This window comes from Olleya sp. Hel_I_94 (assembly GCF_007827365.1).
Classification (GTDB): domain Bacteria; phylum Bacteroidota; class Bacteroidia; order Flavobacteriales; family Flavobacteriaceae; genus Olleya.
In genome coordinates, this window is sequence record NZ_VISI01000002.1 from 754,731 (window position 1) to 1,677,476 (window position 922,746).

Here is a 922,746-nt window from a genome sequence, read left to right on the forward strand (position 1 = left end):
CGAACGATTTATGGTGGTACTTACGCGTTTTTAAAGAATTTTACGCCAAGAATGAACATCCAAACGTCGTTTGTAGATATTACAAAATTAGATGTTGTTGAAGCTGCAATTACTAAAAACACAAAAGTTTTGTATTGCGAGTCTGTAAGTAACCCTTTATTGGAAGTTGCAGATATTAAAGGTTTAGCTACTTTGGCTAAAAAGCACAACTTAACCTTAGTTGTAGACAATACGTTTTCACCCTTATCTATTTCGCCAGCACAATTAGGTGCAGATATAGTAATACATAGTTTAACCAAATTTATAAATGGATCTTCGGATACTATGGGAGGCGTTGTTTGTGCTAGCACTGAGTTTATAAACTCTCTTAAAAGTGTCATTGATGGTGCAAGTATGTTACTTGGTGCTTCTATGGACAGTTTACGCTCTGCTTCGATTTTAAAAAATATGAGAACACTGCATATCAGAATGAAGCAACACAGTAAAAATGCGTCTTATTTAGCCGAAAAATTTGAAGGACTAGGTATTAAAACAGTATATCCAGGATTAGCTTCTCATCCATCTCATGACGTTTTTAAATCTATGATGAATGAAGCTTATGGTTTTGGAGGTATGCTTACTATTGATGCAGGATCTTTAGATAAAGCCAATGCGTTAATGGAATTAATGCAAGAAAAAAACGTAGGTTATTTAGCAGTAAGTTTAGGATTTTATAAAACCTTATTTAGTGCTCCAGGAACCTCTACCTCTTCAGAAATACCACAAGAGGAACAAGCAGAAATGGGATTAAGCGAAGGTCTAATTAGATTTTCTATTGGATTGGATGACGATATAGAGCGTACTTTTAACATTATAAAAGCATGTATGATTGAAGTTGGTGTTTTACAATTAGAAACAGCATAAATTGATAAGTATTTTTTTTTTTTAATAAAAGCCTGAGCAAATACAATGTTCAGGCTTTTATATTTTCATTTAAAAAAGTACAAAAACCACATGCATTAAAGCTTGTAACTATACTTCAAATTAACCCAAATTCAATGCTAAATTATCCTTTCCAAATTCACTTAAATATTAATCAGAAGTTAGTAGAATAATTAATTTTGATACCAATTACATTTAACTTACTAATTTTCAGCACATAAATCCATTTGCATAACTTATTGTAAAATCGTAACATTACAACACTAAAAAAACTAACTAACATGCAAGACGACAATATTTCAGAATTTAAAGCAAACGATCAAAATATAGTTGAAAATAAAGAACTTAATTTTATTGAAGCTCTAATTCCTGTCGTGATACTTATGGCAATGTTGGCTTACAACATTTTTTTTGTAGAAGGTCAAGAGTGGTTTGGAACTTATACTAACCAAATTATACTGCTTTTAGGTGGTGCATCTGCAGCTGTTGTAGGATTATTTAATAAAGTTTCTGTTAAACCTATGATTAAAGAAATCTGGGAAAACCTACAAAGTGTTTTTGTTCCTATCATGATTTTATTTTTAGTTGGCGCTTTAGCTGGTACTTGGTTAGTCAGTGGTGTAATTCCTGCAATGGTATATTATGGACTACAAGTGTTAAGTCCTGCTATATTTTTACCAGCTTCTGTAATTATTTGTGCTATTATATCCATAGCAACAGGAAGTTCTTGGACAACTTCTGCAACCGTTGGAATTGCATTAATAGGTATTGGAAGCGCATTAGGCATTAGTCCTGGTATGATTGCTGGTGCTGTAATATCTGGAGCCTATTTTGGAGATAAAATGTCACCTTTAAGTGATACCACAAACCTTGCTCCTGCTATGGCTGGAACAGATTTATTTACACACATTAGGTACATGACCTTTACAACTGTACCAACTATAATAATTACTCTAATTGCTTTTGGAATTATGAGTGCGACAATAGATACCACAGGAAGTGCTGATATAAGTGGCTTATTAACCAGTATCGATGGTACATTTAATATCACACCTATGTTATTTATTGTACCATTGGTTGTCATTGTTTTAATATTATTTAAAACTAAACCTTTAGTCGCCTTAGTTACTGGAGTTATACTAGCAGCTATTTTTGCTGTTATATTTCAATCAAACGTATTAAATGGATTAGCAGACTCAAACTTTACTGCCATTATAAAATCTATTTTAACAGACACGCAAATCACGACAGATAACGATAAACTTAACGACTTATTTAGTGCTGGTGGTATGCAAGGTATGCTTTGGACCATCCTTTTAATTTGTTGCGCAATGGTTTTTGGAGGTATTATGGATGCTATTGGTGCATTATCAAGACTAACAAAAGCCCTTTTAAAATTAGCAACTTCAGTATTTGGATTATTTGCTAGTACTGTTATTAGCTGTTTAGGTTTAAATGCAATTGCAAGTGACCAATATCTAGCGTTAGTAATACCTGGTAAAATGTTTAAAAAAGCCTATGAAGATAAAGGTCTTGCTCCAGAAAATTTAAGTCGTACTTTGGAAGATTCTGGAACTGTAACCTCTGTACTTATACCATGGAATACTTGTGGTGCCTACCAATCTGGTGTTTTAGGTGTTGGTGTTGGAGAATATTTTGTGTATGCCATTTTTAATTGGCTTAGTCCTTTTACAACCTTATTTTTTGCTGCACTTAATCTTAAAATAAGAATGTTAAAAGATAAATCATTATAAATTATACCTTTTCACATTAACTATAATTAAAATTTATAGCCTAATAAGATTTAAAAATTTTATTAGGCTTGTTTTTTTAATATCATGCTGTACTTTTGCAAACTGAAAAAACAAAGTAATTAATTATAAAAATTTAAACAAATGGCAATAGTAGGAAAACAGTTTCCAGATTTAAACGTAGACGCAATGAACGAAATGGGAGACACTTTCAAATTAAACGTTCTTGAAGAAGCAAAAAACAACAATAAAAAAGTAGTTTTATTTTGGTACCCAAAAGATTTTACTTTTGTTTGTCCAACAGAATTACACGCATTTCAAGCTGCTCAAGAAGAGTTTGCAAAAAGAAACACAATCGTTATTGGTGCATCATGTGATACTCCAGAAGTACACTTTGCATGGTTAAGCCAATCTAAAGATAATGGTGGTATCGAAGGTGTAACCTACCCAATCCTTGCAGACAGCAACCGTAACTTATCTAGTATATTAGGTATTTTAGATATCAAAAACGAAACTTACGATGAAGCTACTGGAACTGTACAAGTAGAAGGTGACAACGTAACTTACAGAGCAACTTATATTATTGATGAAGATGGTATCGTACAACACGAAAGTATCAACAACATGCCATTAGGTAGAAACGTTGGAGAATACTTACGTTTAGTAGATGCTTTAACGCACGTACAAGAAAAAGGTGAAGTTTGTCCTGCAAACTGGGAAGAAGGTAAAGATGCAATGCAAGCTAACGCTAAAGGTACTGCAGCTTATTTAGCAAACCACGTAAACTAAATTATTATGTTACAAGAACTAAGTCAAGATAACTTAAGCGAAATTATAGCAAACAACGACACTGTAGTAGTACAATATTCGGCTACATGGTGTGGTAACTGTCGTATCATGAAACCAAAAGTTAAAAAATTAGCTGGCGAGTTAGAAAATATAACGTTTGTTATCGCTGACGCGGAAAAATTTCCGGAATCAAGAACATTAGCTACTGTAGATAATTTACCAACATTCGCAACCTTTAAAGGCGGAAAATTTGTAAATCAAACACAGACTAACAAATTTGACGTTTTAAAAGAGTTAGTTGACGAAGTAGCATAACAACAAATAAGTCAGGTTGAGTATAGTCGAAGCGTAAAATACTTCGGCTATTTTCAATCGGATTAAAAAAAATAATTATCAATGAAATTACCTGTAATAAAACATTTAGCTCAATTTATAGAAGACAATGACGAGGATTACATCGTTGAAACTATTGAAACTCTAGAAGCCCTAACCGAAGTACCATCTTTAAAAGATGAAGAGTTAGACGTTATTGGAGAGCTAATCTCTAATATGTATGGCGCAATTGAAGTTAATAAAATGATTAAAGATGGTACACCTAAAAAAGAGGCTGTAAACAACTTTATGAAACGTGTTTTAGGTTCTATTGATAAGTAAGCTTAAGAGAAAGAAAAAGAATTATTAAAACCACTTTATATACTAAAGTGGTTTTTTTATACCTAATAATTAATTGGTTAACCAATTTTTATTACCTTACAAGGTATTACCAACCTAAACAACCAATACCATGATAAAAAATCACTTATCACAAGTATCTTACTGCTTTATAATTACTATTATTTTAGTATTTAATAGCTGTAAAGACAAAATAAATAGTGAAAACCAAACTAAAACAGAGCAAACAGAAGTTTCTAAAACAGTATACGCTAGCAGTGTTATTCCGTTTTTTGACCAATGGAAACTTATTTTAGGTGATGGTTCAAATGCCGGAATAGCAACTGAGTTTGAAAACAAAGATTTTTTCTACACTCAAAACGATGGAAAAGACAACTGGGTTGTATTTAAATCGCCAAATGGTGGTGATACTCACGGAACATCAAATAACACAAGAACCGAATTAGCACAAACAAAAAAATGGTATCCAAAAACTGCCAATGATAAATTATCTGCAACATTAAAAGTAATGAATGTATCTGCAACAGGAGATGCAACTGTGGCTGCATCACACTCCGTAGTAGTTGGCCAAATACATAGTGCAGATGCTTTTGAAAACGAACCATTAAAAATATTTTACAAAAAATACCCTGGTCATACTAAAGGTTCTGTATTCTGGCATTACGAAATTAATACTGCAGGAGATGACAATGCAAAACGTTGGGACTACTCCTCTGCTGTTTGGGGTAATGACTTTTCTGTTGTTGGTAGTGACGCCTCTACTTTCCCTGAAGAACCAAAAGAAGGAATAGAATTAGGAGAAGAATTTAGTTACCAAGTCGTAGTAAAAGATGGTATAATGAATTTAACTTTTACAAGTCCTAATCATGAAACCAAGACCTTTACAAAAAACTTATTACTATCAGAATATACTACTAAATCAGACATACCAGAGCAAACTAAAAAGTTGTTTTTTCCAATTGGACAAGATGGTGTAGAACGTCCAGAAGCCTATGCAGGCGAAGGTTGTTTCTTTAAACTTGGATGTTACAATCAGACTAACGGTAAATCTCCTGAAGTAAATAAAAACTGGTGTTCTGGTGCAGAGACACATGGTGGAGACATACAAAAGCAATATGCTGATGGTAACTATGCAGAAGTATGGTTTAAAACAGGAAGTATATCTGTAAGTGATACTGCTGTTTCTAACGATGGCTATTTTGCTAAAAACGATTAAAAACACTTAGTGTAATATTTTTCAAAACCACTTTACAAATGTAAAGTGGCTTTTTGTTTTTATACTACAACTACCCAAAAGCAATCTGTAAACCCATAAGGACAAATACAAAACCACTAACACGATTTAGCCAAATCCCAGAATTAGGATTCCCTTTAATTTTAGTTGAAAATGTACTAGCAAACATAGTTAACGTCACATACCAAATCACACCAATTATTGCAAACGTAACACCCAATAAAACAAAAGGAACTGGATCTTCTAATTTTGAAGGTGTTATAAACTGCGGAAAAAATGCCAAAAAGAATAATGCAACTTTAGGATTTAAAGAATTTGTAAAAAACCCAGACCAAAAGTCGTTTTTAGAACTGTTTTTAACTTCACTTACCCTATTTTCTGTAAATAAAGCAGAAGTATCCAAATACTTTTTTACACCAATATAAACCAAATAAGCTGCGCCAATATACTTAATAACCATAAAGGCTATTGCAGATTTTGCAATTAAAACCGTTAAACCTATTGCAGACAAAAACGTATGCGTTAAAATACCTGTATTAATACCCATTGCTGATACTATTCCAGATTTACGACCTTGACCAATAGACTTATTCAACACAAATACAGTATCAATTCCTGGTGTCATTATAAAAAACAAAGCGGTAACCATAAAGGTTATATAATTCTCGATGCCTAACATACTATTTCAGTTTACGGATTATAAAAAAATGTTCTACAAAGAAACCACGATGATAAGTGCTAAAAAATACATATTTTTGATTTAGTAATGCAAAAAACGCATTTGTCATGACCACACAGCAAATAAAATATTTTTTAGTTTTAGCCGAAGAGCTTCATTTTTGGAACACTGCCGAAAAAGTCTTTATCTCGCAATCCTCATTAACTAGACAAATACAAGCATTGGAAGACGAGTTGGGTTTTTCACTATTCGAAAGAAATAAAAGAAATGTAAAACTGACTGATGCTGGAAAGTTTTTACAACAACATTGGGGCAAAACCATAAACGAGTTAGACCATATTTACCAACAAGCCAAAAAAATTAATCAAGGTGATGCTGGTGTGGTGTCTATCTCTTATCCTGGTTCTATCACCTTTAGTTTGTTGCCTAATTTTCTAGGTCTTATTAAAACCAATTTACCAGATCTTAAATTAGAATTAGCCGAACTTACCGATGAAAATCACGAAAAACTACTCCTAAATTACAAAACAGATATTGCGTTTAGTCGCGATTCTATTTCGCATATTAATATACAATCGCTTAAATTATTTACAGAGCCTATTTGCATTGCTGTTCCCTTCGACCATTGGTTAAATACAGATACCGTTAACAATATAGACAAACTGCAACACGAAAACTTTATACTTTCCGGTTTACACCAAACCACCTATTTTTCGTCTTTACTACGTAATTTGTTTAATCAGTATGGTTTTGAACCAAAAATTAGCATCGAATCCGATTTTGGTGGTATGATTCTAAATCTAGTGTCTAAAGGACTTGGTATTTCTATTTTACCGCATTCTTTTAAATACTCAAAATTTAATAATGTGCGTTTTATAGATTTAGACCAACAGATCGATTTATATATCCACTGGCGAAAAAACGAAGTCAACAAAACCATCACTAAGGTTATAGATTGTGCTAAACAGTTGGATACAAGCGTCTATTAGGTAATAAATTATTATCAAAAAACTTTAAAAAGCATAAAAAATCTGAACAGTAATCACCAAAATATATGCTAGTTTTTTATACCTTTTTATGAATATTAATTAAAAAACCACTTGACTGAAGCTTGGTGGTTTTTTGTTTGGAATAATCGTTGATTTTCATTCGGTTTTTGGTAACTTCGTTTAGCTTATAACTTTTAATGTAAATAAACTCATCATATCCTTCCATATTTATGTAATATGAATAATAAGAGTTTTTATAAAACAAGTTTTGCTTCATTAAAAAACTGAAAAGAAAAATTGAAAAATAAAGATGAAATTCAAGGCTACTATGCAGACTGTTATGTGCTAACGGGAAAAAGAAATTACGCTTTTATTATTCAATTATTGGATTACTTCACACCAAATAGACGAGAATTAGCTGATGAATATGAAGTTCCTCAATATTCTGATAATCCAATAGAGATACTTGAAAATGCTGACGAAGCAATTAAATTTCTATGCAAAAACAAAGAAATAAAACACACACTTTATTGGGAAAACCCAGATAAAACTGAAATGAAAGGTTTGGAATTATTTTTTACTGATGATAAATATTTAATATGTGGAATATATTGTGATACAAAATTTCCAAATACAGAAATTGAAGATCATTATTTTGAAAAGTTAAAAAACATTTGTAAATCTGAACAAGGTTATATTGCCTATGAAGAACCTTCTGTGCATAATAGTAAAGAGTTTATCGAAATAGCAAAAAACTGGGAATTGAATAATAGAAATGAAGACCATAAAAAATTTTTATTATATAATCAAAAAGACTAAAAAACAAACAACCGAATTATGAATCAATAAAAATTAACCAAAGCTCAACAATAGCTATAATTTATACGGGTTTTGGTGCTTAACCCAAAGTTTAGACTTTTTAACCAAGTCCGCCAAAACTTTTAAGCTTTGGTTTTTAAATGAAAAATAAAATAAAAAGTTTTGGCTAAGTGCTTAATCGGTAATTCACTACTTATAATTTCCGTACGAACCATAGCCAAGACGTAAGCAAACATTAAACTCTAAACTTAATCTCATTGGGAATTGAAAGAAATAAATTAATTGGTTTTTTCGGAATTGGAATTTTTACTTATAAAACAATTTCAGGTTTAAGTTATAGTTTTTCTGATCTTGCGAAAGATTTATTGATTTTATTAGATTCTAAACCTTCTTGGACTTTTTGGATTTCGGAATTATTTGGACTTATACTTTTTGTGATTTTAATTAATATTATAATTAATCGGGTTCTTGAAAATTATAAAACTATTAGTGAAAACGTTCTGAAATATTTTATTTGGAGTTTTTCTGCTTATTTTATTGTTCAAGTTATTCAAATTTCTTATCCTTCAATAAAATCCTATTTCATATTTGAAGTAGAAAATCTCGGAATTAAAGAATACTATGGCTATTTAAGAAATAACCATATGCTATATTTTACACAATCAATTTTCTATTATTTAGGAGAGATAATTGCAATTATTTTGATTTATAATAAAACAAAGAACGAATGAAAACGATTTGTTAAAACCGTGTATAATTAATTGCTTGTTTTAAGCCTGCTTACGGACATTCCTGCTGAGTATAACATCAGCTATTTATTCGTTACAGTAGTTCTTAAACCACGCAACAATCCACACAGAATCAAGTTTACAGCCAATACAAAATCAACTTCCTTAATGAAATTTGAATTAGACCGTCAAACAAAAAATGATTTAGAAATTTTTAATTCTGAGGATAACTCCATCCTTAGTTATTATGATATGACAAAAACTAAAGGTGGTAAAAACTGTCTTTTTGAAATAATGAATACCCCATTGTCAGACATTTCTAAAATTAAAAATAGACGTGATAGTATTCATTTTTTTTACAATTCCGATTTTAAACTCTCTATAAATTATAATCAGTTAGAATATATTGACTATTATTTAAAATTAGGCACAACACCTTTAAGTGCCAATATATTTAGTGCGTTAATAAACCACTTAACTTATAAAGTAAGACCAAATAACGATTACTATTTAATTACAAAAGGTATTGAGCAGCTGTTATTACTTTTTAAAACATTAGACAATACACTACAAATAGATCTGGAAAACTGCCCAGAATTATTAAAAAAAGAGATCAAAACCATAAATAATTTAATAAAATTACCTTTTTTAAAAATATTCATTGAATCCAATGTCGCCTTATCTTTTAGTGATATTAATAAGCTAGATGCTTTTTTAAGAAATAGCAATTTTAAAGCGTTAGAAAATGCAATAGCAGCTGTGTATAGATTAGATGCCTTTATTGGGGTAGCTGATGCTGCCAGAAAAAACAATCTTACGTTTCCGGTTTATGTTGATACTAAAACACCGGAATTGCAGGTTACTGGACTTTTTCATCCATTATTAGAAAAAGCAAAAGCTTACGATTTTGAAATTAATAAAAAATCAAATATGGTGTTTTTGACAGGCCCAAATATGGCAGGAAAATCAACCTTTCTAAAATCCATTGGACTGTCCGTTTTTATATCGCATTTAGGGTTTCCGGTACCTGCTACTGCCATGACAACATCTGTTTATAATGGCGTTGTGTCTACCATAAATTTGTCAGATAATTTAAATAAGGGATTAAGTCATTTTTACACGGAAGTCAAACGTGTTAAAGAAACAGCCCTTAAATTAAAAGAAAACAAAAATTTACTTGTTATTTTTGACGAGCTATTTAGAGGTACAAATGTAAAAGACGCAGCAGATGCCTCTTTGTTAATTATTGACTCGTTTTCTAAAATTAAAAAAAGTACGTTTTTTGTATCAACACATATTACAGAAGTAGCATCGGAATTATCTGGTGCAAATAGTATTCAGTTTAAATGTTTTAACTCGCAATTGGTTAATAACACACCAGTTTATGATTATAAGTTAAAAGATGGTATTTCTCATGAGCGTTTAGGACTGCTTATTGTAAAAAACGAAAAGATTGTTGAGATTTTAGAATCCATAAAATAAATAGCAAATACTGTAAAGTAATATGGTTTATAAAACCACTATCTAAACAAAATTTAAATTATACAGTCAAACAATAAAATGCCCAACAAAAAAGACCTAAAAGAAGTTGCAAAACTGTTTTTCAAATTAGGAAGCATTGCTTTTGGTGGTCCTGCAGCGCATATTGCGATGATGGAGGACGAAGTAGTTAAAAAAAGAAAATGGATGACACCGCAACATTTTCTGGATTTGGTTGGTGCTACTAACTTAATTCCTGGCCCAAACTCCACCGAAATGACCATGCATTGTGGACATGAAAAAGCAGGTTGGAAAGGACTAATTGTAGCCGGTTTTTGTTTTGTATTTCCTGCGGTAACCATTACCATGCTTTTTGCTTGGCTGTATCAACAATACGGACAACTCCCAAAAGTAGAACCTTTTATTTATGGTATTAAACCAGCTGTAATTGCTATTATTTTAGGAGCAGTGTATAGACTTGGTAAAAAAGCACTTAAAAACGTTCAATTGGGTATTTTAGGCGCATTAACTTTGATTGCATGTTTACTTGGTGCAAACGAAATTGTAGCGTTGTTTGCCTGCGGATTTCTAGGATTACTATTATACTTTTTTGAAAACAATAAAAATAAGCTAAACAGCTTTACACCTCTTGTGGTGCTTCAAGTAGCATTAACTCCAAGCACATTAAAAATACTTTGGACCTTTTTTAAAGTTGGTGCTTTATTATACGGAAGTGGTTATGTGTTATTTGGTTTTCTGGATGCCGAATTAGTATCTACTGGCTTACTGACTAGACAAGAATTGATAGACGCAGTTGCTGTTGGACAATTTACACCAGGACCAGTATTATCTACTGCGACCTTTATTGGTTGGCAATTAGGAGGTTTTTGGGGAGCAATAGCTGCAACTGTTGGTATTTTCATGCCTTCCTTTGTATTTGTTGCTATATTAAATCCGTTTGTGCCTAAAATGAGACAATCTAAAGTTATTTCGGCTTTTTTAGATGCTGTAAATATAGCTGCTGTTGCTGTAATTATAGCGGTTTGTGTAGCTATGGGACAAGACACACTAACGGATTGGCGCACTATAGTCATTGCTATGGTTAGCATACTTTGTGTCTTTATATTTAAAAAAGTAAATAGTGCTTTTATTGTTATTGGTGGTGGGTTACTTGGGTTTTTGTTAACCTTGTTTTAGTTCATTCTAATATTATAAAAACTGTTGAAACATTTTTTACTCGTAAAAACCGAATCTTTAAATTGAGTTTAAAATAGCTAAATTTGTCAATAGCTGTTTAAAATAAGCCCGAAAAAAAAACACTACAAAATGGCAATAGAAAACATTCCTGAAATTTACTTTAAAAATCCTACCAAAAGCAAAGACATTTTTGTGTACGATTTTAAAATGACCAGCGATGTTGTTAAAAGTAAGGTAAATTTAAGCATGAATATGTTTAGCTTTTTACAAGTTGGAAAAAAGCAAGTCCATTTTGCTAACACCTCTAAAGCAGTTAATAGCGAACAGTCTTTATTATTAAAAAAAGGAAATTGGCTTTGGACAGAATTGCTTGATACCGAAGCGATTTACTATTGTAAACTCTTCTTTTTTTCAGAAAAAAAACTAACCGATTTTTTAAGTAAATACACCAAAAACGTTAAGCCTTACCAAGAAAAGGTGCCTTATTTTGTAATTGAAAACGATGCTTATATTGCGTCTTTTATAAGCTCATTGTCTTCTAAAACTTTTGAAGATTCTCCGTATTGCGATGCAATATTAGCGCTTAAATTTGACGAAATATTATTGTATTTACTAGATAAATATGGTAATGAATTTGAGCATTACTTACACGCATTAATATCTAAAGAAGTGTCGCCTTTTAAAAATATAGTAGAAGATCACGTGCATTCTAATTTAAAATTAGAAGAAATTGCCTTTTTATGCAACATGAGTTTATCTACATTTAAAAGACATTTTACTGCAGAATACAAAAAAGCTCCAGGAAAATGGTTAAAAGATAAGCGTTTACAAAAAGCAAAAGAGTTACTACAAGGTGGCGATTTAAAAGCGTCTGATATCTATTTAGACGTTGGTTATAACAACCTTTCTAACTTTAGTGTAGCGTTTAAAAACAAATTCGGAATTAGTCCAACCGAAATTTAAATATTTCTATTTTATTTTAAACTACTAAAAATCAATGTTTTAATAATTGATTAAGATTTAATTAACACTGGATCTTACTATTTGGACTGTTTTCATAAGTTATTGAACCGTATCAATAAATACAAAGCCTCTCCTCCATTCTATCTTTGTACCATAATTAAAATGCTTGTCGCAAAGCATATATTCACATTAAAAAAAACTTATAATTATGGCAAATGTAACAAAACCCGAATTTAAAGAAAGATATGGAAACTTTATTGGAGGAAAATTTGTAGACCCAGTAAAAGGGCAATATTTTGAAAACAGATCTCCTGTAGATGGTAAAGTATTTACACAAGCAGCACGATCAACACAAGAAGATATCGATCTTGCTTTAGATGCAGCACACGAGGCATTTCCTGCTTGGAGTAACACGTCGGCAACAGAACGTAGTAACGCGTTATTAAAAATTGCTCAGGTTATGGAAGATAACTTAGAGTATTTAGCATCTTTAGAAACCATTGATAACGGTAAACCAATCCGTGAGTCTCTTGCAGCAGATATCCCTTATTGTATTGATCATTTCCGCTATTTTGCAGGTGTAATTCGTGCAGATGAAGGAAGTATTTCAGAACATGATAAAGATACAGTAAGTATCGTATTACACGAAGCTGTTGGTGTAGTTGGAGAGATTATCCCATGGAATTTCCCAATGTTAATGCTAGCCTGGAAAATTGCTCCAGCTTTAGCAGCAGGTTGTACAGCAGTTGTAAAACCAGCAGAACAAACACCTACAAGTGTTATGATGTTAATGGAACTTATTGGTGATATTTTACCAGCAGGTGTATTAAATATTGTAACTGGTTTTGGTAAAGAAGCTGGTGCAGCATTAGCAACATCAAACAGAATTGCTAAATTATCATTCACAGGTTCTACAGAAACTGGACGTACAGTATTACATAATGCAGCCGAAAACATTATTCCTGTAACTATGGAATTAGGTGGTAAATCGCCAAACATTTTCTTCCCATCTGTAGCAGCTCAAGACGATGAGTTTTTTAGTAAAGCTATTGAAGGTGCATTAATGTTTGCTTTAAATCAAGGTGAAATTTGTACCTCTCCTTCTCGTATTTTAGTACACGAAGATATTGCAGATCGCTTTGTTGAAAAAATGCAAGAACGTTTAAAATTAGTTAAACCAGGAAACCCATTAGATCCAGAAATAATGATTGGTTCTCAGGTATCTAAAGCGCAATACGAAAAAATACTAAACTATATTAAAATTGGTATTGAAGAAGGTGCTGCTGTTTTAGCTGGTGGTGAAGCTGGTAACTATGAAGGTGAATTAGCCGAAGGTTACTACGTACAGCCAACCGTTTTAAAAGGAGATAACAAAATGCGCGTCTTCCAAGAAGAAATTTTTGGTCCTGTTGTAGCCTTAACAACGTTTAAAACTACAGAAGAAGCTATTGCTATCGCAAACGATACACCTTACGGTTTAGGTGCTGGTGTTTGGTCTAGAGATGCTCACGAATTATACCAAGTACCACGTGCTATACAAGCAGGTAGAGTTTGGGTAAACCAATACAATACCTATCCTGCGCACGCACCATTTGGTGGAGTTAAAGAATCTGGTTTTGGTCGTGAAAACCATAAAATGGCATTAGATCATTACCGTGTTGTAAAAAACATGTTAATCTCTTATGATAAAAAGCCAATGGGCTTCTTTTAATTAAGAAACAACTATAGATTTTTATATAAAACCTCAGATTTGTCTGGGGTTTTATTGTTTTACAAACTAGACACAAGCCTCACAAACTCACGTTAAAACACAATTAACCGCTTTAACTTTATCTCTTTTTGATGCTGTAAAATTTAATATTACCTTTATAACAACACACTAACATACCACAAGATTTAAATTGCGAAATTATAGAACTTGACTATATTAAAGTGGACGAGAAGCAAAAAAACGAAAACACTAGGAATATATGCTTGTGCTGACAATACTAACAGATTTAGGTCTGTTACCAATGCAGTATCCTCTGGTAATCTTGCTGGATCGATGTTAAATATGGAATTGTCGCATGAAGATTTTTAACTAAAATATTTCCGTTTAGAATATAAAAAAACCTCAGATGCGTCTTAGGTTTTTTAAATCAATATGTTCTATTCACTATGGAAATGTCTACTTAAAGCGGATTGTATCACTTTAAAAGATCAACAATCTCGATGAATCCTTTTTCTGAAGCATAATCCAAAGCAGTTTTACCTTCATTATCTTTTATAGTAGCATCTGCTTTATGTTCTATTAATAATCGTACAATGTCTATTTTATTGTATTGCGTTGCAAAAGTTAATGCTGTTGTTCCGTTGTTGTTTACTGCATTTAAGTCTGCTCCATTTTCAATTAAATATTTCGCAAAAGCTACATTTCCTTTAAAACTAACACCAATTAAAGCAGTATTTCCAGACGCATCTTTAGCGTTAATAGGCGCATTATGTTCTACTAAAACTTTGGTTGCAGCTTCGTTATCAAAATAGGTTGCCAGAATTAATGGTGTAAATCCACGCTGGTCTTTTGCTTCGGCTAATTGTGGGTTTTCATTTAATAGTGCTTTTAAGGTAGCTGTATCATTATTTTTAATACTTTCAAAAACTTTATCTGTATTCATTTTGTTTCATTTTTACTGTTATTAAAAGCTGTCTGAATCTATATTCTTAATGCGATTCAAAATATAAAACCTTAGGTTTCAACTTAAAAAACTTCATTTAAATTATTAATAATCAATAAAAAAGGAATGGATTTCACATAAATCCATTCCTTTATATTATATATCATCGTCTTTTATTTCACGTCAAAACGATCTAAATTCATCACTTTAGTCCAAGCTGCAACGAAGTCTTTTACAAAACGATCTTGACCATCATTTGCACCATAAACTTCTGCTATTGCTCTAAGCTCTGTATTTGAACCAAAAATTAAATCGGCTCTAGTTCCTTTAAACTTAACTTCACCTGTATTACGGTTACTACCTTCAAAGAATCTATCGTCTGAAGACGTTGCTTTCCAAGTGTATGTAAAGTCTAAAATGTTTTTGAAAAAATCGTTAGTTAAGCTACCAACATTATCTGTAAACACACCATTGTCAGAGCCATCGTAATTAGCACCTAACACACGTAAACCACCAACTAAAACAGTTAATTCTGGCACAGAAAGCGTTAGTAAATTAGCTTTATCAATTAGTAAATCTTCGGCAGCAATTTTTAAGTTTCCTTTAATGTAGTTTCTAAAACCATCTGCTAAAGGCTCTAAATACCCAAACTGCTCGATATCTGTTTGCTCTTGTGTAGCATCTCCTCTACCTTGTAAAAAGTCTACTTCCTGATTGTATCCTGCATTTTTTAACGCTTTTTCTACTCCAACATTTCCTGCAAGCACTATTAAATCTGCTAAAGAAACAGTACCTTCAAATTTAGTTTTAATACCTTCTAGTACATCAAGGACTTTATTTAATTCGGTTGGATTATTTACTTCCCAGCTACGTTGTGGCTCTAAAGCAATACGTGCTCCATTGGCACCACCACGATTATCTGATCCTCTAAATGTTGATGCTGAAGCCCAAGCGGTTGTTACTAATTGTGAAACTGTCAAACCAGAATCTATAATCATAACTTTTAAGTTAGCGATATCAGCATCACTTAATGTATAATCCACTGCTGGAATTGGATCTTGCCATAATAATTCTTCTTTAGGCACTTCTGGTCCTAAGTATCTAGACGTTGGTCCTAAATCACGATGTGTTAATTTATACCAAGCACGCGCAAATGCGTCTTCAAATGCTTCATGGTCTGCATGAAAACGTTTAGAAATTTCTAAATATTTAGGATCAACTTTTAAAGCAATATCTGCAGTCGTCATCATTAAATCTTGTCTTCCGTTAGCGTCACCTGCTTTTGGAGCGCGTTTGGCATTGGACTCTGCTGTTGGTTTCCATTGGTGTGCACCAGCTGGACTTTTAGTTAATTCCCAATCGTAATTTAATAATACATCAAAATAATCTGCATCCCAACGTGTTGGATTTGGTGTCCATGCACCTTCAATACCACTAGTAATAGTATCGTCTAAAACACCTGTACCAAAACTATTTTTCCAACCAGTACTCATTTCTTCGATTGATGCACCATGAGGTTCTTTACCAACATATTTATTTGGATCTGCAGCTCCATGCGCTTTACCAAAAGTGTGACCACCAGCAACTAAAGCTACAGTCTCTTCATCATTCATTGCCATTCTACCAAAGGTTTCTCTCACATCATGTGCTGAACCCATTGGATCTGGAACTCCGTTTGGACCTTCTGGGTTAACATAAATCCAACCCATCATTACAGCTGCTAAAGGATCTTCTAGATCGCCTTCTTTATATCTATCTTCATTTGCTCCCCATTCTGTTTCACTTCCCCAATAAATATCTTGTTCAGGCTCCCAAACATCCGCTCTACCTCCTGCAAAACCAAATGTTGGAAAACCCATAGACTCTAAGGCGCAGTTACCAGCTAAAATCATTAAATCTGCCCAAGAAATTTTATTTCCATATTTTTGTTTGATAGGCCATAATAATAAACGTGCTTTATCTAAGTTACCATTATCTGGCCAACTATTAATTGGTGCAAAACGTTGGTTTCCAGCTCCTGCTCCTCCACGACCATCACCAACTCTGTAAGTTCCGGCACTATGCCAAGCCATACGTATCATTAATCCTCCGTAATGTCCATAATCTGCAGGCCACCAATCCTGAGAGTTTGTCATAAAAGCTGTAAGTTCCGCTTTTAAGGCCTCATAATCTAGACTTTTAAAAGCTTCGGCATAATCAAAATCGTCTCCCATTGGGTTTGATTTTGAAGCATTTTGACGTAAAATATTTAGTTTTAATTCGTTTGGCCACCAATCTCTATTTTTTACTCCACCACCAGAAGTGTGTTTAACTGTTCCACTTAAAAAAGGGCAATTTGCTGAACTTTCATTAATATCAAAGTTTTTACCATTTGGCTGATGACTTGAATGAGGATTATTTTCCATAGTATTTATTTTAGATTTAATTTGAGATAAAATTAGATATATACCTTATAAATTTACTATTAAAAAAATTGATTGTTACTATTTTAGAATAGGTTTTACTTATCGGATGTATAAAACTCAATAGTTTAAAATTATTTGATAATATTTTGCTAACATTGATTGTGACACCTCATTATTACTTATTTTTACTTGCTTAACAAAAAAATCAATAAAAATGGCTAAAATAACATTAGGAGGCACTCCTGTTGAAACTATAGGACAATTACCAAAAATCGGAGAAAAAGCTCCAGATTTTACTTTAACACTTAGCGACTTATCGATTCAAAAATTATCGGACTTTGAAGGCCATAAAGTGGTATTAAACATTTTTCCGAGTGTAGATACTGGTACATGCGCAACTTCTGTAAGATCATTTAATAAAGAAGCTGCTGAGATGGATAATACTAAAGTACTTTGTATCTCTAGAGATTTACCATTTGCTCAAGCACGTTTTTGTGGTGCAGAAGGTATTGATAACGTTATGATGTTATCTGATTTTAAAACGGGACAATTTGGTAAAGATTATGGTTTAGAATTTGCATCTGGTCCTTTTGAAGGGTTACACTCTAGATGTGTTGTGGTTTTAGATGAAAATGGAATTGTACAATATACAGAGCAAGTACAAGAAGTGGCTGACGAGCCTAATTATAAAGCGTCACTTTACGCATTATTAGATGAGTAAAAAAGAACCATTTATAATTAATCGTTTAAAAAGTGTTGGGTATGCCTTTAAAGGCATGCTCTTACTTTTAAAAACAGAAGCCAGTATACAAATACAATTTTGTATTGCTATTATTGTTACTATCACTGGTTTTGTTTTAAACATCACCTCTACCGAGTGGATTATGCAATGCTTTGCAATAGGCTTGGTCATGAGTGTAGAAGGTGTAAATACTGCTATTGAGGCTATTGCAGATTTTATACATCCAGAACATCACGAAAAAATTGGTTTTATTAAAGACATTGCTGCAGGTGCTGTTTTTATGGCATCCATAGCTGCTACAATCATTGGTTTGATTATTTATATCCCAAAGCTATTTTAAACAATTATCCATTAGGATAAACGTTAACTATTTGTATTTTTACGCAAATTAAACCCAAAAATGGCGAAAGCAAAAAAACAAACTAAAACAAAAAAGAAAGTCGGTTTAAAAAAACCTGACTTAACCCTAACTAGTCAGCAAAAACTAGTCTTAGGTAGCTTTTTAATAATTTTAGGTGTCTTGTTTTTTATATCCTTTTTATCCTATTTATTTACAGGTAAAATTGACCAAAGTGCCTTAACCGAATTTTCTTCTAGAGAGGTAGAAACCCAAAATTGGTTAAGTAAACTAGGTGCTTGGATTAGCGATCTATTTATCCAACGTGGTTTTGGTATAGCAGCTTTTATATTTTCTGGTCTTACCTTTTTGTCAGGAGTCTACGTGCTTACTGACTTAAACAAATCTAAATTACGTAAACATTGGTTTTGGGGCATTTTAGTTGTTATTTGGTTTTCAGTTTTATTCGGCTTTTTTGCTCATAAAAATGATGTATTAAGCGGAACCATTGGTTTTGAAATTAATAGCTTTTTCCAAGATTATATTGGTAAAATTGGAACTATATTATTATTAGCTTTTGCTTTTATTAGCTATTTAGCCATTCGTTTTAAATTTACACCACAACGTATAGCAGCTATCTTTAAAAATGCTAGAAAGAATATTAAGGACGATTTTAAAGATGATTTTGTTCCTGTAGATAATTCGTATTCAGACGAAGCTGAAGCTATGAAGTCTGCTTTTGAAGTAGATAAAAAAGTTGAACCTACAATTTCAAACCATTCAAAAATAGAAACCACAAATAATATAGAACTAACGCAAGAAGTTAGTACGCCTGAGGTCTCTTCAAAAGAAATAAAAACAGAAATAACAACGCCTGAGATTGAAATAGAAGAACCTCAAGTAGAAATTGAGGTAGAATCTGTTACAGAAGAAATATCAGAAACTGATAATCTTGCCAATAAGTTAGTAGAAGATTTTGGGCAGTTTGATCCTACTTTAGAATTGGGTAAATTTCAATTTCCGCCTTTAGACTTACTTAAAAAGTATGATAACGAAGGCGTTACAATCAACCAAGAAGAATTAGAAGAAAATAAAAACCGAATTGTTGACACTTTAAATAATTACAAAATTGGAATTGCTAGTATTAAAGCTACCATTGGACCAACAGTCACGTTATATGAAATTGTTCCGGAAGCTGGAATCAGAATTTCAAAAATCAAAAATTTAGAAGATGACATTGCTTTATCATTGTCTGCTTTAGGTATACGTATTATTGCACCAATTCCTGGAAAAGGAACCATTGGTATTGAAGTGCCTAATAAAAATGCAACCATCGTTTCCATGCGCTCTGTAATTGCATCTCAAAAATTTCAGAAAACCGAAATGCATTTACCAATAGCAATTGGTAAAACAATTAGTAATGAAACTTTAGTCATTGACTTGGCTAAAATGCCACACTTACTAATGGCTGGAGCAACAGGTCAAGGTAAATCGGTAGGTTTAAATGCTGTATTAACATCGTTATTATACAAAAAGCATCCTGCTGAAGTCAAGTTTGTTTTAGTCGATCCAAAAAAGGTAGAATTAACCTTATTTAATAAGATAGAACGACACTATTTAGCAAAACTTCCGGATGAAGCTGAAGCTATTATAACAGACAATACCAAAGTAATTCACACGTTAAACTCGCTGTGTATAGAAATGGATAATCGTTACGAAATGCTTAAAAACGCACTGTGTCGTAACATTGTTGAATATAACACCAAGTTTAAAGCGCGTAAATTAAATCCAAACGAAGGTCATGCTTACCTACCCTATATTGTATTAGTAGTCGATGAGTTTGCAGATTTAATTATGACCGCAGGAAAAGAGGTAGAAACACCTGTTGCACGTTTAGCACAATTAGCTCGTGCAATTGGGATTCACTTAATTATTGCAACTCAACGTCCTTCTGTAAACGTTATTACAGGTATAATTAAAGCTAACTTCCCAGCACGTATTGCTTTTAGAGTATCTAGTAAAATAGACTCTAGAACCATTTTAGATGCAGGTGGAGCAGATCAATTAATTGGACGTGGAGACATGTTATATACACAAGGTAATGATATGATACGTATCCAATGTGCTTTTGTTGACACTCCAGAAGTTGAAAAAATTGTAGATTTTATTGGTAATCAAAAAGCTTATCCAGATGCTTATTTATTACCAGAGTATGTTGGTGAAGAAAGTGGCACAAGTCTTGATATAGATATATCTGAGAGAGATGTTTTATTTAAAGATGCTGCCGAAATTATTGTGACAGCTCAACAAGGGTCTGCTTCTTTACTACAACGTAAATTAAAATTAGGTTACAATCGTGCAGGTCGTTTAATTGACCAATTAGAAGCAGCAGGAATTGTAGGTGGATTTGAAGGTAGTAAAGCAAGACAGGTTTTAGTTGTAGATTTAGTAGCTCTTGATCAACTATTAGAAAACGAAAAAAAATAAATTACACTTAAAATGAAAAAATTATTAGTATTATTTTTATTAGCTACAAGTAGCATTTTTGCGCAGGATGACCAAGCAAATAAACTGCTAAACGAAGTTTCAAACAAAGCTAAAAGTTACAACAATATTTCTATTGCTTTTAAATACGTTTTAGAAAATACTGAAGAAAACATAAAACAAGAAACCAAAGGTGACGTTGTCATGGAAGGTGATAAATACCGTTTAAATATTTTAGGTATTACGCGTATTTATGATGGTCAAAACATTTATAGTATAAGTCCAGAAGATGAAGAGGTTACTGTATCTAAAGGAAGTGATCAAGATGAAAGCACGATTACACCTAGTAAAATGTTAACGTTTTACAAGGAAGGTTTTACTTTTAAAATGGATATTGTACAAGATGTTAATGGTAGAAAAATCCAATACATTAAACTAACACCAATGGATTCTAATTCCGAAATTAAATATGTTTTGTTAGGTATTGATACTAAGACGAAGCACATCTATAGATTAATAGAAGTTGGAAATAACGGAACAAAAACAACTTTGACTGTTAATTCTTTTAAAACTAATGAGACTTTATCAAAATCCTTATTTACCTTTGACAAAAATAAATTTAAGGACTATTACATCAATAAACTGGATTAATTCTAAGTGAAAATATTAGATAGGTACATATTAACTACATATCTTAAAACCTTTATCAGCGTGTTTGTAATACTCATGCTGATTTTTGTTTTACAGGCTATATGGCTATACATTAAAGAGTTAGCAGGAAAAGACTTAGACATTGTTACCGTCTTAAAGTTTTTAATGTATATCACTCCAACCCTTATTCCGTTAATTTTACCGCTTACAATTTTGTTAGCATCCATTATGGTTTTTGGTGATTTTGCTGAAAACTATGAGTTTGCTGCAATGAAGTCTACAGGGATTTCATTACAACGTGCCATGTCTGGATTAGGTCTATTTATTGTAGGCTTAGGTGTATTAACCTTCTTTTTTAGTAATAATGTAATTCCGTGGGCAGAATACAACAGTTTTAATTTAAGAAGAAACATTGCCAATGTAAAACCTGCAATGATTATTGCTGAAGGTCAATTTAACGATATTGGTGATGCTTTTAATATTAAAGTTGAAGAAAAGTCTGGTAAAAATGGTAAATTTCTTAAAGGTATAACCATACATAAAAAAGGTTCCAGTCGCATGTCAGGTAACTTTACCACAATTGTTGCAGACCATGGAGAATTGGCAAGCCAAGAAGATTCAAACGTGCTTAATTTAGTTTTGTATGATGGATATTATTATGATGATACACCACCTAGAAAAGCTGAAGAAAGAAATAAAAAACCATTTAGTAAAGCCGAGTTTAAAAAACACGTTTTGGCAATTGACTTGTCCGAATTAAATAATATTGATTTAGATGAAAAAAATGTAGAAAACAAATATACGATGCTTAACGTATCAGAGTTAAATTACACCATAGACTCGCTTAAAACAGAACGTAATGGCGTGGTTAGTGAGTTTTCCAACACCATATATAATAGGACTAATTTACCAACTTTAAATTTGACCATCAAATCCATAAAAGATAGTATTTATGGTGGAGATATTTTAGACATATTTAATACCAAACGTAAAATACAAGTATTAGATTATGCGGTTAATAGCGTATCTAGTACTCAACAAATATTAAAATCTAAGACCACAGCTTTACAAATAAAGAACTCCAATATTTATAAACATGGTATACAATTACACAAAAAATTTGCGTTAGGTATAGCCTGCATTATTCTATTTTTTGTTGGAGCTCCTTTAGGTGCCTTAATACGTAAAGGAGGTTTAGGATTACCAATGGTTATTGCTATAGTCTTGTTTTTAAGTTATCACTTTATAGGTTTATTTGCCGAAAACAGTGCTAAAAACGGAAAACTAAACCCTGTACTCTCTGCTTGGTTTTCAACGTTAATCATGTTACCATTAAGTATATTTTTGACTAAACGCGCTACTCAGGATAGAGGTATTTTTGAATTCGATCATATTACAGTTCCTATTAAAAATTGGTACAATGCCAAATTTGGTAAAACTAAAATTACAGCTGATACATTAAGCTCTGATACAATCTATCTACCAGAAACTGAAAAAGCTAGCTATAAAACATTATCAACACTTAGTATTACTTTTTACATAATTAGTGTTGCTCTATTTATTTTATACTTTGTATTTAAAAACAACAAATTACCAGTTGTAGCTTTAGCTGGAATACAGATAAGTTTAATTTCATTTTTTGTATTTTTATTTAATTATATAAAATCAACTTTAAGCTTTAATAAGTTACACAGCCTAATTTCTGATAAAAAAGAACCTCTAATACAAACCATTATAGGTATAGTTATTTATCCTTTAATATATATATTAAGAGTTCAAAAACTTACTATTGGAACAGATTATAATATCTTACCAAATAGCACAACAGAAGACATAGCAACCACTACTCCAATTACCTTGGAAGCTAGTGATATTAAAAATTATAAAATATTATCTAAATTAAGTTACGTGTTTTTTACAATCGCGTTAGTATTATTTATTTTGTTTTTTGTGTTTAAAAACAACAAGCTTCCTGTATTCTCACAAGCTAGTATTCAGATAAGTGCAATTTCATTTCTAGTGTTTCTTTTTAATTATATTAAAGCAACCTTTGAATACAAAAAACTACTTAAAATAATAGTAGTAAAAGACAACCCACTAGTTACCATTTTAGGAACTGTTTTTTACCCTTACACGCATTACTTTAGAACTCAAAAACTAGACACTTAGTTATACTAACTAAGAAATATGCAATATCTTTGCAGTACAACACAAATGTTATGATTACTACAAACACAGAACGACAAACTTCTTTTCAATTAAATACAATAGAAGAAGCAATTCAAGATATAAAAGCAGGAAAGGTTATTATCGTAGTCGATGATGAAGACAGAGAAAATGAAGGTGATTTTTTAGCTGCTGCAGAATTAGTTACGCCAGAAATGATCAATTTTATGGCTACGCATGGTAGAGGATTAATTTGCACACCCTTAACAGAACATAGATGTGAAGAGTTAGATTTACATATGATGGTTACTAACAATACCGATCATATGGAAACTGCCTTTACAGTATCTGTAGATTTAAAAGGAAATGGAGTAACCACAGGAATATCTGCAGGTGACAGAGCAAAAACCGTACTATCATTAACTAATCCTGACACTAAACCTTTTGATTTAGCACGACCAGGACATATCTTTCCTTTAGTAGCAAAAGAAGGTGGTGTTTTAAGACGAACAGGTCATACGGAAGCTGCTATAGATTTTGCAAGATTAGCAGGCTTACAACCTGCTGGAGTTATTGTAGAAATCATGAACGAAGATGGTACTATGGCTCGCTTACCTCAACTAATTGAAGTTGCTAAAAAGTTTGATTTAAAACTAGTATCCATTGAGGACCTAATTGCCTATAGAATGGATCATGATTCTTTAATTGCTAAAAAAGAAGATTTTCAGATTGAAACTAGATTTGGTAGTTTTAGATTAAGAGCTTACCAACAAACTACAAATAACCAAGTACATATCGCTTTAACTAAAGGTGATTGGACTAGTGAAGATACCGTTTTAACACGAGTTAATTCTACCTTAGTAAATAACGATATATTAGGCACGTTAACCAATAACGCAGACGAGAAATTAGATGATATGTTTCGTGTAATTAATGACGAAGGTCGTGGAGCTATATTATTTATAAACCAACAAGCAGAATCTATGAATTTACTACAACGCTTGACTGTTTTAAAAAGCGCGCAAAAGCCAAACACTGTTGCTAAAGCTCCTGCTATTGCAATGGATAGTAAAGACTTTGGAATTGGAGCACAAATTTTACATGATTTAAATATTCATAAATTAAAATTAATATCTAACTCTCAGCAAACAAAACGTGTTGGTATGATTGGTTATGGTTTAGAAATTATAGAATATGTAGGTTATTAATTAATAACTTTATTACAATAAAAAAAGCTCCAATTATTTATTAATTGGAGCTTTTTTTTAGATGTTATTTTACTACTTATAACCTATAAAAGTATCTTGTGCATCTAATACATTTTTGACATAGGTTTTAAATTCTGGATAGTCAGCAGCTTGAATACGTTTCATTGAAGGCTTTGATTTGATTTCAACCTTTAATTGATTAGCCTTTAACTTACTATAAGTTATGCTATAGGAATGGTCTTTAAAAGTTAGACTAACATTCTCAGGAATTTCAGTAAAAGACTGATCGGCTTGGATATTAACAATATAATCTACTTGGTAAACATCCATGTTTTCGTATAATGTATAATCAATTACATGCTCACGTTTTTCTAAACTAACAATACTATTGGTATAAGGATTAGATACCATTGGTAATTGCAACACATTAGTAGATCCTATTTTATTTATTTTTTTATTTAATGTCATATCTGATGTATATTTAATCAACATATCATCATTAAGTCTTTCTATATTATTCACACTATTTAATGTAAAATCATCTGATAATCTATTATCATAATCTTCGTAAACAGATTTTTTAACAACCTCTGCATTTGGCTCTGCAAATACACTAGAATAATAAGAATTAATATGACCACTATATTCTGAGTCTATTACCATACCAATTTTTGAATTATCGATATTTAATGTAACTATGTTTTTAGAGACCGCTTGCTCTCTTGATAAATTATTCAATTTAAATAAATCATACGTTTTAGTATCATTTCTATCCAAAGGAATCTCTAAAGCTGTAGCACCTCTTAACGATGTTGGTAAAGATTTATATGGTAAATACTTATCTGTTAATTCTAAAAACTGATCTTTTCCATCAATTTTAACTTTTGCAATACAGTGATTAAAATCTGTACTTGGCAATACTAAACTGTTATAACCGTAATCTGAGGTTAACACAAGTACTAAATTAGCATCTAACTCGGCTTTTTTAGCCAACGTTACATATAAAGTAGAAAAGTCTTTACAATCTCCTAAATTAGTTTTGATGGTTTTAGATGGTTTTTGTGGCACAAATCCACTTTGTCTAAAACTAACATAACTATAGGTAAAATTATTACGTATATAATTGTAGATAATTTTAGCACGTTGGTCTTCTGATAAATGCTTGTAACCTTCCGGAAATAATGCATCAAATGTATCTTGTACAGTCGCGTTAACTTCCATAACACTTCTAACTAGGTCAGAATACCATATAGAAATTTCGTTCCAACTATCTATTGTACTAAAGTGAACATACTCTGCAACATCACTATCACTTGGCATATAGTCTTCACCTTGTGGTAATCCTGGATTATTTAAAATAGTCCATTCGTATAATTTAGAATCGCCTTTAGTTGTTATTTTAGGTTGTGTATTACCGTTAACACTTTTATAATTTAATTTATAATCTTTTGGCGCAATTACTTTAACTGAAGAAGAGGCAGTAGGATGAAAAGAACCTAACATAAAACGGTCAGAATACGTTTTGTAAAAACGACCAGACTTAGAAAACGAATATTCGTAATCTAAATAAATTACATCACCAATTGACAATCCGTTAAATACTAAGCTAGATCCACTTTTATCTGCTGGCACGATGCTTTTATCTTGTTTAACAATTTCTGATTTATTAATATTATATGTTCCGCTTAAACCTAAATCATATTCTTTAAAACGTTCTACTCCATTGTCTGAAGTAATTTCGTAGATAAAAACAGATCTATAATTACCACCACCTTCACTATACAACTCTACAGTGCTATTATCATGTAATATATTAAAACCATAATTATTGGTTAAAATCTTACCTCTAGTGTCCGTAATTAATCCGTAAGCATCTTCTGTTACTAAATCTTTTAAAACGTTATTTTCGTTATTTAAATCTTTTAATTTTTTTCTTAGGGATTTATCGTTGCTATTGTGAGCCAATGATGCTTGATACGCAGTAATTGCCTTTTGTTTATCTATTTGAAGTAAAGCATCCCCTTTTAACTCTTGAAAAACAAACGAATCTGGAAAATTTGATAATCCTTGATCAATATATTTTAAAGATTCTTTATGTTTTTGATATTGATGTAATTTATTAATAATTGATCTTAAGTAATAATTATCTGTCCCTAGATATTCAATCTCATTGGTCAGCATATCCATGACTTTATCTTTTTGATTGCGTCTATCGTAATAAGACACTAGCTGTCTAACTAAAGCTAAGTCAAAGGTGCTTTTTTCTAAATCTTCTAATATACTAATTGTCTTATTTTCCTCTTCAAACAATGACGCATATAAAGGTGCATAACGTAATACTAACTTAGTATTACCATCTGCCATCTTCATTAACTTATCTAGGTTTTTTTTGACTTTAGCTTTATTTTCCTGACGTGCATTGTAGATAAAATCTGCAGTTTCGTGCATGATTTCTAAATCAATAGTTTTTTTAAGTTTCTCAAGGTATTCTTCTAACTCAGTAAGACTCATTCTAGTCAACTCGTCAAATAACATAACTTTTAATAAAACTGGTAGATAATAGGAGTCGTCATCCAGTTCCATATTTTTATTAATTTCTTGTATGCTAGTATAATCTTCTTCTAAAGAATACACAGAAATCATTAATTTTCTTAACAAACTACTTTTTGGATATTGCTCTAAAAATGGTTGTATTACTTTTTTAGCTTCTTCATATTTAGAGTTTCTTAAATATGTTTTTACTAAACAATAGGCATTAAAAAAGTTATTTGGGTTTTGATCAAGTTTGTTTAAAAAATAAGCTTCAAAACTATTAGTAATTGGTTTTGCATTTAGTTGACTTATAGTACTTTTATTATAATCAGCATAGCTTGCAGTATCTTTTAGATTAGTATTATGTGAGCCATCTAAATTTAATGGACTAACTATAAAGTAGCTACCATAATCACTCTCTGCAGTTTTTATTAACAACCTATTATTACCTTTAGGAAACGTTACTTTGACTTGATATGCATCTAGGTCTGTAACGACGTCTTGTTTGTTTTCAAAAATAACTACATCATTTAACCATAATTTAAAAGCAGATCCGCTTCCTATACGTAAAATTACTGTTTCGTCTTGTGATGCAGTAACAAATGTTTGCGCATAATTAACACCAGAGCCATATTCTTCGTGATTTGTAAAAAACTGATAAGCCTCTTCTTGGTTTTTTGCTGTGTACCAATTAACAAAACCATTACTTTCTGCATCAAAAGGCGCATCACTATTAGCGTTTGTTTCTGGACCATATACACGATCAAGACCACTTTTATTTAAGTTTTCAAAAACACCACAATACTGCCAATGTCTAAATGATGGTATATTGTTCATTTTAGAATTATATGTCTTCCACTCTTTACTGTCTCTTGCTAAAACAGACTCTAGGTAAATTATAGCATCTTTGATAGTGCTATGTGTGGGATTTTTTTTGGCAACGCTTCGAATTGCTCCTATATTTTTGCTATTAAAACCAGTTTCTAGATACGTATTAAATAAATAATTTTCATTCCAAAGTGCATATAAGTAATACTGATAATCTGCATCATTTAAAAATGCAGGCAAAAAATCTTTATTGGTTCTAAATTGACCATTCTCTACCCTAAGCATTTCATTAACAATAAGATTTTGAATAGTATTGTCATTAACATTCTTTAATGTTTCAGTAGCAGAAACACGATTATTACTTAATAACTCTTGCCAAAATTGATCATAATTATCTTGGGCTAAAGCCGAATAAAAGCTTAGCAAAATAAATAGTATAGCGAATTTTTTCATTTAGTGGTTGGTTTAAGGGATTGTGATAATAAATTAAAGATTATAGTGATTGTTTTATAGCGTCTACCATAAGTTGAGCACGCTCACGGACTTGTTGTTCTGTCCAAGATAGCTTTATCAAACAAGATATGTTTCTGCCAATAAAGTGATCTGAAGCATCAAATGTTTTAGTTTGTAAGTACGCTAAACCATTTTTAACGTCGTTAGATACTGGATACAAGGTTTTAATATCTTTTAAATGCTCCCATTTTCTAATATAATGCCAATTATTATCATAATAATGAAAACAAGCATCAACACCTCTTTCTTTAAAAGTAGAAGCTACTTTTCTGGCAGTATCTAAATTAGGTAAGAAAAAGTTTAAAAACGCGTAACTTTCTTCTCCTCCTTCTGGTACTGTTCTAAAAGTCACCTCAGGAAACACAGCCAGTGCTTCCCTTAATATTGTGTAGTTTTTTTTCTGAATAGCGATAAAATCCTTTAAACGTCTTATTTGAGCCAATCCTACTGCTGCATTAAGTTCTGATATTCTGAAGTTATACCCTAAATATGGGTGTAATTCGGCTCCTCTATCACTACCAATATGATCGTGACCATGGTCGGTAAACAAATCAGCGTTTTTAGCATATTGTGCATTATTAGTAACCACTGCTCCACCTTCTCCACAAGTTATTGTTTTTACAAAATCAAAACTAAAACATCCTAAGTCACCATAAGTACCAAGATATTTTCCTTTATAAGTTCCTCCAATAGCTTGACAAGCATCTTCGATTAGCTTAAGATTGTGATCTTTAGCTATAGCCATCAAAGCATCTAAATTAGCCATGCTACCGCACATGTGTACTGGCATTATAGCTTTAGTCTTGCTGGTAATTGCTTTAGATACAGCTTCAGGGTTAAGGGTTAGGGTATCGTCAATATCTACCAAAACAGGGATTGCGCCTAACATCATAATAGCTTCAAAACTAGCAACAAACGTAAAGCAAGGCATAATAACTTCATCTCCTGCTCCAATACCAGCTAGCGCTAACGCAACAGATACAGCAGCTGTACCATTGGTAACTAATTGTGCGTGATTAACTTCTAATGTATGTTGAATTTCGTTTTCTAAAGATTGTGCTTTGTAATGTCCATTTCTCATGGCATCAAAACCATAGCGCATCAAAACACCATTATCTAAAACATCCTCTACTTCTTTTCTCTCTAAAGCTCCAAAGCTTTCAAATCCTGGCATCTGTATAATATTTGTTAATATTCCAAATCTAACAGAAAATAAGCAATAAAAAAAACGTCTAAAAATTAATTTAGACGCTTTAATAACTATAGATGGTATTTATTATGCTAGTAGTTTTCTAAAATAGATTCAATAAAAGCAAAATGTCTGTCTGTTTCACGTAAAAAGGTATAACCAGATAATTCGCCTATAATATTTAATTGATCGTTTAATGCTACTAAATTTGGATAACCTCCATTGGTATTGTATTTACTAACCACAGTATTGTTTTTCTTTTGTTGTTCTTCAGAAATTATATCTGTACGTCTTGGCATATCAATCATAACTAACACAAACTGTTCTGCTTTTTCTTCAAAAGCTTCTGTATTAAAAAAGTCTTTTTTCAACATCTTGCAAGGTGCACACCAATCACTACCTGTAAAATAAATTAATATTGGTTTTTTAGATGAAATAGCCTCAGTCTTTGCTTCGTTTAAATCCGTCAACCAATTTAAGTTTGACATGTCTTCGTCTTCTTCTTGAGCAGAAACAGTGAAAGAGATACATAAGGCAAATAAAAATATTAATTTTTTCATATTGTGTGTGTTAAGCTTTACAAAAATATTCTTTTTACTGAAATAACAATAATCTTGCCACGAAATTCTATTTCCAAATAATTACACTTTCTTCAATAGGTTTTCTAACTTTTTTAAGTTTAGACATAAAATCATCTTCAGCCCTATATCCTATTGGCATAATAAGGACAGATTTTAAATTTAACTTTTCTAACTTTAAAATAGCATCATAATCTTTAGTCGAAAACCCTTCCATAGGACAAGCATCTATATTTAATAACGCACAAACCGTCATTAAATTTCCTAAAGCTAAATAAGCTTGTTTAGTGGCCCAAGTTTCTTTATCAATTTGAGTTTTAGCATCAAAATCCTGAACTAAAAAATTTTTAAATGGATCCAAAATCTCATTAGGAGTGTTTCTAATTTCTTTAACTCTATTAAAATAATCTAAAACAAAAGGTGTATCCATTTTTGAATCAATGCAAAACACAAATAAATGAGAAGCTTCTTGCACCTGTTTTTGATTAAATGATAAAGGCAATAATTGCTTTTGTAAAGTTTTATCTTTTATAACTAATAACTTTATTGGTTGAAGACCGTACGATGTTGCAGTTAAATTAAACGCTTCTGTTAAAATTTTAATATCACTTTCTGCAATTATTTTTTTTGAATCAAAACTTTTGGTGGCATATCTCCAGTTAAGTTGTTCAATTATATCCATAATATCCTTTTTTAAGCAAAAATAAAGCTTATCAATCATGCAAAACACATAAAACCCTATAGATTTTTAAATAATGTAAGATTTAATTACTTGTTATCATATTGATAAACAACTTTTTAAAAAATAATGCATTTTTTATTTGAAAATAACTAAAATCATATCTATATTTGCACTCGCAATTGGAGGATATCCAATGAGACACTCAAGGAGAATTGGCAGAGTGGTCGAATGCGGCAGTCTTGAAAACTGTTGAGGGTCACACCTCCGGGGGTTCGAATCCCTCATTCTCCGCAAAAGCCTTACATTTTATGTAAGGCTTTTTTATTATATCAACTTTTGATTTTATCAATTACACAGAGATCTATATTATTTTAAAAAACCTTTTATCCTTATTTACTTATGGTTATTGATATATTTATTACTCCTATTTTGATTTAAATTGTTTAATAGCTTCTTTAAAAAATGATATAGTATCATTTTTATTTACGTCCAACAATTCTAAAATTGCACCAGTAAAATCTTCAGTTCTCCACTCTCCTATTGTTAATTCAAAAAAATTATAAGGTTTAATTATTTTATCATTTTTATATCCAGAGATATAAAAATAGTGGGTTTTAGATACATTATCAGGAATTGCTAGTCCTAAACCAATGGTTAAATTAGTATCTGGTATCTTTGCATGTATACCAGTATCAAAATGATGAGGCCATACTCTGCAAGGTGCTTCCAATTTATAATCTGCTTTTATACTTTCAATAACTTTTTCTGCCATTACACGTTGAGCTGTCAATGTTTTAAGACGATCTAAATTAGACAATTTAAAAGTGTAACTTGCGTCTATACTATATGGCAACGTATAATGAAACTTATAGGTATACAACTTATTAAGATTGCTTTTAGACATATCCGAAAGCCACTTCAGGATAGTGCTATGCGAGACACCATCCAAACTAAAACTTGTTTTACCTTTTTTAGACTTCCATACTAATGCGAAGTTGTCGTAATCTAAACCTAAGACATCGTCGTTTATAGAAAGTGAATGCGTATATAAACACTTATCTGTTATACTAAATCCAAAATTTGTGTGACTGTCGTCGTCTTTCTTTTCAAGAAAACTAATTCCAGCTGCAGCTAAATACTGAGCTGCCAAATGCATTTGATCATCCATAATAAGTTGTTTTTGATATTATAATTAAGTCTTTAAATTAGTGTATTTAAGCATTAATAATTTAATTATTACATTAAAATTTTCTTAAATAAGCTTATTAATACAACATACTTAAAAGTTGTGAAAAAAAATGTGATGAAAATATTAGACTTAATACTTTATAAAAACCATCCTATTTATGCTATTAGATTTTGACACAAAAAAAGCCATAACATCTATTCTGTTATGGCTTTTTAAAATTATAAGTTTTGACATTACTCCCAAAACCCTTCAATCTCTTCTAGAGATTTACCTTTAGTTTCTGGTATAAATTTATAGGTTACGTACACTATAATTAATATAAAAGCAATAAATATAAAATAAGGTAAAGAGCCATTCCATGGAGCACTGTTATTAGTCTCGCTTCCCATAACCATTGGAAAAGATTGAGAAACCACATAATTTGCAGCCCATTGTGCTGCTACTGCTACTGACATAGCCACGCTACGTATTTTATTTGGAAACATCTCTGACAATAATACCCAAACAACAGGTCCCATTGATAAAGCAAAAGATGCAATAAAAACTAAAACACCAATTAATGATAACATACCAACACTTTCTTGTTGTAATGTAACTCCTAATAGCAAAAATCCAATTATCATCCCTATTGACCCTATGTACAGTAAAGGTTTACGTCCAAATTTATCTACCGTAAACATAGCTACAAAAGTAAAGACTAAATTGACAAAGGCTAATAATATTTGTTGTGCTAAAACATCTTCTTTTCCAAAACCTAAGGCTTTTTCAAAAATATCTGCACCATAATATAACACTGCATTTATACCTGTAAATTGTTGCAACATTGACAAAGCAGTACCTATTGCTATGATTATTAATATAGCTTTAGTAAAATAACTAACCTTAATACCATCGTTATTTTGGTTTAAAGATTTTTTAATTTGTAACATCTCTTTAGACGCTACTTCGGCATCATTAATTTGCTCTAATACAATTAATGCCTCTTTATCTTTTCCTTTTAAAGCTAACCATCTTGGACTTTTAGGCACAAAAAATAATAGTATTAAAAATAAGCCACTTGGTATTAACTCTGACCAAAACATACGACGCCATCCAAATTCTATGTTTTCGGCTACTGTTAAATTGTTTCCTATATAATAAGTTGCTAAAAACACTACAAAAAAGCCTATAACTATCGCTAATTGATAATACGTAACCATACGACCTCTTATATTTGAAGGTGCAATTTCTGCTATATACATTGGTGCATTCATAGATGCTACACCTATACCTAATCCTCCTAAAATTCTAAAAAACACTAGCATACTAACTGATTGTGGAAAAATTTCTGGTAAGCCAGAACCATATGCTGATAGTGTAAATAATAATGCCGAAATAATTAAAGACCATTTTCTACCTATTTTTATACTTAATGGTCCTGCTACTATTGCTCCAACAAAGCAACCTAATAGTGCACTACCAACAACCCATCCTTTTAAAGCATCGCTTAATTGAAAATGTTCTGTAAGATAATATTGAGCGCCATTTATAACACCTGTATCATAACCAAATAATAAACCTCCTAATGCTGATACAGCTGCAATAAGAAGTAAGAAAACACTTTTTTTCATTTAAATAATTTTTGTTAGCCAATAAATATACTATTAAATTGATAATAAATTCAACATGTTTGGTTTTTGTATGGTTAGTATTTTTTAATTGTAAGCAATATGTTATTAAAGTAATCTTAACAGATTATGTTATGTGATGAATATCATGTTTTAATGTATAGATTTTAAGTAATTTTATAGTAAACTTATTATTATGAATACAAATATCAAGTATTATCAAAGTAAAAATGAATTTAGATTATTTGTTAAACAATCACATTCTGATCTTCTTCAATTTAAAAATGAAGGTGACAAAGACGCCTTTAATAATTTAGTTTTAAAAATATTACCTGTTTTACGGAATTATATTAATAGACAACTTAATGTGTACATTAGTCAAGGACATTTTTCCAAAGGAAAATATAAAGGTGATGATATAATAGATCAACTTTTTATAGAAATTTACGATCATATTGAAGACGTTAAACATGAAAAAGACTTTTATGCTTGGTTATACTTAAAAGTTGATCAAATAATGGAAGATATTAAAGTTGAAGAAGAATTTAATGACTTCTTTTTTAAAAATATTGATACCTATTCTAAACCTGAATGGGATGCTATGGAAGAAAAATATACTAAGGATGCAGATGGTGATTTATTGCTAATTGAAGAGTTGTCTGATAGCTCTTACAATCATAATGACTACGAATTAAAACCTATTTTTATTGAAGAGAATGAAGTCGATTTTATTAATAAAATTGATAAGCATTTAAAACAAGATGAAGCAAAAAAACATACAGCTTTTGTTGTTGGAAATTTACCAAATGCAATGCGTCAAGTTTTTGAGCTATTTACTAATGAGCATTTATCCTTTGAAGAGATTGCAGTAGTTAGAAAATTATCTATAACTGAAGTTAAAAAATTATTTAACGATGCTAAAAAAGCTTTACAAATTAGCTTATTTAATAGGTATTTAAATAATTAATCAGATTTTAATTTTAAAAAAAAAGAGCTATAAATAAATAGCTCTTTTTTTAAATTCTATTATAATATTAGGCTTTAAAGTCTAATCTTTTTTTTCCTGTTATAGACTCTATATTAATTAAAAACACAGCAGGAATATCATCCTTATAAATTTTACTAGAAAAATCACTTATAAAGTTAGCTTTACTATGTTCTTTTTCTAAAATAATATCCTTTATTCCCAAAGAAAATTTATGCAAATAGGCTTTAGCATCACTACCAAAGTGTTGTTCAAATTTACCGTGTACTAATACAGATTTCCAATTAGTAACATTTTCTACATCAGAAACTAACATTGACACTGTTGGATTTTTACGCATAGCATTCATTTTATGACCATCTCCAGAGTAACATATAATTGCATGCTTTTCTTTGTCAAAAAAATAGGTTATTGGGATTACAAACGGAGTATTGTTATATATATAACCTATTTGTCCAATATAATTGTTTTCTAAAATGTATTCTATTTCTTTTTCTTCTAGATTTTTAAACATAATGCTTAGTGTTTTTTAGTGTTTGTTTCTACTTTTAAATCAGGTATTTTAATTAACTCAATAGTTTGAGAAGCTAAAACAACTTTACCATTGGTTGCTTCAATTTCTGTCCTAATTAAATCATTTAATATGTGTTTTGTTATTCTTCTTTTTTTATAATCTACGATATACCTTAAATTAAATTTAATCCAATTATCTGTTAGTGTGGTTGCTAAAGTAGGCTCTACCATTGCATCTTCTATATAATATTTATTAACGACTTCTTTCCATTGATCTTTAGATGCTTTTGTATATTCTGCTAATGTTGTTGTTGCTGCTTTTATAATTATGGATTTTGCTAAATCGATATCAGAACCATAACGTATTGGCAAATTAAACTCGTCCCAAATAAATGGAAAATCTTTAGAGTAGTTATAAACAGGTCCTTTAAAGACAAATGCATTACTTAATTTTACAATTCGGCCTGTATAATTATCGCTTTCTACCCATTGCCCAATTTCCATCATTGTGGTATAAATACTATCTACATCAATGACGTCTCCTTTGATTCCGTTAATTTCTATTCGGTCTCCTGGTTCATACACTTTTACAACAAAAATATACACGGATCCCGCAATGCTTAATATTAACTCTTGCAGTGTAAATGCTAATCCAGCAGACAATAAACCTAGCGTAACTGTAAAATCTTTAATACTTCCTGTAAAGTATAAAACTGTAATAAAGGCTAACAGAAAATAACCTATTAACTCAATCCCTTTTTGAGATTTATATCTAACAGAAGTATTAGCAATATTTTTTTTTAAAAAGCGTCTAATAAATTGTACACAAAGCAATACAAAAGCAACTATTACAATATATTTAATTATACTTTGCAATAGTGGATACTCTAAAAACCATTGATTTATTTTGTCCATTATTTAACTATAAATCTTCGTATAATCTTAGTTTATTATTAAGCGATGTAATTTGATTTTGCATCTCCTCTACACGTTGTAATAAATTATAAACTGCATCTAAACCTTCTAAATTTATATTAAGATCAAAGTGTAAACGCATCAATTTTTCAACCTCACTAATTTGTGTTGTTTTAATGTAATTATCATTGTCTGAAACCACAATTTCAATTAGTTCATAATCTTTTAAATCATTTATAAACGTTGTAGGCACGTTGTAATGCGTACAAAAAGTTGTTATAGAAATTAAATCTGTTACTTCCATAATTATCTTAATTTTTGAAGTTGGGTAAATAAATCTTTCTCTTTATCTGTGAGGTTTGTCGGTGTTTTTATTTGATAAGTTATATATAAATCTCCAAACTGTTCTGCTTTTTTATACTTAGGAAACCCTTTACCTTTTAACTTAACTTTTGTTCCGTTTTGGGTTTCTGGTTTAACCGTCAATTTTACTTTACCATTAAAAGTATCCACCATTAAATCTCCACCTAACATAGCAGTGTATAAGTCTAAATCTACAGTCGCATAAAGGTTGTCTTTATCTCTTTTGAATTTGGAATGATTTTGAATAGAAAACTGAATGTATAAATCACCATTTGGTCCATCATTAACCCCTTTACCTCCATGACCTTTTATTTTAATGGTTTGTCCATTTTCTACTCCAGCAGGAATGGTGATTCTGATGTTTTTATTATTAACAGTAAGTGTGCGTTTATGATCTGTATAAACATCTTTTAAATCCAAATGAAGCTCTGCATTAAAATCTTGACCTCTAAATCTAGTGTTTCTTTGTCTTCCAGATGCTTGACCACCAAACATACTACCAAACATATCTTCAAAATCTTGTTCGCTGTAACCTCCAGAATTTCCTGCCTGACCTTGATATGCACGTTGTTGCTGTTGTTGCTGTTGTTTTGCTTGTTCGTAGGCTTCAGAGTTTTTCCAATGCTCTCCATATTGGTCGTATTTTTTACGATTTTCCGGATTGCTTAACACCTCATTGGCCTCATTAATCTCCTTAAATTTTTTTTCAGCTTCTTTATCGTTTGGATTTAAATCTGGATGAAACTTACGTGCTAGTTTTCTGTAAGCTTTTTTTATGTCCTTATCCGAAGCTGTTTTGGCAATACCCAACGTTTTATAATAATCTATAACTGCCATTTATTTAGTTTTATGGTTTTCTATGTGGTGTTTAAGCTCCTGTTTTAAGGTGTTTAAATAGTCCTGTAATTCTGGAATATCAATATGTGGATGTTTTTCAGTAGGAATCGTAATTGGTTCTTCCAACAAAAAGGTGTACAATTCTGGATAATTAGTTTCTATATTAGATGTTAATTGTGTGATTTGCGTTAATAGCTCTTGCTTTGTTTTCATACCTAACTTATTTAATAACAATAAATTTACTCTTAAAGTTACAAGAATAATATGATTAAAATCAGTTTAAGGTATTAATAATTAGCTAATTATTTGACCATCTTCCATGGTGATTATCCGATCTGTTCGATTTGCAAAATCTGTATCATGTGTTACGATTAATAGAGAAAGGTTTTCTTCTACACTTAATTTTTTAAAAATATTAAACACGTTATCTGCATTATGACTATCTAAATTACCAGTTGGCTCGTCTCCCATAATTATAGACGGATTATTTATAAGTGCTCTAGCTATTGCTACACGTTGTTTTTCGCCACCAGAAACTTGAGAAGCACGTTTATAAGCTAAATGTTGGATATTTAAAATTCTTAATTTTTCTAGTGCATCTTTTTCAATCTCTTTAAAACTTTTCTCTCCTAATTTTTTAGCTGGAAGCATTACGTTTTCTAGCACTGTAAATTCGGAAAGCAAATAATGAAACTGAAAGACAAAGCCTATATGTTTATTTCTTACATAAGATAATTTATTAGGACTATCACCTGTTAATAAATCGTCATTTAAATATAAATCACCTTCATAGTCTGAATCCATGGTAGACAAAATGTATAATAAGGTAGACTTACCGCAACCAGATTTTCCCATTATGGAAACAAATTCGCCTTCATTAATTTTAAAATTAATATCTTTTAAAACATGAAAAAGCACGGGCTTTTTAAAGTATTTATTTATGTTTTTGGCTTCCAGAACTGTTTTCATAATTATTGACCTCTTATTATTTTAACTGGATCTATTTTTTTAGCTTTTCGGGATGGTAAGTAACCAGCAAAAAAGGTAGATATCATAGCAAATACAATACCTATAATATAAAACCAACCATTAAAATTTATTGGATAAGTATCTACGGTTGGCAAAGCTTCTGTTTTAAACGGAATTGTACTAATTATGTTAGTAAAAACAAATCCTATTAATAGCCCTAAAACACCACCAACTAAACCAATAATCATAGCTTGACTCATAAAAATGTACTGTACATCTTTTCCAGAAAACCCTATGGCTTTTAAAATAGCTATATCATTCATTTTCTCATAAATAAGCATATTTAAAATGTTATAAATACCAAAGCCTGCAACTATTAATAACGTTATTGATACAGCATAAGTAATTAGGTTTCTAATAGTTGTTCCTGTTTCAAATTGAGCATTTGCTGTGTTAATATCAATAGCAGTTAAATTAAATTGTTGCTCAATTTTTTTGGATAATGATAAAGCTTTATCAATATCAAAAAGCTTGACATTAATATCTGTAATATAGTTCTCGGCTTCTCCTAAAATCCGTTGGACTGTTTTAAGGTTTACAAAACTTTGGATAGCATCAATATCTGCAACACCACTTTGATAGATTCCAACAATTTTTAAAGGAAAAATGTCACCCTTTATAGTACTAACTTGCACTCGGTCTCCTAATTGTAAGGACATTTTTTTTGCTATTCCAGAACCCAATAAAATTCCGTTTTCTGTATTTTTTAGTTTTTCTGGAGCGCCTTCAATAATATAATCTCTAAAGTTAAATAGTCGTGCCTCCTCTACAGGTTGGATACCTGTAATATTACCAGCAATTTCAATGGATCCTGAAATATAAAATATTTGCGTTTTTATTTGCGGAATGGCACCTTTTACGTCTTCGTTTTCATTTAAAAATTTAATAATAGGTAAGGCATTGTGTATTTTTTTCTGACTTAATTTTGGTTTAATAGAATGTACTACGTTAATACTATTTTTAAAAGCATCGTAAAGCTCTATAGGTTGTTTTTTAGAGGGTTCAATCTCATTATAAACATGAATATGTGGTGTTTGATTTAAAATTAAATCGTCTAACATAGCATTTAAACCTGTCATAAAACTGACTAAAGTTATATACGCTCCAATACCAAAAGTAACACCTAAGGCTGCAATTGCAGTTTGCTTAAATTTTGTTAGCAAATGCGTTTTTGCTATATTTAATATGATGGTCCAGTTTACCATTATTCTGGTTTATAGATGTAGGTTTCTTTAGTAATTCCGTCAATAACCTCCACAAATTCCATGTTTTGTAAACCTGTTTTGATGGTAATTAAACCATCTGCTGTTTTTACTTGGTTACTATTAATCAGGTAGTTTCTTGGAATAGTTAACACGTTTTCTTTTTTAGATATGATAATATTAGCTTCTCCTGATAATCCTGGATATAACACTTCGGGAGGATTTACAAAAATGGCTTCGACTTTAAATGTTTGATTACGTTCGTCCTTTTTAGGATATATTTTAGACACCTTCCCTTCTAATACTTTTCCTGTGTATGCATCTAGAGTAATTAATACCTCTTGATTTTTTACAATTTTTACAATATCCACTTCATCCACTAACATTTCAATAATAAAAGTTGTAGCACTTCCAATAGAGGCTACAGGTTCCATGGTATTAACCAACTCGCCAGAGGATTTATAAAGCGCGTAAACTTTACCATTTACAGCACTTTTTACTGTAAAATCCTTAGTACTAATTAAAGACGTTTGGTAATTATTTTGCGCTTGTTTTACACTTGTATTTAATTGATTTTTAGTTTGGTAATATTTATTTTTAAGTAATGTCAAAGTATTCTGTGACAGTTGATAGTTAAGTTGTTTTGCATCAAAATCGGCTTTAGAGCCTATACTTTGTGTCCAAAGGTTTTGCTGTCTAAAAAAGTTAATCGAATCGTTTTTATACTTTAAATTTGCTGCTTCAATTTCATCTTTAATCCCTGATAAAATAGCTGCACTTCCATTATAATTTTCCTTTGCTAAATCTAAAGACAGTTTAGCATTTTGTGTATTTAAAACTGGTGCATTATTTATTATTTGAGCAATCGCTTGGCTTTTTTTAACAACATCACCTTCTTCAACAAAATTTTTATCTAAAATACCAGCAACAATAGCATACGCTTGATATAGACTATCCGGTTGTATTGTTACAGACGTGTATACAGATTGTGTTAAATCTTGAGCTATCGGAAACATCTTTTCTGTTTTACTATTGCAAGATAAAAGCAATAAAACAAGACCTATTAATACAACATTTTTCATATTTTTTTTAATTCAATATCTAATTTAGCTAACAGCATTAATTCTGATTTGTTACGATTAGAAAAACTACTTGCTACTGCATTTGCTGTTTTTACTATTAATGCTTTTCGTGATTCAGTAAATAGCGTTTTATTAGTGTTCATAAAATTCAAAAAACTTTTAAAACAGGTGTCTGCATCGTAATCTTGATCCCTCTGTAACCAACTAAAACTATCAATAATTGTAAATGTATCTTCAGTTAATTTCCATTCCTTTTCTACTGTAAATTTTAAGGCGTTAATTTCATCAACTTCAATTGTACCATCTATACAAGCAATAGCATAAAACAACTTACCAAGGTTTTGATAAAATAGTTTAAGGGTATGATCTTCATTTTTCATATTCAATAATATTACACCGGAAAATTAAGCCGAATCTTTAACTTATTTCATGATATAAATCATCAAAAAGTAGAGCACTCCCACTTTTTTTTGTAATTTTATTTTCGTTAATAAATACGCTTAAAACACTGTATGCTTAAAACTAATCAAGATGTTTTTGAAATACTATCTGAAGCCATATCTGAAGGTATTTTGATAGTGGACGAAAACCAAATTATTATAGCTGTAAACTCGTCCACTGAAGAGATGTTTGGCTATGAAAAAGATGAGTTAAACAACAAACCACTAGAAACTTTAATACCTAAGACTTACCATAAAGGTCATGGACAGCATTTTAATAACTATTATAAACACAGCGAAAAACGTACCATGGGTAAAGGACGCGCACTTTTTGCTGCAAGAAAAGATGGCAGTACTTTTCCTGTTGAAGTTGGTTTAAATCCATTTACTGTCTCTGAAAAAAAATATGTAATGGCATTAGCTATTGATATTACAGAACGTAAAAATTATACCGATAAACTTGAAAAAACAGTTATCGAACGTACAAAACAACTTACCGAAGCTTTAGCTACAGAAAAAGAATTAAATGATTTAAAAACAAAGTTTCTATCTCTTGTTTCACACGAGTTTAAAACACCTTTAACCGGAATATTAACCTCGTCTATGCTACTAAGCAAATACAAATTAGCAGAACAACAAGATAAACGAGACAAGCATATAAATACCATTAATAGTAAAGTACACTACCTTAATAATATTTTAAATGACTTTTTATCTGTAGAAAAACTTGAATCTGGAAAAGTAAATTATAGGTTTACAGAATTTAGATTAAGCAAGGTTATAAATGAAGTTATTTATAATGCAAATATGCTTTTAAAAGAAGGTCAAAAAATAAATTATCCAGAAGACATTGATGATATGTCACTAATTCAAGATGAGAAAACTTTGGAATTAGCATTGTCTAATCTGGTGCATAATGCCATTAAATATTCGCCAGAAAACACTACCATTCAATTAAAAGTAAAACAAGATGCAATCAATACAACTTTTATAATTATTGATAACGGAATTGGAATTCCAGAAAACGATCAAAAAAACATATTTAATCGTTATTTTAGGGCTGAAAATGCGCTGTTAAATCAAGGCACAGGAATAGGATTAAATATTGTCAAAACACATTTAGAAAACTTAGGAGGAGCCATAAGTTTTGAAAGTGAAGAAAATAAAGGTTCCACATTTACCATTACCATACCAAACCAACCAAACTAATGAAAACCATACTTTTAATTGAAGATGACGCTGTTTTAAGAGAAAACACTAAAGAACTTTTAGAGCTTTCTAACTACCACGTGACTACTGCATCAAACGGAAGATTAGGATTAGAAGCTGCTATGACAACCACACCAGACATTATTATCTGCGATATAATGATGCCAGAACTAGATGGATATGGTGTATTAGATGGCTTGTCTAAGCAAGAAAAAACAATGCACATTCCTTTTATTTTTTTAAGTGCAAAAACCGAAAGACAAGATGTAAGAAAAGGTATGGATTTAGGTGCAGATGATTATATTACAAAACCCTTTGAAGAGGATGAAATAATAAGCGCAATAGAAAGTAGATTAGCTAAAGCTTCTATTTTAAAAGACCGTCGTGAAGCCCAAAACCCTGACTCAAATAAAACAGATACGCTTAGAAATTTAAATGACTTAAAAAACTTTTTTGATGATAATGGAGACCTGTTTGATTATGGTAAAGATGAGCAGATTTACAAAGAAGGTCAAAACTCTAACTACATTTATTTAATACTTAAAGGTATAGTAAAATGCCATAAATTAGACGAAAAAGGAAAAGAGCTGACCACTGCTTTACATAAAGAAGATGACTTGTTTGGCTATACCTCATTTACACAAAACATACCATATCAAGAAACCGCAACAACTATAAGCGAGACATCATTAGTTGGGCTTTCAAAAAACGAATTGACCAATATTTTAAATACCAATCACAAATTAACTTTAGAGTTAATACAATTACTTACAGATGATATTTCTGGTGTAAAAAATCAATTATTAGAAATGGCTTACAGTTCTGTTTACAAAAAAACAGCAACTACAATTTTAAAATTTGCGGACAAATTAAATTGCAAACCTAAAGAGCCCATTAAAATTTCTAGAAACGATTTAGCAAGTGTAGCTGGAATAGCAACAGAGACCTTAATTAGGACTATTTCATCCTTTAAAAAACAAGGATTAATAGAAATTGAAGGTCGAAACATTAAAATTATTGATATCGAAAAACTTAAAGAAGTTAACTAATAGCCTTATTAAATAAAAGGTATATGATTTTTATCATTTTTTAAAACAAGTGTTACGCATAGATTTGTTTTTAATAAGATAAAAATTAAATGAAATCTATATTATTACCTACAGATTTTTCAAAAAACTCTTGGAACGCTATTGAATATGCAATTAAGTTTTGTTCAAACACACCATGTACATTTTATTTAATGCATGTCAATAGATTAGCAGAAGTTTCTGTGGATACAATAGATTACAATATTAATACTGCTGTTATTGAAGAGACTTATACTGCTACTGCTAAAAAACAATTAACCGCATTTTTAAAAAAAATAGCTAGTCAATATCCAAATAACCCAAATCATGCTTTTTATACTATAAACGAAGTCGATTTTTTTATAGACGCTGTTAGAAAACAGGTTTTAGAAAAAAAGATAGACCTTATAGTTATGGGTACAAAAGGAGCTTCCGGATTAGAAAAGCTAATCCTAGGCAGCAACACAGCAGATATTATTACCAAAGTAAAATGCAATACTTTAGTGGTACCTGAAAACGCAACCTTTAAAACCCTTAGTCAAATTGCATTTCCTACAGATTTTCTACAATTTTACGGTATAACAACATTACAACCTATTGTAGATATTTTAGAAAAATTTAATGCAGCATTAAGAGTACTTCATATTACAAAGAAAAACTCTGTATTAAATAATGATCAAAAAAAGAATAAAGAGTTTGTTTCAGATTACTTTGGTGCTAACAAGCATAGTTTTCATTACCTTACTAACACAAAAATTGAAGCTGCAATACAATCCTTTGTACAAGAAAATTCCATTGATATGATTGCTATGGTAGCTAAAAATCTAAACTATTTTCAACAAATACTTTTTCATAGTAAAGTTGAAGACATTAACTATCAAACAGATGTACCCTTTTTAGTGCTTCACGAATAATTTAAAAGATGAATATAGGCTTAGTTCTTTCTGGTGGTGGTATGCGAGGTGCTGCACATATTGGTGCAATTAAAGCATTAGAAGAGCACGATATTTTCCCTACACATATTGCAGGTACAAGCGCAGGAGCTATTATTGGTTCATTATATGCATATGGCTTTTCATGCCAACAAATGATGGAATTTTTAAAAACTATCCAACTTTTTAACTACAAAAAATTTGCTATTAGCAAACCTGGTTTTATTGATGCCGAAAAATATTATAACTACTTTAAAAAACAGTTTCCAGAGGATAATTTTAAAGCATTAGACAAACAGCTTTTTATAACTGCTACAAACATTTTAAGTGGTGATTTAGAAGTATTTAATGAAGGTGAATTAATTAAACCTGTTTTAGCATCGGCAGCTTTTCCTGGATTATTTTCTCCAATAAAAATGAAACATGGCTTGTACGTCGATGGTGGTGTACTAAACAACTTTCCTGTGGACGTGCTACAAAAAGAATGCGATCAAATTATTGGCGTTTATTTAAATTTATATAAAACAAAAACAGAAGCGCAATTAAAACATTTTCATAATATTATTGAGCGTTCCATTACTTTAGGTGCTGTAAAAACAGATATGGAAAAGTTTTCAAATTGTGATGTTTTAATAGCACCTCAAGCACTAAGTCAATTTGCACTTTTTGACAAAAAAAATATCGATGCTATTTATAAAATTGGTTACGATAGCATGAAAGACGTCTTAAAAAACCAAAAATCAAAGACTTAAAATATATTCCGTAAAGCAATAAAATGCACAACTCTTATTATGACAAGCAATTCCGTATCTTTGTTATATAAAGGCTTGACATGAAACTGAACATAAAAAATACATTTACCTCACAACTTCCCGCAGATCCAATAACAGACAATAGCAGACGTCAAGTTACTAAAGCTTGTTATAGTTTTGTGACGCCTAAACAAACTGCAAAACCAGAGTTAATCCATGTCTCTCCAGAGATGTTGGACACCTTGGGATTGTCAGAAAACGATGCTAAAACAAAACAGTTTTTAAACGTGTTTACAGGTAATACTGTGATGGAGGGATCAACACCATACGCCATGTGCTATGGTGGACACCAATTTGGACATTGGGCTGGACAATTAGGCGATGGTCGTGCTATTAATTTATTTGAAGTCGAACACAAAAACAAAAACTGGAAACTACAATTAAAAGGTGCTGGAGAAACACCGTATTCTAGAACAGCAGACGGATTAGCAGTTTTAAGAAGCTCTGTTAGAGAGTATTTATGTAGCGAAGCCATGTATCATTTAGGTGTACCAACCACACGTGCTTTAAGCTTAGCATTATCAGGAGACCAAGTCCTGCGCGACGTTATGTATAACGGGAATCCTGATTACGAAAAAGGCGCAATTGTGTCACGAATTTCACCAAGTTTTTTACGTTTTGGAAGTTTCGAGATTTTAGCCTCAAGACAAGATACAGAAACCTTAAAAACACTTGTAGACTATACTATAAACACCCATTTTGCGCATTTAGGTCCACCAAACAAACAAGCTTACGTTCAGTTTTTTAATGACGTAGCTATGCGAAGTTTAGACATGGTTATCCATTGGCAACGTGTTGGTTTTGTGCATGGTGTTATGAATACCGATAACTTATCAATCCTAGGATTAACCATAGATTATGGACCTTACGGATGGCTAGAAGGTTTTAAGCCTGGATGGACGCCAAATACTACAGATAATCACAATAAACGCTACCAATATGGCGCGCAACCAGATATTGTCCTTTGGAATTTATACCAATTAGCAAATGCCTTATATCCATTAATTGAAGAAGCCGAAGGTTTAGAAGCGGTGTTAGCAAATTATGCCGAACAGAAAGATATCCAATACCTACAAATGATGCGTAGTAAGATTGGATTGTCATCCGAAGAACAACTAGACGCCAACCTTATTCAAGAACTAGAAGACTGTTTACAGTTAACAGAAACAGATATGACTATCTTTTTCCGTAATCTATCAGATTTTGATGGTGCAAATCCGACTAATGGGTTACAAATTATTCGTGAATCGTTTTACGACATAAAATCAGTAACCGAAGCTATAAAAGACAGATGGAATTTATGGTTTGATAGTTATGCAGACCGTTTGGAACGCGACCCAATTTCAGCGAAAGCGAAAAAAGAAAACATGAACAGCGTAAACCCAAAATACGTGTTACGTAATTATATGGCACAATTAGCTATAGATGACGCCAACAAAGGCGACTACAAACTTATTGACGACTTATTCAATTTATTAAAACAACCTTATGCTGAGCAACCAAAACACGAAAAATGGTTTGCAAAACGACCAGAATGGGCAAGACACAAGGTTGGTTGCTCCATGTTATCTTGTAGCTCTTAAAATTAGGTTAAAAACCAGGGTGTTTTTAGCATAAAAATAATTTTATGTATGGTTATTAGTATCTTTGTTAAAAAAGAAAAAGGATGTCAGACACTAAAAAACCTGATAATATTGTCTTTAACCAAGAGACACAAAAATACGATGCATCATTAAAACCATATGCAACAAATGTTGGTGCGCCAGCCATAAAAGTAACTGAAAACGTCACTTGGAAAAACAAAAACGTACACAAAGCCAATCAGCAAATTAAAGCCAAGTATTTAGAGCTAAAAGCCGAATATGAAAAAATGATGGCAGAACTAGAATATAACAATCTAGTCTATAATGCTAAGTTCAGTTTTCAGCCTATAATTGGCGATACCTATCATTTATACAGAGATAAAAAAGGACAACCTTTTTTATCCATTATTGCTCCAGAACAATGCAATTTTGACTTTATAGGTAGTTTTTATTTAAACTCAGAGCATATCTGGAAAAGAATAGACGAAGAAATTATTGGCCAAGATCTAATTACTAATGACTAATCTTCATATTGTAAGTCTACTCTTCGATTTTGGATTAGTAGTATTAATTTGGATGGTTCAGCTTATTATATATCCAAGTTTTAAATATTACAATCAAGAGTCGTTAATAAAATGGCACGCCAAATATACAGTAAGAATAGCTGGTGTTGTTATCCCGTTAATGTTTGGACAGCTTATACTCTACTTATATCTTGTATTTACGCAACCCGATGCCTCTATTTATATTAGAAGCGTTTTAACTATCAGTGCGTGGATAGCAACATTTGCAATATTTGTTCCCTTACACAACACTATTAACAACGGAAAAAGTACAGAAAAAACACTACAAGATTTAGTTTCAAAAAACTGGATAAGAACAGCAACTTGGACGGTACTATTTATCTTAAACCTAATTACAATAGTAAAATAAAAAGCATAAAAAAATCCCAAGCATAACACTTGGGATTTTTTTTAATATTTAATAGTCCGCAAATTGCTAACTATTTAATCCGTACAAAATTAGTTTCCTTTTTTGTAATCTTCTAAAAACTTAGCTAAACCGCTATCTGTTAAAGGATGTCTTAATAACCCTTCAATAGAGCTTAAAGGACCAGTCATAACATCAGCACCTAATTTAGCACAGTCAATTACGTGCATTGTGTGACGTACAGACGCAGCTAAAATTTCTGTTTCAAAAGCGTAGTTATCATAGATATGTCTAATCTCTGCAATCAGGTTTAAACCATCCGTAGAGATATCATCCAAACGTCCTATAAAAGGAGATACATAAGTCGCACCAGCCTTAGCAGCTAATAATGCTTGACCAGGAGAAAACACTAATGTTACATTAGTTTTAATCCCTTTATCGCTAAAGTATTTACAAGCCTTAATACCATCTTTAATCATTGGTAATTTAACCACGATTTGATCATGTAATTCAGCAAGCGCCTCACCTTCTTTAACCATACCTTCAAAGTCAGTAGCAATTACTTCCGCACTAACATCACCATCCACAATGTTGCAAATGTCAACATAATGCTTCATGATATTATCATGTCCAGTAATCCCTTCCTTAGCCATTAAAGACGGGTTAGTAGTAACACCATCTAAAATACCCATATCCTGAGCGTCTCTAATTTGGTCTAAATTGGCAGTATCAATAAAAAATTTCATTCTAAAAAATATTTAAGTTGTGTATATAATTATTTTGGGCGTCACCACAAGGGTCAGGCTGTTCGTTATATCTTTTTTTGCCATTTGTGGCAGCAAAAAAAGGATGCCACTTCCATCCTTAACGCAATGCAAAGTTACAATTTAACTTTTGCAAGTAAAATAATGATATCAAATGATATTAACATTTTACTTAAAAAACTCAAAGGTTTTCTCGCAATCTAAGTCTTGTATGTAATAATTCATTTTAAAATTATCATGATCCCATTCTAATCGCCAATCAAAAACGGTAATCTCAAAATAGATAAATACTAAAGAAAAAATACAGAAAATTGTAATTACACTTTTAGAAATAATCTTATAAACCTTATGCTTAGCAATACTTAACAAGTAAATCACACCATAAAATAAAAGACTCCAAAACAGAATGTTACCTATAAAGCCTTTTATAAATAAATCGCCAGACATAGAAAAAACCCAAGAGCGGTCGGTACTTTGTACAAACGGAAATCCTAAAAAACTAGGCCAATTCTCGTCTGTTTTACAAACATATTTATAACTAATACTATTAGTCAAAGTAAATCCTACAGCAATGCACAAAGACGCTAGGATTTTTTTCATTATTAAAGTTTATAATGATTTAAAAGCAACTTCTCATACATCGTATCTGGCAACAAAAACTTTAAAATAATTGAAAACTTTTGCATTGGCGCACCAACCTTGTAATGTATTTTAGGCTTTTTAGTATTAATTACTTGATGTACTTTTTTAGCCACAGCAATTGGAGAACTGCTATTATCTACATGATCATCAATATCTTTCAGTACGTTTGGATACTTGGTGTAAGGCGAGTCTTTTAAAACAGGTGCATGATAACGTCCTGCAGCAATATTAGTTGCAAAATCACCTGGAGCAATATTGGTAAACTTTACGCCAAAATCCTTGGTTTCCATACGTAACGCTTCCGTAACAAGCTCTAAAGCACCTTTACTAGCACTATAAATACCACGATAAGGCAATCCCATATATCCTGCAATGGATGTAATGTTTATAACCAAACCTGACTGTTGTGTTCTCATTTGAGGTAACACTGCCTTGATAACATTTATAGGTCCAAAAAAGTTAGTATTAAAATTATGTTGGATTTGCTCTTGCGGAATTTCTTCAATTGCACCATTAATACCAACACCTGCATTGTTAATCAAAACATCCAACTTCCCTTCTGCTGCAATCACTGCTTTTACAGCTGCTGCAATAGTCACCGTATCATTAACATCTAAAGCGACCAACTTAAATCTACTGTTGGTATAATTAGACGGATTACGACTGGTACCATAAACAACACACCCTTTTTCGGTTAAAAACTCACCTATAGATTTTCCTATTCCAGAAGAACCTCCTGTAATTAATACGACTTTAGACATGTAAATAATTTTAAAAGTTAAAAGTAAAAAAGTTGAATTACAAAACGACTGTAACCAAAAAAGATTTGCTAGAATTAACTAACAAATCTTTATTTTATGTTTTTAAATCTCTTTTCAAAAAAGGATTTAGAGTAATCAAAAAAAAGGCAAGCTACCTACATCACACCGCTACGACCATCTACCTTTGCTTCGTTCCCGACCTGGAGGATTCAACAGGAGCTGGTTGTGTAGGACTTGCCAGGTGCAAAGATACACACATTTTATTTTCTTGCAATCATTTTTTATAATGAATTTTAATAAATAACTTGCTCTCAAATAAGTTTACAAAATGAAAGCATTTAAATACCTTACAATCATATTTTTAGCAATCACATTATTTTCTTGTGGTGACGACGTCGAAGCGCAAAAAAAGAGTTTTTCTATGACTACCAATGCCCAAAACGGTACAATTAGTATTGATAAAACTCTAGAAGTGTCTCTAAAAAATCCTAAAAACATACCAATAACCTCTGCGCTTTATCAATTAGATGGCAAACCAATTGAAGCTAAACAACCACTTTCTGATTTTAAATTAGGAGAACATACTTTAAAAGCAACAATTAATTTTGATGGCGAAACCGCAGAAATCAATCAAACCATTGCATTATTAAGTGATGTGGCTCCAAAGTTTTTATCTATAGAAGTAATTAATACGTTTCCGCATGACAACACTTCTTTTACACAAGGTTTAGAGTTTAACAATGGTGTGTTATTTGAAAGTACTGGACAACGTGGCGAATCTAAAATTAGAAAAATAGATTATAAAACAGGTAATGTTATTACTGAAACTGCTATTCCTGATGCCTTTTTTGGAGAAGGTATTACAGTTTTAAACAATACCGTTTACCATTTAACTTGGCAAGGTCAAAAAGGATTTACTTATGATGCCACTACCTTAGAAAAGAAAAGCAGCTTTAATTATGGTCAAAGTAAAGAAGGTTGGGGATTTGCAAACGACGGAACTAAACTATATAAAAGTGATGGTACTAGTTTAATTTGGAGCCTAAATCCAGATACGCTAATTGAAGAAGATCACATACAAGTATGCACTACAAAAGGAAAAATTGGAAGATTAAACGAAATAGAATTTGCTAACAACAAGTTATATGCTAACATATGGGAGAAAAACGGAATAGCAATTATCAATCCTAAAAATGGTGCTGTAGAAGCAGTTATTGACTGTACCATCTTAACAAAACAAATTCCTAATTTTTCAATTAACGAAAACTGTTTAAATGGTATTGCTTACAATCCAGAAACGCAAACTTTTTTCTTAACAGGAAAACGTTGGGATAAATTATTTGAGGTTAAAATTTTAGAAAACTAATCCAAAACAAAAAGTTAAAAGATTATAAATTAGCTGTTAAAGTCTCTTAATTAAATTTATCATGTCATTGATAAATCTAAATTTGAGACTAATCAACCAACCAAATTTTGAAATATCTTACGCTTTTAATTGTCTTTTTGACAAGCTGCTTTGTGTCCGCACAAACAGTAAATGGTAGTATTTACGACTCCATTTCCACCATAGAAAATATTAAAATAACCAACCTCTCTTCAAAACAAATGACAGCTTCCGATGTTAACGGAAGGTTTTCAATAGCAGGAAAAATTGGAGACACGCTTCATGTCAGTTCGTTATTTTATAATGAGCAAAAGTTAGTTTTAAAAGACTATCATTTCCACGAAAGTGTAGTTATCGAACTTAAACAAGTTTTTAATAACCTAGACGAAGTACAACTTATTGAACCTTACAAGGAGACTTTAGCAGATATTAATGTTGTTGAAACTGAGCTTAAAAACCAGATTTTGGCAGACATCAAAAACAATCCTCATTTGTACTCTAAACAACCTACAACTGGTGGAATTGATATTATACAAGTTATTGGATTGATTGCTAAATTGTTTGAAAATAAGGACAAATATGTCGAGCCACCTTTTATTGAAATGACTTACGAAGATTTAGAATCTCTTTTTGAAAAATCTAGTTTATTTAATAGACGCTTTTTAACTCAAGATTTAGCTATTGAAGAGGAATACATTCCTATGTTTTTTGAGTTTATTATCAAAAACCAACTAGATAGCAAGCTTTTAGAAAAAAATAAAGAAGTAGATTTAATAGAGCTTTTTGTGCAAAAAGGAAAAGCATTTAATAAAATTATTGCCGACTTTAAAAACCAACATTAAGTGGTATTTTAGTACTTTATTAAAAATATGAAAACCTACAATAAAAATTTAATAGTTACTCTTGATGATTTAGATGCGCTAAATCACGTTAATAATGTGCGCTATATTGAATGGGTAAATCACATTGCAAAAACACATTGGCAAACTGAAGCATCAACTAAAATGCAAAGTGATTTTTATTGGGTATTGCTGTCCCACCACATTGACTATAAATATCAAATTGTTTTGGATGATACAGTAACACTTAAAACCTACATTAAATCTTGCCAAGGTGTTAAATCTATTCGTGTAGTGGAAATTTTAGTAGATGATAAAATTTGTGCGTATTCCGAAACTAAATGGTGTTTAATACATGCGGAAACTAATAAACCTGCAAGAATCACAAATGACATTATTTCTATTTTTCAATAATTTTAAAGTCATATACTATTTACCCCTCAAAAAAGTTATATTTTAGTCAACCAAAGTTACAATTACATTTTATGAAGCGTACGCTATATTTTATTTGCTGTCTTGGATTTATATTATTTTGCAGTTCTTGTCGTAAGGATTTTGAATTTCAGGCTAGTACTGGAAATTTAGGTTTTTCTAAAGACACGGTTTATTTAGATACTATTTTTGCAAATATTGGGTCAAGTACGTACAACTTAAAGGTATTCAACACTAGTGATGATGATATATCTATACCTAATGTATCTTTACAAAACGGAGAAAACTCTGGATATCGTTTAAATGTAGACGGTCAAGCTGGAAAAAGTTTTCAAGACGTGCAAATCCTAGCAAAAGACAGTCTTTTTATATTTATCGAAACAACATTTAATACAAACAACTCACCTATTATTGATAATCAGTTTGTATATACAGATAAAATATTGTTTGATTCTGGAGATAATCTTCAAGACGTAGATTTAGTAACTTTAGTTAAAGACGCTATTTTTATCTATCCTGACAAGGACAATGCAACTGGCATAATTGAAACCTTGACTTTAACTATTGATGGTGAATCTGTTGCAACAGACATACAAGGTCGCGAGTTACTTCCTGAAGAATTAACTTTTACTAATCAAAAACCATACGTTATTTATGGCTATGCAGCTGTACCAAATGGAGAAACACTAACCATAGATGCTGGTGCACGCGTTCATTTTCATGCTAACTCAGGTTTATTAGTCTCTGAAGGTGCTACTTTAAATGTCAATGGTGCTTTAAGTAGTGACCCAGAAGTATTAGAAAATGAAGTCATTTTTGAAGGTAACCGTTTAGAACCAATATACAGTGATGTACCTGGACAATGGGGAACTATTTGGTTATTTGAAGGCAGTCAAAATAATATTATTAATCATGCTACAATTAAAAATGCAACCGTAGGTGTGTTATCCGATGGTAATGCAGATGCTATAACGGATAAATTAACCATTACAAATTCTCAGATATATAACATAAGTACGTTTGGTATATTAGGACGTAACACGTCGATTAAAGCAGATAATATTGTTTTAAATAATGCTGGACAAGCTAGTTTTGGTGCCACTTTAGGTGGAAAATACAATGTCACCCACTCCACTATTGCTAATTATTGGAACAGTAGTTTTAGACAATTCCCAGCTTTATTAATTAACAATTTTGTTATCGATGAAGAAAATACTGCGTTTATTTCGGATTTAACCGAAGCTAATTTTAGTAATTGTATTATTTACGGAAATGATAATCCTGAATTATTAATAGATCAAATTGAAGATGCATCTGTAGTTTTTAACTTTAAGTTTACTAATTGTTTACTACGTTTTCAGGATTCTAGTAATTTCTTTTCTAGTCCTAATTATGATTTTGATGATGCCACACATTATGAAAACATGATTTTTAACCAAGATCCTGATTTTAGAGATGTTTTTGAAAACGATATGATTATTGGTGAAAACTCAGCTGCTAATGGTCAAGGTAACACAGCATTTGCTACACAAGTCCCAAATGATATTTTAGGCGTTAACAGAACCACTAGTCCGGACTTAGGTGCATTTCAACATATCACTTTTTAGTTTGAGCGAAAGAATAAAATAGGCCTAGCTTTTTCAATTAGTTTTGAACTAAATAACAACCCTCAATTATTTAGTCATGATAAAGTTAAAAAGAAATATGAGCAATTTTGATAGATTAGTCCGTTTTATTGTGGTTATATTGCTTATCTCTATATTATATGTTGGAGAATTTAAAGGTCTCATAGCTTTTATAATTATAGTAGTTTCCGCCATGTTTTTATTTGCTAGTGTTACAGCTTTTTGTCCATTTTACAAATCGACTAATATTTCTACGTATGACTCTGACGACTATCTATAACGTCCTCAATAACATCTGATTTTATAGTTACATTATATAAAAATGGTCTGATTATTGAGAATAAACAAAAAGTTTAATCTCTTAAATATAATCTTATGAAATCAAGTAAAATTACTCAACGTATTGCAGCTTTAATTTTATTATTATTTATGATTACTGCAAATGGACAAACAAGGCATAAAAGCAACTCTAGCTTATTAGCTTTGGAAACCTTAAATCTAATTACTTTTTTTAACACATTAAACACGTATCCAAATGACTTTTATAAAGGTGAATTGACTTTGAATGATGGATCAATCCTTATTGGATATTTTAGTTTAAACAATTCAAGTACTGATAATTATGTTGTGCTGCATGACGATGGAGAGACTTACCATTATTATTGTAAGGATGAAATTAATGATGTTATGTTATACAATCCAAATTCTGACAGTAATACAATATTTGAATTTATAAAAGATGATGGTAAATTATACCGAAAAGTATATGATAATAATAAAGACGTTATAGTTTATGACACTGCTAATTATCCTTTTGATAATACTTTAATAGACCAAGTTATTATTGATGTAGATAATCAATTAATTGAAACATGGAATTTTTGGACTTCTGGACCAAAACATGATTTGATTAAATATCTAAGAGATAGAGATAATATTAGATATAAGCGCAGCCAATTTAAGTCGTTAGACGATATATTTGAAAAATTATAAAACAAAAAAAGCCTGCTAAAGTATAGCAGGCTTTTTTTCCGCGAAAGCGAAAAATAATTTTATAATAAACTAAGCTACAAACAATGGTAACTCGCTCATCATTGCATTAACTTTAATTGCTATTTCGTCTAGTAAATCTTCGTTTTCATGATTCATGATTACTTGATCAATAAGCTCTACAATAGCTTCCATTTCGTTTTCTTTTAAACCTCTAGTTGTAATTGCAGCAGTACCAATTCTAATTCCAGAAGTTACAAATGGTGATTTATCATCAAAAGGCACCATGTTTTTATTAACTGTAATGTCTGCTTTTACTAAAGCTTTTTCAGCATCTTTACCTGTTATGTTTTTGTTACGTAGGTCAATTAACATCATGTGGTTGTCTGTACCACCAGATATAATTTTGTAGTCACGCTTAACAAAAGCGTCTGCCATTGCTGATGCATTTTTTTTAACCTGTAGCATATAATGCATAAACGGTTCTGTTAATGCTTCTCCAAAAGCAATTGCTTTTGCTGCAATTATATGCTCCAAAGGACCACCTTGATTACCAGGAAATACACCAGAATCTAAAAGTGATGACATCATTTTTAAATTTCCGTTTTTAAGTTTTAATCCAAATGGGTTTTCAAAATCTTTACCCATTAATATCATACCTCCTCTTGGTCCACGTAACGTTTTATGTGTTGTAGTTGTTACAATATGACAATGCGGTAATGGATCGTTTAAAATACCTTTTGCAATTAATCCAGCAGGATGTGAAATATCTGCTAATAACAAAGCACCAACACTATCAGCTATTGCTCTAAAACGTTTAAAATCTATATCTCTAGAATATGCAGATGCTCCTGCTATAATTAATTGTGGCTTTTCACGCGTTGCTATCTCTTGAATCGTGTCATAGTTTAAAACACCTGTAGCCTCTTCTACTCCGTAAAAAACTGGGTTGTAAAGTTTACCCGAAAAGTTTACAGGAGAGCCATGTGTTAAATGTCCACCATGAGATAAATCAAAACCTAAGATTTTATCACCTGGTTTTAATACTGCATGATAAACTGCTGTATTTGCCTGACTTCCAGAGTGTGGTTGCACGTTAGCATATGCTGCACCAAACAATGTTTTTGCTCTGTCAATTGCGATTTGTTCTACCTCGTCAACCACTTCACAACCACCATAATAGCGCTTTCCAGGATACCCTTCGGCATATTTGTTAGTTAGCACAGATCCAGCTGCTTCCATAACTTGGTCACTGACAAAGTTTTCGGATGCAATCAATTCTATACCATCTAGTTGGCGTTCTTTTTCTGCTTGAATTAGTTCAAAAATTTGTTCGTCGCGTTGCATAATTGTATGTTTTTAAATTTCCGCTTTAAGCGAAAATAGTTTTATCGTTAAATATTTATCAAAAATAAGAAATACTGCTTGTAAATAATTGAAAAAACATATATTTACTTAGAATTTATAAACAACAAATCAACAATTATATATATGCCATTATCCGCAAATAATCCAGACAGAAAATCATGGTTACACGTCGATAAAAACTCTGACTTTCCTATTCAAAATATTCCTTTTGGTGTTTTCTTAACTAGAGACGACATTATTACTATTGGAACACGAATTGGAGACACAGCAATTGATTTAGGCGCTTTACACCAATTAGGTTATTTTGAAGGCATTCCATTAACAGATGATATTTTTCTTCAAGACACCTTAAACGATTTTATTGCTGATGGACGCAAAACGTGGCGTTTGGTTAGAAACAGAATTGCTGAAATATTTGATGCTGACAATGACTCGCTTAAAAATAATGTAAAACATAAAGAAGTTGTTTTATTTAGATTAGACGAAATTGAAATGCAGTTACCAGTGCAAATTGGTGATTACACAGATTTTTATTCTAGTATAGAACATGCTACTAATGTTGGAACGATGTTTAGAGATCCTGACAATGCCTTATTACCAAACTGGTTACACATACCTGTTGGTTACCATGGTAGAAGCAGCTCTATCATCCCATCTGGAATACCAGTGCACAGACCACAAGGTCAAACCTTACCTGCTGGAGCAACTGAACCTGTATTTGGACCAAGTAAATTAGTGGATTTTGAGTTAGAAATGGCTTTTATTACTACTGATGCAAATGATTTAGGAGAACCAATTCCGGTTAATGAAGCTGAAGAATATATTTTTGGTTTAGTATTATTTAATGATTGGTCTGCACGTGACATCCAAAAATGGGAATATGTGCCATTAGGACCATTTTTAGCTAAAAACTTTGCGTCATCAATATCTCCTTGGATTGTTACTTTAGACGCGTTACAGCCATTTAAAGCTGACAGCCCGAAACCACTTAAAAAGCTTTTACCTTACTTACAACAAAACGGTAAAAAGAGTTACGATATTAATTTAGAAGTTGCTATACAACCTGAAAAAGCTAAAGAAACTGTGGTTAGTAAATCTAACTTTAAGCATATGTATTGGAGTATGTCGCAACAATTGGCGCATCATACTGTAAATGGATGTCCAGTTAACTCTGGAGATATGATGGGAAGTGGTACTATTTCTGGACCAACACCAGATACTTATGGATCAATGTTAGAATTATCATGGAGAGGTGAAAAACCTGTAAAACTTAATGATGGTACAGAGCGTAAATTTATTAATGATAATGATACCGTTATTATGAGAGGTTACTGCGAAAAAGATGGTACTAGAATTGGATTTGGAGAAGTAAAAACAAAATTATTACCAGTGTTTGAGGCAAAAAAATCAAAATAACAACTTATTAAATATCAGATAGTTAACCCTTAAATCTAAAAATTTAAGGGTTTCTTTTTTGGGTTTGGCACGTAAATTGAAATTCTATATATATAGAAACCAATTAAATCCAAAAAAGATGAGAAAATTTACACTTATTTCAGTAGTTCTTCTAGTGCTTACATCTTGTGTTGGAAGAAAACAAATCGAGAAACAATTACATTCTGGTGATTACGATTTAGCCATTAGTAATGCTTTAAAAAAGTTAGAAAATAACAAAGACAAAAAGCGTAAACAAAGCTACGTAATGATGCTTCAAGATGCCTATTACAAAGTGGTTGACGAAGATCATACTAACTTAAACCATTTAACTAAAGATGGAAATCCAGAGTTGTATGAAACGATATATAACACCTATTTAGATTTAGATAGTCGTCAAAATGCAATCAAACGTGTTTTACCTTTACAAATTAGTGGACAAAATTTAGAACTTAATTTTAATGATTATAGTGATGAAATAATTAACTATAAAACTAAAGTATCTGAGTATAAATACACGCAAGCTAAGCAGTTAATGACAACAGATAATAAGTTTTACAATCGTGATGCTTATGAGTTGTTACAGTCCATTGAAGCGATTAATCCTAACTACAAAAATGTTAGAGAATTATTAAATGAAGCTCATTTTAATGGGACAGATTTTGTTTTAGTTACTGTACAAAATCAGACACGACAGATACTACCACAACGTTTAGAAGCCGATTTATTAAATTTTGATACTTATGGCCTTAATCAGTTTTGGACAGCATATCATGCTAATCAAGATCATACCATTGATTACGATTATGCAATGGAGCTACAATTACAACGTATAAATATCTCTCCAGAGCATATTACAGAAAGACAATTATTACGTCAAAAAGATATTATTGATGGTTGGGAGTATGCTTTAGACAATAACGGAAATGTTGTAAAAGACAGTTTAGGTAATGATGTTAAACAAGATAAAATTATAAATATTAAAGCTAGATTTTTTGAAGTTAATCAACTTAAATCTACGCAAGTTATTGCTAAAGTTGTTTATACAGATTTAAAGCAAAATCAAATAATAGATAATTTTTTAATAGATAGCGAGTTTATTTTTGAAAACACTTTTGGAACTGTAAAAGGTGATCGCAGAGCTTTAAATACTGAAGATTTACAATTACTAAAAAACCAACTTGTACACTTTCCTAGTAATGAACAAATGGTTTATGACACTGGAGAAGACTTAAAATACAAATTAAAAGATATTATAACAAGATATAGTTTTAGAGGTTAAACTTATGTGCTATATCAAAACAAAACTCCCAAATAACTTTGGGAGTTTTTTATCATTGCTGCTACTTGATTTTTAATATTAACAGGAAGGTTGTACAACTGTTTATAGACCCTTGCTTTTTTTTATTATGTTGGATAACTATCTTGATTTTTAATGTTTACTAATCACTTTAAAATTTTGTTCAAATGAGACGTTATTAATTAAAAGTAAAAATGTAATTATTAGTTTATTCATTTAAAAAATGGGAATTAACTTGATTTATTTTAGTTGTAAATTCTAATTATTTCGCCATTTCCCTTTCCATTTACGCTTCTAACATAGCCATTTATAACTTTATGCATAGGGATTGGATTGTGTCCAGGAAAATAGTCTTTGTATTTTTTATAAGCATCTTCTACCATTCCTGAAGAAACGACATTTACTCTAATTCCGTTTTCAATTTCTAGAGCTACTGCTTGTACAAAACTATGAATACCACCATTTACCATAGCAGCACTTGTTGTCTTAACAACAGGATCGTCTGCTAAAATACCAGTGGATAAAGTTATTGATCCTTTAGGGTTTAAATACTGTTGTCCAATACGCACCAGATTAACTTGTCCCATTAATTTACTTTTTAATCCAATATAATAATCGTCTTCAGTAAGATTATTAAAATCGTCCCATTTTGCCTCTCCTGCAATACAAATAATAGCATCTAATTTTCCAATTTGTTCAAACATAGCTTTTATTGACTTGCTATCTGAAATATCAACAGTTACATCGCTATTGCTACGTCCAGCGATTATTATTTGGTTGTTTTCTTTAAAATGCGCAACAACAGTTTTTCCTATTGTACCGTTTCCTCCTATTATTAAAATTTTCATAGTTAGTTTTTTAAGTTAAACATTGATTTTTCTTATAATTATCTTTGTTACTTCTTGACTTGTAAATGGTTAAATATAAACGGAAAGTCTTACTGGTACTTGAGCGTAATCCCTAATTAGCAGAATGCTAAACAAGGTGTTTTGATTTATTAATTTTAATTAGGTAACTGTTAATTACTATTTGTGTAATTAAAGCGCCACAGAAAATACCTAGATATCCAAATAGTTTAATATGAGTCAAATTTTTCAAAACAGTTCCAAAATATAAACCAGCTAAAATACCTAAGATTAAAATGACTAGATATTTTAGTAATTTAATTCTTCCTAATTTTACTAATTCATTATTCTTTTTTTCAAAAGATTCATTATTAATAATATACTGTTTTAAATTTTCTATATATTTTTCAAAAATTGATGAAAAAGCTATTGGTGAAATAACTCCAAAACCATAGGTTTTAACTGTATGATGGATAACAATTTTATGATTATCAACACTTTTAACTCTAATATTAGATTCCCAATTTAGAACATTTAGTTTCCAGCCATCAAAAATTGACCATTTTTTCTCAAAAACAAGATCGGTTTCATCCTTTATAATTTTAAGATTATTGTTTTCAAAATAGTTAATAAGCTTGTCCTTTGTGACTGTATTATAATTTATTTGAAATTCAAAACTATTATGATATTCTGTCATGAAATCAGATAATTAGACTCTTTTACTATGATTAATTAAGGATAAATTTAAACATTAATTTTATACGCTGTTGTCGTTCGTTTTTTTATCCAATTCCTAAATTCTAAATTAACCTTTAATTCTTGAATTCCGTGAATTTTATTTTCAAAAATAAAAGTAGGATGATATTCGATTTTGTGTTTTTTTAATATGTCATCAATTTTTAATTTCTCGAATTTTGCTTTAGTTTCTTGTTTTTTAAACGCTTTAAGTTTAGAGTACGCCATTCCTAAAAAAGTAAAACCCATTCCAATAATTCCAAGTTTTACTGACCATATAAACACGCTATGTATTGTCCATTCATAAAAATAATATCCTCCAATTATTAATAAAAATCCACTAATACTAGTCCAAAATATAGTGAGATGAATTGATTTTTTATTTTTACTTAATATTACTAACTCTAGATTTGTACTTTCTAATTTTTCTAGAAATTTTTCATCCAATTTAATTTTGGAGCAAGTATTTATAACGTTTGGCTTTTTTTTGGTCAAATTACAAGTCAAACCGTTTTCAAAACTTGTTCTTTCGTTTTGACATAAAGCACAATCATTGAATATACAAAGTTTAGACATTAGTTCTTTAATTTATTTCTATTGGTTTAACTTCCATAACTTTAATCCACTCTGTCACTTCTAAAGGTTTCCAATGTTTATTGGTGTATACTTTATAGATATAATCGTACAAGGCTTTAGTTAAAAATATTAGTCGACCATCATTTGCGCCAGAAGCTAAATAAACCCTTTCGTTAATGCCTTGTTTTTCTGCTTCTTGGTTTATTATTTGAGCAAATCTCATCACTGATTCTCCCCAACCATAATTTTTAAAGTTTTTAAAAATTACATATTTAGTTCCGTTTATTGTTATCCTATGATTTAACCATTTATTTTTATCATCCCATTCTTCGATATGGTCCGTTATATTTATTGTCAACCCAATTTTATTAAAAGTTGGTTTAACTTGTTCTAATAGCTCTGTAAATCCTCCAAGTTCAAACACGGTTTCGCCATCACACCAATAATATCTATAATCAAGAGGAACACCAGTTTGATCATCCCAAATCGACACCAACTCGTTTGTTGGATCATAATTTTTAATTAGTTGATTTTTTAAACTATCAATATTTTTTTTGTCAGTGTATTTATAATAACCCAACTCCTCAATTTTTGTCACAAATTGAGTTGCTGATACCTCCTGATTTGATTTTAGTTTTGCTTTGGTTTTTACATTATAGGCACCAAAAAGCCCCAATCCTATTAACAGTCCAATTATAATTCCTAATTTATTCATTCAGTTAAATGTTTGCTAGCGTGTTAATAGATTGCTTGTTGTTTGACATGTATTATAAAATTTTACAAGAAAATTGAATAAAAGTTACGACATAGTAAGTTAGCACTAATTTATGGGTGATTTAATAGCATATTTATACACTAAAACTAACAAAAAAATTACAGATAGAATATTTGTGAAGATTTAAATAAGTACTCTTAAACTAAAAAAATAATTTTACACGAAGTGAATCATGAATTTTTTATTCAACTTTCCTATACACATCTGTTCCGCAGTCAATACAAAATCCTTTACCCTTTGTTAAAGTTAATAGTCCATTTTGTTTGACTTGTATTGAATACAGTTTATTACATTCAAATTCAATATAATAATTTCCCCAACCTTGTCTGATAAGCTCAAATTTATCATTTGAAACTAATTTACCATTATTGAAAATTTTTAGTGTTTTATCTTTTTGAAATAGTATCTGTTCATCCTTACTTCCTTTAAAGGGTTGTAAGAGATTTGTCATAGTTTCCCATTGCCATTTTCCAACTATTTGACTGATGTTTAATTGTTGTTTTTGATAATTTATCCCTCTAATTCTATCTATTGCGTACATTGAATAAAAGGACTCTTTATTCTGTTTAGCAAACGTTAAGTATTTTTCTATTAAAATTGAATCTTTTGTTTTTAATTCATTGTTTTTTAAATAAGATACATACTCTGAAAAGTTTTTCTTCCTTAAAGAGTCTAACGAAAAATCTTCTGAAATTAATTTCTCGAATTGTATCGTTGGTAAATTTCCTAAAGAATCAATTTTTGATTTTAAAATAGATATTTCATCATTTAATTTTAAGTTTTCATCCCTTAATTTAGCTTCATTGTTATTACAGGATTGTAAAGTCAAAATAACCAATAAAAGTAAAATTATTATTCTCATAGACCTCTATTTCTCTTGCTTTTAGTATGCACTATTGTGGATTATTTATTTACTTAAAAGTTCTTCTATTCTAAAAATTACCATTCGCTTAATTAAGTCTTTAGGTAAAGGCTTGTTTAACGGAAACGACTGTCCCCTTACCTACTACTAAATCTTTTAACTGGTCTGCAAAGTGGTCTACTGTTGCTTGATAAGAATAAAACCTTATATGTTTAGCATAAGCTATTATCATGATTTACTGCTGTGGTTTCACTTTTGGAATAAGGGTAAAAGCAGGCACTTTATAGTTAGTAATTTCCACTGTTTCTGGAACAGCTTCCTTTATTAAAGATTAGACCTGTATTATTTTTATACCTTAATGTAATCGTATTTTTCTACTCTTGTACTTCTGTATAGCCTGGTAGTCCGTGTAAACATTTTATAATTTGATTTCCTCCAGGTTCGCCAGCGTGATAATGGTATCCTCTTTCATCATCAAAATGTCCACCACATTCGTCTAAATTGGTAGGTTTATTTCCATTTTTGTCTAACAATCCATAAATTCCAAATCCATCAATCGCATAACCAATAATTGGCGCATGTGCATTGGTTTGAGCGATTTCTTTTGTCGAACCTGTTACTGCGTGATAATGGTATCCTCCATGTGGATTTACGTGTCCTCCATGATCGTCTAAAGGTGCAATTGTATGAGCTGCCAATATAGCGTGCGTTGGTGCTGGTGGATCATATTTAACTCCGTTAAAAGCAACTCCAATTCCGCCTCTTCCAAAACTTTGAGTGGTTTTTAGATATACAGGTTTTACAGGAAGTATAAAAGTGGTTACTTGATCTTTAAAATATTCTGGTAAACATTCCACACAATAATTATGGTAGGCTTCCTCAACTTCTGGTTTAGCAGCAGCCAAACAACCTTCTTCTGTGTCTGTAACCCTGATTGTTCCATCTTCTCTGTACAGCTGCCATTTATCGTCACTATAAAACTCATCAAGTTTGGCTATAAAATGACCTGAAACATCATATACTTTATCATCTTTAAACCAGATTCCTGCTTTTTCCATGCCATCCTCGATATGTGTTGGACACCAAGGACCCATTTTATGTTCTGTTGCTTGCGAATTTGTTTTAATAACGTAACACAAGGTTTCAACTCCATTTAATTCGATCATTTGTTGTTGGATTCCGTCAATAATATTTTCTGAAATAAAGTAATCTGTATTTACAGGCATTACCTTCACAGAAGTATCAATCTGGTTTGATAAATCCTTGTTTTCATTTGATTGTCGTGGTGGTCTACCCTCTTGATTTTTTTCTGCTTTATTAAGTTCGTCTAAAGTCAAAAAACCATCATTATTACTGTCTATATTTTTAAAATCATTGGCAATTGGTCCATTAACCTCACTCTCGGATAATTTACCATCGTTATTACTGTCTAATTCTGATATTAATTCTGCCGAAGACGGTCTTTGTCCATTAGGTTCTTGTTGCTCTTTTTTTTCTTGATTTGATTTACATGAAATTAAGAATACTAAAACCAGTAGAAATGATAAAGTCTGTTTCATTTATTTATTATTTAGGTTGTTTTATATTTTTTATAGTTATTCGTTTAAGGTAATTAATAAATTAGCGTAAAATATACTATCTATTCAAAATCTCACTGTAAAAAGCTAATAAATATCCCTTTGGTTATTGTCAAGTTTAACTTTATAAAGGCGTCAATCAAATATTTTAAGCTGGATGGTCTGTATTTAATCTTTTTACTAAACCGTCTGCCCAATCTTTAATTCTGGGTCCAAAGCATTCTAAAATAGCATCAACACCAACAACGCTTCCTTTTGCTAGCCTACCTAAAACTGCTAGATTAAGTGTTTGTTTTTTATTTTTAGAGACTACTAATCCATTTTGTTTTGTGTCTACACCAAGTTTACTGTGTATGGCTTGTATTAAATTATCATTTAATAAATTGGTTACAATTGGCGAAATTACTTTTTCGATTTTTGGACTGTCTAAAACAGCGTTAATCATGGTGTCTACTGTAATTTCTTGGTTATGTTTTTGTAACTGCCAGCCATTATCTGTTAAATTAATTTCTGGATTGTTGACAAAATTTAAATCTAATGTACCTTGATAAGTTAAAGCTAATATCTGTTGTAAACTTTCAATAGGTGGTCCAAAAGCGTACCGTTTTATACGCTCATCAAGCGCGATAACTTTGTTTATTACATCCTCTTGTAAAGCTGAGTGAGACATCATTGCGTATAATGTTGGCTGGCAATGACGCCAAACTTGACCTAAGCAATAATCTAAACTTATTGGCTGTTTTGCAGTAGCCATATCTACATAAGCTTGAATAATAACTTCTGGTGCATTATCTTGAGATAGTAATAGCTCGTGTTTAAAATTTTCGTCTTTTAGATAGGCTTCTGTTATTGTTTTTAATGCTGTAACAGAAAAATTATGTTGGTAAGCGTGATTTCCTAATTTTAAGTATTGATTGGCAACTATAGTCGCCATAGCTTTAATTAAAAAGGTGTTGCCATTATTGTAATTTACATCCTCTTTAATTTGTAATAATTCTGACTTAAAACTTAAAATTTTAGCATCACTTGGTGTAAATAACGCATCAATTTTAGAGTTTAAAGGTTTACAAGCCATAGGTAAACCATCCAATGAAAAAGGTATAAGTTTTAAAGTGCTTTTTCCTGGATGATAATTCATTTTGTGTGTGTTGGTATCAATAACTTCAAAACAACCACCATTTGCTTTAGTTATAGCCCTAATAACATCTATGGTAGCTAGTCCAAAACCTCTAAGTCCAACTGTATGAGCTATGTTTTTATAATCTATAGATAGTAAGTGTTTTATAGGATACGCTTTTAAAAACAAATTAACTGTGTTATTATTTTGAGCATAATTTATCCAATCTTTTAATTGTTTGGATGTTTTGGTTTCCTGATGTCCAATAGTCAGTACTACCTCATCTGCATTATAATTGTTACCATTGTCAACAGTAATTGTAAAGGATTGATTGTTGTTTTTTACTTCTGTAACTTCAGAATTAAAAACGGTCAGTACATCAAGTTTTTGTAACGTTTGAGCAATACTAGTGTAGCGAGCTTTTAAATACTTACCAACCTCAGAACGTTTAGGAAACACTTCATGTTTATTACTATAAATAGCATCTTGGCTTTTACCTGTCCAATCATGGTAAGACATAAAGCCCTCAATTTTAGCGTTTTCAATTTGTATTACAGGTCTTTTAGCGATAGTTAAAGCGCGTTCCGAAATATTTAACCAGTTAGTATCTGGTTGATCTAAATTATAAATAGAACCACAACCTAGTTGAGCGGATTTCTCAAAAACAACAATTTTTGGAAGTGTTTTTAAATTAGTATTTGATAATGCAATCATTATATTTTCTAATGCTGAAAGACCTCTTGGTCCACATCCAATGATAGCAATTGTTGTAGTTTTTGGTGTACTCATTTATAATTTTAAAATTGAAAAGGCACTAATGAATTGTAAGATACTTAAAGAATAATTTTATTCAAAATACAATTGTTATTTAATTATAAGATACTCCTTCAGACTCATTTTTAAAATTGAAATATTAACCTAAATTGTGATTATACAACTAACAAACACTTAAAGGTATTAGTAGCTAGTCTATAGTTACAAAAATTAAAAATGGTGTTAGCCATAGTCTTTATAGCTTTTCAAATTGGATTCCCATTAATGTAAAACTGGTAATTTCGTTTTTTTCATTTCTTTCAAATGCTATTGGACTAATAGATATTTCCAATAGGTTTTTAGAAATTGATGTCAATTCTGTTTTGTATGCTCCATTTTTATAATATAAATATAACGACCCATTATCTAAACAAATTTTTTTTGCTATTTGAAAGTCTGTATTGTAGTATTCTCCTTCAAATTGACTTAATTCTTTTTCAGAATGCGCATAAGGCTTAAATTGGTTAAATACCCAAGGCTTGTCATTATTAAATTCATTATAAGTAAAATAGGTATTTCTCTTTTCTAAATTAAACTTAACAAGCGCTTTACTGTTACCCATTAAAAATATAAATTCATTATTACCAATAGGTTTTAGCTCTGCAATTTTATCTCCATCTAATGTATATGCTATAAGTTTATCGTTTTTTACTTGAATTGAATTTGCTTTCTTATCGTCATCATTATAGTAATATAAATAGTGTCCTTCATATTGCTTTAATTGTTTATTTGAAAGTGTTATAAAATTATATGTTTCGTCTAAAGTTTCGTTTTTAAGATTTGGAGTTACATATAAGTCTACAAAATCAAAAAAAGTATCTCTAAACTCGTCTTCAAATTTATTTTGAGTAGTAAAAAATGCGATTTCTAAGGTTGGAAAATAAAGATATTTAGAGACAAAGCCACCAGCACTCATTCCATCAAATCCAACAGCTTCATGTCCATTATAGGTTTCAAACTCTACACCTAAACCAAAATTTATTTTTTTTCCATTATTTAATGTGGCTTTTGTGTGCATTTTTTTCCATAATTCTGGCGAACCAATTGTAGCATTTCTTAAATTAAGGTGCCATTTGTGCATATCATCAGGGTTTGTTAAAATCTGTCCATCTCCAACAAATTTTACAGCATGAAAATGTGTTTTATAATACTGACCATCGTCTTCTATATACCCAATTGCTCTATTTTTTATGGACTTATAAATATTGTCCTTAATAGATGTATTATCCATATTAAGTGGATTGAAAATGTTTTTTTGTAGATAATTACTATACGTTTCGCCAGAAGCTTTTTCTATAATAGATGCTAGTAGTATATAATTGGCATTGGAATAATAAAAATACTCTCCAGGTTTAAAACGAAGGTCACTAACTTTAGTAATAATGTTAATCATTTGCTGCTGATCAATATAGTCGTTAAACCACAAATCAATAACTCCAAAATAAGGATCAGCTTCTTTAATTCCACTAGTTTGGTTTAGTAATTGTTCTATGGTAGGATTTCCCTTTTTATAACGCGGAAGTTTATCTATATACTTATACGCTGGCTCTTTTATATTTAATTTACCTTCTTCCTCAAGTAATAAAATAGCTGCTGCTGTAAATTGCTTAGAAATAGAAGCTATATCAAAAACCGTTTTGCTGGAAATAGGAATATTGTAATCTAAATTTGTTGTTCCATATTGTTTTTGAAACAAAATTTGGTCCTTTTTAAAGACTGCAATCGAAAATCCAGGTTCATTTGCTTCTACTTTATATAATTTATCAATTTTGGTTTCTAAATTTTGAGCGCAACCTATTTTTGGAATTATACAAAAAACTATTAAAATTACTAAATATTTACTTTGATTCATTTGTGATTGTTTCTTTTAAAGATAGATGTTTTATCAAAATGTTACAGTCTCTCTTTTATTACAACAGATGTAATTGTTTAGTTAGGTTGCATATTTTGAGTTAGTTATTTAGCAAATAATTACGAAAAAAAATCCGTTCCTTTTGTTGTTGTTAGGATTAAACTGATAGTAGATTATATATTGGTGTTACCATACGTTTTTATTTAATCAGTCCAAACAATGTGTTTTCATCGACGTCAAGAATCTTTAAAATTCCTTTTTCTTTTGAATAGTAAAGCGTTTTAGGATAATTTCTAAGAATATATACATTTGAATAATCAACACCTTCTACACTAGTAGTGTCAATAAATTCATTTTGGAAATAATAAAAATCATCTCCAAAACAATCATAAAAATAAGCTGTAAATTCAAAACCATTATCTCTAACACTTTTTACAATAATCTCTCCTTTATATCAATTTGAATTATCAATAAATGAAATTCTTCCAACTTCTATAAAATCATCTGAAGAAGAGCCAAATATAAATGATGATTCATTAGGACCATCAGCAATATATTCTATAGTTTTTGAGTTAACAGAAAATGAAATAATTTCATTAGTTTCTATGTTTTTCAATTGAAAAATTCCGCCTATTTCATAAGTTAGTAATGCTTTACCTTCTTGACTTAAATCATAATATTGGTCTTCAACTTTGCAAGAGGTGTAAAGTTAACCAATAAATCACAGATAAAACATCCACAAGGATTTTTGTAGTTAGGCCAGAACCAGCAATACATTATATACGGTTTTGTACATCGTTATTTTTGATATTCGATTTTTCTTTCCCATACCAAACCTAACTCTCCATTTGTGTAGCTTTTTTTAGTTATCCAATGTCCTTGCTTGTCGTAATGGTATTCCCAATTATTCCACTGTTTTTGTTTTCCATCTTTATCGTACCAATGTTGTGTTAAGATATTGTTTTGCTTATCATAAGTAGAAATAAATTTTGTATAATCACCATTAGCTTTAAACAATTCGGAAATCACTTCATTTCCATTTGAATCATAAATGTATGTTTGAGTTTCGTTGCTTCCATATGAATCGTAATGTATTTTTTGTATCATTTCATTATTAGAATTATATTCAAATTCAGTTGTAGAAACTTTATCCGATTTAGGGACGCCTCCAATTTTTGATATTACATTTCCGTTTTTATCATATTCGTTTTTTTGGATGTAAAATAATTTATCTTTGCTGTTATAATTTTTTAATTCTATTTCATTTCCGTTATCGTCAATTGAAATAATATAATATTGTTTCAAGTTTCCTTTTACATCACAAATTGTTTTTTTTATTTGTTTTTCACTTTCGTTTTTTTGAATTTTGAAAACCCTATAAATATTCCCTTTGCCATCGTATTGACCGTATTCAATTATCTTTTCATTGTCATCATACATTTCATACTTTACAAGATGGTCGTCTTTAAATGCAGAATCTCGTGGCATTTCTGAAAATCTATTTGTGCTGTATTTTGCCTGAATGGTTTTCCTTATTTTTAAACTATCTTCCGCACTTTGAGCACGAATAATAAAAGTTGAACTAATTAATGCTAATGTCAATAAAAATATGTTTTTCGTTTTCATTTTTTAATGTTATATCACTTGATTGTGTGTGGCTTTTTTCGTGGTTTAAGGCTCTAATTTAGCCAATAAATCAGAAATAGAAAATCCGTAGGAATATTCGTAAGTAGGCTGGAAATAGCAATTAACTATGTACGTTGTTGCCAATAGTTATTTTACTCTTTTATAAATTGTGTAAACACTATCAGTTCCAAGTTGAATTCGGTTTTTGTTTATAGATTTAATTTTTATTTCAGTCGGTTGTAAATAATAGAACCCATTTTCCTCTTTAAATATTAAGTTATTCGATTTCAATACGTTCAATAATTCTTTATTAGAATCAGTATTTTTTTTCTCCAAAATATGATTTAGTACTAAATTGTTATCTGCTATTTCCCACTCGCCATATTCTTTATAGTCAGCTGTATAATAATCAATATAATCTCCATTAACTTTGAATGTTCTGTCAGGATAACCTGTTCCGTTTTCTGTTTTTATCTGTTTAAAATTACATCGCGTTATTTCTTTATCTTCTTTTAGAGTCCTTAAATTAACAGTTTTTTTGACTCTCCAAGTTCCAATTATAACGTCTGAATAATTGAAATTATAAACTCCAAAATGAAAGATTAATATGATTGAAAGTATGTTTTTCATAATTATTGGCAACGTCTCTTGTATGGTGCGTATGCATCCCATAGGGTGCATATGCATTATACAAATTGTTATAGTGCGTTTTCTTTTAGGTTATTATAAAATTCATTTCTATCTGCATTATCAGGTAATCCAGCGACTTGTCCATCTCCGAGTTCCATAATAATCCAGTCTCCATTTTTCTTTTTAGCAACATCCATAGTAAATAATTTACTATCAATATTTTGTGCTATTTCTATAAAATCGTCAAGTTCAGGTTTCACTTCTCCATATTCTCCTTCATCCCAATAATTAAACACTTTTACTATTCTCTTATTCGCAAAAAAGATTCGAAACTCTTTAGTTAAAGGCATTCCACTTTTCGAGTGTTCGGTCAGAAATTCAAGTTCTTCAAATTGTCGAAATACTAGTCCTTCGTTTAATGAATTACCTCTTAATTCAAGGAACTTATCCACTACAGATTTTACTTTTTCAGAATCAGATGCATTTGGAATAAAGCAAGCCTCATCCCAATTATGTTTCTCAGATTTCACGAAGTCTTTTACTATTATTGGACTCTCTCCAAAGTTGCTTACCAATTCTATTATAGTATCAGTATTCAATTCCGTAGTCCAATTTGATTTTGGAGTTTTAGACTTTATTTTTTCGTATGAATCGGGTAAATAATGACAATGCTGATATTCAGCAGGAGAGTTTATCAACTCAATGTTCTTTTTTAAAAGTCCGTCATATAAATTTCGGTATTGATTTGGAGTAAGCATCCAGCCTCGATAAATTCCCAATTCTTTATTTTCAGGTTCTTTTATAAACCTTAAAGCTGTTGCGATATTTCCATCCGTCAATTCTTCAAAGCTGATTAATGAAAAGTTAAATCCACAATTAACCGCAGATTTTTTTTCTTCTTCATAATCAGGTTCGATTATCTTATTATCCAATACACTATCACAATATATTATTCTCATTATTAAGTTTTTATCCAATGCACTACAACGTTGTTGTATATGGTTTGATGCGTGGTTAAGCATCTAATTTAGCAAATAAAAACCAAATAGAAAATCCGCGAGGATTTTCGTAATTAGGCTAGAACTAGCCATTAATTATAAGCTTTGTTGTATAGGGTTTGTTGCGTGTTTAAGCAACTAAGTTAGCAAATAATTACTGATCAGGAAAGTCCGCGAGGACTTTCGTAAGAAGTGAAGAAGCCAGCAATAAATTATATACGTTGTAGCCACACGTTTTTAATGCAGAAATTATTATTCTTCAATTTTTTTATGAATCATTTAAAGAATAGTGGAAATACTAGATAGTATCAAACTCTGGTAAAACAATTGCTTCAATTTTTGCAATAGCCTCACTTACGGGAGTTTCAGACTTTCTAAGGTTTATTGCCATATGGTTGACTCCTACATTTTCATAGGACTTCAAGTATTCGGTAAGATGGTTGATGCCTACCGTACCTCCAAAACGCTGTGGTTTAAAAGCAGCATTATCATTTGGATCTAAGTTTAAATGTATAGCAGAGATATAAGGTTTTGCTGCTTGGTCTTCATCATATAAAGCATTACACCAGTATTTTCTGTTCTTTAAAGTTTCGGAAACAGGTCTTGGGTAATTAAACCAAGCTTGTGCGTTTTTGGCAATCCAATTAATACTTTGTCCGGAATGACCAGCTACTACAAGTGGAATGTCTTTTTTCGGTTTAGGATACACTTCTATTCCACTAGTTAAAAAATCGTACTTAGATTTTAAATTGCTATTTGTTTTCCAAGCTTCTTTGATGATATCAAGATTTTGTCTAAAGATTTCAGGTCTTTTGCTATAGTTAATATTATACATTGGGAACTCCACTGGTCTGTCTCCTAAACCCAAGCCTAACAAAAGTCTGCCATCACTTAAATTTTCAATGGTAGCAGCAGCTTTCGCTAATTTTATAGGTTGTTGTAATGGCAATACTATGGCAGCTGTACCCAACAAAATGTTTTTGGTAGCTGCAGATAAATAGCCTAAATATGGAAGCGTATCAAACAATTGAGCTCCATCACCAAAATTAGGGTCATATATAGGAACATCTCGCATCCATAAAGCAGCAAAACCTGCTTCATCAATTTGTTGTGCTAATGCTAAATGGTTAGAAATATCGGGTACTCCAAAAGGTCTATTGTCTTCCAAACGTTTGCGGTTTCCTTCTGTTGACCAATCGTTATCTAAAGGAAACTCTATACCAAGTGTCATTTTACCTGGTTTGTATAGTTTATCAAATGGATTCATAATGTGTTTTTTATTAAATTCATCAGGTATCCGCTAAGACACCTGATGAATAATATGATTAAGTATTCCAGATACTATCTGCGGTGTATGGTCCGTTGTCAACTTCCCAAAATTTACCATCTATAAAACGGTGTGCTTTGTCTAAATCTTTCAACAACGCCATATCTTCTTCGGTAAGCGTATGGTTTAACGTCTCTAAATTTTGAAGCAATCTCGCTTCATTAATAGATTTAGGAATTACTGCAATGCCTCGTTGCATCGTATATGCCAATGCGACTTGTGCAGGCGACATATGTCTTACGTTGGCAATGTTTTTTATTGTGCCATTTTCCAACAAACGTAGTTTGGAATTTTCATCTACAAGCGAACCTAATGGTGCATATGCTGTTATATGCATATCAAAATGCGAGCATAATGCTTTTAATTCTTTCTGCTGTAAAAACGGATGCATTTCTACTTGATTCATCTCTGGTTGATGCACTGCAGTCGCTAGTATTTCTTTAAGCTGATTTTCATTGAAATTACTCACGCCAATATGTTTTGCAAGTCCTTGCTCTAAAGCAGCTTCCATCCCTTTCCAAGTATTAGTTAATGGCACTTCTGATAATGGAATAAAATCAGATGCTTTTTCTGGCATTTCGGTTCCTTTTTTTAAAACTACTGGCCAGTGGATAAGATACAGGTCTAGATAATCTAGTTGTAAATCTTCTAAAGTTTGATGCAGCGCAGGAATCACATTCTCTTCACCGTGAGAAGCATTCCATAATTTGGAAGTCACCCATAAATCTTCACGCGTAACCAAACCTTGTTTAATTGCTTCAGCAATGGCATTACCTACTTCTTTTTCGTTTCCGTAAGCTGCAGCACAATCTATATGTCTATATCCTATTTTAATAGCCGAAAGTACAGCATTGTACACTTCATTTGGTTCAGAACGAAACGTTCCTAAACCTAAAATTGGCATTTCGTCGTTATTTCTAAATTTTAATGCAGTCATTATTTATATTTTTTCTTTTTTAAATAAAACTAGGGTCAACAAGAATCCCACAATTACTAGAATACCACCTACCCAAGGGGTCGCTTCAATACCTAAGCTCGATTCTACAACCATTCCGCCTACATAAGCGCCAATAGCAATACCAACGTTAAAAGCTGCAATGTTTAAGGCTGATGCTACATCTTCGGTTCCTGGTAAGTATTTTTCAGCCATCTTCACCACGTATAATTGTAATGCTGGTACGTTTGAAAACGCTAATATTCCCATAAAAAACAAGGTTACGATGGCAAAAATCTGACTAGAAGCGGTGAAGTATAACACAAACAATACGATGGCTTGTAAAGCAAACATTACTAATAATGCTTTTCCTGGTTTGTTGTTAGAGACTTTACCACCAATGATATTCCCAATCGCGATGGCAATACCATAAATTAAAAGGAATACACTAGTCATATTTGAAGAGAAACCAGTCACTTCTTCTAACAGCGGAGTTAAGTAGGTAAAAGTGACAAACGTACCACCATAACCAAATGCGGTAATGGCTAATACCAATAAAATAGACGGATTCTTAATTACTTTTAATTGGTCTATAAGTCGTAATGGAGCCGATTGTTTGATGTTTTTAGGAACCAAAGCCAAACTAGCTATTGCACCTACTAATCCTAAAAGGGCAACACCAATAAAAGTAGCTCTCCATCCAAAATTCTGACCAATGTATGTTCCTAAAGGTACACCAGTTACAATGGCTACCGTTAGACCTGCAAACATTATAGAAATGGCTGTTGCTCTTTTATCTTTTGGCACCAAACTAGCTGCAATGGTAGACCCGATAGAAAAGAATACACCGTGTGCAAAACCTGTTACAACTCTTGATAAAAGCAACAACTCAAAACTTGGTGAAATAGCTGCTAAACCGTTACCAATGATGAAAAGCAACATAATACCCATTAGTAATTGTTTCCTTGGAATTTTACCTGTTAAGGCAGTTAAAATGGGTGCACCAATAGCAACACCAATGGCGTACAGACTTACTAGTAATCCTGCTGATGTTAATGATGTACCTAGGTCGTTTGCAACGGTAGATAATAAACCTACAATTACAAATTCCGTTGTTCCTATGGCAAATGTACTTATGGTCAATGCCCATAATGCTGCTGGTAGACTCTTCTTTTTGGCTACCGTAGTATCTCTATGTATTGTTGATGTTTCCATAATTTCTAATTATTTTTTGTTATTGTTATTTAATGGCAACAGGGTTTATTTGTACTTGCGTAGAGCCTTCATATAAAGGATGACCTAATACAAAAAGGAATTCCCAAGCTTTATCCTCAACCAACTCATCTACAAGAATGTTTTCTAATACCTGAACACCATATTCAGTTGCCATCATTTGATTTACAGGGAAAGAAAGTGCGCTATTTTCGTGTGGCACTGCTTCAAAAGACCAGTTGTCTGCACCTGCTGCAACAATTCCTTTTTTACCTAAATAATGCGCAGCTTCAGTACCAATTCCAGGTCCACCAGCTAGGTAACGTTTATCGTCTTTCCCCATTAATTTGGTCCATCCTGTATAAAATAAAACCACATCACCTTTACGGATTTCAATCCCTTGTTTTTTGGCTACTTTTTCAATGTCTTCTACTGTAAAAACAGTACCTTCTTTTACAATATCTTGATTGTAGTATGAGCGCATATCTAAAACAATACCTCTAGTTACAATTGGAGGTAATTTTTCTAGCCCTAATTTTTTCACACCAGATACGGTTAAAAAATCTTCTACTTTATGACCGTTATAATGCACATTGTCTCTACCATAATGTGCCAATCCGTTTATTTGAGACCCAACACCTGTCCAACCAATTAATTGGTCATCTACGTAGGTGAATTTATTAGAACCTGCAGCAGCAGTTTCTGGTTGTAACGTTTCAATGTGAAAGTATCTATGACGGAAAGCTGCGGTTTCTGCATTTACCACCATTCCTAAGCGGTATACTTTTCCTTTCTTCACCAATTTTACGGCATCTAAAACCGTTTCTTCATTCAAAAGGTTAAGTGCACCAATTTCATCGTCTGCACCATAAGGTGACGTTGGTACTTTTTGTGCGTTTGTAGTTAAAGCAGTAAAAAGTGTAGCTGCTAAGGCAATTGTTTTTAATGTATTTACTATTGTTTTCATTTTAATATGTTTTTAAATTTCTTATACAAATTTCCGATGAATGCAAGAGGTGTGCGAGGATGTACATCACCATTTTAAAGTGATGTATATCACATATAATTATGTTCATACATCACTTTACTTTTAATTTTATTTAATCTTGAAGCTTCATTTTTAAAACCAAGTAAGGTGGTTTACTAGCATCTTTTCCTTCATTTAACAAAGGCAGATTATGAAGCTGATTAGCTACGATATACAAGTAGTTTCCGTGTATGGCAACACCATCGGGCCAAGACAGGTCTTTTTTAGACTGTGCAATGGTTTTCATTCCAGCAGGCGTACTTTCTACAATGGCTGAATTTTCAACATCGGTGACATACACTTTACCGTTTGCACCCACTTTAAATCCGTCAGATTTTGGTTTGTTGGCATAAAACTCGATGTACTTATTAAGGTCGCTATCTTGCTTACTTTCATCCGCTAATACGGCAGACGGAATGCGATAAATTTTGGTATTTCCCATTGCGCCATAGTAGATGTAATTGTTTTCGTCATCTATAGAAATTGGGTTTAAAGGATATCTTGGCTGAATGGTAGTACCATCTTTTCTTTTGTGGGATACTAATCTACCGTGAATTTTCACTGGCTCATCAGCAGGCAAAAATGAAGCATTCCCTTCTAGAACTCGTCTTATATAACCTGTTTCTAAGTTTATCACTACAAAAGCAGGTGCAATTGGTGGATTTAAAGCATCGGTCATATCTGCAATTACAGCAGTATTGTTATTAACATCAATCACAAAATCTTGTAAAAAAGGTTTTGATGACAACACCGTATTCGGAATAGGAAACACCTTTGTGACGTTACCGGTAACTAAATCAAAACCAACTAATTTTGGAGCCTGATTTTGCTTTACATTACCCATATCTAATACCCAGAGGATTCCATTTGTATCGGCTTGAATTCCAATGGTTGAATTGATACCTTTTATACTTCCGTTTTTTGGTTTTACAATCCATTCTTTATCTCCAAACGGAATGGCTTCTCCATTAGGCAAAATTTCTTTCACCATATATTTTGAAGCGCTTAAGGCACTCATTGTTACAAATATTCTTCCATCGTTAGAGACTGTAATATTCCCAGGTCTTGCCTCAGGAAAAGTAGCTATGGTTTCTAATTGTGCTTGTGCTAATAGTGTAAAATTCATTACAAATGCAAACAAGGCTGTTTTTATAATTGTTATAGTTTTCATCGTAATTGTTTTTAAAATTGAATTAATTAGTTGCCTAAAAACTTTTTTTGCGTTGATGGGTCTACCCAAATAACATCGCTTGGATCTCTGGCTATTGCGTCAAAAACGAGTACGTCTAACGGACCTTCTAAAATTTTTCCGTTACCGTGCGGTGTTCCTTTAGCCCAAAACAATAAGTCGCCTGTTCCTGCAACAACAGGACCTTTATCGGCAACATAAAATTCTGCTTTGCCATTTAAAATGTAGAGGTAGGCATCAGATTTTGCGTGGTAGTGCATAGGTACTTCATCATACAACCTAAAGATTCTAACACCAGCGTGTTCGCGATCTAATAGTCTGATGTCTTTAATGATTCCGTTATGATTTTTTGGGAGTAGCGTAACATATTCATCAATATTAATAATACCGTAAGAGTTACCCATTGAAGGTCTTTTGCCTTCTTGCGCATAGGCGTTAAAACCTATGGCAATTACTGTAAATAATAGAAAAAGTGTTCTTGTAGTTTTCATAGTACATTGTATTTAATTGTTCGATACAAAATTCTATGAAAACAAAGGGGTGTGCGAGGACATACATCACGGTTTTTTTGTGATGTACATCAATTTTGAAAAGTGATTTATGTCACTCTTAACTGTTAAAACGACTCAATGTCTCTCTAGATACGCCTAAATAAGAAGCAATTAATTTTTTAGGAACGCGTTGTATTAATTTTGGAAGTTTATTTAACAGGTATTCGTACCTGCTTTCTGCGGTCATTGTGAGTAAAGAAAGGATTCTTTGCTGTAAATTTATATAACCGTTGTTAGATTTAATTCTGAAGAAGTTGGCAACTGCTGGGACTTCTAAGCAAATTTTCTCTCTATTTTCTAAAGACAAACAGAAAAACTCTGAATCTTCAAGGCAATCTACAAAAATAGAACCTGGTTCTTGGTGTTGAAAAGCACAGTGATCACTCACCCAGTAATTTTCCATTGCAAATTGAAGAATATGCTCTTTACCTTTCTCATCTATGGAATACGCTTTAACTAAGCCTTTAACAATCCAATATTCAAAATCCACAGCTTGTCCTGCTTGGATTAAGAATTGGTGTTTTTTTAAGCTTTTATATTCAAAGTGCGATTGTATAAAATTCCATTCGTCATTTGTTAATGCAAATAACTCTTCAAAATGTTGTCTTAGTAAATCAAGTTTTTCTTCCATAATGCAAATTTATTTTTTATTTCTGTTTCTGGAAAGTTTTACTAGTGGTTAAATATATTGATTGGTGTTGCTTGTCAAATGTGGATCAACAAACATATAAACTCCCAAATAATAACAGAAGCCAATTAATTAATAGTTAAGCAAAAAAATCTTTTAAGCCACTCAATATACTTTGTACTGCATATGAGGCTAATATTAATCCCATAATTTTACTAATTACGGTAATACCATACTCACCAACCTTTTCTTGCACAACATTTGCTGCTAAAAGTAATAGCGATGTAATTGCAACAACAACTAAAACTAATAAAATAGTAATGGTTTGCTGCTCTATTGTATAAACATGATTATCGGTCATTAAAACCACAGCCATTATGGCTCCTGGAGACGCTATGGAAGGTATAGCTACAGGAAAAATAGTGACGTGTTTATAATCTTTAATTAAGTGTTTTTCGGTTTCTGGTTTACCATCTCCAAAAATCATTGTCAATGCAAACAAAAATAAGATTACACCTCCAGAAATCTGAAACGCATCTAAAGTTACTTGCATACCTTCTAAAATAAATTGACCAATAACCATAAAAAACAGAAGTACAAAAAACGCAACAATACTAGCTCTGATGGCCACACGTTTTTTATATTTTTTATCAAAATTTTTGGTAGCTTCTAAATAAACAGGTACTGATCCTAATGGATCAATTACAGCAATTAAAAATAATATAGTTGTTAAAATGTCTTTCATATTTTTTACTCGATTTCAACACCTTTAGTTGTAAAAGACAAACCTTGTTGTCCTGAGGTAGAGATCATCACTGCTTCAAAATAAGGCGGTTTTGCATCTTTAGACGCTAACCAATCAAAAACAAAATTAGCACCTGTACCACCTTCTATATCTCTTTCATTAATAACAATTTCAATAGTTTGCATCGGATTTACATAAATCGTTTCGGTAAAATACACTTTAACTAAATCCCCTTTTGTATTGTAAAAATCCGCTTCTTTTATAAAAATAGTATCCTTTTTATTAATATTTCTAATACTAACAGTTGCAGTCAAATCATGGCGTTTATGCTCTGTAACACTATATATTTGGGAGTACACAGATAAATATGTTGACCCAGAAACTAACGAGTCACTAAGTGGTTTATTCCATTGCATCGCTTTCCAATTATTAGAAGCTACATAGACGTCTTCCTGTTCAGTTTCGCAACTAAAAGCGACTAACACGATAATAAAAAACAATACATATCTCATAATTTTAAATAAATTTAGTTAAATCAATCTCATTTATTGCACCATGACTGGCATGTGCCACCACTACTCCATTTTTTATCACTAATAACTGTGGACTTTGGTGCATTACCTGAAACTTATAACCAGTCTCATTAGAGACTTCTCTGTAGCTTAATAAGTCTAGATAATATAAATCTAAATTAGCATCCACGTCAAACGCAGCAACAAACTGGTTCATAACCATACTACTTATTCCACATCGTGTAGAATGCTTAAATATAACTTGTGTTTTACCAAGTGATAAACGCTCTATCTCTGATAACTGAGACACTTCGGTTAAATTTTTCCATGGTAATACTTTCTCTTCTTTTGGCGCTTTTGATCCTCCAAATAATTTTCCAAACATAATAATTTCTTTTTAGCAAATTAACGCTATAAGTTAAACAAAAATATCATTTTTATGATACATATCATAGATTATGTCGAAAGGTTTTGATTAACTTACATAGAAATAAAACGAAACCATCAACTGACTAAAAGTCAGCTAAAAACCAGGCTAAAGCGACATTTTGTCTTGCAATTGCAATTGGTAAGGTAATTGAAATATAGCACTCGTAAACAATAATAAACTTAAGGTTTTCGCTTACGCGGAAATTAAAAAACACATACTATATATGAACCCAGATAATTATACAATCAAATCGCAAGAAGCCATACAACGCGCTCAGCAGATTGCGCAAAGTTATGGTCATCAACAAATAGAAAATGAACACTTTTTTAAAGCCATTTTTGAGGTTGATGAAAACGTATTACCATTCATCTTAAAAAAACTGAATGTCAATCTTAATGTATTAGAATTAGCATTAGATAAGCAACTAGAAAGTTTTCCTAAAGTTACAGGAGCAGATTTAATGCTGTCTCGTGAAGCCAGTAAAACATTAAACGAAGCGTCTATTATTGCCAAAGCAATGAATGACGATTACGTATCCATAGAGCACTTTATTTTAGCAGTCTTTAAATCAAAGAGCAAAATAGCACAAATGCTAAAAGACCAAGGTGTGACAGAAAAAGGTTTAAAAGCAGCTATTGACGAGCTTAGAAAAGGAGATCGTGTAACCTCACAAAGTCAAGAGGAAACCTACAACTCCCTTAATAAATACGCTAAAAACCTAAATAAATTAGCCAGAGACGGAAAATTAGATCCGGTAATTGGTCGTGATGAAGAAATTAGAAGAATCCTTCAAATTTTATCTCGTCGTACTAAAAACAATCCAATATTAGTTGGTGAGCCTGGAACTGGTAAAACCGCTATTGCAGAAGGTTTAGCACACAGAATTGTAGATGGTGACGTCCCAGAAAACCTAGTGGATAAGCAAATTTTTGCGTTAGACATGGGTGCACTAATTGCAGGTGCTAAATTTAAAGGCGAATTTGAAGAACGCCTAAAAGCAGTTATAAAAGAAGTAACAGAAAGTGAAGGTGACATTGTACTATTTATTGACGAAATCCATACACTTGTTGGTGCAGGTGGCGGACAAGGAGCAATGGATGCTGCAAACATTTTAAAACCTGCTTTAGCGCGTGGTGAGTTGCGCGCTATTGGAGCAACCACTTTAGATGAGTACCAAAAGTATTTTGAAAAAGATAAAGCCTTAGAGCGTCGTTTCCAGAAAGTAATGGTTAATGAACCTGACACAGAAAGTGCCATTTCTATTTTAAGAGGAATTAAAGAAAAATACGAAACACACCATAAAGTACGTATTAAAGATGATGCTATTATTGGTGCTGTAGAGTTATCTCAACGCTATATTACCAACAGATTTTTACCAGATAAAGCTATTGACTTAATGGATGAAGCTGCTGCTAAAATGCGTATGGAAATCAACTCAAAACCAGAAGAACTTGATGTTTTAGACAGAAAAGTGATGCAGTTAGAGATTGAAATCGAAGCAATTAAGCGTGAAAAAGACGAAAGTAAATTAAAAACATTACAATCTGATTTAGCTAATTTAAAAGAAGAACGCAACGAGATCAATGCTAAATGGATTAGCGAAAAAGAAGTTGTAGACAACATACAAAACAGAAAACAAGACATCGAAAACTTTAAGCTTGAAGCAGAAAAAGCTGAACGCGATGGAGATTACGGTAAGGTTGCCGAGTTACGTTATGGTAAGATTAAAGAAGCACAAGAAGCATTAGAAAAATTACAGAAAGATTTAGCTGATAACCAGTCTGAAAATTCTTTAATCAAAGAAGAGGTAACTTATGAAGATATTGCAGAAGTTGTTGCTAAATGGACAGGCATTCCTGTTACTAAAATGTTACAAGGCGATCGCGAAAAGCTTTTAAACCTTGAAAAAGAATTACACAAACGTGTGATTGGTCAAGAAGAAGCTATTGTTGCGGTTAGTGATGCAGTAAGACGTAGTCGTGCAGGATTACAAAATCCAGAAAAACCAATCGGAACCTTCCTTTTTTTAGGAACAACTGGTGTTGGTAAAACAGAGTTAGCTAAAGCATTAGCAGAATATCTGTTTGATGATGAAAGCGCGATGACCAGAATAGATATGAGCGAATACCAAGAGCGTCATGCGGTAAGCAGATTAGTTGGTGCGCCTCCAGGATATGTTGGTTATGATGAAGGTGGGCAACTAACCGAAGCAGTTAGACGTAAACCTTATTCTGTAGTGCTTTTAGACGAAATTGAAAAAGCGCATCCAGACACGTTTAATATCTTATTACAAGTGTTAGACGAAGGACATTTAACAGATAATAAAGGTCGTATTGCAGATTTTAAAAACACTATTATTATCATGACCTCCAACATGGGAAGTCAAATAATACAAGAGCGTTTTGATGCTGTAAAAGATGTAGAAACTGCTATTGAAGGTGCTAAAGTGGATGTTTTAGCCTTATTAAAACAAACGGTAAGACCTGAGTTTATAAATAGGATTGATGACATTATTATGTTTACACCTTTAACGCAAGATAATATTACAGAAATTGTAGGATTACAGCTAAAAGGTATTTCTAAAATGATTGCAAAACAAGGGATAACTTTTGATGCAACACCTGAAGCTATTAAATATCTAGCATACAAAGGTTATAATCCAGAATATGGTGCAAGACCTGTAAAACGTGTCATTCAGAAAGATGTACTTAACCAATTAAGTAAAGAGATTTTATCAGGAAAAGTAACAACAGATAGTATTATTTTATTAGATGCTTTTGATGGCGAATTAGTCTTTAGAAATCAAAGCGATTTAGTAACGGAAGAACTGTAATCACAAAGTTCTGTTAACATAAAATAAAGCGTAAAAGAGCACGTTTTAATTATGGTTGGTTAGTTGAAAAGCAACACAATACTTTACAAAAGTGGCGTGTTGCTTTTTTTTGTTCTATATTGTATTACTCTAATAAAAAACCACTTAGCTTGATCACATCCCTACTAAAAAATCATCTTGTCGTTCTTTTTATATTAACCTCAACATTTGTTTTATCTCAATCTAAATTTAAACGTGTATTAACTTCGGAAACCGATTTTAACGCCTTAAAAACATCACCAAACACTAATAAATATGGGAATATTGATGCTTTAAAAGTCGTTTTTGATATTAAAGAACAACAACTCTATTTTATAAATAGTAAAGACTATAAATACCATTACCATTTTTGTAAAGGCTATTTAGAAATCCCAGAAACTTTAAGAGAATTTAATAACACTAACTATACTTCTCAACATAAAAACAAACGTTTTTTATTAGGGAACATAAACCATTATTTAGCAAACAACACTTATAATTTAGAGCTTTCTCCTATTGATGATATGCAAATTGCAGAGATTAAAACCTTTTACGAAGCCATCAAAAAAGCAACGTATTTTAAAAGCTTTAATTTCTTTTTAAATACGGCACGTTTAGAACAATTAGATGCTGTTTTGGACATTCCCACACTATCGGCTTCAGATTTATATGGAGACCAAACGTATCAAGCGGTGAGCACTCAAAAAAGCTATGGATGCTTAAAATTTGTTGCTGTTGATTCGTTAAAACAAAACAATATTTCTAAACATGATATAATTGTTATTAATCAACCAATCTTAGAATTACCTATTACTGCTGGTGTTATAACCACTATTTTGCAAACCCCATTAAGTCACATTTCAGTTTTAGGAAAAAACAGACAAATTCCAATTGCAGCTTACACTAAAGCCATGCAATCTGATATTTTAAAAAGCTTTGACAATCAATATGTTTCTTTTGAAGTGGCTTTAGACACCTTTTACATCAAACCAATCTCTAAAGAATTGTTTGAAAGAAAAACTAAAAAACAGAAAAAAGCGACGTTATTTCTAGAAAAAAATACAGCGGTACAAACACTAATTAATGCTGACAATTTAAGTCAAAACTCAATAAACACTGTTGGTGGTAAAGCTGCTAACTTTGGTGTGTTATATGATTTAGCTAAACAAGAAGCCTTTAAAATTCCGGAATCCGCTTTTGCTATTCCGTTTTACTATTATGAAGCACATCTAAAAACGTCTGGAGCAGACAGCTTAGTTAAGCAAATGATTTATGATTATAAAATCAATCAAGATGCTAATAAACTAACCCAGCAACTAAAAACAATACAAAAACTTATAAAAAAAACACCTTTAGATCCTGATTTAATATCTCAAGTCGAAGCTAAAATTAAAAGTTTAGGAGACGAGACCCGCTTACGATTTAGAAGCTCGACAAATGCAGAAGATATTGTTGGGTTTTCGGGAGCAGGATTATACGACTCTAAAACAGGTATTGTTGGTAGCAAGAAAAAATCTATTGAAAAAGCCATCAAAAAAGTATGGTCAAGCTTATGGTATGAGCGCGCCTTTTTAGAACGTGACTACTTCAATATTGACCAAAACAGCATTGCAATGGGTATTTTAGTGCATCGCTCCTTCCCTAACGAGAAAGCCAATGGTGTTGCCATTACTAAAAATTTATATCGAAAAAACTACTTAGGTAATGTTATAAATGTACAAGTTGGAGACGCTAGTGTTGTTAAACCTGAAGACGGTGTGACTTGCGACCAGATTATTTGCTATTCTGGATCGTCTTCTAAATTATATAACGAAAAACGTATTGTCGAAATCATATCACACTCTAACCTTAACAATGGTAAATTAGTGATGACGGAAGCCGAAATAATTACACTCTCCGAACAATTAGAAAAAATCAAAAAACACTATTACTATAACGTGTATAAATCTAAACAGAAGTACTTAGAGTTTGGTTTGGATATCGAATTTAAACTAGATGGAGCGGATCGCGAATTATATATAAAGCAGGTAAGATATTTTAATGATTAAGTCACAAATTTATTAATACCAAGTTATACCTACTACTTTCTTAACTCTGTTGGCTAACAACTAGACTTTTAAGCTACAATAAGCTTATAACGTGCCTTTTTAGAGATAAAACAGGTATTTATAAAGACTATTAAAAATCTCTAAAATTATAGCTTACTATAGATAATTGCATATCAAATAACTACAACAATTTTAAAGTGATATGGCAGTTTATTAAATCCAAAATTTAATTTTAAATTTTAAAAGCCCCTTTTTTATTACTATCTTGAAAACATTGAACTATCAACCAAAACCATAAAACAACATGGGAATATTCCATTATTACGATATAGGTAATGCCGAAATTTATGTTTTTGATGACTTTTTAATTAAACAGGTCAAAGAAGGTGCTTTTATCAGTGATGACGATACAGAATTATTTGTTGAAATAATAGAAAAGCATTTCAAGAATAAAAATTTCGCCTTTATATCCAACCGTGTCGCCTCTTATTCTGTTAATCCATTAGTTTATAACGCAGCTAACAAAATACCAAATCTAGTCGCCTTTGCAGTTATAACCAATGACGAAAAAATGCGCGAAACTTCTAGGTTTGAAAACAAATTTCATAATAAACCTTTTGAGCTTTTCGAAAATTTAAGCGATACCATACTTTGGACGTCTAAAATTATAAAACAAGAAGACGAGAAAAAGTCTGAAATTTTATAAATGGATTGATTAAAAGCTAAATTCTAAAACTAGAATCCGTTTATGAAAATAATCAGTATAATCTGGTCTCAAATTTATAAGACCAAGAACAGCTAATTCTTTAGGCATCAAACCGGCAGCCTCTCTTCTATTCCAATAATTAGTAATAAAACTATCATCACCTTTTATTTTATAAAGTGCTTTCATGTACTTCCCAATGTTATTAGCTTCTAATATTTTAGTTGAATCTTTAGATTCTGATAAGGTGCTGTAGCGATAAACTTCATCCCATAAACCACTTTCATGAAATTCTTTATTTGTTTTCTTTGACTGAAATTCAAACTTTTTAGGGTCCTCAATTTCAATAGAAAGTAAATCAATCAAATACTTTTTATAAGCAATATCAACCGATAAATTAGGATACATTTTAGTTAAATTATTTTCAAAATCTAACACAAGTGCATTAAGAGATTCTACTTGTCTCTCCCCAAGTATATCCTCAAATATCGCAACCCTTTTTTCTGATATAGTTTTTGAACACCCAAGTGTTAAAAGAAAAAGAAGTGCAATTTGAATTTTATATGTTTTAAAAACTATCAAATTTCTATTTTATTTTTTATTTACAATTATAAAGCTTCTGCACTCTTTTTTAATTGTGCCTTAAACAAGTCTTCTGTTACCTCTGCATTATAAAAAGGAATCATTTTATCCATAATTGCTTTACCTTCTTCTGAATGTAAAATCTCTGGAAAAGCTTTTTCTAGCACTTGTAACATTACAGATGTTGCTGTTGATGCTCCTGGAGATGCTCCCAACAAACAAGTAACACTTCCGTCTTTACTGCTTACTACTTCTGTCCCAAATTGTAAAACTCCACCTTCAAATTCGTCCTTTTTAATAATCTGAACACGTTGTCCAGCTACTAATATTTCCCAGTCATCACTATTAGCATCTTTAACAAATTTGCGTAACTCCTTCATGCGGTCTTCATGAGAGGATGTTACTTGCTCTATTAAATACTTAGTTAATGGTAGATTATGCCAAAAAGCTCCTAATAAAGGCGAAATATTATCAAATTTGACCGATTTTAATAAATCAAAATTAGAACCTTCTTTTAAAAATTTAGGGCTAAAACCCGCAAAAGGACCAAAAAGCAATTCGCGTTTTCCGTTAATATAACGTGTATCTAAATGCGGTGTGGACATTGGCGGATCGCCAAGTCCAGCCTTACTATATACTTTAGCATTATGCTGTTTAATAATGTCTTCATTTTTACAAACTAACCATTCGCCACTAATAGGAAAACCACCATATCCTTCTTTTTCTTCAATTTCTACTTTTTGTAATAAAAGAAGACTTCCTCCTCCTGCTCCAATAAAAACATGTTTAGATTCTAGATTATATTTTTGGTTAGTTTCAATATTTTCCATCTCTACCGTCCAATCAATATCTGGACTTGGATCAATATCTATAACTTCCATATTACAATACACTGGTGTATCAAATTTGGTTTCTAAAATATTGAATAATGTTTTTGTTAACGTTCCATAATTAACCTCTGTACCTCTGTCAATTCTGGATGCAGCCATCACCTCATCTTCATCTCTGTTATTCATAATTAACGGAAACCAGTCTTTCATTTTACTCTTATCCTTTGTAAATTGAATAGTATCAAACATAAAATGATGTTTCATGGTGTTAAAACGCTGCTCTAAGTATGTAGCATTTTCTTCACCTAAAACCCAACTATGATGTGGTACTGCAGCAATAAAACTATTAGGATCGTCAATTAAACCAAGCTCCACTAAATAGCTCCAAAATTGTTTAGACTCTTCAAACTGCTGACAAATTTTTATGGCTTTTTCAATAACGACTTTTCCATCTTCCTCAGGACAATAATTAAGTTCGCAGAGTGCAGAATGTCCTGTACCTGCATTATTCCAAGCAGCAGAACTTTCCTGAGCCACCTCACTAAGACGCTCGACAATCAATACTTTTAAATCCGGTTTTAAAATCTTGGACATTAATGCCAAAGTAGCACTCATAATTCCGCCTCCAACACAAATTAAATCGTATTCCTGTGTACTGTCTAGCTTAGCTTTGCTCATTCTAAATTATTTTTTTTAAATATAAATAAGTCAAACGAGAAAATAAGTTTGAAACAAAAAAAAGACTACAAATTGTAGTCTTTTTTTATATAGTGTATTCTTAAATTAAAGCTTTACCCCAATCCCTAGACCAATAATTAAAGGGTTAATATCCACCTCTACAGGTATTACAGCCTCACCTGCATTTACCGTCACATCTGTACTAAGTAATAATTGTTTAACGTCTAAATTTAAAAACCATTTATCGTTTAAATTATAATCAATTCCTGCTTGAAATGAAAAGCCTACCGAGTTTTCATAATCCATACCCACAACATCTCCTGCATCTTCTCCATAAAAAATAGTATAGTTTACACCTGCTCCAACGTAAGGTTTAAAATCTCCTGAATAAAAATGATATTGCACATTTAAAGTTGGAGGCAATAACCATACATGACCTAAATCCAAACCTTCAACCTCAACCTCATGTTTTGTGGTTGCCAAAATAAGCTCTGCAGCCCAATGCTTGGTAAAAAAATAAGTAAAATCAACCTCTGGAATTACAGTTGTAGAAATATCAACATCTGCGCCTTCAAGATTATCTCCAGGAGAAGGGATTACAGCTGCTACTCTAAAACGAGCTTGCCAAGTATTAAAATCAGAATCGTTAGAAGGTGCATCTTGTGCTTTTACACTAAAAGATAAAAGTAATAGTAACACAAAGGGTATAATTATTTTTTTCATAATAAATTAAATTAGTTGTTTTTGTATACTGCAAATTTAAGTGAGACTTAAAACACAAAAGCTGACTTATGTCATTGTTTAAGTAAGTTTATTTATCGTTTTTGCAGCATGTAGTTTGATAAAATGCTTTAACTTTTTTAATCAAAAAACAACTAACTTTATATCTTAATATTTTTTAGATGAAACCATTAAGTAAATACATAGATCACACCATTTTAAAAGCAACTGCAACTAAAGCAGATATTATACAATTGTGTCAAGAAGCAATACAACACCAATTTTTCTCTGTTTGTGTCAATAGCTGTTATGTTAGTTTGGCTAAAGCCGAATTAAAAGATAGCGACGTTAAAGTGTGTAGTGTTATTGGTTTTCCTTTAGGAGCCATGAGTACTATTGCTAAAGTTGAAGAAACCAAACAAGCTTTAAAAGATGGCGCAGATGAGATTGATATGGTTTTAAATATTGGTTTACTTAAAAGTAAAGCTTTTGAGACTGTATTTGAAGATATTAAGGCTGTAAAAAAAGTGATGCCATACAACACATTAAAAGTAATTTTAGAAACTTGTTATCTTAACAACCAAGAAATAAACGAAGCTAGTAAATTAGCCATTAAGGCTAAAGCCGAATTTATAAAAACCTCAACAGGTTTTGGTACTTCTGGTGCCACTATTGAAGCTGTAACTATAATGAAAGAAGCTATTAATAATGGCACTACAAAAATTAAAGCCTCTGGAGGTATTAGAGACACTGACACTGCATTACAATACATAAATCTAGGTGTTGACCGTATTGGAACGTCCAACGGAATTGCAATTGTGACAGGCAATGCATCAGGAGATAAAAATTATTAAACACTAGGCTATTCATTTCAACTAAATAAAAAAAACATGAGTATACATATTGGAGCCCAAAAAGGCGATGTTGCAGAAACTATTTTATTACCAGGAGACCCTTTACGTGCTAAATGGATTGCCACAACATTTTTTGAAAACCCTGTTTGCTTTAACGAAGTTAGAGGTATGCTAGGTTACACTGGTACGTATCAAGGTAAACGTGTCTCTGTAATGGGAACAGGAATGGGTGTGCCAAGTATATCTATTTATGCTCATGAATTGATTACACAATTTGGTGTAAAAAACCTGATTCGTGTTGGTAGTGCTGGATCATACCAAAAACACATCAAAATTAGAGATGTCGTATTAGCTATGGCTGCCTCATCAAACTCTGGAGTAAACGAGCTTAGATTTGGAGGAGCAGATTATGCACCTACAGCTAGTTTTGAATTGTTTCAAAAAGCAGTAGAAGCTGCAAAAAATAAAAATATTACTATTAAAGCTGGTAATGTTTTTACTTCAGACGAGTTTTATGCAGACGATTTTGAGTCCTATAAAAAATGGAGTAAATTTGGTGTGCTTTGTGTCGAGATGGAAACTGCTGGGTTATATACCGTAGCTGCCAAACACAATGTTAATGCTTTAACTATTTGTACCATATCAGACTCATTAGTCACTGGAGAAAAAACAACTAGTAAAGAACGCGAAACTACTTTTAAAGACATGATAGATATTGCTTTGGAGTTAGCTTAAACTAATCTATTGAAATTAAATTTAAAACCCATTACACTAGCCAACCACGAGGTGTTATTGCAGTTAATGCAACGTATTTATCCTCCTGCTTACAAACACTTATGGATAAACAATGATTGTAATTGGTACATAAACTCGCAATATAATTTAAAGCAACTAACCAAAGAGTTACAAGATTTAAATGCCAATTATTTTTTTATTAAATATGATACTAAAACCATTGGCATTTTAAGATTAATCCATCAAAAACCATTAAGGACCACAAAACTACATCGCTTATATTTAGACCAAGCGTATCAAGGTTTAGGTTTAGGCCAACAATTAATACAACTAAGCTATGACATAGCAACAGATAATCTATCTACCTCTATCTGGTTAGAAGCTATGGACACACAATTACAAGCTTTAAACTTTTATAAAAAATGTGGTTTTAAAATCGTGGACTCTTATACATTAGAGTTTGATTTAATTTTAGATCAATTTAGAGGCATGCATAAAATGACTAAACAATTATAATTACTTTAACTTCAATTTTATTAGCTTTGCACTAATGCAAAAAAAGATAAACATACTTAACAAAAAGGCTAAATTTCAATATGAAATTTTAGATAAATACACTGCTGGAATTGTTTTATCCGGAACAGAGATTAAATCCATTAGAAATAGTCAAGCGTCTATTGCCGAATCTTTTTGCGAGTTTAATGAGCAAGGTGAATTATTTGTTATTAATATGAATATCCAGGAATATGCATTTGGTAACTATTATAACCATAGACCAAAAGCAGAACGTAAATTGTTACTTAACAAACGTGAACTTAAAAAATTATTAAAAGAGGTAAACACGTCTGGTTTAACAATCATTCCGTTACGTCTATTTTTAAACGAAAAAGGGTTAGCCAAATTAGATATTGCTTTAGCTAAAGGAAAAAAACTTTACGATAAACGCGAAACGCTTAAGGATAGAGATAATAAACGTGATTTAGATCGTATTAAAAAATCTTTCAACTAAACATCAGTTTTACTTATGCTGCTTCCGTTTATGCTTTAGTTTCGACTAAAACAAAAATAGCAGACCTTTCTTTTTTTATTTTTCTTCAAGAAAAACTTTATAATTTTTATAACAATATTCAATTTCAATAAGTTATATGTTTGAGGCTAGGCAACCTTTTTATAAAAATGTGCGTCTATACTATTAAACAACCAACTTAAAAAAAATGAAATATTCCTTACTTACACTATTTACTTTAGTTAGCAGTTTTGCTTTTGCACAAATTACAGGTACTGTAACATCCAACCAAAACGACCCACTGCCTGTAGTCAATATTTTTATTGAAAACACGTACACTGGTACTACAACCAATAATGATGGTAATTACATTTTGGACCTTTCAAAAACGGGAGAATATACCATTACCTTTCAATACTTAGGTTATAAGACTATAAAAAAACAAGTTAACGTTACAAAGTTTCCGTTTGTACTTGATGTTGTTTTAGTAGAAGAAGATATTAACTTAGATGAGGTTGTTATAAATTCGGATGAAAATCCAGCAAATGCAATTATCAGACAGACTATTGCTAAACGTAAAGAAAATCTAAATAAACTTAAATCGTTTAAAGCCGAATTTTACTCAAGAGGTTTACTAAAAATGGTCGATGTCCCAGAAAAAATTATGGGTCAAGAGGTTGGTGATTTGGATGGTGCATTAGACTCGACCAGAACTGGTATTGTCTATTTATCTGAGACAATATCCAAACTAGAATACCAATCTCCTAAACCTATCAAAGAAACTATTGTCGCTTCTAAAATTAGTGGAGACAGCAATGGTTTTAGTTTTAATAATGCGACTGACGTCGAATTTAATTTTTATCAAAACACCTTTGAGTTAGGTAGCGAGATTGTATCTCCTATTGCGGACTTTGCCTTTAACTATTACAAATACAAACTAGTAGGTACGTTTTACGACGACTTAGGCAACCTTATTAATAAAATTGAATTACTTCCTAAACGTAAAAATGATAAAGCATTTGGAGGCTATATATATATCGTTGAAGACCAATGGAGTTTATTTGGTACAGACGTTACACTAACTGGACAACAAGCGCAAATACCAGCTGTAGATTTATTTAAAATTAAACAAACCTTTACCTATTACGACCAAGAAAAACAATGGGTTAAAACCACTCAATTATTTGATTTTGAGTTTGGAATATTTGGCTTTAATGGTGATGGTCGTTTTACAGCTGCTTACAGTGATTATGATTTTAACCCTAATTTTGATAAAAAGAATTTTACAAGAGAAGTACTTTCGTTTCAAGATAATGCCAATAAAAAAGACTCAGTATATTGGGAAACCAAAAGACCTGTGCCTTTAACTAGTGTAGAAGCAAATGACTATGTTAGAAGAGACAGCATACAATTAATCAGAGAATCAAAAACCTATTTAGACTCTGTAGACCAAGTTGACAACAAGTTTAAAATTGGTGATATTTTAGGTGGCTATAGTTATCGTGACTCGTATAACAAAACGTATTTTAATATCTCCTCTCCTATTACTAAACTAGGTTTTAACACAGTACAAGGTTGGAATGGTTCATTAACCGCAAGCTATACTAAGCGTTTTAAAGACGATAGTCCAGAGTATTTTAATATGTCATCTACTATTAATTATGGCGAGTCTGAGGATAGATTAAGAGCAACAGGAATTATTAATTACAGATTTGATAAAAAAAATAGAGCATTTGTGTCCTTATCAGGAGGTAGTAAAGTTGAGCAGTTTAATCCTAACCTAACTAGTTTAGATTTCTTAAACACATCATATTCCCTTTGGGCCGAAAAAAATTATCTAAAAATCTACGATCGTAATTTTGCACAATTAAATTATAGTCAAGAGTTGCTAAACGGTTTACATGTGTATTCTGACCTAAGTTATAACGATCGTAAACCATTATTTAACACTACAGATCAAACTTGGCAACCTCAAGACAACAGAGACTACAGTAGTAACAATCCAATAGATCCTACCGCAAATGGTGTTGCATCTTTTGATGCGCACAATATCATGAAGTTTAATCTTAATACACGTATTAACTTTGGACAAAATTACATGAGTTACCCATTTGGAAAATACAACCTTCCTAATAGTAAAATCCCGACCTTATATCTAGGTTACGAAAAAGGTTTTGGAAGTAGTAATGCTGATTATAATTTTGATCAATTTAAAGCTCAAATTTACCAAAGCTTAAACCTAGGTAACAAAGGTGATTTAACCTACTTAGCAAAAGGAGGAATATTTAATAATGCAGACGATATTGCTTTTGTAGACTACCACCATTTTAATGGTAATCAAACCAATACGGTTATAGACGGTAATTACATAAATGCCTTTAAAATACTACCATATTACGCTTTAAGTACTAATAAGGCTTACGCCGAATTTCATGCAGAACACAACTTTAAAGGGTACATTTTAAACAAAATTCCGTTACTAAATAAGCTTAATTTTAATTTGGTTGCTGGATTTAATGCAGCAGCAACTAAAGAAAACAAACCATACACCGAATATTCGCTTGGATTAAGCAATTTAGGTTGGGGTAAAATGCGCTTTTTACGTGTAGATTATGTGCGTGCTTACCAAGGAAGTGGTTTGGTTAACGATACCTTTATGTTTGGGTTTAGTTTTTAAGTGATAAACAGTTTTTAATAAAAAATAGTAATACAAAAAAGTATACAACTTTAGAAAAACTGTGTAAGTCCTTTTTCCATCTCCAAACTACCTTTGTCTTATAAATTTAAAAGATAAACACAATGGAAAAAAATCAATTTGGAAAAAAGGGATGGACACCAGATAAAATTAATAGCTTAAAAGGAAAAACGTATGTAATAACTGGTACCACAAGTGGTACAGGCTTTGAAGCTGCTAAAATATTATTATCAAAAGGCGCTAAAGTAGTAATGCTTAACCGTAATAATAAAAAAGCCAATAATACTATTGCCTTATTAAAGTTAGAACTTGGTAATACTATTGATGTTTCTAATATTGAAATGGATTTGGCTGAACTAGCATCTGTTAAAAAAGCAGCTTTAGAAGTCAATCAAACCATACTTCATATTGATGCATTAATCTGTAATGCTGCAATTGCGCAAGTCCCTAAACAAACCCTTACTGTTGATGGTTTTGAAAGTCAATTAGGAGTAAACCATTATGGTAATTTTTTACTACAAGGTTTACTTTTTCCTCTTATTGAAAAATCAAATGGACGTATAGTTACTGTTGGTAGTGAAGGTTATAAAATGGGAATTAAAACCATTAAATTTGATGACATGAATTGGGATAAAAACTATAATCCCAATGCGGTTTACAGTCAATGTAAACTTGCTCAAATCATGTCTGTTTATGAGTTACAAGATAGACTTAAAAATGCAGGTAAAACAAATGTAAAAGTGTATGCTTGTCATCCTGGTGCTTCTAGAACCTCTTTAATTAAAACTAGTGGTAGCTTAATGACTAGGTTTATTTGGCAATTGATGAAACTATCTCCTTTTGTACAATCTGCAGAAAAAGGAGCGTATCCAGAATTAATGTGTGCTACAGAACTTAACCTTAATCAAAAGGGGTTTTATGGACCTACAGGTAGAAATTATTGGACTGGACCTGTTGGAGAATGTAAACTAGAACCTCATGCCAAAGATAAAACTGTAATGGAAAAACTTTGGAAAGTGTCAGAACAAGCAGTAAACTTTAATTGGAATTTATAAACATATTATTATGAAACATATTAAATACCTAAGTATAGTAGTAGTCTTAATAATAGCTAGTAATGCTTTTTCTCAAACTAGAAATTGGACAGAAAAAACCTTAAAAGACGGAAAAACTACAGTAAAATATGAACTAGTAAAAGAAGATGAAGGGACTCACTTTTATTATATAGCTCAAACGACTGTAAACACGACTTTAGATAAATTAGATACTTATTTTTCTAACACCGAAAATCATAAACTATTTTTAGAAAGAACACCTATTACTAAACAAATAGAAAAAACTTCTGACAACCAATGGATAGCGTATTACTATTTTAATGCGCCTTGGCCTCTTTCCGACAGTGATTTAGTAATTAAAATCACTCGTTATAAAGCAGACAACAAACTTAAATTTATTGCAACAGCTACCACCAGCGACTATAAAACTAAGGATGTTGAAAGAATGAAAACCTATAAAGTAATCTACGAATTCGAAAAAATTGATGAATCAACAACTAAAATTACTTACAATGCAGATTACATACCAATTGGGTCCATTCCTAACTTTTTAATAAAAACATGGTTCCCAAAAGGTCCTGCTAATATTGTTATAAATTTAGGAGCTACAAGACAAAAGTAATATTTGATTAAAAATCAGTAATTTTAAATTACATCTTAAGTATTTTAAATGTAATACACCATTAAAAATGAAACACTTTAAAACACTATCCGCGTATTTAAACTATCTAGAATTGCCTAGACCAGAGCATCCTATGCTTAGCATATTTACATCCAAAGAAGATGGTTTTTTACCGTGTCCCAGAGAAAGCTCTCCTCCTATCACTACAGATTGTTATTCAATAAGTTTAAAAAAATTCGTGAAAGGAGATCTTAATTATGGACGCACTAAATACGATTTTACAAATGGAGCTTTAATTTTTATAGCGCCAAAACAAGTACTACAATGGGATAATAGTGTCGTATTTGAACAAAAAGGCTTTAGTATTAATTTGCACGAAGATTTTTTAAAAGGAACAGAATTAGCACATCAAATAAAAAAATATGGATTCTTTGCGTATTCCGCTAACGAAGCATTACACCTCTCTCCAAAAGAAGAAAGACAAATCGAAGCTTTAGTTAAAAATATTGAAATAGAATACCAAAACAATCAAGATGAATTTAGTAAAGACATCATTATCTCGCAATTAAGTACGCTTTTAAAATATGCTAATCGGTTTTACGAAAGACAGTTTTTAAACAGAAAAGAACTATGCAATAGCTTATTAGAACAATTTAACAAACAACTAATTGACTATTTTGAATCAGGACTTTTACATGAAAACGGTATACCAAGTATAGCAGAAATAGCAACTAAAATGTCAGTATCTAAACGCTATTTAAGTGATACACTTAAAATTGAAACAGGTAAAACTACAACCGAACATTTGCAGTTATATTTAATAGACCAAGCTAAGAATAGTTTATTAAAACCTAACAAAAGCATCGCTGAAGTGGCTTATGAGTTAGGCTTCGAGTATCCTCAGTATTTTTCAAGAGTATTTAAAAAGAAAGAAGGTATTAGTCCAACCAAATACCGAGAATTATATAAAACGAATTAACAGTATGGATATTTTAAAAACAGCAACAGATTGGGCAAAAGCCGAGCTTTTTTCAACACCTTTTTTTGTAGTGTTTGGACTACTATTTTTAGCAGCAAGTATCGGGTTTTGGCAATTAGGAAAAACAGATATAGCAAGAGCTTACATTATACCTACACTAGTAGCAGGACTATTATTAACAGTCATTGGATTAGGTTTGTTTTTTACAAACAAATCAAGAGTCACAGCGTTTAAAACTGCCTATAATACAAATGCTTCAACTTTTGTAAAATCAGAAATTGATCGTACAGAAAGTACTTTAAAAGAATATCAAACAGTAGTCTTTAAAGCCATTCCTGTAATTATTATTGTAGCTGCATTATTAATCCTACTTATTAGTAGTCCAACCTGGCGTGCAATTAGTGTTACTACTATTGCAATGCTAATAGTCATTTTAATAATTGATGGTTCAGCACATGCAAGAATAAAAGACTATAACAATCAATTACAGCTATACGTAAAACAACATAATATTAAATAATTTAGTTAACTATACCTTTATGTTTGGGTTTGGGTTTGGGTTTGGGTTTGGGTTTTAATATCGGTATACTACTTACTAAACAAATAGATTACGTTACCAATACCAACAATACCAGTTAAACAACCTAAAATAAAATCCATTTTAGAAGCAATATAAGTTAGTTTATGTTCAATATTTTTAGCAACAATCGCATAAATCGTGTATAAAGTAAAAGACCCAATGGTAGAACCGATTGAAAAATAAAAAGCAGTAAACACAGTGTATTCAAAGTATTTAAAACCAATTAACAACGAAATAAATGTAAAGTAAAACGGTATAGCCATCATATTTAATGAGGACATTAAAATACCGTAAAAATAGGATTTAGATTTAGGAATTTCTTTCTCACTAACTTCCTTTTTAGGAGAAAAATAAAGTCTAAAAAAATTAATAGACAATAAAAACAGAATACCTGTTCCTATTTTTTGAATTAAGGTTATGTATTCAGAATTTTTCATTAAAACATTAGCCAAATAAGCGCCTAAATTGGCTTGAAAAAACAAAACTGTAGCATAACCAGCTATTAAATAAAATGTAGATTTTTTACCGTTTTTTAAGCTATACTTTACTACCGTTAAATTTAGAAAACTAGGTGTAATACTTCCTAAGGCAGCAATACAAAAACCTAATAGTAAGCAAATAAAAAATGTCATAATTTATTAGTATTTATAAGCAAACAAAGAAACAACATGTGTGGCTTATTATTAGTAGCTATTAACATTTTTTAAGACTTAACTTAAATTTCAAAAAATAAAAAGCTTTTGTATTTTACAGTATTCACTTTAATCAAGTACAGTTTTTCCGTAATTTTGATAATTCATTTTAGCACTTTTAAATAATGAATTATTTTTTACAACGCATATCATACATTGTATTACTATCATGTATTTTTTTAAGTTGCAATACAAAAACTAACACCAATTTTCAGTTAAAAGAAGGTGATTTACTGTTTCAAAACACAGGATCAGACGACATTGATAATGCTATAAAGGACGTTACAGCAACCGCTTCTGCCAAAAATTATTCTCATGTTGGTATGGCTATGCAAAAAGACAACAAATGGTTTGTGGTGGAAGCTATACCTAAACAAGGCGTTTGCATAACACCAATAGCTAAATTTTTAGAAAGGAATAAAAATAAATTTAATAAATCGCAAACCACAGTTGCGAGGCTAGACAACTACTACAAGCCCTATATAAAAACAGCCATAAACTATGGTATTACCAGAGTTAATACACCTTATGATGATATTTTTTTATGGGATGACACATCCTATTATTGCTCAGAGTTAGTTTACAAAATGTTTTCAACTCAAAACTTACCTAAAGATTCCATTCCGTTTTTGACACACCCAATGACTTTTAACAATAGTTCTGGTCAACCAATGACTAGTTGGGTTAAATATTACAAAGCTCGCAACCAATCAATTCCAGAAGGTATTGAAGGTACAAACCCTAATTTAATGGCAAGCAGTAATCATATTACGTTTGTTCATGATTACGAAAATGACTAGAACTTAATCTACTAATTCTTATCCTCCAAAAGCGGAACAAATCTAAACTCGCCAAACTCTGTTTTCTCAAAATCCTTTGGACCTTTTCTAACAAAAAGCGTCATAGTTTGCACTTTATCTCCAACAGGAATTACTAAACGTCCTCCAATTTCTAATTGTGCTAGTAAAGGGTTAGGCACAAAAGGTGCTCCTGCAGTTACAATAATACTACTAAAAGGTGCTTCGGTTTTTAAACCTTTATAACCATCTCCAAAAATTAGTTTTTTTGCTCTATAGCCTAATTTTGGCAAAAAACGACTCGTAATTTTAAACAACTCTTGTTGCCTTTCAATGCTATATACTTTAGCACCAAGTTCGCACAGCACAGCAGTCTGATAGCCACTACCTGTGCCAATCTCTAACACTTTATCACCTCGTTTAACTTGCATTAATTCGGTTTGAAAAGCTACAGTATAAGGCTGAGAAATGGTTTGATCTGCTGCAATAGGAAATGCCTTATCCTGATACGCATGATCTAAAAAACTAGAATCCATAAACAAATGTCTTGGTATTCTGCCAATTGCAGCCAAAACTGCGGTATTAGTAATTCCTTTGTCCTTCAAAACAGCTACTAGTTGCTGTCGTAAGCCTTGATGTTTAAAAGTATCTTTCAATGGTAATGGATAGTTTAGAGCATAAAATTACTTCAAAAATATAACCCTGAAAAGGTTTTCATTCAATTTATAATTTTGTCTTAAATCCTGTATATAATTATCAAATTGATATTAAATAGTGTATAAAAAAACTTATTTTTGTTGAAAACAGAACAAACTATGCTAAAAGCTGGTGTATTAGGTGCTGGTCACCTTGGAAAAATTCATCTTAGATTATTAAATCAATCAGATAAATTCCAATTAGTAGGATTTTACGATGCTGATGCGGACAACGCTAAAAAAGTAGAAGCCGAATTTGGTTACAAATATTTTGATACCATTGAAGCCTTAATTGATGCTGTAGATGTTGTAGATATTGTAACGCCTACCCTATCGCATTACGATTGTGCTAAGCAAGCTATATCTAAAGGTAAACATATATTTATTGAAAAACCAATAACCAATACTGTGCATGAAGCCGAAAGTATTAGAGCTTTAGTTGCAGAAAATGGTGTAAAAGGTCAAGTAGGTCATGTCGAGCGTTTTAATCCTGCATTTATTGCAGTTAAAGACCAATTAGATAGTCCAATGTTTATTGAAGCGCATCGTTTAGCCGAGTTTAACCCTCGTGGTACTGATGTACCTGTGGTTTTAGACTTAATGATTCATGACATTGATGTTATTTTAAGTGTAGTTAAATCTAAAGTTAAAAATGTATCTGCAAGCGGAGTTTCAGTGATAAGTGATACACCTGATATTGCTAATGCACGTATCGAGTTTGTTAATGGTTGTGTTGCTAATTTAACTGCCAGCCGAATTTCACTTAAAAACATGCGTAAAACACGTTTTTTTCAACGTGATGCTTATATCTCTGTAGACTTTTTAGAGAAAAAATGTGAGGTTGTAAAAATGAAAGATGCACCCGAAACACCTGGTGATTTTGACATGGTTTTACAAAATGCAGAAGGTGTTAAAAAACAAATTTATTTTGACAACCCAGAAATAGCTGCAAACAACGCTATTTTAGACGAGTTAGAATCCTTTGCGGACGCCATAAACAATAATACAACTCCAATAGTGACCTTACACGATGGTACAGAAGCCTTACGTGTGGCCACTATGATTATAGATCAGTTTTAAAACCTTTTAAATTATGACCAATCAAAAAGATAAAAACAAAAAATCATTACTAAAATACATTGTAGATTTTTTTGTCAACGTGCTATTTGGTGGTAAGAAAAAAAAGTAAAACAATAATAAAAGCCCATAATTGTGGGACACAAAAACAATAAATTTTAATGAAAAACATAGCAGTTATAGGTGCAGGAACAATGGGTAACGGTATTGCACATACCTTTGCACAATCTGGATTTAAAGTACAATTAATTGATATTAGTGAAGCGTCATTAAAACGCGGAATGGATACCATCTCTAAAAATTTAGATCGCATGGTCGCTAAAGAAAAAATATCTGAAGCAGATAAAGCTGAAACTTTAAGTAATATTAGCACTTTTACTAATATTGAAGAAGGTGTTGAATATGCAAGCCTAGTTGTAGAAGCTGCAACAGAAAACTTAGATTTAAAACTAAAAATATTTAAGCAATTAGACCAAGCTTGTGGTGATGACACGATTTTAGCGACTAACACCTCTTCTATCTCAATAACACAAATTGGAGCTGTAACCTCTAGACCTGATATGGTTATTGGAATGCATTTTATGAATCCTGTGCCAATCATGAAATTAGTCGAAATTATTCGTGGTTATAATACAAGCGATGAAGTGACTAATACTATCATGGAATTATCTAAACAATTAGGTAAAATACCAACTGAAGTTAATGATTATCCTGGTTTTGTTGCTAACCGTATTTTAATGCCAATGATTAACGAGTCTATTGAGACGCTATACAATGGTGTTGCTGGTGTCCAAGAAATTGACACAGTAATGAAGTTAGGTATGGCACATCCAATGGGTCCTTTGCAACTAGCAGATTTTATTGGATTAGATGTATGTCTTTCTATTTTAAATGTCATGTACGATGGATTTAAAAACCCTAAATACGCACCATGTCCTTTATTAGTTAATATGGTTAACGCAGGAAAATTAGGTGTTAAATCTGGTGAAGGTTTTTATGATTATTCTGAAAGCAGAAAGGCAGATAAAGTATCTCAGCAATTTATATAAATAACAATAAAAGGCATATTTAGATTAACAGTTTTAACCTGCAATCTTATGCCTTTTATTGTTTTTAAAGTTTACCAACTGTCTAATCTTTCTTGATTTATTTGCAATAACAATGACTAAAATATTACCATTTAAAGCGGTTAGACCTACTAGAGATAAGGTTAGTTTAGTAGCCTCACGCTCCTATCAAAGTTATACGCAACCCGAAAGAGAAGCACGTTTAGACCATAATCCATTTTCGTTTTTACACATTGTAAATCCTGGTTACAAATACGATAAAGAAATCTCTGGAGAAGCACGTTATAAGTTAGTTAAAAACAGATATTCTGAATTTAAAGAAGATGGTGTATTTAAGCAAGATCAAAAACCTTGTTTTTACATTTACAAAATAGTAGATCGCGATTCTCAAGTATTTAATGGTATTGTTGCAGCTGCTAGCGTAGACGATTATAACAATAATATTATTAAAAAACATGAGGATACTATCGCTTCTCGCGAAACCGTTTTTAAAGACTATTTAAAAACCGTTGGTTTTAATGCAGAACCTGTACTACTAACCTATCCTGATAATGATACTATCTCTAAAATTATAACCGAAAAACAAAAAGAGCGTGCCGAGTTTGAGTTTACAACAACATACAGAGACACGCACTATTTATGGTTAATTGAAGACGACACAGACATCCAAGCTATTACAACTAATTTTAGCAAAATGCCAACGTTGTACATTGCAGATGGACATCATAGGTCTGCCTCTTCTCAATTACTTTGTGAGGATTTAAAAAACGAAAACAAAAATCATTCTGGTCAAGAAAGCTATAACTTTTTTATGAGTTATTTAATTTCGGAATCCGAATTACGCATACACGAGTTTAACCGTTTAGTAAAAGATTTAAATGGCTTAACTAAAGAAGAATTTTTAATTCAACTAGATACCGTTTATCGTATTGAAAATAGAGGATTAACACCTTACCAACCCTCAAAATCACATCACTTTAGTATGTATTTAGATGGCGAATTTTACTCGTTATACTTAAGAAAAACAGAATATACATTTGATACGTCTTTGGACGAATTGGATGCACAAGTACTTTTTAAAACTATATTACAACCTATTTTAGGAATCACAGATTTACGCAACGATAATCGCATACATTACCTTAGTGGTAAAAAAGATATTGTAAATTTAAAAAGTAAAGTGGATAGTAAAGAATTTACTGTTGGTTTTGGTATGATTCCTGCAACAATTTCTCAGATGAAGCAAATTGCAGACGACGGATTAACAATGCCACCAAAAAGTACTTATATCGAGCCTAAAATTAGAAGTGGTGTTACTATTTACGAGTTTTAAGTAAAAAAATAAAGCAAATGTCAATTAAACAAAACCTAAATCAAATACAAGCTACACTTCCTAAACATGTAACTTTAGTTGCGGTTTCTAAAACAAAACCTGTTAGTGATTTAATGGAAGCCTACAACGCTGGTCAACGCATTTTTGGAGAAAATAAAATCCAAGAAATGGCAGACAAATATCAAGAAATGCCAAAGGACATTAAATGGCATTTGATTGGTCACGTACAAACTAATAAAGTAAAGTATATGGCTGAGTTTGTAGATTTAATACATGGTGTGGAGAGCTTTAAATTACTTAAAGAAATTAATAAACAAGCTAAAAAGCACGAAAGAAGCATCGATTGTTTGCTTCAAATTAAAATAGCATCGGAAGATTCTAAATTTGGAATGTCTATACCAGACGCAACTAGCTTACTTAAATCTGAAGAATTTTCAGCTTTAACTAATATTAATGTTATTGGCGTGATGGGAATGGCTACATTTACTGAAGACCAAAATCAGATTAAACAAGAATTTGATTTACTTAAAACTACCTTTGATTCGCTTCAAAAATTGCATCCTAGTTTAAAGACAATTAGTATGGGAATGAGTGGTGATTATCAATTAGCAATAGATTGTGGTAGCACAATGGTTAGAGTGGGAAGTAGTATATTTGGTGCTAGAAATTATAATTAAAAACAAACTTTATTTACACAATAGTCGACATAGAAACCACTGGTGGTAAGTTTAATGAAGAAGGAATAACCGAAATTGCTATCTACAAATTTGATGGTCATGAGGTTGTAGACCAGTTTATAAGTTTAGTAAATCCAGAACGAGAGATTCAACCCTTTGTGGTTAATCTTACAGGTATAAATAGCAAGATGCTTAAAAATGCGCCTAAATTTTACGAGATAGCTAAGCGAATCGTTGAAATTACAGAAGACACTATTTTGGTGGCTCACAATGCGCAATTTGATTATCGTATCTTAAAAACCGAGTTTAAACGTCTTGGATTTCCTTTTAAAAGACAAACCCTTTGTACGGTTGAGTTGTCTAAAGATTTAATTCCTGATCAAAAATCTTACAGTTTAGGTAAACTAGTTAGATCATTGGGTATACCTGTAACAGATAGGCATCGTGCATCTGGAGATGCTTTAGCAACCGTTAAACTTTTTAAATTACTTCTTGCCAAGGACACCAACAAAACAATTATTAAGGAGTCTATTAAAAAAGAACCAAAATTCCAGATGGAGCCTAGGTTAATAGATATTATTGATAATTTAACCTCTGTTACTGGAGTTTACTACATGTACAAAGCAGATGGTGAGTTAATCTATATTGGAAAAAGTAAGAACATAAAAAATCGCGTTAATCAACATTTTACTGGTACTACACCAAAGTCCAAGAAAATGCAAACTCAAGTAGCAGCTGTAAAATATGAAGCTACAGGAAGTGAATTAGTGGCGCTTTTAAAAGAAAGCGAAGAGATTAAGCGTAATAAACCTATATTAAATAGAGCTTTGCGCAGAAGTATTTTTACACATGCACTATACAGTTTTATAGACGATAACGGTTATATTAATCTTACTATTGATAAAGCAGATGGTAGAAAACCTTGCATAACAACCTTTAGCACTAGACAAAGTGGACGTCATTTTTTAGAAAAAATGGTCGAACAATTTAATTTGTGTCAAAAACTATCAGGTATTTATAAAACCAAAACCAGTTGCTTCCATTACGAAGTAAAAACATGTGCAGGTGCATGCATACAACAGGAATCTCCAGAGGATTATAATAAACGTGTACAAGAATTATTAGATAAATACAGCTACAATAACAAAAACATGGTTATTATTGATCGTGGTCGAGAGGTGGATGAGCGTAGTGCCATTTTAATTCAGAATGGAATATTTAAAGGTTTTGGCTTTTATAATTTAAATTACCAAATTAATAATTTAGACATTCTAGAGTCTATCATTACTCCAATGGAGAATAATAGAGATCAACAACACATTATACAAAGTTACCTAAGAAAAAATAAACGTATAAAAATTATAGATTTATAATGAAAAAAATATTTCTTATTACGCTACTCTTTTCAAAATTTTTAGTAGCTCAAAGCCAATTTAATACTGAAAATTTAACGACGACAAGAGCTGATTTAGAATTAAATGAATTTAAGCAAGACACCACTGCAAATGCCATAGTACTTTATGAATATGGAGATGCCGAAATTCATAAAAAAACGTTCAACTTAGTTTTAGACTATAAGAAAAAAGTTAAAATTTTAAACCGTAACGGATTTGACCAAGCCAATATTGAGGTTTATTTATATAATTCTGATAGAAAATCAGAAAAAATCACAAACTTAGTTGCAACAACAACCAATATTGAAGATGGTAAAGTTACCCGAATTAACTTAGATCCTTCTCAAGTATTTGAAGAAAAGGTTAACGATAATTACACCATATTTAAGTTTGTTTTACCTAATATAAAAGAAGGATCTGTTATTACATATAGCTACACCTTTGAAAGCCCATTTTTATTCAATTTTAACTCATGGAAATTTCAAGAAGACATACCAAAGCTATACAGCGAGTACAATACTAGCATACCAGGAAACTACGATTATAATATAAAGCTTGTAGGAGAGCTTAAGTTAAGCGTCAATCAAAGTGATATAAAAAAATACTGTATCCAATTAGACAATGGTGCAAGTGCGGACTGTACAATAGGTAAGTATGTAATGAAAGACATACCTGCTTTTATAGAAGAGGATTACACGACTGCTTCTAAAAATTATATTTCTAGAATGGAATATGAATTAAAAGTAATTAAAGGCTTTGATGGCTCTGTACAAAACATTACCAAAACATGGGAAACTGCGGATGATGAACTTAAACAAAATGAAGATTTTGGAAAACAACTAAAAAAAGAAAGTCTAGTAAAAAAACTAATAGACCAAACCTTATTGGATCAAAAAAGTGATTTAGATAAAGCTAAATACATTTTTAATTATGTTAAAAATAATTATACTTGGAATGGCTATTATCGAATTTTTAAAGATGTGTCCATTAAAGATATTATTGAGCAAAAAACAGGTAATGTAGCCGAAATCAACCTACTTCTGTATAACCTTTTGAAAAGACATGATATAGTAACCTATCCTGTTTTAATTTCTACAAGAGAAAACGGATTTATCACTACACTTTATCCTGTAATTTCAGAATTTAATTATGTGATTTTAAGAGCCGAAATTGATGGAAAATCTTATTTTTTAGATGCAACAGACCCTTTATTAGTCTTTGGACAAATTCCATTTAAATGTTTAAATGAGTATGGTCGCGAAATGGATTTTGACAATGATAGTCGTTGGATAGACCTAAACACTAATATTAATTCTACAACACAACATAAAGTTAATATCACAATTAATGATGATAATACCTTTACTGGAACATTAACAACAACAAAATTAGGATATGATGCTTTGGATGCGCGTCAATTGTACAAAAAAAACAATCTTAATAATTTAAAGTACTTCAGAGAAAAATATCCTGATTTAACTTTTGAAAATAGTCAAGTAGACACAAATAAAAACGATAAAGCAATATATACCGAGACCATATCAATATCAGGTCCATTAACTGTAATTGGTGATAAAATATACTTGGACCCTTTTATATTTAAATTTTTTACAAAAAACCCTTTACAGCTTAATACAAGGACATATCCTATTGATTTTGGATATAAAAACAACCTTATTTATTACATTCAAATTGACACAAATGATAAGTATAAAATTGTTGATAAGCCTCTAGATAAAACTATTGAATTATCTAATAACTCTGGCTTACTTAATTTTTTAACTCAACCAAAAAATGGTAACATTGATTTATCTTTTAGGATTAATTTTTACAATACAATTTACCCAACTAATTACTATACTGAACTAAAATCTTTTTTTAGCAACATTGTAAATATTCAAAATAACTCGGTTATAGTTTTAGAAAAAAATATCTAATGTTTATTTAGTATTTTTACCACATGAGCCCAACAAAAGATAAAACTTATTGGAAAGATAAACTTCATGAAATTATTTATGAAGCAGACACGCCTGCTGGTAAGTTTTTTGACGTCGTTTTACTTATTTTAATTTTAGCTAGTATACTACTAGTTATGTTAGAAAGTGTAAATCACATTGATAAAAAGTACCACAACGCGTTATATGTTGGAGAGTGGATTATAACTATCTTTTTTAGTATCGAATATATTTTACGCATAATTACAGTAAAAAAGCCATTTAAATACATCTTTAGCTTTTACGGTATTTTAGATTTACTATCCACAATACCAATGTACATCTCGTTTATTTTTGCAGGATCACATGCCTTAGTTACTCTTAGAGCGTTACGCTTACTACGTGTTTTTAGAATACTTAAATTAGCAAGATATCTTGGAGCTTCAAACCAATTAAGAGACTCTATTATTGCTAGTCGTGTAAAGATATTTGTGTTTTTATTTGCTGTATTAATATCGTCCGTAATTTTTGGAACCATTATGTATTTGGTCGAAGGTGAAGATAACGGATTTACAAACATCCCAAAAAGCGTCTATTGGTGTATTGTTACATTAACTACAGTTGGTTTTGGGGATATTGCACCACAAACTGCACTTGGACAATTTATTACCACTATTATCATGATTTTAGGTTATGGTATTATAGCAGTACCTACAGGAATTGTGTCTGCAGAATATTCTAAAAGCTTAAAGAAATCTGAGGACCAACCCTCTAATCCAACAAGTAAAAAACTAAATTTAAATACACAAAGATGCTCTAATTGTCATGAAGACAATCATGACGATGATGCCAACTTTTGCAGAGTTTGTGGTAACAACCTACACTAAACAATTACTTAATTACAATAAATTTGAAACACGCTAACAAATATTTAATCTCAATTGTTGGACCAACTGCTATTGGTAAAACTGCACTTAGTATTAAGTTGGCTAATCATTTTAATACCCAAATAGTATCTGCAGATTCAAGACAGTTTTTTAAAGAAATGAGTATTGGTACTGCTGCTCCTACAGCAGAAGAATTAGCAGCTGCTAAACATTATTTTATACATAATAAATCTATAACAGAAGACTATAATGTTGGTGCTTTTGAAAAAGAAGCAATCGACTGCATAACAAACCTACACAAAACTAATGACGTTGTTATAATGGTTGGTGGTTCTGGATTATATGTTGATGCTGTCACTAACGGTTTAGATTATTTTCCTGAGGTTGATAAAAAGATAAGAGAGCAACTAAATAAACAATTAGACACGGAAGGTTTGGAAACACTTCAGCTTAAGCTGAAAACTTTAGATGAGCAATCCTATAACACCATAAAAATTGATAATCCACAACGTGTCATTCGTGCTTTAGAAATTTGTATTGGCAGTGGACAACCCTATTCTTCCTTTTTAAATAAAGCTAAAAACCAAAGACCCTTTAAAACAATTACCATAGGACTTGAGGCTGATCGTGATGTTATTTACGACAGAATTAACAAGCGAGTAGATATAATGGTTGCTAATGGGTTGATTAGAGAAGTAGAGTCCTTACTTCCCTTTAAAAATCTAAACAGCCTTAACACTGTTGGCTACAAAGAAATTTTTAATTACTTAGATACGACTTGGACATTAGATTTTGCTATTTCTGAAATTAAGAAAAACTCTAGACGGTTTGCAAAACGCCAATTAACTTGGTTTAGAAGAAAACCTGAAACCCTTTGGTTTGACTATCAAACACCATTGAGCGCTATAATTACTAAAATAGAATCTGAGATAGAATGAAGATTTTTTTAAAAAAATTAGCATTCTTTTTTATTCCTATTATACTCTATGTGATAATAGTTTTATCCTTAGATATTTTTAAAATTTTCAAAGATTATAATAACTATTATAATCAAGACATCACTACATTAAATAGAACTTACGTATCAACAAAGATTTTTCAAAAAAATAAAGACAGTGTAAATTATGATAGCTTTATTTTTGGTAGCTCAAGATCTCAAGCCTTTAAAACTCCAATCTGGAAGCACTATTTACCAGAAAAATCGGTTCCGTTTCATTATGATGCACATAGCGAAGATTTATATGGTATTTATAAAAAATTAGAATTTTTAGACGATGTAAATTCACCAATAAACCATGCTTTAATTATTATTGATAGAGCCGTATTGTCTGGCACCATAAAAAGACTAAATCACCTATACATTAACCCAGTGGAGTTTAATGATGTTTCTAAATACGAATTTTATAGCAGTTTTATTTTAGCAAATCTTAATCCACGATTTATGATGGCATACGCCGATTTTTACTGTTTTAAAACGTATAGAAATTATATGAAAAATTATGTACGTATGGACAAATATCCAGATACGTTTACACCAATTTATAATGACTCTTATTACGGATTAGCTAAAGAGATTAAAGAAGACAGTTTAGGCTATTATAATAAATTGAAACAACAAGGTGTATTTTATCAAAGACCACAAGAATCAAATATTACATTAGAAAAAACTAAAAGAGAAATAGATTTACTTAATAAAATAAAATCTATATTTAATAAACATGATACTAATTACAAAATCGTTGTTTCACCTTTGTATGATCAAATCCCTATGGAAGAAGAACAATTAGTACTACTCTATTCTATTTTTGATAAAGATAAAGTCTTTGACTTTTCAGGGAAAAATAATTTAACAGAGCCTATTAGTAATTATTTTGAAAGCAGCCATTATAAACCTAATGTTGCTAAAATTATTTTAGACTCGATTTATTAAACAAAAAAAGCCAGCATAAATGCTAGCTTTTTTAATATATATTTGATAATTAATCGTTTTGATTAACTACTAATCTAAATCCTTCTCCATGAATATTTAAAATTTCCACATTTGGATCTAACTTTAAATACTTTCTAAGTTTAGCTATATACACGTCCATACTTCTAGATGTAAAGTAATTATCATCTCTCCATATCTTAGTTAATGCTAACTCACGTGGCATTAAATCGTTTTCATGCAATGCTAACATACGTAGTAATTCGTTTTCTTTAGGAGATAACTTAACTTGTTCTCCTCCATTGTATGTTAAAAATCTAAGCTTAGAGTTTAAATCAAATCCTCCAATTTTAAATTCAAATTGTTTACTGTCCGCAACGGTATCGTTTGCTTTACGTTGCATGATAGCTTTTATCTTCATTAATAAGACTTCGCTATCAAAAGGTTTATTTAAATAGTCATCTGCACCAACTTTATAACCTTTAAGCACGTCCTCTTTCATGGCTTTAGCAGTTAAAAATACGATAGGCACTTCTGCATTTTTCTCTCTAATTTCTTTAGCTAAAGTAAATCCATCTTTATATGGCATCATGACATCTAAAATACATAAATCAAAATCACCACGTTTAAATTTTTCAAAGCCTTCCATACCATTTTTTGCATGGGTAACTTCGTAATCATTCATTGATAAATAATCTTTTAAGACTGTTCCAAAATTTGGGTCATCTTCTACTAATAATATTCTTTTTAATTGTTCATCCATAATACTACGAGATTAACGGAAGCTTTATTGTAAAAGTACTTCCTTTTTCTTTTTCACTTTCTACTGATATATGACCATGATGGTCTTCAACTATTCGTTTTACATATGCTAAGCCCAATCCATGACCTTTAACATTATGTATGTTACCTGTATGCTCTCTATAAAATTTTTCGAACACACGTTTTTGAGCTACTTTACTCATACCACTTCCGTGATCTTTTATATGCACTAATATATTATTTCCTGCCAGCTCTGTAGTGACAATAATTTTTGGTGCATCTGGAGAATACTTAATTGCATTATCCAATACGTTTACTAATACATTTGTAAAGTGTGTTTCGTTTGCTAAAACCGAAGATTTTTCGGCATCAAGATGTGTTTCAATATGTCCACCTCTATCTTCAATAATCAACTCTACGTGTGATATAGCATCTTCTACTAAGTCGTTAAGTTCCACACGTTCCTTACTAATGTTTAGTTCGTTTTTTTCAAGTTTAGATATTCTTAGTACATTTTCCACTTGCGCATGCATACGCTTATTTTCTTCTTTTATCATGCCTAAATAACGTAGGACTTTTTCTTTGTCGTCAATTATTTTAGGGTTTCTAATAGAATCTAATGCTAAATTAATAGTCGCAATTGGCGTCTTAAACTCATGCGTCATATTATTAATAAAATCTGTTTTAATTTCAGAAATTTGACGTTGTTTTATTAATTGATACAATGCACTAGAATAAGCTATGACTATAATTAAAGTAAAAACTATAGATAATATTAGCATCGTTAAAATTGATGATAAAATAAACTTTTTACGTTCTGGAAAATTAACTAATAGTCTGTAATTACTTTTATCATTTTCATTATAAAAAAATGGTACACTAAACGTAGATGCTGGATTTAACTGAAAATCTTGAGTTTTAATTTTTGTTGCTAAATCGTTGCTATATATTGCAAATTCATAACCTATATCAATATCATTTTCTAACAATTTTAATGCTAGTAACCTATTGATTTTGTCCACGTCTACACGTTTGTGTATTGGTTTTAAATAGGCTTTATCTTTATAAACAGTCTCTAAAGCAATACGTGTACTTTCATTAAGTTTACTTAATCTTGCAAGCATTGAAGATAGGTTTTTACTACCATCTATAGAGTTGTTTTCAATAATTTCGGTTTCTCTTTTTTGTAAAATACGTTTTACGTTTAAACTATCTAAACCTATGTCAAAGAGCGCTGATGATACTTTATAATTTTCTTCTAAAATACCGTTACGATAAATTACTGTTTCGTTTGTATCAGGATTATCCTCTTTAATGTAAATGTTTATAATTGCAGTTGTATCATTTACATTAATTGATCCATTGCTTAATAAATCATTAAACTTTCTTAAATAATCCTCTTTTTCTTCATTTTCTACAATGTTAGACACATAACTTAGTGCTTTTCTTACATTGAAGTTAAACTGCTTTTCAGTATTTTGAAGTGAATTATTTATATAATACGCCTGAACTAGTATGATTCCTATTAGGGAACAACTCATTAAAACGACTAACACAAAAAAAATTCTTTTGTTCATCATCCAAAATTAAGATTTTAACATTTAGCAATGTTACCATTTAACCTTACATTAACAAAAACGTTAAAATTTAATTCTTTGTTATAGATTTTAAGAGTTTACTATGAATATTTTGAACCTGAAGTTTTGTGTCTTTTAAATCGGTATTATTAATTACAAAATCTGAACATTCTGTCTTTTGTTGGTCAGTCCATTGGTTATTCATGATTGCCTTAACCTTAGCTTCAGACGAGTTATCACGTTTAATTACTCGATTTAGTCTAGTCTGTTCTGGTGCTACGACAGTAATAATATAATCGTATTTGCCTTGACTTCCGTTTTCAAAAATTATAGCGACTTCGCTAATAACGTATGGTGCGTTTTGTTTTTTTACCCAATTAGAAAAATGTTTTGCAACTTTTGGGTGCACAATTGCATTCATTTTTTTTAGTAAAGCTTGATTACTAAATATCTGACTAGCAATAAAAGGTTTATTTAATGTATCCTCAACGTAAGCACTATCTCCAAAAAGCTTAATTAATTTACGTTTAATAACTTTAGAACGATCCATTAATGCTTTGGCTTCATTATCAGCAATATAAACTGGCACATCTAATGCTTTAAAATAATTAGCAACTGTAGTTTTTCCGCTACCTATACCTCCTGTTAAGCCTACTATTATTGGTGTCATTCTGTAATTATAAATTCAATTTTTTGTTGCAATAACCTAATGTTTTTAACATTATTTGGCTGTTTAATTAATTTTGGTGCTAAAGTTGTATTTCCAGAAGCATCGTTATAATCGCAAACGATATTAAAATCTTCTGACTTTATTGTATTAAATTTTTCCAAGCTTGTGGTAAAACTTAATGACACTTGCTTTGGAAAATAGTTAACTTTTACTCCTTCCGGAATATTAATTATTTGGATTGGAATGTCTAAAACGCCTTCAGAGAATTTAGAAACATTAACCATCAACTTAGCTTGCGTTATATTGGTTTTAATATTTTTATTTAAACTATCCAATTGCAGTAACAACGTTTTATTTACATCGGATTTCACCTCTTTTAATTCTAAATACTGAGTCTTTACTTTACTAATTGTTTTTAAAACAGAACTTGGCCCAATTAACTTAACACTATCTGGTACAGTTTTTAAAGTATCTAAAGTGTTGTACCCTTTAGCATATTGAATTTTAGAGTCTAAGATTATTGGTACATATTTTACATCATTGACATCAAATCTAAAAAGTAGTGTGTCCGGATTAATACTGATAATCTTTTCTTCTTTATCAAACTGTTTATTAATATTTGAGAACCCTTTGGAAACACTCCAAATTAAAGTTGAATCTTTTTTTGAAATGTCTGTTTTAAAATTAATATCTAATTCTGGTCTTTTAATAGCATACCTAAGCCAATTAAAACCTGTAGTTTGTATTGTAATATCAAGCTCTGGATTGTTTGAATTTACTATTACATGCGTATCACTAATATCCTTAGGTTTTACTTTAAAGGCTAATGTGGCTGTATATACTTTAGATAATTTTGTTAAAACTAAAATTGAAAAAGCTAAAACAAAAAACAGTAAAAATATATTGATCTTTTTACTTTTAAACAATCCTAATATTTTCAATTTAAGTTTTTGCATGCCTTAATTTTTAAAAAATAAATGAGGAAAAATTACTTCGGGTTTTTCTGACTTAAAATGTAATAATATTGTTGACTTTAAAAATCCGTAACCATATCCAAAAAACTGAATGGATACTGCTAATAAAGCCTGAAAAGCAATAATAATATTTTTAGTTTTTAATACTGCTACAATAAAGATTAGACAATAATAAAATAACACTAAGTATAATGGTAAAAATAGATTAAACAGTGTTAAAAACAAAGCTATAATAACTCCAATAAAAAACATTGTTGGAAACCAATAGGTGATTTTTTTAGTTTGTGGATGCCACTTATTTAAAATAGGTCTTACGGAACCAAATTTATTAACTTGTTTATAAAATTTACTCCAAGATATACGTCTTTTATGGTACACATAAGCTTCCGGAAATAAAGTTGTTTTAAATCCTAAGTCCCATAGTCTAATAGACAAATCAGGATCTTCTCCAGGATGGATATTACCAAATCCTTTGGTCGCTTCAAATGCTAATTTTGATAATCCCATGTTAAAACTTCTAGGTTGAAACTTATCCAAACTAGATTTATTACCTCTAATGCCTCCTGTTGTAATTACAGACGTCATACTAAAATCTATAGCTTTTTGAAGATTTGAAAACGAATGATGTGCTTTATCTGGTCCGCCAAAACAGTCTACATAATTAAGTTTTAAACTAGCTTCTACCTCTTGTAAGTAGTGACTAGGCAATAAACAATCGCTATCTAAAATAATAAAGTAATTACCTTTAGCGTGTTGCATTCCAAAATTTCTGGAATCTCCTGGTCCTGAATTTGACTTAAAATAATAGGATATATCAAGCTTATCTATGTATTTATCTACGATAGCTTTAGACGTAATTGTAGATCCATCTTCTACAATTACAATTTCGTAGCTATAGTTACCTTTTAAGGTTAAAAAGCTTTCTAATAGCTCTTCAATCTCAATAGGACGATTATAAACAGGTATAATAAACGAAAAACTTAATTCCATATAACAAATGTAAGTTAAACGTATAAAAAAAGCCACCTAAAAAGGTGGCTTTTAATTGTATTAAAGTTTAAGATTATTTCTTAATAACTTTTATTGTTTCAGTAACATCTCCAATAGTAACTTTAACAAAGTATGCTCCTGACTGTAAGTCAGACATGTTTACTAGGTTATCTACACTATTAGGTGCGTTTCTGTACACTTCTTGTCCTAACATGTTATAAACTGATACATTAGAAATCTCTTTTTGAGCTTTTAATGTTAAGTTGTCATTAACTGGGTTTGGATAGTAAGAGAATAAAGCCTCTGTATTAAACTCAACTGTGCTTAAAGAAGACTCAGAAAGTAATAAAGTAAACGATCCTGGAGCTTGTGCTCTTGCAGTACCATCATCACTAACTCTTACATAGTAAGTAGTACCATCTGTTAATCCACCAACTACTGATGTATTACAAGCACCAACTGCTGTACCAGCACAATCTGTATAAACACCATATTGAGCAGCAGTTGTAGTCACTGTAACTTCTCCCGAAGGAGGTGCTACAAATGAGTACCATAAATCAGCAACTGCACCTGTAAAACAATCTGCAGTTACACCAGAATCTGTTGCTCCTGTATTATCTCCTGTAATTTCAACTCCTAGTGTTAATGCTTCAGCAGCTGTACATTCGTCGTTAGCAGGAGGTAAAGGTGTAGTATTTAAATTTAATGTGTAAGCACCAACTCCAGTAGCAGCATTACCATCTATGTAAATATAATAAGTCGTAGCTGTTGCTTCAGAATCAAAACAAACAAAACCACCACTTCCTGCAGTTGAACTATCGTCATCTCCTGCAACACAAACTAATGAGCCACAAGCTCCAGACCATACTTGAATCTCTGAATCAAAAGCATCAGCAGAATCCTCAATAGAAATAGATTCATTACCAGGAGAATTGTAAACATACCATACTCCAGTACCAAAAACAAGTGTTCCAGCGTTAGGTGAAGAATCTCCACCTGGATCACATGTTGTACCTACTGTTCCACCAGAACATACTGTTAAATTCTCTACATTAGTAGAGTAAGAAGTATCACCAGAGATTGAATCTCCAGCATTAATAGTAATTGCATTCTCACAAGCATCGTTTACTGGTGGTGGTGGAGCAAGGAAAACACATAAATCAAAATCAACATATGCAGTACCTGAAGTACTTCTTACATTCACAAAATAAGTTGTACCACTAGTTAAAGTAAAAGTTTGGGCTGCAGTAGTAAAACAAGTTGTACCTACTTGAGTAGTAGTCTCACAGTCTCCAGAATATAATGAAAGATAAGTTGTTGAAAATCCTGAATCAAAAGTTTCAGTAGCACTAAATACGTAGTTATTATCCTCAGTTGGTGTAAAAGTGTACCATACATCTTTATTAGTTGAAGAACAAGTTCCTGAAGCAGATGGTAAAGCACTGTTAGTTGTCCCAGAAACACTATTATCACATGAATCATCTGACGATAAAGTCAACTCAATAGCACCTTCACAAGTATCATTTGCTGGTGGTGGTGGTGGTGTTCCTATACAAATATCAAAATTAGAAGTTTGTCCTGCAGTACCTGTCCAAGAATAAACTTGTACAAAGTAAGTAGTTCCAACAGTCAAACCTGACGTTGAACTAGTATTAGGGTCCGAACAAGTTAAAGCTGTTCCTAAAGCTTCACAACCAGAAGTTGCATCATAAACTGCGTGATATAAATCCGTTGTTCCTCCTGTAATATTCTGTAAAGCGATTACGTGAGTGGTAGATGTAGCCATAAAACTATACCAAACATCATCATCTTCTGTTCCTCCACAAGCTGTTGCTATTCCAGAAGCTGTAGCTGCTGCTATAGTCCCAGAAGTTACATTCATACAATCTAAGTCTGCGTTTACAGTCAATGGTATTGCACCAGTACACTCATCATTAGATGGTGGACAAGCGTATGATAAAGTAGCTAACTCTAAGTTACATAAGCTATCTTGATCATGCTCAATAGTAATGTTTACATCGGTTCCTGGTGTGAAAGGTCCCACACTAACCATTCCTGTTGCTGTTGCTGGTGTACTTGAAACTCCTGCATCATTAGTAATAGTTACAGATGTCGCATCACCTAAACTAGTAACATCTACATCAATCATGTATGTTCCTGCTGCGCAATCTGTGGTTCCTACCACAGCAGTAGCTACAGGTGAAGTACAGGTTAAAGCTGGAACAATAGTTACCGTTATATTTGACCAATCTGCAGCTGAACCTGAATAAGTTTGATCTAAAACAATATCAAAAGTTCCATCCGCATCTGGATCGTAATCTGCAGTAAAGCTTCCATCAAATGTAATTGTTGTTGCAACACCACTATTCGCACTACCAGTAGATGGTGAATTAAAGTTTACAGTTCCAGCTGCTGTTGTTAAATCCAAATCACACTCAGAAGCCCAAGCATTATCTGTGCTTACCCAATCAATAGAAATACTAAAAGTAGCATAATTTCCAGATGGAACAGCAGCACTATTAGCAGCATCGTTAATATTTAAAGTCACAGGTGAACCCTCAGTTACACTTGTAGGTCCTGTAATTACAGGGAAGGTATGTTGAGCCATAGCCGAAAAACAGCTAATAAGAGCAACACACAATAATAAAGTAATTTTTTTCATCATAAAATTAGTATAAGTTAGTAATTAATTAATCATCTTCTAAAAATATTGATTTATTCTTAACCTAGCACTACCATACCCATCAAATCGACAAGAAGTCTTAAAAAAGGGTTAAAATACCATTAACCTTATGTTAAATGTAATTAATAGAATTGTAAGTTTTTACACACAACTGATTGCCAGTAGTTTAATCACATAAAAAAAGCCTTACATTTCTGTAAGGCTTTTTAAAATTATATTAGTAGTGTCTATTTATCAATACCATCTACAAATGCGCTCATAACTGCATCGCTAACTCCCATGTTACTAAAACCACCATCATGAAACAGGTTTTGTAAAGTCACACGCTTAGTTAAATCACTAAATAACGATACTGTGTAGTTTGCACAATCTAAAGCTGTAGCATTACCTAAAGGCGACATTTTTTCCGCGTAAGCGATAAATCCATCAAATCCTTTTACTCCGCTTCCTGCTGTAGTTGGTGTTGGCGACTGTGATATTGTGTTAACTCTAACTTTTTTATCTCTTCCAAAAAAGTAACCAAAACTACGTGCAATACTTTCTAAATAGGCTTTATTATCTGCCATGTCATTATAATCAGGAAAAACACGTTGTGCTGCCATATAAGTTAAAGCCACGATACTTCCCCATTCATTCATTGCATCTTGCTTGTATAACGTTTGCATTGTTTTATGAAAAGACATTGCAGAAACATCTGTTCCTTTTTGTGTCCAAGCATAGTTTTGATCTGTATAATGTTTTCCTTTTCTAACATTAATTGACATACCAATAGAGTGTAATACAAAGTCTATTTTACCTCCTAAGATTTCCATTGCTTGCGTAACAAGATTTTGTAAATCTTCCTCGCTTGTTGCATCTGCAGGAATTATTTGAGAGCCCGTTTTTTCTGCTAAAACATTAATTTGACCCATACGCATTGCAACTGGTGCATTTGTAAGTACAAAAGTACCACCTTCTTCATGGACACGTTCTGCTGTTTTCCATGCTATAGAGTTTTCGTCTAATGCTCCAAATATGATTCCTCTTTTTCCTTTTAATAAATTGTATGACATAACTTATAGTTTATCAGTTGATATGTTAGTTTATTATATTATCTGTCAAAGATAGTATTTAAAATTTTTTTAATTCGCTTTCGCGGAAATTTAGCCACTAATTTAATAGTTGTTTAGCATGTGCTATTGCCGAATCTGATAATTGAGTCCCTCCCAACATCTGAGCCAATTCTACAACACGCTCATCATAGTCCAATTTAACTAAATTAGTTGTGGTCACTTCATTAACGTCTTCTTTATAAACTTTGTAATGCGTGTTTCCTTTAGCTGCAATTTGTGGTAAATGGGTAATGCTAAAGACTTGCATTTTAGTACTCATTTGCGACATAATATCTGCCATTTTATTTGAAATTTCTCCTGAAACACCAGTATCAATCTCGTCAAACATAATACTTGGAAGCTTGACGTATTTTGATAAGATAGACTTAATAGCTAGCATTATTCTTGATAATTCTCCACCAGATGCTGCTTTTTTTAACACGTTAAATTGACCACCTTTATTGGCAGAAAATAAGAAGTTTAAATTATCCTTTCCATTATATAAAAACGTTTTGGATGTTTCTAAGCTTATATTAAACTGTGCATTTGGCATACCTAATTGCGTTAACAAGGCTTCTAATTGTTTTTTTAATTCTGGTATGGCTTTATTACGCTTATCTGTTATGTTTTTAGCTTCAGTATTTAATAATTTTTCTAAAGCTTTAATTTCTTCTTGCTTATCTATAATATCTTGGTCAGCATTTTCAGTTGCCTCTACTTTTTTAGATAATGCTTCTCTAATATCTATTAACTCAGTAATAGACTTGACTAGATGCTTTTGCATTAAGTTATTTATGGTCATAAGTTGAGCATTAACAACCTCTAGCCTATTTGGATCAGCGTCTAATTTGTCTTCAAAACGTTCGATATCAACCAAAACGTCATCTAAATCAATTAAACTACTAGTAACCCTATCCAATAAATCTTGATAAGTATTTGATATTAAAGCCAGTTTTTGAAAGGCTGCTTTAACTTCTCTAAGTGATGTTAAAACACCTGCTTGCTCTTCACTTAAAAGTGCATTAGCTTCTTCTAGTTTAAGTTGTATAGCTTCTACATTATTTAAAAGTTCATACTCTTCTTCTAGAGTTTCTAACTCGCCTTCTTTTAAATTTGCAGCAACTAATTCATTTAATAAAAACGAATTATAGTCATGTTCCTTAATTGCTTCAGCCTGAAATTGCTGTAACTGTTTTAGCTGCTTTTGTAATACTTTATGCTCTTTTAGATGCAGATTATATGCTTCTAAATTAGCTTCGGTACTTGCCAGTGCATCAATAACCTGAAATTGAAATGCGTCATCCACCAACTGTAATGTTTCGTTTTGCGAATGAATATCAATAAGATGTTCTCCTAAAGCTTGCAAATTAGACAAATTAACAGGCGAGTCGTTTACAAACGCTCTGGATTTACCTGATGGTAAAATCTCTCGTCTAATAATCGTTTGTGTGTCGTAGTCTAAATCTTGATCCTTAAATAGGTTTTTAAGTTTGTATTTAGAAATATCAAAAGAGGCTTCTATTATGCATTTTTTTTCAGGATTACGTAAACTAGATAAGTCAGCTCGTTTACCTAAAATTAATGATAAGCCTCCTAAAAGTATAGATTTACCAGCTCCAGTTTCTCCTGTAATAATGGTAAACCCATCATTTAAATTAACTTGAAGTTGATCAATTAGTGCGTAATTTTTTATGGTTAATCCAGTAAGCATTCTTAAAGTGAAAGGTTAAAATTTAAAAAGTGAAAAGTTTTGGTTTTACGCTTTTTAAGAATGAAAATAATTAGTGTCTAAAATTTTATATTTCTCCATTTAGAAGAGTGCATTGGCGCAACTTTATTTAAAGTATCGACCAGATTAGCAATATCTACACTTGGACCTTCGCTAAAAATCTGTTCTATCTCCTCTGCTTTTGCATCAAAAAATACACGAAGTAAATACGAGTTTGGACGTCTTCTGTTCATGTCATTAAATAAGCTTAAAGCTATAGCTATTTCGTTTTTTGCATCCTTTTGATTATCACTCATAGTGTCTAAACCACGTCTATGATAATTATATAATACGGTTCTAAACTCTTTAAATGTTGGTGATAACAAATTATCTATTAAAGCAAAACGACTTTGTAAACCATCTTCTAGCTTCCAACCAGAATAATTTTCTTGTTGAGAAAAATTTACAATATTTTGTGCTTGTCTAAAGTACTCATCTCCACCTTCTTGTTTGAAAGACTCGGCATCCATTCCTAAAATCATATGAATATGAAATGCTAAAACAGAGATTAAATTAGAAGCGTATTGTGTTGGATTATAAATTAGATTTTGAAACTCGACATACTCAAAAGTAAAATCTTTATCATTTATGTTATAGATAGGTGTTGTGTAACTTGAACCAAAAACAGGTCTTGACGATTGGACTTGTAAAGTTGCCTTGTAGCTATTACCAGAATATTCTCCAATATTAATTACAAAATTACAATCAATACGCTCTTGAGGTTCAACTTTTTTGTTTGTCCATTTTGTACCAGAAATAAACTCTTTTAATTGTTTTTCTAGTGTTTTAAATTGCTGTAAATTTTCGTCTCCTGTTAATTGTGCATTTACAACTACTGTTGCATTAAGCTCTTGAGCCTGTAATGAAAGACTAAAACAAATTAAAAATAGAAATAAAAGTTTACGCATTTAATGTATTTATTATAGTATTAAAAAGGTCCTTAGCAACTTCTGTTTTAGATTTTAATTGATACACAGTAGCTTCTTCTTCCTTGTTAATTAAAGTTACTTTATTAGTGTCTGACTTAAAACCTGCACCTTTGTCGTTTAACGAATTTAAAACAATTAAATCTAAATTCTTCTTTTTTAGCTTCAATTTTGCATGTTCTAATTCGTTATTAGTTTCTAAAGCAAAACCAACTAAAAATTGAGTTGTTTTTATTTGTCCTAAGGAGGCTAAAATATCTTTAGTCTTTTCTAGTTCTAAGGTTAACGTAGATTCTTTCTTTTTTATTTTTTGAGTTGCAACATTTTTTGGTTTATAGTCTGCAACAGCTGCAGATAAAATAGCAATGTCGGCACTGTTAAAATGTAAATGGGCTGCATCATACATCTCTTGTGCGCTAATTACAGGTATGACTGTTATTAAACTATGTTTTACTGTTTGATGTGTTGGACCAGAAATTAAAACAACTTTTGCTCCCAAATTTGCTGCTGCTTTAGCAATTTCAAATCCCATTTTACCAGAGGAATGATTACCTATAAAACGTACAGGATCTATAGCCTCGTAGGTTGGTCCTGCTGTAATTAAAACCGTTTTGTCTTTTAGTGGCAAACCACTGATAATATCATTTTCTATAAAAGAGACAATATCTTCTGGCTCTGCCATACGACCTTGACCAACTAAACCACTTGCTAATTCTCCTGATGTTGCAGGAATCATGACATTACCAAAGCTTTGAAGTGTCTTAAATGAGTTAACTGAAGAGGGATGAACATACATATCCAAATCCATTGCTGGTGCAAAATAGACTTTACATTTAGCAGAAAGATATGTTGCTAATAATAAATTATCGCACGTACCATTTGCCATTTTAGATAGTGTATTGGCTGTTGCTGGCGCAATAACCATATAGTCTGCCCATAGCCCTAACTCTACGTGGTTATTCCACATAGCGTTATCATCTTGATCGTTGGTAAATGTTGAGTGTACTGGATTTTTGGAAAGCGTAGACAGTGTGAGTGGTGTCACAAAGTCTTTAGAAGCAGGTGTCATAACGACTTGTACGTTTGCACCTGCTTTTATAAATGCTCTGACTAATGAGGCTGTCTTATAAGCAGCAATACCAGCACTGATGCCTAATAGTATGTTTTTGCCACTTAATATAGACATAGGTTTAGTCTTGGTTATCTTGCTCTGTATTTCTGTGGTATATTTTATTGTCTAACCACTCTTGTACTGCTAAAGCATGAGGTTTAGGTAATTTTTCGTAAAACTTAGACACTTCAATTTGTTCTTTGTTTTCAAAAATTTCTTCTAAGCTATCATTATATGTAGCAAACTCTTCAAGCTTTTCTATTAATTCTTTTTTAATTTCAGAATTAATTTGCTCTGCTCTTCTTGCAATTACAGAAATAGCTTCATAGATGTTATTTGTTGGTGCATCTATCTCGTTTCTATTGTAAGTCGTTGTTGTTAACGGAGCGTCGATTTTTTTTAAATCCATAATATATTAGCTTTTAGTACTATATTTTTCTAATTGTTCTTTTAAATCCTCTACCTGTTTATCTGCATCTTTAATAAACTCTGACTCTGCATTTGTTTTTTTAAAGTTGTTATAATATGCGATAGCTGTATTTAATCTTTCTTCTTTTTTATACTCTACACTTTTCATTGCTAATTGGTAAGCAGAATCAAAACGGTAATACAACGCTTTTTCACGTAAGGTTGTACCAGGAAAATCTGCAATAAAATTATCAAATGAACTAATAGAAGCTTTAAAATCTGAAATATGATTGTATTGCTTAGCAATACTGTATGCTTTTAATTCTAATTTATATTGTAACTCTTTAACCAACTCGTTAATTTTTGGCATGTATTGCGAGTCTGGATATAAGTTAGCAAACAATTGTAATTGCTCTAGTGCATGATCTGTATCGTGTTGATCTTTAGAATACACTGGAGATAATTGCGCATAACTTAATGCACTTTTATAGTATGCTTCTTCTACTTTTTCGCTTCTAGGATACGCAGATGCAAAACGCTCAAATCTATAACCTGCTAAATAATGGTCTTCTAAATGAAAATAACTATCAGCATCTAAAAACATCAATTTTTCTGCTTGAGGCTTCCCTCTGTATGCAGGAACAATTTGAGTAAATAAACGACTTGCCTTGTTATACTTACCTTCATTATAAAGTTTTTCACCCATTGAAAACTTAACAGCAACATCTTCAGACTTTAATGCCTTTTGATACTCGCTACAAGAAGTGAAAACTAAAAATGTAATTAAGATGTAAAGTAAATTCTTCATAAAATTTTAACGAAGCGCAAAAATACGCTATTTAAATGGATTTTAAAAATATAATTTGATTGCTAAATTAATTGAAGAAATCAAGTTGGACTTAGGTTTAAGTATAATTTAACTTTTACTAAAATTAGTCATAAAAGTATTTATACGACTTTGTAATTGTGTTGTAGCAGTAACTAAAGGTAATCTAACGGTTGTATTACATAACTCAAGGCTATTTAATACTGCCTTAATACCTGCTGGATTATTTTCTTCAAAAATCATGTTAACTATATCCATCATTTTAAAATGAAGTTGATACGCTTCCTTGTTTTTACCTTCTAAACCTAGATTTATCATTGTAGAAAAAGCTTTAGGTAACCCTTGTCCTATTACGGATATTACTCCTGCTCCACCTGCTAAAACAATACCTAAAGCTAAGTCGTCGTCTCCTGATATAACAGAAAAATTGTCTGGTTTATCTCTTAGTAATTCTAAATATTGAGCCACATTATTACCAGCTTCTTTAACCGCAACGATATTATCAAAATCTTTTGCTAAACGCAACGTTGTTTCTGGTGTCATATTTTTTGAAGTTCTGCCAGGAACGTTATATAAAATTATATCAATTGGACAGACTTGTGCAATCGCTTTAAAGTGCTGATACATACCTTCCTGAGTTGGCTTACTATAATAAGGCGATACAGATAGTATTCCAGCAATACCTGTAAAGTCAGTAGCTTTAATTTCTTCTACAACCTGTGCAGTGTTACTACCTCCAATACCTAAAACTAATGGCACACGTCCTTTGTTATACTTTATAATAGCAGCAACTATATCCTGTTTTTCTTGCTTTGTAATTGTAACACTTTCTCCAGTTGTACCATTTATAACTATATAATTGATACCATTGGTAATGTTATATTCTACAATATTTTCTAGCGCTTTGTAATCTACTGATAAATCATCATTGAATGGCGTTACAATTGCTATTCCTGTGCCTAAAAAAGGGTTATTCATTACTTAATTTATTTAAAATGTTTAGGTATTTTATAATTTCGGTTTTAAAGATGTTTTTATCTTTTATTGTAATATCTATAATTAAATCATTTACGTCAGGATTAGCATTATGCAAACCTACCTTTAAGTCGGCATTGGCTGATGCACTAACAACTTGCAAAGCTAAGGAATCGGTTTCATAAAAGTTAATCAACAAATCAAATTTATTGTCTAAAAAATCTTTAATTGTTTGTGATTTAAATTGTCCTTTCCAAGCAAGTTCTTTTTCAGAAAAAATATGGTTATAAACAGACGTTTCGTTTTTTTTGCCATTAAAAAGAGATAAGATTTTTAAGTCCTTAGCGTTAATTTTTAATTGCTCTGACAAACTATTAATCCATTCTGGATCAGAAAACTCATGACTATTTACTAAGACTCCAACATGTTTGATCCTGTTTGCGTTTGGTGCAATTACACGACTTTGCGCACATTTAATAATGTACTTTTTATTAGATTTTTCTTTAAAACCTTTTAAAATCATTTATCTTTATTCCTTTATTACAAATGTAGTAATTGTAACTATATTAGCTTTAAATTATTCAACATTAAATATGAAATACAAACATCTTTTCATCTTGCTTTTAATTATTGTTTTAAACTCTTGTAAGCAAGACACTTACTCGTTGAGTAAAATAGAAGGTAAACAGATTACAATTACAGACACTTTAGCAACAGATAAATCTATCGATGACTTTGTAAAACCTTTTCGCGAAAGCATAAATAAGGACATGGACGCTGTTTTGTCTTACGCTCCAGAAACTTATAGCAAAAGTGATGGTGATTTAAATACAGCAATTGGTAATCTTATGGCTGATGCTGTTATGCAAGAAAGTAATCCTATTTTTAACAAACGCACTGGAAAAAATATAGATGCTGTTATCCTAAATCATGGTGGTATAAGATCTATAATTTCTAAAGGAAATATTACCACTAGAACTGCTTTTGAAATTATGCCTTTTGAAAACAGCATTGTAGTAGTCGCACTAAAAGGACAACAAATAGATAGCATGACACATTATTTAAGTCAGGCTAAGCGTGCACATCCTGTAAGCGGAATACAATTAACACTGGATAAAACGTATAATATTACACAGGCTTTAATAAACAACAATCCAATTGAAAAGGATAAAACCTATTACGTTGCGACTAATGATTATCTATATAATGGAGGAGACAGAATGCGATTTTTTCAGGTAAATGATAGCCTATATACTCTTGATTATAAAATAAGAAATGCGATGATAGACTACTTTAAAAAGACTGACACTATCAAACCTGTAATTGACAATAGATTTATCCAAACTAAATAACCACATAATGAAACGTAGAGATTTTATACAACAAGCAACAGCAGCTACAGCTTTAATTACAGTTGGTGGTTATGGATTACAATCGTTTGCAACATCTTCAAAATCTAAAAAAATAACGATTTTACATACTAATGATGTGCACAGTCACATTGATGCTTTTGGACCAGAGGATGGTAGAAATGCAAATAAAGGTGGTGTGGCTAGACGTGCAACTTTAATTGAAAACATTAGACAAAACAATCCTAATACATTACTATTAGACGCTGGAGATATTTTTCAAGGCACACCATATTTTAATTACTATGGTGGCGAATTAGAATTTAAGTTAATGAGTAAACTTAAATACGATCTAGCTACAATAGGGAATCATGATTTTGATAATGGTATAGATGGATTATATGCCCAATTACCTCATGCTAGCTTTGGATTTGTATCTGCTAACTATGACTTTAAAAATACAGTCATGGATACTCATGTAAAACCATATCAAATATTTAAAAAAGAAGGTATTAAAATTGGTGTTTTTGGATTAGGAATTCAATTAGATGGTTTAGTTGACAAAAAAATGTACAAAGAAACTGAGTATTTAGATCCAATTGAAGCTGCACAAGAAATGACACGTATTTTAAAAACCGACGAGAAATGCGATCTTATTATTTGCTTGTCACATTTGGGATACAATTACAGCAAAACGCCTGATAAAATAAGCGATTTAAGCTTAGCTAAAGCGACTAAAGATATTGACTTGATTATTGGTGGACACACACACACTTTTTTACCTAAGCCAACCGTTGCTCAAAATCTAGAAGGTAAAAACGTATTAGTTAACCAAGTAGGTTGTTATGGTATAAATTTAGGTAAAATAGACTTTTACTTTGATGCAGATAGTACTAAAAAAGCAGAAGGAACTTCTATTATTGTATAAAACTAAGCGATTTCAGTTTTTTTTTGAGTGGATTTATATTTAATTTTAATGTAAACGTATAGAAAGTAAAAGCCTACACCTATTAAAGCAGTGTACACCATTTGTAGTAAATACGCTGAAGATATAAACAAATAAGCGACTTGTACCATTTCGGAAAAAACGATGCAAACACTGGCCAAAAACAATAGCAATCCTTGTTTGGTTTCGTGATATAAATAATGTATTAATGATAGTGATAGCACTAACAATATCAATACATTATATGTTACTTCTATGATAAAATCCAACGAGTATACTGCTAACTTTGCATCTTGCATTATCATCTGATTTAACACATAAATTATATATGCATTAAATATTAACAAGACAATTATATGCAACTTAAATTCCTTTAATAACAACTTGATATTAAAATCTTTAACTAGAAAAATAATTAAGGAAGTGTAAGTAGCTATTACTAGATAATTAGCAAGATAATAAGCCATAGTATCATTTCCGTAAAAGACAATTTTAAGAATTTCTACTAAAGAAAATCCAATAAGAAAAAAACCAAAATAATGGTTGGTTTGCTTAGTCTGACTATAGTATAAATAGGCAAAAAACGGAAACACTAAAATCCAGGAATAATCAGACAATGTTGGCGCATCAAATATGCGTCCAGCCATAGTAAGTATTACGAGAATCACTAAAATTATCGATACTAAATTAAACTTTGTTAACTTCATTATTATTTATTTGGGATGACAAATATACAAATAATTTGTTATTAAACGATAAAACAAGCTTTTAATCGGCTATTAACACATTTATTCTAAGCTCTTTAAGAAATCATCTTCTGAAATCATGTCTATATTTAACTTATCGGCTTTGTCTTTTTTACTTGGTCCCATATTGTCTCCAGCAATTATATAACTTGTTTTTGAAGAGATAGAACTACTTACTTTTCCGCCATTATCTTCAATAAGCTTTTTCAACTCAGTACGTGATACTTTATAAAATACGCCTGAAACTACAATATTATGTCCTTTTAACTTATCTGTTTGGTTGGCTAACTTTTCTGCAGAGATTTGTAATTGTAAACCATATTGCTTAAGTCTATCAATGACTTTTTGATTTTCTGGATTTGAGAAAAAGTCGACTACACTTTCAGCAATTCGGACACCTATTTCATTAACCTGCTCTAAATCAATTACAGATGCAAAAGCAAGTGCATCAATACTTTTATAATGTTTAGCTAGCGTTTTTGCAACCGTCTCTCCAACAAACCTGATACCTAACGCGAATAAAACACGTTCAAACGGTATTTGTTTTGACGCTTCAATACCTGCAATTAAATTATCCGCACTTTTATCTGCCATGCGCTCTAACGGTAAGATTTGGTCTTTAGTTAGATCGTACAAGTCTGCATAATTATGGATTAATCCTGCATGAACTAAAAGCGCGACAGTCTCGCCTCCCAAACCTTCAATATCCATTGCTTTTCTAGAGATGTAATGCTGAATACGTCCTATGATTTGTGGATTACAACCATTGTAATTAGGACAAAAATGTTTAGCCTCACCTGCTTCCCTTTGTAATAATGTATTACATTCTGGACAATGTGTTATATACTTTGTAGGCACAGAGTTATCTGGTCTTTCAGAAAAATTTACTGCTATAATTTTAGGTATAATTTCGCCACCTTTTTCAACAAAAACAGTATCACCTTCTCTTATATCCAGTTTTTCAATTTGATCTGCATTATGTAAAGATGCACGTTTTACAATTGTACCAGCCAATTCTACTGGTTCTAAATTTGCAACAGGAGTTATAGCTCCTGTTCGACCAACCTGATAAGTAATAGTATTTAAAATAGTACTAACCTGTTCTGCTTTAAACTTGTATGCCATAGCCCAACGTGGCGCTTTGGATGTAAAACCAAGCTCGTCTTGATGATGCAAATTATTAACTTTTACTACAACACCATCAGTCTCATAAGGTAATTCATGTCTAGCAGTATCCCAATGATTTATAAAAGCAAATACGTCATCAATGGTTTTACACAATTTAATTTCATTTGGGACTTTAAATCCCATTTGTCTTGCTTTTTCTAAGCTTTCAAGGTGCGTTTTATAATCAAAATCGCCACCTACTAAACCATACAACAAACAATCTAAAGGTCGTTTTGCAACCTCTGCACTATCTTGTAACTTTAAACTTCCAGAGGCTGTGTTACGTGGGTTTTTATAAGGCTCTTCTCCATTAGCAAGTCGCTCCTCATTCATTTTATTAAAACCATCAAAGGGTAAAATAATTTCACCTCTAATTTCAAACTCTTCAGGAAAACTACCTTTTAATTGTAAAGGGACAGAATTAATTGTTTTTACATTAGCAGTAACCTCGTCTCCTTGCATACCATCACCTCGTGTAACCGCTTTTAATAAACTTCCATTTTGATATGTTAGATTTATGGAGGCACCATCGTATTTTAATTCACACACATAGTCTATCTCACCATCTACCATCTTCTTAACTCGTGCTTCCCAATCTTTTAAATCTTCAAGAGAATAGGAATTATCTAAACTATACATCCTATGCTTATGCACAAGTGTATTAAAATTTTTTGTCACTTGACCTCCTACACGTAAGGTTGGCGAAGTTGCATCAAAAAATTCAGGATGCGCTTCTTCTAAAGCTTGTAATTCTTTTAATTGTATATCAAAATCATAATCGCTAATTGTCGGACTGTCTAAAACATAATAATTATAATTATGTTCTCTTAACTGTTCTCTTAATGCGTTTATTTTTAATTGTATGTTCATATTATATGCCTTCTAGCAATTCTAAAAATTGCTGTTTAATCTTGTATTTATAATAAAAATAATTTTCTGAATCCGAATAGCACTCTGATGCTCCCCAAAATTTCACAATAAATTCTTTATTGCTTAACCAATAGACTTCCATGTCATCAGAGATTTTTTTAAAAGTTATATGATCATAGTTTTCCTCCAAATTATAATATAACTCAAAAGCCTTTATGATTTTACCATCCACTATTTTGTCTATAAATAATGTACGCTGGCTAGGACACTCGGTATCATAATCTATAGAAACTACTATATCTTTTTTAGGCGATACATGAGGATAACCTCCTGCGTATTGGTCTAATAATTCTCCTGTCTCTTGACTAATAAAATCAAAACGTTGATAATCAAAAACCATGTGATAATGCACCAAAAACACATCTTTAAAACCTGAATTTTTAAAGACATTATATGTTTTTGTTGGACTAAACTCCGAGTTGTAAGTCGTGTCTTTATACATTACTTTTTTACCATTTTTTGCCAATAAGGTTAACACGTTATCCTTCTTGTAAAGTTTAGTAACATCTATACTATTGGGTTGATATAAAATTCGGTTTTTATACTCATTAATATCAACTTGCTTTACATCAAATAACTCACTAAGCGCAATTGGTTGTAAATTTTCTCCTTTAACAATTAAGCCATCATAATTGTAATGATTACCATCATCGCTATAGGGTTTAAAAAAATAAGCTTCAGGCACGTAGCCTATATTTGCGTTATCAATATAAAAATTCTGGTCTTTTTTTAAAGCTTTAGGATTAATAATCACTTTAGCTTTGCGACTATAGACAACTTGACCATTATCTATAATTTTTGTTTTATTATCCGTATAATCAATAACAGAAACGGTTTTTAAATACTCAAACTCACCTACTTTATTACCCAAACTATCCCTAATGATTAAACCGTTTTTAGACTTTACAATCCGTTGATCAAAGTTTACTTTAAAATAATCTAAAGTTTGATAATCTATTAGTGGTAAATAATTAAATTTAATACTATCACTTTGCTTTTCAAATGTTCCGTTAGGGTTTAAATAGTAATGGATAGCCTTATTAAGCTGTTTGTCATGAACAAATAACTTATTATTATAAACATAAGTTTCGGTTTGATTAATTTTATGTGTCAAATTATAATAAGACACGTCAATAGCATCTATAAATTGGTAGTTATTAGTGTAGGTCACTAATTTATAATCCATGACTTGGTCTTCAATAAACTTGTAAATTACAAACGCTTTAAATGCTTTACTAAAATTTAAATTTAAAGCCATTCCAAATTTAGTAATCGTATCCTGAGTATTAAATAACTTTTGTGTTTCAAGTACCTTATTATCTTCTTCAGATAAAATACTAAACGTATTAAATAGTCGTGAAGTAATTAAATGTGGTTTTTTTAGATCAACATATCCTACACTACCTAAAAATTCATCCTCAAAACGGTCAATAAAAACACTATTATCTACTGCTTTTTTAACAGCAGGCGTTACCATTTGTTTATCGGTTTTTTTACAACCTAAAACTAACACAAATAGTAGTATGTAATATATTACTTTCATTATTGTTTAACACCACTAATCATTCGGTCTTTACCAAAAAAATCTTGTTTTAATTGTACATTTTTAAACCCATTATCGGTCAATAAAGCTATCATTTCTTTACCTAAATATTCATTTATTTCAAAAAATAATTCGCCATTAGTTTTTAAGTATTGCGCAGCAAATTTTGTAATCGCTTTGTAAAAAATTAACGGATTATCATCAGACACAAACAAGGCTAAATGTGGCTCGTTATCTAACACGTTAGACGTCATTGCTTGCTTTTCCAATTGTCTCACGTAAGGAGGGTTAGACACAATAGTATCAAATTTTAAATCCTTAAAAATATTTTTCCAAGCAGTATCTTCTAAAATACTGGCTTCAATAAAATCCACGTTTACTTTATTTAATAAGGCATTTTGTGTGGCTGTTTTTATCGCTTTCGCGGAAACATCAAGCCCAAAAATAGTTGCTTCAGCTAAATTTTTGGCCAGGCTAATGGCAATGCAACCACTACCAGTTCCTATATCTAAAACCGAAGCATTATGTCCTTGTTCTTTATTGTCATAACTATCTAAAACCAATTGCACTAACTCCTCTGTTTCTGGACGTGGTATTAAAGTGTTTGGGTTAACCTTAAAAGGCATTCCAAAAAACTCAGTTTCACCTAATATATATTGTATGGGCTGTTGTTGCTCTAGGCTTTCTAAAGCTTTAAATATCTGAATTTTCTCCTCCGTTGTCACACTTAAATTAGTATTTAAAGCCACATCCAATCTAGAAATATTACAATAATGCTCTGTCAACATAAAAAAAAAGGTAAAGACTTCGTCTGGACCATAAATGTCATCTAGTTCCTTGTGGAATAATGCTTTTAAATCTTTAATTAACATAGGCTGATATTATAGTTGTTTTTCCATCCAAATACCACAATTAAAATGTCCTGTACTACCTAATGGACCATTTAAATGCTTAAAACCGTTAGATTCGTAAATATGTATGGCTTCTTTTAAAATAGGAATAGTTTCTAAATATGCCTTTTTAAACCCTTGATTTTTACCTTTTTCCAGACATTTTAGAAATAGTTTTTTACCAAAACCTTTTCCGCGTAAGCGATTAGAAAAATACATTTTCTGAATTTCAAATACCTCCTCTTCCATTCCATGCAAAGGTTTTAAACCACCTCCTCCTTCAACTTTTCCATCAACGACTACTACGTAATACGTCGATTTTGGCTCTGCATAGGCTTCAAACATTTTTGGTGTCTCAGGATCAGCATATGCTGTCCCAACTAAAGGCAAATTATATTCTATAAAAACCTCGCGAATGACAGCCTCTATTTGAGGATTATCATGTGGCTGGATTTCTCTTATTTCAATAATAGTATTACTCACTTTTATATAGTATTTTTGTGCCTTATTTTAGAGGATGAAGATACATTAAATCCAAAAAAAGACCCATGAAGAAAGCACTTATTTTATTAACAATATTAACCTGTTTTTTTAACTGTAAAGTGACTGAAAAACCAGAATTTATTAGAGTTGAAAACATAAAAGTATTGGAGTCTTCTTCAAAATTTATCACCATCACAGCAGATGCTCTTTTTTTAAATCCTAATAGTATTGGTGGTAAAATTAAAACTGATGGCATCAAAGTATTGGTAAACAACAATCATATTGGTGCTGTTTCAAGCGTTAGTTTTGACGTACCTTCACGACAAGAATTTACAATACCACTTCAAGCTAAAATACCAACAGACAGCTTACTAAGTAATAAAAACTTAAGCAGTTTATTAGGTAGTTTTTTTAGCAAAAAAATAAAAATTCAATATCTTGGAGATATTAAATACAAAATTTTAGGTTTTTCTCATTCTTACCAAGTCGATCGTACAGAGGACATTAAAATAAAGTTATAATTTTGAATGATCAATTTTACATAAAACGCGCGTTGCAAATAGCCAAAAGTGGATTGGGACAAACACGTCCAAATCCAATGGTTGGTTGCGTTATTGTTTTAAACAATCGTATAATTGGCGAAGGATACACTAGTAAATATGGTGGCAATCATGCAGAAGTAAATGCTATAAATAGTGTAAAAAACCAGTCCCTTTTAAAAGATGCTACTATTTACGTAACACTAGAACCATGTAGTCATTATGGTAAAACACCACCTTGTAGCGACTTAATTATCCACCATCAAATACCAAATATAGTTATTGGATGTATTGATGATAATCCTGACGTTGCTGGTAAGGGTATCAAAAAATTATTAGAAGCTGGTCGAAATGTAAAAGTTGGCGTTTTGGAAGCCGAATGCAAAGCACACCACAAACGCTTTTTTACTTTTCATAATAAAAAACGACCTTATATTATATTAAAATGGGCAGAATCTAACGATGGATTTATCGCACCAAAATCTAAAAATGAACAAAAACCTGTTTGGATTACCAACACTTATTCTAGACAATTAGTCCATAAATGGAGAGCTGAAGAGCAAGCTATATTAGTAGGTACTAATACCGTCATACAAGACAATCCAACGCTAGATGTTAGGGATTGGACTGGCAATAATCCATTACGTGTCGTACTAGATAAAAATAAAACCTTAAAAGCAGACCGCCATGTTTTTAACTCTAAAGCGGAAAGCTTATTAATTTACAATAAAGACAACACAACTCAAGAGGCTTTACAAAACACAACCTGGTCTATCCATCCACCAAACAATACAATGGTTGGAGATTTAAATTCAGGAGTAGATTTTAGTCAAAAAGAATCTCAAGCACAACAAATTTGTGATACTTTATTTAAACACAACATAAACTCTGTAATTATTGAAGGTGGCTCTAAAACATTACAACTATTTATAGATGCTGGACTTTGGGACGAAGCTAGAGTTTTTAAGGGTAAAACAATTTTTACCGAAGGTGTAAAAGCACCTAGGTTGCAAGGAGAATTAATTAATCAGTCATCCATTTTAGACGACTTACTATATATTTACAAAAACACTAATTAAGTTTTGCTTTAGCAAAATGATACTAACCCTATGATTAAAACCCTAATATTTGATTTTGGAGATGTCTTTATTAATTTAGATAAAGAAGGTGCAATGACCAACGCTTTAGAGCTGTTTGACGTTGATGAGTTATCCGAAGAAATCGTCGCTTTTAATAGTTTTTACGAACAAGGTCTGATAGACACTAACGAGTTTATAGATTTTTACATGGGTAATTTTCCAAAATTATCCAAACAACAAATCGTTGAAGCTTGGAACTACATTATTTGTGATTTTCCCGTCAAACGATTAGAGTTTATACAACAATTAGCAAAAGACAAAAAGTACAATCTAATATTACTAAGTAATACTAATGAGTTACATATTGATTGTATTAAAAATCAGGTATCGTTTTATGACGAATTTAAAAATGCGTTTGATAAATTTTACCTTTCACACGAAATACAATTGCGTAAACCAAACAAAGATATTTTTCAGTTTGTACTAAATGAAAACAACCTAAAACCAGAGGAATGCCTGTTTATAGATGATACTTCTGAAAACACAGAAACTGCTAGTAATTTAGGTATTAACGTATGGAATAACAATCCAAAAACAGAAGATATTATAGATTTATTTACCATTAAAAAAGACTTGTTTTAATGTATTTACTACTTAGTATTTGTGCGTCTACATTAATTTTTGTCATCTTTAAAGTTGTTGGAAAACGCAATATAAATACACTACAAACTATAGTTTTTAATTATTTTACTGCTTTTACCTATGGTATTTTAAGCTACGATTCTCCAATAATAGTTAGTGACATTGTAAAATCCAAATGGTTTTTAGGCGCAATAGGTTTAGGATTTTTATTTATAGCCATTTTTAATGTAATGGCGTTAACAGCTCAACGTAATGGATTATCTGTAGCTTCTGTTGCTAGTAAAATGAGCGTTGTTATTCCTATTATATTTGGTTTGTTTTTTTATAACGAAAGTTTGGGTTGGCAAAAAGCATTAGGTATTATATTGGCTTTAATAGCAGTTTACTTAGCATCCTATAAAACAAAAACTGATCAACGTTTTTCAATAAAAACACTATGGTTGCCTATTGTCCTATTTTTAGGATCAGGTACTATTGATACGTCTATTAAATATATCGAAACGACTTATTTAGCAGACAATGGAATCCCCATTTTTTCAGCTAGCATATTTTTTATAGCTGGAGTGATTGGGATTGGCTTGCTTTCCGCGAAAGCGATACAAAAACAATTTACTTTTGACCCTAAAAGCATCGTGTCTGGTATTATTTTGGGTGTGGTTAATTACTATTCAATTTACATGTTATTAAAGGCTTTAAATGCCGAAAATTTTGAAAGCTCGACCATTTTTACGGTTAATAACGTAGCCATAGTCATGCTAACCACCTTAATAGGCTTGTTGATGTTTAAAGAGCGTTTATTAACTAAAAACTGGATTGGTATTGGAATTGCCATACTGTCTATAATATTAGTGACACTATCATAATTTATGGAAAAAGACACTTATAAAACAATTACTAAACCATCTGAAGAAGTCTTATTTAAAGATAAAAACTCTAAGTTTTTTGGGTATGCATTTCCTGTAAAAACAGAAGAAGATGTTAAGCAACATATTGAAGACTTAAAAAAACAACACCATCAAGCAAGACACTGGTGTTACGCCTATCAACTAGGTACAGAAACCATTGCCTACAGAGCAAATGATGATGGCGAACCAAATAATAGTGCTGGCATGCCTATTTATGGGCAAATACAGTCTTTTGATGTCACTAATATACTGATTGTTGTTGTTAGATATTTTGGAGGTGTTAAACTTGGTGTTGGAGGCTTAATTAATGCCTACAAAACTGGAGCTCAAATGGCTTTGGAAGCTTCAAAAATTGTAACACGAACCATAAATATTAAATACCTTATTAGTTTTGACTACAAAAACATGAATAAGGTCATGCGTGTTATTAAAGAGAAAAACTTAAAAGTTATCAACCAAAAATTAGAACTGGACTGCCAAATCACGATCTCTGTTAGAAAAAAAGAGGCGCAAACTATTTTTGAAATTTTTGATACAATTTACGAGGTTAAAATCAAAAATTTAGCTATTTAAAGCTTCTAAAAAATATTTAGGAGGTCTAGTAGGTTTTCTAGTTTTCATGTCTAAAAAAGCTAAAACTACTGTTGCTGTACATAAAATTTGTTGCAAATCATTCAGTATAATATATTCAAACTCAACCAGAGCAGTTGGCGCTTTTTTTAACGTAGTTTTTACTGTAATTACGTCGTCATAATATGCTGATTTTTTGAAATTTATAGACAACGATACAACTGGTAAACCAAGTCCTTCGTCCTCCATTTTTTTGTAAGAAATTCCTAGTTTACGCAACCACTCAATTCTAGCCATTTCTAGATATATTGCGTAATTACCATGGTGTACAATTCCCATTTGATCTGTTTCTGCATATCGTACTCTTATTTCAATTTCATCTTGCATTATGTCCATAGTCTTGATTTTTTTTTGTAGTTTCGAATGGTTGGTTAACATGCACAAAAAAAACTATAAATTCAATAGTAAATGATTTTTTTTTTACGTTTTTTGTTCACATATTTGCCAAGCTAACAATCAGAGTTGTCTTATTGCTATTATAGGGACAAATTAACTAATAAAAAATACTTTTTAAAATTAACATGAGTGTAACTGCGCAAACGGTCTGGAATAACTGTCTTCTATTTATAAAGGATAATATCCAACCACAAGCATACAAAACTTGGTTTGAACCAATCGTCGCGGTTAAACTAACAGACAATGCATTAAGTATTCAAGTCCCTAGTAAATTTTTTTACGAATGGTTAGAAGAGCATTACGTTAAATTATTAAAAGTCTCTTTAACTAAAGAGTTAGGTGAAACTGCCAAACTAGTTTACATTATAAAAATGGAAAACACGTATGGTAATAAACAACCCTTTACAGAAAAAATTCCGAGTTCAAATAGAAGTGCTGTCAAGTCGCAAAACGTTGACGTACCTTTAAATAATAAAAATCCGGAATTAAGAAATCCATTTATAATTCCTGGAATTAGAAATGTAAAAATTGAATCTCAACTTAATCCAAACTATAATTTTGATAACTTTTTAGAAGGTGATTCAAACCGTTTAGCGCGTAGTGCAGGTTTAGCAGTCTCTGCAAAACCAGGAGGAACATCTTTTAATCCATTATTAATTTTTGGTGGTGTTGGTTTAGGAAAAACACATTTGGCTCACGCTATTGGTGTTGATATAAAAGATAAATACCCAGAAAAGACTGTTTTATATATTTCTGCTGAAAAATTTACGCAACAATATATTGACTCGGTTAAAAAGAACAACCGTAATGACTTTATACACTTTTATCAATTAATAGATGTATTGGTTATTGATGATGTACAGTTTTTATCTGGTAAGTCTGGTACACAAGATGTCTTTTTCCACATTTTTAATCATTTGCATCAAAACGGAAAACAAGTTATTTTAACAAGTGACAAGGCTCCTGTAGATATGCAAGATATTGAGCAACGTTTATTATCAAGATTTAAATGGGGATTATCTGCCGAGTTACAAACTCCAGATTTTGAAACACGTGTATCCATATTAAAAAACAAATTATATAGAGATGGTGTAGAAATGCCTGAAGATATAATTGAATATGTTGCTAAAAACATAAAATCTAATATTAGAGAGCTTGAAGGTGCCATTATTTCATTAATAGCTCAATCTTCTTTTAACAAAAAAGAAATTAATATAGAGTTAGCTAGACAGGTTGTCGAGAAGTTTGTTAAAAACACAAAACGTGAAGTTTCAATAGATTATATACAAAAAATAGTATCAGATTATTTCCAAATGGATGTGGATACTTTACAATCTAAAACTAGAAAACGTCACATTGTACAAGCTAGACAGTTAGCCATGTTTTTTGCTAAAAAGTTCACTAAAGCCTCTTTAGCTAGTATTGGTTCTCAGATAGGAAAACGTGATCACGCTACAGTATTACATGCTTGTAAAACGGTTGATAATTTATCAACTACAGACAAGCAGTTTAGAAAATACGTGGAAGATTTAACGAAAAAACTTTCGGTTTAATTTTATTTTAAATGACTAAAATTTTAATGGTATGCCTAGGAAACATTTGTCGTTCTCCTTTGGCTGAAGGCATCCTACAATCTAAATTAGATAACCATTTATATTTTGTAGATTCTGCAGGAACAAGCAGTTACCATATAGGTAACAAACCAGACCCTAGATCCATTGCTATTGCAAAACAAAAAGGGATCGATATTACCCAACAACAAGCTAGACAATTTGTAAAACAAGATTTTTTAGACTTTGATATTATTTATGCTATGGACAATTCTAACTATAATAATATTATAGCTTTAGCAGAAAATGATATTCAAAAATCAAAAGTAAATCTAATATTAAACGAAAGTCAACCAAATCTAAATTTAGACGTACCAGATCCATATTATGGTGGTGACAAAGGGTTTGAAACTGTATTTAATATGCTTGATGATGCATGTAATGAGATTAAAATTAGATTAAGTAAACTAACATAAGTTTTATATATTTATAAACTATGACTAAAGGCAAATTATATTTAATTCCGTGTACACTTGGCGAGTCCAATCCATTTCATGTTTTACCTGCTCAGGTAAAAACGATTATTGATAGTTTGGATACTTTTGTTGTTGAAAACTCCAAAGCAGCTAGAAAATTTATAAAATCTATAGCTCCTGAAAAACCACAATCTAGCTTAACCCTATTTGAATTAAATAAATTTACCGAAGCTGCAGATTTACCTAATTTTATACAGCCTTGTTTAGAAGGTAAAACTATTGGTTTAATATCTGATGCTGGTTGTCCTGGAATTGCAGATCCTGGAGCTGACATTGTTAGTTTAGCTCATAAAAATGACATCCAAGTTGTTCCATTAGTTGGACCATCCTCTATCCTACTTGCTATGATGGCTTCTGGTATGAATGGTCAAAGTTTTGCTTTTAATGGTTATTTACCTATAGATAAAGGAGAGCGTAAAGCAGAATTAAAACGCTTAGAACGTTTAAGTTTTGAACATAACCAGACACAGTCTTTTATTGAAACACCTTACCGAAACAATAAATTATTAGAAGATTTATGTAACACATTAAGCGAAAACACAGAAATTTGCGTGGCGTGTGATATAACATTACCTACTGAGTTTATTAAAACAAAAACAGTAAATCAATGGAAAAAAAATAGTGTTGACCTACATAAAAGACCAACACTATTTATAATACACAAAAGCTTTTAAGCGCTTTCATATTTTACTCTAACCTTTTTAACAGGTTTAATTAACGAGGTATCATAACCCGAAAACTTTTTCATGTAATACTTAATAGTTGCACCATTTGCATCTGCAAAACCGGTTTCGCCATAACTTCTAAGAAATTTTTTAACACTACCTGGACCAGCTAAATGTGCAGCTGCAAGTATACCAGACTCGGTTACCTTCACACCTTTAATAAGTTTTCCTTTAAAACGTTTAATATCCTTACGCAAAACCCATTTATTACGCTGCGTATTTGCTATAAATGCTTTTTCTTGTAATTCTGGATTGTTTAAAAAGAATTGTGGATGATGGATACCTAATACTTTTAAGGTACTTTTCCCAAATTGATATTTACCTAAGTAACCAAATTGGTTAACTCTAAAATAATCATTTTGAGACTCCTTAAAACCTAAAGCTTCTTTAAAACCCGTAAATGATTTTCCTAGATGTGGCGAAAAAATTTTTTGTTGATTTATTGCTAAATCCTGACTCTCTAAATCATTAATATCGTATCGCTCAATTAGTTTTGCATTACCTTCTGTTTGGTCAAAGACAACTAATACTAATATTGATATTGTAAGTACTATTGATATAAACTTTCCAATATTTTTTTTCATTTGTATTGATTTAAAAGTCTATAAATTAATAAGGGATAGACTTAAATTTCAGCGTGCAAATATACGAAAAAAAATTAAATACTGATAATCAATATGTTAACTTATGTTAAAAGTACAAAAGGTGTCCTTTTACCTTTCCATTGTCATTTAATTGAATTGTAGGAAAAGGAATTTTTATAACGTTTACAACGTTAAAAACTTGTTTTAAAAATGTAGAATTAGTTTTAATTTTGGTTAAGTCCATATCTAAACTTAAATAAAATTGTCTGCTTCGTTTTTGGTTAGTAAAATCTAAATTTTGAAGACTAGCATTACCATACAATAAGCCATCAACACCATAACCTAATGCTACATTTAACCATTTAGGTAATTTTGTGTCTTTAAAAAATGACTGTATGTTGGCACTTAACCAATAGGTTTGTCCATTATAATCTTTAATAATCTCTTCAAGTAAACCTTTACCCAATTTTTCAGGATTTTGATTAGCGTAAGGACTTTGACTAAAAGAGTATTTTAATTGAATGCGTTGTTCATCCCAAAGTAATTCTTGTCCAATATATAAACCTGCTCCAGCTGCATTTGCTGTAAAATCTCCCCAAGAAAAACCCCATTCTTCTGAAAAACCATCTAAAACTTCGACAGCTGTTAAAAATGAAAAACCTATTGTTGCGCCATATAACAACTGATTTTTTTTGCTAACACCACTCCAATTTAAAGTTTGAGCTCCAAATTTACCAAGTTGATAGGCAGAAAAACTGTGACCTAATTTATCCATTTTAAACCACTCAGAATTATCGTTTGTGGTATGAAATTTTGAACGTTCATAATCTGAATACCATAACGTATTTAAACCAACAATTGACAAAGTGGCCAAACTGGTTTGAGTAATTATTAAACCTTGTTTACGTTTTGTATTAAGGGTATCACTAGGTTTAAAAAACGAGTCGTCATCAATTTGCCCTAAAGCTAAAATTGAAGTCAAAGAAAGTAATAAAGTGATTATTTTATTCAAAAAAAATTATCTGTTAACACCTTGACTATTAATCCAACGTACATATTCGTTTTTATTGGCATTATGTTGACTTAAGGTTTTAGCAAATTTATGATATCCAAAGTTTTGCACATTAGCGACAAAGTAATAGTAATCATGAGATTCTGGATTTAGTACAGCATCAATTGCTGACACATCAGGCATTGTTATTGGACCAGGAGGAATACCAGCATATTTATACGTGTTGTATGGCGAATCAATTTCAAGGTCTTTATATAACACACGTTTTATAATTTGATCAAAATTGTTTTCTTTTAACTTTTTAGAAAATATCACAGTAGGATCTGCTTGTAATGGCATTCCTTTTTTTATTCTATTTAAATATACTCCAGCTACTCGTGGTCTTTCGTCAACTTTAGCAGTTTCTTTTTGTACGATGGATGCTATGGTCATAACCTCGTTAACGGATAGGTTTAAAGCTTTACGCTTTGTTTGTCTAGTGGTATTCCAAAAACGATAATATTCTTTTAACATACGTTCTCTAAAACCTTCGGCTGACGTATTCCAAAAAAACTCATAACTATTAGGTACATACATATTTAAAACTGTTGCATCTGTAAACTTATGCTCTTTTAAAAAAGTATTATCCGTCATTACAGATAAAAGCTGTAAACTATCCGGTTCAATTTGTTGTGCTATACGACCTGCAAGATTTTGTATACGCTCTTGATTGTTAAAACTTAATTTAATTGGAATGTTTTTACTTCTAATTGAGTTTATAATATCATTATTACTCATGTTTTTAGTAATAGCAAAACGTCCCGCTTTTATATTAGTTGTGTATTTTTTTTGCTTTGCTAAAGCATCAAAACTGTCAATATCTTTTAATAAAGGGATCAATTGCGCTCTTACTTGATCGTAATTTGCATTAGTTGGAACATATATATAAGCTTTGTCGTTATTAAAAGCTGTATTTTTTTCAAACATGGCTCCATAAATAAAATAGGCAAAATAAGCTGCTACGACTAAACCAATTAAGGCAATAGCTAATAAAATTTTTTTAATGTACATCTGTATTAATCAATTGAAATAAATATTCGTTTTTAAAGTGACCGTTTAAATAATTCCAGTCTTTTTTTAATCCTATTTTCTTAAAGCCTTGACTTTTAAAAAGTGCTAAACTTGCAGTATTATCTTCACTTATATTACAATATAACTGATGTAAATCTAAATGTTTAAAACAATAATTAGTCAATAATTGCAAAGCTTCTTTACCATGCCCTTTTTGTCTATTAGCAGTATCTTTTACTAAAATACCAATACCTGCTCTTCTGTTTTTATAATCAAAATCAAAAACATCAATCATTCCTATTGCATCTTCATCTTTATTACAAATGACCAATCGTAATTGTTTGACTTCATAAATGTCCTTGTGTGCGTGGTCTAAATACTGTTTGATAAGGTATTTGGAATATGGTGTTATCGTGTTGCTAATTTCCCAAATGGATTCGTCATTTTCTATTTGGTGTATAAATGACAAATCTTCAGGCTCTAAGGCTCTTAAATTTATATGTTTACCTTGTAATGTTAGCATGTAATTTCGCCTTTAAAAACCTGTTTTGCAGGTCCTATTAGCATGACGTTTTTATAAACATTTTCTGTTTTTGTAAAAGACACTTTTAACTGTCCACCTTGTACATTAAGATTTACTGTGGACGCTGTACTTTGACCTGTCTCATGCATGGCTATAGCGACTGCTGTTGCACCTGTACCACAAGATAAAGTTTCATCTTCTACTCCTCTTTCATAGGTTCTTAACGCAAAAGTATCTTCGTTAATTTTTTCAACAAAATTTACGTTGCTTCCTGCTTTATTATAAGGTTGTCCATATCTAATTTTTGAACCTTCCGTTTTAACATCAAAATTAACTAAGTCCTCAACAAACTGAACGTGATGTGGCGATCCTGTGTCTAAAAATTGATGTTGTTTAAAGACTTCAATGGTATCAACATCTTTCATTTGTAGATGTATTAAACCATCTGTCAATTTTGCATAATGCAAACCGTCTATCGCTTCAAAAGTGGTTTCATGTTTTACAATCTGCAAAAATTCCGCGAAAGCGACAATACAACGTCCACCATTACCACACATTGTACTTTGGTTTCCGTCTGCATTGTAATACACCATTTTAAAATCTACAGATGGGTGATTTTCTAGTAAAATTAGCCCATCTGCTCCTATTCCAAATCTACGATCACATAAAAATGCAACAAGTTTGGTATTATTTTTGTCGAATAAGTTTTGCCTATTATCAATCATGACAAAGTCATTACCTGTTCCTTGATATTTATAAAAAGTCAATGTCATTGGGCTGAAAAATTGAATGACAAATATAAGTTTTTTCAGTTGTTAAAACGTCGTTAAAGTTGAAATAGACATTCAATATTTAATTAATTTTAATCGTTATCTAATAAATCTAAACTAAGTATTTTATGAAGAAGATGTTAACTTTGGTTTTAGTTTCGGTATTAGGAGGTGCAATTACCCTAGGAACATACAAAACCTTTCTTGAAAAAGACAACGCACAAATTGCAACAAACACAATACAGGATAATCCTGTTTTTTTACCTACCAATTATAAAACAACCACAACTGCTTTAGCTGCTAATGATGGTATTAGCTTTACCAATGCTGCAGACAAAACAGTACATGCTGTGGTACACGTTAAAAATGTGGCATTAAATACAGCACAACCTACATTACAAGACTTATTTTATGGTCGTGTACCTCAAAAAAGGCAACTTGGTACTGGTAGTGGTGTAATTATTTCACCTGATGGTTACATTATTACTAATAATCATGTTATTGAGGACTCACAACAATTAAGTGTTACCTTAAATGACAATCGTACCTTAACAGCTAAAATTATTGGTACTGATCCAAAAACAGACATTGCATTATTAAAAGTTGAAAGTGACGAGCAATTACCTTATACAACGTTTGGTGATAGTGATACTGCTAAAATTGGCGAATGGGTTTTAGCTGTTGGTAATCCGTTTAACTTAACATCCACAGTTACTGCAGGTATTATTAGTGCTAAATCTAGAGATTTAAGTGGACAAAGCACACAGTCTTTTATCCAAACAGATGCTGCTGTTAATCCAGGAAACTCCGGAGGAGCCTTAGTTAATACTGCTGGAGAATTGATTGGTATTAATACAGCAATTACTTCTCAAACAGGTTCTTATATTGGTTACTCTTTTGCTGTACCTAGTAATATTGCTAAAAAAGTAGTACAAGATATTATGGAGTTTGGTAATGTCCAAAATGGTATTTTGGGTGTTATTGGAGGTTCATTAAATAGTACGTATGCAGAAAAATTAGGTGTGGCAGAAACCGAAGGGTTTTACGTGGATGACGTTGAGGAAGACACTGGAGCTGCTGAAGCTGGTATTAAAAGTGGTGATATTATTAAAATGATTGATAATATTAAAATTAAAAAATTCTCGGATTTAAGAGGCTTTTTGGATGCCAAACGTCCTAATGATGTTGTTAACGTAACTTTATTACGTGATGGACAAACTAAGGAGGTTGCTGTTACTTTACTAAAAAACAACACCTATATTTTACCTGTTATTGGTGTTATTAAAAATGCAAAACCAGAAGACTTAAAAAAATACAAAACTAAAAATGGTGTAAAAATCACTAAAGTAAATGGTACCTATGGTCAATATTTACAAAGGGAAGGTATTGAAGCTGGTAACATAATTACTGCCATTAATAACATAAAAGTAAATACTATTGAAGATGTTGATAACGTTTTAAAAAACAGAGACACGTATCAACCATTAAGCATCGAGCTAATAAACTCCAAAGGAGAGAAAAACAGATATGGTTTAAGATAATTAATTATCCAACCTAAATAGAAAGCACTTAATTAGTAAAATTAAGTGCTTTTATTTTTTTATACTTTTTCCTTTACGAAATCGTTTGAAATCAATACTTTTGCCGAAAATTTACATAATAAATTAACAACACACACTAAATAATTTAAAATGTCCATTAACGAAACTTACGAAAACGAATTAGCGTTTCAAGCAGACAGAAGACGAGCTACCGTAGAATTTATTAAAATTGTTAGCGATTTATGGTATGACAAATCTATCGAATTGGTGATTTTTAGAAACCAATTAATTGACAGAAATGTATCCGAAATTTTAAACCTGCATGAATATGCTGGCGAGTTTGTACAAAAACCAATCTCAATTTTTGATTCTGTAGAGATTGCACAAGCTATCAAAACTTTAGATGTACCTCCTGCTAAATTAGATATTGGTAAATTAACGTATGAGTATCATTTAGAAGAAAAAAAATACAGCAATGCTTTAGCTTTTGTATCCAACAAGCTTAAAGGTGCTAGTAAAACTAAAGATATCACACCTAAAGATGTGGTACTTTATGGATTTGGTCGTATTGGTCGTTTAGTAGCTAGAGAGCTTATGACACGTACTGGTAAAGGAAGTCAATTACGTTTACGTGCTATAGTAACACGTGGTAAATTAGATGCTACTGTTTTAGAAAAACGTGCAGCTTTATTACGTAACGACTCTGTACATGGTGATTTTTCTGGTACTGTAACTACAGATATCAAAAACGAAGCTTTAATTATTAATGGGACAACTGTAAAGATAATTAATGCTAACCAACCAGAAGACATCGATTATACCAAATATGGGATTAACAATGCACTAATCATTGACAATACAGGTGTATTTAGAGATAAAGAAGCATTAACAAGATTAAAAAATTCTCCAGGTGCTGATAAAGTATTATTAACTGCTCCAGGAAAAGGGATTCCAAATATTGTTTATGGTGTTAACCATCTAGAAAATGATCCTGATAAGATAGACATCTTCTCTGCTGCCTCTTGTACAACAAATGCGATTACTCCTGTTTTAAAAGCAATGGAAGACACCTATGGTGTAAAAAGCGGACACTTAGAAACGATACATGCTTACACAAACGATCAAAACTTAGTAGACAACTTCCACAGTAAATACCGTCGTGGTCGTGCTGCTGGTTTAAACATGGTAATAACAGAAACTGGAGCTGGTCAAGCGGTTTCAAAAGCATTACCAAGCTTTGAAGGTAAGTTAACCTCTAACGCCATTCGCGTACCTGTACCAAATGGGTCTTTAGCCATTTTAAATTTAGAACTAAGCTCTAAAGCTAGTATTGATAGTATTAATGCAACATTAAAAAAATATGCATTAGAAGGTGACTTAGTTGAACAAATTAAATACGAAATGAGTGACGAGCTAGTGTCTACAGACATAATAGGTAGCTCTGCACCTTCTATTTACGACAGCAAAGCAACCATTGTTAGAAAAGATGGAAAAAATGCAATACTATATGTATGGTATGATAATGAGTATGGTTACAGCCACCAAGTAATTAGATTAGCTAAGCATATTGCTAAAGTAAGACGTTTTACATACTACTAACATCCAAATTTTAATTACAAACGTATATATAAAAGCCTCGCAATTGTGAGGCTTTTTGTTATATTTAAGCCTTATAGCAAACCTTTTTTTTATATTTTCGCAAAGACGAAAGACAACAAACACAATACAATGCGTAAAACAAATTTTCTATTAGCAGCTTTTTTCCTATTACTTTTTACTTTTACTGCTACTGCACAAACTGAAACCGAAGAAGAAGATGACAAACTATCATTAGATTCGGGAACTTTAGAAAACCAATTTGAATATCTAACAAAAAGATCAAACAACTGGAGAGATGCACGTGGACAGTCTTATGAAGTTGTTAGAAACGAATGGATTGAAAAAATTAAATCGCACACTTTAGATTCGCTAAAAGCACTAAAAAAAGAATTATTAGACACTCAAAACAAAGTAGCTTCTCAAAGTCAAGAAGTAACGCAATTAAAAAGTAGCTTAAGCAATACAAAAACCAACTTAGAAGAAACAAACCAAGAAAAAGACAGCATGTCTCTATTTGGATTACAAATGAGTAAAGTTGGATACAACACATTATTATGGTCAATCATTGCAGGATTACTAGCCTTTCTATTTTTCTTTATCTATAAATTTAAAAACAGTAATGCTGTAACTAAAGAAGCTAAATTAAGATTAGAAGAAACCGAAGAAGAGTTTGAAGAACATAGACGTAATGCCTTAGAGCGTGAACAAAAAGTAAGACGCCAACTTCAAGACGAACTTAATAAAAACAGGAATAGTTAATTAGCTATTAAGTACGATAATTTAAAACTGTAAATTAATTTTTACAGTTTTTTTATGCTCAAAATTGAAATTAACAAATTGCTAAAAACACAAAAAAGACACATAAACTTGTCTAAATGTAAAATAAACTTTACATTTATTGAAACATAAAACAATTTAGACATGAAAACACATTATCTCTTATCAAACAACTTTAAAATTATAGGATGGGTAATTTTTAATATTGGGCTTACTAACAGGAATAATATTTTATAAAACTATTTTAGATGGTGAATTATTACAAACTAATGTACTGGTCTTGTATAATTCTGATCGTTTTTTTGACAATAATAATGGTTTCTTTAAAATAATCGAAAATGGTATTTTAGATGAAATTGTTGCTATATTAATTATTGTTGGTGGTTTAATTGTAGGATTTAGTAAAGAGAAAATAGAAGATGAATTTATTTTTCAGTTAAGAAAAACATCATTAGTTTGGGCAATTATATTTAATTATATAGTTTTAATATTTGCAATTGTATTTGTTTACAATATGACCTTTTTTGAAGTTTTAATCTTTAACATGTTTACACCTTTATTATTTTTTATAATACGTTTTAATTTTCTTAAATATAAATCTAGAAATTATGACGAATAAAATTAAAGTACATCGTGCTATTCATAATTTAACACAAGCAGATTTAGCGAATAAAATAGGTGTTAGTAGACAAACCATAAATGCAATGGAAAAAAATAAATACGTACCGTCTACAGTTTTAGCTCTAAAATTATCTAAAGTTTTTAACGTTTCTGTACATGATATTTTTGAACTTGAAGAAATAGACTAAAAAAAAAGTGCAATCTAATAGATTGCACTTTATTATAATTTAATAATCTTTAGATTATAATCCTCCCCATTCTTTTAAAGAGTCTTTATTCATCTTAATATAATCAGCATTACCTGCTTTTTCAGCAAGTGCCAAAGACGCTTTAGCAGCTTTAATAGCTCCTTTTTTATCTCCTGCTTTTGCATTAATTAAAGACTGTTGACGTAACACCCAAAACTTAGGAGCATCTTTATACATATCTACTGCAGTATTCATCCAAGTTACAGCTTGATTGATGTCCTTACCTGACTCAAAATAGTAACGTGCTGCAGCATAATAATCATCTGCACTAGGACCATTCATTGTTTTAGCAATAGCCTCAGTAACTACTTTATCTGTTGCAACCTCAAATTTTACAGCTACATAAGCTTTTTCCCACATAATTCCTAAAACTGCAGAATCGTTTGTTAAGTCATCAAATGACATAGTAAACGTTTCAATATCCATAGGTAAAGTATATACTTCTGCAGATACTTTAGCTGCTACTTTTGATTCATCTAAAGTTTTTGGTGCTCCCCAATTATTAGTATCGTTGTAAAATATAACGTCCCAACTAGCTGCATTTGGTGTTGTAAATACTGCATAAGACCCAGCTTTTAAAGCTTGTCCACCAACAGTTACATCTCCACTAAAAGTTATAATAGTATTTTTATTTGCTCCTGTTCTCCATAATTGTCCAAAAGGTACTAAGTTTCCAAAAACTTCACGACCTCTCATTGATGGTCTAGAATATTCTAATGTAACATCTGTAAGACCAACTTTTTGTTCAATCTTTTGAAACGGACTAGGTTGAGGCGTCTCAATTTGTGCATTAACAGCAAATGATACTGTTAGCAACATAATTAATGTAAATAATTTTTTCATGGTTATATTTTTTGATTTTAATTAGCGTAAAATTAAGCATAAGTATAACCTTGTTTGTTAATAAAACCTTAAAAAAAGAGTAATCTATTTCTAAAATCAAACAATTAATCGTAATATTGCGATGTACAAATATGTAAACATTATGGGATTAATTAAAACCGAAAAATTTTCAGAGTCACAAAACCAAATTGCACTTTTTGCAAAAGCATTTGGACATCCTGCTAGAGTAGCCATTATACAACATTTGTTTAAAATTAATGCCTGTGTGTGTGGTGATTTGGTAGAAGAGATTGGCTTAGCTCAACCTACTATATCTCAACATTTAAAAGAACTAAAAAACTTAGGTTTAATACAAGGTACTATTGAAGGTACTAGCGTTTGCTATTGTATAGACAAAGACAGTTGGACAGCCATGAAAACACTTTTAAATGGCTTTTTTGACAACAATTTAGACAGCAACTCGTGTTGCTAAAAACAAAATATTAATCATAATAACACATTAAATTATGACACTTTCAGAAATTAAAAAACACTTATCACAATTAGAAACTATTTCTTTTACACTACCTGATGGTAGTTTAGTTCCAAACCATTTTCATGTTACTGAAGTCGGACAAGTAGCTAAACACTTTATTGATTGTGGTGGAACTGTAAGACAAGAAAAAAAAGTAAGTTTCCAACTTTGGAATGCAGATGATTATGATCACAGATTACATCCTGAAAAATTAGTTAAAATCATAGAGTTGTCTGAAGAAATATTTAACCTAGAAGGTTTAGATATTGAAGTTGAGTTTCAAGGAGAACAAACCATTCAAAAATTTGGTTTAGAATTTAAAAACAATACCTTTCAACTAACATCATTAGTAACGGATTGTCTTGCAAAAGATAAATGCGGAATCTCAGAACCAAAACAAAAACTACAATTTTCAGACATGCAAGCAGGAGACTCTTGCGCACCAGGTTCTGGATGTTGCTAATATGCAAATCATTACCATAAATAAAGCCAATTTCTCAGAAGTACAATCTATTTATCAACAGGGTATTGCTACAGGAGTTGCAACGTTTGAAACAGTTGTACCTGATTGGGAGTATTGGAATAACAACCACTTACCTATTGGTCGTATTTTAGCAATAAAAGACGACCAATTTTTAGGTTGGGCGTCTTTAAGTGCTGTTTCAAAAAGAAAAGTATATTCTGGCGTTGCTGAAGTTAGTGTTTATGTGTCAAAACATTTTAGAGGGCAAAAGGTTGGAGATTTCCTGCTAAAAAAGCTAATTAAGATTAGCGAACAAAATAATATTTGGACGCTACAAGCTGGAATAATGAGAGCAAATACTGCTAGTCTAAAATTACACACCAATAATCAATTTAGAATTATTGGCTTTAAAGAAAACATTGGACAATTACATGGTCTGTGGATGGACAATATAATGCTTGAAAGACGTAGTAAAACAGTAGGTATTTAATCGTTTTAGAGCAACATGCACAAAGTCATGTTAAATTTTGTTTAACAATAACCAAACATCGTTAAACATTTTGTATCTTTATGCTATCAAATTTTCACAGGATGGCAAAAAAGAAAAATATAAGCAGTAACGACATTATTTCATTTTACATGGATTATGTCTTAGAACATAACGAGCAACCAAAATCAGTATACGCATTTGCGAAGCTCAATAATTTTGAGGAATCTAAATTTTATGAGCACTTCGGAACATTTGATGCTATAGAAAAAGGCATCTTTAAAGCCTTTTTTGATAACACACATCATGCCTTAGAAGCTAGTGAGGATTATGCACACTTTGAGCCTAGAAATAAATTACTAAGCTTTTATTTTACCTTTTTTGAAAACCTTACCGCTAACAGAAGTTATGTGGTGTATGCTTTACATAAACACAAAAATAGTCTAAAAGGTTTTGCTGCTTTATCAGAACTTAAAACAAGTTTCATACACTATATAAAAGATTTAGGTATCGAGCTTATTGATGTTAAGCAAGAACAGCTAAACAAAATTCAAGACAGAGGGCTTAAAGAAACTGCATGGTTACAATTATTATTAACCATGAAGTTTTGGATGGATGATACTTCTGCTTCATTTGAAAAAACAGACATTTTTATAGAAAAATCTGTAAACACAAGTTTTGATGTACTAAATGTTATGCCCCTAAAAAGTATTATTGACTTTGGAAAATTCATCTTTAAAGAAAAAGTTAAGATGAATAATTAAAATTATCCTAAGCGAAATTCTTAAAAAACAACGACTTCCAATTGTCATTCAGAGCAAAAAGAAGTTTCTAAAACTTCTGGATACTTATTATTACTAAAATCCACAACTATTGAAAACGATAGACAAAATACCAACTTCAAAAATTTCTAGAGCAACTAAACTTGTTACTACTGGAGCAAAAGTTGGTGTTAATTACCTAAAATACTATGGTGATAAAATCACCAAAACTGAAGCCGAAGCTAAAGCGAGACTTAACGAAAACAATGCTGAAGACATCTATGATGGTTTAAAGCAATTAAAAGGAAGTGCGCTTAAAGTAGCACAAATGTTAAGCATGGAAAAAAGTATTTTACCACAAGCTTATGTAGAGAAGTTTTCGTTGGCACAATTTTCTGTACCACCACTTTCTGCGCCTTTAGTTAGTAAAACTTTTAAAAAATATTTCGGGAAATTACCAAGCCAAATTTACGACACTTTTAATCTAAATTCTGTAAATGCAGCCAGTATTGGACAAGTGCATTTAGCCGAAAAGAATGGGAAAAAACTTGCTGTGAAAATTCAATATCCAGGTGTTGCAGATAGCATTGCTAGCGATTTGGCTATGGTAAAACCTATTGCCATAAAAATGTTCAATATTAAAGGAAAGGACTCTGATAAGTACTTTCAAGAGGTAGAAAACAAATTAGTAGAAGAAACTAATTATATTTTAGAAGTTGAGCAAAGCAAAGCAATTGTAGCAGCTTGTAAGCACATCCCTAATTTAAAGTTTCCAAACTATTACGAAGCATTATCTTCCGAGCGTATTATAACTATGGACTGGATGGAAGGCGAACACCTTTCTGAATTTACTGCATACAACACAGATCAAAATAAAGCAAACCAATTAGGACAAGCCCTTTGGGATTTTTATATGTACCAAATGCATGTTATCAAAAAAGTACATGCAGATCCACATCCAGGAAACTTTTTAGTATCTAAATCTGGCGATTTAATTGCTTTAGATTTTGGATGTATGAAAGAAGTACCTCAAGATTTTTACGTGCCTTATTTTGAATTAGCAAAACCAGAGGTAATCAACAATAAAGAAGCGTTTACCGCTAAAATGTACGAATTAGAGATTTTAAGAGAAGAAGACACTCAAGAAGAATTAGATTTTTTCTCGGCAATGTTTCATGAGTTATTAAGCTTATTTACAAAACCTTTTCACGAGGAAAGTTTTGATTTCTCAGACCCTAAATTTTTTAACGCTATTTCAGAAATGGGACAACGTTACAGTAAAAGTACAGAATTAAGAAAAATGAATGGAAACCGAGGTTCTAAGCACTTTATTTACATAAACAGAACCTTCTTTGGTTTGTATAATTTAATGTTTGATTTAAAAGCAAAAGACGTTCAAATTAACAATTACAAAACGTTATAAATGGCTTATTTTAATTTAAAACAGATTCAGGAATTAGAGCATTTATATAAAATTAATTTAATTAATAGTTGCTCTGGTTTTAAAAGTGCTAATTTAATTGGCACAAAATCTACCAAGGGACAAGAAAATGTAGCTGTATTTAGTTCGGTAACACACATTGGTAGCAATCCGCCTTTATTGGGCTTTTTTTGCAGACCAACAACGGTAACACGTCACACGTATGACAACATAAAAAAGACAGGCGTTTATACTATAAATCACATTGATTTAAACAATTTTGAAGACGCACATCATACCTCTGCTAAATACGACCAGTCGATTTCAGAATTTGATATGACTGGTTTAGAATCAGAATACAAAGATAATTGTAAAGCGCCATTTGTAAAAAGGGCTCCAATCCAATTAGAAATGAAATTTATTGAAGAATATCTAATCCAAGCAAATAACACCATATTAGTAATCGGAGAAATTCAAGGCTTGTACATTAATGGTGATTTATTAGAAGATGATGGATTTATAAATCTATCCAAAGCAAATATTGCTGCCATTAATGGTTTAGATGGATATACAATCCCTAAATTAGAAAAACGCTTAGAATACCAAAGACCTAAAAAATAAATAAAAAGAAGAAAATAGTTTGAAATAAAACCAACTATTTCAGATAGAAAGTTCCAAATTTCGACACAGTCGGAATCATCAATTTGGAGAAATAAAGAGTGAAGTAACGTAACTGCGAAGCAAAGCTTCAAGCATGAAATTTCGAGAACGAATGTTCCGCAGGAATTTCCTCAAAATGATTTGAATTTTTGGTTCGTTTTGTTTCAAGACAAAATGAACAGAAATAAATAAAATTACATAAACTAAAACCAAACCCATGAGAATATTAGTAACAGGAGCAACAGGTTACATTGGTAAGCGCATTATCCCGTTACTATTAGAGCAAGGACACACAGTAGTTTGTGCAGTTAGAGGTAAATTACGTACAGAACGTAAATATTCTGAAGAAGAAAATTTACACGTTATCGAGGCTGACTTTCTAAAGCCTGAAACTTTAAGTAATATTCCAAAAGATATTGATGCTGCCTATTATTTGATTCATTCTATGTCAAATTCGGTAGATCAATTTCATCAAATGGAAGAAGACTGCGCAGTTAATTTCAAAAACTATATTGAAACAACTAACGCTAAACAAGTCATTTATTTAAGTGGTATTACAAACGACACCAAATTATCCAAGCATTTATTATCTAGAAAAAATGTCGAAACAACCTTACAATCCCAGCACTACGCCTTAACTGTTTTTAAGGCAGGTATAATTGTAGGTTCTGGAAGTGCTAGTTTTGAAATTATAAGAGATTTAGTAGAAAAACTTCCTGTAATGGTAGCTCCAAAATGGTTAAATACAAAAACACAACCTATTGGCGTTAGAGATGTATTAACATTTTTAATTCGTGGTCTAGGAAACACAGAATTATACAATACTTCACACGATATTTTTGGACCAGAAGTCATGACATATAAGCAAATGTTATTAAAATTTGCTGAAGCCAGAAAATTAAAGCGCTACATATTAACTGTACCTGTAATGACCCCAAAACTATCCAGCTATTGGCTATATTTTGTAACGTCAACGTCTTATAAATTGGCTTCATCATTAGTAAATAGCATGGGAATTGAAATTATAGGCGAAAAAAGTAACATCAACCAATTATTAGACGTCACTCCTATGTCCTACAAACAAGCTGTAGAATTAGCTTTTGTAAAGATTGAAGGTAACGATATTATTTCAAGTTGGAAAGATGCACTTATTAATAGTCGATTTAAAAAACGAGCCTCCACACAATATTTAAAAGTACCAAAACATGGTTGTTTTACAGACATAAAAGAACGTAAAGTAAAAGACGAGCAGTGTACACTTGAAAAAATCTGGGCTATTGGTGGCGAAAACGGTTGGTATTACGGTACGTTTTTATGGAAAATCAGAGGTTTTTTAGATAAACTAGTTGGTGGTATTGGTTTACGTCGTGGACGTACTAATAAAACTAAAATTAAAACTGGAGATGCTTTAGACTTTTGGCGTGTCCTTTTAGCAGACAAAGAAGAACAGCGTCTAATACTCTTTGCGGAAATGAAACTTCCCGGAGAAGCCTGGTTAGAATTTAGAGTGGCCAAAGGTAAAGTTTACCAACGTGCTACTTTTAGACCTAGAGGATTGGCTGGTCGTTTGTATTGGTATAGCGTACTCCCTTTTCATGGTTTTATTTTTAAAGGGATGATTAACAAATTAGCCAATGCCTAAAAATATAAAAAAACAAAACCTTCCAACCAAAACATGCCCAACCTGCCAATTACCTTTTACTTGGCGTAAAAAATGGGAAAAGAGTTGGAATGACGTAAAATATTGTAGTGAAAAATGCAGACGAAACAAAACAAAAACAGCTTAGTTTGGTTTAAAAACGACTTAAGAACTCAAGATAATATTGCACTTAAAAATGCAATAGAAAACAACACATCTACTATTGCTGTTTATTGTTTTGACCCAAGACAGTTTAAATTATCTCCCTTTGGGTTTAAAAAGACAGAAAACTTTAGAGGGCAGTTTTTAATTGAGACTATAACGGATTTAAAGCAACAGTTAAAGCAGCTTAATATTCCGTTGTTCGTTTACACGGAAACTCCAGAACATGCCATCCATGACTTAGTTAAACTACATAACATTTCGGCTATTTATCTTCAAAAAGAATGGACAGACGAAGAGGTTTCTGTTATCAATCAAGTAAAAGCTAATCTTACAGATGACATAGAATATATTGAAACTTACGACCAGTTTTTATACCATCCGGAAGATATTCCGTTTAAAACGGAAGCATTGCCTCACGTATTCACACAATTCAGGAAACAATGCGAAAAACTAAGTACAATCAGACCTTTAAACGTCACTAATTCAGCTACAGCTGAAAACTTCAACATAACAAACACCACAACAATTCCGACTTTAAAAGATCTAGGATTGGATGCTATTACTCCGCATCCTAATAATGCGTTTCCTTTTAAAGGAGGAGAAACCGAAGCTTTAAAACGGTTAAATAATTATTTTTTCGAAACCAAAAAACTAGGCTTTTATAAAAAAACTAGAAATGGATTAATAGGTACAGACTTTAGCTCTAAGTTTTCGCCATGGTTAGCAAACGGAAGTTTGTCTGCAAAACAAATTTATTACCAAGTCAAACGTTTTGAAAACCAACATTTAAAAAATGAATCTACGTATTGGCTAATTTTTGAATTGATTTGGCGCGATTATTTTAAATACGTGTCCTTAAAACATGGTAACCAACTATTTAAAATAGGTGGCATTTTAAACAAGCAATACGACTGGTCTACAAATCAAACAAAAATTAAACAATGGATTGATGGTAACACAGCAGAACCTTTTGTTAATGCTAACATGCTTGAGCTTAAAAAAACAGGTTGGATGAGTAATCGTGGACGACAAAACGTTGCCAGCTATTTTGCAAAATCTTTAGAATTAGATTGGCGTATTGGAGCAAGTTATTTTGAAAGTATGCTTATAGATTATGATGTGCACAGTAACTACGGAAACTGGATGTATGTTGCAGGCGTCGGAAACGATCCAAGAGACCGAAAATTTAACGTAAAACTCCAAGCAGAACGCTATGATACTAACGGGAAATATCAACGCTTATGGCTGCAAGATATCCTTTTTTAAACACATTAGCTTCAGTGATTTAATAGTCACGAGCGTAGCGTGTCAAGACAATTATAACACAAAACTTATACAGTTGCAAACTCCTTCCTTTAGCTAAAGCAAGGTGGGTTTTCTTAAAAAAACTCGGAAGGTTTGACCTAAAAGGCGAAGCACTTTTAAAAATATACAAAAAAATTAAACAAGCACTTCGACTGCGCTCAGTGTGACATAAAACAGAAAGCACAACACCATCGTCAGTCTGAAATCAGTCCAAGATCACAACGGTTGCAAACTCCTTCCTTTAGTTAAAGGAAGGTGAGTTTTCTTCAGAAAACTCGGAAGGTTTGACCTAAAAGGCGAAGCACTTTTAAAATAAATAAAAAAACTAATTACCATTGAAAACATTAAGACTAATACTTGGCGACCAACTAAACAGTAAACACAGCTGGTACAAAAACACTCCGGAAAATACAGTGTATTGTTTGTTCGAAATGCGTCAAGAAACCGACTACGTTACTCATCACATCCAAAAAGTTATTGGTTTTTTTGCTGCCATGCGTGATTTTGGTCAACATTTAAAAGACCAAGGTTTTACTGTACAATATTTAAAATTAGACGACAGTAAAAACACGCAAAGCTTAACAGACAACCTTAAGTTACTAATTGAAGAACATAACATTACTAAATTTGAATATCAATTACCTGACGAATATAGATTAGACCAGCAATTGTCAACTTTTTGTAAATCGTTAGATATAGATACAGAAGCATTTTTAACAGAACATTTTTACACAAAACGTCTAGATTTAAAACAGTTTTTTAAAGGTAAAAAACAATACCTAATGGAAAATTTTTATCGTGATATGCGTAAAAAACACGATATACTAATGGTTGCAGGACAACCTGAAGGCGGTAAATGGAATTACGATAAAAGTAACCGCAATAAATGGAAAGCAGAACATCCTATTCCGCCTTACAAATATTTCAAAAACGATATTGAAGCTATTGTAACGCTAATAGAAAAAGAGGATATTAAAACCATAGGTACTTTAGACACCAAAACCTTTAGTTATCCTATAAATAGGCAACAAGCACTAGAGCAACTTAAATATTTTTGCGAAGTATTGCTAATTCATTTTGGAGATTACCAAGATGCCATGCACACAGACCAAGTTTATTTATTTCATTCTAGGTTATCTTTTGCAATGAATCTAAAATTAATTTCGCCTAAAAACGTAGTCGATACTGTACTTAATTATTGGCGCAAACATGGCGACGATATAAATATTAGTCAAGTAGAAGGTTTTATTAGGCAAATTTTAGGTTGGAGAGAATATATGCGTGGCATGTATTGGGCTTTAATGCCAGAATATAAAACGCTTAATTATCTTGAAAACAACAATAATTTACCAGATTTTTATTGGACAGGAAACACAAAAATGAATTGCCTTAAACAATCCATTAACAATAGTTTGGACAATGGTTATGCACACCATATCCAACGCCTAATGGTTACTGGTAATTTTGCATTATTAGCACAAATACATCCTGACAAAGTGGACGCTTGGTATTTGGGTATTTATGTGGATGCTGTAGAGTGGGTTCAGCTTCCTAACACCAGAGGAATGAGTCAATTTGCAGATGGCGGAAAAATAGCAACAAAACCCTACGTATCTAGCGGAAGTTACATACATAAAATGGGAAATTACTGCGACAGTTGCCACTATAATAAAAAAGAAAAATTAGGAGACAAAGCATGTCCTTTTAATAGTTTGTATTGGAATTTTTTGGATGACAAGCGCAAACAATTAGGTGACAATTTCAGAATGAAAATGATGTATAGCCTATTAGATAAAATGGAAGCCAAACAATTAAGTAGCCTAAAAGAAAGAGCACAACAAATTATTGAAAATCCTGATAGTTTTTAAAAAACATCTCGATACAATTTTTAGAGAAAAACTAAAAACCACTCGATGTGACGATTACGATAAAATAATAACAGAAACTAAAAAACAAAATAATCACACAATCGTCACTTCGAGTGATTTGTGAGACACGAACAAATTGTATCGAGAAGTAATAAAACAGTAAAGAAACATCTCGATACAACTTTAAGTAAAAAACTAAACATCACGCGATGTGACGATTACGTAAAAGAATAGATAATAACAGAATTAAAAACGTAAAACAATCACACAACGTCACTTCGAGTGATTTGTGAGGCACGAACAAATTGTATCGAGAAGCAATAAAGAGAAATCAATAAAAATGAAACAAAACCTAAGCATAGTATGGCTAAAACGCGACCTTCGACTACAAGATAACGAAGCCATTACTAATGCTTTAAACTCAGGTCAGCACACGCTCCTACTCTACACTTTTGAAGATTTTTTATTACAAGACAAACATTATAGCCAGCGTCATTGGGACTTTGTAAAACAATCTTTAGAAGATTTAAGCGCACAATTAAAACCATACAATTCCAAAATAATGGTTGTCCAAAATGACATCCAAAAGGTTATAAAAACCATCAACACAACTTTTAACGTCACAAACGTATTTTCTCATAAAGAGACAGGTATTTTATCTACGTTTAAACGAGATATCGCTTTCGCGGAATTTTCGGCCAAAAACACTATTGTTTGGTCAGAAAATGACAATAATGGTGTGCAACGTGGACTAAGCAACAGAAATACATGGTATCAGAATTGGGACAATTATATGATGCAAGCAGAGTTTCTGTTTCAACCGAAACCAAATCAACTACTAAATATAAATCAAATTGAATCGCTTGAATCGAAACTAAACACAATTTCCGTGAAAACGGACTACTCAAAAAAGTTCCAAAAAGGAGGCACCACTACAGGTTTAAAATACATGCAATCGTTTTACAACGGACGATACAAAAACTACATGTACCACATCTCTAAACCTCTAGAAGCCAGAACAGGCTGCAGTAGGCTATCACCTTACATTGCTTGGGGAAATTTATCGATTAAACAAGTTATAAATGGCGCATCAGACGTTGTAAAGCAAACCAAACACAAACGTCATTTAAATGCATTTGTATCTAGACTGCGTTGGCAAGCACATTTTATTCAAAAGTTTGAAATGGAACACCTTATGGAGTTTAAAAGTGTAAACAAAGGCTACCATCAGCTTAATAAACCTGTTAATTTAAAATATCAAGACGCTTGGAAGAATGGGCAAACAGGCTTTCCTTTAGTAGATGCATGCATGCGTTGTTTAAAAGAAACTGGCTATCTAAATTTCAGGATGCGAGCCTTAGTAGTTTCTTTTTTTACACATAATTTATGGCAACCTTGGCAAGACATGAGCTAGTATTTAGCAAGCTTATTTTTAGACTTCGAGCCTGGTATTCATTATCCGCAAATACAAATGCAAGCAGGAGAAACCGGAATTAACACCTTACGTATTTACAATCCTTTAAAAAATAGTATCGAACATGATCCTGATGGTAAATTTATAAAACAGTGGGTTCCGGAATTGGCATGTCTAGAAGCGCCATTTATTCATAACCCTAGTGAAATGTCCTATTTTGATCAACAACTGACAGGCTTTCAGCTTGGAACTGACTATCCTTATCCAATTATTGACGAAAAACAAACTAGAACTTTTGCTAGTGAAACGTTATGGAGCATGAAAGACAACGATTTGATAAAAAAAGAAAGTTATCGTATCTTAAAACGACATACCTTAAGGGACCGGAATAAATTACTTCGCAATCAATAAGTTACTTCTATTTAAGGATAATTAAATTTAATATGTTAAATATTGTTTAATGTTAACTTAAAAAGGTTAAACATTTTGTATATTTGAGTATAATTAACCAGAAAACAGATTTTGTTACTAAATACAACACATACTAATAAGGAGAACAACAAATTAATTGATGACATCGTTGGTAAACCTTTTAGTCTTATACAATCTATTAAGATGAGAGGTGTAGGATCAAAAAGAATGATTGTTGACGAAGTTAGTCCTAATATGGCATCAATTTTGAATACAGTTAGTGATACTAATTATGGGAATATAGAGTTAAGACCAATTGGTATACTAATACACATAACAAAAGGCTTGAAAAATTTTACTTGGGCCATACCATATTACCAACTAGTAGTTTACAAAACAAATGGGTCTAGTATTCACTCAAACGGAAAATTTATTCATTTTAGAAATAATAAAACCTTTAAAGAGAATAAAAAGTTTTTTGATAAATTAATGAATGAGAAGATAAAATATGACGAACAATTTAATTTTTCGCCACTTTAAATGACAAAAGAATTTACAATTGAAGAAATAGATCGTATTATTGAAATGGCATGGGAAGATCGCACACCTTTTGATGCTATAACATTTCAATTTGGGTTAAAAGAACAAGACGTTATTACATTAATGCGTCGCGAAATGAAACCTAGTAGCTTCAGGTTATGGAGAGCCAGAGTGCAAGGTAGAAATACAAAACACAGCAAAAAAAGAGTGTTTGAGGATGGACGCTTTAAATGCTCAAGACAAAAACAAATTACTCACAATAAAATATCTAAACGTTAGATATTTACAAAAACTGCTTTGATTTGGCTTGATTGACCAAATACAGCATATAAAAAGATAAAATGATTAAACAAGACATAATGCCAGCCCTAAACCATCAAGACCTTAATGGTATTGACTATCAAGACATTGGAGACGATCACATGTACACAGGTCTTGAAACACCTATGAAGCGTGACGCTTTCAAGTTTTCTGATGAAGTAAAGAAAGAAAAAATTGCTATACTTTTTGAAGAAATAATGGATGTTATGGGTTTAGATTTAACAGATGATTCATTAAAAGGCACTCCAAAAAGAGTGGCTAAAATGTACATTGATGAAATATTTTCTGGATTAAACCCTCAAAATAAGCCAAAAATTGCGTTATTTGACAATAAATACAAATACAATCAAATGTTGGTGGAGAAAAACATTACCTTCTACTCCAATTGCGAGCATCACTTTGTACCCATTATAGGTAAAGCTCATGTAGCTTATATTTCTTCAGGGAAAGTTATAGGCTTATCAAAATTAAACAGAATTGTACAGTATTTCGCTAAACGTCCTCAGGTACAAGAACGCTTAACAAACCAAATAGCAGAAGAGCTAAAAGCCGCATTGCAAACTGATGATGTTGCTGTTATAATTGATGCCAAACACTTGTGTGTATCGTCACGAGGCATTAAAGATGAAACTTCTGCAACAGTGACGACTTTTTATGGTGGAAAATTTAATACGCCAGAAAAAATAGCCGAATTACAAAATTATTTAAAAGAGTAGCATTATGAGTATCGTAGAAAAAGCAATAGAGTTTACAGAAAAAAAGCACAAGTTTATTACAACAAGTGATCGTATTCTTGCGTCAAGAGAAGCTAAAGATTTAATACTTGGTGTGAATGAGCTTTACAAAGAAAACAAAGATCCTAAGTTAATGGATATTATGAAAGATTTGACTGCTATCAAACAAAAGATTGAAAAACGATTAAAAGGAAGACCGTCTGCTGCATAGGCACTAGATTATAATCCAAATGACATATTAAGTGGTATTAATTAATAGGAGAAATCTTATTGATACCACTTTTTTTATACCTAAAAATCAAAAAAAACCATGAAAAATTTAATAATTATAGGAGGAAGTAAAGGTATTGGTAAAGCCATTACACAAACTTTTTTAAACACGCACAAAGTAATAAACATAAGTCGCACTAAACCTGACTTTGAGCATGATAACCTTACACATCATAATTGTGACATACTAACTGAAGCATTACCTGATATAGAAGCAGTGGACACACTAATTTATTGTCCAGGAAGTATTAATCTTAAACCTATAGGTAGACTAAAATTAGATGATTTTAGAGCAGATTTTGAAATTAACGTCATTGGCGCAGTTAAAGCAATACAAAAGTACATTGACCCTTTAAAAAAAGGAAACAATCCGTCCATTGTATTATTTAGTACTGTCGCTGCAAAATTAGGTATGCCTTTTCATGCTAGCGTTGCTGCCTCTAAAAGTGCAATAGAAGGACTAGTTAAATCTGTAGGAGCAGAAATGGCTCCAACTATTAGGATTAACGCTATTGCACCAACGGTTACAGACACTGAATTAGCCTCTAAACTATTACGTAATGAGAAAATGATTGAGAACATAACAGATAGACATCCTCTTAAAAAGTTTTTAAATCCTCAAGAAGTAGCAGAAATGGCCCAGTTTTTAACCTCAGACAAAGCTTTGTCACTCTCTGGTCAAGTCTTTGAAATGGATTGCGGTATAGTAAGTTTTAAAATATAATAGCATGAATCCATTTAAAGCATTTGTTGCTACTTTTTTTTCTAGAAGTAATCCTAAAATTGATTTAAAAAATCTACCAAGCATCTACGATATTAAAATTAATAGTTTGCAAGGACAACCAATTAATTTAAGTGCTTTTAAAGGCAAGCACATCTTATTTGTTAACGTTGCTTCCAAATGTGGTTTTACACCACAATACAAAGATTTACAAATCTTACACGATACATATAAAGATAAATTACAAATTATAGGAGTGCCATGTAATCAATTTGGAAATCAAGAACCTGGAGATGCTAATGCGATAGAAGAATTTTGTGAAGTAAATTATGGAGTTTCATTTTTAATTACCGAAAAAATAGATGTTAAAGGACACAATCAACATCCTTTATATGCTTGGCTTACGCAACAACAAAAAAACGGTAAAAGTAATTCATCCGTAAAGTGGAATTTTCAAAAATACATTGTTAGTCCAGAGGGTCAATTATTAGACTACCTATACTCTACTTCTAATCCAAATAGTTCAAAAATCACTAAATATTTAAAATGAAACAACTTTTACTTTTCTTAATATTTAGCGTCATTAATTTTGGTGGATTAGCCTTTGGAAGCTGGTTAATGGATAATGGTCCTTTATCAGATTGGTACACTAATTTAAATAAGGCACCTTGGACACCACCAGGATGGGTTTTTGGTGTAGCATGGACGTTAATAATGCTGTGTTTTTCGATTTACCTATCCAAATTATTTTCACTTGTAAAAAGTAAAAAATTAATTTCAGTTTATGTTTTACAAGTATTTTTAAATGTTAGTTGGAATTATATTTTTTTCAATTTACATCAAGTGTTTCTAGCTTTAATAGTCATTGTAGCATTAACTATTGTCATTTTATATCTATTTGTTAAGTATAAACAAACACTCAAAAATCTAAGTTATTTATTGTTTCCATATATCATATGGCTAATAATTGCTACTTCATTAAACGCTTATATTTTAATATATAATTAGACTAATTATTATGAAAATTTATAGATTACATAAAAAACAAAACTTACCAATTACTAAAGCGCAAGCTTGGGATTTTTTATCAGACCCAAAAAACCTAAAAACAATAACTCCAGATTACATGGGATTTAATATCTTGTCTGGAGCAGATAGACCCATGTTTGCAGGACAAATTATACAATACATTGTGACACCTGTTTTAGGTATAAAAACAAAATGGGTAACAGAAATAACACACGTTAAAGATGGTGAATATTTTGTAGATGAACAGCGTTTTGGACCTTATGCCTTATGGCACCACAAACACTTTATTAAAGAAATTGATGGTGGTGTAGAAATGGAAGACATCATAGACTATAAAGTCCCTTTTGGCATTTTAGGACAGCTAGTACATCCCATAATAGTTAAACCTAAACTAGAAGAAATTTTTAATCACAGAACGAAAAAATTGGAAGCACTTTTTGGAAAATATTAATACATGAAAACACCTATAAACATTTTTTGGTTTAGACGCGATTTAAGGTTAGATGACAACGTTGGTTTTTTTAACGCGTTACAATCTGACCATCCTGTTTTACCAATTTTTATATTTGATAAATCTATATTAGATCAATTACCTAAAGACGATGCACGTGTAAGTTTTATATATAATACTTTACAAAACATGCGTGACACATTACAAGCAGAACACCAAAGTAGTATTGCAATGTATTATGATAATCCAAAAGATGTTTTTAAAACTTTGATGGATGAGTATACTATCGATACTGTTTTTACAAATCACGATTACGAGCCTTATGCTACAAAAAGAGATAAAGAAATAGAAAATTTATTATCAAAAAACGAGATTAAATTTAAGACCTATAAAGATCAAGTTATTTTTGAGAAAGATGAAGTTGTAAAAAAAGATGGTGACCCTTATGTTGTCTACACACCTTATATGCGTGTATGGAAAGAAAACTTTAAATCTTATAATCTAGAAATTTTTTATACAAATTCCTACCTAAACAATTTAGTAGAACATACAAGATTGCCAAACTTAAGCTTGTCCGATATTGGTTTTAAACAGTCATCACAAAAAATAGAAGACTACACAGTTACACCAACATTGATTCAAAATTACGAAGCTACTAGAAACTTTCCTGCTAAAGATGCCACCTCTAAATTGGGTCCTCATTTACGTTTTGGAACAGTAAGTATCAGAAAAATGATAAAAAAAGCTATTGCAGAAAACAATGAAATTTTCTGGCAAGAATTAATTTGGAGAGAATTTTTTATGCAAATATTGTGGCATTTCCCTCAAACACATAAAGATGCCTTCAAAGCAAAATATGATCGTATAGAATGGCGTAATAATGAAACTGAATTTAAAGCTTGGTGTGAGGGTAAAACAGGTTATCCATTAGTAGATGCTGGCATGCGCCAACTAAACCAAACAGGTTTTATGCATAATCGCGTACGTATGTTAGTGGGTAGTTTTTTATGCAAGCATCTTTTAATTGATTGGCGTTGGGGAGAAGCTTATTTTGCCGAAAAACTACATGATTATGATATGTCTAGTAATGTTGGTAATTGGCAATGGGTAGCTGGATCAGGTGTTGATGCCTCACCATATTTTAGAATATTTAATCCAACAACTCAAATTGATAAATTTGATAAACAACATAAATATATTAAACAATGGGTTCCAGACTATCAGGAACTTACCTATCCACAACCCATTGTTGATCATAAGGAAGCTAGAGAACGATGTCTAAAGGTGTATAAGGAAGCGGTTGGCTAATCTCTTGTATATTTGACCTTTGGAATAATTCAACTAGCGTTTATTAGTAATTTTAAATATTAATAACAGTAATATTTTACAATACTTTCTAAACATCAATACACTCACTATTAAGCATTAATAAATTGATTTACAATTTATTACTATCTTTAGATTCAAATAAAATCAATTATTATGAATACAAATGAAGTTGCCCAACAATGGGCTAATATGTGTAAAGAAGGTAAAAACTTAGAGTGTATTGAACAATTATATGCAGACAATGTGGTTTGTAAAGAAATGCCAGGAATGCCAGGAGAAATAACCTCTGGAAAACAAAATATTTGGAATAAAAGTAAAGAATGGCTAGAAAATATGGAAGCGTTTCATGCTAGTTCCATTAGTGAACCTGTTGTGGCAGGTAATTTTTTTACTGCAAAAATGTCTTTTGATTGTACATTTAAAGACAGAGGAAGACAACAAATGGAAGAGGTTTGTGTTTATGAAGTTAAGGAGGGTAAAATAGTTAGTGAGCAGTATTTTTATAATATATAGTAAGTCTAATACCTTTTTAAAACTAAAAAAAGCTTCAGTTTTTAATTGAAGCTTTTTTTAATAATTTTATTTTCTTTTGAAATAAATTTCAATAACAACGTCCTCTTCTTTATTTACTGATTTCATAATAAGATTTTCGTTATCTAATTTCACTATTTTGTATTCTTCTTCAGGAACATATTCTTCTTTAACTGTTAGTATATTTTCATCTACATTATATATCCAAGTACCAGAATGTTCAGTATCAATAGTGCCTTCATTAGTTATATACGAATTGACTATACCATTTTCCAAAAATTCAATATAATTCCTGTCTTCTTCTTTTTCTTGCTCAATTGAATTGACCGTTACTTTATCAATTTCCCATTTACCTAATATCTTATCTATTGATTGAAAAGATAATAATGTAAATACTAATACTAAAATTAATGGTGTTTTCAAGCTTTTCATAGGTATTAATTTCCTTCTAAACGTTCTATTTTGGCTCCAATAGCTTGTAAACGTTCTACAATTTTTTGGTAACCTCTATCAATCTGTTCAATATTATGAATTGTTGATGTTCCTTTGGCAGATAATGCAGCTATTAATAATGATATACCTGCTCTAATATCTGGAGACACCATTGTTGTTGCTTTTAACTGAGACTTGAAGTCATGACCCATTACTGTTGCTCTGTGTGGATCGCAAAGTATAATTTTTGCTCCCATATCGATAAGTTTATCTACAAAAAACAGACGACTTTCAAACATTTTTTGATGTACTAAAACTTCACCTTTTGCTTGAGTAGCTACTACTAATACAATACTAAGCAAATCTGGTGTAAATCCAGGCCAAGGTGCATCTGCAATTGTTAATATAGAACCATCAATGTAATTTTGTATTTGGTAACCATCTTTATGTGCAGGAATGTAAATATCATCCCCTTTTCTTTCAACAGTAATTCCTAATTTTCTAAACACATTAGGTATTTGTCCTAAATCATCCCAACTTACATTTTTAATAGTCAGTTCACTTTTAGTCATTGCTGCTAAACCAATCCAACTCCCAATTTCAATCATATCTGGTAGCATGGTATGCTCTGTTCCGCCTAAGCTATCAACACCTTCAATGGTTAATAAGTTAGAACCAACACCTGATATTTTTGCTCCCATACGGTTAAGCATTTTGCACAGTTGTTGCAAATAAGGCTCACAAGCAGCGTTGTAAATGGTTGTTGTACCTTGTGCTAATACAGCTGCCATAACTATATTTGCTGTTCCAGTTACAGAGGCTTCGTCTAAAAGCATGTCTGTCCCAATTAATTTATCTGCTTCTACACCGTAAAAATAGTCTTCACGATTATATCTAAATTTAGCTCCTAAATTAATAAATCCCTCAAAATGAGTATCTAAACGACGACGTCCAATTTTATCGCCTCCTGGTTTTGGGATATACCCTTTACCAAAACGTGCTAATAAAGGTCCAACCATCATGATTGACCCTCTAAGTCCACTACCCTCTTTTTTAAAATCGGCAGTTTGCATGTAGTCTAAATTAACTTCGTCTGCTTGAAACGTATAAGTTTCGTCTTTTATCTTGTTAACTTTAACGCCTAAATTACCTAATAGGGTAATTAATTTATTAATGTCAATAATATCAGGAATATTATTTATGGTTACTTTTTCTGGAGTTAATAAAACTGCACATAATATTTGTAATGCTTCGTTTTTTGCGCCTTGAGGCTGAATATCTCCTTTTAGTTGGTGACCACCTTCAATTTTAAATGTTCCCATAAATAGTATTAGTATCTTTTTCTGTTTCTGTTTTGATTATTGTTTTTCTTTTGTCCTGTTTTTTTATTAGAACTGTTAGAATACTTTTTGCCACTAGAGGCTTTCATTAATCTAGTAGAGTCTGTTAAATCTTCGTCTGTATTTTTTAAATTAATTTTACCATCAGACAATTCATATAAATGATCATAAATCACATCATCCTCTACTGTATCTTTATTCCAATTTAAAAAACACTTTTTCATGTGATTAGCAATGGTATATGTCAATGCTTCTTTCATTTCCCCATCTTCCCAAGTGTTTGCGACGTCAATCATGGTTTTTATATTATTACCATAAAATCTATATTTTGGAAAATTTTGAGGATACTTTAAAGGTTGTGGACGCTCTGACAGTTCTTCTTTTGAAGGAGCACCATAAGGTGAATCTGCATCTAGCTCAAAATTTGACATTATAAATAACTGATCCCATAATTTGTGCTGAAAATCGGCTACATCGCGCAAATGCGGTTGCATGTTTCCCATTACAGCTATTATAGATTTAGCTAGTTTATTACGCTCTTCTTTGGTCTCTTGTGCTTTAGCATGATTAATCATTTTTTGAATATGGCGTCCATACTCTGGAATAATTAAATGTTCACGCTCTGTGTTATACTCTATGTCGTCTATCAAAATAAAAAAAGTGTAGAAAGTTATATGTGTTGCATTGAAGTCTCTAATGCTTGTGCAAAATACAAAAAAAAATTAAAGACTTATCACGCCTTCAACTTTTTCTGTAACTTCAAGATACTTTTCTATAACATGGTCAGGGTTTTTCATTGTTACATTAATAGATACGCTTGTATATTTACCGTTACTAGACTCTTTTGTTCTAATTACTGATCCCATATTATCAAAGATAGCTTCAATTTCGGCTATTTTTTGTAAATCGGATAATACAATAAATTTATATAAATATTCATTTGGCCACATCGCTGTGTCCTGTAATTGCGCCTTTAATTTTGCGTAAAATTCTTCTGGATTTGGTGTCTTATTCATACCTTTTTAATAAGCAACAAATATACCATTTTGTTTATATTTTTTTTTAAAGAATATATTTCGGATTTTTACAAATAAATTATTTCCCTTTGAAAGCAAAAAAAATAGTAATTACAGGAGGTCCAAGCACAGGAAAATCGGCAATTATAAACGAATTAACTAAGCGTGGCTATACTTGCTACGAAGAAATTTCTCGTCAAGTGACGCTTGAAGCAAGAGAAAAAGGTATTGATCAAATGTTTTTAACGCAACCGTTATTATTTAGCGAGCTATTATTAAAAGGTCGCGAGCAACAGTATAAAGACGCTGAAAATAGCGATAGTGAATTTGTTTTTTTAGACAGAGGTGTTCCTGACGTTGTGGCATACATGGAATATGCAAACGAAGATTATCCTGATGCTTTTGTAAAATCGTGTCAAGATAATGTGTACGATTACGTATTTATATTAGCACCTTGGCAGGAAATTTACCAAAGTGATGCTGTGCGCTACGAAAGTTTTGAAGACGCCAAAATTATTCATAAAAACCTTTTAAAAACTTATAATAAATACGATTACCACTTACAAGATGTTCCGTTTGGTAGTATAGAGACTAGAGCGCAACATATAATTGATGTTGTTAAAGCATTGTAATGGCGCATCCAATAAACATATTAGAACGTTATTGGAAATTTACGGATTTTAGACCATTACAGGAAGATATTATTAATGCTGTAATTAATAACGAAGACACTTTTGCATTGCTACCAACAGGTGGCGGAAAAAGTGTTTGTTTTCAAATACCTGCTTTAGCTAAAGAGGGTATTTGTATTGTAATATCTCCATTAGTTGCATTAATGAAGGATCAAGTTAATGCCCTTTTAAATAAAGGGATTAAAGCTATTGCATTAACTAGCGGAATCCCAAATAAAGAAATAGACACCCTTTTAGATAATTGTATCTACGGAAACTATAAGTTTTTATATTTATCACCAGAGCGTTTACAGCAAGAGCTAGTGCAAGATCGTATTAGACAGATGAATGTTAATCTTATTGCTGTGGATGAAGCCCATTGCATTAGTCAATGGGGAAACGATTTTAGACCAGCTTATAAAAACATAAATATATTACGACAATTACATCCAACAGTTAACGTTATTGCCCTAACAGCAAGCGCAACACCAGAAGTGGTGGAGGATATTATAACCGAATTGGACTTTATTAGTCCTAAAGTTTTTAAACAATCTTTTTACAGACCTAATATTGCTTATATGGTTTTTGAAGAAGAGGATAAGTACTTTAAACTTGAAGCCATATTGCTTAAAAACAAACAACCCTCAATTATATATGTTAGAAACAGACGTCTAACATTAGAAATAACCCAATACCTAGAAAGTAAAAACATAAGCAGCACTTACTATCATGGAGGATTAAACAATACTATTAAAGACCAACATTTAAACGATTGGTTAAGTAGTAAAAAACAAGTTATGGTTGCCACCAATGCTTTTGGAATGGGAATTGATAAATCTGATGTAAAAACAGTAATACATATTAACTTACCTGATAGTATAGAAAGTTATTTTCAAGAAGCGGGACGTGCTGGTCGTGATGAAGCTAAAGCTTATGCTGTAATTTTAAAAAACAACAATGATAATACTGCTTTAAACAATCAGTTTTTAAAAGTTTTACCAACGGTAGATTTTGTAAAAATTGTTTACAGAAAACTATGTAGCTATTTTCAAATATCCTATGGTGAAGGTGCATATCAAACCTTTGATTTTAATTTTAATGAGTTTTGCAAAACTTATAAATTTAACACTGTAACTACTTACAACGCCTTAAACATATTGGACAATACCAGTATAATAACGCTTAGTAAGCAATTTAATAAACGGATTGAGGTCCAATTTTTAATTAGTAGTCACGCCTTATTTAAATACTTGGACGCACATAAAGATTTTGAAATTATTATAAAGTCTATATTAAGAACTTATGGCGGAATTTTTGAGCATAGTACAAAAATAAATAGCAGTCTTATTTCTGATAAAGCAGGAATTAAAGAAATGAGACTTGTATATGTTTTAGAACAATTAGCTAAAGATGAAGTTATTACATTACTTATTAATAAAACAGATGCTCAAATTACCTTTATAGAACCTCGTGAAGACGAAAAAACCATAAATCGTATTGCATCAATAATTAAACAACAAAACACATTAAAACAAAAACAAGTACAAGCAGTATTGGATTATATTAATAATGACCAACTTTGCAAAAGCATACAACTACTAACTTATTTTGGTGAAAAAGATGTACAACCTTGTGGGATTTGCAGTGTTTGTATTTCCGCGAAAGCGAAACCTAAAACAGATATTAAAACAGTTAAAAATAAAATAATTGAATGCTTAGAATTTGGAGACAAAAACTCTAAAACATTATTTAAAACGTTACCTTTTACAGAAGAGGATATAAACAATACACTAAAAAAACTATTAGAAGATGACATTGTAGAACTTACAAAAACTAATAGTTATAAATTAAAACATATATGAATAAAGACATAAAAATTGTATTTATGGGTACACCAGAATTTGCGGTAACAACCCTTAAAACTATTTTAGATCAAGACTATAATGTAGTTGGTGTTATTACAGCACCAGATAAACCTGCTGGACGTGGACGTAAAATGCACGAGTCTGCAGTAAAAGTATTTGCAAAACAAAAAGGCTTAAATATTTTACAACCTACCAATTTAAAAAGTGACGATTTTTTAAACGAATTAAAAGCTTTGGAGGCAAACCTTCAAATAATAGTCGCTTTTAGGATGTTACCTAAAGTTGTTTGGGATATGCCAAAGTATGGCACCTTTAATTTACATGCCTCATTACTACCAAACTATCGAGGTGCAGCGCCAATAAATTGGGCTATAATTAATGGTGAAACAAAAACAGGTGTATCCACCTTTTTTATTGACGAAAAAATTGATACTGGCGAAATGATTTTGCAAAAGGACATTGCAATTGATCCTTCTGAAAACGCAGGAAGCCTACATGATAAATTAATGATGTTAGGTAGTGACTTAATAATAGACACTATAAAACTTATTGAAAAAGGTGATGTTACAACTACACCACAGTCCGAAGATGCCATTTCTAGAACAGCATATAAGCTTAACAGAGATAACTGCAAAATAGACTTTACACAACCTATCGAAGCTATTTACAATAAAATAAGAGGATTAAGCCCATATCCTGCTGCTTGGTGCGAATTGCATAATAATGACGACGTTTTAGATATCAAAATTTATAAAGCTGAAAAAGAATTTGAAGACCATAATATAGAAGTAGGTACAATTATTAGCAATAAATCTACACTTAAAGTAGCTGTTAAAGAGGGTTTTATAACTATATTAGAATTAAAATTACCTGGAAAACGAAACATGGAAGTAAAATCTCTTTTAAATGGTTATAATTTTGACGAAGACGCAAAACTTCGCTAAACCCTTAGTATCATTGATATTGCCATAAACCATTAAAAAAACGTCCTCTTTATTAACAAATGCTATAAGTTATTAACAAATGTGCGCATTTCCCTTGCTATTACTTGCATAGTAGCATAATCCGTATAAATTTGTAAAAGGATTTAACAAAAACTGTTAATCAACTATTTATTAATAATTAAAATTAAAATTATGAACAAAACAGATTTAATCGATGCTATGGCAGAACACGCAGGAATTACTAAAGCAGCTGCAAAGAAAGCTTTAGAGTGTGCGTTAATCGAAATTGAAGGATCTTTACAAAAAGGTAATAGAGTTTCTTTAGTAGGTTTTGGTTCTTGGTCAGTATCTAAAAGAGCTGCAAGAGACGGAAGAAACCCACAAACTGGAAAAACTATCAAAATCAAAGCTAAAAACGTAGTTAAGTTTAAAGCTGGTTCTGATTTAGCAAATGCTGTTAACTAGTATTTGTTTAAAATATTTCAAAAAGCCTTCAATATTGAAGGCTTTTTTTATTTTATATACATCATATACTTTGTTTATTAAATAAATAATGCTACATTTAAGAAACAAATCCTTTTAAAATGACTACAACCAAACCAGAAAAGGGTGACTTACTAATCGCAGAGCCTTCTATAATAGGAGATATGTCTTTTAATAGATCTATAGTACTGCTTACTGATTATAATAAAGAAGGCGCTATAGGTTTTATTTTAAACAAGCCCTTAAATTATACTATCAGTGATTTAATTCCAGAATTAGATGCTTCTTTTAAAGTCTACAATGGTGGCCCTGTGGAACAAGATAATTTATATTTTATACATAAGCGTCCAGACTTAATCCCTAATAGTGTAGAGATTTCTTTAGGAATTTTTTGGGGAGGAGATTTTAATATTGTCGCTAATTTAATTGCTGAACAAAAAATCACAGCAAATGATATCAAATTCTTTTTAGGCTACTCTGGATGGGAAAGCAACCAATTGGAAACTGAACTTAAATCCAATGCATGGGTTGTTACAAAAAATACCTATAAGAAAGATATTATTGAAAAAAGCTATGAAACCCTTTGGAAAGAAAAAATGGTCGAGTTAGGTGGTGACTACTCCATTTGGTCTAATGCACCTGAAAACCCAAGTTATAATTAGCCTAATCTAACTTTCACATTTAGCTTTTGCAACAACATTTTTGTTGTATCATTTTCATATACCTTTTTTCTATATTTAGTAATAGGCTGGATACCTTGTATAACGTTTGTTAGAAATAACTCATCTGCTTTTTGAAGCTCAAAAGGAGATATTGATGTTTCTTCGATGGTGTAATCTGGCAAAAGTTTAATAATATCAATTAATTGTTTTCTTAAAACACCTTTTAAACAACCATCAGATAATGGAGCTGTTTTTATGGTATTACCTTTTACTAAAAATAAATTTCCATTTAAGGCCTCTACGACACTTTTATTAGTATTTATTAATAAACAATTGTCTAATCTGTTTTCTTTTGCATAAATGCTTCCTATTACATTTAACGCTTTATTATTTGATTTGAGTGTTGTCAATAAACTTGGAGACAAATAATGATCTTTAAACAAATCTACCTCATAATTTTCTTCGTTTAAAAGATAAAAATCACTGTCTATTTTTTTTACACTTATTACAAAGTTAATCGTATTGTTTTCAGGTAAATATAACCCACCTTCCACTCTATCAACCTGAATTTTCACACGTGCAGATTGTGTATTTAAATCGTTAGCCTTTAAGGTATTTATAATTTGCTCTTCTATAAACTCCATTGTAAAATCCATTGGTATTTGCATTCGCATAATACGCATGGATGCCATCAACCTAAAGTAATGATCTTCAAAAAACAATAATTTACCATGTACCGCTTTTATAGTTTCAAAAAGCCCATCTCCATAGGAATATCCACGATTATTATTAGAAATTACTAAATTATTTTCTTGAATTTTACCGTTAAAATTTATCATAAAAAAAGTCCCATTTTTCAATGGGACAAATATACTTTAAATGTATTTATTTTTAGGCAGAACCTAATACTTGTTTTAAATCAGAAATTTGATTAGTCCAAAGCATTTTAGCTTCATCAACTTCATCTTCTTCAGCAAAATCAGTAATAATTATTGATACATCTTTTGTTATTTCGTCTACTTGAATTTTTATTTCGAAAAAATATGGTTCATCCTCATCCGCTAACCATTTAAACTTAATACGCTCGCCAGATTTTTTTGTAATTAATTTAGCCTGCTCCTCAGAACCATCCCAAATAAATTTATATAATTCTCCTCTAGAATTTACGTTATCAGCAAACCACTCTGACAATCCTGAAGGTGTCGATATATATTGGTATAGTAATGATGGTGAAGCATGTACAACAAACTCCATCTCGTACTTTATTTTATCTTCCATTTAATTGTAGTCTTGTAAATTTTATTTTGTCCAATATATACATTAATTAATAAGTTTAGAAAATATTTCAAATAAAAATTTTTATTTAAAATAATGTTTGCCAACAAGAATAATGTTTATATATTTGCACTCTCAAAATTATGGCGAGGTAGCTCAGTTGGTTAGAGCGTTGGATTCATAACCCAGAGGTCAGGGGATCGTGCCCCCTTCTCGCTACAAATGTAAAACGATTGTAAATAAGCGGTTTAGTCTTCTAAACCGTTTTTTTTATGCTTAATTTTAAACAGATTATTACATTTGCGTACGAAAGTGAATACGATAATGCATACGATTTGAACACAAAAAAGAAATTTTCAACACCTAAAATTTACGACGCTAACGGTGATTTATCGAAGCGTTGGTACGTTTATTTCTCTTATAGAAATCCAAAAACAGGTAAATTAAAACGTATCACTCCCTTTTATGGTGATGCAAATAAGTATCGAAGTAAAGAAGATCGTATGCAAGTTTTAACTCAATACCGAAAAACACTGCTTAAATTTTTACAACAAGGGTATTCGCCTTTTGCAGATAATAGCCAATTGCACTCTAGTTTAAATAAGAAAATAGAAAAACCTGTTATAACTTTAAACCCAGTTAAGACTGAAATAAAAGTAATTGAAGAAGTCATAGAGACTACTCCAATAAAAATAGAGAAAAAAGTTGAAGAGCCTAAAATGGAAATTCGTGAGGCTTTTGACTTTGCTCTTAATTATAAAAAACAGGTCGTAAGTGTGACAACTTTTAGAGGATATAAAAACCGTATTGATGTTTTTTTAAAATGGATTAACACGACTCATCCATCCATAAAAAACATTGATGAATTAACAAAAAAGATCACTTTTGAGTTTTTAAATAGCGTTTTAGAAAATACAAGCGCAAGAAATAGAAACAATTATAGAACAGAATTAAGTAGTATTATTCAAGTTTTAGAGGATAACGAATTAATTAAGTCAAATTTTGTCAAAAAAATTCCAACATTAAAGACAACTCCTAATAGAAATAAAACTTATACTCAAGAAACTCAAGAGGCTATTTTTAAACACTTAGAGGACAATGATCATGTCTTATTGCTATTTATAAAATTTATATCCTATAATTTTTTACGTCCAATAGAAGTTTGTCGACTGCAAATAAAGGATATAAATATTGCTAATAAAACGATACAGTTTAAAGCAAAAAACAGTCCCCTAAAAACTAAAATCATTCCTGAGTTGCTTTGGAAAGAGCTACCAGATCTTACACAATTTAATCCTGATGATTTATTGTTTGCAGGAGACCAAATTGGAGGTCATTGGGATGCCAAACTAAATAACAGACGTGATTTTTACTCTAAACGATTTAAAAAAAATGTCAAGCAAAAATTTGATTTGGGTATAGATTATGGGCTTTATAGTTTTAGGCATACTTATATCACTAAATTGTATAGAGCTTTAGTAAAGGAGTCTTCTCCTTTTGAAGCAAAAAGTAAATTAATGTTAATTACAGGTCATTTAAGTATGTCGGCTTTAGAAAAATATTTACGTGATATTGATGCGGAACTACCTACTGATTATTCTGATATGCTAAAAAACAAATGAGTAAATTAGATTTACATAAAACATACACTGAGTTGTCATTTAAAACATGGAATAACCTAGTGTTTTTTGTGCCTAATATTTTCTTTGAATTAGAAACTTTAGACGAAAGCACTAAAGAAATGTTGAAAAACACCTTTGATCAAAAATTGCTAATCGTGGGTGAACCTATGAACATTTTTGAATATGACTTTGATACTGATGGTACAAAGTACATCAACCAAATGACTAATTTAGGTAAAATCATTTTTGATCTTTTACAATTAAAAAGCCAGTTAAATGAGTTTGAATTCTCCTACCTATTAGATCAATATTATGTACAAGCGGAATGTTGTCTTTCTGTTACTAATTGGATTAAAAATAACACCAATCAAATTAAGAATTTAGACAATAAAGTCAGAGGTATTTTTAATATTCAGTTCAACACTTACAGAAAACATTTTGAAGATTTAATTAAACAATTTTATCCTAATCCAGAATTAATGCCTGAAGATAGATTAAATGTCTTACAGCTAATTAAAACTAACTTTAAAAACATTAAATCAAATATAGACGAAACTGTAAGCGAAAAATTATCAGGACTTGTTATAAATAAAGAGCATCCTATTTATAACAAAGCATTTATTGATAATTTATTAGAAAAAACAGCAGAATACAAGGCTAGTAAAACTGTAAAACCAAAACAAAAAATATTAGTTACAGAGCAACAAGCGGAAAAAGCTATATTAAATCAAATTTTTAATATTCAGGAATAATTTATAATTTAGCGTAAAACAAACGTTTGTTTTACGCTAAATTATAAAAATGAAACATTATACTTGTGATTATTGCCATAATGAGTTTGAACCAACACGCAGACGTGTGCAAAAATATTGCAGTAATACCTGTCGATCAAAAGCATACCATTATAGAAAAACTGCATCGAATACACTACCATCTTCTCAACTAAAAAATGACAATATAAGCGCAACTACTACTCCACCACAACCAAAAAGTGAATCTATTAGTGCTGCTGGAATTGGAAATGCTGCTGCTGGTAATATACTAGCAGATGGTTTAAAAGCTTTACTTACCTCATCTGAAAATAAACCTGCAACCAAAAAAGATATTGCAGATTTAAAAGCGCTATTCACTAGACGTTATTTTCCTATAAACAATTTAGCAAAAAATCAATTTGGTCAATCTCCATTTTATGATATGGACACAAAAAATGTGGTGTATTTAAATACGAATTAAAACTATATATTTCTAGGATCTTTGATGATAATGATAATGAAAATTTAATTGAAATCGTATCTGCTAAAACTTCGGTTGGATGTTTAGCAGGCTATGATGATCCTGAATATATTGAGTAACTTCCAAAACAAAACTACCTTTTCTACCTAAAGGAAAACATCGTGCATTTCCTATAAAAGGAGACTCAATGTTACCAATGATGGATGGCTCGTGTAGTAATAATGCATTTTTTGTCTGAGTTCAAATTTAGTTTACACTTGTAAGTTGCTACTGCTTCGTCTTGGTTACTATATGTTATGTAGTAGATCTGGGTGTTAGATAATTTACATTAATTAACCATTTCTAATTTATATTCTTTAAAAATCGCCTTCCATTTTTCATTCACTTTCTTAGGAATTAAAATACTTTCTTCATTTGCTATTTTTTGACCTTCTTCTTTATTAAAAGATAGAAAATTAAAACTTCCTTGTATGTAATAATCATCATCTTTTATTATCAATTTCCTGTGCGTTCCTGTCATTTTATAGTTTCCTTGCTCTTCAAAATGAGTAGGTAAATGTATAAGATGAAAGTTCTTTTTGAATGTTTTTTTTAAATTTCGTAATTTTTCAATTGTTCCGTAATGATGTTCGTCATTACTTTCTATTCCATAAAGTATAACCACATTTACATTTCTTTGTAAAGCGTTTTCAATACTATTGATATATTTTAGTGTTGCACGTTTTATCCAAGGACTTTCTATTAAAATCTTTGAATTAACCGTCTTTAATGCTTCTGAAAATTGCTCTTGCGTTTCCCAAACCGAAAGTGTTTGCGTTTCAGTTATCATTTTTTCGTTTTCAGTTACTTTAAACTCTTCTATAAGTTCACTGTTATTTTCTTCTTGAATTCTTGCAAAACTTGTTCTGTCGGAAGTTGTAAATTGATATATAACATTTGGATATTTTTCAGATAATGATTTTGAAAGGCGTTTTTCTTTCGAAACATCTTTATCTGTATTTCTAACTTCAATATATGGTTCTAATTCACTTTCTTTTTCTTTTATTGGAATATATTCAATCAAATAATAATCGTGATTTTCCTTTTTATCAAACTTAATGTTTGACTTGTCGTAATCTACTAAATATGCTTTTCCATTATTCTCTCTTTTATAAATGTCAGAAAGTTGTTCGTTTTTGTTTTTAAGTAATTCAGGATTTTTTATTGAATAATCAATCTCTGGATTTAATCTGTTTTCAATGTTTTTATCGCTAAATAATCTGAAATTCTTTTCAATCGCTTGATTTGATATTGCATCAATTAAAAATTCAAATTCTTCTTCTTCAAGAATTTTTAATATACTATTATCTTTTACAAATTCTTCTCCTTGTTCGGTTACTAACCAAATACCTGAAACAAAATCTAAAAAACCTCTTTCACGTAGAAAGTATAATTCTCTTAATATAAAATCCTCTTTATTAAGACCTAAAAATTTAATTATTTGTTCTTCTTTATTATAGCCCGCTTTTATTGTTCTTAAAAAAACTGAATATACTTGTTGTATTGATTTTTCAGGCGATTTATTTACAGTTGCGTTTACTCGAACTCGTCTATAAGGATATGCAAATTGGATAATTTCATTTATCTTATAATTGCTTGGACATTGTTTGTCTAACTTTTTATGTATTTCTTGTAAGTCCATTAAAATATTTGTTTTACGTTTTTAACAATCCAGTCTTTCTTCAATTCACTTAAATATTTTTGTAATGCTGGTTTTTGATTTGTGTTTTCTAAATCTTTTGGCGGTTTTGCACTTAATATGCTATCTAAATTTCCAACAATAATTAATAGTTTTTTCTGCCTTGATAAAGCAACATTTATACGATTTGCATTAGATAAAAATCCTAATGTTTGTTGCTGACTTCTTACTAAATCAAAAATGATAATATCCTTTTCTAAACCTTGAAACTTATCTACAACAGATATAACTACATTGTTAGGTTTTACATTTTTTAGTTTACGATAATCAATTTCATTTCTTACAACTTTTCTTATTTCTCTTACTTGTGCAGAATAACCTGTGATAACACCAATTGTATAATTCTTTACTTTATCAAACCTATCTAATCCATTTAGAAGTTCTGGAATTAATTCAGCACTTAATTTATTTCTTGACGAACCATTTCCGTCAATTTCACTTTTATAAGAATTTCCAATATCAAGAAATATGATTGAGCTATCAATCTTTAAATCAAGATTATGTTCTTTTTCTTTTGGTCTTTCAACTGGTTTGATTGCTTCATCTCCAAAAGGTTCGTAAAAACATTTTGAAGTTAGTAAAACTTGGTCTTTTGAACTTCTTCTGCATTCTTCTAACTGACTTTTATAATCATCATCAATTTTTGTAATTACCTGTTCAAACAAACTTGCTCTATTAAAGTAATCATCCCAACTATCAAATTCGTCTGTATCAGTTTTGAATTTTTCCCTCAACCATTTTTCAACTTCACGATTTGCAGTTAGCATTGGTCTTAATTGTCTGTGGTCGCCAACAAGGATTAATTTTTGGGCTAAAACTGTTGGTATTAATGCTTCTGCTGTGGTTGCTTTTCCACTTTCGTCCATTATTACATAGTCAAATTCAAAATTATATTTTTGATATTTTTTTGATGCGATATGATTAGTTGTTGCACCAATTACTCTAATGCTATCTATTAATTTTTGGTTTATATTACTATTTTCATCTAACGAACTAATTGTTGCTAACCAATCTTTAAATATTTGTTGAATAATCAAATTTTCGTTTTTAAGTTCTTTCTTAAATTCAGACTTATATAAATTCCAATTTGATTTCGCTTTTTTCTTAACCTCAGTTTTCCAACCCTCAATTTTTCTGTCTAAAGTATGTTTTTGCAAACTTACTTTTGGTTTTCTAATACCACTTAATCGAACAATTGGAATCTCTTTTTCCAATAGATTATCTAACACGTTATCAACTGCATCATTTGTTTGAGAAGTGATTAAAATTTTAGCATCAGGATTTTTATTTAATATTTGAAATACTATTTCTGTTATAACAGTTGTTTTTCCTGTTCCTGGTGGACCTTGAATAATTGTTAAAGGTTCTCTATTAATTGCATTTAGTATTGCTTTTTGTTGATTAAAACTATATACAAAGTCATTACCTTTTTCGTCTGTTTGATAAACATTTGTTAGTTCTTGAAATTCAAGATTTTTGCCCTGCAAGTCAGTAGGATTAAAAACGTAATGTATTAAATCTCTATTTTGAACTTCATTATATTCTACTTTTCGTATTGCTTCTAATTGTCTTTTCTTTTCCTCTTCTTGTTTACTGATATTTTCAAATATGTAACCATTTTTGGGGATTTTTTCAAAATCTAATCCTTCACAATCCTTAAATTTTAGAATTCTTGTTTTTGTATTGAAATCATAAGCAACTCCCGAAAATTCCATTGGGTCTTTCATTTGTTTTTTATCGGCAGTTTCACTTACGATAAATTCAAAATCTTCTGGGTTTGGTGGCGTTGCCTTGTCAATGTGAGAGAAGATTAAGCCGTTCTTGCTGTATTTCTCATTGTCTTGAATTTTAAATGAAATTTCATAATTTCCTTTTTTCTCAAAACCTACATAACGTAACCTTAATGAGTTTTTTTCTAAAACTTGCATTTCTCTGGTTAGTAAGTCTTTAAAGAATTTTAATTCTTTAGTAATTTCTTTTTTTCCTTTTCTATACTCGCTCTCGTGTTGTTTTTCTTTTTGTATTTTTTTTAAAAATGGCGTTAGGTTATGATAATCAATTTGGTGGTATTGAGAAGTAAAAGTTAATGGAACATTAAACTTCTTTCCATATTTTGAAACTCGTGAATATTTGTTTTCATCTTCTATCTTGTTACAGAAATTACGAATTGTTAATTCATTTTCATCTATTATCCATAAACAATGCGCGATAAAAGAATTAGTAATTATATCAAGAAGAATAATGTTTTCATTTTTAGAATTACTCCAAACTTCAATTTTATTGTTATTGTCATTTAACTCATTAATTAGTTGTTCATTATTTTCTCCTGAAGTATAGATGTAGTAATCGGAATTAAATAAATTATTTTGAGTGATTTTAATAAGATCTTCAATAAATTGAATATAATTAAGTCGCTCATTAGGTTGTTTTTCGCAAGATTTATCTATTAACTGTTTAATTTCTTCAAATTCGTTGATATCATTTTTTGCAAAATACCATTCAATAACTTTACCAATAGAATAAATGTCAGATTGATAGGAAAATCCCTTTGGGATTTTTCTATCCCATTTTTCAGGTGACGCAAATTCTTTTGCGAAAATTTCTAGTTCTTGTGATTGACTTAATGTTGCAGAAATATCTGAAATTCCAAAATCAATTAAGTAAAAATCAAAGTTTTCATCTACAAGTATATTTGCTGGTGTTATATCTCCGTGAGTTAGTTTATGTTTTTGTTGCAATTGCTGTAAACAATTTGCAATTTGTTCAATTCCTTTTAAAAAATGCGTTGGTTTGATTTCAAAAACATTTTCCTCTAAAGAAGTTGCGTTTTTGTTTTCAAATATGATGCAATAAGCACTTTGGATTTCGTCCCATTCATATTCAATAATTTTCGGAAGAGAAGAGTGGGCTGCTTTTTTTAAGTGTCGTAATTTATTGTTAAGAATTTTACTCGGTTGTGAATTTTTATCAATTCCTTTAATCCATTTGATAAAATAAATTTCTCCACTTTCATCTGTTACTTTGGCGGTTGATGAATAACCTCTGTTTTGGATTTCTCCATATAGTTGGTATTTGTCTAAAATCATTGTTTTATTTTTATTTAACAGTTAATCCCTGTATCTCCAAACTTAGCAAAAGCTGTTATTAATATATTTTGTCTAGTCACTACTGTTAAACTTGTCAAACCAAGACAATCTCTAGCTAACAGATATCCTTGTTCTATGGCTTGCATAATTCTTTCTTTATGAAGCACATACTCTACTTTGTTTCTCGCCATTGTTTTCATATCTCCTTTAATAAGACACATAGAAACTAGAAAAGGATCTATTTGTCGCTGTGTTAAGCGCTGTTGAAAATGAGGGCTTTGTTTATAATTTAGTATTTTCATGATTTTTGGTTTTAATCTCATCCTTAACAAAAGGATGAGATTTGGTTAGTTTTACTTCTTAGAATTTTGATTTGGGTTTAACTGTTTTCCTCTGTTACCATGCACTTTACTATAAGCCTTGTTACTTCCAGATGTTCCTTTGTTTGAATTTGCTTGATTTGATTTGTGATTGTTTTGTTTTGAATTACTCATAATTTTTGGTTTTAATTAGATTTATAAAAGCTCAGCACCTTGCTAAACCCTTGTTATTACTGTAAATATCTAGATGTTTACAATTAAATTTTCTAATTTGTGACAGACCAACTATATTTGGGATATTGACCTACTTATTTGGGATATAATATCAACCAAAGCACCAACTGTAATTAAATGAATCGCTATTCAGTACTTTATAATCAATACGCATTAACCGAGCAAATAGAATTACTAAGAAGCGCATTTTTAATATTACTATGCGTATTAATTTTAGTTATAATAAGAAATTGGTACAATCTTTATAAGAAGCGTTCTTTTAGAAAAAACAATAGATTATTAAAAGAAAAACTAGATGCTCAGCAATTAAACATCTCGAAATTTGATCAACAACTCAGAAAAACAGAATCTTTAGAAAGAAAACTGAATAAAAAGGTTACTGAAATTTTTCAGTTAGAAAAAGAAATGGAAGATTACAAGCAAAAATTCTATTCTTATTTAAGTGAAAAAGAAAAAGAGATAGCACAACATAAAGAAACAAATAACTATCAAAAAAGAGCTTATGAGCGTTTTGTCGACTATAAAAACGTTGAAGCTAACAATACACGACTTGGTGCTCATTTTATTAAAAATGTAATTAGCCAGATTTACAAAGACATTGAGGAAACAGACAATAGCTACAAATCCTTTTTAGGTATAAATTATAAAAGAGGTGAGAAAAAAAGTAAAGTACCACCAATAAAAGCACTAAAAAATATTTTTAAATTATTAGATTATAATGTGTCGGCTTTAAATAAAGAACACACTACCCTTGAAGAAGAACTGGCACATATTAATATGTTTTTAGATCTTATTAAATACCTTAAACCAAATACCAATATCAATTTTAGTAACAAGTTAAACTCAGAACAAAATAGTAGTATCAAGATTAAACCAACGCTTTTCTTTCCGTTTGTTGAGAACGCTTTAAAACATGGCGCCTTAAATAATGTAGATTCGTTTATTAGTATTATTTTAAAAGAAAATGACGACAAACAATTAAGTTATTGCTTGGTTAATAGTGCAGAACAACGCTTAGATTATGACAGTAAAGTTTCTCAATCTTCTAACTTTGGTTTGAATGCTTTACAGCAGTTACTTAATGCCTATTATCCAAAAAGCAAATTGGAACATAAAACATTACCAAACAATCAATATTTATCTGAATTAACCTTAAGCTTAAACTAAATGATACGATATATATTGGTTGATGATGATCCTAATACTTTAAAAGGTGTTAAAACTAAAATTGATAATCTATCAAAAGATTATGAGTTAAAACATATAGCAAGTTATGACAGCTCTAAAAAGGCTTATCAAAATATAAATGAAGACGACTTTGATTTACTTATTGTAGATTTTGACATGCCTGTTTATAATGGTATAGAATTAGCTCAAAAAATTGCGACAAACAAAAAAATAATATTTTTAACCTCAACAACTAATAATGAGAAACAAATCATAAATAGTTTAGATATTTCTGGATACTTAAGCAAACCTTTTGAGGTTGAAGAATTTGAGGTCATCCTTAAAAATAAGGTGATTGGAAAAGTAAGCAGTAAAAAAACATTTAAAAAAGGTGAGAGATTAACACTCGCAATTGGAGTTAATCAGGATATTGGTTTTTACCCTGATAAAACATACTACATTTCCACATCACGAAACATAAAAAAATATCAGTCTAATAAAAACTGTGTCCATTTTTTTGGAGCTCAAGATGATGTCATTGTAACTAATGTTAGAATTAGCATTAACGACCTATCGAAAAAATTAGAACCTTATGGTTTTGAAAAAATTAATCAAAGCACTATTGTTAATCTATCTAAAATTGATAATAGAAATAACAAAAAAATTGAGTTATTGGATTGTGAAGAAACACTTTTCATTGGAGACAAGGAAAAAAAAGGAATCGTATATAAAATACGATCTATATTTGGTATTTAAAACTCACTTACTACCTCATCAACTCATCTAACGCTTTACCGTTTTTATCTTTCCCCAATGTCCAACAATTCGATACTATTTTATAAGAATCGATACTGTAGTTGTGTAGTTAAAAATTTAGTCCTCTTGCATCAACATACTTTCCATTAATTACCTTTTATATCAATTTAATTTTTAAATCGTTTCTGAGAAGTACAACCCAAGGTTTAAATGATTTAATCTCATTTCATACACTATGACATCCTTTAGAAACTAAAAATCAATCATTTACCAACCGTCATACTAAAATAAATTCTATCCATAACATAATAAAAAAAGCGACATTTTCATGCCGCTTTAAATGTTTTCACAACGGAATAATCCTTATTGTGAATTGATTTCAAATTGTTATACAAATATATATTAAAAAAAATAAATTTAATTACGGTTTTCCGTAAAGTGGCTAATTATTAATTTTTTATTTTTAGTTAAAATTAAAACTCTTTTCAAATGAGAAAAATATTAGGATTGGATTTAGGTACTACATCAATCGGTTGGGCTTTAGTAAATGAAGCTGAAAATGAAAGTGAAAATTCAGAAATCATTAAACTTGGAGTTAGAGTTAATCCGCTTTCTATTGATGAAAAAACAAACTTTGATAAAGGAAAACCAATTTCTACAAATGCAGATAGAACCCTAAACAGAGGTGCTAGAAGAAACTTACAACGTTATAAACAAAGACGTGAAAACTTATTTGAGGTATTATTAAAAAATAAAATAATCGAGAAAGAAACAGTTTTAACGGAGACAGGATATAACACGACTCATGAAACTTTAAGATTAAGAGCTAAAGCACCTAACCAACAAATAGAATTAAAAGAATTAGCAAGGGTGTTATTTTCAATTAACAAAAAAAGAGGTTATAAAAGTAGTAGAAAATCAAAAAGCGAAGATGAGGGAAATGCTATTGATGGTATGTCAATTGCTAAAGAATTATATGAAAATAAAATTACACCTGGACAATATGTATATCAACAACTTTTAAATAAAAAAAAATATATTCCTGATTTTTATCGCTCTGATTTACAGAATGAATTTAATACAATCTGGGATTTTCAAAAACAGTTTTATCCTAATATTTTAAATGATGAAATGTACAAGAAACTTGAAGGACAAGGACAACAAAGCTCTAGGAAGAGATTTCTTGCTATTCATGGTATTTATACCGCTGAGAACAAAGGAAAAAGAGATGCCATCAAATTACAACATTATAAATGGAGATCAGAAGCAACAACTAATCAATTACCAATAGATCAGGTTTCTTATGTTTTAGTGGAGATAAATAATGATTTAAATAAATCTAGTGGATACCTTGGTGCTATAAGCGACAGAAGTAAAGAATTATATTTTAAAAAGGAAACTGTTGGCCAAAATCTATACAGGCAAATAAAAGAGAACAATCATATTTCTTTAAGGAATCAAGTTTTTTATAGACAAGATTATTTAGATGAATTTGAACAAATTTGGGAAGAACAAGCTAAATATTACTCAGAATTAACTTCAGAATTAAAAAATGAAATTCGTGATGTCGTAATTTTTTATCAACGAAAATTAAAATCTCAAAAACATCTTATTTCTGATTGTCAATTTGAAAAACGACATAAAGCTATTCCTAAATCTTCTCCATTATTTCAAGAGTTCAAAATTTGGCAAAATTTAAATAATTTAGAATTTAAAAACACAAAAACAAAAGAAAAAATTGTTTTAGATGAAGACTTAAGAATTTCTCTTTTTGAAGAATTAAATTTGAGAGGAAATCTAACAGAAAAAGACATATTAAAATTTTGTGATTTAGACACCACTTGGAAGAGCAATTTTACAACAGGACTAGAAGGCAATAATACAAACAAGGCATTATATAACATTTACCAATATATCGCTACAGAAGAAGGCTATGGTTTTGATTGGGAAAAGAAAAATGCAAAAGAAATACAAGAAGAGTTAAAATCCATTTTACCTCAAATAAATATTGATGCTACTATTTTAAATTTTGACGCCAATTTAGAAGGCCAAACATTTGACAAACAAACCAGTTATCAATTATGGCACTTACTATACTCAGCTGAAGATGACACAAAAATATTAGAGAAAGACAGATTAATTTATGGAAACTCAAATGTAGCTCTAAAAAAGAAACTTCATACTAAATATGGTTTTAAACCAGAATATGCTGCCATGATAGCTAATATTTCTTTACAAGAAGATTACGGTAGTTTGTCCTCTAGAGCTATTCGTAAAATTATTCCTTTTTTACAAGAAGGTAATGACTATTCAGAGTCTTGTGCATTAGCAGGATACAACCATTCTAGTAGCCTAACCAAAGAAGAATTAGAAAAAAGAATTTTAAAACCAAAATTAGAAATACTACATAAAAACAGTTTAAGAAACCCAGTTGTAGAGAAAATTTTAAATCAAATGGTAAATGTAGTAAATCAAATTATTGATGAATACGGAAAGCCTGATGAAATAAGAATTGAACTAGCTAGAGATTTAAAAAAATCTGCAAAAGAAAGAGAAGAAACTACAAAATTTATAAACTCTGCAACCAAAGTAAACGACGACATAAAATTTTTAATTAAAAAAGAATTTGGGTTTACTCCCACTAAAAATGATTTAGTACGATATAAGCTGTGGCTTGAACTTAAAAACAATGGACATAAGAGCTTATTTACAAACAAATACATTCCAAAAGAAAATATCTTTTCAAAAGACATAGATATTGAACATATTATACCAAAAGCTATTTTATTTGACGATTCCTTTTCCAACAAAACACTTGCCTACAGAGCTGTTAATCTAAAAAAAGCAGATAGAACAGCTTTAGATTTTATAGAACAAGAATATAATAATGAAGAAATTAATAATTATAAATTAAGGGTAGAAAATTTATATAAAAATGGAGATATAAGCAAAGGAAAATACAGGAAGCTTTTAATGAGCATCGCTAATTTACCAACAGATTTTATTGCGCGAGATTTAGTTAACACCCAGTATATTTCTAAAAAAGCAAAAAGTATGCTATTTGAAGTGTTTCAAAATGTAGTTCCAACATCTGGTAGAATTACAGATAAATTACGTGGTGACTGGGATTTAATAAACGTAATGAAAGAGCTTAATTTACCTAAATATAGAAGTTTAGGACTAACAGAAATTCAAGAAAGAAAAGGTAATAAAAAAATTGAGGTGATAAAAGATTGGACAAAAAGGAATGACCATAGGCATCATGCAATGGACGCACTTACAGTTGCTTTTACTACACATAATCATATTAACTACATTAATAATCTTAATGCATCTAGAAGCAAAGAAAGTGTATTGTATGCCATTAAAAATACTATTACTAAAATTTACGAAGATCCAATTGGAAATAAAAAGAGAAAATTTATACCTCCAATGGTTAATTTTAGGGTTGAAGCTAAAAAGCATATAGAGTCTGTTTTAATTTCGTATAAAAATAAAAACAAGGTTGTAACTAAAAACGTTAATAAATCTAAGTTAAAAGGTAAAGATAATTTCAATATCAAATCACAGCTTACACCTAGAGGGCAACTACATAAAGAAACAGTATATGGCACCTCTAAAAGAGAAATGGAAAAACCAATAAAACTGAATAAAAGCTTTAACCTAGACACTTTAAATCTAATTATTAACCATAACTTAAAAACTCTTGTAGCAAAGCATTTACATAAATATAATAATAACCCAAAAATTGCTTTTGACTCTAAAACAATAAAAAAAGACCCTATTCTTTATAACGATTTACCGTTAACAGAAGTTTTTTGTTTCGAAAAAATCTATACTATTCGTAAAGTTGTTTCACCAGACAATTTTAAAACGGAAAAAGATTTAAATAAAATAGTGGATAAAAAAACACGAGAAATATTAAAGTTTAGACTAGCAGAATATGGAGCAAATCCAAAAGAAGCTTTTGCTGATTTGGACAAAAATCCCATCTGGTTAAATAAAGAAAGAGGAATTACTATTAAAAAAGTCACTATAACAGGTGTTGCTAATGCAGAACCTTTACATTATAAAAAAGATCATTTTGGAAATGAAATGTTAGATGAAAATGGTAATAAACAAGCTGTAGATTTTGTAAGTACAGGGAATAACCATCATGTCGCAATTTATAAAGATAACAAAGGTAAATTACACGAAAAAGTGGTATCGTTTTATGAGGCTGTCGCTAGAGTAAATCAAGGGTTACCTATAATTGATAAAGAATACAATACAAGTTTAGGCTGGGAATTCTTGTTTACTATGAAACAAAACGAAATGTTTGTGTTTCCAAGTGATGATTTAAATTTAGATGAAATAGATCTACTAGATAAGAAAAACTACACTTTAGTAAGTCCATATTTATTTAGAGTCCAAAAATTAACTACTAAAGATTATTTTTTTAGACATCATCTAGAAACAACTATTCAAGATAATAAAGAATTAAAAGGAATATCTTTTATTAGAACTGGCTTAAATAATATAGAGAATATAATAAAAATAAGAACTAATCATCTAGGAATGATTGTTCAAATAGGAGAATTTTAAAAGATGATAAAACAAACGATATATATTGGTAATCCATCCTATTTAAAATTAAAACAAAAACAATTGGTCGTTCAGGAACCTGAAACTAAGGAGATAAAAGGAACTATACCAATTGAAGATATTGCTATAATAATGTTAGACCATTATCAAATAACAATTTCTAACCAGCTTTTAATAAAGTTGCAAGGGAATAATATAGTTGTAGTTACTTGTGATGAACATCATTTACCTTTAGGCATGATGTTGCCTATTTTTGGACATTCAGAATATTCTGAACGAGTAAAATATCAAATAGCAGCATCAGAGCCTTTAAAAAAACAATTATGGAAACAAACCGTTGAACAGAAAATAAAAAACCAAAAAGCACTCCTAACATTACATAATAAAAATTCAGAACCATTAACAACATATTTATTAACAATTAAAAGTGGGGATACAACAAATAGAGAAGGTATAGCAGCTCAGTATTATTGGAAACACCTATTTAGCAACTTTTCTAGACATCGTTTTGGAGACGCACCAAATAATTTATTAAATTTTGGTTATGCTGTTTTAAGAAGTATAGTGGCTAGAGCTTTAGTTAGTAGTGGATTATTGCCTGTTTTAGGAATTTTTCATAAAAACAAGTATAATCCATACTGTTTAGCAGATGACATTATGGAGCCTTACAGACCTTTTGTTGATAAATTAGTTTACAATTATATTTCAAACAATAATACTACAGATCTAAACAAAACTGCAAAAGCAACCATTTTAACCATTGCTACTCAAGACGTGTCCATTAATGGCTTAATAAGGCCTTTATTTATCGCTGTAACTACAACGACTGCAAGCTTATATAAATGTTTTACGGGAGAGCTAAGACACATCAAATATCCTGAACTAGATTAAAAATGTCCACAATTAAATATAGTGCATATAAAGTTATGTGGATATACGTTTTTTTTGATTTGCCAACCGAAACTAAAAAGGAAAGAAAAGCTGCAAACTTGTTTAGAAAAAAATTAATAGATGATGGTTTTACAATGTTTCAATTTTCAATTTATCTTAGACATTGCCCAAGTCGAGAAAATGCAAAAGTGCATATTAAAAGAGTAAAACTTAGCTTACCTGAACATGGTAAAGTATGTATTTTAGAAATTACTGACAAGCAATTTGGTAACATGGAATTATTTCATGGCATTAAACAGGTTGGTTTACCAAAACCGACCCAACAATTACAATTGTTTTAAAATAGAATAATTAAAACCTAATAAGCTTTTATTTTTATACTCATAAAAGTAATTTTTTGAATTCTAAAAAGTAATCCCAACCTATTGAGTTTACTCAACAAATTGGGATTGACCTTGTGATTGCTCACGTAAAAATACAATTTGAAACCAATTCACAACTGTTTTTCAATCATTAATTCAGATAAGTCACTTGTGATTGCTCACGTAAAAATACAATTTGAAACCAATTCACAACACCCATTCGCCTGAACCATCTTTTTTAGTTCTTGTGATTGCTCACGTAAAAATACAATTTGAAACCAATTCACAACATAAGTTGCATTATGGTATAAATGGTATTGCTTGTGATTGCTCACGTAAAAATACAATTTGAAACCAATTCACAACTATTCTATTGAAAGCCCTATTGATTTAAAGCTTGTGATTGCTCACGTAAAAATACAATTTGAAACCAATTCACAACATCGTTGTAGAAGATAACGTGTTAACAGACCTTGTGATTGCTCACGTAAAAATACAATTTGAAACCAATTCACAACTATCAGACAATAATACTGATTCAATAGTAACTTGTGATTGCTCACGTAAAAATACAATTTGAAACCAATTCACAACTGACTTGTTGACGTACTGCTTTTCGTGCTTCTTGTGATTGCTCACGTAAAAATACAATTTGAAACCAATTCACAACAAGTTGCACCTGTTTGGTCCTTAATGTATTCTTGTGATTGCTCACGTAAAAATACAATTTGAAACCAATTCACAACTATTTAACAGTTTTGGCTTCTTTAAACAGACTTGTGATTGCTCACGTAAAAATACAATTTGAAACCAATTCACAACTATAGTGATTTTATAATCTTTATTGCTATCCTTGTGATTGCTCACGTAAAAATACAATTTGAAACCAATTCACAACTGTATCTTCTTTTGATACCCATTGTTTATTCTTGTGATTGCTCACGTAAAAATACAATTTGAAACCAATTCACAACTAGTTTAATTGAAACGTACTAACAAATGCTCTTGTGATTGCTCACGTAAAAATACAATTTGAAACCAATTCACAACATCATGTTACCACTAAAAGCAAATAGGTTGCTTGTGATTGCTCACGTAAAAATACAATTTGAAACCAATTCACAACACATATGTAGAGCGTAAAAGCGGTGTTAATCTTGTGATTGCTCACGTAAAAATACAATTTGAAACCAATTCACAACACATCTGACTTTGCACTTTAACCAATTTATCTTGTGATTGCTCACGTAAAAATACAATTTGAAACCAATTCACAACTAACGATCTGTTAAGTCATTATGGATATGACTTGTGATTGCTCACGTAAAAATACAATTTGAAACCAATTCACAACAGACGATACCAGATATATATTTTTGTTCATCTTGTGATTGCTCGCGTAAAAATACAATTTGAAACCAATTCACAACGTATTTATACTTTTTTACCCATTTAGCCATCTTGTGATTGCTCACGTAAAAATACAATTTGAAACCAATTCACAACAATGCGTTTTACACTATGTTAAAAATATATCTTGTGATTGCTCACGTAAAAATACAATTTGAAACCAATTCACAACTATATACCAAGAAAGGACAGTAGCTTATTTCTTGTGATTGCTCACATAATAATACAATTTAAAACCTATTTCTAGTGCTAATCATATATCAATAATCATTCATGTTTTCAATTTAATTGTAATTATGAGTTCTGGCTAGAGATTCCTTTAATTTAATTAAAAATATTGTATTATTTATTTTATAATACTTTACAATTCCCTGTCAAAATATTTAATAACTAAACAATTACTGTCCTTTACAGAAACTTTATAAACAATAGAATGTTCGTAATCTTTCCAGACCATTGCGTCAATTTTGACGTAATTTTCATTATTAAAATATTTTATCCAATTATTAGTTTCTGAACTTGGCTCAATCATTAAAGCTTTATAGCACATTTGTTCTTCACCTTCTTTCTTTTCTGTCAAATAACAAGCTACAAATTGATTGTAAGTATCAAATTCAAGAGTATAAGTAATATATTCTATACCATCATCTGTAATATCCATTTTATAATCTTTATGCGATTCAATAAGTTTAGTTTTTGTAAAACCAATTTGCGCAGTAACTGTTGTCGTTATAAAAATTAACAAAATAAAAGTAAAAGCATTTTTCATAAAATAAAGTGTTTTAAGTTTAATCGTAGTGTTTGATTTTTTAAACCACTATAAAACTAAATTATTAAATTATTTTATTTTTACGGAAAACCGTAATTGAAGTAAATTGTGTTTAAAATATAGGATTTTGAATACTTTAATAAGTGGAATTAAGCATACAAACTTAATATTAAAAATATAGATACTGACGTCTTAAACTTCAAGTATTAATGCTGATAACACCTACCATTTGCATTTTTAGTCATCCGCTTACAACGCTTACCAGCTTTGGTTTTGCCTGTGCATTGCGAAGCAGTACTCACCTTACTTTGTGTATTGTTGTTGTCCGTTTTAGCATTACTACTACTTAAAGCTGTCTTTGATGTTTTATATAATGGTTTACATACTTTGCAAGCTTCATAGCCATAAGCTAACGCATCTTCCAGAGTAATTGCGAATTTGGAGTACTTTAAATAATTACAGCTTTCTTTATGATACTTTTCTCCTGTTTTAGTTTTATAAACTGTTTGACCAATTGAACTAAAAGAATAAGCAAAGGATATAAGAAAAAATATAATTTTTAAAGACTTCATTTTGGCAAGATTTAATTATTAGCTTGTTGTTTTTTCAACTTTCTTAATCTTGATGCTTCTTTTTTATCCGCTCTCCATTGCCAAGGAGAAATTGCATTAGGATCTTGCCATAAACCTAGTTTTTTATTTTTAGCTTGATCCTCTAATTTTTGCAAAACAGAGTCTTTAGAGTACTTAACATAATGCCATGCCAGCCCATGTTTAACTAATTGATGATTGAGGTTTATTGAATCTCCATAATACACATTTGCAATTAATCGTCGATACCTATCTTTTTTCAATACTTGAACGGTTACATTTTTACTAAAAATAGCATTAGACACAAATTGCTTCGCTTTAGTAGAGTAAGCTTGCTTTTTTTCTGGACAATCTATATTGGCTAACCTTACTTTTACAGTTGTTGAGTCTTTAGTCAAAAGCTTAAAGGTATCACCATCCATAATACTGACTACTTTACCAGTAATGATAGTGGGTTTAACAGCTGTATACTTACTATTAGAGCTTAAAAAAAACGTAAAAAATAATATTGACAATAATAATTTAGGCATGTTTTATTTGATTTGGTAAAGCAAAATACATTAAACTAATTATTTAAAATAAAATCTTTGATAATTTTATCCATGTTAGATGGTAATGCTGATGTTTTAATTTGATAACGTCCCACTTTCATCGCATCAAACCAATCACTCCAATATTTTTTAATTAAATCCTCTTCGTAAGGGTTTTTATTATCAGGATTTATACCCAAAACAAGAATTTCTAGATTTGACAAATTATGAGCTGCTGGAATAAAACCAAAATGCTGATCATTTATTTTAGCCTCCCAATTTTTGCTATTTAGTTTTACTTCTCTTATAAAACTTGGTGTTAGATAAGTAGTTAAATTGTCTTCTTTAATTTTAGTGTTTTTGTGATAGATATAACCATCCGTTAAAACAACTAAAATATTCCTGTAATTTTCTTCTATACAGTAATCGTTAACTTTAGACTTAAAAAATCGCCAAGTATCAGATCCAACATACTTATTATCTGCTATCGCCAAATCATATATAGCTTTAGGACTTGTCGCATAGTTATTTTTAATTTCATCCAATACGGATAAGGTTACATTTTTTCTATTTATATTATATTTCAAATTATTAGAAATGGTATTAATATTTTGATTGCTTGGTTCTGGATCAAAATATAACTGAATTTTATCATTCATAGCTCTAACCTTTTTTCCTCTTAAATGTATGTCAAAAGCTTCAGACACGGATTTAATATAAGCTACATCTCTTTGATAATATTCCATTGCACTATTAGGATGTTCGTCAGGACTTATCCTATCTGATAGGTCTAATAAAAAGCTGATATTTAAATTATCGTTAGAGTTACGCTTTAGCGTTTTATCCGTTCGTTCTTCAATATCAACGCTATATTCTTTACTGTCTTCTTTACAGGCTGTAAGAATCACAAGAAGCACTAAAAAAATTGTATTTATTTGTTTCATCATGGCACTATTTTTTTTCAAATATTATATTCTGAACTTCTATACCTTTTAGATTTAACACATCAAGGTGTTTAGAAGCAACAGCTTCACAATTTTCTCTAATCTCATCTAACTGTTTTATTGGAAATTGCAATTCTGAATTAATTGCTTGATACCAGCCTTCAACATATTGATAATGATAAAGAAGGTACTCCTTAACAGGAAAGATAAAACCATCTATTTTTGATTGTAATTCTGTTATTTTTCCTTTTATAGCCGTAAGCTCTTGCTGCACTGTATCAATAAGAATAGCTAATTCATCTTTCTTTTTTATAGAATTTTTTATTGTTTCCTTCTGATTTAAAATAAACACCTTTATTTTATCTACATTTTCATGCTCTTTCATTACAAAGTCAAATACCAACCCCCAAATAATATAAACTACAAATCCAGCAAAAATAATTCCCCAAAAATTAACACTACTTAAAGCATCCTGAGGCGAAAATTGTTGACCAAGGACAGCATCATATAAAAATATTTTCTTTTCTATTAAGTACGCTAAAATAACATCAAAAATGAATGTTAAAATATACAGTGATCCAATTTTAACAGATGCTTGCCATCCTTTAATTTTATGAAACATATGCACTAAATAACCTAGTCCCATAAAAACAAAAGGCAGAGTCCCAACAAAGACAGCTTCTAACCATCCATCATTTATAGCTTTACCCAATGCGTTTGCATCAAAAATTGCAGCAGATAAACTATCAGTTTCAAAATTCTTAAAAAAAGCAGAATATGTTGCTGATATATAAAAAACAAAAAGATATATTGTTATTGGCACCAAGAGAAATAACCCAATATAAAATTGAGCTTTTGGTCGTTTATCAGAATCAATACCATATTTATCAGGATGTTGCTTTACGTCAATAATCTCAAATTTAGATTTATCAATCAAACTTTCAATAACTTTTATTTGATCTTCATAAATAGATTTGGCTGTTTCTCTTTTTTTAAGTTCCGTACGTTCGCGTTCCTGAGACTCCAAATAAGGTTGTTTCAAAATCCTCTGTTCATTAAGTTGCTTTCTACAAAGGTTTTCAAAAGTGTTAAATAAGTTATGTAAACCTACTCCAAATGTTACTGGATTACCCTCCGCTTTCTTAGACGCTCCATAACCACTTTGATAATATGTTATCCTCACTTGCTCTCTAGCCTCTTCTGTACTTTCTGCCACAGAATTGACTGGCTCACTATTTTTTAATTTAAATATATTTTTGATTACTTCCATAATTATGAATTTATGTCCCTTATTATTTCTTCTTTACTAATACCTTCTTTTGCTGATTTCAATAAAAAATCTGCTAATTCAGTTATATTTTCATCTAAAAATTCAAATTTTTTACAATACTTTTTTAAAGTTATGTATTCATCATCTGTTACTTCTCCATCTGCCCAAATCATAAAAGCCAAATCATATAAGTATTCTACTCTTAATTCTAGTGTTTCTGGTATTGTAGAATCATGAGATGGATTCAATAAAATTTCATTTAATTGTTCTTTAGTTAATCCTCGCTCCTCCGCAAACTTATATAGCATTTGCATTTCTAGTACGTCAAAATTATCATCAGAAAATGCAATTTGGTAGAGTCTCAAAAAATGACTCTTTAATTCAGTAGATATTATCATAATTTTTGCAGTTTAATTTTTTGTTTAACCTATGCTTCTATTAACTCATCAAACTTATGGTAAATAAATACTAGATCTTTACGGTTTCCCGTAAACCAAAATTTTTAGGCACTTTTTACCAATATTTGGTTTCCATAAATGTCATTTAATTAGCTATGTAAATAGAAAAAAAGGAATGAAATTTTAAATACTTTCATTCCTTTCTTGTAACTGTACTTATAAGATTCATTAATCTTCTTCCTCTGTTGGTGGTGGCGGTGGAGGTGGTGGATCAATATTTCCATCTTGTCCACAACATAGTTGAGTGGTATTAATTTCATCAGACAAATTCTCTGGCGTGCAAGAAAATAAAACGCAATTGAGGAAAACCGTAAGCGTGATTATATATATTTTTTTCATTTTTGTATTATTAAAATTAGACATAGGTATTGCTGTCCGAGATTTGATCGAATAGATATTATCGCATAGCAACACATTAAAATTTGAAGAGAATGCTCTTCAATAGTTGGAAAGTGTGGAGCATATTACTTAAGTAAAATTGTTACTTTCCAAATGGCAATTTTAGCTTAGTAGAGTACTCCACTTTAGAATTAAAATATCTCGTAAGCCTTATTACGAGAAGGCAATTTTAATTCTGACTCAAAGAAATGTCTAAAAAAAAATATTGAATGGAAAAGCTATGGAAATGTCATGGAAAAGAATTTCCACTACTTAAAAACACTAAAAACCAAACATAAATTGACACACAAAAAATTACTTCTTGACGCTTTTAATAAAGCAAAAATTGAAAATGGTTTTAACAGTAAAAGTCACGTTACGCAGTTTTTATCTGATTACATCCAAGAAGACTGTGGTGAACCTTATGGAGAAAGAATTTTAAGAAACAAATACAATGACATTATTTCAAACAAAAATGAAGTAATAGAATTAAGACAGTTTGCTGCTGAAAGTTTAAGAAACTATTTAGGTTATGAAAAGGATGTAATAGTAATTGATAAAAAAGAATTGAAACCAGAATACTCTAGCTTTTTTGTAAACCATAAAATGAAATTATTATCAGTTTTTGGTATTATAATTATCCTTTTGATTTTAATTCCAATAACGATAAACACACAACGTTGGATGGTTTGGAATGATAATCATTATACAGAAGTAGAATTTGATTTAAAGAAGTATAACGCAAATCAAATTAAAGCATTTAACGAAGCTCGTATCTTGAACTTCACGAAAATCAATCCAGATTGTGAAACACAATTTTTTAAAGAAAATGGTTTAGAAAATTTATGGTATGGAAAAAATCATAATAAAACTTTAGACTTTTTTACTTCTGCAGGGTTACATCCTCACACTGGTAAGACACTAAAACCAATTACTGTATATATGATAAAGAAATATATTTGTCCTGATTATAAATAAAATTTGGAATAAAAAAAGCCAGACACGATAGTGTCTGGCTTTTTTTTATTTAACAATCATGCTAAAATCTTACTCTTCATCAAAAAAGAAATCATGAATTTTAATAATATCTCCTCTTCCAATTTGAACAAGATCACTAGTTTCTTTTAAAAATATTCCTAAAGAACGTTCGTTATATAGTAGTTTCATTTTTGAAGAATAGTCTGTAACAACATACATATCACCTGTTAATTTGAAAAAAGGAATAACCAACTTACTTTTAACTTTTACTCCTTTGTTAACTACTTTTCCTTCTTTTAAAGTAGCCTCTAAATTAACCTCGTCACTTTCTCCTGAAGACACTTTAACGTAAGCTACCATCATATTAAGCCACTCTGAGTCATCAATTAAATACCAACTTACTTTTTCAAAATCAATACCATATTCACTTATCCAACCACTACTAGTAAAACCAAAAAGCACTTGTTTTTTTCCATTTAATTCTGGCTTATCTTCTGGCGTAAACTCTTGTATTTTAAATGTTATTACAGATACTGCTGACATATCTTTTAGTTTTTTACCATTAAAATCTAATGTTTTTAATGAAAAACTAGTTAATTCAGGTCTGTTTGTTAATATCCATTGTGTAGCTGTTAACTCAGCTTTTTCCTTCATTTGTTCTACTGCTGCTACTCCTGCTCCGATAGCTAAAAGTCCACCTGCAATACCTGCAATTGCTTCTCCTTTATTTTGCGCATAAGATTGCTTTGGTATTATTGTGATAATAAGAATTAAAATTAAAAGCGATTTTTTCATTTAATAAAAAGTTTAATTAGGTTTCACCTACTTCGGTTTATAGTCTTTTTTCGGTATAATTCCGACTTGAAAACACAAACTTAAATGATTGGAATTTTTATTTTTTACGGGAATCCTCAATTGAATTAAAAAATATAAGCATGAAAAAAAAATACGCAGTTTTTTCTTGCCTATTGCGCAAAAATTGCGCAAATTCGTATTAAATAATTTTATTAATCACAAGATTAAACTGCATACGATTTTAACAATTGCAGCTTGAAAAGCCTATTAAACTGGTATTTATGTGTTTTTTTTCGAAATTCATAACCCAGAGGTCAGGGGATCGTGCCCCCTTCTCGCTACAAATGTAAAACGATTGTAAATAAGCGGTTTAGTCTTCTAAACCGTTTTTTTATGCTTAATTTTAAACAGATTATTACATTTGCGTACGAAAGTGAATACGATAATGCATACGATTTGAACACAAAAAATTAAACATCTAAAATTTACGACGCTAACTATACGCTTCTAGAATCTTTAAGTATTGCTAGCTTTTTACTCCAAACTACACTCATACTGTAAAAACCAAATCTATCTGTTATTTTTCCATAACATCTATAAACACCTAGACCGTTAACAGGAAACTGATTAACAACATCTGTAAAATGTACTGCATCAAAATAGGCACCTTTTTGGTCAACAAATGTACTAAGTCGCATTAGTTTGCCTTGTGACGTTTTGTTAAAACGTGTGGTCACTAAATTTCCGTAAATAAGCATGTTTTTGCCAATAAATTGATTCATTTGATCTGCAAAAAATCCATCATTCTTAGTTTCACTTATTAAATCAAAATAATTACATAACGGAAATCCAAGTAACTCCATTTGGTCATAAGCATTTTCAATCCAATTATTATCTAATTTGGGTAATGTAAATTGCTTATGATCTGTTTTAAATAATTTGGATTGTATGGTCTCTTTTTCTTTAGCGTTCAATTTAAAAATAGCTTCCCACAGTAATTTTACTTTAGATTTATTAGTAAACCTAAATGCATCAATCCTTATTAGAATGGTTAATTGTTCAATAGTAATCAAAATCCTATCGATAAAATCATCTAAAGATTTAAATGGACCATGTAATTGTCTTTCAGTTAAAACCCTATTAACAGTATAATCTTCTAAGTTTTTTAAATATCCAAATCCTAAGTAAATTGAGGTACCAATTAATCTATTTGGATGATCGCTTTTATTAATACATGGTAAGCAAATCGTAGCACCTTGTTGCCTAGCTTCATGAAAATAATGTTCTGCGCTATAAAAACCACCACCATTATTAAGTACAGCAGTCATAAACTCCAAAGGGAAATAGCATTTTAAATATAAACTTTGATAACTTTCTACTGCGTAAGATGCCGAGTGTCCTTTCGCGAAAGCGTAACCAGCAAAACTTTTAATTTGATTCCAAACTTCAAAAATTAAGTTGTCAGCATACCCTTTGTTTCTGCAATTAGCAATAAACTTTTCCTCGACTGCTTCAAATTCTTTTCTTGACCTAAACTTACCACTCATCCCTCGCCTAAGTACATCTGCTTCGCCTAAAGTTAAATCTGCAAACTGATTTGCCACTTTTAATACATCCTCTTGATATACCATTACACCATAGGTTTCTGGCATAATGTTATATAATATTGGATGTGCCTCTTTACGTTTTTCTGGATGACGATGTCTTTTAATAAACTCTTCTTTCATACCAGAACCCGATACGCCTGGTCTAATAATTGAACTAGCTGCGACTAAACCTAAATAATCTTGAGTTTGTAATTGTTGCATCAAGCCACGCATAGCAGGAGACTCGACATAATAAGCACCAATTGCACCACCAGATTTTAATAAATTATTAATTTTGGAATCTTTTTTAAAAGCCTCCACATTTGTAATATCTATTGGTGGTATTTCTGGTCTATTTTCTGCAATAATTTCTAGTGCTTCTTTAATTTTTGCCAAACCACGTTGTCCCAAAATATCAAATTTAAACACGCCAACATCTTCTGCAATAATCATATCAAATTGTACCGTAGAAAACCCTTTTGGAGGTAAATCTGTCGCAGAATAATAATGCACAGGCTTATCTAATATTAATATTCCTGCGGAATGCACGCTTAAATGATTTGGAAAACCTTCAATTAATTTACCATATTTTAAAACCAGTTTTGAAATATCATCCAAATCAGAGACATCATAATTATTCTTACTAAGCTTATCTATTTCTTCTTTTGGCAAACCAAAAACCTTACCTAACTCTCTAACAACTGCTCTATATTTAAACGTATTGTAGGTTGCTAATAATGCTGTGTGCTTAAATCTTCTAAAAATATAATCTGTCACATCCTCACGATCCTTCCATGAAAAATCAATATCAAAATCTGGTGGAGATGCCCTGTATGGATTTATAAAACGTTCAAAATACAAATCTAACTCGATTGGATCTACGTCTGTAATCCCAATAATATAAGCAACTATACTATTGGCACCACTACCACGTCCAACATGAAAATAACCTTTACTTTTAGCATAAGACACGATATCGTGATTGATAAGAAAAAAGGACACAAAATGCATGGATTTTATAGTCTCTAATTCGGTTTTTAAACGCGTAAATACTTTTGATGTTGGATTAGCATAGCGTTTTGGCAAACCTTGATCACATAATTTTTCTAGTAGTAAACAATCATTTTCAAACGAGTCTGTGTATAGTTTTTGATTTTGAGATTCTCTCTCATCACCAAAGCCAAAATTGATATCGCATTGCTTAATTAGGTTTTTTGTGTTTTCTATTATAAAAGGAAATTCAGCTAAAGCTGTATTTAATTCGTCCAAAGACAACATTTTATCCAATGGGTTACACTCTTCCGTTTTTTCAAGTTTACTTAATAATGTATTATTATCTATGGCTCTTAATAATCTGTGTGCATTAAAATCTTTTTTATCTCTAACGGTTACTGGTTGTAATAAAACAATTTTACTTTGTTGTTGTTTTATTTTTGAAAACCTAAGCTTACGCAAATCGTTAATTGACACGCCTACAAACTCGTTTTTAGCAAAAGTATTTTTATTTTGCTGCAATACTTTTTCAAAAGGGTAGATTATAAAAGCATTATCAAATGTTGGTGCAATATCAGGTAGTTTTATTTTTTGCTCGGAATGCTTAGACAAAAATTGGTTTAAGGCTTTAAAACCCTCATTATTTTTTGCTAAGCCTACATAATTTTGCTGTGCTCCAACCCTAAAATCGATACCAATTATTGCTTTAATTTTGCGTTTTTTTGCGTGACGTACAAAATTTAAACAAGCAGATGTATTGTTAATATCTGTCAACGCTACAGCATCCAAAGCATTAGCTTGTGCTAAATCTAAAAGGTCGGTTTCAGAAAAAGTTCCAAAACGTAAGGAGTAATATGTGTGACAGTTTAAATACATTATTGGTTACGATGTGCTAGTAAAATTGGTGGTTCGCCATTAAAAGGGTTATCAAATCTACCAATGGTTTTTGCTCCCATTGCAGACGCTCTCATGATGCTTAAGTCACCATATCTGTTTCTTATGGTATCCATAGCATTGTAAAGACTTAGCATTTCTTCGGTATCATCAAAAAGGTCAATTTGATAACTTCCTGTTACGATATCACTAATTTTTACACCTACTAATCGGATTAATAATCTACGTTGGTATAGTTTTTCAAACAGCTCTAAAACCTTAGGAATTATAACATGGTCTGCACTAGAATATGATATTTTAATTTGTTTAGAATAGGTATTAAAATCTGAATATCTAATTTTTACACTTAGTGTTCCTGCTAGTTTATTACCCTTTCTTAATTGAAATGCTAAATTTTCTGCCATAGCAAAAATGGTGGTTCTAAGCTTGACCATGTCAATGGTATCTTTTCCAAAAGTACGCTCTGTAGACAGTGATTTACGCTCATAAAAAGGAACTAAAGGTGGATTATCAATACCATGTGCACGCTTCCAAATAGTACGTCCATTTTTGCCCAATGCGCTAATCATCATCTCTAGTGGCATTTGTTGGATGACGCTAATTTTATCCACTCCTAAACCTCTTAACACCTGATAGGTTTTTTCTCCTACAGATGGTATTTTACGAATGGATAATGGTGCCAAAAAATCTTTTTCAAAACCAGAATCTATCTGTAATTGGTTATTTGGTTTAGCTTCACCAGTTGCTACTTTAGATACAATTTTATTAGCAGACAATCCAAACGAAATGGGTAATCCAGAGTCTTTAATTATTTTTTGTCTAAGCTCTGACGCGTATTTATAACAGCCATAAAACTTATCCATTCCTGATAAATCTGCGTAAAACTCGTCCACACTTGCTTTTTCAAATACAGGTACTTTTTCTTTTATAATCTCTGTAACTTGATGCGAAAATTTTGTGTAAATCGAAGCATTTCCTCTAATTACTGTAGCTTCTGGACATAAGCGTCTAGCAACTTTCATGGACATACCAGAATGTATACCAAACACTCTAGTCTCATAACTACAAGCTGCCACTACACCTCTATCTCCTGTACCTCCAACTAATAAAGGTTTTTTTTGTAAACGACTATCTATTAGTCGCTCGCATGAGACAAAAAAAGTGTCTAAATCTAGATGTAAAATATTATTTTGCATGCTACAAAATTAGCTACATATTTAAGTAATTATTGCTTATATTTGTAGTATTATGAATTATATATCTAAAAACATAAAACATTTAAGAAATCTCAAAAAGCTATCTCAAGAGGGAATTGCCGAAGAGTTAAATGTTACCAGATCGCGAATTGGCTCTTACGAAGAGAACCGATCTGCACCTACATTAGAGTTTTTAATTGCGTTTTCAGATTACTTTAAAATACCCATAGATATTTTACTGCGCAACGACTTAACTAAAGCTAAAGATTTCTCTTTTATAGAGTTAAATAATCAACGCGTCCTATTTCCAATTACTGTTGATGATGATAATGAAAATTTAATTGAAGTCGTGCCTGTTAAAGCTTCGGCTGGATATTTAGCAGGTTATGACGATCCTGAATATATTGAGCAACTTCAAAAAATAAAACTGCCTTTTCTTCCTACAGGAAAACATCGTGCATTTCCTATAAAAGGAGACTCGATGTTACCAATGAAGGATGGCTCGTTTGTTATTGGTCGTTTTGTAGAAAATAGAAGCGAAATTAAAAGTGGCAGAACCTATGTTTTAGTTACTTTAAATGACGGTATGGTTTATAAACGTGTGTATAATAATATTGATTTAAACAACTCATTATTACTAATATCAGACAATAAAACCTATAATGACTATAGTGTACCAATTAATGAAGTATTAGAAATTTGGGAATTTACATGCAGTATTAATACACAAGAATACACACAAGAAGAGTTAAAAATTAGCAGTATTCTAGGTATGTTTAACGAGTTAGGTGTCGAATTAAAAGCTTTAGAGAAGTCTATAAAATGATATATACAATTATTGATGTTGAAACCAGTGGGTCTAAAAATAAGATTACTGAAATTTCAATTTTTAAATATGATGGCACACAGGTTATTGACGAGTTTACCTCTTTAGTTAATCCAGAGGTTTACATCCCAGATTTTATTACATCTTTAACAGGTATTGACAATGCTACTGTTGCAGATGCACCTACGTTTGCAGAAGTAGCAAATGCTATTTTAGCAATAACTGAAGGCACTACTTTTGTTGCACATAATGTTAACTTTGACTATAATGTTATTAGAAATGAATTTAAAGCTTTAGGTATTGAATTTAACAGAAAAAAACTATGCACAGTCCGCTTATCTCGAAAGCTATTACCAGGTCATAAATCGTATAGCCTAGGAAAATTATGCAAGTCACTAAATATTAATATTGTAGACAGACATAGAGCAAGAGGCGACGCAGAGGCAACCGTTGTTTTATTTGAAATGTTACTTAATCAAGAAGAAACCGAAAAGGTCTTTGCTGAATTTTTAAAAAAATCGTCTAAAGAAGCCACATTACCTTCTCACTTACCAACCACTGTTTTTAATAATTTACCAAATTCAGCAGGTATTTACTATTTTAAAAATAAAAAAGGACAGATTATATATATTGGTAAAGCAAAAGACATTAAAAAACGTGTTTTAAGTCACTTTTACAGTAAAGCACAAAAGTCCTTAGACTTATGTCGTAATACTGCAGATATAGACTTTGAGTTGTCAGGAAGCGGGATTATTGCTTTACTAATGGAAGACGCAGCAATCAAGCAGCACTACCCAGAATACAACGTCGTATCCAAACGCACTCCAAAAGCGTATGCTATTTTTAATTATGAAGACAGACAAGGCATCACGCATTTAGCATTTAACACACTAAAAGCTACACCAAATCCGATAGAAACGTTTTCTAATATTACAGACTGTAGACAATATCTAGAGCTACTCTGTACTAAGTTTTCGTTATGCCCTAAATTTTGTCATTTACAAGATGGTGTTGCACAATGTTCGCATTACAAAATAACAACCTGTAAAGGTGTTTGCGCAAACGAAGAAAATGTAACAAATTACAATTTACGAGTAACCTTAGCAATTGATTACATTAATAACAACAAAGAAAATGTAGTATTAAAACAACAAGGAAGACATAGTCAAGAGGAAGCTTTTGTGCTAATTAAAAATGGTATATACTTGGGATATGGCTTTATAGACAAGTCTGAACAAGTCAATAATCCAGAAGATCTAGAAACCTTTTTGATACCACAAAAAGATAATCTAGATGTTTGGAAAATATTACGAACGGTTTTGAAGTGATAATAATTAAAACAAAAAAATATCACCAAATACAGTGATTAAAAAAAGTTGAATTCCATTTATATTGCAGTCAATAATTAAGCTTTTATTTAATAAAAGCAAATAGTTAATATTAAACACTGACGTAAAGGATTACAACATATGGTTCCAATAGAAGAAGCTAATAAATACATTAAAAAACATCAAAAACCAGAAGTTGATCGTTTTGACTTTAGATTATTCTCTACACCTTATAGGATACTAGCTAAAATTTTAGGAGGTATTGAAAAAGACAAACGCCTAAGATATAATGTCACAGATTTTATAGAGGCTTTTGACAATCCTATCACTGTTAATCCTTGGGCAAATCAGGAAGGCATGCGTTTAGGAATACAACTTTATGGAGTCGTACAAGCACCATATTTGTCTGCCATGTGGGATTTTATGAACACCCTTCCTTATCAAACAGATTATAAGCGTAAAGCTTTTAGAACTAAACCATCTAAAGATATTTTAATTAACAAACTAAATCATTTTACTAGGTTTTTACAGCATAGTCGTATGGGTTTTGGTGGACTATCGTTACAAGAACATTTTCAATATAGCGTGTATTATCCTAATGCCAACAGTATTTTTTTAGCTACTATTTTGCATAATGCAGGAACCATGTTTGACCCATTATTAGACGACATTATTCAAGCAGAGGATGAGATTGGTGGTGTTAGTGCAGATATTATAAAAGCATTATTACTGTCTGAAAATAAAAACCATTGGGATATGGTTGCTAAACTATTACTTGCTGCTCAACGTCAAGAAGGTTTGCGTCAAACCATTATAGAAGCCTTAGACCAATCTAGTCTTGGTGCGCTTAAATATATAATCAATAGTATTCTAAAAAATGATCTTACGCGCTTTAGCAGTGTTACCAGAGCTGTAAGCACTTGGTTTGGATTAAATTGGGAAACACCTAAAAAATCAGTGATTAATCGTGTGCTAGAGTTAGCACAATCTTTAATCCTAAATCTAAAATCAGTTGACACATTACTTAAAAGCAAAGATAACTTAGAAGTTTTAGTCGCATTATGGTCTATCGGTATTTTGGATGTAGATACTGCAAATCTTAAAGCTTTAGACATTGTTTTTGATTCTGAAGATAGAAACAAGAAAATTTTAGCCTTATATTTTATCTGGACTACAGAAAAAACAAACGATGCATTAGTACCCTATTTTATACAACATTTAGGTAAAGATTACGCCTTAGACCATTGGATGGCTGTTAATTTACCCTCAACAACCTTAGATAATACTACTTTTGAAAAATTACTTAGCGTTGCAAAAAATGTTACAAAAAAAGCAACAACCTTTGAAAGCAAAATTTTCTCTTGGTGGTCTTTTACTCCTGGTCCCACATATTTTTTTCAGTTTTTAATTAATAGTGCCACAGAACAACAATTAGAGCTAATGGCTACTGAATTTGAAGCGTTTCCTACTGAATATAGAGAATCTTATATACGTAAAGTATTTCCTAAACATTACAGTTATTCTTTTTACAATTATAAACAAAGCCAAGAAAATAAAGTACAATTAGATTATGATCAATATTCCTGGAAAAGAGCTTTAGCTAGAAAAGCTATTTACAACAGAAATGAGCTAGTCATGGCTACAGGCTTAAATATTTTTAGTAAAATGCACCTTTATGATGCCGATTTAGAGATTGCTGAAGATTTATTAAGACGAAAAAATAAAGGTTTACGCACAGCTTTAATACATTTAGTTATCAAACTACCTGTGGACCGTTTAAAACAGAGTACTACCAATTTAATAACTTCAAAAAATGTAGATCAACGCATTGCAGGTTTAGAAATTTTGACGCTTTTACATGATGATAATAGACAACCTGATTTTATTAAAAAACATATTACCAACTACAATCAGCGTCCTAAAATTACTAAAAACGAACAAGTCTATTTAGATAAATTTTCTAAAAACACACAAGAATATAATCTAAGTAATGGTTTTGGTGTTATAGACTATAATAACTTAACACCACTTTATCAACCACAAGTTCATTTTAAATCAAAAACAAATTTCTTTGATAAATTAGGTATTTCAACATCTAAATCTTCTGAATTTAAATTTAAAGAATTTATAGATTCTAATAAGATTATTACCCAGATTAACCATTTAATTAATTTAGTAACCTCCAACGGAAACTATGAATATCAAATAGAAAGCTATCAAGGCGAAATTAGAACGCTATATATAGAAAAGGGACTATATGCCATGAAACGCTTAGACGACACTGCAACTCCAGAGGACCATTTACATAACATTCCGTTAGCTAATTTATGGATAGAATGGTATGAAAAAAGTCAACTTAATGATTTTGAATTGTATGCTGCAATACGTTATATCAATAACCGTAGTTATCCCTTCGGAAACTATAAAGCTTTAGAACCTTTTGTAAGGCAATATTATCCAGATTTAAATGGATTAAATTTAGATGCTACTAAAAATTATTCGCAAAGATTAAATACATATAATACTATTTTAAAACGGTTATTTAGGGTTTACTCAGACACCAAAACCATTGGATCATTCAAGTTTTCAATTTTTGAGGACATGATTGCCAATTTTCCTGATAAATATAAACTTACATCATTTCAAGATAGCGACAAATATTATACAACTACTTACCATTGGACTACTGTTATACTGCCTTTATTACCAAGTTTTAGTGTTAATTATCTAAATCAATTCTCTAATAAACAGCTATTAAAGTATTGGTGTCTTAACATGTATTTAATTGCTCAAAATATAGCTTATCCACATGACGCTACAGATATTAAAATCATTACAGAAGCTAACACAAAACCACGTAATTTAGAATTTCCTGATATCCAAATCACCTTAAATCTTTACAAAAAAGGCTTAATTAATGATGACGATTTACTGTTACAAGCCTTACATTCTAGAGAACTAATGACGGTTATTGATGGTGGCTTTAATTATAGGATGAATTACAAAAATGGCTTTGAACGCAACATGGTAGCTAAACACGTTTTTCTGCCTTTAAAAACTAATTTATTAGAAACCGAATTAGAGCGTGGCGATTTAACAACTCCTGCGACAACCTATATAAATTCCATCCATAAGGTTGAAGGTGTCGCTTATGTGTTTAGAATTTTAGAACGTCTAGGAAAAGACAATTTTGAGCGTGGTTACAGCTATTATGGTGATAGTAAAAAAACAATTTTTAGTAATCTATTAAAAAAGACAACCTTTAAAGACACAGAAAGCTATGCGGATTTTGCAAGATTGGCTGACCAGGCAAAACTACCTAAAAAACGCTTGATAGAGCTTGCTTGCTACGCAACACAATGGGCTGAAGTTGTTGGCATATATCTAGACATTCAAAACTTAAACAATGCTGTTTGGTGGTTTCAAGCACACGCTTCGGATTATATGAATAGCGAAAAAGAAACCATTATCTCTCGCTATTCTAACATCCCTAAAAGCGATTTTGCATTAGGAGCTATAGATATTGATTGGTTTAATAAAGTTTATAAAACCCTAGGAAAAACTAACTGGAAAGTGCTTCACGATGCAGCTAAATACATTTCTGATGGTAATGGACACCGACAAGTCAAACTATATTCTAGTGTCATGTTAGGCGAAGTAAAAATCACAGAAACCCTTAAAAAAATTAAAGACAAACGTGATAAAGATTACGTGCGCGCATTAGGATTAATTCCGTTAAGCAAAACTATTCCTGAAAAAGATTTACTAAAACGTTATAACTTACTTCAAGATTTTTTAAAAGAAAGCAAACAATTTGGGGCACAACGTCAAGAAAGCGAAGCAGCAGCAGTGACCATAGCATTAGACAATCTATCCCGAAATGCTGGGTATCAAGATCGTGTCCGATTTAGTTGGGCAATGGAAGCTAAAGCCACAAAAGCTATTATGGGACAAGCGGTTGTTACTATTGATGATACAGTAATCCAGCTATTAATTACCAACATTGGTAAAGCCACAATTAAAGTATCTAAAGCAGATAAAGTCTTAAAAAACATTCCTGCAAAACTGCGTAAAGACAAACAAGTTATTGCTCTAAAAGACAATAAAACATACTTATCTAAACAATACAGTCGTACACGTTTATCGTTAGAAAATGCAATGGTTAATCAGGACCAATTTACAGCACTTGAAATTAGTAATATGATGCAACATCCTATAGTAAAAGCGATGTTAACTAAATTAGTACTAATTGTGCCAGAGAAAAAAATCACAGGGTTTTACAATAATGGTAGCCTGACAGACGCGACCGGAACGCAACATACTTTAGCAGAAGACGACGTATTACTTATTGCTCACGCCTGGCATTTATACCAAGCAGTACAATGGGACCTTTATCAAGAATACTTATTTGCAGCGCGTATCACACAACCATTTAAACAAGTGTTTAGAGAACTGTATGTTATGACTGCAGACGAGCGTGAACATAGTAACCGATCAGAACGCTATCAAGGTCACCAAATACAACCTAAAAAAACCGTAGCACTTTTAAGAAGTCGTGGTTGGACTGTAAGCATGGAAGATGGTTTACAAAAAGTATATCACAAATATGGGTTTATTGCCACAATGTACGCTATGGCAGACTGGTACTCGCCTTCAGATGCCGAAGCACCAACTCTGGAAGACATCTGTTTTCAATCCATAGATAACTACAACCGCATTCCGTTAACAGAAATTCCGGAGGTTATCTTCAGCGAAGTCATGCGTGATATTGACCTAGTTGTAAGCGTCGCTCATGTTGGTGGTGTGGATCCAGAAGCCAGCCATAGTACCATGCAAATGCGTGCTGCTTTAGCTTTGGCTTCTGCAAAACTATTCAAACTAAAAAATATTACAATAAAACAGCGTCATATCTTTATCAAAGGGACTTTGGGTGACTATAGCATCCATTTAGGAAGTGGACAAGTTAGCAAAAACGGACTGTCACTATCCATAATTCCAGTACATAGTCAACATAGAGGTCGTTTATTTTTACCATTTGTTGACGACGACCCAAAATCTGCCGAAATTATTTCAAAAATGAAATTACTGTCCGAGGATAGTACCATCCAAGATCCAACTATTTTAGCACAAATAAATAGCTAACTTTAAATTATTAGGGCGTTACCTCGCTTAGGCGAGGTCAGGCTTTCTGTTGCAAGTCCTCGTGCTATCGCACTGTGGGCTTTCCACGACAATCCTTAACGCAAAAAAAATCAGCATAAAATGATATTCACGTTACAACTAAAAAGATTAGGCAAAAAAAAAGTAAAAGAAGTCCCTTTTACTTTAAATCAAACGCCAAAAAACTTAGAAGCATTACTAATTGCATGTGTTAAAAATCAAGTCGATGCCTTTAACACAAAACGTACTGCAGTAAATGTCATTGGTTTTTTAACACCTGCTCAAATTGAAGAACAAGCACATAGCGGTAAAATAGATTTTGGAGACATAACCAACACTAATTTAGCCAACCAACAACAAGCTATAGACAATGTGCTACTGGCATTTAAAGACGGATTATTTGTAGTTTTTGTAGATGACAATGAAATAACTGACTTACAAACACCTTTACAATTATCCTCTGACAGCGTCATTGCTTTTATAAGATTAACATTTTTAGTTGGCACTTATTGGTAGTATTTGTTGTTTTTGTAGATGTTACTTTTTCATATGTAAAGGATAATAACTTGTATACAAAACATCTTTCAGGTAAAGGCACTTCAAATTAATTAGCACAAAAACTATGCAACTTAAAACTTAAATCAAGACTGTTTTTTTTAGCTTTCATAATACATAAACACCTAATTTTGCAAAAAACAATTAGTACTATACTTTAGCATTTATTAAGGCCAATGATTAAAATTATAAAAGCAACTCCTGAAGACTCAAAGCTTATTGCAACTTTAGGCCAACAGACCTTTAGAGAGTCTCATGGACACAGTGCGCCAAAGGAAGATATTGACCGATTTATTTTAAACACCTATAATACAGACGCTATTTTTAAAGAGTTTGAAAACAAAAAAGCAGTATACCATTTACTATATTATGATAACCAATTGGCTGGATTTTCTAAAATACAATTAGAAACGCCTAACGCTAATTTAAGTGACAAAAACATTACTAAATTAGACCGAATTTATCTTTTAGATGCTTTTCAAGGTAAACAGTTGGGTGTAACATTATTGGATTTTAATATCGCACTATCAAAGCAACATAACCAAAACGGATTGTGGCTTGTTGTTTGGGTAGAAAATAAAAAGGCTATTCAGTTTTATAACAAAAAGGGATTTAAAATAGTTGGAGCTTATGATTTTAATATTTCAAAAACACATAGCAACCCTAATCACGTTATGTTTTTAGAGTATTAAGGCCCTATTTTTAAACTAAATTTAAAAGGTGTTTACAGGCGTATTCACCTTTTTTTTATGTTCAAAAAGCAAACCATTAAATCTATAAATGGCTGAATCCCGTGATATAAAAAATACGGTTGGATTATAAATTTGTAGTAAATAATTAAACAAATAGTATTATGAGCAAAGCCATTCATGGAAAAGAAAATCCTCAAGAAGCAGTTAAAAAAATCATTGCGCAAACAAAGCAAAGTGATCAAAAAATCTATCCTATTTTAAAACCTGGAACTTGGGTTGGTCTTAAAGCTGGTGCTTTAAATTCTAATTTAATAAACTCTGAAAACGGACCAAAAGTTGTTATTGGTTACGGTATAGATACGCCTGATAATTTCGTGTTTTTAACAAAAAAACATTTAGAGACAATGGATGGCCAACAAATTACACAACAAGCGTTTCAAAACTTAGAAAATTACAACACTGTGTTTGAATATTCTGAAACATTTGACAACAAAGTAGTTACCTCTAGTGGTAATGATTTTTCTAGTGAAAGAATCTTATCCGTTTCACATATGTTAAAAGCACATGAGATGCTAGAAGCAGATGAGTTGTTGGTGTCATTGGCTAGGCGTACTTGTATGATGGCTATTTCTAGAAATGCAGATCAAGAGCTACTAAATAAATTTGTATACCTACATGAATACACCTGGAATGATGATAGCTTTGGAAATGCAGCTATCTCTGACATATTATTTATTGTAAAAGAAGGACGCATTACTGGACATATCCCATTATCTGAATAAAAAAAATAACACAAAGTATTTACTGTTATTTAAACCTGATTAACGGTAAATACTTTTTTATAACTTAAAATTAAAAGATTTGAAATATTTAGACTTTAGCATAAATGGAAGAGTGCAAAATTTAATGGTTGATGTATTTGATGCCATAAGTAAATCCAACGCACCTCAACTTAAAATCAACGAGATTTTAGAAACCAGAAGTATTTTTGAGTTAGTTTTTGAAATTGTTAATTCTACAGGATTTTACAGTCAAGATGAAAATTTTAACTTGATTAAAGCCTTAAATATTGATACCGACAATGATAATTTTGAAGATGCTTTATATGCGACTTGGATTACAATGGGTAATAATTTAAATACATCAAAAACACAAGAAGAATTTAATGCTAAGTTTGCTTTATTTGTGCCTATTATCCTAAAAAAAATGGAAGCTATTAGACGTATTGCTGTTTAAATTATTTCTTATAAAATTTTAAAAATGAAGTAATAAATTAATTTGCTTTTTAAACTAAAACTTAAAAAAAAGACCAATTACAAATCTGTATTGGTCTTTTTTTTTTAAAGCTTAAACTTGTTTTTTGCTTAGAACTTAATTTATTAAGAATACGCTTTAATTAATTTATTTAAAGTCCATTTAGTTTTAAACAAGCTACCATCATCATGACGAAAAATATACAAAGTTTTACTATCATGCCGATCTATAAACAACAATTCTCCTTCTGTGTTACTACCAATAGTAATACTACTTGACAACATTAACATAGAACAGTGTTTTCCTTTTTGATCATAAACAGTTGGTCCCAAAATGGTTTTTAATGTCTTTACATAAGCTTTTAAAGCTCGTGCTTCGCTAACGTCTAGACCATCTATATTAGTTATTGCAATCATTTTTTCAAAACTATACAGCGTAAATGCTTCGTCTTGAATAGTGACCACTCTTGGTTGTACTGCAATAAATGCATTGTAATTTTTATTAAATAAGTCGCTTGCTCTTTCTCTGGTTTCTATAATTAAATCTGTTTCCATTTGGTTTATTTTAAATCTTTGTTTTTTCTAATTCATTATTGGATATAATTACAACTAATCACTAATCACTAATCACTAATCAAATCATATACATTGTCATTGTTAACCATTGATATTGGATATAAATCTTTATTTGAATAAGTCATTTTTATATAATCAATAGTAGATTTTCTGATACCATAAATAAAATTGGTAGTTACTTTTCCAACACCAATATGCATTGCATTTCCGTAGTTATTATAGTCCGAACCAATTAACATGTAATTATCATCATCCGCTTGATATTTAAATTTTAATTGGTAATCATGTCTCATTGATTGATGCTTTAAAGTAATTACGTTAGTATTTAAAACGGTCAATTGTTTTTCTACAGAAGTATAAATAAAAGCATAAGTCAAATTACCTGTTTGGCTTTTAAGTTTGAAGGTTCCGTCCTTTTGTCCTTCAAATATAGCAAGGGTTACACGTGTTGCATCAGCATAAGCATTGTGTTGAGTACCATTGGATAATAATACAGCGTAGTCATAAATATCATCTGTATTTAAATAGGCTTTAACTTTATTAAGCTTACCTCCTGTCCTAATAATCGTATAGCCTTGCGGAATAAAATGATTTAAATGTTTAGGTTTTAAATCTTGCTTATCTTGAAATGCTAAAGTTATTTTTGAGGTTGTAGAATCTATAATATGGTCAGTACATGACGTCAAAAAAAATATAGTAATTAGTGTCATTAATATGTGCATTGCTATAGATTTAAGGATAACAAAAATGATATAATAGGGTTAGAATTGGTTAATACGATTTTCTATAGATTTTATAACCAAATCGATTGTATTCAATTTTTCAATGTATTCTGCTTTAATTGTTAGTTGTGAAGCCTCAATAGCTTTACTAGAATCATAGTCCAGCTGCTCTATTTCCTCTTTTGTACATGGTTGATTGTTCTGGGTTGTTGGTTTAAATAAGTTAACAGTACCTTCATTAGACTTCTCCAAATCTTTTATTGTGATAGTTTTAATAGTACCCAATTGCGATAATGATAATGAATCTGATGCTACACGAGAATCATTTAGCGAAAGCGTAAAATTTACAGTAGATAAACTACGATACGCTACACCTTCCAATGGTTTTTGAGTCGCTACTTTTGTTACGTTTTCCGTTGTTGGCATTGGTAGTTGTAAAGTCACAACATCGTTTAACGTCACGTATTCTCCAAAAAGATGATCTGGCGCAATAGTGTGATATATTTTATTGTCTTTAATGGTAGACCAATGACCTTGTTTAACGTAGCGTTTTGAAGGATCAAAAATGACCGTATATTTTAGCTTAGTTTTTTTTATGTAACGCTTTTCTTTATCGTCTTTTCTAGTAGATTGCTTTTTATATAAATGCAACAATTTTAGTGCAAACTCAGCTTCATCTTTTGATGTAATTTTAGACATGTTATTCTTTATATTTAAAACTGAATTATAAGCACCAACTTCAATATTAGAATCCGTTAAAAAGGATAATACCTTATCACTTTTTACACTATTTGCAGAAATAAAAACACTGTCTTTGGCTATACTATTTTGTGGCGTCTCACTTGTATTTACAAAAAAAGTATTTGACACTTTTTGACCTATTATATAATAGGTTTTGGACGTATCTGCTACCAACAATTTTGTAATCTTAATAGGGTCTTCAATAGTTACTTTTGCGTTGTTATTTATACACTGTGTGTTCCCTTCATGTTTATCCAACTTTGGCTCGTTTAAGGTATAAACAATCTCTATTTTTAAAAGGCCTTTAGATAAATGATAGGCTACCTCATCTCCTGTTAGCACAGAATAATCATTATGCATAACCGTATAACTTTTTTTACTGCAAGACGTACTTAAGACTAAAAATAGTGCGAAAAAAAATAATTTATTTTTCATAAAAATAGCGTGTTTTAAACTGTTTATTGAAATAGATAATTGGTAATAATTGATGTATTTATTAATACACGACAAAATTAGATTGTAGGATAGTGAGCTGCATCACTGAAATTAATGATATCTAGAAATACTCAATTTTAGACGCTAAAATTTTTAGTGCGTTTTAAAACAAAAAAGCACGCTTTAGTTGGTGTATTTTTATGATTGTTTTAAATGTAATAAGGTGTTTACAATCCTTAACAAGTCCTTTTTTTTCGATTAAAATTTTTGGACTAATTATGGTTTAAAAAATAAAAAATCACCCATTTCAGTGATAAAAAAAACTAATGATAATCTCAACTTTGTTAAAACTAATTTTTCAACTAGTTGATAGCATTAAAACAGCAAAATTGCAAATAAAGCACTACATATAATGTCAGTAATTTTTAAAACAAAAATAGAAGCTACACTAACTAAAAGCACTTTAAATCCAAATGAAACAAAAGCATTAGTGACTACTTTAGAGTTACTTAACTATCAAGATACGGAAACCTACATACAAGCAAAAAACAGCATAACCAACCAATCAACAACCTCTGTTTTTACAAACGTATTGGCTCAAAAACTATATTATCATCCTGAGGTTTATGCAGACCAAAATCAGGGATTAGCGTTTGTAGCTTCATGGTTTCCTTTGATAGATTATGGCTTTTATCCTGATAAAAAAAGTAGTGATTTATTAGTTAATTTTTTAAAATTCAGCTTAAGCTTATTAACATCTAAAACGGTTAAGAAATCGCTTCAAACTCGTGTTTTTAATGTTATAAAATTACTTGTACAAAGTCCGTCGGACGCTTCACTTCCACTCTCAAAATTTTTATTAAATACAGCTTTTGATAGCAGAGATTATTTAAGCTCAGACTTTATAATTCAGCAGTGTTTAAAACATGATCTATTAAATGGACAATATTTTGTTAATCGAACCAATCAAGACTATACCTCACACTCTTTTAAAATAAACCAGACGTTTGTTAATCATTTTTATTTAGGCGATTGGACGCAATTAATAAGCAATATTCATCACCTCTTACCTATTGGCAAACCTTACTTACCTAATGCTTATAATATAATAGCACATTGGTTTACTGATGATTTAGCACAATTTTATGCTACTAATTTAGATTATGCAGTACAAGCACTTCAAGCTATTAAAGAGCGTTATGCATTTATTGAAGATAAAAGTGACGCTTTATTAAATATAAAAACAAATGAGGGACTATATCCTCTACTCCATACATTAGCCATTAAAACATGGGATTCTGGTGATGTGATACTATTTAAACTTAACACTAAAAATTTAACGCAAACGCAATTGGACGCCTGCTATTTAAGATTGTTAGATTGGTTAACAGTAAATGAAAGCAGTAATTTTTACACCGAAACGTTTAAAGATTATGCTAAACCTTTTTTATTTGATAGTACTACTAAAGCACTACCTGTAGCATGCATTCCGTTTTGGTTTGAAAAGTGCCATCCTAAAACAGGTATTGAGACTCAAAAAACAGTTTACAATGACTTATTTCTTCATGCATTAACTAAAAATCCAAAGCCCAAACTTCCTGTTTTGCGATTAGATAATAGTGATTTTCAAATTACAGGAGCATATTTAATTACAACCGTATTTAAAATTGAAGATAATTTAAAAGAATGGCTAGATCCATTTGAAACAGCAGGTATAAATAATCCTTTAAACCAGTTTTTAATACTTATGTTTTATGATGCTCGCGAAGCGTTATTAAAACTATATAATGAAGCTGATTGTGAGGTATTACAATCATTTGCTTTAGCATTAGCACACTCTGCAACAGAAACTTCAGACACCATAAAAACTAAAAACCTACCCTTATTAGTTAGCATTTTAAGTTCATTATGCAAAACCTCTGGAAACTTTACACGCGTAAACCAAATTTGGGCACTTAAAAACATTGATCATGTTATAAAAGATCAATGCAATTTGTTTGCGCAATCACATTATATAAATATAAAAGCACCTTTAAAACTTAACATCATTCAGTCTTGGTATAACTTTTTAGGCGATTATTATTACAGTTTAACAACGGAAGCTGTTTGGGTAAGTCACATGCTAAAAACGCAAGGGTCACGCACTGGTATTTATTTTAATAGTCTTAAAGACGATGTCACTTACTTTTTAAATAAAAGCATCCATCGTATGCTTCATTTTCATAAAAAAAGTAAACAAAAACAGGAAAGTAATAGCGTTTTTACTACAATTACCACAGAGATTGAAACATATCTAGCTGATTTTCTTCAAGAATTAAATCCAGACAAATTAGACCAACACACGACCAAGTATATTTATAATTATAGTATTGATAAAAGTTATGGTTTTACAGATAATAACACTTTAGACAAAACCATTGCAAATATTTACAACTTTCATTTTAAAGAAGAAGCAACAACAAATATCAATATCCTTAGAGAGCATGGTCTGCTAACAAAAATAGACGCAAAGGACATTCCGATAGACAATACTTTAATCACTAAAGCATTACATAATTTAGAAAATTATAAAACCGAAACTACTAATAACACTGAACTATTAGAGGTTTTAAGCACAAAAATAGTAGCTTTTAAATCTTGGTTAACACAAGATACAACAGGATTACAAGCGCGATTTATACAAGCGCTTTACATGACTTTGTTGGACACCGATTTAGCACCAGAAACACCATTAGAACCTTACGGAAACCTTTGTAGACAATTGTTTGTTCAATTAGCAAAAGATTCCAACATGGCTATGACTTATGCTTTAGGATTAAAAGCTATGGCTAACTCCGGAGCTTATTCTGATCCATTAAAAACAACTTTATTACAAGTTATAAACGACTTAAATGCTTAGACAATGACAGCAGATATAACACCACAAATACAACAGCAATTAAATTTATCCGCTTTACTACTTAAAAAAGGCCATAATAACGCAAACCTAAACAGCTGGTCTGGTTTTGATAGTGAAGACCAAATGCAAATCAAACAAGCTAAAAGACTACTAAAGCTACATGGTATTACATCTGGTTTGCATTTACGCAACAGCTTGCAACGTTACCAAAGCGGACAAATGGTATCCAACACTTTTACTAAACTAGCAACAGAGCTTAGAATGGATACTTCCACGACGTTTGATGGTAAATATAATGCGTTAGAAAATCCAAAACTTAAACACAAATATAAAATGGTATGGACGTATCGTTTTAGTTTAAAGTACCAACAATTTATTGGTTATGAACTAGCCTACTACATTTACCTAATGCGCTTAGCTACAGTCGTTGGGTATATAAACACTGACGAGTTAATCTTGCGTATGGAAGATGCTAACGACACCATTAAAAAAACATTTACTAGTTGGGGAGAATTTCATCGTAATGTGTGTTTGGGTGACGAATTTGTTTTAGGAGCAACAGAGCAGGACAACAGCAAATTTCCTGGAACAAAAACCCTTTGGGAACACTACCAACGCCTTAACGTACAACATGCCAATTGGTTTAAAACATGGAAGTAATGACTAAAACAAGACAAGAACTAATACAACATATTGAGCGTGCAGAACAACTTTACGCAGCTAATCTTTACTCGCATTTATCATCGCATATTACTACAGTCCAAGAACATTTTGAACAGTTAAACGAAACAGATTACGCTAGATTTTATCGTATCGTTATGTTATACATTTGTGCTTTTGAAGACCTAAATATGCCTGTAATGGAGTCTTATTTGGAAGCTTTAGAAAGTCTAAACGAAGTCCAAGCTTCGGATTACGAATTACTTTGTAGCCATTACCAATACTGTCAGGAGTCTGTATACAAAAAAGCAGTCGTCGCTTTTCCATATAATGATACGTTACATCTTCATTATGCCTTAAAACTTAAACATGACAAACGTTTTACTGATGCTATTTTAATTTTAAAATATATTTTAGAATGTTATCCAGCTTTAACAGAAGTTAGATTTTTATTACATGAAGTACAGTCGGAATACTTACAAATATTATGTGACACTGACGAAGCTGCAGATTACAAAGCTATTTTAGGTTTAGCATCTGCCACGCATAATTTAGACATTTTAAAAGGCTTACAATTAGATGATCAATTAGATCAAGAAAGTCAAAGTTTAGTGCACATACAATTAGCCCTTTGGAATAATAAATCTGCAGAAATTGCCAAACTTTGGAAAAACGAATGGAAGTTATTAGACCTTACACCAAACACTCGTTATTTATTAGCCGATTATGCTAAAACATTTATGCGTTATGATTTAGTTGCTCAAATTTTAAGAGCACCTAAAACACCTGATTTTCCAGAGGAAAACTTCAAAAACTTTGACCAGTACAAAGCTTACATGCAAGGTTTAGCAGATTCTGGTTGGCAATTAGCACAACATTATTATTTACTGGTGGGTAATTCGGCTTATTATCACACAGGTAACGAAAAAATATTTAACATTTGTGTCACGCAAGGTTTAGCGCAAAACCCTAATAATCCTTTATTATTAGTACTTAAAGCCCAATATTTTTATGTCAAGGAAGACTACAATCAAACAGGTGCTGCTTATCACGAAGCCTTTAAAAATGGATTACGCTTAAGCGAATATCTTTTTTACCTTTTAGAAGTCAATAACCGCATAAAAAACTGGCAAGGTATTTTAAATATTGTCGAGCAATTTCATAAAGGACAAACGCCTACGCTTAAAACCTTGTTTTTTCAAGCACGAGCCTTAGTTAATTTACAGCAACATGATGCAGCATTAAAGGTTATAAATGAAGCGCTTCAAGATTTTCCGCATCCAATGCATTCTTACGCTCCTTGGTTGTATAGTATGCGCATGGACTATCATAAAAAAAATCAAAATTACACAGCCTTTTTAGAAGACTTAAATGAAGAAATTTACTTTTACAAAATAGGTGACAATGATTATTGTCAAACCATAAATAGTGGTGTTGAAGCCCTTCTAGAAAAAGGTGATTATCAAGAATGTTATAAGTACGCCATCTACAACCACGAACAAGATAAATTATACCCACATTTATATCCTGTATTGCATTGGCTATGTTTTTATGATTTTTTAATTACAAAACCAGACTATTTAGAGGATGTTACAAAAGCAGATTTAGTTGAAACACCAACCTCATTTATTGATCACCGTAATAATGGATTTTTACATTGGATTTTAGGTGATAATAAAGCAGGAGCCAATGCTTTATATGAAGCTTCTAAATTAGCATCAAACGCAACGTATTACCTAAAGTTAGCCTTAGAATGTGCTAATGAAGGCTATGATAATGCACAAAGTCTTCAACTATCTAAAACTATTAAAAATCAATTTCCTGAGATTCGGGATTGGCATTTAGATTTAAATTACGCTGAGTTATTAAAAAAAGAAAAACATTATACAGCTGCATACAATGCCTATTTAGACCTTATACAAAGCTATTTAGAAGCCTCCTTTTTTGGTTTTCCTAAAGATGAATACAACCTTTTAGCACGCGCTTTAAAAGAATGTGCTTTAGGTATGGAAAATAAAAGTGAGTACCATAAGTATAATGCTATGCTTTTAAGCAAAGATCAACCCAACAAAAACCTTTTAAAAGAACAGCAAACCTATGCAGATCAGCACTATAAAGACGATTTATTTTTAAGACATAATTTACTGGAAAGTAACAGTCGATTGGATATCGAAATGACAGAAGCAGAAAAAGATGAATTATTACAAATCAAATCAATAATAACAACCTCTTATTTTGTCTAAACATCTTAAATTTACGTTTTTTATTACATGGCATTAAAAGCAAATCATACCTTAATAGCACTATTCCTTTTTTTAGGAATTAATACTTGGGTTATTGCTCAAACATCTGCTAATACACCATTAATTGACTCGTTATCCCAAACCTACGGACAAAACTTATATACCAATCCAATAGTTGCTAAAAAGGCAGCACAGGACTGGTTAAAGGAAAGTAAACGACTAAAAATAGATTTACAAACCGTTAGAGCGCATTATGCTTTAGGTAATTTAGGTAATATTTCAGGAGATTATAAAAGTGCTATTAAAGAAACAAAAGCAGCAATTACACTTTTAAAAGCGTTAAACATTACTAATGGTCTGGCTGCTTGCTATAACATTTTAGCATTGGGCTATAAAAACCTTGGTGATTATCCCAATGCAATGGATAGTTTTATACAATGCTTAAGTTATGCTAAGGCAAATGATGATAAAGTACAAGAGGCCAATGCCTATCAAAATATAGCCACACTTTATGTGCTTCAAAAAGAATATAAAAAAGCAACCGAAAACTTAGATCGTGCAGCAAACTTATATCGTGCTTTAAAAGACGATGATGGTGTATTGGTAACCTTATTTAACTTTGCTAATATTTTAAAAGAGCAAAACAAGTTTGACCAAGCCAGAAAGCACTATCAAACGGTACTTGGATATCGAGAAAAAGAAGGCAATAAAGCTGTTATTGCGTATATAAATATCAACCTTTCGCAAATGCTTGTGGAAGAAGGTAAATGTGAAGAGGCTGTTGTGGCTTTAAAAAAAACGTTAACACAATTAAAAGCACTTAATTTTACGTCAGATATTGTTATTGTGTTAAACGACTTAGGTTTATGCGAAAGTAAATTAGGACACACAAAAGCAGCTATAAATTATTTTCAGGAAGCTTTAACTTTAGGAGAAGAACAATCTTTACTTAGCTACAAATCTGATATTTATAAAAACTTAGCACAATTATATCAAGACGAAGGTGATTACAAAAATGCGTTAACTTTTTATCGAAAAGGAATCACTACAGTAGCAGAACAAAATGCTCTTGACAAAGAAAAATATGTTGTTAAAATACAAGAACGTTATGAGACACAACTAAAAGAAACACGAATTAAGTTATTAGAAAAAGAACAAAAATTAAGTGATGCCGAGTTACAAAAAGCCGAACTTACCTTAAAACGTCAACGTTTTGTTAGAAACGCATTTATTGCTGGTTTTGTGTTAGTATTAATAACACTAATAGTTTTAAGGTTGTTGTATATACAGCGATTACGAGTACAAAAACAATTAAATCTTCAACAAGAGGAAAACGCAAAGCAGAAAATTAATCAAATGATTCAGGATCATAAATTATCTGTAATAGAGCGTTATCAAGAAGGTCAAGATGAAGAACGTGCTAGATTAGCAAGAGATATACACGATGGTATTGGAAGTGATTTAGCTGGTATAAAAATAGCTTTTGAGCATTATGTTGAAAAACACAATTCAGAACCACAAGCCAAACGTATTGGCACTGCAATAGAAAATGCTTGTATTGACATACGCAGTCTCTCTCATCAATTACATCCTTTATCGTTTTCTAAAATAGGATTTACTAGTTTTTTAAACGATTTTGTTGCACAAATTACTAATAACACAACCTTAGCGATTCAAACTTTTTTCTTTCCAGAAGAAGACATTGATAAACTACCTGAAGACCTTTTGGCAGATGCCTATCGCATTGTACAAGAGTTAGTCAATAACATTATCAAACACGCACAAGCGACACAAGCAGAAGTACAATTGACTAAACATGAAGACTACCTAAACATTGTAATTAATGATAATGGTAAAGGGTTTAAGACCAATAAAAAACAAGGTATTGGGCTTCGTAATATAAAAGAACGTTTACAAAAAGTTAAGGGTTCAATAACTATTGATAGTAGTTCTGGAAACGGAACTTCAATTACCATAGACATTCCTATAAATTAAGACATATTGAAAAAAACAAATATCATTATAGCAGACGACCATTTAATGTTTTTAGAAGGCATTAATACCATATTAAGTGACATGGAAGAGATTGGAGAAGTACATCTAGCTACCGAAGGAAAACAAGTGGTTAGATTACTTAAGCAGTTTGAAATTGGCTTAATTATTAGCGATATAAATATGCCTAAAATGGATGGTATTGAGTTGCTAACCGAGATAAAGAAAAAGCATAGTCACGTTAAAATTATCATGCTAAGTATGTTAGACAACCACAGAACAGTACATAAAGTTATTCAAAAAGGTGCTGATGGATTTGTTCCAAAATTTACTAGTAAAGACGAATTACAAAAAGCGGTTAGAACTGTTTTAGGTGACGAACAATATTTTTCTGAAATTATCAAACAGCGTTACATGGAAAGTGTTTTTGAACGAAAAAAATATAAAAACATTGAGTTATCACCTCGTGAAAAAGAAGTCTTAGCGCTTTTAGCTGAAGAATTAACGTCTAAAGAAATTTCGGAAAAACTTTTTATTTCTGTTAATACCGTAGAAACACATCGAAAAAACATCTTATTAAAAACGGGTTCTAAAACAACAACTGGTGCTGTAAAATATGCAATAGAATCTGGTTTATTTGATTAATTAATAATTAACAGCTATGTTAATTTACCAAGCTAAAACCCCTTCTGCTTGAAGCGTTTTTTTTATCAAAACAAGTTCTTCATCATAAGAGATTTTATCATTTTTTGTTGTAATTAATTCGCCTTTATATATATGACCTGTTTCTAAATCAAAATAAGTTGCATAAACCCCTTTTAGCGGGTTTTGGTATTTTACTGTGCCTTCATTATTAACTGTTTTATCGCTAAGATATTGGACACTAGCTGCTCTTGACAACGCATTTTTATCTAAATAAACCTTTTTAGAGTCATATATCTCAAAGTTTGGCTGTGACTGCTCTAAATATTTAATAAGATCACGTTTAATTCTAGATTCTATAATATTAAAATTTGTTGCTTTATCCGATAACATAAAACAGGACATACTCCATTTGTTATCGTAAACCTCCAAAGGGACTTCAATAAACCCTTCTGGATGATTAGGTGTTTTTATAATTAAAGCAATATCAGAATAGATATCTAAATCGTCATAAAAATAATTTAAACGTGTAATAAACTTATTTAGCAACAATTGTAAGGCTTCAGATTCTACATTAACATCAGTGGTTAAATCAATACTATTGTTATTAAATACAATTAAAGAAAATTCAGTTTTAAAAATACGTTTAATAGCTTGCCTTGTGTCGTAACGTTTAATTGCTTCTAAATAATAATCATTTATCGTTTTTACATCCAAACCACTCATCGTTATTCCTCCATCCTCTAGTATTGTTTTTAGGTTTATGTGACAATAAAATTCAATTTCTGGTTTATCCGCATTATAAATACGGACACTAAACATATTTGGATTCATGTTTCCGCTATTAAAAAAACGGTTTAAATTTTTAAAGTTAAGCTCACCTTTATATTCTCTGGTTAAATACTGCACTAAATTATTTGATGCTTGCTTTTTAGAAATACCTCCAACTAGCCTGGTAAATCCTTTGGCTAATATTACTAGTACAAATAGGCAGATACCTAGTATTATTACAATCCTCATCTTTTAATTTTTTAGAGTGTAAAATTAGAGCTAATTAAAAGCTACTACCTCACGGAATTCCGTGAGTTTTAATATTCACTTAAATGAGGTGTAAAATTTATAACCTCTTAAAATACCTTTGAATCATAAATAACACCTAAAACATTTACCATGGGATTAAAAGAAAAAAAAGCAGCAAAATCAATTGAAGACCAATATTTATCAGATTATCAAAAAGAGATTAACGACATTGTTGGTAAAGCCTTACCTATTAATATTAATTGGGATACTTTTGAAATGGATTATATAAAATTTGTACCAAGCGTTTGTTTACAAAGGCTTACAGATGGATTAAAAGAAGTTTGTAGTGATGATATGGGAAAAGAAGCAGTACAAGAAAGTATTAACTCCATTGAAGTCTATTGTATACCAAACGAAGGTGCTGAAGACAAAAAATCTTTAACATTAGAAGCAGGCGTATTTGCATTAACCGCTTGTTGGGGAGGACACCATAGTGGATTTTTTACGGACTTAGTAATACGCGAGTTTTTAGAAAACAACTTATAAGCTAAATTATATTTTTTGAAAAACTATAAAAAAGCCTTTAAGGATTTAATCTTAAAGGCTTTTTATCTGATTATTTAATTAGCTATTAATTAAGTGCCAAATCATTAAAGACAACACCTTTTAAATGAGCATTAAAATAAGTTTCGTTAATACTTGTATTATACTCACTAAAAGATTGACTACAACCTGTAGCAGTAGCTTTATCAAACTTTAGTGACACTGCAGGTTGGTTGCTATCATCAATAAAAATGGTTATACAACCAGACCAAGTTCCTGGTTGATTAGTAATCCAAGCTATAAACAAAGGATCTAAACCGTTTTTAATTCCGGCAGATAAATTAACCTCTACAGATCTACTATCCTCCTCTTGATAATAATTTGTCGAAAAATTATAGTCACATTGGGTAAGCTCAAACTGTTTTGTAGTCGTGTCATCTTTTCTAATTAATAATTCTATTTTAATATTACTAGCGTTTTCCATAGTTAATGCATCTATTAAATTATTGTTATACACTTATGATACAAAATTGAGGTATTTAGCAACAAATAAACTAACGGTATTCCGTGAAATTATAAATTAATCATGCTAAAAATTGTTAATTAAACAAAAAAACAAGGTAATTGGAATACTAATTTTAGCATTAAATTCAATTGAAAAAAAGACAATAAAAAGTAAAGAAACCTCTTACTTTTTACCTAAAAATTAGAATAATTTTATGATTTCAGAACAGCTAATTATAATATTTAGTTAACAAAAAGTGCATTTTATCGAAGATTTTTACAAAAAACTACACTTTATCGATAAAAAAAGCATTTTGTAAATTACACATTTTCAACTGATTAAGCTAAAAAGATGTATTTTGTCGTGTTTTTGTGCATTTAAAAGAAGTTTTTCGTAATATTTTTCCTAGTTTAGCGGTCTAATTATAAAATCCTTTATACCTCAAACCAACAACAATGAATAAAATTACATTACTTATTCTTATTACACTTACTTGTACGTTTTCTTTTGCACAAGAAAAACATTCTAGAATTAAAATCACAAATCCAGACGCTGCTACAAAACGTATCATTGCAACTGGAGGTATTGATTTAAATTGTGGCGCATCTCATGATCATGATAATTTAACTTTAGAGTTAGCAGATACTGAACTTGATATATTATCTGAAAACAATATACAGTTTGAAGTCGTGATTGATGACTTAACAAAATTTTATGCGGATAGAATTAAAAATGACACTAATAATACAACTAGTAAACAAACTTATAATAGTGATGCATCACAAGGTCAATTAAGAGCTTCGGTATCTAATATTATTAAAGACAATATTATACAATATACAGGGTGTGACGAATTTAATTGGGTAGAACCAACTAATTTTCATTTTGGATCAATGGGTAATTGCTTAACAATAAGCGAAGTATTAACCGAACTGGATAATATGAATTCCTATGATGCTACAAATAACTTAAATATAGTATCTGCTAGACAAGATGCATCATCTAATAATAAAAAAACTTGGGGTAATCCACAAAATACAATTACCAATAACGGATTAACTTATTCTGGACAAGGTACATCTAGATGGAACCCACAAACCATTAACTATATACGTATTACAGGTAACGAAAGCGCTACTGCTGAAGGTACAAAACCACAAATATTATTTACTTCTATGATACACTCTAGAGAAGTAAGTGCTTTAATGAATAACATATATTTTATGTGGTATTTAATTGAAAACTATAATACAAACGACGCGATTAAAGAGTTAGTTGATAATAACGAGTTATATTTTGTACCAGTAGTTAATCCTGACGGTCTACGTTGGAATGAACATTTAAGTCCAGGAGGAGGTGGAATGCAGCGTAAAAACTTAAGACCAAATACTGGAAGTACATCTAATTCGACTTCATTAAGAGGTGTAGATCTAAACCGAAACTTTGACTATTATTGGGATTATAACGATGTTGGATCTTCGGGATCTCCTACAAGTAATTTATATAGAGGTCCATCTGCTGCTTCTGAACCTGAGACACAAATTATGGTAGATTTTATTACTAACCGTAATTTTAAAACAGGTGTTTGGAATCACTCTTATGCTAATTCTGTTCCGCATCCATATGGTGGTGTACCAACTTTAAGTTCTGGTAGAGAAAATGAGTTTTATAAATGGCATGAAGAAATGACTAGGTATAATAGATACCTTTACGGAGCAACTATTTTTTACGAATCTAATGGTTTACCAGATGATTGGATGATGGGTGGAGCTAATGATAATAATGGGAAAAATGGTTCTGGTCAAGCTATTTTAGCAACAACACCTGAACATGGTGCAAACAGTTCTGGATTTTGGCCTAATAATGCAAACGTAAGATTAAATGCTGTAAACTCTATGCGTATCTCCTTAGCAACTGCTTATTATGGAGGTAAATATGCTAAACTACACGATTTAACTCAAAGTACAATTAGCAATGCAATTGGTGATGATATTGTATTAGGTATTGAGCGTATTGGACAAACAGCAAGTGATTTTACTGTAACTGTAACACCAATATCTTCTAACATTTCAAGTATAGCTTCTCCAATAACAGAAGTAGGCATGTCTGTACTTGAACAAAGAAATGTTAGTTTTTCTTTAAATTTAAATACTGGAATTTCTCCAAACGAAAAAATTATCTACAATGTCGCGTTATCAAACGATAATGGAGTTATCTATGAAGCTGAATACACAAAATACTATCAACCTACTATATTATTCCAAAGCAATCCTGATACAGACGGATTAAATGGTTGGACACAATCTGGAGGTTGGTCTATTACATCAAACTCTTATGATGGTAGTAGTGCTATAAGCACAGGATCTTATACTGCTAATGCTTCAAAAACATTAACTACGACTAATAGCTATGATTTTTCAAATTCAGATGAAGTAACTATTCAATTTTACTCTAAATGGGATATAGAAAGAAATTATGATTTTGCAGAAGTTTTAGCTTCTCCAGATGGTGGATCAAGTTGGATTTCGCTTTGCGGAAATTACACAAAACCTAACGCGACTAGTAATACAACCAGCCATGACAACAAAAGTAATACTTATGCTAACTATCAAGCTAATAGTGCTGGGCAAATATATGATGGTGACCGAATGGATAATTGGGTTATGGAAGAGTTTTCAATTGACAGTGATTATGCCTCAATTTTAAATTCTGACAATGTAAAAATCAGATTTAACTTCAGGACTGACGCTTTAAATGTTAATGAAAATTATACGACAACTAATGATGGTTTTTTTATTGATGACTTTAAAATTATAGGTATCACTTATGCTTGTGAACCTATTGTTCCTACCAACGTAACTGTAACAAATATTACAACTGCAACTGCGCAAGTAAATTGGGATGCAGGTGTGTTAGCAACTTACGATTTAAGATATAGAGAAACAGGTTCTGGATCTGCTGGATGGACAACTATTACAGACATTGCTACAAATACGTATACTATTTATGGCTTAGATGAGACTACAGATTATGATGTTAGAGTAAGAACAAAGTGTACTTCTAGTAATTCTAGTTACAGTGCAATAACAAATTTCACAACAACTACCTCAACGACTTGTACAGGAACAGCAATTACTACTTTCCCATATTTTGAAAGTTTTGAAAACACATTAGGTGTTTGGACAGATCAAACCTCACCTACTGACGACTTTGATTGGACAATTAAACAGCAAGAAGCCAATGGTAATTCTACTCCATCTGCAGGCACAGGACCTTCTGTATCATCAGATGGTACTTACTTTATTTATATTGAAGCATCAGACCCTAACTTTCCTAGCAAAACAGCTAGTTTATTAAGTCCATGTATTGATTTTTCTGATAGAGAAAATGCATCTTTCAATTTTGATTACCACATGTTTGGAGACTTTATTGGCGTATTAACAGTAGATGTAAGTACAGATAATGGTGCAAACTATGTTACTTTAAGTGATTATACACTTTCTGGAAGTCAACAAGCTAGCCATACAGAGGCTTGGAAAACTCAAACTGTGGACTTATCATCTTTTGATGGTCAAGTTATTAAGTTAAGATTAAGTGCTACAACTAGCTCTAACGCAGTTGATGGATGGTCTGGAGACATTGCAATTGATAAATTAGGTATTACCTCTGATTTAGCGACTTCTGCTTCACCTGTGGCTAATTGTCAAAATATAAATGTGCAATTGGACGCTACCGGAAACGCATCAATAACAGCATCTCAAATAGATAATGGATCAACAGACGATGTTGCCATTACAAACTATAGTATTGATATAGACACGTTTGATTGTTCTAATGTTGGTACGCCTATTACAGTAACATTAACTGTGGAAGATGCAGATGGTCAAACTGATACTTGTACAGCTACTATAACTGTATTAGATCAAATTAAGCCTGTATTTGCTAATGTACCAGAAAATATTGCATTGACTTGTGGTGCTAATAATCCAACTTGGACAGATCCAACAGTTACGGATAATTGTGATAATTCATTAACAGCTAACAGAACAGATACTACTGGGTTAAATAGTGGAGATACTTTTCCTAACGGAATAACAACAATTAGTTACAACGTGACTGATAGTTCTGGTAATACTGAAACAGCTTCTTTTACCGTGAATATTGTTGAAGATTTAACTAATCCTGTTGCCATAACACAAAATATAAATGTGCAATTAGATCAAGACGGAAATGCAACCATTACTCCTGCTGATGTTAATAATGGATCAACAGATAATTGTGCAATTGCATCTTACAGTCTATCACAAACCAGTTTTGATTGCTCTAATATTGGAGAAAACACAGTCACACTTACCGTTACAGACACAAATGCTAATATAGATACAGCAACTGCAACCGTTACTATATTACAACAAGATGCTCCAACAACTGCTTGTTATGAGACAGCAACTTACAACTCTAGTACTTGTACTTGGGTTGTAACAGGAACACCTCCAGAACCTGTAATTACCAATGTTACTATTTGCTCTAACGAGACCTACACATGGTCAGTAAACAGTGTAACATATAATGGTGCAGATGGAGATACATCTGTTACAGTAACTGGTTCTGGATGTGATGCAGATCAAACTTTAAACATCACTGTAACAACTGCTACTAACACATACTATGCAGATAATGATGAAGATGGTTTTGGAGACGCAAGTAACTCAATATTAACATGTACGCAGCCTATTGGCTATGTAACAGATAATACGGACTGTGACGACACTAATGACACTGTTTATCCTGGAGCTACTGAGATTCCGCAAAACGGAATTGATGAAGACTGTAATGGATCTGACGAAACTGAAACTTTAGGAGTTACTGAATTTGCAAATGATAATATAGTTATTAGTCCTAATCCTTTTAATGCGTTTATTGATGTTAAACTTCCAACTAGATTAAATAACGAAACTATATCTGTTTCAATATTTGACTTAAATGGTAGAGTGATATACAATAAGATAACGCAACCTATTAACGGAAAAATTAGACTTAATCAATTAGAAAGCTTAGAACAAGCTCCTTACTTTTTAAGAATTTCTGATTCTAAAAACACGTTTATTCAAACTCAAAAACTAATTAAATTTTAACCAACAACAACCTACAAGCAAGCAATAAATAGTCTGAAAACGGTCTAAAGCAACTAACTAACCATTCGTCGACAGATAAATGCTTTCTAACTAAAGTCAACCTATTAAGTGCTTGCTTAAATTTAATTTTACATCATATTAACAAAAAAGATTTCCCCTCAAATCAACCTTTTAAATTATGAAAAACTTTACCTTCAACAAAACCCTACTTATTATTTTAGCTGTATTCAGCTTAGGTAACAGCTATAATGTGTTGGCTCAAACCGAAACAACTTTAGGATTTTATGATTTTGAATCTGGATCACAAGGTTGGTCTGGTGGAACGCAAGCATCCAGAGGTACAAATACTTTATTTGCCTATAGCGGTAACTCTAGTTTTTGGTTAAGAGATAATCTAGGAAACAATTCCTCAATGACTTCGCCTTCTTTTTACGTTGGAATCTACGATAAAATTGATTTTAAATTTTTCTTTACAAGTTATAGTATGGAAAATGGTGAGGACTTCTTTGTAGAATATAAGGCTGGAAATTTATTTGGAAGCGGTAGTTGGCAAACTGTTGCTAGATTTGTTAGTGGTAACGTTGCTAGTAAAAATGCAGATTTTCAATCAGGTAATTCAACTATTTTTTATAGTAAAACAGTAACGTTAATGGCTACTGATTTTAATTTTCCTATAGTAGGATCTGGTACATTCAGGATAAGATGTGACGCTAGTGACACTGGAGATATTGTGATGATAGATGATATCACAATTACTGGTACAACCTACAATACACCAACTACTGGTCCTGGAGGTGTCGTTAGTAATTTAGACTTATGGTTAAAAGCAGATCAGTTAGATGGATCTAATTATGGATTAGATGGTGCAAACGTTAGTAAATGGGTAGATAACGGAAAAGGAAATAATGCAGAAGTTGTTGTTGCTGGACAAGAACCAGTTTACAGAAATAATGCCTCAAAAAACATGAATTTCAACCCAGTAATCGAGTTTGAAAACAACAACAATACCTCTCAAGCAGATATGACCTATTTAACAAATAGGGATGAGCTAAAGGGAACTGGTGGATTTAGTACTAATGATGTTTTTGTAGTCTTAATGCCAGATCCAGAAATTACAACTTCAATGATACCTTTGGATACTTTTACTGGATCGGATCCATTAACAGATAGTTTTACTGAGGATGTTACAGGATTTGGATATGGGTCTTATACAGCAAGAGTAACTAATGAACGTCTTTCCTTTTGCATAGGTACTACCAGTGAAACACCATCAAATCCAACCGAAAATGGTTACGGAATAGCTGATACAAATTCAGGGACTGACTACAATCAAATACAAATTATTAATGTTAGACAAAACAATGCTAACAATAATATGGAGTTGTACTTTAATGCCAATCAAGTTGGAAATGAAACTAATGACCTTTCAAGATACGCAACTATTAATAATGGTAGATATTGGTTAGGTAGAAGTCAATATTGGAATGGTAGTTTTGATGGTAGAATTGCAGAAGTAATTACTTATAACTCTAGAAAATCAGACAACAACTTAACACAAGAACGTAACAGAATACAGTCGTATTTAGGTATAAAATATGGAATCACTTTAGGTGTAAACGGTATCTCTCAAGATTATGTTGATAGTCAAGGAAATGTAATTTGGGATCAATCTGCAAATATTGGTTACAACTATGATATTGCAGGAATTGGACGTGATGATAGTGCTGAGTTAGACCAAAGACAATCAAGAAGTATAAATTCTGAATTAGATGCTACAGGAGAAACTAGAGGGTTAATTACTATAGGGTTAACTGACATTTACGACACTAATAGCTTAAACAAAGCGTCAAACCCTGTGTCATTAAATAATCGCGAATACCTAACATGGGGAAACAATAATGCAGATTTAAATGCAGCTCCAGAGGTAATAAGTGTTGACATGAGTAGTGGTATACCAGGCCTATCAACTTTAGTTAGTTTTTTAGGTATGCAACGTATTTGGAAAGTAGTAGAAAATGGTGGTGATATTGGTGAAGTAAAAGTTTCAATACCTCAAAATGCAATTAGAAATATTACGCCTCCAGGTAGTTACTATATGTTTATTTCGGACACTCCTGTTTTTGACCCAACTGCTGACTACAGATTAATGACCTTAAATGGGACTAATCTAGAGACTAGCTACGATTTTGATGGAACAAAATACATAACATTTGGATATGCATCACAAGTAGAAGTAACAAGATCTGTTTATTTTAATGGAGCCAATAGCTACATGGACATGGACAATAATTTAGATTTAAACCCTTCTGGTTTCACCCTTTCAACTTGGATAAAAAGAGAAGCAAGTGATACTGGAACAAAATCTATTATTTCTAAAAGAAATAATCCTTTTAACTCAGGATACGACCTTCAAATTCTAAATGATAATCGTATTAGAATGTATTGGAAAAATGGTAGTAATCAAGTATTAACTAGTAATACAAGCATTCCTGATAATGAGTGGCACCATATAGCATTTATTTATAATGGCACAAGATTATTTTTATATATTGATGGTGTACTAGATAAATCTGCAAACAAATCTGCTCCTTTAAACACAGACGATTCGTTTTTAGTAGCTGCCGCATCAAAAACGTCAACTACACAATTTTTTAGAGGAAACATTGATGAAATTAGAGTTTGGGATACTGATTTAAGTATTAATCAAATCCGTTACTTAATGAATCAAGAAATTGAAGACAACGGTTCGTTTACTAGCGGAAAAATAATACCTAATACAATTACTAATAATGAAGTGGCAGCATTACCATGGAGTAATTTAAAAGGATACTACCCAATGTCTATTTACACCTATACTAATACTAACGATGCTTCAGGAAGCAATATACAAGGTGCTTTAAAAAACTTAAATACTGTAGACTTTCAGACTGCACCTTTACCATACACAACAAGTGCATCTGGTGATTGGGAAAATAATAGCACATGGACTAATGGTAATACCTTCTACATTCCAGGATCTACATCAATAGTAGATGCAGATGTTACTGTAGATTGGAATATTGTTGAAATAAGTCATAACGTAACTTTAGACAACAACAACCTACCAGCTAATAACAATGATAACAGAACGGTATTAAGTTTAAATGTTATTAATAACACATTATCTGTAAATGGTGATAACGATTTAAATACAGGTAACGGAATAACAGTTTCTCACTATTTAAAATTAGACGGAAAAATAGATTTACAAGGTGAGTCGCAATTAATTCAATCTTTAAACAGTGATTTAGACCCATCAAGTACAGGATCAATAGAACGTGACCAACAAGGGACTAAAGATTTGTTTACTTACAACTTCTGGTCTTCTCCAGTTGGTGTAACAAATAATAGTACTAATAATAATGCATATACTTTACCTCAGGTATTTAAAGATGGTACTGACCCTAATAATCCGGTTGATATAAACTTTATAACAAATAGTTATAATGGTACTTCAGGATCACCAATCGGTATTGCAGATTATTGGATATGGAAATATTCTAACCAATCTGGAGCTTATGCAGACTGGCAACATGTTAGAAGCACAGGTTCTTTATTAACAGGAGAAGGGTTTACTTTAAAAGGAGTTACAAATACTGGTAATGATTTGTCTCAAGAACAAAACTATGTTTTTAACGGAAAACCAAACAATGGAGATATTAACCTACCTATTACTGCAGGAAACGAATATTTAGTTGGTAATCCATATGCATCAGCATTAGATGCGCATCAATTTATAATGGACAATGCGCCAACAATAGAAGGTGCTGGTAGTACAACCGGAACATTATACTTTTGGGAACATTGGGGAGGAGGATCTCACAATTTAGCAGATTACCAAGGTGGTTACGCTACTTATAATTTATCAGGATCTACTCCTGCTGCAAGCTATGGTACCAATGATCCATTAGTCGCTACAGGTGGTACACCTGTTAAATTACCAGGTCGCTATATTCCAGTGTCTCAAGGATTTTTTGTAAAAAGTGAAAACTCGGGTAATATTAGATTTAATAATGGACAACGTATTTTTGAAAAAGAAGGAGCTTCTTCAGTATTTGTAAGATCTACTGCTGATGCTGCAACAACATCTAATAGTTACAATGCAGATGACAGATTAAAAATTAGATTAGGCTTTAATTCTGTTAACACTGTACACAGACAATTATTAGTCACAGAAGATACTAATGCTTCTACTGGATATGATTGGGGTTATGATGGTGAAGCCAAAACAGAGCAAATGGATGATATGTATTGGATGATTAGCGATAATAAATATACAATACAAGGTACTAATGTTATTGATTACGCAACTATTTTACCTTTAGGAATTCATGTTGATACTGATGGAATAAACACCATAACAATTGATGCTTTAGAAAATGTTCCAGATGACTTAGAAATTTATATCTATGACAACGTTACAAATACTTACCATGATCTTAGACAAAACGACGTCGCTTTAGACTTAGCAACAGGAGTGTATTTGGATAGATTTGATTTAAGATTTAGTCAAGTATCTAACTCATTGTCTACAGAAGATTTTGAAATAGAAACAACAATCAATTATTACTATGCAAATGGATCTAATACTATAGTAGTAAATAACCCTAAATTAGAAAATGTAAAAACAGTAAGTCTTTATAATATATTAGGACAAGAAATTGTTTCTTTTAATGATTTTGAATCTACAGGTTTAATCGAATTAAAAACGAACAAAATAAGCACTGGTACTTACGTTTTAGAAGTAATTACAGAAGATGGTAAACTATCTAAAAAAGTTTTAATCGAATAATATAGCCCAAATCTACTTTATTCTTATTAACAAAAAAACCAAGACATGATGTCTTGGTTTTTTTTATTTCACCTTAATCTAAAACAAAATACTTTACACCCTTTTTTATGCTTTTAAACCTATAAATGATTCAAAAAAATCTTCAAAAGTACATTTCATCGAAAATATTTGTATTTTACCTAATAAAGCGATAGTTTTACCTCGAATTTTGAATTAGTCCCCAAACTAAACACATTCCTGCTTATGACAACCTTTACTTTTAAAGCTTTATTAGCTAACTTATTAAGTAAGAAACATATATTACTGATAAGTCTATTTACTTTATGTAATACGTTTGCTCAGACGTCTATTGTACAAGTCTCTGTAAATTGGCCAAGTTGGTCCTCTGAAAACAGAGTTGAAATTTATAATCCTGGAGGCACATTATTAGCCACTATTGATAATGGTTTTGATGGTAGTGCTAATAACTCATACAGCACTACATTAGATTTAGGTTGTATAGCAGATGGTATTAATTATTACGCAGTGCTTTATGATACTTATAATGATGGTTGGAATGGAACGACATCTAATATAACCATTACATCTAGTGGTACCACTGTATTAACAAACTCAGGTAATGGAGCAACACCAGGAGGTGTCACTCAATTTTTCAATGTATCTGGAGGTTGTGCAACTAGTTGCTCTTCTATAGTAAGTAGTTTTCCTTATAACGAAGGTTTTGAATCTGGTTTAGGAAGTTGGACACAGGATACTAGTGAAAATTTAAATTGGACAAGAAACTCAACTGGGACACCATCTAGTAATACTGGACCTTCTAACGCTAATGGCGGAAATTGGTATTTATATACTGAAGCATCTAGCAATAACAACAGAACAGCAAACTTATTAAGTCCATGTTTTGATTTAACAGGAGCGACTTCTGCTCAATTTTCATTTTACCATCATATGTATGGTGCTAACATGGGAACTCTAAATGTAGACTTAAGTACAAATGGTGGTACAACATACCCAGTTAATCTTTGGTCACAAAGTAATCAAGTACAAACCAATAATGGATCTCCATGGGTTTTAGTTACAATAAACTTGACCGCTTATGTTGGGCAATCTATTAATATAAGATTTTCTGGAAACACAGGAACTGATTACAGAAGTGATATGGCTATTGATGATATTTCATTAACTGCGGTTACTACGCCTTTACCTGAAATTAATATTACAGGAAATGGTACAACAATTAATAGTGGAGATAATACACCTAGCACAACAGATGACACAGATTTTGGGTCTATTAATGTTGCTTCTGGTAGTAATACAAATATGTTTATTATTAACAACGATGGTACACTACCTTTATCATTAACAGGTGGATTACCTTATGTTAGTATAACTGGAGCAAATGCTTCGGATTTCACCTTAGCTAGTATTCCAACTACTCCAATTGCCTCAGGAAGTAATACAACTTTTAGCATCACCTTTGATCCTTCTTCAAATGGATTAAGATCTGCAATAATTACTATTGCTAATGACGATTCAAATGAAAATCCTTATACTTTTTACGTTCAGGGTTATGGAAATACGCCTTTAGCACAAGGTCCTGGAGGTGTAACATCTAATCTTGAAACGTGGTTAAAAGCAAATGATGGAGCAGGACTTAGCGACAACCAACCTTTAACAACTTGGTATGATCAAGCTAATACTAATCATGCCACAGTAAACATGGCTGGACAAGAACCTACGTACAGAGATCATCCTAGTTATAATGTTAACTTTAATGCTGTTGTAGATTTTGATAGTTCTTACAGCTTAGCTCCTACAGATAATGACTACTCTTTTGATAATACTAATGGAGACTTTTTAAAGAGTGATTCTGGGTTTTACACTCAGGATATGTTTGCTGTTGTTTTACCTGATAACAACATTAACACCTCTTTTGGAAACATGGACATTTTCTGTGGTGACGAAGATTTAGCTACAGATACAGAAGACGTTACAGGTTTTGGATATGGTCGTTATTCGGCTAGATTTACTAATGAGGTTTTTGCCTATTGTGTTGGACCAACAACTAATTCGGCTCCATATACAGGTTATGGTGTCGCAGATAATAACACGACTACAAATTATAATAATGTTGGTATTTTAAATGCTAGAAACAATACTGCTGCAACTAGACAAGAGTTATTTTATAATGCTAATAATGTAGCAACAGTACACAATGACGTTGCCGATTTTTCTAATGTTAATGATTCGCGTTATTGGATTGGAAGAAGCGAAGGTTATGAGGCTGCTGCTAACGCTAGAATTGTAGAAATTATCTCTTTTTCTTCAAGAAAAAATGATGCTAACTTGTTAGACGAACGTAATAAAATTCAATCCTATTTAGCTATCAAATATGGTGTTACCTTAGGTATTAATGGTACGTCTCAGGATTATGTAGATTCCAATGGAAACGTAATTTGGGATGTGTCTGCAAATTCTGGTTTTAATTATGATATTGCAGGAATTGGACGTGATGATGATTCGGATTTAATCCAAAAACAATCTAAAAGCGTTAACAACTCAAGCATTGTAGCTATATCATTAACTAACACAGCTTTAACAAACAACTTAAACTCTAGCTCATTTAGTACTGACAAAGAGTTTTTAGTTTGGGGTAATGATGGTCAAAACACCAATACTTCTGGTGCATCTGTTACAGTTAGCTTAGGACCTGCTACTATTACAACTATTACAGATGTAATGAACAGAAAATGGAAAATTGTAGAAACTGCTGGAGATGATATTGGAACGGTTGAGGTATCTGTATTTGATACTGATTTAACCGGATTACCTCCATTAACAGGAAATGACGCTTATGTTATGCTTGTATCAGATGATTCTGGTTTTACAACTAACTTACAAACGGTATTTTTAGACCCAAGTACTTTTAACGGTCAAGGCACTAGAGAAGGTACTTATGATTTTGATGGTACTAAATATTTTACTTTTGGTGTGGCACACGAAGAGGTTAAATCTAGACATTTAGGATTTGATGGTGTGGATAATTTTACTTTAGTAGGTAATAAAGTAGATTTAGCTGGTGACTTTACTGCTTCGGCTTGGGTAAAACCTGAAGGTTCTAACAACTTAGCTAGCGACAAAACAATAGTTGCAAAAAATGATGGTGTAGATGGTTACAAATTTTTCTTAACAGATAATAATACTGTAAGTTTTTCAATAGGAAACAATCCAACAGACCGAATAAATTCTATTACAACTTTACCTAACGACATTTGGCATCATGTAGCTGTAATTTACGATAACAACATTGCTAGTCTTTATATTGATGGGGTTTTAGATAATTCAAAAACCATTGTCAATCCAACGCCTAATGGTGCCGAGTTTGCTATTGGTGCAATTTATATTGATAAATTAAATATTTTAGACTTTTTTAAAGGAGATATTGACGAAATCAGAATTTGGGACCAAGCATTAACCTTGACTCAATTACGATATGTCATGAATCAAGAATTGCAAAAAGCAGGCACTGCTGTAAATGGTGTTGTAGTCCCAAATGCAATAACTAAAAATGATATTGAAGTTGTTGACTGGTCTAATCTAGAGGCTTATTACAACATGAATTCTTATATTGGAACGCATCTTAACGATGTCTCTGGTAATGGTAACAGAGGTAGTCTAACAGATCCTAATCAATTTACTTTAGAGTACCAATCCTCTCCTTTACCTTATAACACTTCAAGTGATGGTAGTTGGGATAATAACAGTACTTGGGTTAATGGAGCCGAGTTATATATGCCTGGAACAGCTAGTATTGTTGATCCTAGTGTAACTATAGATTGGAATATTGTTAAAACCAACCATAATTTAACACTAGATAACAACACGCTTCCTTCTGGAAATAATCAAAACAGAACAGTTTTAGGTTTATTTGTAGAAAGCAATAAGTTAACTGCAAATGGTGACACTAGTTTAAATCAAGGTAATGGTTTGACTATTACACACTATTTAAAATTAGATGGTAAGATAGATTTAGAAGGCGAATCACAATTAATCCAAACATTAAATAGTGATCTAGATGTTACAAGTGCAGGAACATTAGAGCGTGACCAACAAGGTACTCAGGATTTATACACCTATAACTATTGGTCGTCGCCTGTTGGAACTAGCAATGTAACTACAAATAATAACAGCTATACATTACCAACAATTTATAAAGATGGTACTAATCCTGCTGCTCCAACTAATATCAACTTTATAACTAATAGTTATAATGGTACTTCTGGAACACCAATTGGTATCGCAGATTATTGGATATGGAAATACGCTAACCAATCTGGTGCTTATGCTGATTGGCAACATGTAAGAAGTACAGGATCTTTACAAATTGGTGAAGGCTTTACAATGAAAGGAGTTACAAACACAAGCGGAAATGTAGCTTTAGAACAAAATTATGTATTACAAGGAAAACCAAATAATGGTGATATAACTTTACCTATAACTGCTTCAAACGAATATTTAATTGGTAATCCATATGCATCTGCAATAGATGCTCATCAATTTATTATGGATAATGCACCAACAATATTAGGAGCAGGTGGAACGACTGGTACATTATATTTTTGGGAACATTGGGGAGGAGGCTCTCATAATCTAGCAGATTATCAAGGTGGATATGCAACCTATAATTTATCAGGTGCAACTCCTGCTGCAAGTTATGGTACTAATGATCCTATGGTAGCAACAGGTGGTACACCTACTAAACTTCCAGGTCGATATATTCCGGTTGCACAAGGATTTTTTGTAAAAAGTGAAAACACAGGTACACTAAGATTTACTAATAGCCAACGTGTTTTTGAAAAAGAAGGATCATCATCTGTGTTTGTTAGAATGTCTTCTGAAAACTCTGTAGCAGATAATTATAACTCTGACTCTAGATTAAAAATTAGATTAGGATTAAATTCTGTTAACGGAATACACAGACAATTGTTAGTAACTCAAGACAGTCATGCGACTCCAGGATATGATTGGGCTTATGATGGCGAGAAAAAAGACGCTCAAATGGATGATATGTATTGGACTATTGATAACAATAACTATATCATACAAGGGACAAACGTTATAGACCAAAACACGGTTTTACCAATAGGTCTAATTACAGATGCAGCTGGTGATAATACACTTACATTAGATGCTTTAGAAAACGTACCAAATAGCCTTGACATTTACATACACGATGTTTTAAATGCTACTTATCATGATTTAAGACAAGGTGATTTTATAATTAATTTACCTGCAGGAGAACATAGTAACAGATTTGAATTGGTATTTAGCAACCAACAAGAAAGTTTAAGTGTAGAGGATACTGAATTAGAGAACGACATTAACGTCTACTACTCTAACAGCTTACAAAACATTGTTATTAATAATCCTAAGTTAAACACCATTACGTCTGTTAATTTGTACAATATTTTAGGACAGCACATCACTAACTTTAAGGATATAAACACACAAGATTATATAGAATTAAATTCTGGCGAGTTAAGTACTGGAAATTATATCATCAAATTAAAAACGAGCGAAGGTGAAATTTCAAAGAAAGTTTTAGTTGAATAAGTATTGCCCCAAATCATTTTATAATTCACTAAAAAGAAAAGCCGAAACATATGTTTCGGCTTTTTAATTTTATACTATTTAAGCAATAAGAATAATGACTATTATCAGAATAAAAAGTACTGACAAAATATAATTATAAACACTGTTATTTAAATCTTTAAACTTAATTTTTCCTAGATAAAACAACCATCTAATAGTTTGACCTGAAAATCTAAGAACAAAATCGATAATTATGTCTAAAGAAAAATCCAAGAAACAATTATTTCAACTTAGTAATTAACACCTCTAAATTTACTTTATCCTGTTCCCCTGAAATCATATTTTTTAAAGTGAATTGATTATTTTTAAGTTCCTCCTCTCCTACTAAAACAACAAATGGTATGTTACGCTTATTGGCATAATTCATTTGCTTTTTCATTTTAGCACTATCAGGATACAGCTCGGCATTTATATTATTTGCTCTTAAAGCTTTAATTGCTTTTAAACTAAATAAGGATTCTTTATCACCAAAATTGATAAACAATACTTCTGTAGATTTTGTAATAGTTTCTGGAAACAAACCTAATTCTTCTAAAACTAAATAAATACGATCTAATCCAAAACTAATGCCTACTCCACTTACATTTTTAAGACCAAATATTCCTGTTAAATCATCGTAACGACCTCCTCCACCAATAGATCCCATTGCTACACCTTCTGGTGCAGATACCTCAAAGATAGCTCCTGTATAATAATTTAAACCTCTAGCTAACGTTACATCTAACTGTAATTTAGCAGATTTTAAACCTAATGCAGTTATAGCCTCATTAATAAAACTTAACTCTTCTATTCCTTTTTGACCTTCTTCAGAGGTACTTAAAATAGATTTTAAACTCTCTATTTGTGACCCAAAATCACCTTTTAAAGTAAATAAAGGTTGAAGCTTAGCTATACCGTCTTCAGAAATACCTTTACCAAGCATTTCTTCCTTTACCTTATCCTCTCCTATTTTATCTAATTTATCTAAAGCAACAGTAAAATCGATTAACTTATCACTTGCTCCAATAACCTCAGCAATACCAGATAATATTTTACGATTGTTTATTTTAATTGTAGCACCTTCTAACTTTAAAGCTGTAAACACGTTGTCATACAACTGTACAAACTCTACTTCTTGCCATAAACTATCACTACCAACCACGTCTGCATCACATTGATAAAACTCTCTAAAACGTCCTTTTTGTGGTCTATCAGCACGCCAAACAGGTTGCATTTGATAGCGTTTAAACGGAAATTCTATTTCGTTTTGATGTTGGACTACGTATCTAGCAAATGGTACTGTTAAGTCGTAGCGTAATGCCTTTTCTGAGATTCTTGGTGTTATTTTAGCTGAGTCCTTTAAAGCATATAATGGCTCGTCCACTTTTGATAAAAAGTCACCTGAATTCAAAATTTTAAAAATCAAACGATCACCTTCTTCTCCATACTTACCCATTAAGGTATCAGAGTTTTCAAAACTTGGTGTCTCTATTGGCTGAAATCCAAAACGTTGAAATTGTGATTTTATAGTACTAAATATATAGTTACGTTTTGCAACTTCTTCTGGATTAAAATCTCTTGTTCCTTTTGGTATACTTGGTTTTTGTGCCATATATATTCCTTTTATTAAAAGGGTTTTATTTGTGTTACTTTAAACGTATTCTGTACTTATACAGAATAACAAAAATAGTGGTTTTAATTTATTTTTTAAACTACCGTTTTCAGGACTTGTTTAGTTAATTAACTTGTTCATGTACTCATACAACTCTCCTTTTGTAATAGCACTTCCTGATTGAATAAGCTTAAATTTATCTAAGTTTTTATCCTCAGAATAGTCTTTTTTACCTTGTGTAAAGGTTACTGTGTCGTCCATTAAATTTTCGCGCAACCAGTTAAAACCATCTGGTGTAGTTACATCTATTGGACCATCTATCTTGATACCTATAACGTGCATATGGTCGTCATTAAAAGTAAATAAGTGTAAGTTATGTGCAGATATTTGCTCCACATACTTTACTTGGTTTAACACACCTTCCCAAACTAAATCACTAAAAACATCTAGCTCCTGTTCTGCTACTTCTGGTTTATCCTTTTTTAAGGTTTCCCACTCGTCTGCTGTAATGGTCTGTGTTGCTAAAAAGTTTATAAACTCTTTATGTAATTCTTCAAATTGTTCTTTTGTAAGTCTAGAATACTTCATTTTTTCTATTTCTTAATATTTAACGCTTTAGCGACCTCAAAAGGTCTGTCTGTTGCAAAAACATCTATTCCTTTGTCTTTCCATATGGTATATGGTACTTCTCCTTTAGCTTGAGCTTGTTTGTCTAAGTTACCCAAAGTTCCTAAAATAGTTTTAATACCATGAGATTGGACTGTTTTATAAAAGTCATTTGGTGATAACTTAGTACCTGTAAAGGCTAACATATTTTGAGTTGGTATGCTTGAATGTAATAACCAATCTAATTCTTTTTGATTTCTGGCAGAAACAGATAGTAATAAATTAGGTGCTAATTTATGTGCTTCTGTTGCTTGCTCCATATCATAAGTTATAATTATTGATACATCTTCTGCTTCTACTTGTTTTACTAATGCTACAATAGCATCAAAAGACACGCTTTTTTTCTTGTCTAAAGTTAATACGACATTGTTTTGTTTAGCCCATACTAAAACGTCTTTTAAAGCTGGAATTTTAAAAGTAGTCTCATTACCGTAATCATCTTGTAGATTAAAAGCCTGAAGCTCTTCAAACGTATATTTATTTAATCTATCTGTCCCTGTGGTTGTACGCTCTAATGTATTATCATGCATTAATACTAATACGTTATCTCTAGTTTGTGCGACATCGATTTCATAAATAGCAGGTATACTATCGTTAATATATTTTAAGGTTTCTAAACAGTTTTCTGGATAATGTTTTAACCCTTTACCACCTCTATGCACACTGATAATAACATTTTGGTCTGGTGTATATTTAAAAGCGTTAATTAAAGCAGAAGGTTTTGATGTTGGTATTGTTACTGCTGTTTCATTTACAACCGTTACCTCTTGCTTATTATTTTTGCACGATATAAAGCTAATTACAATTAGTAAAAAATATAGTGGCTTAATGGCTTGATTTCCGCGAAAGCGATTTAATAATTTCATTGAGTATTGTTTTTTGTATTTTTTAGTATAAAAAAAATGCGCTCCTATAAAGGAGCGCAAATTTAAAAAATATCTGTGACGTATGGACTAGAAAATGTATCTAACTCCAAATTGTGCTTGCCATCTTGATAAAAGACTTGTATCGTATGAAAAAGTTTCGGTTACACCTGTAAATGTATAGGTTGGTACTCCAGATGCATCTACATCTACACCAACTGGTTGTACAGATGTTGGTTGTTGTACTACTCCCCAATCACTATTTAATAAGTTACCTAAGTTTAAAATATCAACGCTAAATTGGATTGTGTTATAATTATCACCACCAACGTTAAATTTATAGTCTTGTAATAATTTTAAATCCCAACGTCCTCTCCATGGTGCTAATGCTCCGTAACGCTCTACATAATCTCCACGACGATCACTTAAGTAATCATCTTGCTGGATAAACGCTTCAAAAGCTTCTGCTTGTCCTGCTCCAGAAAATTGCATTTGCTGCAGCTCTGAAGAAGTTGGAACATATAATAAATCATTTAAATTAGATCCATCTCCATTTAAATCTCCTCCATAAGTGTAGTTAAAACGTCCACCTTGTGCGTATTCAAAAAATGTAGAGATTGTAGTAGCCCATTTGTCTTTACCATAAGTAAACTTTTTACTTGCTACACCAATAAAACGGTGTGTGTCTCCATATTTAGAGTAAGACAAAACGTCGTTATTAGCATTACCAACTACTGGGTTAAATGCAAAAGCATCTCCAGTGATTTCTGCCTCGATAGAGTTTACGTCTTTTGAATTTAAATAGTTGTATGCTATAGTTGTATACAATCCGTTATCAAATGTTTTTTGCGCTTTTGCTGTAAAATTCCAAACGCGTCCTTTATCCGAATTTGTAAATACATAAGCATTATTAATAATGTCACCTGAAGTATAAATTGGTCTTGTGTCTCCTGGTGCATTAAGTACTCCTGAAGGATTACGTAATCCCCAATTTTGTACATGCGCTCCATTAATATCTTTTGTGTAAGAGATATCTCCTGTTGCTACAATACCGTTTTCAAATCTGTAATCTGTACCAATATTTGTTCTCCATACTTGTGGGAATTTAAAATCAGGATCTACCATTTGGTAAAAGAAAACCTCTGGATTAGCTATTTGGTTACCTAACCATACAAATGGTAAACGACCAGTAAATAATCCTGTTCCACCACGTACTTGAAAACTGTTATCTCCTTTTACATCGTAATTAAAACCAACTCTTGGAGAAATTAATACTTTGTTTGAAGGCATTTTAGTGTTATCTAAAAACACACCTTCTCCTGTATTTGGATTGATATACTCAATATCTGGAGCATAACAACATGCTCTGTCAATAACCTCTTGTGCTTTAGTAGAAGAATCAAAAAATAATGGTTTGTCAAATCTTACACCATAGGTTAATTTAAAGTTTTCTGTAACATTCCATTCATCTTGTAAATAAAATGCTAATTGTCCAACATTAGTTTCTGCTAGAGCAAATCCTCCTGCAACACCTTCTCCGTTTGCTTGTAAACTTGCATCTGCAGCAGCAGCTTCGTTAAATAAATTTTGTAATTGACCAGAATCCACAAAGTTTTGGAAATCATCCATTGTTGTAGTTGGGAAGAAAACCCCTTGTGCACCATAAGCACCTAAATTAAAAGAGTTATCAAATTGAAATTTTTCATATGAAAAACCAACAGTATATGTATGATCACCTTCTACATAATTTAAATTATTAGAAAACTGAAACACCTTTTGGTCTAATCTATTATTAATTGAAAATGGCTCATGACCAGCAATTATATAGTTTGATCCACCATCTGTAATTGTAATCGTTGGTGCTGGCGAAGATAATGCGTCTCTAAAATCATCAAAATGCGTATAACCCATTTGAAATTTATTAGTCACATTTCCTGATAAAGTAGAATTTAACTCAACTTGTACTGACTGTATATTGTTATTAATTTCATAACCAGTATTTTCAAATTGTAATGTGTTAGTATTAGGACCTCTAAATCCTAATGCAGATGGATGGGCTGGCTTTTCTTTAGAGGCATTTAAAAAATTATAAATTACCGCTAAACGGTTATTATCATTGATATTCCAATCTAATTTAAATAATCCTTTAGTAGAGTTTGAGTCGTAATTAAATCCTTCAAATCTTCCTGGATCATATCCTAAATCCAATAATGCATTTTGTACAGTTAATAAGTCTTCTAATTCTACTCGACTTTCATTAATTGCTCCTGTACCTCTATTTGGGGCAAATCCGTTTGTTCCTAAATCTGAACGCTCATCTTTTTCAAAGTTTACAAAAAAGAATAATTTGTTTTTAATTACTGGACCTCCAATACTAATTCCGTATTGATTTTGCTCTAAATCTGATTGAAAAACGTCTTCTCCTCGTATTTTACCACCAGTCATGTCTTCATTTCTTGTAAAACCATAAACTGTACCGTGAAACTCATTAGTTCCGCTTTTTGTTACTGCATTTACTGCTGCACCTGTAAAACCAGATAATGTCACATCGTAAGGCGCTAATGATACTTGTATTTGATCAATAGCATCTAAAGATATTGGTTGTGAGTCTGTTTGACCTCCAGGAGTTGCTGCATCTAATCCAAACGGATTATTAAATACTGCTCCATCCAGTGTAAAGTTATTAAACTGGTCGTTTCTACCTCCAAAAGAGTTTCCTGATGATGACGGTTCTAATCTAGTAAAATCTGAAGCTGATCTAGAAATTGTTGGTAACGTAGTTAATTCACGTCGTCCAACACTTGTTTCTGCTCCTGTTCTATCACTTCCAAACGTTCCGGAAGACGATCCTGTAATTACGACCTCATCTAGCGATACTTCACTAGAGCTCATAACCGCATCTAAATTTGTTGTTTTACCTAATGTTAAATATACATCAGAAAAAATTTGATCTTTAAAACCAACATAGGTTATAGATACTTTGTATGGTCCTCCAACCCTAAGGTTAAGTAAATTGTAACGACCATCCAAATTTGTAATTGCACCATACTTTGTTCCTGTTGGCTCATGGATAGCTACAACATTAGCTCCAAATAATGGCATATTAGCGTCTTCTGTAATAAGTCCCTTAATATTAGCTGTGGTAACTTGTGCAAAACTTAATACTGTAAATAGCAATAAAGCTATAGTTAAATTTAGTTTTTTCATTGTGTTGTGTGTTTGTTAGACATTATGCATGCATAATATTTAACAAAAATATAACAAAAAAAGCCACTCTAAATAGAGTGGCTTTAAAATTATGATATAATTTATTAACTTATTGTTAACAAATCTAAGTTATGCTTGCGCTACAACTTCAAATTCTAAATCAACATTTACAGCTCTGTGTAAACGTACTGCTGCGTTATATTTACCTAAACGCTTAACTGTAGTTACAGAAATGTATTTTTTATCGATGTCTTGACCTTCTTTAGCTAATGCTTCAGCAACGTCAATGTTGTTTACAGATCCAAATAATTTGTCTCCTTGACCAACTTTAGCAGCGATTTTGATTTCTAAAGCTTTAATTGCTTCAGCCACTTTATTAGCTTCTTCAACTTCTTTAGACTCTTTGTAAGCACGTTGCTTTAAAGTTTCTTCTAATACTTTTTTAGCAGATTTTGTTGCTAAAACAGCATGACCTGTAGGGATTAAAAAGTTTCTACCATAACCGTTCTTAACCGTTACAACATCGTCTTTAAATCCTAAATTCTCAACGTCTTGTTTTAATATAAGTTCCATTGTTATGATATTTTTATTTTAATAAATCTGCTACGTATGGCATTAAAGCTAAGTGACGTGCTCTTTTTACAGCTACAGACACTTTTCTTTGATACTTTAATGACGTACCTGTTAAACGTCTTGGTAAAATTTTACCTTGAGCGTTAACAAATCCTAATAACCAATCTGCATCTTTGTAATCTACATACTTGATACCAGACTTTTTGAAACGACAATACTTTTTGTTTTTGTTAGTTTCAATATTTAAAGGAGTAAGATATCTAATTTCTCCTTCTTTTTTTCCTTTTGATTGTTGTTCTATACTTGACATAATTACGCTTTTTGTTTAAGTTTAACTCTTCTACGTTCCGCCCATGACACTGCATGTTTGTCCATAGTTACAGTTAAGTAACGCATAAAACGCTCATCACGTCTAAACTCTACTTCTAAAGGATTGATTACCTCTCCTTCTACTTGGTACTCAAATAAGTGATAAAATCCACTTTTTTTGTTTTGTATTGGGTAAGCTAACTTTTTAAGTCCCCAATCTTCTTTTGATACCATCTTTGCTCCTCTAGATACAAGAAATTCTTCGTATTTCTGTACTGTTTCCTTTATCTGTGTTTCAGATAAAACGGGATTTAAGATGAAAACAGTTTCATAATGATTCATAAAAATCTAATTTATTTGTGTTAAAAATGAGTGCAAAAATACTTCTTTTTATTTAATCCCACAAATAGTTTTTAATCTAAATTTAAACTTAATTTACAGCCGAATTGCAATCTTAATCAAATGTTAAAACTTACATTTTAGCGATGTTTTTTGGTTTTAATCCCTTTTTTTTGTACTATTGTCGATAACTTAACCTATAAAGAACATATACTATGATATTAAATTGTGTAGTAGTTGATGATTCAGCGATACAAAGACTTTCTATTGTAAAATTAATAGAGAATAATAATCATCTAAATTTAATTGCTGAATATAGCAGTGCTTTAGAGACTAAAAACGGTTTAAACACCCACAAAGTTGATCTTATCTTTTTAGATATTGAGATGCCTGTTTTAAATGGTTTTGAATTACTTGACGTACTTAACAATAAACCCCAAATTGTTTTTGTTACAGGTAAAACAGAATACGCTTTTAAGGCATTTAATTATGATGCGACTGATTATTTACAAAAACCTATTACTAGAGAACGTTTTAGTCAAGCTGTAGATAAAGCTGTAGAGCATCATAAATTAAAGTTAGATTATAACCAAGAAGAAGGAGAACATATCTTTGTTAAGAGTAATCTTAAAAAGCGTAAAGTTTATATTAGAGATATTAAATGGATTGAAGCACTTGGTGACTATGTAAAACTAGTTACTGAGGACACAAGCTTAGTGGTATTATCTACAATGAAAGCGTTTGAAAGCGAATTACCTGACGGTAAGTTTTTAAGAATCCATAAGTCTTATATTGTAAACCTGGACAAGGTTGATCGCTTTAACAGTAAAAATGTTGAAGTTGGTGCTTATGAAATCCCATTAAGTAGAAATAAAAAAACACAATTAGTAGATGCTTTAAACAGTATCTAATAACAAAATATAATGCCCTAAAAAAACCTGCTTTTAAAAGCAGGTTTTTTTATATCTAATAGTTAATTAAACCTAATAGTTATCGACGTTAATTACAACTCTAACACCTTTAAAATTACCAATAGCCTCAAAACTAGTATGTACTTTTTTGATAGCTTCTTTAGTTTTACCTAAGGGTTGACCTTGCGGAATCTTTATTAAAATGTTTTTGTGGTATTGATTTCTTATTCTTGATATTGGCGGAAACTCTGGTCCTAAAACATTATGCTTAAACAACTGTGTTAATGCTTTTGCTAGCCAATCTCCTGACAAATCTACCTTATTATAATCCCTATGCTTAATCGTAATTTTAATTAATCTGTAAAATGGTGGATATTTATAGTTATAACGTTCTTCCAGTTGCTCCTTATACATTCCAATATAATCATTGGTAGATACTTGTTGCAAAATTTTATGGTAAGGATTATACGTCTGGATTAATACTTTTCCTTGTTTTTGGGTACGTCCTGCTCTACCAGAAACTTGTAACATTAATTGAAAACTCCTTTCATGCGCTCTAAAATCCGGAAAGTTTAACATATTGTCAGCATTCATAATTCCTACCAACTTTACGTTTCTAAAATCAAGTCCTTTAGTTAACATTTGTGTACCAACTAAAACGTCAATTTCTTGCTGCTCAAACGCTGTAATAATTTTTTCGTAACCAAACTTACCTCTTGTAGTATCCAAATCCATACGACCTACTTTAAGATCTGGAAACAGCAATTTGACTTCGGTTTCTATTTGCTCTGTACCAAAACCTTTAGTGTCTAAACCTGGTGTACCACACGCCATACATTTTAACTGCATAGCACTATTATAACCACAATAATGGCAACGTAATTGTTTGCGATATTGATGATACGTTAAACTAACATCACAGTTAGGGCATTGTGGCGAATGTCCACACGTATTGCACTCTACAATTGGAGAATATCCTCTTCTGTTTTGAAACAATATAATCTGATGTCCATCTGCAATAGCTTCAGTCATTTCTTCTATTAATCTATCAGAAAAATGACCTTTCATTTTTTTCCGTTTCTGCTTATCTTTAATATCAACAAGCTCGATATCAGGTAATTGAACGTTATTGTATCGTCGATTTATTTCGACTAAACCGTATTTTTTTTCTCGTGCATTGTGATAGCTTTCAATACTTGGAGTTGCACTTCCTAATAGTGTTTTTGCTTTAAATATTGAAGCTAAAACTACAGCGACATCTCTGGCATGATAACGTGGTGCTGGATCAAACTGCTTAAAGGAAGACTCATGCTCCTCATCGACGATAATTAAACCCAAATCGTTAAATGGTAAAAAAATGGACGATCGTGCTCCTAAAATTATTTTCGCTTTCGCGGAATTATTTAGCACTTGATTATAAACCTCCACACGCTCATGAGCAGAATATTTGCTATGAAACACTGCAACCTGCTCTCCAAAGTAATTTTGAAGTCGTGTTACTAATTGTGTTGTTAATGCTATTTCTGGCAATAAATACAACACCTGTTGTCCTTTACTTATAGTAGCTTCTATTAGTTTTACATATACTTCTGTTTTACCGGAAGATGTTATACCATGTAATAACACAACATTTTGTGTTTGAAAACTGGTCTGAATTTCTTGTAATGCTTCAGTTTGATACTGATTTAATGCTTTTGAATCCTCAGTATCTTCACCATCATAAACGACGCGATCTGTTTGGATATGGTAATCCTCCAGAATATTTTTATCTATTAAAGCCTTTACGGTTGCAGATGACGCTTGACTTTCTGTAATTAAATCTGTTACTTTAACAGGTTTTTTGGTCTTTGCCGAAATAGAAAATAATGTAAGCACAACGTCACGTTGCTTTTTGGCTCGATTACTTAACGTTTCTAATAATTGATTTAAAGCGTCTTGAGAGCTGTATGCTTCTGTCAGCTTAACATACCTAACATATTTTGGTTTGTACTTATCGTAGATTTCTTCATTTAAAATAATGGCTTCTTTTTCTACTAATCGCTTAACAACAGGAAGCACATTTTTTTTATCCAAAATATTAGCAATATCCTGAATTTTAAGCGACGATTGATGCTGCAATGCTTCGTAAATCAAATACTCGTCGTCTTTTAAATCGTTCTCATTTAAATCTAAAGCATTGTTTTTACTTATTATAGTTTCGCTTTCAAGCAAAAAAGCATTTGGTAAAGCTGCACGCATTACTTCGCCTTCTGTAGACATGTAATATTTAGCTATCCAATGCCACAATTGTAATTGTGTTTGGGTTACAATGGGTTGTTCATCTAAAATTTGATGAATCTCTTTAGCCTCATATATAACAGGTGCTGTTTGATGTATTGCAGCTACAATACCTGTGTAAATTTTTGTTTTCCCAAAAGGGATAGACACACGCATACCAATAGTTAAAAACTCGCTTTCTGCTTGCGTGATACTATATGTAAAACGCTTTTCTAATGGTATTGGCAGTATGACATCTATAAAATGCAAAGGTTAGGCTGTTGTGTTTAATTAATATATTATTGTATTCTTTCCCAATATTGTGTCGAGTAGAAAAAACCAATATAGCCTCTAACCTGAAGTTTTCCTTCATCTGTTACGATTAGTCTTAAATCGTACTCTTTACCATTTTGCGGATCTACGATAGTTCCGTTTTTAAAGTATTTACCATCTTTGGTCATACTTTTAATAATATCTAAACCTAAAATTGGTTTATTATAATCGTCACCTTTACACTTTACGCAAGGTAAGTCACGTCTTTCTTTATTAAAAATCTCGATAATTTTACCAAAAACCTTTCCGTCTTTTTTGTAAATCTGAACAATGGACTTAGCCTCTCCAGTTTCGTCATCAATGGTTTTCCATTTTCCTAAAATATCTTGTGCGTTTACTGAAAAACCAAAGATTAATACGATTACAATAATGATACTCTTTTTCATAATTAAAAACTTTTACGTAGTTGTTTTAAAGACATGTTTAACTCAAAACCTAATAACAAAATATTAGCATTAAGCCATAAATAAAATAATAAAATTAATAGTGCTCCAATTGATCCATATAACTCATTATACTGAGCAAAATTTTCAATATAAACACCAAATAAAAAGGAGGTTACTAAAATTAAAATGGTGGTAAATAATGCACCAATGGAGAAAAATTTAGACGACTTCCCTTCTGCTGTACCAAAATAGTACAACACTGCTGTTGCTATGTATACCATGACGACAAAAAATCCGTATTGTGCCAACGTACTCCATATACTAACTTGCCTTTTGGCAATATAACCATGATTGGTTAAATTATCTATTACATAGATATTAAAATAACCTAAAACAGCAACGGTTATAATTAGTAAAAATGACAAAATTAACGCAATGCCTAATGCGTAAAAATATTGTTTAAACACATTGCGTGTTAATTGGTCGTGATACGAGTTTTCAAACCCGGAAAATAAAGCATTAATACCATTAGCCATTAAAAAAATGGATAATAAAAATACGGATGATAATAATCCTCCATTTTGATTTCCACCAATATTGTTAAATATATTATCCGAGAAAAAATCTGATGTCGTTGGTGGTAAAATAGACTCTAAAAACACCAAAAAATCCGTCTGAAAATCCTCTATTGGAATATAGGGAATAACAATAATAACAAATAATAAAAACGGAAATAACGCCATAAAAAAACTATAAGCAATTGCACTTGCTCTTGCTGTTAAGGCTCCTCTAGCGATACCTATAATATATAACTCGATTAAATCATATAATGACAAACCCTCTAGTCCAGGCAATTTAAACCTACCTAATAGCTTAACTAAAAGGTTAACCACAGGGATTTTACTAAGCTTTTCTTCTATTGCTTGAGACATTATCTAGATAAAATTTGTACTGTTACAGGATGTATTAATCAACTGCTTTTAAGCTTAAATCCATGTTATAAACCGAGTGCGTTAATGCACCAGAAGAGATAAAATCTACACCACATAAGGCATATTCTCTAATCGTTTTTTCATTTATACCACCAGAACTTTCTGTTAAACATTGATCACCAATTAATTTAACTGCAGTTTTAGTGTCTTCATAATTAAAATTGTCTATTAATATTCTGTAAACGCCATCCGATTTTAAAATCTCTTTAATTTCGTCTAAATCTCTAGCCTCTACAATTATCTTTAAATCACGATTGGTCTCTTTTAAATATTGCTTTGTTTTATCAATAGCTTTTGTAATGCCTCCTGCAAAATCTATATGATTATCCTTTAACATAATCATGTCATAAAGTGCAAATCTATGGTTTTCTCCTCCTCCAATTTTTACAGCCCATTTTTCAATAGCTCTAATACCTGGAGTAGTTTTACGTGTGTCTAAAACTTTAGTACCTGTGCCTTCTAACAAATCTACAAATTGTCTTGTTTTTGTTGCAATAGCACTCATACGTTGCATAGCATTTAATACCAAACGTTCTGCTTTTAATATAGATTGTGATGCGCCTGTAACATAAAATACAATATCACCATATTTCACTCTGCTTCCATCCTCAATCAAAGTCTCTACAACCAGGTTTGGATCTACATATTTAAATACTTGTTTAGCAAACTGGACACCAGCAATAATACCGTCGTCTTTAACTAACAATTTTGCTTTACCTTCTGCAGAAGCAGGAATACAAGATAATGAGCTATGATCACCATCGCCAACATCTTCTCTAATAGCGTTGGTAATGATTAAATCTATTTCTTTATCAAATTGGGCTTGACTTATCATGTGTTTCTTATTTGATGTAAAAATAACAAATGCTTGTTGAATAATTATTTAAGAAACATTATTTTTGAAAATAAATCTATCACTATTGACCTTTAACAACTTACAAAACTAAGTTAGTAAGCCTCAAACCTAAATAATACAATTATGTTTAATCGTTCTACTTTTTTACTGCTATTAATTTTTCTTTTTTGCACTGCTATGCTTAGTCAAAACTCAGTTTACATTGATGAAGATTTTACAACAATGGATTCTATTAGCTATTATAAAAAATGTAAAGGGATTACAAAAAAATGTTTACAATACAAAACAGATAGTTTGACTGTAAACAAGCTTTCTCCAATGTATCGTTTTGGCAAATTAAAGGTTGATGAATACGATCAAATTAAAACCTTAATACAATCCAAGTCTAATAACACTAAGGAAAACAAATATATTGTTATAAAATATTATGATTCGATTTTTGGATTTGAAAGAGCAGAGAAAATTCATGCTAAACACAAAATAACAGAGTCTTTTAAAAGAAGTTCAGGCAAAGTTTATGTAAGACAAGTAAAAAGTCATCCGTTTAATGAAGACATATTTAAAGAAGAAAGAGCCGATTGGCAAAAAAGAAGAGAAAAATGTATTGAAAAATACGAAAAACGCTATCCATTAGATTTTGTTCATATGTACAAAACTGAAGAAAACGCTTTAAGTACTTACGTGGATTTTGAATGGATTAAAGATCAAGGTGCTTTTAAAAACAAGTTTTTTGACGTTCAGAATAATTATAACCTACTAATAATTAAATCTGATGGCGAATACTTTTTAAGTGGTGGACATCTGACAAATAGTAGATTTGAAAAACTACTTAAAACAGACGATTGGACAAAATTTAAAGCCGACCTTGAAGCGTCTAACACTAAAAATTTTACCGAAGGAAAAGGTATATTTAGTAAATATGAATTTTACCATAACAGCAAACACTGCTTTTAGTAATACATCAAACTAATTCTAAAATTAACATATGACTATCAAACTGCTTGCTATAGGCAAAACAGACAATAAACAACTACAACAGTTAATTGATGATTATACAAAGCGATTAGGCTTTTATATAGGTTTTGATTTAGAAATTATACCAGACTTAAAAAAAGTAAAAAACCTTAGCGAAGACCAACAAAAACAAAAAGAAGGCGAACTAATTTTAAGCAAACTTAAACCTACAGATATTTTAATATTACTAGACGAAAATGGCAAACAATTTGACAGCGTTGGTTTTGCAGATTATTTACAAAAACATATGAATTCTGGAGCAAAACAAATAGTATTCGTAATTGGTGGTCCTTATGGATTTAGCCCAGAAGTTTATGCCAAAGCACAAGGAAAAATATCGCTATCTAAAATGACATTTTCTCATCAAATGGTACGTCTATTTGTAATCGAGCAATTATATCGTGGCTTTACCATTTTAAGGAACGAACCATACCATCATAGGTAAATAAATTTAAATTAATAATCAAAAATTATATACATGCAACTTGTTTTTGCTACTAATAATCTAAATAAAGTTAAAGAAGTCCAAGCTTTAATTCCTGCGCACATAAAACTACTTACCCTAAAAGATATTGGATGCTTTGAGGATGTACCAGAAACCCAACCAGATATCAAGGGTAATGCTATACAAAAGGCAGAATATATAAAACAAAACTATGGTTATGATTGCTTTGCAGATGACACAGGATTAGAAGTAGATGCGTTAAATGGACAACCTGGTGTTTTTAGTGCCAGATACGCTGGACCACAACGCAACGACAGTGATAATATGGATTTATTATTAAACAATCTTAAAGATAAAAATAATAGAAACGCACAATTTAAAACAGTCATTGCGTTACACATAAATAACAAACTAGACACGTTTACTGGTATTTGTAAAGGCGAAATAACTACAGTTAAGCATGGAGAAAAAGGCTTTGGTTACGATCCAATTTTTAAACCAAATGGATACACATACACTTTTGCCGAAATGGAATTAACAGAAAAAAACAGCATTGGACATCGTGGTAAAGCAGTACAATTATTAGTCAATTTTCTTAATAATCTTTAAATAGGTTACAAGATTTAAAAAATTGAATTCAATTAAGCCAATAATTATCTTTTCAAGGTTAATTTCACTACTGTTTGCAATTCATTTATCATAGTCATAATAACACTTACGCCTTTTATTTACAGCACTTGCAGAGGATAAAATAATAAAAATTGAATATCAGAAATAAAAACGTACCTTTGCACCTTGAAAAACCCAAGAGGGTTATTTTATTCCTCAGAGAGAGGATGTGTTATTAGAAGTTTAGGTTAAGTATATTCAATGCGCTTCTATTTGTAACACCAAACAGATTGACATTGAAATACATACTATAAAAGAATGAGCACATTCCAAGATTTAGGTCTAAACGAAGATCTATTAAAAGGTATTGCAGATTTAGGTTTTGAAACACCATCTGAAGTACAAGAAAAAGCAATCCCAATTTTATTAAACCAAGAAACAGATTTAGTAGCGTTAGCGCAAACTGGAACTGGTAAAACTGCAGCATTTGGTTTTCCAATGTTACAAAAAATTGATGTAGACAGCCGTACTACACAAGGGTTGATATTATCTCCAACTCGTGAGCTATGTTTACAAATTGCTAACGAGATGAAAGCCTACGGAAAACACCTTAAAGGGTTAAACGTTGTTGCTATTTATGGAGGATCAAGCATTACTGATCAAGCAAGAGAAGTAAAAAGAGGTGCACAAATTATTGTAGCAACTCCTGGTCGTATGAAAGATATGATCAACCGTCGTTTAGTAGATATTACTAAAATTCAATATTCTGTTTTAGACGAAGCAGATGAGATGCTAAACATGGGTTTTAAAGAAGATATTACAGATATTCTAGCTGGTACTCCTGAAGACAAAAACACGTGGTTATTCTCTGCAACTATGCCAAAAGAAGTGGCAAGTATTGCAAGAGATTTTATGAACAGCCCACAAGAAATTACTGTTGGTCATAAAAACCAAAGTACAGATAACGTATCGCACGAATACTATTTAGTAAATGCACGTGATCGCTACCAAGCTTTAAAACGTTTAGCAGATGCTAATCCAGATATTTTTTCAGTTATATTTTGTAGAACAAAACGTGATACTCAAAAAGTAGCAGAAAACTTAATCGAAGATGGTTATAGTGCTGGAGCATTACATGGTGATTTATCACAAAACCAACGTGACATTGTCATGAAACAATTTAGATCTCGTCAAATCCAAATGCTTGTTGCAACAGACGTTGCTGCACGTGGTATTGATGTAGATGATATTACACACGTAATTAACTACCAATTAAGTGACGAAATAGAAACTTACACACACCGTTCTGGTCGTACAGGTCGTGCAGGTAAAACTGGTGTATCAATGGTAATTGTTTCAAAAAGTGAAGTACGTCGTTTAAAAAGTATCGAACGTATTATCAATCAAAAATTTGAATTAAAAGAAATTCCTAACGGAATGGAAATTTGCGAAGTACAATTAATGTCTTTAGCAAACAAAATACATAACACAGAAATTAATCACGAAATTGACAAGTATTTAGAGGACATCAACACGTTGTTTGCTGATACGTCTAAAGAAGAGTTAATTAAAAAATTCTTTTCTGTAGAGTTTACACGTTTCTTTAATTACTATCAAAAATCTAAAAACCTAAACGTTACAGCTGGAGACTCTGGACGTGATGGTGGTCGTGAAGGAAGATCACAATCTTCTGGAAGTGCTGCACGTTACTTTATTAACGTTGGAGAAAAAGATGGTTATGACTGGATGAAATTAAAAGATTTCTTAAAAGAAGTTTTAGATCTAGGTCGTGATGATGTATTTAAAGTTGATGTTAAAGAAACATTCTCTTTCTTTAATACTGAAAAAGAACACCAAGAAAAAGTCTTAGCATTCTTTACAGACTACAAGGACAACGGACGTTTTGTTAATGTAGAAGTTACAGAAGACAGAGGCGGAAGTCGTGGTGGTCGTGATAGAAACCGTGGAGGTGGCGGAAGACGTCGCGATGGTGGAAGTGGTGGCGGAAGACGTCGTGACGATAAACCAAGAGGAGAAAGACGATCGTCTAGAAGAAGCGATGACAGTTCTGGTAACAGAAGTGACAGACGCAGGAGTAGCGATAGTAGTTCTGAGAGATCTAGTCGTTCTAACAGAGATAAATCAGAGTTTAAAACCTCGCACTCTAGACCTACACGCTCTAGACGTAAAGATTAATACAACCTACTAGTTAACTTAAAATTAAACCTTTTTGTTAATATTTAGTCAAAAATAAAAGAAGACGCTATTTATAGCGTTTTCTTTGTTATTTTTATAACTGAAATTTCATACATGAAGTACTACTTATTTATTTTACTAGTTGGTTTAAGCACAACTTTTGGTTTTTCTCAAACTAAAAAAGAAAACACAAAAGCAGTAACTTCTATCAAAAAAAGTATTGACTCTACTGCTGTAAAAGCAGAATCTACTGTCAAAGGTATCATTATTGATGCCACTTCAAGACAACCCTTAGAAAACGTAAACATTGTTAATCTAAATCAAGTTATAGGTACAGCTACAAATGATAAAGGTGAATTTGAATTGCGTGCACAAGCAAATGACACCCTTCACCTATCCTATTTAGGTTTTAAATCCATTAAAGTTAAAGTAACCAATGACTGGGTTGATCAAATCGAAAAATCTACTATTACACTAACAGAGTTAGCTTTAGCTCTAGAAGAAGTTGTTGTTACTGGATTAAAGTTAACAGGTTATTTAGAAGTAGACATTAAGCAAGTAAATATAAACACAAATTATAGATATAGTATTTCGGGTCTTTCTAATGGTTATGAAGCCGGAAAAAAGCAACCTAGTGCTGTAACTAAGGTTTTAGGATCAATATTTAATCCGCTTGACTTTTTATACAACACCTTTAGTAATAAAGGGAAAGAGCTTAGAAAGCTAAAAAAAATGAAAGAGGATGATAATATACGCAACACGTTAGCTACACGCTTTGACAGAGAAATGTTGATAGCATTACTTGGTGTTAATAAAATTGATTTAGACGAAATTGTTAGCCAATGTAACTACTCTGAAGAGTTTGTAACAACAGCTAATGACTTACAAATATTAGATGCTATTAGTGAGTGTTATGAAGAATATAAGGTTTTAAATCGTGGTCGTAAAAAAAGACTATAATTAAACTATTATACAAGAAATACAAAAAAGCTCAAATTAAATTAATTTGAGCTTTTTTTATATACTAAATCAAAGTCAATCACGATTTGTCGCTGTAAAATCGCGCAACTATGTCGTCATAACTCTTAATTGTTTTTTTACACCAATCTAGTCTTTTTTCTAACTTTTCATCTTCAGTTAATTGCCAATTAATATCTGTTTTTTTTAATTTAGATGTTGCATGTTGTAAAATAATTGCAGCACTAACAGATATGTTTAAACTTTCAGTAAAACCAACCATTGGTATTTTTAAAAAGCTATCTGCTTGATTTAAAACAGCATCAGATAAGCCTTCAGTTTCTCTTCCAAAGAAAAAACACGCTTTTTTAGTGACATCAAAATCATACAAATCACAATCATCTGTATGTGGTGTTGTTGCTACAATTTGATACCCTTTTTGTTTTAAGTTTTTAATACAATCTGTTACAGTATCAAAACGGTTTAAGTCTACCCATTTTTGCGCTCCCATGGCTATTTCACCATCAATACGTTTACTATTAGTTTCTTCTACAATATTTAATTCTTGTAAGCCAAAAACATCACAAGTACGCATGACAGCACTAGTATTGTGTAATTGGTAAACATCCTCTGTTGCGACAGTAAAATGTTTTGTACGTTGATTTAAAACTTGTTTAAAACGTGCTAATCTATGGTCTGTTAAATAGGTTTCTAGATGTTGTAATAATTGTAAGTCTATCATGGTATAAAAATAAAAAACCTGATGGTATTAGCATCAGGTTTTTAAATAGTTTAATATTATAATTAATTGGCTCCTATGTTACCTTGTGCTAGTATAACCCCTAAATTAGTTGCGCTTAAGTGCACATTAACGTATCCATTGACAGTAAAAACATCGTCAAACCCAAATGGTGTACCGTTATCTAATTGTGCCACATTAGTTTTACTAATTCTAGAAACTACAGGATTAAATGTAAAAGCAATAGCTCCTGGTGCTGTTGCTACACTTCCTGAATGGATATGTGCTGGATGTACACCTCCTTCAGGACTTCCTATTAAAGATATTTCAGCAAGAGCTTCTCCATTAACGCGTTCAGTAAAGGTTATGGTTCCAGAAATATCACTTACATCAACTTCGCTTAAAGGATAACTAAAAGTATTTGTTGTTAATATATTTTGACCAATATCTGACTGTGTTACAATAACGTTGCTTGTTTCGCTTTGATTGATCACAATATTTCCATCAAAGTCTAATAAGGCTTCATAAGATATCGTGGTACCATCTTCTAGTGTAGAAAAGGTGGTTCTGCTTTTTCCAGAATTACCATCAATAGGAACTAAATTTATTGCTACTTGGCTATTTGCACCATCATAATCTGCTGCTGTGTCAAAAGCGATTTTGGCAGGATAAAACTGATTAGTTTCGGTTCCAACCAAATTAACTTCGATAGTTATTGTACTGTTGGAATTTTTAAAATATTCTATTGTTCCAATGATATTAGAATCACCAAATGCTTCGATATTAAAAATTTCTGAAGCTATAGATGTTATTTGTTCTGAAGCATCATCATCAGAACAATTGGTAAATAATGTAATAGAAATACAAAGAAAAAGATACTTGAGGGTTTTCATGGATTAATTTTTTAAAATGAATAACTTAAATTTTTTACTAAGCTTTAAGATATTAAAGGGAATTAATCTTAAGTTTATAATCGAAATTCAAATGTAGTAAAAAAAATGAAACATCTAGTAGTACTTACAGGTGCAGGTATTAGTGCTGAAAGCGGAATTAAAACGTTTAGAGGTGCAGATGGGCTTTGGGAAGGTCATGACGTTATGCAAGTAGCCTCTCCAGAAGGCTTTGCTAATAATCCAGCATTAGTCCTAGAATTTTACAACCAACGTAGACGTCAACTATTACAAGTAAAACCTAATAAAGCACATTTAGAGTTGGCTAACTTAGAAAAACATTTTAAAATTACTATAATTACTCAAAATATTGACGACTTACATGAACGTGCTGGAAGTACAAATGTTATCCATTTACATGGCGAATTATTAAAAGTGCGAAGTACTAAAACCGAAACTAACATTTTAGATTGGAAAAAAGATTTAAACCTTGGTGATTTAGACAGTAATGGTCATCAATTACGACCACATATTGTATGGTTTGGAGAAGCTGTACCTTTAATAGACAAAGCTGTAGAGGTTTGCGCTACTGCAGATAAGCTGCTAATCATTGGTACCTCTTTACAAGTATATCCTGCTGCCAGTTTAATGCATTATGTACCAGAAAATACACCTACTTTTTTTATAGATCCTGACCCTTCAATTTCTAGCACAAAAAACTTAACTGTCATTGCAGAAACTGCTACTAAGGGTATTGACACATTTATCTCTGTTTTATAATTATGAGATATTGGCTTGTAGTATTAATTTTGTTTTTATGTACAATTGTAGTTGGTCAAAACACAGTACTTTCATTTAGAGAAAATCTATTACTAAAATCAAATATTAACACGCAAAACGAATCCTTTTCAATACAAAACAACAACCAATCTATTCTTGTTAATGCTAACAATACCTATCGGTTAGAAGTTGGTGCTAACTATAAATTTTTAGGATTAAAAATCGGATTTTCGCCAAGCAGCAGATCTTCTGATTTTAAATCAAAATTTTTGAATTCGCAATTAAATATCTTTATTAAACATTGGATACAAAGTTTTGAGTATAGAAAAGTAAAAGGTTTTTATCAAGAAAACAATGCGCAGTTGTTGGCTCAATTTCCTGATTTAAAAACAACAAGTTGGCTTGGTACAACATCTTATGTTTTAAATGATAATTTTTCGTTGAAACATTTAACACATCTAAATGAATGGCAACGAGAAACAGCTGGTAGTTTTGTCCCAACTTTAAAATACGGTTTTAATAGATTAAGTAATATTATTGATTATCAAAAAGTCGCAGAAAATAGTTTTGACCTTTCCTTTGCTCCTGCTTACTATTATACTTGGGCCTTCAAGGATCATTGGTTTATATCCTCATCTATCGCTCCAGCTGTAGGTGTTAGGTTTACTACCGAAAAACTAAACACTGCTATAAATAAAGACACTTTTATATCGCGAGCATTAGATTTAACATTACAATTTGGATATACTTCTGAAACGATAAGTGCAGGAGCTAGTTTTAATTTTGACTCCAATGCTATTAATAAGGATCTGACACAAAGTATGGTTAACGATAAAAGTTATGCTAGTCTTTATTTTGGTTATAGGTTTATGCCTCCAAATTTTTTAAAACGAACGGTAGAACAAATAGAATCCACCATAGGCTTATAAAAAACAATCAAACAACATGAAAACCAACAGGTTAAATATATTTAATCAAATTAGTTATTATGGTTAAGGTGTTATATATTTAATCAATAATCGCTATTAACCAACCACTAAATAAATATGAATACTAAGAAGATAGACCTTCTTAATATTGGACTTATTACCATATCATTATTGATTGCAATAAAAATTCCTTTTGAATTGTTTTTGTTCTCTTATGCTATTTTAGGACCATTACACTATTTAACCGAAATTAATTGGTTAAAAGAACGTAATTACTTTGTACAGAAAAATATAAAGTGGACGTATTTTTTTACTGTTTTTGCCATAATACTGGCTATATATCCTGTTTACAAATTTTTAGATTTAGGCTTAAATAATAGCTTTAATGATCTTTTAAAATTAATAAACCAAAACACAAACGCTTTACTGTTAATAGGATTTTTTCTTGCTGTAGGATTAATATTTGTTAGCAAGGTTAAACATCTAATACTCATATTATTTACTGCTATAGTATTAGCCTTCACTTTAACATTGTATGTACCAAAATACTTGTTATTTGTTGGGCTATTTTTACCAACGCTTATACATGTGTATCTGTTTACTTTTTTATTTATAATTTTTGGAGCTTTAAAAGCTAAAAGCAAGTATGGATTTATATTGGCTTTTATATTATTGTGCATTCCTATTATTATTTGGCAAATTCCGATAAATGCCAAAGGTTATAATTTGTCACAAAGTGCTATTGACACTTATGTAGATAGTAACATGATGGGAGTAAACAGTACTATAGCTGGCTTTTTAAATCTATTTGAAAACGGAAAATTTTATGCACTATCTGAAGTAGGTTTAAAGATCCAAATATTTATAGGTTTTGCGTATACCTACCATTATTTAAATTGGTTTTCAAAAACATCAATAATAGGTTGGCAAAAAGCTATTTCTGTTAAAAAAGGGTTTTTAATATTAGGTATATGGATAGCTTCTGTTGCATTATACTTATATGACTATAAAACTGGATTAGTTGCTTTATTCTTTTTAAGTTTTTTGCACGTATTTTTAGAGTTTCCTTTAAATGCTCTAACTATAAAAGAAGTCTTTTCTATTAAAAACTATAAGCTAAAATAGCTATTTCATTAAATTAATATCTGCAATACTTTTAATACGGTTTCGTTCTAAAAAGGCATCAATAGTTTCAAAATGCTCAATAACACGCTGGTCTTTAAATTCGAAAACTTTTTCTGATAAACCTTGTAAAAAATCTCTGTCGTGAGACACCAAAACTAATGTACCATCAAAGGATTTTAATGCTTCTTTTAAAACATCTTTAGATTTTAAATCTAAGTGGTTTGTTGGCTCATCTAGTATTAATAAATTAACAGGTTCTAATAATAACTTAACCATTGCTAATCTTGTTTTTTCTCCTCCAGATAGCACACCTACTTTTTTATCAATATCATCGCCTTTAAACATAAAACGACCTAAAATATTTTTAATTCCAGTCCTAGCGTCACCTTTAGCAACCTCATCTACAGTTTGAAAAACCGTTAAATCATTATCTAATAAAGCTGCTTGGTTTTGTGCAAAATAACCGACTTGAACGTTGTGTCCAAGACTACACGCTCCATCATAATCAATTTGACCCAAAATAGCTTTAATCATAGTAGATTTACCTTCTCCATTACGTCCAACAAAACTAACTTTTTCGCCTCTTTTAATAGACATATTAGCGTCACTAAACACAACGACATCGTCATATTTTTTTGTCAAATTTTGTACAGATACTGGATAATCTCCTGATCTTGGTGCTGGCGGAAATCTAAGTTTTAAAGCTGAGTTATCAACTTCATCAATCTCTATAATTTGTAGCTTTTCAAGCATACGCTCTCGTGATGTGACTTGGTTTGTTTTAGAGTAAGTCCCTTTAAAACGCTCAATAAAAGCCATATTGTCTGCAATAAATTTTTGTTGCTCTTGATAGGCTTTAATTTGATGACTACGTCTATCTTCTCTTAACTGTAAATAATGACTATAATTAGCCTTATAGTCGTAAATACGACCCATTGTTACCTCAATAGTACGATTAGTTATATTATCAATAAAAGCTCTGTCATGCGATATTACCATTACTGCATTAGCTTTATTAACTAAAAAGTCTTCTAACCAAATAACAGATTCTATATCAATATGGTTTGTTGGCTCATCTAATAAAATTAAATCTGGCTTTTGTAATAAAATTTTAGCTAGCTCAATACGCATACGCCAACCACCAGAAAACTCGTTAGTTAAACGCGCAAAATCTTCTTGTTTAAAACCTAAGCCTTTAAGTGCTTTTTCTACTTCGGCATCGTAATTAACATCCTCTAAAGCATAATATTTTTCGCCTAAATCTGATACTTTTTCAATGATAGCCATGTACTCATCACTTTCATAATCTGTTCTAGTTTCTAAAGCTTTATTAAGCGCTTCCATTTCGTCACGCATAGCATAAACGTGCTTAAACGCTTTTGCTGCTTCTTGAAAAACAGTACAATCATCCTCTGTCAATAAATGTTGCGGTAAATAAGCAATAACAGCGTCTTTAGGTGCTCTTACATGACCTCTTGTAGGCTTTTGTTCGCCTGCAACAATCTTCATCATGGTTGACTTACCTGCACCATTTTTACCCATTAAAGCGATTTTGTCTGTTGGATTAATTACAAAAGACACATCACTAAACAAGGCGGTTCCGCTAAACTCTACTGCTAAATTATCTATAGAAATCATAGTCTGTTTTTTAAAGTTGCGAAAGTAATAAAAAGTGTGGATTTACTTCTATTTAATATTTGATTTTGTCTGTTATTTCAAGTACCTTCGATAATATTCTAACCCTTTTATAATTTAGACAACTATCAATTTATCTCAAACCCATATTGTACCTAAACAACATGTACCAATAAGACTTCAAGATTATGGTGTTGGTATTTTTGAAGCTGCATTAACAAAATCTGCTTTAAAAAAAGTTTTAAAAAAGCAATACATAACTGTAAATGGTAACATTGCAACGTCTGCAACTTATATTAATGGAGGTGAAACTATTTGCTTAACAATAACACAAGATGCACCTCCAAGAAAAAGTCTAACGTTTAAATTAGAGGTTTTATTTGAAGATGATTATCTAGCTGCTATACACAAACCAGCAGGTATTTTGGTTAATGGTAATAGCTTTAAAACTATAGCCAATGCACTAACACAAAATATAACTAGAAGTACACTTAGCGACGTTGCAAAACCACAGCCTGTGCATAGATTAGACTTCCCAACCACTGGTATTTTACTAGTTGGTAAAACTAGTAGTAGCATACGTGCCTTAAATACTTTGTTTAAAAACAGAGCGATAAAAAAAACGTACTACGCAGTAACTATAGGTACTATGGAACACGAAGGTTTTATTACCACTACTGTAGATGGTAAAACTTCAAAATCAAAATATAAGGTACATCAAACGATAGATTCTAAACGTTTTGGAAAATTAAATTTAGTCCAATTAGAGCCTTTTACTGGAAGAAGACATCAATTACGCAAACATCTTTTTAGTATAGGCAACCCTATTTTAGGTGACAAAGATTATGGCTTTGAAAATTTAATATTAAAAGGAAAAGGTCTATATCTACATGCTTATTCTTTACAATTTATCCATCCTTTTACAAATGAAAGCTTATATTTAAAGGACCAATTACCTAAACGTTTTAAAAAGTTATTTGCTGACATTTAATTTTTATTTAATTTAAAAAAGAAACCTCCCACAAATGACACGCTTCCATTTTACAAATTTTATTATTATAGCTGCTACTGTATTATTAATTATTAATATTTATGATTTAGATTTTAATAATATTAAAAATGGACCATTTAGCGGAATCGTATCTAATCTTCTTATAATTATAGCCATGATACTTACCAGGAGAGATATAAAAAAAAGAGAGAGCAAAAACTAACTTTTAAGACTAATTAGCTGTTTTAGAGACTATAAATTATAAATACGATAATTTATTATAACTTTCTAACACTCAATTCAAAACAAAATAGTACTTTCGCGCCTTATTAAAAAAAAGCATCTGTTATGAAGCGTATTAATGAGTACAAAAAACTATTTAACGTAGATCAAGATTTATCTTTAAAAACGTTAAAATCGTCTTACCGTAATTTGGTTAAAGAATGGCATCCTGATAAGTTTCAAGCAGGTGATGAAAAAGCGCAAGAAGCAGAATTAATGAGTCGTAAGGTTATTGATGGATACCACTTTTTAGTTAGTATCTCTCCAGAAACTATTGAGGCTAACAAAGAAGAATATGCAGTAACGGTTACTAGTCCTATTATGGATTGGAAGCATAAAGGATTGTTATTAGAAGTTACTTTTTTAAATGGAGATACTTATGAGTACTTTGGTGTAAATAAAGCTTTATACATTAAGTTTTCTCAAAGCGACAAGCAAACACGTTTTGCTAAACGTAGTATTTTTAATTCTTTTCCTTACAGAAAAATTAAAAAGAGTGAAGTTACAGCTTAATTGCTAATACTTAATACACATAAAAAAAGAGCTAAAATTTTAAATTTCAGCTCTTTTTTATTTAATATTATATAACTACTAATTTTTAACTCTTTAGTCTTTAGTCCTTAGGTTTATTTTTTTCTTCAATCCATTTGCTCATAAACTTAGTACTTTGCATGGTATGATGCATTAGCATTTGTCCATAAAAATGTTGCTGCCTATGTACTTTTAATCCTGCTTTAAGCAATTCTATTTTATATAAAACATCCTTGGTATAAATAGCTTTATCATACAATGTATTAATAATCATAAATCCATTTTTTTGCTTCCCATTCCAATAAATTTTATTAGAATACAACTCCACTGCTTGCTTAGCAAAATTAACAGGATCGTCAGCAATAAAAGCATTAGTATCTTTTAAGGTTCCGTACATACCTTCTGCTCCAATAGTTGTGGTAACACATGGTGTACCATTTAACATCGCATCTATTAATTTACCCTTAAGTCCTGCACCAAAACGTAAAGGTGCTAAACAGACTTTAGCGTCTTGCATAACCTGATTAACATTGTCCGTAAAACCTTTTATTAAAAATCCTTCTTTTGGATTATGTAATTGCATTGCTTTTTCTGACACGTAGGATCCATACACATGCATTTCGGCTTTAGGTAATTCCTTTTTAATAAGAGGCCAAATATTAGATTTTAAAAACATGACTGCATCAACATTAGGTTTATGCATAAAATTACCAATGGTAATAAAATGGTTTCTGTCTTTAAATTTAGGGCTATTTCTTTGGGCTTCTGGCGATACAGGATCTAATAAAAATGGTAAATAATATAATAGATGCTCATCTATTTTAAATTGATTTACTAATATCTCTACCTCAACTTGTGATATAATAAATGATAAATCGCAACGTAAAATACTTGCAATTTCGCGTTTAGCAGTATCATTTTGCAAGTAATTTTTATCAAAAATAGCTTGATCTTTAAACGCTTGCTCACGTCCTTTACGCAAACAATGTAAATCTTCGGTATCTAAGATACGTAAGGCATCAGGACATTGTTCTGCCACACGCCAACCAAACTGCTCCTCCACCATAAATCTATCAAAAATAACTATGGATGGATTTAGGTCTTTTATAAATGTATCAAAACTAGCATCGTTTAATACAATGTTTTTTATGGTAACACCAATACTTGATAAATCAAATGCATTATCCGATTTAGCACAAGCACTAGCAAAAATAATGTCATAATTAGCTGATTGAAATACTTCAATCAATTGCATCATCCTACTTCCTGCTGCAGAACTTTTAGGTTCTGGCCAAACAAATCCAATTATTAAAACTTTTGGTGCCAATTGAGGGATATTTTAGATATTAAAATTTATTCTGCTTTTGGTGCTAATGCATAGCCCATTCTAACTTGATTTACCCAATCCACTATTGCTTTTATTTGCGAATCGGATAATTTAGCGTCTCCATGCGTCCAAGTATAACTTGGTAATGGCATTTTCTTTTCTTCAACTTCTTCTGCAAGTTCTTCAAATTTATGGTCTTTACGTTTTATAGAGTAATCTGACCATTTAGAAAAATCTAAATGTTTTTTACCGTCCTCAACATGTTCATTCAACCAAAAATTTATTGGTGTAATTTTATCATACCATGGATATTTAGTATTACTGCTATGACAGTCAAAACAGGTAGTTTCAAGAATGGTTTTAACTTCTGGAGAAGGTTTTGTTTCGTTTAAAAAAGCGGTTAAATCTTCTGTGTTACCTTGGTTTTTCTCAGGCGAAAAAAATTGAGCAACTATAAAAACCAGTAATAAAACTAGTCCAATCTTTTTAAGTAATTTCATTTTAGTTATTTTTAGACTTTAAAAATAATAAATCTTTGACGACTGACGCTTTATATCAAGAATTAAATTATGTTAATCATTCTCGTGAAAAACGTTTGTATTATGCACACCTGCTGTTAGCTAACACTAATTTAATACCTAAGATTTTAGATATTATGTTTATGGTTGACGACAAAATATCTCCACGTGCTGCTTGGGTTTTAGAGTTTATGTGTAAAGAAAACCTAGAAGCCTTAATCCCTTATTTAGATACATTTACAGAAAACATGGGTCGTGTGCACTTAGATTCGGCAGAAAGACCTGTTGCAAAAATTTGCGAATATATTGCTATTGCCTACTATGCTAAAACGCCTTCTAAATTAAAAGAGGCCTTACTTCCGAGACATCGGGAAAAAATTATTGAAGCTTGTTTTGATTGGTTAATTACAGATGCTAAAGTTGCTGCAAAAGCGTATAGCATGAATACTTTATTTTTGTTTGGTAAAGACTATGATTGGGTCCATCCAGAATTAATAACCATTTTACAACGTGATTTTGCCTCACAAAGTGCTGCTTTTAAAGCCAGAGCAAGGCAAATTTTACATAAAGCTAGAAAGTAAAAATTGTTATTTTAATTAATTCTTAAAGCGTAATCCTTTAGTCTTCCCGTTAAAAAAACTATATTTATAGCTTGTTAAAAAACAACTATTTTTATGTCTTTAAATCAACTTAATGCGATCTCTCCAATTGATGGTCGTTACCGAAATAAAATTGAAAAACTACAAGATTTTTTCTCTGAAGAAGCACTAATTAAATACCGTGTTTTAGTAGAAATTGAATACTTTATTGCTTTATGCGAAGTTCCACTACCTCAACTTAAAGGTGTAGATTCTAGTAAATTTGAAGCATTACGTGACATTTACAAATCGTTTACTACTGAAAATGCTCAGGCTATAAAAGATATTGAAAAGGTTACCAACCATGATGTTAAAGCGGTTGAGTATTTTATAAAAGAACAATTTGATGCTTTAGGTTTAAGCGAATTTAAAGAGTTTATACACTTTGGATTAACGTCTCAGGACATTAACAACACAGCAATCCCATTAAGTATTAAGGATGCTATGAATGAGGCTTACGTACCAGAATACTTAAATGTTTTAAAAGAATTAAAGCGTCTTGCTAAAGATTGGAAAGATATACCAATGCTAGCTAGAACACATGGTCAGCCAGCGTCTCCAACCCGTTTAGGTAAAGAAATTGAAGTATTTGCTGTACGTTTAGAAGAGCAATTTAACTTATTAAATGATATCCCAAGTGCTGCCAAATTTGGTGGTGCAACCGGAAATTTTAATGCACATAAAGTGGCTTATCCTAGTATAGATTGGAAAACTTTTGGAGGTACATTTGTACAAGAAAAACTAGGTTTATACCACTCGTTTCCAACTACACAAATCGAGCATTATGACCATATGGCTGCGTTGTTTGATTGTTTAAAACGTATTAATACCATTATTATAGATTTAGATAGAGATATTTGGACCTATGTATCTATGGACTACTTTAAACAAAAAATTAAAGCTGGAGAAGTTGGTAGTAGTGCTATGCCACATAAAGTAAACCCAATAGATTTTGAAAACAGTGAAGGTAACTTAGGAATAGCTAACGCTATTTTTGAACATTTATCTGCAAAATTACCTATTTCAAGATTACAACGTGACTTAACTGATAGTACTGTTTTACGTAATGTTGGTGTCCCTTTTGGTCATACTTTAATTGGTTTTGGATCAACGCTTAAAGGTTTAGGTAAATTATTATTAAACCAAGCTAAATTTGAAGCTGACTTAGAAAACAATTGGGCTGTCGTTGCAGAAGCTATACAAACTATTTTAAGACGTGAAGGTTATCCTAATCCTTATGAGGCTTTAAAAGGATTAACTAGAACTAATGAAGCGATTAATAAAACCTCTATTTCAAATTTTATTGATACCTTAGACGTGAGTGAAGCTATTAAAACAGAATTAAAAGCCATATCACCAAGTAATTATACAGGCATATAACATGTTTAATGACAAGACATCTTTAATACTTTGCACTGTAACCGTTTTACTTTTATTTATTGGAGGTATTACAGACTTATTAAGTAATCCGATTTACGTTGGGTTGGTTGTTATTGTTTATTTAACCGTTATTTTAAACCTTGTACTAGTTAAAAAGTCCAGTAATGGAGACGATGACTTTTTTGAAACAAAAATTAAAAAGTAAAAACAACAGGTTTATTGTTATAATATAAAAAAAGGCTTATCCAAAGGATAAGCCTTTTTTATTAAAAGTAATGTAATTATTATTTAAAAAAGTTAGTTAAGCTTTTAAGTTGTGCTTGATCTATGTCTGCGTTAGTTTTTCTTTTTTATATTCTCACCAATACTAATGATTATTAAATTTTTAATAAAGATATTATATAAATGAAAATTTGTTAATGATATTTTGACATAAATATAAACAAGCATTTTTTTTAACAAAAATTTAAACCGTTATGAAAAAATTTCTTTTTTAATTGTCCTTAATTTGGGACTATTTTCTTTTTCTAAAGCAGAAGTGATAGAAAAACAAAATGCAACTATTGACACTTTAAACTCTAAAACATCTGACTTTAATTTTGTAGTACACAATTATCATGACAACAAAGGTTATAGATGTAGAGCAGAAATAACTTATAATGGAGAAGTTGTTGAAACAGTTTATGGCTATGGGACTACTCCTGAAACAGCATGTTTGTTTGCTACTATGGCAGCAGTACTTTATATCGAACAACAAGGTGGTACTTACCCTTAATAAATCACTTACTCAAGGTTTAAAATATTAAACCTTGAGTTTAAAAATCGCACTATGAAAAAAAACCTTTTAATTTTACTTTTCTTTTTTTTACAAGTATCTTTTTCACAAGAAAATATTATCATAATTGATTATACGCATCATATTCATATGAAAGAATTACCCTCAGCCACAATTGTTGATGCTAGATTAACTTTTAACGATACTGTATCAAATTACGAAATGGACTTTGTTGGAAACTTAAACTTTGAGGAAGAAAAAGCAGGTAAAGAAGGTGGCTCTGTTTATGCGATAAAGGCAAAAAAAAATCCTCATATTTTTAAAAATTTTATAGAAAAAAAAATAAGCAGTATTGAAAGAGTTTCAATGAAACCATTTTACGTAAAAGACACTATGAATATTTTTGATTGGAAAATTGATACTTCAAAAAGAGAAATATTAGGTTACAAGTGTCAGAAAGCTAAAACCCATTTTAGAGGAAGAGAATATATTGCATATTTCACTTTAGAAATACCATATCCAACAGGACCATGGAAATTTTATGGATTACCTGGAGTTATTTTATCTGTAGAATCTACAGATAAAGTTTTTAAAATGAATGCAAACCAGATTGTTATAAAAAAAACAAATGAAACTATTAGCAACCCATTTGACGAAATTGTTTTAAAACCCATAACTTGGGAATCCTACATAAAAGAATATGAAAAAAAATATTATGAATTAAAAAATTATCGAGGAGAAAATGGTACTACAAGATCACTACCAAAAAAGAAAATTGAAACGATAATATTAGAAACCGCTCCATATATCAAAGATTGATTTTGAACACTATAAAAACAACCTTTAAAGCCATATTTATTATGGTTTTCTTATTTTTAAATAGTGATAATTTATTCTCACAACATTTTATCTCTGGCATTATTATGGACAATCAATCCAATGAGAAATTACCTTTTGTAAATATTTTGATAAAGAATAATGAAAATACTATTTTATCATATACAACTTGCAATGAAAACGGGACTTATTTAATCGAGTTTCCTTCCGAATATGATGAAATAATAATAGAAACATCAATATTAAGTCATAAATCTTCTTTAAAAAAACTTCAAAAAGAGAAAATTTCTAAAAAATCATATATTGTAGATTTTGAGCTAGAAGAAACCATATCTACTTTAGAAGAAGTCATTGTTAAAAGTAAAAAACCAATTTTAATAAAAAACGACACTACAGTCTTTAGACCAAATAATTTTAAAGATGGAACAGAAAGAGACGTTGAAGATTTATTAAGAAAACTACCTGGAATAAATATTGCAAAAAACGGATCTATAACTTTTAAAGGCAAACGAGTAACACGTGTACTTTTAGATAATGATAATTTATTTGATGATAATTATACAATAGGTACAAGAAATATTGATCCGGAAATTATTGAGGAAATTGAAGCTATTGAAGATTACCAAAAAAACCCATTATTAAAAGGTATTAAAAACACAGAGGATGTAGCATTAAATTTAACACTTAAAAAAGGTAAAACGGATGTCTCTGGAGATATTAATATTGGCTTAGGTATTGAAAATAAATATAGATTAATGTCTAACATTCTTTCTATTTCAAAAAAAATAAAAGGGTTTGGATTACTTAATTATAATAACATTAATCAAAATGTTAGTCCTTATAATTTTATCTCGAATAATATTGACTTATCCAAAATTAATGAGCTTAGGTTTAGAACTAATAATTATTTAGCATCAAACAATTTTAATATTCTTATACCCGAAGAGTATATTGGATCAAATAGCAACTTATTTGGAAGTTTTAATGTTTTAAATAAGTTTTCAAACAAAACATCATTAAGGATTAATGCAAATTATTTAACCGATAACTTAGAACTAATCAATACAACTAAAACAAATTTTAATAATATTGATTTATCCATTACAAATATTTATGACCAAAATAAAAAACCAAAAGTAAATGTTTTAGATTATGAGTTAATACATAGACCTAAACAAAACTCTATTTTAAATATTAAAGGTAAAATAGATTATACTACCTTAGATATAAATTCATTTAGTACAAATAATAATTCAGTATTTAGGGAAATAAAAAAGAGTGAAGATTTATTTATTAATCAAAACATAGAGTACACAAATAAATTAAATAATAATAGTGCTTTTCAATTAGTTGGTAATCTATCAAAAAATACCATTCCTCAAGAATTAGACTTTAATAATATTGACGTAACATCTAATGGGTCCATAAATCAAGATGTTAAATTTATTAAAAACTCTTTTAATATATCTTCAAAATATTTATCTAAATTAAAAAATGGAAATTATTCGTTATCGTTAGGTATTAAAAGCGAAAACAACTCATTAACATCTAATAATGACATTGTTAACTTTAACTATTTTAGTAATAATAATGATGTTACATTTAGAGATAACAATTTATATTTTGACTTTAATTATTTATTAAAAATTAATAAATGGAGATTTGTTTTTGAAAACAGCTTGTTTTACTCTGATGTAAAAATAAATAACAATTCAAGCTTAACAAAAAATAAAAAGATTATTAGTAATCCATCACTAACGACTTATTTGGGTTTAACTAAACACGCTAATATCTATATTAATTATAATATTAACAACAGATTACCAGAACTGGATAAAATGTATTCTGGACTTATTCAAATTGGAAATAGAAGCATACTATCTAACACTTTTGATTTTAATCGTATAAGAAGTGAAAATGTATCTATAGGATATAAAATAAATGATTTTTATAATTTATTTCAATTTAATTCTTATTTAAACTATTCGAAAGTAAATTATGACTATCTAAACACGTTATTTATCGAGGAAGACACTTCACTAAACATAACTAATTTAGAAAAATTAGATAATAGTAATTATCGATTTGGAATTGAAACTGAAAAATATATTAATTTTATTAAATCTACTATAGATTTAAAAAGTACTTTAACAATCAATAATTATAAAAACACTATAAATAATAATGATATAAGAGATAACAAAAGTCAATCTTTATTGCTAAAACTAGACATTAGAACTGGCTTTAATAATAAACTAAACTTTGAAAATTCGATTGTATTTCAAAATAATTCATTTTCAACAGAAGGTTTAGACCAAGTGAATTTTTCAACTTTTCAAAATAACTTCTCGACTAAATTTGTTAATGACAGATTTAATTTTATTATTGAAGCAAAATATTTTGATTCAAATTTAAAAACTAGAAATAACAGTTTTACCTTCTTGGATGCGATCTTTAATTATGTTCAAAAAAATGAGAAAATAGAATATGAATTACGATTTAATAATTTGCTTAACAAAAAGTTTTTTAAAGAATTGAATTCTACTGACTACTCTACTACTTTAAGTACACAAACTTTATTAGAGCGATATTTTTTACTGTCAATTAGATTTAAATTATAAAAAAGGCTTATCCAATGGATAAGCCTTTTTCATTAAAAGTAATGTTATTATTATTTAAAAAAGTTAGTTAAGCTTTTAAGTTGTGTTTGATCTATGTCTGCGTTTTTAAGTTTGTCGCTTAGCTTGATTAACTCTTCAGGCTTCATGTTATCACCTAAAATTCTAACGATAGTAAATCCAAAATCATTGGAGCTAGCTAACACTAAAAACTCATCTATTGCATCTGCGTTACCTAATGTACTAACTTTTACATTAACACCTTTGTCTTTAAACTCCATTAACTCTTCATACTTTTCGTTATTAAAAACTTTTTTAGCTTTTTGTAACTCTGTTTTATAGCTTTCTAGGTTATTATCTTTAATTCGGTAAGCTAAAATGTCTAGTTTATCTACAGATTGATATGCTTTTTGCTCGTCTGGATTTAAGTTAGCTTTAGAAAAATCTATTACATCTGCAGATACGTCATAGGACATAAAAGCTGGTAACTCTTGATGATCTACAAAATAGGTTTGTATAGAGTTTTGGTCTTTACAACTTACTAGAACAATACTTAAAGCAAGAAGTGTTATTACGGTTTGGAAGGTTTTTTTCATGAGTTTATTTTTTACTTTTCTTTTTTAACTCCTCTCCTCCTGGAAGATTCATTTTTTGAGTTAATTTAGAAATTTGGTTTAAATCAATATCACCTGTTAAAGAGATTACTACAGTTTCGATAGTACGCTTTTCTCCATTAATTTCAATATCAGAATCTTTCATTGCTGCTTCTAATCCATTAATAAACATTAACAACTCACTTACATGGTCACTGTCTTTACCTTCTTTTACATAAAACTTCATGACCACTCCATTGTCCTTAACCTCCATTAATTCTTCTAAAACAGCGCTGCGTGTTGCAACCCATTTAGTGATGTCCTTAGCTATAGTTTTGTCACCTGTTGCCATAGTTTTAAAACTGGTAATACTATTTACCATATCCATATAAGCTTTAGCTTCAGCATCATTTGTATTAATATCTATTTTTGCTAACATCTGGAACATTTTAGGTTTGATAGACACATAACTTACTTTGTCATCATCACTATATTTTTCAAAAATATCCTGAGCCATACCTGTTAATGGCATTAATAATATGGCTAATACTGTAATTGTTATATATTTTTTCATTGTATTTGGTTTTAAATTTTAATATTATTTTATGTTTCTAATTTTTAAAATACGTCCTATTGGGTTTTCCATTTCTTTTAAATAGTCAACTTGTGTGCCAGCCTTATTAATTTCACCTAAATAACTAACTTGTGCAGTCCCTTTATTAAAGGTTTTGGAGACCAACTCTAGATAAGCTTTAGCTTGATTATAGGCTATCCTATCAGCTTCTGTAATTACCTCTTCTTTTGGTCTAGTCAGATAAATACCAACCATTAACACTGCTACTGCTGCAACGCTTAACCACTTAAAATTAATTTTCTTTTTAGTGTTTAGTGGTACGTGTTTAGTAAAAGTCTCCTGTTGGTTTACCGTATAATACCCAAAAATTGCTTTATAATACTCTAAATGCGGAGCGACAGTCTCTTGGTTAAAATAGTCTTTTAACTGTGCTTCTTCTTGTAGAGTGGTTTGACCATTCTCGTACTTTTCTAGTAAGTCTTCTATATTATTTAACACCATAATTATGTGTACTTGTTAATTTTTCTCTTATTATTTTTCTAGCTCTAGATAGTGCTACACGTACTGCTGTAGGATTCATATCTAACATTTTTGCTATTTCGTCAAAATCATATTGCTCAATATCTCTTAATTGTACTACCATTTTTTGTTGTTCTGGTAGATCTTCAATAATCTTTGCTACCCATTGTAAACTATCATTTAATTCTATTTGTTTTTGTAGTGCTACATTGTGGTCTTGATAATTACTATGTACTATTTTTAAATTTTGCGATTGCTTGGATTTTAATTTATCCAAACAAAAGTTTTTGGTCATGGTCATAGAAAATGCTTCTACATTTTTATAATTTTCTATTTGACCTTTGTTTCGCCATAATTTTAACAACACCTCCTGAGTGGCATCTTCTGCTTCCTCTCTAGAGACTAGCAATCGTTTTGCTAAACGAAAGACCTTATCTTTAAAAGGCATTACTAATTTTAAAAACTCTGACTGCGTCATTTTGGTTGGTTGGTTTCTATTACGACGAACAACTATTATAATTGTTACAATTTATTTTCAATATAAAATAAAGTAAGTACTTTTATATTGAAAAAGAACCTTTAGCGCTATGAAAATTATTAATATAAAACACCTAGTACTTTTACTTCCGTTTATTATTTTAGGTTGTTATGAAGATATGGACGACAACCCAATCTCTGACACAGAGATTAAAGATTTTATTTGGTCTGGATTAAATACTTGGTATTACTGGCAAGATCAAGTTACGGACTTAGCAGATGACCGATTTTTAGACTCTGCAAACTATACTCAGTTTTTAAATAGTTTTGATACGCCTGATCAAATGTTTTATAGCTTATTATCTGATCAAGACCGTTTTAGTTGGATTGTAGACGATTATTTTGCTTTAAACAACGCTTTAAATGGTGTATCTAAAAGCAACGGAATGGAGTTTGGTGTTGGTTTAATTGATGGTGGCAGTAATGCTTTTGGTGTTGTACAATATATATTACCAAATACAAGCGCATCTACAAACAACTTACAACGTGGAGACTTTTTTTTAACCGTAGACGGAACACAATTAACTGAAAACAATTACAGAAACTTACTATTTTTTGGAAGCGATACTTATACTATTGGTCTTGCAGAATTAGATGCATCCGACAATCTTGTTCTAACAGGTGAAACCGTTACACTTACAAAACAAGTATATGAAGAAAATCCAATTTTAATATCAAATACCTTTACAGTAGATGGTATTAAGGTTGGCTATTTAATGTATAATCGTTTTACAAGTGGTTATGACCAACAGCTTAATAGCATTTTTGGTCAGTTTATTGCCGAAGGTGTCCAAAACTTGGTCCTAGATTTACGTTACAATCCTGGAGGTAGCGTTAATAGTGCTATTAATTTAGGAAGTATGATTGCTGGAGAACCTACAACTGCACTATTTTTAAAACAACAATGGAATAATAAAATACAAGCAACCCTTAGTGATACTCAGGTTAACAAATACTTTACCAATCAACTCTCTGATGGTACATCTATTAATACCTTAAACTTAAATAAAGTATACATTTTAGCACAAGGCAGTTCTGCTTCCGCTAGCGAGTTGGTTATAAATTGCTTAAGACCTTACCTGGACGTCATACATATTGGAGATGTTACTGTTGGTAAAAATGAGTTTTCAACCACCTTATATGATAGTCCCAGTTGTAATTATAATTGCACCACAGGTATCAATCCAAATCATACTTGGGCAATGCAGCCTCTAGTTGGTAAAAGCGAAAATGCTGATGGTTTTTTTGAATATGAAACTGGTTTGATACCAACTTTAACTTTAGAAGAAAACGTAGCAAACTACGGTATTTTAGGGCAACAAGACGAACCACTTCTAGCAAGAGCCATACAGCATATAACTGGTAATGGACGTTTTAGTAACCAACCTATGTTAAATAACTTAAAAATAGAAGATTACTCTAAGCTTAACACAATTACAAAGGACAATATGTACATTGATAGTGAAGGATTAAACGTATTTAAATAAAGAAACGCAAAAACTATTGGGACATAAAACTTATTTTAACTGGAGTTCAGGTAAAGATTCGGCTTTAGCACTTTACCATTTATTACAAGACGAAACTTATTCTGTTGAACAATTAATTACCACAGTAAATACACACTATAATCGTGTAACTATGCATGGTTTACGTAAAGCATTGTTAATTGCACAAACCGAAGCTTTAGGTATTAAGTCCAGTCTAATAGAGCTTCCTGAAATGCCAAGTATGGACACTTATGAAGACATCATGCTAAAGGCTGTGTCTGCATTAAAAGATGACAATTTTACACATAGTGCATTTGGCGATATCTATTTAGAGGACTTAAAAGTATACAGAGAAAACCAACTAGCCTCACAAAACATAAAAGCTATATTTCCGTTATGGAAACGCAATACAAAACAGCTTATTACTGAGTTTATAGCGCTTGGTTTTAAAACCATAGTGGTTTGTGCTAATTCTAAATACTTTGACCAAGATTTTGTTGGAACTATTATAGATGAAAATTTTATAGACAACCTACCTGAAGGTGTTGATCCTTGCGGAGAAAATGGCGAATTCCATACCTTTTGTTTTGATGGGCCAATCTTTAAAAACCCAATCCCGTTTACCATTGGAGAAAAAGTATACCGAGAATATAATGCGCCCAAAACCAATGATAATGATATCTGTAAAAGTGATGCCGAAACCTATGGTGTTTGGTATTGTGACTTAATTCCGTAACTATCATCTTAAGTATAAAATATAAAAAGCCTCTAAATAATTTAGAGGCTTTTTAATGGTTGGTTTGTGGTTTTACTAACTATTTTCTAGTTGAAGTACACTTTAGAAGCAATGACTCCAACGTCAAAACTATTGGTTTCTGATCCTGAAGACAAATCATATACTTTTAAAGTACTATTTCCTGAAAAGTTTCCTGCATCTGTTACATATAGCAAATTATTTTTTACTGCCATTCCATAAGCACTAGTAGCAGTAATGTCAAATAATGAAGCTGTTGGTAAACTAGTATCTGTATCTGACAATCCATATACTGTATTATCTAAAATGTAATAAGTATTACCATCACTATAACTCATTAAACTTGGATGTTGACCTATTTCAAAAACAAAAGAGGATACAATTGAGTTATCTGTAACATTTATTTTTGTTATTGCTGCTGGTGTTTCGTTACCTGTCCATGGTTCGTTACCTCCAGAAAGCACAACCAAATTACCTTGATTATTAATCACCATCTCGTCTGGTTTAGATTGTACAGTAATAGTGTCTGTTGTACTATCCTCAGTATTTATTACTGTTATCAAATTGTTAGTATTATAACCTCCTTTATGTGATACAAATACTTTATCCAAATTAACTAAAACTTGCTCTGGACCTTCAGCTACAGCTATGGTAGATGTTACAGTATTAGCATTCAAATCTACTACAGCAATGTAATCATCTGTAGTATCATTTGGATCAGCCCAATCAGACACGTAAGCAGTATCACCATCAAAAGCAATATATCGTGGTAACGTTAAACCAGTGTCTATCGTTCCTAATTTTTCAAAGGTATAACGATTAACAACTGTTATTGTTCCTGCATCAACAACGATATAAGCCTTATCTCCATTAAAACCTACAGATTGTAAATACACGCCTAAGTTTTCATTATTAACATTAAAATAGACTTGATTTTCTGTTTCAGAAAAATCATTAGATATGTAAGAAATTGAAGATGGTCCACCTTCTGCACTTACTAAAATCCCATTTTCATAAGCTCCTAATGGTTCTGGTTGTGTAAATGCATCGTCATCATTAGAACAAGAAAAGACTAATAATGATAAGGCTACAATTGAGTAAATAATTTTTTTCATAATTTGATTTAAAATTTATAGTGTAATTGAATATTAAAATTTCTGTTTGGCATTGGTCTAAATGCTACGTTTTGATATAGTTTATTAAATAGATTATTTACTTTTAATCCCAACTCTAATTCGTGATTAAAATGTTGTAATAGTTTATAATTAACGCCTAAGTTGGCTACATTATAAGATTGCAAACTATAAAATGGACCTTTTAAATTATCGGAAGTTGTAAAGACGTCTCCATTAAATAGCTGCTGATAATGTGCGCAAAACCTTTTAAAGCTATAAGCTAATGTGGCATTAGCTTTATGAAAAGGCACATAAATTAATTGCTTGTTTGTTTCTAAATTTTCTGAAACTGTGTAAGAATAATTTGAGCTAAACGTTAATTGGTGATTATCATATTTTTTATTAATAGTCAAACCTACTTCTGCTCCATAACTATGGGCTTCAGCTATATTTTGTGGCGACCAAAACCCAGAGATATTTGGTTTCCATTGTATCAAATCTTTCGACTTAATATAATAGGTATTCAACTGTAGTTGCAACCAATTAAAGTCTAAAACATGACCTAAATCAAATTGATAAGACGATTCTGGTACTAAATTCAAATTACCTCCAGGTTGCCAAAACAAATCGTTAAATGTCGGAATTCTATAATTTTTTGACCCATTAATTTTGACCTTATAAAATTTGGTAATCCCAATCAAAGCGTCCATTGAAAACAATAATGGACTACTAAAATCAGAAGTCACATCTTGTCTTACATTAAAACCTAAATTTAAATTAGTGCTTGGATTATATTGTAATAATCCTGTAGCAGAAAATATAGATCGCTCTGGATTACCAAAACTACTGCCTTCACCTTTAAAAAGATTGTAATCTAAAATACTAGTAACACTTACCTGTTTAGATAATTTATAATTAAAATTATGTTTTGCCAGAAAAGTATTGACTTGTCCAAAAGTAAAAAACTCAGAATTTTTGTTTTGGTAAAACTCAAAAGACTCCTTTAAATACGCGACTTTAAAATTAGATTTATAGTTTTGATGGGTACTAACCCATTCCAACATCGACCTAGAGTTTTCATCTTCGTATTTACTTTTAGATGGTGTTGCAGTTGTTCCGGAAAACTCACGTTCACCAATAAAAGATTGATGGTATAATTTAATTACATCTTTTTCAGAAATAAAATAACCTAAATTAACATTAAGACTTAGATTATTAAATGCACCATTTTCATTTATTTTATCAGAGTCCAAATATTTGTAATCGTTATCAGAATCTATATAATTTACACCTAAATTAAAAGCAAATTTATCTTGTCCGTAATCTGTAACAAGACTAAAGTTTTTACTTTCAAAACTGCCATAGTTAAGTTTGACATCATTTTTTAAATGTTGCGTAAAACTTAATCTGTTATCCAAATGCACACTACCTCCAATTGCTCCACTTCCGTATTGCACACTACCTCCTCCATTTCTAATAACCACTTGATTAATGTTATTGGTATTTATGGTATTAAAATCCGTTTGACCATTTAACTGAGAGTTAATGTTTATACCATTCCAAATCACAGCAGTTTGCGAGGCATTAGTCCCTCTAAACGATGGTGAAGACACCATCCCATAACCGTTTTCTTTAAAATAAATATTAGAATTAAATCGTAATAAATCCGTAAAATTAGAAGTGTTTTTACTTAAAACAGAGTCGTTTAAAACAGTAACTTTAAATCCTGCAGCATTTTGTTTCAACTTAATATCACTAAGCTCAATAACATCTAAATATTGAACAGAGTCTAGCTGTGTTTGTGCAAAAGACACAACACTACAACATACAGCAATTAGTAATCCAATAGTTTTTTTCATAAATCTTAAAGATCTTTCTCCCGAAGATCATATTAGATGACAAATTCTGGCAGGTCTCCTGACTTGTTATATGTTACTCTACCTTCCCATTTTTAATAAAACAGTGGTCTAAGTTTGAATAACATCCTTTAAAAGGTGTCCAACCAATGTTGAACATAAACTTACAGTTGCGGGAACAGTTCTGGATTTAAACCAGATTCCCTTTTAATCGACTTTGCATTAGCACAAAGTCAAACCAAAATTCAGCGCGAATGTACTATTTTAAATTAATTCATTCTTCATTTTTCTTATTCATTTTATAGATTAAATAAATAAAGCCAATTAAAAAATGTAATAATATAATTCCTCCTACTATATATATTGTTAAATTTGAACCGTCTCTCATGACTAAAATTTTATATAAATTTAAAGGAAAATATTCCGCTAAAGCGCTACTAATGTTACAAAACAAAGCTTTTTTATTACTATTACTTTCATTTTTATTATTTCTAAATTGCAAGGAAGATCCAGGTATTGACAGGAAACTTCCTGCTTTAATACAAGAGGATAATAGTATCGCTTACGCTGAAGGATTTAGTATTACAAATCATAGTAATTTTAAAGTGTTAACCGTTAACAACCCTTGGCCTAAAGCAGAAAAAACCTATAAGTACGTTTTAATTAGTAAAGAAGACGCTGCAAAAACATCGTTTATGAAAGATGAATATGATGGTATTATTATTACTCCTGTAACATCTATAGTAGTAACCTCTACAACTCATATTCCTGCTTTAGAGCTTTTAAATGAAGAAAACTCATTAATTGGTTTTCCTGGCAGTGATTATATTTCTTCAGAAAAAATCAGACAGCGTATTGATAATGGACACGTAAGAGAATTAGGTAAAAACGAAGGTTTAAACACCGAAGTTTTATTAGAGTTAAATCCAAATGTTGTCGTTGGATTTGGTGTTGATGGCACAAGTAAATCTTTAAAAACAATAAGTAATGCTAGAATACCTGTAATTTACAATGGTGATTGGGTAGAAAAAACACCTTTAGCTAAAGCCGAATGGATTAAGTTTTTTGGTGCACTATATAATAAAGAAAAACAAGCAGATTCTGTATTTAAAACTATCGAAACCAATTACAAAGCAGCAAAACAATTAGCGCAAACCGTCACTGAGCGACCAACAGTAATTAGTGGTGCAATGTATAAGGATGTATGGTATTTACCAAATGGAACCAGTACCGAAGCTCAATTTTTAAAAGACGCAAATGTCGATTATTTATATGCAGACACTAAATCTCAAGGCAGTTTAGCATTAAGTTTTGAAGCTGTTTTTGAAAAAGCAAAACATGCTAATTTATGGTTAAGTCCATCTTATTATAGTAGCATGGAAGCTTTACAAACCGCTAATACGCATTACACGCAATTTGATGCTTTTAAAAATAATGCTATCTATACTTTTGCAAATACAACCGGAAAAACAGGAGGCGTTTTGTATTATGAACTTGGTTTATCTAGACCTGATTTAGTTTTAAAAGACATCATTAAAATTTGTCATCCAGACTTATTGCCAGATTATCAAACTTACTTTTTTAAACCGTTAAAGTGATAACATCCAAATCTTATACCATTCCCTTTATAGTATTAGCAGTTTTGCTTTTACTATTATTTATGGTAAACATTAGTTTAGGATCTGTATCCATAGCTTTTAATACTATTATAGACAGCTTTTTTACAAATTCGGATAGTTTAAACAATCATCAATATATAATACAAAACTATCGTTTACCAAAAGCCATTACAGCTGTTTTGGTAGGCTCTGGTTTAGGTATTTCTGGGTTATTAATGCAAACCCTTTTTAGAAATCCTTTAGCTGGTCCTTTTGTTTTAGGGATTACCTCTGGAGCAAGTTTAGGGGTTGCATTAGTTATTCTAGGCAGCAGCATTTTTGGTGGATTTTTAGCTACTTTTTTACTTACTAAATGGAGTTTAGTAATTGCTGCAAGTTTAGGTAGTTTTTTAGTGTTATTATTAGTCCTAATTGTATCTTCTAAAGTTAGAGATACTATGGCTATTTTAATTATCGGATTAATGTTTGGTAGTATTACAGCTGCAATAGTTAGTGTACTATCCTACTTTAGTAGTGCAGAACAATTACAGCAATACATTTTTTGGGGTTTTGGTAGTTTAGGAGATTTGGACTGGAACGAGGTTACTATTTTTGCCATCATTTATGGTATTGGCATCCTGTTTAGTATCCTATCAATTAAAGGTCTTAACACCTTATTATTGGGCGAAAATTATGCTAAAAGCTTAGGTTTAAACATTAAACAAAGTCGATTATTAATTATTATTGCCACTAGCCTACTAGCAGGTACTATTACTGCTTTTGCAGGACCAATAGCCTTTATTGGCTTAGCAATTCCGCATGTTACTAGACAAGTTTTTAATACGTCCAATCATAAAATATTATTACCTGCTGTATTTTTATTTGGTGCCATTATTATGCTAATTTGCGACAGTATTGCCCAATTACCAAATACAGATTATATGCTACCTATAAATGCTATTACCTCTTTATTTGGTGCACCAATTGTAGTTTGGTTATTAGTTAGACAACGTAAAATGGTCTTTTAAAATGAAAGAAAACAACCAACATAACATCCTAAAAACTGATAATTTAACTGTTGGTTATCAGTCTAAAAAAACACAAACTATTGTAGCATCAAATATTAATATTGCTTTAAATAAAGGCGAATTAATTGGATTAGTTGGTGGTAATGGGATTGGTAAATCCACACTTTTAAAAACACTAACAAAGGTTATATCACCTTTAAGTGGTCAAGTTTTAATAAATAATCAAAGTTTAGATAACTACTCTAATTTAGAACTTGCCAAAACTTTAAGTTTAGTATTAACAGAGCCTATTGCTGCAAAAAACTTAACCGTGTTTGAATTGGTTGCTCTAGGACGTCAACCTTACACCAATTGGGTTGGTAATTTGTCTGACACAGATGTAACAATTATAAATAATGCAATCAAGCAAACAACTATTGAAGACTTAAAACATAAAAAATGTTTCGAGCTTAGTGATGGTCAACTTCAAAAGGTTATGATTGCTCGTGCTTTGGCACAAGATACCGATTTAATTATTTTAGACGAACCTACGTCGCATTTAGACATGTATCACAAAGCATACATCCTAAAACTGCTTCAAAAACTAGCTAAAGATACCGGAAAAACCATCTTATTTTCATCTCACGAAATTGATCTAGCTATCCAATTATGCGATAGTATGATTGTCATGTCAAACCATGGAATAGTTAGTGACTCACCTTGTAATTTAATCGAAAAAGGTGCGTTTTCTAACCTATTTCCGGAAGATATGATTGTTTTTGACGAAAAAACAGGCAGTTTTAGGGTTAAAAAGTAATCTTACGTCATACTGAACTTGTTTCAGTATCTAATACTAATTAGGCTTTTGAAGTATCTACATCTGGTTTAGGATTATGAGGAACTAAAGTTGGAAATGGTTGCTTATCTATAAAACATTCCATTGGTAAAAAATCTTCACTGAACTTCATTTGGTTTGAATTAAACCATTTTACCTTATAAAGTATTTTAGAAATTATTTTTTTCTTACTTCCGTTTGGATAAAATAAATCTTCTCCTAATTCTTCTTTATAACCGCATAAAACAAACTCTGGTGTTGCATAATTAACAACATATTGAAAAGTTTCTCTTTTTTCAATAATTGGATCATCACTTTCTTTTGTAATGGATTCATTTTTAACAGAACTTCTTTTTTTAAGAATTTCTAATTTTTTTGTTTTAAAATATACAATATTTCCATATAAATAACTAGAATCTTTATACTTAGAAACTTCATCAATTACACTATCATAATCAGAATCTTCTTCTTTTTTTTCTCCATCCATTCTAGAAATATAAAAGTTTTTAAATCCATTTAACATAGTTTCATAAACAACTACAGTCTTAAATTCACTTTTATTATCATCAAAAAAAACACAAGTATATTTAATACGTTCTGCTATAGTTTTACCATTACTAGTGTCAACTATTTTCTTTTTTTTATCTTCAAAAAACACTTCTTTGACAACCATAAATGGAGGCACTAACTTTCCGTCTCCTTTGATATATCTATCATATAATAATGGATGCGTCTTAAATGTTACTATATCTCCAATTCCAAATTTATTTTCTAATGCCATTCTATATCTTATTTTGTATTTAATAATAGAAAAATACTATATTTACTTTAAAGTAAGGAAGTTCTTTAGTTAAAAGGAATAAAACATTTGTTGAACTACTGTATTGATTTTTAATCAATCACTTAATCCGACTTTTTTAAAGTAAAAAAGGATAATAAATATGGAGATTAAGAAAACAGTATATTTCTTCAGATAAACAAACATTTATCGATAAATATTCGTTTATCTTCAGAAAGAATAGTACAACTTCAGTTAATTTAGAAAACTTTAGGGGCTTTCCCTTGAAGCATGTGATTATTTGAATCATATATATTATTATTTGTATTAAAGCTAACACCTGTCCATACATTTGGTAAGGTACGTAAAACTGCAACGTGAGTCGAGAACTCGGCTAATGGTTCAATCCTTCTTAAAAGGTGTAAGTTTTATTCTGTTATAAATACGTGCGAGAGCTTCTCTTACTTTTTATTTAAATTATGAGAGCAGAAAAAGATTGGTTTAAAGACAGAGGATATCCACATTTTACTAATAAGACACCAATGTCTATTAGACAAAATATTAAGCGCTATGTTACCAATCACAAAAAAGTAGCAAAACATGCCTTCTCTCCTCTTATTTTTAAAGAAATTAAACAAAGACGTTATAAAGTATCAGACTTTAACGGTGTACAAAAACGGTCTCATAAAAAGATTAAAGACGGTAAAGTCGTTTCAAACACCAAAATTAGAGAAATACTTTATGCAACACACTTAGATGCTCATGTTTACTCATATTATGCACAACAAATAATTACACCAAAATATGAGGCTTATTTAAAGCAAGACACTTTATTATCTAATGCTATAACTGCCTACAGACAAATAGAAACAGATGACAAAGTAAAGTTTAAAAACAACGTACATTTTGCAAAAGATGTATTTAATGAAATTAAAAGACGAGAAAATTGCGTTGCACTTGTTTTAGATATCGAGAATTTTTTTCCTAGTTTAAATCATAAAAAATTAAAACTAGCTTGGGCCAAAATTTTAGGTCATAAAACACTTCCTAAAGACCACTTTAATATTTTTAAAGCAACTACCAGATTTTCTTATGTTAAACTCAAAGATTTAAAAACAAAAAATGGTCATTTTGATGAAAAGGAGCTAGCAAAACATAAAAAAGAAGGTAAACACACATTTTTTAATAGTATTAAAGATTTAATTGATTCTGATATAATAATTCATAAGAACCAAAAAAAGAATAAACAAAAAGAATTAATAGGTATTCCTCAAGGCTTACCAATTAGTGCTTTATTAGCTAATATTTACATGCTTGCTTTTGATGAATCTGTTATAAAAGAATTAACACTAAAACATAAAGTTTTTTATAGACGGTATTCCGATGATATTGTTATGATTTGTAAACAAAATCAAATAACATTAATTGAAGAATTTGTAGAAAGTGTAATGATAAAAAACAAATTAACCGTATCGTTAGAAAAAACTGAGAAAACACTTTTTAAAATAAATAAAGGACGATTACAATCTTATAAAATAGATAATGATAATAGCTTAAAAGAAAACGTACCTTTAAACTATTTAGGTTTTGAATTTTATGGCTATCAAACTTTAATTAAATCTAAAAACTTAGCTAAGTTTTACAGAGAAATGAAGGAAACAGTTAATCGAAAACATAAACGAGTTGAAACTATAAAAGAAAAACACTTATTAGACGAAGCTCCAATATTTAAAAGAAAAATTTATAGACTGTTTAGTTACAAAGGAGAAAAATCTCGACTACTACCTGCTAAACGAACAAATTACAGCAACGGTAAAGCAAAAACAGAATATTTTGACAGAAAATTTAGAGGTAACTATTTAAGATATGCTTACAGAGCTTCAGATGATTTAGAAGCTCCAGAAATAAAAAGGCAGTTACGTAATCATTGGAAAATTCTTCAAAAAACAATGAAAAAGTATGATTTTTCAAATGTTAATAAAGACAGCAAGTAATAAATAATAAAACTTATATTTTATTACTTTTACAATAATTCAACTTTTTACCATGAACGACAACATTATCCTTGTTTTGGCTATTTTAATTGCTGCAATAATTGGTGGTTATTTAGGTATGCTTTTCACTAAACTTAAAAGTAAAAGCGAAAAAAGCACCTTGGAAGAAAGGAATGCTAATTTACAACAGCAACTATCGGATTTAAAACAGTTTTACACCACTGAAAGCGAAAGACAAAACGCGACATTTAACACCCAATTACAAGATTTAAAACAAACTATTTCTAAAATTGAAATAGAACGAGAAGGTATACGACGTGAAAAGGATATTTTAAATGAAGATTTGGCTAGAAAAAATGCAGATTTTGAAAACCTTCAACAATTAAACCTTAAACGTGAGGAAGAGCTAGAACTTAGACAAGAGCAGTTACGCAAAGATTTTGAGCTATTAGCAACTAAAATTTTAGATGAAAAAAGCGAAAAGTTCACTCTTCAGAATAAAGAAAACATCAAAAATATTTTAAATCCACTACAAGAAAAAATACTAACCTTCGAGAAAAAAGTAGATGATACTCAAAAGGAAAGTATTAGTATGCATAGTGCTTTAAAAGAGCAACTATTAGGTTTAAAAGATTTAAACCAGCAAATGACTAAAGAAGCCACCAACCTAACTAGAGCATTGAAAGGTGATAGTAAAATGCAAGGAAATTGGGGAGAATTAGTTTTAGAACGTGTCCTTGAAAAATCTGGATTAGAAAAGGATAGAGAGTATTTTGTACAACAAAATTTTACCAGAGCGGATGGCTCTAGAGTGTTGCCAGATATAGTATTACACTTACCTGACAATAAAAAAATGATCATTGACAGTAAGGTGTCTTTAACAGATTATGAGCGTTACGTGAATGCTGAAGATGACGAGCGTGAGTTATATTTAAAAGCCCACATCAATTCTATAAGACGACACGTAGACCAATTATCTGATAAAAAGTACGAAGATTTATATGATATAGAAAGTCCTGACTTTGTCCTGCTTTTTATCCCAATAGAGCCTGCGTTTGCAGTTGCTATAAATGCTGATAATAGTTTATACAATAAAGCATTCGAAAAAAACATAGTTATTGTTACACCTGCCACGTTATTAGCAACTTTAAGAACAGTTGACAGCATGTGGAATAACGAAAAGCAGCAACAAAATGCTATCGAAATTGCAAGACAAGCTGGCGCTTTATATGATAAATTTGAAGGTTTAGTTAAAGACTTAACTGGTGTTGGAAAAAAAATAGACGATGCTAAAAAGGATTATTCCGCTGCAATGAATAAATTAGTAGAAGGAAAAGGAAACCTAATTACAAGTGTTGAAAAATTGAAAAAATTAGGTGCTAAAGCTAAAAAAGCATTACCAGAAACTATTATTAAAAGAGCAGAATTTGACGATTAACACAAAACAATTATGATAAAATTTTTAGTAAAAGCCTTAGTTATTATAGTCCTAATTTTAGTAGGATATTTTTGTTTTATATACTTTGCAACGTACAGTGAAGGTGTTAGAGCAGGAGAATTAGTTAAATTTAGCAGTAAAGGTGTTATGTTTAAAACCTGGGAAGGCGAGGTCAGTCAAGGTGTGTCTGAAGCTCAACTTTTTGAATTTTCTGTAGAGGATAAAGAGAAACAGGTTATTAATGATTTAAATCGTTTACAGGGTAAATTTGTAAAACTTTCGTATTTTGAACGTTACAAAACCTTCTTTTGGTTAGGTGATACTAAGTACTTTATTACTAAGGTAGAAGAAGATAAAGAACGACGTTCTAATTATTAATTATGACAGATTCTACTCAAAATGTAATATACAAATGGAGCTTAAGAGCTAAATATATTTTTATATTTATTGCAGGAGCAGGACTACTGTCTTTTGGTTTTGATACGCTTATAGAGCCAGGAAAATTTAGTAAAAGAGAAGAATTAAATAACTTTATTATTATCATGTGTCTCTTTTTTGGACTGGCTTTAATTATTGTCGGATTTTACAGAAAAAACCAAATTGAATATTACATACAACAACAAAAACTATAATGAAAGCATATAAAAAAGCAGACGATTCTAGAATTAGTATTTCCGAATTAATGTTACCGTCACACTCTAACTTTAGTGGAAAAATACATGGTGGTTACATACTAAATTTGATGGATCAAATAGCTTTTGCTTGTGCTTCTAAACATTCTAAAACCTACTGTGTGACTGCTAGTGTAGATACTGTAGATTTTTTAAGTCCTATTGAGGTTGGCGAACTAGTAACCATGAAAGCTTCTGTAAATTTTGTTGGAAACACATCTATGGTTGTTGGTATACGTGTAGAGGCTGAAAATATACAAACTGGTATCGTAAAGCATTGTAACTCGTCTTACTTTACAATGGTTGCCAAAGATGATAATGGACAATCCATGGAAGTTGCTGGACTTATTTTAAATGATAAGGTAGAAGTCAAACGTTTTTTAAAAGCTATTAAGCGAATGGAGACTAAAAAACAACGACAATATGAGTTTGATCATGAAGATTTTTCGCACACAGATTATCTTCCAATATTAAAAGATTACAAAGTTAGAATAGATTTACCTGATAATTTTTAAAATAAAAAAAGCCTTCAAGAAATGAAGGCTTTTTTATTTTAAAAGGCTTGTATTAAATTTTTACAAATCGTTTAGTTATTGTGGTCCCTGAACTAACAGAAGTTATTTTTATTAAATACACACCATCATTCCAATTAGAAATAGACAAACTAGTCTTTAATTGACTAATTGTTTTTGATAGTACTTTTTTACCTAAAACATTATACACTTCAATAGTCAAATCTTCTTTAAACTGAGAAGGTATTTCGACATTTAAAGTCGATGATGCAGGATTTGGATACAGATTTATCGCAGATAAACGTGTTGCAAAATCAGGCACACTTAAAGTCCCTTCTGGTACTACTGTAATTACACCAAACATACTTGTTGGATGTGGATTACATTGGTATGTATTTGTACCAACGGATGTAAACGTATGCGAAAACGTTGCTCCTGTAGTCATAAAACCACTTACAAAATTATCTGAGGATGTACCTCCTGTTCTTTCTACATTATGCGTACCAGTAGAATACCAATCCCAAATAACTGTATCTCCAACCTCAATAGTGCGATCTGCATTATTATTAGGTCCTGTTGCATTAGAGTTAGAGCCGAAACTCCAATCTATATTAACTGTTTGGTTTTGAGCTGATACGCTTAAAGCTACAAAAGCAAATAAAATAAATAGTAGTTTTTTTGTCATAATCTCTTTTATTGTAAAATACAAAAATTAATTATAACCTCCTAAAAACCAATTAATTATTTTTATTACTTGCTTAAATACATTTTTCGTCTTGCATATAAATCGTAAAACTGATCATCTTTTAAATCGTCTATAAACAAAATACTTTCTCCAGTACTTTTCATTTCTGGCCCAAGTTTTTTATTGACATTATGAAATTTATTAAAAGAAAACACTGGCTGTTTAATAGCATAACCTTTTAACTGTGGGTTAAAATTAAAGTCAGTAACTTTCTTTTCGCCTAACATAACTTTAGTTGCATAATTTACATAAGGCTCTCCATAGGCTTTAGAAATAAATGGAACTGTACGTGATGCTCTTGGATTAGCTTCAATGATGTAAACTATATCATCTTTAATAGCAAACTGTATATTAATTAACCCAACCGTATTTAATGCTAATGCAATTTTCTTGGTATGGTCTTTTATTTGCTGCATTACAAACTCTCCTAAATTAAAAGGTGGTAATGTTGCGTTACTATCACCTGAGTGGATTCCGCAAGGCTCTATATGCTCCATTATACCAATGATGTAAACATTTTCTCCGTCGCAAATAGCATCTGCTTCAGCTTCAATAGCTCCATCAAGATAATGGTCTAATAACAGTTGATTTCCAGGCATACGTCTTAATAAATCAACGACATGCTCCTCTAAATCTTGTTTATTAATTACAATCTTCATCCCTTGTCCTCCAAGTACGTATGAAGGTCTAACTAATATTGGAAAATCTAGCACGTCTGCAATTGCAGCTGCTTCATCTGCAGTTGTAGCAATATCAAATTCTGGATAAGGAATATTGTTTTCTTTAAGCATGTTAGAAAACAACCCTCTATCTTCCGCTAAATCTAGAGCTTCAAAACTAGTTCCTAAAATTTTAATTCCGTATTTAGATAGTTTTTCAGCAAGTTTTAAAGCGGTTTGTCCACCTAATTGCACGATAACACCTTCTGGTTTTTCATGTCTAATGATGTCATAGATATGTTCCCAAAAAACGGGTTCAAAATATAATTTATCTGCTGTGTCAAAGTCTGTAGATACTGTTTCTGGATTACAGTTAATCATGATGGTTTCATAACCACATTCTGTAGCAGCTAATACACCATGTACACAACAATAATCAAACTCGATACCTTGTCCAATCCTGTTTGGTCCTGATCCTAAAACGATAACTTTTTTCTTATCAGAAACTATACTTTCATTATGCGCATAACGTGTTCCATCAGCTGTTTCTACATCATTTTCAAATGTTGAGTAATAGTAAGGTGTTTTAGCTTCAAACTCGGCAGCACAAGTATCTACAAGTTTGTAAACACGATTAATACCTAACTCGTCCCTTTTATTATATACTTGACTTTCTAAACAGCCTAACATATGTGCTATTTGTCTGTCTCCATACCCTTTTTGTTTAGCTTCTAGAAGTAAATCTCTTTGGATGGTGTCTATTTTAAAGGTCGAAATTTCTTTTTGCAATTGGTGCAATTCTTCATATTGACGTAAAAACCACATGTCAATTTTAGTAATTTCATGTATACGACTTAAAGGAATTCCCATTTGAATGGCATCATAAATTACAAACACGCGATCCCAACTTGCGTAGGTTAGCTTTTCAATAATTTGTTCGTAATTAGTATAACCTTTACCGTCAGCACCTAAACCATTACGTTTAATCTCTAAAGATTGTGTTGCTTTATGAAGTGCTTCCTGAAAAGAACGTCCAATACCCATAACCTCTCCTACTGACTTCATTTGCAGTCCTAGTGTACGATCACTTCCTTCAAACTTATCAAAATTCCAACGTGGTATTTTAACAATTACATAATCTAAAGTTGGCTCAAATAATGCTGATGTAGATTTAGTAATTTGGTTTTCTAACTCATCTAAATGATAACCTATAGCTAATTTTGCAGCTATTTTTGCAATTGGATATCCTGTTGCTTTACTAGCTAAAGCTGAAGAACGAGATACACGAGGATTAATCTCGATAGCAATTATATCTTCGTTTTCATCTGGACTAACTGCAAATTGTACGTTACAACCACCAGCAAAGTCACCAATATTACGCATCATATGGATAGCCATATCACGCATTTTTTGATATGTTTTATCACTTAATGTCATTGCAGGAGCAACAGTAATGGAGTCTCCTGTGTGGATCCCTATTGGATCCATATTTTCAATAGAACAAATAATTACTACATTATCATTAGAATCTCTTAGTAATTCAAGCTCGTATTCTTTCCAGCCAATTAAGGCTTTGTCAATCATGACTTCGTGAATTGGAGAAATTTCTAATCCACGTGTTAATAACTCGTCAAAATCTTCTTCTTTATATACAAAAGAAGCTCCTGCTCCACCCAATGTAAATGAAGCTCTTATAATTAATGGAAACCCAAACTCTTGGGCAATTTCTTTACCTTTAAGGTATGATGTCGCAGTTGCTTGAGGAGCCATAGGCACACCTATTTTAAGCATTAACTCTCTAAACTGTTCTCTATCCTCTGTAATATTAATAGCGTCAATATTGACACCTATAATCTCTACATCAAAGTCTTTCCAAATGCCTTTTTCATCTGCTTCAATACATAAATTAAGTGCAGTTTGTCCACCCATTGTAGGTAGTACTGCATCAATTTGAGGATGTTCTTTTAAAATTTGAACAATAGACTTTGTATTAAGAGGCAACAAATATACATGATCAGCCATACTTGGGTCTGTCATGATTGTTGCTGGATTAGAATTGATTAAAATAGTTTCGATTCCGTCTTCTCTTAAAGATCTTAGTGCTTGCGTACCAGAGTAATCAAACTCACAGGCTTGCCCAATAACGATAGGACCTGAACCAATAATAAGAATAGACTTTAACTTAGGATTTTTTGGCATTTTAGTTTGTTTTTTTCGATTATCAAAAATAGTAATTATTAGATACAAAAAAAGGCGTTACACCTAAGTAACGCCTTTAAAATGTTAACAATTGTTAAACATTATTTTTTATGTCTAGTTTCAGATGAAACAGATATTTTCTTTCTTCCTTTAGCACGACGACGAGCTAATACCTTTCTACCATTAGCAGAAGCCATTCTTTCTCTAAAACCATGTTTATTTCTTCTTTTTCTCTTTGATGGCTGAAACGTTCTTTTTGGCATTGTCTTATTTTTTTAAAATCTGAATAGTATATGTTTTATTTAGTTTTATGCTTTACGTAAAACTGAGCGCAAATATACAACGAGTTTTTTATTTCACAAACCTAATTTAAAAAATATTTTTAAAGATTTTTTTAGTTTCTTTGTACTCCAATAAAAATAACGCTTAAAAACGTTACAAATCAAGTAATACAAGACTTTTAAAATTTAAAAAATGTACAATAAAGTAATAAAACTAATATTAGCAATCGGAATTTTTGGTGTAGCCATCTGGCAATTTGTGGAAGGAAACATCGGTAATGGTATCATGTACATCTTTTTAGCCCTAATATTTGTCTTCTTATATTTTAAAAATGAATTTATTTTATTAGCTTTTTTAAGATTGAGAAAACAAGATTTTCCTGGTGCTAAAAAATGGTTAGATAAAATTAAAAATCCAGATACTGCTTTAGTTAAAAAGCAACAAGGGTATTATAACTTTTTAAATGGTATTATGGTTTCTCAGGATAATATGACTGAAGCTGAACGTTATTTTAAAAAAGCAGAGCAATTAGGTTTATCTATGGATCATGATATGGCAATGGTTAAACTTAATTTAGCTGGAGTTGCAATGTCTAAAAGAAGAAAGCAAGAAGCAGTTACATTATTAGCCGAAGCACAAAAGCTTGATAAACAAGGTATGTTAACTGATCAAATAAAAATGATGAAAGAAAACATGAAACGCGCACAAGCACCTAAACAACACTTTGGTCAAGGTGGATCAATACGTGCACAAAAAAGACGTAGTAGATAATTATTCTTTTATAAATTAAAAAGGGTCAAACTAATTAAAACTAGTTTGACCTTTTTTTTTTACAGTAAAGGCGCCCAAAGTCTACAATAGGCTTCTTGTATACGCTTAATATTAGATCGCTCTGTCCATTGCTCTAGATTAACTTGGATAGCACTTTCTAGGTCATTATTAAATATGCTTTTAGCTTCAATTGCTTTTTCTTTATTATAGATAAGCGCGTTGATTTCAAAATTAATATTAAAGCTTCTGTAGTCCATATTACAGGTTCCTATAGTTGTAAAGACATCATCCACAACCATAGTTTTAGCATGAATAAAGCCTTTTTCATATCTATAAATTTTGACATTGGCTTCTAATAATTGTTCTAGATATGAGTTTGTGGCATGTTTTGCTGTCCACGAGTCCGATTTATCTGGAATTAGAAGCTTAACATCTACTCCACTTTTTGATGCCACTTGCATAGCTGTAATGATTTGATCATTAGGAATAAAATAAGGCGTTGTTATGTACACGTAATCTTCGGCAGTTACAATTGCAAAAAATATAGCTTCCATAATATTAGCCCAGTCTGTATCTGGACCACTTGCTGCTATTTGTACTGGAGTAATTGTTTTAACCTTGTTTTGCGGAAAAAACGAACGGTTTAATGTCAAGCTAGTATCTGCTACAAAATTCCAATTGGTTAAAAATTGAGTTTGTAAGGTAAAAACAGATTCGCCAATAATTTTTAAATGTGTATCTCTCCAATAGTCTTTATTTTTGGGATAATTAACGTAAGTATCAGATACATTTATTCCGCCTACATAACCTATTTCACCATCTATAATCACAATTTTTCTGTGATTTCTATAATTCATTTTACCTGTAAATCTAGGAAACAATACTGGCATAAAAGCAAAATATTGTACTCCAGCATTGGTTAGTTTTTTCTTCATTTTAGAAGAAATTTTACTACCTACATCGTCAAAACTAAGTCTTACCGTTACGCCTTCCTTGGCTTTTTTACACAATAGATCTAAAAATCTAGTACCTATTTTATCGTCTTTTAAAATGTAATATTCAATATGAATATGTTTTTTAGCAGTGTCAATATCCTTAAAAAGCTTCTCAAATTTATTTTCGCCATTAATTATGATTTCTACATCATTAAATTTAGTTAATGGTGATTTATCATTTTTTTGAAGCAGATGAATTAATCTAATTTGATCTTCGTCAATTTTAGCTTCGTATTGCGTTAAGGATTCTGGCTGAATCTTTAAATCTTTATTAATAGATTGTATTAAATGGTTATTTAACACGTCTTTTCGATTAAAAATCTTATCCTTTCTATACTCTTGACCAAAAAAGTAATAAACTACTAATCCAAAAAAAGGAAACACTAACAATACAATGATGTACGTTAGTGTTTTTGTTGGATTTATTGATTTAAATAAAATAGTGGCAACTGCAATTATTACCAATATGTAATTGATAACAATTGCTATAGTCCACCAATTTTGAGTAAAAAAATCAAGCATTTATGGATTAGTTTGGTAGTAACCCTCTCTTGGGATATCAATAAAATATTGTTTTCTAGAACTATTATTTAAATGAGGTTCTCTTAACCAAGGGTTGTGTAATTTTAATATTTTATAGTTTATGCCAAATTGCTTAGCAAAACCTGCAAAGTCAGTTACTGCAGTATCTACAGCTACTTGATAGGTTGGCACTGCTTTATACAAATCTTTGTCTCTAAAATTAAATCCATAAGCATCTGGATTAGATAAAATTTCTTTTAAAGCTATTATTCTAAACACATACCTTCCTGTTTCTTCACCTAAAAGCAAATCATAATAACTAGTCACATCTTGTTCTTTTAAGCGTCTAGAAATACCATAATTACCTGCATTATATGCTGCTGCTGCAGATGTCCAAGATCCTAAACTTTCTTTAGCTTTTTTTAAATAATCACAAGCTACTTCTGTGGCTTTTTCTAAATTATAACGTTCGTCTACATTATCGTTTACTTCTAATCCATGTTCGCGACCTGTTGCTTTCATGATTTGCCAAAACCCACTTGCTCCTGCTGGAGAACGTGCATCTGTTAAACCACTTTCAATAACTGCCAAATATTTAAAATCGTCTGGTATCCCGTTTTTTGCTAAAATAGGCTCGATAATAGGGAAATATTTTTTGGCACGCTTAAACATTAACAAACCATTAGATTGCCAATAGGTATTAACTAATAGCTCTTTATCCATGCGCTCATAAATATCTGGATTTGATAATGGTACAGCTTCTCCTGCAAACTCCAAATAGCTTGGCATTTGAATTGCGTATACATTATAATCGTTTATTATTTTTTTCTCAAAATTCTCGTCAGTAGGAGCGTCTTGATAGGCGTTAATAAATAACAATCCTAAAACGCCTAAGCCAACAATAGCTAAACTTTTTTGTACAATCTTCATCTTCTTATCTTTTGTTTAAATTTAAAATTTTTTATTCAAACCACTTAATATTTAAGCGATTAGTTTTGGTAAGTTTTCATTAAACCATTTATATTTATTAATAATCATGATATGTGTACCTCCTTTTATACTTACGCATGCTCCTAAATTAGCGAAAGGAAATACTTTATCATTGTCACCATGAATATGGATTACATTATCTAATGCTTGGTCTTGATCCCAACAAACCACTTGCTGTATTGCCCAATCCAGATACATTTTATCGCTTACCGACAAATATTTTTTATATAACTCAATACGTTTAGTTATAGTATTACCAAACGCATATTTAGCCAATAAATCAACATTACTAAGTAATTGTGTGGGTAGTATTTTATATGCTTTTGTCATACGCAACAGACGCATTCTTTTAGGCAACTCGTGTTTGGTCTTTACACTGGATACTATTATAATTTTATTGTACTTAATATACTTACTCATTTCTTGCACTAAAATCCCTCCAAAAGATACACCTAAAAGTACTGGATTATCATGTTTTACATCTTCACACATGCGTTTTGCATAGCTAGATAATGTTTCATTTGGATTGGGTAATTTCCATTCTAACCAGTAAATTTTAAATTGATTTTCCGGTAATTTAATGTGCTCAAATATCGTAGGATTAGCAGCCATACCAGGCATTAGATAAACAGGTATTACTTCTTGATTCATAAGCTTTTAACAATAAACAAACACAGTGCTATTAGATTTTTGAGTATCTTTGTGCTGTAAAGCTATAAAATAGTTTGGTACTATTTTTGAAACTCCCCTAATAATTAATAAAACTTTATACATTATGATTGATGCAGCTGAGTTAGTTGACAATGATTTTTTACGTCAATTTGAACTGAAAATTGATAATCATTTCGCTAAAATAGAATACTCTTTACAAGAAAGAAAAATCTTTTTAACTAAATTAATAGTGCCTGAGGAGCAGGATAATGAAGATTTTGTAAACGAGTTTTTAAAAATTGTTTTTGACAATATTGAAGAACGTAATTTAAGCGTAATGCCTACCAGTCCAGAAATAGCAAAATTTATGAGGCGCAATAGGCAATACAAAAAACTTTTACCTGTAGGTGTCAGAATCTAACTTTTACAATAAAAACATAATTAAAACCGAAGCTAATACCTTCGGTTTTTTTTTGAAATAAACATTATACTAATTATAGTTATGCTACTAAAAACAATTAAACTATGCTAAAACTATAAAAAAAAGAATTAGCTATATTGTGTATATTTACACTATATAATTTTAGTTTAAAAAAAGCACTTTTCTTTACACTAAAAAAAAAGAAACAGTAATAACAGCACCTTGACAACTATTATAACTAACAAAGCATTACCTATATATAGCTTAATTTTTATTTTTACCTTTTTAGTATCTTGTAAGGATACTAAAAAGGTAAACAATGACCATTTAGTTTTTAGATATAACGAACACAAAAACATAGGATCACTAGATCCTGCATTTGCAAAAGACAACGCAGATATTTGGGCAATCCATCAATTATTTAATGGATTGGTTCACATGGATGACAGTTTACATGTTAAACCCAGCATTGCTAAAAACTGGACACTATCAGATAATGGTTTAAGCTATAATTTTGTACTAAAAAACAATGTCTATTTTCATAAACATAAATTATTTGGTAAGGATTCTACCAGACTAGTTACTGCTTCTGACTTTGAATATAGTTTTAACCGATTGTTGGATAAAAATATAGCGTCGTCAGGTCAGTGGATTTTTAATAAAGTAAACACCTTTAAAGCGATAAACGACACCATTTTTAATATTACTTTAAAACAACCTTTTCCTGCATTTTTGGGTTTGTTAACAATGAAGTATTGTAGTGTGGTCCCTAAAGAAATAACAGAATACTATGGTAGTGATTTTAGATCAAATCCAATAGGCACAGGTCCTTTTAAATTTAAGCGCTGGGAAGAAAACATCAAACTGGTTTTTAGAAAAAATGAAAACTATTTTGAAACTTCTAAAGATGGTCAAAAACTACCACATTTGGAAGCTGTAGCTATTACCTTTTTACCTGATAAGCAGAGTGAATTTATGCAATTTATTCAAGGTAATTTAGACTTTTTAAACAGCTTAGACGCCTCTTATCAAGATGAAATATTGACTACAAATGGAGAATTAAGAGATAAATATATTAATATTATAAACATAAATAGAGGTCCTTACTTAAATACAGAATATTTGGCTTTTTATATGGATTCTGATTTAAATGAAATCCAATCCAAACAAATACGTGAAGCTATAAATTATGGCTTTGACAGAAAAAAAATGATGACCTATTTACGTAACGGAATTGGAATAGCTGCAAATGGTGGATTTATACCAAAAGGGTTACCAGGTTACAATGCTAATATTGGATACACTTACCAACCCGTAAAAGCAAAAAAACTTATTGCTGAATACAAAGCACAAAACAATAATAGAACGCCAGAAGTAACAATTACTACCACTAGTAATTATCTTAACTTTTGCGAATACATACAACGCGAGCTTATTAAAATTGGTTTAAATATAAAGGTAGATGTCATTCCTGCATCAACTTTAAAAGAAGGTAAAGCCAACGGAAAATTAGATTTATTTAGAGCTAGTTGGGTTGCAGATTATCCAGACGCTCAAAATTATCTATCATTATTTTATTCAGAAAATTTTGCGCCAAATGGTCCAAATTATACTCATTTTAGCAATACTGATTTTGATAAATGGTACAACCAAGCTTTTAATACTACTGAGGCATCTGAAAGAACTAAATTGTATACCAAAATGGATAGTTTGGTTATAAAAAATGCTCCTATAGTGCCTTTATACTATGATGAAGTGATTAGATTTACTCAAAAAAATGTTATTGGACTAGGCAATAATCCTATCAATTTATTAGAATTAAAGCATGTTAAGAAACAATAGTTAATCGATTTGATTTTTATATTCTAGAGATAAGTTCACTATTTTCAACATAGTTAGGTTTGTCAATCATTAAACCTAAAATTATAAGATATTGTCCAAATCCATAACCAAACATTACTATAAAATCCTGGAATAGGATGTCTCCATAAAATGTTTTAACTACCATTGTAGCCTCAGAGAATACAAATAAAACTACACCAGATAAAACTGTATAATAGCTTTTGTTACTTGCTACATCTTTTCTAAGATAAGCAAAAAGAGTCATGACTAAGGATATAAAAAAATACAACGTTACTGGTATAAAATACCCTTTAAGGTTTACAAAAATTAGATTATACAAAAACGCAACAAACAAAAAAACAAACTACTAAAAATGGTAGCAAACGCTTATTACTAAAGTCTTCCTTGTGTGTAAATTTAAAAATGTAGATTAATTTACCAACTACAAAAAGTATTAAACTAATAATAAACTTTACTTTATTTAAGTGGTCAATAATTAAAATATCACCTATAAAAAAAATAATTAATCCATAAAAAACATACCTATTGTTCAACTTGTTTTTCTTGTAAACACAATAACCCGTAAATATTATAAGAGTGACTAGCACAAATATTTTAGAATAATACCTGTAAGGAATTATAGGCAAATTAGTTTTTACATAAATATCTAAAAATAACAAAGCCAAAAATACAGGTGTAAAATAGCGTATTAATTTATCCATAATTATGTATTCACTTTCAGTATTTCATTATTATCGATAGCTCTACTTTCTTTTAGTACTCCCAATATAATCATGTACTGAGACAAACAATAAAAAAACATAACAGTAATTTTATTATAAGCAATTAATGGGTCATAAAATATTTTAAGGATATTAATACTATCTGCTATCATTGAGAAAAACACACCAAATAAGACTAACCAAAAACTTAATCCATTGACCTCACTTTTTCTTAAATAAGCAAATTGCATTAATAACAGTACTACAAATAAGTAGATTAAAAATGGAAAAAAATAATGACCTAAATTATTATACACCAAATCTGTGATAATAGTCATGTAAGCAAAACCAAGTATTAAAAAAGGAATTAATTTAGAAATTTTGAAATCTTTACTATTTAAAAATCGTATCGAATAACAAATTTTAGCTCCAATAAATAAAAAAGCTGCAAATACAAAATGAGTCATTTCGCCAGAATTTCCTGTAATAAAAAAAACATCTCCAATTATAAATAAAGATAAAGCATAAATTACCAGTCGTTTTTTAGAAATGTCCTTTTGCTTAGTTTTAAATAAATAAAAAACTAATAAAGTAATGCCTAGAGCTAATTTAGTAAAGTATCTATAGGAATATAACGCTTCATTATTCTTAAAAAAAGAATCTAAAACGTATAGAAAAAGATATAAGATGGTAAATCTAAGCGTATTTTTAAAAATAAAACTCATATTGATTATTATGCCTAATCAATATAAAAATTTAATTCAGAATTAACCCATAAAAACTTACAATTTCGACGAATAACCTTTGATCACCAATAGATTGTACTAAATAAGGATTACTCTTTTCTGTACTTTTTAGAATCTTCAAAAACTTGAGTTAAAATAGCTTCGTCTTGACTAGAAAATTCCACACCTCTTCTTGCCATAACAACTTTAGCAACCTCAAAAGCTTTAGACGTTAAATAGGTTGTAAAACCAGAAGCGCCTCCCCAACTATAACTTGGCACAAAATTTCTTGGAAAACCACTACCAAAAATATTGGCATTAACACCAATAACGGTTCCTGTATTAAACATTGTATTAATACCGCATTTACTGTGATCTCCCATCATTAAACCACAAAACTGTAATCCCGTTTTAGCAAAACGTTCTGTTTCATAATCCCATAGTTTAACTTCTACATAATTATTTTTAAGGTTAGAATTATTAGTATCTGCACCTAAATTACACCATTCACCTATTACGGAATTCCCTAAAAACCCATCATGTCCTTTGTTAGAGTACCCAAATAACACTGAGTTATTAACCTCGCCTCCTACTTTACTATGTGGTCCAATTGTAGTTGGTCCATATATTTTTGCTCCTAATTTTAAAGTTGCATGATCACATAAAGCTAAAGGACCTCTAACCAAACTCCCTTCCATTACCTCTGCATCTTTACCAATATAAATTGGTCCTGCACTAGCATTTAATGTTGCAAACTGGACAACTGCTCCTTCTTCAATAAAAATGTTTTCTGGTGCAATAATATTATTACTTGTGGGTATTGGTTCAGATTTTCTGTCTTTAGTTAACAATTCAAAATCCTGTTGTATAGCTTCTCCGTTTTTAGAAAATATCTCCCAAGTGTGTTCAATTTTAGTAATATCATTATCAAACTCAATAGCTTCATACGTATCAAAATCTATGTCTTCCTGAGTATCTGTTGTATAAAAAGCAATTATATCCTCATCTTTAAAAATGGCTTGATTTTTTTCTAACCCTATAATCAATTCAACTAATTCATTATTTGGTAAATAAGATGCATTTAGCATAACATTTTCTTCTAACTCAACCATAGGATATTTATCTGCCAAATAATCTTCTGTTACTGTTGTAGTTGTGGTTTGTAAATACATCTCCCACTTCTCTCTAATAGTCAGTATACCAACTCTGATATCTGCAACAGGTCTAGTATAAGTAAATGGAAGTAATTGGTTGCGTACTGGTCCATCAAAAAGGATATAATTCATTGTGGTTTTATTTTAAATTTAAACATCAAAACACTATTAAGCATTTTACTTTTGTGTTTAGCATTCAAAAATAGTTGAAAATAAGATAACAAAAAAAGCCTTTCATAAAAATGAAAGGCTTTTAAAATATAGTTAACGCTAAAATTATTTTTTAAATTTTGCGTATTTGTTTTTGAATTTATCGATACGACCTGCAGTATCAATTAGTTTAGACTTACCTGTATAAAATGGGTGAGACGTTCTAGAAATCTCCATTTTAATAACTGGATATTCAACACCATCAACTTCAATAGTTTCACTAGTGTTTGCAGTAGACTTAGTTAAAAATACGTCATCGTTTGACATGTCTTTAAATGCTACCATTCTATAATTTTCTGGATGTATACCTTTTTTCATCGCTAAATGCTTTTTTATCTTAACTAAATTCGAGGTGCAAATTTAAGTATTTTTTACAAATGAGCAACTAATTTATGAAAAAAAATTAATTATGTAATATTGTAACATATTATTGCACTTTAAGACTAATAGATTATTAACTAATTAACTCAACAAAATTATGGAAAAAACTATAAAATCAATCGCAATTAATTTTGGTCTGTACCTTGGTGCAACCTTAGGAGGAATCACTGTATTAGCCTATGCTTTGTATTTAGACCTATTAACTAAATGGTGGTTAGGTATTTTATTATTTGTTATAATTATTGTCTACGGAATTATTTCTGTATCAAAATCTAAAGCATCATTAGATGGTTATATTTCATTTAAAGAAAGTTTTAGCTCCTATTTTATTACGGTTGCAATAGGTGTAATAATTAGCACTTTGGTAAGTGTACTTGTTTTTAATTTTATCGACCCTGAAGCTGCTGTTGCTTTAAAAGAAAAAACAATTGAAGCAACATTACAAATCATGAAAAATTTTAACGCTCCTGAAGAAGAAATCGCTAAAACTTTAGATCTTATGGAAGCGCAAAAAAACCAATTCGCGTTAATGCCACAAATACAATCAACAGCCATGTTTTTAGTAATACAAGCTGTTATTGGACTTATTGTTTCATTAATAATGAAAAAAACTAACGAAGACCTATAATAGTTTTATATTTGAAAATATATTTCAAATTAAATTATGAACATATCAGTAGTCATACCACTACTTAACGAAGAAGAATCATTAACAGAATTACACCATTGGATTGCAAATGTGATGCAAACCAATGGTTTTTCTTATGAGCTATTGTTTATAGACGATGGTAGTACAGATAATTCTTGGAAAATTATTGAAAAAATCCAAGAATCGGACAATAACGTTAAAGGTATTAGATTTTTAAAAAACTTTGGAAAATCTCAAGCATTACATGCTGGTTTTGCTACAGCAACAGGAGATGTAATAATCACTATGGATGCCGATTTACAAGACAATCCAGAGGAAATACCTGAACTTTACAACATGATTACTAATCAAGGTTTTGAGTTAGTTTCTGGATGGAAAAAAAAGCGTTACGATAATAAGTTAACTAAAAACTTACCTTCAAAATTATTTAATTGGGCAGCAAGAAAAACTTCAGGTGTCCAACTTAATGACTTTAATTGCGGACTTAAAGCCTACAATAAAGATGTTGTTAAAAACATTGATGTAAATGGCGAAATGCACAGATACATTCCAGTTTTAGCCAAAAATGCTGGATTTTCTAACATTGGTGAAAAAATTGTACAACATCAAGCTAGAAAATATGGCGAAACCAAATTTGGAATGGATCGTTTTGTTAACGGGTTTTTGGACTTAATTACCATTTGGTTTTTATCCAGATTTGGCAAAAGACCTATGCATTTATTTGGTGCATTAGGCGTTATTATGTTTGGCTTAGGACTTGTTTTTGCTTTGTATTTAGGAATAGACAAACTATTTTTTAATACCTCAGGTAGGCTAATCACCCAAAGACCTCAGTTTTATCTAGCATTAGTAACCATGATTTTAGGATCACAATTTTTTGTTGCTGGTTTTTTAGGCGAAATAATTTTACGTCAAAAATCAGACAAAAAACGATATTTAATTAAAGAATCCTTAAATTTAAAGGACTAAACTTATTAATTAATAACAAAACAAATAACTACCTTTAAGTAATTATTTATCTTAATTTAAGACTACAACCTATGAGACATATTGAACCAGAACTTTTAAACAGAGTCAATACTTGGTTAACTCCAGCTTTTGATAATGAAACACAAGATTATATAAAAAATCTTATTGCTTTAGAGCCTACTGAGCTTAAAGAAAGTTTTTATAAAGACTTAGAGTTTGGTACTGGAGGTATGCGTGGTGTAATGGGAATTGGGACAAACAGAATTAATAAATATACCTTAGGAAAAAACACACAAGGTATTTGTAATTACATGAAAACTGTTTTCCCAGGAGAAAACTTAAAAGTTGCTATCGCTTACGACTGTAGACACAACAGTAAAAGTTTAGCAAAAGTTGTGGCAGACGTGTTTTCATCAAACAATGTCAAAGTTTATTTATTTGAAGACCTACGTCCTACTCCAGAGCTATCTTTTGCTTTAAAACATTTAGACTGTCATTGTGGTATTGTTTTAACTGCTTCACATAATCCACCAGAATATAATGGTTACAAAGTATATTGGCAAGATGGAGGACAATTAGTACCACCTCAAGATGCCGAAATTATTAAAATAATAAATGCCTTAGACTATGCCGAAATAAAATTTGAAGCAAAGCCGGAGTTAATAGAATATATAGGAAAAGAAGTTGATGATGTTTTTATTGATGCAGCAGTAAAAAACGGAAGTTTTGATACACCCAAAGCTGCCAAAGATAATCTAAATATAGTTTTTACATCCTTACACGGAACTTCCATTACTAGCATACCAGAAACGTTTAAACGTGCAGGTTACAATAATGTAAATATTGTTGAAGAACAACGTGAGCCTAATGGCGATTTCCCAACTGTAAAATCTCCAAATCCAGAAGAACCTGAAGCACTTAAGATGGCTTTAGAATTAGCAGAAAAAGTAGATGGAGATATTGTTATAGGTACAGATCCTGATAGCGACAGAGTTGGTATTGCTGTTAGAGGTTTAGATAATAAAATGATTTTATTAAACGGAAACCAAACCATGGTCATGATGACTAATTTTTTATTGCAACAATGGAAAAATAACAACAAAATAAATGACAATCAATTTATAGGAAGCACCATTGTATCTACGCCAATGATGACTGCTTTAGCAGATGCCTTTAAGGTAGAATGTAAAATTGGTCTGACTGGATTTAAATGGATTGCTAAAATGATTAAAGACTTTCCAAACCAAGAGTTTATTGGTGGTGGAGAAGAAAGTTTTGGGTTTATGGTTGGTGATTTTGTACGTGACAAAGATGCTGTAACATCTGCTTTACTTGCTTGCGAAATTGCAGCTCAAGCAAAAGCTAAAGGCAGTAGTTTTTACAAAGAATTAATACAACTGTACACTAAACATGGTTTTTATAAAGAACGTTTAATATCCATGACTAAAAAAGGTATAGAAGGTGCCCAAGAAATCAAACAAATGATGATTGATGCTAGAGAAAACCCTCTAACAACAGTTAATGGGTCAAAAGTTATCAAGATTGAAGACTATCAATTATCTGAAGCAAAAAATACAATAGACAATACTACAAGTACTATTAATGTACCTAAATCTAATGTATTAATTTATTATACGGAAGACGGAAGTAAAATAGCCTTAAGACCAAGTGGTACAGAGCCTAAAATAAAATTCTACATTAGCGTTAATACAACTTTAGACAATGTGTCAGAATTTGAAGCTACGGAACAGAAATTGGAAAGCAAGATTGATGCTATATTAAAAGATATGCAGTTATAATTAAATGGATCAAAACCTAAAAAAAATAATCCCATATATTAAACCTTATAAGTTTAATATTGTGATGAATGTTATTTTTAATATTCTATACGCGCTTTTTAGCACATTATCATTTATAACAATGTTTCCGTTGTTAGAAGTGCTATTTCAAAAAAACGCAGAGCCTACAACTATTCTAAAAAAACCTGAGTACACTGACATTTGGAATATTACTGATTATTTAAAAGATTTATTTTTCTATGAAATTGGTAACCTTAATGAAATCCATGGTCCTCAATATTCATTATTGTTAGCTGTTGGTTTAGTAATTACTACATTTTTACTTAAAAACTTATTTAACTATTTAGCGTCCTTTCATATGATGCATTTAAAAAATGGAGTTTTAAGTGATCTGCGTAAAAAAATGTATCAAAAAATTATAAGCTTATCAATACCTTTTTATTCAAATCGCACAAAAGGAGATATAATGGCTAGAATGTTAGGTGATATTAGCCAAGTACAATCATCATTTTTTGTTATTTTAGAACTTATTGTTAGAGAGCCTTTAACAATACTATTTACGATTTATGCTATGCTAAAAATTAGTGTAAATCTTACACTTTTTGTTTTTGTTTTCATGCCTATTTCTGGTTTTATAATTTCTAGAATCGGTAAAAATTTAAAATCAAAATCAACAAAAGCTCAAGAAGAATCAGGAAAACTCATATCAATTGTAGAAGAAAGCCTAACAGGATTAAAGGTTGTTAAAAGCTACAATGCAGAATCTAGTTTTACAAAAAAATTCAATAATTCTGTTGACCGTTTATTAAAATTATCAAATAGTATAGGTAACAAAAACAACCTAGCCTCACCAATGAGTGAATTTATGGGTATTGTTACAATTGCTATTCTTTTATGGTATGGAGGTAATCTAGTATTAGTTGAAAAAACACTAGAAGGCGAATTATTTTTAGTATATCTACTATTAGCTTATAACATTTTAACACCAGCAAAAGCAATCTCTAAAGCATCATATTCTGTAAAAAATGGACTAGCAGCTGCAGAGCGTGTATTTGAAATCTTAGAACAAGAAGAAACTATAACTTCAAACAGTGATGCTATTGACTTAACAAGCTTTTCTCACGAAATTAACATCGAAAACATCAATTTTAGATACGAAGAAGAAAATGTACTTAAAAAATTCAGCTTAAAAGTACCTAAAGGAAAATCTGTTGCTCTTGTAGGACAATCTGGAAGTGGAAAAAGTACAATAGCTAATTTACTGACCCGTTTTTATGATGTAAATGAAGGTAATATTACTATTGATGGTAATGACATAAAAACAGTCACAAAAAAGTCTTTACGCAATCTAATGGGATTAGTAACACAAGATTCTATACTATTTAATGACACCATAAAAAATAATATTTTAATAGGTAAACCTGATGCAACCGAAGACCAAATTATCGACGCTTTAAAAATTGCAAATGCTTGGGAGTTTGTTAGTGAGTTACCAAAAGGTATTGAAACCAATGTTGGAGATGCAGGAAACAATTTTTCAGGTGGACAAAAACAACGTCTAAGTATTGCTAGAGCTGTACTTAAAAACCCTCCTATTATGATTTTGGATGAAGCAACCTCAGCTTTAGATACTGAAAGCGAGCGTTTAGTGCAAGTTGCATTAGAAAACATGATGAAAAACAGAACATCTATTGTAATTGCGCATAGACTGTCTACTATTCAAAATGCAGATCAAATTATTGTAATGCAAAAAGGTGAAATTGTAGAACAAGGTACACACACAGAACTATTAGAAAAAAACGGTATGTATAAAAAGTTAGTAGAGATGCAAAGCTTTGAATAATTAAAACAATAAATAAATTAAAAAAAGGATAAACTTGGTTTATCCTTTTTTTTGTGCATTGCTAGATTTGGGGCCAACAACATAACTAAATTTAATAATATAAATCTAACGCAAATAATACTAAAAAACAAGTAAAATTTGGTTTTAAACCGATAAAACATACATTTAATCGTTTATTTTTGTATAAAACCATGATTTACAGACTTTTAATAATCATTAAAAATTCTAATAAAATTTTTAAACTATTAGCTTAAATTAGAGTCTAATAATTAATATGTCAGAGAACGAAACACTTTTAGTGCAGCAATTACAATCTGAATCAGAAAAAAACGCTGCTTTTAAAACACTAATCACGCTATACAAAGAGCGATTGTATTGGCACATTAGACATATAGTAAAATCTCATGACGATGCGGATGACGTTTTACAAAATACGTTTATAAAGGTTTTTAAAAACATTAATAAATTTAAAGGCGACAGCCAATTATACTCTTGGATTTATAGAATAGCAACTAACGAAGCTTTAACGCATTTAAAAAGAAACGCAAAATTAAAAAACACTGCTAGTCACGATACTCAGGATTTAGCAATAAACAATTTACAATCGGACGTTTACTTTGAAGGAGAAGCCATACAGCTTAAACTTCAAAAAGCAATAGCAACACTTCCTGAAAAACAACAATTAGTATTTAATATGAAATATTTTCAAGATTTAAAATACAGCGAACTATCAGAAATACTTGACACCAGTGAAGGAGCTTTAAAGGCATCCTACCATTTAGCTTCTAAAAAAATAGAAGCCTATTTAAAAGAACATTAAACCAATTACGTTTTTTTTAGTCTTAATAATACAATGAAAAAAGAAAGCTTAAATACAATCAAGACTTCAGGATTTAAAATCCCTAAGGACTACTTTGAAGGATTAGAAGATGCCATTCTAGCGCAAGCAACATTAGAAGGACATTCTAAAACCCCTGGTTTTAAGGTTCCAGATGGTTATTTTGAAACTTTAGAAAACAATATTTTATCTAAATTAGATAAGCCAGAACCTAAAGTATTTAATCTTTTTAACAAAAAAACTATTGTATCATTATCTAGCGTTGCTGCAGCCATAGTACTATTATTTAATTTAAACCTATTTAAAGCAGCTCCTACATTAGACAGCTTAGATACAGATACCGTAGAAAACTATATTTTAGATGAAATAGAAATTAACGATCTTAATATGTTAATTAATGACTCGGAATTATCACAAACAGATTTTATAGATTATAATTTAATTGAAGTTGAAGACTATATTGACGATATAGATTTAAACGACTTATACCAAGAATAAAACATATTACAATGAAAAAACATATTATAACATTACTAGTTTTAGTGTTTTCTTTTAGTGCAATTGCACAAAAAGAAAAAATAAAACAACACGAAAAACTTAAAGCTTTAAAAGTAGCACACATTACAGAGCAATTAGATTTTTCCTCCAAGGAAGCAGAAGCTTTTTGGCCTATTTACAATGACTTTGAAGAACAAAAAAGCAAATTAAGAGAAGCATCTGACATCAAACGTAAGGATATTGATGTTACAAAATTAACTAACAAAGAAGCTGAAACCCTAATTAAGGACATGCAAGATTTGGAAGACGCTAGAGTAAAAAGCTATAAAATATACGTTGATAAGCTTTCAAAAATAATTAGTTACAAAAAAATTGTATTACTATTTAATGCTGAGCGCTCCTTTAAAAGAAAAATGATTGAAGAGTTTAGAGGAAGACACAAAGACAATAAAAAAGACTAAAAAAAAGAAGCCAATAGGCTTCTTTTTTTTTGCATAAAACTTAACTTGTTTTGATTTTAAATTCTTTGATTGAATAATTATGAGATTCTGAAAATAAATTCAGAATGACGCTATTTCTACTATTAAAACAATCTATTTAAAGGTTAATTTACTAATCTTTTTATTTCCTGCAGCATACGCTGTTGTTTCATCTATAAACCTAATAGTATAATACCCATCATCACTTAAATGCGTCCACGTATTACCAGCATCACTACTGTAATCTATTCCTTTAAATCCAATTGCAACTAATTGTTGCGCATTGCTATTTGGTAGGTATTGCACACAGCTTCTGTAACCAGGCCCAGTACCATTAGACATAAGTTGCCATGTTTTTCCGCCATCAATAGTCTTTATTTTATTAGCCACATTATCATCTGCTTTGGTGTAATCTCCTCCTACTGCAAAACCATTGTTTTCATCATAAAAATCTATACTATAAATACCTGTAGTTTCTAAGCCTTGTATAATTGGTGTTTCAAAGACCTCCCAAGTGTTTCCTTTATCTGGAGAATATAAAATACGACTAGCCTTACCACCTGTAGCCACCCAAGTTTTATCGCCTACAATAGCTATATTAGTATCACTTGCAGCAAATGCAGCTTCTCCTTCTTTTGCTTTTGGTAACATATCACACGATAGTTTTGTCCAAGACTCTCCTCCATCTCGTGTTATAATTACACTTAAACAATCATCTGTTGGATCTCCAATTGCAATACCTTCTTGGTCATTCCAAAATTCCATAGCATCGTAGAATGCTTTTTCATGATTTTCTTGATACACGACTGTGTTTTTATGTAAATCAACATCTAAATTAAAAATCAAAGCAGGTGACCCTATACTTAACCCATAACCTTTATTACTAGTAACAGCTAATGCTCTAAAATTTGGAATAATGCTATCGTGTTTTATTTGAATGGGGAATACCTTTTTAATCGCATTAATTCCTGGTAAATCACTATGAAAATACATACCAAATTTACCTTCAGAAGTTAAGTAGGCTAAACCAACAGTATCAATAATTTCAATAGCTCTTACATTTAAAGCATCATCTTCTATCAACGTTTCTATCTCAACAGCTGTAAAAGTTGTTTTGATTGGCTTTGGTACCGTTTTATATTTACCAATACCACAACTACCTAATCCAATTATAAGCGAAATATTAAATATTAGATATATTATTTTTTTCATGATTATTAATTTTCTATAAAAATAGAAAAGCTCCACCATTACAGCGAAGCTTTCCTGAAAAATAATCAACCAAAATTATTTACCCTTCTATTTTTAATGCTTTTATATCTATAATTAATTGAGCTATGGAAGCTCTATTTAATCCATTATAGATACCTCTTATGTGTTTATTTTTATCTATTAGTAAAAAATTTTCGGTGTGTAAAAAGTCATCAATACTTTTTATTTCTCCTAAATCACTTTCTACAAAATAGTGATCTCTTCCCAAATCATATATTTGTTGTCTATCGCCTGTTACTAAATGCCATTTATTAGCTATAACGTTATTATTGGTAGCATAAGCATTTAAAACAGAAACTGAATCTGTACTTGGCATTACCGAATGAGATAATAATAAAACGTCCTGATCGTTTTTAAATTCTTCCTGAATTTTGGCCATATTACCTGTCATTTTAGGACAAATACCTGGGCAGGTTGTAAAAAAGAAATCGGTAATATATATTTTATTATCAAACGTGCTTTGCGTTACCGTTTCTCCTAATTGGTTTTGTAAAGAAAAGTCAGGGATTTTATGAAACGCCCTTTCCTCTTTAGTATTAGGTGTTAACCAGTGCGGTGTAAACGAGTCATCGTTGTAATATGGCAGATACTCTACTCTGCTGTTTTCAATTACTTTAATGTTTTCTTTTTTAACGTCCTTCTTACAACTAGTAAAAATTAACACTACTATGATGCATAAGTATTTCATAAAACTATTTTTTTTCTGATTACAACTTCATCTTCTAATCTAACACATGAACTAGCCCGTCTCATACCAAAAATACGTCCATTTTTTGCTTCGTAATTAACATATAATTTGCCATTAGCTAACCACGCTTTTTGAAAACCATGCTCTTTTCCATCCGCAAAATTTCTTAATTTAAACATTTGCCCATCAGGAAACCATTGTTTTTCTTCACCTTGCTTTACACCGTTTTCATAAAACGACTGCCCAGATAACTCACCATTTTCCCACCATGTTTTATAAACACCGTCTAACTTATTATTTTTATAATAAGATTCTAGTTGTAGTTTTTTATTTTTAGTCCAACGTTTTGCTACACCTTCTCTTCTTCCATTAAAAAAACCTAATTTTTCTTCTAAAACGCCATTTGGATAATATTTTAAAGAATAACCAGTATACGGTTTGTCTTTGTAATACCATCTTCCTTTATTACCATTAAGTACCAATGCTTCCTTTAATAATTCTACATTACCTATAACTATTGCCTGTTCATTTTTAGTGACGGTATTACTACTTGTACTATCAGAAGCGTCTTTACAACCTGTTATTGTAAATACTATAACTATAAAAAAAAGAATTGGTCTCATGCTTTTATATTTTAGTAACCTTGGAATGGTCCTGCAAATAATACATATGCTGGTGCGTATGCATAATTGCTAGCCGGATATACTTCGTTTATTATATGGTAATGATACTCCTCTACTCCATTTGTGTATTGTGTAGTAGATGTATGACCACCAGAAGCATCTAAATCTGTAGGATGTGTACCTGTAGCACTACATTGTCTACCATAAATAAACACACCATCCAATAATATTCCAACTAAACTATCGTCGTTGCTAGTAATTGGTGTAGGCTCTAAATGATAGTGATATACACCAGGACCTTTATGTGCGCCAGCCCAATCTAAACTTCCAGCTGCTTGATCTAAATCTCCCATGCCTTCCTGATCATTAAAAATAGACGCACCACTAACAGCAATACCAATAGTGTTTAATTGTGTAGTAACGGAGGCACCTGTTAAATTTGGTGTTGCATCCACTGTAAAACTTGCAGCTTCTCCTTGACCTCCGCCAATATATGTGTTTTGAGTTGTTTTAGTTACGCCAGGTTCATCAATATAAAGTGCATTATCAGGTTCCCAATAAATTGAAGTATGATCAGGAAACCCTGTCGTTTCAATATTTACTTGAGTACCATCATCAGATAGTAGTACTGTAACAGCATCCGAATTAAATGCTGAAAACGCTGCATGTAATTCTGTTACAGCTACCTCCTCATCATCATTAGTACCATCAATTACTGAAACGTCACTTACTGAATCATCACTATTACAAGCAAATAATGCTAAAGCAACAATTGAAATGTACGTTAAAGGTTTAAATATAAGTTTCATACTATTAGCGTTTTAAGGTTATTTAAAGTTTAGATGCGTGTTATCAAAAAAACTTGCTTTTTATTTTATATAAATTAATTTCTTCCGCCTTGAGGACGTCCGCCTTGTGGTCTTTGTCCTCCATTTTTTGAGGCTTTTTCTAATTCTTCTTTTGTAATAAAACCATCGCTATTGCTATCAATTTTAGAAAAGTCTTCTTTTAAAGGCCCTTTAGCTTCGTTAACAGATAATTTACCATCATTATTAGCATCCATCTTTTCTATTATTTGAGATGGATCTGGTCGTTCTCCTTGACCATTTGGTTGTCCATTTGGTGGTCCTTGTTGATCTGCTTCTACTTCTCCCATAACACAACGACCAACATAAGGAAACTGATTAGTTACTAAATACATATACTTACCATCAACAGTAATACCATTACACTCGTCTAAATCTCCATAACCAGCTACATACTCGTAATCAGAGCCATATGTCCCATCATGATGACCACCAACAGCAATATCCATATGTTGATGAGGATTATCATAAGTACAATCTTCACCTTCTCTGGTTCCGTCTAACAGTTTAAAGCTAGGTTTATACTGTCCACTTTTTGAATAGTACATAGGAAAACCATCATGAGCAAATCCAATATGAACCAAATCTTGTCCTGTATCAAATTTTGAAATCACAGACGTTGGCGTCCCATGATAATGATAAGCACCTGTAGGTTGTACATGTGCATGATTAAAATCCAAACCAAGATCTATAACATCCTGAATAGCCTCTACACGATAATTTTCTCCTGTATCACAAATAACCACCTCTGCAGTTTGAGGTTCAAATTTAATTCCATTTAAAGCAATTCCTGGTTCTCTCATCCATTGCGCTTTACCAGTATATTTTGGTATTAATGGAAATGAATAAGTGATATCCTGAGGCGCGATAGTATTTGGATTACCTGGATTAGGAAAAGCTCCTGTGTCATGGTTTGGTAATGAATTGGTCACCATAATACGTGTATCTCCAACAATACTAACTTTAGTTTTAGTCCCAAAAGTAGCATCCTCTAGGTCGTAATTCCCGTAATAATTGGTTGTAGAATTTACGTTATTTTCTGTGTCATGGGAATGATTTTCGGATCCATCATGACTATGAGACGTAGATTTTTTTTGACTATTACAACCTAACAAAAGTCCAATAATCACTAGTGTAATAATTTTAAATATATTTTTCATTTGTTTGGTTATTCTTGTTTAACATCAGTCTCTTTTTCTACGTTTAGGCTTATCGTCAGTTTCAAAAAACGCCTTTAATTCTTCCAAATCTAACTCACCATCACTATTAGTATCTATCTTACTAAAATTATCAGATAATTCAATTTTCTTTTTAGCAGCTACTTCTAATTCATTTAATGTTCCGTCACCATTATCATCAACAGCTTTGATTATTTTTTTAGCTGAAATTTTTCTAGGCTTACTATCATCTAAAGACACTTTTAATTCATCCAAATCAATCACTCCATCTTCGTTAGTGTCAATGACATCAAAATCTTCTGATATTTTCCCTCTTTCATCGCTAGCTGCTTCATCTTTATCAATCACTTGATCTTTATTAATGTCTAATTTTGAAAGAATTTCAGACGCATCTGGTGTGCCTCCACGTTGCTGACCTCTTCCGCCTCCTCTTCCGCCTTGTCCACCTCCACCTGGAGGTCCTTGAGCAAAAACGCTAAAACATAATAGCATTGAAAAGACTGTTAATACTGTTTTTAATTGGTTATTTTTCATTTTTAAATACTGTTTATAAGCTTTAGATGTTTTTATTCTATAAAACTTGTGATAAAATGTTTTATATTGAAGTTATTTCGTCTTAATAGTATATCGTTATTATAAAGGCCTCATAAGTTTTACATAATGAAGCCTTTAACTGCTATTAAAAAACTAATTAATTATTTTTAATCTAAGTAATCACTAACTGCTGTTGCACGAGATGATACATGTGTATTTAAAAGGTTAACTGCATTTTGGAAATCCGAACCATTTTCTAAAAAACTATAACCTGCAACTTCTGATGTTGCATAAGGTTGTATTAATGCTGCGTAATTCGCGTACAGAGACTGAATTGTGCTAACATTAAAAGCATTTTCTACAACGTCTTGTACATAGGTGTCATATTGCGCTTTGTAAACCGAGTCTTGATACAAATAGCCAATTAATGGCCATTCAGAGTTGTTTAAACCGGAAAAATCCAATGGTAATGAGCCTCCCATTTTTCCTGTTTGCAAAGCTTCGTTATTATCCCATGGTATCCATGTTAGTTTACTAGTATCGGGATTGTTATATAAAAAATAATTATGTGTCATCCTTCCATAAGTATCCCAATTTTGAACGACTGTATTAACTGCTAAGTATTTTATAAAAACATCTGTATCAAACACAGCGTCAAGATTTGCTCTCCATGATTCTGGGTCTGTAGTTCTTGAACCATCATTTATTACAGCTAATAAACTAGCAACATCATCAAAATCGCCTTCATCTTCATTAGTTTTTTTAACGTATTCACTTTCATTATAAGTTCCCATAGCAAAACTAGCAGCAACACCATCTGGCTTGTATAAATTACCATCATCATCAGAAAATTGTGTATCTAAAACGGTATCATCCACTTCTTCCACCATAGTGTACAGTCCAAAATATTGTGGTCCATCACCATGGTCTACATAAACGGTATAAAATGCGGTATGTGAGGCTACTAATCCTGAGTTTCTAAAAACATCTGTCGCTACTTTTTCGCGCAACATAGACTTATCATCAAAGTTATTTTTAAGACTTAACTTTTTAAAACCATAAAAACGTTGGTTGTCTATTTGTGGATAATCATCTTCAAACTCATCAAAATCTAATTTAAGCGAAAGTTTTAAAATCCCATTTTGCCAGCTAGTTTGTAAACTAGAATTACCTTTAAATCTTACACCAACGCGATACCATTCAATACCATTATAAAATACTTCGGCAGGTACAAAAATTGGATCTTCATCAGTTTCTGTTAAAACACCACCACCAGCTCCTCCTGGACCACCTGCACCAGCTCCAAAAGTTCCGTAAAGGCTTGTCATATTATCAAGCATAGATTGCCAACGTGCTTCAGTAATTACTATATCTAATCTTTTTACAGCGTTATCTTCAAATACTTCTTCAAAATTAGGATCTGCATCTTTACTGTGCGTCTCAGAAGTCCAATCTGTGGCTTCAAAATCAGTATCGTCAATTACTACAACGTCTTCATCCTCTATTTCTGTTGTTGTAACACTATCATCGTCATTACAAGAAGTAAAGACTGTAAGCGTTATACCAAATACAACTGCTATTAATAAAAGGTTTAATTTGCTTTTTATATACTTCATATTATTTATGGTTTATTGGTTATGTTATCTAATTAGTTACGTTCTCTTTTTTTTGGTTTTGGTGCTTTTTTAAATTCAGCTTCAGATATAAATCCGTCTTCATCTGTATCAATTTTATCAAAATTTTCTTTTAAAGGTCCTTTGATTTCGGATTTAGATAATTTACCGTCTTCATCTTTATCCAATTCTTTTAATAACTGACTAAATGTTGGTGGTTCTTTTTTCTGCTTATCGCTAGATTGAGCGCTAACACTAGTTACACTTAAAACTGTTAAACCAAACACTAATACTGCTGTACTTAATATGTTGTTTTTCATGACTAAAAATTTATTTGTTATGGTGTTTAGATGTCTAGTTTTAAAATAACTTGTGGCCAATTATGTTAAATAAAACACAAAAAAAAAGACCTTTAATTTACCGAAGGTCTTTTTATATTTTTTAATAACATTGTGTTTTAATCTGGTCTATTAGGATGTTCTGGTCCTTGATTATCAAATCTTCGTGCTTTTTTTATTATAGATTTAAATTGTTCTTTTTGTTTATCATCAGACAAATTATAAATTGCCCTTAATCTTTTAAACAATTCGTGTTCTCTTGTAATTGTTTTGTCTGCAATATTTACTATTAAATTATCTATCTCTTGTTGATCAATTGAAGCTGCAGTAATATTACTAAACAACTGGTCTTTTAAAGACTTAATAGCATCACCAACTGCACGCATATTATTGTGATGTTTAGCTTCTAAACTTTTAAATTGTGCTAATTGTTGGTCATTAAATTTTAACTCAGTTACAATAAAATCTCCTGATGCTTTAGGTCCATTCTGACCTGGACGACCTATATAATTGAATAGAAAAAAGCCATTCATTATAATTAAAACAATAAGTAAAAGATATAAAACGGTGTGTTTTTTCATGATTATAATTTTAAAAATGAAGATTCTGAATCTGAGTTCAATCCATAATCTGAGGCAAAACTAGAAATAGCGTCGTTATATTTTGTGCTATTAATTTGGCGGATAGCATATACGTTAACAATTACAACACAAACTAACGTTGCTAATTGTAATTGCGGTGTAAACCAACTCCAAGATTTAGAAGTTACCTGTTTTTCTGCAAACATTTTTTGCATAGTTTTATCCTTAAAAAAAGGAGAAACTTGGACACTATTTAAAGTATCTAAAGCATTTAATGTGCTATCTATTTTATCTTGAATGTTATTATTTGTGTTCATATTAATTTAGATGTAATAGTCTTAAAAAACTTGTGTTACTCTTGATTTTTATAAAAATTTTCTAGTGTTTTTTGTAAATTCTTTTTAGCTCTAAACAGCAAAGACTCAATAGATCCAACACTTTTATTAGTAATTTCACTAATTTCTTTATAGCTTTTATCATCAATTTTATTTAGCGTAAAAACTATACGTTGTGCTTCAGGCAATTTGTTAATAGCTAAAAACAAGATTTCACTAGTTTCTTTTTGTTCTAAAACTAATCCTGGATGATTAATCTCTGTAAAGTAACTAGCTTTATCTAGATTATAATCATTACTTGACAATGACTCTAAAAAAGCAAAACGTTTTTTAGCGTTTTTTTTTCTAATAAATTCTAAACATTTATTGGTTGTAATCCTATAAATCCATGTGGCTAACTTAGATTCTTGCTTAAATTTATGAATAGAATTAAAAACCTCCACAAAAACCTCTTGAGCGATATCCTCTGCATCTTCCCTATTTGGTACAAATGACAGACAAGTCCCAAACACTTTGTGCTGAAAATCCTCCAAAAGCTTACTATAAGAGGCGCTACTTTTAGCCTTAAGCTGGTGTATAAAATCTGTTTCTGTCAAAAATGTTAGATATTCTATTAATAAGTTTAGATGCAATACTTTTAAAAAACTTGTGCATTTATTTAAAATTATTTTTTAAATGACAAATCTATAATATCTTAATACTAAAAAGTAATACAAATTGGTGTTATTTAAGTAACTTTGCACGTTATTAAATACAAAAAAATGCGCTTACACAAAAATTTATGCTTTGCCACAGTTGATGGTTTATTATTAATCTTTAACGACGGTCATTATGCAGATAAAGTTGTTCAACAATTACTTAAACGCGACAAACGTTGGGGAAGTCGTGATAGAGGTTTTGTTGCAGAAACCACATACGATATCGTACGATGGAAAAGGCTTTATGCAGAAATTGCTGAAGTAAAAGAACCATTTAACAGAGATGAAATCTGGCGTATGTTTGCGGTTTGGGCTACACTAAAAGGTATCACACTTCCTGATTGGAAATATTTTGAAAATACACCGACAAGAAAAATTAAAGGTCGTTTTGACGAATTTTCTAAAATTAGAAAAATAAAAGAGTCGTTTCCAGATTGGATGGATGAGTTAGCTGCTGAAGCTTTAGGCGAAGCTGTTTGGACTAAAGAAGCTGCTGCCTTAAATGAGCAAGCTGATGTTATTTTAAGAGTAAATACACTTAAAACAACTAGAGAAAAACTTAAATCCGATTTATTTGATTTAGATATTGAAACTGAAGCATTAGAAAAATACCCAAATGCATTAAAATTAGCCGAACGTGGTAATGTATTTACTACAGAGGCTTTTAAAAATGGTCATTTTGAAGTGCAAGATGCCTCTTCTCAATTAGTTGCAGAATATTTACAAGTAGAACCTGGAATGCGTGTTGTGGATACATGCGCTGGTGCAGGAGGAAAAACATTGCACCTTGCAAGTTTGATGGAAAATAAAGGTCAAATAATTGCACTAGACATTTACGATAATAAATTAAAAGAGTTAAAACGTCGTGCTAAACGTGCTGGAGCTCATAATATTGAGCCAAGACACATAGACTCGACTAAAGTTATTAAAAAACTTTATGATAAAGCAGATCGTGTATTAATTGATGCACCATGTTCTGGATTAGGCGTTTTAAGAAGAAATCCAGATGCTAAATGGAAAATGCAACCAGAATTTATTGAAAAAATCAAAAAAACACAAGCCGAAATATTAAGCTCATATTCTAGAATGGTTAAGTCTGGAGGAAAATTAGTATATGCTACATGTTCTATTTTACCATCAGAGAATCAAGATCAAGTAACCAAATTTTTAGCTTCAGAAAGTGGTAAAGAGTTTTCTTTAATCAAGGATAATAAAATTTTATCTCACCAATCAGGCTATGATGGCTTTTATATGGCGCTTTTAGAAAGAAAATAATTGTATTTCAACTTAAATAATTGTATTTAAAAAGTTAACATTTTTAAAATCAATTATTTTAGTTACAAATAACATGTATAAATTTAATTAACATATCGTAATACCCTTTAATATTTAACAATGAAACAATTTTACTTATTATCATTAACCTTACTACTAACACTAACTAGTTTTGCTCAAGTTCCAGCTAATTATTATGATAGTGCTACTGGATTAACTGGTTATGCTCTTAAATCAGAATTAAGAAGTATTATTACTAATGGACATTCTGATCAAGGCTATTCAGGTTTATGGTTGGGATATGAAACCACAGATAGAGACCTTTATTATGAAAACGATAATACAATTTTAGATATTTATTCTGAAAAACCTACTGCTACAGACCAATACAGCTATACATACAACTCTGATCAATGCGGAAATTACAATGCTGAAGGTGTTTGTTATAACAGAGAACATTTAGTGCCTCAATCATCATTTGGAGAAGCCTCTCCAATGAAAAATGACATACATCACGTGTATCCAACAGATGGCTATGTTAATGGCGGACGCGGAAGCTTTGCATTTGGTATTGTGGGTTCTGCTAGTAATACATATTCTAACGGATCTAAAAAAGGAACAAGTGCTGTTCCTGGATATTCAGGAACTGTTTTTGAACCAATTGACGAGTTTAAAGGTGATGTTGCAAGAGCTTTGTTATACTTTGCGACACGTTATGAAAACACAGTTGATGGTTACACCAGTTTTGATATGTTTAATGGTACTAATGACCAAGTATTTCAGGGTTGGGCTATTAGTTTGTTATTAGATTGGCACAATAATGTTGATCCAGTAGATGCCAGAGATATACAACGTAATAACTCAGCTTACAATTTTCAAGGTAACGCTAATCCATTTATTAGTCATCCAGAATACGCAAATGCTATATGGAATCCTGGACCTACAGATACACAAGCTCCAACAGTGCCTGCAAATATAGTAGCTTCTAATCCAACATCAACTACAATTGATTTATCTTGGTCAGCATCTACTGACAACACAGCTGTTGTAAGTTACGATGTTTTTGATGGTAGCAATTACGTAAATACAGGATCAAACGCAACGACTTATACTATTTCAGGATTAACACCAGAAACGACTTACACGCTATCTGTAAGAGCAAGAGACGCAGAAGACAACACCTCTGCATTAAGTACAACAGCTACTGAAACTACATTAGCTGGAAGTACAGGTACAAGTAACGATTTGTACTTTTCAGAATATATAGAAGGTTCTAGTAACAATAAAGCTTTGGAAATTGCAAACTTTACTGGAGCAGCTATAACAGACCTAACAGGTTATGAACTAAGATTAAGCTCTAACGGTAACTCGGGATGGACAGCAACATACAACTTTCCTAGTGGTGCATCAATCAATAATAATGACGTGTATGTTATAGGAAATAGTAATTTATCAGTATGTACAGCTGCTGTAGATGATTCAAATAATACCATTACAGGATTTAATGGTAATGATGCTATAGGATTATTTAAAAACGGAATCCTAATTGACATAATTGGTACTTTAGGAGATAATACGATTTATGCTGCAAACACTACTTTGGTAAGAAATTCAAATATTTCTGGAGGAAATAGCACCTTTAACCTAAATGAATGGACCGAATCTCCATCTGATACATGTACCAACTTAGGACAACATAATCAAACATTAAGCACAACAGACTTTAACAAACAAGAAATCAAAATATATCCAAACCCTATTAAATCTAGCTTATTAACTATTGAGGTTAATGAAAACTCTAGCTTTGAAATTTATGATATTTTAGGTAAAAAGATTTTAAAAGGTAACGTGACTTCTAAAAACAATAAAGTTAGTCTATCTAGCTTAAGTAAAGGTGTCTACATATTAAGATTACAAAACAAAAACGGTAGTATTACTAAAAAACTGATTAAAGAATAAGTATATCTTAATCTATAATTTAAAAAGCGACTTAATTAAGTCGCTTTTTTTTGTTTAAAACCTAGTGAATAACTCTTAAATTAAGCAGCAATTATTATCTATAATTAACCCTAAAAAACCTAAATTTGTGTCTTTATAAAAAACAACACTCAAACTAAAATATAATGATTCATTTCTTCGGAAACCAAAACAGTAACCTTTTTGCTGTTCAAGCAACAAAAGAATTATCAACGCAAACCATTTCTAAATTGATTTGGTTATTTGGCAACCAGCCAAAAATAGAACAAGCATCATTAGATGCTTTTTTTGTTGGTCCTAGAGCTGCAATGATTACACCTTGGAGTACTAATGCAGTAGAAATCACCCAAAATATGGGTATTGATGGCATCATCAGAATTGAAGAATTTGAAGCTTGCCAAAAAGACTTTACAGGTTTTGATCCAATGATTTCAGAAAAATATAATGGATTAAACCAAGAGTCTTTTACAATAAATATCCAACCAGAACCAATATTAAATATTGAGGATATAGCGTCTTATAATCAACAAGAAGGTTTAGCTTTAAATGATGAAGAAATTGAATACCTAGAAGGCGTATCAAAAAAAATAGGTCGTCCATTAACAGATTCAGAAGTCTTTGGGTTTTCTCAAGTCAACTCAGAACATTGTCGTCATAAAATTTTTAATGGGACATTTGTCATTGATGGAAAAGAAAAAACAACATCGCTTTTTAAACTAATTAAAGAAACCTCCAAGCAACATCCAAACACTATCGTTTCGGCATATAAAGATAATGTTGCTTTTATAAAAGGTCCTAAAGTGGAGCAATTTGCGCCAAAACGTGCAGATGTTCCTGATTTCTATGTAAAAAAAGATTACGACTCTGTTATTTCGCTTAAAGCGGAAACACATAACTTTCCAACAACCGTAGAGCCATTTAATGGAGCTGCAACAGGATCTGGAGGAGAAATTAGAGACAGATTAGCTGGTGGAAAAGGATCGTTACCATTAGCAGGAACTGCTGTTTACATGACATCTTATTCTAGATTAGAAGAAAATAGACCATGGGAACAAGCTATGGAAGCACGTCCTTGGCTATACCAAACACCAATGGATATTTTAATAAAAGCTAGTAATGGTGCATCAGACTTTGGTAACAAGTTTGGGCAACCTTTAATTTGTGGATCTGTCTTAACGTTTGAACACGACGAAGCAAAAAGCACGATTATTAATGGTGAAAAAAGAACCAACAGAAAAATTGGTTACGATAAAGTAATCATGCAAGCAGGAGGTATTGGTTACGGTAAAGCAGATCAAGCATTAAAAGATACACCTAAAAAAGGTGATAAAATAGTAATTTTAGGTGGTGAAAACTATCGTATAGGAATGGGTGGAGCTGCAGTATCCTCTGCAGATACAGGAGAGTTTGCTTCTGGTATAGAGCTTAATGCTGTACAACGTTCTAACCCAGAAATGCAAAAACGTGCTGCCAATGCTGTGCGTGGAATGGTAGAAAGTGACGAGAATTTTATAGTCTCTATACATGATCATGGTGCAGGTGGACACTTAAACTGCTTATCAGAATTAGTTGAAGACACAGGTGGAACTATAAATTTAGATGCCTTACCTGTTGGTGATCCAACCCTTTCTGCCAAAGAAATTATAGGTAACGAATCTCAAGAACGAATGGGATTAGTTATTGCCGAAAAACATTTAGATCATTTAAATAGAATTGCAGAAAGAGAACGTTCTCCGATTTATACTGTTGGTGACGTAACAGAAAACAATAGATTTACATTTAAATCTAAAACCAAAGGTGATACACCTATGGATTTAGCTTTAGAGGATATGTTTGGAAGTTCGCCAAAAACAATAATGACAGACACCACAATTGACAGAAATTATGGTGGTATCTCTTATGACCCAAATTTATTTTACGATTATCTAGACCAAGTATTACAACTTGAAGCTGTGGCATGCAAAGATTGGTTAACAAATAAAGTGGACCGTTGTGTTGGCGGTAAAGTTGCCAAACAACAATGTGTTGGTCCATTACAAATCCCATTAAATAATATGGGTGTAATGGCTTTGGATTATAATGGTGTCGAAGGGATTGCTACGTCTATAGGACACTCTCCTATCTCTGGATTAATTGATCCTGTTGCTGGAAGTAGAAACAGTATTACAGAAGCACTTACTAACATTATTTGGGCTCCATTAAAAGATGGACTAGAATCTGTATCATTATCTGCCAATTGGATGTGGCCTTGTAAAAATGAAGGTGAAGACGCACGTTTGTACGAAGCAGTACAAGCTATTTCAGAATATGCAATTGACTTAGGAATCAATGTTCCGACAGGAAAAGACTCGTTGTCAATGAAGCAAAAGTATCCTAACGAGGAAGTTATTTCTCCTGGAACTGTAATTATTTCTGCTGCAGCAAACTGTAATAATATTAAAAATGTTATCGAGCCTGTTTTTAAAAGACAAGGTGGTGATATATATTATATAAACTTATCTCAAGACGACTTTAAATTAGGAGGAAGTAGCTTTGCGCAAATATTAAACAAAGTTGGTAACAACACTCCAAACACTAAAGACGCTAAGTACGTAAAAACAGTATTTAATACTATCCAAAAATTAATTAAGGATAATCAAATTATAGCTGGACATGATATCGCTTCTGGTGGACTAATTACCACATTATTAGAGTTATGCTTTGCTGATGTAAATTTAGGTGCAGAAATAGATATTACTGCTTTAAACCAAAAGGACTCTTGTAAAGTCTTATTTTCTGAAAATTCAGGGATTGTTTTTCAATCTAAAGATGATGCTATAGAAAAAGTACTTACAGACGCTAATATTGCTTTTTATAACATTGGTAAAGTTACTGATAGTGATACATTAAGTGTTATAAATGGTATTGAAGTCTTTACTATGACTGTCTCTAGATTAAGAGACATGTGGTACAAAACATCTTTTTTATTAGACCAAAAACAAACTGCAAACGGTTTAGCTAAAACACGTTTTGACAACTATAAAAAACAAGATTTACAGTATAGTTTCCCTAACCATTTTACAGGAAAACTTCCAACAATAGATAGCGCTAAACCAAGACCAAAAGCTGCAATTTTACGTGAAAAAGGAAGCAATTCTGAACGCGAAATGGCTAATGCAATGTATTTAGCTGGTTTTGATGTTAAAGATGTACACATGACAGATTTAATTTCTGGTCGCGAAACTTTAGAAGATATTCAGTTTTTAGGAGCTGTTGGTGGTTTTTCTAACAGTGATGTTTTAGGGTCTGCAAAAGGTTGGGCTGGAGCAATAAAATACAATGAAAACGCTAATAAAGCCATAAATAACTTCTTTAAAAGAGAAGATACTTTGTCCATTGGTATTTGTAATGGTTGTCAATTATTTATGGAATTAGAGTTGATTAATCCAGAACATGAGGTGCATGGAAAAATGCTTCACAATGACTCTAAAAAACATGAAAGCGCATTTACTTCAGTAACAGTTCAAGACAATAACTCGGTAATGCTTTCATCACTAAAAGACACGACCTTAGGTGTTTGGATAAGTCATGGAGAAGGTAAATTTAACCTTCCTAAGTCAGAGCAAGAGTATAACATCGTTGCAAAATATGGTTACAATAGTTATCCTGCAAATCCAAATGGATCAGATTTTAATACGGCAATGCTATGTGATAAAACTGGTCGTCATTTAGTAATGATGCCACATATAGAGCGTTCTACTTTTCAATGGAATTGGGCTAACTATCCAGATAATAGACAAGATGAAGTATCTCCATGGTTAGAAGCGTTTACCAATGCGAAGCAATGGATTGAAAATAAAAAGTAAGATAATTCATATTTTTTTTAATAAATTTCTTAGGTTTATGCTGTAATAATTCAGAACATAAAGCTATTAATGAATTTTAGATATATAGAATGTACCAACACTAACCAGTTGGTACAAAACTTTTTTGAGCTTACTGTTGAGCAAACCAGAATACCTTTAATTTCTAAGGTAATACCAACTGCACAATCGCATATATTATTTTTTAAATCAAAATCACCACTAGAAACAGGCGTAAGAAATAAAATTTATAAGAATAAAGGAATCGTTGTATTTGGGCAATCCTATAAATCTTACACGATGAAGGCACAAAACCCCTATTTTAATTTCGGGATTAATTTGCATCCAACTGCGCTATACAAAATTTTAAAAACAGATATTTCTAAATTAACAGATAAACATATTAACCTATCTAAAATAGATACTAAATTATATGAGTTATTATATCCTGTTTTTAAAGAAAACCTTCACGGAACAGCATTAGCACAACGTATTGAAAGCCAACTATCAAACCTTCAAATTTACGAAAGTAAAAACACAAAATTAGTGGACGAAGCTATTAAGGTGATATACAAAAAAGAAGGTAAAATTAATGTAGAAGAACTTCTTAAAATATTTCCAATTTCGCAAAAACATCTAGAAGTACAGTTTAAAAAAACCATAGGATTAACACCTTTAAAATTTATAAAACTTTATAAATTTTTAAGTTTAATGAGGCAATACGAATCTAAAAAAGCATCAATAACACAATTAATAGAGTATTATGCTTATTATGACCTGTCTCATTTTACTAAAGACTTTAAATTATTTATGAACCAAAAGCCCTCAGATTACTTCAAATCTGAGAATATTTTCTTAAATAATTATTTAAAACTCTAATTTTTACGATTTTTTACATCATTTAAACAAAAGATTTTACATAATTTAGCTTCGAATTTATGTGTTTTATTTAATTTAAATGAAAGTTAAGGGATTCATTTAAAAATAGTTAGTTATTAAATAAAAATCAAAAAAGCATATATTCACGCTATCAATCAGTTAGCATAGGAGCTGTTTAATTACAGCTCCTTTTTTTTACTGCTATTTGAAATGGAAATAAAATTTCATACTTTGCAACTCTTAACAACTTCGCAAATAATCTAATGATAGAAATAACTAGACTCTTCGATTTCCCATACTATCAACTTGAAAAATACAATCTTGAAAATTCATTATCAACAAAATATGATGGTAAATGGGTATCAATTTCTACAAAAAAATACTTAGAACAAGCTAATACAATTAGTAGAGGACTACTAAGATTAGGTGTTTCAAAAAACGATAAAATAGCAGTAATATCCTCAACCAATCGCACAGAATGGAATATAATGGATATTGGTATTTTACAACTTGGTGCACAAAATGTCCCTGTATATCCTACAATATCCGAAGAGGATTATGCATACGTTTTAAATCATGCAGAAGCCAAATATTGTTTTATATCGTGTCAAGAAGTTTATAATAAAGTCATAAAAATAAAAGCAGAAGTACCATCGTTAATAGAAGTTTATTGCTTTGATCAATTAGAAAATTGCAAAAATTGGAACGAAGTATTAGAGTTAGGAAAAGATCAATCTAACCAAAATGAAGTTGAAAAGTTAAAAGATAATGTAAAAGCTAGTGACCTAGCTACTTTAATATATACTTCCGGAACTACTGGAAAACCTAAAGGTGTAATGCTATCGCACGATAATTTAGTTAGCAATGCTTTAGAAAGTTTTAAAAGAATACCTATCGGATTAGGAACAGCTAAAGCCTTAAGTTTTTTACCATTATGCCACGTCTATGAGCGCATGCTTATATATTTATACCAATACTGTGGTGCCTCAATACACTACGCTCCTATTGACCAAATAAGCGAATACGCACAAGAGGTTAAACCACAAGTAATGACTGCTGTACCTAGATTACTAGAAAAAGTATATGACAAAATCATTGCTAAAGGTGCTGAGTTAACAGGAATTAAGAAAAAATTATTTTTCTGGGCTGTAGACGTTGGGCTGCAATACAAACCTTATGGCGAAAATGGTTGGTGGTACACACAAAAACTAAATCTTGCTAATAAATTAATATTTAGCAAATGGAAAGCTGCACTTGGAGGCGAAGTTAAAGTAATGGCATCTGGTAGTGCTGCTTTGCAACCTAGATTAGCACGTGTATTTAATGCTGCAGGATTTGGTGTTATGGAAGGTTATGGATTAACCGAAACCTCTCCTGTAGTATCTGTAAATGATATGCGCAACGGAGGATTTAAAATAGGTACTGTCGGCAAATTATTAGATCGTACTGAAGTTAAAATTGCCGAAGACGGAGAAATTTGTGTAAAAGGACCTCAGGTCATGATGGGATATTACAAAGACGAAGCCAAAACTGCCGAAGTTATTAAAGATGGCTATTTCCACACTGGAGATATAGGTGTTATTGACGACGAAGGCTTTTTAAAAATTACCGATCGTAAAAAGGAAATGTTTAAAACCTCTGGTGGTAAATATGTAGCACCACAATTATTAGAAAACAGATGTAAACAATCTAGATTTATAGATCAAATAATGGTTATTGGTGAAGGCGAAAAAATGCCAGCAGCGATAATACAACCAGATTTTGAATTTATCAGAAATTGGGCCAAAATACATAACAAAACATTAGGTACTAACGAAGCGTTAGTTGCTAATCCAGAAGTAATAGCTCGTATACAAGAAGAGATAGACACAGCAAACACTAAATTTGCTAAGTGGGAAAAAATTAAACAATTTAGATTAACAGCCGAAGCTTGGACTGTAGAAGGTGGACACTTAACTCCTACTTTAAAACTTAAGCGTAAAATAATTAAAGAAAAATATAAAGCATTATACAACGATATTTATGGTTATTAATACTTTAAAATAAATCTTATCTGCAAAAAAGCTATCTAAATTTTGGTAGCTTTTTTTTATGCACTAATTTTAAATTTATTATGCATGCATAATAAATTTTTACTATCTTTGAAAAGATAACCATTTATAATGATTCCAATATGAAAGACAAAACCATAGATTACGTCCTTAGAACCACATGGTTAGCGGTTAATAAAATGTACAACGAAGAAGCTGCTAAATTTGGTACAACTATGGCTACTGGTTTTACTTTATTAAGTATTGATCAAGAAGAAGGAACACCTTCCACCTCATTAGGTCCAATTATGGGTATGGAAGCAACTAGTCTTTCCAGAATCCTAAAACGTATGGAAGAATTAGATTTAATAGTACGTCGACCAAACCCAAATGATGGTCGTGGTGTATTAATTTATCTAACACCTTTTGGTAAAGAAAAACGTAAAGATGCCAAAGAGCGTGTTTTAGTTTTTAACGAAGCAATTAGAGAACACGTATCTGATGAAAAATTAAAAAGCTTTTACGAAGTTTCGGATACAATTAATGAATTGATCTCAAACAAAAAAATATACAATCAAAAAGAACACACATTAAAATAATATGAGCAAACGTAGAATTAAAAAAGTAGCGATTATTGGTTCCGGAATTATGGGATCTGGTATTGCTTGTCACTTCGCCAATATTGGTGTAGATGTATTATTATTAGACATCGTTCCTAGAGAACTAAACGACAAAGAAAAAGCTAAAGGATTAACCTTAGAAGACAAAGTCGTAAGAAACAGATTAGTAAACGATGCATTAACCGCATCTTTAAAATCTAAACCCTCTCCTATTTACAGTCAAGCTTTTGCTAGTCGTATTACTACAGGTAACTTAGAAGACGACATTGCTAAAGTAGCAGATGTAGACTGGATTATGGAAGTTGTAGTAGAAAGACTTGACATTAAACAACAAGTTTTTGAAAAACTAGAAAAATACAGAACGCCAGGAACTTTAATTACTTCAAACACTTCAGGAATTCCAATAAAATTCATGAATGAAGGTCGTAGCGAAGATTTCCAAAAGCATTTCTGTGGTACACACTTTTTTAACCCAGCACGTTACTTAAAATTATTCGAAATAATTCCAGGACCAAATACTGATCCTTCTGTATTAGAATTTTTAAATGAATATGGTGAAAAATTCTTAGGAAAAACTTCTGTTGTTGCTAAAGACACTCCTGCTTTTATAGGAAACAGAGTTGGAATCTTCAGCATACAAAGTTTATTTCACGCAGTTAAAGACTTAGATTTAACAATCGAGGAAGTTGATAAATTATCAGGACCAGTAATTGGTCGTCCAAAATCGGCAACCTTCCGTACGGTTGATGTTGTTGGTTTAGATACTTTGGTTCACGTTGCAAACGGAATTAGAGAAAATTGCCCTAATGACGAACGTTTAGAGTTATTTGAATTACCTGACTTCATCAATACAATGATGGAAAACAAATGGTTAGGGAGCAAAACAGGACAAGGTTTTTATAAGTTAGTAAGAAATGCAGATGGTACTAAAGACATTCTATCTTTAGACCTAAACACTTTAGAATACAGACCAAACAAACGCGCAAAATTTGCAACTTTAGAATTAACGAAAACGATTGATAAAGTAGTTGACCGTTTTAAAGTATTAGTAAAAGGAAAAGATAAAGCTGGTGAGTTTTACAGAAAAAGCTTCACTGCATTATTTGCTTACGTATCTAATCGTATTCCAGAAATTTCAGACGATGTTTATAAAATTGACGATGCTATGAAAGCTGGTTTTGGTTGGGAACACGGACCATTTCAAATTTGGGATGCTATTGGAGTAGAAAAAGGAATCGAGTTAATGAAAGCTGAAGGTTTACAGCCTGCTGCTTGGGTTAATGACATGGTTGCTGCAGGTAATACATCTTTTTACACAGTAAAAGAAGGTGCAACATATTACTATGATATTCCTTCTAAAAAACAAACTAAAATACCTGGACAAGATAGCTTCATTATTTTAGATAATATTAGAAAAACAAACGAAGTATTTAAAAATTCTGGCGTTGTAGTTGAAGATTTAGGGGACGGAATACTTAACCTAGAATTTCAATCTAAAATGAATACTATTGGTGGTGACGTTTTAGCGGGATTAAATAAAGCTATTGATTTAGCCGAAAAAGATTTTGCTGGTTTAGTCGTTGGTAACCAAGCTGCAAACTTCTCAGTTGGTGCAAACATCGGAATGATTTTCATGATGGCTGCAGAGCAAGAATATGATGAGCTTAACATGGCTATTAAATACTTCCAAGATAGTATGATGCGTATGCGTTATTCTTCTATCCCAACTATTTCTGCGCCTCACGGAATGGCTTTAGGTGGTGGATGTGAGTTATCATTACACGCAGATAAAGTAGTTGCAGCAGCAGAGACTTATATGGGACTTGTAGAGTTTGGTGTTGGTGTTATTCCTGGTGGAGGAGGTTCTAAAGAAATGGCTTTAAGAGCACAAGATCTTTTCCAAAAAGGAGACGTACAACTTAACGTGTTACAAGAGCATTTCTTAACTATTGGTATGGCTAAAGTATCGACTTCTGCTTATGAAGCGTTTGACTTAAACTTACTACAAAAAGGAAAAGATGTCGTTGTAGTAAACAAAGACCGTCAAATAGCTGTTGCAAAACAACATGCTATGTTAATGGCTAATTCTGGTTACACACAACCCGTGAAAAGAGATGACGTTTTAGTTCTTGGTAAACAAGCATTAGGTATGTTTTTAGTAGGAACAGACTCTATGGAAGACTCTAATTACATTTCTGAACACGATATGAAAATCGCTAATAAATTAGCTTACGTTATGGCTGGTGGAGATTTATCAGAGCCAACACGCGTAACAGAACAATATTTATTGGATTTAGAGCGTGAAGCTTTCTTAAGTTTATGTACAGAACGTAAAACTTTAGAACGTATTCAGCACATGTTAACAAAAGGTAAACCTTTAAGAAACTAAAAAAATGAAAACAGCATATATAGTAAAAGCATATAGAACCGCAGTTGGTAAAGCTCCAAAAGGCGTGTTCCGTTTTAAAAGAACAGATGAATTGGCAGCCGAAACCATCAAGTATATGATGAAGGAATTGCCAGGTTTAGACCCAAAGCGTATCGACGATGTTATTGTTGGTAACGCAATGCCTGAAGGTTCTCAAGGATTAAATATGGCACGTTTAATCTCTTTAATGGGATTAGATATTGTTGATGTTCCTGGTGTAACAGTCAACCGTTTTTGCTCTTCTGGAGTAGAAACTATTGGTATGGCAACTGCAAAAATACAAGCTGGAATGGCCGATTGTATTATTGCTGGTGGTGCAGAAAGTATGAGTAGCGTACCAATGACAGGTTTTAAACCAGAATTAAACTACGACATTGTAAAATCTGGTCACGAAGATTATTATTGGGGAATGGGAAATACTGCCGAAGCTGTAGCAAAACAGTTTAAAGTATCTCGTGAAGACCAAGATGAATTTGCATTTAATTCGCACATGAAAGCCTTAAGAGCGCAAGCTGAAAATCGTTTTCAAGATCAAATAGTACCAATTGAAGTGGAACAAACTTACATTGATGCTAACGGAAAAAAAGCAACAAAATCTTACACAGTAACTAAAGATGAAGGACCTCGTGCAGGAACTAGTAAAGAAGCTTTAGCCAAACTTAGAGCAGTATTTGCTGCTGGAGGAAGTGTTACAGCTGGTAACTCGTCACAAATGAGTGATGGTGCTGCTTTTGTAATGGTTATGAGTGAAGACATGGTTAAAGAGCTAGGTTTAGAACCAATTGCAAGAATGGTAAACTATGCTGCAGCAGGTGTTGAGCCTCGTATTATGGGAATTGGACCAGTTAAAGCAATACCAAAAGCATTAAAACAAGCAGGATTAAAACAAGACGATTTAGCTTTAATTGAATTAAACGAAGCTTTTGCTTCTCAATCTTTAGCAGTAATTAGAGAACTTGGTCTTAACCCAGATATTATTAACGTAAATGGTGGTGCAATTGCATTGGGTCATCCATTAGGATGTACAGGTGCAAAATTATCTGTACAACTTTTTGACGAAATGCGTAAGCGTGACATGCAAGGCAAATATGGTGCAGTTACCATGTGTGTTGGTACAGGTCAAGGTGCTTGTGGAATATTTGAGTTCCTTAATTAAGAATCAAGACGCTTAGAACCAAGAGTAAAGACAAAAACTAGACGCTATGCATAACTTCAAAAAATTAAAAATTTGGAATGAAAGTATGGAATTAGTTTCAGAGTCTTATAAAATAACGCGAGGTTTTCCAAAATTTGAAACTTATGGATTAATGAGTCAAATGAATAGATGTGCTGTTTCTATTCCTTCTAATATATCTGAAGGAAGTAGCAAAAGTTCAAATAAACATTTTGCAAATTATTTAGAGCACAGTTTAGGTTCGGCATTTGAATGGGAAACACAACTGAATGTCGCTTTTAATGAAAGTTATATTTCAGAAGAAAAATTTAAAGAATTAGAAAACAAAATAAAACAAATACAAAAAATGATTTCAAGTTTCAAATCTGGACTTAAGCTGTCTTGATTCTTAGTTCTAGAAATCTAAAAACGAATAATAATATGGCAGATTTAGAAAAAGACATCTTAAGAGGTGGTCAATTCTTAGTAAAAGAAACAAATTGTGACGATGTGTTTACTCCTGAAGATTTTTCAGAAGAACAAGCAATGATGAAAGATTCTGTAATGGAATTTAATGATCGTGAAATTATACCTCATAAAGCACGTTTTGAAGCTAAAGATTATGCATTAACTGAAGAGGTTATGCGTAAAGCTGGAGACATGGGCTTTTTAAGTGTCGCAGTACCTGAAGCTTTTGGTGGAATGGGAATGGGATTTGTTTCTACAGTATTAACATGTGATTACATTTCTTCTGGAACTGGATCATTTAGTACTGCTTTTGGTGCACATACAGGTATTGGTACTATGCCAATTACTCTTTATGGTACTGATGAACAAAAACAAAAATACGTACCAAAATTAGCTTCGGGAGAGTGGTTTGGAGCTTACTGTTTAACAGAGCCTGGAGCTGGATCTGATGCAAATTCTGGTAAAACAACTGCTGAGCTTTCTGCAGATGGAAAATCATACAAAATTAACGGTCAAAAAATGTGGATTTCAAATGCAGGTTTCTGTAGTGTGATGATCGTTTTTGCTCGTATTGAAGGTGATAAAAATATTACTGGATTTATAGTAGAATATAATGGAGAAACTCCAAATGGGATTACTTTAGGTGAAGAAGAACATAAATTAGGTATTCGTGCGTCTTCTACGCGTCAAGTATTTTTTAACGACACTGTTGTTCCTGCTGAAAATATGTTAGCTGGTCGTGGTGAAGGTTTTAAAATTGCCATGAATGCACTTAACGTTGGTCGTATTAAATTAGCTGCTGCATGTTTAGATTCTCAAAGAAGAATTTTAACTACTGCTGTAAACTATGCTAAAGAACGTAAACAATTTAAAACACCTATTGCAGATTTTGGAGCAATTAAAGTAAAGTTAGCCGAAATGGCTGCAAGTGCTTATGCTGGTGAATCTGCTACTTATAGAGCTGCTAAAAATATTGAAGACAGAATCGCGATGCGTGAAGCTGCTGGAAATACACACCAAGAAGCAGAGCTTAAAGGTGTTGAAGAATATGCAATTGAATGTTCTATATTAAAAGTTGCGGTATCTGAAGATGTACAAAATTGTGCAGATGAAGGAATCCAAATTTTTGGTGGAATGGGATTCTCTGAAGAAACTCCTATGGAATCTGCTTGGAGAGATGCTAGAATTGCACGTATATACGAAGGAACTAACGAGATTAACAGAATGTTAGCGGTTGGTATGTTAGTTAAAAAGGCAATGAAAGGTCATGTTGACTTATTAGGTCCTGCTTCTAAAGTACAAGAAGAATTAATGGGAATACCATCTTTTGAAACACCAGATTACTCTGAGTTATTTTCAGAAGAAAAAGAAATGATTAAGAAACTTAAAAAGACATTCTTAATGGTTGCAGGTGGTGCTGTTCAAAAATATGGTCCTCAATTAGAAGATCACCAACAATTATTAATTGCAGCTGCAGATATCTTAATTGAAATCTATATGGCAGAGTCTGCAATTTTAAGAACTGAGAAAAACGTTAAGCGTACTAGCGAAGCTGAACAATCGGCACAAATCGCAATGGCTAAATTATATTTATATCACGCAGTAGATATTGTTGAAGAAAAAGGAAAAGAAAGTATTATTTCTTTTGCTGAAGGAGACGAACAACGCATGATGTTAATGGGTCTTAAGCGTTTTACAAAATATGCTAACTATCCAGATATCGTAGATTTACGTATCGAGATTGCAGAAAAAGTAAAAGCAGAAGGAAAATACTGCTTCTAAAAATTAAGTTTTAGTTTTAATTACCCTAAAAAGCTGTTTTGTAATGAAACAGCTTTTTTATTTTCCTTATTTACTACTTCTAATTTTATTTAAACTTTCAAAAATAGATTTTGCTATAACCTCTCTTTTTGATGTATTAGTCAATATAGCTTTATCCTCTTTATTAGATAAAAAACCTAGTTCTAAATATATGGCTGGACAGTTTACATTTTTAAGGAGATAAAAATTTGCAACCTTAATACCACGAGATTTTGAAAAAACATTAAACTTATTTTCAATTAAAACCTCACTATAATTATAAGAGGTGTCTTTATTGTCATTGTCATCTTTATAATATGCCTCCACTCCATTTATACTATTATCCTTATTTGACGTACAGTGTAAGCTAATCATTAAATCTGCATTTGCATTATTTACTATTTTTGAACGTTGATTAAGTGAAATAAACTCATCTGACGTCCTAGTCTGGATAATTTTTATTTTATCATTACTATAGCTTGCTAATAAATTAGAAATTTCTAAGGTAATCTCCTTTTCTTTCACATCGGTTTTATTACCGGAATCTTTACCTCCATGTCCAGCATCAATAACAACTACAATTGGTTTTTTTAAATCTTTATAAGAGCTAAACACAAAAATACCTGCGAATAATAAGATAACAGAAGTAATTTTTAATGCTTGATTTAATACAGAAGATTTCTTTTGATGTAACATAATAAGTCGGTTTTTGATTTGAATAAAATTAAATCCGCTAGTTAAAGGAATGCGGTAATCCTGTTTTCCTAAATTAATTATAGTTTTGGAATATTTTTCGATATCAATTCCTGATAAAACGGAAATTTCATCTGCAATAAACTCATGATTTTGAAGTATTACTTTTTTATATAACCAAGTAAAAGGATTAAACCAAAAAACACAAATAAATAATTCTGATAGTATGATATCAATAGTATGTAAATGTTTGCTATGTACTGATTCATGCTTTAGTATACTTAAATATTCAGCGTTAGTTAATCTATGATTTTCATTTATAAACATATAGTTGAAAAAACTAGAAACCAAATCAGAATCGTTACACTTTATTAACTTCAGACTACCTAAACGTTTATAACAGATTCTTGTATGCTTATATATCTTGAAAAGATTCTTGAAAAACCTAAAAAAGAAAAACAGTGTAATTACCAAATAAATATAAAACAGTGCACTTTTGTTGGATGAATGAATACTTTTTGTTTCTTTTAAAACTAAACTTTCAATATCATGATTTACTTCTTTAGTTTCATCAAAATTTTCGACAGTAATCTCTGTAATACGAGGAACTGCATCAAGAAATTCAAATTCAAAAAATGGAGCTGCAAAACATAAAATCATTGAGCCTATTAAAAAGAAACGATTAAACTGAAATGTCTTTTGTTTTCTGAGTAACACGACATAAACTAGATACGAACAACCTAAACTAATAATGGTATATACAAAATAACTAATCATTGGCTTTCTTTTGGTCCATTTTCTGTTTTAATAATGCTTGAAGATCTTCTAACTCTTTCATCGATAAATCTGCATTTTTAGTAAAAAATGATGCAAATTGTGCTTTAGAATCGTTGAAAAAATGCTGAATCATCCCATTTACTTGCTTTGTAAAATAGTCGTTCTTTTTAAGAATAGGGAAATAAACTTTGTCTCTTCCTAATCTCTCAAACCCAATATACTTCTTATCAACCATTCGTTTTAATAATGTAGAAATAGTAGTATATGCTGGTTTTGGTTCTGGAAACTTCTCAACAATATCTTTCATAAATCCTTTATCAAGAATCCATAAACACCTCATTATTTGTAGTTCTGATTTATTTAACTGTTTTATATCCACAAGTATAGTTTTATTACTACAAATGTAGTAATAAAAAATTAAAAAACAATTTTTAATGATTTACGATTAATTCATTTTAAAAATTATTAGTTAAAACCTACTTTTAAGTAAAGTGGTTTTTTATTTTTCATTAATTTAGAAGAAATTTTAATAGTAATGAAAAATACACTTTACCTACTACTTTTCTTTGTAATTTCTCCACATATAACAACAAAAGCCCAAGGCTTACTACAAGAAAAAAACAACTTTACTAGACAAGACACCCTTCGTGGTAGTATTACTCCTGAGCGCGAATGGTGGGATTTAAGCTATTATCATTTAGACATTAAGGTTAATCCTGAAGACAAAACTATTGCTGGAACAAATACAATTCAGTATAACGTTTTAAAACCAAACCAAGTTTTACAAATTGACTTGCAAGAACCATTAGTATTGACTAAAGTGACTCAAAACAATAAAGAACTAGAAATAAAACACGATGGAAATGCACACTTTGTAATGCTTAAAGATCAACAATATATAGGTGAAACAAATAGTGTAATTGCTTATTACGAAGGGAAACCTCGTGAAGCTGTTAGAGCACCTTGGGATGGCGGAATTTCTTGGAAAAAAGATACCAACGGAAATCATTTTATAGCCTCATCCTGTCAAGGACTTGGCGCAAGTGTTTGGTGGCCTAATAAAGACCACATGTATGACGAAGTTGATAGTATGGATATTAGCGTTACTATCCCAAAAGGGTTAATGAATGTGTCTAACGGAAGACTTAAAAATATTATTGATAATAAAGATGAAACAATTACAACTAATTGGCATGTAGCAAACCCAATTAACAACTATGGTGTAAATATTAATATTGGTGATTATGCTAACTTTTCTGAAGTTTTTAAAGGCGAAAAAGGCGATTTAGACATGAATTATTACGTCTTAAAAGACAACCTTGAAAAAGCAAAAAACCATTTTAAAGATGCACCAAAAATGATGAAAGCTTTTGAACATTGGTTTGGTCCTTATCCGTTTTACGAAGATAGTTTTAAACTGGTAGAAGTCCCTTATTTAGGTATGGAACACCAAAGTTCTGTAACTTACGGAAACAAATATATGAATGGCTATTTGGGTAGCGATTTATCTGGAACAGGTTGGGGTTTAAAATTTGATTTTATCATCATTCATGAAGCTGGACACGAGTGGTTTGCAAACAATATTACCAATGTAGATATTGCAGATATGTGGATTCACGAAAGTTTTACTGCTTATTCTGAAAGCTTATTTTTAGATTATTATTACGGTAAACAAGCCTCATCAGAATACGTTATTGGTACAAGAAGAGGTATTCAAAATGACAGACCGTTAATTGGACATTATAATGTTAATAATGAAGGTTCTGGCGACATGTATTACAAAGGTGCAAACATGCTTCATACCATTCGTCAATTGGTTAAAGATGACGAAAAATGGAGACAAATATTACGTACTTTAAATTCAAAATTCTATCATCAAACCGTAACAACACAACAAATTGAAAACTGTTTAGCAGAAGAATCTGGATTGGATTTAAAAGGCATTTTCAATCAATATTTACGCACTGTTAACATTCCTGTTTTTGAATATCAAGTTGAAGGTAAAAAATTACACTACAAATGGACTAATATAGTTGATGACTTTATAATGCCAATTCAAATTGAAGTCAATGGTGTTAATCAATGGATTACACCTTCAAAAAACAATCAAACGCTTAAATTAAAATTTAAAGATGCTAAAATAAAAGTGGATAGTAATTTTTATGTGAATGTAAAAGCACTTTAAAAATGACTACTGACGAGTACTATTTTAAATCTGATACTGAATGGCGAGAATGGTTACACATCAATCACGACAGCGATGATGGTATCTACCTCATCTTTTACAAAGTAGACCACAAAAACGAAAGTATGCGTTGGGAAGAAGCTGTAAAAGTAGCCTTGTGTTATGGTTGGATCGATAGTACTGTTAAAAGTTTAGGAGATGGAAAACGCAGACAATATTTTTGCAAACGTAATCCAAAAAGCGTTTGGAGCGCACTTAACAATAGACACGTTAAAGCTTTACTTGCAGAAGACTTAATGCATCCAAAAGGTTTAGAAATAATTAAAACAGGAAAGAAAAACGGAAGTTGGACTGCTTTAGATGACGTTGAAAAAGGTATAATTCCCGAAGCATTACAATTAGCGTTTAATGCAAACCCGAAAGCTTATAAAAACTACAACAATTTTGCGCCTTCATACAGAAAAAGTTATTTGTATTGGCTAAACCAAGCCAAACGTGAGACTACAAAAGAAAAGAGAATTACAGAGATTATTAAATTTTGCGAAGCCAATATTAAGTCTAGAGATACGTGGTAATGACTAAATATTGAAAGGCTTTCACTTTTTTTCGACTTAATATAAAACCGCAACACAATGAATATTCAAAAAATAAATTTCACTAATGCAGAAGGTCAACAATTAGTTGGTCGTTTAGAGCTGCCAATAAATCAACATCCTCATAATTTTGCCATTTTCGCACATTGTTTTACTTGTAATAAAAACTTATCTGCAGTAAAAAATATTTCTCGCGAATTAACAGCAAATGGCTTTGGAGTATTACGTTTTGATTTTACTGGTTTAGGGGAAAGTGAAGGTGATTTTGAAAACACCAATTTTTCAGGAAATGTAGAAGATTTAATTAGTGCTTCTAATTATTTGAAAGAAAACTATACTGCTCCTTCCCTATTAATTGGACATTCCTTAGGTGGAGCTGCTGTTATATTTGCTTCCTCTACAATAGAATCTGTTAAAGCGGTTGCAACCATTGGAGCACCTTCCAATCCAAAACACGTCAAGCACTTAATACAAAGTAGTGTTGAAGAAATTAAGGCAACAGGAAAAGCAAATGTGAATATTGGAGGAAGACCATTTACAATTAAAAAACAATTTTTAGAAGATATTGAAACTAAGTCACTACCAGACGTTGCTAAAAATTTACGAAAAGCCTTATTAGTTATGCATTCGCCTCAAGATACCACTGTTGGTATTGAAAATGCAGAAGAAATTTATATCGCAGCAAGACATCCAAAAAGTTTTGTAACGCTTGATGGAGCGGATCATTTATTAATGAAAAAAGAGGATTCTGTTTACGTAGGAAGTGTGATTGCTACTTGGGCAAAACGCTATATTACCATACCTAGAACAGAAATAGTAAAGACAACACATCAAGCAGTTGCAAGTTTAGATGCAAAAGATGGTTTTACCACACAAATGACTGTTGGAAGTCATACTATGATGGCTGATGAGCCTACAAATTTTGGTGGCAATGATTTTGGACCTTCGCCATATGAGTTTGTCTCAGCTGGATTATCTGCTTGTACTGCAATGACTGTTCAAATGTATGTTAAACGAAAAGGATGGGATTTACAAAATATTGAAGTCCACACTTCACATACTAAAGTATCAAAACAAGTTGTTGAAAATGGCGAACAAAAAGAAATGAAAGTTGACACGTTTAATAGAGAGATTAAACTAAAAGGTAACTTAGACGAAAAACAGATACAACGTATTCTTCAAATTGCAGATAAATGTCCAGTGCATAAAACGTTACATAGTGATATAGAAGTGGCTACCACACTGGTTTAAATAAAAAAGCGCATCATTTTAATGATGCGCTTTTTTATTGTTTTAAGTTTCAAAATTATAAACCATTAATAAAACTTCCGTAAGGATCTTTAAACTGAATCCCTTCAGTAAATCTGTGTTTACTTAATTGTTTATATTCCACTAAAGCCCAAAGCACAAACTCTTTTACAAAATAACTTTCTTGTTTTGTTAATTTTGGTTGGTGTTCTGCTAATAAATCATCTAAAGGAGAAACTGCATCTAATAGATTTTTATACTCCTTGTCTCGTAAACCGTCTAATAGCTCAAAACCTTCAGAAGCATTGAAAAACCAAGAGACAATGTCATCATAAGGACTTACATCTTCTTGTTTTTTTAATTTTTCTATCTTAGGGAAAAACTCAGGAAATAAACTTTTAACCGCTTCACCTATTAAGTTATAAGCCACTTGTGCAGCACCTTCTTGTTCACCTTCATAAACCAACTCAACTTTACCAGTAATAGCAGGAATAATTCCTAAAAAGTCTGATAATCTAATAGTTGTAGTATCATCTCCATTTTTTAATCCTCTAAGCTCTGCTGTACTTAATAAGTTTTCAAATGCGGTAATACTTAAACGTGCACTTACGCCACTTTTTTCGTCAATAAAATCACTTTCACGTGCTTCAAATACAATTTGTTCTAACAAATCTTTTGCTAATTCCGGCACATGAATACTTTCTTTTTGGCGTCCATCGGATTTCGCTTCTTGTTGCGTAATGGTTTTTGCTGTTTCAATATCTGTTGGATAATGCGTTAAAATTTGCGATCCAATTCTATCTTTTAAAGGTGTTACAATGCTTCCTCTATTGGTATAATCTTCAGGATTTGCAGTAAAAATAAACTGCATATCTAAAGGTAAACGTAATTTAAATCCTCTAATCTGTATATCACCTTCTTGTAAAATATTAAATAAAGCCACTTGTATTCTAGCTTGTAAATCTGGTAATTCATTAATAACAAAAATGCAACGGTTTGCACGCGGAATCATTCCGTAATGTATTACTCTGTCATCTGCATAACTCAACTTTAAATTGGCTGCTTTTATTGGATCTACGTCACCAATAATATCTGCAACGGTTACATCTGGAGTTGCTAATTTTTCGGCAAAACGCTCGCTTCTATGCATCCAAGTAATTGGTGTATCGTCTCCTTTTTCTGCAATTAATTCGGTTGCAAAACGTGAGATTGGTTGCAATGGATCGTCATTAATTTCACTACCTTCTACAACTGGAATATATTCGTCTAACAAATTAAGCATTAAACGTGCTAAACGGGTTTTAGCTTGACCACGCAATCCTAAAAAGTTAATATTGTGTCGTGATAAAATAGCACGTTCTAACTCAGGAATCACAGTGTTTTCGTAACCATGTACACCTTCAAAAACAGTTGTTTTACTTTTTATTTTTTCAATTAAATTATCTCTTAATTCGTCTTTAATAGATCTACTTTTATATCCAACTTTTTTTAATTCGCCTAAAGTTTTTATATTTTTTATTTCCATAGTTCTTTTCTATTCTATTTTAACTCCTCTTTCTTTTAAAATAAGAGGAGAGCTGCTTCATATTTAAAAGCTAATTAATTATCCTTTAATTCTTTTTTTTCTGTTTGTTTCGTAATCTTCAAAAATCATTTCACCTAGTCCTTTCAAGCCTGTGTAAAAAGCTTTTCCTTGATTGGCATGCGTAAATTCTTCTACAAATTGCATTAGATAAGGATCTTGAGCAATCATAAAAGTTGTAATAGGAATATGCAATTTTCTGGCTTGTTGTGCTTGTGCATAGCATTTATTAGTAATGTATGGGTTTAAACCATTACTATCTTTATAATAGGTTCCGTCTGGCAAACGCAAGCAACTTGGTTTACCATCTGTTATCATAAAAATTTGCTTATTAGTATTACGTTTACGACGCAATAAATCCATTGCTAATTGTAGTCCAGCAACCGTATTTGTATGATATGGACCAACGTTTAAATAGGGTAAATCTTTAATTTTTATTGGCCAAGCATCGTTACCAAAAACTAATATGTCTAAGGTATCTTTTGGGTAGCGTGTTGTAATTAATTCGGCTAAAGCCATCGCTACTTTTTTAGCAGGTGTTATTCTGTCCTCTCCATACAAAATCATACTGTGGCTAATGTCTATCATTAAAACCGTACTCATTTGTGACTTATGTGTGGTTTCTTCGACCACTAAATCGTCTTCGGTTAAATTAAAATCGCCAATTCCGTTGTTAATTTGTGCGTTTCTTAGACTTTCCGTCATAGAGACTTTATCCAAACTGTCGCCAAATTGGTAGTTTCTAAAATCGCCTGTATGCTCATCTCCTATTCCAACACCTTTACTTTTATGGTTTCCAGAACCACTACGTTTGATGTTACCAAATATTTGATCCAATGCAGATTGTCTAATGGCACGCTCAGTCTTTGCTGTAATAGCATTCCCTTTGTTTCCATCTGGTTTAATTTCTTCACGTATGTAACCTTTTTCTTTAAGATCTTCAATAAAATCGTCAATTGAATATTCTGGAGTGGTTAATTTATATTCTTTATCTAATTCGCGAAGCCAATCTATAGCTTCGTCAAAATCTCCAGAAGTATGCGTAATTAATTCTTTAAAAATATCAAAAAGCTTCTCAAAAGGGGATTGCGAAGGTGCTTCGTATGGTTTAAATACAAAGCCTTTTCTGTTGTTATTTTTGTTTTTCATGCAGTATAAAAATACGACATTTTAACATCAAAATAAACGTCTTAACAGCTTTTTAAGATTATGTTGTTTAACTTTATGCAAACTAATCGACCAAAAATGAAAAAACTATCCTTTACCCTCTTATTACTCTTCTGTATTACAGCGTTTTCGCAAGAATTCTCTATGGATTTAGTTAAAAACATGAAACCAAGAAACATTGGTCCAGGCGGAATGTCTGGTCGTGTTACAGCAATAGATGCTGTTCACGCTAATCCAGATATTATGTATGTTGGTACTGCTTCTGGTGGTTTATGGAAATCGACTTCTGGAGGTATAAAATGGGAACCTATATTTGAAAAAGAAGTCACAGCATCTGTTGGTGCAGTTGCCATACAACAATCTAATCCAAGTGTGATTTGGGTAGGTACTGGAGAAGGTAATCCTAGAAATAGCTTAAATGGTGGTTATGGAATCTATAAATCTTTAGACGCAGGAAAATCATGGACGCTTATGGGTTTAGAAAACACCAGACACATACATCGTGTGGTTATAGATCCTACAAATCCTAATATAGTGTATGCTGCTGCAATTGGTAGTCCATGGGGAGAACATCCAGAACGTGGTATTTTTAAAACTACAGATGGTGGTAAATCATGGAAAAAAATATTATTTGCCAATAACAAAACAGGAGCTGCAGATCTTGTTATGGATCCAACCAATCCTAACAAATTAATTGCTACACTTTGGGAGCATAAACGTGAGCCTTGGTTTTTTAAATCCGGAGGAACAGGTTCTGGATTGCATATTACACACGATGGTGGAGAAAATTGGACTAAAGTTACAGAAAAAGAAGGTTTCCCTAAAGGGGAATTAGGGCGTATTGGTGTCGCAATAGCTGCTAACAAACCTAATATTATCTATGCCTTGGTTGAAGCAAAAAAAAATGCACTTTACAGAAGTGATGATGGTGGGTTTAAATGGAAAAAAATAAATGATAAAAGTGATATTGGTAATAGACCCTTTTACTATTCTGAAATATATGTTGATCCACAAAACGAAAACAGAGTATATTCCGTTTACACTTATATTAATGTTAGTGAAGATGGTGGTAAAAACTTTACACAGTTAATGCCTGCTTATGGTGCTAACAATGGAGTCCATCCTGACCATCATGCTTGGTGGATACATCCTACAAATGGTAATTTTATGATTGATGGTAATGATGGTGGATTAAATATTACTAAAGATGGTGGTAAAAACTGGCGTTTTGTTGGTAACCTTCCTGTTGCTCAATTTTACCATATTAATGTAGATAATGAATATCCATATAATGTGTATGGAGGTATGCAAGATAACGGATCATGGAGAGGTCCTGCTTATGTTTGGCGTGCACAAGGTATACGTAACAGCTATTGGCAAGAGATTAGTTTTGGAGATGGTTTTGATGTGGTACCAGATAAAGACGATTCGCGTTACGGTTGGACCATGAGTCAACAAGGCTCTGTTAGCAGATATGATTGGCAAACAGGTAATAATTATACTATACAACCAACACATCCAGATAAAGATGTTACCTTAAGATTTAATTGGAATAGCGCAATAAACATTGACCCTTTTAGCAATAATACTATTTATTTTGGAAGTCAGTTTGTACATAAATCTACAGACAAAGGATTAACATGGACAGTCATCTCACCTGATTTAACTACTAACGATCCTGAAAAATTAAAACAACATGAAAGTGGTGGCTTAACTATGGATGCTACAGGAGCAGAAAACCACTGTACTATTTTAGTAATAGAACCCTCTCCTGCAGAAAAAGATGTCTTTTGGGTTGGTACAGATGATGGTCGCGTGCATGTTACCACAAATGGAGGACAAAGCTATAACGACGTGTCAAATAATCTAAAAGGATTACCTAAAGGTAGTTGGATTGCACAAATAAAAGCTAGTAATAAAAATAAAGGTGAAGCTTTGCTTATCGCGAATGATTACAGACGTTTTAACTACACACCTTACGCTTATAAAACTACTAACTACGGTAAAACATGGGAGCGTATTGTAGACGAAAATGATGTTAAAAGTTACACCTTATCAATTATTGAAGATCTAGAAGAACCAAACTTACTATTTTTAGGTACAGATGATGGTTTATACGTATCTATAAACGCAGGTAATAATTGGACTAAATGGACGGAAGGTTTCCCTACTGTTTCTGTAAAAGACTTAGTAATCCATCCTAGAGAGCATGATTTAGTAATTGGGACTTTTGGACGTGCTGCTTGGGTTTTGGACGATATTAGACCATTACGTGCTATAGCAAAAAACAAACAAGTTATAGACAGTAAAATAACCCTATTCTCTCCTCCTATTGCCTATCAAGCAGCTTACCAACAACCAACAGGAAGTCGATTTGGTGCAGATGCTATGTTTAATGGAGATAACAGAGGTCGTGGTGCACAATTTACGTATTTGGTTAATCCTGTAAAAGCTTCAAAAGAAGAGAAAAATGAAGACGATGATGATAAAGCAAATGATTCTGATGCTGATGACGATAAAAATGAAATTAAATGGGATTCTATTTCATTAAAAATATACAATGGAGATAAGTTAATTAGAACCTTAAAACGTAAGGTTCCAGAAGATAAAGGATTACATAAATGGACTTGGTATATGGACGAAAAAGGTGGCGACAGACCATCAAGAACCGTTAGAAAAAGCTCTAGAGAATCTGGAGGTGTAGATGTAAAACCAGGTAACTACAAAGCTATTTTAGAATATGGTGACCAAACTTCAGAAACCATGATTTCTGTAGCGTCAGATCCAAGACTAGAAGTTTCTACCAAAAATACAGATGCTGTCTATGCTGCTTTAAAAGAGATTGAAAATATCCGTCAAATAGCTGCTGATGCCACTAAGCAATTAGCCGAAAATAAAAAGTTAGCTGAAAAATACAAAACAGAATTAACAGATTTAGATAAAGAAAAATATAAAGATGAAATAAAAGCCTCCAAAGACATAATTAAACAAATTGATGAATTATTAGATATTTACATTGGCAAACAAGATAAACGCCAAGGAATAACTAAAACTTTAGATGTTAGTGTAAATAACAGAATAGGTACTGCATCTTGGTATATAGCAACAAGACAAAATGGTTTAACTAGTACAGAAACCACCTTGTTACAACATGCTAAAGAAGATTTAAAATTAGCGTTAGAAAAAACAAACACCTTTTTTAATACTAACTTTAAACCCTATTATCAAAGCATTATTAAAATTAATATGACCAAAGGGATAGATGAAATTAAAACCTTTAGTTTAGATTAATTGTTTGTAAATTACAACAGTAAAATTACGTACCTAACACTATAATAATTACGAAAAAAAATAAATTTTTAAAATGAAAAAAATAACAAAATTAGTATTGGCATTATCTCTTGTTTTTGCTGTAAGTTGTAAAGACGACACTAAAACTTCTGATACTAAAAAAGAAACAACTGAGTCTGTAGCAAAAACTGAAAAATTTGTTGTAAAACCAGAAGGAACAACAGTAAAATGGACTGCTTACAAAACGACTGAAAAAGTTCCTGTTGGTGGACAGTTTGTCACTTTAAATTTTGATGAAAAAGCTGGAGATTCTCCACAGGATGCATTAAACAATTTAAACTTTTCTATTCCAATTAGTGGATTATTTACAGACAACGACGCAAGAGATTTAAAGTTAAAAACTTCATTTTTTGGAGAGATGTTAAATCCTGAATTTATAAAAGGAACGATTAAACATATAGATAACAAATACATTGCTTCTATTACCATGAATGGTGTCACTAATGACTTACCATTAGAAGTAAAAATCACGGATGAAAGACGTGTAGCCATGTCTGCGACAATGCAATTAAAAGATTGGGATGCCTTAGGTGCTTTAAGTATTTTAAATAAAGTTTGTTTTGATTTACACAAAGGTTCAGATGGTGTTAGTAAAACATGGGAAGACGTTTCAATAGAAATCAACACTTTTTTAAGAAAAAACTAATAGTATTTTATTATATTAGTAAAAAAGCAGTTTGACAGAGCTACTTAACTTAAAAATCTAAATAAAATGAAAAAAATATCATTACTACTATTAGTGTTAACTTTTGCAGTATTTATAAGCTGTAAAGAAGACAAAACACAACCTGAAACTGAAAAAACCGTAGCCGAAACAGCAAAAAAGGTTAAACTAAAATTAGAATCTAAAAGCGGAAGCAATGTTACAGGTAATGCTGTATTTACAGAAGAAGATGACCAAATTAAATTTACCGCAATGCTTAGTGGTTTAGAGCCAGGAATACACGCTATCCATATTCATGAAAAAGCAGATTGTTCTTCAGATGACGGAAAATCTACAGGTGGACACTGGAATCCTACAGGAGCACCTCACGGAAAATGGGGAAGTAAAGCTGGATACCATAAAGGCGACATTGGTAATTTACAAGCAGACGTTAATGGTCATGCAACAATAATGCTAAAAACAGATGAGTGGTGTATTGGATGTGGTGACGAGAACAAAGACATATTAGGTAAAGCAATAATTGTACATGCTGGTACAGATGACTTTACAACACAACCAACAGGAGATGCTGGTGGACGTGTAAGTTGTGGAGGGATCATTAAGTAATCCACAATAGCAATAGATTAAAAAAAATCGCTTTTAAGCGATTTTTTTATGTTTTTTATTATACTTTAGTTCAAGATATTTTTATATGGATATAGACAATTTAGTAGTTCAATTTAAGAAGAAAGACGAAAAGGCTTTTGAAAAATTATACGATATGTACAAAGATAGTATGCATGGTATAATTTATAATATAGTTAGAGATAATGACATTGCAGAAGAAATCATGCAAGACGTATTTATCAAAGCTTGGCATAAAGCCGATAGTTATGACGTTAAAAAAGGTCGTTTCTTTACTTGGTTAATAAATATTGCTAGAAATGCAGCAATAGATAAAACTAGATCTAAGTCCTTTAAAAACTCGGGTAAAAACCTTAACTCTGATTTTTTCGTAGATATTATCCAGTCGCATGATAGTTTAGACGATAGTACTGATGCTATAGGCATCAAGAAATTTGTAGATAAATTAGCTAAAAAGTGCATTGAAGTGATTGAGCTATTATACTTTAAAGGGTTTACACAAAAAGAAGCCTCAGAAGAGTTAGACATGCCAATTGGGACGATTAAGACTAGGAATAGAAATTGTATTAAAGAATTAAGAGAAGCTGTACTATAATATGAACATTAACGACTATATAAACTCAGGAATATTAGAACTGTACGTTGCTGGACAGCTTTCTGAAAAAGAAAGTAGTGAAGTATATGATCTAATGTTGAAACATCCCGAAGTCCTAAAAGAAGTTTTAGAGATAGAGGCTGCTATAGTTAAATTAACTGCAAGTGTCTCTCCAAAAAAAGATATCGCTTTTAATACTATAAAAGGTAGATTAAACAACAATACAGATAGTAAGGTTATTAGTTTAAACAAACCTAAAACCCAATGGTTAAATTATTCTGGTTGGGCAGCTGCTGTTGTTTTAGCAGGTGGATTAATTTGGACAATAAATCAAAAATCTGATTTAGAAAACCAAATACAAACGGTTAACACTGAAAAAGACTTTTTAGAAATCCAAATGGAAACTTCTAAAACTGATTTAGCAGAAACTAAAAACTTATTAAATATAATTAGAGATAAGAGCATTATTAATATACCATTAGAAGGTCAAGCTGCAGCTCCTGGAGCTTTTGCTAATGTGTATTGGGACAAAAAAGATGACACAGTCTATTTAGACTTACAAGGTTTACCAGAGCCTCCAGAAGGTAAAGTATACCAAGTCTGGTCTTTAACTTTAAACCCTCTAACACCAACTAGTTTAGGTACTATTGACGATTTTATACAAGATGACAATAAGATTTTTAAACTTAAAAATGCTAATCAATCACAAGCATTTGGTATAACGTTAGAGCCAGCTGGAGGAAGTCCTTCTCCAACATTAGAGCAGTTATATACTTTAGGTGCTTTGGCATCCTTATAAGATTATAAATCACTTACAAAAAAGACACCTATTAGGTGTCTTTTTTTTTGCTTTACTATATCAAACTAATTTATACAGTATCATACACTTGAGCTTGTTTATTATTTAAAAATGATAGCCATTTGCTAATAAATAATAATCTAATGAAACATAAGCAAACAGATATAAGCTTTTGTGATTTTAAATGCCCTAAATAAGCGCCTAATTACAATGTTTAATAATTAAATATAAAGCCTTAATGTGATAAATCTATGTCTAAGTAACATTGCTTACAGTTTAGGCATAATCTATTACTTTTAATAATGAATTACGTAAACCACTACTCTAGTAATTAGTAATCCCTAATACTTTAAACATAATGTTCTATTTAGATGAATTATAAACATGATATAAAAAAGAAAGCGTTTGATAATAAATTATCAAACGCTTTCAAAACAAACTAACAAAAAACAAACCTTACTTTTTCATAGCATTTAAATTAATGTTAGTTGTGCAATTAATTGTTTCCCTTAAACTGATTGCAACTATACTTACGTAATTATAATGAGTAAGGTTTTATTTATTTTTAAAACGTGTAACTTAATGTCGTTTTAAAGTTAAAAGGTGTTCCAGGTGTAAAGTGAATCTCTTCCACTGGATCAACTTCATTTTGTAATCTTGACTCGGTTAAAAATTGAGTTTCTTTCCAATCTGTATCCAATACATTTTCAATACTAACACCTAATCTCCAGTGTTTGTTAAACGCATAGTTAACATTTAAATCTGTTACAAAATAGCCTTCTGCTTGCACACTATTATCTTCATTTGCAGGTCTATCATCTACGTATCTGTAGTTAATTCCACCTGAAAAATTATTTAAATCTTTAAAAGATAAACCTCCTACTAATGTAAAATCTAGTGCTAATGGTATATAATCGTTTCCGTTGTCTTCTTCCAAACTTCTTGCTCTGGTAAGTGTAGCATCTGTATTAAAGTAAATATTATCTGTTAATTGGTATCTAACTCCAAAATCTACTCCATAACGTTCAGATTTTCCGCTAGGCTCAATAATTCCTGCATCTCCAACGTAAACAAATTCTTCTTCAGAAAACAAGTACCATAAAGCTGTATTAATAACTAACTTTTCTGTTGGTTTCCAAATGTTTCCTAAATCTAATCCATAAGCTTTTGGTAAAGCGTTATCTATTTCTTGATTTAAAACCACTCTAGAATCGTTTGAGTGAAATCCAATTCCGGATTTAACAAACCAGTGCACATTATTATTTTGATTATACTCAATACTTAATTTTGGTAAAATAGCGACTTCACTATCAGTAAGGTTAGAGTATGTTGGACTTAATTGGTCTTGGTACTGAAATTTAATATATTCTAGACGTAAAGCTGGTGTAATTTTAACTTTACCTAAATCAATTTCAGCATTAAAAAACCCATATAAATTACGTTGATTAACATTACCCAATTGAATATTTTCTAAGGTTTGTTTTCTATTTAAAGTATGCGATAACTCAATATCACTAACATCGTCATATCTTAAACCAACACCAGAATTATAAGTAATATCAAACGTATCGTAGTTTTTATTTTTTTTAAACTGTGTATTAAATCCAAAAATATTGCGCGCTTCTTTTTGCTTTATTTGATCTCCATTTATTGGGTCTTCTAAAAAGAAAGTGAAGTTAGAATATAGCTCAAAATTGTAGTTAGAGTAAAAAGCATTACTCTGCATAGACACGTCGTTATCTAATATTGTACTGTATTGTACATTAAGGTTAGTACGATTGGTGTTACCTCCTTCTGTATCGTCCACAGCTCCAAAATTGGAAAGCGTTCCGTTATCCACTAATCGTTGAGGGATTTGACCTGATGCATCCCATTGACTTGTAAAGTGGCTAAGGGTTACTCCTATTTTAGAATCATTATTTAAATAGGCATTAAACTTACTTACAATATTTAATCTATCAAAATTTTGAGGCGATTCAAAAGGTCCATCAGTCTCAATATACTCTACAGCTACATATGCATTCTGAGAGGATTTGTTTTCTAGAAGATTAAACATTCCTAAAGTTCTTAACGAATTAAATTGACCTGCTGAAAAACTAATTAAGTTATCCTCTAACTTATCTTTTGTTTTAAAATCTACAAATCCAGCTGTATTAAAATCACCATGATTTGCATAATATGGACCTTTACCAAAATTGATTGTGTTTATAGTTTCTGGAATTAAAAAATGCAAGTCACTATAGCCTTGACCATGTGCATGAGATACCATGTTTACTGGCATACCATCTACTGACAAACCAACATCTGTACCATGGTCGACATCAAAACCTCTTAAAAATATTTGTTCTGCTTTACCTCCACCTGCATGTTGACCAATTATTAAACCTGGTACTTTTCTTAAAATTTCTTGTGATGAGTTAATTGGACTTGTTGCCAAATCTATTTTAATCATACTATTCATTACATCTATTGGCTCTGACAAAACTAACTCGTCTAAAACAAATGCTTTAGCCTCTAAATTTATTGTAAATGTATTGTCTAAAAGTGATTGCGTTAAAACAAGTGTTTTCTTTTGATAACCTAATAAACCAACCATTAGGCTATCACCTACTTTTGTTTTATTGATTACAAACTGTCCAAATTGATTGGTATGTGCGTGTTCTTTTGAGGTTTGATTATACACATAAGCAGTTTCTAAAGGTTGGTTATTATCCATAACATACCCTTTAACTGTTTGTGCATTTGCTGTTAAAACAACACCTAAAAATGCTAAATAAGTGATTATACTTTTCATTATCTAAATACTATAATTGGTTTACTACTTTGGTGGTTAATGGACCTAACTCATAACTACTTTCTTGTAATTCTTTTTTAAGTTCAGCTACTTCTTTTAATTTACCATTAGCTTTATATATTGCTGCAATATGGTATTGTGCTTCTGGCTCAAAAGTTTGTCCTAAAACGTATTGCTCTGCTATTGTTAATGCTTTTTTAACGTCACCATTGTTATAATAACTCCAAGCTAGTAGATCATAAGATAATGGCGTTGGTCTATTTTCTACTTCAATTTTAGCTAAAGTAATGGCTTTTTCGTTTTTAGTATCTGCTAATATTTTTGAAGAATACACATTATACATATCGCCATAATCCTTATTATCAATAGCTTCAAAATAACTAGCTAAATACTTGTTTTTAGCGTCTATATTATTTTCATATTCTGCAATTTCTGCTTTAAACAATAAATAGTCTGGAGCATTATGTAATTGCGTGATAGCATCTAAAATACGGTTAGCTTCTGAAGCATTTTTTTCGTGAGAATACACAATCCAAGCAATACCTTTTTTAGCATAAGCATCATCAGGATTTAAGGCTAAAGATTTTAAATAGTAGTTATACGATTTTTCTATTTGACCATCATGACCATAAAAATCGGCAAGGTTAGTATAAGACCATTCCATTAAATTATCCAATTTAGAAGACTCTGCTTTTAACGTTGCACGCTCTAAATAATTAATTGCTGAAGCTAAGTCGCCTTTATAATCGCTCCATTTTGACAATCTGATTAGGTATCCAAAATCGTTTAAATCCTTAACGTCCTCTAGATAATTTTTGGCGATACCAAAATCTCCTAACTCCATATGTACATCAAAAAGCATTTTTTTAGTACCATTTAGATTTTGACCGTTTTCTTCAGCTTTAATAAGCAATTCTAAAGCTTGCTTAAATTTATGTTGAGAAATATAATTACGTGCTAAGGCTCTTAAATGTCCAGCCGAATTATATTGTGTTTGTTCATTTAATGTAATTAGTGATTGCTCTGCAGATTTTAAATGTTTGATGTTTCCTGTAGATTTAAACAATCTTGATTCTGCTCCTGCAATTTGAGATAAGTAAGAGAATTGATTTGGAGTAGCCTCTAATTTTTTAGTCCAGAAATTATAATCTGAAGTTGCATTAATGGTTTCTGTATTAGTTTGTAAAGTTAAAAACTGATTGTAATCCTCTGGATTAGTTATTGTTTTTGTTTTTTCTGAACAACTAGTTGCCATAATTATAACAAGTAGCAGCATGTATAGTTTAGTGTTCATAATCGTGTTGTTTTATTGTTTTGTTTGTTTGAAAAGGGAATTGGCGAAAATAAAAAACCTAGAGTACTATTTATAATACTCTAGGTTAAATTTTAGTCTACCAAGGAGACGCTAAATAAGGGAAAGATGTAGAAAATGCTTTATCATTTGCATCTACATTATCATTAGATAGTGTTGGATTTTCGCTAAAATCCTCACCACCAAAGATTAATAATAATTCTACAGTAATAACATCATCTGCTAAAGTACGTCCTGTTAAAACATTTGTACCATCATAAAAAGTTGTTGTTCCGTCTAAAGACACATTAAGTACATCTGTTGCAAGTAAACCTGTAAAAGATGGAGCATCTAAACCTAGTGCATTTGCATCTCCTGGGTTAGCATACGCTGGACTTAATCCTGTTAAGTTAGTCTCAAACATACTTTGGAACGCTGCATTTTGGCTACTTGGTACTGTTGTGTTAAACATATCTTTAGATCCTGAAGACACAAATACTGTATTTACAGCAGGACGTCCCATTTGATCTTGTTGAGTGTAAACTCCTGTAAAGTCAGGTCCAGAAGGTCCTGTAGGTCCTACTACAGCAGCATCGTCATCATTAGAGCAATTAAAGGCTACTAAGGTTACAAGAAGCACAGTAAATATATTTTTTAAATTTTTCATAATTTGTAAGTTTTAAAAGTTTGTTATTATTTAGACTTAGATTCTACCCAAGTATTAATTGTTCCTGATCCACCAATCATAGATTTTGGTACCTCAACTACAATTGACATTACATTAGTTCCAGCAAATGTGTCTGTTCCTGGATTATTAAATCCTGGAGCTGTACCACCAATAATTGCTGTGTACTGATTAAAATCGAAGAAAAACGGGTCATCTCTTGGTCCTGCAAAAGCAGAAATCCCTGCAGTAGTTTGCACTATTGGAGACGTACCGTAAGATGTAATATCTACTATTGTTTGTGGTCCTGATCCAATAACTGTACTACTTAATCCTGTTGTACCTGGAGCAACTGGTCCAAAAAAGTACATTTTACCATCTCTTGGTAAAGCTTGGATTACTAAATCTTCAACATTGTCTCCAGTGTTGTCAATGTTAAATTCAATCATTACGTTTTCGTCAAAACTAGCACTTCCTGTTGCTGCTGGACTTAAAAGACCTTGTACATTGGCAACAAAAACTAAGTTGTCTGTGTTTTCTCCCTGAAAAGCGTAAAAATCTGTGATATCACTTGTACCACCTTGTACAGCTGGAGCATCAATGTGATCCGCTGATAAGAAGAAGAAACTTGCTGCTGCAAATACACCTACTCCTAAAATAAATTTGAAATTTTTCATAATGTTTTTGAGATTTTTTGTTAATTATTATTTTTGGTTCTCGCAGACACTTACGCAACTTTTGTAATGTTGGTTTTATAAATTTTCTGTAAAAGAGAAAAAAAGACATAAAATAATTTTAAAAAAGTATCTTTGGCACCATAATTAAATAGAACCATGAACCCATCTGCTTCAGGCTGGATTAAAAAACTTATTAACGAGCTAAAACCTCATGAGCTCTTTAAAGACAACGACTTAGAAGTGTATTACAGACACTTTAGAGACTGTGGTTTTATATACGGAAGTAATGTAACTGTTGTAAATAATTGGACTAAAAATAAAGATTATAGTTCTGACGAAATTTGTAAAATAAATTTGGTTATTGCCTTATTAATTACCTACACTAACCACAATACGACCAACGATTTTTATACCGAAGTTGCTAATTTTTATAATACTACTAATAAAGAAAGAATCTCTTTTTTACAAGGAATTATTGGATCTAAGGATGTAAAAGATCAAGCAGAACGTATTATAAATAAACGCGTACAAATAGATGATAATCTAATAGACAAAAGTTTTAATTACTTTATAACTAATGCCTTACTATTTGTAGACGTTTTAGCTTTTAGAACCTATTTAAAAACTGGAAGAGTTGATGATGATGTTATTAAACAATATGAAGCGATTATAGAAAGTATAGTTTTAAACACTTTAAATAGTAAAAAAGTAAAATCCGATTACGATAAAAGTTTAATTAATTTGTTTGAGCAGTCTTTGCGTTACCAACGCGACAGTGTCTTACTTTATAGTGAAGCTACAAACTTAGTCGATACCAATTTATTTGCACGCTACTGTTTGGATCTAGCTGCTATGGCTACGTGGACTGATGCCAAATTAGATAATGAGGAAGAATCTTTTTTAAATACCTTAGGTGAAAAACTTAATTTAACACAACATCAATCAGATGAAGCTTCAAAAACTATTGAGGACTTTTATAAAAATTACAGAGAAAAAGTACCACTTTTAGGATCTAAAAACATTGTAAAAACGTTTTATGATAACTCTACCAATATGGTATTAAAGTTAATTAAACGAAACAGTAAAAAACTAACTCAAGAGCTTTTAGAAAGTAAAGAATTACTAATTTTACTTACACAGTCTACAGTAAGAGATTTGACTAAGGACGAACAAAAAAAAGTACAAGATCAACTTTTAGATGTTTTTAAATCTATACCAAGTCTAGCCATTTTTATATTACCTGGTGGTGCACTACTGTTGCCTTTAGTCGTTAAATTTATCCCTAAATTATTACCAAGCGCTTTTGATGATAATAGGATTGAAGACGAAGAAGAGTAACCACTACTCCAACCATTCTTTAAAATCCTTTACACGCTCTCTGGCTACAATAACCTCATCTTCATTATAGTGATTAAGTTTAATTTGTAAACGCGAGTTGGTGTAGCTAATAATGTCTTTAATAGCATTAATATTTATAAAAAACTTTCGGTTTGTCCTAAAAAAGGTCTCAGGTTCTAATTCGTTTACTAATGCCTCAAGGGTTGTATCTAAAAGGTAATTTCGACCTTCAGTAGTATATAAATAGGTTCCTTTGTTTTCGCTGTAAAAGCACTCTACATCATCAATGTTCACCAATTTTAAATGTTGTCCTACTTTAACAGAAAATCGTTTTTTGTAAACCCTATCAATTGGATTAACCAATAGTTTTTTGATATCCTCAAAGTCTAAGGCGATATTAGTTTTCTGCGGAAGCCTAGTTTTATATTTTGCAACAGCAGTTTCTAAATCCTCATCATCAATAGGTTTTAACAAGTAATCAATACTGTTTAACTTAAACGCTTGCAAAGCATACTCGTCATAGGCAGTTGTAAAAATAATAGCCGACTTTACCTCAACTTGATCAAAGATTTCAAAAGACAACCCATCGCTAAGCTGTATGTCCAAAAATATTAAATCAGGATGTGGATTGGTATTAAACCATTGGATTGATTCTTCTACGGAATGCAACATCGTTTCGGTAGTAATATCAATACTTTCTAGCATACGTTTTAAACGTCTTGCAGATGGTTTTTCATCTTCTATAATTATCACTTTCATTGGTACTATAATTTGGTTGGTTAGTTGATATTAAGTGTTGTTTATTGACTAATAATTGGTTATTCCCAACGTTTATTTTCTTTTTCTTTGTTCATATACTTTTCAATTTTACGTTGTTCCCAGTTTTTACCAAACAAATAATCTGTACCAAAAACACCTAAAAAATGAAATATTAAACCAATTCCCCAAAATATTGGAGTAGACCAAACTGCCATACTTAAAAACGGTTGCCCAGATTGCTTATATATTAGTAACATTATAAAAATATTAACCACAATATAAATGGCTAAATGCCAATAAAAGCCAACAATTTTTTCTACTTTTTTCTTTGCTCTTAAGTAAGCTTCTTCCTTTTCATATCTAGCCTGTTGGTTTTCTTCTAGATACGTATCAATATCATTTTTCATTGTAATATATTTTAGTTCCAACGTTGTTGGTTATCTTCTTCCATAAACTTTTTAATCTTTTTGTCTTCCCAAGATTTACCTAACACACCATCGTTTACAAAGACTTTATAAGCATGAAATGATAGTCCAACTGCCCAACCAAACATTGGAAAGAAAAACCATTTGTAGTCCCAACTGGTTTTATAATTTATAAATATTAAAAACGGGATGACTATACAATATGAAATTAGGTTGTAATAAAATTCTTTTAACTCTTCCACATGTTTACGTGCTCTTACATATGAGTCGTCTAATTGTTGTTTTGGTATTGGTTTCATAACTGATACTTCTTTACTTAGCATAGGTATTGCCACTATAAAGCTAGCTGTATTCTGGCTAATACTTACGCGTTTATTGGTTAATAATTGGTAGCGTTGTTTGATGTTTTCTAATCCCACACCACTACTCTTTTTTACTATTTGTTTAGGTTGTAAATTGTTTTCTACAACTAGGTTTTGATCGGTTTCATAAATTTTAATATGTAACGGTTTACTGCTAGTTACAATATTATGTTTTACTGCATTTTCTAGCAATAACTGCAATGCTAGTGGTACGACTTTACTTTCTGGATCCTTAGCTTGATCTGGTATATCAAAAATAATACTGTCTTCAAATCGCATTTTAAGCAAAGACATATAGGTTTTAGCAAATTGCAACTCTTCATCAACGGTTACTAATTCTTTGTTTTTTTGTTCTAAAACGTAACGGTAAACTTTAGATAAACTAGTGGTAAACTTTTGAGCGCTATTTGGGTTTTCTTCAATTAAACTAGTTAATACATTTAAGCTATTAAACAAAAAATGAGGATCTAATTGGTTTTTTAATGCATCAAACTTTGCGCTTGCAGTACCTGCAATTACTTTTTGTTCTTTTACTTTATTTTCTTGCAAATGCTTTAAGTAAAAAAAGATGTAATATCCTGCAGTTACTGTTATAGCTATGGTTAACGAAAACCAATAATACACTAACTTATCTTCCTTTAAAAAGTCCATTAATGCTCCACCATATATGACAACATTAATAAATAATCTTAAAAAGAAAATGGCAACAACAGATATAACTACAGACGCTAAAGCTGCTAGAATTAAGTTTTTAATTTTAAACAGATTTGCTTTATGCTTTTGCAGCATATACGTTACAAAATAAGCGTTAGACAAGTGCAACACTACAGCATACATTTGATTGTACACAAAATCTAGTAGCAACTCTTGATTGGCTTGTATTGTAGAACCGTTAAGATACATAATCACGATTCTAACCAAAAACACAAGCACACCTACTATAAATGCTTTACCTAATTCTTTAAAAAATTTTGACATTATTATTCGTTACAGTCTTTAGTTAATTGTTCTGCACGCTCTTGTCCCCAATTTGGATCAAACGCAGTTTCTGGTTTAAAGTTAGCAAAAAGTTGCAGAGATTTTTCTATTTGCTCACAAAATGGCTTAGTATCTTTTCCAAAATATTTGGCAGTTCCCATATCCCATTCTGCCTTACTTAGCATAACTCTTGGATTATCAGGAGCTAATTTATATGCTTGTGCGTATAATGTGTTTATTTTACCTGATAAGGTCATTCCATAAGTTGCACCATCGCTAACCACATAAACCATATGCAACATGGCTTGCAATACCATTATTTCGGGATTATCTTTAGATATTGCGTTGGCATCATCCACAAAACCCTGTGCTTTTTTTAACTGAGCCTCTAAAACATCCTTTTGCTTTAGTTTAGAAAATCCATCCAAGATTAATACTTGTGCAGCATAATAGGATGGCAACCAATTGTCTGTTTCAGCAGTTGCAATACGCTCAAACATGTTTGAGGCTTGCGCGATTTCACCTTGTTTCCAAAGCTCAAATGCATTGTTCATTCCGCTTTCATAAGTGGTTTGTGCTTGAAGCATACTTGATGCTAATAATGCGATAATAATGGCTAGTTTATACATTTTAAAGTGTTTTATTGTTACAGGACAAATATCTTGTATAAACCCATCTTTTAAAAAAGGGAATCACCCAACTGTTATATTTTTAGGCTGAATTGTAATGGGTGTAATATTGATACTTTAATGAAGGTTTTATTCCTTGAAAAATTGAATTATCTTTACAAAAAACCTAATACATGACCTTTGCTGCAATAGATTTTGAAACTGCTAAAAGTCATCATATTTGTTCTGTTGGAATTGTAACGTTTAAAGATGGTGAAATTATAGAAGAGTTTCATGCATTAATACAACCGCCTAAAAACGAATACAATTACCACAACGTACAAGTACATGGTATTACAGAGGATGACACTAGGTTTTCGCCTAACTTCAAAGCTATTTATCCTGAGATTAAAAAAAGAATTTCGGGAATTACAACTGTAGCTCACAACGAGTCTTTTGACAGAACGGTTTTACTAAAAACGATGAGCGATTATAATATTCCGCATACTGATTTAGTCATGGAACAGCGTTGGGAATGTACTTTAAAACTATATCGCAATAAAGGTTATAAACCTGCTAAATTAGATGCTTGTTGTAAAGTGCACAATATTCCTTTAAAGCATCATGATGCTTTGTCAGACGCTAGAGCGTGTGGTAAATTATTTTTAATTGCTCAGTTTGAGTCTTTACCTTTATTTTAGATTACAAAACGTAACTAAGCGCGTGCTTTTTTTATTAATTTAATAACTATAAACGCTATTAAGGCTTGCATTAATGCGTTAACTATTACAACCAACCAAAACGAGTTTGTGCTTGATCTATAAATGCCATGTTCTGGAAACAAGCGATTAAATAAGGTTAACGGAAACGAAATAGCTTCATCAATTAAGCGTATTATAATACTATTGGGTTGCAAGACGTGTTCTGCTAGATAACTTATTGAAAACCCTAATGCTATATCTATAATAAATAGAATGATAAATAGTTTGACAAATAATTTCATGCTGTAAATTAATAAAAAAAATACTAACTAAAATATCACACTTCCTCAACATCACTTCGAGTGGTTAGTGAGGTACGAACAAATTGTATCGAGAAGTTATTCACACTGTTACAATTCTTAATACATTTCTTCTAAAGTCGAAGCACTGGAACCGATGTGATATACCTACAAATTATCTAACTGATTATCTGTACCTTTTTCACTTATTGTCCAAAAGAAACCTACAAAGAAAAACTGATCTGCAGCTGGACGCAAGGCACGTCTATTAAACTGACCATTTATATTTGGTGTATCTGAATATTGATAACCATTAACATTTGTAAACCCTAAGGCATTATTAACTGAAAAATACAGGATTTTTTGAGGACTTAAAAGGTAAGCCCAATTAACACTTAAACTATTATAAGCTTTTGTTTTTTGGTTTAGAAAACCTATCAGATTTGGATCTGTATACGATCTACCTGAAGCAAAATTATAACTAAGTCCTACTTGACTTTTCCAGCTGTCAATCCAATACTTTCCAACTACAGACAGATTATGTGTGTTAGCAAAATTAGGTTGTGCAGCTGTTGGAAAATTTTTATAATCTCGTTTAGTATCCAATAAAGAATAACTTACCCAATAATCAATATTTTTGATACTTTTATTATCTCTAAAAAATAAGTCTAAACCTTTAGCATATCCACTACCAGAGTTATTAAAGTTAGTTTCAAAAGTTGTAAAGTCAGTATCATATTTTACCAAATCACTATACTTTTTGTAATAGGTTTCGGCTCTAAATATTTTACCATCTGCATTAAACTGATAATTTAAAATATAATGTTGGGCTTGTTGTGCTTCTAGGTTTTGATTAAACTTTAAAATAGCACTATTTGGTTGCTGAAAAAAGTTACCATACGCTAATGACAACTGACTTTTACTGCCTGTTTTATAAGCTAAGGATGCTCTTGGAGATAATGTAGCTTTATCAAATAAGGCACTATACTCTGCACGAAAACCTGCTTTTAATGCTAAATTTTTAGAGAAGAAAATATCAGCCTCAGTATAGGCTGCAGTTAGGTTATTGTTATAACCATAAGTGACGTTATTAATTATCGCATCGTTATAGTCTTCGCTGAATTGCGACGCAAACTGTTCTGCACCAAAATTTAATTTAAACCGATTACTAATATGGTGTTTAAGTTTGATTTTTGCGTGTACAGAATTTTCAGTTGACTGAATTTTACTATCTAAAATATTAATTTTTCCTTTTGCGTACGTATAACTAAACCCACTAGCTAATGTCCAATTGCTATTTAAAACTTGGTTATATGAACCATTAAAATAAAAATTCTTGTTATTTAAAGTTAATGGTAAACCATCCTCAAGATTTATATCTTCTTGATTTAGACTAAAATCTGAAGTATCAAATGCACCATAAAGTTTAAGTAATCCATTGTCTGTTTTATGTCTAAAAACCGCTTCTCCAGAAAAGGTTTCGAAAGGTTTTTTCCAATCGTTACGATCATCAAACACTTGTAAATAAGGTGATAAATTAATGTAAGACGCATTAACGCTTAGGCTATTTTTACCCCAAATTTGGGTATTTCCTAAACTAGCTCCAACACTCATGATACCAATATCTGTTTTTTCTTGATCTGGTTGATTAATAGTATTAAGCTCTAATACACTTGATAAAGCTTGTCCATATTCTGCACTATAACCTCCTGTAGAAAATGTAATTCCGTCAAACAAAAACGGAGAATAGCGACCACGTGTTGGAATATTATTTGTGGTTGGAGCGTATGGTGTAAACACACGAATACCATCGATAAATATTTGTGTCTCTTCCGCGTCTCCACCACGCACAAATAAGCGTCCATCTTCTGATACTGTTGTTGTGCCTGGAAGTGTTTGTAATGCGCCAACAAAATCGCCTAATGCACTTGCAGTAGTAACTACATCTAATGGTTTTAATACTGATATTTTACTATTATCTCCTGCCGCAAAGGTACCTGCTGACAGTACTACAGCGTCCAAAGTATTAACATCGTCTTTTAATACAATTTTTAAATCTTGTAATGCTGCAACCTCTTTGGTTATAATAAACGTCTCAAAAGACACAAAAGAGATGACTAAACTTTGCTGTCCTGTGTTACTTGTTCTAAAACTAAAACTACCATCTGCCAATGTGCTGGCTCCATCATAAGTGCCTTTTAGGTAGACATTAGCTCCAAGTATGGGTTGTTTGTTTACATCTGTTACTGTACCAAAAATTGTGGTTTGTGCTTGCGTGATTAAACTGATTAATAGGATTACAATGGTAATAAAAGGTTTCATAATATTTAGTTCGAGTTTTGATTGTTTGATGGTACAAAGATGTCTGGATGACTCTTGATTTAAAATAAAATAATCCCGAAGTGTTGATTTTTAAGGATGAGTTGCGTTAGCGGTTGTAGTGGTATCCTTTTTTTTGCTGCCATATATGGCAAAAAAAAGATTTAAACGGAAAACGCGACCCTTGTGGTAACGCCCAAAAAAATAATTTTAAATTTGTGTAACATCTTTATATTTTTAACTACTAATAGTTAAACCAACCAAATAACCATTGAGTAAACCACTAGAACAAAATTTTGTCGAATTGCTTGAGCAGCATCAAAACATTGTGCATAAAGTTTGTAGACTTTATACCAATAATTATGATGCGCACAATGATTTGTTTCAGGAAATAACCATCCAATTATGGAAGGCTTTCCCGAAATTTAGAGGTGATAGTAAGTTTAGTACTTGGATGTATCGTGTGGGATTAAATACTGCAATTACGCTATATCGCAAGTCTAAACGGACTATTAATACTCAACAATTTGATACTGTACAATTTAAAATTAGTGCTGAAGAGTATGACAGTACAGAAGAGGACCAATTAAAATTATTATATAATGCTGTCCACCAACTAAATGATATTGAAAAAGCATTAGTTTTTTTATATCTAGAGGACAAAAATTATAAAGAAATAAGTGAAACAATGGGTATTACTGAAGTTAATGCTAGAGTGAAAATGAACCGAGTGAAAACTAAATTAAAAACCATTTTAAATCCGTAACCTATGGATGAATTAGAATTATTGAAGAAGGATTGGGTTAAAAGTGATGCTAAATTTGAAAAAAAATCTGCCTCGCAAATCTACCCTATGTTGTTAAAAAAGTCGTCTAGTATTGTTAAGACGCTATTTTATATAAGTGTTGCCGAACTAGTTTTTTGGATTGTTATAAATGCGTTACCGTTTGTAATGTCTGATACGTATCGTGCTAAACATGAAGAATTATATAGCAGTAATTTGTTTATAATTTTAAGTGTCCTATCCTACGCTATTATTATACTATTTGTGTATTTATTATATAAGTCATACAAATCTATATCTGTGACTGATAATGCTAGACGTTTAATGAAAAGCATTATTAAAACTAGAAAGGTAATTAAGTATTATGTGCTGTACAATCTAATCATGGCATCTGTATCTATGATATTTGGTTTTTATTACTCTAGTAAACATGATCCCAAATTAGTTGAAAAAATTGAGCATTTTAATAATACGCAATTTATGGTCATGGTTGGTGTGTTTACTTTAGTGACAGTTATTTTTGTTACTATAATCTGGTTGTTTTATAAATTAATCTATGGTATTTTATTAAAACGATTAAATAGAAACTACAACGAGCTTAAAAAAATAGAAGTATAATGCAGACTTTTGATAACTACATTACTTTTTTTAAAGGCTTAAAAACTGAATTATCTATAAAAAAGGAACGTCGTATATACGACAACTTTATTAGAGTATTTAACGATTTAAATCTGCGTGATTTTAACGATGCAGAATTAAAATCGATACATAATGAGCTGGAGCTAATTAACTTACAATCTGACACAAACACTAAGGTTTTGTCTAAAAAATTACAACAGTTATTAGCTTATTTAAAACAGAAGTTTAATTTAATTACTATTGGTCATTACGCCAACACATACATGCCAATAGGTATGTGTCTTGGATTAGTGTTTGGTATGGCTTTAGGACCATTAAGCTTAACTTTTGGGCTACTAATAGGTATGGTAATTGGTATGGCTTTAGGATCCGAAAAGGACAAAAAAGCAAAAGCTGAAGGTCAGGTTATGGATGTAAAAACGTCTGAAAGCTGTATTTAACCTAACTACTATTACCCTAAAAATTCACGTTGTTTATTAAGTTCTTCTTGAGCTAATAATTCTGCTTGAGGTATCACTTTTAAAAACGATGGATGTTGCTCAATAGCATATTCAATTTGCTCTACAATATCAGCAATAGAGTCGTTTTCGTAATCAATTTTTAAGGGTTCTTTAATCTCAAAAGATTGATAAACATTTTTCTTTTTAATACGTAATCCTTTTTTGTCAAAACTACGTCTAAATCCATCAATTACTATAGGTACGACTATTGGCTTATGACGTTTTATAATGTGCGCTGTTCCTTTACGAATTGGTTTAAAGGGTGTGGTTGTCCCTTGTGGGAATGTAACTACCCATCCATCATCCAATGCTTTTTTAATAGCCGAAATGTCAGACATTTTAACTTGTCTATTAACGTCTTTACCTTCGCTACGCCAAGTACGCTCTATACTAATAGATCCTGTGTATGCAAATATTTTAGGTAATAATCCAGCCTTCATTGTCTCTTTAGCTGCAACGTAATAAAAATTTAATTTTGGATTCCATAAATAACCTACATTTTTAATCGTGTCCTGTCTATCACTTAATGCTGCATTAAAGACATGAAACATTGCAATTACATCTGCAAAGTACGTTTGGTGATTAGATATAAATAATACGTTTGTATCTGGTAAGTTTCTTATAATATCAGACCCTTCAATTTGTAACTCATTAAACCCTCTATAACGTCTATGTGTTAAGACACCAAGGATTCTAATCAACCATTTTTTAACAAAAAGTATATGTCCGAAAGGATTTTTTTTAAATAAACCCATAGTTTTATTTTACATTTAGTAAATACAAATATAGAAAAACCTTTACGTTAAAGGGTTGCTTTTAACAAGTCTTTGACTTCGCTAAGCATCATAGCTGTTGCTCCCCAAACCAAATGATTACTCAAATTAAAGGCAGGCACCTCAACCTCAGCACCATAACTAGTCTTAACTTTTTTGGAAGTTAAATTACCATCGCTTAACAAATCCGTTAGATAAACCTCTAACAAATCCTCTACTTCTGTATCTTGTTTAGTAAATATTGGTGTTTGAGAAGCCAATCCAATAAACGGTTGAACATAAAAATTACTTGGCGGAATGTAAACTTGTGTTAGTTTTTTATAGACCGTAACTAATTCTGGATGTACGCCAACTTCTTCATGCGTTTCGCGTAATGCTGTATGCATCAAATCCTTATCCTCTAACTCAACTTTTCCACCCGGAAAACCAACTTGTCCTGAGTGAACTCCTTTATACGTTTTTCTTAAAATTAAAATAAGTTTAGTTTGCGCTTCCAAATCCGGATAAAACAAGGCTAAAACTGCACTTTGTCTGGCATTTTTGATATTATCACCTTGTTGCTTGACTAAATCTTGCCTGTATGGTGGCACCATTTTAAGCTGTGATGCTTCGGCTGGCAATGGTATATTTTTTATTTTTGGTAACGCTATGACAAATTCATTAAAATTCATTTTAAAAATGCGCGTATTATTATTGGTTGGTTTTTGTTTAATCTTTCTTAATTGTGAAGATAAACAATCCAAATCTAAATCGACAACAAACTTATCTAATACAACTATTGATACTATAAAGAAAGACACCACTCCAACGCGTAAATATCCTTACTTGACAGAGGATAACGCAATGGACTTTTTTTTAGAATACGAGACTAAAAACAAAGAAAACAAAGTGCGGTTGGTAACAAGCATGGGTAATATTGATATTTTATTGCATGACATTACAAAGTTTCATCGTGCCAATTTTATTTTTCTGACTAAACAAGGTGCGTTTGACAATACGCAATTTCATCGTGTGGTTAAAAACTTTATCATTCAAGGTGGTAATACAGACAATGTAAAAGTTGCTGCCAAACGTGGTAAAATTGGTCATTATCTATTACCAACAGATACCAAACGTGGATTTACACATAAAAGAGGTGTAATCTCTATGCCTAGTAGTGATATTGAAAATCCACATAAATTAGCCTCTCCTTACGAGTTTTTTATTACTCAACAAGATGCGTTTCATTTAGATGGTGACTTTACTATTTTTGGAGAAGTCATCAATGGTTTTGATGTTGTTGATAAGATTAATGCAGTAACTGTTGACGAGTCTGATTGGCCACTTACCAATATCTATATTAAAACAGTCAAAATTCTAGAATAGTGACTTACTTTTAAGTATTTTTAAGCTATAATTAACTAAACTATGAAAACAAATGCAATTTACTGCATCCTAACTTGTACTATCATTTTACTAAGTACTAGTTGTAAAAAAGATGCTACAACCAACAACAATTATAAACCTATGAGTGATAACCTATTACTTAAAGACTTTACAGGACCTTATGGTGGTGTTCCTGCTTTTGACAAAATGAAAGTTGACCAAATCCAACCTGCTGTTTTAGAAGGCATTGAAGAAGGTCTAATTGATATTGAGACTATTGCAAATAATAAGGAAGCACCATCTTTTAAAAATACTATTGAAGCTATGGAACGTGCAGGTCATAGCCTAGATAATGTATTTACGTATTATGGTATTTTTAGTAGCAATATAAGTAGTCCAGAATTTAGAGATGTGCAAAGTGCTTTAGCTCCTAAATTATCTGATTATACTTCTAAAATTAATCAAAACGAAGCTTTATTTAAACGTGTAAAAGCTGTTTATGATGCCTCACAAACCAACCCGCTTCCTGCAGACCAGCAACGTGTTACAGAACTGGTTTACAAGCGTTTTGAGATGAATGGAGCCGAATTAGACGACGCTAAGAAAAAACGTTATGCTGAAATAAATAAAGAATTATCCACACTATATAACAAATTTGGAGATAACGTTTTACATGACGAAGAAAACTATATCACATATTTAACTAAAGACCAACTTGACGGATTAAGTGATGGTTTTATAAAATCTGCAGCAAAAATAGCAACAGATAATGGTAAGGATGGCATGTATGCTATCACAAATACAAGATCTTCAATGGATCCATTTTTGACTTATAGTACTAAACGTCAATTGCGCGAGCAAGTTTGGACCAACTACTACTCTAGAGGAGATAATGGAGATGCTTATGATAATAAAGCGCTTATCGCAGAAATTTTAAAACTTAGAAGAGAGCGTATAAAATTATTAGGCTACTCTAATTATGCCGAATGGCGTTTGCAAGATCGTATGGCAAAAACACCAGAAAACGCTATGGCATTAATGGAAGCTGTGTGGCCTGCAGCTATTGCAAGAGTAAAAGAAGAAGTTGCAGATATGCAAGCTGTAGCTGATGCTGCTGGTAAAAATATAGAAATTGCACCTTGGGATTATCGTTTTTACGCTGAAAAAGTACGTCAAAAAAAATACGATTTAGATAGTGACCAGGTCAAACAATACTTACAATTAGACAAATTAACACAAGCCTTATTTTATACAGCTGGACGTTTATTTAATTATAAATTCACTCCAGTGCAAGAAGGAAAAGTACCTGTTTTTCATGAAGACGTTAAAGTTTGGGAAGTTACTGATTTAGATTCTGGAAAACACATTGGACTATGGTATTTAGATCCATTTGCTAGACCAGGAAAACGATCTGGTGCGTGGGCTACAACCTATAGAAGTCATACCACTTTTGATGGTCCAAAAACAGTATTAGCATCTAACAACTCTAACTTTGTAAAAGCTGCTCCAGGCGAAGCAGTTTTAATATCTTGGGATGATGCCGAAACTTTCTTTCATGAATTTGGACACGCATTACACTTCTTTTCATCTAATGTAAAATACCCAACATTAAATGGAGGTGTTAGAGATTATACTGAGTTTCAGAGTCAATTATTAGAACGTTGGTTATCTACAGATGAAGTTATTAATCAGTTTTTAGTGCATTATAAAACAGGAGAACCAATTCCTGAGAAACTTGTTGCTAAAATCAAAAAAGCAGCAACATTTAATCAAGGTTTTGCTACTACAGAATATCTAGCATCTGCCTTAATGGATATGAAATTACATTTAGCAGACCCAACAGATATTGATATTGCTAAGTTTGAAACAGAAACTTTAGCGTCACTTAACATGCCAAAAGAGTTACCAATGCGTCACAGAACACCACATTTTGGTCACGTGTTTTCTGGCGAAGGGTATGCTACAGCTTATTATGGTTATATGTGGGCAGATGTCCTAACTAGCGATGCTTCAGAAGCATTTAAAGATGCGCCTGATGGCTTTTATGATAAAGCTTTAGCAGATAAATTAGTTAAGTACTTATTTGCACCAAGAAATAGTATGGATCCAGCCGAAGCTTATAATTTATTTAGAGGTCGAGGTGCTAAAATTGAAGCTTTAATGCGTGATAGAGGTTTTCCGGTTACAACAAATTAATAATTTATTATAGTTTAATAAAATAGCCCTATTTATAATTTCTAAAACTTATTTATAGGGTTATTATTTTTTTAAAGATAGCTATTGAAGCTTTCAAACATTTTAACAATATGATAGTTACTGCTAAACAAGATGAAAGAATTGCTAAAATGACTTTTGCTTCCGTATATCCACATTATGTAACTAAAGTAGAAAAAAAAGGACGTAAAATTGAGGAATTACATCAAGTCATCCAGTGGTTGACAGGCTACAATTTTAAAACAATTGAAACCTTAATTGACAAAAAAGTATCATTTAAAACCTTTTTTGAAGAGGCGACACTTAACCCAAATGCTAACCTTATTACAGGTGTAATTTGTGGTTATCGTATTGAGGACATAACGTTTCCTTTAACACAGCAAGTAAGGTACTTAGATAAATTGGTCGATGAATTGGCTAGAGGTCGTAAAATGGATAAAATTTTAAGACAGAATTGATACTTTATAACTCTATTGTTGTTTCCCTCATTCAATCATCCTTTGTTATATTAAATCTATTTAAATACTTTATTTTTGGTTAAAATTAAATAACTCTGCTAAATATATGAATTGGATTATTTTAATCATTGCTGGATTATTTGAAGTAGCTTTTGCTGCCTGTCTTGGTAAAGCAAAAGAGTCTAGTGGTACAATTGCCACCTATTGGTATATTGGTTTTATAATATGTCTAGCTATAAGTATGTTATTACTTTTAAAAGCTACCAAACAACTGCCTATAGGAACAGCCTATGCTGTATGGACAGGTATTGGAGCTATTGGGACAGTTATTTTAGGGATTGTAGTTTTTGATGAGCCTGCAACTTTTTGGAGACTATTTTTTATATCCACTTTAATAATATCTATAGTAGGATTAAAAGTAGTTGCTAATTAGTCTTTATATAAATTAGGTAAACTAATTTTAAACTTTACAGCAATGAGTCTTACGGTTATTACTACTGCTCCAGCAATTACAAAAACAAAATCTGATGCTATGGGTAATTTAATGACAACAAAATAGGTCGCTCCACCCAAAATACAAGCTGTTGCATACACTTCTTTTCTAAAAATCACAGGAATTTCATTACATAAAATATCTCTAATTACACCTCCAAAACAAGCACTCATTGTACCTAAAAAAATGCAAATAATAGGATGTAATCCAGCCGAAATTCCTTTTTCAACGCCAACAACTGTATACAATCCAATACCAATAGTATCAAATAAAAACAAGGATTTACGTAAATAATCAATTTTAGATCTAAAAACAACAGCAAAAATAGTAGATGCTATAACAACGTAAATAAAAGTCATATCCTTCATCCAGCTAACAGGTGTTTCGCCAATTAAAACATCTCTTAAAGTACCTCCTCCAACAGCTGTGACAAATGCGATAATTAAAATACCAAAAGCATCCATACGTTTATTTAGCGCTACCAACACACCTGAAATTGCAAAAGCAATTGTTCCTAAAATATCTATAATGTAAAACATAGTAAATTTAAAAAGCAAAATTAGTTTTTATAAAATAAACCTAAGACCTTAAACTATAATAATTATCAAAATTGGATTTAACAAACGACTTATACTAGTTAATCTGTCTAAGCTAACCGTTAATCTTATTAGTTTTAATATTATTATTATTTAAACTATATTGGTCATGCTATTAACCAATATTCTAAAAAAAATGAAACGATTAGTTTTACTACTAACTGTTGTTCTGCTACTATCTGTATCTCAAAATTTACAAGCGCAAGATGTGTATTCTCCATGGACAGCCAGTTTAAGCACTAATGCAATTAATAATCCTGTATTAAAAGCACCCAATAATTTAGGACGTTTTAAAACTTGGAATTGGGAAGCTGCTGGTTTTAAAGGCGCAATTTCTAGACACCTAACAGGTAATTTATCTTTGGAAGGTTCTGTAACATTGACAGGAATCAAACAAAACTATATTGATGTTGACAAAAAGTTTTCATTAATAGCTTTAGATGGTCTAGCTAAATATAACGTTATAAATAATTTTAATGTAAACCCTTATGTTGCTATAGGAGGTGGATTAACTTGGGTTGATACACTAGGTAAATCACTTACAGCAAATGCTGGTGTTGGATTAAATGTTTGGTTGACTTATAATTTTGGATTGACAGGTCAATCCATATATAAACATGCACTGGATGATTATGGTATAAGCCACTTCCAACATTCTGTTGGTATAATTTTTAAATTTGGTGGAACAGATAACGACAACGACGGTATAATTAATAAAGAAGATAATTGTCCTAATGTATTTGGTTTAGCAATGTTTAATGGTTGCCCAGATACAGATAAAGATGGTATAATGGATCAAGAAGATAATTGTCCAGATATCGCTGGAACTTTAAATGGTTGTCCAGACGCTGATAACGATGGTGTTGCAGACCCATATGACAAATGTCCAAATTTTGCTGGAGACAAAACTAATAACGGTTGTCCTTTACCTGATACCGATAATGATGGTGTACCAGACAAATTTGACAAATGTCCCTCTGTTAAAGGACTAAACAACAATAATGGTTGTCCTCCTGAAGCTGATATTAATCAAATAAATATAGCATCTAAACCAAAAGCTGTTTTAATTTATTTTGAATTAAGTAAATCTGAAATCACAGCTGAAAGCAAAAAAATATTAGATAATGTTGCCTCTTACATCACAAAATCAAACATTAAAACTTACGAAATATCAGGACACACAGATAATACGTCCTCTGCAGAAACTAATTTAAAACTGTCTTTAGCTAGAGCCAATGCTGTTAGAGATTATTTAGTTGCAAAAGGTATTGATAAAACCAAACTAATAACGCGAGGTTTTGGTGAAGAATTTCCTGTTGATTCTTCTAATACGGAAGAAGGCAGACATAAAAACAGACGTGTAGAAATCATACCAATGATTTAATTCTACAATTGAACTATAAAAAATAACAGTTGAGTACAGTTTTTTAGTCTAATAGTTGTCTTTATTGCAAATTTGAAGTGTTAACCAATTAAAACAACACCTTATGAAGACTTTTAAAACATCTAAAAAACAGTACTTAACTTTTGTAAATAGCTTAGTAGTTTTTATTCTTAGCATTTCATTTTCCTTTGCACAAGTAGATGCTGATGAAACTACAGATACTGGTCAAACTATCACTGTTGTAGTTAATAAAGTAAAAAACAATTCAGGACAAATAATGTTTGCTTTGCATACCAATGATACTTGGATGAAAAGTCAAGGCATACAAAATATAAATAGCTCGATAAAAGATAATACTGTAACGGTAACTTTTAAAAATGTAAAACCTGGTGCATACGCAATAATGGTATTACATGATGAAAATGAAAATAATCGTATGGATTTTGAAAACGGTATGCCTCAGGAAAACTATGGTATGTCTAACAATCCGCTATCTTATGGTCCTCCTAATTTTTCTGAAGCTAAATTTGAAGTAACTAATAAAAATTTAAACTTTGATGTACGCTTCTAGGACTATCCAAAAAACAAATTAAAATAAAGCCACTATATCGTGGCTTTTTTAATTTTGCATTTTTTTTCAACATTATCTTTTTTTTTGATTAACTTAGTGATAACCAACGCTCTTAATTACCTACTTAATAATCAATATATGACCTATCGTCGAATAATTTACTCTAGTCAAGCCACACAACATTTTAATAAACGTGATTTATTAGATTTATTACATGACGCACGTGCATTTAACACAATAGATAATATTACAGGTGTCCTAATGCATAAGGATGGTTTATTTGTTCAGGTTATAGAAGGAGACCATAATATTATTGACGACCTGTTAAACCGTTTACGTCGAGATATAAGACATAGTAAAATCAAAATAATTGATGATCAAACAGTAAAGACTAGACTTTTTGGTATTTGGAGTATGGGTTGTGCAGATTTTGATGATCCTTCATTAAGTTTAATTCCAGGTATAAGAACAGATTTAAGCGATCCTAAGGTTGTAGAAGATTTAATTAATAGACTTCCACAAGTTGCAGACATATTATTAGAAAACATTGCTATGTAAATCTGACCCTATTTTAAGTAATAATTTATTGTAGTGTATACTTAGTTGTTACAATTTTACCTTTCCCTTCTTTTAAATTTATAGTTAAAAGCGCTTCTTGAGATGTAATCTTAAAATTAAAAGGTGCTTTTAAAACATCCAAACCACTCTGCTTTTTAAGTCTAATACCTTGTCCCGAAATTATATCTTGATTAGGTATAAAATCAAATGATGGAATATGCTCTGTAATGATAACATATTTGTAAGCCTTTAGCTTTTGCAATATGTTTTTAACTTCTTTGTTAGATAAATGTTGTAAAACTTGCCTAATTAAGGCACAATCTGCAGACGGTAATTCGTCTAAAGCAATATCCAAACAACTAAAGGACAAGTTATTTGCTATAAAATTGCTTTTGTTATAATCAATCAAGCTTGGTACAATATCTACAGCAAAATATTTACTAGCATAATTGTACAAATTACTTCCAATATTAAAATCGCCACAGCCTAAATCGCAAACACTTATTGGTGTTTTGAATGTTTTTAAAAAAGATACAATAACCTCTATATAAGGATTAACCAAATCCGGATTATGCGAACCTTCACCTGAATAAAATTCTGACGCATTACTTCCCCAAAGGTTTAATTTATAAACCTGTTCCATAGCTGCTTTGGTTGGCCAAGGTGTTTTTGGAGTCTTCATTATCTTAACTATTAACACACAAAATACTTACTTTATATAAGTATATTTAGCAAACCTACAAAAACTATGTTTCAAAAAAAAAGAGCTACTTATGTAGCTCTTTTTTAATCAAAAATTAATGTCATTATAAGCTTTTACCTAACCAAGCATTCATCATCCAAATGGTTTTTTCTTGCTCAGAGATAAAATCGCTAATCATAGCGTTAGTACCTTCATCATTTGCATCTCCAGAAGCATCCAAAATGTCACGTTCTAATTTTAATAATTCTGTTAAAGATGTTACAATTAAAGCTACAGCGTTTTCATCTTTAGATACATTATGTCCTACTGGTACTTTAGCTATTTTAACGTAGTCTTCAAAAGTATGCAATGGTGTTTCTCCTAAAGTTAAAACACGCTCTGCAATTAAATCTACTTTCATGTTTGCATCTGTGTATAACTCTTCAAACTTAACATGTAACCCAAAAAAGTTTTTACCTTTAATATTCCAGTGGATTCCTCTTAAGTTTTGATAATATATCTGAAAATTAGCCAGTAATTGATTTAATTGATCTGCTAATTCTTTAGTTTTTTTTGTGTCTAGTCCTAAGCTATTGTAAGTCATAGTATTGTTTTTTATTTGTTTAACCAAATTTACAACTAAATAAACCAATTAATATATAAGTTTTATTGATAGATTTTATATTTTTATAGTCTTAAACTATATCGATGACAATAACTCAATTATCCTATGTACTTGCTGTTGCAGAAAATCAAAATTTCACAAAAGCAGCTCAAAAGTGCTTTGTAACACAGCCAACCTTAAGTATGCAAATACAAAAATTAGAAGATCAATTAGATGTTTTAATTTTTGATAGAAGTAAAAAACCAATAGAGTTAACAGAAGTAGGTAAAAAAATAGTAACCCAAGCTAGAAATATAGTTAATGAATCCTACAGAATCCAAGATATTGTAGATCAAGAGAAAGGTTATATAGGTGGCGAATTTAAGATTGGTATTATCCCAACCGTTATGCCAACATTATTACCTATGTTTTTAACCAATTTTGTTAAAAAATATCCTAAGGTTAAACTTAAAATTGAAGAGTTAACTACCGAAGAAATAATATCTAGAATTAACGATGGTCATTTAGATGCTGCAATTGCTGCAACACCTTTAGAAAACGAAAATATTAAAGAACGCGTCCTATATTTTGAACCATTTGTTGCTTACGTACCACAAAATCACAGGTTAAAAAACAAGAAAAAGTTAGAAACCTCTGACTTAGAAATAGATGACATGCTTTTACTAGAAGATGGTCATTGCTTTAGGGATGGTGTTATTAATTTATGTAAAGCTTTTAAAAACCATAGTGACGATAAGTTTCAAATAGAAAGTGGTAGTATAGAAACTTTGGTTAAATTATCTAACGAAGGTCTAGGCATGACATTAATGCCTTATTTACATACCTTAGACTTAAATGATAGAGATAAAGAGAATCTACATTATTTTACAGAACCTTCACCTGCAAGAGAAGTTAGCTTAATATATCATAAAAGCGAGCTTAAAATGCAAATTATTGAAGCAATGCAAGACGTGATTTCTGGTATTGTTAGAGGTGCTATTGCTTTTCAAAACGTGCAAATAATTAGTCCTGTATCTAAAAAATAAAAAAAAGCGACCAAATGGTCGCTTTTTTTTAAAGAGCAAAATTGACATAAACGGACAATCGCTGTTTGGACTGTACATTATCACCAAATAAGTTTTGACTAACTGGTAATGTGTAGCTAGCTCCAAAGATAAATTTTTCGATAGCCAACTCGGATCCAAAGCTAAAGTTTAAAATATCTCCATCTGTATCTCTTAACGTTTCGTCGTATTGTGTAATAGAATCATATACATCTCCTGAAAGTCCAACAAATGGCATGATATTCATTTTTTGTCGCGGAATTGCAGTAAAAAAGTTTACCGCATAACTAAATTGATCTCCAAATTGGTAGTCATTTTTATTTTCGCCTTTTAAATAATAGCTAAGTAGCGTATTGACACCAAATTTATCACTTCCATAATTATAACCTAAAGAAAAAACACCATCAACACTACCTGTACCAACTTGAAATCCAGGATTAATATTATCTGCTAATCTTTGTTCAAACTGGCCAGTGGGTAATTTAACACCTAAACCAAACTGCAGACTATGACCTGATGGTTCTTTATTAGGATTAAAGTCTACGACGTTTTCATCTTTCTTTTTATAAAACACGTGTTTGTACCATCCTATAACACTTGCATCTCCTAATCCGTTTAAATTTTCTTTTACGTTATTAAAGTCTCTTGTCAAATCTTGATATGGTAGACTTGTAGTGACATAAAAAGAATCATTAATTGGTATTTGAGCCCATAATTGTATGGTATTAAAGGTTTCCTTGCTTATTGGAGAGTTTTCAAAAATCCCGTTTTTAGACTCAAAATTTTGATAAATATATCTTAAACCAACAAAGTTAGCATTGCTTAAAGTTCCAAAACCAAAACTTCCGCTACTTGTAGAGCAGCCACATAAATCACACAATACCTGAAATGGTTCATGTTTATTACAAGGGTTTACGGGATTATGTGCTTCCGCTTTAGCGACACTAAATAAAACGACTCCTATTATTAAATATTTAATATTCTGCAAAACGCTCATCTTCTAAAAATTGATTATCGGTTAATGTTTTTAAGAAAGCTATTAAACTCTCTTTTTCGTATGCTGAAAGTGAGATACCGTAAGTCCCATCTGTTTTTTGTAATGACGCATCCACATTACCATTATCCACAATACCAGAATTGTAAAAATCTAAGACGACTTCTAAGGTAGAAAAACGTCCATCGTGCATATAAGGATAAGACACCTCTACATTACGTAAGCTTGGCACTTTAAACTTATACAAATCGTCTGGGTTTTCTAGTATATTAAAACGTCCTTTATCGTTTAATTGCGGATTAATTGGCAAACCATTGTTTCTAAAGGTTTGATCGGTAAAAAGGTCTGAAGCATGACAGCTTGAGCACTTATTTTGAAACGTATTTAGACCATCCAACTCTGTTGTTGTTAATGTAACATTATCTTCTTGCCTAACATACTTGTCGTACTTAGAGTTAGAAGAAATCATCATTAACATAAATTGAGACAATGCTTTTAACATGTTTTCCGTATTGACTTCTCCTCCATCAAATGCTTTAGCAAATTGCTCTTGATAATAACTGTCCTGTTGTAATTTTACAATAACATTGGATAAGGTTTCACCCATTTCTAACTCGCTAGTAATAGGAAGTATGGGTTGCAAATCCAAATGCGATGCTGCACCATCCCACATAAAGGATGTTTGATAAGCTAAATTTTGGATAGGTTGTGCATTTCTTAAACCAATTCCTCCATTTACACCATGACTTAAATTATGTCCATGGTGTGTAAAAGCAAAAGCTTGCTCATGACAAAAAGCACAAGCTATTGCACCATTAGAGGATAATTTACCTTCGTAAAATAGTCTTTTACCCAATTCAAAACCAGCGTCTGTTATGGGATTATTATCCAAATTATAAGTTATATCTGGAAAATTGGATGGCAAATCTAACTGTAAAGGTATGGGAACATAGTTTGCTGTATCTGTACTATTAGAACACGCAAACAGTGTAACCAAGCCCAAAATTATAAGGCTTAACTTTTTCATAATAATGAGATTTAAAACACCATTAAAAGCACTTAGCCTTTAATGGTGTTATTAGATAAGTTTTAATCGTTATGTACGTGATGTACCTCAAACATTGTAGCTATGTTTGTTGCGATTATTGGTGTCTCATTAACATCTGTATGTACTTGATCATAACCATCAGCAAAATTAGCTGTTGTTGTACCATCAAAAACTTTAGCTATATCTGCCTTAATATGTACTTCTGGTGTTTTATCTGCTCTAACCAAAACTGTATTTGGAAAACTTAACGTTACTTCCTTATAATTATCTAATGCTGTCCCAACGCTTCCCATATGCACTGCTAATGGTTGGTCAGACACTGCACTTGTAGAATAGGTACCATCTAATCTTATAAATTTATATCCCGAAGCCCAACTCCACATCATACCTTGGTCTGTTGCATAGTCTAAAAAAGTACCTTGACCTGCTGCACCTAAAGCAAATCTGTCTTGGTCAATCCCTACACCAAAAGTAACAGATACGTAATCTGCTGCGTCCACACCTTCTAATGTCACAAAGATTTCGCCTGCGTTATTACCATCAAGCTCGTTGATAATAAAAACGTTATCCTCTGTTGGATATTCAAAAATATTACCATTAGAATCCGTAAATCTTACGTTACTAATCATGTATTTTAACGTTTCTAATTTAAAAGATTCTGAATTAGATTTATTGTAAGTGGTACCAAATATAAAATCCTGATCACCAACTCCATTGTCATACTTAAGTGTAATAACACCTGTTTGTCCTGTTAAATCTTCTGGTTGATTATTATCATCGTCTGATGAACATGCTGTAAATATTGCACACACTAATAGTGCAAATGTGTATTTTAATAATTTCATTTGTATTGTTATTTTTTATTTAAATAGAATGTAATTAAGCCTGTTTTGGCTTAAGTCGAAAAATAAAAAATTATACTATTGGAGGTTTAAAATGAAAATAATCAAAGTTGTAAGAATACCTTTGGTTATAAATCGTTGTATTTTTTTGATTAAAAAACACTAGCGAAGAAGCGTCTAGAGCATATTGGTATTCCAAGTAAAATACAGGGAAAAAAGACTCTGCCAAAGTAGTTATAGCTTTACTATCATTATCATCACTTATTGGTGATTGCAATTGTTTTGCTAAATGACATTTACCATTACAAGCTAATTGTGGTTTTTCTTTATTAACACAATAGGTATCTATAATGTAATCTATATTTAACTGAAAATAGGCCACATAACCAACGTAATACATAGGTCGTATTGCAAAGGATAAAAACAATAATATTGTAAACAGCTTTTTCAGAAAAAATAATTTTTGCAAAGTTATAGCATTTAGTTCAAATTTATAACATTACTTAAGTTATTTATATAAAAAAAACGACCTGTTGGTCGCTTTTTAGTTTTATATTTTTAAGTGTTTAGATATATTAAACATTGGTCTAATTTTGGGTTTTGCTGTACTAAAGACTCAATATACACTTTAAGCTCTTCTACCTCATATGGTAAAAGTCGCTCTAAGGCTTTTTGGACTTCTTTGCAAAACAACGTGGTATCAAAACTAACTTTTTGCAGTACAGTTTTAGTGTACTCAAACATTGCTCTTGCCATAATTAATTATTAGGTTTAGTTAAATAAAAAGTAATAGTATGCTATAGGCAAACGGTTTAAAAGTTTCGATTAAAGGTAGCAAAAAAACAGGTTCAAAATTGATGTATCCAAAATTTTAACAGTTAAAAACACGTTAAAATTATTTACTTAGAAGCGATTATCACCATCCAATAAGTCTCCTAAACCACCAAGAATACTACCTTCGCCTTTGCTTTTCCCTCCTCTTGGTACACTTTGCAATACACGTCCTGCTAACCTACTAAATGGTAACGATTGTATATATACGACGCCTGGACCTTCTAATTTTGCAAAAAACAAACCTTCACCACCAAAAACGGTATTTTTAATACCTCCAATAAACTCTATATCATAATTCACGTCCTGAGTAAAGCCAACTATACATCCTGTATCAACCCTTAATGTCTCTCCTCGTTGCAATACTTTTCTTGCTAAAGTTCCTCCTGCATGTACAAAAGCTAATCCGTCTCCTTCTAATTTTTGCATTATAAAACCTTCGCCTCCAAAAAGACCACGACCTAATTTTTTACTAAATTCTACACCTACACTAACACCTTTAGCTGCACATAAAAAAGCATCTTTTTGACATATAAACTTACCTTTGTATTCCAGCAAATCAATAGCTACAATTTTTCCAGGATAAGGTGATGCAAAACTTACTTTACGCTTTCCTGTCAAGTTGTTGTAAAATGCTGTCATAAACAAACTTTCTCCAGTTAACAATCGTTTTCCTGCTCCAAATATTTTTCCTAAAAAACCAGAATCGTTTTGAGAGCCATCACCAAATATGGTTTCCATTTTAATACCATCATCCATCATCATAAAGCTTCCTGCTTCTGCAATAACGCCTTCTTGCGGATCAAGTTCTACTTCTACATATTGCATTTCTTCGCCATAAATTTTATAATCTATGTCATGTGCATTTAAACTGTTTTGAGGTAATTCGTCTTTTGGATACATATTTGTAAAGTTTTAATTTATTATATGTTGCTTAATTGTACAATTTGTTACAATTGGAGTTTAGCTTTTTACTTTAATAGACCATTCAAAATTAAATGTTGATACTACTACTCCATCAGCATTAGTACCAATAGCCTGCATCCAAATAGTTTGACCTTCTCCAGTTTTTATAGCATTTTGTAATGCTTGATCTACTTTTAAACCATCATTACACACAAAGGTAATTCTGCCTGTCGCCTTTTTAGTAAACGTGGCATTATTAGAGGTGACTAACATGGATACTTTTTTACCTGTTTCTTGTATTTTCATCATCATCATGGCACCAGTTGCAAATTCCGCAGCCATACCTTGAACAGCCCAAAACATAGAATTAAAAGGGTTTTGATTAAACCATCTATGTTTTACAGTTGTTACGCATTGTGTATCATTTAAAACTTTTGTTCTAACACCACACAAAAAAGCTGATGGTAATTTAAGCATTGTAAATGTGTTAAGTTTACTAGGAGTTATTTTCATTATATATTCGATTTTCAGCTAAATTATCGAAAATAATTGACATTACACTATGTTAAAAATATGTTAATTTTTAGTACTTTGTATTGCATAATACCTTTTTAAAGATATATATTTGCATAAGAAACTATTATATACTTTTGAATTATGGTTACCAGTCATCAAAAAAATCTAGCAACATTTATTCATTTATCAACTTTTTCTAGGTTTATATTTCCTTTCGGAAATTTAATAGCACCAATAGTATTATGGGTTGCTAATAAAGATAAATCAGAGTTTATTGATGCTCATGGTAAACAAGCTATTAATTTTCAGTTTAGCATTTTATTATATGCTGTAATCATAGGCACATTATGTATACCGTTTTTTGCTTTCACTTTATTTAACCATTTAGACTTATTAGATTTTCAGGCTTTTGAAGGCATTAATATTAATCTTACCAAACCGTCACCTCTATTTTATATTGGTGGTAGCATTGGACTACTGGCAGTATTTGGTTTTATATTAGAAATTATTTTTATAATTAATGCAAGTCTAAAAGCAAGAGATGGTCAAGCATACAAATATCCATTTACAATAAAATTTATCAAATAACACACATCATCAATCAATCAAATCATCAAAAAACGAACAGTTTAATTATGAAACATCTTACAGAATTATGAAGATAGAAAACACAAAAGCACAAATGCGCAAAGGTGTTCTGGAATACTGCATCTTGTCAGTCTTGAAGGACGAAGATGCATACGTTGCCGAAATATTAGAAACACTTAAAGACGCTAAATTATTAGTTGTTGAAGGCACAATATACCCTTTACTAACACGACTTAAAAATGCTGGATTACTTAACTATCGTTGGGAAGAATCCACCTCTGGACCACCACGTAAGTATTACGGATTGACAGAAACAGGTCATCTTTTTTTAAAAGAATTAACCACGACTTGGAACGAATTACAAAATGCAGTAAATATAGTAACATCAATTAAATCAACTAAAAATGAATAAGACAGTCAATATAAATTTAGCAGGTATATTTTTTCATATCGATGAAGATGCATACTTAAAACTGCAGCGTTATCTTGAGGCTATAAAACGTTCATTTACAGACTCTCAAGGTCGTTCTGAAATTATCGCTGATATAGAAATTAGAATTGCAGAGTTATTTTCTGAACGCATGAAAACAGACCGACAAGTTATTGGTAATAAAGAAGTTGAGGATGTTATTACCATCATGGGACAACCAGAAGATTATTTGGTAGATGACGAAATATTTGAGGACGAACCTACTCCAAAAAGTCATGCTTCATCAAGATCTAAAAACAGTAATGCTAAAAAACTATTTAGAGATACCGAAAACAGCTATGTTGGTGGTGTCTGTTCTGGATTAGCACACTACTTTAATATTGATGTTATTTGGGTAAGATTAGTTTGGATACTTTTAGTATTTGGAGCTGGTACTGGTATTTTCTTGTACATATTATTATGGATTTTTATTCCAGAAGCAACCACGACTGCTGATAAATTAAACATGACTGGAGAGGAAGTCACTATTTCTAATATCGAAAAAAAAATTAAAGACGGATTTGACAGCGTATCAGAGAATGTAAAAAATATAGATTTTCAAAAACATGCGGACAAGTTTAAAGAAGGGTTTGGACAGGCGTCAGACAACATATCAGATTCGGTAAAAAAGATAGATACAAATAAGATCAAATCTAGTAGTAAATCCTTTTTTGGAGGTTTAGGAAACGTTATTTCATCTTTATTTAAAATATTTTCTAAATTTATTGGTATTGCACTTGTAGTATCATGCGTTGCTGGTATCATAGCTTTAGCAATTGGTTTAATATTTGGGACCTTTTTTAATGCCGATTTTGGCTTTTTTACCACAGATTATGTTAGAACATTCAATGATGGTGATGGGCTTTTTTGGTTATTTCCAGTCTTAATATTTATAGTATCTGTTATCCCAATTATTTTCTTTATTTACTTAGGCTTAAAAATATTAGTAAACAACCTAAAACCAATGGGTAGTGTTGCTAAATATAGTTTAATTGGATTATGGATTATGGCAATAATTGGCTTAGCCATTATTGGTAGAAGACAAGGCTTAAGCTATAAAGAAAAAGCTGCAGACATTAAAACAGAACAATTAGCAAACATTAAAACTAATGATACTTTAGTGATTAGCATGAACTATAACGACACCTTTGCTGAACGTTTTAGACGTGATTATGGATTACAACGTGCTGACGACGATAACGGAAACGAGGTTGTGTTTTCTCAAGGGATCAGACTAATTGTTAAGTCTACTAAAGATAGTGTTGCTAAACTTAGAGTGGATAAATCTGCTAGAGGAAGCAGCTACAGTAAAGCTAAAGACAGAGCAAAAAACATAAGCTATAATTACACTTTAAATAACAACAACTTAATATTAGACAACTACTTTACGGTATCTAACAATGACATTTCAAGAGATCAAGAAGTAGAACTAACGATTTATCTACCAGAAGGAAGCGTATTATTTGCTGAAGAAAGCACTTATAATTACCACAGAAACAACAGTCATTATTATAACGATATTTTAAATAACGGAATGGAAGAACACTTTTTACTAGTAAAACGTGCTAAATTAGAATGTTTGGATTGTGATGACGATAATGACATGGCTTCAGATAACGACAACACCTCAACCATTGTTGTAAATCAAGAAGGTATAGTGGCAAAAACAGACACTATGGATGTTATTATTAACGACGAAGGTGCAAAAGCAAGTACAAAAAACGTAAAAGTCACTATTAATGAAGAAGACGGAATTAATATAACCAATAATAAAGATCAAAATTAAACCATAATCATTAATCAAATCAAAAACTAACCATTATGATCACATTAATCGAGTATCTAGTAACCTCCATCGTGTCTATTTTATTTTAAACAGGACGGATAATTTTATCAAAAATCAATCAAAAAAACCAGCCATCTCAAGCTTTAATCAAGTTTGGGATGGTTTTTGCTTATATTTGTACTAACAAATCAAAATACATAAATGTCAAAACAATTACTTACAATATTATTACTTCTTGCAACTACATTTACGTTTGCACAAAAAAAAGAAAAGGTTAAAGGTAGTCGTGTCCTTACCAAAGTATCCACTCCTGTCAATGCTTTTCAGCGTTTAGTTTTAACAGAAGACTTTGAAGTTAATTTAGTACAAGCAGATTCTACTAGAATTGAAATTACTACAGACGAAAACTTACATAATTACATTAAAATAATATCTCAGGATAACACCTTAAGTTTAAAAACAACTGCAAGATTGCAAGAAAAAAAACTTGAAATAACCATATTTTATAATTCGCTTTTAAATACTATCGAGCTTAAGGAGGATGCAGAAATCAGCTCTAAATCTAGCTTAAAATTTGATGACCTAACATTAACAACCTCTAGTAGTACAGAAGCTTACTTAACAATAGACAGTAATTTATTTAAATTAATAAATAATGATAAAGCTAAAGCTGAATTAAATATTACTGCAAAAGCTGCTACTTTAGAGCTAAACGGAAGCAGTAAGGTTGAAGCATTAATTAACGCGTCTAAAATAGTCGTTGATATGTTAGAGAGTGCGGATGCAAAAATTGAAGGTGATACAGCTAATTTAATATTAAATGCTGATAACTCGACGGATTTTAATGGCCAAAATTTAACATCAAAAAACGCAACTGTAACTACAGAAAATAGAGCTGAAGCTTACGTAGATGTTAGTGGAGAATTAGTGGTAAAAGCCTCAGGATCTTCAATAATAGAAATCTTTGGAAGCTCTAAAATCACAATTGAAACCTTTGAGGATAATGCTATTTTAAAGAAAAAATAAGACTATTGTATTCCGAAAATATATGAATAAAAAAAACCGAAGCAATTGCTTCGGTTTTTTTTTATTTTAAAATTTAAATACTAGTTATAAGTAGAAGTGCTAACCTCAAAAGAAGAATCTTTAGCTGCTAAATAACGTTCTGCATCTAAAGCTGCCATACATCCTGTACCTGCTGCTGTAATAGCTTGTCTGTACACATGGTCTGCAGCATCTCCACTAACAAAAACACCGTCTATATTTGTCTTAGATGTTCCTGGTTTAGCATTAATAATGTAACCTGTTTCATCTAAATCTAAAAAGCCTTTAAAAATATCTGTATTAGGTTTGTGTCCAATTGCCACAAAAAATCCAGTTGCTGGAATTAAGTGTGATTGCTTTGTTTGATTATTTAAAACTTTAACACCTGTTACAACCTGACCGTCACCAATAACTTCTTCCGTTTCGGTATTATAAAGGATTTCTATGTTTTTAGTATTTTTAACACGTTCAGCCATAATTTTAGACGCTCTAAACTCATCACGTCTAACTAACATGGTTACCTTAGTACATAATTTTGATAAGTAATGAGCTTCTTCACAAGCACTATCTCCTGCTCCCACAATTACCACTTCTTGATTTCTGTAGAAAAAACCATCACATACAGCACAAGCAGAAACTCCACCTCCTAGTTTTAAATATTTTTGTTCAGACTCTAAACCTAAATATTTAGCACTTGCTCCAGTTGATATAATTACGGTATCACAGTGGATTTCTTTTTCACCATTAACCCATACTTTATGTACATCTCCAGAAAAATCTACCTTAGTAATCCAACCATCTCTAACATCTGTTTCAAAACGTTCAGCTTGCTTTTGCAGCTCCATCATCATTGCTGGACCAGTAATACCATCTGGATAACCAGGAAAATTCTCAACTTCGTTTGTAGTTGTTAATTGTCCACCAGGCTGTGTTCCTTGGTATAAAACAGGTTTCATATTAGCTCTTGCTGCATATATTGCTGCTGTATATCCTGCAGGTCCAGAACCTATTATCAAACATTTTACTTTTTCTATATTCTCTGACATATTATATTCATTTTTATCTTCTACAAAAGTAGAATTTTTATAAGAAAACTTACACTAGACTTATTAAAAGTTATTATTAAAGAATAAAGAGTTCTTATAGTCTATTTTTTTTCTTTTTTTTAAGAAAACTTTATTTGAAATATTCTAACTTGAAACTCTAATTTAATTTTAAAAACCAATGGGTGTGATAGCGACCAACACTAATAAAAATACATTTTACTATAATTCTAACTCTAATGTAGATAAACAAACATTAACGTACATTCAAGATAGTGTAAAAAAAACGTTAACAATTGATATTTCAAAAACTAAAGTTTCTGACACTCAATGGATAGAAATTGCTGCTAAATTAAATATAGCTGTAGCTGAATTAATAAATAAGGAGCATCCAGATTTTACTAAAAATTATGATAATAAAGCGGTATTAACGGATGAGGATTGGATTAAAGTAATACAAAATAATCCAGAAGTACTTGCTAATTCTATATTAGTAATTGAAGATAAATTTTATAAAATTGAAACACCATCTCAAGTAAGACAGCTTTTAGGTACTAATAGTTAATTTATAAGTTTTTAATGTTCTGATATAAACTTGTAAACTGTACCAATAAATAAAGCTACAAATACAAAAAAACACAGCTTAGCCAAAAATGCTAAGTTTCCTGCTAGATCACCAAAACCAAAAATAGCTGATATAAATGCAAGAATTATAAAAAAAATAGTCCAGCGCATAATTAATTGTTTTAAATATTATTCAAATTTACAATTTATGCAACCTTATATAATACTGTTTAACACTCATTTACAAAGACTTTAACTGCACTTAACATAAGCACACTGCTATTTAAGACGTTATTAAGAAATCCCAATTAAAATTCTGGCTGATATGATTTTAAAAGTCGCATTAAAGCGCTTTCCATGGGTGTGAAGTGACTTAAAATTTGTTTCTTTTTTTTAGGAGATTCAAAATAGTTCACAATGGTACCTTCTTCGTAGTTTTTAATAATTGCAGGATGTATATAATATTTACGACAGACATTTCTTGTATTTCCTAATTGACTAGAGGTAACATCCATGGCGTGTAAAATATGTTCCTTATTTAATTTTGGATCTTCTGTGTATCCTAATTCCTTCAAGGTTTCAAAACAAATTATACTTGCAGCCCATGTCCTAAAATCTTTTGCAGTAAAAAGCGTCCCACTTAAATCCTGTAAATACTTATTTAACATAGCACTATCAACCTTTTGTTTTTCCCCATTAGCATCGTAATATTGAAACAACTCCCAACCAGGAATTTCTTCACATTTATTAACTAATTTTATTAGCTTTTTATTTCTAATAGAAACTTTGTGCGCTTTACCTTTTTTACCAACAAATTCAAACTGAATTTTATCCTTAAAAGTATTTACATGTTTTGACCTTAATGTAGTAAGACCATAGGTTTCATTACGTTTAGCATATTGTGTGTTACCAATCCGTATATGTGTTTCTTCCATTAATCTTACAATCAATGCTAATACTTTGGTTTGCGTCCATGTAGTTTGGTCCAAATCAACCTCTACTTGTGCTCTTATATTAGGTAACTGTTGCCCAAAAAGATACATTTTATAAAATTTGGTTTGATTTCTAATTTTATTCCATTTAGGATGGTACCTATATTGTTTTCTATTTTTAGCATCACGACCTACCACTTGTAGGTGACCGTTTTCTAACTGAGAAATTTTTACATTATTCCACGCTGGAGGAATAACCAACTGTTTAAATCTGTTTATTTCATTTTCCTCCTTGATGACTCTATTTCTAAGTTTAAAAATAAAGTCATCATCTAAGCGTTCTCTAATTATCTTTAAATGAGAAGGATTGGTATAAACCAAATCAAATTCTTCTATAACCTGTTCTGGCTGTAAAAGAATTTGATTGTAAATATCTGTATGTAAAGCTTTCACTTATAAATCTATAAATTAGTATCCATATACGATCTATAATCTTTGGCTAATGCTGTTTTTTGGGTGTCATTAAAAACTTTTCCTGCCAACTGAAAAAACTTATGTTCTTCATCTTCTAGATGATGCTCTACTTTTTCTTTAAGATCTTTAGCTATTTTAAGCCAAGCTGAAGAGCTATATTCCGTATCATCCAATTGCTCTAACAATTCGTCAATTTCGTGATGCTCGGCAATACCATGTCTAGCTTTTTCCTGCATCATGTCATTACTTATAAGTGGTTTATAAAAATGACGTTCTTCCGCTTCTGCATGAATATTTAATTCATTTTTTAACTGCTTATATATTTTATCTCGTTGTTTACTATCTCCTGTAGTTTTTACTAACTGATCTAGTAATTCCCTTTGGGTATCATGGTCTTTTCTTATGGATTCAAATATGGTCATTGGTTGATTTTTAATGGTTAGATTATTTTATTATTTTTTTGAATAACATCATCATTCCAAATTTTGTAAACATTTTATAACCTGTTTGAAGCCAATTTGGAGGTTGCACAGCTTCTTTAAAGTCTCCTTTAATAGATTTTAATTCTTCCCACGCAATTTGCTTTTCAAGACTAAGTCTTTTTAGGTCATTCTCTAAATCGTGTTCTGTTTTATATTGTTTCATCATTATTCAAAAAATGTTTTTGATAGTGATTGAATAACCTTACTATTTATCTGTTTTCTTATTAAATAAATAACTGCAGAAAATAAAATAAAAATAAGACCGACAATTAAAAAGCCAAGTGAAAAACTATCTAACATGTTACCTATAGCAATTGCTCCAGCAACAGCTACAAAAACAAATCCTATAAGTATTAATCCACCAATTAATAATGATTTTAAAACTAAACTAATTGACATTGTCAATTGCTGAAAAACCTTTAGCTTATAATACTCATGGGATTTTTTTAAATATTCTTCACCTTTATCAATCGCTTGATTAGAAGTATCTTGTATGGATTCAAAAACAGTCATCTATTTTTGAAGTTTTTTATTCTTCGCTTTTAAATCTTTTAATTTACTTTCTAACGTAGTAATTACATCGTCTGCTTTATAACTAGCATCAGAAATTACAGTTTCTAACTGAGAATCTAAACTATGTTTTTGTGACGTTATAGTACTAGCTACTTGATCCTTTAAGTGTAAAGCACTATCTGCTAATTTATCTTTAGTAGCAATTGCGTCGTCCTTAAGTTTTTTTCTTGTATTGGCACCTTTATCTGGTGCAAATAATATTCCTAAAGTTGCTCCAATTGCTCCTCCTAATAATAGTCCTAACGCTGTATTTGTGTTCTTGCTCATTTTATTTTTTTTTATGGTTAATAATTATACTGATGGTTTGTATCAGCCTGAAACAAAGATAAAATATAAGCGTTTAATTATTCTTAATAAAACTTTAAATAAATTGATAAATCTATGTTAAAATAAGATTTAAATCATAAATTACTATGGATTATTTATAATTTTAACAAAAAATAAAACCAATGAAAAAGCAAATAATCACAGCTAATCCGCATACAGGTGACGTAATTAATAAATATAATTATCACACGCCAGAAGAAATTTCTAATATATTAACTGTTTCAAACACAACGTTTGAAACTTGGAGCCAAACCGAAATTCCTAACAGGACCAAATTATTAAAAAATTTAGCTAATCTATTAGAAGAAAATAAAGAAGATTATGCCACATTAATGGCAACCGAAATGGGAAAACCGATAGCACAAGGTATTGCCGAAATTGAAAAATGTGCTGTACTTTGTGATTTTTACATTGCTAATGCAGACAACTTTTTATCTGATCAAATCATTAAAACTGAAGCTTCAGAAAGTTTTATAAGCTACGACCCTTTAGGTACAATATTAGCCATAATGCCTTGGAATTACCCCTTTTGGCAAGTTTTTAGATTTGCTGTTCCAACATTGACAGCTGGTAATGTGGGGCTTTTAAAACATGCATCAAATTCAACAGGTACAGCAATTGCGATACAAAAATTATTTATCGATGCAGGTTATCCTGAAGGATGTTTTCAAGCTTTACTAATTAACCACAAGGATTTAGAAGCGGTAATCCAAAACGATATAGTAAAAGCTGTGACACTTACTGGTAGCGAAAAAGCAGGAAAAAGTATAGCAGCTGTTGCTGGAAAAAGCCTTAAAAAAACTGTATTAGAATTAGGCGGTAATAATGCTTGTGTTGTATTAGATGACGCAAATTTAGATAAATATTTAGACACAATGGTTAGCGCCAGAATGCAAAATAATGGTCAAAGTTGTATTGCTGCGAAACGGTTTATTGTTACAGAAATAATTTATGACACATTTTTAGAGCAATTCACTAGAAAGGTAAAAGCTTTAAAATATGGTAGCCCTGAAGACAAAGACACCTATATGAGCGTCATGGCAAGAGAAGATTTAGCTGAAGAATTAGAAAAACAAGTAACCAAGTCATTAAAAAAAGGCGCAACTGTGCACTATGGTAATACCAGAGAAAAAGCAAAATACCAACCAACTGTAATTACTAATGTTACGCCTGGAATGCCAGTTTTTGATGAAGAAACTTTTGGACCTGTAGCAGCAATCATTAAAGCTAAGGATAAACAAGATGCTCTACAGCTAGCTAAAAATTCTAGATTCGGTTTGGGCACAATGATTTTCACAGAAGATATTGATGGCATTTATGATAATATCAGTCAAATCCCTGATGGTGCTTTATTTATAAACGAAATGGTAAAATCTGATCCTAGATTGCCTTTCGGCGGAACAAAAGCCTCAGGTTACGGTAGAGAATTATCAAAAGAAGGAATATTAGAATTTGTAAATACAAAAACAGTATACATTAACAAATAAAACTAAAATATGAGTTTAATAAAAGATAAAAACGAAGATAGAAAAGATTACATTTTACAAAAAGACAAAACAACTAAATTAACAAGTGGCTTTGTAACAATAATATTACTATTGCTTGTCGTGGCAGTATTAATTTCTGGTTTCTTTTTCAAATGGTTTTAATATGGTTTAAATATATTCTGTACTAACAAAAAAGTTTTCATTATTTTTTCGTAAATTGTAGTAAATCAACAACTTAATTAACGAATTATGAAAAACACAATACTACTTTCAGTAATTCTGCTATTATTATTTTCTTGTAATAATAATAGTGACATAAACCGCGAAACCAGCACAAAGGATTTTACAGAAATTAAAACAGACAATAAAAGTAAAAATCTTCAAGGTGCCTGGCAATTAGTAAGTTTCTATAACTATGTCAACGATAAAATCAAAGATTCCACAATCTCCAATGCCAATCAAAAACAAATTAAATTGTTTACCGATGGAAAATTTATGTGGAGTAAAAAAAGGCCTGCAGATTCAACCGAATGGTTTGCTTTTGGTAGATACAACATTAATGATAATATTCTAACGGAACATGTTGAATATGGATCATTAACTATGGATAATATCATGAAACTTCGAAAAACCTTTGAATACGAACTAATACTTTCAAAAAATAGATTTAGTCAAGTAGAATTGGACGAGAATGGATCAAGAATATATTCAGAGAATTATATAAAATTAGAATAAAAAAAAAGCTTCAGTAAAACTGAAGCTTTTTTTGGTCGGGGTGGCAGGATTATACCCTTTCCCCATAATATTATATATATCAATCAGTTACAGATTCCGAAACTTTACTGTTAGCCGATTTGTTGACGATATTATAAATGAACTTAAAGTAAAATGCTTTACTTTCTGATGGTGCAAATATATAATTTGTATTATTTCAAACCAACATAAAAAGTCATTTATTTTATGACTCTTAATACTGCTTCAAATTTGGTTCATTATGCCTTATCATTTCTACTAAATATCTTTAAGTTAATCATTCTGGAAACACATTAAATCGAGTAATCAACTATTTCATTATAGGTCTTTTAAGTGATGAACTTCTATAGAAAAATTTGAGGTAGAGAGTATTCATACAATATTACCGAAATATAAACGTCGCAAAATATTTTTCGGAAAAGGGACGGCATAAAGCCATCGCTTCTTCCCTCGCTTATTTATTCCGTTTCCTTTCCACTCTAAAATTTTGTCTTCCGTTTGGGTTTTGCTCAAATATTGTTTAATCTAAAATCATTTAATTATGGAAACAAAAGTAAAATCAAACGGAACAGCAAAAAAAGTAAATGCAACCGTTAAAAAGGAAGTTCAAAAGAAGTTGACCGAGGAAGCTATCGGAAAAGCTGTTACACCGGAAAAGCTCGTGGTAGCCAAAAAACCAGAGATTAATTTGGATGACAGAATTCAAAAGTTTGAAAAATTGAGAGGTTTGGCCAATCAACGTGAACGGTTGACGGAAACATTGAACGAGCTTACCAAGTTCAATTACAATCAGGATGGTTCGAGTTCCTTCCATATAAGGGACTCACGTAATCTGGAATTCAAGACGACCAATACGAATTTAATCAAGTTGGTAACTACACATTTACAGTCCACTTTGGAACAACGTAAATCAGAGATTGAAGAACAGATTCTAAAATTTGAACTTTAATGAAGCTAATGTCTTCAAATGTGAAAGCCTGCTCGCAAGAGTAGGCTTTCTTTTTTTAATCATATCTGTCTTCAGACAGGTCTAAAATCAAATATTATGTATTTAAATCGTTTACAACAAGATGAAATTTTCGTTTCAAATGAAATGAAATCGTTAAAAATTATTACTGGTATGGAGTCTCGAAGAGGACTTGAAAATGCCGTTATTTCCAATGACAAAATTGTGAATGTGGTCTCGAACAGTTATGGCCATATTCCAAATGAATTGTTTTTCAAAAAAGCCGAACAGCTATTACTGGATGCCAATCTGAAATATCATAAACGCACGATTAACAGAAATGACAGGTCTTTCATTACCGACTTTATAATCGAGGACCATAATCAGTTTTCGTTGAAGAATGAACAGGATAAGATATTACCGATGTTGCGTTTCAAAAATTCCTATGACGGAAGCGAAAAGACTTCCGGGCATTTTGGATTTTATAGAGAAGTATGCACCAATGGCTTGCACGTTGCTCAATCAGAAATAGCATTTTCAATAAAGCACAGCAAAAACAATACAGATTTAATAATGCCGAAATTGAATTTTCTATTCGAGAAGTTCTTGGATAACGAATACTACGAAATCACAAGAAAATTCAGGGAAATGGAAGAAATCGTACTTATCGACACCAAAGCATTCGTAAAGGAAATATTGGAAAAAACGAAACTGTTCCGATATGAATGTAGCGACAAAAACGATAATCCTTCAAAGAAATCCAGGGAATTATTGGATATGATAGCCGAAGAAGGACACGATTATTATACAACGCCCACATTATGGGATGGGTATAACGCCTTTAATTGGATGCTTCACAATACCTTGAAAAAAACTTTTTCGCAACAGGAAAGGTTGGATAAGGTTTTGTTCGATGAAATATATGCAATGGTTTAAAGAAACATTGTTAAAGGTTTATCCAGTACCTAACTAAACTGGATTTTTAATTATACTTCTGCCATATTATTCCGTTTAGCACATTTCCCTACATTTCGTTGCTCTACATTTTGGAAAAAGAGCTTCACTCAAAAAAGGTCTTGGACACAACTTCAAAGATTCCGATTTCCATTCCACTTGCCCACTCATTCCCGAGAAAATTCGGGAAGTGGTCAAACTCTATTCCAATCTACATCTTTAAAGTCAAGTCCGCTTTAAAACCCTACTTCAAAAGAATAATTCGTTTTATAAACCGTTCAGCACTTTACCGCTACATTTCGCGAAAAGCTACATTTCGGGCAAAGAGCTTCTCTCTAAAAAATCTTGGACCCAATCCCCGTTTTTGGCTTTCCATTCCGCTTCCCCTTCCCGCTTCGATGGGAAGGAACGCTACATTCCCAAGCCAAAACCGTGAATCCAGTCCGCTTGTAATCGGAAAGTCAAAGCCTCGATTTTCTTAACAGAATTAACGGCAAAGCCTACTTTGGTCTTTGCTCGATAATTCTTAAAAACCGAACCTTTGCCTCACACATTTTAAGGGGTTTATAATACAAACACCCCTTAAAATTTAATTCAGTTTAAATCAAAAAGGGAAATATTAATCTTTTAAATCTTTTATTATGAGTACTATTAAAAATCACGTTCAGTTAATTGGAAATGTTGGGCAAGAACCAACTATTACGAACCTTGAAAGCGGTAAGAAAGTAGCCCGTTTATCATTGGCAACCAATGAATACTACAAAAACGGCAAGGGCGAAAAGCAAACGGACACCAATTGGCACACCGTTGTCGCTTGGGGCAAAACTGCTGAAATTATCGAAAAGTATGCCGAAAAGGGCAAAGAAATCGGAGTTGTTGGAAAACTAAAGACCCGAACCTATACCACGGACGATGGCAACCAACGCTATGTTACCGAAGTGGTAGCCGATGAAATCCTATTATTAGGTAGTAAGTAAAAAGTAAAGAGGGCACTAATACCAGTTTTCAATTAGTTTGTGCCCTCTTCTTTTCATCATTAAATCTAAAAAAGACATTACAATGAAAGCACAAGTTAACGAAATAAAAGAAGGATTGCAACATTTTCACGGTTCTGAAATGTTCTATCAAATCCCATTGATACGCACGCGATTTACAAACGGATTGAAATATTTAGCCAATATAGCGGACTGCTTTTGGCTCATCACAGATGTTTCCGTAATTGCCAAAAGTTTGTTGAACCGAAGTCATTTTATCACAATAGATTTTAAAAGGCTATCGGAAGAAAAACAGGATTATTCAGGCTATGAAGCTGAAATAATTTACAGCGATGGAAACGGTAATATATTAGAAACACATCGATACAACTTTTCGGATTTTCCTTTGGATGAACTGCGTTTATATTTTGTGGATAATACGCTGATGCTAACAAGCGAATATTAAAATGAAAGGCTATGATTTATCTGAATTATAACAACCTCGATGACGAAACCCAACAGCATCTGCTTTCCGTTTCAAAAGAAGAAATAGAGAGCAAATTTGGGAATGACCTAAAAGCCTACGCCAATAAACATCATATAGATTATAACACTATATTGGACGAAGAAGCGATAAAAAACCTATATACATATACCTACGTTTTTAACATCTAAATTGAAAACAAGAATTTAGACCTTTGAACTTTCAGAGGTCTTTTTTTGTGCCTTATTTTTTCACAATATTAAGAGCCAATATTCTGAAACTCGACGTCTTAAATTTACTTTTTCATAAAAATCCTATTTTTTGGTATCAAAACAAACCAATTGGAAACAATCTGTATTTCAGTATTATATCTAAATAGAATATCTTTAAAAGACTGTTAAGCAGTATCAATTTAAGTATCGTAATCCCATTTTGATTTGACTTTCGCCGATAATGATACTCACCAAAAATTAAACATATCGGAATTTTCTATTCCGAAAAAAAGCAACTGACTTTTTAGTCAGGTTGTTTGAAAAATTTTGTCCCTGCGGGACGAATTTGGAGAAGCAAGAGGGTAACACGCCAAGGCGATGTTAACGATTGGTTTTTAGTTGTAATTATTTGATATTCAAATAATTACTGGTTATATAAAATAGAGAAATAACAAAGTTTTACAGTAAATCCTTTTGAAACCCCTATAAAACGGCAATTTTTTACAGTAAATGAGTTCAAATCATCAAAAGAAATACAGTTTTTCTGCCATTAGTATTAAACCTAAAGTGGCAACTCGCTTTCGGAAATTTTCCAAGGAAATTACCCATTCACATACTGATACGTTGGAAGCAATGATGAACTTTTTCGATTTGAACGAGCTATCCCCAAATGAATCTTTGGGTGCAAATATGAAGACTTTAGAGAATAGCTTAAAAAAACGAATCAATGCACTTGTAGCCATTATTAGGGATATTGAAAAAAACCAGACCAAACCCACCAATGCAATGTTGGAACTGCTCTTTCAGGAGAATCCAAAAGAGGAAGAAGCACAAGAAGAATTATTTGAATTTGAACAACAGGAATTGATTACAGAAAATGAGGAACTGAATCATTATCGAAATCGGTACGAAGAAGTTCAACAACAATTCCATTCCGTAAAATATGATTTAGAAAAAATCATTGATAAGACCACTTATGTTAAAAGCAGTTTTGGAGGTGGCTATTTAAAACTGGATTTAAGCAAAGATGAATTTGAAAACATTAAACAAAAATTATAATGTATATCACAGTAACCAAACAGACATTAGATGGCAATTATGCACAGAGCGTTTCCGATTTTGTCGCTTATCTCGAAAAAGAAAACGATGACAAATCCATTGATGAAATGGAACATTTTTTCAATCAGTATGGCGAAGAAATATCAGGTAAGGAAGTCATCCAAGAAATTGACGGAAATACGGCTAAACTCAAAAAGACCGAACCAAAGTTTTATTCCATTACAGTCAATCCGAGTGCTTATGAATTGAAGCGATTGCAAAATCATTCCGAGGAACTGAAAAAGTACACCCGAGAATTGATGAAAGAGTACGCTAAATCTTTTAATCGGGAAATAAACGGACGAGCTGTTACTGTAGATGACATTATATACTATGCCAAAATTGAGCATCAGCGTACGTATAAGGGAACGGATAGGAAAATTCAGGAGAACCAACCTTATGCCACCAAGATACTTCAAATTAAGAACGATATCCGGAAAATTAAAAGTGGCGAATTAGAAGGCAACATCAAAAAATTACAGCAAACGATGTCCCGATTGGAAAAAGAAGCACCACATCAACAAGATGGAAAACGCATTGTTAGAGGGATGCCTAAAGAAGGCTCTCAAAGCCATATCCATATTATTGTGAGCAGAAAGGATATGTCCAATAAATACAGTTTGTCCCCTGGTAGCAAGTACAAAGCTTCGGAAACCGTTTTTAATGGCAAACCTGTAAAACGTGGTTTTGATAGGGACAAATTCTTTAAGGCTTCTGAAAAAACGTTTGACACTCTATTTCAATACAAACGAAACTATGTTGAAACTTATAAGGCACGTAAAACATTCCTGAAAAATCCAAAGTTGTATTTCTCAATTCTTTCGGGATTGCCAACCAATGAAAAGGCAACTGCCTATAAAATACTTGCCAAATCTGGTGTACCCATAATGAATATTCCAACAAACAAAGTACAGTTGGCATTAAAGATAATCAACAAGTTTAAAAAAGGGATTGACCGAGCAATACAGTCGGGTTCTATTGGGATATGAGTATGTCAATACCACATATCATCCTTTTTATTGTTGTTCCGGTATTGTTTGTCAGTACAGTTTTATATGTGTTTCTTCATCAAGAAGAGCCCAAAAACGGAGATAAGAAATATCAGGTACGCTTTAAACTTCGTCGTGGAAAATTTCAAATCGAAAATATCAAGCGAGGTGCATCGATTATTGGCTCTGCGGGAAACGGTAAAACAGAAAGTGTTATCTATAATTTTTTACAGCATTTTGGTACCCATCAATTTTGTGGTATCATACACGATTACAAGGATTTTGAACTTACCGAAATTGCCTACCCATTATTTAAAGAAAAGGATATTAAATTCTACACCATTGCCTTTGACCAAATCCATTATCGTGTAAACCCAATTGCCCCAAGATATTTGCCCAATGAAGAAAGTGTGAATGAATTATCCAAGGTACTCATTGAAAATCTTTTGGAGTTTAACGAATCCAATACAAACAGTACCACAAAATTCTTTAGTGATGCTGTTGAAGGTTTGATGGGTGGAATGATTTGGAAACTAAAAACGTCCAATCCTCAATATTGCACCCTGCCCCATTTGATTGCTATTTTTCAATCGATGACTACCAAACAGTTGGTTACTTTTGTGAGTTCAAATATCACTTCCCGAAGTATGGCAAGTGCTTTTATCAACGGAATGGATTCTGACAAGCAAACGGCGGGTGTAAAAAGCACATTGGCCAATGCCTTTAAAAAGATAGGTTCACAACAGTTGTTTATGGCTTTGTCAAAAGATGAAGTACCATTGAATATCAACAGCAAGGATAATCCTGCTGTTATCTGCATTGTGAACCATCCCAAATATGAATCGGCTTACTCGCCTATCATCGCTGCAATTATGCACACAGTCATCAAGCAAATGAGCGTGAGAGGTCAACAGTCGTCCTTTTTAATGATGGAAGAAGCCCCTACCATAAAGCTGCTTAATATGCACCGCATTCCCGCAACTTTAAGAAGCTATGATATTGCCACAATTTACGTGATGCAGGATAAAATACAGAATGATATGCTATATGGAGACAAAGCGAGTAAGGCTATTTTGAGTAACCTTTCCTATCAGTTTTTCGGCAAAGTTAATGACCCAGATACTGCAAAATATTATGAGCGTTTCTTTGAGATTGTCCGTATGGAAACCACAAGTATAAATCGTGGACACAATCTAAATTTTGATACACGGATTACCACAGGCGAAAAAGAAGTTTCCAAACGCAGGGCAGATGTTTTCTTTCGTTTGAAACAAGGCGAGTTTATAACTTTTGCTGATGGCGAGGATAAAAGAGTTCAATTTAAACTACAAGTGATTAAAAGGGAAATACCATATCCTCATCGACATTTTACAACCGATGAATTAAAGCTCAATTTTGAACGGATTTATAGAGAGGTAAAATCTATATTTAAGGTTAACTAAAATTAGTCTATAAAGAACAACCGTAGTTTTTGCACAGCCTGTGCATCGATTAATTTGTATCTTTGTCAAACTTTATGAAAATATTCTTTTCCATATCAATGTCAATTTTATTCTTTTTTCAGGGAATTAGCATTGATATGGACTTTTGTGGACCAATTAAAGAAATTTCAAGCATTATTACCCATTATCAAGACCATAAAGTTTATGGAGACTCTTTCCTTGAATATGTAGTTGAAGATTACATTGACAATGATGCAAAAAATGAAGGGCATCATAATAACCCAGATAAGGAGAATACACCAGTCCATTCCCATCATCAATGTTGTCACCCTTTAGTATTAATTATTGCGAACAACAATTCGGTTTTAACCAATCGACTAAAGTTTGAAGAGAAAAAACAGTTTAACTTACATAAAGTAAACTTCACTTCCAGATATCTGGAATCGCTTTTCCAACCCCCTAAAGTATAATTCAGTTTTTTTTAGGATAGCTATATCCTACCGTGATGCTTTTCAAAGTAAGTATCGCATCATAAACGCATTGCATTTCTTTGCATTGCGATGTTTAAACTGAATTAATACTTTTTCTATGATTAACAAAATCATTTCATTTTCCATTAATAACAAGTTTATTATTGGGCTCTTTATAGTGGCACTTGTAGGTACGGGCATTTGGTCTATGGCCACTATAAATCTGGGTTCTGTACCCGATATTACCAACAACCAAGTACAGGTTATTACAGTTGCCCCAAATTTAGGTACTGAAGACATTGAACAATTTGTTACTTATCCGGTAGAATTGGCAATGGCAAATCTACCAGACGTTATCGAGCTGCGTTCGGTGTCTCGTTTTGGATTGTCAGTTGTTACTATCGTATTTGAGGACGAGGCAGGCACATATCTTCCCCGGCAATTAGTGCAAGAGAAATTAACCGAAGTTGCCGGAGAAATCCCCGAAGGCTTCGGCACGCCATTTATGGCCCCAATTACCACAGGTTTGGGCGAAATCTACCAATACAGCCTAAAAGTAAAGGAAGGCTACGAAGATAAATACGATGCAATGGAGCTTCGTACCATCCAAGATTGGATTGTAAAACGCCAAATGGCATTAGTTCCAGGAGTCGTCGAGGTAAATGCTTTTGGAGGATTTGTGAAGCAATATGAAGTAGCCATAAACCCCAATAAGCTAAAAAGTTTCGGTATTACAATGAACCAGGTCTTTGAAGCCCTTAAAGTGAACAATGCCAATACTGGAGGTGCCTATATAGAAAAAAATAACCAAGCCAATTTTATCCGTGGCGAAGGCTTGGCCCGAAGTATCGCCGATTTGGAAAACACAGTTGTAACTACTCAAAACGGTAGTCCCGTTTTAATACGGGATGTCGCTGAAAAGGTTGGATATGGCAGCCAAGTACGCTATGGCGCTTTTACCCAAGATGGACACGAATCTGTGGGCGGACAAATTTTAATGCTGAAAGGCGAAAGCCCAGGCGACGTGATCGAAAATGTGGAAAAGCGTATTGTAGAAATTCAAAAATCCCTGCCGGAAGGCGTTTATATTGATGCTTTTTTAAGTCGAAGTGAACTTATTGAGGCAACCACAAGTACCGTTAAAACAAATCTAATAGAAGGTGCCCTTATTGTCATATTTGTTTTGGTCTTGCTTTTAGGAAGCTTCCGTGGTGGCTTGATAGCAGCGTCGATAATCCCTTTATGCCTATTATTTGCATTTATTTTGATGAAACAATTTGGCATTTGGGCAAATTTAATGTCCTTGGGTGCGATCGATTTTGGGATTATTGTAGATGGTGCGGTGATTATCGTGGAAGGAGCGGTTTTCCACATTCATCAACGGATGAAAAAATCCACAACCGCCATTAACCAAGCTGAAATGGATGAAATCGCCTATGACTCTTCAAGTAAAATGATGAATTCTGCCTTCTTCGGTCAACTAATTGTTCTTATAGTTTTTACACCTATTCTGTTTTTGACCGGTGTGGAAGGGAAAATGTTTCGACCAATGGCATTTACATTTGGTTTTGCCGTTTTAGGGGCAATTATTCTTTGCCTTACCTACGTACCAATGATGTCATCATTATTTTTAAAACCTGCTAAAAATCAAAATAGTTGGTTTGCCAAATTTGAAAACAAGATTGATAGGTTCAGTGATAAAATTATGGGGGTTCTGAATCGTATCTATCTGCCTATATTAAATTTTGCACTTCGCTTTCGGGCAGGTGTGGTTATAGGCGCGGTTGCCTTGCTTTTGATTGCAGGATTTATTTTTAGCAATATGGGAGCAGAATTTGTCCCTAAATTTGATGAAGGCGATATTGCATTTCAAGCATTGATAAAACCAGGGAGCAGTCTTTCAGAATCTATTGAGGCCTCAGAGAAACTTCAGAATTTAATCAATGAGTTTCCGGAAGTAAAAACAGTAGTTTCAAGGATTGGTGTGGCTGAAATACCAACAGACCCAATGCCTATGGATATTGCCGATAGTTATATTATTCTTGAAAAGGACAAGAGTAAATGGACATCCGCAGATAGTAAAGAAGAACTCATAGAAAAGATTCAAGAAAAAATTTCAGTAGTTCCCGGCGTAAATTTTGTGTTTACACAACCTGTAGAACTTCGTTTTAATGAATTGCTGACTGGTGTCCGTGAAGACGTGGCCATCAAATTGTACGGAGAAGATTTGGACGTTTTGGCAGACAAGATACAGGAAATCGCGGCAGTAATTAGGACCGTTCCCGGAGCGGCTGACATTAATGTGGAGGCTACAAGTGGTTTGCCACAAATGACGGTGGTATATAACCGTGCGAAAATGGCACAATACGGTGTAACCGTTGATAAGCTGAATGATTATGTAAGTGCTTCATTTTCAGGAGAACAGGCAGGAGTCATTTTTGAAGGGGAAAAACGGTTCGATGTGGTCATTCGTTTGGCAGAGGAATATCGACAAGACATCAATAGCTTAAAAAACCTTTATATAGACCTGCCAAACGGTGCACAAGTACCATTAAAGGAGGTGGCAGATATCAGCTATAAACCCGGACCAATGCAGATTTCAAGAGACAATACCTCTCGTCGTACTTCCGTGGGCGTGAATGTTCGTGGGCGCGATGTAAAATCGATGGTCGAGGAAATTCAACAAAAATTGGAAACGGATGTTAAACTGCCACCAGGTTATTTTGTAACCTACGGCGGATCATTTGAAAACCTACAACGAGCATCAGACCGATTGATGATTGTAGTCCCAATCGTTCTATTAACAATATTTGTTCTGCTTTACTTTGCTTTGAATTCAGTTACACAAGCCTTGATGATCTATATGGCAGTGCCTTTGGCGGCCATTGGTGGCGTTTTCGTTTTGTTGATTCGTGGAATGCCTTTCAGTATTTCCGCGGGAGTCGGATTTATCGTGCTCTTCGGAGTTGCCGTATTAAACGGACTCATACTCATAAATAAGTTCAATGAATTAAAAGACAGTGGAATGACAGATTTAAAAAAACGTATATATGAAGCTACGCACGAACGTTTACGTCCAATTTTATTAACAGCCATTACAACAATTATGGGCTTTATCCCAATGGCGATTTCTACCTCTGGTGGTGCCGAAGTACAGCGGCCCTTGGCGACAGTAGTCATTGGAGGAATGCTTACGGCAACATTTCTGACCTTGGTGGTTATTCCTATTCTTTATTATTGGCTTGAATCGAGAAAGGAACGAAACAATAACGATGGAGGTGTAAGCTATGTCAACAAATCAACGAACATTGTAACCGTATTATTGATGGTTGGCGGTTTGATGGCTTCTGGAACTGCTTTTGCCCAAGACACCAATCAAAATGGAACAATGCCAAAAACCTTGACTGTAGATGAGGCCATTGCTATGGCAAAACAGAATTATCCATCGCTTAAGGAAAGTCAGGCATTTATTGAACGGGAAAAGGCACTAAAGGGAACGAGTTTTGACCTTGGTAGCACACAAGTTTTCACGGGCAAAGAAGAATATGGCAATAATCTTCCTGGAGTGCAAACAACCGTTGGCGTGCAACAGGGCAATATCGATTTGCTTTCAGGATTTTCAAAATCGAAGTTTTATAAAGAGCGCATTGCCTTGGGAGAAAAGTTTTATGTGGCCAGTGAACAACAGTTGGTGCGCAATGTGATGCAAGCCTATGACCAAATTAATTATTACAAGGCACAGTTGCGTTTTGCAGACCAATTGGACAGTATTTATGCCAATTTTAAGTCCGCTGCCCAACTTCGGTATGACACTGGAGAAACAGGCAAGTTGGAATTTATTTCAGCCTCTTCCGAATTTCAACAGATTCAAGTGTTGAGGCAACAAGCTTTTGATGATATTGAAATTGCCAAACGTGCCTTAAAACAATATTTGGGAACGGATGAAACCATCGAGACGGTAGATGGTTTTTACGAGCCATTGGATTTTATGGCGACATTGGATTCAACTTCGGTTGCCAATAACCCAATGTTGCAATATGCCTTGCAAAATGCCGAAGTAAGTAAAGCAAATGTGGGCGTTGAAAAATCGCAATTCCTACCGAAATTCAGTTTATCATATGGCAGGCAGGTTGTGGATGATGTTTCAGGGTTTAATACCTATCAGGCAGGTATTAGTATTCCGTTATGGTTTTTTCCGCAGAAGTCAAGGGTTAAGGCAGCCAAGGCAGACGCAATGGTAGCAGAGAATCAATATTTGGAGCAAAAAGCGGTTACAGAAAGTCGTGTTTCACAATTGACCAAATCACTCGAAAAAACAAAGAAGATTTTGCAATATTACGAAGAAGGCGCACTATTGTTGGCAGAAGAACAAATTACCACAGCGCAGTTGGCTTCTAAAGAAGGCGAAATAGATTACGTCAATTATATCACCATTCTTAATAGTGCCATCCGTATTAAACAAAACCATTTACAATACATCAATCAGTATAACCAGCAGACCATTGATATGCAATATCAATTGGGCAATTTATAACCTTAAAAAAAGAGAAATGAAGAATATACTATTAGTTAGTACCGTATTATTTACACTTATGTTTATGAGTTGTAATGATGCCCAAAAATCTGAACTTGGACATAATGAAGCCGAAGGTGTATCAAAGACCAATGAAGTTGGAGAAGATGCACACGGCGAAGAAGGCCACGTTGAAGGAGAGGAAGAAGGTGGTCACAGCGAGGAAGAAGGCGTTGTAGAACTTACAAAGCAACAAGCTGAAACCATCGGTTTGGAAATGAAATCTTTGGAGGAACGGAATTTAGGGAACAACATTAAGGTAACAGGTACGCTGGAACTTTTCCCACAGGATAAGGCGAATATCAGTCCGTTTGTTGGTGGAAATGTGAGTTCCATAAAAGTAATACCTGGAGATAATGTAAGTAAAGGACAGGTATTGGCATATATAGAACACCCAGATATCATTGCAATGCAACAGGAATATCAGGAAAAAAATGACGAACTGGTCTTTTTGAAACAGGATTTTGAGCGCAAGCAGACTCTTTATGACAAAGGTGTTTCTTCTGGAAAGGAATTTCAGATGGCGCAGTCAAAATTTCGTTCCACAACATCCAGCGTCAATGGTTTGCGGTCCCAATTGAGACTGTTGGGCATTAATCCGGACAAAGTGGCTGAAGGCCAAATATATTCCGCTGTTCCCATTACCACACCCATAAGTGGCTATGTGGATGAAGTAATGATTAGCCTTGGCGATTACGTGGCGCAACAATCCAAAATGTTCTCAATAAGCGATAATTCAAAGATTTATGTCAACTTCAAAATATATGAGAAGGACATAAAGCAAATCAAGAAAGGACAACAGATATATTTTTCTACGGCCTCTCGTCCAGATGAACTGCTTAAAGCAACCGTTCGGTCTGTGGGTAAAACATTTAACACCGACCCAAAAGCTTTGGAAGTTCTGGCAGATATTGAAAACGAGGATAAAAACCTATTGCCGGGTATGTACGTGGAAGGGCGAATAGTGCAAGGTGAGAAAAAAGGTTTCGCCGTACCGGAAGCCGCCGTTATAAAAGAAGGCGAGCAATCCTTTATTTTTATTCTGGATGAAGATGGAGAAATGGAAGCGAACAAAATGAAATTTAAAATGATACCCGTAACGGTTGGTATTACTGATTTAGGCTTTGTTGAAGTCAATCTGCCTGCCGAAGTTTCAAAGGACGCCAAAGTTGTCATAAACGGAGCTTATAATCTCTCTTCGGAAATGGTTAAAGGCGAACTGGAACACGGACATTAATTCAATAATAATCAAAGATTTTGATTCCGGGTTTGTTTATCGTCTTAATTAGTTAGTTAAAAATTAGAAAACAGGCTCGGTTCAAAATTGATTTAAAATATTCATAATATGAAGGAAATAAAAGCATTTATAAAACCGAACCGAATCCAAAGAGTCATTGAAGCACTATCAGATAATGGATTTAAAAGTATGACCCTTTCACAAGCAGAAGGAACTGGCGCCTTTAAGTCAAAAGGTGCAAGACCGTCGTTGGATTTTCACGTGACAGATAGTCCAGTGGTTAAGTTGGAACTGGTCTGCCAAAATGAGGAAGCCCAAGTGGCCATTGAAACAATTATAGCCAACGCCAAAACCGACGGACCTGGAGATGGTATTATTTATATAGCAAATATTGAAGATGCCTTTCAGATTAAATCTGGAGATTCCTTAAAACGGTACGACCTATAAAACACTTTGTTGCAAATGGAAAAAATAGTCCAACTACTTGAAAGCAAAGGGATACGACCTACGGCTATGCGCCTAATGACTTATAAACGTTTGGTGGAATTAAAGGTAGCCATCAGTCTTGGCGATTTGGAAAAGGATTTTAAGGTCAGTGAAAGAAGCACCCTATTTAGGACTATGAAAGCGTTTGAAGAAAAAGGTATTGTGCATCAAATTGAGGATGGGACAGGTGTTATAAAATACGCCCTTTGCGAAGAAAATTGTGAGTGCGAGGTCGGCAACGACCTTCATTTACACTTTCATTGCAACAATTGTAATGAAACTGTCTGTTTAACAGAGCATAAAATCCCTCATATCAACTTACCTGATGGCTATATTACCGAGGATATCAACTTGGTGGTAAAGGGCATTTGCGAAAAATGCAGCGACAATCTGGATTAAACGTTTGGTTTTTAAATTCAATTATCATTTATAAATAGTGAGCAATGATAACAATCTATAAAAAAGAGGCTACTGTATATATGGTGGCAGAGAATAAGCTGGATGCCAAGGATTATGAAAACTTGATACCGGTCTTAACAGAACATATAACTGCATATCAGGAAGTTTCCTGGTACATTGAAATGCAAAATTTTGAAGGCTGGACGGTAAGTGCCTATTGGAAGGGCATTGAATTAAATCTTCCGAATGAAACGCATTTAAAGCGTGTTGCTTTAGTGGGTAGCGTTAAATGGCAGGAGCAATTTACCGAGGCATTGCTTCCTTTTTCAGAAGCTCATATAAAATTTTATAAGCCAGAAGAAAAAGACGATGCCAAAGAATGGATAAAAAAAAATAGTAAAAAATGAAAAAAATACAACTAAAAATTCCAGTTATCCTTCCGCAAGTTCCAAACGAAAAAGATACTTGTGTTGAGCGGCTTATAAAAGAATTACAGGCTAAAGAGGGCATCGAAAAAGTACACGTTGCCGATACAAAGGAAGATGACACACCACAGCTCTGTTTTCATTATGACCCCGATATCATTTCTATAGACCGCATTCAATCCCTCGCCGAACGGACTGGTGCTGAAATTACCGAAAAATACGGGCATTTGCTCATTGAGGTTAAAGGAATCAGACATACAAGACAGGCACGTTCCATAGAGAAAAGTCTTTTGGCAATCAATGGGGTTTTGGAGGCTTCCGTTTCGGCCTCTGGAATGGTGCGCCTTGAGTTTGATAAAAAGCAAACAAATTTTGATGAAATAAGTAAACAGATTGAAAAGGAAGACCTTCAGGTTAAGCGGAGTTCTTCAAACGAAAATAATTACACCGAAGCATCCAAAAAAAAACAGGAACGTTCAAAGAAGGAAGATACTAAAGAGCAAACTTCCACAGAGGGCCACGAGCACAAGGAGGGCGAGACCCACGAGGAAGGAGAAGAGCACGCCCACGGTGGGGTTTTCGGTAAAAATACGGAGCTTATTTTTTCCATTATCTGTGGGGCACTTCTCGGGATAGGTTTCGGGCTTTCTTATGTGGAATCCATCCCGGATTGGGTCAGTCTTACTTTGTACATTGGCGCGTACTTTTTCGGTGGTTTCTTTACGGCCAAGGAAGCGGTTCAAACTGTGGCCAAGGGTGGTTTTGAAATTGATTTTTTAATGCTGGTCGCTGCCATTGGTGCCGCCATTCTGGGAGAATGGGCAGAAGGTGCACTGTTGTTGTTTTTATTTAGCCTTGGGCACGCCTTGGAACATTACGCAATGAACAAAGCAAGAAAAAGCATTGCCGCGCTTGCAGACCTTGCACCAAAAACAGCCTTGCTTAAAAAAGATGGTAAGACTGTAGAAGTTGGGATTGAGAAATTGAGTATTGGCGATATTATAGTGGTCAAGCCCAATAGTAAAATATCCGCAGATGGCGTCGTGGTCAACGGAAAAAGTAGTGTAAACCAAGCACCAATTACTGGGGAAAGTGTACCTGTGGACAAAATCCCTGTGGAAGATAAGGACAGAAACTATTCGGCAGACGATGATATCAAGGATGAAAACCGTGTGTTTGCTGGAACTATCAACGGTAATAGTATGTTGGAAATTAAGGTAATCAAAGAAGCCAAAGACTCTACCCTGTCCCGATTGGTTAAACTGGTCAACGAGGCGCAGACCCAAAAGTCCCCCACACAGCTGTTGACCGATAAGTTTGAAAAATACTTTGTGCCATCCGTACTGATATTGGTTGGTGTCTTGCTCTTTGCCTTTCTGGTCATTGATGAACCGTTTAGTGCCAGCTTTTACCGTGCAATGGCGGTATTGGTAGCTGCAAGTCCCTGTGCTCTGGCCATTTCAACACCAAGTGCCGTATTGAGCGGTGTGGCGCGAGCAGCGCGTGGTGGTGTACTCATTAAAGGTGGGAGACCGCTGGAAGATTTGGGCGAATTGACCGCTTTGGCTTTTGATAAAACAGGCACGCTTACCGAAGGCAAGCCCAAACTTACCGAAGTAGTACCATTGGGGGATATTGAAGAAAATGAACTGTTAAAGATAGCCGTTGCCGTTGAAAACTTGAGCGACCACCCTTTGGCCAAAGCCGTCGTAAGGGATGGGAAAGAGCGTCTGAAAGGTACTGATATTATCGATGCGTCAGATTTGGAAGCAGTTCTCGGAAAAGGTATCAAAGCTTCTTTGGGCAAGGATAAAATCTATATTGGAAACCTTGACTTGTACGAAGACCTCGATGAAGCAAAACCATCCGAAGATATATCGAATAAAGTAAAAGAACTTGAAGGTGGTGGAAATACTACGATGCTCATAAGAAGGAACAAAGAATATATAGGTATCATCGCCCTGATGGACACCCCACGGGAAGCGGCCAAGGAAACACTGAAAAAATTAAAGGAAATCGGTATCAAGCGGATGATAATGCTAACCGGGGATAATCAAAAGGTTGCCGATGCCGTTGCTAAAGAAATTGGGTTGACCGATGCCTGGGGAAGCCTGTTGCCAGAGGAAAAAGTAAATGCCATTAAAAAATTAAAAGAACAGGAATCCAAAGTCGCAATGGTAGGCGACGGTGTGAACGATGCCCCTGCAATGGCAAACAGCACCGTAGGTATCGCAATGGGTGCAGCGGGCAGTGATGTGGCCTTGGAAACTGCGGACATTGCCCTAATGGCTGATAAACTGGAAACACTGCCCTTTGCCATAGGTTTGAGCAGGAAGGCAAAGGCCATTATCAAGCAAAACCTTTGGGTCAGCCTCGGTATTGTGGCATTGCTTATCCCATCGACCATTATGGGTTGGGCCAATATCGGTATTGCAGTGGTCATCCACGAAGGCTCAACATTACTTGTGGTTTTTAATGCGTTAAGGCTTTTGGCTTATAAGAAATAAATTTAATAAAAAGGGTTGCTTTTGAATCAAGGTTAAAATGACCAAAACGGAAAAAATATTATCATATCACGGTATTCGCCCTACTAAAATGAGGTCGAAGATATACAAGTTCCTGAAAAGGAAACAAAGTGCCGTGTCCTTTTCCGATTTGAAAAAGGCTTTTGTTCAAAAGAGCGAAACCAATAAAACAGCAAACAGAACTACCTTTTATCGCAACCTCAAGATTTTTGAGGATAAAGGGTTGATTCATCAGATTAATGATGGGGTCGGAGTGGCAAAATATGCGATTTCTGATGAAAACGCCAAAGGTAAATACGGTACAGATTTACATATGCACTTTCATTGTACCGATTGTAGGAAAACAATCTGTTTACCAAATAAAATATCGGAAGAGAGCTTGCCAGACGATTATGAAGTGAACGATGTGAACCTTGTATTGAAAGGAATATGTGAAAAATGCAGGAAAAAATAACAGGTGGGAGTACTTGAACCTTGAACCTTTGCGCCCAATGGTCCAGTTCAGGTTTTTTCCACCCTCTTTAACTAAAAAATATGGCAGAACTAAAAAAATCTTTGGGTACGCTTCGACTTACCTTTTATGGCGTTGGCACGATTGTGGGTGCAGGAATCTATACCGTGATTGGTGCAGCTGCTGGACAAGCGGGCACAGACCTTTGGTTGAGTTTTATTTTTGCAGCAATTGCGGCTAGTGTCTCTGCAATGTCCTATGCAGAGTTGTCCTCTACCTATCCCAATGCTGGTGCGGAATTTATTTTTGTACGCAAGGCATTTCCAAAAATTGATATTCCGTCTTTTCTCACGGGTTGGACGATTGCGTTTCATAGTTCGGCCACCATTGCAGCCGTGTTACTTGCCTTTTCGGGGTATTTCAATACGTTTTTTAATATGCCCTCTCTTCTAATAAGTTATGGCATTTTATTGGTGTTGTCATTAATTAGTATTACAGGCATCACAAAATCGTCGACAGCAAATATTATTATGGTCAGCATTCAACTTTTGGGATTGTTATTATTGATAGTATTTGGACTTTTGGAAACTGGTCCACCCAAAGCAGAATTTTTTAAAATTGAATCGATTTCTGGAACTTTGGCGGCCACAGCTACACTGTTCTTTATCTATACTGGTTTTGAACATATGGCAGCTTTGGGTTCGGAAGTTAAGAACCCAGGGAAAACAATTCCCCGTGCATTTTTAATGACTATGGTAATAACTACAATAATTTATTTATTTATTGCTTTTACGGTTTTGAATATTGCAGACCCTTCCGCTTTGGCAAACGTGGATTCGCCACTTTCTCTTGCAGCTTCCAATCTCAACAATTGGTTGCCTGTGGTATTGGCTATCGCTGCACTTTTTGCTACGGCTAATGCTGCTTTTAGTGGTATCATATCCATAAGTAGGCTGCTTTTTGGAATGGCCAGTGTCGGAGAACTTCCAAAGTTTATGACCAAAACCAATGCACAGAAAGTACCGTGGGTTACTACTATTGTAGTTATGGCAGCAGTTGCGGGATTTTTATTGTTGGGCGATATTAAGATTGTAGCAGGTATGTCTTCTTTAGGCGCTTTACTTGTTTTTGTTGCCGTAAATGTCGCACTTATCGTGCTTCGGTTTAAAGCACCAGAGCAAGAACGACCATTTAAAGTTCCTTTGGCTATAGGACGAGTGCCGATTTTACCCATTTTGGCGATACTTATAAGTCTATCATTGATAATCCAATTTAATTGGCAGGTTTATTCAGCGTTCGTAGGTGCTGTTATCGTGGGTATTGTGCTTGATTATTTTTTGGACAAAAAGTCAAAAGATGAAATAGACCCTGAAAAAGAAAAGGAACTTTTTAACCATTAAAATGAAGCTATGGACTGGATGTTTGAAGATTTTAAAACTGACCTAGATACCTTAAATCCTATTGTACGAGAAAAAGCCCTGTCCATAGCAAAAGAACTAATTGAAAAAAAAGATATTTCAGCAAAAGAAGCTTTATCAGAAGGCATCATAAGGGCGGAAGAATGGTTTTACGATTTAGAAGGATAATTATTAATTAAAAACTATATAAAATGTTACAGATAATCGAATTAAAAGAAAAAAATATTGTTGCAACAAAAGCTTCGGGCAAATTGAGAAAAGAAGATATAGAAAAAATCCATCCACTTATCCACGCCATACTGGACAAAGGAATGAAAGTCCGGTGGTATTTTGAGATGGTCAACTTTACAGGTTGGGATTTACCTGGTTTATGGGAAGACCTAAAAATGGACACAGCCCACGCCACGGACTATGAAAAAATAGCAATGGTAGGAGATAAAAAATGGCAGAATTGGATAACACAATTTATGAAGCCTTTTACCAATGCCGATATTAAGTATTTCAATATAGACCAAAAGGAAGATGCCAAAAATTGGATTGAGAGCCAGTAAGCTTACTTCCGTAAAAGACAGACGATGAATAAAAAAAGCATTCTTATTACCATTTTAATTGGGTTTGCCATAGGTGTTTTTATCCTTCAACCTTTTGGGATAACAATTTTCACGTTTAGCAGCCAGAATTACAAAATCAATTGATGGCAATATTTAATAAATAATTTCATTGAAATTTTAAATATCAATGGGAATCAAATTTTTGAGAACACTCTGTTTGGCTTATTAGGTGCAAGTGTTGCGCTAATTTATTATTTCGGTAAACGAGAAAAGGATATAGATAACAAGTAGCGGTAAATCGTTATAGGAATGAGCGAAATTTTTTATTTAAATAAGTTAAGTGAAAACTTAATTAATAGCAGGCAGCTTTTATGATGCTTTTTAAAGCAAAATGATTAATAGTATTAAAAGCAAAAGTAGAAGCTGCTTTTTTAAATTATACAAGTAAAGATGCGCATTATGAATATTAAACATTGTTTTTTAATAATCTTGTTGGTTAGTTATTATAAGGTAAATGCCCAAAAAGTTTATACAACTGAAGAAGGTCATATTATGATGATGACTTTGGTTGATGATAAACCCATCAAGGCAGAAAGCCATAAATTGGCACTATATCTTGATTATGATTCCAAAGTGGTCAATGGTGTACTCGACCTTAAGACTTTATCAACATATAGTCCTAAAATCAATGCCCTTTTAGAACAGCGGGAAGACCCTTTAATACTTCGGTTTACTGGCACTATTCCATCACAGGATTTTTTATCAAAACGGCACGACCCTATCAACTTTAATTGGCTGATAGATGTTACTTATCAAGGGAAATCCTTTAAATCACAATTTAAAGCAACCATTACCCATATAGAACAAGGAGTAAGTATGTCCTGCCTGATAAGTGCAACCGGACAATTATTGGTTTCAAATACTGGTTTGGATTCCTTAATAGAGGGTATCGATGATACCATAGAGGTGCAGTTTGCCCAATTGGTGTTGAGATTGGAATGACTGTGAATTTAAATAAAATTATAATTGATATAAATGAAAAAAAAGAAACTGAATTTAAGAGATTTAAATAAAACTTCATCCGATAATCACAAGCGCAATGATGGCCACAACCATAGCAGTCCGGAAAGTATAGGGAAATTTAAAATTTATGTACCAGCAATTTTCAGCTTTGTAATGCTGATTATTGGTATTGCGATGGATTATTTTGACGTAGCTTTTTTTAAAGATTGGATACGTATTGTCTGGTATGCAGTCGCATATCTTCCAGTAGGTTTTCCTGTGATAAAGGAAGGTTGGAACAGCATCAAAAATGGCGATTTCTTTACCGAGTTTTTATTGATGTCCATCGCAACCATAGGTGCATTCGCCATTGGCGAATATCCCGAAGGTGTGGCAGTAATGTTGTTTTATGCGGTAGGCGAATTGTTCCAAAGTGCCGCCGTTAAAAGAGCCAAGAGAAGCATCAAGGCATTACTAGATGTAAGACCTAATGAAGCCTTGGTCTATAGGAACAACAATTATGTTTCTGTAAATCCCGAAATCGTTGCTATTGGCGAAAAAGTGCAAGTCCGTGTGGGCGAAAAAATTCCTTTGGATGGTATTTTATTGTCCGAAAAAGGCTCGTTCAATACCGCAGCATTAACGGGCGAAAGCAAACCTGACACCATTGCAAAAGGAGAAAAAGTATTTGCAGGAAGCATCAACCTTGATGGCGTTATTGAAATCGAAACCACCAAGGAATTTAAAGACAGTTCCATTGCCCGAATCCTTGATATGGTCCAGAATGCCACGGCTCGTAAATCAAAAACCGAATTGTTCATTAGAAAATTTGCAAGAATCTATACACCTATTGTGGTATTCTTGGCGATTGGATTAACATTTTTGCCCTACTTTTTTGTGGATGATTATGTGTTTAACGATTGGTTATATAGAGCATTGATATTCTTGGTAATTTCCTGTCCGTGTGCCTTGGTTATCTCTATTCCGTTGGGTTATTTTGGTGGATTGGGAGCAGCTTCAAAAAATGGAATTCTCTTTAAGGGAGCATCTTTTTTAGATGAAATGACAAGGATAACCACAGTGGTAATGGACAAAACCGGAACCGTGACCAAAGGTGTTTTCAAAATCAAGGAAATAAAAACCATTGATTGGGATGAACCCGAATTTATGAAATACCTAATGGCAATGGAAGAACAATCCACCCATCCCATTGCCAAGGCCATAATGGAATATAAAGCCGATGGCGAAGATTTTCAGGCAAAAGAAGTAACCGAAGTCGCAGGAAAAGGATTAAGGGGAATGGTCAATGGCAAAACTGTTTTAGTTGGGAATAAACCATTGATGACTTCAAATAATATCGAAGTTCCATCTGAAACCGACAACATTGTAGAATCCATCGTAATGGTTTCCATTGATGGTAAATTCGCTGGCTATGTCATCATTGCAGACGAATTGAAAGAAGATGCCCACGAAGCCATCAAACAAATTAGAGAATCTGGAATTTCCAAAATCATAATGCTTTCCGGCGATAAGGATTCCATAACCCAACAAGTGGCAAAAGAAATGGGTATTGATACTGCAAAAGGCGGTTTGTTACCAGAAGATAAGCTCAACGAAGTTGAGCATTTGAAAAAACAATTTAATACTAAAGTAGCCTTTATAGGCGATGGCATCAACGATGCACCGGTTTTGGCAGCGAGCGATGTTGGCATTGCAATGGGTGGTTTGGGCAGCGATGTGGCGATAGAGACCGCAGATGTAATCATCCAAACAGACCAACCAAGTAAAATAGCTAGAGCCATAAAAATAGGACGTTCTACAAGACGCATCGTTTGGCAGAATATTGGGTTGGCCTTTGGTGTAAAAGCAGTGGTTTTGGTTTTGGGCGCAGGTGGTCTGGCAACGATGTGGGAAGCAGTTTTTGCCGATGTAGGCGTGGCCTTGTTAGCCATTCTGAATGCGGTTCGATTACAGAAGATGAATTGGAAATAGTATAAAAGAATGTCTCAAAAAAGAAGAAATAGAAGAAACAAAAAAAATCGGAAATCATCGAATACCGACATCACAAAAAGAGATAAGGTCAAAGGTATTCTTATGATAATCCTTATGGTAATAGCCGCATTTCTGCTTTATTTTTTTGTGCTAAAAGGAAATATTCATAAGCATTAATGAATTAAGATAATAAAATATTCCAAGTGGTTTGTGTGGCTACAAAAATTGAAGTGGAAATGATTGATATATAGTAAAAATGATATTCTATGTCGGAAAATAGACGGAATAGACGAAATAAAAAAAGCAATAAAGTACCCTCTGTAAAAAATAGTATTACCAAAAAAGATAAAATAATTTGGATTAGTATTCTAATCGTTGTTATTGTGTTAATCTTCTTTGTACTGTTCTTGCAATTCCTAAAGTACTTTATATCTATTTAATTAATTACAATTTTAAATGCAACGCTATTGCAGAAGATTAAGTGAAAATAATGATACCCAGAATGAATGACGACAAATTACGACGATATATTAAAAAAATTAGACAATAAATTAGATATTCTTGAAATAGAAGAACAAGATATTTTACTCAAAGCTGAAAAAGGGATTAAACTTGCAAAACAGACCCTTAAATCAGTTAGAAGTATCGTAGTTGATTATGAATTTGAAACCAAATTAGAGGAAATTCATTTCTTTAAATGTACTAAACCAAAAATTTATAGCAAACTTATTTATTACGTAAAATTATTTAACATTGAAAGTAAAAGACCCAGGGGAAGCAATAAATCGCAAGTAAAGTATTTGAACAATTATATTGAGAAACTTCAAACCTACTTTAACGACAATCTTGATTTTTACCATTATTACCGCAGGGAAGCTACTGTATTTGATGAGCAATATTTTTTAAGAGGCAAGGCAGATATTCGGTTGTTCCCAGACTCATTTCACTTTTTTGTTGATGAAGAATTTGCAACAAGCCACGATAGTACCGTGGCCTCAATTTTAGCCTACGACCTTTTGATTGTACACTTAAAACGGGAAATTGATAAATTGGAGAATAATGGAAATTATGCAAGTTTAAGATTGTTACAAAGTAAAACCAAAATTACCTGGACAGCCCACAAAATATATTTAATTGAACTGATATACGCTTTGCACAGTACAGATGTCATTAATAATGGTACTGTTGACATTAAAGATATTGCCTATTTTGTTGAAAAAACATTTAAAGTAGACTTGGGCGATTATTACAGGGCTTTTTTGGAAATACGGATGCGTAAAAATGGCAGAACCAAATTTTTGGATATTCTGAAAAAGCAGTTGACCAAACGGATGGATGATACTGATAACGTAAAATAAAACACCCAAGATGCTTCAACTTGGGTGTTTCTTGTTTTATGGAAAATCTCATTTTATTTGGTGGTTTTTAGATAGGGTATTTTTTCTGAAGAAGTACCAAAACCCTCTATTGTATTACATTGAAAATGAGAGAAGAAAAACACCCAAGTAGGCCTAACTTGTGAATAAAATCCAGCAAACTACCCCAATTTTGTAGAACGAAAGTCAAATCAGGTCAGGGGCTATCATTTTAGATGAAAGCAAAACGGTAGTCCCTTTCTTTTAATCCGTTCTATTATGCCCACAAGTATTATTACCACAGACGACCTTCGAGAATTCAAAATGGAACTGCTCGATGATATCAAGGAACTACTCAATAGCCAATCTGGTCATATTACCAAAAGGTGGCTAAAATCCCCTGAAGTAAAAAAGCTTTTGGGAATCTCTTCTGGCACGTTACAGAATTTAAGAATTAATGGCACATTGCCCTACACCAAAGTAGGGGGTGTACTCTATTACGATTACGAAGAAATAATTAGCGTAATGGAAAATAATAAAGTTCATAACAAATTCTAAATCGTTTTGGAGCAGGTCAATTACATTAAGCACCTAAACGCTGTATTCTTACAATTCTCAAAGGATAGCCGTTTAAATCCCACGCACATAAGTTTGTACGTGGCATTGTTTCAATTATGGAACAACTATCACTTTCCGACAGAATTCTATATCAATCGAGAAGAAGCGATGCGGTTTTCCAAGATTGGTTCAAAAACTACCTACCATCGCTGCATCAAAGAACTACATCATTGGAAATACCTATTATACGAACCCTCACATAATCCATTTAAAGGCAGCAGAATCAAGATGTTCAATTTTGGGACAAGTGATGGACAAGCTCTGTACCCAAACCCTACCAATATCGGAACAAGCAATGGACAAGCGGTGGTATCTATAAACAAACATATACAAACAGGAAAAAACAAAGCAAATGATACTAAACTTGACCAACCAAAAAATGAAAATGAAGTCATTGATTTTTTTGAAAAGGAAAATTGGCCAGAATTGGAAGCCAAAAAATTTTACAACCACTACCAAGGCATCGGTTGGAAAGTAGGTGGAAAAACAAAAATTGTCGATTGGCACGCCACAGCTCGAAACTGGATGATAAAGGCCGAAGAGCTAAAAGAAGAAAAAACAATGGTTGCAGTTAGCCAAAATACGGACAACCTAAAGACAAGTTCCAACAAAAATTATAATGAACCATTATGAATCCCCACAAACCACATATCATTACCGAGGGTAGCGTTCAATACACCTTGGGAGAACTGAAAGACAATCAAATGCTTTATGATTTTGATAAAATGCTAATTTATCTCAATGCCAAAGGAAAACTACTTTTTGGCAAGAAATTCAAAATTTTTGAAGAAGACCGTGATATTATATTCAAGCTCTGTAATTATTTTATCAGGGATGAAGCTAATTGCAAAAAATTAGACATCGACCGCGATAAAGGGATTTTGCTTTCTGGTCCTGTTGGTTGTGGAAAAACCAGTTTAATGAAACTGTTACGCCATATTGTGCCACATCAGAAATCGTATGAGGTTATACCCACACGAAACATTGCCTTTGCCTTTAATAATATTGGGTACACCATCATTGAAAATTACGGCGACAAAAAGTTTTATTGTTTTGATGATTTGGGTGTAGAACCCACCGGAAGGCATTTTGGAAAAGATTGTAATGTAATGGGCGAAATCTTACTTTCACGTTATGATTTATTTTTAAGTCATAAAACTAAAACACACGCAACTACAAACCTCAATGCTAAAGAACTGGAGGAACGTTATGGGAATAGGGTACGTTCAAGGATGCGACAACTGTTCAATTTAATTGCCTTTGATAAAAGCAGTCGTGATAAAAGGGATTAAATCTAATTTTGGTTTTCTTCCTCTAAAAGAAGTAGTTCGTGTATCATATCGCTTTCATCCAAATATTGAGCCAACCATTCTTGTTGGGAAAGCCAATTGATATACTCTTTATCAGATTCCCAAATAGCTTCAACATATTCCCCTCTATATTTACCGAAACTAAATTTCGTTCCAGAATCTTGTCCCTCAACTTCAGTATCGAACAATTTGTAATAGGTTTCTAATAAACCTTCTTCTCTACACCTGTAATACAGCCATTGTTTTTTATAGCCTTTGTATTGCCTTCTTTTTTCAAGATATTTTACCATTTCAACATCAGATAAGGCCTTAAATGAATTTCGTTTGGTTTTTGGTTTAAACAACCATCCAAAAGTCATCCCCAAAGTATTTTGAAGTACGTTCAAAAAGAAAATTGCAATTGCTCTCATTTTATTTGCACTAGAGTTTATAACACTCTAATTAGGCTTAATTTACGAAAAAAAACCAAAATTTTGACTTCCAGAAGTAAAGATATATTCTTAATAAAATTTTAACAATTTGTAGGAAACCGTAAGAATTTAAAAAGACATTTCAGTATATTTATAGGCGATTACGCTTAAAATATTAATGTTTAAAAAGCTAATGGGAAATCATTGGCTTTTTTATTGTTTCAAAATAATTATTATGCATATAAGTTCACTATCCATTAGGAATTTTAGAAATTTCTATAAATCAAAATTCATTTTTAAAAAAGGTATAAATACTATTTTAGGAGAAAACGGTTCAGGTAAAACCAATCTCTTTTTTGCTTTACGAGTTTTAATTGATGATAAACTTCCAAGATATATAAGATTTAATGAGTCTGACTTTAACCGAGGTCTGGGTAAATGGGCTGGACATTGGATAATTTTATCGGTTACTTTTGACGAACTGGATGCGAGTGAAGAAGCACAGGTACTGGCAGTACAATCTTCGGGAGATATGGAAGGCAGCAAAAAGACTGGAAGTTACTCGGTGTACTTTAGACCAAAATATCAGTTTAGAAAAGAATTATATGATTATTCACAAACCGCAGGTAAAAGTGTAGCAGGGCTTCAGCTTTTTTTTGATAAACTTACGATTGATGATTATGAAACGTCTTACTTATGCAGAGGCTCTGGAGATTTTAGTGATGACACTACCTATAAAAAGTATGTTGGCGATTTTGATGCTGTTGAATTCCCAAACCCAGATGATAAAGAAGAATTGATTTTTGGAACGTTTCTGCCGAGGGAAATAAGTGTGCACAACGAGGTTTCTTGTACGTTCATTAAAGCACTTCGAGATGTCGAAAGCGACTTACGTTCCTATTCTACTAATCCATTGATTAATTTATTACGAGGAAAGGAAAAAACTATTGAAGTTTCAAAACAAACGGACATCATTGATAGCGTTAACAAACTTAACGACCAAATTAGTTCTCTCAAAGAAGTAAAGGATGTGAAAGATGGAATTGACAAAAGTATTAAGGAAGCTGTGGGTACTACTTACGGCCCTAATATAGATGTCAAATCAGAACTTCCAAATGATATGGAAAAACTACTGCAATCACTCAAACTATGGGTTGGCGACCCAGATGAAGAAGGTTATATGGGTAAAATATGGGAGTTGAGTTTGGGAGGTGCAAATATGATTTACCTATCACTAAAGCTATTGGAGTATGAAAAAATCAGAACGGATAGAATTGCAAATTTTCTTTTAATAGAAGAACCAGAAGCACATATTCATACGCATATTCAAAAAACCCTTTTTGATAATGTGCAAACCAATAAAACACAGGTTATTATTTTAACGCATTCTACTCACATTTCATCTGTAAGCCGAATAAGTTCAGTAAATATTTTAAGCCGAGGAAATATGCAGACTTTGGTATATCAACCATCTAACAATCTTGATGATGATTATATAACAAGAGCCGAAAGGTACTTGGACGCCATAAGAAGCAACTTGCTTTTCGCGAAAGGCGTTGTTTTGGTTGAAGGCGATGCAGAACAGATTCTCATTCCTCAAATGTTTAAAAAAGTCTTTGGAATTTCGCTCGATGAAATTGGGATAAGTCTCGTAAACATTGGAAGTACAGGTTTTAAAAATGTTGCAAGGCTTTTCCATAAGGATAGAATTCAGAAAAACTGTGCCATACTAACTGACTTGGATGCCAGTATTGTCAATTTACCTGCAAATGAAGTTGATGATTCTGCTTATGAAAAACATTGTAGGGCATCGCAAATTAGTGGAGCTGAAAGAAAAAAGGAATTGGATAAATTTTGTGACAAAAACGACTTCTTGATTCCTTTTTACTCTAAATACACCTTTGAAGTTGATTTCCTTTTGAATGGGAATAGCCACGAATACGTACAATCACTTCCTGAAATTTTCAAACAACAAGCAGCTATTGATTCTTCAAAGAAAAAGTTAGAAGAAAAATCAGTTTCGATTGCAGGTGTAGAAGTTTTACGATTGGCTGATAAAAAAGGCAAAGGTTGGCTGGCGTTGGTTGTTGCAGATAATTTAGTTTACAATACTTATATTCCTGAATATATTTTGAAAGCCGTTGCTTTTGCATCTTCGCATTTAAATAATGCCTCTAAAGCTAAAACCGCTAAATACAGGTTACGAAAAATTAGTCGTAGTAAAAATGATAGTTATTACGATGTAGCAACAAAAATTAGTTTTAAGGATAAAGAAGACCAACAGGTTATTGATGACTATATAGCCAACTTTCCTAATGACCAATTTACTAAATTTTTATCGTTTATATGATTTTAGATACTTTAAGCGACCAACAAAAAGATGCCGTTGTTAAAGATGGAAATGTACTTCTTACAGCTTGCCCAGGAAGTGGAAAAACACGAGTGATTATTCATAAACTCGCTTATGCTCTAAAAAATATTGATGTAAACAGTAAACAAAGGATTGTCGCTCTAACTTTTACCGTAAGGGCTTCCGAAGAAATATATCGCAGATTAAACGCAATGGGAATTAATAGTAATCGGGTTTGGTCTGGCACTTTGCATTCATTTTGTCTCGAATGGATTATAAAACCCTATTCCTGTTATTTACCTGAACTTGAAAACGGCTATTTAATTGCCGATGAAACTTATGCCTCGGATATCATAAGTGAACTTAAAGAAAAGCATAAGTTAAAACCTATTGACCCGATTAATTTCAGATTCAATAGGGACGGCACATTTGCCGAACCAAAAACAATTCAAAAAAGAGTCCTTAAGGATTATCACGAAAGGCTACAAACAGAGAAGTTAATTGATTTTGAGCTTCTACTATACTATTCATACAAACTCTTAACCAAGCATCCTAAAATAAAAAAAACGTTATCGAACATTTTTAGCCTTATATGTGTTGATGAATATCAAGACACGCAAGATTTGCTTTACGCAATTATTTCGTCGATTGTAACAACTGGGGAAGGTAGCTCAAATCTATTTTTAGTAGGAGATACAGACCAAGCAATTTATGCATCTTTGGGTGGCATTGCCAAAAGTTTGGAAGAAATACAGGAAGAGTTAAACACTTTACCTATTGAGCAACTTACGCTTTCTGGAAATTATAGGTCCACACAAAGAATTATCGACTTTTACTCTATATTCCAGACAAACCCAATTAAAATTGAAGCTATTGGTACTAATAAAGACGTTGATAGTATAATAACGTACAATAACACCATTGACAAAGGATATTTAGTAGATGAAATTGGACGACTTATAGAGCATAGTTTAGATAATGGAATTCCAGAAGATGAAATATGCGTATTGGTTCCGCAATGGTGGTTAATAACTACTATCACAAAACAGTTGAGAGCTAAACTACCAGATGTAAATTTTGATGCTTCAGGTTTAGCACCAATGTCAAAAAATCGAAATAACATTTGGTATAAGTTATCGAGGTTGTTCTTAACGCAGCCACAACCAAAAATATATTCATTGCGATACAAATGGTGTTCTGAAGTAATTGAAAACTTTAAAGAACATACCAATACTGAATTCAGCGAACAATATCAAACAGAGCGAAATGTATTGAAATTGATTAACTCGATAACATCCAATGAAACTGAAGGTATCGATTATCTTAATGATTGTTTTGACCAGTTTTTAGAGGCTGTTGGGATTGACCAAACTATTTACGCACAACTTCTTATAAATAGGAAGACCTTTTTCGATGTAATAAAGAGCCGTCTTGAAGACCCAACGTTTCAAGTTCCAAGTGACATAGCATCATTTATGAGTTTTTATAGAGAAATGTCAGGCGTCGTCATCAATACTTGCGTTGGTGTTAAAGGAGAAGAATTTGAAACCGTTATTGCTTATGGTTTGCTAAATGGGTATATCCCACATTGGAATGACATTTTTACTGGAGACCCTGTTGCCGCTTCAAAAAAACTACTTTATGTTATCTGTTCAAGAGCCAAAACCAATTTACACTTGATATCAGAAACTGGCAGACAAACCAAAAAAGGAAACCCGTTAGAGATTACCCCAGAATTGCAAAATCTTAATTTTGAATTTGATGAAATATAAAAAATGTTGTAATCCATTTGTAACGATTTGAAAAATTAAGGATAGTGTTTTTAGGATAAAATGAAGAAAATAGATTTAGAGAAAAAATCATTAGAAATTCAAAAAATAATCTCTCGTTATACAAAAGAGAGCTTTGTATGTTTTTTTGCTGATTTTATTAGACACCATCCAGAAAGAAGCAATATTGGATTTTCAAAAAAATTCAAGTCAAAATTAAAAGATTCTTTATATCTGATAATGTTAAGACTCTCTACACCATTGGCAGGCAAGGAAGAACTTCATTATTCAGAAAAAAATGATTTAGTACTTCAGCAAGTTGCTGACATTCTTTTAGAGATAGTTAGTTTCTATTTATCAGAAAATTATGAGGGAAATGAATTTGATGAGATTTCTGATAAAAGACAAAAATTACTTGTTCACGAATTAGCATTCAAAAATTACTTTCAAAACGGAATATTAAATTATAGAGAACAAGAGGTAAATAAGGTTATTAGGATGTTTAAACCTTATCAAGATAAAATACAGGAAAGATTAGAAATCGATTTAAAAACCTTAATTAATTTATGCAATCATTCTGAATTAATTTATCGTGCAAAGTCAATAAATTCAAAGTCATTTATTTTAGACAAAGGCTTTGACAAACTGGCTCGACAATCTGCAAATGGATTATTAGCAGAGAATGAGTTTACAGATAAGCTGTTAGAACTTTCGAATGAGACCCAAGAAAGTTTTTTGAATTTTTTTGAGAAACCCCACCAATGTTTACTTTTTGCCAAACAAGATTTTCACCTCTCTTTTGAAGAAAAACATATTGATATTTTCTGTGGCTTATTTTCAATTGATATTAAAGATAATCATAGTAATTTATTTTATTCCCAACAAAATCCTTTAGAAAATAAACCGATTATAAGAATTAGTGATAATCAGTATTTAAACGTATATCAAAAACAATTGCCTTCAGCTCTATATGATTTACTTTATACCACGCTTACTCAAACAAAAAAGGAAAAAGAACAAGTAAATTTCCGTAGAGGAAAAGTTGTTTTGGAAAGCCATACTTTGGATATATTTAAAAAATTCTTCAAAAAATCAAAAAGGATTAAAATTTTCACCAACTATTACATAAACAACGAGCCAGAAGAAAAAGATATATTAATCCTTGTGGATAATAACGCCTATATCATTGAATGTAAGGCTTCAAGATATAGAGAACCACGAAGGGTTACGGAACAAGCATACCAAAGAATTAAATCTGACTTTAACGACTGTATTCAAAAAGGTTATGACCAATGCTATCAGGTTGAACAGGAATTGTTAAACAATGAAAAGGTTATTGTTAGCTTGAAAAATAAATCGGAGGTAATTATCACGAATGAAATTCACGAGATTTTTTGCATTGTAGTTACTTCAGAAAGATTTGCTTCCATACAAACCGATTTAGGATTAATGCTTAAAAGGAAAAATAATGAAGACCCTTACCCTTGGTCAATATATGTCGATGATTTAGAAACTTTTTTGAAAGTGCTTTACAATAGTTTCAGTAATCCATCCAGAAAGATTTTTAACTTTTTGGAGCATAGAGAATTACTACACGGAAGATTAATAACCAATGATGAATTGGATGTATGTGCTATGTTCCTAAAAGACCCAAAGAACTTCAAAGAAATATGTGAAAGTGAATATGTTGTTTTTACTGACCCAACCCTACAAAATTATTTTGACAAGTTATATTTTGACAAAAAACTAAAATTTAGGATTGAGGATTTTTAGTTTTAATTATCTCTTTGAAGATAGTTATAATAATCTTTCTAATGCTTTTTACAATTTCCATAAATATTTCCTTCATAACCCAACATTTAAATAGTTATACAATCCCATTAAAATGGCCAATGCCATTGCTCTTATATTTTTGGGCTTTAAAAAATAATCTGCTTCATCGGTGCTCGAAATAAAGCCCATTTCGATGAGTATAGCAGGGCGAATTTCGATATTTTCACGTAGCACTTGAAAATTTGCGAATCGAACTGCTCGTTTTTTAAAGTCCAATTTCAGAGTGCTTTCTTCCAAAATGGACAATCCCATTCCGATAGATTTCTTTATAAGTACTTCTTCATCGTTGGTATTATGCACGTAAATGTCCATTCCTTTTGCCGATGTGTTAGAGGCATTGCAATGTAACGATACAAACACATCAGCCTTTAAGCTTTCAGCTAATCGACTTCTATCGGATAAAGAAATTAAAGTGTCCATATATCTGGTCGAATACATATCAAACTCGTTATTTAAGAGGGTTTCATTTAGCCTTATAATCTCTTTGGCAATACTTAACGATACATCCTTTTCTTGAATACTATTTGTACCGATTGCACCAGTATCTTTTCCACCGTGTCCAGGGTCGATGATAATGACTTTTTGTTGACCGAAAATCACACAGAATTGTAGCATCAAAATCACAAAACTGACGTTTTTGGGCGTTACCCACTTCCAAAATTTTAGAGTTATCAACATCGCACTTTTCAATTTTCATAAAATTTGATACCAATTCGCATCAAATAAAAACAATTGACATCAAAACTTATTTTATTCACAATTTACTGATTATCAGTTCTTTGTATTGCAATATACACTATTTTTCAAATATCAAAATTGACGTAAAATCTAAATCACTTTGATTATGAAAAAATCACATTATGTAACCATCTTATCATTACTTATTTCAAGTACAACTTTTGCACAAATTGGAGGTATCGAAGATTCCGTAAACGATGTTTCTGATACTATCCGAACCATTTTCCCCATTATTTTGGGCGTTATCTTTTTAATTGGATTCCTATTTAATGCTGGACATTTCTTTGGCGAAAATGCCGATTTAAAAAAAGGGATTACCCGCGTACTGGTCTTTGTATTGATTGCGGGAGCAGTCGTGGGCATCTTTACGTACCTCATTAGCATCGTAGTGTAATGAAACGATTCGAGGTCTATAAAAACATACGCAAGCGAGCCGTGATTATGGGTCTGCCCATATCATTGTTCGCTTTAATGATGACCGTTGTTATCGGTTCATTGCTGTTCATCATCTTTTCGTTCAGCTTTACTGTTATCATTTCAGTATTTCTATTGAACGGTGCACTGTATATCGTATTGACTCACATTACCAAAAACCCTGCATTGATGCACATCAAAAAGGTATTCCCACAAACAATTAGTAACAAAAAAGGAAGTCGTCTGTACTATGAAGAAAATTAACCTATCGGCATATCATCCTATTTTGGATATTCAAGACCATATCGTGTTCGCTAATAACGGCAATGTGGTATTGGGCTATCAAGTGGACAATCCTGAAATCTATTCCCTCGCGGAAAAAGATTTTGAGGATATTCACGGTTCGTGGTTTCAAGCGTTTAAATCATTGCCTATTGCCACGGTTATCCACAAACAGGACATCTATCAGAAAGCTGAATATTTGGCGGAAGAACTTCCGAACAAAAGCTTTTTGCAACGTGCCACACACGATTATTTTAAAGGTCGGGAATTCATTAAACATTCTTCTTACCTATTCTTTATACTTCCGCACAACAAAGCTTTGAACGCACCGAAGTTTACCAACCCATTCCGCAAGGTCGAAAAGGGTATTCATAAGCAAATGGACCATAACGTTCAGGAATTTATTGCTTCTGTTAACGATGCCGTTTCCTTTGTAAATAACAGCCGGAAAGTGTCATTGATACCTTTGGGTATCGATAAAGTCTTGTCATTGACCAATGCTTATTTTAATGGATTCAACGAAGGATTTGATACCGACATTCTATTGAAAAAAGCGAATATTGAAATTGGCGACCATCATTTTGATGTGCTGGCCATCAATAGCGAATTGTGTTATGGCGATGTGGTTCAGAGTAGCAAGACCAATGATAAATTTACTTCGGACGACTTTGTATTCCACCAAGGATTTATTGACGGATTAGGGTTGAATCTCAATGAAAATCATATTGTCAACCAAATCATTTATTTGGATGATAAGCACAAATGGCGAAAGCTGTTGGACAAGAAAATTGAAGAACTCAAAAAGAGTTCCAATTTTGAAACACAGAACAAAGTCATCTTAAAGAAGATTGAAGACATTGTTACCAAAATCAATGAGGACGATAGTTCAAGAATTATTAGGGGTCATCTAAATATTATATTCTGGGATAAAGATGAAGCACAATTAGAAAGAATTGCTTCCAAAATAAAAACCGAATTCAAAGAATTGGATATAGTGCCTTATTATCCAAAAGGCGAAGAACGCAAGCAATATTTCTTAAACTCATATTGCTGTTTTACTTCCAATTTTTCTAATGAGGATTTATACGTAACCGATTTAAAACACGCTCTTTGCCTGTACATTAACAATACCAACTATCAGTCAGATGCCACAGGTGTCATCTTTAATGACAGACAACATAACATTCCTGTACTTAAAGATGTCTGGGATGAAAAGAAGAAACGCATCAAGGCAAGGAACTTTGCCATTTTCGCACCTACTGGAGAGGGAAAATCTTTTTTGGCAAACAATATTCTACGCCAATATTTTGAACAAAATGTTCGATTGGTCATTATTGATTTAGGTGGTTCATATTCAAAATTTGCCAAGCTCTATCCAGACGACCATATCATCCTTCGCTATGAACAGGGAAAAAATTTGGGTATCAATCCATTCTATATCTCTGATGTCAATGATTTGACACCAGAGCGATTGGAAGATTTGGCAATCTTCCTTTTAGAGCTCTTGGCTTCGGGCAAAGCAACGACTAAAGCTGAAGAAGTGGCGGTCAAAAAAGTACTTCGGTACTACTATCTACAAAATGTGGGTGGTACACATTCTTTGGAAAATTTATACCAGTTCGTTGATACAAAAAAAGACACCTTTTTAGAAGAACTACATATTCAAGAGCAACATTTCAACATCTACGATTTTCTGCACATTCTCTCTGAATATGTGGATGATGGCTTGTACAGCTTCCTGTTCAATGTAAGTGAAGACCAGACCTATAAAATTGAGGATAAAAGACTGATTGTTTTTGAACTTGATGAAGTAAAGGACAATAAGGAAATCCTTTCCGTAATGTTGAAGCTGATTAAATCTGCCATTCAAAGAACCATTTGGAGAAATAAAGCCGAGAGGGGAATCATCCTATTCGACGAGTTTGCCAAACAGCTCAAATTTGGAAATGTACTCGAAAGTGTAGAATTCTATTATCAAGCCATTAGAAAACAAAATGGAGCGATTGGGATTATACTGCAATCCATTAACCAATTGCCCAACAATTCCACATCGGCGAGTATTCTTGAAAACACCCAAGTAATTTACAGCCTTCGTAATGAAAAAGGCTATGCCGAATTAAAAAACAGGCTCAACCTTACCAGTCACGATTTAAACCAGTTAAAATCCATTCGTAACAACCTTACAGGAACACGAAAATATACCGAAATGTTCATCAAAATCGGAAAGGAAAGCAACATTTTCCGATTGGAAGTACCGCCCGAAGTCTTTGCTGCTTACCTCACGGATGGCAAAGAAAACGAAGACATTATGAAACATTTTGAAGAACACCAAAATATGGAGAAAGCCATTAAAATATTTATTAATTCTTAAAAATAAAAATTATGAGACACACTATCAGAAATCTAATGTTATCCGCACTATTTGTAGTGCTAATTGGAAGTAAGGCTTCGGCCCAGGGGATGCCTGTGTATGACAACACAAACTTTATCTCTTTTGTAAAATCATTATTGGAATCAGGTAAACAAACCGCCAATTTAATGAAGACGGTAAAATTCCTTAAAACCCAAAAAGAGAATATCGATAAGGTAAACAATGTCATCAAACAACTTCAAGCAGTCAGGGAACTGGCAAGAAACAACCAACGATTGTTTGATGTTGTACAGGATGATTTGAGGGAAATCCTCAATTCCCCTTTTATTAAACCAAATGAAGTTACACGCATTTCAGATTCCTTTGATGCCATCCTTCAGAACTCTATGGCTGGTATGGAATATATCGACCAAATATTGTCCAGCGACAATCTGAAAATGACCGATGCCGAACGTGCCGAAGTCCTTAAAGAAAAAGAGCTGGAATCCAAGGAAATGGTAGCGGAAATTGAGGCAAAAACCAGACGCTATCGAGAGATTATTCAATTTCGAGAAATGCAGTACAAAATCAATAACCGAGAAACCGATTACTAATGTCAGGTATTTTTTTAGGCATAGGGTTAGAGTTTGTGGACACTATTTTTCAAACGATAAAAAATAGTGATTTCTCACAATACACTATTGTAGGAATGAAGACACTCGCCCTCTTGTTTTTTCTCATCAACATCCTAAAAAAGTACAATGAAGGTGTAGCCAATAATGAGGGTTATACGTGGGGATTGACCCCTGCGGAACTGGCCAAAAACTTTGCAATAGTGATTTTAGTCATTTTTTCCACACAGGTATTAAGTGTTTTCGACACCATTTTGGTGGCCATTGAAAACCAATATCGGGACACGGCACCCGCACTTCTTCCTTTACAGATGCAAGATATTGACATCGAACAGGATGTAAGTGCTTGGGATGCCACCAAAAAAGCAATGGCAATGCTTTATGAAGCATTAGTAACACCTTTATACGGCTTAAAAATACTATCCTTTATTGCCGGAATATTTCTCTGGCTATTGGATTTGTTTATTTACCCCTTATTCCTTGCAGAACGATTCTTTTTGCTGGGCATAATGCAAGCCTTTTTCCCTTTGGTCATCAGCTTGGCGGTTTTTGAAAAGTTCAGGTCGTTGGCATACAACTTTTTTAAGCTTTACGCTGGCGTATATATGTTAGTTCCTGCCTTCTTTCTGGTCAATGTTTTCGTGAATAATCTTTATACCGAAATCAATACAAATTTCTGGAGCGACTTATTTGGTACGGATTGGGGGAGTAATTTTTTCGCACCGCTTTTACAGTTAGGGTCTATCGGATTTATTGTATTGCTGAAATTCAAATTATATAAACGAGCGACCTCGTTCACTTTTAAACTCTTTACAGGCTGATAAAGCAATAATAATTTACAGATGAAAACACCATATAAGAATATTTACAACATCTTAAAGCTCAATCGCTTTATAGTATTGACCGTCGTTATTGGAGCTGTGCTCACGTGCGTCATTTCCGTTTTGATGGTCATAAAGCTGCATAAAGAAACAGTTAATAATGCTTTTGTAGTCAATTCGGACGGAAGTGTTATTCCCTTGAAACTGGTATCTCAACAAGAAAATTTAAAAGTAGAAGTCTTGGCACAATTGGAGTTGTTTCACACTTATTTCTATAACATTGATGCCAGCAATTACGAAAAGAACTTGGAGAAAGCCCTTTGGTTGGGTAATAGTTCTGTAGATGCTCTGTACCGACAGAAAAAAGCCGATGGAGTTTATAACCGTTTGTTGCAATACTCGTTGGTTCAAAAAGTATTGAATATCGAATCCAAAGTTGATATTCAAAACGAACCCTACAAGTTTGAAACGAAAACCATTTTTGAAATCAATAGAGGTACTATCACAGATACTTATGAGTTGACCACTATTGGAAATTTGATTCACGTAGATAGAAACTTTCCAAACAATACCCACGGACTGCTAATTACCAACTTTTTTGAAAGCACATTACGAAAATTAGAAAATTATGAAAGTAGAAAAAAATAAAATAGTCTTTGCCATCGTGTTGGTATGCATCCTGCTTTTTATAGGTGGCTATGCAATGCTTATATTGGGCGAGGACGAAGAACCGACCATTGAGAACAACCAGATTCCTGTACCGGAACTGGAAGACGACCAAAAGGAATACGATTCCAAATTGGATGCCCTAAACGACTTAAAGGAAGTTAGGGAAACCAACGCACCCAGCATTTATGATGAACGGCTGTTGGATTCCACAGGCGTATATGACCCTGATTTATTGGACAAGAAAAAAATGCAGATGGTAGATAGCATTTACCAACAAGGGCAGATTCGATATTCAGATAGAACGTTTGAAAATATTAATCCAAGATACTATCCACCAAAACCACCTGTTAAGAAGGAAAAAGACACAACGGATGCTATTGAAGAGCAAGAAACGAACGTGGAAGCCAAAGAACGTGCTTTGGAGCATCAACTCTTTTTTGCTTCGCATCCTATTGAAAATGAGGATTTGAATTCAAAAAATACCGATGATTTCATTTATGTACGAGTAGATGGCACACAAACAGTTAAAACCAATTATCGCTTACAAATGCGGTTGATAAAAGATGCTACCATTTATGGACAACGCTATTCCAAGAATACGCCTATTTATGGATTTGTCAATTTTAAACCCAATCGCACCATCATAGACATTGAGAATATCAATCATCAACCAGTAAAATTGAAAGCCTATGATTTTCAGGATGGTAGCGAAGGCATTTATGTTGAAAACAGTTTTAGAGCAGAAGTTACCAATGAAATTGTTGGCGATATGGTGGACGACATTAATATTACTGGTGTTCCGCAAGTAAGCGGTTTCAAGAAAATATTCCAACGTAACCATAAAAACGTAAAGGTTACGATAACCGATAATTACAAACTCATTTTAAGACTTCCTAAAACAAAATATCAAGGAAAGCCCATAATGGGCAATTAATAAACTCACTCTTATGAAAACATATATCACATTACTGTTATTGATTTGTTCAATGTCAATTTCAGCACAGCAACCCCTTGACACTATTTACGCCAACGACCAGAAAAACGTTGCCCTGTTTTTTCCAAACCCTATTCGACAAGGAATTACAGGAGCTTCCAATTTTGTATTCACCTATAATCGTGAGAAAGAGCAGTATTTCGGTTTGTTACAGGCGAAGCCTGGAACAGAAAGCAACCTATTGACCGTTACAAGTGATGGTCGCGTTTATTCTTATATTTTGAAATATTCTGAAAAACTTCCAGAACTGAATTATTTTATCAATGAAAATGAAAGCATTGGCAGTGAACTTCCGGAAAAGATTAAGCAGAAGCCAGAAGTTAAACCGTTGAACGAATATGCAAATAGAATAACACATTTTCAAAAATTCAGCGAGTATTTATTAAAATCCAACTTTGAGCGTATTGAAACCAAACGCAAAAAAGGAATTAAAGTCCAATTACAAAAAATAGCGTATGATGCTTCTGAAGTGTATTTGGTTATAGAGGTCAAGAACAGGTCTGGAATCGATTTTGAAATTGACTACATTAAAGTTTATAGAACCAACGGAAACAAAAAGCGTAAAGCCTCTTACCAAAGATTACAACAAGAAGTTATTTACAAACACAAAATGCCATATTCCATTACTGATGGAGAAAGTCAATGCTTTGTGTATGTAGTTCCAAAGTTTGTTTTAGGCGACAACGAAAAGTTAATGCTGGAGCTGAAGGAGCTAAAAGGGAGCAGAAAAATGATTTTGGAAACCAAAATTTAAGAGGTGTTTATCACCTCTTTTTTTTGTGATTAAAAAAGTATCTTTGTTATAAATATAACAAATTTATTGACAACTAAAATTAGAATGAATAACGAACAAACCGCAATACGAACAACTTATTTCAGCATAATTGGGAATACTGCTTTAGCCTTAATTAAAGGACTTGCGGGATTTTTTGGAAATTCTTATGCTTTAATTGCAGATGCGATTGAATCGACAACGGATATTTTTGCTTCATTTTTAGTTTTATTAGGTTTTAAATATGCAAAACGACCAGCGGACGAAAATCATCCCTATGGACACGGCAAAATTGAGCCATTAATTACCTTTGGAGTTGTTACATTCCTTGTTGTTTCTGCCACAATAATCGCCTATGAAAGTATTCAAAACATTCAAACACCTCATAAAATCCCGAAATCTTGGACTTTGATTGTGCTAGGTCTAATAATAGCTTGGAAAGAAATCTCATTTCAAATTGTAATTAAAAAAAGTAAACAAACAAATAGTTCATCATTAAAAGCAGATGCTTGGCATCATAGAAGTGATGCCATAACTTCGGTAATGGCCTTTATCGGTATTTCGATAGCAATCATATATGGAAAAGGTTATGAAACAGCAGATGATTGGGCTGCCTTATTCGCTTCTGGATTCATTTTATATAATAGTTATTTAATATTACGTCCAGCTTTAGGAGAAGTTATGGACGAACAACTTTATGACGAACTGATAATTGAAATTAGAGAAAAATCAACAGAAGTTCAAGGTGTTTTAGGAACAGAGAAATGTTTTATTAGAAAATCCGGAATGAAATTCCACGTGGATTTACACGCAATTGTGAATAATGAAATTTCGGTAAAATCTGGTCACGACATTGCTCATAAGTTAAAAGACCATTTACAAAAAGAAATACCGAATTTAGGACACATACTAATTCATATTGAACCGAATTAATAAAAGCAATATATTCATAAAAATTGTCTATTCTGATAAGCAAAGAAAAGTTACTAATCTTTCCTATCCGTTTTAAAACCAATTCGTTCCCTGTTATGCTGTTCAATCTGTACCTTGTCCTTTTGCAGTAAATAATTCAAAGCCTGATGAATGTCCTTAAATTTGATATTCATTTCTTTTTCAAGTTGGGCTATATGTTCTTTAAGGTTGCTATAATCTGTAAGATGCTGCCGTAACGCTACAAATGCACGCATAATAGATATATTTACGTCAATGGCCTTGTCGCTGTTAAGTACGCTAGAAAGCATTGCCACGCCCTGTTCGGTAAAGGCAAACGGAGTGGCAGGACTAAATTTAATGTTCTCTGGAAGGTTGTCACAATTTGTGATAACCTCTTTCCACTCATCTTTTGAAAGCTGAAACATAAAATCATCGGGGAAACGTTTAAGATTACGTCTAACCGCTTGTTTTAGTACTCTAGTTTCTACTTCATAGAGTTCAGCAAGGTCAAAATCAAGAATAACTTTGTTTCCTTGAATATTATGGATTTTATTTTTTATTATAGATAGTTCCATTGTATTTTTAATTAACTGGAATTATGAATTTTGAGAAACCACTTTAGAGATAGATTCATTTTCTATCTCATTGAATTGAGCCCTTAATTTTTGCATATCATCACTTACTTTACGTTCAATGACTTTAGCATAAATTTGGGTTGTAGATATTCGGGAGTGACCCAACAATTTTGAAACCGTCTCAATGGGCATACCATTACTTAATGTAACCGTTGTAGCAAATGTATGTCGGGCAATGTGGAAAGTAAGGTTCTTTTTAATACCACAAACATCAGCAATTTCCTTTAAATAAGAATTTAGTTTTTGATTTGAGATTTTAGGAAATATACTTCCTTGTGATATTGATTTACGGTTGCTCTTGTATTTTTCAACAATTTGCATCGCCTTTGGCAACAAAGGTATTCGTATGGGCTTTGTCGTCTTTTCCCGTTTGTAATAAATCCAAAGTTCGCCATCGATGCCAATACAGATATTATCCGCAGTTAAATGGATGACATCGATATAACTTAAACTGGTATAGCAACTAAAAACAAACAAATCCTTTACCAATTCCAATCTTGGAATGCTAAATTGTTTATTTTCTATCTCTTGAAGCTCTTCGAGACTTAAAAAGCCTCTTTCGTTTTTAATGAATTTAGATTTGAAATTGATAAATGGGTCGCGTTGAATCCAACCCAATTTAAACGATAAATTTATCATCTTTCTAAAACGCTCGATATGCTTCATTACGGTATTGTTGCCCATTGGCTTTTGATGGTCTTCTGGTATGTAGTCCCGGAGATATTTCTCAAACTTTATGATAAAGTGATAATCAAGTTCCCGTAAATAAAGGTCTGTGGTCTTATAGGATTTCGATAAAAATTTGGAGATATAACTCTGTGTAGTGTAATAATTTTTTTGTGTTCCCCACTTTAATTTGTTTACCATATCTTCATTATGGTAATTGATAATATCTGTAATGGAACGATTATTTTCGTCATTACCGAAATATCGAGCCTTAACGACCTGTGCGGTAATCAATTTATGCTCATTCATTAAATCGCGATAACATTTAAACAGATGATTGTAAGTTTCATCTAAATAACTGTTTAGAATTCTTGATTTCTGATTTGTTCCCCGAGCTCTGTTTTTATGGACATCCCAATCAGAAACTAAAACTTTTCGTTTTAAACTGATGGTAGCCCGTTTACCATTTACCGTAATTCTTGCGTAAATTGATGCTTGGTCATTTTTTGCCCTGGAGAAGTCCGCCCAGAACAAAATACTGAAGGTGGAAGATGTTTTCATTATTTCGTCTTTTAGTTAACAATAATTCGTTGTTATCAGACGAAAGTCAAATCACTTATAAAGATACATTTATTTATCGATTAGCAGACAGTTAGCTACAAATCTGGTCAACACTTTTTGATTTTTCAAATTGTTATCCGATTTGTTGACGTTTTTAATCAAAACATATCAATTCTTATGATATTCTTAAAAACAGAAAAACCTGTAAATCATACGATTAACAGGTTTTTGTTATAGATTGATACTATAATTTGTCGGGGTGGCAGGATTCGAACCTGCGGCCTCCACGTCCCAAACGTGGCGCGATAACCGGGCTACGCTACACCCCGAATTGATTATCATTCCCGCAAAGGGTTTCCTTTTTGGAGGTGCAAATATACATTTTTTCTTTTAACTAAAACCAGAAAAAATATTAAAATTCTAAACACACAGGACTACAACATCAAAACATATTAAAAATCAATGATTTAACCTTAAAAATTTATTCTAAAATTATAAAACATTTCACTTTATTTTTTATTCTAAAGCTAAAGTTTATAAAAAAATTTCAGCAAGACTTACACAATAACAATTTACCAAATTAATACGTTATAAAAATACCAATTAGATAACTTAGAATTATTAAATTTGTCACCAAAGATTTAATAATAGAATATGCTTATAATTGGAATTGCAGGAGGTACTGGTTGTGGAAAAACAACAGTTGTTAATCAAATTTTAAATCAGTTGCCTGAAGGCGAAGTTGGGATAATTTCTCAAGATTCGTATTATAAAGATACAAGTCACTTGTCGTATGACGAACGAATCAAAATCAACTTTGACCATCCAAGATCCATAGATTTTGATTTGTTAGAACAACATCTAAAAGATTTAAAAGATGGACAAATCATAGAACAACCTGTGTATTCATTTGTAAAACACAACAGAACAGGAGACACCATCAAAACAAAACCTAGAAAAGTTATGATAGTGGAAGGTATTTTGATACTAACACATCCTGAGCTAAGAGAAATGTTTGATATTAAAATATTTGTTCATGCAGACAGCGACGAACGATTAATAAGAAGATTAAAACGAGATATCACTGAACGCGGAAGAGATATAGACGAGGTTTTAGCAAGATACCAAAATACACTAAAACCAATGCATCAACAGTTTATACAACCAATGATGGAATATGCTGACATAATAATACCTAACAATAAATATAATACTGTAGCAGTGGACATTGTTAAGACTATTATTAACGAAAAACTACAATAACAAATACAATGAAGTGGTACAAAAACATATATATAATTATCCTTATCAGTTTTGGTGTATGGATGATTTTTTTTGACACCAACTCATTAATAAGTCATCACGAAGTCAACCAAGAATACAACAAGCTGGAAGACGAGAAAAATTACTATAAAAAAGAAATTGCAAAAGATAAAAAAGCTATAAAAAAACTAAGTACAGAAGATGGTTTAGAGACTTTTGCAAGAGAAAAATATTACATGAAAAAAGAAAACGAGGATATTTATATCATCGAGTATGAAGACAGTTTAAAAATTAAAAACAATGACTAAATCCCTTTTTTCTGCATTTGAAAAAGTATCATCTAAAGCTTGGAAACAAAAAATCCAAGTAGACTTAAAAGGTGCTGATTACAACAATACACTAATTTGGAAAACGACTGAAGGTATTGATGTACGTCCTTTTTATCATCAAGATGAAATGTTGGATACTTTAAAACTACAACCACAACAATGGTCTGTTGGTCAAATTATTTTTGTTCAAAATGAAAAAGCATCTAATCGTAAAGCCATAGATGCTATAGAAAGAGGTGCAGAAACCATTAAATTTATAATTCCAAATAAAGAAACTTCAGCTTTAAAAACACTTGAGAATATAGATTTAAACGCTACTAAAATACAATTAGAATTACTATTTTCAGATTCAGAATATATTAGTAACCTAAACACAATAAATTCTAATATACAAGTTATTGTTGACCCTATTGGACATTTGGCAGCTACAGGAAATTGGTTTGAAACCACTAACAATGCGGTTGTTTTATCAAATCAAATTACAGTCAATACCACGACTTATCAAAATGCAGGTGCTTCAATTGTACAACAATTAGCTTACGGATTAGCACATTTAAATGAATACTTTAACGATAAAACCAACAATAGTGCGGAGTTAAAAAAAGTTTATTTTAATACAGCTGTTGGTACTAACTATTTTTTTGAAATTGCAAAACTTAGAGCCTTACGCTCGCTATACAATACCTTAGCAGCAGAGTACAATTGCCAAGCTCAATTAATTATTAATGTTATTCCTACCAAACGTAATAAAACAATCTACGATTACAACACCAATATGTTACGTACTACTACAGAATGCATGAGTGCTATACTTGGTGGTGCAAACACAGTATTTAATTTACCTTACGATGCCATTTACCATAAAGACAACGAGTTTGGAGAGCGTATAGCACGTAATCAACTTTTAATTTTAAAAAACGAAAGCTATTTTGACGTTGTAAATAATGCATCAGATGGTAGTTATTATATTGAAACTTTAACAACACAGTTAGCTGAAAAAGCTTTAATCTTATTTAAAGATATTGAAGCTAATGGTGGTTTTATTGCTCAGTTAAAAGAAGGCATTATTCAGAAAAAAATTAAAGAAAGTGCAACCAAAGAACAAGAATTGTTTGATAATGGTAAAATTATATTATTGGGAACTAATAAACATCCTAATAAAGACGATAAAATGAAAGATGAATTAGAGTTATTTCCGTTTTTAAAAACTAACCCAAGAAAAACTTTAATTATTCCTATCATAGAAAAAAGACTTGCCGAAACTTTAGAACAAAACAGATTAAAAACCGAATAAATTTTTACTTAATTATGAACACACGTATTTTTAAAATAGCCTTAGTATTGATTATAACTTTAAATGTAAGTTGTAAAAAAGCTGAAGTAAAATTAGCTGAATTTAAATACGCAGACCTACCTAAAGCAGTAAATTGCAACTCTGGATATGACGATTTATTAAGTGAGGCATTGTATGCTTTTGAACAGGATATAGTAAATAAATACGATCCTAAAACTAAAAATAAACTAAGAGCTTACAGAGCATATATAAGTAATTATATTTCAAACAGAACCGCTTTAGAGCAAACCGTTACTCCACATACCAAAGCGGTATATGATGTATTAAAATCTAAACAAGAATTATGGGATGGTAACCATTTAAATTATAATAGTACAGCTATAACTTGTATAATAGACAGTATAAAAGACAAAGGGTTACAACAAACTTTAAATGCCTTAAAAAGTACAAATAGCATGAATTCTGAGATATTTGCTCCACCATTACGAAGCAATACGTCATATTCTAGAGACACAAACCTAGCGACCTTTATAGCATTAGACTTATTTTATTCAAAATTTAATACAATAGATTTTACAACTGTAGACTTATCTCTTAATCAACCTAAAGATCAACCAATAGATTTTAATAAAAGGCCTGTCAATGCACCTGTAAAGCAACAAAAGGAAGAAGATCATACAGGTCACAACCATAATTAAAACGATTACGTTTTAAATTTATATGGTAGCTTATTAAACACAACAAACATAATCAGACAATGTCCAGAAAAGACCTTCAACATATAACGCTAAAAACAGATAGTAAAAGTGCTAAGCCTTTAACTAACACGCCTTTTTTAACTGCTGAAGACATACCTGTAAAATCAGAATACACCAAAGATGATTTAAAAGAGGTTAGTCATTTAGATTTTGTTGCTGGGTTAGCTCCAAACCTTCGTGGACCATATAGCACAATGTATGTTAGAAGACCATGGACCATACGCCAATATGCAGGTTTTAGTACTGCTGAAGAGAGCAATGCCTTCTATAGACGTAATCTAGAAGCAGGTCAAAAAGGACTATCCGTTGCATTTGATTTAGCCACACACAGAGGGTACGATTCCGATCACGAACGTGTAGTTGGTGACGTTGGTAAAGCAGGAGTTGCAATAGACTCTGTTGAGGACATGAAAGTTTTATTTGACCAAATACCGTTAGATAAAATGTCTGTATCTATGACTATGAATGGTGCAGTATTACCAATAATGGCGTTTTACATTGTAGCTGCAGAAGAGCAAGGTGTTAAACCAGAACTATTAGCTGGAACCATACAAAATGATATTTTAAAGGAGTTTATGGTGCGTAATACTTACATCTATCCTCCTACGCCTTCAATGAAAATTATATCGGATATTTTTGAATACACTAGCAAAAATATGCCTAAATTTAACAGTATAAGTATTTCGGGATACCATATGCAAGAAGCTGGTGCAACTTGTGATATCGAGCTGGCTTATACATTAGCAGATGGTCTAGAATATATTAAAAAAGGACTAGATGCAGGAATGGATATTGACACCTTTGCGCCTAGACTATCCTTTTTCTGGGCAATTGGCATGAATCATTTTATGGAAATTGCCAAAATGCGCGCTGCACGAATGCTTTGGGCTAAAATGGTAAGTCAATTTAATCCTAAAAACGAAAAAAGTTTAGCCTTACGTACACACTGTCAAACAAGTGGTTGGAGCTTAACAGAGCAAGATCCATTTAATAATGTGGCGCGTACAACTATTGAAGCAGCAGCTGCTGCATTTGGTGGTACACAAAGTTTACACACAAATGCTTTGGATGAAGCTATAGCTTTACCAACAGATTTTTCGGCACGTATTGCACGTAACACTCAAATATTTTTACAAGAAGAAACTAATATTACAAAAACAGTAGATCCTTGGGCTGGAAGTTTTTATGTAGAAAAACTAACTCATGATATTTCAGAAAAAGCATGGTCTTTAATTGAAGAAGTCGAAGCACTTGGAGGTATGACAAAAGCGATTGAAGCTGGTATACCTAAACTTCGTATTGAAGAAGCTGCTGCACGCAAACAAGCACGTATTGACTCTGGTCAAGATATAATTGTTGGTGTTAATAAATATGTTTTAGACCAAGAGGATGCAATTACAACTTTAGAAGTTGATAATCAAACTGTACGTCTACAACAAATTGAAGGTTTAGAAAAAATTAAAGCTGAAAGAAATACAGACCAAGTTAATAAAGCGCTAGCAAATTTAACCGAAGCTGCTAAAACAGGTCAAGAAAATTTATTAGCTTTAGCTGTAATAGCAGCTAGAGAACGTGCTACTTTAGGCGAAATAAGTGATGCATTAGAAGCTGTTTTTGGACGTTATAAAGCACAAATTAAATCTTTTTCAGGCGTGTATAGTAAAGAAATTAAAGACGATAAATCTTTTGCAAAAGCAAAAGCATTGGCAGATCAATTTGCAGAGCAAGATGGTCGTAGACCTCGTATTATGATTGCCAAAATGGGACAAGATGGACATGATCGTGGTGCAAAAGTTGTAGCTACAGGTTATGCAGATGTTGGTTTTGATGTGGATATTGGACCGTTATTTCAAACACCACATGAAGCCGCAAAACAGGCAGTAGAAAATGACGTACACATACTTGGTGTGTCATCTTTAGCTGCTGGACACAAAACATTAGTGCCTCAGGTTATTGAAGAGCTTAAAAAGTATGGTCGCGAAGATATTATGGTAATTGTAGGTGGTGTTATACCTAAACAAGATTACCAATATTTATTTGATGCTGGTGCTGTTGCTGTTTTTGGACCTGGAACTAAAATTAGCGAAGCTGCGATTAAGATTTTAGAGATTTTAATCGATTAGAATCACATGGGACTTTTAAAAAAATTATCCATAACTATAATTACGTTTGTAGTACTAGTGTCTTGTGGAAGTAGTAATGGTATTGGTAGCACAAATGCTTCTATTGTTTCAAATGAAAACTATAAATAAAACTTTTAATAATGAGTACAAACGTCATATTAAAGAGTATTATGGGCAAATTGAAAGTAAAGAATATGAAGTCATCCGTAAAAAAATAGAGCAAGAATTGCCTTATAAAATTTCATCACAAGACGCTGTTTTAATCCATTTTAGACAACAAGCTGACAACTGTATTTCTATGCGTGAAAATGGATCAAATTATTTAAAAAGCTTAAAATTTAATATAAAAATGTCTTCGAAAGTTTCAAGAGGTCAAGGTTTATCAGATTTTTTTGTATTTACTAAAGATGCTTATTTAATGGATCGTGTAGCTATGAAAAATAATTTCATCATGGATTCTGGTTTCTTCTCAAATAATATTTTTACTGAGCGCGAAATGTGTTCTGCATTTATTATCATAAAACCAAACGGGAAATTCTTAAAATATTATGGTGAAGATTATAATACTAAAATTAAAGATTTTTTAAACACTGACTAACAGTTACTTATAAAAAATAAGCATATTCTTAGCTATTTCTGTTTAAAATAAAATGATATCAAAAATTAGATAACTATAAAAAAAACAAAGTAGTTAAAAGCCCTAACCCATTCTAAATCTTTGTTTTAAATTTTATAAACCAACAAATTATCTAATAGTTACAACTGCTAGCACTAAAGTTTGATTAAGTGTTAACAACTAACATTTCATTTCCTCATAAATAATTGTATTTTTACGCTGGACTTTTAGCTTTAGTTAAAAGCTAAATTTCAATTAAAACCAATTCAAATTAATGGGTAAAATAATAGCAATTGCCAATCAAAAAGGTGGTGTTGGTAAAACAACAACCTCTGTTAACTTAGCTGCATCGTTAGGTGTTCTAGAAAAAAAAGTACTATTAATTGATGCAGATCCACAAGCAAATGCATCATCTGGTTTAGGGATTAATGTTGAAAACGTAGACATTGGTACCTATCAATTATTAGAACATACAAATACAGCAAGAGAAGCTATTGTCAAGACTGATACACCTAATCTTGATATAATCCCTGCTCATATTGACTTAGTTGCTATTGAGATTGAATTAGTGGATAAGGACCAAAGAGAATACATGCTTAAAAAAGCATTACAGGATATAAAAGATGATTACGATTATATACTTATAGATTGTGCACCATCATTAGGTCTATTAACCCTTAACGCTTTAACTGCTTCAGATGCTGTAATTATTCCTATCCAATGCGAGTATTTTGCATTAGAAGGTTTAGGTAAGTTATTAAATACGGTAAAAAGTGTTCAAAAAATACATAATCCAGAATTAGATATTGAAGGATTATTACTAACCATGTACGATTCGCGTTTACGCTTATCCAATCAAGTGGTGGAAGAAGTACAAAAGCATTTTAACGATATGGTTTTTAAAACCATCATACAACGTAACGTAAAACTAAGTGAAGCACCTAGTTATGGAGAAAGCATTATAAATTATGATGCTTCTAGTAAAGGTGCAAGTAACTATTTAAGTTTAGCTAAAGAAATTATTACAAAAAACTCCTAATTTATGGCGAAGGCAACCAAAAAACAGGCTTTAGGACGTGGACTTTCAGCATTATTAAAAGATCCCGAAAACGATATACAATCTGCAAAAGATAAAAACGCAGACAAAGTAATAGGTAATATAGTCGAGCTAGATTTAGACTTTATTGAAATGAATCCATTTCAGCCTAGAACTAACTTTAACGAAGAAGCTTTACGCGAATTAGCATCTTCTATTAAAGAGTTGGGTATTATACAACCCATTACTGTTAGAAAATTAGGATTTGAAAGTTACCAATTAGTCTCTGGAGAGCGTCGTTTTCGTGCTTCAAAATTAATTGGATTAGAAACTGTACCTGCTTATATTAGAATAGCAAATGACCAAGAAAGCCTAGAAATGGCATTGGTTGAAAACATACAACGTCAAGATTTAGATCCAATAGAAATTGCTTTAAGTTACCAACGTTTAATTGACGAAATCCAACTAACACAAGAGCAAATGAGCGAACGTGTTGGTAAAAAACGTAGTACTATTGCTAACTATTTACGTTTATTAAAATTAGATCCAATTATCCAAACTGGTATGAGAGATGGATTTTTATCAATGGGTCATGGTCGTGCTATAATAAACATAGAAGATCAAAATATACAGTTAGAAATTTACGAAAAAATACTTAGCAATAAATTATCTGTAAGAGATACTGAAACTTTAGTACGAAACTACAATACGACTAACGAGGTTAAGACTCCTGTTAAAAAAGAAGCAGAAGAATTACCAAAATATGTTAAAAAAGGTGTCGTTGCTTTTTCTGAATACTTTGGACACAAAATAGACGTTAAAGTAGCTAGTAATGGAAAAGGAAAAATAACCATTCCGTTTCATTCTGAAGAGGATTTTAATCGTATTAAAAAGTTAGTAGAAGGTGATAAATAAGTCACACATACTTGTTATTATATGTTGTTTCATTTGTGCACTATCTTTTGCGCAAGAAGGCTCTGATTCTACGAAAGTAGAAATAGAAAGCCTACCTGATACCAAAGTATTAAAAACAAGGAAGAAAAATAAAAAAGAAAAAGCTGTCATAATCGACTCAACTGTTTTAAAACAAGTTAAAGCGTATGATCCATTGGCTCCATCTAAAGCTGCTTTTTACTCTGCAATATTACCTGGTTTAGGTCAGGCTTACAATGGTAAGTACTGGAAAATACCAATTGTTTACGCTGCTATTGGGACAGGTGTCTATTTTTATATTGACAATAACAAGCAATATAATCGTGTAAGAGATGCTTATAAAAGAAGATTGGCTGGTTTTAGTGATGACGAGTTCCAGAACAGGTTAACCGATGATGGTTTGCGTGAAGCACAAAAAAATTATAGAAGAAACAAAGAGCTATCCTTACTAGTTACCTTTGGATTATACGCTTTAAATATTATAGATGCCAATGTTGACGCGCACTTGCTTCAATATAACATTAGTAATGACTTAAGTTTAAGACCGCATTATAAGATTGAAGAATTTGATAACGTAGGACGCGTTGGTCTATCTTTAAATTTTCAATTTTAATTAAATACTATTTCATGAAAATCGCTTTACTAGGCTATGGTAGAATGGGAAAAGCAATAGAAGCTATTGCTTTACAACGTGGGCACACCATAGTAATCAAAACGTCTCAAGATAAAGATTACGATATTACAACTGCAGATGTTGCTATTGACTTTAGTGTCCCAACTGCTGCTTATAATAACATTAGTAATTGTATAAACCATAATGTACCTGTAATATCTGGTACCACAGGATGGTTAGAAAAATACAACGCTATAGTTTCGCTTTGCGAAAAACAAAAAGGGGCTTTTATTTATGCTTCTAATTTTAGTTTAGGCGTTAACATCTTTTTTGAACTTAATCAATATTTAGCTAAAATGATGGCTAAATTAGAAGATTATAAAGTTGAAATTGAAGAAATACACCACACACAAAAACTAGATGCTCCAAGTGGAACTGCTATTACTCTTGCCGAAGGTATTATACAAAATAATATGGCTTACACGAGTTGGGATTTAGAAAAAGCCAAAGACCAACAGAGTATTGCAATACAGGCAAAACGTATTACAGATGTACCAGGAACGCACACAATAAGTTATAATAGCCCAATTGATACCATAAAAATTGAGCACGAAGCACATAATAGGCAAGGTTTTGCTCTTGGTGCAGTAATTGCTGCTGAGTGGATATTTGATAAAACTGGCGTATTTACTATGAAAGATGTGTTAAATATTGGGTAACTTTATTATTTTTAACAACATTTGTAACTAACAACTAACCAAAGTCTTTTAGACAACTACCTTAATAAAAATAATATGGACGTAACGCAGTGGATTATATTTTTCTTTGTCATACAAATTTTACATGGTTTAGCTACTTGGAAACTATACATTAAGGCCGGAAGACAAGCTTGGGAAGCCTTTATACCTGTATATAATGCTGTTATTTTAATGAAAATTATAAATAGACCTTGGTGGTGGACCATTTTACTGTTTTTACCTATTGTTAACTTAATTTTGTTTCCGGTAGTTTGGGTAGAAATTGCTAGAAGTTTTAAAAAAAATACTGCATTAGATACTTTTTTAGCCATATTTACACTAGGTTTTTATAGCTTTTATTTAAACTATGCTGCCAAAGACCTAAATCACGTTAAAGACAGAAGTTTACAACCAAGAACAGAATTAGGTGATTGGGTAAGTTCTATATTATTTGCGGTTGTAGCTGCTACTATTGTCCATACTTATTTTATACAACCTTTTGTTATTCCTACGTCCTCTTTAGAAAAAACATTATTAGTTGGTGATTTCTTATTTGTTAGTAAAGTTCACTATGGTGCACGTACGCCAGAAACAACTGTTGCTTTACCAATGATTCATGACGCTATTCCTGGAACATCAATACCTTCATATTTTAAATTCCCACAACTACCTAAGTTTAGATTTCCTGCATTTCAATCTATAAAACGTAACGATATTGTAGTTTTTAATTGGCCTGTAGATACTCTAGTTGATATTAATAATGAAAATGGTGGTGTTAGATATAAACCAGTAGATAAAAAGACTAATTACGTAAAACGTTGTGTTGGATTACCAGGTGATACATTATCAATTAAAGATGGTTATGTATACATAAATGGTAAGAAAAATGAATTACCAGACAGAGCTAAATTACAGTTTTTTTATAAAGTTATTCTCAACGATGTTTCTGCTGAGTCCATTTACCAAAAATATGGTATCACAGAAAATTATGAACGTTACGTATTTAAAACACCTACTGATAACTGGAACAAACCAGAGTTTCAAAATTACTTAAAAGTTAAAAAGATTGGAACAGAAGTCCTTAAACAGGACTCGACTGAGGTTAGGTTTTTATCAAATTTGGATCAAAAGTCATTCGATTTATTAAAACTAGAAATTGCTGAAAAAGCACTTTATGTTAACTTAACAGAAGATTTAGCTAATATAATGACTAGCGATCCTGATGTTTTAACTGTAACTAAAGATCTATCAAATAGTACAACCGAAAACATTTTTCCAAAATCACTAGGTTATACATGGAATCGTGACTTTTTTGGCCCATTATACATTCCTGAAGCAGGAAAAACTATTGCACTTACTTTGGACAATTTACCACTTTACAAACGTGCTATTACAGCCTATGAGGGCAATACACTTAAAGTAAACGGTAACCAAATATTAATTAATGACAAGGTTGTAGACTCTTATACTTTTACTGAAGATTATTATTGGATGATGGGAGATAATAGACACAACTCACAAGATGCCAGAATGTGGGGATTTGTACCGTTTGACCATGTCGTTGGAAAACCTGTATTAGTTTGGATGAGTTGGGACTCGAACGCCAAAGGTATTAACAAAATACGCTGGAATAGATTATTTACTACTGTTGGTGGTAATGGAAAATTAACCTCATATTTCATTCCGTTTTTAGTCTTATTAGGTTTAATCTATGGATTTAATAAATACAGAAAACGTAAAAAAGCGTAGTCAATACTAATAGATTGTACCAATTAATGGACATTTTACTTCATCCTACCTATTTTCCAAGCATTGCTCAGTTTACTACTATAGCAAATGCTAATAGTGTTACGTTTGAAATTAATGATAACTACCAAAAACAATCGTACAGAAACAGAGCCTATATATACGCAGCAAATGGAAAGCTACAACTAAGCGTTCCTGTTATTCATAGTCATAAAGAACGTCAGTTATACAAGGATGTTAAAATAAGTGATCGCGAAAAATGGCAGTTATTACACTGGAAAAGTTTAGAGTCTGCTTATCGTACGTCACCTTTTTTTGAGTTTTATGCAGATGAATTACAACCGCTTTTTAAATTAAAGTCAAATTTTATATTTGATCATAATTTAAAATGTTTTGAGGTTATTACTGAGTGTTTACAATTGGATATTACACCAAAATTTACAACAACATTTGAAAAAGAACCAAAAACACTTACCGATTTACGCTTTTTAACAAATGCTAGGCAAGAACAGCCTAATGTATTTGAAACTTACAACCAAGTGTTTACAGAAAAGCATGGCTACATTAATAATTTAAGTATTTTAGACTTGTTATTTAATGAAGGTACAAATGCACTACCCTATTTAGAAAACCAAATACAACCTTAAATGTATAAAGACATTATACATTATGGCATTCATTTTATAGTACCTGTAATCGTTGCTTTACTATTTTTTAAAAAACAATGGAAGTACGCTTTAGGGATAATGCTACTTGGTATGCTAATTGATTTGGACCATTTATTAGCCACTCCTATTTTTGCTCCTAATAGATGTAGTATTAATTTCCATCCACTACACTCCTACTATGCGATTATTGTTTATATCGCATTACTAATACCTAAAAAGACAAGGATTATTGGATTAGGATTGGTTATACATATTATAGCCGACTTCACGGATTGCATGATGATGACTTAGTCACAGTTAATCACGCCTAAGCTTAATAGTTACAATAGTTAAAAACTAACTTTAGTCATTATAGGATAGTGGTCCGAAAACTCCACATCAAAGGTCTTAAAACTATTGACTGTCCATGATTTATCTACTAATATAAAGTCTATCCTTAATGGAAAAAATTTAAAATTATAAGAACGTCCAAAACCATTACCCTGTTGCTTAAAGGTGTCTTTCATATCATCCTTTATAGCATTGTAAACATATGAAAAAGCAGAATTGTTAAAGTCTCCAGAAATAATGACTTTATAAGGACTTTTTTTCTTGTGCTCTAAAAACAACTCGGTTTGCGTTTGTTGAAGCTTGAAGGTCTTTCCGATTCCGTTTAATAATTTTTCAGAATTTTCGGTCGTTAAGCTTTGAACTCTAGGATCAATCCTTAGCGATTGCAGATGTAAATTATAAACTCTGACAGTATCTTTACCTTTAATTATATCTGCAAATATGGCATTATTGGCTGTATTAGGAAAATTAACAGAACCCGAATTAATAATTGGATATTGAGAAAAAATAGCTTGACCTAATTTAGTTTTTTTACCTTCTAGTTTTTGATAATTATATTTATAAAACGAAAAATCAATATTATCCTGAGGATGATACTCTTGAATACATAAAATTTGCGGACTTTGCTCCTTAACAAATTGTACTAACTTTAAATCTATATCCTTTTCTGGTATCCAATCATAAAGATTAAATAAACGGACGTTATAATTCATTATAGACAAACTTTCAGCATCGACTTCTTCCCAATTAGAAAATTTATATAAGGATCCAAATAAAAAATAACCAATAGAAATAACTACAAGTGATAATAACAGTTGCTTTTTGATTTTAAACAACCAATACACAAAAAATAAAACGTTAAGCAAGATTAATAAAGGAACGCCTAAACTTAAAACAGAAAGTATTGCAAAGGATTTTGGAGGAATGTTAGGTAAAACATAAGAGAGTAGTAACAAAAAAGCCACAATGGAATTGATGATAAAGACAACTTTTTCGAAAAATCTTAAGTTTTTCATAAACACTAATTAGTGACTACTTTCCTGCTTTAAATAGATATTCTTTTTCTTCTTTAGACAAACTATCATATCCACTTTTACTTATTTTGTCTAAAATAGCATCAATTTTTTTCTGATTATTAAATTGATTAAACTCTTCTTTTTTATAACCTGCAACTTTACTTTTTTTATGAACCGTTTTCATTTTCACTTTTTGTTTAGCTTTAAATAACATACTAAACCAATCCATAAAACGTCCAAATCCAGTTCCAATATCTTGACCTTTGACTAATTGTTTAGCATATACATAACCTAAAATAGCACCTCCAAGATGCGCTAAACTACCACCTTGGTTATTTCCGTTTACAATACCTAAAATGTCAAGACCTATAAGTGCTGCTCCAATCCACCATAGTTTAAGATTAAACGTAAAAAACCTTATATCCTTATTGGGCATATAAGCACAGATAAAAATAAGTAACGCTCTAACACCTGCTGAAGCACCCAAAACATAAGCATTAGCAGTAAATATATTAGGAAAAATATTATAGCCTAATAAAAAGACTAATCCTCCTGTTATAATACCCATAAAATAAATATTTAAAGCCATTTTAGGACTAAACAGATTTAACATCATACGTCCTAAAAAATAAAGCCATAACATGTTAAATAATAGGTGTAAAAAATCAAAATGTAAAAAACCATAACTAACTATAGTCCATGGTTTACTTAAAAAAGCCCAAAAGTTACTAGGCAAATATATCCATGAAAAAAAACCAGGTATAACCTTTCTAAACAAAGCAGCAAATAGAAAAATAATAACATTTACTGCTATAATTTTTTCTAAGACATTAAGTCTTGCATATTTATATTTAAGTTGCTCTATTTGATTCATTTTTATCTATCCCAACGGTTTTTATTAAATTGTGTTTTACGCCAATACCACATAATTATAAACCCTATAATTGCACCACCAACATGAGCCAAATATGCTGTATTGCTTGGGCTAAAAAAGGATTGACCAGTAAACGCTGATATTACATCCAATAGTATAATTCCTGGAATAAAATATTTAGCTTTAATAGGTATAGGTAAGAAAATCATCATTAACTCTGCGTTTGGATTCATCATACCAAAAGCTGCTAAAACACCCATAATACAACCTGATGCTCCAACCATTGTACTATTATGGATTAATACATTAGTCTCAAATAATGCCTGATAAGACGCTTGATTAATTACACTTGCGCTAATATTATTATCTGTTAAATACACGGTTAGTTGTTCTTGTAACAGTTGTCCTGTGTATTGGTTACCATCTAAAATATTAAAATTAATAATATCATTAATAGCGGTTTTACTTAAACCAGACTCCATTAAACTTTTTAAAGCAGGAAGATAATCCCAATAATAACCTGCTAATTGGAACAATACAGCTCCTAAACCAGCAGAAAAGTAAATAAACAAAAATTTATTTCGACCTAAACGTTGCTCAACTGGACTTCCAAACATCCATAATGCAAACATATTAAATAATAGATGTGTAAATCCACCATGCATAAACATGTGCGTTACTACTTGCCAAGGCTTAAAAGCATCACTTGCAGGAAAATGCATTGCAAATAAATCATAAAACAAACGACCATCTCCAACAGTCATTGTACCTACAAACATAAGTACGTTTATGATTATTAAATGTTTTACAGTATCTGTTATTCTCATCATACTTTACATAAATTTTTTCTCTAACTCATCCACAGACATCGTAATAAAAGTGGTTCTGTTAGTAGGTGACACATTAGGTTCCTTACAGGCAAACAAACGATTTACCAAATGTTCTTGCTCTGTATTGGTTAATGATTGTCCTGTTTTAATCGCTAAGCTTTTAGCCATAGATTTTGCTAATAAATCTGTTGCAGAAAAGTTGCTATCTGGCACTTCATTTTCTACATCGCTAATTAATTGCTCTAAGATTATGGATACTTCACTTTCTGGCACATTAACTGGTACACCTGTTATTTCTACTGTTTCATCTTTAATAGATTGAAAAACAAAACCTGTAGACTCCAAGTCGTCTTTTAATTGATTTATTAATGCTATTTCTTGCTTTGAAAAGTGTAGGTCTAACGGAAATAATAGTTGTTGGCTTACACCTTCCTTAATTGTAATATGTCTTAAATAATCTTCATACAATACACGTTGGTGTGCGCGATGCTGATCTATAACTAACATTCCAGATTTTATGGTACTTATTATAAATTTATTATTTAATTGATAAGTGGATTGCTTTGTTTCTACTTCATTTTCATTTTTAAAAAAGCTCTCGGTATTTGGTTCGCTTTCAAAATGCACTTCACTAAACTCTGTATTGGTTTTTGTTCCTTTAGATTCTAAACCAACATATAAACTGTCCCAACTTGCTGTAGCAACAGATTCTTTTTTGTAGTTAGAGACATTTTTAACTTTAGGTGTTTCCTCTTTAAAAGGATTAAATGTACGATCCACCTCCACACTTGGCATTCCTTTTTGCTGGTAACTGTATGGCGTATCCAAATTTGCATCTCTGTCAAAATCTAAAACTGGAGCAATATTAAACTGCCCTAAACTATGTTTTACTGCAGATCTTAATATAGCGTATAATGTATGTTCGTCATCAAACTTAATTTCGGTTTTAGTTGGATGAATATTTATATCTATTGTTTGCGGATTTACCGTCAAATTTAAATAATAACTAGGCTGTGCACCATCTTTAAGTAAGCCTTCAAAAGCTGAGTTAATAGCATGATTTAAATAGGCACTTTTAATAAAACGGTTATTGACAAAGAAAAACTGTTCGTTTCTAGATTTTTTAGCAAACTCTGGTTTACCAACAAATCCAGAAATGGTTAACACCTCAGTTGCTTCTTCTACAGGCACTAATTTCTCATTAGTTTTAGTTCCAAAAATATTTACAATACGCTGTCTGTAATTGCTTTCTGGCAAATTAAAAGTCTCACTTCCATTACTAAACATAGAGAAGCTAATAGATGGATGTGCTAATGCTACACGATGAAACTCGTCTATAATATGTCGTAATTCAACTGTATTAGACTTTAAAAAGTTACGTCTTGCAGGAATATTAAAAAATAAATGTTTTACGGATAATGATGTCCCTTTTGGTGTTACTACAACTTCTTGAGACTTAACTTCACTACCTTCAATAATTATAGTGGATCCAAGATCTTCATTGTCTTGCTTCGTTTTAAGCTCGACATGCGCAATTGCAGCAATACTTGCCAATGCCTCACCTCTAAATCCTTTAGTATGTAATTGGAATAAATCCTCAGCAGATTTAATTTTTGAAGTCGCATGACGCTCAAAACTTAATCTAGCGTCAGTGGTGCTCATCCCTTTACCATTATCGATAACTTGGATTAATGTTTTTCCTGCATCCTTAACTATTAACTTAATAACTGTTGCATCTGCATCGATAGCGTTTTCCAACAACTCTTTAACAACTGACGCTGGACGTTGCACAACCTCTCCTGCTGCAATCTGATTAGCAACATGGTCTGGTAATAGTTGAATAATATCTGCCATAAGTCTAATTAGGGAAGAAAATAGATAAATCGAAACCTATAATTAATAAAAATAAAAACACTAAAACAGCTACAATTAAAACAATCCTTCTATTGGCAGTTTTATCTGTATTGTTTTTTAAATCTTCAATAGCATTATTAAATTTCTGCTTTAAATTAGGATTGTCTCCTACTGTAGTCCTATGCTCGTCAAACTTATGTTTTATTTCAAATGGACTACCCTCACCTTTGTAAAAACGAGGTGTATAATCAAATTTTTTATTTTTTCGTTTAGAGAGAAATCCCATAGTAAAAGATTACTTAATTTTAGTTTCTAAATAGTACATTAAAGCAGCCAAAAAAAGCAAAACTCCAACTAAAAAAAATAACGTATTACTTTTTTTAGAGTTAGTCTTAGATTTTCTTGAACCATTCCAGCTAGTATTTAAACTCTCTTTTAGCTTTACAGCTGAGTTTTCTTCTTTAGAAAAACGGGATTGGTAGTTAAATTTTTTATTTTTCTTTTGACTAAACAAGCCTTTACAGTTTTAATGTGATTAATATCCAAAAATACTGAAAATACTACAGAAAGGCTGTTTAAGAATGCTAAAAAATGTTAACAGAATTTTAGGCGTTTTTGCGCAGTGTTGCCATTTTTAAAGCTGCAACTGCTGCCTCTACACCTTTATTACCATGTTTACCACCAGAACGATCAATAGCTTGTTGTAATGTATTATCTGTCAACACACAAAAAATAACAGGTGTCTCTGTAGTAACATTAAGGTCTTTAATACCTTGGGCTACTGCATCACAAACAAAATCAAAATGTTTAGTCTCGCCTTGGATTACACTTCCAATTGCAATGACAGCATCAACGTTTTGTGCTATCATTTTTTTAGAACCGTAAATTAACTCGTAACTTCCTGGCACATCCCAAACCAAAATATTTTCTGGTTGCACATCATGTTCTAAAAGGGTGCTTTTAGCACCTTCTAACAACCCTTGTGTAATATTGTCATTCCATTCTGAAACAACAATCCCAAACCGAAATTGCTTTCCGTTTGGGATTGATGCTTTATCGTATGCTGATAAATTTGTTGTTGCCATAAGCTTATTTAGTTAGACATTGCTTGCGCTTTACCAATAAACACTTCTGCTTGAGTAGCTTCTGGTGAGTTTGGATAGTTGTCTTTTATTTTATTAAAAAAGTCTAATGCTTTAGATGCTTTACCTAAGTCTAAGGCAGTAATTCCTGCTTTGTATAGGTATGTTGGAGCTGTAAATTCGTTTTGACGTAAATTAGCAGCTTGTGTATAATAATCTAAAGCGTTTTCATTATCTGTTAATTGTACAAAAGCATCTCCGATTGCGCCTTTAGCCATAGGTGCTAATGCTTCATCTTCACTTTCAAACTTATCTAAATAAACAATTGCTTGTTCGTAATTTTTAATATTTAAATAAGCCATACCAGCATAATAATTAGCTAAGTTTCCTGCAGCAGTACCACTATATTGGTCTGCAATATCTACCATTCCTAATTTACCTTCACCTCCTTTAAGTGCAAGGTTGTATAAAGAATCTTGTGCTACACCATTTGTAACAGCTTCATTAAAGAATTTTTGTGCTTGGTACATTTCATTCATTGCTTCACCTTGCTTAGGCTTAACTATAAATTGTTGATAAACTAAATAACCTAAAGCTAATGCAGCTACAACACCAATTATTATAAAAATGTTTTTCTGATTTTTTTCAACAAACTCCTCTGCTTTGTTTGCAGATTCGTCTAATGTATTAAAAACTTCAGCAGTTGTTGAGCTTTCTTCAACCTCTATTTCCTTTTCTACTTTAGTATTTGGTTTGTATCCTCTTTTCTTGTAAGTCGCCATATTAGTTTTATTAATGCGCACAAAAATATAATTTTTCTTCAGAAATAAAAGGTTATTATTTGATAATTTTCAATAATTTGCACATCCTTATTAGGCTACCCTATTTAAAACCCTATATCCTAGCAATAACTACATGATTTTAAAATCTTTAGCGCTTTTAAACTATAAAAATTTCGACTCTAAATCATTCGAGTTTAACCATACTATTAACTGCCTTGTTGGTAATAATGGTGTTGGAAAAACCAATGTATTGGATGCAATCTACCATTTATCCTTTGGTAAAAGCTACTTTAATCCTGTAGCATCACAGAATATTAAATATGACGAAGAGTTTTTTGTTATTAATGGTGAATATGACAAAGACGAAAAAACAGAAAACATTGTAGTAAGTCTGAAAAAAGGACAAAAAAAAATTATAAAAAGAAACAGTAAAGCTTACGACAAGTTTAGTGATCACATTGGTTTTTTACCTTTAGTGATAATAAGTCCTGCTGACAGAGATTTAATTATTGAAGGTAGTGATACTAGACGAAAATTTATTGATAGCGTTATTAGCCAAAGCGATAAAAACTACTTAAGTAATTTAATTAATTACAACAAAATTTTATCTCAACGTAACTCATTGCTTAAATATTTTGCTGCAAATCACACTTATAATAATGATACTGTAGATGTTTACAACCAACAACTACAACAATATGGAACCCTTGTTTTTGAAAAAAGAAAACAGTTTTTAGAGTCATTTATACCTTTATTTAAGGCTAGATACAAAGCCATAAGTAATAATAACGAGGACGTTAGTTTAAATTATAAAAGTGACTTATTTGAGGACAGCTTAGAACAATTATTAAAAAAAACAATTAATAAAGACAAGGCATTACAATATACTAGTGTTGGTGTACATAAGGATGATTTAGAATTTAATTTAGGCGATTATCCAATTAAAAAGTTTGGAAGTCAAGGACAACAAAAATCATTTTTAATTGCGCTTAAATTAGCACAATTTGATAGTATAAAAGCTATTAGTGGTGATAATCCTATTTTATTATTAGATGATATTTTTGATAAATTAGACGAAACACGTGTAGCACAAATTATTAAATTAGTTAATGATGAAAATTTTGGACAAATTTTTATTAGTGACACACATGCCGATCGTACTGAAAACGCTGTTAAACAAGTACATCAATCGTATGAAATATTTAAATTATAACATGAAAAAGACGTATTACCTATTATTAATAGTACTAGTGGGATGCTCAAAAAATCCTGAAGATTTAAAGCAACACCTTTCGGGTTATTGGGAAATAAACGAAGTAACTTTAAGTAATGGTACAAAAAAAGTGTATAATATAAACGAAACAATAGATTATATAACTATAGACAAAGACTCTGTTGGGTTTAGAAAGAAACTAAAACCAAACTTTAATGGGACTTACCAAACCTCTAAAGATGTTGAACATTTTATTTTTAAAATAGAAAACGACAGTCTTAACCTTTATTATAAAACACCATTTGCTAACTGGAAGGAAACTATTTTACACGCTAGCAAAGACAAATTACAGATTATGAATCAAAATAAAGATTTGTATTTATATAAACGCTACACACCTATAACCGTAGACTAATGGCAAAACGAAACAACAACTTACTTAATATCTCTGACGCATTAAAAGATTTTGTTACAGAAAACAACTTGGAAAAAGGACTGGATAAAGTTAATGTAAAAGACGCTTGGGCAAAATTAATGGGTAATGGTATTACTAATTATACCACAGCAATCGAGCTAAAAAAAGACGTACTTTATGTACAACTAAGCTCTAGCGCACTTAGAGAAGAGCTTAGTTATGGTAACCAAAAAATAATTAAGTTATTAAACGAAGAACTAGGTAAAGAAATAATTAAAAAACTGATATTGAGATAATTAAAAATAATACCAGCAAAATATATTTTTTAAAATAAATTAAAATTTACTTTATAGTATTATTAAATATTATATCTTTGAGACATTATTAACAAATTTTTTTTATTACAATGGCTCAAGGCACAGTAAAATTTTTCAATGATTCTAAAGGATTCGGTTTTATAACTGAAGAAGGATCAGACAAAGACCATTTCGTACACATCTCTGGACTTATCGACGAAGTTCGTGAAGGTGATGTTGTAGAATTCGACTTACAAGAAGGAAGAAAAGGTATGAACGCAGTAAATGTAAAAGTAGTATAATTATATATTTTCTATTTAAATCATTACAAAAAAAGCCTTTCCACACGGAAAGGCTTTTTTAGTTAAAATTGCTAAAGAATTGAAAATAAATAAAATAAAAGTGCATTATTAAAATTATTGGTACCATCTTTGCAATAATTAAAATAATTAATATTAAATTTTATTACAATGAGTAAAGGCACAGTAAAATTCTTCAATGACGCTAAAGGTTTTGGATTCATAACAGAAGAAGGTGTAAACAAAGACCATTTTGTACACATTTCAGGATTAATCGACGAAGTTCGCGAAGGTGACGAAGTTGAATTCGACTTACAAGAAGGTAAAAAAGGATTAAACGCAGTTAACGTTAAAGTAATTTAACAACTACCATATATCTTTAAGATTAAAGCCTCTCTATTTATTTAGAGAGGCTTTTTTTTGTTTTAAATCCAAAACACTTCGTAGTCTTTAATTATTAAACAAAAAAAAATCCAGCTAAAAGCTGGATTTTTCTAATATATATAGTTTTAAAACTTAAAACATTTCGCGTCCAGCAAAATGGAAAGCACCTTCAATAGCTGCGTTTTCATCACTGTCACTTCCGTGTACTGCATTTTCGCCAATAGACGCTGCATATAATTTACGGATCGTTCCCTCTGCTGCATCAGCAGGATTAGTTGCACCAATTAAAGTTCTAAAATCTTCAACAGCGTTATCTTTTTCTAAAATAGCAGCTACAATTGGTCCACGTGTCATGTACTCAACTAACTCACCATAAAAAGGTCTTTCACTATGTACAGCGTAAAATGCTTCAGCATCTTGCTTAGTCATGTGTGTTAATTTCATTGCAACGATTCTAAAACCTGAAGCGTTAATTTTTTCTAAGATTGCGCCAATGTACCCTTTTTCAACAGAGTCAGGCTTAAGCATTGTAAATGTTCTGTTAGTTGCCATTTTTTTATTTTAATGTTATCTAATTTATTTAAAACAACAATCCTTTTATAGTTAAAAGTGCTTGTTAATTTTGTGCAAAAGTACGCCATTTATTAAGAAAAACAATATATTCGAATATTAAAAAATTGTATCTTCGTGGGCTATGACAAAACAAGACATTACAGCAATTAATCAGTTATTAGAAACACCTAAAAAAATTGTAATTGTAAGCCATAAAAATCCTGATGGAGACGCTATTGGTTCTAGCCTAGCCTTATTTCATTATTTAACAAAAACTAATCACTTAGCTACGGTTATTGTACCAAACGATTATCCAGATTTTTTAAAATGGATTCCTGGTCAGGATTTGATTTTAAAATATGATAGTCAAAAAGAAGAAAGCGAACAAACAATAAATGAAGCAGATATTATTTTTGCTTTAGATTTTAATGCTTTTCATAGAACTGGAGATATGGAACATGTACTTACAGACAGCAGTGCATTAAAAATAATGATTGACCATCATCAACAACCTGATGATTTTGCAAAATATATGTACAGTGATGTTAGCATGAGCTCGACTTGCGAGATGGTGTATAATTTTATTGACATGCTAGAGGACACAACTATAATAGACATCAATATAGCTACAGCAATTTACGTAGGTATTATGACAGATACAGGATCGTTTAGATTTAGATCTACTACAAGTGCAACGCATAGAATAATAGCTAATTTAATAGACAAAGGTGCAGACAACACTATGATACACAATCAAGTATACGATACTAACAGCTATAACCGTTTGCAATTATTAGGTTGTGCTTTAAGTAATTTAAAAGTTGTACCAGAATCTAGAGCTGCTTACATTACGTTATCTCAAAAAGAATTACAACAATTTGATTATAAAAAAGGAGATACAGAAGGTTTTGTAAACTATGCTTTATCTTTAAACAATGTTGTACTTGCTGCTATATTTATCGAGGATTTACAACAAGGTATCATTAAAATTTCTTTAAGGTCTAAAGGCGATTTCTCGGTGAACGAAATGTCTAGATCCCACTTTCAAGGTGGTGGACACACAAATGCTGCAGGAGGAAAAAGCGATGTTAACTTAGAGCAAACCACAGAAAAATTTATTAGTATATTACCACAATACAAAACAGCACTACATGAAGCGTAATTTAGCCATACTATTACTAATCTTAACTACTGTTTTAAGCTGTAAAACACCGGAAGCTAGAAAACCAAAGTCGGTTAACTCTGGCTCTTTTATTGACCAATCTGTTGCTAGAAATAAAGCGTTAAATAAAAAAGAAATTAAAGCAATTGAAGCACTAATAGCTAGTCAACCAGAAAATGATTACAAAACCTCAGGCAACGGATTTTGGTACTACTACAATACTAAAATTGAAACTGACAGCATTGTAAAACCTGATTTTGCAGACATTGTAAACTTTAATTATGACGTAAAAGATTTAGATGGACAAACCATTTATACTCAAGCAGAATTAAAAACTCAAAGTTACGCAATGGACCAACAAGAACTTTTTACAGGTTTACGTGAAGGTCTAAAACTAATGCAAGCAGGAGAAACGGTAACCTTTTTGTTTCCGTCACACAAGGCTTATGGCTATTATGGAGACGAAAATAAAATAGGTACTAACATTCCATTAGTTTGTAAAGTAACCGTTAATTCAATAACAAAAAAAGAATAGAAACAAACCCAATATTAAAATGAACAAATTAATTAAAACAATGAAACTATTATTGATTGCTCTTTTGGTTAGTATGTCTAACACATCTTGCCAAGAAAAATATCCTGATTTGGAAGACGGATTATATGCCGAATTTGTTACAAACAAAGGTACTATGGTTGCCAAGTTATTTTACGACAAAGTACCTGTAGTCGTGGCTAATTTTGTTGGCTTAGCAGAAGGTACACATCCAAAACTTGATGACTCTTTAAAAGGTAAACCTTTTTATAATGGTGTTACTTTTCATAGAGTAATGGATAAATTTATGATCCAAGGTGGTGACCCAACAGGAACCGGAACTGGAAGTGCAGGATATAAATTTTTTAGCGAATTTGACACAGACTTAAGTCATGACAAAGCAGGAATTTTATCTATGGCTAATTCTGGTGGATTAGATACTAATGGAAGTCAGTTTTTTATTACTGAAATACCTAAGCAAAACTTAGATGCTTTTTACGCAGACGGAAGTTTAAAAAACTGTGGTGCACCAAGAGTAAGTTGTCACTCTGTTTTTGGAGAATTAGTTAAAGGTATTGAAGTACAAGACACGATCTCTAACGTTAAAGTTGCACCAGGAAGCAACAAACCATTAGAAGATGTAGTTATTCAAAAATTAAATATTATCCGTAAAGGTAAAGATGCTAAAGCATTTGATGCTGCAAAAGTTTTTACAGAACAAGAGCCTCTTTTACCTCAAAAATTAAAAGATTTAGAAGTAAAAGCTCAAGAGATTTTGAAAGAAAAAGCTAAAGAAGCTGCTAATAACTTTAAAAAAGCTAATGCTGATAGACCAGGTGAAGTAAAAGAATTCCCTACTGGATTAGTTATGATTGTTGAAGCAAATCCAAATGGTGTTACACCAAAACCGTCAGACCAAGTATTAATTGATTGTACTGGATTATTTGAAGATGGACGTTTCTTCTTTTCTACAATAGAATCTGATGCTAAAAAATATGACCAATACAATGAAGACGCTGCAAAACAAGGTGCATACCAACCTTTTGCAATGCCTTATAACGAGTCTGCAACTTTAGTCCCTGGTTTTAGAGAAGCTATGCTAAATATGAATGTTGGAGATAAAGCTAGAATATTTGTACCAGGTTATTTAGGATATGGTGCTTCAGGTCGTGGTCCAGTACCACCAAATGCAAACCTTATTTTTGATTTAGAAATTGTATCAATCAAATAAATTACTTCTGTTTTTCAGAAAAAAAAAGCACTCTTTATGAGTGCTTTTTTTTGTTATAAACAATTTTATAATAGAGACAAAACCTTTATAAAAAACCAAATCCTACTCCTAAAAAGAAGTAGGATTGTGGCTCCTAACTAAACTAACCAATTACTTCTCTTCGCTTGTAAGAAATAATTTTCCTTTAATGACATCAAAGTGATGTATGCTATTAATCAACTATATTATCTTGAAAAGATTATGTCATTTATAAGTATATACGACACATTTCTAGTTTTGGACTTTTTAAATAGAATAAAAATTAAAATTTTAGAAAAAACAACATGTTATAACACCTAGTTTTTAGCACACAATTAAATGATAGCAAGCCTTACGAGCTATTTATGTTTTCAATATTTATTGAAAAAAAATCCTACAATAACAGGATTTTAAAATATTTTTTCACACTTCTAACTAAAAACCAAACTTAATCTATTATATTTTTCAAGCGAAAAAACTGAATATGTGAAAATCTCAGATTTTCCAATTACTGTTTTTTGGCCTCTTCCCGAAAAACTGAGTATGTGAAAATCTCAGATTTTCCAATTACTGTTTTTTGGCCTCTTCCCAAAAAACATCCATTTCACCCAAAGTCATGTCTTTTAAATCTTTATTTAATGCTTTTGCTTTTGACTCTAAATACTGAAAGCGCTTAGAGAATTTTTTATTAGTACGCTCTAAAGCGTTTTCTGGATTTATCTTTAAAAATCTAGCGTAATTTACCATAGAGAATAATACATCTCCAAATTCGTCTTCCATTGCATCAGCATCACCTTTATCAACCTCTGCTTTAAATTCATTCAACTCCTCCTCTACTTTTTCCCATACTTGCTCTGGTTGTTCCCAATCAAAACCTACACCTGCTACTTTTTCTTGTATTCTGCTTGCTTTAACCAAAGCTGGTAAACTATTAGGTACGCCTTCTAAAACACTTGTTCTTCCTTCTTTTAATTTTAGATTTTCCCAATTACGCTTGACTTCAGCTTCGTCTTTTACAGTCACATCTCCATAAATATGTGGATGCCTATGGATTAGCTTTTCACAGATACCATTACAAACATCTGCAATATCAAATGCTTTTTTCTCACTTCCTATTTTTGCATAAAAAACCATATGCAACATAAGATCTCCTATTTCCTTTTTAACTTCTTCTAAATCGTCTTCTAAAATAGCATCACCTAACTCGTACGTTTCCTCAATGGTTAAATGACGTAAGGTTTCCATAGTTTGCTTTTTATCCCAAGGACATTGTTCACGCAGCTCGTCCATAATTGTCAATAAACGGTCAAATGCTTTTAATTGGTCTGCTCTAGAATTCATATAAAGAAAGGTTTTTGTAAAAGTACGTTGATTTGTTTCATCTTAAAAAATGATAAACAAAAAAATCCAGCAAAAGCTGGATTTTTAATATCTATAAATAAAGTCAATTTATTCTTCTTCGTCAGACGTTTCAGTCTTAGCTGTATCAAAGTCTAACATGTTATTTTTTTGTAACATATTATACCATTGTACTACCTTTTTAATATCACTTGGATACACTCTATCCTCATCATAATCTGGTAATACTTCAAAAAAGTACTCTTCCAATTTATCTTTAGAATCCTTGTGACTAATACTAGTTTGTGCTCCATTTTCTTTGTCTTTAATTTTACTTAAGACATCTTTTAATGGCACTTCTTCTGTTAAAGTATAAATTGCAATCTCACTTAAAATACTAACGTTTTGTTGTATTCCAACAGACATACGTCTATTATCAATTAAAGATTCGGCTATAAAGCCACCTCTTGTTTGAGTTACTAATTTATATAATCCAGGTTTACCTGCAATTGCTAATACTTTATCTAAAGCCATATAGTTTCTTGTTTTTAATTATCCTTTAATCTTCCACTTTGACACTGCACAGTGTAAAAAAATTGGATGGCAAATATCTTATGTTAGTTTGGGTTTTCCAAACGTTTAACGTTTCTTTTTCATTAATGGAAATTTCATGCGATAATCCACATTAATTTTTCCTTTAGAGATGTTAGTTAATTTTCCTTTTATCAAACGCTTTTTTAAAGCAGACAAATGGTCTGTAAACAAAATCCCTTCGATATGATCATATTCATGCTGAAACACTCTAGCAGCCAAACCATCTAATTCCATTGTTTGCTTGTTAAAGTCTTCATCAAAATATTCAATTTTAATATTTGGTTTTCTAAAGACGTCTTCCCTAACATCAGGAATACTTAAACAACCTTCATTAAAAGCCCATTCGTCACCAGATTCCTCTAAAATAACTGGGTTAATAAAAGTATGTTTAAAGCTTTTTAAAAAGTCACTTTCCGCTTTACTCATTACTTCTTCATCATCTGCAAAGGGAGTCGCATCTACAATAAACATACGGATTGACAACCCAATTTGAGGAGCTGCTAAACCTACACCAAACGATCCATACATGGTCTCGTACATGTTTGCTATTAGTTCTTTTAACTTTGGGTAATCTTCTGAAATGTCTGTCGCTTTTTTCTTTAAAACGGGATCGCCATAGGCAACAATTGGTAATATCATACTAATGTTTTATTGATTATAAAGATAGCTTTGTAAGATTATGGTTGCACTAACCTCGTCTAAAAGCGCTTTATTTTGTCTTTGTTTTTTATTTAATCCGCTATCAATTAATGTTTGCGTCGCCATTTTAGAGGTAAAACGCTCGTCTACACGTTTTATCGGAATCTTAGGAAATACATTTTCTAATTTAACCAAAAACGGAATAATTAACGCTTCACTCTCACTTGGCGTATTGTCCATTTGTTTTGGCTCTCCGACTAAAAATAATTCGACTTGCTCCTTACTTAGATAGTCTTTTAAAAAAGTAATAAGCTCCTTAGTATTTACAGTAGTCAATCCAGAAGCAATAATCTGCATCTCATCAGTCACTGCTAATCCTGTTCTAATCTTTCCGTAATCAATTGCTAAAATGCGAGCCATATTAAATTTTGTGCAAATTTATAGTTTTATACTCTTAACACCTTAAATATTGTGCCATATTTTAATTTTTACGAATTATATTTGTCTTAAATTAAAATTGACATGACAGAATTACAAAAAACAATAGAGACTGCTTGGGATAACCGAGAGTTATTGACAGACGAAAAAACCATTGCAGCTATTAGAGAAGTAGTTAACCTTTTAGATTTAGGAAAACTTAGAGTAGCAGAACCTACAACCGATGGTTGGCAGGTTAACGAATGGGTTAAAAAAGCGGTTGTTTTATATTTCCCTATTCAAAAAATGGAAACTTTAGAAGCTGGTATTTTTGAGTATCATGATAAAATTCCACTAAAAAGAGGTTATAAAGAAAAAGGAATTAGAGTGGTGCCAAATGCTGTTGCACGTCATGGTGCGTACATATCTGCAGGTACAATTTTAATGCCTAGTTACGTAAATATTGGTGCCTATGTAGATGAAGGTACTATGGTTGACACTTGGGCTACTGTAGGTAGTTGTGCTCAAATTGGTAAAAACGTACACCTATCTGGTGGTGTTGGTATTGGTGGTGTTTTAGAACCTTTACAAGCGTCTCCTGTTATTATTGAAGATGGTGCTTTTATTGGATCACGTTGCATAGTCGTTGAAGGCGTACATGTAGAAAAAGAAGCTGTTTTAGGTGCAAACGTAGTATTAACTATGAGCACTAAAATTATAGATGTTACAGGAGATACACCTATTGAAATGAAAGGTCGTGTACCTGCTAGATCAGTAGTGATTCCTGGAAGTTATACTAAAAAATTCGCAGCTGGAGAATATCAAGTACCATGTGCTTTAATTATTGGAAAACGTAAAGAAAGCACAAATAAGAAAACCTCTTTAAACGATGCTTTAAGAGAGTATGATGTTGCTGTTTAATAATTAAAAGCAACCGTTTATAAAATGTAAAAAGCCTCTAAATTTAAAATTTAGAGGCTTTTTTATGTAAAATTTATTTCTTAAACTGCATTTTCCTTCCGCTACGTCTTAATTTTTTACTATTAATTTTTAGTTGAAATGCTCGACTATGCTTAAGCATTAAATCATAGGTATCTTGATAGGACTTGTTATACAATTTGGCATAAGCTTCAGCCAAGATCTTAATCATAGTTTTAGACAACCATAAACGTCTAAAATTATGCATACGATTATCAAAACTCATTGGTTTAAAACGCATCCTGTTTAAATCAATTAAATAGAAATTATAACCATTAGCATTTTTAGTTATTAAAGTATTACCTGGCGAATGGTCTAAAAAATCAATATTATTCTCATGCAATTTAAAGGTAAATGCAGCAAACTGCTGCAAAATTTTAACACGTTCTGGAAATTGAGGATTATGGATTAACGCTCTAAACTCAAAATCATAATCAATATGCTTACTAATGTAATAACTAGATTTTAATCCAAAAATAGATGTGTTTTCTATGTAGGCAATGGGGAAAGGCGTTGATACACCACAATCTATTAATCTATTAGCATACTCAAAAGACCGTTTTGCCTTAGTAGGACGTATATATTTATATACAAAACTATTAAAGGTGTTAGGTATTTTGAAGGACTTTACATTTAATTTTAATCCTTCTACCTCAAAAGACTTTATAATGTTGCGTTGCCCAATAGTTACGGATTCTCCAGAGGTTTCAAATTCTTGGATAAGTGCAATTAATTGGGACTCTAAGTGCTTATATTTTGGATGACAGTGTATGATAGTAATCTATTTTGAGATTGTTCAAAGATATATTAAAGTAAATTTTAATAAAAGCCGATAAAATTATATTTTGCACTACAGCGTAAAAAATACGTGATTTTTAAATGAAGAAAATTCTTGTCATACAAAATAAACGCATTGGTGATGTGCTTATCGCATCAGTAATTGCTCAAAATATGAAAACTGTTTTTCCTGATAGTCAAATTGATTATTTGGTGTATGACTTTACAACTGGTGTTATTGAAAACAATCCAAACATTGATAACATTATAGCAGTAAATGAAAAAGAATTGAAGCAATTTAAATTTATGCAACGCTTGATTAGACGTGTTAAAAAAAATAACTATGATATTATTTTTGACCCTTACTCTAAATTACAAAGTCGGATTATTTGTTATTTTTCTGGCGCTAGCTTGCGAATAGGTTTTCAGAAAAGAGGTAAAAACCCTTGGTTTAATTTTTACACTCACACTGTCCCTTTATTAGATGAAAAAAAACATATAAGTGGTAAAGCTATTGAAGACAGGATAAATATGTTTAACTGCTTTTTTCCGTTACCTGAAAATAAAATCGATTATGAACCTCACATAGTTTTAACCGATAAAGAGCAACAATACAACAAGTTAGAAAAATATAATAAGCCAGCAATTATGCTAGGTATTTTAGGTAGTACACCTCAAAAATCCATGCCATATCAATATATTGTTAGCTTAATAAATCATATTACAACAACTTATGATGTCAATGTATTATTTAATTATGCACCACATCAAAAAGAAGATGCTTTAAATATTTACAACCAATGTCAAAATAAGTCCAATATTATTATTGATATTTATGAAGATAGCATTAGAGGTTTTATAACTTTAATGAATAAATGTCTACTACTAGTAGGTAACGAAGGTGGTATTGTACACATATCCAAAGCGTTAAACAAACCAACATTTACAATTTTTTCGCCTTATGTTTTAAAAGAACATTGGGCTAGTTTTGAAGATGGTAAAAAACACACATCTATCCATTTATTAGAAGAAAAACCAAATTTATTTGACGAGTTTAGTGTAGAACAAAGACGTAAAATTGAAGAAAATCCGCACGAATTATATCAAATGTTAACACCTGAAATGATCTTAAAAAAATTGACTCCGTTTTTAGATTTACACTTAAAAGCTTTTAAAAACTAAGCCTTTTTTACAATTCCAAAATCTGTCCAAGCCTTTTTCTCATTTTTAGTGACGTCTCTAATCGCTCTATTTTTTGCTATTGAAGCTTCATTTTTATAACCACGTTTATGATCTAAATGAATACAAATCGCTGAGTATCTTATTTGTTTACTTTTTATACCTAAATTCATTAAACGCTCACCAAGCTCTCGGTCCTGACCACCATATTGCATACGCTCATCCAAACCATTGACTGCAATAATATCTTTTTTCCAACCAGAAGCATTATGTCCATTCCAGCTAGCATTTGTTGGTGTTAAAGCATTTAAAATCTTAGATTTTAAGCCTTTAGCAGTTAACTTATTATTTTTAAAGGATGCTTTTAAGCCATTCTTTTTAAGCCATTTTAGATTAAAACAATTGGCTTTATAAATATCTTCTTTTGTGATTGCATGAGAAATATCCATTGGTAACATAAAGTAACCACCAGATAAAAAATAACCAATCTCTCGCTCCTTAACATGCACTTCAACAAAATCTTGACGTGGTATACAATCACCATCAGACATGATAATGTAATCCGACGTACATTGTGTGATAGATTTGTTTAAAATTTCAGATTTCTGGAAACCATTATCCTCATGCCACACGTGGATGATAGGATAAAAGACCTCTTTCTCTATGGATTTAACTAAATCTATGGTCTCTTGTTTAGAACCATCATCTGCGATTACGATTTCAAAATTACGGTAGGTTTGATTATTATAACCATACAGTACTTTTGCTAACCATTCCGGAGAATTATATGTGCTAATTATTATTGAAGTATCTATTTTCATTATAGCTACAAAGATAAAATTATTTTAGTAATTTTGGTTTTTATATGGATGCTATTACAGTAATTATACCAACTTATAACGAGGAAGCTTACATTGCGCAAGCGATCCAATCTGTGGACTTTGCTTCTCAAGTTATTGTTGTGGACTCCAATAGTACTGATAATACAGTAAAAATTGCACAACAAATGGGTTGCGAGGTCTATTTACGTGCATTTGACAATTTTTCTAACCAAAAAAATCACGCGTTACAATTTGCAAAAGGTGACTGGATTTTATTTGTAGATGCTGACGAGCGTATACCTTATGCCTTGCAACAAGAAATTTTTGAAGCTATAAGCAGTAATAAACATGCTGGATACAAGCTTAATTTTCCGCATTATTACATGAATAGGTTTTTATACCATCACAGTGATAATGTGACACGATTAGTAAAACGTAACAACTGTAAATTTGAAGGTCTGGTGCACGAAAAACTGATTATTGATGGTACCATTGGACAGTTAAAAAATCCTGTGCTTCATTTTACCTATAAAGGATTACTACATTACATAAGCAAAAAAGATAGCTACGCGTGGTTTCAGGCAGAGCAAATGCTTAAAAAAGGAAAAAAAGCGACTTATTTTCATTTAGCGTTTAAACCCTTTTATCGTTTTTTTAGTAGTTATATTTTAAGGCGTGGATTTATGGATGGTATTCCTGGTTTGACTGTTGCAAGCGTAAATGCTTATGGTGTGTTTTCTAGGTATGTCAAGTTAATGTTACTTCAAAAAGGAATTAAATAATGTTAGAACAACTAAAATTTATATACTTAATAATAGCTTTAACACAAATAGCAATTGGAACTTCTTTTGTTTTTATTGGATTTAAAATTATAAAATTATTTAAAAACAAGCCTCAAACACAACACCATTGGTACACTAAATATCAAACAACTTTCAAGGTTGGAGGTTTAATATTAATAATTTTTGGTAGTATATCGCTTCCCTTTTTTAACTTAATCTAAAACCAGTTTTTACCTTTTTTTAGCTTTCGCTGAAACACCTTCATACTGTCATCTCCTTTAATATCCAAACGCTGAATTTCGTAATGGTTTTTAAACGGAAACTTGTTGACTCTATTTCCTATTCGTAAACCATAAGCAATATTATTATCCTTTAAACATTTAAAAAAAGCATGCTGCTCCTCGCCTGTTTTAGGATATTTCCCGTAAGGATAGGCTAAGGTATTATTAATTTCAAGATTGTTATTGACTATAAAATCTTTACACAAATCAAAATCCTTTTGGATAGCATCAATAGATAACAAATCATAGCGTTGGTGGGCAAAACTATGCAAACCTAATTCAATAATATCGCTATTTAAACTTTGTAATTGTTGGACAGACATAATTGGTTCCTCACCTTCATCCCAAGTATTAACACCATTTACATACTTAAACGGAATGTAAAAACAAGCTTTTAATTTGTATTTTAAAAACAATGGATAGGCTAATTCTAATTGATTAACATACACATCATCAAACGTGATTATTACAGCCTTTTCAGGAAAATCTTTAGCAGAATTAAATTGCTGTAAATCTTTAAAATGCAATGTCGTATAACCATTTGCCTTTAGGTATAACAATTGCTTTTCTAAAATTTTGACATCAATAGTCAACCCTTTACTCTCATTTGACTGAGTGGTTACACTATGATACATTAAAATGGGTAATTTTGGCACGTTGTTTTAATTTGAATACTCTGCACACAAATATATAAAGCCTAATGGTTATATTTGGCAAAAATCTGATTTTCTCTTGCATGATAACTGCTCTAGCAATAACATATAACGAAGCACATAATATAGAACGCTATATTAATAGTATGTCTTTTGCAGATGAAATTATTATCGTAGACTCCTTTAGTACTGACCAAACCGAAACATTAGCACAACATCCAAAAGTCACGTTTGTCAAACGCGTTTTTGACGATTTTTCTTCGCAAAAAAATTATGCAATTAGTTTAGCAAAACACGATTGGGTAACATTTTTTGATTTAGATGAAGTAGTGCCTGAAGCATTAGCTACAGAGCTTGTCGCTACCGTTAGGTCTAATCCAATAGCTAAAGCTTTCCGCGTAAAGCGTGATTACCATTTTATGGGAAAACGTATTAAATATAGTGGTTTTCAAACAGATATTGCTGTCCGTTTATTTAACAAAAACCATTGCAAGTATAATGGTAAATTAGTACATGAAGCTATACAAACTACTGCTACCATTGGTAAATTAAGACACCACGTTAAGCACCAAACGTATAAAGATTTTGATAATTATAATCAAAAATTAACGCAGTACAGTAAACTACAAGCAGAAGCTTTATTTAAAAAGAATGTACGTCCAAATTTGTATCATTTTTTATTTAGACCTTGGTACAGATTTATGCACCAATACTTTTTAAGGTTTGGATTTTTAGATGGTAAAGAAGGATTTATTATTTGTTATGTCCATGCATTTTCGGTGTTTAAACGCTATATCCAATTATGGACCATGTATCGTAATATAGATTAAGGTAAATACTTATCTACTCCGTTTTTTGCCCATTTAATACTTTGAGTAATAGTTTTTTGCTCAATAGTATCATTAATCTCAAATCTATCTCTAGATTTTTCGTTGTGATATATATGAAACACAATACCTCTATAACGTAAGCGTCTAGCTTGCAAACCATTATTATGCATTCTTAAGACTAATTCAGAATCTTCTCTTCCCCAACCAGTTATATTTTCATTATAACCATTAACAGCGATAAAATCTTTTTTAAAATAAGAGGTATTACAACCTCTAAATTTACTTGAAAACTCAGCATTTGGTTTATATAATTTACTTAGCATTGGAATATGTAAAGCACGAGTACGTTTTTTTATTCCTTTAGAAAAAGCTGAAAAAGAGGTTTGTTTAGTCTTAAACAAAGTATCTAAATAATCTTTTTGGATATTTACTCTAGATCCAAATAAATAAGTGTTTTCTTGAACAAATTGTAAATGATCCTTAATAAAATGCGGATGCATAATACAGTCTCCATCTACCTGGATTATATAATCTCCTGATGCTTTTGCTATTGCTTTGTTTAAAATATGGGCTTTTTTAAATCCTTCGTCTTTTTGCCAAATATGAATCAAAGGAATTTCAAATTTTGTCTTAAAACTATCAATTAAAACTTTAGTATCATTAGTTGACCCATCATCTGCAATAATAACTTCATCAGGTAACTGACTTTGGTTTAATGCGCTTTGTAAAACTAAATCTAATGCTTCTGGCCAATTATAAGTAGCTATTAATAAGGTTGTTTTTAAATGCTTCATACTAAAAATAAGATTCGAATTCGATTTTACTTTTATTAAAAATCTTTAAAAATTTAAACCATTGCCCAAAATTTTTCTTCAGTAAAAAAGACTTTGTTGGTGCCAAAGTTTCGTCTTTTTCTACTAATTTTTTAATTTCATTTAAATCATGTGTTGGAAAATAGCCTAAACTTTTCCAGATTTCTGGATCTAAATAAAACAGGTTTTTTAATTCTTTGTAATTGTTTTTATCTGCTTTTTGCCATTTTGGGAAAAACTGATCGTTAAGCTCATGAGAATGTCCCCAATTATCAAGTTTAAATTTTAAAGACGCTTCGTCTCTGGATAAACACTCGTGTAGCAATACATTATTGGTATATATTACACGCTCTTTACTATTTCTGGCATATTTATAATTTGGGTAATTAGTCGCCAACATTACTTTTGTAGGCTCATCAACGTAAAGCATTCCTTCTTCTAAATACTTATAAATATTAATTAAAAAACCAGCTATTTGAACTGGGTTTTTCTTAGGCTTATCCAAAAAATGATCGTGTTGACGTAATGTTTTAACAAACTGAGTGAAGTCAATAAAAATCTCGTCACTGTCTACTTGCACTAACCAATTACCAATACCCATTTTAATGGACAACATGTGACGTTCTCTGGTATCGTTTTGGATAGCATTTAGCTCTGGCACAAAAAAATTGTCTTTATAAATTTCAATTTTATTGTGCTTATCAAAATTTGAAAGCCATTCAAAAAAAGTAGGATCAACATCAAAAGTTTCACCTTTCCAGGTACGTTGTTTATGGTCTAAAGCTAGATATATTTTATCCGCTTGTTCATAAACTGGAGGAATAGACAATTTTAATTTCTCGTAGTCATAAGACATTAAAAAACCAACAACAATATTTTTCATTATAAATATTTAGTTAAACAAAACTAATAAATATTAAAACTTAAGTGAGTCAATCTCTTGGTTTTATTTATTTTTACCCAAAAATCAACTACATGGATGTCTCTATAATTATTGTAAACTTTAATTCTTCTGGTTATACCATTAATTGTATTGACTCTATTTACAAATTTACTAAAGACCTTAGTTTTGAGATTATTGTTGTTGATAACCAATCTAAACCAGAGGATGTTAAAACGTTAGAATCACACTTAAAAATTGCTGATTTTACTTTAATTAAAAGCAAAGAAAATTTAGGCTTTGGAGGCGGAAATGATTTGGGTTACCAACATGCTAGTGGTAACCATTTAGCATTTGTAAACAATGATGCTGAGTTGACTGAAAACTCGCTTTTACAGTTATTACATTACAGTCAATCTCAACCTAAAGTAGGCTGTATTGGTTTAAAACAAGTAAATGAAGATGGACATCCATTTAAATATAGTTTTAGACAATTTATTGATCTAAAATACCATTTATTTGATCAAAAAAAACCAGTCAAGTATTATAGTAATTTATACAACTCTGACTTATCAGAACCCTTTACGGTTGATTTAGTTTCTGGTGCTTTTATGTTTTTTAAAACGGAAGCTTATAAAAAATGTGGTGGATTTGATCCTAAAATATTTTTATTTTATGAAGAAATGGATATTTGCCTACGCTTAAAAAAACAAGGTTACATTACACAATATTATCCTAAATCTACATTTATCCATTACATGGGAAAAAGCTCTGGAAATGTTGCTATAAAACGCGAATTTACAGTCTCATACCTTTATGTAATAAAGAAAAACTACAGTACGTTGTATTACCAATTTTTACGTTTTATTTTAATTTTAAAATACGGAATTAAAAGTATCTTTAAACCTAAAAAGCATTTAATACCGTTTAAAATAGCGCTTAAAGGTGGAGACTCTTTAAGGTTTTCAATGCGAGCTAAAGGTTAATTATTTGCAGTAATTGATTTTCAGTAACTTTTAATGAAAACGGTTCTAAAATAGTTTTACAACTATTAGATGCTTCATCCCAAAGCACTTTGTTAGTATATAAATTGATCACTTTTTGAGCTATTGCTTCAGTATTATTGGCAATCATTATTTGTTTTTGGTTTCCAAAATCAAAACCCTCTGCTCCAACATCTGTTGTAACTAAGGGTAAACTATGCTCTAAACTTTGTCCAATTTTACCTTTTATACCAGCTCCAAAACGTAAAGGAGCAACAAATAGTTTTGAGTTATTAATTACTACATTTAAATCGTCTACAAAACCTAAAAGCTTAAAGTTGCTTGAGGCTAAGTCTTTAATATCGTCTGTAATATAACTGCCTATAATATTAACTGTAACCTCTGGAAGTGTTTGCCAAACAATTGGCATAACATTTTGTTTTAAATATTTTACTGCATCAGTATTGGGATCATGTCTAAAGCTACCTACAAAGAGTAAGTCTTTTCTGTTTTCAAAGGAATTAAAATCTTCAGACTTATCTATATATTGATGAATGTTACTAATTAAAACTACTTTTTCGTCTGTATTAAAATGTTGTTTAAGTAATACTTTATCTGTCGTTGAAATCGCAATAACAACATCTGCATTTTTACAATTTTGTAATTCTATTTTAAGAAATTTTTCGGCTTCAGCCTTTAATGCTTCATCTTTATTAAGTTCATATTCTCTTAATAATCTGATATAATGAAAATCTACCATATCAAACACTAACTTAACCTTTGGATTTGCTTTTTTCACTAAAGCTTGATACTTATCAAAAATTAATGGTCTATGTAGCCAAGCTACATCCATTTTTGGTGCCATCTGCTTAATAAAGCCTTCAATTGTAACTAAATCACCTTTACTATCTATACTTGGTTGATATACATTAACACCTAAATCTTTAAATTTTTGAATGTAATCACTTTTGTACTTATATTGTTTTAAATCTGCTACTAAAAATACTGATACTTTATTTTTTAGTAATAGTTTTATAATTTCAGTTAAGCGTCTTGACCCAGAATCTTTATTAAATTCAGGAATAATTTCATCTATAATTAATACGTTTTTATCGGAGAATTTAAAATCATTTTCATTAAAAAAAACTTTATTTTTATTGAGTTTCTTTTTCAACAGAAATAATTTAAACTGATTTTTAAGCTTTTTAAGCATTTACTACAAGTATTCATTTATAAAATTATCCACTTCTTTTTCCATTTTAATCTTCATGTCTTCCATTGTTTTTTCAGACGACAAGTTAAAATCTACTACATCATGTAATTTTAATTTATTTAATAAATAGTTTTCCGTTTCTTTTTTATAAGCCGATTTAAAAATCTTATTTAATTTTTGTCGTTTGGGCATTGGTGCTTCAATAAAAACATTTTTTTTAATCCCTATAGACAATAACCAATCATTCCATTTAAATTCAGAGACCTTTTCTCCTTCAAATAAATGAGCATTAAAACGAAGTCTTTTCCAAGGGACTCTTAGTGCATCTGCCAGAATACAACCATGCATAGCTTCGCTAATAATGGAATTACAACTTGAAATTTCTTTCATAAATTGTTCCACATCACCATTTGTAGGTAGTATTAATTTCCAACCCAATGCGTCACATATTTTCTGCCAATTTACCTTATCTATAGACTTAAAATAAGGCACAAAACCTATATCATGCTTTTTAGGTAGTTTTAAATAATTTGAATATTCGGGTAACAACGCTAAAAAGTATGCGCCATCAGCTATATAATTATCTGCTTTCCCTGTAAGTTTAAAGGAACTATAAGGTCCACGAACAAACCTAACATCCCACGAATTATCAAAATCAAAAGCCTCATTAATTGACCTTACTCCTGTTCCAAAAATGACCTTTTTATTATATGTTTCTGCTTTATTTATAAAATCAGAGTTTTCAATTAAAATGGAACCAATACCAAAAAATGCAACATCTTTATTATCCTGAAACAAATCTTGTTTAAATACTTTTGGCCAAAGCCAAACATTTAAATCATCTCCAAAATTACCTTTCTCTGATTTATAATAAATTAAATTCATCTATTTTTGTTTATTCAAATATATAATAAAAATGAGTGCTAATATGTCTTCAGAAATAGAAAAAGTTGTTACCATCTTAAAACAAGGTGGCATTATATTATATCCAACTGATACTGTTTGGGGTATTGGTTGTGATGCAACTAATGCTAATGCAGTACAAAAAATTTACAAACTAAAACAACGCCAAGACAGTAAAGCACTAATCTGTTTAGTTAATAACTATAGCATGCTAGAAAGACACGTTGACAATGTCCCAAATATGGCGTATACTATTTTGGATATTGCTGACCAACCAACCACAGTTATTTATGACGCTCCAGCAGGAGTTGCAGAAAACTTAATAGCAGAAGATAACACCTTAGCCATACGTATTGTTAAACACAAATTTTGCGAAAAACTAATAAAATACTTAGGTAGACCATTAGTTTCCACCTCAGCAAATATATCAGGCCAACCAACACCAAAATCCTTTGAAGAAATTAGCGAAGCTATTTTAAAAGGTGTGGATTATGTCGTAAATTTGCAAAGCGAAAATAAAAACGCAAAACCCTCTACCATTATCAAATTATCTAATAAAGGAGAGGTGAAAATTATTCGTGAGTAAATTTACAATGAATTATAAAGACGCCTTACAAAATCCGATATTCAAAATTATTTCTGAAGCCTCTAAAAACTTAAATTTAGACAGCTATGTTATTGGTGGTTTTGTTAGAGACTACCTTTTACAAAGAGGAAATGCTAAAGATATTGATATTGTTGCAGTTGGTAGCGGAATTGAATTAGCCAGAGCTGTTGCACAACTATTACCTAATAAGCCTAAAGTGCAAGTTTTTAAAACTTATGGCACAGCAATGTTGCGCTACAAAGATGTCGAAATAGAGTTTGTTGGTGCTAGAAAAGAATCCTACAATGAAGATAGTCGCAATCCAGTTGTAGAAAACGGAACGTTACAGGACGACCAAAATCGTCGTGATTTTACAATAAATGCTTTAGCTTTAAGTTTGTCACAAACTAACTTTGGAGATTTATTAGACCCTTTTAATGGCATACAAGATTTAGAAAACAAGATTATAAAAACACCTTTAAATCCTGACATTACCTATAGTGACGATCCATTACGCATGATGCGTGCTATTAGATTTGCAACGCAACTAGATTTTATAATAGAAGACGAATCTTTAAATGCAATTACAAGAAACAATAAACGCCTTGATATAATTACCAAAGAGCGTATAATTGTAGAACTTAATAAAATATTAGAAAGTCCTATACCTTCTAAAGGGTTTTTACTTCTAGAAAAAACAAAACTTTTATATCACATTTTACCAGAACTTACCAATCTAAAAGGTATAGACGAGGTCGAAGGTCAAACCCATAAAGACAATTTTTACCACTCATTAGAAGTGGTTGACAACATTGCTAAAAACACAGATGATGTTTGGCTACGTTGGGCAGCATTACTACACGACATTGGTAAAGCACCAACCAAACGCTTTAGTAAAAAAGTAGGTTGGACTTTTCATGGTCATGAGTTTGAAGGTTCAAAAATGGTATACCATTTATTTAAACGTTTAAAAATGCCACTAAATGACAAAATGAAATTTGTCCAAAAAATGGTGTTTATGAGTTCCAGACCTATAGTCTTAGCGCAAGATATAGTAACAGACTCGGCAGTAAGACGTTTAGTCTTTGATGCAGGAGATTTTGTAGACGATTTAATGACGCTTTGCGAGGCTGATATCACCACAAAAAACCCTAAACGCTTTCAAAAATATCATAACAATTTTAAGATTGTTAGAGAAAAAATTATTGAAGTTGAAGAAAAGGATCATGTCCGAAACTTTCAACCGCCTGTTTCAGGTGAGGAAATCATGAAGACATTTAATTTAAAACCTTCAAAAGAAATTGGTATAATTAAAGAAGCCATTAAAGAAGCAATTCTGGAAGGTGATATTCCTAACCAACATGAAGCAGCTTTTAATCTAATGTTGGAAAAAGGAAAACAACTAGGACTAACCGTTAATTAATTTGGATGATGTTAGAATTACGTAAAACCAATTCTGATAATACCGACTTTAAAAGTCTTGTCAAACAATTAGACGATTTTTTAAAAATCACAGATGGTGATGACCACGCATTTTACAACCAATATAATGGATTGCAAAACATTAACAACGTTATAATTGCTTATAAAGACAACACTGCTATTGGCTGTGGTACCTTTAAAAAATTTAGTAAAAATACAGTCGAAATAAAACGCATGTTTACCACAGAAACAGCCAGAGGACAAGGAGTTGCAACACAAATACTGCAAGCATTAGAGCAATGGGCTAAAACATCAGGTTTTACATTTAGCATTTTAGAAACAGGAATTAGACAAATAGAAGCGATTAATTTATATAAAAAATGTAATTATCAAATCACCGAAAATTACGGACAATATCAAGGTGTAAGCGAAAGTTTATGTTTTAAAAAAGAATTGTAAATAAAAAAAGAAAAAGGCAATGAAAAAAGATAACAAAAAAGTCATCTATTGGTTGTTAACAGGATGTGTATTAATTTTTATTATGGTTATTGTTGGTGGTATTACACGACTAACGCATTCTGGCTTATCCATTTCAAATTACAAACTTATTTCAGGTACCATTCCGCCAATGAATGATGTCGAATGGCAGGAGGCTTTTGATTTGTACAAACAATATCCTGAATATCAAAAATTAAATACACACTTTACTATTGAGGAGTTTAAGGATATTTATTTTTGGGAATGGATCCATCGTGTTATTGGACGTTTTATTGGTTTGGTGTTTTTCTTACCGTTTTTATACTTTTTAATTACCAAGCAACTTACCAAACCTACCATTAAAAAATCCATTGGTTTAATGTGCTTAGGTGCATTACAAGGTTTTTTAGGATGGTATATGGTTAAAAGTGGCTTAGTGGATAGACCTGATGTTAGCCATTATAGATTAGCTATGCACTTAACTACAGCATTTATAACCTTTTCGGCTACTTTTTGGGTTGCATTAGACTTAATGTTTCCGTTTAATAAAATTGTAAATACAGGATTTAACAGGTTAGTAAAACTAGGGATGTTGGTCCTTTTAATACAAATTATTTATGGTGCTTTTGTTGCTGGATTAGATGCAGGTTGGGTACATAACCATTGGCCAATGATGAGCGAAGGAAAATTTATCCATGAAAGCGTATATATTGAGCGTGATAGTTTATTTGCTAACTTAACAGAAGGTAAAAGCGGTGTGCAATTTGTACATAGGACGTTAGCTTATATTGTTGTTGTGTTTATTTTATTAATTTATTTTAAAGGAAAAAAACATATCGAAACCAATTACCAACGCAGAGCATTAAACGTATTATTATACCTAGTATTTTTTCAATTTATTTTAGGCGTTTTTACTTTAATATTACAAGTTCCGGTTTGGTTAGGTGTTGCGCATCAAGTAGGTGCCTTTTTATTACTTAGCGCAATGACATTTACGTTACATCGCTTTAGTAAATAACACCTAAAAGCAGTATCTTTACACCCTTATTTTATTATTATGATTTACAGATTTAGAGTAATACTAGACAACGATACAGAAGAAGATATTTTTAGAGATTTTGAAATTCGCGAAAGCGACACTTTAGAAGACCTACATAACGTTATTACGCAATGTTTTGGCTTTGATGGTAATGAAGTCGCTTCGTTTTACTTAAGTGACGACGAATGGAATCAAGGTGAGGAAATTAGCCTTTTTGACATGAGTGACGGAATAAATGATGTTAGATTAATGAATGAAACTAATCTATCTGACACTGTCCATGAAGCACAAACTAAATTAATTTACGTCTATGACTTTATGAATATGTGGACCTTTTTTGTTGAATTAGCTGAAATTGTTGAAGTTGCAGAAGGTGTTGATTATCCAAACCTAATGTATGTACAAGGTCAAGTTCCTACTGAAGCTCCTGACAAAATATTTGAAGCAGAAAGCAATGATGATGATTATGATGAATTTGATGACGATTTTAACATCGATGATTACGATAATTTGGACTTTGAGGAAAACTGGAATTAAAAATCTTTTGTATTAACGTCTTCATAGTTACGTTTTACAAACTCCAGAGCATTTCTTAAAATCCCACCCATATTTTCACTTTTTTTAAACTCTAAATCCATGGTATATTCATGGATTTTGGTTTTTAATAGCGCTATATTTTCTTCATTAGATATAACATCATGTGTCATACAATCTAGCAATCGCTCCAAACGATCGTTATAACTAATCATACGCTTAGCCACGATACTGCGTTCTTCAATTTTATATTGATCGATAGACTCCTTTTTAAACTTACTAACGACCAACTCTACCAAGCGCAGATTTTCTTTAAAAAACTGAGGTCTGTATACCTTAAACTTACCTTCATAACATTGTTGGTCAAAATCTATGGCTCTAATTTTAAACACCACATGATCAAAGTCATGGGTTGGCACAACTACGTAATTATAAGAGCGCATATCACCAAGTAGCCTGATCATACAACGCTCGTTAAACTTAACAAACTCTTTTGCTATTTGGGATTTTTCAGATTCAGAACAGTCATCCAACATGGTTTCAATAAATACATCTCCAGGGATTCCTGCAATATGCTCTTCGATTAAAGTATTACCATGTACCATAAAATTTAATTGATATGGAGATAACATATGCTCTAATTCTAGACCATAAATACGAGAAGCGTCTGCTTTTTTGACATAAAAATAGGTGTAGTTGTCATTTAAAACATTTCGGATTTTTATTCTAAAAGGTTTAGAGTTTCCAAAAGTACAATAATCAATAGCGTCAATATTTAAAAAGGCATTACTGGTTTCGTTACCATCAGAATGCAGTCTACTGTATACTTTTTTTAGACTTAAATCAATTTCTACTCTATCAAATTCACTAAAGTAAACACGTATCCACAGCGTATCGTTATCATCTTTATCATAAACGGTTACAGAACCTTGAAAACGCAAAAGGTCATCATACAGTATTGTAATTTTAGAGTTTCGGTTATAATCAGACAAATAACTACTCAATCTATCATTAATTGGGTAGGATGGTTTTTTCTTGGAAATTTTTAAATCCTTCATAAGTTTTTCTGTCATTCAAATTTATAACTAATTTTTAAATTGTAACATTTTTACCAATCAATCGTCTTACTTTTAAACCAATCAAAAAACCACACCTCTTGGAAACAATTTTAACCATTAGTAATCTAACTAAAAAATATGGCAATTTAACTGCTGTAAACAATTTATCCTTTACCATTAAAAAAGGAAATGTCTATGGCATTTTAGGACCTAATGGTAGTGGTAAATCAACTACTTTGGGTATCACTTTAAATGTAGTTAATAAAACCAGCGGAAGCTTTAGTTGGTTTGATGGACAAACATCCACGCATAATGCTTTAAAAAAAGTAGGTGCTATTATTGAGCGTCCCAACTTTTATCCATACATGTCTGCTTACAAAAACTTAAAGTTAGTTTGTAAAATTAAGGAGATTAGTGAGGACAAAATTGACGAAAAACTTGAACTAGTTGGTTTATTAGATAGAAAAGAGAGTAAGTTTAAAACCTTCTCGTTAGGGATGAAACAGCGTCTAGCTATAGCATCTGCCCTATTAAACGATCCTGAAATATTAATTTTAGACGAACCCACAAACGGATTAGACCCTCAAGGAATACATCAAATTAGAGCTATTATAAAAGATATTGCAAGTCAAGGCACAACCATATTATTAGCTTCACATTTATTAGATGAAGTAGAAAAAGTTTGCTCTCATGTAGTTGTACTTAGAAAAGGTCATAAATTATATGAAGGACCTGTAGACCAAATGATATCTAGTGAAGGTTTTTTTGAACTAAAATGTGATAATCCAGAACACCTTGTAACCTATTTAAATAGCCATCAAAATATAAAAAACACCAAAGTAACAGATGATCTAATTACTGCCTTTTTAGATGCACCAATGTCTGCATCGGCTTTTAATAAAGAATTAATTGATAACGGAATAGCCTTGTCACACTTAGTACTTAGAAAAGAAAGTTTAGAAGAACAATTCCTTCAACTTACTGACAATTTAGAGGACCAAAACTAATCAATCAAAACAACCAATCATGTTACGACTTTTACAAATAGAATTACAAAAACTTTTAGAAAATAGGATTAGCAAAATCTTAATTTTCTTTTCATTTATATTACCCTTTTTTATCATATTACTATCCTCGTTCAAAATTAATTTCTTTGGGCTTTTTACCATAGATTTAGGTAGCGTTGGAATTTTTGATTTTCCGTATATCTGGCATATCACCACATTTTTTGCTGCACTGTTTAAGCTGTTTTTTGCTATAGTTGTAGTAAGCATGATAGGTAATGAATATAGTAACAAAACCATAAAACAAAATTTAATTGATGGTCTAAGTAAAAAAGAATTTATCCTGTCTAAGTTTTACGCACTGCTATTTTTTTCATTAATATCCACACTGCTTGTTGGTATGCTAACCTTAGCAATTGGATTGTATTATAATAGCGATAGTGAAGCGTACTATATGTTTAGCGAAAGTATTTTTTTACTAGCCTATTTTGTCAAACTAATTGGCTTTTTTAGCTTGTGTCTGTTTGCTGCAGTGTTAATAAAAAGATCTGCTTTTGCACTAGCCTTCTTGTTTATACTATTTATTGTAGAATGGATAATATATGGTATTATATTAAAAAACTATGATGATGATATAGCAACTAAAATACACAACTACTTTCCATTAAAATCTATGTGGAAATTAATTGACGAACCTTTTAGACGTATTGTAGCCATGAAGTCTCCAGAAAAAGTAGATCTAGTCTATGACTTTGCAGTACATTGGCAAGAGATAGGTATTGTTGCGGTTTGGACTACAATTTTTATTTACTGCTCATATAAGCTATTGCAAAAAAGAGACCTATAATTGATAAAACGTTTTTAACATCAGACATTTATATTTAAGATAAAATTATAATATCTTTACTAGCATTAGCTAGAAAAAAGAAATGAAAAAGATATTATTAATTTTTGCTGTACTATGTGCAGGTACATTATCTGCTCAAAACGAAGCTGCCAACTGGTATTTTGGAAATAATGCAGGTATTACATTTGATACTTCAACCAATGAAGTTAGTGCTTTAACAGATGGACAATTATCTACTGAGGAAGGTTGTACAAGTATATCTGATAGTACAGGTAATTTATTATTTTATACAAACGGAGAAAATGTATATGACAGACAGCATAATATTATGCCGAATGGAACTGGTTTATTTGGTAATCAATCCAGTACACAATCTGCTATAATAGTACCTAAACCTGGTGACCCAAATATTTACTATATTTTTACCCAAGACACTTCTTTTGAAGGGACTCTTGACAGTGGTTTTAATTACTCCATTGTTGATATTTCACTAAATAGTGGCTTTGGTGATGTTACTGCTAAAAATCAATTTTTATTACATAAAGCTAGCGAAAAACTAAGTGCTGTTTTAAAAGATTGCGAATCACAAAATATTTGGGTAGTAGCTTTTGGTAGTAATGATGCTTTATCAAATTCGGGTGCTACAGATACTAACAATAACACCTTTTATGCTTTTGAAGTCAGCGCAACAGGCATTAATACCACACCTGTAATTTCCACATTACCATATACTGTAAACCAAAGACGAGGATATTTAAAATTTTCACCAGACGGAACAAAAATTGCTATGGCTAATATTAGTGATGGACTACGCTTACTGGACTTTGATCCTGCAACTGGTATTATTAGTAACTCAATTACTATAGCTACTAATATTTCGCCTAGCGGAAAACCACAAAACCCTTATGGTGTCGAGTTTTCTCCCAACAATCAAATATTATACGTCACCACTTATTACGAAACTAGTGGTTCTAATTTTGATAATCCAAGTGCACAATATGGTGCTTTATTACAATATGATTTAACTGCCACTAATATTAGTGCAACAGAAGAAGTATTAGACCAAAGAGTAATGTACAGAAGCGCTTTACAACTTGGACCAAATGGTAGAATTTACCGATCATTAAGTGCGACATACAACCAAGGGACTCCTTTTTTAAGCGTTATTAACAACCCTAACAATCTTGGTCAATTAGCAGACTATCAACATGCTGTAATTGATTTAATGGGTCGATCCTCTAGACAAGGACTTCCTCCTTTTATAACCTCTTACTTTTCAGAAAAAATAGACATTATTCCAACAGATGACCAAAACACCGTCATATTACCTTTATGTACTGGAGATACGTATACTTTAGTTGCCGAAGCTATTCCAGGAGCAATTTATACTTGGACTAAAGACGAAGTCCCTATCCCAACTCCAACTATTCCATATGAGTTATTTATTGATGAAGCAGGTAATTATGAAGTCGTTATAGATCCAAGCACTAGTGACTGCGAGATTAAAGAAGGTCAAGCCATAGTAAGTTATTACGATATACCACTAGCAACACAACCAAGCGACTTAATTATTTGCGACGATAATAATGATGCAACCTCAACATTTGATTTGCAATTGCAAGATGCCAGTATATTAAATGGTCAAGATCCAATGCAATATAGTGTGCACTATTATTTATCTCAAATGGATGCAGATTTAGACGAAAACCAATTAGAAAGTCCATACACTAACTCTAATCCTATTGAAACCATTTTTGCTAGGGTTTATAATATTAATAATCCTAATTGTTTTGACACAACTAGTTTTAATTTAGAAGTCTATAATACGCCTACCATAGCTACACTAGTAGATTTGGCAGTTTGCGATGATATTACTGATGGAGATGACTCAAATGGACAATCAACTGTAGATTTATCCACTTATAATGCTCAAGTTTACAACTCCTTAAGTCCTGCTGTTTATGATATTTCTTATCATAACACGCAGTTAGATGCAGATGATAATACAAATCCATTACCAACAAATTATTATAACACGACGCCTTTTAACGAAACAATATATGTTAGATTAGAAAACAGTAATAATACCGACTGTTATGCTACCTCAAGTTTTGTTATTAATATAAACCCTGTACCAGAAGCTAATAACCAAATCTTGTTTCAATGTGATGAGGATGGTGTTCCGGATGGTTTTACAACTTTTAACTTAAATCAAGCCATTCCTGATATTACAAATAACGCAATTAATACAAGTACCACTTTTTATAGCAGTATGACTAATGCGGAAACAGAAACTAATCCTTTAAACGCTGAAGCCTATAATAATGCTTCCAATCCGCAAACAATTTATGCTGTTGTCACTAATACCACTTCAAGTTGCAAAGCAATCACTGAAGTTGTTTTAGAAGTTAGCGTAACACAAATTTCGGATTATAATGCACCAATAGTGTGTGATGAATTAGGATCTGAAGATGGTATAAACACCTTTAATTTGAATGATTTTTCTGCAGACATGCTAACGCTTCTACCTACTGGAATAACCATAAATTTTTACGAAACCTATGATGATGCTTTATTAGAAACAAATGCATTACCATTTACATACAATAACACGACGCCTTATAATCAAACAATTTATGCTAGAGCAGAAAACGATAATGCTTGTTACGGTATAAACCAAGTATTTTTGACAGTTAAACCATTACCTCAACTATCCGATGATCAAACCATCTTATATTGTTTAAATGAATTTCCTGAAACAATACAATTAAGTGCATCAACACCAACAAATAATAACTATTATTATGATTGGTCTACTGGCGAAACTACTGCTACAATAGACATAAATACAATTGGAACTTATACTGTAACTGCTACTACAGTTGATGGCTGTTCTAAAACTAAAACTATTATTGTAGAAGCGTCTAACGTAGCTACTATTGATAATATTGAAGTAATTGATGGCACTTTAAACAATAATATTATAACAATTTTAGCGTCAGGAGAAGGTAATTACCTTTATGAAATAATAAATGCAGAAAATTTATCATCTGGTTATCAAGAAAGTAATATCTTTAATAACGTAAAACCAGGTATTTATACCGTAAATGTCAAGGATACAAAAAACAATTGCGGTACTGTAAATCAATTATTTTCTGTAGTTGGATTTCCGTTGTTCTTTACACCAAATAACGATGGAAAAAATGATTATTGGCAAGTATATGGTGTGTCGTCTCAGTTTCAACCAAACTCGTTAATTCAAATTTTTAATAGATATGGTCAATTGTTAACAGAGTTTACACCAACAAGTAAAGGTTGGGATGGTACGTTTAACGGACTGCCTGTACCAACAAATGATTATTGGTTTACTGTAAAACTACAAGATGGTAGACTTTATAAAAGTCATTTTACTTTAAAAAGATAAAATATGAAGAAACAAATATTATATACAACCGTAATGCTGTGTATTACTATTTGTTTTTCACAAAATGAAACAGCAAACTGGACATTTGGAGAAAATGCTGGCCTTAATTTTAATTCTGGATATCCTTTACCTTTAGGTGCTTCTCAGTTAAATACTACCGAAGGTTGTGCTAGTATGTCTGACACTAGCGGAAACTTGATTATCTACTCTGATGGATCAACCGTATGGAACAAAAACCATGACATAATGACTAATGGATTGGATTTGCTAGGTAATGACTCTAGCACACAGTCTGCTATAATTATCCCAAAACCTAATAGTGACACCATCTATTATATTTTTACGGTAGACGACAGAGCTGGATCTAATGGCTTAAGGTTTTCTGAAGTTGATTTGTCTTTATCTGGTGGTTTAGGTGCAGTAACAGCTAATAAAAACATCTTACTAGAATCGCCTATTACAGAAAAACTTACAGCTGTCGAAGCGTCTAATGGTGAAGACATTTGGGTTATTAGCCACAGATGGGAAAGTAACGAGTTTGTTAGTTATCTGGTTTCAGATTTAGGTGTCTCAACAACACCTGTTGTATCTGGTATTGGAACATATTATGGAGGAGATATTAATCAAACCATAGGATATTTAAAAGCCTCTCCTAATAGAGAAAAAGTAGCTTCGGTTGTAAGTTATGTTAGTCAAGTAGAAGTATTTGATTTTAATGCGCTAACTGGACAACTCACAAATCCTGTTTATATTCCTAATTTAAGCACAAATAATCCAGGATTTTATGGTTGCGAGTTTTCACCAGATAGCCAATTACTTTATGTTAGCGAGTTAAATTATGATACAAACCTTTCCTTTATCCATCAATACAATTTAGGCTTAAATTCTGCGTCAAGCATAATTGCATCTGATGTTATCGTTGGACAAAGAACTGGGTCTTTTGGTGCCTTACAACAAGCGTTGGATGGAAAAATTTATGTTGCTGAGTTTGACCGAACGTCTATGGCTGTAATTACAGATCCTAATACTATTGGTGTGGATTGTAATGTATTGTCAGGATTTGTAAATTTAAATGACAAGATATGTCAATTAGGATTACCACCTTTTATTCAATCTTATTTTTACGCTACAAACATATTTAATAATACATGTTTTGGTGATGTCACAGAGTTTTATACAGAATTTAGCACAAGCATAGACGCCATACAATGGGATTTTGGAGATCCTGCTTCTGGCATTAACAACACCTCAACATTACTAAATCCAACACATGTTTTTTCAAGTTATGGCACCTTTAATGTTACTATAAATTTTGTTGTAGATGGTCAAAACCAAACCCTTTACAGATCCTTAACTATTACTGATAAACCACCTGTTTTAACTTTAGACCCATTATATAGCTGCGAAACGGACAATCTATTTAATCTACAAAATGCAATACCATCATCTTACTTGAGTCCAGATTATAATATTGCATATTTTGAAACTTTAGAAGATGCGCAACAGAAAGAAAATAATATAGTAAATTTTAGTAATTACGACGCAACAAGTACTAACCAAACAATCTACATAACACTATCTAATGGAACGTTTAGTGATTGCTTTTCTATAAGTACGCTAGATTTAGTAACCGTTTCTGCTCCAATCGTAGCTGATGAAGATGTTTTTTTGTGTAAAAATTCAGTCTCAGATTTTGTTACTATTGATGTCGGATATTTAGATTTACCACATAATCAATATTCATTTTTGTGGTTATCAAGTTTAGAAACCACACCACAAATTGATGCATTTCAACCTGGTGAATATATTGTAAGAATCACACTTTTAAGCAGCATAACAACCACTAATCCTGAAGGCTGTTATGCTGACCGATTGGTAACAGTTACAGCTTCAAGCATTCCTTACATAGAAGAAATTATTACAAATAACACAACAATAACGGTTATGGTTTCAGGTTTGGGTGATTATGAATATGCTTTGGATAACATAAATGGTCCTTATCAAAACGAAAACATTTTTGAAAACACCACTGCTGGTAACCACATAGTTTATATTAGAGATAAAAACCATTGTGGTGTTGCCGAAGCACCAATCTGGTTAATAAAATTTCCAGATTATTTTACACCAAATAATGATGGTAAAAATGATTATTGGCAAGTCGAAGGTTTAAGTGACAATTCTAAAAAAAACGCACTAGTTCAAATTTTTGATAGATATGGCAAATTGTTAAAACAATTTAAGCCTTCTAGCATTGGTTGGGATGGCAGTTTTAATGGCTATCCAATGCCAACTAACGATTATTGGTTTGTAGTAACCTTAAGTAATGGTTTAATTTATAAAAATCATTTTACATTAAAACGCTAGTTATTCGTACATTTAAGCATGAAACGCTATTAGATGTATCGTACAATTATTGCTTTAATACTATTTACCTTATCAACGCAATTTACCATTGCGCAAGATATAACCCTGTTTCAACAGTTTAATGGACGTTATGATTATATAGCAATTGGAAACACTTTAAATCAAGCCGAAAATAATTTATCGCAATCCTTTTGTAGTATTTTACCTTCGTCTCAAGCAAGTCTAAACTTGCCTATGGACAGCAACATAATATCTGCATATTTGTTTTGGTCAGGCTCTGGACCAGGAGATACTGAAGTCTCATTAAATAGCCAAACAATAATTGCAGAAGACACTTATAATGTTACTTATAATGCTGGATCTGATGGGTTGCTTACTTACTTTGCTAGCTATGCAGATGTTACCAATTTGGTAATTACGCATGGTAATGGCGACTACTTATTTGCAAATTTAGATATTTCAGAAGTACTAACCTCAACAGCTGGATATTGTAATAATAGGACCAACTATGCAGGATGGAGTCTTTATGTTATTTTTGAAGACAGTACACTTCCTTTAAATCAAGTAAATCTATTTTTAGGATTAGAAATTATTAATGGAGACGTACAAAACAAAACTATCGTTTTAGAAAATGTTAATGTCCTTGATAATGACAATGCCAAAATTGGTTTTTTAGCTTGGGAAGGTGATAATGCCTTAAACTATGGCGAATCCCTATCTATTAATGGTAATGTATTATCCAATCCTCCTCTTAATTTAGCAAACAATGCTTTTAATGGCACCAATACTTTTACTAATGCTACTGATTTTTATAATGCAGATTTAGATGTTTACAATATAGAAAACAACATCGCTATAGGAGATACAGAGGTTACAATTAACTTAACAACAGGAGGTTTAGATTCTAGTGGAACTTTTAGAGCCGATTTAATAATAATCAATAATATTATTACGGTTTTAAATAGTCAATTACCAGACGTTACTATCCAATTAAATAATTACCAGGTTACTTGCAATGATAGAATTTTAACTGTAAACTACTCTGTATTTAATTATAATAGTACAGACAGTTTGCCTGCAAATACACCTATTGCTTTTTTTATAGATGGTATTCTGGTAGCACAAAATCAAACCATCAATACAATATTAATTGGTGGAGAGGAAACCAATCAAATCAGTTTCCAGGTTCCAAATACTTTTACTGATAACTTTATTTTAGAAATTGCAGTGGATAATGATGGTACCTATAATGGTATTGTAACAGAAACTAATGAAGTTAATAATGATACCTTTGAAGTAATACAGCTAATACCTTTACCGCAAACCATACAATTAAATCCATTATTAGCATGTGATGAAGGTTATAATAAGTCGCATTATGATTTAACTAAGACATTAAACCAAATAGACACAACCATTTATCAGGATTTTTTATTTTTTGAAACTTTAGAAGCTATTTCTAATAATACCAATATAATAAATCCCAGTAATTATTTTTCAAACAACACACCTCAAACCATATATATTACAGCTATGACTGATATTTGTTTTGACATATTTAAATTTGATTTATTTACAGAACATTGTCCTCCATATATACCTCAAGGCTTTTCTCCAAACCAAGATACTAATAACGACCATTTTAATATACAAGGTTTATATACCATTTTTGAAAATCACGAATTATTAATCTACAATCGTTATGGCACTTTAATATTTAAAGGTGATGACAATTTAAAGTGGCATGGTCAAATAAACCAAGGTCTAAATAACCAAGGTAAAATAGTACCTGTAGGCACCTACTTTTATGTACTGAATTTAAATGACCCAAAATATAAAACAAAAACAGGTTGGGTTTACGTAAACTATTAAGGAACAAACAATTAATTTAAACTTTTAATCGATAATTATTGCGTTTAATCGATAATTAACGTATCATTGCACATTATAACGATGAAATATGTTATTCATCGTGATTTAAATTCCCTTATTGTCAATGAAACTTAACCTACAAACCCCAATCATTGCTACATTTATCTTGTTTTGCTTGTCTACTCATGCACAACAAATTACAGTAGACGACTCATTTACAGCCCAACAACTTGTAGAAAATAATTTAGTACAAGGTTGTGTTGAAGTAACAAATATTACATCTACCATTAACGGAAATGTTAATGGATTTTCCAGTTTTGGTTATTTTGAAAATGCAAGTTCAGGTTTTCCTTTTGAAAACGGAATAATGCTATCCACAGGTAGCGCTACATCAGCAGGAAACACACAAAATACTAACCCTTTAAATGAAGGGACTGTTGCTTGGGGTACAGATCCTGATTTAGAAGCTGCTTTAGGCATAGACAATACCTTAAACGCAACCTCTATACAATTCGATTTTATTTCTACATCAAGCAATGTTCAATTTAATTACATTTTAGCTTCAGAAGAGTATTTTGCTGAATATCCTTGTTTATACTCGGATGGTTTTGCTTTTTTAATTCGCGAGGCAGGAAGTGGTAATCCTTATCAAAACATTGCAGTAGTTCCCGGAACGTCTACTGCTGTAAATACAAATACAATTCATGACGAAATCGTAGGTTTTTGTCCTGCAGAAAACAATGCCTATTTTGAAGGTTATAACATTGGAGATACAAATTTTAATGGTCGTACAACTGTTTTAACTGCTTCTGCAAGTATATTACCTAATGTACAATACAATATAAAATTAATTATAGCAGATCAAACAGACCGAAACTTTGATACAGCTGTTTTTATAGAAGGAAATAGTTTTACAGATAGTGTAAATCTTGGAGATGATATAACAACATGTGATGCTACAGTAACTCTAGATGCCAATACAGACAATCCTTTAGCAACTTACACTTGGTTATTTAATGACACTGTTATCACAGGAGAAACCGGAAGCACGTTATTAGTAAATACTGACGGTAATTATAAAGTAGAAATTACTGTACCTTTAAATGCCGATTTTTGCACGTTTGAAGATTCAGTAAACGTTACACTTAATAGCATACAACTTGCAGATACATTAACAGACATAATTGTATGCGACGATGTGTCTAACGATGGAGAAGAAAACTTTGATTTATCTATTAAAATATCGGAAGCTGAAGCTGCTTTACCAAGTGCATCGTATACTACAACGTTTCATCTTAATCAAACCGAAGCAGAAAATAACACAAATGCCCTAGTAAATTATTTAAGTACAACGTCAACACAATCTGTATTTTACCGCGTTCAAGATGATGCTTCAGGATGTGTGTATATTGGTACGTTTAATCTTATAATTAACCCTTACTTAACTATAACCAATCCAACACCTTTAACTGTATGTTCTGCAGGAGGTGCTTCTGTGCCACTTACAGATAAAGATGACGAAATATCAAATGGTAACAGTAATTATAATGTTAATTACCACTATAATTTGGCTGATGCCGAAAGTGGATTAAACCCAATAGCTTCGCCTTATACTCCTGCTACTAGTACTGAAACATTATATGTTAGTATTATAGATATAACTACGGGATGCAATACAACCACAACTTTAGACATACAAGTCAATGTTAATCCTGCAATAAATCCAGACACGCAAATGTTAGACGCTTGTGATTCTGATGGAGATGGCTTTGACACCTTTGATTTAACTCAAAATATTGATGATGTACTACAAGGCTTAACTAATGTAACTGTAACATATCACGAAACATTGGATGATGCTAATAGTGGTTCAAACCCTATTGCTAATCCGACCAACTTCCCTAATACTACAGATTTTCAGCAAACTGTTTTTATCAGAGTAGAAGATAACACAACTGGTTGCGCATCTGTAGTACCATTAGAGATTCACACTTTTTTATTAGAAACAGGTACAGAAATAATAGATTATTTTGAATGTGATGATCCATCAAATGATGGTATTGTGGATTTTGATTTATTACAAGTAGCTGAAGCCATAATTAATGGATTAGAAGATGTTACTATTGACTTTTACGAAACTGAAGCAGACCAATTGGCTAACATAAACCCAATTAATCAAAATGTACAGTATGTTGTAAATGCGTCGCCAAAAACATTATACATTATATTAAATAGCTTAACGTGTACACACAACGCAACTATACAATTAATAATCAACGATGGGTTTGATATTCAAACACTAACCTCTCAAGATTATTGTGACACAGATGACGATGGCTTTACTAGTATAGATTTACATACGTTTGATGATTACGTTGCAACAGATATTGCAGGTGGAACGGTTTCTTATTTTGAAACTCAAGCAGACAGTCAGTCTAACTCAAACCCTTTACCTGCGTTTTATTACAATACAGTTAATCCATTAACGGTTTATGTACGTGTACAAAACGAGAATGGTTGCAGTGCTACATCAAACCTAACAATTAATGTATTACCTGCTCCAACGACAACAACTCCTGATAACATATTGGTATGTGATGACGATCAAGATGGTTTTTCTATAATTGATTTATCAACTACTATTAATCAAATGGTATCTGACACATCAGACAGAACAATCACATTTCATAACTCTCAAGTCAATGCTCAAAGTAATACAGATGCCATAGCAGATTACCAAAACTACAATGCTAATACGCAAATGGTTTTTGCAAGAATAGAAAACAGTATTACTGGTTGCTATTCTATTGAGGTTATCACTATTTATGTAAATACATTACCTGTTTTTAATCCAATAACAACATTAATTAATTGTGAAACTGATGGTAATCAAATTGGAGAGTTTATTTTTATTGATAAAGATGCAGAAATATTAAATGGACAAATTGGTAAAGAAGTTCTTTATTATTTATCGCAAGCTGATGCAGATAGCAACAGCAACGCTATAGACAAAACAACCGTTTTTGAAAATACATCAAACCCTCAAACCATATATGTTCGTGTTCAAAATTATACAAATACAGATTGTTATGGTACCTCATCTTTTCAAATAGAAGTGGGTTCTAACCCAATCTACAACAATCCTACAGATATATTTGTTTGTGACGATGTTAGTAATGATGGCTTTGAAACCTTTAATCTTTCAGAAATTTCAACACAAATCAGTGCAGGTTCTCCTGAAACGTTAAGCATCACTTACCACCTTAATATGGCTGATGCCGAAACACAATCTAATCCATTACCTAATAACTTTACAACAACTGTTAATCCACAGCAAATTTTTGTTACTGTAGATAATGGTACTTACTGTAAAGGCATTACTAGTTTTGAGTTTAACGTTATTGCTGTACCACAAACTAATGTAGCTAGTGCATTACAACAATGTGATGATGATTTAGATGGCTTTAGTAGTTTTGATTTAACACAATCAGAAGTAGAGGTTCTATCTATTAGACAAGACAATATTGTAATTGAATATTTTACATCTGTTACAGATCTAGAGCTTGGAACAAATCAAATTAGTGATCCTTCTAATTTTACCAACACATCTAATCCACAGACTGTGTTTATTAAAATATCTAATACTGTATCTAATTGTTATGCACAAATACCTTTAGATTTAATTGTAGACGTGCCTCCTACTATTACTCCAAACGTGGTTTTAGATATTTGCGAAGATGCTACTTTTACATATAATTTAAACAATGCACTAAATGCATTGATTGACACAACATTAGACATTCAAATTGCTTATTATGCTAATCAAGCAGATGCTCAATCAGAACAAAATCCATTAAATACAAATTACGTTTATAGTGTAACAAATAATACTGTATTTGCTCGTGCTAACTACACAGGCAGTACTTGTTTTACTATTCAACCTTTTGTTTTGGCAGTAAACCCAACACCTAATTTAGGTACATTGTTAGATTTACAAAATTGCGATGATGATTTTGACACATTCTCCATCTTTGATTTAAGTCAACAAACTCCTTTTGCATTAGATGGACAAAACCCTAGTGACTTTAGTGTATCTTATTTTACAACACAAAACGATGCTATTAATAATACAAATGCATTAACAGATTTACTTGTAGACTCAGAAAACAACACACTATATTATGTAAGAATAGAAAACAACGCTACAGGATGTTTTAACACCACTAGCTTTGCGACTATTGTTAGCAGAAAACCAGAAGTAGACATTGAAGACCAAGTGTTATGTTTAGAAAACTTACCATTAATAGTAACTGCCGAAACTAATATCCCAACAGACAGTTATAGCTGGTCTACAAGTAGTAGTTTAAGTTATATTGAAATTACAGAAACAGGAACATACTCAGTAACCGTTACATCACAATTTGGCTGTACTTCTACAGCTACTTTTACCGTTTCAGAGTCAGAAGCTGCAACTATTGACTTTACCGAAACAGTAGATTTTTCAGACCCAAATAATATTACAGTAACCGTTTCTGGTATTGGTGATTATTTATATCAGCTTGACGACTTAGACCCTCAAGACTCTAACATTTTTGGTAATGTACCAATTGGTCCACATACAATAACTGTAATAGATTTAAATGGATGTAACTCAACAACCAAAGAGGTAGTTATAATAGATGTACCAAAATTTGTTACACCTAATGGTGATGGCTATTTTGATTATTGGCATATTACTGGTGTAAACCAACTTAAAGGTACTGTGGTTAATATTTACGATCGTTATGGTAAATTACTAAAAACATTAACACATGCTTCTCTTGGATGGGATGGCAGATATAATGGCAACTTAATGCCTGCAAGTGATTATTGGTACGTTGCAGACATAAAAAAAGGCGCTATAGCGTTTCAGAAAAAAGGACATTTTACACTTAAGCTTTAACATTTCAAATTTCATTTAACAAAAATTGTTTTTTTACCTTTGCAAACCATTAAAAAGGTATGCAAAAAAGACTCTTTATTATTCTATTTTTAATTGTAAGTTTTTCATCTGCTCAAAACGTAGTTACAGATGTTCAAACCTATACACCTCAGCAACTTGTAGAGGATATCTTAATTGATAGTAGTTGTATTACAAATGTACAAGTAACTAATGTTGTTGGTGGTAATTTTGGAGGATCAGACCAAAGTTATGGATATTTTGACGCCACAGGTACCACATTTCCTTTTCAAAGCGGAATTGTTTTAAGTACAGGTCGTTTAAGTAATGTTGATGGTCCTAACGATTCTTTAAGTGATGATGATGCTGCTGGTTGGGATGGTGACCAAGATTTGGAGATTGCACTAGACGAAACTAATACTTTAAATGCAACCATATTAGAGTTTCAGTTTACCTCTGAGGCTACACAAATTAGCTTTAATTATATTTTTGCTTCAGAAGAATATCAAGAAAACAACGCCAATACATGCCAATATTCTGACCTATTTGGATTTTTAATTCGTGAAATAGGCACAACAGACTACGAAAACATTGCACTTGTTCCTGGCACTCAAGTTCCTGTAAAAGTGACAACTGTTCACCCAGAAATACCTGGCGGTTGTCAAGAAGAAAACGAATTTTATTTTGGAAGCTGGAATGATAATACTGCACCAATTAACTTTAATGGTCAAACCAAAGTCCTGTCTGCAGTAGCTAACACAGTACCTAATACCACTTACGAAGTTAAATTGGTAATCGCAGATGAACAAAACTACAGATATGATTCTGCTGTATTTTTAGAAGCTGGAAGTTTTGAATTAACTACAGATTTAGGTCCAAACTTACTTGAGTCTACAAACAACGCACTATGCGAAAACCAAAGCATAGACCTAGATGCCACACAAACTGGAGCCATAATTTACAAATGGTTTAAAGATGGTACAGAGCTTCTTACTGAAGTTAATCCTATCCTAACAGTAGCAGATACTGGAACTTATAATGTAGAGGTAACCTTATCCAATGGTTGCATATCTTATGGCGAAATTGTGATTGAGCAGTTTCCTGCACCTACAACCATAAACACAACCTTAACCCAATGCGATTTAGAGCAAGATGGCATAACAACTTATAATTTATTTGATACAGATCAAACCATTACTGTTGGCAATCCAGATTTATCTATCATTGGTTTTTATAATGCGTTAACAGATGCAGAACAACAAATAAATGCCATAACAACGCCTGATAGTTTTCAAAATACTACAATCAATCAAGTGGTTTACGCTTTAGTTATAAATAATTTATCCAATTGTACAGCTATAAGTCAGATAACGTTACAAATTTCAAATAATAATTTACCTACTTATAATTTAGACGCTTGTGACGATGCCATAATTGATGGATTAACCACTTTTGATTTAAGCCAAGTAAGCACCCAAATTACACCTTTAGTTCCAGCAGGAGCTACTGTAAATTATTATTTAACGCAAGAGGACGCTTTCGCGGAAAACAATCCGTTGCCAACAAACTTCGACTCTACAATTCCAGATTTTCAAACCATTTATGCACAAGTAACCACTAATGGATCGGATTGTTATGCTGTAACAGACGTTAACTTAAATGTACTTTTTACACCAGAAATTTCGGAAAACGAAAGCTTTGAATATTGTTTAAATAATTTTCCTGAAACCATAACCTTAAATGGAGGAGTATTAAACGACTTACCAAATAACTATTACTACCAATGGTTATTAAACGGAGTAGACACTGGAGTAAACACCTCTTTTATTGAAGCAAACCAAATAGGAGTTTATACTGTTATTATTACAGGCACCAACGGTTGCTCAAACACCAGAGACATAACAGTTACTTCAATTGAAGCACCTATTATTGAAAATGTAGACTATACAGAATTAACAACCAACAATACAGTGACGGTAACGCTATCTAACACAGGAGATTTTGAATATACTTTAGACAATGGGACATATCAACCCTCTAATTCGTTTTCAAATGTGTCTCCAGGCATTCATACAGTTTATGTTAGAGAAATTGATGGCTGCGGAATGTCAGAGCAAACCATTGCCATCTTAGGCTTTCCACAATTTTTTACTCCAAATGGAGATAATTACAATCAATTTTGGAAACCAATAGGTATTAATGATGCTTTTAATACGGATTTAGATATTAAAATATTTGATCGCTATGGTAAGTTAATTCATCTTTTAAATCCACAATCTTCAGGTTGGGATGGTACTTTAAATGGCCAATTATTACCTAGTAATGATTACTGGTATTTAGTTTCTAGATCTAATGGTCAAAAAATCAGAGGTCATTTTAGTTTAATTCGTTAGTGCTAATTATCTAGATAATAAAGTAAAATTACTTTTATCGAAAAAAACCTCTAATAAATGAAAATAAAAATTTAGCAGCTCCTATAAATCCTGCTATTTGCATTGACACTACGCCTTCATTTAAAGCAATAATACCAACAATAATAAATACAACTGCCAAAATCAAATTAAGAAAACCGAATTCTCCCCAATCCGGTCGATTGACTCTAAAATTGTTCTTGCTTTTAAAAAGCTTAATACCCAAATATCCAATACCAATAAAAATAAATAATGTTATTAATTCAGCCCAAATTGGAGCGTCACTTGGTTTGCTATCAAGCAAATTTACAAGACCTACAAAAGTAAATAGAGTACTTACAACAATTAATATGATGCCTATAATTTTTTTCATGAAATGAAACCTACCATTAAAACTGTTTTAATATACTAATTATCAGTTAATTAAAAATGAAATATGTAGTTTTTTATAAAAACTTATATTTTTTATAATTTTAGTAGTTTTTGGCTATAAACCTTAACCTTCCTTTAAATAAATATCTGCTTAATATTCTGTAATTTTACATTATGAAATTCAAAATCAAATCAGAGTTTAAACCCACAGGAGATCAACCTCAAGCAATCAAACAATTGGTTGGTGGATTAAATGGACAAGATAAATACCAAACGTTACTTGGTGTTACAGGTTCTGGTAAAACATTTACTGTTGCCAATGTTATTGAAGAAACACAAAAACCAACATTAGTTTTAGCACATAACAAAACATTAGCTGCACAGTTATACTCTGAGTTTAAACAGTTTTTTCCTGATAATGCTGTCGAGTATTTTGTGTCTTATTATGATTATTACCAACCTGAAGCTTACATACCAACTTCTGGTGTGTACATAGAAAAAGATTTATCTATCAACGAAGAGATAGAGAAAATGCGATTAAGCACAACCTCTTCCCTATTATCTGGACGTCGTGATGTAATTGTTATAGCTTCAGTATCTTGTTTATATGGTATTGGAAATCCAGTCGAGTTTCAGAAAAATGTTATTTCCATTGAAGTTGACCAACAAATTTCGCGCACCAAATTATTACATCAATTAGTACAAAGTTTATATTCACGTACGGAAGCTGATTTTAAACATGGAAATTTCAGAATAAAAGGAGATACAGTGGATATTTTTCCAAGTTATGCAGATGATGCATTTAGAATTCACTTTTTTGGAGATGAAATTGAAGAAATTGAATCCTTTAATATTCAAACAAACGAAATAGTTGAAAAATACGATAGACTAACAATCTATCCTGCAAATATGTTTGTAACCTCTCCTGACGTGTTACAAAATGCTATAAAATCTATACAAGACGATTTAGTTAAACAATACGATTACTTTAAAGAAATAGGAAAACACCTAGAAGCAAAACGATTAAAAGAACGTACCGAGTTTGATTTAGAAATGATACGCGAATTGGGTTATTGTTCTGGAATTGAAAACTACTCACGTTACCTTGATGGTCGTGAGCCTGGTACACGTCCTTTCTGTTTATTAGATTATTTTCCGGATGATTATTTGATGGTTGTTGACGAAAGTCACGTGACTGTATCACAAGTACACGCTATGTATGGTGGTGACCGAAGCAGAAAAGAAAACTTAGTCGATTACGGTTTTAGATTGCCTGCTGCAATGGACAACAGACCTTTAAAATTTGAAGAGTTTGAAGCCTTGCAAAATCAAGTAATTTATGTAAGTGCTACTCCAGCAGATTACGAGCTTCAAAAAACAGATGGACTTTATGTGGAGCAAGTGATACGTCCAACAGGTCTATTAGACCCTATAATTGAAGTTAGGCCTAGCTTAAATCAAATAGATGATTTAATTGAAGAAATACAACAGCGCATTGAACAAGACGAGCGTACTTTAGTTACCACTTTAACTAAACGTATGGCTGAAGAATTAACCAAATATTTAAGCCGAATCAATATTAGAGTGAACTACATACATAGTGATGTGGATACTTTAGAGCGTGTCCAAATCATGCAAGATTTACGTAAAGGTATTTATGATGTTTTGGTTGGTGTAAACCTACTACGTGAAGGTTTAGATTTACCAGAAGTCTCTTTAGTAGCTATTTTGGATGCGGATAAGGAAGGATTTTTAAGATCTGCAAGATCTTTAACCCAAACCGTTGGTCGTGCAGCACGAAACCTTAACGGAAAAGCAATTATGTATGCTGACAAAATAACTAACAGTATGCAAAAAACTATTGACGAAACCGAATATAGACGTGAAAAACAAATAGCCTACAATACAAAAAACAAATTAGTGCCTATGGCATTAAATAAAAGCTTAGATAGTGCTTTAACACAAAACTCTGTTAGTACTTATAGTTATGAGTTGGAAGCTGCACGTGCTGCAGAGCCTGAAAGCGAATATTTAAGTAAAGGTGATTTAGAAAAGAAAATTAGAGAAAAACGTAAAATGATGGAGGAAGCTGCCAAACAATTAGACTTTATTATTGCAGCTAAATTACGTGACGAAATTAAAATGTTTCAAGGTAAACTTGAAGAGTTGAAAGCCTAGTTATATTTAATCATTTAAAAAAAAGTATACTTAATATTAATTATACTGCACTTTAAAGATATCTATCAAAACCTCAGCAGGAACCATCATATCCGGAAAGCCCTCCATTAGATATAATACCTTAGTAATGGACTCATGGTTTAATCCCATACGCAATCCATAATTATAAAGTTTAGCTAACTCTTGTTGTGTACGTTCTTGATCAACATGCATTAACAATACCATTCTATGAAATTGAACAATACGCTCGCTATGCGATTTTAATACCATTCTATTAACAGGATTATTAATAAGGTAATCAAAATCTTCTCTAGAGATTTCTAACTGTTTTGCAACTGCTAACAAAAAATTGTATTCAACAGATTTTATACTGTCATCACTTTTCGCAAATGCAATCATTTCTGATAATAAACTTAACTTCTCTACTCTGTTAGGCATAAATAAGGGATTAATTATACTTTATAAAGTTAAGAATAAAACATAATTAATAATCGTTGAAAGCACGTAGCTTATCGAAAATAACATAGCTATACATCGTTTTTTTAGATATTTCTGTCTAATCTAAATTTTAAAACTCTAAAAACAAAATGAATTACAACCTTAATTTTGACCTTTAAAACGCTATTAGCCAATTATTAATTCGTTAATTTTAAGAGACTTAAATAAAAGTATTAAATTAAAATCTATAAAACTGAATACATCACTTTTTTAAAAAACATTAAAATATTACAACCGCTAAAACTACATCTCATGTATAAATTTTAAACCTATTATAATTTAAAAATAGATTTTTGAAATTGAAATTCTATTAAACTTATGGAATCTGTTTTTATACTTTGTATTTTGTACTTTTGCTTTTTAAACACGACAAATGACTAATAACGATATTTTTAAAAAACTAAGAGTTGCACATCAGTTAAGAGATACTGACATTGTAGAAATCTTAGAATTAGTAGACTTTAGAATTACAAAAACAGAGCTAAGTGCTTTTTTTAGAAGAGAAGACCATCCAAATTATGTAGAATGTGGTGATCAAATTTTACGAAATTTTTTAAATGGTTTAGTTATTCATTTAAGAGGTCCAATGCCTAAAAAAGGAGAAAAACCTAAAGGCGAAGTTTCAGCGAAAGCGAAAACAAAAACCTTTAACAATAAAAAGAATTTTAATAAGCCCAATACACGTCCTAAAAGAGACGATAAGTAATTTGTAATTACTTTAGGCAAATGGATAATTAATTTTATACAAAAAAAAAGAGCAACTATTTAAGTTGCTCTTTTTTTAGTATATATATTAAAGTATTAAGCTAATACTGCTTGTACTTTGTCTGCTGCTTCTTGGAACTCTGTAGCACTCATTACATCTAATCCAGAATCATCAATTAATTTTTTAGCGATATCTGCATTAGTACCTTGTAAACGTACGATAATTGGTACACTAATGTTACCCATGTTTTTGTAAGCATCAATTACACCTTGAGCAACACGATCACAACGAACGATACCACCAAAAATGTTAATTAAAATTGCTTTAACAGCTGGATCTCTTAAAATAAGCTCGAAAGCAATTTCTACTCTTGCTGCATCTGCAGTACCACCAACGTCTAAAAAGTTAGCTGGCTCTCCACCTGCTTGCTTAATTAAATCCATAGTTGCCATTGCTAAACCAGCACCATTTACCATACAACCTACGTTTCCGTCAAGGTCAACATAGTTAAGTCCTTGTTCTCCTGCTTCAACTTCAATAGCATTTTCTTCACGTAAATCGCGCATTGCTGCTAAATCTTTATGTCTAAATAATGCGTTATCGTCAATTGTTACTTTAGCATCAACTGCCATTATTTTATCATCACTAGTTTTTAAAACTGGGTTGATTTCAAATAATGAAGAGTCTGACTTGTCATAAGCAGTGTATAATGCTGTTACAAATTTAGTCATGTCTTTAAACGCTGCTCCTGATAACCCTAAGTTAAAAGCAATTTTACGTGCTTGAAAAGGTAAGATTCCAGTTGCAGGATCAATTTCTTCTGTAAAAATTAAATGCGGAGTTTCTTCTGCAACAGTTTCAATATCCATTCCACCTTCTGTAGAATACATAATCATGTTACGTCCATTAGCTCTATTTAATAATACTGACATATAATATTCTTCTGGCTCAGAATCTCCAGGATAGTATACATCTTCACATATTAATACTTGGTGCACACGCTTACCTTCTGCTGAAGTTTGAGGTGTTACCAAATCCATTCCTATAATTTCTCCAGCGATAGTTTTAACTGCGTCTAAGTTTTTAGCCAACTTAACTCCACCACCTTTACCACGTCCACCAGCATGAACTTGCGCTTTAACAACGTGCCATCCTGTTCCAGTATCTTCAGTTAATTTTTTAGCTGCAGCAACCGCTTCATCAGCATTTTGTGCAACAATACCACGTTGAATACGTACGCCAAAGCTGCTTAATAATTCTTTTCCTTGATATTCGTGTAAATTCATCTTGTATAGAGTAAAATTTTAGTGTTACAAAAGTAAATAATCACATTTACTTACCCTAATATTTAATTATGAAAAAATAAGTAAATCCATTTTTTAATTTTGTTAAATAATTAACAATTTGTTTTAAATGTGTAATATTATGTTGTTTTAATTTTTAAATAGGCTTAAAAAAATAACTTTGAAAAAAATTTGAGATGCAAAACAATCAATTACTACAAATAGCTAAAGACTTTGATAGTCCTATATACATATACGATGCAGATAAAATCGCACAACAATATAATAGACTAACCTCTGCTTTTAAAAGTGTTAAACAATTAAAAATTAATTATGCTGTTAAAGCATTATCTAATATATCTATATTAAAGCTGATGAAACAACTAGGTGCAGGACTAGATACTGTGTCTATACAAGAGGTACAACTAGGTTTAGCTGCAGGTTTTAAAGCACAAAATATTATTTTTACTCCTAATGGTGTGTCCTTGCATGAAATAGAAAGTGTTGCCAAATTAGGTTGTCAAATCAATATTGATAATTTATCTATTTTAGAACAATTTGGTACTAAATATCCAAACATACCTGTTTGTATAAGAATAAATCCTCATGTGATGGCTGGCGGAAACACCAACATATCAGTAGGACATATTGATAGTAAATTTGGAATTTCTATACATCAAATACCACATATTTTAAGAATAGTTGAAAATACTAAAATGAATATTAATGGTATACACATGCACACAGGAAGCGATATTCTAGACATAGATGTGTTTTTATATGCTAGCGAAATATTGTTTGATACTGCACAACACTTTAAAAATTTAGAGTTTATAGATTTTGGATCTGGTTTTAAAGTCCCATATAAAGCTGGAGATATTGAAACAAATATTGAAGAGTTAGGAGACAAACTAAGTGCAAGGTTTAATCAGTTTTGTAAGGATTATGGCAAACCTTTAACCTTAGCTTTTGAGCCTGGAAAATTTTTAGTTAGTGAAGCTGGACAGTTTTTAGTTAACGTTAATGTTGTAAAACAAACAACATCTACTGTTTTTGCTCAAGTAGATAGCGGTTTTAACCACTTAATAAGACCAATGTTGTATGGTTCACAACATGAAATTAGAAATATCTCCAACCCTAAAGGTCGCGAGCGATTTTATAGTGTAGTAGGTTATATTTGTGAAACGGATACCTTTGCCAACAACAGACGCATTTCTGAAATTAACGAAGGCGACATATTAGCTTTTAGTAATGCTGGAGCTTACTGCTACTCTATGGCTAGTAATTACAACTCTAGATATAAACCTGCTGAAGTTTTAGTATATAAAGGCGAAGCACATTTAATAAGAAAACGCGAAACGTTTGAGGATCTTATACAAAATCAAATTGAGATTAAGTTTAAATAATAATTTTCAAAGCCTATAAATGGCTAATTTTTACCAAATTGGCTATTTGTAGTTAAATATCTAAAATTAGACAACGCACTCCAGTATATTTGTAAGTTAAAAGCTACTTAAAAGTTAAAATTAACGTATTTTAACCTAATTACTTGTATTTAATCCGTTTTATTACTTAGATTCGCCATTATAAAGAATAAAATTATTTTATTTTTTAACAATTAATAGCAACTACCTCAAATTCCCTACCTATGCAAACTGATAATAACGAGATATTATCTGATGAAATCCTTGATAAAGGTTTTTTAAATACTATTGAAGATGCTCTAGCTATTGGATCCTGGGAATTAAATATGTTATCAAATACTTTAAAATGGAGTAGCGTAACAAAAAAAATCCATGATGTTGTTGCCAATTACGTCCCAAATGTTGATACTGCCATTAACTTTTATAAAAAAGGACAACATCGTGAGAAAATTTTAGACTTATTTCAAAAAGCCTTACAAAAAGGAGAAAATTTTGATGATGAGTTTATCATTATAACTTCAAAAGGAGAAGAAAAATGGGTAAGATCCATTGGACATCCTAAATTTAAAAATGGGGTTTGCGTTGCACTTAGAGGTGTTTTTCAGGATATTACACAAAAAACACTGCAATCAAAAAAAACGTTAATAAAAGAGAAAGAATTTAGATCGCTATTTGACTACTCTTTAACAGGAATGGCTAAAGTTAGCTTGACTGGTGGTTGGCTTAAAGTAAACAATAGCATTTGTAGAATATTAGGTTATACTGAATCAGAACTTTTAAAATTAAGTTTTAAAGACATCACATATAAAGAAGACCTCACAATAGGAAACAAGGAACTTACTTTACTTTTATCCGGAAAATCAGACAATTTTACAGTTAATAAAAGGTACCTTCATAAAAATGGGAAGGTTTTATATTGTAATTTATCAGCAACAATAGTAAGAGACGATCATGGACATCCTCAGCATTTTATAGCAAACATTAATGATATTTCTGAAATTGAACTTAGTAAAAATAAAATATCCGATTTATTATCTATTAGCTCTAAACAAAACGACAGGCTTTTAAACTTTGCTAGAATTGTTTCGCATAACTTAAGTTCACATGGTGGGAATTTAGAAATGTTGTTAACTTTAAAAAAGGAAGATTATCCTGAAAACACTAAAGATGAATATTTTCCTTTAATGCAAGAAGCCATAGGTAATCTAAATGAAACTATTGAAAACTTAAATGAAGTAGCATTGTATAGTGCTTTAGATAAGGAAGCTTTAGTACCACTAAACTTATTAAAATATAGTAACAATGCCATGTCTAACATTACAGCAGCTACTATATCCAACAATGTTGATGTTAAAATATTAATCGATAACAATATAACTGTTAATGCAATACCTGCTTACTTGGATAGCATTTTAATAAACTTTTTAACAAACGCAATTAAGTATAGAAGGCAAAATGTAAACCCTGAAATAACACTAAAAGCCTACAAAACTGAAGTATATACCATATTAAAAATTAGTGATAATGGTCAAGGTATTGATTTAGATAAACATAAGGACAAGCTATTTGGGATGTATAATGTTTTTCACAAGCATAAAGACTCTAGAGGATTAGGGTTATTTATAGTAAAAAATCAAATAGATGCAATTGGTGGTAAAATTGAAGTAGAAAGCATTGTAGATCAAGGCACTACTTTTACTTTATATTTTAAAAATTAAAAACTAACTGGTTTTTAACTAACTGTTTTGATAAAAGGTTAACCCATTGTTATATAAATCATAAAACGAAAACTCTTTTGTTCCCCAATCTGATTTTATAACTTCAGTCTCTTTAGGAAACACATTTTTAAAATTATATTCTTGATATAAAACATCTACATGCTGTGTAACAATGCGCAACATAGGTCTGTCAATAGTAAAATCCCACTCTTTTTCATCCTTCCATATTAGATGTATTTCTATATGGTCTCTTTTAATGCCTACGTATTTTGGATCTTTAGAATCGTCTGCAAATGCGATTTCAAAACCTAATTTTTGCGTATAAAAAAACAAAGCAGCTAATACGTTTTGAACAGGAAGTATAGGATGAATTTGATGTAGAATTGGAGTCATAAAATTATAATTATTTATTTTTAACCGTTCCTGTAAAATGATTAACATTGGGACTGATTGGATTATTGGTTACACGTCTAAACGATGCAATTTGACCACAATGCCAAATAGAATCTGCGATTGGTCCATTAATATTATTCCAAAACGGGATTTGGCTTTCGCCGAAAATAATTTTGAATTGCGAAATATCATCACTACTTCTTAAAATATCTGCAGCTTGTTTTAAATTATTTAAAGTCGCTACACGCTGTGCTTCAAAAGATAGTTTTAGAGCATCTTTAGTATTTGCTTTTTTTAAAGTCGAATTTAAAATGATTATAGACAAATCATAAATATGTTTTATGGTTTCGGCTGTTGTTCTTACCGAATCTGAAGGCTTAAAGTCTAAATCTTTTGCTGATAATCCATCTGTTGCGTGATAAAATCTAAAGCCTAGTGCATCTATTTGTCTAGCTGCAACAGTACCAGCTGTAAAATGCTCTGATACTTCAGGAAGCTCATAATACGGAATATTTGAATCTGATTGAGCCACCATATTTGTTGTAATTAGTAATGATAAAAAAAGCACTAGTGTTTTCATTTTTAAAAATTTGAAACAGTTAAATACAACAATTAATCCTTAAACTCTTTAACCTGAGGGATATTACTTGTTCCGTATTTATCAAATAGGTACACTAAGCTTGTCATGGTAGCTGCACCTAATTCTAACTCACGTTTGTTGACTGCATCAAACGTATCGTTTGCTGCATGATGATGATCAAAATAACGTTGTGAGTCTGGACGTAAGCCAGCCAAAACAATGTTATCGTTTTTTAGTGGTCCAATGTCTGCACCACTATATCCTTTTTCAAAATAGTGAATTAAGTATGGTTTAAATAAAGACTCCCAACTTAATACTTTGTTTAATGCTGCTTCACTACAATCAAAACTAAAACCACGAGGTGAAAATCCTCCAGAGTCACTCTCTAACGCAAAGACATGATTTTCGTTGTGACGCAATGCTACTTCTGCGTATTTTTTTCCGCCACGCAAACCATTCTCTTCATTCATAAATAACACAACTCTAATGGTACGTTTTGGTTTAATTCCGCTTTCTTTTAATAATCTAATTACATCCATAGATTGTACTACTCCTGCTCCATCGTCATGCGATCCATCTCCTAAATCCCATGAATCTAAGTGACCTCCAACAACCATAATTTCTTCAGGGAATTCGCTTCCAGTAATTTGACCTATAACATTATATGACAAAACGTCTTCAAACTGTTTACAGTTTTGTTTAAAATAGAATTTTAGATTGGCATCTTTTTTTAGGGCTTCGGATAGTTTATTAGCATCATTGGTACTTATTGCTGCAGATGGTACACGTTGCTCATTAGGCAAATCCATGTAACCCATACTTCCTGTGTGTGGTAAATCGTCTTGACGTAAATTAAGAGAACGCACAATTACGCCAACTGCTCCTAGTTTTCCTGCTTCGTAAGCTCCTGCATAACGTTGTTTGGAGCATCCTCCATAAGCCTCGAAGGTGTGAATTAATTCTGGATTCATGGCACCATTAAAAAAGACAATTTTTCCTTTTACTTTATCACCAAGTGCAGCAAGCTCTTCAAAACTTTTTACTTCTATTACTGTAGCTTCTAACCCTGAATTGGCAGTTGCTACTGAGCCACCTAAAGCACAAATATTGACTTCAAATTTGTTGTTATTACTTGTAAAATGTGCTACCTCTTTTGCGCCACGTTCCCATTTTGGAACCATAACTTCTTGTAGCCATACTTTATCTAATCCTAGTTTTTCTAGTTCGGATTTTGTGTATTGTACTGCTTTTTCTGCGTTTACAGATCCTGATAATCGTCCTCCTATTTGATTTGATAAATAGTCTAACCATTGGTAGGCTTTACCATTGGTTAAGGACTGACTATATATTGTTTTTAATGCGTCTTGGTCTGTTTGTGCTAGAACATTAATAGACACTAAAAGTGTTAGAAGAATTGTTAGTTTTTTCATGGTTGGTAATTTTACTTTAAAGATAGTATTTAAATATGAAAAGACCTGACAGAATATTAATCCTATCAGGTCTCTTGTATTATTTTGATTAACCTTAAGTATGTTTTTTTTAGGTCATTTGGTTTGCGTTAGCGATTGTAATGACATCCTTTTTTTGCTGCCATATATGGCAAAAAAAGATATAATGGAAAGCGCGACCCTTGTGGTAACGCCCAAAATATACTATTCGTTATTTAATTGCTCTCTGTATAAATGCAGATTAGCTTTGGTTTTGTCATCCAAATCTGGCTCTTTTATGTCTGAATATTGTTTTAAAGTGTCATACAAAATTTGAGCTACAATTAATCGTGCTGTTGGTTTATCGTCTGCTGGAATGTTGTACCATGGTGCGTTATCCTTGCTTGTTCTGTTTATTGCATCCTGATAACAGTCCATGTATTTGTCCCATAACTTACGCTCTTTTAAGTCGCCTGCTGAGAATTTCCAGTTTTTTTCTTGCTTGTCCAAACGACGTAATAATCTGTTACGTTGTTCGTCTTTTGACAAATTCATGAAAAATTTAAAAATTATTGTACCGTTTTGTGTCAGGTGTTTTTCAAAGTTATTGATTTGATCAAAACGCTGGTCCCAAAAGACATCGTTTACATCGTCAATACTGTTTACAAATGGTAGTTTTTCGTTTAAAATATACTCTGGATGTACACGTGTTACCAAAACGTTTTCATAGTGTGTGCGATTGTGGACTCCAAATTTACCTCGAGCTGGTAATTTTATATAGTGTCTCCAAAGATAATCGTGTTTAAGCTCTAATTCTGTTGGTACTTTAAAGCTCATAACCTCAACACCTCTTGCATTAAAATCTTTAAAAACTTCGCGTATTAAACTGTCTTTTCCTGAGGTATCCATACCTTGTAAACATACTAAAACCGAGTATTTACCGTGTGCATACATGGTGTCTTGTAGCTTACCTAATTGGCGTCTTACTTTGCGCAAAGCGTCCTCTGTGGTATCCTTGTCTGCTTTTAAATCTAGCTTACTTGGTAGGTCGCTTAGCTTTATTTTTGAAGTGATTTTATGGTCGTTAATATTGATGTCTTTCATGTTATTTTATTTACTTGCAAAAAGTTTTACATCTTGCTCACTAACTTCTGTACCTCCTAAAATTATTAATCTTTCGACTACGTTACGAAGCTCTCTAATGTTTCCTGTCCAATCATATTCTTTTAATAAATTGATTGCTTTTTTAGAAAATGTCTTATTGGCTGTGCCTTGCTCTTCGGCAATTTTAGCTGAAAAATGATTTATTAATAATGGTATGTCATCACGTCTGTCATTTAATGCTGGTACTTTAACTAAAATTACTGCTAATCTGTGATATAAATCTTCACGGAATTTTCCGTCTTCGATTTCCTTTTTTAGATCTTTATTTGTTGCTGCTACGATGCGCACATCTACTTTTATATCTTTATCACTACCTACACGTTGTATGCGACTTTCCTGCAAAGCACGTAATACTTTGGCTTGTGCAGATAGGCTCATGTCACCAATCTCGTCTAAAAAAATAGTTCCACCATTGGCTGCTTCAAATTTACCTGCTCTGTCTTTGGCTGCACTTGTAAAGGCACCTTTGACGTGTCCAAATAATTCGCTTTCTATCAGCTCGCTTGGTATTGCCGCACAGTTGACCTCTATCATTGGACCTTTAGCACGATCACTTTTTTGGTGTAACCAATGTGCGACTAGCTCTTTACCTGTTCCGTTTGGACCTGTAATTAAGACTCTAGCATCTGTTGGTGCAACTTTGTCTATAATGTCTTTGATTTGAGAAATAGCGTCGCTATCTCCTATCATTTCATATTTTTTGCTGACTTTCTTTTTAAGAATTTTGTTTTCAATAACTAACTCTTTTCTGTCTAAAGCATGTCTTACTGTATTTAGTAAACGATTTAAATCTGGTGGCTTGGATATGTAATCAAATGCACCTAAACGCATTGTATTTACTGCTGTATCTAAATCTCCATGTCCAGAAATCATGACCATTGGTATTTCTGGCTTTATTTTTTTGACAGCCTCTAATACCTCAACACCATCCATTTTAGGCATTTTAATATCACATAGGATTAAATCGTAATCGTTTTTTCTAATTTTATCGATTCCTACTAATCCGTCTTCAGCTTCTTCTAGCTCATATTTATCATTTTCCTCTGACAGGATTTTGACCAATACTCTTCTAATTGCTGCTTCATCCTCTATTACTAAAATTTTTGGCATTATATTTTAAATTTAATTCCTGTTCTTAAATAAAACGCGTTTACGTTGTCTAACTTAAATACGTCTTCTCTATTTTCGTCTCTTATTCTGTTACTCATACTTAAAGTATAACCTACGTATGAGTACCATACTAAATTGTCTGTAAAACAATACTCGTAACCCAAACCTGCCAATATTACTGATAAAGACACACTGTCTGCTTCCTTACCATCAATGGTAAATACTTCTTGTGTGTTGGCAAAATAACCATCAATTCCGACAAAGGTTTGTACGATGTTTTTTTCGTTAAAAAAGTACTTCACATTTGTTTTAGGCACTCCTAAGTTATAAGACCAGTTTTCATTTAAACGTCTAAAATAACTTACAAAAGGTAGTGGTAATGGTATACCTGTTGTACTATTATATGTCAGTCCTAATACTAATCTATATGGTTTTTTTATGTTTTGGTCTTTTATCTTATCGTTTATAGCATATACACCTCCATTTAAAAACATATCATCACCTGTGATTTTATGTCTAAGTGTAGATGCTATTCTTGGTGTAATCTTAGCACCTAATCGCCAATTTTCTGAGAGTTTAAATGTGTAACCTAAATTAAAATCTATGATATGTAATCGTCTTAAATTAGAGGTTGGAAAAGGGTAATCGTCCTCTAAATCTAGGGTCAACCTACTATATTCTGCACCAACAATTAAATAACAGTCTTCACTTGTTTTGATAGGATAATTTAATAACCCTCTAAATCTATCAAAACTATCTTCAGAATTACTTTTGGGCACATAAGAATACTCTAACCTAGCTAAATCTGTTAATTGTGCATGGGCTACATTTACACCACATAGTAGCGTTAATGTTAGTAAAATGGTTCCAAAATGTAATTTCATATAATCTATAATTATTTAATTTCTATATTTTTATTTGCTATCCTTTATAATGTGAATATCGCGTTGAGGGAATGGTATGGTAATATTATTTTCTCTAAACAATCTATCTATTTCAAAACGGATTTCACTTTTAGGTATTCTTGCATTAAAGCTGTCATCTATAGTAAACGTTACCCTAAAATTTAAAGCACTATCCCCAAAGTCTGTAAAAGTAACAGCAGGTTCTGGAAATTTAAAAACATTTGGGATAGACGTTGCTGCCTCTAATAATAATTTTTTAACTAATTGTACATCACTTCCATAGGCAACACCTACATCAACACCTTCTCTTGTACTTGTTCCGTTTTGAGTCCAATTATAAAGGCTGTTAGTAAGGTATAAATGATTAGGAATAATTAGTACTTTATCGTCTATGGTTACAGCTCTAGTTGTACGCAACTTAATCTCTTCCACGCGACCCACTTTACCATCAATTTCCATAATATCTCCAACGTGAACCGATTGATCAACTAATATAAAAATTCCAGAAATTATATCCTGAAACAACGTTTGAAGCGCTAAACCTACACCAATTAAAAGTGCTGCAGAAGCTGCAAAAATGGCTGTTACATCTATATTTATTGAATCTAATATTATAAGAAATACTACTATGTATATAAACCAACGTGCAAATGAAAATACAGTAGTAAATTTTGCTTTATCATCATCAGGCATGTGACGCGTAACTACTTTTCTAATAAATCGTAATACTATAGTTGTTAGTATTAAAACTAATATAATAAGTAATATATACTTAACTTTAATTACGCTAGTAGTCAAACCCTTATCATCAGTAAAGGTGTAAATTTTATAGTTTAATAGTTCTATAAATTTTTCCCAAATAGAACTTTCAGTAATCACATCACTTACTTTTTCTACTTCTTTTTCAATTTTATCTGCTACTTTAATTTCTTGAATCATTGTAAAAATTAATATCTAATCCACTTAATCAACTCTTTATAAGTTGGTTTTTTACCATACATTAATATACCTACTCTGTAAATTTTTGCTGCAAACCATACCGTAAACATAAAAGTACCAACCAATAGTAATAACGATACTACTTGTTGCCAAATTGGCACACCAAACGGAATACGCATTAACATCACTACAGGTGAAGTAAACGGTATAAACGAAAATATAGTACTTACCGTACCATGTGGATCCTCTATTACGGTAAACATACCAACGTAAACTGCTAATATTAATGGCATTAAAATAGGTAACATAAATTGTTGCGTATCTGTTTCGTTATCTACTGCTGCGCCAATTGCTGCGTATAAAGAACTATACAATAAATAGCCACTTATAAAAAACAATAAAAATGCAATTACCAAATTAGCAAGTGGTAAGTTATAAAATGCTGTAAATAAACTTTGTACTTTCATGCTTGCATCTGGATTAGCCATTGCTTGACGCATAATTTCTTGCTGTGGTGTTTGCGCCTGCGCAAAGTCAATTCCAAAAATAGCAGAGACTACTGTTAGTAAGACACCTCCTAAAATAATCCATATAATAAACTGAGTCACTCCTGCTAGAGATGTCCCAATTATCTTACCTAACATTAATTGCACTGGCTTTACAGAAGAAATGATAACTTCTATAATACGACTTGTCTTTTCTTCGATAACACTACGCATGATCATATTACCATAAATAATGATAAACATAAAAAGCAAATAACCTGCTGCACCACCAAATGCAAGCTTAACTACACTGTCAATTTTAGATGACTTAACACCAGAAAAATTTTCTTGTGCAATGTTAATCTTTATTTTAGACGCTTTAATCATCTCTATATCGACACCTTGACTTGCCATATTAAGATTGGTTAGCTCCTTTTCTATTTTATTTTCTAATGAAGAAATTACAGATAAGGATGGTGATTCTTCTGAATAAAATTGCACACTAGTAGCTGCATTTTCAAAATTTTCTAATTTATTTATATGAAGCAAGCCATAATCACCTTTTTCTTCTACTATAGTTTTTGCATTATCTAAACTTAAACCTGTCAGGAGGTTATATTTTGTATTATCTGTATCTTTAAAAACCTCAGTCAACATTCCGGAATCATCCAATACCGAAATGACACGTTGTTTATTGTTATTCATCTGAGATAAATACACAACGACGGTTATTAAAGCTATAAATATTAACGGACTTAAGACCGTCATTATTAAAAACGATTTGTTTCTAACCTTGGTTAAATACTCGCGTTGTATAATAAGTGGAAGATGGTTCATGGTTAGTTATTCTTTACTGTTTGAATAAAAATATCGTTGGCACTTGGAATAACTTCTACAAAGTGAGAAATCTGTCCTTTACTAGTCAGGTAGCTTAATAGGTCATTAGCCGACTCGTTATTAGATAACTTAATATTAAGTTTTAAGTCGTTTTCTAATGTTTTAAATTCGGCTGGTGTCACACTAAATTTACTTGCTAACTCTTGTTCTAAATTATCATTATTTGGATTTATACCAATTTGAAAAGTATTGCTTTTATATTGGCGTTTTATATCCATTAGGTTACCATCTAATACTTTGTTAGATTTATGTATTAAGGCTATTTGGTCACACAACTCCTCTACCGATTCCATACGATGTGTAGAAAAAATTACGGTTGCACCTTCATCTCTTAGTCTTAAAATCTCATCTTTTATTAAATTTGCATTAATTGGATCAAACCCAGAAAAGGGCTCGTCAAAAATCAATAATTTGGGTTCATGCAGGACAGTAACCACAAACTGAATTTTTTGTGCCATACCTTTAGACAATTCCTGTATTTTTTTATTCCACCAGTCTCCAATCTCTAAGCGTTCAAACCACATTTTAAGGCGTTTTTTAGCTTCTGCTTTTTGCATACCTTTTAATTGTGCTAAGTACAAAGCTTGCTCGCCAACTTTCATGGATTTATATAATCCACGCTCTTCCGGTAAATAGCCAATATCTTTTACGTGGTGATTTTTTAAAGCTTCTCCATCCAACAAAACATGTCCAGAATCTGGCATTGTTATTTGGTTAATGACTCTAATTAAAGTTGTTTTTCCTGCTCCATTTGGACCAAGCAAACCAAAAATACTACCCTTTGGAACAGTAATAGACACATTATTTAGTGCTGTAAAGTCTCCAAATTTTTTAGATACTTGGTGCACCTCTAAAAGGTTATTCATCGTTATTTTTTAAGATTGATTAGTTAAGCTAACACTAGCTTTAGTTGTAAATATAGAAAATGTTAAAATAGTAACATTACTAATTTAGGTGTTTTTAACTTAAAGGAAGAAATATCTTTTTATATAAAACAAAACCCACCCTCTAAATAAATAAAGGATGGGAAAAAATTGCTATGAAAAAGAAAAATTATCACTAGCTAGGCTAGCGATAAACCAAATATACTATTTTTTATTAAATAAGATGTTAAATGATTTAAATAGTTAAACAAAAAGCAAAAAAAAGCTCACAAAATGTGAGCTTTTAAAGTTTAGTTTATGCTTTTTGTTACGAAAACATGTCTTTTACTTTTTCAAAAAATGACTTATCACTGCGCTCTGGCTTAGGAGAAAAGTGTTCGTCCTCTTTCATACTTTCAAAAAACTCTTTTTGTTTTTTGTTTAATGTTTTTGGTGTCCATACGTTAACGTGTACTAATAAATCTCCTTTACCGTAACCATTAATACTAGGAATACCTTTTCCGCGTAAGCGTAATATTTTACCCGATTGCATACCTGCTTCTATCTTGATACGTACTTTTCCGGTAACTGTGTCAATTTCTTTTGAGTTTCCTAGGATTGCATCAGGTAAGCTTACGTATAAATCGTAATGTAAATTATCGCCTTCACGTTGTAAAGACTCATGTGCTTCTTCCTCTATTGCTACAAGTAAGTCTCCAGACACACCATTACCTGGTGCTTCGTTACCTTTTCCTGATACTTTAAGTTGCATTCCGTCTACTACTCCTGCTGGTATATTAACTGGAATAGTTTCTTCTTTAGCAATCATACCTTGTGCATCAGCTTCACTAGGTTTTTTATCTATTGTTTGTCCTGCTCCACTACATGTTGGACATGGTGCAGCTGTTTGCATACGACCTAAAATTGTGTTTGTAACTCTAGTCACTTGACCAGCTCCATTACACGTATTACACGTTTTATATGTGGTACCTGGTGCCTGAACTTTACGTTTTACTTTAATTTTCTTTTCAACACCATTAGCAATTTCTTCTAAAGTAAGTTTAAGACGTACACGTAGGTTACTACCTTTAACGCGACGTTGTCCTCCACCTCCACCGAAGCCACCTCCAAAACCAGAGAAACCTCCACCTCCAAAGATGTCACCAAATTGGCTAAAAATATCGTCCATGTTCATTCCGCCACCACTGTAGCCTCCACCACCACCTTCAAATGCTTGGTGTCCAAATTGGTCGTAACGTGCCTTTTTGTTGTCGTCACTTAATACCTCATAGGCTTCTGCTGCTTCTTTAAATTTAGACTCAGCATCCTTATCATCAGGATTTTTGTCAGGATGAAACTCGATTGCCTTTTTACGGTATGCTTTTTTAATTTCAGCTTGAGATGCTGATTTATTTATACCTAATATTTCGTAAAAATCTCTTTTAGCCATATTTGATTTATTGTCCGATTATTACTTTTGGAAAACGTATAACAGTTTCGCCTAGTTTATAACCTTTTTCTATAACGTCTACAATCTTACCTTTTAAGTCTTCAGTAGGTGCTGGTATTTGTGTTATCGCTTCATGATGATCTGCATTAAACACATCACCTGCTCTAACTTCTAGTTGAGACAATCCTTTTTGTTGTAATGTCTGTAATAATTTGTTGTAAATTAATAGGACACCTTTACGCATTTCTTCTGCTTCTTTGTCATCGTCGATGTGTAATAAAGCGCGTTCAAAATCATCTAAAATTGGTAACATAGATACCATTACATCCTTACTTGCAGTTTGAAACAATTCAATACGCTCTCTAGAGGTACGTTTTTTATAGTTTTCAAACTCGGCAAAAAGACGTAAAAATTTATCTTTTTCTTGTTGTAAATCAGCCTTTAACTGCTCTTCCACAGATAACTCTTCTGCAACCTCTTCTTGTGTTGTTGCTTGTTCTGCTTGATTTGAAGTAGAATTAATTTCTTCTTCTATGTTTGTTTCGTTGTTGCTTTTCTTGCTCATTATTGTACTTAATTTAAAATACTGTAATTGGGATGGCAAAAGTACTGCCATTACTATTAAAAATGTCAAAATGTCATTGTTTTTTTTAATAAACAAATAATTAGTTTCCATGGAAGATTATTTATATATTTGCGCTTTAAATCACTAAAACTAAAATTTTATATCATGAAAAAAATTGTATTAAACCTTTTTGCAGTAGCAATCGTTGGATTAAGTGTTGTTGCTTGTAAAAGTGATGCTAAAGAAGCAAAAACAGGTGAAGTTGAAGCTGTAGCTGAAAACACAGAAGCTGCTAAATATAAAGCAGATGCTGACAACTCTATGATTATATGGAAAGCTAACAAAATTGTTGGTGGACATGAAGGTACTATTAATGTATCAACTGGAGTTGCTGAGTTTGAAGGAGACAAATTAGTTGGTGGAAACTTTATGTTTGACATTAACACTATTAAATGTACTGACATTCCTGAAACTGAAGAAGCTAACGCAAATCTAGTAGGTCACTTAAAAAGTCCAGACTTTTTTGATGTAGCACAATTTGGTACTGCAGCATTTGAAATTACAAAAGTAGAAGGAAACAATATTAGTGGTAACTTAACACTAAAAGGTATTAAAAAGAACATTACTTTCCCAGCATCTGTAGCTGTAAATGGTGACGATGTAACTATTACAAGTGACACGTTTACTTTAGATAGAACAGAGTGGAACATTATGTACAACTCTGCTACAAGTGATGATGTTGCAGCATCTTTAGGAGATAAGTTAATTAAGGATGATGTAGAAATTAAAATATCTGTTAAAGCTAAAAAAGCTTAACAATTAACTACTACTAAAAAGAAGCCACAATTAACGTTGTGGCTTTTTTTATTTCTAATAACGACATTAAACTACAAACTCATAAAAAAAATATAACTTTAGCCTATACTAACCAATATAAATTTACAATGACTTTAGGTGCCTTATCAATAAGTATAGCAGTAAAAGATATTATTGCGTCCAAACAATTTTATGAAACTTTAGGTTTTACAGTTTTTGGTGGACAACTTGAACAAAATTATTTAATAATGAAAAATGGAAATGCGTTAATAGGACTTTTTCAGGGTATGTTTGATAAAAATATTATCACGTTTAACCCTGGTTGGGATGAAAACGCTAATCCGTTAAAAGATTTTGATGATGTTAGGTCCATACAAAAACAATTAAAAGATAATAATATTTCTTTTATTACCGAAGCAGACACTACCACCAAAGGTCCTGCAAGTTTTATGATACTGGATCCTGATGGTAACCAGATTTTGGTAGATCAACATGTTTAACCTTTACTCTACCGGAAAATCAAAATATTGATTTTTAAAAGGCTCTCCTTTTAAGGTAAAATGCCACCATTCTTTTGGGTAATTTCTAAAGCCATTTGTCAACATGACGTGTTGTAATAGTTGTCTATTTTCCTGCTGTTTTGATGTCAATTTAGTATTACTTACCCAAGATTCTGGACCAAAAAAATCATAAGGACTACCCATGTCTAAAACTTTTCCTGTCTTTAAATTTATAATTGTCAAATCTACTGTGCTTCCGCTACTATGTCTAGATTTGGAGGCAATATAACCTTGACTAAAAAGATTTTTTTTATCTACATTTGGATAATACTCTTGCTTTTTTAAGGTATCATTAACTTGTTTTGCCCATCTTACAAAATGGTTTACCGCTTGTTGTGGTCTATAAGCGTCATAAATTTTTAAACCTAACCCCTTTTTTTTAAGGGTATCTTGTACATTTTTTAAAGCTTTAGCTGCTAATGTTGTCATAATCACGACCTCTTTATTGTAACCATCAATTTGCTCTCCTACAAAATTATCATCATTACAATACTTTAACTCTACATCTAAATCTTGAATTATATCTTGAGCATAGACAAATCCCTCCCTTAATTGTGCAATACTAATAGTTGTAAAAAATGTTAGTAAAAGCGCTAAATTATACTTCATGATTTAAATTTTATAGGCTAAATTTATAAAATAAAAAACTAATTATGACCTATCCTTGGCATCTATATTTAATGGGAGCAATTTATGTGTTTGCAGGTGTTATGCATTTTATTAAACCTAAAATGTATTTACGCATCATGCCAAGATACTTACCTAATCATAAACTACTAGTTAAATTAAGTGGTATTGCAGAAATAGTTTTAGGTATAACAGTCTGCATTCCTGCATTAAAAGCTATTTCAATTTATGGTATAATATTAATGTTGCTTTTATTTTTAATGGTCCACATATATATGTTAACTGAAAAAAAAGCTTCGGCTGGACTACCAAAATGGATCTTGTTATTACGTCTTCCGTTACAATTTGGGCTAATGTATTGGGCATTTTGGTATTTAAAATTTTAAGAAATGCTTTTTACAGAAGAAATCAAACTTAATTTGCCAGATGCTGAGATTAGTTATTTTCCTAATTTTTTTGACATAAACGAAGCTTCCGATTATTACGATTTGCTATTTAATGACATCCCTTGGCAGCAAGATAACATTACTTTGTTTGGAAAAACGCATGCACAACCCAGATTAACTGCTTTATTTAGCACCAATAATAAACCCTATAGTTATTCCAATATTACCATGCATCCACATGGCTTTACTTCCGCTTTAAGCGAAATAAAAAAAAGAGTAGAAACTATAGCAAACATAAACTTTACTACATGCTTAGCTAATTTATACAGAGATGGTCAAGATAGCAATGGTTGGCATGCTGATGACGAAAAATCTTTAGGTATAAATCCTATAATTGCCTCTGTTAGTTTTGGCGAAGCACGATATTTTAATCTCAAACATAAAACGGACAAATCATTAAAGCAAAAACTATTACTAGAGCATGGCAGTTTATTATTAATGAAGGGTAGCACGCAACATCATTGGTTACATCAGATTGCTAAAACCAAAAAACAAATAATGCCTAGAATTAATTTAACTTTTAGAATCATAAAATAAAAAGTATTAAAAACATAAAAGCCAAGGTCCCTCAACCTTGGCTTTTTGCTATTTGGCATTTTGTGTTAAATTAATTTAGATTATCCAAACTAACCCAACAATGCAAATATTAATTAATTAATCCATTGAACTAAAAGTTTGTAATTTCTAGCACAAGACAAACATAAAGCTTATCTCGAAGCAAAACGATAAAAAACATTATAAATCGATGAAATGCACTAAATTTTAACATTCATCGATTAAAACACACTAAAAATCGATTAAAAACACATTTCAAAATCCTTTCAAACATTATTTTTATACCAAATTTTAAGTGTAACTTTGAATAGTATAATTTAATATTTGGCATCCTATTTGACTTACTTGTTAAAACCCTTAAAATGAAATCACAACTTATAATCATTCTGTTTTTTATACTATCTACTGCCAGTGCCCAAGATGTAACGTTTACATCTAAAGACATTGTTGTAAACAAACACATAAATGGGACATTATTAACACCTTTAAATGATGACAAACCAACTTTAGCCATAATTATAGCAGGATATGGACCCAATGATAGAGATGGTAATCAAAACTTTTTAAAAACTAATAACATCAAAAAATTAGCAATAGGACTTACCAATAATGGCATTGCAACCTTTAGATACGACAAGCGTATTGTTAAACAAATACGACAAAACAACGTAGATCCTAATTTATCTTTTGATGATTTTGTAACAGATGCCAGTGCAGTATTAGACTATTTTAAAAATTTAAATCTTTATAATAAAATATACATTATAGGACATGATCAAGGAAGCCTAATTGGTATGCTAGCAGCAAAGGATAAAGCTAATGGCTTTATATCCATAGCTGGAGCAGGACAAACTATAGACAGTGTTATTATAGAACAAATAGAAAAAACAGCACCACAATTTACAGAAGATACAAAACGCGTGTTTACTATTTTAAAAACAGGAAAAACAACATTAGATTATCCTGAAGCTTTAACATCCATTTTTAATATTGAAACACAACGTTTTTTTATTAGTTGGATGAAACACAATCCAATTGATATAATGGGTACTTTAAACATACCAACATTAGTAATAAATGGAACTAAGGATTTACAAGTTAGTGAAACCGAAGCTTTATTATTAAAAGAGGCTGCAAGCGATGCTTCTATAAAAATAATAAAAAATATGAATCATGTTATGGTAACCATTGAAGGTGATGACCTTGAAAACTCTAAATCTTATAACGAATCGCATAGACCATTAGCAGATGGTTTATTAGCTAGTATTATAACTTTTATTACAACCAAGTAAAAATTATCAAACATCATAAAATAGAAAAAGCATCCTAAAAAGGATGCTTTTTCATACTAACCAACCAAAAATATGATAATTACTACTCGTTTCATTTAGGTAACCACACCTGTGTGAAAGTCATCATAAGTAATTACACTTTTAATATTACAATTGTCGTGCCAAAACAAACTAACTAACATTTTGTAGTGTTAAAGGTTTATTAAATTTAAAAACAGAAAAAGCATCCTTTATAGGGATGCTTTTTCATACTAACCAACCAAATGTAATTACTACTATTTTCTGTTTAGGTAACCACACCTAGTATTAGAACGTCATCATAAATAATTACAATTTATATTAAACAAATCCTGTGCCAAACTTTGTTTTTAAATGTTTTAATAACCATATTATTTGATTATTTTGCGTTATCTATAAATTAAAATTATGAGTGAACCATTATTTACTAACGACACTATTGTTTTTGGAGTGTTAATGATTGCCTTAGGCTTAATATTTTATACAGAATCTTTAAAAGGCGGTTTCTGGGAAAAATTTTACAAGATTGTTCCTGGCTTGTTTATGGCATATATGCTGCCAGCTATACTAACAACCATAGGTCTAATTGCTCCAGAATGGGAAACAACAACCGAAACTGGTGACATAGTAGCACACAAAACCAACTTGTATTATGTTGCTAGTAGATATCTATTACCTGCAGCACTAGTCTTAATGACATTAAGCATTGATTTAAAAGCAGTTTTTAATTTAGGATGGAAAGCACTTATCATGTTTTTTACAGGTACAATAGGTATTGTAATTGGTGGACCAATTGCTATACTATTAATTGCCACAATATCACCTGACACAGTAGGCGGAATAGGTCCTGATGCTGTTTGGAGAGGTTTATCTACTTTAGCTGGAAGCTGGATTGGAGGAGGCGCTAATCAAACCGCAATGTTAGAAATTTACGGTTATAATCAAGCTGAGTACGGAAAAATGGTATTTGTGGATATAGTTGTTGCTAATGTATGGATGGCTATTCTACTAATTGGTATTGGAAAACGCGCTAGTATCAATAAATGGTTAAAAGCAGATACATCCTCTATTGAGGCACTAAAAGATAAAATGTCCACATTTACTGAAAGTGTTAAACGTAATCCAAGCTTAACAGATTTAATGTTATTGGCTGCCATAGCTTTTGGAACTGTAAGTATGGCACATTTATGTGCTGACAATTTAGCGCCTTTTTTTGGAGAAATAATTTCGGGAATAGAATCTACTACTTTAAAAAACACTTTTACGTTTTTAGATAGTTCGTTTTTCTGGATGATTAGTATTGCTACACTTGTAGCTATATTGTTGTCTTTTACTAAAGCTAAAAATTATGAAGGCGCAGGTGCTAGTAAATTTGGTAGTGTTTTTATATATATTTTAGTTGCAACCATCGGAATGAAAATAGACATTAGTTCTATATTTGATAACGTTGGTCTTATAGCTATTGGATTTGTATGGATGGGTATTCATGCATTACTTTTAATTGGAGTTGCAAAACTTATTAAAGCACCTTATTTCTTTTTAGCGGTTGGAAGTCAAGCTAACGTAGGTGGTGCAGCATCTGCTCCAATTGTAGCTTCTGCTTTTCACCCATCTTTAGCAACAGTTGGTGTTCTTTTAGCAGTATTTGGATATGCTGTAGGAACTTTAGCAGCTATTGGTTGTACAATTTTAATGCAATTAGCTTCTGGAGGTTAGTATTTTTCTGTTTTTTAATTGATATTTGCCCACCTTAAAATAAGTTTTAAATGAAAAAAATTATTGCATTATTAGTATTGGTGTCTTTATTTTCTTGCGGAAATGATGCTAATAAATTGACAGTCAAAGGGACTGTAAAAGGATTAAAAAAAGGGACTATATACCTAAAAAAGGTAAATGATACTGTTTTAGTGACTGTAGACTCAATTGTTGTTAATGGTTCTCCTGAATTTACGTTACAATCAGACATAGATGAGCCAGAAATGTTTTATTTATATTTAAATAAAAACACCAAAGAGGATGATAGGATATCCTTTTTTGCTGATAAAGGTGTTACTGAAATTAATACAACTTTAAAGGGATTTTCTTACGATGCTAAAATAAAAGGATCTAAGCAACATGATGTTTTAGAAGAGTATTTAAGTATGATAGGAAAGTTTAATAATAAAAATTTAGACTTAACTAAAGAATATATTGAAGCAGCAAGAGACAAAGATACTATCAAGTTAAAGCAAACTGAAGCCATATTAAATAGCTTTAAGAAAAGAAAGTATTTATACACTGCTAATTTTGCTGTAACACATAAGGATAGTGAAGTTGCTCCATACTTAGCACTTTCGGAAATTTACGATGCCAATGTTATTTATTTAGACACCATAAGTAAAGTGCTTACGCCAGAAATTAAAGCCTCTAAATATGGAAAACAATTAGAAGTGTACATTGCCGAAATTAAACGTACTGAGCAATAGAAAAAATAGTTTGATATAAAAAAAGCCATCTAAATTTAGATGGCTTTTTTTATTGTTAAAATTTGATGTTAGATCAAAAAAAAAGCTTCTCAATTAGGAGAAGCTTTTTTGAGCCGATGGAGGGACTCGAACCCACGACCTGCTGATTACAAATCAGCTGCTCTAGCCAGCTGAGCTACATCGGCAAAAGAGTTTGCAAATATAATTCTCTTAATGATATCTGCAAGCTTTTTTTTAAAAAAAATTAACCTAATTTGTTAATTCTTTCAATTAATGCACGCCCCTTATCTTCAAGCTCTTTTTTAACAGCGTTAAAATGTGCTTTTTTGTTATCAACGTCTTTAGCATTAGTCTTAGTTATAAGCTCGTCAAAAGTTACTATTGCGTCATCAATGATCGCTTCACTTTGTTTGTTGTCTTTATCAGTGTTTGTGTATTCCCAAACATAAACTGCTTCAATAATATCTCCTAAAACGTAATTAATGTCTTTTTTTAGGTCTCTTTTATTTGCCATAATTTTAAAATTTATTTAAGTGCAAAGCTACGATTAAAGTTCGAAATTAGAACTATTTAAATCCACTTTAAAGCCTTTATTTAATTTATGCATGTTATTTACCAGAATAGGATACAAAGTTTCTTGGTGTCTCGTAAAGTGTTACTTCCAAGTCTAAGCCTTGTTTTAATTTGGCTTTGATTTTATTATAAATTACAACGACAATATTTTCTGCTGTTGGATTTAAATCTTTAAACTCTGCAACATCCAAGTTTAGGTTTTTATGGTCAAAAGCATCTTCTACTTCCATTTTAATGATGTCTTTTAAAATTTTAACATCAATTACAAAACCTGTTTCTTGATCAATATCTCCTGTAACACTAGCTACAAGCTCATAATTATGACCATGATAATTAGGGTTGTTACATTTTCCAAAGATCTCATCATTTTTTTCCATGGACCAATCTTTACGATATAATCTATGGGCTGCATTAAAATGGGCTTTACGACTGACTGTTACTTTCATCACTAATATTTATAAATTGATAAAACTTATCAAAAATTATTTTAAACCAAGCTGTATATAATTCTGGCTGATTTTGGATATCTGCTTTTACATCTTCTAAAGACATCCATTTCCAGCTTTCAACTTCATCTTTATTAATAATTGGCTGATCTTGATAATAACCAACCATAATATGGTCCAATTCATGCTCTGTTAAACCATTATCAAAAGGAGCTTTGTAGATAAAAGATGTTTTTTCTTCAAGTTGTGTTACAAAACCCATTTCTTCTTGTAAACGTCTTGTCCCAGCTTGTATATTGCTTTCTCCTTCACGTTGATGACTACAACATGTGTTAGTCCATAATCCAGGAGAGTGGTACTTACCTAAAGCTCTTTGTTGTAGCATTAACTGATTTTTATCATTAAAAACAAAAACAGAGAATGCACGATGTAATAATGCTTTTTCATGGGCTTCCATTTTTGGCATTAGTCCAATTTGCTCATCAAACTCGTTTACTAAAATTACATGTTCTTCTTTCATTAAAAATATTTGATAAAAACAAAGTTAATAATTAGACTTGGGCTAATTTTTGTTTTAAGTTAATTTTAATAAAAAAAGCATCTCTAATGAGATGCTTTTTCCATATTAATATGGTTGAAATTATCTATTAATAACTATAAAGTTACTTCTTCTATTCCAATCATGTTCTTCTTCGGTACACTTGACTCCGTTACTACATCTATTAACTAACATAGTTTCTCCGTAACCTTTACCTTCTAATCTATCTGGCGATATACCTCCTTTTTGAATAATGTATTGTTTGGTAGATACGTTTCTTCTATTAGATAAAGCCCAGTTGTAGTCATCTGATGCTCTTGAATCTGTATGCGATTGTACATCAATTCTAACTGTTGGATACTTTTTCATGTAATCTATTACCTTTTTTAACTCTAATTCTGCATCTGGTCTTATATTAGACTTGTCAAAATCAAAATAGATTGGATTTAATTTTAAAACTTCGGTTAAATCCATTCCAACTTCTGCAGGTAATGTTGTTTCAGGTGTTAGGTTTAATTTTAAAACAACATCTTCTTTCTTTTTAGGATTAACAACAAACGTTTGGTCTGATTGAGTATAACCATCTTTAGATGCTATAATATTAAATTTTTGCTTGTTACAAGGTCCTTCATAACTAAAGGAACCGTTTTGATCTGATGTCAAGTTTTGAACCTCTACTCCTTTTTCATTTAAAACAACAACACTTGCGTAAGGCAGTATAATATTAGTTGTTTTGTCTACTGTTGTACCAGACACTAACTGCGTACAAAATGATCTAGAAAACTTATAAATATCATCATCTCCTTTACCATTATATCTATTAGAAGTTAGGTATCCAATATTTGAAAATTCGTCAATTATAAATTCAAAATCGTCTCTAGAACTATTAATTGGTTTACCTAAGTTGGTAACTGTTTGACTTGGGTCATCTAACTTAGTCATAAATACATCTAATCCACCAAGACCTTGATGTCCATCTGATGAGAAATATAGTGTTCCATTATTACTTATATATGGAAAATTTTCTCTTCCTTCTGTATTGATAGCATCTCCTAAATTTACTGGTTCGCCATAAGTACCATCTTCTAAAATATCTACATAATAAATATCAGATTTACCTCGAGTACCTGGCATATCACTAGCAAAATATAATCTAGACTCATCTAAACTTAAGGCTGGATGCGCGACATTATAATCGTCATTATTAAATGGCATACTGACTATATTTGACCAAGCGCCATTTTTAAGTTCTGCTTTAAAAATTTTTAATCCATTTACTTTTTCATTACTTTTTCTGACTTTACCATGAAAATAATTGTTTCTAGTAAAATATGCGATATTCCCATCGTGAGTAAAAGATGTTGACGACTCGTGATATTTAGTATTTATAGCTGTAGATAAAGGAGTTACAGCACTAGAATCGTTAGCTTGATAGTATAAATCTAAAAATGGTTGTTCGTTCCATTTATATAATTTACCGTCACCTCTAGAAGAAGCAAAAACAATTCCACCTTTATAAAAAGAGGTTCCAAAATCTGAAAAACGAGAATTTAAATCTAAATTTTCCAATTCAAAATCACCTGAAAGTGATTCGATAGTTTCAAGATAATTTGGAGATTTAGAGAATAATATTGCTCTAGAATCATTTGGCTTTAAAGCAGCAAACTCTTTCATATTAGCATTTGCACCTTCATAGTCACCAATAGCTTTTAAACTCATCGCATATCGATAATAGTACTCATACTCAACTACTGCGTCCAATTTAAACATTTCACCATACCACTTGGAAGCGTCTTCCATTTTAGTATTGAAATAATATGAATTAGCTAGTTTTTTATAAACTTCTGGTGTTTTATTACCTTTTTCAATTAACTTTAATAACTCCTTTGTTGTTTCAACATAGGATAATTTATCATACTTTTTTTCTGTACTACTAGAAATACCATCATTTTGAGCAAATGTTAGATTAAATGATAGTGCAATAATTAAAGTAGAAAGTATATATCTATTTTTCATAATCTTTGTTATCTATGTTTTAAAAGAATCTTGGTGATAAAATTTTAGTTAAATCTCTAGGTTCAAATCTTAAAAATACCTCGAAAGAACCAGAATCAAACTTAGTCTGACCTAAATCTGTTACTTCTCTGTCATAACCAAAACCTAACATTAAACTTTCTGATACCTGATACCCTAACAATCCACTAACTGCAGCATCCCAACGGTATGCTAATCCAACTGTAAATTTATCTTTATATAAAGCATTTGCAGTTAAATCTGCCTGTAAAGGTGATCCTGAAACTTGTTTAACTAAAAAAGCTGGTTTTAATTTTAAATCCTGATTAATATCAAAAACATAACCTCCCATTAAATAAAAGTGCATTCTTTCTGAAGCTTGAGATAAAGAAGCATCGTCAAAATATTTAGTTTCAAGTATATTTGGTACTGATAATCCTAAATACCATTTATCTGAATTACGATAATAAACACCAGCTCCTATTTGAGGTGAAAACTTATTATCAATATCACTTTGCAATAATACATCTCCATTATTATAAGAGCTTAATTCCGAATATTTTATATCTAACAAACTTCCACCACCATTCAAACCAAAAGATAATCTACCTTCATCTGACGTATTTATAGAGTAAGAAAATGACACATCAAAATAGGTTTCTTGCGTTGGTCCAATCCTATCATTTACAACAGATAAACCTAATCCGACATTTTGCTCATCACCAAAAGGAGAATGGATATTGAAACTACCTGTATCTGGAGCTCCATCTAATCCTACCCATTGCGTACGATACAATAATAAAGCACTAAGTCCATCTCTAGAACCTGCATATGCTGGATTTATACTTAAAGTATTGTACATATACTGTGTGTATTGTGCATCTTGTTGCGCAGATAATTCTGTTACATAAAATGAACTTAATACAGCTATTAATATTAAAATTTTATTTTTCATTTGAAATAAGGTATGAATTTATTTTGTTATATAAGAGGCAGCTTTAACACTGCCTCTATAGATTTATTATCGTTGTAGGTATAAATATCCTGCTCTAGATTTAGTTTCTCCTTCTACAGTATACTCAACTACATAAAAGTATGTTCCAACAGGTAATAACTCATCTTCTTGAATTGTTACTCTTCCGTTTGATCTACCATTAAAATAATTTCCTACAGAACCATAACTAGACGTTTCATAAACAATTACTCCCCATCTGTTATAAATCTTAACTGTATTCTCTGGATATAATTCAATATTTCTAATGATAAACACGTCATTATCTCCATCGCCATTAGGTGTAACAGCATTAAATATCTCTAAATCATCTTCCTGAGGCGATGCGTTATTTACATCTAAATAATCTGGTAAACCGTCACCATCACTGTCGACTGCATCATCACCAAATCCAATACCATTATTATCAGGATCAGGATACTCATCTTCAGTTGGTATACCATCATTATCGTCATCTGTATCTAAATAATCTGGTATAGAATCTCCATCTGTTTCGTCATTAGTAGGATCATTATCACCTGTTGGATCTATATCTCCATCTTCAAAATCCGTGTTACCATAATCTTCATTGATAGTATCCACTCCATCACCATCATCATCTGTATCCAAATAATCTGGTATAGAATCTCCGTCAGTATCCCCTTCAGATTGTTCAACTCCGTTAGGAACGTTATCATTATCACAATCTCCATTTAACCACTCAGTAGATTGAGCTACAGTCGTACTTGCTGCAATAAAATCACATGGGTTTTGTGGATCTGTACTATCTAATATCTCTGTACCATTAATTACTCCATCACCATCACAATCTAAAGCTTCCCATTCTTCAGAAACTATAGTTATGTCTTGATTTCCTGCTAAGTAATCACAAGGATCTAATGCATCTGTACCGTCGACCACTTCTTGACCATTTGTCACACCATCTCCATCACAATCTGCTGCAAGATATACTTCATCTTGAGGTAATGTAATGCTTGACTCTAAATACTCGCATGAGTTATTTGGATCTGTTCCGTCTAATGCTTCTTGACCATCTGTTACTCCGTCACCATCTGTGTCTGGATCTGTTGGATCTGTTGTGTTTCCTGCTGGATCTGCTGGTGTTAATGGATCATCTTCTCCTGTAATTTCCTCTGCATCTAATAACCCGTCATTATCACAATCTGCTCCTGAGTCGATTGGTAAAGTAATACTTGCGATTACATACTCACATGCATCATTTGGATCTGTTCCGTCTAATGCTTCTTGTCCATCTGTTACTCCGTCACCATCTGTGTCTGGATCTGTTGGATCTGTTGTGTTTCCTGCTGGATCTGCTGGTGTTAATGGATCATCAACTCCTGTGATTTCTTCAACATCTAATAACCCGTCATTATCACAATCTGCTCCTGAGTCGATTGGTAAAGTAATACTTGCGATTACATACTCACATGCATCATTTGGATCTGTTCCGTCTAATGCTTCTTGTCCATCTGTTACTCCGTCACCATCTGTATCTGGATCTGTTGGATCTGTTGTGTTTCCTGCTGGATCTGCTGGTGTTAATGGATCATCTTCTCCTGTAATTTCCTCTGCATCTGTTAATCCGTCATTATCACAATCTGCTCCTGAGTCGATTGGTAAAGTAATACTTGCGATTACATACTCACATGCATCATTTGGATCTGTTCCGTCTAATGCTTCTTGTCCATCTGTTACTCCGTCACCATCTGTGTCTGGATCTGTTGGATCTGTTGTGTTTCCTGCTGGATCTGCTGGTGTTAATGGATCATCAACTCCTGTGATTTCTTCAACATCTAATAACCCGTCATTATCACAATCTGCTCCTGAGTCGATTGGTAAAGTAATACTTGCGATTACATACTCACATGCATCATTTGGATCTGTTCCGTCTAATGCTTCTTGTCCATCTGTTACTCCGTCACCATCTGTGTCTGGATCTGTTGGATCTGTTGTGTTTCCTGCTGGATCTGCTGGTGTTAATGGATCATCAACTCCTGTGATTTCTTCAACATCTAATAACCCGTCATTATCACAATCTGCTCCTGAGTCGATTGGTAAAGTAATACTTGCGATTACATACTCACATGCATCATTTGGATCTGTTCCGTCTAATGCTTCTTGTCCATCTGTTACTCCGTCACCATCTGTGTCTGGATCTGTTGGATCTGTTGTGTTTCCTGCTGGATCTGCTGGTGTTAATGGATCATCAACTCCTGTGATTTCTTCAACATCTAATAACCCGTCATTATCACAATCTGTTATTGCGGTAATCTCTTCAGTAATATCTGCTATATTATAATTACATTCATTATTAGGATCTGTACCATTTGCAACCTCTACTGAGTCTAAAACTCCATCTCCATCTGAATCGATATCTACTGGTGCATATCCGTCATCTATTGTTACTGTTGCTACACCTTCTAATACAGTTACTATTTCTGGATCTGAATCCGTTGTTGTTAAAGTATCTGTAATATCGGTTGGTAACGTTGTCTCGTCAACATCAACCTCTGTATCTCCTACTGGAATGTCTGTTGCTGTCCATACTCCGTCTATTCCTGTTGTTACAGTAGTTTCATTTCCGTCAACATCGGTAATGACTATTTCTACTCCTTCAATTCCTTCTTCGCCTGCATCTTGAATACCATCTCCGTTGATGTCTTCAAATACAACTCCTGTTAAACCACCAACTATTGGACTATTCTCAAAGTTGTTATCTGCGTCAACTTCTCCTGCTTCTACTGTTACTGGAATACTTCCATCTGTTGTGTCTGTATTTGCTACAGTATCACTATCGTCTGTTGTATCACCATCAACTACATTTGTATTAGCTGGTACTGTCTGTACGATTGTATACTCTCCTACTGGTACATCTGTAAATTCATAGGTTCCATCAACGCCTGTTGTTACTGTTGGATCAACTGTTGCTGCATCGCCATCATCTAATGTTACTACGATTCCTGATACAGGATCGCCATTCTCATCTACGATTGTTCCGCTTACGCTTCCTGGTGCTGGACTATTCTCAAAGTTGTTATCTGCATCAACTTCTCCTGCTTCTACTGTTACTGGAATACTTCCATCTGTTGTGTCTGTATTTGCTACAGTATCACTATCGTCTGTTGTATCACCATCAACTACTTCTGTATTAGCTGGTACTGTCTGTACGATTGTATAGTCTCCTACTGGTACATCTGTAAATTCATAGGTTCCATCAACGCCTGTTGTTACTGTTGGATCAACTGTTGCTGCATCGCCATCATCTAATGTTACAACGATTCCTGATACAGGATCGCCATTCTCATCTACGATTGTTCCGCTTACGCTTCCTGGCGCTGGACTATTCTCAAAGTTGTTATCTGCATCAACTTCTCCTGCCTCTACTGTTACTGGAATACTTCCATCTGTTGTGTCTGTATTTGCTACAGTATCACTATCGTCTGTTGTATCACCATCAACTACATCTGTATTAGCTGGTATTGTTTCTACTACTGTATAGTCTCCTACTGGTACATCTGTAAATTCATATGTTCCATCAACCCCTGTTGTTACTGTTGGGTCAACTGTTGCTGCATCGCCATCATCTAATGTTACAACGATTCCTGATACAGGATCACCATTCTCATCTACGATTGTTCCGCTTACGCTTCCTGGTGCTGGACTATTCTCAAAGTTGTTATCTGCGTCAACTTCTCCTGCTTCTACCGTTACCGGAATACTTCCATCTGTGGTGTCTGTATTTGCTACAGTATCACTATCGTCTGTTGTATCACCATCAACTACTTCTGTATTAGCTGGTACTGTCTGTACGATTGTATACTCTCCTACTGGTACGTCTGTAAATTCATAGGTTCCATCAACGCCTGTTGTTACTGTTGGATCAACTGTTGCTGCATCGCCATCATCTAATGTTACAACGATTCCTGATACAGGATCACCATTCTCATCTACGATTGTTCCGCTTACGCTTCCTGGTGTTGGACTATTCTCAAAGTTGTTATCTGCATCAACTTCTCCTGCTTCTACTGTTACTGGAATACTTCCATCTGTTGTGTCTGTATTTGCTACAGTATCACTATCGTCTGTTGTATCACCATCAACTACTTCTGTATTAGCTGGTATTGTTTCTACTACTGTATACTCTCCTACTGGTACATCTGTAAATTCATAGGTTCCATCAACGCCTGTTGTTACTGTTGGATCAACTGTTGCTGCATCGCCATCATCTAATGTTACAACGATTCCTGATACAGGATCACCATTCTCATCTACGATTGTTCCGCTTACGCTTCCTGGTGTTGGACTATTCTCAAAGTTGTTATCTGCATCAACTTCTCCTTCTGTTACTGTTACTGGAATACTCCCATCTGTTGTGTCTGTATTTGCCACAGTATCACTATCATCTGTTGTATCTCCATCAACTACATCTGTATTAGCTGGTATTGTTTGTTCAACTGTATATTCTCCTACTGGTACATCTGTAAATTCATAGGTTCCATCAACTCCTGTTGTTACTGTTGGATCAACTGTTGCTGCATCGCCATCATCTAATGTTACAACGATTCCTGATACAGGATCACCATTCTCATCTACGATTGTTCCGCTTACGCTTCCTAAACAAGCATTTACTAGATCGTTAGTAGAATCTCCTACAGTTTGACCTGCATTCACATCTACATCATTAGGTACACCTGTAGTAGAATCTACAGTTCCTGTTAATTGACCGTTAGCATCTACATTTGTACTGTTTAATGTTCCACCACCTTCAATAGCATCTGGACACATATCTCCATCACTATCATTATCTAAAGAATTTGGAATCCCGTCACCATCTGTATCAATATCTTCGTAAAACACTGGTACAGTTACCCAATTATCTTCAGGAATACAAGGCTCAATAGATAATGAGTGGTTAGAAGTATTAGAAGAAGTATCTCCAAATCTAAAGCTGACTGATGATACTAAAGAGTATGAAGCAGCAACTTGATATTGAGGAGTAGTTACATCAACTCCTGCGATAAAAGTACCATCACTTACATATCCTCGAGTAAAGCCATCTAAATTAGCAGGATTCCCTGAGTAAGCTATTTCATTTGTAGGTGTATCTACATAAACGTCAGATGCAAAACCGTCAGCATATGTTACAAATTCAAACACATCATTATCTATAGTTGTTAAAATATAAGTTGAAACTGGTGCTGGGGTTGTAGTACCTGCAACAACAAAATCAATTTTAAATTCAGTATAACTCGTCGCAGATGCATGATCAATTTGTGGTTGAAAAAATGAATCTGTACCAGTAGTTGTAACATCTAAAACAAGTATATCATTATCATTTGAAGAAACTATTGTAACAATAGCATCGACACCTGTATAAACATTATTGTATAAAAATGAATCTCCCACTTCCGGGTTATTAATGTCAGAACCTAAATAATTGTTTGGACCTTGAGCCGCACCAAATGATGGAGACTCCTCGTTAGTACATGTTATTACATTTTGTTCATTTATATCTAATATACCATCATTGTCATCATCTAAATCACAACCATCAGGCACATTATCATTATCATTGTCTGCGGTATCATCTGAACCTGGACAAACATCTAAATTATCAATTACACCATCTCCATCACTGTCACATTGACCATTTGGATCTGAAAGTGAAGCATCACTAGCTCCTCCAATAGATTGACCACTAGTTGTATTTACATTATTTGCTACCCCAGTTGTAGTATTAATTGTACCGTTTAAAGTACCATCAGTATTTACACTAGCTAAGGCGATATTGTCACCACCTTCTATAGCATCAAAACAACCATCGTTATCTGAATCAGTATCTAAATAGTCCGGTGTTCCATCATTATCTGTATCTAAACTTTGACAAGCAGATAATATAAACTCGATACCATCAGTACCCGTACCAAATAAACCACCTTGCACAAATTGTAAAGTAAAAGTTGAGACCTCTCCATTAATTTGCATTGTACCAGCAGCTGTTCCATCAGCATCATTCTGAGTTGCATCCTGAACATGTGCTGGATCAGCAGCTGTACCTGTACCTGAATCAAAAACTGTAGTTGCAGTAGAACCAAAATCAGACGTTCCTGATAAAGCAGTCCATGTCAAACCATTTTGCAAGGTTACAATAGCGGTATTTTGTTCATCATTAAGTCCATCTGTACCACCAACTCTATCTAAAAAGATAATAGGATTAGTTACTGTAATTGGATCTCCTAATTGATCAACGTAATTAACCGTTAAAGTTCTGTTCCATATATATTGATTTTGTAAAGATGCTGCATTAGCTAAATTTTCAGTCCAAAAAGCACCATTAGTAAAAACTCCTGAAGTGAAATTATTTTCGTTAGAAGTACTTACTTCTGCAATAATTCCGTTTCCAAAATCATAAGAAGCCGTGTTTCCTGAAATCGTCCATACACCTGTCAAAATTTGAGAAGAACAGACTCCTTCATTTATATCCAATATACCATCATTGTCATTATCTAAATCACAACCATTTGGCACACCATCATTATCTATATCAACACTATCATCTGAACCTTGACAAATATCACTACCATCTAAAACACCATCGTTATCTCTATCACACTGCCCATTAGCATCATACGCTGAAGCATTTTGAGAGGTCCCAATAGTTTGTCCATTATTTACATTAACATTATTTGGTACACCTGTAGCCGCATCTATATCCCCATTTAATGATCCATTAGGATTCAGTTCTGTTGTAACTATTCCATCTCCACCTTCTAAAGCATCAAAACAACCATCATTATCTGAATCAAAATCTAAATGATTAGGAATTCCATCACCATCAAAATCATATACATCAGGCACACCATCTCCATTGGCATCAGCATAGTTTGTGAAGCTACCATCTCCAGTACCATTGTCTATTGTATCATTCCAGTTTGGAATACCATCACCATCTTCATCATAACTTGGAGAATAACCATTTGATTCGTCAATATCTAAAATACCATCATCGTCATCATCTAAATCATCAATATCACTAAATCCATCACCATCTTCATCTGGTAAAGAAAAAATAAATAATTTACCGTCTCCGTGATCAGCACTTGTTGCAGTAATTCTTACATCCGTAATAAAAGACCCTTGAGGAGCTATATCGTTTACGTAAAAAAGAGCAATACCAATAGTCCCACCATTGGTAACCACTACTCTGTCACTTAACCAATAATCCGAAGTACTAGTTGGAGCTACTACCGTACCAACAGTACCAAAACTACTAGAACTACCTGTTCCTCCATGACCATAGTAAGTAGGACCTTGAGGATTAACAAAAGTAGAACCCAAAGATTGATTAGCACCTCCACCAACTGGGGTTCCAAAAAACTCAATATGATAACAATTATTTGCGTTACGTTCTGTAATCGCTATAATACTTCCTGAAGTACTACGTATAGCCGGAGAATATGAAAATGTTTGCTTCTGCGCAATTAAAGTTGATTGAGCTGCTGAAAAATCATTACAAATAGCTTGTCCATTATTACTAGCTTCAAAAAAGTGATTCAAATTTTTATCTTGAAATGCTGCTAAAGCTGATGCATCCCAAGTTGGACTAGCACTAGTAGACTCAACAAGAGTGTTGTTAAGACGCACTCTATTGGCAGCATTTCCACCAGTAGTACCTACTTGAGTCATAGTATAAGACTGAGGACTTCCAAAATCCACAAAAACTCTTGTGCCAACAGTTATACTCTGAATTGTAGCGGGATCATTAAGCGTAGTTTGCACATCACTCCACTGAAAAGAAACACCAGTTTTTATACTTGGCGCATTAGTCTGAGAAAATAAACTAGTAAAAGAAAATAAAGTAAACACCAATAAACCAAGTGCTTTGTCTCTAGATAATCGAAAAAAGATTTTCATGTTGTTGAGGGTAAGATTATTTAATAATCAATTTTAAAAAATAGTATTTGCTATTAATTGTGGTTTTAGCCACACAAAGTGCGAATTTAATTACTTACAATCTTTATAGATTTAAATACACGCCTAAAAGTGTTAATTTTCGTTAAAGTGTAGTTTTTTCGGACAAACATTACATCGAAAAACAAAAAAATTCATTCATATTTTAAAAATAATTATCGACAAAGTGCAAATATGATAGATAAAAATTTAAATTATAATTAAATGTATGAATTTTCTTAAAAATTTTATTGATTATCAAGTACTTACAACACTATTAAATGAAATAATAAATGGTTTTGACTAGTAGGACATCTAACCCTATACCTATATATTTGTAAAAATTATTTTAATGAAGTTTTTAGACGAAATAAAAAGAAGGAGAACCTTTGGTATTATATCACATCCTGATGCAGGAAAAACAACACTTACAGAAAAGTTGTTACTTTTTGGTGGAGCTATTAATGAAGCTGGAGCAGTTAAGAGTAACAAAATTAAAAAAGGTGCTACTAGTGATTTTATGGAAATTGAACGCCAACGTGGTATATCTGTAGCTACTTCTGTTCTTGCATTTGAATATGATGGTATCAAAATAAACATATTAGATACCCCAGGACATAAGGATTTTGCTGAAGATACCTTCAGAACATTAACAGCTGTTGATAGTGTAATAGTTGTAATTGATGTTGCTAAAGGTGTTGAGGAACAAACGGAAAAACTTGTAGAAGTTTGTAGAATGCGGAACATACCAATGATTGTTTTTATTAATAAAATGGATCGTGAGGGTAAAGATGCATTTGAATTATTAGATGAAATAGAACAAAAATTAAAATTAACGGTAACACCTTTAAGTTTCCCAATTGGTATGGGTTATGATTTTAAAGGAATATATAATATTTGGGAGAAAAATATTAATCTGTTTAGTGGTGACAGTAGAAAAAACATTGAGGAAACCATTGAAATAAATGATCTTGAATCGACAGAGTTAAATACTTTAATAGGAGAGAAATCAGCTAACACTTTACGTGAAGAAATTGAATTAGTTGAAGGGATCTATCCTAAATTTAGTAATGAAGATTACTTAAAAGGAGAGTTACAGCCTGTATTTTTTGGATCAGCATTAAACAGTTTTGGTGTCAGAGAATTATTAGATTGTTTTGTTGAAATAGCTCCGAAACCAAGACCAAAAAATAGTGAAGAGCGACTTGTTTTACCTGAGGAAGATAAATTTTCTGGTTTTGTATTTAAAATTCACGCAAATATGGATCCTAATCACAGAAATAGATTAGCTTTTGTTAAAATAGTTTCGGGTGAGTTTAAAAGAAATACTCCGTATTTACATGTAAGACATAATAAAAAAGTTAAATTTTCTAGCCCAAACGCTTTTTTTGCAGAAAAAAAAGAAATTGTAGATATCTCTTATCCTGGTGATATTGTTGGTCTACAAGATACTGGAACCTTTAAAATTGGTGATACACTTACAGAAGGTGAAATACTAAACTATAAAGGAATACCAAGTTTTTCTCCTGAGCACTTTAGATATATAAATAATGCAGACCCATTAAAGTCTAAACAACTTTTTAAAGGAATTGATCAGTTAATGGATGAAGGTGTTGCACAGTTATTTACATTAGAACTTAATGGAAGAAAGGTAATTGGTACTGTTGGAGCATTACAATATGAAGTTATACAATATAGGTTAGAACATGAATATGGTGCTAAATGTACCTATGAAAACTTAAATGTGTATAAAGCGTGTTGGGTTGATCCTGAAGACAAAAAAAATAGTGAGTACAAAGAATTTTTACGCGTTAAACAGCGTTATTTAGCTAAGGATAAAAGAGGACAATTAGTATTTTTAGCAGATTCACCTTTTTCTTTACAAATGACTCAACAAAAATATCCAAGTGTTAAATTTCATTACGTTTCGGAATTTGAATAGTAAAAAATCACATTTAAATCGTTTTAATACACGATAAAGATCCACACTTAATGTCACTATTTAAATTTACAAAAACCTCTTTAAATGCGGTTAAATAAAGTCAAAAACTTGATTAATATAGTTAAAACTAATTTTAATTTTTTTTATAATAGTTTTTGACTATTTAAAATTTAATTAATATAAAAAAGCCTTTCTAATTTTATAGAAAGGCTTTTTTATTTATGCTTGCCCAGTAGGTCCAAAATTTAAAGGAATTGGTGGCTGTTCATAATCCTTAATTTCGCCATGTGCTTTTTCAAATCTCTTGACATTTTCGCTTAAAGCTTTTAATAATCTTTTAGCGTGTTGTGGTGTTAATATAATTCTAGACTTTACTTTGCTTTTAGGCGTACCAGGCATTATACTAACAAAATCAACAACAAACTCTGAGACTGAGTGATTTATAATAGCTAAGTTAGAGTATATACCCTCTGCAATTTTCTCGTCTAATTCTATATTAATTTGACCTTGTTTAGGTTTATTATCATTATTATCTGACATATGTTATTTTTTAAACAAAGAATCCTGCAAATTGCAGGATTCTTTTAATTATTAAATTATTTATAAAATCAACATTATATTGATTTACAATTAGTTATAATTAACTTCTTGTTTAGCTTTCATCATTTGATCAAACTCTTCTTTAGATCCAACAATAATATTATCATAAGCTCTCATACCTGTACCTGCTGGTATACGATGACCTACAATTACATTTTCTTTAAGTCCTTCTAATGTATCAATCTTACCAGCTACAGCTGCTTCATTTAATACTTTAGTAGTCTCTTGGAAAGAAGCTGCAGAAATAAATGATTTAGTCTGTAAAGAAGCTCTAGTAATACCTTGTAAAATTGGCGTCGCTGTTGCAGGCTGCGCGTCTCTTGCTATAACTAGTTGTTTATCTTCACGACGTAAAATAGAGTTTTCATCTCTTAATTGGAAAGCAGATATAATCTGACCTTCTTTTAAGTTTGAAGAATCACCAGCATTTTCTACTACTTTCATTCCAAAAATGTTATCATTTTCTTCAATAAAATCAGATTTATGTGCTAATTGATCCTCTAAAAAGATAGTATCCCCAGAATCAATAATTCTTACTTTACGCATCATTTGTCGTACAACAACTTCAAAATGCTTATCATTAATTTTCACACCTTGTAAACGATATACTTCTTGCACTTCGTTAACTAAGTATTGTTGTACAGCAGATGGTCCTTTAATATTTAGGATGTCATTTGGTGTAACTGAACCATCAGATAATGGCATTCCTGCTTTAATAAAGTCATTTTCCTGTACAAGAATTTGACTAGATAGCTTAACTAGGTATTTCTTAATTTCTCCTAATTTAGATTCTACGATAATCTCACGATTACCTCTCTTAATTTTACCAAAAGATACAACACCATCAATAGCACTTACTACTGCTGGGTTAGAAGGATTACGAGCTTCAAATAATTCTGTAACACGTGGTAAACCTCCTGTAATATCACCAGCTTTTGCAGATTTACGAGGAATTTTAACTAAGATTTTTCCAACCTTAACTTTCTCTCCATCATCAATCATGATGTGCGCACCTACTGGTAGGTTATAAGAACGAATCGCTTCACCTTTACCGTCTTCAACAATAAGTGTTGGTATTAATTTTTTATTTCTAGATTCAGAAATTACTTTTTCTTGGAAACCTGTTTGCTCATCAATTTCAACTTGATAAGTTATACCTTGTTCGATATTTTCATATCTAACTTTTCCAGCAAATTCTGAAATAATAACTCCGTTATATGGATCCCAAGAACAAACAACATCTCCAGCTTTTAAAGGATCTCCATTTTTAACAAAAACGTGAGAACCATAAGGAATATTATTAGTACTTAAGGTAATTCCTGTTTTCTTATCTACTAACTTAAGTTCTGATGTACGAGAGATTACAACATCTACTGCTTTACCATCGTTGTCAGTACCTTTAACAGTTTTTAAATCTTCAATTTCTGCAATACCATCAAACTTAACTACAAGTTTGTTTTCTTCAGAAATGTTACCTGCAATACCTCCAACGTGGAATGTACGAAGTGTTAACTGAGTACCTGGTTCTCCAATAGATTGTGCTGCTACAACTCCAACTGCTTCACCGCGTTGTACCATTTTATTGGTAGCCAAATTACGACCGTAACACTGTGCACAGATACCTTTTTTAGCTTCACAAGATAATGGCGAACGAACTTCTACAGACTCAATTGGTGAATTTTCAATTCTAGCTGCTACAACTTCATCAATTAATTGACCTGCTTCAGCCAAAACCTCTTCACTTAAAGGGTCATATACATCATTTAATGAAATACGACCTACTATACGTGCTTCTAATTTCTCGACAACTTCATCATTTTTCTTAAGCGCAGAAACTTCTACTCCTCTTAATGTACCACAGTCTTCGCTATTAACAATCACGTCTTGTGAAACATCCACTAAACGACGTGTTAAATAACCTGCATCGGCAGTTTTAAGTGCTGTATCGGCAAGACCTTTACGCGCACCGTGAGTTGATATAAAGTATTCTAAAATTGATAATCCTTCCTTAAAGTTAGATAAGATAGGGTTTTCAATAATAGATCCTCCACCTGCAGTAGATTTTTTAGGCTTGGCCATTAATCCACGCATACCTGTAAGCTGACGAATCTGTTCTTTAGATCCACGTGCTCCAGAATCAAGCATCATATATACCGAGTTAAATCCTTGTTGGTCCTCTCTAATACGTTTCATTGACAATTCAGTCAATTCCGCATTGGTAGACGTCCAAATATCAATAACTTGGTTATAACGTTCGTTATTTGTAATTAATCCCATGTTATAGTTACCAGTAACACCATCAACTTTTTGGTTGGCAGCATCAATCATAGATTGCTTTTCTGGTGGGATAATAATATCTCCTAAACTGAAAGATAAACCTCCTCTAAATGCGAAGTTATATCCTAAAGTTTTAATTTCATCTAAGAAAGCTGCAGTTTCAGGTACACTAGTTACTTTTAAAATATTACCAATAATATCTCTTAAAGATTTTTTAGTTAATACTTCATTAATAAAACCTGCAGCTGCTGGAACTTTTTCGTTAAATAAAACACGACCAACAGTAGTTTCAATAATTTGATACACTAGTTCGCCCGCTTCATTAAAGTCCATTGCTCTAACTTTAATCCCTGCGTTTAATTCCACTCTCTTTTCATTGTAAGCAATTGTTACTTCTTCTGCAGAGTAAAATGTTAATCCTTCACCTCTTACTGGAACTTCAGGTGTAGAATACCTGTGCTTAGTCATGTAGTATAAACCAAGTACCATATCCTGAGATGGTACAGTAACTGGAGCACCATTTGCAGGGTTTAAGATATTATGCGATGCTAACATTAACATCTGACATTCTAGTATCGCTTCAGGTCCTAATGGTAAGTGAACAGCCATCTGGTCACCATCAAAATCCGCATTAAATGCAGCACAAGCTAATGGGTGTAATTGGATTGCTTTACCCTCAATTAATTTAGGTTGAAAAGCTTGAATTCCAAGTCTATGTAACGTAGGAGCACGATTTAAAAGCACTGGATGTCCTTTTAAAACATTTTCTAATATATCCCAAACAACTGGTTCTCTTTTATCTATAATCTTTTTAGCAGATTTTACAGTTTTAACAATACCTCTTTCAATTAATTTTCTAATTACAAAAGGCTTGTATAATTCTGCTGCCATATTTTTTGGCAATCCACATTCAAATAATTTTAATTCTGGTCCAACAACAATTACAGAACGTGCTGAATAATCCACACGCTTACCAAGTAAGTTTTGACGGAAACGACCTTGCTTACCTTTAAGCGAATCTGATAAAGATTTTAAAGGTCTGTTAGAATCTGTTTTTACTGCAGACGACTTACGTGTGTTATCAAATAAAGAATCTACAGACTCTTGTAACATACGTTTTTCGTTACGTAAAATAACCTCTGGTGCTTTTATCTCAACTAATCTTTTAAGACGGTTGTTACGGATAATTACACGACGATATAAATCATTTAAATCAGAAGTAGCAAAACGTCCACCATCTAAAGGCACTAACGGTCTTAATTCTGGTGGTATAATTGGCACTACTTTCATTATCATCCATTCGGGACGATTCTCTCTATTTTCATTAGACTCACGTAAAGCTTCTACTACTTGTAAACGTTTTAAAGCTTCCGTTTTACGTTGTTTAGACGTTTCTGTATTAGCTTTATGACGTAACTCGTAAGATAACGTGTCTAAGTCTATTCTAGATAATAAGTCAATAAGACACTCAGCTCCCATTTTAGCAATAAACTTGCTTGGGTCTGTATCATCTAAATATTGATTATCTTGAGGAAGTGTTTCTAAAATATTTAGGTACTCTTCTTCAGTTAAAAAATCTAATTTTTGTAAAGGCTCTCCTTCTTCGTTTTTAGCATTACCAGGTTGAATTACTACATAACGTTCGTAGTAAATAATCATATCTAATTTCTTAGAAGGTAATCCTAAAATGTATCCTATTTTATTTGGTAAAGAACGGAAGTACCAAATATGAGCAACAGGGACTACTAAATTAATGTGTCCTACTCTATCACGACGTACTTTCTTTTCAGTAACTTCAACTCCACAACGGTCGCAAACAATTCCTTTATATCTAATACGCTTATATTTACCACAAGCACATTCGTAATCCTTTACAGGACCAAAAATACGCTCACAGAATAAACCATCACGTTCTGGTTTATGTGTACGATAATTGATAGTTTCTGGTTTTAAAACCTCACCTCTAGATTCTGCTAATATAGATTCTGGTGATGCTAAACCAATCGAGATTTTGTTAAATCTCTGTACTGTATTCTTATCTTGCTTTTTTGCCATAATTCTTATAGTGTTCAGTTTGTAAAGCAGTTTTTAATACATTAAAAACTGCTCAACTCACTTAAAATTATTCTTCTAATCTAATGTCTAATCCTAATCCTTTCAATTCGTGCATTAATACGTTGAAAGATTCTGGTAATCCAGGTTCTGGCATTGGCTCTCCTTTAACGATAGCTTCGTAAGTTTTAGCTCTACCAACTACGTCATCCGATTTAACAGTTAAGATTTCTCTTAATGTTGCAGATGCTCCGTAAGCCTCAAGTGCCCAAACTTCCATCTCTCCAAAACGTTGACCTCCAAATTGTGCTTTACCACCTAAAGGTTGTTGCGTAATTAAAGAATATGGTCCGATAGAACGCGCGTGCATCTTATCATCTACCATGTGTCCTAATTTAAGCATATAGATAACTCCGACTGTGGCAGGTTGATCAAAACGATCTCCTGTTCCTCCATCATATAAATATGTATGACCATATCTAGGGATTCCCGCTTCATCAGTTAACTCGTTAATTTGATCAATTGTAGCACCATCAAAAATTGGAGTTGCATACGTACGACCTAGATCTTGACCAGCCCAACCTAAAACAGTTTCATAAATTTGTCCGATGTTCATACGAGATGGTACACCTAATGGATTTAATACAATATCAACTGGAGTTCCATCTTCTAAGAATGGCATATCCTCTTGACGTACAATACGCGCAACAATACCTTTGTTACCATGTCGTCCTGCCATTTTATCACCAACTTTTAACTTACGTTTTTTAGCGATGTAAACTTTTGCTAACTTGATTATTCCTGCTGGTAATTCATCTCCTACAGATATAGTAAACTTCTCGCGTCTTAAAGACCCTTGTAAGTCATTTTCTTTAATCTTGTAATTGTGAATTAAATCAGCTACAAGCTTATTAGTATGATCATCAGTTGTCCAAGTACCACCAGTTAAGTGAGTATAATCGTCAACAGCATTTAACATTTTTAGAGTGAATTTTTTACCTTTTGGTAAAACCTCTTCTCCTAAATCATTAAATATACCTTGAGATGTTTTTCCGTTAACAATAGTGAAAAGTTTTTCAACTAATACATCTTGTAATTGATCAAACTTCGTAAAGTAAAGATTTTCTAATTTAGCTATATCTTCTTTATCTTGAGCTCTCTTTCTTTTATCTTTAACTGCTCTAGAAAATAATTTTTTATTAATAACTACACCATGTAATGAAGGTGAAGCTTTTAATGAAGCATCTTTTACATCTCCAGCTTTATCACCAAAAATTGCACGTAAAAGTTTTTCTTCTGGTGTTGGATCTGACTCTCCCTTAGGAGTAATTTTTCCAATCAAAATATCACCAGGTTTAACTTCTGCACCAACGCGAATCATACCATTTTCATCTAAGTCTTTAGTAGCCTCTTCAGAAACGTTTGGTATGTCGTTTGTTAATTCTTCATTTCCTAATTTTGTGTCTCTAACTTCAAGAGAATATTCATCAATGTGAATAGATGTAAAAATATCTTCACGAACAACTTTTTCAGAAATTACAATTGCATCCTCAAAGTTATACCCTTTCCAAGGCATAAAGGCTACTTTCATATTTCTTCCTAAAGCCAATTCACCCTTTTGAGTTGCGTAACCTTCAGATAAAACTTGTCCTTTAGTAATTTTGTCGCCTTTTTTAACAATTGGCTTTAAATTAATAGAAGTTCCCTGGTTAGTTTTTCTAAACTTAACTAATGGATATGTTTTAATATCACTATCAAAACTAACTTTAGCATCGTCTTCTGTTCTTTCATACTTGATAACAATCTCATTTGCATCAACATATTGCACAACACCATTTCCTTCTGCATTAATTAAAACACGAGAATCTGATGCTACTTGTCTCTCTAAACCAGTTCCAACAATAGGAGCTTGAGGACGTAACAACGGTACAGCCTGACGCATCATGTTAGATCCCATCAATGCACGGTTGGCATCATCATGCTCTAAAAACGGAATAAGTGAAGCAGATATAGATGAAATTTGATTAGGTGCTACATCTGTATAATGGATATCTTTAGGATCCATTACTGGGAAGTCACCTTCCATACGTGCAATTACCTTGTCATGTAAAATCTTACCGTCTTCATCAACTTTAACAGTTGCTTGAGCAATTAATTTATCTTCTTCTTCTTCGGCACTTAAATAAATAGGTGCTCCTTTAATATCAACAACTCCATCAGTAACTTTTCTATAAGGCGTTTCGATGAATCCCATAGAATTCACTTTAGCATATACCGATAATGATGAAATTAATCCAATGTTAGGTCCCTCAGGAGTTTCAATTGGACAAAGTCTACCATAGTGAGTATAGTGAACATCTCGAACCTCGAATCCTGCTCTTTCTCTTGATAAACCACCTGGACCTAATGCTGACAAACGACGCTTGTGCGTAATTTCTGCAAGAGGATTAGTTTGGTCCATAAATTGCGATAATTGGTTTGTACCAAAGAAAGAATTAATAACAGACGATAACGTCTTAGCATTAATTAAATCTATAGGTGTAAAAACCTCGTTATCACGAACATTCATACGCTCACGAATAGTACGCGCCATACGAGCTAAACCAACACCAAACTGAGAAGATAATTGTTCACCCACTGTACGTACACGACGGTTAGATAAGTGATCAATATCATCAATCTCTGCTTTAGAATTGATAAGTTCAATTAAATATTTAATTATAGTAATAATATCTTCTTTGGTAAGCACTTGCTTATCCATTCCAATATCTAATTGTAATTTTTTATTCATTCTGTAACGTCCAACTTCTCCAAGAGAATAACGTTGATCACTAAAGAATAATTTATCTATAATACCACGTGCTGTTTCCTCATCTGGCGGCTCAGCATTACGTAGTTGTCTATAAATATGTTCAACAGCTTCTTTTTCAGAGTTTGTTGGATCCTTTTGAAGAGTATTATGAATAATTGCATAATCTCCCTGTTGAGCACTTTCTTTATGTAAAAGAATAGTTTTAACGTCAATCTCAAGAATTTCCTCAATATTATCTTTATCTAATTCTGTATCACGATCTAAAACAATCTCATTACGCTCAATAGAAACTACCTCACCAGTATCTTCATCAACAAAATCTTCATGCCATGTATTTAATACACGAGCAGCTAATTTACGACCAATGATTTTTTTAAGACCAGATTTAGAAACTTTAACCTCTTCTGCTAGATCAAAAATTTCTAATATATCTTTGTCACGCTCAAAACCAATAGCTCTAAAAAGAGTAGTTACAGGTAACTTTTTCTTTCTATCAATGTACGCATACATTACTTGGTTAATATCTGTAGCGAATTCTATCCATGATCCTTTAAAAGGAATAACTCTTGCTGAATATAATTTGGTTCCATTTGCATGGAAAGACTGACCAAAAAATACACCTGGAGATCTATGTAATTGAGAAACTACTACACGTTCTGCTCCGTTGATACAAAAAGTACCTGAAGGTGTCATGTAAGGTATAGTTCCTAGGTACACATCCTGGACAATGGTCTCGAAATCCTCATGTTCAGGGTCTGTACAATATAACTTTAACCTAGCTTTTAATGGAACGCTATAAGTTAGTCCTCTTTCAATACATTCTTCAATGGTATATCTTGGTGGATCAATAAAGTAATCTAAAAATTCTAATACGAATTGATTACGTGTGTCTGTAATTGGAAAGTTCTCCATGAAGGTATTGTATAGACCTTCATCACCTCTTTCTTCAGATTTTGTTTCTAACTGGAAAAAATCCTGGAAGGATTTAATCTGAATATCCATGAAATCCGGGTATTCTGTTCTATTTACAATAGACGAGAAATTTAATCTTTCAGCTTGTGTTACTAACATCAATGGACGAAATTTTGATTAAAAAAAAATTATTTTATATAGCTAATCACTATATACGACAAATGGTTTAGGTCGTAAAGCACATGCTTCAGACCTAAACCTTTGTAAAATTATTTGGTAAGCTTACTTAAGCTCAACCTCAGCTCCTGCTTCTTCTAAAGAAGTTTTTAAACCTTCAGCTTCATCTTTAGAAACTCCTTCTTTGATGTTGCTTGGTGCGCTATCAACTAATTCTTTAGCTTCTTTTAATCCTAAACCAGTTAATTCTTTAACTAATTTTACAACTGCAAGCTTAGATGCTCCAGCAGCTTTAAGAACTACATCGAATTCAGTTTGAGCCTCAGCAGCATCACCTCCTGCAGCTGGACCAGCTGCAACAGCTACTGCAGCAGCAGCAGGTTCGATACCATATTCATCTTTTAAAATAGTAGCTAACTCATTTACTTCTTTTACAGTAAGGTTAACTAATTGTTCTGCGAAATCTTTTAAATCTGCCATTTTTCTATCGTTTTAATTTTGTAATTTAATATATAATTGTAATAGTGCCTAATTTATTATTATCCCTCTTTCTGAGATAATGTTTTTAAGATACCTGAAAGTGTCCCACCGCTAGATTTAAGAGCCGAAATAACATTCTTAGCTGGAGACTGTAGTAATCCTACTATATCACCAATTAACTCTTCTCTAGACTTAATGTCTACTAACATATCTAACTGATTGTCTCCTAAGTAAACTGCTTCTTCAATAAAAGCACCTTTTAATAAAGGCTTATCAGATTTTTTTCTAAAAGTCTTTATTACCTTAGCTGGAGCGTTACCAGTTTCAGAATACATCACAGATGTATTTCCTTTTAGTATTGATGGTAAATCTCCAAAATCTCTATCTGAAGCTTCCATCGCTTTTTCAAGTAATGTATTTTTAACAACTGCTAACTTAATGTTTGCTTTGAAACAAGCGCGACGTAAGTCAGAAGTAGTACCTGCGTTTAAACCAGAAATATCTGCTATATAGATATTTGAATTTTCGGCTAATTGTACAGTTAAGTCTTTAATTACTTGTGATTTTTCTTCTCTAGTCATAATATAAAGTTTTTAACTCCTTAACCTATTTTAGTATCCACAGCAATACTAGGACTCATGGTAGAAGACATAAAAATGCTCTTTACATAAACTCCTTTTGCAGCAGTTGGTTTAAGTTTTAATATTGTTGTTAATAATTCGTTTGCATTGTCTTCAATCTTATCAGCAGTAAATGAAGCTTTTCCAATTGAAGCATGAACGATACCAGTTTTATCAACTTTAAAATCAATTTTACCAGCTTTCACTTCTGTTACAGCTTTTGCAACATCCATTGTTACCGTTCCAGTCTTAGGGTTAGGCATTAAACCACGAGGACCTAATACACGTCCTAAAGGACCTAATTTACCCATAACACTAGGCATAGTAATAATTACGTCAACGTCAGTCCAACCACTCTTGATTTTATCAAGGTACTCGTCTAAACCAACATAATCAGCACCAGCTTCTTTAGCTTCAGCCTCTTTGTCTGGTGTTACTAAAGCTAATACTTTAGTATCTTTACCAGTTCCGTGAGGAAGAGAAACAACACCTCTAACCATTTGATTAGCTTTACGAGGATCTACACCTAAACGTATTGCTAAATCTACAGATGCGTCGAATTTAGTGTTAGTAATATCTTTTATTAATACTGAAGCTTCCTTGATAGAATATACTTTATCCTTTTCAATTTTAGCTACAGCTTCTTTTTGTTTTCTTGTTAATCTTGCCATTTTAAAATCTTTTTAGGTTAATTTGGTGCATCACCACCTTTAACAGTTATACCCATAGATCTTGCAGTACCAGCAATCATCTTCATTGCAGAATCTAAAGTAAATGCATTTAAATCTACCATTTTGTCTTCCGCAATAGTTTTGATTTGATCCCAAGAAACTTTTGCTACTTTCTTAACGTGTGGTTCTCCCGAACCTTTTTTCACTTTGGCCGCTTCTAGTAACTGTACAGCAGCTGGTGGTGTTTTGATTACAAAATCAAATGATTTGTCTTTGTAAACCGAAATCACCACTGGTAAAACCTTACCAGCTTTATCTTGAGTTCTAGCATTAAACTGCTTACAAAACTCCATGATATTAACTCCTGCAGCACCTAGAGCGGGTCCAACCGGTGGCGAAGGATTCGCTGCACCTCCCCTGACTTGTAGTTTAACTACTTTTCCTAGTTCTTTTGCCATTTTTAATGAATTAAATTGATGCATTAATTAAGTGGAAGCTTAAAAATGCATTATTATTAGTGTAACAATTATTATATTTTTTCTACTTGCATGTAACTTAACTCTAATGGGGTCTTTCTTCCAAAGATTTTAACCATTACTTCTAACTTACGTTTTTCTTCATTTATATTCTCAATAGTTCCATCAAATCCATTAAATGGACCGTCAATAACTTTAACGGTTTCACCTTTAGTAAAAGGTATCGCCACATTTACATCCGCATCTACAGATAACTCATCCACTTTACCTAACATTCTATTTACTTCAGACTGTCTTAGAGGTAATGGATCTCCACCTTTAGTAGCACCCAAAAAACCTATAACATTTGTAATAGATTTTATAATATGAGGTATTTCTCCAGTAAGATTTGCTTTAATCATTATGTAACCACTAAAGTAAACTTTTTCTTTGTTTACCTTTTTACCATTTCTGATTTGAACAACATTTTCTGTAGGAACTAAAACTTGCTCTACATAATCTTGTAAGCCTAGTCTAGCTATTTCATTTTCAATATAAGCCTTAATCTTATTTTCTTGACCACTTACAGCTCTTACTACGTACCATTTTTTTTCTCCAACTTCCGCCATATCAATCTATCCTATTAAATTAAAGTATAAACTAATTACTTTACTAAAAACAGTATCAATACCCCAAATAGCTAAAGAAAAAATAATAGAAAAAACAGCCACAAGAATAGTTAAACTTTGTGCCTCAGACCATGGTGTCCAAGTAACATTGTTTTTTAACTCTCCAAATGATTCTTTTATATAATTTACAATTCCAGCCATGTTATTTTATTTAATGTCATCCAATGGAGCGGACTCCTTTAATACTATTTAAAAACAAATTTTGCATTTGATTTTAGTTGCACGGGTTGAGAGACTCGAACTCCCGACACCTGGTTTTGGAGACCAGTGCTCTACCAACTGAGCTAAACCCGTAAATATAAATCAAGGCACTTCATAACAAAGTGCCTTAATTATATATATTATAAACTATTAATTAGTCTAAAATTTCAGTTACCTGACCTGCTCCTACTGTTCTACCACCTTCACGTATTGCGAAACGTAATCCAACATTCATTGCGATCTTTTGGATTAACTCAACATGAATAGTTAAGTTATCTCCTGGCATAACCATCTCAACTCCTTCAGGTAACGCTATGTTTCCAGTTACGTCAGTTGTACGAACGTAAAATTGAGGACGGTAATTATTATGGAATGGAGTATGACGTCCACCTTCTTCTTTTTTAAGGATATAAACCTCAGCTTTAAATTTAGCGTGTGGTGTTACTGAACCTGGCTTAACGATTACCATTCCTCTTGAGATTTGAGATTTCTCAATACCTCTTAAAAGAATACCTGCGTTATCTCCAGCTTCACCTCTATCTAATATTTGACGGAACATTTCGATTCCTGTAATTGTAGATGTTAATTTTTCAGCACCCATACCAATAATCTCTACAGGATCTCCTGTATTGGCAATACCAGTTTCGATACGTCCTGTTGCAACAGTACCACGACCTGTAATAGAGAATACATCCTCGATAGGCATTAAGAAAGGCTTATCAACCTCACGTAATGGCTCTTCGATCCATGCATCAACTTGCGCCATTAATTCCATTACTGTATCCACCCATTTTTGCTCACCATTTAAAGCCCCTAATGCAGAACCAGAAACTACAGGTCCATTATCTCCATCATACTCATAGAAAGATAATAATTCTCTAACCTCCATGTCTACTAACTCTAAAAGCTCTTCATCATCAACCATATCCACTTTATTTAAGAATACAACGATTCTTGGGATACCAACTTGACGACCTAATAAGATGTGCTCACGTGTTTGTGGCATAGGACCATCAGTTGCAGCTACAACTAATATAGCTCCATCCATTTGTGCAGCACCAGTTACCATGTTTTTTACGTAATCGGCGTGACCTGGACAATCTACGTGTGCATAGTGACGATTAGCTGTAGAGTACTCTACGTGTGATGTATTAATTGTGATACCTCTTTCTTTTTCTTCAGGAGCGTTATCAATTTGATCGAATGATCTTGCTTCTGATAAACCTGCATCAGCTAATACTTTAGTAATAGCAGCAGTTAAAGTTGTTTTACCGTGATCTACGTGTCCAATTGTACCAATATTTAAGTGTGGTTTTGAACGATCGAAAGTTGCCTTTGCCATGTTTTAATAATTTAATCTTAGTTATATAATAATATTAGTGTATTCTTAATTTGTATTCTTTATTCTGAGCCAATGACGGGAATTGAACCCGTGACCTCTTCCTTACCAAGGAAACGCTCTACCCCTGAGCTACACCGGCTTAAATATTAGAGCGAGAGACCGGGTTCGAACCGGCGACATTCAGCTTGGAAGGCTGACGCTCTACCAACTGAGCTACTCTCGCAATTATTTAAAATCCTTTGTTGTTTAAAATAAACTTTAAAAAAAAGTGGGGAGAGCAGGATTCGAACCTGCGAAGACGTAGTCAGCAGATTTACAGTCTGCCCTCGTTGGCCGCTTGAGTATCTCCCCAATTTTAAACTTTTCACTCTATTAAAGAACTTATGCAAAGTTAAAACAAATAATTATCTATTTTAACTTTATTTTGAGCCGATGGAGGGACTCGAACCCACGACCTGCTGATTACAAATCAGCTGCTCTAGCCAGCTGAGCTACATCGGCTTTTTTCTGCTAATTTTACTTCTAAAAAAAGCCCGCTATTTCTAACGGACTGCAAATGTAAATATTTATTTAATTATTCAAAACATTTTTATGAAATATTTTTAAAATTTTCTCTTAATTTTTGTTTTCGCTTTTTTAATTGCCTTTCCAAAGAGGCTACAGCTATGTCTGCTCCCTCTTCAAATGTCTTACATTGCTTTTTAACAACCAAGCAATCACCTGGCACATTTATTTTTGCTTCAAATATTTTATTAAGCTTAATACTACTCTTTTCTACTTTAAGATAGACTTCTGATTGAATTACTTTGTCATAGTACATTTCAAGTTTATCCATACGTTTTTGGATGAACTCCAATAATTGGGGATTGGCATTAAAGTTTACTGCCTGTGTGTTTACCTTCATACTTTAAAATTTTGTGGTTAAACATTTATTTTTTACTTCTAGGGTGCGCTTTTGCGTATACTTTTTTTAATTCAGCGATACTATTGTGCGTATAAACTTGAGTAGCTGCTAAACTAGAATGCCCTAATAGTTCTTTGACTGCATTTAACTCTGCACCTTGATTTAATAAGTGTGTAGCAAAAGAATGTCTTAGAATATGTGGACTTTTCTTCACCTTAGTTGAAGCTTTACTAAAGTAATCATTTATAATTCTGTAGACAAGAGTTTCATATACTTTAACTCCTTTTTTTGTTAAAAACAAATACTCATTATCTGTAATAGTTTCTAATTTATTTCTTTCTAACTTATAAATATCTACACTATCCATTACCATGTTTAACAAAGGAATAATGCGTTCTTTATTTCTTTTACCTAAAATTTTAATTGTATTATTTTCTAAATCAATATCTTTTAATTTAATGTTTATCAACTCTATACGTCTAATTCCTGTAGAGTAAAATAATTCTATTATTAATTTATTTCTAACACCTTCAAAATCTTGATTGTGGTTAATTTGATCTAGAACTGTATTAATTTCATTTTCTGAAAAGGGGATTTGAACTTTTTTACTTGTTTTTAATGCCTTATGTTTTGAAAGTGGATTTAGCTTTACTTCTTCAATTTTAAGTAGGAATTTAAAGAAGCCATTTAATGCAGAAATCTTTCTATTTATACTTTTGTTGGTTATTCCTTTTTGAACTAAATTAACAATCCAAGATCTAATTTGCGAATAATTTGTTTCTTGAATAGTATTTGTTTCTTCTTCACTAGAAATAAAAGCCATAAAGGATTCTATATCTTTTTTATAGGCATTAACTGTTAGCTGGGAATATTTTTTTTCAAGCAACAGGTAATCTAAAAAGGCTTTTAGTAGCATTAAGCGTATAGTATTTAAGTGTTATAAATATACCTTTTTTGTTTTGGGTATATGTAAAAATAAAAAAACCACTAACTAATTAGTGGCTTTTTTTTATTAATTGAAGCTATTTATAAAGCTTCTTGATCTCTTAAATGTTGTACATATTGAGCTTTCTGAATTTTAGCTCTATTTTCTATTGACGGTTTAACAAATTGCTTACGACCTTGTAAAACTCTTCTTGTTCCCGTTTTATCAAACTTACGTTTGTAGCGTTTTAATGCTCGTTCTATATTTTCTCCGTCCTTTATTGGAATTATTAACATAGTGTCTTAACCTCCTCTCTTTTAAAATTTTGAGGCGCAAATATAATTAGTTATTTATATTTTACAATAAAAAAAATTGCTTTTTATTGTTTAAAAAGTGTGGAACGTTTAGTTAAATCCTTAATTAACTTTTCATCTTCTTCACTTTCTAGTAATGTATTGTAGTTTTCCCAAAATGTTTTATCGTAAGGTTTTATAGAAAAAATATCCGAATCCCAGTCTTGGTTTAAAGCTGCTTGCACTTGTTCTTGATCTTGAATTATCTCAGTAAACAAAATTTCTTGTACTGTATAATAAAACCGTTCTTCTTTATTAAAAAGCGCTTCCTCTTCTTTATCAATTTTACCTACTGGCTTATAACCAACATTGACAAGTTTTGGAGTTTCGTAATAGATATAATTTGGATACATTCTATCTTGATATTCCATGTAGGATATAACTAGTTTATGGTTTATTTGCGTATCAAATAAGGTTTTACTTCTACTTTTTTGCGCATTAGATCCTGCTTTTAATTGATATTCAATTTTTTTAATTGCAAAATTATCCCAATAAATGTACATCCAACCTTCTGCAATATAACCTTCGTTATAAATGCCTTCTGTGTCTAAACCAACAAAATCCTCACTTTTATCTATCTTAATTTTATAAATTTTTCTTTCATTATCAACTAAAATCGTATCCAATTTAAATTGATGTGTTGCTAACACATCTTTACCTAACAATGCTTTTGGACTTTTAGAATTACGTACTAAATTAAGTTTTCCTTTAAATAAATTATCTAAACCATTTACTCTAGTATCATTCCATTTAATAGACTTTATTAGTGATGATTTAGCGATAGTATCTCTTCGTAAATTTTTAGGTTTTAAATTAACATTGGCATTATATTTTAAATATGTAGCATATGAAAACAAACTATCTACATCACGTAAATCGTAACTTTTCCTGACCTGATCTACGTTTATTTTAAGATTATCTTTTCCTCCTGTGACATAACTAGAATCATCATACAAAGTAATTGCACTTTCAACCAACCATTTAAATTGTTTTTTATTTCGCTCTTTATGTCTAATAAAACCTTTTTGTAAGTATGGTAATTCTGGAAGGTTGTTTTCTAATTTTTCTAGCGCTCTAAGTACAATATCATTTCCAGTTTTGGGTCTGTTTTCTGCGATAATCAAAATTTCATCTAAGGATGCTACATCTTCCTCTAATAAAATATCAAACTCGTTATCAAACTGATCTATTGTTGTTTTGTAGCTTTTAAAACCAATTGAAGAAATGATAATGGTATCCTTTTCGTACGTTTTAGGCACTAATAACACAAACTTACCATCTGCATTTGTAATAGTACCAATTGTTGTGTTTTGAATATAAACACTTGCGTTTTCAATTGGCATCATACTCATAAAGTCGACAACTTTATTTTTTAATTCGGTTTGTGCCACAGCAACGCTTCCTACTAGTAAAAATATTATAATTACTGTGGATTTGATCTGAGTCAATTTCATTTTAAATACTTTTAAATATTATTTGTTAGCAGAAACATAATCTTTTTAAGGATTACTATTTTAGCGAAAATAAACATTTATTTTCGCTAAAAAGCTAATCAAATTATTTTGTAGCTAGCTTATAATCCTTACCATCGATTACCATTTTAGCGATAATCTTGAATAATTTTCGCTAAAAAGCTAATTAAATTATTTCGTAGCTGGCTTATAATCCTTACCATCGATTACCATTTTAGCGATAATCTTGAATAATTTTCGCTAAAAAGCTAATCAAATCATTTTGTAGCTGGCTTATAATCCTTACCATCGATTACCATTTTAGCGATAATCTTGAATAATTTTCGCTAAAAAGCTAATCAAATTATTTTGTAGCTGGCTTATAATCCTTACCATCGATTACCATTTTAGCGATAATCTCTCTTAAGATTTCGGAAGTACCACCACCAATTGGTCCAAGCCTACTGTCTCTTAATAGTCTTGCTAATGGATATTCTTCCATGTAACCATAACCACCTAAAAACTGAAGACAATCGTAAATAACCTCGTCTGCTACTTTTGTAGATTTTAATTTAGACATCGTAGCTTCTTTTACTACGTACTCACCTTTTCCTAATCTATCTGCAATTGTATAGTTAAATGTTTTACAGATTTCTACTTCAGTAATATGGTCTGCTAAACGGTGTCTTAATGCCTGAAAACGGTCAATTGTTTTACCAAAAGCTGTACGCTCTGACATGTATTGCATCGTGTAATCCAAAGCAAACTCTGCTCTAGCATGTGCATTTACACCCATAATTAAACGCTCTGTCGCAAAATGTTGCATGATGTATGCAAACCCTTTATTTTCTTCTCCCATTAAGTTAGATGCTGGAATTGTTACATTATCAAATGCAATCTCTCCAGTGTCTGATGCTCTCCAACCTAATTTATCTAATTTAGTTGCAGACACACCAGGCGTATCTCTATCAATTAAGAAAATACTAATACCCTTATTACCTATTTCTGGATTTGTTTTTGCTGCAACTACTAAATAATCACTGTATACTCCGTTTGTAATAAATGTTTTTGATCCATTAATTACATATGTATCTCCTTTTTTAACAGCTGTAGATCGCATTCCTGCAACATCACTACCTCCAAAAGGTTCTGTAATACAAAGACATCCAATCATGTCTCCAGTAATACTAGCTGTTAGATATTTTTCTTTTATGGCATCACTACCTTCTGCTTTTAAATGCGTCATTGCTAAATAGGCATGTGCCCACATTGCTGCAGCAAAACCAGCTGAGTTGATTTTTTGTAATTCTTCTAGCAAAATAACCATATAGAAAATATCTAAATCCATTCCGCCATATTGCTCTGGGTAACTAATACCAAAAAAGCCCATATCGCCAAATTTTTTCCAAATAAAGCGTTCTATACTTCCTGTTTTTTCCCATTTATCAATATGAGGTACGACTTCTTTTTTTAAAAATTCGCATAAGCTTTCTCTAAATAAATTATGCTCTTCACTGAAGTACATATTTTCCATAATACGTTGTGTTATTGTTAAGTTCTAATCTAGACGTAAAGATAACTTAATTATCTCTAATTTATTAACAGGAAAACCGTTAACTTTTGTTAATTCGTCAATGGACTTAAACCCATCACGCAAGGTGCGTTCTTCAATTATACTGTGTGCTACCTCATAATCAATATACTTAATAGTCACCAACTGCTCTTTAGTTGCTGTATTTAATGCAATTTTAGTAATTGCTCTTGGTGTTTTAATACTAAAATCCGATTTAATATTATCTATAACCTCTGGCGTTAATCCGTATACTTGTTGCAACTCAATAAACGAGTGAAATCCATTAATTTTATTCCTAAATTTAATGATACGTTCAGAGTATGACGGTCCTATGCCATATACTTTTTGTAATTGTATCGCTGTAGCGGAATTTAAATCAAGCTTCTGCGCTTCGGTTTTTACTGTTTTTGAATAACCTGTTTTAAAATTAGCCTGCTTTGGCTTTGGATTTGTTACCCAATCAGGAAATTTAAAAAAAGGCGAAATTTTGTTCAATACCGAATCGGATACCTTAGTAACGTCTTGAAATTGTTTTACAGAATTAATCCATTTGTCTTGCTTTCTAAAAGCTAACAATCTATCAATCTCTTGATTGCTTAATCCTAAAGTGTAACCTTTATAATCTGTAATAAAATTTGGATTAAAGGGATAAATCTTTGGCTTACGTTTTTCTAATTGAATTGCTTTAAGCGAGTCTATTTGTTTAACAAATGCAATAACTTCTGTATCATTTGAAGCAAAATCAGGATTTGTATCCATCAATTTTGGTAATACAAAGTGATAAAAACTTTGCACAACAATCAAAATTAATAGCAATAAAAAAATCCCACTTCGTTGTTTTTTAGAAAACTGGAAGTGGGATTTAAAAGTCATTATAATGTTTTTTATATTTTACATTTCATCAACTAAATCTGTTGCACCATCTTCAATTGCATCTTCTTTTTTGTTGATAGCATTCATATACTTAGTAAGCTCCTTTTTAATAACTGGAGATAACATAACTACACCAATAATATTTGGCACTACCATTGCAAAAATCATAGCATCAGAGAAGTCAATAACAGCTCCTAAACTAATCGAAGCTCCTACAACAACAAATAATAAGAATAAAATTTTATAAATTAAATCTGTGATTTTTCCTTTTCCGAATAAGAAAACCCATCCTTGCATACCATAATATGACCAAGAAATCATTGTACTAAAAGCAAATAAAATAACTGCTATTGTTAACACAATTGAGAAGTGAGGAATAACCGTATCAAAAGCTGTAGCTGTAATCTCTACACCTTCTTTAATTTCTACTCCATATTCCATAAAACCACCATCAAAGTTTGTAATAACAATTACTAATGCTGTCATTGTACAAATTACAACTGTATCTACAAAAGGCTCTAATAAAGCAACAATACCTTCACTTGCTGGATATTTAGTACGTACAGCAGAGTGTGCAATTGCTGCAGACCCTACACCAGCTTCATTAGAGAATGCTCCACGACGTACACCTTGAATCATTACTCCAATAACACCACCTAATCCTGCTAATGGTGTAAATGCACCATTAAATATCGCCATAAACGCATCATCAATTAACGTGAAGTTAGCAAACAATATAATTAGTGCTGCTAATACATAAATACCAGCCATAAATGGCACTACTTTTTCTGTTACTGATGCAATACGCTTAATACCTCCAATAATTACAATAGCTACCAATACAGCCATTACAATACCAAAGTACATTCCTGCATTTTCTCCTGTAAGATTAAATAATTTTGTAAACTGAGCTGCTGCTTGATTGGCTTGGAACATGTTACCACCTCCAAAAGATCCACCAACTACAAATATTGCAAAAAGCACAGCTAAAACTTTACCAATTCCACCTGCTCCTTTTTCTTTTAATCCTTTAGTTAGGTAGTACATTGGTCCACCATATACTGTTCCGTCTTCACCTACATCTCTATACTTTACACCTAAAGTACACTCGGCAAACTTAGATGCCATACCTAAAAGACCTGCAATAATCATCCAAAATGTTGCACCTGGACCACCAATTGATAGCGCTACTGCAACACCTGCAATATTACCTAAACCTACTGTAGCAGATAATGCTGCTGTTAACGCTTGGAAGTGAGACACTTCTCCATCTGCACCTTCAGCCTTCATTGTTTCAATAATGTCTCCTCCTGGTGTTTGATCTCCATATAAAGAGTCTACACCATGTTTTTCAATATCTTCATATTTACCTTGTACTACCTTAATTGCAGTTCTAAATCCAGTAAAATTGATAAACTTGAAATAAATTGTAAAAAATAAAGCACCTCCAATAAGAACAATTAATACCCATGGAATTCTTATAGTATCTGTAAAAGGAATTTCAGAGAAAATACCTTCAACAAACCAACCTGTATATTTTTTAAAGATAGCGTCTATATTATCTGCTGTACTATCTTGAGCAAAGGTTAGCAATGGTAATATTAATGTAAACATCGAGAGAAGATATTTCTTCATAATTTATTTATTTGTTAGTTAATTTTAAGTTAAGATTAGCAAGATGCAAAAAAATGCTGAATTTTTAAAAGAATTCTTGTTAAATACATTAATTAGTCTAAACTAAAAACAGTGTTTAGTTTTTGGATTTGTTCTGGTCGTCCAAGGACAATAACTTTAGAGTTAGGCACTAATTTTAATTCGGCTTCAGGATTTACAATATACTCGCCATTACCATCCTTAAAACCAATGACTGTACATCCTGTCTTATGACGCAAGTCTAAGTCTTTAATAGTCTTGATTCCTGTTTTAGGATCGTAAAGTTTTTCTACTTGTACTTCTTCAATATTAATATTACTTTCTCCTACTATAGCTAGATTATCAATAAACTCTATTAAATCTGGTACAACCACTAAGGAAGCCATATGATCACCACCAATACGATCTGGTAAAATCACGTTATTGGCACCAGCTAGCTTTAATTTTTCGTAAGAAGTTTCTTGAGAAGCACGACTTATAATGCGTAAATCATTTTTCATTTGTCTTGCAGATAATACCACAAATAAATTATCTGCATCATTTGGTAAGGCAGAAATTAAGGTGCTTGCTCTAGTGATTCCAGCTTGTAATAAAATTTCATCTTCATTAGCATTACCTAAAACAAAAGGTGTGTTTTCGTCTTCAAATTTTTCAATAATCTCTTTGTTTCGTTCTATAATTACAAAAGGTTGCTTATGCGCCAATAATTTGGTTGCAGCTTGTTTACCGTTTCGACCAAAACCACATATAATAATATGGTTATTTAGTGCATCAATTTTTTTCTGCATTTTCTTTTGTTTTAGTTCTTCAATATTATTTTTACTTAAAATAAATTCGGTAATAATAGTTAAAGCATAACCTACAATTACAACACTGTTTAAAATTAAAAATATTGTAAAAATTTTAGACTTATCGTCTAAAGGTTGCACCTCTCCAAAGCCAACAGTAGTTATAGTTATTACTGTCATATAAAAAGCGTCCACCCAAGTGTAGTGAGACATAAATCTAAAGCCAATAACACCAATAACTAATAGTATAATTAATAATGCAATTGCAGTATATATTTTAGATCTGTAAAGCGTAATTAGTGGGTTAGTCATAATTTAAAGGTCAAACACAGATGAGCGTTTAGTGTATACAATATCTTTTATGCGCATCCAAAATGCTAAAAATAAGTACAACGCAAAACCAAAACCTAGTGTTGCAAAGGTTAAATACATAAACGTGGTGCGCACCACTTTGGCTCTAATACCCAAACGATCTGCAATACGCTGACAGACGTGATAGCCTCGTTTTTGAAAATAGTGTAGCTGTTTATATAAAAATTGCATACTGCAAGATAATTAATTTTGTGCAAGTATAGTATTACCAATTGCACATTTTAAGCAACGGTTTGTATCGCAATATAAATTTTTAAGCTGAATAACTGCTTGACTATCCAACGCTGATCCGGAAACCACTTTTAAGCTAGCAAACTTATCTACTATTCCGTTTTTTTCTGGTTTTAGTTGTTGCATTAAACTAACAATCTCTTCCTCAATAGATTTACCTTGTTGTTTTGCATAACAAAATTTAAGCGGAATGATTGTGTTTATTAATAACAGATCCACAAAAGACTTTGTAATTTGCTTTTTTCTAGTTGAAGATACTTTGTCAAACGTATAATGCGACTCCCAAAATGGTGAGGTTGACACCGAAAATAATTTATAAATATCCGCAACACTATCCGAAGCAATAACTTTTGAGAACACGTTTTGGTGCAAATGGTATACATTGGCTAATTGTGACAACCTAATCGTAGGAAAATTTGGTGGACGCAGTCTAAAAAACTGAAACGGACTAACACTAGCATTATCAATTTTAAATTTTTGTTTTAAAAACGCATAATCTTTTTGTAGTGCAATATAATACGCCTCCTGAATATCCTGATCCAATAAACCTGCTTGACCAAAAAACAAAGCTTCTAAACTTTGTAAATTACTTTGCTGTTTTCTAACGACCGAAAAATCAAAACTATTAGCCAAACTAAAAAAAGCGTCGTCATTAACTTTAAGACCAAAATTTTTAGCAAGTAATTTAAACAAAACAGCTTCCCAGTTATTATTAGAAGTTTTTAATATCGCTTCAATAGCTTTTGCTTTACTCTCTAAACGCTCAAAAAACAAACGCTCTAACCAATTTGTGACAACAAAAGGAGTAACATTAGTAATCGTGTTTTCGCAATTAATCCAAGTTTGTTTACTATTAAATAACTTAGCATAATTATTTAAAGCCACTTGTGATACATAATTTTTAAGCTGGATGGTTGGGATTTCTGAGTTGTCTTTTCTAAAAACAGGTGTGTCATGCTCCCAAACAACATGTAAAATTACATTATCGTAATTTGGATCAACTTCATGATTATGCACGTACCAATCGCTAGATTTACTATGGATCTCGACGTTGCCAGCCCATAATTGACCAGCAATTATAAGTTGCGCATTAAAAAAATCTGGACCAGTATGATAATTATGTGTGCCTACATTTTGGATAACAACTTGCTCTCCTTTTGTGGTCTGGAGATTTAAGGTTTCAAATTTTTTAAGTTTCCAGAGATAGTGTAAAAAATCTTCTTGCATGGCTTAAAGTTACACTTTTTTATGTAAGAAAAATACGTAGTTATACGTATTGATTTCTAAACTTAAAACTATTAACTTGACTGAACCTTCGATAAAGCAAATTAAAAACTTGTCTTATCTATATGTTGCACATCATAAACACAAACCGCTAACCAATGATAAAATTTTTTAGAAAAATTAGACAAAATTTACTTTCAGAAGGAAAACTGGGAAAGTACATTAAATACGCAATCGGAGAAATAATACTTGTAGTTATTGGAATTTTAATTGCATTACAGATTAACAATTGGAATGAGAACCGAAAGCAACAATCTGAAATTATAGATATTTACAACCAGATTGCACTTGATTTAGATAATGATATTAGCGAGTTTTCAAGCGTTATCAAATATTACGACTCTATTAAACCCATTTATGATGCTGTCATTTTAGATACTAGAACAGTAGATTTATTAGACGATGGATTATCTAGAATAATGGCTGGAGGTCCAATAATTAATATGAATAAAGGTGGTATTGAACGCTTAAAATCAATCGCTTCAAAAGATAGTTTATCGTTGCACTTAATTGAATTATATGATACTTCAACAACCCTTAACACTATAGAGAAAAAAATTTCTGACGAATGCTACCAAGTTGTAAATATATTTAGAGATAATTACAAGTGGTATCCAGAATGGATAAGCAAAAGAATAACAAAAGATAATAGCAGTGAAGAGCTGCAAGATTATTTTGTAAATAGTCAAGAATATAGACGTTATGTTATAAGTAGTTACCAGAAATTATACAATGCTTATCTTCCAAATTTGCAATTCGGAATAGTTGAATTTAAAAATATAAGAGCAGCTATTTTAAAACGAATAGATAAATAACCAAACCACAACATATAAATAATTATAGCTAATTTGATCGCTAAATCACGCTACTAAACCTACACAAACACACTTAGTAAATCAATTAAAACCTTTAACTTCGCTTAACAGACCATAATATAGCCATCTACTAGTATTGAAACGCGCTAAACTAATACTACCCATAATTGTCATCGCTCAATTTTGCTGTACCTCACTTTGGTTTGCAGGTAATGGTGTGATTAATGACATGGTCCTAAATTTTAATTTAAAGCTTAATGCTTTAGGGCATTTAACATCTGCTGTACAATTTGGATTTATTATTGGAACACTAGTATTTGCTATTTTAACAATTGCAGATCGCTTTTCGCCATCCAAAGTGTTTTTTATAAGCGCCTTGTTTGGAGCAACCTTTAACTTAGCTATTATCTGGAATGGACATACTTTAACAAGCTTATTACTGCTTCGGTTTTTAACAGGTTTTTGTTTAGCTGGTATCTATCCTATTGGTATGAAAATAGCAACGGACTACTTTAATACAGGTTTGGGTAAATCGCTTGGTTTCTTGGTTGGCGCTTTAGTGCTTGGTACTGCTTTTCCGCATTTATTAAAAGATTTTACAAGTAGCTATCCATGGAAGTCTGTATTAATTACAACATCCACACTTGCTGTAATTGGAGGTTTATTAATTTTATTTTTAGTACCAAATGGTCCTTATCGTAAACCTAGTTTACACACTACTTTTAAAGCGTGTTTTACAATCTTTAAAAAACACAACTTTAGACATGCTGCTTTTGGTTATTTTGGTCACATGTGGGAATTATATGCGTTTTGGGTTTTTACACCAATAATGCTTAAACAATATAGTATTAACCATAGTATTGCAGATTTAAATATTCCGTTATTATCTTTTTTAATTATTGGATTAGGAGGTGTTGCCTGTATTATAAGTGGCTATGCTGCACAACGTATTGGGACTAAAAAGACTGCTTTTATAGCATTGCTATTATCTTGTATTTGTTGTTTACTATCGCCTTTACTATTTACAGTAACCTCAACAAATATATTTGTTGGTTTTTTAATGTTTTGGGGAATGGTGGTCGTTGCTGACTCACCATTATTATCGACTTTAATTGCTGAAAGTGCAACACCACAACTTAAAGGCACCTCACTTACTATTGTAAATTGTATTGGTTTTACAATCTCTATAATAAGTATACAATTATTAACTGCTTTAATTGAAACGACTACTTCCAACGGAATTTATGTGATTTTAGCTTTAGGTCCAATTTTGGGTTTACTTGCTTTAAGTGGTAAAAAGAAACCTACTATTAGCCAATAAACAAAAAATCCCAATACTAATTGCTGTATTACTACACACAATCCGTATTGGGATACTTTTAAAATAAGCGACTTATTTTATTTGGTAACTTGTATTATTTGATGTCTACCACTTCTAAATCAAAAACAAGATCTTTACCAGCTAATGGATGGTTTGCATCCAAAACGATAGTTTCTTCTTTAACTTCTACTACCATTAAGTTAGTCTCGCGACCATCTTGTGTTTTAGAAACTAATCCCATACCTACTTCTGGCGTCATATCCTGAGGTAAATCTGCTTTACTTACTTCTTGAATTAAAGCTGGATTAACATCACCATAAGCTTCTTCTTTAGCAATTGTGATGGTCTTTTTTTCGTTTAATTTCATATCAATAACTCCTTTTTCAAAACCAGGAATTAATTGTCCTTGACCTAAAGTAAACTCTAAAGGCTCTCTTCCTTCAGACGTATCAAAAATTTGTCCATCAGATAATTTACCTGTGTAATTTACTTTAACTGTGTTGTTTTCTTTTACTTGATTCATACTACATTATAAATTTTAAAACGTACGTTTTGCATAATTTTTATGCTGTAATTATTATAGTTTAAACGTACTGACAGGTTAAACGCTAAAACCAAGCCAAACCCTACACTAAGGGTCAACAAACCTATTTTAGCTTAAATTGCGATTTACTAAACGCCTCCCATTCCTTTGGTGATAGTACTGTAGCTGTTTTTAGTGTTTATAAAATTTAAAAAATATTTATTTACGCAAATCAGCAACTCTGTCATGTTTATGTAAATAACAAAAAATTAAGGTGTCAAAACTGCAAAATACCCATGTAACATTTTAGTAAATTGTAGGTCATAAAAAAAGCCCACAAGTTACTTTGTGAGCTTTTTAAATTATTAAATTAATTAGGATTAGTCTATGTAACCCATTTTACGCATCCAGTCGTCGTTAAACATTTTACCAACATAACGACTTCCATGATCATGGAATAATACCACTACAACATCGTCTTTAGTAAAGTGCTCTTTTAATTGTAACACACCTTTAATTGCTGCTCCTGCACTATTACCTAAAAACATACCTTCTTCTTTTGATAGTCTTTGTGTATATACTGCAGCATCTTTATCTGTTACTTTAGTAAACCCATCGATAATACTAAAGTCTACGTTTTTTGGAAGGATATCTTCTCCAATACCTTCTGTTACGTATGGGTAGATTTCGTTTTCGTCAAAAATCCCTGTTTCGTGGTACTTTTTAAATACCGATCCGTAGGTATCTATTCCCCAAATTTTAATATTTGGATTTTGTTCTTTTAAGTATTTACCAACTCCAGAGATTGTTCCTCCTGTACCTACACCAACAACAAAGTGCGTGATTTTACCATCTGTTTGTTCCCAAATTTCTGGTCCAGTACTTTGGTAATGTGCTTTGGCATTACTTGGATTATCATATTGGTTTACGTACCAACTGTTTTCTATTTCTGTGCTTAATCTTTTTGATACCGAGTAGTAAGATCTTGGATCCTCAGGCTCAACTGCTGTTGGGCAAACCACTACCTCTGCGCCTACTGCTTTTAAGATATCTACCTTTTCTTTACTTTGTTTATCTGCCATTACAAAAATACACTTGTATCCTTTTATAATTGCTGCTAGTGCTAATCCCATTCCTGTATTACCCGAAGTCCCTTCTATAATTGTTCCTCCTGGTTTAAGACGTCCATCTGCTTCTGCATCTTCTATCATTTGTAATGCCATACGGTCTTTAACGGAGTTTCCTGGGTTAAAGGTTTCGTATTTAGACAATACTAAACATGGTAACTCTGCTGTTAGTTTGTTTAGTTTTACTAATGGTGTATTACCGATGGTTTCTAAAATGTTATTTGCGTATTTCATTAAGGTATTTTATTTTTTTTATTGAAGAAAAAAGCGTCTAATTTATGATTAATCCTTTAAGCTAAAGCTTGAAATTAAGACGTGCTTGTTTCTAATTTAGATTTTGCAAAAGTACGTTAATTGTCTAAAATTGAAAGTTAAAACTACATTAATTTATTTTAAAACTGTCCTTAGCTTTGATTGCGTTAGCGGTAGAAACGACATCCTTTTTTGTGCGCGCTTATGCGCAAAAAAGATATAGTGGATGACGCGACCCTTGTGGTAACGCCCAAATTATTTAATCAAAACGGATGGCCTTTACTGGCGAAATTTTTGAAATAATATATGATGGGACTAACAGCATTAACAAACACAAAATAAAGGTACCAATGTTTAACGCTATTATGTAACCTATATTAATGTAAACTGGCACTGCAGAGACGTGATAGGTTTTTGGGTCTAATGGGAATAAACCGAAATATTTTTGTAATAATAGTAAACTTAATCCTATGACATTACCCCAAAATAGTCCTTTTAATATTAAATAGGCTGCGTTGTATAAAAATATTCTACGAATGCTATTGTTAGCACTTCCTAAGGCTTTTAAAATACCTATCATTTGGGTACGTTCTAAAATTAAGACTAGCAATGCTGTGATCATGTTAATACCTGCTACTAATATCATAATCCCGATGATGGCGTAAATGTTATTGTCAAAGATTTTAATCCACTCGAATATAAAGGGATATTCTTTATCAACCGTTTTAGCATTTAATGTAGAAGGCACCTCTTTAAAAATGGCATCTCCTGTGGCTTCTAAGGTATTATAATCGTCAATAAAAACCTCGAAACGCCCTACTTGGTCGTCCTCCCATTTGTTTAATCGTTGGATTTGTTTGATGTCACCAATCATATATAGTTGGTCCATCTCTTGCAAACCTGAATTGTAAACACCCACAATATTATAGGTAATCACACGTGGAGGTTTGGTGGTGTCCTCTCTTAAAAAATAGGTGTTTATACGATCGTTTAATTTTAATTGTAATCTATTAGCTAGGTATTGCGATATTAAAACATCTGTACTGATATCCTTTGTGTAGTCAGGTAAGCGACCGTCTATTAAAAATGTTTTAAAATATTGCCAGTCGTAGTCTGCGCCTACACCTTTTATAACAACATATTCAAAATCGTTTTCTAATCTAATAATTCCGGATTTAGTTGCAGTACCTTGTATATGTGTTACTTCTGGTACATTTTTAAATGTTGGATAAAAGTCTTGATTGGTAGAGATTGGTCTTATGCTTTCTTGCGAGTTGTTATTATCGTAATTTTGAATAATACTATGACCATTAAAAGCGATTACTTTTTCTCTGATTTTTTGTTGTAAACCAATACCTGTTGCAATAGCAATCATCATTACAATAATACCTAATGCAATTGCTACGATACCAATTTTTATTATTGGTGCCGATATGCTACTTTTATACGCTTTACTATCAATTATGCGTTTAGCTATAAAAAACTCGAAATTCAAACTAGATTATGCGATTTAATGTTTTCAAAAATACAGCTTTATTATTTGTTTTAATACTAATTTCTTGCGCTTCTAAAACGAAAAATAATATAAATGAAACTAATACTGTTTTGGCTAAAACCGAAACTACTTTAGACAACAGCACAACTAAGCCTATTATTGTTGGTGCCAACCAAACCGAAGCGTATTTACCTTTATTAAATGGGAAGCGTGTTGGTATAGTTGCTAATCAAACTAGCGTGATCTTTAAAAATACTTCCCTTAGTAAAACACCAACCTATGACAGTAATACCCATATTGTTGATACTTTACTAGACCTACGTGTTACTGTTAAAAAAGTATTTGCTCCAGAACATGGTTTTAGAGGCACTGCAGATGCTGGCGAAGTAGTTAAAGATGGTATTGATACAAAAACTAACTTACCAATAATATCATTATACGGAAATAATAAAAAACCTACCGTTGCACAATTACAAGATGTTGATGTTATAATTTTTGATATACAAGATGTTGGTGCACGTTTTTACACCTATATCTCGTCTTTACATTATGTCATGGAAGCTTGCGCTGAACAAAATAAAACCTTGATTGTTTTAGATAGACCAAATCCAAATGGACATTATATTGATGGTCCAATTTTAGAAAAAGAACATACTAGCTTTGTCGGTATGCATCCTGTACCTGTAGTGCATGGTTTGACTATTGGTGAATATGCACAAATGATTAATGGCGAAAATTGGCTAAACAATGGCGTAAAGTGTAATTTAAAAGTAATTACTATAAAAAATTACAATAGACAAATGGCTTATGACTTACCTATTAAACCGTCTCCAAACTTACCTAATGCTCAGGCTATAAACTTATACCCTAGTTTATGCTTTTTTGAAGGTACCAATGTAAGTGCTGGTCGTGGTACGGATTTGCAGTTCCAGATATATGGTTCGCCTTTTTTACCAAAAACAGATTATACTTTTACGCCTAAATCTAACGAAGGTGCTAAATACCCAAAGCATGAAAACAAAGTATGCCATGGTTATAATTTAAGTAATATTAAACAACAAAGTGGTTTAAACTTAAGCTACTTGATTAACGCTTACAACACTACATCCACTAAATCTGATTTTTTTATTGCTAATGGCTTTTTTACAAAACTTGCTGGTACTAAAAAACTGCAACAACAAATTGAAGCAGGTTGGAGTGAGGACAAAATAAAAGCCACTTGGACAAGTGGCTTGAATGATTTTATGGTTAAACGTAAACCTTATTTATTATATCAATAAAGATTAATCTTCGTAAGGCAAACCGTTAGGTCTTAAGTTTTCTTTTCTGTATTCTTCTCTGGTTTGCTTTTCTACAGATCCATCTTGTATGACAGAGATGTTATATTTGACTTCTTTTTTCTCATGCTTATTGTCTTCTGTCGCTACAGTTTGAACATTTGCAATACGTGCATCTGCTTCTTTTCTTTCAGCTTCAGCAATAGCTCTTAACTCTTCTCTTCTTTTTTCTGCTAATGCTCTCTCTTTTATGGCTTGTTTATTAGCTTCAATTTGTGCTAATTGTCTGTCTGCTTTCTCTCTTTCAGCTTTTGCTCTATTAGCTTCCGCTAAAGCGTGTTCTTGTTTAGATCTAGCTTCAGCTTCTTTTTTAATTAATTCTCTTTGCTCTTGCTCTTTTTGTTTCGCTTCAGCTAAAGCCTGATTTTTTCTAGCTGTATCTTCTGCTGCTCTTTTTATCAACGCTCTTTGTTCTCTTTCTTTAGCTTCAGCAGCTTCTTTTCTTTTATTTGCAACACTAGCTAAACGTGTGTCACTACTTGCATTGTGTCTAGGCTTGATATTTCTTTTACGTTGCTCGTCATTAGACAAACTGGCTCTTAAAACATCTTCTTCTAAATCTGCAATAGCATCTATTGGCTTAGTAATAGCACCAACTCTGTTTAAAGAAATTGGATATACAGCATCTTCGCGATAGGCAACAACAGTATATTGTCCTACTTCAAAATGGTGTAATGGAATTTTTGCTTCCTTACTATCTAGATCCATTAAAACAGACTCTTTTTGAGAATGATATAAAAAACTAAATCTATAGATAGATGAGCTACTTTTAAGAATAATAGTATCTCCTGTTCTGTTTAGTACATGAACAAGTCCTGCTTTGGTTGCATTTACATTTTCAACTATAGTTGTTTTAACTTGCGAAAATACCGAAGTACTTAGCATTAACATTAAGAATAGTAGGAATGTTATTTTTTGCCTACTCATAATATAAATTTTATATAGTTACGCTAAAAATCAGTTATAAGGGAGACCAAATGTATTATGAAATTGGGATATTACATACAAATCTGAACATAATTTATATATAATTAGCCGAACTACATAAAATAGTCGACGAATAGTTAATTTATCTGATTATCAATGATTTAAAGCTTTAACCGCTAATTAATTATGAGATTTTCAATAAATATACCAAGATTGTAAGTTTTTACTATTTTTTTAAAACAAAGTCAATAAACTTCTCAAAAAACACACATCGATTATGACTTGATTAAATAAAAAAATACCACGTATTAATATTTAATTCGTTTTTTCATCTCTTCAACTATATTAAAAGCAGCAGGACAAATAGCTACATTTTTTAAAGTCAAATTAGATATTTGCTGAAACTTTTTACGGTCAGTATGCGGAAACTCTGAACAGGCTTTTGGACGCACATTATATATTGAACAGTAGTTATCTGCTCCTAAAAAGGTACAAGGTACAGATTGTAATACATAGTCATTCTCTTCATCTAGACGTAAATAGTTATCTATAAATTGTTGTGGTTTTTGCTTAAAATGTTTAGCAATACGTTGGATATCTTTATCTGTAAATAATGGTCCAGTAGTTTTACAACAATTAGCACACGTTAAACAATCGGTCTTTTTAAACTCGTTATCATGCAACTCTTGCATTAAGTAATCTAATTGCTTTGGTGCTTTCTTTTTTAGCTTAGTAAAAAAGGTTTTATTTTCCTTATGCTTATCTTTGGCAAGCTTTGGAAGACCATTTAAAAATTGTTCCATAGTGCAAAAATAGTATTTTAAATGAAAGACCTTTTCGGAAAAGCATTATTAGATTACCAAAATGGTAATTATACAGAAGACTTAATAACGTCTACTAACATATCTGACGAAGATGAGTTACCACTTCCTTATCTTTTTAGGGATTATCAAGACATGCCAAAATTAGAACAAAAAGCTTTGCAACTATCTAAAGGACTGACATTAGATGTAGGATGTGGCTCTGGAAGTCATAGTTTATACTTGCAAGACCAAGGACTAAATGTTAAAGCTATTGACATCTCAAAAGGTGCTGTTGAAGTGAGTCATGCTAGAGGTGTCAAACAGGTTGCACACCTTGCGCTTTTAGATGAGACTGAAACTTTTGATACAATTCTATTATTAATGAATGGTACTGGTATTTTTGAAACCTTAAATCAGGTATCCACGTATCTATCGCATTTAAAATCATTATTAAATACAGGTGGTCAAGTTTTAATAGACTCTAGTGACATAAAATATATGTATTTAGATGAAGATGGTGGAATTTGGCAAGATATGAATGCTAATTATTATGGCGAATTAGATTATTATTTAAGTTATAAAGGAGAAGTTGAATTACCAATGAAGTGGTTATATTTAGATTTTAAGTTACTACAACAAGCCTGTGAAACTTCTGGTTTAAAATGCGAAATGCTCGCTGAAGGCGAGCATTATGACTATTTAGCAAAGCTATTTATTTAGATATCGTATCCTTTTTCTGATAATTTTGCTATCATACTTTTGTATAAATCACCACTCCACATTACAGAAATATCACTCATTGAGGCGTTCATGGAGTCTTGAGAACTTACGATTTTTTGACCAGTATCGCTTTGATAAAATTCTTTTAAAATTATTTTATCGCCTTCTGTTAAGGCTTCAGGCTTAAACATATTTTTACCTGCTTTTGTTTTATATAGCGCATTCATATTTTTTACATCATCATGAGTAAAATGAGCTTTGTAAGCAGATACTATCATTACAGCTAAATCATCCATTGCATCAGGTTTAACTTTTTTTAGATCTTTCCATACAGCTGCTGGTACGTCCTGAGACTTAAATTGTTCTTCTAACATTGTAAACATTTGGTCTATAACCCCTTCATAATAAGTTATTGTTCCGTTGCTTTGTATGCACGTTTTAACATCTTTACTATACTGATCATTTTGAGCAATACTTACTGTACCTATTGCTAAAAAGCACACAAATGCGATAATTTTTTTCATTTTAAAATTGTTTAAGTTATTATAAAATAGCAACTACTGTGCCACTCCATTAATGTACGTTTGATTTACCTTGATATTAGGGATTTCTTTCTCTTCGATAGTCATTATATTGTTATCTAAGATAATAAAATCCGCAAATTTACCAGCTTCAATACTCCCTTTTTCTTTCTCTTCAAAATTAGCATACGCTGCCCAAATAGTCATTCCTTTTAAAGTTTCTTCTCTAGTAAGACCATTATCCTTATTAAATCCTCCTGCTGGATATTGGTTTAGATCCTGTCTTGAGACAGCTGCATAAAAGGTTAAAAACGGACTTACTTGCTCTACTGGAAAGTCTGTCCCTAAGGCTAATCTTCCGCTTTTTTCTAGTAAGGTTTTATAGGCATAAGCACCTTTAATACGGTCTTTTCCTAAACGGTCTTCTGCCCAATACATATCACTTGTTGCATGTGTTGGTTGTATGGAAGGTACGATGTTTTCGTTTTTAAAATAGTCAAAATCATTATCTGTGATAATTTGAGCGTGCTCTACTCTCCAACGTCTGTTAGTTAGATCTTTTAATGTTTTTTGATAAGTCTGTAAAACAAATCTGTTAGCTGAGTCTCCAATAGCATGAGTATTCATTTGGTATCCTGCTTTTGCTATTTGGTCAGCTAAAGTAATAAAAGCATCAGTACCAATAACTAAAGCACCAAAATGATCATGTTGGTCTGAATATTCTTGTTTTAAAGCTGCTCCTCTAGAGCCTAAAGCTCCATCTGCATAGACTTTTACAGATTGCACATTTAATCTGTCGGTCTTAATTTTTCCTTTTGATAGGTAATACTCTAAATTTTCTTTTTTATTGCTAATCATAGCATACATACGCATATCTAATGCTCCTGCTTGTTGTAGACTATCAATTAATTGAATGACTTGTTTGTCCAAACCAGCATCAGACACGGTTGTTAAACCTAAATCTGTGCATATTTTATGTGCTTCAAGCAAAGCATCAATTTGTTGTTGTTTTGTCGGTTCCGGAAAAATAGCCTCAACCAACTCCATTGGATTGTCAATTAATACTCCTGTAAGTTTGCCATCTTTCTTTAAAATTTCGCCTCCTTCAATTTTTGTATTAATATCTATTTTAGCTAAATCTAAAGCTGCTTGATTACATAACATAGCATGACCATCTATTCTAGTTAGAGCCACAGGTGTATCTGGATATAATTTATCCAATAATGCTTTATTTGGGTAAGTTTTGTCGTCCCAATCATTTTGATCCCAACCTCTACCAATAATAAAATTAGATGGTCGGTTATTATGAAAATCGATAACACGTTTCATTACCTCATCAAAACTTTTAGTATCCCTAAGATTTACTTGTAATTGGTTTAAACCTAAACCGTAAAAGTGACAATGTGCATCGATAAATCCAGGCAAAATGGTTTGTCCTTTAGCATCAATTGTATTGGTAGCTTTGTATTTTTTATTAATATCATTAGTTGCACCAACTGCTACAAATTTACCATCTTTAATGGCAAACGCTTCTGTAGTGTTAAAATCTGCATCAACAGTATAAACCGTTCCGTTGGTAATGATAGTATCGACTTCAATTTTATCTGAAGCACAGGAAACTATAATTAAGAATAATAATAAAACTTTTGTGATTCTCATTTTTAATATTTTTTGTAAATATAAACATAAAAAAAAAGCCTCAAATAGAGGCTTTTAATTTAAAATATTAGGGAGTTCAAAACCTATAAGTGAATTATTTAATTTTACTGAAAATCAAATTTATACGTTGCTCCTGCTAGAAACTGTATACCTTGAACAGGTGTGTTTTGCCATTTAGTATACTCCTCTCCTACAATATTATTAGCTTTAGCAAATACTGAAAAACGGTCATTTATATGATAGCCTACATGTGCATTAGCATCAAAATAACTATCTAAGGTTACAATACCTGAGTTTGGACTAATCAAGTTAGGAATGTTAAATTGATCTTTACGCTCACCTACATAAAATAGATTAGCTCCTGCAAACCATTGATCGGTTATTTGATAATCTAAAAAGACAGATGCTGTTAAATCTGGTAGATTCCAAGCTTCCATTTGGTTAGTAACATCATACGAAAAATACTCACCTTTAATACCTAAAGTAAAGTTACGGTTTATGTCTACATTTAATTCTCCAGCAACACTAAAAGTAGTCACATCATCATACACTAAACCAAACGAGTTACCGTAAGTGTAAGGCTCTAAGTTTGTTGTAATATCATTGTTTGTATAAAGTGCTTTGTTTTTTTCTGAATAATAATTTCCGCTAACCGAGTAACTCATTGTATTAGACAGCTTACCTTTTATTCCTGCAAATGCCTTATACTGTTGGTCTGTTGGTGCTATAAATAGATTTGGTGAGACAAATGGATTTTCTTGAGCAAAATCATAATACGAATTTTGATTTAATCCTCCTGTTACACCTCCAAAAGCAATTAAAACCTCATCCACCAACCTGTAACTTGCTGCTATATTTGGATAGATAAAAAACTTACTTTTACTTGCTTCAGTATCATTTAAATACACAGCCTTAACACCTAAATCTACAGTTAAGTCGTCTTGTTTTAATTGAAAAGTTGGTGCTAAACCAATCTGAAAGTTACCATAGTTAATCTGATTAGGATCTGCATAAGCCTTATCAAAACTACCACCAATGTAATCCATAAACACTTCAATATCTACATCGTTATCCTGAATATTAATTGTACCAATTGCGTTAGCTTTAAATCTATTTTCTCCTGATCCAAAATTATCTCCAAAGCGTCTATATAAAATACTTCCTGAAGATACTATAGCGTCTTCAAAAGTAATATCTCCTCCAACATAGCCATTAATAAAACTATGACCAACATCTAAGCTATCTGCTGTTGCTTGATTAAATAATGGCTGTTGTAAACCATACCAATTATACGTTTGGTATTGAAAACCACCTAAAGCAGTCCAGCTATAATCACGATCTTTTTTAGTATATGTTAAATTAAGCTTTGAATCTGAAAATCCGTTATCTGTCAATACATTTTCTATATCACCTTGTGACGAGTGATGTCCTACATATGCACTAAAAATCTGATCTCGACCTATGGCATGATTAAGATACGCTTCTCCAACTATTGTGGTATACGTACCAACGCCTAAAGTTGCATAGTTATCGTATAACTTAACTTTTTTTGCTTTATCTACAACTGCTGCTTTTCCTTTTGCAGGCGTAAAAGTAGAAGCTACGGGAAATGAAAAAATATTATACTTTACTTCTTTTTTAGTTGCAGTCTCAGTATCGTCTAATGTTGGTGTTTCTTTAACTTTAAAAGCGTCAGAAATACTAGGCGTATACGGTTTAACAACATCTATTACTCCTGTTTGAATGGTATCGCCTTCTCTTTCTTGTGCAAAAGCGAAGACAGTGATTAATAGTGATGCTATCGTTAAAATGATTTGCTTTTTTGTACTAAACATAATTTATATTTATGAATTACGATTGTGTCGATTGCTGTTATTAGTCTTCAGATATAACTGAAGAGTTTGTTTTAGCTTCTTCTGTTTTAATTTTATTCAATTCGGTTTGTGCTTCTGTTTTAACATCTTCAAAATTGCTAAAGTTTTTGATAACACTTTCTAGAATGTATGTCGCTTGAAAGGCGTCACCTAAGGCATAAAAATTCTTAGCCATTACCACTAAACCTTTAGCTCCATAATATTTATAACCGGAATAATCTTTAGCTAAACGTTGTGTCACTTGGTTAGACTCTGCGTATAAACCATCTTTGTTTTTAAAATATGCGTTATAGTATAGTGCTTCTGCTGCAGTTTCACCAGTTGCAAACGTTTCGACTTGTGCATAAGCTGTTCTTGCTTTAGCAGCATCGTTAGTTTTAATTGCCGAACGTGCAATAATAACATGAGCATCACTTCTAATTTTGTTATCTAAATTACCATTACCTAGCACTTTTTCCGCGTAAGCGACCGCTTGATTATAGTTATTTAATTGATAATTAGATTGCATTAAATTAGACTGAGCAAATAAACTGTTTTGCGGAAAGTTTGCTTCTGCCTCTAAGCGTTTTAAGGTTGGTATTGCTGCATTCCAATCTTTTTTATCTAACTGAATTTGAGATAAGCGCAATAAGGCTTCTTCTGAAAATTCGCTTTGAGATTTACTGACTACATAAGCATAATGTGGCTCTGCATTAGATTTTAAATCTTTTTTAAAGTACAATTGTGCTAAATAAAAATGAGCTTGAGTAGCATGTAATCCATTAGAAAACTGATTTAAATACCCATTAAATTGCTTTATGGCATCATTTACGTTTTCGTCTAAATATTGTTTTTCTGCTGCTTGATACGTTGCGTTGTCTAAATCTGCGTCTGTAACCTCTACAAAATCTAAAGTTCTAACCCAAGCTGCATACTCATCCACTTTACCTAAATCTATATAAATTAGTCTAGCTGTTGCTACCGCTTGATTAGCTTCTGGTGTACTTGGATAGTCCTTGGCAACGGACTTAAAGGTTGATAATGCTTGTTGGTTTTGACTCGCGTTATAATAGACTAAACCTTGACGTAACTGAGCCTTGCTTGTAAAAGGACTTGTACTATATTCTTTTTTTAACTGACTATAAATTGCAATTGCTTTAGCATCTTTACCTGCTTTTACGTAGCTATTACCTAAAGCATACATAGCATCATCACGTAATTTTGATGTTGGGTATTTTGCAATAAATTGTTCTAATTGATTTGTTTGATCACCTTCTTGACCAATGTAACCGTAGCTCATCGCTTTTTGAAAATACGCATAGTCATTTTCAATTTTACCTACTTGCATCGCTTTTTCATAAGCTGTTATAGCTTCAGTATAACGACTAGACACAAAATAACCATCTGCTAAACGTAAATACGCATCGTTTAACCTAACTTTATCCGATTGATTTTTCTGAATAAATTGATTAAAAAACACTGTTGATTGATCGTAGTTTTTTTGCTTAAAATACGTGTAAGCTATATTATAATCTAAATTTTCAAATTCCTTTGTTGACGAAGCTTCACCTTGTTGTTTAAATTGTTTAAATCCAATTAAGGCATCTTCGTAGTTGGTTAGATTATAATCTGTTTCGGCTTTCCAAAATGTTGCTCTTGCAGTAAATTTTTGATTTTGTTGTTCTTTCAAAGATTTATCAAAAAGGGTTTCTGCCTCTTGGTATTTACTTTCGTTATACAATTCTAAACCTCTATAAAACGCTACTTTTTGTAACGCAACTTTACTTTCAAAACTATTTTTATTTTTCAATAACTCTAAAGCTTCCTTGTAGTTTTTAGAGGTAATGTACGAGTCTATTAATAATACCTCTACCTCATCTTTATATTGTGTGTCTGGATATTTATCTAAATAACCTGTTAGTATTTGAGGTACCGATTGATAAGCGTTACCAATTTCGTAACTTATTTTAGCGTAGTTTAACCAGGCGTCTTCTTGGATTTTTAAATCGTAATCCATTTGAGAGGCGTTTCTAAAAGCATTTAACGCTTCTTGTTTTTTGCCTACATTAACATAGCTTTCTCCTAAATGATAGTAAGCATTTTGAGCTACGCTATTATCTGCACTTACAATTTTGTTAAATTCTGAAATGGCTTTATCATAATCCTTTTGCTTGTAGTAAGCGTAACCTAATTGGTAATAATCTGTATTACTCCATTTTCCTTTTTTACCTTTATATTGGGTTAGGTATGGAATAGCTTCGTCATATTTTTTTAAGTTGAAATAACTTTCACCTATAATTTTATTTAATTCTGAAACTTCGTCTCTATCACTAGTTTCTAGTTTAGATTTAGCAAGGTCTATTGCTTTATCAAATTTTCCTAATTTAAAGTTTAAATCAGCCTGATAGTAACTTAGTTTTTCTTTATATTTTTCTTCTTGACCAACTTGCTCAAAATACTTATTAGCTCCATCATAATCATCACCTTCATAGGACATAAAACCTAAATAATATTTAGCCTGAGAACCATATTTTTGAGAGGTCTCTACACGTGTTAAATACTTTTTAGCATCTTTATAGTTTTTAGTTGTAAATGAAGCATAACCATTATTAAAGTTATAAGATTCCTTATCTGCTTTGGACAGTCCATTCTCGTCTACTTTTGCATACCACTTTTGAGCATAGGCGTATTTACCATTAGCAAAGTAATATTCTGCAACATCTAAAAATGCTGTATTTTTTTTTGTACTGGTTGGATAATCTTCTACAAAACGCTCCATTAAAACGTCTGCATTTTGCTGATTTAATCTTATGGCTGCATTTGCAATATAAAACGCGCAATTGCTTTTTACGTTTTGGTCATTGGTCTCTTTTTTAATCTGACTAAACAAATTTTGAGAAGCTAAATATTGCTGACTGTTATAAAGCTGTAACGCTTTTTGATAATCGCCTAGACTATTGGTATAAACTGCAGTTTCTTGTCCAAGTAACTGGAAACAAAAGACTATGGTAATGAAAAATGTAAGCTGTTTTTTTACTAACATTGATACTATTTTTAAATTCAAAATCAAAGATAAATTAATCTATATCTCTAACGATAGATTTAACTAATAATTATAAACCGATTTATATATTATCAAAAAAAGGTAGATTTAATTATTCTATATTTACAGTCTTATTTAAAACAATCCCATAAATGTCTATTAAGAATAAATTACAACATTTAATAACTAATCATGCAGGACTTTTAGTTGTTATTTATGCTGTAGTTATTCGTTTTATTTTTGTTGTTTTATATAATACAGTAACCCTATTTCCTGACTCTGAAGATTATATTAATTTATCAAAAACTGTTTTTGATTTAACTGGTTATGACGGAAAAAGAACACCTGGACTACCAGTAATTATCAATCTACTTGGATATAATTTAACTTGGGTTGTAGGTTTCCAATTAATTTTAGGTGTAATGACAACCTATTTTACATATAGTATTACTAGTGTCCTTAGTAAGGATAAAGCAATTGGCTTTTGGACTGCCATTATATTTACATCTTTTGCTAACGTTGTACTATTTGATTTTGCTATACTTACGGAAACATTAACTACTTTTTTATTAATCTTTAGTATATGGCTAATAGTCTATTGCAGATTATTTGAGAGCAAAACCAAATGGTACTTTTACTTTTTATTATCGTTAATACTAACCTGGTTATATCTTACAAGACCTTTTTTTATATATGTTCCTGTAGGTTTTGCTATGTTTTTTATTGTAGCATCTTTTAAAATTAATTTAAAATCGGTTATTTTAAAAAGCACAATCGTTTTAAGCTTGCCACTATTGACCTATTATATGTGGAACAATCATAATAAAAAAACCATTGGACACTTTACAAATACTACATATTTTGGAATTAATTTAACACAAACAGCAACTCCTTTTTTTGAACTAGCAAAGGACGAACATGCCCAAATAAGAGATATTATAGTTAGACATCGAGATTCTATACTTATACATAATCCAAAACTTGAAGCTATGAGTGTTTGGGACGCACAAATTGAGTTATTACAAGTAACAAATTTATCTCAAAAGGACCTGTATTTTAAATTAGGAGATATCTCTAAACAGCTTATAAAAGACAACCCACTACTTTATCTAAAACAAGCAGGTAAATCTTGGCTACTTTTTTGGGGTAATCAAAGTAGTTTTTATTGGAATATTGAAAAGATAAACAATGTTTATTTTAAGCAAGGCACGTTGATAGTGTGGATTTACATACAACGCTATGCCTTAATAATATTTAATGTCTTATTTCTAATATTTGCTTTCAAAAAAATAATCCTTTTTTTAAAAAACAAAATGCGCACTTACGACCCTGACCTTTTTATAGTTTGTATAATCGTTTCAGGATCCTTAGCACAAGCATTAATTGCCTACGGAAACAATAGTAGATTTTGTTTTCCATTTTTCCCATTAATTGTTTACTTTGTCATCAATAATATTTGGTCTTACAAAGACGTTATTACTTCAAAAAAATAAACCTTTTTATGTCAAACGCTGTCTTAGAATTAAAAAACGCCTCTATTTTTCAGGGTGAAAGTCTAATCCTTTCTGAAGTTAATTTAGAAGTTAAAAAAGGAGAGTTTGTTTATCTAATTGGTAAAACAGGTTCTGGTAAAAGTAGTTTTATGAAAACCTTATATGGTGATTTAAAATTATCACAAGGTGAAGGACATATTGTTGAGTTTGACTTACCGTCTTTAAAGGAAAAAGACATTCCGTTTTTACGAAGAAAACTAGGTATTGTTTTCCAAGATTTTAAATTATTGACTGACCGTACCATTAATGACAATTTACTATTTGTACTAAAAGCAACAGGTTGGAAGGATAAAACTAAAATGAATGAGCGTGTCGCTTCTGTTTTAGACAAAGTTGACATGAAAACTAAAGGTTTTAAATTTCCGCATGAATTGTCTGGAGGAGAGCAACAACGTATTGCAATTGCACGTGCGTTGCTAAATGATCCTGAATTAATTTTAGCAGATGAGCCTACTGGTAATCTTGACCCACAAACTAGTATTGAGGTCATGGAAGTATTACAAGACATTAATAAAAATGGTAACACAATCTTAATGGCTACTCATGATTATGCTTTACTTTTAAAATACCCAAGTAAAACATTAAAATGTGACGATAACAGAATTTTTGAAGTGGTACAGCGTAAGACTACTGTATAATTTGGTTTAAAATTACTGTACATTTTTTAGCACCTTTAACATTAAGGTGATTAGCATCAAAAAAATCTGAATCATCAAATCGGTTATCTTCAAACAAGTTGATATACGTTGTATTACTATTACCTAATGCTAAAGCATCTGCTGTATCGTAAATTTTAGCTACTTTTTTAGAATTTACTAAATTTACATATCTATAATTAACTGGTAAACTTACTAAATACACGTTAATATCTCTAGACTGACATTGCTTGATAATTTCTTGGATCCTTTTGGTGTTTTGAGTAAAATCTAACAATCCATCTTCATGGTTTATAGTAACCCGTTTGGCAAAACCATCTAAATCTTTAGTACTATTTTCAACTAAATTAGTTGTAATAAATCCATGAGTATCACTAGTTACTAAAGTACCGTTTTTAAAATAATCTCTGACATATTTAATAGTTTTGGATAGTTTGTGTACTAATGCAAGACTATGTTGTTTTAAATCATATTTAGAGATCAAAGGAATGGTTAATCCCATGTGGTTTTTATAAAAATACTTTCGCCATTTTAAGTCTAACTTATCATCTACCTCACTTAGCGTTGTATAAGCAACAGTTAAAATAATGTTTTTTAGTTTAGGAAAACTATCCACATGTTTTTCAAACAATAACTTATCAAAATATATAGATTGGCTAACATTAGAAATATTAAAGGTTGGTCTGTCAAAACCTTTAGGATCTATTCCATAAAAAGCATGAGAATCCCCAAAAACTAGTGTTTCTATATTACCATATTGCGTTTGTATTTGCTTGTTTTTGTATGAATAATTATTTGGAACATACCTATAAAAACATTCTATAGCAATAAAAACTAAGAGTAATGGAATGGTAAAAAGTAATGCGTTTTTAAAAAAAGAATTCATTAATTAAATAATAATATCATTTGTAAATATATCACTTTGAAAATTATCAACTTGTCTATTTATAAATCTATATTAATGCTTAGATTTGAAAAACTGCTACAGCATATTAAAACTGTAGGTCCATAACAAACCAAATAACCAAAATTTAATAATTATAATGTCTTTTTTTTCTGTAATTATACCGCTTTATAACAAGGAAAAATATGTTTTAAAAACTATTACATCTGTTTTACAACAAAGTTTTCAAAATTTTGATATTGTAATAGTCGATGATGGCAGTACCGATCAAAGCTTAGCAATAGTTAAGAGTCTAAATAATGACAAAATAACAGTCATCCAACAAGAAAATCAAGGCGCATCCATAGCAAGAAACACTGCTATTGCAGCCTCAAACGGAAGCTATATAGCCACATTAGACGCTGACGATATTTGGGATAAAAACCATCTATTACAACTAAAAAAATGCATAGACACTTGTCCTGAAGCTGTACTATTTTGTACCAATTATAATATTAAGCGTCATGATGGATTTATAACTAAATCTAAATTTAATTTTGAATATGACAATAGTTGCTTGATAATTAACGACTTTTTTAAAGCTAACATTATTAATTTTATTCCTACTTCATCTTCCGTTGCTTTTAAGAAACAGGACTTTTTAAAAGTTAATGGATATAATACTAAATTAAGAACAGGTCAGGATATTGATTTGTGGATTAAATTTGGTTTAATTGGCAAAATCGCTTTTAACCCAAAAATAACGATGCTATATAACTTCTTTGATCAATCTAGTTTATCAAATAGTGATTATAATGAGGACAGATATTTACTAATTAATAATTATAAGAATGAAGCACAAAACAACGCTTCATTAAAAAAGTATTTAGACATAAATAGATATGCATTAGTCATTCGTTATAAATTATTAGACCAACCAATTGACGCTAAAAAAGTAAAGCAAGACATCGATTTTAAAAATTTAAACTATAAACAAAAAGTCCTTGTAAATTGTCCTTCCTCTATTTTAATTGGATTAAAAAAGCTTCATAGTTTTTTAATAAAAAATAACATTTACTTATCAGCTTTTAAGTAATTCAAATTCGCTATAATCTCTAACATAATCCTCTTCATTGTAAACCTCTGATGCTAAGACTAAACATACTGCTCCTGAAGAAAAATTTTCAAGTTCTCTCCAAATACCTGGTACAATCATCAACCCTTTATTAGGCTTATTTAAACTGACTGTTTTAGTGTTTTTACCATCTTTTAAAATCACATCAAAACTACCACTTAAGGGTATCAAAAACTGAAATAAAGCTTTATGAGCATGACCTCCTCTATAAGCATCACTAGGTACATCGTATAAATAATACACGCGTTTGATATCAAATGGAACGCAATCTTTTTCTATAACTGACAAATTACCACGTCCTTCTTCATCAGTGATTTTAGGTATTTCTATAATAGATACTGCGTTTACAGTCGTTGATTTTAATTTCATTTTAAGACTTTTCAATTCCTAATTTAACTAGATTTTTATAAGTTGAAATTCCTTTTAAACCTACTTTAAATTTTTTAATAATTTGATTTGTTTTTATTGCACCTTGCTTATGTACAATGTATAAATATTTACATAGTTTTAAGTATCCCAATACACCAGAATATTTGTAATATAAGGCACTTCTGGCATATACTAATTTGTCATTTCCAGAGTCTTTGCCTGAACTAAAAAACGGATGCGACAATATTACCTTGGGCTCAAATATAGTCTGCATTTTTAATTTTAAAGCCTCTCGCATAAAAATATATTCGTCTGCGGTTTCAAAAGTGGACCCTAATCCAAAATTGACATTAAAAAGTAGGCTGTTTTGCTTTATTAATTTAGTGTTAAACGTAATCACTACAGAATTAACTTCTTTAATGGACTCTAAATCATGACACTTAACTTGAGGATAATTTTTAAATAAATTACCTTCAAAATCTTCCATTTTAAAAGTTATAATAGCTGCATTAGGATTACTATTATATGCTTCTAAAATAATTTTATCAAAATCTGGTTTAAATTTAACATCATCGTCTACAATTAAACATAACTGACCAATCGTATTTTTTATTGCCATGTTTCGGCTTTTAGCCAAACCTTTTTCAAAACTATTTATCACTCTAATATTATCCACAGTCGACTCCAAAATGTGAGATTGATCTGTTTGATTAATTATCAGGATGTTATAGTTTTTAAAAGAACTATTTGGAAACATATTTGATAGAAAATCCATAGATGTCTGAAACATAGTTGCTACTAACAACTCTAATTTTACATCTTTCTTTTTGGCATTGCCCATTAACTTCTATCTTTGAAAACAAATGTATAAAATATAAATGAAGATATTATTAATTGGCGAATATAGCAGACTACACAATTCTTTAAAAGAAGGTTTGATTGCTTTAGGACATCAGGTGACTTTAGTTAGTTCTGGTGATGGCTTAAAACAATTTGAATCTGATTATCTGTTAACTTCAAAAATTAAAAATAATCGCTTTTTAAGTTTATTAAACTCTGGATTAATTAGACTTTTTGGTGTTAATTTAATTCAGAATGAATACTACCAGCAGTTTAAAAAATTATTACCACAATTTAAAAATTTTGATGTTGTCCAATTAATAAATGAAGATGCACTTGGCGTAACACCAAAACAGTCTATAAAATTATACTCACAGCTTTTTAAGCAAAATAAGTCTATCTATTTATTGGCTTGTGGAGAAGATTATGTAACCATAAATTATTTTTTAAATCCAGCAAATGGCTATTCTGTTTTAACACCTTATTTAAACAATACTGCCTTAAAAAACACATTTAATTTTTCGTTAAAATACACAACAGAAGCTTATAAAAACTTACATGAGTTTATAAACAAAAACATTAATGGTGTAATCTGTTCTGATATGGATTACCACAGAGCTTATATAAACCATTCTAAATATTTAGGGTTAATCCCAAATCCAATTAACACAGATTTATTAGAATTTAAACCATTAAAAACAGATGGTAAAATTCATATTTTCCATGGTATTAACTCGACATCAAGTTTAAAAAAAGGTGCCAATTATTTTTCTGAAGCGTTGCAAATTATTGCTAATAAATATCCGGAAAAAGTTAGCATATCTAGCACCATTGACCTACCCTATACTAAGTACATACAAAGTTACGATCAAGCACATATAATATTAGATCAAGTCTATTCATATGACCAAGGATACAATGCATTAGAAGCCATGTATAAAGGTAAAGTGCTATTTACAGGAGCTGAAAAAGAATGGTTACAATATTATAACTTAAAAGAAAACAGTGTCGCTATTAACGCCTTACCTAATGCTGATTATTTAGTTGAAAAACTTGAATGGTTAATTAATAATCCAAATCAAATACAAAGTATAGGAAGTCATGCCAGCGCATTTGTAAAGCAACATCATGATTACATTACAATAGCACAACGTTATTTAGATACTTGGAATAAAAACTAGTTAATCCTCTTCTAATTTATCCGGAATTACACCAAATAATGATGAATAGAAAATAAGTAAGATAATAGCGTAGTACATAACATAAGTTGCAAAATGTGCCATATTTGCTCCAACTAAACCAAACTCATCTATAAAATACTTGCTAGTAAAGTACAATGTTGTAACTGAAAAAGCTTCGGTAATTATATAATGCCAAAACATACGTTTAGCTAAAAATTGGTAAGCTATAACAATTGAAAGTACTTTGATAAAATCGCCTAATAATTGCCATAAAAACAAGTCTTCAACTGGTCTAAATTCTTCAGTAAAAACTAAACTAACAATAAAACTTCTTAAAAAATAGACTACGATTAAACCTAAAGCAAATATTGGAATTATTGTTTTATAAAAACTAAATACCTCTTTTCTAAAATCCTTAATATTGTCTATTTCAGAGAATCTAGGTAAAATATACATGGTTAATAATGTACTTACAAATAGTAAGTAATATTTAGAAATCCGATTCATTGCTTCCCAAAAACCGGCTTGTTCTAAACCTATATTATCAATAATATAACTTCTAATTAATATTGCAACTAAGGGTAAAATAATTGCAGAAAACAACGCCATTCCTGAGTATGACCCAAGCTTTTTAGCAAAGTTTAAACTAAAGTTACTGGCTTTAATTAATGGAATAAAGTTTTTTCGGTTTGCAATACCTACAAGTGTTATTAAAAAAATAATGGACTCTGCTATCACAACTGCGATTAATGCACCATCAATTTTTTCTTGCCAAATCAGTAAAATGGTAATAACAGCACCTAAAATTTGACCAAAAATATTAAATACAATCAAGTATTTATATTTTGCAAAGCCATTCATTATGGAAAAAGCAAACATATTTAACGCGTAAAATGGAAGTGCCATAGAGAATATCCTAATAACGTACGCGTAGTTGTTGTAGTCTTTAAAAATTAAATCATTAATAAATTCTGCTTTAAAATAAACTAGAATAGACATTAATAGTGTAGAACAAAATCCCATGTAAAATACGGTAGAAATTGTTTTACTTAATTGAAAAGCATCATCTTTAAACTGAGCGATATACTTAACAACACCTTTGTAAAGTCCTAAAATGGATAAGGATTGCACAGAACCTACAAAGTTACGTAAGTTACCAACTAATGCCATACCCTCTGAACCCACAAATAATGCTATAAATTTGGATGTTAAAAATCCAGCTATAATTTTTACAATTACAGATACAGAATTAAGGGAAGCTACCTTAACTAGGACATTATTATTTATGTAGTCTAGAACTTTTTTCAATTAGTAATTATTCAATTTTTCAATCACTGTATCTACCTCTAAACTAGTCATTATTGGACTAATAGGTAAGCTTACACAAGTTTCGTGAATTTTTTCTGTTATTGGAAATTTTAAATGGTTAAATCGTTGAAGCGCAATTTGTTTATGTGGCGGAATAGGATAATGTACTGCTGCTTCTATATTATTTACTTTTAAATAGTCTAAAAACTGTTCTCTATTATCCACTAAAATCACAAATAAATGAAATACATGGTTTTTAGTACCATCATAAAAAGGCAGTTTTATTTTATTATTGTTGATTTTGGATATATATTGTTTAGCTATTGATTGCCTATGGCTATTATCATTTTCTAGCGCTTTAAGCTTTATATCCAAAAACAAAGCCTGTATTTCGTCCATTCTGTTATTAACACCTAGTACTTCATTTTCATATTTAGTGCTAGTACCATAATTTCTTAATTTAAAAATCATGTCAGCTAATTGGCTATTATTGGTGGTAATTGCACCTGCATCTCCTAAAGCCCCTAAGTTTTTACTTGGATAAAAACTAAACGCTGCAGCATCTCCTAAATTTCCTGCTTTTGTACTTAACCTTTTATGTAAAGCTCCATGTGCCTGTGCTGCATCCTCAATAACTAATAATTGTTTTTGATTTGCTAAACTTTTTATGGCTTCCATATCACTAAGCTGACCATATAAATGCACTACTAAAATAGCTTTAGTTTTATGGGATAAACTTTTTTGTATGTCTTTAGATTCAATATTAAAGGTAATTGGATTAGGCTCCACCAAGATTGGTTCCAACCCAACTTCTAACAAAGCCAAAATGGAAGCAATAAATGTATTAGCAGGCACAATAACTTGGTCTCCTTTATTTAATATACCAAGCTCCATATATCCTTTAAAAATTAATACTAAGGCGTCAAAACCATTGCTAACACCAATACAATGTTTAGTTCCGCAAAAGGCTGCATAGTTAGTTTCAAAGGTATTAACACCATCGCCTAATATGTATTGACCTGTACTTAAAAACGAATCAAATTGGTGTTTAAATTGGGTCTCAAATCTTGCGTTTATTTTTGGTAGGTCTAAAAACTTAATCATATAAACACTGAATTTAATAATTCGTGATTTTTTGTGCTAACACTATAAAAGTCGTGCACAATCATTCTTGCTCCAAAACTTTCTTTCCAATACAATAGTCCTTTGTTAATATTTAATCCATTATTTACATTTGATGTTCCAAAATCAAAAAATAATTTATCCTTAAAAACGGTATGTATTAAATATTGAAACAATACATCTAAACTACCAAGTTCTTGCTTATCACTATTAGCCGAAATGTACTGCGCATGTGCGACGTTTTTAGTTTCAAAAATAGTTGTTCCAGCTACAATGGTATCGCCTTTATATACATTAAACTGTCGTATATTATTTGGAAAATGGGATTGCAGCAATGTCATTTCTTCTAAAGTATGCACAGGTTTGACATTATGTTGTGCTTTTAGATTAGGTATTAAAATAGCATTCCAAAAATTTTCTAAACTGCTTTCCTCCTTTACTACTAAATTATTGGCTTGTCCTTTTTTAAACCCTCTTTTTCTGTTACTAGAAATCGATTCTGGCATAAAGTTATAATCAATAACAGATAATGCATCACGCCTTACTACATTAGCTTTTAGTAAAAACATTAAATAGGCTAACTGACTGTCTGGTCCTGAAGCATAAATTGAAGGTAAACTCTTGATATTTAAATACAATATATTGTGATCTTCTAAAAACTGTAAAAGTAATTTAAAGACCTCTAAGACTTCATTAAATTTTAGAGCCTTATGTGTTACCAATCCACCATACGTTAATCCTTGATGAGAATGTAGTGTGTCACCAACCTTATTAGCTGGTAAAACCGCAATTAGTTTTTCACCTTTAAAAATAAGCACTGAAAAATCATCAAATCGATCTTTATGGTATTCTATAAAATTTCGATTTAATAAAAATGTTCCATTGTTGGATTCAGTAATAAAACTGTTCCAAAGCTTTTTATGTTTAGCGGAATATATGGTTAAAGAAAAAATAGCGCACTTTTATTTAAGCAATGAAAGTACTAATTTTTATTGAAGAATTTACTATAAAAATAAGTTATAGCCAATTGCTGAATAAATATAAGGGTAGACACAGTATGTACCGCAGCAAACCTAAATTTAAAAGTATGAAACTGCAAGCGCTTTGATTAAACAGTTTTAGATCTATCTTAAAGCATAAAGATAGATTTAGTAGTAAACAAAAAAAAGAGGTTTCTAAACTAGAAACCTCTTTTAATATTATATAATTTAGACCGTTGTATTTACAACTAATCTAATATTAAGCAATCTTATTTCTCTTACGATCGTTTTCTGTCAAATAGATCTTACGTAAACGAATATGGTTTGGTGTAACCTCTACATACTCATCTTTTTGGATATATTCTAAAGCTTCTTCTAACGAGAATTTGATAGCTGGTACAATCTTAGCTTTATCATCTGCTCCAGAACTACGTACGTTACTTTGCTTTTTAGCTTTAGTAATATTTACAGCCATATCATCTTGACGAGAGTTCTCACCAATTACTTGACCTTCGTAAATATCTTCTCCTGGCTCAACAAAAAACTTACCTCTATCTTGTAATTTATCGATAGAGTAAGGTATTGCTTTACCATTTTCCATAGAGATTAAAGATCCTGAAATACGTCCAGGAATAGCACCTCTTAATGGTTGGTATTCTTTAAAACGGTGTGCCATAATAGCTTCACCTGCAGTTGCAGTTAATAATTGGTTACGTAAACCAATAATACCACGAGAAGGAATTAAGAATTCGCAAATCATACGATCTCCTTTTGTTTCCATACTTAACAATTCACCTTTACGTAAAGTTACAAACTCTACAGCTTTACCTGATACACTTTCAGGAAGGTCAATAGTTAACTCTTCAACTGGCTCACATTTAACACCATCAATTTCTTTAATGATAACTTGTGGTTGTCCAATTTGTAACTCATAACCTTCACGACGCATAGTTTCAATTAAAACTGATAAGTGTAATACACCACGTCCAAAAACCATAAATTTATCTGCACTACCAGTTTCACCTAATCTAAGTGCTAAGTTTTTTTCTAATTCTTTTTCTAAACGATCTTTAATGTGTCTAGATGTTACGTATTTACCGTCTTTACCAAAAAATGGAGAATCGTTAATTGTAAATAACATACTCATTGTAGGCTCATCAATAGCAATTGATTTTAAACCTTCTGGATTTTCGATATCTGCAATAGTATCTCCAATTTCAAAACCTTCAATACCAACAACAGCACAAATATCTCCTGTTTGTACGCTATCAACACGTTTACGTCCTAAACCTTCAAATATAAAAAGTTCTTTTACTCTACTTTTAGTTATAGAACCATCTCTTTTAACTAAAGATATTTGTTGACCTTCTTTTAATTCTCCTCTTTGTAATCTACCAATCGCGATACGACCTGTAAAAGAAGAAAAGTCTAAAGATGTAATTAACATTTGTGTTGTTCCTTCTGGAAAAACTGGTGTAGGTACATGCTCCACAACCATATCTAATAAAGGCTCAACGTTAGTTGTTTCTTTTCTCCAATCATCACTCATCCAGTTATTTTTAGCCGAACCGTAAACTGTTGGAAAATCCAATTGCCACTCTTCTGCTCCTAACTCGAACATTAAATCAAAAACTTTTTCATGTACTTCATCTGGAGTACAGTTTTCTTTATCAACTTTGTTTACAACCACACAAGGCTTTAACCCTAAGTCAATCGCTTTTTGTAATACAAAACGCGTTTGAGGCATAGGACCTTCAAAAGCATCAACTAATAACACAACACCATCTGCCATGTTTAATACACGCTCTACTTCTCCTCCAAAATCGGCGTGACCAGGTGTATCAATGATGTTAATTTTAGTATCCTTATAAATAACTGATACGTTTTTAGATGTAATCGTAATTCCACGTTCACGTTCTAAATCGTTATTATCTAAAATTAAGTCTCCTGTGTTTTCGTTTTCACGAAACAGTTGACAATGGTACATGATTTTATCAACCAGCGTCGTTTTTCCGTGGTCAACGTGTGCAATAATTGCAATGTTTTTAATATTAGCCATAATTGTGCCTTATTTTAAGCGTGCAAAGGTACTCATTTTTTATATAAAAAAGCGTTTTAATTTATATTTGACAAATTCATTTTAAAAAATTGTAACTTTTTGAACTTAACAGACACAGATAGTTAGGCCTATTTAAAGAAAATATTTGTAAATTAAACCAATAAATTTCTTCAAAAACAATATATCATTAGTTTTGTATTCTTATTAATCAACGACTTAAAAACCATTATCACCACATCATGAAAAAAATTATCTTTGTATTACTTATCGTATTATTATTTGCTAGTTGTAGTAAAAAAATTGAAGAATCATACTTTGTACCAAAAGACGCTATTGGTGTTATGTATGTTAATTTAAAATCGCTTTCAGAAAAAAGTAAAGATTTAGACTTTAATCAATTAAACATTAATACACTTATTGAAGATAAAGCACCCAAAGAGATTAAGCGTTTTGTGCAAGAGTTACTATCAAAAGATAATTTAGATAAAACCTTTAGAAAAGAATATATTTTAGGCTTTGGTACGTTTAAAAGACTATCTGGTGTTGGTGGATTAATATTACCTATTAAGGATGCAGCGTCTTTTGAAGCCTTTATACAACCAATGATTGATGAAGTTCCTAATTTAGAAAAAGAAACTAATGTTGGTAAAGATCAAGAATTTACTATTTACGCAAACAAAGAAATTGCAATTGGATGGAATGGTAAAACTGCATTAATTATTGGTGCAAATAATTATGCTGCTGCAGAATTAAAGGACCTTACCACATTAAAAAGAGAAAATTGCATATTAGCAACCAACTATTTTGATGCCTTTTTTGACACTAAACAAGACATGGGTTTACACATAACCTCTACTCCATTAGGAGATGCATTTGATGGATTACTAAATACTTTTGCAGGTTTGGATGTTAATCTAGAAAACAACAACCTATCTTATTATGGTAGCTTTGAGCAAGACCACATATACACTAAAACCAATTTAAAATTAAATGATGATTTTAAATCATTAATTGGTTATAAAAAATGGATGTCTACGTCCTACGATAAGTCTATGCTTAATGCATTGCCTGATAACCCATTGTTATTTGCAAAATTATCTATTGATCCTGAAAACTTATACGAGCATATTTTAAGTCTACAAGACAACAAAACTTTACCTATCCAAGCTAGAGAAGAATTAAGAAAAAACATAAAAAATTCTAATAACGAAACAGAAAAAGAACTAGGCATGGACGTTAAATCTTTTTCTAAAATATTTGATGGATCATTAATGTTTGCCATGACAGAAGGTAAAACAATAAAAGATACTATTTATGATTATAATTATTTTACTGACGAAGAAACCTATGAAGTAGTAGATAAAAAAACACCTAACATGTATGGTACAGTAGCCCTGAAAGATAAAAATAAATTTGACCAGTTTTTTAATATTGTAAAAAAGAAAGGTGCACAAATAGAAACCTTAAACTCCAATTATTTTAAAATAGACGGTAGTACTTTTATGGTTATTACAGAAGATTACATCTTTTTTACAAACGATCAAAGTAAAGCTGATGAAATAAGTAGTAACGGAAAACTTGCCAACAATTTAAGCGACTTTAAACATAAAGATAAATTATCACACAGCGTTTACCTTTACACAAAAGGAAATATTGCAGAACTTAGCAATGACTTTACAAAAAGTTTAGGCAATATGTACAATCCTTATAGTAGTTACAATAGATATGGAAACGATACAGCTATGGATGAAATTTCAGAAAAAAGCAGTGAGATTTACACTAAATATTATGGCGAAAACCATTATTTTATTGACACAGATGGAGGCGAATCTTTTACTTATACTAAAGGAAACAAAAACTCATTAATACAGACCATTTTATATGGTGACGAAGTAGCAAAAACTATGAGTACTATATATGAAAACAATAATAAAGATGAGGATGAGGATGAAATAGAAATTGAAGAAACCGTTATAGAATCTATAGAATCAAACTAGACTAAGTGCAAGTCAATATACAATCCATAGTACCAGATTATTTTACTCCAGCTTCGTCAGAAGTCTGGAGTAAAAATTTTGAGTTTCAACCTAATTCTAAATACTTGGTTAAAGCTGTGTCAGGAAGCGGAAAAAGCTCGTTATTTAATTTTATGTACGGTTTAAATAATAGATACTCTGGCTCTATTTTGTTTAACGACACCTCAATTTCGTCATTCACAGATACTGATTGGACAACTATTAGAAAGCAACAAATCGCTATTGTATTTCAGGGATTAAAATTGTTTCCAGAACTGACTGCTTTAGAAAATATTCAGTTAAAAAACACTCTTACAAATCATAAAACTGAGACTGAAATCTTAGAGATGATGTCACAATTAGAGGTCGACCAATTAGCACATAAAAAAGCTGAAACCCTGTCTTACGGTCAACAACAACGTATTGCTATTATCAGAGCATTGTGCCAACCTTTTAAATTGTTACTACTTGACGAACCCTTTAGCCATATTGATGAGGCTCAAATTGCAAATGCCATCACGCTTGTAAATAAAGAAGTTGCCACTAACAAAGCAACCTTAATAATTGCTAGTTTAGGAGACACATATAATATTGACTACACTAAAACAATATTATTATGATTGATCAACTTTTAAAAAAACAGGTCCATAAATCACAGCTATTATTTTTTGCGCTAAGCTCTAGTTTAGGATTAGGTATTTTATTAATTGTAGTTCAATTATTAGTTGACACACAATCCATCTTTAATTCTAAAAACGACTTATTAGGCAACCAAAATTTAATAATATATAAGGACTTAGGACGTGATAATGCTTTTACATCTAATGAAATTACTGAGTTAAACGCTCAACCTTTTATTAATAAAACAGGTGGTTTTACACATGGTACTTATCGTGTTTTGGCTAGTGTTACGTTTCCTAATCATGCAGGAATATCAACCGAAATGTTTTTAGAGGCTGTGTCTGATGAGTTTATTGACATTACCAATGAAGACTGGAAATGGCAACCAGGAGATAAAGAAGTGCCAATAATTATTCCTAAAAACTATATTAATTTATATAATTTTGGATATGCAACTAGCTCTGGATTACCACAAGTTAACGAGAAAATAATAAGACAAGTCCCTATAGACTTAACGTTATCCGGAACACATAAAACAGAAAATTATCGTGCGTATATTTTAGATGCTTCAGAAAAAATAAATTCTATATTAGTCCCAGAATCCTTTTTAAACTATACCAACAAAAAATTAAGTCCTTTAAAGGCAAATAAAATATCACGTATTATACTTGATGTTATTAATCCATCTGACCCTAAATTATTAGAATTTTTAGCTTCAAAAAAATACAATTACTTATCCAACGACATTCAAAACTCTAAACTTAGCTATGTTTTAAAACTAATACTTAGTATTGTATTAGGTATTGGCTTATTAATTACCATTCTGTCTATCTATCTTGTTATTACTAACATTAATTTACTTATTCTAAAAAATAAGCAAACCATAACACAACTTCATTTTTTAGGATACTCTAAAGTACAAATAGCAAAAGTATATCATGCTATTGCTTTTAAAATTTTAGCTATTTCAATTATTATAGCACTAACCCTTAGTATTATTTGTAAGTATATATTTTCGCCATATTTAAGTGTTTTACAAGTACAACCAAATATAACTTCTATAATTTATTCTGTAATATTAAGCGTATTGATTTTTATTAGCTTAGCCCTGTATTATCGTAAACATACTAATAGTAAAATCAAACAAATGTTAAGACCTAATACAAGTCTACTATCTTCTGAAAATTAACTTATCTTTGCAAGATAAATTATTACGATTATGACACTTCAAGATATCCCTAAAATTAAACATACAGCTAGCAACAACTTTTTTTTACTTTGTGGTCCTTGTGCTATTGAAGGCGAAGAGATGGCTTATAGAATTGCCGAAAAAGTTGTTACTATTACTAATAAGTTAGAAATACCCTACGTATTTAAAGGTAGTTTTAAAAAAGCTAACAGAAGTAGGATTGACAGTTTTACAGGTATTGGTGACGAAAAAGCTTTAGAGATTTTAGCTAAAGTGTCTGAAAAATTTGACATTCCAACGGTTACAGATATTCACGAAGTTAGCGATGCTGCAAAGGCTGCACAATATGTAGATGTTTTACAAATACCTGCATTTTTGGTACGTCAAACAGATCTTGTAGTTGCTGCTGCAAAAACAGGTAAGGTTGTTAACCTTAAAAAGGGACAATTTATGAGTCCTGAAGCAATGAAGCATGCGGTACAAAAAGTAAAAGATGCAGGAAGCGACAAAGCTTGGATTACAGATCGTGGGACGATGTTTGGTTACCAAGATATGATTGTGGACTTTAGAGGTATCCCAACAATGCGTCAATATGCACCAACTGTATTGGATGTAACACACTCTTTACAACAACCTAATCAAACTGCTGGTGTCACTGGTGGAAGACCTGATATGATCGAAACTATTGCTCGTGCTGGAATTGTAAATAATGTTGATGGTTTATTTATCGAAACACATTTTGATCCTGCAAATGCAAAAAGTGATGGTGCCAATATGTTACACCTAGATAACTTGGAAGCGTTATTAACTAACTTAACTGCTATTAGAAAGACTATTAATAGCCTATAATATCCCTTAAACATAATAACAAATGAAACATTTATTAAGGCAAATAGCCATAGTGGGTCTTACCCTATTGTCTACATTAACATTTGCTCAAGACAATATTGACTTACAAAAATACACTGCTAACAACAAAGGAAAGTTTTATATCAGTTGGGGAGGAAACAGAGAAACATTTTCTGAATCTGACATTAGGTTTAAAGGTAATGGTTACGACTTTACTATTGACAACGCTACTGCCGAAGACAAACCTAAAGGTTGGCATATAGATTATATTAATCCAACTAGAATGACCATACCACAAACTAATTTTAAAGCTGGTTATTTTATTTCTGACAAATACAATATTTCACTTGGTGTAGATCATATGAAATATGTAATGAACAGAAACCGTAGCCAGAATGTTACAGGTTATGTTAACCTTCCTGCAGATGAAGAAGGTAGTGTGTTTAACCAAGAATTTGATGGAAGTGAGTATGTTGTTTCAGAAGATTTTTTAAAATTTGAACATACCAATGGGTTAAACTACGTGTATTTAGAGTTAAATAGATTTGATGATATTTCTTCTATCTTTAAAATTAATAACACTGATAAATTTCAATTAAATATTACTGAAGGTCTTGGTGCTGGAGTGCTATATCCTAAATCTAATACGACACTTTTAGGTAAAGATACTTATGACGAGTTTCATTTATCTGGATATGGATTTTCTGCAACTGTAGGTTTAAACCTTACCTTTTTTAAATACTTTTTTATTCAAACAGATTTAAGAGGTGGCTTTATTAATATGCCAGATATTAGAACAACAAGTAATGCTAATGAGAGTGCATCGCAACATTTTTGGTTTTTACAACGTGTTTTTTCAATTGGTGGACGCTTTAGACTATAGTCTATTGCAACGTTAAAGCTTCTTGCAATACAGCATTAATTACGGTATCATCTATTTTGTCCAAAGACTTGTATCTTAATGATATCATTTTTTTCCTGTTTTCAATAACATGATGTGTCTTAAAAACAGTTAATTGATTGCCTTTAACAAAAACCAAATCAACAAATTGTTTTTTATGACTTGCATTTAAATAACAAAATGGCATTCCGTTTACGTAATAAAACGGAATGCTCCATTTGTACTTTAATTCAAAGTTGATTATTGCATGCTCAATAATAACTTGCAAATGCAATAATATAGAACGATAGGGTTCCGGTTGTTTTAAAATATAATGCGCTGCAGGATTCACTTTTTTCTATAATATATGTAGTAAGCTAAGCACACCAATAGCTAATAATGCTACACCTATAATAGCTTTAAAAGGCATTAACTTGTCTGATATTTTTCTTAATGTCTCTTCTAAAGCAGGCACTTTTCCAAATACGTGAGTTAACAATAGTATACCTCCAATAATACTTACAATACTAAAAATACCAAACCCTCCTCCTAGTATAATTAAAATAGGCAACACTATAAGTGCGCCACCAATAACGGTTTGAAAAGGTGCTAAAACACCTGCAATTTTATTAAAAAAATTAGCTTCACCATCCCATTTATCTAAAGTAGCTAATCCTAATAATAAGCCTCCAGAAATGTTAGCAATGTCTAATAGTAATCCTGTTAATGCCATGATTTATTTGATTTAAATTGGTTAGATTATAAATTTATGAAAAATAAACCATGCATTGGGCAAATGTTAAAATGAAAATTAATAAACCTTTAACTTTTATATTCTAATTAATTAAACTTACTTTGTAATTCAAAGTACTTTAATTATGAGCGACAAAGATTATTTAAAAGATATCAGCGAGATTAAAAACCTTATGAATAAGTCTTCTAGGTTTATTTCGCTAAGTGGTTTATCTGGAATTTTAGCTGGTATCTATGCACTTGTAGGTGCTGCAATGACCTATTATTACGTAACCACCTATAGTTATGGTACATTATTATTAGATGGATGGGTTTTTAAAACCATAATATTTATACTATTTATGGTTGCTTTTTTAAGTATTGTTACTGGTATTTATTTAACTACTAAAAAGGCAAAAAAAAATGACGAAAAAATTTGGGACACCTCATCAAGACGATTAATATTTAATTTTCTAATTCCGTTAGTCGTTGGTGGTTTATATATTTTAATAATACTTAGCCAAGGTCGCTATGGTCAAACAGGTGGTTTGATGCTAATATTTTATGGTTTGGCATTAATAAATGCCTCTAAATATAGTATTGGAAACATAAAATATTTGGGCTATACCGAAATTATTTTAGGACTTATAGCAACACTTTATCCTGGTTATGGTTTTTGGATTTGGGTTATTGGTTTTGGCTTTATGCACATTATTTATGGTACTTATATGCATTTTAAATACGATAAAAAATGAGTATTGAAGTTCCGATTATATTAACAATCATAGCAATAATACTATTTTACACAACTTTCTGGGTTGTAAAAAAGTACAATCATAATTTAAAAAAAGCCAAAATCACAGCTATAGTTATAAGTATTATTAGCACTCCTTTAGTGTATTATGGTTTAATATTATTATTGATAAGTTATATCGAGTACATACCAGAGTCAACATTTAATGAACAAAAATGGCGTACAGAAAAAACATCAAGATATAAAATGAGAGATGACATAATTGATAATCAAATTTTAAAACTAAAAAACAAGTCTGAAGTTGTTACGCTTCTGGGAAATCCTTCTAATAGCACTAGTGATAATCAGTGGGTTTATGATTTAGGAATATCTAGTGCAGGCTTTGGTGTTCAATTTCATAGTTTACAAATCACTTTTAAAAACAATGTGGTAGCAAAAGTTAAAAAGTTTATGATAACAGATTAATTAGCAAAGATTCCTATTTTCGCATAATATAAAATGAGTATAATAACCAACATCAATAAAGTATTTGACCATAGGATTAGGCTAGGAATTATGTCTGTTTTAATGGTAAATGAGTACGCAGATTTTAAAACCCTAAAAGCGTTATTAGATGCGACAGATGGTAATTTAGCAAGTCACACTAAAGCATTAGAAAAAGCAGATTATATCACAGTAGAAAAACAATTTATAGATCGTAAACCAAACACACGTTATAGTGTTACTAAGTTAGGTCAAGCCGAATTTAAAAAACACATTAATGCACTTGAAAAATTAATCAAAAAACAGTAATCTATTTTTTTATCTATTTACTTTGAAAAACAAAGCACTTTGAAATATGAAAACACAACGTAAACAATTAGTCGCATGGTTATTTAAAATAACACAACATATTTACACCAAATACTTCAAAAAAAACAAACCTTGGCATATAAAAAAACAACACTTATTACAATTTCCAAAAGACACCTTTGGTTATCATTTAGGCCTGTTTTTACAACACAATGGGTTTGAGTTAATTCCTAAAGTAGAACGTCACGACGCCTACCACGTAATGACTGGCTATAATACCACTGAGGAAGACGAAATAGCCTTACAATACCTTTGCTTTGGTAATGGTAAACGCAGCATATACTTGTTTGGCGTGATTACTATAGGCTCCTTAATATTACCAGAATATTGGAAGTATTATATAAAATCGTATCGTATAGGCAAAAATGCAAATGCCTTTTACAATCTAAATTATAAAGGATTACTAAACACCTCAGTTAGCACTTTAAGAAGCTCTATATTTATTAATCTAAATTATTAAAATGAAAACCTATATCAAACTTATAATTATGGCCATAACTATAATGGTACTCGCCATTTTAATGGCGCACTTTTATATTAATTATAAAGCTAAAGACAAACTTTATAATGACGTAAACGTAATTCCTAAAAACCAGGTAGGTTTATTACTTGGCACCAGCAAATACACAAGTAATAACACTATAAACTTATATTACAAATACCGCTTGGAAGCTGCTTATTTACTTTACAAAAACAAAAAAGTTGAACGTATTTTGATTAGTGGAGACAACAGTACTAGTTATTATGACGAACCTTCAACATTTAAACAAGACCTTATCAATCTTGGTATTCCTGCAGATAAGATAATATTAGACTATGCTGGATTTAGAACATTAGATTCTGTTATTAGAGCCAACAAAATATTTGGTTTGGATAGTTTTACAATAATCTCACAAAAATTTCATAACCAACGTGCCATTTATTTAGCACAACACTATAATTTAAACGTTATTGCCTTTAACGCAAAAGATGTAATAAGGCGTTACGGTTTGCGCACCAAAGCAAGAGAGTATTTAGCACGTACCAAAGCAATTATAGATGTTATTATTAATACACAACCTAAGTTTTTGGGTCCAAAAATAAGCTTATAATGACAGTAAAAATTGATACTAAATTTTTAGCGCTAACACTAATTATACTTTTAACAGAAATTGCAATTGCATACTACTTAAAAAATGGTTTTATACGATTTACAGTTGGCGATTTTCTGGCTTCTATATTAGTCTATTGTGGCCTAAAAAGCATTTTTAAAATACATTGTATTCAGGCTTCAATTTGGGCATTAGCAATCTCTTTTTGTATTGAGTTTGCCCAACTAACAAACCTACTTGACACATTACATTTAAAACATAACAAAATAGCCTCAATCGTGCTTGGCAGCCACTTTAGTATAGCTGACTTAGTCGCATATACATTAGGTATTATCACTATCTATTTTATAGATACAAATTACATCACTAATGAAAACAATTAAACAAATCATCCAAGCAGAACATAAAACCATACTATCTATAATATTCCTAACTTTTTTTAGTTTGGTTTTATTACTAATAAGAATTAAATTAACTAGTAATTACTACTATTTATTTTTAATCTGGAATTTATTTTTAGCAGGACTACCCTATTTAATAAGTAGTTATTTAGCAACTCTTAAACACACAAAATCATCAACTCTAATTACTAACAGTTTACTATGGTTACTATTTTTACCAAACGCACCTTATATAGTTACGGACTTATTTCATTTAAAATATAGTAGTCAACATTTACTCTGGATAGACACGTTAATTATCACCATGTTTGCTATTACCGGATTAATTTTGTTTTTTAAATCTGTTTGGACCATGGAAATTATTTTTAAGACTTACGTCGAAAAACATATTGTTGCATTCAGTATTCCGTTGTTATTTATATTAGTTGGTTTTGGAGTTTACTTAGGTCGCTTTTTAAGATTTAATTCTTGGGAAGTATTAAATAAACCATGGACTATATTAGAAACAACAGTATTTATAATACTAAATCCAAATTTAAATTACACAGCGTGGCTATTTACAATTGTATTTGGATTGTTTTTATGTGTCTGTTATTACGCCATAAAAACAAATTACACTACAAACAAAAAAGCTTCCCATTAGGAAGCTTTTTTATACTAATTAAATATGAAATTAATTTTAATCATTATCTATAATTGAAATCGTAGCTTCTCCTATCGCACTTGCAGATCCACTTATTAATGTTCCTACAACAGTAAAATTTTCAGTCCCTTCAGCTTCTGTATCATCTGTAATTACAATTGCAAATACACCATTTGTGCTACCTGCTTCAATGGTAATATTAATATTGTTATTACCATAAATACCTTCAATTTGATAATCTTCAAAATCTACTTCACTAGAAACAATTTCAAAATTAATAACAATATCATCGATAGCTGGACTAGATAAAGTAAAAGCATATTCCAAAATATCTCCTTCTGTTACCGTTTGATCATTTACAATTATACTTGGACTAGTTGGCACACTAGTGTCATCACTTGGATCTGTACCATTAGCAGCTTCAATACAATCATCAAAACCATCTCCATCACTATCTGCCACATTAGGATCTGTTATATTACCGTTTGGATTACAGATAGAAAGGTCACTATCAATACCTGATAACTCTTCGCAATCTGTTAATCCATCACCATCTGTGTCTAAATATTCCTGATACAAGTATACTTCTGCAATATCAAATTGATTTGTTATGGTATTAACCGCTTTTACATAAATAATTTGCGTATTCCCATCATCTATAAATGGACTAGCTAATGGATTAACATCAGCTAATGCATCAGCTTCAGTTAAGTAAAAAATATAGTTATTATTAATTAATTCAAAATAAACCTCTGAAACAATACTATCAAAATCATAAATTAATGATGGGATACAACCTATTCCTGAAACCTCTGTTGCGTAAATTAAGACATCCAAATTATCTAAATAATCTGGTATTGAGTCACCATCACTATCGTCATTCATTGGATCTCCATCACTATCATAATCCTCATCAATAGTATCAACACCATCATCATCATCATCAGTATCCAAATAGTCAGGTACACCATCTTGATCTGTATCGTCATCAGTATAATCGCCATTAGCATTTAAGTCTTCATTAAAATCTAACACACCATCTGCATCAGCATCCAAAAGTGTTGTACAAGACATTTGCGTGCCTAAATCTGTGATAGGAACTGTAAAATTACCTGTTACAAAAGTTGTAGATTGATTGTTTGTTATATCAAAAAACTGCATGGTATACTCGGTATCTGTCAAACAATAATCTATAGATAAATCCAAGATTCCGTCGGTTATTGGAATAATAGATACAGAATTATTATAATTTAAAAAGACATAACCATTTGTAGCTGGAGTACCAGAACAATCGTTAAAAACACCAGTTACATTAGTCGTTTGTGCATTACTATCTGATACTGTTATGGTCAAATTAGTGTCTATATCAAACGGTCCAACAATCTCAGTATAATCATTATCAATACAACCAAAATCCGGAATGGTTACTGTTAATGTTTCGTTAGCAGGAATAATACCACAAACTTCACCATTTGCATTAGTGTACCCTGCAGTTGCAGATGTCCATGATACCGATTCGCGTTGCAATTGTACAATGGTATTAGGCAAAGGATTGTTATTATCATCCACTACAGTAATACACAGTTGAACGGTATCAAAAGCAATGTCACAGTTCCAAAAACTAAAATGAGATACCTCTCCAACGTATTTATTACCCTGTAAAACTGCTGTACCTTCTTCCTTCCAATATCCATATGTTTCGTCAAAATACCATAATGGTATTGTTTCCGGAGGATTAGTAGCATTAGTTGGCACAGGAACAGATAATTCTGCAGTGGTACCTTCTGCGATATTTAAAACCTCACCATTTTCTCCAATTAACTTAACAGCTATCATACCATAAGTTTCTAAAGCTTGTAAATTACCACTCGTATTTTCTGCTATTAAAGCTCCTGGCATTTGCAAAGCCATAGCCTCATTATCCGGATTTAAATGTCTTAAAACAACCTGAACATTTCCTAAATACTCAAAACCATTTTCAGTTTCAAAATCACCTGAAAAATTAACAGAAGTTCCGTTTGGCAAGCCAATATTAAAAGGTTGCCCTGCTCCAATTGTAGCATTTGGATCGGCATCCAACAACATAATTTCTACTTGGTTAACACCACTTGTAGGCACCAAAGATCTAGAACCATCAATAAAACCAACTTTAGACGCTTTTATATAGGCGAATTTTTCATAAACCGTTGCAGACTCCACTGAAAACACTCCGTTTGCATCTGTTACGGTCATCATGTTACCTACGTTAATACTAGCTCCAATAATTGGGTCACCTTCTTCATTTATAACCCTTCCTATAAATCTTGCATCCATAGATGCTCCAAAATTTTCTAAAAAAGGATTGCCAGCTTGACCATCTACTTGTTGTTGGTTTAACGGAATATTATTGTCTTTTTCGCAAGAAAAAATTAATAAAACAACAAATAATGATACTATAAACTTTAGTTTTTTCATCTTTTAAGTTTTGTAATGGTTATATTAATATAACAGATTAAGGCCAAAAAGTCCTAACTTGATATTACTCTTTACCGTCTACGTAGTTTTGTAAATAACTAAATCTTTTAGTCAATTTACCATTTTCGGTAATTTTAGCTCTTTTTAAAATACCATCTGCATCATTATTAAAAAACGCAGGAATAACATGTTTTAAAAACATCTCTCCAAAACCTTCACTTGCATCTTTTGGTAATTCGCAAGGTAAATTATCTACTGCCATTACAGTTATTGCATCTTTATCATTATAAGCTACTTCTTTTTCAGTTTTTGCATTATAACCATAAAAAGGGTCAGCAATAGTGGATGGACGGATTGTTGATGCTACAGGTCCATCAATATCGCAAGAAATATCGGCTATTAAGTTAATTTTAAAATGTGGATGTCTTGCATCTTCTCTTGTAAATAAATAAGGAGCTCCATCACCATAAAAGTGACCTGCTATAAAAAAGTCTGTTTGTTTAGCATAAGGCATAAAATTGCTTTCGTAACCTGAAGGATCTTTATAAAACTGTCCTTTATTACCCACTTTACCATCCTTACGCTTACTATATTCCATAACATCAATTAAGCAATAAACAGGCTCAGTAAAATTAGAGGTTAAGTATAAAGCATCACTGACTTGCTTAATTTTAAGATGATCTAAAATTTCTTGTGCACCTTTAGCTACTTTACCAGTACCAGAAAGCAAAATTTTTATGTTGGGCAATTTAATTTTATCCAGTTCGCTTTTTACTTCATCTAAATCTTTTAAATGCTCTACTTTAGGTAGTGTAAATAAATTATCACGAAGTCCTAAAGCTCTAAAACCGTTGTAAGCACCTACCAAACCAGCATAACGTCCAAAACCAATTAGTCTTGCGCCATTTTGTCTAACAATAGTTTCGTGATCATACATTTCAATATTTTTATCAAGGATAGCTTTTAAAAGCGCTCTATTATAGGGTTGCTTTTTTATTGTATGACTGAAGAAAAAATATTTTTTATTAGGAATAAGCGTTTCTATTGGCACTTCTTTTACACCAAACATCACATCTGCATCTGAAACGTCATCAAAAATCTGAAAGCCATTTTTTTCATATTCGGCATCATTAAACACACGAATGTCCGAAGCCTCAATCATTACTTCTGCTTGTGGAAAGGAAGTTTTTAAATCTTTTAAATCATTAGGAGAAAACACGACACGTCTATCTGGTGGATTTTTACGTTCTTTTATAATTGCAAATTTCATATATCTAAATTTATTCTTGCTAAATTACCTTTAATATTAGGGTTTAGCAAATCAAATTTACTATACACGCTTTACTTCGTTTTCACTTTTTAAAACGTAGTCACCATCCGATTGCTTTATAAAAAGCGCTTTGTTTCCAGAAGTCCCTTCTCTGGTTACTTTGGTACCTTTAATAGTTTTTGTTATTTTTTTAGTGAAGGTTTCTTCTACTTTTCCTTTAGCAGTTCCGTGTCCCCAATCCCATTGTACTTCTGTTCCTGTTTTTATCATCTCTATTTTTTATTTCAATTTAAAAAATATGGCTTAATATTATCTTAAGTTTATTATAAATCTTAAATGGTACAACCTTTGCATTATAATTTTTAGTAATTTTGCAATCCAATAAATAACACAATTTATTAAAATGGGGTCGACTGGTTTTGACAGCGAGATTAATTAAATTGTAAGCACGTCGAGTAATGATTTTGTACTCGTTAAACACTTGATCAACTTTTTAATCGGCGAGAATAACTACGCTTTAGCTGCCTAATCCGAATTATAGTAGGATTAAGCCTCGGTACACAAGGTGTACGAGCTTTATGTCTCCGGAAAGCTTTGATTGACAGCGTTCCATTTGAGGCATCGAAAATGTCAATATAGACTTAGTAGCGCTTTGATGCTTTGTTGAAACTAAAAAAGATAAGTTAAAAGTGGGTTGTCTTTAACCAGCTTTTAATCGAAAACCTAAGAAAAGAATAAACGTGTAGAAAGCCTTTTGGTTACTTGTTTGGACGAGAGTTCGATTCTCTCCGACTCCACTTTAAACGCTCTGAAGCATTGATTTCAGAGCGTTTTTTTTATGACCTAAAGGAAGAGTCCCTAATTACTATATTACTTTTAATTTCAACTAACTTACTAATAATATTATCTTCAGGCACATTAATTTCATTTATAAGATATTGTACTGCTGTACGTCCTATTTTTTCTCCAGGTTGATCTACTGTGGTTAATTTGGGTTCTATTATAATAGAGTTAACAGAATTACTAAATCCAACAACTGCTATTTCTTCAGGTATTTTTACATTAAACTTATTTAGTGTTTGTATTACGCCTATTGCTGCACCATCTGTAATCGCGAAAATAGCATCAGGTCGTACTTTTGAACTCAATAATATATTGGTCATTCTTTTTCCCTCTTTCATTGATATATCCTCGACACTAATAACCATTTTGGGATCTAGCTCAAGGTTATTATCCTTCAAAGCTTTTAAATAACCCGAATACCTTTTTTCCGAATTATAGGAATATTCACCTTCCTTAATTATAGCTATTCGCTTTTTTCCAATATTAATTAAATGTTCAACTATATTATAGGCTGCTTCCTCATCATTAATTGTAATTTGGGTGCATGGAATTTTATTTGAAACCTTATCAAATAAAACAATTGGAATTGTATTTAACGTTGCTAATATGTGATCAACTTCTCTAGTACGCTTGGTTAGTGAAGCTAATATACCATCCACACCAAATTGTATCATGGTATTAAACATCTCTTTTTGCTTTTCTACATCATTGTTAGATTCTGATATAATTACCCTAAATCCTTTACTTTCTGCCTCTTCCATAATACCTCTAACAATAGTCGTAGTAAAGTAATGTGTTATATTGGGTACGATAACACCAATAATATTAGATCTATGATTTCTAAAACCTTTGGCAAAAATGTTTGGTACGTAATTTAATTTTAATGCTAATGCCTTTACCTTCTCTTTAGTTTGCACGCTAATGTCTGGATGATCATTTAATGCTCTAGAAACTGTTGATATTGATAATTCTAAAGTCTGAGCTAATTTTTTTAAAGTGGTAACTTCTTTCTTCATAAAAATAAAATTTCAAACGTTTTCGCAAACGTTTGCATACAAATATCGTACTTTTTAGTACACAACAATGCTTAATTCGTAATTATATTAGCCTAAAATTAACTAATTCTTAATAAAATGAAAAAACTAACCACCACACTATTATTATTATTTTGTTGTTTTTCAATGTTTGCACAAACAGAAATATCCGGAACTGTAAAAGACAAAGCTGGATTACCAATTCCAAACGCTAACATTTTAATTATTAACTCAAACGTTGGAGCTTCTACAGATTTTGACGGAAATTTTAGTTTTACGGTACCTGAACTTACAGGGTCTAAGGAGTTACAAGTATCTTACATTGGCTATACTACTTTGATTAAAAAAGTAGATTTAAACGGTACGCCATTAACACTTGATATTATCTTACAAGAAGGTAATAATTTAGATGAAATTGTTCTTACAGCCTCTTCTACTTTTAGATCACAAAAACAAGCGCCTTTATCCATTAGTAGTAAAGGCATTAAAGAAATTACTAGACTATCGGCTAACAGTCAAGCAGATATTTTAAGAGATGTACCTGGTATTACTGCTGAAGGTGGTGGTGGAGAAACTGCAACCAACCTATTTGTTAGAGGTTTACCTTCTGGTGGACAATATGTCTTTAACCCTTTACAATACGATGGTATGCCACTTATGAGCACGTTTGGATTAAACTCATCTGCACATGATGTTTACGCTAGACCTGATGTTGGTTTTAAAGGTGTCGAATTTGTTAGAGGTGGATCTGCTGTACTTTATGGTGCTGGATCAGTTGCTGGTATAATTAACTATACAAGTAAAACTGGAGATTCTAATGACGAAAATTTAATTAATGTAGAATGGGGAAATGACGGTAGATTAAAAACTGACTTTTATACTGGTGGACAATTAGGTAGCGAAGATTCTAACACTTATTACGCTTTTACAGGTTTTGTTAGAAAAGATGATGGTCCAATTGAAACTGGTTTAACCACAAAAGGAGTGCAGTTTAGAGGTAATATCAAACAAAAATTTGAAAACGGATCCTTTACAGTACATGGACAATATATTAATGATAGAGCTCAATTTTACTTACCATTACCATTAGATGGAGCGTCAAGAGAACGTTTAAATGGTAACGATGGTGAAGAAGTAAGCCAACTATTGTCTGGTGAACTAGCAAACACTTCATTTTTAACTCCAGGAGGTGTATATGAAAGTCCTATTGAAGATGGTGTCTACACAAAAGGTGGTTACCTTTTAGCAGATTTTAACTATAACCTAAATGACAATCTAAAATTTAAATCAAAAGTAAAATATGCCAACTACCAACATAATTTTGCATTATATGTAGGTGGTAGTGGTGATTATGGTAATCCAATTACTATTAATGATTATGTAGCTGCTATTGCACCAGATAATACCGCATTTAGCGCAACATATCAAGGTGGTGCTGGTAACCAAATTAACGGTAACGATTTAGTGGTAGAAAATCTACACGTAGATAGGTTAAGACCAATGACAGATTATTCTGGAGAGGCTAGCTTTATATTAAATTCTGATGATGGAATACACACCTATACTGCCGGAACATTCTTAGCCAGAACAGAAGCTGAAGATGTTAACTATCAATATAGAGTCCTTTCAGAATTTAATAATAATCCGCAATTAGTTAACTTAAGCTACACTGACGCTGGAGGAAATAATGTAATTTATTCTGAAGGTGGTTTATACAACAGGATTGGTATGACAGCCAATAATTACCTAACGCAAAGTAGAACTGCTTTTTATCTTACAGATGAAATGGTTTTTGACAGATGGCGTTTTGATGTTGGATTCCGTATAGAGTCTACAACTGGTACCTTTAGAAAAGGAGGATTAGAAACCACTCAAGTGTATGAAGACGCTGACTTAACAACTAATTTACAAAATGTTCAATTTGCTGATGGTACTTTTACAACTGGCGAAATTAAAGATACAGATTGGGCATTATCATTAGCAGGTTTATACAAACTAACTGATGCCACAAATTTATATGCTAACCTCTCAAAAGGATACTTTTTTCCGCAACAACGTGGTTTTGGACCAACTCCAGGAATAAGAGATACCAATTATGAGGCTGAAACGATTTTACAAGGTGAAATGGGAGCCAAATTTGGAACAGATAAATTTTCTGGTTCTGTGGCTGCATACTATGTTGGGTTAAGCGACCGTATACGTATAGATCAAGCAATTTCTGGAGGTCAATTAGTCGATCAAGCTAGAAGTGAGCAATCAACGCAAACATTAGGTCTTGAAGCAACTGGAAGATATAAATTTACAGAGCATTTAAATGTTTCTGGGACGCTAACATACCAAGATCATGAAATTACAACTAATCAAACTGAAGATTTAGTCAATGGTACAACAAGTACTATTAATGAAGGTAATGAAATTGCAAGACAACCAAACCTTTTAGGAAACTTAGGTCTTAACTACGATAACAAAGTTTTTGATGCAAGCTTTGCTGTTAACCACACAGGAAAAAAGTTTACTGACGACACTAATAACGTAGAGTTAGATGCTATTACAATTGCAAGATTAGGTGCTGGTTATACAATACAAACTAACGAAGATACGTCCTTACGTTTTGGATTATCTGTATTTAACTTATTTGATAGTTCTGGTATTACAGAAGGAAACCCAAGAGCTGGTATTGCTGGTCAATCTGGAGATGGCGAGTTTTTTGTTGGACGACCAATCTTACCTAGACGTATGTTCTTAACAGCAACATTCAATTTTTAATTTATAATAATTTAATTAGTCATATAACTCATCATTTTTTATGCTAAGTAAAGTGATGGGTTATTTTTTTAAAATCAAAAAAACTTACAATCTTTAATGTGTATGAAGGATTTACAAAACAACGCTATTACAGTATTAAACAATAACTGGAAAGATAAATTTAGCATTCCATGCGCAAAGCTTTACCCTTTTCAATGGTTCTGGGATTCAGGATTAATCGCAATTGGTTTTGCTCATTTTGACATGCCTAAAGCCGAAAAAGAAATAGAAACACTGCTTGATGCACAATGGAGTAATGGTTTTATTCCTCATATTATTTTTCATACCGAAACTGACACCTATTTTCCTGGACCTGATTTTCATCGTTCAGATTTACATCCAGAATCTTCCAAAAAATATAAATCTACAGGTATGACACAACCTCCTGTTACTGGTTTTGTTTTAGAAGATTTATACCGTATTAGCAAGGATAGAGACGCTACTTTAAAATTTATAGAGTCCGTAATTGATAAAGTGTATAAAAATCACGAATATTTTTACAACCAACGTGATCCTCAAGATGAAGGTTTAGTTTACATATACCATAACTGGGAATCAGGTACAGACAACTCTCCTATTTGGGATGATATTTGGGACACTATGAATCCTCCTGAATATACTTTTGAAAGACGTGACACAACACATGTTGATGCTGCACAAAGACCTTCTAAAAGAGAATACGATCATTATTTACACATTATTGAAATTGCCAAACAAAACAATTACAATGATCAAAAAATAGCAGAGCTTTCTCCCTTTTTAGTTCAAGATCCATTATTTAACGCAGTACTTTTAAAATCTAATCAAAGTCTAATAGATTTATATCGTATTATAGGAAATAAAAATAATAACGATAAAATACACCAACTTCAAAAATGGCAAGACAAAGGGACTAAATCATTTAATAATAAACTCTATGATGAAGAACTAGGTGTTTATGTACATTACGATTTAAGAAACGAAAAATTATTAAAACACATATCTTCCTCTTCTTTTGCACCACTTTTTGCTAATCTACCAAGTGAGACTAGAGCAGAAAAAATGGTAGATATAATGATGGAAAAATTTGGTAACCCAGATCAATATCTGTGTGCATCATTTGATCCAACTAGCGATAGATTTAATCCTAAAAAATATTGGAGAGGTCCAGTTTGGGTGAATTTAAATTGGATGTTATATTATGGGTTAAAACAATATGGTTTTTACGACATCGCCAAAAGAATGAAGCAAGATACCATTGAGATTATTGAAAACAATGGGTTTTACGAGTATTTTGATTCTAGAAAAGAAGAACATAAAAATGGTAACGCAGGTTATGGAGGTCATAATTTTTCATGGAGTGCTGCATTATTTATAGATTTATTAAATGAATAAATAACCCACTAGCTTTAACCACATGAATTATATAGACTACATCATCATCATATTATATTTAATCGGATTTTTAGGGATAGGGTATTTCTTTAAAGAAAATAAAAACTCTAAAGATTACTTCCTTGGAGGTCAATCAATGGGATGGTTTCCGTTAAGTTTATCAACTATGGCTACCCAATTATCTGCTATTAGCTTTATATCTGCACCAGCATTTGTTGGTTTAAAAGAAGGTGGTGGATTGCAATGGTTAACCTATGAGTTTGGTGTACCTTTAGCTATGGCGTTTTTACTAATTGCCATAATACCTACCTTATATAATTCTGGTATTGTTAGTGTTTATGAATATCTAGAGCGTCGTTTTGATGCCTCTTCAAGGCTACTTATTAGTTTTGTTTTTCAAATTAGTCGCTCTGTAGCAACAGGTGTTATGGTATATACTATGGCACTTATTTTACAAGCTACCATTGGTATAGAGTTTTGGATTTCGATATTAATTATTGGTGTTATAACTATGGTATACTCCTTTCAAGGTGGAATGAAGGCTGTAATTTGGGGAGACGTCATACAAATGTGTATTCTCTTTTTTGGTATAATTATTTGCTTATTTTATGGTTTAAGCGAGCTAGGTGGTTATGATAATTTTATAAATCTTGTTGATAAAGACAGATTAACTGCAGTAGATTTTTCTAAATGGGGATTTAATAATGCCGATAAAAATGACGAATTTGGTTTTTGGCCAATGGTAATTGGAGGTTTCTTTTTGTATGCTTCCTATTATGGTACAGATCAAACACAATCACAAAGACTACTATCTGCAAAAGGATTACCTACCATAAAAAAATTATTACTAGCTAATGGATTGTTTAGATTCCCAATTACATTAACCTATTGTGTAATGGGATTAATTTTAGGAACATTATTACTACAAGACGCTAGTTTTCAAGAGTTATTAAATACAGTTTACCAATCCAATATTACAAGTTTAGAAGGTAAAAAAGCCGACTTAATGGTACCTGTTTTTATAATTAAATACTTACCAAATGGTGTAATCGGTATTTTAATAGTTGCAATAATGTCTGCTGCAATGTCCTCTTTAAGCAGCACAGTAAATTCATTATCTGCAGTAACCTTAGAAGACTTTATAAAACGATTTAATCCTGATATGCCAGACAAAAAATACGTACAATACTCACGTTTATTATCTGTATTCTGGGGATTAGTGTGTTTGTTTTTTGCGTTTTTCGCCGGAAGTATAGAAGGAACTGTTATTGAGGTTATTAACAAAATAAGTTCTATTTTTTATGGTCCCATTTTAGCTGCTTTTATATTAGCTATTCTAACTAAAAAAACCCACGCTTTAGGTGCTAATATTGGTATCGTTATAGGTGTGTTATTTAATATGTATTTATGGCTATATGTACCAAGTATATTTTGGTTTTGGTGGAATGCAATAGGTTGTTTAGTAACTGTTATAATAGCCTTAATTGTAAGCTATGTTATTAAAAAAGAAACCAAACCAGGTTTAGATATTGAAGTCTATAAAGCAGGTAAAAAAGAAGTCATTATACTATTATCATACTTTGTTTTAATTGTGCTGTTTGCAATTTTTATTAGTGAAATTTTAAATTAAAAGTTAACATGAAAATAGTAATTGCTCCAGATAAGTTTAAAAATTCACTAACCAGTTTAGAGTTTTGTAATATCGTTGAAAAACAGCTTAAAAAAGAGTTGCCTTATGCCAATATCGTAAAACTACCATTAGCAGATGGTGGTGATGGTACCATTGACATTGTCAAACATTATTTAGATGGAGAAACTATCAAGACTACAGTGTGTAACCCTTTATTTACAGCAATTGAGGCCAGCTATATTTATGCGCCAAAATATGAAACTGCATTTATAGAAATGGCAGAAGCCTCAGGCTTAAAGCTTTTAAAACCAGAGCAATTAGACTGTAAAATAACTTCAACATTTGGAACTGGCCAGCTTATTTTGGACGCTTTAAACAAAGGTGCAAAAAAAATAATACTTGGTATTGGTGGAAGTGCTACAAACGATTGTGGTATTGGCATGGCAACTGCATTAGGATACCGTTTTTTGGATAAAAAAGGTGAAATAGTAAACCCTATTGGCAAAAACCTGTCATCTATAAAATCCATTGACGTTAGTCAAGCAAATCCACAAATTTTTTCAACAGATTTTAAAATAGCTTGTGACGTTACTAATCCATTATATGGTAAAAAAGGTGCTGCTTACGTTTATGCTGCCCAAAAAGGAGCTAATCATCAAGATATTTTATTACTTAATAAAGGACTTAAAGATTTTTCAAAATTAATCAGTCAAATCTTTAAAATAGATCCACAGTCCATACCTGGTTCTGGAGCTGCAGGAGGTATGGGGATTGCTTCTAAAATATTTTTAAACGGAACGCTTGAAAGCGGAAATAAATTAATTAAACAGTTATCAAATTTTGATAATCAAATTTCAAATGCAGACTGGATTATAACTGGAGAAGGCAAATTGGATAATCAAACGTTATCCGGAAAAACTATTCAAGGTGTTTTAGATACCTCAACTAAAAATAATATTAATGTAGCAGTCTTTTGTGGTGCGATTGACATTAACGAAAAAGCACTAAAAAACATGGGAATTAATTATGCTTCACAAATAATAAACGAAGCAAAAAACTTAGATGATGCCATGCAAAACACTAACATACATCTTAAAACTATGACTAAAAAATTTATTGGTCATATCAAACAACTTAAATAAAATGAAATTATATCCCTTAACTTTCAATCCAGTTTTTAGCTACCGTATTTGGGGAGGAAACAAATTAAAATCGGTATTAAATAAGAGTTACTCCCAAGACAACATAGGCGAATCTTGGGAGATTTCTGATGTTGAGGATAACCAAACCATTGTAAATAATGGTAATTTAAAAGGGAATACGCTAAAAGATTTAATTAAGACATTTAAAGGTAATTTTCTGGGACATAAAGTATATCAAACATTTGGCAACAACTTTCCGTTGCTAATAAAATTTATTGATGCCAAAACACCTTTATCCATACAAGTACATCCTAGTAATCAGTTAGCTAAAAAAAGACATAATTCATTTGGTAAAAATGAAATGTGGTACGTAATGCAAGCTGAAAATGAAGCCGAATTAATTGTAGGTTTTAATCAAAAAATTAGTAAAGAAGACTACGTAAACCACCTTAAAAACAACACCTTAAAAGATATTTTAAATATTGAAACAGTAACATCTGGAGACACCTTTTATATTCCTACTGGACGTGTACATGCTATTGGAGCAGGTGTTTTACTTGCCGAAATCCAACAAACCTCAAATATTACTTATCGTATTTATGATTATGATAGGATTGACAAAAAAACAGGACAAAAAAGAGAGCTACACACCAATCTAGCTTTAGACGCTATAGACTACGATTTTTACAAAAAATATAAAACGGATTACAATCAGGTATTAAACACACCAAGTCAATTGGTAAATTCCGAGTATTTTAAAACTAATATAATCGAATTAAACACCAAGTTAACAAGGGATGTTACAGCAATAGATTCGTTTATAATTTATATATGTGTTCTGGGAGAGGTTATAATTAACACGCCTGACGACGCTACTAATTATAGCTTAAAAATGGGCCAAACTATTATTATTCCTGCCTGTATTAATCTAATAACAATTCATGCAAATTATGCTAAACTAATTGAAGTCTATTTGTAACATCTAGCAAAAAAAATCCCAATCTGAAAAGATTGGGATTTTTAGTTAATTCTTTTTATAAGGTAATCCATCATGTTTCCATTTAGAGAAACCACCTTGCATATCGTATATTTTTTTAAATCCTAAGTCTATCATTTTTTCGGCACACTTAGCACTTCTACCGCCTTTTTGACAATACAATAGCACAGGTTTTTCCCTATCTAAGGTTTTAATATCATCCTCAAATGTAGGCGACATAAAATCTATATTCTGTGCTGATGCAATAAATCCAGAATTGTATTCCGCTGGTGTCCTAACATCTATAAACTGAACATTATCAAGAGTCAATAGTGTTTGCATTTCCTCTGGAGAGACAACCTTTATTTCACCTTCAACATTTTTTTCACAACTCAGTGCAACAAAAACTAAACACAAACTTAATACTAATGCTATTTTTTTCATACCTTTTTTATTATTCAACTGGTCCTGACCACTCACTAAATCCTCCTAGAAGATTGTAAGTAGTATCAAAGCCTAATTGATTCATTATTGCGCATGCTTGGGCACTTCTTCCACCTGATCTACAATACACGTAAAAATTCTTAGATTTATCTAACTCCTCGACAGCATAAATAAATCCCTGTCCTTTATAAATGTCAATATGTATTGCATTAGGTATTTTTCCTTCTGCAACCTCTTCATCTGTTCTCACATCAAGGATGACTGCGTTATCGTCTTTTTCTAATTGGTTTACCCAATCCGATTGAATTAAATCTGCCATAATATTTATACAATTAATTTTAGCACAAAATTAACACATATATAGTATATAGACGTAAAAAAATCCGAAATGTTACATCTCGGATTTTTATTTATTATAATTGATAGTTTTTTTTAAACTTTAATAGAACAACCTATAGCTTTAGTTTCGTTAATTTTTACTTCTTTATTATTTAATAGGGCATCAACCGCATCTTCTACATACTTAGTTTTTACAGCATTTGCATCTTGATAATTATCATCAATTGCACCAATATATTTAACTACATTTCCTTTTTGTTCTTTTTGCAAAACATACACATGTGGTGTTTTTGTTGCTCCATATTGCGGATAAATGTCCTGACCAGCATCCATCAAATAAGGAAAAGTAAATCCTTTTTCCTTAGCTCTAGCTTTCATAGCTTCCATATTATCTCCTGGTTTAACGGTTGTATTATTAGGCATAATGGCAATTACTGGATAACCTAGATCTGCATACTTTTTATTTAAACCTTGCACTCTATCCTCATAAGCTACTGCGTAGGGACAAGTATTGCAGGTAAATACAACTATAAACCCTTTAGCATCTTCAAAATCTGACAAAGACACCACATTACCATCAATATTTTCAAGTTCAAAATCCGTTGCTACATCACCTATTTTATATCCTGAATCAGCACTATTAGTCTTTGTTGTAAAAGCACTAACCGTTATTATAACGACCAACACTAAGGTTAATTTTAAAATTTTTTTCATAATTTATTGTTTTAAAAATTGTTTTAATTCTGTTTCTAAGGCTATATAATCAAATGATTGTTCATAAAAAACTGTCTTTTGGGTATTGTAAATTAATGTTGCAGGAATTGCTCCTGACCAATTTTTATCTACTTTAGGTATCCATGTATTAGCATCAACATCGTTTAAAACTATAACCTCACTTTTTAATTTATTTTTCAATAAAAAAGGTTTTAATTTACTTTCAATCTGCTTTGGAAAATCTAAACTTACCAAAATAACTTCTACCTTTTTGTCTGCATACGTTGTATTTAATTGTTCAAAATAAGGTAATTCTTTAACGCATGGTGCACACCAGGTCGCCCAAAAATTTATCACATAAGTTTTACTTTTATCCTTAGCAGCAAGGTATTGCTCTAAACCGTCAAAATCGACAATTTTTAAATCTTGCTTTAAATAAGGTGCGTCTACTATTTTTATTTGATTACTATTCAATATACTAATATACTGGTTTCCAAAAGCAAAAAAAGTAAAGGTCAATATTAAAAATAAGTGTTTCATAAAGTAAATTTAATATTTATTGTTTTCATCTTTTCAGTTTTAACAAATAATTAAAGGGGAAAATAATTTGAAAACTAACTTTTGATTTATATCTTTGAACTTTATAATAAACATGAACACAATTTTAAATCATACTTGGTGGTGGAATAATCGAAATCAAACTTCGTGAACTAACGCTATACGTATTATTTAAGTAACTATACAAAAAAGGCTTGTCATTCACGACAAGCCTTTTTTTTATTTCTGAACTTGTTTCAGAAAACACAAACAAAATTAATAATATCTCTAATAATGGAGATACTGAAATAAATTCAGCATAATAAAAATGAAAACATTCAGTTTATACACACATTACAAAAAAATATTAGCAGACACCATTACTCCTGTTAGTATCTATTTAAAAATTAGAGATAAATATCCTAATAGTATTTTGTTAGAAAGTAGCGATTATCACGCTAATGACAATAGTTTTTCTTATATATGCTTTAACCCAATCGCCTCAATTAAAGTTGACGATAAAGCAATTACACAAACATTTCCTGATGGTAGTGAAATGAAAAACAAGGTGCGTAATGTAACCGAGATGATACATAAGTTTACCAAACGCTTTAAAGTAAAATCGGACGAGGATTTTAAGTTTATCAACAACGGAATATTTGGCTACACAGCTTATGATGCTGTTAAACACTTTGAAGATGTAGAGATTTCTAAAAAACCAGATTCTTTAGAGATTCCTGACGTTTACTATGCAGTTTACCAAAATATAATTGCTATAAACCACTTTAAAAACGAAGCCTATATTTTTGCACATTGTTTTGAAACAGAAAACAATATAGACGAAGTTTTACAACTAATAAGCTCTAAAAACTTTGCGACTTATAAGTTTACAACAAACTCTGATATACAATCAAATTTAACGGATGACGAGTATAAAGACCAGGTCATATTAGCCAAACAACATTGTGCTAGAGGTGATGTGTTCCAGTTAGTATTATCTAAAAAATTCTCGCAAGGTTTTAAAGGTGATGAGTTTAATGTCTATCGTGCCTTGCGCAGCATAAACCCATCGCCTTACCTATTTTACTTTGACTATGGTGACTTCAAGATTTTTGGAAGCTCACCAGAAGCACAATTAGTCGTTAATAACGGTCAAGCCGAAATACATCCAATTGCCGGAACTTTTAAAAGGACTGGAAATGATGAGGAAGACCAAAAGCTAGCTAAACAACTAGCCGAAGATGATAAGGAAAATGCAGAACATGTCATGTTGGTTGACCTTGCCAGAAATGATTTAAGCAGACATGGTAGCGAAGTCAAAGTTGTAACCTATAGGGAAGCACAATTCTTTTCTCATGTTATTCACTTAGTTAGTAAGGTAACCGGAAAAGTACACGACAATACACCAACAATGCAGGTAGTAGCAGACACCTTTCCTGCAGGAACATTAAGTGGTGCTCCAAAACACAAAGCCATGCAACTTATTGAAAAATACGAAAAAACTAGCAGAGCCTTCTATGGTGGAGCAATTGGTTTTATGGATTTTGATGGCAATTATAATCACGCAATTATGATTAGGACATTTATGAGTAAAAACCATCATTTACATTGGCAAGCTGGAGCAGGTCTAGTCTCTAGATCTAACCCAGAAAGCGAGTTACAAGAAGTATATAACAAATTAGGAGCATTAACAAATGCTATAGAATTAGCCAAAGAGATATGAGAGTTTTAGTAATAGATAATTACGATAGTTTTACTTATAACTTAGTTCACTATTTAGAAGACTTAGATTGTGAAGTTACTGTAAAAAGAAATGACAAATTAACCTTGGACGAAGTCGAAGCTTTTGATAAAATTGTACTTTCTCCAGGTCCAGGAATTCCTGACGAAGCTGGTTTACTTAAAGCAATAATTAAAACTTATGCACCTACTAAAAGTATTTTAGGCGTATGTTTAGGTCAACAAGCTATTGGAGAAGTTTTTGGTGGTAGTTTAATTAATTTAGACAATGTATATCATGGTGTATCAACTAATGTAGATATTGTGGTTGACGATGAGGTACTGTTTAAAAACATGAACAAAACTATTGAAGTCGGACGTTACCATTCGTGGGTTGTAGACCCTAATTTACCTGAGGTTTTAGAAGCAACATCCTTTGACCAAAATGGACAAGTCATGTCGTTAAGACACAAATTTTACGACGTAAGAGGTGTGCAATACCATCCAGAAAGCGTACTAACACCAAACGGAAAACAAATTTTAGAAAACTGGATTAAGAGTTAATATGAAACAAATACTAAACAGACTAATTAATCAAGAAAGCATCACTGCAGAAGAAGCTAAATACCTTTTAGTCAACATATCTGAAGGCGCATATAATCAAAGTCAGGTAGCCTCTTTCTTAACGGTTTATATGATGCGAAGTATAACTCTAGAAGAGCTTCAAGGGTTTAGAGATGCATTGTTAGAATTATGTATTCATGTAAACTTATCAGAATTTGATCCAATCGATTTATGCGGAACTGGAGGTGACGGAAAAGACACTTTTAATATTTCAACCTTGGCATCATTTGTAACTGCTGGAGCTGGAGTTAATGTGGCAAAACATGGTAACTATGGTGTGTCATCAGCTTCTGGATCTTCCAATGTCATGGAAGCTTTAGGCATTCATTTTTCTAACAAAACAGATTTTTTAAAATACGCCTTAGAAAAAGCAGGAATCTGTGTTTTACACGCACCTCTGTTTCATCCTGCAATGAAAAACGTTGCTCCTATTAGAAAAGAATTGGGTGTAAAAACATTTTTTAATATGCTTGGACCAATGGTAAATCCAGCATTTCCAAACAATCAAATGGTAGGTGTATTTAGCTTAGAGCTACAACGCATATATGGTTACTTATACCAAAATACAGATAAAAATTATAGCATCGTACACGCATTAGATGGATATGATGAAATTTCATTAACTGGAAATACAAAGATAATTTCCAATACAGCTGAAACGATATTAAACCCTTGCGATTTGGGTCTTAAACAACTTGAACAATCCGAACTATTTGGTGGAAACACAGTTAAAGAAGCTGCCAAAATTTTCAAAAACATTATAAATGGTAAAGGTACAGACGCGCAAAACAATGTGGTTTGTGCTAATGCAGGTTTAGCAATTGCAACAGCCAAACAAATATCACATTTAGAAGGTTTTGAACTTGCAAAAGAAAGTTTGGAAAGCGGACGTGCAAAAACGAGTTTAGAAAAATTAATCGAATTAAGTAAGTAATGGATATTTTAACTAAAATAGTTAACGACAAACGTATTGAAGTTAACTTACGCAAGCAATTAATCCCAATCAAGCAATTAGAACACTCCATTTTGTTTGAACGCAAGACTGCTTCACTAGCCGAAAAATTAAAAAATAGCACGACAGGTATCATTGCAGAACATAAAAGACGTTCGCCTTCAAAACAAATAATCAATCACGATTTAAATGTCTTTGATGTTGCTAAAGGGTATCAAGATGCTGGTGTTTGCGGTATGTCTGTTTTAACCGATGGAAAATATTTTGGAGGAAGTTTAGACGATTTACTAACTGCAAGAGCAAGTTGCAATTTACCTTTATTAAGAAAAGAGTTTATAATAGATCCGTACCAAATTATTGAAGCTAAAGCTTATGGTGCTGATGTTATTTTACTAATTGCAGCAATCTTAACCAGAGAAGAAATTAAAACTTATTCAGAATTAGCTAAAAGTTTAAATCTTGATGTGCTTTTAGAAGTGCATAACCAAGACGAATTACATAAATCTATTATGCCAAGTTTAGATATGCTGGGTGTAAACAACCGTAATTTAAAAACCTTTGAGGTTAGTTTAGATACTAGCAAACAATTAAGTAATTTAATCCCTGACGATTTTGTAAAAGTATCGGAAAGCGGAATAAGCAATATAGAAGCCATAAAAACACTACAACCATTTGGTTATAAAGGGTTTTTAATTGGCGAAAATTTTATGAAAACGGACAATGCTGGTTTAAGTGCCAAACAATTTATCAAAACATTAAACAACTAAGACTATGAAACTAAAAGTATGCGGAATGAAAAATGAAAACAACATCTTAGATGTTGCAGATCTTAATCCAAATTATATGGGTTTCATTTTTTACGAAAAATCATCTCGTTATTTCAACGGAGTCATTCCAGAATTACCAGAAAGCATCAAAAAAATTGGTGTGTTTGTAAATGCAACTTTCGAATATATAAAAGGAAAAGTGGATAAACACAACTTACAAGGTGTGCAATTACACGGTCAAGAAACACCAGAATTGTGTCAACGTTTAAAAGATTTGGACATTGCTGTGATTAAAGTGTTTTCTATAAAAAACCAATTCGACTTCTCTGTTTTAGAACCGTATGAGGACGTTTGCGATAATTATTTATTTGACACAAAAGGAAAAGAACCTGGAGGTAATGGTTACACATTTAACTGGAATGTTTTAAAAAGCTACCCATCCTCTAAACCTTACTTTTTAAGTGGTGGTATTGGATTAAACGAAATAGATGCTATTCTTCTATTTTTAAAAAGACCAGAATCTTACTTATGTTTTGGATTTGATGTTAACAGCAAATTCGAAACTGCTGCAGGTTTAAAAGACACAACAAAATTAAACGATTTTAAACAAAAATTGATAGCACACAATTATGAGTTTTAATATTAACGACAAAGGGTATTACGGAGACTTTGGAGGTGCATATATCCCAGAAATGCTATATCCAAACGTAGAAGAGTTACGTCAAAATTATTTAAAAATAATGGCTGAACCATCTTTTAAAGAAGAGTTTGACCACTTATTAAAAGATTATGTTGGACGTCCTTCTCCACTCTATTTCGCAAAACGATTAAGCGAAAAATATAATACTAAAATCTATCTTAAACGCGAAGATTTAAACCATACAGGAGCACACAAAGTAAACAATACCATCGGTCAGATTTTAATGGCACAGCGTTTAGGCAAAACACGTATTATAGCCGAAACTGGCGCTGGACAACATGGTGTAGCAACAGCAACAGTATGTGCTTTAATGGGAATGGAGTGCATCGTGTACATGGGCGAAATTGACATTGCACGCCAAGCACCAAACGTGGCAAGAATGAAAATGTTAGGCGCAGAAGTACGCCCAGCATTATCAGGAAGTCGCACCTTAAAAGATGCCACTAACGAGGCCATTAGAGATTGGATTAACAATCCTGTGGATACACATTACATTATTGGAAGTGTTGTCGGACCACACCCTTATCCAGATATGGTAGCCCGTTTTCAAGCAGTCGTATCAGAAGAAATCAAATGGCAATTAAAAGACAAAGAAGGTCGTGAAAAACCAGACCATGTTATAGCCTGTGTTGGAGGTGGTAGTAATGCAGCAGGAGCTTTTTATCACTATTTAGACGATACAGATGTTAACCTTATAGCTGTTGAAGCTGCCGGAAAAGGGATTCATTCTGGAGAGAGCGCAGCAACATCAGTATTAGGAAAAGAAGGTATTATTCATGGAAGTAAAACCCTATTAATGCAAACGCAAGATGGACAGATAACAGAACCTTATTCTATCTCAGCAGGATTAGATTATCCAGGTGTTGGACCAATGCACGCTAATTTGTATACCACTGGTCGTGCCGAGTTTATCTCAATTACCGATGATCAAGCCATGAAAGCTGGATTAGAATTAAGTCAATTAGAAGGGATTATTCCGGCTATCGAAAGCTCGCATGCATTTGCTGTTTTCGAAGACAAAAAGTTTAACCCAGAAGACATCGTCGTGATTAATTTATCAGGTCGTGGTGATAAAGATTTACAAAATTATATCGACTATTTTAAACTGTAATATTTGGGCGTTACCACAAGGGTCAGGCTTTCAAGGCTCGCGAAATCAATATTTTAAAATAATAATCTTTGAGTAATCCTTAACGCTGGATAGCTATACAGTTAGTAATTAGTAAAAATGATGAGAATCTGAAACAAGTTCAGATTGACATAACGATATAACGACTTATCGATGCACAGAAATAACGAAATAAGGACATAATCATATATCTACGTACTAACGTAAATCACAACCACAACGTCATGCTGAACTTGTTTCAGTATCACACAAGACAAAGAAAAACAGTAAACCAGTTTCAGTATCACATAAAAATGAAAACAAGCTATACTTACATATTAACAAATAAGTACAGAACAACATTTTATATTGGTGTAACGTCAAACTTAAACAAAAGAACCACTGAACATCAAAAAGGAATTGGCTCTGAGTTTACAAAAAAATATGATTTGAAAGATTTGATTTATTTCGAAGAATTTACTGATATTAATCAAGCTATAGCAAGAGAAAAGCAAATTAAAAATTGGAAAAAGGAATGGAAACTAAATTTAATTAAAGAAAAAATCCAATACTTGAAACACTAAAAATAATGAGAATCTGAAACAAGTTCAGATTGACGAAACGTAATAACAAATTAAGTCACAACCGCAACGTCATGCTGAACTCGTTTCAGTATCACACAAGAGAATAAAACACAACAAAAGGTCATACTGAACTAACTTCAGTATCCCTAAACAAAAAATAAATTCATTTAAAAATGAACAGAATAAATCAAAAACTGAAAGAAGATAAAAAGCTATTAAGCATATACTTCTCGGCAGGTTACCCAACACTTAACGACACCGTTTCAATAATACAAAACCTAGAAAAAAACGGAGTTGACATGATTGAAATCGGACTTCCGTTTAGTGATCCTTTAGCCGATGGGCCAACAATACAGGCTAGCTCTACGCAAGCATTAAAAAACGGAATGACAACAGAGACGTTATTTACCCAACTAAAAAACATTAGAAAAACGGTATCTATTCCTTTAATAATTATGGGTTATTTTAACCCTATGTTACAATATGGTGTTGAGGCGTTTTGTAAAAAATGTCAAGACATCGGAATAGATGGTTTAATTATTCCTGATTTACCAGTAGATGTTTACAACGACCAATACAAAGCTACATTTGAAAAATATGGTTTAATAAATGTCTTTTTAATCACACCACAAACTAGCGTAGAGCGTATTAACTTTATTGACTCTATATCTAATGGCTTTATTTACATGGTAAGTAGCGCAAGTGTAACAGGAGGTAATTCTGGTTTTGGAACAGAACAGACAGAGTACTTTAAACGTATTGCAGACATGAAACTTAATAACCCTCAAATAGTAGGTTTTGGTATTTCGGACAATACAACATTTACGCAAGCCACAACATATGCCAAAGGAGCAATTATTGGAAGTGCTTTTATAAAACACTTAACCAAACACGGTAATACTAAAATTGACACTTTTACAAATTCAATTTTAAAATAAAAATCAAGTATGGCTGCAATTACGTTTAGAGAAGCAACTTTGGAAGACAAACCAAAATTATTACAATTTGAACAAGAATTAATTGCCTATGAGCGTCCATTTGATTCCATTTTAAAAGAAGATTGCGTGTATTATGACTTAGATTATTTAATTAAATCTAATGACGCTAAATTAATTGTTGCTACATTAAACAAACATTTAATAGCTTGTGGATACGCCAAAATTATAAAAGCAAAACCGTATCATACCATCGACAGATATACTTATATGGGTTTTATGTATGTAGCTCCAGAATTTAGAGGTCAAGGTGTCATTCAAAATATAATCGAGCAATTAAAACAATGGTCAATTAGTTTAAATATTTTTGAAACTAGACTAGAAGTTTATAGTGATAACGAATCTGCAATAAAAGCGTATCATAAAAAAGGGTTTAAAAACAGAATGTTTGAAATGAAAATGGATCTTAAATAAACCTTTTAAGATAGTTTAACACTTACTGACAAGACTTTAACTAAGCCTTGTGAGACAACAACTTAAGTTAATAGTATCTTTACTATGAACCAAAAAAACAATAAATTATGGGAATGATAAAAGATAGAAAGAAATTTGAAACTAAGGTTAGACAAACAAATCCTACAAATCCAACTGCAAATACAAAGTTGGAAACTAATGATTTTGATATCGATAAGTCGACAATTAAAAAACAGCAAAATAAAACAAATAGCTAATCCAAATTAGCCTATTTATTAAATGCCTATTCAGTATATTTGAATAGGCATTTTTTTATTCAATTTCATGAAACTACTCAACGACTTCCGACTAATTATATTACTCTGTTTAACCCTAGGCTTAGCGCCTTTTTTTCCAGAACCTCATATCTGGGGAAAATTACAATGGATTGCAGGTGGTGCAAAAGGTATGCAACTTAAAGATTGGTTTGATGTACTTTTACATGGATTCCCTTGGATACTATTAGTTAGAGTAATAATTGTTAAATTAACAACCAAATCCAATGCTTAACATTGTTTTAATAGAACCAGAAATACCAAATAACACAGGGAATATTGGCAGGTTAGCACTAGCTTCCGGAAGTACATTACACTTAGTAAAACCTTTTGGTTTTGAGCTAAGTGATAAACGTTTAAAACGTGCTGGATTAGATTACTGGAAACACTTAAACGTCGTGATGTACGACTCGGTTGATGACTTTTTTGAGACTAATAAAGACGCAGATTTTACATTTTTTTCCAGTCATGGAACAAAATCACATTGGGACATTCCTTTTAAGGATAATCAATTTTTAGTTTTCGGGAAAGAGTCCGTTGGACTAGGAAGCACTATAATAGAAAAGCACAAAACATCATTATATAAAATCCCTCTGTACAGTGAGCATATAAGAAGTTTAAACTTAGCAAATTCTGTTGGGATTGTTGTATATGAAGGCTTAAGAAAACTACAAAAATAACTTATGGATTCAAAAAAAAGTAAAATAATTAAATCACTGTCAGAATATGCTCAAATTGCACTTGGTATTATATTGGCTAGTATTGGATTAAAAGCTTTTTTACTTCCAAACCGTTTCTTGGATGGTGGTGTAACTGGAATAGCATTATTAATAAGTAGACTAGTTGATATAAACATATCTTTATTATTAGTTGTGCTAAGTATTCCGTTTTTAATTATTGGTTATTTTACGGTTTCAAGACGCATTATTTTAAAGTCAGTTATTAGTATAATTGGATTAGCACTATTTATTCATTTTGAAAATTTCGAAATAATTACAGAAGATAAGTTTTTAATATCCATTTTTGGTGGTCTGTTTTTAGGAGCAGGAATTGGAATAGCCATTAGAAATGGATCTGTTTTAGATGGATCAGAAATTTTAGGTGTTTTTATTAACGACCGATTTGGAATAAGTATTGGAAAAGTCATCCTACTTTTTAATGTCATATTGTTTACAATTACAGCTTTTGTTATTTCAAAAGAAATAGCCATGTATTCTATACTTACTTATATTGTAACTGCTAAAGTAACTGATATGGTAATTGAAGGTTTTGAAGACTTTATAGGTGTATCTATTGTATCTAAAGATTACGAAAAGATTAAAGTCGCAATTATTAAAGAGCTTGGTGCTGGAATGACCATTTACAAAGGAAAAAAAGGGTTTGTAAATAAAAATGAAAACGAAGAATTAGATATTATTCATACGATTATTAACCGTATTGATATCAAAAAAATGTACCGCATTATATCTAATATAGATGATGATGCTTTTATTGTAGAGTTTGATGTAAACAACGTAAAAGGTGGCGTTTTAAGACGCTATTTAGATCGAAAAAAGGGAGAAAAACTAGCAAACTTTTTGTCGCAAAATCCTTTTTAAAAACTATTTATTTTTTTTCAAATAGCTTAAATACATATTTTCTACCTTAGTCCTAGCCCAAGGTGTACGACGCAAAAATTTAAGACTAGATTTAATAGAAGGATTATCTGTAAAGCATTTAATTTTCACAACATGACCCATATATTCCCATCCATAATGTGATTGTAAATCCGTTATGATTTGTTCTAACTTAATTCCGTGTAAAGGATTATTCTTTTGTGTTTCCACTAACTATTTTCTATTAAGTTTTTAATTTTGACTGCTTTTTCAAAATGATCTAATTGGTGTCTTTGTATCCACCAAGTTGCTGCCTCCATTAATAACTCTGGATTATCATTTTTATTTTAAAAAAAAGCATAAAAAGAGACACCAACAGTGTCTCCTTTTTGAGCTATTTTTTTATTACAAACTTCAATTATTCTATCTTTTAAATCAATAGTCATAACTTGTAATTAATTAACGTCTACTGTCGTTGTTTCTGCTTTTAGTTCTTGACCTATTACGACCATCTGAATTAGATGACGTATTACTTTTAGATTTACCTTTTTCGCCTTTAGGCTTATTATTTCTAGGTTGTTGTCTTCTATTTTGACCTGGTTTAATTGGTGCAGTTGATGCGTTTGGATCAGGCTCAAAACCTTCCAGAATCTCTACTGGTAGTTTCATACCAATTAACTTTTCTATATCGCGTAAAAAAGTAGTTTCGTCTGCACTTACTAAACTAATGGCCTCACCATTTGCTCCTGCACGACCTGTACGACCAATACGATGTACATAATCTTCAGAGATATTAGGAATTTCAAAGTTAATTACGTGTGGTAATAAGGGTATATCTAGTCCACGTGCAGCAATATCTGTTGCTACTAATACACTAACGCTTCCGCTTTTAAAACCAGCTAAAGCTTTTGTACGTGCACCTTGACTTTTATTACCATGTATTGCAGCTGCTTTAATACCAGCTTTAATCATTTTTTCTACTAACTTATTTGCACCATGCTTAGTACGCGTAAAAACTAATACTTGCTTCCAGTTACCATCTGTAATTAACTTAATAATTAAGTCGGTTTTTTTTCCTTTAGCTACTCTAAATATCTTTTGTGTAATTGCTTCTACAGTCGTGTTTTCTGGTGTAGCTTCAACTTGGACTGGACGATTTAAAATCCCGTTTGCTAACTTTCTAATATCTTTAGAAAACGTTGCAGAAAACATTAAGTTTTGTCTCTTATCAGGCATAAGCTTCATGACACGTTCTATATCGCGCAAAAACCCCATATCTAACATGCGATCTGCTTCATCTAAAACAAAAATCTCGACACGTTTTAAAGACAATAATCCTTGACTTTCTAAATCAATTAAACGACCTGGAGTTGCTACTAATACATCAACACCTTGACGGATGGTTGCTGCTTGAGGCTTTTGATTAACTCCTCCAAAAATTACTGCACTACGCAAGTTTAAAAACTCGCTATACTCTTTTACATTAGCATAAACTTGTGCTGCTAACTCACGTGTAGGCGTTAAAATTAAAGCACGAATAGGTCTATATTTTTCTTTCGGGTTTTCCGATAGAATATGTAATAAAGGTAGTGTAAAACCAGCTGTTTTTCCTGTTCCGGTTTGGGCAGATGCTAAAACATCATGACCTTGTAATACTGGTGGAATTGCTTTTGCTTGAATTGGACTTGGTGTAGTGTACCCTTTTTTACTAATTGCTTTTAGTAAGGCTTCGGATAGGCCTAAAGATTGAAATGACATAAATACTGTTTATTGAGATAAACACTATTTAGTTAGGCTACCTCTTTTAATTTAATGCAAAGGTACTGCTAAATTATGGTTTTAATATTTTTATTAGGTTTTGTTTGTGTTTTAGTGGATTTACATCGCTTAAAACAAAATCAAAATAGACTTACTTTATATAAGTAAATAACAAAGTAAGTCTATCTAAACTTTACTTTATCAATCCTTTAACCTCATCAAAATCTAAACCACCATAATTTCCAGAACTCATTAATAACAAGGCTTTGTTATCAAAATTTTGTTTAAAAATAAAGTCTTTAAACGCTTCTGTATTAGTGTAAATAATTAAATCCTCACGTTGAAAAGCGTTGGCTATTTGCTCATGAGATACTTTATCTAATTTTTTAATTTCTACAGCATGTGGACTATAAAACACTACTGCTACATCTGCAGCATCTAATGCTCCTTTATATTCTTTTAAAAATTCGGCATTTAAACTACTATAAGTATGTAACTCTAAACAAGCCACTAACGTACGGTTTTGATATTGCTCTTTAACAGCGTTAGTAGTCGCCTCTACTTTACTTGGTGAGTGCGCAAAATCTTTAAAAGCAACGCTAGTTTTACTTTCGGCAATTTTCTCTAAACGTTTACTTGCGCCTTTAAAAGTAGAAATGGCTTCGTAAAAATCGTCTTCATCAATTCCCATATGTTGACAAATCCACTTAGCACCTGCTAAATTATTTAAGTTATGTTTTCCAAAAATTTCAATTGGCATTGGACCTTCAGGAGTATCTAATAACGTTTCGCCATCTTCCACTGTATATTCTGGTGTGTGGTATGCAATCTTACGTATTGGATTTACAGATGCTTCAACTACACGTTTAACCTCTGTGTCTTCTTCGTTATAATTTATGCTTCCTCCTTTTACAATACTATCTACAAAAATGCTAAACTGCTCTACATAATTTTCATAGGTAGGAAACACGTTAATATGGTCCCATGCAATTCCGCTTAACAAAGCAATATTTGGTTTGTATAAATGAAATTTTGGTCTCCTATCAATTGGGCTACTTAAATACTCATCACCTTCCAACACAATAAAGTCGTTATCGTCTGTTAGTTTTACCATAACATCAAACCCTTCTAATTGTGCACCAACCATGTAATCAACATCACGATCATGGTAATGCATGACGTGTAAAATCATGGATGTTATTGTGGTTTTACCATGACTTCCGCCAATAACTACTCTAGTTTTATGTTTAGATTGTTCATACAAAAACTCTGGATAGCTATAAATTTTTAATCCTAAATCTTGTGCTTTTAGCAACTCAGGATTATCCGCTTTAGCATGCATACCTAAAACTATGGCATCCAGATTATCACTAATTTTTTCCGGAAACCAACCTAATTGTTCTGGCAATAATCCCTTTGCTGCTAATCTAGATTTAGAAGGCTCAAAAATGGTATCATCACTTCCTGTAATTTGGTAACCTTTGTTATATAATGCTAACGCTAAATTGTGCATTGCGCTTCCGCCAATAGCTATAAAATGTACTTTCATTATCCTTATTTTGTAGAGTACTCAAAGATAGTGATTGCCAACAAAAATCACGGATTGCAAATGCCCTTTTTAATATCTTTTTTAATTACTTAGCGCAAATTAATTTGTGGTTAAATGATATTAAGGGTATTATTGTTTAATAATTTTAGATATACCATATGACTTCGGAGACGTTTAGTACCTTGATAAATAATGATAAAGCATTACATTTACTTTTAAATGAGAATGAAATTACGGGTTTTTCAGATTTTTCAAAAATTGATTTTGCTGATGAAGCTTTTAAAACGTATATCGAAGACCAATATATTGAAAGCTTTAAAACTATTTACAATACCTATGCTGTACAATCTACTAACACTGCAAAAACAAATGCTTTTTTAAGGTCTACCCAATTTTTAGCCACAAGAAAAGTAATTGATGTTGTTGCAATCCAGTACCATCCAGAACTGGTTAAAACTTTAGACGTTTTAAAACATGCTAAAGAAACAGTAGATAAAAAGCCAGAAAACTTTAATGTTCCGTTAGTTAAAAATGCTCTAAACGTTACTATTTTAAATATCTGTAACCGTTTGGATAGCTCTGAAATTATAAAAAAAGATAAAAATCAACTTATTGCATATTGCTTATATATCTGTGATGTTTTAGAAGACATTAGTCCTAAACATTATAAAGATATTTATGTTGCTAGAGAGGATATTTTAAAATATCTTCAGAAAATAGATAGCTATTCTGCTTCAGAAAACCACATTTACTTAGCTTCAAAAAAAGGTAAAGATAACGCAACATTTAGAGGTCAAAAGCCAATATTAGAGAAAAAAGTTAAAAAACGTGGCGTTGGTTATTACGCATTAATCGCTTTAGGTATTGCCTATTTTTTATTTAAACTATTTAGACGCATGGGATAAATTTATAATCCTTGCTTAAACGTCTTAAACACATCTATACTTGGTAATTCGGCTATAGCCAAATCAATATATTTTTTAGCATTTATTACGTCTTGCTTATGCTTATATATTTGCGCTAATCTGTAATTAGCCCATGCTTTTGGAACACCATCTTTAGCCGAATAATTTTGAATATAAACTTTTAAACAACGCTCTCCTTTATCCAATTGCACGTTATAATCTGCACACACCTTACCTATTTGGTAATGCAAACTGTTGCGTTGGTGTTTTATTTGCGCAGCTTCTAAATTAGAGACTGCTTTTTCTGGTTGCTTTTCTTTTTCGTAAAGCGCTGTTAACTTATCGTAGCACGTTAAAGAGCCTCCAACCTTTATTGCTTTTAGGTAATATTCTTCTGCTAATTCTGGCTCATCGTCATATTCATAAATATAACCTTTAGCCAAATAACCATCTACCTTAGACAGATTTTCAAGCTCATTAGCGTACTTTATAGATTTACTTTTACTTCCACCAATAATACCTGGTAATTGCATGTATAATTCTACCAAAGCCCAACGTGCTTCAATATGATTTGGATCTAATTCTGCAGCTTTTAAAAAAGAGGATTTTACGTCTCCAATAATTCCTAAAGCAGATATTTTGCTTACAGATAAGGCTTTCATCCCTAAAGCACCTCCTAATTTATAGTGGTAGTTTGCTGTATTAGGCTTAGTATTTACTAGCTTTTTATATTCTGCAGCAGCTTCATCCCATTTTTTTTGATGACCATACGCATCACCTAACAACTCAATAGCTTCTAGATTTGCAGAATGATAAGTTACATATGCAGATAATTCCTGTTCTGCTTTAGCAAATTGTTTACTATCAATATAGGTCTTCCCTTTCTCTATTGAGGTCTGAGCAAAAATAGTTAACGGTAATAATAAGGTTACTAAAAATGATTTCATATTGAATGTTAAAGGTTTACAAAAATAGTATTCTCTTGGTATTGTTTTTGATTAATTTGGTTAAATATTATTTAACTTTAAATTTATCACGCGTCACTCATTGAAACGTTTACTTTACACATTTATGCTATTAAAATCGTAAAAAGCAAAGTAACTTGTTTAAAAATTAATAAAATGAAACATATATTATCGCTATTAATGGTATTACTTTTTGCAACGTCCCACTCACAAACCAACAATTATTCCAAACTTTGGGAAACTGTAGAAAATCACGAAATTAATGGTCTTCCAAAAAGTGCTTTAGAAGTTGTAAATACCATACACGACAAAGCCTTAACAGACAATAACACAGAGCAACGTATAAAAGTTTTACTGTTTAAAAGCAAGTTTGCATTATTACTAGAGGAAGATGCGCAACTTAGCATTATCAATGATTTTAAAGAAGAAATTGCTAAAACAGAAGCACCTACAAAAAACGTACTAGAAAACATGTTGGCAACGTTGTATTGGCAATACTTTCAGCAAAACAGATATCAATTTTATAGACGCACAAAAACTGCACAAAAAGCAGATGCTGTTGATTTTAGAACTTGGGATTTAGAAACGCTTTTTACAGAAATCCAAACACTTTTTGACAGCTCATTACAAAATGGATTAATACTTCAACAAACACCAACTCTTCAATTTGAAGCTATAATTACTAAAGGAAAAGACGCTGAAATTTATAGACCAACTTTATTTGATTTTTTAAGTCATAACGCCTTAGAATTTTACAGAACACCAGAAAACAGAATTACACAACCAGCTTATAAGTTTAGTATTGACAATGAGCAATTTTTAACAGACTCCAAACAGTTTTCTAACTTAAAAATCACCTCTAAAGATTCGACATCACTACAATTACAAGCTTTAAAAGTATATCAGGATTTAATTAAATTTCACTTAAAAGACAAAACACCGTATGCCTTAACGGAATTAAATACTGAGCGGTTAGACTATGTCTACTACAATGCGACTTTTGAAAATAAAGACGACATATATCTAAAAGCACTACAAACCGAAACAGAAAAAAATAAAAATCATGAAGTTTCTGGTCTTTACCTTTTTAAAATAGCCACGCTTTATAACACACAAGGTTACAACTATAACAAGGACACAAATGCTGATGTAAGATTTAAAATTAAAGATGCTCTAGCTATTTGTAAACAAGTTACTGCTAAGTTTCCGGATAGTAAAGGTGCTGGTTTATGCAATGCTTTACAGGCTCAAATATTAGAGCCTAGTTTATCCATTCAAACCGAACAAAACATACCAATTAATACGTATTCGCGTTTTTTAATTAGCTATAAAAACATTCAAAACTTAACCTTTAACGCATATGCTATAAGCAAAAAAAAGTATGATGCGTATTTAAAATTATACAAAGAGGAAGACAAAAAAGACTTTATCAAAAAACTAAGCACAACAAAAACTTGGTCGTCTACCTTAAAGGATAAAAACGATTACCAACAACACACCATTGAAACTTTAGTGCCTAAATTAGATAATGGATTATACCTTATCGTTGGACAAACTACAGATTTAAAATCAGATTTTTTTGCATCAGCCTTAACCCAAGTGACTGATATAGCTATTGTAAACTATCAAGATAATAATCAAGATTTTTTCCAAGTCATTAACCGTAATAACGGAGCACCTTTAACAAACGCAAAAGTAGACCTTGACTATACCTACCGTAACGAGAAAATTCACACTAAAACCACAACAACTAACTCAAAAGGTATTATTGCTTTAAGCAAAACCAATAATTATAATCGCAGTAATATTAATTTAACTGTAAAAACTAATGATGACACTGCCTATTTTGGTAGTTATTACATGTATAATTATAAGCGTAGTCGTGAAGATAATGACACCAATTATCAAGCTTTTGTTTTTACCGATCGTAGTATTTACAGACCATCGCAAACCGTTTACTTTAAAGCAATTGCTTTAAAAAACAAAAACAACAAAACTGAGGTATATACTAATAAAAAAATACAAGTCATTTTATATAATACTAATGGCGAAAAAGCAAGCACATTAGATTTAATTACTAATGATTTTGGATCTGTTTCTGGCGAATTTATTTTACCTAACGATGGATTAACAGGTAATTATAGCATACAAATTAACGATGCAGATCTTTATGGTCAGACTTCTATTTCGGTTGAAGAATATAAGCGTCCTAAGTTTGAAACCAATTTTAATCCCATTACCGAAACGTTTAAAGTTAATGACAGCATTACTGTAAAAGGCGAAGCTATTGCTTTTGCAGGTAGTAAAATTACAGATGCAAAAGTCGTATATCGTGTGGTTAGAAATGTACAATATCCTGCTTGGTACAGATGGTATAGACCAAGTTATACCAGTGAATCGCAAGAAATAACACATGGCGAAACAACAACAAATGCAGATGGTAATTATGAGCTTGTATTTAAAGCTATTCCAGACGAAAAAGTTGATAAATCTGGCTTACCAATTTTTAGTTATAAAGTCACAGCAGACGTTACAGACATTAATGGAGAAACTAGAAGCACCTCAACAATTGTAAAAGTAGGATATCATGCCTTAACAGCTAATATTGACATTGCTTCCACCATTGACAAAACAAAAAAAGACAATCAAATTACTATAACCACTCAAAACCTAAACGGTCAATTTGTAGCAGCCAAAGGCGCTTTAAAGATATACAAATTGCAAGCTCCTGATAACGTATTAAGACCGCGACCATGGAGCATTCCGGATTATGAAGGTTTTACCAAAACAGAATTTAAAAACTACTTTCCGCATGATGCTTACAACAATGAGGATAATCCAGAACATTGGGAAAAAGGCGACTTAGTTTTATCTAAAACGTTTGACACAGAAAAATCTAAAACTATAGACCTAAAAAACATCAAAAAATGGCTGTCTGGAGCATACATTTTGGAACTAGAAACCAAAGACAAATTTGGTCAAGAGGTTAAGGATATTGCTAAAACCATGTTGTTTTCCGACAAGGATAAAACCCTTGCAGACCAGCAATTAATTACAGTTACAACAGATGAAACCAGTTATATTGTTGGTGACAAAGCAATTTTAACCTTTGCAAGCGCTGCCAAAAATTTAACTGTTACAGTTAGTATAGAACGTGATTATCAAATCACAGAAAACCATACTATTACTTTAAACCAAAACAAAAAAACGATAAGTATACCTATTGACAAAAACGATTTAGGCGGTTTTGGTGTTCATTATAGTTTGGCAGCATTTAATAGTTACTCAGATGGTAGTCTAACCATAAATGTGCCTTATCCGCAAACAGACTTAGAGATTGAAACACTTACGTTTAGAGACAAACTTCAACCAGGAACAGACGAAACTTGGAGCTTTAAAGTTAAAGGAACAAAAGGCGAAAAAATTGCATCCGAATTTTTAGCTAGTATGTATGATGCATCTCTTGATCAGTTTAAATCACACAACTGGAATTACTCACCATTTAAACCTCTAACCTATTACACGACTTTTAGAAAAAATAATGGGAACAGTTTTGGAGTAACCCATTTTAGAGTGGATAGGGTTTATGAATACCATAGTTTTAATAATTTAAAAAGCTTTGATCAATTTAATTGGTATGGATTTGCTATTAATAATAACGGTTGGTTTTATAACAATTACATCAATTCGCTTAGAGCAAATAAAACTAGAACCTCTTACGATGGTAAAGTTAAAGATGGTTATGTTAAAGGAACTGTAAGTGATGAGAATGGATTACCATTACCTTCTGCTGCAATTACAGTTAAAGGCAGCACAGAAAGTACAACTACAGACTTTGATGGTAACTTTATTATTAAAGCAAAAACTGGCGCTATTTTAACTTTTAGCTATGTTGGCTATGGGACAATGCAAAAAACAATTGGAGTTGATAACGTTATTAACTTAACACTAAAACCTGACAATGCTTTAGATGAAGTGGTTATAACTGCATTAGGTATTGAGAGAAAGGCTGAGGAACTTACAGGTGCAACTGAAAATGAATTTGACTATTATAGAGGAAATGAATACACAAAGAAAGCTATAAATGAAGATGGCACTGTAAAAAAAATCACTCTTAGAGGAAATAGATCCTTAACTGGTGACAATGCAGCGCTAATTGTAGTTGATGGTGTGATAATGTCTACAGACCAAGTTAGTAATCTTGATCCAAATTCTATCCTAAACACTCAAGTATTAAAAGGTGCTGGCGGAACTGCTTTATATGGATCTCAAGGTGCCAATGGTGTTATAATTATCACAACAAAAAAAGGTGTAACAGAAGATTTCTCTCAAGTTAAAGCAAGAACAAATTTACAAGAAACTGCCTTTTTCTTTCCGCAATTAGCTACAGATAAAGATGGTAATGTGTCCTTTAACTTTACAACACCAGAAGCATTAACTAGATGGAATCTTAATGTGTTTGCACATGACAAACAAGGTAATTATGCCCAAAATACACTGCAAACCGTTACACAAAAAGACTTAATGGTGTTACCAAATGTACCACGTTTTTTACGTCAAGGTGACCAAATACAGATTAGCACAAAAATTGCAAATCTTAGCACAAAGGATTTAACAGGTACAGCAGTGCTTCAGTTGTTTGATGCATTGACTGGAAAAGCTATAGATTCGGAATTAGCCAATACTTTAAACCAGCAATCGTTTTCCGCGAAAGCAAAAGGTAACACACAAGTCACATGGGCACTTTCCATTCCGGATAACGTTAGTGCGATTCAATATAAAATATTAGCAAAATCTGGCGATTTTAGCGATGGTGAACAAAATGCCTTACCTGTTTTAACCAATAGAATGTTGGTGACTGAAACCCTTCCAATGTGGATTAAAAGCAACCAAACCAAAACCTTTACATTGGATAAATTAAAGACCAATACGTCGGCTACTTTAAAGCATCACAAATTAACATTAGAGATGACTAGCAATCCTGCTTGGTATGCTATACAAGCATTACCCTATTTAATGGAATATCCATACGAGTGTAATGAGCAAACCTTTAGCAGATTTTATGCTAATGCCTTAGCTAGCCATATTGTTAATAGTAATCCACGCGTTAAAGAAGTGTTTAACCAATGGAAAAATACAGATGTGTTATTGAGTAATCTAGAAAAAAATGAAGAATTAAAATCTATTTTAATACAAGAAACACCTTGGTTACGTGATGCACAGTCAGAGACAGAACAGAAAAAACGTATTGCTTTACTGTTTGATTTAAATAAAATGAATAATGAGCTAGCACGTGCTAAAACAAAATTAAAAAACAACCAAATGAATAATGGTGGTTGGTCTTGGTTTGGAGATTATCGTGTTAACCGTTACATCACACAACATATTATTACAGGTTTTGGACATCTTAAAAAACTAAATGTGGTAAGTGATAAAGATGAAGACATTACAGATATGGTAAAAAATGCATTACAGTATTTGGATAATGAATTTGAAAAAGAATACAACGACTTAACAAAATATAGTAACACTATAGATTACACCAAAGACCACTTAAGTTATACGCAGTTACATTATTTATACATGCGAAGCTTTTTTCCAGAATTTAAGCTGTCTAAAAAACAACAAGAGATACACAACTATTACTTGTCACAAATTAGAAATTACTGGTTACAGCGTCCATTATATGCTAAAGGGATGATGGCTTTAATAATGAAACGTAATAACGATACGACAACAGCTAAAGCCATTTTAAAATCGGTTAGCGAAAACAGTATTACGTCTGACGAGTTAGGTATGTATTGGAAAGAAAACACAAACTCTTACTATTGGTATCAAGCATCCATTGAAACACAAGCCTTAATGATTGAAGCTTTTGCTGAAGCTGGTACAATACTGCAAACCGAAGCTAAAAACATTGAAACGATTGATAATCTAAAAATCTGGCTACTTAAAAACAAACAGACTAACCAATGGAAAACAACAAAAGCAACCACAGATGCTGTCTATGCTTTACTATTACAAGGTAACGATTGGCTAAGTGTAACAGAAATGGTTGATGTAGTTTTAGGAGACCAAAAAATAACACCTGCTACTTTAGAAGATATAAAAGTAGAAGCAGGAACAGGTTACTACAAAACCTCTTGGTCAGGAGAAGACATTACTCCTAAAATGGCTGAGGTTAAGCTAACTAAAAAAGGAGATGGCATTGCTTGGGGAAGTTTATACTGGCAATATTTTGAGGATTTAGATAAAATAACCTCTGCAGAAACCCCTTTAAAACTGAAAAAGCAATTGTATTTAAAAACCAATACAGATACAGGTGAAGTCATTACTGCTTTTACTAAAAACATGAAACTTAAAGTTGGAGATTTAGTAAGAGTCCGTATAGAATTACGAAGCGATCGCGCAATGGAATTTGTACACATGAAAGATATGCGTGCAGCAGGATTAGAACCTATTAATGTACTTAGTCAATATAAATACCAAGATGGTTTAGGGTATTACGAAGCGACTAAAGATGCATCTACCAACTTCTTTTTTGACTATTTACCAAAAGGTGTTTTTGTCTTTGAATATGATTTACGCGTTAATAATGCTGGTAATATGAGTAATGGTATTACAACTATACAAAGTATGTATGCTCCAGAATTTAGTAGTCATAGTGAAGGTGTACGTATTAATGTCGAATAAATTTAGCTTAACTAAACAAAAAAGCTTTCAATAATTTGAAAGCTTTTTTTATACACATAACTCACTTAACCACAATAAACTACAGTGTGCAAAAAATGATTTAGGCATTTAACCAACCTACTTTGTATTATAAAAAATGGATACAATAGTTTGCAAAAGGGTTAAAAATTATATTTTTAGGCCAAACTAAACTATCCATAATGAAAAAATCAGTATTACTTATTGCTTTGCTTTTTGCATTTTCAATAAGCGCACAAACCGTGTCTTTAACTAAAAGTGAAATTTTTAAAGACTCCAAAAAAAACAGCTCATTAGTCTTTTCTTTAGAAGATGATAATGGAGGACTAATTACTATCAGATCTTTTATAGGTGGCTTTATACCTAAATTAAAAGGGTATTACATTCAGCACTTTGACGCTAAATTAAAATTAATCAAAGAAGTTGAATATGAGGTAGACAATAATTTTATTCAAAATGCATTTATTAAAGATGGACAATTGCATATTATAGAATTTGACCACGACAAAAAAGCAGATAAAATAGTATTTAATGTGGTGTCTTCAAACCTTAAAGACCTAAAATTCAGCAAAAAAGAATTATTATCATTCTCTGAAGACAACATGCAAAAGTATTTTGGAATAGGCATTTTTCCCTTTTTTATAAATAACTTTTCTCAAATGGATGGAAACCATATGGGAGAAGTAATTATGTCTAAAAACAATACGTTTTTTGCTATCAACTTTGACTTTAATAATAAAGATAAGGAGACGCACAAAATATTTGTTTTCAATACTAATTTTGAAAGCGTTTATGATAAATTAATAGAAAAAGACATTAAAGACAAATTGTTTGAATACAATAGTATTGATGTCGATGACAAAGACGGAACCGTTTACTTTTTAGGTAAAGCTTTTGAAAACAACTCCAGAAAGTCTAAGAAAAAAGGTGAAGCTAACTACCACTTCGAATTGCTAAAAGTAAATGCAGAAGGACAAAAAACAACAGCGTTTAAAAAGGCAGATAAATTTATTTCGTCAATGGAGTTAATCAAAACAGAGGACAGATTATCTTGTGTTGGTTTTTACGGAGTTAAAGATCAAGGTAATTATAATGGTGTTTGTTTGTTTAATTTAAATCCAGATACGCTTGCTATGGAGACTGAAAAATTTACTCCTTTCTCTAATGAGTTTATGACTGATAAATATGGTAATAAAGAAAACAGAAAAAAAAGAAAACAGAAAAAGGGTATTAAAAATATAGATTTTAAAGGCATTTTTACAATGGATAATGGTGACATTATTGTAAACGCAGAAGAGTTTTTTATTACTACACATACATCTATGAATGGTAGTGGTGGAATGTCTACTTATACCATTTATCATTTTAATGATATTATAAGCGTTAGATTAGATAAAGATGGAGTCTTAAAATGGGCTAGAAACATCAATAAAGCACAAACTGGTCTTACTAATAGCTCTTACACTTCAATTCCAGTAGACGAAACAACTTACTTTTTTATAAACTGCTCTGATAATATTAAAAAACTTAGTGCAGACCGTATTGCTTTTAAACAAACTAAAGCCAAAAAGTCTAATTTATATATGATATCTATTGATAAAAATGGCGCTTTTGATTTTGAAAAATTAATAGACGACAAAGACTCTAAAGTCTATTACAAGGTTAATGATGGTGTTGTAAATCTTAACGATCGCACTGTTATTTTACCAGGTAAAAAGAAAAAAAATACACGAATTTTAAAAATTAAATTTTAATTTTTTTTAAAAGATGCAGATTAAAAGCTTCCACTCTAGGAGGCTTTTTTTTTGCTATTTAAAATAATATTTAGATATTTGTCTAAATACCTAATTAGTGAATTTATTATTTAAAGCATTAAACGACGACACAAGACGTCAAATTTTAGAACTTCTAAAAGAAGATAATCTTACTGCAGGACAAATTGCTGACGCCTTTAATATTAGCAAACCTAGTATATCACATCATTTAGACATTTTAAAACGTGCAGATTTAGTAACCAGCGAGAAGAAAGGTCAGTTTGTAGAATATGCCATAAATACAACCATCCTAGAAGATGTACTCCAATGGATTATAACTTTAAAACAATAGAATTATGAATCTTAAAAAAGAATTTCCGTATATAATATTAATGGCTTTGCCATTTATATATTTAGCTTACATCTGGAATACTTTACCAGAAACGGTACCTACCCATTGGAATGCTAGTGGAGAAATAGATGGTTATGGTAGTAAAAACAGCTTGCTATTAATTCCGTTTATGTTACCTGTTTTGGTTTATATTATTATGACTATTGCACCCAAAATTGATCCAAAAAATAAGATTGCTACAATGGGAAAAAAGTATAAGCAATTAAAATTTTTCTTAGTCTTGTTTATGTCTATACTAGCCTTATTTATAATTTACAGCTCAAAAACACAAAGCTTTTCTAGCCCAAACATTATATACATACTATTAGGTTTATTATTTGCTGGTCTTGGTAATTTTATGAAAACAGTAAAACCAAATTACTTTATTGGTATCAAAACACCTTGGACTTTAGAAAACGAAACAGTTTGGAAAAAAACGCATCTTTTAGGTGGTAAAATATGGTTTGTTGGTGGTTTACTAATTGTTTGCATGAGCTTAATCTTTACAGCACAAACAGCAGCTACTTTATTTGTAATAATAGCAGTATTAATTACCATAATACCGTTAGTGCATTCTTATATTGAATTTAAAAAAATAAAATAGTTATTATGAAGTATTTAAATAACCTATCAGTTGCGCTGTTTATATTATTTACAAGTTTGACTGTTGCACAAACCGAAAAACCACAAACACCAAAAGCACCTTTTGATTATATAATTAAAGACGTTACTTTTATTAACACAGCAGCAGACAGCATAGTGTTAGCTGGTACATTAACGTTACCTAAAGATACTATCAATCCTCCTGTTGCCATTTTAATTAATGGTTCAGGTGCTCATGATAGAGATTGCGACATCATGGGTCACAAATCCTTTTGGGTAATTGCAGATTATTTAACCAATAACGGAATTGCTGTTTTACGTTATGACGAACGTGGTACAGCACAATCCCAAGGTGATTTTAGTACAGCTACCACCTTTGATTTAGCTAAAGATGTTGAAGCTGGTATTAATTTTTTAAAATCACGCACAGATATTGATGTATCAAAAATTGGATTAATTGGTCATAGCGAAGGCGGATTAATTGCACCAATAGTAGCATCTACCAATACAAACGTCGCTTTTATTGTCATGCTTGCTGGTACAGGTGTTAATGGACAGGAAGTACTACAGTCACAAAGCAAAAAAATTGCAGAACTACAAGGGACTACTAAAGAAGGTATTGCTTTTAACCACCAATTAACAACTATAGCTTATGATGCTTTACATTCTGAAACTGAAACAGACAAGCAAAAGGCTGCTATAACTTTAGCTTTAGATAGCTATAAAAAACAATTAGAAGCAGATCAAAGTCCGTTTGCGGTTTATGTAAATAATATAGTAATTAAGCAATTAGCTTCACAATTAACTAATCCTTGGCTTTATGCGTTTATTACATTAGACCCTAAAGCATATTTAGAAAAAGTAACGTGTCCTGTTTTGGTCCTTAACGGAACTAAAGATGTACAAGTATTACCAGAAATAAATTTACCTGCCATTAAAAAACACCTTGAGACTGCTAAGAATAATGATGTAACCATCCACGAAATTGAAGGTTTAAATCATTTGTTTCAAACTGCTAAAACGGGAAACATTAATGAGTATGCTAAAATTGAGGAAACTTTTTCTCCTGTTGCTTTAAAATTAATATCAGATTGGATTCATGCTAGATTTTAGTGACTATTAATTTTGCATCATAGCACAATACCTATTTTAGAATTCTAAAATTTATTTGCCATTTTGCTTAATAACAAAAACATTGCAATGGTTACTGTTATTAATAGGATAAACTCGAATTGCGGAAATTGTTTGGATATTAGTCCTGCAACCAAAAGACTAATAAAAAAACGAATGGCTAAATTTTTAATTATATTCATTAAATAATTACTATTCGTTTATAGTATACTTGGCTGTTTTGGTAATTGGTTGGCTTTGCGTTAAGGATGGAAGTGGCATCCTTTTTTTGCTGCCATATATGGCAAAAAAAGATATAATGGACAGCCTGACCCACTTTTGCTACTTAAAAGCAAAAGTGGGTAACGCCCAAAATAATTTAGTTAAGCATTTTCCATAGTGTGTCTTTCAACTCGGTTAAACCTTGTTGTGCTACACTTGATATAAATTGGTAAGGAATTGGAAGTGTTTTATCCAATTCGGTTTTCAGTTCTGCTTTAAGCTCGTCGTCCAACATGTCAGACTTTGAGATGGCAATCATACGATCTTTGTCTAACATTTCTGGATTGTAACGTCTTAACTCGTCCAACAAGATCTCATACTGTGCCTTAATATCTGGCGCATCTGCTGGTATTAAAAATAGTAAAATCGAGTTACGCTCTATGTGACGTAAAAAGTAATACCCTAATCCTTTACCTTCTGCTGCACCTTCAATAATCCCAGGAATATCAGCCATTACAAAGGTTTGAAAATCTCTGTATTTTACAATTCCAAGATTAGGTTTAAGAGTTGTAAACTCGTAATCTGCAATTTTTGGTTTTGCTGAAGTTACTACAGAAAGTAATGTGGATTTTCCTGCATTTGGAAATCCAACCAAACCTACATCTGCTAAAACTTTAAGTTCTAGGGTTATAAATTTTTCTTCTAATGGTATTCCTGGTTGTGCATAACGTGGTGTTTGGTTTGTAGAGGTTTTAAAGTGCCAGTTACCTAGACCACCTTTTCCACCTTCTGCCACAATACGCTCTTCTCCATCCTCAGTGATTTCAAAAAGGATCTCGTTAGTTTCTGTGTCTCTAACGACAGTACCTAAAGGTACGTCTGCGTACATGTCTTCTCCATCTTCTCCAGAGCTTCTACTTTTACTACCATGTCCACCATGTCCTGCTCTAATATGTCTTTTAAATTTTAGATGCAATAGCGTCCAAAGGTTAGAGTTACCTCTTAATATAACGTGTCCTCCACGTCCACCATCTCCTCCATCTGGTCCACCTTTTGTAATAAATTTTTCGCGATGTAAATGCACAGATCCTTTTCCTCCGTTACCGGAAGAGACATGCATTTTTACGTAGTCTACAAAATTTCCCTCAGTCATAATTTAGTTAAAAAGTTAAAACGTTAATAGTTAAAAGTTTTCACTAATACTTATTAACTCAAACACGTTTGTTTGTATTACAATTTGTCAATTACAGTGTTTAAGCGTTTGGTAATATCTTCTATACCACCAATACCATCTACTCCAAAATATTTATTTTGTGCTGCGTAGTAGTCTTTTAAAATTGCAGTTTCGTTATAATAAACTTTAATTCTGTTTCTAATAATAGCCTCGTCAGAGTCGTCTTTTCTTCCACTAGTTTTACCACGTTCTAACAAACGTTGTACTAACACCTCATCCTCTACTTCTAAAGCTACCATTGCGCTAACTTCAGAGTCTTTATCTGACATAATTTTATCTAATGCTATCGCTTGCGTTTCGTTTCTTGGAAAACCATCAAAAATAAATCCTTTAGCTCCAGCGTTACGCTCCACCTCTGCCTCTAACATGTCAATAGTTACTTGATCTGGTACTAAATGTCCTTTGTCCATGTAAGACTTAGCTAGCGTACCTAAAGCAGTTTCGTTTTTGATATTATATCTAAATACATCTCCTGTAGATATGTGTACTAGATCATATTTTTCTTTTAAAAAATTAGCTTGCGTTCCTTTTCCTGCACCTGGAGGTCCAAATAGCACTAAATTAGTCATGTGTTGTGTTGTTTTTAGTTGGTATACTGCTGGTAAATCGCGACCTAACCCATCATAATCTAGACCATAGCCTACTATAAATTTATTAGGAATCTCTATACCAACATAGTGTAATTTAAAGTCTTTTTTATAAGCTTCCGGTTTGTAAAACAGTGTTGCGATTAACAATTGTTTTACGTTTTCGGATTTAAAAATGCGGTGTACTTCTTCTAACGTGTTTCCTGTATCAATAATATCTTCTAGGATAACTACAGTACGTCCTGTTAAATCTTGTGTTAAACCAATTAAGCGTTGTATATCCTCTGTAGATTTTACACCTTCATAAGAGGCTAATTTAATAAAAGTTACCTCACATGGTTTTGGATATTTTTTCACAAAATCACTTACAATCATAAACGATCCATTTAAAATCCCAACAAATACTGGGACTTCGTCTCCTAAATCGTGAGCGACTTGATTAGCCATTCTTGTTACAGCATCATCCAATTCTTGTTCAGAAATAAATGGCTTAAACTGTTTGTCGTGAAGCGTAATAGTTTGCATTTTATAAATTTAAAGCGCAAATATACGCATTTGTGACTGCTTAACAGATATTTGAATTCGATTTTTAGGTCCTCTTTTGGTTTTAAAATGTATTTTTGTGGCTAACACGATTTATGACCAATGAATTATTTTTCTTCAGACTTTAAATTAGGTATTTTAGGTGGTGGCCAATTAGGCAAAATGCTACTTTATAATACTAGAAAATTTGATATTTACACTTGTATTTTAGATAATAGTAATGAGGCACCAAGTCGTATGGCTTGTAATGAGTTTACTAAAGGTGACTTGATGGATTTTGATACTGTTTATAATTTTGGCAAACAGGTTAACGTCTTAACCATCGAGATTGAAAATGTAAATGTCGCTGCACTTGAAAAATTAGAGAATGAAGGTGTTACGGTTTACCCATCGTCAAAAACATTAAGACGCATACAAAATAAAGCGACTCAAAAATTATTTTATCAAGATCATAATTTACCAACTGCACCTTTTAGTAGGTTTGCTTATGTGTCTGATATTGAAGATGCTATTGATAATGGTGGTTTAAACTTACCATTTGTATGGAAAGCTGCACAATTTGGTTATGATGGTAATGGTGTGAAAATAGTAAGATCCATTGCGGATTTAAAAGATTTGCCTAAAGGCGAATGCATAGCAGAACAATTAATTCCGTTTAAAAACGAATTAGCTGTAATTGTTGCTAGAAGTGCTAATGGCGAAATGAAAACCTATCCTGTGGTAGAAATGGAGTTTCATCCAGAAGCTAACCAAGTAGAATATGTTATTTGTCCTGCAAGAATAAGCCCAGAAGTTGCTAAAAAAGCGCAAGATATTGCATTAAAAACATCTGAAGCTTTTAATCACGTTGGTTTATTAGCTGTTGAGTTATTTCAGACTGAAGATGATAAAATACTAATTAACGAAGTTGCACCAAGACCACACAATTCTGGTCACCAAACGATTGAAGGGAGTTATACCTCACAATTTGAGCAACATATTCGTGCTATTTTAGGATTACCTTTAGGTAAAACTGAGAATAAAGTGGCAAGTGTTATGGTTAATCTTGTTGGTGCTGAAGGCCATACAGGTCAAGTACACTACAAAAACATAGAATCTATAATGGCTATGGATGGTGTGACACCTCATATTTATGGTAAAAAAGAAACACGACCATTTAGAAAAATGGGTCATGTTACCATTGTAGATGAAGACTTAAATACAGCACGTCAAATTGCTGAAAAGGTTAAAAATAGTATTGAAGTGATAAGTAATTAAAGGAAAATATAACCCATAAATAATTTACAAAAACCCTTTACAAATCATGTAAAGGGTTTTTAGGTTTAATGGATTAATAGATTATTATTGTTTTATTATTTTTTTTGTAATTGTTCCTTTTTCTGTTTCAATAGTTATCAAGTATAATCCAGGTTTATAAAAACTCATATCTATTTTTTCAACAGATTGATTAATTTTATAAATGGTTTTCCCAATAATGTTAGAGACTTGGACACTTTTTATATTGTTGATTAAAGAAATATTTAACTCATTTAAAACCGGATTTGGAGAGAGTTTTACATCTAATAGCAAATCTTGATCTTCCAAACTAAGTGAAACGCAATCAGTACTATAATTTGTTGATGCATCCTTGTACCAAGTCCCATTAGTAACGTTAGCTTCTGCTTGTGTTACATCGTCCACCTCGATGCAATTTAAATTAGGATTTAACGATGTACTTAAGCTTTGTAAAATCCCATTGGCTCCATTTTTAATATTTAAGGTTGACAGATTATTACTATACATATAAACCTCCAGCAGTTTATCATGGTTACTTAAATCTAAATTTTCAATATTATTATACGATAATACTAAAGTTTCTAAATCTAGATTATTTGATAAATCTATAGACGTAAACTTAAAACCTGGATAAGGATCAAAAACATTCAGCAGTTTAAGATTGGGTAAATTAGAATAATCCATACTAGATATTCTATTAGCTCCCATCCACAATCTTTCTAAAAGAGTATTATTACTTAAATCTAAACTAGACAAACTACAATAAAACAGATTTAATTCTTTAAGCAATGTATTGGCTGAAAGATTTAAACCAGATAAAGCAACGCCACTATGATAATAATACTCCAACAAGGGATTTTGCGTCAAATCTACACTAATCACCTGTGTGTTTTCTAACGAAAGTAAATACAAATTAGGGTTTTGTGTTACATTCACATTAGATAAATTTGGATTAGAACCAACATCTAATGCTTGTAAATTATTAAAATCACTAACATCTATAGTTGCTAAGTTAGAACTATCTAAATTGATATTCTCTATTACATTACTGCTAGCAAAACTTACTGAAGTTATTTGGTTAAAATCTGCATATAATTGCTTTAAATTAGTATTCCCAGTTAAATCTAAAGCTCCTGACAAACTGCAATATTGGGCACTAAGCGTCTCTAAATTCGATAAATTAGAAATATCTATACTACCTAAAGAATTATTACTAATATTTAAATATATAAGATTAGTAAAACTATTAATACCTGTTAAATCTGAAATATCAACGTTCAACAAACTAAGAAAAGTAATAGACTCGGCATCACTGTTTAAAATATCACCAGTTAATCCATTAGAGTCTATACCTAAATTTATCAATGATTGCTCAAAATTAGAATCAGGTATTAGTGTCGTGGACTGGCTAAAAGTTAAACTTGTATATAAAAGTATAATAAAAGTAATTTTTAATTTCATAGCTGTTGTTTTTTTAAATGTTTCTTATAAAGCCCAGTATTCTATTTCTAGACTATGGGCTTTAAGATTAATAGCAAATCTTCATTAATTACGCATGAAGAATAATACCTCATTATTTATAAAATAAAGCGGTTGGTTACCTAACAAGAACAAAATTACAAGTGTCTTGAAGACATTTAACCATACTAAAGTTTGGTTTTTTATTTATATTGTGATGGTAAATTGCGCTAATGAAATACTTAACCTTACTTTTTTTTCTTCAATTAAACATCTCCTTTTGTCATAGTCAAACAACGACCATGGACTCATTTAAAATCCATGAAAATATTTACCTATTGGATAGCATATATAGTAATGAAGATGCAACAAACATAGTTAACCATTATAACAGTGGTCATTTCAAGACTCCGTTAGGAAACGATATTTATCACAATTTTAAGAACAATATTAACTATTGGATTTACTGCGATTTACGAGAACAAATAAACGAGAAACGCTACCTAACTTTATGGAATCATTATTACCAAGCAGTAGAAGTTTTTTATCTAAAAAACAATTCTTTAAAAAGAATACACCAAGTAAATAGATTTAAAAATTTTGGTTTTTTACACACCTATTTTAGGTTGCCTACATGGACAATTTTACCAAATAAAAATAATAAAATTTTTATAAGATTTAATAACAGTAGATCCTTGAGCTCCATCAAATTACTTTATCAAACCGAAAACCAGTTTTTAAAATTTGTTCAAAAAGATACTATTGCAACTACTGTTTTAGTTACATTTTTAATTGTCCTTATTATACTAAACCTAATTTTCTTTCAAAAAGAAAGTACAACCCATTATTTTTGGTATGGCTTCTTCATATTTTTTAATATCGTAGATTTTCTGGCCTACAAAGGATATGGCCCAATGATTTTTTGGTCAGAAAGCAAATTCTTAATTACTAACTTTAGGACAATAGCACAATGCTTAAGCATAGTTTGCTTACTATTATTTATTAATAGTTTTTATGGAAAGTATAGAATTAACAAGATTATTAAATTATGTTTCAAAATTTGTATTGCATCAAACATATTATGTTTAGGCTTATTTACTTTTGAATATTATACTGCATATTTTGAAAACTTAAAATTTACAATAATCCCTTTCTTAAGATTACAAACTTTACTACTAATTATATTCCATATTGTTTTAGCCATAAAAGGTAAAATTCCAAAATATTTAGGATTAGCTTTTTCGATGCCACTTTTTCTTGTTCAAATTAATTTTTTCTATAATCCAAGAGTTAACATAACCATTAATCAAGCCTTAATATTTGATAATTTACAATACATAGCAGTTGCTATTGAAATAATAGCGATAAGTTATTTTATAATCACTGAAATTATAAAAGAGAAACACAGAGCTACAACACTGAAAAAAGAAAACTTAATATTAAAAAACAACTTCCAAGAAAATTTATTAAAACTTAAAACTGATGAAAAAAATAGATTACTAGCAAATGTTCACGATAGTTTTGGAGGTTATTTAGAAGCACTTAAATTAACCTTTTCAAACCAAAATAAATCTACGACAGACAAAACTAAAATCATTCTAGACGCCTTTTATACAGAATATCGTCAACTTTTAAATTCACTTTACACACCTGAAGTGAATACTGAAAATTTTAATGAAAATTTAGAAGAATTTTGTCTTAAACTAGATAAGCTTACTCCATTAAAAATAGAATTAAATTTTGAAATTAAGGACCATGTAATACCGCAAGACAAGTGCTATCACATGTACAATATCATCTCAGAACTTGTCACTAATGCAATTAAGCATGCCAATGCAACAAATATTAAAGTTAACTTAATTAAAATTAAGTCTAATATATTACTATCTGTCTCAGATAATGGAAAAGGTCTTGAAACAAATAAAAATGGATATGGATATGGTTTAAAGAATGTAACTTCTAGAACAGAATTATTAAACGGAAACTTATCTATAATTTCGGATAAAAAAACAGGAACACAAATACAAATAGAAATACCTATATAATGGATACAGACCAAATCAAAATTATTATAGCAGATGATAATAAGTTTTTTGCGCAAGCACTAAAAGAAAGCTTAGAGAAAAATCCAAAATTAAAAATTATTAAGATGTTCTATCAATTGGACGATTTAGCAAACAACTGTAGTTCGTTTTACTTTGACATACTAATTTTAGATATTAACTTTAAAGGTGAAAATTCATTATTAATAATTGATCAATTAAAATCTAAATTAAATGTTTTTAAAATTATAATTCTTACAACTCTAGTCAATAATTACACAAAAAAGCTGGCTGCATCAAATGGTGTTTTTAACTTTAAAAGTAAAGACGAAACATTGCACAACTTTGATTTAGAGCTAATAAAAATTGTAAAGCATGAAGACAATAATAACACACAAAAAGTTTACTATAAAAAAACATCTATTGCTTCAGTTAAACTTACAGATACTAAAATTAATATTTTACAAGAACTTTACACATCTGCTTCATTAAACGAAGAATTAATAGCTAAAAAACTTAATATAAGTATCGCAACATTAAAAACACACAAGCAACAATTATTTGCTTTAACTGGAACTAAAAATGTAAGCCATTTAATTAAATTTGGAATAAAAAACGGAATTATTTTACCTTAAATAAACATTAGCTACTTTAATAAAATATTATTAAACGTATTTTTGCAAAACAACTAAATTTTGAAACAAAACAATTTATGAGCAAAGTAGCAGTAATAATGGGAAGCAATAGTGATATGCCAGTCATGCAAGACGCTATTGATATATTAAAAGAATTTAAAATAGACATAGAAGTTGATATTGTATCAGCACATCGTACACCAGAAAAACTATTTGATTTTAGTAAAAACGCTCATAAAAGAGGCATTAGCGTCATTATTGCTGGTGCAGGTGGTGCAGCACATTTACCAGGTATGGTAGCCTCTTTAAGTCCATTACCAATTATTGGAGTGCCAGTAAAAAGTAGTAATTCTATAGATGGATGGGACTCGGTATTATCCATACTACAAATGCCAGGAGGTGTTCCTGTTGCTACTGTTGCATTAAATGGAGCAAAAAACGCAGGAATATTAGCTGCACAAATTATAGGTGCATCTGATGCATCAGTATTGGATAAAATTATAGCTTACAAAGAAGCTTTAAAAGTAAAAGTAGAGCAAGCTTCAAAAGATATTAAATAGTTAAAAACAGAAAACCCCAACTAGGTTGGGGTTTTCAATCGCTATTAATCTTTCTATATGTGGACATATATTCTCACATCAAAAAAACTTATGTCAAAGTTGCAACTTAAGCCTCTATATGTACAATTAACAGCCAATAAAATTAGAGGTTTCGACAAACAACACTTTTATCGGTTTAACAATAGTTTATAATAAAAAAAAAGCCCCAAACATAAGTCTGAGGCTTCCATCGCTATTATTTTCTATTTATGAGAATGTATACTCATATCCAAAAAACAGTTGCAAAAAAGTATGTTTTCTTACAAAAGCAACCAACATTTTGTATTATTTTAGAATATTAGTTAAAGAGTCTTAATAAATCGTTAAATAACAAGATATAAAAAAAAAGCCTCAGACATGTCTGAGGCTTTTTATCGCTATTAATCAATAATTTTTATGTGAGTAACCAACTCACGGGAAAAAATCATTTGCAAAAATAATCATTTAAATAATTAATATGCAATAAAAATATTAATTTTAACATCAAAAATTTTACTATAACGTTATAATGAATACACTTTTAAACAATTTTAGCACAAAATTTAACACTCCACCTTTTCAATCTATAAAAAATAAGGACTTTAAACCTGCCATTTTAAAACTAATTGAGGATACTAAGTTAGAGATAGAGACGATTATAAAAACTACTGACGCTCCTACTTTTAAAAACACAATCGAAGCTTTAGAGTTTTCTGGACAACAACTAGATCGTGTAACCAGTATATTTTTTAATCTTAACTCCGCAGAGACTAATGATGACCTTCAAAAAATAGCACAAGACATCTCTCCTATTTTAACCGAGTTTGGGAATGATATAACATTAAACGAAGCGTTATTTAAAAAAGTAAAACACGTTTACGACAATAAAGATAGTCTTGATTTAAATATAGAACAGACTACATTATTGGATAAAAAATATAAAAGCTTTTCTAGAAATGGAGCAAATCTTCCTGAAGATAAAAAGCAAAAACTAAGAGCTATTGACAAACAATTAGCTAGTTTAAAATTAAAGTTTGGAGAAAACATTTTAGCAGAAACCAATGCTTTCGAAATGCTAATCACCAATGAAGCTGATTTATCAGGATTACCAGAAGGTGCAATTGAAGCTGCAAAACAATTAGCAGAGTCTAAAAACAAAGCGGGTTATTTAATAACTTTAGATTACCCAAGTTATATACCATTTATGACGTATGCAGATAATAGAGCATTACGTAAAAAATTAGCGTTAGCTTTTGGAGCCAAAGGATTTAATAATGACAAATTAGATAACCAACAAAACGTTTTAGACATTGCTAGACTGCGTTTTGAACGTGCTAATTTATTAGGTTATGACACACATGCACATTTTGTTTTAGAAGAACGCATGGCTCAAACTCCGGAAAAAGTAAATACCTTTTTAGAAGACTTATTAGTTAAAGCAAAACCTGCTGCTTTGCGTGAGTTTGCAGAATTAGAAGATTTTGCAAAAGAACTTGATAACTTAGATCGATTAGAAAAATGGGATTCCGCGTACTATTCTGAAAAATTAAAACAAAAACTATTTAATTTAGATGATGAGCAACTTAAACCTTACTTTAAATTAGAAAATGTTATTGATGGTGCCTTTCAAGTTGCAAATAAATTATTTGGACTTCAGTTTAAAAAAATTGACACAATAGATAAGTACCATGAAGATGTTATGACCTATGAAGTTTTAGATGAAAACAATCAATTAGTTTCCATATTTTATGCTGATTTTTTCCCTAGAGCAGGAAAAAGAAATGGTGCATGGATGACATCCTTCAAACCACAATTTATTAAAGATGGCATAAACCAAAGACCACAAATATCTAACGTATGCAACTTTACAAAACCAACTAAAAGCAAACCGTCATTACTAACGTTTAATGAAGTTACTACATTATTTCACGAGTTTGGTCATGGATTACATGGTATGTTAGCCAACACAACTTACCCAAGTTTATCTGGTACAAGTGTGTTTTGGGATTTTGTAGAGCTACCTAGTCAAGTTTTAGAAAACTGGTGTTATGAGAAAGAAGCTTTAGAATTATTTGCTAAACATTACCAAACTGGAGAAATCATTCCAATGGATTTAGTCCAAAAAATTAAAGAAAGTGCCACATTTCAAGAAGGAATGCAAACCCTTAGACAACTAAGTTTTGGTTTATTAGACATGAGTTGGCATGGTATAAACCCAACAGACATTACTAATGTTAAACAACATGAAAACAAAACCTTTAAAGACACAAACCTGTATCCTGATGTTAAACAGAATTGTATGAGTACTGCTTTTGCGCATATTTTTCAAGGTGGTTATTCCTCTGGATATTATAGCTACAAATGGGCAGAAGTCTTAGATGCAGATGCGTTTGACTACTTTAAAGAAAAAGGTATATTTAATAAAGAAGTAGCAACAAAATTTAAAGACAATGTATTATCTCAAGGTGGTACAGATAATCCAATGGTATTATACAAACGTTTTAGAGGTCAAGAACCTAAACCTGAGGCACTATTAAAACGCGCAGGACTAATAAAGTAATTTAGTTATAATAATTTAAAATCTGCCATTCTTGACTACGTTTAAGAATGGCTTTTTTTGTTTAAAAAAATAAACTTTCAATAATTACTGAAAGTTTAAAAATTATTAATATATTTGTAACATGGAATATCAAGAAGCAAAAGATAAATTTATTAGTACTTGGGGAAGTTTAGGTTCACTTTGGGGAATAAACAAAGCTATGGCGCAAATACAAGCGCTTCTTTTTATTTCTACTAAACCATTATCCATGGAAGAGATTATGGAAGATCTTAAAATCTCTAGAGGAAATACTAGCATGAATTTAAGACAATTAATGGATTGGGGAATTGTAACCAAAACATTAGTGGCTGGTGAACGTAAAGAGTTTTTTACTACTGAAAAAGATGTACAAGAATTAGCTAGGATTGTTGCTGTGGAACGTAGCAGAAGAGAAATTAAACCTGTAGTCAAAGTTTTAGATGAAGTTTCAAGTATTAAAGATGATGGCACTGCAAAAACTAAAGAATTAATCAAACAGACAAAAGCACTTCACGAGTTAACAGAAACTATGGACGTGATGATAAATAAATTAGTAAATCAAAAACAAAATTGGATTACTAAATCTTTACTTAAACTATTTAAATAAAAAAATTTACAATTAACTTTCAATAATTTCTGAAAGTTTTATAAAATCAATAATCATGAGAAATATATTCACATTTAACCTAATCACCTATTTATTTGTCCTTTTATTATTCTTAGTAGAAATAGTATATGGCGTACTTGCACAATTAGTTCTAGGTGTAATACAATTAATTATAGCAATATATCTACAAACTATATCATACCAATATTCTAAAACAAACAAAAAACTTTTAAGTTACTATTGGATACAAATAGCTATTTGGCTTATTGCTTTTGTTCTGTTTGCAAACCTATTAACTCTAAAAGATTACAACGCTATTTTTCTATTTATAATCCCAATGTGTATTGGCTTATACTTGGTGTTTGTTAATTACCAGCTATCCAAAGAGTCCTAAGGTTAATTTTAAGATTATGAAAAACGTATATCAAGTCAATTATTGGTCAGTCTTAATAACCATATTACTTAGTTTAACCTTTTGGGGCGGAATAATAGCGTTGCCTATTTTAGGAACTATACAAATAGTAATAAGCCTAATTATAATTAACAAATTTAAAACGCTAACTAAAGCAAACCGAATACTTTTTACTAGCTACACAGTGTTAACAGTGTTTCTGATTATATTTTTTAAACAATTAAAAGGTGAAGAATTAGGTGTTTTATTTATGTGGGCAATAGTGTCCTTATTCCTAGCTTGTTTCCATTTATATATAACCTATAATATCTCAAAATCATGACAATTCAAATTCCAAATTGGTTAATAATTTTAGGAGGCTGTGGCCAAATATTCACTGCTCTGATCTATCCTTATATCCGTCATAACGTTTTTGATTGGTATAATGATGTCAAACAACTAAAACCGTTAAATCAAGAAATTGCTAAAACTTATGGGCGTTATATCCAAGGTTTAAATTTCTCTTTTGGAGTAATAGCAATTCTAATACCTACAGATTTAAAAAACGGAACACACTTAGCAATCGCATTAACAGGACTAATTGCGGCGTATTGGGTTGGTAAAGTAGCAACACAAATTGCTTATTATCCTATGTATGACATTCCGAAAAAAACAATCTTTAAAATTGGAAGTTACTTTATGAACACCCTATTTGTGACATTCGCAATTATATATACTTGGTTATTCATTTTAAATATTTGTAATTAATTAAAACGCAGGACTTATGAAAACAATACTCACAACGCAAGTTGAACAGTCAGAACAAAACAGAATAGAAATGGTTGACTTTTATAACGAAGCAACAGAAGACTATGAGTTTTGGAGTAAAGCTAATATTATTCATTTTGACTATTCCTCACCTTCTAACAAACTATTATAACGGTTCTTTCAACCCTTTGCTATCCAGTTTACATATCAAAGTTTTAGCTATTCCATTATTTAGATGTAAAAAAACGTAATTACTTAATTGTAATTTTAGTATTTTTAGCCCGAAAAAGAAATCTTAAACATGTCAGATCACACAATTAATCCTAATAAATGGATAGATTTATACAGCGACTACCTCTTTAATTACACCATTACACGTGTAAATGACAGAGCAATAGCGCAAGACTTAGTTTCTGACACTTTTCTAGCTGGTCTAAAAAGTATGAAAAACTTTAAAGGAGAAGCTAGTGAGCGTACTTGGCTAGTATCTATTTTAAAAAGAAAAGTCATTGACCATTACCGTAAATCTAATTCTAATAAAGGTAAAGCTGAAGTTAGAATGTCTTACAATTCTGATAGCGAAACAGAAGGTGATTGGTTAGAAGAGCGCGTTGCAGATCCTTTTGATAAAACTGCAGAAGACCAAATTGAAAATACTGAATTAGCCAGCGCAATTGATGATTGCCTGTCTAAATTACCAAAAAAACAAGCTCAAATATTTGAAATGAAAACCATTTTAAATTATGAAACCGAAACAATTTGTAATGAATTAGAAATAACTGCGTCTAATCTTTGGGTAATAATCCACAGAGCAAGAACTGCTATGGCAGGTTGTTTAGAAAAAAATTGGTTTTAATTATGTTTATGAAAAAATTTATGATTTCTTGTGAGGAATCAGGACATATCTGCGATAAAGCTCAGTATCACGAAGCTACTATTTTAGAAAAAGTGAAGTTTAAATTTCACACATTTATGTGTGCGGTTTGCAGACAGCACTCTAAAAACAATACTAAGTTAACGCATTTAATAAATAGCATAAAAGGAAACCAATTATCGGTAACCGAAAAAAAAGAACTTAAATCTTCTTTTGACAAAGAATTACAGAAGCATCAGTAACATCCAAAATATAGGTAGGGCTTCTACCCAAAACGATGTATAATAGGTGTTTCTATTTTGATTAGCAAAATAGATAAACAAGCACAAACTTACACTTACAATACCTTGCTGTAGCACTCCCAAAACAGAGATACTGTCCTTAAAAAATTCTGAAAAATAGAAAATTAAAACAAAAGCAAAACCTAATAACTTAGTGCGTTTTACGCCTATTTTTTGTGGTATGGTAGCCAACTTTAAACTATCATAGCTTAAATCTCTTATTTCAAAAGGCAGCATTAGTGCTATAACCAAAATAAAATTTTGACAAATTGTAATAATAGCATCTTGATTAAATACTCCATTGTTATCTAATAGTGGTAAGACTACCGTAACACCACTCCAAACCAAAGCAATAACATACACCTTTAAACCACTAATATCCCTTAAGTTTTGTTGCGTATCTAAATACCATTTTTTTGGTAAAAAAGGTATGGCGTATAAAAATGTAACAACACCAAAACCTAGAATTAACAAGACAGTGTTTTGTTGTAATTGCAACCCAAAATACAACATCAAACTAAAGCATATAAAAGAGAACAGTTGTATAACTTTTAACCAATTAGCCAAACTACGATGGTGCCATTTAGCAATACCAAAATATTTTACAAAATTATAACCTGTTATAGTAGCAAAAAAATTAAAATAAAGGATGGTAGCGTCATAATTTATGTTCAACTTTTTTAAAGTAATCCAACTTAACGCATAGACTGCTAAAGCAACATGAATGCTACTATTTATGTAAAAATCTAAAAGCTGTTTTAGGACCTTCATTAGACAAAAATAATTAATCTGTTAATAAAGCAGCCGATTAGTTGAAAACTTTCAATTTTTAACAAAATTTTACTATTAGTTTTCGTTAATTTTGCAAACATTAAAAAACAACTATATTTTTTCTCAAACCTTGTAAAAAAGGTTAATAACAACACAACACAAATGAACACAAACGCATTCGCATTACGTCACATTGGTCCAAGAGAAAATGATCAAAAACTAATGCTTCAAACAGTAAACGCAGATACCATTGAACAATTAATATCTGAGACTGTTCCTGCTCCAATTCGTCTTGAAAAAGACTTACAGCTAGATGAAGCTATGACAGAATATGAGTATTCAAATCATATTAATAACCTGTCTAAACTTAACAAAACTTACAAAACCTATATTGGTTTAGGATACCATCCAACTATTCTACCTGCTGTTATACAACGTAACATACTAGAAAATCCAGGTTGGTATACAGCTTACACGCCTTACCAAGCCGAGATTGCTCAAGGTCGTTTAGAAGCATTACTAAATTTCCAAACTATGGTTACTGACCTAACAGGAATGGAATTAGCAAATGCATCTTTATTAGACGAAAGCACTGCTGCTGCAGAAGCAATGAGCTTGCTATTTGCTGTTAGAGAACGTGATCAGAAAAAAGCTGGAGTTTCTAAATTTTTTGTTAGCAATACTATTTTACCTCAAACCCTATCTTTATTACAAACACGTGCTACTCCAATTGGTGTAGAGTTAGTAATAGGTGATGAAACTACGTTTGATTTTTCTACAGACTTTTTTGGAGCAATACTACAGTATCCAGGTAAAGATGGTCAAATTACAGACATCAAAACCTTTATAGAAAAAGCTAACGCAAATAACATTAAAGTAGCAGTTGCTGCAGACATTTTAAGCTTAGTAAAATTAGAAGCTCCTGGTAAATTTGGTGCAGATGTTGTCGTTGGTACTACACAACGCTTTGGTATTCCAATGGGTTATGGAGGACCACATGCAGCATATTTTGCAACAAAAGAAGCTTACAAACGTGATATTCCTGGACGTATTATTGGTGTAACTAAAGATGCTAATGGTAACAGAGCTTTACGTATGGCTTTACAAACCAGAGAGCAACACATTAAACGCGACAAAGCAACCTCTAACATTTGTACAGCCCAAGTGTTATTAGCAGTTATGGCTGGTATGTATGCTGTGTATCATGGACCAAAAGGATTAACTTTTATTGCAAATCAAGTACATAATGCAACGTCAACATTAGCTAACGCCTTAACTAAAATGGGTATTGAGCAATTAAACAGTTCATTTTTTGATACACTTCAGGTTACAGCTAATGCTTCAACTGTAAAAACAATTGCAGAAAAGCACGAGGTTAACTTCTATTATCCTAATGACAATACGGTTACAATCTCAATCAACGAGACAACTTCTGTTAAAGATATCAATCAAATTATAGCAATTTTCGCTGAAGCGGAAACAAAGCCGACTACAACAATCGATAGTTTTACAGAAGCAAACAATATACAAAACAGCATACAACGTCAATCTGAGTTTTTAACTTTAGACGTGTTTAACACGCATCATTCTGAAACCGAATTAATGCGTTACATAAAAGGTTTAGAGCGCAAGGATTTAGCCTTAAACCACTCTATGATTTCTCTTGGATCTTGCACAATGAAGCTTAATGCTGCTTCAGAAATGCTACCATTAAGTTCTCCAAATTGGGGAAGCATCCATCCATTTGTTCCTTTAGATCAAGCTGAAGGTTACCAACAAATGCTAAAAGCATTAGAAGATCAATTAACTGAAATCACTGGTTTTGCAGGTACCTCTTTACAACCTAACTCTGGAGCTCAAGGTGAGTATGCTGGATTAATGGTTATTAGAGCGTATCACGAATCTAGAAACGATCATCATAGAAACATCTGTTTAATACCAAGTTCGGCTCACGGAACCAATCCTGCAAGTGCAGTAATGGCTGGAATGAAAGTGGTGGTTACTAAAGCTGATGAAGATGGTAATATTGATGTAGAGGATTTACGAGAAAAAGCCGAATTGCATAAAGACAATCTAGCTGCTTTAATGGTAACTTACCCATCTACTCATGGTGTTTATGAGTCTGGAATTAAAGCTATCACACAATTAATACACGATAATGGTGGTCAAGTCTATATGGATGGAGCCAACATGAATGCTCAAGTTGGATTAACTAATCCTGGAAATATTGGAGCAGACGTTTGTCACTTAAACTTACACAAAACCTTTGCTATTCCTCATGGTGGTGGTGGACCTGGCGTTGGACCAATTTGTGTTGCTAAACAATTAGTGCCATTTTTACCTGGTAATCCTGTTGTAAAAACTGGTGGTGATCAAGCTATAACTGCTATTTCTGCAGCTCCTTTTGGATCTGCTTTAGCATGTTTAATATCTTATGGTTACATAAAAATGTTAGGTGCTGAAGGATTGAAAAAATCAACCGAAATAGCTATACTTAACGCTAACTATATCAAACACAGATTACAAGGTGCTTTTGAAACTTTATACTCTGGAGAACAAGGTCGTGCAGCGCATGAGATGATTATAGATTGTCGTCCATTTAAAGAGCATGGTATTGAGGTTGTGGATATTGCAAAACGTTTAATGGACTATGGTTTTCATGCTCCAACGGTTTCTTTTCCAGTTGCAGGAACTATGATGATTGAACCTACAGAAAGTGAAAGTAAAGCAGAAATGGATCGTTTTTGTGACGCTATGATTTCTATTAGAAAAGAAATTGATGCTGCAACTAAGGATGACGATAATAATCCTTTAAAAAATGCACCTCATACATTAGCTATGTTAACAAGTGACGAATGGTTATTACCATACACTCGTGAGAAAGCTGCTTATCCTTTGGATTACGTGGTGGACAACAAGTTTTGGCCTTCTGTACGTCGTGTGGACGACGCTTATGGAGACCGAAATTTAATATGTACTTGTGCTCCAATTGAAGCTTATATGGATGCTAACTAAACGTTGGACATCGTAAATAATTAACCAATAAAATTGCCTTTAGTTTTTTACTGCTTATCTTAGCAGTTAAACAATTAAAGGCAATCCTTTTTTTATGAATATTAAGATTATTGGAACAGGAAGTTACATTCCAAGTACTATTGAAAAAAATGAAGATTTTTATAATCATGAGTTTTTAAATGCTGATGGTTCTAAAATAAATAGCACAAATGAAGTTATCGTTGATAAATTCAAAGCCATTACAGGTATTGAAGAAAGACGTTACATAAAATCAGAATTATTAAACTCTGACATTGCATTTTATGCAGCCGAAAAAGCAATTGCTGATGCTAAAATCGACAAAGAAACTTTAGACTATATTATTGTTGCCCACAATTATGGTGACATAAAACACAATACAGAACAAAGTGACACTGTCCCTAGTATAGCCTCACGTGTAAAACATTTATTACAAATTAAAAATCCTAAATGTGTTGGTTACGACTTACTATTTGGATGTCCAGGTTGGATAGAGGGTGTTATACAAGCCAATGCTTTTATTAAATCAGGAATAGCAAAACGCTGTTTAGTTATTGGAACGGAAACATTATCTCGCGTTGTAGATAAACATGACAGAGACTCCATGATTTATAGTGATGGCTCTGGAGCTGTAATTGTAGAAGAAACCAATGACGATAGTGGAATTATTGCACACGAGTCCGCTACCTATGCATTAGATGAAGCTCATTTTATCTTTTTTGGAGAAACCAATAATTTAGAATCTACTAGTCAACGTAGATACATTAAAATGTATGGTCGTAAAATTTACGAATTCGCTTTAACCAACGTGCCTTTAGCTTTAAAATCATGTTTAGAAAAAAGTGGCTACAACATAAATGATGTTAAAAAAATATTGATACATCAAGCTAACGAAAAAATGGACGAAGCTATCGTAAAACATTTTTACAAGCTACACGACATGAAAATGCCAGAAGGCATTATGCCAATGAGTATTAATACTTTAGGTAATTCTAGCGTAGCAACTGTACCTACTTTATACGATTTAATTTTAAAAGGTAAACTAAAAGACCAAGAGATTAATAAAGGTGATGTTATACTTTTTGCTAGTGTTGGTGCTGGTATGAATATTAATGCTATAGTTTACAAACAATAAAACGTCTGTATTTTATTATAAAACTAAATCATTTTTTTTGTGTACGAACAAACTTTTCCGCATAAACGCTTTAAACTAACGTATCAATTTTTAGAAAAACATATTTCTAAATCTGAAACAATTTTAGACTTAGGAGTAGAAAACCCATTTACTAAAATATTAAAAGACAATAGTTACAATGTTGAAAACACTAAAGGCGAAGATTTAGATTTTGATGTTTCAAGTATTAAAAACTCTCAAGCCACAGTCGTTACAGCTTTTGAAATTTTTGAACATTTATTAAACCCCTTTACTGTTTTACAAAGTATAAAAGCGGACAAATTAGTAATTAGCGTACCACTTAAATTATGGTTTTCTTCGGCTTACCGAAGCAAAACAGATCCTTGGGATAGGCATTATCACGAGTTTGAAGATTGGCAATTAGATTGGTTATTAGAAAAAACAGGTTGGAAAATTATTGACAGACATAAATGGACTAATCCCACCAAAAAAATTGGAATCAGACCTATTTTAAGATGGTTTACACCTAGATATTATATTATTTATGCTGAAAGAGCTTAAATAAAGCTAACTTTAAATTCTAATATTTTCTATTGTGAATTTCAGTATAATCATTCCTGCGCATAACGAAGCTTCGTCCATTGGAGTAACATTACAATCACTAGTCAATCAAACGTTGCCTCCTAAACAAATTGTGGTGGTTAATGACAATTCTACTGATAACACCAAAACTATTGTAGAAGACTTTCAAAAACAGTATAATTTTATTGATTTAGTCAATGTGACTTCATCTGACAAGCACTTACCAGGAACTAAAATAATCAATGCCTTTTATAAAGGCTATGAGGTCACAAATAAAAATTATGATGTGATTTGTAAATTTGATGCCGATTTAATTTTTCCTTTAAATTATTTAGAAACATTAGCCTTTCATTTTAATAAAGCTGCATCTATTGGCATGGTTGCTGGCTATTGTTATATCGAAAAAAATAACAATTGGGTTTTAGAATCTATTACTAGTAAAGATCACATAAGAGGAGCACTTAAAGCCTACCGAAAAGATTGTTTTGAAGCCATAGGACAATTAAAAAAATCTATGGGTTGGGATACCATTGACGAGCTTTTAGCAAAGTATAACAACTGGTCTATTGTCTTAGATGAAAGTTTACATGTTAAGCATTTAAAACCTACAGGAGCCAGCTACAATAAAGGAGCAAAACACCTGCAAGGCGAAGCCATGTATAAAATGCGTTATGGTTTTACACTGACGTTAATTACTGCTTTAAAAATGAGTGTAAAAAAGAAAAGCTTTAGATACTTTAAAGATTATATTGTTGGGTATTTAAAAGCCGCAAGTAATAAACCAGAACGCTTAGTTACCAAGGCAGAAGGACAATATATTAGAAATTTAAGATGGAAAGGTGTAAAGCAAAAATTATTTTAAAAGCTCCATCCTTTATAACTGCTTGATGCTTCAAGCCTATCTTCAATAGCGTCATCCAATTCTGAAAAGAAATCAATACCAGTTAATTGTTCTATATGATCTACAGAGGTTACAAATTTATATAAAGGTTGTTCAGACTCCATGTGTGGTAATAAAAAAGCAATCACTTTGGTAGTTCCATTATTATTGTCAATTAATACTTTATAAAACTGATTAGGAATAGACACCTCTTCCTCTCCTATTGTTTTTAATCCATTTTCTAAAACACCTCCTGTAACTACAAAAACACCATCGTATTTACTAGCCCAATAACGTGTTTTTTGTTCTAATCTATTCCAAACTCCTGCATTAAAATCGTGATTTTGAGGAGCGATATTACTAGTCAAAAAAGTTTCGTCATGTGCTTCTTGGCTATATTTTCTGTCTCCTGCTGGACAAAGGTGTCCACGATCGTAACCTGATTTTTTATAATTACGCCAATGTGCAGCACCTGTTTTTACAGCATGATCCACTTCAAAATAAGGACGTTTATAATCCGCATTACTTAAATGAGATTTTTTTAGTTCGTAAGCTACCCATTCTGCTTGTTCATGTGGCTCGCTATAACTTAAACTATAACCATTATGGTGTATAATTTGTCCAGTCGTGCTTGTTGGTAAAAAGTACTCGTTGGTATTGTTTTTTACTGTTGTACCTTGTATTACAGTGTCTATTTTATCCTTGGAATCTAAATAATTATTTACACCATACGATACTATAATTACTAAAGCTGTTAATATAGAATACTTAGTTTTATTAGACATTAACGTTTAATAAATTTAAGATTAACCAACTGTCCATTAGCCTTTGCTATTTTAGCAATATATACTCCTGAGTTTATGTTTGACAAATCAACTTCCTCAGATTCAATAGAATTTATAGTTTTAACATTTTGACCTAATAGGTTAAATACATTTATATTTTTAATACTATTCAGGTTTTCAATACCTTTAAATACTAAAGCATTTTTAGAACTATCAAAGTATACTAAAGACTGTGTGGTTATAAAATCTTCATTAGATAAAGTTTCTGATGATTGATATACAATAGAGAATCTAGACTCATCAACTCCTGACACTAAATTTAATGTTACAGGATTAGATTTAATATCGTGTAACGTATTAGTTTGATTATCTTTTAAATAGATTTTCTGATTTGTTGGAAAGTTCAAAGTTTCACTAATTTCAAAAGTAAAATTACCAGAATTTGAAATATCAATTCCTAAAGGAATCTCGTCTGAAACATCAAAAGTATTTAGACCTTGAATACTTAATCTTTGATCAGGAATAACCCAATATAAATCATTAGGCAAATCGTTAAACATTTTACTATCGTAACCTTTATCAAAATCTGTACTAGCATTATTATCATAACCTAAAGCAATAGTAGACTCGTTATCATTATTATCTTTAAACTTAAGCCAAAATTTAATACGGTTATCCGCTAAAGTTGCCTGAGCAGATCTAAAAAAAGTAGTTTCACCTGCAGCCTCTTTAGCAAAAATACGCTGATTATTATTAAAGATTATGGTTCCAGAATTGGCAATCTTTACAAAAAAACCTTGCGCTACAGCTACATTACTTGTTGGAGCCCCTTTAGTTGTTGTACCTCCATTTGTTGGAGGAGCAGGACTACCTATAGACGTTAACAAATTGTAAGTTGCATAACCACCTTTATAATTGGCTAAAATATGAGAGTTGTTAGATTCAAAATGTTCATAAAAATATAAAGTTCCGTCAAGTACTGATAAATTATCTGTAATAAACTGGTCAGCATCAATTGCTGATGGATAAGGATTTCCTATTAAAATTTGATTTCCGCCTAAGGCTGACACATTGTAATCGCCATCATTAGCTGTGCCTTTAAATACATAATTTTGATCCACAGATGGGAATGGAGATGGTGATACATTTCCAGATCCTTTCATTATATAACCCGTTGTTGGACTAAGTGGTGTGGTGGTTGAAATGTGATTCCATCCATAATAATTATCAATTAAATTATTAAAAGTATGCAACCAATAACTACTAATTTCTCCTGGCGAAGCCAAAGGATTAGCATCATAACCTGACGTAAAACCTACAGGACCAGCTTCGGTTTCTAAGAAACTTACTTGCCAATCTCCACCTCTATTAACTGGAGCACTCCAATAATTATAATTATATAAATTATAAGAACCTTGTTGTCTAATTTTTAAATCACCAGAACCAGAGTTTAAACTTGTTCCTGTATGTTTTTGAATAAGTTGTGCGTCGCCTAACAACTCTATAGTACCTTGATTTACAATACCATTTTCTACTTCTAATAAAATACCATCTTCAACTTGTAATGTAGCGCCTGATTGTACCTCAACGTCTCTAACAAAAGCATCTTCGGCTAAAAAGGCAGTACTTCCGGACTTAACAATTAACTTAAGGCATGAATCTGTATTATTTGGTGCATTTAATGCTCCAGACCCATTAAAGTATGTCGTACCATCCCAAACAATCGAATCTATATTTCTAAGTGTAAAATAATCTCCATCTGTAAAAGACACGCCTGTTGCTGTTGCTGTATTACCTGAAACTACTAAATTAAATATGGACGGACTTCCAAAATTACTATCATTATCTACAACTAATTGTAATGTATTACATTGAATACTACTAGCGATACTTGAAATATCAAAAGACACAGTAACTGTACCTAAATCTCCAACCTTACTAACACGCCATTTAGAATTTAACTGATTTGTATAAGTAGTGGTTTCACTTACCAATGTATATGCAGGATCTTTAGTTTGTTCTCCCCAAAACAAATAGTCTCCGTTTGATAAGGCTGAAGGCGAATTAATTGTTACAATTCCTGTTCCTCTAGAATCTGTATGATTACTTCCATCTGAAGCTTGACCAATTCCAGCTACATCAAAATCGAAGTTACCATTTACAGCGTTATCTTGAGTGTAAAAATCTACAGTACTATCTAAAGTTAAACCATATTTTGCTGTTAAGTAGTTTTGAATAATAACTCTTTCAGCAGTATTGATAAATTGGTTAAAAATAATAACCTCAGCAAAATCACCTTGATGAGATTGCCCTTCTGCATAATTAGCATCTACCGCATCTTGCTCTCCTGCTAATGAAAGACTTCCACCTGGAGTAATACTTGTTCCATTGTTATGATTAGCTGTTCTTTTTGAAACACCATCTAAGTATGATTTCAAACCAGTACCTGTATTTATCCAACTCATGTCTACCATATGCCAGGCACCATCGTTAGCATCAATATTTAAACCTGTATTGTTTGCACGATAGTACTGTAAATTACCACTATTAAATAGTAAATAATCATTATCACGTCCTATTGAATTATATGACAAAATACCATCACCTGAATCAGTAGTTTTATTAATGTAGAACGTAGTAATTTGTGTTGAAGGAAAGTCTGTAAAATTAGTTTTTCTTAAACGTCTATTACCAGCTTCAAATCTAACAACGTCATAACTATTAACAATATTAGTTTTAACTATTGGTCTAAATGTTGCGTCAGGCTGTGTTAATGAGTTTGCATTACCTGAAGTATCATCCCAAGTATCCAATACAGTGCCATCTGCTACAGAAAAACCATCTGGTTTTAACCATAACACTTGCGTTGTTGAATTACCAACACCACCTGGACCAGATTGAGAAAACAAATAAATGGGTAAAAATAATGCTACAAGCATTACTACTTTAAAGGGACTTTGAAACATGCTATTAATATTTAGGGACTACTAAAGTATAAAAACAAAAAACCTACTTAAAGCAATTAAGACTATGTTTAACATACATTTCGATAAAGCGTATTTTACATCGATGATTGTGGTTTTAACCACACCTCCAAAATTATAAGCACAAAAAAAACCACGAATTTACGTGGCTTTTTTCTGTAATAATTAACACTTTATTATTTATCGTCAGCTACTTTATTAAGCTTTTTTATTTCTTCATTATACTCTTCTCTAGCATCATCTACATCACCATCATCCATAATCTCTTCTTTATATTCTTCATTAGCTTTACGATTAATTTTGACATATTCATCAAAGGTTTCATTAATCTCTTCAACTAAGTCATCATAAGCTTCACTTAATTCTTCTAAATTTCTGACATTACGTTTTTCCTTTCCGTTTTGCTCCTTAATATATTCGTTATATTCTTTTTGAACGTCTTCAATATCTTCAGTGATTTCTTCTGTTTTCATCCAATCTGGTCGTGTACTTTGAAGTGACCCAATTATAGATCCCATGTTAGGTATCGCAGCTGATTTAGTTTTAAAGTCTGCATCTTCAATTTTTTTCATTTGAATGGAAAGCTTATTAAATCCATCCCATCCACTAATCTGCATTGCGTTTACTTTAGTATTTATAGATCTAGTGACAACATCTCCAGACTTGGTTGTTGCTGTATTACCATTAGACATATTTTTATTAGTCAATACTTTGTCTGAATTTGAAGACATTGCTTTTGAATTGGCGTCTAATTTAACGTCTTGACTAGTTTCTGAATCAGTCATATTAGATTGATTATTTTTTTTATCATCCATACAAGACGTAAATAGAAGTCCTGTTATTGTGATTAGTCCGATTGCATTTTTTAAATTTTTCATAATAATATTTTTGGTTTGAATCAAAGATATTAGACTTTTGAAATACTAAATCACAAAAAATTATAAAATAAGCATAAAAAAGAAGATTAAATTAACATTAATTTAATTAAAATGAGAACATAAGAACTTTTAATAAAACAAAATGTTAAATTCAACATATTAAAATGTGAATAATTCAAAAAATTAACAAATAATCGCAGACAAAAAAAAAAAAAAAAAAAAAAAAAGCCTTCCCAAACGGAAAGGCTATTCACTTATAAAAATAATTTTAAGCTACGACTTTAAACTAGCCAAGCTACTTTTTAATGTTTCTATTTTAGCTAAAGCATCTGCTTCTTTGTTACGCTCATTGGCAATTACTTGCTCTGGTGCTCCTGCAACAAAACGCTCGTTAGATAGTTTCTTTTGTACAGATTTAAGAAAACCTTCTGTGTACTTTAACTCTTCCGTTAGCTTAACAATTTCTGCTTCTACATCTATTGCACCATCCATTGGAATAAAGTACTCGTTAGATTTTACTCTAAAGGTTAATGCACCTTCAACAGGTTCATTTACATAATCGATAGCTTCTAAATTACCTAATTTTGCAATTACAGTATCAAACGCTGTATTTGAGTTTTCGTTATTTATAACTGAAAAACCAATCGCATCCTTAAAAGCGATGTTCTTTTCTTTTCTAACGGTTCTTATTCCAGAAATAACCTCTGAAGCAAATTCAAACTGTGCAATTAACTCTTTGTTTACTGGTTTAGCTTCAGGCCATTTTGCAACAATTAGTGCTTCTTCCGGAGTTCTTTCAGCAATATACTGCCAAATTTCTTCGGATAAGAAAGGCATAAATGGATGCAATATTTTTAAGTTATCCTCAAAAATAGACATCACTTTATTATATGTAGCAGCATCAATTGGTTGTTGATATGCTGGCTTTACAATCTCTAATAACCAACCACAAAAATCGTCGTAAACTAGTTTGTAAATAGCCATTAAAGCATCACTTAATCGGTATTTACTAAAGTGATCTTCAATTTCTAATAAAGCTTCACTAAACTTAGACTGGTACCAATCTAAAGCTATTTTACTAGATTCTGGTTGCGCAATAGTATCACTAACTTCCCATAAATTGGTTAAGTTAAAAGCGTTCCAAATTTTGTTTCCAAAACCTTTACCTTGTTGGCATAAGGCTTCATCAAACATTAAATCATTTCCTGCTGCACTACTTAATAGTAACCCAACCCTAACACCATCTGCACTATACTCTTCTATTAATTTTAAAGCGTCTGGCGAGTTACCTAAGGACTTACTCATTTTACGACGTTGCTTATCACGTACTAAACCTGTTAAATAGACATTGTTAAATGGTTTTTGGTCTTTATACTCATAACCTGCAATTATCATACGTGCAACCCAAAAGAATAAAATATCTGGTCCTGTTACTAAATCATTAGTAGGATAGTAATATTTAATTTCTTCGTTTTCTGGATTACGGATTCCATCAAAAACAGACATTGGCCATAACCAAGAGCTAAACCAAGTGTCTAAAGCATCTGTGTCTTGTTTTAAATCTTCTGCTTTTAAATCTGCTTTTCCTGTTACTTTTTGTGCTTTTTCAACAGCTAGTTCAATAGTTTCTGCAACTACAAAATCTTCTTTACCATCTCCATAAAAATAGGCAGGAATTTGTTGTCCCCAAAGTAATTGACGTGAGATATTCCAATCACGAATATTCTCCATCCAATGACGGTATGTATTTTCAAATTTCTTCGGAAATAACTTAATCTCAGCATCTTCTCCTAAAACAGCTTCGATTGCTGGCTTAACCAACTCTTCCATTTTTAAGAACCATTGGTCACTTAATCTTGGCTCGATAACAGCTTTTGTACGTTCTGAAGTCCCTACTTTATTCATGTGGGTTTCAGTTTTTACTAAAACACCTAATGTTTCTAATTCTTTAGCTACATTTTTTCTAGCCACAAAACGATCCTGACCTTCAAATTGTAATCCAAAGCTATTTAATGTTGCATCTTCATGAAAGATATCTATAACTTCTAATTTGTGCTTATCTCCAAGATTCTTATCGTTTTCGTCATGTGCTGGTGTAACTTTTAAACACCCAGTTCCAAATTCGATATCAACATAATCATCTTCGATTATAGGAATAACACGATTAGAAATTGGCACTATGGCTTTCTTTCCACGTAAGTGTGCAAAACGTTCGTCTTCTGGATTAATACAAATTGCTGTATCTCCAAATATAGTTTCAGGACGTGTGGTAGCAATAGTTAATGTATTGTCACTGCCTTCAATTTTATAATTTATGTAATATAGGTTTCCTTGACGCTCTTCGTGGATAACTTCCTCATCAGACAAGGTTGTTTTTGCTTCAGGATCCCAGTTTACCATGCGGTAACCTCTATATATTAATCCTTTGTTGTGTAAATCCACAAACACTTTAATTACAGCTTCAGACATGTCGTCGTCCATTGTAAATTTGGTACGATCCCAATCGCAAGAACATCCTAATTTTTTAAGTTGTTCAAGAATTACGCCTCCATATTCTTCTGTCCATTCCCAAGCATGTGCCAAAAACTGGTCTCTTGTCAGGTCATTTTTGTCAATACCTTGTTCTTTTAATTTAGCAACAACTTTAGCTTCAGTAGCAATTGATGCGTGATCTGTACCAGGTACCCAACAGGCATTTTTACCTTGTAAACGTGCGCGACGAATTAAAACATCCTGTATAGTATTATTAAGCATGTGTCCCATATGTAAGACTCCTGTTACGTTTGGAGGAGGAATTACAATTGTGTAAGGCTCTCTGTCGTCTGGTTCTGAATGAAAATAATTATTTTTCATCCAGTAGTCATACCACTTATTTTCTGCTTGTATAGCATTATATTTTGATGGAATTTGCATACTTTGGAATAGTTTTTGAAATATATCTTACAAAAGTACTTATATTTCTGTTTTTGTGAAATTATAACGATGAATAATGTATAGTTAAATATGTTATAAGTATTTGCAAGTATGCATTACATCTAATAACTTTGTAAAATGGAATAAAAGTAATTAGATTTACAAACCAATAAAATCAAAATACAATGAAAAAATTATTTACAATATTATTTATCGGACTTATTAGTTTATCGATGAATGCTCAGGACAAAGTAGCAAAAATAGAGTTTAAAGATACGACTATAGACTACGGAACTATTAACAGAGGAGATAATGGTGTAAGAACTTTTGAGTTTACAAACACTGGTAATGCACCTTTAATTGTATCTAAAGTTAGCTCTAGCTGTGGATGCACAGTACCTAAAAAACCAGAAGCACCAGTAATGCCTGGAGAAACTGGAGAAATTGAAGTAAAATATGATACTAACAGAGTTATGCCTATTAGAAAAACAATTACTGTTTTATCTAATGCTGACACACCAACAGTATCTTTAAAAATAAGAGGAGAAGTTATTGATCCTGCTAAAACTAGTGTTTTAGAGAAAAAAGGAAAAAGTGTAATGGAGCAATAAGCTCTCTATTTAAATCATATTTTAAAAGCCGAAACATATGTTTCGGCTTTTTTTAGGGTCTATTCTATGGGAGATTTTAATCTAAATTTAATTTCTTTTTCGTAACCATTTCTATTGACTAACAATTTAATTTGAGTACCTGATTTTTTATAAAAGTGATTAACAATACGATCTAATGTTAAATCAAAAGTAATTTTATTATTTATTGTTAAAATAACATCACCTTTTTGGACTCCAGCCCAATAAGCAGGAGAGTTTTTGACAACATTATGTACTATATATGTTGGTTTTAATGAAAAATTACGATTTGTCTTTACTACACTATTAACTGCAATGGAATTGGACTGTTCACTTCTAATATGAGCACTGTTTTCTTCAACATTAATCTCCATGACCACTCTAACACCATCGTGCTCTACTTGCAAACCACTTTTATTATAACTAAACGCATCATGAAAACTACTATTTTTTTTAAGAGTAATCTTAGAGTTTGAATAATCTACAATTAGATTAAATCGCTTTAAAATTTCGCCACCAATTGTACCATCTCTATCTTTAAATTTTTTAACTGCCTTCACAGTTACAGAATCAGGAAAAGCAACTTTAGGATATTTAATAGTAAAACGATTTAAGTTTAGCGCTTCTATTTTAGTTCTTTTACCAAAAACGTCTCCACTAAGTCCAGAACCTAAAAAATCTTCAAAATATTTTTCGCTATGCTGCAAGCCCTTATCTTTATCCTCGAATAACCATAAGGCATCACTACCTCCAGAATCCATAAGTAGTTTTACTGGAACTAATTTAGCTTTAATAGTTACGTTAGTATTTAAATAAGGCCTATTATCTTTAAATTCTAAATCTAAAACTTCACATCTATTGCACCTTTTATACTTATAATTTTCAGGATTGTGTAACCTAATATATCTACCAGAATAATTAACCTCCACAACAAAATCCTTAAACAAATCATAGCCAATAATACCATCTATTGGTGTACCTAACTTAGGAGCCAAATTAATTCTGGAATCAAATACTGCAAACAACGTTTGATCAGTATTTATTGCGTCTCCAATTTTAAAAGTATTATGACTAGATCTTAAAGCGTCAATGTAGTCTACATCTCCAAGTCCCTTAATTTTAATTTTTTCTGAATTTAAAATTTTTAACGAGTCTGAGCCTTTTATAAAATTGAAAAGAATTGGTTTGCTAACACCTGTATCAAGCAGAAATTTTAAAGTAATACCGTTAACCTCGACAGGAATAAGAATTATATTATTAATTAACTCAAACTCTATTTTCTGGGATTTAATTTTATCTGTTAACTTGTAGTTACTTTGCGCATTAACACAAAAAGTAAGGATTAAAAAAAAATAAAATAATAGTTTATGTAAACGCATCCATGGTATAATAAATTATGTCTTTAATAAAATTACAAATCTTTTAACTATAATCTCTTTTAAAAGGTCTTTTTTTAAAGAAACATTACAATTATTTTTCGCAAATTTGTAACCTAAACGATATGTAATGCCAAAAATTTCTCAAAAAGGGCAATCAATGCCACAGTCACCAATTAGAAAGTTAGTTCCTTTTGCTGAAAAAGCATATAAAATGGGAAAAACTGTTTATCATTTAAATATTGGGCAACCAGATATTAAAACACCACAAGCAGCTCTTGATGCAGTAAAAATGCATGGCTTAGATATATTAGCTTATACACGATCTGAAGGATCTGAAGAGTATCGCAAAAAAATCGCTAACTATTACCAAAAAAATGATATCCATGTAAAACATGACGATATTATTGTAACTACAGGTGGTAGTGAAGCATTACTTTTTGCTTTTGGAAGCATTATGGATGTTGATGACGAAGTGATTATTCCTGAACCGTTTTATGCAAATTACAATGGATTTTCAACTGCATCTGGTGTTAAGGTCGTACCTGTAATTTCGAAAATAGAAGACAATTTTGCCTTACCTGCAATTGAAGAGTTTGAAAAACTTATCACACCAAAAACTAAAGCAATATTAATCTGTAATCCAGGAAACCCAACTGGTTATTTATATTCAAAAGACGAAATAAAAAAATTAGCCGAAATAGTTAAAAAGCATGATTTGTTTTTAATAGCTGACGAGGTTTATCGTGAGTTTGCTTACGATGGAGCAAAACACTATTCTATATTACAAGAACAAGGTTTAGACGACCATGCAATAGTCATAGACTCTGTGTCTAAACGTTACAGTATGTGTGGTGCAAGAATTGGTTGTTTAGTCTCTAAAAACAAAGAAGTTATCGCAACTGCATTAAAATTTGCACAAGCAAGATTAAGCCCTCCAACCTTGGCACAAATTGCTAGTGAAGCTGCTTTAGAAACACCACAAAGTTATTTTGACGATGTTATTGAAGAGTACGTTGAAAGACGTAATGTGCTTATCGCAGAATTGCAAAAAATAGATGGTGTCCAAGTAGCTAATCCAAAAGGTGCTTTTTATTGTATCGCACAATTACCTATAAAAAATAGTGACGCTTTTGCACAATGGCTTTTAGAAGATTTTGATATTGATGGAGAAACCGTTATGGTCGCTCCTGCTGCAGGTTTTTACAGCACACCTGGAGTTGGATTAAATCAAATCCGTATTGCTTATGTATTAAATCAAGACAGTTTAAAAAAAGCAGTAAATATTATCAAACAAGCATTAAAAGTATATAAAGACTAGTGCATATTTTAAACGACATATCTTTAAAACCTTATAATACTTTTGGAATAGATGTTAACGCTAAACAATTTGTAGCAGTTAGCACAGTCCAAGATTTAAGGTTTATCTATTCTAATTATAAAAACACCAATAAATTTATCCTTGGTGGTGGTAGCAATATGTTACTCACCAAACCTGTAAATGCTTTAGTGATACAATTAAATCTTAAAGGAAAAACTATTGTTGACACTACAGATAATCATGTATTAATAGAGTGTCAAGCTGGCGAAAACTGGCATGAATTTGTAAAATGGACACTAAAACAAGATTTTGGCGGTTTAGAAAATTTGTCTTTAATCCCTGGTAATGTTGGCACAAGTCCAATACAAAATATTGGCGCTTATGGTGTAGAATTAAAAGATCATTTTTACTCTTGCAATGCTTTAAATCTAGACACTTTAAAAACAGAAACTTTTACTAAGCAGGACTGTGATTTTGGGTATAGACATTCAATATTTAAACAAGAAGCAAAAGGAAAATATATAATAACAAGTGTGGTTTTTAAACTAACAACTAAAAACCACATTTTGCATACTAATTATGGTGCTATAACTACAGCGTTAGAAACCATGAATATTACCCAACCCACAATACAAGACATCTCCAAAGCAGTTATAGCTATTCGCGAAAGCAAATTACCAGACCCTAAAATTATTGGCAATTCTGGAAGTTTTTTTAAAAACCCTGTTATTTCAAAATCTCAGTTCTTACAATTGCAAGATAACTTTAAAGAAGTGCCACATTATGTGATTTCTGAAAACGAAATAAAAATACCTGCTGGATGGTTAATTGAAACCGCAGGTTTTAAAGGAAAAACATTTGGTAATTATGGCGTGCATAAAAAACAAGCCTTAGTACTAGTTAATTATGACGACGCTAAAGGAGAAGACATATTAAACCTTTCAAAATTAATACAAAATACTATTTATCGTATCTTTAATATTTCAATTGAAGCTGAAGTAAATATTTTTTGACACAATATAAAATAACTTCAATTTAAATTAGTTAACTAACAACTACAATACAATAGCTTGGAATTTTCTTTAGAAAAACATATTATAACACACCTTAAAAATGGCGACAAACAAGCCATTAATTTGTTATACGAAAATTATGCTGATGCATTATTTGGAGTCATAAAAAAAGTGATTTCGGATGACGACTTAGCGCAAGACGTGCTTCAAGAGACTTTAATAAAAGTTTGGAAAAAAGGTAAAAGTTATAATCCTGATAAAGCCAAATTATTCACTTGGCTATACCGCATTGCATATAACTCGGCAATCGATAAAATTAGATCTGTAAATAATAAATCTAATAAAGAAGTCCAAATCGAAGATTCAAACGTATATAAACTGACAACTAATAGTTTAAACGAGGATGTTTTAGATATTAAAAAGCATTTAAACACGTTGGACGAAAAGTATCAAATAGTTATAAACGCGCTCTTTTTTGAAGGAATGACGCAACAAGAAGCGAGCGAAGAATTAGACATACCGTTAGGTACAATAAAATCAAGATTAAAAATTGCGTTACGTGAATTGAAAAAAATTTACAACCCTTAATTGTAAAATGATGAATCAGAAAGTAAAAACATTTTTAGACACTGACTTATTAGACAGATATTTAATAGGTCTAACTACAGCTTCAGAAACTTTAGAGGTAGAGCATTACATATCAGAATACCCACAAGTTAAAAAAGCATTTCAAAAGCTTGAAGACAAGCTAGAATTTACTGCGCAATTAAATGCGGTAAAAGCACCAAAATCTATTTTAGATAATGTTCTAGATACTCTAGACGATAAACCAGTAGTAGCATTAAAACCAGAAAAATCAAAAAAATGGTATAGCTTAGCAATTGCAGCAAGTGTGGCTGCACTATTATTTGCAGGAAGCTCTGTTTATCTACTTAATCAAAACAATAATTTAGCAGATGAAAATCAAACCATCGCTGATGAAATCTTTGATTTAAGAAGTGATATATCCAATAACAATAGTACTTTAAATAAAGTATTACAACAGTTTGAACAATTAAATAATCCTGAAACAGAAAAATATGTGTTAACAGGAAATACTAGAGCTAAAAACCTTAAGACTGTCGCTTACATTAATCCAGAAGAAAAAAAATCTATGATTGATGTAGTATCCTTGCCTCAATTACCTGATGACAAAGTATATCAAATTTGGGCTAACTTACAAGATAAAATGGTTAACCTTGGTGTACTAAGTGAAGCTGACAGACGCTTACAAGAAATACCATATACAGAAGATGCTTTAGGGTTAAGTATATCCATAGAACCTAAAGGAGGTAGTCAATTTAGATCAAATGACACACCTGTTGCAGAGATCTCGTTAAAGATTAATGACTAATTAGTTATACTATATAAAAAAGCCTCATAACTATTATGAGGCTTTTTTTTATGTCAAAATTCAACGATTTAATCCTTACTAAACAGCGCTTTATGGATTAAACCAGCTACAATTGCACCTGCAATTGGTGCTAACCAAAACAACCATAGTTGTCCCATATATTCACCACCTTCGGCAAATAAAGCTTGACTAGTTGATCTTGCTGGATTAACAGACGTATTTGTTATAGGAATACTAATTAAATGAATTAAAGTTAAAGCTAAACCAATAGCAATACCTGCAAATCCTTTTGGTGCTTTAGGGTACGTACTTCCTAATATTATTAATAGAAAAAATAAGGTCAAAATAAACTCAGTCACCAAAGCAGACATCATGGAATAACCATCAGGTGACAAAGCGCCATAACCATTAGCAGCAAAACCACCTTGACCAGAAAATCCTGCTTTACCAGAAATAATATATAATAATGCTGCAGCTGCTAAAATAGCTCCAACTAATTGTGCAATAATGTAACCAGGTAGCTCCTTTGCAGGAAACTTGCCACCAGCCCATAAACCTATAGATACTGCAGGATTAAAATGTGCTCCAGATACGTGACCAACAGCGTAAGCCATTGTTAATACGGATAATCCAAAAGCTAATGCTACACCAACAAATCCAATACCTAAATCTGGATAACCAGCTGCAAAGACTGCACTACCACAACCTCCAAAAACTAACCAAAAAGTTCCAAAACATTCTGCCAATAATTTTTTCATAATCTAAATAATTAAAAGTTAAGGGTTTAAGATATTTAAAAAAAACAAATGTTAGACACTTATTTTTCGCTTGAATAAAAAATTCGATAAAAAACAACTTTAATAGATATAAAAGATAAAAACACTGTTAGAGGTTTTATAAAACCTTTACATTATTCTTTAAAATTTAGTATCTTTGTAGTCACAAAAAAAGAAAAATAATTTGAAACTTTTACTACTTACATTAGGTCTTCTAGCATTAGGTTTTGCTGGAATAGCAATTAAAATATGGGCAAAAAAAGATGGTAAATTTGCTGGTACTTGCGCAAGTCAAAATCCAATGTTAAACACAACAGGAGAATCTTGCGGATTTTGCGGTAAAACTCCAGATCAGTTTGACAACTGCAACGAAACGCAACATTCTTAATACATGCTAATACTTGAGGTTTTATTCTACAGCTTTGTAGCTGTGGTTGTTATTCAGGTATTATATTATGCTGTGTTATTTGGCAGCTTTGCTTTTTCTAAAAGTATTACAACCTCTTTAAACAGAAACTATCCAATTTCTGTAATTATCTGTGCCAAAAACGAAGCACAAAACCTTAAAAAATTTCTACCTAGCATATTAAATCAATCGTATCCCAATTTTGAAGTGGTACTAATAAACGACTCATCTCACGATGAGACTTTAGATGTTTTTGAAGATTTTAAATCTAAACATAGCAATATTAAAATTGTAGATGTCAAAAATATTGAAGCCTTTTGGGGAAATAAAAAATACGCACTCTCACTAGGCATAAAAGCTGCCACACACAATCATTTATTGTTTATTGATGCAGATTGCCAACCGGTTTCAAACCAATGGATCGACAAAATGAGTCAAAGTTTTAATGACGAGAACACCATTATTTTAGGTTATGGTGCGTATAACAAAATAAAAAACTCATTTTTAAATAAACTAATCAGATTTGAAACCTTGCTGACTGCAACACAATATTTTTCGTTTGCAAAAGTTGGGATTCCTTTTATGGGTGTTGGTCGTAATTTAGCCTACCATAGAGATGAGTTTTTTAAAACTAATGGTTTTATTAAACACATGAAAATTAGATCTGGAGATGATGATCTTTTTATCAACGAAGCTGCTAACGCAACTAACACAGCAATTTGTTACAATAAAGAAAGTTTTACATCTTCCATACCAAAGTCTTCATTAAAAGATTGGTTTAAACAAAAACGCAGACATGTATCAACTGCTCAATATTATAAATTAAAGCATCAATTTTTATTGGCTAGTTTTTATATCTCGCAAATACTTTTTTGGACATTAGCTATTGTATTAGCCATAACCACCTATTTATGGCCTTTTGTTTTGGGTCTAATTATTTTACGTTTTATCATTCAATTTTTAAGTTTAGGCTTTTCTGCAAATAAATTAGACGAAAAAGACACCATTTTATTGTTACCAATCCTAGAAATAACCTTGATTGTATTGCAATTTAGTATCTTTATAGCCAATAAAATTTCAAAACCAAATTATTGGAAATAGAAGAAGCAATAAAAAGAGCCAAACAAAACGACCAAAAAGCGTTTAATTATTTACTTCATAATTATTGGGATAAGGTTTATGGTTTTCAACTTAAACGCATCCAAAATGAAAACGATGCAGAAGATATTACCATTCAAACTTTCTCTAAAGCTTTTGACAAAATAAAAACTTACGACAGCAAATACGCATTTAATACTTGGTTAATTACAATTTCTAAAAACATTCATATTGATATTATTAGAAAACAAAAAAACAGCATTAAACAAGCTATTTCAAGTACAGATGACAATGCTGTCTATCAAGTTTTAGACGAAACACCATCTGTTGAAGACAAACTAATTACAGAACAAAATTTAGCTAAATTACTTCGTGACATTAAAAAGCTAAAACCACATTATCAAGAAGTAATAAACCTAAGATATTTTCAAGAATTAAGTTACAAAGAAATTTCTGACGAGCTAAAAGAGCCAATTAATAATATAAAAGTAAAGTTACTTCGTGCTAAAAAATTATTAGCAGAAATTATTCAAAAAAAGTAATTATTAGCTTACCCTACTTTACTCCTACTCCTTAAATTTTAACCAAAATACTTCGTATCTTTGCATCTACAAAATTGCAACTATGAATACAGAAACTGCATCAAATATATTACCAGAAAGACAACCTAAACCAAAATGGTTACGCGTTAAATTACCAACAGGTAAAAAATATACAGAATTAAGAGGATTAGTAGATAAATACAAATTAAACACTATTTGTGCATCTGGAAGTTGTCCAAACATGGGAGAATGTTGGGGAGAAGGAACTGCAACTTTTATGATACTTGGAAATGTTTGTACTAGATCATGTGGATTTTGCGGTGTAAAAACTGGACGTCCAGAGGATGTTGATTGGGACGAACCAGAAAAGGTAGCACGTTCTATAAAAATTATGGGAATCAAACATGCTGTATTAACAAGTGTAGATAGAGATGACCTAAAAGATATGGGAAGTATTATGTGGGCAGAAACAGTAGATGCTGTCAGACGAATGAATCCACAAACAACACTAGAAACATTAATCCCTGATTTTCAAGGTGTAGAAATGCACATTGACAGAATTATTGATGTAGCTCCAGAAGTGGTATCTCATAACATTGAAACCGTAAAAAGACTAACCAGAGAAGTCCGTATACAAGCTAAATACGAAAGAAGTTTAGGCGTATTAAAATACTTAAAACAACAAGGACAACGCAGAACAAAATCTGGGATTATGCTAGGTCTTGGTGAAGCGCGTGAAGAGGTTATTCAAACTTTACACGATTTACGAGATAACGATGTGGATGTTGTTACCATTGGTCAATATTTACAACCAAGTAAAAAACACTTACCTGTTAAACGATTTATACTTCCTGACGAATTTAAAGAGTATGAAGAAATAGGACTAAAACTTGGATTTAGACATGTAGAAAGTAGCGCATTAGTACGTTCTTCATATAAAGCACAAAAACACATAAATTAAATATGATTACAGTAGCTATTAATGGTTTTGGACGTATTGGAAGACGCGTTTTTAGACTACTACATAACAATCCCAATATTAAGGTTGTTGCCATAAATGATTTAGCAGATGCAAAAACGTTAAGTCATTTACTAAAATATGATAGTATACATGGTGTATTTCCTGCTGAAATTTCTTCCACAGAAAACACTATACTTGTAAACAATGTATCTGTTTCACTTTTAAACCAAACACATCCTAAAACTATAGACTGGTCCCAATTTGCTCCAGATTTTGTTATTGAAGCCACCGGAAAATTTAAAACTACAGAAGATTTACAACATCATATAAACAATGGAGCTAAGCGCGTAATTTTAAGCGTACCTCCAACTGAAGATGATATTAAAACTATTGTTTTAGGCATTAATCAAAACGATTTAGATGGTACTGAAACTATAATATCAAACGCCTCATGTACCACAAATAACGCAGCTCCAATGATTGACATAATCAATGAGCTTTGCGGTATTAATCAAGCATACATAACAACAATACACTCATACACCACAGACCAAAGCCTACACGATCAGCCACATAGGGATTTACGACGTGCTAGAGCTGCTGGACAAAGTATTGTACCAACAACAACTGGAGCTGCCAAGGCTTTAACAAAAATATTTCCTGAGTTATCAAATGTAATTGGTGGATGCGGAATTAGAGTTCCTGTAGCCAATGGATCGTTAACAGATATTACTTTTAATGTTAAAAAAACGGTCACTATTGAAGCCATAAATCAGGCTTTTAAAAATGCATCTAAAGGCAAATTTAAAAACATCTTAGAATATACTGAGGACCCAATAGTATCCATCGATATTGTTGGCAATCCACACTCCTGTATTTTTGATGCTCAAATGACCTCTGTTATAGGTAACATGGTAAAAATTATTGGATGGTATGACAACGAAACTGGTTACTCTAGCCGAATAATAGATTTGATTTCCAATTTATCGGAATAAAAATAACTTTTAGAGTATAAATATTTATATTTGTTTATATATACCCAACCAATGAAATCCCATTTTATAAAATTTTTCACGTGCTTAATATTGTGTTTTATAGGATTAAACCTACAAGCACAAAACTTAACAGAAAAAGAAAAGGAAGTCATTAAGAGCAAAATAAACTTTAACATTAGTCAAGCTCAAAAAAATATTGATAACAATCAATATTACAAAGCGCAAAGCGATTTAGACGAAGCCTTAGCATTGGCTAATCAAATTAATGACAATAAAAATATTGGTTTAATCTACTCAAAAATTGGAAAAATTCAATTTATTACTGAGGAATCTAACGAAGCCCTTCAAACGCTAATTAAAGCTATTGAAAAGCAACGCTTTGCAGAGGATAATATTAACATAGCAGAAACTTACAAAACGATTGGTATCGTTTACATGAGTAAAAATAATTTTAATCGTGCACTAGATTATTTTACATCTGCAGAAGTTCTTTTTGAAAATGAAGACTTACATGATTTTGAAGCAGAGTCGGTCCTATATAAAGGTGATGCCTACTATAACTTAGAAAACTACGAAGAAGCAGAAATAGAATATGAAAAAGCAGTTAGCATATCTAAAAGCTATTTAAACAATAAAATACTTAGTAGCGCTTACGTACATTTAGGGAAAAATAAAATAAAGTTAGGCCAATTTGCTGAAGCTGAAAAGTTAATTACACAAGGATTAACCATTGCACAAAAAAACAACTTCCCTTCCATTACTAACATTGCTTATGCTTCATTAAGTGATATTTATAACGAAACTGAAGATTATAAAAAATCAAATACCTATTTAAAAAAGCACATCAAACTTAACGATTCATTATTAATGGCTAAGCGTGGTTTTCTTTCTTCAGATAAAAGGTTAGACAAACTTTACAGTAATCCCGTAGAATACCAAAAAGAAAAAGAAGCTGATTTAGAAAAAGAGGCAAGCTCAACTTGGTTAGAAAAACTAACAACAATATTAAGTATTGCTTTAATTACAATTTTATCATTATTGACGCTTTCGTTATATAAAAACAATAATATTAGATTAAAATCTAATAATATTTTACATAAAAAAAATGCAGAATTAACCATTGCAATGGAAAAAGCAGAATTGGCTACCAAAACCAAAGCTAACTTCCTATCTACGGTAACGCATGAGTTAAGAACACCTTTATACGCTGTAACAGGATTAACAAATATGCTTTTGGAGGAAGACCCAAAACCTACCCAAGTGCAACACTTAAAATCACTTAAATTTTCTGGTGATTACCTTTTAACTTTTATTAATGACATCCTTCAAATTAATAAAATTGAAGCCAATAAAGTAGATATAGAACCTGAAGTTTTTAATCTTAAAAAGAAAGCTGAAAATGTCATGTCAGCACTAAACAATTCTGCTTTAGACAACAATATCACCTTGCATTTAGAATACGACAGAGACCTACCAACTAATTTTAATGCAGATCAATTAAAAATCTCTCAAATACTAATTAACCTTATTGGTAACTCTATTAAGTTTACAAAGGATGGAGATATTTGGATTAGAATTATCAAACAGAATCAAAATGGAGAAAATTTTGAAGTTAGATTTGAAGTAGAAGATAACGGTATTGGAATTAGTGAAGAAAAGCAACAAAATATGTTTGAAAGTTTTTCTCAAGGATCAATTCAAATCAACCGTAAATATGGAGGAACTGGACTTGGTCTATCCATTGTTAAAGGATTAATAGATATATTAAAAGGAAAAATTTACATGAAAAGTCAGCTAGGAAAAGGAACTACCTTTTTCTTTGAAATACCTATGAAAAAAAGTAATGAGATTATTGTTGAGAAAAAGGCAAACTACTTTAACGAAATTGACGAAATTGAATTAAGCAACATAAAAATACTAGTTGTAGAGGATAACAAGATTAACCAAATGATCACCAAAAAAATCCTGAATAAAATGAAACTGTATTGTGACGTTGTGGATAATGGTGAAGAGGCTGTTGACATGGTTAAAACCACCAAATACGATGTTGTATTAATGGACATCCACATGCCAGGAATTAGTGGTATGGAAGCCACAAAAATTATTAGAACCTTTGATAAAGAACTTACTATTTTTGCATTAACTGCTGTTACTATTGAGGATAAAATGCAAGAATTTGAAGAAGCTGGATTTACAGATATTATCCCTAAACCTTTTAAACAAGAAGACTTCGAGAAAAAACTTTTTAATGCCTTAATGCTATCGGAAAAAGGAGACAACCCTACCCTAAACCATACGTCTTAATAATGGCATCAAACTTATCACTGTTATCAATATCTATTTTAATAGGTAGATAAAATAATTTACCTTGTAAAGAAGCTTCCGTTTTTAAACGCATATAATCTTTTTCTGTAGTGATTATTAGCTCATACTTTGATAAATACTCGATTTCTGAGGATAAAAACTCATGATGATCTTTAAAATTTAAATGTTCAAAACTTAAATCTTTACTCTTCAAATAGGACACTAATGGTTTTGCATTAGCAATACCTGTTACCAATTTAAAATCATCTGTTAATTGATCTATTGCAATTGTTTTGTTTTCAGAATATACTTTGTCACTATAACGTATCTTACTAAAAAACACCTGTTGATAAGCTAAAGGTTTGATTTCAGCAATTATATCCTGTTTATTAATTTCTGTTATCTCTTCTGGACATTTGGTTACAACTATAATATTTGCACGCTTAGCTCCTGATTTTGGTTCACGCAAATTACCAGTTGGCAATACAATATCTTTTGTATATCTATTATCACAAGTGGTCAACATGATATTTAATCCTGCTTTAACTTTTCTATGCTGAAAAGCATCATCTAACAAAATAACATCTGGCTTATCCTTTAAACGCAATAAATTAGAGATTCCAGATTGTCTATCTGCATCCACTGCAACTTTAATATCTTCTGAAAACGTATTATAAAACTGAAAAGGCTCATCACCTAAAATTGTTGCATTAGTCGAAGCATCACCTAGCTTAAACCCTTTACTTTGGCGTCCATAACCTCTACTTAAGGTAGCCAAATTAACATCATCTTTTAATAAACGTATTAAATACTCAACCATTGGTGTTTTTCCAGTTCCTCCTGTACTAAGGTTACCAACACAAATAATTGGAAAATCATAAGATTTAGAAGCCAACCAACCTTTATCAAACATGATGTTTCTAAACCAAGTTATTAAATAATAAAACGGTACAATAGGAAATAAAATAAATCTTAAAAACTTCATTTAATATATTTAAAGCCCATTTATCATTTTTATAAAAACGAAATGGAGCAAACAATAATAGTAACGAAAGTAAATATTTTATATTTGTTTTAAATATTAAAGACCAAAAAGTATGTTGATAAAAGACCTTGTTAATCACCTTGAAGAAATTGCGCCTTTAAAATATGCAGAAGATTTTGACAACGTAGGATTATTAATTGGCGATAAAAACACTAAGATAACCAACGTATTGGTAACTTTAGACACATTGGAAGATGTGGTTGACGAAGCAATTGCTAAAAACTGCAACTTTATATTAAGTTTTCACCCAATAATTTTTAAAGGCCTTAAAAGTCTTACCGGAAAAAATTATGTAGAGCGTACCGTTTTAAAAGCCATCCAAAACAACATTGCTATTTACGCTATACATACAGCCTTGGATAATGATAAAAATGGTGTTAATGCCATGTTATGTGATCAACTTAACTTAACTAATCAACGCATATTAATACCACAAAAACAAACCATAAAAAAACTAACAACTTACGCACCAGAATCAGAAGTTGAAACCATAAAAAACGCCTTATTTAAAGCAGGTGCAGGACAAATTGGAAACTATTCTAACTGTAGCTTTACAACAAAAGGGATAGGGTCATTTAAACCTAATCAAGAAGCTAATCCTACAATAGGTCAAAAAGGAGAAAATTATATCGAAGCTGAAACACAAATAAATGTCACCTTTCAAAAACATTTAGAATCTACCATTTTACAAACTTTATTTAAAACACATTCTTACGAAGAAATAGCTTTTGAAGTAACCACTTTAGAAAATACAAACCAAAATATTGGTATGGGAATGATTGCAGAACTAGAAAATCCCAAAGCCGAAATTGAGTTTTTGCATTATTTGAAAGAAAAAATGGATGTTTCAGCAATTAGACATAGTAAATTAACAAATAAAAGAATAAAAAAAGTTGCTGTATTAGGAGGTTCCGGAAGCTTTGCTATAAATGCAGCAAAAGCAGCAGGAGCTGATGCTTTTGTAACTTCAGACCTTAAATATCATGATTTTTTCCAAGCAGAAAACAACATTTTATTAGTAGATATAGGACATTATGAAAGTGAACAGTACACAAAAATTGGTTTAGTAGCAATACTTACGAAAAAAATCCCTAATTTTGCATTCATTTTATCGAACACAAATACCAATCCTGTTAAGTATTTTTAAAATATGGCAAAGACAAAAGAAGCAACAGTAGAAGATCGCCTAAGAGCGTTATATGATCTACAATTAATAGACTCTAGAATTGACGAAATAAGAAGCGTACGTGGAGAATTACCTTTAGAGGTTAGCGATTTAGAAGACGAAGTTGCAGGATTAAAAACTAGATTAGAGAAATTAGAAGATAGTTTAAGCTCTGTAGATGCTGAAATTACTGCTAAGAAAAATTTAATTGAAGAATCTAAAACTTTAATTAAAAAATACTCTGAGCAACAAAAAAATGTTAGAAATAACAGAGAATTTAATTCTTTAACTAAAGAGGTTGAATACCAAGAGTTAGAAATTGAATTAGCTGAAAAGCATATCAGAGAATTTAAAGCTCAAATTGAGCAGAAAAAAGACGTTATTGCTAAAACTAAAGAGCATAACAAAGAGCGTGAAAACCACTTGAAACATAAAAAAAGTGAGTTAGATGCTATCTTAAAAGAAACTGAAAAAGAAGAAAAAGCACTTATAGACAAGTCTGAAGATTACAAGAAAAAAATCGAAGCGCGTTTAGTAAAAGCTTACAACCGTATTAGAGTAAACGTAAAAAATGGTTTAGCTGTTGTACCAATCGAAAGAGGTGCATCAGGAGGATCTTATTTTACAATTCCACCACAAGTACAAATGGAAATCGCTGGACGTAAAAAAATTATTACAGATGAGCATAGTGGACGTATACTTGTTGATGCTGCTTTAGCAGATGAACAAAGAGAGAAAATGGAAAAAATGTTTTCTAAATTATAGAAACCTTTTTCATTATATTATAAAGCCTTTACATAACGTAAAGGCTTTTTTTATTGCTATATATTTATTTTTTTTAAGAAATAATTATAAGTAAATAAGCAAGGATGTTATAATTTATACGTCCAATTGAAAAAGAAAAGAAAAATGAAAAAATTATTATCAGTATTATTTCTAGCCTTATTATTTAGCTGTAACAATCAAGCCCAAACCAATCCTAAACAAGAAGCTATCAAAACAGCAACTCCAGTAACTGTTGCATTACAAAACGGAAAAGCAAAAGCCTATTTTGCAAGTGGTTGTTTTTGGTGTGTAGAAGCTGTATATGAAAGCGTTAAAGGTGTAGATGAAGTTATTAATGGATACGCAGGAGGTCATACGCAAAATCCTACTTACGAGAAAAGTAACACAGGTCAAACAGGTCATGCTGAAGCAGTAGAAGTTATATACGATCCAAAAATTGTAAGTTTTGAAACCTTAGTAGACGTTTATTTTGCTTCGCAAAATCCAACACAAGTAAATGGTCAAGGTCCTGACGGAGGCAGTCAGTACAGATCTATTATTTTTTATCAAAATCTAGAACAAAAAGAAATTATTGACGCAAAGAAAAAGGCATTAGCTGAAAAACTAAATAGCACAGTTGCTGCCGAAGTTTATCCGTTTCTAAAATTTTGGATTGCCGAAGACTATCATCAAGATTATGAAAAATTACATCCTGAAAATCCTTACATACAAAATGTTTCTATTCCTAGATTAAATAAGTTTAAATCTAAGATGCCAAACATCTTAAAATAAAACGACCTAAAAAACTGTTTATCGGTTAAATAAGTTATTTTAGCGATTAAAATTAAGCTGTAAATGTAATTAGACTTGCTAAGCGCAATACTAATTACATTTACAATAAATCGTTATTTAACCTATTAATCCCATGAAACAAAAATTACTTATAGTATTTTCTATCGTTTTCTTTTCAATTTGTTCTGCTCAAAATACAGAAGTAGTTTTATCTGTTAATTGGCCGCAATGGTCAACAGAAAATAAAGTTGAGTTTTATGATCCTAACGGAACATTATTAGAGACTATAGATAACGGTTATGATGGATCTGGTAGTCAAGCAAATCCTTACTCCACTTCAACCATCCCTATGGATTACCCAGTAAACAATAGTACTACTGCTGGTTACTATGTTATCGTTTATGATACTTATGGTGATGGATGGAATGGATCAGGTAGCTTAACCATTACCACTGATGGTCAATCGGCATTTACATTTAATGGTTCCTTTAATACGTCTGCTACCAATAGCGAAATTTCGCAAACAATCTACCTTGCTTTAGAACAACCTGCTCCTCCTTTTCCGGGAATATCTCAATTTGATTCCAGCGGAAACAATTATATTGAATACATACCAGGTAATATTCCAATCATAATTTCAGCGCCACATGGTGGTGTAAAACAGTCAGGTCTTACTATTGGAGGTACTTCATATCCTGATAACGATAATAGTTTACCTGATAGAAACTGCGGAACGGTTGAAAGAGATGACAATACTGATATATTAATTAGAGAAATACAGCAATCTGTATATGATCAAACAGGTTGTTATCCATACATTATTATAAACAATTTACACAGAAGTAAATTAGATCCAAACAGAGCGTCTGCTGAGGCTACATGTGGAGATTCAGATGCGCTATTTTACTGGAATGAATACCATAATTTTATTGACACTGCAAGTGCTGATGTTATGAACACGTTTGGCAAAGGTCTTTACATAGACTTACATGGTCAAAGTCATGCTATACCAAGAATAGAAGCTGGTTACAATATTTCGGCTTCAGATTTAAATAACACGACTACAAATTTTCTTAATACTGTATCTAATTCTACAATTTCTAACTTAGTAACTAATAACATTGGAGGATTAACGCAAGAACAATTAGTAAGAGGTCCAAATAGTTTAGGTGGCATATTTAGTGATACTGGAGGTGCTTTTTACAATGCACAAGGTTACTCTCAATGTGGTGTTAGTAGTGGATATCGTACGCTTCCAAGTGACTTTAATGGAGGATCAACAAGTTGTGATGACACACGTCCTTATTCTAACTCGTATTTTGATGGAGACTTTTACAGCAATAAACGTCATGGATCTGGACCTGCAGCAAGCGATGGACTTGGTGGTGGTGGAAGTATAGATGGTATAATGACAGAAGTTAATAGACGCGTAAGAGATTTAGGGACTTACAATGGAAATACGTATGATACTAGACCACAAACATTAGTACCATTTGCTGATGATTATGCTACAGTTATTGTATCTTTTTTAGACATACATTATAACGATTTTGCAGATTTTGAATACGCTTCAAACAGTTACAGTATAACGGATAGCAATCCAATGCCTATAATTACAGGTAGTGCAATTGGTACGTTCTCTAGTACACCAGGATTAGTAATAAATGCAGCAACTGGAGAAATTAACACAGCAGCATCAACAACAGGAAACTATACAGTCACTTACCAAATTGATGCTTGTAATAATTATAGTTCGACTTTTAATTTGGATATTACAGATAGCACATTAAGTGTTATGGATATTGAAAATATTAATTTTAAGTTATACCCAAATCCAACAGATGGTCTGGTATCATTTATATCTAACATACAAGTAACCAACTTTAAAGTCTATAATATATTAGGCCAACAAGTAATTGATAAAAACCCAAATAGCAAAGAAGCTACATTAGATTTAAGTCAAATTAAATCAGGATCTTACTTTATAAAGATTTATAGTTTTGATAAACTTATAGGTTCAAAAATGATTATCAAAAACTAAAGCTTAGTTGCTTTAATTTCAAAAATAAGAGGATATAGTTTTTCTTTTAATTCAAAATTGCCAGATTTAGTTTCTATTAAGTCTGGCAATACGTTATACGGACTTTCATCATATTCATTTAGATAGTCAATGTGTAACCCAGCTTCGGTTAAGGCATTTATAACTTCGCCTAAACCATGATTCCATGAATAGGTCTTAGATAGTACATCAGCAGTTTCATCTGCATACGTACCTTGTTCTTCTTCATAAATAACCTCATCCCTATTATAAGCATAGCGCATTACAGGCTTTTTTTCTAAATAATCAAACATCCAAACAATCGGATGAAACTCTGCTATATAAAAGACGCCACCTTTGTTTAAACGCTCAGCGATCATTTTTCCCCATGGTTTTAAATCAGGTAGCCAACCTATAACTCCATAGCTTGTAAACACTATATCAAAAGTTTCCTTGACATGAGTAGAGGTGTCTAAAACATTACAACAAACAAATTTGGCATTTAAAGACAAATCGTTATTTAAAGTTTGGGCTAATTTTATACCTTCATCACTAATATCAACACCCACGCACTTAGCTCCTAACCTGCTCCAACTAAGTGTATCTTGACCAAAATGACATTGTAAATGCAACATCGATTTACCGCTAACATTTGGTAATGCCTTTAACTCATAGTGTTTTAAGGATGTTTCTCCTTTTTTAAAGGCATCCATATCATAAAAGTCACTCGTGGCATGAATTTTTACTTTTTCGTTCCAAGTAGATTTATTGGTGTTAAAATAATCAGTTTTCATAATATTGGTATTTGTTCCCAATTTAATATTTCTATTTTAAATAAAAGGCTTCCGTATCTTTGCTATAAAAAATGATGAAAAAATTATTACTTATATTTATGGCTATAGTTAGTTTTTCTTGTAAAAAAGAGGTTAAACCAACTCAAATACAACTGACTACTGCTCAAAAAATTGCTAACGCTAACGGAATATCACATTGGAAAAATGTAACCCAAATTGACTTTACTTTTAACGTAGATAAAGATAGTACACATTTTGAACGCTCTTGGTCGTGGCAACCAAAATCCAAACAAGTTACGCTAATTACGGATAAAGACACTATAACGTACAACAGAAGCAATATGGATAGCACAGCAATGATGGCTGATCGTGGTTTTATAAATGATAAATTTTGGCTTTTAGCACCTTTTCAAATATCATGGGATAAAGGCACAACTATTACTGATACAATTGTAGAATTAGCGCCAATTAGCAAGGTTAAACTAAACAAATTAACACTAACATATACTAGTGATGGTGGTTACACACCTGGTGATGCCTATGATTTTTACTACGATAAAAACTACATTATTAAAGAATGGATTTTTAGACAAGGTAATACTTCAAAACCCTCAATGATCACAACTTTTGAAAATTATCAAGACTACAACGGTATTAAAATAGCTAAGGATCATAAACAGAATGATAGTAATTGGAACTTAAATTTTTCTAATATTTCAATAAAAATGAATTAGAAAACGTCCAAATTAAAACTTAAAACGTATATAAAGTAATTCCGCTTTATGCGTCAACATATATCTCAAAGGGTTTCATAATTTATATTTATGAAACCCTTTTTTTGTCTTAACCAACTACTTCCTTTCTAACCTAATTATTCTTATTTTTGTTGGACACCTAAAAAACAAACCATTTTGACCAACTATAAATTAGGTTTAGATTTTGCTAAACAATTAGATAACGAAGACCAATTGGCTGACTACCGTCAACAATTCCATATTCCTAAAGATAAAAACGGAAAGGATTTAATTTATTTCTGCGGAAACTCATTAGGTCTTCAACCAAAAATAACTAAAACTTATATTGACCAAGAGCTTCAAGATTGGGCAAATCTAGGAGTAGAAGGACACACCGAAGGTAAAAACCCTTGGCTACATTATCATGAGTTTTTAACAGATACTATGGCTAATATCGTTGGCGCAAAACCATTGGAAGTTGTAGTAATGAATTCATTAACTGCTAACCTACATTTTATGATGGTTAGTTTTTATCAACCTACACCTAAGCGTTATAAAATTTTAATAGAGGCTGATGCCTTCCCTAGTGATAAATACGCAGTAGAGTCTCAATTACGTCATCATGGCTATGACGACAAAGAAGGCTTGATATTATGGAAAGCTAGAAAAGGCGAAGAACTAGCCAATTACGACGATTTAGAAGCTATTTTAAATCAACATGGTGACGAGATAGCGTTAGTAATGATAGGTGGTGTAAACTACTACACAGGACAGTTTTTTGATTTAAAACGAATTACTGATTTAGGTCATAAACATGGCTGTGTTGTTGGTTTTGATTGTGCTCATGGTGCAGGAAATGTCCAATTAAATTTACACGATTCTGGTGCAGACTTTGCAGTTTGGTGTACATACAAATATTTAAATTCTGGACCAGGAAGTTTATCTGGTGCGTTTGTGCACGAGCGTCATGCTAATAATAAAGATTTAAATAGATTTACTGGATGGTGGAGTCATAACAAAAAGACACGATTTAGAATGCGTGACGATTTTGACCAACTTCCAGGTGCAGAGGGTTGGCAACTTTCAAATCCACCAATATTATCTATGGCTGCTATTAGAGCGTCTTTAGATGTAATACAAGAAGCTGGATTTGATAAGCTTTGCGAAAAATCAAAAGTATTAACTGGTTATTTTGAGTTTTTAATAAACCAATTAAACAACAAGGATATAAAAATAATTACTCCTAGTAATCCTAACGAAAGAGGATGCCAACTGTCTATCCAAGTTAAAAATGCAGATAAATCTTTGTACGACAAGTTAACAGATGCTGGCGTTATAACAGACTGGAGAGAACCTGATGTTATCAGATGTGCTCCTATACCATTATATAATAGTTTTCAAGATGTTTACAATATGGTGGAGCGTCTAAAACAATTACTATAATTTTACTTTGAACACTTTTTACAAAATAATAAGTGATGAAACAGTATTACTAAAACTAAAGAAAAAAAGTGATATTGGATTTTGGCAATATCAAATACTAGGGTTACTAAGCTTTTTTGCCAATAATCAATTTGATTATCTTTTTATCACAAACAAAAGAATATTAGTCTTAATTAAAGACACTGTAGTTACAAACATAGAGTATCATAATTTTAAAGAATTAAAATTTAACAGCATGAATAATACTTTAAGTTTTAATGACTCAAATAATCAACAACAACAGTTATCCTTAAATAAGTTAAGATTAACTTACGAAGAGATACAGTTAATAAAGAAAAAATTACATGCCTAATAAACAAAACATATTAATCATTGGTGCAGGACTTTGCGGAAGCTTACTAGCACTAAGACTTGGACAAAGAGGCTATAATGTTAACGTGTACGAGATGCGTCCCGACTTACGCAAAACTGACATATCTGCAGGTCGCTCTATCAATTTAGCATTTTCAGATAGAGGTAATAAAGCAATGAAATTAGTTGGTATAGAAAAACAAGTAGAAGCACTTTGTATACCAATGAATGGTCGAATGATTCATGATAAACAAGGTAACACGTTCTTATCCAATTATAGTGGTCGTGATCATGAATATATAAACTCGATATCAAGAGGTGGATTAAACGCTTTACTTTTAAATGAAGCCGAAAAACATGATAATGTTACCTTTCATTTTAATAAAAAATGCAAATCGGTAGATTTTGAAAAAACAACTGCTCTTTTTGAAGATTATACTTCTAAAGACAAATTTATTGAAGATGCAGATTGCATAATAGCAACAGATGGAGCTGGTTCTGCTTTACGCAAAAGTTATTATTTAGAGCGTAAATTTTTATTCAGTTTTTCTCAAAACTACTTAACACACGGTTATAAAGAGTTAAGCATATTACCAACAAAAACAGGAGATTACAAAACATACAAAAACGCCTTACACATATGGCCTAGAGGAGATTTTATGGTTATTGCACTACCAAATTTAGACGGTAGCTTTACTGTAACACTATTTTTAAGCTATGCTGAAGGTGAATATAATTTTAACAACTTAACTACTCCAGAAATTGTAACCGAGTTTTTTCAAAAAGAATTCCCAGATGCATTAGCTTTAATGCCTAATCTGGTGGAGGACTTTTTTGAAAACCCAACAGCTCCTTTAGGTACAGTAAAATGTTCTCCTTGGCACTATAAAGGCAACACCCTATTAATGGGAGATTCAGCACACGCAATAGTACCTTTTTACGGACAAGGCATGAATGCGTCTTTTGAAGATGTTGTCGAGTTTGACGCTGTATTAGATAAATTTGAAGGCGATTGGGAAACTGTTTTTACAGAATACGAAAAAACTAGAAAAAAAGACACAGATGCTATTGCAGATTTAGCTATAGATAATTTTCACGAAATGAAAGACCACGTTGGTCAAGCTATATTTCAAGAAAAACGAAAAATTGAACAAGCATTAGAAAAAGAATTCCCTAATGAGTATTCATCAAAATATAGCTTAGTCACTTTTAACGAGCATATTGGCTATCGCGAAGCAATGCTCAGAGGTCGTGCACAAGATAAAGCCATACTAAACCTTTTAGACGACGGAATAATTAAAACATCAGATAATCTAAAAGATATTTTGGAAAAAGTAAAAACACAAACAGAAGCAATTTTACAAGACGATAGAGTTGCAGGATTGAAGTAACTAAAAATTAGCAATTAGCAAAAATGAAAATAATTTAGGGCTTAAAAATAAACTAAGTAAATTATAAAGCCCTCAAATCAATTCAAAAGAATTGAAACATCAAGGCGAAGAATAGATGAAGAAAAGCTCCGAAAACAGGAGAACGCAGTTCGACGCGGAGTTTTCAAATCGGTTTCAGTTTGCAAAACTGAAAATTCCTTGGCTTGATCGTGATTTTTTGGTTCGTTTTGCATCAAGGCAAAATGAACAGAAAGAAAGAATAATGAGATCCTGAAACAAGTTCAGGATGACGTAAAAATATAAAATTAATGAACGAAGGAACTAAAGTAACACCAAGAGGAGCCTATCCACACGTAAAACAAGTTGGCGATTTCATTTTTGTTTCAGGAACAAGTTCTCGTAGAGCAGACAATACCATTGCTGGAGTCGATATTATCGACGAAATGGGAACTAAAAAACTAAACGCCTACACACAAACGCAAGAAGTTTTAAAAAACATAGACACTAACCTTAAAAAAGTTGGTGCCAGTTTAAAAGACGTTGTAGATGTGACTTCCTTTTTAGTAAACATGAATGACTTTGCAGATTATAATAAAGCTTACGCTGAATTTTTTGACAAACAAACAGGACCAACCAGAACAACAGTTGCTGTACATCAATTACCACATCCTGATTTAGTGGTTGAAATTAAAGTAATGGCTTATAAGAAACAATAAATGAAGATTCAAAACTACATTAACGGAGCATTCCATAATCCATTGCAAGACCTTTGGATAGACAATTACAATCCTAGTAATGGAGAAGTTTACGGACAAATTCCAAACTCGTCAAAAGAGGATGTAGAAAACGCATATATCGCTGCAAAATCAGCTTTTCCAAGTTGGTCACAAACTAGTATAGAAGTGCGTAGTAGAATATTAATAAAGATTTCAGAGTTACTAGAAGCTAACTTACAACGCTTCGCAGAAGCCGAAAGTAAAGACAACGGAAAACCGATTAGCTTAGCAAAAGCAGTAGATATACCAAGAGCAGCAAGTAACTTTCGTTTTTTCGGGAATGCCATAACACAATTTGCCAGCGAAAGTCACGAAAGCATTGGACAAGCCATAAATTACACCTTACGTCAACCCATTGGTGTTGTAGGTTGTATTTCTCCTTGGAACCTTCCACTCTATTTATTTACATGGAAAATCGCTCCAGCAATTGCAGCGGGAAACTGCGTCGTTGCCAAACCAAGCGAAATCACTCCAATGACTGCTTATTTATTGGGCGAGATTTGTAACCAAGCAGGCCTTCCAAAAGGTGTTTTAAATATTGTACATGGTTTAGGAGGATCTACTGGACAAGCCATTATTGAGCACGAAGACATAAAAGCAATCAGTTTTACAGGAGGAACAGCTACAGGAGCACATATTGCTAAAGTAGCAGCTCCAATGTTTAAAAAACTATCGTTAGAATTAGGCGGTAAAAACCCAAATATCATTTTTGCAGATTGCGATTATGACGATATGTTAGACACAACAGTACGTTCATCATTTGCTAATCAAGGTCAGATTTGTTTATGCGGAAGCAGAATCTTTGTAGAAGCTTCTATCTATGAAAAATTCAAGAAAGATTTTGTTGCAAAAGTAAAGGCTTTAAAAGTTGGTCATCCATCTGAAGCATCCACAAATATTGGAGCATTAGTATCCAAACCACATTTAGAAAAAGTAAAAGAATATATAAATATCGCTAAAGCGGAAAACGGAACAATCCTTTGTGGTGGAAATGAAGTCACTGTAAAAGGTTATGAAAACGGTTACTATTTAGAACCAACAGTTATTGAAGTACCAAATGATGACTGCAGAGTCAATCAAGAAGAAATTTTTGGACCTGTAGTTACTATTATGCCATTTAAAACAGAAGACGAAGTATTACTAATGGCAAACAAAGTAAAGTACGGTTTATCAGCTACACTGTGGACCAACAACCTAAAACGCACCATGCGCATGAGTAACCAATTACAAGCCGGAATAGTTTGGGTTAACACGTGGATGATGCGTGATTTACGAACGCCTTTTGGCGGTGTAAAAGCTTCTGGTGTTGGACGCGAAGGTGGTTTTGAAGCCTTACGCTTTTTTACTGAAGCTAAGAATGTTTGTATAAAATATTAGTTCACAAGAAAGTGGGAATCTTATAAATTGAAAACTAAAAGTCTCCTCGAGCACAGTCGAGAGGTTTACTATGAAATCTTATTTTGTTTACATACTACAATGTTCTGATAATTTAACCTATACAGGAGTTACGAATAACATTTCCAGAAGATTTGAAGAGCACCAAAATGGATTAAACAAAAATTGTTTTACTTTTAAAAGAAGACCATTAAAGTTAATTTTTCATCAAGAATTTAACGATATTGAACAAGCAATATTTTTTGAAAAGAAAATAAAAAAGTGGAGTGCAAAAAAGAAATATGCATTAGCTAATGGTGAATTTGATTTATTACAAATTTTAACAGAATGCAGAAATGCTAGTCATTCAAAATATAATCCAGATAGCGAGTAAGGTCTCGACTGCGCTCGACCAGACATAAAACACAAAATATAAATTGAAACAAGATTGTCTCCTCGAGCGCAGTCGAGAGGTTACAAAAGAACTTAGAATATGAACTTAAAATTAAACAATAAATACGCATTAGTTTGCGGAAGCACAGCAGGAATAGGAAAAGCAACCGCTTTAGCATTAGCTGAAGAAGGTGTACAAGTAACACTTATTGCTAGAAATGAAGACAAGTTAAAATCAACGCTAACTGAGTTACCTCAACATAGAAATCACGATTATATAGTTGCCGATTTTTCTAACCCGAAGGAATTAAAAGAAAAGGTAGAAGCGTATATAAAAGACAATCATGGGTTTCATGTATTGGTAAATAATACAGGTGGACCAAAAGGAGGACCAGTATTTTCGGCAAATGTAGACGAATTTGAAGCTGCTTTTACTCAGCATTTAAAATGTAATCACGTGTTAGCACAAGCAGTGGTTCCGTTTATGAAAAGTGAAGGCTTTGGAAGAATTATAAATGTAATTTCTACATCAGTAAAACAACCCTTAGACGGTCTTGGAGTGAGTAATACCATTCGTGGTGCTGTTGCCAATTGGAGTAAAACATTGGCTAATGAGCTTGGTCAATTTGGTATTACTGTAAATAATGTATTACCAGGCGCAACAGGTACCGATCGCTTGGCTGAAATTATTAAAAATAAATCTGCTAAATCAGGAAATACAGAAGAAGAATCTGCAAATGCTATGAAAAGTGCTGTGCCTGCAAAACGTTTTGCCAAGCCTGAAGAATTGGCTGACGCAATTACATTTTTAGCAAGTGAACGTGCTAGTTATATTAACGGAATTAATCTTCCGGTTGATGGCGGAAGAACAAAGAGTTTATAATTCCATCTATCATTGCGAGATTTTTTTCTTTTTAAAAAATCGTGGCAATCTGTTCAATTATCACTAATTTTATTGAATTGATAAATTTGCGTTAAGGATTACTCACAGATTAATATTTTAAAATATTGATTTCGTGAACCTAAAGGTTTGAAAGGTTTGTTTGAGCTCCTCGTAGAGAGCGAGCCTTGAAAGCCTGACCCTATTTAGGGAAACGCCCAAAATATTATAATATGAGTAAATTATTTCCACCTATAAATTTTAAAGCTTGGATTGAGGAAAATAGACATCTTTTAAAGCCACCAGTTGGTAACAAAGTGGTTTGGAAGGATGGTGATTTTATTGTTATGGTTGTTGGTGGACCAAATAATAGAAAGGATTACCATTACAACGAAACACCTGAATTTTTCCATCAAATTGAAGGTGATATTATCTTAAAAGTTATTGAAGATGGTGTCCCAAAAGACATTCATATTAAAGAAGGTGAAATATTTTTATTACCACCAAAAGTACCACACTCGCCACAACGTGGTGCAAATACAGTTGGTTTAGTCATTGAATACCCAAGAGAAAAAGGTGTGCAAGATGCTTTACTTTGGTTTTGTGAAAATTGCACAACTAAATTGTATGAAGAAGATTTTACAGTAAAAAATATCGAAACTGATATGCCAAAAATATTCGATAAATATTATGGCGATTTAGACAAGCGTACATGCCCAAACTGCTCGGCTATCATGCAACCACCCCAAAAGGTCAAGCTAGAAAAGTAGTTCGCATAAGAATCAAAGTCGGGATTAAAAATAACAATAGCTTAATTGAAAGTCCCCAATCAATTTGTAAAATTGAACGCCAAGGCGAAGAATAGATAAAGAAAAGCTTCGAGATCAGGAGAACTATGTTCGACGCGAAGTTTTCGTATCGATTTTCAGTTTAAAACTGAAAAATTCCTTGGCTTGGACGTCTTTTTTTGGTTCGTTTTTTGAACAAGCAAAAAATGAATAGAATAAATAATTTAAGACACAAATTGCCGCATCTAAAGACCAGCAATAACAAAACATATGGAAAAACGCAAACTTAGAATTAACGGTCACTCCCACTTATTGCCATATCCAGAGGAAATCCCTCAGTTTATGCAAGACAAAGAAATTTTTTGGGTCGATAAAGACCGAAAATTTATGCTTCAAAAAGATTGGAACAGACCAATTACTGATTCTAGTTTCTTTTTAGATGAAAAACTAGCTTGGATGGAACGTTTTAAAATTGACCATGCAGTCGTTTTAAATTTATCACAATTATATGGTAATGGTTTGCGTGTGGAAGAAATGAAGCAAGCGCTTAAATTTCAGAACGATTTTAATGCCAAAGTACAACGCGAAAACCCAAGTAAATTTACTTGCGGTTTTGTAGTACATCCTGGTTTTGTTAGAGGAGCCTGCTGGGAAATTGAGCGTTGTGTGGAAGAATTAGGTATGCAATTATTATGTTTACCAACCCACTACATGGATACTATAGGAACGTGGCGTTGTATTTTTGATGAAGAAAACGAGCCTATTTTTGAAATGGCCAACAAGTATAATCTAGCTGTAGAAATCCATCCTTACGATGGTGAAAAGTTTATAAAACTAGAAAACACCTCTTGGCGTTTTCATTTAATATGGATGTTGGCACAATGTGCAGATGCGTACCACTTTTTAACATTAAATGGTTATCAAGATAAGTACCCAAATATGCGTACTTGTTTTGCGCATGGTGGACAATTAGCACAAATAAACTTAGGACGACGTATCCAAGGTTTTGATGGTAGACCCGATTTATTTGAAGGAAAAAGTCACCCAAGAAAAGCGGTTGGACATAAAAACATCTTTTTTGACACTTTAGTACACGATACTGGTGGATTAGATTTATTATTAAAAAATCAAGGTTCTAAACAGGTGTTAATGGGACTTGATGATCCTTATCCTTTAGGGGAAATGGAAAGCGAGAAACAAAGCTCGTACCCTGGAAAAATTTTAGATTTAGCCATAGACCGAAAAATCATTACAGAAACAGAACGTGATGCTATTTGGGAAGACAACGTAATCCAATGGTTATGTGGAGATGACCAAGCTGCTAAAGACAAACTTGTTAAACGTATTTTAGGATAATGAAAAAAGAGTCTTTTTGGGATAGTGTAGCAAACTACATTAAATTTAAAACTATTATTCCACTGATAGTTTTAGCAGTATTACTCATTGTGCTTTTAATAAAATCACTTTACAACACTATAATAGGTTAAACATTATTTATGTACTTTTTACCAGAAAAACTAGACGACTACGTGGTTGCTCACAGTCAAGATGAACCCGAGTTATTGCAACAATTAACTAGAGAAACGTATCAAAAAATATTACAGCCTATTATGTTGTCAGGACCTTATCAGGGTCGCGTGCTAAGTATGATTTCTAAATTAATTAGACCAAAATCTGTTTTAGAATTAGGTACTTTTACTGGCTATGCAACACTTTGTTTAGCTGAAGGTTTGCATCCTGAAGGCGAAATACATACTATTGATGTTAATGAGGAGTTGGAAGATTTTCAGCGTAAATATTTTGATAAATCAGAATTTGGACAGCAAATACATCAGCATTTAGGAAGCGCAATTGATATACTTCCAAAGCTAGACAAATCTTTTGATTTGGTATTTATTGATGCTGACAAACCTAACTACGTTAATTATTTTCATTTAATAATAGATAAATTAAGACCTGGCGGAATCATATTATCTGACAATGTTTTATGGCACGGGAAAGTAGTTGAACCAGTGGATCCAAAAGACGTTTCTACCAATGCTGTTTTAGAGTTTAATACACTTTTAAAAGAAGACCCAAGAATAGAAACCGTTTTATTACCTATTAGAGATGGCTTAACTATTAGCCGAAAAATATAATATTACTAATGAGTAAATTAGATATAAGAACCGTTGATGTTACACAATACATCACTCCTCTAAGAGAAGGTGGTTCTTTACCTGCTATTGTAAAAGCAGATGACGACTTTTTATACGTTTTAAAGTTTAGAGGTGCAGGACAAGGAAAAAAAGCATTAATTGCCGAATTTATTGGAGGCGAATTAGCAAGAGCTATTGGGTTAAAAGTACCAGAGTTGGTTTTTATGAATTTGGATGACTCGTTTAGCAAAACAGAACCAGATGAAGAAATACAAGACTTACTTAAGTTTAGCGTAGGTTTAAACCTAGGACTACATTATTTAAGTGGTAGTATAACCTTTGATCCTTTGGCATCCGTTGCAGATCCTTTGACAGCATCCAAAGTAGTATTATTAGATAGCATTATTAGTAATATTGACAGAACAGTTAAAAACCCTAATGTACTTAATTGGAATAAAGAGTTATGGGTTATTGATAATGGAGCAAGTTTTTATTTTCATCATAATTGGGAGACTTGGGAGAATCATTTAACCAGAACATTTCCATTAATTAAAGATCATGTTTTATTAGATCGTGCTTCAAAATTTGATGAAGCATCGCAACAAATTATTGAAAAATTAAGTTTAAATACTATTGACACTATAATTAATACCATACCTGAAGATTGGCTAATAAATGAGTCTGACACTTTTACGCCAAACCAAATGAAAGCTGCTTACAAAACGTATTTAAACTCCAGACTTGAAAAGATTAACTTACTAGTTAAAGAAGCTAAAGATGCAAGATAAAGTTACTTTTGAATACGCGATAATACGTTTAGTACCTAAAGTAGAACGTGAGGAGTTTTTTAACATTGGTGTTATTTTATTTTCTAAAAGAAAAAAATATCTAGAGGTTAAATTTAAAATAGACGAGGCTAAATTGGCTGCATTTGCATGCGAACTAAATATAAAAGATCTAAATACATATTTAAAGTCTTGGGACTTAATTTGTAAAGGTGACAAATCTAGCGGAACTATTGGACAGTTTGAATTATCCGATAGATTTAGATGGTTAGCAGCTTCACGCAGTACAGTAATACAAAGCTCTAAAACTCATTCTGGTATTACAGATAATCCAGAGAAGGAATTAGAAGATATTTTTAAAAACTATGTTTTGTGTGAAAGTACTAGCAAAAAATAAAAACTAACTATATGGACTTTACTTTATCTATAGAAGAAAACGAAGATTTTTTTACTAATAAGATGATTACTTTTGAAAAAAGATACATCCTTCAGCATTACTTTAAAAACAGAATTAAAATAAACGAAGTAGAAAGACGCATATTAGAAAATTGCCATACTGATGAAATTGAACCTATTGCTCTAATTGGGTATTTACTTGGTGACAAAAGTCCGTTAAACATTTTTAGATTACGACTTGGTTCATTTTTTAAAAGTGATTTAGAGTTGGCTAAATGCTGCAAAGATTTAATTACTGAAAAAGATATTAAAGAGGCCGAAGCTATTTTGTTTCATTATGAATATGAAGAAAACGACCACATAGAGAGACCCATTTTTGAATATTACTACAAACGCCCAAAAACTAATTAGCTATTTAATATTATCCTTTGTAACCATTACATTAGCTAAATAACTTGCATCTTTAGACACACCACCTAATGTCGCAGAGCCACGTGTATACATCCAAGGTAAACCAATAAAGTATAATCCGTCAATATTGCTAACACCTCTATAATTTTTTGGATAACCATTAGCATCCAATTCTAAACCTTGTATCCAATTAAAATTGGGACGATAACCTGTTGCCCAAATCACATTTTTAATGGTTGAAACTTTTTGTTTTTCAAAAAAGACATCATTATTTAAAGCATCCTTTGTACGTCCTACAGCAATTACATTCTCTCTTGTCAAAATTCCCTTAACATCTGTTCCAATAACGGGTTGTGTCGATGAGTTAATTTTTTTTCCTATCCAACTATACTTACTATAATTTAAAAAACCAACAACAGTAAACCACCACCACAACGTTTTACCTAAAAAATTTTGAGGTAAAGATTTTACTGTTGTATCACCAGAAAAGTAAACTGTTCTGGATGTATCCTTAGAGATTTCATTTAGTATTTGATACCCAGAATCTCCTCCTCCTACAACCAAAGCATCTCCTTGTTGTAATTGCCTAACACCTTTGTAGTAATTACTATGCATTTGCAAAGTGCTTTTAGAAATTTTGGTATGACAAGGTGGTGTATATGGTATATGGAATGGACCTGTTGCAACAATAACGTTTTTAGCTTCAATTTCGCCAGCTTTATGCTGAACAAAAAAACCTGTTTCAGTTTTACTTACAGAGGTCACTAAAGTGTTTAATTGTATTGGAATATTAAATTTTTTGACATAATTCTTAAAATAATTAGCAACATCAACCTTAGTTGGATAATATCCTTTAGGTGCATCAAATTTTAAGCCTGGTAAATGGTTATATTCTGTTGGTGTAAATAACTTTAAAGAATCCCATCGGTTTAGCCAAGATGCACCAACCTCTGACTCTCCATCAAGCACCAAAAAATTTACATCCATTTGTTTTAAATGAAAAGCCATAGCCAATCCTGCTTGTGCGCCACCAATTACTACATAATCCAACATCTAAATTCCTTTTTTAATTTAGTGCAAAAGTACCCACAATTTATCAATCTGAGCAATAAAGACTAGCTCAAGATTAATTCATGATTGTTAAACCTATTGATAATACTCATTAAAAAAAAGACTTAACTCGACCAAACGCCTTTTTCACTAGTTACTATTTATTTAATAAGCTAAATAGTATACTTTTATAATATGAAGCATAAATTAATACTGATTTTTATAATTCTAATTGCACAAATAATTAGTGCTCAAAATACTGCTAAGGATAAAACCTTGACTTTAAACGACAATATTACATGGTTAAATAATTTTGAGAAACTAGAATTAAAAGTCAATAGAGTTACTATTTTCAAGCAGAAAATAAACGCTGACACACTATTTAAAGCTCAAACTAAATATTCTAGAATTAAATTTAAAAACAAAAGTAAACCTGCTTTTTTCACAGATAAATTAGAGTGCGATTGTAAGATTATGTTTTTACTAAATTTAAACGAACCTAATTATTATTTACTTGATCCTATAGCGTATCCTAAAACGATAGTGGTTCTAGAATTAATAAACTCTTATAATATTGAAGATTTTTATATTGTAAAACCAGCTAACGCTGCTGCTTTATTTGGAGAGCAAGCCAAATGCGGTGTCCTTATCCTTAAAACCATGAACAAGCAATTTATTAAAAAAGTAAAACAAACATTATAATTGCATGCAGAGAGCAGCAATTTAACAACATTTAACTAAAGTTTTTTATTGCCAATTATTTTTACGAAATTTAAGCTAATAACGTAAAAAATTAACCACTAAAACATAAACATGGATTGGATATATTCTTTAAGTGACCCTTTATGGGAAACTATTTTAGGAAGCCTTATATTATTTGTAGTCATTATTATATTAACCAGAATTATTGGTTTACGCTCGTTTGCTAAATTTACAGCATACGACTTTGCATTTACTATTGCTATTGGTAGTATTATCTCTTCAACTTTAACGTCAAGTACTTCCATTACACATGGTAGCGTTGCAATTGCAGGCTTACTATTTTTAACTTATATTTTTTCTACTTTACAAAAAAAATTTCCTAGTATAAACACTTTAATATCAAATAAGCCTTTATTATTAATGAAAGGTCAAACCATTTTACATGACAATTTAAAACATGCTAGAATTGAAAAATCGCAATTAATAGCTAAGCTAAGAGAAGCAAATGTGTTAGACTTTAAACAAGTTGAGGCTGTGGTTTTAGAATCCACTGGAGACATATCTGTATTACATAAATCTTCTGAATCTGACGACACAAATTTAAGTGCAACCCTATTAGAAGATGTTAGAGAATCGCCATGAAACACATCAACTAATTATATAAAAAGATTAACATTTTACTACTTAAAGTTTATTTAAATTTGAATTGTGAAAGACAAATTAAACTTACATACAAAACACACGGTACTTCCTTTATTAGGTTTAGTAATACTGTTACTACTTTCACCTTGTAAGGTTAGAAATTTTATTCAAGTTGAACTTGGCTTAACACAAACTGAAGTTTCAAACAAAAGCCAAGCGACTGTAAGTTATTTGGATTGTAATGATTTTGAAATTACCAATACTAGTTTTCAAAAAAGCACTTCTTCTGTAGACTTTACAGCAATAATACTTGATGTTAATACAGCATTTGTTGTATCAGATATTTCAAAAAGTTACTTACAACCTGATCAAAAAGGAAACTACTCAGTTTCTAAAATTCCCCTTTATATTTTATATCAAAATTTTAAGGACTATCTGTAATTAGATATTTTCTAGTCTAGAGTATCAGTACACACAAAGCTGATAACACTTTTTTGATAACCAAAACAGAAATTACAAGAATATACTTTCCGCTAATTTTAGCTATGGTAATATATACCATCTAACGACCTCTTGTTTTCTTAAATTTAAAATATAAAACTGATGAAAAATTCAATCTTAATTTTCACAACTCTATTTAGCTTCATATGTGGAACTCAACAATTACAAGCACAAGATTTTAATACTACAAAAAATAATTACTTAATCCTTTCCAAAAATATCCAACAACTTAAACCTGTATTACTAACTGCCCAATCTTTAGCAACGGAAGACGGTATTAACTATGGTGACTTTTACGTAATTATTTGCGGTAAAACAGTAAAAGATATTCCTAATAACACTGAATTTAAAACCCTTTTAGAAGAAGCAAAATTCTTAAATATAAAAGTCTTTGTGTGTGGTATTTCACTTAAAAAATTTAATATAACACCTAAACAATTACCTGATAGTATTGTAGTTACAGAAAATGGAATCCTTTATGGTTTTCAACTTACAAAAAATGGATTCTTAACATTAACTATCTAATTTACTAAAAATGAAAACTATAAATATAAAAAATGATGCAGGCCTATTAACGCTGGCAATAAGACTAGTAATTGGATGGACTTACTTTTCGGCATTTTGGAGGCGTACCATTTTGGCAGATAAACTAGACCCAGAGGTTGCTGGATACATTGGAGAAAAGTTTAACCACTTTTTACCAAACGCTTTAGGTATAAAACCAATTATTCAATACCTAGTAGAAAACCCAGATATACTTTGGTTAAACATGGTCATATTTACAATAATAGAAGGAATTGTAGGTTTATTTATTCTCCTTGGGTTGTTTACTAGACTAATGAGTATTGGTGTCTTTGGATTAGCAATGGGAATACTTTTAGGGTCAGGATGGATTGGTACAACGTGTCTTGACGAATGGCAAATTGGTGTATTGGGAATTGCTACAGGATTTGTTTTGTTTTTAACAGGAAGCGGAAAATACTCTTTAGATAATTATTTAATAAACCGCAATTATACTTTCACTACAAAAAAATGGTTTGCTTGGTTAGGCTCTGGTATTCTACCAATTAAAGACCAGCTTTTTCCTAAAGTTGTGCTAATTGGGTCGTTAGCCATTTTAGGCATGACCTTAATGACAAATCAAGTTTTTCATGGTGGTTTATGGGGAACACTCCATAACAAATCTGTGAAACCAAAATTAGAAATTACTAATGGACAAATTGAAGATAACACATTATCTTTTGATGTTTTTAGGACAGAAGGTGTAGATGTTTATGGCTCTTGGGTTATTGGTATTGAACTATTTGACGATACAAATAAATTAATTATGAGTTATAATCAAGAAGAATTATCAAGCTTACAACCTAAAAATATCTCAAACTTTTATGTCGCTAAAATAAAACCTGGCAAACATAGTTTGATTGTTCCTTTGGGCGCAAAAGCAACATTACACTTAAAAAATGGTAAACTAACAACAATAACCAATAGTGAGTATACTATCAAGATGACAGATATTAGTGGTCTTAGCTGGGAACATAAGTTGACAGTAACTAATAAATAAAAAACAAAAAGCCTCTCAATGTTTTGAGAGGCTTTTTTAACTAACACTTAAAATGTTTTACTGCACTGCTTGTAAGGCATCAATATTACCATAACCAAAACTACTGTTCTTGTTAGGATAAAACTCGGCAGATTGCTTTAATTTATTTAACACTTGTGTTCTAGACCAAGATGGATGTCTTGACCAAACTAATGCTGCAATACCAGCTGTAGTTGCTGTTGCTACAGATGATCCACCTGTGTATCGTCTATCTCCATTATAAAATCCTAATACAGGAGGCGCTTTACTTGTGTTATTATCACCTTCCATAATAATTGTAAAATCTATTTTACTTCCGCTATGACACACTTCGCATCTGTCATAATTTGGACCATCATCAACACCTGTAACAGCAACAGTCTCACTCATAGTTGCAGGAAAAATTACGCCAAATCCATTTGTAAAACTAGTAGAGGTCCCACCTGCTGCAAAAATTAATTTACCTTTACTATATGCATATTTAACAGCATCTTTAATACTACCAATAGACCACACATAACCAATTGACATAGATATGATTTTGACATCACTTCTGTTTCCTAATTGCGTTAATGCTGCAGACACACCTTTACGCTCATGATAGTCATTAAGCAAAACATCTTCTGTTGCTCTATAAGCTACTAAATTTGCGTTATAGGCAACTCCAACTGGCATACCATTATCATTACGTGGTGCTGCCATAGTTGACGCCATAGCTGTACCATGTCCACATTTATCATGAGGTCCATCATAGTTACTAGACCACCACCAAGAGGAATCTATAAAGGTTCCATATTTTTGTACAAAACGACCATTAGAATACCCATCATTAATTCCTGAGGAATTTAATAAGCTTTGTGATGCTGATACACCTGTATCAATCAACCCTATAGTTATACCTGATCCAGTACTATAATTCCATGCTTGCGGAATATTATGCTTATTAAAATGCCAAGATACTTGTGCATTATTTGGTGCTATTGTTGTGTAATGTGATGCGTTTATGGCATCTGCATTTTTATCACAACCTGAGCTTGAGCGAGCATTATTTACGGTTTCGTAGTGATTATAACCGTTTGGTTCTAAATATCTAACACCATCTGTTTGTAATAATTGTTTTATAGTTATAAAGTTTTCTACTTTAACGTCTACAACATTTATTATATCATGTTCAAACATTGTTTTTTCGCTTTTTTTGTAAGCTTCATTAGCTTCTACTAGTTGCTCTATATTAGACAAGGTAGACTTTAAGCGCTCTGTTTTGACCTCTATAAAACTTTCTCCTTCTTCTCCATATCCAATGGTTAGGATATTATTACCTCTAACAACTGCACTCCATAAGGTATGTGGTGTGACGTCCTTCCAATCAAAACTTCCGGTTTCAGTAAGACTAGTATTAATTATAGCATTAATTTCTGGGATAGTCAACGCTGCTTTTTGGTCGTCGTTAACTGTGGTTTCTTCAGGATTTTCTAGATAGGCCTCATCCTGACAGGCATTAAAAAAAGCAAAAGTCATTACTAGTAATGACAATTGAAGTACACGTTTTTTCATTTTATATAGTTTAAGGTTGATGCTTAAATATATAAATTATTCTTAAAGAAAAGTTAATAAAAGTTACAAATTAACAAACAACCACTACACAAAATAGTAAATCGATACATTTTTAAGAGTAATGCTTTGCGTTAGCGGTAGGAATGACATCCTTTTTTTGCTGCCATATATGGCAAAAAAAGATATAATGGATGACGCGACCCTTGTGGTAACGCCCAAATAATTAAAATAAATTTTGAATTATAGTTTACGACGTACAGATCCTGTAAACTCTTCTAGATCGTCTTTAACTTTTTTAAGCTCTTCGTTTACATCATTGGTGATGCTTGTGTCTAGACCGTTACGTTCTGCAGATTTTGTGATTTCGGTTTTAATATCATTAGTTGCGTCTTTAAGTTGGCGCATACCTTTACCCAAACCTTTGGCTATATCTGGTACATTTTTAGCACCAAATACCATAACAACTATAAGTAGGATGAAAAATATTTCTCCTCCGCTTATAAATAAAAATGTTGCTAATTTAATCATGGTACAAATATACTAAGTTGTTTTGATTGTTTGAATAAACTACTGTTTTTTTTAAGAGTCTTTTAGTACGATTTTTGTATTTTTACATCAAGTGAAACACAATACTATGGCGTTTAAAAATATTGAATCTAATCCAATTTTAGATCGTTTACCTAAGCATTTAAGACAATTTATTAAACCTCAGGATTATGAGGATTACTCTGCTATTGATCAAGCAGTTTGGCGATATGCTATGCGTAAAAATGTGGATTACTTAAGTGAAGTAGCACATAATACGTACCTAGAAGGCTTGCAACAAACTGGTATTAGTGTGGATGCTATACCTAATATGTATGGTATGAACCGTATTTTAAAAGCTATTGGTTGGGCTGCTGTTGCTGTGGATGGTTTTATACCTCCTAATGCTTTTATGGAATTTCAGGCGTATAACGTCCTTGTTATTGCTAGTGATATTAGACAATTGGAACATATTGAATATACGCCTGCTCCAGACATAATCCACGAAGGTGCTGGTCATGCGCCAATTATTGCTAATCCTGAGTATGCTGAGTATTTAAGACGTTTTGGTGAGATTGGTTGTAAAGCGATAAGCTCTGCCAAAGATTACGAGTTATATGAAGCTGTGCGACACTTATCTATTATTAAAGAAGCTCCTAATACACCACAAGATCAAATTGATTTAGCTGAAAAAGCAGTTGAAGATTTACAGAATAACATGGGTGAACCAAGTGAAATGGCTTTGATTAGAAATTTACATTGGTGGACAGTTGAGTATGGTTTAATTGGCACAATAGATAATCCAAAAATTTATGGTGCTGGTTTATTATCGTCTATTGGTGAGAGTGCTTGGTGTATGACAGATAAGGTAAAAAAGTTACCTTACACGATTGACTCTACCTTTCAGAATTTTGATATCACAAAACCGCAACCACAATTATATGTCACTCCGGATTTTGCACATCTAAGTTTAGTTTTAGAAGAATTTGCAAATACTATGGCTTTGCGTACTGGTGGACCAAGTGCAATTAAAAAACTGATACAAAGCGAAGCTTTAGGAACTATCGAGCTGAGTACAGGTTTACAAATATCTGGTATTTTTACTAATATGATAGAACATAATGGTAAAGTAAGCTACATACAAACTACCGGAAAAACTGCCTTAGCTAACAGAGATAAAGAGCTAGTTGGACATAGCACTTTAGAGCATCCTGATGGTTTTGGATCGCCTATTGGCAAATTAAAAGGTATCAATTTGGCTATTGAAGACATGTCGCCTAGAGATTTACGCGCTTACGATATTTATGAAGGCGAAACAGTTACTTTGGAATTTGAAGGTGGTATTATTGTTAAAGGTGAAATTATTACTGGTACTAGAAACCTACAAGGTAAAATTATATTAATTAGCTTTAAAAACTGTACGGTAACCCATAACAATACTGTTTTATTCCAACCAGAATGGGGACAATATGATATGGCTGTTGGTAAGGAGGTACTTTCAGGATATTCTGGTACTGCCGACTTACATAGTTTTGATTTAATTACACACACCATTAGTAGCACAACTATACATGAGGAAAAATCACCTGAAAAACTAGAACTTATAGCGCTTTACAAACAGGTACGTGATTACAGAGAAGGGACTAACTTTACTATTTCTAGAACTAAAGTGTTAGAGCAATTAATTAACCGTTTTCCGATGGATTGGTTATTACCAGTTGAGTTGTTTGAATTAGCTAAAAAAGGAAATGAAAATGAATTATGTAATACTATTTTAGATCATTTAGAAACGATTAAACAAAATAGACCTGAAGTAGGACATTTAATTGACGATGGTATTAAGATTGCTAGTCAGGAGATTGTGGTGTAAGATTTTGTAATACTATATTGTACGGTCGCTTTAATTGTATGTTCTTCATTAAATGAAGACATAACAATAGATGCTTTTTTAACCTGTTGCTCCTGTAAAGGCACAAACTGTATATTGGTATATGCTACATTTTCAATTACAATTTCTGACACACCAATTAGCTTTTTAGATTTTACATCAATAGGAATAAAACTATAGAAATCTTCTCTTTTAAGTAAATCATTTTCAAAATAAGCATTAAAAGTCACCGTTTTAAATAAGTATCTTGATAGCAATATGTCTTTAATTACCAAACCCAACAATATAACTTGTGCATTTACACCAACTGATAATTGACCAATAGTTATTGCTAAATGAAAGTGTAAAAACTGTGATAAGTCAAAAATATCATTTTGATATGCTACGTAAGGGATTTGAGCTACTATCCATAGTATAGCCAAATAGTAGAAATTAAACTTTTTAGCAAAAAACAAAATTGAAGCTACAATACCTAATACACAAACTATTGCACTTAAATTTAACACTATAAATCCATTATTAAATAGCGTTAAAATACTAGAAACAACAACATACGTGTAGAAGATTTTTAATTTTCGCATTCACATGTTTTATAAATTAGATATTATTAAAAACCTACTTATAACTCTTCAATTTCTCTTTGGTAAAGTCACTTAATACAAGTTTTCCACTAATTTCGGCACGCTCCAGCAGAGAAACACACCACTCATTTGTGTCTTCCCATAGTACTCTTTTAAGTTCTAACAAAGCTTCTGGATTGTAACTTGCCAATTTAGCAGCTAAAGTATCTACAGCATTATCTAACGCTTCAACAGTGTCAAACACATTAGCATATAAGCCTTTTTCTTTTGCATATTCTGCAGTAAAAAATGTTTCGGCATCAATAGTCATTTGAGAAAACGCAGTTTGCCCCATTTTTCTAGTAACAGCAGGCTCAATAACAAAAGGTCCAATTCCAATACTAATTTCGCTAAGTTTTATGGCAGCAAACTTAGTAGCCAAACAATAGTCGGTTGCACTTGCCAATCCAACACCTCCTCCAACAGCTTTACCTTGTACGCGACCAATAATTAACTTTGGACATTTACGCATCGCATTAATTACATTTGCAAAACCAGAAAAAAAGCGCTTACCCTCTTCTAAATTAGTAATAGCCACTAACTCTGTAAAACTTGCTCCTGCACAAAATGTACGCTCGCCTCCACTTTTTAAAACAATGACTTTAATGTCATTATTTTTACCTGCATCTTTAATAGCTAATTCCAATTGTTTCAAAATTGGACTAGGCATCGCATTATGTTCTGGTGTAAAAAAAGTGATGTAACCTATGTTATTTTCAATGGATTGATTAACGTATGCTTGAGACATATACTGCTTTTTTTTTAAGTTGAAGTTACACAAATTTAAGGATTTTTAAGTTTCAAATTAGTAGCTTTGTAATAAACAATTATACTATGGGAATTTTTAGTTTTCTTTTTGGAAATAAAGCCAATAAAATAAAAGAATTTACAGATCGAGGTGCTATTATATTAGATGTACGCTCAAAAGCAGAATATGACTCTGGAGCTATTCCAGGTTCTAAACATATTCCGTTACAACAAATACAAGCAAAAGTTGCAGATATAAAAAAATGGAACAAGCCAGTAATTACTTGTTGTGCAAGTGGTATGCGCTCTGGTAGTGCTGCAGCAATTTTACGCAGCAATGGTGTAGAGGTTATGAATGGTGGTGGATGGCAAAGCCTATATAATAAGCTATAGTTTTAAAATTTCTAGCCTGTCTGGATTATCTATTTTACTGTCGTTGTACTGCAACGTCCAACCCAAACTATTGGTTAAAATATAAAATTTAGACAGCTCGCTTACCAATCTGTTTTTAGCATTAATACGTAAATTGGATGCCTCTATTTTTTTTGTTATTCGTGTTGTAACAATTTCTTTTATTTTATTATAATCGTCATGATTAAAAGCGTTAAGGTATCCACTTTCTACGTCGTAATATTCTAAATTTGGATAGATTTTTAATTCTTCTTTAGGAATAGATTTTATTTTTAAAACCTTATTAATACTATCTATTTCATATTCAATTTTACTTAAATCATAAGCCACAGTAACCTCAGCATTTACAATAACTAACGCCTGTTTATCTGAAGTTAAATTAGCAAACAATGCTTTTGAATTTTTATAACTGTAGGCATCACTAAAATACCCTTCGGTAACAATTAATTTACCAACATTATTTATTTGTTTTTGGATTAACGCAGAGTGTTCTCTTACAACTGTTTTATCTGCACTTCCCTCTGTACATTTCTTTATTGCAAAAGAAATTACAAACGCAATTACTATACCTATTACTATTTTTCGCATACCATAAAAGTACATAAAAAAAGCATTTCAGATTTTAATAATTATTGAAAAATTTAGCAACATGTAAAACCTTCCGTTACTAACTAAAAAGAGACTTTTAAGAATCGAAAAAAACTTAAAAAATTAGTAACAAAAAAAACACCAACATAAAAACTAGATTGGCAGTTCTGTAGTTGGTGTTTGAAAATATAATGATTAATAGCTTTATAAAAATAAGCCTACTTTTTCGTTTAATATTTTTTATTCGACAAAAAGGATAAATAATTAGTTGTAAGCAATATTTGTATTAAAAAAGCTACAAATCAACTACTTACAAATTACTAAAACTTAATATTAGGAAACTGATTTGTTAGCGTAATTTGTCTTTCTACCAATTGATGTACAAATTTAAGATGTGCAGTTGAGTTTGGATTGAATGGTTTGTGCTGTAATCCTTTTTGAATAGTATCTACTTCAGACATAATAGCAATAGCAGAATCTGCCATCCAAACCGTTTTAAATCTATCCCAAATGTAATCGACCGCTAATGGACTTGGATGTAGCAAATCTTGGTTATAAAAACGGTAATCACGTAACTCATCCATCATAATTTCGTAAGAAGGAAAATAATGAGATTGGTCATCCAACACTTTATGAAGCGCAGCAAGTAAATGCGATTTACTTTGTGTGTTTTCTATAAAACCATCCTTGATATGTCTAACAGGTGATACTGTAAATATAAATTTAACCCTAGGATTTACCTTTTTTACTTGTTGTATAATTGACTGTAATGCTGCTACAATAGCATCTACACTTAATATTTGTTTTTGAAATTGCTGCTGCGGAATTTTATGACAGTTGGCTACAATTTTATTAGTCTTTAAGTAACGGTATACCCAAGCTGTACCTAAAGTGATGACAACATGTGTGCTTTGTTTTAAATAATGACTAGTCTTTTGCGAAGCTGCATTAAGTTGATGTAATAATAAGCTTTTGGTATGCTGACTTAATTTTGAATGTGCATCAAAACTATGAAACTGCTCGTTATTAATAAACACGTCATCCTCTGTATATTTTTTACCATGTAATGCATTAGATACTAAATTATGAATCGCTATTGGATGAAACAAAATACCAAACGGATTAACATAGTGCGGAAACTTGAAATATTCAAATTTTTCGCCAATATTTTCCGCAAAGCATGAGCCTAATAAAAACACTTTAGAGTTATAATCTATCAGATTATACTCTTGTTTATTTAATGGTATTTTGGTTTGAAGATTCACAAGTAAACAACTAGTTTTTATATATCACATTTAAGAGATATAATCCTTAGCTGCCTGTAAAGCATTAGCAATACCTGCTGGATTTTTACCACCTGCTGTTGCAAAAAATGGCTGTCCACCACCTCCACCATGGATGTGTTTACCTAATTCTCTAACAATGGTTCCTGCATTAAGCCCTTTAGCGTCCACTAAACTTTTAGACACATAACATGACAGTATAGCCTTACCATCATTTTCCGCTCCAAATAACAAGTATAAGTTGTCAAATTGGCTACCTAGCTCAAAACATAAATCTTTAATACCAGAAGGATCTAAATCTAATTGTTTAGCCAAGAAGTTTACTCCGTTTATTTCTGTTATTTCATTTTTAAGTTCGCCTTTTATATTCTTAGCTTTATCTTTAAGTAATTGTTCTATTTGCTTTTTAAGACTTGAATTTTCTTCTTGAAGATTCTGTAATGCTTTAACAGGCTCTTGTGCGTTGTTAAGCATATCTTTCATTTCAAAAAATGATCTATTATTGTCCTGATAATAAGACTTAACCGCATCATTTGTAATTGCTTCAATACGACGTATACCTGAAGCAACTGCGCCTTCAGACACTATTTTAAAATGCCAGATATCTGCAGTGTTATCGACGTGTGTTCCTCCACATAATTCTATAGACTGACCAAAACGTACTGTACGCACAGCATCTCCATACTTTTCGCCAAACAAAGCCATAGCACCTTCTTCAATCGCTTTTTCCATTGGTACGTTACGACCTTCTTGTAATGGTAACTTACTTTCTATTCTAGAGTTTACAAAGTTTTCTACATCACGTAATTCTTCAACAGTTAACTTAGAAAAGTGAGAGAAATCAAAACGTAAATATTTAGAGTGTACTGCACTACCTTTTTGCTCTACATGCTCTCCTAAAACTTCTCTTAAAGCTTGATGCAATAAATGTGTTGCTGTATGGTTACATTCTGTTCTGTAACGTTGTTTCTCGTCAACTTTTGCTACAAACACTTGATTTACATCACGAGGTAACTCTTTAGTTAAGTGAATAATAACGTTGTTTTCCTTTTTAGTATCTATAATATAAAATACGTCACCATTCCCAGCTTGTATATATCCTTTATCTCCAACTTGTCCTCCACCTTCAGCATAAAATGGTGTTAGATTAAAGACTAGTTGGTGCATTTCGCCATCTTTTTTAGAAACGACTTTACGGTATTTTGTAATTTTAACTTTAGCTTCTAATTGATCATAACCTATAAACTCTTGGTCTTCATCTTGGATAAGCACTGTCCAATCGTCAGATTTTAACTCTGATGCTTCACGACCTCTACCTTGTTGTTCTTTTAAGCGCTTATTAAATTCACCTTTATTATAAGAGAATCCTTTTTCGCGTAAAATTAAATCCGTTAAATCTTCTGGAAAACCATAGGTATCTTTAAGTTCAAAAACCTTAGATCCTGACACTTGCTTATCTGTTGCATTGTCTACAATACGATCTAAAATTGCTAAACCTTGATCTAATGTTCTTAAAAAAGAGGCTTCTTCTTCCTTAATTACATTTTCTATTAATTGCTTTTGGGCTTTTAATTCTGGAAAAGCTGATCCCATTTTTTCGGTTAAAACATTAACCAAACGGTAAATAAATGGTTCTTTTTTATCTAAAAAAGTAAAACCATAACGCACTGCACGACGCAAAATACGACGGATTACATAACCAGCTCCTGTATTACTTGGCAATTGTCCATCTGCTATAGAAAAAGCTACAGCACGAACATGATCAGAGATAACACGAATAGCAATATCTACTTTTTCTTCTTTATTATAATCTTTCCCAGTAATGGTTTCAATCTCTCTAATTATTGGCGTAAATACGTCTGTATCGTAATTAGATTGTACGTTTTGCAACACCATGCATAAACGCTCAAATCCCATTCCTGTATCAATATGTTTGTTAGGCAAACCTTCTAAGGTTCCGTTTGCTTTACGGTTGTATTGCATGAAAACTAAATTCCATATTTCCACAACTTGTGGATGGTCTTCATTTATTAAAGTCTTACCATCTATTTTAGCTTTTTCTTCTGCAGATCTAATATCAACATGGATTTCGCTACAAGGTCCACAAGGTCCTTGCTCTCCCATTTCCCAGAAGTTATCCTTTTTATTTCCTTTTAAAATACGGTCTTCACTAATGTACTGTTTCCAAATATCAAAAGCTTCGGTATCCATTTTAAGGTTATCCTCATCGTCACTTCCTTCAAAAACGGTAACGTATAATATATCCTTATCAATTTTATACACTTCGGTTAAAAGCTCCCAAGCCCAAGCAATTGCTTCCTTTTTAAAATAATCGCCAAAAGACCAGTTACCCAACATTTCAAATAATGTGTGGTGGTAGGTGTCATAACCAACTTCTTCTAAATCGTTATGCTTTCCAGAGACACGTAAACATTTCTGGCTATCTGTAAGTCTATTATTTTTTGGTTGACCATTACCTAAAAAGTATTCTTTAAAAGGAGCCATACCAGAATTAACAAACATTAATGTTGGATCATCCTTTAACACCATTGGTGCAGAAGGTACGATACTATGTTTTTTATCTTCAAAAAATTTAAGGAAAGTTGCGCGTATATCTTGAGAGTTCATAATACTATGTTGATAATCTTGTTAGCATAAGCTTAACGCTTATTAAAACAATTTATATATTTGTTATTCGTTACTATTTAATTAACTGAAAAATTCAGGTTTATTAATTGCAAAAATAGTATAAATTAGATAATGAGTAAGGTAAAATATTATTATGATTCTGAAACGCTCTCTTATAAAAAAATAGAGCGCAAAAAAAGACGCACATTTAAGTTTATATCTTTATTCTTAGTTGCTGCTGCCTTATTTGGTTTTTTGTTTGTTTTTATTGGTGGTCACTACTTTGAATCGCCCAAAGAGAAAGCGTTAAAACGAGAATTATCAAACTTAGAATTACAGTTTGATTTACTTAATAAAAAAATGGAAGAGGCAGAAACAGTCTTAGCCAATATAGAAGATCGTGACAACGCCATTTACCGTTTATATTTTGAAGCTAACCCAATACCTGAAGAGCAACGTAAAGCTGGGTTTGGTGGTGTAAATAGATACAAAAAACTAGATGGTTATGATAATTCAGAATTAATTATTAGCAGTTCAAAACGCATAGATAAACTATTAAAACGTATTGTAGTACAATCCAAATCTTTAGATGAAATTGCTGTTTTAGCTGAAGAAAAAGAAAAACTACTACTTGCAATTCCTGCTATACAACCTGTTAGCAACGAAGACTTAACACGCATGGCTTCTGGTTATGGTATGCGATCTGACCCTTTTACTAAATTAAGAAAAATGCATTGGGGAATGGACTTTACCTCTCCTAGAGGTACACCTGTTTATGCATCTGGTGATGGTATTGTAGAGCGTGCAGACAGTAATTCTGCTGGATATGGAAACCATATTAGAATAGATCATGGTTATGGTTATGTATCGTTATACGCGCACTTATTTAAATATAATGTCCAAAAAAACCAACGTGTTAAACGTGGTGACTTAATTGGCTTTGTAGGTAGTACAGGACGCTCTGAAGCACCACACTTACATTACGAAATATTTAAAGATGGAGAACGTATTAACCCAATTAACTTTTACTATGGTAGTTTAACACCTGAAGAGTTTAATAAGTTATTAGAACGTGCTTCACTTGAAAACCAATCTTTAGATTAATGATTATAGAACTTCCAGAAAAACGGTATTACACCATAGGTGAAGTCGCTAAAGCATTTGATGTTAACACATCATTAATCCGTTTTTGGGAAAAAGAATTTGACGAGCTTAAGCCAAAAAAAACAGCAAAAGGCAATCGAAAATTTACACCTGAAGACATTAAAAACCTTCAACTAATTTTTCATTTAGTAAAAGAACGTGGGTTTACTCTGGATGGTGCAAAAATTCATTTAAAAGAAGAAAGAAAAAAAACACTTGATAATTTTGAAATTATAGCTAAATTGGAAGGTGTAAGAGATCAACTAATCAAACTAAAAGAACAACTTTAAAACCAACAATTATGAAAAAATGGCTTGTACCAGTAATTATTATTGCAATAATTGCTTTTAGCTTATACAAATGGGCAGTAGGAATAAACAATACAGCAGTAACTTTAGAAGCTAATGCAAAAACTGCGTGGTCTAATGTAGAGAGCACCTACCAAAGACGTAATGATTTATATAGCAGTGTAATTAAAACGGTTCAAGGATCTGCTGACTTTGAAAGAAAAACGTTAAACGAAGTTATTGCAGCACGTGCAAAAGCAACATCTGTTAATATTGATGCTAGTAATTTAACTCCAGAAAAAATGGAAGCTTTTCAAAAAGCACAGAGTGAATTAAGTGGATCTTTTAGTAGACTTATTGCCTCTTTTGAAAGATACCCAGAGTTAAAAACTACAGAACAGTTTAAAGAATTTATCTCTCAGCAAGAAGGTACTGAAAACCGAATAAATGTTGCTAGAGATAGATATAATGAAGAAGTAAATAAATATGATATTTATACTTCTAAATTCCCTAACAGCTTATTAACAGGATGGTTTGGATTTAAAGAAATGGCTAGATACAAAGCTGATCCAGGATCTGAAAACGTACCTGATGTAGAATTTAAATTTGACTAAAAACATGATACCTGAAGACGTAGAATCTTTTCTATCCACTACCGAAGAACAAGAAATTGTTGAGGCTATACGTATAGCAGAAGACCATACGTCTGGAGAAATCCGTGTGCATATTGAAAACACTTGTAATGACAACCTTGAAGGTCGCGCATTACAAGTGTTTTCTGTTTTAAAAATGCATAATACAAAAGACAGAAATGGTGTTTTAATTTACGTTGCTGTAAACGACCATAAATTTGGTATTTATGGAGATAAAGGTATTAACGATGTTGTGACTAAAGATTTTTGGGACAACACTAAGTTAATTATCCAAAATCAATTTAAAAATGGTCAGTTTAAACAAGGGTTAGTAGATGGTATTTTACATGCAGGCCAACAACTAAAAACCCATTTTCCAGTCCAAGACAATGACACTAACCAGTTGACTAATACGATCTCTAAAGGATGAAATTAAAAAACCAACGGTTAGCAGTTTTTAAGCAATCTATAAAACAGTATACAATGCCAATCATTGTATTATTACTGTTACTATCGTTTAGCACAAGTTTTGCACAATTTAAAATACCAGAAAAACCAAGCCTATCAAATGGTGGACAAACTAGCGTCTATGATTATGCAAATTTGTTATCCGCAAGTGAGAAAAGCACTTTAGAAAACAAATTAATAAAATACTCTGACACAACCTCAACACAAATTGTGGTTGCTATAATAGCATCCACAGATGGAGAATATATTAATTATTTAGGTACACAATGGGCACATGCTTGGGGAATTGGTCAAGAAAAAGAAGATAATGGTGTATTTATTTTATTAGCCAGAGACGACCGTAAAATAAATATTAGTACTGGTTATGGTGTAGAGCATTTATTAACAGACGCTATGTCGCGTCGTATTATAGAAAGAGACATAATACCATACTTTAAGCAAAATAATTATTATGGAGGCTTAAATCGTGGTGCTGATGCTATTTTTGAAGTCTTAACTGGAGCATATCAAGGCTCTAGACAGAACACCAACGCAGGAGAATTCCCTGTAGGACTTATATTCTTTTTGTTTATTGTGTTTGTCATCATACTAATCTCTGTATCTAAAAACCAAAAAGGTGGCAATGGTACAGATAACTTTGGAGGTGGTAGCAACACGACACGAAGTATTTTAGAAGCTATCATTTTAAGCAACTCTGGACGTGGAGGTTACAGAAGTGGTTCTGGAGGATTTGGAGGTGGTTTTGGAGGCTCTTCTGGAGGAGGTGGATTTGGTGGAGGCTTCGGTGGAGGTGGCTTTGGAGGTGGAGGCGCTTCTGGAGGTTGGTAATATTAAATTATATAATGGTTTCATATATCTGTGTTGTTCCAAAAATGAGAAAAATCCATTTAATATTATTAATCTTAATAACCATATCAAGTTGTAAAACTTTTGATTACAAAAGTAGATTTGAAGAAAAATATATAGGCAATCCAAAAAAAATCCAAATCACATTTTATGATGTAATTGAAATTGATGACACTATAAAAAAAGGAAAAATGAAATATTCAGAAATTTCATTCTTTGATAAAAAAAATAGAATATTCAAAGATTATAGTATCAATTCTAAAGGAGACACAATCGGAAAAAAATGTGAACGACTATTTAATAAAAAAGAACTTACTATCAAAAGCGTTTGTTATACAGATTCTACTGAAAATATCCTTTCTATTTATAAGTTACATAAGAATTTCAAAAAAAGCACATTTGAATTTTATCATAACAATAAATTATCTGGAAAAAGAATTTTTGAATACGCATCAAATAAAATTGATTATGTTGATTTTGGTTATGACAAAAACAATAAACTTAAAGATAAAACACTTATAATTCACGATAAAAAAGGTCGAATAATTAAATCTACAAGTTACAATCTAGAAGACAATAGTATTAAAAATATCATTGAGCATAAGTATGACAAAAACGGGAATGAATATGAACAAAATTGGTATAAGAAAGGAAAAAAACTTTTCACTTCTTACACTAACAGAAAATTTGATGACAGAAATAATTATATTTATGGAGAAAAACTATTTTTCAAAAATTCAGATACTATAAAATCTATTACAACAATAGAATATAAATATGATAAAAAAGGTAATATTATTTATAGATTAATTAATACGCACAACCAACCATCTCTCATAGAAGAAAGAAAAATAACTTATTAAACACGTGGCACAAGACCGTACATAATTAATTTGCCTGGTTCTCCAATACTTCCAAAAACCCTCACAGATTTTCTATTCGGTTTATAATTGCTAAATTAGTACCTAAATCACGTAAGAAAACATATACATACACGTTTTACGCAATTAAAAAATGACACGTCAAATCAGAGATAAACTAATTTATGAAAATCAAGAATATTATCTTAATACTGAACTAATAGAACTCTACTTTCGACAACATCCAGAAAAACGTCCTAAATTTGAAATAAGTTGTAGTGCTTTGTGGAGAGGATACGTTGCGATATTTGAGGTCAAAAATAATAAGCTTTTAATTAAAGAACTAGATTGGTTGACTGACATAAATTTTAATATGCAATCATTTCGAGATGAATTATTTCCAAATAACAAGTTTGAATGGTATTCTGGACTTATAAGAATTGATGAATTTAGAGGAGAATTTGACAAAGAACCTGAAAACGGAATATTTGAATATTTGGAGATTGAAAACGGAAATTTGATACAGAAAAGAACATTCAATTTTGAGGAACTTCAAAGATTTAAGAAAGAACAATATGACTATTTTTTATTGTCAGATGAAGTAGAAAGTCTTTATGAATTTTGGGGAAGAAATAATGAAAATGGAGTTATTAATAAAGAAAGCGTTAATAAAATCATTTTGAAAAACATTATGGAATACACTCAAAAAGTATACGTTGAATAAAATCATATTCAACAATTTAACCATTTAACAAATAAACTATATAGACAAATTCAAACAAAAAAAGTAACTTTACAAAATCGTTAGGGGTGCCCAAATATGGCTGAGATTATACCCTATGAACCTGATATGTTTAACAACAGCGGAGGGAAACGAGCCTTGTACATAATTGGATATATAATTATACAAGCCACTTTCGCAGCTACGAAAGTGGCTTTTTTTATTATAAAAATTGACAATAAATACTATGTCTAAAAAACAACAACTCAACAAAATTTTAAATGAATTAAAAGCACAGACACCTTTAGTTCATAACATTACCAACTATGTGGTGATGAACACTACTGCCAATGCATTACTTGCTATTGGCGCATCACCTGTAATGGCTCATGCAATTGAAGAGGTCGAAGAGATTACTTCCATTTCTTCTGCTTTGGTAATTAATATGGGAACACTTAGCCCAAAGTGGGTTGAAGCAATGGAATTAGCCATTAAAAAAGCTAACCAACTTAATATACCAGTTGTTTTTGACCCTGTAGGTGTAGGCGCTTCTTCATACAGAACTAAAACTGCTCTACAAATTATTGAACAATACAAACCTTCGGTTATTAGAGGAAATGCATCAGAAATTTTAGCATTAACTCAATTAAGCAATAATACTAAAGGTGTTGATAGTACAATAAGTTCAGAAAACGCATTAAATGCAGCTCAAGAGCTTTCAAAAAAATTAAATAGTACCATTGTTATAAGTGGTGCTGTAGATTATATTATTACTGGAGAGCTTATTGATAAAGTAACCAAAGGAAAACCTATTATGGCCAAAGTTACCGGAATGGGTTGCACTGCGACTAGCATCATTGGATCGTGTATAGCAGTACACTCAAACTACCATGTGGCTTCATATATGGCAATGGAATTAATGGGAAAAGCAGGTAATAAGGCTGAAAAAATATCAAAAGGTACTGGGAGTTTTCAAATAAATTTTCTTGATGCGTTATACCAAATTTCTAATAAAGAATGAAGCAGCAAGATTATTCTCTAATGTATGTTACTGATGAACGAATAACTGACAATACAGCGTTTTTAAATGTTTTAGAATCTAGTTTAAAAGGTGGCGTGAGCATAGTTCAATTAAGAGAAAAAAAACTAAACACAAAAGCATTTTATATTAGAGCCTTAGCTGTAAAAAATCTTTGTTTAAAATACAAGACTCCACTTATTATAAATGACAGAATAGATATTGCTTTAGCTATAGATGCAGACGGTGTACATATTGGTCAAAAGGATATGCCTGTAGGACTTGCTCGTAAGTTATTGGGCAAAAACAAAATTATTGGTTGGTCTGTAAGTAATATAAAACAAGCTTTGGAAGCTAACCATCTAGACGTGAATTATATTGGCATATCTCCAATTTTTAATACTAATACAAAAACAAAAGATTTAGACTTGCCATTAGGTATTGAAGGCTTAAAAGAAATAAAAAAAATATGCAGCATACCTATTATTTGTATTGGAGGTATCAACAACAAAAATACTGCAAGTATAATAAAACATGGATCAGATGGTGTAGCAATAGTTTCGGCTATTTCACAAGCTGACAATCCAGAACAAGCAACAGCACAATTAAAAGAAATTATATGTCAAACTGGTACGAAAAAATAAATTTAAAAACAGCACACATTTTAGAACAAATAAAAGCGCATCGTTTTATACAAGAGCTTATGGCTGGAACGCTTCCAAAAGACATATTTTATTTTTATATAAATCAAGATGCTATTTATTTATCTGAATACAAAAAGGTTTTGGCACAAATAGGTGTAAAATGTTCTGATGAAAATGATACACAGTTTTTTTTGAATGCAGCCACAGGAATCATAAATGTAGAAAATGCCTTGCATCAAAATTTTCTTAATCAAAAAATTATAACAAACGAAGCTTCAATTACGTGCGAACTATATATAAGTTACTTATCGCGTATGGCACATACTAAATCTTTAGAAGAAGGTCTTGCAGCTGTGCTTCCATGTTTTACTATTTACCAACAGATTGGAGATTATATTTTAGCCAATCAGACAAATAAAAACAATAATCCATACCAAGATTGGATTAACACCTATGGTGGAGAAGCATTTGCAAATTCAGTAAAAAGTGCAATTGAAATAACTAACAAACATACTATTAAAGCATCACATGAAAGTATAAATAACATGAATAAAGCTTTTGAAAAAGCTTCAAAATTAGAATGGATGTTTTGGGATAGTGCTTATAATAAAGAATCATGGAAAATATAAAAACACCCTACAAAAGTGTATTAACTATTGCTGGTAGCGACTCTGGTGGTTGCGCAGGAATACAGGCTGATATCAAAAGTATTTCGGCATGTGGCGCATTTGCAGCAAGTGTCATAACTGCATCTACAGCGCAAAATACCAAGGGTGTCTTTGATATACATCCAATGCCTATTTTTCATATTAAAAAACAACTGGATGCTGTGTTCTCTGATATTAATTTTGATGCCATAAAAATAGGCATGCTCCATTCTTGTGAAGTAATAGAAATTGTTGGTATGAAATTAGCTGAATACAATGCAAAAAACGTTGTACTAGATCCTGTAATGATAGCAACATCAGGCGACAAGTTAATTACAGATCAAGCTATAGATTGCTTAAAAAAATTATTACCAAAAGCATTGTTAATTACACCAAATAGTAAGGAAGCAGAAACATTAATTGGATATGTAATCCATAAAAACAACGTTAAAGCTGCTGCAAAAGATATTGGCCTAACGTTTAAAACATCTGTATTATTAAAAGGTGGTCATTTAGAAGATACTTTAGACGATATGTTTGATGTATTGTACAATTATTCAACTGATACATTATCTGTGTTTAAAAACCCAAGAATACACACAAATAATACACATGGTACTGGTTGCAGTTTATCTTCAAGTATAGCTGCATTTTTAAGTAAAGACGATGACTTAGAATATGCTGTTAAGCAAGCTTGTGAATATATAAACATGGCTATTGCTAATGGGAAAAACAAAATTTTAGGAAAAGGAAATGGTCCTATAAATCACTTTGGATTAAAATAACGACTTGCAATATTTAATTTATCTACAAACTTTTACTAACATAACACCTCAGCTATTTTAAATAAATGCATGTATTAAAAAGCACATAACTATAAACAATGCACATTATTTAATCACATATTATACAACACAAAAGCAGCTTACGTTTTAGGGTAAGCTGCTTTTTTTATTATAGACTTTATGTAGGTTATGGATTAATTAATCCATGTAATACATACCATTATCTCTAGTTTCTCCCTTAGACCCTAAACTGTTAAACTTCCAACTAAAGTTAAGCATAAAGTATTGACGTAATACAGTACTTTGCGTATCCTGTATATAGTCATTAGTAGCTGTACGCCTTGCGTTGGTATTTTGATTTAATAAATCATAAACTTTTAGCGTGACTAACCCTTTATCTTTTAATACTGAATACGCTACACTAGCATTCCAAAACCAAGCATCTTTTTGAAAACCATCTGCTATATTTGGATTATAATTATAGGTGACATCATTTCGCCATTCTAAACCTTTTGGAAGAAAAAATGCAGTATTTAAATCTAAATTATGAGATGTGAAGTTTCTGTCTTCAAAAGCTTCAATATCATATTTGTTATTTGTAAATGAAATTCGGTAACGTGGTTTAAACTCAAAAATAGTATTATAAACATAATCAATCCCAAAGTTTGGATTAAACACCAATACATTACTTGCGTATTGCACGTCGTTATTATAGTTTATATTTTTTGAAAAGTTTGACCAGTTACCAATTTTAAATCTTACAGATTGTAAAGAGTCTATTTTAAACTTTTTACTATAATCCAATCCAAAATACCCACTTTGATTACCGTCTACATTGTCATAAGTAGTAATACGTTTTAAAGTTGCTGGATCAATTGTTGTTCTGGACACTACTGCATTTTGACTTCTAGAAATATTAGCATACATATAAAAACCAGAACGTTCTTGCCAATTATAAGCATTAAAGCCCATGTAAAAACTATGCTCATTAGTTGGCTCTAGATTAGGATTACCTACAACTGTATTTAATGGGTTTGACACATCCTCAAACGCTTGTAATTGCCTTAAAGATGGTGGTCTATTTGATAGTCTGTAATTGGCGTAAATAGAAGCCTTTTTACTAAATCTATAATTAAAATTAGATCGTAGTTCGACTGCTTTAAAATCTCTTTCAACATTAAATTGCGGTCGTAATCCATCTTGATTTTTCAAAGTTCTAGACACGTAATCTGCACCTATTCTAGCTGACCATTTTTCTTTATTATAACTTAAGCTAACTCCTGGTGCACTTTTTATATCAGTGTATTCAAAATCTGTACTTAACAGTTCATTAAAAGCATCATAATTATCTGTACCAGAGTTGTAATCAAAGGTACTTTGTATGTTTTCGTCTTTATTACGTTGGTATTCATAATCAAAACTTACAAAAAATTCTTTTTCAATAACTGGCAATCTATAGCTTATGTCAGTTTGTAAATTGTTGCTTGAGTTATCACCATCAGTAAATTGGTTTCGGTTAATAGTTTCTGGACTTGATCCAAACACTTCGGTATTAGAATTTATAAAGTCTTCACTTTCGCTATTATTAAAACTGTTATCCAATCCAAATCTTAAAAAGGCACCTTTATTACCAAACTTTTTAGTAACGCTAATTTCATTTGAAAAGTTTTTAACGCGATTATCTACAAACGATGATAATGTAGATTGGTTGGTTAACGCTCTATCTTCATCTAAAGTTTCGTCTTGACTAGTATAATCTGTTGTACTTTTAGAGTAAGCAAAGGATGGTTTGATGTTTATAAAAAATGTAGTGTCAATTTTTATTTCAAAATCCGAATTTACAGTATGACTTTGTGTATCGTTATTTGAGCGAGATGTAGAATTAGAAAAATATCTAGAATCAGATAAAATAGTTTCCCTTTGGGAAGACGTTTCGTTTTCAGAATTACTGTTTGAGAAAAAATAATCTGCAGCAACTTCTGTTTTTTCGCTTAAAGCATCTGCATAATTGGCTCCTGCTAATTTAGAGGTTGTAATCCCTTGACCACCTCCAAATTGTCTTCCGTTAATACTAAAAGAACCATTGCTATCCCAACTTCGGCTTCCTCCACTACCAAACATTTTTTCGATTTCACCAAAACTAAATCCTGGCGAGTTTATGTTATTTCCACCAACCAAAACGCTAATACGTTGGTCGTTGTCAAACCTATTAAACATTCCAGCAAATTCATACCTTTTATCTGTCCCAACTCCTGCTGCAACACGTCCAAAAACACCTTTATTGTTTTCTTCTTTTATGGTTAAGTTTATGGTTTTGTTTTCTTTATCTCCTTCTTCTCCTGTAAAGGCTTCACTTTTTGTTTTGGTGTCAACAACCTGGATTTTTTCAATAATCTCTTTAGTTAAGTTTTTTATTGTAATAGAAGGATCGTTTCCAAAAAAGGGTTTACCGTTTACCAATATTTTATTAACCTCTTTACCGTTAACTTTAATCTTACCTTCTTCATCAATTTCGACACCTGGTAATTGTTTTAGTAAATCCTCAACAGTTGCGTCTTTTTTTGTTTTAAATGAATTTACATTAAACTCTAAAGTATCTTTTTTAATAGTTACAGGCGCTGAAGACTTGATAACTACCTCATCTAAGGCATTACTAATTTGCAAATTAATTTTACCCAAATTAATATTTCCGCCTGCTTTGATAGCTATTTGTTTCTTGTAAGATTGGTAACCTACGTAAGACACTAGAAGATTTAAATTTTCTTCAGCACTAGCATCTTCTAGACTAAAAGATCCATCTTTATCTGTTATAGTATACGTTACTAAACTACTATCCTTGACACGCTCTAGATAAACCGTTGCGGCTTCTAAAGGTGCTTGATCTAAGTCATCAAGCACCTGACCTGTTATAATAAATTCTTTGGATTGACTAAATGAAAAAGTGGTACACAGCAGTGCAGTGATAATGATTAGATTACGCATTGGTTTTTGGTTGATGTTATAAAGCCTGATTAGTAGCTCTTTATTTTCAAAAACGAAAGTAACCTTGTAATATTATCTTTAGTCTTAAAAGAAACTTAAAATTTCCTTAAAATTATTTTTTACGCATGTAAACGCTAATTGGCACACCTTTAAAGTCATACAACTCACGTAATTTGTTTTCTAAATAACGCTTGTATCCTTCACGCACATATTGTGGTAAGTTACAGAAAAAAGCAAATTGCGGTTGTGGTGTTGGCAATTGCATTACGTATTTAATTTTAACAAATTTACCTTTATAAGCTGGTGGTGGATAATTATCTATGATAGGTAATAAAGTCTCATTAAGCTCGCTAGTTTTGATACGTTTAGATCGGTTTTGGTACACCTCAACAGCGGTTTCAATAGCTTTATAAATACGTTGCTTAGTTAATACCGAAATAAATACAATTGGCACATCAGTAAAAGGTTCTAATTGTGTTTTAATGTATTTTTCAAATTCGATAGTTGACTTGTGGTCTTTTTCTACTAAATCCCATTTATTAATTAGCACTACAATACCTTTTCTGTTACGTTGTGCTAACCAAAATATATTTTGTACTTGTCCATCAAATCCTCTGGTAGCATCAACTACTAAAAGACAAACGTCAGAATGCTCAATAGCACGTACGCTTCGCATTACAGAGTAAAACTCTAAGTCTTCTTTTACTTTAGATTTTTTTCTAATTCCAGCAGTATCTACTAAATTAAATTCAAATCCAAAACGGTTATATTTTGTATCAATAGAGTCTCTGGTTGTACCAGCTATATCTGTAACAATATATCTATCTTCACCAATTAAGGCATTTATAAAAGATGATTTTCCAGCATTAGGACGACCAACTACTGCAAAACGTGGTATAGCATCTACTTCCTCTTCCTCCTCTTCTACTTCTGGTAATGCTGCTACTAAAGCATCTAATAAATCTCCAGTACCACTTCCGTTAATACTAGCAATAGTATGGTATTCACCAAGTCCTAAGTTGTAAAACTCGACAGCGTCTTCTTCACGCTTACCATTATCTACTTTATTAACTACTAAAAAGACAGGCTTTGTAACTTTACGCAGTAATCTTGCAACATCCTCATCCATTCCTGTTACACCATCTTCCACATTTACCATAAAAATAATAGCATCTGCTTCTTCAATAGCTAAAACAACTTGTTTATCGATTTCTGCTTCAAAAACATCATCACTTCCTTTTACATATCCTCCTGTATCGATTAACGAAAATTCTTTTCCGTTCCAATCACTTTTACCATAATGTCTATCTCTTGTAACACCACTAACAGCATCCACAATTGCCTCACGACGTTGAATTAAACGATTAAAAAAAGTTGATTTACCAACATTTGGTCTTCCTACAATAGCTACTATATTACCCATATCTTTGTTTTTTTATGCATTACATATCCTGTAAGCGAGTGCAAAGGTAGTGTTTAGTTTGAGAAAAAATAGTATTTTACTTTCATTATGAGATAATTATGAACGAAAATTTAAATGAAGTCGTGCTGCGTCCACGATTTAAGATAGAATTAAATAGATCACATACGTCTGTTTTAGAAGATTTTGAAGCTAAACGACTGGACCAGAAGCAATTTATAGTCTCCAGAGTGGATGATCATGTGTTTATTAAATTACCAAAAGCGCAACAACAATTTTGGTCACCACAATTACATTTAGAGATAAATGATCTAGAAAACAACAAAAGTCAATTGTATGGGCTTTTTGGTCCTAATCCAACAGTTTGGACATTATTTATGTTTTTACATTTTTTAGTTGCTGGATTATTTATAGCATTTTGTATTTCGGCTTACTCCAATTATGCCTTAAAAGTAGACTATCAATTACAAGTTTGGGGACTAATTGGTATGGTTATACTATGGTTTATATTGTATTTTTCTGGACGTTTAAGTAAAACGTCAAACCAAAAAGAAATGACAGCACTTTACACGTTTATGAGTAGTGTTTTAGATGAATAAAAAAAAGCTTCAGTTTACACTGAAGCTTTTTTTAAAATTCGATTATATCTTATATATCTTATTGTTGATTTTCGTAAAATGATACTGTACCACTATCCTCGTTAGAGACTATCAATAGGTCTTTTCCTGTTGGACTATCTGCTGCAGGAATAGCTAACAGACCTTCTGGAGCCTCGTCTCCAGCGTGTGATAAAATGGATAAAAACACAGGAGCATTTGGATTAGTAATATCATACACCATAATTTGGTCTGTACGCTCTAATCCTACAAATAAAATATAACGTTGGTTACCAATATTTAAAACATCAACACTTTCTGGTTCTGCACCTTTATCATCGCTTCGTTTATCCTCATCATTAAAGGTTGCTGGAGTAGCTGCTAAGGTTTGCGTTGCAATACTATTACCACTATCATACACTAAAGCTCCATTTGCACTCCAGATAGAAAACGAACGTGCACCATAACTATACAAATAGTCATAATCACCATCGTTATCAATATCGCCTTCAGACAACATCACGTTTAATCGTCCTAAATTAGCTTCGTTTTGATAATCTTCTGACGCAGGAAACATAGTGGCATCCAAGGTTAAATCTTTAACTCTGTCAATGTCTATATAACCAGGAGTGCCTTCATATTCTCTTGCATCACCTTCATTAGCAGAAATCACATAATCTGTTCCGTTTATTCTAACAGATACAATAGCGTCTGGTTGGTACAAACCTCTAACTGGCCAATTTTTAAGTTGGGTTACGCCATCCTCGTTACTAGCATCCAAACTATTTTGAGGTAACATATGGTCTTTATAACCTAAAGGAAAAATAGCTTCAATGGTTTTTGTTAGCAGGTTAATTTTTGCAATTCCGTTATTTTCTTGAAGTGATACCCAAGCTGTCTGCGAGTCTTCTGACACTGTAATATATTCTGGCTCGACGTCTTTTGCTAGATCTGCATTTAATCCTGTTACTCTAAAATGATTGGCTTCCAAAGTAGCCTCTTGGCTATTAAAACTTGTAAAATCTAAAGTGGTAACAGTGTTATTATTTAAATCGATAATACTTACGGTTCCCATTGGATCGTTGGTATAATCTGCATTTGGCTCGCCTTCATTAGCTGATAAAATAAAATTACCATCTTTAGAAAATGTAACCATATCTGGTAACGCACCAACTGTATAGGTATTATTTAAAGACGCATCAGCAGTATTATACACTCTTATTTGTCCTGGATTTTGTTTAGTTGAAGCTTCAACAGCTACTGCTAACTTACCATCAAAAACTGCTACACTATTAGGTGCACCAAAACCACTTAAGCTAATGGATGCTTCTTGCAATGGTAGTTCTAAATCTGTAAGGTTATAAATAGAAATCTCATTACTTTCAGCATTAGTAACAAACAACTTTTTTGTTGTTTTATCATATGCAGAAATTTCGGCAGCAGCCTCACCTCCAACATTAATTGTGGTTTTATAAGTAAAATTAACTGCTGTATTTACTGTTGGTAGATCTACAGAAGCGTCATCATCGTTTGCACAATGGAATAATGTTAAGGCTGAAAATAATAGTACTGACTTTTTTAAATGTTTCATTTTTAGTTGGTTTTTTTATAAACCATAAAAGTGAAACATCAAGTTTAACCTAAAGTTAAGTCAAAGCAACGATTACATTAAAATATGCTACTGATTGTAACCAAAACGTTTTAACTGACGTTGGTTGCTTCTCCAATTTTTATTAACTTTTACATAAAGCTCCAAGTGAATTTGCTTACCAAAGAATTTTTCTAGATCCTTTCTAGCCTCAACACCTACACGTTTTAAGGCACTTCCTTTATGTCCAATAATGATCCCTTTTTGCGTTTCGCGCTCCACCATAATTACAGATCTTACTCTGATTATTTGGTCTTCTTCAAAAAACTCTTCCGTATCAATCTCTACTGCATAAGGGATTTCCTTTTTATAATGCATTAAGATTTTTTCACGAATGGTTTCGTTTATAAAAAAGCGTTCTGGCTTGTCTGTTAATTGATCCTTTGGATAAAAGGCTGGAGATTCTGGTAATAATTCGATAATACGGTCAAAAACTTCTTTTACATTAAACCCTTCTAATGCTGAAATAGCAATAATCTCTGCATTTGGCACTTTAGTTGCCCAAGATTGCACTTGCTCTTCTAACTGCTCTTGATTAGATTTATCAATTTTGTTTAAAAGTAATAAAACAGGGATTTTAGCATTGGTAATTTTATTAAAAAACGCTTCGTCTTTTAATTCTTTTTCACCAATTTCTACCATATAAATAAGGATGTCTGCATCATCAAAAGCGGACTTAACAAAATCCATCATAGAGGCTTGCAGCTCGTAAGCTGGTTTAATAATTCCTGGTGTATCACTTAGTATTACCTGAAAATCTTCACCATTAACAATCCCTAAAATCCTGTGTCTTGTGGTTTGTGCCTTAGAGGTAATTATAGACAATTTTTCGCCTACAAAGGCATTCATAAGTGTTGACTTACCTACGTTTGGATTACCAATAATATTTACAAAACCTGCTTTATGTGCCATCTTAATCTTATTTAATAGACCGCAAAGTTACGACCTTGGTTTGTTTATTCCTCTATCATACATCACAATACTTCCTGCAACAGATACATTTAAGCTTAATTGCGACTTAAATTTAACCAAAAAATGGCTTTTTTCTATCGCTTGTTTAGATAATCCATGATCCTCTGCACCTAATAAATAGACACAACGTCTAGGATGATGGAAGGTTTCTAGATCCACTGCGGTATCATCCAGCTCTACACCTACTAATCGCGCACCTTTTGGGATGTTATCATAAAAATCCTGAAAGGTATCATAATGAAAATATGGCATAGACTTGACTGCATTATGCGTATCGCAAGCTTGTTTAGCATACCTATTACCAATTGTAAAAATATAGCTTGCGCCTAAATTTTGTGCAGTACGCCAAAGGACACCTAAGTTTTCTGGTGTTTTTCCGTTTTGGATACCTATACCAAAATATTCGTTTTCAAAATTATCTACCATGTTACAAAAGTAAAATTTTTAAGTACATTTTAAACACTTCGTTATACATATCCATGATGGAAGCTATCATAAAATTTTACTAATTAATTGAAAGGTCTTGTTTTTAAAACGACAAAAATTGTAATTTCATCTAAAAATTAACCAATGACCATTTTAAGACCTGTTATTATACTACTATTACTAGCCTTAAACACGTCCTGTAAAGAACGCAACACTAGTAATACTGCAACAGTCATAGATAGTACAACAGTAACAACGACTACCCTTAGTAAAGCGCAGCAAATTATAAATAAAACTATTTTGGCTCATGGTGGCGACTTATACCAAACTGCACATTATGCGTTTACTTTTAGAGATAAGCAGTATCAATTTAAAAATGAAGGTTCTAATTATAAGTACACTAAAACGTATATAAAGGACAACGATACGATCCAAGATATATTGACTAATACTACATTTTCAAGACTTTTAAATAATAAAGCAGTTACACTAACGGAAAAGGAAATTGTGGATGGCTCAGGAGCGATAAACTCGGTTATTTATTTTGCTATGTTACCTTACAAATTAAATGATCCTGCTGTTAACGCTAGTTATATTGAAGCTACTACTATAAAAAATAAAGACTATGCAGTCATACAAATTACTTTTAATGAAGCAGGTGGTGGACAAGACTTTGACGACCAGTTTTATTATTGGATAAATAAGGACACTAATAAAATTGACTATTTAGCCTACAGTTATCATGTCAATGAAGGTGGTGTAAGATTTAGAAGCGCTTATAACAGTCGTGTTATTGATGGCATAACGTTTCAGGATTATATAAATTATAAAGCAGATGTTGGTACTGCATTACAAACGCTACCTACATTACATGAAGCTGATATGCTTGAAAAACTTTCAGAAATAAAAACCGAGAACATAATTAATTTAAACAAAAACTAAAATGAAAAAATTACTATTTATTATCGCAGTTGTATTAATAGGAACGACTGTCAATGCACAAGAGTTTGCTAAAATGGACAAAAGCCCAATGGATCGTGCCTATTATCCAGAAAACGCACCAAAACGAGCGTTTGAAAAAGATGAAGCTAAGCAAGCCGCAATGGAGCCACAAATTAGAGTAACTTACTCTAGACCTGCAAAAAAAGGGAGAGACATTTTTGGAGGTTTATTAAAATTTGGAGAAGCATGGCGAGTTGGTGCTAATGAGTCTACTGAGATATTATTTTTAAACGATGTTACTGTTGGCGGAAAAACGGTAAAAGCTGGAAGATATTCTATAATAATCATCCCTACTGCTAACGAGTGGACACTTAAACTAAATACTGGTTTAGATGGTTGGGGAAATTACGGTTATGACGAAAGTAACGATGTTGCTAGTGTAAGCGTAGCTGTTACTGAAAGTGATACAGAAATTGAAAACCTGTCTATCGCGTTATACGAGGCATCTAAAAACACAGTACACTTAAAAATTGGATGGGATACTACTGTTGTAGAGTTTCCTATTACTTTAAAATAAGACTTAATTACTAAAAAAAGCCTCGCAAATTGCGAGGCTTTTTTTTTAAAACGCTATTTACATACTGTTTAATTTTATGCTACAGTTACTTTTTAAGCATATAATCCTGCCATTTTACCAATATATACTTCTCTATTCCGCTCTCCTTTTTTTTCATAAAACCAAACTCGTAAACAAATAAATACACTTCATCTTTGTTGTTTTTCCAGTAATGGGTAAAAAAATTGGGATCAAACCCTAAATCTAATACTACGTTAGATCTAACCGTCACTTTCCCAGCTTTGTTGTAAATTTTTAAAATACGCCTATTTAGCTTCAATTGTTTGTCTACACGACTATAAAACTTGGGTGTATCCTCTATCATTTTATTATAATGAAAAGAGCTTTTGCAATAAGCATCACAAAATTTTTTATCCGATCGTCCTGATACCTCTTTATTACAAGACAGACATGTTTTGCTTTTTTTCATAAAACAGAATATACAGCAGTTATTTATACGTTTATTAAACGTTTAATATACAACTATTTACTTAAATAAAAGTAATATTGGCTATGGAACTAAAAAAACATATTACACTAAAACATCTTTTAATAGATAATAAAAAATTTATTGGACTACAATTTTACTCTGATAAGGTATTAAATTCTTTAATAAAAGAATTACCAGATTTACAATGGACAGATGAGTTTAATATGCATTATATTGAAAACACAACAAATAACTTAAGTGCAATATTTGATTTATTTAGAGGTGTTGCCTGGATTAATGGAAAATACTTTTTTCAGACTACCAAATCCAAACAATTGGATGAAGAATTTAATGTAGAATGGTACAGAAAACGAGACTTACCCAAAAACTTGAAGTCTTGTCCAGAATCTTATTTTCAAAAATTAGAATTAAAAAGATATGCTAATAACACAGTAAAATCCTACGTGTCTTGTTTTGAAAGATTTATAAATTACCATATAAACAAAGATATAGATAGCTTAAATGAAGTAGACATACGCAACTACATACAGGTTTTGATACAGAGCAAACACTCCAACTCCTACATTAATCAAGCTATTAATAGTATAAAGTTTTATTACGAAGTTGTTTTAGGCATGCCAAACCGGTTTTATGCAATTGAAAGACCTAGGAAAGAAGCCAAACTACCAATTGTATTATCCAAAATAGAAGTTTTAAAACTTATTGAATCCACCAACAACATAAAACATAAATGTATTGTTAGCCTACTCTATTCGGCTGGATTACGTCGAAGCGAATTATTAAGTTTAAAACCAAAAGACATAGATAGTAAACGTATGGTAATAAAAGTATTAGGATCCAAAGGAAATAAAGATCGTTACACGTTATTATCGCATAGTATTCTAAAAGATTTAAGACTGTATTTTAAGCAATACCAACCAAAAGACTATCTATTTGAAGGTGTTAGAGGTCAAAAATATAATGCAAATAGTGTTTATAAAATTGTAAGTAATGCAGGAGCAAAAGCAGGAATAAAAGTTAAAGTTTCTCCGCATGTGCTAAGACATAGTTTTGCAACTCACCTCCTAGAATCTGGTACAGATTTAAGGTACATACAGATACTACTTGGCCATAACTCGTCAAAAACCACAGAAATTTACACTCATGTTGCCACAAATACTTTTAACTTAATAAAAAATCCGTTAGATTTGTAGGTATATATAATAGGAATAAACTCCCTTGGGAGTTTATTCAATTGTTGTAGCACATTTGAGAAATGAGAATATTCACAACATTATTTTTGATTTTAACCTTTTTTTCTTGCCAAAACAACAAGAAATCAAGCGAACTGAATATTAATATAATGGACAACGATACTGTTTATAAAAAGACTTCGTCTTATTTAAACAGCAAATACAAATTAATTGACAAAAAAGGGAATGCTGGAGAAATAATATTAAGCGAAAACACAAATAAAAAAATCGGAGGAAATTTTAATTTCGGGATTATTGAAACCAATAAACCTCAAAACAAAGCTTTCATTTTTTTATCTGACCAAAAAATAAAGTTTGACTCTTTGCCCAAGCTTGATAATCCGACTGACTTCTCTCTGGTAAATGAATTCGAAAAATCGACCTCTGAAAAGAATTTAAAATCAGTACTAATAGAAAAAGATGAGAATGCTTTGACCAATGCAAAGGCTTATAAATTAGTTTTTGCTTTTATAAAAAACCAAAAAGACACAATCGGATTTCAAAACACATATCAATTGGTTACTAACAATCGATTTTGTTCAATAAACTATATAAACGAATCGAGAGAAAACTATATTGAAATGGAAAAAGAATTCGAGGGATTAGCATTAAGAATAAAATAAAAAAACGTGCTACAACACCGGCTATAGTTCATTGCTTCTGACTTTCCTTGCGGAAAGTCCTCGCAAATTTGCTATCTTCGGTTTACGGCGGAAAATCCTCGCGGATTTTCACGCAACGAAACCATAGCCAAACACGTTAGCCACAATTTACCCTTGAATTCTATAAAGAGCATTCATTGCAATCATAATTTCACATTTACATTTTTTTGACACACTTATGTGTCAATTTTTAATATATTTGTCACGTATTTGTGTCAAATGAAGAAATCAAAAGAGCATATAATTGATATAGCGATTGTTTTATTGGAAAAAAACATTTTCGTGTCACTAGATGAAATTGCCTTAGAATCAGGTATTAGCAGAAGAACTTTACATCGTTACTTTGACGGAAAAGAAGAACTCATTATTCAAGTTTTCGAAACTTTATTAAACGAATATACCGAAGGCTTCATTGATATTATTTGGGCAGAAATGAATACAGTTGACACAATAAAAAGTCTATTGAAATATGATTTAAAATGGTATTCTAGATATACAACTATTTATAATTTGTATGAAACGCATAGCGATAAATATAAATTTGAAGAAGATTTGATTAAGAAAATCGAACAAGATTACATTTCTATTTTCACAACATTTCTAAGTGAGTATGACTGCAATCCTTTACTTAATTCTCAGTGGTTAGAGGCTTATTACACTAGTATTTTAAAACTAGGAGGAAATCAAATAAAAACTGGTTTAGATAAAGAAACAGTTTTTAAGACAATATGGGAAATATTTTGGAATGGTATAATCTCAAAAAACTAAGAAATAAAGAAAAAATGAATAATAATACCAATAACACAGAATCTAAAAAAAATATTACTCGAACAACTGGATACACGTTATTAACTATCTCATTTTTTTCTTGGATTTGTGTTTTTGTGGTTCCTTTTTTAGAATTAAAAAACCACAAACTAATAATCACTTCAATATTAATAATTATAGGTGAGATAACTTTTTACGCTTCAATTGCCTTATTAGGTAAACAGATAATAAAAAAATTAAAAGGATTTTTAAAAATATTTATAAATAAACATCAACACAGAAATGAAATTAATAACAAAAGTATCGGTAATGAAGAAACCCAAAAACATTAATTATTATTTAATCTTAACATTCCTATTCACAATAAGTAGTCAATTATATTCCCAAAACATTGATAAAAAAAATGTTTTCGGTATTATGGCAGGAGGTAATATATCTAATATTTCTAACTATGAAGGAAAATCATCATTAGGTTTTTCAGGTGGTTTATATTGGGAATGGAAATTTTCAAACAAATTCTCACTTCAATCAAATATTCTTTATTCTCAAAGAGGGGAAAATAAAGATGGTAACTTTTCCGATTTAAAACTAGACTACATCAATATGCCGATATTACTTAAATACTATGCTACAGAGAAACTTGGAGTAATGACTGGTGTATATATGGATTTCTTATTAAATGTTGATAGTTCCAACTTTGACAAAGATGATTTTAAGCAGACTGATTTAGGTATACCTATTGGTGTTAGCTATGATTTATCAAAAAATCTTCAATTAGGGTTATCTTATAATATTGGGCTTACAGATATTCTAGATAACAACCCAAATTCAGATAAACTAACAAATAATTGGGGTAATTTTTCTTTAACTTATATTTTTAAATAATTAAGTAGTAAATAACCTTGTTTATATTTAATTACTACTTCAATAATGCGAGAAGTTAGAAAATACCTCAATAAACTATTTATATCATTATTGTTTTGGATAATTGCAATGGTATTATATACTGTTTTTAGATATTACGGTATATCTGAAGAACTTGTTACTTATGCCAATTTTGATAATGATTTTTCTATGATAGTAAATATAAAACACTCTATTTTTTTTGGTGTTTTATTTGGGGTATTATATTCTTTTATCAACTATTATTTCGAAAGAAAAATTTTCGCTAACCTACCTATGTGGGTTATGTTTGTTCTAGAGTCAATTTTATTCATAATAATTTTTACTCTTACTATTATTATTTTTGGGTTTCAAGTTGATAATGACAACGATAATCTTGACATTTTAGCCTATCTAAATTGGTGGTTTTCAACTAAATTATTTTGGGCTGCGTTATTATATGCTAGTGTTGTATCAATGGGATTGTCGTTTATAAATATAGCTACACAACGATTAGGGCATAAGAATTTTTATAATATACTTATAGGAAAATACAGGCAACCAAAAGAAGAATACAGGGTTTTTATGTTTATAGATTTAAAGTCTTCTACTTCAATTGCCGAAGAGCTTGGGCATTTAAAGTATAGTAAACTAATACAAGATTGCTTTTCTGATTTAAATGCATTATTAAGAAAACATAATGCAGAAATATTTCAATATGTAGGAGATGAAGCAGTAATTATTTGGAATTTTCAAAACGGTATACAAAACAACAATTGTTTAAAAATGTTTTTTGCCTTTATTCAAAGCTTAGAATATAAATCAGAATACTATAAATCTAACTATAATATTATTCCAGAATTTAAGGCTGGTATCCACGCGGGTAAGTTGATGGTTGCCGAAGTAGGTACAATAAAGAAAGAAATTGCATATCACGGTGATGTTATCAATACTACGGCACGCATTCAATCTAAATGTAACGAATTTGAACAACAACTTATTATCTCTCAAGATTTATATAAACAGTTTGATAATTTAGACCACTATAAGTTCAAAAACTTAGGTTCTTTATTATTGAAAGGAAAGAAAATGGAAACAAATTTAATTGGAGTAAAAAACTGTGGCTAACAACGTGTATAGCTCATTGCTATTCAGTTGATTAAACCAAATTTAAAGCATATTTGGAAAGTCGCCAAATTTTTAAATTTGACGATTTCCAATAAAAAAGATAAATAGTAAAATTTAAAAATCTGGCTTGTGCCTCAACCGAAAATTAATCGCTAATTTGCACGCAACGAGCCATACACAAGACCGTTGTGTGTAATGTAAAAATCGTGCTAAAATTGAACATTTGAACTAAAAAAGCCAACGCTCAAACAGCACATTTATTTTTTTGCCGACACGAAAGCCAACGCTGAAAAAAATAAAAGAGCTGTTTCTTGCCAACGCTCGGAATAATATTAAATTTGAGAAAAAAGATTAAAATTTTATGAGCTTATTTCAGAACTCTGTTCTAAACAAATATTTAAAAGGATTGGAGTCCGAAAAAGTTAATCAAGCTTACGAACGATTTACGAGCCATTTCCATAATCCGACCATTCAGGAAAATATTCGAAATTCCAAAGAGGAACAATATCAAGGCGAATTTCTGATTGACCTTTTTGTAAACGTATTTGAATACGTTAAGAATCCGACACCAGATTTTAATCTTACAACGGAATTAAAAAACATAAAAGGCTCAAAAAAGACAGATGGAGCAATTTTAAAAGGCGAAAAAGCACTTGCGGTAATTGAACTGAAAGGAACAAACACAACCGATTTAAGCAAAGTAGAAACTCAAGCATTTGGATATAAAAACAACCAACCTGGTTGTAATTATGTAATTACTTCCAACTTTGAGAAGTTGCGTTTTTACATTGACAATGCAGTAGATTTTGAAGAATTTAATTTATTCCAATTAACGAAAGAACGTTTTGATATCCTTTGGCTTTGCCTTTCGTCTGAATATCTTTTAAAAGACATTCCTAAAAAAATTAAGGACGAATCCTTAACGCAAGAGGAAAAAATCACAAAAGAACTTTACAAAGACTACGCATCTTTCAGAAATGAAGTTTTTGATAGCATTCAAAAGGAAAATCCGCAATACGACAAACTAACCTTATTCAAGAAAACGCAAAAATTACTTGACCGTTTTTTATTCATCTTCTTTGCAGAAGACAGGTTATTACTTCCACCTAATTCAATTAGGTCTATAGTAAACCAATGGACAGATTTAAAAGATAAATACGATGAGTATTTTCCTTTGTACGACCGTTTTCAAAAGTATTTCGGTTATATGAATTCTGGTTATAAAGGACAACAACACGATATTTTTGCTTACAATGGAGGTTTGTTTGCACCAGACGAGATTTTAGACAACATCAAAATTAACGATGAATTGCTTTACAAACACACAGTTAATTTAAGCAATTACGATTTTGAAAGTGAAGTAAGTGTAAATATTCTTGGTCATATATTTGAACATTCTCTAAACGACATTGACGAAATCCAAGCAGAAATTCAAGGAGTTTCAACTGAACAAAGCAAAACAAAACGAAAAAAAGATGGTGTTTTTTACACGCCAAAATACATTACCAAATACATTGTAGATAATACTGTTGGCAAACTTTGTGAGGAAAAGAAAATTGAACTTGACATACAAGAAGCTGAATACGAAAAAGAACGTAAAGGAAGAAAGAAAGCAACACTAAAAAAATTAACTCAAAAATTAGAAGATTATAGAAAATGGCTATTACAAATTACCATTTGCGACCCAGCTTGTGGTAGTGGAGCTTTTCTAAATCAAGCTTTGGAGTTTTTAATTGCAGAACATCAATATATTGACGAATTACAAGCCAAACTCTTTGGAGACGCAATGGTTTTAAGTGAAGTTGAAAATGCAATTTTAGAAAATAATATTTATGGTGTTGACATCAATGATGAAAGTGTAGAAATTGCAAAACTATCACTTTGGTTAAGAACAGCACAAAAAGACAGAAAACTAACTTCATTAAACAATAATATTAAATGTGGTAACAGTTTAATTGATGACCCTACTTTTGCTAGAGAAAAAGCTTTTAATTGGAATAACGAATTTCCAGAAGTTTTTGCAAATGGAGGTTTTGATGTTATTATTGGAAATCCACCTTATGTTAGACACGAGATAATTAAAGAGTTTAAACCTTCATTTCAAAAGGATTATGAAACATATTTAAGTACAGCAGATTTATATGTGTATTTCATTGAATTGGGCATCAAAGCTTTGAAAACAAACGGATTATTAGGTTTTATTAATCCAAACAAATTTATCAAAGCATCTTATGGAAAAAATTTAAAGCAATTTTTAAGTAAATTACAAATTGAACAATTAATTGATTTTGGAGAATTAAATGTTTTTCAAGATGCTGTTACTTCACCTCTGATTTTGATAATTAGCAATAAAGTTTTTGACTATGATGCTAAATATCTTCAAATTCAAACTCTTAAAAATTTAGATATTAATTTTAGCCTGAAAAGTGAGGGAATAAGTCTAAAACCTGAAATCTTTCAACAAGAAAAATGGAATTTAATATCAGAACAAGAACTTTCAATTTTAAATAAAGTTCAAAACAATGGAATTTCTATTGCTAACAATAAAGAATTAGATATTAAACGTGGATTACTTACAGGTTTAAATGATGCTTTTATAATAAGCGAAGAAGTACAAAAAGATATAATCACAAAAGACCCAAAGTCTGCCGAATTAATCAAGAAATTTATTGATGGCGATGATGTTCGGAAATTTGAAATTAGAAGTAAAGGAAAACATTTAATTTGTATTCCAAGTGGTTATACAGATTTACAAGAAGAATTTGAAAATGAAAATGATGCGTGGTTTTGGCTAAAAACTAATTTTTATGGAATTGCAGAATTTTTAGAACCATTTAAAGAAAAAGCAAAAAAACGAACAGATAAAGGAAAGTATTGGTGGGAATTAAGAGCTTGTGATTATTACAATCTTATTGATAACCCCAAAATTATTTATCCAGAAATTGCAATGAGTTCTCGTTTTGCATTTGACGAGGAAAGCACGTATATAAACAAAACAATATTTTTAATTAATAGTTCAAGTCTTTCGTTATTAGGCTTATTAAATTCTAAACTCATTTGGTATTATTTAATGAATATTTGTGCTTCACTTGGCGACCCTAAAAATGGTGGAAGATTGAATATGCAAAGAATTTATTTAGAAACTATAAGTTTTCCAGAGCATTTAATTATTGAGAGTTCAGATTTGACTGAACCTGCTAAAACAGTAAGAACTTTATATGCTTCTCTTAACAAAAAGATTAATCGTTTTAGAAAGAGAGTATTAAACACAGAAAGTTTTGGCATAGACAAACTTTCTAAAAAGCTAAACGAGTTTTACGATTATGATTTTAAAACCTTTTTAGCAGAACTTAAGAAAAAGAAAATCACATTAAGTCTTTCTCAACAAGACGAATGGGAAGAATATTTTGATGAATATAATAAAGAGATAAACGAGCTTAAAAATCGCATAAATGGAATTGAAAATGAAATTGATAATTTGATTTACAAACATTATGAATTAACTCAAGAGGAAATTAAAATAGTAGAAGATGCCAACGCATAAGCCATACACATTCGCAATTCGCTTCAGCCAACACACAAGCCAAAAATTGCAAAAGAGTATGTCTTGCCAACGCTCACATTTGAACTAAATAACAAACATTGGAAAACCAAGCAGAACGTAAAAACACTACACACAACAACGTGTATAATTAATGGCTAGTTCAAGCCTACTTACGAAAATCCTCACGGATTTTCTATTCGGTTTTTATTTACTAAATTAGGTGCTTAAACACGCCACTAATCATACACAAAACCGTTGTAGCCAATATAAGAAACGCCTATGGGAACTTGGGGAACAGGAATTTCTTCAAATGATATTTACGAAGATATTAACTATGAATTCTTTGAATTATATAATCAAGGAATGGAAGTCTCTGCGATTACCGAAAAGTTAATTAAGGAAAATAAGGAACTGATTGATTCTCACGAAGACCAAAATAATTTTTGGATAACTATCGCCAAATCTCAATGGGAATGTAAATCGCTTGACCCAAAAGTTCTTAATCGAATTAAAGATATTGTCGAATCTGGAAAAGATATTGAATTGTGGAAAGAACTTGACGCTTCAACATCTTATTTGACTAAAAGGAAAAAAGTTCTCGATAGTTTTTTAGAGAAAATATCGACCGAAAAAAAGACATCTCGAAAACGAAAGGTAAAAAAATCACGAAATGCAATTTTTGAAAAAGGGGACTGTTTGGCTTTTAAATTAAATGATGGAGATTATTGTGGAGTTTTCGTGTTGGAATCGGAAATAGAAACGGAATTTGGACTGAATTTAATTGCTGTAACTGACATTAAACAATCAGAAAAACCAACCGAAAAAGATTTCGAAAACGCAAAGCTATTATTTAGACTTGAACAACAAATAAACAAAGAGTATAAACCAAAGGAACAAATTAGTTGGTATTATGCTCAACATTTCAAAAAATCAGAAACGGAATTTGAAAAAATTGGACAATTAAAAGTTAGTAAAGATTATTATTCAAATAAAGATTATCAAAGCTTTTCGAATTGGGACAATCTGAAATTATTTCAAGATGAATTCTATTCTGACTTTGAAAATAATAAGTGTAAGAACAAAGTTAAATTAAGTAGTTTAAGGAAAAAATACTGGCTACAACACCGTATATAATTTATTGCTAGTTCTAGCCTACTTACGAAAATCCTTGCGGATTTTCTATTCGGTTTTTATTTGTTAATTTAGGTGCTTAAACCACGCAACAAACCATATACAACAACGTTGGCACACATTTGAAAAATCGAACTAACCTATGAAACTATTGACAGGATTTTACATTTTTGTATTAATTGCAAGTTTACTGACAATTAATAATAATTTGATTAATTTATTAAACCCAACAATCATAATTAGCCTAATTGGAATTGCGTCAGCAATACTGTTTTTTACCAAAAAATCGAGTTTTTATTATTTGGGTATCATTTGGATTATTGCTCAAATTCCATATTTGATATTTGGAGAACATACTATTGATTTTTCTCAATTTCTGCATATTCATTTTTCTCTTAATATCGGTTCTGTATCTTTAGGATTAAATGCTCAAATATTTTTAATACTTTTTATAAAACCTCTTTTACTTTCTGAATTTCTATTTCAAAAAGTGACTTTTAAAGCATACACTGAAAATAATAAATTAAAAAGAGAAAGTGAATATTCTTTTATTCCAACGGATATTGTAGGACAAAAATTAGTTGGGAATTCTGAAATTGAAATTGAAAACGAAATGTATTCCAAAGTGAAATTTGTACCGACAAAGAGTGAGAGAATAAAAAAAGCTGGAATTACTTTAATTCCCGATAATAAAATCGGAGAAATTAAAGCAACTGTAGAATATAAACTGAACTAAAAAACGTGTGCCAACAATGTATAACCGCAATTACGGCGGATTCGACTACGTCCGAATCCACTCGGAATTGCTAAGGTCAGTGCTTAACCGAAAATTATTAACTTTAAAACCGTAACTGACGGTTATACGAGACCGTTGCCTACAATTGCAGAACTCAAATCAAAACGTGTCATACCGAATATAAAAATCACTGATTTTAAGCCAACATTATTAGTCTTTAGCTAACGCAAAGTACTCAGTTAACCAATTCAGAATTTTAGCCTGATAATGTAAGAAATACGATCTTCCGATATTCACTCAGACGCAACAACGACGCAAACCGAATTAGCTTGTTTACCTATAAAAAAGTAAAAATTAAAAACTGTAGGCAACACAGCATATAAAAAATTGTTTACTTTAGTGTCTTAATTATGGAAGTTGTTTATTTACTTACTGCTGAAATTCCTTCGGAATTTCATTGCGCGTAAACACAACTTTCCATATGCAACACGTTGGCAAACATTTAAGAAAAACTGCATAATTAGAAAATGAAGAACTTTTTAATAATCGTTTCAATCCTATTTTTCTGTAATCTAAATTACGGACAAATTGCAGTTATAAAAGATGTTGATGGATTTACAAACGTTCGGAAACTTCCTAAAATTGATTCTGAAGTCATTTATAAACTCAAAGATTCCGAAGTATTTAGTTATCAAGAAAACGAAACAGAATCGGATTGGATAACCGTATATATTTCAAAAAACAAATACCAATTGGAATGTGGAGAAGACGATACTTTTATGGGTTACATTCATAAAAGTCGTTTATGCCAAATTGAGGATTTGACTAAGTACACTGGAACTGAATTTTCATTTGAGTATAAGCTAAAGAAATTTAGTTTGGAAAATAAAATTTCGGATTTTGACGGAAAATGGCTGACCAAAATTAATGGACGTAGAATTTATGGAACTGACGGAAATATTCCTAAAACAGAAGTTGAAGGAATTGAAACCTCAATAAATGGAAAGTCTATTGAAATTCCAAACATCTTTTACGAGGATATTTTTGAATGTAACAATGAATTTGAAATCAATAAAAACAAAGATGATTATATTGTTCATCAATGGAATAGCGATGGAGCTGGCGGATATTTAATTGTTTGGGTTTTGGGTAATGACAAGTTAAAACAACGACTAATTTTAATACCATAAAAATAAAAACGATTTGCCAACACCGTGTAAAATTAATTGCTTGGTGCAAGCCTACTTACGAAAATCCTCGCGGATTTTCTATTCGGTTTGTATTTGCTAAATTAGGTGCTTAAACCACGCAACTAATTTTACACAAACACGTTGGCAACAAGCTGAAAAAACCGTGACTGAAAATCAAAATCCATATAAAATTTTAAAATATCCACCTGCGTATATGGATGGATATTTAGCTATTAATGGTTGTTTATCCGAATATTGTATCCCAATAGAATTCACAAAAAACAACGGAGAAAAATGGGTTTACGGATTTCACGGAGAAATTGAAAAAGGAATTGAAATAATTGACTTAAAAGACAACAGATATTTTTTCATATCAACAACCAATGAGTTAAACACAAATTACATAGTTGACGTTGAAACAATAAATCCAATTAAGGAGATTGATTATGTTTCAGAAATTTTAAAATACAAAAGTAAACTAATATTGATTTTAAGTTCCAATTCAATAGCAATAGTAAATAAACCGAATGATATAGAATACATCGAGAGTTTATGTTGGGACGGAATAAGAAATAACCGAATTGAAAATGGAGTTCTAAAAGGTCAACTTTATGATTGGAATAATAGTGATAGCGGAGAGAAATATGACAAAACTAATTATGAACTTGACTTGAAAACACTGATTTTAAGAAAAGGAAAGGAATTAGAACGAAAACAAGTCCCAATAAAAAAAATGAAACTCGAAAAAGTGGAAGTCAAAAAACAAAAATGGTGGAAAATATGGTAAACGGAATAAAAAGCCAGTTGCCAACACCGTATAAAATTAATTGCTAGTTTTAGCCAGTTTACGAAAGTCCTCGCGGACTTTCTATCTGTGATTTATTTGCTAACTTTAGTGCTTAAATCACGCAACTAATCTTATACAACAACGTTGGCATTAATACACCTAAATGAACGCAAAAAAGAAAAAGAAATACACATTAGAAGAGGTTTTTACACCAAGTCAGCCAGCTAAATATACTTTCGTTGAAAGAAGTTCTGTGAACAATAGACTAGAACGAGCTTTAAAAACACCAGGCAAACAATTGGTAATTTATGGACATTCAGGAGCTGGAAAAACAACTCTTTTGACAAATAAATTCAAAGCAAAAAAAATAAAATCAATTACAACGAGATGTGTCACTGGAATGACATTATCAGACATTGTAAAAGACGCATTTAGTCAATTAGAAATTTTCTATGTAACACAATCAGATAAAGTTGAAAGCAATAAATTAGGTGGAGGTTTGAGCGCATCTTATTTCGGTTTAAAGGCATCTATATCAGCAGATACTTCTGGAAGTAGTAAAACAGTTGTAAAAAGAGCTGTAGAATTGCCCATTAACCCTCAAACACTAGCCAAGTTTATTGGAGAGTCTGGAAATTGTTGGGTAATAGAAGATTTTCATAAAATAAATTCAGAAGATAAAGTTTTATTAGCTCAAATAATGAAAGTTTTTATGGATTCATCAGTTGATTATCCAAAGCTCAAAATTATTGCAATTGGAGCTGTAAATACAGCACGAGAAGTGGTTCAATATGACCCTGAAATGCGTAACAGAATTTCTGAAATCGAAGTTCCTCTGATGAGTGTGGAAGATTTAGAAGATATACTTACGGTTGGTCAAGATTTATTAAACATCTCAATTCCACATACCATTACAGATAAAATTGTTGCTTATTCTAGTGGTCTTCCTGCGGTTACACATCAGCTTGGATTATTGATGTGTGAGGCTAGCAAAGTCGAAATAACTCATAATTCTGCAAAAGCCTTAAAATTAGACATAAAGACTTTTGATAATGCACTAGACGAATATTTGAATGAAAATTCAGATACACTTAAAGCTGTATATGAAAATGCAACAAAAATATCTCATAAAAGAAAATCCGAAAACCCAAGTGATATTCTTACTGCGATTTTAGCTTCAAACAAAGAGAATATTTCGATTTTAGAAATAAAAGAAAATTTACAACTGAGTGATAAAACATATAAGGGAAATAATTTAAAAAAATATGTTGATGAACTTACAACACCAAATCGTTCAGAAATTTTAAGATACAATAAAGATTCAGGAACATATTACTTTTCAAATCCTTTTATAAAAGCATACTCACAATGTGCATTAAAGAGAGATGTTCAAACAGGTAGTATGAGTCCGAAAGCATTTTTAAAAGAGTTTAGAGATACTTTTGACAAAGAATTAGAAATTGCAAGACTGGCATTTGAAAGAGATTTTGAATAATAAGTACTAATGCCAACACCGTGTATAATTAATTGCTTTAGCAAGTGCTTATTTGGAAAATTCCTTCGGAATTTTCTCGCGTTCGTTTTTGTTTACTAAATTAGTTGCTGAAACACGCAACTAACCATACACAATCACGTTGCCTACAATTGCAACGCTCAATTCAAAACGTGTAATACCGAATATAAAAACCACTGTTTTTAGCTAACTTTATTAGTCTTTAGCTAACGTAAAGTGCACAGTTATCCAATTCAGAATTTTAGCCTGATAATGTAAAAAAGTATGGTTTTCCGATATTCACTCAGACGCAATATTGACGCAAACCGAGTTAGCTTGTGGCTCAAAAAAAATAAAATTAAAAACTGTAGGCAACACAGCATATAAAAAATTGTTTACTTTAGTGTCTTAATTATGGAAGTTGTTTATTTACTTACTGCTGAAATTCCTTCGGAATTTCATTGCTCGTAAACACAACTTTCCATATGCAACACGTTACCTACAATAACAGAGCGCAATTCAAAACGTGTAATACCGAATATAAAAACCCCTAATTTAAGCTTACTTTAATAGTCTTTAGCTAACATAAAGCGCGCAGTTAACCAATTCAGAATTTTAGCCAGATAATGTAAAAAAGTATGGTTTTCCGATATTCACTCTGACGCAACAACGACGCAAACCGAATTAGCTTGTTTCCCAATAAAAAAATAAAAATAAAAAACTGTAGGTAACACAGCATATAAAAAATTGTTTATTTTAGTGTCTAAATTATGGAAGTTGCTTATTTACTAACTGCTGAAATTCCTTCGGAATTTCATTGCTCGTAAACACAACTTTCCATATGCAACACGTTGCCTACAATTGCAACGCTCAATTCAAAACGTATAAAACCGAATATAAAAATCACTGATTTTAAGCTAACTTTATTAGTCTTTAGCTAACATAAAGCGCACAGTTTACCAATTCAGAATTTTAGCCTGATAATGTAAAAAAGTATGGTTTTCCGATATTCACTCTGACGTAACAACGACGCAAACCGAATTAGCTTGTTGCTCAAAAAAGTAAAAATTAAAAACTGTAGGCAACACAGCATATAAAAAATTGTTTACTTTAGTGTCTTAATTATGGAAGTTGTCTATTTACTTACTGCTGAAATTCCTTCGGAATTTCATTGCTCGTAAACACAACTTTCCATATGCAACACGTTGCCTACAATTGCAACGCTCAATACAAAACGTGTAAAACCGAAAATAAAACCCACTGATTTTAAGCTAACTTTATTAGTCTTTAGCTAACATAAAGTACACAGTTAACTAAATTCAGAATTTTAGCCTGATAATGTAAAAAAGTATGGTTTTCCGATATTCACTCAGACGCAATATTGACGCAAACCGAATTAGCTTGTTACTCAAAAAAAGTAAAAATAAAAAACTGTAGGCAACACAGCATATAAAAAATTGTTTACTTTAGTACTTAAATCATGGAAGTTGTTTATTTACTTACTGCTGAAATTCCTTCGGAATTTCATTGCGCGTAAACACAACTTTCCATATGCAACACGTTAGCTGCAACCTGAACAAACCAACGAGCATCCTATTAAATGAATAGACTTTTCCACATATTCAAAGTTGACGGAGCAGATGCAAAAAGAATTTCCGCACAACCTGACGAACCTCACAATCACGACTTTGAAGAATTATTGATTGGAATAAACGGTGAGTTGGAACATTTCATTGATTTTAATACTACCAAAATTCAAGCACCTTTTGTGAGTTTCGTCACCAAAGGAAAGGCGCACCGACTAATACCAAGAATTTATAACGGGAAATGCGACATTTGGGGAATTCGTTTCAAGAGCGAATTTATTCCCGAGACTACATTTCAACTATACTCTCTCTATCACGACCAAGCTAACATAAAATTTGAAAAAGGGTATTGTTTTCAAAGATTGGTTACACTTTGTGAGATGATGTATTCAGAAACACAACAAGAAACAACTGACCTTTCCATAATAAGACAACTATTAAGTGTTCTGTTCACTATGATAGAAGCCGAAAGAAAAAAGATAGAACCACAAAACGAGCCTTTGCAAAAAACACAGCATATATCGTTCGGAAATTTTCTGAACATTCTTGAAGAAAATTATCGAAGACCAGTTGGCGTGGAATTCTATGCAGAAAAACTATTTATGTCATCAAGAAATTTGAATCTAATTTGCCAAAATATTTTAGAGCAAAGTGTTTCTGAAATAATCGAAACCCGTAAATTGATTGAAGCAAAAAACCTATTGATTTCCACCGAAAAAACTATTTCTGAAATTGCCTACGAGTTGGGGTATAACGAAAACTCATACTTCTCTAATGTGTTCAAAAAGAAGGCTGGACAATCGCCAACTGAATTTAGGGACGATATGCAAAAAAGGCTCACTTCCTAAATTTACAACTCAACTACCGAATAGTGTAATTCAAAACATAAGCATTGTTGCTAATTTTGTAATCAAATAACAATTCAATAGAATTTAAATTTAATGATTATGAAAAAAGTAATGTATTTATTAGCAATGACCTTTATAACTATAGGTTCATACGCACAGACCCAATGGAAAGTAGACCCTTACCATTCGTCCTTAAATTTTAATATTTCCCACTCTGGAATTAGTCTTGTAAACGGGAAGTTTTTAGAATACACAGGAAACTTAACTAAAAACGGAGAAGCTCTTAACGATGCAAGTTTCGATTTTACTGTTGATGTAAAAAGTATAAACACCGACGTAGAAAATAGAGACAATCACTTAAGAAGTGCTGATTTTTTTGAAGTTGAAAAGTACCCTAATATGACTTTTAAGAGTAATAAAATTTTAGCAACAGGTAAACCAGACCATTATTTACTATATGGTAAGCTCACTATCAAGGATGTTGCGAAAGATGTGATTTTTGATGTAAATTTTGGAGGAATTGCCAAGAGCGACAAAGGGGAAAAGTTAGGTATGAAAGCTGAAACAATCATCAATAGGATTGATTATAATATTGATTATGACCCAACAGCTGTTGGCATTGGAAAAGATGTAACCATAGTAGTCAACTTACAGTTTGCCAAGCAGTAATATTTTTTAAAATTATTTATAAAAGAATTAAAACTTAATAAAAATGAAAACAACAAAATGGGCAATTGACCCAACACACAGCGAAATCACTTTTAAAGTAAAACACTTAATGATTTCTAACGTAAAAGGAGAATTTAGAACTTTTCAAGCTAACATTGATGGCGAAGATTTTACAAACTCTACAATTTCGGCAAACATTGATGCAAGTTCTATATCAACCAACAATAACGATAGAGACACGCACCTAAAAAGTCCTGACTTCTTTGAAGTAGAAAAATATCCAGTAATTACATTTGTAAGCACTTCAATCAAAAAAGTAGATGATGATGAATTCAAATTAGTAGGCGACCTTACAATTAAAGGAACCACTAAAGAAATCACGTTAGATACCGAGTTTGGAGGTTTTATGAAAGACCCTTACGGAAACGAAAAAGCAGGCTTTTCCATAAATGGCAAACTGAACCGTAAAGACTTTGGACTCAATTGGAATGCTGCCTTGGAAGCAGGAGGCGTTATGGTTGCAAATGAAATTAAAATTTACGCAGAGGTTCAATTTATAAAGCAAGTTTCATAATTTATTATGAAATGGATAGAAAACGATTTATAAAATCATTGGCGTTATTGCCACTAATAAGTAGAAGTATGAATTTAAAAGATTTAAACAAAATGACTTCAACAATGAGTAACACAGGCAAAATGCCTGTGTTATTTCTTGGTCACGGAAGCCCAATGAATGCCATTGAAGAAAACGAATTTGTTACGGAATTCAGAAAATTGGGTAAAGAATTGGCACGACCAAATGCTATCCTTTGTATTTCTGCACATTGGGAAACAAAAGGTACGTTTGTTACTGCAATGCAAAATCCGCCAACCATTCACGATTTTGGTGGTTTTCCACAAGCATTATTTGACGTTCAATATCCAGCAAAAGGAAGCCCAGAACTTGCACAAGAAACCAAAAGTATTATAACCAAAACAGAAGTTGGATTAGATGATAAATGGGGACTTGACCACGGAGCGTGGAGCGTAATCAAACATCTATATCCAAATGCCGATATTCCAGTAATACAAATGAGCATTGATTATTCGCAACCAGCAAAATATCATTACGAATTAGCTAAAGAAATTAGTAGCCTTCGCCAGAAAGGAGTTTTGATTATTGGAAGTGGAAATATAGTCCATAATCTACGTATGGTAGCTTGGAAAAAATTAAACGAACAATATGCTTATGATTGGGCAATAGAGGCAAACGAAAAAATGAAAAGCCACATTTTAAGTGGAGACCATCAAAAACTTATTGACTTTAAATCACAAGGAAAAGCCTTCGATTTGGCTATTCCGACACCTGAACATTATCTGCCTTTACTTTATACATTGGCATTAAAAGAAGAAAATGAAAAAATAACATTATTCAACGACAAAGCAGTCGGTGGTTCGTTATCAATGACCTCTCTAAAAATTGAATCTGAATAAGAAATCGAAAAAAGGCAGCAGCTAACAACGTATATAAAAAATAGCGGTTTAAGTGCTAAATCGAAATGAATTTTATAAATTTAAGGTCTGTGTTTAACCGAAAAATTAGTGCGTAAAATCCGCTACTTTTCATATACAAGACCGTTGCCTACAATTGCAACGCTCAATTCAAAACGTGTAATACCGAATATAAAAACCACTGATTTTAAGCTACCTTTAATAGTCTTAAGCTAACATTAAGTACACAGTTTACTAAATTCAGAATTTTAGCCTGATAATGTAAAAAAAGTATGGTTTTCCGATATTCACTCAGACGCAACAACGACGTAAACCGAATTAGCTTGTGGCTCAAAAAAAGTAAAAATTAAAAACTGTAGGCAACACAGCATATAAAAAATTGTTTACTTTAGTACTTAAATTATGGAAGTTGTTTATTTACTTACTGCTGAAATTCCTTCGGAATTTCATTGCTCGTAAACACAACTTTCCATATCCAACACGTTGGCAACAAGCTGAAAAAAACTCACGATAAACAAATGAATATCAGAAAAATAAATATTCAAGACATTGAAACGCTAAAAGAAATTGGGAAACTGACTTTTGCCGAAACTTTTTCTTCAGAAAATAGCGAAGAGAATATGAAAGAATATTTGGAAAACGGATTTTCAACTGAAAAACTGACTGCGGAATTGACAGACCAAAACGCTGAATTTTATTTTGCGGAACTTGACGGAAAAACAATCGGATATTTAAAAGTAAACGTCGGACAATCCCAAACCGAAATAAAGGAAAAAAACACACTCGAAATCGAACGGATTTATGTGCTAAAAGAATTTCACGGAAAAAAAGTCGGACAAATCCTTTATGACAAAGCAATTGAATTGGCTAAAGAAAAAAATGTGGAATATGTTTGGTTGGGAGTTTGGGAACAAAACCCGAGAGCAATACGATTTTATGAAAAAAATGGATTTGTAGCATTTGACAAACACGTTTTCAAACTTGGTAATGATGAACAGACTGACATAATGATGAAACTCGAACTGAATGAAAAAAAGCCAGTTGCCAACAATGTATAACCGCAATTACGGCGGATTCGACTACGTCCGAATCCACTCGGAATTGCTAAAGCCTGTGCTAAACCGAAAATTAACGCATATAAACCCGTAACTGACGGTTATACGAGACCGTTGGCAGTAATGTAAAAAACGAACAAAATCGAAATTTAAGACCATTGAAAAACTAAAAAACAAATGAATTACATTGTTGAGAATGAAAAATTGACCCTTCAATATATCCCAGGAAATGGAGCTTGGACTTATCAATTGATAATTCCCAACACGAAAAATATCAAAGGAAAATGGGGCGATTTAAAAGTGTCTGGGACAATAGATGGTTATGAAATAAAAAATAAGAATTTAGGGCCAGTAAAAAATTCGGACAAAAAAATGTCTGTTAATTCGGAAATTAGAAACGCAATAAACAAAGATGGAGGAGATACTGTTATCGTGACATTATATCTGGAAAATCAAACTGGAATGAATGACAATTCTGAAATTTTGGAATGCTTTAAAGATGCACAAGTTTTGCGAATTTTTGAACGGCTGGAGAAAATAGAACAGACAGAAATTCTAAATGAAATCTGGACTGTTGCTACGGACGACCAAAAAGCGGAAAAAATAATCAAGGCAATTGAAAACCTTGAAAGTAAATGGAGTTAAGTGAGTGGAAAAACACTACTGCCAACACCGTATATAATTTATTGCTAGTTCTAGCCTACTTACGAAAATCCTCGCGGATTTTCTATTCGGTTTTTATTTGCTAAATTATGTGCTAAACCACGCAACAAACCATATACAAACACGTTGGCAAACATTTAAGAAAAACTGCATAATTAGAAAATGAAGAACTTTTTAATAATCGTTTCAATCCTATTTTTCTGTAATCTGAATTACGGACAAATTGCAGTTATAAAAGATGTTGATGGATTTACAAACGTTCGGAAACTTCCTAAAATTGATTCTGAAGTCATTTATAAACTCAAAGATTCCGAAGTATTTAGTTATCAAGAAAACGAAACAGAATCGGATTGGATAACCGTATATATTTCAAAAAACAAATACCAATTGGAATATGGAGAAGACGATACTTTTATGGGTTACATTCATAAAAGTCGTTTATGCCAAATTGAGGATTTGACTAAGTACACTGGAACTGAATTTTCATTTGAGTATAAGCTAAAGAAATTTAGTTTGGAAAATAAAATTTCGGATTTTGACGGAAAATGGCTGACCAAAATTAATGGACGTAGAATTTATGGAACTGACGGAAATATTCCTAAAACAGAAGTTGTAGGAATTGAAACCTCAATAAATGGAAAGTCTATTGAAATTCCAAACATCTTTTACGAGGATATTTTTGAATGTAACAATGAATTTGAAATCAATAAAAACAAAGATGATTATATTGTTCATCAATGGAATAGCGATGGAGCTGGCGGATATTTAATTGTTTGGGTTTTGGGTAATGACAAGTTAAAACAACGACTAATTTTAATACCATAAAAATAAAAACGATTTGCCAACACCGTGTATAATTAATTGCTTGTTTTAAGACTACTTACGAACATTCCTGCGGAATATTCTATCTGTGATTTATTTGCTAACTTTAGTGCTTAAATCCCGCAACTAACCATACACAATCACGTTACCTGCAAGCTGAAAATCGAACTTATGAAAAAAATTGGAACTATAATTTTACTGCTGATTTCCATAAATATATTTGGACAAAACCTATCTAAATGTGGAATCGACAACAATCCGAAACTCACTCAAACGGAATCTGAATTTCTAACTGAATATATGAATGACGAACAGCGAAAAAATTTTGATTTAACGAACAAGAAAGTGATTTTTATAACTGGAAATAGTGCTCAACAATTAGGAACGAAATCGGAATATTTTGACAAAATAAAAGAGTGGAATAAAAACGGAAATAAAATTGCTACTTGGATTGTCGAACTGAATGAAAACGAACGAAAAATATCTGGTGGATATGATGTTATAATCACATATTGGGTTAAAAATTTGACAAAAAAAAGAAAGAAGAAAATTATAACCGAAATAAAAGCCAGCAGGTAACACCGTGTATAATTAATTGCTTTTTTCTTCTCTACTTGCGAATATTCCTGCGGAATATTCACGGGTTCGTAAAAGTTTACTAATTTAGTTGCTAAACCACGCAACTAACCATACACATCAACGTTGCCTACAATTGCAACGCTCTATTCAAAACGTGTCATAACGAATATAAAAACCACTGATTTCAAGCTAACTTTATTAGTCTTTAGCTAACATAAAGTACACAGTTAACCAATTCAGAATTTTAGCCAGATAATGTAAAAAATACGATCTTCCGATATTCACTCAGACGCAATAACGACGTAAACCGAATTAGCTTGTTGCTCAAAAAAAAGTAAAAATTAAAAACTGTAGGCAACACAGCATATATAAAATTGTTTACTTTAGTGTCTAGATAATGGAAGTTGTTTATTTACTTACTGCTGAAATTCCTTCGGAATTTCATTGCACGCAAATCACAACTTTCCATATCCAACAACGTTACCACACATTAACCAAAAAAACCGTAAAAATTGAAATTTAAACTTGGACTTTCATTATTTTTTGTTTTCGGATTTTTCTTTTTTAGAATAATCGGACCAATAATTACTGGGAAATTGAAAGATTTTCATATCAGAAATAACACAGGACTTGTTGAAAAAACCCCAATAATTTTTAAAGTTTTTAATCTATTTTTTAAAGGAGCATCAATAATGTGTTTGATTTATATAATTATGATTTGGACTGGATTTGTTACAATCCCAAGCGAATAAATAAAATAAACTGTTTGTATTGAGAACAACTGAATTTTTAAAAATAAAGACAAATTATCTGGGAATTGGAATTAGGTCAGTTCTCTTTTTCGGTATTCTGTTACTTCTGATTTTGATTGAGATATTTGCTTTTTTCCTAATATTTGGTTCAGGAGTTGGTGCAAGTCGCATTTCGGAATTATGGTACGTTGATTTAATTTTTAATTATTTACCGATTTTATTCGTTGGCGGATTTTTGGCTTATAGAATAATAAAAGAATATAAAAAACAAGAATATGTAAAATTCAAAACGAATATAATTACACTTTTAATATTGATTTTTCTATTCTCAATCAGAAATCAATTAGAACGACTGATTTTCTGAATGGAAAAATAAAAACGTGTGGTAACACCGTATATAATTTATTGCTGGTTCTAGCCTACTTACGAAAATCCTCGCGGATTTTCTATTCGGTTTTTATTTGCTAAATTAGGTGCTTAAACCAAGCAACAAATCATATACAAACACGTTGCCTACAATTGCAACGCTCTATTCAAAACGTGTCATACCGAATATAAAAACCACTGATTTTAAGCTTACTTAAATAGTCTTTAGCTAACGTAAAGTATACAGGTTACCAATTCAGAATTTTAGCCTGATAATGTAAAAAATACGATCTTCCGATATTCACTCAGACGCAACAACGACGCAAACCGAATTAGCTTGTTTCCCAATAAAAAAGTAAAAATTAAAAACTGTAGGCAACACAGCATATAAAAAATTGTTTACTTTAGTGTCTAAATTATGGAAGTTGTTTATTTACTTACTGCTGAAATTCCTACGGAATTTCATTGCACGCAAATCACAACTTTCCATATCCAACAACGTTGGCAACAATTAAAACATAACGATGAAAATTAAGGAACTAAAGAATATTTTTTCTGAACTTGTTCAAGAACTGACTTTTGAATACAAAGAAAACCCAAATAATGTAACACTTTTTAAACAATTAGTTGGTCTACGTAAGGCAATGAATAAGTTGGAAACAACTGGCTTATTAACAGACGAAGTTAAAGAATTTCGTTCAAGTGCTATATTTACTACTAACAAAGACAATATTTCATTAAACACAAGTGAGGCTCGTCAACTAAAAACTAAGTTGGATAATTTAATTAGACTTGTTGGTTCACTAAATACAAGTTTTAAAGAAATTGGTGGTGAAGTAAATGAAAACAGTATAAGTATAAAGCTTCCAGAAGTCACAGATTTTGAAGACCTTTCAAAATTCAGTTCAGATTTTCATAAAATATTAAATCAAGCTATTGTAAATGACGAAATAAACGGACAAGTAAGAATTGATAGTGTAGAAAATGGTTCAATCTGGTTAGATGTTTACTTAGGTTCAACAGCAGCTGTTACATTAATTGGTAGTTTAACTTGGTCTGCTGCTGTAATTTATAAAAAAATCAAAGAAGGTCAATTGATTGAGCAACACGTGAAATCATTAAAAATTAAAAATGACAGTTTAAAAGAAATTCAAGAAAAACAAAAACAAGCACTTGATTTAATGATAGAAGCTGAAGCTCAATCTCTATATAATGAAAGTTTTGATGGTGATAATAATGAGCAAATTGAAAGATTAAAATTATCAGTTAAAATGTTATCAAACCTAATAGAAAAAGGTGCAGAAATACATCCTGCTTTAAACCAACCCGAAAAAGTAACTAATTTATTTCCTGATATGAAAAAATTGAATTCAATTGAAAGCCGAATAAAAAAACTTGAGGAATAAAACTATTGCCAACACCGTGTATAATTAATTGCTAGGTTCTTCCCTACTTGCGAATATTCCTGCGGAATATTCACGGGTTCGTAAAAGTTTACTAAATTAGTTGCTTAACCACGCAACTAACCATACACAAACACGTTGCCTACAATTGCAACGCTCTATTCAAAACGTGTAATACCGAATATAAAAACCACTGATTTTAAGCTACCTTTATAAGTCTTTAGCTAACATTAAGCACACAGTTAACCAATTCAGAATTTTAGCCTGTTAATGTAAAAAAATACGATCTTCCGATATTCACTCTGACGTAACAACGACGTAAACCGAATTAGCTTGTTGACCAATAAAAAAGTAAAAATTAAAAACTGTAGGCAACACAGCATATAAAAAATTGTTTACTTTAGTGTCTAGATAATGGAAGTTGTTTATTTACTTACTGCTGAAATTCCTTCGGAATTTCATTGCGCGCAAATCACAACTTTCCATATCCAACAACGTTGCCTACAATTGCAACGCTCTATTCAAAACGTGTAATACCGAATATAAAAACCACTGATTTTAAGCTTAATTAAATAGTCTTTAGCTAACATACAGTATACAGGTTACCAATTCAGAATTTTAGCCTGATAATGTAAAGAATACGATCTTCCGATATTCACTCAGACGCAACAACGACGCAAACCGAATTAGCTAGTTTCTCAATAAAAGTAAAAATTAAAAACTGTAGGCAACACCGCATATAAAAAATTGTTTACTTTAGTGTCTAAATTATGGAAGTTGTTTATTTACTTACTGCTGAAATTCCTTCGGAATTTCATTGCGCGCAAATCACAACTTTCCATATCCAACAACGTTGTGCATAATATGAAAAGACTAACATTTATAATATTAATTCTGACGATGATTTCCTGTAATTATGGAAAAAACGGAATTACAGCGGAAATCAAAAACTCTTCCGACAAATCTATTCGGAATGTAGTTTTCTTATCTGACAAAAACACAAAATTGGAATTTGAAAAAATTGAACCGAACGAAACCGTTGAGAAATTTCTCGATATGACAAAAAATCAAAAAGGAGATGGAGCTTACGGATTAAGTTTTAAACGTGAAAATGGACAAAAAGAATATAGAGGTGGAGGATATTATACGAATGGAGGTTCATTGGACAGAAAAGTCGAATGCGAAATAAAAAATGACACAATTATAATGAAATTCAGCGGAATTGGATATTAAATAAAAATACTATGCACAACACCGTATATAATTTATTGCTAGTTCTAGCCTACTTACGAAAATCCTCGCGGATTTTCTATTCGGTTTTTATTTGCTAAATTAGGTGCTTAAAACACGCAACAAACCATATACAACAACGTTGGGCAATATTATAGAAAACTACTAAATTCCGTTTTCAAGAGTTAAATTGTTGTTACATATTTTGTCAGTAATTAAATTTATCGTTATTTTGTAACATAAAACTAATATTAAAATGGACACTACTGAAATAATCGGGACTAATATCAAAGAGTATAGAAAAGCTTTAGGATATAACCAAGACCATTTAGCGAATTACCTATCAATCTCTAGAGAACAAATTTCTAATTATGAACTTGGAAAAAGAGATGTTCCATATGAAAACATGGAAAAACTATGCAGTCTTTTCGGTATAGAACTAGAAGAGCTATTAGAAGAAAATATAGATATTAAGAAAGCTAATCTTTCATTTGCTTTCAGAAGTAATGGCACAGATTCTGACATAAAAGCAATTGCCGATTTTAAAAAAATAGTTTTAAATTACATCAAAATCGATACATTAATTAATGATTTATAAAACACGAAAAAAAGCTACGGAGTTTAGAAATCAAAATGGATATAGTAATTTAGAACCAATTGATTTAGAAAGCTTTCTCATTAAACTAAATGTAATTACTATATTCAAACCTTTGTCTCAAGATTTTTCCGGAATGGCTATTAAATCTAAAGACAAAAACTTTATGCTTATAAATTCTAATCATTCAATAGGTAGACAAAACTTCTCTATTTGTCATGAATTATATCACTTATACTTTGATCCAAATTTCACCCCACATAATTCTATTTCAGGAAAATTCGACAAAAGAACTAATGAATATTTAGCTGATATTTTCGCTTCTTACTTATTAATGCCAGATGATGCTATTTTAAATTTCATTCCTGATGAAGAATTAAAAAAAAATAAGATAAACTTAAAAACTATCCTAAAGACAGAACATTATTTCAAATGTTCAAGAACTGCTTTATTATTTCGTTTAAAAGAATTAAATGTTATTACAGATTCTAAATTTGAGGAATATAGACAGGATATTAAATTAAAAGCAAAACAAAACGGTTATTCTACTAAACTTTATGAACAAGGAAATGAAAACCTAGTAATTGGAGATTTTGGTTCAAAAAGCAGATATCTTTTTGAAAATGAAAAAATATCAGAAAGTCATTATTTAACCCTTTTAAATTCTATTGGTATAGATTTATTTAATGATTAACTTATGACTATTGATAAAAAAAAGAAAATAATCATTGATGCTGATATTATAATTCACTTTATCAAAGGAGATCAATTAGGTCTTTTATGTAGTGTTTTAGAGAATAAATTATACATCTTTAAAGAAGTATTTGACGAAGTCTTTAAAGGTCGTACTCGAACACAAATTGAAAATATGATTACATTCAAACAACTAGAAGAATTATCCATTAAAACAGATATGAATGTATTTAGAGAATTTGCTAGACTAAAAAAAACATATGGACCAGGAGAAAGTGCTTGCATGGCGTATTGTCGATTTAATAATGATGTCCTTGCGAGCAGTAATTTAAAAGATATTAAAGCTTATTGTACACAACATAAAATACAGTATTTAACAACAATGGATTTCATTTATATTGCTTTTTTAAATGGAAAAATGAACACTATAGAATGTGATGATTTTATTTCAAAAGTACTTAAGAAAGGGAGTAAATTACCTTGTAAATCTATGCAAGAATATTTAACTAAATTTAAAAGTTAACATTGCCCAACATTGTATATAAAAAATTGCTATTTTGTGCTTAACCAATGTGAGTTGCTTTGTTTCCTTGCATCTGATTTTCCTTCGGAAAATCCTCGCATACAAACACGCAACATTTCATATACGTAACCGTTACCTACCATTTGAAAAAACAAGACTTTAAATATCGACAATTAGCAATTGAAAAGACTCTAAAAATTGAAAGCATTACTTCTTTTCTCATAAAAAACATTATTGGTTTAGCATTAAATCAAGAAACGAAAACTTTAAGTAATAAATCTTCTTCTCTTAGTTTAAAATCAAAAATTGATTTGCTGTATGATTGCAAAAAAATAACAAAAGAAGAATATTCAAGTTTATTGCATATAATTAGCATTAGGAATCAATTTGCACACAATTACGATTGTCAAAGATTTGAAGATTTACCGCAGTTCATTAGTGGAATTGATAAACCTTTACTCAAATATTGTGAAAGTCCTTCAACCGACTTAAATGCAAATTTGGAAAACGGTTTCAATAAAATGGTTGAAAAAATAATGGAATCTTTAAAAATCCTATTCGATGAATTGATTAATGACCTTAAAAGACAAAAGAGAAATATTAAGGCTAAACATGATAGAATTGTAGTGAAGATGTTAAATTATTATGGAATAAATACGAAAGAAGACATTAAAATATTTAAACCTCATTTTGTTAAAATTGTTGACGAAGAAAACAATAAAAATGAAGATGAACCTATAGACGATAGAGTACATAAACGAATTTTAGAATTACTAAAAAAAAACGGTAGGTAACACCGTGTATAATTAATTGCTTTGGTCGTTGCCTACTTGGAAAATTCCTTCGGAATTTTCTCGCGTTCGTTTTTGTTTACTAAATTAGTTGCTAAACCACGCAACTAACCATACACAAAACCGTTAGCAACAAGGCAAAAAAACTTCATAATTAAAAAATTCAATGAATAAAGAAACACTTCTTTTTGAAGATAAATTGAAAGATATTAGTTCTAAGTTTACTAAAAATGGTTGGATTACAATTTACCAAAGTAATTCTAAGAATGAAGAATCATCACTTATTTATTGTTGTTTAATCGACAGACAAAAAAGAAAAGAAGACTCTGAAAATCATAGCTGGTATTTACATATTGGAAGTGAGGGAAAACCTAGTATTTGGGGAGACAACACCTATACGACTAATGCTGAAAAAGGAATTGAACCTTTTTTAGTTCAGCGAAATTTCAATCTTTCTGATGGACCACAAAGTTATTTTGATATTACAGAGGAATTCGTTCTTTACTTCAATCTATATGAAAAAGGTGAAAATAAAGAAAATAGAAAATTTTACTATGTAGATGAACTTGGAGACCTTGATGAAGTAATAATATTTGAACCAAAACTAATTAGAGTCAAGCTCAAATATTTAAAGGAATATATTACTATGAGAGAAATGTATTTCATTGTAAGTTTTAGTTTTGACAGGTACGTGAAATCAGTTCAAGATAATTGGGGTATTAATTTTACTGATGAAATAATTAATGAGCATCAACATATCTATCATAAATTAATTAGACCAATTAATAATCGTATTCAAAGTGCTTTATTGGGAAAGGTATTTATTGAACCTAATTCAGATAAAAAATACCATAAAGATTTTAATGAAAATTATGCAAGCTTTATTGTAGGTTACGATGAAGAAGGAAATGAACTACTTGAAAGTTGTAAAAAGACAAACAATAATTATTTTAAATTAACTTATTTCAAAAAAGAAGTCCTCAATAAATATTATAATGAACCCAATAAATATAATGTAGATTCATTTAAAATTAGGTCAAACTTTTTTTCTTTAAAAATTGACAATAACATAGAAGAATATGTACCTGTTTTCCTTGTTGAATTAGGTTATTTACCTTTTAAAGAACAATTACATTGGAGGCAATATAATATATCACCTCAAGATGAATTTGGAATGAGTTCTACCTATCACAAAACAATGATTGAGGGAAATTGGGCAGAACATCCAGAAACTACAGATTTATATTTTAAATTTAAATATAAAGAATTCAATAAGAAGTGGAATGATAAATTTGGTTGGGAATTTTATAAGCCTTTATCTGAGCAAGACAAACACCTTTTTACAGCATTACACATTCCAACAACAAACAATGTAAAAGCGTTTTGTGAGCAAATATTGTCAATTGTGAAACTAACAATTGATAGACTTAATGAAAAAAACATACAAAAAGGAATTACATTAGAAGCTGGTGATAAAGGAATCTCTAAGCTTGAAAAATATTTACAGAGTAACGAAATCGAAATACCAAAAATGTTCGAATTTTTACGGAACTTACAAAGTCTTCGTTCAGGTTTGATGGCTCATACATTCAGTAAATCAGATAAAAAATGCAAAAAGGCACTTGAATATTTTAAGTTAAACGATTCTAATTATATTGAGGTTGCTAATGATATTTTTATAAAGTCGATTTTTACATTAAACACATTAGAGAAACAATTTAAATTAGATGAATAAAAGCCCTGTTGCTAACACCGTATATAATTTATTGCTGGCTTCTCGCCTACTTACGAAAGTCCTCGCGGACTTTCTTTGTCCGTAATTATTTACTAAATTAGTTGCTTGAAACACGCAACAAACCATATACAACAACGTTGCCTACAATTGCAACGCTCTATTCAAAACGTGTAATACCGAATATAAAAACCACTGATTTTAAGCTACCTTTATAAGTCTTTAGCTAACGTAAAGTACACAGTTTACCAATTCAGAATTTTAGCCTGTTAATGTAAAAAAATACGATCTTCCGATATTCACTCAGACGCAACAACGACGCAAACCGAATTAGCTTGTTGTTCAAAAAAGTAAAAATTAAAAACTGTAGGCAACACAGCATATAAAAAAATGTTTACTTTAGTGTCTTAATTATGGAAGTTGTTTATTTACTTACTGCTGAAATTCCTTCGGAATTTCATTGCGCGCAAATCACAACTTTCCATATCCAACAACGTTGTATGCAATTTGACCAATTTCTGTGCCTATTGGTATAATTGTTGATTGAAATACTAAAACCAATTCATGAAAACATCTAAATCTATTCTATTACTGACATTTTTTTTAGTCACATTTTTTTCTTGTAATGATGAACCTGTGGATTTTACGCTAAAGGACAATTCTGCTTCTGAAAATAACGATATAAAATGGTGGATACTTGTGCATCCATCATATGGAAATCCGGGAATTTATCTGTACAATGAAACCAATTCTACTATCGAAAACATTTTACCATTACCGGATTCAAATGGTTCACCTCATGCTTTAGATTTTGATGGAAGCTCATTATGGTTAGGAGGTGCAAGCTCAATCAATACAACAAACGGAATCTTAACTCACAACCCAATTTACGAACTGAATCCAGATAATGGAGAAGTAATATCAACAATAGACAATATAAGAACCGAAGGAATTTCTGTTTCTAATAATCATATTTACTATTCAACTTATGGACAAATTATAGAAATTACAAAAACAGGAACTTTTGTTAGTTCGACATCTGTTGAAAACACTACTATTAACGATATTGCCATATGCAACTCGATTAAATATTATGTTTACAATGGTTCAATAGATCCAATTATAAAAGTAAACGAAGCATCAGGACAGGATGAATTTATTCTTGAAACTGATATTCCAAATCTTTATACTTTATCTATTAGAGATAATAATTTTGTAGTTGTGAGTAATAATCATTTTAGAAGATTCGATATTAATACAGGAGAACACTTATCTGATATTAAAATAGAAATTAATGGTTGGATTACAGCTATTGCACCTTACAATAAGTAATTTAAATAAAAAACTGCACACAACAACATGTATAACTAATTGCTTGTTTTAAGTCTACTTACGAACATTCCTGCGGAATATTCTATCTGTGATTTATTTGCTAACTTAGTTGCTTAAATCACGCAACTAACCATACACAATCACGTTGCCTACAATTGCAACGCTCTATTCAAAACGTGTAATACCGAATATAAAAACCACTGATTTTAAGCTAACTTTATTAGTCTTTAGCTAACGTAAAGTAGACAGTTAACCAATTAAGAATTTTAGCCTGATAATGTAAAAAATACGATCTTCCGATATTCACTCAGACGCAACAACGACGTAAACCGAATTAGCTTGTTTCTCAATAAAAAGTAAAAATTAAAAACTGTAGGCAACACAGCATATAAAAAATTGTTTACTTTAGTGTCTAGATAATGGAAGTTGTTTATTTACTTACTGCTGAAATTCCTTCGGAATTTCATTGCTTGTAAACACAACTTTCCATATCCAACAACGTTGTACGCAATATCCCAAAAACATTACGCTGAAATAAATGTTTAGTTTTAAAAAGAATAATTTAGAGAAAATAAAGTCATTCATTCGGAATTCGGAAGAAATCGAAATTGAAAAAGCGGACAAGGAAAAACTAATCAAAATGATTAGACCAACTGTTGGAATTAAAACAAAAGCGAGTGATGACAAAAACTTAAAAGTTGGAAAATCTAAAATTGGTGGAAAACCTGATTTGCCAAAAGACTTTGAATGGCCAAGAGCGAATAATATTCCAATGTTATTTTGTGCTCAATATAATTTGTCTGAACTGAAGAGATTTGACAAAGAAAATATTTTGCCCAATAAAGGTTTCTTTTACATCTTTTTAAGTCTTGATGACAAATGGAAAGAATTTAATGGAGTAAATCAAGAATTTAAATTTATCTACAGCGAATCTGAAAATCTTATCAGAACGGAATTCCCAGAAGACCTTGAAGAAAATCAATCTTTCAAAACAGCTTTAATCGAATATTTTGAATTCTATACAATTCCAGATGACCAGAATTACAAATTTTTTGAACTCAATAAAAAGTACGATGATTTATACTTCTATTTTTATCAACCAACAAAGGAGTTTATAACAGAGGAATTATATCAAGATTCAGATAATATGCATCAGATTCTTGGATACGACAGGTCAATTCAATCGAGCGTTGTTTATGATTTTGCTTCAAAAGAATTAGGACTTTATGGAGTTGATGGTTCGGAATATAAAAAGAGATGGAATGATATATTAGAATTATCAAAAACATTTGAATTGCTTTTACAATTAGACTGTTATGATTCAAATTCTGATTTGACAAAATTTGGTGGAAGTGGAACTTATTATTTTGGACTATCAAAAATAGATTTAGAAAATAAAAACTTTAACGATATTAAAATGTCGTTTCAAATGACATAAAATACTGCGTACAACACCGTATATAATTTATTGCTAGTTCTAGCCTACTTACGAAAATCCTCGCGGATTTTCTATTCGGTTATTATTTGCTAAATTACGTGCTAAACTACGCAACAAACCATATACAAACACGTTGCCTACAATTGCAGAGCTCAATTCAAAACGTGTAATACCGAATATAAAAACCACTGATTTTAAGCTACCTTTATAAGTCTTTAGCTAAAAAAAAGTACACAGTTTACCAATTCAGAATTTTAGCCTGATAATGCAAAAAAAAATACGATCTTCCGATATTCACTCAGACGCAACAACGACGTAAACCGAATTAGCTTGTTTCCTAATAAAAAAATAAAAATTAAAAACTGTAGGCAACACAGCATATAAAAAATTGTTTACTTTAGTGTCTAGATAATGGAAGTTGTCTATTTACTCACTGCTGAAATTCCTTCGGAATTTCATTGCTTGTAAACACAACTTTCCATATCCAACAACGTTACCTGCAAGCTGAAAATCGAACTTATGAAAAAAATTGGAACTATAATTTTACTGCTGATTTCCATAAATATATTTGGACAAAACCTATCTGAATGTGGAATCGACAACAATCCGAAACTCACTCAAACGGAATCTGAATTTCTAACTGAATATATGAATGACGAACAGCGAAAAAATTTTGATTTTACGAACAAGAAAGTGATTTTTATAACTGGAAATAGTGCTCAACAATTAGGAACGAAGTCGGAATATTTTGACAAAATAAAAGAGTGGAATAAAAACGGAAATAAAATTGCTACTTGGATTGTCAAACTGAATGAAAACGAACGAAAAATATCTGGTGGATATGATGTTATAATCACATATTGGGTTAAAAATTTGACAAAAAAAGAAAGAGGAAAATTATAACTGAAATAAAAGCCAGCAGGTAACACCGTGTATAATTAATTGCTTGGTTCTAGCCTACTTGCGAAAATTCCTGCGAAATTTTCTCGCGTTCGTTTTTGTTTACTAAATTAGTTGCTTAAACACGCAACTAACCATACACAAACACGTTGCCTACAATTGCAGAGCTCAATTCAAAACGTGTAATACCGAATATAAAAACCACTGATTTTAAGCTACCTTTATAAGTCTTTAGCTAACATTAAGCACACAGTTAACCAATTCAGAATTTTAGCCAGATAATGTAAAAATTACGATCTTCCGATATTCACTCAGACGCAACAACGACGCAAACCGAATTAGCTTGTTTCCCAATAAAAAAATAAAAATTAAAAACTGTAGGCAACACAGCATATAAAAAATTGTTTACTTTAGTGTCTAAATTATGGAAGTTGTTTATTTACTTACTGCTGAAATTCCTTCGGAATTTCATTGCTCGTAAACACAACTTTCCATATCCAACAACGTTGTATGCAATTAAAAAAAACGAACACAATGACAAAAAATCTACTTCTGATTTTAACAATTCTGACTTTCCTATCGTGCGGGAATGAATTGGATAAAATGATTTATAAAACAAAAGGTGGAGAATTTGCTTCTCAACCTGGGAATTTTATAGCTGACTTTCCAACCGAACCGAGTTATTCTGCGATTGACAATCAGATTGGACTTGATAAGTTTCAAATCCATTTATTTCGTTCGACTTTGGGGCCAAATAAAATATTTTCGATAGAATACAACGACTATCCCGAACATATGATTAAGTCAATGACTGACGAACAAATTTATTCGCAAGGAGTAACTAACTTCTCGAATAAAATGGCTGAAGCGTTTAAATTGGAATTTCAAGAATCGACTGAACAACACGGAATGAATGGACAATACTTTGTTCTGAATCTCAAACAGAATGCAATCGACAAAGGAATTGAAGGACACATTCAAGGAAAGTTGTTTAGAAAAGGGAATCGAGTTTATACAGTTACATATATGGGACAGAATGACAAAAATGTAGATACGTTTATGGAATCATTTCGTCTGATAAAATAACTGCATACAACACCGTGTAAAAATAATTGCTTGTGACTTGCCTACTTGGAAATTCCTGCGGAATTTCCAATGGTTCGGTTCATTTTTAGTAAGTTAGTTGCTGAAACACACAACTATCCTTACACAAACACGTTGCCTACAATTGCAGAGCTCAATTCAAAACGTGTAAAACCGAATATAAAAACCACTGATTTTAAGCTACCTTTATAAGTCTTTAGCTAACATAAAGTACACAGTTTACCAATTCAGAATTTTAGCCAGATAATGTAAAAATTACGATCTTCCGATATTCACTCAAACGCAACAACGACGCAAACCGAATTAGCTTGTTTCCCAATAAAAAAATAAAAATTAAAAACTGTAGGCAACACAGCATATAAAAAATTGTTTACTTTAGTGTCTAGATAATGGAAGTTGTTTATTTACTCACTGCTGAAATTCCTTCGGAATTTCATTGCTCGTAAACACAACTTTCCATATCCAACAACGTTGCCAGTAATTTATGAAAACCGTATTCCAAATATTAATATTGATTTTTACAACAGTTTCTTGTCAAACACAAGAAATCGATGTGAATTATGAAAATATTGAAATAAATATTCCTGGAAAACCTGGACCTTGGATTAAATATGATGGGAATTACTATTGTTATTTTGAAACTGACAATGACAAATTTAGTTCAGGCTCAAAACATCAATTTTATATCCTCGATAGAAACGGAAAAATCGATAAAAGAATTGATGTACCTAAAGTACTTCAGACCTTTTACTACGATTTATACATAAAAAATGATACTATATTTACTACTGAATATTATGACCATAACACTTTCTATCTTGACCAAAATAAAAATAGTTGGGTAAAAACTAAAAAAGGTATTGACTTGTATTACGAGGATAATAATTATTCAGTTTATTCTCTAGATTTTGGAGAATGGGGAGGAGTAACTTGGTTTAAAGATAAAGTAACTAATAAACAATATGAAGTTGGTGCAACAACACCAATTGTAAATAAATTGAACAATGCGTATTATCTAACATCAGGTAAATCCATTTTAAAAATTATAGACCCGAAAAAATTAGATAAAAGCAAAGAACCTTACGATTATAAAAAAGCAGTTATTGATGAAAGATACCACAGAGAAGGTAGTAATTCTATCAATGGTGCAGAAATTATATATGAATATAAAAATGATGATTATTTTAACCCTAAATTCTCTTTAGCGACTTCATTCGCTGCCAACAATAAACTGTATCATTTATATAAAGACAGTATTTCCACAAATATCGGAGTAGTAAAAAATGATAGTCTTATTCCAATTTATACTTTTAAATCTAAAATTCGTCCATTTAAATGGTATTACGACTCAAGAAATCCAATTCAAAACAATGATTACCAAACAGTTCAATTTCAAACAGACAGCGAAAATAATTATGGAATTATCGAAATTAACGGTAAAAGTTTTAATGTAATAAATTTCAAAAATACTTATAGGGAACCTGTTTTTGGAAAAGTTGAACTCACAGAATGGTTTGAAAATACTTTTGATTTTTACTACTCAAATTTTAATAACTTACATCTTGACAAAATAGATAAAATCGAACAGAATTTAAATGCTACTGACCTTACTCAAAGTCATAAAATATCACACTTCTTACTGGATGGTAAAGATGTTGAAACACCTAGAATTTACAGAAAAATTGAAAGCTCTGAATTAAGCCTAGTAACTATGTATTACTATTCCAGAAAAGATAAAACAATAGAACTAATTGAATTTGAGTGGGAAAAAAATAAAAACAATAATTTTGAAGATATAATTAACTCAACATCTGAGGAATCAAAAATAGAAACCTTATATGAATCAAAGTTTGATTGGATTTCAAATTATCTTCAAAACAAAATCGGAAAACCTACTAGTTCTATATCTGAAAAAAGTAGTGTTGAACAGAAATGGATAATAGACAATCTTACAATAGGACTAAAATATAATAAACGTAAATTGGAATTAAGAATGTATAAAAAATAAAAACTACTGGCAACACCGTATAAAAATAATTGCGGTTTAGTGCTTAATCAAAGGTCGTTGCGTGTTTGTAACGTCTGAATTTCCTTCGGAAATTCCTCGCATACAAACCCGCAACTATTCTTATACATAAACGTTGCCTACAATTGCAGAGCTCAATTCAAAACGTGTAATACCGAATATAAAAACCACTGATTTTAAGCTACCTTTATAAGTCTTTAGCTAAAAAAAAGTACACAGTTTACCAATTCAGAATTTTAGCCTGATAATGCAAAAAAAATACGATCTTCCGATATTCACTCAGACGCAACAACGACGTAAACCGAATTAGCTTGTTTCCTAATAAAAATTAAAAACTGTAGGCAACACAGCATATAAAAAATTGTTTACTTTAGTGTCTAGATAATGGAAGTTGTCTATTTACTCACTGCTGAAATTCCTTCGGAATTTCATTGCTTGTAAACACAACTTTCCATATCCAACAACGTTACCTGCAAGCTGAAAATCGAACTTATGAAAAAAATTGGAACTATAATTTTACTGCTGATTTCCATAAATATATTTGAACAAAACCTATCTGAATGTGGAATCGACAACAATCCGAAACTCACTCAAACGGAATCTGAATTTCTAACTGAATATATGAATGACGAACAGCGAAAAAATTTTGATTTTACGAACAAGAAAGTGATTTTTATAACTGGAAATAGTGCTCAACAATTAGGAACGAAGTCGGAATATTTTGACAAAATAAAAGAGTGGAATAAAAACGGAAATAAAATTGCTACTTGGATTGTCAAACTGAATGAAAACGAACGAAAAATATCTGGTGGATATGATGTTATAATCACATATTGGGTTAAAAATTTGACAAAAAAAAGAAAGAGGAAAATTATAACTGAAATAAAAGCCAGCAGGTAACACCGTGTATAATTAATTGCTTGGTTCTAGCCTACTTGCGAAAATTCCTGCGAAATTTTCTCGCGTTCGTTTTTGTTTACTAAATTAGTTGCTTAAACACGCAACTAACCATACACAAACACGTTGCCTACAATTGCAACGCTCTATTCAAAACGTGTCATACCGAATATAAAAACCACTGATTTCAAGCTAACTTTATTAGTCTTTAGCTAACATAAAGTACACAGTTAACCAATTCAGAATTTTAGCCAGATAATGTAAAAAATACGATCTTCCGATATTCACTCAGACGCAACAACGACGTAAACCGAATTAACTTGTTTCCTAATAAAAAAATAAAAATTAAAAACTGTAGGCAACACAGCATATAAAAAATTGTTTACTTTAGTGTCTAGATAATGGAAGTTGTTTATTTACTTACTGCTGAAATTCCTACGGAATTTCATTGCTCGTAAACACAACTTTCCATATCCAACAACGTTGCCAGTAATTTGAGAAATGACAATACATAAAGCAATCTTACTAACTTTACTATTGATATTTGTGTTTAGCTTGACTCAAGTTGGATTTGGATTTATATTTTATAAAACTGAATTATTACCTGAATATTTACAGAAACACGTTGGAATAACTACTGTCATATCATTTCTTGTAGCTTATATAGTTATGTTTAGATTTTTTTGGAAACCAAAAGCAGAAATTAAAAAAACGCTGAATTTCAGAAACTACGAACTAAAGATTTTACCTTATTTAATTTTAATAGTTTTTGGACTTCAGTTATTAGATAGACCATTTTGGGATTTAGAAAAGATATGGAATTATTTAAACTACTCGGAATTTGAAACTGATTTTAGCACTTTTAATGGATTTAGTCCAGCCTTTTTATATGGAACAATTTCAACTCTAATAATCTCACCTATTTGCGAGGAATTATTTTTTAGAAAATTCTTATTGAAAAAATTAATGGAACAAAACAGTCAAAAGATTGGAATCATAATTTCAAGTTTATGTTTTGCAATTATTCACATTGAAACACCATTTAATTTATTTCCTACATTCATTTTTGGAATTATAAGCAGTTTGATTTTTATAAAAACAAAAAAAATAGGTTATTCAATTTTATTACATTTTTTAGTCAATTTATTGGTTCAGACTTTATACGTATTTGACTTTACTTTTGACAGGTGGTTGTTAGATTTAAATTTTAATGTTATATATTGGATTATGTTTTTAATAGGAATTGGAATAACATATTTCGGAATAAAAAAACTACTGGCAACACCGTATAAAATTAATGGCTAGTTCTCGCCTACTTACGAAAATCCTCGCGGATTTTCTATCTGGTGTTTATTTGCTAAATTAGGTGCTTAAACACGCCACTAACCTTATACATAAACGTTGCCTACAATTGCAGAGCTCAATTCAAAACGTGTAATACCGAATATAAAAACCACTGATTTTAAGCTACCTTTATAAGTCTTTAGCTAACATTAAGCACACAGTTAACCAATTCAGAATTTTAGCCAGATAATGTAAAAATTACGATCTTCCGATATTCACTCAGACGCAACAACGACGCAAACCGAATTAGCTTGTTTCCCAATAAAAAAATAAAAATTAAAAACTGTAGGCAACACAGCATATAAAAAATTGTTTACTTTAGTGTCTAAATTATGGAAGTTGTTTATTTACTTACTGCTGAAATTCCTTCGGAATTTCATTGCTCGTAAACACAACTTTCCATATCCAACAACGTTGTGTGCAATTTGAGAAAAATCTGAATTTGAAAATGGAATATAGAATTGGTGACTTTTATGACGGAGAAGTAGGTAACTATAACCTGAAAAAGGAATATCTGTTTTCATATTCTTTTTCACCTGGACTTTATGACAAATTGTGTACAATAAATCTTTTTGTAAAGAGCAGTTTGACTTATGAATTATTTCTGTTTTTCTATGACCAAAACCAACAGAGTTTGGAATCATTAAAAGAAAATCCTAGAGAAGCGAGAATTCATTTTTATCAAGAAAGCAAATTACCCTTTGCCATAAAGCAAACTTTATTGGAAATCGCAAACCCTGAATTCCATTTAAAAGATTCGTATTATAATTCAAAAAACACTTTTGGAATATTAGATAGGACTTCCATAAATGCCAAGATAAATCTGGAGAAAAAATACTTTTCAATTGATTTGAGTCTAGACACATTAGATAAGAACTTATTTAAGACAGAATCTGAATTAAATTTTTTAAAGCTAATAGAACAAACAGAAAGTTTTTTAGAAAAAACAAGAGACTTTCATATGGAAACTTATGAATAAAAAACTGCACACAACACCGTATATAATTTATTGCTAGTTTCTTGCCTACTTGCGAAAGTCCTCGCGGACTTTCTTGGTCGGTAATTATTTACTAAATTAGTTGCTTGAAACACGCAACAAACCATATACAAAAACGTTGCCTACAATTGCAACGCTCTATTCAAAACGTGTCATAACGAATATAAAAACCACTGATTTCAAGCTAACTTTATTAGTCTTTAGCTAACATAAAGTACACAGTTAACCAATTCAGAATTTTAGCCAGATAATGTAAAAATTACGATCTTCCGATATTCACTCAGACGCAACAACGACGCAAACCGAATTAGCTTGTTTCTCAATAAAAAATAAAAATTAAAAACTGTAGGCAACACCGCATATAAAAAATTGTTTACTTTAGTGTCTTAATTATGGAAGTTGTTTATTTACTTACTGCTGAAATTCCTTCGGAATTTCATTGCTCGTAAACACAACTTTCCATATCCAACAACGTTAGCAAACATTAGGAATGAAACGACCGAATTGGCAAATAAGTTTTAGAAATCTACCAACAATTCCTAATTCAAAAAGATGGATAAAAGGGGAAAGCGAAACTCTTGAACAAAGAATATCAAAAAAACTGGTTCTAGACGAAAACATTAGTTCTTCCGAAAGAAAAGTTATGCAAGATTTGATTATGTTTTATGGAGTTTTATATAAATCATTACAACAATTAGAATTTCAAACCTTCACTCAAAAAGACTTTAAGAATTTTACAAATTACATTTTCTATGCTTTTAATTATGTTCCGTTATTAGCAAATAAATTAACCATCTATCAAATTTATAGAGTTGTTATAAATGAGAATATTATCGGTTCTAAAAAATCCTTGAATAAAAAAAGGTTTCTTGCTTATCCACCTTTGCATATCGTCAAAAGAATAAACAGATACAACAGAGCGAATTCAATAAATAATACTGTTTTTTATGGAGCAGAAACAATTGACACAGCACTAAATGAAATAAAACCAAAAATTGGAGATGTCGTTTCCATTGGTGTATGGAAACCAAATGTTGAGCGAGAATTTAACAGTTATCCGATTTCTCATAGCCAAAAAGCATTCGGAATAAACGAAAAATCCACAAATGCGACTAAAGCGTTAAGTGAATACTGGAAAAATCACGATAGTTTATTAAATGATTTTATGGAACCTTATTTTCACGTTTTAGGACACGAATATTCTAAACCAATAAAACATAATTACGAATATCTAATAAGCTCAATGTTTTCGGACAGAATATTTGACAATGAAAAACGAGAAAATACTTCGTTTGACTTTGAATGCATAATATATCCAAGTGTCGGAAATAAATTTAAAACAAGTAACGTAGCAATTAGAAAAGATATTTTGAGACACGATTTTGACTTAACGAAAGTAATAGAGTTTGAGGTTACGGAATGTAATTATGACAAAAATCAAACTAACAACCCAGAAGCCATTACTCTTGTCGAATACAAAAATTTGAAAGAAACAACAGAGATTGTTGAAAATGATATAGTATGGAAATAATAACGTTTGCTAACAATGTGTATAATTAATTGCTTGGTTTAAGCCTACTTACGAACATTCCTGCGGAATTTTCTATCTGTGATTTATTTGCTAACTTAGTTCCTTAAATCACGCAACAAACCATATGCTAAACCGTTATCTGTAATTTAATATGAACGAACTAAATCAAATAGAGAGAATAAAAATAAAACTTGAGAAAGTTCTAATTATAGATTCAGAATATCAAGAATTTGGTGTAAGTTCGCACAAATATCAAATTAACAAACCGGCTACTGAAAAAGAAATTGAGGAATTCGAAATTAAATATGGTATTGAACTTCCAACAGGTTACAAACAATTTTTATTAGAAGTTGGAAATGGTGGTTTAGAATATGAAGACAATGGAAACCTTAAACCTAGTGCTGGACCATTTTACGGAATATATGAATTATTTGATAGCGCAGAAATTTTTACTGAATCCTCTACTTTAAGAAAAGACGTTTTTTTTAACTCAAAAATAACCGAAAGTGATTGGAGAAGTATTACTTGGGATAAATTTGATATAATATCAGATGAAGAATTTGAACAGTTATACAATAAACTTCTTTCTGGAATTATGATTATTAGCTATGGTGGTTGTTCTAACTATCAAGGATTAATTCTCAATGGAAAAGATAAAGGTAAAGTCATATATGTGTACGATGAAATAGAATACAAACCACATATAGCTGAAGAAGGTTATTTTCTAGATTGGTATGAATCTTGGCTTGATAAAATAATAGAAAAAAATAAAAATGGGACACCATATTGAAGCAATCATAACCTCTGAAAAACCAAATAAAACTAAAATAGAAGTCTTGGATTTACCTGTTTTCTTTGAAAATGGATTTAATATTATTCCTCTTGATGTTTGTCACACTACCTATTGGGGAAAAAAATGGAATGTCTATGATGAGAATGGAGATTGCTTTGGAGGAGTTAACCTACTCTGTCTGAGAAGCATTGAACGTATAGCTAAAGAAATTGAAATTTCAAATTTTGCTCTTATCGCTACTGATTATAATGGTGGCATTGGAGAACAAGCAGCAATTGTTTACAAAGATAAACGTGAAATTCGAATTAACGGAAACTACTATTCTCATTATTCTGGAATGGATGTAGTTGATATAAATTCTGCTTTACGTAATATTGGAGTAACGAAAACAAAAAAATCTGATGAATTTGATTCAATTAATTTATCAAGTTATAGAAGTTTTGATAAGTATTTCGAAAAGTATGAAGTTGCTTGCGAAGACGAATAAAAACTACAGATTACAATGTGTATAATTCATTGCTAGTAAAGGCTTACTTACGAAAATTTCGCTGGAATTTTCTATCTGTGATTATTTGCTAACTTTAGTGCTTAAACACGCCACTAATCTTATACATAACCGTTAGCTATAATGTTGAACGAACATCACAAATGAAAAGAATACTTACCATTTCAATCTTAATGATAAACTTATTAAACTTATTTGGTTGCAAAGCCCAAAAGGAAAATGACCCTTATTGGGAATTTGATAAAACCGAACATTTCCGACCTGAACTGAACAAAGCCGAATTCTTTAAATTAAGTGGTTATGATTTTGGTTGGTTTGTTCTTGAACCAATATCAAAATTTGTAAAGGACAAGGAATTCGAAATTGAGAAAGGTAAATCCTTGTCTTACGGACAGAAAGCTCTCTATTATTGGTGGTATTTAGATGCCCAAGTTACAAATGGTGGATTTGTTCAATTCTACTACAATGGTTACGGACCATATATTCCAACAATAATTAAAGGATTAGAACATATTGGAGATAATGAAATGGCAAATCTGGTTAAAAAAGCAGATAAAATCTATCAAAAGAACAAAAAGCTAATGGACAAGGCTCAAGAAAGTGATTTGTTTGAAAGTAACCTTTATGATAGACTTGACGAATTATCCTTACTTGATGATGATTACTATGAAATGAATAAAAAGACAATGTCCTTAATTGAATCTTACATTCGTAAAAATCCCAATGAAGTTTGTCTCGATGAAGATGGAAAAGAATTTGACATGACTTTTACTGGACTTTGTAAGACCTTCTATGATAACAAAAAAATCAAAGAAGAGTTTCAGCTTGAAAAAGGTTTTATAAATGGAGAATTCAAGTCCTTTTATGACAACGGGAAGCCAAAAGAAGTAATTCATTATCTAAACGGTGAACATACAGGAGAGCAGAAAGAATTCTATGATAATGGAAAACTAAAATATCAAGTAACCAAAGAACCATCAAAAAATATTTTCATACAAGAATGGTACTATGACAATGGAAATCCTAAAAAGCTCGAATCAAAACTGATAGAAAAAAACGAAAGGATTGGAGAATATAAAGAATGGTATGAAAACGGACAACTGTCAGAAACAGAAATTTATAAATCAGCTTATGAGCGTGAGGGAGATTGGCTTGAATTCTATGAAAACGGAAATAAAAAAGTAGAAGCTGAATTCATAAATGGAAAATACATACTAAAAAATTATTGGAACGAAAAAGGAAAACAAACTCTAATAACAGGAACTGGATATAGTGAGTTCTATTCAAAATCTAATTTCAAAGATGACACACCAGAATTACACTATCGAGAATACAAAAATTTTATTCCACACGGAGTTTGGAAAGAACTTAAAAACGACACATTACAACGACTAGTAAATTATCAAAATGGTAAGCGACACGGTAAAATGGAGGTCTATTACAATAATGGAAATCTAAAAGAAGAAACTATCTATGAAAATGGAAATTCTGTTTCAACTAAAAAGTTTCGAAAATTTAAAAACCCTAAAGTCAAAACATTTGTTGTTTCAAGAATTTGCAAAGGTTGCTACAAAGATTATGAGGAATATCAATTACCTGAAAATGACCCAAAACCTTTAAATGATTTGGAATTGACAGTAAATTTTCAAGCCGAACCATCAATATTTGAACCTTATGGAGATGACCATATTATGTTTTATGGATATTATGCATTCGTTAATGAAAAAGGACTTATAGACGAAATCAAATTTGCGGTAGCTGACAATATGTGGTTGGATGAACAAGTAAAAGCAAGTATGTCGAAATTGAAATTTGAAACTGCTTTAAAAGATGGTAAACCCATTAAAAGCATACATTACGTTCGATATAAATTAAAACTGATTGAATAAAACACTATAGCTAACATAGTGCTTTTTTATAAGTCACTAAAACAGAAAGTCGTTCTTCTTTAGTTTTAAACTTATTAGCATTTGAATAAAGTAAAGTTTGACGTTTTAACTTTCCTGTATTAGGATCCCGATAAGAAAAATAAACACACCAACGTTTTTTAGGTCTCCGTTTGCTGAGTAAATCTTAGGGGGAGAATAATTTTTTTTCAAAGTTAAATCGTATTCAATTTGCAATTCTTGTGCAAGATAATCAAAAATAGTATGCATAAAAAAACGGATTGTGAGACACAATCCGTTGATTTTATTAGCATGAAGCTTAGTAGCGGGAACTGGACTCGAACCAGTGACCTTCGGGTTATGAGTTTGAAAAACACCCCGATTCTACTCCTATTAGCTATCTCGCTGATTAAAACGTGTACGGAATCATGTACTCTGATTTATAATTTAATTTATATCAAATATAACCTTTAATTGGGATGTAATACATTTTATTTAATAGTTGTATTACAATTATTTTTCAGGCTACTAAAAACTATCCCTATCTATATCACTAAATACATCATCCTCACTTTCTATAAATGGATCATACCAGTCAGCTTTCTTCCTTGCCCATTGTAACCAATCTTTTTTTGCTTCACTTAACGTATTACTTTCAATCGATTTGTTCTCAACTTCATCTAAATAACTTTTCAAATTTTGAGATTTATACCATCTTCCCGATGAGTTGATTAAGGATTTAAAGTCTTTTTTTTCTTTTTCCCTTTTTTCTATAATTCGTTGTTCTATATCTCGTCGTATGCGCTGTTCCTCCCATCCTTTTTCTAGTTGAACTTGATATTCTTCCATTTCCTTACTAACCGCTTCTAACTTTATTAAAATATCGACTAACATACTATTGAGCGGTCGACTTTCCGAATCCCTCCACTCCTTGCTATTATGAGAATCAATTCTAAAAGAAAGTATACCTGAAGGCATCTTAGTTATCCAACTATGTTCTGGATGTTGCTCTCGTTTCATAATTTCCCTAAAACGAACTTTAATTTCTTGCTTATTAATGATTATTTTAGTTGATCCTTCAACATCAATTTTATGCCCTCTCTTTTTTAACAATTTTACTAACGCATCCATAAACAATAACGCATTTTTGATATTGTTTTTAGCCACAGAGATTGAAATCTGACCCTCCATAGTTGAAATAATTTCACCTTTGGAATAAAATCCTCTTTTTTGAAAATCTTTCATTCCTTGTTTAGCGGATACGATTAGTGGATCTGGTTTTTTCAGATGATCTGCGACAGTAAAATTTAGACTTGAATCTTCTAGCAATTCCTTCTTCAAATTATGCTTTTTTCCTTGAGGACTAATAAATTTGGCAAAAGAAGAGTCGTTTAAAATAACAACATAATCATCATTTGGGTTTGGCAAAGTTGCTCTTTCTACTACTACATTATGTTTTAACTTAGACCAATATCCATTTTTTGGCAATGGAACATTATGATCTCTACAAAAGCTTTTAAATACAGCTATTTTTATAGAATAATCCTTAATTATTTTTGATGCAGGTGTTGACCAAACTAAATTATATAAATCTGACCTGCTCATTTTATTTTCAATCATTTATCAATCAACTTAATATATCCCTCATTATACATAAAATAAACACATCTTTTGTAATGATTATATTCTGACAAATATCCTTTTCATTTGAAACAATTTGACTAGAACTTTCCGATTTTGCCATTTAATTGTTCATTGCATGTAAAAACAGCTAGTAGTTAAAGTTATTTTATAACATAATATCACTTATTTGTATTGAATGCTTGTATTATTGTTACCAATGTAAAAACACCTATTAATACGCCACATAAATATGCTAAAATAGAAGGTGAATTATATTGACTAATGATATATATTGAAAAAACATTAAAAACAATAGGAGAAAATACTAGCACAAAAAAGGAAATGCTCAATGGCAACTTAAATATCCCTTTAATCTTTTTGTTTTCATATTGATAATTAATAATATGATGTAAGAATGAAAAAGGTTTTATAATATTAACCGTATCTGTAAAAAGTCCTAAATCAAAAATCTTGTTACTAACAGCCTCGAAAATCGAAATTAAGTTAATATTATTATTCCATAATGTAATATTTCTTAGATAAACAAAAGAAAAAACGATAGGAATAAAATTCAACAACAAAGTAGTATCCTTTATTTCAAAGAATAGTACCTTAATCTCTGAAACAGAACTTTTGTTAAAAAAAATAAAAAAGTACAGCGTTAGTGCTATTATTAACAAATAGGAATTACGTGTTATTTGCTTATTATTACTTCTTAAATTTTCAGTTAATAAAGTGTGATAATAAATCAAATTAGAATGCTCAACCTCCCCTTTATCAGTATTAAGGGAATTTATCGTGTCTTTTGAAAGACTTTGTATATCTTCTAGTATTTCTTCCATTTGTTTAGGATCTAATTCCTTCATATCTCAATCTTAGGCATCATTATGCGTTGAAACTTTTGTTTACCAGTTACAGCTTCTCCTTTTAATCCATACTTTTTAGATTTTCTATTCCACCAAGAACTTGCCGATGGATGTGGAACCGAACCAACATAAGGCAATTGGTCTTTTAGCTCTTTAGATACATTCGATATAAAATTATCATACGCCTTACTACTTACAAAAATGATTTTATTTGGTTTTAACACCTCATTAATAACCATTAAATTTTCCAAAGCAACTTTACTGTCTATAGTATGAATGTTAATAGTTTCTCCTTCCACTTCCGATGGTCTTTGGAAATAATTTAAATAGACACATTCATCAAATAATTTAATCTCTGGATATATTTCCTGATAAGCTATTTCTAAGTTTCTAAAAATTCCATGCCCTTTGTCTAAAGTTTTAGAATTCTGATAGGTTTTAACAACTTCTCTTGTATTAAACCAGCCTTTATCATTACCAATACTCTCATAAAAAGATTTGGGATTTTTGTACCAATCGATCACTAAAAATTTATTGTTATGCCTTTTAGGTAAATAGTGACTCTCTGCTATAATAAGCACTTTAGCTCTTGCTTCGTTATAACTTAAACCAATATGAGGTAAATATGCTGGATGCAATCTTAAATGGCTTAATTTAGATTTTAGATCGTTGTCGTAGTTTTTTGTATTACCCATTAATGTTATCTATTTTACTTCCTTAATTAATTTTCGTTCTTTGCTTAGAACAATAACTCTTCTTTTTAATATATTTTATTTAAAAAAGCATAGCTAAACACTTTTAAATTTAATATTCTAACTTCTTCATCTTTTTATTCATTTCTTTAAAAGAAATTTCATCTATATGATCATCAATAAGCTTTTTTAAATCAGCTTTCGTATCCTTTAATTCTTTAGCATCTATATGATTCTCTAACTTAGAATGATGCAAAACACGAAGCACTTTACTAAACATAAAAACACGGTTAGCTACAACTAACGTTTCATTGTAAATATATTCTGTCACTTCCTTTTGAGGACTTAATATAACATCCTGAAAATCTACATAAAGACCTTGATTTTTTAGATTATCAAATCCTTGAAGTTTTCTTGTTGTATTTATAGTATGTATTAGTGGCTCTAAAGCTTTTATTAAATCAAGGCTTCCATTAATAAATTTATTAAACCAATTAACTCTTGTTTTAGCGATAGTTGTTGGTTTCTGTTCATCGTATTTAATTATTGTCTCTGACAAACCAACTCCCATTTCCATTAATTGTGCAATCTGATGCCTAATTTTATGGTCTCTAAAAAATTTATGAACCTCTTTGGCTTTATATACATTATAGCCTTCTGCATGTAGTCTAACTAAAATAGACTTGATTACTTCTTCTGTACTTAAAACTAATAAAGAAGTAGCAGAACTGAAAGATTTTCTAGATTCTGCAATTAATATGGCATCTTTTTTTAATTGTAATGCATTTATATAAATAGGCATATCTAAACCTATAGATTCTTTTGCTTTTAGATTGGGAAATTTTCTAATCATTATTTATTTAATTCTTAATAATTCCTCAATAATGTCTTTTTTAAACTTACTGAACGGACGCTTATGCATATTATCCTCTGATAATTCTATTCCAAAAATTAACCTATATTTTTCTTCCTTTGTCATAGTCAAATCACCTTTAAATGTATTTTCTAACAAATTTTTCAAGTAATTTTCAGAATACTTCATCCTTAAATCAATTAAATCTTTAAGCTCCTTTTCACTATGTTTACTATAAACTAATTTAGTTCCCAGTCCATCTAATGTTCTTTTAGTCTTAGCATCCATTTTGTCTTCATTCAAAAAAGTGATACCATATTGAGTGGCAGTGTTGGCAATAGAAGAAAATTTAAACCTTGAAGAAATATCTTTATCTAGATATGGATGTAGATATTCATCTGTATTAAAATGAGCTACAGATTTGACAGAAGAATTACATACTGAACATGATGGAATTAAATTATAGAAAGAAAGTGCAAATAACGGTCTCGTACCTTTGTCAAACCAGTGATCAAATTGACAAGTCATTCCTTTTTCTCCTGCATTTTTCCTAGCTGTAAAAATATATTGTCTATTACAAAACGTACAAGTGTGTTGATCTAGCCATTCTGCCAAATCATAGTTCAGTCCTTTCGCATCTGTAAACCAACCTCCATAGCCCTTTTCTTTAAATACCTCTGAACATCCATCATTAAATTCAATTAAATTATGATTTATATTATCCCACCATTCTACTCTTAAATCTAGTTCAAGTTGTAACATTTTATCTGGTTTTACTTTTATTATTCCCTCTAACTTTGGAATAATAAATGCAAAAAAACGATCATGACCTTCTATTCTTTTTAAATCTCTTGTACAAACTGAGCAACTCAAATTACTACATTTATAACCATTTGGGTTACTAGCTTTTTTTCTTCCAAGTTGTTTGCTTTTAACCCAACAAGTAACAACTGAATAATACTTATTTAATGCTTCTTTTTGCTCCCCTAAATAAATCATCTATGTCAAATCTTTTAAATCAATTCCTGCTTTCTCTGCTAAATCTCTAATTTGCTTAACGGTGTTTTCTTTATCTATTCTATTAGGAAAAACAGTTTGAAACATCTCTGTTAATTTATAATTCAATAAAGGTTCATCTATTATTTTTATCAGGGCTTCATGTTGGTTTATTATATCTATTGCGACTTCTGGATTAACTATATCTTCATTAATGAATGAATTAAGCCAATCTATTGTCTCCTGAATTTTTTCTTTAGCAAAATCTCCCATTAGTCCATCATCAACAAAAAAAGAATCAGCCAGTAAATCTGTTATGTTAGCACCAAAAGATTTCTGAGGCTTTTCAGGGTCATCATCTTTAAACACTTTAATAATTGAATTTTCTAACTTTTTCAAATAAGTAATATTGTTATTTGGAATATCTGATAGTGTTAATGCATCGTGTGTTGTAAAAACAATTTGGATAGTTGGTTTTTGATTTAATTCATTAAAGAGTTCTGGTAAAATTTCAGTTATAGATTTAATAAATTTTTTCTTCCAAGTTGCATGATACCCTGTCTCAGGTTCATCCAACAATAATAAATACTGTTTATGTTGTCTTATATGTTGTTCTCCTTTTCTAACAAAGGAATATATAGAACTATAAAAATTCAATAAGGATTGTTCTCCTGTAGAAAGTCTTTTTTCAGGAAAAATATTAAATATCCTAAACTCAAATTGAATGTATTGAATAGACTCATGAACATTTTGATATAATTTGATAAATGTCTTTAAAAAATCTTCTGATGGATCTTTTTTAACAGATAAGTTTAGCTCATTTGGCTTTTCAAAAATGAATATTTCTGTGTTTTTAAATAAAAAATTATATAGATTCCAAATAGCTAAAAAGCGCTTTATCGTTTGAATCGCATGATTCTTCATTTGACCAAACTCAAATCCGCCTGCAATTTTAGAAATCGGATAGGATTCTATTTTTTTTATAAGTTCCTCTGTCTTATCGAAAGTTATCTCTACTTTTTCTTCTAAGAACCTATATAACGGACCATCAATATTATCCAATCTTTTCTTAAGAAATACTAGTAGTTTTTTATCAAAATCTTCAGCATCTAAAATATCTTGAAATCCAAAATTATTTCCATTAGAATTAGTTTGTGCAAAAGTGTCATCTGTTACTAATAACGAAAGAATAAAAACTTCAAAATTATTTAGGAAATTAAAATTACCATGAATTGCAGTCTCATTAGAAATTGCATAATGATTCCACAACATTTCTAATTGCTTATTAATATATTTTCCAATTGTTGCATCTCTGTAAAAATCGGAATTTAAAAATGTAGATTTATTTACTTGATTAACTTTAATCACTAAATTTTCATAAAAAGGTATATCTTGATAATTCTTTTGAAGAAATTGACCTTTACCATTTAAAAAAAACACTTGCCTAAGTATAGTGTCATAATAATAATCTTCTAGACTGTCTTTAATAAGATTAGATTGACTAATTACACTCGAAATACTTTTTAAATTATAATCAATATGTGTAGAATAGTAAAGTGGATATAATTCTTCACTGGCGCCAAGAGCGTCATATTTAAAATCTGTTTTAAATGCAATTTTTGATTGATTATTAATAATAATCTTATCGTCATCCAAATAAATGGAGATGATTTCACATTTTGTATCTCTATTAAGAACACTCATAATAGATGTTTTACCTACACCATTATTACCTACAATAGCACTTATATTAGAAATCTTATCTCCAAAAAAGTTTTTAATATATTTTGGATTCTCTTTTTTTTCAATATTTAATTTATCATCAATTAACTTGAAATCGAAAATAAAGGTCCCTCCAAAATTAAAATATTCTGGTTTTTGCAGTAAGAAATGATTATCTATATATAATGCTAATAATTCCATTTTTATTTAGTCTTGTATTGTTCTTCCTCCATACCCAACTCTTGCTCTACCTCACCAACAGTAACTTGCCATACATTATATAGTCAATAACCAATCTCTAAGAGTTTTAGGTTTTGTGTCATACTATTCTTCAATTTCATCAGTATTTACAATTAGCAAAAACTGAGGGTTATAGCCAACTGTAACTTTTGTCTGATCCTGAGTTCTATTTTTAAATTGACTTATCAGTTCTTCCGAGTTCGTATTCAATATTGGAATTAAATCATCATCAAAAGTCTCTTCCAAACCAAAAGGAAACAAAAAAAAGAAATTTAGTTTGCCACTACTTTTAATTTTTTTGTACATTTTATTTATCTCTTCCGCCATGTTAATAGTGAAATATGAGAGTTCATGAAATGGAATCGCAAGATGTTTCTTTGTATCTCTGTGAAAATAAAATAGATGCCGAAAATATCTTAAATTATATAATTTAGGGTCAATTCTCATCCCATCATTAAAGTGGTAATCTGTAAATTTTTTACTTTGGAGCATTTTAACTGAATACGCTGAAGCTACTGTTATTCCCATACTTTTTTTATCAAATGAAGTCACAGAATTATAATGATTTTCTAAAACCAAACTATTCGCAACAATATGATTAAAAAAAGCATACATAGCTAAACTTGAATTTCCTTTTGAATATTTTATTAAATCTTCTGTTTGTCCAAAATGCATAGAATCGTACTTACTAGATACATTTTTACCAAACAATCTTTTAGCTTGTATAAAAAGTCGAACATATTTACCTTTCTTTTTATTCCCAATAACTAATTCAAAGTCGTATCCTTTTAATGATTCTTCGCTACCAGAAATCATTTGAATATTTTCAATTTCAGCACAAAAACATTTAATAATTTCTTTTAAAGCCATTGTAGTTAAAGCTTCCTCTCTAACCTCAAATATTTTAAATCCTTTTCCGTTTGGGACTGGTTCTAATTCATCCCATACTTTATAAGCTGCTTTTTTTAAGGTATCTTCTAATATCATTCTTTTCCATATTTAGCATTATCCTCCGCAACCATACCCAAAGTAGCATCACTATTTACATCATGAGATTGCTTCGTACCTCGCAATGACGCAACAGTAACCTGCCCATTCATTAACATAGGCAACAACCAATCTCTAAGCTCTGAGAGTTTTTGGTTTTCTAATTGGTTTATTAGTATTTTATTTATTGAAGCCTCTATTTGATGTGAGAAGTTATTCAGTATTTCTTCAGTAGGCTTGATAGTTTTAATTGCTGAAAAATCACCTTTATTCATATTAGAAAATGTGCTTCCCGAACTAGCTTTAGCAAACTTGAAATAATCCTTTAAATAGAAATATAAGTAATATCTAATTTCATGATTTTTGCAAATTATAGAATTTATTTGTTGATTTGTTTGAGAATCTTTTGTCACAAAACCTACTAAACCTGGACTTGCGATACAAGTGACACAGATACTTCCTTTTGGTAAGAATTTATTTGGATTTTGATTTCCTCCAAGTTCAGATAATGTTTGTTCTGTTTCTGTTATATGCATATTACCTCTAATATCTCCAATAGTGATAAAAGGTATTTCTCCATTATAAAATTCATCTTTTTTTGTTGACGGTGTTTTCCCTGTTACTATATTTGATTCAACACTTTCCAAATTTTTCACCTCCCAACCCTCAGGAATCTCACGTTTCAATGCTTCATTAAAAACCATGTTGCCACCAGACGATTTATAAGGTTTACCATTAGCATCAGGAAAATCAAACTGTACAAACCAATAATCGTACAGCGTTTTTGCCATCGCTTCTAATTCTTGGTTTATTTTGTTATTGACTTCTATTTTGGCGTCTAAATCGGAAAGGACTTTGGCTATATGTTTTTGGGTTGATAGATTTGGTAACTTTATTGGAATATCATAATAAGCACCAAAAGTCATACTAGGCACTCCTGTTCCTGAATTAAGATGATTTAAATCTAATAAAGTTAAATAACGGTATAAATAGTAAGGCTCTGCTTTACTTTTATCAATTATTGAATAATAAATAGTATCAACAGTCCAAAAAGATTCATTTACGTATTGAATGTTACTTAGAGTTCCTTTTCTAGGTAATAAAATACTTTCTCCTTGGAAAAGAGATTCATCTACATACCTCATCAATCCTCCACTACCATAAACAGGTATTTCGCCTTCTGATAAATGCTTATAATCTCTACCATTCTTTATTTCAAGTAGGTCTTTTAACTTATATTCAGTCATATTTCAAACTCTTCAAATTATTCTGAATCTCTTTTTCCAAAGTTTTTGACTCTGCAAAAAGCATTTCTAAATTGCTTTCAAAACCATTCATTTTAGTTTTAAATTCTTCTGCAGTAATATCTATATATTCAATTTTAACTTCAAAATATTGTCCTGCGCTTAGGCTGTAGTTTTTAGCTTTTATATCCTCATAAGACACCACAACAGATAAATCGTCTTTGGCTTCTTTCGCATTAAAAACATTTATAATTTGTTGCTCTTCAGCTTCGCTTAATACTGTTTTTTGGTTTTTGCCTTCTTTTACCTTGGTTCCTAAATTAGACGCATCTACCAAAACCACATCTTTGGTATTGGTTTTATCTAAAAACAGAATACTAACGTTGGTTCCTGTGGTTGCAAAAATATTAGAAGGCATAGATACTACACCTGCTAGCATTTTGCTTTCTACTAGTTTTTGTCTAATTTTTTTATCGATACCAGATTGTGCAGTTATAAAACCTGTTGGCACTACAATAGCTGCTTTACCTTTGGCTGTTAAACTATACATAATGTGCTGTATAAACAGCAAGTAAATAGCCATAGAGTCTTTCTTGCTTTTTGGTATGTTTGGTATGCCTGCAAAAAAGCGTTCTTTATTGGCTTTACTGTCTAAATCGGCGCTGTAATCGCTAAAGTCTAGTTTAAATGGCGGGTTGGAAACAATATAATCAAACTGTTCTAATTGTCCGTTGTCTTGTTTGTGATACGGACTTAAAATGGTATTGCCTTGTATAATGTTTTGTATGGAATGTACCAGATTGTTTAAAATAAGGTTTAAACGCAATAAGGCAGACGATTTTTGTGAGATGTCTTGCGAGTAAATGGTACACTTATCTTCGCCAATGGCGTGTGCAATATTCATTAACAAGGTTCCCGATCCTGCACTTGGATCGTAACAGGTTACGTTGTTTACATCGTCTCCTGTAACCAAACAAGCTGCCATAATTTTAGCTACAGCGTGTGGTGTAAAATACTCGGCGTATTTACCTCCTGCGTTGCTATTATAGTCTACAATTAGATACTCGAAAATAGTGGCAAAAAAATCGAATTTCTGGGTGAATATATGCTCGAAACTAAAACCAACTAGTTTGTTTACTAAGGCTTTGCAGAAGTCATCCTTTTTATCGGTAACATATTTACTTAGGTTTTCAAACAGGACTACTTTTTCACCTCCTTGTGTGAGTACCGAGAAAATATCGATATTATCTTTGGCGACACTTACTAAGGTTTCATCAAAAATATCCGCAAAATTGTCTTTGTTTTGTTGCTCGAATAAACGCGACAATAAGTTTTTGGGTGCAATGGTTGCGGTGTTTTCGCTTATTTGCATGGTTAGCATTTCTAAATCATCATCAGAATACTTTTTAAGGGCTTCGTCAAAGTTATCCGCTTTTGCTAAGTCGGGTTCTAATTGTTTCAACTCGTAAACGTATTTATCGTTTAAGAATTTATATAGAAATACTTGCGTGATTATTTTAAATTCGTTTCCGTCATTTCCTAAACCGTAATTGGCACATACGCTTTTAAGGTCGTCTATTAGTGCTTTGGTTTGGGTTTCAAATTGTGCTGTGCTTGTCATTATATTTAATCTCTCTTTTTTAATTGCTATTATTTCTATTTAATACACTAATTACTAAACGTGTTACGGTTTGCATTTCTTCTGGCTTACTTGAAGCAATAAAAAGGGTTAAACTTGCTAAGGTATCATTACTAATTATGGGTTGCTGCTCACTATTAAACAACATATTGTTTTGTTGTAAAAACTTTAAAAAACAAGCTGCTGCAATACGTTTATTACCATCTACAAATGAGTGGTTTTTCACTATAAAATATAAAAGCATGGTTGCCTTTTCTTCTATGCTTGGGTAAAAATCGTCGTCTCCAAATCCTTTTGCTATTTGCGCCACAGAACTCTGGAAGCTTTTATCTTTTTCTTTTCCAAAAACATCAGAATCAAACTCGGTTAGCATTTCATTAATTATCTCCTGATAATCTTCTAAAATTGGGTAATTAGCTTCTGTTGTCGTTAATCCTTTAGCGTCTAATTCTTCATGATCATAGTCATCTAACAGGCTTAATCCTTTAGCAAAAGTTTCTAATATTATGCTATCTGAAGCCTTTTCTTCAATAGCTTTGCTTACCGTTCTGGTTAGAATATGTATGCCATCTTTTAATAGCTTTACTTCTTGTTCTTTTTGCTCTAATCGTTTTTGGTTAATAGTATATCCTTTTACCAAATGGTCTTTTAAAATACTATTTGCCCATATTCTAAATTGTGTTCCTCTTTGTGATTTAACTCTATAACCTACAGATATTATGACATCTAGATTATAATGTTCTACATCTCTAGTAACTTCTCTATCTCCTTCTTTTTGAACTGTCGCATATTTTGCGACAGTTCCTTCTTTACTTAATTCGCCTTCTTTAAAAACATTAGTTAAATGTTTACCAATAGTCTTAACATCCCTATCAAATAAATTAGCAAGTTGATTTCTATTTAACCAAACAGTTTCTTTTTGAAGATTAACTTGTAGTTCAGTTGTTCCATCATCAGATTGATATATTTCTATTTGATTTTGTTCTTTCATTTTACTTTATAACTTCTATTGTTTTATGATAGTTTCTTTATTAGTTCCCATTAAGCAACGTTACCATTATATTCATTCATATATTCTTTAACAATTAAACTATTAATCCGTCTCACATCTGTGGTGTTAATGTCAATCTTTTGCTCTTTTTTAAATTGGCTTACTACTAAACGCATCATCATTTTTTCTACATAACTCTCGTTTTCTAATAACTTAGAATTTTGCAAAATCTCTTTATCTACAGCTGTTTTTAATCCTTTTAAGGCTTCAAATAATTTGCGCTCGCTATCGGTTAATGGGTCTTTTTCCATTAAGCGTTTATGAATACGAGCATACTTAGCATCATAATCATATTTCGCTTTCAGTAATTGGTTTTCACGCTCTAGCTTTTTTGCTTTGTCATAGATTTCGTTTAAAGCTTTTATGTTTGCTTCCATTTCTTCTTTAGTGACTTCGCTTAAATTCTTCTTTTTAAACAAACGCTCTAGTTCTTCTCGTAAGGAAATAAAGATAGGATCTTTCTGGTCGAAGTTCCCCCCTAACATTTCTCTAGTTTTACCTAATATGTTTTTCAGTTCGTCTGCCAAAACCATTTCTTCCTCTTTCACTTTAGTAAAAGCAAAAATGACATCTTCTAAGGCGGTGTTTAAAATGTTATCGGTATCTACATTGTTTTCTAATGCAATTCTTGTATTTATTAAGGCTAATCTATCGTTAGTCAATCGTGCTAAAACAGATAGTTTTCTAAAGTCTAATTTTTCGAGTAATTCAAAATTACCAGACAAACGAATAAGGTTATATAATTCTTTTGAATTGTTTAAGACTTTAGCTATTTGACGAATTTCGGAACGTTCATTTATTTCTGAAATTTGCTCGCCAAAAACAGTAGCGTTAGTCGTATCGTATTTAAATAAAACATCTTTAATTTCTTCAATCTCTTCTTTTATTTCTTCAGGTTTTTTGAACAGATTAGAATAATGTTGCATCTCATCTCCTAACTCGCTTTGTAACTCGTTAAAGTAATCTTGATTGGTTTTATCAAACTCTTTTTGAATGTCTGCAAAATCAACAACATAACCGTATTTATGCGTTTTGTAAGTTCTATTAACACGTGTAAGTGTTTGCAGTAGATTATGTGATTTAATTTTTCTTCCTATGTATAGTTTCTTTAATCGTTTGGCATCAAAACCAGTCAATAACATATTATACACAAATAGAAAATCGAGTTTACCTACCTTAAAATCGGACACCCAATCTCTACGATCTTGTTTAGTACCAATATCATGTAAAATAACCTGAGCTTTGTTTACTTTACTTTCTTCCTTTTTCTTGTTGCCATAACTAGCAGGTTCTTCTGCTGCATAATCCAATAAAGATGCTTTTTTATCAGCATAAGTTTCTTGAAAAATATCATACATCATTTTAGCTTGATCAGATGAATCGCAAACTACCATTCCACCAATACTATTATCTCCCATAGAAATTCTAGCTTGCTCCATATCTTTTACAATATAGTCCAGCATAGGTTCTACAAAACGATAATCGGCAAAGAGCTTTTTCTTATCAATATTACCCTGCAATACCTTTATATTTTCTAAAGCTTCTTTTAACACTAGCTTGTAATTGGTTTCAATTTCTTCACGAATTAATCGTAAAGTGTAACCATCTTTAATAGATAGATTGTAATAGTATTTATGAATATAATCACCAAATAAGGTCTTAGAATTATATTCTGACCCCAATAAAGGTGTTCCCGTTAATCCTATTTTAATGGAATGCTTATCGGCTAGTTCTAAATTAGCTAAAAAGCTTCCTTTTGGATTATAACTACGATGTACTTCATCTAAAAAGAAAACACGCTGTATGCTTAAATTGTAATCGTTGTTTTTTATAACATCAGGATCGTCCTTAAACTTCTGAATATTAACAACGGTTATTTCTGCTTTACCAGAATTATTATGTATAACCTGAGTGGATTTAATATCTCTACTAAAAGCTTCTCTACTATCTATTGTATGTACTTTTAAGCCACGTGCATTAAACTCTTTTGCTGCTTGTACTAATAAATCTAAACGGTCTACAATAAAGTAAAACTTAGGCACAATAGTTTTCTGCTGAAAGTAATGCGTTAAATGTTTAACATTAAAAAATGCTAAGGCTGTTTTACCAGAACCTTGTGTATGCCAAATGATTCCTTTTTTTACACCATTTTCCAAATTGTTTTCTATCGCTTTGGTAGCAAATAGTTGAGGGTAACGCATAATATGTTTTTCTAAACCTTTTTCTTCCTCAACATAAGCAAAAGCATATCGTAATATGAATTTTAAACGATCACGTTGAAATAAGGATGTAGAAATAGAATTTGTTGCCGTATTTGGATCTTTATTAGATTGATATTCCTTTGAGTTTTTAATACTTAAAAGATTGGTATCCTTTAAAACAAAGGTTTCAACTTCTTCTGATAAAGATTTTAGTGTCGTAATTAAATCGAAAGTTTCTTCTTCTCTAAAATAATTGAATATTGGTTTTCTATAATTTGTAGTACTATAAAACGCACCTTCTAGCATTTGTGTATCGTCCTCACTATACTTCATGTTATTAGAAAACACCATGAGTTGTGTTAGATTGATGAATTTTCGGAACTTTCTATTCTGAAAACGACGTTGCATTCTATTGTGTTCATCACGAACACCATTTCTATTATTCGGCTTTTTAACTTCTATAAAAACCAAAGGCATTCCATTAATTAAAAGAATAATATCTGGTCTAAACGTTTCGTCGTCTTTTTTATATGGTAATTCCGTAACCACATGAAATGAGTTATTATCGAAATTTTCAAAATCTATAAGCTTAACACCTGACTGATCTATTAATTTGTTATAAAATGCACGTCCTAAATCTTCATTTTCTAAGGATATAGAAATATCATCATATACTTTTTGAATGTCCTTTTCTGACAGCTTCGGGTTTATCTTTTGAAGTTGCTCCTTAAAAATTGAAGTAAAAATGTTAGTGTTTTCATCCCATTGACTATCCTTCAAAGAAAGGTATGTATAACCTAATTGAATTATGTGCAATATAGAAGGGATTTTAACTCTTGAATCTTCGTTGAAAATCATAGCAAATCACTTATCTAAAGCTATTATTGTTAGATATAATAACTTTAAATTTTTGTAAACGTTAGTAAGGGAAGTCTAAAGTAATAATCTTTTTTATTATAGACTTACGGTTTACCTCATTTGTTTATATTATTTGTGGTTTAGTTTGAATGTTTTAAAAAATCACTTTAAAATAATAAGTCTACCAAGTCCGAACCATCCTCTAAATTAAAATTTTCTAACACATTACTACAAATAATATTGTATCCTAATTTGTTTAAAATTTCAGTTTTTGATTGCCAGTTTTTAAACTCAGATTTATCTGGATAAGCAATAATCTTATAGTCTTTAATTGGCTGCAATAGCTCTTCTTTAAAATTTGCCTTGCTGCCAGTAGCTAACCATAAATTAGATGGCATAATAATACTCATTATTACAGCTGTTTTCTCCGATTCTACAATGCATATTGTATCACTAGTTGCGTAATCGCATAAGTTATGCAAACCAAACAAACATTGTTGTAATACAAAATCGTTTATTTTGAGTTTTTTATGCATCCAACTAATATGATTATACGGTTTTTTGACACGTTTACCTGTATTACAATTGTACAACATAATTTTGCCTGCTTTTGTTTTAATATTATTGTCTATCTGCCAAAACACAGTTGAACCTTCCCAATGATTAGTTGTCCCTATAAAATATTTTTTAATTGCTTGTTTTACATCTATTGGTGCAAAATGTTTTAGTAGATATGATACAAAATGGTTGTTTTTATAATTACAACCAAACTGTTTAATTAAATGATTTTTATGATACGATGGCTTAAGCTGTGTTGTAATACATTCATCTGATGCTGTTACAACTTGGTTAGATTTTGGTTTCTTAAAGTAACCACATTTGGCTTCACGATCACACCTACCATCTCTTTCGTTTAGATAATCACTTGTTGCTGTATCTACAAACCTAACAAACGTCCTTTTGCTACAATTAGGACAAACATACTTTTTGCTTGATTTATCAAGTTGATATTTGTATTTCATATTATAATTTTATTCGTACTCCTCGTACTATTTATTTAGTACGAATGGTACGATAATTAAAAGTTACTTTTTACTAAAGTGGTTGTCTATTAAGAATTTTATAGCGTCGTTAACCGTAAAGTCTGGTAGTTTTTTACGTGCTTTTTTAAGTTTAGAATTACGTTCTTTTATATCTGGTAAACTACCTAGTAAATTGTATAGCTTTTTAAGCTCTTCTTTGGGAAGTGCTTTAGCAATATTATATACATCGGTAGCCTGCATTAAACTATAGATCTAGCTTTTTACGACGTTTTCTAACAGCACCTTCACTAACCCCTAATTCCTGCCCTATTTTGACATTACTTAACCCATCACCAATTAATTGGATCATTTTATTATCTCTATCTTCAAGACTCCCTGATTCAGGTAATTTTAAATGACATGATTCTTCATCAAACTCTATAAAATTAAATGTTAGAAAATTGTGATTTTTCTCTATGCTACAGACTACCACATTACTAGAATGATATAATTGTTCTGTATTACGTTGTTTAATTTGCTTTAAATATCTGTAATTATGATTTTGAGAACTTTCACCAATTGCAAATGAGCTGTCACAAAAGTTCATTAACATTTTACTTCCTGCTAAATCATTTTTTGTAATTGGCTTTGAATTATCACGCTTTGGTGTATGAGACAATACCAAGATTGAAATTGAAGTACTCTTGGTTAGCTTTTTTAAAAGCTTCATTAAGTGTAATGCATACTTAGCTTTCTCGTTATCATTATTCAAGTACGTAAGGTTATCTATAACCAATACTTCAACCTTATTGTTATGCACTGTTTGCTCTAAAGTATCACATATGTAATCTTCAATTGAATTACACCCTTTAGGAAGCGTTAGATCAGAGTTTAATTCTGCACGTAAAAAGTTATCACTAAACGAATAATGTTTTGTATAATCAATTGAGTATCGATTTTCTAACTGTTTATCCGACAACTCAAAATCAAGATATAATACTTTTTTAGGTTGCGCTTCCAATTTGAAACCGTAAATCGGTTTACCCTTACTCAAACTATCTGCTATTTGTACTGCTAAAATGGATTTACCTAGGTTAGTATCGGCGAATAAAATGCATAGTTCATTTTCATACCAAAACTCACTAAAAAGCATATTTGGTATTGGTCGCTTCATTGCTTCTTCTATCCAGCTTTTTGTCTTTTTTATAATTAGACAACCTTGCGTAGCTTCTGTAAGTTTTAATTTACTTTCGTTAAACTGAATATCATCAGCAATTTTTTGGATTGCTGACTTATTCATAGTTGTTAGTCTTATTATTAATAACTGTGAAATCGACTTGACTTAAATCAACCTCGATCACTCTTACAGTTTGCGGTTCAATAAGACCTCGCTCTCTTAAATACAGAATAATAATATCTCTAACTACATTTGAGATAGTATCTCCTTCTTCTGTTGCTAAAAATTCAAGCTGCTCTTTAACGTCGTACGTTACTCTAAAATTAATTGTTGTTTTCATGTATACTTTTTTAATTAAACATTGAGTAGTTAAATGCTTATTAAAAAGTATTAATCATAAAGCACTAGCTAATAAGATTTAACTAGTTGCAAATTGTGAAACATTACCTCTTAAAAAAAGGAAAAAAATCGAGGAATTGTCGGGGAAAAATTAGTGTTTTTAGGGGAATTTTCAAGTTTTTAGGGGAATTTTAGATTTTTCATATTCTAGAATTAAAATTCTCCCACTCATTTTTTAATTTTTCAGATCTATTTAAATGTGCTTTTGATTGAGAACTTGGATCCTTGATTAGTCCAATGTCTAGATTAAAAACGCCATTAATTATTTGAGTAAATAACTTTGCACTTGGCATTTTTAAATTAGCTTTTTTTTTTAAAAAGTAAAATAATGCAACTACAAAAGCCCTATCAATATTCTGTTGATTTTCGATTTGATTTTCAATAAATATCAATTGTTCTAATGAATCAAATTCACCTTGGAAATTTTTGTATATAAATTTAGCCTTTTCATTATCGTTGAGATTGTCAGCAATTTCAAATTGGAATCTATCATTCAAATATTTTAATATCCTAGTACCAATTTCAAAGTCTATTATTTCCCGTAACCACCCATTATTATCAAAAAAAGTAACGTCAAAAAAATCTAAATTCCCCGTCAAATATTGAAAGACAGACTCTTTTTGATGTCTCAATCCATCAATATACTTATAATTTCTCTCTCTATCAATTAGTTTAAACCTATTGCTTACTCTTAGCTTCCCGTTGACATCCTTCTCTAAAGCTATAAATCTTACATCAACTATCATCTCGAAAACTTTATTAAATTCTTCTAACGCAAAAGCTTTGGCTTTCTTTTTCTTAAGTAAATAAGTTTTTAAATCAAACTCCTTATTGTATTGATATACGTCGCCATCAATAAATCGAGAGTAATGATTTATCAAAAAAGACAGATAATCACTTGCCACGTGCTTAGAATAACTATAGTTATTTATTTTTAAATTTATATTGTTTTGAAATAGCAGTTTAGATAATCTTCTTTTTATTGAACCATGATTATCTTTTGAAGAACTTAATATTATAAGATTCTTTTCTTTTAGCAAATTGATTTTAGAATTTTCGTTTAAAGAATTTATTTGGGATTCCTTTAAGCAACCAAAATATTTATATTTCATTTATTTTAAAAGTTTTGAATAGTCTTCTGGTAAAACAGCATCGATATCTCTTAGATACTGTTCGAGAGCGTTCATTGTACTGTGACCCGTTATTAACATTAATTTACTTTTTACTTCATAAGGTGTTAATGTCTTAGCTAAATTTTTATACATTAAAGTTATATAAGTATGCCGAAAACTATACAATCCATAATTCTTACCTAAACCAAAATAATCTTTTACTTTTTTAAATTTTTTAGTAAAGTAATCACGCCTATTCCCTTCATTCGTATCCCATTCACCACCTAATTTATCTGGTGTAAAAAGTAATAAATCATGTTTTTTTTGAGATATTTTTGTTAAATCACCCAAAAGAATATCAGGTATAATTTTTACTTTAACAGGTTTATTTTTAGCTCTAACATATAACTTTTTATCAGCTAGATCTAAATCCCCGATTGTTAACCTACAAACCTCTATTGGTCTTAAAGTATTATAGGCTATAAATTTAACAAACAAGCTTAAAATTGGATCTTCCTTATCTAAATAATTATGGATTTCATTTAGTTGACTTGGTTTGTAGGTTTTATTTCTTTCAGGGATCGCTTTTAATACGTTAATCTTTCTGACAAAGTTTTCTTGAATAATATCATTATCAACTAAAACTTGAAAAAAAGAAGATATATCTGTACGTGTGTTATTTCTATTTCTTGGGCTTGTATTTTGCAATACAATATTAAGGTATTGTATTACCTCTTTTTTTGTTACTGTTGTAATGCAATCCTGTAATACATAGTTATTATCTAGCAGCCACTTATTGAACCTATTTAATCGACTTTTAAACTTAGGATATGAATTTTGGTTTAGAATTTTGTATTTAGTTACCAGAGCAAGATTAAATGCTTCTTCAATACTTAGAACAAACATTGTTTGTTTGATGTCGCTATAATCGTAATTAGATTCTATTACAGTATCAATTTTAGCTTTTGAATCCGATTTGTTTTCAAACTTCTGTTGGATATATTCCTCAAGTGATACATTTTTGTCATACGGAGTAAAGCCGTCTTGTAATACAACTTCAAGACCTTTTTTAAGCATCTTTAGAATATGATACCTACTTTGCTTATCCTTATACTGATTAGCACCTCCTTTGATGTTTGTTTGTCTTACAAGTTTTCCCGTTTTAGGATTTCTAAATGAATAATACACGTACCAAAATTTAGACAAAGCCATTTTTTGCTCCTTTTTGGACAACCTAGACCATCGATGTATATCTACACCACCTGTATATATTTTTGGTTTAGAATAGTTAAGTTTCATTGAAGAATCGTGTACGTTTTCGTGTACTTTTTGTAAAAGTAAGAAAATTGAAGACATAAAAAAACGGATTGTGAGACACAATCCGTTGATTTTATTAGCATGAAGCTTAGTAGCGGGAACTGGACTCGAACCAGTGACCTTCGGGTTATGAGTCCGACCTTGACCGCTTTTCCAACACAAACACTGGATGTTTGAGCTGTTCTATTTTGAAATCGTATGCAAAAACGTATGCACTTTTTGACTTTCTAATTAGTAATAAATTTGATTACAAATGTAACCTATTATAAGACAATATAAATTTAAAACTGAAATAATTTACACTTTCAAAAATCTATTAATTGATTTTTTATGTTTATAACACAAACAAATTAAATTAAATCTTAAATTTACCGTACGCATACTTAGAAATAAACTCCCAAGGGAGTTTATTCAATTGTTACCTGTAAGCCAAGAACAATAATTAGAATCAAAATAAATGATAGAAAAAAACATAGGATTTATTAAACAAATAATTGAAGAAGGTATTCCAGTTCATAAATTTTTAGGACTAAAATTATTGGAACTTGAAAAAGGGTTTGTAAAAGTTAAAGTTCCCTTTAGAGATGAAATTGTTGGAGATATGAGAACAAACAGGTGGCACGGAGGAATTATTGCTACAATAATGGACTCTGTTGGTGGTATTGCAGGAAGCACTCACTTTACGTCATTGGAAGATAAATTAGTAACTATTGATTTAAGAATAGATTATTTAAAAGGTGCTGAAGCATCTGAAATAATTGTGGAAGGTAAAATAGTTAGGTTAGGTAATAGAATACTTGTAACGAAAATGAAAGCCTTTCAGAATGATGAATTAATTGCAGAAGGAAAAGGCGTATATAATTTCATACGAATTAACAAATCAACGGAAAAATAGGAACTGAAACAAAATAGCCTACAGGTAACAAAGTGTAAAAATAATAAGGGTTTTAGTGCTTATCCCAAAGTGAAGTGCATTTTACAAAGTCCGCAAAATTTACAATTTTGCATGTCTATTAATTAAAGAAAAAATTGCAAATTTGGCTAAGTGATAAATTGAAAGTTCAGTCCTTCGAAATCCCTTACTATTCTTACACAAACCGTTGTGCAACATTTCCAAAGCGGTACAATTATTGATAAATTCTTACAATATTTTAATCTTAAAAAACCCAAAATCAATGAAAAAATCAAACTACATTTTATTATTTATCTTCTTAATGACTTTTAATTTGACACAAGCTCAAGAAGTAAAAGAGTCAAAATTTAATATTATAGCTTATGGAGGAATCGGGTACGGAATTGTGGAAAATGATGAAGAACCGAATTATAATTTGAATACAAATAATGCTGAACTTTTATTAAATTATAGAGTAAGTCAAGCTTTCGGAATTGGAACTGGAATTGGAATCAACGAATTATCTGGTAATGGATTTAATTCGATTGGTAATTTTTATCAAGAAAGAACTTTGCTTAAAATTCCGCTATTATTAACAATGAACTCAAAAATATCAGATAATTTTACACTATTTGCGAATTTTGGATTTTATGGCCAAAATATTATTAAAGATGAGTATAGATATATTGCAGACACTCAAAAAAATATTTACGATGGTTGGAATTTTGGAGCGCAATTAGGACTTGGTTTTGTATTTAAAATGTTCGATAACTTTAGCGCAGGAATTAATTACACAGGACAATCCGATTTTAGTAAGTTTGAGTCAAATGATAATCAAGGAATAAATGATAATCAAAAAATAAAAAACTTAAATTCCGTTGGAGTAATATTAATGATTGAACTATAAAAAAACGTTGCACAACACGGTGTATAATTAATTGCTTTGGCAAGTGCTTATTTGGAAAATTCCTGCGGAATTTTCTCTGGTTCGTATTTGTTTATTAATTTCGTTGCTTAACCACGCAACTAATCATACACAAACCGTTAGCTTTCATTAAGACAGACCAATGAAGAAATTCTTAAATAAATTATTCGGTACGAATTCAGAACAAGATGAAGTAAAAGTTAAAAATCTTGACGAAATCTTGAATCTGGAAGATGAAACGGATGTTGTAATTGAAATAGGGCAAAAACTTTGGGATAAATCAAAAGACGATAAAGATTTCGAATCACTGAATTCAATTGAAAAGAACATTCTTTATATAGAAATGCTCGAAGGACAAGTAAACAATGGCGGTTTTGACCAATTCTTTTTTAATAGCTCTGGTGAATATGCTCACGAAACTCTGATCGCACTTGAAGAGATAAAAGCACCAAAAATGGCTGAAATATTAAATCGTGCAATTAGGGCTTTTCCAACATCACCAATTCCAAAAGACGAAGAACAAAGAAGAGAGTATATGGAAGATGTTCCAGAAAATATTTCAGAAACTTGGGATAAATTAGATGATGAATTTTACAAATACCCTGAGAATTTAGCAGGATTAGTAATTGAATACGTGAAAGCGAATAAAGAAGAACTTGAATAAGAAAAACGAAAAGCTAACACTGTATATGAAATCATAGCCGCCTATCGGCAGGCTACGCTTCATATACTAAACGTTAGGTGCAATTGACTCACGAAAATGAAAATACCAAGAATAAAAGGAATAATAGATAGACGAATATTAATCAATTACCAAATTGATAAAGAAGTCTTAGAAAATTATTTACCAAAACCTTTTAAACCAAAATTGGTAAACGGAAAAGGAATCGCTGGAATTTGCTTAATCCGACTGAAGGAAATTCGACCGAAAGGTTTACCTAAACAAATTGGAATATCATCCGAAAATGGAGCACATAGAATTGCTGTAGAATGGACTGAAAATGGAAAACAAAAAGAAGGAGTTTATATTCCAAGAAGAGACACTTCTTCTAGGTTAAACTCTTTGGCTGGTGGAACTATATTTCCAGGAATACATCATTTAGCAGATTTTAAGGTAATTGAAAAAGATGGAAATTACGAAGTCGGTTTTGTAAGTGATGACCAGACTTCTTTATCAATTAAAGCAAAAGAAACGAATATTTGGAATAATGAAAGCGTATTTGATAATCTAAAATGTGTATCGGATTTCTTTGAAAATGGCTCTGTCGGATATTCTCCTGATAAAAACGACTTTGATGGACTTGAATTAAAAGCGTATAATTGGAAAGTAGCACTTTTAGAAGTTGAGAACGTGAAATCGAGTTTTTTCGAGAATGAAAGTATTTTCCCAAAAGGCTCTGTAAAATTCGACAACGCACTGTTAATGAAAGACATTGAACACGAATGGATTGGGTTAAAAAAAATAAACAAAAGCACCTAACAATGGCTATAGTTAATACGGGTTTTGTGCTTAACCCAAAGTGAAGTGCTTTTAACCAAGTCCGCCAAATCTTTTGATTTGGCTTTAGAACAAAAAAGATAAAACAAAATAAAAAGTTTTGGCTAAGTGCTTAATCGAAAGTTCACTACTTTTAATTCCCGTACTAACCATAGCCGAGACCGTTGCCTACAATTGCAAAACGCAATTCAAAACGTGTCATACCGAATATAAAAACCACTGATTTTAAGCTAACTTTATTAGTCTTTAGCTAAAATAAAGTACACAGTTAACTAAATTCAGAATTTTAGCCTGATAATGTAAAAAAGTATGGTTTTCCGATATTCACTCAGACGCAACAACGACGTAAAACGAATTAGCTTGTGGCTCAAAAAAAGTAAAAATTAAAAACTGTAGGCAACACAGCATATAAAAAATTGTTTACTTTAGTGCTTACGTTATGGAAGTTGTTTATTTACTTACTGCTGAAATTCCTTCGGAATTTCATTGCGCGTAAACACAACTTTCCATATGCAACACGTTGGCAAACATTATGAAAAACAATGCGGAAATTTGAAAATGTAGAATACACAAAGTCATTTGAATTACTGTTTTTACTTGCTTCAACGGTAGCTGTGTTTTTCGGAATGATATTCTTATTAAACAGAATTATGAATTTTGGATTAATAAAAGGAATATTGGCTATTGTAATCGCTGGAATTTATTTTGTTCTTATAAAAAAGAAGTTTATCGTAAAAGTTTCAGATTTTGAATTAAAATCAAACCAATTGGAATGGAATGATAAAATTATTGATTTTAAAAATATAGAATATTATAAAATTCATTGGATGAAAGGAGCTGGAATTAAATTTAAGCTCAAAAACGGAAAAACTTTACGAATAAGCTCGAATGATAATTTCTGCAATTCCGAACAGTTTGTGAATTTATGCCATAACATTGACTCAAAACTATTGAAATACAATAACGGACAAATAATAAGAAAGAAATCATTTTTGGAAACTAAACAAGGCTATTACTTTGCTGTTGTTATGACAATTTTAATTGTGATTGGGACAGTTTATAAATTATTTACAGATGAGAAAATTAATATTCAAAACTTTGCAATGATTTTAGTTTCGTTAGGAATTATTTGGAGTGGAGTTAAATGGAAAAGAAAATAACGATTTGCCAACACCGTGTATAATTATTTGCTTTGGCAAGTGCTTATTTGGATAATTCCTTCGGAATTTTCTCTGGTTCGTATTTGTTTACTAAATTAGTTGCTTAACCACGCAACTAACCATACACAACACCGTTGGCAGCAAGTGAAATCAACATTCCGATAAATAACAAAATTTTGAAAAAATGAAAATTGAGAGTATTAATGATTTCAATTCAATATTAAAAGAAGCTGAAAACGGGAATTCAGAAGCAATGAATAAAGTTGCTGAAATTTATGAATTTGGTTTAATAATTGACAAAAATGAAATTATTGAAATTAACGAATTACTTTCATTTCAATGGACAAAAAAATCTTATGAAAACGGAAATATAGAAGCGACTGAAAAGTATGCCGATTATTTAAGCGATAATGAAAATAAATTCTGCGAACAAAATATTGAATTAGCAATGAAATTGTATGAAAAAGCTATGAATTGTGGTTCTGAAAATGCAACTTTTAGTTTAGGAATTGAGTATAGAAATAAAGGGAATTTTGAGAAAGCTTTTGAATTATATACAAAAGCTAATGAATCTGGAAAATATCATAATGAATTAACTATTGGACTTTGTCTATATTATGGAATTGGAACAAAAAAGGATAAATTAAAATCTTTAGAGGTGTTTAAGTCAATCAATTCTAAAAACAATAGTGAATACGAAATAAATGAAGCTAATTATATGATTGGGAAAATATATTTAGAAGAAGAAATTATTGAACAATCTTTTGAGAAAGCAAGACATTATTTAGAATTAGCAAATAAAGACGGAGACCATCGTTCTTCTCAAGAAATTTTACATTTAATTGGAAATAAAAATTGAAAATAAAACACCTGCTGCCAACACCGTATATAATTTATTGCTGGCTTCTTGCTTACTTGCGAAAGTCCTCGCGGACTTTCTTGGTCAGTAATTATTTACTAAATTAGTTGCTTGAAACACGCAACAAACCATATACAACAACGTTGCCTACAATTGCAACGCTCTAATCAAAACGTATAAAACCGAAAATAAAAACCACTGATTTTAAGCTACCTTTAATAGTCTTTAGCTAACATTAAGTACAAAGTAAACCAATTCAGAATTTTAGCCAGATTGTAGATCTAAAATACCGATAAAAAGCCTGATAGTTTTTCGCGATTTTTTTTAGAATTTTAAGTTAATCAAAACCAAAAAGTACGTAATACAGAATTACACTCAGACGTAACAACGACGTAAACCGAATTAGCTTGTTCATCAAAAAAGTAAAAATTAAAAACTGTAGGCAACACAGCATATAAAAAATTGTTTACTTTAGTGTCTTAATTATGGAAGTTGTTTATTTACTTACTGCTGAAATTCCTTCGGAATTTCATTGCGCGCAAATCACAACTTTCCATATCCAACAACGTTGTAAAACATTTGAACAAAACCACGAACTGAATTGGGAACTTGGGGAACAGCCATAAAAAGTAATGATACTTCAGCAGATATTTATGCTGACTTTTTTGATTTGTATAATGACGGAAAAGAACCAACTGAAATCAAAAATAAATTGATTTCCGACAATCCAAACGGAACAAATGACTTTTGGTTTACATTGGCTTTAGCTCTTTGGGAAACTAAAAGCTTGCCAAATGACATTTTGGAAAAAGTTCGGGTAATAATCGAAAGTGAATCTGATTTAAAAGTTTGGAAAGAACTTGATGCAAGCGAATCCGACATAAAGAAAAGAAAAGTTGTTCTTGATAAATTTTTGATAAAATTAGAATCGGAGAAAGCAAAACCAAAAGCCAGAAAGCGAATTTCCAAGAAAGAACCAATATTTGAAAAAGGAAGTTGCTTAACATTCAAATTGGAAAATGGAAATTATGGTGGTGGAATCGTTTTAGAATCTGACTTTGAAACAGGTTTTGGTTACAATTTAATTGTTACTACAAGAATAAATCAGATAAGTAAGCCAACAGTTTCTGATTTTAAAAAATGTAATGTTTTAGTTGCAAGTTTTGGGAATTGGAAAGAAGAGTCAAAAGTAACTTGGTATTTACCAAAAATGTATAAAAAAGACTTTGCCGAATTGTTTGAAAATATTGGAAAAATTCCAATCGAGAGAAATTACACACCGAATGGAAGTGAAATAAGAGCAAGTTTTTCAGCAGGTTGGCAACATATTATTGAGCCAGTAAATCAACAATTGGAATATGAAAAGACAAACGGAATAACTAAATCATTTTCGATTGACAAGTTGATTAAACGAAAAAAATGGTGGCAATTGAAATAAAAACGTTTTACAACAACGTGTATAAAACATAGCTAATAATGGCTTTCCAAGAGGTTATCGCTTATTTAGTTAGTCCGCCAAATTTTTAAATTTGGCTTTTAAGATTGATAAGTTAAAAACAAAATATAAAAATTCGGCTCTGTGTTAATCCGAAAAATAAGCGGCTTTTTACACGCTACGTTTCATACACAAGACCGTTGGGCACAAGTCTGAAAAAATAACCATATATGAAAAATAAAATTTATGAGTTTATAAATAAAAATTCGGTTTTTATCAAATTCATCTATGGATTAATTATTTTAAATGTAATTACATTAATTTTAGAATCCTACCAAGAATTAAGACTTTCATTCTCTGACTTTTTTAACTATTTTGAATTAATTTCTGTAATTATTTTTACCATTGAATATTTGTTAAGGTTATGGACTTCTGACTTGGATAAATCCTATAAAGGGAATTCATTTAAGAAAAGATTAAAATTTGGATTTTCAACTCTTGGCTTAATCGACTTGATAGCAATTTTACCATTTTATCTGCCTTTCCTTATTCCTTTCGATTTGAGAATAGTAAGAATATTGCGTTTGTTTAGATTATTAAGAATCTTTAAACTTGGCAGATATTCAAAGTCATTAAATACTATAACTAGCGTTTTGAAAAGCACAAAATCTGAATTAGCAATTACGGGTTTTGTTGCATTTATATTGTTGGTCTTGTCATCAACAATAATGTACTATTTTGAGAATGAAGTTCAACCCGAAAAATTTGCAAGTATCGGACACTCATTTTGGTGGGCTGTAGCAACTTTAACGACTGTTGGATATGGAGATGTTTTTCCAATAACAGCAATGGGAAAAATAATGAGCGGAATAATAGCATTAATCGGAATTGGATTTATTGCACTTCCAACTGGAATTATAAGTTCAGCATTTATCGAGAGGATTCAAGAACAGAAAAAAGGGGAAAAAAAATGTACTTGTCCTAATTGCGGGACTGAAATCAACAAATAAAATAATAGTATGAATAAAGGAGGTTTTTCTTGGAAAAAATTAAGTGGATATTCGGCAGCAAAATCAAATGTCTCACGAAAAATTGAAATACCATTAACAAAAAGTGGACGAAATCAAAAAGTTGGTAAAATTGTTACTAAAGGTTGTTTAGGAATGTTAATAGCATTGACTTTACCAATTTTATTTATTTTAATCATTTTACTATATTAATAAAAATAAAAACCTGTGCCCAACAAGGGCTATAAGTAATTGCTTGTTCTCGCCTACTTCTGAAAATCCTCGCGGATTTTCAGTTTGGTGTGTACTTGCTAAGTTAAGTGCTAACCCACGCAACTACTCATAGCCGAGACGTTGTGCAACATTAGAAAAAACCGATTGAATGACTATATTTCTTTGGATTTTAGGTATAATAATTCTGATAATTTTATCAGTTTACTTGAAATATTTTGTTCCATTAAGAAAAACCGAAGATGGATTTGAATATGTGCACGTGGAAGAAAATGGAACTGTAAGAGAATTATCGAGAGAAGAAAAAGGTTATCTAAAAGAAACTTTTGACCCAGCTGATGGAGCGAGACCTTATATCAAATCTAGATATAAAAGTAAAACACCAGATGGAAAAATTCACGGTTTTATTCCGAGAAATAGAGTTCCCAAAAGGATAGAAATTATTGAACCGAAAATGGAAACCGAAACTTGGAGAAGAACTTGGATTTTAATGATTAAGGATTTGACAAACTTGGAATATCAAAAGCGAACTTGGCTCGACCCAAATAATACAAATCCATATTATTCTTTCGTAGAATTTATGTGTTCTTATTTTGACGATTTGGGTTTATCAGACGGTTATGAAAAGTCTATTAAAAACGGATTAGTAACACAAAAAGAGTACGAATCAATTTCTGAATGGAATAAACTACTTTCCGAATATGATTCACCGAACAATAATGACTATGACCATAAAGCAATTCTGAATGATAATAAATGGATTAACATTGTTGAACTGGGAAAAGCGTCACTTGAGAATTTAAAACCTAATTTGAATAAATTTGAAAGAGGTTTGCTAATATGAAAATAACGTTGCACAACACCGTATATAATTTATTGCTAGTTCTAGCCTACTTACGAAAATCCTCGCGGATTTTCTATTCGGTTTTTATTTACTAAATTACGTGCTAAACCACGCAACAAACCATATACAAACACGTTATGCACAACCAAAAAAACATCGTGATTGAAACTAAAGACATCTTTCTGAATAAAGAAATTCGCTGTGGTGGATTTTATGAATTGTGCATTCAGGTTTGTCCGAGTTTGGACAGAGAACCAATTAAAAAGTATATCGATTATTTAAAATCTTTAGAAAATATCGATGGTCCATTTAATGAAGATTTTGAACTGATTGAATCAAATATTGAAAATTTTGAACACCAATGGGTTTTAAATCTAAAAGATTTTTCAATTCCTTTTAAGACTTTCAATATTCGAGAAGATGAACCTATTGAAAGTGGCTTTAATTGGTTTGATATAAGTTTTTATACAGCGACTATCGAAAAACTATTTGGAGATGAATATCAAACGTGGTCAGAAAACCCAAAATATCCGACTGAATTAGTTGACTTTTTGCATAAAACAGTTACTGACTTAAACAAAATATATCCTTTTCAATTAGCTATGCTTGATTTTGAAATCTCTGGACAATATTATTTGGCTGATTTAAGTACTGATTTGAGTGATGGTTTTGAGAATTGGGCAAAGTCAAAATTCTTTGTGAATAGCAAAAATTATAACTCACTTACGGAGCGGAATAAAAATTTTGTAGAATTAATAAAAGAATAAAAGGCAGTGCATAACACCGTATATAATTTATTGCTGGCTTCTCGCCTACTTACGAAAGTCCTCGCGGACTTTCTTGGTCGGTAATTATTTACTAAATTAGGTGCTTGAAACACGCAACAAACCATATACAACAACGTTGGCAACAATTTGAGGAAACCGAAATCCGAATCTGAATTTATCTATATGAATGAAATTTCTTTACTGACTTTCGATAAATTATTTGACTTAATAGAGGATAACCAATTTGAAAACGAAATTGACAAAAAGATTGCGGAAAAAATACTAAAAGCAGAAAGAGATTGGAATATATCACTCGAATCCTTAAATGATTTTATAACGGTACTGGAAAAAGAAATTGGCGGAACTGCAACCAAAACAAGTCTGAACAAACTCTTGAAAAAATATAATCAGAATATCGCTCAATATGCTTGGGAATCAGAAAGCGTGAGTTATTTATTAGATATTTTTGACATAACCAAAAAAACCGAATTAAGAATTATATTTAATGAATTGACAGAAAAACTGAAAACGGAATGAAAGCACTTAAAATCTATTCTATTTTAGGTTCCATAATAATTTTAGCAGATTATATGTATGGGTTTTATGCAATGGGAAATCCAGATTTCCATTATGACAATACTGACCCAATTACAGGAATATCAACATACCCATTAAAATATGACCAAATTTTAAGGCCAATAGTTCTGTTTATTACTTTTTCTTCTATCATATTAATTCTATACTATTTATTTAAAAGACAAAACCATAATAAAGTTTCTAAAATTATATTTAGTGCACTACCAATATTGATTACTATTTTTTGCTATGGCTTTCTTTGTAAAATACTATAAGTTGGAATTAAGACTGAATAAAAACTGTTGCCAACACCGTATATAATTTATTGCTAGTTCTAGCCTACTTACGAAAATCCTCGCGGATTTTCTATTCGGTTTTTATTTGCTAAATTAGGTGCTTAAACAACGCAACAAACCATATACAATCACGTTGTGCAACATATGACCAAAACCGAAAGTTAATGACAAACCGAATTTTAACAGCTCTTATAATTAGAATAGCTGGAATATATTTATTCACGAAAATTTTTGACCATTTTGGTTCTTACTTTTTTTCAGTTTACGGAACTGCTACTATGGCTCGATTTGACGAATTGTTGAGTGAACCGATTGACAAATTCTTTTTTACTGGAACATTTCTGACAATAGCGAATATTGTCGTTTCAATATTTCTATTCGTGAAAGCGGAATGGATTGCTAAAAAACTAATAAAAACGGACAATGAAATAAAAACGGAACTGAACGCTGAATCTCTGACAAAAGTGATTTTATTGACAGTCGGAATTATTTGGTTAGCGAAATTAATTTATCTAATTCCGGACTTGATTGATTACTGTATTAAATTTATTTCGATAATGAATGGTAACGAAGAAATAGAATTACCTAATTTTGCATTTCCGAACTATATTTTAAAAACTATTTTGACATTAATTATAATATTCCGAATTGAAAAAATATCAAATTGGATTTTAAAGAAAATATAAAAAATACGTTGCACAACACCGTATATAATATATTGCTAGTTCTAGCCTACTTACGAAAATCCTCGCGGATTTTCTATTCGGTTTTTATTTGCTAAATTAGATGCTTAAACACGCAACAAACCATATACAACAACGTTGTAATGCATTTGCCTAAACCAACAGACCACTTTACTTCCAAAATAGATAGACTAACTAATTAGACTTTTTTTAATTATAAAATGAGAGTTAGATTTGTAGAAAATAATCAACTATGACCAAAAAATATGTCATTGTACTCTCAATTCTACTCGTTTCCTCATATTCGTTTTCCCAACAAAAGGATACGATTTATGGAAAAGTAAAATCGATTAGAGAACAACTTTCATTTCTGAAAGAAAATCATCAAAACAGAAAATTATTTAGTACAGAAGGAGATTATGGGCATAACGGATTTATGAATGCAGAATACACTTTTAGTAGATTCCATAATTGGTGGTACAATACTTATTGGGTTCACTATATTAATTATTATAAAGAATTTGACGAAGACAAAAGAGTACTAAAAGAAATTTGGTATGATAAAAGTCAGGACACTATTCGATTCAGCCAATTTACCTATAATGAATTTGGCAAAATAAAAACTGAAAAATCAATTTCATATCAAGAATCCAATGCAGTTTATGAATACGATGAAAATAACAATTTGTCTTTTGTTAAAGATATAAGTGCTGACAGTAGCTTTACTACTCAAAAATATAAGTATAATTCTTCCAATCTACTTTCTGAATATGAATATTATAATTCGGATTACCCAGAAGAAATTAGAAAAACTGAAAATTATTATGATTCAATTGGAAATTTAATTGAAATTAAAAATTATGATGAGTATGGTGCTGATTATGGTACTCTTTATGAATATGATGACAAAAGCAGAAAAATCAAGATTTTTAATCATTCACCATTTATTTGGGTAAAAACCAAAACGGGAAGTAGACAACAACGAACTGAAAAAGGAAGAGATATGATAAGTCGTGAATTTGTGTATGATGAACAAGATAGGATTATAGAGCAATATTCTTACAATCCTGACTTTAAAGACAACAATATACCTGCGTTATACAAAAAAGAAATATCTATATACGAAAACAATTTATTGACGGAATTTTATTATTATGATGGTAATGATTCTATTACAAGTTTTAAAAAGTATGAATACGATGAAAATCAAAGAAAAGTAAAAGAAACATTCACTTTTCCTAAATATCCTGATAACAACCAAAATTTAGTATTTTCATATGATTATCACGAATTCCCAATTGAACTTATCTATACAGATGAACGAGGAACACATAAAGTAGAATTTGAATATATATTTGACGATAAGAATAATTGGATTAAACAGACAAAAATTATTAATGGAGAGAGACTATTTGAATGGACAAGGAAAATAGAATATCTCGAATAAAAAACGCATTACAACACCGTGTATAATTAATTGCTTTGGTCGTTGTTTATTTGGAAAATTCCTTCGGAATTTTCTCGCGTTCGTTTTTGTTTACTAAATTAGTTGCTTAAACACGCAACTAACCATACACAATTCCGTTGTAGCCAATTTGAGAAAAACCAAGTAACCAAATGAATATTGTAGAAAAAGAAGCAGTAGAATACGCAGAATATGAATTCTTTAACGGAGATTCATATTGTACTGTTGATAATTTATCAAGTACCTTATCGTCAAAACTTTACAATCTAAAACGGAAAAAAGACAAATTATTTTTTCTAAATATTTTAAGAAAAGAAGTTTTAAATCAAAAATTAGAACACGAAAAAACTTGTAGTACAGTAAATTGTGGAACTTCTCAAGAAAAGGAAACAGGATTATTTGTAATTGATCAAGAGATTGAGGAAATATCTCAATCATACGAATATCAACCAAAACATACTGATGAATTTAGTTCGGAGCAGAAATCGGAATTACACGACTCACTAAATGAAATCAAAGAAAAGTTGACTGAACTTGGATTCGGACAACAAATCATTTTTGATGAATTGGACGAATTAAAAGAGCATTTGAATCTTGGAAAAAAGAATTGGTTTCAATTGCTAAAAGGAAAATTATTTGACTTGACTGTAAGCAAAACTTTAGAGGAAACTGTTATAAAAGAAGTTTATAAAACACTTTCTGACGGATTTGAGAATTTACCAAACTTAATAGATAATATATAATAATTATGAGTTGCACAGCACAACCTATTTATAAAATTAAAACAAAGAACATAATTACATATTTATGTTCGAATTGTATGACTGGACACTTGAATGATGAAAAAGCAGAAGTGTTAGAAAAAAATATAATCGGAATGAATTGTCAATGTAAAATATGTTAAAAAACTGGCTACAACAACGTTTATAATTAATGGCTAGTTCCAGCTTGTTTACGAAAATCCTCGCGGATTTTCTATTCGGTTTTTATTTGCTAAATTAGGTGATTAAACACGCCACTAATCATACACGAGACCGTTATCTGCAATTCCTCCCTTTGTGGAAAAACAAATAATCACTTTAAGCTAACGTTTAATTAGTTGATAAATAAGAAAATACAACTGAAAAACAGAATTACTAATATCTGATTTTCAGCACATTATAAAAACGTTAGTCAGAATTAAAAAATGATGAAGAAAATAGAAAATCCAGGTTTTAGAATTATAAAGACTTTACCAAGTACATTGGGTACGGTGGATTTTCATATTGTTATGTATGAAAAATTAGATTTCAGTGATGATGAAGTGTGGAAAGGAGTAAATGAATCTGAGATCGCGGAAGAAATATACGAATCTGGAGAATATAAAGGTTTTTATGTAATTCATTCTTCTACAACTCGAGGAGAAGACATTAATACCTTGGATGATTCTGAAAAATTATTTTGTTTTAATCGAATTAATTGTGATTCGATATTATCATACCATTGCCTTGCAACCAGAAGTGACGAAACAGGTTTTAAATTAAGAATTGGATTTCACGAAATGCATCCTGAAATGAGCCTACCTAAAATTATTAATGACTGGAATTCTATGGCTAATATTTCAAATGGTTTTCAAGAAATTAAAATTAATAAAGACACATTTTTTGAATTGTATCAAAAACAAGTTGAAATATGGAAAAAGCAGATAACACGGTGTATAAAACATAGCTAATAAGTGCTAAACCGAAAGGTTTTGTATATTAAGAAAGTCCACCAAATTTTTAATTTGGCTTTTAAAAAGAGAAAAATTAAAAACAAAATATAAAAATTCGGCTCTGTGTTTATCCGAAATGTTAGTGTCTTCTTGCACGCTACGTTCTATACACAAGTCCGTTGTACACAATAAAAAGAACCAGAAACACTTAAAATAACTTACATGAAAAAACTGATTTTATTATTCTCATTAATTATTGCTTCTTCATTTTCTTATTCTCAAACACAGACGACAGAGATTGAAGCAAAAGGAATATTCAGTGAAATAGCTGTTGAAAAGCAAAACCTAGCAGTTGAGAGAATTCTAGGAAAAGACAAAAAAGAAAAAAAGGCGATAATTGAAACCGTTAAGGAAAACCCAAACGACTTTAACCCTCCAGTGTTATACGCCTTATCTCATGAATTATTTGAACAGGGAAATAATGATGAAGCTTGCTATTGGTTTTATTTAGCTCAACTCCGAGCAAGGTATGATGCAAACTTATGTATGGACAACTCAGCTAAACAAGCTGTCTCTGTTTTAAACAATAATTTTGGACCTAAAATAAACAAGTATGCTTTTCAAGATATTGAAAAACTTGAAAAGACCGTTAGAAATGTTGTCAACTTCGTACGAGAGCATGAAGAAAATTACGATCATAGATGGATAAACCTTCATGGAATGTGGGCGATGCAAGCAGGTTTGAGTGACAAAGAGGAAACCAGAGAATTGAGCAAACCGAAGGATGAATGGAAAGCAATAAAGAAAAAAACAATAGATGACTATTACAATGGATTCATTGAATACGTAAAAAGTCAAAAAAAATAAAATACTGTGCACAACAATGGCTATAATTAATACGGGGTTTTGTGCTTAATCGAAAGTTTGTGCGTTTTTACAGAATCCGCCAAATCTTTTGATTTGGCTATAAAAAAAAGAAAATAAAAAGCTTTGGCTAAGTGCTTAATCGAAAGTTCACTACTTTTAATTCCCGTACTAACCATAGCAAAAATGTTGTGCAACATTAAAAACCAAACCGAATGTGTGATTTTAATAAAGGTTTTATTTTGTGTAAATGCAATGACCCAAAAGTGATTGTTCACAACAAAAAGTCTAGACTGAATAAGGATAAAAAGAATAAACAAATTGAATATACTTGGACATTATATAAGTTTCTTGGAATGTCAAAAGAAAAGGAACTTGGAAGATATATGTTTCCCGTAAATGATGTTGGAAATGGATTGACCTCTGATTTTGTTCTAAAGGAACTTAACAGTCGAAATTGTTTTGACTTTGAATATATACCAAACCAAGGTGATAATTTAATCATTAGTAAAGCTGATTCTTATAACAGAATAGAATTCATTTTCAGAGATGGAAAATGGGAAGAAGATCATTATTCACCATTTGACCACGAATATGAGAAAATTGATAATGGAAAAATAACAACATCTAAAAAAACGTTGCACAACACCGTGTATAAAACATAGCTAATAAGTGCTTAACCGTAAGGTTTGTGTATATTTATAAAGTACGCCAAATTTTTAATTTGGCTTTTAAAAAGAGAAAAATTAAAAACAAAATATAAAAATTCGGCTCTGTGTTAACCCGAAAAGTTAGTGTCTTTTTGTACGCTACGTTTCATACACAAGACCGTTGTAAACAAGCTGAATCCAGCCGCGCATTAGGCACATTTGGTTTTTGCCAACGCTTAAATCCAAAGCTGAAAAACCAAAAGAGCCTAATCTTGCCAACGCTGAAAGAAAATTGAGGAAAACCATAAACTGAATAAAAAAATAAAATGTATTTTAGATAATCCAAACCGAATTAAAAGAATCTGCACCAATTAGAATGACATTAGACGAAATTTATAGAAAAGAAGAGATTAGTGTTAGATCATACCACGTTTGTAAAGAAAACAACTTAAATTCGGTAAAAGATTTAAAAGAATATTACTTCAGGCATAAAACTTTCGATAAGCTTCGAAATTGTGGTAGAAAATCTAATGAAGAATTAATTGAAATCTGTAACATATATCAAGGATATCATTTAGAAAATCGAGAAACTGAAATCAAAAAAGAAAACCCTCTAAAAACAATAATTTCAGAGTTAACAAGAGTTCAAAGAGAAGTCATAAATAGCTTCATACTTGTTAATACAAATAGTCTTTCTGTAAGAAGCAAAAATGCTATTACACTTCATTTAAATGGTAATTTGAAAATTAAAAATTTTGCACAAAAAATTTTACTTTCTGAAAAATTTAATGTCAATAATATTAAAAACGTTGGAGCTAAATGTGTTCCAGAATTAGAAATTTATTTTTCAATTATAAAAGAATTCTTAATTGAAGTTAGTCAATTTAATGACGAAAAACATCTAATTTCATTAAAGAACAATTTCTTAATTCAACGCACTTTTTCTATTTCAAAAATCCCGATTGAAGTACTTGAATCAGAATCAATATTCTTACTTACAGATTTTTTATTAAACAGTAATGCCCTATTTGATAATACACAAACAGTCATTGTAAAAAAAGCTTTTAAAATATATCAAAAACAAAAAGAATTAACTCTTGACGATATTGCTGACGAAGTTAAATTGACTAGAGAAAGAGTAAGACAAATAAGAGTAATATGTCTAGATGAATTGTTTGATAAACTCTCTTTTATTCAAAACTTTAATGATGATTTATTTCAAAAATATAATATCGATACTAATTCTAATCAAATTGAAATAAACCAAGATTTAATTGATATTATTAACATTACTAACTTCACATTTTTTTCACGAGAATTTATAACCTACATACTATATGTTTACTTGTCGGATAGATTTTCGTTGATTGGTTCTGTTGAGGATGTTATCCAACCAAAATATTTTAATGCTCGTAATAGACATAATTGGAACAATTTCTTTTTAATAAAAAAAGAAATTGTAAATGAAATTGATTTTAATGCTTTAGCTAATGACATTGATAATAGAATAAATGATAGAATTGTAGAATCCTATTCATTTAATTTTAAAAGCTACTTATCAAGATTTTTAACTAATAATAATATTGAATTTTTAGATTCAGCTTTTCCCATTGGAGAAAAAATAATTAATGATGAATTTGAATTATATCTCGATTTAGATGAAAATTTAATATTTAAAAGAAATACAAAAAAACAAGCTCACGAATACGCTTATGAAGCACTTGATCATTTAGGGAAGCCATCAAAAGTTAAAGAAATCTTTGAAAAAGTTTTAGAATTATACCCAAATTACGATACAGATGAAGCTAAAGTTAGAGTTTCAATGAAACGAAAAAATGGTTTTGTTCCAATAGGTAGAAAAAGTGTCTTTGGCTTAAAAAAATGGGAAAAAGAATTAGACAATTTTAAAGGTGGAACTATTAGAGATATTGTGGAAGAATATTTATCTCAATTTCCTGAACCAATACATATATCTGAAATCACAAGTCACGTTTTAAAGTATCGCCCAAAATCAAATCAGTATAGTATATTACAAAATTTAAAACTTGATGAATCAGGTTTGTATATTTTTTATAAAGGTTCACACGTTGGTTTATCAACTAAAAAATATACTGAAGAACACATAAAATCAAAGTCAATAGATAATTCTGATAGAAAATCGTGGGAAGAAAGATTTGATGCTCTACAAAGCTTCACACAAAAAGAAAAAAGATTACCCTATTCAAATGGAGTTCCTGAAAAAGAAATTAAACTTTATCGTTGGCTAAATGTTCAAAAAGGTAAAATTAACAAGGGCAAACTCAACTCTAATAAAACAAATAAAATTAATGATATCATTGATAAGTTTCCAAGTATTAATGGAAACCGAAGATCTAATTCAACTGAAAAATATGAAGAATTAATGACTTTTGTTAAATCAAATTTCCGTTTACCTTCTGCCAGTAAAAACGGAGAAGAAAACCTATACCAATTCTTTTACAAACAAAGGAAGCTTTTTGAAAAAGACGAACTAAAAGCTAAAGAAGAAATACAGTTTATCGAAGTTGCAAAACTTCTTCAAAATATTAAATATGAAAATAAAGGAAACTAAATTATTGCAAGGCCAAAGACTTAAAGAAATCTGCAATGAAAAGGATGTCAATTTTGAATCCATTGAAATTCTACTTGAGTCTGTAAAAACTAAAAAATTGCTAAAAAGAAACAACTACCACCAGCAAAAAATTAATGATGTAATTGAAAAGACGATAAGATGAAGTTATCCAATATAGAAATCAATAATTTTAGACAATATTATAATGAAGTTAATATTGATTTATCAACTAATTCAGATCAAAATATCATTGTAATTGGTGGTAGAAATGGTTATGGAAAAACAAACCTTTTACTATCAATTGTCTGGTGTCTTTATGGAGAAAAAATTTCTCAAATTGATGACAACTTCAAAAAGGAAATTCAAAAAGAAAAAAACTATTCTTCTTTTATGCAGCAATCAATAAACTGGACTGCAAAAAAAGAAAATAAAGACACCTTTTCTGTTAGTATACTTATTTCAGAAATCGAATTACCTGAACTAAAGAAATTAAACTCAAATTCTGAAAGTGTAATTATTACTAGAACATTTAATGTTACTAGTATGAATGAAAAACTTTTTATTTCTGATCCAAATTCAAAAATGGAAATTTTTGATGATGAAGCCGATAAGATTAACTTTATTAATGACTATATAATTCCGATAGATGCAGCAAAATTTGTCTTTTTTGATGCAGAAAAAATATCTGAAATAGCCAACTTATCAATTAAAGAAGAAGGTAGTTTTATAAATGACGCTTTAGGTAAAATATTAGGGTTAGATACATATGATACACTTATTGAAGATATAGAATTTTACATAAACTCTCTTAAAAAAGAAGGAGCTACTAAAAATTTACAAGAGCAAATTGTAGATAAAGAAAAAGCAATTGAACTTTCAAATATAGATATTGAAAAACTTGAAGAAGAAAACGCTGAAAAACTAAAAGAAATTGATGATTTAAAAAAGACAATTCGTCAATATAACAATCTAATTTCTCAACATAGTAAGCAAGGTAATTCAACTTTTGATAGAGAATCTGTATTGTCGGAAATAGAAAAACTAAAAACAAAAGAACTTGAACTTTCTGAAAGATTTAATGAGTTAAGTGAGATTATTCCATTGGCAATATTAACTGGCAAATTAGAAGAAGTTAATGAACAACTTGAAATTCAAGAAAAAAACGAATTATCACAAAATTCATCAAAAGAAAATTCTGAAAAAATAGAAAACTTTATTGAATTACTTTTTAACAAACCACCTGAACCAGATAATTCTACAATGTCTTTTAAAGACAAAAACTTTTATTATGAAAAAGCTAAAAATTTAGGTTCGGAGTTATTTAGTAATAATGGAGATTACAAAGAATTAGAATTTGAACACGATTTAAATAATGCGGAAAAGAATCTAATTTCAGATGCAATAGATCTTGTTAACTCTCAATCAAAAGATTTATTTGAGACTACAATTGAAGAATTTAATGAAGTACAAATTAAACTTTCCGAACTAAATAAAACATTGAGTAAAGTTGATGCTGATTTAGAGGATGAATTGATTTTGGAATATTCATCTAAAAAAGATACGGCAGATTATAATATCACAGAAAACAATAGAAAAATTGGAGAAAACAACCAACAGATTACAAAGTTAAAAAGTGATATAGTTCGTTTAAATCAACAGCTTCAAACGTTGGTTAAAAAAGTAGATGTAAATTCACAAAATAAACTTAAAATTAAAGAAAGTCAGAAATACATTGACGTTTTGAATTCATTCCTTGAAGAACAGAAAAGCAAACACAAAAATAGTCTTGAAAAAACAATTTTAAGCGAGTTAAAAATATTAATGCACAAACTTGGTAGTGAAGAAAACAGCAGTAAATTTATTGAAGATGTGAAAGTTACAATATTGGCTTCAGGTCAAGGAATGAAAATCACCTTATTAGATCAAGATGATAATGAAATAAGAAAAGAAAGTTTATCATCTGGTGAAAAGCAAATTTATATTTCATGTTTGATTAAAGCAATATTAAACGAATCGATACAAAGCTTACCAATATTTATAGATACACCTCTTGGTCGACTTGACGAAGAACACAGAGATAACATTACAAGAAAATATTATCCAGCTCTTTCAGAACAAGTCGTACTATTTTCAACAAATAGTGAGATTACACCTAAACGGTATAAAGATATTTCAGAAAACATTTCAAAATCTTATCTACTATTTAACGATGGAGCAAACACAAATTTAAAAAACGGTTATTTTAATACTTCAAGCAATGATTAGATTTAAAATAGATTCAGAAAGCACAGAATTATTAGATAGAATTACAAATATCTATAATTTTAAAAGAGACACAATTACGGGAAGAATTGCATTGTCACTAAGTATTGAAAAAGGTCGTCTATTTCACGAAAACGAAAATAATCTACCTCAAAACGGTAGAGAATATACGCCAACAAGTAACATCTTTGGTCGTTTAGTTAATGACATTGATAATTTTACTCTTTATAAAACTATTTTCGATCAGCACTACAACAAAGAATTGACAGAAAGTGAATTTATTAAACTTTATAAACTTCATTTAAAAGATGGTCTTGAAGTTTGGAATAATAAATTAAACAATAGCGACATTACCAAAGGAGAACATATTTCACTTTTATTGAAACCAATCAAAAAAGGTTTAACATTAAGATCAAAAACTGTGAAAACTGGTTCTAGTTCGAAGAAATTTAATGTAAAAGAATTTGAAGATCTTTTAACATTCGAATTAGGAAAAACAGAAGAAGGCGAAAATGTTGAAATTAGAATTAATGATTTAAGAGAGTTTGATAATAGAAATATTGCAATTGCAGGAATGGCAGGTTCTGGAAAAACTCAATTAATGAAAGATATTTTATATCAAATTTCCAAAAACACAAACAATGATCTAAAATTCATATTCTTTGATTATAAAGGAGAAGGAAATCCAGAGCAACTCAAACCATTTTTAGACGCAACGAAATGTGAATTTGTCGACATTGTAAATGATGGTGGTATAGAATTTAATCCATTTTTATCAATAAGTTTAGACGAAAGACAAAGACCTTTTAGTATAAAAGCATTTGTTGACACTATAGCAACTTTCGTTCCTAGTGTTGGTGTTGCTCAAAAGAATATTTTAACAAACGTAATTACAGATTTATTCGACAGTAAAAATGGTTCTTACCCAACTATAAATGAATTATTTGAAAATTTAGAAGAATATTACGATGAAAATAATAGAAGACCAGATACATTATTTGCAGGTATCCAAGATTTAACTACCAATATATTTAATTGTAGTCCAACTAATATTGATATTTTAGACAAAAGTTTATATCTCAATCTACCACCTGCATTATCTGATACTTTAAGACAATTAGTTGTGTTTTTGTTATTGCGTTATTTTAACTCATTTTTTAGTTCTACAAATGACTGTGAACCAAAAGATCATATTTTTCCATTACGATATGTAATTGTAATTGATGAAGCTCACATATATTTAAAAAATAAAAATGCACGTAAAGCACTTGAAGAACTATTGAGGTTATTAAGATCCAAAGGAGTTATAATTGTAATGCTCTCACAAGGAGTTGAGGATTATAAAACGAAAGACTTTGACTTTGCATCGCAAGTAAAGTTACCAATATGCTTGAATGTTCAAAATAAAGATTATAAAGCAATAAGTAATTATGTTGGGACACCAAGTAGTAAATACAAATTAGAAACAGAAATCAAAAAATTAGAATCAGGAAAAGGCTTGATAAATATTGGAGAACCAAAAATTATTGAATTAAGACAATGGTGGAAAACTAAAAAAGAGGAAAACATTTAAGCCGAAACTATGTTCAAGCACATATATTTTTTTCCCATACTCAAAAATGCCAAGCCAAAAAAAATAAAAGAGCTTTCACGCCAAAGCTCACATTTGAACTAACAGAAAAACATCGGAAAACGAAGCTGAACGGAATAAAGCCAGTTTACAACAACGTATATAAAAAATAGCGGTTTAATCGCTTAACCGAAAGAAAATGAATAAATTAAAGATCAGTTATAATCCGAAAAGTTAGTGCTTAAAAATCCGCTACTTTTCATATACAAGACCGTTGCCAGTAATATAAAATGACCGAAGAACTAAAGAAATACGAGTCCACAATAAAGAAGAAACATAGTTTCAATTGGACACCTAAATTTGAAGAAGAAATAAGAACGGATTTAAATAAAACTGTAATTATTCCAATAGTAATTCAAACTTTTGAAAAGTTAGGTTGGGATTTAGTCTACCAAGATGAAAAAAGTGCTGAAGCAAAACGAAAAGGAGATTGGAATCGATGGACTGAAAAAATAGCTGTTTCTTTCGATTACGGAAAATTGACAATAAAAAGTGTTTCACTCGGAAACGAAATGTGGGATAATGGAAGAAATTCTAAAAGAGTAAAATTATTTATTCATGCATTTCAAAACACCGAAAAAGAATTTGATAGAGAATCTTTAGCTGAACTTGAAAAAGAAGTAGAGAAAAAAAATAATTGGGATGACTATGAAATACCCGAAAGTTTACCACAACCAAAAACTAGAAAAGAGCCACAATTTTGGATTCCAATTATTGGAGGAATAATTACTGCTTTATTATTAGGTTTTATTGTTGCTTTTTTATCTGTTAAAGGAATTTATATAATTGGTCTTTTTGAGTTAGGAGTAGCAATAGTAATGGGATTTGTCCTAAAACAACTTATAAAAGTAAGTAATTACACTTTTTATGACCATTTGCACTATCTATTAATTGGAATGATTTTGATAACATATATTTCAAATCAATATTTTCAGTACCAAATAATACTAAATGAAAACAACTTTCAACCTTTTAGTTTTTGGGAGTTTATGCAAGTTAGATTTGAATCAGGACTAACAATTAAAAAACTAAATACAGGTTGGATAGGATTATTAATCAGTTGGATTTTACAATTAGTTATCACCTATTTAATTGGTGTTTTAAGACTTTCTTCAAGTCTAATATCATATTCACTCGAAAGAGTGCCAATGGAAGTTGTGGATTTCGCTTATTACCACTTTGTAAAGGAAAAAACAGAAGACCAAGTAAGAGACGAATTATCAAAAATGGGTTGGACTGAAAAACAAGACCAAGAAGAAGTTTTCGAATCAATTGGAGCTATGCAAGGAGCGACTGAAATGAATCGAATGGAATAAATACTACTGGCAACAACGTATATAATTTATTGCTAGTTATAGACTGCTTACGAAAATCCTCGCGGATTTTCTATTCGGTTTTTATTTGCTAAATTAGGTGCTAAACCACGCAACAAACCATATACAATCACGTTGTGCACAATTTAAGAAATGAAGAAAACAATAGGAAAACCTGAAAATTGGCAAGATTTTGAATCACTTTGTAAAAAGCTTTGGGGAGAAGTATGGGGAATTCCCAACAAGATTAAGAAAAATGGAAGATTAGGTCAAGAACAAGCTGGTGTTGATGTATACGGAATACCAAAAACTGTAACTAAATATTGGGGAATTCAAGCCAAAGGGAAAGACGATTATTCTGTTGCAAAATTGACGAAAAAGGAAATTATAACTGAAATTGAAAAAGCCAAAACTTTTAAGCCAGAACTAGAAGTTTATATTATTGCAACTACTCAAAATAAAGACTCAAAAATTGAGGAATTTGTAAGATTAAAGGATATAGAAAACAGAGAAAATGGTTCTTTTGAAATTTTACTTTTTTGTTGGGAAGATATCGCCGATTTAATTGAAGAAAATCGTGATACATATCAATGGTACCTGCACGGAATTGGTCAAATAGGAAAGTTTGACTTTAAAATTTCTTTTAATGAATTAGAAGATGAACTTACTCTTAGACCAAAATTCGAAAAAAGAATTACTCGCTACAGACATACTAGTGAAACAGCTTCTGAAATTATAATGAAAAGGTTCGATGCGCATAAATCAATATTAAATAGTATAAATCCTATATTCCCTTTTCATTCCAATAAAATAAATAAATCTTGGTGTAGCTTTGACTTCGTAATGGAAAATACAGGTTCAGCGGTGATTGAGGATTGGAATATAAGTATTAAATTTCTAGAAGGTGTCAGTAAACTTAATGATGGTACACCTCTTTTTCCAAAAATATCTTTAACTGAATATGTGGATAATGAAACAAAAACTATTACCTATAGACCACGAGATAATGAACCATTAATTCAAAAGTCCAACAGATATTTCAAATTATCCCTACTTCCTGACCCTAATTCAGAAAAAATAGTATTTGAATGGGAATTACTGGCTAGAGATTTTAACCGTAAGGAGGTTTCAGAAATATATATTGAACCAGAATATATAGAAAAAATCGAAATAGAATTAGTAAACGAGAAATCTGAATTAAGTGAAGATGATGTTTTTATTTCTTATCATGTAGTAGAAAAAGAACAATAAAACAGTGCACAACAACGTATTTAATACCTAAATTTTCAACTTTTGACAGACCGTTGATGACCGTTGGTTGACCGTTGGTTGACCGTTGGTATTGGTTACAATTAACACCAATTTGGTTACTTTTATATCCAAAAAAGGTTAAATATTCACTAAATTTAAAAATAACAATTTCACAAATGAAAAAAAAATAAATATCCTAGATGGTTTCGAATAATTAGATATAATTTCAATTGTCTATGGTACCATATCATTTTTCCTTCAGGATTAGAAGATGATGATTTCTCAGAACAATAGAATAAAAGAGAATAGATTTTTAAATAGTTTTATCAGTACGTAAAACATCTTCTAAATCAAAATTATACCAACCGCTTTCCATAAGTTCTTTGTCGGTTTTCCCATAGGTTAAATCCCATATTTTTACATCTATTTGACGCTCTTCAAATTCTGATATTTTTTTAGTTATAATAGCAACTGCTTTTTCGCTCATATCTGGTATTAAAATTACTTTTCGTCCAATTAACACTTGAATTTTTTCATTTGTAAGCGCTGTAATTCCTCCATAAGCTAACCATATATATTCTGGATAATGCATAGCACAAACTATTGCTGTTTTTTCACTCTCTACTAACATTACTGCTTTCTCTTTATTCTCAATGACATCTAATAAGTGTTCTCCAAATAAACAACTATAATATCCGTCTTCATTTTTATAAGGCACCTTAAAACGGTTAGTTCTTCTTCCATTAGGTTTATAGTATGAAACCTTTGCCTTTTGTGCTTTTTTAGCACGATTGATACTCCAAAATACAGTACCTAAATCTCTTGAAGTACCTATATAATACATTCTTTTAACTATATCCGTTTTTATGTCACCGTATTTAGTACGTAAGTAAAGCAATAAATTATTCTCATTAGTATTATTAACGCATAATATAACGGACTCAAAATCAATAAATTTCTTTTCTCTAACTAAAGTATTACACATATCATTGACACTGTCATTAGGACGAATTACATCATTGTCATTCAAATGAGCTACAAATGGCTCCATTTTTTTTGAAATTTCATTCCAGATAAATTCGTTTCCAGAATCGTCACGATATCGAGTTCGTGGTAGAGTTGCTTTTCCACAAGAATGGCAGTAACCATAATTCAGCGATAACTCTTTATATGTAACAAACTTCCCATCCCTATTTAGGCTTTTACAGCATGGTGTAATAATATTACGATGACGTTTTGTGTCAAAAGTTAAGATTACATCTATTTTCTCTAACATTATTATTAGTTTTAAAAGAAACAGGAAACTTGAAACCTACAAGAAATTCAATATAAGAAACTAAAAACGTGCTATTTACATGATTAAATATTAAAGTTTCGAGTTTCCTGTTTCTAATTGCTTTTATACTTTGTTCCATTTTTTTGAAATTGTTCCCTTAGTCAAACCAGTAACTTCAGTTACCGCCTTTTGTGAAGCATTATTTTTTTTAGCAATCTTAATAATGTCTTCTACACTTGGCTCCGTCGTTTTATGATCGATATTTTCTTCTAATACAATTCTAAAATTCATCAAATAAAACTCATTTAGGGCTATTGCTAATTCGACATTTTCTAAAGTTAATAACGATTTAAATTCAGATTTAGAAGCATGAAACATCATAAATACGTTTATGCATAACTTATGAATAGATATTTGCATTTTAGAAATATACTCCTTAATAATAGGCTTAGCCATAGCTTGTCTATTGATAAGTCCTTGTGTATATTCAAAAAGAAGTTCATGTGCTTCATTTGTTACTTGAATTTCAAATTGCTTTATGTCCTCCTCTACTTTTTCAGATTGTATTTTATAATCTAATATATTCTTGATAGATGCAGTATAGTTATTCATTATCTCAGGATTAGACACCCCTTTATGTAATATTGAATTACTAGTTAGTTTTGGTGTAAATAATTGTCTATCGATAAAACCACTTTCTAAATTACCGTTAGCTATTAACTTAGGTATAAACTGATGTTGTAACCCTCCTAAGAGAGTTGGACAGGATTCATTTATTCTAAAACTTTCCGTTGTCTTTCTTGATATATCAATATATCCATTTGTATATCCTTCCAATAAAAAATTACGCCATGCTATACCATCGCGACTATTTGAATTTCCCATTTTCTCTACTAACGCAAAAATTTCGTCTATTAAAATCCCAATTGAGTTAGGGTTATCCGAATGAATCTTATGAGCTGCTTCAATTGAAGCGTTTTGAACCAACACCTGTTTGCGCTTTGGAGCATCATCTTCCGGATTAGCAATAACTAGGTCCTCTAGATGATCATTATAAAACATATCATCAATTATTTTGATAGGTTTAGTCGCTATTTTCATTGCTTCCGTTTTTGCATCTCCACGACTACCAATTATAGTAAAGTATAAATTTGCATAATTTCGGTAACCAAGAGCTTCTATATAAAAAGTAAGTCCAACAGATGTGCTTACTGTAAATAACATTGAGCATAACATGTATTCTTTTGGAATACGTTTATATTTAAAGCTACTTTCTATAAGCTCCCTATACTCATTTGGGAGCTTATTGATTATAGTAACTAACATATCTTGAGCTTTCTCTATATTAGACTTTGTCAAATTTTTAAGCTCGTTGCCAATGGTTTCATGATTAATATTTTCCATAATTATTCTAAAATAATATTATCATTTAAATCGTAATAATTCAAACCATCATTGTTATTAAACATCACATCATTCATAAAATGATTTGTCAATACTATGTATAGCCAAAAGATAAATTTTGAAAACTCTAAGGATTCAAATAATCTATCTTTGGTATTATTAAAATCCTTTTCAGGTTTATCATCCAAGTTGGACTCCTGACACATCAATTTGATAAAATCCACATTTAATAAATTGGGCTTAAAATAAGAAAAGCTTTTTCTGTTTAAACTACAAAGCATCTCTAAATCTCCTTTGAAGCAATCCGTGACATTACTATTAATTACTACATTCTTCATACTAATTTTGAGATTTAGAATTAATTAATAGACTAGCTGGTGATCCAAATAGTTCTTTTTGTATTGTTTTGCGTTCGCTCAACATACTGTGGTTAATCCCATGTTCTTGGGAATAGACATTTTTACTTTCTTTTAAATAAAATAGCTTCTTCACTACGTCATCTAAAATAACTTTCATTTTTAATATCATCGTATTATTTTTATAATTTACTGCAATGATATAAAGAGAAATAGGCAATATTAATTAGTTCGGAATCTCAACGGAATGCGTTCGGAATCCTCAAATACATGATAAACAACTTGTTCACACATGAATTAAGTAAGGAAAAGTATGTAAAAAGTGATAAAGTTTGATTGAAAAATTTGAAATTTGAGTAGTATCTTTTCTATTTATTAACTTGAGATTTCATTTTTGAAAGTTGATGATTGATAGCATCAATCTGAAATGGTTCCATTTTGACTAAAGTTCTATCTATAATATCAAGTTTTCTTTTTCCTGAATAATAATCAATACCCTTTGACACTTTAGCATAAGGAGTAACCGATTTTGGGTTCTTATAAAATATAGTTAAATCTTGAAAAGTTCCTACTATCCTAATAAGTTTTAAAAAATCAGTTCGTTTTAAGGAGTCTGGTGGAAGCGAATTAAAAATATTAATTAATAAATATTTTTCATCATCTTCAAAATTATTAATCAGATTTAGATAAATGTTATGCTTTTCAGAAACTTCTTCTAATAAAGTACTACCTTTTTCTACATCCATTGTTGATGAATTAAGAGACGCTTCTCGTTCTTGCTTTAGATATGGATGTTTAATATCTATCATAGATTTATATTCATTTGAACTTGTAAAAGTTATGCTCTCAAAATCTTCAAAGTAAAAATTATCATACATATCCAAATCATATATCAACTCATAATAATCTTTATAATTCTTAAAATGACGCTGTGCTTCCTTTAAAGATGATTCAATTGCTAAATCTGAAACAAACTTAACATAAGAGGACTTATCTTCCTTATTAAAGGCATTTAACACTTCGTCTTCTAAAACTAAAGTTATAACCACGTCATTATCTCCATCATAATAAAGATGCCTATCGCAAAAGAGTTTAAAAGATTGATGTTGTCTGGTTTTTAAATCTTCGGTATATTTTATAGAATAATAATCATATAAAAATTTACATATTTTATTATGAACAGTTGTAAACGGACGCTTTTTCAATTTCTCCTTTTTCATCTCATTAATTACCATTCGTTTTGCTATCGCATATGATTTAATGTAAAAATGATTATATGTTTTAAAATAATTCATGATAGGATTAATGTATTCTAAGGGTTATTATTTGAATTAAGAATGTGACTTATAATGTATTATTCCATATTAAATACTGTTTTTAAAAGAAATGCTGTTGCTTCCTCTTCTGTAACCAATATCTTCTTCTCTTTCTTTGTCTTCTTTATTTTTTCATTTTCAATATTTCCCGAAAACAACCCTGAAGGCTTAATCAAATCTTGAAACGATTTTAAATCATTCTTATTTAATTTTTCTTTATCAGAGGACAACTCTATTTTTGGTGCATCTTTAAAACTATCTTGAATATAATCCCAATGATCTTCAAACGATTTTTGTTGCAGGTCAAAAGACTGAAAGGTCTCTATCTTTAAATCCCTAACATCATTGCGTATGTTTTCAACAAACCACGAAGACATTCTTCTACAAAAATCTAACTGCGTACAATATTTGTTTAAAAGAAACTGAAATTGCATTTTATTCAAATCATTTTGTAATTCAAGAAGTTTAAACGTATTTCTATCTAAACGTTCTTTTTTAACGACTATATGATGAATTGATTTACCATTTTTCAACAAAGCATTAGAACCTTTGCTATTTATTAAAACAACCTTGTCAAATAAATTGTCGTATAATTTATCCTCCCAAACGTCTTTATTAAATTGTATCCATATTCTTTTTGGAATATAAAAAACCAGAGGCACATATAATTGCTTGGTTAAAGCTATATATACATCGTTTAACGTTTCGTTCATATTTATCTATTTTAAAGATTCTAACATGTGTGAATAATCTTCTGGTAATTCTGCGTCAATATCTCGCAAGTATTTTTCTAAAGCTGACATGGAAGAGTGCCCTGTTATAAGCATCAATTTACTTTTCGCAGCAAACGGAGAGGATTCTTTAGCCAAATGTCTGTATAATTTAGTGATATAAGTGTGTCTAAAACTATATAACCCATACTCCGCACCTAAACCAAAATGATCTTTTACAACACGTTTAAAACGCTTTGTGTAATAATCCCTTTTATTCTCTAAAGCAGTATCCCATTCTCCTCCTATTACTTCTGGAGTAAAAAATGAGTCTTTCTTATTTAACTTAGAAAGGTCTGGAAATTCCTTAATTAATAAATCAGGAATAATCTTAGTCTTCATTGGACTATTTTTAGCTTTAAATTTTACAGTCTTAGTCTTTAAATCAATATCCCCTACTTTAAGTCTACAAACCTCTATTGGTCTTAAAAAATTATAAGAGATAAACTTTATAAACAATAATAGATTTTTATCTTCCCTCTCTAAATATTCAAAAATTTCTTCTTGTTTATCTTGAGTATAAGTTTTGTTTCTTTTAGGTATAGCTTTGAGAACAGGTATTTGCTTAATAACATTAGAATTGATAATATCATTATCAAATAATACTTGCATTATACTGCTTAAATCTGCACGATAATTATTTCTATTTCTAGGACTTGTTCTTTCAAGAATATCGCTTAAAAAATGTGAAATCACTTTCTTATTAATCTCATCTATTCCAACAATATTTGGATGAGTTTGCTCAACCCATTTAGTAAAGTTTTTTAATCTATTTTCAAAACTACGTTTAGTCGTCTCGTTTATAAGCTTCTCTTTTTGTTTTAAACCAAAAGCAAAAGCATCCCTATAAGTCATTACAGGTTCTTTAACCTGTTCTACTTCAATAGGCACTAACACTTGATTAGAAATTTCAGATTTAGTCTTGGTATCCTTAACACTTAATAGCACTTCTTTATTATTAGAATAAGGACTATATCCTTTTGCCAAAAGCTTAAGTAGTGCTTTTCTATAAGTCACTAAAACAGAAAGTCGTTCTTCTTTAGTTTTAAACTTATTAGCATTTGAATAAATTGGAGTTTGACGTTTTAACTTTCCTGTATTAGGGTCCCGATAAGAAAAATAAACATACCAACGTTTTTTGAGGTCTCCGTTTGCTGAGTAAATCTTAGGGGGAGAATAATTTTTTTTCAAAGTTAAATCGTATTCAATTTCGTATTCATTTTGCAATTCTTGTGCAAGATAATCAAAAATAGTATGCATAAAAAAACGGTTTAGCGAAAGCCAAACCGTTGTTTTTGAAGTAATTCCAATTAGTAGCGGGAACTGGACTCGAACCAGTGACCTTCGGGTTATGAGCCCGACGAGCTACCTACTGCTCTATCCCGCGATTTATATTTCCGAAGATTATCTTAGCTTTTAACTTTCGATTCATAATGTCGACCTAATCGTTTCGGACTGCAAATATACAACCCTTTTTGCATATTACAAGCATTATTTCAACTTTTTTTATTGTTCAATATTAAGAGCTTCAAAACCAATAAGTTCAGTCTCCTCAAATTGTGGAGAAATTTGAATTGGATTGCAACACACCTCGCAATCCTCTACATAGGTTTGCTTAGTTACACTTGGATCTAGTAACATTGATATGGTTTCCCAACAATATGGACATTGAAAATAGTGCTCAAACATAACTTACTTTTTATCAAAAATAAAAATAGCCAACCAAAGGTTGACTATTTTAAATATATTTTAACAGGAAGTTATTCTTGGTTTAAAACAACTTCTGAGTCCTCTAAAAATAATGCCATTTTATTTGGCGAGTCGTCCACTACTGTAAGATAATCGTTATTTAGTAAATTATCACTTACCATAACTAATTTTAAATTAGATAATTGAGATAACTCAAAAGGTAACGTTCCAGATAACTTATTGCTTGATAACACTAACTCTTCAAGGTTTGACAATTCGGCAATGCTTTCTGGAATTTGACCTTCTAATTGGTTATCTAATAAGCTTAATTTTTTTAATGCTTTTAAGTTACTAATATCAAAAGGTATTGATCCACTTAAAAAGTTACTTCCTAACTCTAAGTTACGTAATTTAGTTAGACTTGTAATTGACAGTGGAATTTCTCCTGTAAATTGATTACTGTATAATGCTAGCGATTCTAAATTAGAAAGGCTACCAATCCAATTAGGAATTTCTCCATCAAATTGATTTAAAAACAATTGTAAAGAATACAAGCTTTGCATGCTAGACATAGTTTCTGGTAAATCTCCGGATAACTTATTAAAACTTAGATTTAATACTTGTAAGTTGCTTAATTGTGCTATTTCTGAAGGTATAGACCCTTGTAGATTATTAAATGACAAATTTAAACTTACAATTTTAGAGTCTAATACTGTAACGCCATGCCAAGTATCTATTGAGGCATCAAGATCCCAAGTAGTATTCCACTCTGGTCCATTAGTATTATTATAAAGCGCTATTAAAGCTTCTTTCTCAGAATTTGATACACTTGCGAATGCTACACAAGCAAAAAGAAACATCACTAAAGTTAATTTTATCGTTTTCATGTTAATGATTTAGGATTAACTACATCAAACTTAACACAAAAGAGGTTAAATGACAAATTATTTCGATTAAATGCATTAAACATTAACATTTAATTTGAAATTTAACTCCATTTTATAAAACTAAAGTCAATATCTCTTCATTTACTAAAATAATCAACCGTTTTAAAGGGTTGAAAATAAAAACTTTAAAACTTCACATTCAACAACTCTCCACTTAATTGTAGCAATTGTAATTCTGCTAATTTAGCTTCATATTTTGCTTGATTTCTACTTAATTCCGCATTAAGTAAATTAAGCTGAGCTTGTCTAAACTCGATTGAATTAACTTGACCAATTTTGAATTGCTCTTGAGTACGTTCAAAATTACTTTCTGAAGTTATAATATTTTGCTGTTGTATTGTATATATATTTAGCTTATTGTAGAAATCTTCCCAAGCATTTTCAAAATCTCTTTCAATACCTATTAGGATGTTTTGTTTTTGAAGTTGTTGCGTCTCTAGATTAACTTTAGCATTTTTCACTCTAGTTATTGTTCCGCCTCCATCAAACAAATTCCATGTTAAATTTAAACCCCCAGATAAGCCTGTATTTGTACTAACTGCTACAAAGGATGCTGCATTATTATTGTTTTTATTCCAACCGTAAGTTCCATTTAAGCCTACTGTTGGCAGGTAGCCTGATTTACTTGATTTAATATCCAATTGGCTTATTGCAATATTTTTATCTGTTTGAAGTAAAGCTACATTTCTAGTTTTTGCTTTTTCAAACAAGCTGTCTTTTTGAAACTGTAAAGTAAAGTCCACTGCTGTACTAACAGAAAAATCCGATTCTAAAGCATTACCTAATACAACATTTAAGTCACGCTTTGCATTTTTTAATTGTTGCGTAGCAGAGATTATATTTATACTATCGTTATTTATATCCACTTCGGCATTTAAAACACCTAATTTAGTGTTTTGACCGTAATCAAATTGGTATTGTGCACGTACTAATCTATCCTTGGAAACATTCAATGTTTCTGATAAGGCATCTAAATTTTCTGTAAGCTTTGCGACGCTATAATATACAGAAAACAACTGTGTAATTGTATTTTCAATAGTCTCTCTGGCTTGCAAATCAGACAATTGATATTGTTCTTTTAAGCTTTTATAATTATAACGTCTACCTAAACCATCAAATAGTGTATAATTTAAGCTCACTGAAGCATTATACCTGTCACTTTCTGCTCCATTTAAAACGGTTGATGTTCCGTTTGAAAATTCAGCTTCGGTATTATCTAAATTATAAGTTGCTCCTGCATTACCTGTAAGTGTAGGTAAAAAACCAGAATTTAAAATGCTTGTATTATTTTCGGCAACTCTAACTGCGTTATTCGCTATTTTAATTCCGTAGTTATTTTCTAAAGCTAATTTTACAGCTTGTTCTTGTGTTAAAACATCCTGCGCTTTACCTATAGTAACACAACAAAATATTGCTATAACTAGATTGTAATTAATGCTCATTTTCTTCATTTTGTTCTTTAATAGCACGTTCTACTTCTTCTTTAGTTACCTCATTACCTGTGAACAACCATTTAGCTTTTTGCTTAATAGTATTACTAAACGATAAAAATAAAGGCAATACTAATAAGGTCAAAACAGTTGCATATGCTATACCAAAAGATATAGAGATTGCCATAGGTTTTAAAAATTGTGCTTGTCTACTTTTTTCTAATAGTAAAGGTGCTAATCCTGCAATTGTAGTTAAAGACGTTAGAAAAATGGCTCTGAAACGTGATTTTCCAGCTTCAGAAATTGCTACATCAAACGTCATACCTTCTTTTAAGTTACTATTAAACTTACCAATAAGTACCAACCCATCATTAACCATGATACCTATTAACGCAATTATCCCTAATAATGATAAAATGTTAACCGGAAACCCTAATATCCAATGTCCCCAAGCTACTGCTGTTAAACTAAACGGAATTAATAATAAGAGTAATATAGGTTGACTGTAGCTTCTAAAAGTAAAAGCTATTGTAATATATATTAGCAATAAAATTGGTATTCCTGCTTGCGCTAAAGAACTTGATAATTTAGTTGCTTCCCTATTTTGTCCTTCAAATGAAGCTGTAATTGTTGGATATTTGGATTGTAATTGCGGAATAAAATTAGCTTTAATATCATCCAAAATATCTGTACTACTTGTACTAGGATCTTTTAAATCTGCAGATACTCTAATTTCTCTTAAACCTTCTAAGTGATTAATTGCGACATCTCCTCTTTCAATTGTATAATTAGCAATATCTTTTAAATTAACACGCTCTCCTGTTGGTGTTAAAATACGCATATCGTCTAAATCGTTAATCGAGTTTCTGTTTGGTCTATCATACCTAACCCAAACTCTAATCTCATCCTGTCCACGCTGAAAACGTTGTGCTTGCACACCAAAAAATCCAGAACGTACCTGAGTCATGACTGTACGTAAATCTAACCCTAAAAGATAAGCACTTTCTTTAAGTTGCAATCTAATTTCTTTAATACCAGCTGGATCATTATCCTCTATATCCTTAAGTAACGGATTAGTTTCTAAATAGTTTTTCATTTCTATTTTAGACGCTTTAAGCTCTTCGATATTATTACCTAATAACGATACAGATACAGGACTACCTCCAAAGTTTCCTCCAGATCCAAATATCAAACGCTCTGTACCAATAACTGGTCCAACTAATTCTCTTAATCTATTAGCAACCATTGACGCTTTAATGGCGTCTGGACGTTCTTCTCCTGGAAGCATATTTAATCTTAAAGACGCGCTAGAACTGCTACTTAGTGTCAAAATTGTGTTTTCAAATAATTGTTTATCTGATCCTTTTAAATACTTTTCTGTTAGCTCTTGATTAACTATAAACGATTTTTCTTCTATCATAGAAATAATAGAATCTGTCACCTTAACATTTGTTCCGTTAGGCATTTCTAGCTGAATGGTAACCGTATCACTAGCAATACTTGGAAACAAAGTTACACCAATAATACCTCCTCCAATAGACCCAAAAGTTAATACTAACAACCCTATAAAAATACCTAAAGACAATATTTTAAACTCAAGTACAAAGTCTAAAGTTGGTGTGTAAACTTTATCTCTTAAAAAGGACATCAATCTATCTCCTGCTTTATTGATAAACCTCATTTTACCAAAAAACTGTTTTAGTTTTGATGGATTTTCTTCTTCAACATAAGGTCGTAAAGCTTTAGAATGCGCTAAGTGAGCTGGTAAAATAATTAATGCTTCAACCAATGATACCACTAAGGTTAGAATAACTATGACGGAAACTTCACCAAAAAACTCTCCAATCCTACTATCTAAAAATAAGAATAGAGAAAAGGCTAATAATGTTGTTATAATTGCTGAAACCACAGGAGGAATTACTTCCATTGTACCATCAATAGCTGCTTGAATTGGCGTTTTACCTTTTTCGTAATGTTGATATATATTCTCTGCAATTACAATACCATCATCCACTAAAATACCAATAACAATAATCATCCCAAATAAGGATAATACGTTAATGGTAACATCAAATTGTCCTGCAAAAATAAACATTCCTAAAAATGAAATTGGTAACCCAAAGGCTACCCAAAATGCTAATCTTGTATTTAAAAAAAGTGATAGAAATACTAATACTAAAATCATACCTACTATTGCATTTTCTGCAAGTAACTCCGTACGCTGATTTAATGTAATAGATAAATCCCTTACAATATTTAATTGTGCATTATTATGTTGTTGATTATACGCAATGATGTAATCCTTAACTTTATCTGCAGAGATTATAAGATCTTCATTATTTGTACTTGTTACAGTAATATTAACTGCTAATTGTTGATTAAAATACGTGGCATTTGGTGTTTCAGAAAAACGATCTCTGACAATAGCAACATCCTTTAAACGCACTACTTTACCATCTGCTGAAGCTTTTACAATAATATTAGACATTTCGTCTCCATAATATTGTTTATTGTTAGCCCTAATCAGATACTCCTCAGCATCCGTTTTTATATTACCTCCTGTTACTAATATATTAGATGTTGATACCGCATTGGCAACATCACTAAATGTTATATTATACGCCAATAAACTGCCTTCATTTACAGCAATTTCAATTTCTTCTTCAGGATAACCAGACACTTCAATTTGCGAAATACCATCAATAGCACGTAAGTCATTTTCTACCTGACGACCTAATTGTTTTAATGTGGCTAACGGAATGTCTTTTCCGCTTAAAGCGAAAGAAATAGTTTGACGGACTTCTTCCTGTTTAGAAACGACTAGAGGTTCCATACCTGTTGGAAAGGTTGGCACTCTGTCCACTGCATTTTTTACCTCAAGTAGCATAAAGTCAAGGTTTTCACCTTTTTCAATCTCGACAGTAATTGTTCCGCTATTTTCTCTAGACACAGAGGTTACACGATCAACACCTTTTAGTCCTTTTAAATTTTCTTCGATTTGAAGTACAATACCTTCTTCAATTTCTTGAGGAGATGCTCCAGGATACGCAATACTAACGTTAATAATTTTAGACTCCACTAAAGGAAAAAACGAAGACTTTAAAGACGAATATCCTAGAATACCAAAAACAGCAAATGCTAAAATAAAGACATTAACTGCTACGTGATATTTGATAAAATAAGTGATTATTTTTCTCATTATTCTGCGCTATTGTTTGTTTTGTTATTTTCAACAAATGGCTGTACTAACATTCCTGCATACGCTCCTGGAACGGTACGTTTTAAAATAACTGTTCCGTTAGGTACGTCTTTTAAAACTACTTTAGTATCAGAAAAATGAATTGGTTTAGCTGGCATCACATCCAGCAAACTGTCCTTAATAACAAATATTTCTTGGTTGTCTGTTAGTAAGTTTCGGTCTATCTCAATAGCGTTATCAATACTTTTAGCATTTAAATTTGCCTCTAAATACATACCTTCTTTAAGGTTACTATCTTCAACTTCAATAAAAGCAGTAACTGTTTGTGTGGTTGCGTCAATACTACCGTTAACACGCGACACTTTACCTGTATAAGATTCTGTTTTATCTAAATTAGTTAAACTAACGGTTTCGCCTACTTTTAAGATATTGGCAAAGCTTTTACTAATAGCCACTTGCATCTCATAAACTGAAGGATTAATAAATTCTCCTAGTTTTTGACCATTTCTAATTAAAGATCCTTCTGTTGCCAAAGCCTCTGTTAAAATCCCATTAAAAGGCGCAGTTATAGTATACTTAGACAAACGTTGCTCTAAATTTTTTACATTGTAGTAATTTGTGATAATGCCACGACCAGTAATAAAGTAGTTTTCTTTATCAGATGATATTTCTGGTAATTTTGGTGTGGTTTTGTTTAAGTCAAAACTAGTCAAATAGCTTTGCCATTTTTGGAACACATCTGGAAAATCCAAACGTAAATCTGGCATTATTGCAGCTATCGAGTTGTATAAATTACTTTTTGAAGATTGTACACTAGCATAATACTCTGCAGCATCCACACGAATTAAGGTTTGCCCTTTGCGATAGTTTTGACCTGGTTTAAAAAGGTAACTACCATTACGAAATATACCTTGTACTTCCGAGTAAAGCTCTACACGTTGCTTAGCTGTTAAATTTCCATTTGCAGCAATTACAATAGGTATAGTCGTATTATTGACCGTATCTGTAAATACAGTTTTAATAACTTTAGCTGCTATGGGCTTTGGTTTATTTTTATTATCTACTAAAGATTTAGAAATAAAAATGGCAGCAATAATAAGTAAAACACCTAAGATTGATAGTATAATTTTGCGCATGTACTTGGTTTTGACAGTAAGACACCAAAATTAGCCTATAGTTTAGACGTTAAATGTTAAAAAAAACCTAAAAGAAATAACTAAAATGCTTCCAATTGCAACGTGATATCTTCCCAATCTTGCATTAGCTTTGCTAATTGGTCTTTTTTAGCTTGATAGTTTTCAAAAAACTTAGGTTTAGCAACGGTTTCGTCGTAGTTAGTAGCTAACTCAGCATCAATTGATTTAATTTCTTTTTCTAATTGATTAATTTTAGACTCGCAATTACTTAACTTGTTATTTAGGGACTTAACTTTTTTCTGGTCTTCGTAGGATTGTTTAGGTGTTTCTTTAGGCTGACTTTTAATAACCGTTCGTTTTTCTACTTCACGTAAGTTTTCAACATTACGTTGCTCTAAATAATAATCAACATCTCCTAAATACTTTTTAATGTTTCCATCTTTAAATTCAAAAACAGTATTAGTTAATCCTTTTAAAAAATCCCTATCGTGAGATACTAATATTAAAGTCCCTTCAAAACGCTGTAAGGCATCTTTTAAAACGTTTTTAGATTTAATATCCAAGTGGTTAGTAGGCTCATCCATTATCAAAACATTAAATGGCTGCAACATTAATTTAGCTAAAGCTAACCTATTACGCTCTCCTCCAGACAATACTCTAACATATTTTTCTGCTTCCTCACCTCTAAATAAAAAAGATCCTAAAATATCACGGACTTTACTTCTATTGGTTTCGTTAGCAGCATCAATCATAGTATCTAATACAGTTTTACTACCATCTAAATATTCTGCTTGATTTTGTGCAAAGTACCCTATTTGCACATTGTGACCTAACTTAAGATGACCATCATGCTTTAAGTCGCCAACTAAAATCTTAGCCAAGGTTGATTTACCTTGACCATTTTGACCGACAAAAGCAGTTTTAACATCACGCTCTATTAATAAATCAACACCTGTTAAAACTTGATTATCACCATAACTTTTTGAAACACTATTAGCTTCGACCACAACTTTTCCTGGCGTTATAGACACTGGAAAATTTAGGGTCATTACACTGTTGTCATCTTCATCAACCTCGATACGATCAATCTTATCTAGCTTTTTCATTAAAGATTGTGCCATAGTTGCTTTACTGGCTTTGGCTCTAAACTTTTCAATCAACTTTTCAGTTTGTTCTATCTGTTTTTGTTGATTTTTTTGAGACGCTAACTGTTGTGTTCTAATTTCTTCTCGCAACACTAAATATTGCGTATAAGGTTTTGGATAATCATAAATACGTCCTAAAGAAATCTCGATAGTACGATTAGTTACATTATCTAAAAACATCTTATCGTGCGACACAATTGCGACAGCACCTGGATAATTTTTTAAAAAACCTTCAAACCAGATAATAGACTCGATATCCAAGTGGTTAGTTGGCTCATCCAAAAGTAGCACATCATTATTTTGTAATAGTAATTTGGCCAGCTCGATACGCATACGCCATCCACCAGAAAACGTATCGGTTAGTTTATTAAAATCTTCACGTTTAAATCCTAAACCTTGTAGTATTTTTTCAGTTTCACCTTGATAGTTATAACCACCTAAAATCTCATATTGATGTTGTATATCACTCAGTTCTACCATAAAATCATGATACGCATCACTTTCATAATCTGTACGCTCTGCTAATTGCGTATTAATATGCTCAATTTTTGCTTCTATCTCTTTAATTTCAGTGAAAGCTTGATACGATTCTTCTAAAACAGTTCTACCTAAAACAAAATCTATGTCCTGTTTTAAGAAACCAATTTTTAAAGTTTTATCTGCTGCAATTTGACCAGAATCTGGTTCTAATTCCTTTGACAAAATTTTAAGCATCGTTGACTTTCCGGCTCCATTTTTACCAATAAGTCCTACTCTATCACCATTTCCTAATTTAAATGTGATGTCTTCAAAAAGGTATTCTCCTTGAAATGAAATGGATAAATTATGAATATTTAGCATGAATTGTGACTTATGTTACTTAATGTTGAAAGAATAAAACTTAAATTTGTAGTTGAAGTTTTAAACTTCACTACCAATTTTTTTGAATTGCAAAAGTACACAATTATTATGTTTAAAAAAGGCTCTAAATTATACTCTATTTTTACAGGTGCTTGTCCAAAGTGTCACCAAGAATCTATGTATACAAATCCAAACCCATATGTGCTAAATAAACTGTTTAGTATGAATGAGCGTTGTAGTCATTGCAACACTAAATATCAAATAGAACCATCCTTTTTTTATGGGTCAATGTACGTTAGTTATGGTGTTGGAATTGCTTTTGCTGTTGCTGCTTTTGTAATAAGCTACATATTTTTAGGCAGTACACTTAACACTGCTTTTATTGCTATTATTGCAGCAATGATTGTCTTTTACCCAGTTATAGTTAGACTATCAAGAAATATTTGGATTAATATTTTTATGAGTTATGACAAAAATTTAGCTGAAAAATCAAGCGCAAAAAAATAACACTATTTAGTAAAACCTACTGCAATCAATCTCAGTATCTATTGCTACATTATTTTCTATAAAATTGTATAATTGGTTAGCTACATAAGGTGCGATCATAACTCCACGAGAACCTAATCCATTAAAAAGGTACATGTTTTTAAAATCTTTATGTCTACCTACCAAAGGTTTTCTATCCTTAACTGTTGGTCTAACACCTGCTACTTGAGTCAACACTTTAAAATCACACTTTACAAAGGTTTTAAGCTTATCTAAAAGCATATCTCTAGCCTCTGTTGTAATTGTGTTGGTCTTATCTTTTTGTTCGTATGTAGACCCAACACGATAAGTATCATTACCTAATGGTATTACAAACACACTGGATTTAAGTACATAATCCAATTTTAATTCTGGTGCATGTATAGTTAACAATTGCCCTTTTGTACCACCTAATGGTAATGCTTTAAAAAATGGGTTTTGCTTAATTCCAAAACCTTCCGCAAAAACAATGTGTTTAGCCTCAATATCATTATACACGACTTGATTGTCTTTACAAACTAAACTATTATGATTAAATGACTGACTAATCAAGCAACCTTTAGATAATATATCAGATTTATATTTTTGAACTAAAAGTTTAGTGTCTAATCTTCCAGTACTCAAAACCTCTCCAAGCTTAAACTGTGCGTCTACATTAGGATTTACATTATCTATAAGTGTAGTATTTATAAAAGGTTTTAAACCGACTTTATCAGATGCTTCAAACCAATTATTTTGCTCCCCTAAAGACGTAAAACGTCGTCTGACTGGAACCTTATAATCTAAGTCAACACCAAAATCTTTTTCCAGTTGATTATAAACAGGTAAGGCTGTTTTTAATTGCTCTTCACTTTTCCAAACAGGAGTAAATCTTTTTAAAGTTACAGGATTATATAATCCACCTGCAACAATGGATGATTGCTGAGAGCTATCTTCAAAAACTACAAACGATTTATTATTTGCTTTAAGCTTTTCGCAAAACGAAATACCAGCAAGTCCACATCCTACAATTATATAATCTACTTTCATAATGCAAAAATAGAATATCTGAATGAATAAAATAGAAACTTGTAAAAACAAAAAAAACGTTCACTTTTCAGTGAACGTTTTTATAAAATTAAATCAAACTGTTATTAGTAAGACCACATGTCTAACTCAAAGTTTCTGATTTTTTCTTTAATTCTTTCAGACTCTAATAATTGCATTAATGAATTTTCAGCAATATATTCTTCAACCTTACGGTCTCCAAAAACATTCTCTTCTTTAAATATGATACCACTAAAACGACGTGCGTTTAATATATGATCAAAAGAGAAAGGCATTGCACTGTTTTTAGCATTAAATGCTTTAGCTTCATGTAAAATGTCTCTTGCATCTGGATAAAAAATCCAGAATAAAGGAATAGGTTCTTTATTAGCTTCGTCATTAGAATTAACATAGTTAACATCTGGTGCAGCTGGTGCTATACCTAAAAGTCTATATTTTAATTCTCCTTGACGCTTATCAAAATACCACATACCTTTAATTAAGTAAGCAGAAACATCATAAGATGAAATAGTAGTTGTAGTAATATACTCTGGATCAACATAACCATCAGCATTTAACTGATCGTATCCAATGTCCATAGTATCTACAGCTGTTCTAATTTGAGCTAACTCTTTTTTAGTACGTTTTCCTGTAAAATAAGAATCGTTGTATACATTTTCGATTTGACCTTCGTCAATAGCTTTTGTAAGCACATCAAATAAAGAACGTCTATCACTTCCAATGTTATTTGTATCTACTGGGTAGTACAATGGGAAATTTACACGTTCATCTAATACAACTTTCTCCCAAGTCATTTTAGCAAACATAACATCTCTATCATCAACATAACCGTATTCTAGAGGCTTATCGTTATCTAACGCTTTTTGTTCATCTGTTCTAACACCAATCTCTTTTGGAGATTTAGCATTAAGAATATTAGATTGCGCATTGATTTGTGCGGTAAATGCTACACCAAATACGACTGCTAATAAAGATTTGTAATTCATCTGAAAATTGTTTTTATAATTTTTAATTAATCAAATAGTTTGATTAGTTAGCTAATTCAATTGCTATTGGACTTGCTGGCTTAATTCTAACGCTAGAATTTGCTTTAGACTTAATATCAAATATTTGTACTGCGTCACCTCTTCTTGCTTTTCTTAATGCAGCTTTAGCAGTTCCATTAAGTTTATTACCGTTAACATTAACAGTAGCTTGACCAGGTACTTTAAATTTAAATGACGTTACTGATAAAGGTAAATCAAAATCAAAGTCAGTTAATTCTGCTTTAATTGTACCAATTTCAATGTTATTTCTTGGTAAACCACCTTCAGACTGACCTGCAATAGTTCCAGTAGGTTTTGGAATATCTTTAATTCTAAAGACCGCTCTATCTGAAGCATTTGAACCATCATCTAATTTAGCTGTTACGTTAATAGTAACTTCTTTACCTGTTCCTGGATTCATTGAGTATTTTCCAATACCACTAGCTTTAGATAATCCTGCTCCAGTAGCATTAACTTTATTATCAGGTACACCTGCAAAAGAAATAGTCATTGGATTAGAAACACCTCTATAAACCACATTCATTTTATCAGCTGATATAGTTGCTGAATTTGGTCTTGGTACTACAACGTAGTTTCCAATAATAGGAATTTCTAGTTCTTTACCATCTTCTACGAAAGTAAATTTACCGTCAATATCATGCTCTCCAACGTTACCAACATTAAAATCTAATGTTGCTGCTCCAGTTGAATCGATTGCTTTAGACAAATCAACTTCTTTACCTGCTACACTCATTTTAGTTGGTGCAACGTTTGCATATTTACCTAATACTACTTTTCCTTGAAATTTCTCTCCAGCAAAAAACGCAGATTTATCAGCTAAAACAATAGCTGTATAATTTTTTAAAGACGTAGCGTTACTAACTAAGTTTCCTAAAAATCCGTTGTAGATATTAGTCTCAGTAGCTTTAACATCATTTTGCATTGCAGTTAACTTAGTGTAAGATGCAATAGCTGGAAAACCTTGGAAGTGGTAATCTAACCATTTTTTCTCAACACCATCATTATCTTTAACTGGTGCAGTACTAAAGCGATCTTCAAAACTTTGAACTACAGGCTGCCATTTACCTTCTTTAGGTAATACAGCTTTGATATCTGCCTTATACTTCTCTATTCTGTCTAAAACCTCTTGTCCTCTTTTTGTTAATCTGTCTCCAGTAAACCAAAGCTCATCAAGTTTATCACCTTTATCCATTTCTTCGTAAGGTAAATCACCATTTGCTTCTAACTCATAACCACCATTTTTAACAATATCATTAGTTTTTACAGTTCCTAAGAATTTATAAAAATCGTCAGATATTGCACTAATTTGGTTAGCTAATTTATTTGCTGAATCAAATTCATCAGGCTTTTCTTCAGCTTGTGTTTTTAACTGCGTTAAAATACCATTATTTGATGCGATAGCTAACTCATTAGCTCTATCAAATTTCTTATCCATTAACCCGAATGCAGATAGCACTTCTTTTGACATAGTCATTGCAATCATTGCAATAAATACTAAGTACATCAAGTTAATCATCTTTTGTCTTGCGGACTGTTTTCCTCCTGCCATTTCTAATTAGTTTATTATTTATTAATATTAGTTGATATTAATCACTAATTAGTTTTTGTTCATTGCAGATAACATACCACCATATACTCCGTTTAAAGAAGATAAGTTAGATGCTAAAGATTGCATTTGCTCTTTTAATTTAGTTGCGTTTTCAACAGCTTCTTCATTGATTGAAGCTTGACGACTTGCACTTTCCATTTGTACTTTATAAAGACTGTTTAAAGACTCCATTTGTGCAGCAGCTAATGACATTTCTTCACCATACTTTTTAGTTGCAGCCATAGAATCTACTGTTGGAGAAATTCCTTTTGCAGCGCCTTCAAAGTTTTTGATGCTTGCACCTAAGCTACTCATTAATTCACCATCAATTTTAGCTTCTCTTAATAAGTTGTCTAATTTTTTAGATAATAATCCTTCAGCATCTTTTGGCTCTTCTTTAGCAGCTTTTTTAGTTGTTGCTTGTCCACCTGCTAATTCTGGGTATACTAATGCCCAATCCAATTCACCACCTTGCTTTTCAAAAGCAGATAAAGTAAATACGATTGCTTCAACAATCATTCCTATTGTTAAAATAAGAGATCCATAAGGCCAGTGTTGTATTTTAAATAAAGCTCCAATAATTACAATTGCTGCTCCAATACCATAAACCATATTCATTGTTGATAATTTCTTTTGTGCCATAATTTCTAAGTTTTTTTAGTTGTTAAGTTTTAGTTGTTAAGTATTTAGTTGTTTAGTTTAATTATTGTCTTGCGTTAGCAGTTACGTCTGTTCCCATGTAATCTTGTACAGTTCTGAAACCAATATAACTTCTTGCAGAATCTGCATATTCATAATCTCTTGAACTTACTTGCAGGTAATATGCAACATCTTTCCAAGAACCACCACGAACAACTTTACGTTTGTTATTAGCATCATTTACACTTGGGTTTATTGTTGAAGCATATTCATATGAAGAAGGATCGTAAGATGAGTCTACCCATTCCGAAACGTTTCCAGCCATATTATATAAGTTAAAGTCATTTGGCTCATAAGCATCAGCTTCTACAGTATATAAAGATTGATCTGCTGCGTAATCACCACGTAATGGCTTAAAGTTAGCCATAAAACATCCTCTATCATTTTTAGCATAAGGTCCTCCCCAAGGAAAAGTTGCAGCTTGAAGACCACCTCTTGCAGCATACTCCCATTGAGCTTCTGACGGTAATCTGTAACGTGCTACGTTATGCATTTTTCTTTCTCTTCTTGCATCATTATGGTGTTTTGTTCTCCACTCACAAAATGCTTTAGCTTGTTGCCAAGACACACCTACTACAGGATAATCACTGTAAGCATCATGCCAGAAGTAATCATTGTGCATAGGCTCGTTATAAGAATATGCAAAATCTCTAATCCAAGATGTAGTATCTGGATAGATTTCAACCTCTTCTCTAACGATTACATCTTTACGACGTAAGTTTTTATTTTTTGCAGCTTTGGCTATGTCCATATAAGTATACTGGAACTTAAATTTAGTTACATCCCAAGTACGTTGACCGTTGTAAGATTCTTCTAATGGTAAATACATTGTATCCATAACCTCTACGTAATACTCATCTGGATAGTCTGCAGTATCAAAAATTAAATCAACATCGTGATTTAGTTTTCTACCTTCATAACCAGTTTCTCCTAGACCACTATAGTTATCTAGCATGTATTTTTCGTAAGCTGAAGAATTGGTTGTATCTGCATCTTTAAAAGCAAATTCTCCAATACCACCATCAGCTTGAGTCATTCCAACCTCATCAGCTAATATTGCTAATTTAGTACGGATTGTAGAATCTCTTACCCATTCTACGAATTGACGATACTCACTATTAGTTATTTCTGTCTCATCCATGTAAAATGATGCTACAGTTACTGTTTTTGCAGGTGCGTCTTGGATTCCGGCTAAATCATCATCTGCTTTACCCATAATAAAAGCTCCACCAGGAACTAATGTCATACCGTAAGGTTTTTCTGGGTGCCATTTTTTACCTTTGACACCAACAAGCTGACCCTTATCTTTTGATCCACAACTTACTAATAGTGCGAAAACCGCTGTTAATAATACAAACTTCTTCATATTCATTTAAAACTCGAGGTTAATTTTATACTCTTAAATTTTTTAAGAGCGTAAACATATTTATATATTTTTTAAAAAACAACTTTTTCGACAAAAAAAAATACATTTCATCGTAAAAATTTAACATTTAAACGATATTAATTGTCGTTTATCTGTTCGTCTATATCGATTACACGCTATTTTTATGAAATGCCTTATACCAACGCTCTGGTATTTTGTCATTACAAGCATCTAGATAGTCTTGATGCGTGCATGGTAATAACGTGTGTTTTTTTAATTTATTATTAACATTTGCTAAAAATGGTATTTCTATCCACCAGCGTCCTGTTTTTGTGCTCTTATAAAAAATTAATTCGTGAGACTCCGCTAAAGTAATGAATTTTTGATGATTATCACCATTAGAAAAATCATCATCTTTAACTCTGCAATTTACACCTTCTATAAAATACCATATCATTTGAGATATTAGCATGGATGTAATGTCATCATCTTGAGATGGTTTATACTCGTAAATACCAAATGAAGATACTTTATTGCTGATTCCTGCATATCTTGCTACTGTGCAAATTTCTTTTCCATCCAAACCGTTTGGCGATACTTTTTGTTTTTGACTTACCTCAGATGCTTTTAAGGCTCCTAAGTCAACCGTAACTATATTAGCATCACGCATTACTGGCTCTACTAATGTAAGATCATTAGATATTTCTCCTAAGCGATAAGGTTCAAAATATAAACGCTCCATTAAATCTATCTCTTCTTGACTATTAAAGTAAGTTTGATAACCTATAATGGCGTAATTAAAAAGATTATAAGGCTCGTCTAAAATAATTTTCCCGACGAAGCTAGTATTTTTTATTGGTTTAGAAGAATCTCCTAAATCAAAAGATTTATCCACATTTACAATGTTAACCATTGGCATTAAACTATCATAAGCACGATAGTTTACGTAGGACAAATCTTGACTACCTCCTATTATTACTGGGATAATCTTATTTTCTATTAAAGTAATTAATGTTTCTTTTAAGGCAAAATAAGTATCGTCAACAGTATCTCCTTTTTGAATATCACCAATATCCGCAATCGACGAACTCCAACTTCCAGGGTATAAAGTGTAGAATGATTTTCTTATTTCATTCAAATTAAAATCTTCTCCAATGTAATTAACATCGTTTCGATTTTCAAGAACACCTACAATTGCAATTTTAACGTTATTAAGATCTGGCAGTCCATGCTGCTCAGAATGAATTTTAATTTTTTGACCTAAACTTAAAGGCGATAATAATTGATTATGCGCTAAAACAGTATCTGGGACTGGAGTAAGAAAATTAAAATTCATTATATAATACTATTTCTTTTTAGCTGTTGTTTTTTTCTTAGTAGTTGTTTTTTTCTTTGCTGGCGCTTTCTTCTTAGCTGCTGCTTTCTTTTTAGGCGCTTTCTTTTCAATCATATCTTTAACCTCATCCAAAGTTAAAGCTGCAGCGTCTACCGTCTTAGGAAGCTCTATTTTAATTTTTCCTTTTAAAATATTATGTCTTCCCCAACGTGCTTTTTCTACACGTATGCCTTCATCTTCCCAATTATGAACAACTTTATCTATTTCTTTTTGAATTTTAGCATCAACTAATTCTTCAATTTCTTCATTAGTTAAGTTATCCCAATCGTATTTTTTATTGACATTTATAAATAAACCATTCCATTTAATGAAAGGTCCAAAACGTCCTTTTCCTTTTGTGACTCCGTGTCCTTTATAATTATACACAGGAGCGTCTGCAATTTCTTTTCCTTTAATAAGTTCTATTGCATCTTCAATCTCTATATTTAATGGATCTTGACCAGGAGCTAAGGATACAAATTTATCACCATATTTTACATAAGGACCAAAACGACCATTATTTACTTCTACGGTTTCATCTTCATACTTACCTAAAGTTCTTGGCAATTTAAATAAATCCATTGCTTCTTCATAGGTTATACTACCTAATTGTTGATCTGGACTTAAACTAGCAAAGGTTGGCTTTTCTTCGTCGTCTACAGTTCCCATTTGTACCATTGGACCAAACTTACCTAAACGTACGCTTACTTGCTTACCTGTTTTAGGGTCTTTACCTAAGATACGCTCTCCGGATTCTCTATCTGCATTTTCTTGTACATCAACGACAACTGGGTGAAATTTCTTATAGAAGGTTTTCATCATTTTTTTCCAGTCTTCCTTCCCTTCGGCTATATCATCAAATTGACTTTCTACTTTTGCAGTAAAATTATAGTCTAAAATACTTTCAAAATGATTTACTAAAAAGTCCGTAACAATCATACCAATATCTGTTGGCACAAGCTTTCCTTTATCTGAACCTACTTTTTCTGTTAACGTATTATCCTTTACACTACCTTCTTCTAACATTAACTGTGTGTACTCACGCTCAACACCATCAATTGCTCCTTTTTCTACATAATTCCTGTTTTGAATAGTAGAAATGGTTGGTGCATATGTAGATGGTCGTCCAATACCTAACTCTTCCAACTTCTTAACCAAAGAAGCCTCAGTATATCTATATGGTGCACGACTATAACGCTCAGTAGCTGATATGTATTTATTTAAAAGCGTCTCATTAGTTTTCATTGCTGGAAGCATACCTTCTTGCTCTAAATCTTCATCATCAGTACCTTCTAAATATACTTTTAAAAACCCTTCAAATTTAATTACCTCTCCATTTGCTGTAAAGGTTTGGTCATGTGTATCTGCTTCAATTTTAACATTTGTGCGTTCTAATTGTGCTTCACTCATTTGTGATGCAATAGCACGTTTCCAAATTAAATCGTATAATCTAGCCTGATCATAATCAATATCTACACTATGCGTTTTAAAGTCGGTTGGTCTAATCGCTTCGTGAGCTTCTTGAGCTCCTTTGGATTTACCTTTAAAGTTGCGTTCTTTAGCGTATTCTTTACCGTAAGCTTCAATTATTTCTTTTTCTGCACCTTTTCTAGCTTCGTCAGATAAGTTTACACTATCTGTTCTCATATAAGTAATCAAACCAGCTTCGTATAAACGCTGAGCCATAGTCATAGTCTTACTTACAGAAAAATATAATTTACGAGATGCTTCTTGCTGTAAGGTTGACGTTGTAAATGGTGCTGCTGGAGATTTTTTTGCTGGCTTTTTAGTTAAGTCAGCGACCTTAAAGTTAGCAGCTGCATTACTTTCTAAAAAGTCAAATGCTTCTTTTTTAGTACCAAACGTTTTTGGTAGTTTAGCTTTAAAAGATTGACCTGCTTCGTTTGAAAACTCGGCATCAATCCTGTAAGATGCTTCTGGTGTAAAATCCTGTATTTCGCGTTCACGCTCAACAATTAATCTAACAGATACTGATTGTACACGACCTGCAGACAACCCTCCTTTTACTTTACGCCATAAAACTGGAGATAGCTCGTAACCTACAATTCTATCTAATACACGACGTGCTTGCTGTGCATCTACTAAATCATAATCAATTTGTCTTGGATTTTCAACCGCTTTTTGTATTGCAGTTTTTGTAATCTCATGAAAAACGATTCGTTTTGTTTTATCTTTATCTAGGTTTAAAGACTCGGCTAAATGCCATGCAATAGCCTCTCCTTCCCTATCCTCATCACTAGCTAGCCAAACCATTTCGGCTTTTTTAGCTAAATCTTTTAATTTTTTAACTAGCGACTTTTTATCTGAAGACACTTCATATTTTGGATCAAAATCTCCGTCTACATCTACTCCTAATTCCTTAGATGGTAAGTCAGCAATATGCCCAAAACTGGATTCGACTTTAAAGTCTTTTCCTAAAAATTTCTCTATTGTTTTTGCTTTTGCTGGTGACTCTACTATTACTAAATTCTTCGCCATTCTTCGATTTTTGTGAGTGCAAAGGTATATCAAAAAAAATTTATCATCCTAATTTTATAACTTTTAGCTAAAATTAAAGGTCTGTCAGATTGTCATAATTTTAAAATAATCCTATCTTTGCGTGCTTATTGGAGATGAGTGATTTCAATATATTTATGGAAAAGACAATAGACGAAAACAAACAAGGAGAGACATTAGTTATCCCTGAAAAAAAAGAGAATAGTAAAAAACTTTTTATAGAAAGTTATGGCTGCTCTATGAATTTTAGTGATAGTGAGATTGTCGCTTCTATCCTTCAAAACGAAGGATTTAATACGACACAAGTTTTAGAAGAAGCAGACTTAGTATTGGTTAACACCTGCTCTATACGTGATAAAGCAGAACAAACAGTACGTAAACGTTTACAAAAGTATAATGCTATAAAAAGAGACATCAACCCTAAAATGAAAGTGGGTGTGTTAGGCTGTATGGCAGAACGTTTAAAAAGTAAGTTTTTAGAAGAAGAAAAGATAGTTGATTTAGTTGTAGGACCTGATGCCTATAAAGACCTACCTAATTTAATAGCCGAAGTAGATGAAGGTCGCGATGCGATAAATGTAATACTGTCTAAAGAAGAAACCTATGGAGACATTAGTCCTGTAAGATTAAACAGTAATGGTGTTACCGCTTATGTATCAATAACTAGAGGTTGTGATAATATGTGTACGTTTTGCGTTGTCCCTTTTACAAGAGGAAGAGAGCGCAGTCGTGATCCACAAAGTATTATTGAAGAAGTAAATGATCTTTGGAACAAAGGCTATAAAGAAATTACATTACTAGGACAAAATGTAGATAGCTACCTTTGGTATGGAGGCGGAATGAAAAAAGATTTTGAAAAAGCCACAGATTTTGAAAAAGCGACTGCTACAGATTTTGCTAAGCTATTAGAGTTATGCGCCAAAGCACAACCTACTATGCGTATTAGATTTAGCACGTCTAATCCACAAGATATGCATCTTGAGGTTATTGAAACCATGGCTAAATACGATAATATATGTAATCACATACATTTACCTGTACAAAGCGGAAGTAATCGCATATTAAAAGCAATGAATCGCTTACATACACGAGAAGAATATTTTACCTTAATAGATAATATTAAAAGAATAATTCCAAATTGTGCGATTAGTCAAGATATGATTTCAGGTTTTCCAACCGAAACTGAACAGGACCATCAAGACACATTAAGCCTAATGGAATATGTAAAATATAACTTTGGATACATGTTTACCTACTCTGAGCGTCCTGGGACTTTAGCGGAACGTAAATTTGAAGACGATATACCTGAAGAAACAAAAAGTAGACGTCTAAGAGAAATCATAGCACTACAATTAATACATAGTGAATATAGAACTAGACAGTTTTTAAACACAACAGTTGAAGTTTTAGTAGAAAGAGAATCAAAAAAATCAAACCAAGAATGGTCTGGTCGCACACAACAAAACATTGTTGTTGTTTTTCCAAAAGAACATTATAAAATTGGAGATTTAGTAAACGTAACTGTAACAGATTGTACTAAAGCTACACTTATTGGTAAAGCCGTAAACAGCGCAAACAATTAATCGTATTGACCTTATTATAACATATCATGAAAAAAATAATTATACTACTAGTAACACTTAGCTTTATAACCTCTTGTCAAAACGAACCTTTAGAAGGCTTTGCTGCAGACGACACAATTACAGGCGAGCCTGACCCAACAGAAGGAACAGGTAGTGATGATTTACAATTATCAAGTTACACTTGGGATGTTGATACAGAAGTCCCTTTTTTAGGACCAATAACCATAAATACAGATTTTACTTTTAATGACAACAATAAGGTATCAGATTTAGATGTCGAAACTGTTGCTTTTGGTTTTCCTATAGTAGCCAGCGGAACGCTTACTAGAGATGCTTCTGGAAAAATTATTACAGTTAAAAACTTTGAAGGATCTACTCAAATCAATCAAACTAATATTAGCTATTCTTCAGACAATATTTCTCAAATTGCATATGATGACTTTGAAGACGACACAGAAGATTACACCTATAACTTTACAACATCAGGAAATACTATAACTAAAACAGAGGCAGGAAATCCAGTAGAGACCCAATACAAAAAAGATGCTTCAGGTAGATTAATTGAAAAAATATCGTTTGAAGACGGTTTTAGCATCCAGCAAGAAATTTTAACTTATAATGCTAACGGAAACTGCATATCTGTAATTTCTTCTGGAGAAAATGATAACAACACAACCTATGGTTACGACAACTTTACCAATCCTTTAAAAGCAGGATTTAGTGATCAATATTGGTTATCTATTTTGGATGATGATTATACTGAAGAGGCTGGACCAATCATAGTTCAGTTTCATAGTACAAATAACTGGAATTCTGTTACAGCAGAAGGAAACACAGTTACATTTATGATGACTTACAATACCGCAAACCGAATTACAAGTAGAACAGGTGTGTTTTCTTTAGATGGCATAAGCTTAGTACAAGAAGAAAATTTTAATTACACTAACTAAAAAGTTAAAATGGAATCTATACAATCAATAAAACAACGTTTCGGAATTATTGGAAATAGCCCGACATTAAATCGCGCTATTGAAAAAGCAATTCAAGTCGCTCCAACAGATATTTCTGTTTTAGTAACAGGAGAAAGTGGTGTTGGAAAAGAGAGTATTCCAAAAATAATCCATCAATTATCGCATCGTAAACACGGTAAATACATTGCAGTTAACTGTGGTGCAATTCCAGAAGGAACAATAGATAGCGAGCTTTTTGGTCATGAAAAAGGTGCCTTTACAGGTGCTACTGCTACTAGAAGTGGCTATTTTGAAGTTGCAGATGGAGGAACCATTTTTTTAGATGAAGTCGGAGAGTTACCCTTAACTACACAAGTCCGTCTTTTACGTGTTTTAGAAAATGGTGAGTTTATAAAAGTTGGATCCAGTAAAGTACAAAAAACCAATGTAAGGATTGTTGCAGCAACAAACGTAAATATGTTTGATGCTATTAAAAAAGAAAAATTTAGAGAAGACCTATTTTACCGTTTAAGTACAGTAGACATCAATCTTCCGCCTTTACGAGAGCGACAAGAAGACATCCACATATTATTCCGCAAATTTGCTAGTGATTTTGCATTAAAATATAAAATGCCAACCATCAAGTTATCGGATGATGCCATAAATTTATTATTAAAATATCGCTGGAGCGGAAATATAAGACAACTGCGTAATGTTGCAGAACAAGTTTCTGTTTTAGAACAAAACAGGACCATTACAGCACAAGTTTTAGATAGTTATTTACCAAGCGGAAATAATCTTCCAGCAGTTATTAATAATGCCAAGTCCGAAGGTGATTTTAGTAGCGAGCGTGAGATACTATACAAAGTATTATTTGACATGAAAGCCGATTTAAACGACTTAAAAAAGCTGACCATGGAATTAATGAAAACAGGTAATGCAAAAGATGTTCAGAAAAACAATGAAACATTAATCCAGAAAATTTATGGCGAAAATGAAAGTGAAGCCGAGTTTGATGAGCATGTAGAAGACATGGAAGTATTATCTATAGCACAAAATTCTGGAATTTCTAATTCCAATCCTATGGATACAGCTCAAGATAAATACCACTTTGCAGAAGAAATTGAAGAGGAAGAAACCTTGTCATTGCATGATAAAGAACTAGAATTAATAAAAAAATCTTTAGAGCGTCATAACGGAAAACGCAAACTGGCTGCAGAAGAGTTAGGTATTAGCGAACGTACACTTTATCGTAAAATCAAACAATTTGATTTATAATCTAACGTTTTAAAGTAAAACAATAATTACATGAAACCACTTAAATATATTTTATTACTAACCATTATTGCAACCGTTTTTGGTTGTGGTGCATATTCATTTACAGGTGTACAAGACCTAGGAGATGCTAAAACGTTTCAGGTTAATTATTTTCAAAACAACGCACCTTTGGTAGAGCCAGGATTAGAAAGAGATTTTACCATAGCTTTACAAGACTTAATACTAAATCAAACCAGTTTAAGCCTAGTTAACTCAAATGGAGATTTAGTGTACGAAGGCGAAATTACAGAATATCGTATTTCTCCAACTACTGCAACAGCAAACAGTACCGCAGCACAAAACAGATTAACTATTGGTGTAAATGTTAGATATTATAATAAAAAAGATGACGAAAACGATTTTGAAAAAAAATTCTCTTTTTACTATGATTATACAGGTAGCGAGCTATTGTCAGGCGCAATCAAAACCACTGCTTTTGAAGAAATTTTTGAACGTCTAACACAAGATATATTTAACGCATCACTTGCTAATTGGTAAACAAATGACTAGCCAAGAATTATCCAAAATACTTCAACAGCCTCAGCTAATAAATACGGATCAAACAGACCTGCTTGATAGTATTATTAAAGAGTTTCCGTATTTTCAATCGGCTAGAGCCATTTACCTTAAAGGTTTAAAAAACAAAGAAAGTTTTAAATACAATCAAGCGTTAAAAACTACAGCTGCTTACACCACAGACCGAAGTATTTTATTTGACTTTATTACCTCTGAGACTTTTAATCAAAATGAAGTTTCAGAATACATAAAACACAATTTAGACTACATCAATAGCATAGAAGTCGTTACAGAAGATATTTCTGCAAGCAATATAACAAGCCATGACGCTGCGCTTAATCAACATATTGAAGACGCTAGACATACTATAAATCCAGAATTATTTCAGCCAAAAACTGAAAACAATAATTTTGAAGACAGTAATTTAGACACCGTCAAAACTAATAACGATACTGAAAAAGCAGAAGCTATCCTTAAAATAGGAACGCCTCTACAATTTGAAAAATCAGAAACACATAGTTTTAACGAATGGTTAAATTTAGCGCAATACAAGCCCATTGAAAGAGAAACAGTTGATAAAAAAACAACTACTGCTACCGCTGAAACAGAAAAGAGTAATGATATAAATGAAATTGAGCGTGCTAAAAAGTTTGAGTTAATTGATAAGTTTATTACTAAAAACCCAAAGTTAGAAGCAAAAAAATCAAACATTACAAACCACAATATAGCTAAAGAACAAATGATTCAACCAGAGTCATTAATGACCGAAACTTTAGCACGTATTTATGTGGAACAAAAAAACTATAAAAAAGCGATTCAATCTTATAAAATTTTAAGTTTGAAATATCCAGAAAAAAGTGGTTTCTTTGCAGACCAAATTAAAGCAATAGAAAAATTACAAGAATAAATAACATATTATAATGAGCACATTTGCAATCTTTTTAGTCCTAATCGTGATAGTAGCATTTCTACTAGTAGTCGTAATAATGGTACAAAACCCTAAAGGTGGAGGATTATCTTCTTCTTTTGGAGGTGGTGGAACACAACAATTAGGTGGTGTCAAAAAAACAACAGACTTTTTAGACAAAAGTACTTGGACATTAGCAACTATCTTATTAGCATTAATCTTAGCTTCTAGCTTAGGTATTGATAGAAATGGAACTGCTGGAGAATCTAAAATTTTAGAAAGTGACAATATAGAGTTACCAACACCTACTACTCCTGCTCCAACTGCAGACGAAGCAACAAAAGAAATTACACCTGAAGCTGGAGAATAATCCTTTTTCAAAAATATACTTTAAAATGCCAACTTAATCAGTTGGCATTTTTTGTTTCTGCAAGTTTGTCAGTTGTCTTCTATTGGCACATTTTTAGCTTATTATTAACCACAAATATTCTAATTAATTAAACATATATATTATGAGTAAATTAAACATTAAACCACTTGCAGACCGTGTGCTAGTTGAAGCACTTCCTGCGGAAACACAAACAGCTTCTGGTTTATACATACCAGACACAGCTCAAGAAAAACAACATAAAGGAACTATCGTTGCTATTGGAAACGGTAAAAAAGACGAACCTTTAACGGTTAAAGTTGGAGATACAGTACTTTATGGAAAATATTCAGGATCTGAAATCAAATTAGACGGAAAAGAGTATTTAATGATGCGTGAAGAAGACATTATGGCTATTATCTAATATGGCTTACAATTTAGGACAAAGCGTTCTAAAAAGTTTTCAAAACAAAATTATTACAATTAATCAATCTTATAGTTCATAGATAATTCTTCAAACTGTAAGTAAAATAAAATAAAAATGGCAAAAGACATAAAATTTGATGTAGAAGCACGTGATGGATTAAAACGTGGTGTAGATGCATTAGCAAATGCAGTAAAAGTTACTTTAGGACCAAAAGGAAGAAACGTTATTATTAGCCGATCTTTTGGTGCTCCTGTCGTTACTAAAGATGGAGTAAGTGTTGCTAAAGAAATAGAATTAGAGGACCCATTAGAAAACATGGGAGCTCAAATGGTAAAAGAAGTAGCTTCAAAAACTAATGATTTAGCAGGAGACGGAACAACTACCGCAACTGTATTAGCACAAGCTATAGTAAAAGAAGGTTTAAAAAACGTTGCTGCAGGTGCCAATCCAATGGATTTAAAACGTGGAATTGACAAAGCAGTAGAAGCTATAGTAACTGATTTAGGTAAACAATCTAAAGAAGTAGGAAACTCTTCTGAAAAAATAAAACAAGTTGCCTCTATATCTGCAAATAACGATGATGTTATTGGAGATTTAATTGCTAAAGCATTTGGCAAAGTTGGAAAAGAAGGTGTTATCACTGTAGAAGAAGCTAAAGGAACGGAAACGTACGTCGATATTGTAGAAGGTATGCAGTTTGACAGAGGTTATCTATCTCCTTATTTTGTGACTAACAGTGACAAAATGATTACTGATTTAGAAAATCCATACATTTTATTATACGATAAAAAAGTATCTACAATGAAGGATTTATTACCAGTATTAGAGCCAGTTGCTCAATCAGGTAAACCTTTATTAATTATTGCAGAAGATGTTGATGGAGAAGCTTTAGCGACTTTAGTAGTTAATAAATTACGTGGATCTCTTAAAATTGCTGCAGTTAAAGCTCCAGGGTTTGGAGACCGCAGAAAAGCAATGTTAGAAGATATTGCTATTTTAACAGGTGGAACAGTGGTATCTGAAGAGAGAGGTTTTACTCTTGAAAATACTACTTTAGAAATGTTAGGTACTGCAGAACGTGTTACAATTGACAAAGACAACACAACTGTTGTTAATGGAGCTGGAGACAAAAGCTTAATTAAAAACAGAGTTAATCAAATTAAAGCTCAGATAGAAACAACGACTAGTGACTACGATAAAGAGAAACTACAAGAACGTCTAGCTAAGTTAGCAGGTGGTGTAGCAGTACTTTATGTTGGTGCAGCTAGTGAAGTTGAAATGAAAGAGAAAAAAGACCGTGTAGATGATGCTTTACACGCAACTCGTGCTGCTGTAGAAGAAGGTATTGTTGCTGGAGGTGGTGTTGCTTTAGTTAGAGCAAAATCTGTTCTAGAAAAGATTACTACTGAAAACTTAGACGAAACTACAGGAATACAAATTGTAGCGCGTGCTATTGAAGCGCCTTTACGCACTATAGTTGAAAATGCTGGTGGAGAAGGTAGCGTTGTTGTATCTAAGGTTATGGAAGGTAAAAAAGACTTTGGATACGATGCGAAGACAGAAACTTACGTAGACATGCTTAAAGCTGGTATTATAGATCCTAAAAAAGTAACAAGAATTGCATTAGAAAATGCTGCTTCTGTTGCTGGAATGATCTTAACTACTGAATGTGCTTTAATTGATATTAAAGAAGAAAGCGCTGGAGGCGGAATGCCTATGGGTGGAGGTATGCCAGGAATGATGTAATACATTCTAAACCTATTATTAAAATACAAAAAAAGCCTCAACAAATGTTGAGGCTTTTTTATATATTTAAATCTAAATTAGTTAATCGTAACTTTTTTAGATAATGTTCTTCCATCTTTTAAAGTAACATCTACAATGTAAACTCCAGTACTTAAGTTACTAAGTTTAACTCCTGAGCTTACTTGGTTTGCATTTACGTTAGTCATTTTCATTACGTTTTGACCTAGCATATTAATTAAATTTAAGCTTTTTACATCCTGACTCAAACCTTTAATATGTAGTTGGCTTAGATTATTATTAACAAAAATTGAAATATCGTTAGCAGCTTCAAAGTCTTCGTTTGATAAAGATTCACCTGAATTAAATACAATTTTAAAACGTGTAGCATCTTCTCCAGCTGTCGCACTAAAGTTATAATCTCCTGTTCTTAAATCATGATATACACCTTCTAAAGTATCATATAAATAGATTACTTGATCATCATCAATATTTTCTGCCTCAGTCATTCTAATAGAATAAGTTACAGTTGCATCACTATTTAAAACTAATGCTACTTCTTTATCAGATTGAATTGTAGAATATGCTTGAATAGCATATTTTTCGTTATTTAAAGTAGACAATAAATCATTTGCAAAAAAATCATTTGCTTTAGCGTCATATCCGTAATCAAAAACATCATCTCCAGTATTATTCCCAAATCCTAAAACTAATTCTCTAATTAAATGATTAGATGTTTCAAATTCTAATCTCATAATTTGCATTTCTGAAGCATCATTATTTTGCGTTGTATTTGAGCTAGATCTTAAAAATTGAGATTCACCAGAAACTTCCGTTTTAAACACACGTTGATCATTGTTAAATTCTACATTTCCACTTCCTACAATTTCAGCCATAAAACCCTGAGCAACTGGAATGTAACGTTTTGGAGTTTTAGTTCCGCTTTGCACACCTGTATCTGCACCATCTAAACCTACAAATTGATATGCTTTAACTCCTGTTAATTTATTTAAAATAGCATAACCGCCTTCATATTGATTTAAAACGTGGCTATTACCAGCCCATTGTTCCCAAAGGTAGACTGCTCCATTAATTAAACCCTCATTATCATCTATAAAAGCATTTGCATCAATAGCAGATGGATAAGGATTACCCAATAAATACTGTGTTTTAGAGATACCTCCTACAGATCCAGGTCCACCTGCATCATTTACACTAATTAAAATATCTCCATTATTTGGTTTTCCTTCGAAAAAATATTCAAAATCAGTAGTCCCTACTCCTGTTCCTTTTTGTGAATAACCTACTCCTGCTTCAATACCAGAGTTTTCATCCAATGGAGCCCATTGATAATAATTAAATCCGTTTTTATAAGTATATAACCAATACGTACTTAAAGTTGCGGGAGTAGTAACAGGAGGTGTATAACCTGTAGTAAACTGTATTGCTCCATTAGCATCACTTAACATATTTAAAGAGAAGTCTGTATTATTAGCCACTGTACTTTGTGCGCCTACAGGAGAGCTCCAATAGTTATATCTGTAAACATTATTAGTTCCTTGCTGACGTCTTATTATCTTACCCGAACTTGTAACCTTTAATTCACTTAATCTAGTTTGTACTAACTGAGATTCATTTTTCAAATTTAAAACTCCATTTAGCTCTAAATACCAAGTGTTTTTAATTTCATTATCACCATTAACAACAAGTGTTTTATTATTGTCTATAATTAAACCTAAATGTGTGTGTGACGCATTTGTAGTCACTCGGTTTTTAATATTAACTATTGACCAATCTTTATTTGGTAAGTTTTCAATATCCCAAACATCACCATGCAACCAAGTGCTTTCATTTGTCCAAGCTCCATTACTTGAAGACTGATAAGGCATAGGTGCAGTTTGCTCTTGTACTGTTGTGATATTATTTAATTTTAAATGACGTGATGCATTAGATTCGTCATAAGCCAAACCATTAACAATATTTGTCATTGGATAATATGCTTCTAATGCAGCCCATTGTATTGGTGCTGACGTTGTAAAATCAATAATATCTTTTTCAATAATTGCTCCTTGTATTGTTCCAGAGTTATTTTCAATTTCTTGATAAACCATACTCTGTAGTTGATCTGTAGTTAACGCTTTTTTAAAGACTCTAACCTCATCAATATTACCATCTAAATGTCCAAAACCTGCTGGACTAGTATTGGTTGGATACCTTCCTACTGTAAAAGGTCTACTTGAATAAATATGAGAGGTTCCATTAAAATTTTTAGTTAGTAATTCTGAATTTAACAATGGATCTGTTTCAGTACCAACTAACTCACCATTGACGTATAGTTTAACAGAATTTGTTGATGCATCAAAAACACCTGCAATATGATACCATAAATCACTTTCAATTTTTAAATTAAGTGAAGGGTCAGGTAATGCTGTAAAACTTGTATCTGGATAATTATCTGATGCAGTAACTTGATCCTGAGTATACACAAGAAATCCTGGCACTCTACCATTACTTATGTATAAACGCATATTTTCTTGTCCTACTATGCTAAATAGGTTAGGTAACGCAGTATTATTCCCTTCAATTTTAACCCAAGCCATCATTGTAGCTTCTGTCCAATTACTAATAAAATTAGGCGCATCTAAATAATCATCGACACCATCAAAATCTATGGTATTAGATCCAATAATAGCCGTATTGCTATCTCTATAATCTAAATCACCTCCTGTTGCTGCATCATTATCAAAATCTCCAAAAGAAGACACAAGATTTGGAATATCTCCTGTAGTCACTTCGTCATTAGAGTCGTAACCTACAGTTACAAAATCAAAATTATTATCTAAACCATCTTTATCAGTATCAATGTTAGATAATGAGCTAGCCTGACCGTTTTCGTTAATATCTAAAATTCCGTCATTATCAGTATCTGTATCTAAATAATCTGGTAAATCTGTCCCATCTGTATTTACAGGTGTAAATCCAGAACCATAATTATTATACATACCATTATTAGCACCACTAGTATTTACAACTCCACTTGGAGCTATATATCCTGAAGTTGACTGTGCTTCAACATTGTCAGGAATACCATCATTATCAACATCAATATCAAATTGTGGTTGACATAAAAAACTATAAGCCAAACTATCTAATCCATGAGGATCATGTGTTCCTGCTGCTAAACCACCGGAAACTGCAATATGCTTTATTGCAACATGACTAACAGGCTCATGCGTTACAAATCCTATTGTATTTTCTATATTTTGACCAGCTAAAACAGATCCTCTAAAAGTACCGTTAGCATCATATAGATTAATATTTCCTGTAGCATCATCTCCAAAGTAAGCATTGCTAAAATATGCAATTAAGTTTCCATCTGCATAAACTTCATAATTCATTACTGCAGTATCTGTATTAGTATCGTATATATCAACAAAATCAAAACTAAAAGATGCTACAGCTTCTGTGAAATTAATATTTACTGTATAGTAATCTCCAGTTTGAGAGCCTACTTCTGGTTTTACGTATAATCCATTAGAAGGCCCACTACCTGAGGTAGCACTCCCAAGTGTTGTCGTTCTGAATTCATTTATTTCATATAACCTATAAAGATAATTATGTTCAAAATCTAACGTACCATTTGCAAATGTCCCTAAAGTAGTTGTAGCTGTACCTGCTGTAGTTTGCGTAAAAGAATAATCCGAAGCGCCATTTAAAACTGTTAAAGGCTGACCTCTATCATACACTTCTTTTTGAAAACCAGACTCTTGGTAACCTAAACCATTTGCATTGGCTCCAATTGTGTAGACTTGAATATTATTTAATTCCCAAGAAATTTTATCACCTTGTGCATTAGCAGCTCCAGAAATAGCAGGACACTCTACAGTATCTCTAATCCCATCGTTATCGTCATCGACATCTAATCGATCAACAATACCGTCACTATCAAAATCTGATTCTTGCGCTTGGGCTGTAAAAGACAAAAATAACATCGCACACATAAGCGCACTGAAAAACAAAGTAGTTTTCTTCATAGGTTAAGATTTTTAATTTGAGGGATATATCATCACTCGGGCAAAGTAAATGATATTGAAGCAAAAGTAGGTTTACAGACTTAGACTGAAACCATTTAATCGCCAAAAGACACCTATAACCGACCAAATGTAAGAAAATGATTATTTTAACGACAAAAAGCTTTGACTTTAAACACATTAGAATGTTACAGCATTAAACTATCGACGTAGTTTATTGTAATAAAAAGCAGGAAATAGCAATAAAAGAATAACTGGTTGTATTAAAAAACGACGAAGGTTAAAAAAGATATAATAGTTTTCTTGTTTTGGATCTAAAACAAAATACAAATAACACATTATCAAGACTATAAACGACACTAAATAAATTATACCTGAAAATGTTATCAAACTTTTTTCTTTAAAAAAAGCATATAATATAAGTAACGAAATTATTGTATTTAAAAAATATCTAAACGAGGTATTAACCACTAACTTAAACACTTCTTGTCTTGGAGAATCCATATATAAATAATCGTTATGAAAAAACAATAAATAGGGATCATAAAACAACTCGTTTTCAAACCACCTTATTAATGCCAAAAGGATAAATAAAAAAGCTACTATACCATATTTATACCATTTTTTCATCTACTTATTGATATTGGAAAACCGATTAACCCAAAACATCCAAAGTAAAAAAACCATTCCATAAATTATAGCAGGAAAAATAACTGTATGCAACTCTTCCTTACGCCAGGGATAATGGTATAATCCAATAGACAATATAACGATGCGTAAAAGATTAACTACATACAATAAGACACTACCTGATAATAAATATAAAACTGTTGTTTTAATTTTTCCTGAAAAAGCAACAATAAAAGAAACAAATAGAATAATTATACTCATACCATTGCAACCCTCTATAACCCTAGCCAAATACTTACCTTCTAGTATTAATTTCATCGATGGTTCATTTGGATGCGGAATAACTTGTGTCGAATATCCAAAATTTTCTAGTAAGTTTTTAGATTGATTAGCGACCAAATTAGTAATGTAATCGGGATAATACAGACTACCTTTTGAGGCGTCTAAATAAAAGTTATACGCCAGAGACAAAAATCCGTATACCAACAAAAAAGTAAGTATAAACTTGATTACTAGTCGATATTTTACAATTAAATCTTTCAATAAAAAAGAATAAATTTTAAGTTTTTATAATGGTTAAAATTACGTCTTTTTAAATACTTTTACCAAAATTTTCAAATAAATGGCTTTCGAAACTTTAAAACCTCAGATTGAAACTATTGTTTCCAATACAAATAACACTAGAGACGAAAAATTATTACAAATTTGCCAACTTCTAGATGATAACGTATCCTATTATAATTGGGTAGGTTTTTATTTTAAAAATGGAGATAAAAACGAGCTTAAACTAGGACCATACGTTGGCGCACCAACAGACCATACCATTATCCCTTTTGGAAAAGGTATTTGTGGTCAAGTCGCAGTTAGTAATCAAAATTTTGTAGTACCTGATGTTGCAGCACAAGATAATTACATTGCTTGTAGTATAACTGTTAAAGCAGAAATTGTTGTTCCTATTTTTGTAAATGGAGAAAATATAGGACAGATAGACATCGACTCCAACACACCTGATCCTTTTACAGAAGCTGACGAGCGCTTTTTAGAGTTTGTTTGTAGTAAAGTTTCAGAAATACTTTAGATGTTAATAACTACTTGTTTTAGTTGAAAAACCACTCAAGTTTTTCAACTAAAACAATTTCCTTTTACCTAAATTTGCTTGCTTATTAACACAACTATAATGAGCAACAAAACAATTAAATCTGCATTAATCTCAGTATTTAGCAAAGATGGATTAGAACCTATCGTTAAAGAGCTAAATAAACAAGGGGTAACCATCTACTCTACTGGTGGAACCGAAACTTTTATTAAAAATCTTGGTATTGACGTCGTTCCTGTAGAGGATGTGACATCATACCCTTCTATTTTAGGTGGTCGCGTAAAGACATTACATCCTAAAGTATTTGGAGGAATTTTAAATAGACAAAACCATGATGGTGATGTTAAAGAAATGAAAGACTTTGACATACCACAAATAGATGTCGTAATTGTAGATTTATATCCTTTTGAAAAAACAGTAGCTTCTGGTGCTTCTAACCAAGATATTATCGAAAAAATTGATATTGGAGGGATTTCTTTAATTCGTGCTGCTGCTAAAAACTATGCAGACGTCATTTGTGTATCTTCTGTAGACGATTATGCTGAATTTTTAGAATTGATTACTGAGAAAAAAGGAGATTTATCTGAAGCTGACAGAAAAGCATTTGCTGCCAAAGCATTTAACGTGTCATCGCATTACGACTCTGCAATATTTAACTACTTTAATGTAGACCAAACTATTCCTGCTTTAAAATTAAGTGAAACAAACGGTAAAGTCTTACGTTACGGAGAAAACCCACACCAAAAAGGATTTTTTTACGGAAACTTTGATGCACTTTTTACACAACTACATGGTAAAGAGTTAAGTTACAATAACCTTTTAGACGTAGATGCTGCAGTAAATTTAATTCAAGAATTTAAAGGTGAACAACCTACGTTTGCAGTTTTAAAACACAATAATGCTTGTGGATTTGCACAACGTGACACAGTATTAAATGCGTATCTAGATGCATTAGCTGGTGATCCAGTATCTGCATTTGGTGGTGTTTTAATAAGTAATACTGAAATTGATGAGGCTTGTGCTTCAGAGATTCATAAATTATTTTGTGAAGTTGTAATTGCACCTTCTTTTACTGCAGAAGCTGAAGCAATTTTAAAAGGTAAGAAAAACAGAATCTTGCTTGTTTTAAAAGACACTGATTTTGCTCCAACAACGGTTAGAACTTGTCTAAACGGAGTTTTAGTACAAGATAAAAATAATAAAACGGACCAAATTGAAGATTTAACTTATGTAACAAATAGCAAACCTTCTAGCGATGCTATTGATGATTTAATTTTTGCCTCAAAAATATGTAAGCACACTAAATCAAATACTATTGTTTTAGTAAAAAACAGACAATTATGTGCTAGCGGAACTGGTCAAACTAGTCGTGTAGATGCTTTAAATCAAGCCATACATAAAGCTATGTCTTTTAACTTTGATTTAAAAGATAGCGTCATGGCTAGTGATGCGTTTTTTCCGTTTCCGGATTGTGTAGAAATAGCTGGTAACGCAGGAATCACTAGTGTAATCCAACCTGGAGGATCTATCAAAGATCAATTAAGCATTGATTATTGTAATGAAAATAATATTGCAATGGTTATGACTGGTACACGTCATTTTAAACATTAATTAGTTTTATTTTAAAACGAAAGTATATCAAATATCTAAAAGCTTCAGTTTAAACACTGAAGCTTTTTTTTATACCATTTGGCTCAATTTCCGCGAAAGCGTTAAACGTCCAAAACTTGTTTTTTATCGTATCTTCTAATTGTGTGACAATTAATAAAATTTGTAAGGTATTAAATCCTTATATTACCATACTTTTATTACTTTTACTGCATCTTTTTAATAACGCCTTATAATTACAAATAACACATGGGATTTTTTGATTTCCTGACAGAAGAAATCGCTATAGATTTAGGTACTGCCAACACTTTAATTATTCATAACGACAAAGTCGTTGTCGATGCACCTTCCATAGTTGCACGTGACCGTATTAGCGGAAAAATCATTGCTGTTGGACAAGAAGCCAACATGATGCAAGGTAAAACGCATGAAAACATTAAAACTATTAGGCCTTTAAAAGATGGTGTAATTGCAGATTTTGATGCGTCTGAACAAATGATAAGTTTGTTTATTAAAAATATTCCTGCGTTAAAAAAGAAATTATTTACGCCTGCTTTACGTATGGTTATTTGTATTCCGTCTGGAATTACTGAGGTAGAAATGCGTGCGGTAAAAGAAAGTGCCGAACGTGTAAATGGTAAAGAAGTTTACTTAATACATGAGCCTATGGCTGCTGCTATTGGTATTGGTGTAGATATTATGCAACCAAAAGGGAATATGATTGTGGATATAGGTGGTGGTACTACTGAAATTGCAGTCATTGCTTTAGGAGGTATTGTTTGTGACAAATCTGTAAAAATTGCAGGTGACGTTTTTACTAACGATATTATTTATTACATGCGCACGCAACATAACTTATATGTTGGAGAGCGTACTGCTGAAAAAATTAAAATACAAATTGGTGCTGCTACTGAGGATTTAGACCTTCCGCCAGAGGATATGAGCGTTCAAGGACGTGACCTTTTAACTGGTAAACCTAAGCAAGTACAAATTAGTTATAGAGAGATTGCTAAAGCTTTAGACAAATCCATTTTACGTATTGAAGATGCTGTTATGGAGACTTTATCTCAAACTCCTCCAGAGTTAGCTGCTGATATATACAATACTGGTATTTATCTTGCTGGTGGTGGATCTATGTTACGTGGTCTAGATAAGCGTCTGTCGCAAAAAACAGATTTACCTGTTTATATTGCAGAAGACCCTTTACGTGCTGTTGTTAGAGGTACAGGAATCACACTTAAAAATATTCCGAAATACAAAAGTGTATTGATAAAGTAGTAACAGAAACTGAATGCAACAAATTGTAAATTTTATACTTAGAAACAAATCGTTTTTGTTTTTCTTGTTGTTGCTTTGCGTTTCAGTAGGACTGACAATACAATCGCATTCTTATCATAAAAGTAAGTTTATAAACTCGGCTAATAATTTAACTGGTGGTGTTTATAATATAGGAAACTCGGTTAGTAGTTATTTTCATTTAAAGGAAGAAAATGACAAACTGCATGAGGAAAATACACGTTTACGATCTATATTAAATAATCAAGCGGAAAAGTCTGAGACCTTTATAGACTCGACCTCCTACAACACTAAATATAAGTTTACAACCGCAAAGATTATTAAAAATAGTTACGCGTTACAAAACAATTTTTTAACTATCAATAAAGGTAGTAAAGACAGTATTAAACCAGATTTAGGGGTAATTTCGTCTAAAGGTATTATTGGTATTATTGGTAATACTAATAGTAAATATGCAACTGTAGTATCAATTTTAAACACGACTAATAAAATTAGCGGTCAGTTAAAAAAATCAAATCAGTTTGGTACTTTAAGCTGGAATGGTAAATCACCAAGATATATTCAGTTATCAGATATTCAAAAAAATACAAAACTTAACAAAGGTGATACTATTATAACCTCTGGACGCTCTTCCATTTTTCCTAAAGGAATTTTAGTAGGTCAAGTTGAAGGTTTTAAACTAGATGCTACCAAAAATTACTACGAAGTAGAAGTACTATTATTTAATGACATGACTAATCTTGAGCATGTTAGTGTGATAGAAAATAAGGATAAAAAACTAATTAATAATTTACTTCAATCTAATGAATAACCTACTATCTATACATACTGTAAGATTTGTTGTTCTTATATTACTGCAAGTACTTTTATTTAGTAAAATAAACTTTTTAGGTTATATAAACCCTTACATCTATATCCTTTTTATCGTTTTATATCCTGTTAAAAACAATCGTATTCTGTTTTTATTTATTAGTTTTTTAATGGGACTAATAATTGATATTTTTATGGATTCTGGTGGTGTAAATGCTACAGCTGCTTTGGTAGTTGCTTTTATAAGACCTGCTGTTTTAAAGTTTAGTTTTGGAGCAGTTTACGAGCATCAAGCCTTAAAATTTAATAACATTGATTTTGGTCAAAGACTAACGTATATAACGATACTAACATTTATTCATCATTTTACTTATTTTTTATTCGAAATATTTAACATATCAAAAATAATTTTAGTCCTTCAACACACGTTATTCTCTAGTATATTCACAATAACGCTATGTATTTTGATAACTTCTATATTTAGCACAAAATCTAAATGAGAAAATTATTTCTACTTCTTTCTGTAATAATTGTAGGCCTTGTTTTTACTGGACGCTTATTTTACTTACAAGTATACAAAGCAACCTCTACAAATTTATACGAAGATAATGCGATTAGAAAAGTTTTTGACTATCCTAAACGTGGTTTTGTATATGACAGAAATGGCAAACTTTTAGTATCCAACCAACCATCATACGATGTCATGGTAATTCCAAGAGAGGTTAAACCTTTAGATACTATTGAGTTTTGCAATCTTCTAAAAATAGACAAGCAAACTTTTATTGAAAAATATAATAAAGCTTATAGATATTCGCCACGATTACCATACGTATTTGTATCGCATTTATCCAAAGAGGATTATGCTGTATTACAAGAAAAAATGCGTAAGTACGAAGGGTTTTATATTCAAAAAAGAAATTTAAGAAAATACGAAACAGCTATTGGAGCCAATGTTTTAGGAGACATTGGAGAAGTTAACAATAGAAATATACAAAACGACAGCTATTACCAATCTGGAGACTTAATTGGTAAACAAGGTGTTGAAGCTTCTTACGAGAAGACTTTACGTGGACAAAAGGGAATTAAATTTATACAAAAAGACAGATTTAATAGAAACCTTGGACCTTACCAAGACGGTATCCATGACACGTTACCAGAAGCAGGTAAAGACATAAAAATAACTATTGATGCTACCTTACAAGCCTATGGCGAGTTATTAATGACTAATAAACGAGGAGGTATTATTGCCTTAGATCCTAAAACTGGCGAAATTTTAGCTTTAGTGTCTGGACCTAGTTACGACCCTAATATATTGGTCGGTAGAGATCGATCAAAAAACTTTACAAAACTTTACAACGACTCCATAGCTAATCCAACTTTTGATAGAGGATTACAGGCACAATATGCACCAGGTTCTCCTTTTAAAGTTATTAACGCACTTATAGGATTGCAAGAAGGTGTTGTTAACCCAACCGAACAATTTAGTTGCAGAATGGGTTATTATTATAACGGTAGAAAATTACATGGATGCCACAGTCATAGAAGTCCTGTTGATATGAATTTAGGGATCTACGAATCTTGTAATGCTTATTTTGTGAATGTTTACAGACGTATCGTAGAAAAATATCCAAATACAGCCACAGGAATGGACGCATGGAGTAACCATGCTAAAAGTTTTGGTTTAGGTGATTATCTTGGATATGATTTAGTTGTGGGTAGAAAAGGACGCATTCCTGACAGTAAATTTTACGACAAATGGTATGGCAAAAATAGATGGAGCTCTACCTTTATGACCTCTAACGCAATTGGTCAAGGTGAAGTCGAAGCAACACCTATACAACTTGCAAATATGGTTGCAGCAATAGCTAATCGTGGCTATTTTATAACGCCTCATATTATTAAAGAAATTGAAGGAGAACCAATTGACGAAAAGTATAGAACACCAAGATATACTACCATTGACAGAAAACATTTTGAGCCTGTCGTACAAGGTATGTTTGATGTTTATAATAAGGGTACAGCAGCAAGTCTTCAAGTGGAAGGTATAGAAATTTGCGGGAAAACTGGGACTGCAGAAAACTATGCGAAAATTGATGGCGTACAAACTCAGCTTACCGATCACTCCATATTTGTTGCTTTTGCACCAAAAGATAATCCTAAAATAGCGATTGCTGTTTTTGTTGAAAATGGGTATTGGGGAAGCCGATTTGCTGGTAGAATGGCAAGCTTAATGATTGAAAAATATTTAAAAGGAACCATATCACGAACAGATTTAGAAACTTGGATTTTAACACATAGTCTAGAAAACGAATATGCTAAACCACAATCCGGAGCACCTTTTAAAATTAACAGAGAAACACAAATGCAAATTGTGCCTGCACCTACATTAAAAGATGCCGACTTATTGCAAGAAGTGACACCTAAAATAAAAGATGAGGCAAACTGATAGATATTATAAATTTGATTGGTTAACAATCTTCCTATTTTTTATTCTAGTCATTTTTGGTTGGGTAAACATAATCTCTGCATCACATTCTGGTGAAGCGTTGGAGTTTACAAATTTCTCTCATTTTTACAGTAAACAACTAGTATTTATAGGACTATCTATAGTACTAATTGTTTTGGTACTCTCCATAGAGTCTAAGTTTTACGAGCGGTTTTCTAGCATTATTTATTTTATTGCCTTAATATCCTTAGCTGGTCTTTTTGTTTTTGGTAAAAATATAAATGGAGCAACATCTTGGTATCCAATCGGATCATTCACCTTTCAGCCAGGCGAATTTGCTAAGGTTGCTACTGCGTTAGCTGTTGCTAAATATGTTAGCGATTTAAATACCGATATAAGACGATTTAGTGATCAACTAAAAACCTTTGCTATTATAGTTGTACCTGCTCTTTTAGTTTTACTACAACCAGATGCTGGAAGTGCTATAGTTTATGGTGCATTTTTCTTTGTTTTATATAGAGAAGGATTACCACATATTTACTTAATTATTGGTGTTTTATTAATACTACTATCTATATTTGCTTTAAAATTTGGAGTTATTAGTACACTATTAATTACTGCAATTGTAGTACTTACATACTATTTTACAAGAAAAAAGAAACCTTCTATAATACAACCAATAATTGTAATACTACTATGCACGTCTTTAGCATTTACTGTCCGTTTTTTTTATGAAAACATACTGCCTGATCATCAAAAAGATCGTATTACAGTTTGGTTAAGTTTAGAGAAAGATCCTGATAAACTAGAACGCATGAAAAAGACCGTTGCTTACAACCTTAACGAGTCTGAAAAAGCAATTAGTAGTGGTGGGTTTAAAGGAAAAGGCTTTTTAGAAGGAACACGTACAACTGGTAATTTTGTACCAGAACAACACACAGATTATATTTTTAGTACAGTTGGCGAAGAATGGGGTTTTATTGGTAGCTTCTTAACAGTCGTTGTATTTTTACTTTTAATTGTAAGAATATTAGTTTTAGCTGAAAGACAGAAGAATCAATTTAGCAGGATGTATGGTTATGCTGTAGGAGCTATTTTGTTTTTACACTTTTTAATTAATATAGGCATGGTTATGGGATTAATACCTACTATTGGTATACCTCTACCCTTTTTTAGTTATGGAGGTTCTGGACTTTGGGGATTTACTATATTAGTTTTTATTTTCATTAAGTTAGATTCTAATCGTATCAATCAATGGTAAGTCTAAATAATAATTAAACTTATCTAAGACTATATTTACTATAACCTAGACCAAAACAAAAGCCCTTTAAACATTAATTTAAAGGGCTTTTTAATATGACTTTATGTAGCTTATAGATTATAAATAAACCTTGCAGTTAAAAATCTTGGTTGTATAAAATACTCGCTAGTACTAACTGAAAATGCTCCATTACTATTCTGTATTCTAGAATCTGTATCTAACAAGTTAGTTGCTTTTAATTCATATTCCCATTTACTATCACTAGTTTTACGGTAAGCTAAATTAGCATTCCATAATCCAAAACTATTACTATTACCATCAATAGTTTGACGACTATAAGTATAATCAGTTTTAAAAGTAAACTTTTTAAATATTAATGCGTCAAACTCAACAGCTGGTGCATTAGTATATATTTTAGTAGTTCTATCTCCTTGAACACTGTTGTTTAAGCCATACGTATAGCGTAACTCAAAATTAGGTGCTTCTCTGAAGTTTGAACGCAACTCTGTGGTGTAACTTTGGTTATAGTTTTCGTTAACCGAAATTTGAGTATTAATAAATTGATTAAACTTAGAATAATTAAATGTACCTCTTACACTGGCTTGTAACTTACCAAAACGTCTCTGAAAACGTCCACTAGCACTTAAACTTTCATCCTCTAAGCCAGAATTATATGGTGTACTAGTTCTAATAACTGATCCAGGTTGAAACTCTGATACGTTTCTAATGTTATCAATATTCTTAGAATAATTTATAAAGGCAAATACATTAGTATAATTAAACATATTAAAGCTAAAGTAGCTTAAGTTTATATTATGTGATAATGCACTTTCTAGCTCTGGATTACCAATAAACTGCGAGTTATAATTATTTAAAACTAAACCTTGAGCAAACTGATTTACATCTGTAAATTGGGTTTGCATTTTGTATGATAAATTTAAGTTTTCAGTTCCTTTTAATTGCACACGTACATTTAAATCAGGAAGCACTCTAAAAAAGTTATCTTTAGTTGTTGTGTTAAATTGATCATTAACTGCACTATAAGCATGCGCAGATAAACCTGGGCTAATAGTAAATTTACCTGTTTTAAATCGGTAATGCGCACCAAGATATATATCGCTAAATGTATATTTAATATCGTTTATATCTGACACTCCTGGTATTGATGTGTTGGTGTCAACCTCACTACCATCATCCAAAGTCTGAAACACGTTAGAATCAAACTGTTGATTACTATATATGGTACCAACAGTAAAGTTAATATCACTTTTTTTGTTTAAAATATTCCAATAGTCAACCTTAGCATCTAACTGATTGGTCTTAACACGTTTTTGTTGATTTACATCGTAAGAAACCTGAGTACCATCTAAACCTAAACCTACTGCAGTATTATCAAATGGATCTGCCGAACTTGTTGGATCATTTTGTAAAAGTGCATTATAAAAAGGATCTTCATCTTGTAATAAATGTTGAACAGATAATGCAAAAATATTATCTTCATCCATAGTATAATAATAATTCAGGTTTTGATTTATTTTATACGGATTAGTTTCTTCAAATTGCTCAATTGCGCCAACAACATTAGAAAAAGTTCCGTTAAATTGCTGATCCTTAGAGGTACGTCCAAGTATGTCATAATCCAATTGATTATTAGCATTTGGCTTATACTTAGCACTAAATTTAACTAGTCCTAAATCGCTTTTTTGTTGCGTATTACTAGCTGTAGTTTCATCCGGAATCCCTAATGTCTGATCTGTATATAAGACTTGACTGTCTTCTTGTAATTCAATTCTGCTACTAGCAAAAATCGCAAATCCACTAACGTCCAAAACACTTGTTGGCGAGTAACTAAAGTTAGCTGCACCAAATTTGGTATTTAAACTTTTAGCTTGATTATTTTGAAGTTGTCTAAAGCCCAAATCGTTACTTCCTAAGCTAATATTGGTTCCGCTTTGTTGGCTAGGTTGTTGGAAACCACCTGAGAAATTAAAAATATCTCGTCTAGATAATGCCAATTCTCCAATGTTATTTAAGTCACCAATAAAGTTGATACTTTTTTTAGGGCTATAGTAAAATAACTTAGGTTGTGCTAAGTACAACTCGCCACTACTAGAGTCTCCTGCTCCAGCTGTTACTGTTCCAAACCAAAAGTTTTTCTTACCTTCTTTTAATTTAATATTAATAGCAATATTATCTTGATTATTAGTCACACCACTTAACTGTCCAACTTCAGAATAGTTTTTTAACACTTGTACTTTATCAATAGCATTTGCAGGAATATTTTTTGTCGCTAATTTAGTATCACCATCAAAAAACTCCTTACCATCAATCATGACTTTACCAACCTTTTTACCTTCTATTTCTACCTCACCATCATCATTAACCTCAACGCCTGGCATTTTCTCTAATACATCACCAAGTTTACGTTCTGTTCCGTTTTTAAAAGAATCTGCATTATAGGTTATTGTATCTCCACTAATGGTAACAGGCATTTCGTAAGTGATTTCAATTTCATCTAAACTATTGTCCATAGCCATTACATAATCTTTAAAAAGATCCGCTTCCTTAGTTTGAATGGTTTCAGAAATTTGTTTCATTCCAATATAACTAACCTGAATGCTATAAGAAGAATTAACATCTAAATTTAATTTATAACGTCCTTTATCATTAGTGATAGAATACGCTTCCAGTGTTTTTGTTGCTTGGTTTATAGCAACAACATTAGCTAACTCTAGTCCATATCCTGTACTATCCTTAACGACACCTTCAAACTTGACTTGAGCAAAAGTGGTACTTACTACTAAAAATAGTAGTGCTGTAAATAAGTGTTTCATTTGTTATTATTGATTGGTTTTTATTGAAAAAAATTAATTTCTACCTCTTCCACCACGTGATCTAAACATCTCGCGCATTTCTTCCATTTTTTTCTTTACAATGTCCTGGTATTCTTCCATAGTCACTTCTTTTCCTTTGGTTGGTTTTTTAATTTCGTTTTTATCAGAAGGATTCATAACAATTTTAGAACATAAAATAGTTGTTCTACCTGCATTAACCTCTAATATTAAACCTGGAAGTCCCCAATATTCACCAGGACCACTATTAACTGGTATGTCCATTGTGTACCATGCAGTCACTTCAATTTCTTCTGGAATTTCAATATCATCAAATGGATCTTTTGGTGCATCAGTTTTAGTGCTATCTTTTTCTACTTCTGCAACTTCTTTATTATCGTCCTTCTTTTTATCTCTATCATTTCCTCTTCTTCTCATATTTGTCCAATCTGCAGCGTCTACTTTTTTAGTAGCAGTTGCTTTAAAAGCGGTGTATTTACCGATCTGCTTAGACTCGCCACTCATTTTCCAATCTAATTTTACTAAACTATCTTTAATTAAAAATTGCTTTCCAAAAAACTCTTGGTCATGTAATAGTACGTTTTCTTTTACATCCTTATAGATTGTTCCAGCAGCCATTCCACCCATCATAAAACCTCTTCCTCCACCACCAGGAGCATCTAATGCTTCATCTTCTTTATAAGTAGATTCTGATTTATTAAAATCTAGTATAAATGTCTTTTCAAGCATTGTTTTCATACGCTCCATTATCATTTTTTTTCGCTCTGGACTTAACTCACGACCACCAAAATTATCCATATCCATAGTCGTTTTTGACATGTAAGTTGCCTGACCCTGAAAAGCATCTTGCGCAAAAACGCTTGAAGTGATAATCAATACTAACAGTGTTGCTAGATTTTTAAAAGTTGATTTTAATTTCATTTTATTTAAATTTTATTGTTTGATATTCCACACTTTAGACTCTTATTTTTACAGATAGTTTAATCCATAACAGATAAAAGTTACTAATAAAAATATTAGTCTACTTGACAAACTAATTGTTACAGGTTTGGTTTAGTTTTTGTACATTGTTAACCCATGAAACAACTAGTGCTTTTCTTTTTTATCAGCTGCTTAACACTGTCCGCTCAAAACAAAATATCTGCAAATTATATAGCAGTGGACAGCCTTAATGCTGATGTTTTTATTTCTAAAAATAATTTTGAAAACCTGTATTATGTTCAAAATAATGTACTTTTTAAAAAATCTGATAAACACACTATTAATTACAGCAATATCCAATTAGGCAATATAACGTCTGTGCACACTTTTAATCCATTAAAAATTAATGTGTTTTATGGTGACTTAAACACTGTAATTATATTAGATAATAGATTAGCCGAAGTCTCTAAATTAGACTTTAACACGTTACAACCTTATAAAAATATTTCTCACATTACAACGGGTTTTGACAATACGATATGGTTATTTAATCAAGATTTTCAATACTTAGAGTTGTATGATTATCAAACCAAAACCACACGATATAAGACAATTCCGGTTAGCTCCAAAGTATTAGACCTGACTAGTAATTATAATTATTGTTGGCTTCTTACCGAAAACAACTTGTATTGCTATAATTATTTTGGAAGCTTAGTTTATAAGTTTAAAAATGATGGCTACACAAACATTAAAGCTTACAACGAAAATTTAATACTTGAGAAAGAAAATATATTAAATTTTTATAACCACGAAACAAAAACTATAAGTGCGATCGATATACCAAATATGTTAATAAGTCAGTTTTTTGTAACCAATCAAATCCTGTATATTTACACTCGCAAATTACTTTATCAATACCAACTTAAAACAGACTAACTATGCACGTTGCCATAGCAGGAAATATAGGCGCAGGAAAAACGACGCTTACTAAATTATTAGCCAAACACTTTAACTGGGAGGCTCAATTAGAGGACGTTGTAGACAACCCTTACCTTGACGATTTTTACAATCAAATGGAGCGTTGGAGTTTTAACTTACAGGTTTACTTTTTGAATAGTCGTTTTAGACAAGTATCGCAAATTCGCGAAAGCGGAAGAGATATTATTCAGGATAGAACAATATATGAGGATGCGCACATTTTTGCTCCTAATTTACATGCAATGGGTTTAATGACCAATCGTGATTTTGAAAACTATAAATCGTTATTTGATTTAATGGAAGGTTTTGTTGAAGGTCCAGATTTATTAATTTACTTACGTAGCTCTATCCCAAATCTAGTATCTCAAATACATAAACGTGGTCGTGATTACGAAAACTCAATTAGTATTGACTATTTAAGTAGATTAAACGAACGTTATGAAGCTTGGATCCATGGATATACTAAAGGTAATTTATTAGTAATTGATGTAGATAATATGGACTTTGTTGCTAATCCTGAAGATTTAGGAACTATAATTAATAAAATTGATGCTGAAATAAATGGGTTATTTTAGAATAACTTAACTTGTTTAAAAAACAGTTTAAATATAAAAAAGGTTACATAATTATGTGACCTTTTTTTATGACTATAAGGGTAACTACTTAATAAATCCGTTTGTCCTAGCATGTATTATAGCGTCCTTGCTAGAATTAACTAATAAAACAGGCGTTGTATTATAAGCGTTAAGTAAACTTTTTACTCGTTTAATTTTTTTATTATCGTTTACGCTTCTTAAATAAACCGCTTTAATACGATTGGGAAAAGTATTAACAATCTCTAGATAAATATCTGGATCATGCTCTCCACTATCACCTATTAATATAAAAGTGAAGTCTGGATATGTCTTTAATATGTTTTGTATTTCTAACTGTTTTGCTGGCTTACAAGTAGATGACTTTTTCTTAAAAATAGTTCTGAAACTTCTAAGTAAAATAGGGCCTTTTGGGAAATTATTTTTTTTGAGAAAAAACTCTAAGTAGCGATACAAATTCCATGGACTATGACTAACATAAAAAATAGGATTAGCCTTATTTCCATTTGGTCCTTTGTGCAATAAATGATAAAACTCAGCAGCGCCTTCCAATGGTATTCTATTTTGAGCATGCTTAAAAAAAGTATTATATAGTACACGCCATTTTAATATAGAAACCACTCCTGTATGTAATATAGTGTCATCAATATCACTAATAATTCCAAAATCAGAATTTAAATTAGGGATAAGTATTTGCGCAGGAAACTTATTTTGATTTTGTATGGTTCGCTTTAGGGTAGCATCATCATAGGCGACTTCAATATTTAACCAACCTTCAGTATTTATGAATACCTCAACATCCTCAATTGCTCTGTCTATTTTGTAATAACCATCTTTATCTGTCTTGGTATAAATGACTTTATTATTAGGCAATGTTATTTTTAGCTTTGTCTTTTTAACCTCATCTGTTTCAAATCTTTTCCATGTATTTAAAACTAAAGCTAGTAAGCTTTTTTGTTCTAAATCAATAGTTTCATCCTCCAACGCACGACCACGATGGTATAATCGCTTAGATGTACCATAACTTAAAAATGAAATAATTTGTAAAGGATCTTTCTTAAACCAACTCATCACATCAAATATAATATAAAAAAAACCTGCTAAAGTCATTAGCAGGTTTAAAATTTAAATTTCTGATAATGGATTACCCTTTTTTGACATCAATTTTTTTAATTGTTTTTTTGTTTTGTTCAGTCGCTACATTATTAGACGCTTCAAAGTCTCTTAATTTAGCATCTACATCTTCCTTACTTCCTCTAAAGCGTTCTTGTTTAACAACCTCTTGTCCATCAATAATTACAGAATAAGTTATTGTTGCCTCAGCAATATTTTCGTTAACTATCATTTCTTTTTCAATAGTTACTTGGTCTGTATTAGCTACTCCAGTTTCAGTATGACCTCCTAAAATTGGTGCAATCACTAAACCAATTAAACAGGTTAACTTAATTAAAATATTCATTGATGGTCCAGAAGTATCTTTAAATGGATCTCCAACAGTATCTCCTGTTACTGCTGCTTTATGTGCATCACTTCCTTTAAAAGTCATCTCACCATTAATTTCGACACCTGCTTCAAAAGATTTTTTTGCATTATCCCATGCGCCTCCAGCATTATTCTGAAAAATAGCCCAAAGCACACCACTTACCGTAACACCAGCCATGTAACCTCCTAGCATTTCAGCAATTGCTAAATGTTTCATTCCAAAAATCATAGGAACAAAAGCAATAACCAAAGGAAACCCAATGGTTAATAATCCTGGTAACATCATTTCTTTTAAAGATGCTTTAGTTGAAATAGCAACACACTTATCGTATTCTGGCTTACCTGTACCTTCCATTATACCTGGAATATCTCTAAACTGTCTACGCACTTCTTCAACCATTTCCATAGCTGCTTTTCCTACAGCATTCATTGCCAATGCAGAAAAAACTACAGGTACCATTCCTCCAACAAATAACATTGCTAAAACTGGTGCTTTAAAAATATTAATTCCGTCAATACCTGTAAATGTAACATAAGCAGCAAATAAGGCTAATGATGTTAATGCTGCAGACGCAATCGCAAAACCTTTACCAGTTGCTGCAGTTGTGTTTCCAACCGAGTCTAGTATATCTGTACGTTCTCTTACAATTGGTTCTTGCTCACTCATTTCGGCAATACCTCCTGCATTATCAGATATTGGTCCAAATGCATCAATTGCTAATTGCATTGCTGTAGTCGCCATCATTGCAGAGGCTGCTAAAGCAACACCATAAAATCCTGCCAATGCGTACGATGCCCATATTGCTCCTGCAAATAGTAATACTGAAGGAAATGTAGATATCATACCTGTTGCTAAACCTGCAATAATATTTGTTCCTGCTCCTGTACTAGACTGTTGTACTATTTTTAAAATTGGCTTTTTACCTAATCCTGTATAATATTCGGTTACCGAAGAAATTACTGCTCCTACAAATAGACCCACTAAAGTTGCATAAAACACTCTTATGCTAGAAATATCTTGTAAACCTTCTCCAAAAAAGTTCATTTGCATTGTTTCTGGTAGCATCCAAGTCACTAATCCATAACATGCAGCAGCAACTAAACCAATAGACACCCAGTTTCCAAGGTTCAAAGCTCCCATTACTTGTGACTCTTTAGCGTCATTACTACTAATTTTAACTAATAGCGTTCCAATTATAGAAATTATTATTCCCACTCCTGCAATAGACATAGGAAGTAAAATAGGACCAATACCTCCAAAAGCATCAGTGATTGCTCCACCCATATCTTTAATAACATAGTTACCTAAAACCATTGCTGCTAAAACAGTTGCAACATACGATCCAAATAAATCGGCTCCCATACCAGCAACGTCTCCAACATTATCACCAACATTATCTGCAATAGTAGCAGGATTACGTGGATCGTCTTCTGGTATACCAGCTTCTACTTTACCTACTAAATCAGCTCCAACATCTGCAGCTTTAGTGTAAATCCCTCCACCAACTCTTGCGAATAGCGCGATAGACTCTGCTCCTAATGAAAAACCAGCTAAAGTCTCTAATACAATAGTCATATCCATAGTATTAGTCCAAGCTCCATCCATAAATATTTGAAAGAATGCTATAAAAAATATCGTTAAACCTAACACTGCTAATCCTGCAACACCTAATCCCATGACAGTTCCTCCTCCAAACGAAATTTTAAGCGCATTTGGTAGACTTGTTCTTGCAGCTTGTGTAGTCCTAACATTTGTTTTAGTTGCTATTTTCATTCCGATATTTCCTGCAGCTGCAGAAAAAACAGCTCCACATACAAAGGCTATTACAATTAAATAACTTGTAGTTGGTACAAAATATGCGACAACAGCAAGTAGCACACTTACTATAACCACAAAAACTGACAACAATCTATATTCTGCGTTTAGAAAAGCTAGAGCACCTTCGTAGATATGGTCCGAAATCTCTTTCATTTTACCATCACCTGCATCTTGCTTCATTACCCAAGATTGTTTAATAACCATGTAAATTAAGCCCAAAATTGCCATAGCAATAGGCATATAAATCATCATTGATTCCATATAAGTTTGTTTGATTAGTTTTTAATTACTGCTAAAGTAACAAAATCAAACAGAAGTTAAAATATTAACATCGCAATTTTTTAACATTAAATTTACATTTATAATAATATTTAAAAACAAAACAGGAATTATTATTTACTATTACGACAAAACCACAAGTCCTTACAAAACAGATAAATCAAATAGTATTGCAAACAAAAAACCCTCTCATTATACAATGAGAGGGTTTTAATTAAAATTTAGATGTATTACTTAGATAGTAAAATCTCCATTTGTTTTATGCTCGCTATTTTCATAACGCTCTACACATTTGTTTAAGATTTCATATGCCTCTTTAGCATCTCCCCATCCACCAACATCAACTTTCTTTTTCTCTAAGTCTTTATACACTTGAAAAAAGTGAGTAATTTCTTTTATTCTATGTGGATTTAAATCCTCGATATCATTACAGCTATTCCAAATAGGATCTGTAACTGGTACACAAATTATTTTTTCATCAGGACCTTTTTCATCTGCCATATGGAAAACACCAATTGGTTTTACTTCCATTACACACATTGGAAAAGTAGGTTCTGTTCCCATTACTAAAACATCTAATGGATCTCCATCTAAAGCTAAAGTTTCTGGTATAAAACCATAATCTCCTGGATACATCATTGAAGAAAACAACATACGATCAAAACGAATTTTGTTTAATTCAAAATCGTACTCATACTTGTTTCTACTTCCTTTAGGTATTTCAATTAATACGTCAAATGTCTTTTTTCCAGATGGACTCATATAATATTATTTTAGTTTTCCGTCAAGCGGAATTTAAATTTTGCTTTACTTTTTCGGCTTGCAAAAGTACAAGATTATTTAGGTTTTGACAAATATAAAAAACGAAAAATACCGATTAAGGTTTTAATTGTTAAGTTAATATAAAATCAACCGCTAAACTTTTGTAATAATTAAAAATAATCCTAATTATTTGTTTTAGTAATTCCTGTACAATTAATATTTATCCTTGTACAATATACAGTAAACGTGTCGTGTTTTTATTTAAAAATAAAAGCCAAAGCTTCCTGTAACTCCAAATTTTCTGGCATCTGGGTTGGTTACTGCGTTTAAGTAATTACCTCTAAAATTAAAATCTATTCTTAATACTTTAAAGATGTTACCTACTCCAACACTATACTCGTAATACGCTTCTTTAGTTGGCGCTCTATATATTAATCCCGAAGCATTTATATCGCGATTTTCTTGACTAACATCTCCAATAACACCTCTTGCACCAACTATGGCTCTTAAATTATATTTTTTTAAGAATGGTATACGAGAAAACAGACGTCCATTAAAATTATGCTCGACATGTAACGTTGCATATTCATCTGTAACAAACTCGTAAAAATCTAAATTAGAAAAGGTGTTGTAAATTGAAAAATAACTTTGATTTCCAGGTACAACACTTAATAAACCTAATGGTACTTCACCATAAGTCTTACCTGCTTCTACGGTTGTGTATAATCGTCCAAAACCACCTAAAGACCATGGTTGTGTATATGAAAATTGTAATTTAGTATAATCAAAATCACTGTCTAAAACCCCTTGATTACCAACTGATACTTGTGCAAATAATCTAGCAAAGTCATCATTTTTAGTTCGTCTTTCTACACCATAACCTGTCATTTCTCTGTTAGGGAAAAAGGACATAGAAAATGCTGTTTCGTATTGTTTAAGATCCGACTTGGTAGTGGTTTGTGTTGCATCTGTAAAGTAATCTAAACTAAAGGTTGGCGATGCTGACTCTAAAGTCCTGTAGCTTCCGCTAACACGTGTTACCAAATTTCTAAAAGGCTCTGCTTCGATTGATAATGTACTTAAATTGATGTTTGTTAATTTATCGTTTGTACCTGTTCCAACTACTGAGCTACTGGCTAAACTTCGACCTAAAACATCTGTACTTGTTGTTAGACTTGCTCCAATTTGCTCTACATCACGTCGGTTTCCTCCTGATATAATTAATCGACTACGTTTATCTAGTAACCATTTACCTGATAATCCATATTTAAATTTATTATCCTTAAATCCATAGGCTGTATATCCTTCGATACGCCACATATCGTTTTGACCAAAGTATGTACGTCCACCTGCTCTTAGTCTTACGCCTTCTACTTCGTTATAACCAAAGGTTGAGAAGATTGGTCCATAATCCAAATTAAGCTCTGGAAACTCGACATAACCTGAAGCTAATATGCTTCCAAGATTATAAAGACGTTTAAACTTTTGGGTGTTTTTTAATGAGTCTAACATGACATAAACACCTTTTTCGTCTTTACTTAAAGATTCCATTCTGTTTTTATCCCAAAAACTATCATCTTGATTATAGATGTCTTGGTCAAAGGTGTAAACTTTTTCTTTATAAAATTTAGGATCTTTTACTTGATCAAACGTATAGTTATCATATAGTGTGGTACGCTTACCGTAAATCCCCTTTGATTTTTCTTTTTTATTAAATGCAAAATCACTCATGAAGTAATCTCGTTTTATAAGAAAGACAGAATCGTTAAGGACTTCAAATTCTTGTTCTATATAAATCTCTTTAACCCAATTTATATTTGCGCTTTTAGAGGCTTGCATGTTAATTTCTTTGATAGCAAATGTGGTGTCCGCTACCCAAAAATCTCCTTTAAAGGTTAACTCGTTTTTACGTCTTGGATAGTAAATAATATTATAACACCATTTGTTATCTATAAAACTACTGTCTGCTAGCACATAATTATAGGTCTGAATTCCGGTTCTAGAAATTGGACTTGTAAAACTTTTATCAAAAAACTTTAAGTAGTTATCATATACATCGTAATCCGAGTATAGGTCATCAACAAAATCTATTATAATTTGATTATTACTAAATCCTGAGTTTTTATTACCTTTTAATACTTCGCGTTTTTCATTAATAATATTATCACCATACACTTGGCTAGAGGACTCATTAATAAACATTGGTAAATACGTTTTACCTGTTACGTTAGAGGTATCTACTTGCTCAAAAACAAACTCCATACCTTTAAATAGCTTACTTTTCATTAATGAGCTATCGATTGTATTTAGGTCAAATTCTACTTTTTCGTATTTATCGTATTGGTATTGTTTGTACTTTTTTAATCCATTGCTACGTTTATTTGCCCATATTTTTCGAAGGATATCAATCGCTGGATTATTTTTTTTGGACTGCTTACCAGATACTATGACTACTTCATCTAAAGCTGCAACTTCTTCTTTTAAAATTACTTTTAAGTCGTAATTTACTTTTTTAGTTAGTTTAATTTCTTGGGTTTCAAAACTTATAAATGATATGGATAGTGTTTCCCAAGTATTACTATCTTCCATATAAAAACGTCCTTCTTCATTAGTAATAACACCAATTGAAGACCCTTTAAAAATTACATTCGCAAATGACACTGGTTGATCATACTCATCAAACACAACACCACTTACTTTTGTTTGTGCAATTGCAAAAAGACTTCCGAATAAAAAAAAGAGGCAAAAAAGTTTACTATTCATATATGGTTATTTAATACAAAAAGCTTCATCAACAATCATGCTAATGAAGCTTTTGATAAATCTAAAATACTATTTTTTATTTATACATTACCTTTTTAACAGCTGTGATAACATCTTTATGGTCTGGTAACCACTCTGCTAACAATACTGGAGAGTAAGGTGCAGGTGTATCTGCTGTATTAATTTTTATAACTGGTGCATCTAAATAGTCAAATGCTTCGCTTTGTACTAAATATGTAATTTCTGTCGCTACGTTACCAAAAGGCCAAGCTTCTTCTAAAACAATTAAACGATTAGTCTTTTTAACAGACTTTAAAATAGCAGCTCTATCCATTGGACGCACTGTACGTAAATCGATAATCTCACAAGATATACCTTCTTCAGCTAATTTATCTGCTGCGATATAAGCTTCTTTAATAATCTTACCAAAAGATACGATAGTTACATCTGTACCTTCTCTTTTTATTTCGGCAACACCTAATGGTATTGTGTATTCTCCTTCTGGCACTTCTCCTTTATCACCATACATTTGCTCGCTTTCCATAAAGATCACAGGATCGTTATCACGAATTGCAGATTTTAATAACCCTTTAGCATCATATGGATTTGATGGCACTACAACTTTTAAACCTGGTGTGTTTGCAAACCAGTTTTCAAAAGCTTGAGAGTGTGTTGCTGCTAATTGTCCTGCACTTGCTGTTGGACCTCTAAATACTATTGGACAATTAAATTGACCTCCAGACATTTGTCTAATTTTAGCTGCATTATTAATTATTTGGTCAATACCAACTAACGAAAAGTTAAACGTCATGTATTCTACGATTGGTCTGTTACCTGTCATGGTAGACCCAATAGCGATACCTGCAAAACCAAGTTCGGCAATTGGTGTATCAATAACACGTTTTGCACCAAACTCATCTAACATCCCTTTTGACGCTTTATAAGCACCATTATATTCTGCTACTTCTTCTCCCATTAAAAAAATGCTCTCATCTCTACGCATTTCTTCGCTCATGGCTTCGCAAATAGCTTCTCTAAATTGAATTGTCTTCATCTAATTAATAATTTGAAAAGCAAAAATAACAATAAATGAAAAACTTTAGACTAAAGAATTATTTAAAATTTACTATGCATGCATAGTATTTTTTCAAAATAAAATAATTATCTTCGTAACCGTAAGATTTAAGCGCATTTTTTATGCCTAAATTTGTTCAAAAATAAAATTAAGGTTAGACGTACTATATCGTTATAGTTGATTACATCTAACGTAACAGAACTCATAAAAAACAAAAAAATATGAAAATTTTAGTGTGTATTAGTCATGTACCAGATACGACATCAAAAATTAATTTTACAGATGGAGATTCAAAATTTGACACAACTGGAGTACAATTTGTAATTAATCCTAATGACGAATTTGGTTTAACACGTGCTATGTGGTTTAAAGAAAAACAAGGTGCATCTGTAGATGTTATTAATGTTGGAGGTCCTGAAACAGAACCTACATTACGTAAAGCATTAGCTATTGGTGCAGACTCTGCAATTAGAGTGAATACTGAAGCTAAAGATGGTTACCAAGTCGCTAAAGAAATTGCTAAAGTTGTAAAAGATGGTGGTTATGATTTAGTAATTGCTGGTCGTGAGTCTATTGATTATAATGGAGGTATGGTACCTGGTATGATTGCAGAAATGGTTGACGCTAATTTTGTAACTAATTGTATTAGTTTGGAATTAGATGGTACTAACGCTAAAGCTGTTAGAGAAATTGATGGTGGTAAAGAAAGCGTATCTACTGCACTACCTTTAGTAATTGGTGGTCAAAAAGGATTAGTTGAAGAGAGTGATTTACGTATACCAAATATGAGAGGTATTATGCAAGCACGTCAAAAACCATTAAATGTTTTAGAACCAATAGGTGCATCAGTAGAAACAGCGTCTGTTAAGTTTGAAAAACCAGCTCCAAAAGGTGCTGTAACGTTAGTGTCGCCAGATAATTTAGATGAATTAATTAACTTACTTCATAACGAAGCTAAAGTCATTTAATTAGTAATTAATCTTAAAACAAAAAAAACATGTCAGTTTTAGTATATACAGAATCAGAAAACGGAACCTTTAAAAAAACAGCTTTTGAAGTTGCTTCTTACGCCAAAGCAGTCGCTGACCAATTAGGTACAACAGTTACAGCAGTTGCAGTTAACGCCAATGATGTTTCAGAATTAGGAAAATACGGAGTAGATAAAGTATTAAAAGTATCTGATGATGCTTTAAAAAACTTTAATGCAAAATCATACGCTTCGGCAATTGCACAAGCAGCAAAAAACGAAGGGACTAAGGTCGTAATATTAAGTCAAAGTGCAGATAGCAAATATTTAGCACCAATATTATCTGTAGGTTTAGAAGCAGGTTACGCATCCAATGTAATGGAAGTACCAACTTCAACAGCTCCTTTTACAGTTAAACGTACTGCTTTTACAAATAAAGCATTTAACTTAACAACAATAGATACAGATGTTAAAATTGTTGGAGTCTCTAACAATTCTTACGGATTAGTAGAAAATAATGGTGCAGCTGCAGCTGAAGATTTTTCGCCTAGCTTACCAACTTCGGGTGTAAATGTAGAGTCTGTAGACAAAGCAACAGATAAAGTTACAATTGCTGATGCAGAAATAGTAGTATCTGCAGGTCGTGGAATGAAAGGACCAGAAAACTGGGGAATGATTGAAGAGTTAGCAGATGTTCTAGGTGCAGCAACAGCATGCTCTAAACCAGTATCTGACTTAGGCTGGAGACCTCATAGTGAGCACGTTGGACAAACAGGAAAACCTGTAGCTTCTAACTTATACATTGCTATCGGAATATCTGGAGCTATACAGCATTTAGCAGGTATTAATGCCTCTAAAGTAAAAGTAGTTGTTAACACAGATCCAGAAGCACCTTTCTTTAAAGCAGCAGATTATGGTGTTGTTGGAGATGCTTTTGAAGTTGTCCCACAACTTATTGAAAAATTAAAAGCGTTTAAAGCAGCAAACGCATAATTTTTTATAAATTTAAGTTCTATTAACAAAGGACTGTTTAAATTATGTACAAAAACTGCCTAGTGCAGTTTGGTAAAGTCCTAATTTAAGCAGTTCTTTGCTTTTTAAATACTATGAGTTTAGTCCGATTAAATATAAAAGGCATATCGTATAGCCAAACACAAAATGGCGCTTACGCACTAATTTTAAACGAATTAGATGGCGACCGAAAACTACCAATTGTCATTGGTGCTTTTGAGGCGCAATCCATTGCTATAGCTTTAGAAAAAGAAATAAGACCTCCAAGACCATTAACTCACGATTTATTTAAAAACTTTGCTGACCGCTTTGATATTGTAGTCAAACAAGTCATTATACATAAATTGGTAGATGGTGTTTTCTATTCTTCTTTAATTTGCGAACGCGATAATATTGAAGAAATTATAGATGCTAGAACTAGTGACGCTATAGCCTTAGCTTTACGTTTTGATGCTCCTATTTTTACTTATAAAAACATATTAGATAAAGCAGGAATCTATTTAAAAGTAGATCCCACAAAAGAAGAGGATCCAGATAATATCTTAATTGAAGATATTATTAACGAGGAATTAGAGATGGAACCTTCTCAAGACGATTATATTTCCAAAACAGTAGAAGAATTACACAACCTTCTAGACGAAGCTGTAACTAACGAAGATTACGAAAAAGCAGCTAAAATAAGAGACGAAATCTCTAAACGATAATCCCTTTACAATGAAACATTTTGCACTTGCTATTGTAGCGACCCTAATAAGTATTACGTCTATTTTTGCCCAAGACATTGAAAAAGATTGGCAACTCGAGGCAAGCAAAACAAAACTAGACTCTACAAGTACTAACCTTTTGGTTAATGACGTACTTACTTTAAAAGAAGGTGCATTTACGCACAATAATCAAACGGGAGATTATCTATTTCAAAATAATGTATTAGTTTTTTATTACGATACACCAGCAGATGTAACTAAACGACTTAAAGTACAAACACTAACAGACTCTACATTAGTATTTAAAGAAAAACAAAATGTCTATTCTTTTAAAATAAAAGAAAAAACAGCTGCTCAGCTAGCAGTATCAGAAGCTAATAAAATTATACCAAGCGAAGGATTTTCGTTTAATAGTTTATGGCGTGGTGCCTTAGGTATGGTAGCCCTAATTTTTATCTCGTTTTTATTTAGTAGTAATCGTAAAGCAATCGATTGGAAGATTGTTGGAATAGGTTTAGCCTTCCAGCTATTAATTGCTATTGGTGTTTTAAAAGTTGAATTTATTAAAACTGCTTTCGAGTTTGTTGGTGGTTTATTTATAAGTGTATTAGATTTTACCAGAGCAGGAAGTAAATTTCTATTTGAAGGTTTAGTGGTAGATATGGATACCTTTGGATTTATTTTTGCTTTTCAAGTTTTACCAACTATTATATTCTTCTCTGCATTAACGTCTTTATTATTTTATTTAGGTATTATCCAACGTGTAGTAAAAGCTATGGCTTGGCTATTATCTAAAGCACTTAAAATATCTGGAGCAGAAAGTTTAAGTGTAGCAGGAAATATCTTTTTAGGCCAAACAGAAGCTCCTTTACTTATTAAGGCATACCTAGAAAAAATGACTAAATCAGAAATGCTATTAGTTATGATTGGTGGTATGGCAACAGTTGCAGGAGCAGTACTTGCTGCCTACATAGGCTTCTTAGGAGGAGATGATGAAGCTTTAAGATTATTTTATGCTAAGCACCTATTAGCAGCATCTGTAATGGCAGCTCCAGGAGCGATAGTAATCTCAAAAATACTATTTCCACAAACAGAAGAGGTAAACACTGACGTTGAAGTGTCTCAAGATAAAATAGGATCAAACATTTTAGATGCTATAGCAAACGGAACGACTGAAGGATTAAAATTAGCTGTTAATGTTGGTGCCATGCTATTAGTTTTTGTTGCATTTATTGCAATGGTTAACGGAATCCTTGGATGGGTTGGAGATGTTACTTCTTTAAACGAATGGATTGAACATAATACAAGCTACACTGCCTTATCATTAGAGCTTATTTTGGGTTACATATTTGCACCTTTAATGTGGTTAATTGGTGTTGCACAAACAGATATGGCACTTATGGGACAGTTATTAGGTATTAAATTAGCAGCAAGTGAGTTTGTTGGATACATCCAATTAGCAGAACTTAAAGACGTTGCCCAAGCAACACACTTAACTTACGAAAAATCTATAATTATGGCAACGTATATGCTTTGTGGTTTCGCCAACTTTGCATCTATAGGAATTCAAATTGGTGGCATTGGATCATTAGCTCCAGGACAACGTAAAACGTTATCTAAATTTGGAATGAAAGCATTATTGGGAGGTACTATAGCCTCACTAATTTCTGCTACAATTGCTGGTATGATTATTGGATAGACAGTTAATAACTTTTTATATATATTTTAGGGTTGACATTTTAATGTTAACCCTTTTTTATACTTTTAAATTCTTGAAAATTTAATAAAAATGAAACAATACCACGACCTAGTACAACATATATTAGAACACGGAAACGAAAAAGGAGATCGTACAGGAACAGGAACAAAAAGTGTTTTTGGTTATCAAATGCGTTTTGATTTAAGTGAAGGTTTTCCAATGGTAACCACTAAGAAATTACATTTAAAATCCATTATATATGAATTATTATGGTTTTTAAAAGGCGATACAAACATTAAGTATTTAACTGAAAACGGAGTCAAAATCTGGAATGATTGGGCAGATGAGAACGGAGATTTAGGACCTGTTTATGGACACCAATGGAGAAATTGGAATAGTGATGAAATAGACCAAATTAAAGATGTTATACATAGCTTAAAAAACAATCCAGATAGTAGACGTATGTTAGTATCGGCTTGGAATCCTTCAGTATTGCCAGACAACTCAAAAAGTTTTTCAGAAAACGTTGCCAATGGTAAAGCTGCATTACCACCTTGTCATGCTTTTTTTCAGTTTTATGTAGCAGATGGTAAGCTTTCGTGTCAATTATACCAACGTAGTGCTGATACGTTTTTAGGTGTTCCTTTTAATATTGCTTCATATGCATTATTTACTATGATGATGGCTCAAGTTTGTGGTTATGAAGCAGGTGATTTTATACACACCTTTGGAGATGCACATATTTATAGCAATCATTTTGAACAATTAGAATTACAACTTTCTAGAGACATTAGACCATTGCCAACAATGAAAATAAACCCTGATGTTAAAGATATTTTTGAATTTAAATTTGAAGATTTTACCTTAGAAAATTATAATCCACATCCACACATAAAAGGTGCAGTAGCTGTATAAATTTATCAAATGAAGTATATTTATTTATGTTTATTTTTATTTTCAAGTTTTACATTTAGCCAATCTAAACCTGAATATAATCGCGAAAAAGCAATATTTCCTGGTTGCCAGAGTGCAGAGGATTTAGAGTTATGTTTTGAAGATAAGGTTTTACAATTCATAGATTCTTCATTAACAAAAAGTATAAAAACTAAAATAATCCGTTATTCAAAAAAAGATACACTAGACCTATCTGCCAATTTATTTTTTAACGAAGAAGGAGATTTAATAAAAAAAATGTCTGGATTTCATATTTATATGGACAGTTTAAAAAATGAATTAAATTATCTTGAGGATAGTTTTCCCAAAGTATTACCTGTATTAGACAAATATGATAATGGAGTTGCCGATTATAAAAACCTACTCTTAGGTTTTAAAATTAATAGAGCAGATAGTACCATTATACCAATAAAAAACTACATACCTAAAGATGTTCCGTTTTCTCTAGTAGAACAAGTACCTGTATATCCAGGTTGCGCTCCAAGTTTACCCCAAGAAGCAGCAAGAAAATGTATGAGCAATGCTATTGGCAGACATGTGCTACAAAATTTTAATACTAACTTAGCATCTACACTTAATTTGCCTTCTGGAGTTATCAGAATATATGTTGGTTTTAAGATAGACAAAGACGCCAAAGTTGTAAACATCCTAACTAGAGCGCCACATCCTGCTTTAGAAAAAGAAGCCAAAAGAGTAATAAAACTTTTACCTCAACTAGAATCACCAGGAATGCAAAAAGGTAAGGCAGTAAACGTTCCTTACGGTTTACCAATAACCTTTAATATTGCAGAAACAGCTGCTCAAAGAAAAGAACGTAAAAGACTTAAACGAAAAAAAAGAAAGGAATAACTGTTGACCGATTTTAGCATTTTAAAGCCTTATAACTTTATAACACTATTATCTGTGGCTGCATAATCACTCCATACATAAGCGTCTGCCTCGACTTCGTTTTCCCATTGTCCATCAACAACATATTTAAACTCGTAAGCCTGACCAGCTTCTAGATTTACAGTCCCTTTAAACGTTCCGTTTTTTAACTTTTTTAATGGTTCGGCTGCAGTATTCCATTCATTCCAATTACCTGCAACAGTAACTTTCTTTGCTCCTGCTGCAGGAACAGTAAAAGTGACTTTACAAATTGGTTTACTTTTCAAAAATTGTTTCTTAATAGCCATAATATTAATGTTTTAAAGCTTTAAAATTAGATAAGATTTTTTCAGTCATCAACATAAAAATTAATTAATTTTAAACTTTTATGAGATTATTAAAATTAACGCTTAAAATCAGCATTTTCATTAAATTAAGTGTACTAAATTGTTAATAATAACAGCTCAAAAACAACTGTAAATAACTGACAATCAAACTAAATCGATTTCGTTTAAAATTTACAAAATCAAATATCATAAAATCATTAACTTTACATTATAATAGTTAGCTATGTTTGGATTAAAGAAAAAAGAAAAACCGCAAATAGATAAAGAACAGTTAGAATTAATAAAAAATGCACAACGCAGGATTAAGCAAAAAAAGCGATTATACGCTCATTTTGTAATTTTCTTAATTGGGGCAGTTTTTTTAATAGTTGCAAATACAGTTTTAGGCATTGGCAAAGACACTAAGTTTTTTGGCATTAATTGGTTTGTATTTGCCATAATGGCTTGGTTATTTATCTTTTTATACCATGTATTTAATGTGTTTGTAACCTCTAAATTTATGGGTAAAGAATGGGAAGATCAACAGTTAGCCAAACTTGTAAATAAACAAAACGTTAGAATAGAAAAACTTAAACTACAAGTTGAAAAAGAAGATCTAACCATTGCTAAAAGTGAAGTTTTTAATAAACAACAAACTAAAGCTATAAACAATCTAACCATGATTGTTGCTGCTGGCGAAAATAATGAAATTGGTAAAAACAACGACCTTATATGGCATTTACGCGACGATTTAAAACGTTTTAAGGCCTTAACTTCTAGTCACTACATTATTATGGGTCGCAAAACGTTTGAGAGCTTTCCAAAGCCACTACCAAATCGTACTCATATAGTAATATCTAGGCAATCTAATTATAAAGCACCTGAAGGTATCATAGTTGTTGGTAGTATAGAAGAAGCTATTAACTTAGCTAAAAATGATTCGCAACCCTTTATAATTGGTGGAGGAGAAATTTATAAACTAGCCATGCCTTATGCGTCCAAAATTGAATTAACTCGTGTACATTCTAATTTTGATGCAGACACCTTTTTTCCTGAAATTGATAGGACACAATGGAAAGAAACCGCAAACACCTTTCATAAAAAAGATGAAAATCATGAATTTGAATTTTCTTTTTTAACTTTCCAAAGAGTGTAATCAACTTTATAACAACCACATAAAACAACTTAAATTAATTTTAATTCAAGTTTAACACCAAAAACATACCTATTAGTATCTTTTAAGTTTATTTTTGTTACATGCTGCAAAACGAAAAATCAGAACTTACCAAACAAATTATTTTAGACGAATCGTTTAAGCTGTTTTATGAAAACGGTTTTAAAACCACGAGTGTTGACAAAATAATGAAGGCAACCAACTTAACTAAAGGTGCTTTTTACCATCACTATAAAAACAAAAAAGAACTTGGACTTGCAGTGATAAGTTTAAAAGTGCAAAAAAGAGTTTATAAGGGTATGATTGATCCTTTGTTCCAATCTGGAAATGCAATACAGATTTTAGAAACAACATTTTTAGAGCGTTTAAAATCTTTTCCTGTTTATGAAAAGCAACATGGCTGTCCAATGAATAATTTTATAAATGAAGTTGGAGATTTAGAAATAGCCTATCAACTAGTATTAAGACGAATTATTGATGATTGGAAAAAAGCATTAATACAGCTAATTGAAAGAGGTCAATATGAAAACACTATTAAAAAAAACATATCAAGCAATGCAATTGCAGTTTATTTAATCAGTGCTTTTGAAGGGATTCGAGGTATAAGAAAATTGTACAATAACGATGACATCCTTGAAGAGTACATTACAGGCTTATCATTATACATAAATCAAATAAAAACTTAATTTTTTTTATAGCAAAACATACCTATTAGTATGTTTTATTTACAATAATATATATTTATATGAAAACTGAACAAAACAAAAGAAGAGATTTTATCAAAAAAGCAGCATTAGCAAGTTTGGTAGCTCCACATTTAGCATTTTCCACTTCTGATAAAGACAATAAAACACCTAATTTAGATGTAACTCCACCTAAAGTCATATTTTTTGATGTCAATGAAACTTTATTAGACTTAACAGCTATGAAAGATAGTGTAGGTAAAATATTAGATAACAGAAAAGATTTATTACCCTTATGGTTTACAACAATGTTACAATATTCATTAGTTAGTACAGTTGGTAATCAATATAACGATTTTGGTGTAATTGGTGCAGCTGCTTTACAAATGGTAGCTTCAAACCACGGAATCACACTATCCGAAACGGAAGCAAAAGAAGCTATTTTGGGGCCAATAAGATCTTTACCAGCACATCCCGAAGTTAAAGCTAGCTTAAAAAAGCTAAAAGATGCAGGATATATATTGGTATCATTTACAAATTCTTCTAACAAAGGTGTCGAAACTCAGTTTAAAAACTCTGGATTACTTGACTATTTTGACAAAAGATTAAGCGTAGAGGATATTGGTAAATTTAAACCTCATGCTGATTCTTATCGTTGGGCTGCAAGACAAATGAAAATAAAACCTGAAGAGTGTCTTTTAGTTGCTGCACATGGTTGGGATATTGCTGGAGCACTTTGGGCAAATTGGCGTGGCGCATTTATAAGCAGACCAGGAGCACAATTGTATCCTTTAGCTGACAAACCAGAAATAATTGCAAAAGATTTAGCTTTAATTACAGAACAATTAATAGCTTTAAAATATAATAACAACTAAAAGCAACATATGAAATTAGAGAACAAAGTCATTATAGTCACTGGATCATCTAGAGGAATAGGCAAAGAAATAGCTGAATTATTAGCAAAACATGGTGCCAAAGTAGTAGTAAATCATTCCAATAGCAAAAAGGATGCAGACCTAACTGTACAAAGCATTATAGACAATGGTGGTGACGCCATAGCTATTAAAGCAGACGTAAGTAACAGAGAAGATGTTAGTAATCTTTTTGACCAAACCTTATCACATTATGGCAAATTAGACGTGCTAATTAATAATGCAGGTGTGATGATTTCAAAAAAAATAAAAGATAATAATCAAGAGGATTTTACAAAACAATTTGATATTAATGTTAGAGGTGTATTTAATACTTTACAAGAAGCCGATAGCAAATTAGCAGATAATGGTATAATTATCAACGTGTCGTCTAGCACTGTAAAGCTTATGTTTCCAACTTATGCACTTTACTCTGCTTCTAAAGCTGCTGTAGAGCAAATGACAAGAGTGTTTTCCAAAGAAATTGGTAGAGGTATCTCTGTCAATGCAATTGCGCCTGGAGCAACAGAAACTGAATTGTTTTTAAATGGAAAATCTCAAGATTTTATAGATAAATTAAGTAGCATGAATGCTTTTAATCGATTAGCAAAACCAATAGATATTGCAAAAGTCGTTTTGTTTTTAGCTAGTGACGATTCTAAATGGATATCAGGACAAGTCATTGGAGCAAATGGCGCTTTAATATAGGCTTAGAATATTTTTTGAAAGTATAAATCATAAATTAAAATACTTGAATCTTATCTTTTAATTTTTGTTAATTTTGCAGCATGGTAAAAGACATTCAACTTCGTATTTCTTTAAAGGAAGAAGAGATTCCAGATATTTTAATTAAAAAATCTGCGGAATGGCTATCCATGTCTAGAGACGACATCACTGGTATTAAAATATTACGTAAATCCATTGATGCCAGAAAGCCTAAAATAATATTAAACTATAAAGTATCTGTTTACATAAAAGAACCTGTTCCAGAAACTTCAGATTATACGTTTAACTATAAAGATGTATCCAAAGCAAAACCAATTCATATCATTGGATTTGGTCCAGCTGGTATGTGGGCAGCTTTGCGCTGTATAGAATTAGGGTTTAAACCAATTGTTTTAGAGCGTGGTGCCAATGTAAAAGACAGACGTCGTGACCTAAAAGCCATTAATCAGGACCATTTTGTAAATGAAGATTCTAATTATTGTTTTGGAGAAGGTGGAGCAGGCACCTATAGTGATGGTAAATTATATACACGAAGCTTAAAGCGAGGTGATGTACGTCGTATTTTTGAAAACCTTGTATATCATGGTGCAACAGATCAAATTTTGGTTGATGCCCATCCACATATTGGGACCAATAAACTTCCTAAAGTGGTTCAAAACATAAGAGAAAACATAATAAAATTTGGTGGTGAAATTCATTTTAACACTCGTGTTACTGATTTTTCAATTAAGAATAACAAAATTGAAGCCATTCAACTTCAAAACGGCGAGGAGTTAGTTACAGACAAAGTAATTTTAGCTACAGGACATTCTGCGCGTGATATTTTTCAATTATTACACGATAAAAATATTGCAATCGAAGCAAAATCTTTTGCAATGGGTGTCAGAGCAGAACATCCACAACATATTATAGACAGCATACAATACCACTGTGAAGGACCAAGACCAAAATTATTACCTGCAGCATCCTATAGTTTGGTGCAACAAGTTAATGGTCGTGGTGTTTACAGTTTTTGCATGTGTCCAGGCGGATTTATAGTACCTGCAGCAACAGCCAACGGAGAAGTTGTTGTTAACGGAATGTCACCTTCTAGACGAAATAATAAATTTGCAAATTCTGGAATAGTTGTAGAAATTAATGCAGAACGTGATCTTAAAAAATACGAACAATTTGGAGCTTTAAAAGCTTTAGAATTTCAAAAGGATTTAGAAAAACTAGCCTTTACTGCAGGAGGACGTAGCCAAGTTGCACCAGCACAACGCATGACCGATTTTGTAGAAGGAAAACTATCTAATACTTTAAATGAAACTTCTTATCAACCAGGTTTAAATAGTGCACCACTACATAGTTTATTTCCTAAATTAATTGGAGCGTCTTTAAGAAAAGGCTTTAAAGCTTTTGGTGATAAAATGAAAGGTTATTATACTGAAGAAGCTAATATAATTGGTGTAGAATCACGTACCTCATCTCCCGTTAGTATACCAAGAACTGAAAATTTAGCACATCCAGAAATCACAAATTTATTTCCATGTGGTGAAGGTGGTGGATATGCTGGCGGAATTATTAGTGCTGCTATGGATGGTGAGCGTTGTGCAGAAGCTGCAACAGGAAACCTTTAATTTAATTAGACTTTAATTATAGTCATTAATAGCGATACAACCTTAATTACTAAGGTTAAACCTTAAGTAAATCTTAATATCTGACATGCTACATATACAGATATTATTCTTATTTTCGCTACTTAAATAAGAAAGCAATGAAAGCATATATATTTCCAGGTCAAGGTGCCCAATTTACAGGAATGGGTCTTGATTTATACGAAAACTCACCAGAAGCACAACATTTATTTGAAGATGCTAATGCCATATTAGGTTTTAACATTACAGATGTTATGTTTGAAGGTACTGCAGACCAACTAAAAGAAACGAAGGTTACGCAACCTGCTATATTTTTACACTCAGTAATCTTAGCTAAAACTTTAGGTGATAGTTTTAAACCAGAAATGGTTGCAGGACATAGTCTAGGAGAATTCTCGGCATTAGTAGCTGCTGGAGCTTTAAGCTTTGAGGATGGTTTAAAATTAGTATCGCAACGTGCTCAAGCTATGCAAAAAGCATGCGAGTTACAACCAAGTACTATGGCTGCTGTTTTAGGTCTTGAGGATAAAGTTGTAGAAGATATTTGCGCGCAAATAGATGGTGTTGTTGTTGCAGCAAACTATAATTGTCCTGGGCAATTAGTAATCTCTGGAGAAGTTAGTGCTGTAGAACGTGCTTGCGAAGCGTTAAAAGAAGCTGGTGCAAGACGTGCTTTAATGCTACCTGTTGGTGGCGCATTCCACTCTCCAATGATGGAACCTGCAAGAGAAGAATTAGCTGCTGCTATTGAAAATACAACGTTTAGCAAACCAAATTGTCCTATTTACCAAAATGTAACTGCAACAGCAATTACAGATGAAAACGAAATAAAAGCAAATTTAATATCCCAATTAACTGCTCCAGTACGTTGGACACAATCAGTACAACAAATGATTAAAGATGGTGCTACTCTATTTACTGAAGTAGGTCCAGGAAAAGTACTTCAAGGATTAGTTAAAAAAATAGATAGAGAAGCGCAAACCGAATCTGCAACTTTAGAAACTAAAACGGATGAGTAGTAGAAACATACTAATACTTGGTTTAATTGTTTTTAATATTATTTTAGATCAAGTCTCTAAATTTATTGTTAGAGCTGATGTTATTGCTGGATCTGAAACTGAAATTTTTGGACAATATTTTACACTTCATAATGTAGAAAATAAAGGTGCCTTTTTAGGTATGGGAAGTGACTTTAGTCCTACCCTTAGAATTGCTTTATTGTTAATCTTACCAATTATTGTTTTAGCATTGGTGTTAAGACATATTATTAAAGATAAAACAATTAATACAATGACCTTAGTCGGATTTTGCTGTATTATTGGTGGTGGAATAGCTAATGTTTATGACCGAGTTGTTTATGGGTCTGTTACCGATTTTTTACATATCGATTTAGGAGGCGTATTTAGAACTGGTATATTTAATCTGGCAGATGTCTCTGTTATGGTTGGTATGGGTTGCTTAATTGTAGGCAGTTTTAAAAATAAAAAAGCATAAAAAAAGCCTCGATTTAAATCGAGGCTTTTTTATTTATCTTGCTAAATTACAATCTCTGCAATCTTTTACTTCTCCGTAATACGTTTCACGATATTTATGTAAAGTTTTTACTGGTATGCCTAGCACTTGTTTTTTAATATAAGTTACTTTGGCATTTAGTCGTCCCATTTTAGGAGCAAATCTGTTTTCTTGTCTTGTCTGACGTTTTACTGTAATCAATTTCATTATTTTGTCATTTGCATTAGCGTACAAAGTAAAACAGAATAATTACCAACAACGAATTTAAACAACTAAAATATTGTTAATCAGAATATTAATATGAAATCTCTAAAAATTAGACGCGAAAATTAAGAGATTATCAGTCAATATACTATCTAATTTAGGATTTGTTAATCCTTTTTTAAGGTCTTTTGCCAATTCCAAGCGGATAAAATAGCATCCTCTAAATCATATTCTGCCTGCCAACCTAAAATTTTATTTGCTTTAGATGTGTCTGCGTATGCAGTTACTACATCTCCTGGTCGTCTGTCTACTATATTATAATTTAGCTTTATATTAGATACTTTTTCAAAAGTTGTAATCACTTCTAAAACGGTACTCCCTTGTCCTGTACCAATATTAAACACTTCAAAATTGGATTGATTTTCATTATTTAATAATCTTTGTAAAGCAACAACGTGTGCTTTAGCTGTATCAACAACATGTATATAATCTCTAACACAGGTTCCGTCTTTTGTTGGATAGTCATTACCAAACACGGATAACTGATCACGTTTACCTATTGCTGTTTGTGTAATGTATGGTATTAAATTTTGAGGAACACCAATGGGTAACTCTCCTATTTTTGCAGACTTATGCGCTCCAATGGGATTAAAATATCGTAATGCTATACTTTGTAAATTAGGATATACTTGACAAGTATCCTTTATAATTTCTTCTCCAATTTGTTTAGTATTACCGTAAGGTGATTGGGCTTCTTTAATTGGTGCTGTTTCGGATATTGGCATACTATCTGCCTGACCATAAACGGTACATGACGAACTAAAAATAAAGTTAGACACTTTTAATTTTGTTAACTCTTGTAATACATAAACTAAAGTGTTTACGTTGTTCTCATAATACATTAATGGATTAACCACACTCTCTCCTACTGCTTTACTTGCAGCAAAATGAATAACGCCTTGTATGTCTTGATGCGTTTTAAAAAAGGTTTGTACTGCTACCTTACTTTTTAAATCAAGTTTTTCAAAAATTGGTGGTTGCCCTGTAATAGATACTATACCTTCTAACACCTCTAGTGAGGCATTAGAGAGATTATCTATAATTACGACTTGATATCCACTATTTTGAAGCTGAACAACTGTATGCGACCCTATAAAGCCTAAACCTCCTGTAACTAGTATCTTCATTTGCTTATGCGTGCGTTAGGTATAGAAACGGTATCCTTTTTTTGCTGCCATATATGGCAAAAAAAGATTTTAGTGGATAGCCCGACCCTTGTGGTAACGTCCTAATTGTTTGCTATAAAATCTTTAATAGTTTTTGTTATAAAATCTATTTGATCATCTTCCAACTCGGTATGCATTGGTAATGAAATCACTTCTTTTATTAATTGATTGGTAACTGTAAAATCGGCCTCGTTATACCTTGTATCGCGATAAGCTTTTTGCGCGTGCAACGGTATTGGGTAATATACACCACATGGGATTCCGTTATCGTTTAGATGCTTTACCAAAGCGTCTCTGTCCACATTTTTAACTTTTAATGTATATTGATGAAACACGTGACAGTTACAGGTATCACAAATACCTTCGCATCCATTTACGGTTTTTGGTGTAATTATGTTTTTTATGTCTTTAAATGCTGCGTTATATTTTCTAGCTGCATTACGTCTTGCATTATTGTAGCTATCTAATTTAGGTAATTTTGCATCTAAGACTGCTGCTTGTATTGAGTCTAAACGCGAGTTTACACCTACTACGTCGTGGTGATAACGCTCATACATTCCGTGATTTACAATCCCTCTTATGGTGTGTGCTAAATTATCATCGTTAGTAAATATTGCTCCTCCATCTCCATAACACCCTAAATTTTTAGATGGAAAAAACGAGGTTGATGCAACATGACCAATGGTTCCTGATTTTGCTTTAGTACCATCAGAATAGGTATAGTCTGCACCAATACCTTGTGCATTATCCTCTATTATATATAAATTATGCTGTTTTGCTAAATCCATTAATACTTCCATATTGGCACACTGACCAAATAAGTGGACAGGTACAATCGCTTTGGTTTTTGGCGTAATGGCTTTTTTAACAGCGTCTATATCTATATTAAAAGTTTCTGGATCTACATCTACTAAAACTGGAGTTAGCTTTAATAAAGCAATTACCTCAACGGTTGCTGCAAAGGTAAAGTCTGCTGTTATGACTTCATCACCTTGCTCTAAACCTAATCCCATCATTGCTATTTGTAAGGCATCTGTCCCGTTTGCACACGGAATGACATGTTTTACACCTAAGTAGTTTTCTAAGTTTTTTTGAAACTCGTGTACTTTAGGTCCATTAACAAAAGTTGTATTGTCAATTATTTCTTGAATTGAAGAATCTACAACATCCTTTATAGCTGCGTATTGACCTTTAAGATCAACCATTTGTATTTTTTTCATGTCTGTATATATGGTAAACTAGCTTAAGAAGCTTAGCTTTACTTTTAATTTATAATTATCGAATTTACAAAAATACCAAACGCTAAGCAATGAATTGTTTATTTTAGCAAAAATAGATACGTGAATTTACTTTATAATATAGCAATACAACTTACTTCTGTTGTTTTAAAACTTTTAAGTTTGTTTAATACTAAACTTAAATTAGGGGTTAATGGTCGTGCGACAACTTTTATTAAACTAAATCAATTATTACACAAGAAGTCAAAAACATTATGGTTTCATTGTGCGTCTTTAGGCGAATATGAGCAAGGCTTACCCATCTTTACAGAATTAAGAAAGGATTATCCAAATCATATAATTATACTCTCTTTTTTTTCACCATCAGGTTACGAAATAAGAAAAAGCGCTCCCTTTGCGGACCTTGTTGTTTACTTACCGTTAGACACAAAACAGAATGCCAAGCGTTTTATTAGTCTTGTTAATCCTGAATTAACCGTATTTGTTAAGTATGAAATATGGCCTAATTATTTAAATGAATTAAAAAATAAAAATCTTAAAGCCATATTAATTTCCGCTGTATTTAGAAAAAATCAATCTTTTTTTAAATGGTATGGCAGTCAAACGAGAGAGGCTTTATTTGCTTTTGAACACATATTTACTCAAAATGAAACCTCTAAGAAACTTTTAGAATCTATAAATTATAAAAATGTAACCATCTCTGGTGACACACGATTTGATCGTGTATCAAACCAATTAAACATAGATAATAATTTAGAGTTTATTAAAGCATTTAAAAACAATAAACTATGTATCGTTATTGGAAGCTCATGGCCAGAAGACGAGTCGTTAATAATTAAATTTATTAATAATTATAGTGGTACACCTGTTAAATTTATAATTGCTCCGCATAATATTAAGCCTAAACAAATAGAGAATATCCAGTCAGGCTTAATTAAGCCTACTATTTTATTTTCCAAAAAAGAAAAACAGGATTTAAAACAATATGACGTTTTTGTTTTAGACACCATTGGTTTACTAAGCAAAACATATAGTTATGCTGATATAGCTTATATAGGTGGTGCAATGGGCAACACTGGATTACATAATATACTAGAACCTGCTGTATTTGGAATCCCTATAATTATTGGAAAAAACTATCAAAAATTTCCAGAAGCGTTTGATATGATTAAAAATAAAGGTGTCAAATCAATTTCTAATTTTGAAGAATTAAGCATTGTATTAAATAGTTTAATAAGCGATACAGATTTAAGATTAACTACCGGTAAACAAAACGAAGATTTTATTAAAAAAAACAAAGGAGCTGTAATCCAAATCATGCAGTACTTACGTAAATAAAGCACTATGTACCAAACGCATAATTCTTTATTTACTAATTTAAGTATTATGTTTGATAACATATTAAACACTAAAAACAATAACTAATGAAAAAATTACTATTAAGTGCTGCTCTTGTATCAGCAATTACTTTTACATCTTGTAGAGAAGAGGATAAAAATAACGCAGAACAAGCAGGAGACGCTATTGAGAATGCTGCTGAAGAGACTGGTGAAGCTGTTGAAGATGGATTTGAAGCTACAGGAAAAGCAATAGATAATGCTGTAAATGAAACTAAGGAAGCAGGAGAATCTGTTAAAGATGCAGTCAATGAGGTATCTGATGACTTGAAAAAAGATTAATTCTTTTTTTTATACTTACTAAATTTAAAAAACCTTATCAATTGATAAGGTTTTTTTGTTTTAAACGGACTTGGTTTCAACTTTTATAAATGAAAAAACCTCTTGAAAATCATAAGATTAACAAGAGGTCTAGTACTCGGGACGGGACTTGAACCCGTACGTCCTAATGGACATTGGATTTTAAGTCCAACGTGTCTACCAATTCCACCACCCGAGCGAAGGAATATTTTAAGGAAAATTCTCAGAGCGAAAGACGGGATTTGAACCCGCGACCCCCACCTTGGCAAGGTGATGCTCTACCCCTGAGCTACTTTCGCAGTCTTTAAATGAACGTGCAATATCGTATTGCGGTTGCAAATTTAGTACTTTTATACAAAGTACAAAGCTTTTTTTGAAAAAAAATTAAAAAAATTTATACTTGCTTCTTTTTCACCAACATACGTTTGATCTCATTTAGCTTCATTAAAGCTTCAACAGGTGTTAAGGTGTCAATGTCGATATGTAAAATCTCTTCTTTTATATTTTCAAGCAATGGATCGTCCAAATTAAAGAAGCTTAATTGCATTTCATCTTGCATCGATTTTACTTTATCTGTCAATTCTTCGCTTGAATGACTTTTTTCCAGTTTTTTCAAGATCTGATTAGCGCGTCTTAGCACTTGTTGTGGCATTCCAGCCATTTTTGCTACATGTATACCAAAACTATGTTCGCTACCACCTTGAACAAGCTTACGCAGAAATAGCACATTGTCTTTTAACTCCTTTACAGAGACATTAAAGTTTTTAATACGCTCAAAGGTCTCTGTCATTTCATTTAACTCATGATAGTGGGTTGCAAATAACGTTTTAGGTTTTGCTGGATGCTCGTGTAAATACTCACTAATAGCCCAAGCAATAGAGATTCCGTCATAGGTACTTGTTCCTCTTCCAATTTCATCTAACAAGACTAAACTACGATCTGAGATATTATTTAAGATAGATGCTGTTTCATTCATCTCTACCATAAACGTGGATTCTCCCATTGATATGTTATCACTTGCACCTACACGTGTAAATATTTTATCAACAACACCTATTCTAGCCTCCTTTGCAGGCACAAAACTACCTATTTGAGCTAATAACACTATTAATGCTGTTTGACGTAAGATTGCTGATTTACCTGACATGTTTGGTCCTGTAATCATTATTATTTGTTGTGCATCTCTATCTAAAAACACATTATTAGCAATATAGGGCTGATCAATTGGCAGTTGTTTTTCAATAACTGGGTGACGACCATCAATAATATCTAAATCATGCGAGTCATCTAATGCTGGATATACATAGTTATTATCTGATGCTAATTGTGCAAAACCACATAAACAATCTATTTTGGCTATTAAATACGCATTTTGCTGTACTGGTTTTATATATTGATTCATCCATTGTACCAAATCTGCAAATAATTTTTGCTCGATTGCCATGATGCGTTCTTCTGCTCCTAGAATTTTAGATTCGTATTCTTTAAGTTCTTCAGTAATATAACGCTCTGCGTTTACCAACGTTTGTTTACGGATCCACTCTTCCGGAACTTTATCTTTATGTGTGTTTCTTACTTCTATATAATATCCAAAAACATTATTAGATGCTATTTTAAGAGATGTAATCCCTGTACGCTCACTTTCGCGTTGTAACATTTTATCTAAATAATCTTTTCCTGAAGTAGACAGTGCTCTAAGCTCATCTAATTCGGATGAAAATCCAGCAGCAATCGTGCTTCCTTTTAAGATATTAACTGGTGCTTCCTCGTTTAAAGTTTCTTTAATTTTTTCGCGAAGCACATTACAACTTTGCAAATTATCTCCTATAACTTTAAGGGACTCATTGTCGCAATTAGATGACAACTCCTTAATAGGGATTATAGCTTCTAAAGAGTTTTTAAGTTGAATAACCTCTCTAGGACTAACCTTTTGTGTTGCTATTTTAGATATTAATCGCTCTAAATCGCCTATTAACTTTATATGATGCTGAATCTTGTCCAATACAACACCATCTGTTTTTAAATAATACACCACTTCGTGACGTTGCTTGATTTGATCTATTTGCTTTAAAGGCAATGCTAGCCAACGTTTAAGCAATCGTCCTCCCATTGGAGAAATGGTTTTATCAATAATATTTAGTAAGGTAACTGCATTATTGTTTGTAGAGTTGTAAAGCTCGAGGTTTCGGATGGTAAAACGGTCCATCCATACATAGTCATCCTCTGCTATACGCGAAATTGAAGAGATATGCTCTAGTTTGTTGTGCTGTGTTTCGGCTAAATAATGAAGTATAGAACCTGAAGCTATAATACCTTCATTTAAATTTTCAACTCCAAATCCTTTTAAGGACTTAGTATCAAAATGTTTTAACAATGTCTCATTTGCATAATCTGATTGATAGACCCAATCTTCAAGATTAAACGTGTGAAAATCGGCTCCGAAATGATCTGTAAATGTATTACGCTTTGGTTTTGCAACTAAAACTTCACTTGGACTAAAATTTTGAAGTAGCTTATCTATATATTCTTGATTTCCTTGTGAGGTTAAAAACTCTCCTGTAGATATATCCAAAAACGAAATCCCAATATTAACCTTACCAAAGTAAACCGAACATAAAAAGTTATTTGTTTTGGATTGTAATACCTCATCATTTAGTGCAACTCCTGGCGTTACTAATTCTGTAACACCACGCTTAACGATATTTTTGGTTTGCTTAGGGTCCTCTAATTGGTCACAAATAGCAACACGCTCTCCTGATTTTACTAATTTAGGCAAATAGGTATTTATAGAGTGATGCGGAAAACCTGCCAGCTCTGTCTCGCTATCACTTCCTGCGCCTCGTTTAGTTAAAGTAATACCTAAAATACCTGCTGCCTTTATAGCATCTTCGCCAAAGGTTTCGTAAAAATCCCCAACTCTAAATAATAACATTGCATCAGGATACTTAGCCTTGATTGCATTGTATTGCTTCATTAACGGAGTGACTTTTTTGCTTTTTGTTGCCAAAGGATATACGTTTTTATTAAGTTTGCAATGTAACTAAATATTGATTTTTTAAGAAGTCTATTTAAGTTTAGTTATTGATAATTATTCACAATTATTTTGATGAGAAAACTAAAAAACAGCGAATTAGACCGATTGAGTGTAAACGACTTTAAATCTGCAGAAAAAACACCAATAATTATTGTTTTAGACAACATTAGAAGTTTAAATAATATAGGTAGTGTGTTTAGAACTAGTGATGCCTTTTTAGTTGAAAAAATATACTTATGCGGAATCACTGCAACACCACCACATAAGGACATCCACAAAACAGCTTTAGGCAGCACAGATACTGTAGCTTGGGAACATATTGAAAACACTTTAGATTTAGTTGAAAAACTTAAATCAGAAAATATCACTATTTGTGCTATTGAGCAAGCTGAAAATGCCACTATGTTAGACGACTTTAAAGTCGAAACTAATAAAAAATATGCTTTGGTTTTTGGTAACGAAGTCAAAGGTGTTGCTCAAGATGTAGTCAACGCAAGCGATGTTGTTATTGAAATCCCTCAGTTTGGGACCAAACACTCGCTTAATATTAGTGTAAGTTGTGGTGTTGTGACTTGGGATATTTTCTCTAAGATAAAAGCCTTATAAGTTTAAATAAAAATTATTCAACTAGCATATCGTTTAAAAACTTTATTTCGCTAATTAAATCACCATTATCGGAAAACCCTTGTATGGAAAGCAAATAATTTGTTTTTGTACCTTTGATTATTTTAAAAACCGATTGCCCTTTGCTATCGGTAACAACTATTGGCTTCCAATCCACCTCTTGTTCTAAATTATCTGAAGTATTAATATATTTGGGAGTATAATAAGTTTTTGCTTTGTCAAATCCTGATTCAAAAAAATGTTTTCTGAATAATTCCGTTATATTATTTTTATAATTTTCTGTAGTAAACACATGAAAAATGGTGATTTTTGATTCTCTTCTAAAAGCTATATCACTAATATCTTCCATCCTCATTTGCAAGGCACTAGGCAAGCTATAAGTATCCATCCCTTTACCATCCACTTTTAAAAATGCTTCTAAACCTCTGGCTACAAGATAGGTTTCCACACCTCTCCAATTAACCAAACTAGCAGCTTCTGTAGCTTTTAAATATTCAAATAAGGTTAGATTTTTGTTATAATAGTGTTCCGGAATCTCCATTGGGTCATAAAACATTATACTGTCTTCGTATTCTCTATATTTTTTCATAAAAGCCTTACTATCTAACCTCATCTTATGCGCTTTACTAGATTTAAGCTTCACTGTATCCAAGTAAGTTGAGTTAGTATATACATAATCCAAAACATTATTTTCGTGCTTTGTTTTATAAAAATCATCTACCACTAAAGGCGCTCCATTATTTTTATTGTAATAAAAACTATTTAAACTATTTGTTAGCTTTGGAATGCTATCAAAATACATGTTAAGAGGCTTGACTAATTGTTGACCATTGCGAATAAAACCTATTTTTATTGAATCCCCTTTGTACGCTATTAAATTTTTAAATTGAAAATTAAGTTTATTATTTAAATACGTTTTAGCCACAATTTGATTATCATCAGAGAGTAACACTAAATTATTTGACTTTAACGGACTTACTGTACCTGTTAGACTAAAACCAGATTCAAAATCATAACTATATTTAGGATTGTTATAATCCACAAAAGCTTTAGTCGTATACTGCGACCAACCTTGAGTTAAAAGTAACAAATCAATCTTTTTAGTTTTATCTTTAGTGTTTTGATTAAAATATGTCTCTGGATTTTCCACGTAGCCTTTAACATAAGGTGATAGCAAAAAAGCACTTTGTATTGTTGTATTTGGTTTATAATCTGTATCTGCTTTAAGCACTGAAATGCTTAAGTTACTTTTTACATTTAAACCGTTTAATTTAAGTTGATATATAATAGAATCTTGAAGAACATTTAACTTTTCAATTTCAATTGCTGAATATTTTTCAGGTTTGTCAATAAAAAACTGTCGTTCCAAAATTGGACTATTATTTTCAAAAACAGTAACGGTATTTACGCCACTAAATAAAGACTTTTTATTTAACTCTAAAACTACAGGTAGACTATCTTGAATTGTTAACTGAACAAAATCAAATATTTTATTTTTTTGATGAAACAATAACGTGTACTTAGGATTAATAGTTTTTAATGTTGCACGATTAGACTCAAGTTTTACACTAACAATATCTTTATTTGAAGAATTAACCTTTATTGAAACTCCTTTTTTATTTGCCTCAGGAATCATAACTTTTATAATAGTGTCTTTTATAAAAAACTCGGCTACATAAGACTCTGAAGGTTTATAATTAAACCTTACAAGACCCATCCCTAAATGATCCTCATTAAATGTGGTAATTTCTTTTTGATTTGAATCTAAAACGCGTCCACTAAATGCACTGCTTTTACCATTAACCAATACCTTTAACCCTAATGTATTGTTAACATCCTCTAAAAGATAACCGCCTTCCGGAAACACCTGAGCGTCATATACTGTATGCTTTAATGTGTTTGTTTTAGGTTTTGGGATATTTCCTTTTATAAAAACCTTAGAAACAAAGGTATTAGTCTCTCCAAAGTTTTTCATGTAATTAGTGTTAGCTTGGATGAAGTAAAACCCTTCTGGTAAATCTTGATAAAACTGAAATTGTCCAACACCAACACCATTTGTGATTAAGATATTTTTAGTGTCTATAAGAATACCATTATCCGAAAATAAACTTACATGTAATACAGATGTTTGTACAGAAGGCTTATTATAAGCGTCGGAAACATAGGCTTTAAACCAAATAACATCTTCAGCAGAATAGCTTGTTTTATTAGTATGCACATACACTTTTTCAAAAAGTAATTGGTCTTTTTGTAAGGCGTTAATAACAGAATCGAAAGTATTACTTTGCGCGAATGCAAGTTGCGTAATAAAAATAAAAACAAACCTTAGATTATATTTCATTTTAATTGATTGATTGATTGATTGATTGATTGCCAATCAAATTACACAAAATCAGCGAAATAAATACTAAAGCGTAGAAAATAAAAATGCAACTAAACGGAAGAAGCGTTACTTTAACCAAGTAAGGATTAAATAATAGGAACCCAGATTTGCTCTTCAACTTCAGGATTTGAAGGATGATAATCTTTTGGAAGTTTTTCAAAATGCGGTCTATCGTCTAAGCCGTAACCAGACTCAGGCAACCAAGTCGTATGTATATATTGCCACGCTTTAAAAAAACCATCTGGTTTACCCTTATAATTAAACACAGCATACAGTCCTTTTTTTATTATTAACGTTGCCATATTTTGAGGCACAGTATCAAAATTAGACACCTCTACTCCAACCCATTTTTCAAAAGTTGTATTTGGAGTCATTTTAGCATAATCAAAATCGTGATAAATCTGAATAGATAATTTTTGAGTACTAACACGATTTTTGATTTGATTAAGTCTTGGCATAAACTGACGTGCTAAATCACCAGTTCCTTGTGCATTGGTTATAAAGGTCAAGTTATCTTTTAAACCAATTACCAAAATTGCATTGGATGTTATAATTTTAGGCGTCATCATTACATATTTGTTTTAATAACCATAAATAATCTGACCTATGTTTAACAAAATCTTTATCTGAGATGTCAATAATTTTGACATTAAATTCGGTTTGACTTTTCAAAAACTCCAAATAACCTGCATTAATTTTTTCCAGGTAATCATCTTCAATTTCGCTTTCATACTTACGACCACGTTTTTTTATATTAGCCTGAAGACGCTCTGTATTTTGGTATAAATAGACAAACAAATCTGGTTTTGCAATGTCTTTGTACATCAAGTAAAATAGTTTACGATACAGCTTAAACTCGTCTGGTTGCAGTGTGATTTTAGAAAAAATTAAAGATTTAAAAACATCATAATCGCTTACAATAAAATCTTTAAACAAATCTAATTGCCCTAAGTCGTCTGTTATTTGCTGGTAACGATCTGCAAGAAAAGACATTTCTAAAGTAAAGGCGTAACGTTGCGGTTCTTTATAAAATTTTGGTAAGAAAGGGTTATCTGCAAAACGCTCTAACACTAACTTAGCATTAAAATCGGAAGCTATTTGTGTGGACAAACTGGTTTTACCTGCTCCAATATTACCTTCAATAGCAATATAATTATGTTTAGAAAAGTCAAATTGTTTATTTGGGTTTTTCAACCAAATTTTAATTTGTTCTAATTCATTAGTATCCTCACAAATAGCTAACAAATCATCAACAGATTGTTTTAGTTTTGGATGGATAAAACTGCCTGCAATTAGCTGTAAAGGCTCCAATACAAAACGACGTTTATGAGCTTCGGGATGCGGAATTATTAAATTTTTATCTTCAATAATTTCATCTTCAAAAAATATAATATCTAAATCTATTATTCTGGACTCATACCCTTCTGTTTGCTTTGGAGTACGTCCTAATTTTTTTTCAATTTGCATCAACACACTTAAAACCTTTTTAGGTTTAAGCGTTGTTTTTACAGCAATACATGTATTTAAAAAATCATCACCTTCAAACCCAAAGGCTTTACTTTGATACACTTTTGCTATACTTATAATAGTCCCAACTTCTGCAAACACAGCGTCTACAGCGTTTTGTAAGTTTTTAAACTTATCGCCTTTATTACTTCCTAATGCTATGTATACTGTTTTAATCTCCTGCATAATTTCTTCAGCAAAATAACTAAAAGAAATTCACTTAGTGCTTATCTTTATCAAATCTGTTAATAAGTTTTTATGACCTTAAAAGACAAATTGCTTGCTCAAAAAATCTATCTACTTCTAGGTGCGCTTTTTATAACCTCCTTAGTGGTATCTAATCTTATTTTTCAAAAATTTTTTTATTGGTATCCTTTTGATATTGAAATTTTTGGTTCAAAATTATTTGAAGTTTCCGTAGGCATTTTACCTTATCCAGTCACCTTTTTAATCACGGATTTAATAAGTGAGATTTACGGTAAAAAACGTGCTAATCAAGTAGTTATTGGCGGAATATTTGCTTCGTTTTTTTCATTATTAATAGTCTTTACCGCTAATGCTGTTTCTGCAACAAGCTGGTCGCCTGTTAATGATAGCCTATTTACTACTGTATTTGGTAATACCATGATTGCTGTTTTTGCTAGCATGATGGCTTATTTATTAGCACAATTAGTAGACATCCAGATTTATCATTTTTGGAAACGCATTACTAAAGGCAAGCATTTATGGCTACGTAATAACTTTTCGACTTTTTTATCGCAGTTTGTTGACACCTTTTCTGTACTGTTTTTATTATGTGCTTTTGGCGAGATTAGTTGGGACCGATTTGCAGGTTTACTAATTAGCGGTTTTATATTTAAAGTTATAATTGCAGTGTTTGATACACCTTTTTTATACTTGGGTGTTTACTTATTTAAAAAACGCTTTAAACTTAAGCAAAACGAAGAATTACAACTACTTTAACAAATGCTAAACTTTTATTAAATACTTTTGTTTAAACAACTATTTACTTAATCTATACGTAGATAGAAAAAAGATTAAACAACACCATTTAATGAAAAAGAAGCTAAAAATCGCAGGTATATCATTACTAATTCTTGTAGCCTTATTAATTGCAAGTCCTTTTATTTTCCAGAGTCAAATAAAGGATATGGTTAGAAATTATATTAATGAAAGCGTAAATGCCAAAGTCACTTTTGATGATGTAGACTTAAGTTTTATACGAAGCTTTCCGCAGGCTAACGTTACTCTAGACAATTTAACAATATCCAATGTGGCTCCTTTTGAAAACGATACTTTAGCTAAAGTCCAAATCTTATCGTTAGACATGTCTATTAAAGAGCTTTTTAAAAATGCTAGCGAAGAGCCTATAATTATCAACTCAATAGCAATTGATAATGCATTTGTAAATTTAAAGACTAATAAAGATGGTGCTGTAAATTGGGATATTGCAAAAGCATCTAACACACCAACAACAGATAACAATTCAAGTAGTGATGGGTTTGTTTTTGATATAGAAAACTACAGCATATCCAACAGTGCGTTTAATTATTTAGATGAAACTAACAATACTATATTTAAAATTACCAATTTAAATCATTCCGGAAACGGAACCTTCTCTGGTGATGTATCTGAATTAGACACTAAAACAGAAGCCAACGTAACCTTTAGTATGGATGGCACGGAATTTTTAAGCAACAACAGTTTAAAACTAGACGCCTTAATAGATTTAGATTTAACAAACAGTAAATATACTTTTAAAGAAAACAAAGCTTTAATTAATGATTTACCATTAGAGTTTAAAGGCTATGTACAGTTAATAGAAGCTGGTCAGGATATTGATATTTCATTTGAAAATCCAGGATCTACGTTTAAAGATTTTTTAGCTGTTATACCAAAAACTTATGCTAAAAACTTAGACAATGTTGATACTAGTGGTAACTTTAAAATAAATGGAATAATTAAAGGTCAGTCTACTGAGACTACCATTCCGACATTAGATATTAATATACTATCAGACAATGCCTCTTTTAAATTTGCCGAACTACCTAAACGTGTAGAAAACATTAATATAAACGTAGAAATTAAAAATGATAACGGAATCGTAGATGATACTTATGTTAACATTAATACATTAAATTTTAAAATAGACCAAGATCAATTTAAGAGTTCGGCCACTATTAAAAATTTAACCAAAAACATGTTAGTTAATGCTAATTTAGATGGTGTTTTAAACTTAGCAAACTTAACAAAAGCGTACCCAATTGAGTTAGAAAATGAATTAAAAGGAATTTTAAAAGCAAAACTAAATACTAGTTTTGATATGAATGCTATTGAAACTAATGCCTATGAACGCATTAAAAACAACGGAAGCGTTAGTCTATCGGATTTTGTGTTTTCATCTGCAGATATTGTAAATCCAATTAACATCTCTAAAGCTTCCATAAATTTTAATCCAGGCACTATCACTTTAGATAATTTTATAGCTACAACAGGTCAATCAGACCTAAATGCAACTGGAAGTATTAATAATTTACTTGGCTTTTTATTAAGTGATAAAAAACTAGAAGGAAACTTTAATGTTAAGTCTAATATCTTTAAAATTAGCGATTTTATGGTTGAAGGAGGCAGCAAAGCACCTATCAATCAAAGCACAGAACCTGCTACTGCTTTAAAAATTCCAGCATTTTTAAATTGTACCATTATGGCAGATGCAAAAACTGTGTATTATGATAACTTAATATTAAAAGATGTTAAAGGAAGTCTTAAAATCGCAGATGAGACTGCACAATTAAACAATGTAACCTCTAGTATATTTAATGGTAATTTAAGTCTAGAAGGATTAATAGACACCAAAACAGCAAAACCTACTTTTAATATGAATGTTGGTGCAAAAAACTTTGACATCGCACAATCATTTAATGACTTAAATTTATTACAAGCACTAGCTCCAATAACTAAAGCTTTACAAGGAAAACTAAATAGCTCAATTAACCTATCTGGTACATTAGGCGAAGACTTCACACCACTTTTAAACTCGATATCAGGAAACGCGTTAGCAGAGTTGTTAACAACCAAAATAGAACCTAAAAACAAACAATTGTTTTCGTTATTAGAAAGTAAATTAAACTTTTTAGATTTCAGTAAATTAGATTTAAAAGATTTAAAAACAAAACTCTCCTTTAATGATGGTCAGGTTAGCGTTAATCCTTTTGATATAAAATATAAAGATATTAAAATGACTGTTGGTGGATCACACACGTTTAGTAACACAATGAATTATCAAGTTGTATTAGATGTACCAGCAAAATATCTAGGTACAGAAGTCAACAACTTAATAAACAAAATAAATGATGCAGCTGTAAATGATATTAAAATACCTGTGACCGCAACCATTTCTGGAAACACTTTAAAACCACAAGTAACTACAGACTTAACAAGTGGTGTAAAAAACCTAACCTCGCAATTAATTGAAATAGAAAAACAAAAACTTATTAATAAAGGTAAAGACAAACTTACCGATGTTGTTGGTAACATATTAGGCGGAAACAAACCTAAAGACAGTACATCAACACAAAGTAATGGTGGTGTTAAGGATGTTTTAGGAAACATACTAAATGGAAATAACACGCCAAAAGACACAACCAAAACTACAAATGACAAGCCTAAAGACCAAGTAAAAGATGCTATAAAAGGCTTGTTTGGCAAAAAGGATAAGTAGTAGTATTTTAAAACTTTAACATTTAATAGTCGTTTTTATATGTTTTTTTAATGAATTTTAGTCGTTTGGGCTATTTCCTAAAAAGATATTGTTAATAATTAGGAAATGTCAAAAATAATGTTAGATTGTACGTATAACTTTAAAACAATTTGGACTGAATGAGGCAATTAAAAATTACCAAGCAAGTTACCAACCGCGAATCTAAATCACTAGACAAATACTTACAAGACATTAGCAAACTTCCCATGATTACAGCAGAGGAAGAGGTCGAGTTAGCTCAAAAAATTAGAGAAGGCTGTCAAAAATCTTTAGATTTACTTACCACTGCTAACTTACGTTTTGTAGTTTCTGTTGCAAAACAATATCAAAACCAAGGATTAACATTACCTGATTTAATTAATGAAGGTAATGCTGGACTTGTAAAAGCTGCCAAGCGTTTTGATGAAACTAGAGGATTTAAATTTATATCTTATGCTGTTTGGTGGATCAGACAAGCAATTCTTTCTGCTTTAGCAGAACAATCTAGAATTGTAAGATTACCATTAAATAAAATTGGATCTATAAATAAAATTAGAAAAGTAACCTCTCACCTAGAGCAAGTTAATCAAAGACCTCCTAGCGCTTCAGAAATCGCAAAAGAGCTTGACCTAACTATAAGTGATGTAAAGCAATCCATGAAGATTTCTAGTAGACATGTCTCTATGGATGCACCTTTAAAAGAAGGTGAAGATTATAGCTTATATGACTTAGTTAGCTCTAACGACTCTCCAAATCCAGATACGCAGTTAATGCGTGAGTCATTAAATACTGAGATTGACAGAGCTTTAGAAACTTTAACACCTAGAGAAAGTGATGTTATTAGACTTAACTTTGGTTTAAGTGATCAACCAGCAATGACACTAGACGAAATAGGTCGTACATTTGACTTAACACGTGAGCGTGTAAGACAAATTAGAGAAAAAGGAATCAGACGTTTACGTCAAACTTCTAAGAGTAAGATATTAAAAACCTATTTAGGATAAACTAAATAGACTTTTTTAGATATTAAATAGTAAAAAAATGCAATATTAATTTGAATTATATTTTAATTTAATAGATATTTGCACCAGATTTAAAATTTAGATATGTTAAGAATTGAAATAAAAGAAGGCGAAAATATAGAACGTGCTCTAAAACGTTACAAACGTAAGCACAGAAACGTAAAAGTTATGCAAAACTTAAGAGAGAAGCAATACTTTACTAAGCCATCTGTAAAAAACAGAAGACAGATACAAAAAGCTAGTTATATTCAAGGTCTTAGAGACGCAGAGAATATATAATTAAAGCTTTAATTTATATAAATAAACCACGCATTTTTAAATGTCGTGGTTTTTTTGTTGACTTTTATTTAGTAATAATCTTATATTATTAGAGAAGTGTAGTGCTTATTATAACGTGTTTATATCAACCCAACTAGTAGTTTTATTTATAAATTTTAAACACAACCTTAAAAACACTTTAAACCCTTACTATCGTTAATCTGAGATCGGACTCATACCTGTAAGCGTCTAAGCTATTTGTTATAATTATTTATAGTCGCGGATTACAAATCCACGTAAACAAGTAAAACGACCTTGATTATTCCTATTAAGGTTAGGTCTCGACAGATTAGATATTTTAACATCCAGGACAACTTATACTTTGTTCATCATTTAGAGGCTTTTTGGGAATGTCATTTAATTTCCAACCATTTTTTTTAGTCCAATATTTTTTTCTTTTTTCAATATTTTTAATTCTTCGTTCTGATTCATGTTTCCAAAATGAATTAGGATGATTTTTAATTAATTTTTCATATTCATTAATTATGGAATCAGGATTATTTTTGCTTTCATCAAGAACGATGTTTTCGTATTGCTTAAATGGATTTATATATAATTTTTTAAGAGAATCTAACTCTGCGTTTAGCTTCTTATTTGAATTTTTAAGTTCATTTAATTCTTTACTTAAAAAATCATCTTCCTTTTCGCAATTAGTAAAGACACAAAAGAGACTTAAAAAAAGTAAAATTGACAACTGGTTTTTTGATTTTTTCATATTGATTTGTATTAGGTTGCTCAAATCAAAAAAAAACTTCTAAACTAATTTATTTTTCAAAAAACAATGCATTTCTTCGAAAAAGCCATTTTTTTCAAAATGTTGCTGTGGTTAAAACCACACTTGGGACTTTTTTGGGTCAAAAGCTTAAAAATTCAACTTCAAAATCACCATCTAACAAACCTTTCATAATAATAGGATTACCGTTAGAATAAAATTTTAAAGCAGGTTTACTAACTACTTGATTTAGTATACCGTGTTGTTCCAACACCGTTTTGGTTTGTCTAGCAACTGCAGCACCAGAATCTATAATCTTAACATGACTTGGTAGAAGTTTTAAAAGCTGAGGAACTAAATATGGGTAATGTGTACACCCTAAAACTAGATAATCAATATTTGCTTGTATCATAGGTTTAAGATACGTTTTAAGCAAATCTGTCATTTGACTAGATACGATATTACCGCTTTCTATTAATTGTACAATACCTTCGCCTTCTTGCTCAATAATAGTAATACCATCACTATACAACAAAGAGGTGTTGTGAAACAACTCACTACTTAAGGTACCTCTAGTAGCCAAAATACCTATGGATTTAGTTTTTGTATTTAAAGCAGCTGGTTTTATAGCAGGTTCTATACCAATAATAGGTGTCTTATATTTTTGTCTAAGGTGTTTAATAGCATTAGTCGTGGCTGTATTACAAGCCACTACAATTAACTTACTGTTTTGATTAAGCAGATACTCTGTATTTTTCTCAGAAAGCGCTATAATAGCCTCTCTTCCTTTTGGACCATATGGTGCATTAATACTATCTGCAAGATAAATTGTATTCTCGTTAGGAAGTAATCCATGAATAGCTTTCCAGATGGATGTTCCACCTACTCCAGAATCAAAAATACCAATGGGTTGTTTACTCATAATTATAAATAAAAAAAGCTGTCTAAAGTTAGACAGCTTTTTTTAATTTGAAAGGGATTTTAATTAAAATCCTAATTCTTTTTGAACGTCTTTTAAAAGGTCTTTACCTGCAGCCATAATTACTCCAGATCCTTGAGAAGAATCTAATACGTAATTAAAACCTTGTGCTTTACCAACTTTTAAGATAGCTGCTTTAGCTTTTTCTGTAATTGGCTTTAATAAATCTAATTCCTTTTTTTCTATTTGTCGTTGAGAGTCTGCTTGAAACTGACGGATACTTTGTTGCATTTGTGCTAACTCTTCACCACGTTGTTGGTTTACTTCGTTAGTTTTTGTAGGTGCTTCAGCTTCATATTGCTTAGCTTTAGTTTGGTATTCTTGTACCATTTCTTGGATATCTGCTTCATATGTTTTACCCATTTTTTCCATTTCAGCTCTAGCTGAAGTCATTTCTGGCATAGACTCTACAAGGACTCCTGTATCAATATGAGCTACTTTGGTTTGAGCATTTGTAAAACTTGTTGCACCAATAAATAATGCTGCTGCAAATAAAAGTGTTTTAATTTGTTTCATTTTTTAAAAAGTATTTGTGTGTTATAATTATTAATAGTTGTCTTAGTTATCCTCGTTGTCTTCGCTCTGCTTTTCGTCTTTAGCTTTATTACGGTCTTCTAAGATTTTCTTCTTTTTAGCTTCTAGCTCTAATTTTCTTGCTGCTCTATCTGCAAGTTTTTGTTGTCTTCTTTCTTCTAAAATCTCTTCTCTTGTTTTAGGAGTTTGATCTTGCTTAGCGCTTTCGTCTTCATTTACATTTTCAGGAGCGTCATTGGTATCACTTTCGGTATTACCATTTCTTTCATTAAGCTTATCCTCTCTTGCTTTTGCACGATCTTCTAATATTTTAGCTCTTCTGTCTGCTGCTTCTTGCTTTTTAGCTTCTCTAGCTTCTAATATTTCTTTTTTTCTTGCTTCTGTCGCAGCTTCTCTTGCTGCTTTTTTATCATCTAATATCTTTTGACGTTCTTCTTGGGCATCATTTATTTCTACTATAACATCTTCGTCTTTAGCTTCTTTTCTTTCTGCCTTATTTTTTGCTTGTGTACGCTTTGATGCTCTAGAAATAGTTCTGATAATTTGCTCACTCATATCAAATCGCTCAGCAGAATATAACATGACTACGTCTGCTGATTTATCAAAAACAAAATCATACTTTTTAGCTTTAGCAATATCTTGCACTGCTTGAAAAATTTGATCTTGAACAGGCTGCATTAATTGTCTTTTCTGGATAATTAAATCTCCATTTGGACCAAAACGTTTTTGTTGATAATCTAAAATCTCTTTTTCTTCAAACAATAGATCTTCTTCACGCTCGTCAATCAGCTCTTTAGTTAGTAAGGCTTTTTCGTTATTAAGCGCTTCACGCTTTTGTTTAACATCATTAAGCTTACCTTCTATTTCTGTTTTCCATTTTTGGACTTTGCTTTCTAATTGACTTGTAGCTTCAGTATATTCTGGAATGTTTTCTAAAATATATTCTGTATCAATGTAACCAATCCTAACGCCACGCTGTGCACTAGCAGAAAAACCTGCAGCTAGCATTACCAATACAATAAGAACTTTTATTTTCATTTTGGAATTTGTTTTATTATTTCTTGATTATAAACTCAAAATAACTTGATTCATTGTTAAGTGAATAGTTTTTTTGAGTAAGTATTTTCAAAATAACGAATTTTAATTTTAAAAATTTTAATTCTTTTATCAAATCCTTGTTAGGTTATTAGAAAATATCGTGCCAAAAATATAAAAAACAAAAAAACTATGATTGTTATTTACTGATTTAATTAGGATTATAAGCTATTAATTAAAATTGTTGACCAATTATAAAGTGAGTTTCCCATCCATGTTTAACGGATCCACCAGGTAAAGGATCAAATCCATGACCTAAGTCTATACCTAATAATCCAAACGCTGGCATAAAGATTCGGACTCCAAATCCTGCAGATCTTTTAAGTGTAAACGGATTGTAGTCTTTAAAATTATCATAAGATGAACCTGCTTCTAAAAACCCTAAGGCATATATTTTAGCAGATTGCTTTAATGTAATTGGGTATCTTAATTCTAATGAGAATTTGTTATAAATTGTACCACCATCTTGAGAAGATAATGCTTGGTTAGGATATCCACGTAATGCAACTGCTTCCCTACCATCTAAACTATAACTACCTAGTCCATCTCCTCCAACAAAGAAACGCTCAAAAGGAATCACACCTCTGTCTTGATTATAAGCTCCTAAAAATCCAAATTCAACACTTGGTCTAAGGACTAGTTTATCAACTAATCTAGTATACCAATCTCCTTTAAATTTAATTTTATAAAACTCCAACCATTTAAAACGTTCTTGGTCAATTTCGCTAATTCTAGCTGCAGCTTCATTTCTAAGAATAACGTTTGCATTTCCATCATTAACAATTGCTTGGTTCTCTGCTCTTTCTACACTTAAAGCAGTATAATCCACACTACTAAACATAGAGTAAGGTATAGATAGTTTTGCTGTTGCAGTAAAACTTGATCCTCCCATTGGGAAAATAGGATCATTAAATGTATTATTTCTGCTTAGTCCTAATGTATAAGATAAGTTATTAGAGTAACCGTCTCCAAACGTAAATAATCCAGTATTATAGTTTTTTAAATTGTAATGTTGAAAACTTACAGCTTGTGATAATGTGAAAAAATCATCTGGTGTTGATAAACGTTTTGCTAATCCAAAAGTTATACCTGTAATATTAAAACGTTTGTCTTTATCTGCATTTCCAGTAGTTGCATCATATAAAAATTGCTTTGTGTGCGATAATGATGTTGAAAACTGTACAGGTTTTTTACCTCCTAACCAAGGCTCAGAGAATGAAAAACTATAGGTTTGGAAAAATCTACTAGCTTGTAGTCTTAATGCTAATTTTTGACCGTCTCCCATTGGGATTGGTTTATAAGCATCTTTTTTGAAAAGGTCTTTAATAGAAAAGTTATTAAAAGATAATCCTAAAGTCCCTATAAAACCTCCTCCACCGTAACCTCCTTGAAGTTCGATTTGACTAGAACCTGATTCTACTAAAGAATATTCCATATCAATCGATCCTTCTTCTGGGTTTGGATTTTTAAAGTTAGGCGTTAACTGTTCTGCATCAAAAAATCCTAATTGACTTAGCTCTCTAATAGTACGTACTACGTTTTCTTTACTATATAATTCGCCTGGTCTTGTTCTAATCTCTCTATAAATAACGTGATCGTTAGTCTTTTTGTTACCAACTACAGATACCTTATCAAAATATACAGGTTTACCCTCTGATATTCTAATTTCCATATCAATTACATTACCATCTGCATTAACCTCAACTGGATTAATTGTTGAAAACAAATACCCATTGTTTTGATATAAATTTGTTAAATCATCACCATCAGGCTTTGTATTATCTGCAATTCGTTTTTGAAGTTGTACACCATTATATGTATCTCCTTTTTCAATACGTAGCTTTCTTTTTAAAACCTCATCAGAGTATACTGTATTACCAATAAATGTTACCTCTCCAAAAGTGTACTTTTCTCCTTCTTCTAATTTAATATTTAATGATACAGTTTTATTATCATTAATAATTAACGAGTCAGAAATTATCCTAGCATCTCTGTATCCAACCTCTTTATATCTATCGATTAAGCTAGATAAGTCTTCTTTATAGTCTGCTTCAATAAATTTAGAACGTTTTAAAATTCTAATAGGATTAATTTTTTTGGTGTTTTTCATAGCTTTTCTAAGCTTCTTATCGCTTAAAACACTATTACCTTCAAAATCAATACTTTTTACTTTAACTTTTTGACCTCTATCAATAGCAACCACCATGTTTACAAGAGACTTGGCAATTGAGTCGTTTTTAATTTCGGTAGTTTTTACTTGCACATTGGCATTTAAAAAACCGTCTTTTTTATATTTATTCTCTAAATAATTTTTTGTAGTAGTTACTAAGTTTTCAGTGACTTTAGTACCTTTTTGAAGCTTATTTTCTTTAAGAATTGTTTCGTGTTTACCTTTTTTAACACCAGTAATTTTAACTTCATTAAGTTCTGGAAGGTCTGTTAATCTAATTTCGACAAAAGCACTATCGCCTTCTACTTTAAGCAAGTAAACTTCGATATCATTAAATAGGTTAGATTTCCATAGTTTTTTGATCGCGTCACTAATTTCTTCTCCAGGAATCATTACCTCACTACCTTTTCTTAATCCGGAATAGGTTATAATGGTTTGTTCACTAAAACTAGTGTTCCCTTTTACGGTAATTTCGGCTAGAATTAATTTTTTACCGTCTTCGTAGCTTAAATCTTGTGCTTTAACAGATAAAGCACTAATAAGCGTCAGTGCCAACAAGGTGTAATTTAAAATTGTTTTCAATGGTAATTGTTTAGCTAATTTGTTCACTGGTTTTCCCAAATCGTCGTTCTCTTTTTTGATATTCTATAATAGCTTCACATAAGTGTTGCTTTGTAAAGTCTGGCCAAAGTACTGGTGTAAAGTACAATTCTGCATAAGCTATTTGCCATAACAAAAAGTTACTAATGCGTTGCTCTCCACTTGTTCTAATAAGTAAATCTACATCTGGTAACGTCTGCGTGTAAAGATGTGCATTAAATACCGATTCGTCAATATTTTCTGTAGAAATTATATTATTTTTAACTTTAGTACTTATTTCTTTAACAGCATTTAGCAGCTCTTCTCTAGAGCCATAGCTTAATGCTAAAGTTAAATCCATGTGTGTATTGTCCTTAGTTAAATCCATAACTTCGTGCAACTCCTTATATACTTTTTTTGGTAAAGATTTTAAATTACCAATAGCTTTTAGTTTAATATTATTATCTAAAAGTGTTTTAATTTCTTTTTTTAATGAAGATACTAAAAGCTTCATTAATGTATCAACTTCTAACTTTGGACGATTCCAATTCTCTGTAGAGAAAGCGTACAATGTTAAATGTTTTATACCTAATTCTGCACAAGACTCTACAGTTTGACGTACAGATTTTGTTCCATTTTCATGACCAAAAGCACGCAACATACCTTTTTGTTTTGCCCAACGACCATTACCATCCATAATTATGGCAATGTGCTTTGGTAACTGTTTTTTATTTATTTGGTCTTGCATATTCACTTTAAAATCCGCAGTAACATGGGTTTTTTCCAAAGGTGTAAGTTAACGTTACGCCTGTAAAAGTATACCAATCATTATTATTTAAATTCCCAAAACTTCTGCTTGACAGTTCTCCTGCGTCTGGAACGCTTCCATCTAACTCGTCTGAGAAGGTGTAACGTGCTCCAACTTCAAAAGCTAAGACAAACTCTGGTGTCACAGCTGCTTTAAAACCAATTACCATTGGTATTCCCCAAGCATAGCTTTGTGTGTCCTCAGACTGTGTTTCTCCTAAATTATTGTAATAAAAGTTATCGTGTTGTACTACACTAAACCCTGTATATAAATATGGTGTTGCTACAAAATTACCTTGATGTAAATCAAAATCAAAAAAAGTAAATTCTAAACCAGCAGATAATTCTATAATCTGATTATTAAATTCAAATCCTCTAATTTGTCTGCTTGGATCGTCAGAGTCGTTATCTATTCCCTCTAATTCTGTAAAGGTCAAAGATATCCTATAAGAGTGTCTAGGACTTCTATTCCATTTATAAATAGCACCAATTGCTAATTGGCTAGGTGCAATATAGTCTGTAGCACCAACATCTCCAATAAAATTAGAACCACCCAAATACAACCCAAACTCGTTGATTTGTGCACTACTTAATTGTATACATAAAAATGTTAAAACTACTACTGTTAACTGCTTCATAAATCTTCAAAGTTTGCAAATATAATAAATAAGATTAGCCTATAACAATTTGATTGAAATAGTTACACTTTTAAACAGATTTAACAACAAATTATTGTTTAGTTTCTATTATCCTCACCCCAAAGTAGCTTTTTACGGAGTGTATCTAGAAAAGTTTCGTTATTTAAAACTATCATTTTAATAGTAAATGGTGCTTTTTTGATTGTGATAGTTGTTTTATTGGACAATGTTGCTATTCTAGAATCTAAGGATACTAAATGTTTTTTTTCGCGTCCATTAACTTTTAAAGTTATAACTGTAGTGTCGTCTATAACTAATGGTCTTGCACTTAAATTATGAGGTGCAATTGGTGTTAACACTAAACTTGCAGCATTAGGTGTAATTACTGGACCACCACAACTTAATGAGTAGCCTGTAGATCCTGTTGGTGTAGAAATTATTAAGCCATCACTCCAATATGACGTAAGATATTCTCCATTTAATTCGGTTTCAACCGTAATCATAGAGGTGGTATTTTTTCTGCTTACAGCAATTTCATTTAAAGCAAAATTGCAAGAATTAATTTCGGCGTTATCCTCAGAACTTTCAATAGTTAACAAACTACGCTCTGAAATAGCATATTTTTTATTCAAAATAGCGTGTATAGCGTCTTCAATCTGGTCATATTGGATAGTTGCTAAAAATCCTAATCTTCCTGTATTAACACCCACTATTGGTATATTTAAATCTCGCACTAATGTTATGGCTCTTAATATGGTACCATCTCCACCAATGCTTACTAAAAAGTCATAGCTAGAGTCTAGTGCAGTAAAAGTTTGATAAGCGGTATTTAATTTTGACGATACACCTTTATAAAAGGCATCCTCAATATTAACTTCAATATTTTTATTATTTAAAACATCTAACAATACCTCTAGAGATGCTAGTGGCTTTTTTTTCTGAAATTGGCTAAATATGGCAACTTTCATTATTACATGTTTAGGTATTTATTAAGATAATCAGAGCGCTCTTTTAAGCCATCCAAGTAACTATCTTCCTCGTGACCAGATACAATATTATAACTGTAACGTCTAAAAGTTTGCATGATCTCACTTAATCCTACATTACCAATTTTTAGAGTTATTTGTGCAATATCATTTTCTATTTTAGAAATAAACGCACCATATAATTTACCATCATTACTTTCTACAATCTGACTAATTTCGCTAAACGAATAATCTGGCAATCCTTTTTCTATGATTAAAACCGCTCCATTTTCTGAGAAAAAAGGGGTTTCATTAAATAATCCAATAATATCATTAAGCTCATAATACCCTAAATATTTATTACTGTTATTTAAAACAGGCATTATATTGGAAGAGTTTTGTGCAAAAGCCTCCAAAACATCCAACCAATTAGTATCCTCTCTAACAAAAAAACCTTCGGTAGCATAAGCACAATCCGAAATAACCTCAACTTTTTGAAAACAATGTGCATCATTCTCTGATATACATCCCATATACACACCTTCGTCATTTTTTATAGGAATATGAGAATAAGTCAACTGATTAAAAAGCAATTGCAAATCGCTTACTAACCCAGAATTAAGTAATGGTTTTATATCGTTTATTATGTAATCTGAAAGGTTCATTTTATTAAAACTTTAGTTTTGCAAATTAATTAAAAATTAGCACAAAAAGCCTCTTATACTTTGTATTTTTGTGTTTTAAATTATAGAATAGTATGACAAAATTAAGCGTAAATATCAACAAGATTGCTACTTTAAGAAATTCTCGTGGTGGCGACACACCAAATGTGGTTCAATTTGCTAAAGATGTACAACGTTTTGGTGCCGAAGGCGTCACTATACATCCAAGACCAGACGAACGTCATATAAGATACCAAGATGCTTACGATTTAAAATCTGTAGTTTATACCGAGTATAATATTGAAGGTAATCCAATCCCAAAATTTATGGATATGGTTTTAGAGTTACAACCAACACAAGTAACCTTAGTACCTGATAGTATTGACACATTAACAAGTAATGCAGGTTGGGACACCATTAAAAACAAAGCTTTTTTAGTTGAAGTAATAACTGAATTTAAGAAAAAAGGCATCAGAACATCTATTTTTGTCGATCCTGATTTAGCACAAATAGAAGGTGCCAAAGCAACAGGAACAGATAGAATTGAGTTATATACCGAAGCTTTTGCACATCAATACAGTTTAGGTAACAAAGAAGCCATATTACCTTA

The 922,746-nt window shown here is 31.5% G+C and carries 864 protein-coding genes, 13 tRNA genes, 2 other RNA genes, 3 pseudogenes, 1 CRISPR repeat array and 2 riboswitches (2 of these 885 running past the window's edge); of the genes and pseudogenes, 507 read left to right on the forward strand and 375 right to left on the reverse strand.

The window, feature by feature from the left end; translation table 11 throughout:
* From JM82_RS06415 to JM82_RS06440, 6 genes are all read left to right on the forward strand, one after another.
* A protein-coding gene (locus tag JM82_RS06415; RefSeq protein WP_145001891.1) for an aminotransferase class I/II-fold pyridoxal phosphate-dependent enzyme crosses the window boundary here: on the forward strand, window positions 1–903 show its 3' portion. Its footprint begins 312 nt before the window's first position; the window shows 903 of its 1,215 coding nt (coding positions 313–1,215); its start codon lies off the left edge, out of view; the stop codon is at window positions 901–903.
* A gap of 299 nt (window positions 904–1,202) precedes the next feature.
* Window positions 1,203–2,675: a Na+/H+ antiporter NhaC gene (nhaC, locus tag JM82_RS06420; RefSeq protein WP_145001892.1), complete on the forward strand. Its 1,473-nt coding sequence runs from the start codon at window positions 1,203–1,205 to the stop codon at window positions 2,673–2,675.
* Window positions 2,676–2,816: 141 nt separating this feature from the next.
* Window positions 2,817–3,461 (forward strand): peroxiredoxin, encoded by a 645-nt coding sequence (locus tag JM82_RS06425; RefSeq protein ID WP_145001893.1) that lies wholly within the window; start codon window positions 2,817–2,819, stop codon window positions 3,459–3,461.
* 6 nt (window positions 3,462–3,467) lie between these two features.
* Window positions 3,468–3,776, forward strand: coding sequence for a thioredoxin family protein (locus JM82_RS06430; protein WP_145001894.1), 309 nt, complete (start codon window positions 3,468–3,470; stop codon window positions 3,774–3,776).
* A gap of 81 nt (window positions 3,777–3,857) precedes the next feature.
* On the forward strand, window positions 3,858–4,115 hold the full coding sequence (locus JM82_RS06435; protein ID WP_145001895.1) for a DUF6952 family protein: 258 nt from the start codon (window positions 3,858–3,860) through the stop codon (window positions 4,113–4,115).
* 130 nt (window positions 4,116–4,245) lie between these two features.
* Window positions 4,246–5,349, forward strand: a complete 1,104-nt coding sequence (locus JM82_RS06440) for a polysaccharide lyase family 7 protein (protein WP_145001896.1) — start codon at window positions 4,246–4,248, stop codon at window positions 5,347–5,349.
* Window positions 5,350–5,419: 70 nt separating this feature from the next.
* Here JM82_RS06440 and JM82_RS06445 read toward each other — a convergent pair whose 3' ends face one another.
* Window positions 5,420–6,046: a LysE family translocator gene (locus tag JM82_RS06445; RefSeq protein ID WP_145001897.1), complete on the reverse strand. Its 627-nt coding sequence runs from the start codon at window positions 6,044–6,046 to the stop codon at window positions 5,420–5,422.
* Window positions 6,047–6,153: 107 nt separating this feature from the next.
* Between JM82_RS06445 and JM82_RS06450 the strand changes: the two genes are divergently transcribed.
* The 8 genes from JM82_RS06450 to JM82_RS16360 all read left to right on the forward strand — a co-directional run bounded on the left by JM82_RS06450 (window position 6,154) and on the right by JM82_RS16360 (window position 14,301).
* Window positions 6,154–7,035: a LysR family transcriptional regulator gene (locus tag JM82_RS06450; protein ID WP_145001898.1), complete on the forward strand. Its 882-nt coding sequence runs from the start codon at window positions 6,154–6,156 to the stop codon at window positions 7,033–7,035.
* Window positions 7,036–7,332: 297 nt separating this feature from the next.
* Window positions 7,333–7,854, forward strand: coding sequence for a hypothetical protein (locus JM82_RS06455; protein ID WP_145001899.1), 522 nt, complete (start codon window positions 7,333–7,335; stop codon window positions 7,852–7,854).
* Between the two features lie 257 nt (window positions 7,855–8,111).
* Window positions 8,112–8,585: a hypothetical protein gene (locus JM82_RS06460; RefSeq protein ID WP_145001900.1), complete on the forward strand. Its 474-nt coding sequence runs from the start codon at window positions 8,112–8,114 to the stop codon at window positions 8,583–8,585.
* 165 nt (window positions 8,586–8,750) lie between these two features.
* Window positions 8,751–10,064: a MutS-related protein gene (locus JM82_RS06465; RefSeq protein ID WP_145001901.1), complete on the forward strand. Its 1,314-nt coding sequence runs from the start codon at window positions 8,751–8,753 to the stop codon at window positions 10,062–10,064.
* 78 nt (window positions 10,065–10,142) lie between these two features.
* The gene (gene chrA, locus JM82_RS06470; RefSeq protein WP_145001902.1) at window positions 10,143–11,258 is read left to right on the forward strand and encodes a chromate efflux transporter; all 1,116 of its coding nucleotides are present in this window, start codon (window positions 10,143–10,145) and stop codon (window positions 11,256–11,258) included.
* A gap of 129 nt (window positions 11,259–11,387) precedes the next feature.
* Entirely contained in the window at window positions 11,388–12,221 is an 834-nt protein-coding gene (locus JM82_RS06475) for a helix-turn-helix domain-containing protein (protein ID WP_145001903.1), read from the forward strand.
* Between the two features lie 208 nt (window positions 12,222–12,429).
* Window positions 12,430–13,932 carry an aldehyde dehydrogenase family protein gene (locus tag JM82_RS06480; protein WP_145001904.1) on the forward strand — a complete coding sequence of 501 codons (1,503 nt, stop codon included), beginning with the start codon at window positions 12,430–12,432 and terminating at the stop codon, window positions 13,930–13,932.
* A 207-nt stretch (window positions 13,933–14,139) separates the two neighbouring features.
* Window positions 14,140–14,301 (forward strand): hypothetical protein, encoded by a 162-nt coding sequence (locus tag JM82_RS16360; protein WP_186439189.1) that lies wholly within the window; start codon window positions 14,140–14,142, stop codon window positions 14,299–14,301.
* Between the two features lie 106 nt (window positions 14,302–14,407).
* Here JM82_RS16360 and JM82_RS06485 read toward each other — a convergent pair whose 3' ends face one another.
* Together JM82_RS06485 and katG are read right to left on the reverse strand one after the other, a co-directional pair.
* Window positions 14,408–14,875 carry an ankyrin repeat domain-containing protein gene (locus JM82_RS06485; protein ID WP_145001905.1) on the reverse strand — a complete coding sequence of 156 codons (468 nt, stop codon included), beginning with the start codon at window positions 14,873–14,875 and terminating at the stop codon, window positions 14,408–14,410.
* Window positions 14,876–15,048: 173 nt separating this feature from the next.
* Complete coding sequence (katG, locus tag JM82_RS06490) at window positions 15,049–17,280, reverse strand: catalase/peroxidase HPI (RefSeq protein ID WP_186439190.1); 2,232 nt, start codon at window positions 17,278–17,280, stop codon at window positions 15,049–15,051.
* A 214-nt stretch (window positions 17,281–17,494) separates the two neighbouring features.
* Between katG and tpx the strand changes: the two genes are divergently transcribed.
* The 6 genes from tpx to ribB are packed head-to-tail and all read left to right on the forward strand — an operon-like array spanning window position 17,495 to window position 24,868.
* Entirely contained in the window at window positions 17,495–18,001 is a 507-nt protein-coding gene (gene tpx / locus JM82_RS06495; protein WP_145001906.1) for a thiol peroxidase, read from the forward strand.
* On the forward strand, window positions 17,994–18,362 hold the full coding sequence (locus JM82_RS06500) for a diacylglycerol kinase (RefSeq protein WP_145001907.1): 369 nt from the start codon (window positions 17,994–17,996) through the stop codon (window positions 18,360–18,362). The genes tpx and JM82_RS06500 overlap by 8 nt, the downstream gene beginning before the upstream one ends.
* A gap of 60 nt (window positions 18,363–18,422) precedes the next feature.
* The gene (locus JM82_RS06505) at window positions 18,423–20,846 is read left to right on the forward strand and encodes a DNA translocase FtsK (protein WP_145001908.1); all 2,424 of its coding nucleotides are present in this window, start codon (window positions 18,423–18,425) and stop codon (window positions 20,844–20,846) included.
* Window positions 20,847–20,858: 12 nt separating this feature from the next.
* Window positions 20,859–21,494, forward strand: a complete 636-nt coding sequence (locus JM82_RS06510) for a LolA family protein (protein WP_145001909.1) — start codon at window positions 20,859–20,861, stop codon at window positions 21,492–21,494.
* Between the two features lie 6 nt (window positions 21,495–21,500).
* Entirely contained in the window at window positions 21,501–23,663 is a 2,163-nt protein-coding gene (locus tag JM82_RS06515; RefSeq protein ID WP_145001910.1) for an LptF/LptG family permease, read from the forward strand.
* A gap of 50 nt (window positions 23,664–23,713) precedes the next feature.
* Entirely contained in the window at window positions 23,714–24,868 is a 1,155-nt protein-coding gene (ribB, locus tag JM82_RS06520) for a 3,4-dihydroxy-2-butanone-4-phosphate synthase (protein ID WP_145001911.1), read from the forward strand.
* A gap of 72 nt (window positions 24,869–24,940) precedes the next feature.
* Here the strand turns inward: ribB and JM82_RS06525 are convergent, their stop codons facing one another.
* The 4 genes from JM82_RS06525 to JM82_RS06540 all read right to left on the reverse strand — a co-directional run bounded on the left by JM82_RS06525 (window position 24,941) and on the right by JM82_RS06540 (window position 31,190).
* Window positions 24,941–28,681 (reverse strand): DUF3857 domain-containing protein, encoded by a 3,741-nt coding sequence (locus JM82_RS06525; protein ID WP_145001912.1) that lies wholly within the window; start codon window positions 28,679–28,681, stop codon window positions 24,941–24,943.
* A gap of 40 nt (window positions 28,682–28,721) precedes the next feature.
* A complete protein-coding gene (locus tag JM82_RS06530) occupies window positions 28,722–29,915 on the reverse strand; it encodes a DegT/DnrJ/EryC1/StrS family aminotransferase (RefSeq protein WP_145001913.1) in 1,194 nt (397 codons plus the stop codon).
* A gap of 107 nt (window positions 29,916–30,022) precedes the next feature.
* Complete coding sequence (locus JM82_RS06535) at window positions 30,023–30,490, reverse strand: thioredoxin family protein (protein WP_145001914.1); 468 nt, start codon at window positions 30,488–30,490, stop codon at window positions 30,023–30,025.
* 67 nt (window positions 30,491–30,557) lie between these two features.
* Complete coding sequence (locus JM82_RS06540) at window positions 30,558–31,190, reverse strand: NAD(P)H-dependent oxidoreductase (protein WP_145001915.1); 633 nt, start codon at window positions 31,188–31,190, stop codon at window positions 30,558–30,560.
* A gap of 206 nt (window positions 31,191–31,396) precedes the next feature.
* On the opposite strand from JM82_RS06540, the gene JM82_RS06545 reads away from it, so the two are divergent.
* Window positions 31,397–31,481: transfer RNA gene (locus JM82_RS06545), tRNA-Ser, on the forward strand.
* 133 nt (window positions 31,482–31,614) lie between these two features.
* Here JM82_RS06545 and JM82_RS06550 read toward each other — a convergent pair.
* Both JM82_RS06550 and JM82_RS06555 read right to left on the reverse strand, forming a co-directional pair.
* A complete protein-coding gene (locus JM82_RS06550; protein WP_145001916.1) occupies window positions 31,615–32,358 on the reverse strand; it encodes a hypothetical protein in 744 nt (247 codons plus the stop codon).
* A 254-nt stretch (window positions 32,359–32,612) separates the two neighbouring features.
* On the reverse strand, window positions 32,613–33,989 hold the full coding sequence (locus JM82_RS06555; protein WP_145001917.1) for a sugar porter family MFS transporter: 1,377 nt from the start codon (window positions 33,987–33,989) through the stop codon (window positions 32,613–32,615).
* A 193-nt stretch (window positions 33,990–34,182) separates the two neighbouring features.
* Between JM82_RS06555 and JM82_RS06560 the strand changes: the two genes are divergently transcribed.
* Window positions 34,183–34,953: an RNA polymerase sigma factor gene (locus JM82_RS06560; RefSeq protein ID WP_145001918.1), complete on the forward strand. Its 771-nt coding sequence runs from the start codon at window positions 34,183–34,185 to the stop codon at window positions 34,951–34,953.
* 67 nt (window positions 34,954–35,020) lie between these two features.
* Here the strand turns inward: JM82_RS06560 and JM82_RS06565 are convergent, their stop codons facing one another.
* From JM82_RS06565 to JM82_RS06605, 9 genes are all read right to left on the reverse strand, one after another.
* Entirely contained in the window at window positions 35,021–35,485 is a 465-nt protein-coding gene (locus JM82_RS06565; protein WP_145001919.1) for a pyridoxamine 5'-phosphate oxidase family protein, read from the reverse strand.
* 5 nt (window positions 35,486–35,490) lie between these two features.
* Window positions 35,491–36,399 carry a mechanosensitive ion channel family protein gene (locus tag JM82_RS06570; RefSeq protein WP_145001920.1) on the reverse strand — a complete coding sequence of 303 codons (909 nt, stop codon included), beginning with the start codon at window positions 36,397–36,399 and terminating at the stop codon, window positions 35,491–35,493.
* A 7-nt stretch (window positions 36,400–36,406) separates the two neighbouring features.
* The gene (locus JM82_RS06575; protein ID WP_145001921.1) at window positions 36,407–36,703 is read right to left on the reverse strand and encodes a chaperone modulator CbpM; all 297 of its coding nucleotides are present in this window, start codon (window positions 36,701–36,703) and stop codon (window positions 36,407–36,409) included.
* Between the two features lie 2 nt (window positions 36,704–36,705).
* Entirely contained in the window at window positions 36,706–37,599 is an 894-nt protein-coding gene (locus JM82_RS06580) for a DnaJ C-terminal domain-containing protein (protein ID WP_145001922.1), read from the reverse strand.
* Complete coding sequence (locus JM82_RS06585; protein ID WP_145001923.1) at window positions 37,600–37,812, reverse strand: hypothetical protein; 213 nt, start codon at window positions 37,810–37,812, stop codon at window positions 37,600–37,602.
* A gap of 81 nt (window positions 37,813–37,893) precedes the next feature.
* On the reverse strand, window positions 37,894–38,568 hold the full coding sequence (locus tag JM82_RS06590; RefSeq protein ID WP_145001924.1) for an ABC transporter ATP-binding protein: 675 nt from the start codon (window positions 38,566–38,568) through the stop codon (window positions 37,894–37,896).
* 2 nt (window positions 38,569–38,570) lie between these two features.
* Entirely contained in the window at window positions 38,571–39,833 is a 1,263-nt protein-coding gene (locus JM82_RS06595) for an ABC transporter permease (RefSeq protein ID WP_145001925.1), read from the reverse strand.
* Complete coding sequence (locus JM82_RS06600; RefSeq protein ID WP_145001926.1) at window positions 39,833–40,912, reverse strand: efflux RND transporter periplasmic adaptor subunit; 1,080 nt, start codon at window positions 40,910–40,912, stop codon at window positions 39,833–39,835. Before JM82_RS06600 ends, JM82_RS06595 begins: the two co-directional genes overlap by 1 nt.
* The gene (locus JM82_RS06605; RefSeq protein ID WP_145001927.1) at window positions 40,909–41,292 is read right to left on the reverse strand and encodes a hypothetical protein; all 384 of its coding nucleotides are present in this window, start codon (window positions 41,290–41,292) and stop codon (window positions 40,909–40,911) included. The genes JM82_RS06600 and JM82_RS06605 overlap by 4 nt, the downstream gene beginning before the upstream one ends.
* Before the next feature lie 132 nt (window positions 41,293–41,424).
* Here JM82_RS06605 and JM82_RS06610 point away from each other — a divergent pair, with 132 nt between their 5' ends.
* From JM82_RS06610 to JM82_RS06640, 7 genes are all read left to right on the forward strand, one after another.
* Complete coding sequence (locus tag JM82_RS06610; RefSeq protein ID WP_145001928.1) at window positions 41,425–42,561, forward strand: PAS domain-containing sensor histidine kinase; 1,137 nt, start codon at window positions 41,425–41,427, stop codon at window positions 42,559–42,561.
* Window positions 42,561–43,610: a response regulator gene (locus tag JM82_RS06615; RefSeq protein ID WP_145001929.1), complete on the forward strand. Its 1,050-nt coding sequence runs from the start codon at window positions 42,561–42,563 to the stop codon at window positions 43,608–43,610. Before JM82_RS06610 ends, JM82_RS06615 begins: the two co-directional genes overlap by 1 nt.
* A gap of 89 nt (window positions 43,611–43,699) precedes the next feature.
* Window positions 43,700–44,542: a universal stress protein gene (locus JM82_RS06620; protein ID WP_145001930.1), complete on the forward strand. Its 843-nt coding sequence runs from the start codon at window positions 43,700–43,702 to the stop codon at window positions 44,540–44,542.
* Between the two features lie 8 nt (window positions 44,543–44,550).
* On the forward strand, window positions 44,551–45,312 hold the full coding sequence (locus JM82_RS06625; protein ID WP_145001931.1) for a patatin-like phospholipase family protein: 762 nt from the start codon (window positions 44,551–44,553) through the stop codon (window positions 45,310–45,312).
* An 80-nt stretch (window positions 45,313–45,392) separates the two neighbouring features.
* Window positions 45,393–46,955 carry a protein adenylyltransferase SelO gene (locus tag JM82_RS06630; protein ID WP_145001932.1) on the forward strand — a complete coding sequence of 521 codons (1,563 nt, stop codon included), beginning with the start codon at window positions 45,393–45,395 and terminating at the stop codon, window positions 46,953–46,955.
* 83 nt (window positions 46,956–47,038) lie between these two features.
* Window positions 47,039–47,479 (forward strand): DUF2452 domain-containing protein, encoded by a 441-nt coding sequence (locus JM82_RS06635; RefSeq protein ID WP_145001933.1) that lies wholly within the window; start codon window positions 47,039–47,041, stop codon window positions 47,477–47,479.
* Complete coding sequence (locus tag JM82_RS06640) at window positions 47,472–47,888, forward strand: hypothetical protein (RefSeq protein WP_145001934.1); 417 nt, start codon at window positions 47,472–47,474, stop codon at window positions 47,886–47,888. The genes JM82_RS06635 and JM82_RS06640 overlap by 8 nt, the downstream gene beginning before the upstream one ends.
* Before the next feature lie 89 nt (window positions 47,889–47,977).
* Here JM82_RS06640 and fsa read toward each other — a convergent pair whose 3' ends face one another.
* From fsa to ffs, 4 genes are all read right to left on the reverse strand, one after another.
* The gene (gene fsa / locus JM82_RS06645; protein ID WP_090840428.1) at window positions 47,978–48,631 is read right to left on the reverse strand and encodes a fructose-6-phosphate aldolase; all 654 of its coding nucleotides are present in this window, start codon (window positions 48,629–48,631) and stop codon (window positions 47,978–47,980) included.
* Window positions 48,632–48,817: 186 nt separating this feature from the next.
* Window positions 48,818–49,249, reverse strand: a complete 432-nt coding sequence (locus tag JM82_RS06650) for a hypothetical protein (protein WP_145001935.1) — start codon at window positions 49,247–49,249, stop codon at window positions 48,818–48,820.
* Window positions 49,250–49,251: 2 nt separating this feature from the next.
* Window positions 49,252–50,052, reverse strand: a complete 801-nt coding sequence (locus tag JM82_RS06655; RefSeq protein WP_145001936.1) for an SDR family oxidoreductase — start codon at window positions 50,050–50,052, stop codon at window positions 49,252–49,254.
* Between the two features lie 141 nt (window positions 50,053–50,193).
* An RNA gene (gene ffs / locus JM82_RS06660) (signal recognition particle sRNA small type) lies at window positions 50,194–50,292 on the reverse strand.
* An 88-nt stretch (window positions 50,293–50,380) separates the two neighbouring features.
* Here ffs and JM82_RS06665 point away from each other — a divergent pair.
* From JM82_RS06665 to JM82_RS06690, 6 genes are all read left to right on the forward strand, one after another.
* Window positions 50,381–51,418: a glutaminyl-peptide cyclotransferase gene (locus JM82_RS06665; protein ID WP_145001937.1), complete on the forward strand. Its 1,038-nt coding sequence runs from the start codon at window positions 50,381–50,383 to the stop codon at window positions 51,416–51,418.
* A gap of 152 nt (window positions 51,419–51,570) precedes the next feature.
* The gene (locus tag JM82_RS06670; RefSeq protein WP_145001938.1) at window positions 51,571–52,278 is read left to right on the forward strand and encodes a hypothetical protein; all 708 of its coding nucleotides are present in this window, start codon (window positions 51,571–51,573) and stop codon (window positions 52,276–52,278) included.
* A gap of 27 nt (window positions 52,279–52,305) precedes the next feature.
* Window positions 52,306–52,689 carry an acyl-CoA thioesterase gene (locus JM82_RS06675; protein ID WP_145001939.1) on the forward strand — a complete coding sequence of 128 codons (384 nt, stop codon included), beginning with the start codon at window positions 52,306–52,308 and terminating at the stop codon, window positions 52,687–52,689.
* 71 nt (window positions 52,690–52,760) lie between these two features.
* Entirely contained in the window at window positions 52,761–54,314 is a 1,554-nt protein-coding gene (locus JM82_RS06680; RefSeq protein WP_145001940.1) for a hypothetical protein, read from the forward strand.
* Between the two features lie 97 nt (window positions 54,315–54,411).
* Window positions 54,412–54,612: a DUF2892 domain-containing protein gene (locus tag JM82_RS16595; protein WP_186439191.1), complete on the forward strand. Its 201-nt coding sequence runs from the start codon at window positions 54,412–54,414 to the stop codon at window positions 54,610–54,612.
* Between the two features lie 95 nt (window positions 54,613–54,707).
* Window positions 54,708–55,325 carry a hypothetical protein gene (locus tag JM82_RS06690; protein ID WP_145001942.1) on the forward strand — a complete coding sequence of 206 codons (618 nt, stop codon included), beginning with the start codon at window positions 54,708–54,710 and terminating at the stop codon, window positions 55,323–55,325.
* A gap of 69 nt (window positions 55,326–55,394) precedes the next feature.
* On the opposite strand, the gene glyA is transcribed toward JM82_RS06690, so the two are convergent.
* On the reverse strand, window positions 55,395–56,669 hold the full coding sequence (gene glyA / locus JM82_RS06695) for a serine hydroxymethyltransferase (RefSeq protein WP_145001943.1): 1,275 nt from the start codon (window positions 56,667–56,669) through the stop codon (window positions 55,395–55,397).
* A 144-nt stretch (window positions 56,670–56,813) separates the two neighbouring features.
* On the opposite strand from glyA, the gene fahA reads away from it, so the two are divergent.
* Both fahA and JM82_RS06705 read left to right on the forward strand, forming a co-directional pair.
* Window positions 56,814–58,106, forward strand: a complete 1,293-nt coding sequence (fahA, locus tag JM82_RS06700) for a fumarylacetoacetase (RefSeq protein ID WP_145001944.1) — start codon at window positions 56,814–56,816, stop codon at window positions 58,104–58,106.
* 118 nt (window positions 58,107–58,224) lie between these two features.
* Complete coding sequence (locus tag JM82_RS06705; RefSeq protein ID WP_145001945.1) at window positions 58,225–59,406, forward strand: hypothetical protein; 1,182 nt, start codon at window positions 58,225–58,227, stop codon at window positions 59,404–59,406.
* Between the two features lie 263 nt (window positions 59,407–59,669).
* Here the strand turns inward: JM82_RS06705 and JM82_RS06710 are convergent, their stop codons facing one another.
* From JM82_RS06710 to ytxJ, 21 genes are all read right to left on the reverse strand, one after another.
* Window positions 59,670–60,272 (reverse strand): short chain dehydrogenase, encoded by a 603-nt coding sequence (locus JM82_RS06710; protein WP_145001946.1) that lies wholly within the window; start codon window positions 60,270–60,272, stop codon window positions 59,670–59,672.
* A 127-nt stretch (window positions 60,273–60,399) separates the two neighbouring features.
* The gene (locus tag JM82_RS06715; protein ID WP_145001947.1) at window positions 60,400–60,966 is read right to left on the reverse strand and encodes a hypothetical protein; all 567 of its coding nucleotides are present in this window, start codon (window positions 60,964–60,966) and stop codon (window positions 60,400–60,402) included.
* A gap of 47 nt (window positions 60,967–61,013) precedes the next feature.
* On the reverse strand, window positions 61,014–61,580 hold the full coding sequence (locus JM82_RS06720; protein ID WP_145001948.1) for a hypothetical protein: 567 nt from the start codon (window positions 61,578–61,580) through the stop codon (window positions 61,014–61,016).
* 7 nt (window positions 61,581–61,587) lie between these two features.
* Window positions 61,588–62,295: a hypothetical protein gene (locus tag JM82_RS06725; protein WP_145001949.1), complete on the reverse strand. Its 708-nt coding sequence runs from the start codon at window positions 62,293–62,295 to the stop codon at window positions 61,588–61,590.
* A 241-nt stretch (window positions 62,296–62,536) separates the two neighbouring features.
* Entirely contained in the window at window positions 62,537–63,217 is a 681-nt protein-coding gene (locus JM82_RS16365; RefSeq protein WP_186439192.1) for a hypothetical protein, read from the reverse strand.
* Between the two features lie 374 nt (window positions 63,218–63,591).
* Window positions 63,592–64,776, reverse strand: a complete 1,185-nt coding sequence (locus JM82_RS16530) for a YHYH protein (RefSeq protein WP_145001950.1) — start codon at window positions 64,774–64,776, stop codon at window positions 63,592–63,594.
* A 166-nt stretch (window positions 64,777–64,942) separates the two neighbouring features.
* Window positions 64,943–66,700, reverse strand: a complete 1,758-nt coding sequence (locus JM82_RS06740) for an FAD/NAD(P)-binding protein (RefSeq protein ID WP_145001951.1) — start codon at window positions 66,698–66,700, stop codon at window positions 64,943–64,945.
* Window positions 66,701–66,920: 220 nt separating this feature from the next.
* A complete protein-coding gene (locus JM82_RS06745; protein ID WP_145001952.1) occupies window positions 66,921–68,576 on the reverse strand; it encodes a serine hydrolase domain-containing protein in 1,656 nt (551 codons plus the stop codon).
* A gap of 798 nt (window positions 68,577–69,374) precedes the next feature.
* Window positions 69,375–70,202 carry a hypothetical protein gene (locus tag JM82_RS06750; protein WP_145001953.1) on the reverse strand — a complete coding sequence of 276 codons (828 nt, stop codon included), beginning with the start codon at window positions 70,200–70,202 and terminating at the stop codon, window positions 69,375–69,377.
* A gap of 147 nt (window positions 70,203–70,349) precedes the next feature.
* The gene (locus JM82_RS06755; protein WP_145001954.1) at window positions 70,350–70,874 is read right to left on the reverse strand and encodes a hypothetical protein; all 525 of its coding nucleotides are present in this window, start codon (window positions 70,872–70,874) and stop codon (window positions 70,350–70,352) included.
* Between the two features lie 26 nt (window positions 70,875–70,900).
* A complete protein-coding gene (locus JM82_RS06760; RefSeq protein ID WP_145001955.1) occupies window positions 70,901–71,791 on the reverse strand; it encodes an ATP-grasp domain-containing protein in 891 nt (296 codons plus the stop codon).
* A 337-nt stretch (window positions 71,792–72,128) separates the two neighbouring features.
* Window positions 72,129–73,097 carry a TIGR03571 family LLM class oxidoreductase gene (locus JM82_RS06765; protein ID WP_145001956.1) on the reverse strand — a complete coding sequence of 323 codons (969 nt, stop codon included), beginning with the start codon at window positions 73,095–73,097 and terminating at the stop codon, window positions 72,129–72,131.
* 58 nt (window positions 73,098–73,155) lie between these two features.
* Complete coding sequence (locus JM82_RS06770; RefSeq protein ID WP_145001957.1) at window positions 73,156–74,094, reverse strand: aldo/keto reductase; 939 nt, start codon at window positions 74,092–74,094, stop codon at window positions 73,156–73,158.
* Between the two features lie 3 nt (window positions 74,095–74,097).
* Window positions 74,098–75,306 (reverse strand): MFS transporter, encoded by a 1,209-nt coding sequence (locus JM82_RS06775; RefSeq protein ID WP_145001958.1) that lies wholly within the window; start codon window positions 75,304–75,306, stop codon window positions 74,098–74,100.
* A 25-nt stretch (window positions 75,307–75,331) separates the two neighbouring features.
* Window positions 75,332–76,270 carry a cyclase family protein gene (locus JM82_RS06780; RefSeq protein ID WP_145001959.1) on the reverse strand — a complete coding sequence of 313 codons (939 nt, stop codon included), beginning with the start codon at window positions 76,268–76,270 and terminating at the stop codon, window positions 75,332–75,334.
* 133 nt (window positions 76,271–76,403) lie between these two features.
* Window positions 76,404–77,501 (reverse strand): L-dopachrome tautomerase-related protein, encoded by a 1,098-nt coding sequence (locus JM82_RS06785; RefSeq protein ID WP_145001960.1) that lies wholly within the window; start codon window positions 77,499–77,501, stop codon window positions 76,404–76,406.
* A 26-nt stretch (window positions 77,502–77,527) separates the two neighbouring features.
* Window positions 77,528–78,010 (reverse strand): cupin domain-containing protein, encoded by a 483-nt coding sequence (locus tag JM82_RS06790; protein WP_145001961.1) that lies wholly within the window; start codon window positions 78,008–78,010, stop codon window positions 77,528–77,530.
* Between the two features lie 118 nt (window positions 78,011–78,128).
* Complete coding sequence (locus JM82_RS06795) at window positions 78,129–78,701, reverse strand: Crp/Fnr family transcriptional regulator (protein ID WP_145001962.1); 573 nt, start codon at window positions 78,699–78,701, stop codon at window positions 78,129–78,131.
* A gap of 136 nt (window positions 78,702–78,837) precedes the next feature.
* Window positions 78,838–79,443, reverse strand: coding sequence for a MarC family protein (locus tag JM82_RS06800; RefSeq protein WP_145001963.1), 606 nt, complete (start codon window positions 79,441–79,443; stop codon window positions 78,838–78,840).
* A 5-nt stretch (window positions 79,444–79,448) separates the two neighbouring features.
* Entirely contained in the window at window positions 79,449–79,955 is a 507-nt protein-coding gene (locus JM82_RS06805) for a DUF3124 domain-containing protein (RefSeq protein ID WP_145001964.1), read from the reverse strand.
* 4 nt (window positions 79,956–79,959) lie between these two features.
* The gene (gene ytxJ, locus JM82_RS06810; protein ID WP_409994622.1) at window positions 79,960–80,340 is read right to left on the reverse strand and encodes a bacillithiol system redox-active protein YtxJ; all 381 of its coding nucleotides are present in this window, start codon (window positions 80,338–80,340) and stop codon (window positions 79,960–79,962) included.
* Window positions 80,341–80,608: 268 nt separating this feature from the next.
* Here ytxJ and clpB point away from each other — a divergent pair, with 268 nt between their 5' ends.
* From clpB to JM82_RS06825, 3 genes are all read left to right on the forward strand, one after another.
* On the forward strand, window positions 80,609–83,218 hold the full coding sequence (gene clpB, locus JM82_RS06815) for an ATP-dependent chaperone ClpB (RefSeq protein WP_145001966.1): 2,610 nt from the start codon (window positions 80,609–80,611) through the stop codon (window positions 83,216–83,218).
* 149 nt (window positions 83,219–83,367) lie between these two features.
* Window positions 83,368–85,284 carry a PEP/pyruvate-binding domain-containing protein gene (locus tag JM82_RS06820; protein ID WP_145001967.1) on the forward strand — a complete coding sequence of 639 codons (1,917 nt, stop codon included), beginning with the start codon at window positions 83,368–83,370 and terminating at the stop codon, window positions 85,282–85,284.
* A 304-nt stretch (window positions 85,285–85,588) separates the two neighbouring features.
* Window positions 85,589–85,990 (forward strand): hypothetical protein, encoded by a 402-nt coding sequence (locus JM82_RS06825; protein WP_145001968.1) that lies wholly within the window; start codon window positions 85,589–85,591, stop codon window positions 85,988–85,990.
* A gap of 9 nt (window positions 85,991–85,999) precedes the next feature.
* Here JM82_RS06825 and JM82_RS06830 read toward each other — a convergent pair whose 3' ends face one another.
* The 3 genes from JM82_RS06830 to JM82_RS06840 form a co-directional block, all read right to left on the reverse strand.
* On the reverse strand, window positions 86,000–86,569 hold the full coding sequence (locus tag JM82_RS06830; protein WP_145001969.1) for a hypothetical protein: 570 nt from the start codon (window positions 86,567–86,569) through the stop codon (window positions 86,000–86,002).
* Between the two features lie 26 nt (window positions 86,570–86,595).
* Window positions 86,596–88,077: a malate dehydrogenase (quinone) gene (gene mqo / locus JM82_RS06835; RefSeq protein ID WP_145001970.1), complete on the reverse strand. Its 1,482-nt coding sequence runs from the start codon at window positions 88,075–88,077 to the stop codon at window positions 86,596–86,598.
* Between the two features lie 105 nt (window positions 88,078–88,182).
* Complete coding sequence (locus JM82_RS06840; protein WP_145001971.1) at window positions 88,183–88,800, reverse strand: OmpW/AlkL family protein; 618 nt, start codon at window positions 88,798–88,800, stop codon at window positions 88,183–88,185.
* A 179-nt stretch (window positions 88,801–88,979) separates the two neighbouring features.
* Between JM82_RS06840 and deoC the strand changes: the two genes are divergently transcribed.
* The 9 genes from deoC (at window position 88,980) to JM82_RS06885 (ending at window position 97,263) form a co-directional block, all read left to right on the forward strand.
* The gene (deoC, locus tag JM82_RS06845; RefSeq protein WP_145001972.1) at window positions 88,980–89,651 is read left to right on the forward strand and encodes a deoxyribose-phosphate aldolase; all 672 of its coding nucleotides are present in this window, start codon (window positions 88,980–88,982) and stop codon (window positions 89,649–89,651) included.
* A 36-nt stretch (window positions 89,652–89,687) separates the two neighbouring features.
* Window positions 89,688–90,386 (forward strand): purine-nucleoside phosphorylase, encoded by a 699-nt coding sequence (gene deoD, locus JM82_RS06850; RefSeq protein ID WP_145001973.1) that lies wholly within the window; start codon window positions 89,688–89,690, stop codon window positions 90,384–90,386.
* Between the two features lie 9 nt (window positions 90,387–90,395).
* Window positions 90,396–90,902: a GNAT family N-acetyltransferase gene (locus JM82_RS06855; protein ID WP_145001974.1), complete on the forward strand. Its 507-nt coding sequence runs from the start codon at window positions 90,396–90,398 to the stop codon at window positions 90,900–90,902.
* A 34-nt stretch (window positions 90,903–90,936) separates the two neighbouring features.
* The gene (smpB, locus tag JM82_RS06860; protein ID WP_145001975.1) at window positions 90,937–91,395 is read left to right on the forward strand and encodes an SsrA-binding protein SmpB; all 459 of its coding nucleotides are present in this window, start codon (window positions 90,937–90,939) and stop codon (window positions 91,393–91,395) included.
* 205 nt (window positions 91,396–91,600) lie between these two features.
* The gene (locus JM82_RS06865) at window positions 91,601–94,069 is read left to right on the forward strand and encodes a DUF5686 and carboxypeptidase regulatory-like domain-containing protein (RefSeq protein ID WP_145001976.1); all 2,469 of its coding nucleotides are present in this window, start codon (window positions 91,601–91,603) and stop codon (window positions 94,067–94,069) included.
* 122 nt (window positions 94,070–94,191) lie between these two features.
* Window positions 94,192–95,142, forward strand: a complete 951-nt coding sequence (locus JM82_RS06870; protein ID WP_145001977.1) for an SDR family oxidoreductase — start codon at window positions 94,192–94,194, stop codon at window positions 95,140–95,142.
* A gap of 10 nt (window positions 95,143–95,152) precedes the next feature.
* Window positions 95,153–95,764, forward strand: coding sequence for a hypothetical protein (locus tag JM82_RS06875; RefSeq protein WP_145001978.1), 612 nt, complete (start codon window positions 95,153–95,155; stop codon window positions 95,762–95,764).
* Window positions 95,765–95,831: 67 nt separating this feature from the next.
* Window positions 95,832–96,743: a helix-turn-helix domain-containing protein gene (locus JM82_RS06880; protein ID WP_145001979.1), complete on the forward strand. Its 912-nt coding sequence runs from the start codon at window positions 95,832–95,834 to the stop codon at window positions 96,741–96,743.
* Between the two features lie 4 nt (window positions 96,744–96,747).
* A complete protein-coding gene (locus JM82_RS06885) occupies window positions 96,748–97,263 on the forward strand; it encodes a hypothetical protein (RefSeq protein ID WP_145001980.1) in 516 nt (171 codons plus the stop codon).
* 68 nt (window positions 97,264–97,331) lie between these two features.
* Here JM82_RS06885 and JM82_RS06890 read toward each other — a convergent pair whose 3' ends face one another.
* The gene (locus tag JM82_RS06890; RefSeq protein ID WP_145001981.1) at window positions 97,332–97,955 is read right to left on the reverse strand and encodes a LysE family translocator; all 624 of its coding nucleotides are present in this window, start codon (window positions 97,953–97,955) and stop codon (window positions 97,332–97,334) included.
* A 185-nt stretch (window positions 97,956–98,140) separates the two neighbouring features.
* Here JM82_RS06890 and JM82_RS06895 point away from each other — a divergent pair, with 185 nt between their 5' ends.
* A complete protein-coding gene (locus tag JM82_RS06895; RefSeq protein WP_145001982.1) occupies window positions 98,141–98,815 on the forward strand; it encodes a YiiX/YebB-like N1pC/P60 family cysteine hydrolase in 675 nt (224 codons plus the stop codon).
* 11 nt (window positions 98,816–98,826) lie between these two features.
* Here JM82_RS06895 and JM82_RS06900 read toward each other — a convergent pair whose 3' ends face one another.
* The gene (locus tag JM82_RS06900; protein ID WP_145001983.1) at window positions 98,827–99,468 is read right to left on the reverse strand and encodes a protein-L-isoaspartate(D-aspartate) O-methyltransferase; all 642 of its coding nucleotides are present in this window, start codon (window positions 99,466–99,468) and stop codon (window positions 98,827–98,829) included.
* A 159-nt stretch (window positions 99,469–99,627) separates the two neighbouring features.
* Here JM82_RS06900 and JM82_RS06905 point away from each other — a divergent pair, with 159 nt between their 5' ends.
* The 9 genes from JM82_RS06905 (at window position 99,628) to JM82_RS06945 (ending at window position 109,806) form a co-directional block, all read left to right on the forward strand.
* Window positions 99,628–100,587: a Gfo/Idh/MocA family protein gene (locus JM82_RS06905; RefSeq protein WP_145006658.1), complete on the forward strand. Its 960-nt coding sequence runs from the start codon at window positions 99,628–99,630 to the stop codon at window positions 100,585–100,587.
* A 158-nt stretch (window positions 100,588–100,745) separates the two neighbouring features.
* Window positions 100,746–101,633 (forward strand): 3-hydroxyacyl-CoA dehydrogenase family protein, encoded by an 888-nt coding sequence (locus JM82_RS06910; protein ID WP_145001984.1) that lies wholly within the window; start codon window positions 100,746–100,748, stop codon window positions 101,631–101,633.
* A 112-nt stretch (window positions 101,634–101,745) separates the two neighbouring features.
* Window positions 101,746–102,984: a DUF1015 domain-containing protein gene (locus JM82_RS06915; RefSeq protein ID WP_145001985.1), complete on the forward strand. Its 1,239-nt coding sequence runs from the start codon at window positions 101,746–101,748 to the stop codon at window positions 102,982–102,984.
* A gap of 17 nt (window positions 102,985–103,001) precedes the next feature.
* Entirely contained in the window at window positions 103,002–103,661 is a 660-nt protein-coding gene (locus JM82_RS06920; protein WP_145001986.1) for a YggS family pyridoxal phosphate-dependent enzyme, read from the forward strand.
* 11 nt (window positions 103,662–103,672) lie between these two features.
* On the forward strand, window positions 103,673–105,034 hold the full coding sequence (locus tag JM82_RS06925; RefSeq protein WP_145001987.1) for an exonuclease domain-containing protein: 1,362 nt from the start codon (window positions 103,673–103,675) through the stop codon (window positions 105,032–105,034).
* Window positions 105,034–106,992, forward strand: coding sequence for a DUF3857 domain-containing protein (locus tag JM82_RS06930; RefSeq protein WP_145001988.1), 1,959 nt, complete (start codon window positions 105,034–105,036; stop codon window positions 106,990–106,992). Before JM82_RS06925 ends, JM82_RS06930 begins: the two co-directional genes overlap by 1 nt.
* Window positions 106,993–107,015: 23 nt before the next feature.
* On the forward strand, window positions 107,016–107,876 hold the full coding sequence (locus tag JM82_RS06935) for an ion transporter (RefSeq protein WP_145001989.1): 861 nt from the start codon (window positions 107,016–107,018) through the stop codon (window positions 107,874–107,876).
* Window positions 107,877–107,899: 23 nt separating this feature from the next.
* Window positions 107,900–108,814 (forward strand): tRNA (adenosine(37)-N6)-dimethylallyltransferase MiaA, encoded by a 915-nt coding sequence (gene miaA / locus JM82_RS06940; RefSeq protein ID WP_145001990.1) that lies wholly within the window; start codon window positions 107,900–107,902, stop codon window positions 108,812–108,814.
* Window positions 108,811–109,806 carry a hypothetical protein gene (locus tag JM82_RS06945; RefSeq protein WP_145001991.1) on the forward strand — a complete coding sequence of 332 codons (996 nt, stop codon included), beginning with the start codon at window positions 108,811–108,813 and terminating at the stop codon, window positions 109,804–109,806. Before miaA ends, JM82_RS06945 begins: the two co-directional genes overlap by 4 nt.
* Window positions 109,807–109,855: 49 nt before the next feature.
* Here JM82_RS06945 and JM82_RS06950 read toward each other — a convergent pair whose 3' ends face one another.
* The 14 genes from JM82_RS06950 to JM82_RS07015 all read right to left on the reverse strand — a co-directional run bounded on the left by JM82_RS06950 (window position 109,856) and on the right by JM82_RS07015 (window position 125,087).
* Entirely contained in the window at window positions 109,856–110,566 is a 711-nt protein-coding gene (locus JM82_RS06950) for a response regulator transcription factor (protein WP_028281877.1), read from the reverse strand.
* A 4-nt stretch (window positions 110,567–110,570) separates the two neighbouring features.
* A complete protein-coding gene (locus tag JM82_RS06955; protein ID WP_145006661.1) occupies window positions 110,571–112,142 on the reverse strand; it encodes a sensor histidine kinase in 1,572 nt (523 codons plus the stop codon).
* Window positions 112,143–112,212: 70 nt separating this feature from the next.
* Window positions 112,213–112,812 carry a dephospho-CoA kinase gene (coaE, locus tag JM82_RS06960; RefSeq protein WP_145001992.1) on the reverse strand — a complete coding sequence of 200 codons (600 nt, stop codon included), beginning with the start codon at window positions 112,810–112,812 and terminating at the stop codon, window positions 112,213–112,215.
* Window positions 112,809–113,768, reverse strand: a complete 960-nt coding sequence (locus tag JM82_RS06965) for a CdaR family protein (protein WP_145001993.1) — start codon at window positions 113,766–113,768, stop codon at window positions 112,809–112,811. Before JM82_RS06965 ends, coaE begins: the two co-directional genes overlap by 4 nt.
* 3 nt (window positions 113,769–113,771) lie before the next feature.
* Window positions 113,772–114,776: a glycosyltransferase gene (locus JM82_RS06970; RefSeq protein WP_145001994.1), complete on the reverse strand. Its 1,005-nt coding sequence runs from the start codon at window positions 114,774–114,776 to the stop codon at window positions 113,772–113,774.
* Between the two features lie 73 nt (window positions 114,777–114,849).
* Window positions 114,850–117,441: a T9SS type A sorting domain-containing protein gene (locus tag JM82_RS06975; protein ID WP_145001995.1), complete on the reverse strand. Its 2,592-nt coding sequence runs from the start codon at window positions 117,439–117,441 to the stop codon at window positions 114,850–114,852.
* 245 nt (window positions 117,442–117,686) lie between these two features.
* Window positions 117,687–118,511, reverse strand: a complete 825-nt coding sequence (locus tag JM82_RS06980; protein ID WP_145001996.1) for an enoyl-ACP reductase — start codon at window positions 118,509–118,511, stop codon at window positions 117,687–117,689.
* Window positions 118,512–118,608: 97 nt separating this feature from the next.
* Complete coding sequence (gene recN / locus JM82_RS06985; protein WP_145001997.1) at window positions 118,609–120,261, reverse strand: DNA repair protein RecN; 1,653 nt, start codon at window positions 120,259–120,261, stop codon at window positions 118,609–118,611.
* A 77-nt stretch (window positions 120,262–120,338) separates the two neighbouring features.
* Window positions 120,339–121,226 carry a DUF4835 family protein gene (locus tag JM82_RS06990; RefSeq protein ID WP_145001998.1) on the reverse strand — a complete coding sequence of 296 codons (888 nt, stop codon included), beginning with the start codon at window positions 121,224–121,226 and terminating at the stop codon, window positions 120,339–120,341.
* Window positions 121,219–122,430 (reverse strand): bifunctional phosphopantothenoylcysteine decarboxylase/phosphopantothenate--cysteine ligase CoaBC, encoded by a 1,212-nt coding sequence (gene coaBC, locus JM82_RS06995; protein ID WP_145001999.1) that lies wholly within the window; start codon window positions 122,428–122,430, stop codon window positions 121,219–121,221. The genes JM82_RS06990 and coaBC overlap by 8 nt, the downstream gene beginning before the upstream one ends.
* A gap of 4 nt (window positions 122,431–122,434) precedes the next feature.
* Window positions 122,435–122,764 carry a DNA-directed RNA polymerase subunit omega gene (locus JM82_RS07000; RefSeq protein WP_145002000.1) on the reverse strand — a complete coding sequence of 110 codons (330 nt, stop codon included), beginning with the start codon at window positions 122,762–122,764 and terminating at the stop codon, window positions 122,435–122,437.
* 6 nt (window positions 122,765–122,770) lie between these two features.
* Entirely contained in the window at window positions 122,771–123,571 is an 801-nt protein-coding gene (locus JM82_RS07005) for an outer membrane protein assembly factor BamD (protein ID WP_145002001.1), read from the reverse strand.
* A gap of 108 nt (window positions 123,572–123,679) precedes the next feature.
* Entirely contained in the window at window positions 123,680–124,567 is an 888-nt protein-coding gene (gene dapA, locus JM82_RS07010; RefSeq protein WP_145002002.1) for a 4-hydroxy-tetrahydrodipicolinate synthase, read from the reverse strand.
* A complete protein-coding gene (locus JM82_RS07015; protein WP_145002003.1) occupies window positions 124,560–125,087 on the reverse strand; it encodes a DUF6913 domain-containing protein in 528 nt (175 codons plus the stop codon). The genes dapA and JM82_RS07015 overlap by 8 nt, the downstream gene beginning before the upstream one ends.
* 70 nt (window positions 125,088–125,157) lie before the next feature.
* On the opposite strand from JM82_RS07015, the gene JM82_RS07020 reads away from it, so the two are divergent.
* Window positions 125,158–125,916 carry a 5'-nucleotidase C-terminal domain-containing protein gene (locus JM82_RS07020; RefSeq protein ID WP_145002004.1) on the forward strand — a complete coding sequence of 253 codons (759 nt, stop codon included), beginning with the start codon at window positions 125,158–125,160 and terminating at the stop codon, window positions 125,914–125,916.
* 7 nt (window positions 125,917–125,923) lie between these two features.
* Window positions 125,924–126,841 (forward strand): bifunctional metallophosphatase/5'-nucleotidase, encoded by a 918-nt coding sequence (locus JM82_RS07025; protein ID WP_145002005.1) that lies wholly within the window; start codon window positions 125,924–125,926, stop codon window positions 126,839–126,841.
* Between the two features lie 2 nt (window positions 126,842–126,843).
* Here the strand turns inward: JM82_RS07025 and JM82_RS07030 are convergent, their stop codons facing one another.
* The 5 genes from JM82_RS07030 to JM82_RS07050 form a co-directional block, all read right to left on the reverse strand.
* Window positions 126,844–127,566: a hypothetical protein gene (locus JM82_RS07030; protein WP_145002006.1), complete on the reverse strand. Its 723-nt coding sequence runs from the start codon at window positions 127,564–127,566 to the stop codon at window positions 126,844–126,846.
* 81 nt (window positions 127,567–127,647) lie between these two features.
* On the reverse strand, window positions 127,648–129,642 hold the full coding sequence (gene ligA / locus JM82_RS07035) for an NAD-dependent DNA ligase LigA (protein ID WP_145002007.1): 1,995 nt from the start codon (window positions 129,640–129,642) through the stop codon (window positions 127,648–127,650).
* 1 nt (window position 129,643) lies between these two features.
* A complete protein-coding gene (locus JM82_RS07040; RefSeq protein WP_145002008.1) occupies window positions 129,644–131,245 on the reverse strand; it encodes a hypothetical protein in 1,602 nt (533 codons plus the stop codon).
* Window positions 131,245–132,117 carry a peptide chain release factor N(5)-glutamine methyltransferase gene (gene prmC / locus JM82_RS07045; RefSeq protein WP_145002009.1) on the reverse strand — a complete coding sequence of 291 codons (873 nt, stop codon included), beginning with the start codon at window positions 132,115–132,117 and terminating at the stop codon, window positions 131,245–131,247. Before prmC ends, JM82_RS07040 begins: the two co-directional genes overlap by 1 nt.
* Window positions 132,118–132,126: 9 nt before the next feature.
* Window positions 132,127–132,618, reverse strand: coding sequence for a GNAT family N-acetyltransferase (locus JM82_RS07050; RefSeq protein WP_145002010.1), 492 nt, complete (start codon window positions 132,616–132,618; stop codon window positions 132,127–132,129).
* A gap of 65 nt (window positions 132,619–132,683) precedes the next feature.
* Between JM82_RS07050 and JM82_RS07055 the strand changes: the two genes are divergently transcribed.
* The 5 genes from JM82_RS07055 to JM82_RS07075 are packed head-to-tail and all read left to right on the forward strand — an operon-like array spanning window position 132,684 to window position 136,356.
* On the forward strand, window positions 132,684–133,139 hold the full coding sequence (locus JM82_RS07055) for a hypothetical protein (protein WP_145002011.1): 456 nt from the start codon (window positions 132,684–132,686) through the stop codon (window positions 133,137–133,139).
* Window positions 133,140–133,141: 2 nt separating this feature from the next.
* Window positions 133,142–134,236, forward strand: coding sequence for a bifunctional diaminohydroxyphosphoribosylaminopyrimidine deaminase/5-amino-6-(5-phosphoribosylamino)uracil reductase RibD (gene ribD, locus JM82_RS07060; RefSeq protein WP_409994623.1), 1,095 nt, complete (start codon window positions 133,142–133,144; stop codon window positions 134,234–134,236).
* A 30-nt stretch (window positions 134,237–134,266) separates the two neighbouring features.
* Window positions 134,267–134,878, forward strand: a complete 612-nt coding sequence (locus JM82_RS07065; protein ID WP_145002013.1) for an HAD family hydrolase — start codon at window positions 134,267–134,269, stop codon at window positions 134,876–134,878.
* Window positions 134,878–135,741, forward strand: coding sequence for a DMT family transporter (locus JM82_RS07070; protein ID WP_145002014.1), 864 nt, complete (start codon window positions 134,878–134,880; stop codon window positions 135,739–135,741). The genes JM82_RS07065 and JM82_RS07070 overlap by 1 nt, the downstream gene beginning before the upstream one ends.
* 3 nt (window positions 135,742–135,744) lie before the next feature.
* On the forward strand, window positions 135,745–136,356 hold the full coding sequence (locus tag JM82_RS07075) for an IMPACT family protein (protein WP_145002015.1): 612 nt from the start codon (window positions 135,745–135,747) through the stop codon (window positions 136,354–136,356).
* Here JM82_RS07075 and JM82_RS07080 read toward each other — a convergent pair.
* Window positions 136,345–136,749 carry an acyl-CoA thioesterase gene (locus JM82_RS07080; RefSeq protein WP_186439193.1) on the reverse strand — a complete coding sequence of 135 codons (405 nt, stop codon included), beginning with the start codon at window positions 136,747–136,749 and terminating at the stop codon, window positions 136,345–136,347. The genes JM82_RS07075 and JM82_RS07080 overlap by 12 nt on opposite strands.
* Before the next feature lie 185 nt (window positions 136,750–136,934).
* Between JM82_RS07080 and dnaA the strand changes: the two genes are divergently transcribed.
* From dnaA to JM82_RS07095, 3 genes are read left to right on the forward strand one after another with little or no spacing between them, the layout of a single operon-like run.
* On the forward strand, window positions 136,935–138,362 hold the full coding sequence (gene dnaA, locus JM82_RS07085) for a chromosomal replication initiator protein DnaA (RefSeq protein WP_028281850.1): 1,428 nt from the start codon (window positions 136,935–136,937) through the stop codon (window positions 138,360–138,362).
* 11 nt (window positions 138,363–138,373) lie between these two features.
* Window positions 138,374–138,835: a low molecular weight protein-tyrosine-phosphatase gene (locus JM82_RS07090; RefSeq protein ID WP_145002016.1), complete on the forward strand. Its 462-nt coding sequence runs from the start codon at window positions 138,374–138,376 to the stop codon at window positions 138,833–138,835.
* 20 nt (window positions 138,836–138,855) lie between these two features.
* Entirely contained in the window at window positions 138,856–139,569 is a 714-nt protein-coding gene (locus JM82_RS07095; protein WP_145002017.1) for an SAM-dependent methyltransferase, read from the forward strand.
* On the opposite strand, the gene JM82_RS07100 is transcribed toward JM82_RS07095, so the two are convergent.
* The 5 genes from JM82_RS07100 to dapF all read right to left on the reverse strand — a co-directional run bounded on the left by JM82_RS07100 (window position 139,566) and on the right by dapF (window position 143,562).
* Entirely contained in the window at window positions 139,566–140,204 is a 639-nt protein-coding gene (locus tag JM82_RS07100) for a peptidoglycan-binding protein LysM (RefSeq protein WP_145002018.1), read from the reverse strand. The two genes, JM82_RS07095 and JM82_RS07100, sit on opposite strands and share 4 nt — an antisense overlap.
* 106 nt (window positions 140,205–140,310) lie before the next feature.
* On the reverse strand, window positions 140,311–141,216 hold the full coding sequence (locus tag JM82_RS07105; RefSeq protein ID WP_145002019.1) for a DUF2279 domain-containing protein: 906 nt from the start codon (window positions 141,214–141,216) through the stop codon (window positions 140,311–140,313).
* A gap of 6 nt (window positions 141,217–141,222) precedes the next feature.
* Complete coding sequence (gene mltG, locus JM82_RS07110) at window positions 141,223–142,266, reverse strand: endolytic transglycosylase MltG (protein WP_145002020.1); 1,044 nt, start codon at window positions 142,264–142,266, stop codon at window positions 141,223–141,225.
* Entirely contained in the window at window positions 142,256–142,789 is a 534-nt protein-coding gene (locus tag JM82_RS07115; RefSeq protein WP_145002021.1) for a GNAT family N-acetyltransferase, read from the reverse strand. The genes mltG and JM82_RS07115 overlap by 11 nt, the downstream gene beginning before the upstream one ends.
* The gene (gene dapF / locus JM82_RS07120; RefSeq protein ID WP_145002022.1) at window positions 142,783–143,562 is read right to left on the reverse strand and encodes a diaminopimelate epimerase; all 780 of its coding nucleotides are present in this window, start codon (window positions 143,560–143,562) and stop codon (window positions 142,783–142,785) included. The genes JM82_RS07115 and dapF overlap by 7 nt, the downstream gene beginning before the upstream one ends.
* 125 nt (window positions 143,563–143,687) lie before the next feature.
* On the opposite strand from dapF, the gene JM82_RS07125 reads away from it, so the two are divergent.
* The 5 genes from JM82_RS07125 (at window position 143,688) to JM82_RS07145 (ending at window position 148,285) form a co-directional block, all read left to right on the forward strand.
* Complete coding sequence (locus JM82_RS07125) at window positions 143,688–145,100, forward strand: trypsin-like peptidase domain-containing protein (protein WP_145002023.1); 1,413 nt, start codon at window positions 143,688–143,690, stop codon at window positions 145,098–145,100.
* Between the two features lie 150 nt (window positions 145,101–145,250).
* Window positions 145,251–146,699, forward strand: a complete 1,449-nt coding sequence (locus JM82_RS07130; RefSeq protein WP_145002024.1) for a glyceraldehyde-3-phosphate dehydrogenase — start codon at window positions 145,251–145,253, stop codon at window positions 146,697–146,699.
* Window positions 146,700–146,828: 129 nt separating this feature from the next.
* Window positions 146,829–147,458: a tRNA (guanine-N1)-methyltransferase gene (locus JM82_RS07135; RefSeq protein ID WP_145002025.1), complete on the forward strand. Its 630-nt coding sequence runs from the start codon at window positions 146,829–146,831 to the stop codon at window positions 147,456–147,458.
* Window positions 147,459–147,681: 223 nt separating this feature from the next.
* Complete coding sequence (locus JM82_RS07140; RefSeq protein WP_261375333.1) at window positions 147,682–148,095, forward strand: hypothetical protein; 414 nt, start codon at window positions 147,682–147,684, stop codon at window positions 148,093–148,095.
* A complete protein-coding gene (locus tag JM82_RS07145; RefSeq protein WP_028291374.1) occupies window positions 148,085–148,285 on the forward strand; it encodes a helix-turn-helix transcriptional regulator in 201 nt (66 codons plus the stop codon). Before JM82_RS07140 ends, JM82_RS07145 begins: the two co-directional genes overlap by 11 nt.
* 54 nt (window positions 148,286–148,339) lie before the next feature.
* Here JM82_RS07145 and JM82_RS07150 read toward each other — a convergent pair whose 3' ends face one another.
* The gene (locus JM82_RS07150) at window positions 148,340–149,188 is read right to left on the reverse strand and encodes a DUF2911 domain-containing protein (protein ID WP_145002026.1); all 849 of its coding nucleotides are present in this window, start codon (window positions 149,186–149,188) and stop codon (window positions 148,340–148,342) included.
* A 142-nt stretch (window positions 149,189–149,330) separates the two neighbouring features.
* On the opposite strand from JM82_RS07150, the gene JM82_RS07155 reads away from it, so the two are divergent.
* The 21 genes and pseudogenes from JM82_RS07155 (at window position 149,331) to JM82_RS07255 (ending at window position 166,203) form a co-directional block, all read left to right on the forward strand.
* Complete coding sequence (locus JM82_RS07155; RefSeq protein ID WP_145002027.1) at window positions 149,331–149,660, forward strand: ArsR/SmtB family transcription factor; 330 nt, start codon at window positions 149,331–149,333, stop codon at window positions 149,658–149,660.
* Between the two features lie 34 nt (window positions 149,661–149,694).
* Window positions 149,695–150,165 (forward strand): DUF6428 family protein, encoded by a 471-nt coding sequence (locus JM82_RS07160; protein WP_145002028.1) that lies wholly within the window; start codon window positions 149,695–149,697, stop codon window positions 150,163–150,165.
* 1 nt (window position 150,166) lies between these two features.
* On the forward strand, window positions 150,167–150,655 hold the full coding sequence (locus JM82_RS07165; RefSeq protein WP_145002029.1) for a GNAT family N-acetyltransferase: 489 nt from the start codon (window positions 150,167–150,169) through the stop codon (window positions 150,653–150,655).
* A 101-nt stretch (window positions 150,656–150,756) separates the two neighbouring features.
* On the forward strand, window positions 150,757–151,416 hold the full coding sequence (locus JM82_RS07170) for a TetR family transcriptional regulator C-terminal domain-containing protein (protein WP_145002030.1): 660 nt from the start codon (window positions 150,757–150,759) through the stop codon (window positions 151,414–151,416).
* A gap of 109 nt (window positions 151,417–151,525) precedes the next feature.
* Complete coding sequence (locus JM82_RS07175; RefSeq protein WP_145002031.1) at window positions 151,526–152,836, forward strand: ABC1 kinase family protein; 1,311 nt, start codon at window positions 151,526–151,528, stop codon at window positions 152,834–152,836.
* Window positions 152,837–153,454 (forward strand): flavin reductase family protein, encoded by a 618-nt coding sequence (locus JM82_RS07180; protein ID WP_145002032.1) that lies wholly within the window; start codon window positions 152,837–152,839, stop codon window positions 153,452–153,454.
* 256 nt (window positions 153,455–153,710) lie between these two features.
* Window positions 153,711–155,135 carry an SDR family oxidoreductase gene (locus JM82_RS07185; RefSeq protein ID WP_145002033.1) on the forward strand — a complete coding sequence of 475 codons (1,425 nt, stop codon included), beginning with the start codon at window positions 153,711–153,713 and terminating at the stop codon, window positions 155,133–155,135.
* On the forward strand, window positions 155,128–155,280 hold the full coding sequence (locus JM82_RS07190; protein ID WP_090840598.1) for a DUF2256 domain-containing protein: 153 nt from the start codon (window positions 155,128–155,130) through the stop codon (window positions 155,278–155,280). The genes JM82_RS07185 and JM82_RS07190 overlap by 8 nt, the downstream gene beginning before the upstream one ends.
* Window positions 155,250–156,563, forward strand: a complete 1,314-nt coding sequence (locus JM82_RS07195; protein WP_145002034.1) for a DASH family cryptochrome — start codon at window positions 155,250–155,252, stop codon at window positions 156,561–156,563. The genes JM82_RS07190 and JM82_RS07195 overlap by 31 nt, the downstream gene beginning before the upstream one ends.
* Before the next feature lie 374 nt (window positions 156,564–156,937).
* Complete coding sequence (locus JM82_RS07200; RefSeq protein WP_145002035.1) at window positions 156,938–158,470, forward strand: cryptochrome/photolyase family protein; 1,533 nt, start codon at window positions 156,938–156,940, stop codon at window positions 158,468–158,470.
* A gap of 340 nt (window positions 158,471–158,810) precedes the next feature.
* Window positions 158,811–160,295 (forward strand): annotated as a pseudogene (locus JM82_RS07205) (deoxyribodipyrimidine photo-lyase/cryptochrome family protein).
* Between the two features lie 111 nt (window positions 160,296–160,406).
* On the forward strand, window positions 160,407–160,835 hold the full coding sequence (locus tag JM82_RS07210) for a hypothetical protein (protein WP_145002036.1): 429 nt from the start codon (window positions 160,407–160,409) through the stop codon (window positions 160,833–160,835).
* A complete protein-coding gene (locus JM82_RS07215) occupies window positions 160,836–161,114 on the forward strand; it encodes a TIGR03643 family protein (RefSeq protein WP_145002037.1) in 279 nt (92 codons plus the stop codon). It abuts the gene before it with no gap.
* 80 nt (window positions 161,115–161,194) lie between these two features.
* Window positions 161,195–161,872 (forward strand): GTP cyclohydrolase I FolE, encoded by a 678-nt coding sequence (gene folE / locus JM82_RS07220; RefSeq protein WP_409994629.1) that lies wholly within the window; start codon window positions 161,195–161,197, stop codon window positions 161,870–161,872.
* A gap of 4 nt (window positions 161,873–161,876) precedes the next feature.
* The gene (locus JM82_RS07225; protein ID WP_145002039.1) at window positions 161,877–162,101 is read left to right on the forward strand and encodes a hypothetical protein; all 225 of its coding nucleotides are present in this window, start codon (window positions 161,877–161,879) and stop codon (window positions 162,099–162,101) included.
* A gap of 99 nt (window positions 162,102–162,200) precedes the next feature.
* Window positions 162,201–162,884 (forward strand): SDR family NAD(P)-dependent oxidoreductase, encoded by a 684-nt coding sequence (locus JM82_RS07230; RefSeq protein ID WP_145002040.1) that lies wholly within the window; start codon window positions 162,201–162,203, stop codon window positions 162,882–162,884.
* A 4-nt stretch (window positions 162,885–162,888) separates the two neighbouring features.
* Window positions 162,889–163,431, forward strand: coding sequence for a glutathione peroxidase (locus JM82_RS07235; protein ID WP_145002041.1), 543 nt, complete (start codon window positions 162,889–162,891; stop codon window positions 163,429–163,431).
* A complete protein-coding gene (locus JM82_RS07240) occupies window positions 163,428–163,889 on the forward strand; it encodes a TspO/MBR family protein (protein ID WP_145002042.1) in 462 nt (153 codons plus the stop codon). Before JM82_RS07235 ends, JM82_RS07240 begins: the two co-directional genes overlap by 4 nt.
* A gap of 10 nt (window positions 163,890–163,899) precedes the next feature.
* On the forward strand, window positions 163,900–164,361 hold the full coding sequence (locus JM82_RS07245) for an SRPBCC family protein (RefSeq protein ID WP_145002043.1): 462 nt from the start codon (window positions 163,900–163,902) through the stop codon (window positions 164,359–164,361).
* Between the two features lie 3 nt (window positions 164,362–164,364).
* Window positions 164,365–165,669: a cryptochrome/photolyase family protein gene (locus JM82_RS07250; protein ID WP_145002044.1), complete on the forward strand. Its 1,305-nt coding sequence runs from the start codon at window positions 164,365–164,367 to the stop codon at window positions 165,667–165,669.
* 174 nt (window positions 165,670–165,843) lie between these two features.
* Window positions 165,844–166,203: a nuclear transport factor 2 family protein gene (locus tag JM82_RS07255; protein ID WP_145002045.1), complete on the forward strand. Its 360-nt coding sequence runs from the start codon at window positions 165,844–165,846 to the stop codon at window positions 166,201–166,203.
* Window positions 166,204–166,269: 66 nt separating this feature from the next.
* Here JM82_RS07255 and JM82_RS07260 read toward each other — a convergent pair whose 3' ends face one another.
* The 4 genes from JM82_RS07260 to JM82_RS07275 all read right to left on the reverse strand — a co-directional run bounded on the left by JM82_RS07260 (window position 166,270) and on the right by JM82_RS07275 (window position 169,009).
* Window positions 166,270–166,644, reverse strand: coding sequence for a lipocalin family protein (locus JM82_RS07260; RefSeq protein ID WP_186439194.1), 375 nt, complete (start codon window positions 166,642–166,644; stop codon window positions 166,270–166,272).
* Between the two features lie 14 nt (window positions 166,645–166,658).
* Window positions 166,659–167,975, reverse strand: coding sequence for a UDP-N-acetylglucosamine 1-carboxyvinyltransferase (murA, locus tag JM82_RS07265; protein ID WP_145002047.1), 1,317 nt, complete (start codon window positions 167,973–167,975; stop codon window positions 166,659–166,661).
* A gap of 8 nt (window positions 167,976–167,983) precedes the next feature.
* Window positions 167,984–168,643 carry a DUF4290 domain-containing protein gene (locus JM82_RS07270; protein WP_145002048.1) on the reverse strand — a complete coding sequence of 220 codons (660 nt, stop codon included), beginning with the start codon at window positions 168,641–168,643 and terminating at the stop codon, window positions 167,984–167,986.
* A 72-nt stretch (window positions 168,644–168,715) separates the two neighbouring features.
* Window positions 168,716–169,009, reverse strand: coding sequence for a DUF493 family protein (locus JM82_RS07275; protein WP_145002049.1), 294 nt, complete (start codon window positions 169,007–169,009; stop codon window positions 168,716–168,718).
* A gap of 89 nt (window positions 169,010–169,098) precedes the next feature.
* On the opposite strand from JM82_RS07275, the gene JM82_RS07280 reads away from it, so the two are divergent.
* The 5 genes from JM82_RS07280 to JM82_RS07300 all read left to right on the forward strand — a co-directional run bounded on the left by JM82_RS07280 (window position 169,099) and on the right by JM82_RS07300 (window position 173,634).
* Entirely contained in the window at window positions 169,099–169,641 is a 543-nt protein-coding gene (locus JM82_RS07280) for an AAA family ATPase (RefSeq protein ID WP_145002050.1), read from the forward strand.
* Window positions 169,641–171,542, forward strand: coding sequence for an ATP-dependent DNA helicase RecQ (locus tag JM82_RS07285; protein ID WP_145002051.1), 1,902 nt, complete (start codon window positions 169,641–169,643; stop codon window positions 171,540–171,542). The genes JM82_RS07280 and JM82_RS07285 overlap by 1 nt, the downstream gene beginning before the upstream one ends.
* Window positions 171,539–172,489: a methionyl-tRNA formyltransferase gene (fmt, locus tag JM82_RS07290; RefSeq protein WP_145002052.1), complete on the forward strand. Its 951-nt coding sequence runs from the start codon at window positions 171,539–171,541 to the stop codon at window positions 172,487–172,489. Before JM82_RS07285 ends, fmt begins: the two co-directional genes overlap by 4 nt.
* Window positions 172,490–172,681: 192 nt before the next feature.
* Window positions 172,682–172,954 carry an HU family DNA-binding protein gene (locus tag JM82_RS07295; RefSeq protein ID WP_028281811.1) on the forward strand — a complete coding sequence of 91 codons (273 nt, stop codon included), beginning with the start codon at window positions 172,682–172,684 and terminating at the stop codon, window positions 172,952–172,954.
* Window positions 172,955–173,073: 119 nt separating this feature from the next.
* Window positions 173,074–173,634: a YqgE/AlgH family protein gene (locus JM82_RS07300; protein WP_145002053.1), complete on the forward strand. Its 561-nt coding sequence runs from the start codon at window positions 173,074–173,076 to the stop codon at window positions 173,632–173,634.
* Here the strand turns inward: JM82_RS07300 and JM82_RS07305 are convergent.
* The gene (locus JM82_RS07305) at window positions 173,631–174,473 is read right to left on the reverse strand and encodes an aminotransferase class IV (RefSeq protein ID WP_145002054.1); all 843 of its coding nucleotides are present in this window, start codon (window positions 174,471–174,473) and stop codon (window positions 173,631–173,633) included. The genes JM82_RS07300 and JM82_RS07305 overlap by 4 nt on opposite strands.
* 52 nt (window positions 174,474–174,525) lie before the next feature.
* Window positions 174,526–174,912, reverse strand: a complete 387-nt coding sequence (locus tag JM82_RS07310; protein ID WP_145002055.1) for an START-like domain-containing protein — start codon at window positions 174,910–174,912, stop codon at window positions 174,526–174,528.
* 142 nt (window positions 174,913–175,054) lie between these two features.
* On the opposite strand from JM82_RS07310, the gene JM82_RS07315 reads away from it, so the two are divergent.
* The 5 genes and pseudogenes from JM82_RS07315 to JM82_RS16535 form a co-directional block, all read left to right on the forward strand.
* Window positions 175,055–175,128, forward strand: a tRNA-Met gene (locus JM82_RS07315).
* A 53-nt stretch (window positions 175,129–175,181) separates the two neighbouring features.
* Window positions 175,182–176,531, forward strand: a complete 1,350-nt coding sequence (locus JM82_RS07320) for a tyrosine-type recombinase/integrase (RefSeq protein WP_145002056.1) — start codon at window positions 175,182–175,184, stop codon at window positions 176,529–176,531.
* Window positions 176,528–177,283, forward strand: coding sequence for a hypothetical protein (locus tag JM82_RS07325; protein ID WP_145002057.1), 756 nt, complete (start codon window positions 176,528–176,530; stop codon window positions 177,281–177,283). Before JM82_RS07320 ends, JM82_RS07325 begins: the two co-directional genes overlap by 4 nt.
* Window positions 177,284–177,332: 49 nt before the next feature.
* Window positions 177,333–177,764 carry a hypothetical protein gene (locus JM82_RS07330; RefSeq protein WP_145002058.1) on the forward strand — a complete coding sequence of 144 codons (432 nt, stop codon included), beginning with the start codon at window positions 177,333–177,335 and terminating at the stop codon, window positions 177,762–177,764.
* Window positions 177,765–177,790: 26 nt separating this feature from the next.
* Window positions 177,791–177,975: pseudogene (locus JM82_RS16535) on the forward strand (XRE family transcriptional regulator); the annotation flags it as partial.
* A gap of 117 nt (window positions 177,976–178,092) precedes the next feature.
* Here JM82_RS16535 and JM82_RS07340 read toward each other — a convergent pair.
* The 4 genes from JM82_RS07340 to JM82_RS16370 are packed head-to-tail and all read right to left on the reverse strand — an operon-like array spanning window position 178,093 to window position 183,082.
* Window positions 178,093–179,445: a hypothetical protein gene (locus JM82_RS07340; protein ID WP_145002059.1), complete on the reverse strand. Its 1,353-nt coding sequence runs from the start codon at window positions 179,443–179,445 to the stop codon at window positions 178,093–178,095.
* Window positions 179,445–182,588 carry an AAA domain-containing protein gene (locus JM82_RS07345; protein WP_145002060.1) on the reverse strand — a complete coding sequence of 1,048 codons (3,144 nt, stop codon included), beginning with the start codon at window positions 182,586–182,588 and terminating at the stop codon, window positions 179,445–179,447. The genes JM82_RS07340 and JM82_RS07345 overlap by 1 nt, the downstream gene beginning before the upstream one ends.
* A gap of 14 nt (window positions 182,589–182,602) precedes the next feature.
* Window positions 182,603–182,890 (reverse strand): hypothetical protein, encoded by a 288-nt coding sequence (locus tag JM82_RS07350; RefSeq protein WP_145002061.1) that lies wholly within the window; start codon window positions 182,888–182,890, stop codon window positions 182,603–182,605.
* Window positions 182,891–182,941: 51 nt separating this feature from the next.
* Window positions 182,942–183,082 carry a hypothetical protein gene (locus JM82_RS16370; RefSeq protein WP_186439195.1) on the reverse strand — a complete coding sequence of 47 codons (141 nt, stop codon included), beginning with the start codon at window positions 183,080–183,082 and terminating at the stop codon, window positions 182,942–182,944.
* A gap of 177 nt (window positions 183,083–183,259) precedes the next feature.
* Here JM82_RS16370 and JM82_RS07355 point away from each other — a divergent pair, with 177 nt between their 5' ends.
* The 5 genes from JM82_RS07355 to cas2 all read left to right on the forward strand — a co-directional run bounded on the left by JM82_RS07355 (window position 183,260) and on the right by cas2 (window position 190,881).
* The gene (locus tag JM82_RS07355) at window positions 183,260–184,309 is read left to right on the forward strand and encodes a hypothetical protein (protein ID WP_145002062.1); all 1,050 of its coding nucleotides are present in this window, start codon (window positions 183,260–183,262) and stop codon (window positions 184,307–184,309) included.
* Complete coding sequence (locus tag JM82_RS07360) at window positions 184,310–185,065, forward strand: LytR/AlgR family response regulator transcription factor (RefSeq protein WP_145002063.1); 756 nt, start codon at window positions 184,310–184,312, stop codon at window positions 185,063–185,065. It begins immediately after the preceding gene.
* A gap of 489 nt (window positions 185,066–185,554) precedes the next feature.
* On the forward strand, window positions 185,555–189,649 hold the full coding sequence (gene cas9, locus JM82_RS07365) for a type II CRISPR RNA-guided endonuclease Cas9 (RefSeq protein ID WP_145002064.1): 4,095 nt from the start codon (window positions 185,555–185,557) through the stop codon (window positions 189,647–189,649).
* 3 nt (window positions 189,650–189,652) lie between these two features.
* The gene (gene cas1, locus JM82_RS07370) at window positions 189,653–190,540 is read left to right on the forward strand and encodes a type II CRISPR-associated endonuclease Cas1 (protein WP_145002065.1); all 888 of its coding nucleotides are present in this window, start codon (window positions 189,653–189,655) and stop codon (window positions 190,538–190,540) included.
* A gap of 2 nt (window positions 190,541–190,542) precedes the next feature.
* Window positions 190,543–190,881 carry a CRISPR-associated endonuclease Cas2 gene (cas2, locus tag JM82_RS07375; protein WP_145002066.1) on the forward strand — a complete coding sequence of 113 codons (339 nt, stop codon included), beginning with the start codon at window positions 190,543–190,545 and terminating at the stop codon, window positions 190,879–190,881.
* 113 nt (window positions 190,882–190,994) lie between these two features.
* Window positions 190,995–192,560: direct repeats of the CRISPR family, unit length 46 nt; unit sequence CTTGTGATTGCTCACGTAAAAATACAATTTGAAACCAATTCACAAC.
* A 113-nt stretch (window positions 192,561–192,673) separates the two neighbouring features.
* On the opposite strand, the gene JM82_RS07380 is transcribed toward cas2, so the two are convergent.
* From JM82_RS07380 to JM82_RS07405, 6 genes are all read right to left on the reverse strand, one after another.
* Window positions 192,674–193,081 carry a hypothetical protein gene (locus JM82_RS07380; RefSeq protein ID WP_145002067.1) on the reverse strand — a complete coding sequence of 136 codons (408 nt, stop codon included), beginning with the start codon at window positions 193,079–193,081 and terminating at the stop codon, window positions 192,674–192,676.
* Window positions 193,082–193,287: 206 nt separating this feature from the next.
* A complete protein-coding gene (locus JM82_RS07385; protein ID WP_145002068.1) occupies window positions 193,288–193,653 on the reverse strand; it encodes a hypothetical protein in 366 nt (121 codons plus the stop codon).
* Window positions 193,654–193,664: 11 nt separating this feature from the next.
* Window positions 193,665–194,201, reverse strand: coding sequence for a thermonuclease family protein (locus tag JM82_RS07390; protein ID WP_145002069.1), 537 nt, complete (start codon window positions 194,199–194,201; stop codon window positions 193,665–193,667).
* 35 nt (window positions 194,202–194,236) lie between these two features.
* Window positions 194,237–195,148 (reverse strand): hypothetical protein, encoded by a 912-nt coding sequence (locus tag JM82_RS07395; RefSeq protein WP_261375335.1) that lies wholly within the window; start codon window positions 195,146–195,148, stop codon window positions 194,237–194,239.
* 4 nt (window positions 195,149–195,152) lie between these two features.
* A complete protein-coding gene (locus JM82_RS07400) occupies window positions 195,153–196,415 on the reverse strand; it encodes an ABC transporter permease (RefSeq protein WP_145002070.1) in 1,263 nt (420 codons plus the stop codon).
* A gap of 2 nt (window positions 196,416–196,417) precedes the next feature.
* Window positions 196,418–196,813, reverse strand: a complete 396-nt coding sequence (locus JM82_RS07405) for a hypothetical protein (protein WP_186439196.1) — start codon at window positions 196,811–196,813, stop codon at window positions 196,418–196,420.
* 690 nt (window positions 196,814–197,503) lie between these two features.
* Between JM82_RS07405 and JM82_RS07410 the strand changes: the two genes are divergently transcribed.
* Window positions 197,504–198,229: a hypothetical protein gene (locus JM82_RS07410; protein WP_145002071.1), complete on the forward strand. Its 726-nt coding sequence runs from the start codon at window positions 197,504–197,506 to the stop codon at window positions 198,227–198,229.
* 69 nt (window positions 198,230–198,298) lie between these two features.
* Here the strand turns inward: JM82_RS07410 and JM82_RS07415 are convergent, their stop codons facing one another.
* From JM82_RS07415 to JM82_RS07425, 3 genes are all read right to left on the reverse strand, one after another.
* Window positions 198,299–199,024 (reverse strand): hypothetical protein, encoded by a 726-nt coding sequence (locus tag JM82_RS07415; RefSeq protein WP_145002072.1) that lies wholly within the window; start codon window positions 199,022–199,024, stop codon window positions 198,299–198,301.
* Between the two features lie 497 nt (window positions 199,025–199,521).
* Window positions 199,522–202,479: a DNA polymerase III subunit alpha gene (locus JM82_RS07420; protein WP_145002073.1), complete on the reverse strand. Its 2,958-nt coding sequence runs from the start codon at window positions 202,477–202,479 to the stop codon at window positions 199,522–199,524.
* On the reverse strand, window positions 202,479–203,693 hold the full coding sequence (locus JM82_RS07425; RefSeq protein ID WP_145002074.1) for a DNA polymerase IV: 1,215 nt from the start codon (window positions 203,691–203,693) through the stop codon (window positions 202,479–202,481). The genes JM82_RS07420 and JM82_RS07425 overlap by 1 nt, the downstream gene beginning before the upstream one ends.
* Before the next feature lie 52 nt (window positions 203,694–203,745).
* Between JM82_RS07425 and JM82_RS07430 the strand changes: the two genes are divergently transcribed.
* The 7 genes from JM82_RS07430 to JM82_RS07460 all read left to right on the forward strand — a co-directional run bounded on the left by JM82_RS07430 (window position 203,746) and on the right by JM82_RS07460 (window position 213,490).
* Window positions 203,746–204,519: an XRE family transcriptional regulator gene (locus JM82_RS07430; RefSeq protein ID WP_145002075.1), complete on the forward strand. Its 774-nt coding sequence runs from the start codon at window positions 203,746–203,748 to the stop codon at window positions 204,517–204,519.
* Entirely contained in the window at window positions 204,516–205,847 is a 1,332-nt protein-coding gene (locus JM82_RS07435; RefSeq protein WP_145002076.1) for an exonuclease domain-containing protein, read from the forward strand. The genes JM82_RS07430 and JM82_RS07435 overlap by 4 nt, the downstream gene beginning before the upstream one ends.
* A gap of 141 nt (window positions 205,848–205,988) precedes the next feature.
* A complete protein-coding gene (locus JM82_RS07440) occupies window positions 205,989–210,989 on the forward strand; it encodes a DUF4132 domain-containing protein (RefSeq protein WP_145002077.1) in 5,001 nt (1,666 codons plus the stop codon).
* A gap of 120 nt (window positions 210,990–211,109) precedes the next feature.
* Complete coding sequence (locus JM82_RS07445; protein ID WP_145002078.1) at window positions 211,110–211,523, forward strand: hypothetical protein; 414 nt, start codon at window positions 211,110–211,112, stop codon at window positions 211,521–211,523.
* Window positions 211,524–211,738: 215 nt separating this feature from the next.
* Entirely contained in the window at window positions 211,739–212,254 is a 516-nt protein-coding gene (locus JM82_RS07450) for a GNAT family N-acetyltransferase (RefSeq protein WP_145002079.1), read from the forward strand.
* A 161-nt stretch (window positions 212,255–212,415) separates the two neighbouring features.
* Complete coding sequence (locus tag JM82_RS07455) at window positions 212,416–213,036, forward strand: hypothetical protein (protein ID WP_145002080.1); 621 nt, start codon at window positions 212,416–212,418, stop codon at window positions 213,034–213,036.
* Between the two features lie 79 nt (window positions 213,037–213,115).
* Window positions 213,116–213,490 (forward strand): hypothetical protein, encoded by a 375-nt coding sequence (locus JM82_RS07460; RefSeq protein ID WP_261375336.1) that lies wholly within the window; start codon window positions 213,116–213,118, stop codon window positions 213,488–213,490.
* 143 nt (window positions 213,491–213,633) lie between these two features.
* Here the strand turns inward: JM82_RS07460 and JM82_RS07465 are convergent, their stop codons facing one another.
* The 3 genes from JM82_RS07465 to JM82_RS07475 form a co-directional block, all read right to left on the reverse strand.
* Entirely contained in the window at window positions 213,634–214,062 is a 429-nt protein-coding gene (locus JM82_RS07465; RefSeq protein ID WP_145002081.1) for a hypothetical protein, read from the reverse strand.
* Window positions 214,063–214,130: 68 nt separating this feature from the next.
* Window positions 214,131–214,805 (reverse strand): hypothetical protein, encoded by a 675-nt coding sequence (locus JM82_RS07470; protein WP_145002082.1) that lies wholly within the window; start codon window positions 214,803–214,805, stop codon window positions 214,131–214,133.
* 39 nt (window positions 214,806–214,844) lie between these two features.
* Complete coding sequence (locus JM82_RS07475) at window positions 214,845–215,981, reverse strand: hypothetical protein (RefSeq protein ID WP_145002083.1); 1,137 nt, start codon at window positions 215,979–215,981, stop codon at window positions 214,845–214,847.
* Between the two features lie 412 nt (window positions 215,982–216,393).
* Here JM82_RS07475 and JM82_RS07480 point away from each other — a divergent pair, with 412 nt between their 5' ends.
* From JM82_RS07480 to JM82_RS07500, 5 genes are read left to right on the forward strand one after another with little or no spacing between them, the layout of a single operon-like run.
* Entirely contained in the window at window positions 216,394–218,880 is a 2,487-nt protein-coding gene (locus JM82_RS07480) for a hypothetical protein (RefSeq protein ID WP_145002084.1), read from the forward strand.
* Window positions 218,881–218,883: 3 nt separating this feature from the next.
* Complete coding sequence (locus tag JM82_RS07485) at window positions 218,884–219,540, forward strand: DUF1266 domain-containing protein (protein ID WP_145002085.1); 657 nt, start codon at window positions 218,884–218,886, stop codon at window positions 219,538–219,540.
* The gene (locus tag JM82_RS07490; protein ID WP_145002086.1) at window positions 219,540–221,783 is read left to right on the forward strand and encodes a tetratricopeptide repeat protein; all 2,244 of its coding nucleotides are present in this window, start codon (window positions 219,540–219,542) and stop codon (window positions 221,781–221,783) included. Before JM82_RS07485 ends, JM82_RS07490 begins: the two co-directional genes overlap by 1 nt.
* A gap of 27 nt (window positions 221,784–221,810) precedes the next feature.
* Window positions 221,811–223,778 (forward strand): tetratricopeptide repeat protein, encoded by a 1,968-nt coding sequence (locus tag JM82_RS07495; protein ID WP_145002087.1) that lies wholly within the window; start codon window positions 221,811–221,813, stop codon window positions 223,776–223,778.
* Between the two features lie 6 nt (window positions 223,779–223,784).
* Window positions 223,785–224,420: a response regulator transcription factor gene (locus tag JM82_RS07500; protein WP_145002088.1), complete on the forward strand. Its 636-nt coding sequence runs from the start codon at window positions 223,785–223,787 to the stop codon at window positions 224,418–224,420.
* 24 nt (window positions 224,421–224,444) lie between these two features.
* Here the strand turns inward: JM82_RS07500 and JM82_RS07505 are convergent, their stop codons facing one another.
* On the reverse strand, window positions 224,445–225,437 hold the full coding sequence (locus tag JM82_RS07505) for a hypothetical protein (RefSeq protein ID WP_145002089.1): 993 nt from the start codon (window positions 225,435–225,437) through the stop codon (window positions 224,445–224,447).
* Between the two features lie 150 nt (window positions 225,438–225,587).
* On the opposite strand from JM82_RS07505, the gene JM82_RS07510 reads away from it, so the two are divergent.
* On the forward strand, window positions 225,588–225,983 hold the full coding sequence (locus JM82_RS07510) for a hypothetical protein (protein WP_145002090.1): 396 nt from the start codon (window positions 225,588–225,590) through the stop codon (window positions 225,981–225,983).
* 85 nt (window positions 225,984–226,068) lie between these two features.
* On the opposite strand, the gene tssD is transcribed toward JM82_RS07510, so the two are convergent.
* Entirely contained in the window at window positions 226,069–226,464 is a 396-nt protein-coding gene (tssD, locus tag JM82_RS07515; RefSeq protein ID WP_145002091.1) for a type VI secretion system tube protein TssD, read from the reverse strand.
* 476 nt (window positions 226,465–226,940) lie between these two features.
* Between tssD and JM82_RS07520 the strand changes: the two genes are divergently transcribed.
* From JM82_RS07520 to JM82_RS07530, 3 genes are all read left to right on the forward strand, one after another.
* Window positions 226,941–231,620, forward strand: a complete 4,680-nt coding sequence (locus JM82_RS07520) for a M14 family zinc carboxypeptidase (RefSeq protein WP_145002092.1) — start codon at window positions 226,941–226,943, stop codon at window positions 231,618–231,620.
* A 178-nt stretch (window positions 231,621–231,798) separates the two neighbouring features.
* Complete coding sequence (locus JM82_RS07525; RefSeq protein ID WP_145002093.1) at window positions 231,799–236,451, forward strand: LamG-like jellyroll fold domain-containing protein; 4,653 nt, start codon at window positions 231,799–231,801, stop codon at window positions 236,449–236,451.
* 243 nt (window positions 236,452–236,694) lie between these two features.
* The gene (locus JM82_RS07530; protein WP_145002094.1) at window positions 236,695–242,064 is read left to right on the forward strand and encodes a LamG-like jellyroll fold domain-containing protein; all 5,370 of its coding nucleotides are present in this window, start codon (window positions 236,695–236,697) and stop codon (window positions 242,062–242,064) included.
* Window positions 242,065–242,323: 259 nt separating this feature from the next.
* On the opposite strand, the gene hisS is transcribed toward JM82_RS07530, so the two are convergent.
* From hisS to rpsF, 7 genes are all read right to left on the reverse strand, one after another.
* Window positions 242,324–243,694, reverse strand: a complete 1,371-nt coding sequence (gene hisS, locus JM82_RS07535) for a histidine--tRNA ligase (protein WP_145002095.1) — start codon at window positions 243,692–243,694, stop codon at window positions 242,324–242,326.
* Window positions 243,695–243,814: 120 nt separating this feature from the next.
* Window positions 243,815–244,282: a DUF6495 family protein gene (locus tag JM82_RS07540; protein WP_145002096.1), complete on the reverse strand. Its 468-nt coding sequence runs from the start codon at window positions 244,280–244,282 to the stop codon at window positions 243,815–243,817.
* 5 nt (window positions 244,283–244,287) lie between these two features.
* Window positions 244,288–245,226: a glycerophosphodiester phosphodiesterase family protein gene (locus JM82_RS07545; protein ID WP_261375337.1), complete on the reverse strand. Its 939-nt coding sequence runs from the start codon at window positions 245,224–245,226 to the stop codon at window positions 244,288–244,290.
* 87 nt (window positions 245,227–245,313) lie between these two features.
* On the reverse strand, window positions 245,314–248,430 hold the full coding sequence (locus JM82_RS07550) for a carboxypeptidase regulatory-like domain-containing protein (protein WP_145002097.1): 3,117 nt from the start codon (window positions 248,428–248,430) through the stop codon (window positions 245,314–245,316).
* 129 nt (window positions 248,431–248,559) lie between these two features.
* A complete protein-coding gene (gene rplI / locus JM82_RS07555; RefSeq protein WP_145002098.1) occupies window positions 248,560–249,003 on the reverse strand; it encodes a 50S ribosomal protein L9 in 444 nt (147 codons plus the stop codon).
* A 13-nt stretch (window positions 249,004–249,016) separates the two neighbouring features.
* A complete protein-coding gene (gene rpsR, locus JM82_RS07560; RefSeq protein ID WP_028281796.1) occupies window positions 249,017–249,313 on the reverse strand; it encodes a 30S ribosomal protein S18 in 297 nt (98 codons plus the stop codon).
* Window positions 249,314–249,315: 2 nt separating this feature from the next.
* Window positions 249,316–249,654, reverse strand: coding sequence for a 30S ribosomal protein S6 (gene rpsF, locus JM82_RS07565; protein WP_145002099.1), 339 nt, complete (start codon window positions 249,652–249,654; stop codon window positions 249,316–249,318).
* Between the two features lie 212 nt (window positions 249,655–249,866).
* Between rpsF and JM82_RS07570 the strand changes: the two genes are divergently transcribed.
* Window positions 249,867–250,562, forward strand: a complete 696-nt coding sequence (locus JM82_RS07570; protein ID WP_145002100.1) for a LytR/AlgR family response regulator transcription factor — start codon at window positions 249,867–249,869, stop codon at window positions 250,560–250,562.
* Window positions 250,563–250,634: 72 nt separating this feature from the next.
* Here JM82_RS07570 and priA read toward each other — a convergent pair whose 3' ends face one another.
* Genes priA through nadC form a run of 4 tightly spaced genes read right to left on the reverse strand, consistent with a single transcriptional unit; the run spans window position 250,635 to window position 255,364 of the window.
* Window positions 250,635–253,088, reverse strand: coding sequence for a primosomal protein N' (gene priA, locus JM82_RS07575; protein WP_145002101.1), 2,454 nt, complete (start codon window positions 253,086–253,088; stop codon window positions 250,635–250,637).
* Between the two features lie 29 nt (window positions 253,089–253,117).
* Window positions 253,118–253,537 (reverse strand): DUF2147 domain-containing protein, encoded by a 420-nt coding sequence (locus tag JM82_RS07580; RefSeq protein ID WP_145002102.1) that lies wholly within the window; start codon window positions 253,535–253,537, stop codon window positions 253,118–253,120.
* Window positions 253,538–253,539: 2 nt separating this feature from the next.
* Window positions 253,540–254,469, reverse strand: a complete 930-nt coding sequence (locus JM82_RS07585; RefSeq protein ID WP_145002103.1) for a YihY/virulence factor BrkB family protein — start codon at window positions 254,467–254,469, stop codon at window positions 253,540–253,542.
* A gap of 34 nt (window positions 254,470–254,503) precedes the next feature.
* Window positions 254,504–255,364, reverse strand: coding sequence for a carboxylating nicotinate-nucleotide diphosphorylase (gene nadC, locus JM82_RS07590; RefSeq protein WP_145002104.1), 861 nt, complete (start codon window positions 255,362–255,364; stop codon window positions 254,504–254,506).
* A 198-nt stretch (window positions 255,365–255,562) separates the two neighbouring features.
* Here nadC and JM82_RS07595 point away from each other — a divergent pair, with 198 nt between their 5' ends.
* The 5 genes from JM82_RS07595 to JM82_RS07615 all read left to right on the forward strand — a co-directional run bounded on the left by JM82_RS07595 (window position 255,563) and on the right by JM82_RS07615 (window position 260,609).
* Complete coding sequence (locus JM82_RS07595; RefSeq protein ID WP_145002105.1) at window positions 255,563–256,339, forward strand: hypothetical protein; 777 nt, start codon at window positions 255,563–255,565, stop codon at window positions 256,337–256,339.
* A 31-nt stretch (window positions 256,340–256,370) separates the two neighbouring features.
* Window positions 256,371–256,844: a 23S rRNA (pseudouridine(1915)-N(3))-methyltransferase RlmH gene (rlmH, locus tag JM82_RS07600; protein ID WP_145002106.1), complete on the forward strand. Its 474-nt coding sequence runs from the start codon at window positions 256,371–256,373 to the stop codon at window positions 256,842–256,844.
* A gap of 33 nt (window positions 256,845–256,877) precedes the next feature.
* Window positions 256,878–257,453 carry a non-canonical purine NTP diphosphatase gene (locus JM82_RS07605; RefSeq protein WP_145002107.1) on the forward strand — a complete coding sequence of 192 codons (576 nt, stop codon included), beginning with the start codon at window positions 256,878–256,880 and terminating at the stop codon, window positions 257,451–257,453.
* 318 nt (window positions 257,454–257,771) lie between these two features.
* Window positions 257,772–259,649, forward strand: a complete 1,878-nt coding sequence (locus tag JM82_RS07610) for a DEAD/DEAH box helicase (RefSeq protein ID WP_145002108.1) — start codon at window positions 257,772–257,774, stop codon at window positions 259,647–259,649.
* Window positions 259,650–259,763: 114 nt separating this feature from the next.
* Complete coding sequence (locus tag JM82_RS07615) at window positions 259,764–260,609, forward strand: carboxypeptidase-like regulatory domain-containing protein (protein ID WP_145002109.1); 846 nt, start codon at window positions 259,764–259,766, stop codon at window positions 260,607–260,609.
* A 79-nt stretch (window positions 260,610–260,688) separates the two neighbouring features.
* Here JM82_RS07615 and JM82_RS07620 read toward each other — a convergent pair whose 3' ends face one another.
* Window positions 260,689–261,348 carry a TrmH family RNA methyltransferase gene (locus tag JM82_RS07620; RefSeq protein ID WP_145002110.1) on the reverse strand — a complete coding sequence of 220 codons (660 nt, stop codon included), beginning with the start codon at window positions 261,346–261,348 and terminating at the stop codon, window positions 260,689–260,691.
* Window positions 261,349–261,410: 62 nt separating this feature from the next.
* Window positions 261,411–262,238: a hypothetical protein gene (locus tag JM82_RS07625; RefSeq protein WP_145002111.1), complete on the reverse strand. Its 828-nt coding sequence runs from the start codon at window positions 262,236–262,238 to the stop codon at window positions 261,411–261,413.
* Window positions 262,239–262,343: 105 nt separating this feature from the next.
* Between JM82_RS07625 and JM82_RS07630 the strand changes: the two genes are divergently transcribed.
* The 3 genes from JM82_RS07630 to JM82_RS07640 all read left to right on the forward strand — a co-directional run bounded on the left by JM82_RS07630 (window position 262,344) and on the right by JM82_RS07640 (window position 265,069).
* Window positions 262,344–263,015, forward strand: coding sequence for an SIR2 family NAD-dependent protein deacylase (locus tag JM82_RS07630; protein ID WP_145002112.1), 672 nt, complete (start codon window positions 262,344–262,346; stop codon window positions 263,013–263,015).
* A 2-nt stretch (window positions 263,016–263,017) separates the two neighbouring features.
* A complete protein-coding gene (locus JM82_RS07635) occupies window positions 263,018–263,944 on the forward strand; it encodes a DUF4421 family protein (protein WP_145002113.1) in 927 nt (308 codons plus the stop codon).
* Between the two features lie 117 nt (window positions 263,945–264,061).
* A complete protein-coding gene (locus JM82_RS07640) occupies window positions 264,062–265,069 on the forward strand; it encodes a hypothetical protein (RefSeq protein ID WP_145002114.1) in 1,008 nt (335 codons plus the stop codon).
* On the opposite strand, the gene JM82_RS07645 is transcribed toward JM82_RS07640, so the two are convergent.
* Window positions 265,070–266,707: an ABC-F family ATP-binding cassette domain-containing protein gene (locus JM82_RS07645; protein ID WP_145002115.1), complete on the reverse strand. Its 1,638-nt coding sequence runs from the start codon at window positions 266,705–266,707 to the stop codon at window positions 265,070–265,072.
* 400 nt (window positions 266,708–267,107) lie between these two features.
* Here JM82_RS07645 and JM82_RS07650 point away from each other — a divergent pair, with 400 nt between their 5' ends.
* From JM82_RS07650 to JM82_RS07660, 3 genes are all read left to right on the forward strand, one after another.
* Window positions 267,108–267,695, forward strand: coding sequence for an RluA family pseudouridine synthase (locus JM82_RS07650; protein ID WP_315897462.1), 588 nt, complete (start codon window positions 267,108–267,110; stop codon window positions 267,693–267,695).
* A 34-nt stretch (window positions 267,696–267,729) separates the two neighbouring features.
* A complete protein-coding gene (locus JM82_RS07655) occupies window positions 267,730–267,918 on the forward strand; it encodes a hypothetical protein (RefSeq protein ID WP_145002117.1) in 189 nt (62 codons plus the stop codon).
* A gap of 125 nt (window positions 267,919–268,043) precedes the next feature.
* On the forward strand, window positions 268,044–268,490 hold the full coding sequence (locus JM82_RS07660; RefSeq protein ID WP_145002118.1) for a KTSC domain-containing protein: 447 nt from the start codon (window positions 268,044–268,046) through the stop codon (window positions 268,488–268,490).
* A 100-nt stretch (window positions 268,491–268,590) separates the two neighbouring features.
* Here JM82_RS07660 and JM82_RS07665 read toward each other — a convergent pair whose 3' ends face one another.
* Both JM82_RS07665 and JM82_RS07670 read right to left on the reverse strand, forming a co-directional pair.
* Entirely contained in the window at window positions 268,591–269,835 is a 1,245-nt protein-coding gene (locus tag JM82_RS07665; protein ID WP_145002119.1) for a glycosyltransferase, read from the reverse strand.
* 26 nt (window positions 269,836–269,861) lie between these two features.
* Window positions 269,862–270,335, reverse strand: a complete 474-nt coding sequence (locus JM82_RS07670; protein WP_145002120.1) for a heme-binding domain-containing protein — start codon at window positions 270,333–270,335, stop codon at window positions 269,862–269,864.
* A 35-nt stretch (window positions 270,336–270,370) separates the two neighbouring features.
* Between JM82_RS07670 and JM82_RS07675 the strand changes: the two genes are divergently transcribed.
* The 6 genes from JM82_RS07675 to JM82_RS07700 all read left to right on the forward strand — a co-directional run bounded on the left by JM82_RS07675 (window position 270,371) and on the right by JM82_RS07700 (window position 276,604).
* Window positions 270,371–270,934: an adenylosuccinate lyase gene (locus tag JM82_RS07675; RefSeq protein ID WP_145002121.1), complete on the forward strand. Its 564-nt coding sequence runs from the start codon at window positions 270,371–270,373 to the stop codon at window positions 270,932–270,934.
* Window positions 270,935–271,027: 93 nt separating this feature from the next.
* Window positions 271,028–272,371 carry an adenylosuccinate lyase gene (purB, locus tag JM82_RS07680; protein ID WP_145002122.1) on the forward strand — a complete coding sequence of 448 codons (1,344 nt, stop codon included), beginning with the start codon at window positions 271,028–271,030 and terminating at the stop codon, window positions 272,369–272,371.
* Between the two features lies 1 nt (window position 272,372).
* The gene (locus JM82_RS07685) at window positions 272,373–272,576 is read left to right on the forward strand and encodes a hypothetical protein (RefSeq protein WP_145002123.1); all 204 of its coding nucleotides are present in this window, start codon (window positions 272,373–272,375) and stop codon (window positions 272,574–272,576) included.
* A gap of 303 nt (window positions 272,577–272,879) precedes the next feature.
* A complete protein-coding gene (locus JM82_RS07690) occupies window positions 272,880–273,146 on the forward strand; it encodes a hypothetical protein (protein ID WP_145002124.1) in 267 nt (88 codons plus the stop codon).
* A 54-nt stretch (window positions 273,147–273,200) separates the two neighbouring features.
* Window positions 273,201–273,965 carry a GLPGLI family protein gene (locus JM82_RS07695; protein WP_145002125.1) on the forward strand — a complete coding sequence of 255 codons (765 nt, stop codon included), beginning with the start codon at window positions 273,201–273,203 and terminating at the stop codon, window positions 273,963–273,965.
* Window positions 273,966–273,967: 2 nt separating this feature from the next.
* Entirely contained in the window at window positions 273,968–276,604 is a 2,637-nt protein-coding gene (locus JM82_RS07700) for a carboxypeptidase-like regulatory domain-containing protein (RefSeq protein WP_145002126.1), read from the forward strand.
* 50 nt (window positions 276,605–276,654) lie between these two features.
* Here the strand turns inward: JM82_RS07700 and JM82_RS07705 are convergent, their stop codons facing one another.
* Genes JM82_RS07705 through JM82_RS07720 form a run of 4 tightly spaced genes read right to left on the reverse strand, consistent with a single transcriptional unit; the run spans window position 276,655 to window position 278,765 of the window.
* Window positions 276,655–277,197 carry a DUF4252 domain-containing protein gene (locus JM82_RS07705; RefSeq protein WP_145002127.1) on the reverse strand — a complete coding sequence of 181 codons (543 nt, stop codon included), beginning with the start codon at window positions 277,195–277,197 and terminating at the stop codon, window positions 276,655–276,657.
* Window positions 277,198–277,201: 4 nt separating this feature from the next.
* On the reverse strand, window positions 277,202–277,768 hold the full coding sequence (locus JM82_RS07710; protein ID WP_145002128.1) for a DUF4252 domain-containing protein: 567 nt from the start codon (window positions 277,766–277,768) through the stop codon (window positions 277,202–277,204).
* 24 nt (window positions 277,769–277,792) lie between these two features.
* Window positions 277,793–278,269, reverse strand: coding sequence for a hypothetical protein (locus tag JM82_RS07715; protein ID WP_145002129.1), 477 nt, complete (start codon window positions 278,267–278,269; stop codon window positions 277,793–277,795).
* A complete protein-coding gene (locus JM82_RS07720; protein ID WP_145002130.1) occupies window positions 278,256–278,765 on the reverse strand; it encodes an RNA polymerase sigma factor in 510 nt (169 codons plus the stop codon). Before JM82_RS07720 ends, JM82_RS07715 begins: the two co-directional genes overlap by 14 nt.
* A 109-nt stretch (window positions 278,766–278,874) precedes the next feature.
* Here JM82_RS07720 and JM82_RS07725 point away from each other — a divergent pair, with 109 nt between their 5' ends.
* Together JM82_RS07725 and JM82_RS07730 are read left to right on the forward strand one after the other, a co-directional pair.
* A complete protein-coding gene (locus tag JM82_RS07725) occupies window positions 278,875–280,311 on the forward strand; it encodes a S41 family peptidase (protein ID WP_145002131.1) in 1,437 nt (478 codons plus the stop codon).
* Between the two features lie 16 nt (window positions 280,312–280,327).
* Window positions 280,328–281,047 (forward strand): adenine nucleotide alpha hydrolase, encoded by a 720-nt coding sequence (locus JM82_RS07730; RefSeq protein WP_145002132.1) that lies wholly within the window; start codon window positions 280,328–280,330, stop codon window positions 281,045–281,047.
* Between the two features lie 86 nt (window positions 281,048–281,133).
* Here JM82_RS07730 and JM82_RS07735 read toward each other — a convergent pair whose 3' ends face one another.
* Together JM82_RS07735 and JM82_RS07740 are read right to left on the reverse strand one after the other, a co-directional pair.
* Window positions 281,134–282,180: a YncE family protein gene (locus JM82_RS07735; protein WP_145002133.1), complete on the reverse strand. Its 1,047-nt coding sequence runs from the start codon at window positions 282,178–282,180 to the stop codon at window positions 281,134–281,136.
* A gap of 8 nt (window positions 282,181–282,188) precedes the next feature.
* Window positions 282,189–284,039, reverse strand: a complete 1,851-nt coding sequence (locus tag JM82_RS07740) for a TonB-dependent receptor plug domain-containing protein (protein WP_145002134.1) — start codon at window positions 284,037–284,039, stop codon at window positions 282,189–282,191.
* A gap of 30 nt (window positions 284,040–284,069) precedes the next feature.
* Window positions 284,070–284,294, reverse strand: a riboswitch (cobalamin riboswitch).
* A gap of 182 nt (window positions 284,295–284,476) precedes the next feature.
* Between JM82_RS07740 and JM82_RS07745 the strand changes: the two genes are divergently transcribed.
* Genes JM82_RS07745 through JM82_RS07755 form a run of 3 tightly spaced genes read left to right on the forward strand, consistent with a single transcriptional unit; the run spans window position 284,477 to window position 287,458 of the window.
* A complete protein-coding gene (locus JM82_RS07745) occupies window positions 284,477–285,634 on the forward strand; it encodes an ABC transporter substrate-binding protein (protein WP_145006684.1) in 1,158 nt (385 codons plus the stop codon).
* Window positions 285,631–286,662, forward strand: coding sequence for a FecCD family ABC transporter permease (locus JM82_RS07750; RefSeq protein WP_145002135.1), 1,032 nt, complete (start codon window positions 285,631–285,633; stop codon window positions 286,660–286,662). The genes JM82_RS07745 and JM82_RS07750 overlap by 4 nt, the downstream gene beginning before the upstream one ends.
* 1 nt (window position 286,663) lies before the next feature.
* Entirely contained in the window at window positions 286,664–287,458 is a 795-nt protein-coding gene (locus JM82_RS07755) for an ABC transporter ATP-binding protein (protein ID WP_145002136.1), read from the forward strand.
* A gap of 40 nt (window positions 287,459–287,498) precedes the next feature.
* Here JM82_RS07755 and JM82_RS07760 read toward each other — a convergent pair whose 3' ends face one another.
* Entirely contained in the window at window positions 287,499–288,257 is a 759-nt protein-coding gene (locus JM82_RS07760) for a hypothetical protein (RefSeq protein WP_145002137.1), read from the reverse strand.
* A 476-nt stretch (window positions 288,258–288,733) separates the two neighbouring features.
* On the opposite strand from JM82_RS07760, the gene JM82_RS07765 reads away from it, so the two are divergent.
* The 5 genes from JM82_RS07765 to JM82_RS07785 are packed head-to-tail and all read left to right on the forward strand — an operon-like array spanning window position 288,734 to window position 292,872.
* A complete protein-coding gene (locus tag JM82_RS07765; RefSeq protein WP_145002138.1) occupies window positions 288,734–290,248 on the forward strand; it encodes a reverse transcriptase domain-containing protein in 1,515 nt (504 codons plus the stop codon).
* 52 nt (window positions 290,249–290,300) lie between these two features.
* Window positions 290,301–291,686 (forward strand): DNA recombination protein RmuC, encoded by a 1,386-nt coding sequence (gene rmuC / locus JM82_RS07770; protein WP_145002139.1) that lies wholly within the window; start codon window positions 290,301–290,303, stop codon window positions 291,684–291,686.
* Window positions 291,687–291,698: 12 nt separating this feature from the next.
* Window positions 291,699–292,064 carry a 6-phosphogluconate dehydrogenase gene (locus tag JM82_RS07775; RefSeq protein WP_145002140.1) on the forward strand — a complete coding sequence of 122 codons (366 nt, stop codon included), beginning with the start codon at window positions 291,699–291,701 and terminating at the stop codon, window positions 292,062–292,064.
* A gap of 2 nt (window positions 292,065–292,066) precedes the next feature.
* The gene (locus tag JM82_RS07780) at window positions 292,067–292,318 is read left to right on the forward strand and encodes a hypothetical protein (RefSeq protein ID WP_145002141.1); all 252 of its coding nucleotides are present in this window, start codon (window positions 292,067–292,069) and stop codon (window positions 292,316–292,318) included.
* Complete coding sequence (locus tag JM82_RS07785) at window positions 292,318–292,872, forward strand: acyl-CoA thioesterase (protein WP_145002142.1); 555 nt, start codon at window positions 292,318–292,320, stop codon at window positions 292,870–292,872. The genes JM82_RS07780 and JM82_RS07785 overlap by 1 nt, the downstream gene beginning before the upstream one ends.
* Window positions 292,873–292,924: 52 nt before the next feature.
* Here JM82_RS07785 and JM82_RS07790 read toward each other — a convergent pair whose 3' ends face one another.
* From JM82_RS07790 to rpmH, 3 genes are all read right to left on the reverse strand, one after another.
* Window positions 292,925–293,554, reverse strand: a complete 630-nt coding sequence (locus JM82_RS07790; protein ID WP_145002143.1) for a T9SS type A sorting domain-containing protein — start codon at window positions 293,552–293,554, stop codon at window positions 292,925–292,927.
* Window positions 293,555–293,619: 65 nt separating this feature from the next.
* Window positions 293,620–296,472: a carbamoyl-phosphate synthase large subunit gene (gene carB, locus JM82_RS07795; protein ID WP_145002144.1), complete on the reverse strand. Its 2,853-nt coding sequence runs from the start codon at window positions 296,470–296,472 to the stop codon at window positions 293,620–293,622.
* 101 nt (window positions 296,473–296,573) lie between these two features.
* Window positions 296,574–296,735: a 50S ribosomal protein L34 gene (gene rpmH / locus JM82_RS07800; protein WP_028281753.1), complete on the reverse strand. Its 162-nt coding sequence runs from the start codon at window positions 296,733–296,735 to the stop codon at window positions 296,574–296,576.
* 211 nt (window positions 296,736–296,946) lie between these two features.
* Between rpmH and JM82_RS07805 the strand changes: the two genes are divergently transcribed.
* Window positions 296,947–297,525 carry a DUF2892 domain-containing protein gene (locus JM82_RS07805; protein WP_145002145.1) on the forward strand — a complete coding sequence of 193 codons (579 nt, stop codon included), beginning with the start codon at window positions 296,947–296,949 and terminating at the stop codon, window positions 297,523–297,525.
* A gap of 59 nt (window positions 297,526–297,584) precedes the next feature.
* Here JM82_RS07805 and cls read toward each other — a convergent pair whose 3' ends face one another.
* From cls to JM82_RS07820, 3 genes are read right to left on the reverse strand one after another with little or no spacing between them, the layout of a single operon-like run.
* A complete protein-coding gene (gene cls / locus JM82_RS07810; RefSeq protein WP_145002146.1) occupies window positions 297,585–299,042 on the reverse strand; it encodes a cardiolipin synthase in 1,458 nt (485 codons plus the stop codon).
* Window positions 299,043–299,972: a lytic transglycosylase domain-containing protein gene (locus JM82_RS07815; RefSeq protein ID WP_145002147.1), complete on the reverse strand. Its 930-nt coding sequence runs from the start codon at window positions 299,970–299,972 to the stop codon at window positions 299,043–299,045.
* Window positions 299,973–300,023: 51 nt separating this feature from the next.
* Complete coding sequence (locus JM82_RS07820) at window positions 300,024–300,683, reverse strand: alpha/beta hydrolase (RefSeq protein WP_145002148.1); 660 nt, start codon at window positions 300,681–300,683, stop codon at window positions 300,024–300,026.
* A gap of 124 nt (window positions 300,684–300,807) precedes the next feature.
* On the opposite strand from JM82_RS07820, the gene JM82_RS07825 reads away from it, so the two are divergent.
* Entirely contained in the window at window positions 300,808–301,104 is a 297-nt protein-coding gene (locus JM82_RS07825; RefSeq protein ID WP_186439197.1) for a GNAT family N-acetyltransferase, read from the forward strand.
* 222 nt (window positions 301,105–301,326) lie between these two features.
* Window positions 301,327–302,946: an ABC transporter substrate-binding protein gene (locus JM82_RS07830; RefSeq protein ID WP_409994624.1), complete on the forward strand. Its 1,620-nt coding sequence runs from the start codon at window positions 301,327–301,329 to the stop codon at window positions 302,944–302,946.
* A gap of 16 nt (window positions 302,947–302,962) precedes the next feature.
* On the opposite strand, the gene JM82_RS07835 is transcribed toward JM82_RS07830, so the two are convergent.
* The 5 genes from JM82_RS07835 to JM82_RS07855 all read right to left on the reverse strand — a co-directional run bounded on the left by JM82_RS07835 (window position 302,963) and on the right by JM82_RS07855 (window position 306,075).
* Complete coding sequence (locus JM82_RS07835; RefSeq protein WP_145002149.1) at window positions 302,963–303,301, reverse strand: lysoplasmalogenase family protein; 339 nt, start codon at window positions 303,299–303,301, stop codon at window positions 302,963–302,965.
* Entirely contained in the window at window positions 303,279–303,668 is a 390-nt protein-coding gene (locus tag JM82_RS16600; protein ID WP_145002150.1) for a lysoplasmalogenase family protein, read from the reverse strand. Before JM82_RS16600 ends, JM82_RS07835 begins: the two co-directional genes overlap by 23 nt.
* Window positions 303,669–303,670: 2 nt before the next feature.
* Window positions 303,671–304,393, reverse strand: a complete 723-nt coding sequence (locus tag JM82_RS07845) for a lysoplasmalogenase family protein (RefSeq protein ID WP_145002151.1) — start codon at window positions 304,391–304,393, stop codon at window positions 303,671–303,673.
* A 110-nt stretch (window positions 304,394–304,503) separates the two neighbouring features.
* Window positions 304,504–305,679: a GlmU family protein gene (locus JM82_RS07850; RefSeq protein ID WP_145002152.1), complete on the reverse strand. Its 1,176-nt coding sequence runs from the start codon at window positions 305,677–305,679 to the stop codon at window positions 304,504–304,506.
* Window positions 305,680–305,823: 144 nt separating this feature from the next.
* The gene (locus tag JM82_RS07855) at window positions 305,824–306,075 is read right to left on the reverse strand and encodes a type B 50S ribosomal protein L31 (protein WP_145002153.1); all 252 of its coding nucleotides are present in this window, start codon (window positions 306,073–306,075) and stop codon (window positions 305,824–305,826) included.
* A 160-nt stretch (window positions 306,076–306,235) separates the two neighbouring features.
* On the opposite strand from JM82_RS07855, the gene JM82_RS07860 reads away from it, so the two are divergent.
* The 7 genes from JM82_RS07860 (at window position 306,236) to JM82_RS07890 (ending at window position 313,195) form a co-directional block, all read left to right on the forward strand.
* Complete coding sequence (locus JM82_RS07860; protein WP_145002154.1) at window positions 306,236–306,766, forward strand: DUF4199 domain-containing protein; 531 nt, start codon at window positions 306,236–306,238, stop codon at window positions 306,764–306,766.
* A 36-nt stretch (window positions 306,767–306,802) separates the two neighbouring features.
* A complete protein-coding gene (locus JM82_RS07865) occupies window positions 306,803–307,756 on the forward strand; it encodes a glycosyltransferase family 2 protein (RefSeq protein WP_145002155.1) in 954 nt (317 codons plus the stop codon).
* A gap of 71 nt (window positions 307,757–307,827) precedes the next feature.
* The gene (locus JM82_RS07870) at window positions 307,828–309,555 is read left to right on the forward strand and encodes a phospho-sugar mutase (RefSeq protein ID WP_145002156.1); all 1,728 of its coding nucleotides are present in this window, start codon (window positions 307,828–307,830) and stop codon (window positions 309,553–309,555) included.
* 4 nt (window positions 309,556–309,559) lie between these two features.
* On the forward strand, window positions 309,560–311,398 hold the full coding sequence (locus JM82_RS07875; RefSeq protein ID WP_145002157.1) for an ABC transporter ATP-binding protein: 1,839 nt from the start codon (window positions 309,560–309,562) through the stop codon (window positions 311,396–311,398).
* 274 nt (window positions 311,399–311,672) lie between these two features.
* The gene (locus JM82_RS07880) at window positions 311,673–312,218 is read left to right on the forward strand and encodes an RNA polymerase sigma factor (RefSeq protein WP_145002158.1); all 546 of its coding nucleotides are present in this window, start codon (window positions 311,673–311,675) and stop codon (window positions 312,216–312,218) included.
* Window positions 312,219–312,251: 33 nt separating this feature from the next.
* Window positions 312,252–312,734 carry a hypothetical protein gene (locus JM82_RS07885; protein ID WP_145002159.1) on the forward strand — a complete coding sequence of 161 codons (483 nt, stop codon included), beginning with the start codon at window positions 312,252–312,254 and terminating at the stop codon, window positions 312,732–312,734.
* An 11-nt stretch (window positions 312,735–312,745) separates the two neighbouring features.
* Window positions 312,746–313,195, forward strand: a complete 450-nt coding sequence (locus JM82_RS07890; protein WP_145002160.1) for a glycosyl transferase family 90 — start codon at window positions 312,746–312,748, stop codon at window positions 313,193–313,195.
* 132 nt (window positions 313,196–313,327) lie between these two features.
* Here JM82_RS07890 and JM82_RS07895 read toward each other — a convergent pair whose 3' ends face one another.
* The 11 genes from JM82_RS07895 to JM82_RS07945 form a co-directional block, all read right to left on the reverse strand.
* Window positions 313,328–314,425 (reverse strand): WD40/YVTN/BNR-like repeat-containing protein, encoded by a 1,098-nt coding sequence (locus JM82_RS07895; RefSeq protein WP_145002161.1) that lies wholly within the window; start codon window positions 314,423–314,425, stop codon window positions 313,328–313,330.
* 79 nt (window positions 314,426–314,504) lie between these two features.
* Entirely contained in the window at window positions 314,505–315,173 is a 669-nt protein-coding gene (locus JM82_RS07900) for an SCO family protein (RefSeq protein ID WP_145002162.1), read from the reverse strand.
* Window positions 315,170–315,796: a toxin-antitoxin system YwqK family antitoxin gene (locus tag JM82_RS07905; RefSeq protein ID WP_145002163.1), complete on the reverse strand. Its 627-nt coding sequence runs from the start codon at window positions 315,794–315,796 to the stop codon at window positions 315,170–315,172. The genes JM82_RS07900 and JM82_RS07905 overlap by 4 nt, the downstream gene beginning before the upstream one ends.
* 11 nt (window positions 315,797–315,807) lie before the next feature.
* The gene (locus tag JM82_RS07910) at window positions 315,808–316,605 is read right to left on the reverse strand and encodes a YHYH protein (protein WP_145002164.1); all 798 of its coding nucleotides are present in this window, start codon (window positions 316,603–316,605) and stop codon (window positions 315,808–315,810) included.
* 74 nt (window positions 316,606–316,679) lie between these two features.
* Complete coding sequence (locus tag JM82_RS07915) at window positions 316,680–317,822, reverse strand: YHYH protein (RefSeq protein WP_145002165.1); 1,143 nt, start codon at window positions 317,820–317,822, stop codon at window positions 316,680–316,682.
* Window positions 317,823–317,846: 24 nt separating this feature from the next.
* Window positions 317,847–318,374 (reverse strand): EF-hand domain-containing protein, encoded by a 528-nt coding sequence (locus tag JM82_RS07920; protein ID WP_145006694.1) that lies wholly within the window; start codon window positions 318,372–318,374, stop codon window positions 317,847–317,849.
* Window positions 318,375–318,541: 167 nt separating this feature from the next.
* Window positions 318,542–319,990 (reverse strand): CotH kinase family protein, encoded by a 1,449-nt coding sequence (locus JM82_RS07925; RefSeq protein WP_145002166.1) that lies wholly within the window; start codon window positions 319,988–319,990, stop codon window positions 318,542–318,544.
* A gap of 32 nt (window positions 319,991–320,022) precedes the next feature.
* Window positions 320,023–320,307, reverse strand: coding sequence for an EF-hand domain-containing protein (locus JM82_RS07930; protein ID WP_145002167.1), 285 nt, complete (start codon window positions 320,305–320,307; stop codon window positions 320,023–320,025).
* A 137-nt stretch (window positions 320,308–320,444) separates the two neighbouring features.
* Window positions 320,445–320,906: a Spy/CpxP family protein refolding chaperone gene (locus tag JM82_RS07935; protein WP_145002169.1), complete on the reverse strand. Its 462-nt coding sequence runs from the start codon at window positions 320,904–320,906 to the stop codon at window positions 320,445–320,447.
* Between the two features lie 2 nt (window positions 320,907–320,908).
* Window positions 320,909–321,223: a hypothetical protein gene (locus JM82_RS07940; protein WP_145002171.1), complete on the reverse strand. Its 315-nt coding sequence runs from the start codon at window positions 321,221–321,223 to the stop codon at window positions 320,909–320,911.
* Window positions 321,224–321,258: 35 nt separating this feature from the next.
* Complete coding sequence (locus tag JM82_RS07945) at window positions 321,259–321,837, reverse strand: RNA polymerase sigma factor (protein WP_145002173.1); 579 nt, start codon at window positions 321,835–321,837, stop codon at window positions 321,259–321,261.
* Window positions 321,838–322,002: 165 nt separating this feature from the next.
* Between JM82_RS07945 and JM82_RS07950 the strand changes: the two genes are divergently transcribed.
* The 10 genes from JM82_RS07950 to JM82_RS07995 all read left to right on the forward strand — a co-directional run bounded on the left by JM82_RS07950 (window position 322,003) and on the right by JM82_RS07995 (window position 338,393).
* A complete protein-coding gene (locus tag JM82_RS07950) occupies window positions 322,003–323,214 on the forward strand; it encodes an RsmB/NOP family class I SAM-dependent RNA methyltransferase (protein WP_145002175.1) in 1,212 nt (403 codons plus the stop codon).
* 120 nt (window positions 323,215–323,334) lie between these two features.
* Window positions 323,335–325,173 carry an endonuclease gene (locus tag JM82_RS07955; RefSeq protein ID WP_145002177.1) on the forward strand — a complete coding sequence of 613 codons (1,839 nt, stop codon included), beginning with the start codon at window positions 323,335–323,337 and terminating at the stop codon, window positions 325,171–325,173.
* Between the two features lie 164 nt (window positions 325,174–325,337).
* Window positions 325,338–329,036 carry a phosphoribosylformylglycinamidine synthase gene (purL, locus tag JM82_RS07960; protein WP_145002179.1) on the forward strand — a complete coding sequence of 1,233 codons (3,699 nt, stop codon included), beginning with the start codon at window positions 325,338–325,340 and terminating at the stop codon, window positions 329,034–329,036.
* 69 nt (window positions 329,037–329,105) lie between these two features.
* Window positions 329,106–329,912 (forward strand): helix-turn-helix domain-containing protein, encoded by an 807-nt coding sequence (locus JM82_RS07965; protein ID WP_145002181.1) that lies wholly within the window; start codon window positions 329,106–329,108, stop codon window positions 329,910–329,912.
* 263 nt (window positions 329,913–330,175) lie between these two features.
* A complete protein-coding gene (locus JM82_RS07970) occupies window positions 330,176–331,945 on the forward strand; it encodes an AMP-dependent synthetase/ligase (RefSeq protein ID WP_145002183.1) in 1,770 nt (589 codons plus the stop codon).
* A gap of 140 nt (window positions 331,946–332,085) precedes the next feature.
* Window positions 332,086–332,541 (forward strand): MarR family winged helix-turn-helix transcriptional regulator, encoded by a 456-nt coding sequence (locus JM82_RS07975; protein ID WP_145002185.1) that lies wholly within the window; start codon window positions 332,086–332,088, stop codon window positions 332,539–332,541.
* A gap of 1 nt (window position 332,542) precedes the next feature.
* Window positions 332,543–334,951, forward strand: coding sequence for a 3-hydroxyacyl-CoA dehydrogenase NAD-binding domain-containing protein (locus JM82_RS07980; RefSeq protein WP_145002187.1), 2,409 nt, complete (start codon window positions 332,543–332,545; stop codon window positions 334,949–334,951).
* A gap of 4 nt (window positions 334,952–334,955) precedes the next feature.
* Entirely contained in the window at window positions 334,956–336,146 is a 1,191-nt protein-coding gene (locus JM82_RS07985) for an acetyl-CoA C-acyltransferase (protein ID WP_145002189.1), read from the forward strand.
* A gap of 46 nt (window positions 336,147–336,192) precedes the next feature.
* Window positions 336,193–336,549: a four helix bundle protein gene (locus JM82_RS07990; protein ID WP_145002191.1), complete on the forward strand. Its 357-nt coding sequence runs from the start codon at window positions 336,193–336,195 to the stop codon at window positions 336,547–336,549.
* Window positions 336,550–336,584: 35 nt separating this feature from the next.
* Window positions 336,585–338,393 carry an acyl-CoA dehydrogenase family protein gene (locus JM82_RS07995; RefSeq protein ID WP_145002193.1) on the forward strand — a complete coding sequence of 603 codons (1,809 nt, stop codon included), beginning with the start codon at window positions 336,585–336,587 and terminating at the stop codon, window positions 338,391–338,393.
* A 66-nt stretch (window positions 338,394–338,459) separates the two neighbouring features.
* Here JM82_RS07995 and JM82_RS08000 read toward each other — a convergent pair whose 3' ends face one another.
* Together JM82_RS08000 and JM82_RS08005 are read right to left on the reverse strand one after the other, a co-directional pair.
* Window positions 338,460–339,881, reverse strand: coding sequence for an N-acetylmuramoyl-L-alanine amidase (locus tag JM82_RS08000; RefSeq protein WP_145002195.1), 1,422 nt, complete (start codon window positions 339,879–339,881; stop codon window positions 338,460–338,462).
* The gene (locus tag JM82_RS08005; RefSeq protein ID WP_145002197.1) at window positions 339,874–340,260 is read right to left on the reverse strand and encodes a BlaI/MecI/CopY family transcriptional regulator; all 387 of its coding nucleotides are present in this window, start codon (window positions 340,258–340,260) and stop codon (window positions 339,874–339,876) included. The genes JM82_RS08000 and JM82_RS08005 overlap by 8 nt, the downstream gene beginning before the upstream one ends.
* 156 nt (window positions 340,261–340,416) lie before the next feature.
* On the opposite strand from JM82_RS08005, the gene JM82_RS08010 reads away from it, so the two are divergent.
* The 3 genes from JM82_RS08010 to JM82_RS08020 are packed head-to-tail and all read left to right on the forward strand — an operon-like array spanning window position 340,417 to window position 343,910.
* On the forward strand, window positions 340,417–342,066 hold the full coding sequence (locus JM82_RS08010) for a M1 family metallopeptidase (protein ID WP_145002199.1): 1,650 nt from the start codon (window positions 340,417–340,419) through the stop codon (window positions 342,064–342,066).
* Between the two features lie 2 nt (window positions 342,067–342,068).
* Window positions 342,069–342,641 carry a YdeI/OmpD-associated family protein gene (locus JM82_RS08015; RefSeq protein ID WP_145002201.1) on the forward strand — a complete coding sequence of 191 codons (573 nt, stop codon included), beginning with the start codon at window positions 342,069–342,071 and terminating at the stop codon, window positions 342,639–342,641.
* 57 nt (window positions 342,642–342,698) lie between these two features.
* Window positions 342,699–343,910, forward strand: a complete 1,212-nt coding sequence (locus tag JM82_RS08020; protein ID WP_145002203.1) for a bifunctional alpha/beta hydrolase/OsmC family protein — start codon at window positions 342,699–342,701, stop codon at window positions 343,908–343,910.
* Window positions 343,911–343,965: 55 nt separating this feature from the next.
* On the opposite strand, the gene JM82_RS08025 is transcribed toward JM82_RS08020, so the two are convergent.
* Together JM82_RS08025 and JM82_RS08030 are read right to left on the reverse strand one after the other, a co-directional pair.
* Window positions 343,966–345,432 (reverse strand): sigma 54-interacting transcriptional regulator, encoded by a 1,467-nt coding sequence (locus tag JM82_RS08025; protein WP_145002205.1) that lies wholly within the window; start codon window positions 345,430–345,432, stop codon window positions 343,966–343,968.
* A 78-nt stretch (window positions 345,433–345,510) separates the two neighbouring features.
* Window positions 345,511–346,638 (reverse strand): vWA domain-containing protein, encoded by a 1,128-nt coding sequence (locus JM82_RS08030; protein ID WP_145002207.1) that lies wholly within the window; start codon window positions 346,636–346,638, stop codon window positions 345,511–345,513.
* 96 nt (window positions 346,639–346,734) lie between these two features.
* Between JM82_RS08030 and JM82_RS08035 the strand changes: the two genes are divergently transcribed.
* The 5 genes from JM82_RS08035 to JM82_RS08055 all read left to right on the forward strand — a co-directional run bounded on the left by JM82_RS08035 (window position 346,735) and on the right by JM82_RS08055 (window position 352,689).
* Entirely contained in the window at window positions 346,735–349,947 is a 3,213-nt protein-coding gene (locus JM82_RS08035) for a VPS10 domain-containing protein (protein WP_145002209.1), read from the forward strand.
* A gap of 73 nt (window positions 349,948–350,020) precedes the next feature.
* Complete coding sequence (locus JM82_RS08040; RefSeq protein ID WP_145002211.1) at window positions 350,021–350,653, forward strand: YceI family protein; 633 nt, start codon at window positions 350,021–350,023, stop codon at window positions 350,651–350,653.
* 66 nt (window positions 350,654–350,719) lie between these two features.
* Complete coding sequence (locus JM82_RS08045; RefSeq protein ID WP_145002213.1) at window positions 350,720–351,277, forward strand: superoxide dismutase family protein; 558 nt, start codon at window positions 350,720–350,722, stop codon at window positions 351,275–351,277.
* Window positions 351,278–351,362: 85 nt separating this feature from the next.
* Window positions 351,363–351,890, forward strand: a complete 528-nt coding sequence (locus JM82_RS08050; protein ID WP_145002215.1) for an RNA polymerase sigma factor — start codon at window positions 351,363–351,365, stop codon at window positions 351,888–351,890.
* Window position 351,891: 1 nt separating this feature from the next.
* On the forward strand, window positions 351,892–352,689 hold the full coding sequence (locus JM82_RS08055; protein WP_145002217.1) for an anti-sigma factor domain-containing protein: 798 nt from the start codon (window positions 351,892–351,894) through the stop codon (window positions 352,687–352,689).
* Between the two features lie 565 nt (window positions 352,690–353,254).
* On the opposite strand, the gene JM82_RS08060 is transcribed toward JM82_RS08055, so the two are convergent.
* The 4 genes from JM82_RS08060 to JM82_RS08075 form a co-directional block, all read right to left on the reverse strand.
* A complete protein-coding gene (locus JM82_RS08060; protein ID WP_145002219.1) occupies window positions 353,255–355,483 on the reverse strand; it encodes a TonB-dependent receptor in 2,229 nt (742 codons plus the stop codon).
* Between the two features lie 10 nt (window positions 355,484–355,493).
* Entirely contained in the window at window positions 355,494–356,777 is a 1,284-nt protein-coding gene (locus tag JM82_RS08065) for a tetratricopeptide repeat protein (RefSeq protein WP_145002221.1), read from the reverse strand.
* A gap of 97 nt (window positions 356,778–356,874) precedes the next feature.
* Window positions 356,875–357,441, reverse strand: coding sequence for a DUF4331 family protein (locus JM82_RS08070; RefSeq protein ID WP_145002223.1), 567 nt, complete (start codon window positions 357,439–357,441; stop codon window positions 356,875–356,877).
* Window positions 357,442–357,467: 26 nt separating this feature from the next.
* Window positions 357,468–358,115 carry a DUF4331 family protein gene (locus JM82_RS08075; protein WP_145002225.1) on the reverse strand — a complete coding sequence of 216 codons (648 nt, stop codon included), beginning with the start codon at window positions 358,113–358,115 and terminating at the stop codon, window positions 357,468–357,470.
* A gap of 156 nt (window positions 358,116–358,271) precedes the next feature.
* On the opposite strand from JM82_RS08075, the gene JM82_RS08080 reads away from it, so the two are divergent.
* Window positions 358,272–359,453 carry an LETM1-related biofilm-associated protein gene (locus JM82_RS08080; protein ID WP_145002227.1) on the forward strand — a complete coding sequence of 394 codons (1,182 nt, stop codon included), beginning with the start codon at window positions 358,272–358,274 and terminating at the stop codon, window positions 359,451–359,453.
* A 3-nt stretch (window positions 359,454–359,456) separates the two neighbouring features.
* On the opposite strand, the gene JM82_RS08085 is transcribed toward JM82_RS08080, so the two are convergent.
* From JM82_RS08085 to JM82_RS08100, 4 genes are read right to left on the reverse strand one after another with little or no spacing between them, the layout of a single operon-like run.
* On the reverse strand, window positions 359,457–360,212 hold the full coding sequence (locus JM82_RS08085) for a LytR/AlgR family response regulator transcription factor (protein WP_145002229.1): 756 nt from the start codon (window positions 360,210–360,212) through the stop codon (window positions 359,457–359,459).
* Window positions 360,213–360,271: 59 nt separating this feature from the next.
* The gene (locus JM82_RS08090; RefSeq protein ID WP_145002231.1) at window positions 360,272–360,619 is read right to left on the reverse strand and encodes a 2TM domain-containing protein; all 348 of its coding nucleotides are present in this window, start codon (window positions 360,617–360,619) and stop codon (window positions 360,272–360,274) included.
* A gap of 11 nt (window positions 360,620–360,630) precedes the next feature.
* Window positions 360,631–361,977: a 2TM domain-containing protein gene (locus tag JM82_RS08095; protein ID WP_145002233.1), complete on the reverse strand. Its 1,347-nt coding sequence runs from the start codon at window positions 361,975–361,977 to the stop codon at window positions 360,631–360,633.
* 2 nt (window positions 361,978–361,979) lie between these two features.
* Window positions 361,980–362,606 (reverse strand): hypothetical protein, encoded by a 627-nt coding sequence (locus JM82_RS08100; RefSeq protein ID WP_145002235.1) that lies wholly within the window; start codon window positions 362,604–362,606, stop codon window positions 361,980–361,982.
* 173 nt (window positions 362,607–362,779) lie between these two features.
* Between JM82_RS08100 and JM82_RS08105 the strand changes: the two genes are divergently transcribed.
* Complete coding sequence (locus JM82_RS08105) at window positions 362,780–363,286, forward strand: 3'-5' exonuclease (protein WP_145002237.1); 507 nt, start codon at window positions 362,780–362,782, stop codon at window positions 363,284–363,286.
* A 14-nt stretch (window positions 363,287–363,300) separates the two neighbouring features.
* On the opposite strand, the gene JM82_RS08110 is transcribed toward JM82_RS08105, so the two are convergent.
* Together JM82_RS08110 and JM82_RS08115 are read right to left on the reverse strand one after the other, a co-directional pair.
* Window positions 363,301–363,588: a hypothetical protein gene (locus JM82_RS08110; RefSeq protein ID WP_145002240.1), complete on the reverse strand. Its 288-nt coding sequence runs from the start codon at window positions 363,586–363,588 to the stop codon at window positions 363,301–363,303.
* Window positions 363,589–363,753: 165 nt separating this feature from the next.
* On the reverse strand, window positions 363,754–365,907 hold the full coding sequence (locus tag JM82_RS08115) for a TonB-dependent receptor (protein WP_145002242.1): 2,154 nt from the start codon (window positions 365,905–365,907) through the stop codon (window positions 363,754–363,756).
* A gap of 268 nt (window positions 365,908–366,175) precedes the next feature.
* On the opposite strand from JM82_RS08115, the gene JM82_RS08120 reads away from it, so the two are divergent.
* The 3 genes from JM82_RS08120 to JM82_RS08130 are packed head-to-tail and all read left to right on the forward strand — an operon-like array spanning window position 366,176 to window position 367,767.
* The gene (locus JM82_RS08120) at window positions 366,176–366,670 is read left to right on the forward strand and encodes an RNA polymerase sigma factor (protein WP_028281693.1); all 495 of its coding nucleotides are present in this window, start codon (window positions 366,176–366,178) and stop codon (window positions 366,668–366,670) included.
* A gap of 3 nt (window positions 366,671–366,673) precedes the next feature.
* Window positions 366,674–367,306 carry a hypothetical protein gene (locus JM82_RS08125; protein WP_145002244.1) on the forward strand — a complete coding sequence of 211 codons (633 nt, stop codon included), beginning with the start codon at window positions 366,674–366,676 and terminating at the stop codon, window positions 367,304–367,306.
* On the forward strand, window positions 367,306–367,767 hold the full coding sequence (locus tag JM82_RS08130) for a hypothetical protein (protein ID WP_145002246.1): 462 nt from the start codon (window positions 367,306–367,308) through the stop codon (window positions 367,765–367,767). Before JM82_RS08125 ends, JM82_RS08130 begins: the two co-directional genes overlap by 1 nt.
* 11 nt (window positions 367,768–367,778) lie before the next feature.
* On the opposite strand, the gene JM82_RS08135 is transcribed toward JM82_RS08130, so the two are convergent.
* Complete coding sequence (locus tag JM82_RS08135; RefSeq protein ID WP_145002248.1) at window positions 367,779–368,582, reverse strand: lysophospholipid acyltransferase family protein; 804 nt, start codon at window positions 368,580–368,582, stop codon at window positions 367,779–367,781.
* A gap of 47 nt (window positions 368,583–368,629) precedes the next feature.
* Window positions 368,630–369,271: an NUDIX hydrolase gene (locus JM82_RS08140; protein WP_145002250.1), complete on the reverse strand. Its 642-nt coding sequence runs from the start codon at window positions 369,269–369,271 to the stop codon at window positions 368,630–368,632.
* 7 nt (window positions 369,272–369,278) lie between these two features.
* Here JM82_RS08140 and JM82_RS08145 point away from each other — a divergent pair, with 7 nt between their 5' ends.
* The 4 genes from JM82_RS08145 (at window position 369,279) to JM82_RS08160 (ending at window position 373,070) form a co-directional block, all read left to right on the forward strand.
* Window positions 369,279–369,965, forward strand: a complete 687-nt coding sequence (locus JM82_RS08145; protein ID WP_145002252.1) for a peptidylprolyl isomerase — start codon at window positions 369,279–369,281, stop codon at window positions 369,963–369,965.
* Window positions 369,966–370,007: 42 nt separating this feature from the next.
* On the forward strand, window positions 370,008–372,161 hold the full coding sequence (locus JM82_RS08150; RefSeq protein WP_145002253.1) for a M3 family metallopeptidase: 2,154 nt from the start codon (window positions 370,008–370,010) through the stop codon (window positions 372,159–372,161).
* Window positions 372,162–372,271: 110 nt separating this feature from the next.
* Entirely contained in the window at window positions 372,272–372,637 is a 366-nt protein-coding gene (locus tag JM82_RS08155) for a DUF2200 domain-containing protein (protein WP_145002255.1), read from the forward strand.
* Between the two features lie 106 nt (window positions 372,638–372,743).
* Window positions 372,744–373,070, forward strand: coding sequence for a DMT family transporter (locus tag JM82_RS08160; protein ID WP_145002257.1), 327 nt, complete (start codon window positions 372,744–372,746; stop codon window positions 373,068–373,070).
* Here JM82_RS08160 and JM82_RS08165 read toward each other — a convergent pair.
* A complete protein-coding gene (locus tag JM82_RS08165; protein WP_145002259.1) occupies window positions 373,067–373,669 on the reverse strand; it encodes a trimeric intracellular cation channel family protein in 603 nt (200 codons plus the stop codon). The two genes, JM82_RS08160 and JM82_RS08165, sit on opposite strands and share 4 nt — an antisense overlap.
* A 193-nt stretch (window positions 373,670–373,862) precedes the next feature.
* On the opposite strand from JM82_RS08165, the gene JM82_RS08170 reads away from it, so the two are divergent.
* The 3 genes from JM82_RS08170 (at window position 373,863) to JM82_RS08180 (ending at window position 376,239) form a co-directional block, all read left to right on the forward strand.
* On the forward strand, window positions 373,863–375,110 hold the full coding sequence (locus tag JM82_RS08170) for an OmpA family protein (protein WP_186439199.1): 1,248 nt from the start codon (window positions 373,863–373,865) through the stop codon (window positions 375,108–375,110).
* 103 nt (window positions 375,111–375,213) lie between these two features.
* On the forward strand, window positions 375,214–375,681 hold the full coding sequence (locus JM82_RS08175) for a DUF2141 domain-containing protein (RefSeq protein WP_145002264.1): 468 nt from the start codon (window positions 375,214–375,216) through the stop codon (window positions 375,679–375,681).
* Between the two features lie 138 nt (window positions 375,682–375,819).
* On the forward strand, window positions 375,820–376,239 hold the full coding sequence (locus JM82_RS08180; protein ID WP_145002266.1) for a BLUF domain-containing protein: 420 nt from the start codon (window positions 375,820–375,822) through the stop codon (window positions 376,237–376,239).
* 25 nt (window positions 376,240–376,264) lie between these two features.
* Here JM82_RS08180 and JM82_RS08185 read toward each other — a convergent pair whose 3' ends face one another.
* Window positions 376,265–376,921: a class I SAM-dependent methyltransferase gene (locus JM82_RS08185; RefSeq protein ID WP_145002268.1), complete on the reverse strand. Its 657-nt coding sequence runs from the start codon at window positions 376,919–376,921 to the stop codon at window positions 376,265–376,267.
* A gap of 124 nt (window positions 376,922–377,045) precedes the next feature.
* Entirely contained in the window at window positions 377,046–377,525 is a 480-nt protein-coding gene (locus JM82_RS08190; protein ID WP_145002270.1) for a Dps family protein, read from the reverse strand.
* Window positions 377,526–377,629: 104 nt separating this feature from the next.
* Here JM82_RS08190 and JM82_RS08195 point away from each other — a divergent pair, with 104 nt between their 5' ends.
* Window positions 377,630–378,571: a hydrogen peroxide-inducible genes activator gene (locus JM82_RS08195; RefSeq protein WP_145002272.1), complete on the forward strand. Its 942-nt coding sequence runs from the start codon at window positions 377,630–377,632 to the stop codon at window positions 378,569–378,571.
* A 28-nt stretch (window positions 378,572–378,599) separates the two neighbouring features.
* Here JM82_RS08195 and JM82_RS08200 read toward each other — a convergent pair whose 3' ends face one another.
* The 7 genes from JM82_RS08200 to JM82_RS08230 form a co-directional block, all read right to left on the reverse strand.
* Window positions 378,600–379,586 carry a hypothetical protein gene (locus tag JM82_RS08200; RefSeq protein ID WP_409994625.1) on the reverse strand — a complete coding sequence of 329 codons (987 nt, stop codon included), beginning with the start codon at window positions 379,584–379,586 and terminating at the stop codon, window positions 378,600–378,602.
* The gene (locus tag JM82_RS08205) at window positions 379,564–380,610 is read right to left on the reverse strand and encodes a cytochrome-c peroxidase (protein WP_145002274.1); all 1,047 of its coding nucleotides are present in this window, start codon (window positions 380,608–380,610) and stop codon (window positions 379,564–379,566) included. Before JM82_RS08205 ends, JM82_RS08200 begins: the two co-directional genes overlap by 23 nt.
* 62 nt (window positions 380,611–380,672) lie before the next feature.
* A complete protein-coding gene (locus JM82_RS08210) occupies window positions 380,673–381,476 on the reverse strand; it encodes an MbnP family protein (protein WP_145002276.1) in 804 nt (267 codons plus the stop codon).
* 70 nt (window positions 381,477–381,546) lie between these two features.
* Window positions 381,547–381,942, reverse strand: coding sequence for a hypothetical protein (locus JM82_RS08215; RefSeq protein WP_145002278.1), 396 nt, complete (start codon window positions 381,940–381,942; stop codon window positions 381,547–381,549).
* 89 nt (window positions 381,943–382,031) lie between these two features.
* Window positions 382,032–382,229, reverse strand: coding sequence for a hypothetical protein (locus JM82_RS08220; protein WP_028281676.1), 198 nt, complete (start codon window positions 382,227–382,229; stop codon window positions 382,032–382,034).
* A gap of 147 nt (window positions 382,230–382,376) precedes the next feature.
* Window positions 382,377–383,207: a TIGR00266 family protein gene (locus JM82_RS08225; RefSeq protein ID WP_145002280.1), complete on the reverse strand. Its 831-nt coding sequence runs from the start codon at window positions 383,205–383,207 to the stop codon at window positions 382,377–382,379.
* 60 nt (window positions 383,208–383,267) lie between these two features.
* A complete protein-coding gene (locus tag JM82_RS08230) occupies window positions 383,268–383,723 on the reverse strand; it encodes a DUF4442 domain-containing protein (protein ID WP_145002282.1) in 456 nt (151 codons plus the stop codon).
* A gap of 144 nt (window positions 383,724–383,867) precedes the next feature.
* On the opposite strand from JM82_RS08230, the gene JM82_RS08235 reads away from it, so the two are divergent.
* From JM82_RS08235 to JM82_RS08250, 4 genes are all read left to right on the forward strand, one after another.
* Complete coding sequence (locus JM82_RS08235; RefSeq protein WP_145002284.1) at window positions 383,868–384,314, forward strand: DUF4870 domain-containing protein; 447 nt, start codon at window positions 383,868–383,870, stop codon at window positions 384,312–384,314.
* Window positions 384,315–384,381: 67 nt separating this feature from the next.
* Entirely contained in the window at window positions 384,382–384,726 is a 345-nt protein-coding gene (locus JM82_RS08240) for a PadR family transcriptional regulator (RefSeq protein WP_145002286.1), read from the forward strand.
* Complete coding sequence (locus JM82_RS08245) at window positions 384,719–386,569, forward strand: PspC domain-containing protein (protein ID WP_145002288.1); 1,851 nt, start codon at window positions 384,719–384,721, stop codon at window positions 386,567–386,569. The genes JM82_RS08240 and JM82_RS08245 overlap by 8 nt, the downstream gene beginning before the upstream one ends.
* 201 nt (window positions 386,570–386,770) lie before the next feature.
* Window positions 386,771–387,595, forward strand: coding sequence for a GIN domain-containing protein (locus JM82_RS08250; protein ID WP_145002290.1), 825 nt, complete (start codon window positions 386,771–386,773; stop codon window positions 387,593–387,595).
* Window positions 387,596–387,675: 80 nt separating this feature from the next.
* Here JM82_RS08250 and trxB read toward each other — a convergent pair whose 3' ends face one another.
* Window positions 387,676–388,659, reverse strand: a complete 984-nt coding sequence (trxB, locus tag JM82_RS08255) for a thioredoxin-disulfide reductase (RefSeq protein ID WP_145002292.1) — start codon at window positions 388,657–388,659, stop codon at window positions 387,676–387,678.
* A 178-nt stretch (window positions 388,660–388,837) separates the two neighbouring features.
* On the opposite strand from trxB, the gene JM82_RS08260 reads away from it, so the two are divergent.
* Window positions 388,838–389,221: an arsenate reductase family protein gene (locus JM82_RS08260; protein ID WP_145002294.1), complete on the forward strand. Its 384-nt coding sequence runs from the start codon at window positions 388,838–388,840 to the stop codon at window positions 389,219–389,221.
* Window positions 389,222–389,232: 11 nt separating this feature from the next.
* Here the strand turns inward: JM82_RS08260 and JM82_RS08265 are convergent, their stop codons facing one another.
* From JM82_RS08265 to JM82_RS08290, 6 genes are all read right to left on the reverse strand, one after another.
* Window positions 389,233–389,391, reverse strand: coding sequence for a DUF1328 domain-containing protein (locus JM82_RS08265; protein WP_145002296.1), 159 nt, complete (start codon window positions 389,389–389,391; stop codon window positions 389,233–389,235).
* A gap of 137 nt (window positions 389,392–389,528) precedes the next feature.
* The gene (locus tag JM82_RS08270; protein WP_145002298.1) at window positions 389,529–390,605 is read right to left on the reverse strand and encodes a DNA topoisomerase IB; all 1,077 of its coding nucleotides are present in this window, start codon (window positions 390,603–390,605) and stop codon (window positions 389,529–389,531) included.
* 8 nt (window positions 390,606–390,613) lie between these two features.
* The gene (locus tag JM82_RS08275; RefSeq protein WP_145002300.1) at window positions 390,614–391,048 is read right to left on the reverse strand and encodes a hemerythrin domain-containing protein; all 435 of its coding nucleotides are present in this window, start codon (window positions 391,046–391,048) and stop codon (window positions 390,614–390,616) included.
* A 22-nt stretch (window positions 391,049–391,070) separates the two neighbouring features.
* Window positions 391,071–391,274 (reverse strand): hypothetical protein, encoded by a 204-nt coding sequence (locus tag JM82_RS08280; RefSeq protein ID WP_145002302.1) that lies wholly within the window; start codon window positions 391,272–391,274, stop codon window positions 391,071–391,073.
* On the reverse strand, window positions 391,274–391,621 hold the full coding sequence (locus JM82_RS08285) for a hypothetical protein (RefSeq protein WP_145002304.1): 348 nt from the start codon (window positions 391,619–391,621) through the stop codon (window positions 391,274–391,276). Before JM82_RS08285 ends, JM82_RS08280 begins: the two co-directional genes overlap by 1 nt.
* Window positions 391,622–391,948 carry a YtxH domain-containing protein gene (locus JM82_RS08290; protein ID WP_145002306.1) on the reverse strand — a complete coding sequence of 109 codons (327 nt, stop codon included), beginning with the start codon at window positions 391,946–391,948 and terminating at the stop codon, window positions 391,622–391,624.
* 182 nt (window positions 391,949–392,130) lie between these two features.
* On the opposite strand from JM82_RS08290, the gene JM82_RS08295 reads away from it, so the two are divergent.
* The 28 genes from JM82_RS08295 to JM82_RS08420 all read left to right on the forward strand — a co-directional run bounded on the left by JM82_RS08295 (window position 392,131) and on the right by JM82_RS08420 (window position 420,141).
* Entirely contained in the window at window positions 392,131–393,495 is a 1,365-nt protein-coding gene (locus JM82_RS08295) for an NAD-dependent succinate-semialdehyde dehydrogenase (protein WP_145002308.1), read from the forward strand.
* Window positions 393,496–393,504: 9 nt separating this feature from the next.
* Window positions 393,505–393,657, forward strand: coding sequence for a hypothetical protein (locus JM82_RS16375; RefSeq protein WP_186439201.1), 153 nt, complete (start codon window positions 393,505–393,507; stop codon window positions 393,655–393,657).
* 87 nt (window positions 393,658–393,744) lie between these two features.
* Window positions 393,745–394,230, forward strand: a complete 486-nt coding sequence (locus tag JM82_RS08300; protein ID WP_145002310.1) for a hypothetical protein — start codon at window positions 393,745–393,747, stop codon at window positions 394,228–394,230.
* A 559-nt stretch (window positions 394,231–394,789) separates the two neighbouring features.
* The gene (locus tag JM82_RS08305; protein WP_025743398.1) at window positions 394,790–395,197 is read left to right on the forward strand and encodes a hypothetical protein; all 408 of its coding nucleotides are present in this window, start codon (window positions 394,790–394,792) and stop codon (window positions 395,195–395,197) included.
* Between the two features lie 96 nt (window positions 395,198–395,293).
* Complete coding sequence (locus tag JM82_RS08310; RefSeq protein WP_145002312.1) at window positions 395,294–396,130, forward strand: DUF932 domain-containing protein; 837 nt, start codon at window positions 395,294–395,296, stop codon at window positions 396,128–396,130.
* Window positions 396,131–396,789: 659 nt separating this feature from the next.
* Entirely contained in the window at window positions 396,790–397,125 is a 336-nt protein-coding gene (locus JM82_RS08315; protein WP_145002314.1) for a single-stranded DNA-binding protein, read from the forward strand.
* 82 nt (window positions 397,126–397,207) lie between these two features.
* On the forward strand, window positions 397,208–397,588 hold the full coding sequence (locus JM82_RS08320; RefSeq protein ID WP_145002316.1) for a DUF6876 family protein: 381 nt from the start codon (window positions 397,208–397,210) through the stop codon (window positions 397,586–397,588).
* Between the two features lie 11 nt (window positions 397,589–397,599).
* Window positions 397,600–397,797, forward strand: coding sequence for a hypothetical protein (locus tag JM82_RS08325; RefSeq protein ID WP_145002318.1), 198 nt, complete (start codon window positions 397,600–397,602; stop codon window positions 397,795–397,797).
* Between the two features lie 531 nt (window positions 397,798–398,328).
* Entirely contained in the window at window positions 398,329–398,877 is a 549-nt protein-coding gene (locus JM82_RS08330; RefSeq protein WP_027126753.1) for a BfmA/BtgA family mobilization protein, read from the forward strand.
* Complete coding sequence (mobB, locus tag JM82_RS08335; protein ID WP_027126752.1) at window positions 398,877–399,905, forward strand: MobB family relaxase; 1,029 nt, start codon at window positions 398,877–398,879, stop codon at window positions 399,903–399,905. Before JM82_RS08330 ends, mobB begins: the two co-directional genes overlap by 1 nt.
* A gap of 2 nt (window positions 399,906–399,907) precedes the next feature.
* A complete protein-coding gene (locus JM82_RS08340) occupies window positions 399,908–401,347 on the forward strand; it encodes a type IV secretory system conjugative DNA transfer family protein (RefSeq protein ID WP_409994626.1) in 1,440 nt (479 codons plus the stop codon).
* A gap of 74 nt (window positions 401,348–401,421) precedes the next feature.
* Window positions 401,422–401,817, forward strand: a complete 396-nt coding sequence (locus JM82_RS08345) for a hypothetical protein (protein WP_228547182.1) — start codon at window positions 401,422–401,424, stop codon at window positions 401,815–401,817.
* 118 nt (window positions 401,818–401,935) lie between these two features.
* Window positions 401,936–406,351: a CusA/CzcA family heavy metal efflux RND transporter gene (locus tag JM82_RS08350; protein WP_027126749.1), complete on the forward strand. Its 4,416-nt coding sequence runs from the start codon at window positions 401,936–401,938 to the stop codon at window positions 406,349–406,351.
* Between the two features lie 16 nt (window positions 406,352–406,367).
* Window positions 406,368–407,627: an efflux RND transporter periplasmic adaptor subunit gene (locus tag JM82_RS08355; protein WP_027126748.1), complete on the forward strand. Its 1,260-nt coding sequence runs from the start codon at window positions 406,368–406,370 to the stop codon at window positions 407,625–407,627.
* Between the two features lie 108 nt (window positions 407,628–407,735).
* Window positions 407,736–408,074, forward strand: coding sequence for a P-II family nitrogen regulator (locus tag JM82_RS08360; protein WP_027126747.1), 339 nt, complete (start codon window positions 407,736–407,738; stop codon window positions 408,072–408,074).
* A gap of 15 nt (window positions 408,075–408,089) precedes the next feature.
* Complete coding sequence (locus JM82_RS08365) at window positions 408,090–408,512, forward strand: Fur family transcriptional regulator (protein ID WP_027126746.1); 423 nt, start codon at window positions 408,090–408,092, stop codon at window positions 408,510–408,512.
* Between the two features lie 44 nt (window positions 408,513–408,556).
* Window positions 408,557–408,919, forward strand: coding sequence for an STAS/SEC14 domain-containing protein (locus tag JM82_RS08370; RefSeq protein WP_027126745.1), 363 nt, complete (start codon window positions 408,557–408,559; stop codon window positions 408,917–408,919).
* Window positions 408,916–411,444, forward strand: coding sequence for a heavy metal translocating P-type ATPase (locus JM82_RS08375; protein ID WP_027126744.1), 2,529 nt, complete (start codon window positions 408,916–408,918; stop codon window positions 411,442–411,444). Before JM82_RS08370 ends, JM82_RS08375 begins: the two co-directional genes overlap by 4 nt.
* 37 nt (window positions 411,445–411,481) lie before the next feature.
* A complete protein-coding gene (locus tag JM82_RS08380; protein WP_026753622.1) occupies window positions 411,482–411,916 on the forward strand; it encodes a Fur family transcriptional regulator in 435 nt (144 codons plus the stop codon).
* An 80-nt stretch (window positions 411,917–411,996) separates the two neighbouring features.
* Window positions 411,997–413,313 carry an APC family permease gene (locus JM82_RS08385; RefSeq protein ID WP_027126743.1) on the forward strand — a complete coding sequence of 439 codons (1,317 nt, stop codon included), beginning with the start codon at window positions 411,997–411,999 and terminating at the stop codon, window positions 413,311–413,313.
* 9 nt (window positions 413,314–413,322) lie between these two features.
* Window positions 413,323–413,499: a hypothetical protein gene (locus JM82_RS16380; protein WP_164674149.1), complete on the forward strand. Its 177-nt coding sequence runs from the start codon at window positions 413,323–413,325 to the stop codon at window positions 413,497–413,499.
* Between the two features lie 23 nt (window positions 413,500–413,522).
* Complete coding sequence (locus tag JM82_RS08390; protein ID WP_027126742.1) at window positions 413,523–413,882, forward strand: STAS/SEC14 domain-containing protein; 360 nt, start codon at window positions 413,523–413,525, stop codon at window positions 413,880–413,882.
* 459 nt (window positions 413,883–414,341) lie between these two features.
* Entirely contained in the window at window positions 414,342–414,884 is a 543-nt protein-coding gene (locus tag JM82_RS08395) for a hypothetical protein (RefSeq protein WP_027126741.1), read from the forward strand.
* A 33-nt stretch (window positions 414,885–414,917) separates the two neighbouring features.
* On the forward strand, window positions 414,918–416,876 hold the full coding sequence (locus tag JM82_RS08400; protein ID WP_027126740.1) for a heavy metal translocating P-type ATPase: 1,959 nt from the start codon (window positions 414,918–414,920) through the stop codon (window positions 416,874–416,876).
* Between the two features lie 506 nt (window positions 416,877–417,382).
* Window positions 417,383–418,234: an RteC domain-containing protein gene (locus JM82_RS08405; protein ID WP_027126739.1), complete on the forward strand. Its 852-nt coding sequence runs from the start codon at window positions 417,383–417,385 to the stop codon at window positions 418,232–418,234.
* A 276-nt stretch (window positions 418,235–418,510) separates the two neighbouring features.
* A complete protein-coding gene (locus JM82_RS08410) occupies window positions 418,511–418,789 on the forward strand; it encodes a helix-turn-helix domain-containing protein (protein ID WP_025743375.1) in 279 nt (92 codons plus the stop codon).
* A gap of 168 nt (window positions 418,790–418,957) precedes the next feature.
* Entirely contained in the window at window positions 418,958–419,482 is a 525-nt protein-coding gene (locus tag JM82_RS08415) for a hypothetical protein (protein WP_261375339.1), read from the forward strand.
* Entirely contained in the window at window positions 419,479–420,141 is a 663-nt protein-coding gene (locus JM82_RS08420; RefSeq protein WP_110355858.1) for an ATPase, read from the forward strand. The genes JM82_RS08415 and JM82_RS08420 overlap by 4 nt, the downstream gene beginning before the upstream one ends.
* Window positions 420,142–420,143: 2 nt before the next feature.
* On the opposite strand, the gene JM82_RS08425 is transcribed toward JM82_RS08420, so the two are convergent.
* Window positions 420,144–420,569 (reverse strand): hypothetical protein, encoded by a 426-nt coding sequence (locus JM82_RS08425; protein ID WP_027126737.1) that lies wholly within the window; start codon window positions 420,567–420,569, stop codon window positions 420,144–420,146.
* 235 nt (window positions 420,570–420,804) lie between these two features.
* Between JM82_RS08425 and JM82_RS08430 the strand changes: the two genes are divergently transcribed.
* From JM82_RS08430 to JM82_RS08440, 3 genes are read left to right on the forward strand one after another with little or no spacing between them, the layout of a single operon-like run.
* On the forward strand, window positions 420,805–422,919 hold the full coding sequence (locus JM82_RS08430; protein ID WP_145002322.1) for an ATP-dependent nuclease: 2,115 nt from the start codon (window positions 420,805–420,807) through the stop codon (window positions 422,917–422,919).
* Window positions 422,916–424,691: an ATP-dependent helicase gene (locus JM82_RS08435; RefSeq protein ID WP_027126735.1), complete on the forward strand. Its 1,776-nt coding sequence runs from the start codon at window positions 422,916–422,918 to the stop codon at window positions 424,689–424,691. The genes JM82_RS08430 and JM82_RS08435 overlap by 4 nt, the downstream gene beginning before the upstream one ends.
* Window positions 424,692–424,751: 60 nt before the next feature.
* Window positions 424,752–426,461 carry a hypothetical protein gene (locus JM82_RS08440; protein WP_027126734.1) on the forward strand — a complete coding sequence of 570 codons (1,710 nt, stop codon included), beginning with the start codon at window positions 424,752–424,754 and terminating at the stop codon, window positions 426,459–426,461.
* A gap of 72 nt (window positions 426,462–426,533) precedes the next feature.
* Here the strand turns inward: JM82_RS08440 and JM82_RS08445 are convergent, their stop codons facing one another.
* Window positions 426,534–427,136 (reverse strand): N-acetylmuramoyl-L-alanine amidase, encoded by a 603-nt coding sequence (locus JM82_RS08445; RefSeq protein ID WP_231567375.1) that lies wholly within the window; start codon window positions 427,134–427,136, stop codon window positions 426,534–426,536.
* 229 nt (window positions 427,137–427,365) lie between these two features.
* Here JM82_RS08445 and JM82_RS08450 point away from each other — a divergent pair, with 229 nt between their 5' ends.
* The 8 genes from JM82_RS08450 (at window position 427,366) to JM82_RS08490 (ending at window position 435,126) form a co-directional block, all read left to right on the forward strand.
* Complete coding sequence (locus JM82_RS08450; protein WP_025743366.1) at window positions 427,366–427,653, forward strand: hypothetical protein; 288 nt, start codon at window positions 427,366–427,368, stop codon at window positions 427,651–427,653.
* Window positions 427,654–427,923: 270 nt separating this feature from the next.
* The gene (locus tag JM82_RS08460) at window positions 427,924–430,326 is read left to right on the forward strand and encodes a TraG family conjugative transposon ATPase (RefSeq protein ID WP_145002324.1); all 2,403 of its coding nucleotides are present in this window, start codon (window positions 427,924–427,926) and stop codon (window positions 430,324–430,326) included.
* A 35-nt stretch (window positions 430,327–430,361) separates the two neighbouring features.
* The gene (locus tag JM82_RS08465) at window positions 430,362–430,919 is read left to right on the forward strand and encodes a conjugal transfer protein (protein ID WP_339917541.1); all 558 of its coding nucleotides are present in this window, start codon (window positions 430,362–430,364) and stop codon (window positions 430,917–430,919) included.
* A complete protein-coding gene (locus JM82_RS08470) occupies window positions 430,919–431,758 on the forward strand; it encodes a hypothetical protein (RefSeq protein ID WP_034230060.1) in 840 nt (279 codons plus the stop codon). The genes JM82_RS08465 and JM82_RS08470 overlap by 1 nt, the downstream gene beginning before the upstream one ends.
* A gap of 21 nt (window positions 431,759–431,779) precedes the next feature.
* Entirely contained in the window at window positions 431,780–432,406 is a 627-nt protein-coding gene (locus JM82_RS08475; RefSeq protein ID WP_025743362.1) for a conjugal transfer protein TraK, read from the forward strand.
* The gene (traM, locus tag JM82_RS08480; protein ID WP_025743361.1) at window positions 432,387–433,361 is read left to right on the forward strand and encodes a conjugative transposon protein TraM; all 975 of its coding nucleotides are present in this window, start codon (window positions 432,387–432,389) and stop codon (window positions 433,359–433,361) included. Before JM82_RS08475 ends, traM begins: the two co-directional genes overlap by 20 nt.
* Window positions 433,362–433,374: 13 nt before the next feature.
* Entirely contained in the window at window positions 433,375–434,175 is an 801-nt protein-coding gene (locus JM82_RS08485) for a DUF4138 domain-containing protein (RefSeq protein WP_027126729.1), read from the forward strand.
* A gap of 84 nt (window positions 434,176–434,259) precedes the next feature.
* Complete coding sequence (locus tag JM82_RS08490) at window positions 434,260–435,126, forward strand: cation diffusion facilitator family transporter (RefSeq protein ID WP_025743359.1); 867 nt, start codon at window positions 434,260–434,262, stop codon at window positions 435,124–435,126.
* Between the two features lie 53 nt (window positions 435,127–435,179).
* Here JM82_RS08490 and JM82_RS08495 read toward each other — a convergent pair whose 3' ends face one another.
* From JM82_RS08495 to JM82_RS08505, 3 genes are all read right to left on the reverse strand, one after another.
* Window positions 435,180–435,701: an ORF6N domain-containing protein gene (locus JM82_RS08495; RefSeq protein WP_025743358.1), complete on the reverse strand. Its 522-nt coding sequence runs from the start codon at window positions 435,699–435,701 to the stop codon at window positions 435,180–435,182.
* Between the two features lie 21 nt (window positions 435,702–435,722).
* On the reverse strand, window positions 435,723–436,988 hold the full coding sequence (locus JM82_RS08500) for a site-specific integrase (protein ID WP_145002326.1): 1,266 nt from the start codon (window positions 436,986–436,988) through the stop codon (window positions 435,723–435,725).
* A 254-nt stretch (window positions 436,989–437,242) separates the two neighbouring features.
* Window positions 437,243–437,317, reverse strand: a tRNA-Pro gene (locus tag JM82_RS08505).
* A 325-nt stretch (window positions 437,318–437,642) separates the two neighbouring features.
* On the opposite strand from JM82_RS08505, the gene udk reads away from it, so the two are divergent.
* The 14 genes from udk (at window position 437,643) to JM82_RS08570 (ending at window position 449,395) form a co-directional block, all read left to right on the forward strand.
* Window positions 437,643–438,251: a uridine kinase gene (gene udk / locus JM82_RS08510; protein ID WP_145002328.1), complete on the forward strand. Its 609-nt coding sequence runs from the start codon at window positions 437,643–437,645 to the stop codon at window positions 438,249–438,251.
* Window positions 438,252–438,259: 8 nt separating this feature from the next.
* Complete coding sequence (locus JM82_RS08515; protein WP_145002330.1) at window positions 438,260–438,559, forward strand: FtsB family cell division protein; 300 nt, start codon at window positions 438,260–438,262, stop codon at window positions 438,557–438,559.
* A complete protein-coding gene (locus JM82_RS08520; protein ID WP_145002333.1) occupies window positions 438,552–439,874 on the forward strand; it encodes a methylmalonyl-CoA mutase subunit beta in 1,323 nt (440 codons plus the stop codon). Before JM82_RS08515 ends, JM82_RS08520 begins: the two co-directional genes overlap by 8 nt.
* A 14-nt stretch (window positions 439,875–439,888) precedes the next feature.
* Window positions 439,889–440,572, forward strand: coding sequence for a hypothetical protein (locus JM82_RS08525; protein ID WP_145002335.1), 684 nt, complete (start codon window positions 439,889–439,891; stop codon window positions 440,570–440,572).
* A 59-nt stretch (window positions 440,573–440,631) separates the two neighbouring features.
* Entirely contained in the window at window positions 440,632–442,755 is a 2,124-nt protein-coding gene (gene scpA, locus JM82_RS08530) for a methylmalonyl-CoA mutase (RefSeq protein WP_145002337.1), read from the forward strand.
* Between the two features lie 6 nt (window positions 442,756–442,761).
* Window positions 442,762–442,884 carry a hypothetical protein gene (locus JM82_RS16545; protein ID WP_261375340.1) on the forward strand — a complete coding sequence of 41 codons (123 nt, stop codon included), beginning with the start codon at window positions 442,762–442,764 and terminating at the stop codon, window positions 442,882–442,884.
* Window positions 442,868–443,353: a hypothetical protein gene (locus JM82_RS08535; RefSeq protein WP_145002339.1), complete on the forward strand. Its 486-nt coding sequence runs from the start codon at window positions 442,868–442,870 to the stop codon at window positions 443,351–443,353. The genes JM82_RS16545 and JM82_RS08535 overlap by 17 nt, the downstream gene beginning before the upstream one ends.
* A 292-nt stretch (window positions 443,354–443,645) precedes the next feature.
* Window positions 443,646–444,410 (forward strand): ParA family protein, encoded by a 765-nt coding sequence (locus JM82_RS08540; protein WP_145002341.1) that lies wholly within the window; start codon window positions 443,646–443,648, stop codon window positions 444,408–444,410.
* 3 nt (window positions 444,411–444,413) lie between these two features.
* Window positions 444,414–445,322, forward strand: a complete 909-nt coding sequence (locus JM82_RS08545) for a ParB/RepB/Spo0J family partition protein (RefSeq protein WP_145002343.1) — start codon at window positions 444,414–444,416, stop codon at window positions 445,320–445,322.
* Window positions 445,312–445,953 (forward strand): DUF5683 domain-containing protein, encoded by a 642-nt coding sequence (locus JM82_RS08550; RefSeq protein ID WP_145002345.1) that lies wholly within the window; start codon window positions 445,312–445,314, stop codon window positions 445,951–445,953. Before JM82_RS08545 ends, JM82_RS08550 begins: the two co-directional genes overlap by 11 nt.
* A 14-nt stretch (window positions 445,954–445,967) precedes the next feature.
* The gene (dapB, locus tag JM82_RS08555) at window positions 445,968–446,672 is read left to right on the forward strand and encodes a 4-hydroxy-tetrahydrodipicolinate reductase (RefSeq protein WP_145002347.1); all 705 of its coding nucleotides are present in this window, start codon (window positions 445,968–445,970) and stop codon (window positions 446,670–446,672) included.
* 75 nt (window positions 446,673–446,747) lie between these two features.
* The gene (lepB, locus tag JM82_RS08560; protein WP_145002349.1) at window positions 446,748–448,439 is read left to right on the forward strand and encodes a signal peptidase I; all 1,692 of its coding nucleotides are present in this window, start codon (window positions 446,748–446,750) and stop codon (window positions 448,437–448,439) included.
* Between the two features lie 26 nt (window positions 448,440–448,465).
* Window positions 448,466–449,083 carry a WbqC family protein gene (locus JM82_RS08565; RefSeq protein ID WP_145002351.1) on the forward strand — a complete coding sequence of 206 codons (618 nt, stop codon included), beginning with the start codon at window positions 448,466–448,468 and terminating at the stop codon, window positions 449,081–449,083.
* The gene (locus tag JM82_RS08570) at window positions 449,084–449,395 is read left to right on the forward strand and encodes a DUF6122 family protein (protein WP_145002353.1); all 312 of its coding nucleotides are present in this window, start codon (window positions 449,084–449,086) and stop codon (window positions 449,393–449,395) included.
* Between the two features lie 38 nt (window positions 449,396–449,433).
* Here JM82_RS08570 and JM82_RS08575 read toward each other — a convergent pair whose 3' ends face one another.
* The 8 genes from JM82_RS08575 to JM82_RS08610 form a co-directional block, all read right to left on the reverse strand.
* On the reverse strand, window positions 449,434–450,450 hold the full coding sequence (locus tag JM82_RS08575; RefSeq protein ID WP_145002355.1) for an endonuclease/exonuclease/phosphatase family protein: 1,017 nt from the start codon (window positions 450,448–450,450) through the stop codon (window positions 449,434–449,436).
* 16 nt (window positions 450,451–450,466) lie between these two features.
* Window positions 450,467–451,324 carry a rhomboid family intramembrane serine protease gene (locus JM82_RS08580; RefSeq protein ID WP_145002357.1) on the reverse strand — a complete coding sequence of 286 codons (858 nt, stop codon included), beginning with the start codon at window positions 451,322–451,324 and terminating at the stop codon, window positions 450,467–450,469.
* Window positions 451,325–451,326: 2 nt separating this feature from the next.
* Complete coding sequence (locus JM82_RS08585; RefSeq protein ID WP_145002359.1) at window positions 451,327–452,154, reverse strand: rhomboid family intramembrane serine protease; 828 nt, start codon at window positions 452,152–452,154, stop codon at window positions 451,327–451,329.
* Between the two features lie 3 nt (window positions 452,155–452,157).
* Window positions 452,158–454,008 (reverse strand): DNA mismatch repair endonuclease MutL, encoded by a 1,851-nt coding sequence (mutL, locus tag JM82_RS08590; RefSeq protein WP_145002361.1) that lies wholly within the window; start codon window positions 454,006–454,008, stop codon window positions 452,158–452,160.
* Between the two features lie 4 nt (window positions 454,009–454,012).
* Window positions 454,013–454,294, reverse strand: a complete 282-nt coding sequence (locus tag JM82_RS08595) for a riboflavin synthase subunit beta (RefSeq protein ID WP_145002363.1) — start codon at window positions 454,292–454,294, stop codon at window positions 454,013–454,015.
* 9 nt (window positions 454,295–454,303) lie between these two features.
* On the reverse strand, window positions 454,304–454,522 hold the full coding sequence (locus tag JM82_RS08600) for a hypothetical protein (protein WP_028281622.1): 219 nt from the start codon (window positions 454,520–454,522) through the stop codon (window positions 454,304–454,306).
* A 91-nt stretch (window positions 454,523–454,613) separates the two neighbouring features.
* Entirely contained in the window at window positions 454,614–455,093 is a 480-nt protein-coding gene (ribH, locus tag JM82_RS08605) for a 6,7-dimethyl-8-ribityllumazine synthase (protein WP_145002365.1), read from the reverse strand.
* An 8-nt stretch (window positions 455,094–455,101) separates the two neighbouring features.
* A complete protein-coding gene (locus JM82_RS08610; RefSeq protein WP_145006699.1) occupies window positions 455,102–455,872 on the reverse strand; it encodes a tetratricopeptide repeat protein in 771 nt (256 codons plus the stop codon).
* A gap of 133 nt (window positions 455,873–456,005) precedes the next feature.
* Here JM82_RS08610 and recF point away from each other — a divergent pair, with 133 nt between their 5' ends.
* From recF to JM82_RS08635, 5 genes are all read left to right on the forward strand, one after another.
* Window positions 456,006–457,085: a DNA replication/repair protein RecF gene (recF, locus tag JM82_RS08615; protein ID WP_145002367.1), complete on the forward strand. Its 1,080-nt coding sequence runs from the start codon at window positions 456,006–456,008 to the stop codon at window positions 457,083–457,085.
* A gap of 1 nt (window position 457,086) precedes the next feature.
* Entirely contained in the window at window positions 457,087–457,500 is a 414-nt protein-coding gene (locus tag JM82_RS08620) for a lipocalin family protein (protein WP_145002369.1), read from the forward strand.
* A complete protein-coding gene (locus JM82_RS08625; RefSeq protein WP_145002371.1) occupies window positions 457,500–457,796 on the forward strand; it encodes a DUF721 domain-containing protein in 297 nt (98 codons plus the stop codon). Before JM82_RS08620 ends, JM82_RS08625 begins: the two co-directional genes overlap by 1 nt.
* Before the next feature lie 110 nt (window positions 457,797–457,906).
* On the forward strand, window positions 457,907–458,098 hold the full coding sequence (locus JM82_RS08630; protein ID WP_028281616.1) for a cold-shock protein: 192 nt from the start codon (window positions 457,907–457,909) through the stop codon (window positions 458,096–458,098).
* Between the two features lie 168 nt (window positions 458,099–458,266).
* On the forward strand, window positions 458,267–458,458 hold the full coding sequence (locus tag JM82_RS08635; protein ID WP_028281615.1) for a cold-shock protein: 192 nt from the start codon (window positions 458,267–458,269) through the stop codon (window positions 458,456–458,458).
* 153 nt (window positions 458,459–458,611) lie between these two features.
* Here the strand turns inward: JM82_RS08635 and JM82_RS08640 are convergent, their stop codons facing one another.
* Complete coding sequence (locus tag JM82_RS08640) at window positions 458,612–459,031, reverse strand: nucleoside-diphosphate kinase (protein ID WP_028281614.1); 420 nt, start codon at window positions 459,029–459,031, stop codon at window positions 458,612–458,614.
* A 142-nt stretch (window positions 459,032–459,173) separates the two neighbouring features.
* Here JM82_RS08640 and JM82_RS08645 point away from each other — a divergent pair, with 142 nt between their 5' ends.
* Genes JM82_RS08645 through JM82_RS08655 form a run of 3 tightly spaced genes read left to right on the forward strand, consistent with a single transcriptional unit; the run spans window position 459,174 to window position 461,956 of the window.
* Window positions 459,174–460,193 carry a DHH family phosphoesterase gene (locus JM82_RS08645; RefSeq protein WP_145002373.1) on the forward strand — a complete coding sequence of 340 codons (1,020 nt, stop codon included), beginning with the start codon at window positions 459,174–459,176 and terminating at the stop codon, window positions 460,191–460,193.
* Entirely contained in the window at window positions 460,183–460,728 is a 546-nt protein-coding gene (gldI, locus tag JM82_RS08650; RefSeq protein WP_145002375.1) for a gliding motility-associated peptidyl-prolyl isomerase GldI, read from the forward strand. Before JM82_RS08645 ends, gldI begins: the two co-directional genes overlap by 11 nt.
* 19 nt (window positions 460,729–460,747) lie before the next feature.
* The gene (locus tag JM82_RS08655) at window positions 460,748–461,956 is read left to right on the forward strand and encodes a peptidylprolyl isomerase (protein ID WP_261375341.1); all 1,209 of its coding nucleotides are present in this window, start codon (window positions 460,748–460,750) and stop codon (window positions 461,954–461,956) included.
* A 585-nt stretch (window positions 461,957–462,541) separates the two neighbouring features.
* Here the strand turns inward: JM82_RS08655 and mazG are convergent.
* From mazG to ruvX, 4 genes are all read right to left on the reverse strand, one after another.
* Window positions 462,542–463,315, reverse strand: a complete 774-nt coding sequence (gene mazG / locus JM82_RS08660) for a nucleoside triphosphate pyrophosphohydrolase (protein WP_145002377.1) — start codon at window positions 463,313–463,315, stop codon at window positions 462,542–462,544.
* Window positions 463,316–463,423: 108 nt separating this feature from the next.
* Window positions 463,424–463,846 (reverse strand): DUF5606 domain-containing protein, encoded by a 423-nt coding sequence (locus tag JM82_RS08665; RefSeq protein ID WP_145002379.1) that lies wholly within the window; start codon window positions 463,844–463,846, stop codon window positions 463,424–463,426.
* A 105-nt stretch (window positions 463,847–463,951) separates the two neighbouring features.
* Window positions 463,952–464,545, reverse strand: coding sequence for a peptide deformylase (def, locus tag JM82_RS08670; protein WP_145002381.1), 594 nt, complete (start codon window positions 464,543–464,545; stop codon window positions 463,952–463,954).
* 9 nt (window positions 464,546–464,554) lie between these two features.
* A complete protein-coding gene (gene ruvX / locus JM82_RS08675) occupies window positions 464,555–464,965 on the reverse strand; it encodes a Holliday junction resolvase RuvX (protein WP_145002383.1) in 411 nt (136 codons plus the stop codon).
* Window positions 464,966–465,067: 102 nt separating this feature from the next.
* Between ruvX and JM82_RS08680 the strand changes: the two genes are divergently transcribed.
* Window positions 465,068–465,883 carry a 2,3,4,5-tetrahydropyridine-2,6-dicarboxylate N-succinyltransferase gene (locus tag JM82_RS08680; RefSeq protein ID WP_145002385.1) on the forward strand — a complete coding sequence of 272 codons (816 nt, stop codon included), beginning with the start codon at window positions 465,068–465,070 and terminating at the stop codon, window positions 465,881–465,883.
* Window positions 465,884–465,956: 73 nt separating this feature from the next.
* Here JM82_RS08680 and JM82_RS08685 read toward each other — a convergent pair whose 3' ends face one another.
* Window positions 465,957–466,556 (reverse strand): lipopolysaccharide kinase InaA family protein, encoded by a 600-nt coding sequence (locus tag JM82_RS08685; protein WP_315897463.1) that lies wholly within the window; start codon window positions 466,554–466,556, stop codon window positions 465,957–465,959.
* Here JM82_RS08685 and JM82_RS16550 point away from each other — a divergent pair.
* Together JM82_RS16550 and JM82_RS08690 are read left to right on the forward strand one after the other, a co-directional pair.
* Window positions 466,441–466,704 carry a hypothetical protein gene (locus JM82_RS16550; protein WP_261375342.1) on the forward strand — a complete coding sequence of 88 codons (264 nt, stop codon included), beginning with the start codon at window positions 466,441–466,443 and terminating at the stop codon, window positions 466,702–466,704. The genes JM82_RS08685 and JM82_RS16550 overlap by 116 nt on opposite strands.
* Before the next feature lie 115 nt (window positions 466,705–466,819).
* Window positions 466,820–467,899, forward strand: coding sequence for a glycosyltransferase family 9 protein (locus JM82_RS08690; protein WP_145002389.1), 1,080 nt, complete (start codon window positions 466,820–466,822; stop codon window positions 467,897–467,899).
* Here the strand turns inward: JM82_RS08690 and JM82_RS08695 are convergent.
* On the reverse strand, window positions 467,896–468,717 hold the full coding sequence (locus JM82_RS08695; RefSeq protein ID WP_145002391.1) for a glycosyltransferase family 2 protein: 822 nt from the start codon (window positions 468,715–468,717) through the stop codon (window positions 467,896–467,898). The genes JM82_RS08690 and JM82_RS08695 overlap by 4 nt on opposite strands.
* Window positions 468,718–468,761: 44 nt before the next feature.
* Between JM82_RS08695 and JM82_RS08700 the strand changes: the two genes are divergently transcribed.
* Together JM82_RS08700 and JM82_RS08705 are read left to right on the forward strand one after the other, a co-directional pair.
* Window positions 468,762–469,499, forward strand: coding sequence for a glycosyltransferase family 2 protein (locus JM82_RS08700; protein WP_145002393.1), 738 nt, complete (start codon window positions 468,762–468,764; stop codon window positions 469,497–469,499).
* Complete coding sequence (locus tag JM82_RS08705) at window positions 469,499–469,720, forward strand: hypothetical protein (RefSeq protein ID WP_145002395.1); 222 nt, start codon at window positions 469,499–469,501, stop codon at window positions 469,718–469,720. The genes JM82_RS08700 and JM82_RS08705 overlap by 1 nt, the downstream gene beginning before the upstream one ends.
* Here JM82_RS08705 and JM82_RS08710 read toward each other — a convergent pair.
* Window positions 469,717–470,436: a polysaccharide deacetylase family protein gene (locus tag JM82_RS08710; protein WP_261375343.1), complete on the reverse strand. Its 720-nt coding sequence runs from the start codon at window positions 470,434–470,436 to the stop codon at window positions 469,717–469,719. The genes JM82_RS08705 and JM82_RS08710 overlap by 4 nt on opposite strands.
* An 80-nt stretch (window positions 470,437–470,516) precedes the next feature.
* Here JM82_RS08710 and JM82_RS08715 point away from each other — a divergent pair, with 80 nt between their 5' ends.
* Window positions 470,517–471,263 carry a glycosyltransferase family 2 protein gene (locus JM82_RS08715; RefSeq protein WP_145002397.1) on the forward strand — a complete coding sequence of 249 codons (747 nt, stop codon included), beginning with the start codon at window positions 470,517–470,519 and terminating at the stop codon, window positions 471,261–471,263.
* On the opposite strand, the gene JM82_RS08720 is transcribed toward JM82_RS08715, so the two are convergent.
* Together JM82_RS08720 and JM82_RS08725 are read right to left on the reverse strand one after the other, a co-directional pair.
* A complete protein-coding gene (locus JM82_RS08720; protein WP_145002399.1) occupies window positions 471,260–472,057 on the reverse strand; it encodes a glycosyltransferase family 2 protein in 798 nt (265 codons plus the stop codon). The two genes, JM82_RS08715 and JM82_RS08720, sit on opposite strands and share 4 nt — an antisense overlap.
* Window position 472,058: 1 nt before the next feature.
* Window positions 472,059–472,958, reverse strand: a complete 900-nt coding sequence (locus JM82_RS08725) for a hypothetical protein (protein WP_145002401.1) — start codon at window positions 472,956–472,958, stop codon at window positions 472,059–472,061.
* 92 nt (window positions 472,959–473,050) lie between these two features.
* Here JM82_RS08725 and JM82_RS08730 point away from each other — a divergent pair, with 92 nt between their 5' ends.
* Window positions 473,051–473,941 (forward strand): glycosyltransferase family 2 protein, encoded by an 891-nt coding sequence (locus tag JM82_RS08730; protein ID WP_145002403.1) that lies wholly within the window; start codon window positions 473,051–473,053, stop codon window positions 473,939–473,941.
* On the opposite strand, the gene JM82_RS08735 is transcribed toward JM82_RS08730, so the two are convergent.
* Together JM82_RS08735 and JM82_RS08740 are read right to left on the reverse strand one after the other, a co-directional pair.
* Complete coding sequence (locus tag JM82_RS08735) at window positions 473,931–475,112, reverse strand: glycosyltransferase (protein WP_261375344.1); 1,182 nt, start codon at window positions 475,110–475,112, stop codon at window positions 473,931–473,933. The two genes, JM82_RS08730 and JM82_RS08735, sit on opposite strands and share 11 nt — an antisense overlap.
* A gap of 42 nt (window positions 475,113–475,154) precedes the next feature.
* A complete protein-coding gene (locus tag JM82_RS08740) occupies window positions 475,155–476,036 on the reverse strand; it encodes a polysaccharide pyruvyl transferase family protein (protein WP_145002407.1) in 882 nt (293 codons plus the stop codon).
* Between the two features lie 43 nt (window positions 476,037–476,079).
* Between JM82_RS08740 and JM82_RS08745 the strand changes: the two genes are divergently transcribed.
* The 5 genes from JM82_RS08745 to JM82_RS08765 are packed head-to-tail and all read left to right on the forward strand — an operon-like array spanning window position 476,080 to window position 480,115.
* Window positions 476,080–476,640, forward strand: coding sequence for an L-threonylcarbamoyladenylate synthase (locus tag JM82_RS08745; RefSeq protein ID WP_261375345.1), 561 nt, complete (start codon window positions 476,080–476,082; stop codon window positions 476,638–476,640).
* Between the two features lie 7 nt (window positions 476,641–476,647).
* On the forward strand, window positions 476,648–478,063 hold the full coding sequence (locus JM82_RS08750) for a CCA tRNA nucleotidyltransferase (protein WP_145006708.1): 1,416 nt from the start codon (window positions 476,648–476,650) through the stop codon (window positions 478,061–478,063).
* A gap of 5 nt (window positions 478,064–478,068) precedes the next feature.
* Window positions 478,069–478,521 (forward strand): GNAT family N-acetyltransferase, encoded by a 453-nt coding sequence (locus JM82_RS08755; RefSeq protein WP_315897453.1) that lies wholly within the window; start codon window positions 478,069–478,071, stop codon window positions 478,519–478,521.
* 19 nt (window positions 478,522–478,540) lie between these two features.
* On the forward strand, window positions 478,541–479,557 hold the full coding sequence (locus JM82_RS08760; protein ID WP_145002411.1) for a COX15/CtaA family protein: 1,017 nt from the start codon (window positions 478,541–478,543) through the stop codon (window positions 479,555–479,557).
* Window positions 479,558–479,596: 39 nt separating this feature from the next.
* The gene (locus tag JM82_RS08765) at window positions 479,597–480,115 is read left to right on the forward strand and encodes an IS1096 element passenger TnpR family protein (protein ID WP_145002413.1); all 519 of its coding nucleotides are present in this window, start codon (window positions 479,597–479,599) and stop codon (window positions 480,113–480,115) included.
* On the opposite strand, the gene JM82_RS08770 is transcribed toward JM82_RS08765, so the two are convergent.
* Window positions 480,112–481,185 carry a hypothetical protein gene (locus tag JM82_RS08770; protein ID WP_261375346.1) on the reverse strand — a complete coding sequence of 358 codons (1,074 nt, stop codon included), beginning with the start codon at window positions 481,183–481,185 and terminating at the stop codon, window positions 480,112–480,114. The genes JM82_RS08765 and JM82_RS08770 overlap by 4 nt on opposite strands.
* Before the next feature lie 83 nt (window positions 481,186–481,268).
* On the opposite strand from JM82_RS08770, the gene JM82_RS08775 reads away from it, so the two are divergent.
* The 7 genes from JM82_RS08775 (at window position 481,269) to JM82_RS08805 (ending at window position 498,013) form a co-directional block, all read left to right on the forward strand.
* Window positions 481,269–482,177, forward strand: a complete 909-nt coding sequence (locus JM82_RS08775; protein WP_145002415.1) for an ABC transporter ATP-binding protein — start codon at window positions 481,269–481,271, stop codon at window positions 482,175–482,177.
* A gap of 19 nt (window positions 482,178–482,196) precedes the next feature.
* Window positions 482,197–483,021, forward strand: a complete 825-nt coding sequence (locus JM82_RS08780; RefSeq protein WP_145002417.1) for an ABC transporter permease — start codon at window positions 482,197–482,199, stop codon at window positions 483,019–483,021.
* Between the two features lie 82 nt (window positions 483,022–483,103).
* Window positions 483,104–486,445, forward strand: coding sequence for a T9SS type B sorting domain-containing protein (locus tag JM82_RS08785; RefSeq protein ID WP_145002419.1), 3,342 nt, complete (start codon window positions 483,104–483,106; stop codon window positions 486,443–486,445).
* 3 nt (window positions 486,446–486,448) lie between these two features.
* Window positions 486,449–488,809 carry a T9SS type B sorting domain-containing protein gene (locus JM82_RS08790; protein ID WP_145002421.1) on the forward strand — a complete coding sequence of 787 codons (2,361 nt, stop codon included), beginning with the start codon at window positions 486,449–486,451 and terminating at the stop codon, window positions 488,807–488,809.
* 33 nt (window positions 488,810–488,842) lie between these two features.
* Window positions 488,843–490,681 (forward strand): gliding motility-associated C-terminal domain-containing protein, encoded by a 1,839-nt coding sequence (locus JM82_RS08795; protein WP_145002423.1) that lies wholly within the window; start codon window positions 488,843–488,845, stop codon window positions 490,679–490,681.
* Window positions 490,682–490,805: 124 nt separating this feature from the next.
* Complete coding sequence (locus tag JM82_RS08800) at window positions 490,806–495,623, forward strand: T9SS type B sorting domain-containing protein (protein ID WP_145002426.1); 4,818 nt, start codon at window positions 490,806–490,808, stop codon at window positions 495,621–495,623.
* 59 nt (window positions 495,624–495,682) lie between these two features.
* The gene (locus JM82_RS08805; RefSeq protein ID WP_145002429.1) at window positions 495,683–498,013 is read left to right on the forward strand and encodes a T9SS type B sorting domain-containing protein; all 2,331 of its coding nucleotides are present in this window, start codon (window positions 495,683–495,685) and stop codon (window positions 498,011–498,013) included.
* 34 nt (window positions 498,014–498,047) lie between these two features.
* Here the strand turns inward: JM82_RS08805 and JM82_RS08810 are convergent, their stop codons facing one another.
* Entirely contained in the window at window positions 498,048–498,404 is a 357-nt protein-coding gene (locus tag JM82_RS08810; protein ID WP_145002432.1) for a hypothetical protein, read from the reverse strand.
* 173 nt (window positions 498,405–498,577) lie between these two features.
* Between JM82_RS08810 and uvrB the strand changes: the two genes are divergently transcribed.
* Window positions 498,578–500,581: an excinuclease ABC subunit UvrB gene (gene uvrB, locus JM82_RS08815; RefSeq protein WP_145002435.1), complete on the forward strand. Its 2,004-nt coding sequence runs from the start codon at window positions 498,578–498,580 to the stop codon at window positions 500,579–500,581.
* Between the two features lie 36 nt (window positions 500,582–500,617).
* On the opposite strand, the gene JM82_RS08820 is transcribed toward uvrB, so the two are convergent.
* Complete coding sequence (locus JM82_RS08820; protein WP_145002438.1) at window positions 500,618–501,019, reverse strand: TerB family tellurite resistance protein; 402 nt, start codon at window positions 501,017–501,019, stop codon at window positions 500,618–500,620.
* A 433-nt stretch (window positions 501,020–501,452) separates the two neighbouring features.
* Between JM82_RS08820 and JM82_RS08825 the strand changes: the two genes are divergently transcribed.
* On the forward strand, window positions 501,453–501,785 hold the full coding sequence (locus JM82_RS08825) for a DUF1456 family protein (protein WP_145002441.1): 333 nt from the start codon (window positions 501,453–501,455) through the stop codon (window positions 501,783–501,785).
* A 95-nt stretch (window positions 501,786–501,880) separates the two neighbouring features.
* Here JM82_RS08825 and sucC read toward each other — a convergent pair whose 3' ends face one another.
* Window positions 501,881–503,071, reverse strand: a complete 1,191-nt coding sequence (sucC, locus tag JM82_RS08830) for an ADP-forming succinate--CoA ligase subunit beta (RefSeq protein WP_145002444.1) — start codon at window positions 503,069–503,071, stop codon at window positions 501,881–501,883.
* Window positions 503,072–503,265: 194 nt separating this feature from the next.
* Between sucC and lysA the strand changes: the two genes are divergently transcribed.
* Together lysA and JM82_RS08840 are read left to right on the forward strand one after the other, a co-directional pair.
* Window positions 503,266–504,474, forward strand: a complete 1,209-nt coding sequence (gene lysA, locus JM82_RS08835) for a diaminopimelate decarboxylase (RefSeq protein ID WP_145002447.1) — start codon at window positions 503,266–503,268, stop codon at window positions 504,472–504,474.
* Window positions 504,475–504,716: 242 nt separating this feature from the next.
* Window positions 504,717–506,210, forward strand: a complete 1,494-nt coding sequence (locus tag JM82_RS08840; RefSeq protein ID WP_145002450.1) for a sensor histidine kinase — start codon at window positions 504,717–504,719, stop codon at window positions 506,208–506,210.
* Window positions 506,211–506,228: 18 nt separating this feature from the next.
* Here the strand turns inward: JM82_RS08840 and JM82_RS08845 are convergent, their stop codons facing one another.
* The 11 genes from JM82_RS08845 to JM82_RS08895 form a co-directional block, all read right to left on the reverse strand.
* Window positions 506,229–506,603, reverse strand: coding sequence for a glyoxalase/bleomycin resistance/extradiol dioxygenase family protein (locus JM82_RS08845; protein ID WP_145002453.1), 375 nt, complete (start codon window positions 506,601–506,603; stop codon window positions 506,229–506,231).
* 10 nt (window positions 506,604–506,613) lie between these two features.
* Window positions 506,614–507,183, reverse strand: coding sequence for a hypothetical protein (locus JM82_RS08850; protein ID WP_145002456.1), 570 nt, complete (start codon window positions 507,181–507,183; stop codon window positions 506,614–506,616).
* 32 nt (window positions 507,184–507,215) lie between these two features.
* Entirely contained in the window at window positions 507,216–508,613 is a 1,398-nt protein-coding gene (locus tag JM82_RS08855) for a M20/M25/M40 family metallo-hydrolase (protein ID WP_145002459.1), read from the reverse strand.
* A gap of 222 nt (window positions 508,614–508,835) precedes the next feature.
* A complete protein-coding gene (locus JM82_RS08860) occupies window positions 508,836–509,714 on the reverse strand; it encodes a PPK2 family polyphosphate kinase (RefSeq protein WP_145002462.1) in 879 nt (292 codons plus the stop codon).
* Between the two features lie 6 nt (window positions 509,715–509,720).
* The gene (locus tag JM82_RS08865) at window positions 509,721–510,884 is read right to left on the reverse strand and encodes a sigma-54-dependent transcriptional regulator (RefSeq protein WP_145002465.1); all 1,164 of its coding nucleotides are present in this window, start codon (window positions 510,882–510,884) and stop codon (window positions 509,721–509,723) included.
* Window positions 510,884–511,768, reverse strand: a complete 885-nt coding sequence (locus JM82_RS08870) for a DUF6268 family outer membrane beta-barrel protein (protein WP_145002467.1) — start codon at window positions 511,766–511,768, stop codon at window positions 510,884–510,886. Before JM82_RS08870 ends, JM82_RS08865 begins: the two co-directional genes overlap by 1 nt.
* A gap of 30 nt (window positions 511,769–511,798) precedes the next feature.
* The gene (locus JM82_RS08875) at window positions 511,799–512,728 is read right to left on the reverse strand and encodes a mechanosensitive ion channel family protein (RefSeq protein ID WP_145002470.1); all 930 of its coding nucleotides are present in this window, start codon (window positions 512,726–512,728) and stop codon (window positions 511,799–511,801) included.
* Window positions 512,729–512,736: 8 nt separating this feature from the next.
* Window positions 512,737–514,050, reverse strand: a complete 1,314-nt coding sequence (locus tag JM82_RS08880; RefSeq protein WP_145002473.1) for an ABC transporter permease — start codon at window positions 514,048–514,050, stop codon at window positions 512,737–512,739.
* Between the two features lie 2 nt (window positions 514,051–514,052).
* The gene (locus JM82_RS08885) at window positions 514,053–514,976 is read right to left on the reverse strand and encodes an ABC transporter ATP-binding protein (RefSeq protein WP_145002476.1); all 924 of its coding nucleotides are present in this window, start codon (window positions 514,974–514,976) and stop codon (window positions 514,053–514,055) included.
* Between the two features lie 325 nt (window positions 514,977–515,301).
* On the reverse strand, window positions 515,302–516,423 hold the full coding sequence (dnaJ, locus tag JM82_RS08890; protein WP_145002479.1) for a molecular chaperone DnaJ: 1,122 nt from the start codon (window positions 516,421–516,423) through the stop codon (window positions 515,302–515,304).
* 7 nt (window positions 516,424–516,430) lie between these two features.
* Window positions 516,431–516,988, reverse strand: a complete 558-nt coding sequence (locus JM82_RS08895) for a nucleotide exchange factor GrpE (protein WP_145002482.1) — start codon at window positions 516,986–516,988, stop codon at window positions 516,431–516,433.
* 165 nt (window positions 516,989–517,153) lie between these two features.
* Here JM82_RS08895 and JM82_RS08900 point away from each other — a divergent pair, with 165 nt between their 5' ends.
* Together JM82_RS08900 and JM82_RS08905 are read left to right on the forward strand one after the other, a co-directional pair.
* Window positions 517,154–517,804: a YceI family protein gene (locus tag JM82_RS08900; protein ID WP_145002485.1), complete on the forward strand. Its 651-nt coding sequence runs from the start codon at window positions 517,154–517,156 to the stop codon at window positions 517,802–517,804.
* 128 nt (window positions 517,805–517,932) lie between these two features.
* Window positions 517,933–518,304 (forward strand): VOC family protein, encoded by a 372-nt coding sequence (locus JM82_RS08905; protein ID WP_145006717.1) that lies wholly within the window; start codon window positions 517,933–517,935, stop codon window positions 518,302–518,304.
* 3 nt (window positions 518,305–518,307) lie between these two features.
* On the opposite strand, the gene JM82_RS08910 is transcribed toward JM82_RS08905, so the two are convergent.
* Window positions 518,308–518,973 carry a M15 family metallopeptidase gene (locus tag JM82_RS08910; RefSeq protein ID WP_145002488.1) on the reverse strand — a complete coding sequence of 222 codons (666 nt, stop codon included), beginning with the start codon at window positions 518,971–518,973 and terminating at the stop codon, window positions 518,308–518,310.
* Between the two features lie 44 nt (window positions 518,974–519,017).
* Here JM82_RS08910 and JM82_RS08915 point away from each other — a divergent pair, with 44 nt between their 5' ends.
* The 5 genes from JM82_RS08915 to JM82_RS08935 all read left to right on the forward strand — a co-directional run bounded on the left by JM82_RS08915 (window position 519,018) and on the right by JM82_RS08935 (window position 523,767).
* Window positions 519,018–519,377: a MauE/DoxX family redox-associated membrane protein gene (locus tag JM82_RS08915; RefSeq protein ID WP_145002491.1), complete on the forward strand. Its 360-nt coding sequence runs from the start codon at window positions 519,018–519,020 to the stop codon at window positions 519,375–519,377.
* Window positions 519,378–519,380: 3 nt separating this feature from the next.
* Window positions 519,381–519,974: an alpha-ketoglutarate-dependent dioxygenase AlkB family protein gene (locus tag JM82_RS08920; protein ID WP_145002494.1), complete on the forward strand. Its 594-nt coding sequence runs from the start codon at window positions 519,381–519,383 to the stop codon at window positions 519,972–519,974.
* A 380-nt stretch (window positions 519,975–520,354) separates the two neighbouring features.
* Window positions 520,355–521,284 carry an alpha/beta hydrolase gene (locus tag JM82_RS08925; protein WP_145002497.1) on the forward strand — a complete coding sequence of 310 codons (930 nt, stop codon included), beginning with the start codon at window positions 520,355–520,357 and terminating at the stop codon, window positions 521,282–521,284.
* A 426-nt stretch (window positions 521,285–521,710) separates the two neighbouring features.
* Window positions 521,711–523,018 carry a DUF819 domain-containing protein gene (locus JM82_RS08930; RefSeq protein ID WP_145002500.1) on the forward strand — a complete coding sequence of 436 codons (1,308 nt, stop codon included), beginning with the start codon at window positions 521,711–521,713 and terminating at the stop codon, window positions 523,016–523,018.
* A gap of 50 nt (window positions 523,019–523,068) precedes the next feature.
* Window positions 523,069–523,767 carry a DUF4369 domain-containing protein gene (locus tag JM82_RS08935; RefSeq protein ID WP_145002503.1) on the forward strand — a complete coding sequence of 233 codons (699 nt, stop codon included), beginning with the start codon at window positions 523,069–523,071 and terminating at the stop codon, window positions 523,765–523,767.
* Window positions 523,768–523,878: 111 nt separating this feature from the next.
* Here JM82_RS08935 and JM82_RS08940 read toward each other — a convergent pair.
* The 7 genes from JM82_RS08940 to JM82_RS08970 all read right to left on the reverse strand — a co-directional run bounded on the left by JM82_RS08940 (window position 523,879) and on the right by JM82_RS08970 (window position 536,266).
* Window positions 523,879–523,952 (reverse strand) — tRNA-Thr (locus tag JM82_RS08940).
* 59 nt (window positions 523,953–524,011) lie between these two features.
* On the reverse strand, window positions 524,012–524,281 hold the full coding sequence (locus tag JM82_RS08945; RefSeq protein WP_145002506.1) for a hypothetical protein: 270 nt from the start codon (window positions 524,279–524,281) through the stop codon (window positions 524,012–524,014).
* 94 nt (window positions 524,282–524,375) lie between these two features.
* Window positions 524,376–524,786, reverse strand: a complete 411-nt coding sequence (locus tag JM82_RS08950) for a 6-pyruvoyl trahydropterin synthase family protein (RefSeq protein ID WP_145002509.1) — start codon at window positions 524,784–524,786, stop codon at window positions 524,376–524,378.
* Complete coding sequence (gene idi, locus JM82_RS08955; protein ID WP_145002512.1) at window positions 524,764–525,306, reverse strand: isopentenyl-diphosphate Delta-isomerase; 543 nt, start codon at window positions 525,304–525,306, stop codon at window positions 524,764–524,766. The genes JM82_RS08950 and idi overlap by 23 nt, the downstream gene beginning before the upstream one ends.
* Before the next feature lie 120 nt (window positions 525,307–525,426).
* Window positions 525,427–527,340, reverse strand: coding sequence for an OmpA family protein (locus JM82_RS08960; protein ID WP_145002515.1), 1,914 nt, complete (start codon window positions 527,338–527,340; stop codon window positions 525,427–525,429).
* Window positions 527,341–527,359: 19 nt separating this feature from the next.
* A complete protein-coding gene (locus JM82_RS08965) occupies window positions 527,360–528,292 on the reverse strand; it encodes a type IX secretion system membrane protein PorP/SprF (RefSeq protein WP_145002518.1) in 933 nt (310 codons plus the stop codon).
* Between the two features lie 66 nt (window positions 528,293–528,358).
* Complete coding sequence (locus tag JM82_RS08970; RefSeq protein ID WP_145002521.1) at window positions 528,359–536,266, reverse strand: carboxypeptidase regulatory-like domain-containing protein; 7,908 nt, start codon at window positions 536,264–536,266, stop codon at window positions 528,359–528,361.
* A 388-nt stretch (window positions 536,267–536,654) separates the two neighbouring features.
* Here JM82_RS08970 and JM82_RS08975 point away from each other — a divergent pair, with 388 nt between their 5' ends.
* Window positions 536,655–538,244 carry a peptide chain release factor 3 gene (locus tag JM82_RS08975; protein ID WP_145002524.1) on the forward strand — a complete coding sequence of 530 codons (1,590 nt, stop codon included), beginning with the start codon at window positions 536,655–536,657 and terminating at the stop codon, window positions 538,242–538,244.
* Window positions 538,245–538,463: 219 nt separating this feature from the next.
* Here JM82_RS08975 and JM82_RS08980 read toward each other — a convergent pair whose 3' ends face one another.
* The 25 genes from JM82_RS08980 to JM82_RS09100 form a co-directional block, all read right to left on the reverse strand.
* Entirely contained in the window at window positions 538,464–538,784 is a 321-nt protein-coding gene (locus JM82_RS08980; RefSeq protein WP_145002527.1) for a DUF3467 domain-containing protein, read from the reverse strand.
* 90 nt (window positions 538,785–538,874) lie between these two features.
* A complete protein-coding gene (rpoC, locus tag JM82_RS08985; protein WP_145002530.1) occupies window positions 538,875–543,176 on the reverse strand; it encodes a DNA-directed RNA polymerase subunit beta' in 4,302 nt (1,433 codons plus the stop codon).
* Between the two features lie 67 nt (window positions 543,177–543,243).
* Entirely contained in the window at window positions 543,244–547,056 is a 3,813-nt protein-coding gene (rpoB, locus tag JM82_RS08990) for a DNA-directed RNA polymerase subunit beta (RefSeq protein ID WP_145002533.1), read from the reverse strand.
* A 123-nt stretch (window positions 547,057–547,179) separates the two neighbouring features.
* Window positions 547,180–547,554 carry a 50S ribosomal protein L7/L12 gene (gene rplL / locus JM82_RS08995; protein WP_028283615.1) on the reverse strand — a complete coding sequence of 125 codons (375 nt, stop codon included), beginning with the start codon at window positions 547,552–547,554 and terminating at the stop codon, window positions 547,180–547,182.
* Window positions 547,555–547,613: 59 nt separating this feature from the next.
* Window positions 547,614–548,135, reverse strand: coding sequence for a 50S ribosomal protein L10 (gene rplJ, locus JM82_RS09000; protein WP_145002536.1), 522 nt, complete (start codon window positions 548,133–548,135; stop codon window positions 547,614–547,616).
* 20 nt (window positions 548,136–548,155) lie between these two features.
* Window positions 548,156–548,845 (reverse strand): 50S ribosomal protein L1, encoded by a 690-nt coding sequence (gene rplA, locus JM82_RS09005; protein ID WP_145002539.1) that lies wholly within the window; start codon window positions 548,843–548,845, stop codon window positions 548,156–548,158.
* Window positions 548,846–548,862: 17 nt separating this feature from the next.
* A complete protein-coding gene (gene rplK, locus JM82_RS09010; RefSeq protein ID WP_028283618.1) occupies window positions 548,863–549,303 on the reverse strand; it encodes a 50S ribosomal protein L11 in 441 nt (146 codons plus the stop codon).
* 71 nt (window positions 549,304–549,374) lie between these two features.
* Window positions 549,375–549,929 (reverse strand): transcription termination/antitermination protein NusG, encoded by a 555-nt coding sequence (gene nusG / locus JM82_RS09015; protein WP_028283619.1) that lies wholly within the window; start codon window positions 549,927–549,929, stop codon window positions 549,375–549,377.
* Between the two features lie 6 nt (window positions 549,930–549,935).
* A complete protein-coding gene (gene secE, locus JM82_RS09020; protein ID WP_028283620.1) occupies window positions 549,936–550,130 on the reverse strand; it encodes a preprotein translocase subunit SecE in 195 nt (64 codons plus the stop codon).
* Window positions 550,131–550,210: 80 nt separating this feature from the next.
* Window positions 550,211–550,283, reverse strand: a tRNA-Trp gene (locus JM82_RS09025).
* A 61-nt stretch (window positions 550,284–550,344) separates the two neighbouring features.
* Entirely contained in the window at window positions 550,345–551,532 is a 1,188-nt protein-coding gene (tuf, locus tag JM82_RS09030; RefSeq protein WP_028283621.1) for an elongation factor Tu, read from the reverse strand.
* A gap of 67 nt (window positions 551,533–551,599) precedes the next feature.
* Window positions 551,600–551,671 (reverse strand) — tRNA-Thr (locus JM82_RS09035).
* Between the two features lie 11 nt (window positions 551,672–551,682).
* A tRNA-Gly gene (locus tag JM82_RS09040) sits at window positions 551,683–551,755 on the reverse strand.
* A gap of 46 nt (window positions 551,756–551,801) precedes the next feature.
* Window positions 551,802–551,883, reverse strand: a tRNA-Tyr gene (locus JM82_RS09045).
* A 76-nt stretch (window positions 551,884–551,959) separates the two neighbouring features.
* A tRNA-Thr gene (locus JM82_RS09050) sits at window positions 551,960–552,033 on the reverse strand.
* Between the two features lie 88 nt (window positions 552,034–552,121).
* The gene (gene hpf, locus JM82_RS09055; protein ID WP_145002541.1) at window positions 552,122–552,436 is read right to left on the reverse strand and encodes a ribosome hibernation-promoting factor, HPF/YfiA family; all 315 of its coding nucleotides are present in this window, start codon (window positions 552,434–552,436) and stop codon (window positions 552,122–552,124) included.
* Between the two features lie 25 nt (window positions 552,437–552,461).
* On the reverse strand, window positions 552,462–553,352 hold the full coding sequence (locus JM82_RS09060) for a tyrosine-type recombinase/integrase (protein ID WP_145002545.1): 891 nt from the start codon (window positions 553,350–553,352) through the stop codon (window positions 552,462–552,464).
* Between the two features lie 110 nt (window positions 553,353–553,462).
* Complete coding sequence (gene rpsU / locus JM82_RS09065) at window positions 553,463–553,657, reverse strand: 30S ribosomal protein S21 (protein WP_145002548.1); 195 nt, start codon at window positions 553,655–553,657, stop codon at window positions 553,463–553,465.
* An 83-nt stretch (window positions 553,658–553,740) separates the two neighbouring features.
* A complete protein-coding gene (locus tag JM82_RS09070) occupies window positions 553,741–555,168 on the reverse strand; it encodes a carboxypeptidase-like regulatory domain-containing protein (protein ID WP_145002551.1) in 1,428 nt (475 codons plus the stop codon).
* A 361-nt stretch (window positions 555,169–555,529) separates the two neighbouring features.
* Complete coding sequence (locus JM82_RS09075) at window positions 555,530–556,699, reverse strand: acyl-CoA dehydrogenase family protein (protein WP_145002554.1); 1,170 nt, start codon at window positions 556,697–556,699, stop codon at window positions 555,530–555,532.
* A 24-nt stretch (window positions 556,700–556,723) separates the two neighbouring features.
* Window positions 556,724–557,611, reverse strand: coding sequence for a ComEA family DNA-binding protein (locus JM82_RS09080; protein WP_145002557.1), 888 nt, complete (start codon window positions 557,609–557,611; stop codon window positions 556,724–556,726).
* Window positions 557,612–557,629: 18 nt separating this feature from the next.
* Window positions 557,630–559,246, reverse strand: a complete 1,617-nt coding sequence (locus JM82_RS09085) for an alanine/glycine:cation symporter family protein (protein WP_145002560.1) — start codon at window positions 559,244–559,246, stop codon at window positions 557,630–557,632.
* Window positions 559,247–559,338: 92 nt separating this feature from the next.
* Window positions 559,339–560,364, reverse strand: a complete 1,026-nt coding sequence (locus JM82_RS09090; protein ID WP_145002563.1) for a potassium channel family protein — start codon at window positions 560,362–560,364, stop codon at window positions 559,339–559,341.
* A 3-nt stretch (window positions 560,365–560,367) separates the two neighbouring features.
* The gene (locus JM82_RS09095) at window positions 560,368–560,595 is read right to left on the reverse strand and encodes a PspC domain-containing protein (protein ID WP_028283630.1); all 228 of its coding nucleotides are present in this window, start codon (window positions 560,593–560,595) and stop codon (window positions 560,368–560,370) included.
* Window positions 560,596–560,607: 12 nt separating this feature from the next.
* Window positions 560,608–561,882 (reverse strand): DUF2851 family protein, encoded by a 1,275-nt coding sequence (locus tag JM82_RS09100; protein ID WP_145002566.1) that lies wholly within the window; start codon window positions 561,880–561,882, stop codon window positions 560,608–560,610.
* Window positions 561,883–562,037: 155 nt separating this feature from the next.
* Here JM82_RS09100 and JM82_RS09105 point away from each other — a divergent pair, with 155 nt between their 5' ends.
* Entirely contained in the window at window positions 562,038–562,754 is a 717-nt protein-coding gene (locus JM82_RS09105) for a DUF6090 family protein (RefSeq protein WP_145002569.1), read from the forward strand.
* 136 nt (window positions 562,755–562,890) lie between these two features.
* Window positions 562,891–564,075 carry an MFS transporter gene (locus tag JM82_RS09110; protein ID WP_145002572.1) on the forward strand — a complete coding sequence of 395 codons (1,185 nt, stop codon included), beginning with the start codon at window positions 562,891–562,893 and terminating at the stop codon, window positions 564,073–564,075.
* A 94-nt stretch (window positions 564,076–564,169) separates the two neighbouring features.
* Here JM82_RS09110 and JM82_RS09115 read toward each other — a convergent pair whose 3' ends face one another.
* The 3 genes from JM82_RS09115 to JM82_RS09125 form a co-directional block, all read right to left on the reverse strand.
* The gene (locus JM82_RS09115) at window positions 564,170–564,598 is read right to left on the reverse strand and encodes a peptidylprolyl isomerase (RefSeq protein ID WP_028283634.1); all 429 of its coding nucleotides are present in this window, start codon (window positions 564,596–564,598) and stop codon (window positions 564,170–564,172) included.
* A 380-nt stretch (window positions 564,599–564,978) separates the two neighbouring features.
* Window positions 564,979–565,959 carry a PLP-dependent cysteine synthase family protein gene (locus JM82_RS09120; protein WP_145002575.1) on the reverse strand — a complete coding sequence of 327 codons (981 nt, stop codon included), beginning with the start codon at window positions 565,957–565,959 and terminating at the stop codon, window positions 564,979–564,981.
* A gap of 277 nt (window positions 565,960–566,236) precedes the next feature.
* A complete protein-coding gene (locus JM82_RS09125) occupies window positions 566,237–567,472 on the reverse strand; it encodes an ABC transporter permease (protein WP_145002579.1) in 1,236 nt (411 codons plus the stop codon).
* 8 nt (window positions 567,473–567,480) lie between these two features.
* Between JM82_RS09125 and JM82_RS09130 the strand changes: the two genes are divergently transcribed.
* The gene (locus JM82_RS09130) at window positions 567,481–568,752 is read left to right on the forward strand and encodes an exo-beta-N-acetylmuramidase NamZ domain-containing protein (protein ID WP_145002582.1); all 1,272 of its coding nucleotides are present in this window, start codon (window positions 567,481–567,483) and stop codon (window positions 568,750–568,752) included.
* A 3-nt stretch (window positions 568,753–568,755) separates the two neighbouring features.
* On the opposite strand, the gene JM82_RS09135 is transcribed toward JM82_RS09130, so the two are convergent.
* Together JM82_RS09135 and JM82_RS09140 are read right to left on the reverse strand one after the other, a co-directional pair.
* Entirely contained in the window at window positions 568,756–569,736 is a 981-nt protein-coding gene (locus tag JM82_RS09135; protein ID WP_145002585.1) for a hypothetical protein, read from the reverse strand.
* 308 nt (window positions 569,737–570,044) lie between these two features.
* A complete protein-coding gene (locus JM82_RS09140) occupies window positions 570,045–570,539 on the reverse strand; it encodes a YkgJ family cysteine cluster protein (RefSeq protein WP_099569844.1) in 495 nt (164 codons plus the stop codon).
* Window positions 570,540–570,560: 21 nt separating this feature from the next.
* On the opposite strand from JM82_RS09140, the gene JM82_RS09145 reads away from it, so the two are divergent.
* Window positions 570,561–571,259, forward strand: coding sequence for a class I SAM-dependent methyltransferase (locus tag JM82_RS09145; protein ID WP_145002588.1), 699 nt, complete (start codon window positions 570,561–570,563; stop codon window positions 571,257–571,259).
* On the opposite strand, the gene JM82_RS09150 is transcribed toward JM82_RS09145, so the two are convergent.
* The 4 genes from JM82_RS09150 to JM82_RS09165 form a co-directional block, all read right to left on the reverse strand.
* Window positions 571,256–571,783 (reverse strand): DUF2059 domain-containing protein, encoded by a 528-nt coding sequence (locus JM82_RS09150; protein WP_145002591.1) that lies wholly within the window; start codon window positions 571,781–571,783, stop codon window positions 571,256–571,258. The genes JM82_RS09145 and JM82_RS09150 overlap by 4 nt on opposite strands.
* 33 nt (window positions 571,784–571,816) lie before the next feature.
* Window positions 571,817–573,439 carry an amidohydrolase gene (locus JM82_RS09155; protein ID WP_145002594.1) on the reverse strand — a complete coding sequence of 541 codons (1,623 nt, stop codon included), beginning with the start codon at window positions 573,437–573,439 and terminating at the stop codon, window positions 571,817–571,819.
* 104 nt (window positions 573,440–573,543) lie between these two features.
* The gene (locus JM82_RS09160) at window positions 573,544–575,274 is read right to left on the reverse strand and encodes a TonB-dependent receptor (protein WP_145002597.1); all 1,731 of its coding nucleotides are present in this window, start codon (window positions 575,272–575,274) and stop codon (window positions 573,544–573,546) included.
* 40 nt (window positions 575,275–575,314) lie between these two features.
* On the reverse strand, window positions 575,315–578,335 hold the full coding sequence (locus JM82_RS09165) for a tetratricopeptide repeat protein (RefSeq protein ID WP_145002601.1): 3,021 nt from the start codon (window positions 578,333–578,335) through the stop codon (window positions 575,315–575,317).
* Between the two features lie 152 nt (window positions 578,336–578,487).
* On the opposite strand from JM82_RS09165, the gene JM82_RS09170 reads away from it, so the two are divergent.
* Window positions 578,488–579,828, forward strand: a complete 1,341-nt coding sequence (locus tag JM82_RS09170; protein ID WP_145002604.1) for a hypothetical protein — start codon at window positions 578,488–578,490, stop codon at window positions 579,826–579,828.
* 8 nt (window positions 579,829–579,836) lie between these two features.
* On the forward strand, window positions 579,837–580,526 hold the full coding sequence (locus JM82_RS09175) for a cell division ATP-binding protein FtsE (protein ID WP_145002607.1): 690 nt from the start codon (window positions 579,837–579,839) through the stop codon (window positions 580,524–580,526).
* Here JM82_RS09175 and JM82_RS09180 read toward each other — a convergent pair.
* Window positions 580,516–581,430: a hypothetical protein gene (locus JM82_RS09180; protein WP_145002610.1), complete on the reverse strand. Its 915-nt coding sequence runs from the start codon at window positions 581,428–581,430 to the stop codon at window positions 580,516–580,518. The two genes, JM82_RS09175 and JM82_RS09180, sit on opposite strands and share 11 nt — an antisense overlap.
* A gap of 157 nt (window positions 581,431–581,587) precedes the next feature.
* On the opposite strand from JM82_RS09180, the gene JM82_RS09185 reads away from it, so the two are divergent.
* Window positions 581,588–582,523 (forward strand): glycosyltransferase family 2 protein, encoded by a 936-nt coding sequence (locus JM82_RS09185; protein ID WP_145002613.1) that lies wholly within the window; start codon window positions 581,588–581,590, stop codon window positions 582,521–582,523.
* Here JM82_RS09185 and JM82_RS09190 read toward each other — a convergent pair.
* Window positions 582,509–582,931, reverse strand: a complete 423-nt coding sequence (locus JM82_RS09190; RefSeq protein ID WP_145002616.1) for a sugar 3,4-ketoisomerase — start codon at window positions 582,929–582,931, stop codon at window positions 582,509–582,511. The two genes, JM82_RS09185 and JM82_RS09190, sit on opposite strands and share 15 nt — an antisense overlap.
* A gap of 1 nt (window position 582,932) precedes the next feature.
* Complete coding sequence (locus JM82_RS09195; RefSeq protein ID WP_145002619.1) at window positions 582,933–583,772, reverse strand: glycosyltransferase family A protein; 840 nt, start codon at window positions 583,770–583,772, stop codon at window positions 582,933–582,935.
* A gap of 37 nt (window positions 583,773–583,809) precedes the next feature.
* On the opposite strand from JM82_RS09195, the gene JM82_RS09200 reads away from it, so the two are divergent.
* Window positions 583,810–584,952 carry a glycosyltransferase gene (locus JM82_RS09200; RefSeq protein WP_145002622.1) on the forward strand — a complete coding sequence of 381 codons (1,143 nt, stop codon included), beginning with the start codon at window positions 583,810–583,812 and terminating at the stop codon, window positions 584,950–584,952.
* Here the strand turns inward: JM82_RS09200 and JM82_RS09205 are convergent, their stop codons facing one another.
* The 4 genes from JM82_RS09205 to typA form a co-directional block, all read right to left on the reverse strand.
* Window positions 584,953–586,260 (reverse strand): O-antigen translocase, encoded by a 1,308-nt coding sequence (locus JM82_RS09205; RefSeq protein ID WP_145002626.1) that lies wholly within the window; start codon window positions 586,258–586,260, stop codon window positions 584,953–584,955. It abuts the gene before it with no gap.
* Window positions 586,261–587,364 carry a DegT/DnrJ/EryC1/StrS family aminotransferase gene (locus JM82_RS09210; protein WP_145002630.1) on the reverse strand — a complete coding sequence of 368 codons (1,104 nt, stop codon included), beginning with the start codon at window positions 587,362–587,364 and terminating at the stop codon, window positions 586,261–586,263. It lies immediately after the preceding gene.
* Window positions 587,361–588,200 (reverse strand): GNAT family N-acetyltransferase, encoded by an 840-nt coding sequence (locus JM82_RS09215; protein ID WP_315897454.1) that lies wholly within the window; start codon window positions 588,198–588,200, stop codon window positions 587,361–587,363. The genes JM82_RS09210 and JM82_RS09215 overlap by 4 nt, the downstream gene beginning before the upstream one ends.
* 421 nt (window positions 588,201–588,621) lie before the next feature.
* Window positions 588,622–590,421 (reverse strand): translational GTPase TypA, encoded by a 1,800-nt coding sequence (typA, locus tag JM82_RS09220; RefSeq protein ID WP_145002636.1) that lies wholly within the window; start codon window positions 590,419–590,421, stop codon window positions 588,622–588,624.
* A 239-nt stretch (window positions 590,422–590,660) separates the two neighbouring features.
* Here typA and JM82_RS09225 point away from each other — a divergent pair, with 239 nt between their 5' ends.
* From JM82_RS09225 to JM82_RS09245, 5 genes are read left to right on the forward strand one after another with little or no spacing between them, the layout of a single operon-like run.
* Complete coding sequence (locus JM82_RS09225; RefSeq protein WP_145002639.1) at window positions 590,661–592,418, forward strand: DUF4836 family protein; 1,758 nt, start codon at window positions 590,661–590,663, stop codon at window positions 592,416–592,418.
* A 5-nt stretch (window positions 592,419–592,423) separates the two neighbouring features.
* Window positions 592,424–593,056 carry an ATP-binding cassette domain-containing protein gene (locus tag JM82_RS09230; protein ID WP_145002642.1) on the forward strand — a complete coding sequence of 211 codons (633 nt, stop codon included), beginning with the start codon at window positions 592,424–592,426 and terminating at the stop codon, window positions 593,054–593,056.
* Window positions 593,053–594,246 carry an FtsX-like permease family protein gene (locus JM82_RS09235; protein ID WP_145002645.1) on the forward strand — a complete coding sequence of 398 codons (1,194 nt, stop codon included), beginning with the start codon at window positions 593,053–593,055 and terminating at the stop codon, window positions 594,244–594,246. Before JM82_RS09230 ends, JM82_RS09235 begins: the two co-directional genes overlap by 4 nt.
* Before the next feature lie 30 nt (window positions 594,247–594,276).
* The gene (kdsA, locus tag JM82_RS09240) at window positions 594,277–595,095 is read left to right on the forward strand and encodes a 3-deoxy-8-phosphooctulonate synthase (protein ID WP_145002649.1); all 819 of its coding nucleotides are present in this window, start codon (window positions 594,277–594,279) and stop codon (window positions 595,093–595,095) included.
* 22 nt (window positions 595,096–595,117) lie between these two features.
* Window positions 595,118–595,978, forward strand: a complete 861-nt coding sequence (locus JM82_RS09245) for a hypothetical protein (protein WP_145002652.1) — start codon at window positions 595,118–595,120, stop codon at window positions 595,976–595,978.
* Window position 595,979: 1 nt separating this feature from the next.
* On the opposite strand, the gene JM82_RS09250 is transcribed toward JM82_RS09245, so the two are convergent.
* Both JM82_RS09250 and JM82_RS09255 read right to left on the reverse strand, forming a co-directional pair.
* Complete coding sequence (locus JM82_RS09250) at window positions 595,980–596,327, reverse strand: DUF1801 domain-containing protein (protein WP_145002655.1); 348 nt, start codon at window positions 596,325–596,327, stop codon at window positions 595,980–595,982.
* A gap of 6 nt (window positions 596,328–596,333) precedes the next feature.
* A complete protein-coding gene (locus JM82_RS09255) occupies window positions 596,334–596,708 on the reverse strand; it encodes a hypothetical protein (protein ID WP_145002658.1) in 375 nt (124 codons plus the stop codon).
* Window positions 596,709–596,853: 145 nt separating this feature from the next.
* Between JM82_RS09255 and JM82_RS09260 the strand changes: the two genes are divergently transcribed.
* From JM82_RS09260 to JM82_RS09290, 7 genes are read left to right on the forward strand one after another with little or no spacing between them, the layout of a single operon-like run.
* On the forward strand, window positions 596,854–597,462 hold the full coding sequence (locus JM82_RS09260; RefSeq protein ID WP_145002661.1) for a hypothetical protein: 609 nt from the start codon (window positions 596,854–596,856) through the stop codon (window positions 597,460–597,462).
* Window positions 597,459–597,926 (forward strand): hypothetical protein, encoded by a 468-nt coding sequence (locus JM82_RS09265; protein WP_145002664.1) that lies wholly within the window; start codon window positions 597,459–597,461, stop codon window positions 597,924–597,926. Before JM82_RS09260 ends, JM82_RS09265 begins: the two co-directional genes overlap by 4 nt.
* Before the next feature lie 33 nt (window positions 597,927–597,959).
* On the forward strand, window positions 597,960–598,253 hold the full coding sequence (locus JM82_RS09270; protein ID WP_145002667.1) for a winged helix-turn-helix domain-containing protein: 294 nt from the start codon (window positions 597,960–597,962) through the stop codon (window positions 598,251–598,253).
* Between the two features lie 46 nt (window positions 598,254–598,299).
* Window positions 598,300–598,773: a Coq4 family protein gene (locus JM82_RS09275; RefSeq protein WP_145002670.1), complete on the forward strand. Its 474-nt coding sequence runs from the start codon at window positions 598,300–598,302 to the stop codon at window positions 598,771–598,773.
* A 1-nt stretch (window position 598,774) separates the two neighbouring features.
* The gene (locus JM82_RS09280; protein WP_145002673.1) at window positions 598,775–599,404 is read left to right on the forward strand and encodes a vancomycin high temperature exclusion protein; all 630 of its coding nucleotides are present in this window, start codon (window positions 598,775–598,777) and stop codon (window positions 599,402–599,404) included.
* Complete coding sequence (locus JM82_RS09285) at window positions 599,404–599,787, forward strand: DUF2809 domain-containing protein (protein ID WP_145002676.1); 384 nt, start codon at window positions 599,404–599,406, stop codon at window positions 599,785–599,787. Before JM82_RS09280 ends, JM82_RS09285 begins: the two co-directional genes overlap by 1 nt.
* Window positions 599,774–600,448: a DUF1361 domain-containing protein gene (locus tag JM82_RS09290; RefSeq protein WP_145002679.1), complete on the forward strand. Its 675-nt coding sequence runs from the start codon at window positions 599,774–599,776 to the stop codon at window positions 600,446–600,448. Before JM82_RS09285 ends, JM82_RS09290 begins: the two co-directional genes overlap by 14 nt.
* A 36-nt stretch (window positions 600,449–600,484) precedes the next feature.
* Here JM82_RS09290 and JM82_RS09295 read toward each other — a convergent pair whose 3' ends face one another.
* The 3 genes from JM82_RS09295 to JM82_RS09305 form a co-directional block, all read right to left on the reverse strand.
* Window positions 600,485–602,902: a hypothetical protein gene (locus JM82_RS09295; RefSeq protein WP_145002682.1), complete on the reverse strand. Its 2,418-nt coding sequence runs from the start codon at window positions 602,900–602,902 to the stop codon at window positions 600,485–600,487.
* Between the two features lie 64 nt (window positions 602,903–602,966).
* Window positions 602,967–604,172, reverse strand: coding sequence for an NAD(P)-dependent oxidoreductase (locus JM82_RS09300; protein ID WP_145002685.1), 1,206 nt, complete (start codon window positions 604,170–604,172; stop codon window positions 602,967–602,969).
* A 60-nt stretch (window positions 604,173–604,232) separates the two neighbouring features.
* Entirely contained in the window at window positions 604,233–604,442 is a 210-nt protein-coding gene (locus JM82_RS09305) for a DUF2945 domain-containing protein (RefSeq protein WP_145002688.1), read from the reverse strand.
* Window positions 604,443–604,577: 135 nt separating this feature from the next.
* Between JM82_RS09305 and ssrA the strand changes: the two genes are divergently transcribed.
* Window positions 604,578–604,972: a transfer-messenger RNA gene (gene ssrA, locus JM82_RS09310) on the forward strand.
* Window positions 604,973–605,008: 36 nt separating this feature from the next.
* Here ssrA and JM82_RS09315 read toward each other — a convergent pair.
* Window positions 605,009–606,031 (reverse strand): LacI family DNA-binding transcriptional regulator, encoded by a 1,023-nt coding sequence (locus JM82_RS09315; RefSeq protein WP_145002692.1) that lies wholly within the window; start codon window positions 606,029–606,031, stop codon window positions 605,009–605,011.
* 117 nt (window positions 606,032–606,148) lie between these two features.
* Between JM82_RS09315 and JM82_RS09320 the strand changes: the two genes are divergently transcribed.
* The 5 genes from JM82_RS09320 to JM82_RS09340 all read left to right on the forward strand — a co-directional run bounded on the left by JM82_RS09320 (window position 606,149) and on the right by JM82_RS09340 (window position 613,979).
* Window positions 606,149–608,815 carry a TonB-dependent receptor domain-containing protein gene (locus tag JM82_RS09320; RefSeq protein WP_145002695.1) on the forward strand — a complete coding sequence of 889 codons (2,667 nt, stop codon included), beginning with the start codon at window positions 606,149–606,151 and terminating at the stop codon, window positions 608,813–608,815.
* Window positions 608,816–608,917: 102 nt separating this feature from the next.
* On the forward strand, window positions 608,918–610,228 hold the full coding sequence (locus JM82_RS09325) for an MGH1-like glycoside hydrolase domain-containing protein (RefSeq protein WP_145002698.1): 1,311 nt from the start codon (window positions 608,918–608,920) through the stop codon (window positions 610,226–610,228).
* A gap of 22 nt (window positions 610,229–610,250) precedes the next feature.
* A complete protein-coding gene (locus JM82_RS09330; RefSeq protein ID WP_145002701.1) occupies window positions 610,251–611,858 on the forward strand; it encodes a sodium:solute symporter in 1,608 nt (535 codons plus the stop codon).
* An 8-nt stretch (window positions 611,859–611,866) separates the two neighbouring features.
* On the forward strand, window positions 611,867–613,000 hold the full coding sequence (locus JM82_RS09335; protein WP_145002704.1) for a glycerate kinase: 1,134 nt from the start codon (window positions 611,867–611,869) through the stop codon (window positions 612,998–613,000).
* A 1-nt stretch (window position 613,001) separates the two neighbouring features.
* Window positions 613,002–613,979, forward strand: coding sequence for a type I phosphomannose isomerase catalytic subunit (locus JM82_RS09340; protein WP_145002706.1), 978 nt, complete (start codon window positions 613,002–613,004; stop codon window positions 613,977–613,979).
* 45 nt (window positions 613,980–614,024) lie between these two features.
* Here the strand turns inward: JM82_RS09340 and JM82_RS09345 are convergent, their stop codons facing one another.
* The 4 genes from JM82_RS09345 to JM82_RS09360 all read right to left on the reverse strand — a co-directional run bounded on the left by JM82_RS09345 (window position 614,025) and on the right by JM82_RS09360 (window position 616,013).
* Window positions 614,025–614,420: a rhodanese-like domain-containing protein gene (locus JM82_RS09345; protein ID WP_145002709.1), complete on the reverse strand. Its 396-nt coding sequence runs from the start codon at window positions 614,418–614,420 to the stop codon at window positions 614,025–614,027.
* Window positions 614,421–614,430: 10 nt separating this feature from the next.
* A complete protein-coding gene (locus JM82_RS09350) occupies window positions 614,431–614,739 on the reverse strand; it encodes a rhodanese-like domain-containing protein (RefSeq protein ID WP_145002711.1) in 309 nt (102 codons plus the stop codon).
* Between the two features lie 113 nt (window positions 614,740–614,852).
* A complete protein-coding gene (locus JM82_RS09355) occupies window positions 614,853–615,473 on the reverse strand; it encodes a thioredoxin family protein (protein ID WP_145002714.1) in 621 nt (206 codons plus the stop codon).
* Window positions 615,474–615,476: 3 nt separating this feature from the next.
* The gene (locus tag JM82_RS09360) at window positions 615,477–616,013 is read right to left on the reverse strand and encodes a TlpA disulfide reductase family protein (RefSeq protein WP_145002717.1); all 537 of its coding nucleotides are present in this window, start codon (window positions 616,011–616,013) and stop codon (window positions 615,477–615,479) included.
* A gap of 325 nt (window positions 616,014–616,338) precedes the next feature.
* Here JM82_RS09360 and JM82_RS09365 point away from each other — a divergent pair, with 325 nt between their 5' ends.
* The 13 genes from JM82_RS09365 (at window position 616,339) to JM82_RS09420 (ending at window position 625,785) form a co-directional block, all read left to right on the forward strand.
* Entirely contained in the window at window positions 616,339–617,733 is a 1,395-nt protein-coding gene (locus JM82_RS09365; RefSeq protein ID WP_145002720.1) for an anthranilate synthase component I family protein, read from the forward strand.
* On the forward strand, window positions 617,730–618,293 hold the full coding sequence (locus JM82_RS09370; RefSeq protein WP_145002723.1) for an anthranilate synthase component II: 564 nt from the start codon (window positions 617,730–617,732) through the stop codon (window positions 618,291–618,293). Before JM82_RS09365 ends, JM82_RS09370 begins: the two co-directional genes overlap by 4 nt.
* Window position 618,294: 1 nt before the next feature.
* Window positions 618,295–619,287: an anthranilate phosphoribosyltransferase gene (gene trpD / locus JM82_RS09375; protein ID WP_145002726.1), complete on the forward strand. Its 993-nt coding sequence runs from the start codon at window positions 618,295–618,297 to the stop codon at window positions 619,285–619,287.
* Window positions 619,287–620,072, forward strand: a complete 786-nt coding sequence (trpC, locus tag JM82_RS09380) for an indole-3-glycerol phosphate synthase TrpC (RefSeq protein WP_145002729.1) — start codon at window positions 619,287–619,289, stop codon at window positions 620,070–620,072. The genes trpD and trpC overlap by 1 nt, the downstream gene beginning before the upstream one ends.
* 4 nt (window positions 620,073–620,076) lie before the next feature.
* Entirely contained in the window at window positions 620,077–620,712 is a 636-nt protein-coding gene (locus JM82_RS09385; RefSeq protein ID WP_145002732.1) for a phosphoribosylanthranilate isomerase, read from the forward strand.
* On the forward strand, window positions 620,702–621,883 hold the full coding sequence (gene trpB, locus JM82_RS09390; RefSeq protein WP_145002735.1) for a tryptophan synthase subunit beta: 1,182 nt from the start codon (window positions 620,702–620,704) through the stop codon (window positions 621,881–621,883). The genes JM82_RS09385 and trpB overlap by 11 nt, the downstream gene beginning before the upstream one ends.
* Window positions 621,884–622,194: 311 nt before the next feature.
* Window positions 622,195–622,464 (forward strand): GIY-YIG nuclease family protein, encoded by a 270-nt coding sequence (locus JM82_RS09395; protein ID WP_145002738.1) that lies wholly within the window; start codon window positions 622,195–622,197, stop codon window positions 622,462–622,464.
* A 173-nt stretch (window positions 622,465–622,637) separates the two neighbouring features.
* Window positions 622,638–623,402 carry a tryptophan synthase subunit alpha gene (gene trpA / locus JM82_RS09400; RefSeq protein ID WP_145002741.1) on the forward strand — a complete coding sequence of 255 codons (765 nt, stop codon included), beginning with the start codon at window positions 622,638–622,640 and terminating at the stop codon, window positions 623,400–623,402.
* Window positions 623,403–623,411: 9 nt separating this feature from the next.
* Window positions 623,412–623,873, forward strand: coding sequence for a GNAT family N-acetyltransferase (locus JM82_RS09405; RefSeq protein ID WP_145002744.1), 462 nt, complete (start codon window positions 623,412–623,414; stop codon window positions 623,871–623,873).
* A 107-nt stretch (window positions 623,874–623,980) separates the two neighbouring features.
* The gene (locus JM82_RS16385) at window positions 623,981–624,130 is read left to right on the forward strand and encodes a hypothetical protein (RefSeq protein ID WP_186439202.1); all 150 of its coding nucleotides are present in this window, start codon (window positions 623,981–623,983) and stop codon (window positions 624,128–624,130) included.
* 67 nt (window positions 624,131–624,197) lie between these two features.
* Window positions 624,198–624,422 (forward strand): hypothetical protein, encoded by a 225-nt coding sequence (locus JM82_RS09410; protein ID WP_145002747.1) that lies wholly within the window; start codon window positions 624,198–624,200, stop codon window positions 624,420–624,422.
* Window positions 624,415–624,867: a tRNA (cytidine(34)-2'-O)-methyltransferase gene (locus JM82_RS09415; RefSeq protein ID WP_145002750.1), complete on the forward strand. Its 453-nt coding sequence runs from the start codon at window positions 624,415–624,417 to the stop codon at window positions 624,865–624,867. Before JM82_RS09410 ends, JM82_RS09415 begins: the two co-directional genes overlap by 8 nt.
* Before the next feature lie 3 nt (window positions 624,868–624,870).
* On the forward strand, window positions 624,871–625,785 hold the full coding sequence (locus tag JM82_RS09420) for a YitT family protein (RefSeq protein WP_145002753.1): 915 nt from the start codon (window positions 624,871–624,873) through the stop codon (window positions 625,783–625,785).
* A 3-nt stretch (window positions 625,786–625,788) separates the two neighbouring features.
* Here JM82_RS09420 and JM82_RS09425 read toward each other — a convergent pair whose 3' ends face one another.
* The 4 genes and pseudogenes from JM82_RS09425 to murC form a co-directional block, all read right to left on the reverse strand.
* The gene (locus tag JM82_RS09425) at window positions 625,789–626,013 is read right to left on the reverse strand and encodes a VF530 family DNA-binding protein (protein WP_028283691.1); all 225 of its coding nucleotides are present in this window, start codon (window positions 626,011–626,013) and stop codon (window positions 625,789–625,791) included.
* Window positions 626,013–626,117, reverse strand: a pseudogene (locus JM82_RS16555) (DUF6500 family protein); the annotation flags it as partial. The gene JM82_RS09425 and the pseudogene JM82_RS16555, both read right to left, overlap by 1 nt.
* Window positions 626,118–626,241: 124 nt before the next feature.
* Entirely contained in the window at window positions 626,242–627,540 is a 1,299-nt protein-coding gene (locus JM82_RS09435) for a DEAD/DEAH box helicase (RefSeq protein ID WP_145002756.1), read from the reverse strand.
* 193 nt (window positions 627,541–627,733) lie between these two features.
* The gene (murC, locus tag JM82_RS09440; RefSeq protein ID WP_145002759.1) at window positions 627,734–629,089 is read right to left on the reverse strand and encodes a UDP-N-acetylmuramate--L-alanine ligase; all 1,356 of its coding nucleotides are present in this window, start codon (window positions 629,087–629,089) and stop codon (window positions 627,734–627,736) included.
* Between the two features lie 158 nt (window positions 629,090–629,247).
* On the opposite strand from murC, the gene JM82_RS09445 reads away from it, so the two are divergent.
* Entirely contained in the window at window positions 629,248–629,994 is a 747-nt protein-coding gene (locus tag JM82_RS09445) for a hypothetical protein (protein WP_145002762.1), read from the forward strand.
* Between the two features lie 2 nt (window positions 629,995–629,996).
* On the opposite strand, the gene JM82_RS09450 is transcribed toward JM82_RS09445, so the two are convergent.
* On the reverse strand, window positions 629,997–630,941 hold the full coding sequence (locus tag JM82_RS09450; protein WP_145002765.1) for a tetratricopeptide repeat protein: 945 nt from the start codon (window positions 630,939–630,941) through the stop codon (window positions 629,997–629,999).
* Between the two features lie 174 nt (window positions 630,942–631,115).
* On the opposite strand from JM82_RS09450, the gene JM82_RS09455 reads away from it, so the two are divergent.
* From JM82_RS09455 to JM82_RS09475, 5 genes are all read left to right on the forward strand, one after another.
* Entirely contained in the window at window positions 631,116–637,652 is a 6,537-nt protein-coding gene (locus JM82_RS09455; RefSeq protein WP_261375347.1) for an alpha-2-macroglobulin family protein, read from the forward strand.
* Window positions 637,653–637,852: 200 nt separating this feature from the next.
* Complete coding sequence (locus JM82_RS09460) at window positions 637,853–639,424, forward strand: hypothetical protein (RefSeq protein ID WP_145002768.1); 1,572 nt, start codon at window positions 637,853–637,855, stop codon at window positions 639,422–639,424.
* Between the two features lie 97 nt (window positions 639,425–639,521).
* Window positions 639,522–639,776: an autorepressor SdpR family transcription factor gene (locus JM82_RS09465; protein WP_145002772.1), complete on the forward strand. Its 255-nt coding sequence runs from the start codon at window positions 639,522–639,524 to the stop codon at window positions 639,774–639,776.
* 4 nt (window positions 639,777–639,780) lie between these two features.
* Entirely contained in the window at window positions 639,781–640,419 is a 639-nt protein-coding gene (locus tag JM82_RS09470) for an SdpI family protein (RefSeq protein WP_145002775.1), read from the forward strand.
* Window positions 640,420–640,424: 5 nt separating this feature from the next.
* Window positions 640,425–641,531, forward strand: a complete 1,107-nt coding sequence (locus tag JM82_RS09475; protein ID WP_145002778.1) for an alpha/beta hydrolase family protein — start codon at window positions 640,425–640,427, stop codon at window positions 641,529–641,531.
* Between the two features lie 376 nt (window positions 641,532–641,907).
* Here the strand turns inward: JM82_RS09475 and obgE are convergent, their stop codons facing one another.
* Both obgE and JM82_RS09485 read right to left on the reverse strand, forming a co-directional pair.
* Window positions 641,908–642,903, reverse strand: coding sequence for a GTPase ObgE (gene obgE, locus JM82_RS09480; protein WP_145002781.1), 996 nt, complete (start codon window positions 642,901–642,903; stop codon window positions 641,908–641,910).
* Between the two features lie 77 nt (window positions 642,904–642,980).
* Entirely contained in the window at window positions 642,981–644,096 is a 1,116-nt protein-coding gene (locus JM82_RS09485; RefSeq protein ID WP_145002784.1) for an adenylate kinase, read from the reverse strand.
* A gap of 120 nt (window positions 644,097–644,216) precedes the next feature.
* Between JM82_RS09485 and JM82_RS09490 the strand changes: the two genes are divergently transcribed.
* Window positions 644,217–645,371 carry a 5-(carboxyamino)imidazole ribonucleotide synthase gene (locus JM82_RS09490; RefSeq protein WP_145002786.1) on the forward strand — a complete coding sequence of 385 codons (1,155 nt, stop codon included), beginning with the start codon at window positions 644,217–644,219 and terminating at the stop codon, window positions 645,369–645,371.
* A gap of 84 nt (window positions 645,372–645,455) precedes the next feature.
* Here the strand turns inward: JM82_RS09490 and JM82_RS09495 are convergent, their stop codons facing one another.
* Complete coding sequence (locus JM82_RS09495) at window positions 645,456–646,850, reverse strand: T9SS type A sorting domain-containing protein (RefSeq protein WP_145002789.1); 1,395 nt, start codon at window positions 646,848–646,850, stop codon at window positions 645,456–645,458.
* Between the two features lie 299 nt (window positions 646,851–647,149).
* Between JM82_RS09495 and JM82_RS09500 the strand changes: the two genes are divergently transcribed.
* From JM82_RS09500 to JM82_RS09540, 10 genes are all read left to right on the forward strand, one after another.
* Complete coding sequence (locus JM82_RS09500) at window positions 647,150–648,892, forward strand: ATP-binding protein (RefSeq protein WP_186439203.1); 1,743 nt, start codon at window positions 647,150–647,152, stop codon at window positions 648,890–648,892.
* Window positions 648,892–649,524 carry a response regulator gene (locus JM82_RS09505; RefSeq protein WP_145002795.1) on the forward strand — a complete coding sequence of 211 codons (633 nt, stop codon included), beginning with the start codon at window positions 648,892–648,894 and terminating at the stop codon, window positions 649,522–649,524. Before JM82_RS09500 ends, JM82_RS09505 begins: the two co-directional genes overlap by 1 nt.
* A 77-nt stretch (window positions 649,525–649,601) precedes the next feature.
* Window positions 649,602–650,084 carry a 5-(carboxyamino)imidazole ribonucleotide mutase gene (gene purE / locus JM82_RS09510; RefSeq protein ID WP_145002798.1) on the forward strand — a complete coding sequence of 161 codons (483 nt, stop codon included), beginning with the start codon at window positions 649,602–649,604 and terminating at the stop codon, window positions 650,082–650,084.
* A 547-nt stretch (window positions 650,085–650,631) separates the two neighbouring features.
* Window positions 650,632–652,662: a M3 family metallopeptidase gene (locus tag JM82_RS09515; protein WP_145002801.1), complete on the forward strand. Its 2,031-nt coding sequence runs from the start codon at window positions 650,632–650,634 to the stop codon at window positions 652,660–652,662.
* 121 nt (window positions 652,663–652,783) lie between these two features.
* Window positions 652,784–653,287: a GbsR/MarR family transcriptional regulator gene (locus tag JM82_RS09520; protein ID WP_028283705.1), complete on the forward strand. Its 504-nt coding sequence runs from the start codon at window positions 652,784–652,786 to the stop codon at window positions 653,285–653,287.
* Between the two features lie 55 nt (window positions 653,288–653,342).
* Window positions 653,343–653,681: a hypothetical protein gene (locus JM82_RS09525; protein WP_145002804.1), complete on the forward strand. Its 339-nt coding sequence runs from the start codon at window positions 653,343–653,345 to the stop codon at window positions 653,679–653,681.
* A gap of 336 nt (window positions 653,682–654,017) precedes the next feature.
* On the forward strand, window positions 654,018–654,446 hold the full coding sequence (locus JM82_RS09530) for a hypothetical protein (RefSeq protein WP_145002807.1): 429 nt from the start codon (window positions 654,018–654,020) through the stop codon (window positions 654,444–654,446).
* Window positions 654,447–654,462: 16 nt separating this feature from the next.
* Window positions 654,463–654,618: a hypothetical protein gene (locus JM82_RS16390; protein ID WP_186439204.1), complete on the forward strand. Its 156-nt coding sequence runs from the start codon at window positions 654,463–654,465 to the stop codon at window positions 654,616–654,618.
* 129 nt (window positions 654,619–654,747) lie between these two features.
* Window positions 654,748–655,302, forward strand: a complete 555-nt coding sequence (locus tag JM82_RS09535; protein WP_145002810.1) for a sigma-70 family RNA polymerase sigma factor — start codon at window positions 654,748–654,750, stop codon at window positions 655,300–655,302.
* Window positions 655,303–655,310: 8 nt separating this feature from the next.
* On the forward strand, window positions 655,311–655,562 hold the full coding sequence (locus JM82_RS09540) for a hypothetical protein (RefSeq protein WP_261375348.1): 252 nt from the start codon (window positions 655,311–655,313) through the stop codon (window positions 655,560–655,562).
* Here JM82_RS09540 and JM82_RS09545 read toward each other — a convergent pair.
* A complete protein-coding gene (locus JM82_RS09545) occupies window positions 655,545–656,372 on the reverse strand; it encodes a hypothetical protein (RefSeq protein WP_145002813.1) in 828 nt (275 codons plus the stop codon). The genes JM82_RS09540 and JM82_RS09545 overlap by 18 nt on opposite strands.
* Before the next feature lie 162 nt (window positions 656,373–656,534).
* On the opposite strand from JM82_RS09545, the gene gcvP reads away from it, so the two are divergent.
* The 4 genes from gcvP to JM82_RS09565 all read left to right on the forward strand — a co-directional run bounded on the left by gcvP (window position 656,535) and on the right by JM82_RS09565 (window position 661,984).
* Window positions 656,535–659,387, forward strand: coding sequence for an aminomethyl-transferring glycine dehydrogenase (gene gcvP, locus JM82_RS09550; protein ID WP_145002816.1), 2,853 nt, complete (start codon window positions 656,535–656,537; stop codon window positions 659,385–659,387).
* A 94-nt stretch (window positions 659,388–659,481) separates the two neighbouring features.
* Window positions 659,482–660,540 (forward strand): 3-oxoacyl-ACP synthase III family protein, encoded by a 1,059-nt coding sequence (locus JM82_RS09555; RefSeq protein WP_145002819.1) that lies wholly within the window; start codon window positions 659,482–659,484, stop codon window positions 660,538–660,540.
* A gap of 39 nt (window positions 660,541–660,579) precedes the next feature.
* A complete protein-coding gene (locus tag JM82_RS09560; RefSeq protein WP_145002822.1) occupies window positions 660,580–661,101 on the forward strand; it encodes a class I SAM-dependent methyltransferase in 522 nt (173 codons plus the stop codon).
* Between the two features lie 34 nt (window positions 661,102–661,135).
* A complete protein-coding gene (locus JM82_RS09565) occupies window positions 661,136–661,984 on the forward strand; it encodes a glycosyltransferase (RefSeq protein WP_145002825.1) in 849 nt (282 codons plus the stop codon).
* Here the strand turns inward: JM82_RS09565 and JM82_RS09570 are convergent.
* From JM82_RS09570 to JM82_RS09585, 4 genes are all read right to left on the reverse strand, one after another.
* Window positions 661,981–662,787, reverse strand: coding sequence for a DNA/RNA non-specific endonuclease (locus tag JM82_RS09570; RefSeq protein ID WP_145002828.1), 807 nt, complete (start codon window positions 662,785–662,787; stop codon window positions 661,981–661,983). The two genes, JM82_RS09565 and JM82_RS09570, sit on opposite strands and share 4 nt — an antisense overlap.
* The gene (locus JM82_RS09575; protein ID WP_145002830.1) at window positions 662,787–665,753 is read right to left on the reverse strand and encodes a T9SS type A sorting domain-containing protein; all 2,967 of its coding nucleotides are present in this window, start codon (window positions 665,751–665,753) and stop codon (window positions 662,787–662,789) included. The genes JM82_RS09570 and JM82_RS09575 overlap by 1 nt, the downstream gene beginning before the upstream one ends.
* Before the next feature lie 194 nt (window positions 665,754–665,947).
* Complete coding sequence (locus tag JM82_RS09580; RefSeq protein ID WP_145002832.1) at window positions 665,948–666,649, reverse strand: hypothetical protein; 702 nt, start codon at window positions 666,647–666,649, stop codon at window positions 665,948–665,950.
* 273 nt (window positions 666,650–666,922) lie between these two features.
* Window positions 666,923–669,562, reverse strand: a complete 2,640-nt coding sequence (locus tag JM82_RS09585; protein WP_145002834.1) for a valine--tRNA ligase — start codon at window positions 669,560–669,562, stop codon at window positions 666,923–666,925.
* 185 nt (window positions 669,563–669,747) lie between these two features.
* Here JM82_RS09585 and JM82_RS09590 point away from each other — a divergent pair, with 185 nt between their 5' ends.
* Window positions 669,748–670,173, forward strand: a complete 426-nt coding sequence (locus JM82_RS09590) for a DUF1573 domain-containing protein (RefSeq protein ID WP_145002836.1) — start codon at window positions 669,748–669,750, stop codon at window positions 670,171–670,173.
* Between the two features lie 59 nt (window positions 670,174–670,232).
* On the opposite strand, the gene JM82_RS09595 is transcribed toward JM82_RS09590, so the two are convergent.
* Window positions 670,233–671,570, reverse strand: a complete 1,338-nt coding sequence (locus JM82_RS09595) for an aspartyl protease family protein (protein ID WP_145002838.1) — start codon at window positions 671,568–671,570, stop codon at window positions 670,233–670,235.
* Window positions 671,571–671,697: 127 nt separating this feature from the next.
* Here JM82_RS09595 and JM82_RS09600 point away from each other — a divergent pair, with 127 nt between their 5' ends.
* Genes JM82_RS09600 through JM82_RS09615 form a run of 4 tightly spaced genes read left to right on the forward strand, consistent with a single transcriptional unit; the run spans window position 671,698 to window position 675,294 of the window.
* Window positions 671,698–672,888: a pyridoxal phosphate-dependent aminotransferase gene (locus JM82_RS09600; protein ID WP_145002840.1), complete on the forward strand. Its 1,191-nt coding sequence runs from the start codon at window positions 671,698–671,700 to the stop codon at window positions 672,886–672,888.
* Window positions 672,888–673,901: a UDP-N-acetylmuramate dehydrogenase gene (gene murB / locus JM82_RS09605; RefSeq protein ID WP_145002842.1), complete on the forward strand. Its 1,014-nt coding sequence runs from the start codon at window positions 672,888–672,890 to the stop codon at window positions 673,899–673,901. Before JM82_RS09600 ends, murB begins: the two co-directional genes overlap by 1 nt.
* Window positions 673,902–673,958: 57 nt before the next feature.
* Window positions 673,959–674,489: an RNA polymerase sigma factor gene (locus JM82_RS09610; protein ID WP_028283724.1), complete on the forward strand. Its 531-nt coding sequence runs from the start codon at window positions 673,959–673,961 to the stop codon at window positions 674,487–674,489.
* Between the two features lie 7 nt (window positions 674,490–674,496).
* Window positions 674,497–675,294, forward strand: coding sequence for an anti-sigma factor (locus JM82_RS09615; RefSeq protein WP_261375349.1), 798 nt, complete (start codon window positions 674,497–674,499; stop codon window positions 675,292–675,294).
* 68 nt (window positions 675,295–675,362) lie between these two features.
* Here JM82_RS09615 and aqpZ read toward each other — a convergent pair whose 3' ends face one another.
* On the reverse strand, window positions 675,363–676,052 hold the full coding sequence (gene aqpZ, locus JM82_RS09620) for an aquaporin Z (RefSeq protein ID WP_145002844.1): 690 nt from the start codon (window positions 676,050–676,052) through the stop codon (window positions 675,363–675,365).
* A gap of 202 nt (window positions 676,053–676,254) precedes the next feature.
* Here aqpZ and JM82_RS09625 point away from each other — a divergent pair, with 202 nt between their 5' ends.
* From JM82_RS09625 to JM82_RS09650, 6 genes are all read left to right on the forward strand, one after another.
* A complete protein-coding gene (locus JM82_RS09625) occupies window positions 676,255–676,458 on the forward strand; it encodes a hypothetical protein (RefSeq protein WP_028283727.1) in 204 nt (67 codons plus the stop codon).
* 3 nt (window positions 676,459–676,461) lie between these two features.
* Window positions 676,462–677,577 carry a glycosyltransferase gene (locus JM82_RS09630; RefSeq protein WP_145002846.1) on the forward strand — a complete coding sequence of 372 codons (1,116 nt, stop codon included), beginning with the start codon at window positions 676,462–676,464 and terminating at the stop codon, window positions 677,575–677,577.
* On the forward strand, window positions 677,568–678,116 hold the full coding sequence (locus tag JM82_RS09635; protein ID WP_145002849.1) for an RNA polymerase sigma factor: 549 nt from the start codon (window positions 677,568–677,570) through the stop codon (window positions 678,114–678,116). The genes JM82_RS09630 and JM82_RS09635 overlap by 10 nt, the downstream gene beginning before the upstream one ends.
* An 82-nt stretch (window positions 678,117–678,198) precedes the next feature.
* Window positions 678,199–679,077, forward strand: a complete 879-nt coding sequence (gene lipA / locus JM82_RS09640; RefSeq protein ID WP_145002852.1) for a lipoyl synthase — start codon at window positions 678,199–678,201, stop codon at window positions 679,075–679,077.
* A gap of 2 nt (window positions 679,078–679,079) precedes the next feature.
* On the forward strand, window positions 679,080–680,072 hold the full coding sequence (gene gap, locus JM82_RS09645) for a type I glyceraldehyde-3-phosphate dehydrogenase (protein WP_145002855.1): 993 nt from the start codon (window positions 679,080–679,082) through the stop codon (window positions 680,070–680,072).
* Window positions 680,073–680,123: 51 nt separating this feature from the next.
* On the forward strand, window positions 680,124–682,376 hold the full coding sequence (locus JM82_RS09650; protein WP_145002858.1) for an ATP-binding protein: 2,253 nt from the start codon (window positions 680,124–680,126) through the stop codon (window positions 682,374–682,376).
* Here the strand turns inward: JM82_RS09650 and lpxK are convergent.
* Complete coding sequence (lpxK, locus tag JM82_RS09655; protein ID WP_145002861.1) at window positions 682,354–683,361, reverse strand: tetraacyldisaccharide 4'-kinase; 1,008 nt, start codon at window positions 683,359–683,361, stop codon at window positions 682,354–682,356. The two genes, JM82_RS09650 and lpxK, sit on opposite strands and share 23 nt — an antisense overlap.
* Window positions 683,362–683,473: 112 nt before the next feature.
* On the opposite strand from lpxK, the gene JM82_RS09660 reads away from it, so the two are divergent.
* From JM82_RS09660 to JM82_RS09675, 4 genes are all read left to right on the forward strand, one after another.
* Complete coding sequence (locus JM82_RS09660; protein WP_145002864.1) at window positions 683,474–684,568, forward strand: Nif3-like dinuclear metal center hexameric protein; 1,095 nt, start codon at window positions 683,474–683,476, stop codon at window positions 684,566–684,568.
* A 3-nt stretch (window positions 684,569–684,571) separates the two neighbouring features.
* On the forward strand, window positions 684,572–685,351 hold the full coding sequence (locus tag JM82_RS09665; RefSeq protein WP_145002867.1) for a zinc ribbon domain-containing protein: 780 nt from the start codon (window positions 684,572–684,574) through the stop codon (window positions 685,349–685,351).
* Window positions 685,352–685,495: 144 nt separating this feature from the next.
* Window positions 685,496–686,143 carry a peptide-methionine (S)-S-oxide reductase MsrA gene (gene msrA, locus JM82_RS09670; RefSeq protein ID WP_145002870.1) on the forward strand — a complete coding sequence of 216 codons (648 nt, stop codon included), beginning with the start codon at window positions 685,496–685,498 and terminating at the stop codon, window positions 686,141–686,143.
* Window positions 686,144–686,276: 133 nt separating this feature from the next.
* A complete protein-coding gene (locus JM82_RS09675) occupies window positions 686,277–688,184 on the forward strand; it encodes a T9SS type A sorting domain-containing protein (RefSeq protein ID WP_145002873.1) in 1,908 nt (635 codons plus the stop codon).
* On the opposite strand, the gene JM82_RS09680 is transcribed toward JM82_RS09675, so the two are convergent.
* The gene (locus JM82_RS09680) at window positions 688,181–688,975 is read right to left on the reverse strand and encodes a class I SAM-dependent methyltransferase (protein WP_145002876.1); all 795 of its coding nucleotides are present in this window, start codon (window positions 688,973–688,975) and stop codon (window positions 688,181–688,183) included. The two genes, JM82_RS09675 and JM82_RS09680, sit on opposite strands and share 4 nt — an antisense overlap.
* Window positions 688,976–689,046: 71 nt before the next feature.
* Between JM82_RS09680 and JM82_RS09685 the strand changes: the two genes are divergently transcribed.
* The 14 genes from JM82_RS09685 to JM82_RS09750 all read left to right on the forward strand — a co-directional run bounded on the left by JM82_RS09685 (window position 689,047) and on the right by JM82_RS09750 (window position 700,835).
* On the forward strand, window positions 689,047–689,709 hold the full coding sequence (locus JM82_RS09685; protein WP_315897455.1) for a hypothetical protein: 663 nt from the start codon (window positions 689,047–689,049) through the stop codon (window positions 689,707–689,709).
* A gap of 177 nt (window positions 689,710–689,886) precedes the next feature.
* The gene (gene kynU, locus JM82_RS09690; RefSeq protein ID WP_145002879.1) at window positions 689,887–691,152 is read left to right on the forward strand and encodes a kynureninase; all 1,266 of its coding nucleotides are present in this window, start codon (window positions 689,887–689,889) and stop codon (window positions 691,150–691,152) included.
* Between the two features lie 7 nt (window positions 691,153–691,159).
* Window positions 691,160–691,504 carry a PH domain-containing protein gene (locus tag JM82_RS09695; RefSeq protein ID WP_145002882.1) on the forward strand — a complete coding sequence of 115 codons (345 nt, stop codon included), beginning with the start codon at window positions 691,160–691,162 and terminating at the stop codon, window positions 691,502–691,504.
* Window positions 691,497–692,894 (forward strand): FAD-dependent oxidoreductase, encoded by a 1,398-nt coding sequence (locus JM82_RS09700; protein WP_145002885.1) that lies wholly within the window; start codon window positions 691,497–691,499, stop codon window positions 692,892–692,894. Before JM82_RS09695 ends, JM82_RS09700 begins: the two co-directional genes overlap by 8 nt.
* 308 nt (window positions 692,895–693,202) lie before the next feature.
* Entirely contained in the window at window positions 693,203–693,610 is a 408-nt protein-coding gene (locus JM82_RS09705; protein ID WP_145002888.1) for a RidA family protein, read from the forward strand.
* Window positions 693,611–695,047 carry an aldehyde dehydrogenase gene (locus tag JM82_RS09710; RefSeq protein ID WP_145002891.1) on the forward strand — a complete coding sequence of 479 codons (1,437 nt, stop codon included), beginning with the start codon at window positions 693,611–693,613 and terminating at the stop codon, window positions 695,045–695,047.
* Window positions 695,048–695,117: 70 nt separating this feature from the next.
* On the forward strand, window positions 695,118–695,438 hold the full coding sequence (locus tag JM82_RS09715) for a GIY-YIG nuclease family protein (protein ID WP_145002894.1): 321 nt from the start codon (window positions 695,118–695,120) through the stop codon (window positions 695,436–695,438).
* A gap of 99 nt (window positions 695,439–695,537) precedes the next feature.
* Complete coding sequence (locus JM82_RS09720) at window positions 695,538–696,320, forward strand: SDR family oxidoreductase (RefSeq protein ID WP_145002897.1); 783 nt, start codon at window positions 695,538–695,540, stop codon at window positions 696,318–696,320.
* Between the two features lie 230 nt (window positions 696,321–696,550).
* Window positions 696,551–697,087 (forward strand): 3-hydroxyanthranilate 3,4-dioxygenase, encoded by a 537-nt coding sequence (locus tag JM82_RS09725; RefSeq protein WP_145002900.1) that lies wholly within the window; start codon window positions 696,551–696,553, stop codon window positions 697,085–697,087.
* Between the two features lie 288 nt (window positions 697,088–697,375).
* Entirely contained in the window at window positions 697,376–698,461 is a 1,086-nt protein-coding gene (locus JM82_RS09730) for an amidohydrolase family protein (protein WP_145002903.1), read from the forward strand.
* A 140-nt stretch (window positions 698,462–698,601) separates the two neighbouring features.
* Entirely contained in the window at window positions 698,602–699,243 is a 642-nt protein-coding gene (locus tag JM82_RS09735) for an O-methyltransferase (protein ID WP_145002906.1), read from the forward strand.
* An 8-nt stretch (window positions 699,244–699,251) separates the two neighbouring features.
* The gene (locus tag JM82_RS09740) at window positions 699,252–700,031 is read left to right on the forward strand and encodes a HipA family kinase (protein WP_145002909.1); all 780 of its coding nucleotides are present in this window, start codon (window positions 699,252–699,254) and stop codon (window positions 700,029–700,031) included.
* Complete coding sequence (locus JM82_RS09745; RefSeq protein WP_145002912.1) at window positions 700,021–700,425, forward strand: DUF3037 domain-containing protein; 405 nt, start codon at window positions 700,021–700,023, stop codon at window positions 700,423–700,425. The genes JM82_RS09740 and JM82_RS09745 overlap by 11 nt, the downstream gene beginning before the upstream one ends.
* 11 nt (window positions 700,426–700,436) lie before the next feature.
* Entirely contained in the window at window positions 700,437–700,835 is a 399-nt protein-coding gene (locus JM82_RS09750; protein WP_145002915.1) for a hypothetical protein, read from the forward strand.
* On the opposite strand, the gene JM82_RS09755 is transcribed toward JM82_RS09750, so the two are convergent.
* Window positions 700,836–701,888, reverse strand: coding sequence for a flavin-containing monooxygenase (locus JM82_RS09755; RefSeq protein WP_145002917.1), 1,053 nt, complete (start codon window positions 701,886–701,888; stop codon window positions 700,836–700,838). It lies immediately after the preceding gene.
* Window positions 701,889–702,080: 192 nt separating this feature from the next.
* Here JM82_RS09755 and JM82_RS09760 point away from each other — a divergent pair, with 192 nt between their 5' ends.
* The 5 genes from JM82_RS09760 to JM82_RS09780 all read left to right on the forward strand — a co-directional run bounded on the left by JM82_RS09760 (window position 702,081) and on the right by JM82_RS09780 (window position 705,291).
* The gene (locus JM82_RS09760; protein WP_145002920.1) at window positions 702,081–702,587 is read left to right on the forward strand and encodes a hypothetical protein; all 507 of its coding nucleotides are present in this window, start codon (window positions 702,081–702,083) and stop codon (window positions 702,585–702,587) included.
* A gap of 111 nt (window positions 702,588–702,698) precedes the next feature.
* A complete protein-coding gene (locus JM82_RS09765) occupies window positions 702,699–703,229 on the forward strand; it encodes a DUF421 domain-containing protein (protein ID WP_145002923.1) in 531 nt (176 codons plus the stop codon).
* Window positions 703,230–703,295: 66 nt separating this feature from the next.
* Entirely contained in the window at window positions 703,296–703,670 is a 375-nt protein-coding gene (locus tag JM82_RS09770) for a hypothetical protein (protein ID WP_145002925.1), read from the forward strand.
* A gap of 162 nt (window positions 703,671–703,832) precedes the next feature.
* Window positions 703,833–704,255, forward strand: coding sequence for a sulfur reduction protein DsrE (locus JM82_RS09775; protein ID WP_145002928.1), 423 nt, complete (start codon window positions 703,833–703,835; stop codon window positions 704,253–704,255).
* A 10-nt stretch (window positions 704,256–704,265) separates the two neighbouring features.
* Window positions 704,266–705,291, forward strand: coding sequence for a TQO small subunit DoxD (locus JM82_RS09780; protein WP_145002931.1), 1,026 nt, complete (start codon window positions 704,266–704,268; stop codon window positions 705,289–705,291).
* Between the two features lie 57 nt (window positions 705,292–705,348).
* Here JM82_RS09780 and JM82_RS09785 read toward each other — a convergent pair whose 3' ends face one another.
* Window positions 705,349–706,863 (reverse strand): S8 family peptidase, encoded by a 1,515-nt coding sequence (locus tag JM82_RS09785; RefSeq protein WP_145002934.1) that lies wholly within the window; start codon window positions 706,861–706,863, stop codon window positions 705,349–705,351.
* Between the two features lie 240 nt (window positions 706,864–707,103).
* A complete protein-coding gene (locus tag JM82_RS09790; RefSeq protein ID WP_145002937.1) occupies window positions 707,104–707,391 on the reverse strand; it encodes a twin-arginine translocase TatA/TatE family subunit in 288 nt (95 codons plus the stop codon).
* Window positions 707,392–707,497: 106 nt separating this feature from the next.
* Here JM82_RS09790 and JM82_RS09795 point away from each other — a divergent pair, with 106 nt between their 5' ends.
* Window positions 707,498–709,258 (forward strand): aromatic amino acid hydroxylase, encoded by a 1,761-nt coding sequence (locus tag JM82_RS09795; RefSeq protein WP_145002940.1) that lies wholly within the window; start codon window positions 707,498–707,500, stop codon window positions 709,256–709,258.
* On the opposite strand, the gene JM82_RS09800 is transcribed toward JM82_RS09795, so the two are convergent.
* Window positions 709,240–709,857, reverse strand: a complete 618-nt coding sequence (locus JM82_RS09800; RefSeq protein ID WP_145002943.1) for a hypothetical protein — start codon at window positions 709,855–709,857, stop codon at window positions 709,240–709,242. The two genes, JM82_RS09795 and JM82_RS09800, sit on opposite strands and share 19 nt — an antisense overlap.
* A 34-nt stretch (window positions 709,858–709,891) precedes the next feature.
* Window positions 709,892–710,644, reverse strand: a complete 753-nt coding sequence (locus JM82_RS09805; RefSeq protein WP_145002946.1) for an enoyl-CoA hydratase/isomerase family protein — start codon at window positions 710,642–710,644, stop codon at window positions 709,892–709,894.
* Between the two features lie 86 nt (window positions 710,645–710,730).
* Between JM82_RS09805 and JM82_RS09810 the strand changes: the two genes are divergently transcribed.
* A complete protein-coding gene (locus tag JM82_RS09810) occupies window positions 710,731–711,036 on the forward strand; it encodes a rhodanese-like domain-containing protein (protein WP_145002949.1) in 306 nt (101 codons plus the stop codon).
* Here JM82_RS09810 and JM82_RS09815 read toward each other — a convergent pair.
* The 3 genes from JM82_RS09815 to alaS form a co-directional block, all read right to left on the reverse strand.
* The gene (locus JM82_RS09815) at window positions 711,031–711,642 is read right to left on the reverse strand and encodes a DUF4230 domain-containing protein (protein ID WP_145002952.1); all 612 of its coding nucleotides are present in this window, start codon (window positions 711,640–711,642) and stop codon (window positions 711,031–711,033) included. The two genes, JM82_RS09810 and JM82_RS09815, sit on opposite strands and share 6 nt — an antisense overlap.
* 320 nt (window positions 711,643–711,962) lie before the next feature.
* The gene (locus tag JM82_RS09820) at window positions 711,963–712,907 is read right to left on the reverse strand and encodes a GSCFA domain-containing protein (RefSeq protein WP_145002955.1); all 945 of its coding nucleotides are present in this window, start codon (window positions 712,905–712,907) and stop codon (window positions 711,963–711,965) included.
* A gap of 30 nt (window positions 712,908–712,937) precedes the next feature.
* Complete coding sequence (gene alaS / locus JM82_RS09825) at window positions 712,938–715,553, reverse strand: alanine--tRNA ligase (protein WP_145002958.1); 2,616 nt, start codon at window positions 715,551–715,553, stop codon at window positions 712,938–712,940.
* Between the two features lie 132 nt (window positions 715,554–715,685).
* Here alaS and JM82_RS09830 point away from each other — a divergent pair, with 132 nt between their 5' ends.
* The 11 genes from JM82_RS09830 (at window position 715,686) to thiD (ending at window position 723,604) form a co-directional block, all read left to right on the forward strand.
* The gene (locus JM82_RS09830) at window positions 715,686–716,657 is read left to right on the forward strand and encodes a M23 family metallopeptidase (protein ID WP_145002961.1); all 972 of its coding nucleotides are present in this window, start codon (window positions 715,686–715,688) and stop codon (window positions 716,655–716,657) included.
* Window positions 716,657–716,986, forward strand: a complete 330-nt coding sequence (locus tag JM82_RS09835) for a MerR family transcriptional regulator (RefSeq protein ID WP_145002964.1) — start codon at window positions 716,657–716,659, stop codon at window positions 716,984–716,986. The genes JM82_RS09830 and JM82_RS09835 overlap by 1 nt, the downstream gene beginning before the upstream one ends.
* An 11-nt stretch (window positions 716,987–716,997) precedes the next feature.
* A complete protein-coding gene (locus tag JM82_RS09840; RefSeq protein WP_145002966.1) occupies window positions 716,998–717,597 on the forward strand; it encodes a LemA family protein in 600 nt (199 codons plus the stop codon).
* Between the two features lie 4 nt (window positions 717,598–717,601).
* Window positions 717,602–718,045 (forward strand): TPM domain-containing protein, encoded by a 444-nt coding sequence (locus tag JM82_RS09845; protein ID WP_145002969.1) that lies wholly within the window; start codon window positions 717,602–717,604, stop codon window positions 718,043–718,045.
* Window positions 718,046–718,098: 53 nt separating this feature from the next.
* Window positions 718,099–718,911 carry a TPM domain-containing protein gene (locus JM82_RS09850; protein WP_261375350.1) on the forward strand — a complete coding sequence of 271 codons (813 nt, stop codon included), beginning with the start codon at window positions 718,099–718,101 and terminating at the stop codon, window positions 718,909–718,911.
* Between the two features lie 44 nt (window positions 718,912–718,955).
* The gene (locus JM82_RS09855; protein ID WP_145002975.1) at window positions 718,956–719,792 is read left to right on the forward strand and encodes a hypothetical protein; all 837 of its coding nucleotides are present in this window, start codon (window positions 718,956–718,958) and stop codon (window positions 719,790–719,792) included.
* Between the two features lie 151 nt (window positions 719,793–719,943).
* A complete protein-coding gene (locus tag JM82_RS09860) occupies window positions 719,944–720,513 on the forward strand; it encodes a hypothetical protein (RefSeq protein ID WP_145002978.1) in 570 nt (189 codons plus the stop codon).
* 72 nt (window positions 720,514–720,585) lie between these two features.
* Window positions 720,586–720,678, forward strand: a riboswitch (TPP riboswitch).
* 79 nt (window positions 720,679–720,757) lie between these two features.
* A complete protein-coding gene (gene thiM / locus JM82_RS09865; RefSeq protein ID WP_145002981.1) occupies window positions 720,758–721,531 on the forward strand; it encodes a hydroxyethylthiazole kinase in 774 nt (257 codons plus the stop codon).
* Complete coding sequence (gene thiE, locus JM82_RS09870; protein WP_145002984.1) at window positions 721,528–722,172, forward strand: thiamine phosphate synthase; 645 nt, start codon at window positions 721,528–721,530, stop codon at window positions 722,170–722,172. Before thiM ends, thiE begins: the two co-directional genes overlap by 4 nt.
* Complete coding sequence (gene tenA / locus JM82_RS09875) at window positions 722,148–722,801, forward strand: thiaminase II (protein WP_145002987.1); 654 nt, start codon at window positions 722,148–722,150, stop codon at window positions 722,799–722,801. Before thiE ends, tenA begins: the two co-directional genes overlap by 25 nt.
* Window positions 722,789–723,604, forward strand: coding sequence for a bifunctional hydroxymethylpyrimidine kinase/phosphomethylpyrimidine kinase (thiD, locus tag JM82_RS09880; protein ID WP_145002990.1), 816 nt, complete (start codon window positions 722,789–722,791; stop codon window positions 723,602–723,604). Before tenA ends, thiD begins: the two co-directional genes overlap by 13 nt.
* A 198-nt stretch (window positions 723,605–723,802) precedes the next feature.
* On the opposite strand, the gene JM82_RS09885 is transcribed toward thiD, so the two are convergent.
* Together JM82_RS09885 and der are read right to left on the reverse strand one after the other, a co-directional pair.
* Entirely contained in the window at window positions 723,803–726,586 is a 2,784-nt protein-coding gene (locus JM82_RS09885) for a TonB-dependent receptor (RefSeq protein ID WP_145002993.1), read from the reverse strand.
* Window positions 726,587–726,698: 112 nt separating this feature from the next.
* Entirely contained in the window at window positions 726,699–728,009 is a 1,311-nt protein-coding gene (gene der / locus JM82_RS09890) for a ribosome biogenesis GTPase Der (protein ID WP_145002996.1), read from the reverse strand.
* 98 nt (window positions 728,010–728,107) lie between these two features.
* Here der and JM82_RS09895 point away from each other — a divergent pair, with 98 nt between their 5' ends.
* Window positions 728,108–728,605, forward strand: coding sequence for a GTP-binding protein (locus JM82_RS09895; RefSeq protein ID WP_145002999.1), 498 nt, complete (start codon window positions 728,108–728,110; stop codon window positions 728,603–728,605).
* Between the two features lie 58 nt (window positions 728,606–728,663).
* Here the strand turns inward: JM82_RS09895 and JM82_RS09900 are convergent, their stop codons facing one another.
* The 3 genes from JM82_RS09900 to JM82_RS09910 all read right to left on the reverse strand — a co-directional run bounded on the left by JM82_RS09900 (window position 728,664) and on the right by JM82_RS09910 (window position 731,648).
* On the reverse strand, window positions 728,664–730,193 hold the full coding sequence (locus tag JM82_RS09900) for a choice-of-anchor I family protein (RefSeq protein ID WP_145003002.1): 1,530 nt from the start codon (window positions 730,191–730,193) through the stop codon (window positions 728,664–728,666).
* 87 nt (window positions 730,194–730,280) lie between these two features.
* Window positions 730,281–731,162, reverse strand: coding sequence for a GTPase Era (gene era, locus JM82_RS09905; protein WP_145003005.1), 882 nt, complete (start codon window positions 731,160–731,162; stop codon window positions 730,281–730,283).
* Between the two features lie 27 nt (window positions 731,163–731,189).
* Complete coding sequence (locus JM82_RS09910) at window positions 731,190–731,648, reverse strand: RNA methyltransferase (protein WP_028283779.1); 459 nt, start codon at window positions 731,646–731,648, stop codon at window positions 731,190–731,192.
* A 144-nt stretch (window positions 731,649–731,792) separates the two neighbouring features.
* On the opposite strand from JM82_RS09910, the gene JM82_RS09915 reads away from it, so the two are divergent.
* Complete coding sequence (locus JM82_RS09915; RefSeq protein ID WP_145003007.1) at window positions 731,793–732,590, forward strand: DUF6503 family protein; 798 nt, start codon at window positions 731,793–731,795, stop codon at window positions 732,588–732,590.
* A 1-nt stretch (window position 732,591) separates the two neighbouring features.
* Window positions 732,592–733,167 carry a DUF2911 domain-containing protein gene (locus tag JM82_RS09920; protein ID WP_145003010.1) on the forward strand — a complete coding sequence of 192 codons (576 nt, stop codon included), beginning with the start codon at window positions 732,592–732,594 and terminating at the stop codon, window positions 733,165–733,167.
* Window positions 733,168–733,252: 85 nt separating this feature from the next.
* On the opposite strand, the gene JM82_RS09925 is transcribed toward JM82_RS09920, so the two are convergent.
* Window positions 733,253–733,636, reverse strand: a complete 384-nt coding sequence (locus tag JM82_RS09925) for a hypothetical protein (protein WP_145003013.1) — start codon at window positions 733,634–733,636, stop codon at window positions 733,253–733,255.
* Between the two features lie 83 nt (window positions 733,637–733,719).
* Here JM82_RS09925 and xerA point away from each other — a divergent pair, with 83 nt between their 5' ends.
* The 40 genes from xerA to JM82_RS10125 all read left to right on the forward strand — a co-directional run bounded on the left by xerA (window position 733,720) and on the right by JM82_RS10125 (window position 777,763).
* Window positions 733,720–734,850: a site-specific tyrosine recombinase/integron integrase gene (xerA, locus tag JM82_RS09930; protein WP_145003016.1), complete on the forward strand. Its 1,131-nt coding sequence runs from the start codon at window positions 733,720–733,722 to the stop codon at window positions 734,848–734,850.
* Window positions 734,851–734,999: 149 nt separating this feature from the next.
* Window positions 735,000–735,512, forward strand: a complete 513-nt coding sequence (locus JM82_RS09935) for a hypothetical protein (protein ID WP_145003019.1) — start codon at window positions 735,000–735,002, stop codon at window positions 735,510–735,512.
* A 258-nt stretch (window positions 735,513–735,770) separates the two neighbouring features.
* Window positions 735,771–736,319, forward strand: a complete 549-nt coding sequence (locus tag JM82_RS09945; protein ID WP_145003022.1) for a TetR/AcrR family transcriptional regulator — start codon at window positions 735,771–735,773, stop codon at window positions 736,317–736,319.
* Window positions 736,320–736,333: 14 nt separating this feature from the next.
* Window positions 736,334–736,651 (forward strand): transporter suffix domain-containing protein, encoded by a 318-nt coding sequence (locus tag JM82_RS09950; RefSeq protein WP_186439205.1) that lies wholly within the window; start codon window positions 736,334–736,336, stop codon window positions 736,649–736,651.
* Entirely contained in the window at window positions 736,629–737,204 is a 576-nt protein-coding gene (locus JM82_RS09955; protein ID WP_186439206.1) for a porin family protein, read from the forward strand. Before JM82_RS09950 ends, JM82_RS09955 begins: the two co-directional genes overlap by 23 nt.
* A 45-nt stretch (window positions 737,205–737,249) precedes the next feature.
* Entirely contained in the window at window positions 737,250–738,329 is a 1,080-nt protein-coding gene (locus JM82_RS09960; protein WP_145003031.1) for an adenylate/guanylate cyclase domain-containing protein, read from the forward strand.
* Between the two features lie 361 nt (window positions 738,330–738,690).
* Complete coding sequence (locus JM82_RS09965) at window positions 738,691–741,873, forward strand: Eco57I restriction-modification methylase domain-containing protein (protein ID WP_145003034.1); 3,183 nt, start codon at window positions 738,691–738,693, stop codon at window positions 741,871–741,873.
* 279 nt (window positions 741,874–742,152) lie between these two features.
* Window positions 742,153–743,007: a hypothetical protein gene (locus JM82_RS09970; RefSeq protein WP_145003037.1), complete on the forward strand. Its 855-nt coding sequence runs from the start codon at window positions 742,153–742,155 to the stop codon at window positions 743,005–743,007.
* A 139-nt stretch (window positions 743,008–743,146) separates the two neighbouring features.
* On the forward strand, window positions 743,147–743,740 hold the full coding sequence (locus tag JM82_RS09975; RefSeq protein WP_145003040.1) for a hypothetical protein: 594 nt from the start codon (window positions 743,147–743,149) through the stop codon (window positions 743,738–743,740).
* A gap of 527 nt (window positions 743,741–744,267) precedes the next feature.
* Window positions 744,268–744,930, forward strand: a complete 663-nt coding sequence (locus tag JM82_RS09980) for a hypothetical protein (protein ID WP_145003043.1) — start codon at window positions 744,268–744,270, stop codon at window positions 744,928–744,930.
* Between the two features lie 163 nt (window positions 744,931–745,093).
* Entirely contained in the window at window positions 745,094–745,717 is a 624-nt protein-coding gene (locus JM82_RS09985; RefSeq protein ID WP_145003046.1) for a hypothetical protein, read from the forward strand.
* A 163-nt stretch (window positions 745,718–745,880) separates the two neighbouring features.
* The gene (locus JM82_RS09990; RefSeq protein ID WP_145003049.1) at window positions 745,881–747,212 is read left to right on the forward strand and encodes an ATP-binding protein; all 1,332 of its coding nucleotides are present in this window, start codon (window positions 745,881–745,883) and stop codon (window positions 747,210–747,212) included.
* A 1,597-nt stretch (window positions 747,213–748,809) separates the two neighbouring features.
* A complete protein-coding gene (locus tag JM82_RS09995; RefSeq protein WP_145003052.1) occupies window positions 748,810–749,643 on the forward strand; it encodes a helix-turn-helix transcriptional regulator in 834 nt (277 codons plus the stop codon).
* Between the two features lie 99 nt (window positions 749,644–749,742).
* Entirely contained in the window at window positions 749,743–750,312 is a 570-nt protein-coding gene (locus JM82_RS10000; protein ID WP_145003055.1) for a YceI family protein, read from the forward strand.
* A gap of 43 nt (window positions 750,313–750,355) precedes the next feature.
* Window positions 750,356–750,886, forward strand: coding sequence for a YceI family protein (locus JM82_RS10005; protein ID WP_066256932.1), 531 nt, complete (start codon window positions 750,356–750,358; stop codon window positions 750,884–750,886).
* A 68-nt stretch (window positions 750,887–750,954) separates the two neighbouring features.
* Entirely contained in the window at window positions 750,955–751,785 is an 831-nt protein-coding gene (gene ygiD / locus JM82_RS10010) for a 4,5-DOPA dioxygenase extradiol (protein WP_066256950.1), read from the forward strand.
* A 536-nt stretch (window positions 751,786–752,321) separates the two neighbouring features.
* Window positions 752,322–752,861: a GNAT family N-acetyltransferase gene (locus tag JM82_RS10015; RefSeq protein ID WP_145003058.1), complete on the forward strand. Its 540-nt coding sequence runs from the start codon at window positions 752,322–752,324 to the stop codon at window positions 752,859–752,861.
* A gap of 174 nt (window positions 752,862–753,035) precedes the next feature.
* Window positions 753,036–753,503: a DUF1905 domain-containing protein gene (locus JM82_RS10020; RefSeq protein WP_145003061.1), complete on the forward strand. Its 468-nt coding sequence runs from the start codon at window positions 753,036–753,038 to the stop codon at window positions 753,501–753,503.
* Window positions 753,504–753,683: 180 nt separating this feature from the next.
* Window positions 753,684–754,346, forward strand: a complete 663-nt coding sequence (locus JM82_RS10025) for a hypothetical protein (RefSeq protein WP_145003064.1) — start codon at window positions 753,684–753,686, stop codon at window positions 754,344–754,346.
* A 168-nt stretch (window positions 754,347–754,514) separates the two neighbouring features.
* Entirely contained in the window at window positions 754,515–754,922 is a 408-nt protein-coding gene (locus tag JM82_RS10030) for a hypothetical protein (RefSeq protein ID WP_145003067.1), read from the forward strand.
* Between the two features lie 771 nt (window positions 754,923–755,693).
* Complete coding sequence (locus JM82_RS10035; protein WP_145003070.1) at window positions 755,694–756,038, forward strand: hypothetical protein; 345 nt, start codon at window positions 755,694–755,696, stop codon at window positions 756,036–756,038.
* Window positions 756,039–756,564: 526 nt separating this feature from the next.
* Window positions 756,565–757,446, forward strand: a complete 882-nt coding sequence (locus JM82_RS10040; RefSeq protein WP_145003073.1) for a hypothetical protein — start codon at window positions 756,565–756,567, stop codon at window positions 757,444–757,446.
* A gap of 1,053 nt (window positions 757,447–758,499) precedes the next feature.
* Complete coding sequence (locus JM82_RS16395; RefSeq protein ID WP_186439207.1) at window positions 758,500–758,676, forward strand: hypothetical protein; 177 nt, start codon at window positions 758,500–758,502, stop codon at window positions 758,674–758,676.
* 253 nt (window positions 758,677–758,929) lie between these two features.
* Window positions 758,930–759,271, forward strand: coding sequence for a helix-turn-helix domain-containing protein (locus JM82_RS10045; RefSeq protein ID WP_100945828.1), 342 nt, complete (start codon window positions 758,930–758,932; stop codon window positions 759,269–759,271).
* Complete coding sequence (locus JM82_RS10050) at window positions 759,261–759,962, forward strand: ImmA/IrrE family metallo-endopeptidase (protein WP_100945829.1); 702 nt, start codon at window positions 759,261–759,263, stop codon at window positions 759,960–759,962. Before JM82_RS10045 ends, JM82_RS10050 begins: the two co-directional genes overlap by 11 nt.
* A 3-nt stretch (window positions 759,963–759,965) precedes the next feature.
* Window positions 759,966–760,484: a hypothetical protein gene (locus JM82_RS10055; protein WP_145003076.1), complete on the forward strand. Its 519-nt coding sequence runs from the start codon at window positions 759,966–759,968 to the stop codon at window positions 760,482–760,484.
* Between the two features lie 143 nt (window positions 760,485–760,627).
* On the forward strand, window positions 760,628–761,278 hold the full coding sequence (locus tag JM82_RS10060) for a hypothetical protein (RefSeq protein WP_145003080.1): 651 nt from the start codon (window positions 760,628–760,630) through the stop codon (window positions 761,276–761,278).
* A gap of 163 nt (window positions 761,279–761,441) precedes the next feature.
* Entirely contained in the window at window positions 761,442–763,010 is a 1,569-nt protein-coding gene (locus tag JM82_RS10065) for a hypothetical protein (RefSeq protein ID WP_145003083.1), read from the forward strand.
* Between the two features lie 561 nt (window positions 763,011–763,571).
* Window positions 763,572–764,339 carry a hypothetical protein gene (locus JM82_RS10070; protein WP_145003086.1) on the forward strand — a complete coding sequence of 256 codons (768 nt, stop codon included), beginning with the start codon at window positions 763,572–763,574 and terminating at the stop codon, window positions 764,337–764,339.
* Between the two features lie 538 nt (window positions 764,340–764,877).
* Window positions 764,878–765,777 carry a DUF1963 domain-containing protein gene (locus tag JM82_RS10075; RefSeq protein ID WP_145003089.1) on the forward strand — a complete coding sequence of 300 codons (900 nt, stop codon included), beginning with the start codon at window positions 764,878–764,880 and terminating at the stop codon, window positions 765,775–765,777.
* 519 nt (window positions 765,778–766,296) lie between these two features.
* Window positions 766,297–766,680, forward strand: coding sequence for a hypothetical protein (locus JM82_RS10080; protein WP_145003092.1), 384 nt, complete (start codon window positions 766,297–766,299; stop codon window positions 766,678–766,680).
* 531 nt (window positions 766,681–767,211) lie between these two features.
* Complete coding sequence (locus tag JM82_RS10085) at window positions 767,212–767,763, forward strand: hypothetical protein (protein ID WP_145003095.1); 552 nt, start codon at window positions 767,212–767,214, stop codon at window positions 767,761–767,763.
* Between the two features lie 502 nt (window positions 767,764–768,265).
* A complete protein-coding gene (locus JM82_RS10090) occupies window positions 768,266–769,789 on the forward strand; it encodes a hypothetical protein (RefSeq protein WP_145003098.1) in 1,524 nt (507 codons plus the stop codon).
* A 510-nt stretch (window positions 769,790–770,299) separates the two neighbouring features.
* A complete protein-coding gene (locus JM82_RS10095; protein WP_145003101.1) occupies window positions 770,300–770,707 on the forward strand; it encodes a hypothetical protein in 408 nt (135 codons plus the stop codon).
* A gap of 498 nt (window positions 770,708–771,205) precedes the next feature.
* Window positions 771,206–772,009, forward strand: a complete 804-nt coding sequence (locus JM82_RS10100; RefSeq protein WP_145003104.1) for a type II CAAX endopeptidase family protein — start codon at window positions 771,206–771,208, stop codon at window positions 772,007–772,009.
* A gap of 487 nt (window positions 772,010–772,496) precedes the next feature.
* Entirely contained in the window at window positions 772,497–773,027 is a 531-nt protein-coding gene (locus tag JM82_RS10105) for a hypothetical protein (RefSeq protein WP_145003107.1), read from the forward strand.
* A 508-nt stretch (window positions 773,028–773,535) separates the two neighbouring features.
* Window positions 773,536–774,576: an RES domain-containing protein gene (locus JM82_RS10110; protein WP_145003110.1), complete on the forward strand. Its 1,041-nt coding sequence runs from the start codon at window positions 773,536–773,538 to the stop codon at window positions 774,574–774,576.
* Window positions 774,577–774,727: 151 nt separating this feature from the next.
* Window positions 774,728–775,366 (forward strand): SMI1/KNR4 family protein, encoded by a 639-nt coding sequence (locus JM82_RS10115; protein WP_145003113.1) that lies wholly within the window; start codon window positions 774,728–774,730, stop codon window positions 775,364–775,366.
* Complete coding sequence (locus JM82_RS10120) at window positions 775,350–775,856, forward strand: hypothetical protein (RefSeq protein WP_145003116.1); 507 nt, start codon at window positions 775,350–775,352, stop codon at window positions 775,854–775,856. Before JM82_RS10115 ends, JM82_RS10120 begins: the two co-directional genes overlap by 17 nt.
* A 161-nt stretch (window positions 775,857–776,017) precedes the next feature.
* The gene (locus JM82_RS10125; protein WP_145003119.1) at window positions 776,018–777,763 is read left to right on the forward strand and encodes a DUF4375 domain-containing protein; all 1,746 of its coding nucleotides are present in this window, start codon (window positions 776,018–776,020) and stop codon (window positions 777,761–777,763) included.
* Between the two features lie 320 nt (window positions 777,764–778,083).
* On the opposite strand, the gene JM82_RS16400 is transcribed toward JM82_RS10125, so the two are convergent.
* From JM82_RS16400 to JM82_RS10210, 18 genes are all read right to left on the reverse strand, one after another.
* Window positions 778,084–778,167: transfer RNA gene (locus JM82_RS16400), tRNA-OTHER, on the reverse strand.
* 121 nt (window positions 778,168–778,288) lie between these two features.
* Window positions 778,289–779,380 (reverse strand): hypothetical protein, encoded by a 1,092-nt coding sequence (locus JM82_RS10130; protein WP_145003122.1) that lies wholly within the window; start codon window positions 779,378–779,380, stop codon window positions 778,289–778,291.
* 182 nt (window positions 779,381–779,562) lie between these two features.
* Window positions 779,563–780,249 carry a hypothetical protein gene (locus JM82_RS10135; RefSeq protein WP_145003125.1) on the reverse strand — a complete coding sequence of 229 codons (687 nt, stop codon included), beginning with the start codon at window positions 780,247–780,249 and terminating at the stop codon, window positions 779,563–779,565.
* Complete coding sequence (locus tag JM82_RS10140) at window positions 780,246–780,944, reverse strand: hypothetical protein (RefSeq protein WP_145003127.1); 699 nt, start codon at window positions 780,942–780,944, stop codon at window positions 780,246–780,248. The genes JM82_RS10135 and JM82_RS10140 overlap by 4 nt, the downstream gene beginning before the upstream one ends.
* Before the next feature lie 109 nt (window positions 780,945–781,053).
* Window positions 781,054–781,743 (reverse strand): AbiV family abortive infection protein, encoded by a 690-nt coding sequence (locus tag JM82_RS10145; protein ID WP_186439208.1) that lies wholly within the window; start codon window positions 781,741–781,743, stop codon window positions 781,054–781,056.
* Window positions 781,744–781,797: 54 nt separating this feature from the next.
* Entirely contained in the window at window positions 781,798–782,793 is a 996-nt protein-coding gene (locus tag JM82_RS10150; RefSeq protein WP_145003133.1) for a hypothetical protein, read from the reverse strand.
* The gene (locus tag JM82_RS10155) at window positions 782,794–784,713 is read right to left on the reverse strand and encodes an AAA family ATPase (RefSeq protein WP_145003136.1); all 1,920 of its coding nucleotides are present in this window, start codon (window positions 784,711–784,713) and stop codon (window positions 782,794–782,796) included.
* 123 nt (window positions 784,714–784,836) lie between these two features.
* Window positions 784,837–785,739, reverse strand: a complete 903-nt coding sequence (locus JM82_RS10160; protein ID WP_145003139.1) for a DUF6615 family protein — start codon at window positions 785,737–785,739, stop codon at window positions 784,837–784,839.
* On the reverse strand, window positions 785,736–786,986 hold the full coding sequence (locus tag JM82_RS10165) for a restriction endonuclease subunit S (protein WP_145003141.1): 1,251 nt from the start codon (window positions 786,984–786,986) through the stop codon (window positions 785,736–785,738). The genes JM82_RS10160 and JM82_RS10165 overlap by 4 nt, the downstream gene beginning before the upstream one ends.
* On the reverse strand, window positions 786,979–788,604 hold the full coding sequence (locus JM82_RS10170) for a class I SAM-dependent DNA methyltransferase (RefSeq protein ID WP_145003144.1): 1,626 nt from the start codon (window positions 788,602–788,604) through the stop codon (window positions 786,979–786,981). Before JM82_RS10170 ends, JM82_RS10165 begins: the two co-directional genes overlap by 8 nt.
* 19 nt (window positions 788,605–788,623) lie before the next feature.
* Window positions 788,624–789,613, reverse strand: coding sequence for a virulence protein RhuM/Fic/DOC family protein (rhuM, locus tag JM82_RS10175; protein ID WP_145003147.1), 990 nt, complete (start codon window positions 789,611–789,613; stop codon window positions 788,624–788,626).
* A gap of 50 nt (window positions 789,614–789,663) precedes the next feature.
* Entirely contained in the window at window positions 789,664–792,732 is a 3,069-nt protein-coding gene (locus JM82_RS10180; RefSeq protein WP_145003150.1) for a type I restriction endonuclease subunit R, read from the reverse strand.
* Between the two features lie 167 nt (window positions 792,733–792,899).
* The gene (locus JM82_RS10185) at window positions 792,900–793,754 is read right to left on the reverse strand and encodes a DUF6371 domain-containing protein (protein ID WP_145003153.1); all 855 of its coding nucleotides are present in this window, start codon (window positions 793,752–793,754) and stop codon (window positions 792,900–792,902) included.
* A 63-nt stretch (window positions 793,755–793,817) separates the two neighbouring features.
* Window positions 793,818–794,015: a hypothetical protein gene (locus tag JM82_RS10190; RefSeq protein ID WP_145003156.1), complete on the reverse strand. Its 198-nt coding sequence runs from the start codon at window positions 794,013–794,015 to the stop codon at window positions 793,818–793,820.
* Window positions 794,016–794,019: 4 nt separating this feature from the next.
* Window positions 794,020–795,054, reverse strand: coding sequence for an AAA family ATPase (locus tag JM82_RS10195; protein WP_145003159.1), 1,035 nt, complete (start codon window positions 795,052–795,054; stop codon window positions 794,020–794,022).
* Window positions 795,047–795,271 carry a hypothetical protein gene (locus JM82_RS10200; RefSeq protein ID WP_145003162.1) on the reverse strand — a complete coding sequence of 75 codons (225 nt, stop codon included), beginning with the start codon at window positions 795,269–795,271 and terminating at the stop codon, window positions 795,047–795,049. Before JM82_RS10200 ends, JM82_RS10195 begins: the two co-directional genes overlap by 8 nt.
* Before the next feature lie 199 nt (window positions 795,272–795,470).
* Complete coding sequence (locus JM82_RS10205; RefSeq protein ID WP_145003165.1) at window positions 795,471–796,442, reverse strand: hypothetical protein; 972 nt, start codon at window positions 796,440–796,442, stop codon at window positions 795,471–795,473.
* Entirely contained in the window at window positions 796,443–797,798 is a 1,356-nt protein-coding gene (locus JM82_RS10210; protein ID WP_145003168.1) for a tyrosine-type recombinase/integrase, read from the reverse strand.
* A gap of 418 nt (window positions 797,799–798,216) precedes the next feature.
* On the opposite strand from JM82_RS10210, the gene JM82_RS10220 reads away from it, so the two are divergent.
* From JM82_RS10220 to JM82_RS10340, 25 genes are all read left to right on the forward strand, one after another.
* Entirely contained in the window at window positions 798,217–798,654 is a 438-nt protein-coding gene (locus JM82_RS10220) for a PaaI family thioesterase (RefSeq protein ID WP_028284032.1), read from the forward strand.
* Between the two features lie 280 nt (window positions 798,655–798,934).
* Window positions 798,935–799,558 carry a porin family protein gene (locus tag JM82_RS10225; protein WP_261375352.1) on the forward strand — a complete coding sequence of 208 codons (624 nt, stop codon included), beginning with the start codon at window positions 798,935–798,937 and terminating at the stop codon, window positions 799,556–799,558.
* A gap of 160 nt (window positions 799,559–799,718) precedes the next feature.
* Window positions 799,719–800,240, forward strand: coding sequence for a DMP19 family protein (locus JM82_RS10230; protein WP_145003171.1), 522 nt, complete (start codon window positions 799,719–799,721; stop codon window positions 800,238–800,240).
* Window positions 800,241–800,336: 96 nt separating this feature from the next.
* Window positions 800,337–801,056: a DUF2071 domain-containing protein gene (locus tag JM82_RS10235; RefSeq protein ID WP_025614384.1), complete on the forward strand. Its 720-nt coding sequence runs from the start codon at window positions 800,337–800,339 to the stop codon at window positions 801,054–801,056.
* A gap of 560 nt (window positions 801,057–801,616) precedes the next feature.
* Window positions 801,617–802,234 carry a hypothetical protein gene (locus tag JM82_RS10240; RefSeq protein WP_145003174.1) on the forward strand — a complete coding sequence of 206 codons (618 nt, stop codon included), beginning with the start codon at window positions 801,617–801,619 and terminating at the stop codon, window positions 802,232–802,234.
* A 184-nt stretch (window positions 802,235–802,418) separates the two neighbouring features.
* Window positions 802,419–803,093, forward strand: a complete 675-nt coding sequence (locus JM82_RS10245; protein WP_145003177.1) for a tetratricopeptide repeat protein — start codon at window positions 802,419–802,421, stop codon at window positions 803,091–803,093.
* A 601-nt stretch (window positions 803,094–803,694) separates the two neighbouring features.
* A complete protein-coding gene (locus JM82_RS10250; RefSeq protein ID WP_145003180.1) occupies window positions 803,695–804,531 on the forward strand; it encodes a hypothetical protein in 837 nt (278 codons plus the stop codon).
* A 227-nt stretch (window positions 804,532–804,758) separates the two neighbouring features.
* On the forward strand, window positions 804,759–805,538 hold the full coding sequence (locus JM82_RS10255; protein ID WP_145003183.1) for an ion transporter: 780 nt from the start codon (window positions 804,759–804,761) through the stop codon (window positions 805,536–805,538).
* A gap of 9 nt (window positions 805,539–805,547) precedes the next feature.
* On the forward strand, window positions 805,548–805,748 hold the full coding sequence (locus JM82_RS10260) for a hypothetical protein (protein ID WP_145003186.1): 201 nt from the start codon (window positions 805,548–805,550) through the stop codon (window positions 805,746–805,748).
* 169 nt (window positions 805,749–805,917) lie between these two features.
* Complete coding sequence (locus JM82_RS10265; RefSeq protein WP_145003189.1) at window positions 805,918–806,610, forward strand: hypothetical protein; 693 nt, start codon at window positions 805,918–805,920, stop codon at window positions 806,608–806,610.
* A gap of 137 nt (window positions 806,611–806,747) precedes the next feature.
* A complete protein-coding gene (locus JM82_RS10270) occupies window positions 806,748–807,377 on the forward strand; it encodes a hypothetical protein (RefSeq protein WP_186439209.1) in 630 nt (209 codons plus the stop codon).
* A gap of 183 nt (window positions 807,378–807,560) precedes the next feature.
* Window positions 807,561–807,914, forward strand: a complete 354-nt coding sequence (locus tag JM82_RS10275) for a hypothetical protein (RefSeq protein ID WP_145003197.1) — start codon at window positions 807,561–807,563, stop codon at window positions 807,912–807,914.
* Window positions 807,911–808,228, forward strand: coding sequence for a hypothetical protein (locus JM82_RS16405; RefSeq protein WP_186439210.1), 318 nt, complete (start codon window positions 807,911–807,913; stop codon window positions 808,226–808,228). The genes JM82_RS10275 and JM82_RS16405 overlap by 4 nt, the downstream gene beginning before the upstream one ends.
* Window positions 808,229–808,413: 185 nt before the next feature.
* Complete coding sequence (locus tag JM82_RS10280) at window positions 808,414–808,935, forward strand: hypothetical protein (protein WP_261375353.1); 522 nt, start codon at window positions 808,414–808,416, stop codon at window positions 808,933–808,935.
* Window positions 808,936–809,185: 250 nt separating this feature from the next.
* Window positions 809,186–810,379 carry a hypothetical protein gene (locus JM82_RS10285; RefSeq protein WP_145003200.1) on the forward strand — a complete coding sequence of 398 codons (1,194 nt, stop codon included), beginning with the start codon at window positions 809,186–809,188 and terminating at the stop codon, window positions 810,377–810,379.
* Between the two features lie 170 nt (window positions 810,380–810,549).
* Entirely contained in the window at window positions 810,550–811,140 is a 591-nt protein-coding gene (locus JM82_RS10290) for a hypothetical protein (protein WP_145003203.1), read from the forward strand.
* A gap of 443 nt (window positions 811,141–811,583) precedes the next feature.
* Window positions 811,584–812,108 (forward strand): hypothetical protein, encoded by a 525-nt coding sequence (locus JM82_RS10295; RefSeq protein WP_145003206.1) that lies wholly within the window; start codon window positions 811,584–811,586, stop codon window positions 812,106–812,108.
* Window positions 812,109–812,312: 204 nt separating this feature from the next.
* Complete coding sequence (locus JM82_RS10300) at window positions 812,313–812,957, forward strand: hypothetical protein (protein WP_145003209.1); 645 nt, start codon at window positions 812,313–812,315, stop codon at window positions 812,955–812,957.
* 263 nt (window positions 812,958–813,220) lie between these two features.
* Complete coding sequence (locus JM82_RS10310; RefSeq protein WP_145003215.1) at window positions 813,221–813,619, forward strand: hypothetical protein; 399 nt, start codon at window positions 813,221–813,223, stop codon at window positions 813,617–813,619.
* A 361-nt stretch (window positions 813,620–813,980) separates the two neighbouring features.
* The gene (locus JM82_RS10315; protein WP_145003218.1) at window positions 813,981–816,194 is read left to right on the forward strand and encodes a helicase associated domain-containing protein; all 2,214 of its coding nucleotides are present in this window, start codon (window positions 813,981–813,983) and stop codon (window positions 816,192–816,194) included.
* Window positions 816,175–816,357: a DNA modification system-associated small protein gene (locus JM82_RS16580; RefSeq protein ID WP_145003221.1), complete on the forward strand. Its 183-nt coding sequence runs from the start codon at window positions 816,175–816,177 to the stop codon at window positions 816,355–816,357. The genes JM82_RS10315 and JM82_RS16580 overlap by 20 nt, the downstream gene beginning before the upstream one ends.
* Complete coding sequence (gene dndD / locus JM82_RS10325) at window positions 816,354–818,459, forward strand: DNA sulfur modification protein DndD (RefSeq protein ID WP_145003224.1); 2,106 nt, start codon at window positions 816,354–816,356, stop codon at window positions 818,457–818,459. The genes JM82_RS16580 and dndD overlap by 4 nt, the downstream gene beginning before the upstream one ends.
* Window positions 818,452–820,029 carry a DndE family protein gene (locus tag JM82_RS10330; RefSeq protein ID WP_261375354.1) on the forward strand — a complete coding sequence of 526 codons (1,578 nt, stop codon included), beginning with the start codon at window positions 818,452–818,454 and terminating at the stop codon, window positions 820,027–820,029. The genes dndD and JM82_RS10330 overlap by 8 nt, the downstream gene beginning before the upstream one ends.
* 287 nt (window positions 820,030–820,316) lie before the next feature.
* Window positions 820,317–821,402 carry a hypothetical protein gene (locus tag JM82_RS10335; protein ID WP_145003227.1) on the forward strand — a complete coding sequence of 362 codons (1,086 nt, stop codon included), beginning with the start codon at window positions 820,317–820,319 and terminating at the stop codon, window positions 821,400–821,402.
* Between the two features lie 150 nt (window positions 821,403–821,552).
* Window positions 821,553–822,650, forward strand: coding sequence for a hypothetical protein (locus JM82_RS10340; RefSeq protein ID WP_145003230.1), 1,098 nt, complete (start codon window positions 821,553–821,555; stop codon window positions 822,648–822,650).
* Between the two features lie 313 nt (window positions 822,651–822,963).
* Here the strand turns inward: JM82_RS10340 and JM82_RS10345 are convergent, their stop codons facing one another.
* From JM82_RS10345 to JM82_RS10405, 14 genes are all read right to left on the reverse strand, one after another.
* A complete protein-coding gene (locus JM82_RS10345) occupies window positions 822,964–823,926 on the reverse strand; it encodes a DUF6371 domain-containing protein (protein WP_145003233.1) in 963 nt (320 codons plus the stop codon).
* Window positions 823,927–824,049: 123 nt separating this feature from the next.
* Window positions 824,050–825,285 carry a DUF3987 domain-containing protein gene (locus tag JM82_RS10350; RefSeq protein WP_186439211.1) on the reverse strand — a complete coding sequence of 412 codons (1,236 nt, stop codon included), beginning with the start codon at window positions 825,283–825,285 and terminating at the stop codon, window positions 824,050–824,052.
* Window positions 825,286–825,332: 47 nt separating this feature from the next.
* Entirely contained in the window at window positions 825,333–825,668 is a 336-nt protein-coding gene (locus tag JM82_RS10355; protein ID WP_145003239.1) for a hypothetical protein, read from the reverse strand.
* Between the two features lies 1 nt (window position 825,669).
* A complete protein-coding gene (locus tag JM82_RS16465) occupies window positions 825,670–825,846 on the reverse strand; it encodes a hypothetical protein (protein WP_222429223.1) in 177 nt (58 codons plus the stop codon).
* Window positions 825,847–826,054: 208 nt separating this feature from the next.
* Window positions 826,055–826,981 (reverse strand): hypothetical protein, encoded by a 927-nt coding sequence (locus JM82_RS10360; protein ID WP_145003242.1) that lies wholly within the window; start codon window positions 826,979–826,981, stop codon window positions 826,055–826,057.
* Window positions 826,982–827,040: 59 nt separating this feature from the next.
* Window positions 827,041–827,715 carry a hypothetical protein gene (locus JM82_RS10365; RefSeq protein WP_145003246.1) on the reverse strand — a complete coding sequence of 225 codons (675 nt, stop codon included), beginning with the start codon at window positions 827,713–827,715 and terminating at the stop codon, window positions 827,041–827,043.
* A gap of 6 nt (window positions 827,716–827,721) precedes the next feature.
* Window positions 827,722–829,032, reverse strand: a complete 1,311-nt coding sequence (locus JM82_RS10370; protein ID WP_145003249.1) for a tyrosine-type recombinase/integrase — start codon at window positions 829,030–829,032, stop codon at window positions 827,722–827,724.
* Window positions 829,033–829,086: 54 nt separating this feature from the next.
* A tRNA-Met gene (locus JM82_RS10375) sits at window positions 829,087–829,159 on the reverse strand.
* 119 nt (window positions 829,160–829,278) lie between these two features.
* A complete protein-coding gene (locus JM82_RS10380; RefSeq protein ID WP_145003252.1) occupies window positions 829,279–829,461 on the reverse strand; it encodes a CPXCG motif-containing cysteine-rich protein in 183 nt (60 codons plus the stop codon).
* Window positions 829,462–829,532: 71 nt separating this feature from the next.
* Window positions 829,533–830,348, reverse strand: coding sequence for a Two component regulator three Y domain protein (locus tag JM82_RS10385; protein ID WP_145003255.1), 816 nt, complete (start codon window positions 830,346–830,348; stop codon window positions 829,533–829,535).
* Between the two features lie 185 nt (window positions 830,349–830,533).
* Window positions 830,534–831,850, reverse strand: a complete 1,317-nt coding sequence (locus JM82_RS10390) for a TolC family protein (RefSeq protein WP_145003258.1) — start codon at window positions 831,848–831,850, stop codon at window positions 830,534–830,536.
* On the reverse strand, window positions 831,840–835,037 hold the full coding sequence (locus JM82_RS10395; protein ID WP_145003261.1) for an efflux RND transporter permease subunit: 3,198 nt from the start codon (window positions 835,035–835,037) through the stop codon (window positions 831,840–831,842). The genes JM82_RS10390 and JM82_RS10395 overlap by 11 nt, the downstream gene beginning before the upstream one ends.
* Window positions 835,037–836,173, reverse strand: a complete 1,137-nt coding sequence (locus JM82_RS10400) for an efflux RND transporter periplasmic adaptor subunit (RefSeq protein WP_145003264.1) — start codon at window positions 836,171–836,173, stop codon at window positions 835,037–835,039. Before JM82_RS10400 ends, JM82_RS10395 begins: the two co-directional genes overlap by 1 nt.
* Window positions 836,174–836,253: 80 nt before the next feature.
* On the reverse strand, window positions 836,254–838,158 hold the full coding sequence (locus tag JM82_RS10405) for an ABC-F family ATP-binding cassette domain-containing protein (RefSeq protein WP_145003267.1): 1,905 nt from the start codon (window positions 838,156–838,158) through the stop codon (window positions 836,254–836,256).
* 108 nt (window positions 838,159–838,266) lie between these two features.
* Here JM82_RS10405 and JM82_RS10410 point away from each other — a divergent pair, with 108 nt between their 5' ends.
* Window positions 838,267–838,665 (forward strand): DUF983 domain-containing protein, encoded by a 399-nt coding sequence (locus JM82_RS10410; RefSeq protein WP_145003270.1) that lies wholly within the window; start codon window positions 838,267–838,269, stop codon window positions 838,663–838,665.
* A 6-nt stretch (window positions 838,666–838,671) separates the two neighbouring features.
* Here JM82_RS10410 and JM82_RS10415 read toward each other — a convergent pair whose 3' ends face one another.
* From JM82_RS10415 to topA, 7 genes are all read right to left on the reverse strand, one after another.
* Window positions 838,672–839,712, reverse strand: a complete 1,041-nt coding sequence (locus JM82_RS10415; RefSeq protein WP_145003273.1) for an NAD(P)/FAD-dependent oxidoreductase — start codon at window positions 839,710–839,712, stop codon at window positions 838,672–838,674.
* A gap of 104 nt (window positions 839,713–839,816) precedes the next feature.
* Window positions 839,817–840,716 carry a gliding motility protein GldN gene (gldN, locus tag JM82_RS10420; RefSeq protein WP_145003276.1) on the reverse strand — a complete coding sequence of 300 codons (900 nt, stop codon included), beginning with the start codon at window positions 840,714–840,716 and terminating at the stop codon, window positions 839,817–839,819.
* Window positions 840,717–840,759: 43 nt separating this feature from the next.
* Window positions 840,760–842,325 (reverse strand): gliding motility protein GldM, encoded by a 1,566-nt coding sequence (gldM, locus tag JM82_RS10425; RefSeq protein WP_145003279.1) that lies wholly within the window; start codon window positions 842,323–842,325, stop codon window positions 840,760–840,762.
* A gap of 48 nt (window positions 842,326–842,373) precedes the next feature.
* Window positions 842,374–843,006: a gliding motility protein GldL gene (gldL, locus tag JM82_RS10430; protein WP_145003282.1), complete on the reverse strand. Its 633-nt coding sequence runs from the start codon at window positions 843,004–843,006 to the stop codon at window positions 842,374–842,376.
* A gap of 61 nt (window positions 843,007–843,067) precedes the next feature.
* Entirely contained in the window at window positions 843,068–844,435 is a 1,368-nt protein-coding gene (gene gldK, locus JM82_RS10435; RefSeq protein WP_145003285.1) for a gliding motility lipoprotein GldK, read from the reverse strand.
* Window positions 844,436–844,598: 163 nt separating this feature from the next.
* Complete coding sequence (locus JM82_RS10440; protein ID WP_145003288.1) at window positions 844,599–845,765, reverse strand: formimidoylglutamase; 1,167 nt, start codon at window positions 845,763–845,765, stop codon at window positions 844,599–844,601.
* 9 nt (window positions 845,766–845,774) lie between these two features.
* Window positions 845,775–848,303: a type I DNA topoisomerase gene (gene topA, locus JM82_RS10445; protein WP_145003291.1), complete on the reverse strand. Its 2,529-nt coding sequence runs from the start codon at window positions 848,301–848,303 to the stop codon at window positions 845,775–845,777.
* 155 nt (window positions 848,304–848,458) lie between these two features.
* Here topA and miaB point away from each other — a divergent pair, with 155 nt between their 5' ends.
* From miaB to groL, 8 genes are all read left to right on the forward strand, one after another.
* Window positions 848,459–849,904: a tRNA (N6-isopentenyl adenosine(37)-C2)-methylthiotransferase MiaB gene (gene miaB, locus JM82_RS10450; RefSeq protein ID WP_145003294.1), complete on the forward strand. Its 1,446-nt coding sequence runs from the start codon at window positions 848,459–848,461 to the stop codon at window positions 849,902–849,904.
* A gap of 26 nt (window positions 849,905–849,930) precedes the next feature.
* Window positions 849,931–850,854: a hypothetical protein gene (locus JM82_RS10455; protein ID WP_145003297.1), complete on the forward strand. Its 924-nt coding sequence runs from the start codon at window positions 849,931–849,933 to the stop codon at window positions 850,852–850,854.
* Between the two features lie 9 nt (window positions 850,855–850,863).
* A complete protein-coding gene (locus JM82_RS10460; RefSeq protein ID WP_145003300.1) occupies window positions 850,864–852,132 on the forward strand; it encodes a sigma-54 interaction domain-containing protein in 1,269 nt (422 codons plus the stop codon).
* Between the two features lie 30 nt (window positions 852,133–852,162).
* Entirely contained in the window at window positions 852,163–852,669 is a 507-nt protein-coding gene (locus JM82_RS10465; RefSeq protein ID WP_145003303.1) for an LptE family protein, read from the forward strand.
* A 4-nt stretch (window positions 852,670–852,673) separates the two neighbouring features.
* Window positions 852,674–853,594, forward strand: a complete 921-nt coding sequence (locus tag JM82_RS10470) for a hypothetical protein (RefSeq protein WP_145003306.1) — start codon at window positions 852,674–852,676, stop codon at window positions 853,592–853,594.
* A gap of 13 nt (window positions 853,595–853,607) precedes the next feature.
* Entirely contained in the window at window positions 853,608–853,964 is a 357-nt protein-coding gene (secG, locus tag JM82_RS10475; protein ID WP_145003309.1) for a preprotein translocase subunit SecG, read from the forward strand.
* A gap of 142 nt (window positions 853,965–854,106) precedes the next feature.
* On the forward strand, window positions 854,107–854,385 hold the full coding sequence (gene groES / locus JM82_RS10480) for a co-chaperone GroES (RefSeq protein ID WP_028283491.1): 279 nt from the start codon (window positions 854,107–854,109) through the stop codon (window positions 854,383–854,385).
* A 117-nt stretch (window positions 854,386–854,502) separates the two neighbouring features.
* On the forward strand, window positions 854,503–856,134 hold the full coding sequence (gene groL, locus JM82_RS10485; RefSeq protein ID WP_145003312.1) for a chaperonin GroEL: 1,632 nt from the start codon (window positions 854,503–854,505) through the stop codon (window positions 856,132–856,134).
* 77 nt (window positions 856,135–856,211) lie between these two features.
* On the opposite strand, the gene JM82_RS10490 is transcribed toward groL, so the two are convergent.
* From JM82_RS10490 to xrtF, 3 genes are all read right to left on the reverse strand, one after another.
* A complete protein-coding gene (locus JM82_RS10490; RefSeq protein WP_145003315.1) occupies window positions 856,212–860,165 on the reverse strand; it encodes a LamG-like jellyroll fold domain-containing protein in 3,954 nt (1,317 codons plus the stop codon).
* Window positions 860,166–860,363: 198 nt separating this feature from the next.
* Window positions 860,364–860,792 (reverse strand): exosortase F system-associated membrane protein, encoded by a 429-nt coding sequence (locus tag JM82_RS10495; RefSeq protein ID WP_145003318.1) that lies wholly within the window; start codon window positions 860,790–860,792, stop codon window positions 860,364–860,366.
* Entirely contained in the window at window positions 860,793–861,335 is a 543-nt protein-coding gene (gene xrtF, locus JM82_RS10500; RefSeq protein WP_145003321.1) for an exosortase family protein XrtF, read from the reverse strand.
* Between the two features lie 79 nt (window positions 861,336–861,414).
* Here xrtF and JM82_RS10505 point away from each other — a divergent pair, with 79 nt between their 5' ends.
* The 7 genes from JM82_RS10505 to rodA all read left to right on the forward strand — a co-directional run bounded on the left by JM82_RS10505 (window position 861,415) and on the right by rodA (window position 869,309).
* Window positions 861,415–861,870 (forward strand): GAF domain-containing protein, encoded by a 456-nt coding sequence (locus JM82_RS10505; protein ID WP_145003324.1) that lies wholly within the window; start codon window positions 861,415–861,417, stop codon window positions 861,868–861,870.
* 99 nt (window positions 861,871–861,969) lie between these two features.
* Complete coding sequence (purH, locus tag JM82_RS10510) at window positions 861,970–863,499, forward strand: bifunctional phosphoribosylaminoimidazolecarboxamide formyltransferase/IMP cyclohydrolase (protein WP_145003327.1); 1,530 nt, start codon at window positions 861,970–861,972, stop codon at window positions 863,497–863,499.
* A 246-nt stretch (window positions 863,500–863,745) separates the two neighbouring features.
* Window positions 863,746–864,774 (forward strand): rod shape-determining protein, encoded by a 1,029-nt coding sequence (locus JM82_RS10515; RefSeq protein WP_028283484.1) that lies wholly within the window; start codon window positions 863,746–863,748, stop codon window positions 864,772–864,774.
* A gap of 13 nt (window positions 864,775–864,787) precedes the next feature.
* Window positions 864,788–865,603, forward strand: a complete 816-nt coding sequence (gene mreC, locus JM82_RS10520; RefSeq protein WP_145003329.1) for a rod shape-determining protein MreC — start codon at window positions 864,788–864,790, stop codon at window positions 865,601–865,603.
* Window positions 865,596–866,102: a rod shape-determining protein MreD gene (locus tag JM82_RS10525; protein WP_145003330.1), complete on the forward strand. Its 507-nt coding sequence runs from the start codon at window positions 865,596–865,598 to the stop codon at window positions 866,100–866,102. Before mreC ends, JM82_RS10525 begins: the two co-directional genes overlap by 8 nt.
* Complete coding sequence (mrdA, locus tag JM82_RS10530; RefSeq protein ID WP_145003333.1) at window positions 866,099–868,048, forward strand: penicillin-binding protein 2; 1,950 nt, start codon at window positions 866,099–866,101, stop codon at window positions 868,046–868,048. Before JM82_RS10525 ends, mrdA begins: the two co-directional genes overlap by 4 nt.
* Window positions 868,035–869,309 (forward strand): rod shape-determining protein RodA, encoded by a 1,275-nt coding sequence (rodA, locus tag JM82_RS10535; RefSeq protein ID WP_145003336.1) that lies wholly within the window; start codon window positions 868,035–868,037, stop codon window positions 869,307–869,309. The genes mrdA and rodA overlap by 14 nt, the downstream gene beginning before the upstream one ends.
* Before the next feature lie 110 nt (window positions 869,310–869,419).
* Here rodA and JM82_RS10540 read toward each other — a convergent pair whose 3' ends face one another.
* A complete protein-coding gene (locus JM82_RS10540) occupies window positions 869,420–872,143 on the reverse strand; it encodes a TonB-dependent receptor (protein ID WP_145003339.1) in 2,724 nt (907 codons plus the stop codon).
* A gap of 33 nt (window positions 872,144–872,176) precedes the next feature.
* A complete protein-coding gene (locus JM82_RS10545; RefSeq protein ID WP_145003342.1) occupies window positions 872,177–873,082 on the reverse strand; it encodes a GLPGLI family protein in 906 nt (301 codons plus the stop codon).
* 156 nt (window positions 873,083–873,238) lie between these two features.
* Between JM82_RS10545 and JM82_RS10550 the strand changes: the two genes are divergently transcribed.
* On the forward strand, window positions 873,239–874,018 hold the full coding sequence (locus tag JM82_RS10550) for a hypothetical protein (protein ID WP_145003346.1): 780 nt from the start codon (window positions 873,239–873,241) through the stop codon (window positions 874,016–874,018).
* Window positions 874,019–874,020: 2 nt separating this feature from the next.
* Window positions 874,021–874,635: a deoxynucleoside kinase gene (locus JM82_RS10555; RefSeq protein ID WP_145003349.1), complete on the forward strand. Its 615-nt coding sequence runs from the start codon at window positions 874,021–874,023 to the stop codon at window positions 874,633–874,635.
* 84 nt (window positions 874,636–874,719) lie between these two features.
* Here the strand turns inward: JM82_RS10555 and JM82_RS10560 are convergent, their stop codons facing one another.
* From JM82_RS10560 to JM82_RS10580, 5 genes are all read right to left on the reverse strand, one after another.
* Window positions 874,720–875,763: an App1 family protein gene (locus JM82_RS10560; protein WP_261375355.1), complete on the reverse strand. Its 1,044-nt coding sequence runs from the start codon at window positions 875,761–875,763 to the stop codon at window positions 874,720–874,722.
* Between the two features lie 34 nt (window positions 875,764–875,797).
* Window positions 875,798–878,215: a sodium-translocating pyrophosphatase gene (locus JM82_RS10565; protein WP_145003352.1), complete on the reverse strand. Its 2,418-nt coding sequence runs from the start codon at window positions 878,213–878,215 to the stop codon at window positions 875,798–875,800.
* Window positions 878,216–878,467: 252 nt separating this feature from the next.
* Window positions 878,468–878,995 (reverse strand): inorganic diphosphatase, encoded by a 528-nt coding sequence (locus tag JM82_RS10570; protein ID WP_145003354.1) that lies wholly within the window; start codon window positions 878,993–878,995, stop codon window positions 878,468–878,470.
* A 261-nt stretch (window positions 878,996–879,256) separates the two neighbouring features.
* Window positions 879,257–881,758, reverse strand: a complete 2,502-nt coding sequence (locus tag JM82_RS10575) for a DUF5686 family protein (protein WP_145003357.1) — start codon at window positions 881,756–881,758, stop codon at window positions 879,257–879,259.
* 76 nt (window positions 881,759–881,834) lie between these two features.
* Window positions 881,835–882,812: a pyruvate dehydrogenase complex E1 component subunit beta gene (locus JM82_RS10580; protein ID WP_145003360.1), complete on the reverse strand. Its 978-nt coding sequence runs from the start codon at window positions 882,810–882,812 to the stop codon at window positions 881,835–881,837.
* Between the two features lie 242 nt (window positions 882,813–883,054).
* Here JM82_RS10580 and JM82_RS10585 point away from each other — a divergent pair, with 242 nt between their 5' ends.
* The 6 genes from JM82_RS10585 (at window position 883,055) to JM82_RS10610 (ending at window position 889,017) form a co-directional block, all read left to right on the forward strand.
* Window positions 883,055–883,801, forward strand: a complete 747-nt coding sequence (locus JM82_RS10585) for an electron transfer flavoprotein subunit beta/FixA family protein (RefSeq protein ID WP_145003363.1) — start codon at window positions 883,055–883,057, stop codon at window positions 883,799–883,801.
* A 29-nt stretch (window positions 883,802–883,830) separates the two neighbouring features.
* Window positions 883,831–884,793 (forward strand): electron transfer flavoprotein subunit alpha/FixB family protein, encoded by a 963-nt coding sequence (locus JM82_RS10590; protein ID WP_145003366.1) that lies wholly within the window; start codon window positions 883,831–883,833, stop codon window positions 884,791–884,793.
* A gap of 113 nt (window positions 884,794–884,906) precedes the next feature.
* A complete protein-coding gene (locus JM82_RS10595; RefSeq protein ID WP_145003368.1) occupies window positions 884,907–885,515 on the forward strand; it encodes a bifunctional nuclease family protein in 609 nt (202 codons plus the stop codon).
* 10 nt (window positions 885,516–885,525) lie between these two features.
* Window positions 885,526–887,214, forward strand: a complete 1,689-nt coding sequence (locus JM82_RS10600; RefSeq protein WP_145003371.1) for a NupC/NupG family nucleoside CNT transporter — start codon at window positions 885,526–885,528, stop codon at window positions 887,212–887,214.
* A 90-nt stretch (window positions 887,215–887,304) separates the two neighbouring features.
* The gene (locus JM82_RS10605; protein ID WP_145003390.1) at window positions 887,305–888,129 is read left to right on the forward strand and encodes a thymidylate synthase; all 825 of its coding nucleotides are present in this window, start codon (window positions 887,305–887,307) and stop codon (window positions 888,127–888,129) included.
* 9 nt (window positions 888,130–888,138) lie between these two features.
* Window positions 888,139–889,017, forward strand: a complete 879-nt coding sequence (locus JM82_RS10610; RefSeq protein WP_145003419.1) for a hypothetical protein — start codon at window positions 888,139–888,141, stop codon at window positions 889,015–889,017.
* 29 nt (window positions 889,018–889,046) lie between these two features.
* On the opposite strand, the gene JM82_RS10615 is transcribed toward JM82_RS10610, so the two are convergent.
* A complete protein-coding gene (locus tag JM82_RS10615; RefSeq protein ID WP_145003422.1) occupies window positions 889,047–889,343 on the reverse strand; it encodes an isoamylase early set domain-containing protein in 297 nt (98 codons plus the stop codon).
* A gap of 262 nt (window positions 889,344–889,605) precedes the next feature.
* On the opposite strand from JM82_RS10615, the gene JM82_RS10620 reads away from it, so the two are divergent.
* From JM82_RS10620 to lspA, 7 genes are all read left to right on the forward strand, one after another.
* The gene (locus tag JM82_RS10620; RefSeq protein WP_145003425.1) at window positions 889,606–890,517 is read left to right on the forward strand and encodes a dihydrofolate reductase; all 912 of its coding nucleotides are present in this window, start codon (window positions 889,606–889,608) and stop codon (window positions 890,515–890,517) included.
* A 101-nt stretch (window positions 890,518–890,618) separates the two neighbouring features.
* Window positions 890,619–891,221 carry a TetR/AcrR family transcriptional regulator gene (locus JM82_RS10625; protein WP_145003428.1) on the forward strand — a complete coding sequence of 201 codons (603 nt, stop codon included), beginning with the start codon at window positions 890,619–890,621 and terminating at the stop codon, window positions 891,219–891,221.
* A gap of 59 nt (window positions 891,222–891,280) precedes the next feature.
* Window positions 891,281–892,093 carry a haloacid dehalogenase type II gene (locus tag JM82_RS10630; protein ID WP_145003431.1) on the forward strand — a complete coding sequence of 271 codons (813 nt, stop codon included), beginning with the start codon at window positions 891,281–891,283 and terminating at the stop codon, window positions 892,091–892,093.
* A 9-nt stretch (window positions 892,094–892,102) separates the two neighbouring features.
* A complete protein-coding gene (locus JM82_RS10635; protein WP_145003434.1) occupies window positions 892,103–892,837 on the forward strand; it encodes an SDR family oxidoreductase in 735 nt (244 codons plus the stop codon).
* Between the two features lie 80 nt (window positions 892,838–892,917).
* Window positions 892,918–894,474, forward strand: coding sequence for an NAD(P)/FAD-dependent oxidoreductase (locus JM82_RS10640; RefSeq protein ID WP_145003437.1), 1,557 nt, complete (start codon window positions 892,918–892,920; stop codon window positions 894,472–894,474).
* A 137-nt stretch (window positions 894,475–894,611) separates the two neighbouring features.
* Window positions 894,612–895,511: an ACP S-malonyltransferase gene (fabD, locus tag JM82_RS10645; RefSeq protein WP_145003440.1), complete on the forward strand. Its 900-nt coding sequence runs from the start codon at window positions 894,612–894,614 to the stop codon at window positions 895,509–895,511.
* The gene (gene lspA, locus JM82_RS10650; protein ID WP_145003443.1) at window positions 895,504–895,986 is read left to right on the forward strand and encodes a signal peptidase II; all 483 of its coding nucleotides are present in this window, start codon (window positions 895,504–895,506) and stop codon (window positions 895,984–895,986) included. Before fabD ends, lspA begins: the two co-directional genes overlap by 8 nt.
* 33 nt (window positions 895,987–896,019) lie before the next feature.
* Here the strand turns inward: lspA and JM82_RS10655 are convergent, their stop codons facing one another.
* The 3 genes from JM82_RS10655 to JM82_RS10665 form a co-directional block, all read right to left on the reverse strand.
* Entirely contained in the window at window positions 896,020–896,211 is a 192-nt protein-coding gene (locus JM82_RS10655) for a hypothetical protein (RefSeq protein WP_028283458.1), read from the reverse strand.
* Window positions 896,212–896,375: 164 nt separating this feature from the next.
* Window positions 896,376–897,395, reverse strand: coding sequence for a UDP-glucose 4-epimerase GalE (gene galE / locus JM82_RS10660; protein ID WP_145003446.1), 1,020 nt, complete (start codon window positions 897,393–897,395; stop codon window positions 896,376–896,378).
* A gap of 101 nt (window positions 897,396–897,496) precedes the next feature.
* Window positions 897,497–898,654, reverse strand: a complete 1,158-nt coding sequence (locus tag JM82_RS10665) for a DegT/DnrJ/EryC1/StrS family aminotransferase (protein ID WP_145003449.1) — start codon at window positions 898,652–898,654, stop codon at window positions 897,497–897,499.
* 120 nt (window positions 898,655–898,774) lie between these two features.
* Here JM82_RS10665 and JM82_RS10670 point away from each other — a divergent pair, with 120 nt between their 5' ends.
* Together JM82_RS10670 and JM82_RS10675 are read left to right on the forward strand one after the other, a co-directional pair.
* Complete coding sequence (locus tag JM82_RS10670; RefSeq protein WP_145003453.1) at window positions 898,775–900,010, forward strand: 3-deoxy-D-manno-octulosonic acid transferase; 1,236 nt, start codon at window positions 898,775–898,777, stop codon at window positions 900,008–900,010.
* 86 nt (window positions 900,011–900,096) lie between these two features.
* Window positions 900,097–900,351 (forward strand): hypothetical protein, encoded by a 255-nt coding sequence (locus tag JM82_RS10675; protein ID WP_145003456.1) that lies wholly within the window; start codon window positions 900,097–900,099, stop codon window positions 900,349–900,351.
* A gap of 133 nt (window positions 900,352–900,484) precedes the next feature.
* Here the strand turns inward: JM82_RS10675 and JM82_RS10680 are convergent.
* The 3 genes from JM82_RS10680 to mutS all read right to left on the reverse strand — a co-directional run bounded on the left by JM82_RS10680 (window position 900,485) and on the right by mutS (window position 903,376).
* Window positions 900,485–900,568 (reverse strand) — tRNA-Leu (locus JM82_RS10680).
* A 28-nt stretch (window positions 900,569–900,596) separates the two neighbouring features.
* Window positions 900,597–900,668 (reverse strand) — tRNA-Gly (locus tag JM82_RS10685).
* 95 nt (window positions 900,669–900,763) lie between these two features.
* Window positions 900,764–903,376 carry a DNA mismatch repair protein MutS gene (mutS, locus tag JM82_RS10690; protein ID WP_145003459.1) on the reverse strand — a complete coding sequence of 871 codons (2,613 nt, stop codon included), beginning with the start codon at window positions 903,374–903,376 and terminating at the stop codon, window positions 900,764–900,766.
* Window positions 903,377–903,475: 99 nt separating this feature from the next.
* Here mutS and JM82_RS10695 point away from each other — a divergent pair, with 99 nt between their 5' ends.
* Window positions 903,476–904,009 (forward strand): RNA methyltransferase, encoded by a 534-nt coding sequence (locus tag JM82_RS10695; RefSeq protein ID WP_145003462.1) that lies wholly within the window; start codon window positions 903,476–903,478, stop codon window positions 904,007–904,009.
* Between the two features lie 13 nt (window positions 904,010–904,022).
* Here the strand turns inward: JM82_RS10695 and JM82_RS10700 are convergent, their stop codons facing one another.
* The 3 genes from JM82_RS10700 to folK form a co-directional block, all read right to left on the reverse strand.
* Entirely contained in the window at window positions 904,023–906,368 is a 2,346-nt protein-coding gene (locus tag JM82_RS10700; RefSeq protein ID WP_145003465.1) for a hypothetical protein, read from the reverse strand.
* Between the two features lie 128 nt (window positions 906,369–906,496).
* Entirely contained in the window at window positions 906,497–906,979 is a 483-nt protein-coding gene (locus JM82_RS10705; protein ID WP_145003468.1) for a GyrI-like domain-containing protein, read from the reverse strand.
* Window positions 906,966–908,102 carry a 2-amino-4-hydroxy-6-hydroxymethyldihydropteridine diphosphokinase gene (gene folK, locus JM82_RS10710; protein WP_145003471.1) on the reverse strand — a complete coding sequence of 379 codons (1,137 nt, stop codon included), beginning with the start codon at window positions 908,100–908,102 and terminating at the stop codon, window positions 906,966–906,968. The genes JM82_RS10705 and folK overlap by 14 nt, the downstream gene beginning before the upstream one ends.
* A gap of 72 nt (window positions 908,103–908,174) precedes the next feature.
* On the opposite strand from folK, the gene JM82_RS10715 reads away from it, so the two are divergent.
* The 4 genes from JM82_RS10715 to rpsU (JM82_RS10730) all read left to right on the forward strand — a co-directional run bounded on the left by JM82_RS10715 (window position 908,175) and on the right by rpsU (JM82_RS10730) (window position 912,956).
* The gene (locus JM82_RS10715; protein ID WP_145003474.1) at window positions 908,175–908,879 is read left to right on the forward strand and encodes a queuosine precursor transporter; all 705 of its coding nucleotides are present in this window, start codon (window positions 908,175–908,177) and stop codon (window positions 908,877–908,879) included.
* A 91-nt stretch (window positions 908,880–908,970) separates the two neighbouring features.
* Window positions 908,971–911,637, forward strand: coding sequence for an AsmA-like C-terminal region-containing protein (locus JM82_RS10720; RefSeq protein WP_145003477.1), 2,667 nt, complete (start codon window positions 908,971–908,973; stop codon window positions 911,635–911,637).
* A gap of 158 nt (window positions 911,638–911,795) precedes the next feature.
* Entirely contained in the window at window positions 911,796–912,659 is an 864-nt protein-coding gene (locus tag JM82_RS10725; protein ID WP_145003481.1) for an RNA polymerase sigma factor RpoD/SigA, read from the forward strand.
* Window positions 912,660–912,761: 102 nt separating this feature from the next.
* Window positions 912,762–912,956, forward strand: a complete 195-nt coding sequence (gene rpsU, locus JM82_RS10730; protein ID WP_028283445.1) for a 30S ribosomal protein S21 — start codon at window positions 912,762–912,764, stop codon at window positions 912,954–912,956.
* A gap of 337 nt (window positions 912,957–913,293) precedes the next feature.
* Here the strand turns inward: rpsU (JM82_RS10730) and JM82_RS10735 are convergent, their stop codons facing one another.
* The 9 genes from JM82_RS10735 to JM82_RS10775 form a co-directional block, all read right to left on the reverse strand.
* The gene (locus JM82_RS10735; protein ID WP_145003484.1) at window positions 913,294–913,710 is read right to left on the reverse strand and encodes a hypothetical protein; all 417 of its coding nucleotides are present in this window, start codon (window positions 913,708–913,710) and stop codon (window positions 913,294–913,296) included.
* Between the two features lie 139 nt (window positions 913,711–913,849).
* Window positions 913,850–914,629 carry a glutamate racemase gene (gene murI, locus JM82_RS10740; protein WP_145003487.1) on the reverse strand — a complete coding sequence of 260 codons (780 nt, stop codon included), beginning with the start codon at window positions 914,627–914,629 and terminating at the stop codon, window positions 913,850–913,852.
* A 63-nt stretch (window positions 914,630–914,692) separates the two neighbouring features.
* Window positions 914,693–915,202 carry an OmpH family outer membrane protein gene (locus JM82_RS10745; protein WP_145003490.1) on the reverse strand — a complete coding sequence of 170 codons (510 nt, stop codon included), beginning with the start codon at window positions 915,200–915,202 and terminating at the stop codon, window positions 914,693–914,695.
* A 42-nt stretch (window positions 915,203–915,244) separates the two neighbouring features.
* Window positions 915,245–916,258: an OmpH family outer membrane protein gene (locus JM82_RS10750; RefSeq protein ID WP_145003493.1), complete on the reverse strand. Its 1,014-nt coding sequence runs from the start codon at window positions 916,256–916,258 to the stop codon at window positions 915,245–915,247.
* 232 nt (window positions 916,259–916,490) lie between these two features.
* Window positions 916,491–919,067: an outer membrane protein assembly factor gene (locus JM82_RS10755; protein ID WP_261375356.1), complete on the reverse strand. Its 2,577-nt coding sequence runs from the start codon at window positions 919,065–919,067 to the stop codon at window positions 916,491–916,493.
* Window positions 919,068–919,077: 10 nt separating this feature from the next.
* A complete protein-coding gene (locus tag JM82_RS10760; protein WP_145006747.1) occupies window positions 919,078–919,812 on the reverse strand; it encodes an isoprenyl transferase in 735 nt (244 codons plus the stop codon).
* A 7-nt stretch (window positions 919,813–919,819) separates the two neighbouring features.
* Complete coding sequence (locus tag JM82_RS10765; RefSeq protein ID WP_145003499.1) at window positions 919,820–920,509, reverse strand: DUF6089 family protein; 690 nt, start codon at window positions 920,507–920,509, stop codon at window positions 919,820–919,822.
* A gap of 98 nt (window positions 920,510–920,607) precedes the next feature.
* On the reverse strand, window positions 920,608–921,477 hold the full coding sequence (locus tag JM82_RS10770) for an NAD kinase (protein WP_145003502.1): 870 nt from the start codon (window positions 921,475–921,477) through the stop codon (window positions 920,608–920,610).
* A gap of 2 nt (window positions 921,478–921,479) precedes the next feature.
* The gene (locus JM82_RS10775) at window positions 921,480–922,139 is read right to left on the reverse strand and encodes a CBS domain-containing protein (RefSeq protein ID WP_145003505.1); all 660 of its coding nucleotides are present in this window, start codon (window positions 922,137–922,139) and stop codon (window positions 921,480–921,482) included.
* 92 nt (window positions 922,140–922,231) lie between these two features.
* Between JM82_RS10775 and JM82_RS10780 the strand changes: the two genes are divergently transcribed.
* Window positions 922,232–922,746 carry the 5' portion of a pyridoxine 5'-phosphate synthase gene (locus JM82_RS10780; protein WP_145003509.1) on the forward strand. Its footprint extends 199 nt past the window's final position, so only the first 515 of its 714 coding nucleotides appear in the window; it begins with the start codon at window positions 922,232–922,234; its stop codon lies off the right edge, out of view.

Excerpts from the sequence above, each read along its gene's own strand:
- nhaC (WP_145001892.1), top strand. The coding sequence starts at position 1,203 with ATGCAAGACGACAATATTTCAGAATTTAAAGCAAACGATCAAAATATA.
- JM82_RS06425 (WP_145001893.1), top strand. The coding sequence starts at position 2,817 with ATGGCAATAGTAGGAAAACAGTTTCCAGATTTAAACGTAGACGCAATG.
- JM82_RS06430 (WP_145001894.1), top strand. The coding sequence starts at position 3,468 with ATGTTACAAGAACTAAGTCAAGATAACTTAAGCGAAATTATAGCAAAC.
- JM82_RS06435 (WP_145001895.1), top strand. The coding sequence starts at position 3,858 with ATGAAATTACCTGTAATAAAACATTTAGCTCAATTTATAGAAGACAAT.
- JM82_RS06440 (WP_145001896.1), top strand. The coding sequence starts at position 4,246 with ATGATAAAAAATCACTTATCACAAGTATCTTACTGCTTTATAATTACT.
- JM82_RS06445 (WP_145001897.1), bottom strand. The coding sequence starts at position 6,046 with ATGTTAGGCATCGAGAATTATATAACCTTTATGGTTACCGCTTTGTTT.
- JM82_RS06450 (WP_145001898.1), top strand. The coding sequence starts at position 6,154 with ATGACCACACAGCAAATAAAATATTTTTTAGTTTTAGCCGAAGAGCTT.
- JM82_RS06465 (WP_145001901.1), top strand. The coding sequence starts at position 8,751 with ATGAAATTTGAATTAGACCGTCAAACAAAAAATGATTTAGAAATTTTT.
- chrA (WP_145001902.1), top strand. The coding sequence starts at position 10,143 with ATGCCCAACAAAAAAGACCTAAAAGAAGTTGCAAAACTGTTTTTCAAA.
- JM82_RS06475 (WP_145001903.1), top strand. The coding sequence starts at position 11,388 with ATGGCAATAGAAAACATTCCTGAAATTTACTTTAAAAATCCTACCAAA.
- JM82_RS06480 (WP_145001904.1), top strand. The coding sequence starts at position 12,430 with ATGGCAAATGTAACAAAACCCGAATTTAAAGAAAGATATGGAAACTTT.
- JM82_RS06485 (WP_145001905.1), bottom strand. The coding sequence starts at position 14,875 with ATGAATACAGATAAAGTTTTTGAAAGTATTAAAAATAATGATACAGCT.
- katG (WP_186439190.1), bottom strand. The coding sequence starts at position 17,280 with ATGGAAAATAATCCTCATTCAAGTCATCAGCCAAATGGTAAAAACTTT.
- tpx (WP_145001906.1), top strand. The coding sequence starts at position 17,495 with ATGGCTAAAATAACATTAGGAGGCACTCCTGTTGAAACTATAGGACAA.
- JM82_RS06500 (WP_145001907.1), top strand. The coding sequence starts at position 17,994 with ATGAGTAAAAAAGAACCATTTATAATTAATCGTTTAAAAAGTGTTGGG.
- JM82_RS06505 (WP_145001908.1), top strand. The coding sequence starts at position 18,423 with ATGGCGAAAGCAAAAAAACAAACTAAAACAAAAAAGAAAGTCGGTTTA.
- JM82_RS06510 (WP_145001909.1), top strand. The coding sequence starts at position 20,859 with ATGAAAAAATTATTAGTATTATTTTTATTAGCTACAAGTAGCATTTTT.
- ribB (WP_145001911.1), top strand. The coding sequence starts at position 23,714 with ATGATTACTACAAACACAGAACGACAAACTTCTTTTCAATTAAATACA.
- JM82_RS06525 (WP_145001912.1), bottom strand. The coding sequence starts at position 28,681 with ATGAAAAAATTCGCTATACTATTTATTTTGCTAAGCTTTTATTCGGCT.
- JM82_RS06530 (WP_145001913.1), bottom strand. The coding sequence starts at position 29,915 with ATGCCAGGATTTGAAAGCTTTGGAGCTTTAGAGAGAAAAGAAGTAGAG.
- JM82_RS06535 (WP_145001914.1), bottom strand. The coding sequence starts at position 30,490 with ATGAAAAAATTAATATTTTTATTTGCCTTATGTATCTCTTTCACTGTT.
- JM82_RS06540 (WP_145001915.1), bottom strand. The coding sequence starts at position 31,190 with ATGGATATAATTGAACAACTTAACTGGAGATATGCCACCAAAAGTTTT.
- JM82_RS06550 (WP_145001916.1), bottom strand. The coding sequence starts at position 32,358 with ATGGATGATCAAATGCATTTGGCAGCTCAGTATTTAGCTGCAGCTGGA.
- JM82_RS06555 (WP_145001917.1), bottom strand. The coding sequence starts at position 33,989 with ATGAAAAAAAGTGTTTTCTTACTTCTTATTGCAGCTGTATCAGCATTA.
- JM82_RS06560 (WP_145001918.1), top strand. The coding sequence starts at position 34,183 with ATGAATACAAATATCAAGTATTATCAAAGTAAAAATGAATTTAGATTA.
- JM82_RS06565 (WP_145001919.1), bottom strand. The coding sequence starts at position 35,485 with ATGTTTAAAAATCTAGAAGAAAAAGAAATAGAATACATTTTAGAAAAC.
- JM82_RS06570 (WP_145001920.1), bottom strand. The coding sequence starts at position 36,399 with ATGGACAAAATAAATCAATGGTTTTTAGAGTATCCACTATTGCAAAGT.
- JM82_RS06575 (WP_145001921.1), bottom strand. The coding sequence starts at position 36,703 with ATGGAAGTAACAGATTTAATTTCTATAACAACTTTTTGTACGCATTAC.
- JM82_RS06580 (WP_145001922.1), bottom strand. The coding sequence starts at position 37,599 with ATGGCAGTTATAGATTATTATAAAACGTTGGGTATTGCCAAAACAGCT.
- JM82_RS06585 (WP_145001923.1), bottom strand. The coding sequence starts at position 37,812 with ATGAAAACAAAGCAAGAGCTATTAACGCAAATCACACAATTAACATCT.
- JM82_RS06590 (WP_145001924.1), bottom strand. The coding sequence starts at position 38,568 with ATGAAAACAGTTCTGGAAGCCAAAAACATAAATAAATACTTTAAAAAG.
- JM82_RS06595 (WP_145001925.1), bottom strand. The coding sequence starts at position 39,833 with ATGGTAAACTGGACCATCATATTAAATATAGCAAAAACGCATTTGCTA.
- JM82_RS06600 (WP_145001926.1), bottom strand. The coding sequence starts at position 40,912 with ATGAAAAATGTTGTATTAATAGGTCTTGTTTTATTGCTTTTATCTTGC.
- JM82_RS06605 (WP_145001927.1), bottom strand. The coding sequence starts at position 41,292 with ATGAAAAATGAAGATCATACCCTTAAACTATTTTATCAAAACCTTGGT.
- JM82_RS06610 (WP_145001928.1), top strand. The coding sequence starts at position 41,425 with ATGCTTAAAACTAATCAAGATGTTTTTGAAATACTATCTGAAGCCATA.
- JM82_RS06615 (WP_145001929.1), top strand. The coding sequence starts at position 42,561 with ATGAAAACCATACTTTTAATTGAAGATGACGCTGTTTTAAGAGAAAAC.
- JM82_RS06620 (WP_145001930.1), top strand. The coding sequence starts at position 43,700 with ATGAAATCTATATTATTACCTACAGATTTTTCAAAAAACTCTTGGAAC.
- JM82_RS06625 (WP_145001931.1), top strand. The coding sequence starts at position 44,551 with ATGAATATAGGCTTAGTTCTTTCTGGTGGTGGTATGCGAGGTGCTGCA.
- JM82_RS06630 (WP_145001932.1), top strand. The coding sequence starts at position 45,393 with ATGAAACTGAACATAAAAAATACATTTACCTCACAACTTCCCGCAGAT.
- JM82_RS06635 (WP_145001933.1), top strand. The coding sequence starts at position 47,039 with ATGTCAGACACTAAAAAACCTGATAATATTGTCTTTAACCAAGAGACA.
- JM82_RS06640 (WP_145001934.1), top strand. The coding sequence starts at position 47,472 with ATGACTAATCTTCATATTGTAAGTCTACTCTTCGATTTTGGATTAGTA.
- fsa (WP_090840428.1), bottom strand. The coding sequence starts at position 48,631 with ATGAAATTTTTTATTGATACTGCCAATTTAGACCAAATTAGAGACGCT.
- JM82_RS06650 (WP_145001935.1), bottom strand. The coding sequence starts at position 49,249 with ATGAAAAAAATCCTAGCGTCTTTGTGCATTGCTGTAGGATTTACTTTG.
- JM82_RS06655 (WP_145001936.1), bottom strand. The coding sequence starts at position 50,052 with ATGTCTAAAGTCGTATTAATTACAGGAGGTTCTTCTGGAATAGGAAAA.
- JM82_RS06665 (WP_145001937.1), top strand. The coding sequence starts at position 50,381 with ATGAAAGCATTTAAATACCTTACAATCATATTTTTAGCAATCACATTA.
- JM82_RS06675 (WP_145001939.1), top strand. The coding sequence starts at position 52,306 with ATGAAAACCTACAATAAAAATTTAATAGTTACTCTTGATGATTTAGAT.
- JM82_RS06680 (WP_145001940.1), top strand. The coding sequence starts at position 52,761 with ATGAAGCGTACGCTATATTTTATTTGCTGTCTTGGATTTATATTATTT.
- JM82_RS16595 (WP_186439191.1), top strand. The coding sequence starts at position 54,412 with ATGAGCAATTTTGATAGATTAGTCCGTTTTATTGTGGTTATATTGCTT.
- JM82_RS06690 (WP_145001942.1), top strand. The coding sequence starts at position 54,708 with ATGAAATCAAGTAAAATTACTCAACGTATTGCAGCTTTAATTTTATTA.
- glyA (WP_145001943.1), bottom strand. The coding sequence starts at position 56,669 with ATGCAACGCGACGAACAAATTTTTGAACTAATTCAAGCAGAAAAAGAA.
- fahA (WP_145001944.1), top strand. The coding sequence starts at position 56,814 with ATGCCATTATCCGCAAATAATCCAGACAGAAAATCATGGTTACACGTC.
- JM82_RS06705 (WP_145001945.1), top strand. The coding sequence starts at position 58,225 with ATGAGAAAATTTACACTTATTTCAGTAGTTCTTCTAGTGCTTACATCT.
- JM82_RS06710 (WP_145001946.1), bottom strand. The coding sequence starts at position 60,272 with ATGAAAATTTTAATAATAGGAGGAAACGGTACAATAGGAAAAACTGTT.
- JM82_RS06715 (WP_145001947.1), bottom strand. The coding sequence starts at position 60,966 with ATGACAGAATATCATAATAGTTTTGAATTTCAAATAAATTATAATACA.
- JM82_RS06720 (WP_145001948.1), bottom strand. The coding sequence starts at position 61,580 with ATGTCTAAACTTTGTATATTCAATGATTGTGCTTTATGTCAAAACGAA.
- JM82_RS06725 (WP_145001949.1), bottom strand. The coding sequence starts at position 62,295 with ATGAATAAATTAGGAATTATAATTGGACTGTTAATAGGATTGGGGCTT.
- JM82_RS16365 (WP_186439192.1), bottom strand. The coding sequence starts at position 63,217 with ATGAGAATAATAATTTTACTTTTATTGGTTATTTTGACTTTACAATCC.
- JM82_RS16530 (WP_145001950.1), bottom strand. The coding sequence starts at position 64,776 with ATGAAACAGACTTTATCATTTCTACTGGTTTTAGTATTCTTAATTTCA.
- JM82_RS06740 (WP_145001951.1), bottom strand. The coding sequence starts at position 66,700 with ATGAGTACACCAAAAACTACAACAATTGCTATCATTGGATGTGGACCA.
- JM82_RS06745 (WP_145001952.1), bottom strand. The coding sequence starts at position 68,576 with ATGAATCAAAGTAAATATTTAGTAATTTTAATAGTTTTTTGTATAATT.
- JM82_RS06750 (WP_145001953.1), bottom strand. The coding sequence starts at position 70,202 with ATGAAAACGAAAAACATATTTTTATTGACATTAGCATTAATTAGTTCA.
- JM82_RS06755 (WP_145001954.1), bottom strand. The coding sequence starts at position 70,874 with ATGGGATGCATACGCACCATACAAGAGACGTTGCCAATAATTATGAAA.
- JM82_RS06760 (WP_145001955.1), bottom strand. The coding sequence starts at position 71,791 with ATGAGAATAATATATTGTGATAGTGTATTGGATAATAAGATAATCGAA.
- JM82_RS06765 (WP_145001956.1), bottom strand. The coding sequence starts at position 73,097 with ATGAATCCATTTGATAAACTATACAAACCAGGTAAAATGACACTTGGT.
- JM82_RS06770 (WP_145001957.1), bottom strand. The coding sequence starts at position 74,094 with ATGACTGCATTAAAATTTAGAAATAACGACGAAATGCCAATTTTAGGT.
- JM82_RS06775 (WP_145001958.1), bottom strand. The coding sequence starts at position 75,306 with ATGGAAACATCAACAATACATAGAGATACTACGGTAGCCAAAAAGAAG.
- JM82_RS06780 (WP_145001959.1), bottom strand. The coding sequence starts at position 76,270 with ATGAAAACAATAGTAAATACATTAAAAACAATTGCCTTAGCAGCTACA.
- JM82_RS06785 (WP_145001960.1), bottom strand. The coding sequence starts at position 77,501 with ATGAAAACTATAACAATTATAAAAACAGCCTTGTTTGCATTTGTAATG.
- JM82_RS06790 (WP_145001961.1), bottom strand. The coding sequence starts at position 78,010 with ATGAAAACTACAAGAACACTTTTTCTATTATTTACAGTAATTGCCATA.
- JM82_RS06795 (WP_145001962.1), bottom strand. The coding sequence starts at position 78,701 with ATGGAAGAAAAACTTGATTTACTAAGACAACATTTTGAAGAGTTATTT.
- JM82_RS06800 (WP_145001963.1), bottom strand. The coding sequence starts at position 79,443 with ATGAAAGACATTTTAACAACTATATTATTTTTAATTGCTGTAATTGAT.
- JM82_RS06805 (WP_145001964.1), bottom strand. The coding sequence starts at position 79,955 with ATGAGATATGTATTGTTTTTTATTATCGTGTTAGTCGCTTTTAGTTGC.
- ytxJ (WP_409994622.1), bottom strand. The coding sequence starts at position 80,340 with ATGTTTGGAAAATTATTTGGAGGATCAAAAGCGCCAAAAGAAGAGAAA.
- clpB (WP_145001966.1), top strand. The coding sequence starts at position 80,609 with ATGAACCCAGATAATTATACAATCAAATCGCAAGAAGCCATACAACGC.
- JM82_RS06825 (WP_145001968.1), top strand. The coding sequence starts at position 85,589 with ATGGGAATATTCCATTATTACGATATAGGTAATGCCGAAATTTATGTT.
- mqo (WP_145001970.1), bottom strand. The coding sequence starts at position 88,077 with ATGAGCAAAGCTAAGCTAGACAGTACACAGGAATACGATTTAATTTGT.
- JM82_RS06840 (WP_145001971.1), bottom strand. The coding sequence starts at position 88,800 with ATGAAAAAAATAATTATACCCTTTGTGTTACTATTACTTTTATCTTTT.
- deoC (WP_145001972.1), top strand. The coding sequence starts at position 88,980 with ATGAAACCATTAAGTAAATACATAGATCACACCATTTTAAAAGCAACT.
- deoD (WP_145001973.1), top strand. The coding sequence starts at position 89,688 with ATGAGTATACATATTGGAGCCCAAAAAGGCGATGTTGCAGAAACTATT.
- smpB (WP_145001975.1), top strand. The coding sequence starts at position 90,937 with ATGCAAAAAAAGATAAACATACTTAACAAAAAGGCTAAATTTCAATAT.
- JM82_RS06865 (WP_145001976.1), top strand. The coding sequence starts at position 91,601 with ATGAAATATTCCTTACTTACACTATTTACTTTAGTTAGCAGTTTTGCT.
- JM82_RS06870 (WP_145001977.1), top strand. The coding sequence starts at position 94,192 with ATGGAAAAAAATCAATTTGGAAAAAAGGGATGGACACCAGATAAAATT.
- JM82_RS06875 (WP_145001978.1), top strand. The coding sequence starts at position 95,153 with ATGAAACATATTAAATACCTAAGTATAGTAGTAGTCTTAATAATAGCT.
- JM82_RS06880 (WP_145001979.1), top strand. The coding sequence starts at position 95,832 with ATGAAACACTTTAAAACACTATCCGCGTATTTAAACTATCTAGAATTG.
- JM82_RS06885 (WP_145001980.1), top strand. The coding sequence starts at position 96,748 with ATGGATATTTTAAAAACAGCAACAGATTGGGCAAAAGCCGAGCTTTTT.
- JM82_RS06890 (WP_145001981.1), bottom strand. The coding sequence starts at position 97,955 with ATGACATTTTTTATTTGCTTACTATTAGGTTTTTGTATTGCTGCCTTA.
- JM82_RS06895 (WP_145001982.1), top strand. The coding sequence starts at position 98,141 with ATGAATTATTTTTTACAACGCATATCATACATTGTATTACTATCATGT.
- JM82_RS06905 (WP_145006658.1), top strand. The coding sequence starts at position 99,628 with ATGCTAAAAGCTGGTGTATTAGGTGCTGGTCACCTTGGAAAAATTCAT.
- JM82_RS06910 (WP_145001984.1), top strand. The coding sequence starts at position 100,746 with ATGAAAAACATAGCAGTTATAGGTGCAGGAACAATGGGTAACGGTATT.
- JM82_RS06915 (WP_145001985.1), top strand. The coding sequence starts at position 101,746 with ATGACTAAAATATTACCATTTAAAGCGGTTAGACCTACTAGAGATAAG.
- JM82_RS06920 (WP_145001986.1), top strand. The coding sequence starts at position 103,002 with ATGTCAATTAAACAAAACCTAAATCAAATACAAGCTACACTTCCTAAA.
- JM82_RS06930 (WP_145001988.1), top strand. The coding sequence starts at position 105,034 with ATGAAAAAAATATTTCTTATTACGCTACTCTTTTCAAAATTTTTAGTA.
- JM82_RS06935 (WP_145001989.1), top strand. The coding sequence starts at position 107,016 with ATGAGCCCAACAAAAGATAAAACTTATTGGAAAGATAAACTTCATGAA.
- JM82_RS06945 (WP_145001991.1), top strand. The coding sequence starts at position 108,811 with ATGAAGATTTTTTTAAAAAAATTAGCATTCTTTTTTATTCCTATTATA.
- JM82_RS06950 (WP_028281877.1), bottom strand. The coding sequence starts at position 110,566 with ATGGATGAACAATTAAAAAGAATATTATTAGTAGAAGATGACCCAAAT.
- JM82_RS06955 (WP_145006661.1), bottom strand. The coding sequence starts at position 112,142 with ATGAACAAAAGAATTTTTTTTGTGTTAGTCGTTTTAATGAGTTGTTCC.
- coaE (WP_145001992.1), bottom strand. The coding sequence starts at position 112,812 with ATGACACCAATAATAGTAGGCTTAACAGGAGGTATAGGTAGCGGAAAA.
- JM82_RS06965 (WP_145001993.1), bottom strand. The coding sequence starts at position 113,768 with ATGCAAAAACTTAAATTGAAAATATTAGGATTGTTTAAAAGTAAAAAG.
- JM82_RS06970 (WP_145001994.1), bottom strand. The coding sequence starts at position 114,776 with ATGGAATTAAGTTTTTCGTTTATTATACCTGTTTATAATCGTCCTATT.
- JM82_RS06975 (WP_145001995.1), bottom strand. The coding sequence starts at position 117,441 with ATGATGAAAAAAATTACTTTATTATTGTGTGTTGCTCTTATTAGCTGT.
- JM82_RS06980 (WP_145001996.1), bottom strand. The coding sequence starts at position 118,511 with ATGTCATACAATTTATTAAAAGGAAAAAGAGGAATCATATTTGGAGCA.
- recN (WP_145001997.1), bottom strand. The coding sequence starts at position 120,261 with ATGCTTACTGGATTAACCATAAAAAATTACGCACTAATTGATCAACTT.
- JM82_RS06990 (WP_145001998.1), bottom strand. The coding sequence starts at position 121,226 with ATGCGTAAACTTTTATTTCTATTTTTAATTTGTTTTAGTCTTTCATTA.
- coaBC (WP_145001999.1), bottom strand. The coding sequence starts at position 122,430 with ATGTCTATATTAAGTGGCAAAAACATACTATTAGGCATCAGTGCTGGT.
- JM82_RS07000 (WP_145002000.1), bottom strand. The coding sequence starts at position 122,764 with ATGGATTTAAAAAAAATCGACGCTCCGTTAACAACAACGACTTACAAT.
- JM82_RS07005 (WP_145002001.1), bottom strand. The coding sequence starts at position 123,571 with ATGAAGAATTTACTTTACATCTTAATTACATTTTTAGTTTTCACTTCT.
- dapA (WP_145002002.1), bottom strand. The coding sequence starts at position 124,567 with ATGAATAACCCTTTTTTAGGCACAGGAATAGCAATTGTAACGCCATTC.
- JM82_RS07015 (WP_145002003.1), bottom strand. The coding sequence starts at position 125,087 with ATGATTTTAAAAGGTTTTAAAGAAAAATCTAATAAAAAGTACATTATT.
- JM82_RS07020 (WP_145002004.1), top strand. The coding sequence starts at position 125,158 with ATGAAATACAAACATCTTTTCATCTTGCTTTTAATTATTGTTTTAAAC.
- JM82_RS07025 (WP_145002005.1), top strand. The coding sequence starts at position 125,924 with ATGAAACGTAGAGATTTTATACAACAAGCAACAGCAGCTACAGCTTTA.
- JM82_RS07030 (WP_145002006.1), bottom strand. The coding sequence starts at position 127,566 with ATGAAGTTAACAAAGTTTAATTTAGTATCGATAATTTTAGTGATTCTC.
- ligA (WP_145002007.1), bottom strand. The coding sequence starts at position 129,642 with ATGAACATACAATTAAAAATAAACGCATTAAGAGAACAGTTAAGAGAA.
- JM82_RS07040 (WP_145002008.1), bottom strand. The coding sequence starts at position 131,245 with ATGAAAGTAATATATTACATACTACTATTTGTGTTAGTTTTAGGTTGT.
- prmC (WP_145002009.1), bottom strand. The coding sequence starts at position 132,117 with ATGTTAATTAAAGATTTAAAAGCATTATTCCACAAGGAACTAGATGAC.
- JM82_RS07055 (WP_145002011.1), top strand. The coding sequence starts at position 132,684 with ATGAAGAAAGCACTTATTTTATTAACAATATTAACCTGTTTTTTTAAC.
- JM82_RS07065 (WP_145002013.1), top strand. The coding sequence starts at position 134,267 with ATGATTAAAACCCTAATATTTGATTTTGGAGATGTCTTTATTAATTTA.
- JM82_RS07070 (WP_145002014.1), top strand. The coding sequence starts at position 134,878 with ATGTATTTACTACTTAGTATTTGTGCGTCTACATTAATTTTTGTCATC.
- JM82_RS07075 (WP_145002015.1), top strand. The coding sequence starts at position 135,745 with ATGGAAAAAGACACTTATAAAACAATTACTAAACCATCTGAAGAAGTC.
- JM82_RS07080 (WP_186439193.1), bottom strand. The coding sequence starts at position 136,749 with ATGGACATAATGCAAGATGAAATTGAAATAAGAGTACGATATGCAGAA.
- dnaA (WP_028281850.1), top strand. The coding sequence starts at position 136,935 with ATGAGTGTAACTGCGCAAACGGTCTGGAATAACTGTCTTCTATTTATA.
- JM82_RS07090 (WP_145002016.1), top strand. The coding sequence starts at position 138,374 with ATGACTAAAATTTTAATGGTATGCCTAGGAAACATTTGTCGTTCTCCT.
- JM82_RS07095 (WP_145002017.1), top strand. The coding sequence starts at position 138,856 with ATGACTAAAGGCAAATTATATTTAATTCCGTGTACACTTGGCGAGTCC.
- JM82_RS07100 (WP_145002018.1), bottom strand. The coding sequence starts at position 140,204 with ATGAAAAAAAATATTGGAAAGTTTATATCAATAGTACTTACAATATCA.
- mltG (WP_145002020.1), bottom strand. The coding sequence starts at position 142,266 with ATGTACATTAAAAAAATTTTATTAGCTATTGCCTTAATTGGTTTAGTC.
- JM82_RS07115 (WP_145002021.1), bottom strand. The coding sequence starts at position 142,789 with ATGCTAACATTACAAGGTAAACATATAAATTTAAGAGCCTTAGAGCCT.
- dapF (WP_145002022.1), bottom strand. The coding sequence starts at position 143,562 with ATGACATTGACTTTTTATAAATATCAAGGAACAGGTAATGACTTTGTC.
- JM82_RS07125 (WP_145002023.1), top strand. The coding sequence starts at position 143,688 with ATGAAGAAGATGTTAACTTTGGTTTTAGTTTCGGTATTAGGAGGTGCA.
- JM82_RS07130 (WP_145002024.1), top strand. The coding sequence starts at position 145,251 with ATGTCCATTAACGAAACTTACGAAAACGAATTAGCGTTTCAAGCAGAC.
- JM82_RS07135 (WP_145002025.1), top strand. The coding sequence starts at position 146,829 with ATGCGTAAAACAAATTTTCTATTAGCAGCTTTTTTCCTATTACTTTTT.
- JM82_RS07145 (WP_028291374.1), top strand. The coding sequence starts at position 148,085 with ATGACGAATAAAATTAAAGTACATCGTGCTATTCATAATTTAACACAA.
- JM82_RS07150 (WP_145002026.1), bottom strand. The coding sequence starts at position 149,188 with ATGAAAAAATTATTTACATTAATTATGTTGCTAACAGTATCATTTGCT.
- JM82_RS07155 (WP_145002027.1), top strand. The coding sequence starts at position 149,331 with ATGGGATTAATTAAAACCGAAAAATTTTCAGAGTCACAAAACCAAATT.
- JM82_RS07160 (WP_145002028.1), top strand. The coding sequence starts at position 149,695 with ATGACACTTTCAGAAATTAAAAAACACTTATCACAATTAGAAACTATT.
- JM82_RS07165 (WP_145002029.1), top strand. The coding sequence starts at position 150,167 with ATGCAAATCATTACCATAAATAAAGCCAATTTCTCAGAAGTACAATCT.
- JM82_RS07170 (WP_145002030.1), top strand. The coding sequence starts at position 150,757 with ATGGCAAAAAAGAAAAATATAAGCAGTAACGACATTATTTCATTTTAC.
- JM82_RS07180 (WP_145002032.1), top strand. The coding sequence starts at position 152,837 with ATGGCTTATTTTAATTTAAAACAGATTCAGGAATTAGAGCATTTATAT.
- JM82_RS07185 (WP_145002033.1), top strand. The coding sequence starts at position 153,711 with ATGAGAATATTAGTAACAGGAGCAACAGGTTACATTGGTAAGCGCATT.
- JM82_RS07190 (WP_090840598.1), top strand. The coding sequence starts at position 155,128 with ATGCCTAAAAATATAAAAAAACAAAACCTTCCAACCAAAACATGCCCA.
- JM82_RS07195 (WP_145002034.1), top strand. The coding sequence starts at position 155,250 with ATGCAGACGAAACAAAACAAAAACAGCTTAGTTTGGTTTAAAAACGAC.
- JM82_RS07215 (WP_145002037.1), top strand. The coding sequence starts at position 160,836 with ATGACAAAAGAATTTACAATTGAAGAAATAGATCGTATTATTGAAATG.
- folE (WP_409994629.1), top strand. The coding sequence starts at position 161,195 with ATGCCAGCCCTAAACCATCAAGACCTTAATGGTATTGACTATCAAGAC.
- JM82_RS07225 (WP_145002039.1), top strand. The coding sequence starts at position 161,877 with ATGAGTATCGTAGAAAAAGCAATAGAGTTTACAGAAAAAAAGCACAAG.
- JM82_RS07230 (WP_145002040.1), top strand. The coding sequence starts at position 162,201 with ATGAAAAATTTAATAATTATAGGAGGAAGTAAAGGTATTGGTAAAGCC.
- JM82_RS07235 (WP_145002041.1), top strand. The coding sequence starts at position 162,889 with ATGAATCCATTTAAAGCATTTGTTGCTACTTTTTTTTCTAGAAGTAAT.
- JM82_RS07240 (WP_145002042.1), top strand. The coding sequence starts at position 163,428 with ATGAAACAACTTTTACTTTTCTTAATATTTAGCGTCATTAATTTTGGT.
- JM82_RS07245 (WP_145002043.1), top strand. The coding sequence starts at position 163,900 with ATGAAAATTTATAGATTACATAAAAAACAAAACTTACCAATTACTAAA.
- JM82_RS07250 (WP_145002044.1), top strand. The coding sequence starts at position 164,365 with ATGAAAACACCTATAAACATTTTTTGGTTTAGACGCGATTTAAGGTTA.
- JM82_RS07255 (WP_145002045.1), top strand. The coding sequence starts at position 165,844 with ATGAATACAAATGAAGTTGCCCAACAATGGGCTAATATGTGTAAAGAA.
- murA (WP_145002047.1), bottom strand. The coding sequence starts at position 167,975 with ATGGGAACATTTAAAATTGAAGGTGGTCACCAACTAAAAGGAGATATT.
- JM82_RS07275 (WP_145002049.1), bottom strand. The coding sequence starts at position 169,009 with ATGAATAAGACACCAAATCCAGAAGAATTTTACGCAAAATTAAAGGCG.
- JM82_RS07285 (WP_145002051.1), top strand. The coding sequence starts at position 169,641 with ATGGCGCATCCAATAAACATATTAGAACGTTATTGGAAATTTACGGAT.
- fmt (WP_145002052.1), top strand. The coding sequence starts at position 171,539 with ATGAATAAAGACATAAAAATTGTATTTATGGGTACACCAGAATTTGCG.
- JM82_RS07295 (WP_028281811.1), top strand. The coding sequence starts at position 172,682 with ATGAACAAAACAGATTTAATCGATGCTATGGCAGAACACGCAGGAATT.
- JM82_RS07300 (WP_145002053.1), top strand. The coding sequence starts at position 173,074 with ATGACTACAACCAAACCAGAAAAGGGTGACTTACTAATCGCAGAGCCT.
- JM82_RS07305 (WP_145002054.1), bottom strand. The coding sequence starts at position 174,473 with ATGATAAATTTTAACGGTAAAATTCAAGAAAATAATTTAGTAATTTCT.
- JM82_RS07310 (WP_145002055.1), bottom strand. The coding sequence starts at position 174,912 with ATGGAAGATAAAATAAAGTACGAGATGGAGTTTGTTGTACATGCTTCA.
- JM82_RS07320 (WP_145002056.1), top strand. The coding sequence starts at position 175,182 with ATGCTTAATTTTAAACAGATTATTACATTTGCGTACGAAAGTGAATAC.
- JM82_RS07325 (WP_145002057.1), top strand. The coding sequence starts at position 176,528 with ATGAGTAAATTAGATTTACATAAAACATACACTGAGTTGTCATTTAAA.
- JM82_RS07330 (WP_145002058.1), top strand. The coding sequence starts at position 177,333 with ATGAAACATTATACTTGTGATTATTGCCATAATGAGTTTGAACCAACA.
- JM82_RS07340 (WP_145002059.1), bottom strand. The coding sequence starts at position 179,445 with ATGGACTTACAAGAAATACATAAAAAGTTAGACAAACAATGTCCAAGC.
- JM82_RS07345 (WP_145002060.1), bottom strand. The coding sequence starts at position 182,588 with ATGATTTTAGACAAATACCAACTATATGGAGAAATCCAAAACAGAGGT.
- JM82_RS07350 (WP_145002061.1), bottom strand. The coding sequence starts at position 182,890 with ATGAAAATACTAAATTATAAACAAAGCCCTCATTTTCAACAGCGCTTA.
- JM82_RS16370 (WP_186439195.1), bottom strand. The coding sequence starts at position 183,082 with ATGAGTAATTCAAAACAAAACAATCACAAATCAAATCAAGCAAATTCA.
- JM82_RS07355 (WP_145002062.1), top strand. The coding sequence starts at position 183,260 with ATGAATCGCTATTCAGTACTTTATAATCAATACGCATTAACCGAGCAA.
- JM82_RS07360 (WP_145002063.1), top strand. The coding sequence starts at position 184,310 with ATGATACGATATATATTGGTTGATGATGATCCTAATACTTTAAAAGGT.
- cas9 (WP_145002064.1), top strand. The coding sequence starts at position 185,555 with ATGAGAAAAATATTAGGATTGGATTTAGGTACTACATCAATCGGTTGG.
- cas1 (WP_145002065.1), top strand. The coding sequence starts at position 189,653 with ATGATAAAACAAACGATATATATTGGTAATCCATCCTATTTAAAATTA.
- cas2 (WP_145002066.1), top strand. The coding sequence starts at position 190,543 with ATGTCCACAATTAAATATAGTGCATATAAAGTTATGTGGATATACGTT.
- JM82_RS07380 (WP_145002067.1), bottom strand. The coding sequence starts at position 193,081 with ATGAAAAATGCTTTTACTTTTATTTTGTTAATTTTTATAACGACAACA.
- JM82_RS07385 (WP_145002068.1), bottom strand. The coding sequence starts at position 193,653 with ATGAAGTCTTTAAAAATTATATTTTTTCTTATATCCTTTGCTTATTCT.
- JM82_RS07390 (WP_145002069.1), bottom strand. The coding sequence starts at position 194,201 with ATGCCTAAATTATTATTGTCAATATTATTTTTTACGTTTTTTTTAAGC.
- JM82_RS07395 (WP_261375335.1), bottom strand. The coding sequence starts at position 195,148 with ATGATGAAACAAATAAATACAATTTTTTTAGTGCTTCTTGTGATTCTT.
- JM82_RS07400 (WP_145002070.1), bottom strand. The coding sequence starts at position 196,415 with ATGGAAGTAATCAAAAATATATTTAAATTAAAAAATAGTGAGCCAGTC.
- JM82_RS07405 (WP_186439196.1), bottom strand. The coding sequence starts at position 196,813 with ATGATAATATCTACTGAATTAAAGAGTCATTTTTTGAGACTCTACCAA.
- JM82_RS07410 (WP_145002071.1), top strand. The coding sequence starts at position 197,504 with ATGGAAAAGAATTTCCACTACTTAAAAACACTAAAAACCAAACATAAA.
- JM82_RS07415 (WP_145002072.1), bottom strand. The coding sequence starts at position 199,024 with ATGAAAAAATCGCTTTTAATTTTAATTCTTATTATCACAATAATACCA.
- JM82_RS07420 (WP_145002073.1), bottom strand. The coding sequence starts at position 202,479 with ATGTATTTAAACTGTCACACATATTACTCCTTACGTTTTGGAACTTTT.
- JM82_RS07425 (WP_145002074.1), bottom strand. The coding sequence starts at position 203,693 with ATGCAAAATAATATTTTACATCTAGATTTAGACACTTTTTTTGTCTCA.
- JM82_RS07430 (WP_145002075.1), top strand. The coding sequence starts at position 203,746 with ATGAATTATATATCTAAAAACATAAAACATTTAAGAAATCTCAAAAAG.
- JM82_RS07435 (WP_145002076.1), top strand. The coding sequence starts at position 204,516 with ATGATATATACAATTATTGATGTTGAAACCAGTGGGTCTAAAAATAAG.
- JM82_RS07440 (WP_145002077.1), top strand. The coding sequence starts at position 205,989 with ATGGTTCCAATAGAAGAAGCTAATAAATACATTAAAAAACATCAAAAA.
- JM82_RS07445 (WP_145002078.1), top strand. The coding sequence starts at position 211,110 with ATGATATTCACGTTACAACTAAAAAGATTAGGCAAAAAAAAAGTAAAA.
- JM82_RS07450 (WP_145002079.1), top strand. The coding sequence starts at position 211,739 with ATGATTAAAATTATAAAAGCAACTCCTGAAGACTCAAAGCTTATTGCA.
- JM82_RS07455 (WP_145002080.1), top strand. The coding sequence starts at position 212,416 with ATGAGCAAAGCCATTCATGGAAAAGAAAATCCTCAAGAAGCAGTTAAA.
- JM82_RS07465 (WP_145002081.1), bottom strand. The coding sequence starts at position 214,062 with ATGGAAACAGATTTAATTATAGAAACCAGAGAAAGAGCAAGCGACTTA.
- JM82_RS07470 (WP_145002082.1), bottom strand. The coding sequence starts at position 214,805 with ATGCACATATTAATGACACTAATTACTATATTTTTTTTGACGTCATGT.
- JM82_RS07475 (WP_145002083.1), bottom strand. The coding sequence starts at position 215,981 with ATGAAAAATAAATTATTTTTTTTCGCACTATTTTTAGTCTTAAGTACG.
- JM82_RS07480 (WP_145002084.1), top strand. The coding sequence starts at position 216,394 with ATGTCAGTAATTTTTAAAACAAAAATAGAAGCTACACTAACTAAAAGC.
- JM82_RS07485 (WP_145002085.1), top strand. The coding sequence starts at position 218,884 with ATGACAGCAGATATAACACCACAAATACAACAGCAATTAAATTTATCC.
- JM82_RS07490 (WP_145002086.1), top strand. The coding sequence starts at position 219,540 with ATGACTAAAACAAGACAAGAACTAATACAACATATTGAGCGTGCAGAA.
- JM82_RS07495 (WP_145002087.1), top strand. The coding sequence starts at position 221,811 with ATGGCATTAAAAGCAAATCATACCTTAATAGCACTATTCCTTTTTTTA.
- JM82_RS07505 (WP_145002089.1), bottom strand. The coding sequence starts at position 225,437 with ATGAGGATTGTAATAATACTAGGTATCTGCCTATTTGTACTAGTAATA.
- JM82_RS07510 (WP_145002090.1), top strand. The coding sequence starts at position 225,588 with ATGGGATTAAAAGAAAAAAAAGCAGCAAAATCAATTGAAGACCAATAT.
- tssD (WP_145002091.1), bottom strand. The coding sequence starts at position 226,464 with ATGGAAAACGCTAGTAATATTAAAATAGAATTATTAATTAGAAAAGAT.
- JM82_RS07520 (WP_145002092.1), top strand. The coding sequence starts at position 226,941 with ATGAATAAAATTACATTACTTATTCTTATTACACTTACTTGTACGTTT.
- JM82_RS07525 (WP_145002093.1), top strand. The coding sequence starts at position 231,799 with ATGAAAAACTTTACCTTCAACAAAACCCTACTTATTATTTTAGCTGTA.
- JM82_RS07530 (WP_145002094.1), top strand. The coding sequence starts at position 236,695 with ATGACAACCTTTACTTTTAAAGCTTTATTAGCTAACTTATTAAGTAAG.
- hisS (WP_145002095.1), bottom strand. The coding sequence starts at position 243,694 with ATGGCACAAAAACCAAGTATACCAAAAGGAACAAGAGATTTTAATCCA.
- JM82_RS07540 (WP_145002096.1), bottom strand. The coding sequence starts at position 244,282 with ATGAAGTATTCTAGACTTACAAAAGAACAATTTGAAGAATTACATAAA.
- JM82_RS07545 (WP_261375337.1), bottom strand. The coding sequence starts at position 245,226 with ATGAAATTATTAAATCGCTTTCGCGGAAATCAAGCCATTAAGCCACTA.
- JM82_RS07550 (WP_145002097.1), bottom strand. The coding sequence starts at position 248,430 with ATGAAAAAACTAAATTTAACTATAGCTTTATTGCTATTTACAGTATTA.
- rplI (WP_145002098.1), bottom strand. The coding sequence starts at position 249,003 with ATGGAACTTATATTAAAACAAGACGTTGAGAATTTAGGATTTAAAGAC.
- rpsR (WP_028281796.1), bottom strand. The coding sequence starts at position 249,313 with ATGTCAAGTATAGAACAACAATCAAAAGGAAAAAAAGAAGGAGAAATT.
- rpsF (WP_145002099.1), bottom strand. The coding sequence starts at position 249,654 with ATGAATCATTATGAAACTGTTTTCATCTTAAATCCCGTTTTATCTGAA.
- JM82_RS07570 (WP_145002100.1), top strand. The coding sequence starts at position 249,867 with ATGATATTAAATTGTGTAGTAGTTGATGATTCAGCGATACAAAGACTT.
- JM82_RS07580 (WP_145002102.1), bottom strand. The coding sequence starts at position 253,537 with ATGAAAAAGAGTATCATTATTGTAATCGTATTAATCTTTGGTTTTTCA.
- JM82_RS07585 (WP_145002103.1), bottom strand. The coding sequence starts at position 254,469 with ATGTCTCAAGCAATAGAAGAAAAGCTTAGTAAAATCCCTGTGGTTAAC.
- nadC (WP_145002104.1), bottom strand. The coding sequence starts at position 255,364 with ATGATAAGTCAAGCCCAATTTGATAAAGAAATAGATTTAATCATTACC.
- JM82_RS07595 (WP_145002105.1), top strand. The coding sequence starts at position 255,563 with ATGCTTAGTCAAAACTCAGTTTACATTGATGAAGATTTTACAACAATG.
- rlmH (WP_145002106.1), top strand. The coding sequence starts at position 256,371 with ATGACTATCAAACTGCTTGCTATAGGCAAAACAGACAATAAACAACTA.
- JM82_RS07605 (WP_145002107.1), top strand. The coding sequence starts at position 256,878 with ATGCAACTTGTTTTTGCTACTAATAATCTAAATAAAGTTAAAGAAGTC.
- JM82_RS07610 (WP_145002108.1), top strand. The coding sequence starts at position 257,772 with ATGAGCACATTCCAAGATTTAGGTCTAAACGAAGATCTATTAAAAGGT.
- JM82_RS07615 (WP_145002109.1), top strand. The coding sequence starts at position 259,764 with ATGAAGTACTACTTATTTATTTTACTAGTTGGTTTAAGCACAACTTTT.
- JM82_RS07620 (WP_145002110.1), bottom strand. The coding sequence starts at position 261,348 with ATGATAGACTTACAATTATTACAACATCTAGAAACCTATTTAACAGAC.
- JM82_RS07625 (WP_145002111.1), bottom strand. The coding sequence starts at position 262,238 with ATGAAAACCCTCAAGTATCTTTTTCTTTGTATTTCTATTACATTATTT.
- JM82_RS07630 (WP_145002112.1), top strand. The coding sequence starts at position 262,344 with ATGAAACATCTAGTAGTACTTACAGGTGCAGGTATTAGTGCTGAAAGC.
- JM82_RS07635 (WP_145002113.1), top strand. The coding sequence starts at position 263,018 with ATGAGATATTGGCTTGTAGTATTAATTTTGTTTTTATGTACAATTGTA.
- JM82_RS07640 (WP_145002114.1), top strand. The coding sequence starts at position 264,062 with ATGAATACTAAGAAGATAGACCTTCTTAATATTGGACTTATTACCATA.
- JM82_RS07645 (WP_145002115.1), bottom strand. The coding sequence starts at position 266,707 with ATGATTTCTATAGATAATTTAGCAGTAGAGTTTAGCGGAACCGCCTTG.
- JM82_RS07655 (WP_145002117.1), top strand. The coding sequence starts at position 267,730 with ATGACACGCTTCCATTTTACAAATTTTATTATTATAGCTGCTACTGTA.
- JM82_RS07660 (WP_145002118.1), top strand. The coding sequence starts at position 268,044 with ATGAAGCGTATTAATGAGTACAAAAAACTATTTAACGTAGATCAAGAT.
- JM82_RS07670 (WP_145002120.1), bottom strand. The coding sequence starts at position 270,335 with ATGAAATTACTTAAAAAGATTGGACTAGTTTTATTACTGGTTTTTATA.
- purB (WP_145002122.1), top strand. The coding sequence starts at position 271,028 with ATGTCTTTAAATCAACTTAATGCGATCTCTCCAATTGATGGTCGTTAC.
- JM82_RS07685 (WP_145002123.1), top strand. The coding sequence starts at position 272,373 with ATGTTTAATGACAAGACATCTTTAATACTTTGCACTGTAACCGTTTTA.
- JM82_RS07695 (WP_145002125.1), top strand. The coding sequence starts at position 273,201 with ATGAAAAAAAACCTTTTAATTTTACTTTTCTTTTTTTTACAAGTATCT.
- JM82_RS07705 (WP_145002127.1), bottom strand. The coding sequence starts at position 277,197 with ATGAAAAAAACCTTCCAAACCGTAATAACACTTCTTGCTTTAAGTATT.
- JM82_RS07710 (WP_145002128.1), bottom strand. The coding sequence starts at position 277,768 with ATGAAAAAATATATAACAATTACAGTATTAGCCATATTATTAATGCCA.
- JM82_RS07715 (WP_145002129.1), bottom strand. The coding sequence starts at position 278,269 with ATGGTGTTAAATAATATAGAAGACTTACTAGAAAAGTACGAGAATGGT.
- JM82_RS07720 (WP_145002130.1), bottom strand. The coding sequence starts at position 278,765 with ATGACGCAGTCAGAGTTTTTAAAATTAGTAATGCCTTTTAAAGATAAG.
- JM82_RS07725 (WP_145002131.1), top strand. The coding sequence starts at position 278,875 with ATGAAAATTATTAATATAAAACACCTAGTACTTTTACTTCCGTTTATT.
- JM82_RS07735 (WP_145002133.1), bottom strand. The coding sequence starts at position 282,180 with ATGAAAAAAATTATTTACTCAATTGTAGCCTTATCATTATTAGTCTTT.
- JM82_RS07740 (WP_145002134.1), bottom strand. The coding sequence starts at position 284,039 with ATGAAAAAAACTATTGGATTACTAATTGCTGTATGTTGTAGTGTTGTG.
- JM82_RS07745 (WP_145006684.1), top strand. The coding sequence starts at position 284,477 with ATGTTACAAAACAAAGCTTTTTTATTACTATTACTTTCATTTTTATTA.
- JM82_RS07755 (WP_145002136.1), top strand. The coding sequence starts at position 286,664 with ATGAAAGAAAACAACCAACATAACATCCTAAAAACTGATAATTTAACT.
- JM82_RS07760 (WP_145002137.1), bottom strand. The coding sequence starts at position 288,257 with ATGGCATTAGAAAATAAATTTGGAATTGGAGATATAGTAACATTTAAG.
- JM82_RS07765 (WP_145002138.1), top strand. The coding sequence starts at position 288,734 with ATGAGAGCAGAAAAAGATTGGTTTAAAGACAGAGGATATCCACATTTT.
- rmuC (WP_145002139.1), top strand. The coding sequence starts at position 290,301 with ATGAACGACAACATTATCCTTGTTTTGGCTATTTTAATTGCTGCAATA.
- JM82_RS07775 (WP_145002140.1), top strand. The coding sequence starts at position 291,699 with ATGATAAAATTTTTAGTAAAAGCCTTAGTTATTATAGTCCTAATTTTA.
- JM82_RS07780 (WP_145002141.1), top strand. The coding sequence starts at position 292,067 with ATGACAGATTCTACTCAAAATGTAATATACAAATGGAGCTTAAGAGCT.
- JM82_RS07785 (WP_145002142.1), top strand. The coding sequence starts at position 292,318 with ATGAAAGCATATAAAAAAGCAGACGATTCTAGAATTAGTATTTCCGAA.
- JM82_RS07790 (WP_145002143.1), bottom strand. The coding sequence starts at position 293,554 with ATGACAAAAAAACTACTATTTATTTTATTTGCTTTTGTAGCTTTAAGC.
- carB (WP_145002144.1), bottom strand. The coding sequence starts at position 296,472 with ATGCCAAAAAATCCTAAGTTAAAGTCTATTCTTATTATTGGTTCAGGT.
- rpmH (WP_028281753.1), bottom strand. The coding sequence starts at position 296,735 with ATGCCAAAAAGAACGTTTCAGCCATCAAAGAGAAAAAGAAGAAATAAA.
- JM82_RS07805 (WP_145002145.1), top strand. The coding sequence starts at position 296,947 with ATGTACAATAAAGTAATAAAACTAATATTAGCAATCGGAATTTTTGGT.
- cls (WP_145002146.1), bottom strand. The coding sequence starts at position 299,042 with ATGCTTGATTTTTTTACTCAAAATTGGTGGACTATAGCAATTGTTATC.
- JM82_RS07815 (WP_145002147.1), bottom strand. The coding sequence starts at position 299,972 with ATGAAGATTGTACAAAAAAGTTTAGCTATTGTTGGCTTAGGCGTTTTA.
- JM82_RS07820 (WP_145002148.1), bottom strand. The coding sequence starts at position 300,683 with ATGAATCAAGAAGTAATACCTGTTTATCTAATGCCTGGTATGGCTGCT.
- JM82_RS07825 (WP_186439197.1), top strand. The coding sequence starts at position 300,808 with ATGATTGATGCAGCTGAGTTAGTTGACAATGATTTTTTACGTCAATTT.
- JM82_RS16600 (WP_145002150.1), bottom strand. The coding sequence starts at position 303,668 with ATGGATAAATTAATACGCTATTTTACACCTGTATTTTTGGCTTTGTTA.
- JM82_RS07845 (WP_145002151.1), bottom strand. The coding sequence starts at position 304,393 with ATGAGTTTTATTTTTAAAAATACGCTTAGATTTACCATCTTATATCTT.
- JM82_RS07850 (WP_145002152.1), bottom strand. The coding sequence starts at position 305,679 with ATGAATTATATCCTTTTTGATGGACCAGTACGCAACCAATTACTTCCA.
- JM82_RS07855 (WP_145002153.1), bottom strand. The coding sequence starts at position 306,075 with ATGAAAAAAGGTATACATCCAGAAAATTATAGAATGGTAGCATTTAAA.
- JM82_RS07860 (WP_145002154.1), top strand. The coding sequence starts at position 306,236 with ATGGAAAAAACTATAAAATCAATCGCAATTAATTTTGGTCTGTACCTT.
- JM82_RS07865 (WP_145002155.1), top strand. The coding sequence starts at position 306,803 with ATGAACATATCAGTAGTCATACCACTACTTAACGAAGAAGAATCATTA.
- JM82_RS07870 (WP_145002156.1), top strand. The coding sequence starts at position 307,828 with ATGAGACATATTGAACCAGAACTTTTAAACAGAGTCAATACTTGGTTA.
- JM82_RS07875 (WP_145002157.1), top strand. The coding sequence starts at position 309,560 with ATGGATCAAAACCTAAAAAAAATAATCCCATATATTAAACCTTATAAG.
- JM82_RS07880 (WP_145002158.1), top strand. The coding sequence starts at position 311,673 with ATGTCAGAGAACGAAACACTTTTAGTGCAGCAATTACAATCTGAATCA.
- JM82_RS07885 (WP_145002159.1), top strand. The coding sequence starts at position 312,252 with ATGAAAAAAGAAAGCTTAAATACAATCAAGACTTCAGGATTTAAAATC.
- JM82_RS07890 (WP_145002160.1), top strand. The coding sequence starts at position 312,746 with ATGAAAAAACATATTATAACATTACTAGTTTTAGTGTTTTCTTTTAGT.
- JM82_RS07895 (WP_145002161.1), bottom strand. The coding sequence starts at position 314,425 with ATGAAAAAAATAATATATCTAATATTTAATATTTCGCTTATAATTGGA.
- JM82_RS07900 (WP_145002162.1), bottom strand. The coding sequence starts at position 315,173 with ATGAAATACTTATGCATCATAGTAGTGTTAATTTTTACTAGTTGTAAG.
- JM82_RS07905 (WP_145002163.1), bottom strand. The coding sequence starts at position 315,796 with ATGAGACCAATTCTTTTTTTTATAGTTATAGTATTTACAATAACAGGT.
- JM82_RS07910 (WP_145002164.1), bottom strand. The coding sequence starts at position 316,605 with ATGAAACTTATATTTAAACCTTTAACGTACATTTCAATTGTTGCTTTA.
- JM82_RS07915 (WP_145002165.1), bottom strand. The coding sequence starts at position 317,822 with ATGAAAAATATATTTAAAATTATTACACTAGTGATTATTGGACTTTTG.
- JM82_RS07920 (WP_145006694.1), bottom strand. The coding sequence starts at position 318,374 with ATGAAAAATAACCAATTAAAAACAGTATTAACAGTCTTTTCAATGCTA.
- JM82_RS07925 (WP_145002166.1), bottom strand. The coding sequence starts at position 319,990 with ATGAAGTATATAAAAAGCAAATTAAACCTTTTATTAATAGCAGTTGTA.
- JM82_RS07930 (WP_145002167.1), bottom strand. The coding sequence starts at position 320,307 with ATGAAAAACAACATATTAAGTACAGCAGTATTAGTGTTTGGTTTAACA.
- JM82_RS07935 (WP_145002169.1), bottom strand. The coding sequence starts at position 320,906 with ATGAAAAAACACACCGTTTTATATCTTTTACTTATTGTTTTAATTATA.
- JM82_RS07940 (WP_145002171.1), bottom strand. The coding sequence starts at position 321,223 with ATGAACACAAATAATAACATTCAAGATAAAATAGATAGCACATTAAAT.
- JM82_RS07950 (WP_145002175.1), top strand. The coding sequence starts at position 322,003 with ATGCGCTTACACAAAAATTTATGCTTTGCCACAGTTGATGGTTTATTA.
- JM82_RS07955 (WP_145002177.1), top strand. The coding sequence starts at position 323,335 with ATGAAACAATTTTACTTATTATCATTAACCTTACTACTAACACTAACT.
- purL (WP_145002179.1), top strand. The coding sequence starts at position 325,338 with ATGATTCATTTCTTCGGAAACCAAAACAGTAACCTTTTTGCTGTTCAA.
- JM82_RS07965 (WP_145002181.1), top strand. The coding sequence starts at position 329,106 with ATGAATTTTAGATATATAGAATGTACCAACACTAACCAGTTGGTACAA.
- JM82_RS07970 (WP_145002183.1), top strand. The coding sequence starts at position 330,176 with ATGATAGAAATAACTAGACTCTTCGATTTCCCATACTATCAACTTGAA.
- JM82_RS07975 (WP_145002185.1), top strand. The coding sequence starts at position 332,086 with ATGAAAGACAAAACCATAGATTACGTCCTTAGAACCACATGGTTAGCG.
- JM82_RS07980 (WP_145002187.1), top strand. The coding sequence starts at position 332,543 with ATGAGCAAACGTAGAATTAAAAAAGTAGCGATTATTGGTTCCGGAATT.
- JM82_RS07985 (WP_145002189.1), top strand. The coding sequence starts at position 334,956 with ATGAAAACAGCATATATAGTAAAAGCATATAGAACCGCAGTTGGTAAA.
- JM82_RS07990 (WP_145002191.1), top strand. The coding sequence starts at position 336,193 with ATGCATAACTTCAAAAAATTAAAAATTTGGAATGAAAGTATGGAATTA.
- JM82_RS07995 (WP_145002193.1), top strand. The coding sequence starts at position 336,585 with ATGGCAGATTTAGAAAAAGACATCTTAAGAGGTGGTCAATTCTTAGTA.
- JM82_RS08000 (WP_145002195.1), bottom strand. The coding sequence starts at position 339,881 with ATGATTAGTTATTTTGTATATACCATTATTAGTTTAGGTTGTTCGTAT.
- JM82_RS08010 (WP_145002199.1), top strand. The coding sequence starts at position 340,417 with ATGAAAAATACACTTTACCTACTACTTTTCTTTGTAATTTCTCCACAT.
- JM82_RS08015 (WP_145002201.1), top strand. The coding sequence starts at position 342,069 with ATGACTACTGACGAGTACTATTTTAAATCTGATACTGAATGGCGAGAA.
- JM82_RS08020 (WP_145002203.1), top strand. The coding sequence starts at position 342,699 with ATGAATATTCAAAAAATAAATTTCACTAATGCAGAAGGTCAACAATTA.
- JM82_RS08025 (WP_145002205.1), bottom strand. The coding sequence starts at position 345,432 with ATGGAAATAAAAAATATAAAAACTTTAGGCGAATTAAAAAAAGTTGGA.
- JM82_RS08030 (WP_145002207.1), bottom strand. The coding sequence starts at position 346,638 with ATGAAAAACAAAAATAACAACAGAAAAGGCTTTGTATTTAAACCATAC.
- JM82_RS08035 (WP_145002209.1), top strand. The coding sequence starts at position 346,735 with ATGAAAAAACTATCCTTTACCCTCTTATTACTCTTCTGTATTACAGCG.
- JM82_RS08040 (WP_145002211.1), top strand. The coding sequence starts at position 350,021 with ATGAAAAAAATAACAAAATTAGTATTGGCATTATCTCTTGTTTTTGCT.
- JM82_RS08045 (WP_145002213.1), top strand. The coding sequence starts at position 350,720 with ATGAAAAAAATATCATTACTACTATTAGTGTTAACTTTTGCAGTATTT.
- JM82_RS08050 (WP_145002215.1), top strand. The coding sequence starts at position 351,363 with ATGGATATAGACAATTTAGTAGTTCAATTTAAGAAGAAAGACGAAAAG.
- JM82_RS08055 (WP_145002217.1), top strand. The coding sequence starts at position 351,892 with ATGAACATTAACGACTATATAAACTCAGGAATATTAGAACTGTACGTT.
- JM82_RS08060 (WP_145002219.1), bottom strand. The coding sequence starts at position 355,483 with ATGAAAAGTATAATCACTTATTTAGCATTTTTAGGTGTTGTTTTAACA.
- JM82_RS08065 (WP_145002221.1), bottom strand. The coding sequence starts at position 356,777 with ATGAACACTAAACTATACATGCTGCTACTTGTTATAATTATGGCAACT.
- JM82_RS08070 (WP_145002223.1), bottom strand. The coding sequence starts at position 357,441 with ATGAAAAATTTAAAAAATATATTTACTGTGCTTCTTGTAACCTTAGTA.
- JM82_RS08075 (WP_145002225.1), bottom strand. The coding sequence starts at position 358,115 with ATGAAAAATTTCAAATTTATTTTAGGAGTAGGTGTATTTGCAGCAGCA.
- JM82_RS08080 (WP_145002227.1), top strand. The coding sequence starts at position 358,272 with ATGAACCCATCTGCTTCAGGCTGGATTAAAAAACTTATTAACGAGCTA.
- JM82_RS08085 (WP_145002229.1), bottom strand. The coding sequence starts at position 360,212 with ATGAAAGTGATAATTATAGAAGATGAAAAACCATCTGCAAGACGTTTA.
- JM82_RS08090 (WP_145002231.1), bottom strand. The coding sequence starts at position 360,619 with ATGAAAAATGATATTGATACGTATCTAGAAGAAAACCAACAGGCTAGA.
- JM82_RS08095 (WP_145002233.1), bottom strand. The coding sequence starts at position 361,977 with ATGTCAAAATTTTTTAAAGAATTAGGTAAAGCATTTATAGTAGGTGTG.
- JM82_RS08100 (WP_145002235.1), bottom strand. The coding sequence starts at position 362,606 with ATGTATAAACTAGCCATTATTATCGCATTATTAGCATCAAGTATGCTT.
- JM82_RS08105 (WP_145002237.1), top strand. The coding sequence starts at position 362,780 with ATGACCTTTGCTGCAATAGATTTTGAAACTGCTAAAAGTCATCATATT.
- JM82_RS08110 (WP_145002240.1), bottom strand. The coding sequence starts at position 363,588 with ATGAAATTATTTGTCAAACTATTTATCATTCTATTTATTATAGATATA.
- JM82_RS08115 (WP_145002242.1), bottom strand. The coding sequence starts at position 365,907 with ATGAAACCTTTTATTACCATTGTAATCCTATTAATCAGTTTAATCACG.
- JM82_RS08125 (WP_145002244.1), top strand. The coding sequence starts at position 366,674 with ATGGATGAATTAGAATTATTGAAGAAGGATTGGGTTAAAAGTGATGCT.
- JM82_RS08130 (WP_145002246.1), top strand. The coding sequence starts at position 367,306 with ATGCAGACTTTTGATAACTACATTACTTTTTTTAAAGGCTTAAAAACT.
- JM82_RS08135 (WP_145002248.1), bottom strand. The coding sequence starts at position 368,582 with ATGGGTTTATTTAAAAAAAATCCTTTCGGACATATACTTTTTGTTAAA.
- JM82_RS08140 (WP_145002250.1), bottom strand. The coding sequence starts at position 369,271 with ATGAATTTTAATGAATTTGTCATAGCGTTACCAAAAATAAAAAATATA.
- JM82_RS08145 (WP_145002252.1), top strand. The coding sequence starts at position 369,279 with ATGCGCGTATTATTATTGGTTGGTTTTTGTTTAATCTTTCTTAATTGT.
- JM82_RS08150 (WP_145002253.1), top strand. The coding sequence starts at position 370,008 with ATGAAAACAAATGCAATTTACTGCATCCTAACTTGTACTATCATTTTA.
- JM82_RS08155 (WP_145002255.1), top strand. The coding sequence starts at position 372,272 with ATGATAGTTACTGCTAAACAAGATGAAAGAATTGCTAAAATGACTTTT.
- JM82_RS08160 (WP_145002257.1), top strand. The coding sequence starts at position 372,744 with ATGAATTGGATTATTTTAATCATTGCTGGATTATTTGAAGTAGCTTTT.
- JM82_RS08165 (WP_145002259.1), bottom strand. The coding sequence starts at position 373,669 with ATGTTTTACATTATAGATATTTTAGGAACAATTGCTTTTGCAATTTCA.
- JM82_RS08170 (WP_186439199.1), top strand. The coding sequence starts at position 373,863 with ATGAAACGATTAGTTTTACTACTAACTGTTGTTCTGCTACTATCTGTA.
- JM82_RS08175 (WP_145002264.1), top strand. The coding sequence starts at position 375,214 with ATGAAGACTTTTAAAACATCTAAAAAACAGTACTTAACTTTTGTAAAT.
- JM82_RS08180 (WP_145002266.1), top strand. The coding sequence starts at position 375,820 with ATGACCTATCGTCGAATAATTTACTCTAGTCAAGCCACACAACATTTT.
- JM82_RS08185 (WP_145002268.1), bottom strand. The coding sequence starts at position 376,921 with ATGAAGACTCCAAAAACACCTTGGCCAACCAAAGCAGCTATGGAACAG.
- JM82_RS08190 (WP_145002270.1), bottom strand. The coding sequence starts at position 377,525 with ATGACTTACAATAGCTTAGGACTAGACACAAAAAAAACTAAAGAATTA.
- JM82_RS08195 (WP_145002272.1), top strand. The coding sequence starts at position 377,630 with ATGACAATAACTCAATTATCCTATGTACTTGCTGTTGCAGAAAATCAA.
- JM82_RS08200 (WP_409994625.1), bottom strand. The coding sequence starts at position 379,586 with ATGAGCGTTTTGCAGAATATTAAATATTTAATAATAGGAGTCGTTTTA.
- JM82_RS08205 (WP_145002274.1), bottom strand. The coding sequence starts at position 380,610 with ATGAAAAAGTTAAGCCTTATAATTTTGGGCTTGGTTACACTGTTTGCG.
- JM82_RS08210 (WP_145002276.1), bottom strand. The coding sequence starts at position 381,476 with ATGAAATTATTAAAATACACATTTGCACTATTAGTGTGTGCAATATTT.
- JM82_RS08220 (WP_028281676.1), bottom strand. The coding sequence starts at position 382,229 with ATGGCAAGAGCAATGTTTGAGTACACTAAAACTGTACTGCAAAAAGTT.
- JM82_RS08225 (WP_145002280.1), bottom strand. The coding sequence starts at position 383,207 with ATGTATCCAAAAGACGAATTACCTCAAAACAGTTTAAATGCACATGAC.
- JM82_RS08230 (WP_145002282.1), bottom strand. The coding sequence starts at position 383,723 with ATGAAAATAACTCCTAGTAAACTTAACACATTTACAATGCTTAAATTA.
- JM82_RS08235 (WP_145002284.1), top strand. The coding sequence starts at position 383,868 with ATGGTTACCAGTCATCAAAAAAATCTAGCAACATTTATTCATTTATCA.
- JM82_RS08240 (WP_145002286.1), top strand. The coding sequence starts at position 384,382 with ATGAAGATAGAAAACACAAAAGCACAAATGCGCAAAGGTGTTCTGGAA.
- JM82_RS08245 (WP_145002288.1), top strand. The coding sequence starts at position 384,719 with ATGAATAAGACAGTCAATATAAATTTAGCAGGTATATTTTTTCATATC.
- JM82_RS08250 (WP_145002290.1), top strand. The coding sequence starts at position 386,771 with ATGTCAAAACAATTACTTACAATATTATTACTTCTTGCAACTACATTT.
- trxB (WP_145002292.1), bottom strand. The coding sequence starts at position 388,659 with ATGTCAGAGAATATAGAAAAAGTAAAATGTTTGATAATAGGTTCTGGA.
- JM82_RS08260 (WP_145002294.1), top strand. The coding sequence starts at position 388,838 with ATGGGTGTGATAGCGACCAACACTAATAAAAATACATTTTACTATAAT.
- JM82_RS08265 (WP_145002296.1), bottom strand. The coding sequence starts at position 389,391 with ATGCGCTGGACTATTTTTTTTATAATTCTTGCATTTATATCAGCTATT.
- JM82_RS08275 (WP_145002300.1), bottom strand. The coding sequence starts at position 391,048 with ATGACCATATTTGAATCCATAAGAAAAGACCATGATACCCAAAGGGAA.
- JM82_RS08280 (WP_145002302.1), bottom strand. The coding sequence starts at position 391,274 with ATGATGAAACAATATAAAACAGAACACGATTTAGAGAATGACCTAAAA.
- JM82_RS08285 (WP_145002304.1), bottom strand. The coding sequence starts at position 391,621 with ATGACTGTTTTTGAATCCATACAAGATACTTCTAATCAAGCGATTGAT.
- JM82_RS08290 (WP_145002306.1), bottom strand. The coding sequence starts at position 391,948 with ATGAGCAAGAACACAAATACAGCGTTAGGACTATTATTAGGAGGAGCA.
- JM82_RS08295 (WP_145002308.1), top strand. The coding sequence starts at position 392,131 with ATGAAAAAGCAAATAATCACAGCTAATCCGCATACAGGTGACGTAATT.
- JM82_RS16375 (WP_186439201.1), top strand. The coding sequence starts at position 393,505 with ATGAGTTTAATAAAAGATAAAAACGAAGATAGAAAAGATTACATTTTA.
- JM82_RS08300 (WP_145002310.1), top strand. The coding sequence starts at position 393,745 with ATGAAAAACACAATACTACTTTCAGTAATTCTGCTATTATTATTTTCT.
- JM82_RS08305 (WP_025743398.1), top strand. The coding sequence starts at position 394,790 with ATGGAAACAAAAGTAAAATCAAACGGAACAGCAAAAAAAGTAAATGCA.
- JM82_RS08310 (WP_145002312.1), top strand. The coding sequence starts at position 395,294 with ATGTATTTAAATCGTTTACAACAAGATGAAATTTTCGTTTCAAATGAA.
- JM82_RS08315 (WP_145002314.1), top strand. The coding sequence starts at position 396,790 with ATGAGTACTATTAAAAATCACGTTCAGTTAATTGGAAATGTTGGGCAA.
- JM82_RS08320 (WP_145002316.1), top strand. The coding sequence starts at position 397,208 with ATGAAAGCACAAGTTAACGAAATAAAAGAAGGATTGCAACATTTTCAC.
- JM82_RS08325 (WP_145002318.1), top strand. The coding sequence starts at position 397,600 with ATGATTTATCTGAATTATAACAACCTCGATGACGAAACCCAACAGCAT.
- JM82_RS08330 (WP_027126753.1), top strand. The coding sequence starts at position 398,329 with ATGAGTTCAAATCATCAAAAGAAATACAGTTTTTCTGCCATTAGTATT.
- mobB (WP_027126752.1), top strand. The coding sequence starts at position 398,877 with ATGTATATCACAGTAACCAAACAGACATTAGATGGCAATTATGCACAG.
- JM82_RS08340 (WP_409994626.1), top strand. The coding sequence starts at position 399,908 with ATGTCAATACCACATATCATCCTTTTTATTGTTGTTCCGGTATTGTTT.
- JM82_RS08345 (WP_228547182.1), top strand. The coding sequence starts at position 401,422 with ATGAAAATATTCTTTTCCATATCAATGTCAATTTTATTCTTTTTTCAG.
- JM82_RS08350 (WP_027126749.1), top strand. The coding sequence starts at position 401,936 with ATGATTAACAAAATCATTTCATTTTCCATTAATAACAAGTTTATTATT.
- JM82_RS08355 (WP_027126748.1), top strand. The coding sequence starts at position 406,368 with ATGAAGAATATACTATTAGTTAGTACCGTATTATTTACACTTATGTTT.
- JM82_RS08360 (WP_027126747.1), top strand. The coding sequence starts at position 407,736 with ATGAAGGAAATAAAAGCATTTATAAAACCGAACCGAATCCAAAGAGTC.
- JM82_RS08365 (WP_027126746.1), top strand. The coding sequence starts at position 408,090 with ATGGAAAAAATAGTCCAACTACTTGAAAGCAAAGGGATACGACCTACG.
- JM82_RS08370 (WP_027126745.1), top strand. The coding sequence starts at position 408,557 with ATGATAACAATCTATAAAAAAGAGGCTACTGTATATATGGTGGCAGAG.
- JM82_RS08375 (WP_027126744.1), top strand. The coding sequence starts at position 408,916 with ATGAAAAAAATACAACTAAAAATTCCAGTTATCCTTCCGCAAGTTCCA.
- JM82_RS08380 (WP_026753622.1), top strand. The coding sequence starts at position 411,482 with ATGACCAAAACGGAAAAAATATTATCATATCACGGTATTCGCCCTACT.
- JM82_RS08385 (WP_027126743.1), top strand. The coding sequence starts at position 411,997 with ATGGCAGAACTAAAAAAATCTTTGGGTACGCTTCGACTTACCTTTTAT.
- JM82_RS16380 (WP_164674149.1), top strand. The coding sequence starts at position 413,323 with ATGGACTGGATGTTTGAAGATTTTAAAACTGACCTAGATACCTTAAAT.
- JM82_RS08390 (WP_027126742.1), top strand. The coding sequence starts at position 413,523 with ATGTTACAGATAATCGAATTAAAAGAAAAAAATATTGTTGCAACAAAA.
- JM82_RS08395 (WP_027126741.1), top strand. The coding sequence starts at position 414,342 with ATGAATATTAAACATTGTTTTTTAATAATCTTGTTGGTTAGTTATTAT.
- JM82_RS08400 (WP_027126740.1), top strand. The coding sequence starts at position 414,918 with ATGAAAAAAAAGAAACTGAATTTAAGAGATTTAAATAAAACTTCATCC.
- JM82_RS08405 (WP_027126739.1), top strand. The coding sequence starts at position 417,383 with ATGACGACAAATTACGACGATATATTAAAAAAATTAGACAATAAATTA.
- JM82_RS08410 (WP_025743375.1), top strand. The coding sequence starts at position 418,511 with ATGCCCACAAGTATTATTACCACAGACGACCTTCGAGAATTCAAAATG.
- JM82_RS08415 (WP_261375339.1), top strand. The coding sequence starts at position 418,958 with ATGCGGTTTTCCAAGATTGGTTCAAAAACTACCTACCATCGCTGCATC.
- JM82_RS08420 (WP_110355858.1), top strand. The coding sequence starts at position 419,479 with ATGAATCCCCACAAACCACATATCATTACCGAGGGTAGCGTTCAATAC.
- JM82_RS08425 (WP_027126737.1), bottom strand. The coding sequence starts at position 420,569 with ATGAGAGCAATTGCAATTTTCTTTTTGAACGTACTTCAAAATACTTTG.
- JM82_RS08430 (WP_145002322.1), top strand. The coding sequence starts at position 420,805 with ATGCATATAAGTTCACTATCCATTAGGAATTTTAGAAATTTCTATAAA.
- JM82_RS08435 (WP_027126735.1), top strand. The coding sequence starts at position 422,916 with ATGATTTTAGATACTTTAAGCGACCAACAAAAAGATGCCGTTGTTAAA.
- JM82_RS08440 (WP_027126734.1), top strand. The coding sequence starts at position 424,752 with ATGAAGAAAATAGATTTAGAGAAAAAATCATTAGAAATTCAAAAAATA.
- JM82_RS08445 (WP_231567375.1), bottom strand. The coding sequence starts at position 427,136 with ATGCTACAATTCTGTGTGATTTTCGGTCAACAAAAAGTCATTATCATC.
- JM82_RS08450 (WP_025743366.1), top strand. The coding sequence starts at position 427,366 with ATGAAAAAATCACATTATGTAACCATCTTATCATTACTTATTTCAAGT.
- JM82_RS08460 (WP_145002324.1), top strand. The coding sequence starts at position 427,924 with ATGAAGAAAATTAACCTATCGGCATATCATCCTATTTTGGATATTCAA.
- JM82_RS08465 (WP_339917541.1), top strand. The coding sequence starts at position 430,362 with ATGTTATCCGCACTATTTGTAGTGCTAATTGGAAGTAAGGCTTCGGCC.
- JM82_RS08470 (WP_034230060.1), top strand. The coding sequence starts at position 430,919 with ATGTCAGGTATTTTTTTAGGCATAGGGTTAGAGTTTGTGGACACTATT.
- JM82_RS08475 (WP_025743362.1), top strand. The coding sequence starts at position 431,780 with ATGAAAACACCATATAAGAATATTTACAACATCTTAAAGCTCAATCGC.
- traM (WP_025743361.1), top strand. The coding sequence starts at position 432,387 with ATGAAAGTAGAAAAAAATAAAATAGTCTTTGCCATCGTGTTGGTATGC.
- JM82_RS08485 (WP_027126729.1), top strand. The coding sequence starts at position 433,375 with ATGAAAACATATATCACATTACTGTTATTGATTTGTTCAATGTCAATT.
- JM82_RS08490 (WP_025743359.1), top strand. The coding sequence starts at position 434,260 with ATGAATAACGAACAAACCGCAATACGAACAACTTATTTCAGCATAATT.
- JM82_RS08495 (WP_025743358.1), bottom strand. The coding sequence starts at position 435,701 with ATGGAACTATCTATAATAAAAAATAAAATCCATAATATTCAAGGAAAC.
- JM82_RS08500 (WP_145002326.1), bottom strand. The coding sequence starts at position 436,988 with ATGAAAACATCTTCCACCTTCAGTATTTTGTTCTGGGCGGACTTCTCC.
- udk (WP_145002328.1), top strand. The coding sequence starts at position 437,643 with ATGCTTATAATTGGAATTGCAGGAGGTACTGGTTGTGGAAAAACAACA.
- JM82_RS08515 (WP_145002330.1), top strand. The coding sequence starts at position 438,260 with ATGAAGTGGTACAAAAACATATATATAATTATCCTTATCAGTTTTGGT.
- JM82_RS08520 (WP_145002333.1), top strand. The coding sequence starts at position 438,552 with ATGACTAAATCCCTTTTTTCTGCATTTGAAAAAGTATCATCTAAAGCT.
- JM82_RS08525 (WP_145002335.1), top strand. The coding sequence starts at position 439,889 with ATGAACACACGTATTTTTAAAATAGCCTTAGTATTGATTATAACTTTA.
- scpA (WP_145002337.1), top strand. The coding sequence starts at position 440,632 with ATGTCCAGAAAAGACCTTCAACATATAACGCTAAAAACAGATAGTAAA.
- JM82_RS16545 (WP_261375340.1), top strand. The coding sequence starts at position 442,762 with ATGGGACTTTTAAAAAAATTATCCATAACTATAATTACGTTTGTAGTA.
- JM82_RS08535 (WP_145002339.1), top strand. The coding sequence starts at position 442,868 with ATGAAAACTATAAATAAAACTTTTAATAATGAGTACAAACGTCATATT.
- JM82_RS08540 (WP_145002341.1), top strand. The coding sequence starts at position 443,646 with ATGGGTAAAATAATAGCAATTGCCAATCAAAAAGGTGGTGTTGGTAAA.
- JM82_RS08545 (WP_145002343.1), top strand. The coding sequence starts at position 444,414 with ATGGCGAAGGCAACCAAAAAACAGGCTTTAGGACGTGGACTTTCAGCA.
- dapB (WP_145002347.1), top strand. The coding sequence starts at position 445,968 with ATGAAAATCGCTTTACTAGGCTATGGTAGAATGGGAAAAGCAATAGAA.
- lepB (WP_145002349.1), top strand. The coding sequence starts at position 446,748 with ATGGACGTAACGCAGTGGATTATATTTTTCTTTGTCATACAAATTTTA.
- JM82_RS08565 (WP_145002351.1), top strand. The coding sequence starts at position 448,466 with ATGGACATTTTACTTCATCCTACCTATTTTCCAAGCATTGCTCAGTTT.
- JM82_RS08570 (WP_145002353.1), top strand. The coding sequence starts at position 449,084 with ATGTATAAAGACATTATACATTATGGCATTCATTTTATAGTACCTGTA.
- JM82_RS08575 (WP_145002355.1), bottom strand. The coding sequence starts at position 450,450 with ATGAAAAACTTAAGATTTTTCGAAAAAGTTGTCTTTATCATCAATTCC.
- JM82_RS08580 (WP_145002357.1), bottom strand. The coding sequence starts at position 451,324 with ATGAATCAAATAGAGCAACTTAAATATAAATATGCAAGACTTAATGTC.
- JM82_RS08585 (WP_145002359.1), bottom strand. The coding sequence starts at position 452,154 with ATGATGAGAATAACAGATACTGTAAAACATTTAATAATCATAAACGTA.
- mutL (WP_145002361.1), bottom strand. The coding sequence starts at position 454,008 with ATGGCAGATATTATTCAACTATTACCAGACCATGTTGCTAATCAGATT.
- JM82_RS08595 (WP_145002363.1), bottom strand. The coding sequence starts at position 454,294 with ATGGGATTTCTCTCTAAACGAAAAAATAAAAAATTTGATTATACACCT.
- ribH (WP_145002365.1), bottom strand. The coding sequence starts at position 455,093 with ATGGCAACAACAAATTTATCAGCATACGATAAAGCATCAATCCCAAAC.
- JM82_RS08610 (WP_145006699.1), bottom strand. The coding sequence starts at position 455,872 with ATGGCGACTTACAAGAAAAGAGGATACAAACCAAATACTAAAGTAGAA.
- recF (WP_145002367.1), top strand. The coding sequence starts at position 456,006 with ATGATTTTAAAATCTTTAGCGCTTTTAAACTATAAAAATTTCGACTCT.
- JM82_RS08620 (WP_145002369.1), top strand. The coding sequence starts at position 457,087 with ATGAAAAAGACGTATTACCTATTATTAATAGTACTAGTGGGATGCTCA.
- JM82_RS08625 (WP_145002371.1), top strand. The coding sequence starts at position 457,500 with ATGGCAAAACGAAACAACAACTTACTTAATATCTCTGACGCATTAAAA.
- JM82_RS08630 (WP_028281616.1), top strand. The coding sequence starts at position 457,907 with ATGGCTCAAGGCACAGTAAAATTTTTCAATGATTCTAAAGGATTCGGT.
- JM82_RS08635 (WP_028281615.1), top strand. The coding sequence starts at position 458,267 with ATGAGTAAAGGCACAGTAAAATTCTTCAATGACGCTAAAGGTTTTGGA.
- JM82_RS08640 (WP_028281614.1), bottom strand. The coding sequence starts at position 459,031 with ATGGCAACTAACAGAACATTTACAATGCTTAAGCCTGACTCTGTTGAA.
- JM82_RS08645 (WP_145002373.1), top strand. The coding sequence starts at position 459,174 with ATGACAAAACAAGACATTACAGCAATTAATCAGTTATTAGAAACACCT.
- gldI (WP_145002375.1), top strand. The coding sequence starts at position 460,183 with ATGAAGCGTAATTTAGCCATACTATTACTAATCTTAACTACTGTTTTA.
- JM82_RS08655 (WP_261375341.1), top strand. The coding sequence starts at position 460,748 with ATGAACAAATTAATTAAAACAATGAAACTATTATTGATTGCTCTTTTG.
- mazG (WP_145002377.1), bottom strand. The coding sequence starts at position 463,315 with ATGAATTCTAGAGCAGACCAATTAAAAGCATTTGACCGTTTATTGACA.
- JM82_RS08665 (WP_145002379.1), bottom strand. The coding sequence starts at position 463,846 with ATGGCTTTAGATAAAGTATTAGCAATTGCAGGTAAACCTGGATTATAT.
- def (WP_145002381.1), bottom strand. The coding sequence starts at position 464,545 with ATGATATTACCAATTGTTGCCTATGGCGATCCCGTTTTAAAGAAAAAA.
- ruvX (WP_145002383.1), bottom strand. The coding sequence starts at position 464,965 with ATGGCTCGCATTTTAGCAATTGATTACGGAAAGATTAGAACAGGATTA.
- JM82_RS08680 (WP_145002385.1), top strand. The coding sequence starts at position 465,068 with ATGACAGAATTACAAAAAACAATAGAGACTGCTTGGGATAACCGAGAG.
- JM82_RS16550 (WP_261375342.1), top strand. The coding sequence starts at position 466,441 with ATGGGGAAAGGCGTTGATACACCACAATCTATTAATCTATTAGCATAC.
- JM82_RS08690 (WP_145002389.1), top strand. The coding sequence starts at position 466,820 with ATGAAGAAAATTCTTGTCATACAAAATAAACGCATTGGTGATGTGCTT.
- JM82_RS08695 (WP_145002391.1), bottom strand. The coding sequence starts at position 468,717 with ATGAAAATAGATACTTCAATAATAATTAGCACATATAATTCTCCGGAA.
- JM82_RS08700 (WP_145002393.1), top strand. The coding sequence starts at position 468,762 with ATGGATGCTATTACAGTAATTATACCAACTTATAACGAGGAAGCTTAC.
- JM82_RS08705 (WP_145002395.1), top strand. The coding sequence starts at position 469,499 with ATGTTAGAACAACTAAAATTTATATACTTAATAATAGCTTTAACACAA.
- JM82_RS08715 (WP_145002397.1), top strand. The coding sequence starts at position 470,517 with ATGATAACTGCTCTAGCAATAACATATAACGAAGCACATAATATAGAA.
- JM82_RS08720 (WP_145002399.1), bottom strand. The coding sequence starts at position 472,057 with ATGAAGCATTTAAAAACAACCTTATTAATAGCTACTTATAATTGGCCA.
- JM82_RS08725 (WP_145002401.1), bottom strand. The coding sequence starts at position 472,958 with ATGAAAAATATTGTTGTTGGTTTTTTAATGTCTTATGACTACGAGAAA.
- JM82_RS08730 (WP_145002403.1), top strand. The coding sequence starts at position 473,051 with ATGGATGTCTCTATAATTATTGTAAACTTTAATTCTTCTGGTTATACC.
- JM82_RS08740 (WP_145002407.1), bottom strand. The coding sequence starts at position 476,036 with ATGAATTTAATTTATTATAAATCAGAGAAAGGTAATTTTGGAGATGAT.
- JM82_RS08745 (WP_261375345.1), top strand. The coding sequence starts at position 476,080 with ATGTCTTCAGAAATAGAAAAAGTTGTTACCATCTTAAAACAAGGTGGC.
- JM82_RS08750 (WP_145006708.1), top strand. The coding sequence starts at position 476,648 with ATGAATTATAAAGACGCCTTACAAAATCCGATATTCAAAATTATTTCT.
- JM82_RS08755 (WP_315897453.1), top strand. The coding sequence starts at position 478,069 with ATGATGTTAGAATTACGTAAAACCAATTCTGATAATACCGACTTTAAA.
- JM82_RS08760 (WP_145002411.1), top strand. The coding sequence starts at position 478,541 with ATGAAAAAAGATAACAAAAAAGTCATCTATTGGTTGTTAACAGGATGT.
- JM82_RS08765 (WP_145002413.1), top strand. The coding sequence starts at position 479,597 with ATGATTTACAGATTTAGAGTAATACTAGACAACGATACAGAAGAAGAT.
- JM82_RS08770 (WP_261375346.1), bottom strand. The coding sequence starts at position 481,185 with ATGACAGAAAAACTTATGAAGGATTTAAAAATTTCCAAGAAAAAACCA.
- JM82_RS08780 (WP_145002417.1), top strand. The coding sequence starts at position 482,197 with ATGTTACGACTTTTACAAATAGAATTACAAAAACTTTTAGAAAATAGG.
- JM82_RS08785 (WP_145002419.1), top strand. The coding sequence starts at position 483,104 with ATGAAAAAGATATTATTAATTTTTGCTGTACTATGTGCAGGTACATTA.
- JM82_RS08790 (WP_145002421.1), top strand. The coding sequence starts at position 486,449 with ATGAAGAAACAAATATTATATACAACCGTAATGCTGTGTATTACTATT.
- JM82_RS08795 (WP_145002423.1), top strand. The coding sequence starts at position 488,843 with ATGTATCGTACAATTATTGCTTTAATACTATTTACCTTATCAACGCAA.
- JM82_RS08800 (WP_145002426.1), top strand. The coding sequence starts at position 490,806 with ATGAAACTTAACCTACAAACCCCAATCATTGCTACATTTATCTTGTTT.
- JM82_RS08805 (WP_145002429.1), top strand. The coding sequence starts at position 495,683 with ATGCAAAAAAGACTCTTTATTATTCTATTTTTAATTGTAAGTTTTTCA.
- JM82_RS08810 (WP_145002432.1), bottom strand. The coding sequence starts at position 498,404 with ATGAAAAAAATTATAGGCATCATATTAATTGTTGTAAGTACTCTATTT.
- uvrB (WP_145002435.1), top strand. The coding sequence starts at position 498,578 with ATGAAATTCAAAATCAAATCAGAGTTTAAACCCACAGGAGATCAACCT.
- JM82_RS08820 (WP_145002438.1), bottom strand. The coding sequence starts at position 501,019 with ATGCCTAACAGAGTAGAGAAGTTAAGTTTATTATCAGAAATGATTGCA.
- JM82_RS08825 (WP_145002441.1), top strand. The coding sequence starts at position 501,453 with ATGACTAATAACGATATTTTTAAAAAACTAAGAGTTGCACATCAGTTA.
- sucC (WP_145002444.1), bottom strand. The coding sequence starts at position 503,071 with ATGAATTTACACGAATATCAAGGAAAAGAATTATTAAGCAGCTTTGGC.
- lysA (WP_145002447.1), top strand. The coding sequence starts at position 503,266 with ATGCAAAACAATCAATTACTACAAATAGCTAAAGACTTTGATAGTCCT.
- JM82_RS08840 (WP_145002450.1), top strand. The coding sequence starts at position 504,717 with ATGCAAACTGATAATAACGAGATATTATCTGATGAAATCCTTGATAAA.
- JM82_RS08845 (WP_145002453.1), bottom strand. The coding sequence starts at position 506,603 with ATGACTCCAATTCTACATCAAATTCATCCTATACTTCCTGTTCAAAAC.
- JM82_RS08850 (WP_145002456.1), bottom strand. The coding sequence starts at position 507,183 with ATGAAAACACTAGTGCTTTTTTTATCATTACTAATTACAACAAATATG.
- JM82_RS08855 (WP_145002459.1), bottom strand. The coding sequence starts at position 508,613 with ATGAAAAAACTAACAATTCTTCTAACACTTTTAGTGTCTATTAATGTT.
- JM82_RS08860 (WP_145002462.1), bottom strand. The coding sequence starts at position 509,714 with ATGAAAGACATCAATATTAACGACCATAAAATCACTTCAAAAATAAAG.
- JM82_RS08865 (WP_145002465.1), bottom strand. The coding sequence starts at position 510,884 with ATGCCAAAAATTTTAGTAATAGAGGATGAAGCAGCAATTAGAAGAGTA.
- JM82_RS08870 (WP_145002467.1), bottom strand. The coding sequence starts at position 511,768 with ATGAAATTACATTTTGGAACCATTTTACTAACATTAACGCTACTATGT.
- JM82_RS08875 (WP_145002470.1), bottom strand. The coding sequence starts at position 512,728 with ATGATTCAAGAAATTAAAGTAGCAGATAAAATTGAAAAAGAAGTAGAA.
- JM82_RS08880 (WP_145002473.1), bottom strand. The coding sequence starts at position 514,050 with ATGAACCATCTTCCACTTATTATACAACGCGAGTATTTAACCAAGGTT.
- JM82_RS08885 (WP_145002476.1), bottom strand. The coding sequence starts at position 514,976 with ATGAATAACCTTTTAGAGGTGCACCAAGTATCTAAAAAATTTGGAGAC.
- dnaJ (WP_145002479.1), bottom strand. The coding sequence starts at position 516,423 with ATGGCTAAAAGAGATTTTTACGAAATATTAGGTATAAATAAATCAGCA.
- JM82_RS08895 (WP_145002482.1), bottom strand. The coding sequence starts at position 516,988 with ATGAGCAAGAAAAGCAACAACGAAACAAACATAGAAGAAGAAATTAAT.
- JM82_RS08900 (WP_145002485.1), top strand. The coding sequence starts at position 517,154 with ATGAAAAAAATTGTATTAAACCTTTTTGCAGTAGCAATCGTTGGATTA.
- JM82_RS08905 (WP_145006717.1), top strand. The coding sequence starts at position 517,933 with ATGACTTTAGGTGCCTTATCAATAAGTATAGCAGTAAAAGATATTATT.
- JM82_RS08910 (WP_145002488.1), bottom strand. The coding sequence starts at position 518,973 with ATGAAGTATAATTTAGCGCTTTTACTAACATTTTTTACAACTATTAGT.
- JM82_RS08915 (WP_145002491.1), top strand. The coding sequence starts at position 519,018 with ATGACCTATCCTTGGCATCTATATTTAATGGGAGCAATTTATGTGTTT.
- JM82_RS08920 (WP_145002494.1), top strand. The coding sequence starts at position 519,381 with ATGCTTTTTACAGAAGAAATCAAACTTAATTTGCCAGATGCTGAGATT.
- JM82_RS08925 (WP_145002497.1), top strand. The coding sequence starts at position 520,355 with ATGAAATCACAACTTATAATCATTCTGTTTTTTATACTATCTACTGCC.
- JM82_RS08930 (WP_145002500.1), top strand. The coding sequence starts at position 521,711 with ATGAGTGAACCATTATTTACTAACGACACTATTGTTTTTGGAGTGTTA.
- JM82_RS08935 (WP_145002503.1), top strand. The coding sequence starts at position 523,069 with ATGAAAAAAATTATTGCATTATTAGTATTGGTGTCTTTATTTTCTTGC.
- JM82_RS08945 (WP_145002506.1), bottom strand. The coding sequence starts at position 524,281 with ATGGCAAATAAAAGAGACCTAAAAAAAGACATTAATTACGTTTTAGGA.
- JM82_RS08950 (WP_145002509.1), bottom strand. The coding sequence starts at position 524,786 with ATGAAAGTAACAGTCAGTCGTAAAGCCCATTTTAATGCAGCCCATAGA.
- idi (WP_145002512.1), bottom strand. The coding sequence starts at position 525,306 with ATGAAAGAAGAACATGTAATTTTAGTAAACGAGTTTGATGAGCAAATT.
- JM82_RS08960 (WP_145002515.1), bottom strand. The coding sequence starts at position 527,340 with ATGAAAAATAGATATATACTTTCTACTTTAATTATTGCACTATCATTT.
- JM82_RS08965 (WP_145002518.1), bottom strand. The coding sequence starts at position 528,292 with ATGAAAAATAAAATTTTAATATTAATAGCTGTATTAAGTTCATTTTAT.
- JM82_RS08970 (WP_145002521.1), bottom strand. The coding sequence starts at position 536,266 with ATGAAAATCTTTTTTCGATTATCTAGAGACAAAGCACTTGGTTTATTG.
- JM82_RS08975 (WP_145002524.1), top strand. The coding sequence starts at position 536,655 with ATGAAGTTTTTAGACGAAATAAAAAGAAGGAGAACCTTTGGTATTATA.
- JM82_RS08980 (WP_145002527.1), bottom strand. The coding sequence starts at position 538,784 with ATGTCAGATAATAATGATAATAAACCTAAACAAGGTCAAATTAATATA.
- rpoC (WP_145002530.1), bottom strand. The coding sequence starts at position 543,176 with ATGGCAAAAAAGCAAGATAAGAATACAGTACAGAGATTTAACAAAATC.
- rpoB (WP_145002533.1), bottom strand. The coding sequence starts at position 547,056 with ATGTTAGTAACACAAGCTGAAAGATTAAATTTCTCGTCTATTGTAAAT.
- rplL (WP_028283615.1), bottom strand. The coding sequence starts at position 547,554 with ATGGCAGATTTAAAAGATTTCGCAGAACAATTAGTTAACCTTACTGTA.
- rplJ (WP_145002536.1), bottom strand. The coding sequence starts at position 548,135 with ATGACTAGAGAAGAAAAATCACAAGTAATTAAAGACTTAACTGTACAA.
- rplA (WP_145002539.1), bottom strand. The coding sequence starts at position 548,845 with ATGGCAAGATTAACAAGAAAACAAAAAGAAGCTGTAGCTAAAATTGAA.
- rplK (WP_028283618.1), bottom strand. The coding sequence starts at position 549,303 with ATGGCAAAAGAACTAGGAAAAGTAGTTAAACTACAAGTCAGGGGAGGT.
- nusG (WP_028283619.1), bottom strand. The coding sequence starts at position 549,929 with ATGGCGGAAGTTGGAGAAAAAAAATGGTACGTAGTAAGAGCTGTAAGT.
- secE (WP_028283620.1), bottom strand. The coding sequence starts at position 550,130 with ATGGCTGGAATTGTAAATTATATAAAAGAATCATTTGGAGAGTTAAAA.
- tuf (WP_028283621.1), bottom strand. The coding sequence starts at position 551,532 with ATGGCAAAGGCAACTTTCGATCGTTCAAAACCACACTTAAATATTGGT.
- hpf (WP_145002541.1), bottom strand. The coding sequence starts at position 552,436 with ATGAAGGTAAACACACAGGCAGTAAACTTTAATGCCAATCCCCAATTA.
- JM82_RS09060 (WP_145002545.1), bottom strand. The coding sequence starts at position 553,352 with ATGCTACTAAAAGCCTTTTTAGATTACCTGTTGCTTGAAAAAAAATAT.
- rpsU (WP_145002548.1), bottom strand. The coding sequence starts at position 553,657 with ATGTTAATAATTCCAATAAAGGACGGAGAAAATATAGAACGAGCATTA.
- JM82_RS09070 (WP_145002551.1), bottom strand. The coding sequence starts at position 555,168 with ATGAAATTGACTCAGATCAAATCCACAGTAATTATAATATTTTTACTA.
- JM82_RS09075 (WP_145002554.1), bottom strand. The coding sequence starts at position 556,699 with ATGGAAAATATGTACTTCAGTGAAGAGCATAATTTATTTAGAGAAAGC.
- JM82_RS09080 (WP_145002557.1), bottom strand. The coding sequence starts at position 557,611 with ATGACTTTTAAATCCCACTTCCAGTTTTCTAAAAAACAACGAAGTGGG.
- JM82_RS09085 (WP_145002560.1), bottom strand. The coding sequence starts at position 559,246 with ATGAAGAAATATCTTCTCTCGATGTTTACATTAATATTACCATTGCTA.
- JM82_RS09090 (WP_145002563.1), bottom strand. The coding sequence starts at position 560,364 with ATGACTAACCCACTAATTACGCTTTACAGATCTAAAATATATACTGCA.
- JM82_RS09095 (WP_028283630.1), bottom strand. The coding sequence starts at position 560,595 with ATGCAATTTTTATATAAACAGCTACACTATTTTCAAAAACGAGGCTAT.
- JM82_RS09100 (WP_145002566.1), bottom strand. The coding sequence starts at position 561,882 with ATGCAAGAAGATTTTTTACACTATCTCTGGAAACTTAAAAAATTTGAA.
- JM82_RS09105 (WP_145002569.1), top strand. The coding sequence starts at position 562,038 with ATGATAAAATTTTTTAGAAAAATTAGACAAAATTTACTTTCAGAAGGA.
- JM82_RS09115 (WP_028283634.1), bottom strand. The coding sequence starts at position 564,598 with ATGAATCAAGTAAAAGAAAACAACACAGTTAAAGTAAATTACACAGGT.
- JM82_RS09120 (WP_145002575.1), bottom strand. The coding sequence starts at position 565,959 with ATGAAATACGCAAATAACATTTTAGAAACCATCGGTAATACACCATTA.
- JM82_RS09130 (WP_145002582.1), top strand. The coding sequence starts at position 567,481 with ATGCGATTTAATGTTTTCAAAAATACAGCTTTATTATTTGTTTTAATA.
- JM82_RS09135 (WP_145002585.1), bottom strand. The coding sequence starts at position 569,736 with ATGAGTAGGCAAAAAATAACATTCCTACTATTCTTAATGTTAATGCTA.
- JM82_RS09140 (WP_099569844.1), bottom strand. The coding sequence starts at position 570,539 with ATGGAACAATTTTTAAATGGTCTTCCAAAGCTTGCCAAAGATAAGCAT.
- JM82_RS09145 (WP_145002588.1), top strand. The coding sequence starts at position 570,561 with ATGAAAGACCTTTTCGGAAAAGCATTATTAGATTACCAAAATGGTAAT.
- JM82_RS09150 (WP_145002591.1), bottom strand. The coding sequence starts at position 571,783 with ATGAAAAAAATTATCGCATTTGTGTGCTTTTTAGCAATAGGTACAGTA.
- JM82_RS09155 (WP_145002594.1), bottom strand. The coding sequence starts at position 573,439 with ATGAGAATCACAAAAGTTTTATTATTATTCTTAATTATAGTTTCCTGT.
- JM82_RS09160 (WP_145002597.1), bottom strand. The coding sequence starts at position 575,274 with ATGTTTAGTACAAAAAAGCAAATCATTTTAACGATAGCATCACTATTA.
- JM82_RS09165 (WP_145002601.1), bottom strand. The coding sequence starts at position 578,335 with ATGTTAGTAAAAAAACAGCTTACATTTTTCATTACCATAGTCTTTTGT.
- JM82_RS09170 (WP_145002604.1), top strand. The coding sequence starts at position 578,488 with ATGTCTATTAAGAATAAATTACAACATTTAATAACTAATCATGCAGGA.
- JM82_RS09175 (WP_145002607.1), top strand. The coding sequence starts at position 579,837 with ATGTCAAACGCTGTCTTAGAATTAAAAAACGCCTCTATTTTTCAGGGT.
- JM82_RS09180 (WP_145002610.1), bottom strand. The coding sequence starts at position 581,430 with ATGAATTCTTTTTTTAAAAACGCATTACTTTTTACCATTCCATTACTC.
- JM82_RS09185 (WP_145002613.1), top strand. The coding sequence starts at position 581,588 with ATGTCTTTTTTTTCTGTAATTATACCGCTTTATAACAAGGAAAAATAT.
- JM82_RS09190 (WP_145002616.1), bottom strand. The coding sequence starts at position 582,931 with ATGAAATTAAAATCAACGACTGTAAACGCAGTATCTATTATAGAAATA.
- JM82_RS09195 (WP_145002619.1), bottom strand. The coding sequence starts at position 583,772 with ATGGGCAATGCCAAAAAGAAAGATGTAAAATTAGAGTTGTTAGTAGCA.
- JM82_RS09200 (WP_145002622.1), top strand. The coding sequence starts at position 583,810 with ATGAAGATATTATTAATTGGCGAATATAGCAGACTACACAATTCTTTA.
- JM82_RS09210 (WP_145002630.1), bottom strand. The coding sequence starts at position 587,364 with ATGATTAAGTTTTTAGACCTACCAAAAATAAACGCAAGATTTGAGACC.
- typA (WP_145002636.1), bottom strand. The coding sequence starts at position 590,421 with ATGGCTAATATTAAAAACATTGCAATTATTGCACACGTTGACCACGGA.
- JM82_RS09225 (WP_145002639.1), top strand. The coding sequence starts at position 590,661 with ATGAAAAAAATTATCTTTGTATTACTTATCGTATTATTATTTGCTAGT.
- JM82_RS09235 (WP_145002645.1), top strand. The coding sequence starts at position 593,053 with ATGATTGATCAACTTTTAAAAAAACAGGTCCATAAATCACAGCTATTA.
- kdsA (WP_145002649.1), top strand. The coding sequence starts at position 594,277 with ATGACACTTCAAGATATCCCTAAAATTAAACATACAGCTAGCAACAAC.
- JM82_RS09245 (WP_145002652.1), top strand. The coding sequence starts at position 595,118 with ATGAAACATTTATTAAGGCAAATAGCCATAGTGGGTCTTACCCTATTG.
- JM82_RS09255 (WP_145002658.1), bottom strand. The coding sequence starts at position 596,708 with ATGGCATTAACAGGATTACTATTAGACATTGCTAACATTTCTGGAGGC.
- JM82_RS09260 (WP_145002661.1), top strand. The coding sequence starts at position 596,854 with ATGAGCGACAAAGATTATTTAAAAGATATCAGCGAGATTAAAAACCTT.
- JM82_RS09265 (WP_145002664.1), top strand. The coding sequence starts at position 597,459 with ATGAGTATTGAAGTTCCGATTATATTAACAATCATAGCAATAATACTA.
- JM82_RS09270 (WP_145002667.1), top strand. The coding sequence starts at position 597,960 with ATGAGTATAATAACCAACATCAATAAAGTATTTGACCATAGGATTAGG.
- JM82_RS09275 (WP_145002670.1), top strand. The coding sequence starts at position 598,300 with ATGAAAACACAACGTAAACAATTAGTCGCATGGTTATTTAAAATAACA.
- JM82_RS09280 (WP_145002673.1), top strand. The coding sequence starts at position 598,775 with ATGAAAACCTATATCAAACTTATAATTATGGCCATAACTATAATGGTA.
- JM82_RS09285 (WP_145002676.1), top strand. The coding sequence starts at position 599,404 with ATGACAGTAAAAATTGATACTAAATTTTTAGCGCTAACACTAATTATA.
- JM82_RS09290 (WP_145002679.1), top strand. The coding sequence starts at position 599,774 with ATGAAAACAATTAAACAAATCATCCAAGCAGAACATAAAACCATACTA.
- JM82_RS09295 (WP_145002682.1), bottom strand. The coding sequence starts at position 602,902 with ATGAAAAAACTAAAGTTTATAGTATCATTATTTGTTGTTTTATTAATT.
- JM82_RS09300 (WP_145002685.1), bottom strand. The coding sequence starts at position 604,172 with ATGAAATTTGCAATTATAAAAGAACGTAAAAATCCACCAGATAGACGT.
- JM82_RS09305 (WP_145002688.1), bottom strand. The coding sequence starts at position 604,442 with ATGATAAAAACAGGAACAGAAGTACAATGGGATTGGGGACACGGAACT.
- JM82_RS09315 (WP_145002692.1), bottom strand. The coding sequence starts at position 606,031 with ATGAAGAAAGAAGTTACCACTTTAAAAAAATTAGCTCAGACTTTAGAA.
- JM82_RS09320 (WP_145002695.1), top strand. The coding sequence starts at position 606,149 with ATGAAAAAACTAACCACCACACTATTATTATTATTTTGTTGTTTTTCA.
- JM82_RS09325 (WP_145002698.1), top strand. The coding sequence starts at position 608,918 with ATGAAGGATTTACAAAACAACGCTATTACAGTATTAAACAATAACTGG.
- JM82_RS09330 (WP_145002701.1), top strand. The coding sequence starts at position 610,251 with ATGAATTATATAGACTACATCATCATCATATTATATTTAATCGGATTT.
- JM82_RS09335 (WP_145002704.1), top strand. The coding sequence starts at position 611,867 with ATGAAAATAGTAATTGCTCCAGATAAGTTTAAAAATTCACTAACCAGT.
- JM82_RS09340 (WP_145002706.1), top strand. The coding sequence starts at position 613,002 with ATGAAATTATATCCCTTAACTTTCAATCCAGTTTTTAGCTACCGTATT.
- JM82_RS09345 (WP_145002709.1), bottom strand. The coding sequence starts at position 614,420 with ATGAAAAAAATAGCATTAGTATTAAGTTTGTGTTTAGTTTTTGTTGCA.
- JM82_RS09350 (WP_145002711.1), bottom strand. The coding sequence starts at position 614,739 with ATGGCAGATTTAATTCAATCGGATTGGGTAAACCAATTAGAAAAAGAC.
- JM82_RS09355 (WP_145002714.1), bottom strand. The coding sequence starts at position 615,473 with ATGAAAAAAATTTTAAAATTAACCTTAGTGTTGGTCGTTATAATAACG.
- JM82_RS09360 (WP_145002717.1), bottom strand. The coding sequence starts at position 616,013 with ATGAAACACTTATTTTTAATATTGACCTTTACTTTTTTTGCTTTTGGA.
- JM82_RS09365 (WP_145002720.1), top strand. The coding sequence starts at position 616,339 with ATGAAAACATTCAGTTTATACACACATTACAAAAAAATATTAGCAGAC.
- JM82_RS09370 (WP_145002723.1), top strand. The coding sequence starts at position 617,730 with ATGAGAGTTTTAGTAATAGATAATTACGATAGTTTTACTTATAACTTA.
- trpD (WP_145002726.1), top strand. The coding sequence starts at position 618,295 with ATGAAACAAATACTAAACAGACTAATTAATCAAGAAAGCATCACTGCA.
- trpC (WP_145002729.1), top strand. The coding sequence starts at position 619,287 with ATGGATATTTTAACTAAAATAGTTAACGACAAACGTATTGAAGTTAAC.
- JM82_RS09385 (WP_145002732.1), top strand. The coding sequence starts at position 620,077 with ATGAAACTAAAAGTATGCGGAATGAAAAATGAAAACAACATCTTAGAT.
- trpB (WP_145002735.1), top strand. The coding sequence starts at position 620,702 with ATGAGTTTTAATATTAACGACAAAGGGTATTACGGAGACTTTGGAGGT.
- JM82_RS09395 (WP_145002738.1), top strand. The coding sequence starts at position 622,195 with ATGAAAACAAGCTATACTTACATATTAACAAATAAGTACAGAACAACA.
- trpA (WP_145002741.1), top strand. The coding sequence starts at position 622,638 with ATGAACAGAATAAATCAAAAACTGAAAGAAGATAAAAAGCTATTAAGC.
- JM82_RS09405 (WP_145002744.1), top strand. The coding sequence starts at position 623,412 with ATGGCTGCAATTACGTTTAGAGAAGCAACTTTGGAAGACAAACCAAAA.
- JM82_RS16385 (WP_186439202.1), top strand. The coding sequence starts at position 623,981 with ATGGGAATGATAAAAGATAGAAAGAAATTTGAAACTAAGGTTAGACAA.
- JM82_RS09410 (WP_145002747.1), top strand. The coding sequence starts at position 624,198 with ATGAAACTACTCAACGACTTCCGACTAATTATATTACTCTGTTTAACC.
- JM82_RS09415 (WP_145002750.1), top strand. The coding sequence starts at position 624,415 with ATGCTTAACATTGTTTTAATAGAACCAGAAATACCAAATAACACAGGG.
- JM82_RS09420 (WP_145002753.1), top strand. The coding sequence starts at position 624,871 with ATGGATTCAAAAAAAAGTAAAATAATTAAATCACTGTCAGAATATGCT.
- JM82_RS09435 (WP_145002756.1), bottom strand. The coding sequence starts at position 627,540 with ATGTCATTTCAATCTTTAGGCCTATCCGAAGCCTTACTAAAAGCAATT.
- murC (WP_145002759.1), bottom strand. The coding sequence starts at position 629,089 with ATGAAAGTACATTTTATAGCTATTGGCGGAAGCGCAATGCACAATTTA.
- JM82_RS09445 (WP_145002762.1), top strand. The coding sequence starts at position 629,248 with ATGACTTCGGAGACGTTTAGTACCTTGATAAATAATGATAAAGCATTA.
- JM82_RS09450 (WP_145002765.1), bottom strand. The coding sequence starts at position 630,941 with ATGAAATCATTTTTAGTAACCTTATTATTACCGTTAACTATTTTTGCT.
- JM82_RS09455 (WP_261375347.1), top strand. The coding sequence starts at position 631,116 with ATGAAACATATATTATCGCTATTAATGGTATTACTTTTTGCAACGTCC.
- JM82_RS09460 (WP_145002768.1), top strand. The coding sequence starts at position 637,853 with ATGAAAAAATCAGTATTACTTATTGCTTTGCTTTTTGCATTTTCAATA.
- JM82_RS09470 (WP_145002775.1), top strand. The coding sequence starts at position 639,781 with ATGAATCTTAAAAAAGAATTTCCGTATATAATATTAATGGCTTTGCCA.
- JM82_RS09475 (WP_145002778.1), top strand. The coding sequence starts at position 640,425 with ATGAAGTATTTAAATAACCTATCAGTTGCGCTGTTTATATTATTTACA.
- obgE (WP_145002781.1), bottom strand. The coding sequence starts at position 642,903 with ATGACTGAGGGAAATTTTGTAGACTACGTAAAAATGCATGTCTCTTCC.
- JM82_RS09485 (WP_145002784.1), bottom strand. The coding sequence starts at position 644,096 with ATGCAAACTATTACGCTTCACGACAAACAGTTTAAGCCATTTATTTCT.
- JM82_RS09490 (WP_145002786.1), top strand. The coding sequence starts at position 644,217 with ATGAATTATTTTTCTTCAGACTTTAAATTAGGTATTTTAGGTGGTGGC.
- JM82_RS09495 (WP_145002789.1), bottom strand. The coding sequence starts at position 646,850 with ATGAAATTAAAAATTACTTTTATTATACTTTTATATACAAGTTTAACT.
- JM82_RS09500 (WP_186439203.1), top strand. The coding sequence starts at position 647,150 with ATGGACTCATTTAAAATCCATGAAAATATTTACCTATTGGATAGCATA.
- JM82_RS09505 (WP_145002795.1), top strand. The coding sequence starts at position 648,892 with ATGGATACAGACCAAATCAAAATTATTATAGCAGATGATAATAAGTTT.
- purE (WP_145002798.1), top strand. The coding sequence starts at position 649,602 with ATGAGCAAAGTAGCAGTAATAATGGGAAGCAATAGTGATATGCCAGTC.
- JM82_RS09515 (WP_145002801.1), top strand. The coding sequence starts at position 650,632 with ATGAATACACTTTTAAACAATTTTAGCACAAAATTTAACACTCCACCT.
- JM82_RS09520 (WP_028283705.1), top strand. The coding sequence starts at position 652,784 with ATGGAATATCAAGAAGCAAAAGATAAATTTATTAGTACTTGGGGAAGT.
- JM82_RS09525 (WP_145002804.1), top strand. The coding sequence starts at position 653,343 with ATGAGAAATATATTCACATTTAACCTAATCACCTATTTATTTGTCCTT.
- JM82_RS09530 (WP_145002807.1), top strand. The coding sequence starts at position 654,018 with ATGACAATTCAAATTCCAAATTGGTTAATAATTTTAGGAGGCTGTGGC.
- JM82_RS16390 (WP_186439204.1), top strand. The coding sequence starts at position 654,463 with ATGAAAACAATACTCACAACGCAAGTTGAACAGTCAGAACAAAACAGA.
- JM82_RS09535 (WP_145002810.1), top strand. The coding sequence starts at position 654,748 with ATGTCAGATCACACAATTAATCCTAATAAATGGATAGATTTATACAGC.
- JM82_RS09540 (WP_261375348.1), top strand. The coding sequence starts at position 655,311 with ATGAAAAAATTTATGATTTCTTGTGAGGAATCAGGACATATCTGCGAT.
- JM82_RS09545 (WP_145002813.1), bottom strand. The coding sequence starts at position 656,372 with ATGAAGGTCCTAAAACAGCTTTTAGATTTTTACATAAATAGTAGCATT.
- gcvP (WP_145002816.1), top strand. The coding sequence starts at position 656,535 with ATGAACACAAACGCATTCGCATTACGTCACATTGGTCCAAGAGAAAAT.
- JM82_RS09555 (WP_145002819.1), top strand. The coding sequence starts at position 659,482 with ATGAATATTAAGATTATTGGAACAGGAAGTTACATTCCAAGTACTATT.
- JM82_RS09570 (WP_145002828.1), bottom strand. The coding sequence starts at position 662,787 with ATGTCTAATAAAACTAAGTATTCTATATTAACAGCTTTAGTAATTATA.
- JM82_RS09575 (WP_145002830.1), bottom strand. The coding sequence starts at position 665,753 with ATGTTTCAAAGTCCCTTTAAAGTAGTAATGCTTGTAGCATTATTTTTA.
- JM82_RS09580 (WP_145002832.1), bottom strand. The coding sequence starts at position 666,649 with ATGAAAAATTTAAAAAATGCAATCGGACTAATCACAATAACAGGACTT.
- JM82_RS09585 (WP_145002834.1), bottom strand. The coding sequence starts at position 669,562 with ATGCAAATTCCATCAAAATATAATGCTATACAAGCAGAAAATAAGTGG.
- JM82_RS09590 (WP_145002836.1), top strand. The coding sequence starts at position 669,748 with ATGAAAAAATTATTTACAATATTATTTATCGGACTTATTAGTTTATCG.
- JM82_RS09595 (WP_145002838.1), bottom strand. The coding sequence starts at position 671,570 with ATGCGTTTACATAAACTATTATTTTATTTTTTTTTAATCCTTACTTTT.
- JM82_RS09600 (WP_145002840.1), top strand. The coding sequence starts at position 671,698 with ATGCCAAAAATTTCTCAAAAAGGGCAATCAATGCCACAGTCACCAATT.
- JM82_RS09615 (WP_261375349.1), top strand. The coding sequence starts at position 674,497 with ATGATGAATCAGAAAGTAAAAACATTTTTAGACACTGACTTATTAGAC.
- aqpZ (WP_145002844.1), bottom strand. The coding sequence starts at position 676,052 with ATGAAAAAATTATTGGCAGAATGTTTTGGAACTTTTTGGTTAGTTTTT.
- JM82_RS09630 (WP_145002846.1), top strand. The coding sequence starts at position 676,462 with ATGCTAATACTTGAGGTTTTATTCTACAGCTTTGTAGCTGTGGTTGTT.
- lipA (WP_145002852.1), top strand. The coding sequence starts at position 678,199 with ATGAATACAGAAACTGCATCAAATATATTACCAGAAAGACAACCTAAA.
- gap (WP_145002855.1), top strand. The coding sequence starts at position 679,080 with ATGATTACAGTAGCTATTAATGGTTTTGGACGTATTGGAAGACGCGTT.
- JM82_RS09650 (WP_145002858.1), top strand. The coding sequence starts at position 680,124 with ATGAAATCCCATTTTATAAAATTTTTCACGTGCTTAATATTGTGTTTT.
- lpxK (WP_145002861.1), bottom strand. The coding sequence starts at position 683,361 with ATGAAGTTTTTAAGATTTATTTTATTTCCTATTGTACCGTTTTATTAT.
- JM82_RS09660 (WP_145002864.1), top strand. The coding sequence starts at position 683,474 with ATGTTGATAAAAGACCTTGTTAATCACCTTGAAGAAATTGCGCCTTTA.
- JM82_RS09665 (WP_145002867.1), top strand. The coding sequence starts at position 684,572 with ATGGCAAAGACAAAAGAAGCAACAGTAGAAGATCGCCTAAGAGCGTTA.
- msrA (WP_145002870.1), top strand. The coding sequence starts at position 685,496 with ATGAAAAAATTATTATCAGTATTATTTCTAGCCTTATTATTTAGCTGT.
- JM82_RS09675 (WP_145002873.1), top strand. The coding sequence starts at position 686,277 with ATGAAACAAAAATTACTTATAGTATTTTCTATCGTTTTCTTTTCAATT.
- JM82_RS09680 (WP_145002876.1), bottom strand. The coding sequence starts at position 688,975 with ATGAAAACTGATTATTTTAACACCAATAAATCTACTTGGAACGAAAAA.
- JM82_RS09685 (WP_315897455.1), top strand. The coding sequence starts at position 689,047 with ATGATGAAAAAATTATTACTTATATTTATGGCTATAGTTAGTTTTTCT.
- JM82_RS09700 (WP_145002885.1), top strand. The coding sequence starts at position 691,497 with ATGCCTAATAAACAAAACATATTAATCATTGGTGCAGGACTTTGCGGA.
- JM82_RS09705 (WP_145002888.1), top strand. The coding sequence starts at position 693,203 with ATGAACGAAGGAACTAAAGTAACACCAAGAGGAGCCTATCCACACGTA.
- JM82_RS09710 (WP_145002891.1), top strand. The coding sequence starts at position 693,611 with ATGAAGATTCAAAACTACATTAACGGAGCATTCCATAATCCATTGCAA.
- JM82_RS09715 (WP_145002894.1), top strand. The coding sequence starts at position 695,118 with ATGAAATCTTATTTTGTTTACATACTACAATGTTCTGATAATTTAACC.
- JM82_RS09720 (WP_145002897.1), top strand. The coding sequence starts at position 695,538 with ATGAACTTAAAATTAAACAATAAATACGCATTAGTTTGCGGAAGCACA.
- JM82_RS09725 (WP_145002900.1), top strand. The coding sequence starts at position 696,551 with ATGAGTAAATTATTTCCACCTATAAATTTTAAAGCTTGGATTGAGGAA.
- JM82_RS09730 (WP_145002903.1), top strand. The coding sequence starts at position 697,376 with ATGGAAAAACGCAAACTTAGAATTAACGGTCACTCCCACTTATTGCCA.
- JM82_RS09735 (WP_145002906.1), top strand. The coding sequence starts at position 698,602 with ATGTACTTTTTACCAGAAAAACTAGACGACTACGTGGTTGCTCACAGT.
- JM82_RS09740 (WP_145002909.1), top strand. The coding sequence starts at position 699,252 with ATGAGTAAATTAGATATAAGAACCGTTGATGTTACACAATACATCACT.
- JM82_RS09745 (WP_145002912.1), top strand. The coding sequence starts at position 700,021 with ATGCAAGATAAAGTTACTTTTGAATACGCGATAATACGTTTAGTACCT.
- JM82_RS09750 (WP_145002915.1), top strand. The coding sequence starts at position 700,437 with ATGGACTTTACTTTATCTATAGAAGAAAACGAAGATTTTTTTACTAAT.
- JM82_RS09755 (WP_145002917.1), bottom strand. The coding sequence starts at position 701,888 with ATGTTGGATTATGTAGTAATTGGTGGCGCACAAGCAGGATTGGCTATG.
- JM82_RS09760 (WP_145002920.1), top strand. The coding sequence starts at position 702,081 with ATGAAGCATAAATTAATACTGATTTTTATAATTCTAATTGCACAAATA.
- JM82_RS09765 (WP_145002923.1), top strand. The coding sequence starts at position 702,699 with ATGGATTGGATATATTCTTTAAGTGACCCTTTATGGGAAACTATTTTA.
- JM82_RS09775 (WP_145002928.1), top strand. The coding sequence starts at position 703,833 with ATGAAAAATTCAATCTTAATTTTCACAACTCTATTTAGCTTCATATGT.
- JM82_RS09780 (WP_145002931.1), top strand. The coding sequence starts at position 704,266 with ATGAAAACTATAAATATAAAAAATGATGCAGGCCTATTAACGCTGGCA.
- JM82_RS09785 (WP_145002934.1), bottom strand. The coding sequence starts at position 706,863 with ATGAAAAAACGTGTACTTCAATTGTCATTACTAGTAATGACTTTTGCT.
- JM82_RS09790 (WP_145002937.1), bottom strand. The coding sequence starts at position 707,391 with ATGATTAAATTAGCAACATTTTTATTTATAAGCGGAGGAGAAATATTT.
- JM82_RS09795 (WP_145002940.1), top strand. The coding sequence starts at position 707,498 with ATGGCGTTTAAAAATATTGAATCTAATCCAATTTTAGATCGTTTACCT.
- JM82_RS09800 (WP_145002943.1), bottom strand. The coding sequence starts at position 709,857 with ATGCGAAAATTAAAAATCTTCTACACGTATGTTGTTGTTTCTAGTATT.
- JM82_RS09805 (WP_145002946.1), bottom strand. The coding sequence starts at position 710,644 with ATGTCTCAAGCATACGTTAATCAATCCATTGAAAATAACATAGGTTAC.
- JM82_RS09810 (WP_145002949.1), top strand. The coding sequence starts at position 710,731 with ATGGGAATTTTTAGTTTTCTTTTTGGAAATAAAGCCAATAAAATAAAA.
- JM82_RS09815 (WP_145002952.1), bottom strand. The coding sequence starts at position 711,642 with ATGCGAAAAATAGTAATAGGTATAGTAATTGCGTTTGTAATTTCTTTT.
- alaS (WP_145002958.1), bottom strand. The coding sequence starts at position 715,553 with ATGAACTCTCAAGATATACGCGCAACTTTCCTTAAATTTTTTGAAGAT.
- JM82_RS09830 (WP_145002961.1), top strand. The coding sequence starts at position 715,686 with ATGAGTAAGGTAAAATATTATTATGATTCTGAAACGCTCTCTTATAAA.
- JM82_RS09835 (WP_145002964.1), top strand. The coding sequence starts at position 716,657 with ATGATTATAGAACTTCCAGAAAAACGGTATTACACCATAGGTGAAGTC.
- JM82_RS09840 (WP_145002966.1), top strand. The coding sequence starts at position 716,998 with ATGAAAAAATGGCTTGTACCAGTAATTATTATTGCAATAATTGCTTTT.
- JM82_RS09845 (WP_145002969.1), top strand. The coding sequence starts at position 717,602 with ATGATACCTGAAGACGTAGAATCTTTTCTATCCACTACCGAAGAACAA.
- JM82_RS09850 (WP_261375350.1), top strand. The coding sequence starts at position 718,099 with ATGCCAATCATTGTATTATTACTGTTACTATCGTTTAGCACAAGTTTT.
- JM82_RS09855 (WP_145002975.1), top strand. The coding sequence starts at position 718,956 with ATGAGAAAAATCCATTTAATATTATTAATCTTAATAACCATATCAAGT.
- JM82_RS09860 (WP_145002978.1), top strand. The coding sequence starts at position 719,944 with ATGACACGTCAAATCAGAGATAAACTAATTTATGAAAATCAAGAATAT.
- thiM (WP_145002981.1), top strand. The coding sequence starts at position 720,758 with ATGTCTAAAAAACAACAACTCAACAAAATTTTAAATGAATTAAAAGCA.
- thiE (WP_145002984.1), top strand. The coding sequence starts at position 721,528 with ATGAAGCAGCAAGATTATTCTCTAATGTATGTTACTGATGAACGAATA.
- tenA (WP_145002987.1), top strand. The coding sequence starts at position 722,148 with ATGTCAAACTGGTACGAAAAAATAAATTTAAAAACAGCACACATTTTA.
- thiD (WP_145002990.1), top strand. The coding sequence starts at position 722,789 with ATGGAAAATATAAAAACACCCTACAAAAGTGTATTAACTATTGCTGGT.
- JM82_RS09885 (WP_145002993.1), bottom strand. The coding sequence starts at position 726,586 with ATGCGTAATCTAATCATTATCACTGCACTGCTGTGTACCACTTTTTCA.
- der (WP_145002996.1), bottom strand. The coding sequence starts at position 728,009 with ATGGGTAATATAGTAGCTATTGTAGGAAGACCAAATGTTGGTAAATCA.
- JM82_RS09895 (WP_145002999.1), top strand. The coding sequence starts at position 728,108 with ATGAACGAAAATTTAAATGAAGTCGTGCTGCGTCCACGATTTAAGATA.
- JM82_RS09900 (WP_145003002.1), bottom strand. The coding sequence starts at position 730,193 with ATGAAACATTTAAAAAAGTCAGTACTATTATTTTCAGCCTTAACATTA.
- era (WP_145003005.1), bottom strand. The coding sequence starts at position 731,162 with ATGGCACATAAAGCAGGTTTTGTAAATATTATTGGTAATCCAAACGTA.
- JM82_RS09910 (WP_028283779.1), bottom strand. The coding sequence starts at position 731,648 with ATGGTAGATAATTTTGAAAACGAATATTTTGGTATAGGTATCCAAAAC.
- JM82_RS09915 (WP_145003007.1), top strand. The coding sequence starts at position 731,793 with ATGACCATTTTAAGACCTGTTATTATACTACTATTACTAGCCTTAAAC.
- JM82_RS09920 (WP_145003010.1), top strand. The coding sequence starts at position 732,592 with ATGAAAAAATTACTATTTATTATCGCAGTTGTATTAATAGGAACGACT.
- JM82_RS09925 (WP_145003013.1), bottom strand. The coding sequence starts at position 733,636 with ATGAAAAAAAGCAAAACATGTCTGTCTTGTAATAAAGAGGTATCAGGA.
- xerA (WP_145003016.1), top strand. The coding sequence starts at position 733,720 with ATGGAACTAAAAAAACATATTACACTAAAACATCTTTTAATAGATAAT.
- JM82_RS09935 (WP_145003019.1), top strand. The coding sequence starts at position 735,000 with ATGGACAACGATACTGTTTATAAAAAGACTTCGTCTTATTTAAACAGC.
- JM82_RS09945 (WP_145003022.1), top strand. The coding sequence starts at position 735,771 with ATGAAGAAATCAAAAGAGCATATAATTGATATAGCGATTGTTTTATTG.
- JM82_RS09950 (WP_186439205.1), top strand. The coding sequence starts at position 736,334 with ATGAATAATAATACCAATAACACAGAATCTAAAAAAAATATTACTCGA.
- JM82_RS09955 (WP_186439206.1), top strand. The coding sequence starts at position 736,629 with ATGAAGAAACCCAAAAACATTAATTATTATTTAATCTTAACATTCCTA.
- JM82_RS09960 (WP_145003031.1), top strand. The coding sequence starts at position 737,250 with ATGCGAGAAGTTAGAAAATACCTCAATAAACTATTTATATCATTATTG.
- JM82_RS09965 (WP_145003034.1), top strand. The coding sequence starts at position 738,691 with ATGAGCTTATTTCAGAACTCTGTTCTAAACAAATATTTAAAAGGATTG.
- JM82_RS09970 (WP_145003037.1), top strand. The coding sequence starts at position 742,153 with ATGGGAACTTGGGGAACAGGAATTTCTTCAAATGATATTTACGAAGAT.
- JM82_RS09975 (WP_145003040.1), top strand. The coding sequence starts at position 743,147 with ATGAAACTATTGACAGGATTTTACATTTTTGTATTAATTGCAAGTTTA.
- JM82_RS09980 (WP_145003043.1), top strand. The coding sequence starts at position 744,268 with ATGAAGAACTTTTTAATAATCGTTTCAATCCTATTTTTCTGTAATCTA.
- JM82_RS09990 (WP_145003049.1), top strand. The coding sequence starts at position 745,881 with ATGAACGCAAAAAAGAAAAAGAAATACACATTAGAAGAGGTTTTTACA.
- JM82_RS09995 (WP_145003052.1), top strand. The coding sequence starts at position 748,810 with ATGAATAGACTTTTCCACATATTCAAAGTTGACGGAGCAGATGCAAAA.
- JM82_RS10000 (WP_145003055.1), top strand. The coding sequence starts at position 749,743 with ATGAAAAAAGTAATGTATTTATTAGCAATGACCTTTATAACTATAGGT.
- JM82_RS10005 (WP_066256932.1), top strand. The coding sequence starts at position 750,356 with ATGAAAACAACAAAATGGGCAATTGACCCAACACACAGCGAAATCACT.
- ygiD (WP_066256950.1), top strand. The coding sequence starts at position 750,955 with ATGAATTTAAAAGATTTAAACAAAATGACTTCAACAATGAGTAACACA.
- JM82_RS10015 (WP_145003058.1), top strand. The coding sequence starts at position 752,322 with ATGAATATCAGAAAAATAAATATTCAAGACATTGAAACGCTAAAAGAA.
- JM82_RS10020 (WP_145003061.1), top strand. The coding sequence starts at position 753,036 with ATGAATTACATTGTTGAGAATGAAAAATTGACCCTTCAATATATCCCA.
- JM82_RS10025 (WP_145003064.1), top strand. The coding sequence starts at position 753,684 with ATGAAGAACTTTTTAATAATCGTTTCAATCCTATTTTTCTGTAATCTG.
- JM82_RS10030 (WP_145003067.1), top strand. The coding sequence starts at position 754,515 with ATGAAAAAAATTGGAACTATAATTTTACTGCTGATTTCCATAAATATA.
- JM82_RS10040 (WP_145003073.1), top strand. The coding sequence starts at position 756,565 with ATGAAAATTAAGGAACTAAAGAATATTTTTTCTGAACTTGTTCAAGAA.
- JM82_RS16395 (WP_186439207.1), top strand. The coding sequence starts at position 758,500 with ATGACAAAAAATCAAAAAGGAGATGGAGCTTACGGATTAAGTTTTAAA.
- JM82_RS10045 (WP_100945828.1), top strand. The coding sequence starts at position 758,930 with ATGGACACTACTGAAATAATCGGGACTAATATCAAAGAGTATAGAAAA.
- JM82_RS10050 (WP_100945829.1), top strand. The coding sequence starts at position 759,261 with ATGATTTATAAAACACGAAAAAAAGCTACGGAGTTTAGAAATCAAAAT.
- JM82_RS10055 (WP_145003076.1), top strand. The coding sequence starts at position 759,966 with ATGACTATTGATAAAAAAAAGAAAATAATCATTGATGCTGATATTATA.
- JM82_RS10065 (WP_145003083.1), top strand. The coding sequence starts at position 761,442 with ATGAATAAAGAAACACTTCTTTTTGAAGATAAATTGAAAGATATTAGT.
- JM82_RS10070 (WP_145003086.1), top strand. The coding sequence starts at position 763,572 with ATGAAAACATCTAAATCTATTCTATTACTGACATTTTTTTTAGTCACA.
- JM82_RS10075 (WP_145003089.1), top strand. The coding sequence starts at position 764,878 with ATGTTTAGTTTTAAAAAGAATAATTTAGAGAAAATAAAGTCATTCATT.
- JM82_RS10080 (WP_145003092.1), top strand. The coding sequence starts at position 766,297 with ATGAAAAAAATTGGAACTATAATTTTACTGCTGATTTCCATAAATATA.
- JM82_RS10085 (WP_145003095.1), top strand. The coding sequence starts at position 767,212 with ATGACAAAAAATCTACTTCTGATTTTAACAATTCTGACTTTCCTATCG.
- JM82_RS10090 (WP_145003098.1), top strand. The coding sequence starts at position 768,266 with ATGAAAACCGTATTCCAAATATTAATATTGATTTTTACAACAGTTTCT.
- JM82_RS10095 (WP_145003101.1), top strand. The coding sequence starts at position 770,300 with ATGAAAAAAATTGGAACTATAATTTTACTGCTGATTTCCATAAATATA.
- JM82_RS10100 (WP_145003104.1), top strand. The coding sequence starts at position 771,206 with ATGACAATACATAAAGCAATCTTACTAACTTTACTATTGATATTTGTG.
- JM82_RS10105 (WP_145003107.1), top strand. The coding sequence starts at position 772,497 with ATGGAATATAGAATTGGTGACTTTTATGACGGAGAAGTAGGTAACTAT.
- JM82_RS10110 (WP_145003110.1), top strand. The coding sequence starts at position 773,536 with ATGAAACGACCGAATTGGCAAATAAGTTTTAGAAATCTACCAACAATT.
- JM82_RS10115 (WP_145003113.1), top strand. The coding sequence starts at position 774,728 with ATGAACGAACTAAATCAAATAGAGAGAATAAAAATAAAACTTGAGAAA.
- JM82_RS10120 (WP_145003116.1), top strand. The coding sequence starts at position 775,350 with ATGGGACACCATATTGAAGCAATCATAACCTCTGAAAAACCAAATAAA.
- JM82_RS10125 (WP_145003119.1), top strand. The coding sequence starts at position 776,018 with ATGAAAAGAATACTTACCATTTCAATCTTAATGATAAACTTATTAAAC.
- JM82_RS10130 (WP_145003122.1), bottom strand. The coding sequence starts at position 779,380 with ATGATTGAAAATAAAATGAGCAGGTCAGATTTATATAATTTAGTTTGG.
- JM82_RS10135 (WP_145003125.1), bottom strand. The coding sequence starts at position 780,249 with ATGAAGGAATTAGATCCTAAACAAATGGAAGAAATACTAGAAGATATA.
- JM82_RS10140 (WP_145003127.1), bottom strand. The coding sequence starts at position 780,944 with ATGGGTAATACAAAAAACTACGACAACGATCTAAAATCTAAATTAAGC.
- JM82_RS10145 (WP_186439208.1), bottom strand. The coding sequence starts at position 781,743 with ATGCCTATTTATATAAATGCATTACAATTAAAAAAAGATGCCATATTA.
- JM82_RS10150 (WP_145003133.1), bottom strand. The coding sequence starts at position 782,793 with ATGATTTATTTAGGGGAGCAAAAAGAAGCATTAAATAAGTATTATTCA.
- JM82_RS10155 (WP_145003136.1), bottom strand. The coding sequence starts at position 784,713 with ATGGAATTATTAGCATTATATATAGATAATCATTTCTTACTGCAAAAA.
- JM82_RS10160 (WP_145003139.1), bottom strand. The coding sequence starts at position 785,739 with ATGATATTAGAAGATACCTTAAAAAAAGCAGCTTATAAAGTATGGGAT.
- JM82_RS10165 (WP_145003141.1), bottom strand. The coding sequence starts at position 786,986 with ATGACTGAATATAAGTTAAAAGACCTACTTGAAATAAAGAATGGTAGA.
- JM82_RS10170 (WP_145003144.1), bottom strand. The coding sequence starts at position 788,604 with ATGACAAGCACAGCACAATTTGAAACCCAAACCAAAGCACTAATAGAC.
- rhuM (WP_145003147.1), bottom strand. The coding sequence starts at position 789,613 with ATGAAAGAACAAAATCAAATAGAAATATATCAATCTGATGATGGAACA.
- JM82_RS10180 (WP_145003150.1), bottom strand. The coding sequence starts at position 792,732 with ATGATTTTCAACGAAGATTCAAGAGTTAAAATCCCTTCTATATTGCAC.
- JM82_RS10185 (WP_145003153.1), bottom strand. The coding sequence starts at position 793,754 with ATGAAATACAAATATCAACTTGATAAATCAAGCAAAAAGTATGTTTGT.
- JM82_RS10190 (WP_145003156.1), bottom strand. The coding sequence starts at position 794,015 with ATGCAGGCTACCGATGTATATAATATTGCTAAAGCACTTCCCAAAGAA.
- JM82_RS10195 (WP_145003159.1), bottom strand. The coding sequence starts at position 795,054 with ATGAATAAGTCAGCAATCCAAAAAATTGCTGATGATATTCAGTTTAAC.
- JM82_RS10200 (WP_145003162.1), bottom strand. The coding sequence starts at position 795,271 with ATGAAAACAACAATTAATTTTAGAGTAACGTACGACGTTAAAGAGCAG.
- JM82_RS10205 (WP_145003165.1), bottom strand. The coding sequence starts at position 796,442 with ATGAAATATAAATATTTTGGTTGCTTAAAGGAATCCCAAATAAATTCT.
- JM82_RS10210 (WP_145003168.1), bottom strand. The coding sequence starts at position 797,798 with ATGTCTTCAATTTTCTTACTTTTACAAAAAGTACACGAAAACGTACAC.
- JM82_RS10220 (WP_028284032.1), top strand. The coding sequence starts at position 798,217 with ATGATAGAAAAAAACATAGGATTTATTAAACAAATAATTGAAGAAGGT.
- JM82_RS10225 (WP_261375352.1), top strand. The coding sequence starts at position 798,935 with ATGAAAAAATCAAACTACATTTTATTATTTATCTTCTTAATGACTTTT.
- JM82_RS10230 (WP_145003171.1), top strand. The coding sequence starts at position 799,719 with ATGAAGAAATTCTTAAATAAATTATTCGGTACGAATTCAGAACAAGAT.
- JM82_RS10235 (WP_025614384.1), top strand. The coding sequence starts at position 800,337 with ATGAAAATACCAAGAATAAAAGGAATAATAGATAGACGAATATTAATC.
- JM82_RS10240 (WP_145003174.1), top strand. The coding sequence starts at position 801,617 with ATGCGGAAATTTGAAAATGTAGAATACACAAAGTCATTTGAATTACTG.
- JM82_RS10245 (WP_145003177.1), top strand. The coding sequence starts at position 802,419 with ATGAAAATTGAGAGTATTAATGATTTCAATTCAATATTAAAAGAAGCT.
- JM82_RS10255 (WP_145003183.1), top strand. The coding sequence starts at position 804,759 with ATGAAAAATAAAATTTATGAGTTTATAAATAAAAATTCGGTTTTTATC.
- JM82_RS10260 (WP_145003186.1), top strand. The coding sequence starts at position 805,548 with ATGAATAAAGGAGGTTTTTCTTGGAAAAAATTAAGTGGATATTCGGCA.
- JM82_RS10265 (WP_145003189.1), top strand. The coding sequence starts at position 805,918 with ATGACTATATTTCTTTGGATTTTAGGTATAATAATTCTGATAATTTTA.
- JM82_RS10270 (WP_186439209.1), top strand. The coding sequence starts at position 806,748 with ATGCACAACCAAAAAAACATCGTGATTGAAACTAAAGACATCTTTCTG.
- JM82_RS10275 (WP_145003197.1), top strand. The coding sequence starts at position 807,561 with ATGAATGAAATTTCTTTACTGACTTTCGATAAATTATTTGACTTAATA.
- JM82_RS16405 (WP_186439210.1), top strand. The coding sequence starts at position 807,911 with ATGAAAGCACTTAAAATCTATTCTATTTTAGGTTCCATAATAATTTTA.
- JM82_RS10280 (WP_261375353.1), top strand. The coding sequence starts at position 808,414 with ATGACAAACCGAATTTTAACAGCTCTTATAATTAGAATAGCTGGAATA.
- JM82_RS10285 (WP_145003200.1), top strand. The coding sequence starts at position 809,186 with ATGACCAAAAAATATGTCATTGTACTCTCAATTCTACTCGTTTCCTCA.
- JM82_RS10290 (WP_145003203.1), top strand. The coding sequence starts at position 810,550 with ATGAATATTGTAGAAAAAGAAGCAGTAGAATACGCAGAATATGAATTC.
- JM82_RS10295 (WP_145003206.1), top strand. The coding sequence starts at position 811,584 with ATGATGAAGAAAATAGAAAATCCAGGTTTTAGAATTATAAAGACTTTA.
- JM82_RS10300 (WP_145003209.1), top strand. The coding sequence starts at position 812,313 with ATGAAAAAACTGATTTTATTATTCTCATTAATTATTGCTTCTTCATTT.
- JM82_RS10315 (WP_145003218.1), top strand. The coding sequence starts at position 813,981 with ATGACATTAGACGAAATTTATAGAAAAGAAGAGATTAGTGTTAGATCA.
- JM82_RS16580 (WP_145003221.1), top strand. The coding sequence starts at position 816,175 with ATGAAAATAAAGGAAACTAAATTATTGCAAGGCCAAAGACTTAAAGAA.
- dndD (WP_145003224.1), top strand. The coding sequence starts at position 816,354 with ATGAAGTTATCCAATATAGAAATCAATAATTTTAGACAATATTATAAT.
- JM82_RS10330 (WP_261375354.1), top strand. The coding sequence starts at position 818,452 with ATGATTAGATTTAAAATAGATTCAGAAAGCACAGAATTATTAGATAGA.
- JM82_RS10335 (WP_145003227.1), top strand. The coding sequence starts at position 820,317 with ATGACCGAAGAACTAAAGAAATACGAGTCCACAATAAAGAAGAAACAT.
- JM82_RS10340 (WP_145003230.1), top strand. The coding sequence starts at position 821,553 with ATGAAGAAAACAATAGGAAAACCTGAAAATTGGCAAGATTTTGAATCA.
- JM82_RS10345 (WP_145003233.1), bottom strand. The coding sequence starts at position 823,926 with ATGTTAGAGAAAATAGATGTAATCTTAACTTTTGACACAAAACGTCAT.
- JM82_RS10355 (WP_145003239.1), bottom strand. The coding sequence starts at position 825,668 with ATGAAGAATGTAGTAATTAATAGTAATGTCACGGATTGCTTCAAAGGA.
- JM82_RS16465 (WP_222429223.1), bottom strand. The coding sequence starts at position 825,846 with ATGAAAGTTATTTTAGATGACGTAGTGAAGAAGCTATTTTATTTAAAA.
- JM82_RS10360 (WP_145003242.1), bottom strand. The coding sequence starts at position 826,981 with ATGAATTATTTTAAAACATATAATCATTTTTACATTAAATCATATGCG.
- JM82_RS10365 (WP_145003246.1), bottom strand. The coding sequence starts at position 827,715 with ATGAACGAAACGTTAAACGATGTATATATAGCTTTAACCAAGCAATTA.
- JM82_RS10370 (WP_145003249.1), bottom strand. The coding sequence starts at position 829,032 with ATGCATACTATTTTTGATTATCTTGCACAAGAATTGCAAAATGAATAC.
- JM82_RS10380 (WP_145003252.1), bottom strand. The coding sequence starts at position 829,461 with ATGTTTGAGCACTATTTTCAATGTCCATATTGTTGGGAAACCATATCA.
- JM82_RS10385 (WP_145003255.1), bottom strand. The coding sequence starts at position 830,348 with ATGAAAACGATAAAATTAACTTTAGTGATGTTTCTTTTTGCTTGTGTA.
- JM82_RS10390 (WP_145003258.1), bottom strand. The coding sequence starts at position 831,850 with ATGAGCATTAATTACAATCTAGTTATAGCAATATTTTGTTGTGTTACT.
- JM82_RS10395 (WP_145003261.1), bottom strand. The coding sequence starts at position 835,037 with ATGAGAAAAATAATCACTTATTTTATCAAATATCACGTAGCAGTTAAT.
- JM82_RS10400 (WP_145003264.1), bottom strand. The coding sequence starts at position 836,173 with ATGCGCAAAATTATACTATCAATCTTAGGTGTTTTACTTATTATTGCT.
- JM82_RS10405 (WP_145003267.1), bottom strand. The coding sequence starts at position 838,158 with ATGCTAAATATTCATAATTTATCCATTTCATTTCAAGGAGAATACCTT.
- JM82_RS10410 (WP_145003270.1), top strand. The coding sequence starts at position 838,267 with ATGTTTAAAAAAGGCTCTAAATTATACTCTATTTTTACAGGTGCTTGT.
- JM82_RS10415 (WP_145003273.1), bottom strand. The coding sequence starts at position 839,712 with ATGAAAGTAGATTATATAATTGTAGGATGTGGACTTGCTGGTATTTCG.
- gldN (WP_145003276.1), bottom strand. The coding sequence starts at position 840,716 with ATGAATTACAAATCTTTATTAGCAGTCGTATTTGGTGTAGCATTTACC.
- gldM (WP_145003279.1), bottom strand. The coding sequence starts at position 842,325 with ATGGCAGGAGGAAAACAGTCCGCAAGACAAAAGATGATTAACTTGATG.
- gldL (WP_145003282.1), bottom strand. The coding sequence starts at position 843,006 with ATGGCACAAAAGAAATTATCAACAATGAATATGGTTTATGGTATTGGA.
- gldK (WP_145003285.1), bottom strand. The coding sequence starts at position 844,435 with ATGAATATGAAGAAGTTTGTATTATTAACAGCGGTTTTCGCACTATTA.
- JM82_RS10440 (WP_145003288.1), bottom strand. The coding sequence starts at position 845,765 with ATGAATTTTAATTTTCTTACTCCAGTCCCAGATACTGTTTTAGCGCAT.
- topA (WP_145003291.1), bottom strand. The coding sequence starts at position 848,303 with ATGGCGAAGAATTTAGTAATAGTAGAGTCACCAGCAAAAGCAAAAACA.
- miaB (WP_145003294.1), top strand. The coding sequence starts at position 848,459 with ATGGAAAAGACAATAGACGAAAACAAACAAGGAGAGACATTAGTTATC.
- JM82_RS10455 (WP_145003297.1), top strand. The coding sequence starts at position 849,931 with ATGAAAAAAATAATTATACTACTAGTAACACTTAGCTTTATAACCTCT.
- JM82_RS10460 (WP_145003300.1), top strand. The coding sequence starts at position 850,864 with ATGGAATCTATACAATCAATAAAACAACGTTTCGGAATTATTGGAAAT.
- JM82_RS10465 (WP_145003303.1), top strand. The coding sequence starts at position 852,163 with ATGAAACCACTTAAATATATTTTATTACTAACCATTATTGCAACCGTT.
- JM82_RS10470 (WP_145003306.1), top strand. The coding sequence starts at position 852,674 with ATGACTAGCCAAGAATTATCCAAAATACTTCAACAGCCTCAGCTAATA.
- secG (WP_145003309.1), top strand. The coding sequence starts at position 853,608 with ATGAGCACATTTGCAATCTTTTTAGTCCTAATCGTGATAGTAGCATTT.
- groES (WP_028283491.1), top strand. The coding sequence starts at position 854,107 with ATGAGTAAATTAAACATTAAACCACTTGCAGACCGTGTGCTAGTTGAA.
- groL (WP_145003312.1), top strand. The coding sequence starts at position 854,503 with ATGGCAAAAGACATAAAATTTGATGTAGAAGCACGTGATGGATTAAAA.
- JM82_RS10490 (WP_145003315.1), bottom strand. The coding sequence starts at position 860,165 with ATGAAGAAAACTACTTTGTTTTTCAGTGCGCTTATGTGTGCGATGTTA.
- JM82_RS10495 (WP_145003318.1), bottom strand. The coding sequence starts at position 860,792 with ATGAAAAAATGGTATAAATATGGTATAGTAGCTTTTTTATTTATCCTT.
- JM82_RS10505 (WP_145003324.1), top strand. The coding sequence starts at position 861,415 with ATGGCTTTCGAAACTTTAAAACCTCAGATTGAAACTATTGTTTCCAAT.
- purH (WP_145003327.1), top strand. The coding sequence starts at position 861,970 with ATGAGCAACAAAACAATTAAATCTGCATTAATCTCAGTATTTAGCAAA.
- JM82_RS10515 (WP_028283484.1), top strand. The coding sequence starts at position 863,746 with ATGGGATTTTTTGATTTCCTGACAGAAGAAATCGCTATAGATTTAGGT.
- mreC (WP_145003329.1), top strand. The coding sequence starts at position 864,788 with ATGCAACAAATTGTAAATTTTATACTTAGAAACAAATCGTTTTTGTTT.
- JM82_RS10525 (WP_145003330.1), top strand. The coding sequence starts at position 865,596 with ATGAATAACCTACTATCTATACATACTGTAAGATTTGTTGTTCTTATA.
- mrdA (WP_145003333.1), top strand. The coding sequence starts at position 866,099 with ATGAGAAAATTATTTCTACTTCTTTCTGTAATAATTGTAGGCCTTGTT.
- rodA (WP_145003336.1), top strand. The coding sequence starts at position 868,035 with ATGAGGCAAACTGATAGATATTATAAATTTGATTGGTTAACAATCTTC.
- JM82_RS10540 (WP_145003339.1), bottom strand. The coding sequence starts at position 872,143 with ATGAAACACTTATTTACAGCACTACTATTTTTAGTAGTAAGTACCACT.
- JM82_RS10545 (WP_145003342.1), bottom strand. The coding sequence starts at position 873,082 with ATGAAATTAAAATCAACTTTTAAAAATCTAGCAACACTGTTAGTATTG.
- JM82_RS10550 (WP_145003346.1), top strand. The coding sequence starts at position 873,239 with ATGAAACAACTAGTGCTTTTCTTTTTTATCAGCTGCTTAACACTGTCC.
- JM82_RS10555 (WP_145003349.1), top strand. The coding sequence starts at position 874,021 with ATGCACGTTGCCATAGCAGGAAATATAGGCGCAGGAAAAACGACGCTT.
- JM82_RS10560 (WP_261375355.1), bottom strand. The coding sequence starts at position 875,763 with ATGACTTTAGCAGGTTTTTTTTATATTATATTTGATGTGATGAGTTGG.
- JM82_RS10565 (WP_145003352.1), bottom strand. The coding sequence starts at position 878,215 with ATGGAATCAATGATGATTTATATGCCTATTGCTATGGCAATTTTGGGC.
- JM82_RS10570 (WP_145003354.1), bottom strand. The coding sequence starts at position 878,995 with ATGAGTCCATCTGGAAAAAAGACATTTGACGTATTAATTGAAATACCT.
- JM82_RS10575 (WP_145003357.1), bottom strand. The coding sequence starts at position 881,758 with ATGAATAGTAAACTTTTTTGCCTCTTTTTTTTATTCGGAAGTCTTTTT.
- JM82_RS10580 (WP_145003360.1), bottom strand. The coding sequence starts at position 882,812 with ATGAAGACAATTCAATTTAGAGAAGCTATTTGCGAAGCCATGAGCGAA.
- JM82_RS10585 (WP_145003363.1), top strand. The coding sequence starts at position 883,055 with ATGAAAATTTTAGTGTGTATTAGTCATGTACCAGATACGACATCAAAA.
- JM82_RS10590 (WP_145003366.1), top strand. The coding sequence starts at position 883,831 with ATGTCAGTTTTAGTATATACAGAATCAGAAAACGGAACCTTTAAAAAA.
- JM82_RS10595 (WP_145003368.1), top strand. The coding sequence starts at position 884,907 with ATGAGTTTAGTCCGATTAAATATAAAAGGCATATCGTATAGCCAAACA.
- JM82_RS10600 (WP_145003371.1), top strand. The coding sequence starts at position 885,526 with ATGAAACATTTTGCACTTGCTATTGTAGCGACCCTAATAAGTATTACG.
- JM82_RS10605 (WP_145003390.1), top strand. The coding sequence starts at position 887,305 with ATGAAACAATACCACGACCTAGTACAACATATATTAGAACACGGAAAC.
- JM82_RS10610 (WP_145003419.1), top strand. The coding sequence starts at position 888,139 with ATGAAGTATATTTATTTATGTTTATTTTTATTTTCAAGTTTTACATTT.
- JM82_RS10615 (WP_145003422.1), bottom strand. The coding sequence starts at position 889,343 with ATGGCTATTAAGAAACAATTTTTGAAAAGTAAACCAATTTGTAAAGTC.
- JM82_RS10620 (WP_145003425.1), top strand. The coding sequence starts at position 889,606 with ATGTTTGGATTAAAGAAAAAAGAAAAACCGCAAATAGATAAAGAACAG.
- JM82_RS10625 (WP_145003428.1), top strand. The coding sequence starts at position 890,619 with ATGCTGCAAAACGAAAAATCAGAACTTACCAAACAAATTATTTTAGAC.
- JM82_RS10630 (WP_145003431.1), top strand. The coding sequence starts at position 891,281 with ATGAAAACTGAACAAAACAAAAGAAGAGATTTTATCAAAAAAGCAGCA.
- JM82_RS10635 (WP_145003434.1), top strand. The coding sequence starts at position 892,103 with ATGAAATTAGAGAACAAAGTCATTATAGTCACTGGATCATCTAGAGGA.
- JM82_RS10640 (WP_145003437.1), top strand. The coding sequence starts at position 892,918 with ATGGTAAAAGACATTCAACTTCGTATTTCTTTAAAGGAAGAAGAGATT.
- fabD (WP_145003440.1), top strand. The coding sequence starts at position 894,612 with ATGAAAGCATATATATTTCCAGGTCAAGGTGCCCAATTTACAGGAATG.
- lspA (WP_145003443.1), top strand. The coding sequence starts at position 895,504 with ATGAGTAGTAGAAACATACTAATACTTGGTTTAATTGTTTTTAATATT.
- JM82_RS10655 (WP_028283458.1), bottom strand. The coding sequence starts at position 896,211 with ATGAAATTGATTACAGTAAAACGTCAGACAAGACAAGAAAACAGATTT.
- galE (WP_145003446.1), bottom strand. The coding sequence starts at position 897,395 with ATGAAGATACTAGTTACAGGAGGTTTAGGCTTTATAGGGTCGCATACA.
- JM82_RS10665 (WP_145003449.1), bottom strand. The coding sequence starts at position 898,654 with ATGAAAAAAATACAAATGGTTGATCTTAAAGGTCAATACGCAGCTATA.
- JM82_RS10675 (WP_145003456.1), top strand. The coding sequence starts at position 900,097 with ATGAAAAAATTACTATTAAGTGCTGCTCTTGTATCAGCAATTACTTTT.
- JM82_RS10695 (WP_145003462.1), top strand. The coding sequence starts at position 903,476 with ATGAGAAAACTAAAAAACAGCGAATTAGACCGATTGAGTGTAAACGAC.
- JM82_RS10700 (WP_145003465.1), bottom strand. The coding sequence starts at position 906,368 with ATGAAATATAATCTAAGGTTTGTTTTTATTTTTATTACGCAACTTGCA.
- JM82_RS10705 (WP_145003468.1), bottom strand. The coding sequence starts at position 906,979 with ATGATGACGCCTAAAATTATAACATCCAATGCAATTTTGGTAATTGGT.
- folK (WP_145003471.1), bottom strand. The coding sequence starts at position 908,102 with ATGCAGGAGATTAAAACAGTATACATAGCATTAGGAAGTAATAAAGGC.
- JM82_RS10715 (WP_145003474.1), top strand. The coding sequence starts at position 908,175 with ATGACCTTAAAAGACAAATTGCTTGCTCAAAAAATCTATCTACTTCTA.
- JM82_RS10720 (WP_145003477.1), top strand. The coding sequence starts at position 908,971 with ATGAAAAAGAAGCTAAAAATCGCAGGTATATCATTACTAATTCTTGTA.
- JM82_RS10725 (WP_145003481.1), top strand. The coding sequence starts at position 911,796 with ATGAGGCAATTAAAAATTACCAAGCAAGTTACCAACCGCGAATCTAAA.
- rpsU (WP_028283445.1), top strand. The coding sequence starts at position 912,762 with ATGTTAAGAATTGAAATAAAAGAAGGCGAAAATATAGAACGTGCTCTA.
- JM82_RS10735 (WP_145003484.1), bottom strand. The coding sequence starts at position 913,710 with ATGAAAAAATCAAAAAACCAGTTGTCAATTTTACTTTTTTTAAGTCTC.
- murI (WP_145003487.1), bottom strand. The coding sequence starts at position 914,629 with ATGAGTAAACAACCCATTGGTATTTTTGATTCTGGAGTAGGTGGAACA.
- JM82_RS10745 (WP_145003490.1), bottom strand. The coding sequence starts at position 915,202 with ATGAAACAAATTAAAACACTTTTATTTGCAGCAGCATTATTTATTGGT.
- JM82_RS10750 (WP_145003493.1), bottom strand. The coding sequence starts at position 916,258 with ATGAAAATAAAAGTTCTTATTGTATTGGTAATGCTAGCTGCAGGTTTT.
- JM82_RS10760 (WP_145006747.1), bottom strand. The coding sequence starts at position 919,812 with ATGCAAGACCAAATAAATAAAAAACAGTTACCAAAGCACATTGCCATA.
- JM82_RS10765 (WP_145003499.1), bottom strand. The coding sequence starts at position 920,509 with ATGAAGCAGTTAACAGTAGTAGTTTTAACATTTTTATGTATACAATTA.
- JM82_RS10770 (WP_145003502.1), bottom strand. The coding sequence starts at position 921,477 with ATGAAAGTTGCCATATTTAGCCAATTTCAGAAAAAAAAGCCACTAGCA.
- JM82_RS10775 (WP_145003505.1), bottom strand. The coding sequence starts at position 922,139 with ATGAACCTTTCAGATTACATAATAAACGATATAAAACCATTACTTAAT.